This window comes from Pseudomonas sp. LBUM1645 (assembly GCF_059716185.1).
Window position 1 is genome coordinate 6,435,001 of record NZ_CP166811.1, and the last position, 664,960, is coordinate 7,099,960.

General features: G+C 59.2%; 613 protein-coding genes, 1 tRNA gene, 1 other RNA gene, 6 pseudogenes and 1 riboswitch (1 of these 622 cut by a window edge). Of the genes and pseudogenes, 267 read left to right on the forward strand and 354 right to left on the reverse strand.

Going from position 1 to position 664,960, the window contains the following annotated elements; all coding sequences use genetic code 11:
- Window positions 1-928, reverse strand: the 5' portion of a protein-coding gene (gene tyrS, locus ACA079_RS29365; RefSeq protein WP_497704393.1) for a tyrosine--tRNA ligase. 272 nt of this gene lie to the left of the window's left edge; the window shows 928 of its 1,200 coding nt (coding positions 1-928); it begins with the start codon at window positions 926-928; its stop codon lies off the left edge, out of view.
- A 212-nt stretch (window positions 929-1,140) separates the two neighbouring features.
- Here tyrS and ACA079_RS29370 point away from each other — a divergent pair, with 212 nt between their 5' ends.
- Complete coding sequence (locus tag ACA079_RS29370; protein ID WP_497701805.1) at window positions 1,141-2,565, forward strand: peptidoglycan DD-metalloendopeptidase family protein; 1,425 nt, start codon at window positions 1,141-1,143, stop codon at window positions 2,563-2,565.
- A 3-nt stretch (window positions 2,566-2,568) separates the two neighbouring features.
- The gene (locus ACA079_RS29375; protein WP_497701806.1) at window positions 2,569-3,660 is read left to right on the forward strand and encodes an anhydro-N-acetylmuramic acid kinase; all 1,092 of its coding nucleotides are present in this window, start codon (window positions 2,569-2,571) and stop codon (window positions 3,658-3,660) included.
- 80 nt (window positions 3,661-3,740) lie between these two features.
- Here ACA079_RS29375 and erpA read toward each other — a convergent pair whose 3' ends face one another.
- Window positions 3,741-4,091 (reverse strand): iron-sulfur cluster insertion protein ErpA, encoded by a 351-nt coding sequence (erpA, locus tag ACA079_RS29380; RefSeq protein WP_007947969.1) that lies wholly within the window; start codon window positions 4,089-4,091, stop codon window positions 3,741-3,743.
- Between the two features lie 168 nt (window positions 4,092-4,259).
- Window positions 4,260-5,294, reverse strand: coding sequence for an N-acetyl-gamma-glutamyl-phosphate reductase (gene argC / locus ACA079_RS29385; RefSeq protein ID WP_415771766.1), 1,035 nt, complete (start codon window positions 5,292-5,294; stop codon window positions 4,260-4,262).
- A 137-nt stretch (window positions 5,295-5,431) separates the two neighbouring features.
- Between argC and hemJ the strand changes: the two genes are divergently transcribed.
- The 6 genes from hemJ (at window position 5,432) to coq7 (ending at window position 10,014) form a co-directional block, all read left to right on the forward strand.
- Complete coding sequence (hemJ, locus tag ACA079_RS29390; protein ID WP_497701807.1) at window positions 5,432-5,860, forward strand: protoporphyrinogen oxidase HemJ; 429 nt, start codon at window positions 5,432-5,434, stop codon at window positions 5,858-5,860.
- Window positions 5,861-5,893: 33 nt separating this feature from the next.
- Window positions 5,894-6,862 (forward strand): NAD(P)H-dependent flavin oxidoreductase, encoded by a 969-nt coding sequence (locus ACA079_RS29395; RefSeq protein WP_497701808.1) that lies wholly within the window; start codon window positions 5,894-5,896, stop codon window positions 6,860-6,862.
- 86 nt (window positions 6,863-6,948) lie between these two features.
- Window positions 6,949-7,914 (forward strand): DUF805 domain-containing protein, encoded by a 966-nt coding sequence (locus ACA079_RS29400; RefSeq protein ID WP_497701809.1) that lies wholly within the window; start codon window positions 6,949-6,951, stop codon window positions 7,912-7,914.
- Window positions 7,915-7,976: 62 nt separating this feature from the next.
- Window positions 7,977-8,765: an SDR family NAD(P)-dependent oxidoreductase gene (locus ACA079_RS29405; protein ID WP_033056193.1), complete on the forward strand. Its 789-nt coding sequence runs from the start codon at window positions 7,977-7,979 to the stop codon at window positions 8,763-8,765.
- Window positions 8,766-8,846: 81 nt separating this feature from the next.
- Window positions 8,847-9,185 (forward strand): histidine triad nucleotide-binding protein, encoded by a 339-nt coding sequence (locus ACA079_RS29410; protein WP_008147240.1) that lies wholly within the window; start codon window positions 8,847-8,849, stop codon window positions 9,183-9,185.
- A gap of 181 nt (window positions 9,186-9,366) precedes the next feature.
- On the forward strand, window positions 9,367-10,014 hold the full coding sequence (gene coq7 / locus ACA079_RS29415; RefSeq protein ID WP_008147238.1) for a 2-polyprenyl-3-methyl-6-methoxy-1,4-benzoquinone monooxygenase: 648 nt from the start codon (window positions 9,367-9,369) through the stop codon (window positions 10,012-10,014).
- Between the two features lie 68 nt (window positions 10,015-10,082).
- On the opposite strand, the gene speD is transcribed toward coq7, so the two are convergent.
- A complete protein-coding gene (gene speD, locus ACA079_RS29420) occupies window positions 10,083-10,877 on the reverse strand; it encodes an adenosylmethionine decarboxylase (protein ID WP_497701810.1) in 795 nt (264 codons plus the stop codon).
- Between the two features lie 177 nt (window positions 10,878-11,054).
- Window positions 11,055-11,477 carry an OsmC family protein gene (locus ACA079_RS29425; protein WP_008061600.1) on the reverse strand — a complete coding sequence of 141 codons (423 nt, stop codon included), beginning with the start codon at window positions 11,475-11,477 and terminating at the stop codon, window positions 11,055-11,057.
- A gap of 231 nt (window positions 11,478-11,708) precedes the next feature.
- Between ACA079_RS29425 and crp the strand changes: the two genes are divergently transcribed.
- Complete coding sequence (gene crp / locus ACA079_RS29430; RefSeq protein ID WP_497701811.1) at window positions 11,709-12,353, forward strand: cAMP-activated global transcriptional regulator CRP; 645 nt, start codon at window positions 11,709-11,711, stop codon at window positions 12,351-12,353.
- On the opposite strand, the gene ACA079_RS29435 is transcribed toward crp, so the two are convergent.
- From ACA079_RS29435 to ACA079_RS29450, 4 genes are all read right to left on the reverse strand, one after another.
- Window positions 12,350-13,051 carry a lipoate--protein ligase family protein gene (locus ACA079_RS29435; protein WP_497701812.1) on the reverse strand — a complete coding sequence of 234 codons (702 nt, stop codon included), beginning with the start codon at window positions 13,049-13,051 and terminating at the stop codon, window positions 12,350-12,352. The two genes, crp and ACA079_RS29435, sit on opposite strands and share 4 nt — an antisense overlap.
- 143 nt (window positions 13,052-13,194) lie before the next feature.
- On the reverse strand, window positions 13,195-14,031 hold the full coding sequence (gene trpC / locus ACA079_RS29440) for an indole-3-glycerol phosphate synthase TrpC (protein WP_497701813.1): 837 nt from the start codon (window positions 14,029-14,031) through the stop codon (window positions 13,195-13,197).
- Window positions 14,028-15,077, reverse strand: a complete 1,050-nt coding sequence (trpD, locus tag ACA079_RS29445) for an anthranilate phosphoribosyltransferase (protein WP_056741323.1) — start codon at window positions 15,075-15,077, stop codon at window positions 14,028-14,030. The genes trpC and trpD overlap by 4 nt, the downstream gene beginning before the upstream one ends.
- Window positions 15,078-15,086: 9 nt before the next feature.
- Complete coding sequence (locus tag ACA079_RS29450; RefSeq protein ID WP_033056198.1) at window positions 15,087-15,680, reverse strand: aminodeoxychorismate/anthranilate synthase component II; 594 nt, start codon at window positions 15,678-15,680, stop codon at window positions 15,087-15,089.
- A 47-nt stretch (window positions 15,681-15,727) separates the two neighbouring features.
- On the opposite strand from ACA079_RS29450, the gene ACA079_RS29455 reads away from it, so the two are divergent.
- Window positions 15,728-16,090, forward strand: a complete 363-nt coding sequence (locus ACA079_RS29455; RefSeq protein ID WP_497701814.1) for a hypothetical protein — start codon at window positions 15,728-15,730, stop codon at window positions 16,088-16,090.
- Window positions 16,087-17,994, forward strand: coding sequence for an esterase EstP (estP, locus tag ACA079_RS29460; RefSeq protein ID WP_497701815.1), 1,908 nt, complete (start codon window positions 16,087-16,089; stop codon window positions 17,992-17,994). The genes ACA079_RS29455 and estP overlap by 4 nt, the downstream gene beginning before the upstream one ends.
- 175 nt (window positions 17,995-18,169) lie before the next feature.
- On the opposite strand, the gene trpE is transcribed toward estP, so the two are convergent.
- From trpE to ACA079_RS29510, 10 genes are all read right to left on the reverse strand, one after another.
- Entirely contained in the window at window positions 18,170-19,651 is a 1,482-nt protein-coding gene (trpE, locus tag ACA079_RS29465) for an anthranilate synthase component I (RefSeq protein ID WP_192409285.1), read from the reverse strand.
- A 71-nt stretch (window positions 19,652-19,722) separates the two neighbouring features.
- Window positions 19,723-20,541: a phosphoglycolate phosphatase gene (locus ACA079_RS29470; RefSeq protein ID WP_497701816.1), complete on the reverse strand. Its 819-nt coding sequence runs from the start codon at window positions 20,539-20,541 to the stop codon at window positions 19,723-19,725.
- Window positions 20,538-21,212 (reverse strand): ribulose-phosphate 3-epimerase, encoded by a 675-nt coding sequence (gene rpe, locus ACA079_RS29475; protein ID WP_008027088.1) that lies wholly within the window; start codon window positions 21,210-21,212, stop codon window positions 20,538-20,540. Before rpe ends, ACA079_RS29470 begins: the two co-directional genes overlap by 4 nt.
- 80 nt (window positions 21,213-21,292) lie before the next feature.
- A complete protein-coding gene (locus ACA079_RS29480; RefSeq protein WP_497701817.1) occupies window positions 21,293-22,441 on the reverse strand; it encodes an iron-containing alcohol dehydrogenase in 1,149 nt (382 codons plus the stop codon).
- A gap of 221 nt (window positions 22,442-22,662) precedes the next feature.
- Window positions 22,663-23,487 carry an ABC transporter permease gene (locus tag ACA079_RS29485; protein ID WP_149629957.1) on the reverse strand — a complete coding sequence of 275 codons (825 nt, stop codon included), beginning with the start codon at window positions 23,485-23,487 and terminating at the stop codon, window positions 22,663-22,665.
- Window positions 23,488-23,499: 12 nt separating this feature from the next.
- Window positions 23,500-24,747, reverse strand: coding sequence for an ABC transporter permease (locus tag ACA079_RS29490; RefSeq protein WP_497701818.1), 1,248 nt, complete (start codon window positions 24,745-24,747; stop codon window positions 23,500-23,502).
- A 196-nt stretch (window positions 24,748-24,943) separates the two neighbouring features.
- Complete coding sequence (locus ACA079_RS29495) at window positions 24,944-25,987, reverse strand: ABC transporter substrate-binding protein (protein WP_095127226.1); 1,044 nt, start codon at window positions 25,985-25,987, stop codon at window positions 24,944-24,946.
- A gap of 49 nt (window positions 25,988-26,036) precedes the next feature.
- Window positions 26,037-27,161, reverse strand: coding sequence for an ABC transporter ATP-binding protein (locus ACA079_RS29500; protein ID WP_497631832.1), 1,125 nt, complete (start codon window positions 27,159-27,161; stop codon window positions 26,037-26,039).
- 354 nt (window positions 27,162-27,515) lie between these two features.
- Window positions 27,516-28,145 (reverse strand): response regulator, encoded by a 630-nt coding sequence (locus ACA079_RS29505; protein ID WP_003210977.1) that lies wholly within the window; start codon window positions 28,143-28,145, stop codon window positions 27,516-27,518.
- A complete protein-coding gene (locus ACA079_RS29510) occupies window positions 28,146-30,545 on the reverse strand; it encodes a PAS domain-containing sensor histidine kinase (RefSeq protein ID WP_497701819.1) in 2,400 nt (799 codons plus the stop codon).
- Window positions 30,546-30,618: 73 nt separating this feature from the next.
- On the opposite strand from ACA079_RS29510, the gene ACA079_RS29515 reads away from it, so the two are divergent.
- Window positions 30,619-31,608, forward strand: a complete 990-nt coding sequence (locus ACA079_RS29515) for an alpha/beta hydrolase family protein (RefSeq protein WP_497701820.1) — start codon at window positions 30,619-30,621, stop codon at window positions 31,606-31,608.
- Between the two features lie 100 nt (window positions 31,609-31,708).
- On the opposite strand, the gene ACA079_RS29520 is transcribed toward ACA079_RS29515, so the two are convergent.
- The 3 genes from ACA079_RS29520 to ACA079_RS29530 are packed head-to-tail and all read right to left on the reverse strand — an operon-like array spanning window position 31,709 to window position 34,165.
- A complete protein-coding gene (locus tag ACA079_RS29520; RefSeq protein WP_497701821.1) occupies window positions 31,709-32,476 on the reverse strand; it encodes a TerB family tellurite resistance protein in 768 nt (255 codons plus the stop codon).
- A 1-nt stretch (window position 32,477) separates the two neighbouring features.
- Window positions 32,478-33,149: an N-acetylmuramate alpha-1-phosphate uridylyltransferase MurU gene (murU, locus tag ACA079_RS29525; RefSeq protein ID WP_046045378.1), complete on the reverse strand. Its 672-nt coding sequence runs from the start codon at window positions 33,147-33,149 to the stop codon at window positions 32,478-32,480.
- On the reverse strand, window positions 33,146-34,165 hold the full coding sequence (locus ACA079_RS29530; protein WP_497701822.1) for an aminoglycoside phosphotransferase family protein: 1,020 nt from the start codon (window positions 34,163-34,165) through the stop codon (window positions 33,146-33,148). Before ACA079_RS29530 ends, murU begins: the two co-directional genes overlap by 4 nt.
- A 130-nt stretch (window positions 34,166-34,295) precedes the next feature.
- On the opposite strand from ACA079_RS29530, the gene ACA079_RS29535 reads away from it, so the two are divergent.
- The 11 genes from ACA079_RS29535 (at window position 34,296) to ACA079_RS29585 (ending at window position 48,495) form a co-directional block, all read left to right on the forward strand.
- The gene (locus ACA079_RS29535; RefSeq protein WP_497701823.1) at window positions 34,296-37,112 is read left to right on the forward strand and encodes an LPS-assembly protein LptD; all 2,817 of its coding nucleotides are present in this window, start codon (window positions 34,296-34,298) and stop codon (window positions 37,110-37,112) included.
- The gene (gene surA, locus ACA079_RS29540) at window positions 37,093-38,409 is read left to right on the forward strand and encodes a peptidylprolyl isomerase SurA (protein WP_497701824.1); all 1,317 of its coding nucleotides are present in this window, start codon (window positions 37,093-37,095) and stop codon (window positions 38,407-38,409) included. The genes ACA079_RS29535 and surA overlap by 20 nt, the downstream gene beginning before the upstream one ends.
- Window positions 38,406-39,395 (forward strand): 4-hydroxythreonine-4-phosphate dehydrogenase PdxA, encoded by a 990-nt coding sequence (gene pdxA / locus ACA079_RS29545; RefSeq protein WP_497701825.1) that lies wholly within the window; start codon window positions 38,406-38,408, stop codon window positions 39,393-39,395. Before surA ends, pdxA begins: the two co-directional genes overlap by 4 nt.
- Window positions 39,392-40,210 carry a 16S rRNA (adenine(1518)-N(6)/adenine(1519)-N(6))-dimethyltransferase RsmA gene (gene rsmA / locus ACA079_RS29550; RefSeq protein ID WP_033056215.1) on the forward strand — a complete coding sequence of 273 codons (819 nt, stop codon included), beginning with the start codon at window positions 39,392-39,394 and terminating at the stop codon, window positions 40,208-40,210. Before pdxA ends, rsmA begins: the two co-directional genes overlap by 4 nt.
- A 121-nt stretch (window positions 40,211-40,331) precedes the next feature.
- A complete protein-coding gene (gene apaG / locus ACA079_RS29555) occupies window positions 40,332-40,712 on the forward strand; it encodes a Co2+/Mg2+ efflux facilitator ApaG/CorD (RefSeq protein ID WP_046052365.1) in 381 nt (126 codons plus the stop codon).
- On the forward strand, window positions 40,712-41,593 hold the full coding sequence (locus tag ACA079_RS29560) for a symmetrical bis(5'-nucleosyl)-tetraphosphatase (protein WP_497701826.1): 882 nt from the start codon (window positions 40,712-40,714) through the stop codon (window positions 41,591-41,593). Before apaG ends, ACA079_RS29560 begins: the two co-directional genes overlap by 1 nt.
- A 33-nt stretch (window positions 41,594-41,626) precedes the next feature.
- On the forward strand, window positions 41,627-41,956 hold the full coding sequence (gene glpE / locus ACA079_RS29565; protein WP_008147200.1) for a thiosulfate sulfurtransferase GlpE: 330 nt from the start codon (window positions 41,627-41,629) through the stop codon (window positions 41,954-41,956).
- A gap of 296 nt (window positions 41,957-42,252) precedes the next feature.
- Window positions 42,253-44,175: a PrkA family serine protein kinase gene (locus tag ACA079_RS29570; RefSeq protein ID WP_008147199.1), complete on the forward strand. Its 1,923-nt coding sequence runs from the start codon at window positions 42,253-42,255 to the stop codon at window positions 44,173-44,175.
- Window positions 44,176-44,377: 202 nt separating this feature from the next.
- The gene (locus tag ACA079_RS29575; protein ID WP_033056219.1) at window positions 44,378-45,649 is read left to right on the forward strand and encodes a YeaH/YhbH family protein; all 1,272 of its coding nucleotides are present in this window, start codon (window positions 44,378-44,380) and stop codon (window positions 45,647-45,649) included.
- Window positions 45,646-47,208: a SpoVR family protein gene (locus ACA079_RS29580; protein ID WP_347803164.1), complete on the forward strand. Its 1,563-nt coding sequence runs from the start codon at window positions 45,646-45,648 to the stop codon at window positions 47,206-47,208. Before ACA079_RS29575 ends, ACA079_RS29580 begins: the two co-directional genes overlap by 4 nt.
- Before the next feature lie 63 nt (window positions 47,209-47,271).
- Entirely contained in the window at window positions 47,272-48,495 is a 1,224-nt protein-coding gene (locus ACA079_RS29585) for a multifunctional CCA addition/repair protein (protein ID WP_497701827.1), read from the forward strand.
- Window positions 48,496-48,583: 88 nt separating this feature from the next.
- Here ACA079_RS29585 and folK read toward each other — a convergent pair whose 3' ends face one another.
- Complete coding sequence (gene folK, locus ACA079_RS29590; RefSeq protein WP_497701828.1) at window positions 48,584-49,102, reverse strand: 2-amino-4-hydroxy-6-hydroxymethyldihydropteridine diphosphokinase; 519 nt, start codon at window positions 49,100-49,102, stop codon at window positions 48,584-48,586.
- Window positions 49,093-49,449, reverse strand: a complete 357-nt coding sequence (gene folB / locus ACA079_RS29595) for a dihydroneopterin aldolase (RefSeq protein ID WP_497701829.1) — start codon at window positions 49,447-49,449, stop codon at window positions 49,093-49,095. The genes folK and folB overlap by 10 nt, the downstream gene beginning before the upstream one ends.
- Before the next feature lie 74 nt (window positions 49,450-49,523).
- Between folB and plsY the strand changes: the two genes are divergently transcribed.
- Window positions 49,524-50,093 (forward strand): glycerol-3-phosphate 1-O-acyltransferase PlsY, encoded by a 570-nt coding sequence (gene plsY, locus ACA079_RS29600; protein ID WP_497701830.1) that lies wholly within the window; start codon window positions 49,524-49,526, stop codon window positions 50,091-50,093.
- A 35-nt stretch (window positions 50,094-50,128) separates the two neighbouring features.
- Here plsY and tsaD read toward each other — a convergent pair whose 3' ends face one another.
- Window positions 50,129-51,154, reverse strand: coding sequence for a tRNA (adenosine(37)-N6)-threonylcarbamoyltransferase complex transferase subunit TsaD (gene tsaD / locus ACA079_RS29605; RefSeq protein ID WP_046045367.1), 1,026 nt, complete (start codon window positions 51,152-51,154; stop codon window positions 50,129-50,131).
- Between the two features lie 199 nt (window positions 51,155-51,353).
- On the opposite strand from tsaD, the gene rpsU reads away from it, so the two are divergent.
- The 5 genes from rpsU to ACA079_RS29630 all read left to right on the forward strand — a co-directional run bounded on the left by rpsU (window position 51,354) and on the right by ACA079_RS29630 (window position 59,897).
- Window positions 51,354-51,569 carry a 30S ribosomal protein S21 gene (gene rpsU / locus ACA079_RS29610; RefSeq protein WP_002551877.1) on the forward strand — a complete coding sequence of 72 codons (216 nt, stop codon included), beginning with the start codon at window positions 51,354-51,356 and terminating at the stop codon, window positions 51,567-51,569.
- A 482-nt stretch (window positions 51,570-52,051) separates the two neighbouring features.
- Window positions 52,052-54,019 (forward strand): DNA primase, encoded by a 1,968-nt coding sequence (gene dnaG, locus ACA079_RS29615; protein ID WP_497701831.1) that lies wholly within the window; start codon window positions 52,052-52,054, stop codon window positions 54,017-54,019.
- A 67-nt stretch (window positions 54,020-54,086) separates the two neighbouring features.
- Window positions 54,087-55,937, forward strand: coding sequence for an RNA polymerase sigma factor RpoD (rpoD, locus tag ACA079_RS29620; protein WP_497701832.1), 1,851 nt, complete (start codon window positions 54,087-54,089; stop codon window positions 55,935-55,937).
- A 121-nt stretch (window positions 55,938-56,058) separates the two neighbouring features.
- Window positions 56,059-59,805 carry an EAL domain-containing protein gene (locus ACA079_RS29625; RefSeq protein WP_497701833.1) on the forward strand — a complete coding sequence of 1,249 codons (3,747 nt, stop codon included), beginning with the start codon at window positions 56,059-56,061 and terminating at the stop codon, window positions 59,803-59,805.
- A 15-nt stretch (window positions 59,806-59,820) separates the two neighbouring features.
- Window positions 59,821-59,897 (forward strand) — tRNA-Ile (locus ACA079_RS29630).
- A 113-nt stretch (window positions 59,898-60,010) separates the two neighbouring features.
- Here the strand turns inward: ACA079_RS29630 and ACA079_RS29635 are convergent.
- Window positions 60,011-60,664, reverse strand: coding sequence for a peptidase M41 (locus ACA079_RS29635; protein ID WP_497701834.1), 654 nt, complete (start codon window positions 60,662-60,664; stop codon window positions 60,011-60,013).
- Between the two features lie 348 nt (window positions 60,665-61,012).
- On the opposite strand from ACA079_RS29635, the gene ACA079_RS29640 reads away from it, so the two are divergent.
- Window positions 61,013-62,011, forward strand: coding sequence for an Abi family protein (locus ACA079_RS29640; RefSeq protein WP_497701835.1), 999 nt, complete (start codon window positions 61,013-61,015; stop codon window positions 62,009-62,011).
- 59 nt (window positions 62,012-62,070) lie between these two features.
- On the opposite strand, the gene ACA079_RS29645 is transcribed toward ACA079_RS29640, so the two are convergent.
- Entirely contained in the window at window positions 62,071-64,425 is a 2,355-nt protein-coding gene (locus tag ACA079_RS29645; RefSeq protein ID WP_497701836.1) for a glucose/quinate/shikimate family membrane-bound PQQ-dependent dehydrogenase, read from the reverse strand.
- A 175-nt stretch (window positions 64,426-64,600) separates the two neighbouring features.
- On the opposite strand from ACA079_RS29645, the gene ACA079_RS29650 reads away from it, so the two are divergent.
- From ACA079_RS29650 to ACA079_RS29695, 10 genes are all read left to right on the forward strand, one after another.
- Complete coding sequence (locus ACA079_RS29650) at window positions 64,601-65,062, forward strand: Lrp/AsnC family transcriptional regulator (protein ID WP_007980298.1); 462 nt, start codon at window positions 64,601-64,603, stop codon at window positions 65,060-65,062.
- Window positions 65,063-65,283: 221 nt separating this feature from the next.
- Complete coding sequence (locus tag ACA079_RS29655) at window positions 65,284-66,966, forward strand: flavin monoamine oxidase family protein (RefSeq protein WP_046045362.1); 1,683 nt, start codon at window positions 65,284-65,286, stop codon at window positions 66,964-66,966.
- 12 nt (window positions 66,967-66,978) lie between these two features.
- Window positions 66,979-67,773 (forward strand): carbon-nitrogen hydrolase family protein, encoded by a 795-nt coding sequence (locus ACA079_RS29660; RefSeq protein WP_497701837.1) that lies wholly within the window; start codon window positions 66,979-66,981, stop codon window positions 67,771-67,773.
- Window positions 67,774-67,821: 48 nt separating this feature from the next.
- Window positions 67,822-70,251 carry a pyrroloquinoline quinone biosynthesis protein PqqF gene (gene pqqF / locus ACA079_RS29665; RefSeq protein ID WP_497701838.1) on the forward strand — a complete coding sequence of 810 codons (2,430 nt, stop codon included), beginning with the start codon at window positions 67,822-67,824 and terminating at the stop codon, window positions 70,249-70,251.
- Window positions 70,252-70,406: 155 nt separating this feature from the next.
- The gene (gene pqqA, locus ACA079_RS29670) at window positions 70,407-70,481 is read left to right on the forward strand and encodes a pyrroloquinoline quinone precursor peptide PqqA (protein WP_009045898.1); all 75 of its coding nucleotides are present in this window, start codon (window positions 70,407-70,409) and stop codon (window positions 70,479-70,481) included.
- Between the two features lie 75 nt (window positions 70,482-70,556).
- Window positions 70,557-71,468, forward strand: coding sequence for a pyrroloquinoline quinone biosynthesis protein PqqB (pqqB, locus tag ACA079_RS29675; protein WP_497701839.1), 912 nt, complete (start codon window positions 70,557-70,559; stop codon window positions 71,466-71,468).
- Between the two features lie 66 nt (window positions 71,469-71,534).
- Window positions 71,535-72,287: a pyrroloquinoline-quinone synthase PqqC gene (pqqC, locus tag ACA079_RS29680; RefSeq protein WP_140674669.1), complete on the forward strand. Its 753-nt coding sequence runs from the start codon at window positions 71,535-71,537 to the stop codon at window positions 72,285-72,287.
- Window positions 72,284-72,559 carry a pyrroloquinoline quinone biosynthesis peptide chaperone PqqD gene (gene pqqD, locus ACA079_RS29685; RefSeq protein WP_415771827.1) on the forward strand — a complete coding sequence of 92 codons (276 nt, stop codon included), beginning with the start codon at window positions 72,284-72,286 and terminating at the stop codon, window positions 72,557-72,559. Before pqqC ends, pqqD begins: the two co-directional genes overlap by 4 nt.
- Complete coding sequence (pqqE, locus tag ACA079_RS29690; RefSeq protein WP_497704394.1) at window positions 72,552-73,706, forward strand: pyrroloquinoline quinone biosynthesis protein PqqE; 1,155 nt, start codon at window positions 72,552-72,554, stop codon at window positions 73,704-73,706. Before pqqD ends, pqqE begins: the two co-directional genes overlap by 8 nt.
- Complete coding sequence (locus tag ACA079_RS29695; RefSeq protein WP_497701840.1) at window positions 73,672-75,498, forward strand: alpha/beta hydrolase family protein; 1,827 nt, start codon at window positions 73,672-73,674, stop codon at window positions 75,496-75,498. Before pqqE ends, ACA079_RS29695 begins: the two co-directional genes overlap by 35 nt.
- A 65-nt stretch (window positions 75,499-75,563) precedes the next feature.
- Here the strand turns inward: ACA079_RS29695 and ACA079_RS29700 are convergent, their stop codons facing one another.
- Together ACA079_RS29700 and ACA079_RS29705 are read right to left on the reverse strand one after the other, a co-directional pair.
- Window positions 75,564-75,722, reverse strand: a complete 159-nt coding sequence (locus tag ACA079_RS29700) for a YqaE/Pmp3 family membrane protein (RefSeq protein ID WP_007904205.1) — start codon at window positions 75,720-75,722, stop codon at window positions 75,564-75,566.
- A gap of 208 nt (window positions 75,723-75,930) precedes the next feature.
- Window positions 75,931-77,214, reverse strand: a complete 1,284-nt coding sequence (locus ACA079_RS29705) for an aspartate aminotransferase family protein (RefSeq protein WP_497701841.1) — start codon at window positions 77,212-77,214, stop codon at window positions 75,931-75,933.
- Window positions 77,215-77,383: 169 nt separating this feature from the next.
- On the opposite strand from ACA079_RS29705, the gene ACA079_RS29710 reads away from it, so the two are divergent.
- Window positions 77,384-78,313, forward strand: a complete 930-nt coding sequence (locus ACA079_RS29710; protein ID WP_046045351.1) for a LysR family transcriptional regulator — start codon at window positions 77,384-77,386, stop codon at window positions 78,311-78,313.
- 227 nt (window positions 78,314-78,540) lie between these two features.
- Here ACA079_RS29710 and ACA079_RS29715 read toward each other — a convergent pair whose 3' ends face one another.
- The 10 genes from ACA079_RS29715 to bioB all read right to left on the reverse strand — a co-directional run bounded on the left by ACA079_RS29715 (window position 78,541) and on the right by bioB (window position 90,991).
- Window positions 78,541-80,319 (reverse strand): acyl-CoA dehydrogenase C-terminal domain-containing protein, encoded by a 1,779-nt coding sequence (locus tag ACA079_RS29715; protein WP_497701842.1) that lies wholly within the window; start codon window positions 80,317-80,319, stop codon window positions 78,541-78,543.
- A 187-nt stretch (window positions 80,320-80,506) separates the two neighbouring features.
- Window positions 80,507-82,303: an acyl-CoA dehydrogenase C-terminal domain-containing protein gene (locus ACA079_RS29720; protein ID WP_497701843.1), complete on the reverse strand. Its 1,797-nt coding sequence runs from the start codon at window positions 82,301-82,303 to the stop codon at window positions 80,507-80,509.
- A 90-nt stretch (window positions 82,304-82,393) separates the two neighbouring features.
- The gene (locus ACA079_RS29725; protein ID WP_497701844.1) at window positions 82,394-83,683 is read right to left on the reverse strand and encodes a GGDEF domain-containing protein; all 1,290 of its coding nucleotides are present in this window, start codon (window positions 83,681-83,683) and stop codon (window positions 82,394-82,396) included.
- 198 nt (window positions 83,684-83,881) lie between these two features.
- Window positions 83,882-85,687 (reverse strand): phenylacyl-CoA dehydrogenase, encoded by a 1,806-nt coding sequence (locus tag ACA079_RS29730; protein ID WP_111448570.1) that lies wholly within the window; start codon window positions 85,685-85,687, stop codon window positions 83,882-83,884.
- A 276-nt stretch (window positions 85,688-85,963) separates the two neighbouring features.
- Window positions 85,964-86,260, reverse strand: a complete 297-nt coding sequence (locus tag ACA079_RS29735; RefSeq protein ID WP_497701845.1) for a pyrroloquinoline quinone biosynthesis protein PqqE — start codon at window positions 86,258-86,260, stop codon at window positions 85,964-85,966.
- Window positions 86,261-86,381: 121 nt separating this feature from the next.
- Window positions 86,382-87,062, reverse strand: a complete 681-nt coding sequence (gene bioD, locus ACA079_RS29740; RefSeq protein WP_497701846.1) for a dethiobiotin synthase — start codon at window positions 87,060-87,062, stop codon at window positions 86,382-86,384.
- The gene (bioC, locus tag ACA079_RS29745) at window positions 87,059-87,871 is read right to left on the reverse strand and encodes a malonyl-ACP O-methyltransferase BioC (protein ID WP_497701847.1); all 813 of its coding nucleotides are present in this window, start codon (window positions 87,869-87,871) and stop codon (window positions 87,059-87,061) included. The genes bioD and bioC overlap by 4 nt, the downstream gene beginning before the upstream one ends.
- A complete protein-coding gene (locus ACA079_RS29750; protein WP_497701848.1) occupies window positions 87,864-88,595 on the reverse strand; it encodes an alpha/beta fold hydrolase in 732 nt (243 codons plus the stop codon). The genes bioC and ACA079_RS29750 overlap by 8 nt, the downstream gene beginning before the upstream one ends.
- On the reverse strand, window positions 88,588-89,766 hold the full coding sequence (gene bioF, locus ACA079_RS29755) for an 8-amino-7-oxononanoate synthase (RefSeq protein WP_497701849.1): 1,179 nt from the start codon (window positions 89,764-89,766) through the stop codon (window positions 88,588-88,590). The genes ACA079_RS29750 and bioF overlap by 8 nt, the downstream gene beginning before the upstream one ends.
- A 169-nt stretch (window positions 89,767-89,935) precedes the next feature.
- Window positions 89,936-90,991, reverse strand: a complete 1,056-nt coding sequence (bioB, locus tag ACA079_RS29760) for a biotin synthase BioB (protein WP_129440595.1) — start codon at window positions 90,989-90,991, stop codon at window positions 89,936-89,938.
- A gap of 93 nt (window positions 90,992-91,084) precedes the next feature.
- On the opposite strand from bioB, the gene ACA079_RS29765 reads away from it, so the two are divergent.
- The 5 genes from ACA079_RS29765 to rarD all read left to right on the forward strand — a co-directional run bounded on the left by ACA079_RS29765 (window position 91,085) and on the right by rarD (window position 96,862).
- On the forward strand, window positions 91,085-91,825 hold the full coding sequence (locus tag ACA079_RS29765) for a ComF family protein (protein WP_497701850.1): 741 nt from the start codon (window positions 91,085-91,087) through the stop codon (window positions 91,823-91,825).
- Window positions 91,826-91,888: 63 nt separating this feature from the next.
- On the forward strand, window positions 91,889-92,653 hold the full coding sequence (locus ACA079_RS29770; RefSeq protein ID WP_497701851.1) for a TOBE domain-containing protein: 765 nt from the start codon (window positions 91,889-91,891) through the stop codon (window positions 92,651-92,653).
- Between the two features lie 58 nt (window positions 92,654-92,711).
- Window positions 92,712-94,613: a PhoX family protein gene (locus ACA079_RS29775; RefSeq protein ID WP_497701852.1), complete on the forward strand. Its 1,902-nt coding sequence runs from the start codon at window positions 92,712-92,714 to the stop codon at window positions 94,611-94,613.
- Between the two features lie 208 nt (window positions 94,614-94,821).
- Complete coding sequence (locus tag ACA079_RS29780; RefSeq protein WP_008147144.1) at window positions 94,822-95,796, forward strand: serine/threonine protein kinase; 975 nt, start codon at window positions 94,822-94,824, stop codon at window positions 95,794-95,796.
- 178 nt (window positions 95,797-95,974) lie between these two features.
- Window positions 95,975-96,862: an EamA family transporter RarD gene (rarD, locus tag ACA079_RS29785; protein ID WP_129440583.1), complete on the forward strand. Its 888-nt coding sequence runs from the start codon at window positions 95,975-95,977 to the stop codon at window positions 96,860-96,862.
- A gap of 215 nt (window positions 96,863-97,077) precedes the next feature.
- Here rarD and ACA079_RS29790 read toward each other — a convergent pair whose 3' ends face one another.
- Entirely contained in the window at window positions 97,078-97,596 is a 519-nt protein-coding gene (locus tag ACA079_RS29790; RefSeq protein WP_007947710.1) for a glycine cleavage system transcriptional repressor, read from the reverse strand.
- Between the two features lie 600 nt (window positions 97,597-98,196).
- Between ACA079_RS29790 and ACA079_RS29795 the strand changes: the two genes are divergently transcribed.
- Window positions 98,197-100,374 carry a malate synthase G gene (locus ACA079_RS29795; RefSeq protein ID WP_497701853.1) on the forward strand — a complete coding sequence of 726 codons (2,178 nt, stop codon included), beginning with the start codon at window positions 98,197-98,199 and terminating at the stop codon, window positions 100,372-100,374.
- Between the two features lie 69 nt (window positions 100,375-100,443).
- Here ACA079_RS29795 and ACA079_RS29800 read toward each other — a convergent pair whose 3' ends face one another.
- Entirely contained in the window at window positions 100,444-100,890 is a 447-nt protein-coding gene (locus ACA079_RS29800; RefSeq protein ID WP_415771853.1) for a response regulator, read from the reverse strand.
- Window positions 100,891-101,142: 252 nt separating this feature from the next.
- Between ACA079_RS29800 and ACA079_RS29805 the strand changes: the two genes are divergently transcribed.
- From ACA079_RS29805 to ACA079_RS29840, 8 genes are all read left to right on the forward strand, one after another.
- The gene (locus ACA079_RS29805; RefSeq protein WP_497704395.1) at window positions 101,143-103,083 is read left to right on the forward strand and encodes a putative nucleotidyltransferase substrate binding domain-containing protein; all 1,941 of its coding nucleotides are present in this window, start codon (window positions 101,143-101,145) and stop codon (window positions 103,081-103,083) included.
- A complete protein-coding gene (locus tag ACA079_RS29810) occupies window positions 103,080-103,787 on the forward strand; it encodes a 3'-5' exonuclease (RefSeq protein WP_497701854.1) in 708 nt (235 codons plus the stop codon). Before ACA079_RS29805 ends, ACA079_RS29810 begins: the two co-directional genes overlap by 4 nt.
- A 228-nt stretch (window positions 103,788-104,015) precedes the next feature.
- Entirely contained in the window at window positions 104,016-104,534 is a 519-nt protein-coding gene (locus ACA079_RS29815) for an RNA polymerase sigma factor (protein ID WP_033053398.1), read from the forward strand.
- Window positions 104,531-105,517: a FecR domain-containing protein gene (locus ACA079_RS29820; protein ID WP_497701855.1), complete on the forward strand. Its 987-nt coding sequence runs from the start codon at window positions 104,531-104,533 to the stop codon at window positions 105,515-105,517. Before ACA079_RS29815 ends, ACA079_RS29820 begins: the two co-directional genes overlap by 4 nt.
- 201 nt (window positions 105,518-105,718) lie before the next feature.
- Window positions 105,719-108,148, forward strand: a complete 2,430-nt coding sequence (locus ACA079_RS29825) for a TonB-dependent siderophore receptor (RefSeq protein WP_497701856.1) — start codon at window positions 105,719-105,721, stop codon at window positions 108,146-108,148.
- A 72-nt stretch (window positions 108,149-108,220) separates the two neighbouring features.
- Window positions 108,221-109,351 (forward strand): PepSY-associated TM helix domain-containing protein, encoded by a 1,131-nt coding sequence (locus ACA079_RS29830; protein WP_497701857.1) that lies wholly within the window; start codon window positions 108,221-108,223, stop codon window positions 109,349-109,351.
- Window positions 109,348-109,527 (forward strand): hypothetical protein, encoded by a 180-nt coding sequence (locus ACA079_RS29835; protein ID WP_129440566.1) that lies wholly within the window; start codon window positions 109,348-109,350, stop codon window positions 109,525-109,527. The genes ACA079_RS29830 and ACA079_RS29835 overlap by 4 nt, the downstream gene beginning before the upstream one ends.
- 157 nt (window positions 109,528-109,684) lie before the next feature.
- Window positions 109,685-110,314: a glutathione S-transferase gene (locus tag ACA079_RS29840; protein WP_497701858.1), complete on the forward strand. Its 630-nt coding sequence runs from the start codon at window positions 109,685-109,687 to the stop codon at window positions 110,312-110,314.
- A 210-nt stretch (window positions 110,315-110,524) separates the two neighbouring features.
- Here ACA079_RS29840 and creD read toward each other — a convergent pair whose 3' ends face one another.
- The 4 genes from creD to rloA2 form a co-directional block, all read right to left on the reverse strand.
- Window positions 110,525-111,895 (reverse strand): cell envelope integrity protein CreD, encoded by a 1,371-nt coding sequence (gene creD, locus ACA079_RS29845; protein ID WP_497701859.1) that lies wholly within the window; start codon window positions 111,893-111,895, stop codon window positions 110,525-110,527.
- Window positions 111,896-112,098: 203 nt separating this feature from the next.
- A complete protein-coding gene (gene creC / locus ACA079_RS29850) occupies window positions 112,099-113,517 on the reverse strand; it encodes a two-component system sensor histidine kinase CreC (RefSeq protein WP_497701860.1) in 1,419 nt (472 codons plus the stop codon).
- Complete coding sequence (gene creB, locus ACA079_RS29855) at window positions 113,517-114,197, reverse strand: two-component system response regulator CreB (protein WP_497701861.1); 681 nt, start codon at window positions 114,195-114,197, stop codon at window positions 113,517-113,519. The genes creC and creB overlap by 1 nt, the downstream gene beginning before the upstream one ends.
- 74 nt (window positions 114,198-114,271) lie before the next feature.
- Window positions 114,272-114,778 (reverse strand): retropepsin-like aspartic peptidase RloA2, encoded by a 507-nt coding sequence (gene rloA2, locus ACA079_RS29860; protein ID WP_497701862.1) that lies wholly within the window; start codon window positions 114,776-114,778, stop codon window positions 114,272-114,274.
- Window positions 114,779-115,049: 271 nt separating this feature from the next.
- Between rloA2 and yihG the strand changes: the two genes are divergently transcribed.
- Window positions 115,050-115,982 (forward strand): 1-acylglycerol-3-phosphate O-acyltransferase, YihG family, encoded by a 933-nt coding sequence (gene yihG / locus ACA079_RS29865; protein WP_497701863.1) that lies wholly within the window; start codon window positions 115,050-115,052, stop codon window positions 115,980-115,982.
- On the opposite strand, the gene ACA079_RS29870 is transcribed toward yihG, so the two are convergent.
- Window positions 115,932-116,483, reverse strand: coding sequence for a DUF2780 domain-containing protein (locus tag ACA079_RS29870; protein ID WP_497701864.1), 552 nt, complete (start codon window positions 116,481-116,483; stop codon window positions 115,932-115,934). The two genes, yihG and ACA079_RS29870, sit on opposite strands and share 51 nt — an antisense overlap.
- A 214-nt stretch (window positions 116,484-116,697) precedes the next feature.
- On the opposite strand from ACA079_RS29870, the gene ACA079_RS29875 reads away from it, so the two are divergent.
- Genes ACA079_RS29875 through ACA079_RS29885 form a run of 3 tightly spaced genes read left to right on the forward strand, consistent with a single transcriptional unit; the run spans window position 116,698 to window position 118,649 of the window.
- On the forward strand, window positions 116,698-117,288 hold the full coding sequence (locus ACA079_RS29875; RefSeq protein ID WP_497701865.1) for a fasciclin domain-containing protein: 591 nt from the start codon (window positions 116,698-116,700) through the stop codon (window positions 117,286-117,288).
- 54 nt (window positions 117,289-117,342) lie between these two features.
- Window positions 117,343-117,978 (forward strand): sigma-70 family RNA polymerase sigma factor, encoded by a 636-nt coding sequence (locus ACA079_RS29880; protein WP_497701866.1) that lies wholly within the window; start codon window positions 117,343-117,345, stop codon window positions 117,976-117,978.
- The gene (locus ACA079_RS29885) at window positions 117,975-118,649 is read left to right on the forward strand and encodes an anti-sigma factor (RefSeq protein WP_497701867.1); all 675 of its coding nucleotides are present in this window, start codon (window positions 117,975-117,977) and stop codon (window positions 118,647-118,649) included. The genes ACA079_RS29880 and ACA079_RS29885 overlap by 4 nt, the downstream gene beginning before the upstream one ends.
- 213 nt (window positions 118,650-118,862) lie before the next feature.
- On the opposite strand, the gene fdhA is transcribed toward ACA079_RS29885, so the two are convergent.
- The 8 genes from fdhA to ACA079_RS29925 all read right to left on the reverse strand — a co-directional run bounded on the left by fdhA (window position 118,863) and on the right by ACA079_RS29925 (window position 129,044).
- Window positions 118,863-120,062, reverse strand: a complete 1,200-nt coding sequence (fdhA, locus tag ACA079_RS29890) for a formaldehyde dehydrogenase, glutathione-independent (RefSeq protein ID WP_007947729.1) — start codon at window positions 120,060-120,062, stop codon at window positions 118,863-118,865.
- A 206-nt stretch (window positions 120,063-120,268) separates the two neighbouring features.
- Window positions 120,269-121,126, reverse strand: coding sequence for a formyltetrahydrofolate deformylase (purU, locus tag ACA079_RS29895; RefSeq protein ID WP_497701868.1), 858 nt, complete (start codon window positions 121,124-121,126; stop codon window positions 120,269-120,271).
- A 212-nt stretch (window positions 121,127-121,338) separates the two neighbouring features.
- The gene (locus ACA079_RS29900) at window positions 121,339-121,971 is read right to left on the reverse strand and encodes a sarcosine oxidase subunit gamma (RefSeq protein ID WP_497701869.1); all 633 of its coding nucleotides are present in this window, start codon (window positions 121,969-121,971) and stop codon (window positions 121,339-121,341) included.
- A gap of 183 nt (window positions 121,972-122,154) precedes the next feature.
- Window positions 122,155-125,172, reverse strand: coding sequence for a sarcosine oxidase subunit alpha (locus ACA079_RS29905; RefSeq protein WP_497701870.1), 3,018 nt, complete (start codon window positions 125,170-125,172; stop codon window positions 122,155-122,157).
- On the reverse strand, window positions 125,169-125,498 hold the full coding sequence (locus ACA079_RS29910) for a sarcosine oxidase subunit delta (RefSeq protein WP_008147095.1): 330 nt from the start codon (window positions 125,496-125,498) through the stop codon (window positions 125,169-125,171). Before ACA079_RS29910 ends, ACA079_RS29905 begins: the two co-directional genes overlap by 4 nt.
- Window positions 125,499-125,512: 14 nt before the next feature.
- Window positions 125,513-126,763: a sarcosine oxidase subunit beta gene (locus ACA079_RS29915; RefSeq protein WP_497704396.1), complete on the reverse strand. Its 1,251-nt coding sequence runs from the start codon at window positions 126,761-126,763 to the stop codon at window positions 125,513-125,515.
- 23 nt (window positions 126,764-126,786) lie between these two features.
- On the reverse strand, window positions 126,787-128,040 hold the full coding sequence (gene glyA / locus ACA079_RS29920) for a serine hydroxymethyltransferase (RefSeq protein WP_497701871.1): 1,254 nt from the start codon (window positions 128,038-128,040) through the stop codon (window positions 126,787-126,789).
- Between the two features lie 284 nt (window positions 128,041-128,324).
- Window positions 128,325-129,044 (reverse strand): TraX family protein, encoded by a 720-nt coding sequence (locus ACA079_RS29925; protein ID WP_497701872.1) that lies wholly within the window; start codon window positions 129,042-129,044, stop codon window positions 128,325-128,327.
- Between the two features lie 131 nt (window positions 129,045-129,175).
- On the opposite strand from ACA079_RS29925, the gene ACA079_RS29930 reads away from it, so the two are divergent.
- Both ACA079_RS29930 and ACA079_RS29935 read left to right on the forward strand, forming a co-directional pair.
- Window positions 129,176-130,216 (forward strand): threonine aldolase family protein, encoded by a 1,041-nt coding sequence (locus ACA079_RS29930; protein WP_497701873.1) that lies wholly within the window; start codon window positions 129,176-129,178, stop codon window positions 130,214-130,216.
- Between the two features lie 142 nt (window positions 130,217-130,358).
- Complete coding sequence (locus ACA079_RS29935) at window positions 130,359-131,183, forward strand: SDR family oxidoreductase (RefSeq protein ID WP_497701874.1); 825 nt, start codon at window positions 130,359-130,361, stop codon at window positions 131,181-131,183.
- Window positions 131,184-131,310: 127 nt separating this feature from the next.
- Here ACA079_RS29935 and gbcB read toward each other — a convergent pair whose 3' ends face one another.
- Window positions 131,311-132,411 (reverse strand): glycine betaine monooxygenase reductase subunit, encoded by a 1,101-nt coding sequence (gene gbcB / locus ACA079_RS29940; RefSeq protein WP_497701875.1) that lies wholly within the window; start codon window positions 132,409-132,411, stop codon window positions 131,311-131,313.
- Window positions 132,412-132,694: 283 nt separating this feature from the next.
- Here gbcB and gbca point away from each other — a divergent pair, with 283 nt between their 5' ends.
- Window positions 132,695-133,990, forward strand: coding sequence for a glycine betaine monooxygenase oxygenase subunit (gene gbca, locus ACA079_RS29945; RefSeq protein ID WP_497701876.1), 1,296 nt, complete (start codon window positions 132,695-132,697; stop codon window positions 133,988-133,990).
- A gap of 800 nt (window positions 133,991-134,790) precedes the next feature.
- On the opposite strand, the gene ACA079_RS29950 is transcribed toward gbca, so the two are convergent.
- From ACA079_RS29950 to ACA079_RS29985, 8 genes are all read right to left on the reverse strand, one after another.
- Entirely contained in the window at window positions 134,791-135,990 is a 1,200-nt protein-coding gene (locus tag ACA079_RS29950; RefSeq protein WP_497701877.1) for a retropepsin-like aspartic protease, read from the reverse strand.
- Window positions 135,991-136,069: 79 nt separating this feature from the next.
- On the reverse strand, window positions 136,070-136,636 hold the full coding sequence (locus tag ACA079_RS29955; RefSeq protein WP_497701878.1) for a GNAT family N-acetyltransferase: 567 nt from the start codon (window positions 136,634-136,636) through the stop codon (window positions 136,070-136,072).
- 120 nt (window positions 136,637-136,756) lie between these two features.
- On the reverse strand, window positions 136,757-137,527 hold the full coding sequence (gene etfB / locus ACA079_RS29960) for an electron transfer flavoprotein subunit beta (protein ID WP_033060746.1): 771 nt from the start codon (window positions 137,525-137,527) through the stop codon (window positions 136,757-136,759).
- A 15-nt stretch (window positions 137,528-137,542) separates the two neighbouring features.
- Window positions 137,543-138,763 (reverse strand): electron transfer flavoprotein subunit alpha, encoded by a 1,221-nt coding sequence (gene etfA / locus ACA079_RS29965; RefSeq protein ID WP_497701879.1) that lies wholly within the window; start codon window positions 138,761-138,763, stop codon window positions 137,543-137,545.
- Complete coding sequence (dgcB, locus tag ACA079_RS29970) at window positions 138,763-140,712, reverse strand: dimethylglycine demethylation protein DgcB (RefSeq protein WP_415771895.1); 1,950 nt, start codon at window positions 140,710-140,712, stop codon at window positions 138,763-138,765. The genes etfA and dgcB overlap by 1 nt, the downstream gene beginning before the upstream one ends.
- Window positions 140,713-140,887: 175 nt before the next feature.
- Window positions 140,888-142,948 (reverse strand): dimethylglycine demethylation protein DgcA, encoded by a 2,061-nt coding sequence (dgcA, locus tag ACA079_RS29975; RefSeq protein ID WP_415758822.1) that lies wholly within the window; start codon window positions 142,946-142,948, stop codon window positions 140,888-140,890.
- A 15-nt stretch (window positions 142,949-142,963) separates the two neighbouring features.
- Window positions 142,964-143,494, reverse strand: a complete 531-nt coding sequence (locus ACA079_RS29980) for a DUF5943 domain-containing protein (protein ID WP_008033249.1) — start codon at window positions 143,492-143,494, stop codon at window positions 142,964-142,966.
- 78 nt (window positions 143,495-143,572) lie between these two features.
- Window positions 143,573-144,550, reverse strand: a complete 978-nt coding sequence (locus ACA079_RS29985; protein WP_008033250.1) for a dipeptidase — start codon at window positions 144,548-144,550, stop codon at window positions 143,573-143,575.
- 235 nt (window positions 144,551-144,785) lie between these two features.
- On the opposite strand from ACA079_RS29985, the gene ACA079_RS29990 reads away from it, so the two are divergent.
- The 4 genes from ACA079_RS29990 (at window position 144,786) to ACA079_RS30005 (ending at window position 146,409) form a co-directional block, all read left to right on the forward strand.
- Window positions 144,786-145,187: a lysozyme inhibitor LprI family protein gene (locus tag ACA079_RS29990; protein ID WP_497701880.1), complete on the forward strand. Its 402-nt coding sequence runs from the start codon at window positions 144,786-144,788 to the stop codon at window positions 145,185-145,187.
- Window positions 145,188-145,398: 211 nt separating this feature from the next.
- Entirely contained in the window at window positions 145,399-145,653 is a 255-nt protein-coding gene (locus tag ACA079_RS29995; RefSeq protein WP_218538403.1) for a type II toxin-antitoxin system RelE family toxin, read from the forward strand.
- Window positions 145,637-145,960: a helix-turn-helix domain-containing protein gene (locus ACA079_RS30000; protein ID WP_497701881.1), complete on the forward strand. Its 324-nt coding sequence runs from the start codon at window positions 145,637-145,639 to the stop codon at window positions 145,958-145,960. The genes ACA079_RS29995 and ACA079_RS30000 overlap by 17 nt, the downstream gene beginning before the upstream one ends.
- Window positions 145,961-145,992: 32 nt before the next feature.
- Window positions 145,993-146,409: a DUF3010 family protein gene (locus ACA079_RS30005; protein ID WP_497701882.1), complete on the forward strand. Its 417-nt coding sequence runs from the start codon at window positions 145,993-145,995 to the stop codon at window positions 146,407-146,409.
- A gap of 123 nt (window positions 146,410-146,532) precedes the next feature.
- Here ACA079_RS30005 and ACA079_RS30010 read toward each other — a convergent pair whose 3' ends face one another.
- The gene (locus ACA079_RS30010; RefSeq protein WP_497701883.1) at window positions 146,533-147,477 is read right to left on the reverse strand and encodes a GlxA family transcriptional regulator; all 945 of its coding nucleotides are present in this window, start codon (window positions 147,475-147,477) and stop codon (window positions 146,533-146,535) included.
- Between the two features lie 209 nt (window positions 147,478-147,686).
- Between ACA079_RS30010 and choX the strand changes: the two genes are divergently transcribed.
- The 6 genes from choX (at window position 147,687) to ACA079_RS30040 (ending at window position 153,130) form a co-directional block, all read left to right on the forward strand.
- On the forward strand, window positions 147,687-148,631 hold the full coding sequence (choX, locus tag ACA079_RS30015) for a choline ABC transporter substrate-binding protein (protein WP_497701884.1): 945 nt from the start codon (window positions 147,687-147,689) through the stop codon (window positions 148,629-148,631).
- Between the two features lie 73 nt (window positions 148,632-148,704).
- Window positions 148,705-149,592 carry a 3-dehydrocarnitine:acetyl-CoA trimethylamine transferase CdhC gene (cdhC, locus tag ACA079_RS30020; protein WP_140674841.1) on the forward strand — a complete coding sequence of 296 codons (888 nt, stop codon included), beginning with the start codon at window positions 148,705-148,707 and terminating at the stop codon, window positions 149,590-149,592.
- A gap of 143 nt (window positions 149,593-149,735) precedes the next feature.
- The gene (locus ACA079_RS30025; protein ID WP_019580670.1) at window positions 149,736-150,701 is read left to right on the forward strand and encodes an L-carnitine dehydrogenase; all 966 of its coding nucleotides are present in this window, start codon (window positions 149,736-149,738) and stop codon (window positions 150,699-150,701) included.
- A gap of 124 nt (window positions 150,702-150,825) precedes the next feature.
- Window positions 150,826-151,302, forward strand: coding sequence for a thioesterase family protein (locus ACA079_RS30030; RefSeq protein WP_497701885.1), 477 nt, complete (start codon window positions 150,826-150,828; stop codon window positions 151,300-151,302).
- 14 nt (window positions 151,303-151,316) lie between these two features.
- Window positions 151,317-152,480, forward strand: coding sequence for a gamma-butyrobetaine dioxygenase (locus ACA079_RS30035; protein WP_497701886.1), 1,164 nt, complete (start codon window positions 151,317-151,319; stop codon window positions 152,478-152,480).
- A gap of 386 nt (window positions 152,481-152,866) precedes the next feature.
- Window positions 152,867-153,130 (forward strand): hypothetical protein, encoded by a 264-nt coding sequence (locus tag ACA079_RS30040; protein ID WP_149416450.1) that lies wholly within the window; start codon window positions 152,867-152,869, stop codon window positions 153,128-153,130.
- A gap of 105 nt (window positions 153,131-153,235) precedes the next feature.
- Here ACA079_RS30040 and gbdR read toward each other — a convergent pair whose 3' ends face one another.
- Window positions 153,236-154,339, reverse strand: a complete 1,104-nt coding sequence (gene gbdR, locus ACA079_RS30045; protein ID WP_415758812.1) for a choline metabolism transcriptional regulator GbdR — start codon at window positions 154,337-154,339, stop codon at window positions 153,236-153,238.
- Between the two features lie 536 nt (window positions 154,340-154,875).
- The gene (locus tag ACA079_RS30050; protein WP_497701887.1) at window positions 154,876-156,252 is read right to left on the reverse strand and encodes an L-serine ammonia-lyase; all 1,377 of its coding nucleotides are present in this window, start codon (window positions 156,250-156,252) and stop codon (window positions 154,876-154,878) included.
- A 435-nt stretch (window positions 156,253-156,687) separates the two neighbouring features.
- On the opposite strand from ACA079_RS30050, the gene ACA079_RS30055 reads away from it, so the two are divergent.
- The 3 genes from ACA079_RS30055 (at window position 156,688) to choV (ending at window position 159,722) form a co-directional block, all read left to right on the forward strand.
- Entirely contained in the window at window positions 156,688-157,635 is a 948-nt protein-coding gene (locus ACA079_RS30055; RefSeq protein WP_046045294.1) for a choline ABC transporter substrate-binding protein, read from the forward strand.
- A 66-nt stretch (window positions 157,636-157,701) separates the two neighbouring features.
- Window positions 157,702-158,547, forward strand: a complete 846-nt coding sequence (gene choW / locus ACA079_RS30060; RefSeq protein ID WP_497631911.1) for a choline ABC transporter permease subunit — start codon at window positions 157,702-157,704, stop codon at window positions 158,545-158,547.
- Window positions 158,544-159,722: a choline ABC transporter ATP-binding protein gene (gene choV, locus ACA079_RS30065; RefSeq protein ID WP_497631912.1), complete on the forward strand. Its 1,179-nt coding sequence runs from the start codon at window positions 158,544-158,546 to the stop codon at window positions 159,720-159,722. Before choW ends, choV begins: the two co-directional genes overlap by 4 nt.
- A gap of 198 nt (window positions 159,723-159,920) precedes the next feature.
- Here choV and ACA079_RS30070 read toward each other — a convergent pair whose 3' ends face one another.
- Window positions 159,921-161,870: a BCCT family transporter gene (locus tag ACA079_RS30070; protein ID WP_497704397.1), complete on the reverse strand. Its 1,950-nt coding sequence runs from the start codon at window positions 161,868-161,870 to the stop codon at window positions 159,921-159,923.
- 379 nt (window positions 161,871-162,249) lie between these two features.
- Here ACA079_RS30070 and betI point away from each other — a divergent pair, with 379 nt between their 5' ends.
- The 9 genes from betI to yccS all read left to right on the forward strand — a co-directional run bounded on the left by betI (window position 162,250) and on the right by yccS (window position 176,257).
- Entirely contained in the window at window positions 162,250-162,843 is a 594-nt protein-coding gene (gene betI / locus ACA079_RS30075; RefSeq protein ID WP_008151939.1) for a transcriptional regulator BetI, read from the forward strand.
- Window positions 162,844-162,951: 108 nt separating this feature from the next.
- A complete protein-coding gene (gene betB, locus ACA079_RS30080; protein WP_497701888.1) occupies window positions 162,952-164,424 on the forward strand; it encodes a betaine-aldehyde dehydrogenase in 1,473 nt (490 codons plus the stop codon).
- Window positions 164,425-164,642: 218 nt separating this feature from the next.
- Window positions 164,643-166,346 (forward strand): choline dehydrogenase, encoded by a 1,704-nt coding sequence (gene betA / locus ACA079_RS30085; protein WP_497701889.1) that lies wholly within the window; start codon window positions 164,643-164,645, stop codon window positions 166,344-166,346.
- A gap of 281 nt (window positions 166,347-166,627) precedes the next feature.
- The gene (locus ACA079_RS30090) at window positions 166,628-168,070 is read left to right on the forward strand and encodes a TldD/PmbA family protein (RefSeq protein ID WP_497701890.1); all 1,443 of its coding nucleotides are present in this window, start codon (window positions 166,628-166,630) and stop codon (window positions 168,068-168,070) included.
- Window positions 168,070-169,407 carry a TldD/PmbA family protein gene (locus ACA079_RS30095; RefSeq protein ID WP_497701891.1) on the forward strand — a complete coding sequence of 446 codons (1,338 nt, stop codon included), beginning with the start codon at window positions 168,070-168,072 and terminating at the stop codon, window positions 169,405-169,407. The genes ACA079_RS30090 and ACA079_RS30095 overlap by 1 nt, the downstream gene beginning before the upstream one ends.
- Before the next feature lie 189 nt (window positions 169,408-169,596).
- Window positions 169,597-171,024 carry a multidrug transporter subunit MdtD gene (gene mdtD / locus ACA079_RS30100; protein ID WP_497701892.1) on the forward strand — a complete coding sequence of 476 codons (1,428 nt, stop codon included), beginning with the start codon at window positions 169,597-169,599 and terminating at the stop codon, window positions 171,022-171,024.
- A gap of 105 nt (window positions 171,025-171,129) precedes the next feature.
- Complete coding sequence (dbpA, locus tag ACA079_RS30105; RefSeq protein WP_415773860.1) at window positions 171,130-172,467, forward strand: ATP-dependent RNA helicase DbpA; 1,338 nt, start codon at window positions 171,130-171,132, stop codon at window positions 172,465-172,467.
- Between the two features lie 141 nt (window positions 172,468-172,608).
- Window positions 172,609-173,787: a BaiN/RdsA family NAD(P)/FAD-dependent oxidoreductase gene (locus ACA079_RS30110; RefSeq protein ID WP_497701893.1), complete on the forward strand. Its 1,179-nt coding sequence runs from the start codon at window positions 172,609-172,611 to the stop codon at window positions 173,785-173,787.
- Between the two features lie 286 nt (window positions 173,788-174,073).
- Window positions 174,074-176,257 carry a YccS family putative transporter gene (yccS, locus tag ACA079_RS30115; protein WP_497701894.1) on the forward strand — a complete coding sequence of 728 codons (2,184 nt, stop codon included), beginning with the start codon at window positions 174,074-174,076 and terminating at the stop codon, window positions 176,255-176,257.
- Between the two features lie 128 nt (window positions 176,258-176,385).
- Here the strand turns inward: yccS and ACA079_RS30120 are convergent, their stop codons facing one another.
- Window positions 176,386-177,123: a substrate-binding periplasmic protein gene (locus ACA079_RS30120; protein WP_497701895.1), complete on the reverse strand. Its 738-nt coding sequence runs from the start codon at window positions 177,121-177,123 to the stop codon at window positions 176,386-176,388.
- Window positions 177,124-177,380: 257 nt separating this feature from the next.
- Here ACA079_RS30120 and ACA079_RS30125 point away from each other — a divergent pair, with 257 nt between their 5' ends.
- A complete protein-coding gene (locus ACA079_RS30125) occupies window positions 177,381-177,833 on the forward strand; it encodes a GNAT family N-acetyltransferase (RefSeq protein WP_347802058.1) in 453 nt (150 codons plus the stop codon).
- A 105-nt stretch (window positions 177,834-177,938) separates the two neighbouring features.
- On the opposite strand, the gene ACA079_RS30130 is transcribed toward ACA079_RS30125, so the two are convergent.
- The 3 genes from ACA079_RS30130 to ACA079_RS30140 are packed head-to-tail and all read right to left on the reverse strand — an operon-like array spanning window position 177,939 to window position 180,946.
- Complete coding sequence (locus ACA079_RS30130) at window positions 177,939-178,235, reverse strand: winged helix-turn-helix domain-containing protein (protein WP_008151963.1); 297 nt, start codon at window positions 178,233-178,235, stop codon at window positions 177,939-177,941.
- Between the two features lie 53 nt (window positions 178,236-178,288).
- Window positions 178,289-178,777 (reverse strand): M48 metallopeptidase family protein, encoded by a 489-nt coding sequence (locus tag ACA079_RS30135; RefSeq protein ID WP_497704398.1) that lies wholly within the window; start codon window positions 178,775-178,777, stop codon window positions 178,289-178,291.
- Between the two features lie 45 nt (window positions 178,778-178,822).
- Window positions 178,823-180,946, reverse strand: a complete 2,124-nt coding sequence (locus ACA079_RS30140; RefSeq protein ID WP_497701896.1) for a putative bifunctional diguanylate cyclase/phosphodiesterase — start codon at window positions 180,944-180,946, stop codon at window positions 178,823-178,825.
- Window positions 180,947-181,269: 323 nt separating this feature from the next.
- Between ACA079_RS30140 and ACA079_RS30145 the strand changes: the two genes are divergently transcribed.
- Together ACA079_RS30145 and ACA079_RS30150 are read left to right on the forward strand one after the other, a co-directional pair.
- On the forward strand, window positions 181,270-181,938 hold the full coding sequence (locus tag ACA079_RS30145) for a polysaccharide lyase family 7 protein (protein WP_497701897.1): 669 nt from the start codon (window positions 181,270-181,272) through the stop codon (window positions 181,936-181,938).
- A gap of 339 nt (window positions 181,939-182,277) precedes the next feature.
- Window positions 182,278-182,358 (forward strand): annotated as a pseudogene (locus tag ACA079_RS30150) (fructose-bisphosphate aldolase); the annotation flags it as partial.
- Between the two features lie 68 nt (window positions 182,359-182,426).
- Here the strand turns inward: ACA079_RS30150 and fba are convergent.
- The 6 genes from fba to tkt form a co-directional block, all read right to left on the reverse strand.
- Window positions 182,427-183,491: a class II fructose-bisphosphate aldolase gene (gene fba, locus ACA079_RS30155; protein WP_219095091.1), complete on the reverse strand. Its 1,065-nt coding sequence runs from the start codon at window positions 183,489-183,491 to the stop codon at window positions 182,427-182,429.
- Between the two features lie 254 nt (window positions 183,492-183,745).
- The gene (locus ACA079_RS30160) at window positions 183,746-184,078 is read right to left on the reverse strand and encodes an MliC family protein (RefSeq protein ID WP_489264512.1); all 333 of its coding nucleotides are present in this window, start codon (window positions 184,076-184,078) and stop codon (window positions 183,746-183,748) included.
- A 56-nt stretch (window positions 184,079-184,134) separates the two neighbouring features.
- Entirely contained in the window at window positions 184,135-184,356 is a 222-nt protein-coding gene (locus ACA079_RS30165; RefSeq protein WP_046045274.1) for a hypothetical protein, read from the reverse strand.
- 34 nt (window positions 184,357-184,390) lie between these two features.
- On the reverse strand, window positions 184,391-185,554 hold the full coding sequence (locus ACA079_RS30170; RefSeq protein ID WP_033060390.1) for a phosphoglycerate kinase: 1,164 nt from the start codon (window positions 185,552-185,554) through the stop codon (window positions 184,391-184,393).
- A 12-nt stretch (window positions 185,555-185,566) separates the two neighbouring features.
- Window positions 185,567-186,619: an erythrose-4-phosphate dehydrogenase gene (gene epd, locus ACA079_RS30175; RefSeq protein ID WP_046052460.1), complete on the reverse strand. Its 1,053-nt coding sequence runs from the start codon at window positions 186,617-186,619 to the stop codon at window positions 185,567-185,569.
- 177 nt (window positions 186,620-186,796) lie between these two features.
- Window positions 186,797-188,794: a transketolase gene (gene tkt, locus ACA079_RS30180; protein WP_497701898.1), complete on the reverse strand. Its 1,998-nt coding sequence runs from the start codon at window positions 188,792-188,794 to the stop codon at window positions 186,797-186,799.
- Window positions 188,795-189,067: 273 nt separating this feature from the next.
- On the opposite strand from tkt, the gene ACA079_RS30185 reads away from it, so the two are divergent.
- From ACA079_RS30185 to ACA079_RS30200, 4 genes are all read left to right on the forward strand, one after another.
- Window positions 189,068-190,063, forward strand: coding sequence for an ArsR/SmtB family transcription factor (locus tag ACA079_RS30185; RefSeq protein ID WP_497701899.1), 996 nt, complete (start codon window positions 189,068-189,070; stop codon window positions 190,061-190,063).
- An 18-nt stretch (window positions 190,064-190,081) separates the two neighbouring features.
- The gene (gene metK, locus ACA079_RS30190; protein WP_497701900.1) at window positions 190,082-191,272 is read left to right on the forward strand and encodes a methionine adenosyltransferase; all 1,191 of its coding nucleotides are present in this window, start codon (window positions 190,082-190,084) and stop codon (window positions 191,270-191,272) included.
- Between the two features lie 252 nt (window positions 191,273-191,524).
- The gene (gene ligB, locus ACA079_RS30195) at window positions 191,525-193,198 is read left to right on the forward strand and encodes an NAD-dependent DNA ligase LigB (protein ID WP_497701901.1); all 1,674 of its coding nucleotides are present in this window, start codon (window positions 191,525-191,527) and stop codon (window positions 193,196-193,198) included.
- 100 nt (window positions 193,199-193,298) lie between these two features.
- A complete protein-coding gene (locus ACA079_RS30200; RefSeq protein ID WP_415771951.1) occupies window positions 193,299-193,694 on the forward strand; it encodes a DUF1090 domain-containing protein in 396 nt (131 codons plus the stop codon).
- 15 nt (window positions 193,695-193,709) lie between these two features.
- On the opposite strand, the gene ACA079_RS30205 is transcribed toward ACA079_RS30200, so the two are convergent.
- On the reverse strand, window positions 193,710-194,159 hold the full coding sequence (locus ACA079_RS30205) for a c-type cytochrome (RefSeq protein ID WP_008151996.1): 450 nt from the start codon (window positions 194,157-194,159) through the stop codon (window positions 193,710-193,712).
- 128 nt (window positions 194,160-194,287) lie between these two features.
- Here ACA079_RS30205 and mltA point away from each other — a divergent pair, with 128 nt between their 5' ends.
- Window positions 194,288-195,460, forward strand: a complete 1,173-nt coding sequence (gene mltA, locus ACA079_RS30210; RefSeq protein WP_497701902.1) for a murein transglycosylase A — start codon at window positions 194,288-194,290, stop codon at window positions 195,458-195,460.
- A gap of 80 nt (window positions 195,461-195,540) precedes the next feature.
- Here mltA and ACA079_RS30215 read toward each other — a convergent pair whose 3' ends face one another.
- Genes ACA079_RS30215 through ACA079_RS30225 form a run of 3 tightly spaced genes read right to left on the reverse strand, consistent with a single transcriptional unit; the run spans window position 195,541 to window position 196,964 of the window.
- Window positions 195,541-195,924 (reverse strand): MAPEG family protein, encoded by a 384-nt coding sequence (locus ACA079_RS30215; protein WP_497701903.1) that lies wholly within the window; start codon window positions 195,922-195,924, stop codon window positions 195,541-195,543.
- A 40-nt stretch (window positions 195,925-195,964) separates the two neighbouring features.
- Window positions 195,965-196,798, reverse strand: coding sequence for an EamA family transporter (locus tag ACA079_RS30220; protein WP_008152002.1), 834 nt, complete (start codon window positions 196,796-196,798; stop codon window positions 195,965-195,967).
- Window positions 196,799-196,811: 13 nt separating this feature from the next.
- The gene (locus tag ACA079_RS30225) at window positions 196,812-196,964 is read right to left on the reverse strand and encodes a hypothetical protein (protein WP_497701904.1); all 153 of its coding nucleotides are present in this window, start codon (window positions 196,962-196,964) and stop codon (window positions 196,812-196,814) included.
- 133 nt (window positions 196,965-197,097) lie between these two features.
- Between ACA079_RS30225 and ACA079_RS30230 the strand changes: the two genes are divergently transcribed.
- Window positions 197,098-198,267: an MFS transporter gene (locus ACA079_RS30230; RefSeq protein ID WP_497701905.1), complete on the forward strand. Its 1,170-nt coding sequence runs from the start codon at window positions 197,098-197,100 to the stop codon at window positions 198,265-198,267.
- Between the two features lie 68 nt (window positions 198,268-198,335).
- A complete protein-coding gene (locus ACA079_RS30235) occupies window positions 198,336-199,601 on the forward strand; it encodes a cation:proton antiporter (RefSeq protein ID WP_497701906.1) in 1,266 nt (421 codons plus the stop codon).
- Here the strand turns inward: ACA079_RS30235 and ACA079_RS30240 are convergent, their stop codons facing one another.
- Both ACA079_RS30240 and ACA079_RS30245 read right to left on the reverse strand, forming a co-directional pair.
- Window positions 199,602-200,489, reverse strand: a complete 888-nt coding sequence (locus tag ACA079_RS30240; RefSeq protein WP_497701907.1) for a formate/nitrite transporter family protein — start codon at window positions 200,487-200,489, stop codon at window positions 199,602-199,604.
- Window positions 200,490-200,671: 182 nt separating this feature from the next.
- Window positions 200,672-201,076, reverse strand: coding sequence for an acyl-CoA thioesterase (locus tag ACA079_RS30245; RefSeq protein ID WP_201184968.1), 405 nt, complete (start codon window positions 201,074-201,076; stop codon window positions 200,672-200,674).
- A gap of 198 nt (window positions 201,077-201,274) precedes the next feature.
- Window positions 201,275-201,377: riboswitch (S-adenosyl-L-homocysteine riboswitch) on the forward strand.
- Window positions 201,378-201,400: 23 nt separating this feature from the next.
- Here ACA079_RS30245 and ahcY point away from each other — a divergent pair.
- The 5 genes from ahcY to rhlE2 all read left to right on the forward strand — a co-directional run bounded on the left by ahcY (window position 201,401) and on the right by rhlE2 (window position 207,952).
- On the forward strand, window positions 201,401-202,810 hold the full coding sequence (ahcY, locus tag ACA079_RS30250; protein ID WP_008152012.1) for an adenosylhomocysteinase: 1,410 nt from the start codon (window positions 201,401-201,403) through the stop codon (window positions 202,808-202,810).
- Between the two features lie 128 nt (window positions 202,811-202,938).
- Window positions 202,939-203,784, forward strand: a complete 846-nt coding sequence (gene metF / locus ACA079_RS30255) for a methylenetetrahydrofolate reductase [NAD(P)H] (protein WP_497701908.1) — start codon at window positions 202,939-202,941, stop codon at window positions 203,782-203,784.
- Window positions 203,785-203,858: 74 nt separating this feature from the next.
- Window positions 203,859-204,941 carry a hypothetical protein gene (locus ACA079_RS30260; protein WP_497701909.1) on the forward strand — a complete coding sequence of 361 codons (1,083 nt, stop codon included), beginning with the start codon at window positions 203,859-203,861 and terminating at the stop codon, window positions 204,939-204,941.
- Between the two features lie 88 nt (window positions 204,942-205,029).
- A complete protein-coding gene (locus ACA079_RS30265) occupies window positions 205,030-205,845 on the forward strand; it encodes a substrate-binding periplasmic protein (RefSeq protein WP_497701910.1) in 816 nt (271 codons plus the stop codon).
- 223 nt (window positions 205,846-206,068) lie between these two features.
- Window positions 206,069-207,952, forward strand: coding sequence for an RNA helicase RhlE2 (rhlE2, locus tag ACA079_RS30270; protein ID WP_497701911.1), 1,884 nt, complete (start codon window positions 206,069-206,071; stop codon window positions 207,950-207,952).
- 147 nt (window positions 207,953-208,099) lie between these two features.
- On the opposite strand, the gene ACA079_RS30275 is transcribed toward rhlE2, so the two are convergent.
- The 3 genes from ACA079_RS30275 to ACA079_RS30285 form a co-directional block, all read right to left on the reverse strand.
- Complete coding sequence (locus ACA079_RS30275) at window positions 208,100-208,684, reverse strand: YceI family protein (RefSeq protein WP_497701912.1); 585 nt, start codon at window positions 208,682-208,684, stop codon at window positions 208,100-208,102.
- Between the two features lie 32 nt (window positions 208,685-208,716).
- The gene (locus ACA079_RS30280) at window positions 208,717-209,268 is read right to left on the reverse strand and encodes a cytochrome b (protein WP_497701913.1); all 552 of its coding nucleotides are present in this window, start codon (window positions 209,266-209,268) and stop codon (window positions 208,717-208,719) included.
- Window positions 209,269-209,531: 263 nt separating this feature from the next.
- Window positions 209,532-211,289 (reverse strand): flavin monoamine oxidase family protein, encoded by a 1,758-nt coding sequence (locus tag ACA079_RS30285; protein ID WP_497701914.1) that lies wholly within the window; start codon window positions 211,287-211,289, stop codon window positions 209,532-209,534.
- Window positions 211,290-211,512: 223 nt separating this feature from the next.
- Here ACA079_RS30285 and ACA079_RS30290 point away from each other — a divergent pair, with 223 nt between their 5' ends.
- Window positions 211,513-212,919, forward strand: coding sequence for an adenosylmethionine--8-amino-7-oxononanoate transaminase (locus ACA079_RS30290; RefSeq protein ID WP_497701915.1), 1,407 nt, complete (start codon window positions 211,513-211,515; stop codon window positions 212,917-212,919).
- A gap of 144 nt (window positions 212,920-213,063) precedes the next feature.
- Window positions 213,064-213,783 carry a 16S rRNA (uracil(1498)-N(3))-methyltransferase gene (locus ACA079_RS30295; protein WP_497701916.1) on the forward strand — a complete coding sequence of 240 codons (720 nt, stop codon included), beginning with the start codon at window positions 213,064-213,066 and terminating at the stop codon, window positions 213,781-213,783.
- Between the two features lie 85 nt (window positions 213,784-213,868).
- Here the strand turns inward: ACA079_RS30295 and ACA079_RS30300 are convergent, their stop codons facing one another.
- From ACA079_RS30300 to ACA079_RS30310, 3 genes are read right to left on the reverse strand one after another with little or no spacing between them, the layout of a single operon-like run.
- On the reverse strand, window positions 213,869-214,771 hold the full coding sequence (locus ACA079_RS30300) for a transporter substrate-binding domain-containing protein (RefSeq protein WP_008152556.1): 903 nt from the start codon (window positions 214,769-214,771) through the stop codon (window positions 213,869-213,871).
- 27 nt (window positions 214,772-214,798) lie between these two features.
- Entirely contained in the window at window positions 214,799-215,149 is a 351-nt protein-coding gene (locus tag ACA079_RS30305) for a RidA family protein (RefSeq protein ID WP_497701917.1), read from the reverse strand.
- Between the two features lie 18 nt (window positions 215,150-215,167).
- A complete protein-coding gene (locus tag ACA079_RS30310) occupies window positions 215,168-216,409 on the reverse strand; it encodes a D-amino acid dehydrogenase (RefSeq protein ID WP_497701918.1) in 1,242 nt (413 codons plus the stop codon).
- Between the two features lie 107 nt (window positions 216,410-216,516).
- Here ACA079_RS30310 and ACA079_RS30315 point away from each other — a divergent pair, with 107 nt between their 5' ends.
- On the forward strand, window positions 216,517-217,425 hold the full coding sequence (locus ACA079_RS30315) for a LysR family transcriptional regulator (RefSeq protein WP_497701919.1): 909 nt from the start codon (window positions 216,517-216,519) through the stop codon (window positions 217,423-217,425).
- 5 nt (window positions 217,426-217,430) lie between these two features.
- Here the strand turns inward: ACA079_RS30315 and trhA are convergent, their stop codons facing one another.
- Window positions 217,431-218,048 carry a PAQR family membrane homeostasis protein TrhA gene (gene trhA / locus ACA079_RS30320; RefSeq protein WP_415771981.1) on the reverse strand — a complete coding sequence of 206 codons (618 nt, stop codon included), beginning with the start codon at window positions 218,046-218,048 and terminating at the stop codon, window positions 217,431-217,433.
- A 171-nt stretch (window positions 218,049-218,219) separates the two neighbouring features.
- Here trhA and ACA079_RS30325 point away from each other — a divergent pair, with 171 nt between their 5' ends.
- Window positions 218,220-219,134: a LysR family transcriptional regulator gene (locus ACA079_RS30325; RefSeq protein WP_140674988.1), complete on the forward strand. Its 915-nt coding sequence runs from the start codon at window positions 218,220-218,222 to the stop codon at window positions 219,132-219,134.
- A gap of 111 nt (window positions 219,135-219,245) precedes the next feature.
- Here the strand turns inward: ACA079_RS30325 and madM are convergent, their stop codons facing one another.
- From madM to ACA079_RS30375, 10 genes are all read right to left on the reverse strand, one after another.
- Entirely contained in the window at window positions 219,246-220,010 is a 765-nt protein-coding gene (gene madM / locus ACA079_RS30330; protein WP_140674991.1) for a malonate transporter subunit MadM, read from the reverse strand.
- A 1-nt stretch (window position 220,011) separates the two neighbouring features.
- Window positions 220,012-220,428: a malonate transporter subunit MadL gene (madL, locus tag ACA079_RS30335; protein ID WP_046045246.1), complete on the reverse strand. Its 417-nt coding sequence runs from the start codon at window positions 220,426-220,428 to the stop codon at window positions 220,012-220,014.
- A gap of 65 nt (window positions 220,429-220,493) precedes the next feature.
- Window positions 220,494-221,405 (reverse strand): malonate decarboxylase subunit epsilon, encoded by a 912-nt coding sequence (gene mdcH, locus ACA079_RS30340; RefSeq protein WP_497701920.1) that lies wholly within the window; start codon window positions 221,403-221,405, stop codon window positions 220,494-220,496.
- On the reverse strand, window positions 221,402-222,022 hold the full coding sequence (locus ACA079_RS30345; protein ID WP_497701921.1) for a malonate decarboxylase holo-ACP synthase: 621 nt from the start codon (window positions 222,020-222,022) through the stop codon (window positions 221,402-221,404). Before ACA079_RS30345 ends, mdcH begins: the two co-directional genes overlap by 4 nt.
- Entirely contained in the window at window positions 222,016-222,819 is an 804-nt protein-coding gene (gene mdcE, locus ACA079_RS30350) for a biotin-independent malonate decarboxylase subunit gamma (RefSeq protein ID WP_497701922.1), read from the reverse strand. The genes ACA079_RS30345 and mdcE overlap by 7 nt, the downstream gene beginning before the upstream one ends.
- Window positions 222,816-223,667 (reverse strand): biotin-independent malonate decarboxylase subunit beta, encoded by an 852-nt coding sequence (locus ACA079_RS30355; protein WP_497701923.1) that lies wholly within the window; start codon window positions 223,665-223,667, stop codon window positions 222,816-222,818. Before ACA079_RS30355 ends, mdcE begins: the two co-directional genes overlap by 4 nt.
- On the reverse strand, window positions 223,660-223,959 hold the full coding sequence (locus ACA079_RS30360; protein WP_497701924.1) for a malonate decarboxylase subunit delta: 300 nt from the start codon (window positions 223,957-223,959) through the stop codon (window positions 223,660-223,662). The genes ACA079_RS30355 and ACA079_RS30360 overlap by 8 nt, the downstream gene beginning before the upstream one ends.
- Window positions 223,959-224,834 (reverse strand): triphosphoribosyl-dephospho-CoA synthase, encoded by an 876-nt coding sequence (locus ACA079_RS30365; protein ID WP_497701925.1) that lies wholly within the window; start codon window positions 224,832-224,834, stop codon window positions 223,959-223,961. The genes ACA079_RS30360 and ACA079_RS30365 overlap by 1 nt, the downstream gene beginning before the upstream one ends.
- Window positions 224,834-226,504, reverse strand: coding sequence for a malonate decarboxylase subunit alpha (mdcA, locus tag ACA079_RS30370; protein WP_497701926.1), 1,671 nt, complete (start codon window positions 226,502-226,504; stop codon window positions 224,834-224,836). The genes ACA079_RS30365 and mdcA overlap by 1 nt, the downstream gene beginning before the upstream one ends.
- A 163-nt stretch (window positions 226,505-226,667) precedes the next feature.
- On the reverse strand, window positions 226,668-227,828 hold the full coding sequence (locus tag ACA079_RS30375; protein ID WP_497701752.1) for an integrase core domain-containing protein: 1,161 nt from the start codon (window positions 227,826-227,828) through the stop codon (window positions 226,668-226,670).
- Window positions 227,829-228,558: 730 nt separating this feature from the next.
- Here ACA079_RS30375 and ACA079_RS30380 point away from each other — a divergent pair.
- Window positions 228,559-228,933, forward strand: coding sequence for a DUF6124 family protein (locus ACA079_RS30380; RefSeq protein ID WP_497701927.1), 375 nt, complete (start codon window positions 228,559-228,561; stop codon window positions 228,931-228,933).
- A gap of 114 nt (window positions 228,934-229,047) precedes the next feature.
- Here ACA079_RS30380 and ACA079_RS30385 read toward each other — a convergent pair whose 3' ends face one another.
- From ACA079_RS30385 to pilG, 6 genes are all read right to left on the reverse strand, one after another.
- The gene (locus tag ACA079_RS30385; protein ID WP_497701928.1) at window positions 229,048-229,515 is read right to left on the reverse strand and encodes a chemotaxis protein CheW; all 468 of its coding nucleotides are present in this window, start codon (window positions 229,513-229,515) and stop codon (window positions 229,048-229,050) included.
- Window positions 229,508-235,414: an Hpt domain-containing protein gene (locus ACA079_RS30390; protein ID WP_497701929.1), complete on the reverse strand. Its 5,907-nt coding sequence runs from the start codon at window positions 235,412-235,414 to the stop codon at window positions 229,508-229,510. The genes ACA079_RS30385 and ACA079_RS30390 overlap by 8 nt, the downstream gene beginning before the upstream one ends.
- A gap of 37 nt (window positions 235,415-235,451) precedes the next feature.
- Window positions 235,452-237,509, reverse strand: a complete 2,058-nt coding sequence (locus ACA079_RS30395) for a methyl-accepting chemotaxis protein (RefSeq protein ID WP_497701930.1) — start codon at window positions 237,507-237,509, stop codon at window positions 235,452-235,454.
- A 135-nt stretch (window positions 237,510-237,644) separates the two neighbouring features.
- Window positions 237,645-238,178, reverse strand: coding sequence for a chemotaxis protein CheW (locus ACA079_RS30400; protein WP_497701931.1), 534 nt, complete (start codon window positions 238,176-238,178; stop codon window positions 237,645-237,647).
- 10 nt (window positions 238,179-238,188) lie between these two features.
- Entirely contained in the window at window positions 238,189-238,554 is a 366-nt protein-coding gene (pilH, locus tag ACA079_RS30405; RefSeq protein WP_008068134.1) for a twitching motility response regulator PilH, read from the reverse strand.
- A 57-nt stretch (window positions 238,555-238,611) separates the two neighbouring features.
- On the reverse strand, window positions 238,612-239,016 hold the full coding sequence (gene pilG / locus ACA079_RS30410; protein WP_008152601.1) for a twitching motility response regulator PilG: 405 nt from the start codon (window positions 239,014-239,016) through the stop codon (window positions 238,612-238,614).
- Window positions 239,017-239,250: 234 nt separating this feature from the next.
- On the opposite strand from pilG, the gene gshB reads away from it, so the two are divergent.
- From gshB to ACA079_RS30445, 7 genes are all read left to right on the forward strand, one after another.
- Window positions 239,251-240,204 carry a glutathione synthase gene (gene gshB, locus ACA079_RS30415; RefSeq protein ID WP_033060462.1) on the forward strand — a complete coding sequence of 318 codons (954 nt, stop codon included), beginning with the start codon at window positions 239,251-239,253 and terminating at the stop codon, window positions 240,202-240,204.
- A 77-nt stretch (window positions 240,205-240,281) separates the two neighbouring features.
- Window positions 240,282-241,181: an energy transducer TonB gene (locus tag ACA079_RS30420; protein WP_497701932.1), complete on the forward strand. Its 900-nt coding sequence runs from the start codon at window positions 240,282-240,284 to the stop codon at window positions 241,179-241,181.
- 221 nt (window positions 241,182-241,402) lie between these two features.
- The gene (locus tag ACA079_RS30425) at window positions 241,403-241,975 is read left to right on the forward strand and encodes a YqgE/AlgH family protein (protein ID WP_046045231.1); all 573 of its coding nucleotides are present in this window, start codon (window positions 241,403-241,405) and stop codon (window positions 241,973-241,975) included.
- Entirely contained in the window at window positions 241,975-242,412 is a 438-nt protein-coding gene (gene ruvX / locus ACA079_RS30430; protein ID WP_005792259.1) for a Holliday junction resolvase RuvX, read from the forward strand. The genes ACA079_RS30425 and ruvX overlap by 1 nt, the downstream gene beginning before the upstream one ends.
- An 84-nt stretch (window positions 242,413-242,496) precedes the next feature.
- Window positions 242,497-243,000 (forward strand): bifunctional pyr operon transcriptional regulator/uracil phosphoribosyltransferase PyrR, encoded by a 504-nt coding sequence (gene pyrR, locus ACA079_RS30435; protein WP_033060467.1) that lies wholly within the window; start codon window positions 242,497-242,499, stop codon window positions 242,998-243,000.
- Window positions 243,001-243,027: 27 nt separating this feature from the next.
- A complete protein-coding gene (locus ACA079_RS30440) occupies window positions 243,028-244,032 on the forward strand; it encodes an aspartate carbamoyltransferase catalytic subunit (RefSeq protein WP_007897943.1) in 1,005 nt (334 codons plus the stop codon).
- Complete coding sequence (locus tag ACA079_RS30445; RefSeq protein ID WP_008152614.1) at window positions 244,029-245,300, forward strand: dihydroorotase; 1,272 nt, start codon at window positions 244,029-244,031, stop codon at window positions 245,298-245,300. Before ACA079_RS30440 ends, ACA079_RS30445 begins: the two co-directional genes overlap by 4 nt.
- 85 nt (window positions 245,301-245,385) lie before the next feature.
- Here ACA079_RS30445 and ACA079_RS30450 read toward each other — a convergent pair whose 3' ends face one another.
- Complete coding sequence (locus ACA079_RS30450) at window positions 245,386-245,805, reverse strand: NINE protein (RefSeq protein WP_497701933.1); 420 nt, start codon at window positions 245,803-245,805, stop codon at window positions 245,386-245,388.
- Between the two features lie 249 nt (window positions 245,806-246,054).
- Here ACA079_RS30450 and ACA079_RS30455 point away from each other — a divergent pair, with 249 nt between their 5' ends.
- Window positions 246,055-246,672: a C40 family peptidase gene (locus ACA079_RS30455; RefSeq protein WP_497701934.1), complete on the forward strand. Its 618-nt coding sequence runs from the start codon at window positions 246,055-246,057 to the stop codon at window positions 246,670-246,672.
- A 102-nt stretch (window positions 246,673-246,774) separates the two neighbouring features.
- Here ACA079_RS30455 and ACA079_RS30460 read toward each other — a convergent pair whose 3' ends face one another.
- Window positions 246,775-247,809 carry a type IV pilus twitching motility protein PilT gene (locus ACA079_RS30460; protein ID WP_497701935.1) on the reverse strand — a complete coding sequence of 345 codons (1,035 nt, stop codon included), beginning with the start codon at window positions 247,807-247,809 and terminating at the stop codon, window positions 246,775-246,777.
- A 55-nt stretch (window positions 247,810-247,864) separates the two neighbouring features.
- Between ACA079_RS30460 and ACA079_RS30465 the strand changes: the two genes are divergently transcribed.
- From ACA079_RS30465 to ACA079_RS30510, 10 genes are all read left to right on the forward strand, one after another.
- On the forward strand, window positions 247,865-248,551 hold the full coding sequence (locus tag ACA079_RS30465) for a YggS family pyridoxal phosphate-dependent enzyme (protein WP_497701936.1): 687 nt from the start codon (window positions 247,865-247,867) through the stop codon (window positions 248,549-248,551).
- Between the two features lie 35 nt (window positions 248,552-248,586).
- Window positions 248,587-249,405, forward strand: a complete 819-nt coding sequence (gene proC / locus ACA079_RS30470) for a pyrroline-5-carboxylate reductase (RefSeq protein ID WP_497701937.1) — start codon at window positions 248,587-248,589, stop codon at window positions 249,403-249,405.
- Window positions 249,406-249,415: 10 nt separating this feature from the next.
- A complete protein-coding gene (locus tag ACA079_RS30475; protein ID WP_095127081.1) occupies window positions 249,416-250,006 on the forward strand; it encodes a YggT family protein in 591 nt (196 codons plus the stop codon).
- A gap of 4 nt (window positions 250,007-250,010) precedes the next feature.
- A complete protein-coding gene (locus ACA079_RS30480) occupies window positions 250,011-250,307 on the forward strand; it encodes a DUF167 domain-containing protein (RefSeq protein WP_076029425.1) in 297 nt (98 codons plus the stop codon).
- 182 nt (window positions 250,308-250,489) lie between these two features.
- The gene (gene metX / locus ACA079_RS30485; RefSeq protein ID WP_415758752.1) at window positions 250,490-251,629 is read left to right on the forward strand and encodes a homoserine O-succinyltransferase MetX; all 1,140 of its coding nucleotides are present in this window, start codon (window positions 250,490-250,492) and stop codon (window positions 251,627-251,629) included.
- A 7-nt stretch (window positions 251,630-251,636) separates the two neighbouring features.
- The gene (metW, locus tag ACA079_RS30490; protein ID WP_497701938.1) at window positions 251,637-252,257 is read left to right on the forward strand and encodes a methionine biosynthesis protein MetW; all 621 of its coding nucleotides are present in this window, start codon (window positions 251,637-251,639) and stop codon (window positions 252,255-252,257) included.
- 26 nt (window positions 252,258-252,283) lie between these two features.
- Entirely contained in the window at window positions 252,284-252,718 is a 435-nt protein-coding gene (locus tag ACA079_RS30495; protein ID WP_497701939.1) for a DUF4426 domain-containing protein, read from the forward strand.
- Window positions 252,715-253,311, forward strand: a complete 597-nt coding sequence (gene rdgB / locus ACA079_RS30500; protein ID WP_033060482.1) for an RdgB/HAM1 family non-canonical purine NTP pyrophosphatase — start codon at window positions 252,715-252,717, stop codon at window positions 253,309-253,311. The genes ACA079_RS30495 and rdgB overlap by 4 nt, the downstream gene beginning before the upstream one ends.
- On the forward strand, window positions 253,308-254,513 hold the full coding sequence (gene hemW / locus ACA079_RS30505) for a radical SAM family heme chaperone HemW (protein WP_497701940.1): 1,206 nt from the start codon (window positions 253,308-253,310) through the stop codon (window positions 254,511-254,513). Before rdgB ends, hemW begins: the two co-directional genes overlap by 4 nt.
- A gap of 22 nt (window positions 254,514-254,535) precedes the next feature.
- The gene (locus tag ACA079_RS30510; RefSeq protein ID WP_046045220.1) at window positions 254,536-254,859 is read left to right on the forward strand and encodes a DUF3392 domain-containing protein; all 324 of its coding nucleotides are present in this window, start codon (window positions 254,536-254,538) and stop codon (window positions 254,857-254,859) included.
- On the opposite strand, the gene ACA079_RS30515 is transcribed toward ACA079_RS30510, so the two are convergent.
- Entirely contained in the window at window positions 254,856-255,308 is a 453-nt protein-coding gene (locus ACA079_RS30515; RefSeq protein WP_497701941.1) for an Lrp/AsnC family transcriptional regulator, read from the reverse strand. The two genes, ACA079_RS30510 and ACA079_RS30515, sit on opposite strands and share 4 nt — an antisense overlap.
- Window positions 255,309-255,477: 169 nt before the next feature.
- Between ACA079_RS30515 and ACA079_RS30520 the strand changes: the two genes are divergently transcribed.
- The 3 genes from ACA079_RS30520 to ACA079_RS30530 all read left to right on the forward strand — a co-directional run bounded on the left by ACA079_RS30520 (window position 255,478) and on the right by ACA079_RS30530 (window position 258,215).
- On the forward strand, window positions 255,478-256,293 hold the full coding sequence (locus ACA079_RS30520) for a HalD/BesD family halogenase (RefSeq protein ID WP_497701942.1): 816 nt from the start codon (window positions 255,478-255,480) through the stop codon (window positions 256,291-256,293).
- 68 nt (window positions 256,294-256,361) lie between these two features.
- Window positions 256,362-257,594, forward strand: a complete 1,233-nt coding sequence (gene glyA, locus ACA079_RS30525; protein ID WP_497701943.1) for a serine hydroxymethyltransferase — start codon at window positions 256,362-256,364, stop codon at window positions 257,592-257,594.
- 21 nt (window positions 257,595-257,615) lie between these two features.
- On the forward strand, window positions 257,616-258,215 hold the full coding sequence (locus tag ACA079_RS30530; protein WP_497701944.1) for a LysE family translocator: 600 nt from the start codon (window positions 257,616-257,618) through the stop codon (window positions 258,213-258,215).
- 68 nt (window positions 258,216-258,283) lie between these two features.
- Here the strand turns inward: ACA079_RS30530 and trmB are convergent, their stop codons facing one another.
- Genes trmB through thiS form a run of 3 tightly spaced genes read right to left on the reverse strand, consistent with a single transcriptional unit; the run spans window position 258,284 to window position 260,074 of the window.
- Window positions 258,284-259,009, reverse strand: coding sequence for a tRNA (guanosine(46)-N7)-methyltransferase TrmB (gene trmB / locus ACA079_RS30535; RefSeq protein ID WP_497701945.1), 726 nt, complete (start codon window positions 259,007-259,009; stop codon window positions 258,284-258,286).
- A 9-nt stretch (window positions 259,010-259,018) separates the two neighbouring features.
- Complete coding sequence (locus tag ACA079_RS30540) at window positions 259,019-259,813, reverse strand: thiazole synthase (protein WP_008068101.1); 795 nt, start codon at window positions 259,811-259,813, stop codon at window positions 259,019-259,021.
- Window positions 259,814-259,873: 60 nt separating this feature from the next.
- A complete protein-coding gene (gene thiS / locus ACA079_RS30545; protein ID WP_007897898.1) occupies window positions 259,874-260,074 on the reverse strand; it encodes a sulfur carrier protein ThiS in 201 nt (66 codons plus the stop codon).
- Between the two features lie 244 nt (window positions 260,075-260,318).
- Between thiS and ACA079_RS30550 the strand changes: the two genes are divergently transcribed.
- Complete coding sequence (locus ACA079_RS30550) at window positions 260,319-262,310, forward strand: acyltransferase family protein (protein WP_497701946.1); 1,992 nt, start codon at window positions 260,319-260,321, stop codon at window positions 262,308-262,310.
- A 50-nt stretch (window positions 262,311-262,360) separates the two neighbouring features.
- On the opposite strand, the gene ACA079_RS30555 is transcribed toward ACA079_RS30550, so the two are convergent.
- Window positions 262,361-262,732, reverse strand: coding sequence for a DUF423 domain-containing protein (locus ACA079_RS30555; RefSeq protein WP_497701947.1), 372 nt, complete (start codon window positions 262,730-262,732; stop codon window positions 262,361-262,363).
- 74 nt (window positions 262,733-262,806) lie between these two features.
- On the opposite strand from ACA079_RS30555, the gene mtgA reads away from it, so the two are divergent.
- Window positions 262,807-263,529 carry a monofunctional biosynthetic peptidoglycan transglycosylase gene (gene mtgA, locus ACA079_RS30560; protein ID WP_497701948.1) on the forward strand — a complete coding sequence of 241 codons (723 nt, stop codon included), beginning with the start codon at window positions 262,807-262,809 and terminating at the stop codon, window positions 263,527-263,529.
- A 208-nt stretch (window positions 263,530-263,737) separates the two neighbouring features.
- On the opposite strand, the gene rpoH is transcribed toward mtgA, so the two are convergent.
- The 4 genes from rpoH to ftsY all read right to left on the reverse strand — a co-directional run bounded on the left by rpoH (window position 263,738) and on the right by ftsY (window position 267,934).
- Window positions 263,738-264,592, reverse strand: coding sequence for an RNA polymerase sigma factor RpoH (gene rpoH / locus ACA079_RS30565; protein WP_007897890.1), 855 nt, complete (start codon window positions 264,590-264,592; stop codon window positions 263,738-263,740).
- Between the two features lie 113 nt (window positions 264,593-264,705).
- Entirely contained in the window at window positions 264,706-265,728 is a 1,023-nt protein-coding gene (gene ftsX / locus ACA079_RS30570; protein WP_008152652.1) for a permease-like cell division protein FtsX, read from the reverse strand.
- Window positions 265,725-266,396 (reverse strand): cell division ATP-binding protein FtsE, encoded by a 672-nt coding sequence (gene ftsE / locus ACA079_RS30575; RefSeq protein ID WP_008152655.1) that lies wholly within the window; start codon window positions 266,394-266,396, stop codon window positions 265,725-265,727. The genes ftsX and ftsE overlap by 4 nt, the downstream gene beginning before the upstream one ends.
- The gene (gene ftsY / locus ACA079_RS30580; RefSeq protein WP_497701949.1) at window positions 266,393-267,934 is read right to left on the reverse strand and encodes a signal recognition particle-docking protein FtsY; all 1,542 of its coding nucleotides are present in this window, start codon (window positions 267,932-267,934) and stop codon (window positions 266,393-266,395) included. The genes ftsE and ftsY overlap by 4 nt, the downstream gene beginning before the upstream one ends.
- A 344-nt stretch (window positions 267,935-268,278) precedes the next feature.
- Here ftsY and ACA079_RS30585 point away from each other — a divergent pair, with 344 nt between their 5' ends.
- The 5 genes from ACA079_RS30585 (at window position 268,279) to ACA079_RS30605 (ending at window position 273,622) form a co-directional block, all read left to right on the forward strand.
- Window positions 268,279-269,634 (forward strand): M16 family metallopeptidase, encoded by a 1,356-nt coding sequence (locus tag ACA079_RS30585; RefSeq protein ID WP_497701950.1) that lies wholly within the window; start codon window positions 268,279-268,281, stop codon window positions 269,632-269,634.
- The gene (locus tag ACA079_RS30590; protein ID WP_497701951.1) at window positions 269,627-271,117 is read left to right on the forward strand and encodes a M16 family metallopeptidase; all 1,491 of its coding nucleotides are present in this window, start codon (window positions 269,627-269,629) and stop codon (window positions 271,115-271,117) included. Before ACA079_RS30585 ends, ACA079_RS30590 begins: the two co-directional genes overlap by 8 nt.
- Entirely contained in the window at window positions 271,117-271,728 is a 612-nt protein-coding gene (gene rsmD, locus ACA079_RS30595) for a 16S rRNA (guanine(966)-N(2))-methyltransferase RsmD (RefSeq protein ID WP_033060498.1), read from the forward strand. The genes ACA079_RS30590 and rsmD overlap by 1 nt, the downstream gene beginning before the upstream one ends.
- A gap of 63 nt (window positions 271,729-271,791) precedes the next feature.
- Window positions 271,792-272,790 (forward strand): hydrolase, encoded by a 999-nt coding sequence (locus ACA079_RS30600; RefSeq protein WP_497701952.1) that lies wholly within the window; start codon window positions 271,792-271,794, stop codon window positions 272,788-272,790.
- Window positions 272,791-272,794: 4 nt separating this feature from the next.
- Window positions 272,795-273,622, forward strand: a complete 828-nt coding sequence (locus tag ACA079_RS30605; protein ID WP_497701953.1) for an AraC family transcriptional regulator — start codon at window positions 272,795-272,797, stop codon at window positions 273,620-273,622.
- Window positions 273,623-273,707: 85 nt separating this feature from the next.
- Here the strand turns inward: ACA079_RS30605 and ACA079_RS30610 are convergent, their stop codons facing one another.
- Window positions 273,708-274,562 (reverse strand): sulfurtransferase, encoded by an 855-nt coding sequence (locus ACA079_RS30610; RefSeq protein WP_497701954.1) that lies wholly within the window; start codon window positions 274,560-274,562, stop codon window positions 273,708-273,710.
- A 33-nt stretch (window positions 274,563-274,595) separates the two neighbouring features.
- Entirely contained in the window at window positions 274,596-275,267 is a 672-nt protein-coding gene (locus tag ACA079_RS30615) for a TetR/AcrR family transcriptional regulator (RefSeq protein WP_497701955.1), read from the reverse strand.
- Between the two features lie 146 nt (window positions 275,268-275,413).
- Here ACA079_RS30615 and ACA079_RS30620 point away from each other — a divergent pair, with 146 nt between their 5' ends.
- The 5 genes from ACA079_RS30620 (at window position 275,414) to ACA079_RS30640 (ending at window position 280,137) form a co-directional block, all read left to right on the forward strand.
- Window positions 275,414-276,844: a coniferyl aldehyde dehydrogenase gene (locus ACA079_RS30620; RefSeq protein WP_497701956.1), complete on the forward strand. Its 1,431-nt coding sequence runs from the start codon at window positions 275,414-275,416 to the stop codon at window positions 276,842-276,844.
- Between the two features lie 28 nt (window positions 276,845-276,872).
- Window positions 276,873-277,418 (forward strand): twin-arginine translocation pathway signal protein, encoded by a 546-nt coding sequence (locus ACA079_RS30625; protein ID WP_497701957.1) that lies wholly within the window; start codon window positions 276,873-276,875, stop codon window positions 277,416-277,418.
- Window positions 277,419-277,571: 153 nt separating this feature from the next.
- Window positions 277,572-279,167 (forward strand): GMC family oxidoreductase, encoded by a 1,596-nt coding sequence (locus tag ACA079_RS30630; RefSeq protein ID WP_497701958.1) that lies wholly within the window; start codon window positions 277,572-277,574, stop codon window positions 279,165-279,167.
- A gap of 115 nt (window positions 279,168-279,282) precedes the next feature.
- Complete coding sequence (gene coaD, locus ACA079_RS30635; RefSeq protein ID WP_008150570.1) at window positions 279,283-279,762, forward strand: pantetheine-phosphate adenylyltransferase; 480 nt, start codon at window positions 279,283-279,285, stop codon at window positions 279,760-279,762.
- A 123-nt stretch (window positions 279,763-279,885) separates the two neighbouring features.
- A complete protein-coding gene (locus ACA079_RS30640; RefSeq protein ID WP_038358877.1) occupies window positions 279,886-280,137 on the forward strand; it encodes a YfhL family 4Fe-4S dicluster ferredoxin in 252 nt (83 codons plus the stop codon).
- Window positions 280,138-280,268: 131 nt separating this feature from the next.
- Here ACA079_RS30640 and ACA079_RS30645 read toward each other — a convergent pair whose 3' ends face one another.
- From ACA079_RS30645 to ACA079_RS30655, 3 genes are read right to left on the reverse strand one after another with little or no spacing between them, the layout of a single operon-like run.
- A complete protein-coding gene (locus ACA079_RS30645) occupies window positions 280,269-280,592 on the reverse strand; it encodes a multidrug transporter (protein ID WP_497701959.1) in 324 nt (107 codons plus the stop codon).
- Window positions 280,593-280,645: 53 nt separating this feature from the next.
- Window positions 280,646-281,458 carry a bifunctional DNA-formamidopyrimidine glycosylase/DNA-(apurinic or apyrimidinic site) lyase gene (gene mutM / locus ACA079_RS30650; RefSeq protein ID WP_008150567.1) on the reverse strand — a complete coding sequence of 271 codons (813 nt, stop codon included), beginning with the start codon at window positions 281,456-281,458 and terminating at the stop codon, window positions 280,646-280,648.
- 28 nt (window positions 281,459-281,486) lie between these two features.
- Complete coding sequence (locus tag ACA079_RS30655) at window positions 281,487-282,302, reverse strand: HDOD domain-containing protein (RefSeq protein ID WP_497704399.1); 816 nt, start codon at window positions 282,300-282,302, stop codon at window positions 281,487-281,489.
- 312 nt (window positions 282,303-282,614) lie between these two features.
- Between ACA079_RS30655 and ACA079_RS30660 the strand changes: the two genes are divergently transcribed.
- The 4 genes from ACA079_RS30660 to ACA079_RS30675 all read left to right on the forward strand — a co-directional run bounded on the left by ACA079_RS30660 (window position 282,615) and on the right by ACA079_RS30675 (window position 287,487).
- Complete coding sequence (locus ACA079_RS30660) at window positions 282,615-283,811, forward strand: class I SAM-dependent rRNA methyltransferase (protein WP_033060516.1); 1,197 nt, start codon at window positions 282,615-282,617, stop codon at window positions 283,809-283,811.
- 424 nt (window positions 283,812-284,235) lie between these two features.
- A complete protein-coding gene (locus ACA079_RS30665; protein ID WP_497701960.1) occupies window positions 284,236-285,315 on the forward strand; it encodes a SagB family peptide dehydrogenase in 1,080 nt (359 codons plus the stop codon).
- The gene (locus ACA079_RS30670; protein WP_497701961.1) at window positions 285,312-286,289 is read left to right on the forward strand and encodes a diiron oxygenase; all 978 of its coding nucleotides are present in this window, start codon (window positions 285,312-285,314) and stop codon (window positions 286,287-286,289) included. The genes ACA079_RS30665 and ACA079_RS30670 overlap by 4 nt, the downstream gene beginning before the upstream one ends.
- Window positions 286,282-287,487, forward strand: coding sequence for a multidrug effflux MFS transporter (locus ACA079_RS30675; RefSeq protein WP_497701962.1), 1,206 nt, complete (start codon window positions 286,282-286,284; stop codon window positions 287,485-287,487). The genes ACA079_RS30670 and ACA079_RS30675 overlap by 8 nt, the downstream gene beginning before the upstream one ends.
- 16 nt (window positions 287,488-287,503) lie before the next feature.
- Here the strand turns inward: ACA079_RS30675 and ACA079_RS30680 are convergent, their stop codons facing one another.
- The gene (locus ACA079_RS30680; RefSeq protein WP_497701963.1) at window positions 287,504-289,201 is read right to left on the reverse strand and encodes a DUF4153 domain-containing protein; all 1,698 of its coding nucleotides are present in this window, start codon (window positions 289,199-289,201) and stop codon (window positions 287,504-287,506) included.
- Between the two features lie 343 nt (window positions 289,202-289,544).
- Here ACA079_RS30680 and ilvD point away from each other — a divergent pair, with 343 nt between their 5' ends.
- Entirely contained in the window at window positions 289,545-291,386 is a 1,842-nt protein-coding gene (ilvD, locus tag ACA079_RS30685) for a dihydroxy-acid dehydratase (protein WP_497701964.1), read from the forward strand.
- 154 nt (window positions 291,387-291,540) lie between these two features.
- Here ilvD and ACA079_RS30690 read toward each other — a convergent pair whose 3' ends face one another.
- The gene (locus ACA079_RS30690) at window positions 291,541-292,596 is read right to left on the reverse strand and encodes an HAD family hydrolase (protein ID WP_497701965.1); all 1,056 of its coding nucleotides are present in this window, start codon (window positions 292,594-292,596) and stop codon (window positions 291,541-291,543) included.
- A gap of 255 nt (window positions 292,597-292,851) precedes the next feature.
- Between ACA079_RS30690 and ACA079_RS30695 the strand changes: the two genes are divergently transcribed.
- A complete protein-coding gene (locus ACA079_RS30695) occupies window positions 292,852-294,243 on the forward strand; it encodes an L-cystine transporter (RefSeq protein ID WP_046045195.1) in 1,392 nt (463 codons plus the stop codon).
- A 133-nt stretch (window positions 294,244-294,376) separates the two neighbouring features.
- Here ACA079_RS30695 and ACA079_RS30700 read toward each other — a convergent pair whose 3' ends face one another.
- Window positions 294,377-294,889, reverse strand: a complete 513-nt coding sequence (locus ACA079_RS30700) for a dihydrofolate reductase (protein WP_497701966.1) — start codon at window positions 294,887-294,889, stop codon at window positions 294,377-294,379.
- A gap of 85 nt (window positions 294,890-294,974) precedes the next feature.
- Between ACA079_RS30700 and ACA079_RS30705 the strand changes: the two genes are divergently transcribed.
- Both ACA079_RS30705 and ACA079_RS30710 read left to right on the forward strand, forming a co-directional pair.
- Window positions 294,975-296,354 (forward strand): DUF2868 domain-containing protein, encoded by a 1,380-nt coding sequence (locus ACA079_RS30705; RefSeq protein WP_497701967.1) that lies wholly within the window; start codon window positions 294,975-294,977, stop codon window positions 296,352-296,354.
- Entirely contained in the window at window positions 296,347-297,723 is a 1,377-nt protein-coding gene (locus tag ACA079_RS30710; protein WP_497701968.1) for a GTPase/DUF3482 domain-containing protein, read from the forward strand. The genes ACA079_RS30705 and ACA079_RS30710 overlap by 8 nt, the downstream gene beginning before the upstream one ends.
- A 128-nt stretch (window positions 297,724-297,851) precedes the next feature.
- Here ACA079_RS30710 and ACA079_RS30715 read toward each other — a convergent pair whose 3' ends face one another.
- From ACA079_RS30715 to ACA079_RS30750, 8 genes are all read right to left on the reverse strand, one after another.
- On the reverse strand, window positions 297,852-298,274 hold the full coding sequence (locus tag ACA079_RS30715; protein WP_497701969.1) for a hypothetical protein: 423 nt from the start codon (window positions 298,272-298,274) through the stop codon (window positions 297,852-297,854).
- A gap of 85 nt (window positions 298,275-298,359) precedes the next feature.
- Window positions 298,360-298,926: a phosphonate degradation HD-domain oxygenase gene (locus ACA079_RS30720; protein WP_497701970.1), complete on the reverse strand. Its 567-nt coding sequence runs from the start codon at window positions 298,924-298,926 to the stop codon at window positions 298,360-298,362.
- Window positions 298,926-300,059, reverse strand: coding sequence for a TIGR03364 family FAD-dependent oxidoreductase (locus ACA079_RS30725; protein ID WP_497701971.1), 1,134 nt, complete (start codon window positions 300,057-300,059; stop codon window positions 298,926-298,928). Before ACA079_RS30725 ends, ACA079_RS30720 begins: the two co-directional genes overlap by 1 nt.
- A 128-nt stretch (window positions 300,060-300,187) precedes the next feature.
- Entirely contained in the window at window positions 300,188-301,213 is a 1,026-nt protein-coding gene (locus ACA079_RS30730; protein WP_129440272.1) for a putative 2-aminoethylphosphonate ABC transporter substrate-binding protein, read from the reverse strand.
- 31 nt (window positions 301,214-301,244) lie between these two features.
- Complete coding sequence (locus ACA079_RS30735) at window positions 301,245-302,969, reverse strand: putative 2-aminoethylphosphonate ABC transporter permease subunit (RefSeq protein ID WP_497701972.1); 1,725 nt, start codon at window positions 302,967-302,969, stop codon at window positions 301,245-301,247.
- Window positions 302,969-304,045, reverse strand: a complete 1,077-nt coding sequence (locus tag ACA079_RS30740) for a putative 2-aminoethylphosphonate ABC transporter ATP-binding protein (protein ID WP_497701973.1) — start codon at window positions 304,043-304,045, stop codon at window positions 302,969-302,971. Before ACA079_RS30740 ends, ACA079_RS30735 begins: the two co-directional genes overlap by 1 nt.
- Window positions 304,046-304,235: 190 nt before the next feature.
- Complete coding sequence (locus ACA079_RS30745; protein ID WP_497701974.1) at window positions 304,236-305,099, reverse strand: LysR family transcriptional regulator; 864 nt, start codon at window positions 305,097-305,099, stop codon at window positions 304,236-304,238.
- A 16-nt stretch (window positions 305,100-305,115) separates the two neighbouring features.
- Window positions 305,116-307,389 (reverse strand): heavy metal translocating P-type ATPase, encoded by a 2,274-nt coding sequence (locus ACA079_RS30750; protein ID WP_497701975.1) that lies wholly within the window; start codon window positions 307,387-307,389, stop codon window positions 305,116-305,118.
- 85 nt (window positions 307,390-307,474) lie between these two features.
- Here ACA079_RS30750 and cadR point away from each other — a divergent pair, with 85 nt between their 5' ends.
- Window positions 307,475-307,924: a Cd(II)/Pb(II)-responsive transcriptional regulator gene (cadR, locus tag ACA079_RS30755; protein WP_497701976.1), complete on the forward strand. Its 450-nt coding sequence runs from the start codon at window positions 307,475-307,477 to the stop codon at window positions 307,922-307,924.
- A 124-nt stretch (window positions 307,925-308,048) separates the two neighbouring features.
- Here the strand turns inward: cadR and ACA079_RS30760 are convergent, their stop codons facing one another.
- From ACA079_RS30760 to ACA079_RS30770, 3 genes are all read right to left on the reverse strand, one after another.
- A complete protein-coding gene (locus tag ACA079_RS30760; protein WP_033060541.1) occupies window positions 308,049-309,020 on the reverse strand; it encodes a thymidylate synthase in 972 nt (323 codons plus the stop codon).
- Window positions 309,021-309,068: 48 nt separating this feature from the next.
- A complete protein-coding gene (lgt, locus tag ACA079_RS30765; RefSeq protein WP_497701977.1) occupies window positions 309,069-309,875 on the reverse strand; it encodes a prolipoprotein diacylglyceryl transferase in 807 nt (268 codons plus the stop codon).
- Window positions 309,876-309,956: 81 nt separating this feature from the next.
- Window positions 309,957-310,739, reverse strand: coding sequence for a sulfite exporter TauE/SafE family protein (locus tag ACA079_RS30770; RefSeq protein WP_497701978.1), 783 nt, complete (start codon window positions 310,737-310,739; stop codon window positions 309,957-309,959).
- Window positions 310,740-310,859: 120 nt separating this feature from the next.
- On the opposite strand from ACA079_RS30770, the gene ACA079_RS30775 reads away from it, so the two are divergent.
- The gene (locus tag ACA079_RS30775; RefSeq protein ID WP_497701979.1) at window positions 310,860-311,606 is read left to right on the forward strand and encodes an NRDE family protein; all 747 of its coding nucleotides are present in this window, start codon (window positions 310,860-310,862) and stop codon (window positions 311,604-311,606) included.
- Window positions 311,607-311,684: 78 nt separating this feature from the next.
- Here ACA079_RS30775 and ACA079_RS30780 read toward each other — a convergent pair whose 3' ends face one another.
- The 3 genes from ACA079_RS30780 to ACA079_RS30790 form a co-directional block, all read right to left on the reverse strand.
- Entirely contained in the window at window positions 311,685-312,845 is a 1,161-nt protein-coding gene (locus tag ACA079_RS30780; RefSeq protein ID WP_497701980.1) for an integrase core domain-containing protein, read from the reverse strand.
- A gap of 146 nt (window positions 312,846-312,991) precedes the next feature.
- Window positions 312,992-315,271 carry a phosphoenolpyruvate--protein phosphotransferase gene (gene ptsP / locus ACA079_RS30785; RefSeq protein WP_056738869.1) on the reverse strand — a complete coding sequence of 760 codons (2,280 nt, stop codon included), beginning with the start codon at window positions 315,269-315,271 and terminating at the stop codon, window positions 312,992-312,994.
- Between the two features lie 22 nt (window positions 315,272-315,293).
- The gene (locus tag ACA079_RS30790) at window positions 315,294-315,773 is read right to left on the reverse strand and encodes an RNA pyrophosphohydrolase (RefSeq protein ID WP_008150514.1); all 480 of its coding nucleotides are present in this window, start codon (window positions 315,771-315,773) and stop codon (window positions 315,294-315,296) included.
- 143 nt (window positions 315,774-315,916) lie between these two features.
- Here ACA079_RS30790 and ACA079_RS30795 point away from each other — a divergent pair, with 143 nt between their 5' ends.
- Entirely contained in the window at window positions 315,917-316,573 is a 657-nt protein-coding gene (locus ACA079_RS30795; RefSeq protein WP_497701981.1) for a histidinol-phosphatase, read from the forward strand.
- A 104-nt stretch (window positions 316,574-316,677) separates the two neighbouring features.
- Here ACA079_RS30795 and ACA079_RS30800 read toward each other — a convergent pair whose 3' ends face one another.
- The gene (locus ACA079_RS30800) at window positions 316,678-317,103 is read right to left on the reverse strand and encodes a DUF2269 domain-containing protein (RefSeq protein ID WP_497701982.1); all 426 of its coding nucleotides are present in this window, start codon (window positions 317,101-317,103) and stop codon (window positions 316,678-316,680) included.
- Between the two features lie 39 nt (window positions 317,104-317,142).
- Window positions 317,143-318,657 carry a threonine ammonia-lyase, biosynthetic gene (ilvA, locus tag ACA079_RS30805; RefSeq protein WP_497701983.1) on the reverse strand — a complete coding sequence of 505 codons (1,515 nt, stop codon included), beginning with the start codon at window positions 318,655-318,657 and terminating at the stop codon, window positions 317,143-317,145.
- A gap of 349 nt (window positions 318,658-319,006) precedes the next feature.
- Between ilvA and rpiA the strand changes: the two genes are divergently transcribed.
- The gene (gene rpiA, locus ACA079_RS30810) at window positions 319,007-319,681 is read left to right on the forward strand and encodes a ribose-5-phosphate isomerase RpiA (RefSeq protein ID WP_134420752.1); all 675 of its coding nucleotides are present in this window, start codon (window positions 319,007-319,009) and stop codon (window positions 319,679-319,681) included.
- A 125-nt stretch (window positions 319,682-319,806) separates the two neighbouring features.
- Here the strand turns inward: rpiA and ACA079_RS30815 are convergent, their stop codons facing one another.
- The 4 genes from ACA079_RS30815 to ACA079_RS30830 form a co-directional block, all read right to left on the reverse strand.
- Window positions 319,807-320,724, reverse strand: coding sequence for an SdiA-regulated domain-containing protein (locus ACA079_RS30815; RefSeq protein ID WP_497701984.1), 918 nt, complete (start codon window positions 320,722-320,724; stop codon window positions 319,807-319,809).
- Between the two features lie 138 nt (window positions 320,725-320,862).
- Window positions 320,863-321,792 (reverse strand): SdiA-regulated domain-containing protein, encoded by a 930-nt coding sequence (locus ACA079_RS30820; RefSeq protein ID WP_497701985.1) that lies wholly within the window; start codon window positions 321,790-321,792, stop codon window positions 320,863-320,865.
- Window positions 321,793-322,036: 244 nt separating this feature from the next.
- Window positions 322,037-322,702, reverse strand: coding sequence for a fumarylacetoacetate hydrolase family protein (locus ACA079_RS30825; protein WP_046053735.1), 666 nt, complete (start codon window positions 322,700-322,702; stop codon window positions 322,037-322,039).
- A gap of 36 nt (window positions 322,703-322,738) precedes the next feature.
- Window positions 322,739-324,133 (reverse strand): D-2-hydroxyglutarate dehydrogenase, encoded by a 1,395-nt coding sequence (locus ACA079_RS30830; protein WP_150659043.1) that lies wholly within the window; start codon window positions 324,131-324,133, stop codon window positions 322,739-322,741.
- A 200-nt stretch (window positions 324,134-324,333) separates the two neighbouring features.
- Between ACA079_RS30830 and serA the strand changes: the two genes are divergently transcribed.
- Window positions 324,334-325,563, forward strand: coding sequence for a phosphoglycerate dehydrogenase (gene serA, locus ACA079_RS30835; protein WP_129440240.1), 1,230 nt, complete (start codon window positions 324,334-324,336; stop codon window positions 325,561-325,563).
- Between the two features lie 62 nt (window positions 325,564-325,625).
- Here the strand turns inward: serA and ACA079_RS30840 are convergent, their stop codons facing one another.
- Window positions 325,626-326,051: a DUF4399 domain-containing protein gene (locus tag ACA079_RS30840; protein WP_497701986.1), complete on the reverse strand. Its 426-nt coding sequence runs from the start codon at window positions 326,049-326,051 to the stop codon at window positions 325,626-325,628.
- A gap of 135 nt (window positions 326,052-326,186) precedes the next feature.
- On the opposite strand from ACA079_RS30840, the gene ACA079_RS30845 reads away from it, so the two are divergent.
- The gene (locus ACA079_RS30845; protein ID WP_497701987.1) at window positions 326,187-326,774 is read left to right on the forward strand and encodes a transporter substrate-binding domain-containing protein; all 588 of its coding nucleotides are present in this window, start codon (window positions 326,187-326,189) and stop codon (window positions 326,772-326,774) included.
- Between the two features lie 216 nt (window positions 326,775-326,990).
- Here ACA079_RS30845 and ACA079_RS30850 read toward each other — a convergent pair whose 3' ends face one another.
- Both ACA079_RS30850 and ACA079_RS30855 read right to left on the reverse strand, forming a co-directional pair.
- On the reverse strand, window positions 326,991-327,476 hold the full coding sequence (locus ACA079_RS30850; RefSeq protein ID WP_497701988.1) for a 2-thiouracil desulfurase family protein: 486 nt from the start codon (window positions 327,474-327,476) through the stop codon (window positions 326,991-326,993).
- Window positions 327,477-327,478: 2 nt separating this feature from the next.
- Window positions 327,479-328,111 carry a 2OG-Fe(II) oxygenase gene (locus ACA079_RS30855; protein ID WP_497701989.1) on the reverse strand — a complete coding sequence of 211 codons (633 nt, stop codon included), beginning with the start codon at window positions 328,109-328,111 and terminating at the stop codon, window positions 327,479-327,481.
- 108 nt (window positions 328,112-328,219) lie between these two features.
- On the opposite strand from ACA079_RS30855, the gene ACA079_RS30860 reads away from it, so the two are divergent.
- Window positions 328,220-328,972 carry a DUF2059 domain-containing protein gene (locus ACA079_RS30860; RefSeq protein WP_201184836.1) on the forward strand — a complete coding sequence of 251 codons (753 nt, stop codon included), beginning with the start codon at window positions 328,220-328,222 and terminating at the stop codon, window positions 328,970-328,972.
- Window positions 328,973-329,075: 103 nt separating this feature from the next.
- Here the strand turns inward: ACA079_RS30860 and bipL are convergent, their stop codons facing one another.
- Window positions 329,076-330,023: a phospholipase BipL gene (bipL, locus tag ACA079_RS30865; protein WP_497701990.1), complete on the reverse strand. Its 948-nt coding sequence runs from the start codon at window positions 330,021-330,023 to the stop codon at window positions 329,076-329,078.
- Window positions 330,024-330,120: 97 nt separating this feature from the next.
- On the opposite strand from bipL, the gene ACA079_RS30870 reads away from it, so the two are divergent.
- Together ACA079_RS30870 and ACA079_RS30875 are read left to right on the forward strand one after the other, a co-directional pair.
- On the forward strand, window positions 330,121-330,702 hold the full coding sequence (locus tag ACA079_RS30870) for a DUF6436 domain-containing protein (RefSeq protein WP_497701991.1): 582 nt from the start codon (window positions 330,121-330,123) through the stop codon (window positions 330,700-330,702).
- Window positions 330,703-330,810: 108 nt separating this feature from the next.
- Window positions 330,811-333,222 (forward strand): penicillin acylase family protein, encoded by a 2,412-nt coding sequence (locus ACA079_RS30875; RefSeq protein WP_497701992.1) that lies wholly within the window; start codon window positions 330,811-330,813, stop codon window positions 333,220-333,222.
- A gap of 118 nt (window positions 333,223-333,340) precedes the next feature.
- Here the strand turns inward: ACA079_RS30875 and ACA079_RS30880 are convergent, their stop codons facing one another.
- Window positions 333,341-334,306 (reverse strand): GlxA family transcriptional regulator, encoded by a 966-nt coding sequence (locus tag ACA079_RS30880; protein ID WP_497701993.1) that lies wholly within the window; start codon window positions 334,304-334,306, stop codon window positions 333,341-333,343.
- Window positions 334,307-334,680: 374 nt separating this feature from the next.
- Here ACA079_RS30880 and ACA079_RS30885 point away from each other — a divergent pair, with 374 nt between their 5' ends.
- The gene (locus tag ACA079_RS30885; RefSeq protein WP_497701994.1) at window positions 334,681-335,322 is read left to right on the forward strand and encodes an HD domain-containing protein; all 642 of its coding nucleotides are present in this window, start codon (window positions 334,681-334,683) and stop codon (window positions 335,320-335,322) included.
- 91 nt (window positions 335,323-335,413) lie between these two features.
- Here ACA079_RS30885 and ACA079_RS30890 read toward each other — a convergent pair whose 3' ends face one another.
- The 8 genes from ACA079_RS30890 to ACA079_RS30925 form a co-directional block, all read right to left on the reverse strand.
- The gene (locus tag ACA079_RS30890) at window positions 335,414-336,307 is read right to left on the reverse strand and encodes an ABC transporter permease subunit (protein ID WP_415772102.1); all 894 of its coding nucleotides are present in this window, start codon (window positions 336,305-336,307) and stop codon (window positions 335,414-335,416) included.
- Window positions 336,304-337,224 (reverse strand): ABC transporter permease subunit, encoded by a 921-nt coding sequence (locus ACA079_RS30895; protein ID WP_046053747.1) that lies wholly within the window; start codon window positions 337,222-337,224, stop codon window positions 336,304-336,306. Before ACA079_RS30895 ends, ACA079_RS30890 begins: the two co-directional genes overlap by 4 nt.
- Entirely contained in the window at window positions 337,221-338,363 is a 1,143-nt protein-coding gene (locus ACA079_RS30900) for an ABC transporter ATP-binding protein (protein WP_008150457.1), read from the reverse strand. Before ACA079_RS30900 ends, ACA079_RS30895 begins: the two co-directional genes overlap by 4 nt.
- Before the next feature lie 70 nt (window positions 338,364-338,433).
- Window positions 338,434-339,531: a polyamine ABC transporter substrate-binding protein gene (locus tag ACA079_RS30905; protein ID WP_497701995.1), complete on the reverse strand. Its 1,098-nt coding sequence runs from the start codon at window positions 339,529-339,531 to the stop codon at window positions 338,434-338,436.
- A gap of 235 nt (window positions 339,532-339,766) precedes the next feature.
- Window positions 339,767-340,864: a polyamine ABC transporter substrate-binding protein gene (locus tag ACA079_RS30910; RefSeq protein ID WP_497704400.1), complete on the reverse strand. Its 1,098-nt coding sequence runs from the start codon at window positions 340,862-340,864 to the stop codon at window positions 339,767-339,769.
- 182 nt (window positions 340,865-341,046) lie between these two features.
- Window positions 341,047-342,411, reverse strand: a complete 1,365-nt coding sequence (locus tag ACA079_RS30915; RefSeq protein ID WP_497701996.1) for an aspartate aminotransferase family protein — start codon at window positions 342,409-342,411, stop codon at window positions 341,047-341,049.
- Window positions 342,412-342,469: 58 nt separating this feature from the next.
- Window positions 342,470-343,828: a glutamine synthetase family protein gene (locus ACA079_RS30920; protein WP_497701997.1), complete on the reverse strand. Its 1,359-nt coding sequence runs from the start codon at window positions 343,826-343,828 to the stop codon at window positions 342,470-342,472.
- A 37-nt stretch (window positions 343,829-343,865) separates the two neighbouring features.
- Window positions 343,866-344,642, reverse strand: a complete 777-nt coding sequence (locus tag ACA079_RS30925) for a gamma-glutamyl-gamma-aminobutyrate hydrolase family protein (RefSeq protein ID WP_497701998.1) — start codon at window positions 344,640-344,642, stop codon at window positions 343,866-343,868.
- Window positions 344,643-344,920: 278 nt separating this feature from the next.
- Here ACA079_RS30925 and ACA079_RS30930 point away from each other — a divergent pair, with 278 nt between their 5' ends.
- From ACA079_RS30930 to ACA079_RS30940, 3 genes are all read left to right on the forward strand, one after another.
- Window positions 344,921-346,297, forward strand: coding sequence for a glutamine synthetase family protein (locus ACA079_RS30930; protein WP_045059751.1), 1,377 nt, complete (start codon window positions 344,921-344,923; stop codon window positions 346,295-346,297).
- A 227-nt stretch (window positions 346,298-346,524) separates the two neighbouring features.
- Window positions 346,525-347,157: a TetR/AcrR family transcriptional regulator gene (locus ACA079_RS30935; protein WP_497701999.1), complete on the forward strand. Its 633-nt coding sequence runs from the start codon at window positions 346,525-346,527 to the stop codon at window positions 347,155-347,157.
- A gap of 15 nt (window positions 347,158-347,172) precedes the next feature.
- Window positions 347,173-347,937, forward strand: coding sequence for a hypothetical protein (locus tag ACA079_RS30940; RefSeq protein WP_497702000.1), 765 nt, complete (start codon window positions 347,173-347,175; stop codon window positions 347,935-347,937).
- A 63-nt stretch (window positions 347,938-348,000) separates the two neighbouring features.
- Here ACA079_RS30940 and ACA079_RS30945 read toward each other — a convergent pair whose 3' ends face one another.
- The 9 genes from ACA079_RS30945 to ACA079_RS30985 all read right to left on the reverse strand — a co-directional run bounded on the left by ACA079_RS30945 (window position 348,001) and on the right by ACA079_RS30985 (window position 357,007).
- Window positions 348,001-348,216 carry a TOBE domain-containing protein gene (locus ACA079_RS30945; RefSeq protein ID WP_003229256.1) on the reverse strand — a complete coding sequence of 72 codons (216 nt, stop codon included), beginning with the start codon at window positions 348,214-348,216 and terminating at the stop codon, window positions 348,001-348,003.
- A 32-nt stretch (window positions 348,217-348,248) separates the two neighbouring features.
- Entirely contained in the window at window positions 348,249-349,055 is an 807-nt protein-coding gene (gene ssuB / locus ACA079_RS30950; protein WP_129440195.1) for an aliphatic sulfonates ABC transporter ATP-binding protein, read from the reverse strand.
- Entirely contained in the window at window positions 349,052-349,834 is a 783-nt protein-coding gene (gene ssuC, locus ACA079_RS30955; RefSeq protein WP_415758697.1) for an aliphatic sulfonate ABC transporter permease SsuC, read from the reverse strand. The genes ssuB and ssuC overlap by 4 nt, the downstream gene beginning before the upstream one ends.
- An 8-nt stretch (window positions 349,835-349,842) precedes the next feature.
- On the reverse strand, window positions 349,843-350,991 hold the full coding sequence (gene ssuD, locus ACA079_RS30960; RefSeq protein ID WP_154856029.1) for an FMNH2-dependent alkanesulfonate monooxygenase: 1,149 nt from the start codon (window positions 350,989-350,991) through the stop codon (window positions 349,843-349,845).
- 25 nt (window positions 350,992-351,016) lie between these two features.
- Window positions 351,017-351,982 (reverse strand): sulfonate ABC transporter substrate-binding protein, encoded by a 966-nt coding sequence (locus tag ACA079_RS30965; RefSeq protein ID WP_415772117.1) that lies wholly within the window; start codon window positions 351,980-351,982, stop codon window positions 351,017-351,019.
- Window positions 351,983-352,083: 101 nt separating this feature from the next.
- On the reverse strand, window positions 352,084-352,677 hold the full coding sequence (gene ssuE / locus ACA079_RS30970; protein ID WP_008150435.1) for an NADPH-dependent FMN reductase: 594 nt from the start codon (window positions 352,675-352,677) through the stop codon (window positions 352,084-352,086).
- Window positions 352,678-353,011: 334 nt separating this feature from the next.
- Window positions 353,012-353,650, reverse strand: a complete 639-nt coding sequence (locus tag ACA079_RS30975) for a peroxiredoxin (RefSeq protein ID WP_129440176.1) — start codon at window positions 353,648-353,650, stop codon at window positions 353,012-353,014.
- Between the two features lie 295 nt (window positions 353,651-353,945).
- Window positions 353,946-355,322 carry an OprD family porin gene (locus ACA079_RS30980; protein WP_497702001.1) on the reverse strand — a complete coding sequence of 459 codons (1,377 nt, stop codon included), beginning with the start codon at window positions 355,320-355,322 and terminating at the stop codon, window positions 353,946-353,948.
- 350 nt (window positions 355,323-355,672) lie between these two features.
- A complete protein-coding gene (locus ACA079_RS30985; protein ID WP_497702002.1) occupies window positions 355,673-357,007 on the reverse strand; it encodes an OprD family porin in 1,335 nt (444 codons plus the stop codon).
- Window positions 357,008-357,357: 350 nt separating this feature from the next.
- Between ACA079_RS30985 and tauA the strand changes: the two genes are divergently transcribed.
- The gene (gene tauA, locus ACA079_RS30990; protein ID WP_497702003.1) at window positions 357,358-358,347 is read left to right on the forward strand and encodes a taurine ABC transporter substrate-binding protein; all 990 of its coding nucleotides are present in this window, start codon (window positions 357,358-357,360) and stop codon (window positions 358,345-358,347) included.
- Window positions 358,348-358,458: 111 nt separating this feature from the next.
- On the opposite strand, the gene argA is transcribed toward tauA, so the two are convergent.
- A complete protein-coding gene (gene argA / locus ACA079_RS30995) occupies window positions 358,459-359,757 on the reverse strand; it encodes an amino-acid N-acetyltransferase (protein ID WP_074871805.1) in 1,299 nt (432 codons plus the stop codon).
- Between the two features lie 257 nt (window positions 359,758-360,014).
- Window positions 360,015-361,184, reverse strand: coding sequence for an acetylornithine deacetylase (gene argE, locus ACA079_RS31000; RefSeq protein WP_497702004.1), 1,170 nt, complete (start codon window positions 361,182-361,184; stop codon window positions 360,015-360,017).
- A gap of 157 nt (window positions 361,185-361,341) precedes the next feature.
- On the opposite strand from argE, the gene ACA079_RS31005 reads away from it, so the two are divergent.
- On the forward strand, window positions 361,342-362,709 hold the full coding sequence (locus ACA079_RS31005; protein ID WP_497702005.1) for a CYTH domain-containing protein: 1,368 nt from the start codon (window positions 361,342-361,344) through the stop codon (window positions 362,707-362,709).
- 115 nt (window positions 362,710-362,824) lie between these two features.
- Here ACA079_RS31005 and ACA079_RS31010 read toward each other — a convergent pair whose 3' ends face one another.
- Window positions 362,825-363,289, reverse strand: a complete 465-nt coding sequence (locus ACA079_RS31010; protein WP_046045137.1) for an Lrp/AsnC family transcriptional regulator — start codon at window positions 363,287-363,289, stop codon at window positions 362,825-362,827.
- 126 nt (window positions 363,290-363,415) lie between these two features.
- On the opposite strand from ACA079_RS31010, the gene ACA079_RS31015 reads away from it, so the two are divergent.
- A complete protein-coding gene (locus ACA079_RS31015) occupies window positions 363,416-363,754 on the forward strand; it encodes an ACT-like domain-containing protein (protein ID WP_497702006.1) in 339 nt (112 codons plus the stop codon).
- Window positions 363,755-363,844: 90 nt separating this feature from the next.
- Entirely contained in the window at window positions 363,845-365,629 is a 1,785-nt protein-coding gene (gene tfpB / locus ACA079_RS31020) for a type IV pilus assembly ATPase TfpB (protein WP_497702007.1), read from the forward strand.
- Between the two features lie 5 nt (window positions 365,630-365,634).
- Here tfpB and ACA079_RS31025 read toward each other — a convergent pair whose 3' ends face one another.
- On the reverse strand, window positions 365,635-366,615 hold the full coding sequence (locus ACA079_RS31025) for a hypothetical protein (protein ID WP_497704401.1): 981 nt from the start codon (window positions 366,613-366,615) through the stop codon (window positions 365,635-365,637).
- Between the two features lie 187 nt (window positions 366,616-366,802).
- Here ACA079_RS31025 and ACA079_RS31030 point away from each other — a divergent pair, with 187 nt between their 5' ends.
- From ACA079_RS31030 to ACA079_RS31040, 3 genes are all read left to right on the forward strand, one after another.
- Window positions 366,803-367,723 carry an SPFH domain-containing protein gene (locus ACA079_RS31030; protein WP_008150402.1) on the forward strand — a complete coding sequence of 307 codons (921 nt, stop codon included), beginning with the start codon at window positions 366,803-366,805 and terminating at the stop codon, window positions 367,721-367,723.
- 8 nt (window positions 367,724-367,731) lie between these two features.
- Window positions 367,732-368,181, forward strand: a complete 450-nt coding sequence (locus ACA079_RS31035; RefSeq protein ID WP_497702008.1) for an NfeD family protein — start codon at window positions 367,732-367,734, stop codon at window positions 368,179-368,181.
- A 68-nt stretch (window positions 368,182-368,249) separates the two neighbouring features.
- Window positions 368,250-368,567, forward strand: a complete 318-nt coding sequence (locus tag ACA079_RS31040) for a DUF2388 domain-containing protein (protein WP_010466645.1) — start codon at window positions 368,250-368,252, stop codon at window positions 368,565-368,567.
- 153 nt (window positions 368,568-368,720) lie between these two features.
- On the opposite strand, the gene gcvP is transcribed toward ACA079_RS31040, so the two are convergent.
- The 9 genes from gcvP to ACA079_RS31085 form a co-directional block, all read right to left on the reverse strand.
- Window positions 368,721-371,594 (reverse strand): aminomethyl-transferring glycine dehydrogenase, encoded by a 2,874-nt coding sequence (gcvP, locus tag ACA079_RS31045; protein WP_497702009.1) that lies wholly within the window; start codon window positions 371,592-371,594, stop codon window positions 368,721-368,723.
- A gap of 226 nt (window positions 371,595-371,820) precedes the next feature.
- Window positions 371,821-372,204, reverse strand: coding sequence for a glycine cleavage system protein GcvH (gene gcvH / locus ACA079_RS31050; RefSeq protein ID WP_074871817.1), 384 nt, complete (start codon window positions 372,202-372,204; stop codon window positions 371,821-371,823).
- 50 nt (window positions 372,205-372,254) lie between these two features.
- On the reverse strand, window positions 372,255-373,337 hold the full coding sequence (gcvT, locus tag ACA079_RS31055) for a glycine cleavage system aminomethyltransferase GcvT (protein ID WP_497702010.1): 1,083 nt from the start codon (window positions 373,335-373,337) through the stop codon (window positions 372,255-372,257).
- A gap of 156 nt (window positions 373,338-373,493) precedes the next feature.
- Window positions 373,494-375,110, reverse strand: coding sequence for an ABC transporter permease (locus tag ACA079_RS31060; protein WP_497702011.1), 1,617 nt, complete (start codon window positions 375,108-375,110; stop codon window positions 373,494-373,496).
- A gap of 142 nt (window positions 375,111-375,252) precedes the next feature.
- Window positions 375,253-376,257 carry an extracellular solute-binding protein gene (locus ACA079_RS31065; protein WP_497702012.1) on the reverse strand — a complete coding sequence of 335 codons (1,005 nt, stop codon included), beginning with the start codon at window positions 376,255-376,257 and terminating at the stop codon, window positions 375,253-375,255.
- A 231-nt stretch (window positions 376,258-376,488) separates the two neighbouring features.
- Complete coding sequence (locus ACA079_RS31070; RefSeq protein WP_497704402.1) at window positions 376,489-377,706, reverse strand: 2-octaprenyl-3-methyl-6-methoxy-1,4-benzoquinol hydroxylase; 1,218 nt, start codon at window positions 377,704-377,706, stop codon at window positions 376,489-376,491.
- A gap of 67 nt (window positions 377,707-377,773) precedes the next feature.
- A complete protein-coding gene (ubiH, locus tag ACA079_RS31075) occupies window positions 377,774-378,961 on the reverse strand; it encodes a 2-octaprenyl-6-methoxyphenyl hydroxylase (RefSeq protein ID WP_033060622.1) in 1,188 nt (395 codons plus the stop codon).
- A complete protein-coding gene (pepP, locus tag ACA079_RS31080; protein ID WP_497702013.1) occupies window positions 378,958-380,292 on the reverse strand; it encodes a Xaa-Pro aminopeptidase in 1,335 nt (444 codons plus the stop codon). The genes ubiH and pepP overlap by 4 nt, the downstream gene beginning before the upstream one ends.
- A 27-nt stretch (window positions 380,293-380,319) precedes the next feature.
- The gene (locus tag ACA079_RS31085; RefSeq protein WP_129440143.1) at window positions 380,320-380,880 is read right to left on the reverse strand and encodes a YecA/YgfB family protein; all 561 of its coding nucleotides are present in this window, start codon (window positions 380,878-380,880) and stop codon (window positions 380,320-380,322) included.
- Window positions 380,881-381,008: 128 nt separating this feature from the next.
- Between ACA079_RS31085 and ACA079_RS31090 the strand changes: the two genes are divergently transcribed.
- The 4 genes from ACA079_RS31090 to ACA079_RS31105 all read left to right on the forward strand — a co-directional run bounded on the left by ACA079_RS31090 (window position 381,009) and on the right by ACA079_RS31105 (window position 382,442).
- Entirely contained in the window at window positions 381,009-381,218 is a 210-nt protein-coding gene (locus tag ACA079_RS31090; RefSeq protein ID WP_007982902.1) for a TIGR02449 family protein, read from the forward strand.
- Window positions 381,215-381,532 (forward strand): cell division protein ZapA, encoded by a 318-nt coding sequence (locus ACA079_RS31095; RefSeq protein ID WP_007942435.1) that lies wholly within the window; start codon window positions 381,215-381,217, stop codon window positions 381,530-381,532. Before ACA079_RS31090 ends, ACA079_RS31095 begins: the two co-directional genes overlap by 4 nt.
- 30 nt (window positions 381,533-381,562) lie before the next feature.
- Window positions 381,563-381,741: non-coding RNA, 6S RNA (ssrS, locus tag ACA079_RS31100), on the forward strand.
- Window positions 381,742-381,827: 86 nt separating this feature from the next.
- A complete protein-coding gene (locus ACA079_RS31105; protein ID WP_497702014.1) occupies window positions 381,828-382,442 on the forward strand; it encodes a 5-formyltetrahydrofolate cyclo-ligase in 615 nt (204 codons plus the stop codon).
- Window positions 382,443-382,549: 107 nt separating this feature from the next.
- On the opposite strand, the gene ACA079_RS31110 is transcribed toward ACA079_RS31105, so the two are convergent.
- Window positions 382,550-382,702, reverse strand: a complete 153-nt coding sequence (locus ACA079_RS31110) for a hypothetical protein (protein WP_415772141.1) — start codon at window positions 382,700-382,702, stop codon at window positions 382,550-382,552.
- Between the two features lie 201 nt (window positions 382,703-382,903).
- Here ACA079_RS31110 and ACA079_RS31115 point away from each other — a divergent pair, with 201 nt between their 5' ends.
- Window positions 382,904-383,353: an EVE domain-containing protein gene (locus ACA079_RS31115; RefSeq protein WP_497702015.1), complete on the forward strand. Its 450-nt coding sequence runs from the start codon at window positions 382,904-382,906 to the stop codon at window positions 383,351-383,353.
- A 116-nt stretch (window positions 383,354-383,469) separates the two neighbouring features.
- Here ACA079_RS31115 and ACA079_RS31120 read toward each other — a convergent pair whose 3' ends face one another.
- On the reverse strand, window positions 383,470-383,877 hold the full coding sequence (locus tag ACA079_RS31120) for a flagellar basal body-associated protein FliL (RefSeq protein ID WP_033060630.1): 408 nt from the start codon (window positions 383,875-383,877) through the stop codon (window positions 383,470-383,472).
- 150 nt (window positions 383,878-384,027) lie between these two features.
- On the opposite strand from ACA079_RS31120, the gene ACA079_RS31125 reads away from it, so the two are divergent.
- Window positions 384,028-385,005: an NADPH:quinone oxidoreductase family protein gene (locus tag ACA079_RS31125; protein ID WP_008150352.1), complete on the forward strand. Its 978-nt coding sequence runs from the start codon at window positions 384,028-384,030 to the stop codon at window positions 385,003-385,005.
- Between the two features lie 61 nt (window positions 385,006-385,066).
- Here ACA079_RS31125 and ACA079_RS31130 read toward each other — a convergent pair whose 3' ends face one another.
- Window positions 385,067-385,681 carry an energy transducer TonB gene (locus tag ACA079_RS31130; protein ID WP_497702016.1) on the reverse strand — a complete coding sequence of 205 codons (615 nt, stop codon included), beginning with the start codon at window positions 385,679-385,681 and terminating at the stop codon, window positions 385,067-385,069.
- Window positions 385,682-386,008: 327 nt separating this feature from the next.
- Between ACA079_RS31130 and glpT the strand changes: the two genes are divergently transcribed.
- Complete coding sequence (gene glpT, locus ACA079_RS31135) at window positions 386,009-387,358, forward strand: glycerol-3-phosphate transporter (protein WP_497702017.1); 1,350 nt, start codon at window positions 386,009-386,011, stop codon at window positions 387,356-387,358.
- On the opposite strand, the gene ACA079_RS31140 is transcribed toward glpT, so the two are convergent.
- From ACA079_RS31140 to ACA079_RS31165, 6 genes are all read right to left on the reverse strand, one after another.
- Window positions 387,334-388,002, reverse strand: a complete 669-nt coding sequence (locus ACA079_RS31140; protein WP_129440131.1) for a gamma-glutamylcyclotransferase — start codon at window positions 388,000-388,002, stop codon at window positions 387,334-387,336. The genes glpT and ACA079_RS31140 overlap by 25 nt on opposite strands.
- 208 nt (window positions 388,003-388,210) lie before the next feature.
- A complete protein-coding gene (locus ACA079_RS31145) occupies window positions 388,211-389,179 on the reverse strand; it encodes a CDP-6-deoxy-delta-3,4-glucoseen reductase (protein WP_497702018.1) in 969 nt (322 codons plus the stop codon).
- A complete protein-coding gene (gene ubiD / locus ACA079_RS31150) occupies window positions 389,179-390,645 on the reverse strand; it encodes a 4-hydroxy-3-polyprenylbenzoate decarboxylase (RefSeq protein WP_007899385.1) in 1,467 nt (488 codons plus the stop codon). The genes ACA079_RS31145 and ubiD overlap by 1 nt, the downstream gene beginning before the upstream one ends.
- Before the next feature lie 139 nt (window positions 390,646-390,784).
- Window positions 390,785-392,044, reverse strand: a complete 1,260-nt coding sequence (rho, locus tag ACA079_RS31155; RefSeq protein ID WP_007942421.1) for a transcription termination factor Rho — start codon at window positions 392,042-392,044, stop codon at window positions 390,785-390,787.
- Between the two features lie 248 nt (window positions 392,045-392,292).
- The gene (trxA, locus tag ACA079_RS31160) at window positions 392,293-392,622 is read right to left on the reverse strand and encodes a thioredoxin TrxA (RefSeq protein WP_008150340.1); all 330 of its coding nucleotides are present in this window, start codon (window positions 392,620-392,622) and stop codon (window positions 392,293-392,295) included.
- A 120-nt stretch (window positions 392,623-392,742) separates the two neighbouring features.
- Window positions 392,743-393,450 (reverse strand): FadR/GntR family transcriptional regulator, encoded by a 708-nt coding sequence (locus tag ACA079_RS31165; protein ID WP_129440123.1) that lies wholly within the window; start codon window positions 393,448-393,450, stop codon window positions 392,743-392,745.
- A gap of 256 nt (window positions 393,451-393,706) precedes the next feature.
- On the opposite strand from ACA079_RS31165, the gene ACA079_RS31170 reads away from it, so the two are divergent.
- The 5 genes from ACA079_RS31170 (at window position 393,707) to ppx (ending at window position 398,306) form a co-directional block, all read left to right on the forward strand.
- Window positions 393,707-394,492 (forward strand): transporter substrate-binding domain-containing protein, encoded by a 786-nt coding sequence (locus tag ACA079_RS31170; protein WP_497702019.1) that lies wholly within the window; start codon window positions 393,707-393,709, stop codon window positions 394,490-394,492.
- 36 nt (window positions 394,493-394,528) lie between these two features.
- Window positions 394,529-395,197 (forward strand): amino acid ABC transporter permease, encoded by a 669-nt coding sequence (locus tag ACA079_RS31175; protein ID WP_046053786.1) that lies wholly within the window; start codon window positions 394,529-394,531, stop codon window positions 395,195-395,197.
- The gene (locus ACA079_RS31180; protein WP_033060645.1) at window positions 395,194-395,844 is read left to right on the forward strand and encodes an amino acid ABC transporter permease; all 651 of its coding nucleotides are present in this window, start codon (window positions 395,194-395,196) and stop codon (window positions 395,842-395,844) included. Before ACA079_RS31175 ends, ACA079_RS31180 begins: the two co-directional genes overlap by 4 nt.
- The gene (locus ACA079_RS31185; RefSeq protein ID WP_046053788.1) at window positions 395,831-396,568 is read left to right on the forward strand and encodes an amino acid ABC transporter ATP-binding protein; all 738 of its coding nucleotides are present in this window, start codon (window positions 395,831-395,833) and stop codon (window positions 396,566-396,568) included. Before ACA079_RS31180 ends, ACA079_RS31185 begins: the two co-directional genes overlap by 14 nt.
- 235 nt (window positions 396,569-396,803) lie before the next feature.
- Window positions 396,804-398,306 carry an exopolyphosphatase gene (ppx, locus tag ACA079_RS31190; RefSeq protein WP_415772158.1) on the forward strand — a complete coding sequence of 501 codons (1,503 nt, stop codon included), beginning with the start codon at window positions 396,804-396,806 and terminating at the stop codon, window positions 398,304-398,306.
- Window positions 398,307-398,452: 146 nt separating this feature from the next.
- Here ppx and ppk1 read toward each other — a convergent pair whose 3' ends face one another.
- Together ppk1 and hemB are read right to left on the reverse strand one after the other, a co-directional pair.
- Window positions 398,453-400,675, reverse strand: coding sequence for a polyphosphate kinase 1 (ppk1, locus tag ACA079_RS31195; protein WP_497702020.1), 2,223 nt, complete (start codon window positions 400,673-400,675; stop codon window positions 398,453-398,455).
- 18 nt (window positions 400,676-400,693) lie between these two features.
- On the reverse strand, window positions 400,694-401,707 hold the full coding sequence (gene hemB / locus ACA079_RS31200; protein ID WP_497702021.1) for a porphobilinogen synthase: 1,014 nt from the start codon (window positions 401,705-401,707) through the stop codon (window positions 400,694-400,696).
- A 208-nt stretch (window positions 401,708-401,915) separates the two neighbouring features.
- Here hemB and ACA079_RS31205 point away from each other — a divergent pair, with 208 nt between their 5' ends.
- Window positions 401,916-402,539: a DedA family protein gene (locus ACA079_RS31205; protein WP_497702022.1), complete on the forward strand. Its 624-nt coding sequence runs from the start codon at window positions 401,916-401,918 to the stop codon at window positions 402,537-402,539.
- Here ACA079_RS31205 and ACA079_RS31210 read toward each other — a convergent pair.
- Window positions 402,520-403,755 (reverse strand): sterol desaturase family protein, encoded by a 1,236-nt coding sequence (locus ACA079_RS31210; RefSeq protein WP_497702023.1) that lies wholly within the window; start codon window positions 403,753-403,755, stop codon window positions 402,520-402,522. The two genes, ACA079_RS31205 and ACA079_RS31210, sit on opposite strands and share 20 nt — an antisense overlap.
- Window positions 403,756-403,870: 115 nt before the next feature.
- Here ACA079_RS31210 and elbB point away from each other — a divergent pair, with 115 nt between their 5' ends.
- A complete protein-coding gene (elbB, locus tag ACA079_RS31215; protein ID WP_497702024.1) occupies window positions 403,871-404,539 on the forward strand; it encodes an isoprenoid biosynthesis glyoxalase ElbB in 669 nt (222 codons plus the stop codon).
- A gap of 118 nt (window positions 404,540-404,657) precedes the next feature.
- Here elbB and ACA079_RS31220 read toward each other — a convergent pair whose 3' ends face one another.
- Both ACA079_RS31220 and ACA079_RS31225 read right to left on the reverse strand, forming a co-directional pair.
- A complete protein-coding gene (locus ACA079_RS31220) occupies window positions 404,658-405,113 on the reverse strand; it encodes a YaiI/YqxD family protein (protein ID WP_497269245.1) in 456 nt (151 codons plus the stop codon).
- A 107-nt stretch (window positions 405,114-405,220) separates the two neighbouring features.
- A complete protein-coding gene (locus ACA079_RS31225; protein ID WP_497702025.1) occupies window positions 405,221-407,119 on the reverse strand; it encodes an FTR1 family protein in 1,899 nt (632 codons plus the stop codon).
- Window positions 407,120-407,218: 99 nt separating this feature from the next.
- Here ACA079_RS31225 and ACA079_RS31230 point away from each other — a divergent pair.
- Window positions 407,219-407,359, forward strand: a pseudogene (locus ACA079_RS31230) (LpoB-related protein); the annotation flags it as partial.
- Window positions 407,360-407,423: 64 nt separating this feature from the next.
- Here ACA079_RS31230 and ACA079_RS31235 read toward each other — a convergent pair.
- The 3 genes from ACA079_RS31235 to ACA079_RS31245 form a co-directional block, all read right to left on the reverse strand.
- Window positions 407,424-408,056, reverse strand: coding sequence for a LysE family transporter (locus ACA079_RS31235; protein WP_008150302.1), 633 nt, complete (start codon window positions 408,054-408,056; stop codon window positions 407,424-407,426).
- 218 nt (window positions 408,057-408,274) lie between these two features.
- On the reverse strand, window positions 408,275-408,856 hold the full coding sequence (locus ACA079_RS31240; protein ID WP_497702026.1) for a mechanosensitive ion channel domain-containing protein: 582 nt from the start codon (window positions 408,854-408,856) through the stop codon (window positions 408,275-408,277).
- Entirely contained in the window at window positions 408,856-410,766 is a 1,911-nt protein-coding gene (locus tag ACA079_RS31245) for an ATP-binding cassette domain-containing protein (protein ID WP_046045102.1), read from the reverse strand. Before ACA079_RS31245 ends, ACA079_RS31240 begins: the two co-directional genes overlap by 1 nt.
- Before the next feature lie 50 nt (window positions 410,767-410,816).
- Here ACA079_RS31245 and ACA079_RS31250 point away from each other — a divergent pair, with 50 nt between their 5' ends.
- Entirely contained in the window at window positions 410,817-411,281 is a 465-nt protein-coding gene (locus tag ACA079_RS31250) for a TIGR02444 family protein (protein WP_497702027.1), read from the forward strand.
- On the opposite strand, the gene ACA079_RS31255 is transcribed toward ACA079_RS31250, so the two are convergent.
- Complete coding sequence (locus ACA079_RS31255; protein ID WP_497702028.1) at window positions 411,278-412,450, reverse strand: AlgP family protein; 1,173 nt, start codon at window positions 412,448-412,450, stop codon at window positions 411,278-411,280. The genes ACA079_RS31250 and ACA079_RS31255 overlap by 4 nt on opposite strands.
- Before the next feature lie 192 nt (window positions 412,451-412,642).
- Here ACA079_RS31255 and ACA079_RS31260 point away from each other — a divergent pair, with 192 nt between their 5' ends.
- The gene (locus tag ACA079_RS31260) at window positions 412,643-413,308 is read left to right on the forward strand and encodes an FKBP-type peptidyl-prolyl cis-trans isomerase (RefSeq protein WP_497702029.1); all 666 of its coding nucleotides are present in this window, start codon (window positions 412,643-412,645) and stop codon (window positions 413,306-413,308) included.
- Window positions 413,309-413,371: 63 nt separating this feature from the next.
- Here ACA079_RS31260 and ACA079_RS31265 read toward each other — a convergent pair whose 3' ends face one another.
- From ACA079_RS31265 to ACA079_RS31300, 8 genes and pseudogenes are all read right to left on the reverse strand, one after another.
- Window positions 413,372-413,830 (reverse strand): Rsd/AlgQ family anti-sigma factor, encoded by a 459-nt coding sequence (locus ACA079_RS31265; RefSeq protein ID WP_046045098.1) that lies wholly within the window; start codon window positions 413,828-413,830, stop codon window positions 413,372-413,374.
- A gap of 179 nt (window positions 413,831-414,009) precedes the next feature.
- A complete protein-coding gene (locus ACA079_RS31270) occupies window positions 414,010-414,561 on the reverse strand; it encodes a disulfide bond formation protein B (RefSeq protein WP_497702030.1) in 552 nt (183 codons plus the stop codon).
- A gap of 343 nt (window positions 414,562-414,904) precedes the next feature.
- On the reverse strand, window positions 414,905-416,143 hold the full coding sequence (locus ACA079_RS31275) for a heme biosynthesis protein HemY (protein ID WP_497702031.1): 1,239 nt from the start codon (window positions 416,141-416,143) through the stop codon (window positions 414,905-414,907).
- Complete coding sequence (locus ACA079_RS31280; protein WP_497702032.1) at window positions 416,140-417,291, reverse strand: uroporphyrinogen-III C-methyltransferase; 1,152 nt, start codon at window positions 417,289-417,291, stop codon at window positions 416,140-416,142. Before ACA079_RS31280 ends, ACA079_RS31275 begins: the two co-directional genes overlap by 4 nt.
- 16 nt (window positions 417,292-417,307) lie before the next feature.
- Window positions 417,308-418,075 (reverse strand): uroporphyrinogen-III synthase, encoded by a 768-nt coding sequence (locus ACA079_RS31285; RefSeq protein ID WP_497702033.1) that lies wholly within the window; start codon window positions 418,073-418,075, stop codon window positions 417,308-417,310.
- Window positions 418,072-419,013: a hydroxymethylbilane synthase gene (gene hemC / locus ACA079_RS31290; protein ID WP_497702034.1), complete on the reverse strand. Its 942-nt coding sequence runs from the start codon at window positions 419,011-419,013 to the stop codon at window positions 418,072-418,074. The genes ACA079_RS31285 and hemC overlap by 4 nt, the downstream gene beginning before the upstream one ends.
- Window positions 419,014-419,150: 137 nt before the next feature.
- Window positions 419,151-419,897 carry a LytR/AlgR family response regulator transcription factor gene (locus ACA079_RS31295; protein ID WP_497702035.1) on the reverse strand — a complete coding sequence of 249 codons (747 nt, stop codon included), beginning with the start codon at window positions 419,895-419,897 and terminating at the stop codon, window positions 419,151-419,153.
- A pseudogene (locus ACA079_RS31300) lies at window positions 419,894-420,007 on the reverse strand (sensor histidine kinase); the annotation flags it as partial. The pseudogene ACA079_RS31300 and the gene ACA079_RS31295, both read right to left, overlap by 4 nt.
- 349 nt (window positions 420,008-420,356) lie before the next feature.
- Here ACA079_RS31300 and argH point away from each other — a divergent pair.
- Window positions 420,357-421,751, forward strand: coding sequence for an argininosuccinate lyase (argH, locus tag ACA079_RS31305; protein WP_010465079.1), 1,395 nt, complete (start codon window positions 420,357-420,359; stop codon window positions 421,749-421,751).
- Between the two features lie 101 nt (window positions 421,752-421,852).
- On the opposite strand, the gene ACA079_RS31310 is transcribed toward argH, so the two are convergent.
- Complete coding sequence (locus ACA079_RS31310; RefSeq protein WP_497702036.1) at window positions 421,853-422,512, reverse strand: glutathione S-transferase family protein; 660 nt, start codon at window positions 422,510-422,512, stop codon at window positions 421,853-421,855.
- Window positions 422,513-422,636: 124 nt separating this feature from the next.
- Between ACA079_RS31310 and ACA079_RS31315 the strand changes: the two genes are divergently transcribed.
- The 3 genes from ACA079_RS31315 to ACA079_RS31325 all read left to right on the forward strand — a co-directional run bounded on the left by ACA079_RS31315 (window position 422,637) and on the right by ACA079_RS31325 (window position 426,619).
- Entirely contained in the window at window positions 422,637-422,921 is a 285-nt protein-coding gene (locus ACA079_RS31315) for a hypothetical protein (RefSeq protein ID WP_008150274.1), read from the forward strand.
- Window positions 422,922-423,320: 399 nt separating this feature from the next.
- Window positions 423,321-423,566: a TIGR02647 family protein gene (locus ACA079_RS31320; protein WP_008150272.1), complete on the forward strand. Its 246-nt coding sequence runs from the start codon at window positions 423,321-423,323 to the stop codon at window positions 423,564-423,566.
- A gap of 206 nt (window positions 423,567-423,772) precedes the next feature.
- The gene (locus tag ACA079_RS31325; RefSeq protein ID WP_497702037.1) at window positions 423,773-426,619 is read left to right on the forward strand and encodes a class I adenylate cyclase; all 2,847 of its coding nucleotides are present in this window, start codon (window positions 423,773-423,775) and stop codon (window positions 426,617-426,619) included.
- 5 nt (window positions 426,620-426,624) lie between these two features.
- Here ACA079_RS31325 and rnk read toward each other — a convergent pair whose 3' ends face one another.
- From rnk to cyaY, 3 genes are all read right to left on the reverse strand, one after another.
- Window positions 426,625-427,035, reverse strand: a complete 411-nt coding sequence (gene rnk / locus ACA079_RS31330) for a nucleoside diphosphate kinase regulator (protein WP_046045088.1) — start codon at window positions 427,033-427,035, stop codon at window positions 426,625-426,627.
- A 289-nt stretch (window positions 427,036-427,324) separates the two neighbouring features.
- Complete coding sequence (locus ACA079_RS31335; protein ID WP_497702038.1) at window positions 427,325-427,543, reverse strand: DUF1289 domain-containing protein; 219 nt, start codon at window positions 427,541-427,543, stop codon at window positions 427,325-427,327.
- A gap of 4 nt (window positions 427,544-427,547) precedes the next feature.
- On the reverse strand, window positions 427,548-427,880 hold the full coding sequence (gene cyaY / locus ACA079_RS31340) for an iron donor protein CyaY (RefSeq protein WP_046045086.1): 333 nt from the start codon (window positions 427,878-427,880) through the stop codon (window positions 427,548-427,550).
- Between the two features lie 337 nt (window positions 427,881-428,217).
- Between cyaY and lptM the strand changes: the two genes are divergently transcribed.
- Genes lptM through ACA079_RS31370 form a run of 6 tightly spaced genes read left to right on the forward strand, consistent with a single transcriptional unit; the run spans window position 428,218 to window position 432,831 of the window.
- On the forward strand, window positions 428,218-428,391 hold the full coding sequence (gene lptM / locus ACA079_RS31345) for an LPS translocon maturation chaperone LptM (RefSeq protein ID WP_497269277.1): 174 nt from the start codon (window positions 428,218-428,220) through the stop codon (window positions 428,389-428,391).
- A 9-nt stretch (window positions 428,392-428,400) separates the two neighbouring features.
- Complete coding sequence (gene lysA, locus ACA079_RS31350) at window positions 428,401-429,648, forward strand: diaminopimelate decarboxylase (RefSeq protein ID WP_007894881.1); 1,248 nt, start codon at window positions 428,401-428,403, stop codon at window positions 429,646-429,648.
- 4 nt (window positions 429,649-429,652) lie between these two features.
- Window positions 429,653-430,483, forward strand: a complete 831-nt coding sequence (gene dapF, locus ACA079_RS31355) for a diaminopimelate epimerase (protein ID WP_046053813.1) — start codon at window positions 429,653-429,655, stop codon at window positions 430,481-430,483.
- Between the two features lie 13 nt (window positions 430,484-430,496).
- Window positions 430,497-431,222, forward strand: a complete 726-nt coding sequence (locus tag ACA079_RS31360; protein WP_497702039.1) for a DUF484 family protein — start codon at window positions 430,497-430,499, stop codon at window positions 431,220-431,222.
- Between the two features lie 2 nt (window positions 431,223-431,224).
- Window positions 431,225-432,124, forward strand: a complete 900-nt coding sequence (gene xerC, locus ACA079_RS31365) for a tyrosine recombinase XerC (protein ID WP_008150257.1) — start codon at window positions 431,225-431,227, stop codon at window positions 432,122-432,124.
- Window positions 432,121-432,831 carry an HAD family hydrolase gene (locus ACA079_RS31370; protein WP_497702040.1) on the forward strand — a complete coding sequence of 237 codons (711 nt, stop codon included), beginning with the start codon at window positions 432,121-432,123 and terminating at the stop codon, window positions 432,829-432,831. The genes xerC and ACA079_RS31370 overlap by 4 nt, the downstream gene beginning before the upstream one ends.
- 191 nt (window positions 432,832-433,022) lie before the next feature.
- On the opposite strand, the gene sutA is transcribed toward ACA079_RS31370, so the two are convergent.
- The 4 genes from sutA to glnK form a co-directional block, all read right to left on the reverse strand.
- Window positions 433,023-433,346: a dormancy-specific transcriptional regulator SutA gene (gene sutA, locus ACA079_RS31375; RefSeq protein WP_415758644.1), complete on the reverse strand. Its 324-nt coding sequence runs from the start codon at window positions 433,344-433,346 to the stop codon at window positions 433,023-433,025.
- 102 nt (window positions 433,347-433,448) lie between these two features.
- On the reverse strand, window positions 433,449-433,874 hold the full coding sequence (locus ACA079_RS31380) for a secondary thiamine-phosphate synthase enzyme YjbQ (RefSeq protein WP_033060691.1): 426 nt from the start codon (window positions 433,872-433,874) through the stop codon (window positions 433,449-433,451).
- A gap of 215 nt (window positions 433,875-434,089) precedes the next feature.
- Window positions 434,090-435,427 carry an ammonium transporter gene (locus ACA079_RS31385; RefSeq protein WP_497702041.1) on the reverse strand — a complete coding sequence of 446 codons (1,338 nt, stop codon included), beginning with the start codon at window positions 435,425-435,427 and terminating at the stop codon, window positions 434,090-434,092.
- Between the two features lie 35 nt (window positions 435,428-435,462).
- A complete protein-coding gene (gene glnK / locus ACA079_RS31390) occupies window positions 435,463-435,801 on the reverse strand; it encodes a P-II family nitrogen regulator (protein WP_002555808.1) in 339 nt (112 codons plus the stop codon).
- 418 nt (window positions 435,802-436,219) lie between these two features.
- On the opposite strand from glnK, the gene ACA079_RS31395 reads away from it, so the two are divergent.
- Complete coding sequence (locus ACA079_RS31395; protein WP_008076132.1) at window positions 436,220-436,480, forward strand: accessory factor UbiK family protein; 261 nt, start codon at window positions 436,220-436,222, stop codon at window positions 436,478-436,480.
- Window positions 436,481-436,922: 442 nt separating this feature from the next.
- Window positions 436,923-437,444 (forward strand): BRO-N domain-containing protein, encoded by a 522-nt coding sequence (locus ACA079_RS31400; protein ID WP_497702042.1) that lies wholly within the window; start codon window positions 436,923-436,925, stop codon window positions 437,442-437,444.
- Between the two features lie 11 nt (window positions 437,445-437,455).
- Here the strand turns inward: ACA079_RS31400 and ACA079_RS31405 are convergent, their stop codons facing one another.
- Window positions 437,456-437,719 (reverse strand): HigA family addiction module antitoxin, encoded by a 264-nt coding sequence (locus tag ACA079_RS31405; RefSeq protein WP_497702043.1) that lies wholly within the window; start codon window positions 437,717-437,719, stop codon window positions 437,456-437,458.
- A gap of 316 nt (window positions 437,720-438,035) precedes the next feature.
- On the opposite strand from ACA079_RS31405, the gene ACA079_RS31410 reads away from it, so the two are divergent.
- Both ACA079_RS31410 and ACA079_RS31415 read left to right on the forward strand, forming a co-directional pair.
- Window positions 438,036-439,529 carry a YifB family Mg chelatase-like AAA ATPase gene (locus ACA079_RS31410; RefSeq protein WP_497702044.1) on the forward strand — a complete coding sequence of 498 codons (1,494 nt, stop codon included), beginning with the start codon at window positions 438,036-438,038 and terminating at the stop codon, window positions 439,527-439,529.
- Between the two features lie 177 nt (window positions 439,530-439,706).
- Complete coding sequence (locus ACA079_RS31415) at window positions 439,707-441,236, forward strand: Fic family protein (RefSeq protein ID WP_497702045.1); 1,530 nt, start codon at window positions 439,707-439,709, stop codon at window positions 441,234-441,236.
- Window positions 441,237-441,249: 13 nt separating this feature from the next.
- Here ACA079_RS31415 and ACA079_RS31420 read toward each other — a convergent pair whose 3' ends face one another.
- The 3 genes from ACA079_RS31420 to ACA079_RS31430 form a co-directional block, all read right to left on the reverse strand.
- Window positions 441,250-442,461 carry an aldose 1-epimerase family protein gene (locus ACA079_RS31420; RefSeq protein WP_497702046.1) on the reverse strand — a complete coding sequence of 404 codons (1,212 nt, stop codon included), beginning with the start codon at window positions 442,459-442,461 and terminating at the stop codon, window positions 441,250-441,252.
- Between the two features lie 264 nt (window positions 442,462-442,725).
- Window positions 442,726-444,702 (reverse strand): methyl-accepting chemotaxis protein, encoded by a 1,977-nt coding sequence (locus ACA079_RS31425; protein WP_497702047.1) that lies wholly within the window; start codon window positions 444,700-444,702, stop codon window positions 442,726-442,728.
- 183 nt (window positions 444,703-444,885) lie between these two features.
- Window positions 444,886-445,806, reverse strand: coding sequence for a LysR substrate-binding domain-containing protein (locus ACA079_RS31430; protein ID WP_046053830.1), 921 nt, complete (start codon window positions 445,804-445,806; stop codon window positions 444,886-444,888).
- A 159-nt stretch (window positions 445,807-445,965) separates the two neighbouring features.
- Here ACA079_RS31430 and ACA079_RS31435 point away from each other — a divergent pair, with 159 nt between their 5' ends.
- Window positions 445,966-447,363, forward strand: coding sequence for a NorM family multidrug efflux MATE transporter (locus ACA079_RS31435; RefSeq protein ID WP_403142951.1), 1,398 nt, complete (start codon window positions 445,966-445,968; stop codon window positions 447,361-447,363).
- 105 nt (window positions 447,364-447,468) lie between these two features.
- Here the strand turns inward: ACA079_RS31435 and ACA079_RS31440 are convergent, their stop codons facing one another.
- Entirely contained in the window at window positions 447,469-449,142 is a 1,674-nt protein-coding gene (locus ACA079_RS31440) for a putative bifunctional diguanylate cyclase/phosphodiesterase (RefSeq protein ID WP_497702048.1), read from the reverse strand.
- Between the two features lie 263 nt (window positions 449,143-449,405).
- On the opposite strand from ACA079_RS31440, the gene rep reads away from it, so the two are divergent.
- Together rep and ACA079_RS31450 are read left to right on the forward strand one after the other, a co-directional pair.
- Window positions 449,406-451,415 (forward strand): DNA helicase Rep, encoded by a 2,010-nt coding sequence (rep, locus tag ACA079_RS31445; protein ID WP_497702049.1) that lies wholly within the window; start codon window positions 449,406-449,408, stop codon window positions 451,413-451,415.
- Between the two features lie 56 nt (window positions 451,416-451,471).
- The gene (locus tag ACA079_RS31450; protein WP_020799401.1) at window positions 451,472-452,044 is read left to right on the forward strand and encodes a xanthine phosphoribosyltransferase; all 573 of its coding nucleotides are present in this window, start codon (window positions 451,472-451,474) and stop codon (window positions 452,042-452,044) included.
- A gap of 127 nt (window positions 452,045-452,171) precedes the next feature.
- On the opposite strand, the gene ACA079_RS31455 is transcribed toward ACA079_RS31450, so the two are convergent.
- From ACA079_RS31455 to dadA, 6 genes are all read right to left on the reverse strand, one after another.
- Complete coding sequence (locus ACA079_RS31455) at window positions 452,172-454,094, reverse strand: acetyl-CoA hydrolase/transferase C-terminal domain-containing protein (RefSeq protein WP_497702050.1); 1,923 nt, start codon at window positions 454,092-454,094, stop codon at window positions 452,172-452,174.
- Between the two features lie 134 nt (window positions 454,095-454,228).
- Entirely contained in the window at window positions 454,229-454,654 is a 426-nt protein-coding gene (locus ACA079_RS31460; protein ID WP_415772221.1) for a c-type cytochrome, read from the reverse strand.
- Window positions 454,655-454,823: 169 nt separating this feature from the next.
- Entirely contained in the window at window positions 454,824-455,372 is a 549-nt protein-coding gene (locus ACA079_RS31465; protein WP_008150195.1) for a cupin domain-containing protein, read from the reverse strand.
- Between the two features lie 127 nt (window positions 455,373-455,499).
- Window positions 455,500-456,573 (reverse strand): alanine racemase, encoded by a 1,074-nt coding sequence (alr, locus tag ACA079_RS31470; RefSeq protein WP_056738693.1) that lies wholly within the window; start codon window positions 456,571-456,573, stop codon window positions 455,500-455,502.
- Window positions 456,574-456,669: 96 nt separating this feature from the next.
- Window positions 456,670-457,023: a RidA family protein gene (locus ACA079_RS31475; RefSeq protein WP_429511588.1), complete on the reverse strand. Its 354-nt coding sequence runs from the start codon at window positions 457,021-457,023 to the stop codon at window positions 456,670-456,672.
- Window positions 456,995-458,299 carry a D-amino acid dehydrogenase gene (gene dadA, locus ACA079_RS31480; RefSeq protein ID WP_497702051.1) on the reverse strand — a complete coding sequence of 435 codons (1,305 nt, stop codon included), beginning with the start codon at window positions 458,297-458,299 and terminating at the stop codon, window positions 456,995-456,997. Before dadA ends, ACA079_RS31475 begins: the two co-directional genes overlap by 29 nt.
- Window positions 458,300-458,456: 157 nt before the next feature.
- Between dadA and ACA079_RS31485 the strand changes: the two genes are divergently transcribed.
- Window positions 458,457-458,945 carry an Lrp/AsnC ligand binding domain-containing protein gene (locus ACA079_RS31485; protein ID WP_010465173.1) on the forward strand — a complete coding sequence of 163 codons (489 nt, stop codon included), beginning with the start codon at window positions 458,457-458,459 and terminating at the stop codon, window positions 458,943-458,945.
- Between the two features lie 93 nt (window positions 458,946-459,038).
- Here the strand turns inward: ACA079_RS31485 and ACA079_RS31490 are convergent, their stop codons facing one another.
- Window positions 459,039-459,392: a YkgJ family cysteine cluster protein gene (locus ACA079_RS31490; RefSeq protein WP_007947437.1), complete on the reverse strand. Its 354-nt coding sequence runs from the start codon at window positions 459,390-459,392 to the stop codon at window positions 459,039-459,041.
- A gap of 147 nt (window positions 459,393-459,539) precedes the next feature.
- On the opposite strand from ACA079_RS31490, the gene ACA079_RS31495 reads away from it, so the two are divergent.
- Window positions 459,540-460,853: an NAD(P)/FAD-dependent oxidoreductase gene (locus ACA079_RS31495; RefSeq protein ID WP_497702052.1), complete on the forward strand. Its 1,314-nt coding sequence runs from the start codon at window positions 459,540-459,542 to the stop codon at window positions 460,851-460,853.
- Between the two features lie 135 nt (window positions 460,854-460,988).
- Here the strand turns inward: ACA079_RS31495 and ACA079_RS31500 are convergent, their stop codons facing one another.
- Window positions 460,989-461,234, reverse strand: coding sequence for a DUF1127 domain-containing protein (locus ACA079_RS31500; RefSeq protein WP_140675494.1), 246 nt, complete (start codon window positions 461,232-461,234; stop codon window positions 460,989-460,991).
- 179 nt (window positions 461,235-461,413) lie between these two features.
- Between ACA079_RS31500 and ACA079_RS31505 the strand changes: the two genes are divergently transcribed.
- Window positions 461,414-462,847, forward strand: coding sequence for an aminotransferase-like domain-containing protein (locus tag ACA079_RS31505; protein WP_497702053.1), 1,434 nt, complete (start codon window positions 461,414-461,416; stop codon window positions 462,845-462,847).
- A 60-nt stretch (window positions 462,848-462,907) separates the two neighbouring features.
- Window positions 462,908-464,476, forward strand: coding sequence for a phospholipase D family protein (locus ACA079_RS31510; protein WP_497702054.1), 1,569 nt, complete (start codon window positions 462,908-462,910; stop codon window positions 464,474-464,476).
- An 89-nt stretch (window positions 464,477-464,565) separates the two neighbouring features.
- On the opposite strand, the gene ACA079_RS31515 is transcribed toward ACA079_RS31510, so the two are convergent.
- Window positions 464,566-465,708 (reverse strand): MFS transporter, encoded by a 1,143-nt coding sequence (locus tag ACA079_RS31515; RefSeq protein ID WP_497702055.1) that lies wholly within the window; start codon window positions 465,706-465,708, stop codon window positions 464,566-464,568.
- Between the two features lie 160 nt (window positions 465,709-465,868).
- Window positions 465,869-467,362: an aldehyde dehydrogenase gene (locus ACA079_RS31520; protein WP_497632101.1), complete on the reverse strand. Its 1,494-nt coding sequence runs from the start codon at window positions 467,360-467,362 to the stop codon at window positions 465,869-465,871.
- Window positions 467,363-467,600: 238 nt separating this feature from the next.
- Between ACA079_RS31520 and ACA079_RS31525 the strand changes: the two genes are divergently transcribed.
- Window positions 467,601-467,963: a cupin domain-containing protein gene (locus ACA079_RS31525; RefSeq protein ID WP_497702056.1), complete on the forward strand. Its 363-nt coding sequence runs from the start codon at window positions 467,601-467,603 to the stop codon at window positions 467,961-467,963.
- Between the two features lie 188 nt (window positions 467,964-468,151).
- Here ACA079_RS31525 and rpmG read toward each other — a convergent pair whose 3' ends face one another.
- Both rpmG and rpmB read right to left on the reverse strand, forming a co-directional pair.
- Entirely contained in the window at window positions 468,152-468,307 is a 156-nt protein-coding gene (gene rpmG / locus ACA079_RS31530; protein WP_007894709.1) for a 50S ribosomal protein L33, read from the reverse strand.
- An 11-nt stretch (window positions 468,308-468,318) separates the two neighbouring features.
- On the reverse strand, window positions 468,319-468,552 hold the full coding sequence (rpmB, locus tag ACA079_RS31535) for a 50S ribosomal protein L28 (RefSeq protein ID WP_007894701.1): 234 nt from the start codon (window positions 468,550-468,552) through the stop codon (window positions 468,319-468,321).
- Between the two features lie 445 nt (window positions 468,553-468,997).
- Between rpmB and ACA079_RS31540 the strand changes: the two genes are divergently transcribed.
- The gene (locus ACA079_RS31540; protein ID WP_497702057.1) at window positions 468,998-470,584 is read left to right on the forward strand and encodes an ABC transporter substrate-binding protein; all 1,587 of its coding nucleotides are present in this window, start codon (window positions 468,998-469,000) and stop codon (window positions 470,582-470,584) included.
- A gap of 132 nt (window positions 470,585-470,716) precedes the next feature.
- Here ACA079_RS31540 and radC read toward each other — a convergent pair whose 3' ends face one another.
- Window positions 470,717-471,391, reverse strand: coding sequence for a RadC family protein (gene radC / locus ACA079_RS31545; protein WP_497702058.1), 675 nt, complete (start codon window positions 471,389-471,391; stop codon window positions 470,717-470,719).
- A gap of 136 nt (window positions 471,392-471,527) precedes the next feature.
- On the opposite strand from radC, the gene coaBC reads away from it, so the two are divergent.
- From coaBC to ACA079_RS31580, 7 genes and pseudogenes are all read left to right on the forward strand, one after another.
- Window positions 471,528-472,736 carry a bifunctional phosphopantothenoylcysteine decarboxylase/phosphopantothenate--cysteine ligase CoaBC gene (gene coaBC / locus ACA079_RS31550; protein ID WP_008150165.1) on the forward strand — a complete coding sequence of 403 codons (1,209 nt, stop codon included), beginning with the start codon at window positions 471,528-471,530 and terminating at the stop codon, window positions 472,734-472,736.
- Between the two features lie 5 nt (window positions 472,737-472,741).
- On the forward strand, window positions 472,742-473,197 hold the full coding sequence (gene dut / locus ACA079_RS31555; RefSeq protein ID WP_123367156.1) for a dUTP diphosphatase: 456 nt from the start codon (window positions 472,742-472,744) through the stop codon (window positions 473,195-473,197).
- 241 nt (window positions 473,198-473,438) lie between these two features.
- Window positions 473,439-474,842, forward strand: a pseudogene (locus ACA079_RS31560) (phosphomannomutase/phosphoglucomutase); the annotation flags it as partial.
- A 25-nt stretch (window positions 474,843-474,867) separates the two neighbouring features.
- A complete protein-coding gene (gene argB / locus ACA079_RS31565; protein WP_010465204.1) occupies window positions 474,868-475,773 on the forward strand; it encodes an acetylglutamate kinase in 906 nt (301 codons plus the stop codon).
- Window positions 475,774-475,963: 190 nt separating this feature from the next.
- Window positions 475,964-476,173: a hypothetical protein gene (locus ACA079_RS31570; RefSeq protein ID WP_134420911.1), complete on the forward strand. Its 210-nt coding sequence runs from the start codon at window positions 475,964-475,966 to the stop codon at window positions 476,171-476,173.
- Window positions 476,174-476,190: 17 nt separating this feature from the next.
- The gene (locus ACA079_RS31575) at window positions 476,191-476,763 is read left to right on the forward strand and encodes a hypothetical protein (RefSeq protein ID WP_438658595.1); all 573 of its coding nucleotides are present in this window, start codon (window positions 476,191-476,193) and stop codon (window positions 476,761-476,763) included.
- The gene (locus ACA079_RS31580) at window positions 476,750-477,133 is read left to right on the forward strand and encodes a hypothetical protein (protein ID WP_497702059.1); all 384 of its coding nucleotides are present in this window, start codon (window positions 476,750-476,752) and stop codon (window positions 477,131-477,133) included. Before ACA079_RS31575 ends, ACA079_RS31580 begins: the two co-directional genes overlap by 14 nt.
- A gap of 160 nt (window positions 477,134-477,293) precedes the next feature.
- On the opposite strand, the gene pyrE is transcribed toward ACA079_RS31580, so the two are convergent.
- Window positions 477,294-477,938, reverse strand: coding sequence for an orotate phosphoribosyltransferase (gene pyrE, locus ACA079_RS31585; RefSeq protein WP_007894680.1), 645 nt, complete (start codon window positions 477,936-477,938; stop codon window positions 477,294-477,296).
- An 82-nt stretch (window positions 477,939-478,020) separates the two neighbouring features.
- Here pyrE and crc point away from each other — a divergent pair, with 82 nt between their 5' ends.
- Window positions 478,021-478,800 carry a catabolite repression control protein Crc gene (gene crc, locus ACA079_RS31590; protein WP_007934608.1) on the forward strand — a complete coding sequence of 260 codons (780 nt, stop codon included), beginning with the start codon at window positions 478,021-478,023 and terminating at the stop codon, window positions 478,798-478,800.
- Between the two features lie 177 nt (window positions 478,801-478,977).
- Here the strand turns inward: crc and ACA079_RS31595 are convergent, their stop codons facing one another.
- A complete protein-coding gene (locus ACA079_RS31595) occupies window positions 478,978-479,346 on the reverse strand; it encodes a DUF4870 domain-containing protein (protein ID WP_429511573.1) in 369 nt (122 codons plus the stop codon).
- A gap of 28 nt (window positions 479,347-479,374) precedes the next feature.
- Window positions 479,375-480,097 carry a ribonuclease PH gene (gene rph, locus ACA079_RS31600; protein ID WP_010465211.1) on the reverse strand — a complete coding sequence of 241 codons (723 nt, stop codon included), beginning with the start codon at window positions 480,095-480,097 and terminating at the stop codon, window positions 479,375-479,377.
- A gap of 269 nt (window positions 480,098-480,366) precedes the next feature.
- Here rph and ACA079_RS31605 point away from each other — a divergent pair, with 269 nt between their 5' ends.
- The 6 genes from ACA079_RS31605 to ACA079_RS31630 all read left to right on the forward strand — a co-directional run bounded on the left by ACA079_RS31605 (window position 480,367) and on the right by ACA079_RS31630 (window position 485,660).
- A complete protein-coding gene (locus ACA079_RS31605; protein ID WP_008150145.1) occupies window positions 480,367-481,230 on the forward strand; it encodes a YicC/YloC family endoribonuclease in 864 nt (287 codons plus the stop codon).
- A 12-nt stretch (window positions 481,231-481,242) separates the two neighbouring features.
- Entirely contained in the window at window positions 481,243-481,863 is a 621-nt protein-coding gene (gmk, locus tag ACA079_RS31610) for a guanylate kinase (protein ID WP_497702060.1), read from the forward strand.
- A gap of 167 nt (window positions 481,864-482,030) precedes the next feature.
- Window positions 482,031-482,294, forward strand: a complete 264-nt coding sequence (gene rpoZ, locus ACA079_RS31615; protein WP_007894670.1) for a DNA-directed RNA polymerase subunit omega — start codon at window positions 482,031-482,033, stop codon at window positions 482,292-482,294.
- A gap of 56 nt (window positions 482,295-482,350) precedes the next feature.
- A complete protein-coding gene (gene spoT / locus ACA079_RS31620; RefSeq protein WP_033059343.1) occupies window positions 482,351-484,456 on the forward strand; it encodes a bifunctional GTP diphosphokinase/guanosine-3',5'-bis pyrophosphate 3'-pyrophosphohydrolase in 2,106 nt (701 codons plus the stop codon).
- A gap of 24 nt (window positions 484,457-484,480) precedes the next feature.
- On the forward strand, window positions 484,481-484,861 hold the full coding sequence (locus ACA079_RS31625) for a RidA family protein (RefSeq protein WP_003229509.1): 381 nt from the start codon (window positions 484,481-484,483) through the stop codon (window positions 484,859-484,861).
- A gap of 58 nt (window positions 484,862-484,919) precedes the next feature.
- Entirely contained in the window at window positions 484,920-485,660 is a 741-nt protein-coding gene (locus ACA079_RS31630; protein ID WP_497702061.1) for a hypothetical protein, read from the forward strand.
- Window positions 485,661-485,799: 139 nt separating this feature from the next.
- Here the strand turns inward: ACA079_RS31630 and ACA079_RS31635 are convergent, their stop codons facing one another.
- Window positions 485,800-486,657 (reverse strand): SDR family oxidoreductase, encoded by an 858-nt coding sequence (locus tag ACA079_RS31635; RefSeq protein WP_497702062.1) that lies wholly within the window; start codon window positions 486,655-486,657, stop codon window positions 485,800-485,802.
- A 190-nt stretch (window positions 486,658-486,847) separates the two neighbouring features.
- On the opposite strand from ACA079_RS31635, the gene exbB reads away from it, so the two are divergent.
- The 6 genes from exbB to ACA079_RS31665 all read left to right on the forward strand — a co-directional run bounded on the left by exbB (window position 486,848) and on the right by ACA079_RS31665 (window position 493,765).
- The gene (gene exbB / locus ACA079_RS31640; protein WP_497702063.1) at window positions 486,848-487,822 is read left to right on the forward strand and encodes a tonB-system energizer ExbB; all 975 of its coding nucleotides are present in this window, start codon (window positions 486,848-486,850) and stop codon (window positions 487,820-487,822) included.
- Window positions 487,823-487,828: 6 nt separating this feature from the next.
- Window positions 487,829-488,257, forward strand: coding sequence for a TonB system transport protein ExbD (gene exbD / locus ACA079_RS31645; RefSeq protein WP_129439980.1), 429 nt, complete (start codon window positions 487,829-487,831; stop codon window positions 488,255-488,257).
- Window positions 488,254-489,003 (forward strand): TonB family protein, encoded by a 750-nt coding sequence (locus ACA079_RS31650; protein ID WP_095126904.1) that lies wholly within the window; start codon window positions 488,254-488,256, stop codon window positions 489,001-489,003. Before exbD ends, ACA079_RS31650 begins: the two co-directional genes overlap by 4 nt.
- A gap of 268 nt (window positions 489,004-489,271) precedes the next feature.
- Entirely contained in the window at window positions 489,272-490,201 is a 930-nt protein-coding gene (locus tag ACA079_RS31655) for a hydrogen peroxide-inducible genes activator (protein ID WP_008150125.1), read from the forward strand.
- A 9-nt stretch (window positions 490,202-490,210) separates the two neighbouring features.
- Window positions 490,211-492,286 carry an ATP-dependent DNA helicase RecG gene (gene recG / locus ACA079_RS31660; RefSeq protein WP_497702064.1) on the forward strand — a complete coding sequence of 692 codons (2,076 nt, stop codon included), beginning with the start codon at window positions 490,211-490,213 and terminating at the stop codon, window positions 492,284-492,286.
- A 78-nt stretch (window positions 492,287-492,364) separates the two neighbouring features.
- On the forward strand, window positions 492,365-493,765 hold the full coding sequence (locus tag ACA079_RS31665) for an aminoacyl-tRNA deacylase and HDOD domain-containing protein (RefSeq protein WP_497702065.1): 1,401 nt from the start codon (window positions 492,365-492,367) through the stop codon (window positions 493,763-493,765).
- 95 nt (window positions 493,766-493,860) lie between these two features.
- On the opposite strand, the gene ACA079_RS31670 is transcribed toward ACA079_RS31665, so the two are convergent.
- From ACA079_RS31670 to ACA079_RS31725, 12 genes are all read right to left on the reverse strand, one after another.
- Window positions 493,861-495,222, reverse strand: a complete 1,362-nt coding sequence (locus ACA079_RS31670; RefSeq protein ID WP_497702066.1) for a hypothetical protein — start codon at window positions 495,220-495,222, stop codon at window positions 493,861-493,863.
- A 159-nt stretch (window positions 495,223-495,381) separates the two neighbouring features.
- Entirely contained in the window at window positions 495,382-495,768 is a 387-nt protein-coding gene (locus ACA079_RS31675; protein ID WP_497702067.1) for a helicase, read from the reverse strand.
- A gap of 170 nt (window positions 495,769-495,938) precedes the next feature.
- On the reverse strand, window positions 495,939-497,102 hold the full coding sequence (locus ACA079_RS31680) for a hypothetical protein (protein WP_497702068.1): 1,164 nt from the start codon (window positions 497,100-497,102) through the stop codon (window positions 495,939-495,941).
- Entirely contained in the window at window positions 497,099-497,533 is a 435-nt protein-coding gene (locus ACA079_RS31685; protein WP_497702069.1) for a hypothetical protein, read from the reverse strand. The genes ACA079_RS31680 and ACA079_RS31685 overlap by 4 nt, the downstream gene beginning before the upstream one ends.
- A gap of 53 nt (window positions 497,534-497,586) precedes the next feature.
- Window positions 497,587-498,069, reverse strand: coding sequence for a hypothetical protein (locus ACA079_RS31690; RefSeq protein ID WP_497702070.1), 483 nt, complete (start codon window positions 498,067-498,069; stop codon window positions 497,587-497,589).
- Window positions 498,070-498,092: 23 nt separating this feature from the next.
- On the reverse strand, window positions 498,093-498,515 hold the full coding sequence (locus tag ACA079_RS31695; RefSeq protein ID WP_497702071.1) for a hypothetical protein: 423 nt from the start codon (window positions 498,513-498,515) through the stop codon (window positions 498,093-498,095).
- A gap of 28 nt (window positions 498,516-498,543) precedes the next feature.
- Window positions 498,544-499,884 (reverse strand): tetratricopeptide repeat protein, encoded by a 1,341-nt coding sequence (locus ACA079_RS31700; RefSeq protein ID WP_497702072.1) that lies wholly within the window; start codon window positions 499,882-499,884, stop codon window positions 498,544-498,546.
- 54 nt (window positions 499,885-499,938) lie between these two features.
- Window positions 499,939-502,374 (reverse strand): alpha/beta hydrolase, encoded by a 2,436-nt coding sequence (locus tag ACA079_RS31705; RefSeq protein ID WP_497702073.1) that lies wholly within the window; start codon window positions 502,372-502,374, stop codon window positions 499,939-499,941.
- A gap of 9 nt (window positions 502,375-502,383) precedes the next feature.
- Entirely contained in the window at window positions 502,384-503,826 is a 1,443-nt protein-coding gene (locus ACA079_RS31710; RefSeq protein ID WP_497702074.1) for a TIGR01777 family oxidoreductase, read from the reverse strand.
- Window positions 503,819-504,307, reverse strand: a complete 489-nt coding sequence (locus ACA079_RS31715; protein WP_497702075.1) for a cell division protein — start codon at window positions 504,305-504,307, stop codon at window positions 503,819-503,821. The genes ACA079_RS31710 and ACA079_RS31715 overlap by 8 nt, the downstream gene beginning before the upstream one ends.
- Window positions 504,308-504,392: 85 nt before the next feature.
- Window positions 504,393-505,184, reverse strand: a complete 792-nt coding sequence (locus ACA079_RS31720; protein ID WP_497702076.1) for a hypothetical protein — start codon at window positions 505,182-505,184, stop codon at window positions 504,393-504,395.
- Between the two features lie 33 nt (window positions 505,185-505,217).
- On the reverse strand, window positions 505,218-506,495 hold the full coding sequence (locus tag ACA079_RS31725) for a hypothetical protein (protein ID WP_497704403.1): 1,278 nt from the start codon (window positions 506,493-506,495) through the stop codon (window positions 505,218-505,220).
- Between the two features lie 392 nt (window positions 506,496-506,887).
- Between ACA079_RS31725 and ACA079_RS31730 the strand changes: the two genes are divergently transcribed.
- Window positions 506,888-507,271 (forward strand): DUF6124 family protein, encoded by a 384-nt coding sequence (locus tag ACA079_RS31730; RefSeq protein WP_497702077.1) that lies wholly within the window; start codon window positions 506,888-506,890, stop codon window positions 507,269-507,271.
- 89 nt (window positions 507,272-507,360) lie between these two features.
- On the opposite strand, the gene ACA079_RS31735 is transcribed toward ACA079_RS31730, so the two are convergent.
- The 42 genes and pseudogenes from ACA079_RS31735 to tssA form a co-directional block, all read right to left on the reverse strand.
- Window positions 507,361-507,885, reverse strand: coding sequence for a hypothetical protein (locus ACA079_RS31735; RefSeq protein ID WP_497702078.1), 525 nt, complete (start codon window positions 507,883-507,885; stop codon window positions 507,361-507,363).
- A gap of 146 nt (window positions 507,886-508,031) precedes the next feature.
- A complete protein-coding gene (locus tag ACA079_RS31740; RefSeq protein ID WP_497702079.1) occupies window positions 508,032-508,892 on the reverse strand; it encodes a tetratricopeptide repeat protein in 861 nt (286 codons plus the stop codon).
- 6 nt (window positions 508,893-508,898) lie between these two features.
- Window positions 508,899-509,717 (reverse strand): PoNe immunity protein domain-containing protein, encoded by an 819-nt coding sequence (locus tag ACA079_RS31745; RefSeq protein WP_497702080.1) that lies wholly within the window; start codon window positions 509,715-509,717, stop codon window positions 508,899-508,901.
- Window positions 509,718-509,761: 44 nt separating this feature from the next.
- Window positions 509,762-510,550, reverse strand: coding sequence for a PoNe immunity protein domain-containing protein (locus tag ACA079_RS31750; protein WP_497702081.1), 789 nt, complete (start codon window positions 510,548-510,550; stop codon window positions 509,762-509,764).
- Window positions 510,551-510,786: 236 nt separating this feature from the next.
- The gene (locus ACA079_RS31755; RefSeq protein WP_497702082.1) at window positions 510,787-511,194 is read right to left on the reverse strand and encodes a lysozyme inhibitor LprI family protein; all 408 of its coding nucleotides are present in this window, start codon (window positions 511,192-511,194) and stop codon (window positions 510,787-510,789) included.
- A 332-nt stretch (window positions 511,195-511,526) separates the two neighbouring features.
- Entirely contained in the window at window positions 511,527-512,033 is a 507-nt protein-coding gene (locus tag ACA079_RS31760) for a hypothetical protein (RefSeq protein ID WP_497702083.1), read from the reverse strand.
- 306 nt (window positions 512,034-512,339) lie between these two features.
- Window positions 512,340-512,684, reverse strand: coding sequence for a hypothetical protein (locus ACA079_RS31765; RefSeq protein WP_497702084.1), 345 nt, complete (start codon window positions 512,682-512,684; stop codon window positions 512,340-512,342).
- A gap of 158 nt (window positions 512,685-512,842) precedes the next feature.
- Window positions 512,843-513,304 carry a hypothetical protein gene (locus ACA079_RS31770; protein ID WP_497702085.1) on the reverse strand — a complete coding sequence of 154 codons (462 nt, stop codon included), beginning with the start codon at window positions 513,302-513,304 and terminating at the stop codon, window positions 512,843-512,845.
- A gap of 172 nt (window positions 513,305-513,476) precedes the next feature.
- Window positions 513,477-514,370: a hypothetical protein gene (locus ACA079_RS31775; protein ID WP_497702086.1), complete on the reverse strand. Its 894-nt coding sequence runs from the start codon at window positions 514,368-514,370 to the stop codon at window positions 513,477-513,479.
- Between the two features lie 31 nt (window positions 514,371-514,401).
- Window positions 514,402-514,908 carry a hypothetical protein gene (locus tag ACA079_RS31780; RefSeq protein ID WP_497702087.1) on the reverse strand — a complete coding sequence of 169 codons (507 nt, stop codon included), beginning with the start codon at window positions 514,906-514,908 and terminating at the stop codon, window positions 514,402-514,404.
- Window positions 514,909-515,153: 245 nt separating this feature from the next.
- A complete protein-coding gene (locus ACA079_RS31785; protein WP_497702088.1) occupies window positions 515,154-516,512 on the reverse strand; it encodes a lysozyme inhibitor LprI family protein in 1,359 nt (452 codons plus the stop codon).
- Between the two features lie 73 nt (window positions 516,513-516,585).
- Window positions 516,586-517,719 (reverse strand): lysozyme inhibitor LprI family protein, encoded by a 1,134-nt coding sequence (locus ACA079_RS31790; RefSeq protein ID WP_497702089.1) that lies wholly within the window; start codon window positions 517,717-517,719, stop codon window positions 516,586-516,588.
- 454 nt (window positions 517,720-518,173) lie between these two features.
- The gene (locus ACA079_RS31795; RefSeq protein ID WP_497702090.1) at window positions 518,174-520,804 is read right to left on the reverse strand and encodes a T6SS phospholipase effector Tle1-like catalytic domain-containing protein; all 2,631 of its coding nucleotides are present in this window, start codon (window positions 520,802-520,804) and stop codon (window positions 518,174-518,176) included.
- Complete coding sequence (gene tli1a / locus ACA079_RS31800) at window positions 520,789-521,412, reverse strand: Tli1a family immunity protein (RefSeq protein ID WP_497702091.1); 624 nt, start codon at window positions 521,410-521,412, stop codon at window positions 520,789-520,791. The genes ACA079_RS31795 and tli1a (ACA079_RS31800) overlap by 16 nt, the downstream gene beginning before the upstream one ends.
- Before the next feature lie 79 nt (window positions 521,413-521,491).
- Window positions 521,492-522,052, reverse strand: a complete 561-nt coding sequence (gene tli1a / locus ACA079_RS31805) for a Tli1a family immunity protein (RefSeq protein WP_497702092.1) — start codon at window positions 522,050-522,052, stop codon at window positions 521,492-521,494.
- On the reverse strand, window positions 522,052-522,858 hold the full coding sequence (tla1, locus tag ACA079_RS31810) for a toxin Tle1 chaperone Tla1 (protein ID WP_497702093.1): 807 nt from the start codon (window positions 522,856-522,858) through the stop codon (window positions 522,052-522,054). The genes tli1a (ACA079_RS31805) and tla1 overlap by 1 nt, the downstream gene beginning before the upstream one ends.
- A gap of 11 nt (window positions 522,859-522,869) precedes the next feature.
- A complete protein-coding gene (locus ACA079_RS31815) occupies window positions 522,870-524,936 on the reverse strand; it encodes a type VI secretion system Vgr family protein (RefSeq protein ID WP_497702094.1) in 2,067 nt (688 codons plus the stop codon).
- Window positions 524,937-524,964: 28 nt separating this feature from the next.
- Window positions 524,965-525,981, reverse strand: coding sequence for a serine/threonine-protein kinase (locus ACA079_RS31820; protein WP_497702095.1), 1,017 nt, complete (start codon window positions 525,979-525,981; stop codon window positions 524,965-524,967).
- A complete protein-coding gene (locus tag ACA079_RS31825) occupies window positions 525,978-526,706 on the reverse strand; it encodes a PP2C family protein-serine/threonine phosphatase (protein WP_309675623.1) in 729 nt (242 codons plus the stop codon). Before ACA079_RS31825 ends, ACA079_RS31820 begins: the two co-directional genes overlap by 4 nt.
- Window positions 526,706-530,242 (reverse strand): type VI secretion system membrane subunit TssM, encoded by a 3,537-nt coding sequence (gene tssM / locus ACA079_RS31830; protein WP_497702096.1) that lies wholly within the window; start codon window positions 530,240-530,242, stop codon window positions 526,706-526,708. Before tssM ends, ACA079_RS31825 begins: the two co-directional genes overlap by 1 nt.
- A gap of 13 nt (window positions 530,243-530,255) precedes the next feature.
- The gene (gene icmH, locus ACA079_RS31835) at window positions 530,256-531,131 is read right to left on the reverse strand and encodes a type IVB secretion system protein IcmH/DotU (protein WP_046053870.1); all 876 of its coding nucleotides are present in this window, start codon (window positions 531,129-531,131) and stop codon (window positions 530,256-530,258) included.
- Between the two features lie 5 nt (window positions 531,132-531,136).
- On the reverse strand, window positions 531,137-532,468 hold the full coding sequence (gene tssK, locus ACA079_RS31840; RefSeq protein WP_046045022.1) for a type VI secretion system baseplate subunit TssK: 1,332 nt from the start codon (window positions 532,466-532,468) through the stop codon (window positions 531,137-531,139).
- A 2-nt stretch (window positions 532,469-532,470) separates the two neighbouring features.
- Window positions 532,471-532,971, reverse strand: a complete 501-nt coding sequence (tssJ, locus tag ACA079_RS31845) for a type VI secretion system lipoprotein TssJ (protein ID WP_008150089.1) — start codon at window positions 532,969-532,971, stop codon at window positions 532,471-532,473.
- A 5-nt stretch (window positions 532,972-532,976) separates the two neighbouring features.
- Window positions 532,977-534,173 (reverse strand): type VI secretion system-associated FHA domain protein TagH, encoded by a 1,197-nt coding sequence (gene tagH, locus ACA079_RS31850; protein WP_497702097.1) that lies wholly within the window; start codon window positions 534,171-534,173, stop codon window positions 532,977-532,979.
- Between the two features lie 17 nt (window positions 534,174-534,190).
- A complete protein-coding gene (locus tag ACA079_RS31855) occupies window positions 534,191-534,331 on the reverse strand; it encodes a hypothetical protein (protein WP_008150087.1) in 141 nt (46 codons plus the stop codon).
- Between the two features lie 270 nt (window positions 534,332-534,601).
- Window positions 534,602-536,125, reverse strand: coding sequence for a sigma-54 interaction domain-containing protein (locus ACA079_RS31860; RefSeq protein ID WP_497702098.1), 1,524 nt, complete (start codon window positions 536,123-536,125; stop codon window positions 534,602-534,604).
- Between the two features lie 10 nt (window positions 536,126-536,135).
- Window positions 536,136-538,784 carry a type VI secretion system ATPase TssH gene (gene tssH / locus ACA079_RS31865; protein WP_497702099.1) on the reverse strand — a complete coding sequence of 883 codons (2,649 nt, stop codon included), beginning with the start codon at window positions 538,782-538,784 and terminating at the stop codon, window positions 536,136-536,138.
- Window positions 538,785-538,797: 13 nt separating this feature from the next.
- Complete coding sequence (tssG, locus tag ACA079_RS31870) at window positions 538,798-539,805, reverse strand: type VI secretion system baseplate subunit TssG (protein ID WP_497702100.1); 1,008 nt, start codon at window positions 539,803-539,805, stop codon at window positions 538,798-538,800.
- Window positions 539,769-541,556: a type VI secretion system baseplate subunit TssF gene (tssF, locus tag ACA079_RS31875; protein WP_415772301.1), complete on the reverse strand. Its 1,788-nt coding sequence runs from the start codon at window positions 541,554-541,556 to the stop codon at window positions 539,769-539,771. Before tssF ends, tssG begins: the two co-directional genes overlap by 37 nt.
- Window positions 541,557-541,580: 24 nt before the next feature.
- Window positions 541,581-542,009, reverse strand: coding sequence for a hypothetical protein (locus ACA079_RS31880; RefSeq protein ID WP_497702101.1), 429 nt, complete (start codon window positions 542,007-542,009; stop codon window positions 541,581-541,583).
- Complete coding sequence (locus tag ACA079_RS31885; protein WP_497702102.1) at window positions 542,002-542,424, reverse strand: hypothetical protein; 423 nt, start codon at window positions 542,422-542,424, stop codon at window positions 542,002-542,004. The genes ACA079_RS31880 and ACA079_RS31885 overlap by 8 nt, the downstream gene beginning before the upstream one ends.
- A complete protein-coding gene (locus tag ACA079_RS31890) occupies window positions 542,421-542,642 on the reverse strand; it encodes a hypothetical protein (RefSeq protein ID WP_497702103.1) in 222 nt (73 codons plus the stop codon). The genes ACA079_RS31885 and ACA079_RS31890 overlap by 4 nt, the downstream gene beginning before the upstream one ends.
- Complete coding sequence (locus ACA079_RS31895; RefSeq protein WP_497702104.1) at window positions 542,639-543,043, reverse strand: hypothetical protein; 405 nt, start codon at window positions 543,041-543,043, stop codon at window positions 542,639-542,641. Before ACA079_RS31895 ends, ACA079_RS31890 begins: the two co-directional genes overlap by 4 nt.
- Window positions 543,040-543,426, reverse strand: a complete 387-nt coding sequence (locus ACA079_RS31900) for a hypothetical protein (RefSeq protein WP_497702105.1) — start codon at window positions 543,424-543,426, stop codon at window positions 543,040-543,042. Before ACA079_RS31900 ends, ACA079_RS31895 begins: the two co-directional genes overlap by 4 nt.
- The gene (locus ACA079_RS31905; RefSeq protein WP_497702106.1) at window positions 543,423-543,776 is read right to left on the reverse strand and encodes a hypothetical protein; all 354 of its coding nucleotides are present in this window, start codon (window positions 543,774-543,776) and stop codon (window positions 543,423-543,425) included. Before ACA079_RS31905 ends, ACA079_RS31900 begins: the two co-directional genes overlap by 4 nt.
- Window positions 543,767-544,159, reverse strand: a complete 393-nt coding sequence (locus ACA079_RS31910) for a hypothetical protein (RefSeq protein ID WP_497702107.1) — start codon at window positions 544,157-544,159, stop codon at window positions 543,767-543,769. Before ACA079_RS31910 ends, ACA079_RS31905 begins: the two co-directional genes overlap by 10 nt.
- A complete protein-coding gene (locus tag ACA079_RS31915; protein ID WP_497702108.1) occupies window positions 544,156-544,551 on the reverse strand; it encodes a hypothetical protein in 396 nt (131 codons plus the stop codon). Before ACA079_RS31915 ends, ACA079_RS31910 begins: the two co-directional genes overlap by 4 nt.
- Window positions 544,552-544,698: 147 nt before the next feature.
- A pseudogene (locus tag ACA079_RS31920) lies at window positions 544,699-544,968 on the reverse strand (PAAR domain-containing protein); the annotation flags it as partial.
- Window positions 544,969-544,978: 10 nt separating this feature from the next.
- Window positions 544,979-545,386, reverse strand: coding sequence for a type VI secretion system baseplate subunit TssE (gene tssE, locus ACA079_RS31925; protein WP_008150080.1), 408 nt, complete (start codon window positions 545,384-545,386; stop codon window positions 544,979-544,981).
- Between the two features lie 13 nt (window positions 545,387-545,399).
- Entirely contained in the window at window positions 545,400-546,875 is a 1,476-nt protein-coding gene (tssC, locus tag ACA079_RS31930) for a type VI secretion system contractile sheath large subunit (RefSeq protein ID WP_415772309.1), read from the reverse strand.
- Window positions 546,876-546,901: 26 nt separating this feature from the next.
- A complete protein-coding gene (gene tssB, locus ACA079_RS31935; RefSeq protein WP_129439931.1) occupies window positions 546,902-547,417 on the reverse strand; it encodes a type VI secretion system contractile sheath small subunit in 516 nt (171 codons plus the stop codon).
- Between the two features lie 32 nt (window positions 547,418-547,449).
- A complete protein-coding gene (gene tssA, locus ACA079_RS31940) occupies window positions 547,450-549,006 on the reverse strand; it encodes a type VI secretion system protein TssA (RefSeq protein WP_497702109.1) in 1,557 nt (518 codons plus the stop codon).
- A 703-nt stretch (window positions 549,007-549,709) separates the two neighbouring features.
- Between tssA and tssI the strand changes: the two genes are divergently transcribed.
- The 4 genes from tssI to ACA079_RS31960 all read left to right on the forward strand — a co-directional run bounded on the left by tssI (window position 549,710) and on the right by ACA079_RS31960 (window position 555,262).
- Window positions 549,710-553,138, forward strand: a complete 3,429-nt coding sequence (tssI, locus tag ACA079_RS31945; RefSeq protein WP_497702110.1) for a type VI secretion system tip protein TssI/VgrG — start codon at window positions 549,710-549,712, stop codon at window positions 553,136-553,138.
- On the forward strand, window positions 553,131-553,817 hold the full coding sequence (locus ACA079_RS31950; RefSeq protein ID WP_497702111.1) for a DUF2931 family protein: 687 nt from the start codon (window positions 553,131-553,133) through the stop codon (window positions 553,815-553,817). The genes tssI and ACA079_RS31950 overlap by 8 nt, the downstream gene beginning before the upstream one ends.
- 386 nt (window positions 553,818-554,203) lie before the next feature.
- Window positions 554,204-554,599, forward strand: coding sequence for a DUF6124 family protein (locus ACA079_RS31955; protein ID WP_497702112.1), 396 nt, complete (start codon window positions 554,204-554,206; stop codon window positions 554,597-554,599).
- A gap of 270 nt (window positions 554,600-554,869) precedes the next feature.
- Window positions 554,870-555,262, forward strand: coding sequence for a DUF2388 domain-containing protein (locus ACA079_RS31960; protein WP_497702113.1), 393 nt, complete (start codon window positions 554,870-554,872; stop codon window positions 555,260-555,262).
- 154 nt (window positions 555,263-555,416) lie between these two features.
- Here the strand turns inward: ACA079_RS31960 and ACA079_RS31965 are convergent, their stop codons facing one another.
- The 3 genes from ACA079_RS31965 to ACA079_RS31975 form a co-directional block, all read right to left on the reverse strand.
- Window positions 555,417-555,692, reverse strand: a complete 276-nt coding sequence (locus tag ACA079_RS31965; protein WP_003213368.1) for an HU family DNA-binding protein — start codon at window positions 555,690-555,692, stop codon at window positions 555,417-555,419.
- A 192-nt stretch (window positions 555,693-555,884) separates the two neighbouring features.
- Window positions 555,885-557,033, reverse strand: coding sequence for an NAD(P)/FAD-dependent oxidoreductase (locus ACA079_RS31970; RefSeq protein WP_497702114.1), 1,149 nt, complete (start codon window positions 557,031-557,033; stop codon window positions 555,885-555,887).
- A gap of 20 nt (window positions 557,034-557,053) precedes the next feature.
- On the reverse strand, window positions 557,054-557,221 hold the full coding sequence (locus ACA079_RS31975; protein ID WP_007954349.1) for a rubredoxin: 168 nt from the start codon (window positions 557,219-557,221) through the stop codon (window positions 557,054-557,056).
- 200 nt (window positions 557,222-557,421) lie between these two features.
- Here ACA079_RS31975 and ACA079_RS31980 point away from each other — a divergent pair, with 200 nt between their 5' ends.
- Both ACA079_RS31980 and ubiA read left to right on the forward strand, forming a co-directional pair.
- Complete coding sequence (locus ACA079_RS31980; RefSeq protein WP_497702115.1) at window positions 557,422-557,985, forward strand: chorismate--pyruvate lyase family protein; 564 nt, start codon at window positions 557,422-557,424, stop codon at window positions 557,983-557,985.
- On the forward strand, window positions 557,985-558,875 hold the full coding sequence (gene ubiA / locus ACA079_RS31985; RefSeq protein ID WP_497702116.1) for a 4-hydroxybenzoate octaprenyltransferase: 891 nt from the start codon (window positions 557,985-557,987) through the stop codon (window positions 558,873-558,875). Before ACA079_RS31980 ends, ubiA begins: the two co-directional genes overlap by 1 nt.
- A 150-nt stretch (window positions 558,876-559,025) precedes the next feature.
- Here the strand turns inward: ubiA and ACA079_RS31990 are convergent, their stop codons facing one another.
- A complete protein-coding gene (locus tag ACA079_RS31990) occupies window positions 559,026-559,418 on the reverse strand; it encodes a COG4315 family predicted lipoprotein (protein ID WP_415772314.1) in 393 nt (130 codons plus the stop codon).
- A 153-nt stretch (window positions 559,419-559,571) separates the two neighbouring features.
- On the opposite strand from ACA079_RS31990, the gene phoB reads away from it, so the two are divergent.
- The 3 genes from phoB to ACA079_RS32005 all read left to right on the forward strand — a co-directional run bounded on the left by phoB (window position 559,572) and on the right by ACA079_RS32005 (window position 563,093).
- Window positions 559,572-560,261: a phosphate regulon transcriptional regulator PhoB gene (gene phoB / locus ACA079_RS31995; protein ID WP_008150066.1), complete on the forward strand. Its 690-nt coding sequence runs from the start codon at window positions 559,572-559,574 to the stop codon at window positions 560,259-560,261.
- Between the two features lie 81 nt (window positions 560,262-560,342).
- Entirely contained in the window at window positions 560,343-561,629 is a 1,287-nt protein-coding gene (phoR, locus tag ACA079_RS32000) for a phosphate regulon sensor histidine kinase PhoR (protein ID WP_497704404.1), read from the forward strand.
- A 123-nt stretch (window positions 561,630-561,752) separates the two neighbouring features.
- Window positions 561,753-563,093: a hemolysin family protein gene (locus ACA079_RS32005; protein WP_218536562.1), complete on the forward strand. Its 1,341-nt coding sequence runs from the start codon at window positions 561,753-561,755 to the stop codon at window positions 563,091-563,093.
- A 177-nt stretch (window positions 563,094-563,270) separates the two neighbouring features.
- On the opposite strand, the gene ACA079_RS32010 is transcribed toward ACA079_RS32005, so the two are convergent.
- From ACA079_RS32010 to ACA079_RS32045, 8 genes are all read right to left on the reverse strand, one after another.
- Window positions 563,271-564,167, reverse strand: a complete 897-nt coding sequence (locus ACA079_RS32010) for a peptidoglycan DD-metalloendopeptidase family protein (protein WP_497702117.1) — start codon at window positions 564,165-564,167, stop codon at window positions 563,271-563,273.
- Between the two features lie 208 nt (window positions 564,168-564,375).
- Complete coding sequence (locus ACA079_RS32015) at window positions 564,376-565,278, reverse strand: response regulator (protein ID WP_497702118.1); 903 nt, start codon at window positions 565,276-565,278, stop codon at window positions 564,376-564,378.
- A gap of 167 nt (window positions 565,279-565,445) precedes the next feature.
- A complete protein-coding gene (gene phoU / locus ACA079_RS32020) occupies window positions 565,446-566,207 on the reverse strand; it encodes a phosphate signaling complex protein PhoU (RefSeq protein WP_008150055.1) in 762 nt (253 codons plus the stop codon).
- A 71-nt stretch (window positions 566,208-566,278) separates the two neighbouring features.
- Window positions 566,279-567,112: a phosphate ABC transporter ATP-binding protein PstB gene (gene pstB / locus ACA079_RS32025; protein WP_033059285.1), complete on the reverse strand. Its 834-nt coding sequence runs from the start codon at window positions 567,110-567,112 to the stop codon at window positions 566,279-566,281.
- Between the two features lie 83 nt (window positions 567,113-567,195).
- On the reverse strand, window positions 567,196-568,866 hold the full coding sequence (pstA, locus tag ACA079_RS32030) for a phosphate ABC transporter permease PstA (RefSeq protein ID WP_497702119.1): 1,671 nt from the start codon (window positions 568,864-568,866) through the stop codon (window positions 567,196-567,198).
- A gap of 15 nt (window positions 568,867-568,881) precedes the next feature.
- Window positions 568,882-570,915: an ABC transporter permease subunit gene (locus tag ACA079_RS32035; protein WP_497704405.1), complete on the reverse strand. Its 2,034-nt coding sequence runs from the start codon at window positions 570,913-570,915 to the stop codon at window positions 568,882-568,884.
- Between the two features lie 473 nt (window positions 570,916-571,388).
- Window positions 571,389-572,390, reverse strand: coding sequence for a phosphate ABC transporter substrate-binding protein PstS family protein (locus ACA079_RS32040; protein WP_497702120.1), 1,002 nt, complete (start codon window positions 572,388-572,390; stop codon window positions 571,389-571,391).
- Between the two features lie 240 nt (window positions 572,391-572,630).
- On the reverse strand, window positions 572,631-573,929 hold the full coding sequence (locus ACA079_RS32045) for an MFS transporter (protein ID WP_415758583.1): 1,299 nt from the start codon (window positions 573,927-573,929) through the stop codon (window positions 572,631-572,633).
- Window positions 573,930-574,292: 363 nt separating this feature from the next.
- Here ACA079_RS32045 and ACA079_RS32050 point away from each other — a divergent pair, with 363 nt between their 5' ends.
- Together ACA079_RS32050 and ACA079_RS32055 are read left to right on the forward strand one after the other, a co-directional pair.
- Window positions 574,293-574,697, forward strand: a complete 405-nt coding sequence (locus ACA079_RS32050; RefSeq protein ID WP_003177184.1) for an acyl-CoA thioesterase — start codon at window positions 574,293-574,295, stop codon at window positions 574,695-574,697.
- 57 nt (window positions 574,698-574,754) lie between these two features.
- Window positions 574,755-575,654 carry a D-hexose-6-phosphate mutarotase gene (locus tag ACA079_RS32055; RefSeq protein WP_497702121.1) on the forward strand — a complete coding sequence of 300 codons (900 nt, stop codon included), beginning with the start codon at window positions 574,755-574,757 and terminating at the stop codon, window positions 575,652-575,654.
- Between the two features lie 115 nt (window positions 575,655-575,769).
- Here the strand turns inward: ACA079_RS32055 and ACA079_RS32060 are convergent, their stop codons facing one another.
- The 5 genes from ACA079_RS32060 to ACA079_RS32080 form a co-directional block, all read right to left on the reverse strand.
- The gene (locus tag ACA079_RS32060) at window positions 575,770-576,306 is read right to left on the reverse strand and encodes a DUF3299 domain-containing protein (RefSeq protein ID WP_497702122.1); all 537 of its coding nucleotides are present in this window, start codon (window positions 576,304-576,306) and stop codon (window positions 575,770-575,772) included.
- 88 nt (window positions 576,307-576,394) lie between these two features.
- Complete coding sequence (locus tag ACA079_RS32065; RefSeq protein WP_033059272.1) at window positions 576,395-576,640, reverse strand: GlsB/YeaQ/YmgE family stress response membrane protein; 246 nt, start codon at window positions 576,638-576,640, stop codon at window positions 576,395-576,397.
- Window positions 576,641-576,746: 106 nt separating this feature from the next.
- Window positions 576,747-577,829 carry a 5-(carboxyamino)imidazole ribonucleotide synthase gene (locus tag ACA079_RS32070; RefSeq protein ID WP_033059270.1) on the reverse strand — a complete coding sequence of 361 codons (1,083 nt, stop codon included), beginning with the start codon at window positions 577,827-577,829 and terminating at the stop codon, window positions 576,747-576,749.
- A gap of 11 nt (window positions 577,830-577,840) precedes the next feature.
- Window positions 577,841-578,332 (reverse strand): 5-(carboxyamino)imidazole ribonucleotide mutase, encoded by a 492-nt coding sequence (gene purE, locus ACA079_RS32075; protein WP_462003315.1) that lies wholly within the window; start codon window positions 578,330-578,332, stop codon window positions 577,841-577,843.
- 330 nt (window positions 578,333-578,662) lie between these two features.
- A complete protein-coding gene (locus tag ACA079_RS32080) occupies window positions 578,663-579,571 on the reverse strand; it encodes a LysR substrate-binding domain-containing protein (RefSeq protein WP_497702123.1) in 909 nt (302 codons plus the stop codon).
- Window positions 579,572-579,751: 180 nt separating this feature from the next.
- Between ACA079_RS32080 and aspA the strand changes: the two genes are divergently transcribed.
- From aspA to ACA079_RS32095, 3 genes are all read left to right on the forward strand, one after another.
- Complete coding sequence (aspA, locus tag ACA079_RS32085) at window positions 579,752-581,176, forward strand: aspartate ammonia-lyase (protein ID WP_010465341.1); 1,425 nt, start codon at window positions 579,752-579,754, stop codon at window positions 581,174-581,176.
- Window positions 581,177-581,676: 500 nt separating this feature from the next.
- Window positions 581,677-583,128: an alanine/glycine:cation symporter family protein gene (locus tag ACA079_RS32090; RefSeq protein WP_497702124.1), complete on the forward strand. Its 1,452-nt coding sequence runs from the start codon at window positions 581,677-581,679 to the stop codon at window positions 583,126-583,128.
- 99 nt (window positions 583,129-583,227) lie between these two features.
- The gene (locus tag ACA079_RS32095; RefSeq protein WP_497702125.1) at window positions 583,228-584,232 is read left to right on the forward strand and encodes an asparaginase; all 1,005 of its coding nucleotides are present in this window, start codon (window positions 583,228-583,230) and stop codon (window positions 584,230-584,232) included.
- Between the two features lie 71 nt (window positions 584,233-584,303).
- Here the strand turns inward: ACA079_RS32095 and ACA079_RS32100 are convergent, their stop codons facing one another.
- Window positions 584,304-584,849: a hypothetical protein gene (locus tag ACA079_RS32100; protein WP_497702126.1), complete on the reverse strand. Its 546-nt coding sequence runs from the start codon at window positions 584,847-584,849 to the stop codon at window positions 584,304-584,306.
- Window positions 584,850-584,996: 147 nt separating this feature from the next.
- Here ACA079_RS32100 and ACA079_RS32105 point away from each other — a divergent pair, with 147 nt between their 5' ends.
- From ACA079_RS32105 to ACA079_RS32115, 3 genes are all read left to right on the forward strand, one after another.
- Window positions 584,997-585,989 carry an AraC family transcriptional regulator gene (locus ACA079_RS32105; protein WP_497702127.1) on the forward strand — a complete coding sequence of 331 codons (993 nt, stop codon included), beginning with the start codon at window positions 584,997-584,999 and terminating at the stop codon, window positions 585,987-585,989.
- Window positions 585,990-586,252: 263 nt separating this feature from the next.
- Window positions 586,253-587,284 (forward strand): histone deacetylase family protein, encoded by a 1,032-nt coding sequence (locus ACA079_RS32110; RefSeq protein ID WP_046053901.1) that lies wholly within the window; start codon window positions 586,253-586,255, stop codon window positions 587,282-587,284.
- A gap of 12 nt (window positions 587,285-587,296) precedes the next feature.
- Window positions 587,297-588,397, forward strand: coding sequence for a polyamine ABC transporter substrate-binding protein (locus ACA079_RS32115; RefSeq protein ID WP_497702128.1), 1,101 nt, complete (start codon window positions 587,297-587,299; stop codon window positions 588,395-588,397).
- 15 nt (window positions 588,398-588,412) lie between these two features.
- Here ACA079_RS32115 and pdxR read toward each other — a convergent pair whose 3' ends face one another.
- Entirely contained in the window at window positions 588,413-589,963 is a 1,551-nt protein-coding gene (gene pdxR / locus ACA079_RS32120; protein ID WP_497702129.1) for a MocR-like pyridoxine biosynthesis transcription factor PdxR, read from the reverse strand.
- A gap of 90 nt (window positions 589,964-590,053) precedes the next feature.
- On the opposite strand from pdxR, the gene ACA079_RS32125 reads away from it, so the two are divergent.
- Genes ACA079_RS32125 through ACA079_RS32135 form a run of 3 tightly spaced genes read left to right on the forward strand, consistent with a single transcriptional unit; the run spans window position 590,054 to window position 591,822 of the window.
- On the forward strand, window positions 590,054-590,677 hold the full coding sequence (locus tag ACA079_RS32125) for an FMN-binding negative transcriptional regulator (RefSeq protein WP_497702130.1): 624 nt from the start codon (window positions 590,054-590,056) through the stop codon (window positions 590,675-590,677).
- Between the two features lie 9 nt (window positions 590,678-590,686).
- The gene (locus tag ACA079_RS32130; RefSeq protein WP_497702131.1) at window positions 590,687-591,133 is read left to right on the forward strand and encodes a GNAT family N-acetyltransferase; all 447 of its coding nucleotides are present in this window, start codon (window positions 590,687-590,689) and stop codon (window positions 591,131-591,133) included.
- 17 nt (window positions 591,134-591,150) lie between these two features.
- On the forward strand, window positions 591,151-591,822 hold the full coding sequence (locus ACA079_RS32135; RefSeq protein WP_497702132.1) for a GNAT family N-acetyltransferase: 672 nt from the start codon (window positions 591,151-591,153) through the stop codon (window positions 591,820-591,822).
- Window positions 591,823-591,942: 120 nt separating this feature from the next.
- Here the strand turns inward: ACA079_RS32135 and ACA079_RS32140 are convergent, their stop codons facing one another.
- A complete protein-coding gene (locus ACA079_RS32140; protein WP_497702133.1) occupies window positions 591,943-592,842 on the reverse strand; it encodes a homocysteine S-methyltransferase family protein in 900 nt (299 codons plus the stop codon).
- Window positions 592,843-592,954: 112 nt separating this feature from the next.
- On the opposite strand from ACA079_RS32140, the gene ACA079_RS32145 reads away from it, so the two are divergent.
- The 3 genes from ACA079_RS32145 (at window position 592,955) to ACA079_RS32155 (ending at window position 597,040) form a co-directional block, all read left to right on the forward strand.
- Complete coding sequence (locus tag ACA079_RS32145) at window positions 592,955-593,776, forward strand: ABC transporter substrate-binding protein (protein WP_033059249.1); 822 nt, start codon at window positions 592,955-592,957, stop codon at window positions 593,774-593,776.
- A complete protein-coding gene (locus tag ACA079_RS32150; protein WP_497702134.1) occupies window positions 593,773-594,609 on the forward strand; it encodes an amino acid ABC transporter permease in 837 nt (278 codons plus the stop codon). Before ACA079_RS32145 ends, ACA079_RS32150 begins: the two co-directional genes overlap by 4 nt.
- Window positions 594,610-594,829: 220 nt before the next feature.
- On the forward strand, window positions 594,830-597,040 hold the full coding sequence (locus tag ACA079_RS32155; RefSeq protein WP_497702135.1) for an autotransporter outer membrane beta-barrel domain-containing protein: 2,211 nt from the start codon (window positions 594,830-594,832) through the stop codon (window positions 597,038-597,040).
- Between the two features lie 78 nt (window positions 597,041-597,118).
- Here the strand turns inward: ACA079_RS32155 and oadA are convergent, their stop codons facing one another.
- Window positions 597,119-598,927, reverse strand: a complete 1,809-nt coding sequence (gene oadA / locus ACA079_RS32160; RefSeq protein WP_415772349.1) for a sodium-extruding oxaloacetate decarboxylase subunit alpha — start codon at window positions 598,925-598,927, stop codon at window positions 597,119-597,121.
- 11 nt (window positions 598,928-598,938) lie between these two features.
- Window positions 598,939-600,354 (reverse strand): acetyl-CoA carboxylase biotin carboxylase subunit, encoded by a 1,416-nt coding sequence (locus ACA079_RS32165; protein ID WP_008156643.1) that lies wholly within the window; start codon window positions 600,352-600,354, stop codon window positions 598,939-598,941.
- Window positions 600,355-600,544: 190 nt separating this feature from the next.
- Here ACA079_RS32165 and ACA079_RS32170 point away from each other — a divergent pair, with 190 nt between their 5' ends.
- Window positions 600,545-601,507, forward strand: coding sequence for a LysR family transcriptional regulator (locus ACA079_RS32170; RefSeq protein ID WP_008007793.1), 963 nt, complete (start codon window positions 600,545-600,547; stop codon window positions 601,505-601,507).
- Here the strand turns inward: ACA079_RS32170 and ACA079_RS32175 are convergent.
- From ACA079_RS32175 to ACA079_RS32185, 3 genes are all read right to left on the reverse strand, one after another.
- A complete protein-coding gene (locus ACA079_RS32175) occupies window positions 601,449-601,658 on the reverse strand; it encodes a PA3496 family putative envelope integrity protein (RefSeq protein ID WP_415772350.1) in 210 nt (69 codons plus the stop codon). The genes ACA079_RS32170 and ACA079_RS32175 overlap by 59 nt on opposite strands.
- Before the next feature lie 200 nt (window positions 601,659-601,858).
- Complete coding sequence (gene hexR, locus ACA079_RS32180) at window positions 601,859-602,725, reverse strand: transcriptional regulator HexR (RefSeq protein WP_008156648.1); 867 nt, start codon at window positions 602,723-602,725, stop codon at window positions 601,859-601,861.
- Window positions 602,726-602,860: 135 nt separating this feature from the next.
- Window positions 602,861-605,734: an EAL domain-containing protein gene (locus tag ACA079_RS32185; RefSeq protein ID WP_497702136.1), complete on the reverse strand. Its 2,874-nt coding sequence runs from the start codon at window positions 605,732-605,734 to the stop codon at window positions 602,861-602,863.
- Window positions 605,735-605,992: 258 nt separating this feature from the next.
- Here ACA079_RS32185 and uvrD point away from each other — a divergent pair, with 258 nt between their 5' ends.
- The 3 genes from uvrD (at window position 605,993) to ACA079_RS32200 (ending at window position 609,844) form a co-directional block, all read left to right on the forward strand.
- Window positions 605,993-608,176: a DNA helicase II gene (gene uvrD / locus ACA079_RS32190; protein WP_056738578.1), complete on the forward strand. Its 2,184-nt coding sequence runs from the start codon at window positions 605,993-605,995 to the stop codon at window positions 608,174-608,176.
- 251 nt (window positions 608,177-608,427) lie between these two features.
- Window positions 608,428-609,300 (forward strand): Tim44 domain-containing protein, encoded by an 873-nt coding sequence (locus ACA079_RS32195; RefSeq protein ID WP_497702137.1) that lies wholly within the window; start codon window positions 608,428-608,430, stop codon window positions 609,298-609,300.
- A 136-nt stretch (window positions 609,301-609,436) separates the two neighbouring features.
- Window positions 609,437-609,844, forward strand: coding sequence for an SMI1/KNR4 family protein (locus ACA079_RS32200; RefSeq protein WP_008156656.1), 408 nt, complete (start codon window positions 609,437-609,439; stop codon window positions 609,842-609,844).
- Between the two features lie 155 nt (window positions 609,845-609,999).
- Here the strand turns inward: ACA079_RS32200 and ACA079_RS32205 are convergent, their stop codons facing one another.
- Window positions 610,000-611,763, reverse strand: a complete 1,764-nt coding sequence (locus ACA079_RS32205; RefSeq protein WP_497702138.1) for a cation:proton antiporter — start codon at window positions 611,761-611,763, stop codon at window positions 610,000-610,002.
- Window positions 611,764-611,968: 205 nt separating this feature from the next.
- Here ACA079_RS32205 and ACA079_RS32210 point away from each other — a divergent pair, with 205 nt between their 5' ends.
- On the forward strand, window positions 611,969-612,451 hold the full coding sequence (locus tag ACA079_RS32210) for an acyl-CoA thioesterase (protein WP_074872148.1): 483 nt from the start codon (window positions 611,969-611,971) through the stop codon (window positions 612,449-612,451).
- A 143-nt stretch (window positions 612,452-612,594) separates the two neighbouring features.
- Here ACA079_RS32210 and pdxY read toward each other — a convergent pair whose 3' ends face one another.
- Entirely contained in the window at window positions 612,595-613,467 is an 873-nt protein-coding gene (gene pdxY / locus ACA079_RS32215; protein WP_497702139.1) for a pyridoxal kinase PdxY, read from the reverse strand.
- A gap of 120 nt (window positions 613,468-613,587) precedes the next feature.
- Here pdxY and ACA079_RS32220 point away from each other — a divergent pair, with 120 nt between their 5' ends.
- Window positions 613,588-614,001, forward strand: coding sequence for a DUF3301 domain-containing protein (locus ACA079_RS32220; RefSeq protein WP_497702140.1), 414 nt, complete (start codon window positions 613,588-613,590; stop codon window positions 613,999-614,001).
- 86 nt (window positions 614,002-614,087) lie between these two features.
- Here the strand turns inward: ACA079_RS32220 and ACA079_RS32225 are convergent, their stop codons facing one another.
- Window positions 614,088-615,053, reverse strand: a complete 966-nt coding sequence (locus ACA079_RS32225) for a CobW family GTP-binding protein (protein WP_497702141.1) — start codon at window positions 615,051-615,053, stop codon at window positions 614,088-614,090.
- A gap of 26 nt (window positions 615,054-615,079) precedes the next feature.
- On the opposite strand from ACA079_RS32225, the gene ACA079_RS32230 reads away from it, so the two are divergent.
- Window positions 615,080-615,436, forward strand: a complete 357-nt coding sequence (locus ACA079_RS32230) for an NADH:ubiquinone oxidoreductase (RefSeq protein WP_497702142.1) — start codon at window positions 615,080-615,082, stop codon at window positions 615,434-615,436.
- A 4-nt stretch (window positions 615,437-615,440) separates the two neighbouring features.
- On the opposite strand, the gene ACA079_RS32235 is transcribed toward ACA079_RS32230, so the two are convergent.
- Together ACA079_RS32235 and zigA are read right to left on the reverse strand one after the other, a co-directional pair.
- Window positions 615,441-616,091 (reverse strand): DUF1826 domain-containing protein, encoded by a 651-nt coding sequence (locus ACA079_RS32235; RefSeq protein WP_497702143.1) that lies wholly within the window; start codon window positions 616,089-616,091, stop codon window positions 615,441-615,443.
- A complete protein-coding gene (zigA, locus tag ACA079_RS32240) occupies window positions 616,091-617,299 on the reverse strand; it encodes a zinc metallochaperone GTPase ZigA (RefSeq protein ID WP_497702144.1) in 1,209 nt (402 codons plus the stop codon). Before zigA ends, ACA079_RS32235 begins: the two co-directional genes overlap by 1 nt.
- Before the next feature lie 143 nt (window positions 617,300-617,442).
- On the opposite strand from zigA, the gene ACA079_RS32245 reads away from it, so the two are divergent.
- On the forward strand, window positions 617,443-617,820 hold the full coding sequence (locus ACA079_RS32245; RefSeq protein ID WP_497702145.1) for a glutamine synthetase: 378 nt from the start codon (window positions 617,443-617,445) through the stop codon (window positions 617,818-617,820).
- On the opposite strand, the pseudogene ACA079_RS32250 reads toward ACA079_RS32245, so the two are convergent.
- Window positions 617,817-618,145, reverse strand: a pseudogene (locus ACA079_RS32250) (N-acetylmuramoyl-L-alanine amidase family protein); the annotation flags it as partial. The gene ACA079_RS32245 and the pseudogene ACA079_RS32250 overlap by 4 nt on opposite strands.
- Before the next feature lie 103 nt (window positions 618,146-618,248).
- On the opposite strand from ACA079_RS32250, the gene folE2 reads away from it, so the two are divergent.
- The 7 genes from folE2 to ACA079_RS32285 are packed head-to-tail and all read left to right on the forward strand — an operon-like array spanning window position 618,249 to window position 624,359.
- Window positions 618,249-619,145 carry a GTP cyclohydrolase FolE2 gene (folE2, locus tag ACA079_RS32255; protein WP_497702146.1) on the forward strand — a complete coding sequence of 299 codons (897 nt, stop codon included), beginning with the start codon at window positions 618,249-618,251 and terminating at the stop codon, window positions 619,143-619,145.
- Complete coding sequence (locus tag ACA079_RS32260) at window positions 619,142-619,810, forward strand: metal ABC transporter ATP-binding protein (protein WP_497702147.1); 669 nt, start codon at window positions 619,142-619,144, stop codon at window positions 619,808-619,810. Before folE2 ends, ACA079_RS32260 begins: the two co-directional genes overlap by 4 nt.
- Window positions 619,810-620,676 (forward strand): metal ABC transporter permease, encoded by an 867-nt coding sequence (locus tag ACA079_RS32265; protein ID WP_403145284.1) that lies wholly within the window; start codon window positions 619,810-619,812, stop codon window positions 620,674-620,676. The genes ACA079_RS32260 and ACA079_RS32265 overlap by 1 nt, the downstream gene beginning before the upstream one ends.
- Before the next feature lie 11 nt (window positions 620,677-620,687).
- Entirely contained in the window at window positions 620,688-621,563 is an 876-nt protein-coding gene (locus ACA079_RS32270; RefSeq protein WP_497702148.1) for a metal ABC transporter substrate-binding protein, read from the forward strand.
- The gene (locus ACA079_RS32275) at window positions 621,560-622,120 is read left to right on the forward strand and encodes a gamma carbonic anhydrase family protein (protein WP_056738548.1); all 561 of its coding nucleotides are present in this window, start codon (window positions 621,560-621,562) and stop codon (window positions 622,118-622,120) included. The genes ACA079_RS32270 and ACA079_RS32275 overlap by 4 nt, the downstream gene beginning before the upstream one ends.
- A 2-nt stretch (window positions 622,121-622,122) precedes the next feature.
- Window positions 622,123-623,460 carry a dihydroorotase gene (locus tag ACA079_RS32280; protein ID WP_497702149.1) on the forward strand — a complete coding sequence of 446 codons (1,338 nt, stop codon included), beginning with the start codon at window positions 622,123-622,125 and terminating at the stop codon, window positions 623,458-623,460.
- A gap of 17 nt (window positions 623,461-623,477) precedes the next feature.
- Entirely contained in the window at window positions 623,478-624,359 is an 882-nt protein-coding gene (locus ACA079_RS32285) for a His/Gly/Thr/Pro-type tRNA ligase C-terminal domain-containing protein (protein WP_497702150.1), read from the forward strand.
- A gap of 22 nt (window positions 624,360-624,381) precedes the next feature.
- On the opposite strand, the gene ACA079_RS32290 is transcribed toward ACA079_RS32285, so the two are convergent.
- Entirely contained in the window at window positions 624,382-624,903 is a 522-nt protein-coding gene (locus tag ACA079_RS32290; RefSeq protein ID WP_415772377.1) for a DUF3617 domain-containing protein, read from the reverse strand.
- A gap of 132 nt (window positions 624,904-625,035) precedes the next feature.
- Between ACA079_RS32290 and cls the strand changes: the two genes are divergently transcribed.
- Window positions 625,036-626,475, forward strand: coding sequence for a cardiolipin synthase (gene cls, locus ACA079_RS32295; protein WP_497702151.1), 1,440 nt, complete (start codon window positions 625,036-625,038; stop codon window positions 626,473-626,475).
- On the opposite strand, the gene cfaB is transcribed toward cls, so the two are convergent.
- The 5 genes from cfaB to hflK (ACA079_RS32320) form a co-directional block, all read right to left on the reverse strand.
- Window positions 626,472-627,656 carry a C17 cyclopropane fatty acid synthase CfaB gene (gene cfaB / locus ACA079_RS32300; RefSeq protein ID WP_497702152.1) on the reverse strand — a complete coding sequence of 395 codons (1,185 nt, stop codon included), beginning with the start codon at window positions 627,654-627,656 and terminating at the stop codon, window positions 626,472-626,474. The two genes, cls and cfaB, sit on opposite strands and share 4 nt — an antisense overlap.
- 226 nt (window positions 627,657-627,882) lie before the next feature.
- Window positions 627,883-629,793: a cation-translocating P-type ATPase gene (locus ACA079_RS32305; protein ID WP_497702153.1), complete on the reverse strand. Its 1,911-nt coding sequence runs from the start codon at window positions 629,791-629,793 to the stop codon at window positions 627,883-627,885.
- Complete coding sequence (gene hflK, locus ACA079_RS32310) at window positions 629,790-630,848, reverse strand: protease modulator HflK (protein WP_497702154.1); 1,059 nt, start codon at window positions 630,846-630,848, stop codon at window positions 629,790-629,792. The genes ACA079_RS32305 and hflK (ACA079_RS32310) overlap by 4 nt, the downstream gene beginning before the upstream one ends.
- Complete coding sequence (hflC, locus tag ACA079_RS32315; protein ID WP_415772382.1) at window positions 630,845-631,879, reverse strand: protease modulator HflC; 1,035 nt, start codon at window positions 631,877-631,879, stop codon at window positions 630,845-630,847. The genes hflK (ACA079_RS32310) and hflC overlap by 4 nt, the downstream gene beginning before the upstream one ends.
- Window positions 631,876-633,834 (reverse strand): protease modulator HflK, encoded by a 1,959-nt coding sequence (gene hflK, locus ACA079_RS32320; RefSeq protein ID WP_497704406.1) that lies wholly within the window; start codon window positions 633,832-633,834, stop codon window positions 631,876-631,878. Before hflK (ACA079_RS32320) ends, hflC begins: the two co-directional genes overlap by 4 nt.
- Window positions 633,835-634,049: 215 nt before the next feature.
- Here hflK (ACA079_RS32320) and lpdA point away from each other — a divergent pair, with 215 nt between their 5' ends.
- Window positions 634,050-635,450: a dihydrolipoyl dehydrogenase gene (gene lpdA / locus ACA079_RS32325; protein WP_497702155.1), complete on the forward strand. Its 1,401-nt coding sequence runs from the start codon at window positions 634,050-634,052 to the stop codon at window positions 635,448-635,450.
- Between the two features lie 123 nt (window positions 635,451-635,573).
- Here the strand turns inward: lpdA and ACA079_RS32330 are convergent, their stop codons facing one another.
- Window positions 635,574-636,047, reverse strand: coding sequence for an Lrp/AsnC family transcriptional regulator (locus tag ACA079_RS32330; protein WP_150657759.1), 474 nt, complete (start codon window positions 636,045-636,047; stop codon window positions 635,574-635,576).
- Between the two features lie 145 nt (window positions 636,048-636,192).
- On the opposite strand from ACA079_RS32330, the gene ACA079_RS32335 reads away from it, so the two are divergent.
- The gene (locus ACA079_RS32335; RefSeq protein ID WP_497702156.1) at window positions 636,193-636,822 is read left to right on the forward strand and encodes a LysE family translocator; all 630 of its coding nucleotides are present in this window, start codon (window positions 636,193-636,195) and stop codon (window positions 636,820-636,822) included.
- Window positions 636,823-636,825: 3 nt separating this feature from the next.
- On the opposite strand, the gene ACA079_RS32340 is transcribed toward ACA079_RS32335, so the two are convergent.
- The 26 genes from ACA079_RS32340 to rpmH all read right to left on the reverse strand — a co-directional run bounded on the left by ACA079_RS32340 (window position 636,826) and on the right by rpmH (window position 664,393).
- Complete coding sequence (locus tag ACA079_RS32340) at window positions 636,826-638,940, reverse strand: hypothetical protein (RefSeq protein WP_497702157.1); 2,115 nt, start codon at window positions 638,938-638,940, stop codon at window positions 636,826-636,828.
- Window positions 638,927-640,120, reverse strand: a complete 1,194-nt coding sequence (locus tag ACA079_RS32345) for a DUF3142 domain-containing protein (RefSeq protein WP_497702158.1) — start codon at window positions 640,118-640,120, stop codon at window positions 638,927-638,929. The genes ACA079_RS32340 and ACA079_RS32345 overlap by 14 nt, the downstream gene beginning before the upstream one ends.
- A 160-nt stretch (window positions 640,121-640,280) precedes the next feature.
- Window positions 640,281-642,311, reverse strand: coding sequence for a pyridoxamine 5'-phosphate oxidase family protein (locus ACA079_RS32350; protein WP_497702159.1), 2,031 nt, complete (start codon window positions 642,309-642,311; stop codon window positions 640,281-640,283).
- A gap of 63 nt (window positions 642,312-642,374) precedes the next feature.
- Window positions 642,375-643,001 (reverse strand): glutathione S-transferase family protein, encoded by a 627-nt coding sequence (locus tag ACA079_RS32355; protein WP_497702160.1) that lies wholly within the window; start codon window positions 642,999-643,001, stop codon window positions 642,375-642,377.
- Window positions 643,002-643,132: 131 nt separating this feature from the next.
- The gene (locus ACA079_RS32360) at window positions 643,133-644,035 is read right to left on the reverse strand and encodes a LysR family transcriptional regulator (RefSeq protein WP_497702161.1); all 903 of its coding nucleotides are present in this window, start codon (window positions 644,033-644,035) and stop codon (window positions 643,133-643,135) included.
- A 78-nt stretch (window positions 644,036-644,113) separates the two neighbouring features.
- Window positions 644,114-645,946, reverse strand: a complete 1,833-nt coding sequence (gene glmS, locus ACA079_RS32365) for a glutamine--fructose-6-phosphate transaminase (isomerizing) (protein ID WP_497702162.1) — start codon at window positions 645,944-645,946, stop codon at window positions 644,114-644,116.
- 1 nt (window position 645,947) lies between these two features.
- Window positions 645,948-646,724: a DeoR family transcriptional regulator gene (locus ACA079_RS32370; RefSeq protein WP_497702163.1), complete on the reverse strand. Its 777-nt coding sequence runs from the start codon at window positions 646,722-646,724 to the stop codon at window positions 645,948-645,950.
- A 202-nt stretch (window positions 646,725-646,926) separates the two neighbouring features.
- Window positions 646,927-648,294 (reverse strand): bifunctional UDP-N-acetylglucosamine diphosphorylase/glucosamine-1-phosphate N-acetyltransferase GlmU, encoded by a 1,368-nt coding sequence (gene glmU, locus ACA079_RS32375; protein WP_497702164.1) that lies wholly within the window; start codon window positions 648,292-648,294, stop codon window positions 646,927-646,929.
- Window positions 648,295-648,410: 116 nt separating this feature from the next.
- Window positions 648,411-648,836, reverse strand: a complete 426-nt coding sequence (locus ACA079_RS32380; RefSeq protein WP_008155716.1) for a F0F1 ATP synthase subunit epsilon — start codon at window positions 648,834-648,836, stop codon at window positions 648,411-648,413.
- Between the two features lie 45 nt (window positions 648,837-648,881).
- Window positions 648,882-650,261 carry a F0F1 ATP synthase subunit beta gene (gene atpD, locus ACA079_RS32385; RefSeq protein ID WP_056738513.1) on the reverse strand — a complete coding sequence of 460 codons (1,380 nt, stop codon included), beginning with the start codon at window positions 650,259-650,261 and terminating at the stop codon, window positions 648,882-648,884.
- Between the two features lie 27 nt (window positions 650,262-650,288).
- Window positions 650,289-651,149 carry a F0F1 ATP synthase subunit gamma gene (gene atpG, locus ACA079_RS32390; RefSeq protein ID WP_033059680.1) on the reverse strand — a complete coding sequence of 287 codons (861 nt, stop codon included), beginning with the start codon at window positions 651,147-651,149 and terminating at the stop codon, window positions 650,289-650,291.
- A 50-nt stretch (window positions 651,150-651,199) separates the two neighbouring features.
- Window positions 651,200-652,744: a F0F1 ATP synthase subunit alpha gene (atpA, locus tag ACA079_RS32395; RefSeq protein WP_033059681.1), complete on the reverse strand. Its 1,545-nt coding sequence runs from the start codon at window positions 652,742-652,744 to the stop codon at window positions 651,200-651,202.
- 21 nt (window positions 652,745-652,765) lie between these two features.
- Window positions 652,766-653,302 carry a F0F1 ATP synthase subunit delta gene (locus tag ACA079_RS32400; protein WP_150642177.1) on the reverse strand — a complete coding sequence of 179 codons (537 nt, stop codon included), beginning with the start codon at window positions 653,300-653,302 and terminating at the stop codon, window positions 652,766-652,768.
- Between the two features lie 12 nt (window positions 653,303-653,314).
- A complete protein-coding gene (locus ACA079_RS32405) occupies window positions 653,315-653,785 on the reverse strand; it encodes a F0F1 ATP synthase subunit B (RefSeq protein ID WP_008027535.1) in 471 nt (156 codons plus the stop codon).
- 56 nt (window positions 653,786-653,841) lie between these two features.
- Window positions 653,842-654,099 (reverse strand): F0F1 ATP synthase subunit C, encoded by a 258-nt coding sequence (gene atpE / locus ACA079_RS32410; RefSeq protein WP_002555987.1) that lies wholly within the window; start codon window positions 654,097-654,099, stop codon window positions 653,842-653,844.
- A gap of 133 nt (window positions 654,100-654,232) precedes the next feature.
- Window positions 654,233-655,102 (reverse strand): F0F1 ATP synthase subunit A, encoded by an 870-nt coding sequence (gene atpB, locus ACA079_RS32415; RefSeq protein ID WP_347803508.1) that lies wholly within the window; start codon window positions 655,100-655,102, stop codon window positions 654,233-654,235.
- Window positions 655,103-655,118: 16 nt separating this feature from the next.
- Window positions 655,119-655,526: a F0F1 ATP synthase subunit I gene (locus ACA079_RS32420; RefSeq protein ID WP_007948092.1), complete on the reverse strand. Its 408-nt coding sequence runs from the start codon at window positions 655,524-655,526 to the stop codon at window positions 655,119-655,121.
- A 148-nt stretch (window positions 655,527-655,674) separates the two neighbouring features.
- Window positions 655,675-656,547: a ParB/RepB/Spo0J family partition protein gene (locus tag ACA079_RS32425; RefSeq protein ID WP_008027541.1), complete on the reverse strand. Its 873-nt coding sequence runs from the start codon at window positions 656,545-656,547 to the stop codon at window positions 655,675-655,677.
- A 9-nt stretch (window positions 656,548-656,556) separates the two neighbouring features.
- Complete coding sequence (locus tag ACA079_RS32430) at window positions 656,557-657,354, reverse strand: ParA family protein (RefSeq protein ID WP_008155709.1); 798 nt, start codon at window positions 657,352-657,354, stop codon at window positions 656,557-656,559.
- An 18-nt stretch (window positions 657,355-657,372) separates the two neighbouring features.
- Window positions 657,373-658,017, reverse strand: coding sequence for a 16S rRNA (guanine(527)-N(7))-methyltransferase RsmG (gene rsmG / locus ACA079_RS32435; RefSeq protein WP_033059687.1), 645 nt, complete (start codon window positions 658,015-658,017; stop codon window positions 657,373-657,375).
- The gene (mnmG, locus tag ACA079_RS32440) at window positions 658,014-659,912 is read right to left on the reverse strand and encodes a tRNA uridine-5-carboxymethylaminomethyl(34) synthesis enzyme MnmG (RefSeq protein WP_134421082.1); all 1,899 of its coding nucleotides are present in this window, start codon (window positions 659,910-659,912) and stop codon (window positions 658,014-658,016) included. Before mnmG ends, rsmG begins: the two co-directional genes overlap by 4 nt.
- A gap of 552 nt (window positions 659,913-660,464) precedes the next feature.
- Window positions 660,465-661,835 carry a tRNA uridine-5-carboxymethylaminomethyl(34) synthesis GTPase MnmE gene (gene mnmE / locus ACA079_RS32445; protein ID WP_497702165.1) on the reverse strand — a complete coding sequence of 457 codons (1,371 nt, stop codon included), beginning with the start codon at window positions 661,833-661,835 and terminating at the stop codon, window positions 660,465-660,467.
- A 79-nt stretch (window positions 661,836-661,914) separates the two neighbouring features.
- Window positions 661,915-663,600: a membrane protein insertase YidC gene (yidC, locus tag ACA079_RS32450; protein ID WP_497702166.1), complete on the reverse strand. Its 1,686-nt coding sequence runs from the start codon at window positions 663,598-663,600 to the stop codon at window positions 661,915-661,917.
- Window positions 663,601-663,602: 2 nt separating this feature from the next.
- Window positions 663,603-663,848 (reverse strand): membrane protein insertion efficiency factor YidD, encoded by a 246-nt coding sequence (gene yidD / locus ACA079_RS32455; protein ID WP_074872215.1) that lies wholly within the window; start codon window positions 663,846-663,848, stop codon window positions 663,603-663,605.
- Window positions 663,841-664,242 carry a ribonuclease P protein component gene (gene rnpA, locus ACA079_RS32460; protein ID WP_031319201.1) on the reverse strand — a complete coding sequence of 134 codons (402 nt, stop codon included), beginning with the start codon at window positions 664,240-664,242 and terminating at the stop codon, window positions 663,841-663,843. Before rnpA ends, yidD begins: the two co-directional genes overlap by 8 nt.
- Window positions 664,243-664,258: 16 nt before the next feature.
- A complete protein-coding gene (gene rpmH, locus ACA079_RS32465; RefSeq protein ID WP_003213577.1) occupies window positions 664,259-664,393 on the reverse strand; it encodes a 50S ribosomal protein L34 in 135 nt (44 codons plus the stop codon).
- Between the last annotated feature and the right edge of the window lie 567 nt (window positions 664,394-664,960).

The window sequence follows — 664,960 nt, forward strand, 5'->3', positions numbered from 1 at the left end:
GGTGAGCATTGGCCGCAGCCTCTTCACCATGGAAACGCGCAACGATCTCTTCGGCCAGCTTGATCTTGATATCACGCGGATTGGCACCCGCCTCGACATCAGCACGGAATGCATTGATCTCATTCATGGAGCGGAAACTGAGCAATTCGAAGTAGCGCCACATCAGCGCATCGGGAATGGAAACCAGTTTGCCGTACATCACACCCGGCGCTTCCTGAATACCCACGTAGTTGCCCAAGGACTTGGACATCTTCTTCACACCATCCAGACCTTCGAGCAGCGGCATGGTCAGAATGCACTGAGCCTCTTGACCATATCCACGCTGCAGCTCACGCCCCATCAACAGGTTGAACTTCTGATCAGTACCACCCAGCTCGACGTCCGCGCGCAAAGCAACCGAGTCATAACCCTGAACCAACGGATAGAGGAACTCGTGAATGGCAATTGGCTGATTGGTGGTGTAGCGCTTATAGAAGTCGTCGCGCTCGAGCATGCGAGCTACGGTGTACTGCGAAGTCAGGCGAATGAAATCGGCCGGCCCCATCTGATCCATCCAGGTGGAGTTGAACGCAACTTCGGTTTTCGCCGGATCAAGAATCTTGAAAACCTGAGTCTTGTAGGTCTCGGCATTCTCGAGAACCTGCTCGCGAGTAAGAGGAGGACGTGTCGCACTCTTGCCGCTCGGATCGCCGATCATCCCGGTGAAGTCACCTATAAGGAAGATCACCTGATGCCCCAGCTCCTGGAACTGGCGCAGCTTATTAATAAGCACGGTATGACCCAGGTGCAAATCCGGCGCGGTCGGATCGAAGCCTGCCTTAATACGTAGCGGCTGGCCACGCTTGAGCTTTTCGATCAGCTCGGACTCGACCAACAGTTCTTCCGCACCACGTTTAATCAGCGCTAGCTGCTCTTCAACCGACTTCATAACAGACCCGCAAGGCTCGAATTCAAAGGGAACCAACCATACAAGATCGCGCGTCAAATACAAGTTTTGCCCGGCGCACGGACGCCAATCCACGGACACAGCGTTCGCGGACTTGCTTCAGAGATGATTTGGTTATATTTTATACAGTTATTTCATCTTCATCATGTCATTCATCTTTTCCAATTCATCTTTTTCAAAGTCAAAAATTACCTATGACCAAAGAATCGTCTAAAGCGCCGCCGCTTTACCCGAAGACCCACCTGCTCGCAGCAAGTGGCATCGCCGCCCTGCTGAGCCTGGCGCTTCTGGTATTTCCTTCCAGTGATGTTGAAGCCAAAAAGACGACCCTGAGTCTTGAACTGGAAAGCCCTGCTGAACAACTGACACAAGATCAAGACGCTGCCGAAGCCGTCCAGGCCACAAATGAGCCAGCAGCTTCCCCTTTCGCGCAGATCGAAAACAGCGCCGAAGAACCCCAGGAAACCGCTCAGGCCGCGCCCGCGCCGGCGCCTGTGATCGAAGAAAAAAAGTCTCCAAACCACAGGGAAGTGATCGTTTCTAAAGGCGATACCCTCTCCACACTGTTCGAGAAAGTAGGCCTTCCAGCAGCTTCGGTGCATGAAGTGCTGGCCAGTGACAAGCAGGCCAAGCAGTTCAGCCAACTCAAACACGGCCAGAAACTTGAATTCGAACTGAGCCCCGATGGCCAGCTGACCAATCTGCACAGCAAGGTCAGCGACGTTGAAACCATCACCCTGACCAAGAATGACAAGGGTTATGCATTCAACCGCGTTACCGCAAAGCCTACCGTGCGCTCTGCCTACGTTCATGGCGTGATCAACAGCTCGCTGTCGCAGTCCGCTGCACGCGCCGGTTTGTCCCACAGCCTGACCATGGACATGGCCAGCGTGTTTGGCTATGACGTCGACTTCGCCCAGGATATTCGCCAGGGTGACGAGTTCGATGTCATCTACGAACAGAAAGTCGTCAACGGCAAGGCTGTCGGCAATGGCCCGATCCTTTCCGCTCGCTTCACTAACCGCGGCAAGACCTACACCGCCGTGCGTTACACCAATAAACAAGGCAACAGCAGCTACTACACTGCTGACGGCAACAGCATGCGCAAGGCGTTTATCCGTACCCCGGTGGACTTCGCCCGCATCAGCTCGAAATTCTCGATGGGCCGCAAGCACCCGATCCTGAACAAGATCCGCGCTCACAAAGGCGTCGACTATGCAGCGCCGCGCGGTACCCCAATCAAGGCAGCCGGTGACGGCAAAGTGTTGTTGGCCGGTCGCCGTGGCGGCTACGGCAACACCGTGATCATCCAGCACGGCAATACCTACCGTACGCTGTACGGCCACATGCAGGGCTTTGCCAAAGGCGTGCAGACTGGCAGTAGCGTCAAACAAGGCCAGGTGATCGGCTATATCGGCACCACCGGACTTTCCACCGGACCGCATTTGCATTACGAGTTCCAGGTCAATGGCGTGCACGTCGACCCACTAGGCCAGAAGGTGGCGATGGCCGATCCAATCTCCAAAGCCGAGCGCGCACGTTTCCTCGCGCAGAGCCAACCGCTGATGACGCGCATGGATCAAGAAAAATCCACGCAGCTGGCTTCGAGCAAGCGCTAAGCCATGACGCTCTATATAGGTGTGATGTCCGGGACCAGCCTCGATGGCCTGGACATTGCGCTGGTCGAGCTGGCCCCGGCGATCAAACTGATCGCCACGCACTACACCCCAATGCCTGACGCCCTGCGCACCGAACTCCTTGGCTTGTGCGCCAGCGGCCCGGATGAGATTGCCCGCTCCGCCATCGCTCAGCAAAACTGGGTGAAATTGGCAGCACAGGGCATTCATACCCTCCTCGATCAACAAAACCTGAAACCCGAAGACATTCGCGCGATTGGCAGCCACGGCCAGACCATTCGCCACGAACCGGCGCGCGGGTTTACGGTGCAGATCGGCAATCCTGCCCTTCTGACCGAGTTGACCGGCATCACCGTGGTCAGCGACTTCCGCAGCCGCGATGTTGCGGCTGGCGGACAAGGCGCCCCATTGGTCCCTGCCTTTCACGAAGCGTTGTTTGAAGAGCGCGCAGGCAATCGTGCGGTATTGAACGTCGGCGGTTTCAGCAACCTCAGCCTGATTGAACCGGGCAAGCCTGTTGCGGGTTTCGACTGTGGCCCGGGCAATGTCTTGCTGGATGCATGGATTCACCAGCAACGCGGCGACAACTTTGATCGCGATGGCCAATGGGCTGCCAGCGGCAAGGTTGAACCGGTTCTGCTGAACGAACTGCTGAGTGATCCATTTTTCGTGACCAAAGGCCCCAAGAGCACCGGCCGCGAAGTGTTCAACCTGCCATGGCTGACACAGCACCTATCGAAACTGTCGACCTTCGCCGCCGAAGACGTGCAGGCAACCCTGCTCGAACTGACCGCCCTGACTATCGTCGAGTCACTGCAAAGCGCTCAATCAGATACCCAGGAGCTGTTGGTCTGCGGCGGCGGCGCGCACAACGCCACACTGATGAACCGCTTGGCCAGCTTGCTGCCGAACGCCAAAGTCAGCAGCACCGCGGTTTACGGTGTAGACCCGGACTGGGTCGAAGCCATGGCCTTCGCGTGGCTGGCCCATTGCTGCCTTGAAGGCATCGCTGCCAATCGCCCAAGCGTCACCGGTGCACGTGGCATGCGCGTACTCGGCGCCATCTACCCTGCCTGACTATCCAAACCAAATCCCAGACAGCAAAACGCCGCAGAGCCCTGAGGCCATGCGGCGCTTGGTGATGCGGTAACTTGCGATCAGATCGAGAACGAAGAGCCGCAGCCACACGTGGTGCTGGCGTTCGGATTCTTGATCACGAAGCGCGACCCTTCCAGACCTTCCTGATAATCCACCTCGGCACCTGCCAAGTACTGGAAACTCATAGGGTCGACCACCAGACTCACACCTTCGCGCTCGACGATGGTGTCGTCATCGGCCACTTCCTCATCGAAGGTGAAGCCGTACTGAAAACCTGAACAACCACCGCCCGTAACGAATACGCGCAGCTTCAAGCGATCATTCCCCTCTTCATCGACCAGGCTCTTCACCTTGTGCGCGGCACCGTGGGTGAATTGCAAAGCCGTGGGGGTGAAGGATTCGACGCTCATGCTAACTATCTCCCGGCGTTACGCCGCCATAATGCGTGATGACGCGCATTATCCGCTTCTCCTAGAAAATTGGTCAACTATTGTTACGGTATATCAATAAACCCGATTGCCGGTTCGAAATGCAAAAAGGCCCGTCAGACGGGCCTTTTTGCTGAGCAGGATAAAGCCTTACGGCAGCATGCCTGCATGGGACAGGCCCAAACGCTCATCCAGCCCGAACAGGATGTTCATGTTCTGCACCGCCTGCCCCGACGCGCCTTTGACCAGGTTGTCGATTACCGACAACACCACCACCAGGTCACCATCCTGTGGACGATGCACCGCAATACGGCAAACGTTGGCACCGCGCACGCTGCGGGTTTCCGGATGGCTGCCAGCGGGCATGACATCGACGAACGGTTCGCTGGCATAACGCTTTTCAAACAGCGCCTGCAGATCCACCGAGCGATCCACGACGGTTGCATAGAGCGTCGAGTGGATGCCTCGAATCATTGGCGTCAGGTGCGGAACGAACGTCAGACCGACGTCCTTGCCCGCTGCGCGACGCAAGCCCTGGCGGATTTCCGGCAAGTGACGGTGACCTTTGACGGCGTAAGCCTTCATGCTTTCCGACGTCTCGGAGTACAGCGAACCTACAGACGCGCCACGACCTGCACCGCTGACGCCGGATTTGCAGTCAGCAATCAAGCGAGTGGTATCGGCCAGACCTGCTTCCAGCAATGGCAGGAAACCCAATTGAGTCGCGGTCGGGTAGCAACCCGGCACAGCGATCAGGCGGGCCTGCTTGATTTGCTCACGATTGACTTCCGGCAAACCGTAAACCGCCTCTTCCAGCAGCTCCGGCGCGCCGTGCGGCTGACCGTACCACTTGGCCCACTCATCGGCGTCTTGCAGACGGAAGTCCGCCGACAGGTCGATGACTTTGGTCCCGGCCGCCAACAGTTCACCCGCCAGCGCATGGGCAACACCGTGAGGCGTGGCGAAGAACACCACGTCGCAAGCGCCCAGCGTCTTGATGTCCGGAACGCTGAACGCCAGGCCATCGTAATGACCGCGCAGGTTCGGATACATATCAGCCACGGCCAGACCGGCCTCGGATCGGGAAGTGATGACGACCACTTCAGCTTGCGGATGTTGCGCCAACAGACGCAGCAGTTCGACACCGGTGTAACCCGTGCCGCCGACGATACCGACCTTGACCATAAACCTGCCCTCAAACGAAACCACTGGAAAGCCGTCGATAATAGGGCCCGTATCGTCCTGCGACAACCGGCAAGGTGACGTGCGGACGCTCAAGCCTCTACTATCCGGGCTACCGTGAACCTGGGAATAACTAAAAAATGCTTTATCTATGGCTCAAAGCTTTTCACATCGTCAGCATGGTCTGCTGGTTTGCCGGCCTGTTCTACCTGCCGCGCCTTTTTGTCTATCATGCCCAAAGTGAGGACACCGTCAGCAAGGAACGCTTCAGCATCATGGAGCGCAAGCTGTACCGCGGCATCATGGGGCCGGCGATGATCGCCACGCTGATTTTCGGTATCGCACTGATCTGGCTTAACCCAAGCATATTCAGTCAGGGTGCGTGGATTCACGCCAAGTTGACCCTGGTGGTGATCCTGATCGGCTACCACCACATGTGCGGCGCTCAGGTGAAACGTTTTGCCCGTGGCGAGAACACCCGCAGCCATGTCTTTTATCGCTGGTTCAATGAAGTGCCGGTTCTGATATTGCTGGCCATTGTAATTCTGGTCGTCGTTCGGCCGTTCTAACTCCAATAAGCACAACTCACCGGGGTACTTCCAATGTCGCTGCCCGCTCTGCTCGAACAACGCTTGCGTCTGCCTGTGGTGGCAGCGCCAATGTTCCTGATCTCCAACCCACAACTGGTGCTCGCCTGCTGCCGTAATGGCGTGGTGGGCAGCTTTCCCGCACTGAACCAGCGCGAGAGCAGCGGCTTCAAGGCCTGGCTGGAAGAGATCGAAGCAGGGTTGGCGGCACTGGAGAGCCCGGCGCCTTATGCGGTGAACCTGATCGTTCATGACACCAATCCAAGACTGCAGGCAGACCTTGCGATTTGCATCGAGCACAAAGTGCCGATCGTGATCACCAGCCTCGGCGCCGTGAAAGAACTGGTCGATGCAGTGCACAGCTATGGCGGACTGGTGTTTCACGACGTGACGACGCGGCGCCATGCAGAGAAAGCCGCCGAGGCCGGGGTCGACGGTTTGATCGCCGTGGCCGCGGGCGCCGGTGGACACGCCGGAACCTGGAGCCCGTTCTCGCTGATTGCCGAGATTCGCCAATTCTTCGACAAGACCCTGCTGCTGGCCGGTTGCCTGAACCACGGCCACGAAATTCTCGCTGCACAATTGCTTGGTGCGGATCTGGCCTACTTCGGTACGCGATTTATCGGCACCACCGAAAGTCATGCGCCTGACGCCTATAAAGAGATGCTACTGACTTCCAGAGCCGCGGACATCGTCCATACTCCAGCGGTGTCGGGAGTACCAGCGAGCTTTATGCGTCAGAGCCTTGAGGCTGCAGGGTTCGACATGAAAGCGCTGCAAGGCAAGGGTGAGGTGGACTTCGGCTCCAAACTCAAGCCCATAAGCGATGAAGCCAAAGCCTGGAAAACCGTCTGGTCCGCAGGCCAAGGTGTCGGCGAGATCGATGACCTGCCGAGTGTCGATCAATTGGTCGCTCGCCTTGATGCCGAGTACCGCAAAGCGCTGGAGCTGGCGGCAGCGCTGCCCAAGCGCTGGCCGCGCTGACAGGAAAACTTGGCCAGCCCATTCCGGCTGGCCTTACACTCCACGCGTATTACTCCCTAACACTCTCGCGACAAGGATGCCTCGCAATGAGCGAAAACCGTTACAAGATCGTGTTCGACGGCGCTCTGTTGCCGGGTGTTGACGTCACCACCGCCAAGCTCAATCTCGCCGAGTTGTTCAAAAGCGATGTGGCTGCCATTGAGCGGCTGTTCAGTGGCAAGCCGGTTGCACTCAAACGCGACCTGTCGCAGGTCGATGCGCAGACTTATCTCCAGGCGCTGACCAAAACCGGTATCGATGCCCGGATTGAATCCGACCCCTCGATCGAGCTGAACCTGTCTGACGTTCATGAACACGCCCCTGTCGTCGCGGCAGATCCCGAATCCCCTTACGCACCACCCCAGGCTACCGTTGGCGAAGCCTTGCCTGCGTTTTCCACACTCAAGCCGTTCAGCTTCGAGGGTCGGATCGGCCGCTTGCGTTATCTGGCCTGGACGATGTCGCTGACGCTTGTGACCCTTAGCGCTGGCTCTTTGCTTGCCGTTTTCGCCTTGGCCCTGATCAACACGGACTCAACCATCGCCCTCATTCTCGGAGGCCTGCTGGCCTTGGTCGGCTTCGTAGCGCTCGGCCTCGTCAGCATCCAGTTCAGCGTCCAGCGCCTGCATGATGTTGGCTGGTCTGGCTGGCTCTGGCTGCTGACCCTCGTGCCGTTCGTGGGCAGCATCTTTCCGTTCGTGATGGTGATTGTGCCAGGTAATAACACTGCCAATCGATACGGCGCACCACCACCGCCCAACAGCACGGCGGTCAAAATCCTGTCTTCATTGTGGCTGGTGTTTATCGCGATCCTGTTCATAGGCGGACTGACCGGTGGCCTTACTACCATTCAGAGCGAATACGAAAGCGCCACCCAGAGCAGCTATGAAAGTGACTCCGTGACCACCGAAGAGATCGAAGATCAAACCGCCGTGGAAGCAGAGCCAGCGCCAAATTCAGCCGACGATGCAGCCGAAGAAGCCCAGCCCCCTGTAGACTCTGCGAAAGAATGAACAGCGCTCCCCGCCCGTGACACCTGCGTCGCCGGCGCGGAGCTGTTGCGATGGAGAAATGCATGACCCGTTACGCTCTGATCACTGGCGCTTCCAGCGGCATCGGCCTGGCGATGGCCGAAGCGCTGGCCCGGCGCGGCCGCAGCCTGATTCTGGTGGCCCGTCAGCGTGATCAGCTGGAAAGTATTGCGATTGAACTGACTCAACGTTTTGGCGTGGAAGTGTTGTTCCGAGCCTGTGACCTCGGCGAGCCGCTACGGCTGTCCGGCTTTCTGCTGGAGCTGGAGGAAGGTGACCGACAGATCGATTTGTTGGTCAACTGCGCCGGCATTGGCACCTGCGGCCCTTTTTTGGCTCAGGACTGGATGACCGAGCAGGACCTGATCGAAGTGAACATCCTTGCGCTCACTCGCCTGTGTCACGCGATCGGCAACAGCATGGCGCTACAGGGCGGCGGGCAGATTTTGAATGTGGCCTCGGTGGCGGCGTTCCATCCCGGCCCTTGGATGAGTACTTACTACGCCAGCAAGGCTTATGTGCTGCACTTTTCCGAAGGGTTGCGCGTCGAACTGAAAAAATGCGCGGTCAAGGTCTCGGTGCTCTGCCCCGGCCCTACCCGCACGGCGTTTTTCCGCACCGCGCAATTGGACACCGGCAAACTGATCGACAGCAAAATGCTGATGAGCCCCGAGGAAGTCGCGCTCTACACCGTTCGGGCTCTGGAGAAAAATCGCGCCATCATTATTCCGGGTCGACGCAACCGCTGGCGCGCCTTCCTGCCGCGACTCGGCTCACGCTGGCTGACCCGGACAATCGCCGGCATGGTCAACAAGGCTTACTGCCCGCGCTGATCGCACCCTCAAGGTAAAAGGCTGGGCTCGGGCATAACCCATGGTTACACTCAGGCCAGCCCAAACAACGGAGAAACAGCTGTGGATACTCTGTTCACCAAGATCATCAACCGGGAAATCCCGGCCAAGATCATTTACGAGGACGACCAGGTACTGGCCTTCCACGACATCGCCCCACAGGCACCGGTACACTTTCTGGTGATCCCGAAAAAAGCGGTGCGCACGCTTAACGACCTGACCGAGGACGATAAGGCATTGGCTGGACATATTCTGTTCACCGCCCAGCGTCTGGCCCTGGAACTGGGCTGCGAAGAGGGCTTCCGCGTAGTGATGAACTGCAATCCACTGGGTGGGCAGACCGTCTATCACATTCATATGCACGTGCTGGGTCAGCGCCAGATGCATTGGCCGCCGGGCTGATGTTTCGCTAAGCCCTCAAAAGATCGCAGCCTTCGGCAGCTCCTACAGGGGAATAGTGTGTAGGAGCTGCCGAAGGCTGCGATCTTTTGCTTTTGGGTGTAGAAAGCAGAAATGACCCAGCGCAAACCTTCCCCGGCCGATTGGGTTAAACTGGCCGCCGAGATTCTTCCCGGAGGTCAGCATGACTACCCAACGTCACTACTCGCCGATTGACCGCCTTCTGCTGCAAGCCGATGCCGCGATGCGTACCTTGTTGCCCTTCAGTGGTCAGCCGTACCGTCCTTCGCCCGCTATCGTGCAGCCGGATGCGCAAATGAGCGACGAAGACACCCGGCACGTCGCCGGTCTGATGCGCATCAACCATACCGGCGAAGTCTGTGCCCAGGCGCTGTATCAGGGTCAGGCCCTGACCGCCAAGCTGCCGCAAGTGCGCGCCGCCATGGAACATGCAGCCGAAGAAGAAATCGACCACCTGGTCTGGTGCGAACAACGCATAAAACAGTTGGGCAGCCACACCAGCATTCTCAATCCGCTGTTCTACGGCATGTCGTTCGGGATTGGCGCGGTGGCCGGGTTGATCAGCGATAAAGTCAGCCTGGGTTTCGTAGCTGCTACCGAGCATCAGGTGTGCAAACACCTCAACGAACACCTTGAGCAACTGCCGGCCGAGGACGAAAAGTCCCGGGCGATCCTCGAGCAGATGCGCATTGATGAAGAACACCACGCCGAAAGCGCGCTGGAGGCTGGGGGTTTCCGCTTCCCGGCACCGGTAAAGTTCGGCATGAGCCTGATGGCCAAGGTCATGACCAAGAGCACTTACCGGATCTGATCCCCCCAAAAAATCCCGGGCACAAAAAAGGGCGCTTTTCAGCACCCTTTCTTTTTGCTCGCAGAAAATCAGCTCGACATGTTGCGCGCGTAGAAGATTTCCAGCATTTCGTGTTTCACCCGCTCGGTCACCTGAGCACGCTGCTCAGAAGACAGGTTGCTGGTAGCGTCGCCGAACAGGTAGTTATCGAGTTCGAAGTTCTTCAGCAGCATTTTGGTGTGGAACAGGTTTTCCTGGTACACGTTCACGTCGGTCATCTGGTACGCGTCGCGGGTGTCTTCGGAAAGATAATTCTGAATCGAGTTGATCTCGTGATCGATGAAGTGCTTCTTGCCTTCTACGTCACGGGTGAAGCCGCGCACGCGATAATCCACGGTCACGATGTCCGAATCGAACTGGTGAATCAGGAAGTTGAGCGCCTTGAGCGGTGAAATGACGCCACAGGTCGACACATCAATGTCCACACGGAACGTTGCAATACCGTCCACCGGATGGATTTCCGGGTAGGTGTGCACCGTAATGTGGCTCTTGTCGAGGTGGGCCAGGATAATTTCAGGCAGCGGGCCCGGGGACTCTTCGATCTGACTGTCGGTCGGGGTCACCGGCTCTTCGGAGATCAGAATCGTGACACTGGCGCCTTGGGGTTCATAGTCCTGACTGGCAATGTTCAGGATGTTGGCACCAATGATATCGACAACTTCTGTGAGGATCTGCGTCAGGCGCTTCGCGTTGTACTCTTTATTGATGTACTCGACGTAAGCCTGTTGGTCTTGCGGGGTTTCCGCATAGCAGATGTCGTAGATGTTGAAGCTCAAGGTCTTTGTCAGGTTATTGAACCCGTGGAGCTTGAGTCTGCTTTTCACCGTTAGACGCTCTCTGTGTATTGCGGACCGGCCGCGTGATCAAGCATGCCCGTCAGATGCGAACACCTGCGTAGGACGGATTAGCACCTCTTCGCGATTTTGGTTATCTGTTTGGGTGCAGACGCGAGCTTTAGATCGCCAGAGTCTGCACTGCCTTTATGATAGTTGAATGTCGATTCAACCGAGCTCGATGATCTCGTAGTCGTGGGTGATCTCTACGCCCGCCGCACCCAGCATGATCGACGCCGAGCAATACTTCTCGGCAGACAGCTCGATGGCGCGTTTGACCTGGGCTTCTTTCAAGCCTCGGCCCTTGACCACGAAGTGCATGTGGATCTTGGTGAAAACCTTCGGATCTTCGGTGGCGCGCTCGGCTTCGAGGAAGGCTTCGCAGCTTTCAACGGCCTGACGAGACTTCTTGAGGATGCTGACCACGTCGAAATTGCTGCAACCGCCAACACCCAGCAGGAGCATCTCCATCGGCCGGACACCCAGGTTGCGACCACCGGCATCGGGCGGACCGTCCATGACCACGACATGACCGCTGCCGGATTCACCGAGGAACATGGCTTCGCCAGCCCATTGGATGCGTGCCTTCATCGCCAAGACTCCACTGTATAAAAAAGGGTCGCCAGCTTAGCACAGGGGCCTTGATTGACGGCGTCTCGCATTCCTACGACGCAAGCCGCTGCGCTGTAGGTAAATTCTCGAATATTGCAGGAAGTGTCTGTTAAGCTGGCGCCAATTCACTGGCGCATAGCCAGCTTTGTAGCAACCTCTGCGACTCATAAGAAAACCAAACACACCGTGAAGTCTTTTCGGGATACAACCATGGTTGCTATTACCCCAACACCCAGAATCAAGAACCTCGACAAGCTGTTGATGCACTGCCAGCGCCGTCGTTATGCGGCCAAAAGCAACATCATTTGTGCCGGTGATCGCTCGGAAACCCTGTTCTTCATCATCAAGGGTTCGGTCACGATCCTGATCGAGGATGACGACGGCCGCGAAATGATCATCGCCTACCTGAACTCCGGAGACTTTTTCGGCGAGTTGGGCCTGTTCGAACAGGCCGGCCTGGAACAGGAACGCAGCGCCTGGGTGCGCGCCAAGATCGAATGCGAAGTCGCGGAGATCAGCTACGCGAAATTCCGCGAGCTGTCCCAACAGGATCCAGACATTCTTTACGTGCTCAGCGGACAAATCGCACAGCGCCTGCGCAACACCACCCGCAAGGTGGGTGATCTGGCGTTCTTCGACGTCACCGGCCGCGTCGCACGCTGCTTGCTCGAACTGTGCAAGCAGCCAGATGCAATGACCCATCCCGACGGCATGCAGATCAAGGTGACCCGTCAGGAGATCGGGCGGATTGTCGGTTGTTCACGTGAGATGGTCGGTCGCGTACTCAAGGACCTGGAAGAACGCAACCTGGTGGACGTCAAAGGCAAGACCATGGTGGTCTTCGGTACGCGCTAAGCCCTGAACATGTCTGCCAGCAATTGGCGGTACAACGTGTCGAGTCGCCCCAACGCATCAGGTGCTGCATATTTTTCATGAAGAGCAATGTGGCTCTCGGCGCGAACTCGCTGCTCCAGGCCACAGGCTTCATTGAACCGGTTAACCGCCGCAACCATCGACTCACGCTCGTTATCGAGCAACAAAGCACCGTGCACCAACCCTACCGGACGCGTACCGCCCTTGCTCTGGCGCCAGCGTTGAGCCGTGCCGACCATCTTGCGCCCATCAAGGTTGACGTTGAAACGCCCATCACAGAACGCACCCTCTATTTCGCCCAAAGACGAAACGCCGCCCAGTTCATCGAGTAACTGACAAATCGGGTCGCAAAGCCGGCGATAACCGGTTTCGATGCGGTTCTGGTCACCCTCGCTACGCGGTGGCGCGTAGACCAGCGCGATGTTGATCGTTGAGGCCGATTGCGGCACCGGTTCACCGCCGGTTTCACGCAACAACACCGGCCAACCTGCCGCAGCCGACACCTCGCACGCGGCCTCGAACCCAGGCAGACGATTCAACCGTCGCGGCATGACCAGCGCCCGGTCACTGGGTTGCCAGAACAGCAGGCCAAATTCCGATTCGCCGGTGCACACATGGGCCAACAGATCCTGTTCGGCGAGCAGGCCGGCTTCGGTCGTCAGGGAGGTAATCAGGGTCATAAGGTATTCCGTCGGACGTTAAGTCTGTGGTGCTTCTTATGCCGTCATCGCGAGCAAGCTCGCTCCCACATTTGATCTGGGTGCTCACAAATTTTGTGTCCACCAACAATCACTGAGGGAGCGAGCTTGCTCGCGATGCTTTTTCAGTCGAGTGTAGAACCGCTCACCGCGATACCACGCTCAGGAAAGAACAGACGCTGCAGTTCGGTGCCCGGGCTTTCGGCGCGCATGAACGCTTCGCCAACCAGGAACGCGTACACATCGCTGATTTCCATCAGTTCGACATCGGCCCGGTTGAGAATGCCACTTTCGGTGATCACCAAGCGATCACGCGGGATACGTGGCAACAGGTCGAGGGTGGTTTCCAGACTGACTTCGAAGGTATGCAAGTTGCGGTTGTTCACGCCGACCAACGGAGTGTCGAGGGTTTTCAAGGCCCGCTCCAGCTCGTCGCCATCGTGAACTTCCACCAGCACATCGAGGCCGACACTTTTGGCCACGGCCGCCAGCTCGGCCATTTTCACGTCATCCAGTGCGGAGACGATCAGCAGCACGCAGTCGGCGCCCAACGCTCGGGCTTCGACGATCTGGTACGGATCGATCATGAAGTCCTTGCGGATCACCGGCAGTTTGCACGCCGCCCGCGCCTGTTGCAGATACGCGTCGGCGCCCTGGAAGTAATCGATATCGGTGAGCACCGACAGACAGGTCGCGCCGCCCTTCTCGTAACTCTTGGCGATGTCGGCGGGAATGAAATTCTCGCGGATCACGCCTTTGCTCGGTGAAGCTTTCTTGATTTCTGCAATGACCGCTGGCTGCTTGAGCTTGGCCTGAGCCAACAATGCCTTGGCAAAACCACGGGGTGCATCGGCCGCCTTGGCCAGACTTTCCAGCTCCGCCAGGCTTACGCGAGCGCTACGCTCGGCGACTTCCTGGACTTTACGGGCCAGAATGTTTTCCAGAACCGTCGGTACACTCATCCCTCATTCTCCACTTTGAATACCGCGGTAAATGCACCCAACTCCTCCAGTTTTTCCCGAGCGAGGCCTGTGTGCAGCGCATCGTGCGCCAGGGCAACGCCTTCTTTCAAACTGCTGGCATGGTCGGCGGCGTACAGTGCGGCACCGGCATTGAGCATTATCATTTCCGCGGCTTTCTGACCGTTCTCAGTCTTGCGCTTGCCCAGAGCATCGCGAATCAGCTCCAGCGAGGCCGCCGGGCTATCCACCGCCAGACCGTGCAGGCTCTGGCTTTTCATGCCCAAGTCTTCTGGCTCGACCCAATACTCGGTGATCTGGTCATCCTTCAATTCCGCCACAAAGGTCGGCGCCGCCAGACTGAATTCGTCCAGGCCATCCTTCGAGTGCACCACCAGCACGTGCTTGCTGCCCATACGCTGCAAGACTTCAGCCAGCGGCCGGCACAACGCCTGATTGAACACGCCCACCACCTGATGCTTCACGCCGGCCGGATTCGTAAGCGGGCCAAGCATGTTGAACAGCGTGCGCAAGCCCAGCTCCCGGCGCGGGCCGGCGGCGTGCTTCATGGCGCTGTGATGGGTCTGGGCGAACATGAAACCGATGCCGACGTTGTCAATGCAGCGTGCGACCTGAACCGGCGTCAGGTTCAAGTAGATACCCGCCGCCTCCAGCAGATCGGCGCTGCCGCTTTTGCCCGAGACCGCACGGTTACCGTGCTTGGCCACCGTGCAACCGGCCGCCGCAACCACGAACGAGGAAGCGGTCGAGACGTTAAAAATGTTCGCGCCATCGCCACCGGTGCCCACCACATCGACGACGCCGTCGAGGGTCTTGAGTTCGACCTTGTCTGCCAGCTCGCGCATGACCGACACGGCGCCGACGATCTCGTCGATGCTCTCACTCTTCATGCGCATGGCCATCATGAACGCGCCGATCTGCGCATCCGTGCATTGACCGGTCATGATTTCGCGCATCACATCGCGCATCTCATCGGTGCTGAGGTCGAGCTGTTCGACGATACGGCTCAGGGCTGTCTTGATATTCATGAAAAGTCCTTAGCGCGTGCCGCCGGTTTGTTTGAGGAAATTAGCGAACAGCTCGTGGCCCTGTTCGGTGAGGATCGACTCAGGGTGGAACTGGACGCCCTCGATGTTCAGTGTCTTGTGGCGCAGGCCCATGATCTCGTCGACCGAGCCGTCTTCAAGCTGGGTCCAGGCGGTCAGCTCCAGGCAATCGGGCAGGGTTTCGCGTTTGACGATCAGTGAATGATAGCGGGTGACCGTCAGCGGATGGTTCAGGCCTTCAAAAACACCCTTGTCCTCGTGGAACACCGGGCTGGTTTTACCGTGCATGACCTGACGGGCGCGCACCACATCGCCGCCAAAGGCCTGGCCGATGGACTGATGCCCCAGGCAGACGCCCAGAATCGGCAATTTACCGCCAAAATGTTTGATCACATCAATCGACACGCCGGCTTCGTTCGGCGTGCAAGGGCCGGGTGAAACGACGATCCGCTCAGGGTTGAGGGCTTCGATTTCGGCAATGGTGAGCTCATCGTTGCGCACGACTTTGACCTGGGAGCCGAGCTCACCGAGGTATTGCACAACGTTGTAGGTAAAAGAGTCGTAGTTATCGATCATCAGCAACATGGCGTTATGAACCTCTTGAATTTACTGACTTTGAATACAGCCTTCGAATGATTTACCCGCAGCGTCCTGCACTTTGTCAGTCGCTGGAGTCGCGCTGCAAAGCGGTTTGTCTTACGGGTAAAGAAGGCAAAGCGGTAAAGATCCGGCCGGGCCGGCAGAAGGATTCAGGCGCGCCAACGCCAACGGGCGTGTGCCTTGATGACTTGATCCAGAAGTTTGCTGACGATCAACACGGGGAAGGTCTCATTTATACGTCTTGGCACAGTAACTTAGCTGGGCAGAGCGTGCAATATGGGGCGATCGAAGCTCTTGAAACAATTGACGGGTTCGCGCCGAACGGCAACAGGCTCTATAGTTTTTGGCACTGTCGTTTTGCTCATTACAACAATAACAAACGGACTTGCTCATGATCAGACAGACGTTGGCTGTACCGCTTGCCGGCTGCTTGCTCGCTATAGCCTGCACCCAGGCGATCGCGGCGCCCAACCCTTATTCGAATTTCATCGTCTTCGGCGATAGCCTCAACGATGCCGGGCAGTTTACCGACACGGGCGGCCCTCCCGGCTCAACCCTGCGCTTCACCAACCGCACCGGACCGGTTTACCTGGACGGAAGCGGCGAAGTCTACTCCGCCAACTCGACCCAACTGCTGGGTGAAAGGCTCGGGTTTTCACCGGACCAGACGGCCGCTTCAACCTCGGCGGCACGCGCGAGCCAGGGTCTGCCGGACGGTAATAACTGGGCCGTTGGCGGTTACCGCACCGACCAGATCCTCACCTCGATCACCAGCGTATCCGCCACGGGCGAACGCACGCGTTCGGGCTATCTGCCGACAAACAACTTCAACGCCGATCCAAATGCGCTGTATTACATTTCCGGGGGTGGTAACGATTTTCTTCAGGGACGTGTACAAAGTGGCGCTCAGGCGAATGCCGCTGCGGATCGACTGGCCAACAGCGTCCAGGTTTTGCAGACCGCCGGCGCCCGGTACATTGTGGTCTGGCTGCTGCCCGACCTGGGTTTGACGCCCGCCATCAATGGCACGCCCCAGCAGGCACCCACCTCACTACTGAGCTCTGCCTTCAACCGGCAACTGGTCACTCGACTGGCGGGGATCGATGCCCAAATCATCCCGTTGAACATTCCGCTGCTGTTGCAGGAAACCTTCGCCGATCCGGCTCGATTCGGTTTTGCTACAGGCCAGAACCTGACGGCGACTTGCTTCAGCGGTAACAGCTGCACCGAAAACCCTACGTATGGCATCAACAGTGCCACCCCAGACCCCAGCAAGCTGATTTATAACGATGGGGTTCATCCGACCGAAGCCGGGCAGAAACTGATTTCCGACTACGCCTACTCCTTACTGGCCGCGCCTTGGGAGTTGACGTTGTTGCCGGAAATGGCCCACGCCACCTTGCGTGCGCACCAGGATGAACTGCGCAGCCAATGGCAATCGGACTGGGAGAACTGGCAAGCAGTCGGCCAATGGCGCGCGATTGTCGCCGGTGGCGGCCAGCATCTGGATGTCGATAGCCAAAGCAGCGGCGCCAGCGCCGACGGCGACGGTTACAACCTGAACATCGGCGGCAGCTATCGTCTCAATGACGCTTGGCGCGTCGGTGTGGCGGCGGGTTTCTATCGTCAGAACCTGGAAGCAGGCAATAACGATTCGGACTACAAACTCAACAGCTACCTGGCCACCGTCTTCGCCCAGTTCCAGCAGAATCGCTGGTGGGCCGATGCCGCGTTGACCGGCGGCAAGCTCGATTACGACAACCTAAAGCGTAAATTCGACCTGGGTGCCAGCGAAGGTGCGGAGAAAGGCGATACCGATGGCGATCTCTGGGCCTTCAGCACTCGCCTTGGCTACGACATTGCGCAACCGGGTAGCGAGTGGCACCTGTCGCCGTTCATCAGCGCCGATTACGCAAAAGTGGAAGTCGACGGCTACTCGGAAAACAGCACTCGTTCCACAGCGCTGACCTTTGAAGATCAGACTCGCGATTCAAAACGTCTGGGGGCCGGGCTGCAGGGTAAATACCAGATCACCCCGCAGACTCAAGTGTTCGGCGAATACGCGTATGAACGTGAATACGAGGATGACACTCAGAAAGTAAACATCGCGCTCAACAGCCTGCCGTCCCTGGACTTCAAACTGGACGGCTATACACCGCAAAGCCACTTGAATCGCGTGAGCCTGGGGGTCAGCCACAAGTTGACGGCCGATCTGGCGCTGCGTGGCGGATACACATTCCGCAAGGATGATGACTTTACCCAGCAAGGGCTTACCGTTGGCGTTGCGCTGGACTTCTGATCCGGCAAACAGCAGGCACAAAAAACGCGGCGCCCTCACAGGTGCCGCGTTTTTTATGGTGGTGAGTTCTCTGTGGGAGCGAGCTTGCTCGCGATAGCGATATGTCAGGCAACAGAGATGTTGAATGTCAGTCCGTCATCGCGAGCAAGCTCGCTCCCACAGGTTTTGCGTGAGCTCAGGCGTCCGGGGTTTGCTCGGCCAGGGCCACTGCACGGAACATCGCGCGGCGCTTGTTCAGGGTTTCTTCCCATTCCAGCGCCGGCACCGAGTCGGCAACGATGCCGCCACCGGCCTGCACGTGCAGTTCGCCGTTCTTGATCACCGCAGTGCGGATCGCGATCGCAGTGTCCATGTTGCCGTTCCAGGCGAAGTAGCCGACCGCGCCGCCGTAGACACCACGCTTGACCGGTTCCAGTTCGTCGATGATTTCCATCGCGCGAATCTTCGGTGCGCCAGACAAGGTGCCCGCCGGCAGAATCGCCCGCAGTGCGTCCATCGCCGTCAGCCCGGCCTTCAATTGGCCGGTGACGTTGGAAACGATGTGCATCACGTTGGAATAACGCTCAATCACCATCTTCTCGGTGAGTTTCACCGAACCGATTTCCGAGACCCGACCGGTGTCGTTACGGCCCAAGTCGATCAGCATCAAGTGCTCGGCAATTTCCTTGTCGTCGGACAGCAGGTCCTTTTCAAGCGCCAGGTCAGCCTCTTCGTTGGCCCCGCGTGGGCGAGTGCCGGCGATCGGGCGTACGGTGATCAGGTTGTCTTCGACCCGCACCAGCACTTCCGGTGAACTGCCGACGACGTGGAAGTCGCCGAAGTTGAAGAAATACATATACGGCGTCGGGTTGAAGCAACGCAGCGCCCGGTACAGATCGATCGGCGCAGCCTTGAAGTCGATCGACATGCGCTGGGACGGCACGACCTGCATGCAGTCACCGGCCAGGATGTATTCCTTGATGGTGTCGACGGCTTTTTCGTAATCGTCCTGGGTGAAGCTCGAACGGAATACCGGATCAGCAGACTGTTGCTTGCTGAAATCCAGGCCACGGCGCGGGGTAATCGGCTGACGGAGTTTTTCCAGCAGCTCCTCCAGACGCGCCTGACCTTGCTCGAAGGCATCGTCCTGCGAGGGATCGGCCAGGACAATCGCGTGCATCTTGCCAGCGAGGTTGTCGAACACGACCACCGCGTCGGAAACCATCAGCAGAATGTCCGGCACGCCCAACGGATCCGGGTTCGGGCATTTACCCAGACGCTTCTCCACATAGCGCACGCAGTCGTAACCGAAATAACCCACCAGGCCGCCATTGAAGCGCGGCAGGCCAGGGATGGTCGGCACGTTGTAGCGAGCTTTGAATGCTTCGACGAAGGCCAGTGGATCTTCGGCTTCGTGGCTTTCGATCTCGATCCCGTCGTGGGTCACGCTGACGTGATGGTCGTGAACCCGCAATACGGTGCGGCACGGCAGGCCGATGATCGAGTAACGCCCCCACTTCTCCCCGCCCTGCACCGATTCCAGCAGGTAGGAGTTGGGCTCGTCAGCCAGTTTCAGGTAGATCGACAGCGGTGTGTCGAAGTCGGCCAGGGTTTCGCAGGCAAGCGGGATGCGGTTGTAGCCAGCAGCGGCCAAACGCAGGAATTCTTCGCGGATCATGGGGTAGCCTCGTGGCTTGAGGGTCTAACAGTCAGGTATGCAAACGCGCCGGTATGCCGGCCAGGAACAAGTCAGGCGCGCCAACGCCAACGGGCCAGGGCCTTGATGACTTTCATCCAGAGTTTGCGAGTGACCACCACGATGGCGTTTCCAGAAGGGGGTTGAACAGCGTCGGGCAACGTTATCTCAGCGGCTGGATCCAGGCAACCGGGAATTAACTTGCGCAGATCGTCGATCACCAGCGCCGGCGACTCTTCGGCAATCGGCCGGCCATGGTTATAGCCATAACTGAGCGCCACACATTTGACCCCCGCCGCTTTCGCCGCCAGCACATCGCTGCGCGAATCGCCGACGAACAAGGATTGCGACGCCGGGATGTTGGTCATTTTCATCACGAAAAACAGCGCTGCCGGGTCCGGCTTTTTCTGAGGCAGGGTGTCGCCGCCGATGATCAAGCGGAAATAACGACCGATTTTCATCTGATCCAGCAGCGGCGCGACGAAGCGCTCCGGCTTGTTGGTGATCAGCGCCATCTCGACACCCTGCTTGTGCAGCCATTTCAGGGTGTCGCGCACGCCGGGGTAAACCACCGTCAGCTCGTGACCGTCCTCGTAAAAACCGTTGAACAGCTCCAGGGCATGCTCGGCCTCGACCTCATCGACACCCTCGGCGTCGATGTGGTTGGCCAAGGCCCGGCGCACCAGCGTTTGCACGCCGTTACCGACCCAATCACGCACCGATTCGATACCGGCAGGTTTACGCCCGAGTTTGAGCAGCATGTTATCCACAGCCGCTGCGAGGTCGGGGACCGAATCGACCAGCGTGCCATCCAGATCGAACATCACCAGCCGCGGCAGAGACCCCGGGAACAGTTGCTCAAAGCCACTCATGGGCGGGCCAGCGCCAATTCGGAACGCATCTTTTCAATCACCTCTTGGTAGTTCGGCGCATTGAAGATCGCCGAGCCCGCGACGAAGGTGTCAGCGCCAGCAGCGGCGATTTCACGAATGTTGTTCACGTTCACGCCGCCGTCGATTTCCAGGCGGATGTCACGGCCGGAAGCATCGATCAGCGCCCGCGCTTCACGCAGCTTGTCGAGGGTGCCGGGGATGAACTTCTGCCCGCCGAAGCCCGGGTTGACGCTCATCAGCAGGATCATGTCGACCTTGTCCATCACGTACTTGAGCACGTCCAGCGGGGTCGCCGGGTTGAATACCAGGCCCGACTTGCAGCCACCTTCGCGGATCAGTTGCAGGGAACGGTCGACGTGCTGCGAGGCTTCCGGGTGAAAAGTGATGTAGGTCGCGCCGGCTTCGATGAAGTCACCGACGATGCGGTCCACCGGGCTGACCATCAGGTGCGCGTCAATCGGCGCGGTCACGCCGTACTTGCGCAGCGCGGCACACACCATCGGGCCGATAGTCAGGTTCGGCACGTAGTGGTTGTCCATGACATCGAAGTGCACGAAGTCGGCGCCAGCGGCCAGGACGTTGTCCACTTCTTCACCCAGGCGGGCGAAGTCGGCGGAGAGAATCGACGGAGCAATTACGAAGGGCTGCATGACGCACCTTTTTTGAGCAGAATCACGATGGCGCGCATTGTATACCTCATGCTTTGACGCGCGCGACGTGACTGCGATGATCAGTAGGCCGCTCGGTAAATCTTCTCTATGTCGACGGCGCTCAGTTTGCGCGGATTGTTGCGCATCAGGCGCTCAATTCCCGCCGCTTCCACGGCCATGGCCGGGATCGCGTCTTCGGGAACGCCGAAGCTGCGCAGGCCTGGCGGGATTTCCACCGCGGCGCACAGCTCGGTCATCGCCTCGACGGCTTTGTCGGCCGCGTCGTTGGCGCTCAGATGAGCGGTCTTCACGCCCATGGCCTCGGCGATATCTTGCATACGCTCAACGCAGGCCATTTTGTTCCAGGTCATGACATACGGCAGCAGCAAGGCGTTGCTGACGCCATGGGCAATGTTGTAACGGCCGCCCAGCGGATACGCCAGCGCGTGCACCGCGCCGACCCCGGCATTACCAAACGCCATACCGGCCATCAGGCTGGCGGTGGCCATGTCTTCGCGGGCCTGGAGATTGGACGGATTGGCGTAAGCCTTGGGCAGCGCCTTGGCGATGAGCTTGATGGCGCCGATGGCCAGCGCGTCGGTAATCGGTGAGGCGTTCAGCGACAGATAGGATTCGATGGCGTGCACCAGTGCATCGACGCCACTGGCGGCAGTGACACTGCGCGGACAGGTCAGGGTCATTTGCGGGCTGACCAGCGCCACGTCCGGTAATAGATAGTCGCTGACGATGCCTTTCTTCAGCTGCGCGACCTTGTCGGAGAGGATCGCCACGTTGGTGACTTCCGAGCCGGTGCCAGCGGTGGTAGGGATGGCGATCAGCGGCGGGCCTTTGCGCGGCACCTGATCGATGCCAAACAGATCTTCCAGCGCCCCGTGATAACCGGCGTAGGCCGCGACACTTTTAGCGATGTCGATGGCACTGCCGCCGCCCAGGCCGATCAGTCCGTCGTGCCCGCCCTCGCGGTAGACCCGCATGCAGTCTTCGACGATGGCGATTTCCGGGTCTGGCAGCACACGGTCGAAAATTTCGTAGGTTCGGTCGCCCAACTGCGCGAGCGCCAGCTCGACCGTGCCGGACTTGACCAGTGCGGCATCGGTGACGATCAGCGGGTTGTCGATGTCCAGGCGTGTCAGCTCAGCCGCCAGTTGCTCTATGGCACCTGCGCCGGTGATCAGTTTGTGAGCAATTTTGAAAGAGGAAAGACTCATGTGCGCAGCCTCTTATAGATAGGGGAGCTGGGCACAAGAGTAGCTGGGGATTTGGGATTGTCTGCTATTCAGGCCATGAATGACCAGCGACCTCGAACACCGCACAAAACCAATGTGGGAGCGAGCTTGCTCGCGATGGCGGCCTGACATTCAACATTGTTGTCGACTGATAGTCCGCTATCGCGAGCAAGCTCGCTCCCACAGTTGGGCGGTGTGTAGCTTTAGACCTGGGCGGTACGCAGTTTCTCGCTACGGCCACGCAGCCATTCCAGGGTCAGCAGCAGGATTACCGAGAAGGCAATCAGCAGGGTCGCTGCGGCAGCAATCGTCGGGCTGAGGTTTTCGCGGATACCGCTGAACATCTGCCGTGGCAGGGTCGCTTGTTCGGGACCGGCGAGGAACAGCGTCACCACCACTTCATCGAACGAAGTGGCGAAGGCAAACAGCGCACCGGAGATCACGCCAGGCGCAATCAGCGGCAAAGTCACCCGACGGAACGCCGTCAGCGGCGAAGCACCCAGGCTCGCAGCAGCACGCACCAGATTCTGGTTAAACCCCTGCAAGGTCGCCGACACGGTAATGATCACAAACGGCACACCCAACACCGCATGCACCACGATCAGCGAGAAGAAGCTGTTACCCAGACCCAGTGGCGCGAAGAACAGATAGCTCGCCACACCGATGATCACCACCGGCACCACCATCGGCGAAATCACCAGCGCCATCACCAGCGCCTTGCCGGGGAAGTCGCCCCGTGTCAGGCCGATGGCGGCCAGCGTACCGAAGATCATCGCCAACACCGTCGCCGCCGGAGCAACGATGATGCTGTTCTTCAGCGAACGCATCCACTCGGCCGAAGCGAAGAAATCCTGGTACCAGTGCAGCGAAAAGCCTTGCAACGGGTACACCAGAAAACTCCCGGAGTTGAACGACAGCGGGATGATCACCAGCACCGGCAGAATCAGGAACAACAGGACCAGCCCGCAGAGAATGCGCAAGCTGTAGAACCACACCCGCTCAATGGGCGACATATAAGGACTCAGCATTTCGTTCTCCCCTTAGCTCAGGCGCAGGCGACTGGCGCCTACCAGCCAGCTGTAAATCAGATAAAGCACCACGGTCGCCAACAGCAGCAGCCCACCGAGTGCGGTCGCCATGCCCCAGTTGATGCTGGTGTTGGTGTAGAAGGCGACGAAGTAACTGACCATCTGATCGTTCGGGCTGCCCAGCAAGGCCGGGGTGATGTAGTAGCCGATGGCGAGGATGAACACCAACAGGCAACCGGCGCCGACACCGGCATAGGTCTGCGGGAAATACACCCGCCAGAAACTGGCGAACGGGTGGCAGCCGAGGGAAATCGCGGCACGCATGTAGGTCGGCGAAATGCCTTTCATCACGCTGTAGATCGGCAGAATCATGAACGGCAGCAGGATGTGCACCATGGAGATGTAAACCCCGGTGCGGTTGAACACCAGCTCCAGCGGTTTATCGATGATGCCCATGGCCATCAGGCCGCTGTTGATCAAGCCACCCGACTGCAGCAACACGATCCACGCAGCGACCCGCACCAGGATCGAGGTCCAGAACGGCAGCAGCACCAGAATCATCAGCAGGTTGCTTTGCCGAGATGGCAGGTTCGCCAGCAGGTAGGCCAACGGATACGCCAGCAGCAGGCAGATCACGGTGATGATCAGCCCCATCCAGAACGTCCGGGCAAAGATGTCGAGGTAGATCGCCTGATCGGGCGTGGCCGGGGCGAGTTCGCCGAGGTCGTCGATACGGTGATCGACCGCCGCCAGCAAGTAATAAGGCGTGATGCTGCTGGTGTTGCGGCGCACGGCTTGCCAGTAGGCCGGGTCGCCCCAGCGCTCGTCGAGACCTTCCAGCGCTTCTTTATAAGAGGCCGGTTCGGTGGCGAACGGTAAGGCACGTGCAGTTTTGGTCAGCAGGCTGCGGTAGCCGGCCAACTCCATGTTCAAGCGCTTGGACAGGTCACCCAGGGTCTGATTCTTGCGCGCTTCAGCGAGGTCTTCGCTGGCGGCCTTGTAAACCGGTTCAGCGGGCAGGCCTCGGCCATCCCAACTGGCGATAGCTGCCACGGTGCGCGGCATGCCGCCGACCACTTCCGGGTTACCAACGCTTTTGTAGAGCAGCGCCACGATGGGCACCAGGAACACCAGCAACAGAAACAGCACCAACGGCGCGATCAAGGCTTGTGCTTTCCAGCGGTTGATCCGCTCGGCGTGCTTGAGCCGCTGCTTCAAGGTGGGGTCGGTGCCCGCGTTCAGGGGAATGGCGGTGGCCATGGCGTACTCCGGAAATCTTTGATCAATCGTTGATGTGGGAGCGGGCTTTTGTGGCGAGCGAGCTTGCTTGCGCTGGGCTGCGAAGCGGCCCCAAAAATCTGTTAACAACGTCCAGTTTTGTGAGTGCTGCGCACTCAAGCGGGAGCAAGCTCCCTCGCCACAAAAGCTCGCCCTCACAGGAGGGCGAGCCCTCTAGTTACTTCGCAGCCCAGGAATTGAAGCGCTGTTCCAGTTGCTCACCGTTGTCAGCCCAGAAGCTGACGTCGATCTGCACCTGGTTGGCGATGTTTTCCGGGGTGGTCGGCATGTCTTTCAGGACATCCTTGGCCAGCAACGGTACGGCTTGAATGTTGGCCGGGCCGTAGGCGATGTTTTCCGAGTAGGTCTTCTGCTGCTGCGGTGCCACCGAGAAAGCGATGAATTTCTTCGCCGCTTCAGCGCGTGCTTTATCCAGGCCTTTCGGGATGGCCCATGCGTCGAAGTCGTAGATGCCGCCATTCCACACGACTTTCAGGTTGCTTTCTTTCTGCACGGCAGCGATCCGGCCGTTGTAGGCCGAGCTCATGACCACGTCGCCGGAAGCGAGGTACTGCGGCGGTTGCGCGCCGGCTTCCCACCACTGAATGCTTGGCTTGAGTTCATCAAGCTTCTTGAACGCGCGGTCCTGACCATCCTTGCCGGCCAGTACTTTGTAGACGTCTTTCGGCGCAACGCCGTCGGCCATCAGAGCGAATTCCAGGGTGTACTTGGCGCCTTTGCGCAGGCCACGTTTGCCCGGGAATTTCTTGGTGTCCCAGAAATCCACCCAACTGGTCGGTGCGGAAGCCAGTTTGTCGGCGTTGTAGGCCAGCACGGTCGACCACACGAAGAAGCCCACGCCGCATGGCTGGATGGCGCCTTTGACGTAGTCTTCGGACTTGCCGAACAACTTCGGATCAAGCTGCTCGAACATGTCTTCGTCGCAACCACGGGACAGTTCTGGCGATTCAACTTCTACCAAGTCCCAAGACACGCTTTTGGTGTCGACCATGGCTTTGACTTTGGCCATCTCGCCGTTGTATTCGCCCGCCACGATCTTGCCGTTACCTGCCGCTTCCCACGGTGCGTAGAAGGCTTTGACCTGCGCTGCCTTGTTCGCCCCGCCAAAGGACACCACGGTCAGGTCCGGGCCCGCCGCCATTGCGTGTGCCGCGCCGATCATGCCCATGACCAAAGCGGTGAATTTCAGGGATCTCAACATTTATTGTTCTCTCCACGTGCAGGGTTGGTGTTGTTGAAGCAGGGGGCGATCAATGCGCCTCTAGAAGTGGGTCGAGCGCGCGAACGTGTTCGACCTGCCAGCCAAGCGGTACCACGTCGCCGACGGCCAGCGCGGGATCGAGCTCGGCAATCGGTTGTTTCACAAAAAAATCGGTCTTGCCGCAGACTTCCAGGCGAACCCGGACGTGGTCGCCCAGGTAGATGAATTCCTCCACCCTCCCTGAGAAGCGGTTGACGCACTGATCGCTTGCGCCGTTAAGGCTAATGCGCTCGGGGCGAATCGACAGCGTGACGGGTTCGCCGGTCTTGCCGACGTTGACCGCCAGGGCTTCAACCTTTTCACCGCGCGCCAACTCAACCACGCAGCGGTCGCCGGTGTGGCTGTGCAAGCGGCCGTTGAGGCGGTTGTTCTCGCCGATGAAGTTGGCGACGAAGGTGTTTTTCGGCTCTTCGTAGAGGGTGCGCGGCGGCGCGATCTGCTGGATCTCGCCCTGGTGGAACACGGCCACGCGATCGGACATGGTCAGGGCTTCTCCCTGGTCGTGGGTCACGTAGACCACGGTCACGCCGAGGCGCTGGTGCAGATGTTTGATTTCCATCTGCATGTGTTCGCGCAGTTGTTTGTCGAGTGCGCCGAGGGGTTCGTCCATCAGCACCAGTTGCGGTTCGAACACCAAGGCGCGGGCCAGGGCCACACGCTGTTGCTGACCGCCGGACAGTTGTGCCGGATAACGCTGGGCGAAGGTGTCGAGCTGAACCATGCTCAGGACTTTTTTGACCTTGTCGCTGACATCGCTCTTGTTCAGGCCGCGCACGGTCAACGGGAACGCCAGGTTCTCGGCGACCGTCATGTGCGGGAACAATGCGTAGTTCTGGAACACCATGCCGATGTCGCGTTTGTGCGGCGGCACGTTGTTGATGGAACGCCCGGCCAGCTGGATTTCGCCTGCGGTCGGTGTTTCGAAACCGGCGAGCATCATCAGGCTGGTGGTCTTGCCGGAGCCGGACGGGCCGAGCAAGGTGAGGAATTCGCCTTTGCGAATCTCCAGGTTGAGGTCTTTGACGATCAGGTTCTCGCCGTCGTAGCTTTTTTGTACTCCACGAAAGCTGACCAGAATATCGCTGGCCCCTGCGTTTGAATCGACCTGGCTCATACCCACACCTTTGTTGTGATGACTGCTGTGGACTAAGCCTAGTGGACGCTGCTGACCACGCAAATCGGGGCGCAGGAGAGAATGGCCTCAGCAGGATGGAAGGTTGGGGGTAGGGATTGCCCTACAAGGATGGCGGGGATGGATAGGGGCAGCGGCAATCTTGAAGCTGCAAGCCGCAAGAACAGGCAAAAGCGGATCTGAAGGCGTGTCGTAAATGGACATGCCACCACGGCCCTGTGGGAGCGAGCTTGCTCCGGGCGGCGTTCCGACGATGACGGCAGCACATTCAACATTTCTGTGACTGACCCGCCGCTATCGCGAGCAAGCTCGCTCCCACAGGGGACAGCGGTGTTCTTAGAGGAGTTTGTGCTCCATGGCGTACTTCACCAGCTCCGCCAGGGAGGTGATGTTGAGTTTCTGCATCAACCGCGCCTTGTGGGTGCTGATGGTTTTGCTGCTCAAGGCCAGTTGCTGGGCGATGTCGTTGACGTTGGCGCCCTGGGCCAGGCGTTCGAACACCGAGAACTCGCGCTCGGACAGCAACGAGTGCAACGGCCGCGAATCGGTCAAGCCGACTTCAAAGACCATACGGTCGGCCAGGTCCGGGTCGATGTAGCGCCCGCCCGCCGCGACCTTGCGGATCGCCGTCAGCAGCAGCGCCGGATCGCTATCCTTGGTCGCATAACCCGCAGCACCGACCTTCAACGCACGGGCGGCCATTTGCGCTTCGTCGTGCATCGACAACACCAGAATCGCCGGCGGATTGTTCAGCGCGCGAATCCGCGGAATCGCCTCCAGCCCGTTAACCCCGGGCATGGAGATGTCCAGCAAGACCACTTCGCAGGGAACATGGCGCAAGGTCTCGAGCAACTGCTCGCCATTGCTCGCCTCCCCTACCACGAGCAAATCCTTGGCCAGGCCGATCAATTGCTTGATGCCTTCGCGAACGATGGTGTGGTCTTCGGCTACCAGTACACGGATCACTTACTTCTCCTCATCCAGCGGCACTCGCACGCTTAGGGTCGTGCCCTCACCCGGCTCACTCTCAAGCGACAACTGTCCGCCCATGATCAACACCCGTTCGCGCATGCCGACTACCCCAAAGGATGTCGACCTACCGGTGGCGGGGACAAATCCTACGCCATCATCGCTGACGGTCAGACACAACTCGTCGCCTTCCAACGCCAGAGTCAGCTCGACAGTATGCGCCTGGGCATGGCGCATGACATTGGTCAGCGCTTCCTGAAGGATCCGGAACAGGCCAATCGCCTTGGCATCACTGAGCACCGGCAGATTCTCCGGCACCTGCACCAGACACGGAATCTGCGTTCGCGCCTCGAATCGGCGGGCCTGCCACTCGATGGCCGAGGCAATCCCGGCGTCGAGAATCGGCGGTCGCAGCGCTGTGGCGACATCGCGTACCAATTGGAACAGCTGCGCTATCAGTCGCTTCATGCTGTTCAAACGTTCGTTCAGACCGGGATCGAGCTGGGCGTAAGCCAGTTCGCACATGGAGGTTTCCAGCTTCAGCACGGTGAGCATCTGACCCAGTTCGTCGTGAACTTCCCGGGCGATGCGGGCCTTTTCCTCTTCCCGTACGCTCTCCAGGTGCGCGGACAACTCACGCAACTGCTCGCGAGAGCTGGCCAGTTCCAGTTCGATGCGCTTGCTCTCGCTGATGTCCCAGACGATCCCGTCCCAGACATAGGCGCCGTCTTCGAGTCGACGGGTGATTGCCTTGATCTCGGCCCAGCGCTGTTCGCCGGATCGGGTGAGAATCCGTCCCTGCCACGACCAGTCACTGTCGGTATCCAGCGCATGGTCCTGGGTTTGGTGATAACTGGCCTTGTCGTCCGGGTGCACCAGGCTGCGCAGGCCTTTGTCGCGATGGGCCAGGGTCGCCGGTGAGTAACCCACCAGGCTCTCGCTGCCTTCACTGATGTAGGCAAAATCGATCTGCCCCGTCACCGGCGCCCGTTCCAGACGAAAGACCAGTCCTGGAACGTTGGCGGCGATCCCTTGCAGTCGCGCCTCGCTTTCCTGCAACGCGGCCAATGCACGACGGCGCTCGGTGACGTCGTTGAGGTAGACCACCAGGTATTCGCTGTCGCGAAATCGCAAAAAGCTCAGCGAAACATCCACCGGCAGGTTGCTGCCATCCGCCCGTTTGCAGTTGGTTTCGAAACTTTGCGGGCCTTCCTCGCTGGCCCGGGCGCGTTTCCACAGGTTCAGCCAGCGATCCATGTGCAAGCCGGGCTCGAAGTCGATCAGCGGCCGATCAATGATCCCGTCCGCCGGATAACCCAGCATGGTTTCGGCCGCGCGATTGGCGTAGCGCACATGGCTGTCCCAGTTGACCCAAAGGATGCCGACGGTGCTCTGATCGATGGAAAACTGAGTGAGACGCAAGGCTTCTTCACTGGCGGCACGCAGGGCTATGTCTTCGCGCGCGGCCCGCAAACGATGTTCAAGACTGTGCTGCTGCCGACGTTGCCAGAACACGATGGCCATGCTGCTCAGCATCAGCACCGCCAACAACAGACAGAGGTTTTGCCAGAAACCCGGGGACTCGGTCAGGCGCGGGTATTTGGGTTGCAGCCATTGGTTATGCAGTTGCTCCAGGTCCTTGGCCGGGATCGCCCGCAACGCGCTTTCGACGATGCCCGCCAATTCCGGCCAGTCCCGACGCGTGGCCACCCGCAACAGTTGCGGCAGGCCGATATCACCGACCACCACCAGTCCGGCGAACTCAGGTTCGGCGGACAAACGCCCCAGCTGCGCTTCGTCGACCACGGCGTAACTGGCCTGCTGACTCAGTAACAGTTGCAGTGCCTGGCGCTCGATCGGTACGCCTTGAAGGTTCAAGTGTGGGTAATTGCTGCGCAGGTAATCGGCGGTAGCGCCGGGCATGCGCACGGCGACGCGGGTCTGGCTGTCGAGTTTTTCCAGTTCTACCACGCCGGTGCTTTTCTGGTCGCTGACCACCAGTTGCGGCACCCTCATATACGGGTCGGAAAACTGCCAGAGCCGCAGGCCTCCGGGGGTTTGGGTGAGCCCCGGCGCGATGTCGATTTCACCCTCGCGCGCGGCGGCTTCCAGTTGCGCCAGGTCGGGAAAGTTGCGCCAGCTCAGCTCGACTTTGAGCGCCTTGGCCAGCCACTTCATCAGCTCGACATTAACCCCAGACAAACGCTGCAAACGGCGATCGTATTGGGCGTAGGGCACTTGCAACACCAGCCCCACGCGCAATTCGCCATGTTGCGCCAGCCATTGCTGCTGGCCCGCGGACAATTGAGCGACGTGCACCGGTGGCGCGGGAGCCGCCCAGCCCATCAAGGGAAACCACAAACAGCCGATAACCCACAGGCAGCGAAAACGCATCATCGAAATCTCACACACTGACAAATACTGACCAACCCATTAGGCTGCCGGAATAACTTCTGGCCTGGAATATCCGATGCCCCCTGTCTACCGCCTGGCACTGCCAGCATTGTGCCTGTCGCTGATCCTGCCTTGCGCCTTTTCCGTCGAGGCCGCCGCCCCGGCGCCTACCACTACGGGAACACCCGCCGAAGAAAAACCGGTCGAGCGCCAGCCGCTGCTTGAGCGTAGTCAGGAAGAAGCGTCTGCACTTGAGCGACAGATCCCGGCTCAGGAACAGCAACAACTGCAAGCGGGCAGCGACACGTTTCTGGCCTTGTGGAAACCGGCCAATACCGGCGACCCCAAAGGCGCGGTGATTATCATCCCGGGCGCCGGCGAAACCGTTGACTGGCCGCAAGCAATAGGTCCATTGCGACGTAAATTGCCGGACGCCGAGTGGAGCAGCCTGAGTATCACCTTGCCGGACCTGCAAAGCGATGCCATTGCGCCGCGTATCGTAGAAGTGGCACCCACACCAAAAGCCCCTGACACCAGCAGCAAAGACTCGACCACCGCCGCGCCCATCGAACAAGCGGCGGGTGGCGAAGCGGAGGTAGCGGACAAAGCGATCACCGAAACCACCGAGGAACAGGCCAAAGCCGACGCCGAACGAATCTTCGCCCGCATCGACGCCGCGATTGCCTACGCCGAACAGCAAAGCGCTCGCAGCATTGTCGTGCTGGGGCATGGCACTGGCGCTTACTGGGCGGCGCGCTACCTGAGCGAGAAGCAGCCCTCGCAAGTGGAGAAGTTTGTGATGGTCGCCGCTCAGATGCCGGCGAAAGCCAAACCAGAGCTGGTCGAACTGACACCGACCCTGAAGCTGCCCACCGCAGACATTTTCTACATGGACAAGCCGCTGGATCGCAACCTGGCGCTGGAACGCTTGCAAGCCAGCAAACGTTTGAAGACTTCGGGGTTCAGTCAGGTCTCGCTCAAGGCTTTGCCGGGTAATTCCAAGGCTGAGCAAGAGCAGCTGTTCCGTCGAGTGCGTGGGTGGTTGAATCCACAGAACGCGAATTAAGCAAAAGCAAAAGATCGCAGCCTGCGGCAGCTCCTACGCTGGGTTATGCGTACACCTGTAGGAGTTGCCGCAGGCTGCGATCTTTTGATCTTCCGGGCCACTACCGAAAATCCCGTCGCTCGCGAATCAACGTGTAGGCGCTATGCAGTTCGCGAGTCTTATCAGTCGCTTCGCGCACCTGCAGCGCCGTCGCACCGCTGCCGGCGATCTTGTCCGGGTGATGGCGACTCAGCAGGCGTCGATAAGCATGCTTGATCTGCGCCGGCTCGCTGGTCGCCGAAACGCCCAAAAGCCGCAGAGCATCTTGATAGGTCAACGCACTGCTGGCCTGTGCAAACTTGTGCTGCTCGTAATCGGCCGACAGAGCCAGCACCTGCCGCGACGTCCAGCCCAGCCATTTACCCCACTGTCTGATCAGCTCTCGCTCAGCGCTACCGGCGCGGCCATCAGCCCAAATCATCCGCCAACAGGCGCGCAAGACGCCTTCGGCGGCATGGGGTTGAGTACGCAAGCGGCGCAGGTAACCGCTCAATCGGTCATCTCCCGACTTGCCGCGATTGAACGCGGCAATTGCCCGAAGTTGGGCCGACTCGGTCATTTCCAGAGAACGCATTTCCTGACGGGCCTGCTGGATGTGGCCTTCCACCACCCGTCCATCGCTCTTGGCCAACCGTCCCAACAACACAAACAGCAGTTCATCGTTGCGCAGCACCGAGCGGCCACCGAGCTTTTCTCGCAAGTGCGCCCAGCTCTGTATGTGCAAGTGCCGATCCAGCACCTGCCCCAACAAGGCGCCCAGCATGGCCCCCGGAATGCTGGCGATGTAAAAGCCCGCTCCGGCTCCAATCAGAGTCCCTGGCCACAGCATGTCAGCGTCTCGCTTCTAGCAGGGTTTCGACTTCAGCCAGACGTTCGTGAGTGCCAACATCCACCCAATGTCCATTCAAGTGCTCGCCCGTGACGTGTCCATCGGCCATGGCCTTGCGCAGCAGCGGTGCAAGCTTGAAGGCGCCGGCGGAGCAACCGTCAAACAGCTGCGGGTGCAGGACCGCGATGCCGCTGTAGGTCAAGGTTGCAGTGTCCGGTTGACCGTCGCGCACTTGCCCGTCGATCAGGCTGAAATCGCCGGTCGGATGATGGGCAGGGTTGTCCGCCAACACCAAATGCGCCAGCCCGGTGATGGGTTGGTGCAACACGCTGAAGTCGTAGTCGGTCCAGATGTCACCGTTGACCACCATAAAGGCCTCGTCACCCAGCAACGGCAGCGCGCGGAAAATCCCGCCTCCGGTTTCCAGCGGTTCACCTTCCGGCGAGTACTGAATACGTACGCCGTATTGCGAGCCATCGCCCAGGTAGTTTTCGATCAGCTGGCCGAGCCAGGCATGGTTGATCACCACCTCGGTAAACCCCGCCACCGCCAAGGCTTTCAAGTGATACTCGATCAACGGTATACCGCCGGCGCGAACCAGCGGTTTCGGCGTGGTCAAGGTCAGCGGGCGCATGCGCTCGCCTTTGCCTGCTGCCAGAATCATTGCCTTCATGCATTCGCTCCAGCACGCAGACTCAGCAGCAACACATCCAGCTCGGCCAGTTCAGGACGGCGGGCGATCACGGCGTCTATATAAGCAAAGAAACGCGGTACATCGCCAAGATAGCGCGGCTTGCCGTCGCGGTGGCAGATGCGGGCAAAGATGCCGATCACTTTCAGGTGCCGCTGCACGCCCATCAGGTCACTGGCACGCAGGAAATCTTCGAAGTCGGGCTGAACCGGGATCCCGAGATCGCCCGCTTGCTGCCAGTAAGCTTCCAGCCAGCCGCGCACACGCTCCTCGGGCCAACTGAGGAACGCATCCTTGAACAGGCAGGTCACGTCGTAGGTCACGGGACCATAGACGGCGTCCTGGAAATCCAGCACACCGGGATTTGGCTCGCTGAGCATCAAGTTGCGCGGCATGTAATCGCGGTGCACCAACACTTTAGGCTGGGCCAGTGCGCTGTCGATCAATAACTCAGTCACGCTCTGCCAGAGCATTTGCTGCGCCGAGTCGAACTCGATGCCCAACTCGCGCTTCACGTACCACTCGGGGAACAATTCCAGCTCGCGACGCAGCAGCGCCACGTCATAACTTGGCAGAGGTGCAACCATCGGCAACTGCTGAAAAGCCAGCAGCGCTTGCAGGGCATCCTTGAACAAATCGTCGGCATTTTCGCTGTCGATCACGTCCAGGTAAGTCTTGTTGCCCAGGTCATTGAGCAAAAGAAAACCACGTTCGAGGTCTTCGGCATAAATTTTCGGAACATTTATTCCGGATTTCGCCAGCAAAAAAGCGATATCCACGAAGGGTTTACAGTTTTCCTGGGGCGGTGGCGCGTCCATCACGACGAAGCTTCTGCCCTCGCCTTCCCAGCGAAAATAACGTCGAAAACTCGCATCGCTACTGGCCGCGGTCAACGTGGCCGGGGGTACGCCCCCCCAACCCTGTTCTGCAAAGAGGGCAGCCAATTGCTCATCGAGCCAAACTTTCAGGTGTTGCAAACGTACATCTTGGTCAGGCATTGCAAGGGTCTCCGACGGCGCTAGCCGTCAAGCGGGTCATGCTTTATTATCCAGCATCTTTTTCAGACCATCGAGAGGCGTGCGGCCCACACCGCGGGCAGATGGCACGCAGGAAGCCCGGACTAATAAGATGGCATTGAAATCCCCCGCGTTTCGTAAAAAATTTCCGTTGTTGGTTACCGGCAGTCTGCTGGCCCTGCAACCTCTAGCCACTTCGTTCGTGGTCGCCGCGGAACAGTATGACTGCTCAGTCTCTGCTTCGGGTGCCTGGAACTGTGCGCCAAAATCTCCAGCAGCTGCGCTGCCACCTCGCCCCGTCCATGACGGCAGTGCGGCGGTAAGCACCAGCGGCGAGACTCCGGCTGACGGCGGTGTTAGTCAAGACACCGGCGCCAAGCCTGTGCAGGTGACCGAATCCAAGGGCCGCGGCCTGAAGTCGCGTAGCGAAGACTACAGTCACCTCGATTGGGTTCCGCGCGAGAAGCTCACTGCAGCGCAATTGGCCGAAACCGGTCCTTACTGCGCTGGTTCCTATATCGAACCGATTCGTCCTGGCATGAATGACAAGACGAATAAAAGTGACGCTCCGACCTTTCTCGGCGCCAAAGCCTCTCGCTATAAGCAAGATGAGCAGGTTGCGACCCTGGCGGGTGACGTGGTCATGCGTCAGGGCAGCATGCAGGTCGAAGCCGACGAAGCGAACCTCTACCAGGCTGAGAGCCGTGGCGAACTGAGCGGCAATGTCCGTGTTCGCGACAACGGCGCACTGATCGTGGGCGACCACGCCGACGTGCAGCTCGACACCGGTGAAGCCAAGGTCGACAACGCCGAATACGTGATGCACAAATCCCGTATCCGAGGTAATGCGCTGTACGCCAAGCGTGCCGAGAACGCGATCATCCGCCTCAAGGATGGTACGTACACCACGTGCGAACCGAACAGCAACGCCTGGCAGCTCAAGGGCAACAACATCACCTTGAACCCGGCCACCGGCTTCGGTACGGCGACCAACGTGACGCTGCGGGTCAAAGACATTCCTGTTCTGTACACGCCATACATCTATTTCCCGATCGACGACCGTCGCCAGTCCGGCTTCCTGCCGCCGACCATCGGCACCGGCAGCGATACCGGCTTCTTGCTGGTCACACCGTATTACTTCAACCTGGCACCGAACTACGATGCCACGTTGTACCCGCGCTACATGAGCAAGCACGGGCTGTTGATGGAAGGCGAATTCCGTTACCTGACCCCGTCCAGCGAAGGTCAGTTCGGCGCCGCGTACCTCAACGACGAAGACACTGATCGCAGCAAGCAGACCGACTACCAGAAAAACCGCTACATGTATAACTGGCAGCACAAGGGCGGTCTCGACTCGCGCGTTCTGACACAAGTCGATTACACCAAGATCAGCGATCCGTATTACTTCCAGGACCTGCAAACCGACCAGATCGGGGTTAAAAGCGCCGACTACGTGAACCAGCAGGGTTCTGTCACCTATCGTGGCGACAGCTACACCGCTCGCTTGAACGCACAGGCTTATCAGCTCGCGACCGTTTCGGACATTACGCCGTACGACCGCTTGCCGCAGATCACTTTCAATGGTCAGTTGCCGACTCACCCTGGCGGCCTGAATTTCGACTATGAGACAGAAGTCGTACGGTTTGACCGTGACTTGAAGGACGGTAACTTCGTAAACGAAGATGGCACTGTTGAACCGCGTCTTGATAACAACGTTCAAGGCTTGGCACGTGCCAACGGCGACCGTTTGAATCTCAAACCGGCGATCAGCCTGCCGTTGGACTGGACTTATGGCTTCGTGAAGCCGTCGCTCAAGTACCAATACACCCAGTACCAACTGGATCTGGACGGTACCGGCAAAAGCCAGATCGCCGCCCAGGATCAAGCCGCAGCTGCAGCCGGGACTGAAAACCTCAATGGTCATTTCGGCAGCAGCCAGAACCGTGGCGTACCGATTGCAAGCATCGACAGCGGTCTGTACTTCGATCGCAACACCCAATGGTTCGGCAAGAACTATCGCCAGACCCTCGAACCACGCCTGTTCTACCTGTACGTGCCTGAAAAGGATCAGGAAGATATTCCGGTGTTCGACACCAGCGAATACACCTTCAACTACGCGTCGCTGTTTCGTGACAACCGCTTCTCCGGCTCCGACCGTGTCGGCGACGAGAACAAACTGTCTCTGGGCATAACCAACCGCTGGATCGAAGACAATGGCTTCGAACGTCAACGCATCAGCGTCGGCCAGGCCATGTATTTCAAGGATCGTGAAGTTCAGTTGCCAGGTATCGATGCAAAAACCCGCGACGATGCGCAGGCTAATGTCTCGCCTTATGCGCTGGAATACGAATACCGATGGAACCGCGATTGGCGCACCACGGCCGATTACAACTGGGACCCGGACAGCCGCAGCCCTCGCTCGGGTAGCGCGATGTTCCACTACCAGCCTGAAGACAACCCGAACAAGGTCATCAACGCTGGCTATCGCTATCGCAATGACCAGATCCGTTACGACCAGAACACCGGTAAGTGGCAAGTGGGCGGTGGTGACTACGGCACCCCAGGCCAACCTGGCTACGTGAAGGACTACTATAAGATCAAGCAGCACGATTTCTCGGTGATCTGGCCGATCGTGCCGCAGTGGAACGCCATCAGCCGCTGGCAGTATGACTACAACCGTAACCGTACCCTGGAAGCGTTTGGTGGTTTCGAGTACGACAACTGCTGCTGGAAACTGCGTTTGATCAACCGCTACTTCGTCGACTACGACGAATTTAGCCAGGACGCTCCGCAAAACGAAAAAGGCGACCATGGCGTCTTCCTCCAAATTGTTCTGAAGGGACTCGGCGGCCTCACCGGCGCCAAAGTAGAGAGCTTCCTCGACAAAGGCATCCAAGGTTATCGTGAACGTGAAGACCAAGCTTTCTGATTGTCTGCGCCCGCTGATACTGGGCGCGCTGTTCCTGGGTACCGCGGCGAACGCCGCGGTACAGTCCATCGATAAAGTGGTGGCCATTGTCGACAACGACGTGGTCATGCAGAGCCAACTGGACCAACGGGTTCATGAAGTTCAGCAAACCATCGCCAAACGTGGTGCAGCCGCACCGCCGGCCAACGTGCTGGATCAGCAGGTACTTGAACGCCTGATCGTCGAAAACCTGCAACTGCAGATCGGCGAGCGTTCCGGTATCCGCATTACTGATGAAGAACTGAACCAGGCTGTCGGCACCATTGCCCAGCGCAATAACATGTCGATTGAACAATTCCGCACCGCACTGACTCGCGACGGTCTGTCTTATGAAGACGCCCGCGACCAGATTCGCCGCGAGATGGTCATCAGCCGTGTGCGTCAGCGTCGTGTGGCCGAGCGCATCCAGGTTTCCGAACAGGAAGTGAAGAACTTCCTCGCTTCCGACCTTGGCAAAATGCAGCTGTCCGAAGAGTTCCGCCTGGCCAACATCCTGATTCCTACTCCGGAAAGCGCCAACTCCGACGCGATTCAGAATGCAGCCAAACAGGCAGACGCGGTTTACCAGCAGCTCAAGCAAGGTGCTGACTTCGGTCAGTTGGCAATCGCCAAATCCGCCAGCGAAACCGCACTGGAAGGTGGCGACATGGGCTGGCGTAAAGCCGGTCAACTGCCACCTCCGTTCGATCGCATGCTGAGCACCATGACTGTCGGCGACATTACCCAGCCAATGCGCACGCCGGGCGGCTTCATCATCCTGAAGATCCTCGACAAGCGTGGCGGTGAGACCCAGACACGCGATGAAGTGCACGTGCGTCATATTCTGGTCAAGCCGAGCCCGATCCGCGACGAAGCGAAAACCAAGGCGCTGGCTGAGTCGCTCTACACCCGTATCGAAGCGGGCGAAGATTTCGGCGAACTGGCAAAAAGCTTCTCGGAAGATCCGGGTTCCGCCCTCAACGGTGGCGACCTAAACTGGATCGACCCGAATGCATTGGTGCCTGAATTCCGCGAAGTGATGGCCAAGACCCCGCAAGGTCAGCTGTCCAAACCGTTCCAGACCCAATATGGCTGGCACGTACTGGAAGTCCTTGGCCGTCGCGCCACTGACAGCACCTCCCAGGCCCGTGAGCAGCAAGCGATGACCGTGTTGCGTAACCGCAAATACGACGAAGAGCTGCAAACCTGGCTGCGTCAGATCCGTGACGAAGCGTACGTAGAGATCAAACTCCCTGGTGCAGACCAGGCAGCGCAGTGAAACCCAAACGTTTCGCGCTGACACCCGGCGAACCGGCCGGCATAGGTCCTGACCTGTGCCTGCTGCTCGCCTCGCAAGCCCAGCCACATCCCCTGATTGCCATTACCAGCCGCGACCTGCTCCTTGAGCGGGCCGTGCAGCTGGGTGTGGTTGTCGATTTGCTGCCGGTCACCCCGGACAACTGGCCGGATGTACCCGCGCCAGCCAACAGCCTGTATGTCTGGGATACACCGCTCAACGCCAAGGTCACTGCCGGGCAACTGGACAAGGCCAACGCGGCTTTCGTTCTGGAAACCCTGACCCGAGCTGGCCAAGGCTGCCTCGACGGGCATTTTGTCGGCATGATCACGGCCCCTGTGCACAAGGGCGTGATCAATGAATCCGGGATCGCCTTTTCCGGGCACACAGAATTTCTCGCCGACCTGACCCATACCGCCCAAGTGGTAATGATGCTCGCCACTCGCGGTTTGCGCGTGGCGCTGGTCACCACTCACCTGCCTCTTCGCGAGATTGCCGATGCGATCACGCCGGAGCGTCTGGAACGGGTCACGCGAATCCTGCACACCGATCTACAAGAAAAATTCGGCATTGCCCAGCCACGCATCCTCGTCTGTGGGCTCAACCCCCACGCCGGCGAAGGCGGACACTTGGGCCATGAAGAAATCGACATTATCGAACCTACATTAGAGCGCCTGCGCGGCGAAGGAATGGACCTTCGTGGCCCCCTGCCCGCCGACACTCTGTTTACCCCCAAGTATCTGGAGCACTGCGATGCAGTGCTGGCGATGTACCACGACCAGGGCCTGCCTGTGCTGAAGTACAAAGGCTTCGGTGCGGCAGTCAACGTGACCCTCGGCTTGCCGATCATCCGCACATCGGTCGACCACGGCACTGCCCTGGATCTGGCCGGCAGCGGCAAAATCGATACCGGCAGCCTGCAAGTCGCCCTGGAAACCGCCTACCAGATGGCCGAGACCCGTTTATGACCGAACATTACCAACACCGGGCGCGCAAGCGCTTCGGCCAGAACTTCCTGCACGATGCCGGCGTCATCGACCGCATCCTGCGCGCCATCCACGCCAAGCCCGAAGACCGTCTGCTGGAAATCGGCCCTGGCCAGGGTGCGCTGACCCAAGGCCTGCTAAACAGCGGCGCCCAGCTGGACGTGGTGGAACTGGACAAGGATCTGATCCCGATCCTCAACCAGCAATTTGCCAGCAAGAGCAATTTCAACCTGCATCAGGGCGACGCGCTGAAGTTCGACTTCACTAGCCTGAACGCTGCGCCGAACAGCCTGCGGGTGGTCGGCAACCTGCCGTACAACATCTCTACGCCGCTGATTTTTCACCTGTTGCATAACGCCAGTCTGATTCGCGACATGCACTTCATGCTGCAAAAAGAAGTGGTCGAGCGCCTGGCAGCAGGCCCTGGCGGTGGTGACTGGGGTCGCTTGTCGATCATGGTTCAGTATCACTGCCGGGTTGAGCATCTGTTCAACGTTGGCCCGGGCGCGTTCAATCCGCCGCCCAAAGTCGATTCGGCTATCGTGCGCCTGGTGCCTCACGCGGTGCTGCCGCACCCGGCCAAGGATCACAAGCTGTTGGAGCGTGTCGTACGCGAAGCCTTTAACCAGCGCCGCAAGACTCTGCGCAACACCCTCAAGCTGCTGCTGAGCAACGCTGAAATCGAAGCCGCCGGCGTTGATGGCAGCCTGCGTCCCGAACAGCTCGATCTGGCCGCCTTCGTGCGCCTCGCCGACAAGCTCAGCGAACAAGTCCTACAGACGCCCGCCGCCGACTGACAGGCAATGAGCGTTATCGGGTAGGACACCAGCCTTCATGTCTGGTTTACTACCCGATACTTGGCCTAGACTGAGTTCTATCAGCTACGCCCCGCGTTCCGCTTCGTTTAAGGCCTCTTGCATGTCCGATCCTCGTTACCAGGTCGACGTCAGCGTCGTCACCCGCTATCTGGCAGAACAATCGCAACCCGAGCAAAACCGCTTTGCCTTCGCCTACACCATCACCGTGCACAACAATGGCGAGCTACCGGCCAAACTGTTGTCGCGGCACTGGGTGATCACCGACGGTGACGGGCATGTCGAAGAGGTTCGCGGTGCGGGCGTTGTTGGCCAGCAGCCGTTGATTGACGTGGGCGAAAGCCACACCTACAGCAGCGGCACCGTCATGACCTCCAAGGTCGGCACGATGCAGGGCACTTATGAAATGGTTGCCGATGACGGCAAACACTTCGACGCCATCATCGCCCCATTCCGTCTAGCGGTGCCCGGAGCCCTGCACTGATGGCAACGTACGCCGTCGGCGATCTGCAAGGCTGCCTTCAAGCATTGCAATGCCTGCTCAAGCAGGTCGCCTTCGACCCGACACGGGATCGTCTGTGGCTGGTAGGCGATCTGGTCAACCGTGGCCCGCAGTCCCTGGACACCTTGCGCTTCCTCTATAGCATCCGCGAATCGCTGGTGTGCGTGCTCGGCAACCATGACCTGCACTTGCTGGCCGCCGGGAAAAACATCGAACGCCTGAAGAAGTCCGACACCCTGCTCGAGATTCTCGCAGCGCCCGATTGCGCGGAACTGCTGGAGTGGCTGCGTCAGCAAAAGCTCATGCACTACGACGAACAGCGCGATGTCGCCCTGGTACATGCTGGCATTCCGCCCCAGTGGTCACTGCGCAAGGCCTTGAAGTATGCCGCCGAAGTCGAGACGGCATTGCGCGACGACAACCTGTTGCCGCCCTACCTCGATGGCATGTACGGCAACGATCCGGCGAAATGGGACAACGACCTCAAAGGCGTGACACGCCTGCGGGTGATCACCAACTATTTCACCCGCATGCGGTTTTGTACCGCCGAGGGCAAGCTTGACCTTAAAAGCAAGGAAGGCCTCGACAATGCGCCGCCGGGCTACAAACCCTGGTTTCAGCACAAAGAGCGCAAGACCAAGGGCCTGAAGATCATCTTCGGCCACTGGGCCGCTCTGGAAGGCCGATGCAATGAGCCAGGCATCTCGGCCCTCGACACCGGTTGTGTCTGGGGTGGCGCCCTGACCCTCATGAATGTCGACAGCGGTGAACGCCTGTCTTGCAAATGCGACGAGCATGGCCTTGCCCTGCCGCCAGTCGCCGCACTTACCCCCGAACCATCGTCAGCCAGCGCCCCGCGCTAGACTGCGCTTTCAGCCGAGCCACAGGAGCCCGCCATGAGCGAATTCAAACGTATCCCCCCAGAACAGGCCCAGGCCCTGCGCGAACAAGGCGCGGTGGTGGTCGATGTTCGCGACCCAGCGACCTTCGCCGCACTGCACATCGCCGGCTCGAAGCATCTGGATAACCACTCCATCTCGGATTTCATCCGCGCTGCCGACCTCGACGCACCGACCGTGGTCGTCTGCTACCACGGCAACTCCAGCCAGAGCGCCGCTGCTTACCTCATTAGTCAGGGCTTCTCCGACGTCTACAGCATGGATGGCGGTTTTGAGCTGTGGCGTACGACTTATCCTTCGGAAACGGCGCAAGGCACTTCCGAATAATTTTTTTGTAACGCGCAAGCCCCGGCCCCCGCGGGCTCGCGCGGTGGCAGACGAACGGTCTGCCACAACTAATTACGTATCTCGCCTTTACCTCCCGAATTCCCAACTATCCTTAAGCGCAGGCCATCCAAAACAGGGGAGAGCCGGTACACCGGCGCGCGGGTCATCGGGAGTAGCTTTCGGGGTAGTCAGCTTCGAAAGAGTTCTGGGGGGTAAACAGCGACTGCATATTCGGTCGCTGCCAGCATCGACTGAATGATCCGGCGTCGGCTCCACGTATCGAGCGAGGTGACGTCATGAGTATCTTTAGCCACTTCCAACAACGCTTCGAGTCCACACGCCAGGAAGAACTCTCGCTGCAAGAGTATCTGGAGCTGTGCAAAAGCGACCGCAGCGCCTACGCCTCCGCCGCCGAGCGTCTGTTACTGGCCATCGGTGAACCGGAGCTTCTCGACACCTCGGCCAACTCGAGGCTGTCGCGAATCTTTTCCAACAAGGTGATCCGCCGCTATCCGGCCTTTGAAGACTTCCACGGGATGGAAGAATGCATTGACCAGATCGTGTCGTATTTCCGCCATGCCGCTCAGGGCCTGGAAGAGAAGAAACAGATTCTCTATTTGCTCGGTCCCGTGGGTGGCGGTAAATCGTCCCTGGCCGAGAAGCTGAAACAGCTGATCGAAAAAGTGCCCTTCTACGCGATCAAGGGCTCGCCGGTATTCGAATCACCTCTGGGTCTGTTCAACGCCACCGAAGATGGTGCGATCCTCGAGGAAGACTTCGGCATTCCACGGCGCTATCTCAACACCATCATGTCGCCATGGGCTACCAAACGCCTCGCCGAATTCGGCGGCGACATCAGCCAGTTCCGGGTGGTGAAGCTGTATCCGTCGATCCTCAACCAGATCGCCGTGGCCAAAACCGAGCCGGGAGATGAAAACAACCAGGACATTTCGGCACTGGTAGGCAAGGTCGATATCCGCAAACTGGAGGAATACCCACAGAACGACGCCGACGCCTACAGCTACTCGGGCGCACTGTGCCGGGCCAACCAGGGCCTGATGGAATTCGTCGAAATGTTCAAGGCGCCGATCAAGGTGCTGCACCCACTGCTGACCGCCACTCAGGAAGGCAACTACAACAGTACCGAAGGTCTGGGGGCGATTCCGTTTACCGGGATCCTGCTGGCCCACTCCAACGAATCGGAATGGCACACCTTCCGCAACAACAAGAACAACGAAGCCTTCATCGACCGGATCTACATCGTCAAAGTGCCGTACTGCCTGCGGGTCAGCGACGAAGTGAAGATCTACGACAAGCTCTTGTTCAACAGCTCCCTGGCCAAGGCTCACTGCGCGCCTGACACCCTGAAAATGCTTGCCCAGTTCACCGTACTCTCGCGACTGAAAGAGCCGGAAAACTCCAACATCTACTCCAAAATGCGCGTATATGACGGCGAAAACCTCAAGGATACCGATCCGAAGGCCAAGTCGATCCAGGAATACCGCGACAACGCCGGTGTCGACGAAGGCATGAACGGCCTGTCGACCCGCTTCGCGTTCAAGATTCTGTCGAAGGTCTTCAACTTCGACCCGCACGAAATCGCCGCCAACCCGGTGCATCTGCTCTACGTGCTGGAACAACAGATCGAACAGGAACAATTCCAGGCGGAAACCCGCGAACGCTATCTGCGCTTCCTCAAGGAGTACCTGGCACCGCGTTATATCGAGTTCATCGGCAAGGAAATCCAGACCGCCTACCTCGAGTCTTACAGCGAGTACGGCCAGAACATCTTCGATCGCTATGTGCTGTACGCCGACTTCTGGATCCAGGACCAGGAATACCGCGACCCGGAAACCGGCGAGATCCTCAACCGCGTAGCGCTGAACGAAGAACTGGAGAAAATCGAAAAACCGGCCGGCATCAGCAATCCGAAGGATTTCCGCAACGAAATCGTCAACTTCGTACTGCGCGCCCGGGCCAATAACAACGGCAAGAACCCGACCTGGCTCAGCTACGAAAAACTGCGGGTGGTCATCGAGAAGAAAATGTTCTCCAACACCGAGGACCTCCTGCCAGTCATCAGTTTCAATGCCAAGGCCAGCAAAGAGGACCAGCAGAAACACAACGACTTCGTCACACGGATGGTCGAGCGGGGCTACACCGACAAACAGGTACGACTGCTGTCCGAGTGGTACCTGCGGGTCAGAAAATCACAATAACCCGCTGCCGGTCAGACCGGTTGTCGTCAGCCAGAGGCCTGTGTACGCATTTTCTGTTACACAGACCTCTGGAAGGTGTTCGAAAGTCGGTAGCGAGGTTCAGGCAGCGTCCAAAAGCGCTTGGGGGAGCGTGAACATCCCTTGGCACAGTCGATGCTGCATAACCGCTCGCCCCTTTCAGGACAGCTTCTAAGGAGCAGTCATGAGCTATGTGATCGACCGACGTCTCAATGGCAAGAACAAGAGCACGGTGAACCGTCAGCGGTTTCTGCGGCGTTACCGTGATCACATCAAAAAGGCTGTCGAAGAGGCGGTCAGCCGGCGTTCCATTACCGATATGGAGCACGGCGAACAGATCAGCATCCCCGGCCGCGACATTGACGAGCCGGTGCTTCACCACGGTCGCGGTGGCAAGCAGACCGTCGTGCATCCGGGCAACAAGGAATTCACCAGTGGCGAGCACATTGCCCGCCCGCCCGGAGGTGGAGGTGGCAGAGGCCCCGGCAAGGCTGGGAACTCGGGCGAAGGGATGGACGAATTCGTCTTCCAGATCACCCAGGAGGAATTCCTCGAATTCATGTTCGAGGACCTTGAACTGCCGAACCTGGTCAAGCGCAACCTGACCGGCACCGACACCTTCAAGACCGTTCGTGCCGGGATCAGTAACGAGGGCAATCCGTCGCGGATCAACATCATCCGCACCTTGCGCTCGGCCCATGCACGGCGAATCGCCCTATCTGGCAGCAGCCGGGCAAAATTGCGCGAAGCCAAAGAAGAACTGCTGCGACTCAAGCGTGATGAGCCAGACAACTTCGGCGATATTCAGGAAGTCGAAGCAGAAATCGAAAAACTCAGTGCGCGCATTCATCGCGTACCGTTTCTCGATACTTTCGACCTCAAGTACAACCTGCTCATCAAGCAACCCAACCCCAGCTCCAAAGCGGTGATGTTCTGCTTGATGGACGTGTCCGGCTCCATGACCCAAGCGACCAAGGACATCGCCAAGCGTTTCTTTATCCTGCTGTACCTGTTTCTCAAGCGTAACTACGACAAGATCGACGTCGTGTTCATCCGCCACCACACCAGTGCCCGGGAAGTGGATGAAGAGGAGTTTTTCTACTCCCGCGAAACCGGCGGCACCATCGTTTCCAGCGCCTTGAAACTGATGCAGGAGATCATGGCCGAACGCTATCCGAGCAACGAGTGGAACATCTATGCCGCCCAGGCCTCCGACGGCGACAACTGGAACGACGACTCGCCGATCTGCCGCGACATTCTGATCAACCAGATCATGCCGTTCGTGCAGTACTACACTTACGTTGAGATCACCCCCCGCGAACATCAGGCCCTGTGGTTCGAGTACGAACGCATCGCCGAAGCCTTCTCTGACACTTTTGCCCAGCAACAACTGGTCTCGGCCGGGGATATCTATCCGGTCTTCCGTGAACTCTTCCAGCGCAGGTTAGTGACATGACCGCCAAAGAGCAGAAGCGCCAACCCATTTCCACCGGCTCCGAATGGACGTTCGAGCTGATTCAGGCCTACGACAAAGAAATCAGTCGTCTGGCGGCTCGCTACGCGCTCGATACTTACCCTAACCAGATCGAAGTGATCACCGCCGAGCAGATGATGGACGCCTACGCCTCCGTCGGCATGCCGCTGGGTTATCACCATTGGTCCTATGGCAAACACTTCCTCAGCACCGAAAAATCCTACAGCCGTGGGCAGATGGGGTTGGCCTACGAGATCGTGATCAACTCGGACCCATGCATTGCCTATTTGATGGAAGAAAACACCATCTGCATGCAGGCTTTGGTCGTCGCCCATGCCTGCTACGGGCATAACAGCTTTTTCAAAGGCAACTATCTGTTCCGTACCTGGACTGACGCCAGTTCGATCATCGATTACCTGGTCTTCGCCAAGCAATACATCATGCAGTGCGAAGAGCGCCACGGTATCGACGCGGTCGAGGACCTGCTGGATTCCTGCCACGCCCTGATGAACTACGGAGTCGATCGCTACAAACGTCCGTATCCGATTTCCGCCGAAGAAGAACGTCGCCGGCAAAAGGATCGGGAAGAGCATTTGCAGAAACAGATCAACGACCTGTGGCGGACCATTCCAAAAGGTGCGGACAAGTACAGCGACAAGGACAACGCGCGTTTCCCCGCCGAACCTCAGGAAAATATCCTCTACTTCATCGAAAAACATGCACCACTGCTGGAGCCATGGCAGCGGGAAATCGTGCGGATCGTGCGCAAGATCGCTCAATATTTCTACCCGCAGCGTCAGACTCAGGTGATGAACGAGGGCTGGGCGACGTTCTGGCACTACACCCTGATGAACGACTTGTACGACGAAGGCCTGGTAACCGACGGCTTCATGATGGAGTTTCTGACGTCCCACACCAGCGTGGTCTATCAACCCGGCTTCGACAGCCCCTACTACAACGGCATCAACCCCTACACCCTGGGTTTTGCCATGTATCGGGACATTCGCCGCATGTGTGAACACCCTACCGAAGAGGACTACCGCTGGTTCCCTGAGATTGCTGGCACCGACTGGCTGTCGAGCATCAAATTCGCCATGAGCAGCTTCAAGGATGAAAGCTTCATCCTGCAGTACCTGTCACCCCAGGTGATCCGTGACCTGAAGTTGTTCAGCATTCTTGATGACGACCAGAAGGACGATCTGCTGGTCCCGGCCATTCATGACGAAGGTGGCTACCGCATCATCCGTGAAACCCTGGCGGCGCAGTACAACCTCGGCAATCGTGAACCCAACGTGCAGATCTACAGCATCGACCGGCGTGGTGACCGCTCGCTGACCTTGCGTCACCAGCAACACGACCGCAAACCGCTGGGCGAGTCCACCGAGGAAGTGCTCAAGCACCTGCACCGACTCTGGGGCTTCGATATTCATCTGGAAACCCTGCAAGGCGACCAGGTGATGAAAGTCCATCATGTTCCGCCCAGAGGTGAACACAGCGAAGGGGATTACGGCCGGCTGGACTTGGCTGTCATCCATCTTTGATCCTGTTTCTGCCTCCGGAGGTTCGACGCAAAGGTTATTCTGTCGGGCTAACGGAGGTTTTTTATGCAGATTTATAAAGTCGGCGGCGCGGTACGTGATCGCCTGCTGGGCAAGCCTGTCACCGACATCGACTGGGTTGTGGTTGGCGCCACCACTGAAGAAATGCTCGCAAAGGGCTTTCGGCCGGTAGGTGCGGATTTCCCGGTTTTTCTTCATCCGAAAAGTGGTGAGGAATATGCCCTCGCCCGGACCGAGCGCAAAAGCGGACGCGGTTACGGCGGCTTTACCTTTCACGCCAGCCCCGAAGTCACCCTCGAAGAAGACCTGATCCGTCGTGACCTGACCATCAATGCCATGGCCGAAGACGATCAGCAGAACCTGACCGATCCTTACCACGGCCAGCGCGATCTCGAAGCGCGCTTGCTTCGTCACGTTTCCCCCGCGTTCGCCGAAGATCCGCTCAGGGTTCTGCGCGTTGCCCGCTTCGCTGCTCGCTATGCGGGGCTCGGTTTCACCGTCGCGCCAGAGACACTGGAACTGATGCGCCAACTCAGCGAGTCAGGTGAGCTGGAAGCCTTGACCGCCGAACGCAGCTGGAAGGAAATTTCCCGCGCCCTGATGGAAGATCAGCCACAGGTGTTCATCGAAGTGCTGCGCGAGTGTGGCGCTCTCAAGGTATTGATGCCGGAAGTCGATGCCCTGTTTGGAGTACCGCAACCGGAAGCCCACCACCCGGAAATCGACACAGGCGTGCACACCCTGAGCGTGCTGGAGCAAGCGGCGAAACATAAACAACCACTCACCGTGCGCTGGGCCTGCCTGTTGCACGACCTCGGCAAGGGACTGACGCCCGAGGAGGAATGGCCCCGTCACATTGCCCACGAGCACAAGGGCTTGAAGCTGATCAAAGCGGTCAACGAACGCTTCAAGGCGCCGAAGGACTGTCAGGAGCTGGCTCTGCTGGTGGGCGAATATCACACCCACGGCCATCGCGCCCTAGAGCTGAAGCCGTCGACTTTGCTGGAGTTGCTGCAGAGTTTTGACATTTACCGTCGACCGCAGCGGTTCGAGGAATTTATCGCGGCGTGCGAGATGGACGCGCGTGGACGCAAAGGGCTGGAGCAGCGAAGTTATCCACAGGCGGATTATTTGCGCGGGGCGGCGAATGCCGCTCGGACCGTGGCGGTTCAGCCGTTGCTGGAGAAGGGATTCAAAGGGCTGGAGCTGGGTGAGGCGATCAAGCGCGAGCGGCTCAAGGCGCTGAAGGCTTACAAAGAAAAAGCCTAAGCAAGAGCAAAAGATCGCAGCCTTCGGCAGCTCCTACAGGGCGCACATCAATCCATGTAGGAGCTGCCGCAGGCTGCGATTTTTTGCTTTACAGCAAATCTGAGGGGGTCAACTGCTCACCGCGCCACTCAAACGCCACCGGCGCCAACACCTGATCAATCTGTGCCTCGCGCCACAACGCCGCAAAGCTCTTGCCTACACCCGGATGCACGCGATCCGGTGCGATCAGCGACAACGGCCACAGCACGAAGGCATTTTTCAGAATTTCTGCCCGCGGCAAGATCAAGCCATCGAAGTTGCCCACCAGATCGCCGAACAGCAGCACGTCGATATCCAGCGGCAAACCCTTGCGGTCTGGCGCATACCGTCCATTGTCCGCCTCGATGAATTTCAGCCGGCGATCCAGCTCCATCAGCGGCAGATCGGTAAAAGCCGACACCACAAAATTGAAGAATGGCCCGCTCTTGATCCCCACCGGCTGGCTTTCGAACACCGCTGAGCAGCGTATATCCACCAGGAAGCCTGCCAAGGCTTCCAGGCCAGCCTGCAAATGGGATTCGCGCTCGATATTGCTGCCGAGCCCGAGATACACCTGAGTCAGCGACATCCGCGCTCGATCTCCACACCCACACCGCCCGTGGCAGCCGGGATGGCGCCTGGCTTGGTCAGCTTGAGGCGCATCCAGGTGATGTTGAATTCGCTCATCAGGACTTCAGCCAGACGCTCGGCGAACGTCTCGACCAGCTGGAACTGCGCCTGCTCGGCAAAGGCCTGGATTCGCGACGACACACTGGCGTAATCGAGCGCCAGCGCCAGGTCATCACCGGCGGCGGCCGGGCGATTATCCCAGGCGAAGCTCAGATCAAGACGCAAGCACTGTCGGATGCCTCGCTCCCAGTCGTAGGCACCAATCACGGTGTCGACTTCCAGGCCCTCGATAAACACTCTGTCCAAGCACTTTTCTCCGCTGCACGACAAGGGCGCAATGCGCCGTTAGAATCAGGGCGTCCTCGCCCGGAATAGTTAGCATGTTTTGGTTACTGGCGACCCTCGCCTACCTGCTCGGCTCTCTGTCCTTCGCCATTTTGCTCAGCCGCCTGACCGGTAAACCCGATCCGCGAATGAGTGGCTCAGGCAATGCCGGCGCCACCAACATGTTGCGCCTGGCCGGCAAAAAACTCGCCGTCCTGACCTTGATCGGGGACCTCTTCAAAGGCCTGCTACCCGTACTTATCGCCGGTGTTACGGGCCTTTCGCTTCAGGAACAGGCCTGGATCGGTGTCTGTGCCGTCATCGGTCACCTGTTCCCGCTGTACTTTCGCTTCCGCGGCGGCAAGGGTGTCGCCACCTCGGCCGGCATGCTGCTGGGGCTGTACCCGCCAGCCGCACTGCTGGCGGTCTGCGCCTGGCTGCTGACGTTCTACCTGACTCGCACCAGTTCACTGGCAGCCTTGATCGCCACACCGCTGACCCTGCCGCTGCTTGCCTGGCAAGAACCGGCGGCACTGCTGCCCATGAGCGCACTCACGGGACTGATCGTCTGGCGCCATCGAGGCAATCTACGCGACCTGTTTGCCGGGCGCGAACGGCATTTTTAAATACCGGACATGAGCGCAGCTCATCCCGCACATCATCACAGCGCCGACAATTGCTCCATCGGCCAACGCGCCTGCACGCTGATCGCCAGGCTTTCGTGCTGACCGGCCTGCAAACGCTGGCAGCCGGCAAAGGCAATCATCGCGCCGTTGTCGGTGCAGAACTCCGGACGGGCATAAAAAACATCGCCCTTCATGTCGCCGAGCATCTTCTCCAGTGAGGTACGCAGTGCCTTGTTGGCGCTGACGCCGCCAGCGATCACCAGACGCTTCATACCGGCCTGTTTCAGGGCACGCTTGCACTTGATGGTCAAAGTCTCCACCACGGCCTGCTGGAACGCCAGCGAGATGTCGCAACGGGCTTGCTCGCTGTCGTCCCCGGCGCTGACGCTCTGCTGCCAGGTGTTCAGGGCGAAGGTTTTCAAGCCACTGAAACTGAAAGCCAGTCCTGGACGGTCGCACATCGGGCGCGGGAAAGTGAAACGTCCTGCAACCCCTTGCTCCGCCAGCCGAGCGATTTCCGGACCACCCGGATAATTGAGCCCCATCATCTTCGCGGTCTTGTCAAAAGCTTCACCGGCGGCATCGTCGAGGGTCTCGCCCAAGAGCGTGTATTGACCGATCCCGTCGACCTGAACCAGCTGCGTATGACCGCCCGACACCAACAAAGCGACGAACGGGAATTCCGGTGGTTGCGACTCCAGCATCGGCGCCAGCAGGTGACCTTCCATGTGGTGCACACCCAGCGCCGGAATACCCCAGGCGAAGGCCAGCGCCTGAGCGCAAGAGGCGCCCACCAGCAAGGCACCGACCAGGCCAGGACCCGCGGTATAAGCGATGGCGTCGATCTCGGTCGGAACACAGTCAGCTTCGGCCAACACCTGACGAATCAAGGGCAGCATGCGTTTGACGTGGTCACGCGAGGCCAGCTCCGGCACGACCCCGCCATAGGCGCGATGCAGGTCGATCTGGCTGAACAGCGCGTCGGCCAGCAGGCCGCGTTCACTGTCATATAATGCGACACCGGTTTCGTCGCAGGAGGTTTCTAATCCCAGTACTAGCATGGGTTTGCGCCTTGTTTAGGCTGAATTCGAAGGCGCGCATAATAGTCGCCATGGGATGCCCCGACTAGCGGTTTTCGATCAGAGGCTTTGCATTCCGGTCGATGAGGGGTTAACATCCGCAACCCTTAAAAACCGACGTCTTCAAGTGCTCTTTTGCCACGAGGATGTTGACCCCGGTAATGAATGAAGGTAGCTCTGGATGCCAGCCGTCAAAGTAAAAGAGAACGAACCCTTCGACGTAGCTCTGCGTCGTTTCAAGCGCTCCTGCGAAAAAGCCGGTGTACTGGCTGAAGTTCGTAGCCGCGAATTCTACGAGAAGCCTACTTCTGAGCGTAAGCGCAAAGCAGCAGCCGCTGTTAAGCGTCACGCCAAGAAAGTTCAGCGCGAACAGCGCCGCGCGGTTCGTCTGTACTAATACACAGACGTTCGTAGCAAGCTTCTGCCAAGCCCGGCCCTCAGCCGGGCTAATGGCATTTGCGGACAACGCTTGATGCTTCACCGTCAAAGCCGCACACGCGACCGAGACAAATCTGCTTCACAGCGTCAGACCTGGCTCTTTTGCCAGCGGTGCACGTCTTTTCTGACGAGCCTTCCAAGGCTACTGACGAGCACACCCACTGATTCCTCTCACGACGATCAGCCCAAGGCACCTTCTTGCGTGCCAGCTTATGAGCTATCCGAGGCCATCGACAGGCCGCAGCGGATTTCAGCGCAACACTTTCAAATAGTCGAATACTGATTGGTACTAACGTCAGTGGATTTTCGGCAGATACACTTCCCGACAGCGATTATGCAGACGACACCGGTCGAGCCGCACATTTTGCGCGCCTCAAACAACGACCCGCGCTCAGCCGCTCTTCGTTTCGGATTCATTGCAGCGCAGATGACGAGAACGCCATGGCCGGGCTAATTCCCCAGAGCTTCATTGACGACCTTCTGAACCGCACCGACATCGTCGATGTGGTCAGCTCGCGCCTGCAAATGAAAAAGGCTGGCAAGAATTACACCGCTTGCTGCCCGTTCCACAAAGAGAAAACCCCCTCCTTCAGCGTCAGCCCCGACAAGCAGTTCTATTATTGCTTTGGCTGCGGCGCTGGCGGCAACGCCCTCGGCTTCATGATGGACCACGACAATCTGGATTTCGTCCAGGCTGTCGAAGAACTGGCCAAAGCCGCCGGCATGGAAATCCCCCGCGAAGAAAGCGGACGGCCGCACAAACCGCGGCAGCCGACCGATTCGCCGCTCTACCCGCTGCTCACCGCCGCCGCCGACTTTTACCGCCAGGCACTGAAAAGCCATCCATCGCGAAAAGCAGCTGTGGATTACTTGAAAGGTCGCGGACTGACTGGCGAAATCGCCCGAGACTTCGGCCTCGGCTTTGCCCCGCCTGGCTGGGACAACCTGTTCAAGCACTTGAGCAGCGACACCCTGCAACAGAAAGCCATGATCGATGCCGGCCTGCTGATCGAGAACGCCGAAACCGGCAAGCGCTATGACCGCTTCCGCGATCGCGTGATGTTCCCGATCCGCGACAGCCGCGGGCGAATCATCGCTTTCGGTGGCCGGGTCTTGGGCGACGACAAGCCGAAATACCTGAACTCACCGGAAACCCCGGTATTCCATAAGGGCCAGGAACTCTACGGCCTTTATGAAGCACGCAAGAACAACCGCAACCTCGACGAAATCATCGTCGTCGAAGGCTACATGGATGTTATCGCCCTCGCCCAGCAAGGCCTGCGCAATGCTGTCGCGACCCTGGGCACCGCCACCAGCGAAGAGCACTTGAAGCGCCTGTTTCGCGTCGTGCCCAACGTGTTGTTCTGCTTCGACGGAGATCAGGCAGGTCGAAATGCCGCCTGGCGGGCATTGGAGGCAGCGCTGCCGAGCCTGCAGGACGGGCGGCGCGCACGCTTTCTGTTCCTCCCCGAAGGCGAAGACCCGGACACGCTGGTCCGCTCCGAAGGCACTGATGCCTTCCGCGCCCGGATCAACCAGCACGCCCAACCATTAGCGGATTATTTTTTTCAACAGCTGACCGAGGAATCGGACCCACGCTCGCTCGAAGGCAAGGCCCACATGGCCACCCTCGCCGCGCCGCTGATCGACAAAGTCCCGGGGGCGAACCTGCGCATCCTGATGCGTCAGCGCCTGACCGAAATTACCGGGCTTAGCGGTGAAGCCGTGAGCCAACTGGTACAAAGCGCACCCCAGGAAGCGCCGCCGGCATACGACCCGGGCATCGATTACGACGCCATGCCGGATTACAGCGACTACCATCAGCCGCAGGCACAAGAGATGTATGTGCCGCAGCAGGAATGGACGCCGAAGAAACCCGGCGGCGGCGGCAAGAAATGGGACAAAAAACCGTGGGACAAAAACAGCAAACGCGGTGGTGATCACGATCAACCCCGCGCGCCACGGGTGCCGGCCGCTGTAGAGCCGCCGACCCTGGCCGCCTTGCGCACGCTATTGCATCACCCGCAATTGGCCGAGAAAGTCGAGGATGCCGGGCACTTTGCTGCCGAGGATCACACTAATACGCAATTACTGGTGGCCCTTCTCGAAGCCGTACAGAAGAATCCCAAGCTAAACTCATTTCAGTTGATTGCACGCTGGCACGGTACTGAGCAAGGACGTTTGCTCAAGGCGCTGGCGGAAAAGGAATGGCTGATTGACGGAGATAACCTTGAACAACAGTTTTTCGACACCATTACTAGCTTGTCAGCCCGCCAACGCGAGCGAAACCTGGAACAACTTCTCAGGAAAGCACGTCAAAGTGAACTGAGTGCCGAAGAGAAAAATCAACTGCGCGACCTATTAAGTCGCAATGTTTCCGCAACAAGCCCGACCTCAACTGGCGCGTGAGGTCATAGCTCAGGTATAATCCTCGGCTTGTTTTTTGCCCGCCAAGACCTTCAGTGGATAGGGTGTTATGTCCGGAAAAGCGCAACAGCAGTCTCGTATCAAAGAGTTGATCACACTTGGTCGTGAGCAGGGTTACCTGACTTACGCGGAGGTCAACGACCACCTGCCGGAGGATATTTCAGATCCGGAACAGGTGGAAGACATCATCCGCATGATCAATGACATGGGGATCAACGTATTCGAGGTTGCGCCAGATAAGGATTCCCTTATGCTGGCCGACGCCGATACCGACGAAGCTGCGGCCGAAGAGGCAGCAGCAGCGTTGGCAGCGGTCGAGACCGACATTGGTCGCACCACCGACCCAGTGCGCATGTACATGCGTGAAATGGGTACGGTAGAGCTCCTCACACGTGAAGGCGAAATTGAAATCGCCAAGCGTATTGAAGAGGGCATCCGCGAAGTGATGGGCGCAATTGCGCACTTCCCTGGCACGGTTGACCACATTCTGTCCGAATACACTCGCGTCACCACCGAAGGTGGCCGCCTGTCCGACGTCCTGAGCGGTTATATCGACCCGGACGACGGCATTGCGCCGCCTGCTGCAGAAGTGCCGCCGCCTGTCGACCCGAAAGCCGTGAAAGCGGACGACGACACCGACGACGACGACGCTGAAGCCAGCACCGACGACGAAGAAGAAGCCGAAAGCGGTCCGGATCCGGTCATCGCAGCTCAGCGCTTTGGCGCTGTCTCCGATCAGATGGAAATCACCCGCAAGGCGCTGAAAAAGCACGGTCGTGGCAACAAGCTGGCAATTGCCGAGCTGGTGCTTCTGGCTGAGCTGTTCATGCCGATCAAACTGGTTCCGAAGCAATTCGAAGGCCTGGTCGAGCGTGTTCGCAGTGCCCTGGATCGTCTGCGTCAGCAAGAGCGCGCGATCATGCAACTTTGTGTTCGTGATGCCCGCATGCCGCGTGCCGACTTCCTGCGCCAGTTCCCGGGCAACGAAGTCGACGAAAGCTGGTCCGACGCACTCGCCAAAGGCAAAGGCAAATACGCCGAAGCCATTGGTCGCCTGCAACCGGACATCCTTCGTTGCCAGCAGAAGCTGATCGCACTGCAAACCGAAACCGGTTTGACGATCGCCGAGATCAAGGACATCAACCGTCGCATGTCGATCGGTGAGGCCAAGGCCCGCCGCGCGAAGAAAGAGATGGTAGAAGCGAACTTGCGTCTGGTGATCTCCATCGCCAAGAAGTACACCAACCGTGGCCTGCAATTCCTCGATCTGATCCAGGAAGGCAACATCGGTTTGATGAAAGCGGTAGACAAGTTTGAATACCGCCGCGGCTACAAATTCTCGACTTATGCCACCTGGTGGATCCGTCAGGCGATCACTCGCTCGATCGCCGACCAGGCCCGCACCATCCGTATTCCGGTGCACATGATCGAGACGATCAACAAGCTCAACCGCATTTCCCGCCAGATGTTGCAGGAAATGGGTCGCGAACCGACCCCGGAAGAGCTGGGCGAACGCATGGAAATGCCTGAGGACAAGATCCGCAAGGTATTGAAGATCGCTAAAGAGCCGATCTCCATGGAAACCCCGATCGGTGATGACGAAGACTCCCATTTGGGTGACTTCATCGAAGACTCGACCATGCAGTCGCCAATCGATGTCGCCACTGTTGAGAGCCTTAAAGAAGCGACTCGCGAAGTTCTGTCCGGCCTCACTGCCCGTGAAGCCAAGGTTCTGCGCATGCGCTTCGGTATCGACATGAATACCGACCACACCCTCGAGGAGGTTGGTAAGCAGTTCGACGTGACCCGTGAACGGATTCGTCAGATCGAAGCCAAGGCGCTGCGCAAGCTGCGCCACCCGACGAGAAGCGAGCATTTGCGCTCCTTCCTCGACGAGTAACAACAAACCCCCGGCCCAGGCCGGGGGTTTTGTTTTTATACAGATTAAATCCCCCGCACCTCCCTCCCTCCGAATTGCCCGTCTACACTCGAAACATTCCCCGAGCCATAACGAGACCGTTATGCCCAGACTGCCGACCGTGCTTTTTTTGCTGTCGCTATTGACCTGGACCGCAACGGCTGGTGCGCTGACTCTGACCGACGAAGAACGTAGCTGGCTGGCGGCTCACCCGGACTTGCGCCTGGGTGTCGATGCGTCATGGCCACCCTTCGAGTTTCGCGACGATCAGGGCCGCTATCAGGGCCTTGCGGCAGACTATATCGACCGGATCCGTCAACGCCTGGCCATCAAGCTCACGCCCATCGAGCCCGTCAGCTGGACCGTCGTCCTGGAGCAGGCCAAACAAGCCAAGCTGGACCTGTTGCCCGGCATCATGTCGACCCCGGAGCGCCAGACTTACCTGTCATTCACCCGCCCCTATCTGGACTTTCCGATTGTCATCCTTGCCCATGTCGGAGGCCCCCAGCCACGTAAACTCGAAGACTTGTACGGTCTGAAAGTCGCCGTGGTGGAAAACTACGCACCCCATGAGCTGTTGCGTACCCACAATCCCGACCTCAATCTGGTGGCGATGCCTAACGTCAGCTCAGCGCTGCAGGCGCTGGCTACCGATGAAGTGGATGCGGTGGTCGGCGATCTCGCCTCCAGCGTCTGGAGCCTGCGTCAGCTCAAGCTCGACGGGCTCTACGTCAGCGGTGAAACCCCCTATCGCTATCAATTGGCGATGGGCGTGCCCCGGGACAACAAGATACTGGTCGGCATTCTGGATAAAGTCCTGGCGGACATGACTCCGGACGAAATCAATCAGATTCAGGAACACTGGGTCGGCAACGTCCTCGATCATCGGACATTCTGGAGCGATCTGCTGGTTTACGGTCTACCGGGCTTGCTACTGCTGATCATCGTGCTGGCAATGGTTATCCGGATCAACCGCCGGCTGAGTTCAGAAATTTCCCGCCGGGTCGACCTGGAGCAAGAACTGCGCAGCAGCGAATACCATTACCGCGGGCTGGTGGAGAGCCTTTCGGCCATCGCCTGGGAAGCGCGGATCAGCGATTTCACCTACAGCTATGTGTCGCCCCATGCCGAGGATCTGCTCGGTTACCCCTTGTCTCATTGGCTGATTCCAGGCTTCTGGCGCAACATTATCCACCCGGCCGACCTAACCCGCGCCCAGACCTTCTGCGATCACGAAGTATTGGCCGGGCGCGATCACAGCCTCGATTACCGGGTCATCACCGCCGATGGCCGCTGCATTTGGGTGCGCGATATCGTCAGTCTGATCGAGCACGGCCATGAACCGGTGATGCGCGGGCTGATGATCGACATCAGCGAAGCCAAGCGCACCGAAGAGGCGTTGCGCCTGTCGGAACAGAAGTTCGCCTCGGTGTTCCAGCAATGCCCGGACATTCTGGTCATCGCGCGACTCTCCGACGGCTGCCTGCTGGAGGTCAACGAAGCGTTCGAAGAACAGATCGGTCTCAAGGCCGAAGACGTCATCGGCCAGACGGCCACCGACCTGAACATCTGGGGCATACCCGGCGTCGGACCGGGCTTGCTGCAACGGTTGCAGGCCGGCAGCATCCGTAACCTGGAGATGCCCTTTCGCCGCAACAATGGCCAAGTGTTTACCGGCCTGATCTCCGCTGAACCGTTCGACCTCGATACAACCCCTGCGCTGGTAGTGGTCGTGCGGGACATCAGCCAGCTCAAGGAAACCCAGAAACAGCTGCAAACCTCCGAAGAGAAATTCGCCAAGGCCTTCCATGCCTCCCCTGACGGCTTGCTATTGTCCCGGCAGAGCGACGGTTTACTGATTGAGGTCAACGAGGGTTTCAGTCGCATTACCGGTTTCAACAGCGCAATGTCCGTGGATCGCTCTGCCCTCGAGCTGGGAATCTGGGTCAATCTCAACGAACGCAAACAGATGCTCGATCTGCTGCACCGGGACGGTTTCGTCCGCGACTTCAGTTGCCATATACGCCGCAGCGACGGACAGATCCGCCTCTGCGAGGTGTCCAGCCGTCCGCTACCGATCGGCGATGAAGATTGCATGCTGACCATCGCCCGGGACATCACCGAGCGACACCTGATGCAGGAGAAACTGCAACAGGCTGCCACGGTATTCGAGAGCACCGCCGAAGGTGTATTGATCACCGACACTCAACAGCACATCAGCGCGGTCAACCGCGCGTTTACCGAAATCACCGGCTACAGCGAGAGCGAAGCATTGGGTCACACCCCTCGCCTGCTCGCCTCGGGCCTGCACGACAGCGCGTTTTATGCCGCCATGTGGCATCAACTGACCGCCGAAGGTCATTGGCAGGGCGAAATTTCCAACCGGCGCAAGAATGGCGAGCTCTATCCGAGTTGGCTGACCATCAGTGCGGTGCGCAACCGGGACAGATTCGTCACCCACTTTGTCGCGGTGTTCGCGGACATTTCCAGCCTCAAACACGCCCAGGCCAAGCTCGATTATCAGGCACACCACGACCCACTGACGGGGCTGCCAAATCGCACGCTGTTCGAGAGCCGATTGCTGACTGCGCTCAACAACCAACAGGAAAACGGCGGCCAGGGCGCGGTGCTGTTCCTGGACCTGGACCGGTTCAAACACATCAACGACAGCCTGGGTCACCCGGTCGGCGACCTGCTTCTCAAGGGCATTGCCGTGCGCCTCAAGGACCAGTTGCGCGACATCGACACCGTTGCGCGCCTGGGCGGCGACGAATTCATCATCCTGCTGCCCGGGCTGCAGCAATCCAGTGACGCCGACAACATCGCGACCAAGTTGCTCAATTGCTTCGGCGCACCGTTCCAGGCTGGCGAACATGAGTTTTTTATCAGCGCCAGTATCGGCACCAGCCTGTACCCCAAGGATGGCTGCGACGTCGCCACGCTGGTCAAGAACGCCGATGCGGCGATGTACCGCTCCAAGGCCAAGGGTCGTAACCGGGTCGAAAGCTACACCCGCGACCTCACTGCTCAAGCCAGCGAGCGAGTCGCACTGGAACATGAACTGCGACGCGCTATCGAGCGCAACGAACTGCACCTTCATTACCAACCGAAGATCAGCCTGGTCGACCATCGCCTGGTCGGTGCAGAAGCGCTCATTCGCTGGCGCCACCCGACCTTCGGCGATGTGCCACCGGAGCACTTCATTCCGCTGGCCGAAGAAAACGGCATGATCCTGCAAATCGGCGATTGGGTTCTCGAAACCGCCTGCCGGCAGATGTTCGAGTGGAATCAGGTTTACGAACCCGTCGGCCCGCTGTCGGTCAACCTCGCGGGCGCTCAATTGCGCCAGCCGAACCTGCTCGGCCGGATCGAACAATTGCTCAAGGATAACCGCCTCAAACCCGGTTTCCTGCAACTGGAAATTACTGAAAACTTCATCATGAGCCAGGCTGAAGAGGCACTGGCAGTGCTGCATCAACTCAAGCACCTGGGCGTGCAACTGGCAATCGACGACTTCGGCACCGGTTACTCGTCCCTGAGTTACCTCAAACGTCTGCCACTGGACATTCTCAAGATCGACCAGTCTTTCGTCCGCGGCCTGCCGGATGATCCCCACGACGCAGCCATCGTTCGCGCCATTATCGCCTTGGGCCGCAGCATGCAATTCACCATCATCGCCGAGGGCGTCGAAACCCTCGCGCAGCAGCAATTCCTCGCGGCCGAAGGCTGTGAACAGATCCAGGGCTACATCGTCAGCCTGCCCTTGCCACCGGAAGAATTTGCCGCGACGTTTCTTCGTATAGCCATTTCAGACTTTTCGGATAGCACAGCCGAGAAACCGTCGCTATAATCCGCGGCCTACTGAGGGCCTATAGCTCAGTTGGTTAGAGCAGAGGACTCATAATCCTTTGGTCCACGGTTCAAGTCCGTGTGGGCCCACCAAACAAGAAAGCCGCGCATTGCGCGGCTTTTTCGTACCTGATGTTTAATGCAGTTTGCTTGTAAGCGCTCCATGAACCCCACATTTTAAAGGTGGGCTCATGAAACGCTTACCTTCAACTGCTAGAAGCAACAGCTAACGCCGGAATGACCTGCACGGGCCGCATCCGTTCAAGCATTTCCCCCGTCAGAACGACCTCATACGTATCCGCCGCCCTACCCCACTGCTCCACGATGACCATGCCGTCTACCACTGCCCCTCCCAACTCGGTAATCGTATCGGCCAATGCCTCGACGATTTTTTGAGTCCGAAACCACACGCGATCGGTGATCTCTTTCAGCTCCGCCTCTATTCGGTCAGACGAAGCCGGATCCGTATCGGGGTAGGCGATATTGCGCAGCAAGTGCCGTAACTCCCTTATTTTTGCGTAATCCTGTTCAGCCCCAAGCTCTCCTTTGAGGATGGCTGTCGCTTTCGACTTATCAACGCGTTTTTCGGACGAATGTTTTGAAGTTAATGCCTGCCCCATAGCGCCAGCAAAGAGGACCATCATCCGCGCTTCCAGATGTTCCTTCATTTCTTCCATCGACGAAATTGACCGCACCAAGGTGATGGAAGCGCCCCCTTGATGCCGCAAGTCCATGGTCACAGTCAGGGTCACGCCCCCCGTAGCAAACCCCAGGGCACGGGCCATGACGTAGTGCCCGATTTCGTGATGTGCAATCTGCAATGCATGGTCCCGTATAGCGGGAGGCATCTTGTTCGTCATTTCAATCGCCTCGCATCCCTCGATTTCGCACTCGACTGCAGGAGAATTCCTAATTTGAAGAGGCTCTTTTCTGAGAGCTCTATTTATTGCCGCATAACGATTCCAACCCATATGAACCGCTGAGACAGGTAGCTCCAAGGCATGAAAAGATAAGGCTCTCCAACACGAAAACAATTCGAGAGACCTGATGCAAAACACTGTACATCCGCCTATCGACCGATCAGCAAAAAACTTGCAAAGCGAAGCGGTTGTACCTAGTCTTTCCCGCAACACACCCGCCATGCCTATGGTTGCGTCAGCAGCTAAGCACAAATTGCGCGGGTTTTTTTTGTCTGGAGTTTTTAAGGCATGAGGGTCTTTCATAAACCAGTGATCGATATCACTGCGCAGATAGAACTCCTCAAGCAGCGCGGTCTGCAAATTCAGGATGAGACTCGCGCTCGATATTTTTTGCAGGCTGTCAGCTTCTTTCGCCTCACACCCTACATGCGCACCTTTCAGCAAGCTGAGGATCAAAATCATCCGTTCCGCAAAGGTGCAGGATTCCGCGATCTGACATCTCTCTATGATTTCGACCGTAGGCTGCGTTTACTTGCCATGGACGCCATTGAGCGCGTCGAAGTTGCCGTTCGCTCATTGATCAGTAACCACATGGGGCCCAACCATGGCGGACATTGGTACATGGACACTCGGTTGTTTCAGCACACCTACGACCACGCTCGGTTGCTGGAAACCCTACGCACCAAGCAAAACACCGCCAAACGCGACTACGAAAAGGAATGCCAACGGATAGATCGCCTGCAAACCGATACACAGCGAAAAGATCATCTCAAACGCCAACGTGCGAAAGAAAACTACGCGCGGCACTATCCAGTAACGTACGACCAGCCGTCACTGATGCCAGGATGGGCCATGCTGGAAGAGTTGACCTTAGGTGATTTGTCACACCTCTACAAAGGTCTCGCCCGAGACGCCGACAAGAAAGTTATCGCTAAATGCCTGGAACTGCCTGCACCGCTGTTGCAGTCATGGCTGCATACCCTGACCACCATCCGCAACATTTGCGCCCATCACGCGCGGCTGTGGAATCGAGAACTGGGTATACGACCGGAACTGCCGAAAAAAACCAGCTTTCAATGGCCACAGACATTACTTCAACAGGGACAGCATCCACGGATTTTTTCGGTTCTGTGCATTCTCAATCACCTGATGCACCAAGTGAGCCCACATACCAGTTGGGATCGCCGTTTATTAGAGCTGATGCAGGAGTTTCCCAACCTTGATCAGCGCGCAATGGGGTTTCCGCAGGATTGGCATCAGGACCCGTTCTGGCAGGTAACGGAGTAAGTTCAAGCAACGAAAAAGCCGCGCAATTGCGCGGCTTTTTCGTACCTGCGATTCAGCCTTTACTTCGGCAACGCATACGCAATCACGTAGTCCCCCCGATCCGTTGACTGACGCGCACCGCCAACGGTAAGCAGGATGTACTGCTTGCCGGTCTTGGGCGAGACGTAAGTCATCGGGCCGGACTGGCTGCCGACGGGCAAGCGGGCCTTCCAGATTTCGTTGCCGTTGCCGGTATCGAAGGCGCGCAGATAGAAGTCCTGGGTGCCGGCGAAGAACAGCAGGCCCGACTGGGTGGCCAGGGAAGCGCCGAGGGTCGGCATGCCGATCGGGATCGGCAGGTGCATGCGGATGCCCAGCGGGCCGGTGTCTTGCACGGTGCCGACCGGAACTTGCCACATCAGTTTGTGGGTCTTGAGGTCGATGGCGGACATCGTGCCGAATGGCGGTTTCTGGCACGGAATGCCGGCCGCCGAAAGGAAGCGTTCGCGCATCGCACCGAACGGCGTGCCTTCCTGTGGCACCACACCCATTTCGATACCACTGGCCCCGGCGGCGATCTTGTTGCGCGGGATCATGTAGTTGGCCAGGCCCAGGCGCATGTCGTTGACGAACATGTAATTGGTGTTCGGATCAACCGAAACGCTGCCCCAGTTCATGCCGCCCAATGAACCCGGGAATTGCAAGGCGCGGTCCATGCCCGGCGGGGTGTAGACGCCTTCGTGGCGCATGCCCTTGAACTGGATGCGACACATCAATTGATCGAACGGAGTCGCGCCCCACATGTCGGACTCGGTCAGTGTCTTGTTGCCGATTGACGGCATGTCCACCGAGAACGGCTGGGTCGGCGAGTAGCGTTCGCCGGGCACGTTGCCCTGAGGCACCTGGCGCTCTTCGACGCGCGCGATCGGCACACCGGTTTCACGGTTGAGCAGGAAGATCTCGCCCTGCTTGGTGACTTGCGCCAAGGCTGGCTGCATTCCACCCTTCTCGTCCGGTACGTCGTACAGCAGCGGTTGCGCAGGCAGGTCGAAGTCCCACAGATCATGGTGAGTGGTCTGGAAATGCCAGCGCACCTGACCGGTCTTCACGTCGATGGCGACGATGGACGAGTTCCACTTGTCGTCGAACTCCGTACGTTGACCGCCAAAGAAGTCCGGGGTGGCGTTGCCGGTTGGCAGGTAAACCAGACCGAGTTTGGCGTCGTAGGACATGGCCGACCAGACGTTCGGTGTACCACGGGTGTAGGTCTCACCGGCAGGCGGACGTTTGGTGGTGTTCGGGTTACCCGGATCCCACGCCCACATCAGCTCACCACTGCGCACGTCGTAGGCGCGAACCACACCTGGCGGTTCGCCGGTGGAGTAGTTATCGGCGACGCGACCACCGACGATTACCACGTCACCTGCGACCAATGGGGTCGAGGTTTGTTGGTAGTAGCCGGGTTTCACTTCGCCCATATCGGTTGTCAGGTCGACGGTACCTTTGTTGCCAAACTCTTCGCAGGGTTTGCCGGTTTCAGCATTGATCGCGATCAGACGCGCATCGCCGGTCGGCAGAAACAGACGCTTCGTACAGGCCGTTGGCTGATTGTCTGAAGACGCAGGGGTTTCGGAGTAACCCAGACCCCGGCAGCGTTGCCAGTTTGGCGCAGAGCCTGGCGGGTCGAATTTCCAGCGCTGGGCGCCGGTGTCGGCATCCAGGGCGAAAACTTTGCCGTAAGCGGTGCAGGTGTAGACCGTGTCGCCGATTTGCAGTGGTGTGTTCTGGTCCTCGGCACCGGCGCCAGTACTTTGTGGGATGTCGCCGGTGCGGAAGGTCCAGGCGACTTGCAGCTTGTCGATATTGCCCTTGTTGATCTGGTCCAGCGCGGCAAAACGGTTGCCAGCGGTGGTGTTGCCCCAATGGGCCCAGTCTTTCTGCTCGGTGCCAGGCGCGACCGGTGTCACCGCAGGCTCACTGCTGGCCTTGACCACATGGGTCGGCACAAACATGTAGGCCAGCGTTGCGACGACACCTACACCCAGAATGCCGGCCAGACCGTACGCGCCACGGCCCGCGGTCGCGCCCGAAGCACGCACCAGCGTCGGATAGATCAGCGCAACAACCAGACCGATCACGACAAACATCAGCACCCGCGAGACCAACGGCCAGTATTCCAAACCGGTGTCCCACACCGCCCAGATCGCGGTAAGGATCAACGCCAAACCATACAGCCACGCACCTTGCGGCTTACGACGGGCGATCATCAACCCGGAAACCAGCATCGCCAGGCCCATCAGCAGGAAATACCCGCTACCGCCGAGCGAGACCAGATAGCCGCCGCCACCGGCCAGGCCGAGCCCGATCAACGCAATCAGGACACCCAGCCCCAACAGCAACCATTTGCCGCCGCCGGCAGCCCCAGAATTATTCATGTCGGAAATTTTCCCCATTTGTGACAAGCGAGGAATAATGTACTACCTAGTTACTTATGGCAATTTGTCGCAGGTAAAAATGTCCTGAACGGTACTGAAGCTAGATCAAACATCCGCTGTGAGAGATGTGCCTGTAACATGCCAACCCATTGATCTGTGCCGCTGGAGACGACCTTTGCCTGACACTCGCCCGCCCGTTCTTGACGAAATCGACCGCCAATTGATTGCAGCCCTGCAGATCAATGCCCGCGAGAGCGTGGCCATGCTCGCCCGCCAATTGGGCATCGCCCGCACCACCGTGACTTCGCGGTTGGCACGTCTGGAAAAGGCCAAAGTGATCACCGGCTACGGCGTGCGTTTGGGTCAACGTGTCGTGGATGGTGGCTTGCAGGCGTACGTCGGGATCACGGTGCAACCGCGCTCGGGCAAAGAAGTGTTGCGACGTCTCAGCGCGATGGCTCAGGTGCAGCAGTTGTGTGCGGTCAGTGGCGAATTTGATTACGTGGCGTGGTTGCGCACCGATTCACCGGAGCAGCTGGATCAGTTGCTGGATCAGATCGGTAGTGTGGATGGGGTGGAGAAGACGACTACGTCGATCATCTTGAGTAGCAAGATTGATCGGGGGCAGCCGGTTTGAGTTTTTGCCGATAGCTCTTTGGTGTCTGGGAGGGCCTCATCGCGAGCAAGCTCGGCTCCCACATTGACGGTGTGTAGCAATCCATCGTCATTCTGATCAAACAATTAGCAAAACGACGACACATTGCGTCTTATTAACGTGTTCTACGCTCTCTAGAATGGCTGCCATCTTTTCCTATACTCAGACGCGCACTCCGCGTCCGGTCGCCAGCAAGGTCAGCCATGAACAAGAACAATCGCCATCCTGCAGACGGTAAAAAACCAGTCACCATTTTTGGTCCGGACTTTCCCTTCGCCTTCGACGACTGGATCGAGCACCCGGCCGGTCTGGGCAGCATCCCTGCGCACAATCATGGCGCTGAGGTCGCGATCGTCGGTGCCGGCATCGCAGGCTTAGTGGCAGCGTACGAATTGATGAAACTGGGCCTCAAACCCGTCGTCTACGAAGCCTCGAAAATGGGCGGCCGTCTGCGCTCCCAGGCATTCAACGGCGCTGAAGGCATCATCGCCGAACTCGGCGGCATGCGTTTCCCGGTGTCTTCCACCGCGTTTTATCACTACGTCGACAAGCTCGGCCTTGAAACCAAACCTTTCCCGAACCCGCTGACGCCTGCCTCGGGCAGCACGGTGATCGACCTCGAAGGTCAGACCCATTACGCACAAAAACTGGCGGATCTTCCTGCACTGTTCCAGGAAGTCGCCGACGCCTGGGCCGACGCGCTGGAAGCCGGTTCGCAGTTCTCTGACATCCAGCAAGCGATCCGCGACCGCGATGTACCGCGCCTCAAAGAGCTGTGGAACACCCTCGTTCCGCTGTGGGACGACCGCACCTTCTACGACTTCGTTGCCACTTCCAAAGCCTTCGCCAAACTCTCGTTCCATCACCGCGAAGTGTTTGGTCAGGTCGGTTTCGGCACCGGCGGCTGGGACTCGGACTTCCCGAACTCGATGCTGGAAATCTTCCGTGTGGTCATGACCAACTGCGACGATCACCAGCACTTGGTGGTCGGCGGCGTGGAACAAGTGCCGTTGGGGATCTGGCGTCATGTGCCGGAGCGTTGCGTGCACTGGCCGGAAGGCACCAGCCTCAGCTCCCTGCACAACGGCGCACCGCGTACCGGCGTGAAAAAAATTGCCCACGCGGCAGACGGGCGCTTTGCCGTCACCGATAACTGGGGCGACACCCGCGAATACGCAGCGGTGCTGACCACCTGCCAGAGCTGGCTGCTGACCACCCAGATCGAATGCGACGAAACCCTGTTCTCGCAAAAGATGTGGATGGCCCTCGACCGCACCCGCTACATGCAATCGTCGAAAACTTTCGTGATGGTCGACCGGCCATTCTGGAAGGACAAGGATCCGGAAACCGGCCGCGACCTGATGAGCATGACCCTCACCGATCGCCTGACCCGCGGCACCTACCTCTTCGACAACGGCGACGACAAGCCGGGCGTAATTTGCCTGTCGTACTCGTGGATGAGCGACGCGTTGAAAATGCTTCCGCAACCCGTGGAAAAACGCGTGAAACTGGCGCTGGATGCGTTGAAGAAGATCTACCCGAAAGTCGACATCGCCGCGCGAATCATTGGCGATCCGATCACCGTGTCCTGGGAGGCGGACCCGCATTTCCTCGGTGCATTCAAAGGCGCACTGCCCGGCCATTACCGCTACAACCAACGCATGTACGCGCACTTCATGCAGGCTGACATGCCGGCCGAGCAGCGCGGGATTTTCATCGCCGGCGACGACGTTTCGTGGACGCCTGCATGGGTCGAAGGCGCTGTGCAGACCTCGCTCAATGCGGTGTGGGGCATCATGAAACACTTCGGCGGTGAAACTCACGCCGAGAACCCGGGTCCAGGAGATGTGTTCAACGAGATCGGTCCGATCGCCCTGCCCGAGTAAGAGGAATCCGAAATGCGCGTAGCCCTTTACCAATGTCCACCGCTGCCCCTGGATGTCGCAGGCAATCTGCAACGCCTGCATCAATTGGCGCTGGAGGCCAAGGGCGCGGATTTGCTGGTGCTGCCGGAGATGTTTTTGACCGGCTACAACATCGGCCTCGATGCCGTCAGCGTGCTGGCGGAAGTGCACAACGGTGAGTCGGCGCAGCAGATCGCGCGCATCGCCAAAACGGCCGGGATCGCCATTTTGTATGGCTATCCCGAGCGCACCGAGGATGGGCAGATCTACAACGCCGTGCAGTTGATCGACGCCAATGGCGAACGCCTGTGCAACTACCGCAAGACTCACCTGTTTGGCGACCTCGATCACTCGATGTTCAGCGCCGGGCCGGATGAGTTTCCGTTGGTTGAACTCAATGGCTGGAAGCTCGGCTTCCTGATCTGCTACGACCTGGAGTTCCCGGAAAACGCCCGGCGCCTGGCCCTGGCCGGCGCCGAGCTGATCCTGGTGCCGACGGCGAACATGATTCCTTACGACTTCATCGCCGACGTCACCGTCCGCGCCCGGGCCTTCGAAAACCAGTGCTATGTGGCTTATGCCAACTATTGCGGCAACGAAGGCGAGATCCAGTATTGCGGCCAGAGCAGCATTGCCGCACCGGATGGCAGCCGCATCGCCCAGGCAGGCCTCGATGAAGCGCTGATTGTCGGTGAGCTGGATCGTCAGTTGATGGTCGATTCTCGCGCCGCCAATCGCTACTTCCTCGATCGTCGTCCCGAGCTTTACAGCGAGCTGAACAAGCGCTGATCCATCGTTATCCGCTAGCATTGGCACTTCTCTGCTCTGGAAGTGCTCATGCCTGCGCTGAATCACCCCCACCTTCACACTGAAACCCTGGCCAACGGCCTGCGGGTGACGCTGCGTCATGCTCCTGATTTGAAACGTAGCGCTGCTGTGTTGCGGGTCGCTGCTGGCAGCCATGACGTGCCGCTGGCCTGGCCCGGACTGGCGCACTTTCTCGAACACCTGCTGTTTCTCGGTACAGAGCGCTTTCCCGCAGACCAAGCACTGATGGCCTACGTCCAGAGTCATGGCGGTCAGGTGAATGCGCGGACCAGCGAACGCACCACGGATTACTTTTTCGAGTTACCGCCTCAGGCGTTTACCGGGGGACTGGAACGTCTGTCTGACATGCTCGCTCATCCACGTATGAACCCGGACGATCAGCGGCGGGAGCGGGAAGTGCTGCACGCAGAGTTTGTCGCCTGGTCTCGGGATACGACCGCTCAGCAGAAATTTGCGCTGTTCGACGGTCTTTCAGCGGCGCATCCGCTGCGGGCGTTTCACGCCGGCAACCGCTACAGCCTGCCGGTGCCGCAACCTGAGTTCCAGCAAGCCTTGCAGGATTTTTATCAGCGGTTTTATCAGACCGGACAGATGACCTTGAGCCTGACTGGGCCGCAGAGTCTCGATGAGTTGAGGGCGATGGCTCAGCGCTTTAGCGCTGCGATTCCCGTAGGGGAAAAAGTCCCGCAACAAGCACCTACATCGCTGATGGATTCTTCGGACAAAAGTTATCAACAGGCTGGAGCGCGTCGACTGGATCTGCTGTTTGCCTTCGACGCGTTGCCCGATTCATCGCCCGAGGCGCTGGCGTTCCTGTGTCATTGGCTGAACGCCGCGAAACCCGGTGGTCTGCTGGCGCAATTGCGCGAGCGCGGCTTGGCTGACAGCCTGAAAGCTGCGCCGTTGTATCAGTTCGCCGGCCAGGCTTTGTTGCACATCGAATTCACGCTGCCTGCCAACGCGACGCCCAACGGGATCCGCGAGCAGCTACTGGATTGGCTTGGATTCTTTGCCTCACAGCAACCCTGGACCGGGTTGCGCGAAGAATACGCCGCCCTGCTCCAACGCCAACAGCAAGTCAGCGGCGCCCTGCAACTGGCCCGACTGGACAGCGAACAGCATGAAACAGGGTTATCCGAATCGGGCATTGCAGCCCTTAAGGAAGTCCTGAAACAAATCGGCGCTGTGGATAACTTCATCGGCCAATGGCAACTGCCCACACCTAATCCGTTTTTACGCGCAGAGGTTCCGGCCCCAAGTGCCGGGCTGATCCGCGGCCAAACCAGCAAACACCGAGGCTTGCGGACCTTTGCTCAGGATCGTTCACGCGGTCGTCGTGAACGGTCGCCCATGCAGTTCAGTCAGGCGTTGCCGGATAACAGTGCCGAAGGTGCCGTTTACCTGCGCTGGCGTCTGGACTCGGCACCTCGCAGCAACGTTCAGATGAGCCTGGAAAACCGCCTTCAGCCGTTGCGTGAAGACGCTCGTCAGGCAGGTGTCGATTTTTCCTTCAGCGCATCAGGCAATGAATGGCTGCTGAAAATGACCGGGCTACAGGAGCCGATGCCGACCGTCCTCGAACATGCGCTGAAAGAACTGACAACACCTGATGCCGGTTTCTCGCAAGAAGTGCCGAGCGTTGCGTTGATGCCGATTCGACAGTTGCTTAAAGCGCTGCCCGATCACTGCCTTGAGCGCACCGCTGACTCGGACGATTTGATCCAGCTTTGGTCGAGCGCACGCTGGGATGGTCTGGCGACCGGCCTGTCCGCCCAGACACAAGCGGCGATGGGCCTTGCCTTGAGTCGTGTGCCAGGCACTGCGGACAATCAACTGACGCCGCCCTCGCCGATAAACGCGCAGCATCTGTGGAGCGCGGTCGATACCGGGTCCAGCGAACACGCCTTGTTGCTCTTCTGCCCGACGGCAACTGCAAACATCGCTGACGAAGCCGCATGGCGCTTGCTGGCTCACGTCTGCCAGACGCCGTTTTACCAACGCCTGCGGGTAGAACTGCAGCTCGGCTATGCGGTGTTCAGCGCCCTGCGGCAGATCCATGGGCAGACCGGACTGTTGTTCGGCGTGCAATCACCCAGCGTCGCCCCTCTGGATCTGCTGGAACACATCGAACACTTCCTGAGCGGATTGGCCGGGATGATCGAAGACATCAATGACGAGACCTTCATCGACCAGCGCCAGACACTGGCCGATCAATTCAATAGCGCGGCGCTGCCCAATGCGCAGGCCGCCGAACTGCTCTGGCAGGGCAAACTGGCCGGCCACTCGTCGGAATATCTGACTCAACTGCCTCAGGCAATTCTGGTGATCGACCGCGAAACGTTACTGGTCGCCGCACAACGACTGAATCAGGCCGAAGGCGGTTGGCGCTGTCTGGCCAGCGGGCCGTGCCCGGCTTCGCCTTGGCAAGCGGCAAAATGATCATTACCGGTGCTGCAATTAGCTTTCTCAAAGATTCCCGGCCAATCGCCCTGTAATTTTGAGTAACATAGCCACCTAACTATCTGAACATCTCCGGCTGGAGGTGGACTATATGTATAGACCTCAACTGTCCCATCACCTGAAGGAGCGCTCCTATGTCCTGGTCCAAACCTGCTTACACCGACCTGCGTATCGGCTTTGAAGTCACCATGTACTTCGCAAGCCGCTAATCTTTTTGTAGCGCAGTGCAACGCCTCGGCTCGCCGAGGCGTTTTTATTTTCAGTATTCGAAAGATGGAGCGGCCATGTTTGTCCAGATTCTAGGTTCCGCCGCTGGCGGTGGTTTCCCCCAGTGGAACTGCAACTGCGTGAACTGCGCAGGTTTTCGCGATGGCAGCCTGAACGCCAAAGCGCGGACCCAGTCGTCCATCGCAATTTCCGATAACGGCGTGAACTGGGTGTTGTGCAACGCCTCGCCGGACATCCGCGCCCAACTCCAGAGCTTCGCCCCGATGCAACCGGGCCGAGCCCTGCGCGATACCGGCATCAACGCGATCATCCTGATGGACAGCCAGATCGACCACACCACCGGCCTGCTTAGCCTGCGCGAAGGTTGCCCGCACCAGGTCTGGTGCACCGACATGGTCCACGAAGACCTGAGCACCGGTTTCCCGCTGTTCACCATGCTGACCCACTGGAACGGCGGGCTGACCTGGAACCAGATCGAGCTCGACCGCAGCTTCACCATTCCGGCCTGCCCGAGCCTGCGCTTCACCCCCTTGCCACTGCGCAGCGCCGCACCGCCGTACTCGCCGCACCGCTTCGACCCGCACCCCGGCGACAACATCGGCCTGATCGTTGAGGACCTCAACACCGGCGGCAAACTGTTCTACGCACCGGGCCTGGGCAAGGTCGACGCCCCGCTGCTGGAAATCATGGCCGGCAGCGATTGCCTGCTGGTGGACGGCACGATGTGGGATGACGACGAAATGCAGCGTCGTGGCGTCGGCACCCGTACCGGCCGGGAAATGGGCCACCTGGCACAGAACGGCCCCGGCGGCATGCTGGAAGTGCTGGAACAACTGCCCAAGCAGCGCAAAGTGCTTATCCACATCAACAACACCAACCCGATTCTTGATGAGGATTCGCCAGAGCGTGCAGAACTGGCTCGGCGCAATGTTGAAGTGGCGTATGACGGCATGAGTATTGTGCTTTAAGAGCCGAGACCGCTGCGCGGTCTATCGCGAGCACTACACACCTACGGTTGTTCCCGGAGAACCGAAATGACTGACACAGCAATGTCCCCCGCCGAGTTCGAAGCAGCCCTGCGCGCCAAGGGCGCCTATTACCACATCTATCACCCGTATCACGTGGCGATGTACGAAGGCCGGGCAACGCGCGAGCAGATCCAGGGCTGGGTGGCCAACCGTTTCTATTATCAAGTGAACATTCCACTCAAGGACGCCGCGATCCTCGCCAACTGCCCGGACCGCGAGATTCGTCGTGAGTGGATTCAGCGTTTGCTCGACCATGACGGCGCCCCCGGCGAAGACGGCGGCATCGAAGCCTGGCTGCGCCTGGGCCAGGCCGTCGGCCTCGACCCGGATCAGCTACGCTCGCAGGAATTGGTACTGCCCGGCGTGCGATTTGCCGTCGATGCCTACGTCAACTTCGCCCGCCGTGCCAGTTGGCAGGAAGCCGCCAGCAGCTCGCTGACCGAACTGTTTGCGCCGCAGATCCACCAGTCGCGCCTCGACAGCTGGCCGCAGCATTACCCGTGGATCGACCCGGCTGGTTACGAGTATTTCCGCACCCGGCTGGGTCAGGCACGCCGCGATGTGGAACACGGCTTGGCGATCACTTTGCAGCACTACACGACGCGGGCCGGCCAAGAGCGCATGCTGGAAATTCTCCAGTTCAAACTCGACATCCTTTGGAGCATGCTCGATGCCATGAGCATGGCCTACGAACTGAAACGCCCGCCGTATCACAGCGTGACCGAGCAACGGGTCTGGCATAAAGGAATCACCTTATGAGTTTTGATCGCAGCAAGACCCCGACCTGGCGTCAGGGCTACCGCTACCAGTACGAACCGGCGCAGAAAGGTCATGTGCTGCTCTACCCGGAAGGCATGATCAAACTCAACGAAAGCGCCGCACTGATCGGCGGTTTGATCGACGGCGAGCGTGACGTCGCGGCGATCATCGCCGAACTGGACGCGCAGTTCCCCGGCGTGCCCGAGCTCGGTGACGACATCGAGCAATTCATGGAGGTCGCCCGTGCTCAGCACTGGATCGAACTTGCCTGATTCCGCGTCAGACAATTTACCACCCAAGCCCGAAATCGGCCTGCCGCTGTGGCTGCTGGCCGAGCTGACCTATCGCTGCCCGTTGCAATGCCCGTACTGCTCCAATCCGCTGGACTTCGCCGAGCAAGGCAAAGAGCTGAGCACCGAACAGTGGATCAAAGTGTTCCGCGAAGCGCGGGAAATGGGCGCGGCGCAGTTAGGCTTTTCCGGCGGCGAACCGCTGGTGCGCCAGGACCTCGCCGAGCTGATCACCGAGGCGCGCAAGCTGGGGTTCTACACCAATCTGATCACCTCCGGCATCGGCCTGACCGAGCAGAAAATCAGCGACTTCAAGAAGGCCGGCCTGGACCACATTCAGATCAGCTTTCAGGCCAGCGACGAGCAAGTGAACAACTTGCTGGCCGGCTCGAAAAAAGCCTTCGCCCAAAAGCTGGAAATGGCCCGCGCAGTGAAAGCCCACGGCTATCCGATGGTGCTGAACTTCGTGACCCATCGGCACAACATCGACAAGATCGACCGGATCATCGAGCTGTGCATCGCCCTTGAGGCGGACTTCGTCGAACTCGCCACGTGCCAGTTCTACGGTTGGGCGCAGCTCAATCGGGTCGGTCTGTTGCCGACCAAGGAACAACTGGTCCGCGCCGAACGCATCACCAACGAATACCGCGCCAAACTCGAAGCCGAAGGGCACCCGTGCAAGCTGATTTTCGTCACCCCTGACTATTACGAAGAGCGCCCGAAAGCCTGCATGAATGGCTGGGGCAGTATTTTTCTGACAGTCACACCGGACGGAACCGCTCTACCTTGTCACGGCGCCCGACAGATGCCGGTGCAGTTTCCCAACGTGCGCGACCACAGCATGCAGCACATTTGGTACGACTCCTTCGGCTTCAACCGCTTTCGCGGTTACGACTGGATGCCCGAGCCGTGCCGTTCCTGCGACGAGAAAGAAAAAGACTTCGGCGGCTGTCGCTGCCAGGCATTCATGCTCACGGGGGACGCGAGCAACGCCGACCCGGTGTGCAGCAAGTCGGAACATCACGGCGTGATCCTCAAGGCTCGCGAAGAAGCCGAACACGCGACCCAGACCATTGAACAATTGGCCTTTCGCAATGAACGAAATTCACGACTCATCGCTAAAAGCTGAACCCTTCAGCGCTGCCAAGGCTGTTGCGGCCGGCATCGACTTCGCCGAGTTGCAGGTCGGCCCACATGGCTTGTTCTGGAACGAGTACCGTCCCGAGGATGCCGCCTGTCGGATCTGGCATTGGCGTGACGGCCAGGCGCACTGCCTGACGCCAGCGGGCTTCAGTGCGCGCAGTCGCGTGTACGAATATGGCGGCGGCGCGTTCTGTCTGACCGATGACGGGATAGTGTTCGTCAACGAGGCGGACCAACAGCTGTATCGGCAGTCGCTGGCCGGCGAGACACCCGAGTTGCTGAGCTCAGGCGACTGCCGATACGGCGATCTGCAGTTCGCTAACGGGCAGGTATTGGCGGTTGAAGAAAACCGCGATCGGCATCGACTGGTGGCTATCGATGTGGCTGACGGGGTACGTCATCTGCTGGCCGAAGGCGCTGATTTCTATGCCGCGCCGACGTTGAGTCCCGACGCGCAACGACTGGCGTGGATCGAATGGAGCCGCCCGGATCAGCCATGGACCGCGACTCGCCTGATGGTTGCCGAACGCCAGAGCGATGGCCGTTTTGCTCTGCCGCGTTGCGTGGCGGGCGAAGACGCTGAGGAATCGCTGCAACAACCGAGGTTCGATACCAGCGGCCGTCTGTTTTGCCTGACAGATCGCGGCGGCTACTGGCAGCCCTGGGTGGAATCGGCAGACGGTCTGAGCCCACTTCCGAGTGCCGCCGCTGATCATGGACCAGCACCGTGGCAGCTGGGTGGCTGCACCTGGTTGCCGCTGAGCGAAGGCCGCTATCTGGCGAGCTGGACCGAAGACGGGTTTGGCAGACTGGGTATTTGTGGTGACGCCGGTGAAGATTTCACGGGTAATTACAGCCGCTTCCGGTCTCTCGCATTGGATGAGCAGTTCATTTACTGCATCGCCGCTTCGCCCGTCAGTTCGTCGGCAGTCATTGCCATCGACCGCCAGACCCGGCAGGTCAAAACACTGGCTGGCGGTATTGCACCGTTGCCTGCCGAGCAGATCAGCGTCCCGCAAACCCTGCGCTACCCGAGCGGTTCGGGCGAGGCGCACGGCTTCTTCTATCCAGCGATGACCGGTGATGCGAAACCGCCTCTGGTGGTGTTCATCCACGGCGGCCCGACATCGGCCTGCTACCCCATGCTCGATCCGCGTATCCAGTACTGGGCGCAACGTGGGTTCGCCGTGGCCGACCTTAACTACCGCGGCAGCAGTGGCTATGGCCGGGCTTATCGGCAAGCGCTGCATTTGAGCTGGGGTGAAGTAGATGTGGAAGACGCTTGCGCAGTCGTCGCTCATCTTGCCGGTCGCGGACTGATCGACGGCAACCAGGCGTTTATTCGCGGCGGCAGTGCAGGTGGCTACACCACCCTTTGCGCATTGGCCTTTCACAACGTTTTCCGCGCTGGCGCCAGCCTGTATGGCGTCAGTGATCCTGTGGCGCTGAGCCGAACGACCCACAAGTTCGAAGGCGATTATCTGGATTGGCTGATCGGCGACCCGGTGCAGGATGCCGAACGCTACGCGGCTCGAACGCCGGTGCTGCACGCGGGCAACATCAGTGTTCCGGTGATTTTCTTTCAGGGAGAACTGGACGCTGTGGTGGTGCCGCAACAGACCCGCGACATGGTCACGGCGCTACAGGACAACGGCATTCTGGTTGAAGCGCATTACTACGCAGACGAACGCCATGGCTTTCGCAAGGCCGGCAATCAGGCCCATGCGCTGGAGCAGGAGTGGTTGTTTTATCGAAGGGTAATGGCGTTGGCGGAGTGAGATCGCAGCGCTCCATTCGCGGGCACGGCTTGCCCGCGAAAGCGATCTATCTGACGCCGCGAAACTCAGCGCTTGGCGATGATGTACACCGCATGCACGATCCCGGGGATGTAACCGCACAACGTCAGCAGAATGTTCAGCCAGAACGCCCCGGCGAAACCGACTTGCAGAAACACACCCAGTGGCGGCAACAGAATGGCGATGATGATGCGAATAAAGTCCATGGGGTCAGCTCCTGATTAAAGTTGGCTCGCGTGAGCCTACAGCTAATCGACCTTTGCCGTTCGTCAGGGTTCAGTTCTGTGACTTCCGAGCACCCAACCATCGCGGTGAGTTTCGCAGACAAAAAAACGCCCCACGCCAAAAGAATCAGGCATGGGGCGATGCGTTATACCGCGAGACGGTTCGGGAATTCGTGTAGGACAGGTCTGATCAGACGGCAATCCCTTTGCGGCACTGCAGTTGCGCAGTGCGCACGCGGGAGAAGGCGCGGGCCAGGCGCAGGAGCATTTCGTCGATGTTGGTTTTGCTGACGGTCAGAGCCGGGGTAAAGCGCAGGCAATCAGGCTGCGGAGCGTTGAGCAGCAAGCCTTCGTACAACGCCGCTTTGACGACGGCGTCAGCCGATTCGTCGGACAAGGTAAGACCCCAGAACAGTCCTTTTCCGCGCAACTCACCGTGACCATAGCGATGGGTTAAACGCTGCAGACCTTCGCACAGGTGCTGACCGGTTTCCCCGACATGATCGAGAAATCCCTTGTCCTGCACGCTGTCGAGGACGGCAAGACCGGCCGCCGTCATCAGCGCATTGCCATGATGAGTTCCTGTCACTTCACCGACGTCGAAACAGCAAGCTTTGCCCCGAGCCAGCAACGCTGCCAATGGCACGCCACCGCCCAGCCCTTTGCCGAGAACAACGATATCTGCCCGCACGCCGTAGGATTGTTCGGCGAGCAAGGTGCCACAACGCCCTAAACCGGTTTGCACTTCGTCGAAGATCAGCAGAATGCCCAGCTCACGGCACAGGCGCTCGACCCCTTTGAGGTAATGCTCGGTGGCCGGTATCACCCCGGCTTCGCTCTGGATCGGTTCGAGCATGATCGCCACGGTCTGGGCGTCGACGGCCGCATGCAAGGCCGGAAGGTCATTGAACGGAACGTGACTGAAGCCCGGAAGCAACGGCTCGAACCGGTTAGTCAGACTCGAACTGTCCGACGCCGAAATCGTCCCCAGACTACGACCATGGCAGCCGTTGTTGGCAACAATGATCCGCGAAGCCCCGCCGCGATGCCGTTGGCCCCATTTGCGCGCCAGTTTGATCGCCGCTTCACAGGCTTCGCTGCCACTGTTGAGCAGGTACGCCTGATCACTCCCGGTGCTGGAACACAGTCGCTCAGCAAGATTGAGCATGCCGCGGTTATGCAGGCCGAAGCCGGGGTTGATCAACGACTGAGCCTGCGCCGCGATGGCGTTGACCAGTACCGAAGGGCTGTGTCCGAGACTATTGGCCCCGCCACCCTGTGAGAAATCCAGATACGCGCGGTCATCGCTGTCCCACAACCATGAGCCCTGGCCGCGCACGAATATCTGTTTCGGTCGCTCGACACTGGGCATCAGGCACTCGCTGGAAAAGTTGTCGCCTTTGGACGGCAAGAAGGTGTCCACAGCCAGGTCATCAAGACTCGGAGGAGTGCGCCGCAAATTAAACAGGTTCATCTGATCAAACCTCGTGCGAGGTTTTTTGCCTTACCTATGTAAACACCCTCGAAGCAAACGGTATTCATCGCGCCCTGTGGCCCTGTAAGCCTTGTGAATGCGGTTAGACTAGGCTCACGCAAGGCCTTGGGCCATTTCGATTTCCCAGCATTTTCGATAAGCACACCTTATGGATTTCAAACAACTGCGTTATTTCGTCGCGGTCTACGAAGAAGGTCATGTGGGCCGGGCTGCCGAGCGGCTTTCAATCTCCCAACCGGCGCTGTCCCAGCAGATCCGCCACCTCGAGCAAAACCTCGATGTGAGCCTGTTCGAACGCAGCAGCAAACGTCTGCTGCCAACCCTGGCTGCTCATACGTTGTACAACCATGCCCTGCCCTTGCTGGATGGATTGCAGCGGGCACGGGAAGCCCTGGGCAACTTCAAGGGTCAGGCACTGCGCACATTGGCCATCGGTGTATTGCAGACCGTCCATACCAGCCTGGTGCCGCAGATGCTCGAACGCGTGCGCAAGGCGCAGCCGCATTTGGTGGTGCAGATCTATGAACTGACGGGGCTGGAAATCGAGCGGCGCTTGCTCAACGGTTCTCTGGACATCGGTATCAGCTATCTGCCGCCTCGTCAGCCGGGGTTACACGGCGTGATGCTGTACGAAGATGAACTGACTCTTGTCATCCCGGCGGACCATCCACTGCGGGAATTCAAGAAAGTGTCCATGAGTCAGGCCGCCGAATTGCCAATGTTGTTGCTGGGTGAAGAGTTTCAAGTGCGGCAGATCTGGCAGGCGCAACTGGCTAATCTGGGACGACGTCCGCAGGTACAGGCAGAACTGAACAACATGGCGGGGATTCTCGACAGTCTGCCGCACACGCGACTGGCGACGGTGCTGCCCGGACGCTCGCAACAGGCACACGGCAACAAGGAACTGTTGTGGAAACCATTGAGCGAGCCGAGGGTGCCGCTTAAAGTTGGATTGGTGTGTCGGGATGTGCAGCGGCAACAGGCCTCGCTGGCCTTATTGCGTACGTTGCTGGAAGAAGTGATGAATGGCTCGGAGGGGCGTTTGAGCAGCCCGGCAACACGGGATGAAATGAGCTGAGCACTTTTCTGCAGGCAAAAGAAAACCCCGCCGAAGCGGGGCTTTGCAGACTGTTTCCCTGACATCCATTTCACTCCGCCGTCCTGGCAGAATCCTACGTGTCCGTGTTGTTGCTTTGCGCTTCCTGCGCGACGTCCATGTGAAGTAGATTAGCTGTGGATCCAATCTTCATCTATGGGAGAAGAGCAGCACGTTATGTAAGAGAATGCTTACATGACGCTACATCGTCAGAACTGCCCTGCGTCCAGCAGGAACAACGACTCGCTACCAGCCTTCACCGACGCGCTCAACGAGTGAATACGCGGCAGTAGACGGGCGAAATAGAAGCGCGCCGTGCCCAATTTGCTCGCGTAGAAATCGTCCTGCGCCTCTTTGCCAAAAGCGGCCTTGGCCATCAGTGCCCACATGTACGCATACGACACGTAACCGAATGCTTGCAGATACTCGACCGAGGCAGCGCCGATTTCGTTCGGGTTGTTTTTCGCCCGATCGAGCAGCCACGCGGTCAGTTCATCGAGGGTGGTCACGGCATCGTTCAGCGGTTTGGTGAACTCGGCCAGATCAGCACTGGCAGTCGCGGTGAAATGACGGATCTCGTCGGCGAACAGGTTGTAGAACGCCCCGCCGGTGCCGACGATCTTGCGTCCCACCAGGTCCAGCGCCTGAATGCCGTTGGTGCCTTCGTAGATCTGGGTGATGCGCACGTCGCGGACCAATTGCTCCTGGCCCCACTCACGGATGTAACCGTGGCCGCCGAACACCTGCTGGCCGTGAATCGTGGTTTCCAGACCCAGGTCGGTCAGGAACGCCTTGGCCACCGGGGTCAGCAAGGCCACCAAATCTTCCGCCCGTTTGCGGGTCGCGGCGTCTTCGCTGAACTTGGCGGTGTCCAGTTGCATGGCCACGTACGTCGAGAAGGCACGACCGCCTTCGTTCGAAGCTTTCATGGTCAGCAACATGCGCCGCACGTCCGGGTGGACGATGATCGGGTCAGCGACCTTATCCTTGTTTTGCGCGCCGGTCGGCGAACGGCTTTGCAGACGGTCGCGGGCGTATTCGATGGCGTTCTGGTAGGAGCGCTCGCCGGTGGCCAGGCCTTGGATACCAACCCCCAGACGCTCGTAGTTCATCATGGTGAACATCGCGGCCAAACCTTTGTTTGGCTCGCCGACCAGGTAACCCACGGCCTCGTCGAAGTTCATCACACAGGTCGCGGACGCCTGGATGCCCATCTTGTGTTCGATCGAACCGCAGTTGGCCGGGTTACGAGCGCCCAGGCTGCCATCGGCATTGACCATGAACTTCGGCACCAGGAACAGCGAAATGCCTTTCGGCCCCGCTGGCGCGTCCGGCAGTTTGGCCAGTACCAGGTGGATGATGTTCTCGGTCAGGTCGTGTTCGCCGCCGGTGATGAAGATCTTGGTGCCGCTAACCTTGTAGGAACCGTCAGCCTGAGGTTCGGCTTTGGTACGAATGATCCCCAGGTCAGTACCGGCGTGTGGCTCGGTCAGGCACATGGAGCCGGCCCAGACGCCGGCGTACATGTTCGGCAGGTACGCGGCTTTCAGCTCTTCGCTGGCGTGGGCGTTGATCGACAGGCAGGCGCCCGCAGTCAGCATCGGGTACAGGCCGAACGACAGGCTGGCGGAGTTGACCATTTCTTCGACCTGAGCCGAAACAGCCTTGGGCATGCCCATACCGCCGTAGGTCGGATCGCCGCCGACACCGACCCAACCGCCTTCAGCGTAAGTCTGATAAGCCTGTGGGAAACCTGCTGGCGTGGTGACGGCACCGTCCGCCCAATGGCAACCTTCTTCGTCAGCCGCACGGCTCAGAGGTGCGATGCTTTTGCTGGTGACCTTGCCGGCCTCTTCAAGAATGGCTTCGACCGTTTCCGCATCGACAGTCTCGGCCAGCGCAGGCAGCTCGGCCCAGAGTTTGGCGACTTCGAAAACTTCATTGAGGACGAAGCGCATATCGCGCAGGGGCGCTTTGTAGTCAGCCATGGCAAACCTCGCAAGATCTAAACAGGTGATTCGTAGGAGTGGTGCTTTCGTTGGGTTCGAGTGTAACCCAACAACTTTTGCGACACATAGGGTCAGCCAGTGACCGTTTTGTAATGTTTAGTCACTGACTATTCAGTCATAAAAAAGCCCGCAATAACGCGGGCTCCTTTGTCACTGGTTTTAAAGATTAAAGCGCAAACAACTCCGCCGGCAGCTTCATCAGGCAATCACTACCTGCTTCGATGGCGGCGCGATGAGCGGCAGTACGTGGCAGCAAACGCTTGAAGTAAAACTCGCTGGTCGCCAGTTTTGCCTGGCAGTAATCGGCATCGCCACTGCCCGCATCGAGCTGCGCCTGAGCGATCAACGCCATGCGCAGCCACAGATAGCCGAGGATGATGTAACCGCTGTACATCAGGTAATCCACCGACGCCGCGCCGACTTCATCCGGATTTTTCATTGCGGCCATGCCGACCTTGGTGGTCACCTCTCCCCACTGCTGATTCAGGTCGTTGAGCTGCGCCACGTAGCTGGCAAGTTGCGGATGTCCGGCGTTTGCCGCACAGAACTTGTGGACGATTTTGGTGAACCCGCGCAGCAATTTCCCCTGGCTGCCGAGGACTTTTCTTCCAAGCAAGTCCAGCGCCTGAATGCCGTTGGTGCCTTCGTAGATCGGTGCGATCCGGCAGTCACGAACCAATTGCTCCATGCCCCACTCGCGGATAAAACCGTGACCACCGAACACCTGCATGCCGTGGTTGGTCACTTCCAGTCCGGTATCGGTCATGAAGGCTTTGCAGATCGGCGTGAGGAACGCCAGCAGGTCTTCGGCATCCTGACGCGCCGTTTCATCCGGGCTCAGATGCGCCACGTCCAACAACTGCGCGGTGAAATAAGTCAGCGCCCGATTGCCTTCGTTGAAGGCCTTCATGGTCAGTAACATCCTGCGCACGTCAGGATGAACGATGATCGGGTCGGCGGCCTTTTCCGGCGCTTTAGGGCCGGTCAGCGCACGCATCTGCAGACGGTCGTTGGCGTACTTGATCGCACCCTGAAAGCTCGCCTCCCCCAGACACAAACCCTGCATGCCGGTGCCAAGCCGTGCGTGGTTCATCATGGTGAACATGCAATTCAGGCCCTTGTTCGGCTCACCGATCAAGAAGCCCTTGGCATCGTCGAAATTCAGCACACAGGTGGCCGAGGCCTTGATGCCCATTTTGTGTTCGATCGAGCCACAGGAAACACCATTTCGTTCGCCCGCCTCACCCTCGTCATTGGGTAGGAATTTAGGAACGATAAACAGCGAAATGCCCTTGGTCCCGGCTGGAGCGTCCGGCAGTTTCGCCAGCACCAGGTGAATGATGTTTTCACTCATGTCGTGCTCGCCGGCAGAGATGAAGATCTTGCTGCCGGAGATCGCATAGCTGCCATCGGCCGCAGGCACGGCGCGGGTTTTGATGATGCCCAGGTCAGTGCCGCAATGGGCTTCGGTCAGGCACATGGTGCCGGTCCATTGGCCGGCGGTGAGTTTGCTCAGATAAGTCTGTTTCTGTTCTTCAGTGCCATGGGCGTGGATCGCCGACATCGCGCCGTGAGTCAGGCCGGGGTACATGCCCCAGGAGGTGTTGCTGGAGCCGACCATTTCGCTGATTACCAGCCCCAGTGAACTCGGCAAACCCTGGCCGCCGTAAACCGGGTCAGCCGCCAGACCGTGCCAGCCACCTTCAACGTATTGTGCGAAGGCCTGCTTGAAGCCTGTAGGCGTAGTCACCACGCCATTGTCGAAATGGCAGCCTTCTTCGTCGCCGCTGCGGTTCAGCGGTGCGAGAACGTTCTCACAGAACTTTGCACCTTCTTCGAGGATCGCATTGACCATGTCCGGGCTGGCATCGGTGGCGCCCAGCGCGGCGTAGTTGCTGTGAAAATCGAAGACGTGGTCGATCAGAAAGCGCATGTCGCGCAGGGGAGCTTTGTACTCAGGCATGGTCATTTCTCCGGCAGCAGATTCCCCAAACCTACTGCCGCACACCCGGCCTCACAATCACAGTCCAGACGCTGAATGCGCCATCATCACTCAATCATTAGCGGCGTCCATGCGCACCGCGCCCCGACGGGTCTGACCGAACGCCACCACACAGTTTCGCCCCGCCCCCTTGGCACTGTAGAGCGCCTCGTCAGCGGACTTGAGCACTTTTTCGGGGGTGCGTTGCTCCAGTCGTTCGGCCACGCCGATGCTGACGGTGACCGACACACTTGAGGCGCCCGAGCCCGCGCGACGTTGACGACCTTGCTGGTCGTCCTGAGGGCGGCTGTCCTGATTGCGCAGTTGAATGTTGTAGGTGGCGATGGACTCGCGGATGACTTCCAGGTGCGGCATACACTCTTCGAGGGTCTTGCCTGCAAACACCAGGGCGAATTCCTCACCGCCGTAGCGATACGCCCTACCGCCTCCGCCGATTTTCGACAGCTTGCTGGCGACAAGTCGCAGTACCTGATCACCGACATCGTGACCGTGGGTGTCATTGAATTTCTTGAAGTGATCGACGTCGCTCATCGCCAGCACGTAATTGCGCCCCAATCGCTGCATCCGCTCATTCAAGGCGCGGCGGCCCGGCAGACCGGTAAGCTCGTCGCGGAAGGCCATTTGATAGGCCTCATGGGCGACCGCTGCGGCAATCATCAACATCACTTGGCTGCACATGATGTTCAGGGTGAACGGCAGGATGAAGGTTTTCGGCAACATCCAGAACAACCCGAGCAAGCCCACCAATTGGGCGGCATGCAAGGGTCTTGGATTGCGCCAGTATTGCCAGGCCAGTAACGCAAACGAGGCGAAAAACACTGGATAAGACAACTGGATCAGGCTCATCCAGGCGCCATGCAACGCTGGCCAGCGGATCTCCGACAGCCACATCAACAGCGCCTGCGGGTAACTTTGTTCCAGTCCCAACACCACGCTACCGAAGGCCAGCAACACGGCGAAGCGCGCCACCATGTCCTGGAACAAGTGCGTGCGTTCCTGCCAGCCGGCGAACACACCATAGAGCAACGGCAGCAACAGGCAGCACAGATGGAAGACTACAGCGGCGTCTTCACGAACCTTGCCGTTGTCGCGGTAATAGTCGGTCTGGGTGTCGAGCAGGAAGTAGGCGATGTACACCGTGACCATCAGAAACAGTTCACGCTGACGTCGGTAAACCGCGCAGTAAGCACCGCCGAGCAACAGCACCAGGGTTGGCAGTACGTTGAACAGCGAGGTGAAAAAGACGTTCAAATCCTTCACGTACGCAGCCGCCAGCCCCGCGAGCAAAAGCAGCAACGACGGCAGGAAATGGCTGAAACGTACAGCGGAAGAACGCGGCAAGGGTAAAGCTCCGACCCGGCAAACAAAGATGGCATTGTGCCTGCTCTTCGAGCGGCATGTCACATCGCCATCCTCTTTAACGGCAGCAAAGGCATTCCTCTTAGCGTTTTAGTCGGGAATATTTACGCGTAGATATCGCGCACAAAAAAGCCGCTGCTCCCGAGGAAGCAGCGGCTTTATGAAGCGACAGCGTGGGACTTAGTAACCCAGCGCGAAGTCTTCTTCTTTCATGTCCATCAGGTTGTTAGCGCCCGACAGCATGGTTACAACGTGAGTGCGGGTACGCGGCAGGATGCGCTGGAAGTAGAAGCGCGCAGTCTGCAGCTTGGCGGTGTAGAACGCCGTTTCAGTGGTGCCGGCAGCCAGTTTCTCGGCAGCCAGACGCGCCATGTCAGCCCAGAAGTAAGCCAGGCAGGCGTAACCGGAGTACATCAGGTAATCCACCGACGCCGCGCCGACTTCTTCGCGGTCTTTCATGGCCGCCATACCGACCTTCATGGTCAGCTCGCCCCACTCTTTGTTCAGCGCAGCCAATGGCTCGACGAACTCTTTGACCGCTTCGTTGCCTTCGTTGGTCTGGCAGAACTTGTGGACGATCTTGGTGAAGCTTTTCAGGGCTTCGCCTTGAGTCATCAGCACTTTACGGCCCAGCAGGTCGAGTGCCTGGATACCGGTGGTGCCTTCGTACAGCATCGAAATACGGCTGTCGCGAACGTTCTGCTCCATGCCCCACTCAGCGATGAAGCCGTGGCCACCGTAGATTTGCACACCGTGGTTGGCGGATTCGAAGCCGACTTCAGTCATGAAGGCTTTGGCGATCGGCGTCATGAACGCCAGCAGTGCGTCGGCCTTCTTCTTCTCTTCTTCGTCCACGCCGTACTTGACGATGTCGACTTGCTTGGCAGTGAAGTAAACCATCGCACGGTTGCCTTCGGCGAAGGCTTTCATGGTCAACAGCATGCGACGTACGTCAGGGTGAACGATGATCGGGTCAGCGGCTTTTTCCGGCGCTTTCGGGCCAGTCAGGGAGCGCATTTGCAGACGATCACGAGCGTATTTCAGACCGCCCTGGAAGCCAATCTCGGCATGAGCCAGACCTTGCAGCGCGGTGCCCAGACGTGCGGTGTTCATGAAGGTGAACATGCAGTTCAGGCCTTTGTTCGCCGGGCCAATCAGGTAACCGGTGGCCGCGTCGAAGTTCATCACGCAGGTGGCGTTACCGTGGATGCCCATCTTGTGTTCCAGGGAACCACAGGTCACAGCGTTGCGTGCGCCGACCGAACCGTCTTCGTTCGGCATGAACTTGGGAACGATGAACAGCGAAATACCTTTGGTGCCAGCCGGCGCATCCGGCAGACGTGCCAGCACGATGTGGACGATGTTGTCGGCCATGTCGTGTTCACCGGCCGAGATGAAGATCTTGGTGCCGGAGACTTTGTAGGAACCGTCGGCCTGAGGTTCAGCCTTGGTGCGCAGCATGCCCAGATCGGTGCCGCAATGCGGTTCGGTCAGGCACATGGTGCCGGTCCATTCGCCGGAAACCAGTTTGGTCAGGTAAGCCTCTTGCTGCTCAGGCGTGCCGTGCTCGGAAATGGTGTTCATCGCGCCATGGGACAGGCCTGGGTACATACCCCACGACCAGTTGGCTTCGCCAACCATTTCGCTGACAGCCAGACCCAGAGATTCCGGCAGGCCTTGGCCACCGTGCTCTACGTCGTGAGCCAGGCTTGGCCAGCCGCCTTCGACAAATTGTTTGTAGGCTTCTTTGAAGCCCGTCGGGGTTTTAACGCCGGACTCGCTCCAGGTGCAGCCTTCGGTGTCACCCACGCGGTTCAGCGGAGCCAGCACCTGCTCACAAAACTTGGCGCCTTCTTCGAGAATGGCGTCAACCATGTCTGGAGTTGCGTCCTGGCAAGCCGGAAGGCTCTGATAGTGCGCTTCGTAGCCGAGCAGTTCGTCACGAACGAAGCGAATATCACGCAAGGGGGCCTTGTAGTCAGGCATAGCGATAAACCTCTGCTGATGTAACCGGGAATGAACGACCGCGTTGATTTGTTGTGGCGGTCAAACAGTTGTTTGAAACATACGTTTACGCCTAAATCTTGTCAAGCGCCGATCTTTTGCCGTTCGTCATCGCCTGAGGCAAATACCAGACCCACAGCCACTCAACACCGTCGCCTGAGCAATACGCTGTGCAGAAGAGATTAGTTGAGCGAGAAGGACTTACGCAGAAAAACGCCGCGAATAGTCGCGGCGTGGAGGGGCGGATTCAGCGAGGGATCAAGCGTAGGTATCAATCAACGTACCGAGCACTTCGTCGGATGCCTTGGCGACTTTGACACCCAGTTCAACCTGAAATTTGCCTTGGGACATCTCGAGCATGTTACTGGCCAGGTCCGACTGCTGACTGCGATCTACCGAGCGCAAGCGATCAACCTGAGCCTCGGAAGACTGGCTGGTCACCGAACGCTCGATCGTCGTGTTGGCGATCTGGCCAGAGGCTTGATCGACACGGTTCTGCCCTGTCTGAATAGTGCTCAGACCGGCATAAAAAGCGGTGTTTCCTGAGATTTCCATGGGAGAACTCGTCCTTGCAAAGGATCAACAGCGGCCATTGAAGCAGACCCACAGACAAAAGGCCCGACAAAAACACTAATGGCACAGTGCCTTGTCATAGTTAAAACCCCTGCCAGAAAACTCAGTCCAGTAGATCCAGTTGCAGATGCTCCGCCACCGCTTCAGCCGTCACCAACTTGAGTTTCGGCACTCGCCCAAGGCACGGTGCCGGGATCCGCTCAGCGAGTGTTGCAAGGTTTTCTTCCAGACGCGAAGTCTTCGCATCGATGATATTGGCCACCCACCCCGCCAACTGCAAACCGTCCTGAGCAATCGCCTCGGCCGTCAGCAGCGCATGGTTGATGCAACCCAGGCGCACGCCCACCACCAGGATCACCGGCAGGTCCAGCGCCATCGCCAGGTCCGAAAGATTGTCCTGGTCCGCCAAAGGCACCCGCCAGCCTCCAGCACCTTCGATCAAGGTGAAATCCGCCTGCATATCGAGAATTTCCTGCATGGGCGCCAACAATGATTGCACTGTCAACACCACACCGGCCTCCCGTGCCGCCAGATGCGGAGCGATGGCGGGTTCGAACGCCACAGGGTTGACCTGTGCATAAGTCAAAGGCACTGAGCACTCCGCCAGCAACGCCAGCGCATCGGCATTGCGCAAGCCCTTGGGCGTCACATCGCAACCGGAGGCGACCGGCTTGCCTGCCGCCGTGCTCAAACCGGCTGACCGCGCGGCATGCAACAAACCTGCTGCAATGGTGGTCTTGCCGACATCGGTGTCAGTGCCGGTGATGAAATAGGCTGCGCTCATAAAGGTTTCTCCAAAACGGCGTAGACCACTTGATAAGTCGCCGGCAATCCTTCGGCCTGACGAAACTGCTCATAAGCCTCGATCAATCCGAGGATCCGCGCCCTACCGGTCAAACCACCCGGCCGACCGGGATTCAGGTTGTGTGCACCCAGCGCCTTCAGCTCATGGGTGAGGCTGCGCACATCCGGGTAATGCAACACGTGTGGTCGAGTTTCCAGACTCGCAACGCTCAACCCACTGTCCGCGCAAAGCTGTTGATAAACCCCGAACTCGCGGAAGCGGTTGACGTGCACCATGCCATCCACCTGACGCCAGCTGTCACGCAGCTCTAACAGTGTGCCCACGCACAGACTAGCAAACGCGAAAATTCCGCCAGGTTTTAATACGCGATTGGCTTCACTGAGCACCGAAGCGAAGTCCGAACACCACTGCACCGCCAGACTGGAGAAGATCAGATCGCAGGTCGAATCCTGCAACGGCAACCGCTCGGCATCGCCTGCGATGAAATGCGCTGCACCGCCCAATGGCCGGGCGTGATTGAGCATGCCTTCGGCGATGTCCAATGCCAGTCCGTGACTGGCAGGAAAGCGCTCGCCCAATGCACGGCTGAAATGCCCGGTGCCGCAGCCCAGATCCAGCCACACACCCGGCACGAAGTCCTCCGGCAAACGACTCGACAATTCACTGCCAACGTCACGCTGAAATTCGGCCACGCTGTCGTAGCTTGCCGCCGCACGGGAAAAAGATGCCGCCACCTGGCGTTTGTCGGGCAAACCGCCGGGCAGGTTGGGAAGGGATAAATCAGTCATCACCGGACTCATGCAAAAAGGCCTGAATCGCCCCCGCCACACCGTGAGGGTCTTCCAGAAGAAACGCGTGACTGGCCTCCTCGATCAGACCAATTTCAACATCCGGCAGCAATGTCAGCAGGTCCCCCGCCGCTTCGGCTGGAACTAGTCCATCGAGGCCGGCGAACAAGTGCAGTTGCGGGCCACGAAACGCCTGCAAAGCCTGGCGGGTATCCAGTTGTGCGAGCAGCTCCAGGCCGCTCATCAGCACCTCTGCCGAAGTGTGTGGCGCGCCACCGAGCAACAGGCGAGACAACCCGCGCGGGTCTTCGGCACCCTGAGCGCAGAGCAGCGAAAAACGCTTCAACGTCATGCGCGGATCAGCCTTGCAACCGGCCAGAAACGCATCGAAGGTTTCGGCAGGCATCGCGCTCGGCCATTGCTCATGGGCGACAAAAGAGGGATTGCTCGCCAGCGTCAGCAAGCCGCAGCAGCGATCGCCGCGCCGGGCTGCCAACTCTGAAGCGAGCATGCCGCCGAGTGACCAGCCGCCGAGCCAGGCATCCTGAGGCAACGTCGAATCCAGCTCATCGAGCCACTCCTCAAGATCGCTCGATTCCAGTTCCGGCAACGGCTCGATCTCGACCCGCAAGTGTTCATCCAGCCCTTGTAACGCTGCCGCCAAGGGCTCAAGGGGAGAAATTCCGAGGCCCCAGCCGGGCAGCAGAATCAGACGATCACGCATGGCTTGGCTCCGGTCCCAGTTGTTGAAAACAATCGGCCAGTCCATTTAACAATAGCTGTACCTGCGCCTCGCTGTGCGCGGCAGTCAGGGTCACCCGCAGTCGGGCGCTGCCGGCGGGCACGGTCGGGGGACGGATCGCAGTGACCATCAGACCGCGTTCACGCAGCATCTGCGACAGTCGAACCGCACGCCCGGCATCGCCGATCATGATCGGCTGGATCGGCGTGAAGCTGTCCATCAACTCCAGGCCGATCTGCTCGGCGCCATGGCGGAATTGGGCAATGAGCATCTTCAAATGCTCACGTCGCCAATGTTCGCTGCGTAGCAACTCAAGGCTTTTCAGCGTCGCGCAGGCCAGCGCCGGCGGCTGGCTGGTGGTGTAAATGTAGGGACGGGCGAACTGGATCAGGCTCTCGATCAGCTCTTCGCTGCCAGCCACAAATGCCCCGGCGGTCCCGAACGCTTTGCCGAGGGTGCCAACCAGTACCGGCACGTCTTCCTGACTCAGGCCGAAATGCTCGACGATCCCGCCGCCATTGGCGCCCAACGGGCCAAAGCCGTGAGCGTCATCGACCATCAACCATGCACCTTTGGCCTTGGCTTCCCGAGCCAACGCTGGCAGGTCGGCGATGTCGCCGTCCATGCTGAACACACCGTCGGTGACCACCAGGGTATTGCCGGTCGCCTTCTCGAGACGCTTGGCCAGACTCGCCGCGTCGTTGTGCAGATAGCGATTGAAGCGCGCTCCGGACAACAGACCCGCATCCAGCAGGGACGCGTGATTGAGCCGGTCTTCCAGCACCGTATCGCCCTGCCCGATCAGTGCGGTGACCGCGCCGAGGTTGGCCATGTAACCGGTGGTGAACAACAGTGCGCGCGGTCGACCGGTGAAATCGGCCAGGGCCTCTTCCAGCGCGTGATGCGGACTGCTGTGGCCGATGACCAAATGCGACGCCCCGCCGCCGACGCCCCAACGGGTCGCACCGGCGCGCCAGGCTTCGATCACTTGCGGGTGATTGGCCAGTCCCAGGTAGTCGTTGTTACAGAACGCCAGCAACGGTTGACCATCGACCACCACTTCCGGGCCTTGGGGGCTTTCAAGTAATGGACGTTGGCGGTAGAGATTTTCGGCACGACGGGCAGCAAGGCGTGCGGCGAGATCGAAAGACATGCAGGCCTCGAGGTCAGATCACAGAGTGCGAAAGTTGCACAATCCCCTGTGGGAGCGAGCTTGCTCGCGATGGCGTCGGCTCAGTCAACATCAATGTTGAATGTCACTCCGTCATCGCGAGCAAGCTCGCTCCCACATGGATCTACATTCCTTCAGAGGAACCGGCGGGTCAGACAGCAGCGTTATAGAACTGCTCGCTGCTCTTCTGCTCGACCAGCGCTTGTTCGATCGCGGCCTGATGCACTTCGTCCGCGTGCTCTTCGCGCGCTTCCGGCAGGATCCCTAAGCGCCCGAACAGTTGCATGTCCTTGTCGGCCTGCGGGTTGGCGGTGGTCAGCAGCTTATCGCCGTAGAAAATCGAGTTCGCGCCGGCGAAGAACGCCAGGGCCTGCATCTGCTCGTTCATCGCTTCGCGGCCGGCGGACAGGCGCACGTGGGATTGCGGCATCAGGATACGTGCGACAGCCAGCATGCGGATGAAGTCGAACGGGTCGATATCGTCAGCATTTTCCAGCGGCGTACCGGCGACTTTCACCAGCATGTTGATCGGCACCGACTCTGGATGCTCTGGCAGGTTGGCCAGCTGGATCAGCAGATTGGCGCGGTCATCAAGCGACTCGCCCATGCCGAGGATGCCGCCGGAGCAGATCTTCATCCCCGATTCACGCACGTAGGCCAGGGTCTGCAGGCGCTCGCTGTAAGTACGGGTGGTGATGATGCTGCCGTAGAACTCAGGCGAGGTATCGAGGTTGTGGTTGTAGTAGTCGAGGCCGGCGTCAGCCAGAGCGACGGTCTGGTCCTGATCAAGGCGACCGAGGGTCATGCAGGTTTCCAGGCCCATGGCTTTCACGCCTTTGACCATTTCCAGCACGTAAGGCATGTCTTTGGCCGACGGATGTTTCCACGCCGCGCCCATGCAGAAACGGGTCGAACCGATGGCCTTGGCACGAGCGGCCTCTTCGAGGACCTTCTGCACTTCCATCAGTTTTTCTTTTTCCAGGCCGGTGTTGTAGTGACCGGACTGCGGACAATATTTGCAATCTTCCGGGCAGGCACCGGTTTTGATCGACAGCAGCGTCGACACCTGGACCCGATTGGCGTCGAAATGCGCGCGGTGCACCGTCTGCGCCTGGAACAACAGGTCGTTGAATGGCTGAACGAAGAGTGCTTTGACTTCGGCCAAAGACCAGTCATGACGCAGGGTTGCAGTGGTGCTGGCGCTCATGGGCGTTTCCTTTGTTTTATGCTTGGCAAGCGACTGGGGGAATGGAATACCCACAGACGCGACACGGATGTTCGGCATATTTAAGGAAGACTCATGCGCTGTCAACCACGATACGACGGACCGGTTTACATCTGGTTAATAAACGAACAATTCTGTTTGCTCTGTTCAGAACCCGCCGATGAATGCACACCCATCTGCATGGCCTGTGAAACGGAGTTGCCCTGGATCGGCGATCAATGCCAAACCTGCGCCCTGCCGTTGCCCACCGCTGGTCTGACCTGCGGCCAATGCCTGAAACAACCGCCAGCCTTTGAACGGGTCGCCGCGCCCTGGACTTACAGCTTTCCGGTGGACACGTTAATCACTCGCTTCAAACACTCTGCGAAGTGGCCGTTTGGTCGCCTGCTCGCCGAACTTCTCGCTCAGTTCCTGCAACATCGCTTCGATGAAGACCTGAATCGACCCGACGCGCTCATCCCGGTTCCGCTGGCCTCCAAACGACTGCGTAAACGGGGTTTCAACCAGGCCGCGATGCTCGCCCGCTGGCTCAGCACCAGCCTCGACATTCCGTGCGATGAAACGCTGTTGCTGAGGATTCTGGACACCAGCGCACAACAGGACCTGAATGCCGAGGCCCGCAAAAAAAACCTGCGCAACGCCTTCGCCCTGACGCCCGATGCGTGCATCAAGGGTCGTCATTTAGCATTGGTGGACGATGTGTTGACCACCGGCGCCACGGCGCAAGCCTTGGCTCGTCTGTTGATGGACGCCGGCGCCGCGCGGGTGGACGTCTATTGTCTGGCTCGCACGCCCAAACCCGGCGATGCGCCCTGACTTGACTCCCGGGCCCCAAGTCGCCAACGTCCTTCCCATCGCCACAGCCCAAAGCGTCTTGCCATGTCCTTGCCTACGTTGTTGTCCCAGCACATCGTCCGTCGTCCGCAGCGCATCGCGTTGCTGCAACACATCGCCGAACAGGGCTCGATCACCCGCGCTGCGAAAAGCGCGGGGCTGAGTTACAAAGCGGCTTGGGACGCCATCGATGAGCTGAACAACCTTGCGCAAAAACCGTTGGTGGAGCGCAGTGTCGGCGGCAAGGGCGGCGGCGGCGCCAAACTCTCCAGCGAAGGCGAGCGCGTATTGCGCCTGTATCAAAAGCTGCAAGCCTTGCAGGCTCAGGTGCTGGAAGCCGCCGAAGATGCCAGCGATCTCGACCTGCTCGGCCGACTGATGCTCAGAACCAGCGCGCGCAATCAACTGCATGGCAAGGTCGTGGCGATTGATACCCAAGGGCACAACGACCGGATTCGCCTTGAACTGGCCGAAGGCTTGAGCATCGATGCGCAGATCACTCACGACAGCACCCTGCGTCTTGACCTCGAAACCGGCACCGAAGTGGTCGCACTGATCAAGGCCGGTTGGCTGGAGTTGCTGGGCATCGATCAAGTGGCAACACCCGGCAATAATCGCCTCAAGGGCATCATCGAAGAAATTCTCGACGCCGAGGACGGCCCCAGCGAAGTGCGCATTGGCCTGCCCAATGGCCAGACACTCTGCGCGCTGGCCGAACCGCTGCACTTGAGAACCCTAGGTCTGGCCGCCGATAAACCGGTGCTGGTGCAGTTCGCGCCATCCAACGTTTTGCTCGGTACACCGCTTTGAAACACAAGTGTCATTAACGCTCATTAAGGTGACTGCAAAAACCCGCAGGGAGCCTGATGTGAGCCTATTAGAAGACAACCAATCCACCGACCTCGAGAAAATGGTCGGCCTCAGCCGTCGTGGCTTCATCAGCGCGGGCGCCCTTTGCGGTGCAGCAATGTTCCTGGGCGGCAACCTGCTGAGCCGCAGTGTGCTGGCCGCCAGCGTCAGCGCCGGCTCCAGCACACTTTTGGGTTTTGACAGTATTCCCGCCGCCACCAGCGACGCCATCACCCTGCCGCCAGGTTACAAATCTTCGGTATTGATCAGTTGGGGCCAACCCCTGCAGAAGAACGGCCCGGCATTCGACCCGAGTGGCAACGGCTCCGCCGAACACCAGGAAGTCCAGTTCGGCGACAACAACGACGGCATGAGCCTGTTTGAATTCCCAGGTGACCACAACCGGGCGCTGATGGCGATCAACAACGAATACACCAACTATCGCTACCTCTACGCCCACGGCGGTATGCCGCAATCGGCTGCTGACGTGCGCAAGGCACTGGCCTGCGAAGGCGTGTCGGTGATCGAAGTGCAGCGCAAGAACGGCCAGTGGGATTTCGTCCAGGGCTCGCGCTACAACCGGCGCATTCACGGCAACGCGCCGATTAGCCTGAGCGGCCCGGCCGCCGGCCACGCGCTGCTGAAAACCGGTGCCGATCCACACGGCAAGAACGTCCTTGGCACCTTCCAGAACTGCGCCAACGGCAAGACGCCGTGGGGCACGTATCTGACCTGCGAAGAGAACTTCACCGACTGCTTCGGCAGCAGCAATGCCGAACAAAAGTTCGACGCCGCGCAGAAACGCTACGGCGCGGTAGCGGCCAGCAAAGAGATCAACTGGCACCCACACGACGAGCGTTTTGACCTGGCGAAAAACCCCAACGAACTCAACCGTCACGGCTGGGTCGTGGAAATCGACCCGTTCGACCCGCAATCGACGCCAGTCAAACGCACTGCGCTGGGCCGCTTCAAACATGAAAACGCCGCCCTGGCCGAAACCAAGGACGGTCACGCCGTGGTGTACATGGGCGACGATGAGCGCGGCGAGTTCATCTACAAATTCGTCAGCCGCGACAAGATCAACCACAAAAACCCCAAGGCCAACCGCGACCTGCTGGACCACGGCACTTTGTACGTGGCGCGCTTCGATGCGGGCGACAGTAACGCCGATCATCCGAAAGGCCAGGGCGAATGGATCGAACTGACTCACGGCAAAAACGGCATCGACGCCAGCAGCGGTTTCGCCGATCAGGCCGAAGTGCTGATTCATGCGCGCCTCGCCGCCAGCGTGGTGAAAGCCACGCGCATGGACCGTCCGGAATGGATCGTCGTCAGCCCCAAGGATGGCCAGGTCTATTGCACGCTGACCAACAACGCCAAGCGTGGCGAGGATGGCCAACCGGTGGGCGGGCCGAACCCGCGCGAGAAGAACGTTTACGGGCAGATTTTGCGTTGGCGCACTGACCGTGACGATCACGGTGCCAAAAGCTTTTCCTGGGACCTGTTTGTGGTCGCCGGTAACCCGGGCGTCCACGCCGGCACGCCAAAGGGCGGTTCGTCGAACATCACACCGCAAAACATGTTCAACAGCCCGGACGGCTTGGGTTTCGACAAGGCTGGGCGGTTGTGGATTCTCACCGATGGCGATTCGAGCAATGCCGGCGACTTCGCGGGCATGGGCAATAACCAGATGCTCTGCGCTGATCCGGTGACCGGGGAGATTCGTCGCTTCATGGTCGGGCCGGTGGGTTGCGAGGTGACGGGGATCAGCTTCTCGCCAGATCAGAAGACCTTGTTTGTCGGGATTCAGCATCCGGGGGAGAATGGTGGGTCAACGTTCCCTGAGCATCTGCCGAATGGCAAACCGCGGTCTTCGGTGATGGCGATTTCACGGGAAGATGGCGGGGTCGTCGGCGCCTGATCGGCCGCCATCGCGAGCAAGCTCGCTCCCACAAGTGATCTACTTTGTGTCACAAAAATTGTGCACTACGCAGAACCCTGTGGGAGCGAGCTTGCTCGCGATGGCGTCGGTGAGAACAACACTTACCTCAAGCCCAACCCCTAAAGAAGCCCCGTCTGCGCTACCATGCTTGGCCGGACGCGGCAGCCTGCTGCGCGCAGGAGTCAGCATGGCCCACCCGTTTGCAACCCTCACCCCAGACCTCGTGCTCGATGCCGTCGAAAGCATCGGCTTTCTCAGCGACGCGCGCATTCTGGCGCTCAACAGCTACGAGAACCGTGTCTATCAGGTCGGTATCGAAGACTCCGAGCCGCTGATCGCCAAGTTCTACCGTCCGCAGCGCTGGACCAACGAAGCGATTCTCGAAGAGCATCAATTCACCTTCGAACTCGCCGAGTGCGACGTACCGGTGGTCGCGCCGATGATTCACAACGGTGCCAGCCTGCACGAACACAACGGTTTCCGTTTCACCCTGTTCCCCCGCCGTGGCGGCCGTGCGCCGGAGCCGGGCAATCTTGATCAGCTGTATCGCCTGGGGCAACTGCTCGGTCGCCTGCACGCCGTCGGCACTACAAAACCTTTCGAACACCGCGAAGCGCTGGGTGTGAAGAACTTCGGTCATGACTCGCTGACGACATTGCTCGAAGGCAATTTCGTACCAAAAAGCCTGCTGCCGGCCTACGAGTCCGTGGCCCGCGACCTGCTCAAGCGGGTGGAAGAGGTCTACAAGGCCACGCCGCACAAGAACATCCGCATGCACGGCGACTGCCATCCCGGCAACATGATGTGCCGCGACGAGATGTTCCACATCGTCGACCTGGACGACTGCCGCATGGGCCCGGCGGTGCAGGACATCTGGATGATGCTGGCGGGTGATCGTCAGGAATGTCTCGGTCAGTTGTCGGAATTGATGGACGGCTACAGCGAGTTCCACGACTTCGATCCGCGGGAACTGGCGTTGATCGAACCGCTGCGCGCCTTGCGCCTGATGCACTACAGCGCCTGGCTTGCCCGCCGCTGGGACGACCCGGCGTTCCCGCACAGTTTTCCGTGGTTCGGCAGTGAACGGTATTGGGGCGACCAAGTGTTGGCCTTGCGCGAACAATTGGCTGCCCTGAATGAAGAACCCCTAAAACTCTTCTAACCACCGCGTGCCCCTGTAGGAGCAAGGCTTGCCCGCGATGAACGATAACGCGGTCCGCCAGACAGACCGCATCGATCCCATCGCGGGCAAGCCTTGCTCCTACACAAAAGCGACACGACACATCTATACAACCGCCCTACAATCCCCTCTTTGTTAGCTGCCTAAGCAAGGATTCTGCATGCAAGCCGCCAACCCGCGTCGCGGGTACATCCTGGGCCTGAGTGCCTACATCATCTGGGGACTTTTCCCGCTCTACTTCAAAGCCATCGCCAGTGTGCCCGCCGTGGAGATCATCATCCACCGAGTGCTCTGGTCCGCGCTGTTCGGCGCCTTGCTGCTGATGGTGTGGAAACATCCGGGCTGGTGGCGCGAGTTGCGTGACAACCCGAAACGCCTGGCGATCCTGGCCCTGAGCGGCACGTTGATCGCGGCCAACTGGCTGACCTACGTCTGGTCGGTGAACAACGGGCGCATGCTCGAAGCCAGTCTCGGTTACTACATCAACCCGCTGGTGAACGTGCTGCTGGGCATGCTGATCCTTGGCGAACGACTGCGGCGCATGCAATGGCTGGCGGTTGGCTTGGCGGCGGTCGGCGTCGCGCAGCAGGTCTGGCAAGTCGGCAGTCTGCCGTGGGTGTCGCTGGTGCTGGCGCTGACCTTCGGTTTCTACGGACTGATCCGCAAGCAGGCACCGGTCAAGGCGCTGCCGGGTCTGGTGGTGGAAACCTGGATGCTGGTGCCGATTGCCATTGCCTGGCTGCTTTTCAATCAGACGGCCACAAGCGCTCAGCCCGAGTTCTGGACCACATCCGAAGCCTGGTGGCTGGTGGCCGCCGGTCCGGTGACGCTGGTGCCGCTGGTGTGTTTCAACGCCGCTGCACGGCATTTGCCCTACACGACGTTGGGATTCCTCCAGTATCTGGCGCCGACGCTGGTGCTGTTGCAGGCCGTTCTGCTGTTTGGCGAGCATTTGTCGTCGAGCACCCTGGTAGCGTTCATCTTTATCTGGGCAGGCCTGGCGGTTTACAGCATCGACGCGTGGATAAGTCTGCGCCGCCGCAGCTGATCAAAAAACGCACAAACCTCTGCAGGCCACGGCAACCGTGGCCTGCATCGATCCTTCCCAAGGTTATCCACAACGTGATCCCCGGCGTTTGTGCGCAAGTCCCTGAAACTGCTGGTTTTTTGATCAAATCCTGAAGAACCCCGGCCGACGTGGCCTGGCGGGCTGTCTCTACAGGTTATCCACAGGCAGGTGCACGTATAACTTGGATAACCTTTTCAGGGTTCACTGCGCAGCACCAATTCGACCATCAAGTCGTCCGCCAGGGTTTCCAGGCGCGATTGCAGCACGTCCAGGGACAACGTCAGCGGCACTGCCAGAATTGCTTCGGCGTGAAACAAAGGCTCGCTGCTCATCGGCGCCGGACGTACTTCGGTCACCAGACGCTCCAGGTTCACCCCCTGTTCACTCAGCAGACGCGTGATGTCGCGTACGATCCCCGGGCGGTCATTGCCTACCAATTCCATGGCAATCGGTTTCCAGGTGCAGGATTGCTCGATGCCGCTTTCGGCAATCAGCACGCGAATGCCATGGGCGGACAACGCCTGTAGGGCATCGACCAATTCATCGTAGGCCTCGGCCGGCACACCCACACGAAGAATCCCGGCGAACTGCCCGGCCATGCGTGACATGCGGCTCTCCAGCCAGTTACCGCCGTGCTCGGCGATGCATTGGGCAATGCGCTCGACCTGCCCAGGCTTGTCTGGAGCGAAAACAGTGAGTACGAGGTGGTCCATGGCGCATCCCTCTTGTCATGACTTTTGTTATAGAAGACCAAGTATAGGCAAGGGACCGGAATCGGCTCGGCGCTGCTTTTTTGTGGCGAGGGAGCTTGCTCCCGCTGGGGCGCGAAGCGCCCCCTTGCAATGATGCAGACAGGCCGCGTTCGCTGATTTTGCGACTGCTTCGCAGCCGAACGGGAGCAAGCTCCCTCGCCACAAAAGCTAAGCCCATAGCAGTGCTTCAAAGATTATGTGTACAAGTTTTTATATTTAACTGGAACAATCCAATAGTTTTTTGAGAACATCCCGTTCCCCGACGTGACTGCAATGCGTCATGGCGTCGCAGAACGACGTAATTAGTCTAATTTTCACAAGCGCAATTCATCATGTAGTATGCCGCAGCGCGCACTACATAACGCTGGATCGATGTCTGCCGCAGGTGCAGCCACAACCCTGAAAGCCCCGTCAGCAAGGCCTCAACGCCGTTGATTGGTCATAACCCAGCCGCCCGCAATGGCATGTACTGGTCAAAAGGTTTGTGGTTTAAATCCCAGAGGCTTCATTGTTAAATTGAAGAGCTGAAAAGCGAAATAGCTGAGCAGAGTGAGGCAAGCAATGACTGAACACGTTCAAGTCGGTGGCCTGCAGGTCGCCAAAGTCCTGTTCGACTTCGTGAACAACGAAGCCATTCCCGGTACCGGCCTCACCGCCGATAAGTTCTGGGCCGGTGCCGACAAGGTCATTCATGACCTGGCGCCGAAGAACAAAGCCCTACTCGCCAAACGCGATGATTTCCAGGCTCGTATCGATGGCTGGCACCAAACCCGTGCCGGTCAGGCGCACGACGCCGTGGCTTATAAAGCCTTCTTGCAAGACATCGGTTATCTGCTGCCAGAAGCGGCCGATTTCCAGGCAACGACGCAAAACGTCGATGACGAAATCGCCCGCATGGCCGGTCCACAGCTTGTGGTTCCGGTAATGAACGCCCGTTTCGCGCTCAATGCCTCGAACGCCCGTTGGGGTTCGCTGTATGACGCGCTCTACGGCACCGATGCCATCAGCGAAGCTGACGGCGCGGAAAAAGGCAAAGGCTACAACAAGGTTCGCGGCGACAAGGTCATCGCCTTCGCCCGTGCCTTCCTCGACGAAGCCGCACCGTTGGCTGCCGGCACTCACGTCGATTCCACCGGCTACAAGATCATTGACGGCAAACTGGTGGTCGCCCTTAAAGGCGGCAGCAACACCGGCCTGCGCGACGATGCACAGCTGATCGGTTTCCACGGCGATGCAGCCGCACCGACCGCGATCCTGCTGAAAAACAACGGCCTGCACTTCGAAATCCAGGTCGATGCCAGCACCCCGGTCGGCCAGACCGACGCTGCCGGCCTCAAAGACATCCTGATGGAAGCCGCGCTGACCACCATCATGGACTGCGAAGACTCCGTCGCCGCCGTCGATGCCGATGACAAAGTGGTGATCTACCGCAACTGGCTCGGTCTGATGAAGGGCGATCTGTCGGAAGAAGTCTCCAAGGGCGGTCAGACCTTTACCCGCACCATGAATGCCGACCGCACTTATACCGGTGTCGATGGTAAAGAACTGAGCCTGCATGGTCGTTCGTTGCTGTTCGTGCGCAACGTCGGTCACCTGATGACCATCGATGCGATCCTCGACAAGGATGGCAACGAAGTGCCGGAAGGCATTCTCGACGGTCTGGTCACCAGCCTCGCGGCAATCCACAGCCTCAACGGCAACAACTCGCGCAAGAACAGCCGTACCGGCTCGGTCTACATCGTGAAACCGAAGATGCACGGCCCGGAAGAAGCGGCGTTCACCAACGAGCTGTTCGGTCGCATCGAAGAAGTACTCGGTCTGCCGCGCAACACGCTGAAAGTCGGGATCATGGACGAGGAGCGCCGTACCACGGTCAACCTCAAGGCCTGCATCAAGGCTGCCAGCGAGCGTGTAGTGTTCATCAACACCGGTTTCCTCGACCGTACCGGTGATGAAATCCACACCTCCATGGAAGCCGGCCCGATGGTGCGCAAGGCGGACATGAAGGCTGAGAAGTGGATCGGCGCCTACGAGAACTGGAACGTCGATATCGGTTTGAGCACCGGCCTGCAAGGTCGCGCGCAGATCGGTAAAGGCATGTGGGCCATGCCGGACCTGATGGCAGCGATGCTCGAACAGAAAATCGCTCACCCGATGGCCGGTGCCAACACTGCGTGGGTTCCATCGCCGACTGCTGCTGCGCTGCACGCGCTGCATTACCACAAGGTCGATGTGTTCGCCCGTCAGGCCGAACTGGCCAAACGTGCTCGCGCTTCGGTAGACGACATCCTGACCATTCCATTGGCGGTAAACCCGCAGTGGACTGCAGAACAGATCAAGAACGAACTGGACAACAACGCCCAGGGCATTCTCGGTTATGTGGTGCGCTGGATCGACCAAGGCGTCGGTTGCTCGAAAGTGCCGGACATCAATGACGTCGGCTTGATGGAAGACCGTGCGACGCTGCGGATTTCCAGCCAGCACATCGCCAACTGGCTGCGTCACGGCATCGTCACCGAAGACCAGGTCATGGAAAGCCTCAAGCGCATGGCGCCGGTGGTTGACCGCCAGAATGCCAACGACGCGCTGTATCGTCCGCTGGCACCTGACTTCGACAGTAACATCGCCTTCCAGGCGGCAATCGAACTGGTGGTCGAAGGCACCAAACAGCCGAACGGCTACACCGAGCCGGTCCTGCACCGTCGTCGCCGCGAGTTCAAGGCTGCCAATGGCCTGTAACTAAGCGCTGACGCCGGACAAAAAAAGCCCTGATCGAAAGATCAGGGCTTTTTTGTTTCAAATCGGAACCTACACATCCATTCCCAACTCATGCTTGACCAGCTCCAACAGCTTGCCGGTATCGACAGGCTTGAGCAGGAAGTCGACCACGCTCAAGTGCATCGCAGCGATCGCATCTTTCACGTCGGCGTCACCGGAAACGATGATGAACGGCATTGCCGCCCGAACCGATTCACGGACCTGCCGGATCAGGTCCAGACCATCGACATTTCCCATCCGCAGATCGGTAATCACCAGGCCAATCGATGGCATCGTCTCCAACATCTTGAGTGCCGTTTCGCCACTGGCGGCGGTCATGCAGCGTACTCCGTCCAGCGCAAGAATTTCTGACAGCAACTCGCGTGAGTCTTTATCGTCATCGACGATCAGCACCCGCTGCGGCGGCAGGTCAGGTTCCAGCATGACGTCACTCAGCGCCTTGCGCTCGGCGTCACTCAAAATATCGTGGTCGGACATGACTTACTCTACGTTTTCAATTCAATTGCTATCACTTCCGTGTGACATCACCCGGTAGACCTTCAGGGTGCACTTCGTCGGAAAGTTCTCCTATAGCCAATGTAGGAGGTTTTTCGCACAGTTGCGTCAGACATTTCCCAAATACCGACAGCTTCACTGCCTACCTAGACTTACGTCCAATGGGCACCCCGCGCGCAGGGGCCGACCATGGCTAAGTCATCCGACAACAACAATTCAAAAAAGACTGCGGTAATGGTTATGAGTAAAGCGGACGCCTTCACACAGGCAGGGAAAACCGCGGTGTTGCAGAACATCCAGGGCACTTTGCAATTCCTTCAGCGCTTCCCGCCCTTCAATCAAATGGAACACGCCCACCTGGCGTACCTGGTCGAGCAGTGTCAGCTGCGTTTTTATGCGCCCGGCGAGAGCATCCTCAAGCCCGCCGACGGCCCGGTTGAGCATTTCTACATCGTCAAGCAAGGCCGGGTCGTGGGTGAACGTCCCCATACGGCCAAGGGCGGCACCGAAACCACCTTCGAAATCACCACCGGCGAGTGTTTCCCCCTCGCCGCGCTGCTGGGTGAGCGCGCGACGCGTACCGAACATCTGGCCTCCGAAGACACCTTTTGCCTACAGCTGAACAAGCTGGCGTTCATCAAACTGTTCGCACTTTCCAACGCGTTTCGCGACTTTTCCCTACGCGGCGTGAGCAGCCTGCTGGATCAGGTCAACCAGCAAGTCCAGCAAAAAGCCGTGGAAACCCTCGGCACCCAGTACTCGCTCAATACCCGCCTGGGCGAATTGGCCATGCGCCACCCGGTGACCTGCAGCCCGGCCACGCCACTGCGTGAAGCCGTGACCCTGATGCACGAGCAGCAGGTCGGCAGCATTGTGGTGGTCGACGAACATAAAGCGCCGCTGGGGATTTTCACCCTGCGCGACCTGCGCCATGTGGTCGCCGACGGCACTAACGACTTCAACGAAGCCATCGAACGCCACATGACCCAGGCGCCGTTTTACCTGTCGCCGGACCACAGCGCCTTCGATGCGGCGATTGCCATGACCGAGCGGCATATCGCCCACGTCTGCCTGGTGAAGGATCATCGCCTGTGCGGCGTGGTTTCGGAACGTGACCTGTTTTCCCTGCAGCGAGTCGATCTGGTGCACCTGGCGCGGACTATCCGCAGTGCCCAGAAGGTGGAAAATCTGGTCGCGATGCGCGGCGAGATCGGCCAACTGGTGGAGCGCATGCTGGCCCACGGCGCCTCTTCAACCCAGATCACGCACATCATCACCCTGCTCAACGACCACACCGTCTGCCGGGTGATCGAACTGACCCTCGCCGAAAAAGGTGACCCCGGCATTCCGTTCAGTTGGCTCTGCTTCGGTAGTGAAGGCCGCCGCGAGCAGACGCTGCACACCGATCAGGACAACGGCATTCTGTTCGAAGCCCGGGACGCAGCCCACGCCGCCGAGATTCGCGGCAAATTGCTGCCCATTGCCCATCAGATCAACCAGAGCCTGGCGCTCTGTGGTTTTACCCTGTGCAAGGGCAACATCATGGCCGGCAACCCGGAGCTGTGTCTGTCCCGGGCCGAATGGTCGCGACGTTTTGCGGCGTTTATCCGCGAAGCAACGCCGGAGAACCTGCTGGGTTCGAGCATTTATTTCGACTTGCGCGTGGTCTGGGGCGACGAGCAAGGCTGCGAGCAGCTGCGTCAGGGCATTCTCGATCAGGTGAATGACAACCGACTGTTCCAGCGGATGATGGCCGAGAACGCCCTGCGCAACCGTCCGCCCGTAGGACGTTTCCGTGAGTTCGTTCTGGCTCGCAAGAATGGCGAGAAAGCCACTCTGGACTTGAAAGTCCAGGGGCTGACGCCTTTTGTCGACGGTGCCCGACTGCTCGCGTTGGCCCATGGGGTCGAGGCGAACAACACGCTGGAGCGCTTTCGCCAACTGGTGGACAAGGAAGTGATCGAACGGCTGGACGGTGCGGCGTACGAAGAGGCCTATCACTTCATCCAGCAAACCCGCATGCAGCAACATCAGCTACAGACCCGGGAGAACTTGCCCTACTCCAACCGGGTCGATCCGGACAGCCTCAATCATCTGGATCGACGGATCCTGCGTGAATCCCTGCGCCAGGCACAACGCCTGCAAAGCAGTCTGGCCCTGCGGTATCAGCTATGAGCCTGTTTTCATGGCTGCGCCCGGCAGGTCCGAGCCTTCCCGGGGAACTCCAACAACGCCTGCAACGCTTGCCCCCAGCGGCAGAGCTCGGCGAATGCAGCCTGCGCGAACAGCGCTGGGTGGTGCTCGACCTGGAAACCACCGGGCTGAACCTGAATAAGGATCGGGTGTTGTCCATCGGCGCGGTGGTGATTGAGGACGGGGCGATCGACTTCAGCCAGCAGTTCGAACGTACGTTGCAATGCGCCGACATGAAGTTGGCTCCCAGTGTGTTGATCCATGGCCTGGGGCCGAGCGCGATTGCCGCGGGCAGTGATCCGGCTCAAGCCCTGGTCGAATTCATGGAGTTTGTTGGCGACAGCCCGGTGCTGGCGTTTCACGCGCCGTTCGATCAGCACATGCTCGGGCGCGCCTTGAAAGATCATCTGGGCTACAAGTTGCAGCATCCATTTCTTGATGTGGCTGATATCGCGCCGTTGCTTTGCCCTCAGGCGCACATTCGCGATGCCGGGCTGGATCAGTGGATCGACTGGTTCAAACTGGAAGTGTTCGAGCGCCACAATGCCAGTGCCGATGCGTTGGCCACCGCTGAGCTGGCGTTGATTTTGTTCAGCCGGGCGCGGCAGATGCAGATTCATAGTCCGTTGAATCTGCAGCAGCGGATGAGTCAGTGGAAACGGCGGCAGCGCGCGCCTTCTTTCTAACAGCCACCGCAATCCTTTGTAGGAGCTGCCGAAGGCTGCGATCTTTTGATCTTGTTTTTAAAAAATCAAAGTCAAAAGATCGCAGCCTCGTTTCACTCGACAGCTCCTACACAGTTCCTAGAGTCTTCGCCCGCCTGACCCGACCAGCGCCAATTGCTTACCTCCCCCGCCTCTGACACAATCGCGAACAATTCTCGTTAGTTAACACTTCCCAATCGGTGATGCTGCGTGTCGTCAGTCCAAAGCCCTCAAAGTGAGCTCGTTGGTGCGTTGTATCGCGACCATCGCGGTTGGCTATTGGCCTGGCTGCGACGCAATGTGGCCTGTCCGCAACGGGCCGAAGACCTGAGTCAGGACACCTTCGTGCGTTTGCTGGGTCGTGAAGAACTGAAGGAACCGCGTGAACCGCGCGCGTTTCTGGTGGCGATTGCCAAGGGCCTGCTGTTCGACTATTTCCGCCGCGCCGCGCTGGAACAGGCCTATCTCACCGAACTGATGCTGATCCCCGCAGGTGAACAACCGTCGGTGGAGGAACAGCAACTGATCCTCGAAGACCTCAAAGCCATCGACCGCCTGCTCGGCAAGCTCTCAAGCAAGGCCCGGGCAGCTTTTCTCTATAACCGTCTCGACGGCCTCGGCCACGCCGAAATCGCCCAGCGCCTGGGCGTGTCAGTGCCGCGGGTGCGTCAGTACCTGGCCCAGGGCATTCGTCAGTGCTACATCGCGCTGTACGGTGAGCCGGTATGAGTCCGGTCAGCTCCAAACCCGTCTCGGCGCAGGTGCTGGATGCCGCGATTGCCTGGCAATTGTCCCTGGACTCCGGCAATCCGGTGGAGCGCGAAGAATTCGCCAAATGGCACGCCGCCCACGAAGAACATGCGCGGGCCTGGCGCCAACTGGGCATGCTCGACCAGCGTTTCAGCGTCGCCAGCGGCCCGGCTCGCACTGCTTTACTGCAATCGCGCGAAAGCATTCGCCGGCGTGTGCGCAAACTCGGCAGCGGCGTGGCCAGCATCGTCGCGGTGATCGGGTTGGCGCTGTTCGCCGGTGATCGTTTTCTGCCGATCGACTATTGGCTGGCCGACCAGCGCACCGCCACCGGTGAGCAACGTACCCTGCGCCTGACCGACGGCACGCTGATCAACCTCAACACCCACAGTGCCGTGGATGTGCGTTTCGATGAAAAACAACGGCTGATCATCCTCCAGGAAGGGGAAATCCTCGTCGAAACCGGCCACGGTGACGCCCGGCCATTTATCGTCGAAACCCGCGAAGGCAGCATGCGCGCGTTGGGAACAAGGTTCCTGGTCAAGCGCGAAGAAGAAGGTACGCGCCTGAGCGTGCTGAAATCGGCGGTGGCCGCCCATCCCGAGTCGAGTCCTGAAGAGCAGATTCTGCGTGAAGGCCAACAAGTCCTGATGCGCAGCAATGGCCTCGGGCCGATCCTCGCGCTCAACCTCGGCGCCGATGCCTGGACTCGCGGCATGCTGGTGGTGGACAACACCCGCCTGGAGGACCTGGTCCATGAACTCGGCCGCTATCGCCGCGGGTATTTGGGGGTTGCACCCGAGATCGCGGACCTGCGCATCACCGGCAGCTTCCCTCTGCACGACACCGATCTGGCCCTGAGCGCCCTGCTACCGACCCTGCCGGTGCAGATCGAGCAGCACACGCCGTGGTGGGTGACGGTCGCGAAGGCCGAAGCCAAACCCGTAGGAGCTGTCGAGTGAAACGAGGCTGCGATCTTTTGACTTTGTTTTTTTAGGAGCAGATCAAAAGATCGCAGCCTCGTTTCACTCGACAGCTCCTACACGGCTCTTACAAAGGCGAGCAATCACTGAATCGAAATTATTTTCAATCAGCCCTATCACTTTTGAATTCTCGTTCGGCACCTAGGCAATTGAGAAATATTTCCATTCAGGAGCCGCTGTATGTCCCGTTCGCTAGACACCTTGTTGCGCCCCAGTTTGCTGGCGATTGCCATTGCCCTTTGCGCCCCTCTGGCCAGCAGTCAGCTGATGGCCGCTGAACAAGCGTCCAGCGTTCGCGCCTACAACCTGCCGGCCGCGCCATTGGCCAGCACCCTGAACCAGATCGCGAGCCAGGCCGGCCTGGCGCTGTCGTTGAATCCTTCACTGGCAGCGGGCAAGACCTCGGCGCCGGTCAAAGGCCAGTTCGACGCAGCCGGCGCCCTGCGCGAAGCCTTGCGCGGCACCGGTCTGCAACTGGAACAGAGCAGCGCTGGCACTTATAGCCTGGTGGCTGTGCCTGAAGGTGTGATGGCCCTGCCGGAAACCGCCGTCATTGGCGTGGAAAACACCGAAAGTGCCTGGGGACCGGTGCAAGGTTACCTGGCGACCCGCACCGCCGCCGGCACCAAGACCGATACCGCGCTGGTCGAAGTACCTCGCTCGATTTCGATCGCCACCCGCGAGCAAATGGACGACCGCAATGTGCATAGCCTCGATGACGCCGTGCGCTACATGCCCGGCATCGTCGCCAGCAGTTACGGCAGCGACACCCGTGCCGACTGGTTGCGCGTGCGGGGTTTCGAACCGACTCAATTCCTCGATGGCCTGCCACTGCCAAAAGGCGTGTACGCCAACCCGAAACAGGAAACCTGGAACCTCGACCGCCTCGCCCTGCTGCGCGGCCCGGCCTCGTCGGTTTACGGCCAGACCCCGCCAGGCGGCTTGCTGGACATGGTCAGCCGTCGTCCCAGCGCCGAGTCGAGCAGCGAAATCCAAGTGCAATACGGCAGTGACAACCATCGCCAGATCAACTTCGCCAGCACCGGCAAGATCGATGACGAAGGCCAGTTTCTCTACGGTTTGAGCGGTGTGGTGCGCGACAGCGGCACGCAGATCGACCACGTCGACAACAAGCGCTACAACATCGCGCCGAGCCTGACCTGGAACATCGACGAAGACACCAAATTCACCCTACTGACGCAATTCACCCGCGACGATACCGGCATCACCAGCCAGTTTTTGCCGGTGCAAGGCACCAAGATCCATTCGCCGCTCGGCAAGATTTCCCATCACAAAAACCTGGGCGACCCGGACTGGGAATACTACGACCGCACCTACTACGCACTGGGCTACGCCTTTGAACATCGCTTGAATGATGTCTGGCAGTTCAAGCAGAACCTGCGGTACACCAAATCGGACCTGTCCTTCCAGGCCCTCACTCCCGGCGCCTACCCATTCACCCAGGTCGATGCCGAGGGCAACGTTGGTCGCTCGAGCACCAGTGTCGACGAGGACATCAGCCAGTTCGCCGTGGACAACAACTTCCAGGGCGACTTCGCAACCGGCGACATCCGTCACACCCTGCTGATCGGCCTCGATCATCAGCGCACCAACAACAACTACACCTCGATCTTCGGCGACGGTCTGACCACCAACGTCAACAACCCGATCTATGGTCAGCCAATTGTTCGTCCGCCGCGTTCGGCGGCGTTTTACGACTACAACCAGAAGACCTACCAGACCGGCCTGTACGTCCAGGACCAAATGGCCCTCGACCAATGGCGTCTGACGTTGGGTGGTCGTGAAGACTGGGTCCACACCGGCACCAAATTCTTCAACAAAGGCGACGCCACCAACACCGAGCGCGACAAGAACTTCAGCGGCAACGCGGCGATCAGCTACGTGTTCGACTCGGGCTTCGTGCCCTACCTGTCCTACGCCGAGTCGTTCCAGCCGACCAGCAACGCCACGGCATCGCCGACCGATTCGTTCAAGCCGACCGAAGGCAAACAGTGGGAACTGGGCATCAAGTACCAACCGCCTGGCAGCAGCACCCTGCTGACCGCTGCGGTCTACGACCTGACCCAGAAAAACGTCTCCGTCACCACGACCAACTCGGACAACGTTTCGGTCACCAGCCAGACCGGTGAAGTGAAAGTCAAAGGCCTGGAACTGGAAGCCGTTTCCGACGTGAACGAGAACCTCAAGGTCATCGCCGCTTACACCCTGGCCAAATCCGAAGTGCAGAAAGGCGATTTCAAAGGCAATCGTCTGCAACTGATGCCTAACCAGCAGGCGTCCCTGTGGGCCGATTACACCTGGCACAACGGTGTGTTGGACGGTTTCGGCATCGGCGCCGGCGCTCGCTACACCGGCAATACTTACGGTGACCAGGGCAATACCTCGCTCGGCAAGGCTGACGCCTACACCGTGTTCGACGCCGCGGTTCATTACGACCTGGGCCGTCTGGACAACAGCCTGAAAGGCGCCTCCCTGGCACTGAACGCCACCAACCTGTTCGACAAGGACTACATCTCCACGTGCGACAGTTTCTACTGCTACTACGGCGACCAACGCAGCGTCGTCGCCAGTGCCACTTACAAGTGGTAATGGCCTGACCTGACACGCCCAAGTCCCGAGCCGTCCGACATGGACGGCTTTGGTATTTCTGAAGGCTATGAAATGAAAAGCAAAACAATTCGCCGCTGGTCCTTCGTCCACACCTGGACCAGCCTGATCTGCACCGTGTTCCTGCTGATGCTCGCACTGACCGGCCTGCCATTGATCTTCCATCACGAGATCGACCACCTGCTGGGCGATGCCGCTGAATTGAAGGCAATGCCGGCGGACATCCCGCAGCTGAATTTGCAGCAGTTGGTGCAGGCGGCTGAAAAGCATCGTCCCGGAGAGGTCTTGCAGTATTTCGGCTTCGACGAAGACGAGCCCAACGCCGCGATTACGATCATGGCAGCCACCGCCGGCACTGAACCGAACTCGTCTCACACCTTCATGCTCGACGCCCGCACCGGCGAAGCGCTGGAGATGCCATCGGCCAACGGCGGCTTCATGATGATCATGTTGCGCCTGCACGTGGACATGTTCGCCGGTCTGCCGGGCAAGTTGCTGCTGGCGTTCATGGGCATTCTGTTCGTGGTGGCGATTGTGTCCGGGACGGTGCTGTACCTGCCATTCATGCGGCGCTTGAAATTCGCCACCGTGCGCCAGGACAAATCCACCCGCCTGCGCTGGCTCGATCTGCATAATCTGATCGGCGTGGTGACCTTGACCTGGGCCTTGGTGGTCGGCGTCACCGGCGTCATCAGCGCCTGCGCCGACCTGCTGATCGCCGCGTGGCGCAACGACAGCCTGAGCGCGATGGTCGCGCCGTACCGCGACGCGCCGCCACTGACACAACTGGCACCCGCGACCCGCTTGCTCGACATTGCCAAGGAAGTCGCACCGGGGATGCAGCCGGACTTCATCGCCTTCCCCGGCACACGATTCTCCAGCGAACACCATTACGCGGTGTTCATGAAAGGCAGCACCCACCTGACATCGCACTTGCTGACACCGGTGCTGATCGACGCCAGCACCCTGCAAGTCACCGCCGTGGCCGAACGCCCGTGGTACATGGACGCCATGGGCATGTCACAACCGTTGCACTTCGGTGATTACGGCGGCATGCCGATGAAGATCCTCTGGGCGACCCTGGATGGGCTGACCATCATCGTCCTCGGTAGCGGGGTTTACCTGTGGGTGGTGCGGCGCAAGGCTGCGAAACCGGTGCTCGAGAACGCGGAGAGTCCAGCATGAGGCCGCGGCAGTCGAATTTCTGGAAGGTTTTCTCCACCCCAACGGTTATCGCCCTGCTCAGCGCTGCGGGGCTGTTCGCCGCATTACTGGGCGATGGCGTGTGGGACGCCTTGAGCTGGCTTGGCCTGGGCGTTCCCGCCATCCTCGCCCTGCGCGGCCTGCTGCAACGCCGCTAACAACACCGAACCTGTAGGAGCAAAGCTTGCTCGCGATGGGATCACCGTGGTCTGACTGAATGACCGAGTCGATCCCATCGCGAGCAAGCTTCGCTCCTACAAGTTGCGTGATCCACGCGCTATGCTGCCCAGCACTGTCCCACACCGAGACGCTGCCATGTCCGCCCCCAGCATGACCCTGTTCCATAACCCTTTGTCACCCTTCGTTCGCAAAGTCATGGTGATGTTGCACGAAACGGGTCAACAGGACCGCGTGGCGCTGCAAGCCAGCGTGCTCACTCCGGTCAGCCCGGACCTGATACTCAACGAAGACAACCCGCTGGGTAAAATTCCGGCCTTGCGCCTGGCCGATGGCAACGTCATCCATGACAGCCGGGTGATCCTCGATTACCTCGATCACCAGCACGTCGGCAACCCGCTGATACCGCGCGACGGCTCGGCCCGCTGGCGGCGCCTGACCCTGGCCTCCCTGGCCGACGGGATCATGGACGCTGCGGTGCTGATTCGTTATGAAGTCGCCTTGCGTGCCCCGGAAAAGCATTGGGACGAATGGCTTGATGGCCAGCGCGAGAAAATTCGTCGCGGCCTGGCATTGCTGGAAGTGGACGCGATTGCCGAGCTGACCAGCCATTTCGATGTGGCGGCGATCAGTGTTGCCTGTGCGTTGGGCTACCTGGATTTGCGCCATCCGGATCTGGAATGGCGCACGACGAATCCGAAGCTGGCGAACTGGTATTTTGAGGTGAGTCAGCGGCCTTCGATGGTGGCGACTATGCCGAAGGTCTAGGTTTTCGCTGACTCTACGGGCCTCATCGCGAGCAAGCTCGCTCCCACAGTTGATCTTTGGTGTGCACGAATTTTGTGTTCACTGGAGATCCCTTGTGGGAGCGAGCTTGCTCGCGATGGCACCACACCGAATCGACTGGAAATAACCCGAATATCAGCGTCGCCAGTAATTCGCCCTCCCGCTGATCCTCGCGCAACCCCAACGACCGGCTCATTCCACCGCTCCGATATCAAACGCCAGCGGCTTGGCCGACTTCTGCCCAATCCCATACCAGTCCAGCTTGCGGGTCAGCACCATGAACACGCCCAGCAATCCGAACAACAGCAGCGAACCCATCAGCAACGCGTAATCCTCGGCACTCAGCAAGCCGTAGAGCAAGCCATACAACGCCGCCAATCCCGCCGAAAAACTCAAGCCGTGACGCACGCTGCGCAGCACATGGCAGACATAAAAACCGATCAACAACACACAGCCGCTCGCCGACAGCAGGTACGCCAGGGCAAAGCCGATGTGCTCGGACAGCGACAGCAACAGCAGGTAGAAAAACGCCAGGGCCACGCCCACCAGCGCGTATTGCACCGGGTGTACCGCCAGGCTTTTCAGCACTTCGAAGAGGAAGAAACCGGCGAAGGTCAGGACGATAAACAGCAATGCATATTTGATGGCCCGATCGCTCTTCAGGTACTGATCCACCGGGTCGATGAAACTCACCCCGAAACTGCGGCCGGTATAGGCTTCGCAACCGCCACCGGACACGCAACTGCTCAAGGCTTCTTGCAGGTTGGTGGAGAAAAACGAGGTCTGCCAGTTGGCGGTGAAACCCTGATCGCTGACTTCACGTTGGGCCGGCAGGTAGTTGCCGATGAAACTCGGATGCGGCCAGTTGGCGGCCAGCGATACTTTGCTGGTTTTGCCCACCGGAAGAATCTGCAACTGGCCAGTGCCTTGTAGGCGCAGGTCGAAACCGAAGGCCAATTCTGTGGCTTGCTTCGCGTCGAGCGCCGGCAACGTCACATGCACACCTTCCCCCAACCAGCCCACCTGGCTACCGGGGACGAAGTCGAGTTTCTGGCCATTGAGCTCGAGTTTCAGGGCGTTTTCGATGCCGCGAATATCGCTGATCCCGACCGCCAAAAATGGCTGGTCGAACTGGTAATCGGCGAAGTCGTCCTTGATACCCAATTGAGCCGGGAGCGAGAAATGCCCGCTGATGCGGTTGTCCGCATGAAACAGACGCGCCTCGTAAATACCCCGGGAACGCAGTTCGGTCTGGACCTGGCCGTCGAGTTCGAAGCGCTCCGGGAGGAAATACAAACGACCGCGTTCTTCACCCACTTCCTGGTAACGCTCGTTGGTTTTCTCGTTGAGCTTCCAGGTGCGCACCACTTTGCGATACGGCACCACCATCAGCGGTCCGCTCAGTTGCTGGCTGTAGCTGGAACTGCGGGCGATGTCTTCGAGGACACCGTCGCGCAGTTGCTGACGATTCTGGATCACGTCGTTAATCATCAGGAGCGGGATCAGCAACAACAGAATCAGAAGGGCAATTGCCCCGAGTTTTATGGTCAGGCTGCGGTTCATGGGACTCTCCCTGTTTGGATGGGGAGAGTCTGGGAGGGGTGTGTGGGGGTTTTATGGGAGGAATGTGGAGAGTGTGTGGAGACTGGGCCGGCCCCTTCGCGAGCAAGCTCGCTCCCACATTGGGCTTCGGTTGTGAATTACATCTGTGAACTCACTCAGATCCCTGTGGGAGCGAGCTTGCTCGCGATGGAAGCGACTCGGTTTTAAGGCAGGCGCAAACTCACTTCAACGCCGTCGTCGAAGTTACCAATACTCATCACCCCGCCATGCAGCTTCATCACTTCCTCAACGAAGTTAAGCCCCAGCCCCGTGCTCTTGCGCCCGCTGTCCGGTCGCGGCAGTGAATAGAAGCGCTCGCTCAGTCGGGGCAACGCATACCCGGGAATCGCCTCAGCCTGATTGAACAACCTGAATTCAATCTGCTCCCCAATGCGCTCGGCGCTGAATCGCAACAAACCCTGAGTCGGGGTGAAATCCAAAGCGTTCTCCAGCAGATTGCCCAGCGCCTGACGCAACAGGAACGGTTCACCGGTCAGAATCAGATCCGCTGCAATGGTTTGTTCCACGCGCAACTGTTTGCCTTCGATGCGCGCTGCCTGAGCGCTCAGCAATTCATCTACCAACTTCGCCAGCGGCACCGCCACCCGTTCCTCCAGCCCTTGGCGCTGCTCGACCAGGGCCAGATTCAACAGGCGTTCGATCAACTGCTGCATCCGTGCGCTTTCGCTGTCGATATTGCTGACAAAACGCTGTTGCTGGGCCAGCGGCATCTCGCCTTGCAGCAACTCCGCCGCGCCGCGAATCGCCGCCAGCGGGCTTTTCAATTCGTGGGTCAATGTGTGCACGTAACGCTCGACGTAGGCTTTGCCTTCGAGCTGCGTGCGCATCTGCTCCACCGCTGTCGCCAGTTGCTCCAGCTCGCCGCCACGGTAGTGTGGAACCTCAACCCGCCGGCCTTCACTCACGGCCTGCGCATAAGCCGTCAATCGCCGCAGCGCCGCGCTCAACCACCACGACAACAACGCGCCGAACAGCAGACCGAGGCCGATCAACCCGGCCCCCCAGGCAAGCAATCGCCGTTCAGTGCGATCAACGTATGGTTGCAACGAGCTGTTGGGTTTGGCCACGGTAACCACGCCGATGATCTGGCCGTTGTCGCGAATCGGGGCGCCGACGTGCATGACCGAGGAGTTAGGATCGTCCGGATTGCTGCGGCTGGAACGAGCGCCATATTCGCCTCGCAGGGTCAGTAAAACGTCGTTCCAGCGCGAGTAATCCTGCCCCACTGCCACACCGCTGGAGTCCAGCACCACAACGCCCTTGGCATCGGTGACGTAGATCCGGTGGTTGACCTGATTCTTCGGCAATCCCCAGATGCTCGCCTTCGGTTGCCGTTCGCCATAAGCCTTGAGCAGCTCGGGCCAGCGGTTCTGATTCAGGGTGCCGGCCTTGAAGTCGTCGCGCAGAATTTCGGCCATCAGGTTGGCGGTGTCGACCAGGGTTTCTTCGGTGGACTGGCGCACGCCGGGACGGATTTCTTCCATCACGGTGTTCAACACGAAGTAACCGGTCAGGCCGATAAACAGCACATAGACCAGAAAAATCCGGATACCCAGAGGCATCAGCTACGCCCCGGGCTGTAGCTGTAACCGAGGCCGCGATGGGTCTGGATCGGTTCCGCGTCGGCTTTCACCTGGCGTAATTTGGCGCGCACGCTCTTGATGTGGCTGTCGATGCTGCGCTCGTAACCGGCATCTGCAGCGACGCCCAGCGCATCGAGCAGCTGCTCGCGGCTGAAGACGCGTTCGGGTTGGTCCAGCAGGCATTGCAGCAGACGGAATTCATGGCGGGTCAGGGTTAGCAGCTGACCGCGATAGCTGATCTGCACCCGTTCGCTGTCAATGCGAAACAGCGCCGATGACACCTCGGCGGTCGCTCGCGGCGCCATGCGCTTGAGAATCGCCCGGACCCGCGCCGCCACCTCCCTTGGGCTGAACGGCTTGACCACGTAATCGTCGGCACCGATTTCCAGGCCCACGACGCGATCGATTTCGGCATCACGGGCGCTGAGGAAGATCACCGGCACTTCGCTGAAACGGCGCAATTGCTTGCAGGTCTCGAAGCCGCTGATGTCCGGCAGACCAATGTCGAGAATGATCAGGTCGGCCGGAGTCTGGCGCTGATGCTCAAGCGCAGCGGCGCCAAGGCTCAGCCAGGTGGTGGTGAAGCCCTCGCCCTGCAAGGCGAAAATCAGGGTGTCGGCAATCGCCGCTTCGTCTTCGACAATCAGGATATGAGGCATGGCGTCCGAGCCCGGGAGTTAAGTGGGCGAACGGTGCCCCAAGGCTCACGTCACGTCAATGAGACCACTTGAAATCAGCAGTCGGGTTTGTCCGCAGTAAAGCGCCGTGCCGGGTTCACCGCCGCGCCGAACTCACGCAAGGCTTTGGCACCGATCAACAAAGGGTAGTTGAAGCTGCTGCGGTCGGTGAGGTTGACCTCCACGGTGCGCTTGACGTTGCCCAGGCACAGTTCCAGATCAACCACCGGACGCTTGGTGGGTTCGACCGCTTCGTTGTCGTCCTCGTCTTCTTCGGAGCGGGTCTTGATCTTGCTGATCCGCGCGACCTTGTGTTCGTAGACCTTGTTGCTCGCGCCTTTGGTAGCGAGGCGGAAGCGCACCCACTCGTCTCCATCACGGGTAAAGGTTTCGATGTCTTTGGCCGACAGCGACGCGGTCAGGGCGCCGGTGTCCATCTTGGCTTTAAGGACTTCGCCGCCGATTTCCGGCAGCGCGATGTATTCGTAGCGCCCGTACAGGGTCGGCTCAGCGGCCAGGACCGGCAGGGCCACGAGGGCAAGCAGTGCAAGGAGGGATTTCACGTAATGGGCTTCCTTGAGGAGTGGGCAGCGGAATTTTAGACCGTTGCCTTTGAATTCGTTCGGCGTCTGCAAAACCAAAGATCAAAAGATCGCAGCCTTCGGCAGCTCCTACAGGTGTACGGCGTGCTTTTGTAGGAGCTGCCGAAGGCTGCGATCTTTTCAGCCGACCTCCAGCATAGCGGTCCAAAGGTGAAACATTCGTCGTCGCCGATTTGGCCTGCCGTCCGAAGCTGCTTATCATTGCGCGCCCAAATGTTTTCAAGAGTTATTTATGCGCCGCCTGCTCACCGGCTGTTTCGTTACCCTGCTGCTGTTGCTCAACACCTTGGTCCTGTTCGGGCCGCTGATGGTGTTCGCTTTGCTCAAACTGCTCCTGCCCGGGCGCTTGCGTGATTACGCGTCATGGACGGTGATGGGGATCGCCGAGACCTGGGCCGAAATCGACAAGCTGATTTTCCGCCTGTGCATCCCCACGCAATGGGATATCCGTGGCGGCGATGAGCTGCGGGTCGACACGTCGTATCTGGTGATCAGCAACCATCAATCCTGGGTCGATATCCCGGCGTTGATCCAGACGCTGAACCGGCGCACGCCGTTCTTCAAGTTCTTCCTCAAGAAAGAGCTGATCTGGGTACCGTTCCTGGGCCTGGCGTGGTGGGCGCTGGATTACCCGTTCATGAAACGCTACACCAAGGCATTCCTGGCGAAGCACCCTGAGTTGACCGGCAAGGACCTGGAGATCACTAAAGCGGCGTGCGAGTTGTACAAGCGTCAGCCGGTGACGGTGGTCAATTACCTGGAAGGCACACGCTATACCGCGGCGAAAAGTGCCCAGCAGCAATCACCCTTCACCCACCTGCTCAGGCCCAAGGCTGGTGGCGTGGCGTTTGTACTGGCGGCAATGGGCGAACAGCTGGACGCCGTCCTTGATGTGACGGTGGTGTATCCGCAGCAGACGATTCCGGGGTTCTGGGATTTGCTCAGCGGCAACGTGCCGAGGGTCATCATCGACATCAAGACCCGCGAACTCGACCCGGCGCTGTGGCAGGGCGATTACGAAAACGATCTGCAGTTTCGCGAAACGATCCAGAACTGGGTCAACCAGCTCTGGATCGAGAAGGACCTGCGCATTGACGCCTTGCGTGCCGCTGAATCAGGTACCGGTGCCTGCGCCCCAGATCCCGCCGAGGTTTTGCAGCAGTGAACCGCCGACGCCCTGCTGACCGAAAAATTGCAGAAGCACGGGGGCAAACAGGCCGATCATGCCAGTGTCCATGCCCAATGCGCTGAAGGCACTGTTCAGGTCGCTGGTGTTATTCACGTTGCCCAAGACGTTGCCCAGACCTGCCGCGTTACCGGACGAGCCAAGCAAGCCGCTGAGGACGCCCAGTTCACCGCCACCGGACAGTAAGTCGATTCCGGGTACGCTTTTGGTCAACTCCGAGTAGTCGGTCGAACTCAATTGATTCTTCGCCAGACCGAGCATCGCCCCGGCACCGCCAATGGCTTGTTCTGGCGTCACGTTCAATTGGCTGAGCGCACTCAGCAGACCGGCCGTCTGCGCGGTCGGCGCGGCTGCGGCGGCGTCATCGCCCTGCTTGCCGGAGATGGCATTGGCCGCATCGAACAGGCTGAACTGAGCAAAGACCGGACTGGCCGCCAGACACATCAGCGAAGCCAGTGCAAAACCGCGTGAAATCTTCATTCAGACATCCTCATGTGCCATGAAAACCGCCCGGCAATGGGCGGCGAAAAATCGTGTGTTGGACTGGCATCCCGGGGGATTGTTCCCAGCCTTGGTGAGCCCCTGACGAACAGTCGAAAAAGAATTTACCGGCGCTGCATCCAGTCTGGCCTCGCCCGCGTATATCAAGCACGGACAGACATTCCTGGCCGATTCCCTTACGAGGATCATCACCATGAAACGCACTTCGATCAAAACGCCGTTGATTGCCAGCCTGCTGACCCTGACCCTTGGCGGCGGATTCGTCCTGAACACCGTGCAAGCGGCAGACACGAGCCACGCTGTCATCGTCGGCGGCCAGAGCATGATGCCGAGCAAAGACATCATCGATAACGCGGTGAACTCCGCCGATCACACCACCCTGGTCGCCGCCGTGAAAGCCGCTGGCCTGGTGGACACCCTCAAGGGCAAAGGCCCGTTCACCGTGTTCGCCCCGGTCAACTCGGCCTTCGCCGCCCTGCCGGCCGGTACTGTCGATACTCTGCTCAAACCCGCCAACAAGGCGACCCTGACTCACGTCCTCACCTACCACGTGGTCGCCGGGAAACTCGACATGCTGACCTTGGCCGAGAAGATCAAGGCTGGTGGCGGCAAAGCCGAACTGACCACCGTCGCAGGTGGCAAGCTGTGGGCGATGATGAACGGCCCGCACAACATCACGATCAAGGATGAAAAAGGTGACATCGCCGATATCACCACCTATGACGTGTACCAGTCCAACGGCGTGATTCAGGTCATCGACAAAGTACTGATGCCGAAAAGCTGAGGGGTGCCGCCGACCCCGCCCATCGGGGTCGGCGGTTGTTCGAGGTGGCCACCCGTGAATGGAACAACGACGCAGCGTGAACTAACCTCTGCCTGCAACCGGCACCTCACGCAGCCCACCTCGATTGCCTGGAGAACTGCCATTCCAATCCCCGACACCGATCAGCTCAGGCAGCTTCTGGCCCAGTGTTCACTGGGCGACCGCCGCGCGTTCGAGACGCTTTACCGCAGCGTCGGCCCGCGGCTGCATGGCGTAGCGCTGCGTTTCATGGGGCGGCCGGATCTGGCTGAAGAAGTGCTGCAGGAAAGCTTCGTGCGCATCTGGAACAACGCCTCGCGCTACGAGGCGCATCTGTCGGCGCCGCTGACCTGGATGATCAACATCACCCGTCATCAGGCCATCGATCAATTGCGCAAACACCGCGACCGGCCGTTGAGCGACCTTGAAGAACAAGCGCTGGTGGATGAAAGCCCATCCGCCCACGAACAGCTAAGCAGTGCCCGTGAGGCCAACGCCTTGAACCGCTGCCTGGAAAGCCTCGACGGCATGCAGCGCCAATCGATCACCGTGGCCTACTTTCAGGGGTTGTCCTGCTCTGAGCTCGCCGAACACCTGGCCGCGCCGCTGGGCTCGGTGAAATCCTGGATCCGCCGCGGTATGGAGCGACTGCGCAGGTGCCTTGAATCATGAACTATCAAACCCCAACCTTGCGCCGCGCCCTCGCCGCCGATTACGCCATTGGCTTGATGCCCTCTGCTGCTCGCCGGCGTTTCGAGCAGTTGTTGTTGGAGGACGCAGCATTGCGCGCGGAACTGGCGCAGTGGCAGGAAAACCTGACCAGTTTGACCGACGCACTGCCCGAGCAGCCGGTGCCGGAGCGGGTGTGGCAGGGAATTACGGCGCGGATTGAGCCGCAAGTGCTGCACATGCCGGAAAAACGTCGGTTCTGGAACTGGTTGCGAGTGACGGCTGCGGTTTGTTCGCTGGTGATCGCCGTGACGTTGGTTGTGATCTATAACCGCGACAATGCGCGTTACAGCGCCACGTTGATGACCGCCGACGCGCAGCCTGCGCTGACGGTTGAAGCGCATGAGGATTATTTGAACGTTGAACCGCTGACGCTGGCGGCGGTTGATCCGGGCCGTAGCTTGGAGTTGTGGGCGATTCCGGCGGATGGCAAGCCGATTTCACTTGGGGTGATTCCGGTGGGCGGGAAGGGTCGTGTAGAGCTGAGCGATGCGCAGAAGACGTTGATCGGCAAGCCGATTGCGTTGGCGGTGAGTCTTGAGCCGAAGGGTGGTTCGCCGACGGGGCAACCGACTGGGCCAGTCCTGTATCAAGGGGCGTTGGCTGCGCTCTGACTCGCTATTGTGGCGAGGGAGCTTGCTCCCGCTCGGCTGCGCAGCAGTCGTCAACCGGCTAACTCGTTACACCTGATACTCCTCGGCGGATGGTTTTGGGGTCGCTTCGCGCCCCAGCGGGAGCAAGCTCCCTCGCCACAGAGGTTGTGTTCCCCCCAATACAAAAACGGCAACCCTGAGGTCGCCGTTTTGTTTTGCCTGAAGCCTTACGCCTTACGCCGCACTAAACAACTTGTGCGGATCGATCACAAACTTCTTCGGCACGCCTGCATCGAACTCGCCATATCCACGCGGCGCGTCATCCAGGCTGATCACCTCAACACCAACGATGTCGGCAATGTGGATACGGTCCCACATGATCGCCTGCATCAGCTGGCGGTTGTACTTCATCACTGGCGTCTGGCCAGTGTGGAAGCTGTGGGATTTGGCCCAGCCCAGACCAAAGCGGATGCTCAGGCTGCCCATCTTCGCGGCTGCGTCGACTGCACCTGGATCTTCAGTTACGTACAGGCCAGGGATACCGATTTTGCCGGCCACCCGAACCACGCCCATCAGCGAGTTCAGCACGGTGGCCGGAGCCTCGTGTTTCACGCCGTCATGGCCGTGACCGCGCGCTTCGAAGCCCACGGCGTCGACGGCGCAATCCACTTCTGGCTCGCCCAGCAGTGCAGCGATTTGTTCGTGTAGCGGAGTGTCCAGGGACAGGTCGGCGATTTCAAAACCCTGAGCCTTGGCGTGCGCCAGGCGGACGGTGTTGACGTCACCGATGATCACCACCGCCGCGCCCAACAGGCGAGCGGAAGCAGCGGCGGCCAGACCGACAGGACCGGCACCGGCGATGTACACGGTGCTGCCTGGGCCAACGCCGGCGGTCACTGCACCGTGGTAACCGGTCGGCAGGATGTCGGAGAGGCAAGTCAGATCGCGGATTTTTTCCATCGCGCGATCACGATCCGGGAGTTTCAGCAGGTTGAAGTCGGCGTACGGCACCATCGCGTATTCAGCCTGGCCGCCGGTCCAGTCGCCCATGTCGACATAACCATAAGCACCGCCCGGACGCGCCGGGTTAACGCTGAGGCAAACGCCGGTGTGCATTTCCTTGCAGGAACGGCAGCGCCCGCAAGCCACGTTGAACGGTACGGAAACCAGGTCGCCGATCTGCAGGTTCTCGACGTCGCTGCCCTTCTCGATCACTTCACCGGTGATTTCGTGGCCCAGCACCAGACCGGTCTGGGCGGTGGTACGACCGCGCACCATGTGCTGATCGGAACCACAGATGTTGGTGGAAACTACGCGCAGGATGACAGCGTGATTAATCTTCCTGCCGCGCGGGTCCTGCATTTTCGGATAGTCGATTTTCTGTATTTCGACTTTGCCATTGCCGAGATACACCACACCACGATTGCCAGACATGCTTTCACCTCGCTGTTGTTTTTATGTAGCGGTCGCGTCGCCATGGAGCGGCGGCGCGTTGATTGCTCGGGTTATTGCTTGTGTGTCTTGTGTTGTCTGTTATGCCGCCATCGCGAGCAAGCTCGCTCCCACAGTGGATCGGGGTGTACACAAGGTCTGCGAACGACACAAAACCCTGTGGGAGCGAGCTTGCTCGCGATAGCAATCTAAAGAACGACCGTGCGATTAGCGTTCAGGAAAACCCTTCGTTCAATGTGATAGCCAACGGCCCGGGCCAGGGTCAGCCCTTCGATATCCCGTCCCTTGGCGATCAAGTCTTCGGGGTAATGACTGTGGTCCACAGCCTCTACGCCCTGGGCGATGATCGGGCCTTCGTCCAGGTCGTTGTTGATGTAGTGCGCCGTGGCGCCGACCAGTTTCACGCCCTTGTTGTAGGCCTGGTGATAAGGCTTGGCGCCCTTGAAACCCGGCAGCAGGGAGTGATGGATGTTGATCGCCTTGCCGTCGAGTTTGCGGCACAGCTCGGGCGACAGGACTTGCATGTAGCGGGCAAGGATCACCAGTTCGGCGCCGGACTCTTCAATCACCTGCCAAACCTGACGTTCCTGGGACGGTTTGTCGTTCGGGTCCAGCGGGAAGTGGTAGTACGGAATCTGGTGCCAGTCCGCCAACGGCTTGAGGTCCGGGTGGTTGGAAACCACGGCGGCCACGTCCATCGACAATTGACCGATGCGCTGACGGTAGAGCAAATCGTTAAGGCAGTGATCGGCCTTGGAGACCATGATCACCACTTTCGGGCGGTAGTTCGGCGCCGTGAGTTCGAAGATCATGCCGAAATGGGCACCACGTTCTTCCAGACCTGCGCGGAAGGCTTGTTCGTCGAAGCCATCAGGCTGGCGGAATTCCACGCGAATGAAGAAACGGCCCGAGAGCCGATCATCGAAGGAATGGTGCTCGGTGACGTAGCAGCCCTGCTCGAACAGAAAGCGGGTCACCGCGTCCACGGTGCCGAGGACGCTTGGGCAGTCGGCGGTCAGAATCCATGTGTCTGGGGCGCGGCTCATAGTGCGGTGACTCCTGTTCATTGTTCTGGGTGTCAGGGAAATCCACCCCTCACCCTAACCCTCTCCCCAGAGGGGCGAGGGGACTGACCGAGTTGTACTTGGAGCTACATCGACCTGAAGTACCGAATCGAACTCAGGTTTTGAAAACGCTAGAGATCGGCTCCCTTTCCCCCTCTCCCCCATGGGGAGAGGGCTGGGGTGAGGGGTCGATCTCAAGCCTGAACACTAAGCCCGTATTCGGCGGCAGCATCCTGCAACCACAACCACCAGTAATCCGAGAAGCTGCGACGAATCAGCAGTTCCCAGGTGTCTTCGGCGGTATGGCGGATCACCAGTTGCGACTTGGCAAACACGGTGCCCACAGCCTTGCCCACCGGGAAGCTGTTGGGATGCACGTCGTAGCTGGTGGACTTCATCAGTACCTGGCGTACGTTCGGGCCGCTCAGTTCGAGGAGCTGCTGGCCGCCGCTGACGTTGGTGATCGCGATGTGCAGGTCGCCCAGCGCTTCACGCAGTTTCTTCTCGGCGGCGAATTCTTCACCGGTCGGCACGATCAGCAGCCATTCATCCGGTCCCATCCATTGCAGGCTGGTTTCGCCTTTGACGACGACGGTCAGCGCGCCCGGCAATTCGATACCGAGGGCTTTGTGAACGCCGGCAGCGAACGCCGCATCATGGCCATCGCCACGAATGGTCAGGTGGCCGAGGAGTTTTTTCTCACGCACGATCACGCCGGCGCTTTTGCGGCCCTTGCCCACAAGACTTGGCAGGTCGGCGTGATGCAGCGACGACTCGGCCTTGGCCCCAGTGGTTGGGCGTTGTTGGTAAACATTGGCTGCGGTCATAAAGCACCTGTTCCTGAATTCTGTTGGTTCAATACCTTGTGGTGGCTGTTCTGCCGCCATCGCGAGCAAGCTCGCTCCCACAGTGGATTGATGCCTGACACAAACTTCCCTAGCGACTTCAATCCTGTGGGAGCGAGCTTGCTCGCGATGGCGTCAGCAGGCACCCCACAGGAGCTGAAGCAGTTAGATGTTCTGGCGATCACCCTTTGGATCGAAGAACACCGAAGAAACGATTTCCGCCTCGATCACGCTGCCATCGGCCAGCGGTGCGAACACGCGCTCACCGATTCGCTTCAAGCCGCCCTTCACCACACCCATGGCAAACGAATAGCCGAGGGAGTTGTGCAAGTAGCTGGAGGTGACGTGACCGACCATGGTCATCGGGATCGCCTGCTTGGTGTTGAACACCAGTTGCGCACCTTCCGGCAGCCATTTGGTCGGATCGATCGGCTTCAGACCGACCAACTGTTTGCGTTGATCACGCACGCAGTCTTCGCGGTTCATGCCACGCTGGCCAATCCATGAGAAAGGTTTAGTGCGACCGACGCACCAGCCCATGTTCAGGTCATCCGGCGTCATCGACCCGTCAGTGTCCTGCCCAACGATGATGAAACCCTTCTCGGCCCGCAGCACGTGCATGGTTTCAGTGCCGTACGGGGTCAGGTTGTACTTCTTGCCGGCCTCGACGATTTTCTCGAGTACGCCCATGGCGTAGTCAGCTTGCACGTTGACTTCGTACGACAGCTCACCGGTAAACGAAATCCGGAACACCCGCGCCGGCACACCGCCGACCAGACCTTCTTTCCAGGTCATGAACGGGAAGGCTTCGTTGCTCAGGTCGATGTCGGTGACTTCGCTGAGCAGCTTGCGGCTGTTCGGCCCGGACAGGGTCATGGTTGCCCAGTGATCCGTCACGGAGGTGAAGTACACCTTCAGGTCTGGCCATTCGGTCTGGTGGTAGATTTCCAGCCATTGCAGCACGCGTGCAGCGCCGCCGGTGGTGGTGGTCATCACGAAGTGGTTGTCGGCGAGGCATGCAGTTACGCCGTCGTCGAACACCATGCCGTCTTCTTTACACATCAGGCCGTAGCGGGCCTTGCCCACGTCGAGCTTGGTCCAGGCGTTGGTGTAGATGCGGTTGAGGAACTCACGCGAGTCCGGGCCCTGGATGTCGATTTTGCCCAGGGTCGAAGCGTCCAGCAGGCCGACGCTGTCGCGCACGGCTTTGCATTCGCGTTTCACGGCAGCGTGCAGGCCTTCACCGTTTTTCGGGAAGTACCAAGGACGCTTCCACTGACCGACGTCTTCGAACTCGGCGCCGTTCTTCACGTGCCAGTGATGCAGCGCGGTGAAACGAACCGGCTCGAAGATGTGCCCACAGTGACGACCGGCCACGGCGCCGAAGGTTACCGGCGTGTAGTTCGGACGGAACATGGTGGTGCCCATCTGCGGGATGGTCACGTTCAGCGAACGGGCGGCGATGGCCAGACCGTTGACGTTGCCGAGCTTGCCCTGGTCAGTGCCGAAGCCCAGTGCGGTGTAGCGTTTGACGTGCTCGACCGACTCGAAGCCTTCGCGGGTCGCCAGTTCGATGGCGGCAGCGGTGACGTCGTTTTGCAGGTCGACGAATTGCTTCGGCGCACGTGCGGTGTTCTTTTCGTGTGGCACCTGGAACAGTGCCAAAGTCGGCTCTTCCAGACGGCTCAGGGCTTTCGGCAAGGTACCTTCGACCACGCTGAAACCGGCTTCGCTGGCTGCGCGAGCGCCGCCTTCAAAACCATCGGCCAAGGAATCGCCGAGGCCGTAGACGCCGTTGATGCCACCGACGCACACGCGTTTCTGCGGTGCTTCGCCCGGTACGAAACCGAGAATGTCTTCACGCCAGATCGGCTTGCCACCCAAGTGCGACGCCAGGTGAACCACCGGGCTGTAACCGCCGGAGCTGGCAACCAGGTCGCATTCAAGCCACTCACCAGGACTGGTCACGGTGTGCGCTTTGACATCGATCGCGGCAACGCGAGCGGCGGTCACGTGCTTGCTGCCACGTGTCTCGATCACGGCGCTGCCGGTCAGGATGCGGATGCCTTTGGCGCGCGCTTCTTCAACCAGCGCACCGCGCGGATTGCTGCGGGCATCTGCGATGGCGACAACTTGCAGGCTGGCGTCGAGCCAATCCAGAGCAACGCGATAGGCGTGATCGTTGTTGGTCGACAGCACCAGTTTTTTGCCCGGTGCTACGCCGTAACGACGCACGTAAGTCGACACAGCGCCGGCGAGCATGTTGCCCGGTACGTCGTTGTTGCCATAAACCAGTGGACGCTCGTGAGCGCCGGTCGCCAGCACTACGCGCTTGGCGCGAACACGGTGGATGCGCTGACGCACTTGGCCAATCGGGGCGCGGTCGCCGAGGTGATCGGTCAGGCGCTCGTGAATGGTCAGGAAGTTATGGTCGTGGTAACCGTTGACCGTGGCGCGCGGCAACAGCAGCACGTCCGGGGTGTCCTTGAGCTCGGCGATGACGCTGGCGACCCATTCGGCGGCTGGTTTGCCATCGAGGCTTTCGCGGGAATCGAGCAGGCTACCGCCGAACTCTTCCTGTTCATCGGCCAGAATTACACGAGCACCGCTACGGGCAGCCGCCAGTGCAGCGGCCAGGCCAGCAGGGCCACCGCCGACGATCAGCACGTCGCAGTGCTGGTTCATGTAGTCGTAGGTGTCCGGATCGTTCTCGGTCGGCGAGCGGCCAAGACCGGCGGCTTTACGAATGTACTTCTCGTAAGTCATCCAGAACGATTGCGGGTACATGAAGGTTTTGTAGTAGAAGCCCGGCGGCATCAGCTTGCCGCCGACCTTGCCGAGAATCCCCATCATGTCGTTGTTCACGCTCGGCCAGCCGTTGGTGCTGGTGGCGACCAGACCTTGATACAGCGCTTGTTGCGTGGCGCGCACGTTCGGGATCTGCGTGGCTTCGGTCGCGCCGATTTGCAGCACGGCGTTCGGCTCTTCGGCACCGGCGGCAAAGATGCCGCGCGGACGGGAATACTTGAAGCTACGACCGATGATGTCGACACCGTTGGCCAGCAAGGCTGCGGCCAGGGAATCGCCTTCAAAGCCTTTGTAGGTCTGGCCGTTGAAGGTGAAGCTCAGCACTTTGTTGCGGTCGATCCGTCCGCCGTTGGACAGGCGATTGATCTGGCTCATACCTTCTCTCCCAGAGCCGTGGCGGCCGCTTTCGGGCTATCGGTCTTGTCGGTGAATTGTGGCTTGGTGCCGATCTTGTAAGTCTCGAGAATCTCGTAGGTCACGGTGTCACGGGTGGCGTTGAAGTACTGACGGCAACCGGCGACGTGATCCCACAGCTCGTGGTGCAGACCGCGAGGGTTATCGCGGAAGAACATGTAGTCGCCCCACTCCTCGTCGGTGCAGTTGGTCGGATCCAGAGGGCGCGGGATGTGCGCCTGGCCGGATGCGTGGAATTCCTCTTCGGAGCGCAGTTCGCCGCAGTGAGGACAGAAGATATGCAACATGGGGATTTCTCCTGTTAGTGGGCAACCGCAGCAGCGCCGTGTTCATCGATCAACGCACCGTTGTGGAAACGGTCGATGGAGAAAGGTGCAGCCAATGGGTGCATTTCACCCTTGGCCAGACTCGCGGCAAACACGTTGCCCGAGCCAGGTGTTGCCTTGAAGCCACCGGTGCCCCAACCGCAGTTGAAGAACATGTTCGGAACCGGGGTTTTCGAGATGATCGGGCAGGCGTCCGGCGTGGTGTCGACGATGCCGCCCCACTGACGGTTCATGCGCACGCGGGACAAGACCGGGAACATCTCGACGATGGCTTGAATGGTGTGCTCGATCACCGGGTACGAACCACGCTGGCCGTAGCCGTTGTAGCCGTCGATACCGGCGCCGATCACCAGGTCGCCCTTGTCGGACTGGCTGATGTAACCGTGTACGGCGTTGGACATGATCACGCTGTCGATAATCGGCTTGATCGGCTCGGACACCAGCGCTTGCAGCGGGTGCGATTCGATCGGCAGGCGGAAACCGGCGAGTTTGGCCATGTGCCCGGAGTTTCCGGCGGTCACTACACCGACGCGCTTGGCGCCGATGAAGCCTTTGTTGGTTTCAACACCGATGCACACGCCCTTTTCCTTGCGGAAGCCGATCACTTCGGTCTGTTGAATCAGGTCCACGCCCAGTGCGTCAGCGGCACGGGCAAAGCCCCACGCCACGGCATCGTGACGGGCTACGCCGCCGCGACGCTGGACGGTAGCGCCCATCACCGGGTAGCGAGTGTTTTTCGAGCAGTCGAGGTACGGAATCTCGTCAGCCACTTGTTTGGCATCAAGCAGTTCGCCGTCCACGCCATTGAGGCGGTTGGCGCTGACCCGACGCTCGGAATCACGAATGTCCTGCAGGGTGTGGCACAGGTTGTAAACGCCGCGCTGGGAGAACATCACGTTGTAGTTCAGGTCCTGGGACAGGCCTTCCCACAATTTCATCGCGTGTTCGTACAGGTGCGCCGACTCGTCCCACAGGTAGTTGGAGCGAACGATGGTGGTGTTGCGCGCGGTGTTACCGCCGCCCAGCCAGCCTTTCTCGACCACAGCCACGTTGGTGATGCCGTGTTCCTTGGCCAGGTAGTAAGCGGTCGCCAGACCATGCCCGCCACCGCCGACGATGACCACGTCATAGACCTTTTTAGGGGTCGGCGTGCGCCACATTTTCTGCCAGTTCTCGTGATGGCTGAGGGAGTGTTTGAAGAGGCCGAAGCCCGAGTACCGTTGCATAGTCATTTACTCCAAAACCGCGCTCAGCGATAAACCGGGAAGTCCGCGCACAGGGCTGAAACTTGCTGCGCAACATTGGCCTCGACGTCGGCGTCGCCGAGGTTGTCGAGGATGTCGCAGATCCAGCCGGCAAGCGTGACGCACTGGCTAACCTTGAAGCCGCGAGTGGTCACCGCCGGGGTGCCGATGCGCAGGCCGGAGGTCACGAACGGCGACTGTGGATCGTTCGGGACAGCGTTCTTGTTCACGGTGATGTGGGCGCGACCGAGTGCTGCATCCGCCTCTTTGCCGGTGAGGCCCTGACGGATCAGGCTGACCAGGAACAGGTGGTTGTCGGTGCCGCCGGACACTACATCGTAGCCGCGTTTGATAAATACGCCGGCCATGGCCTGAGCGTTGTCGATCACTTGTTGCTGGTAAGCCTTGAAGCCAGGCTCCAAAGCTTCCTTGAAGCACACCGCTTTACCAGCGATGACGTGCATCAGCGGGCCGCCCTGGGCACCCGGGAAGACTGCCGAGTTGAGCTTTTTCTCGATTTCTTCGTTGGACTTGCACAGGATCAGGCCGCCACGTGGACCGCGCAGGGTCTTGTGGGTGGTGGTGGTGACCACATCGGCGTACGGCAGCGGGTTCGGGTACAGGCCGGCAGCGACCAGACCTGCAACGTGAGCCATGTCGACGAACAGCAGCGCACCGACCTTGTCGGCGATCTGACGGAAGCGTGGGAAGTCGAGGGTCTTGGAATAGGCCGAGAAACCAGCGACGATCATCTTCGGTTTGCACTCGACGGCCAGGCGCTCGACTTCGTCGTAGTCGATCAGCCCGGTTTTAGTGTCGATGCCGTACTGCACGGCGTTGTACAGCTTGCCCGAGGACGACACTTTGGCGCCGTGGGTCAGGTGACCGCCATGGGCCAGGCTCATGCCGAGGATGGTGTCGCCGGCCTGCAGCAAAGCCAGGTAAACGGCGCTGTTGGCCGAGGAGCCGGAGTGCGGCTGAACGTTGGCGTAATCGGCGCCGAACAGTTGTTTGGCGCGTTCGATGGCCAGCGCTTCAACTTTATCGACGTGCTCGCAGCCACCGTAGTAGCGCTTGCCCGGATAGCCTTCGGCGTATTTGTTGGTCAGGCCACTGCCTTGCGCTTCCATGACGCGTTTGCTGGTGTAGTTCTCTGACGCGATCAGCTCGATGTGATCTTCCTGGCGTTGCTCCTCGGCATTCATCGCCGCCAGCAGTGCATCGTCGTAACCCTGGATCTGGTCTTGCTTGCTGAACATCGCGTCTCTCCCAGCGGCATCTATGCGCCATTCGTCTCGGTAAGGCACTGGTGTTTCGACAGTGCCCTTTGAATGCGATGGTATGACCGGCGCAGACAGGCCAAATGCCTACGGACGCCACGCAAAGGTGCGTTTACGACATGGCGGGAAATGGCATGCCGAACACAGTCCTCAAATCAGCAGAGAACCCTGTGGGAGCGAGCTTGCTCGCGATGAGTCCGTCACAGTCAGCATTGATGTTGCCTGACCCACCGCCATCGCGAGCAAGCTCGCTCCCACAAGGGTTAGGCGATGATCTGTCTCACTGCGAGCAGCAGTAGAAAGTGCAGCGGATACAGGGCATACGCCCAACGACGCATCGGCGGTGGAGGGTTGAGCCGGCCGGCGTGGCGCAACAAAATCAGGCCGGCCAGTGGCGCGATCAGACAAGCGGCGATGCCGAGGATGGCTTCAACATTGTGAAACTGCGCGGAGGAATACAGCACTGGCCACTGATTGGCTGCCAGACAGACCAGCCCCGGCAACAGGCTGAAGTACCAGGGCCGCTTGATCACCAGCAACATCGCCAGTGGCAACAACACGCCGAAGAAGCCGAACATCAGGCGTTCCGGGAACAGCGCCGCCAGCAGCAAGGCGCCTGCCGCCAACAGTCGCGTTTGCAGGGTTCGATCCTGCCAGCCACGGGCCACCAGCAATCCCAACGCCAACGTGGGCAGCACGTTCAAGGTGTCGGGATCAGGAATGTACATCCGGTAGGGAATTTCGCTGATGGCGCTAAACAGCAGCAACCAGCCCAGATAACGCCACTGGCCGTCCGTCGTCACCGTGCGGGCCCGCGCCAGGTTTGCGGCCATCGCCAGACAGAACCACGGGAACGCCAACCGACCCGGCACATACAGAATATCGACGGAATAACCGACATATCGCAGGTGATCGAGCACCATACTCAACAGCGCCAGCCACTTGAGCAGATCCAGTGCCCCATCCCTTTGCGTCATGTGCATAATTGCCCTGCGTCTTTGTATTTTTCTGACAGCATCATCGCGTGTGCTCCCCGGACGATCTTCGGTAAAGTGCGCACCATCATTGACCACGAGGCCCTTCACCATAAGAGCCTCGACCACGGAAGCCGGCCATGACCGATAAGAGCCAACAATTCGCCAGCGACAACTATTCCGGTATCTGCCCTGAAGCCTGGGCCGCCATGGAACAGGCCAACCACGGCCACCAACGCGCCTATGGCGACGACGAATGGACCGCACGCGCGTCCGACGATTTCCGCAAACTGTTCGAAACCGACTGCGAAGTATTCTTCGCCTTCAACGGCACCGCGGCCAACTCCCTGGCCCTGTCGTCGCTGTGCCAGAGTTACCACAGCGTGATCTGCTCGGAAACCGCCCACGTCGAAACCGACGAATGTGGCGCACCGGAATTCTTTTCCAACGGCTCCAAGCTGCTCGTCGCCCGCACTGAAAACGGCAAGCTGACCCCGGAATCGATCCGCGAAATCGCGCTCAAGCGCCAGGACATCCACTACCCAAAACCGCGCGTAGTCACCCTGACCCAAGCCACTGAAGTCGGCAGCGTCTATACCCCGGAAGAAATCCGCGCCATCAGCGCCACGTGCAAAGAACTGGGCCTGAACCTGCACATGGACGGCGCGCGGTTCTCCAACGCCTGCGCTTTCCTTGGCTGCTCGCCGGCCGATCTGACGTGGAAAGCCGGCGTCGACGTGTTGTGCTTCGGCGGCACCAAAAACGGCATGGCGGTGGGGGAAGCGATTCTGTTCTTCAACCACAAGTTGGCTGAAGACTTCGACTACCGCTGCAAACAGGCCGGGCAACTGGCCTCGAAGATGCGCTTCCTGTCGGCGCCGTGGGTCGGGATTCTGGAAAACGACGCCTGGCTCAAATACGCCCGCCACGCCAACCACTGCGCGCAACTGTTGGCTGAACTGGTGAGCGACATTCCAGGCGTGGAACTGATGTTCCCGGTACAAGCCAACGGCGTGTTCCTGCAACTGTCGGAGCCGGCGATCGCCGCACTGACGGCCAAGGGCTGGCGCTTCTACACCTTCATCGGCAACGGCGGCGCACGCTTCATGTGCTCGTGGGACACCGAAGAAGAACGCGTACGGGAATTGGCTGCGGATATTCGCGAAGTCATGTCCCGCTAAGCAGCAACCCGATCCCCTGTGGTGAGGGAGCAAGCTCCCTCGCCACAAAACCCTCACAAGCAGTTTCTCCCCGCTGTCCTGGTCTACATTGTCTGGCGAGCCATTTCGATCCGCTCAGACAATAATAATCAGGAGCACACGCATGTCCTTACAAGGCAAAACCCTGTTCATCACCGGAGCCAGCCGCGGGATTGGTCGTGAGATCGCGCTACGGGCTGCGCGGGATGGGGCCAACATTGTGATTGCCGCGAAAAGCGCCGAGCCGCACCCCAAGTTGCCGGGCACGATTTTCAGCGTGGCGAAGGAAGTTGAAGCCGCGGGCGGCAAGGCGTTGGCCTTGCAGGTGGATGTGCGTGATGAAGTCGCGGTACGTGAGGCACTGGCCCAAGCCAACGAACATTTTGGCGGCATTGATGCGCTGATCAACAACGCCGGCGCGATCAAGTTGACCGGGGTTCAACACATCGAACTCAAGCGCTTCGACCTGATGCACCAGATCAACACCCGCGCCGTGCTCCTGTGCAGTCAGTCGGCCCTGCCCTATCTGAAGAAAACCAAGGGGCACATCCTCAGCCTGTCGCCGCCGTTGAACCTGGCGACGAAATGGTTCGCGCAATACAGCCCCTACACCGTGACCAAATACGGCATGAGCATGCTGACGCTGGGCATGAGCGAGGAATTTGCCAGTTACGGCATCAGCGTCAACTCGTTGTGGCCGCAGACCATGATCGCCACCGCCGCCATCGAGTTTCAACTCGGGTCACGCGAGTCGTTCAAGCATGCGCGAACGCCGGCGATCATGGCGGATGCCGCCCATGTCATTCTGGACAGCAGCGGTCGCAGCATTACCGGGCGGTTGCTGATTGATGAGGAAATTCTGGGTGAAAACGGGGTGACGGATTTTGAGGGGTATCGTTTTGAACCGGACTCCACCGACAAACTGATGCCGGACCTGTTTGTCGATTGAGATTTCCACAACCCTTGTAGGAGCTGTCGAGTGAAACGAGGCTGCGATCTTTTGACTTCAAAATTCAAGGTCAAAAGATCGCAGCCTCGTTTCACTCGACAGCTCCTACAGGGTTATTGTGCAACCATCAAAACTCGATGCGCACATCCCCCTTCGGCACGCTGCAGCACGAAAGAATGAACCCTTCCGCTTCGTCTTCCTCGGTGATCCCGCCGTTGTGGTCCATTTCGACCTCGCCGCCAAGCTTCATCACCTTGCACGTGCCGCAGATCCCCATCCCGCAAGCCTTCGGAATCAACAGCCCCAACTTCGCAGCGGCGGCATGAACGGTTTCACCCGGCGCCACACGAATGCTTTTCCCGGACGCGGTGAATTCCACCTGGTGCAGGTCCGCCACGTCGATGTCCGGTGCGTCTGCGGCGATTTCGGCTTGCTCTACCGCATCGGCACGGGCTTCCGGTGGTGTAGCACCGAACGATTCCTCGTGATAACGCGACATGTCGAAACCAACCGCTTCCAGCATGCGCTTGACCGCGGTCATATACGGCGTCGGGCCGCAGCAGAACACTTCGCGCTCCATGAAGTCCGGCGCCATCAGTTCGAGCATCTTGTGGTTCAGGTAACCGCGATAACCGGCCCACGGCTCGCCCAGACCATGCTTCTCGCAGATCAGGTGCAGGCTGAAGTTATCGATCCGCGACGCCATGTGTTCCAGCTCGCGGTGGTAAATGATGTCTTTGGGCGAACGGGCGCTGTGGATAAACACCATGTCGACGTTGCCGTTGGTGTCGTAGAACCAGCGAGCCATCGACATGACTGGCGTAATACCGACGCCGCCGCTGAGGTACAACACCTTCGGCGCAGTGAAGTCCATGGCGTTGAACAACCCGACCGGCCCGTGCACCGCCAGCTCCTGGCCTTCGTGCAGGGTGTCGTGCAGCCAGTTGGAGACTTTGCCGCCCGGCACACGCTTGATGGTCACCGAAAAGCTGTAAGGCACCGACGGCGAACTGGAAATGGTGTAGGAGCGCATGATCGGCACGCCTTCGATTTCCAGCTCCAGGGTGACAAACTGCCCCGGCTTAAAGAAGAACAGGATCGGCTGGTCGGCCATAAAGCAGAAGGTGCGCACATCCCAGGTTTCCTGGATGACTTTGACGCAACGGACGATGTGTCGACCATTGGCCCAGGTCTGGGTGGTTACCGGATTCAGGAAGCTGTTGGACATGCTGTTCTCCACCGCCGATGGTCGGCCTTATGTTGGCGATTCTGCGTAACGTGCGAACCACCCATTTACCTATCTGCGACATTCACATACTTATCGCGACCAGCCTGCAACTACCGGGGGTTGCGCGTCGGGAACAGATTGGGCCATGTCGCCCATGGATAAGGTTCCGGGCAACAGCGGCCCCACACTCGCTCCATACCAAGACACAATCTTTACACCTTGCGTAGCAAACCTGATTAGCCACTTTCGCCGGCCACACAGAATGGCCTTGAGGATCAAATCGATGGACGTCACCGCAAAAATCAGCCTGGGCGATCCGCTGGAACCCGCACGCAAGGCCACCGCGCAAATGCTGCAAGAGCGCGAACGCACTTTCTCGCTGCCGCAGCCGTTTTACTCTGACGAGCGGCTGTTTGATATCGACATGCAGGAAATCTTCCAGAAAGAGTGGTTGATCGCCGGCATGACCTGCGAGATCCCGACCAAGGGCAACTACCTGACCCTGCAAGTCGGCAAAAACCCGATCATCGTGATTCGCGGCGCCGAAGGCGTGGTGCATGCGTTCCACAACGTCTGCCGTCACCGCGGTTCGCGGCTGTGCACCAGCGAAAAAGGCAAGGTCGCCAAGCTGGTTTGCCACTACCACCAGTGGACCTACGAACTGGACGGTCGCCTGCTGTTCGCCGGCACCGAGATGGGCGCCGACTTCGACATGAAGGAGTACGGCCTCAAGCCGGTGAACGTGAAGACCGCCGGCGGCTACATCTTCATCAGCCTGTCGGAGAACCCGCCGGCCATTGATGACTTCCTGTCGACGCTGACCCATTACATGGAACCGTACGACATGGAGAACACCAAGGTGGCGATCCAGACCACCTTGTTCGAAAAAGCCAACTGGAAACTGGTGCTGGAAAACAACCGCGAGTGCTACCACTGCAACGCGGCGCACCCGGAACTGTTGAAAACCCTGCTGGAATGGGACGACGTCACCGACCCGCGCGCCGACCAGGCCTTCAAGGACCATGTCGCCGCCTCCGCCGCTGCCTGGGACGCCGAAAAGATTCCTTACGCCCACGCCAGCTTCGGCCTGCGTAACCGCATCGTGCGTATGCCGCTGCTCAAGGGCACCGTGTCGATGACCCTGGACGGAAAACAAGGCTGCGCCAAACTCATGGGCCGGATCAAAAACCCGGACCTGGGCTCGATGCGCATCCTGCACCTGCCGCACTCCTGGAACCACTGCATGGGCGACCACATCATCGTGTTCACCGTGTGGCCGATCAGCGCCCAGGAAACCATGGTCACTACCAAGTGGATCGTGCACAAGGATGCGGTCGAAGGCGTGGACTACGACGTGGAACGCATGCGCAAGGTCTGGGATGCGACCAACGACCAGGACCGTCGCCTGGCCGAAGAGAACCAGCGCGGCATCAACTCCACCGCTTACCAGCCAGGCCCTTACTCCAAGACCTATGAATTTGGCGTGGTGAACTTCGTGGACTGGTACAGCGAGCGTTTGCTGAACAACCTGGGCGCGGAACCTGCGGCTTACCTCAAAGGGGTTCCGGTTCAAGGCTAAAAGCAAAAGCATCGCGAGCAAGCTCGCTCCCACAGTGGTTTGAGGCGTACACGCATTTTGTGAACGACTCGGCCAACTGTGGGAGCGAGCTTGCTCCGGGCGGCGTTCCGACGATGGCGGTCTACCTTTCATCCCCTCCCTCGACTATTCCCTCCACACCTTAGAACTGTACGAAATATGATCTATTGCGTTCAGGACTATATGCAGCGTGGTTCCCAGCCTTCAGCAAACAACTTATCCACACCTTCGCCCACAGCTAATGGGGACAAGTGTGGATTCAGTGAAAACTTTTTCCACAGAAAGCGAAGAAAATCCGTGACTTATCCAGAAGCAGGGTTTTGAGCAGTGATTGGTTGTTTTTTGATCGAAACCATGTAAGTCACGGAATACATGGATTGCAGAGGATGGCGAACACCTTATCCACAGAAGCGCCAACAGACTTTGGGGGCAACTTTGGCGGATCTGTGGAAAACCGTTGGAAGCCGCGATAAATCGGGGTTTGCGCGAGGTTTATCACCTTAAAACGATGATTTGATCGTTTTTTGATCAGCAGCCTGATAAGCCCGGTTCATATGGCCTGTAGCGGACAGCGAACATCTTATCCACAGATGCGCTAACAGAGATTGGGGGCAAGTATTGGTTCGCGTACAAAGTTATCCTCTGGAAAAAGCCTGAAAAAACCGCAAGTTAGGCTGGTTGTTTTTTGTACGAAGGGTTGCAGGGCTTGATTTGTATGGGGTGTAGCAAAGGGCGAACATGTTATCCACAGAAGCGCTAACAGGGATTGTGGGTAACCGCGATCAGGTCCTGTTGAAACACGACCAGCCCGAGTCGATATCCAGATTCAACTCATAGTCATTGAATGCACCCCACCCAAGCAAAAGCGAAGGCACGTACTCACCCAGCAACAACGACGGAGGAATCGTAAAGTCCGGGTAGTAGTCGTAGGTGATCGATTGGATATGGCCCGACAGGCTCAATTCCCCCTTGAAGGTTTGGGAACGCGGCGTGTCGGTGACATGAATGGGTGAGTTGCCCGGCGAGGAGGACGTCAGGTAATCAACATTGCCGGTGTCGATAATCGCCGGCGTGGCCCGACGATCCAGGCGTGCGGCAATGGTCAGTCTTTGATTGATGTCGATGCGCGCATAGGTAATTCGCGAATCGCATCGCGCGGGAGGTTCGGCGTTAACCTCCAGGTTTTTTTTGGTGACCTTCAAACGCCCCAACTTACCGAGTAAATCGAGCCCCAGTAAGTTCTCCCGGTCGCTGACAAACACCAGGACGTTTCTGAACTCGCTTGAGCCTATCTTTAAAGACTCAAAGATCCCGAGTTTGGCAGACAGGTCACGTTCACCATAAAACGTGCTGTAGCCGTAGTGAGAGTCGGGTAATAGCCTGATTCCCATCAGCTTCGCGGTTTCGTGGTTGACCCGGGTTTGCGGGGCGCCGGTGTCCAGAATGAAGCGCGACGAGACACCATTGGCCGCTTTGACATCGAGGTAGGGCAGCACCTCGTCAGTCGCGTGACCGCCACTGGCATAGGGATGAATCGCGAGCACTTCGTGCCGTGTCGTTCTTTTCACAGAGAAATCGGCGAGCGATCTGAGTGTCGCGAGGGATTCGCTGCCGAACATGGAAAACATTGCGTTGAGTTCAGGATCATTAGCGATTGCCTGAGCATGACGATGCTTGATCGCCAGATAGTATTCGGGGATCTGGTTTGCGGTTTTGGCCTCGAACATTCGGGCGAAAACGGACACTGAACAATTCAGGTTTTTTTCAGCATCCAACACCTTGTCGCACTGCTGTTTCAGCTGCACCAAGGACGCTTTTTGTCCCTGTTCGGACTCTAACCATGTGTAGAAATCCGGTGCTGCCGGCCGGGTATCAGCCATCGAACCTGTTGCTGCACACATAAAAAATGCAAGCAGCACCAGAGACGACTTTAAATTCACGCCGCCGATCAGACATGTCTCACGCCGACTGACCGCCCTCATGTTCAACCCATTCTTGAAAACGAGTTTTATGAACTAGCGCTGCGGCAACCCTGAGCAGCTCATAGTGAAATGTAGCTCACTAGGGCCGATACATCAGGTAGGCCTCACCCGTGACCCGAATCATCGGATGGGGAGTGATCTGGCAGGTATCGACGACACGAAACCCATGTCGCTCGTAAAACCGACGGGCGCCGGTGTTCACGGCATAGTCGATCAGGCTCAAACCGTTGAGCCCCAGCTGGTTGGCACGGTCGTAAGCGTAGGCGAGGAATTGCTTGCCCAGGCCCTGGTTTCGCCAGCCTTCATGAAGCGCCAGGCTGGAAATGTAGAGTGTGTCGGGGATTTCCATCTTGGCGTACGGCGCCAGAACCGGATCGGTCACTGGAGGCGCCAGCGGATCGTGACGCATCACGTAGCTGTGCAACATGCCAATGACGTTTCCATCAGCCTCGGCGATGAGGCAGTTCTGATAAGAAAAATCTACGTCGTCACGGGCGTAACGACTGGCGCCCACGTCCAGTAAATCCTGACCGGGCTGCGCCAGTTGGCTCCAGATGTAATCCGCAGCGCCTTCTGATGAAATCTGAAACAAACGAGCAATCTCCCGCGCATCCGCGCGCAGGGCCGAACGAAACTCAACTGCCATAATTTTTCCTTGTGGGAGCGAGCTTGCTCGCGATAGCGGTCTTTCATTTAGCATTTATGTTGACTGTTACACCGCCATCGCGAGCAAGCTCGCTCCCACAATGGATAGCGGTGAATTGAGTTAGCGGACCACGCCTTCTTCGATCAGTAACTTGAGAATCGCCTCGGCCCCCGCCTCGGCACTCAACCCTTTAAGCACTTGTCCGCCTCCACCGCTGGCCTTGGCCGTCGCGGCTTTCATCCGGTCTGCGCCGCTCTTGGCCTTGATCACCTTTAAGCGTTTAGGCCGTGGCTTGGCCGGTTGCAGGGTGGCGACCGCCAGCAGTTCATCGTCGATCACTTCGACTTCATCCGCCTGCAACACCCCGCGTCGGGCCGGGCCGTAAGCGCTCTGCCGAGGCTTCGGCGCGGCGTTATCCACAGTTGCGAGAAACGGCAGCCGTACTTTCAAGCGACGGCGCTGACCACGCGGCAAAGCTTGCAGCACCAGCGCTGAATTACCGTCGATGGATTCAACTTGAGCCAGCCCGACTACCAGTGGCCAGCCCAGATTTTCCGCCAGCAGGAACGGCAACATGCCCGAGCCTTCACCGGTTTCCGCCTGGCTGCCGGTCAGCACGACCTGAGCCCCGGCGTCACGCAAATACGCGGTCAATGCCGGCAGTGCATCGGCACCTTCCGGCTGTTCAAGCACATGCAACTGTTCCAGGCCCATGCCCAGATACGCACGCAACGCCGGTTCCGCGACGTCGCCGGCATGCAGCACTTGCAAGTTATCCCCAGCGAGTTGCAGGCCCAGCTCCACCGCCCGCGCATCCTGCTCCGCGCGACGTGGCCGGCCGGAGGTCGGGTGGGCGCCGATGGACACCAGGCTGATGATTTTCGTGCTCATAACCCTTTCCTTTCCTTAAGCCGCATCGCGCTTGGCTTCATTGCGGTAAGCCTCTACCGCATCGATCAAGGCTTGAAGAATCTCGGCGCTCTCACCGATCACCGACAGGTCGGCCCGTTTGATCATGTCGCAGCCAGGATCGAGGTTGATCGCCACCACCTTGTCGCAGGCACCGATGCCTTGCAGGTGCTGGATCGCCCCGGAAATCCCCACCGCCACGTAAACCCGCGCGGTGACCCAGGTGCCGGACGCGCCGACTTGGCGGTCGCGCGCCATGAAGCCATCGTCCACCGCCACACGGGACGCGCCTTCGGTAGCGCCCAACGCTTCGGCGGTCCTGTGGAAAAGTCCCCAGTCCTTGACCCCGTTGCCGCCGGAGAAGATGAACTCGGCTTCGGCCATCGGAATCGCCGCCGGATCGACCGCCACCGCGCCCAAATCCTCGATGCGCGAGAGACTGCGGGCAACCGCTGTGGATAACTCCACCGGCAAGGCTTCGTGACGGGTTTCGCTGACCGGTTCGGCGCATTCGACGGCGGCCAGAATCAAGCGTGCCACCGGGCGCGCAAGGTCTTGCAAACCGGCGCCGGCGCGACCGATGCATTCCTGATCCTTGACCTGCCAGACCCGCGTGGCCGGGCGTTCGCCCAGCGCGGCGGCAAAGCGTCGACCCAATTCACCGCCGCCGCTGCGGCTGTCCGGCAGCAACCAGTGACGCGGGCTGAACTGGTTATCCACAGCCCGCAGACCCTGGACCCGTTGTTCCGGTGCATAACCGCTGAACTCGTCGCCTTCCAGCACCAGCAAGCGATCAACGCCAGCGGTGGTGAAGGCGTTTTCTTTATGTTCACCGAAGACCACGGCCAATACCGCGCCATCTTTGCCGGCCAACTGATGAGCCAGGCCGAGCAAGTCACGGTCGTGGCTGCTCAAGCGGCCGCCGACCATGTCCGGTACCACGCTGATGTAAAACGCCGGTTGCGGGACTTGATGCAGCGGCAATTGCACTTCAACGGCGGCCGAGCGTTTGCTCGCCCCGCCCTGTTGAGCGCCGCTGCGGTCGATCCGTTTGATGCCATTGGGACCGATAAAACCGATGCCATGGGGATTCTTGCGGATGACGCCATTAGGCCCCATCCAGCTGTGTTGCGCCGGTTGCATGGCCGCATGCAGCGGGTGCAGACGGTTGCGGGCGATCCATTCGGCGCGTGGGTCGCGGCGGATAATGTCGCTCATCAGTGGGCCTCCGCAGGTTCACGTTGGGCCGGTTTGGTCGGCTTGCTCGGGGCAGCGTCTTCGAGCAACGCGTCCGCCACCAGTTCGGCGATGTCCTTGATCAGCGGCCGGGGTTCGACCACGCCTTCGAGCATCGCGGTGCACTGTGGACAACCCACGGCCACCAGTTCGGCGCCGGTTTCGCGGATGTCTTCCATGCGCATGTCGGGGATCCGTTGCTTGCCCGGAATGTCGGTGATCGGCGCACCGCCGCCACCACCGCAGCAGCGCGAGCGGAAACCTGAGCGTTGCATTTCCTTGATCTCGATCCCCAGGGCGCGCAGTACTTCACGCGGTGCCTCGTATTCGCCGTTGTAGCGGCCGAGGTAGCACGGATCGTGATAAGTCACGCTGCTGCCTTTGTGCTGACCGAGGTTCAGGGCGCCTGCGCCGATGATCTCGGCCATGTAGGTACTGTGGTGCTGCACGAGGTAGTTGCCGTCGAAGGCGCCGTACTCGTTTTTCAGCACGTGGAAGCTGTGCGGGTCGCAGGTGACGATGCGGTTGAAGCTGTATTTGGCCAGGGTCTGGATGTTGCGTTTGGCCAACAATTGGAAGGTGGCTTCGTCGCCCAGACGTCGGGCCACGTCACCGCTGTCGCGCTCTTCAAGACCCAATACCGCGAAGTCGACCTTGGCCGCTTTCAGCACTTTGACGAAGGCGCGCAAGGTGCGCTGGTTGCGCATGTCGAAGGCACCGTCGCCGACCCAGAACAGCACGTCGACCGACTTCTTCTCGCTCATCAGATTGAGGTTCAAGTCCGCTGCCCAGTTCATCCGCCCGCCCGGTGCGAAACCGCCAGGGTTGTCGGTGGCGATCAGGTTTTCCAGGACTTCGGCACCCTTGTTCGGGGTCGCGCCTTTTTCCAGGGTCAGGTGACGGCGCATGTCGACGATGGCATCGACGTGCTCGATCATCATCGGGCATTCCTCGACGCAGGCGCGGCAGGTGGTGCAGGACCACAAGGTTTCAGCGTCCACCAGACCGTTGACGATCGGTTGATGCGGGTTGCCGGCGTGTTCGCCGATGGCCTTGCCCGGATACGGACTGCCGGCGAACTTGGCATCGGTGCCGCCAGCGAGGCCGACCACCATGTCCTGGATCAGTTTTTTCGGGTTCAGCGGCTGGCCGGCGGCGAACGCCGGGCACGCGGCTTCGCATTTACCGCACTGCACGCAGGCGTCGAAACCGAGCAGTTGGTTCCAGGTGAAATCCTTGGGTTTTTCCACGCCCAGTGGCGCGTTTGGATCGTTCAGGTCCAGCGGTTTCAAACCGGTGGAACGGCCGCCGCCAAAACGCTCGGCGCGACGGTGCCAGGCCAGGTGCAATGCACCGGCGAAGGCGTGCTTCATCGGCCCGCCCCAGGTCATGCCGAAGAACAGTTCGCTAACGCCCCACAGCACACCGACGCCGAGGATCGCAGCCACCACCCAACCGCCGAAGTTTTCCGGGAGGATGCCGGCGACCGGCAGGGTCAGGAGGAAGAAACTCGCCGAGAATGCCAACAGGCTTTTCGGCAGGCGCATCCACGGCCCTTTGGAAAGGCGAGCCGGTGGGTTGCGACGACGCAGGAACATGAAAATCGCACCGACGAACATCACCGCCGAGGCAATCAACAGGGCAACACCGAGAATGCGATTGTGCAGGCCGAAACCGTGAACCAGGATCGCCAGCACAATCGACGCCACCGCACCGCCAGCCGTGGCGACGTGAGTATTGGCGATGTATTTGTCCCGCGCGACCACATGGTGCAAATCGACCATGTAGCGTTTAGGCATGGCGAACAGGCCGCCGATCAGGTCGACTTTCGAAGCCCGGCCCTGGCGCCACATAGCCACCCGCCGCAACGCGCCGAGGACAGCGAGGCCCAGGGCTGCGAACAACAGGATTGGAAGAAGGGTGTTCAACATGGTGGAGCTCCCAAAGACCGCAGGGTCTTGCAGGCCAAACTACCTGGATGCCTTGCTCGAATCCCTGTAGGAGCAGAGCTTGCTCGCGATGGCGGTGTTTCTACCGCCAAAGATGCATCGGATGTTCCAACGCTATCGCGGGCAAGCCTTGCTCCTACGGGTTATCCACAAGCTCTTAGAAATCCTTGCACAACCGCAGCGCGTCGTAGATCGCCGCGTGGGTGTTGCGCTGCGCCACGCAGTCGCCGATGCGGAACAGCAAGTAGCCGTCGCCCGGTTGGCTCAGCGAAGGCTGCGGCTTGATCGCGAACAAGGCTTCGATGTCCATCTGGCCTTTGTTGCGCGAGCCTTCCTTCATGGCGTAGTAGATTTCTTCGTCCGGACGCACGCCGTTTTCGACGACGACCTGGTCCACCACCCGCTCCTCTTTGGCGCCGGTGTATTCGTTTTCCAGCACCGCCACCAGCTTGTCGCCTTCGCGGTAGACCTTCTCCAGCATCATGTCCCCGGTCATGATCACTTCTTTCGGGTACATGCTGCGGTAGTACGTCGGGAACGAGGTGCCGCCAATCGCTACGCCCGGTTTGATGTCGTCGGTGACGATCTCGACCTGGCTGCCCTTGTCGGCGAGGAAGTCGGCGGTCGACATCCCGGTGAACTCGCAAATGGTGTCGTAGACCAGCACGTTCTTGCCTGGTGCAACCTTGCCGTCGAGGATGTCCCAGCTGCTGACGACCAGGCCTTCAGCCGCGCCCCAATGTTCGTTCTGCTCCAGGAATGGATGGCCGCCGACGGCGAGTACTACCACGTCCGGACGCAGGTCGAGAATGGTTGCCGCGTCGGCCGCCACGCCCAGGCGCAGATCGACTTTCAAACGCGCCAATTCCAGTTGGAACCAACGGGTGATACCGGCGATCTGGTCCCGTTGCGGGGCTTTCGAGGCAGTCGTGATCTGGCCACCGATGAATTCTTTCTTCTCGAACAGGGTCACGTCGTGGCCACGTTCGGCCGACACACGCGCAGCTTCCATCCCCGCAGGGCCGGCACCGACCACCACAACTTTGCGCTTCACACCGGTCGATTTCTCGATGATGTGCGGCACGCCCATGTATTCACGGGAGGTCGCAGCGTTCTGGATGCACAACACGTCCAGGCCCTGGTACTGACGGTCGATGCAGTAGTTGGCGCCGACGCATTGTTTGATCTGGTCGACCTGACCCATTTTGATCTTGGCGATCAGGTGCGGGTCGGCGATGTGGGCGCGGGTCATGCCGACCATGTCGACGTAGCCGCCTTCCAGAATCCGCGTTGCCTGGTTCGGGTCCTTGATGTTCTGCGCGTGCAAAACCGGGGCCTTGACCACTTCTTTGATACCGGCGGCCAAGTGCAGGAATGGCTCCGGTGGATAACTCATGTTCGGAATAACGTTGGCCAGGGTGTTGTGGGTGTCGCAACCCGAACCTACCACGCCAATGAAGTCGATCATGCCGGTGTCGTCGTAGTACTTGGCGATCTGCTTCATGTCCTCGTGGGACAAGCCGTCCGGGTGGAACTCGTCACCGCACAGACGGATGCCGACGCAGAAATCCGGGCCGACTTCAGCCCGCACAGCCTTGATCACTTCCAGGCCAAAACGCATGCGGTTCTCGAAGCTGCCGCCCCACTCGTCGGTACGTTTGTTGACTCGCGGGCTCCAGAACTGGTCGATCATGTGCTGGTGCACAGCGGACAACTCGACGCCATCCAGGCCACCGGCCTTGGCCCGTGCCGCGGCGCTGGCGTAGTTGCCGATCACCCGCCAGATTTCTTCCGGCTCGATGGTTTTGCAGGTCGCGCGGTGCACCGGCTCACGGATGCCCGACGGCGACAGCAGGGTTGGCCAATGCTCGCCGTCCCAACGGGAACGACGACCCATGTGGGTAATCTGGATCATGATCTTGGCGCCATGCTTGTGCATGGCATCGGCCAGGTTCTGGAAGTGCGGAATGATCCGGTCGTCGGCCAGGTTGACCGACTTCCACCAGCCTTGCGGGCTGTCGATGGCCACGCTGGAGGAACCGCCACAAATCGCCAGGCCGATCCCGCCCTTGGCTTTCTCTTCGTAATACTTGACGTACCGGTCGGTGGTCATGCCGCCGTCGGTGGCATAGACCTCAGCGTGCGCGGTGCTGAGCACGCGGTTGCGGATGGTCAGTTTGCCGATCTGGATCGGCTGGAACATTGCTTCGAAAGCCATGGCGGGTTCCTCGACTTACAACGGCTTGACGGTGAACAGGCCGTCGTCGTGGCCTTCTTCGGAGCCACCGTAAACCTGTTCGGCAACGGTGCGGATCTTGCTGCCGCGGGCTTGCAGAATCTGGTCCATGGCACCGGCAAACCAGCCAGTGAACATGTAGTCGACCTTGCGCCCGACCTTGCCGTACACGTAGACGAACGCCGAGTGTTCGAGCTTGACGCTGGCAGTGCCTTTGTCGAGGTCGATGTCCTGGATCTTGAACAGGCCCCAGCCGCGCTGCGACAGGCGCTTCATGTAGTGCTCGAACACCGCAACCCCTTCCAGACCGTGGCATTCAGCTTCTTTTTCACACCAGTGCCAGGCGGATTTGTAGCCGGCCTTGTAGAGGATTTCGGCGTAGGCGTCGGCGCCCAGTACTTCCTCGATGCCCATGTGGTTGTTGACGAAGAAATGACGCGGCACATACAGCATTGGCAGGGCGTCGGAGGTCCAGACACCGGTTTCGCTGTCGACTTCGATTGGCAATTGCGGGGCGATCTTGGCCATGGAAACTTAACTCCAGAAAATTTTTGGTGTTGCCCCCGGCGCGGACGGCCGGGGGAAAGGATTCAGAGGTGCTGTGGCTTACTCGCCCCAGACGTCCTTGAGGACGTTGACCCAGTTCTCGCCCATGATCTTGCGGACCACGCGCTCGGAATGGCCTCGCTTGAGCAGGGTTTCGGTCAGGTTCGGGAACTCGCCGACGGTGCGGATGCCCAGCGGGTTGATGATCTTGCCGAAGCTGGTCAGGCGGCGGGCATAGCCCTTGTCATGGGTCAGGTATTCGAAGAAGTCCTGGCCATGGCCCTGGGTGAAGTCGGTGCCGATACCGATGGCGTCTTCGCCGACGATATTCATGGTGTATTCGATGGCTTCGGCGTAATCGTCGATGGTCGAATCGATGCCCTTGGCCAGGAATGGCGCAAACATGGTCACGCCGACGAAACCGCCGTGATCGGCGATGAATTTCAGTTCTTCATCGGATTTGTTGCGCGGGTGAATTTTCAGACCCGACGGCAGGCAATGGGAGTAGCAGACCGGTTTCTTGGATTCGAGGATGACTTCTTCGGAGGTTTTCGAACCTACGTGGGACAGGTCGCACATGACGCCGACACGGTTCATCTCGGCAACGATTTCACGACCGAAACCCGACAGGCCGCCATCACGCTCGTAGCAACCGGTACCGACCAGGTTTTGGGTGTTGTAGCACATCTGCACGATACCGACGCCCAGCTGCTTGAACACCTCGACGTAGCCGATCTGGTCTTCAAAGGCGTGAGCATTCTGGAAGCCGAACAGGATGCCGGTCTTGCCCTGCTCTTTGGCCTTGCGGATATCGGCGGTGGTGCGCACTGGAATCACCAGGTCGCTGTTTTCGCGGATCAGCTTCTGGCTGGCGGCGATGTTGTTGACGGTGGCCTGGAAGCCCTCCCACACCGACACGGTGCAGTTGGCCGCGGTCAGACCGCCCTTGCGCATGTCTTCGAACAGCTCACGGTTCCATTTGGCAATAATCAGACCGTCGATAACGATGCTGTCGGCGTGTAATTCGGCTGGGCTCATCAGGCTGTCCCCTATTAGCGATTCATGCGCCGAATCGTGTGCCGGCGCTTTGGGGCCAGCATATGCCTGAGGGAGGGGGCAGCCGGGTGCAAAAACGACAGGGGGTTTGCCGAAAGCGTCAATCCGCGACAAAGGGTCGTCGCAGGACGTCATGGGGCACCTGTTCAAGGGCCTGCGCATGGGCCAGAATTCGCGCCATTACTGGATGTTTCACTGAATAAGGGGCGGCGACGCAATGAAATCGATCTTCCTGGCTTTGGCACTGATAGCGACCGGTGTACACGCGGCTGAAGAGTCCGACGATAACCCCTGCGACAAAGTCGAAAACGAAGTCCAGACCCTGGAATGCTCGGTCTACAGCAGAACCACCGCCGAAGACCTGCTGAAAGAAAACTACAACAGCCTGACCGAGCGCATGCAAACGCTCTACGGCAAGAACCCGGCGCAACTGACCGACATCACCGCCAAGCTCAAGGCCTCTCAGCAGCAATGGCTGAAGACCCGGGATGCGGATTGCGCGGTTGAGGCGTTTCCGGCGACGACCGGTAGCAAGGCGTTCACGATTGCGCAGAATGATTGCGTGGCGCGGATGAGTGATGAGCGGTCGGAGTTTTTGGAGTCGATTGGGCAGGAGTGAACCTTATCGTCCGTCGGAAGCTGGTGCTGTCGCCAGCTTTCTAACCGCAAGAAATGACCTTTCCCGCAAGCAGTATTCATCTCGCCTACAACCGCCCTTAGCTCAATAAACGACCGCTTCAGTCGGGCAACATGCCGACACGGTTCGTTTGTTTGCGACCCGGAAAATATAAGTAAAGATTCGCAAATCTTATAAAAGACTTATATTCTCCATGAACAGCATCCACTGGACTCGAAAAGCCGTTAAGCAGCTTCTGAAATTGCATTCCGCCCATCAGATCCAGGTTCGTGATGCCATCACGGTGCTGGCTGACATGCCTGATGTGGGCAACGTCAAAGCACTGGTTGGTCATGATTACGCCTACCGGCTGCGAGTCGGCAATTATCGGATCATGTTCGACTGGGATGGCGCAATTAAAGTGATCAGTATTCAAGAGGTCAAAAAACGCGATGAGCGCACCTACTGACGTTCAAATTATTAATGACGCTGACGGAAACCCCGCCTTCGTGGTTATTCCATACGCGCAATACGTGGCGCAAAAAATAGAGCCCGATCTGATCCCTCATGAGGTGGTCAGCCGTATCGTCGACGGCGCAACGCCAATTCGCGCCTGGCGCGAACATCTGAACCTTACTCAGGATGAAGTGGCCAAACGCATGGGTATCTCCCAACCGGCCTTTGCCCAGCAGGAGACCGTCGCCAAGCCTCGCAAGGCGACCCGTGAGAAAATTGCCGCGGCTTTTGGCATCAACGCCGATCAGCTTGAGCTGTAAGCTGCACGCCATCAGCCAGTTAAGGAATGCAAATGAAAATCTGCGGCATCGAAATCAAAGGCAGCGAAGCGATCATCGCCGTGGCCTCCCTCGACGATCAAGTGCTGAGCCACGTCGCGCTGAGCACCAAGAAAATCGCCCTCGACGATGACGACGAAGCCGCGAACGTCAAAGTCTTTGCCGCTCAGGTGGCGTCGTTTGTGCGCGAGAACTCCATCGATCGGATCGCGATCAAGAAGCGCAGCAAGAAAGGCGAGTTCGCCGGTGGGCCGACCACGTTCAAGATCGAAGGCGTTTTCCAGTTGCTGGAAAATTGCGAGGTCACGCTGCTGTCGCCACAGACCATCAATGCGCAGAACAAGAAGTTCGACTTTGCGCTGCCGGGGACGCTAAACAAGTATCAGCATGAGGCTTACAAGGCCGCGTGTTCCGCCCTGATGAAGAAGTAAGACTGCAGCAAATCAGAACTGTGGGAGCGAGCTTGCTCGCGATAGCGGTGGATCAGCCGACATCAATGTTGAATGTACTGGCCTCATCGCGAGCAAGCTCGCTCCCACAGGGTTCTCTGCTGTTCATGCTTTCGCAGTACGCCGGTCTTCCCGCGGGCACCGGGCAAATTTTGCCCGATAGCTTCGGGTGAAATACGACGGCGATTCAAACCCACACGCGATACTCACTTCCAACACGCTCATGTCCGTCTGCCGCAACAGTTGTCGGGCCTTCTCCAGCCGCAAGCGCAGGTAGAAATTGCTCGGCGTGTCATTCAGGTGCAACCGAAACAATCGCTCCAGTTGCCGCCGGGTCACCTTGATCGATTCGGCCAATTCCAGCGTACTCAGCGGCGGTTCGCTGTGCTGCTCCATCTCCCCAATCACATGCACCAGTTTCTTGTTGCTGATGCCATAACGCGTGGCAACTTCCATGCGTTGGTGGTCTTTGCGCGGGCGGATGCGGCCGAGTACGAACTGCTCGCTGACCTGGATCGCCAGTTCCGGGCCGTGGGCCTGGCTGATGAGGTCGAGCATCAGGTCGATGGACGCAGTGCCACCGGCGGAGGTAATGCGTCGGCGGTCGATCTCGAACAGCTCCTGGGTGACGCTGAGCTGTGGATAGGACTCCTTGAACGCGTCAATGGCTTCCCAGTGCAGGGTCAGGCGATGGCCGTCGAGCAGGCCGGCTTCGGCGAGGACGAAACTGCCGGTGTCGATAGCGCCGAGGGTCACGCCTTCGTTGTCCAGGCGGCGCAGCCAGTGTTCCAGCGCGGGCGTGGCGAATTTCAGCGGTTCGAAGCCCGCGATCACCAATAAGGTCGCTCCTTTTTTCAGCGGCTCCAGCGCCGCATCGGCGTTGACCGACATGCCGTTGCTGGCCAGCACCGCCCCGCCGTCGGCGCTGAGCACATGCCAGCGGTAGAGCTCGCCACGAAAGCGATTGGCAACCCGCAGCGGCTCGATGGCCGAGATGAAACCGATGGCCGAGAAACCCGGCATCAACAAGAAGTAGAAATCCTGGGACATGGAGCGCACTCGACTGGCAGGTAACGAGAGGGCGGGAAGCGTGTGGACGTTGATACGCCACTTGCGAGAGGCATTCAAGAGCGCAGGTCGCTGCAGTGCAAGAGCTGGTCGCCGCAGTGCGCTTTAGCGGGCCTCAAGCTGCGTAACTTGGCATCACCGGCGCACGAAGACGCCCGGACCCACAATAACGACCTGCCGAGGAACCTGAGATGAAACGACTGATCAGCAGCTGTGTTCTTGCACTCAGCGGTACCGCTTTTTTGAGCGCCAGCGTCATGGCGGCCGAACCTGCTTCATGCCAGAACGTGCGCATGGGCGTCGTGAACTGGACCGACGTGATCGCGACCAGTGCCATGACCCAAGTCCTGCTCGATGGCCTCGGCTACAACACCAAACAAACCAGCGCTTCCCAGCAAATCATCTTTGCCGGGATCCGCGACCAGCGCCTGGACTTGTTCCTGGGCTACTGGAACCCGCTGATGACCCAGACCATCACCCCGTTCGTCGCGGCCAATCAGGTCAAGGTGCTTGAGGCACCAAGCCTGAAAGACGCCCGCGCCACCCTCGCGGTACCGACTTACCTCGCCGACAAGGGCCTGAAAACCTTCGCCGACATCGCCAAGTTTGAAAAGGAACTGGGCGGCAAGATTTACGGCATCGAGCCAGGCTCGGGCGCCAATACCCAGATCAAGGCGATGATCGCCAAGAACCAGTTTGGCCTCGGCAAGTTCCAGTTGGTCGAGTCCAGTGAGGCCGGCATGCTCGCGGCGGTAGATCGCGCCGTGCGACGCAAAGAGGCCGTGGTGTTCTTCGGCTGGGCGCCGCATCCGATGAACGTCAACGTGCAGATGACCTACCTCACTGGCAGCGAAGACGCTCTGGGCCCGAACGAAGGCATGGCCACCGTCTGGACCGTCACCGCGCCGAAATACGCCGAGCAATGCCCGAACATCGGCAAGTTGCTGAGCAACCTGACCTACACCGCCGAAGACGAGAGCCGGATGATGCAGCCTCTGCTGGATCACAAGGACGCTTTCGAGTCGGCCAAGCAATGGCTGAAAGATCACCCACAAGACAAGCAACGCTGGCTCGAAGGCGTGACCACCTTCGATGGCAAACCCGCTGCTGAAAACCTGCAACTGACCACCAAATAAACCCGATTGAACCACCGACTCGCAGCCCGACCGGGCTGCGAATCGACTAATCACGCCTGTAAGGAACCGCCTCATGAACCACGACGTCATCATCACCTGCGCACTCACCGGTGCTGGCGACACGACCAGCAAGAGCCCACACGTGCCGGTCACCCCGAAACAAATCGCCGCTGCCGCCGTGGAAGCCGCCAAGGCCGGCGCCACCGTAGTCCACTGCCACGTTCGTAACCCCGAAACCGGCAAATTCAGCCGTGATGTCGCGCTGTATCGCGAAGTGATGGAGCGCATCCGCGAGGCGGACGTCGACATCATCGTCAACCTCACCGCCGGCATGGGCGGCGACCTGGAAATCGGCGCTGGCGAGAACCCGATGGAGTTCGGCCCGAACACCGACCTGGTCGGCCCGCTGACCCGTCTGGCCCACGTTGAAGAACTGCTGCCGGAAATCTGCACCCTCGATTGCGGCACCCTGAACTTCGGCGACGGCGACACCATTTACGTATCCACCCCAGCCCAACTGCGCGCTGGCGCCAAACGCATTCAAGAGCTGGGCGTGAAGGCCGAGCTGGAAATTTTCGACACCGGCCACCTGTGGTTCGCCAAGCAGATGATCAAGGAAGGGTTGCTCGACGACCCGCTGTTCCAACTCTGCCTGGGCATCCCGTGGGGCGCGCCGGCCGACACTACCACCATGAAAGCCATGGTCGACAACCTGCCCGCCAATGCGGTCTGGGCCGGTTTCGGCATCGGTCGCATGCAAATGCCGATGGCTGCGCAAGCCGTGCTGCTGGGCGGCAACGTGCGGGTCGGTCTGGAAGACAACATCTGGCTGGACAAGGGCGTACTGGCGACCAACGGCCAACTGGTCGAACGCGCCTCGGAAATCCTCAGCCGTCTCGGCGCCCGTGTTCTGACACCGGCTGAAGGCCGGGCAAAAATGGGCCTGACCAAGCGCGGTTAATCACTAACAACTTTTCACCCTGTGGGAGCGAGCTTGCTCGCGATGACGCCAGTACATCCAGCGCATTTTCTGCGACAGGAATACCGCCATCGCGAGCAAGCTCGCTCCCACAGGGGTTCACTGAACCTCTTTAGGACGTCGCCATGAGCTTTATCACTGAAATCAAAACCTTCGCAGCCCTGGGCAGCGGTGTCATCGGCAGCGGTTGGGTGTCCCGCGCCCTCGCCCACGGCCTCGACGTGGTGGCCTGGGACCCGGCGCCCGGTGCCGAAGCCGCGTTGCGCAAACGCGTCGCCAATGCCTGGGGCGCGTTGGAGAAACAGGGCCTTGCGCCGGGTGCATCGCAGGATCGACTGCGCTTTGTCGCCACCATTGAAGAATGCGTTCGCGACGCGGATTTCATTCAGGAAAGCGCCCCTGAGCGTCTGGACCTGAAACTGGAACTGCACAGCAAAATCAGCGCGGCGGCCAAGCCCAATGCCTTGATCGGTTCCAGTACTTCCGGCCTGTTGCCGAGCGAGTTCTACGAGAGTTCGACACACCCGGAACGCTGCGTCGTCGGGCACCCGTTCAACCCGGTTTACCTGCTGCCGCTGGTGGAAGTGGTTGGCGGCAAAAACACCGCGCCGGAAGCTGTTCAAGCGGCAATGAAAGTCTACGAATCCTTGGGCATGCGTCCGCTGCATGTGCGCAAGGAAGTACCCGGTTTTATCGCCGACCGCTTGCTCGAAGCGCTGTGGCGTGAAGCGCTGCACCTGGTCAACGACGGTGTGGCGACCACCGGTGAAATCGACGATGCGATTCGCTTTGGCGCGGGTCTGCGCTGGTCGTTCATGGGCACGTTCTTGACGTACACCCTGGCGGGTGGCGATGCGGGCATGCGGCACTTCATGGCGCAATTCGGGCCGGCGTTGCAGTTGCCGTGGACGTATCTGCCGGCGCCGGAGCTGACGGACAAGTTGATTGATGATGTGGTGGATGGCACCAGTGATCAGTTGGGCACGCACAGCATTTCGGCGCTGGAGCGCTATCGTGATGATTGCTTGCTGGCGGTGCTGGAGGCGGTGAAAACCACCAAAGAGAAGCATGGGATGGCCTTCAGCGAATAATAAGCCAGCAGGACCGGCCCCATCGCGAGCAAGCTCGCTCCCACAGGTTTTGCACCGCCCTTGTGGGAGCGAGCTTGCTCGCGATGGCGGCCATCCAGTCACCACACCATTCGGATCCCTCATCATGCCCACCCTCACCACCTACCAAACCAAAATCATCCCCGACTGGGTCGACTACAACGGCCACCTGCGCGACGCCTTCTACCTGCTCATCTTCAGCTACGCCACCGACGCGCTGATGGATCGTCTGGGCATGGACAGCAACAACCGCGAAGCCAGCGGCAACTCGCTGTTCACCCTCGAACTGCACCTCAATTACCTGCACGAAGTGAAGCTCGACGCCGACGTCGAAGTGCACACCCAAATCATCGGTCACGACAGCAAACGCCTGCACCTCTATCACAGCCTGCATCTAGTGGGTGATGAGAAGGAATTGGCGGGCAACGAGCAAATGCTGCTGCACGTCGACCTCGCCGGGCCGCGCTCCGCACCGTTCAGCGAAGACACCTTGAGCAAGCTGCAAGCCATCGTCGCCGAGCAAACCGACTTTCCCGCCCCCAACTACATTGGCCGAGTGATCGCGTTACCCCCTAAAAAATAACAAGGAGATCGCCATTGAACACCGCCGCCGCTTTTGCCGACTTCCGCACCTACCCGTTGATCAGCGCGTTGACCGCCGTACACACCCTGGCGGACCGAATTCAAGTGAAGTGGGCCGATGACCGTGTCAGTCCGTTTCATCATCAGTGGTTGCGGGACAACTGTCCGTGCCCGCAGTGCGTCTACACCGTGACCCGCGAGCAAGTGCTGGAAATCGTCGACGTCGCGGAAAACCTGAAGCCCTCGGACGTCAGCATTGATGCCGAAGGCTGCCTGCGTGTCGATTGGCAGGACGGCCATCTCAGCCGCTTCGATCCTGGCTGGTTACGCGCCCACGCCTACGACGATGAGTCCCGCGCTGAACGTCGGGCCGCCAAGCCCAAAAGCCAGCTCTGGAACAGCAACCTGACGCTGCCGGTGTTCGAATACCAGTCGTTGATGAACGACAACGACGCCTTGCTGCAATGGCTGCTGGCCGTGCGCGATATCGGCCTGACCCAGGTGCGCGGTGTGCCCACTGAGCCGGGCTCGTTGAAACTGATCGCCCAGCGGATTTCCTTCATCCGCGAGAGCAATTTTGGCGTGTTGTTCAACGTGCAATCCAAGGCCGATGCCGACAGCAATGCCTACACCGCTTTCAACCTGCCACTGCACAGCGACCTGCCAACCCGGGAGTTACAACCGGGGCTGCAATTTCTGCATTGCCTGGTGAATGACGCCGAGGGTGGCGAGAGTATTTTCGTCGACGGCTTTGCCATTGCCGAAGCCTTGCGCGATGAAGATCCCGAGGCGTTCAAAAGCCTTTGCGAAATCCCTGTGGAGTTCCGCAACAAAGACCGCCACAGCGACTACCGCCGCCTCGCGCCGATCATCGCGCTGGATGCCTTGGGGCAGGTTTCGGAAATCCGCATGGCGAATTTTCTGCGTGGTCCGTTCGATACGTCGGTCGAGCAGATGCCCGCTCTCTATCACGCCTACCGCCGCTTTATTGCGATGACCCGGGAAACGCGATTCCGCGTGATGACGCGGCTGAATCCCGGCGAAATGTGGTGCTTCGACAACCGCCGAACCCTCCACGCCCGCAACGCCTTCGACCCCGCCACCGGCGCCCGGCACTTCCAGGGTTGCTATGTCGACCGCGATGAATTGTTGTCGCGGATATTGGTGCTGCAACGCTAGACCGCGTCATCGTTCATCGCGAGCAAGCTCGCTCCCACAGTTGACCGAGTTCTCTCAGAGGAATGCGGTTGAATGTGGGAGCGAGCTTGCTCGCGATGGCGCCAGTCCATACACCATATCTCCCTGATTCACAGGCAAAAAAAACCCCGATCAAGCCGTGACAGGATCGGGGCAGAGGTGGGTACTGTTGAGGAGCCGTTGCGCGAGGGTGACCAAACCTTCGTGAAGCCAGCTGACTCCAGTGTGCCCACTCTCCTCCTGCGCAAGTTAGCCGAAAACGACCTGTTCATAGGTATTGCGGCCATTGCGACAAATCGTCCTTGCCGCCACTCCGTACCCCTACGAGAATCGAGCCACGACACCGTTCCCTGAAGAAGGATTGCGTCATGATGTACGCCGATTTGATTGACCAGGAAGACCTGTTGGGCCAGCTCAAGGCGTTGGGATTTGCAGTGCCCCCTGGCGCAACAGCAGAGCAGGCCTGCGAATGCGCGGTACGGGGTTTGAACAACGAACGGGCAACGGAACTGCGCACGATGGTCAAGCAGATGTACACCAGCAGTGCGACCATCCTGCCGGCCGTGCGCCAGGCCATTGATAGGCAATTGCTGCCCGCGTTGGCTGAATATCAACAGAGCCGTAGCGCCTGATAGACCCAATCGCGGGCAAGCCCGCTCCCACAGTTGACCGTTCATTCCCCTGAGAGAACTCGGTCAATGTGGGAGCGAGCTTGCTCGCGATGAAGCCAACCCTGTTTAGAGCCTTACGCTGGCAAACGTCGACTCATTGCGCGCCTGACTCAACGCCGACAAAGGCCCGGACAACGGTGACAACACCAGTGCTTGCGGCAGCGGCATCATCGCCACTTGTTGCGTGGTGTTGGAACCTACGCGTTCGTCACGCGGCGGAATGCCGAAGTATTCGCGGTAGCACTTGGAGAAGTGCGGCGTAGACACGAAGCCACACACCGATGCCACTTCGATGATCGACATCGGCGTTTGCTTGAGCAGCTGCCGGGCGCGAATCAAGCGCAGTTTCAGGTAGTAACGCGATGGCGAGCAGTGCAGGTATTTCTGGAACAGCCGCTCCAGCTGACGACGCGACACGGCGACGTACACCGCCAGTTCGTCGAGGTCGATCGGCTCTTCGAGATTGGCCTCCATCAGCGCAACGATTTCCTGCAACTTAGGCTGGTTGGTGCCGAGCATGTGCTTGAGCGGCACACGCTGGTGATCCTGTTCGTTGCGGATGCGTTCGTAGACAAACATCTCCGAAATCGCAGCGGACAGTTCACGACCGTGATCGCGGCTGATCAGGTGCAGCATCATGTCCAGCGGCGCGGTGCCACCGGAGCTGGTGAAACGGTTACGGTCGAGGGTGAACAGACGCGTACTCATGGCCACACGCGGGAAGGCTTCCTGCATCGAGGCCAGGCATTCCCAGTGCACGCTGCAATCAAAACCGTCCAGCAGGCCGGCGCACGCCAGGGCCCAGCTGCCGGTGCAGACCGCACCGAGACGGCGCGACTGACGCGCCTGGCTTTGCAGCCACGAAACGTGTTCACGGGTAACAGTGCGCTGGATGCCGATACCGCCGCAGACAATGATGGTGTCCATGGCAGGTGCTTTGTGCATGGAGCAGTCGGGGGTGATCTGCAGACCGTCACTGGCCCAGACCTGACCACCGTCGACTGTGATCGTGGTCCAGCGATACAGCTCACGACCGGACAATTGGTTGGCCATGCGCAGGGGTTCTACTGCGGAGGCCAGAGAAATAAGCGTGAAATTGTCCAGCAGCAAAAAGCCGATGGATTGAGGCGCACGGTTCTGGGGTTGGGCCCCGGAGTTGAACGTCGTCATCGCGGTATCTCCTCACACAAAGCGGGTGATGGCCTCAGGCGGAGGCTCTTGTTATTGCCATCGTTCTCGCGTGGGAGACGGGCTTTGTAATGACAGAGCAAATGCCATGCCTAAAGTTGAATGGCCGTTCAATAACTCCTGAAAACGACGTCGGAATGTGTCTAAATATGACTCGCAGAGAGTGTGGGATATAAGTGCCATTATCGGCGGGAGGCGCTCTGCCCCGAAGGGCGTGAGCAAATCGGTAGCACTTGTGGGAACAGGGCTACAGCGACCTGAGGGAGAGTGTCACCACAAGCACAGGTGACAGGCGGTAATGGCCAACTTGGATCCCGGATCTCGGGTAAGTCGCTTATCTGTAAGCGACGCGCCAAAACGTGGCGCGTTTTGATTCCGGTGTTCACTTAGTGCGCAGTTTTGACTGGTCTGGTGTGGCGAGGGAGCTTGCTCCCGCTTGAGTGCGCAGCACTCACAAATTCTTGGGGTCGCTTCGCAACCCAGCGGGAGCAAGCTCCCTCGCCACAGGTAACTTGGTCTCAGCACTCCACCGCGCTAACCGCCAACCCACCCCGCGATGTCTCTTTATATTTGTCATGCATGTCCGCACCGGTATCACGCATCGTGCGGATCACCCGGTCCAGCGAGATAAAGTGCTGACCGTCGCCACGCAGCGCCATCTGCGCCGCATTGATGGCTTTCACCGCGGCAATCGCATTGCGCTCGATACACGGCACTTGCACCAACCCGCCCACCGGGTCGCAGGTCAGGCCGAGGTTGTGTTCCAGACCGATTTCCGCCGCGTTACACAGCTGCTCCGGTGTCGCACCCAGAATCTCCGCCAGCCCGGCCGCCGCCATCGCGCAGGCCGAACCGACTTCGCCCTGGCAACCGACTTCGGCACCGGAAATCGAAGCGTTTTTCTTGCACAGAATCCCGACCGCTGCCGCACTGAGGAAATAGTCGACGACGTTGGCTTCAGTCACCACCTCGCTGAACTTCATAAAGTAGTGCAGCACCGCCGGAATGATCCCCGCCGCGCCATTGGTCGGTGCCGTGACCATGCGCCCGCCAGCGGCGTTTTCTTCGTTGACCGCCAGGGCGAACAGGTTGACCCACTCCATGGCGCTCAAGGTCGAGCCGATCACGTTGGGCTTGTTCAGTTCTTGCAGGCTGCGGTGCAGTTTGGCCGCGCGACGACGCACATTCAGGCCGCCGGGCAAGATGCCTTCGTGCTTGAGGCCTTGTTCGACGCAATCCTGCATGGCGCGCCAGAGTGTCATCAGGCCAGCGCGGATTTCCTCTTCGCTGCGCCAGACTTTCTCGTTGGCCATCATCAACTCTGCAACGCGCAAGTTGTGCTGCTTGCAGAGGCTGAGCAGTTCGACGGCGCTGGAGAAATCGTACGGCAACACGGTGCGGTCCAGATCGACAACGCCGCTTGAAGCCTGTGCTTCATCAACGACAAAACCGCCGCCGATGGAATAGTAGGTGTCGCGATGCAGCTCGCCGTCATCGCCTTCGACGATCAGCGTCATGGCGTTGGGGTGGAACGGCAGGTTCTCGTCGATCAGGCGCATGTCCCGGGCCCAGATGAACGGGACCGACAAACGACCGTCGAGCAACAGCGAGTGGGTTTCGCGCAGGGTTTCGATGCGAATGCCGATTTGCGACGGATCGATCGCGTCCGGCCACTCGCCCATCAGCCCCATGATCACCGCGTTGTCGCTGCCGTGACCGATGCCGGTGGCCGACAACGAACCATAAAGCTGAACTTCGACGCGCCGTACTTGTTCCAAAAGACCCTGCTCACGCAAACCTTGCACGAACAACGCCGCGGCGCGCATAGGCCCCACGGTGTGCGAACTGGAAGGGCCGATGCCGATTTTGAACAGGTCGAAAACACTGATAGCCATTACTGCCGAACTCCTGGATGTGCCAACTCCAGGCGCAAAAGCGCCCAGTGACGGAGCTGCTACGCTCAAGCTGCAATCCGCCGAGATGGCCGCATCATCAGGCTTTTGTCATGTCGTTCGACGTCTCACACCGACGCACTCATGCCCACCAACGCCGCGAGGCTTTGACGCTGCGTTTTCGCCGTTTTTTTGCGGATCAGAGGGTCAAAGGGGGCTGAAAAAAGCTGTAAACGACGTCACCGACACTGGATGCGACCATCCCTGTACTGGTTACGACGCACCCTGTAGGCGTCAGATTTTCACTGGTACATGATCGTATCGACTCGATTGCAAGGCGCCGTGGTAGAGATGTCTCCAAAACGCCATCCAACCGCAACCTATAAGTGCGGTGGTCCAGTCGGAACACTGCCAAAAAAAACACCAAGGAGTCCATCCATGAAAGGTTCCCCGTCGTTGTTGTTGGCCGCAATGCTGAGTTTGCCGTTACTGGCTCAAGCTGCAGAACCCGCTCAGTGCAGCACCGTAAACTTCTCCGATGTCGGCTGGACTGACATTACCGTCACCACCGCCACCACCAGCGTCGTTCTCGATGCGCTCGGCTACAAGACCAAAACCACGATGATTTCCGTTCCAGTGACCTACAAGTCCCTGGCCGACGGCAAGAACATGGACGTATTCCTGGGTAACTGGATGCCAACCATGGAAAACGACATCAAGGCCTACCGCGATGCCGGCACCGTGGACACCCTGCGCGCCAACCTGGAAAACGCAAAATACACACTCGCCGTGCCCGAAGAGTTGTATAACAAAGGTCTGAAAGATTTCGCCGACATCGCCAAGTTCAAGAAAGAACTCGACGGCAAGATCTACGGTATCGAACCAGGCAACGACGGCAACCGCCTGATCCAGAGCATGATCGACAAGAACGCCTTCGGCTTGAAAGACGCCGGCTTCAAGGTGGTCGAGTCCAGCGAGGCAGGCATGCTCTCGCAAGTCGATCGCGCCCAGCGCCGCAACACCGCCGTGGTGTTCCTGGGCTGGGAACCACACCCGATGAACACGCGTTTCAAGATGAAGTACCTGACCGGCGGCGACGACTATTTCGGCCCGAACTTCGGTCAGGCAACCATCTACACCAACACCCGCAAGGGCTATGCGCAGGAATGCAGCAACGTCGGTCAGCTGCTGAAAAACCTGCAGTTCACGCTGAACATGGAAAGCACCCTGATGGGCAACGTCCTGGACGACAAAATGAAGCCTGACGCGGCCGCCAAGGCCTGGCTGAAAAAGAATCCACAGGTCCTCGATACCTGGCTCGCTGGCGTGACCACCATTGACGGTAAACCAGGCCTGGAGGCCGTGAAAGCCAAGCTCGCGCAGTAATCGCTTACGCCGGGCGAGTTCGCTCGCCCGGGCTGTTTATTTCCTTGCATGCGGACGTTCACTACCATGCTGATTGATCAGAAAATACCTTTAGGCCAGTACATCGCGGGCTTCGTTGAATGGTTGACGCAAAACGGCGCCAGCACCTTCGACGCAATCGCCGTGTCACTGGAAACGATGATCCACGGCGTGACTTTTGCGCTGACCTGGTTCAACCCGCTGGCATTGATCGGCCTCATCGCGCTACTGGCACACTTCATTCAACGAAAGTGGGGCCTGACCGTTTTTGTCATCGCCTCCTTCCTGCTGATCCTCAATCTGGGGTACTGGCAGGAAACCATGGAAACCCTTGCCCAGGTTTTGTTCGCCACCCTGGTCTGCGTGGTCATCGGCGTGCCGTTGGGCATTGTCGCCGCGCATAAACCGATGTTTTACACACTGATGCGTCCGGTGCTCGATCTGATGCAGACCGTGCCGACCTTCGTGTACCTCATTCCTACCCTGACCCTCTTCGGTCTGGGTGTGGTCCCGGGTCTGATTTCTACGGTGGTGTTCGCGATTGCCGCACCTATCCGCCTGACTTACCTGGGTATTCGCGATGTTCCCGCAGAACTGATGGACGCCGGCAAAGCCTTCGGCTGCTCGCGCCGCCAACTGCTCGCACGCATCGAACTGCCTTACGCCATGCCAAGCATCGCAGCCGGTATCACCCAGTGCATCATGCTGTCGCTGTCGATGGTGGTGATCGCGGCACTGGTGGGCGCCGACGGCCTGGGCAAACCCGTGGTCAACGCACTGAACACTGCTGATATCGCCCTGGGCTTCGAAGCCGGCCTGGCGATCGTATTGCTGGCGATCATGCTCGACCGTATTTGCAAACAACCCGACGCTAAAGTAGGGGGTGACGCATGAGCATTATTCGCTTCGAAGACGTCGACGTAATCTTCTCCAAAGACCCGCGCGAGGCCTTGAAACTCCTCGATCAGGGCATGACACGCGACCAGATCCTGAAAAAGACCGGGCAGATTGTTGGCGTTGAAAAGGCCAGCCTGGACGTCGAAAAGGGTGAAATCTGCGTACTGATGGGCCTGTCCGGCTCCGGCAAGTCCAGCTTGCTGCGCTGCATCAACGGCCTCAACACTGTCAGTCGCGGCAAGTTGTTCGTCGAGCACGAAGGCAAGCAGATCGACATCGCTTCCTGCACCCCGGCGGAACTGAAAATGATGCGCACCAAGCGCATTGCGATGGTGTTCCAGAAGTTCGCCCTGATGCCTTGGCTGACCGTTCGCGAGAACATCAGCTTCGGTCTGGAAATGCAGGGCCGTCCGGAGAAGGAACGGAAAAAACTGGTCGATGAAAAACTTGAGCTGGTGGGCCTGACCCAGTGGCGCAACAAGAAGCCGGACGAACTCTCCGGTGGTATGCAGCAACGTGTGGGCCTGGCCCGCGCGCTGGCGATGGATGCCGATATCCTGCTGATGGACGAACCGTTCTCGGCCCTTGACCCGCTGATCCGCCAGGGTCTGCAAGACGAACTGCTGGAACTGCAAAGCAAGCTGAACAAAACCATCGTGTTCGTGAGCCACGACCTCGATGAAGCCCTGAAGCTCGGCAGCCGTATCGCAATCATGAAAGACGGTCGTATTGTTCAGTACAGCGTGCCGGAAGAGATCGTGTTGAACCCTGCGGACGATTACGTGCGGACCTTCGTGGCCCACACCAACCCGCTGAACGTACTGTGCGGTCGCAGCCTGATGCGCACCCTCGACAACTGCAAACGCATCAACGGTTCGGTGTGCCTGGATCCGGGCGGCGATTCGTGGCTGGACCTGGCGGAAGGCAACACCATCAAGGGCGCTCGTCAGAACGGCGCGAGCCTGGATCTGCAGAACTGGGTGCCGGGGCAAGCGGTTGAAGGGTTGGGTCGTCGGCCAACGGTAGTGGATTCGAACATCGGCATGCGCGAAGCGCTGCAGATTCGTTATCAGACGGGTAATAAGCTGGTGCTGCACGACAACAACAAAGTTGTCGGGATTCTGGGTGACAGCGAGCTGTATCACGCACTGCTCGGCAAGAACCTGGGGTAAGGCAACACACACAAAAACGCCGCGAGAGGATCGCGGCGTTTTTGTTAGTGCAGATATCAGGCTTGGAATGCTGATAACTGTGGCGAGGGAGCTTGCTCCCGCTTGAGTGCGCAGCACTCACAAATTCTTGGGGTCGCTTCGCAACCCAGCGGGAGCAAGCTCCCTCGCCACAACAGCTTTACCGCATCACTTCTGATCTCAGCTATAAACCCGGCCAAGGAGCTGCCGATGGCTTTCAAACTGATCGAGCACGTCACGGGTGATCTGATCCTGAGTGAAGCCCATCAAGTCGTAGTCCTGGCTGCCGTTGTGCAAGTACACCTCGGCGCGGTAGTAACGTGCACGCGGTTCATCAGCACTTTCAGCCGAAACCGTGTCGCTCGCCGCCGCCAGATAGCCGTCCAGGCTTACTTCGTAGACAAAAGGGTTGCCCTCTTCCATCTCGATCCGCAGGCCCATGCAGCGTTTCGATTTGCCCAGCAACGTCTGCACATCCAGACCCTGAGCGCGCAATTGCACAGCCGCATCTTCCAGCGCCGGGCTGACTTGCTTGTCCATGAAACGCTGAACAATCGACTGATTCGGCTGCAAGTCCAGCTGCGTCAAACGCTCGCTGAAACCACGACGACCACGCGCTGCGAGCTCCGCTTGCTCCTGTTCGATCTGCACGTCCTGGCGCATCGCCTTGTGCAGGCCAAACATGAAGAACACCAGCACCACCGAGAACGGCAGACCGGCCAGCACCACCATGGTTTGCATGGCTTCGAAGTTACCGGCGAACAGCAGGCCGATGGTCACCAGCGTGATCACCGCCGACCAGAAGATCCGCAGCCAGTGCGGGGCGTCTTCGTCGACGTTGCCGCCCTTGCACGAAAGGTTCGCCATCATCACCGCGCCGGAATCCGCCGGGGTCAGGAACAGCACGAAACCGACAAAGATCGACACACCGATCACGATTTTCGACGCTGGGTAATGCTCCAGCAACTGGTAGATCGCCATCGACGGCTGTTCCAGCGCCGTCTTGCCGAGTTCCACCGCCCCGTGGTTCATCACCAGGTCCAGGGCCGAGTTACCGAAGATCGACAGCCACGCCAAGGTGAAACCCAGCGGAATCAGCAGCACGCCGGCCACCAGTTCACGCACCGTGCGACCACGGGAAATACGCGCGATGAACATGCCGACGAATGGGGCCCAGGAAATCCACCAGGCCCAGTAGAACAGGGTCCACAGGCCCAACCAGCGGTCGGACTTCTCGCTGTCGCCTTCGTACACATAGAGGTCGAAGGTCTTCAGCACCACACCGTTCAGGTAGTCGCCGATGTTTTGCACGAAGCCGTTGAGCAGGTGCAGGGTCGGACCGAACAACAGCACGAAAATCAGCAGGCCGCTGAACAGCACGATGTTCAGGTTGGACAGACGGCGGATACCGTTTTCCACGCCGGACACGGCAGCGATGGTCGCCACGGTGCTCATCACGATGATCACGATCAACAGGTTGGTGTTGCTGTGTTCCATGCCGAACAGGTTTTCAAGGCCCGACGACACTTGCAGCGAACCAATCCCCAGGTTCGTCACCAGACCCAGCAGGGTCACGAACATGCCGAAGCCGTCCACCGCATGACCGGCGGCGCCTTTGACCCAACGCTCGCCGACCAGCGGATACAGCGCCGAACGCAACGCCAGCGGCTGGTTATGACGGTAAGCAAAGTAAGCAACGGCCAGACCGACCAATGCGTAGATCGCCCAGCCATGCAGGCCCCAGTGCAGGAACGTCAGCTGAACCGCCTGACGTGCAGCGAGGTTGCTGCCGGCAACGCCTTCCGGCGGATTGAAGTAGTGGTCCAGCGGCTCGGAAGCACCGAAGTACAGCAAGGAGATGCCGATACCCGACGAGAACAGCATCCCCGCCCAAGCGCCGTAGCTGAAGTCCGGGGTGTCGTCCTTGCTGCCCAGCTTGAGCTTGCCGTAGGACGAAAACGCCAGGCCGACCACGAAGACCAGGTAAGCGGCGATCACCACCATGTAGTACCAGCCGAAGCTGCGGGACAACCAGGCCTGGGCAATACCGAGCAATCTGCCAGCCTCTTGCGGGGCGATGATCAGAATGGCGGTCAACAACAGGATCAACGCGGTAGAGGTGTAGAACACCCAACCGTTGACCGTCACCTTCTCGGGTGGGGTCTTTATAAGAGAGGCAGAACTCATGGCACAGATGCTCCAGGCAGTGCGAGAGAAGAACACAAGGCAACGCGGTACCCGACTAATCGGTTAGTTGGCAGCCGACCGGCGGGTGATATAAAGACACCCCGAAAAAAGCCCGAAGCCCGGGAGCGCCAGTGCGCGTGGGTTTCGAGCGTTTTTGGATGTCGTTTTTCCGCCAACTACATGTAGGAAAAACCTGTAGGCAGCGACGAATTGTCGCAGATCTTATTCTTTGTTGATTGAACGTTCAATCAAAACAAAATAGACTGGCCTTCAATCCGATAGACGTTTCACGTCCGCCGGAAGGCCTAAGGAGATGTGCAAGATGCCCAAGGTCGGTATGCAACCCATCCGCCGTCAGCAGTTGATCGAAGCCACATTGCAGGCGGTAGATCAGGTCGGAATGGGGGACGCCAGCATTGCGCTGATCGCCCGTTTGGCCGGTGTCTCGAATGGCATCATCAGTCATTACTTTCAGGACAAGAACGGCCTGATCGCTGCCACGGCGCAGTATCTGATGAGTGTCCTCAGCGAGAACGTCACCGCGCGCCGTCAGGCGCTGGAGGACAGCAGCCCGCGGGCTCACCTCCAGGTGATTATCGAAGGCAACTTCGACGCCAGCCAGGTCAATGGCCCGGCAATGAAAACCTGGCTGGCCTTCTGGGCCACCAGCATGCACCACCCGTCTTTGCACAGGTTGCAGCGGATCAACGATCACCGTCTGTATTCCAACCTGTGCTGCCAGTTCCGCCGTGTATTGCCGCTCGATGACGCGCGCAGTGCAGCCCGAGGCCTGGCAGCCCTCATTGACGGTTTGTGGTTGCGCGGCGCGCTGTCGGGAGATGCTTTCGACACCGAGCAAGCGCACCAGATCGCTTACGAATACATGGATTTCCAACTGGCCAAGCAGGTGAGTTAGAGCACACAGAACCGCTCAACACCTGAACTGCCACTGACCAGCGTTGCCCAAGCTATAAGGCACGCCCAGTGGTTACCGCCAACCAACTTATGCTCTTGCGAGGACTATATGGCCCGTTTCGAACTGCAAAAACTCTACATCGATGGCGGCTACTCCGACGCCAGCAGCGACGCCACCTTCGAAGCCATCAACCCGGCTAACGGTGAAGTCCTCGCAACCGTACAACGTGCGACCAAGGAAGACGTTGAGCGCGCTGTGGTCAGCGCCGAAAAGGGCCAGAAAATCTGGGCTGCGATGACCGCCATGGAGCGTTCGCGCATCCTGCGTCGTGCCGTCGACATCCTGCGCGAGCGCAACGATGAATTGGCCGCTCTGGAAACCCTGGACACCGGCAAGTCGTTCTCCGAAACCAAGTACGTCGACATCGTCACCGGCGCTGACGTGCTGGAGTACTACGCAGGTCTGGTGCCGGCCATCGAAGGCGAGCAGATCCCGCTGCGCACCACTTCATTCGTCTACACCCGTCGCGAGCCGCTGGGCGTCGTGGCCGGTATCGGCGCGTGGAACTACCCGATCCAGATCGCCCTGTGGAAATCCGCTCCAGCCCTGGCGGCCGGTAACGCGATGATCTTCAAGCCAAGCGAAGTCACTTCCCTGACCACGCTGAAACTGGCCGAGATCTACACCGAAGCCGGCGTTCCGGCTGGCGTGTTCAACGTGCTGACCGGCAGCGGCCGTGAAGTCGGCACCTGGTTGACCGAGCACCCACGCATCGAAAAAATCTCCTTCACCGGTGGCACCGACACCGGCAAGAAGGTCATGGCCAGCGCTTCCGCTTCGTCGCTGAAAGACGTGACCATGGAACTGGGCGGCAAATCCCCGCTGATCATTTTCGACGACGCCGACCTCGATCGCGCTGCCGACACCGCCATGATGGCCAACTTCTACAGCTCCGGTCAGGTCTGCACCAACGGCACTCGCGTGTTCGTACCGACTCACCTGAAAGCTGCTTTCGAAGCCAAGATCGCTGAGCGCGTTGCTCGCATCCGCATCGGCAACCCGGAAGACGAAAACACCAACTTCGGCCCGCTGGTCAGCTTCGCCCACATGGAAAGCGTGCTGGGTTACATCGCCAAAGGTAAGGAAGAAGGCGCTCGCGTCCTGTGCGGCGGTACTCGCCTGACCGACGGCGACTTCGCCAAAGGCGCATTCGTGGCACCGACCGTGTTCACCGACTGCACCGACGAGATGACCATCGTTCGCGAAGAAATCTTCGGCCCGGTCATGGCGATCCTGACTTACGAAACCGAAGAAGAAGTGATCCGTCGCGCCAATGACACCGACTTCGGCCTGGCCGCTGGCGTTGTCACCAAAGACCTGAACCGCGCTCACCGCGTGATTCATCAACTGGAAGCCGGTATCTGCTGGATCAACGCCTGGGGCGAATCCGACGCCAAGATGCCTGTTGGCGGCTACAAGCAGTCGGGCGTGGGCCGTGAGAACGGCATCAGCTCGCTGAACAACTTCACACGCATCAAATCGGTACAGGTCGAACTGGGCGATTACGCCTCGGTTTTCTGATCTGACGCGGAACCTGAGGCTGGGGCCTTTTGTGGCGAGGGAGCTTGCTCCCGCTGGGCTGCGAAGCGGCCCCAACTTCAGACTCCGCGCTCATTCAGACAGAACACGGTCGCTGACTTTGCGACTGCTGCGCAGCCGAGCGGGAGCAAGCTCCCTCGCCACAATCAAGTGGTGCATCGGCGATCGCGACCTGACCAAACATTAAGAGGGTGCATTCAATGTCCCAAGAATTCGATTACATCATCATCGGTGCCGGCTCGGCCGGTAACACCCTGGCGACCCGTCTGACTGAAGACGAAGGCGTCACCGTCCTGCTGCTCGAAGCAGGCGGCCCGGACTACCGTTTAGACTTCCGCACGCAAATGCCGGCTGCTTTGGCGTTCCCGCTGCAAGGTCGTCGCTACAACTGGGGCTACGAAACCGATCCAGAGCCACACATGGACGGTCGCCGGATGGAATGCGGTCGCGGCAAGGGCCTGGGTGGTTCTTCGCTGATCAACGGCATGTGCTACATCCGCGGCAACGCGATGGACTACGACAATTGGGCCAAACTGCCAGGTCTGGAAGACTGGGATTACCTGAACTGCCTGCCGTATTTCCGCAAGGCTGAAACCCGCGACATCGGCCCGAACGACTATCACGGTGGCGAAGGTCCGGTCAGCGTGACCACGCCAAAAGCCGGCAATAACCCGCTGTTCAACGCGATGGTTGAAGCCGGCGTGCAAGCCGGTTACCCGCGCACCGAAGACCTGAACGGTTACCAGCAAGAAGGCTTCGGCCCGATGGACCGCACCGTGACGCCGAACGGCCGTCGCGCCAGCACCGCTCGCGGTTACCTGGACATCGCCAAGAAGCGCTCGACCCTGACCATCGTTACCCACGCCCTGACCGACAAGATCCTGTTCGAAGGCAAGCGTGCGGTCGGCGTGCGTTACCTGATCGGCTCCACTGAAGAGCGCGTTGAAGCCCGCGCTCGCAAAGAAGTGCTGCTGTGCTCCGGCGCCATCGCTTCGCCGCAGATCCTGCAACGTTCCGGCGTCGGCCCGGCCGAGCTGCTGAAAAAACTCGACATTCCGGTGGTCCACGACCTGCCGGGCGTGGGTGAAAACCTGCAGGATCACCTCGAGTTGTACCTGCAATACGCGTGCACCCAACCGGTCTCGCTGTACCCGTCGCTGCTCTGGTACAACCAGCCGGCCATCGGTGCCGAGTGGCTGTTCAACGGCACCGGCATCGGCGCCAGCAACCAGTTCGAAGCCGGCGGTTTCATTCGTACCCGTCCGGAATTCGATTGGCCGAACATTCAGTACCACTTCCTGCCGGTCGCGATTAACTACAACGGCAGCAACGGTGTGAAAGAGCACGGTTTCCAGGCGCACATGGGCTCCATGCGTTCGCCGAGCCGTGGTCGCGTTCAGGCCAAGTCGAAGGATCCGCGCGAGTACCCGAGCATCCTGTTCAACTACATGGCTACCGAGCAGGACTGGCAGGAATTCCGTGACGGCATCCGCCTGACCCGTGAAATCATGCAACAGCCTGCACTGGACGCTTTCCGTGGCCGCGAAATCAGCCCGGGCATCGACGTGCAAACTGATGAGCAGCTCGACCAGTTCATCCGCGAACACGCCGAAACCGCGTTCCACCCGTCCTGCTCGTGCAAGATGGGCACCGACGAAATGGCAGTAGTTGACGCTGAAGGTCGAGTGCACGGCATGCAGAGCCTGCGTGTGGTCGATGCCTCGATCATGCCGATCATCACCACCGGCAACCTGAACGCACCAACGATCATGATCGCCGAGAAAATCGCCGACAAGATTCGTGGTCGCAAGTCGTTGCCGCGTAGCAAGGCTGCCTATTTCGTGGCCGGCGATGCGCCGGTGCGTGGCAAGCCGTTGCGGGATGTGAGCCTTACTGCCCAGTAAGTCGTAACACCGAGGCGCGCCCATCGCGAGCAAGCTCGGCTCCTACGGTTCGAGGTTGAATCACATTTTTGTGATCATCCCCAATCCCGTAGGAGCCGAGCTTGCTCGCGATGAGGCCCGACCAAACAACACCTCTCCCCCTGACCCACCTCGGGTAATCCTTTCCTACACCGATCCAAGCTTGATCCTACCCCCCACGCAGGCCTAATCTAGCGCCACGCAAACGTTTCACCCCCTCGCAACATCGATACACCGCCACTCCATACCAAGGAGGTTCCCGAATGTTCGATTTCCACCCCCAGCTCAAGCAGCGCTTCGCTGCCTTGCGCACGGGCGCTGAATTCTTTTCGCTGCGTTATGTGCGCGAGTCCGGCCAGTACCTGTCGGTGCGCAAGAATGTCGCTGAACCTCCCAGCCTGAGCCGTGACGAAGGCGCGATGCTGACCGTTCGGGTCAACGGTGTCGAAGCCTACGCCGCGACTAACGACCTGTCGCAATCCGGCCTGCAAGCTGCGCTGGAGCGAGCCGAGCAGCAAGCCCGCCGGCTCAAGCCCCACGCCCTGCTCGACCTACGCGAGCAAGCCGTCTCCAGCGACCGCGCCGACTACTTTTCGCCGAACCTCGACCAGCCCTTCCCGTCCCTGAGCGACTGCTACCAATTGCTCGGCGCCGAATCCGCGTCCGTGCCCAAGGACGAGCGACTGGTGAACTGGCAGGTGAGCATCGGCATCACCAATGTCGAGCAGATCTACCTCAACAGCGCCGGCGCCGAACTGCGCCAGGCCCAGCGTTTCGTCTACCCGAGCGTGGACGTCACCGCCTACGACGGCAATGACAGCCAGACTCGCACCCTGGGTCGCGAAAATTTCGGCCAACAAGGCGGCTTTGATGTGATCAGCCGCTGCGGCCTGGTCGGTGCCGGCCCGAAAGTCGCCGATCAGGCGCTGCAATTGCTGCTGGCGCCGAACACCCCGCAAGGCCCGCGCGACCTGCTGTTGATGCCGGACCAAATGATGCTGCAGATCCACGAATCCATCGGTCACCCGTTGGAGCTGGATCGCATCCTCGGCGACGAGCGCAATTACGCCGGCACCAGCTTCGTCAAGGCAGAAGACTTCGGCAGCCTGCAATACGGCTCCAAACTGCTCAACGTGACCTTCGACCCGGACATTCCCGAACAACTCGCCAGCTACGGGCATGACGACGACGGCACCGCCGCGAGCAAACAGTTTCTGATCAAAGAAGGTTTGCTGCTGCGTCCACTGGGCGGTGCACTGTCGCAATTCCGTTCCGGCATGGACGGCGTAGCCAACAGCCGCGCCTGCGGCTGGAACCGTCCGCCGATCGACCGCATGGCCAACCTGAACATCGAGCCCGGCGATCAACCGCTGGAGCAACTGATCGGCAACATCGAGCACGGCATCATGATGTCGACCAACCGCTCGTGGTCCATCGACGATGCGCGCAACAAATTCCAGTTCGGCTGCGAATGGGCTCAGTTGATCGAAAACGGCGAACTCAAAGGCGTAGTGAAGAACCCCAACTACCGGGCGATTTCCGCGCAGTTCTGGAAAAGCCTCAGCGCCGTCGGCGATGCGAACACCGTCAAGGTCCTGGGCACACCGAACTGCGGCAAGGGCGAACCGAACCAGGTGATCCGCGTCGGCCATGCCTCGCCGGCCTGTGTGTTCAGCAATGTGGATGTGTTTGGGGGGGATGCCTGATGAGTACTTCAAAAAGTCAGGCCGATGCGTTCAAGGCCTTGGTCAACTGGCTGCGCGATGCGATTCGCGAGCCGGAGCAATTCACTCTGAGTTACGCCGCCGAATCCTCGGCCTTCGTGCGCTTCAACCACGCCAAGGTGCGTCAGGCGGGGCAGGTGCAGCAGGCGAGCGTCGGTTTCAAGCTGATCAACGACGGTCGGCACGCCGACCTGAACATCACGCTTTCCGGTGATGCGGAAGTCGACGTTCAGCGTCTGGCCGAAGGTCTGCAACAGTTGCGCGAAACCTTGCCGCTGCTGCCGCAGGATCCGTACCTGCTGCTCAACTACAACGGCTGGCAGAGCAAGAACGTTCAGGCGCATCCGCTACCGGACACCGAGCAAGTGGTCGCTGAAATCACCCAGGCGGCCGAAGGGCTGGATCTGGTCGGTTTCTACGCCGCCGGCCCGATCAGTCGCGGTTTCGCCAGTTCTTCGGGTGCGTTCGGCTGGCATCAGGCCAACAGCTTCAACTTCGATTTCAGCCTGTTCCATGACAACGGCCAGGCGGTGAAAGCCAGCTACGCCGGGCACGACTGGAACAGCGAAGGGTTTGCCAAGCGCTTTGCGCAGGCACGCGAGCAGTTGGCGTTTCTCGGCAGACCGCAACACACCCTGGCGCCGGGTCAGTACCGCGCCTATCTGGCGCCGGCAGCCCTGGGAGAAATCATGGACATGCTGGGCTGGGGCGGTTTCTCGGCGCAGTCGATTGCCAGCAAAAACAGTCCGCTGCAGAAACTTTACGCGGGCGACAGTGCGCTCAGCCCGTTGGTGTCGGTCGATGAAAAGGTCAGCGGCTCGTTGAGCCCGGCATTCTCCGGCGAAGGTTATCCGCGCAGCGATATTGGCTTGATCGTCGAAGGCAAGGCCGGCGCGCAGATGGTCAGTTCACGCAGTGCGGCCGAGTACGGCCTGACCGCCAACGGCGCCAGCGGTGGTGAAATGCCAAGCGCAGTGAACATGGCCGCCGGCACGTTGCCTGACGCAGAGATTCTCAAGCAGTTGGGCACTGGCTTGTACATCAGCAACCTGTGGTACCTGAACTACTCGGATCAGCCGGCGGCACGCCTGACCGGCATGACGCGGTTTGCGACCTTCTGGGTCGAGAACGGCGAGATTCAGGCGCCGGTGAGTACGATGCGGTTTGATGACAGTGCCTACAGTTTGTTGGGGTTGCAGCTGGAAGCGTTGACCGAGGAGCGCGAGCTGATGTTGTCGGCCAGCACCTACAGCCAGCGGGCCACGGCCTCGGCATTGTTGCCGGGTGCGCTGATCAGCAAACTCACGTTAACGCTGTAAACATCTTTGTAGCAGCTGGCGAAGCCTGCGTTCGAGGACGCAGTCCTCGCCAGTTCAGCAAACTCGGTGTTACAGACGGAACGCGGTTGCCGGTTTGCGAGGACTTCGTCCTCGAACGCAGGCTTCGCCAGCTGCTACAGGGTTTCATCGATTTGCGGACTGCTTCATCTCACACCCACAAGAGGTCCCATGCCCAACCGCCCGCCTCTCGACGCTGTCACCGCCCGTTGGGTGCCGTGGGTCGTCGCCATCGCTTTCTTCATGCAATCCCTCGACGGGACCATCCTCAACACCGCCCTGCCCGCCATGGCCCGCGACTTGGCCGAAGACCCCTTGCGCATGCAAGGCGTGATCATCGCCTACATGCTCACCGTCGCCTTGCTGATCCCCGCCTCGGGCTGGATTGCCGACCGTTTCGGTACCAAGAAAATCTTCTTCGGCGCGATCCTGCTGTTCAGCCTCGGCTCGTTGCTCTGTGCACTGTCGAGCACCCTGAGCATGCTGATTGGCGCGCGGGTGATTCAAGGCCTGGGCGGTGCGCTGATGTTGCCTGTCGGGCGACTCGTGGTACTCAGAGCCTACCCGCGCTCGGAGCTGGTGCGGATCATGGGGTTTATCACCATCCCCGGATTGCTCGGCCCGTTGATCGGCCCGACCATGGGCGGCTGGATGGTGGAATACCTGACCTGGCACTGGATCTTCCTGATCAACCTGCCGGTGGGCGCAGTCGGTTGCTACGCCGTGTGGAAATTCATCCCCGACCTGCGCGGCACCGAACGCACCCGCTTCGATAGCCTGGGCTTTTTGCTGTTTGGTGCGGCGATGGTGCTGATCACCATCGCCATGGAAGGCCTCGGCGAACTGCACCTGCCGCACTTGCGCGTGATGTTGCTGCTGTTCGCCGGCATGGCCTGTCTGGCGGCGTATTGGTTGCGGGCCGGGCACATCGAAAATCCGCTCTTCGCACCGTCGTTGTTCAAGACCCGGACGTTTGCCGTGGGCATCCTCGGCAACCTCTTCGCCCGACTGGGCAGCGGCGCCCTGCCATTCCTCGTGCCGTTGCTGCTGCAGGTGGCGCTGGGTTACTCGCCGTCCCAGGCCGGGATGAGCATGCTGCCGCTGGCGGCGGCAGCGATGGTCGCCAAGTCGGTGGCGCGACCGCTGATCGAACGCTTGGGCTATCGCATAGTGCTGACCGGCAACACGTTGGCGCTGGGGTTGATGCTGGCGAGCATGGGGCTGGTCAGTGAGCAGACGCCGTACTGGCTGCTGTTGGTGATGCTATCGATTCTGGGGGCGATCAACTCCTTGCAGTTCACCGCAATGAACACAGTAACCCTGATCGACCTCGACGACGCCAGCGCCAGTAGCGGCAATAGCTTGCTGTCGGTGGTCGCGCAATTGTCCCTGAGCCTGGGTGTTGCCTGCGCCGGCGCCTTGCTCGGCGGCTTCACGGCGGAGATCGGCAACGACGGCGTGGACACGGTTCTGGGCGCGTTCCAGCTGACCTTTGTGACAGTCGGAATCATGGCGATGCTGGCCGCGACGATCTTCTCCCAGCTCTCAAAGGAAGACGGACGGCGCGTCAAGCGTCCGGAAGAGCACATAGAGCCTTAGGGCGAATGGCCACCGGACTGGTACACTGCGCGACATTTTGTTTTGCAGGCCAGTCCCGTGACCACCATCGCCACCGCTTTTAATACTTTGCCGCTGTCCGCCGCCATGCTGGCTAACCTCGACTCCCTCGGTTATGCCCAGATGACGCCGATCCAGGCGCAAAGCTTGCCGGTGATCCTCAAGGGGATGGACCTGATCGCACAGGCCAAGACCGGCAGCGGCAAGACCGCCGCCTTCGGTATCGGCCTGCTGAACCCGATCAATCCGCGCTTCTTCGGTTGCCAGGCGCTGGTCATCTGCCCGACTCGCGAACTGGCTGACCAGGTCGCCAAGGAAATCCGTCGCCTGGCCCGTTCCGAAGACAACATCAAGGTCCTGACCCTGTGTGGCGGCGTGTCCTTCGGCCCGCAGATCGGCTCTCTGGAGCATGGCGCGCACATCATCGTCGGCACCCCGGGCCGCCTTCAGCAGCATTTGCGCAAAGGTTCGCTGGTGCTTCATGGCCTGAACACGCTGATCCTCGACGAAGCCGACCGCATGCTCGACATGGGCTTCTACGACTCCATCGAAGAAATCATTGCCCAGACCCCAGAGCGTCGCCAGACCCTGCTGTTCTCCGCCACGTACCCGACGGGTATCAAGCAGTTGGCGGCGAAATTCATGCGCACCCCTCAGATCGTGAAGGCCGAGGCGTTCCACGACGACACGCAGATCGAGCAGCGTTTCTACGAGATTTCCCCGGAAGAGCGCATGGACGCCGTGGTCAAAGTCCTCGCGCATCATCGTCCGGCATCCTGTGTGGCCTTCTGCTTCACCAAGCAGCAGGTTCAGGAAACCGTCGATCACCTGAGCTCCAAAGGCATCTCCGCCGTCGGCCTGCACGGCGATCTGGAACAGCGTGACCGCGACCAGGTACTGGCCATGTTCGCCAACCGCAGTACTTCGGTACTGGTTGCCACCGACGTCGCCGCGCGCGGTCTGGACATCGATGCGCTGGACATGGTGATCAACGTCGAACTGGCCCGTGATTCGGAAATCCACATCCACCGTGTTGGCCGTACAGGCCGCGCCGGTGAGAAAGGGATTGCGATCAGCCTGGTCGCACCGTCCGAAGCCCACCGCGCCCAAGCCATCGAGCTACTGCAGAAGTCGCCGTTGAGCTGGGATCAGCTGGATAACCTCAAATCCCAGGGCGGCGCACCGCTGCTGCCGGTGATGAGCACGCTGGTCATCGGCGCTGGCCGTAAAGACAAGGTTCGTCCGGGCGACATTCTTGGCGCATTGACTGGCGATGCGGGCATTCCGGGCGCTCAGGTCGGCAAGATCGCGATTTTCGACTTCCAGGCCTATGTGGCTGTTGAACGCGGAATCGCCAAGCAAGCCTTGCAGCGCCTGAATGACGGCAAGATCAAAGGCCGTTCGCTGCGCGTTCGTATCTTGTAAGAACAGCGCACTTCCCTGTGGGAGCGAGCTTGCTCGCGATGAGGCCAGCACATTCAACATCAATGTTGTCTGTAAGTCCGCCATCGCGAGCAAGCTCGCTCCCACATTTGTTTTGTGGTGACACATCAAGAGGACACCGTTTTGCGCTCTACCGAAGTCGTGATCATTGGCGCTGGCGCCGCAGGTTTGATGTGTGCGCTGACCGCCGCCGGGCGCGGGCGCAAGGTGATGTTGCTCGACCATGCCAACAAGGCCGGCAAGAAAATCCTGATGTCGGGCGGTGGCCGCTGCAATTTCACCAACATGCATACCGAACCGAGCAATTTCCTCTCGCAGAACGAGCATTTCTGCAAATCCGCCCTGGCCCGCTACACCCAGTGGGATTTCATCGGCATGGTCGCCAAACACGGCGTGCCATACCACGAGAAGAAACTCGGCCAGCTGTTCTGCGATAACAAATCCAGCGACATCCTTGAGATGCTGCTCAACGAGTGCGATCAGGTCGGCGTCAGCCTGCACCTGGACACCTCGATCCAGACCATCGAAAAACTCGAAAGCGGTTACCTGCTGGACACCACGCTCGGGCAACTGACCTGCGAATCGCTGGTCATCGCCACTGGCGGTTTGTCGATCCCGACGCTGGGTGCGACCGGTTTCGGTTATCAAGTGGCCAAGCAGTTCGGCCACGACTTGCTGCCGACCCGCGCAGGTTTGGTGCCGTTCACCATCACCGATCAGCTCAAAGAGCTTTGCACCGAACTGTCCGGTACGTCGGTGGATTGCCTAGTGAGCTGCAATGAGCAGAGTTTCCGCGAGAACATCCTGTTTACCCACCGCGGCCTCAGTGGTCCGGCGATTTTGCAGATCTCTTCATTCTGGGAATCCGGCGATACGGTTGAGATCAATCTGATGCCGGACCACGACGTGCCGAGCTGGCTGCAACAGCAGCAAGCCGAACGTCCGAACAGCGAGCTGAAAACCCTGCTGGGGGAAATCTTCACCAAGAAGATGGCCAACCTGCTGGCGGATAACTGGTTCGTCTCCAAACCGATGAAGCAGTACACCCACGCCGAAATCGCCGACATAGCCGAAAAACTGGCGAGCTGGAAAGTGGTTCCGGCCGGAACCGAAGGTTATCGCACCGCTGAAGTGACATTGGGTGGCGTCGATACCAACGAGGTGTCGTCCAAGACCATGGAATCACTGAAAAGCCCGGGGCTGTACTTCATCGGTGAAGTGCTCGACGTGACCGGACATCTGGGTGGTTTCAACTTCCAGTGGGCCTGGGCCTCGGGTTACGCCGCCGCGCAGTACGTCTGACCAGCATCAATATGGGATGGGGCTTTTGTGGCGAGGGGATTTATCCCCGTCGGGCTGCGAAGCGGCCCCAAATTGGCAAACGCGTTACGTCAGGCAGACCTCGCTCGCAGATTTACGACTGCTTCGCAGCCGAACGGGGATGAATCCCCTCGCCACAGGTTCAATGCAGACCTGATACCTCCACCAGGAAGGAACAGATTTTGCTGTCAGATGTGATCGGCGCCATTGCGCCGGCGTCATTACTGGCTCAATTTAGCGTCATTGCCTCGGAAGGCCCTCGCACTTCATGTCATCGACCCCCTTTAGTCAGTCTCTGCGTCGCCTCTGGGCGCTGGATAAATTCAGTTACAGCGTTCGGGTATTCATCGCCCTGACCGGCAGCATGGCGCTGTGTTGGTACAAGGATGAAATGGGGCTGCTGATCCCGCTGTTCCTCGGGATCATCGCCAGCGCCCTGGCCGAGACCGACGACAGTTGGCAAGGCCGCCTTAACGCACTGGCCGTGACGCTGGTGTGCTTCAGCGTCGCCGCCCTCTCCGTCGAACTACTCTTCCCCTACCCCATCGTTTTTGTCATCGCCCTGGCACTGGCCAGTTTCGGCCTGACCATGCTCGGCGCCTTGGGTGAACGCTACGGCGCGATTGCCTCGGCGACGTTGATCCTATCGGTCTACACCATGATCGGTGTGGACCAGCGCGGCGGTGCAGTCACCGATTTCTGGCACGAGCCGGTGCTGCTGGTGGCCGGTGCGGCCTGGTACGGTTTGCTTTCGGTGCTGTGGCAGGCGATGTTTTCCAATCAGCCGGTGCAGCAAAGCCTGGCGCGATTGTTCCGCGAGTTGGGTTACTACCTGAAGCTGAAATCGTCGCTGTTCGAGCCGATCCGGCAGATGGACGTGGAAGCGCGTCGACTGGAACTGGCGCAGCAAAACGGCCGTGTCGTGGCCGCACTGAACGCCGCCAAGGAAATCATCTTGCACCGGGTCGGCAACGGTCGCCCGGGCTCGAAACTCAGCCGTTACCTGAAGCTGTACTTCCTCGCTCAGGACATCCACGAGCGCGCCAGTTCCTCACACTACCCTTACAACGCCCTCGCCGATGCCTTCTTTCACAGCGACGTGATGTTCCGCTGCCAGCGCTTGCTGCGCCAGCAAGGCAAGGCCTGCCGGGCGCTGGCCGAGTCGATCCAGATGCGCCAGCCGTTCATCTATGACGCGAGCTTCGCCGAAGCCCTGAGCGACCTGCACGCCTCCCTCGAACACTTGCGCATTCAGAGTAACCCGGCGTGGCGCGGACTGTTGCGGTCGTTGCGAGCACTGGCGGCCAACCTCGGCACGCTCGATCGTTTGCTCAGCGATGCCAGCAACCCCGACGCCCTGGCCGACGCCACCGACAGCAGCCTGCTCGACCGTTCGCCACGTAGCCTCAAGGATGTGTGGATTCGGTTACGCACGCAGCTGACACCGACGTCGTTGCTGTTCCGTCATGCACTGCGTTTGCCCTTGGCCTTGAGTATCGGCTACGGGATGGTGCATTTGATCCACCCGTCCCAGGGTTACTGGATCATCCTCACCACGCTGTTTGTCTGCCAACCGAACTACGGCGCCACCCGCCGCAAACTCGGCCAGCGGATCATCGGCACCGCCATCGGCCTGACCGTGGCCTGGGCGCTGTTCGATCTGTTTCCGAATCCTTTGGTCCAGTCGTGCTTCGCTATCGCCGCCGGGGTGGTGTTCTTTATCCACCGCACCACCCGCTACACCTTGGCGACGGCCGCGATCACCTTGATGGTGCTCTTCTGCTTCAACCAGGTCGGGGATGGTTACGGGCTGTTCCTGCCGCGGTTGTTCGATACCTTGCTGGGCAGCCTGATCGCCGGGCTGGCGGTGTTCCTGTTCCTGCCGGACTGGCAGGGCCGACGCCTGAACAAAGTGCTGGCCAACACCCTGACCTGCAACAGCATTTACCTGCGCCAGATCATGCAGCAATACGCCGCCGGCAAAAGCGACGACCTGGCGTATCGCCTGGCCCGACGCAATGCGCACAACGCCGACGCGGCACTGTCGACGACGCTCGCCAACATGCTGATGGAACCGGGGCATTTCCGTAAGGAGGCGGATGTCGGGTTCCGCTTCCTGGTGCTGTCGCACACCTTGCTCAGTTATTTGTCCGGACTGGGCGCACACCGGGAAACCCAGCTACCGTCCGACGTGCGCGAGCATTTGATCGACGGTGCCGGCGTGAAACTGGCCGCCAGCATCGATGAGATTGCCCAAGGGTTGGCGAGCAAACTGCCGATTGCGATTCAGAGCGATGAGGAAGAGGCACTGGCCAATACGCTTGAACAGATGCCGGACGAAATCGACGAAGGCCAACGGCTGGTGCAGACACAGTTGGCGTTGATCTGCCGTCAGCTTGGGCCATTGCGGACGCTGGCAGCGCACCTCATCAAGGAAACGAGTGAGGATTGAGATCTGCGGTGGCTGGGCCGGACTCATCGCGAGCAAGCTCAGTGGATCTGCAGTGGATACAGATTTTGTGTACGACAGAGATCTAATGTGGGAGCGAGCTTGCTCGCGATGAGGCCATCAACCTCACCTTACAGTCCGTGCTGTTTTATCAACCGCTGATAACTGCCATCCACTTTCATCGCCGCGATCTCGCGGTCGAAACCGGCGACGATCTGTTCATGCCTGGGGTTCTTCAGGCTGACCAGGATGTGCAGGCTGTTCTCGCTCAATGGCTTGGGCAAAAACTCCACGGCATTGCGCACCTTGGTTGATTCTCGGGCCAAGTAGTAACGCGCGACGTATTCGTCTTCCAGCGTCAATTTGACCCGATCGGCGGCGACCATGCGCACCGCCATGGAAAAGCTGTGCACCGGGACTTTCTGCAGCGATACGTCGTCATCGAACTCTGGCGAATAGGCGTAACCGCGCACCACCGCTATCGGGTAGGTATGCAGTTGTTGCAGGTTGTTGTATTCGATCGGTGTGTCTTTGCGCTTGAGAAAGCGCACCCGGTTGAGCAGGTATTCGCCGGAAAACTGGCCAAATTTCGTACGATCGTCGGTGTACCAGGCGTTGACCAACACGTCGTATCGACCCTCGCCAACCCCCAGCAAGGCCCGCGCCCAAGGCACTTGTTCAAAGTCACTGGCATAACCGGCCCGGGCCAGCGCTGTGCTGACGATGTCCGTGGCCAACCCGCCGTTGACCAGCGTTGCGTCGGTAAAGGGTGGCCAGGCATCGGCTACCAATCGCAGCTTTTCCGCTGCCGCGCTATGAGTCAGCAACAGCAATCCAATCAAAGCAAAGGCTCGATGCAATCGCGGCATGCTAGAAAATCCTTAGCGGGCGGGACGCCCGACGTGTTTTCAGCCAAAACTCCAAGGCCCCCGTACTGCCAAACCCAGGAACTAACATTAGCTCATCGAAGCCACTGCACAGCGCTTCATCTCAGATTACACAAACAAGACAAGGCCGCGCGAAATGAATGATGGCATTTTGGCCTTTGTCACAGATTTCTCTGTCATAAAGACATCTTTCGCCTGGGCGCTTAGTATCGGAGCGACGATGTTCAAGGAGTGTGATGATGACAATCGATTGGGTCTGCAAACACCACAGCGATCTGGGCAAAGAGCAGCTGTATGCCATTCTGCAGCTACGTGCAGAGGTGTTTGTCGTTGAGCAGAAATGCGTCTATCAGGACGTCGATGGTCAGGATCTGGAAGGTGACACCTGCCATTTAATGGCTTGGGACGGGGATCGGCTGGTGGCGTACCTGCGGTTGCTCGACCCGGAGTTACAGGGTGGCGACGTGGTCATCGGGCGAGTGATCATTGCCCCTCAAGCGCGCGGTACAGGGCTTGGGCATGAGTTGATGGCGCAGGCGTTGAAGCAGGCTGAAAAGCGCTGGCCTGAAGTACCGATCTATCTCTCGGCCCAAGCGCATTTGCAGGGGTATTACGGGCGGTACGGGTTTGTGGTGGCGGGCGAGGAGTTTCTCGAGGATGACATTCCGCATATCGGGATGCGCCGTTCCTGAGGGCCCTATCGCGAGCAAGCTCGCTCCCACATGATCTGTGGCGTACACAAATCCAATGTGGGAGCGAGCTTGCTCGCGATGACGTCAGCTCAGTCAGCGCAGGAACTAGGGATACTCAAGCACCGCTTTGATCTGCCGAAGGTTGCGCTCGATCCACCCCCGATCTATCGCCCCCCACTCGCGAATCCGATAGCGCCCGGCATGATTGCGCGCACCTTCTTCCTGCTGGAACTCGCAAACAATGTCCAGATCTGCCAATGCCGCGATGGTGTCCTGCGCCGTGCGCCGGGGCATGCCGGTCACTTCGGTCAGCGCCGGGACGCTACTGGCCAACCCGCTATCAATCAGGTACGCCACGTACAACCGACGATAGAAGCTGCTCTTGGTCTTGCTTACGTCCATCCATGCGCTCCGTATTAATTAGAAGATCAAAAGATCGCAGCCTTCGGCAGCTCCTACATATCCCGCCATGTCAGGTACACCCGCACATCGAACTCCACCTGGTGATACCCCGGCAACATGTGTTCGCAAAGCTTGTAGAACGCCTTGTTGTGATCCGACTCTTTGAAGTGCGCCAGTTCATGCACCACGATCATTTTCAGAAACTCGGCAGGTGCTTCCTTGAACAATGAAGCAACACGAATTTCTTTCTTGGCCTTGAGCTTGCCACCCTGCACACGGGATATCGCAGTGTGCAATCCGAGGGCGCGGTGGGTCAGGTCCAGGCGGTTGTCGAACAACACCTTATCGATGGCCGGGGCGTTACGCAGGTATTCCTGCTTGAGGTCCAGCGTATAGGTGTACAACGCCTTGTCGCTCTGTACCCGGTGTTTTTCCGGGTAACGCTGGCTCAGGTAGTCGCCCAGCCGACCATCGGCGATCAGCTGGCGCACTTGATCCTGCAGTGCTGCAGGATAGGCCTGGAGGTATTTCAACGCGGTCATTGGGGCGGCAACACGATTCACCAAAAGGTCGCCAGTGTAGCGAATTCAGCCGGTCAGCGTGTTCCAGTCGAACGGATGTACAAAGTCGCCGACGTCCTCGGCCATCATCGGCCGTGCAACCAGAAACCCTTGCACGTACTCGCAACCATTGGCTTGCAGCCACCGATATTGCGCAATGGTTTCCACCCCTTCGGCAATCACCAGCATCCCGTACTCCTTGCACAGTTCGATCACATTGCGCACCAGCGCCGCATCGCGTGAGGACTCCAGAAGCCGGGCAATCAAATGCCGGTCGAACTTGAGCGTGTCCAACTCCAGATCACGCAGATGAGACAGCGAACACAGCCCGGAACCAAAGTCATCCAGGGCCACGCGCACACCCAGGTTACGCAGCAGGCGCAGCTGTTTGCGGGTTTCCTCGGGGTTTTGCATCAAGGCCTCTTCAGTGACCTCGACTTCCAGATGGCGCGCCTGCAAACCATGGCGCTCCAGTACCTGACGCAACTCAGTGACCAGATTGGGCATGCCGAACTGCGTACTGCTCAAACTGACGCCCAGCACCAGGTCGTCGGCAAACAAGGTTTCCCAGGCTTTTCGCTGGGTCGCCCCTTGTTGATAGATCCAGCTGCCCAGGCGACTGATCAACCGCGCCTCTTCCAGCAATGGCAAAAACAGCCCCGGTGGTACATCGCCGACGCTCGGGTGCTGCCAGCGGATCAGCGCTTCGAACCCGCGAATCTGCCCACTGGCAACGGCCACCTGAGGTTGATACACCAAATTGAAATCACGGTTCTCGATCGCCGCGCGCACACTTTCTTCGAGCATCAGCCGCGAGCGCGCCCGGCCGTTCATTTCGTGATCGTAATAACGATATTGCTGACGGCCGGCGCGCTTGGCTTCGTACATGGCGATGTCAGATGCGCGCAACAAACCATCAAGATTGGAACCGCAATCCGGGTACGTCGCAATGCCGATGCTGGCGCCCAACGCGATATCCAGACCATCGATCTGCTGACAGATCGACACCCGCTCAATCAGCTTCTCGGCAATCTTTGCCGCTTGCTCGGGGAATTCCAGATCCAGCAAAGCGGTGAACTCATCACCGCCCATACGCGCCAGAATGTCGAAGGGCCGCAGACAGGCCTTCAACTGCTCGGACACCCACCGCAGCACCCGGTCGCCGGCATCGTGACCGAGGGAATCGTTGACCCGTTTAAAGCCGTCGAGGTCCAGATACAGCAGCACCCAAGCACTGTCGGAGCGGTCGCCACGCAGCAGCAGATTTTCCGCCGTCTGGTAAAAACCGCGACGATTGAGCAGCCCGGTCAATGGGTCAGTGACGGCCTGGAACTCCAGTTGTTGATGCAGATGGCGCACCACCGACATGTCCAGCACCGTCACCACCATCGCATGTTGTTCACTGGGCAACGGTGCGCAGGACAGAGCCACGGGCACCTGTTGACCGGGGGCCGTACGCAGCAATGCATCATGCAGGCGCAGGGTTTCGCCGCGCTTGTAACCGGCGAACAACTCGGAGTCGGCCCAGATCGGGATGTGCGGCTTTTGCATGAAATCCAAAAACTCTTTGCCTTGCAGGTCTTGCACCGTGGCATTGAGCAGCCGCGACATCGCCGGATTGGCAAAGCGGATCAGACCGTCCTCACCGACCACCAGGATGCCTTCGGCGGCATTGTCGAGCACCGAGGCATTAAACGCGCGCGCAACCTCCAGATCGTGGCTCAGGCGCTGTAACGCACGGCGATTGCGCTGATGCTCGAGCAGCGCCTGGACTTTGGGCTTGAGAATTTGTGGGTCGAACGGTTTGAACAGGTAATCCACCGCACCACTGGCATAGCCCTTGATCACGGCGTCCTGGGACTGTTCGTTGGCGGTAAGGAAAATGATCGGCGTGTGGCGGGTTCGCTGGCTCCCGCGCATCAGGCGTGCCACTTCAAAACCGTCCATGCCCGGCATCTGCACATCCAGCAGCACCAGGTCGACATCGTGTTCGAGTAACAGACTGAGCGCCTCGAAGCCCGAGGCGGCGGTCATGACCTGCCAGTCCTGGCGCTGCAACAACGCGCGCATGCTGATCAGGTTTTCAGGATAATCATCGACGATTAAAAGAATTGAGTTGCCTTCAGCTGGCGTGGGTTGCGCGCATTCCATGCTGCTTCTCTTATGCGGGACGTCAGGCCGGTTTCTCGTGAAAACCGGACAAATACCAAGCCTTCACTCTAGACCGGGTTCTGCAAAAGCAGAAGCTATCAGTACGCCATCATTTAACCAAAGAGTCCATTTGCCGACTAACGGTCGGCGCCACAGCCCCCTGAAACCGGGAAAGATGGCCTTTTAACAGGATTTTGACGTCACCCGTTTGTCATTTACGCATTAACAAATTGAACTTCTACGATTATAAGGATGGCCCCCAAGGCGCGTGCCAGAGCTTCTGGTACGTCCGTGCAGCAAAAAAACCGTGGAAGCTTTTGTCTATGATCGATCTCGCAACCTGGAACCTCAGCGTTCCTGTCGGCAATCCGCCTTACACCGTTGACACGCCAAAACTGGTGAAGGGCTTCAAGGACCAATACTTCCACTCCGACACCGGCACCTTGTTTTTCTGGTCCCCGGTCACCGGTTCTAAAACTGAAAATGCGAAGTACCCCCGCACTGAACTTCGCGAAACCTACAGCAATGGCACCCTGAAAAACTGGCTCTACCCGGATGCCGACAATACCCTGCGCGCTACCCTGGCAGTGAATCAGGTACCGAGCTCGGGGAAGATCGTTATTGGCCAGATCCACGCCTATGAAAGCCAGAAACCCCTGGTGAAGCTCGAGTATCAATACAAGACCAGCACTCAAACGGGCAACATCGTCGCCAAGGTGCGTATGCACCCCGATGACGGGGACGGTCGGGTCATCACGATCGCCACCGGGGTGAAACTTGACCGGGAGTTTTCCTACCTCATCCACCTGAGCCCCAAGGGGGCATTGGGCATTAGCGCTGCCGGTTACCAATGGGACACCGACATCAGCAAGACCTGGAGCGTCAAGCCGCTGTACTTCAAGGCCGGTGTTTATGTGCAGGACCACACCGGGTACACCAGCGAAGGCGGGAAAGTGACGTTCAGCAAGCTGGATATTGATCACGATAAGTAGCCTCCTCACCCTGATCGTTCCCTCGCTCTGCGTGGGAATGCATCCCGGGACACTCCCAAAGAACAACTCGATCTCTGTAGCAGCTGCCGAGCTTGCGAGGCTGCGTCCGAGGACGAAGTCCTCGCAAGCCCGATGAACCGGGCCTACCTGAATAAATGCGTTGTCTGATTTACGACTGCTTCGCAGCCGAACGCAGCCTCGCAAGCTCGACAGCTGCTACAAACCCCAGCATCCGAAAACCGCGTAGGACCACTCCCACCGTGGCGAGGGAGCTTGCTCCCGCTGGGCGGCGAAGCAGCCCCAAACCCTGCTACGCAATTTCCTCAGACACACTGCAGTGCCCGGATCATGGTTCAGGATGTAAGCGATGTGTTTCGGGGGATTGAGCAGCGCGGGTTTGAAACGCCCAAGAGTCAGTAGTCAATTTTCAGGCAATAAAAAACCCGCATCGCTGCGGGTTTTTTAATACCGGTAATAACGCTGAAGGCTTAGTTAACCTTCGCGTTCAACTCACCTTTCAGGTAACGCTGGTACATCGCTTCCAGAGAGATCGGCTTGATCTTCGAAGCATTACCCGCAGTACCAAACGCTTCATAACGTGCGATACACACATCACGCATCGCAGTCACGGTCGCGCCGAAGAACTTACGCGGATCAAACTCGCTCGGGTTGGTAGCCATCAGGCGACGCATCGCACCGGTGGACGCCAGACGCAGGTCGGTGTCGATGTTGACCTTGCGCACGCCGTGCTTGATGCCTTCGACGATTTCTTCAACCGGCACGCCGTAGGTTTCTTTGATGTCGCCGCCGTACTGGTTGATGATCGCCAGCCAGTCTTGTGGAACCGAAGACGAACCGTGCATCACCAGGTGGGTGTTCGGGATGCGCTTGTGGATTTCTTTGATGCGGTCGATGGCCAGCACGTCGCCGGTAGGCGGCTTGGTGAACTTGTACGCGCCGTGGCTGGTGCCGATGGCGATAGCCAGGGCGTCGACCTGAGTGCGCTTGACGAAGTCAGCGGCTTCTTCCGGGTCGGTCAGCATTTGGCTGTGATCCAGAACGCCTTCGGCGCCGATGCCGTCTTCTTCACCGGCCATGCCGGTTTCCAGCGAACCCAGGCAGCCCAGCTCGCCTTCTACCGATACGCCGCAGGCGTGAGCCAGGGCTACAGTTTGTTGGGTGACGCGGACGTTGTAGTCGTAATCGGTCGGGGTCTTGCCGTCTTCGCCCAGGGAACCGTCCATCATCACCGAGCTGAAGCCCAGTTGGATGGAACGCTGGCAGACGTCAGGGCTGGTGCCGTGGTCCTGGTGCATGCACACCGGGATGTGCGGGAATTCTTCGATTGCCGCCAGGATCAGGTGACGCAGGAACGGTGCGCCGGCGTATTTGCGAGCACCGGCCGAAGCCTGGACGATCACCGGGGAGTCAGTCTTGTCAGCGGCTTCCATGATGGCGCGCATCTGCTCAAGGTTGTTGACGTTGAAGGCTGGAACGCCGTAGCCGAACTCGGCTGCGTGGTCCAGCATCTGGCGCATGCTGATAAGTGCCATTGTGTGTGTATCTCCCGGTTGAGGGTCGTTAATCGTGCCAGCCTGCCGTAGCGGCGGCGGCTATTCAAGTAATTGCAGATCGAGGGTTGCCCCGGGCTGCGAATTCGGTATTACAAAAATCCTGAGAACTGACGCTAACCCCTGTAGGAGCCGAGCTTGCTCGCGATGGCGGTTTAACTGCCGACACATAAGTTGAATGTGCTGGCCTCATCGCGAGCAAGCTCGGCTCCTACAGTGTCTGCGTCGGTCTCGCGTCATTCGGCTTTGCAACCGCGGCCGATCAAATCATTGGTGGCGACCCAGTACACCAGGCCTTCCTCACCTTTTATGTGAAACGCCAGCATGTCATTGCTGTACAGCGAACCTTCGGCGCCCGGCTCATGCTTCAAGCGGTAGACCTGATCGGCACCGCCCAGGCGAACGTCGACTTCCTTGCGGCTTTCGTCGGTGTAGCGCCAGAGCACTTTGGCCTGACTGTCGCAGGTCCAGGTGGTCCAGCTGTCCGTCGATTCGGCAGGCTTGAACAGGTTCAAATTGGAGCAACCTGCCAGCAGAGCCAGCGCCGTAACGGCGATAAAACCTTTCATCCATGTTCCTCGACTGACGACGCACGCCGCCAGCCCTGAGTAAAGTGTCAGACCCGTCAAGGGCAACCATGTTCCTTGGCCGGGGTCTGTGTCTCATATTTGTCCAGGCCATCAGGCCCGGAACGCTTGTTGATCACCGGGTTGGTTTCTGCCTGCCAGTCGGCCTGGTAGCAGCCTTTGTCCTGTTCAGGCGTCTCGGGTACCTTCGGGGCTTTCGGGTTACTCCCGCAAGCTGCCAGCGACCCCGCGATAATCAACAGCGCTAATGTTTTGACCATCTGAACACTCCTTTTCCTGGTCAAATGGGCGGCCTCAGGCCTTGGCCCGGCTTTCCAGGACTTCAACGGCCGGCAGAACCTTGCCTTCGACGAACTCGAGGAACGCGCCGCCACCGGTAGAAATGTAGGAGATCTGATCGGCAACGCCATACTTATCGATAGCGGCCAGGGTGTCGCCGCCGCCAGCGATGGAGAACGCCGAGCTTTCTGCGATCGCCTGGGCCAGGACTTTGGTGCCGTTACCGAACTGGTCGAATTCGAACACGCCCACCGGGCCGTTCCACAGGATGGTCTTGGACGACTTCAGCAGCTCGGCGAAATTCGCCGCGGTCTGTGGGCCGATGTCCAGAATCATGTCGTCTGCAGCCACATCAGCGATCAGCTTGACGGTAGCGGTCGCGCTTTCAGCGAATTCCTTGGCAACCACGACGTCGACCGGCAGCGGCACGCTGACCTTGGCGGCGATGGCGCGAGCGGTGTCCAGCAGATCCGGCTCGTACAGGGACTTGCCGACCGGGTGACCGGCAGCAGCCAGGAAGGTGTTGGCAATGCCGCCGCCGACGATCAGCTGGTTGCAGATCTGGCTCAGGCTGTTCAGCACGTCGAGCTTGGTGGAAACCTTGGAGCCGGCAACAATCGCCGCCATTGGCTGGGCCGGGGCGCCGAGGGCTTTGCCCAGTGCGTCCAGTTCGGCGGCCAGCAACGGACCAGCGGCGGCGACTTTGGCGAACTTGGCCACGCCATGGGTCGAACCCTCGGCGCGGTGAGCGGTGCCGAAGGCGTCCATCACGAACACGTCGCACAGGGCGGCGTATTGCTGGGCCAGTTCGTCAGCGTTCTTTTTCTCGCCCTTGTTGAAGCGCACGTTTTCGAACAGCACGATGTCGCCGGCCTTCACGTCAACGCCGCCCAGGTAATCGGCCACCAGCGGCACTTCGCGCCCCAGAGCCTTGCTCAGGTAGTCAGCGACTGGCTTGAGACTGTTCTCGGCCGAGAACTCGCCCTCGGTCGGACGGCCAAGGTGCGAGCAGACCATCACGGCCGCGCCTTTTTCCAGGGCCAGCTTGATGGTCGGCAGCGAGGCCAGGATTCGCGCATCGCTGGTGACAACACCGTCCTTGACTGGGACGTTGAGGTCTTCGCGGATCAGTACGCGCTTACCTTGCAGATCGAGGTCGGTCATCTTCAACACGGTCATGGGTCGCATTTCCTACTGTTTTGGAGAGGCAGCTGCTTGCAGATAGTGTTCTGCAACATCCAGCATTCGGTTGGCAAAACCCCATTCGTTGTCGAACCAGGCCAGGATGTTCACCAGCCGTGGGCCGGAAACTCGGGTCTGACTGGCATCGACGATGGCCGAATGTGGGTCATGGTTGAAATCACAACTGGCGTGAGGCAACTCGGTGTAGGCCAGAAGGCCCTTGAGCGGGCCGCTAGTGGCAGCCTCGCGCAAAATCCGGTTGACCTCGGTGGCGTCGGTGTCGCTCACGGTCTGCATCGTAATGTCGAGGCAAGACACGTTAACCGTCGGCACCCGCACGGCTTTGGCCTGAATTCTCCCGGCAAGTTCCGGTAACAGCCGTTCGATGCCACGTGCCAGACCAGTGGACACCGGAATCACCGACTGAAACGCCGAACGGGTGCGCCGCAAGTCTTCGTGATGATAAGCGTCGATCACCGGCTGATCGTTCATCGCCGAGTGAATGGTGGTGATCGACACGTATTCCAGACCAATGGCCTGATCCAGCAGGCGCAACAGCGGCACGCCGCAGTTGGTGGTGCAGGACGCGTTGGACACCAGCAACTCATCACCGGTCAGGCAATCCTGGTTCACGCCGTAGACGATGGTGGCGTCGACATCCGCCTCGCTGGCCATCGGCTGAGAAAACAGCACGCGCGGTGCGCCGGCGTCGAGGAAACGCTGGCCGTCTTCACGCGTGTGGTAAGCGCCGGAGCACTCCAGCACCAGATCGACGCCCAGCGACGCCCAATCGATGCCTTCAGGGGTGGCACTGCGCAGGACCTTCACGCAGTCGCCATTAATATGCAGACAATCGCCGTCGACCTTCACTTCCCCGGGAAAACGCCCGTGAGTGGAGTCGAAGCGTGTCAGGTATTCGATGCTGGCCATGTCCGCCAGATCGTTGATCGCAACAATTTCAAACCCGGCCTTATCGCCTCGCTCAAACAACGCACGCAAGACGCAACGACCAATCCGGCCGTAGCCGTTGAGTGCAACTTTGTAAGGACGCGGTTGAGGCATGGGGTTCTCGATAGACGCAGGCAGACGAATTCTCGGTAACAACACAATCCCTTGTAGGAGCTGTCGAGTGAAACGAGGCTGCGATCTTTTGATCTTTTTTAGATCAAGATCAAAAGATCGCAGCCTTCGGCAGCTCCTACAGGGACCGCGGCGGTCACAAAACCGCCGCGTAGTGCTTTAGTCTTCCAGCAGCTCTTCAGCCTGACCCAGGATGTTTTCCAGGGTGAAGCCGAACTCTTCAAACAAGGCTGGCGCAGGCGCCGACTCGCCGTAGGTGGTCATGCCGATCACGCGGCCTTCCAGGCCCACGTACTTGTACCAGTAGTCCGCGTGGGCGGCTTCGATGGCGATACGGGCGCTGACCTGCAACGGCAGAACCGCTTGCTTGTAACCGGCGTCCTGAGCATCGAACACGCTGGTGCAAGGCATCGAAACAACACGCACCTTACGACCTTGCTCGGTCAACTTGTCGTAGGCCTGAACCGCCAGACCGACTTCCGAACCGGTAGAGATCAGGATCAGCTCAGGCTCGCCGTCGCAATCCTTCAACACGTAACCGCCACGGGCGATGTCGGCGATCTGGAACGCATTACGGGTTTGGTGCTGCAGGTTCTGACGCGAGAAGATCAGCGCCGAAGGGCCGTCCTTGCGTTCCAGAGCCAGCTTCCAGCACACCGCCGATTCAACGGCATCGGCTGGGCGCCAGGTGTCGAGGTTCGGCGTGCTGCGCAAGCTGGTCAGTTGCTCGATCGGCTGGTGAGTCGGACCGTCTTCGCCCAGACCGATGGAGTCGTGGGTGTAGACGAACACGACACGCTGCTTCATCAGCGAGGCCATGCGCACGGCGTTGCGGGCGTATTCCATGAACATCAGGAAGGTCGCGCCGTAAGGCACCAGACCGCCATGCAAGGCCACGCCGTTCATGATCGCGCTCATGCCGAACTCGCGAACGCCGTAGTACATGTAGTTGCCGCTGGCGTCTTCAGCCGAAACACCTTTGCAACCTTTCCACAGGGTCAGGTTGGAACCGGCCAGGTCAGCGGAGCCGCCCAGCAGTTCAGGCAACAGCGGGCCGTAGGCATTCAATGCGTTCTGGCTGGCTTTACGGCTGGCGATGGTTTCGCCTTTGGCGGCGACTTCAGCAATATAAGCCGAGGCGTTTTCAGCGAAGTCTTCCGGCAGTTCACCGCTCAGACGACGAATCAGCTCGTTGGCCAACTCAGGGAAAGCAGCAGAGTAGGCAGCGAAACGCTGATCCCATTCGGCTTCGGCCGCGCGACCGGCTTCCTTGGCGTCCCACTCGGCATAAATGTTGGCCGGGATTTCGAACGGACCGTGGTTCCATTTCAGCGCAGCGCGGGTCAGAGCGATTTCCGCGTCACCCAATGGGGCGCCGTGGCAGTCTTCTTTACCTTGCTTGTTCGGCGAACCGAAACCGATGGTGGTCTTGCAGCAGATCAGGGTTGGCTGATCGCTTTTGCGCGCAGTTTCGATCGCGATCTTGATCTCTTCAGGATCGTGACCGTCGACGTTGCGGATGACCTGCCAGTTATAGGCTTCGAAACGCTTAGGCGTGTCGTCGGTGAACCAGCCTTCGACTTCACCATCGATGGAGATGCCGTTGTCGTCGTAGAAGGCGATCAGTTTACCCAGGCCCAAAGTACCGGCCAGGGAGCCGACTTCGTGGGAAATGCCTTCCATCATGCAGCCATCACCCAGGAACACGTAGGTGTGGTGGTCGACAACATTGTGGCCCGGACGGTTGAACTGCGCCGCCAGGACTTTCTCTGCCAGGGCAAAACCAACGGCGTTGGCCAGGCCTTGGCCCAGTGGACCGGTGGTGGTTTCAACGCCTGGGGTGTAGCCCAATTCCGGGTGACCCGGGGTGCGGCTGTGCAGTTGGCGGAAATTCTTCAGGTCATCGATCGACAGGTCATAGCCTGTCAGGTGCAGCAGCGAGTAGATCAACATCGAGCCGTGACCGTTGGACAGCACGAAGCGGTCACGGTCGGCGAACGATGGATTGCTCGGGTTGTGCTTCAGGTAGTCACGCCAAAGTACTTCGGCGATATCCGCCATACCCATAGGGGCACCGGGATGGCCGCTGTTGGCTTTTTGCACGGCATCCATGCTGAGGGCACGAATGGCGTTGGCACGCTCACGACGGCTGGGCATCGCTGTTCTCCTGCGGATATTGAATCGAGAGTGAATAAAACGAAACGGAAAAAAGGCGAGCATTTTCCCTCACCCACCCGCCTCGGGGCAATGACAGATAGTCATCTGAAGGCGTTTTTCCGGTGGATAAAGTCGCATTCGCCTGGTGAAACCTTTCCGCTGACGATTTGTAGAGTGACCCTTTCCCCGAGAAGTGCCATCTATCGAGCAATATCAAAACTTTTTGATATTGCTCTTGCGGTGTTTTCTGACCGTCACTAGACTGCTGGCCTTATGAATTTACGTGTGCCTTCCATTCGACATGACGATTGCGATGAGCTGGCGGCCCTGTGCAAGGCCGGCGGCGATCCTCTGCGGCTGAATGTATTGCGCGCGCTGGCCAACGATTCGTTTGGCGTACTGGAGCTGGCGCAGATCTTTGGCATCGGCCAGTCCGGCATGAGTCATCACCTCAAGGTATTGGCCCAGGCCAATCTGGTGGCGACACGCCGTGAAGGCAACGCGATTTTCTACCGTCGCGCCCTGCCCCACACCGACCTGCTGGGTGGCAAGCTGCATGCCGCGCTGCTGGAAGAAGTGGACAACCTGACCCTGCCTGCCGAGGTGCAGTCGCGGATCGCTCAGGTCCATGGGCAACGGGCGGCGGCCAGCCAGGACTTTTTCTCACGGGTCGCGGAGAAGTTTCGCGCCCAGCAAGACTTGATTGCCGGTCTGCCGCAATACCGCGAAAGCGTGGTGGCATTGCTCGACAAGCTGAGTTTCAGCGAAGACGCCACGGCCATCGAAGTCGGCCCCGGAGATGGCGCATTTCTGCCGGAACTCGCGCGCCGCTTTACACAGGTCACTGCGCTGGACAACAGCCCGGCGATGCTCGAATTGGCGCGCCAGGTTTGCGAACGTGAAACGCTGGCTAACGTCAGCCTGCAATTGGCCGATGCGTTGAACGGTGTCCGCCTCAAGGCTGACTGCGTTGTACTGAATATGGTGCTGCACCATTTCGCCGCGCCGGCCGAAGCACTCAAGCACATGGCCGACTTGCTGCAACCGGGCGGTAGCCTGCTCGTGACAGAGTTATGTAGCCACAACCAGAGTTGGGCCAGGGAGGCCTGCGGTGATCTATGGTTGGGGTTTGAACAGGACGATTTGGCCCGTTGGGCCACCGCTGCGGGACTCGTTCCCGGGGAAAGCCTCTATGTAGGCTTACGTAATGGTTTCCAGATCCAGGTCCGCCATTTTCAGCGACCGGCTGGCGACACTCACCATCGGTAAATTCAGGAAAAAATCGAGATGAGCGAATACTCCCTCTTCACCTCCGAGTCTGTGTCCGAAGGGCATCCGGACAAAATCGCCGACCAGATTTCCGATGCTGTGCTGGACGCCATCATTGCTGAAGACAAGTTCGCCCGTGTAGCGGTCGAGACCCTGGTCAAAACCGGCGTTGCAATCATCGCAGGTGAAGTCACCACGTCGGCCTGGGTCGACCTGGAAGAGATCGTGCGTAACGTGATTCTGGACATCGGCTACAACAGCTCCGATGTCGGCTTCGACGGCGCCACTTGCGGCGTGATGAACATCATTGGCAAGCAGTCTCCTGACATCAACCAGGGTGTCGACCGTGCCAAGCCTGAAGATCAAGGCGCTGGCGATCAGGGCCTGATGTTCGGCTATGCCAGCAACGAAACCGACGTGCTGATGCCAGCACCGATCACCTTCTCGCACCAACTGGTTCAGCGTCAGGCCGAAGCCCGTAAATCCGGCCTGCTGCCTTGGCTGCGCCCGGATGCCAAGTCGCAAGTGACTTGCCGTTACGAAGGCGGCAAGGTTGTCGGTATCGACGCTGTTGTACTGTCGACCCAGCACAACCCTGACGTGTCCTACAAAGACCTGCGCGAAGGCGTGATGGAGCTGATCGTCAAGCACGTACTGCCTGCCGAGCTGCTGTCCAAAGACACCCAGTTCCACATCAACCCGACTGGCCAGTTCATCATCGGTGGCCCGGTAGGCGACTGCGGCCTGACCGGTCGCAAGATCATCGTCGACAGCTACGGCGGCATGGCCCGTCACGGCGGCGGCGCGTTCTCCGGTAAAGATCCATCGAAGGTTGACCGTTCGGCCGCCTACGCCGGTCGTTACGTGGCCAAGAACATCGTGGCAGCCGGCCTGGCCGAGCGTTGCGAGATTCAGGTTTCCTACGCGATCGGTGTTGCTCAGCCGACTTCGATCTCGGTGAACACCTTCGGCACTGGCAAGATCAGCGACGACAAAATCGTCAAACTGGTTCGCGAAGTGTTCGACCTGCGTCCATACGCAATCACCACCATGCTCGACCTGCTGCACCCGATGTACCAGGAAACCGCTGCGTACGGCCACTTCGGTCGCACCCCGGCTACCAAGACTGTGGGCGAAGACACTTTCACCACCTTCACCTGGGAAAAGACCGACCGCGCCGATTCCTTGCGCGCTGCTGCCGGCCTGTAAGACTTCCCCGGCGGTACCAAAAGCCCCGCGCGGTTCGCCGTGCGGGGCTTTTTATTGTCCGAAAATCGAAAGATCGCAGCCTCGTTTCACTCGACAGCTCCTACAGGGATTTGTGTAGGAGTTGTCGAGTGAAACGAGGCTGCGATCTCTTGATCTTCCTGTCTCTCGAAACACACCGAAAAACATCCTCGCTACCGACGCCCGAAAGCTGACTAGCCTTGAAAGCATTCTCCCTGAGCAAGGACGCTCACGATGCTTCTGCGCCTGTTTTTCTATTTTTTCCTGACCTTTCTTTGCCTGAGTTCAAACGCCACCGAGTGCCCCGACTGGCCACCCGCACGCGCCCTGGACGAAATCACGTCACTGCAAAAACAAATCGACCTCTGGGACGACAGCTATCACCGGGGCGGCCGCTCATTGGTCGCCGATGAACTCTACGATCAGTCCCGTGCGCGACTGACCGAATGGCGCACTTGTTTCGACCTGGACCAATCCGCGGAACCGCTACGTACCGCGAGCGGCACGATGCCTCATCCCATCGCCCACACGGGCCTGGAAAAACTCCGCGATGGTCACGCCGTCGAAGCGTGGCTAAAAGGACGGAGCGATGTCTGGATTCAGCCCAAGATCGACGGCGTGGCGGTGACGCTGATCTACCGCAAAGGCCTGCTGACTCAGGCAATCAGTCGCGGTGACGGAATAAATGGCCAGGACTGGACGGCTTCGGCGCGCCAGATCGCCGCCATCCCCCAACAATTGCCACAGCCACTGGACCTGCTGCTGCAAGGTGAACTCTATTGGCGCCTGACCAACCACGTACAGGCCCGTGCCGGCAGCCTCAATGCACGCGCCACAGTGGCCGGCTTGATGGCCCGCAAAAAGTTAAGCACTGAGCAAGCCGCCGGGATCGGCCTGTTTGTCTGGGACTGGCCCCAAGGCCCGGCCAGTTTGCCCGCCCGCATCACAGTCCTGGATGAGTTGGGCTTCCCGAGCACCGCACCTTACAGTCACTCGATCAAGGTATTTGACGACGCTGAACGCTGGCGCGATCACTGGTATCGCTCGCCCCTGCCCTTCACCAGTGATGGCATCGTCCTGCGCCAGGATCAGCGCCCATCCGCTGAGCGCTGGCAGGCTAAACCGCCTTATTGGAGCGTCGCCTGGAAATACCCTTTTGCCCAGGCCTTGGCCGAGGTGCGCAAAGTCCACTTCAAGATTGGACGGACCGGGCGGATCACCCCTGTACTGGAATTGACACCGGTGATGCTCGATGACCGGCAGATCAAGCGAGTCAGTGTGAGCTCACTGCAACGCTGGGAAGCACTGGATATCCGGCCCGGAGATCAGGTCGCCATCAGCCTGGCAGGCCTGACCATTCCCAGGCTTGACGGTGTCATGCTGCGCAGCACCCAACGCGCTGAATTGAGCGTACCGCTGGCGGAGGACTTTCATCATTTGAGTTGTTGGCAGCCGACACCGGGGTGCGAAAGCCAATTCCTCGCCCGACTGACCTGGCTCAGCGGCAAGCAGGGACTGGCGCTGCCGCATGTCGGTCCTGGCACGTGGGAGAAACTTTTAGAAACAGGCCGCCTGAAAGGCCTGCTGGATTGGTTGACCCTCGATACTCAAGAGCTTGCTAACATTGACGGCTTCGGCGAACGCAGCAGCGCTCGTCTGTTGAGCAGTTTCAACAGTGCCCTACAACGCCCTTTCGCTCGCTGGCTCAAAGCCCTGGGTTTACCGCCGACCGGCCAGGCACAGCTTGCCGATTCATGGCAGGAACTGGCACAACGAAACACCGAACAATGGCAGGCAGAAGCCGGCATCGGCCCGGGACGCGCAGCGCAATTGAGCGCATTTTTCCGCGACCCGCAGGTCCTGGCCTTGAGTGAAACATTACGTCTTGCGGGGATTGACGGTTTTTAGCGGCCGATGATGCCCGCCAACCCGGGAACCCAATGGTGCCGCTGGGCTCAAACACCCCATCGCCACATCGACCCGATTGCCTTATTCACATGGAGCCTTTATGAAACTTCTTTCACCGCTCGCCCTGTTGACCCTTTGCAGCGTGCTGGCCGCTCCACTGATGGCCGCCGAAGAAGCTCCGGGCCTGACCGGCTGCGCCGCAAAGAAGCAGGGCCTCATCAACCAGATTGAACTGGCCAAGTCTCACGGCAACGCCGATCAGCAGGCAGGCCTTGAAACGGCCCTGAGCGAAGTCACTGCTCATTGCACCGATACTTCCCTGAAGAAAGAACGGGAGAACAAGGTGCTCGACGCCAAGCACGAAGTCAGCAAGCGTCAGGCTGACCTCGACAAGGCCATGAAGAAAGGCGACGCCGAGAAGATCAACAAGCGCAAAGACAAACTCGCCGAGTCCCGCAAGGAATTGCAGGACGCACTCGATGAGCTGGACAAGTAAGGATCAGTTCAGGACTCAATGATCCCGGAACTCTTTATGGCAGGCACTGCAGGCGTCTTCGACCTTCTGCACGGCCGGCCCCAGGTTACTGGCCTTGTAAGGCTGGACCTTGCTGGCAATCACCAACTCACCGGTGGCGGCTTCAAGGGTGCGGGCCATGTCCTGGAAGTGTTCCTGTTTCTGCCAGACATCGCTCTTGGCGCTGGTGTGATCTTCTTCGCGCACCTGCGGAAAATGTTTCCAGGGTTCACGGGACAACGCATCGAGTTTCACGGCACCGTCAGCGAATTTCGGGCCGTCGAACGGAATGCGACCACGCAACATGCCGCCCAGGTCTTCGCCGGTCTTGAGCATTTGCTTGAAGATCGCCTTGCGCTGACCCAGCGGCGAGTTGGGGTCGACACCACCGCAGGCAGACAACGTCAGGCAGGCCAGCAATACAACAGAAAGTCTTTTAAGAGTCATGGTGGCTTCAGGTCACGGGAAACGGCGGCCAGTATCCTCGTGTCATCGGCAAAGACCAATAGCCCTATTATCAATACGGGTTGTTTGAGCGCATGGAGCACTCAGGCAACCGACAAAGGAATTACTCCATGAACAGCCGTTTCAAGGCATGGCGTCACAACCTCGCCTGGACCCTTCCGATGGTGGCCGTGCTTGCGGGCTGCACCGGTGGCGACAACAACCAACCGAAAACCCACGCCCTGGCGACCTACTCCAGCGCCACGTGGGAAGCACTTCCGACGGTGTCCGACACCGACCTGGTCGCCGGCTTCGGTTCGTGGCGCAGCGCCTGCACCCGACTCAAAGCCGACCCGGTGTGGGGCTCGACGTGTGCGGCTGCCGCCAACGTGCCGCAAACCGCCAGCGACATTCGTGGCTTCCTCAAGCAGAACCTCGACGTCTACGGCCTGCGCGCCGCCAATGACAATCCCAACGGCTTGATCACCGGCTATTACGAGCCGGTCTACCCCGGCAGCCTGACCCAGACCGAAGCGGCGAACATCCCGGTGTACGGTGTGCCCGAGGACATGATCATCGTCTCTCTGGACAGCATCTACCCGGAACTCAAAGGCAAACGCCTGCGCGGACGACTCGAAGGTCGCGTGCTCAAGCCTTACGACGATGCGGCCACGATTGAAACCAAAGGTGTCAAGGCACCGGTTGTTGCCTGGCTGACCGATCCGATGAACCTGCAATTCCTGCAAATCCAGGGTTCGGGTCGTATCCAGCTCGATGATGGTCGACAGTTGCGCATTGCATATGCCGACCAGAATGGTCACCCGTATCGACCGATCGGCCGCTGGCTGGTGGACCAGGGCGAACTGAAAAAAGAAGAAGTGACCATGGGCGCCATCAGCAATTGGGCCAAGGCCAATCCGACGCGCATTCCGGAACTGCTGGGCAGCAACCCTAGCTACGTGTTCTTCACCCGCAACCCGGACAGCAACGAAGGGCCACGCGGCTCGTTGAACGTACCGCTGACCGCCGGTTACAGCGCGGCGGTGGATCGCAAAGTGATTCCGCTGGGCAGTCTGCTGTGGTTATCGACCACTAAACCGGACGGTACCGCACTGGTACGCCCGGTTGCCGCTCAGGACACCGGCGGCGCAATTGCCGGCGAAGTCCGTGCAGACCTGTTCTGGGGCACCGGCGAGGCGGCCGGGCAATTGGCCGGCGACATGAAACAGCAGGGGCAGATCTGGATGCTCTGGCCTAAAGGCGCAGCCCTGCCTCAAGTGCCTCAGGTGACCGACAAGCTTTAAATTCCAAAGATCGCAGGCTCGCCGCAAAATCGCGGATGAGCGTAGAAGCTGGCAAAGCCTGCGATCTCTTGATCTTGCTCTTAAACAGAAACCACAAAGAAACTGACGATCAACCCCAGCCCTACCAACCACATCAGCGACCGCAAAATCGCCCAGTCCGCCAAGTAGCAAATGATGTACAGCAGCCGACTGGTGATGAACAACACCGCCAGCACATTGATCGTCACCAGTTCGGCATTACCGGCCAGGTGCGCAACGATCACCGCCGCCGCGAACGCGGGAGTCACTTCTAAACCGTTCAGATGCGCCGCATACGCGCGTCGGCCAAAACCATTCAATGACTCGAGAAAGTCACGGGGGTCATGGTTGTCTTTCGGCCTGAACCCGCCACTGACCCTGGCGATGCTCGTGCAGATATAGGGCAGGAAAATCGCGATCAAAATGCACCACAGAGCAACCGTCATAACGCAATCCCTTCTTCAAGTTTCAAGAGTCGAGCTCCAGTCAAAACTTCATCACCAGCATGCCGATCAGCACCAGCCCACAGGCTAAGAGCCGCGGCCTGCCGAAAGGTTCTTTCAGGTAACGCATGCCGAACAGCACCACCAGGATTACGCTGATCTCGCGCAATGCCGCCGCTTCGGCAATCGAGCCCAGCTGCATGGCCCACAGCACCAGAGCGTAGCTGAACAACACGCAAAACCCGACCGCCAACCCCAGTCGCCACTGTTCACGCCAGAACAACATGAAGGCCGGTCGCTTACGCACCAGCGCCAGCAACGGGAACGGCCAGGCGCTGAGCAACGTGACCCACACCAGGTAATCCAGCGGATGCGACCAGCGCCGCAATGCCTGGCCATCGATGAAGGTGTAGCAGCCGATGCACAGGCCGATCAACGCCACCACCGGCAGCATCGACCACGGCAATCGCGCACCGCCGCCGCCCTGCCAGAGCAGGCACAGCATGCCAAACGGGATCAGCAGAATCCCGAAGATCTGCTGGTTCGTCAGCACTTCCCCGGCAAAAATCAGCGTCAGTGCCAGCACCACCAGCGGCGACAAGCCACGCATCAGTGGGTAGACCAACCCCAGGTCGCCGACCCGGTACGCCTGGATCAGCAAATAGCGATAGAGCAATTCAAACGCCGCCGACGCCAGAATCCACGGCCAGATGTCCAGGGGTGGCAACGCCACGAACGGCAGCATCAGCGCGACAAACAGCATTGCAACGCTGTCCATGCAGGCCACCACCAGCAGCCGTTCCGCACTGAATTTGATCAGGGTATTCCACGCCGCGTGCAACAGCGCCGCCACTAACACCAGTGCTGTTGCAAGCACGGCACACTCCTTATTATTTGCCCGCCTCCCCCCTGTAGGAGCTGCCGAAGGCTGCGATCTTTTGATCTTTAAAAATCAACATCAAAAGATCGCAGCCTTCGGCAGCTCCTACATTGACCGGGCCGAGAATTGATTCGCCATATGTCAGCAGCTGTTTATACTGCAAGCGACCACGCCGCACTCAGTTGCGCACAGACTAATTCCAATAAATTTTTGTCACCGCCCGCTCTCGTCGAGAACGGGCGTCGGCATGCGTATGCCTGATCAAAGCGTCAAGACTACCGACAGAGACCTTGCGCATGCCACTCGCCTTGCTTGCCCTCGCTGTTGCCGCGTTCGGCATCGGCACCACTGAATTCGTCATCATGGGTTTGCTGCCCGATGTCGCCCGCGACCTCGCCGTCAGCATTCCTCATGCCGGATTGTTGATCACCGGCTACGCCCTCGGCGTGGTCTTCGGTGCGCCGATCCTCGCGATCGGCACCGCCAACATGCCACGCAAAGCCACGCTGCTGGGCATGACCCTGATGTTCATCCTCGGCAACATTCTTTGCGCATTGGCGCCGAACTACGCCACGCTGATGGCCGCACGAGTGGTCACCGCGCTCTGCCATGGTGCGTTCTTCGGCATCGGTTCGGTGGTTGCCGCTGGACTGGTTGCACCAAACAAACGGGCGCAGGCGATTGCGATGATGTTCACCGGCCTGACCCTGGCCAACGTGTTGGGCGTGCCATTGGGCACCGCGCTCGGGCAATACGCCGGCTGGCGCTCGACGTTCTGGGCGGTGTCGGTAATCGGCGTGATTGCTGCGATCGCGCAGTGGGTCTGGTTGCCGAAGGACATCGCCATGGACAAAGCCAACCTCGCCAGCGAGTTCAAAGTGCTGGGCAAGGTCAACGTGTTGTTGGCACTGGGCATGAGCGTGCTAGCGTCGACCAGCCTGTTCAGCGTCTTCACTTACATTGCCCCCATCCTGCAAGACATCACCGGCGCCAGCCCGCATGGCGTGACCATCATGCTGCTGTTATTCGGGGTCGGACTGACAGCGGGCAGCATGCTCGGTGGTCGCCTGGCTGACAGTCGATTGCTGCCGTCGTTGGTAGGGATGGCGTTGGCCGTGCTGGTCGTGCTGGCCGCGTTCTCACAGACCAGCCACTCAGTGATTCCAGCCGCAATAACGCTGGTGTTGTGGGGCATCTTCGCCTTTGCCCTGTGCCCGATTTTGCAACTGCTGATCATCGATCAGGCCCATGAAGCGCCGAATCTGGGTTCAACGTTGAACCAGAGCGCGTTCAACCTCGGCAACGCGGCCGGTGCGTGGATTGGTGGATTGGTCGTCGCCAGCGGTGCGGATCTGGCGGATTTACCGTGGACCGGTGCGCTGGTCAGTGGCTTGACAGTGCTGACGGCGCTTTTCTACATCTATCTGCAACGTCGCGGTGCTGCTGCGGTCAATGTGTCCGGCTGAATAACCCTGATTCCCTTGCGCGGTCCACGCCGCGCATTCTTTCTACCTCCCCATCCAAAGGACCCCGGATGCTTGAACTTGTCGCTGCGTTTATCTGCCTCACCACACTCCTCACCTACGTGAACTTTCGCTTCATCGGCCTGCCCCCGACCATCGGCGTCATGGTCACCGCGCTGATGTTTTCCCTGTTGCTGCAAGGCTTGAGTTTCATCGGCTACCCCGGTCTAGAAGAACGTGTGCAACAGCTGATCGGTCAGATCGACTTCGGCGATCTGCTGATGAACTGGATGCTGTCCTTCCTGCTGTTCGCCGGCGCCCTGCACGTCAACCTGAATGACCTGCGCAGCTATCGCTGGCCCATCGGTTTGTTGGCGACTTTCGGCGTATTGATCGCCACCGCCGTGATCGGCAGCCTCGCTTATTACATTTTTGCCCTGTTCGGCTGGCACGTGAGCTTCTTGTATTGCCTGCTGTTCGGCGCGCTGATCTCCCCCACCGACCCGATCGCGGTCCTCGGTGTGCTGCGGACCGCCAACGCGTCCAAACCACTGAAAACCACCATCGTCGGCGAGTCGCTGTTCAACGATGGCACCGCCGTGGTGGTGTTCACCGTGTTGCTGGGCATCGCGCAATTGGGTGAAACCCCGACCATTGGCGCCACGGCCATGCTGTTCGCCCACGAGGCGATTGGCGGCGTGCTGTTTGGTGGGCTGATCGGTTACCTGGTGTACCTGATGATCAAGAGCATCGAACAACACCAGATCGAAGTCATGCTGACCCTGGCGCTGGTGATCGGCGGCTCGGCCATGGCGTCGGAACTGCACGTCTCAGCTCCGATCGCGATGGTGGTCGCCGGCCTGATCATCGGCAACCTGGGCCGCAATCTGGCGATGAACGACATGACCCGCAAGTATCTGGACGGTTTCTGGGAATTGCTCGATGACATGCTCAACGCCCTGCTATTTGCTCTGATCGGCATGGAGTTGTTGCTGCTGCCGTTCAACTGGTTGCACGTGCTGGCGGCGAGTTTGCTGGCGCTGGCGATTCTGTTGTCACGCCTGCTGACGGTGGCGCCGGCCATCGTACTGTTGCGGCGCTGGCGTACGGTCCCGCGCGGGACGATCCGGATTCTGACGTGGGGTGGTTTGCGCGGCGGTGTTTCGGTGGCACTGGCCCTGGCCTTGCCGCTAGGCCCGGAGCGTGACTTGCTGCTGAGCATCACCTACATCGTGGTGCTGTCATCGATCCTGTTGCAGGGGCTGAGCATCGGCAAACTGGTCAAGCACGTGACCAAGGATGAGCCTGCGCCAGCGGCACAGGCCGAGCATCACTGATTACTTTTTGGTCTTCTGCGGGTCGGGCTTCGGGCCTTGATCCGCAGTCTTCTTCGGCGGCCCGCTCTCGCTGCGAATTTGCGCATGGCTGATTAGCGCGAAGATGAAGCTGCCGCCGATGATGTTCCCCGCCAGCGTAGGCCCGGCGAACACCAGCCAGAAATCTTTCCACGGCAACTCGCCGGCAAACACCAGATACGAGACCTCGGCCGAGCCGACCACGATATGGGTGAAATCCCCCAGCGCCATGAGGTAGGTGATGAGGATGATGATCCACATCTTCGCGCTCTCCATGGACGGGATCATCCAGACCATGGTGGCGATCATCCAGCCCGACACAATGCCTTTGGCGAACATCTGGCTGGCGTCGTTCTCCATGATCTTGCGCCCGATATCGAGGAAGGCCAGGTCGGTCTTGCTGTCGAAAATCGGCAGATTCAGCATCACATAAGCCACCAGCAACGTGCCGCAGAGGTTGCCCACCAGCACTACCGACCATAGGCGTAGCAATCGACCGAAATTGTTCAGCGTGGGCTTGGTCATGATCGGCAGCACAGCCGTCAGAGTGTTCTCGGTGAACAATTGCTGGCGGGCGAGGATCACCGCGAGAAAGCCTGCGCAGTAACCGAAACTGGCGATCACCTTGAAGCCTTCGCCGTCCGGCAGACGGGAATTGAGCAGACCCATGGCCATCAACGACAGGCCCATGGTCAGGCCGGCGGCCAGCGCCGACCACCACAAGGCGGCGACACTGCGTTCAAGTTCCTGATCGCCCTGGGTGCGGATGATTTCGTGCAGCACCGCGGCGCGCGGCGGCTGGTTCTTGTCGACCTCGTGCCTTTCTTCCGGCGACAGGTTTGGGGTCTTGCCTTCTTTCTTGGCGTCCATAAAGCTCCGGAACCTGTGGTGTGTCATGTAGGTACGACACGCGGGTTTCGGAGCTGTTCACTGTTCGCATAAACGAAACCACTCCTGTAGGAGCATGGCTTGCCCGCGATGGGTTCACCTCGGTTTCAGCGGTGATGCAAATGACGCCATCGCGAGCAAGCTCGGCTCCTACAGGGCTCGCATTACTCGTTGATGCCATCATCCTTGAACTGGTCTTTGACGTACTTGATCTCGGTTTGGCCGTGTGCCGCAGGCAAGCCGTCTTCACCCAGATTGACGAAGACAATCTTCTCCACCGTCAGGATGCTTTTGCGGGTGATCTTGTTACGCACTTCGCACTTCAGGGTGATGGAGGTGCGACCGAACTCGGTGGCGGTGATGCCCAGTTCGATGATGTCGCCCTGGCGCGAGGCGCTGACGAAGTTGATTTCGGAAATGTACTTGGTGACCACACGCTGATTGCCCAGCTGGACGATGGCGTAGATCGCCGCTTCTTCGTCGAGCCAGCGCAACAGGCTGCCGCCGAACAGCGTGCCGTTGGGGTTGAGGTCTTCGGGTTTTACCCATTTGCGGGTGTGGAAATTCATATTCACTCCTGACCGTCTTGCCGATTGATGCCGGCCATCATGGCAGAGCCCGACCTAGAGCTCTATCAAGCATCGACTATGGCCTCGATTACCGTTCAGACATTGACCAACAGAAACGCTTTGGAAGTATCGCTCACACGGCTATAATCGCCACCGTTTCAAAACGGTAACGTTCCATTGATACCGTTTTCCCGCCACCTGTCCGAGGGGCGCTGCAGCAGGCTCGACCTGTCAGGCTCGGATGGGGCGTTGCTTGACCGTTATCGGTCAGACACTAAACGCACAACGGCGCCCATTCGCATACATTACGAATGGAGGCTCATCATGAGCGCTGTTATCACGCCTGCAGATTTTAACGATTACAAAGTTGCCGACATGTCCCTGGCTGCCTGGGGCCGTCGCGAAACCATCATCGCCGAATCCGAAATGCCAGCCCTGATGGGTCTGCGCCGCAAGTACGCCGGTGAGCAGCCGCTCAAAGGCGCGAAAATCCTCGGCTGCATCCACATGACCATTCAGACTGCCGTGCTGATCGAAACCCTGGTTGCCCTGGGTGCCGAAGTGCGTTGGTCGTCCTGCAACATTTTCTCGACTCAGGACCAGGCCGCTGCCGCTATCGCCGCTGCCGGTATCCCGGTTTTCGCCTGGAAAGGCGAAACTGAAGAAGAGTACGAGTGGTGCCTGGAGCAAACCATCCTCAAAGATGGCGCGCCTTGGGATGCCAACATGATCCTCGACGACGGCGGCGACCTGACCGAGCTGCTGCACAAGAAATACCCGGCCATCCTCGACCGCGTCCACGGCGTGACCGAAGAAACCACCACTGGCGTTCACCGCCTGCTGGACATGCTGGCCAAGGGCGAGCTGAAAATCCCGGCCATCAACGTCAATGACTCGGTGACCAAGAGCAAGAACGACAACAAGTACGGCTGCCGTCACAGCCTGAACGACGCGATCAAGCGCGGTACCGACCACCTGCTGTCCGGCAAGCAAGCGCTGGTCATCGGTTACGGTGACGTGGGCAAGGGCTCGGCCCAGTCCCTGCGCCAGGAAGGCATGATCGTTAAAGTCTCCGAAGTTGACCCTATCTGCGCCATGCAAGCCTGCATGGACGGTTACGAGTTGGTTTCGCCGTTCATCGACGGTATCAACAACGGTACTGAAGCAAGCATCGACAAAGCGCTGCTGGGCAAGATCGACCTGATCGTGACCACCACCGGTAACGTCAACGTTTGCGACTCGAACATGCTCAAAGCCCTGAAGAAGCGCGCTGTTGTCTGCAACATCGGCCACTTTGACAACGAAATCGACACTGCTTTCATGCGCAAGAACTGGGCATGGGAAGAAGTGAAGCCACAGGTTCACAAGATCCACCGTACCGGCCCTGGCGCATTCGACGCTCAGAACGACGACTACCTGATCCTGCTGGCCGAAGGCCGTCTGGTTAACCTGGGTAACGCAACCGGTCACCCAAGCCGCATCATGGACGGTTCGTTCGCCAACCAGGTTCTGGCTCAGATCTTCCTGTTCGGCCAGAAGTACGCCGACCTGTCGCCAGCCCAGAAAGCCGAGCGCCTGACTGTTGAAGTGCTGCCGAAGAAACTCGACGAAGAAGTGGCCCTGGAAATGGTTCGCGGTTTCGGCGGCGTGGTGACTCAACTGACCAAGACCCAGGCCGACTACATCGGCGTGACCGTTGAAGGTCCGTTCAAGCCGCACGCTTACCGCTACTGATCGACGCTGACTGACCGCTCTTTGTAGGAGCTGGCGAAGCCTGCGATCTTTTGATCTTAAAAGATCGCAGCCTGCGGCAGCTCCTACGGGGGCCAGCCTCCGGCTTACGTGTTTCCAAGGATATGACCATGTCCCAAGAACGTCGCTACAGCTTCGAGTTCTTCCCTACGAAGACCGATGCTGGGCATGAAAAACTGATCGCCACTGCCCGTCATCTGGCGACCTACAATCCTGACTTCTTCTCCTGCACCTATGGCGCTGGTGGTTCGACTCGTGATCGCACCCTCAACACCGTGTTGCAGCTCGAAAGCGAAGTCAAAGTCCCTGCCGCACCGCATTTGTCCTGCGTTGGCGACAGCAAGGACGACCTGCGCGGCCTGCTGGCTCAATACAAGGCAGCCGGCATCACCCGTATCGTTGCCCTGCGCGGTGACCTGCCTTCCGGCATGGGCATGGCCAGTGGTGAAATGCGCCACGCCAATGACCTGGTTGAATTCATTCGTGAAGAAACCGGCGATCATTTCCACATCGAAGTCGCCGCCTACCCGGAAATGCACCCGCAAGCGCGCAATTTCGAAGACGATCTGACCAACTTCGTGCGCAAGGCCAACGCTGGCGCCAACAGTGCGATCACCCAGTACTTCTTCAACGCCGACAGCTACTTCTACTTCGTCGAGCGTGTACGGGCGATGGGCGTGAACATCCCGATCGTTCCGGGAATCATGCCGATCACCAACTACAGCAAGCTGGCGCGCTTCTCCGATGCCTGCGGTGCGGAAATCCCGCGCTGGATCCGCAAGCAGCTGGAAGCCTACGGCGACGACACTTCAAGCATTCAGCGTTTCGGTGAGCAGGTTATTACTGAAATGTGCGAACGTTTGTTGCAGGGTGGAGCACCGGGGTTGCATTTCTATACCCTGAACCAGGCCGAAGCGAGCCTGGCCGTGTGGAACAATCTGAAGCTACCGCGCTGATAGACTCCATGCCTCATCCCAAGGCCCTCTTCTGAGGGCCTTTTATATTCAAAGCACATGGAATGTTGTTTCCAATGACGACTGAGTCCTCGCCACCACGCCCTCAACTGGTTTATCTGGTTTTTGGCTCCCAGACGTACCATCAGGAAGCGGTGTTCAGCATCGCCAGTGCCTTGGCCTGGCTGCGTGAAACTCCCCACGCAGACCTCGACATCCAGGTTTTCAGTGACAACCCGCAGCCCTACGAGCACCTACCGGTACGAGTGCGCCCCCTCGACGAGCCTACTCGTCGCCGCTGGAACGAACCCCATGGCTATCACTTTCGAGCCAAGCATGTGGCGTTGCGCACGGTGCTTGAGGAGTCGGAAGTCGCATTGCTGATCGACACCGACACGTTCTTCCATTGTTCACCCATCGAACTGTTCAACCGCGTGCAACCCGGAACTCTGCTGTGCAACGACTACTACACCCAATACGGCACCAATAAGGAGAACGTGCTCTACAGTGCGCTGTCGAGTACGCTTTTGAGCAAAGGCCTGGCTGACGATCAGATGATGTTGCTCAACTCCGGCGTGATCGGGTTGCACCAGCAGGACGCGCAGGTGCTTGATCGCTCCATTGCATTGATCGACGAATTGTTTCCCATGGCACAGGGGGCTTATACCCTTGAAGAGTTTTGCCTGTCGGTCGCAGCCTATCGCACGATGAAGATCAATAAGTGCCCGGACCTGATCCATCACTACTGGAGCCGCAAGCAGCTGTTCAGGGCCAAGGTTAAAGCCTGGGTCGTCAAACACGCCAAGAACCCGACCAGTCAGGCGGCATTGGACGATACCCGCCGCGTGTCAGCTCACCTGCCACGACCGCCACGGGCCCAGCGAATGCTCTACAAACTCATCACCCTGGCACTGCCCAAACATCTGCGTCAGTTCATCCGTGAAATCCTCTATGGCTGCTATGAACACCACAATGAGTTCGACAAGGCCTGTGGGCCGGTGTGGTGGGACAAGGCGCTGGAAAACCAGGAAGAGCGCCTCGGCAAGCCGGTCACTGAGCATTTGCTCGAACGCTGGTTCGACAGGGAACTGGTACGACTGATCCTGGGCGGTCGACGCAAAGCTATCCACGATCACTTGCTCAATTCGCCCGATAAATAGAGGCCTGGCGCGCAATCTACCTCAAGGACAGTGCTAAACATGCTCGCCAGAGCTTCTCATTAGGCCTTTAGAGTACTAACCTCAGGCCATGCCCGTTATTGCCCAGTTGCTGACAGTTCTGCTTTTTACTTGCCTGAGCTTTACCGCTCGGGGCGAGAAACTGCGCATTGTCACCGAACCCTGGGCGCCGTACGTGTATGAGGAAAACGGCAAATCCCTGGGACTGGACTACGAAACCACCGCCATCGTCTTCAAACGCCTGGGCATCGAAGTGGAATGGCAGTTCCTGCCATGGAAACGCTGCCTGTCGATGCTCGAAACGGGCCAGGCAGATGGCGCGCTGGACATCTTCCACAGCAATGAGCGCGACGCCACCCTGCTCTACCCCGGCGAGCCGCTCTCGGAAGTGGAGTTCGTGATGTTCTACGCCAATGAGCGGCCCCACCCTTTTCGCACCCTGGCCGACCTGAAAGGGCTGACCATCGGCACTTCCCCGGGCTATCTGTACAGCCAGGACTTCAGCGAATCGACCCTGTTCACTCGCGAACCGGCGCCGACCCATGAAGCCAACTTCGGCAAACTGCTGCGCGGGCGGATCGACCTGTTGATCACTGATCGCAGGGTCGGTCAGCACTTGCTCGATGAATTGGGCATCCGCGACAAGATTACCGAGAACCCGACCGTCATCAGCCACCAGAGCCAGTTCCTGGCAGTACGCCGCAACGCCGGCATGGACTTGTTGGTGCAGCGCTTCGGCGCTGAACTCAAACGCTTCAAGCGCGAGCCTGCGTACGCTGAACTGAGCGCCCGTTACGGCGCCGATCCGGCTGCCGAGGTCAAAGCCACCAGAGCCACCGCCGCCAGCGGAAAAACCGTTGAGCAGCAGGAAAGCGGCGCGCAGTGATTGCTCTGTTATACTCCGGCCTTCCCGCCAGGCTCACGCCCGGACGCTCGGACTTGTTCAAGGCATCTCGACCCCGCTACAGCGCAGCTTTTCAGCCCGCGCGAGCACTCCAGACGAGCTTTCAAGGCCCAGCAGGACCGGACGGGATTGCGTTCCTCTTAAACGCCATTCGCGCCAGGCAAGACTCCCATTGGGCCAAGCCCTAACTAAAACAGGATTACTCATGTCCTTTGCTTCCCTCGGTCTCTCCGAGGCTTTAGTCCGCGCCATCGAGGCAGCGGGCTATACCGAGCCTACTCCGGTGCAACAGCGGGCTATTCCCGCCGTGTTGCAAGGTCGCGACCTGATGGTTGCGGCTCAGACAGGTACTGGTAAAACCGGCGGCTTCGCCCTTCCGATTCTGGAGCGGTTGTTTCCAGGCGGTCACCCGGACAAATCCCAGCGTCACGGCCCGCGCCAACCGCGCGTACTGGTCCTGACCCCTACCCGCGAACTCGCGGCTCAAGTACACGAGAGCTTCAAGGTCTATGCTCGTGACCTGAAGTTCGTCAGCGCCTGCATCTTCGGCGGCGTCGGCATGAACCCACAGGTTCAAGCCATGTCCCGCGGTGTTGACGTGCTGGTGGCCTGCCCCGGCCGCCTGCTCGACCTCGCCGGTCAAGGCAGCGTCGATTTGTCCCACGTGGAAATCCTCGTGCTGGACGAAGCCGACCGCATGCTCGACATGGGCTTCGTCCATGACGTGAAAAAGGTCCTCGCCCGTCTGCCGAGCAAACGCCAGAACCTGCTGTTCTCGGCGACTTTCTCCAAAGACATCACCGACCTCGCCGGCAAGCTGCTGCACAACCCGGAACGCATCGAAGTCACGCCGCCGAACACCACGGTCGAGCGTATCGAACAGCGCGTATTCCGTCTGCCAGCCAACCACAAGCGTTCGCTGCTGGCGCACTTGATCACCGCAGGCGCCTGGGAACAGGTTCTGGTGTTCACCCGTACCAAGCACGGCGCCAACCGTCTGGCCGAGTACCTGGACAAACACGGCCTCAGCGCCGTAGCGATCCACGGTAACAAGAGCCAGAACGCTCGCACCAAAGCCCTGGCCGACTTCAAGGCCGGCGAAGTACGCATCCTGGTCGCCACCGACATCGCCGCTCGCGGCCTCGATATCGACCAACTGCCACACGTGGTCAACTTCGAACTGCCGAACGTCGACGAAGACTACGTTCACCGTATCGGTCGTACCGGCCGTGCCGGTCGTTCGGGCGAAGCGATCTCGCTGGTCGCTCCGGACGAAGAAAAGCTGCTGAAAAGCATCGAACGCATGACCAAGCAGAAGATTGCCGACGGCAACCTGATGGGCTTCGATTCCAGCGCTGTAGAAGCCGAGAAACCAGAAGTCCGCGAGCGTCCGGATGTGCGTAACCCGCGCAACCCACGTGGCCCGCGCGGCGACGGTCCGAACGGCACTGGCGGTGGTGGCGGTCGTAAAGACAAAGGCAAGGACAAGGGCGGCAAGGAAAAACCTGCAGCCACTGCCCGCGGTGATCGCCCGGCGCGTGAACACAAGCCACGTGAAGGCACTCCGGCTCGCGAGCAACAGCGTCCAGCGCCACGCGCTGCTGCTGCAGACCGTGCTCCGGACGAGTTCCTGGACGACGATATCGATAACTTCGGTAACCGCGTCGACTACGTTCCTCAAGCCAAACCGGCTCAGGGCCGTGGTCGCCGTCCGGGTGCTCCGGCACAAGGCACGACAGCTGGCACAGGTGCTCCGCGTACCGGCGGCGCCAAGCCTCAGGGTCGTCAAAGCGGCCCACGCAGCAGCGATGGTGCCACCACCGGCACTCCGCCGGCCAAGCGCAGCGGCCCACGCAATGGCGCTCCACGTGACGGCCAGGCCCGTCGCGAAGAGTCCCGCAACCGCCGCCCGGCCCGCACCGACGACCAGCCGCGTTCGGAACCGGCCGTGCAAAACCCGCGCGGCCCGGCACCGAAGATCATTCACAAAGAGTCGAAAACCGATCGTTTCCCGACTCCAGAGCAACTTGATCAACTGCCAGGCCGTCCGCGCGGCGAGAAACCAGCGTTGCTGACCCGCAATCGCTGATTTAACGCAGCCATAAAAAATGCCCCTGATCGCGAGATCAGGGGCATTTTTGTTTGTGCTGCAAACTGCTTCTGTAGGAGCTGGCGAAGCATGCGATCTTTTGATCTTAAAAGATCGCAGCCTGCGGCAGCTCCTACGGTCTCAGCATTACTTCGCTTTCACACCTTCAAACGTCACGTACAACTCAACCGCGTCGGACGATGGGCCCAGGTCTTTCTGCTTGCCGAAGTCGGAACGCTTGATGCTGGTAGTGCCTTCGAAGCCGGCACGGTAGCCGCCCCATGGATCCTTGCCTTCACCCAGGAAGGTAGCCTTGACCACGACCGGCTTGGTCACGCCAAGGATAGTCAGGTCGCCGGTTACGTCCGCAGTGTCTTTGCCAGCGGCGTTTTTGCCGGTGGATTTGACGCTGGTGGAAACGAACGTGGCTTTAGACGCGTTCAGGAAGTCTTTGCTGGAGATGTGCTTGTCGCGCTCAGCGTTGTTGGTAAACACGCTGGCGGTGTTTACGTTGAACGAAATCTTGCTGTCTTCTGGCTTGGCAGCGTCGAAGCTGAACTTGCCGTCGATATCCTTGAAGGTACCGGTGATGAAGCTGTAGCCCAGGTGGCTGATCTTGAAGTCAACGAAGGCGTGCTGGCCTTCTTTGTCGACGACGTAGTCAGCCGCCATCACGTTGGCGGACAGCAGAGCAGAACCGATTGCCAGAGCGGCGAGAGTCTTTTTCAACATGCTTTCTATTCCTTTGGAGTCGAGGTTGAGCTTCAAGCTTTGCGGCCCAGCATTCGCGTCAGGGTCGCATCACGATCGATAAAGTGGTGTTTCAGTGCTGCCAACGCATGGAGGCCGGAAAAAATTACCAGCACCCACGCCAGATACAGATGAATCACACCCGCGGTGTCTGCCTGATCCGGTAGTCCGGAAACCAGTGCAGGAACTTCAAACAGGCCAAACACCGGAATCCCGACACCTTCTGCGGTGGAAATCAGGTAACCGGCAATCATCACAGCAAACAGACTGAGATACAGGAACGAATGGCCGAACTTGGCGCCAAGGCGCGTCATGCGGCTATAGCTTTCAAGTGCTGGCGGTGGCGGGCTGATGAAACGCCACAGCACCCGTAGAACCATAACGGCTAACAACACCAGGCCAATGCTCTTGTGCAAGTCGGGCGCGTCTTTGCGCCAGACGCTGTAGTAGTCGAGACCGACCATCCACAAGCCCAACGCAAACAGACCGAAGACCACCAGCGCCACGCCCCAATGCATGAAGATGCTGACCCAACCGTAGCGCGAAGAAGAATTACGTAGCTGCATTGCCCAAATCCTGTGAGAACTGCGACTAAGACTATCGAGTTATCTATCGAGTTAAAGCGGAAAATTTCGCTTTGAAATATCGAGAAATACGATCAAGAGTCTGAAATAGGTGAGTTAAGGAAAGATTAAAGACCAATGTGTAAGAAAAAATGGAATCCAACTAAAGAACACCTGCGCCATAAGGTTTATTCGACTCTTGATATTCGTTTTCTTCGGGCATAAAAAAACGCGGCATTTCTGCCGCGTTCTTTTAGTCCAAAAGCTTACTGCGCTTTGGTATCCGTCGCCGGAGTAGCAGCAGGCTTGGCCGCTACTTTCTTCGCCGGTTCAGCCTTCTTCGCCGGTGTCTTTTTAGCCTCGGCTTTAGCCGCAGGTTTTTTCGCCGCAGCTTTGGCCGGGGCTTTTTTGGCCGGTTCGGCTTTCACCGGGGCCGCTGGTTTCGGCGCTTCGACCGGTGCTGGCGCTGGGGCCGGCGCAGGTGTTGGAGCCGGTGCAGGAGCAACCGGAGCCACTGGCTCTGGCGCCTTGACCGGTGCCGGCTTGTCGTCCGCCCCAAAGAACAGGTTGCTGAAGAAGTTACCTTTCTTCGCCGCCACAGCACCGGCCGCCGCAACGGTCGCTGCCGGAACAACTTTCGCCGGTTCAAACGACTTGCCGGCCGCCAGGTCTTCTACCTGACTGGCTGCCCGCTGACCGGTGCGCAATGCACCTTCCAGCGTGCCTGGGTACAAGGTGTCGGTGTGTTCGCCGGCAAAGGCTACGCGCTGAATCGGACGTTCCCACAGGCGCCAGTACTTGCTGATCTGGCCAGGACCGAACGCCAGGTAAGCGCCGCCCATCGATGGGTCGGTGCTGTAGCGGCGGATTTCATAACCGGTGAACGAACCGCGCGCCTGTGGATAAAAGGCGTGCAGACGGATCAGCACCTGATCGACCATCTGCTTGTCGCCGAAAGCCTGCATCACGCGCGCGTTGTCGCCGGACAGGTTGATCACCACATTGGCGCCGCCCTTCAGCGCCGGCTCAACCCACAACATGCCCAGACCGGTGTTGCTGTAGATCTCGCCGGTCATCCGCGCCTTGCTTTCCCACACTGGCGTCTTGAACTTCAGCATGATCTGGTCGCGCCAACCGTAGTTGGTGCCCTTGATCGCGCCCATGTGCTGGGTATCCAGCGACGGAGTCATCTGGATCTTGTTCAGCGCGCGCAATGGCACGGCCACGACGACGTAGTCAGCTTGATAGCCAACGCTGCCGACTTTGACGGTCACGCCGTCCTTGTCCTGGGTGATCGCCGAGACCGGGGAGCTGGTCTTGATGGTTTTCAGTTGTTTGACGAAAGCCTGGGCCAACACCGGGCTACCGCCGAGCAGACGCGAAGCGCGCAGGTCACGGTCGGCAACGCCACGGTAAACGCGGCTTTGCTGTGCGAAGTACAGCAGCGACAGACGCGACGGTTCGTCATAACGGGTACGAATCTGCTGATTCACCAACTGACGTGCGGTGGCCGGCAGACTCAGACGGTCGAGCCAGTTGGCCACGTTGATCTGGTCCAGGGCGAACAGTGTGCTGTTGGCCGCTGGGTTCTGCGGGTCTTCGATCGAGCGCGCCAGATCGTCCAGGGTTTTTTCGTAGCGCTTGAGCGCGTCGCTGGTGGCCGGTTGCTTGGTGGACAGATCGGCGGCGGTGAAATACTCACCGTCAATCAGGTAGCCCGGGGTCCGCACGAACTCAGGGGCTGGCGTGGTGCTCAGCTTGAAGGTCGAAACGTACTTGTTCAGAACCGGTTGGGTCTTGTCGTTGCCGATCCACTCACTGGTGGCCATACCGGAGCGACCGCCCATGCTCGGTTTGGCTTCCAGCAGGGTGACCTGCCAGCCCTTGTTTTGCAGTTCGTAAGCCGCAGTGAGGCCAGACAGCCCTCCGCCGATCACGATCGCCGTTTTATCCTTGGCCAGCGCAGACACGCTGAACAGCCCCAACATCACCAGCGCACAGGCGCGCAGCCAACCAGCAGACATTCAGCGAACTCCGGAAATACACGTAGGAAATAGCGGTTTTGCGAGTCAGACGACTCAAAGAACCGCGAAGAATACGTCAGCCATCAAAAGGCCGCCAGCGACGTCTATCCACCTATACAAAGTAGCTCAATCCACACAATGGGTTGTCCCCACGTCACGCATTGCATAGGCTTGCGCGATTGTTTGCCCGCGCATGTCGCGAGCCGCCTCGAGGAGACTGAAAATGGGCCTGAATAATCAGTGGATGCAACGCGATCTCGCGGTGTTGTGGCATCCCTGCACCCAGATGAAAGACCACGAACAGCTGCCGCTGATCCCGATCAAACGCGGTGAAGGCGTCTGGCTGGAAGACTTCGAAGGCAAACGTTACCTAGATGCCGTCAGCTCCTGGTGGGTCAACGTGTTTGGTCACGCCAACCCGCGGATCAACCAGCGCATCAAGGATCAGGTCGATCAGCTGGAACACGTGATCCTCGCCGGTTTCAGCCATCAGCCCGTCATCGAGCTGTCCGAGCGTCTGGTGAAGATGACGCCGGAAGGCCTGACCCGGTGCTTCTACGCCGATAACGGTTCGTCCTGCATCGAAGTCGCGTTGAAAATGAGCTTTCACTACTGGCTCAACCGCGGCCAGCCGAACAAGAAGCGCTTCGTCACCCTGACCAACAGCTACCACGGCGAAACCATGGCAGCGATGTCGGTGGGCGACGTGCCGCTGTTCACCGAAACCTACAAGGCGCTGCTGCTGGACACCATCAAGGTGCCGAGCCCCGATTGCTACCTGCGCCCGGATGGCATGAGCTGGGAAGAACATTCGCGCAACATGTTTGCTGCCATGGAACAAACTCTGGCCGAGAATCACGACACCGTCGCGGCAGTCATCGTCGAGCCTCTGATCCAGGGCGCTGGCGGCATGCGCATGTACCACCCGGTTTATCTGAAATTGCTGCGCGAAGCCTGCGACCGCTATGGCGTGCACCTGATCCACGACGAAATCGCCGTTGGCTTCGGCCGCACCGGGACGATGTTCGCCTGCGAACAGGCCGGCATCCGCCCGGACTTCCTCTGCCTGTCCAAGGCTCTGACCGGCGGTTACCTGCCGTTGGCGGCCTGTGTGACGACCGAAGATGTCTACAGCGCCTTCTACGACGACTACCCGACCCTGCGCGCCTTCCTGCATTCCCACAGCTACACCGGCAATCCGCTGGCGTGCGCGGCGGCATTGGCGACTTTGGATATCTTCGAAGAAGACAACGTCATCGAGAACAACAAGGCCCTGTCTCAGCGCATGGCCAGCGCCACTGCGCACCTGGCCGATCACCCGAATGTTTCGGAAGTGCGTCAGACCGGCATGGTGCTGGCCATCGAGATGGTCAAGGACAAGGCCACCAAGGAAGCTTATCCGTGGCAGGAACGTCGCGGCTTGAAAGTGTTCCAGCATGCGTTGGAGCGTGGTGCTTTACTTCGACCGTTGGGCAGCGTGGTGTACTTCCTGCCGCCGTACGTGATCACGCCTGAACAGATCGACTTTCTGGCCGAAGTGGCCAGCGAAGGCATCGACATCGCTACTCGCGATAGCGTCAGCGTGGCGGTGCCGAAAGACTTCCATCCGGGCTTCCGAGATCCGGGCTGATTGATTTCACCTAAGCTTCTGCGGTGACCGGACTACCGTCATCGCGAGCAAGCTCGCTCCCACAGTTGACCGCGTACACCTGTGGGAGCGAGCTTGCTCGCGATAGGGCCGCTAAAACCTGCACACATTTTACAGAGACCCCCGATGAGACTGTCCCGCTTCTTTATCGACGCCCCCTTGAGCACCGGCGAACACGAGTTGCCCGAGGCCCAGGCCCATTACATCAGCCGCGTGCTGCGCATGGCCGAGGGTGATGCGCTGCAACTGTTCGACGGTTCGGGCCATGAGTTTCGCGCCACGCTGGTGGAGGTCGGCAAGAAGCGCGTCGTCGTGCAGATCGATGAAAGCTTCGCCGGGCAGGTCGAGTCGCCACTGCAGATCCATCTCGGCCAGGGCTTGTCCCGTGGCGAGCGGATGGACTGGGCGATTCAGAAAGCCACTGAACTGGGCGTCACTGAAATCACCCCGATCTTCAGCGACCGCTGCGAAGTCCGGCTGAAGGATGAGCGCGCCGACAAACGCCTGATGCACTGGCGCCAGGTTGCGATCAGCGCGTGCGAGCAATGCGGGCGTTCACGGGTGCCGGTGATTCATCCGCCACTGCTGCTGGCGGATTGGTTGAAGCAGACGGAGGCCGAATTGAAGTTGGTGCTGCATCCGGTGGCCGAGCCGCTGGTAAGCCATGCGAAGCCTGAGACCTTGGCGTTCCTGATTGGCCCGGAAGGCGGGTTGTCCGATGCTGAGGTTGATCAGGCCAAGAGTGCCGGGTTCCATGCTGCTCGCCTTGGGCCTCGGGTGTTGCGGACAGAGACCGCGCCGGTGGTTGCGCTTGCGGTTGCTCAACAGTTGTGGGGTGACTTCTAAGACTTAAAAGATCGCAGCCTTCGGCAGCTCCTACAGTTGAAACGCGATCCCTGTAGGAGCTGCCGCAGGCTGCGATCTTTTGATCTTATTGCACCGGATCACTCACTGGCTTGGCGATGATTGCTTTCAGTTCGCTGGTCATCGGGAATTCCAGGTTCAGGCCTTTGGGTGGGATCGGTTGCTGGAACCAGCGCTGATAGATGCCGTTGATCTCGCCCGAGCTGTATAGATCGGCGAGGGTCGAGTTCACCAATTCGAGAAACTGCGGGTCGCCCTTGCGCACCATGCAGCTGTAGATTTCCCGCGACTGCTCCTCGCCCACCACAACCCAATTATGCGGATCGCGGGCCTTGGCGCGTTCGCCGTAAAGCAGCGCGTCATCCATATAGAACGCCGCTGCCCGACCTGACTGCAACATCTGGAAGGCTTCGCCGTGGTCCTTGGCGCTGATCACGAACATATCGATCTTGTTATCGACGTTATAGCTCTTCAGAAACCGCTCGTTGGTGGTGCCGGCGGTGGTCACGACGTTCTTGCCTCGCAGGTCGGCGAAGCTTTTGATGCCGCTGTCCTTCGCCGTGAGCAACTGACCCTTCACGTAGATGAACCCGTAGGAAAACGCCACTTGCTGCATGCGCTCGGCGGTCACGCCGGTGGAGCCGCACTCAAGGTCGACCGTGCCGTTCTGCACCAGCGGAATGCGCGTTTGCGAGGTCACCAGGTTGTACTTCACCTGCAGATCCGGCAGCTCAAGCTTTTGCTTGATGCGCTCGACAATCTTGCTCGCCAGATCCACCGAATAGCCCATCGGCTGCCCCGTGTGATCACCCACGTAGGAGAACGGCACCGACGCGTCGCGATAGCCCAGCGTGATGCTCTTGGCATTGGCGACCTTGTTCAGCGTGCCGGTCAGCGGCGCTTCGTTGGCCTGGACCTGACTGGCGAGCAGCAGGCCGAGGGTGCAGCCGATCAACGTGATTTTTTGCATTGTTATTCTCCGTTGTGGGTAAGGCGATTAGCGGCGGGCGGCGATCACGGTGATTTCCACCAGCACCTCTGGACGGGCCAGTTGCGCCTGCAAAGTAGTGCGGGTCGGCGCGTTGCCCGGTGACAGCCATTGCGACCAGACCTCGTTCATGGCGGCGAAATCGCGGCCAATGTCGTTCAGGTAAATGGTCGCGTTGAGCAGATGATCCTTGTCGCTGCCAGCCTCAGCCAGCAACGTGTCGATCTTCGCCAGCACTTCGGCGGTTTGGCCGGTGACGTCGGTGCTGTCACCCGGAACCTGTCCTGAGAGAAACACCAGATCGCCAAAGGTCACCGCGCCAGAGAGTCGGCTGTTGCTGTTGATTCGGTTGATGTTCATCGGTTTTTCCTTTTCAAGTCAGGCGACGCGGGGGGCGAGGCCCTGCATTTCGATTGAAGGTGTGCGCCGAGCGATCAACTCGCTGAGCACCCGGGCACTGCCACAGGCCAGGGTAAACCCCAGGGCGCCATGGCCGAGGTTGAGCCAGAGATTGCGGTACGCCGTGGCCCCAATCAACGGCACGCCGCTGGGGGTGGCCGGGCGCATGCCGGCCCATTCGATGGCGGCCTCGTAATCGCCGGCGTTCGGTAAGGTTTCCTGCGCCTGGCGTTTGATCAGCGCCAGACGTTTGGGGTCGAGCGCCGGGTCGAAACCGACAATGTCGACCATCGCCGCCACGCGCAGTTGTTCACCGATGCGGGCGTAAACGATCTTGCGGTTGTAATCGGTGATGCTCAGTTCTGGCGCGCGGTGTTCGGCGCGGATGGGCAAGGTCAGGCTGTAGCCCTTGAGCGGATACAGCGGCAGGTTCATACCCGGCAACGCCAGCGCCGGACTGCGATGACCGGCGGCAATCACCAGTTGCTCGACCGGCAGCACTTGCGAACCCATTTCGACGGCCTGCACCGCGCCGTCCGCGTGGCGAATGCCGGTGACCTTGCGACCGAGCAAAAACTCGCAACGCCCCGACGCCTGGAGTCGAGCCAGCAGTTGCTGGCAGAAAGCATGGCAATCGGCGACTTCTTCGTCGGGGGTATAAATCGCGCCCACAAACGGCGCCTCGGCGAGTGCAGGCTCCAGCTGCGCGCATTCGTCCCGCGACAACACGTGCTGCTGTTGCGGATCGGCCAGGCCATGGCACGCATGCTCAAAACTCGCAGCTTCACGAAACGTCACCAGTTTGCCGTTGCGCCGCCAATCGAAACCGTCGAGGCGGTCTTCGTCGCGCCAGCCTTGCAGCGTGGCCTGGCTCAGCAGCGCCAGACGCAGCAGGTGCGCGCCGTTGCGCTGATTCACTGAACGACGGCAAGCTGCCAGGAAAGATGCCATCCAGCGCCATTGCGCCGGGTCCAGGCGCGGGCGCAGCTTCAACGGCGAGTCACCGCGCAGCATCCAGCCAAGCGCCTGAAGCGGAACACCGGCATCGGCCAGTGGCGCGACGTAACGGTAGGACAACTGGCCACCGTTGGCGAAACTGGTCTCGCTGCCCAGCGAATCCCGGGCCTCGATCAGCGTCACGTCGATGCCGTCGCGAACCAGTGCGTATGCCGTCGTCAGCCCGATGACGCCGCCACCGATGATGCAAACCCGCTGAGCCATGTCTGTCCTTAACCGTTATTGAAACAGGCTTCAGGTTAGGACCAGGTGACAGGCGTTGAACAATGCTTAAAGATGCCTGACCCATAAACAAAGGTTATGGACTTGCCATGCGACTGCGACACATCGAGATTTTCCAGGCCATTCGCCAGACCGGTTCGGTCAGTGGCGCCGCGCAGTTGCTGCACGTGTCGCAGCCGGCGGTGAGCAAAGTGCTGCAACACGCCGAACAGCAACTTGGCTTTCCGTTGTTCCTGCGGGTGCGCGGTAAATTGCAGGCCACGCCAGAAGCGCTGGAGCTTGAGCGCGAAGTCGACAAGGTCACCGAAAGCCTGCAAGGCGTGCGACGTCTGGCCCAGAGCCTGCGGCGCGAGCCGGGTCACAGCGTACGGATCGGCGCGATCCCGGCGCTGGCCCTGTCGCTGCTGCCGCCGGCCATCAACGAGTGGACGCAACGCTACCCGGACATTGTCTGCGAACTGTCCAGCGCCCACAGCCGTGAGCTGATGCAGAATTTGTTGATGCGCGAAGTGGATGTCGCGCTGACCTTACAGCCGCCGGATCATCCGGGCCTGAAGGCACAGGTGTTGGCCTGCGGGGTTTTGGTGGCACTGGCGCCGTTGGGTTATTGGGCCGACGACGCCTTGAGCCAACCGTTGCTGTTGAGCGAACTGGCCGGTGCGCCACTGATCGGCCTGTCCAGCGCCGACCCGCTGGCAGCCAGGCTCGACAGCTACCTTGAGGCGGTCGATCCGCCGCCACGGGTTCGCATCGCCGTGCAGACCTATTCGCTCGCACGGGCGATGGTGGAATCCGGTGCCGGGCTGGCGGTGATCGACCCGTTTACCGCGCTTGGCGCGTCCCCCGCCACCACGGCGATTCGACCTTTGGCGCCAGCGTTACCGATCACGTTGTATGCGGTCACCCGCGCCGACGAACCGCCGCCCCACACCTTGAGCGACTTGTTGCAGGTGTTCAGCCGACGGGCGCAGGCGCAACTGGATCGCTTGATCCCCTAGAGACCTCAAAGGACATAAAACAGAATCGCCACGAAGTGCAGCAAACTCCCGGCGATCACGAACAGATGCCAGATCCCGTGGGCATGGCGCAAACGGCTATCCAGCGCAAAAAAGACAATGCCCACGGTGTACAGCACGCCGCCCGACGCCAGCCAGGCGAAACCTGTACTACCCAACGCCGCCAGTAACGGCTTGACCGCCACCAGCACGATCCAGCCCATCACCGCATAGATGACGATCGACAGAATCCGCGCTTCCGAACGCGGTTTGATTTCTTGCAGGATGCCGATCAGCGCCAATCCCCAGACAATCCCGAACAGCGTCCAGCCCCACGGCCCGCGCAATGTCACCAGACAAAAAGGCGTGTAGCTGCCGGCAATCAGCAGGTAGATCGAATAGTGATCGACCTTCTGCATGATCTCTTTCTTGCGCCCACGCACGCTGTGATAAACGGTCGACGCGCTGTAAAGCACCAGCAAGGTGAAGCCGTAAATCGCCACGCTAACAATCTTCCACGGGCTGCCGTCCATGCCGGCGATCACCAGCATCCAAACCACCCCGACAACCGCTGCCACCGCCCCGACCAGATGCGTCCAGGCGTTCAATCTTTCCCCGTGATACATGTGTTGCTCACCTCAAAATTCCCTGCAACATCGCGCAAACTGTAGGAGCTGTCGAGTGAAACGAGGCTGCGATCTTTTGATCTTGAAAAATCGCAGCCTCGTTTCACTCGACAGCTGCTACAAAAGATCGCATACGTGCACAATCGAGCCATTCGAATAAGAGTCTGCATCATGCTGATCGATGAAGAGTTGACCCTGAAAAAACTCGAGGTGTTCCTGGCCTTCATGCGCACCGGCAACCTGGCCCGGGCCGCCGCCGAATTGCAGACCAGCAACGTCAGCGTGCACCGGGCGATCCACTCCCTGGAAAGCGCCCTGCGCTGCCCGCTGTTCAAGCACGAGGGCCGCAATCTCACGCCGCTGGAAAGCGCTTATGTGCTGGAAGAACGGGCGCAGAAGCTGATTCAGGACGTGGTCGAAACCGTGCGCCTGACCCGCGAAGCCGCCGGGTTCTCCGCCGAGCGTTTCAAGCTGGGTTCGCTGTATTCGTTGACGGTGAAAACGGTGCCGCAGTTGATCATGGGCCTGAAGATCCGCCGCAGCGAACTCAACATCGACCTGATCCTCGGCTCGAACTTCGACCTGCTGTACAAGCTCAAGAACATGGAAGTCGACGCGATCCTGGTGTCGCTGGACGAAAGCGTCAACGACCCGGACTGCGAGCAGATTCAGCTGTTTTCCGACGACATCTTTCTTGCCACACCGGCTGATTCAAGGTTTGCGCAACGGACCGAAGTCGACCTGGCCGAAGTGCGCGATGAGACATTCATTACGCTGACCCAGGGCTTTGCCACGCACCAGGACGGTAATCGGGTGTTCAAGCAGGCGGGGTTCGAACCGAAGGTGGCGATGCAGGTCAACGACATCTTCACCCTGCTGAGCATGGTCAGCTCGGGCGTGGGTTATGCGTTGCTGCCGGGACGGATTGCGGCGGTGTATGAGAATCGGGTGAAGCTGATTCCGTTGCAGGAAAAGTATCGGTTGCAGCAGCACATTGGGGTGGTGTTTTTGAAGGCCAAGGAGCGGGATCCGAATTTGCTGGCGCTGTTGGCGGAGTGTCGGATGTATGCGAATCGCCAGGCCTGAGACCGTGTCGCCTGCATCGCGGGCAAGCCTTGCTCCTACAGAGAGCGCGCACATCCTGTAGGAGCATGGCTTGCCCGCGATGAGGCCATCACCGGTGATACAAATCTAGGCTTAACCGACAATCCCGCGAACAATGAAGTACAGCAACGAAGGCCCAAGCAAGCACCCAAGCCCGGTGTGAAACGTCGCCGTCAACGCCCCATAAGGCACCAACCGCCGATCCGTCGCCGCCAACCCGGCCGTCACACCGCTGACGGTGCCAGCCAACCCACCAAACACCATCGCCGAACGCGGGTTATCCAGCCCCATCCAGCGCGCCGCCATCGGTGTGCCGACCATCACGAAAATCGCCTTGATCAACCCGGTGGCAATCGACAACGCCACCACATCCGAACTCGCGCCAATCGCCGCCCCGGTCACCGGCCCGACGATATAAGTCACCGCACCCGCGCCGATGGTGGTCATGCTGATCGCATCGCGATAACCAAACGCCCAGGCCATGCTTGCGCCGACAATAAATGGCAGGATCGTGCCCAGCAGCAGCGCAATCACACCTATCAAACCGGCCTTTTTCGCTTCGGTGGCTTGCACTTCGAATGCCGTGGCGACGATCGCAAAGTCCCGCAGCATGGCGCCGCCCATCAGACCGATGCCGGAAAACAGCGTCAGGTCCGCCAGGCCTTTTTGCCCGCCCGTCATGGTGCCGCCGACCCAGGCAAGAACAAGCCCGATGACGATGGCAATTGCCGAACCGTGAATCCGTCCGAACGTCAGGCGCTTGGACAGCACCACCGACACCCACATGATCACGCCGACGAACGCGAACGCGGTAACCAGACTGTTATTGGCCAGACCTTTCTCAATGAGTTCCCACATATCAGCGACCTCCTACTGGCGTGCCGACCGGCGTTATTTCCGCCGGTTCATCGGGCAACGGTTCGCCTTTGTGAGTCCGGCTGATCAGGGCAATGGTGCAACCGCAGATCACCACAGATCCGATCGCCGCCAGCACCGCTACCGGGCCGCCGTGCAGGGCGGTGACGACATTCTGTTGCGCGGCCATTGCGACCACCACCGGAATGTACATGGCGCCCCAGAAACCGACGCCCATCTCGCAATCCTTGGTCATGCCGCCGCGTTTTTGCATCCACAACCGCGCGCAGATCAACAGGATCATCGCGATCCCGACGCCGCCAACGTTGGATTTCACACCCAGCAACACGCCGAGCATGTCGCCCACGATTACCCCTGCCAGCGTACAAATCGCCAACAGCGCCACACCGTAAATAATCATTGTTGTTGTCCTCAAAGTGCATCGTCGAATGTTGTTTTTGTTGTTCGAAGGCCTGAGTCGGTGTTCTAGGGTTGGCGGCTTCCCTCCTCACGCAACAGCGCCTGCAAGGTATCGAGCCGCGCACCGTCGAAAGCAATCACGGTGCCCTGCTCGAACACCCGGCGCGCCAGCCCGGTCAGCACCGCACCGGGCGGCAGTTCGATCTGTAGACGTACGCCGCGCTCGTAGGCGCTTTGTACCGTGCCGCGCCAATCGACGACGCGGCACATGTTGAACGTCAGGTCGTCGCGCAAGGCTTCAGTGTTGATAACGGGCCGGGCGCGACTGCCGCTCAGGTAGCCCAGCGTCGGTGTTTTCAGCTGCACCTTGGCGAAGGCTTCGGCCAGGGTTTTCGCAGGCGTTTCCAGCAGCGGGCAATGGGACGGCACGCTGACGGCCAGACGTTTGGCCAGACCTGCACCGCGACTTTTCGCCAACTCGGCCACCGCTTTCATCGCGCCATCGCTGCCGGCAATGACCACCTGGTTATCGGCGTTGATGTTGGCCAGGTAAACCGGCGTGTCGACGCGGTGAACCTGAGCCAGCAAGCCTTCCACCGTGGCCAGATCCAGACCGATAATCGCGGTCATGCCGAAGCCTTGTGGATAAGCCTGTTGCATCAACTCACCGCGCAGACTCACCAGATGCAGCGCATCGCTGAAACTCAAGGCGCCGGCGACCACCGCTGCCGGGTAGGCGCCGATAGACAATCCCGCCACGTAATCCGCCGTAATTAACAACTGGCGTGAAGCCGCGACGCCTGCAATCAGCAAGCAAAGCTGAACCGCCCTTGTCGACTTCAACGCCTCGGCAGAATCCAGCAGCAATGCATCTTCGCCAAGCACTTCACTCGCCTCGATCACCGTCTCGCGAGGCAAACGATGCAGCATGCCCGGCTGCTGTGCGCCCTGGCCGGGGAACACCAGCAAGCTGCTCACGCTGCTTGCTCCTGCGGGTTCCAGGGATTGGTTACCAGACAGGCTTCATTGGCGTTTTTTAGCAGGATCCGTTGCGATGGACCGGCCCATTCGCGCAGGGCGACAGCGCCGTTTGGCGTTTGCAGTTGCATGTCCACTTTGCAGAAAGACGCATCAAACAACCTCAGCATTTCCTGTGCCTGCACACGATCCAACGGCTGCGGTGTACGCAGGATCAAGTCGAGATCGCTGCCCTCATGCAATGCCTGAAAACCGCTGGCCAATTCAAACCCGGCACTGCCGCTGACACCCCACACCCACTCACAGGAATCGAGCATCGGCCGCAGTTGATTGAGGGCGCGCACTGCCGGCAAATCCCGATCAATCGAGACATGGCAAAGCGCTTCCGGCTGTACCCGACGCTGAATCGAATCGACCGACATCACCGTTGCATACCGCTGTTCACGCAAACGCCCACGCACCCCGACCGCGATGTGATCCGCCGCACTCAACGCACGCCGAACCACCACCGGTTGACCCGCACTGATCGACTCGATCACCCACGAAGGTGCATCCGCAGGCAACTGCTCCGGGGTCATCCCCCAGAGCAGGTCGTGGGCCAGAAGCGTGTTCACCACTGCTCTCTCAGCAATTGGCGAACCTGACTCGACGCCGCACGGTTGCTCGCGCCCAAGCGGCTGCTCAGGTCGCGCCCTTTCGCGGCGACATCGCCAATCGCCTGGCTCAGGCATTCAGTCACCCGCGTCAGATCCGCCGCCGTCGGCTGCTCGATCTGTTCCACCGACAAGGTTTCCCAAAGCAGTCCAAGGCTGGCGTAACTGTCGATGTCGTACGCCATCGGCGGCACGCTGGCGGCCAAGGCTTCGAGTTCTTCGACGCTGCGCAAAGTCACCCGCGCCGCCGAAGCCTTGCCCATCGCGTGAACCATCACGCCCGGATCGCGCAACGCAATCAGCCGATTAGCCTGATACCCGTGAGCCAGAAATGCCCCGGACATCGCCTTGCCCACCAGCAAACCGATCACTGCATGGCCGGCCAGTCGGGCACGGGCATAACTGTCTGCGGCACCGGCCAAGGCCTGATGAATGCCGAGCGCTTCTTCGCGCCGACCGTAGGCCTGACTCGGCACATCGACGATGGCGATCAAGGCGCGTTTCTGCGGTTTATCCAGATCGGCCGCGATAACTTCATCCACAGCCTTCGCCAAGCCCCAACCTTCCAGCAAACCGACCTCGCCATTGCGGGCGCGGACGAAACGGTTGTCGGGGTCAGCCACCACCGCGATAAAGCGAACGGGCTGGTCACCCAATACACCGTCGGCAACCTTCAATGAAGCGGGCAAACCATCCACCGGTTTCGCGCCCGCACTCAAGGCGTTGAACCAGTTCAAACCTCTCAGGGAATACGAACTCATGAGCGCTCTCCTTGATACAGATCGCGAACCGTTGACGGCTCGATTTGCGGCTCGGCGTCCAGACGGGCCAACCGTTGCAGGAACAATTCGGCCTGACGGCTGCGTTGCTGTTCAGGCAAACCTTGTTTAAGCAATTCGCTGACCTGCTGCTGAACCTGCGCCACGTCGTCAGCGACAAAACGATCCGCCAAACCACTGGCAAAACGTTGCTCGCCACCGGTCAGGCTCCAGATGAAAGGACGATCACGGGAGTCATATTCCTCAAGCCCGGCTTCCTGCTCGATCACTTGCGGACCATTCAGGCCAAGCCGCGCTTCTTGAGTCACTAGCAAATAGCTGCACAACCCGGCAGCAATCGACATCCCGCCAAAGCAACCCACGCTGCCCGCCACCACGCCAACCACTGGCTGGTATTGGCGCAGATCGACAATCGCCGCATGAATATCGGCAATCGCCGCCAGCCCGAGGTTGGCTTCCTGCAAACGCACGCCACCGGTTTCCAGCAGCAACACGGCGCGCGTGGGAATGCCATTGCGGTTGTCTTTGGCGGCGAGTTCCAGCGCACCGGCAATCTTCGCCCCGCCGACCTCACCGAGGCTGCCGCCCTGAAACGCGCCTTCGATCGCGGCGATGACCACCGGCAAACCGCCGATGCTGCCCTTGGCGATCACTACGCCGTCATCGGCTTGCGGCACCACGCCCTGGCGCGACAGCCATGGCGACATGACACGCTGAAACGGGTCGAGCAATTCGCGGAAGGTGCCGGCGTCGAGCAAGGCTTTTGCCCGTTGCCGGGCGCCGAGTTCGACGAAGCTATGCTTGTGGAGGAGTTCTGCACTGTCACTCATGGCCGATCTCCTCAAAGCCTTGTTCCAGACGCAAGCGCACCACGCCCGGCGTCGCGCCGAAATCGTGGATATCAATCGCCATCGCCGGCGGTGTCTGACCGTCGAACATCCGCGCGAACAGATGCTGCCAGCGCTGTTCGGCGCCATTGACCGACGTTTGCACCTTGATCGTCAGTTTGCCGGCCTGACCCGGTTCGATCAGCACTTCCAGATCGCCCGAGCCGACACAACCCACCAGCGTCCGGCCACGTGGCGGCTGCCCGGCGGAGAATTCAAAAGATAAGGTTTCCATCAGAAAGCTCCCTGGATGAGGCCGTCGCCAGACTCGATGCGGTCGATGAACAGGCAAGCTGCGAGCAAGTCAGCAGCACCGCCGGGCGAGGCATTCAACGCGATGAGTTGTTGGTCCAGCTCATGCAAACGGCGGCGGCCGGCGAGGCTGGCACTGCCGCCCGCATCGAGTACCGCTTGGGCGCCGAGTTGCATGGTCTGCAGACCTTGTTCCCCTGCGCGGTAGAGCACGCAGGTGTCGGCCAGATTCGTCATGATCGCCAGCAAGGCATCGAGCCGAGCGTTCTGCTCGCCATGACCGGCGGCGCGGCTGCGTTTGAGTTGCGGCAGAGCACGCTGAATCACCGCTGGGAAACCGAGCTGTGCTTCTTCACGGGCACCGCGGGCGCCGTAACGCTGAGCGACTTGCGCGCCGTGGCTCAGAGGACGCGGCGCGTAACGGTCGTCGAGCAAGGCCAGAGGTGCGGCGCGCAAAGTGATGGAGCCTGCGGCAGCGGATTCGGGTTCCAGTGCAGCCGCCGCGACCAACAGACCCAAGGCCCAGATGGCGCCGCGATGGGTGTTCACGCCGCCCGTGGTGGCGAGCATCACTTCCTCGCCTTCACGACCAATCAGGCCAATGGCTTCGCGCAGCGGCAGACCCACCTCGCCGAACTCAATGGCGGCCTCCGCCATTTCCTTGAACGCAGGCCACAGGGACAGCGCCGAGGCGTGCATCAGCCCGAGGTGTAAATCGGTATGCGCGCCATTGCCACGACGGTCGACCAGCGCCGGTTTCGGCGACAGGTCCGCTTCGTCGATCAGCGCGTCCACCGCCAGATCCGCCAGCCGCTCAGCCAGGGAAAGGGTTTTCGGTTGCAGGTTGAATGCGTGCATTACCAGCTCCTGAACTTGGCGGGCGGGTTGTAGAGACCACCGGACCACTCGACCAGATCGGCCACACTTTTGGCGGCGAGCAACTCGCGGGTGGCGTCGGTGCGGCGGATGCCGAGGTCTTCGGGCAAGGCGATCAGGCCTTCGCGGCGCATGCGCGCGGTGTCTTTCGGGTTGTGGCGCAGACCGATGACAGTCACTCCGGCCACGGCCGCGATCATCGCCTGACGTTCTTCCAGCGAACGCGCCTTGTACAAATAGGCGATGCCTTCTTCGGTTAGCAGATGGGTGACGTCGTCGCCGTAGATCATGATCGGCGCCAGTGGCATGCCGCTTTTTCTCGCCACTTCCACCGCGTCGAGGGTTTCGACGAAGGTCGGTTTGCCGCCCTCCTGGAAGGTCTCGACCATTTGCACCACGAGTTTTTTGCCCCGCTCCAGCAGCGCTTCGGGCGCATCGTCGTGACGCATGTCGAGCCAGGCTGGTGTGCTGTGACGACGGCCGCGCGGGTCGTGGCCCATGTTCGGCGCACCACCGAAACCGGCCAGGCGGCCGCGCGTCACGGTGGAGGAATGGCCGTCGCCATCGACTTGCAGCGTGGCACCGATAAACAGGTCCACCGCGTATTGCCCGGCCAGTTGGCAGAACATCCGGTTGGAGCGCAGGGAGCCATCACGGCCGGTGAAGAACACATCAGGCCGAGCGGCGATGTAGTTTTCCATGCCCAATTCGGTGCCGAAGCAATGCACGCTTTCGACCCAGCCGCTTTCGATGGCGGGAATCAAGGTTGGGTGCGGATTGAGCGTCCAGTTGCGGCAGATCTTGCCTTTCAGGCCGAGGGATTCGCCGTAGGTCGGCAGGATCAATTCGATGGCGGCGGTGTTGAAACCGATGCCGTGGTTCAGGGACTGGACGTTGTGTTTCTCGTAGATCCCGCGGATCGCCATCATCGCCATCAACACATGCACAGGCTTGATGTGGCGCGGGTCGCGGGTGAACAGCGGTTCGATGTAGAACGGCTTGTCCGCCACCACCACGAAATCGACCCAGGAGGCCGGGATGTCGACGCGGGGCAACTCGCTGACATCGTCCACCAGTTGATTGACCTGAACGATGACGATGCCGTCGCTGAAGGCGGCCGGTTCGATCAATGCGGGCGTGTCTTCTGTGCTCGGGCCGGTGTAGATGTTGCCGGCGCGGTCGGCCATGAAACCGGCCGAGAGCACGACGTTGGGAATCAGGTCCACCACCAGCCGCGCATAAAGCTCGATGTAGGTATGGATCGCGCCGATTTCCAGCAGGCCGTCTTCCAGCAACTGGCTGATGCGCAGGCTTTGGGTGCCGGCGAAGGAGAAATCGAGCTTGCGGGCGATGCCGCGTTCAAACAGGTCGAGATGCTCGGAGCGTCCGACGCTGGGCATGATCATGTGCAGATCATGCAGCTTCGCCGGATCAGCCTTGGCTAGGGAGCGGGACAGGAAATCCGCCTGCTTCTGGTTATTGCCCTCCAGCACCACACGGTCGCCGGGCAGGATCAAGGCCTCCAGCGCCGCAACGATTTTGTCGGTGGGCAAGACCACACCGTCGGCGAAACCCCGTACCAGCTCGAGACGCCGCTGCTTTTCGCTGCGCCGCCGCGTCCATCGCGAGTCGGGGGATATTGTTGTTGTCATGACCACTCCACGGGTTCGCTGTCGTGGGAGTCACCTTAGGAGCGTTGGGTGGGGGCATCAATCAAGCAGAGCGGTGGATAGTTACGGTCAGGGTAATGGTTTGAGATCGACCCCTCACTGTAGAGACCGGTACATCCTTTACACATTTGACCGGGTACATCGTTTACACATTTAACAGGCTTGATACGCGTTTGGCACCGCGTTCAAGCCTGCCTAAAGGGAAAGAGCAAAGGTACAACTCCCACACGCCATCAGCCACTTCCTTCAGCGCGACGTGCTCGTCGATCAGTGCCTCGCCCAGAAAGATCAGGGCCCCTTGCCACTTGATCTCACCATTCTTGCGCACCCGCCGTACTTCGACGTCGGCCCCGTATTCGACCGCCGGCAAATAGCCTGGATAAGGTCTGAGTGACGGGCGATAGATATCCGCTGGCGTCTTCATCTCCAGCGCCGTATGAGGCCGTGCGTGATTGAAATCCTGTACGAAGTCCTCAAAGGCAAGCTGCTGACGCAGCAGGTTTTCTGCCGGCGGCCTGAGCACGGCAGCCTTTAGCGTGCGGTGCATGCGTTCATGCCGACCGTTCTGATCCGGGCGTCCTGGCTTGATTGTTTCGGGGTGGACACCATGCCTGATGAACCAGACGGACAGCCTGGAGAGGCGGGCCAAGCCTGTCGACGCAAATGGCGCGCCGTTATCGGTGCGGATCACATCAGGCATGCCGAACTCCCGGAACGCCCACTCGAAGCCCTGACGCGTAGGTTCACCGTGGGTGCTGGGAAGCGCCCGGCATTCCAGAAGATAGCGACTGGCATGGTCGGTGATGGTCAGCGGATAGCACCAGTGGCCGTCCTGGGTTCTGAATTGCCCTTTGAAATCGGCGCACCAGGTTTGATTGGGTTCGTCGGCCTGACGTAGATGCACTGGCCCATGCGGGCGGGGCTGGCGCAGCCGTCGAGGAATCACCAGACCGGCCTTTTTCAGCCACTCTCCAGCGGTGCTGGCGGCCGGCCAAGCGATCTGCGGCTGCGCATTGCGCAGGCGCTGGATCAGTTGCTTCGGCCCGCGATCCGGGTGCTCGCTTTTCTTCGCAAGCAACGTGGCAATGATTTCATCGCGGGTTTGATGCGGACAGCTCAGCGGTTTTCGCGAGCGCTCTTTCAAGCCATCTACGCCGCAGGTTGCATACCGATCAAGCCACTTATCGACCGTCGGACGGCTAACGCCATATCGTCGACTCAGTTGGCTCTTGCTGTAACTGCCGCTAAGCCAGTCATGGATTAATTTCACTCGCTGATCCATCGGGGACTCTCGATTCCAGGGCATGGTCAGTACCTCCTGACCATGATTGATACCTGTAAACCATGTCCCCGGTCTCAAACGTAAAGGATGTACCCGGTTTTTACCCACCCTAGCCCTCTCCCCAGGGGGTAGAGGGGACGGACCGAGGTGTCTTTCGCTATACATCGACCTGAGATTCCGAGTCGAACTCAGGCTTTGAAAAGCATGGAGATCTGTTCCCTTTCCCCCTCGCCCCTCTGGGGCGGTCCGACGTTTCGGGAGGGTTGGGGTGAGGGGTGGATTTCGAACACACCTAGTTATCTGTCCTGAGAAAGCTCCACAGCAATCATCGACAAGTCCCAAAAAAGGACCAATCAGTCCCTTTTTGGGACTCTTCAACCTCCGCCAGCCAAATGGGGATTTGTGTTTAAAAGTTTCTCCGCAGGAAGGGTGAGCGGCTACGCAGTCTGGCGTCGCTGCCTACAGCAATGCCGGAACCCGCCGACTGGTGCGGTTTTGCGTTGATCTTTATCGTTTGTGTGTCGCTGCCAATTCAGCGATCGGGTCTGGAAAACCCGAAGAACAGGATCAATGCACATGACATAATGCGGCGCTTTTTTTGCTCCGTAGTTCTAAGTTATGGCGGCTGTGCGTGGGAGACCTTCGGGTCTGCCGGGTTTGATCCTTTCTCGGTTTTTCCAGTCCGCGTACAGCTGCCACCCTTTTCGTCTGGAAAACGAAAAATGGCAGCTCCATCACTACAAGGATCTTTGCCATGTTCAAACCAACTCCCAACCCGCCAGAAACCGACACCGGTTCCGAAGCATCCCTCGAAGCTGAAAAACTCAAGGAAGCCGCCGACCGCGTCTTTTCCTACTACTTCCCACCCCATGAAAAACCGGGCAAGCGCCGCAAACATCACCTCTTCAGCGTCTCCCCCGACATCGACACCGAAGCCCTTCTGGCCAATGCCTCCGAAGACCTGATGTCCATCAGCGCCATTGCTGCCGATCTGGCGGACGATGTGGAAGGCTCACGCCGCTCTGTCGCCTTGGCGCTCAGCCGCATGGCGGATGGGGTGCAATTGTTGGTGGAGCGGGCGCTTGATCATCACGAGTCGGCGCAGATGAAGGCTCAGGCCAGCGCTTAGCAGTCAGGTCTGTGGCGAATTGACGGCCGCCATCGCGAGCAAGCTCGCTCCCACAGGGGTTTTGTGTACGACGGAGATCCAATGTGGGAGCGAGCTTGCTCGCGATGGGGCCAGTCAGATCAACCCAGCACTTACAAGCAACTCCTCCAGTGCCAACAAGTTAGGCACCTTGGCAACTTGCTCCCCCACCTGCACTGCCGCCTGTTCCAGCGAGCACAACGGCACATCCACATAGCTCAACTGACTATCAAGCTTGTAAGACCGCGGAATCCCCTGCACCAACAGTGCAATAAATTTCAACTCAGGCCGCCCACCGAGAGCATTGAGAATCACAATCCGCGCCCGCTCACCGATCACGATTTTCTGCCCACACGCTGACTCGAAACTGAGCAACGGAATCTGCCGGTTCCGCCACATCACCCGCCCGAGGTACCACGGCGGAGTGTCGAGGTCGAAGGCGCTGGGTTGGTAATCAATAAGCTCCGCAACAGCGACGTTGGGCAGAATCAGGTTGCGGTCGGCCAAGGGCAGCAGCAGGCCGGTGAGGTTGTTGGTGCGCTGGTAAAAATGGTCATCAAGCATGGGTTTTGCTCCACAGCGCGATGCTTTCGAGCAGCACCGATTCCTGGTACGGCTTGCCGAGGTAGTCGTTGACGCCGATGGCCATCGCGCGGTCGCGGTGTTTTTGCCCGGTGCGGGAAGTGATCATGATGATCGGCAGGTGCTGCAGACGTTCGTCGGCGCGTACCTGGGTCGCGACTTCGAAGCCGTCCATGCGCGGCATTTCGATGTCCAGCAGCATCACGTCAGGCCTGTGGTCTTCAAGCAGCAGCATGGCGTCGACACCGTCCTTGGCGGTCAGCACGTTCATGCCGTGGCGTTCCAGCAGACGGCTGGTGACCTTGCGCACCGTCACCGAATCGTCGACCACCAACACCAGCAGTGGCTTGTGCGGCTCGACCTCCGCCTCCTGAGTCGCTGACTGTTGCGGCACACGGGCCTGCATCGCGCGGATTGGTGCCAGCAAATCGAGAATCAGCACCACCCGCCCATCGCCGAGAATCGTGGCCCCGGACAAACCCTGCACCGCCGCGAATTGCGGGCCGAGGCTTTTGACCACGATCTCGCGAGTGCCGGCCATGGAGTCGACTTGCACCGCGATGTGCCGTTCGTTGCACTGCACCAGCAACACCGGCAGCGGCAGGCTCTGGCCGAGTAGTTTCGGGCGATGGCTGGTTTTCAGCAGTTCGCCGAGGTAACACAGTTCATAGTGTTGCCCGGCGTATTTGTAGGTCGGCGGATCGAGCCGGTAATGCCCTTCAAGCTCGTTGGGCAGCACGCGAACGATGCCGTCGATGGTGTTCAGCGGGATCGCGTACTGATCATCAAAGCACTGCACCATCAGCGCCCGGTTGACCGACACGGTGAACGGCAGGCGAATCCGGAAGTGCACGCCCTGCCCCGGCACAGAGTCGATGCTCATGCTGCCGCCGAGCTGTCGGACCTCTTCATGCACCACGTCCATGCCGACGCCGCGTCCAGAAATCTGGGTGATTTTCTCGGCGGTGGAGAACCCCGGTTGCAGGATGAATTGCAACACGTCGCGGTCGCTGATGTCGCTGTCCGGCGCCAGCAACCCGCGCTTGATCGCCTTGCGCCGCACCGCGTCCAGCGGCACGCCGGCACCGTCGTCGCGGATGTCGAAAATGATGTCGCCGCCCTCTCGCGACAGGTCAAGGGTGATTCGACCCTGAGCCGGTTTACCCGCCGCGATACGCACCTCGGCCGATTCCAGGCCATGATCCACGGCGTTACGCAGCATGTGTTCCAACGGCGCGGCCATGCGTTCGAGAACGTTGCGGTCCATCTCGCCTTCGGCATTGCCGACGATGAATTCCACATCTTTGCCCAACTCGCCGGAGACCTGACGGACGATCCGCTTCAAGCGCGGCAGCATCCGCTCGAACGGCACCATGCGCGTACGCATCAGGCCTTCCTGCAATTCGGTGTTGATGCGGCCCTGCTGTTGCAGCAGGTTTTCCGCGTCCTGATTGCGTCGGTCGAGGGTTTCCTTGAGGTCGAGCAAGTCGGAGGCGGATTCGAACAGCGCGCGCGACAGTTGCTGCAATTGTGAGTGGCGGTCCATTTCCAGCGGATCGAATTCTTCGTAGCCCAGGCGCTCGGCGTCGACTTGCTGGCGGCTGAGGATCCGCCCCTGGGTTTCCGTGTCGAGACGACGCAACTGGTCGCGCATGCGCTCGATGGTGGTTTCCATCTCGCTCAAGGTCACGCGCGCATCGTTGACCTGTTGTTCGATCCGGCCACGGAAGATCGACGTTTCGCCGGCCAGGTTGACCAGATCGTCGAGCAGTTCTGCCGAGACCTTGACCATGTCCGCGCCGGCATCGGGCTGCGGTGCCGGCGTCTCGACTTTCGGCGTTGTGGACACCACGGCCGGTGCCGGTGCTTCGGGCACGGCCGGATGACTGAAATTCTTGATCGCGTCGATCAGTTGATCGGCGGGCGGCAATGGCTGACCGGCACGGGCCGCGTCGAGCATCTGCGCCAGTCGGTCGTGGCTGCTTTGCAACAAGCCGAACAACGCGGCGGTGGGTTGCAACACGCCAGCCGAGAGGCCTTCGTAGAGGAATTCCAGCTCATGGGCGAGGTCGCCAATCGGCGCGATTTCCACCATCCGCGCGCCACCCTTGAGGGTGTGCAAATCACGCAGCAGGGTTTCCACTTCCTGACGATTCGAAGGCTCGGCCTGCCAGCGCACCAGCGCCGCGCCGGAGTTTTCGATGATGTCGAAACCTTCCTCGAGAAAGATCTCCAGAAGCTCCGGATCATGGCCCGGTGAATCCTCGGCCCGTGCCGGTTCGACCGCTTCAACAGCGCTGGCGTTGCCCTGGCGAAACTCGCGAATGGCCTCGATCACCTCACCCGGATCGCCCAATGGCCGCTGGTTCTGCAACTGATCAAGCAGCTGCGCGAGCCGGTCATGACTGTGTTGCAGCAAGTGCGCCAAGGCTTCGCTGTAGGCGTAACGGCGGTCCACCAGACCTTCGTAAAGGCTTTCCAGTTCATGGGCCAGCTCACCGACCGGCTCGACTTCGGCCATCCGCGCACCACCCTTGAGGGTGTGCAAATCTCGCTGCAACGACAACAGCGGCGCAGCGTTGTCCGGGTCGCTCAGCCAGCGCTGCAAAGCCTGACCGGCGCTTTCGAGGATATCCACCGCCTCTTCGAGGAAAATCGAAACGATCTCATCATCCAGCTCAACCTGGGTCGCGGTCTGTTCCAGTTCGGCCGTGGCGCTGCCCAGTTCCCGGATGCTCAACGTGCGGCTGCCATCGCTGCGGATCAACCCCATCGCCGACGGATCCAGGCTCTCATCGAGCAAGCCGCGCAAGGCTCGGATGCGTTCCGGTTGCGGGCTGACTTCCTGGCCGGCGGCCAGCTCGTCGAGCATGTTGATCAGCGCTTCATGGGCACTTTGCGCCTCGTGGAAAAACGCCTCGCTGACCGCCAGGCTGCTTTCTTCCACCGCGCCGTAGAGGTCGAGCAAGGCTTCGCAGAGTTCATCCACCGGATGCAAATCAGCCAGGTGGGCGCCTTCGCCGAGGGTGGTCAGTTCATCCAGCAATGCGCTGAGCTCCTGACGCTCGCCGGGATGTTGCTGCCAGCGCTGCAACAGGCTTTCAGCATCCAGCAGGATGTCCATGCCTTGCGCGAGGAAGTTGTTGATCAGTTGCGGATCACGCTTGATGCGCAACCCGCTATTGGGTGCACTCAGGAGGACTTCCAGACGCTCGGCCAGCAATGCCTGCGTTCGCTCGATCAAGGAGCGGGCGCCGGGAATCTCCGCCAGTGGATCACTCTTGAGCTGTCGCAACCCGAGACGGAACAGTCCTTCGGCTTCCAGTAACAGTTCGACTTCGTCCAGGTCGAGGGCGAGCAGGTGCGCCTTGTACTCCCGGGCCAGATGATCCAGTGGCTTCGCCAGCTCGGCGATCGGCAATACGCCAGCCATGGAGGCGCTGCCCTTGAGTGTATGCAGCGCCCGCTGCAACTCGTCGCTGGCCTGCAATGGCACGTGCTCGGCGGCTTTATCGAGGAAACGGTTGAGGCTGCCCAAATGGGTTTCGGCCTCATTGCGGAAGATCTCAAGCAGCAGCGGATCGAGGGCTGCGACGTCCTGTGCGTCCTCGTCGGGGATCGGCTCATTGCCCTTGGCCAAGGCGTGGGCGCGTGCAGCCAATTGGTCGACATCGTTGCACTGGCGCTGGGCATTGGCCGCAAACTCGGCCACCAGTTCCGGCAGCAGATTCAGCGCATCGCCCAGCAGTTGTTGCACCGCCGGCCCCGGCGGAACGCTGTGCTCCAGTACGCGGTTGAGCAGGTTTTCCACCGCCCAGGCCAGTTCGCCCAGCACCAAAGCGCGGACCATCCGGCCACTGCCTTTCAACGTATGAAAGGCCCGACGCAATTCACTCAAAGCTGATTTATCGTCGGGATTGGCCGACCAGCGTGGCAGGTACTCCCGGAGGATTTCCAGGACTTCATCGGTTTCTTCGAGGAAGACTTCCCGCAGCTCATCGTCCACCGGTTCTTCATCGGCGGGCGGCGGCAACAGGCTTCCCGGGATAGTCAGGGCGGGCGGGTTGACGGAAGACACAGGGCTGGCCAATACATCGGCCAGTGACTTGACGGTCTCAGGGTCGTCCAGTTCCTGCAAATCCTGCATGACCTGCGCTTCACTCGGGCTGAGCACATCTTCAAGCACCGGCACCTGTTGCTCGCTGGGGAAAAAGCCGAGTGAGGCCAGGCTTTTTTCCGCGACGTCGAGCAACTTTTCGCCCGGCGCTTCGGGGTCGTCGCTGAGGCGCTCCAGGTAATATTCGATGCTGGTGACGACGTCGGCCAGGCTGTCCAGTTCCTGCCAGCCGGGATGATCCTGATCGAGCAGCAGGTGCTCGCGGATGAAGTGGTTGCAGGTTTCGATCAGGCTCGCCGCACGGCTCAACGGAATCATCGCCAGTGCACCGCGTACCTGGGTCAGCAAGGCCGGCAATGGCTGCAAGTGCTGGCGGTCCCAGTCGGCGTCGATGTAGTCGACGATCATGTCCTTGGCTTGTTGCAGGCAGATGCGCGCTTCCTTGATCACGATCTGATGGATCTGTGTCAGGTCGGTGGTCGGCAGGCGGCTTTCTTCCTGGCTTTCCGGCTCGACGGTGCCGACCATACCGGCCAGCGTCGCTTCGACGTAGAGCAAGGCACCGGCGACGTCCATCAGGATCGCGTCGTTCGGCTCACGCTGGCCCTGGGCCAGGCTTAGCACCACCGCCAGTTGATCGATGATGACCTTGCGTGGCTGGCCGAAACCGAGCACCGCCAGGGTGTCGGCGATTTGCCGCAGGGGCGCCAGCAGGCTTTCGAGGTCAGAGGTGTGTTGGCGGTCACTGCGCACGAACAGGTCCAGGCGTTCCTTGACCCGCACCAGCTCTTCACACAAAGCAGCCAACACCGAGCGCATGGCATCCCGGTCGGGACCGGCCAGCCGTGCTCGTTCTTCGTCGACCATCGCGCTGTCAGGCAGCGCGTCGTCCAGTCCGTAGCGATCTTTCATGGTCAGCATCTGCCCGGTGGGATGTTCGGCCTTGGCAATGTAGAACAGCAAACTCTTGAGCAACTCCAGCGGCGCCGGCTGATTGATTCCGGGCATGCCCTGTTCAAGCAGGCGCTTCAGTTCTTTGTCGGCCTCCTTGAACAGGCTGCGCAACGCTGGACTGTTAGCAATCGAGCCGCCGCGCATACCTTCGACCAGCGCCGAGGCGACTTGCCACAACGGGCTCAGGGGTGCGTTGCCGCACAGCCCTTCGAGGCGCGCAAAAACCTTGGTCAGGTAACCGAGATTGGTTTCGCCGTCCTGCTCACGCAGCAATCCGACCAGGGCCATCTGCAACATCTGCCGCAATTTGCGCAGCACATTCGGTAAATCCGCCGGCTCCAGCAGCGCCAGCGACTCTTCGTCCAGGGGCGGCAGGTCCGGCAATTGCGGGCTGAACAGGCTGGTTTCCGACAACAGGCTTTCGCCACGGGCGCTGCGCAGATCGTTGATCAGCGGCAGCACCACCAGCGGCAGGTCGCGGCGCGCACCTTGCACCCGGTCGAGGTAAATCGGCAGCTGCCCAAGGGCTTGCAGCAACAGGTGGAGCGTCTCATCGCGATGACTGACGCGGTTCTGTTGCAAAGCCGTGGTCAGATGTTCCATCTCTTCGGCGAGCAGCGCCGCGCCGTAGAACTCGACCATCTGCAAACTGCCGTGAACCTGATGGATGCACGCCAGGCATTCACTGAGGGCGTGCGTCGCCTGCGGGTCATCAAGCAACGTTTCAATTGCCTGATGAGCCACTTTCAGCGTTTCGGCAATCTCGCCTTTGACCCACTCGAGGGCCACATAGTCGTGCCGATCACCCATAACCACTCCACTCATAATTCGCGCGCCTCAAGGCGCATCACACTTTATCCGCAGCCTGCACCTTTGCGGCCGGCAAGGTGAAACCGGACACCGAACGCCGCAGCTGGCTGGCCATTTTCGCCAGGTTGCCGATGCTCTCGGCGGTGGCGGTGGAGCCGGACGAAGTCTGCGTGGTGATCTGCTGGATCACGTTCATCGTCAGGGAAATCTGTCCGGCCGAAGACGTCTGTTGCTGCGCCGCGTTGGAAATACTCTGGATCAACGCGGCGAGGGTCTTCGACACGCCTTCGATTTCTTCCAGGGCCACTCCGGCATCCTGCGCTAGACGAGCGCCGCGCACCACTTCGGTGGTGGTCTGTTCCATGGAAATCACTGCTTCGTTGGTGTCGGTCTGAATCGCCCGCACCAGGGTTTCGATCTGCCGGGTGGCGGCGGACGAGCGCTCGGCCAGCCGCTGGACTTCATCGGCGACCACCGCAAAACCGCGCCCGGCATCACCGGCCATGGAGGCCTGGATCGCCGCGTTGAGCGCAAGGATGTTGGTCTGGTCGGCAATGTCATCGATCAGGCTGACAATGTCGCCGATTTCCTGAGAAGACTCGCCGAGGCGCTTGATGCGCTTGGCGGTGTCTTGAATCTGCTCGCGAATATTGTCCATGCCGTGGATGGTGTTGTGCACCACCTCGTTGCCCTTGTTGGCGATTTCCACCGAGCGTTCGGCTACCGCCGAGGATTCGGCGGCGTTGGCCGAAACCTGATCGATGGACTCGGCCATGTCGTTGATCGCGGTGGAAGCTTCGGCAATCTGCTGCGCCTGATGCTCGGAAGCCTGCGCGAGGTGCATGGCGGTGGCCTGGGTTTCCTGCACGGCGGCAGCGACCTGGCCAGCGGTGAGGTTGATGGTCGCCACCAGATCGCGCAGTTGGTCCACAGAATAGTTGATCGAGTCGGCGATGGTCCCGGTGAAGTCTTCGGTCACCGAGGCGGTCACGGTCAGGTCGCCGTCCGCCAGGTCTTCGATCTCGTCGAGCAGGCGCATGATCGCGTTCTGGTTACGCTCGTTCTTCTCGGCCGTTTCGCGCAGCTGACGGTTGGTTTCCCGAACCATCACCAGACCAATGAGGATGATCGACATCAGCGCCAACAGCCCCAGCACGTAGCCGCCAATGGTGTCGGTGTTGCGCCCGCCGGCCAGGTTTTCGAGGCCGCCGGCCAGGTGCGAGGCTTCCTCGAGCAGGGTCTGCGACAGGGTGAAAATATTAGTGGCAGACTCGCGAACCTTGAACAGTTCCGGCGAGGTTTCGAGGATTTCATCCACCGAACCCGAGACGAATTCGAACAGCTCGGAAATCTCGATCAACCTCGCGCGAGCATCGCGGTCTTCAACCTGGCTGACTTTCAGTGACGGATTGCCCTGGAGCATGCCGTTGAGCACCTGGCCGAATCGCGCCGCATCGCGACCGAAGGCGTCGGCGGCCTGCTGCGAATTTTCATCACCGGACAGCACGGTGTTCACCGCACCGAGAATCCGCTCAGCCAATAGCGACTGGCGCTGCGCCATGGCCACTTGCGCGGCCGGGGCACCGCGCTGGAGGAGCGTTTCGACGACTTTTTCGTACTCGACCTGCAACTGCGGCACGGTTTCGGCCAGGGTCGCGGCGACTTGATGCAGCGACAGCACGGTCTGTTCGCTGGAGAGGATCGCGTCGGTGTTTTTCAGCAAGCGTTCCCAGTCCAGTTGCACGGCGCGCATTTCCGGGCGCACGGTGGACGGCGCCGGCGGCAGGCCGGTGGCGGGATCACCTTTCTTCAGATAACCCCAGCGTTGGGCAAAGTCATTGCGCGCATCGCTCAGCAGCTTGAACGCCGCCGCCTTGCCAGCAGCGGCTTCAGTGGCGTTCTTGGCAATGCGCTGGGACAGCACGCGCAGCTCACCGGCGTGGCCGATGTACTGTTTGTCGTACGTGGCCTGGGTGTTGAGGTACGCGAAGTTGGCGAACAGCAGCATGATGAAGACGATCAGCGCGATGAACAGCGCGATGATCTGCGACCGGCTGCGCGACCCTTCCGGCTTGCCTGTTTTTGCTTTTATCATCGGTAACCAACACCCTTAAAGATTGCCGAAGAACCTGTGGGAGCGAGCTTGCTCGCGATAGCGGTGTATCAGTCGACATCAATGTTGGCTGTGAGTCCGTCATCGCGAGCAAGCTCGCTCCCACAGGGGTCGCGTTTACACAGCGACGTGCATGAAGCTTTGGGACTGCACCAACGCAAACGGGCTGAACACCTGCCAGTTCTGCTCACGCTGAAACTGGCCCTGGATGAATGGTGCAATCGCGCCGCTCAAGCTATCTACCGGTTCCAGGCTGTCCTGGGCAAAGTGCTGGAGGCCGAAAACCTCATCGACCATCAACCCGGTAAACACCTCGTTATGCTCCACCACCAAGACCCGCCGTTGCTTGCGCACGGCTGACAGCTCATGCCCGAAGAACCCGCACAGGTCGATGATCGGCAACAGTCGCCCGCGCAGGTTGGCCACGCCCTTGACCCAGGGTCTGACCCCCGGCAGCTGGGTGAACCGCGGCTCGTGCAACACTTCGCTGACCTCGCCCATCGGCGCGACGTACCAGTGCTCGCCCAGACGGAAGCCGATGCCGCTCCAACTGTCTTGTCGGGTCGGCTGGGACGGCAAGTCCGCCGCCAGCAGACGACAACGCTGGTCGATCTGCAGCAGCAGTTCGAAAGCCGTCAGCGACTCGGTCATGGCCGGACGATCAACCGGCCAGCACGTTGTTCAGGGTCTTGATCAGAGTCTCTTCGTCGACCGGTTTGGTCAGGTAGTCCTTGGCGCCCTGGCGCGTGCCCCAGACCTTGTCGGTTTCCTGATCCTTGGTGGTGATGATGATCACCGGGATGTGCCCGGTTTCCGGGTCTTTGGTCAGCTGACGGGTCGCCTGGAAACCATTGAGGCCGGGCATGACGATGTCCATCAGCACGGCGTCGGGTTTTTCCTGACGGGCCAGGGCCACGCCGTCGGCGCCGTTTTCGGCTTTCAACACTTCATGACCGTGCTTTTCCAGCATGCCGGTCAGTTTGTACATTTCGGTCGGCGAATCATCGACGATCAGAATACGTGCCATGGTCTTCCCCATTCTTGTCGACGCCGGGCCCGCTGGCCGAGCGTCACTGTGCGTGTCCTACTGCGGCAAAACAGCGGCGAAGCCCGGTACATGGGCCTGGATCGCGTTCAGCAGTTCTTCCTTGCTGAAAGGCTTGGTCAAAAACTGGTCGGAGCCGACGATGCGCCCCTTGGCCTTGTCGAACAGCCCGTCCTTGGACGACAGCATAATCACTGGCGTGGACTTGAACGCACTGTTGTTCTTGATTAAAGCGCAGGTCTGATAACCATCCAGACGCGGCATCATGATGTCGACAAAGATGATGCCGGGGTGATTGTCGGCAATCTTGGCCAGGGCATCGAAACCATCGATGGCCGTGATCACTTCACAACCCACGTTTTTCAAAAGCGTTTCGGCGGTGCGGCGAATCGTTTTCGAATCGTCGATCACCATTACCTTCAAGGCGCTGGAATGCTGTTCCATAGATGCTCTGCCGTCGCCTTTGCGAATCAAATTGTCCATTTCCGATAACCGGAGGCTCGAAACCCTTGATGTTCAAGGGCCAGCGCGATATGGCAGCCTTTTTAGCACAGTCTCCAAAACCAATCTATCGGCCAACCCTGGCAGTGGTTTTTCCTTGACCGGGAACACACTCAGCGCCACTCTGACGCCACTTTTGCAGGTCACTGCGACCCACCCAATTTCGAGGAAAAACCCATGAGCGTTCGCGTCGGGATTGTCATGGACCCTATCGCCAGCATCTCCTATAAAAAGGATAGCTCGCTGGCCATGCTGCTGGCCGCACAGAAGCGCGGCTGGGAACTGTTCTATATGGAACAGGGCGATTTGTACCAGGCCGAAGGCGAAGCGCGGGCGCGGATGCGTCCGCTGAAAGTCTTCGCCAACCCGGAAAAATGGTTCGAACTCGAAGCCGAGACCGACGCGCTGCTGAGCGATCTGGACGTGATCCTGATGCGCAAGGATCCGCCGTTCGACATGGAATTCGTTTACTCCACTTACCTGCTGGAGCAAGCCGAACGCGCGGGCGTGCTGGTGGTCAACAAGCCGCAAAGCCTGCGTGACTGCAATGAAAAACTGTTCGCCACGCTGTTCCCGCAGTGCACGCCGCCGACCATCGTCAGCCGTCGCCCGGACGTACTGCGTGAATTCGCCGATCACCACGGCGATGTGATCCTCAAGCCGCTGGACGGTATGGGCGGTTCGTCGATCTTCCGTCACACCGCTGGCCACCCGAACCTGTCGGTGATCCTCGAAACCCTGACCCTGCATGGCAAACAGCAAATCATGATTCAGGGTTACCTGCCGGCAATCAAGGACGGTGACAAGCGCATCCTGATGATCGACGGCGAACCGGTGGATTACTGCCTGGCTCGAATTCCTGCCGCCGGTGAAACCCGTGGCAACCTCGCCGCCGGTGGCCGTGGCGAAGCCCGACCGCTGACCGAGAAAGATCGCTGGATCGCCGCACAAGTCGGCCCGACCCTGCGCGAGAAAGGCCTGCTGTTTGTCGGCCTGGACGTGATCGGCGAGCATTTGACGGAAATCAACGTCACCAGCCCGACCTGCATTCGCGAGATTGATAACGCGTTCGGCACCGACATTGGCGGCCTGCTGATGGATGCCATCGATCAGAAGCTCAAGGCCCGTTGATATAGAACAGCCAAGAAACGACCAACATTGCGTTATCATCCGCGGCCTGTGAAAAACGCGATGTTGGTTTTTTTGTCATGACGCTCCCGTCCGATCTGCCCGCTGAACTCGCCCATCGTGGCGTGCGCCCGGCTGATCGCCTCGGTTTTACCCTGTTTCTCGCGGCGCTGATTCACCTGGCCTTGCTGTTGGGCGTCGGTTTTACGATGGTCGAACCCAAGCAAATCAGCAAAACCCTGGAAATCACCCTCGCCACCTTCAAAAGCGAAAAGAAGCCTGATAAAGCCGATTTCCTCGCTCAAGAGAATCAGGAAGGCAGCGGCACCCTGGATAAAAAGGCAATTCCCAAGACCACCGAGGTCGCGCCTTTCCAGGACAACAAGGTGCAGAAAGTCACGCCACCGCCAGCGGCCAAGCCTCCAGTGCCGGAAGCCGCACCGAAGGCAGCCGTGACGACCGTCGCGCCCAAGCCGAAAAAGGCTGCCACCAAAACCGAAGAACCCAAGCCCGTCACCAAACCCGCCGTCGCCGCGCCGACGTTCGACAGTGAACAGCTGTCCAGCGACATCGCCAGCCTGGAAGCGGAACTGGCCAACGAACAACAGCTGTATGCCAAGCGCCCGCGTATCCACCGCTTGAGCGCCGCGTCGACCATGCGCGACAAGGGCGCCTGGTATAAGGACGAGTGGCGCAAGAAGGTCGAGCGCATCGGCAACCTGAATTACCCCGACGAAGCGCGACGCAAGCAGATCTACGGCAATTTGCGCCTGATGGTTTCGATCAACCGCGACGGTTCGCTCTTTGAAGTGCTGGTGCTGGAGTCGTCCGGGCAACCGCTGCTGGATCAGGCGGCCCAGCGCATCGTGCGACTGGCGGCGCCGTTTTCACCGTTTACCGGGGATTTGTCGGATATCGATCGTCTGGAAATCATCCGGACATGGAAGTTTGCCCGCGGGGACCGGTTGTCCAGTAATTAACGGACGGCATGCTCTCTGTAGCAGCTGGCGAAGCCTGCGTTCGAGGACGCAGTCCTCGCAAACCCGCAAAACACGGTCATCCTGAATAAATGACGTATGGCGATTTACGACTGCTTCGCAGTCGGACGCAGGCTTCGCCAGCTGCTACAGGGGCGTGCGACAGCATTTTCCTGCGCATCCCCAGCTTGTCAGTTCGCCCCTCCAACGCCACACTAGCGCTCATGAAGAACGTCAGCCCCAGCTACCTCAAGCATCAATTCCTGATCGCCATGCCTCACATGGTCGACCCGAACTTTGCGCACACCTTGACCTACATCGTCGAGCACACGGCCAATGGTGCCATGGGCCTGGTGGTCAATCGTCCGCAAGACCTCAACCTGGCCGATATCCTCGAACAACTGCGCCCCGACATCGAACCGCCGGTGCTCTGCCAGCATGTGCCGATCTTCATCGGCGGCCCGGTGCAGACCGATCGTGGTTTTGTTCTGCACCCTTCGGGGCAGAGTTATCAGGCCACCGTTGAGCTTGATGAGAAACTGGCCCTGTCGACCTCTCAGGACGTGTTGTTCGCTATCGCCGACGGCGTCGGTCCGGCGAAAAGCCTGATCGCCCTCGGATACGCTGGCTGGGAAGCCGGGCAGCTGGAAGCCGAACTGGCCCAGAACGCCTGGCTGACCTGCCCGTTCGATGCCGATATTTTGTTCAACACCAGCAGCGAACTGCGTCTGGAAGCAGCGGCCAAGCACCTGGGCGTCAATCTCAGCCTGCTGACCAGCCAGGCGGGACACGCCTGATGGCCCTGCGCCTGATTTTGGGTTTCGACTACGGCACCAAACAGATCGGCGTTGCGGTCGGCCAGGTGATTACCGGCCAGGCCCGCGAGCTGTGCACCTTGAAGGCACAAAACGGTATTCCCGACTGGAATCAGGTCGAAGCCCTGATTAAAGAGTGGAAACCCGATGCCGTGGTGGTGGGCCTGCCCTTGAACATGGACGGCACGCCGAGCGACATGTGCCTGCGCGCCGAGAAATTCGCCCGCCGCCTCAACGGCCGCTACAACCTGCCCTTCTATACCCACGATGAACGCCTGACCACCTTCGAAGCGAAGGGTGAACGGCGTGATCGTGGCGGACAAAAGGGCAGCTACCGCGACAACCCGGTGGACGCCATCGCCGCCGCCCTGCTGCTGCAAGGCTGGCTCGACGAAAATACCGCACTGTTCGAATCCTGAAGAGCCGCAACAAGCGTCTCTACTTAGCTACAACCCGAGCCACCTCTCCAGCAGAAGCCGGCTCGGGCCCAAGAAGGAGCAACCATGAGCCTGCCCAATCCCGTTGAACTGATCAGCCAGATGGCGACCCGGCTTGACGCCTATCTGGCCAAACGTGGCATCAGCGAACCGCGCTACATCGGTATTCGTACCGGTGGTGTCTGGGTCGCCCAGGCGTTGCTCGATGAACTGGGCAGCGACTCGCCCCTCGGCACCCTGGACGTCTCCTTCTACCGCGACGACTTCAGCCAGAACGGCCTGCACCCACAAGTGCGCCCGTCCGCCCTGCCGTTCGAGATCGAAGGCCAGCACCTGGTGCTGATCGACGACGTACTGATGAGTGGCCGGACCATCCGCGCCGCCCTCAATGAGCTGTTCGACTACGGCCGCCCGGCCAGCGTGACATTGGTGTGCCTGCTGGACCTGGACGCCGGCGAGCTGCCGATCCGCCCGAATGTGGTCGGCGCGACCCTGTCGCTGGCAGCCCACGAACGGGTGAAACTGTCCGGTCCGGAACTCAAGCTCGAACTGCAAGACCTCGCCCTTTAATTCGCCCTATTGAGAGTCCCCCTCGCGATGACGCCTCTAGAAACCAAGCGCCCGCTGCAGCTCAATGATCAGGGCCAGCTGCGCCACTTCCTCTCGCTCGACGGTTTGCGCCGCGAGCTGCTGACGGAAATCCTCGACACCGCCGACTCGTTCCTCGAAGTCGGCGCCCGGGCGGTGAAGAAAGTCCCGTTGCTGCGCGGCAAGACCGTGTGCAATGTGTTCTTCGAGAACTCCACCCGCACCCGCACCACCTTCGAACTGGCCGCCCAGCGGCTGTCGGCGGACGTGATCACCCTGAATGTGTCCACGTCGTCGGCGAGCAAGGGCGAAACCCTGCTCGACACCCTGCGCAACCTGGAAGCCATGGCCGCCGACATGTTCGTCGTGCGCCACGGTGATTCCGGCGCGGCGCACTTCATCGCCGAACATGTCTGCCCGCAAGTGGCGATCATCAACGGCGGCGACGGCCGTCACGCCCACCCGACCCAAGGCATGCTCGACATGCTCACCATCCGTCGGCACAAGGGCGGCTTCGAAAACCTTTCCGTAGCCATCGTCGGCGACATCCTGCACTCGCGGGTGGCGCGCTCGAACATGCTCGCGCTGAAAACCCTCGGCTGCCCGGACATCCGCGTGATCGCGCCGAAAACCCTGCTGCCGATCGGCATCGAGCAATACGGTGTGAAGGTCTACACCGACATGACCGAAGGCCTGAAAGACGTCGACGTGGTGATCATGCTGCGCCTGCAGCGTGAGCGCATGACCGGTGGCCTGCTGCCGAGCGAAGGTGAGTTCTACCGCCTGTTCGGCCTGACCACCGCGCGCCTGGCCGGCGCCAAACCGGATTGCATCGTCATGCACCCAGGACCGATCAACCGCGGCGTGGAAATTGAGTCGGCGGTGGCCGATGGCCCGCACTCGGTCATCCTCAATCAAGTCACCTACGGCATCGCGATTCGTATGGCCGTGCTGTCCATGGCCATGAGCGGGCAGACTGCCCAGCGCCAATTCGAGCAGGAGAACGCCCAGTGAAGCTCAGCATTCTCGGCGCCCGCGTCATCGATCCGGCCAGCGGCCTGGATCAAGTTACCGATATCCATATTGAAGCCTGCAAGATTATTGCCCTTGGCGCCGCGCCGGCCGGCTTTGTCGCCGTCGATACCCTCGACGCCAAAGGTCTGGTCGCCGCCCCTGGGCTGGTTGACCTGAACGTCGCCCTGCGCGAGCCGGGCTACAGCCGTAAAGGTTCAATCGTCAGCGAAACCCGCGCCGCCGCGGCCGGTGGCGTCACCAGCCTGTGCTGCCCGCCGAAAACCAAACCGGTGCTGGACACCTCGGCCGTGGCCGAACTGATCCTCGACCGTGCCCGCGAGGCCGGCAACACCAAGGTTTTCCCGATCGGCGCCCTGAGCAAAGGCCTGGACGGCGAACAGCTGGCCGAACTGGTCGCCTTGCGCGATGCCGGTTGCGTGGCCTTCGGCAACGGCCTGGACAGCTTCCGCAACACCCGCACGCTGTGCCGGGCGCTGGAATACGCCGCAACATTCGACCTGACAGTGATTTTCAACTCTCAGGACCATGACCTGGCCGAAGGTGGCCTGGCCCACGAAGGCCCGACCGCCAGCTTCCTCGGTTTGCCGGGTATTCCCGAAACCGCCGAAACCGTGGCGCTCGCGCGGGATCTGCTGCTGGTAGAGCAAAGTGGCGTGCGCGCGCACTTCAGCCAGCTCACCAGCGCTCGTGGCGTGGCCCTGATCGCTCAGGCCCAGGCTCGCGGCCTGCCGGTAACGGCCGATGTCGCCCTGTATCAGCTGATCCTGACCGACGAAGCGCTGATCGACTTCAGCAGCCTCTATCACGTCCAGCCGCCGCTGCGCACCCGCGCCGACCGCGATGGCCTGCGCGAAGCTGTGAAATCGGGTGTGGTCTCAGCCATCTCCAGTCATCACCAACCCCACGAGCGGGATGCCAAACTAGCGCCGTTCGGGGCCACCGAGCCGGGCATCAGCAGCGTTGAACTGCTGCTGCCGTTGGCGATGACGCTGGTGGAGGATGGTTTGCTGGATCTGCCGACGCTGTTGGCGCGTTTGAGTACCGGCCCGGCTGAGGCATTGCGCCTGCCGGCGGGCAAACTGGCGGTAGGTGGACCGGCGGACATCGTGCTGTTCGATCCGGCGGCTTCGACCGTGGCCGGTGAGACCTGGCTGTCCAAAGGTGAAAACTGCCCGTTCATTGGCCACAGCCTGCCGGGCGTGGTGCGTTACACCCTGGTGGATGGACGCATTAGCCACCAGGCTTAAGACCGAAAAGATCGCAGCCTGCGGCAGCTCCTACTGCATTTCCCTGTAGGAGCTGGCGAAGCCTGCGATCTTTTGATCTTTGCTGTTATCGGTTCTGCGCATTGCGAATCGACACCTGATCATTCAGCGTCCAGAAGTCATACAGCACCCCCAGAAAGAACAACCCGCCCGTCACCAGGTACAGCAATCCGCTGATCCACTTCCCCTGATACATCCGGTGCACGCCAAACACCCCAAGAAACGTCAGCAGAATCCACGCCACGTTGTACTCGATAGGCCCAGCGGTAAAACGCAGGTCCGCTTCACGATCCATTGCCGGGATCAGAAACAGGTCGATCAGCCAACCGATACCCATCAAACCGAAGGTGAAGAACCAGATCGTCCCGGTCACCGGCTTGCCGTAATAGAAGCGGTGAGCGCCGGTAAAACCGAAAATCCACAGCAGGTAACCGATCACTTTGCTGTGCGTGTCTTGTTGCGGATCGGACTGTTGATAGGTGTTCATGAAGGTCCTCGTTTCACACGATAGATAAATATTCTTGAATTCTTTGTGACTTTTTTACAGGTGGCCGACGTATGGCATCTGCTACCTTGTGTCCCGTCAAACCCTTATAGCACCTGACTTGTGTCCGACAATTGCGTCAATTTTCTGCTTATTTGGTTCCGTTGTCCGAAAGTTGAATCGACCAACGGCCTCGGAAGGGGCAAAAAAGCTGTTATAAAGTTGCGCGCTAACTTATATGAGCCTTGCCTAATGCGTCCATTTTTCAAGACATGGCTAACCATTTGCCTTTTGATGCCACTGGCCGCCCACGCCACCAATCGTGAGCAACGTCTTCCTAACGTTAATGGTTACACCCAAAAATCCCACGTTTCTGCTCCTTCGAGCAAAAACAAACAATCCGTAAAACGCGCTCCCCAGTTGAGCAGCAGCAAAAGCCTTGTACCGCCGATGGCGAGCAAGGAAAGCAGCAACGTGCTGAGCCGCGCCGTAAACGTCCTGGGTACTCCGTACCGTTGGGGCGGCAGCAGCCCAAGTAAAGGGTTCGACTGCAGTGGCCTGGTGAAATACGCGTTCAACGACGCCACGTTTGACCTGCCGCGCACCTCTAACGCCATGGCCAGCGGTCATGGGGAGAAAGTCGATCGCAAGGATCTGAAGCCTGGCGACCTGATTTTCTTCAACATCAAGAGCCGTCGGGTCAATCACGTTGCCATCTATCTGGGCAACGACCGCTTCATCCACGCACCACGTCGTGGCAAGTCGGTGAGCATCGACACGCTGAAGAAACCCTACTGGGAAAGCCACTACGTGGTTGCCAAGCGGGTTATGCCGAAAGAGAAGAACACCCTGCAGGTTGTTCAGCGCTGATTTGAAGCAAGATCAAAAGATCGCAGCCTGCGGCAGCTCCTACACGGGACGATGCATTTCCCTGTAGGAGCTGCCGCAGGCTGCGATCTTTTGCTTTAAGCCTCAAAAACCATCCGGCGTGCGCGCCTTCTCCCGCGCATGCTCGCGGCTGATCAAGCCCTTGTTCACCAGCTCCTTCAAGCACATATCCAGCGTCTGCATCCCCAGGTTTCCCCCGGTCTGAATCGACGAGTACATCTGCGCCACCTTGTCTTCGCGGATCAGGTTACGGATCGCTGACGTGCCGAGCATGATTTCGTGGGCCGCGATCCGCCCGCCGCCGATCTTCTTGACCAGCGTCTGCGACACCACCGCCAGTAACGACTCGGACAGCATCGAACGGACCATCGACTTCTCGTCCCCCGGAAACACGTCCACCACCCGATCGATGGTTTTCGCCGCCGATGTCGTGTGCAGCGTGCCAAACACCAGGTGACCGGTTTCGGCGGCGGTCAACGCCAGGCGAATGGTTTCGAGATCCCGCATCTCCCCCACCAGAATCACGTCCGGATCCTCCCGCAGGGCCGAGCGCAGAGCCGTGGCGAAGCTGCGCGTATCACGATGGACTTCACGCTGGTTGATCAAGCATTTGCGCGACTCGTGGACGAACTCGATCGGGTCTTCGATGGTGAGGATGTGGTGATGACGATGGGTGTTCAGGTGATCGATCATCGCCGCCAAGGTGGTGGATTTGCCGGAACCGGTCGGCCCGGTCACCAGCACCAGCCCCCGCGGCGCTTCGGTAATCTTGCGAAACACTTCCCCCATACCGAGGTCGTCCATGCTCAGGACCTTGGACGGAATGGTCCGGAACACCGCGCCAGCACCACGATTGTGGTTGAACGCGTTAACCCGAAAACGCGCCACGCCGGGCACGTCGAAGGAGAAGTCGGTCTCCAGGTGCTTCTCGAAGTCCACCCGCTGCGTGTCGTTCATGATGTCGTAGATCAGCGCCTGCACCTGTTTGTGGTCCAGGGCTGGCAGGTTGATGCGCCGCACATCGCCGTCGACCCGAATCATCGGTGGCAGGCCGGCGGACAGATGCAAGTCGGACGCGCCCTGTTTCGCGCTGAAAGCCAGCAGCTCAGTGATATCCATAGCGTTCCTCAATTCCAGTAGAATGCCGCGAACCTTCAGCCGCCGGCGCCTCTTGATGTCCACGATAGCAGACAACATCGCTCAGGTTAGTTCACGCATCCACGCCGCTGCCGTCGCCGCAAAGCGCGACGAAGACAGCGTCCAGCTGCTGGCTGTGAGCAAGACCAAGCCCGCCGAAGCCCTGCGCGAAGCATATGCCGCGGGGCTGCGCGACTTTGGCGAGAACTACCTGCAGGAAGCCCTGAGCAAACAGCTCGAATTGGCCGACCTGCCCTTGATCTGGCACTTCATCGGCCCCATTCAATCGAACAAGACTCGCGCTATCGCCGAGCACTTCGCCTGGGTGCATTCCGTGGATCGTTTGAAAATCGCACAACGCCTGTCCGAACAACGTCCTGCCGAGTTACCTCCACTGAACATCTGCATCCAGGTCAACGTCAGCGGTGAAGCCAGCAAGTCCGGCTGCACCCCGGCTGATCTTCCGGCCCTGGCCAATGCCATCAGCGAACTGCCGCGCATCAAGCTGCGTGGATTGATGGCGATCCCTGAGCCGACCGATGATCGCGCCGCCCAGGATGCCGCTTTTGCTGCCGTGCAGCGCCTGCAAGCCAGCCTGAACCTGCCGCTCGACACACTTTCCATGGGCATGAGCCACGACCTCGAGTCGGCCATCGCCCAAGGCGCTACTTGGGTACGTATTGGTACGGCCCTGTTTGGCGCCCGCGACTATGGTCAGCCTTGAAAAATGGCTGACTCCTCTCTTTATAAGGACCTGACATGAGCAAGACACGTATTGCCTTTATCGGTGCCGGCAACATGGCCGCCAGCCTGATCGGCGGGCTGCGCGCCAAAGGTCTGGACGCCGCGCAGATCCGCGCCAGCGATCCGGGCGCTGAAACCCGTGCTCGCGTGAACGCTGAACACGGTATCGACGTGTTCGCCGACAACGCCGACGCCATCCAGGGCGCCGAAGTCGTCGTACTGGCGGTCAAACCTCAAGCGATGAAAGCCGTCTGCGAAGCGCTTCGCCCAAGCCTCAAGCCGAATCAACTGGTGGTCTCGATTGCAGCCGGCATCACCTGCTCCAGCATGAACAACTGGCTCGGCGCCCAACCGATCGTGCGTTGCATGCCCAACACCCCGGCGCTGCTGCGTCAGGGCGTGAGCGGTTTGTTCGCCACGGCTGAAGTGAACACCGAGCAACGCAAACAGGCGCAAGAACTGCTGTCCGCCGTCGGCATTGCCCTGTGGCTGAATGAAGAGCAGCAACTGGACGCGGTCACCGCCGTCTCCGGCTCGGGCCCTGCGTACTTCTTCCTGCTGATCGAAGCCATGACCGCCGCCGGCGTGAAGCTCGGTCTGCCAGCAGACATCGCTGCACAACTGACCCTGCAAACCGCTTTGGGCGCTGCTCACATGGCCGTGGCCAGTGACGTCGACGCTGCGGAACTGCGTCGCCGCGTGACGTCGCCTGCGGGCACGACGGAAGCGGCGATCAAGTCGTTCCAGGCCGGCGGCTTCGAAGCCCTGGTAGAAAAAGCACTCGGCGCCGCTGCGCACCGCTCGGCCGAGATGGCCGAACAATTGGGTCAATAAGGAGCCTTACATGATTGGATTGAACACTGCAGCGGTCTACGTACTGCAAACCCTCGGCAGCCTGTACCTGCTGATCGTGCTGCTGCGCTTCGTGCTGCAACTGGTACGCGCAAACTTCTACAACCCGCTCTGCCAGTTCGCCGTGAAAGCCACCCAGCCGCTGCTCAAGCCACTGCGCCGGATCATCCCGAGCATGTTCGGCCTGGACATGTCCTCGCTGGTACTGGCGATCCTCGTGCAACTGGCGCTGATGGCCCTGACCCTGCTGCTGACTTACGGCACCATCGGCAACCCGCTGCAATTGCTGATCTGGTCGCTGATTGGCGTGACTGCGCTGTTCCTGAAGATTTTCTTCTTTGCGCTGATCATCAGCGTGATCCTGTCCTGGGTCGCACCGGGCAGCCATAACCCTGGCGCCGAGCTGGTGAACCAGATTTGCGAGCCGGCCCTTGCGCCATTCCGCAAGATCCTGCCCAACCTTGGCGGTCTGGATATCTCGCCGATCCTGGCGTTCATGGCGCTCAAGCTGATCGACATGCTGGTGATCAACAACCTCGCCGCCATGACGATGATGCCGGAAATCCTGCGTCTGCTGATCTGACCCGGTGAGCTACTTTCGCTGGGACGGTGATGACCTGATTCTGGAATGTCACCTGCAACCGGCGGCCCGCAGCGATGATTTCTGCGGGCTGCATGGTGATCGATTGAAGATCCGCCTGACGGCGCCGCCGGTTGAAGGCAAGGCCAACGCGTATTTGATGGCGTTTCTGGCCAAGGCGTTTGGGGTTTCCAAGAGTCAGGTGAGTTTGATTAGTGGGGAGTTGAATCGGCAGAAGCGGGTGCGGATTTGTTCGCCGAAGAAGCTGCCGGATTTGCCGGATCTTGCGCGCCCGGCAGGCTGACCGTGTCATCGTTCATCGCGAGCAAGCTCGCTCCCACAGGGGAATGCATTCCAATGTGGGAGCGAGCTTGCTCGCGATTGCCGCGCCTCGGTCTTGCAGGGAAAAAATCAGGCCCGGCCTTTGCTTGCTGCTAAAGGCAGCGGTCTTTAGACTTACGCCTCATTTCAACGAGAGCAGGGTCGATGCCAGCTGCCTTCCCCCCCGATTCTGTTGGTCTGGTGACGCCGCAAGTGGCGCACTTCAGTGAACCCCTGGCCTTGGCCTGCGGCCGTTCGCTCCCAGCTTATGACCTGATCTACGAAACCTACGGCACGCTGAATGCCGCGGCGAGCAACGCCGTGCTGATCTGCCACGCCCTGTCCGGTCACCATCACGCTGCCGGTTTCCACAGCCCCGACGACCGCAAACCCGGTTGGTGGGACAGCTGCATCGGGCCTGGCAAGCCGATCGACACCAACAAATTCTTCGTGGTCAGCCTGAACAACCTCGGCGGTTGCAACGGCTCTACCGGCCCGAGCAGCACCAACCCGGAAACCGGCAAGCCGTTCGGCGCCGACTTCCCGGTGCTGACCGTGGAAGACTGGGTTCACAGCCAGGCGCGCCTGGCTGACCTGCTCGGCATCGGCCAATGGGCCGCCGTGATCGGCGGTAGCCTCGGTGGCATGCAGGCGATGCAGTGGAGCATCACGTACCCGGATCGCATTCGCCACTGCCTGGCCATCGCCTCGGCCCCCAAGCTGTCGGCACAGAACATCGCGTTCAACGAAGTGGCGCGCCAGGCAATCCTCACCGACCCTGAATTCCACGGCGGTTCGTTCCAGGAAGCGGGCGTGATCCCCAAGCGTGGCTTGATGCTGGCGCGGATGGTCGGGCACATCACGTACCTGTCCGATGACTCGATGGGTGAGAAATTCGGTCGTGGCCTGAAGAGCGAAAAGCTCAACTACGACTTCCACAGCGTCGAGTTCCAGGTCGAAAGCTACCTGCGTTATCAAGGCGAAGAGTTCTCCGGGCGTTTCGACGCCAACACGTACCTGCTGATGACCAAGGCGCTGGACTACTTCGATCCGGCGGCGAACTTCGACGATGACCTGGCGAAAACCTTCGCCAACGCCCAGGCCAAGTTCTGCGTGATGTCCTTCACCACCGACTGGCGCTTCTCCCCTGCCCGCTCGCGGGAACTGGTGGACGCGCTGATGGCGGCCAAGAAAGACGTCTGCTACCTGGAGATCGATGCTCCGCAAGGCCACGACGCCTTCCTGATTCCGATCCCGCGCTACTTGCAGGCATTCAGCAATTACATGAACCGCATTACGTTGTGAGAAAGCCATGAGAGCTGATCTGGAAATCATCCAGGAATGGATCCCCGCCGGCAGCCGCGTACTCGACCTCGGTTGCGGCGATGGCGAATTGCTGACCTGGCTGCGCGATAACAAACAAGTGACCGGCTATGGCCTGGAAAACGACCCGGACAACATCGCCGAGTGCGTGGCCAAGGGCATCAACGTGATTGAACAGGACCTGGACAAGGGCCTCGGCAACTTTGCCAGCAACAGCTTCGACGTCGTGGTCATGACCCAGGCGCTGCAAGCCGTGCACTACCCGGACAAGATCCTCGACGAAATGCTGCGCGTCGGTCGCCAGTGCATCATCACCTTCCCCAACTTCGGTCATTGGCGCTGCCGCTGGTACCTGGCGAGCAAGGGCCGGATGCCAGTGTCCGATTTTCTGCCGTACACCTGGTACAACACGCCGAACATCCACTTTTGCACCTTCGCAGACTTTGAAGCGTTGTGTCGCGAACGTGAAGCCAGGGTCATTGATCGGCTTGCCGTGGATCAACAACACCGACACGGGTGGGCCAGTAAGCTATGGCCTAATCTGTTAGGTGAGATCGGTATTTACCGCGTCAGCAGCCCAGGGCTGCAAGACCACAAGGTCGCGGTCTGAGTCACGACACTTCGAGGAGAACGATCATGGGTCGTCTAGCGCTGTTTGTACTTACTGCCTGCCTGAGCGTCACCGCCATGGCCGCCGATGTCATCAAGGGCGAGCGCAAGGAAACCTTTGGCGATGTAACGGTGCACTACAACACCTTCAACTCCACCTTCCTGACACCGGATATCGCCAAAGCAGCCGGGCTGACGCGCAGCAAGAACCAGGGCGTGATAAACGTCTCCGTGCTCAAGGATGGCAAACCACTGACCGCTGACGTCAGCGGATCGGTGAAGGACCTGACCAGCCAGACCGTGCCGTTGAAGTTCAAACAGATCACGGAACAAGGCGCGATTTACTACATCGCCCAGTACCCGGTCGATCAGCAGGAAGTCCGGACCTTCGACATCAAGGTGCAGAACGGCGATAAAATCAACACCATCAATTTCAACCAAGAGCTCTTCCCCGGCGAATGATCAACTTCACGCAACTCGTACTGGCCAGCCACAACGCCGGCAAACTCAAGGAACTTCAGGCCATGCTCGGCGAATCGGTGCAACTGCGCTCGATCGGCGAGTTCAGCAGCGTCGAGCCTGAAGAAACCGGCCTGTCGTTCGTCGAGAACGCCATCCTCAAGGCCCGTAATGCCGCGCGCATTTCCGGCTTGCCGGCGCTGGCCGACGATTCAGGGTTGGCCGTGGATTTCCTCGGCGGTGCGCCGGGAATCTACTCGGCTCGTTACGCCGACGGTCAGGGCGATGCGGCGAACAACGCCAAACTGCTCGATGCCTTGAAAGACGTGCCGGAAGCCGAGCGTGGCGCTCAGTTCGTCTGTGTGTTGGCGCTGGTGCGTCACGCCGACGATCCGCTGCCGATCCTCTGCGAAGGTCTGTGGCACGGCCGCATCCTGACCCAGGCCAGCGGTGAACATGGGTTTGGTTACGACCCGCTGTTCTGGGTGCCGTCGCGCGATTGCTCCAGCGCCGAGCTAAGCCCGAACGAAAAGAACCTCATCAGCCACCGCGCCCGTGCAATGGATCTGCTGCGCCAGCGTCTAGGCCTGATATGACCCATGAATCATCCGCGTCGCCGCTGATCTTCGGCGGCGCCGCCCAATCGCCTCGGGCCGCCCTGCCTGTGCTGCCGCCCCTGGCGCTGTACATCCACATCCCGTGGTGTGTGCGCAAATGCCCTTATTGCGACTTCAATTCCCACACCGCCAGCCCGGTGCTGCCGGAAGAAGAGTATGTGGACGCGCTGCTGGCCGACCTCGATCAGGATCTGCATGCGGTTTACGGCCGTGAGCTGAGTTCGATCTTCTTTGGTGGCGGCACGCCGAGCCTGTTCAGCGCTGAAGCCCTGGGCCGTTTGCTCAAAGGCGTCGAGCAACGCATTCCGTTCGCCAGCGACATCGAAATTACCCTGGAAGCTAATCCCGGGACGTTCGAACAAGAGAAGTTCGTCGCCTACCGGGCGTTGGGCATCAATCGCCTGTCGATCGGCATCCAGAGCTTTCAGGAAGAGAAACTCAAGGCTTTGGGGCGGATTCACAACGGTGACGAAGCGGTACGTGCTGCCGGCATGGCCCGTCAGGCCGGGTTCGACAACTTCAATCTGGACCTGATGCACGGTTTGCCCGATCAGTCCCTGGACGACGCCCTGAATGACCTGCGCCAGGCCATCGCCCTGAAGCCGACCCACTTGTCCTGGTATCAGCTGACGCTGGAACCGAACACGGTGTTCTGGAACCAGCCGCCGACACTGCCGGAAGACGACACGTTGTGGGACATTCAGGAGGCCGGTCAGGCGCTGTTGGCCGAGCATGGTTACGCGCAATACGAAGTCTCGGCGTATGCCCAGCCCGGTCGGCCGGCGCGGCATAACCTCAATTACTGGAGTTTCGGCGACTTCATCGGCATTGGCGCCGGGGCTCACGGCAAGCTCAGCCACCCGGACGGGCGCATCGTCCGTACCTGGAAGACCCGGTTGCCGAAGGACTACCTCAACCCGGCCAAAAGCTTCAAGGCTGGGGAGAAAGCCCTGACCAATGAAGAAATGCCGTTCGAGTTCCTGATGAACGCCTTGCGCCTGACCGAGGGCGTGGAATCGCGACTGTACCCGGAACGCACCGGGATGAGCCTGGAAAGCCTCGCCGAAGGCCGCCGGGTCGCCGAACAAAGTGGCTTGTTGCAGGTCGAACCGTCACGTCTGGCGGCCACCGAACGCGGACAACTGTTTCTCAATGACTTGCTGCAGACATTTCTGAGCTGATTTCAGCCTTAAGGGAAAACGAATGGATTTGATACTCGACCTGCTCGCCACCGCGTCCCGCTGGAGCCGAAGCAATCTGTCTGAAATCGCTCTGGCACTGGTGGGCTGCCTGCTGGTGTTGTTTGGCGCCGATATCAAAGGCTGGGTCGACCAACGCCTGGGCAGCATCGCCGGCGCCTTGCGCGTCCCGCTGATGGCCCTGCTGTGCATGATCGGCAGCGGCGTCGCGCTGATTTACGCCACGCCGTGGATCATCAAAGGCCTGAGCCAGTTCAACAACTACAGCCTGGCGCCGGTGTTGTTGGTGGTGCTGGTGTTGATTGGCGTCGTCGCCGACCGCCGCTAAAGCGGCGGCAACTTGCGCTCCATCGCTTTGATCAATGACGTATGAGTTGCTGCTATCGGTGCAAAGCGGCTCAGCAGTTCGTCCAAATGGTCGACTGAGCGCAAATACATCACGCAAACAAAGTCGTCATCCCCCGTCACCTTGTAAAAGGTGACGCACTCCCCCGTCTCCCTCAGCAGTTGCTCCACCGTTGGCATCTGACCGGGATTGGAGCGCATTCGAACAATCATCTGCAACCGATAACCGACCACCTCGGGATCGACATCAACGCAGTAACCCTTGATAGCCGTTTTCTCCAGATGCCTGAGTCGCTCCCCGCAACTGGGTGCAGACAGGCCGACCTGCCGGCTCAATGCCTTTACCGACAGCCTGGCATTACCGTTCAGCACCGTGATGATGGTCTTGTCGAGTGGGTCAAGCACCGACTCTTTTTTAATAAGGTTTTTCAAACTAATGGCCTCTTGAAAACAGGTCTATGAAGGTGCACTCGTTAATCTTGTCGCATGCCAATCAAACTCATAGCACGTCGACGGCTCAACTCATACACTCAACAAACCGCCACGCAGTGTTATAGAAAAGGACTACATAAAACACAGAAGCAGATGACGAGGTATCAACATGAAACTTGAACCCAACGAGAACCTGTTTGCCTGTTACCTTTCAAACCTGTTTTCGGAACAGCGTGTATTTACACTAAGAAACACTTTCGCCAGAGACGGCTTTATCAGACTTAATGACATTGCCGACACAGAACTTAAAGCGCTTATCAGAAAGGAAGTCCTGATACTGCTTGATCAACAAGCAGAGCGTCGAGACTTGATACTGTCTACTACCGACAATAGCCCAAGGCATATGAGCGTTGTACGCAGTGAATGGATCGCCCGGCAAAACGGGCTTATCTACAAGCTTTCACGCTCGCCCCATTTGCTCGGACTGCTGTCGCGTATTGCGGGTACAGAAGTCATTCCTCAGGTTTCAACCGATGAAGAGTTCCTGATCACCCGGCAAGAAAAGAAAGGCGATACGCACGGTTGGCACTGGGGTGACTACAGTTTCGCACTCATCTGGATTATCGAGACACCGCCGATTGCTTGCGGCGGCATGCTTCAGTGCGTCCCTCATACTCATTGGGACAAAGCCAATGCACGAATAAACGAAATACTCTGTAGCCAGCCGATTCACACCTATGGGTTCAACACCGGAGATATCTACTTTCTTCGTACCGACACCACACTGCACAGAACCATCCCGCTCACTGAAGACCTCACCCGCATCATTTTGAATATGACCTGGGCTGACCAACAACTGATCGATAAACCGCTGTCCGGTAATGATCGATGGTGGGAAGACAAAGACGCTGGACTGCACGAACCGACAAATAAACCTCAGGCCTCTGAAATAGTGAGCCCCTTATGCATGACCCACAATGCTTGAATAACGCTGCACGGTTATTGGACAGTGCCGGCTCGCCCCGGGCGATGGCGGACCTGGTAAGAGATGCCGTGAGCCGCAATGAACGCTGGCGCGCCCAACAGTGCATCAACCTGGTTGCAGCCGAGGCGCCATCAAGCCTCGCGGCGAGGAGCCTGTTGGCGAGTGAAATCGGAACCCGAGCCTCAGGCGGGCATATCGGCCGCAACAGTCGGTTTTTTACCGGCATGGCCGTCATCGATGAAGTTGAATCACTCTGCATAGAACTGTTGAAAAAAGCCTTCCGCTGCCAATACGCCGACCATCGTTTAATGAGCGGGATGGCCGGTGTCATGACCGCTTACACCGCTCTGGCATCGCCGGGCGACTGCGTTATGACTGTGCCGCTGCTACACGGTGGGGACTCCAGCCACAGAAGCAACGGACCGCCGGGCGTTAGAGGTCTGGAAATCATCGACCTGCCTTTCTGCCCTTCATCAAACGATATCGATATTGATCAGTTCAAGCAGATAGCGACGTATTACAAACCAAAAGTCATCGGTATCGGGATGACGCTGACGCTTTTCCCGTTACCGTTGGCACAGATAAAGGAAATCGTCTCGCCGTGGGGCGGCAAGGTTTACTACGATGCCGCGCATGAACTAGGGCTGATTGCCGCCGGGCTGTTCCAGGATCCCCTTAGAGAAGGGGCTGACCTGATGACTGGATCCTCGGGTAAAACATTCAGCGGCCCTCAGGGTGGGATCATCGTTTGGGATGATCAGAAGTTGAGTGAAGCGATTTATCGGAGCCTTTTCCCGACGTTGACCGGCAGCCACCAAATCAACCGTGTCGCCGCATTGGCGGTGGCCACTACGGAGATGTTGGAATATGGCAAGATTTACATGTCGCAAGTAGTAAAAAATGCTCAACAGTTGGGGAGGGAGTTATATGAGCGAGGCGTGAATGTTCTGTTTCAGGAACAAAATTACACCACAACTCATCAGATCGCCGTCCTGCCCACTTACATCGATAGCGCCGCGTATGAAGTGCGGCTGCTGGAGTCGGCCAACATCATATGCAATAAAACACCTTTAGATTTTGGGTCATCGAAATATCGACATCAAAACCAATACGGCATAAGGCTGGGCACCACCGAAATTACAAGACTAGGAATGAAAGAGCAGCACATGGCATGGATTGCAGAAAAAATCGTCGAGACCTTGCAACATTCACGCAGCCCCCTCTTGATTGCTCAAGATGTAGTCGAGTTCATGAGTGACTTCCGCACCCTGGACTTCTGTCACGACACAGGCACTCATTGAAGCATCCTTTAAGGTATTGCCATGAGTATGTTGACCACGGTTTCATTCTCCTTCCTGATAACCGCCTCCGCGTTACTTGCCAGTCCAGGCCCGGCGACCATGGCATTGGCGGCCAGCGGGGCGGCTTTCGGATTGAAGCGATCGCTCAAGTTCTTTGCGGGAATTATTACAGGGCTGACCATCGCAATTATCTCGGTGGCGTCTGGAATATTGTTGCTGATCCAGAAAATCCCCTTCATCGCCACAGGTCTAGGCCTGATATCAGCCGCCTACATTGTGCTACTGGCCTGGTCGATAGCCCGAACGCCACCTATTAGCAACGCAACTACAGTTGCGTCACCGCAATGGAATACCGGTTTTATTATTGGCGTTACCAACGTAAAGGCTTACGCAGTCTTTGCGGCGCTGTTGGGAGGATTTCCACTGGGATTGCCACAGCCATGGGATGTGGTGTTCAAGGTGGGTAGCTGTCTGGGAATCTGTATTACGTTTGACTTTGTCTGGCTGTTTTCCGGCAATCATTTAAGACGGTTTTTTATCCGACCAGGCTGGAATCGAGTACTCAACATCAGCTTTGCTGTGTTGATGGTATCCAGCGTTGCCTGGTCGCTAGTGCTTTGAGCTTGAAACCGTACGAGCGCAGAGTTGTACGAGGGTAAATAAGGGAGCGGACCAGCCGCTCCCGAACATTACGCCAGTTTCTCGAACTTCAAATCCCACACGCCATGCCCAAGACGCTCGCCGCGGCGTTCGAACTTGGTGATCGGGCGCTCGGCCGGGCGCGGGACGCATTTGCCGTCTTCGGCCAGGTTGCGATAACCCGGCGCAACGTTCATCACTTCCAGCATGTACTCGGCGTACGGTTCCCAGTCGGTGGCCATGTGCAGCACACCGCCGACCTTCAACTTGCTGCGCACCAGCTCAGCGAAAGACGCCTGAACGATACGACGCTTGTGGTGACGACTCTTGTGCCATGGGTCCGGGAAAAACAGCATCAGGCGATCGAGGCTGTTGTCGGCCACGCAGCGGTTGAGCACTTCGATCGCATCGCAATCGTAGACCCGCAGGTTGGTCAGGCCCTGTGTCAGCACGCCATTGAGCAGCGCGCCAACACCCGGACGGTGCACTTCCACGCCAATGAAATCCTGCTCCGGCGAGGCAGCGGCCATTTCCAGCAGCGAATGGCCCATGCCAAAACCGATTTCCAGCGAGCGCGGCGCCGAACGACCGAACACCTGGTCGAAGTCCACCGGCGCATCGGCCAGCGGCAGCACGAACAGTGGCGTGCCTTGGTCTAGACCGCGTTGCTGGCCTTCGGTCATGCGCCCGGCGCGCATCACGAAACTCTTGATGCGGCGGTGTTGGCGCTCGTCGCCTTCTTCCGGCTGGATAGGCGTTTCGTTTGATTCAGTCATCAATGGCTCTTACTTGATCAGACCATCCAGCGGCGAGGAGGCGCTGGCATAGAGTTTTTTCGGCATGCGGCCCGCGAGGTAGGCCAGGCGGCCCGCGACGATGGCGTGTTTCATGGCTTCAGCCATCATGATCGGCTGCTGGGCATGGGCGATGGCCGAGTTCATCAGCACCGCTTCGCAACCCAGTTCCATGGCGATGGTGGCGTCGGAGGCAGTACCGACACCGGCATCCACCAACACCGGGATCTTGGCTTCTTCGAGGATGATCTGCAGGTTGTACGGGTTGCAGATCCCCAGGCCCGTGCCGATCAGACCGGCCAGCGGCATCACCGCGATAACGCCAATTTCCGCCAGTTGACGGGCGATGATCGGGTCATCGCTGGTGTAAACCATCACGTCGAAGCCTTCCTTCACCAGCACTTCGGCGGCCTTGAGGGTTTCGATCACGTTGGGGAACAGGGTTTTCTGGTCCGCCAGCACTTCCAGCTTCACCAGGTTGTGGCCACCGAGCAGCTCACGGGCCAGGCGGCAGGTGCGCACAGCCTCGGTAGCGTCGAAGCAACCGGCGGTGTTCGGCAGGAAGGTGTAGCGATCCGGCGACAGGACTTCGAGCAGGTTCGGTTCGCCCGGGTTCTGGCCGAGGTTGGTGCGGCGCACGGCGAAGGTGACGATCTCGGCACCCGAGGCTTCGATAGCCAGGCGGGTTTCTTCCATGTCGCGGTATTTGCCAGTACCTACCAGCAAACGCGACTGGTAAGTACGACCGGCCAGGACGAAAGGCTTGTCGCTACGAACGATGCTCATGGGAAATCCTCTGTAGGGGTGAGGTTCTTGCAGAATTCTGTGCCCTTAAGGGCCGGACGACTAGCCGCCGCCGATAGCGTGTACCACTTCGACCGAATCGCCGTCGTTCAGCGTGGTTTCTGCGTGTTGGCTGCGCGGGACGATATCCAGATTGAGTTCGACCGCCACCCGGCGTCCGGTCAGTTCCAGACGGGTCAGCAGGGCCGCAACGGTTTCACCGTCGGGCAGTTCAAGGGATTCGCCGTTCAACTGAATGCGCATGCCGAATGCCGCCATCATTTTTAGGGGCTGGCATTCTAGCCCGATCAGTCTTGGCGACCCAAGCCATTCGTCATGAAATGGACCACCCGGTCAGCTCAACCGCCAGGCGGCGCTCACCGCACCGGCAAAGGGCACGGACTAGCCTTGTAACAAACCGAACAGTCCAACCCGTACCCGAACCTTCTATATTCGCCATCACGCGCCGACGCCGCACCAACATTGTTGACGCTCCCACGGAGGGCCTGTGTCCAGCGTCAACTCGACAACGAACATCCCCGCTATCGACGGCCTGCGCGCTGTCGCGGTCCTGAGCGTGATCATCTTTCACGCCGACTTCCTGAACGTTCTGCCCGGCGGTTTTACCGGCGTCGACATCTTCTTCGTGATCTCAGGCTACGTCATCAGCCAATCGCTTTCCGCTCGCGCCAACAGGGGATTCGGAGAGTATCTCGCAGACTTTTATCGCCGCAGACTCTTGCGAATTGTCCCGGCATTGCTGTTGGTTCTACTGGTATGCAGCCTGGTCTCGGCGATGTTCGTGCCGCAGGCCTGGCTCAGCATGCAGAATGACCGTACCGGCCTGGCCGCTTTCTTTGGCATGAGCAACTTCGTACTGGCCTGGGCCTCCGACACCTATTTCTCGCCTTCCACCCTGCTCAACCCCTATACCCACACCTGGACCCTCGCCGTAGAAGAGCAGTTCTACCTGATATTCCCGCTTATCTACTTCGTCTGGTTGCGCTACAAGGAACGCAACAACTTCATCTGGGCGCTCCTGCCCTTCCTGGCGCTGATCTCACTGGCGTTCAGCGCTATTCAGACACAGGCCGATCCGCTCAAAGCGTTCTATCTGTTGCCCAGCCGATTCTGGGAGCTGGCCGCAGGGGCAATCCTTTACCAGTCGATCAGCACAGGCCGCTTCACCCTGTATTCGGCTGCCGCACCCCGAGCCATGCTTCTCGGCGGACTCACCTTGATCATCGGCGCACTGCTCCTTGCCGACGAAAACCATTTCCCCTTCCCTTGGGCACTCGTCACTGTTTGCGGCACCTTGCTGGTCATCACCGCCCTGGCACAGAAAACCGACACACCTTCCCTACCCCTGCGCCTGCTGCAATCGTCCCCCGCGACCTATATCGGCCGACTGTCCTACTCGTTGTATCTCTGGCACTGGCCAGTCCTGGTGTTCCTGCGCTGGACCACCGGCCTGGAGCAACTCGCCGTACAATTGGCCTACCCTGTCATCATCACCGCACTCGCTGCGTTCTCTTACCACGCAGTTGAGACACCGATGCGCACCGGCAATTGGCTCCTGCAACGCAGGGCCTGGATCACGATCGCCTCGTGCCTGGCGGCGACCGGCCTGTCCTGGTCAGGTGCGCGGTGGGTGTCCGAGAATCCCGAGGCGCTGTCGCTGAGCAAAACCAGCGATACCTATACCTGGTTCTCCAGACGGTTGCCGCAACGCGCGACCAGCGAACCGCTCGAGGACTTGCAATGGCAAGGGCGTCAGCTGTTTGTAATTGGCGATTCACACGCAGCCGCCTACCGCACGATGTTAAGCCTCGCATCGCAACAACTGGGTATCAAGGTCGTGGAATATGAGCGCGGCGGCTGCGCGGTGGTCAGCCTTATTGCACCAGACCCGCAAGGTGCGTGCACTCAAGCCCGGGAAAGAGCCCTGCGCAATATTGAAGCGCAGGCAAACCCGGGAGATATCGTCTTCCTCGCTTCGTTGCGAATGCCAGAGATGGCAGGGCGAGAGTGGGCACGTGGAGAACAGGAAGTCGTCAACGAAGTGCTTTCTGAATTCACACTGCAGCAGATTGAAGGCGCCCAAGCCTCCGCCGAAGCGGTGCTGACGCGCCTGATGACCGCCAGACTGCAAGTGCTGATCGATGCTCCCAAGCCTCTATTCAAAGCCCCACCCTATCGCTGTTCGGACTGGTTCAACCGGATGAACCCGATCTGCGCCCCCGGGTTCACCATGGAGCGCGACCAACTTGAGCAGCTACGCGCGCCGCAAATGGCGCTGATCGACCGGTTGACCCGCCTATATCCGATGCTTCAGGTCTGGGACCCGCTACCGCTGTTGTGCCCGGGCCGAACCTGTTCAGCCTTTGACGACGATAAACCGCTGTTCCGCGACGGCGATCACCTCAGCGGACATGGCAACCGCATCCTTGCGCCGGCTTTCACGCAGGCACTGCTGAACGCCTTGAAAAACGCGGGTTGATTTCGCTAAAAACTCACGTGGCTGCATGATCACAAATGCGCGCCGTCAACTTAACTCAAGCGCCAAGCGGCGAAGCCGAGGCAGAGCCAGCCGATCAGGAATGCCAAGCCGCCGAAGGGGGTGATGATCCCAAGCTTGCTGACGCCGGTCATGGTCAACAGGTAAAGACTGCCGGAAAACAGCAGGATGCCGACGACAAACGATGCACCCGCCCACGTGATCAGGCGACCGGGAATCTGCGTGGCCAGCAGTGCGACACCCAACAACGCCAAGGTGTGCACCAGTTGATAGGTGACGCCGGTGTGGAAAATCGCCAGGTACTCGGGCGTCAGGCGGCTTTTCAAGCCATGGGCGGCGAACGCGCCAAGGGCAACGCCGGTGAAGCCGAAAAAAGCGGCCAGCATCAGAAAGCCACGCAGCATGAAGAACTCCAGTCAGACTCGATCCACAGGGTCTGTATAATGGCTCGCTCAACGGGTTCGGCCAAGCCATCTCTATGCTGCGTTTATTTTTGCGACGATTCATGAAGGCCCTGCTCTGGTTCGCGGGTGGCAGCGTATTGCTGGTGCTGATCTTTCGCGTGGTACCGCCACCGGGAACGGCGTTGATGGTCGAGCGCAAGGTCGAATCCTGGTTCGACGGCGAGCCCATCGATCTCCAGCGCACCTGGAAACCCTGGGATGAAATCTCTGACGACCTGAAAGTCGCGGTGATTGCCGGCGAGGATCAGAAATTCCCGGAGCATTGGGGTTTTGACTTTGGTGCGATCCAGGCCGCACTGGCCCACAACGAGCTCGGTGGAACGATTCGCGGCGCCAGCACCCTGAGCCAGCAGGTCTCGAAGAATGTGTTTCTGTGGTCCGGCCGCAGCTGGCTACGCAAAGGCCTGGAAGCCTGGTTTACCGGGCTGATCGAAGTGTTCTGGCCCAAGCAGCGAATTCTTGAGGTGTACCTCAACAGTGTCGAGTGGGATGACGGTGTGTTTGGCGCTGAAGCGGCGGCTCGGCATCATTTCGGTGTGAGCGCTAAAGGTTTGAGTCGCCAGCAATCGAGCCTGCTGGCCGCCGTATTGCCGAACCCGCGGGTTTGGAGTGCGAGTCATCCGACCAACTATGTCGCAAGGCGCGCCGGGTGGATTCGGCAGCAGATGAGTCAGTTGGGGGGCGATAGCTATCTGGTTGGCATCAACGATTCACGCCGCGCACCGTGGGCTCAGTAGCTGATCACGATTTCCTGATCACTGAAGTTTCCCTGTGGGAGCGAGCTTGCTCGCGATAGCGGTAGATCATTCAACATTTATAGCGACTGATCCGACGCTATCGCGAGCAAGCTCGCTCCCACAGGGGCCAGGTGATTCAGGAAAAACTGGGCACAAACAAAAACGCCCCGATCAATGATCGGGGCGTTTTTTTATGCCGGAGCTGCGGTTAGGCGGCAATCGACAACTTAAGCTTGTTCATCGCGCTCTTCTCGAGCTGACGAATACGCTCGGCCGACACGTTGTACTTTTGCGCCAGGTCGTGCAGCGTGGCTTTTTCTTCTGCCAGCCAGCGCTGGTAGAGGATGTCACGGCTGCGGTCGTCCAGCACTTCAAGCGCTTCGTGCAGGTTGTGATTGGAGTTGTCGCTCCAGTCAGCATCTTCCAGTTGACGGGCCGGGTCGTACCGGTGGTCTTCCAGGTAGTTGGCCGGCGATTGGAAAGCACTGTCGTCGTCCGCTTCCGCGGCCGGGTCGAAGGCCATGTCATGGCCGGTCAGGCGACTTTCCATCTCACGCACTTCCCGAGGCTCTACACCGAGGCTTTCCGCCACACGGTGGACTTCCTCGTTATTCAGCCACGCCAGACGCTTCTTCTGGCTGCGCAGGTTGAAGAACAGCTTGCGCTGGGCCTTGGTGGTCGCGACTTTCACAATGCGCCAGTTGCGCAGGATGAACTCGTGAATTTCCGCCTTGATCCAGTGCACAGCGAACGAAACCAGACGCACACCCATTTCCGGGTTGAAGCGCTTCACGGCCTTCATCAGGCCGACGTTGCCTTCCTGGATCAGGTCAGCCTGAGCCAGACCGTAGCCGGAATAGCTACGGGCGATATGTACAACAAAACGCAGGTGGGCGAGCACCATCTGCCGAGCCGCCCCCAAATCCTGCTCATAATAGAGACTCTCGGCCAGTTCACGCTCCTGCTCCGGCGTCAGCAATGGAATGCTGTTCACGGTGTGCACATAGGCCTCCAGGTTCGCACCCGGGACCAGAGCATATGCAGGTTGCAAAGAATTGGTCATACGAAAAAACCTCCGACTTACATAACTCGTGCAGTTCAGCACTGCGAAAATTGACCGGAAACCGAAAGACAAGTTCCCATAAACGCTGAAAGGTCAATACGAGCAAAATGATACTACTTAGGCGCAAGCTCCCTCAGGTGGCGTGCGACTGCAATCCATGCACCGATATACCCCAACAGCACCGCGCCAAGCAAGAGAGACAGACCGTCGGCAACTGGCACTCCGGCCAGCGCAAAATCACTGCCATACAGACCGGCCAGCCCAACCACCGCGTCGTTCAGCCAATCAAGGCCGAACGCCAATACGCCCCAGGAAAGAATCCCCGCACCGAAGCCATAAAGCGCACCCATATACAGAAAGGGCCTGCGCACATAGCTGTCAGTGCCGCCGACGAGTTTAATCACTTCTATCTCTGTGCGGCGGTTTTCAATATGAAGACGAATGGTATTGCCTATCACCAAAAGTAATGCAGAAACCAGAAGCACGGTCAGACCGAAGACAAAACGGTCGCCCAACTTGAGGATGGCTGCCAGACGCTCGACCCAGACTAGATCAAGTTGCGCCTGTTGTACCTTCGGCAGCTCGGAAAGTTTTTGTCGTAATGCTTCAAGCGCGGGCTTGTCGACTTCGTTCGGGGTGACCAGAACCACGCCTGGTAGCGGGTTTTCCGGCAGCTCCTTGAGCGCCTCGCCCAGACCGGACTGCTGCTGAAACTCTTCCAGCGCCTGATCGCGGCCGACATATTCAGCATCAGCCACGCCAGGCATGCCTTTGATCTGCTCGCGCAACGACTCACCCTCAGCAGGGCTGGCCTCGATTTGCAAATACAGGGAAATCTGCGCCGCACGCTGCCAGGAACCGCCAAGACGCTCGACGTTACTTAGCAAAAGTGACAGGCCCATCGGCAAACTCAGGGCAACCGCCATCACCATGCAGGTGAAGAAGCTACCGATTGGCTGCTTGCCCAAACGACGCAAGCTATCGAGCAAGCTGGCGCGATGACTCTCGACCCAGGCACGAAACAGTGTGGCGAAATCCGGGCCGTCATCATCGTCGCGTTTTTTCTTCTGCGGCTGCTGATCGGCGGCTTTGGGGGCCACGCGCTCGGAAACCTTGGGGCTGCGTGTCGCACTCATACGCCGGCCTCCCCGTCACCGATCAATCGGCCGCGTTGCAAGGTCAGCATGCGGTGGCGCATGCGGGCGATCAGCGCCAGGTCGTGACTGGCAATCAGCACGCTGGTCCCCAGACGGTTGATGTCTTCGAACACGCCCATGATTTCTGCCGCCAGACGTGGATCGAGGTTACCGGTCGGTTCGTCCGCCAGCAGCAAGGCCGGGCGGTGAACGATGGCGCGGGCGATGCCGACGCGCTGTTGCTGACCGGTGGACAGGTCGCCGGGGTACAAATCGGTTTTGTCCGACAGCGCTACGCGCTCCAGGGCCGAATCCACACGCTTGGCGATCTCGGCCTTGGACAGCCCAAGGATCTGCAAGGGCAGCGCGATGTTGTTGAACACCGTGCGATCGAACAGCAGCTGGTGATTCTGGAACACCACGCCGATCTGCCGGCGCAAGTAAGGAATCTGCGCGTTGCTGATGGTGCTCAGGTCTTGCCCGGCCAGCAGCAATTTGCCGGTGGTCGGGCGCTCCATCGCCAGCAGCAGGCGCAACAAGGTGCTTTTACCAGCGCCAGAGTGGCCGGTCACAAACAAAAACTCGCCCCGACGGACTCGAAAGCTCAGCTCATGCAAGCCGACGTGACCGTTCGGGTAGCGCTTACCGACCTGTTCGAAACGAATCATGAACGCTCCCGCTCGGCAAACAGTGCCTGGACAAAGGGTTCTGCTTCAAAAGTACGCAAATCATCGATGCCTTCACCGACGCCGATGTAGCGAATCGGCAGGCCAAACTGCTTGGCGAGGGCGAAAATCACCCCACCTTTGGCGGTGCCGTCGAGCTTGGTCAGCGCCAGGCCGGTCAGTTCGACGGTCTGGTTGAATTGTTTGGCCTGGCTGATCGCGTTCTGCCCCGTACCGGCATCGAGTACCAACAGCACCTCGTGAGGCGCGTCGGCGTCGAGTTTGCTGATGACCCGGCGAACCTTCTTCAGCTCTTCCATCAAATTGTCTTTGGTGTGCAGACGACCGGCGGTGTCGGCGATCAGCACGTCGATGCCACGGGCCTTGGCCGCTTGCACGGCATCGAAGATAACCGAAGCCGAGTCGGCGCCGGTGTGCTGGGCGATGACCGGGATCTTGTTGCGCTCCCCCCAGACCTGCAATTGCTCGACGGCGGCGGCGCGGAAGGTATCGCCGGCCGCGAGCATGACTTTCTTGCCTTCGAGCTGCAGCTTCTTCGCCAGTTTGCCGATGGTGGTGGTCTTGCCGGCACCATTGACGCCGACGACCAGGATTACAAACGGCTTGGTCTGCGAGGTGATTTTCAGCGGTTGCTCGACGGGTTTGAGCATCGCCGCCAGTTCCGCTTGCAGGGATTTGTACAGCGCATCGGCATCGGCCAGTTCTTTGCGAGCGACCTTCTGAGTCAGACGCTGAATGATCACCGACGTCGCCTCAACGCCAACGTCGGCGGTCAGCAGGCGGGTTTCGATATCTTCGAGCAGCTCGTCATCGATGATTTTCTTGCCCAGGAACAGGCTGGCCATGCCTTCGCCGATGCTGGCGCTGGTCTTGGACAAGCCTTGTTTCAGGCGGGCGAAGAAACCGGCTTTGGTTTCTTCGGTACGCGCGGGCTCGGCAGGTGCTTCGACGGGAACGACAGGTGCGGCGATAACGGGAGCGACGGGAGCGACGACCGGTGCCGGCGCTTGAACAACCGGAGCAACCGGGGCAACCGGGGCAACCGGGGCAACGAATGCGGGCACCACAGGCTCTGGAACAACCGGTTCAGGCTCGGCCACCACCACTGGCGCGACAACCGGCTCAACCACTGGCGCTTGAACGGGCTCAGGAGCAAAGGCAGTCGGGGCTGGAATGGGTGGTGTAACGTGCGGTGCCAGCTCATCTACGACCAATGCCACCGGCTCTTCCGCCACTGGCAACGTCAGCCATGGCTCGGCAACGGGCGTGAGCGGCACCTGGGCCACGACTTCGGCGACGACATCAGGCTCAGGCTCGGCGACCGGTTGCAGCACCGGCTCGGCGATCGGCAGGACAACCGGCGCGGGCTCTTCTTCTATTACCGGCGCAGGCGTGGGCTCAGGAAGTGGCTGTGGCTGTTCGACGACGGGTTCCTGCGGCTTTTTGCGCAGCCATCCGAACAGGCTTTTCTTCTCACCAGCCGCAGCTGGGGCTTTCTTGTCGTCGTTGGAACCAAACATGGATGACGGCTATCTCACGGTAGCGACGCGCCAAAGGGCGCCTCGGCAAATAAATATTCGATGCAGAACAGACTGCGATTGACCCAGCTTGTTCACGCGCAACATTTTGTCGAGGTGCAATCAGCACCTCAAAGGTCGACTAATACGAAGGACTGGAACGGCATCGTCGGCGAAAACGCAGAGTTTAGCTGACAAACTCAAAGCTTCCGCCGTAAACCCAAACAACCTGCTGACCGATCAAAGGCCTGATAGGCGTGGCCGCCAGTAAAACGGATCAGTATCCTAGCACCCTCTCGCCCGCCGACGCTAAGACCAAGCGGGCAGCCCCAAAGGTTTAAAAACGAATGAATGCTCTAGCCCGCCGCGCTGCAGGCCTGCTGCTCAGCACAGTTTGTCTGCCCCTCTCGGCCCTGGCTGCCGATCCACAACCCACTCACGAATTCACCCTCGATAACGGCCTGAAGGTCGTCGTGCGCGAAGATCATCGTGCGCCGGTGGTGGTTTCCCAAGTCTGGTACAAGGTCGGCTCTAGCTACGAGACCCCGGGTCAGACCGGTTTGTCCCACGCCCTGGAACACATGATGTTCAAAGGCAGCGAGAAAGTCGGCCCCGGCGAAGCGTCGCTGATCCTGCGCGACCTCGGCGCCGAAGAGAACGCGTTCACCAGCGATGACTTCACGGCGTATTACCAGGTGCTGGCCCGCGACCGTCTGGGCGTGGCCTTCGAGCTGGAAGCCGACCGCATGGCCAGCCTGCGTCTGCCGGCCGACGAGTTCGCCCGCGAGATCGAAGTCATTAAAGAAGAACGTCGCCTGCGCACCGACGACAAGCCGATGTCCAAGGCCTACGAACGCTACAAGGCCATGGCTTACCCGGCCAGCGGTTACCACACGCCGACCATCGGCTGGATGGCTGACCTGGACCGCATGAAAGTCGAAGAGCTGCGCCACTGGTACCAATCCTGGTACGTGCCAAACAACGCCACGTTGGTGGTGGTGGGCGACGTGACCCCGGACGAGGTCAAAACCCTGGCCCAGCGCTATTTCGGCCCGATCGCCAAACGTGATGTGCCATCGGCGAAAATCCCGCTGGAACTGGCCGAACCCGGCGAACGGCAGATCACCCTGCATGTGAAGACCCAATTGCCAAGCCTGATGCTGGGTTTCAACGTGCCAAGCATCGCCACCGCAGAAGACAAACGCTCGGTCAACGCCTTGCGCCTGATCTCCGCCCTGCTCGACGGCGGCTACAGCGGACGTATCCCGACACAACTGGAGCGCGGCGAAGAGCTGGTGTCCGGCGGCTCGTCGAGCTACGACGCCTACACCAGGGGCGACAGCCTGTTCACCTTGTCGGCAACGCCCAATACCCAGAAAAAGAAAACCATGGCTCAGGCTGAAGCAGGCCTGTGGAAGCTGCTCGAACAGCTGAAAACCACCGCGCCGTCCGCTGAAGAACTGGAGCGTGTCCGCGCCCAGGTCATTGCCGGTCTGGTTTACGAGCGTGATTCGATCACCAGCCAGGCCACCGCCATTGGCCAACTGGAAACTGTCGGCCTGTCGTGGAAGCTGATGGACACCGAACTCGCCGAGCTGGAAAGCGTGACCCCGGAAGACATCCAGAAAGCCGCCAAGCTGTATTTCACCCGCGAACGTCTCAGCGTCGCCCATGTATTGCCAGAGGAGACGACTCATGAGTGAGCGTAAAAAACCGCGCCTGGCGCTGATTAGCTTGATCGCTGTCGCATTGATCGGGTCTGCCGCGTTTTACTTCTCGAAGACCGACGAATCCAAGGCCAGCGAAGCCCTCGACAAGGCCAAGGCCAGCCAGAAGCTGCAATCGCTGGCCGAACTCGACGGCAAAGCGCCAAGCCACCGCGCGCTGGACGTGCAGACCTGGAAAACCGCCGAGGGCGCCAAGGTGCTGTTTGTTGAAGCCCGGGAACTGCCGATGTTCGACATGCGCCTGATCTTCGCCGCCGGCAGCAGCCAGGACGGCGACGCACCTGGCCTCTCCGTGCTGACCAACGCCATGCTCAACGAAGGTGTGGCCGGCAAAGACGTTGGCGCCATCGCTCAGGGCTTCGAAGGCCTGGGCGCAGACTTTGGCAACGGCGCGTTTAAAGACATGGCATTGGCTTCGTTGCGCAGCCTCAGCGCCGCGGACAAACGCGAACCGGCCCTGAAGTTGTTCTCTGAAGTCGTCGGCAAACCGACCTTCCCGGCCGATTCCTTTGCGCGCATCAAGAACCAGATGCTCGCCGGTTTCGAGTACCAGAAGCAGAACCCCGGCAAACTTGCGAGCCTGGAGCTGATGAACCGTCTGTACGGCGATCACCCGTACGCGCACTCCAGCGACGGCACGGCGAAAACCGTTCCAGCGATCACACTGGCTCAACTGAAGGCGTTCCATGAGAAGGCCTACGCGGCTGGCAACGTGGTGATTGCGCTGGTGGGCGACCTGTCTCGTGCCGAGGCGGAGTCGATTGCTGCGCAAGTCTCCAGCGCGCTGCCAAAAGGCCCTGAGCTGGCGAGAATCCCGCAACCGGAAGAACCGAAAGCCAGCATCGGCCACATCGAGTTTCCGTCCAAGCAGACCAACCTGATGCTCGCGCAATTGGGCATCGACCGTGACGACCCGGACTACGCGGCACTGTCCTTGGGCAACCAGATTCTTGGCGGCGGTGGCTTCGGCACCCGGTTGATGAGCGAAGTGCGCGAGAAGCGCGGCCTGACTTATGGCGTGTATTCGGGCTTCACCCCGATGCAGGCACGCGGCCCGTTCATGATCAACCTGCAAACCCGCGCCGAGATGAGCGAAGGCACGCTGAAACTGGTGCAGGACGTGCTCGCCGACTACCTTAAAACCGGCCCGACCCAGAAAGAACTCGACGACGCCAAGCGCGAACTGGCCGGCAGCTTCCCGCTGTCCACCGCCAGTAACGCCGATATCGTCGGCCAACTCGGCGCCATGGGTTTTTACAACCTGCCGCTGAGCTATCTGGATGACTTCATGCGCGAGTCCCAGAGCCTGACGGTCGAACAGGTCAAAACCGCACTGAACAAACACTTGAGCACGGATAAAATGGTCATCGTCAGCGCTGGCCCGACCGTGCCGCAAAAGCCGTTACCGGCCCCAACTGATAAACCTGCCGAGCAACCGCTCGGGGTTCCGGAGCATTAATGGCCACTCGTCCTAAAAAACCCGTTCACAACGTCCATAACGGCGTGAACCAACTGCGCATTATCGGCGGCGAATGGGGCAGCCGGAAGCTGAGCTTCCCGGATGCACCGGGCCTGCGTCCGACGCCGGACCGGGTGCGTGAAACCCTGTTCAACTGGCTCGCGCCGTATGTCGCTGGCGCCAAGGTTCTGGACCCGTTCGCCGGCAGCGGCGCGTTGTTCCTCGAAGCCTTGTCCCGTGGCGCAGCCATGGGTCAGGCGCTGGACGCCAGTAACATCGCGGTCGCCAGCATCAAGGAACATCTGGGCACGCTGCGCTGCACCACCGGCCAGATTCAGACCGCCGATGCCCTGCGCTACCTGGAAACCCAGACAGCGACTGCTTACGACCTGGTGTTCCTCGATCCGCCGTTCAACCAGAACCTGTTGCCGGGCGTTTGCGCATTACTTGAAGAGCGTCAGTGGCTGGCCGATGAAGCCTGGATCTACACTGAAAGCGAGAATGCGCCATCGAGCCTTGGCTTACCAGGCAACTGGCGCCTGCACCGGGAGCAGAAATCCGGGCGGGTGTATTACGCGTTGTGGCAACGTATGGCAGAGATTGCCGGTTAATCAACCGGCCTGAAAAAGGTGCGCGCCTCAAGCGAGGCTCGCACCGCTGCATCGAGAACCATCGTGCCCCATCTGCCAGAACGCTTCACCCCGGCCTTCGGCCTCGGCAACCCGCACTTGCAAACCTTGTGGGGACCGCTGTGGCGCAAAACCACGCACATCGAACGCCAGCGCGAACGCTTGTGGCTTGAGGATGGCGACTTTCTCGACCTCGACTGGCACGGCCCGCACAGCGCCGATGCGCCACTGGTGCTGGTGTTGCACGGTCTGACCGGTTCTTCAAATTCGCCTTACGTGGCCGGAGTGCAGAAAGCACTGGGAGCTCAAGGCTGGGCCAGCGTCGCACTGAACTGGCGCGGCTGTTCGGGCGAGCCGAATCTGTTACCCCGCAGCTACCATTCCGGCGCCAGTGAAGACCTGGCCGAAACCATCAAACACCTGAAGGCCCAACGACCGCTCGCGCCGTTGTATGCGGTCGGCTATTCCCTGGGCGGCAATGTGTTGCTCAAGCACTTGGGCGAATCCGGCAGCAATAGCGGCGTGGTCGGTGCGGTGGCGGTGTCGGTGCCGTTTCGTCTCGATCAATGCGCCGACCGTATCGGCCAGGGTTTCTCCAAGGTCTATCAGGCGCATTTTATGCGGGAGATGGTGGCCTACATCAAGAACAAACAACGCCAGTTTCAACATGACGGGCGCGAGGATGGACTGGCGGCATTGGCCGCGCTGGGCTCTCTGGAGAACATGCGCACGTTCTGGGATTTCGATGGCCGGGTCACCGCGCCGCTGAACGGATTCGTCGATGCCAAGGATTACTATGACCGCGCCTCAAGTCGCTATTTCCTTGGCGAAATTCGTACGCCAACCCTGATCATTCAAGCGGCCGATGACCCGTTTATATTTCCTCATAGCCTGCCGCAAGCCGACGAATTGTCTGCCTGCACTCAATTCGAGTTACAGACCAAGGGTGGGCATGTCGGCTTCGTCGAGGGTTCGTTCAGGCAACCGGGTTACTACCTGGAACGCCGCATCCCGCAATGGCTGACCGCCGTGGGTCGTCAGTAAGGCCATGGCCGTCGATCAGGGCGAGTCGATCCGATTCTGGCAAACAGCACCGTTGGCCGGCGTCGAGTTATTGTCCGCACGCTACATCGAACACCGTTTCGCGCCCCATGTGCATGACGGTTACGTGATCGGCATGATCATGGCCGGCGCCCAGCGTTATCGCTATCGCGGCGCCGAACACCTGGCCGGTAGCGGCACGCTGGTGCTGATCAATCCGGACGAACTGCACACCGGCCATAAAGGTACGGAGGATGGTTGGTTGTATCGGGCGTTCTATCCGGACAGCGGGCAGATTCTCTCGCTGTTGGCGGAGCTGGAACTGCCGACCAACAACTTGCCGGCGTTTGGCGCGACGCTGTATCGCGATCCGGATCTGGTGAAGGGTTTCTGCCAACTGCATCGTCTACTGGAAAGTCCGTCCACTGCCTTGCAACAACAAACGGTCTGGCGGGAAATGATGCTGTCGCTGCTGCAACGGCACGCGGCCGTGCCGATTGCAGGCAAGCCGGGCAAGGAACATCGGGCGGTGACACTGGCCAAGGATCTACTTCAAGCACAATTGGCGACGCCGCCTTCGCTGGAAGAACTGGCAGCGGCGGTCAACCTTTCACCCTTCCACTTCGCCCGGGTGTTCCGCCGCGCCACGGGCATGCCGCCGCACACCTGGCTGATGCAGCAGCGCATCGCCCGGGCGCGGGCGTTGTTACAGAATGGTTGTTTGCCGCTGGAAGTGGCTACGCAGCTGGGATTTGCTGACCAGAGTCATCTGAGTCGGCAGTTCAAGCAGGTTTACGGCGTGGGACCGGGCGCGTATCGCAGCGCCCGGCTTTAGAATCAAAAGATCGCAGCCTGCGGCAGCTCCTACAGGTGTACACATTCCACTGTAGGAGCTGCCGCAGGCTGCGATCTTTTGATCTTCATTCGCCCTTGGCGACGCCCCGCGCAGGATCGTTGATCCACTCGCTCCATGAACCGGCATACAACGATCCCAACGGATAACCCGCCAGGCACAGCGCGAACAGGTTATGACAGGCCGTCACGCCAGAACCGCAGTACGCCACCAGATCGGTCGGCGAACGATCACCGAGCTTCTCGGCAAAACGCTGCTTGAGCTGATCGGCCGGCAGAAAACGCCCGTCGCTGCCCAGGTTGTCGGTGAACGCCGCACATTTCGCGCCGGGGATGTGCCCGGCGATCGGGTCGATCGGCTCTACTTCGCCCTTGAAACGCGGCAAGCCGCGGGCATCAAGCAGGGTCAGCGCGGGCTGGCCGAGACGTTGCTGGAGCTGTTCGGCGCTCAAGATCAGCGCGTTGTCCGGCGACCCCGTGAAGGTGCCCCGTTCAATCTGCGGCGCATCAAGACTCAGGGGCAAACCGGCCGCGTGCCAGGCCTTGAGCCCGCCATCCAGAATGAACACGCCGTCACGTTTACCCAGCCAGGCCAGCAACCACCAGGCCCGCGCCGCGTAGGCACCCGGACCGTCGTCGTACAAAATCACATCGCTGTCGGCGTTGACGCCCCAGGCTTGCAGACGTTCGATCAAGTCTTCAGGTTCAGGCAACGGATGACGCCCGGTCACACCCTTGATCACTGTCCCGCTCAAATCACGCTCAAGATCGGCGAAGCTCGACTCGGCAATATGCCCTTCGGCATAACTGCGCTGGCCGTAATCCGGGTCTTCGAGGGCAAAACGACAATCCAGAATCACCAGCCCCGGCTGCTCCTTTTTCAGGTCCAACGCTTGCGGGCTGATCAGTTGCGCAATGGGCATAACGGGCTCCTGTGATTAAGTCTGTTTTGAATCCTACTGCACTTCTTCCAGCGCTTGGGCCAGTGGCACGTAAAACTCCTCGAACAGGGCATTCACCGCATCGCGAGACTGATCCGTGACAAAACCCGCCTCAAGCACCAGCACCTGATACACACCACGTTTAATGGCCTGTTCGCTCAGGTGCTTGGAATTTTCACGTGTGGTGCAGAGAAAACGCACCCAGGACGTCAGGATGATCCAGGCATTGAGCGTCAGGGATTCGATCTGAACCTTGTCCATTTGCAGGATGCCGGCCTCGACGAAGCCCGCATAGATGTGCGTGCCATGGATCAGACAGCGCTGGGAAAAGCGCCGATAACGGGCGGCCAGCTCCGGGTCACTGTCGAGCAGGTGCTCCAGATCGCGGTGCAAAAACCGGTAGCGCCACATGGCGGCCAGCAATTCCTGAAGGTAGAAGCGCTTGTCTTCGACCGTGGCGGCACGACCCTGGGGCGGGCGCAGGAAGCTGTCCACCAGGCTTTCGTACTCACTGAACAGCACGGCGATGATCGCCTGCTTGTTGGGGAAGTGGTAGTACAGGTTGCCCGGGGAAATTTCCATGTGGGCAGCAATGTGGTTGGTGCTGATGCTGCGCTCACCCTGCTGATTGAACAGTTCCAGGCTGTTCTGCACGATGCGCTCGCTGGTTTTGATCCGAGGGGCCATGGCTTGGGCTTTAATTCAGAATGCGTTGACGGGCATCTTACGACCTAACCGCGAGTGGATAAAACAAAGCTGCGCCAGGGTGTCATTTGACTTTCTAGAGCACAGACTCTAAAACGTCCCTAATTACAATAAATCCGGAGCCGACCATGACTGCTGACATCGCCTACCTGCAGAACCTGCAGCAGCCCCTGGAAGAGCTCCAGACCCTGTTCGACGCCCAACGCGCGGCGTATGCCGCCAACCCGATGCCACCCGCCGCACAGCGCCAGCAATGGCTAAAAGCCCTGCGCGATCTGTTGAGTAATGAGCGTCAGGCACTGATCGATGCCATCAGCCAGGATTTCAGCCATCGCAGCGCCGATGAAACCCTGCTCGCCGAACTGATGCCCAGTCTGCACGGCATTCACTACGCCAGTCAGCACCTCAAAGGCTGGATGAAGGCGTCGAAGCGCAAGGTCGGGGTTGCCTTTCAACCCGCGGCGGCCAAAGTCGTTTATCAACCGTTGGGTGTGGTCGGGGTGATCGTGCCGTGGAACTACCCGCTGTATCTGGCCATCGGGCCATTGGTAGGCGCGTTGTCGGCAGGCAATCGGGTAATGCTCAAGCTCAGCGAATCGACCCCCGCCACCGGTTTGTTGCTCAAGGAACTGCTGGGCCGAATCTTCCCGCAAGACCTGGTCTGCGTGGTACTGGGCGAAGCCGATATCGGTGTCGCGTTCTCCAGATTGCGTTTCGATCACCTGCTGTTCACCGGCGCCACCAGCATCGGCAAACACGTGATGCGTGCAGCGGCCGAAAACCTGACCCCTGTAACCCTCGAACTCGGCGGTAAATCCCCGGCAATCGTGTCCCGCGACGTGCCGCTCAAGGATGCTGCCGAACGCATCGCCTTCGGCAAGACGCTCAACGCCGGACAGACCTGCGTGGCCCCGGACTATGTGCTGGTGCCGGAAGATCGCGTAGGCGCTTTCGTCGAAGCCTATCGTCAGGCGGTACGCGGGTTTTATCCGACCTTGACCGACAACCCGGACTACACCGCGATCATCAATGACCGACAATTGGCGCGCCTCAATGGCTACATCAGCGACGCCACCAGCAAGGGCGCGCTGCTGATTCCGCTGTTCGACAAGGGCCAGGGGCGTCGCATGAGCCACAGCCTGCTGCTCAACGTCAGCAACGACATGATGGTGATGCAGGACGAAATCTTCGGCCCGCTGTTGCCGATCGTTCCCTACAGGGATCTGGATCAGGCCTTCGCCTATATCAATGAAAGACCTCGTCCACTGGCCCTGTACTACTTTGGCTACGACAAGCGTGAGCAACACCGCGTACTTCACGAAACCCATTCCGGCGGCGTGTGCCTGAACGACACCCTGCTGCACGTCGCTCAGGACGATATGCCATTCGGCGGGATCGGCGCCTCGGGCATGGGCCATTACCACGGCCACGAAGGTTTTCTGACGTTCAGCAAAGCCAAAGGTGTGCTGATCAAACAGCGGTTCAATGCGGCGAAATTGATCTACCCGCCGTACGGAAAATCCATTCAGAAGCTGATTCAGAAGCTGTTTATCCGCTAACGATCATCTCCTTCGGGTAATAACAATAATGAGCCCAAGTCTGTCCGATACACCCGCGCTGTCACGGCGCGGCTTGCTTAAGTTCAGCCTGGGCGCCAGCGCTTTTCTCGCCACCGCCGGTTTGGGAGCGAGCCTCAGCGGTTGCTCATCGAGCATTCCGGCCAGCGGTTTCGCGATTCTGCGCAGCGGTGACTTGCTGTTTTTGCGGGCTCTGATTCCGGTGATGCTCGACGGCGCTGTGGCCGTCGAAAAGATGCCGGCGGCCGGCGGTGAAACCCTGCACTGCTTGGATAACGGCCTGAATCACCTGTCGCCGGAAATGCTCAAGCTCACCCAACAGTTATTCGATGTGCTGGGAATGGCCGTGACTCGCGGACCACTGACCGGGATCTGGGGCAGTTGGGAAAACGCCAGTGCCGACGATATCCGGTACTTTCTCGATCGCTGGGAAAACAGCTCGTTAAGTCTGCTGCGCATGGGCCATAGCTCGCTGCTGCAACTGGTGATGATGGCGTGGTACAGCCGGGCGGAATCGTGGGCGCATTGCGGGTATCCCGGGCCACCCACGGTCTGAAACCGAGTTGACCCTATCGCGAGCAAGCTCGGCTCCCACAGGGTTTGAGTCGTTCACAAAAGGGTGGCCCACCTCCAACCCTGTGGGAGCGAGCTTGCTCGCGATGGCGTCAGACGCCTCACCATCACATTAAAATAAGAAGAGAACCTGAAGATGCCCGTACCCGATCCGTTCCGCGAAGGCCTGGCCCGTGGCTGGAAAACCTATAACGGTTCACAACTGACCCAGGACCTGACCCTCGAAGCGGACGTGGCGATTATCGGCAGCGGCGCTGGCGGTGGCACCACCGCCGAAATCCTCAGCGCCGCGGGCTACAAGGTATTGCTGATCGAGGAAGGCCCGCTCAAGACCAGCAGCGACTTCAAGATGCTTGAAGACCAGGCCTACACCAGCCTCTATCAGGAAGGTATCGGCCGCATGAGCAAGGACGGCGCGATCACCATCCTTCAGGGCCGGGCGGTGGGCGGCACCACGCTGATCAACTGGACCTCAAGCTTTCGCACGCCGGACCCGACCCTCGACCACTGGGCCAAGGAACACGACGTCAAAGGCCACACGCCGGCCGAGATGGCGCCATGGTTCGAGAAAATGGAGCAACGCCTGGGCGTCGCCCCCTGGATGATCCCGCCCAACGCCAACAACGACGTGATCCGCAAAGGCTGCGAAAAACTCGGCTACGCCTGGCATGTGATCCCGCGCAATGTGCGTGGCTGCTGGAACCTCGGCTACTGCGGCATGGGTTGCCCGACCAATGCCAAGCAATCGATGCTGGTCACGACCATCCCGGCGACTTTGGAAAAAGGGGGCGAGTTGCTCTATCTGGCTCGCGCCGAAAAGCTCTTGATCAGCGGCGACAAGGTCACGGGCTTGCATTGCGTAGCGATGGACGACCGCTGCGTCGCACCTACCGGACACACGATCACGGTCAAGGCGCGGCATTACGTGCTGGCCGGGGGCGGGATCAACAGCCCGGCGCTGCTTATGCGCTCCGAGGCGCCGGATCCGCACAAACGGCTGGGCAAAAGGACTTTTCTACACTTGGTGAACATGTCGGCCGGGCTGTTCGACGAGGTGATCAACCCGTTCTATGGCGCGCCACAGTCGATCTATTCCGACCATTTCCAATGGCAGGACGGCACCACCGGAAAAATGTCTTACAAGCTCGAAGTGCCGCCGCTGCACCCGGCACTGGCCACGACCCTGCTCGGCGGTTTCGGCAAGGAAAACGCCCAACACATGGAAAACCTGCCCCACACCCACGCCATGTTGGCGTTGCTGCGGGACGGTTTCCACCCGGACAGCCCCGGCGGTAGCGTCGAATTACGCGGTGACGGCACGCCGGTGCTCGACTATCAGGTGTCACCCTATGCCTGGGACGGATTGCGTCGGGCGTTCCACAGCATGGCCGAGATCCAGTTCGCGGGCGGTGCCCATGCGGTGATGCCAATGCACGCCGACGCTCGCTACGTGAAAACCCTGGCCGAAGCGCGCACGCTGATCGACGGCCTGAGCCTTGAGCTGTACCGCACACGCCTGGGCAGCGCCCATGTGATGGGCGGTTGTGCCATGGGTGAAGACCCGAAAAACGCCGTGACTGACAGCCTCGGCCGGCATCATCAGTTAGGCAACCTCTCGATTCATGACGGCTCGCTGTTCCCCACCAGCATTGGCGCAAACCCGCAATTGTCGGTCTACGGGCTGACGGCGCAGCTGGCAACTTCTTTGGCCGAACGTTTGAAAAACCCATGAAAATGGAGAATATTCCAATCGTCTATAGTGCTTTCTTACCCAAAAGGCGACTTGGCCGACCGGGAAGGCTGCGATACCATCCGACTCCCCAACGGACTCCCGCCAGGACGACGCGATGAACCGAGTGTTGTACCCAGGTACCTTCGACCCTATTACCAAGGGCCATGGCGATCTGGTCGAACGCGCCGCGCGCCTGTTCGATCATGTGATCATCGCCGTCGCCGCCAGCCCGAAGAAAAACCCGTTGTTTCCCCTGGAACAACGTGTGGCGCTGGCCCGCGAGGTCACTAAACATCTGCCGAACGTTGAAGTCGTCGGCTTCTCGACATTGCTGGCGCATTTCGCCAAAGAGAAGAACGCCAACGTGTTCCTGCGTGGTTTGCGTGCGGTATCGGACTTCGAATACGAATTCCAGCTGGCCAACATGAACCGTCAGCTGGCACCGGATGTGGAAAGTCTGTTTCTTACCCCGTCCGAGCGTTATTCGTACATTTCCTCGACGCTGGTGCGTGAAATCGCAGCCCTGGGCGGCGATATCACCAAGTTTGTCCACCCTGCGGTGGCGGACGCCCTGAACGAACGCTTCAAAAAGTAGGAGCTGCCGCAGGCTGCGATCTTTTCCCCTTGATCGCGTCCGCGTGCACTGCGGGCGCCAATGCGGCACAATTGTGCGCATTGGTTTATTGCGCCCGGGCCTTCCGCCCTGGCTGGAGTTAGCATGTCCCTGATCATCACCGACGATTGCATCAACTGCGACGTCTGCGAACCCGAGTGCCCGAACGCCGCCATCTCCCAGGGCGAAGAGATCTACGTGATCGACCCGAACCTGTGCACCCAGTGCGTCGGCCACTACGACGAACCTCAGTGCCAGCAAGTGTGCCCGGTGGATTGCATTCCGCTGGACGAGGCGCATCCGGAGACTGAAGAGCAGTTGATGGAGAAGTACCGGATCATTACCGGCAAGGCTTGATTCAGATAGTTTTGTAGCGACTGTGCCGGCCTCATCGCGAGCAAGCTCGCTCCCACATTAGACCGCGATCAACTGTGGGAGCGAGCTTGCTCGCGATAGGGCCATCAGCCACACCAAAGAAGTAACTGACTTCACTCCCGCTGCTCAAACCCCTCCCCGATACACCCCAAACACCGCACGAACGCCGCTTTCGCCGGGTCGACCACCAACGCCTGCCCCGCATCGCCAACGCCGCCGCCCAACGCGGTAAACGGCAACGACACCACAAACACCCCGGCGCCGATCACTGTTGCCGCAACCAACAAAGGTCGGGCAATCAGCAAATCGCCGATCATGGCGTACGCCGGGGGATTCTGGATGGTGTAACGCGGATCGCCGCTGCCCGTGTTTGCTGCCAGCGCTGGCGCACCGACGCTCAGCAGCAAAACGACGACAACGGTTCGAAACAGGTTCATGGCACGGTCCTTGGGCTAGGCAATCAGAACACTGACTATAGACCCTGGGCGTATCAGCTCTGACAACGCGGGCAAAAGACGCTGGCGCGCTGCCCGAGCTTCACTTCCCGCAGCTCCGTGCCACAGACCTTGCAGGGCGCGCCGCCACGACCGTACACGAACAGCTCCTGCTGGAAATAACCCGGCTGACCGTCACCGCCGATAAAGTCGCGCAATGTGGTGCCGCCGCGCTCGATAGCGGCCGCCAGGATGCGTTTGATCTCGATCGCCAGTTTCAGATAACGCCCCCGAGAGATGCTCTTGGCCTCACGACGCGGGTCGATACCGGCGGCGAACAACGCTTCGGTTGCGTAGATATTGCCCACGCCAACCACCACTGCGTTGTCCATGATGAACGGCTTGACCGCCATGGATCGCCCGCGGGACTGCTGGAATAAGCGTTCGCCGTCGAACAGGTCGGTCAACGGCTCCGGCCCCAGGCGAATCAACAACTCATGGTTGAGTGGGTCAAGGCTCCAGAGCATCGCGCCAAACCGTCGCGGGTCGGTGTAACGCAAGGCCAGGCCGGATTCCAGTTCGATGTCCACATGCTCATGCTTGGCCACCGGCGTGCCGATTTCCACCAGACGCAGATTCCCCGACATCCCCAAATGGCTGATCAGCGTGCCGACTTCGGCATTGATCAGCAGGTACTTCGCGCGTCGCTCCACCAACACGATGCGCTGGCCAGACAGCCGCACATCCAGGTCTTCGGGAATGGGCCAGCGCAAGCGCCGCTCACGCACGATCACCCGGCTGACGCGCTGGCCTTCCAGGTGCGGCGCAATCCCGCGGCGAGTGGTTTCGACTTCAGGCAGTTCCGGCATGGTGCTCTCGAATCAGGCTGTACAACGCTCAGCGGTGAGCGCCAAGGTCACGAATCGTTTGTTTGAGGGTCTCGAAGTCGTAGTCCGAGAGGCCGACATAATCGAGAACCAGCGGTGCGATGCTGTCCCACTCGTGGTCATCACGCTGGTTGCCCAGCACTCGATAGGACGCACAAATGTGCTCGGCCATCTTCAGGATCGCCAGCAGGTTTTTCAGCTGGCTGTTGCGCGACGACTCATCGCTGAAAATCGCCAACGCATTGTGGTGATTGGCAATGGCGGCGGTCACATGCTCGGGCAGGCGCCAGGATTTGGCGGTGTAATAACCCACCACCGCATGATTGGTATTGAACACCCGATTCTCGGTATCCACCACCCGACATTCGGCGCTGGCATTGGCGTAGGCCTCTTCCAGAACGGTCATGTAGTTCGGGAAGCGCTGGAGCATCAGCGGCACGCCGCAGTCATGGAACAGACCCAGGGCGTACGCTTCATCGCCGGCCTGGGCGCCGATGCGCTTGGCCAGGGTCAGGCAGGTCATCGCCACGTCCTGAGCGGTATCCCAGAAACGATTCAAGGTGACGATGGTGTCGTCGTTCATCTCGCCCTTGATCGACTGCGCGTTGATCAGGTTGATGATCGAGCGGCTGCCCAGCAGATTTACTGCACGCTGAATCGAGGCGATCTTGTTGCTCAAGCCGTAATACGGCGAGTTGACGATTTTCAACAAGGCGCCAGAGAGGCCCGGGTCTTGGGAGATCAGCTTCGCGATCACCTCCAGATCCGGATCGGGCATGTACTGTTCCATCTGCAAATCCACCATGATTTGCGGCTGGGCCGGCACGCTGATGCCTTGCAGGGACTGTTGAATCTGTTCGGTAGTCAGCTCTGGGGACATAAATACACACTCTGGGACAGGCGGCGATTCTAACCCTTATAAAGTTGGATCCGACACCTTGGCCGGTCCATCGCCTGAAGTTTCAATGTCGGCAGCATATGAAATCGCCTTCGCGAGCAAGCTCGCTCCCACAGGGGAATGCATTCCAAATGTGGGAGCGAGCTTGCTCGCGAAGGCGTCATCAGCGTTTCATCGCCCGCCCAGCCCGCCACAACACTCAACACGCTATACTCCCGCTCTTTTTTCCGGAGCGACGTCATGTCCCTGCCTAGCCTGCGCCTCAAAGCCAACGCCGACCGTCGCCTGCGAAACGGCCACTTGTGGGTCTACAGCAACGAAATCGATGTAGCCGCTACTCCTTTGCACGGCTTCAAGGCCGGCGACCAGGCGATCCTCGAAGCAGCCAGCGGCAAGCCGCTGGGCATCGTTGCCATGAGCCCGAACAACCTGATCTGCGCCCGCCTCTTGTCGCGCGACATCAAGTTGCCGCTGGACAAGTCGCTGCTGGTGCATCGCCTGAACGTTGCCCTGTCCCTGCGCGATCGCCTGTTCGACAAGCCGTTCTATCGCCTGGTCTACGGCGATTCCGACCTGCTGCCAGGTCTGGTAGTCGACCGTTTCGGCGACATCCTGGTGGTACAGATCGCTTCGGCAACCATGGAAGCCCATAAAGAAGACGTGATCGCGGCGCTGACCCAAGTGATCAAGCCTAGCGGCATTCTGTTCAAGAACGACTCCGCTGCCCGTGATGCCGAAGGCCTCAACCGCTACGTCGAAACCGTGTTCGGCCTGGTGCCGGAGTGGGTTGCCCTGGAAGAAAACGGCGTGAAATTCGAAGCGCCCGTCATCCAGGGACAGAAAACCGGCTGGTTCTATGACCACCGCATGAACCGCGCGCGTCTGGCACCTTACGCCAAAGGCAAACGCGTTCTCGACCTGTACAGCTACATCGGTGGCTGGGGCGTGCAAGCTGCCGCTTTCGGCGCCAGTGAAGTGTTCTGCGTCGATGCGTCGGCCTTCGCCCTCGACGGCGTCGAGCGCAACGCCGCGCTGAATGGCTTCGCCGACAAGATGACCTGCATTGAAGGCGACGTGTTCGAAGCCCTGAAAGAGCTGAAAGCCAGCGAAGAGCGCTTCGACGTGATCGTTGCAGATCCTCCGGCGTTCATCAAACGCAAAAAAGACATGAAGAACGGTGAAGGTGCCTACCGTCGCCTGAACGAGCAAGCCATGCGCCTGCTCAGCAAGGACGGCATCCTGGTCAGCGCTTCGTGCTCGATGCACCTGCCGGAAGACGATCTGCAGAACATCCTGCTGACCAGCGCCCGTCACCTGGATCGCAATATCCAGATGCTGGAGCGCGGCGGTCAGGGCCCGGATCACCCGGTTCACCCGGCCATCGCCGAAACCCGCTACATCAAGAGCATCACCTGCCGTCTGCTGCCAAACAGCTGATTTCGCCGGTTTGACGGGGAGCCAACCGGCTCCCCGTTCTGTTATCTGTTATTGAATTCTCCAACTTCCTACTCTAGCGGTCTTAATGACTTGCAGGACGTTTCGCTTTGTCTTTTATTTTAGCGGACAGAACTTACAAGATTTATCCAACCCTCAGATCGATCCGACAAAATTACTGGAACATTCCTACTCAATCTCCCCTTGATAAGAACTCATTACAAACTATGATTAAGTCGTCACAAAGGAGTGACACTCACTATCAATTACAAGGAGTTCAAAACATGAAAGCAATTACTCTGGAAGCTAACAAAATCGCCAACCTGGCTTTTCTGGTTGCGCCAAATGCCCGCTAAGTAAATGAAGCGCTGGGGAGTGCCGGCTACCCAGCGTTTTCTATGGCAAAGACCAGAGTGAGTCGCCAATCATGCAGATAAACCCCTATATATTCATACTTCCTCGCACGCCCGAACAAATAGTCTGGGATTACAAGAACCACAAACAGTTCGAATTGAATCTTGAATATTCAACCCGTCTCGCACACCTTATTGACAACCCTGAAAAGTTTAATGACAACAACATCATAGACACGCAACTCCTGAACGCGGGAATACTCACATCTTCAATACAAGCCCCCCTTGAATGGGGCTGGGATGAACTGTCGAAGATATTTCATATCGGCACAAAGAACATTCCTTGTGAATATGTCCCCCAAGATATTAATGAATGGTCAAGACACTATCTGGACCATTGCGCCGAAGTACTGGCCACTCCTGCCCCGGAGGTCAGACTCACAGAACGCCCGACAAGCGAGCGGATTGCCCTGCCCCAACCTTCCTGTCTGCCGCAAAGCGCACTTGCAAAGACCTTGATCGACCGAAAGACCTGTCGTTCCTTCACGGGTGAAGGGGTTTCTCTCGACGATGTGGGCACTCTTTTGTATTTGTCCCTTGGTTATCTGCGTGAGCGCGAAAACGACATCGACGAAACCATCGCGGAAGGTCTCGGCGCCCGGCGCAGCAGTCCATCCGGTGGCGGACTGAATGCCTGCGAAGGTTTTCTTCATGCTCAGAACGTCAGCGGTCTGAATCCCGGGCTCTACGCCTACCACCCCAATGAACATGCGTTGAGCTTCGTCAATCCGGTGCCTGACTCACCCTTGGGTCAGTTGTTGTGTGGGCAGCATTTCATCAACAACCTGCCGGTCGGCCTGTTCATCACCGCTCGCTTCGACAAATTGTGGTGGAAATATGAACACTCGCGGGCCTACCGAATGGCTTACGTCGAGGCAGGCCATATTTCCCAGACCTTTCAACTGGTGGCCACCGCACTTGGGTTAAGCACTTGGCTAACCGGTGCGTTGGCGGACGATCAGGTCGAAACGTTGCTGGGGATCGAGGACAGCGCCGAACAAGCGTTGTTCTTTGTTGGCTGCGGCCAGAGTGACGGGCAAGTGATGTGCAAGGAATTGAAAGCACTGCTAAGCAGCCGAGGCTCACAACAATGACCGAGCCCCGCACAGACGACCTGTCACTGCCCGACGCCTGGGCCCAGCGTTTCACCCTCGGCGACTGGAACACTCGAGCCTCGGTACGAACCAGCGAACACACCTATCAATTGCCATCAGATCTGGAACGGCAACTGGAAACACGACACTGGTTCCCGCCCGCCTTCCTGCCCTACCTGAGTCACCCGGCCATCGAAGCAGCCGGCAGCGCGATCATCCATCGATTATCGGCCAACCATCTGGTGTATTTCCTCGACTACACCACCCGGCTCGAACATCGAATCGTCAACCGCTCCGTGGAAACCATCGTCCACGATGAGCTCGGCGCGTCCATCCCCCGACGGATGAAAACGGCCGCCCTCCAGCTCTATACCGATGAGGGTTATCACGCCCTGTTCTCCAATAGTCTCGCCGAGCAGATAGCCGACCTCTACGGCATGACCCAACGCCCGGTGATGCCGCACCGCATTACCCGACTGAGCGCCCTGATTGACCACAGCCCAGAGAGGCATAAGGCGTTGGCCTGGTTTCTCGTCGGTTTCGTGTCCGAGACCATCATCGCCAGGGAACTGCTCGAGGTTTGTCGCAACGAGCTGGTGTCCAGCGTTCAGGAAATGCTCAGGGATCACCTCACCGACGAGGCCCGACACAGTCGTTACTTTTGCGAAGTGTTCCATTATCTGTGGCTGACCCTGAACAGCAGCCAACGCACGTTCGCCGCGAAGCTGCTGGTGGACATCATCCTGACTTTCTTTGAGGTCGATGAGCGATGGCTGAAGGAAAGCCTGAACAGCGTGGGCCTCAGGGAGAATTGCGTCGCAGAAATCCTCAGTGCCCTGACCGGCCCGCAAGCCTGCCTTCAGCGTGCCCGATCAGGTGCAGGCGCGACGCTACAGGCAATGGAAAAGGCAGGTTTTTTCGACCTGCCTTTTAACCAGCAGCTCTTCGCACAGGCGGGACTTGTCGATGGATGAAGGAAAATCTGCGGTCAGTGTCAAACACCGCCGCTCTGCGATCATCCTATTAATGACCATGGTGATGCTCGGGGTCTTCCCTCTGGATGTTCTGCTGCCATCGTTCCCGGCGCTGGCCGAACACTTCCGGACCACGCCAGGCGATATCGCGTTTTCCATCAGTCTGTTTGCCATCGGGATCGCACTTTCCCAACTACTGGTCGGGCCGCTCTCGGATGTCATCGGGCGTAAAAGTCTGCTGCTGGCGGGAATGGCGGTCTCGATTGTCGGTGCGACTGGCTGCGTGCTGTCCACCGACTACGCCTGGTTCCTGATGTTCCGGGTGGTGCAGGCCATCGGCTGCGGTTGCTTCGTACTTTCGCAGGCGCTGGTCCAGGATCTGTTCGACGGCAAGGAACGGGATCAACTGCGGATTCTGATGGTCACCGCCAGCGGGATCTTCATTTCCGTTTCGCCACTGGCTGGCACCCTGTTGCAACAGGCACTGGACTGGCCCGCAAGCTTCATTGTCTTTATTGCCCTCGCCGCCGCCGTGTTCCTTAAGGCCTGCTTCTTTCTTGAAAACCGGCACACCGCCACAACCCCGCGCCGAAGCATTCTTCAGTCCTACCGGCGCGTCTGTCGCGATGCGGATTTCCTCGGCTATTGGCTGATCGCCGCAATCGCCTTCACCTGCCACTTTTCCTTCATTGTCATCTCGCCCCTGATCTTCATGGAGCAGTTGCAGCTTTCGGCCTACGAGTTTTCCCTGACACTGCTGCTGTATGGCGTGGCCTACATCATCGGCGGCATTGTCGCTCGAGTCCTGGCTGGGCGAATCGCTTCCAATACACAGATCATCATCGGTCTAAGCCTGATCTTCTTTTCGGGGCTGGTAATGCTCATGCTCTCAAACGTGATGGGGCTGTCGACCCTGACGGTGCTGATCCCGATGATCGTCTGCACCGCCGGCACCACCATCGCTCGCCCTATCGCCACCTCCAAGGCGATGGAGGTTTTTCCGGACATGGCCGGCACCTCGGCGTCGGCCGGGAACACGCTGGTATTCATCTTCGGCGGCCTGACCAGCGCCCTGATCAACCTGAGTTCCTTCGAACTGCAACTGACGCTGGCCCTCAGCTTCATCGCCTTGAGCAGCGTCGGGCTGGTCATGATCTGTCGCATCCGTCTGCGCAACCCGGCCTTGCGCGAAGCCTGATGCAGTGGGTGCGGTGTCATTGTTCCTCAGGTTCGGGAACCAGCGAGAGCGTACCTATTTGAACATTCTTGAAGCGCGGCTCGATGAGTTTCACTTCGCCCGCACGTAGCTGGTCAAGGTGCTGCGGTGTGACATTCTTGCCCTGGAGCACGGTGACATATTTCCACTCACCGTCGGCTGCGCGTTTATAGAGGAACGTGCTGTGGTCCCACGGCTGTTGATTGAATTGCAGCACTTCGGCTTGGCCATCGCCGTCCAGGTCGGCCGCCCACATCACGCACCCGTCATCCTGGCACTTACGCTTTTTGCTGTTCAGGCTGACAAATTGCTCGCTGCCGTCCACTCTCGGCCCTACCCATTCAATGTTCACGGGTGTCGGCTCCGCCGGCGGGAACGTATAGGTGGTTTCACCGGGTGTTTGTTTCATCTGGGCGCGCAGCACCTCGCGCGCGGGCGCATCGAGAATCTCATTGCGCTCAAGCCGCTCGGACAACGCCTCAAATTGCTGCCGTCCGGACACGCCGAGCCCGTTGCGCAAGTAGTTGGCATCGAACGTCAACACCGACGTGCGGCCATCGAGCAAACGTTGCACCTGATCCCGTGCGCTGAACGATTGCGCATTGAGCCAAGGCGTATTGATCAGCACCAACACCACGCACACTGCCAGGGCAAGGGCCGGGTTACTGCGCCGCAAACCGTCCAGCCATTGGGTCTTGCGTTGCGCCACGGTCCACGCCGCGGCCAGGCTATGCGCCGCGATGACCGCGACCAGCAACAGGCCGAAAAAACGCCGGGGCGACAGCCCGTACTGCTCAACCCGCAGCCAGCTTGAGTACCCGGCCACCACCATCAGCACCGGCAAGCACAGCAAACCCGCCTCAACACAACGCATCAGCCACACCGGATAGGGCTGAGCCTGACGCCCATCCTGAAACACCCCCATGAGCAAAAACAGATACGTCCCCACCAAACACAATAAAATCGGGGTCGAGTGACCAGTGGCCCAAATCTTTTGTAGGCCGGTGAAGGGGAGCGTCACGGTAAACAGAACAGTAATGAGCGTGATCAGTGGCAACAGAAAAAGACACGCCGCCAGGAAGACACCTCGCAACATGCCAATGACTTTTTCGTTGTGCAGGCCCAGGCGCATGGTCAGGGAAAACACCATCGGTCCACTCAGGCAAATAAACACCGGGGAACTGAATAGCTTTTCAAAGAACCCGATGCCCAGCATGAGAAACAGCTTGCTCCAGAGCAGAAGCAGCAAACCGAAAACAACGGTCAGTATCAGTGCAAAAAACACCACGAACACATGGCTCCAGGCGTACCGGAACAGATCGTCATAGCGCCAGCTGCGACCTTCGCCGGAAGGCCAACTGGCCAGAAACGCACACACCACGTAACACAGCGGCACACTGGTCAACTGCCAAGTGCTCAACAGTCCGCCATTGCCATATTCCACGCCAGACACAAGGACCCAGCTGCTGATTGACATCGTCAATACGCAAAACGCCAGCGTCAGCGCCAGAACCCGCGGGTTTCTGAGTTTGGGCCCGAGCAATTGCAAGAACAGGCCCCCCGCCAACATCAGTGTCAGAATTGCCGCCAACACCCCCGCGCCCAATGTCTTGAGTGTTTCGAGCTGCCAGATCACTAACCCTTGGCACAGGCCGATCAGCAGGTAAAACCACAACGAACGATTCAACAGCGACATTCCAATTCCTTTTGGTGGGGTTGCGCGAGGGCAGGCAGTTTAGCCAAGCGTCCCGCACGGTGATACACCCGCGAGGCGCTCGCGCACCTTACCGATGGTCATCCCACACGCCCCGTCGGTGCTGGATCCCCCTCTTCCGGCATTCCCTCCTGACGCCAGCCGTGTAGAATCGCGACATTCATCGCCAGTCATCCCCCGGCGGGTTTATGAGCTCAAGCTGAAGCGCGCGGCGATCCCGCAAAGTTATCGGCAACTTCCGGACACACGGCCATTTCTGAGTGTTCCAGACGTCAATAGAAGCTCACTTCCCTTTTGATACCTGATTAGCCGCCCGGAGTGCTTCATGCCTGATTACCGCTCGAAAACATCCACCCATGGCCGCAACATGGCCGGCGCCCGCGCACTGTGGCGCGCCACGGGGATGAAAGATGACGACTTCAAAAAGCCGATCATCGCCATTTCCAACTCCTTCACCCAGTTCGTACCGGGCCACGTCCACCTCAAGGACCTGGGCCAACTGGTCGCCCGCGAAATCGAACGCGCCGGCGGTGTAGCCAAAGAATTCAACACCATTGCCGTGGATGACGGCATCGCCATGGGCCACGACGGCATGCTGTATTCGCTGCCGAGCCGCGAGATCATCGCCGACTCCGTCGAGTACATGGTCAACGCCCACTGCGCCGACGCCATCGTCTGCATCTCCAACTGCGACAAGATCACCCCAGGCATGCTGATGGCTTCCTTGCGCCTGAACATCCCGGTGATCTTCGTTTCCGGCGGTCCGATGGAAGCCGGCAAGACCAAACTGGCCAGCCACGGTCTCGACCTCGTCGACGCCATGGTGATCGCCGCCGACTCCAGCGCTTCTGACGAGAAAGTCGCTGAGTACGAGCGCAGCGCCTGCCCGACCTGCGGTTCGTGCTCCGGCATGTTCACCGCCAACTCGATGAACTGCCTGGTTGAAGCCCTGGGCCTGGCATTGCCGGGCAACGGTTCGACCCTGGCCACCCACAGCGACCGCGAACAGCTGTTCCTGCAGGCCGGCCGCACCATCGTCGAGCTGTGCAAGCGTTACTACGGCGACAACGATGAGTCGGTATTGCCGCGCAATATCGCCAACTTCAAGGCGTTCGAAAACGCCATGACCCTGGACATCGCCATGGGCGGTTCCACCAACACCATCCTGCACTTGCTGGCCGCGGCCCAGGAAGCCGAGATCGATTTCGACCTGCGCGACATCGACCGTCTCTCCCGTCACGTGCCGCAACTGTGCAAAGTCGCGCCGAACATCCAGAAGTACCACATGGAAGACGTGCACCGTGCCGGCGGGATCTTCAGCATCCTCGGCTCGCTGGCCCGTGGCGGTCTGCTGCACACCGACCTGCCGACCGTGCACAGCAAAACCCTGGCTGAAGGCATCGCCAAGTGGGACATCACCCAGACCGACGACGAAGCCGTGCATCACTTCTTCAAGGCCGGTCCGGCGGGCATCCCGACGCAAACCGCGTTCAGCCAGTCGACCCGCTGGGAAACCCTGGACGACGACCGTGAAAACGGCTGCATCCGTAGCGTCGAACACGCCTACTCGAAAGAAGGCGGCCTGGCCGTTCTCTACGGCAACATCGCGCTGGACGGCTGCGTGGTGAAAACCGCCGGTGTCGACGAGTCGATCCACGTGTTCGAAGGCAACGCGAAGATCTTCGAAAGCCAGGACAGCGCCGTACGCGGCATCCTCGCTGACGAAGTGAAAGCCGGCGACATCGTGATCATTCGTTACGAAGGCCCGAAAGGCGGCCCGGGCATGCAGGAAATGCTGTACCCGACGTCGTACCTGAAATCCAAAGGCCTGGGTAAAGCTTGCGCCCTGCTCACCGATGGTCGCTTCTCCGGCGGCACCTCGGGTCTGTCCATCGGCCACGCTTCGCCAGAAGCAGCAGCGGGCGGCGCGATTGGTCTGGTGCAGGATGGCGACAAAGTGCTGATCGACATTCCGAACCGCTCGATCAACCTGTTGATCAGCGACGAAGAAATGGCCGGCCGTCGTGCCGAGCAGGATCAGAAAGGCTGGAAGCCTGTGGAAAAACGTCCACGCAAGGTGACCACCGCACTGAAGGCCTACGCTCTGTTGGCGACCAGCGCCGACAAGGGTGCCGTGCGTAACAAGGCAATGCTCGACGGGCTGTGATGCTTAACCGTTGAACAAAAAAATGCCCCGCCAAGTGCGGGGCATTTTTTTTGCGGCCAACTCGCTCCCACAGGGGTTTTGTGTCGATCACAATAGTGTGGCCTTACACAGTTCCTGTGGGAGCGAGCTTGCTCGCGATAGGAGCGCCTCGGGGTTACTGAATCTCTTCAGGCTTCACGATCACCCAGTTTTTGTCCGCCGTGACCTGCAACCCTTCCTTGGCCTGAGCTGCGGCGTGCTTGGCCATCATGCCGTTAATCTGGGTCATGTATTTGTCTTTGCGGTTAACCCACAAGTGGATGCCACCCTTGGCCACATCGACGCTGTGGAACAGCATGTAACCGTCGCTGCTCGGGGTGTCGCCGCCAACCAGTACCGGTTTTTTCCACTCATCAATGTAAGTCAGGATCGCCGCGTGCTTGCCGGCCATCCAGGTCGCCGGGGTCCACAGGTACGGGGTCAGTTCAAGGCCGAGGTTAGCCTTCTCATCATACTTGCCCGCGGTGATCTGCTTGCGCGCCGTGGTCAGCTCGCCGGTCTTCGGGTCCTTGAGCAACAAGCTCACGCCGATCACGTTCTGCGGTTTCACGTTGTAGCCGTACTTAGGATCAGCAGCGACCATGCGCACCAGTTCTTCGGAGGCAGCGGTCATCACGTAGACCTCGATGCCGTTCTCCATCAGCTTGTTGTAGAGCTCTTTCTGGCCGGTGAAGATTTTCGGCGGGTTGACGTCGAGGTTCTTGACCACGTCGCCTTCGTAGTAAGTCGCCGGCACCGGTTTACCGGACGCCATCAACTCATCGACGTAGCCCTTGAGTTCCTGGAGGGTGAAGCCGGAGAACACTTGGGCGACCCATGGATAGCAGACCATGTCGTCGACTTCGCAAAGACGATAGTAGTAACTGAACAGGCTTTCCTTGTGGTCGGCGGTGTCTTTGAACGGCATCAATTTCAGAGAGGGGTCGAGCTTCTCGCGGGTGATCAGGCCCTTGTTTTCCATGAACGGCAGCAACGACTCTTCGAGGTCGTAGCGGTAACTGGTGTTGTCCATGTCGAACACCGCGTAGTTACCTTTGTTGGCGTTGGCGGCAATCATTGCGTCCAGCGCCTTGGCCTGATCGGCTGGCCAATGCTTCAAATCCGTAGCGAAGGCTTGGCCGGCGAGGCCCAAGCAGAGTGCGGCAACCAGAAATTTCGGTGCGAGCTTCATTGGCATGCTTCCCTTATTAAAAGACCCTGATTCAAAGAGATCGACGCTATCAAATTAATATGACACTCCCCGTCTGCCTGCGACCGCCCGCGTCCCTTTCGCGTCAGCTGCATCTCCGACAACGACACCCTCTTATTCCAAAAACGACAGTTAACAGACCTTTTTGATATTAAATCATTAGTTTTCAAGCTGTTAGGCTTGCCGGTTCGCAGCTGCCCCGGAAGGTGGCTGGCACAAGTCTCTCTCGGAGTTCACATGAATCTGCCGCTGATCCTCAATCTGCTGGTATTCCTCGCCCTGCTCTTCGGCTTGGCGCAAACCCGTCACACGACGTGGAGCTTAGCTAAAAAAGTCCTGCTCGCACTGGTGCTGGGCGTGGTGTTCGGTGTGGCCCTGCACACCGTTTACGGTGCCGGCAACCCGGTACTGAAAGCCTCGATCGGCTGGTTCGATCTGGTGGGCAACGGTTACGTGCAGTTGCTGCAAATGATCGTGATACCGCTGGTGTTCGCCTCGATCCTCAGCGCCGTGGCCCGTCTGCACAACGCCTCGTCGCTGGGCAAGATCAGCTTCCTGACCATCGGCACGCTGTTGTTCACCACCGCCATCGCGGCGCTGATCGGTATCGGGTTGACCAACCTGTTTGGTCTGACCGCCGAAGGTCTGGTCGCTGGCACTCAGGAAATGGCCCGTCTGCAAACCATCCAGACCGATTACGCAGGCAAGGTTGCCGACCTGAATGTGCCGCAGCTGTTGCTGTCGTTCATTCCGCAAAACCCGTTCGCCGACCTCGCTCGCGCGAAGCCGACCTCGATCATCAGCGTGGTGATTTTTGCTGCGTTTCTTGGGGTAGCAGCGCTGCAATTGCTGAAAGATGACGTCGAAAAAGGTCAGAAAGTGATCAACGCCATCGACACCCTGCAAGCCTGGGTGATGCGTCTGGTGCGTCTGGTGATGAAGCTGACCCCGTACGGCGTATTGGCGCTGATGACCAAAGTGGTCGCCGGCTCTAACCTGCAGGACATCATCAAACTCGGCAGTTTCGTGGTGGTTTCCTACATCGGGCTGGGCCTGATGTTTGTGGTTCATGGCCTGCTGGTGTCAGCGGCCGGGATCAATCCGCTGCGCTTCTTCCGCAAGATCTGGCCGGTGCTGACGTTTGCTTTCACCAGCCGTTCCAGCGCTGCGACCATTCCGCTGAGCATCGAAGCCCAGACCAGCCGTTTGGGTATTCCACAATCCATCGCCAGTTTCGCCGCGTCGTTCGGCGCGACCATTGGCCAGAACGGTTGTGCCGGTTTGTACCCGGCGATGTTGGCGGTAATGGTTGCGCCGACTGTGGGCATCAACCCGCTGGACCCGCTGTGGATCGCGACGTTGGTGGCGATTGTGACGCTGAGTTCGGCCGGTGTGGCTGGCGTGGGCGGTGGCGCGACGTTTGCCGCGTTGATCGTGTTGCCGGCGATGGGCTTGCCGGTGTCACTGGTGGCGTTGCTGATTTCGGTTGAGCCGCTGATCGACATGGGCCGTACGGCGTTGAACGTCAGCGGTTCGATAACGGCCGGTGCGATCACCAGCCAGATCATGCAGCAGACGGATAAAGAGCTGCTGGATGCGGATGAGCATTCGGAGTTGGCCCACGCTTAGGTTTTTCAGCGTCTGACAGACCTATCGCGAGCAAGCTCGCTCCCACAGGGATCTTTGGTGTTCACACAATTTGTGATTCACCTCAAACCACTGTGGGAGCGAGCTTGCTCCGGGCGGCGATCCGACGATGCTTTTAGGCCTTCTCCCAAACCTCAAAGTTGTACGCAGGCTTGTCATCTACGGCCGGATTCTGGGTGTTGGACACCAACTTCCATTCCTTCAAATCAAACTCCGGAAACCACGCATCCCCTTCCGGGCTCAGCGCCACGCGCGTCAAATACAGCCGATCAGCTTGCGCCAACCCTTGCGCATACAACTGCGCGCCGCCAATCAGCATCAGCTCATCGACGCCCTGTTCCCGAGCCCACTCTTCAGCGCGAACAACGGCAGCCTCCAGCGACGGATAAACCTCCGCGCCTTCGAGCTGCAGATCCACCTGACGGCTGACCACGATGTTCAACCGGCCCGGCAACGGACGACCGAGGGAATCCCAGGTCTTGCGACCCATGATGATCGGCTTGCCGAGGGTGGTGGCCTTGAAGTATTTGAAGTCCCCCGGCAAGTGCCAGGGCATGCTGTTGTCGACGCCGATCACACGGTTTTCACCGAGGGCTGCAATCAGGCTGAGGGGGAGTGATTTAGTCATGCCGGCGAGGATACCAGAGCCTCCCGTACCCCGATAAGCGCCACAGCGGTTATGCTCACCACTGAATTGAGCGACGGGATGCCGCGTGACTGAACTGACTCCACTGCAAAACCTCTGGCTGACCGAGACGGTGCGCCTGCGCGAAGAACACGCCGGCCCCCTGGATGATCTGGAAGCCAACCGACTGGCCCGCAGCGCGGGCGGTGATCTGCCGACACGCATTCAACGCCGCGCCCTCTGGCTGGCCGAGCGCGATGGACTGACCAGCGCCCTCAAACATTGGCTGCAAGGTGCGCGGCTGGCACTGTTGGTGCTGGCTGTTCTCGCCGTTGCCAGCGGCGCCGGCCTGGCGATTGCCGCGCTGGGCGACGGACAAACCCCGGTGAATGTGTTCTGGGCCTTGGGCAGTTTGCTTGGACTGAACCTGATTCTGCTACTGAGCTGGGCGTTGGGCCTTGCCTTCGCAGGCGAACACGGCGCCACCCTCGGCCGCTTATGGTTATGGCTCAGCGAAAAACTCGCTCGCGATGCCAAAGCCGCGCAACTGGCCCCGGCCCTGCTGCTATTGCTGCAACGACAAAAACTCAATCGCTGGGCGGTCGGCGTACTGGTCAACGGTTTGTGGTTGCTGGCGATGCTCAGTGCGCTGGTGATGCTGTTGATGCTGATGGCGACCCGGCGTTATGGCTTCGTCTGGGAAACCACGCTCCTCGGCGGCGACACTTTCGTCGCCATGACCCAGGCCCTCGGCGCCCTGCCGGCGATGCTTGGTTTCAACGTTCCGACCGTGGAAATGATCCGCGCCAGCGGCGATGCCGCGCTGAACATCGAAAGCGCCCGTCAGGCCTGGGCGACATGGCTGGTTGGTGTGCTGGTGGTCTACGGTGTTTTGCCGCGACTGTTGCTGGCGCTGTTCTGCCTGTGGCGCTGGAAAACCGGGCAAGCGGCATTGCATCTGGATTTGAACCTGCCCGGTTACGCCCAACTGCGCGAACGGCTGATGCCGACCAGTGAACGCCTGGGCATCAGCGACGCTGCGCCAGAGCAACTGCACCGTATTGAAAGCGGCGTCAGCGACCTGCAAAGCGATGGCGCGTTGTTGGTCGCCATCGAGCTGGACGATCAACGTCCATGGCCGCCGCAATTACCGAAAACCGTGGGCAACGCCGGCATCCTCGACAGTCGCGAATCGCGGCACAAACTCCTCGAACAGCTGAGCCGCTTTCCCCCGGCCCGTCTGGCCATCGCCTGCGATCCGCGACGTTCGCCGGACCGCGGCAGTCTGGCACTGATCGCCGAACTGGCGCGCAACGCCAGCGCCACCCGCGTCTGGTTGCTGCAAGCACCGCCGGGCGAAGCGCTGGACGCCGAAAGGCTGGGCGACTGGCACGTGGCGCTGCAACAGCTGGACCTGCCGTTCGCCGATTGCGCACCGTTGAACTGGCTGGAGAGCGGTCATGACTAACCCCTGGAAACCGCCCTTGAAGCTCGCCGTGGTCGGCCACACCAACGTCGGCAAAACCTCATTGCTGCGCACCTTGACCCGAGATGTCGGCTTCGGCGAAGTCTCCCATCGCCCCAGCACCACTCGACACGTCGAAGGCGCACGGTTGTCGGTGGACGGCGAGCCGTTGCTCGACCTTTTCGACACGCCGGGCCTGGAAGATGCCATCGCCCTGCTCGACTACCTCGAACGTCTGGAACGACCGGGTGAACGCCTCGACGGCCCGGCGCGTCTGGCGCGGTTTCTTGAGGGCAGCGAAGCCCGGCAGCGTTTCGAACAGGAAGCCAAGGTGCTGCGGCAACTGCTGACCTGCGACGCCGGTCTCTACGTGATCGACGCCCGGGAACCGGTGCTGGCCAAGTACCGCGACGAACTGGAAGTGTTGGCCAGTTGCGGAAAACCGCTGCTGCCGGTGCTGAATTTTGTCAGCAGCGCCAACCACCGCGAACCGGATTGGCGCGAAGCGTTGGCACGTCTGGGCTTGCACGCCTTGGTGCGTTTCGACAGCGTCGCACCGCCTGAGGATGGCGAACGTCGACTGTATGAAAGCCTCGCGCTGCTGCTGGAAAACGCCCGCCCGCAACTGGAACGCCTGATCGCCGATCAACAAGCCCAACGCCAGGCCCGGCAACAGAGTGCGGCGCGTCTGATTGCCGAATTATTGATCGACTGTGCCGCCTGCCGACGCAGCGTGGTCAGCGAAGCCGAGCAAGAACAGCAGGCTATCAATGAACTGCGCAAAGCGGTTCGACAGCGGGAACAACGCTGCGTCGAATCCCTGCTCAAGCTCTACGCCTTCCGTCCACAGGACGCGGCAGCCAGTGATCTGCCACTGCTCGATGGCCGCTGGGGTGACGACCTGTTCAACCCGGAAACCCTGAAACAACTCGGCGTGCGAGTCGGTGGCGGTATCGCGGCCGGCGCGGCAGCCGGGGCCGGGGTCGACTTGTTGGTGGGCGGGCTGACCCTTGGCGCAGCGGCACTCGCCGGCGCAATTGCCGGCGGCGCCCTGCAAACCGCTCGCAGTTATGGCAGCCGGTTATTGGGCAAGATCAAAGGTCAGCGAGAACTGACCGTCGATGACGGCGTGCTGCGGCTATTGGCGTTGCGTCAGCGGCAACTGCTGCAAGCGCTCAATGCGCGTGGGCATGCGGCGCTGGACAGCATTCAGGTCGCCACACCACAGGACAAGACCTGGCGCGAAGGCAAACTGCCCGAGGCACTGAACAAGGCTCGAGCGCATCCGCAGTGGTCGTCGCTTAATCCGCATCCGAAGTTGAATCAGGCGGAAAGGCAGGAGCAGATTGAGGTGTTGGCGCAGCAGCTCTGAATTTTGCGGCGCCGGTTCTGGCCTCATCGCGAGCAAGCTCGCTCCCACAGGGGATCTGCGGTGTATCGAGGTCAAATGTGGGAGCGAGCTTGCTCGCGATGGGCACACCTCGGTCTCGCGAGTAATCGCTACCAGCCGATCTTCAAAAACTGCTTCACTAACGCCGTAACACGATTGCGATCCGTGCGATCCGCGCGCCCGTCATTGTCCACATCCGAGCTCAATATCACTTCCAGTCCGCCATCATTATCAAGATCGTGAGCCGCTGCTTTGTAGCTAATCGTCGGCCCTTCATGAAAATGCAGGCGTACCGTTTCAGGGGTGCCGTCAGCGGATGGATTCTGCGAGAAGATTCGCAAGTGACGGTCCTCACCCTCCCCGCTGTTGTACCAGGCGCATTTCAAATACGTTTTGCTGAAAGACTTGAGCCGCTGTCGATCCGCCTCCGTCGCCTTGCGCTGCAACTGATCATCTTCATAGAACTCAAAATTAACGGTATCTGCCGCCCCCTGACCGCTTCGATCCTGTGCAATCACTTTCAAATAACGCATCCGTGCGCTTCCTTGGGAAAAGCCCAGACTGGCCCAATACCTCCAGGCAAACCATCCACCGTTTCCCTATTGCCTGTGAGACAACTCAACGCGCCTCGCCGGACAAGACCTTCGCGGCCTTGCGCTTCAACACCTCAAGGTCGATCACCGGTACCGCCATTTCCTTGGCCTGCTCATCCCACTGGCGCATCCGCAGACTGATCGCACACAACGGATCCTGCTCGAAGGCTTCAGCCTCTTCAGCGGTCATCACTCCTCCCTGATATTCCAGAGTACGGCGACTGGCTTCGCTCAATCTCTCGTAATACCCAGACTCCTTGAGCGTCAGGTAGCGCTTGGCCTGAACGTGGTATTCCACAAGCCGCGCCATGCGCTCGCTGAAACCTGCGCGGCGTAAATAATCCGCGCCCAACCGCTCGTGACTGGCCACACCGAAGCCGCCCATGTTCTCGGCACTCTCTGCACAGATATGTCCGATGTCATGGAAGAACGCCGCCAGCACCACTTCATCGTCGAAACCTTCGGCCATGGCCAGTTCGGCGGCCTGGGACATGTGCTCGATCTGCGACACCGGCTCGCCGATGTAATCGCTGTCGCCAAAGCGCTCGTACAGACCGAACACCTCGGCGATCACTTGCTCATTGCGGTCCATCAAAGCTCTCCCAACACAGTCGCTACGTTGCGTTCAGCCATCGCCGGCCCGACGCTCATGCCGACACCCGTGTGCATCAGTGCCACGCTCACTCCCGGCATTGGCCGCAGGAACGAGAATGGCCCCGGTCCCCGTGAACCATAGACACCCTGCCAGCGTTCGACCACTTGCACCTTGCAACCCAGGGTGTGTTCCGCGAGCTCAATCATCCAGGTGTCCACTTGTTCGGCATTGAACGGTGATGGATCGCTGCCGTAATGGTGGGAGTCGCCGATGATTAATTCGCCATAAGGTGTCGGGCTGATCAGCAGGTGAATGCCGTTTTCATGCAGATGCGATTCGTCTCGCAGAATCTGCGCTTGTACCGCCGCGGCTTCCGGAAGATCGGCAAACGCACCGTAGTGCACGCAACTCAAACCGGTGAGCAACGCGTGTTGCAGGTTGAGATTGATCTGCGGTCGGGCGCGGAGCATTTGCAGGCGGCAGATTTGCGGGTTGAGCTCGGCGATCGGCTCGGCCAGCAGCGTCTGATAGTCGTGGCCGGAACAGACGATGATCTCCTCGGCGCTGAAGGATCCAGCTGTGCTGTACAAGAGCCCCGGCTCGATGTCTCGCACCAGCGTGGAAAAGTGAAACGCGACGCCGAGTTCGCGGTGCAGGTAGTCGATCAACGCCGGAATCGCTTCACGGGAATACAGTTGCTGATCGTCCATCCCGTGCAACGCGGCGCGGTGATGGCTGAATTGGCCGCCATACAAGTCACGCAATGCAGCGCCGCGCAACAGGTCGACGCGGTAACCGTGTTCCGCGGCGCGACCGGCGCAGAAGGCTTCCAGCAGGTGTTCTTCGGCTTCGGTGCGGGCAAACAGGTACGAGCCGTTGCGCTTGAGTTGCAGACCGGCGAGTTGTGCCCATTGGCCCCAGATCTCGCGACTGGCTTTGGCCAGCTCGAGCATCGGGCCCGGTGGTTGGCCGGTGACCAGTGCCTGGCCGAAGTTACGTACCGATGCGCCTAAGGGCGTTTCGCTGCGCTCGAAAACGGTGACTTTCAAACCACGCTTGGCGGCGGCATAGGCGTGGGACAGGCCGAGAATGCCGGCGCCGACGATCAGCATGTCGTTGTGTTGTGTCATTGGGTTTTGTCCTGAACTCAGGACCGCTATCGCGAGCAAGCTCGCTCCCACATTGGATTTGTGATCGACGCACATCCCCTGTGGGAGCGAGCTTGCTCGCGATGAGGCCCTGTCAGCCGATGAAGATCTTACTTGGCAGCCACTTTCTCGGACTTGCCGTCATAGCGCTTGCGCCACTCGGTCAGGATTTCGTCGCGATTCTTCGAAGCCCAGGCAAAGTCGTTCTTGATCAAACGCTGCTCATAATCCGCCGGCAATTCGGTCTGCGGCTTGGCGATACCCGGTTGCGCGAGGACGGCGAAGTTCTCTTTATAAAGCTCCATCGCTGCTGGGCTGGCGGAGAAGTCGGCCAGTTTCTTCGCCGCGTCTTCATGCGGTGTGCCCTTGATCACAGCGGTGGCTTCGATCTCCCAGCCCAGGCCTTCTTTCGGCAGGATGATGTCCAGCGGTGCGCCTTGGCGTTTCAGCTGAACAGCCGGGTATTCAAAGGAAATGCCGATCGGGAATTCACCCGCCGCCGCCAGTTTGCAAGGTTTGGAACCGGAGTGAACGTACTGGCCGATGTTCTGGTGCAGGTCGTCCATGTACTGCCAGCCCTGCTTCTCACCGAAGGTCTGCAGCCAAGCGCTGACGTCGAGGAAACCGGTGCCGGACGACGCCGGGTTCGGCATGACGATCTTGCCTTTGTACTCAGGCTTGGTCAGGTCCTGCCAGCTCACCGGTTTGCTCAGGCCCTGCTTTTCGGCTTCGACAGTGTTGAAGCAAATGGTCGCGGCCCAGACGTCCATGCCGACCCAGGCTGGCGGGTTGGCGGCGTCGCGGTAGTTGCCGCCGATCTTGCCCAGGTCCTTCGGCGCATAGCTTTGCAGCATGCCTTGCTGGTCGAGGATCGCCAGGCTCGACGCGGCCAGGCCCCAGACTGCATCAGCCTGCGGGCGGGCTTTTTCGGCCAGTAGCTTGGCAGTGATGATGCCAGTGGAGTCGCGCACCCACTTGATCTCGACGTCCGGGTTGGCCTTTTCGAAGGCTTCTTTGTAGGTCTTCAGTTGTTCGGCTTCGAGGGCGGTGTACACCGTCAACTCGGTTTTCGCCGCGAAGGCGTTCAGGCTGAAAGCGGTGAGGACAGCAGCGGCCAGGGCCATAGGCTTGAACATGATCTTTTCCTGTTTGAGTTGAGGGGTTGAATCAATGGCCGGGCGCGGTCTGCCGCCAGGCTTGGGAGCGGCGCAGCAAACCGCGCGAGGCCCAGGCCAGCAGCAGGGACACGCCCGCCGAGGTGAACAGAATCAAAGTCGACATCGCCGCCGCGCCGCCGACGTTGCCGGCGTCGTCCATGTTCAGTACCGCCACCGCTGCGAGGATGGTGTCGGGGCTGTAGAGGAAGATCGCCGCTGAGACAGTGGTCATGGCCGAGACGAACAGGTAACGCACGATGTCCAGCAGCGCCGGCAGGCAGATCGGCACGGTGACGCGCAGGTAATGCCGATACAGCGGCGCCTTGAGCGACAGTGCGGCGGCTTCGAACTCGGCGTCGAGCTGGCGCAGCGCGGTGGTGGCGGTCATTTGCGCGGTGGTCAAATAGTGAGCAATGGTGCAGACCACCAGCAGGGTCATGGTCCCGTAGAGCACATGCAGCGGGTTGCCGGTGAGGTTGAAGAAGAAGACGTAACCCAGGCCCAGCACCAGACCCGGCACCGCCATCGGTACGAAACTGAGCATGCGCAGTGTCAGATTCAGCCCGCGCTGGCCTTTGGTTTTTTCCATCAGGTACGCGCCGGTGAAGATCAGCACGCTGCCGATCAACGCCGTGCACAAGGCCATCTTCACGCTGTTGCCATAGGCCAGCCAGCCGCCGCCCGCCGTGTCGTTGAACTGGTAATGATTGAGCGACAGCGACAGGTTGTACGGCCAGAATTTCACCAGTGACGAATAAACCGCCATGCCGAACACCAGCAGCAACACCGCGCAGATCAGCAGCACGATCGCCAGGTAGCAGCCGTCCCGCAGTTTCGATGGCGCCGGTTGAAAGACCTGTGCCCGACCGCTCATGGAGTCGCCGTGACGCCGGCGCAACCAGGCGTCGACACCGAAGCTGAACAGCGCCGGCAGCAGCAGGACCATGCCGATCAACGCGCCGCGACCGAATTGTTGTTGGCCGACCACGGCTTTGTAGGCTTCCAGCGCCAGCACCTGATAATCGCCACCGACCACCACGGGCACGCCGAAGTCGGTGATGGTCAGGGTGAACACCAGACAGAACGCCGCGAACACAGCCTGACGGGTTGCCGGCCAAGTGATGCTACGGAAAGCTTTCGCTGGACTGGCGCCCATGCTGGAGGCTGCATCGAACAGTCGCGCATCCGCCAGGGACAGCGCCGACAGCAGAATCATCAGCGCGTGTGGGAAGGTGTAGATCACCTCGCCTAGAACAATGCCCCAGAAACCGTAGATATTGTCCGAGAGCAATCCGCGCAACATGCCCTGGTTGCCGAACAGATAAACCAGCGCAATGCCCGGCAACATCGACGGCGCCATCAGTGGCAACAGCGACATCCCACGCCAGATGCCTTTGCCCGGTATCAACGTGCGTTGCAGCGCGTAGGCAAACAGGTAGGCCAGCGGTACGACAATCGCCGCAACGCTGAGGGAAACTTTCAGGCTATTGCCGAGCAACCAGTGGAAATTGGCACTGGTCACCAATTCACGGGCGGCCACCAGACCGCCGCCCTGCCCGGCTTCAGAGCTGAAACCGCGCCAGAAGATCGCCAGCAACGGCATCAGTACCGCAACGCCGAGCAACACCAGTAACAGGACCTTGCCGCCGACCACGAACACCCGGTCGCCAATCTCGGCACGGGAGGTCTGCCGAACCTGCTTGTGCGGTATCGGCAGCGCGAGGTTCGCGCTCATCAGGCAAACACCTGCAGGCTGCGCGGAGGCAAGGCGACCATGATCTGCTGCGCGCCGAGGCGCGGCATGGCTTCCGGCGCCAGTTCCGCGAGCAATGCGTGGCCCGGCAGTTGATCGAGTTCGAAGCTCATGCGGCAGCGGTTGCCGAGGAAGGTGATCTCGCGAACCTTGGCCGGGAACAGGTTTTCTTCATGCACGGGCGGGTTGACGTTGATCGCTTCGGGGCGGCAGAACAGACGGCCCGACGTGGTTTTGGCGCTGCCATCTGCCAGGCGCATGCTCATCCCGCCGACCTGGGCGTGGCTGTCGCTGCTGCGGCTGAACGGCAGCCAGTTGCCTTGGCCGACAAACTCCGCCACAAACGGCGTGGCCGGGCGGTCGTAGATTTCCTGCGGCGTGGCGTATTGCTCGACCTTGCCGTTGTTCATCACGGCGATGCGGTCGGCCATCAGCATGGCTTCGTCCTGATTGTGCGTAACCATCAGGGTGGTGATGCCGAGGTTGCGCTGTAGTTGGCGCAGCTCGGTGCACAGATGCTCGCGGACCCGGGCGTCGAGGGCCGACATTGGTTCGTCCAGCAGCAGCAACGAAGGCGCCGGCGCCAGGGCCCGAGCCAGTGCGACGCGTTGCTGTTGGCCGCCGGACAATTGGCCCGGGTACTTTTTCTCACTGCCGATCAGGCCGACCAGCTCCAGCATCTGCCCAACGCGCTTGCGCACTTCATCGCGACCACTGCCGGCGAGGCCGTAGGCGATGTTCGCTTCGACGGTGAGATTGGGAAACAGCGCGTAGGACTGGAAGAGAATGCCGTAGTCCCGCGCCTGGGGTGCCAGGTGGGAAACGTTGCGATCGCCGAGGTACAACTCGCCGCTGTCTTGTTTCTCCAGACCGGCGATGCAGCGCAGCAAGGTGGTTTTTCCACAGCCCGACGGACCGAGCAAGCACACCAGTTCACCGGCCGCCACGTCGAGGGAAACGTTATCCAGCGCGGTAAAGGCGCCGAAGCGTTTCTGCACGCCGCGCACTTTCATCGGGGCGCCGGGGTTGGTCAGGGCAGTTGCGATCGAGTGGTTCATGGACAGGCCTCATCAAGCAGATGAAGGCCATCCTAGATTTGTAATGCGTCCGTCATGTGGCAGTGAGGCAAAAACGGCTGATAGTGGTATTCAAGGATTTTGGTTGGAGTCAAAAGATCGCAGCCTTCGGCAGCTCCTACGCCGAACGCATTCCCCTGTAGGAGCTGCCGAAGGCTGCGATCTTTTGATCTCAGACAGGGGCCATTTCCTGCGCCAACCCGAGAAACGCCGCCGGCAGTCGCGCGCCTTTGCGTTCCTTGAGGCAGTACAAATACTCGGGAATCTGCGGCGCATTCTCGATGGTCAGCACGCGCAGTTGCGGGTCATGCGGCACTTCCTGCCGGGCAATGATGCTGATGCCGATATTGCGCAACACCGCCTCTCGGATCGACTCACGGCTGCCAATCTCCAGCAGCGGCCCGAAACTCACCCCGGCGCTGGCCAGCAATTCCTCGGTCAGGCGGCGAGTGGTCGAGCCCGATTCGCGCATCAATAACGTATGCCCAGCCAACGCACTGAGCGGCACATGGTCGTGGACCGCCAGCGGATGATTGCGATGCACCGCCAGCACCAGCGGATCGCTGCCAAGCACCCGGCGAATCAGCCGCGCATCCTCCAGTAACTGCGACGACGCCGCGACATCCACCCGGTAATCCTCCAGCGCTTCAAGTACCTGCTGGGAGTTACCGATCTCCACTGACACTTCCACCTGCGGCAAGCGCTCGCGAAAGGTCTTTACCAGATCGAGGATGTAGTAAGGCGCCGTGGCCGCGATGCGCAATGTCCCCTGAACCTGTCCGCTATTACGCAGGAAAAACTCGATGTCGGCTTCCTGCTGCAACAGCGCCTTGACCATCGGCAGCAACCGCGCGCCTTCATCGCTGACACTGAGGCGGCGGCCGCCACGGTAGAACAACTCAACCGAGTACTGACTTTCCAGATTGCGAATCTGCGTCGTCACGGTGGGTTGGCTCAGGCCGAGTTTTTTCGCCGCCAGGGTAATGCTGCCCAGGCGGGCAACCATGTAAAACGCCTTCAGCTCGGCACTCAGCACACCCTTCCCTCATCGTCTATTTGCGCAACAAGCGCAAACCGTTAAACACCACCAACAGGCTCACACCCATGTCGGCGAACACCGCCATCCACATGGTGGCGATCCCGGCGAAGGTTACCCCAAGAAAGATCGCTTTGATGACCAATGCCAAGGCAATGTTCTGTTTGAGGATGCTTGAGGTTTGCCGTGACAGCCGGATGAAGGTCGGGATCTTGCGCAGATCGTCGTCCATCAGGGCGACATCGGCGGTTTCGATGGCGGTATCGGTGCCCGCCGCCGCCATGGCAAAACCGATCTCGGCTCGCGCCAGCGCCGGTGCGTCGTTGATTCCATCGCCGACCATGCCGACGTTATGGCCCCGTGCATAAAGGGCTTCGATGGCTTGCAGCTTGTCGGTCGGCAGCAGATCGCCCTTGGCCTCGTCGATGCCGACTTGCGCGGCAATCGCCTGAGCGGTGTGGACGTTATCGCCTGTCAGCATCAGGGTTTTGATGCCCAGGTCGTGCAGTTGCTGGATCGCCTCGCGGCTGGACTCTTTCACGGTGTCGGCCACGGCGAATAGCGCCAATGGGCCGGATTTGTCGAGCAGCAGCACCACGGACTTGCCCTGTTTCTCCAGCGCGAACAGCTTTTCTTCCAGTGCGGGCGAGCACAGGTTCAGTTCTTCCACTAAACGGTGATTACCCAAGTGGTAAACCTGACCATTGATTTCGCCGCGCACACCGCGACCGGCCAACGCCTCAAAGTTATCCACAGTCAGCGGTGCGAGTTGTTTATCCACAGCCGCGTTGGCGATGGCCAACGACACCGGGTGATCCGAGCGACCGGCCAACGCCGCCGCAATCGCCGGGGCTGATTCGTCCGCGGTCGGATCAAGCGACAGATAATCGGTCTGCACCGGTTTGCCGTGGGTGATCGTGCCGGTCTTGTCCAACGCCAGGTAATCGAGCTTGTAACCGCCTTCCAGATAAACGCCGCCCTTCACCAGAATGCCTTTGCGCGCCGCCGCCGCGAGGCCGCTGACGATGGTCACTGGCGTAGAAATCACTAGCGCACATGGGCAGGCGACCACCAGCAACACCAACGCCCGGTAGATCCAGTCGAACCATACGGCGCCCATAAACAGTGGCGGAATCACCGCGACGGCGAGAGCCAGGATGAACACCGCCGGGGTGTAGATTTTCGAGAAGCTGTCGACGAAACGCTGGGTCGGTGCCCGCGCGCCCTGGGCCTGTTCCACGGCGTGGATGATCCGCGCCAGCGTCGAATTGTTGGCCGCTGCGGTTACCGAGTACTCCAGGGAACCGGCCTGATTGATGGTGCCGGCGAAAACCTTGTCACCGACAGTCTTCTCAACCGGCAGGCTTTCACCGGTGATCGGCGCCTGATCGATGGTTGAACTGCCAGCCACCACTTCACCGTCCAGACCGATTCGCTCGCCGGGACGCACCCGCACCCGCGCGCCCAGCTCGATCGCTTTGACGTCCAGCTCGATCCAACTGCCGTCGGCCTGCTGCACCGTGGCCTGTTCCGGGGTCATCTGCATCAGGCCGCCGATGGCGTTGCGCGCCCGGTCCAAAGACTTGGCTTCGATCAACTCGGCCACAGTGAACAAGAACATCACCATTGCCGCTTCCGGCCACTGACCGATCAGGATCGCGCCAGTCACCGCGATGCTCATCAGCGCGTTGATGTTCAGGTTGAGGTTTTTAAGTGCGATCCAGCCCTTTTTATAGGTGCCGAGGCCGCCGCTGAGGATCGAGATCAACGCGATGACCGCTACAACCCAGTTCGGCGCGGCGTTGGTGAAGTGGATAACTTCGGCTGCGAGCGCACCAACACCCGACAGCGCCAAGGGCCACCAAGGCTTTTTCTCGGGAGCCGGAGCTGACGGTTCAGCGCCCTGCTCCACCGGCTCGGCCTGCATGCCGAGGGACTTGATGGCGTCGATGATCGGCGCAGTGCTCGGCAGGTCATGGGTGACGCCCAACACGCGGTTGATCAGGTTGAATTCCAGTTGCTGCACACCGACGAGTTTGCCGAGTTTGTTCTCGATCAGCGTCTGCTCGGTCGGGCAGTCCATGGCGTCGATGCGGAAACTGCTCAGTCGTGCGCCAGCGGTCGGCGTTTCGCTGAGTTTGATCAGCGACGGTGCCGCCACTTTGGACGAACAGCAGGAATCCCCGTGGCTGCCATGGTCATGTTTCTGCACAGGCTGCAGCTTGTGGCTGTGATCGTGATCGTGATCGTGATCAGCCTCGGGTTTGTTGGTGTGAAGGGAATCGCTCATTGGGTCGCGTCCGGAAAGGTGCCTGTTGCCAAGTAAAGACCCTGTAGCCACTATAGGGTCAAGCACCCTTTTGGAGATTGCCGTCATGAAAATCGGAGAACTGGCCAAACTCACCGACTGCGCCGTGGAAACCATCCGCTACTACGAGCGCGAAAACCTGCTGCCAGAGCCGGCCCGCAGCGACGGCAACTACCGCGTCTACACCCAGGCCCATGCCGAGCGCCTGACGTTCATCCGCAACTGCCGCACCCTCGACATGACGCTGGAAGAAATCCGCAGCCTGCTCGCCCTGCGTGACAGTCCGCAGGATCAGTGTGAAAGCGTGAATGCGTTGATCGACGAGCACATTCATCACGTGAAGGCGCGGATCGATGGGTTGATGGCGTTGCAGGCACAACTGCTCGACCTGCGCCAAAGGTGTGGCGAAGGACCGGATATTGAACAGTGCGGGATTTTGCAGCGGTTGGAGGTGAGTGGCGGGGTTGTGGCGACGGAGGTTGAGCATTCCCATGTTGGCCGCAGTCATGGCCACTAAAAACACCGCATACCCCTGTAGGAGCCGAGCTTGCTCGCGATGGCGGCAGCACATTCAACATTGATGTGTCTGACAAACCGCTATCGCGAGCAAGCTCGGCTCCTACAGGATCTACGGTAGTTCTTCAGACCGCCATCGGCGCGGTCATTGGAGCGTGGTGTTCGTAGCCTTCCAGCGAGAAATCGCTCGGCTCGATCAACTCCAGCCACTCCGGCTGATAAACACCGGTCTTGGCAAACTCCGGCACACGATCACTAATCACCAGTTTCGGCATCGGGAACGGCTCGCGCTTGAGCTGTTCATTCAGCATGTCCAAATGGTTTTCGTAGACGTGGGCATCACCGATGAAATAGGTGAACCAACGCGGCGTGTAGCCGGTCAGGCGACCGATCAGGCTCAGCAGCGCGGCGCCTTCGGTGAGGTTGAACGGCGTGCCCAGGCCCAAATCATTGGAGCGGATGTACAGAGTCAAAGAGATTTCTTTGGTCTCGACGTTCGGGTGGAACTGGTACAGCAGATGGCACGGCGGCAAAGCCATTTCATCGAGCTGGGCAACGTTCCAGCCGTGGAACAGGATGCGGCGGCTGCCCGGGTCTTTGATGATGGTGTCGACGCACTGGCGGATCTGGTCGATCGCCTTGTACAGCACCACGTAGGCCTGGCCGTCTTCTTCACCTTCAGCAATCTGACGATAACCTTGGCTCAGGGTCTGTTCGATGGCGGCCTGGTTGCTGACCGGAATCTGCTTGTACGCCGGCCATTTGCGCCATTGCACGCCGTAGATCTCGCCGAGGTCGTCTTCGCCCTGACGGAACGGGTTGGCCAGCCACTGGGCGTTTTCGTTGGCGTTCTGATCCCAGACCTTGCAACCCAGCGCACGGAATTCGGCGGCGTTGTTCACCCCACGCAGAAAACCGCACATCTCGCCGATGGCCGATTTGAAGGCCATCTTGCGCGTGGTGATCGCCGGGAAACCTTCCTTCAGGTCATAACGCAGCATCGCGCCAGGGAAGCTGATGGTGTTCACGCCGGTGCGGTTGGCCTGTTTGGTGCCGTTCTTGATGACGTGGGCGACCAGTTCGAGATATTGCTTCATGAGTTACCTGTGTCCTTGAACCCGGGACCGTCGCCCCGGGGTTCGAATTTATACGGCCGCCGCTGGAGCCGCCGGTGCGCGGTGATACGCCAGCCAGATCAGATACAGACCGCCGGCGATCATCGGTACACACAGTACCTGACCCATGGTCAGCCAGTTCCAGGCCAGATAGCCCAGTTGCGCATCCGGTACGCGGACGAATTCGACGATGAAACGGAAGATGCCATAGAACAGCGCGAACATCCCGGACACCGCCATGGTCGGCCGCGGCTTGCGCGAGAACAACCAGAGAATGGCGAACAGCGCCACGCCTTCGAGCGCGAACTGGTACAGCTGCGACGGGTGACGCGCCAGTTGCGCCGGATCGGTCGGGAAGACCATCGCCCACGGCACATCGGTGGCCTTGCCCCACAACTCGGCGTTGATGAAGTTACCGATACGTCCGGCGCCCAGACCGATCGGCACCATCGGCGCGACGAAATCCATCAGCTGGAAGAACGACTTGCCGTTCTTTTTACCGAACCACAACGCGGCCAACATCACGCCGATGAACCCGCCGTGGAACGACATGCCGCCCTTCCACACTTCAAAGATCAACAGCGGGTTGGCGATGTAAGCACTCAGATCGTAGAACAGCACATAGCCCAAGCGGCCGCCAACAATGACCCCCATCGACATCCAGAACACCATGTCGGAGAGTTTCTCTTTACTCCAGGTCGGGTCGAAGCGGTTCAGCCGTCGCGACGCCAGCAGCCAGGCGCCGCCGATGCCGATCAGGTACATCAAGCCGTACCAGTGGATTTTCAGCGGACCGATGGCCAATGCCACCGGGTCGATCTGCGGGTAAGGCAGCATTGCGACTCCTCGTTAGAGTTGAAACTTTCAAAATTCCCGGGCGACGCTGTCACGCCAGGATTAAGTCAGGATTGCGGTGCGTCAGAGCAGGAAATTCAGGCCCACGCAGAACAGCAAAGCGGCGAACAGTCTTTTCAGCAACTTCGGCGACAGGCTGTGTGCCAGTCGTGCGCCGAGTCGGGCGAAGAACATGCTGGTCAGGGCGATCCCCAGCAACGCCGGCAAATAAACAAAACCGAGACTATGGGCCGGCAGTAATGGATCGTGCCAGCCCAGAATCATGAAAAATAATGCACTGGACAAGGCAATCGGCAGACCACAGGCGGATGAAGTCGCCACCGCTTGCTGCATCGGTACGCTGCGCCAGGTCAGGAACGGCACCGTCAGCGAACCGCCGCCAATCCCGAAAATCGCCGAGGCCCAGCCAATCACACTGCCGGCCACGGTCAGACCGACTTTACCCGGCACCGTTCGACTGGCCTTGGGTTTGAAATCCAGTGCCAGTTGCGCTGCGATGATCAGGGCGAAGACGCCAATGATTTTCTGCAGGTTGGGCCCGGAGATCGCTTCAGCCGTCAGCGCGCCGAAACCGGCGCCGATGAGAATACCAAGGGTCATCCAGGCAAAAATCGGCCAACGCACGGCACCGCGACGGTGATGTTCGCGGATCGCATTGACCGAGGTAAATATGATTGTCGCCAGGGACGTGCCGACCGCCAGGTGCGTGAGGATCGACGGATCGAACCCTTGCAGCTTGAAACTGTAAACCAGCACCGGAACGATAATGATCCCGCCGCCGACCCCGAACAGCCCGGCCAGCACACCTGCACAGGCGCCGAGCGCCAGATAGAGCAGAAATTCCATGCGCATCCCCAAATGAGAGCGGCATGGTAACGGATGCATGGCCCCAAGCTCCACTGGATGGCGATGGATACCCACACGATGACTGAGTAGAGTGGGCAGAAAACACACAAGGACTACCTTATGTGCCTGATTGTTTTCGCTTGGCGACCGGGTCACGCCCAGCCGCTGATCGTGGCGGCCAACCGCGACGAATTCTATGCCCGGCCCAGCCTGCCGCTGGCGCAATGGCCCGAAGCACCGCACGTACATGCCGGTCGCGATCTGGAGGCGGGAGGCACCTGGCTCGGTGTTGGCGCCAATGGACGCTTCGCCGCACTGACCAATATCCGCGATCCGCATCAACCTCCATCGCGCAAATCGCGAGGTGAGCTGGTGGCGGGTTTTCTTTTAGGCAACATGTCGATTGATGATTACTTAAGCGACGTTGCTGGACGTTCGCTGGAGTATGCCGGATTTAACCTGCTGGTCGGCAATGCCAACGAACTGTGGCACTTCAATGCCCGAGAGACTGAGGCGGTGATGCTGCCACCGGGGGTTTATGGGTTGTCGAACGCCGGGCTGGATACGCCGTGGCCGAAACTGCTCAAGGCACGGGCAGCGCTGGAGGAAGTGCTGGACGATCCGCAACCTCAGGCTTTATTGGCGTTGCTCAATGATCCGCAGACGGCGCCGTTTGCCGAACTGCCGGATACCGGGGTCGGGTTGGCCACCGAGACGTTGCTGTCGAGTGTGTTTATTGCCAGTCCGACTTATGGGACGCGAGCGAGTACGGCGTTGATTGTTAAGGCGGATGGGACGCGGTGGATGGTGGAGCGGAGTTTTGGGCCGTATGGGGGGCATTTGGGGGAGGTTGAGGTGCGGGTTTAGATTTGTGGGGTGTCAGTTGGGGCCACCCCTCACTGTAGAGACCGGTACATCCTTTACACATTTGACCGGGTACATCGTTTACACATTTAACAGGCTTGATACGCGTTTGGCACCGCGTTCAAGCCTGCCTAAAGGGAAAGAGCAAAGGTACAACTCCCACACGCCATCAGCCACTTCCTTCAGCGCGACGTGCTCGTCGATCAGTGCCTCGCCCAGAAAGATCAGGGCCCCTTGCCACTTGATCTCACCATTCTTGCGCACCCGCCGTACTTCGACGTCGGCCCCGTATTCGACCGCCGGCAAATAGCCTGGATAAGGTCTGAGTGACGGGCGATAGATATCCGCTGGCGTCTTCATCTCCAGCGCCGTATGAGGCCGTGCGTGATTGAAATCCTGTACGAAGTCCTCAAAGGCAAGCTGCTGACGCAGCAGGTTTTCTGCCGGCGGCCTGAGCACGGCAGCCTTTAGCGTGCGGTGCATGCGTTCATGCCGACCGTTCTGATCCGGGCGTCCTGGCTTGATTGTTTCGGGGTGGACACCATGCCTGATGAACCAGACGGACAGCCTGGAGAGGCGGGCCAAGCCTGTCGACGCAAATGGCGCGCCGTTATCGGTGCGGATCACATCAGGCATGCCGAACTCCCGGAACGCCCACTCGAAGCCCTGACGCGTAGGTTCACCGTGGGTGCTGGGAAGCGCCCGGCATTCCAGAAGATAGCGACTGGCATGGTCGGTGATGGTCAGCGGATAGCACCAGTGGCCGTCCTGGGTTTTGAATTGCCCTTTGAAATCGGCGCACCAGGTTTGATTGGGTTCGTCGGCCTGACGTAGATGCACGGGCCCATGCGGACGGGGCTGGCGCAGCCGTCGAGGAATCACCAGACCGGCCTTTTTCAGCCACTCTCCAGCGGTGCTGGCAGCCGGCCAAGCGATCTGCGGCTGCGCATTGCGCAGGCGCTGGATCAGTTGCTTCGGCCCGCGATCCGGGTGCTCGCTTTTCTTCGCAAGCAACGTGGCAATGATTTCATCGCGGGTTTGGTGCGGACAGCTCAGCGGTTTTCGCGAGCGCTCTTTCAAGCCATCTACGCCGCAGGTTGCATACCGATCAAGCCACTTATCGACCGTCGGACGGCTAACGCCATATCGTCGACTCAGTTGGCTCTTGCTGTAACTGCCGCTAAGCCAGTCATGGATTAATTTCACTCGCTGATCCATCGGGGACTCTCGATTCCAGGGCATGGTCAGTACCTCCTGACCATGATTGATACCTGTAAACCATGTCCCCGGTCTCAAACGTAAAGGATGTACCCGGTTTTTACCCTTTCCCCCTCTCCCCTCTGGGGAGAGGGTTGGGGTGAGGGGTGGCTTCTGAATCCACCGCAGATCTAGAGAGTCTTCGCCGAAGCCGGATTAATCATCCGCGCCAACCCAAGATTCTTCAGCGCCAGTTGCAGCGAGCTGTGGATAACTTGCGGGTTGTCGATGGTCATCAACTCCGCGAGCAATTCCTTGGCCTTGCTCAGGTTGATCTGACGCAACATCCACTTCACTTTCGGCAAGTTGGTGGCGTTCATCGACAGACTGTCGAAGCCCATCGCCATCAACAGCACCGCCGCCGCCGGGTCACCGGCCATCTCACCGCAGATACTCACAGGCTTGCCTTCGGCATGAGCATCACGCACCACGCTCTGAAGGGCTTGCAGCACCGCTGGGTGCAGGTAGTCGTAGAGGTCGGCTACCCGCGGGTTGTTTCGGTCTACAGCCAACAGGTACTGGGTCAGGTCGTTGGAGCCGACCGACAGGAAGTCCACTTGCCGCGCCAGTTCCTTGGTCTGATAAACCGCCGCCGGAATTTCGATCATCACGCCGATCGGCGGCATAGGCACGTCGCAGCCTTCGTCGCGGACTTCGCCCCAGGCCCGGTGAATCAGGTGCAGCGCTTCTTCCAGCTCGTGGGTGCCGGAAATCATCGGCAGCAGGATCCGCAGGTTGTTCAAGCCTTCGCTGGCCTTGAGCATGGCGCGGGTCTGCACCAGGAAGATTTCCGGGTGGTCGAGCGTGACGCGAATGCCGCGCCAGCCGAGGAACGGGTTGTCTTCCTTGATCGGGAAGTACGACAGCGACTTGTCACCGCCGATGTCCAGGCTGCGCATGGTCACGGGTTGCGGGTGGAACGCGGCGAGTTGCTCGCGATAGATCGCCAGTTGTTCTTTTTCGCTCGGGAAGCGCTGATTGATCATGAACGGCACTTCGGTGCGGTACAGACCGACGCCTTCAGCGCCACGCTTCTGCGCCCGCGCCACATCCGCCAGCAGGCCAGTGTTGACCCACAGCGGCATGCGGTGGCCATCGAGGGTCACGCACGGCAAGTCCCGCAGTGCATCCAGCCCGAGGGCCAGTTGCTTCTCTTCCTCGACCACTTCGGCGAACTGCTTGCGTAGCACTTCGCTGGGGTTGGTGTAGACCTCGCCGTGGTAGCCGTCGACGATCATCTGGATGCCATCGACCTTGGAATACGGCAGATCGACCAGGCCCATTACCGTCGGGATACCCATGGCTCGCGCCAGGATCGCCACGTGGGAGTTGCCGGAACCGAGTACCGAGACCAGACCGACCAGCTTGCCTTCCGGCACTTCGCCGAGCATTGCCGGCGTCAGTTCTTCGCTGATCAGGATGGTGTTGTCGGGGTAGACCAGGGTCTGCTGACGCTCTTCCTGCAGATAAGCCAGCAAGCGCCGGCCGAGGTCTTTGACGTCCGACGCGCGCTCACGCAGGTACGCGTCGTCCATCAATTCGAAACGGTTGACGTGCTCGGTGACCACCTGACGCAACGCGCCCTGGGCCCACTGACCAGTCTTGATAACGGTGGTGATTTCGCTGCCCAGCGAGGCATCGTCGAGCATCATCAAATAGACATCGAACAGTGCGCGCTCTTCAGGGCGCAACTGGTTCGCGAGCTTGGCGGACAAGGCACGCATGTCGGCGCGCACGCCTTCGATGGCGGTCTTGAACAGCCCGAGTTCGGCGGTGATGTCGGTGATGGTCTTGTCCGGTACCACATCCAGATCGGCCGGCGGCAGCATGACCACCGCGGTACCGACCGCCGCTCCCGGTGAACCCGGTACACCGATGAACTTGGCTTCCTGAATGCCCTTGCCCTGACGACCCAGACCCCGGATCGAACCGGTGGCCTCGGCGTGGGCGATAACGCCGGCGAGCTGTGCGCTCATGGTCACGAGGAAGGCTTCTTCACCCTCATCGAACTGGCGGCGTTCTTTTTGCTGAATGACCAACACGCCGACGACGCGGCGGTGGTGAATGATTGGCGCCCCGAGGAATGAGGCGTAGCGCTCTTCACCGGTCTCGGCGAAGTAGCGGTAGCGCGGGTGATCCGCGGCGTTTTCGAGGTTCAGGGGTTCTTCACGCGTGCCGACCAGGCCAACCAGACCTTCGTTGGGTGCCATGCTGACTTTGCCGATCGAGCGCTTGTTCAAGCCCTCGGTGGCCATCAGCACGAAGCGGTTGGTCTCAGGGTCAAGCAGGTAGACCGAGCAGACCTGGCTGCCCATGGCCTCTTTGACGCGCAACACAATAATCCCCAACGCCGCCTTGAGATCCTTGGCGGAGTTAACTTCCTGGACGATCTTGCGCAGCGTATTGAGCATGGCTCGGGGTCGAACTCCGTCGTCAGTCGCGCGATAAAAGGCGCGGGGCAAGCTCTTTGAGAGCGCGTCGATACACTTCGCGCTTGAATGTCACCACCTGGCCCAACGGATACCAATAGCTGACCCAGCGCCAGCCATCGAATTCCGGTTTACCGGTCAAATCCATCCGCACCCGCTGCTCGTTGGAGACCAGGCGCAGGAGAAACCATTTCTGTTTCTGGCCGATGCACAGCGGTTGGCTGTGCGTCCTGACCAGACGTTGCGGCAAACGATAGCGCAACCAGCCCCGGGTGCAGGCGAGAATTTCAACATCTTCGCGCTCAAGACCCACTTCTTCGTTCAACTCGCGGTACAAGGCGTCTTCCGGCGTCTCCTGGGGGTTGATCCCGCCCTGTGGAAACTGCCAGGCATCTTGATTGATACGGCGAGCCCATAGCACCTGTCCGGCATCATTCGTGAGAATGATCCCGACATTGGGGCGGAAACCATCGGGGTCGATCACGGCAACAACCTCGCAAACGCATGTCGCCGCATTGTTCCACAAAGGTTGTGATAGCAGCAACGAGCCGGTCTACCTTATGTGCACTCTTGTGAAAAGTCCGTATTCTGGACGCCTTTCTACAGACTTTTCAGCGAGTAACTGCAATGCGGCTGGCTTTATTCGACTTGGACAACACGCTCTTGGGCGGTGACAGTGACCACGCCTGGGGCGATTACCTGTGCGAACGCGGCTTCCTCGACGCCGTTGCCTACAAGGCGCGCAACGATGAGTTCTATCAGGATTACCTGGCCGGCAAGCTGGATAACGATGCTTACCTGAACTTCTGCCTGGAAGTCCTCGGCCGCACCGAGATGGCCACGCTGGATCAATGGCACCAGGATTACATGCGCGATTGCATTGAGCCGATTGTGTTGCCCAAGGGTCTCGAACTGCTGGCCAAGCACCGCGAGGCCGGCGACAAACTGGTGATCATCACCGCCACCAACCGTTTTGTTACCGGGCCAATTGCCCAGCGTCTGGGCGTCGAAACCCTGATCGCCACGGAATGTGAAATGGTCGATGGCCGCTACACCGGGCGCAGCACCGACGTCCCGTGCTTCCGTGAAGGCAAGGTGACGCGGTTGAATCGCTGGCTGGAAGAAACCGGGTATTCGTTGGAGGACAGCTATTTCTACAGCGACTCGATGAATGATTTTCCGCTGCTGGAGCGGGTGACGCATCCGGTGGCGGTCGATCCGGACCCGAATTTGCGCGCTGAAGCCGAGAAGCGTGGTTGGCCGGTGATTAGCCTGCGCGACTGATATCGCTATCGCGAGCAAGCTCGCTCCCACAGGGGATTTGAGTCGTTCACACATCCAATGTGGGAGCGAGCTTGCTCGCGATGGGGCCGACTCGGTCCCAAGCCTTAAACAGGCTTGGCGCCCATCAACCCGGCAATGGCGATAAAGCAGACAAAACTGAACAACGCCAAGGCGAAGGTAAACTTACCCACGCCACCCGGCGCCTTACGCAGCTTGTTGAGGCGCACCAACAGCCAGAACCACGCCAGCGCCGCCACGGTGTACAACACGCTCGACGCCAGAATCCAGGTCTGCCCCAGCGGCCAGCCCACCAGATGCACCATCCACCAACCCGTGAACGGCATGCTCAGCAATGCCAGACCCATCAACAGCCAGATAAATACCCGTGGCCGTTGCAGCGTGCGACTTCCAGCCGTTGCGTCACCATTACGTCGTGTGCGCCAGACCCAGATCGCCAGACCCAGTGCGCTGACCAGCAGCAACACCGTCGCCACCATATGAGCGACTTTCAGGGCGGTTAACGTTTCCATTGTTCGATTTCCTTATGGCCTGGCCATCAGCGTAGCCGCTCAGCCGAGAAACAGCTGATAGGCCGGGTTGTCGCTTTCGTCCCAGTATGGGTAGCCGATTTCTTCCAGCGCTGCGGGCACCAGGTGGCGTTCATCGTGAGGCACTTGCAGGCCCGCGACCACACGGCCATCCGCCGCACCATGGTTGCGGTAGTGGAACATCGAGATGTTCCAGCGCCCGCCGAGCTTATTGAGGAAGTTGAACAGCGCGCCCGGACGCTCCGGGAATTCGAAGCGCAGAATCACTTCATCAACCACATGAGCCGCACGGCCGCCGACCATGTGGCGGATGTGCAACTTGGCCAGTTCGTTGTCGGTCAGGTCCAGCACCGGGAAACCTTGCTCGCTGAGGCTGGCAATCAGCGCACTGCGCGGATCATTTTCCGGGTGCGTCTGCACGCCAACAAAGATGTGCGCCTCGCTGCCGGTGTTATAGCGGTAGTTGAATTCGGTGATCTGGCGCTTGCCGATGGCTTCACAGAACGCCTTGAAACTGCCCGGCTTCTCGGGAATGGTCACGGCGATGATGGCCTCGCGACCTTCGCCCAGCTCGGCGCGCTCGGCGACGTGGCGCAGACGGTCGAAGTTGACGTTGGCGCCGGAGTCGATGGCCACAAAGGTGTGCCCGGTGACACCGCGTTGCTCGACGTACTTCTTGATCCCGGCCACGCCCAATGCACCAGCAGGTTCAGTGATCGAGCGGGTATCGTCGTAGATATCCTTGATCGCCGCGCAGATTTCATCGGTGCTGACGGTGATCACTTCATCGACATAGTCTTTGCAGATATCAAAGGTGTGCTGACCAATCTGCGCCACAGCAACGCCGTCGGCGAAGAGGCCCACGGTTGGCAGGATCACGCGCTCACCAGCGGCCATTGCGGCTTGCAGGCAGTTGGAATCGTCCGGCTCGACGCCGATGATTTTGATTTCAGGCCGCAGGTACTTCACGTACGCCGCGATGCCGGCGATCAACCCGCCACCGCCCACCGGGACGAAGATCGCGTCCAGACGGCCAGGGTGCTGGCGCAGAATCTCCATCGCCACCGTGCCCTGCCCGGCAATAGTGTGGGGATCGTCGTAAGGGTGAATGTAGACGTAGCCTTTTTCGTCGACCAGTTTCAGCGAGTAGGCCAGAGCTTCCGGGAACGAATCCCCGTGCAGCACCACTTTGCCGCCGCGGGAACGCACGCCTTCGACTTTGATTTCCGGGGTGGTCTTGGGCATCACGATGGTCGCTTTCACGCCCAACACCTTGGCCGCCAGGGCCAGGCCTTGTGCGTGGTTGCCCGCCGAAGCGGTCACGACACCGCGAGAGCGCTCTTCATCGGAAAGCTGCGTGAGCTTGTTGTAGGCGCCGCGAATCTTGAACGAGAACACCGGCTGCAAGTCTTCGCGCTTGAGCAAAATACTGTTGCCCAGCCGCTCGGAGAGCTGGCGGGCAGTCTGCAATGGGGTTTCTACGGCAACGTCATAAACGCGCGAGGTGAGGATCTTTTTGACGTACTGTTCGAGCATCGGAAAGCATCACTGAGCGGGTTGGGCAGGGCCAAGGAGTCTAACCCGGCTTTTGACCGGACGACCACACTAAACAGATGGTTTTAGACACCACAGAACCATTGTGGCGAGGGGATTTATCCCCGTTCGGCGGCGCAGCCGTCGTAAAACCTGAGAACGCGGTGTGTCTGGGGGAATGCTGGGGAGCGCTTCGCACTCCAACGGGGCGGTGCGACGTTTCGCTAAATCCCCTCGCCACAAAAGCTCCAATGTCCGCATAGAGAACTCCGCCAATCGGGCAATGACCTTCCCTGCCCCGAAGCCTATAATGCCGGCCTTTCGTTCCCTCCTTCGGCACCTCGGAGCCCGCATGACCCAGGATCAACTCAAACAGGCAGTGGCTCAGGCCGCCGTCGACTTCATCCTCCCGAAACTCGACGACAAGAGCATCGTCGGGGTCGGCACCGGCTCCACCGCGAACTGCTTCATCGACGCACTGGCCAAGCACAAAGGCGCGTTCGACGGCGCGGTCGCCAGTTCCGAAGCCACCGCTGCCCGCCTCAAGGGCCACGGCATTCCGGTGTATGAGTTGAATACGGTCAGCGACCTGGAGTTCTACGTCGACGGCGCCGATGAAAGCGACGAGCACCTGAACCTGATCAAGGGCGGCGGCGCAGCCCTGACCCGCGAGAAGATTGTGGCGGCCGTGGCCAAGACCTTCATCTGCATCGCCGACGCCAGCAAACTGGTGCCGGTGCTCGGTGCGTTCCCGCTGCCGGTCGAAGTGATCCCGATGGCCCGCAGCCACGTGGCCCGCGAACTGGTGAAGCTGGGCGGCGACCCGGTCTACCGTGAAGGCGTGCTTACCGACAACGGCAACATCATCCTCGACGTATTCAACATGCAGATCACCAACCCGGTGGAACTGGAGACGCAGATCAACGCCATCGTCGGTGTAGTCACCAACGGCTTGTTCGCGGCCCGTCCGGCGGATTTGCTGCTGCTGGGCACCAGCGAAGGCGTAAAAACCCTGCGCGCAAAGTAAGCCGTACACAAAACCTGTGGGAGCGAGCTTGCTCGCGATAGCGGTCTGTCAGTTGGCATCTTTATCGACTGACACGGCCCTATCGCGAGCAAGCTCGCTCCCACAGTGTTTTTGTGGTGTTGCTTCTAGGGTTGTTCTGGTTTTTTGAAGACGTAGAACAGGTTCGGCTCGCTCACCAGGTACATCGTACCGTCGTCATCCATGGCGATCCCTTCCGCTTGCGGCACTGTCTTCTGCAACCCCTGACGCCCCTTGCTCAGTGACATGGTGCTCAGCGGGCGCCCGTCCACATCGAGTTCCAGAATCAGCCGCGATTCATCCGACAACGCCAGCAGATGGCCGCTGCGCTCGTCGTATTGCAGGCTCGACAGGTCCGTCACAAACATCCCGGCATCGCGCTTGGGGTTGTTCACTACGTGCACCGCGTAGGATTTCTCCGGGTTGTAATGCGGAAAGCCGTGCACTTCGTAGATCAGCATCGGGTCGCGCTCCTTGGCGACAAACAACCGCTTGCCCACCGAGTCGTAAGCCAGGCCTTCGAAGCCCTTGTTGCCGCTCAAGTGCACGCCAAGGGTCATCTGCTCGGCATCCGCTGCGTCGAGGAACGTTGTGTCGCTCTCCAGATGAATCTTGATCAGCCGCTGCTGACGCTCGTCAGTGATCACGTAAGTGTCGGCGCTGATGAACTCAACCGCTTCCGGATCGCCAAACCCAACCAGCGCAATGCGTCGAATAATCTGGCCGTCCAGCGACAGTTCGATCAGCTCTGAGTTTTTGTTGGTGACGGTGAACAGGCTTTTGCGCACTGGATCGAAGGTCAACGCCGAAACATCGTCGTCCAGCCCCACAATGACTCGCGCCTCGACCGCGACCTGGTATTGATCCAGAGCGATGGACTGACCGTTCACTGGCTGCCAAAGGGTGTGCAGGTTGAACCAGGCGCGCTCGAACAGGCGCAGGTACTGGCCGGCCGCAACCAGCGCGATCAACGCAATGACCGACAGGATCAGAATCAGGGGTTTGGGGCGGGCAAGTCGGCGCATTCGGGCAAGCTCGGAATCAGGACGGGCGGATGAAATACCACGGCAGTCTGAATTGAAGCTTAATGGCGTAGGAGCTGCCGAAGGCTGCGATCTTTTGATCTTTAACAATTTTGCCTACGCCAAAAGATCAAAAGATCGCTACCGTTGCTTTTCGAAGCGGTAGAACAAATTCGGCTCGCTCACCATGTACAGCGTGCCCGCCTCGTCCATGGTCACGCCTTCGGCGCGAGGAATGGTCTTCTTCAAACCATTGAAGCCGCCCAGCAAGGTCATGAAGCTGACCTGCTCGCCCTTCTCGTCCAGCTCCAGCAACAAGTGGGAGTCGGCAGACAGCACCAGGGTGTGGCCAGTGCGCGGGTCGATGGCCAGGGCAGACAGGTTGCGGATGTCCAGTTCGTCACTGGCGAGTTTTTGCTTGTCGCCGGTGAGTGTCTGGCCATCGTTGCTTTTCCAGGTGAACAACGCCGGTGGACGCTCCTCACCCAACAACATTTGCTGATTGCGCGAATCCCAGACGATGGCTTCGAACGCCTTGTTCTGGTCTTTCGAAGGGCCGAGGTCGTATTTCGGGAAGTCGGCGATGTTCAGTTCGCGGGTTTCGGCATCGACCTTGACGATGGAGAGCATGTGCTCGCGTTCATCGACAATGGCCAGCAGACCGTTGCCCATCACGGTCACCCCTTCCGGGTTGCTCCAGCCCACCAGCGGCATCTTGCGCAGCACGTCGCCCTGCAATGTCAGTTCGACCAGGAACGGGTTCTTGCCCATGACCGAGAACAGGGTTTTTGACTGAGGATCGTAAGCCAGGTCCGACGCTTCGTCCTTCTCCATGCCCGGCAGCACCTTGGCATCGATCACTGCCCGGTAATCCGGCAACCAGACACTCTCCTGGCGTTCGGCGGGGCTTTCGAAACGCTCCAGCACCCAGAGCACGCCTCGGTCATCCCAATGCATCGCAAACGCGAGGCCATACGCGGCGGCGACCACCAGCAAAAGCCAGGAATACCAACGCATGAAAAAGCGCGAACGGCGGGCAGTTTTAAGCTTGGGCAGTGGTTGGGTGACCATCGAGGAATGCGTTCCAGAAATTCAGGCTAAGGGTAATAGCACAATTGGGACCGGCTAAGACGCCGCAAGTCCCGGAATTATCCGGACGAGATGTGAAAAAAACGGGAAATGGCGGGAAAGCCCTGTGCGGACACCCCCTACCTGTAGGAGCAAAGCTTGCTCGCGATGAACGATGGCTCGGTGTGTCAGATACACCGCCATCGCGGGCAAGCCATGCTCCTACAAGGGAATCAGCGCTTCCGGACTAGCGGACGCTGCTGGTGAAGCTGCTGGCGCCTGGCAATTCAATCACCAGTTCGTCACCGACGTTCAGCGGACCAACACCCACCGGCGTCCCCGTCAGGATCACGTCACCGGCCTGCAGCGAGAAGCAGCCGGCCATGTGCTGGATCATCGGCACGATCGGGTTGAGCATCGCACTGCTGTTGCCGTCCTGGCGCACTTCGCCGTTGATGGTCAGGCGGATGCCGATGTCGGTCAGGTCAGCGAACGTGCTGCCGGACACGAATGGCGCAATCACCGCCGCACCGTCGAAGGACTTGGCGATTTCCCACGGCAGACCCTTGGCTTTCAGCTCGGCCTGCTTGTCGCGCAGGGTCAGGTCCAGGGCTGGAGCGAAGCCGGAGATAGCATCGAGCACTTCTTCACGGCTCGGTTTGGTCGACAAAGGTTTGCCGATCAACACCGCGATTTCCGCTTCGTAATGCACCGAGCCACGTTCGGTCGGAATGCTGAAACCACCTTCCAGCGGCACTACGCAACTGCCCGGCTTGATGAACAGCAGCGGTTCTGTAGGCACCGGGTTGTCCAGTTCCTTGGCGTGTTCGGCGTAGTTACGGCCGATGCACACCACTTTTCCCAGCGGGAAGTGAATACGCGTACCGTCGACATACTGGTGCTGATAGCTCATTACCGACTCCTGTTTCGTAGCTCTTAAATTCAAAAGTCAAACAGCGAAAATTTTGCCCGGGTTCATGATGCCGTTCGGATCGAACACCGCTTTGACAGCTTTCATGTACTCGATCTCAACCGGCGAGCGGCTGTAGGTCAAGTAATCACGCTTGGTCATGCCCACGCCGTGTTCGGCGGAAATCGAGCCGTTGTACTTCTCGACGGTTTCGAACACCCACTTGTTGACGGTCGCGCACTTGGCGAAGAACTCGTCCTTGCTCAGGTTTTCCGGCTTGAGGATGTTCAAGTGCAAGTTGCCGTCGCCGATGTGGCCGAACCAGACGATTTCGAAATCCGGGTAGTGTTCGCCGACGATCGCGTCGATTTCCTTCAGGAACGCCGGGACTTTCGACACAGTGACCGAAATGTCGTTCTTGTACGGCGTCCAGTGGGAAATGGTTTCGGAGATGTATTCGCGTAGCTTCCACAGGTTCTGCAGCTGGGTTTCGCTCTGGCTCATCACGCCGTCAAGCACCCAACCCTGCTCAACGCAGTGCTCAAAGGTTTCCAGGGCGTGGTTGGCCACTTCTTCGGTGGTCGCTTCGAATTCCAGCAGCGCGTAGAACGGGCAATCTGTTTCGAATGGCGCGGGTACGTCGCCCCGGCCCATGACCTTGGCCAAGGCTTTGTCGGAGAAAAATTCGAACGCGGTCAGGTCGAGCTTGCTCTGGAACGCGTGCAATACCGGCATGATCGAGTCGAAATCGGTAGTGCCGAGGACCATTGCAGTAAGGTTTTTCGGGGCACGGTCCAGACGCATGGTGGCTTCGACCACGAAACCGAGGGTGCCTTCAGCGCCGATGAACAGCTGACGCAGGTCGTAACCGGTGGCGTTCTTGATCAGGTCTTTGTTCAGTTCCAGCAAATCGCCTTTGCCGGTGACGACTTTCATGCCGGCCACCCAGTTACGGGTCATGCCGTAGCGAATCACCTTGATCCCGCCGGCATTGGTGCCGATATTGCCGCCAATCTGGCTCGAACCTGCCGAAGCGAAGTCCACCGGGTAGTACAGGCCTTTTTCTTCAGCGACGTTCTGCAGGTGTTCGGTGACCACGCCCGGCTGGCAGACCGCGGTGCGGTCGGTCATGTTCACGTCGAGGATCTGGTTCATGTAGTCGAAGGACACAACGACTTCGCCATTGGCGGCCACGGCAGCGGCGGACAGCCCGGTGCGACCGCCGGACGGTACCAGCGCAATGTTGTGCTCATTGGCCCAACGGACAATGGCCTGGACCTGCTCGGTGGTCTTGGGGAACACGATGGCGGTCGGGGCCGGGGCGAAATGCTTGGTCCAATCCTTACCGTAAGCATTCAGGGAGTCGGCATCGGTCAGCACCTTGCCAGGCTCAACCAGGGTCTTCAGCTCTTCAATCAGGGCAGGATTGGTCATCGACAGAACTCTCGAACAATTCATGGTCATCCTGAGAACGCTTCACGTCGCAGGAATGAGTGTTTAGCGGGGTGCATATGCTAGCATACCGACCCCGCAGCATAGTGCCCAACGGCCTTCTGCGGCGACGGCATTCTTGCCGTCCGGGTCAGCGTCTGCTGGCTTCCTGCCATTTTTCTCCGGGATACAGGTTTACGCAGATGAGCAAGACTTCTCTCGATAAGAGCAAGATCAAGTTCCTTCTTCTCGAAGGCGTCCACCAATCGGCTGTCGACGTCCTCAAGTCGGCGGGCTACACCAGCATCGAGTACCTCACAGGTTCTCTGCCGGAAGCCCAGCTGAAGGAAAAGATCGCTGATGCGCACTTCATCGGCATTCGCTCCCGCACTCAACTGACCGAAGAGATCTTCGATCACGCGAAGAAACTGGTCGCTGTCGGCTGTTTCTGCATCGGCACCAACCAGGTTGACCTTAATGCTGCCCGCGAACGCGGCATCGCAGTGTTCAACGCTCCGTACTCCAACACTCGCTCCGTTGCCGAGCTGGTGCTGGCCGAAGCGATCCTGTTGCTGCGCGGCATCCCTGAGAAGAACGCTTCCTGCCACCGTGGTGGCTGGATCAAGAGCGCAGCCAACTCCTTCGAAATCCGTGGCAAGAAGCTCGGCATCGTCGGTTACGGCTCGATCGGTACTCAACTGTCGGTTCTGGCTGAAGGCCTGGGCATGCAGGTGTACTTCTACGACACCGTGACCAAGCTGCCATTGGGCAACGCGACTCAGGTCGGTAACCTGACCGAACTGCTGGGCATGTCCGACATCGTCACCCTGCACGTTCCGGAAACCGCTGCGACCCAGTGGATGATCGGCGAGAAGGAAATCCGCGCCATCAAGAAGGGCGGCATCCTGATCAACGCCGCTCGCGGCACTGTAGTTGAACTGCAAGCGCTGGCGGACGCGATCAAGGACAAGCACCTGATCGGCGCGGCCATCGACGTCTTCCCGGTGGAGCCTCGCTCCAACGACGAAGAGTTCGAAAGCCCGCTGCGTGGCCTGGACAACGTGATCCTGACCCCGCACATCGGCGGTTCCACCGCTGAAGCGCAAGCCAACATCGGCCTGGAAGTGGCTGAGAAGCTGGTCAAGTACAGCGACAACGGTACGTCGGTGTCCTCGGTCAACTTCCCGGAAGTGGCCCTGCCGGCTCACCCTGGCAAGCACCGCCTGCTGCACATCCACGAAAACATTCCGGGTGTGATGAGCGAGATCAACAAGGTCTTCGCCGAAAACGGTATCAACATTTCCGGTCAGTTCCTGCAGACCAACGAGAAAGTCGGCTACGTCGTGATCGACGTCGACGCCGAGTACTCGGAAATGGCGCAAGAGAAGCTGCAGCACATCAACGGCACCATTCGTTGCCGCGTGTTGTTCTGATAGTGACTTGAGTGACAAAAAAGGAGACCTTCGGGTCTCCTTTTTCATGGGCGCGACTGATGTTACTTAACGTTGATGGTGATTTTCTCCGACACGATCGGCGGATCGAAGGCCATATGGTTCATGTCGCCCAACTCCAACTGCAAGGTGTGCTTGCCAGGTGTCAGCGTCAGCTCGGTTTCTGTCTGCGCCTTGCCGAAATGAACGTGATTGGCATCTGCCGGGATGACTACCCCTGCTGCAACTACATCCTTGGCATCGACCAGCAAATGGTGGTGGCCAGTATTCTTGGTGGTATCGCCCGCTGGCGCCAACGCAACGTTATCAACAGCGAATTTGATTTTGAAAGTTTGCGGAACAGTCCCACCATCTTTAGGAGAAACGATGGACACTTCAGCACCCTTGGGTGCCGGCGTAGCCGCACTGGCCAGCACCGAAACGCCCATCAACAGGCCAGCCAATGCTGCTCGTGACATAAAGGTTTTCATTCTCTTCTCCAGTTTTTTCGTAAAATCCGTGTGGCCATGACAACTTCACGGCCATTCGTTGTCGAAGGCACTCGACAACCATAGCAAAGCGAGCCTGAATCAGAGCATCGCGATAATGAATTCAAAGGAGTGACCATGCGTTTTTTGCCTGGCCTGATCTGCCTGCTACCCCTTTTGAGCCCTTTGGCTCATGCCGAACTGATTGACGATGTAAACGACCGTGGCGAATTGCGTATTGCCCTTGAGGCTAATACACCGCCCTTCAATTTCAAGGAAGACGGCAAACTCACCGGGTTCGAAGTCGAATTGGGGCAACTGCTGGCCAACGAACTGGATGTGCGGGCCGACTTCGTCGTTACCGATTCCAGCGATCTGTTGCAAGGCGTTGAAACCGGCAAGTACGACGTCGCCATCAACCACATAGCAGTGACCCCGGAGCTCAAGGATCGTTTCGACTTCAGCGAACCTTACATTCACACCAACGCGCAATTGATCGCGCAGAAGGAAGAAGAACCGCGCTCGATGCTGCTGGTGCAGTCGCTGACTGAAGAAAAGCCAAAAGTCAGCTCGCCGGTTAGCCTGGCGATTCCGTTTCAGAAAGGTAACCCGGCGTTTCATGCCAGCCTGGAGAACGCGCTACAGCGGATCAAGGCGGATGGGCGATTGGAGGCACTGGAACAGAAGTGGTTGGGGGCGGATACGAGTGTGGCGCCCAAGCCTTAGACGTTGTCGGTCTCTGGGGCCACCCCTCACCCTAACCCTCTCCCCAAGGGGTAGAGGGGACTGACCGAGGTGTCAGACGCTATCCATCGACCTGAAAGATGGAGTCGATTATGGATTCAACACAAAGACTTTCAAGTCGCAAAATTTCTACAGATCCCTATGATCAGTCCCCTCGCCCCTTGGGGAGAGGGTTAGGGTGAGGGGATGGATTCTGGATCAGCCCAAAGCCCCCAAAGCCACCGCCGCCTCAACCAACTCCAGTTCACTGAAGACTTGAACGCCATTGCGCCTGAGCAACGCCGCAGTAACCCCCTCGCCACTGACCTTCACCCCTCTAAACGTCCCGTCATACGTCAGCAAATTCCCGCAAGACGGACTGTTGGCCTTGAGCACGGCAATGCGGATGCCGTGCTTTTGCACCAGTTCCAACGCCTGATAAGCCCCCGAGAGAAACTCGGCGCTGACGTCCTCGCCCTCGGTGGTGATCACTGAGGCATGGCCATCAAGCACTTCACCACCCTGCCCGCCCGGAATCTCGGCCGCTGCCCGTGGCGTCGGCAACCCGCCGGCAACCTCCGGACACAACGGCACCACCCGACCCTCATCAAGCCACTGTTGAAGCTGATCGAACGGCCCGCTCGCCCCGCCGTCATAACGTACTCGGTGGCCCAGAAGACAGCGGCTTACCAGAATTTTTTGCATGATCAGAACGGCTCGTTGCCACGCCGCCGGAACCAGCCGGTCAACGACAGGCGATCCCGGGTCGCGGGCAGGACTTCGTGGGGCACTTCACCCGACAGGAACACCACCAGGCATCCACCTGTGGGCACCACATCATGTTCGACGCTTTCATCCAGGTACATGCGCAACTGGCCGCCGTGCTCGGGCAGCCAGGCGTCATTGAGATAGACCACCGCCGACACCATGCGCCGGTCGTCGTCGCGGAAACGGTCGACATGCTTGAGGTAGAACGCGCCGGGCGGGTACAGCGCGAAATGGCTTTCGAAATCTTCCAGGCCCAGAAACAAACCGCGATTCATCGCCTCGCGCAGGCTGTCCATCAAATCCAGATAGCTGTCGCACGCCAACGCCTGGCCGGGCTCGATCCACTGGATATGGTCGCCGCGAATCCCCTCGCGAATCTCGGATGTCGACCCTCGACCCACGGCGGCCGGGGCCAATTCGCCCTCGGCAGCACGTTTACGGCACTCAGCCGCCAGTTCCCGGGTCAGACCCAGAGGAAGGAAAATATTCTGCTGCGACCAGCCGTGTTCGGCCAGGTCGTCGACGATACGTAACAGCAGCGGGTGATCAGAGGGTATTCGCATGCCGCGCATAGTATTCCTGTGCCTGAAAATCCGACAGAGCCGCGCAGCGGCTTGATACGAATTCTCGACAAGGACGAATGCCACACGGAGAATAGTCGCCTGCTGACAGGAGTCCCTATGCGCCGTTTGCTTTTTTCACTGTTGATGTTCTGTGTATTGCCCGCTTGGGCAGACGGCCACGACCAGTTGTACAAGGTCGCCGGTTGGCCAGAACAACGCGCGCATTTCAACGACGCTCTCTCGGCCGCTCAGCAGCGGTACCAGAACAGCCTGCCGCCGGCAGTGTTCCAGGCGCTGGTGAATAACAGTAATCAGCGCTTTGCCCCCCAGGCCGTGGACCAGCGCGCCGAAGCGCAATTGCGCAAGACCCTCGCCGACCCGAAACCCGCGCTGACGTTCTTTCAGTCCCCCTTGGGCAAGAAAATCGTGGCCGCCGAATTGCTCGCGACCCGTCGCGATCAGCTGGCAAAAAACGCCAAGGGTCTGCCCAAGATCCAGGCCAGCGACAGCCGCATGCTGATCATCGGCCATCTGGCCCAGGCCCTGCCTGCTCGCGAGGCTGGCGCGGAAGTCAGCCTGGCGATTGCCGGTGTCGCGGCTGACAGCCTCAGCTCGATGATTCCCGGCCTGCTCGGCGGTGGTCAGGCTCAAGGCATGTTGAACGGTCAGCGTCAGCGCTTGATGGACCAGATCGGCAACGACCTGAACAACACGCTGTTGTATGTCTATCGCGACCTGTCGGATGAAGAACTGGAAGAGTTCGCGACCTTCGCCGAGTCCACCGAGGGCAAGGCTTATTACCAGGCTGCATTGGCGGCGATTCGCGCGGGACTGGCGGTGGGGCAGGATACGCCGAGCCTCACCCAGTAATCTTCGGTGCCTGATAAATCGCTATCGCGAGCAAGCTCGCTCCCACAGGAGAATGCATTCCAATGTGGGAGCGAGCTTGCTCGCGATGAGGCCATGACAGACGCTAAAGATTCCGCCCCTTGATCCGCTTCGTCAAAAACCCGAAATACTCCCGCCGCAACGCCAGCGTCTCATTCGCCAGGTGATGCCGAGCCTCAGGCAACATCAGCACCTGCGGCCGATCGAACTTGCCCCGCAACACTTCAAGGTTATGCTCCCAATCCACGGTCATGTCTGCTTGCCCCTGCACAATCAGCGGCCGCCGCATGCTGTACGGTGCGGCTTCGATGCGTTTGATCCAGCGCGCCAGCGCACCGACCCAGGCGGTCGGTAAACGGAGCGGCTGCAACGGATCGGCTTGCAGGAAGGGCAGAAAATCCGGGTCGTTGGAGTTCTCGCTGAAGCGCCGGGCGATGGCTTTGACGAAAGGCTTGAGCAGGTAATAGCTGAGTTGCGACCAGCCCCAGGCCCGCGGCCTTACCAACGGCGACAACAGAATGACCTGGCCCTGGGCCGGACTGCTGGCGCCCTGATTGAGTACATGATCGATCACGATCGCACCGCCAGTGCTTTGCCCGCACAGGTGCCACGGCTGCGGCAGATCGAGGGATCGCGCTTCGGTGAACAACCCTTGCAGCGTGTCCTGATACTCGGTGAAATCCTTGATGCTGGCCCGTTCGCCACTCGACAGCCCGTGCCCCGGCAGGTCGCAGGCAATCACCGCAAAATTCTGATCCAGCGCCCATTCGATCACATGCCGGTAAAGCCCGGTGTGATCGTAAAAACCGTGGAACAAAAACAGCGTCGCCTTCGCCGGCTCGGGCCACCAGACCTGGCTGACCACTTCATAACCATCGACCGCGAAACGTCCAAGGCCACTGCGCACGTTACGCCCCGCAAAATCCAGCCCGTAGAAACGCTGGTAAGCCAGCGCTTCCACCGACAGCGGCTGCCCGTCGGCCAGCGGCCGCAGGCTGGCACGCAGATGATCGGAGTCGAAAGTGGCAGACATGAGCAATTCCAGAACGCGAAACGGACTTTATGGGCCTGCGATATTCATCTGTTGGGGCAAGCATGGCAAGCTAGCGCACCTTCGAGGACTGAAATCCATGCGCTCGCCCTACCGCGCCACACTGCTTGCCAGCCTGCTCGCCCTCGTGTGTGCCGGCGTGCTGTGGGCTGCCTACGACTGGTTTCAGGGCCGCTACCTGCGAGCGTTCAGCGAGCACACCGCGGTGTTCTCCGGCGACCCGCTGCGCCTGCCCGACAACCTCGCGGGCCCCGGCGCCATCCGTCTCGTGCACTTCTGGGACCCGGCCTGCCCGTGCAATGTCGGTAACCAACAACACCTGAGCGAACTGGTTGAGCATTATGTACCGCAAGGCGTGGAGTTTTATGCGGTACAAAAGCCAGGCAGCCACGGTCAGTTACCGAGCACTTTGAGCAGCCTGAAAACTATCGCCGTTCTGCCAGGCTCCGAACAGATCCCCGCCAGCCCGGCCGTGGCGATCTGGGATCGCAGTGGCAAACTGGCGTATTTCGGCCCGTACAGCGAAGGCCTGACCTGCAATTCGAATAACAGCTTTATCGAACCGATTCTGCAAGCGTTGAACGAAGGCCGCGCGGTGAATGCCACGCACACACTGGCCGTGGGTTGTTACTGCCCGTGGCCTGTCGACGCAGCGAAGTAAGGCTGACAGGAGACGCGAATCCCTCCTAAGTGCGATGGCCATGGCGGCAAGCCGTGTTAAACAGTGGCGCCAGGGAACTGCTGCCACTGATAACAACAAGGAATCACCATGAAACGTAGCCTGACCGTCCTCGCCCTGCTGATTGTTGCGCTTGCCGCAGGTGCAGGTTGGTACGTCTACAGCAAGCAGCCGACACGCCAGGGCATGGTGGAGCTGCAACACCTGCAAGGTTCGGTCACCGTGCGCTACGACGAGCGCGGCATCCCGCACATCCGCGCTGAAAACGAAACCGACCTGTACCGCGCCCTCGGGTACGTGCACGCCCAGGACCGGCTGTTTCAGATGGAAGCCCTGCGTCGCCTCGCCCGCGGTGAGCTGGCCGAGGTACTGGGCCCGAAACTGCTCGACACCGACAAGCTGATGCGCAGCCTGCGCATTCGCGAACGCGCCGACACCTACCTGGCGAACATGGACAAACAGTCGCCGGCCTTTATCGCCATGCAAGCCTATCTGGATGGCATCAACCAGTATCAGGACAGCCATCCAAAACCTGCGGAGTTTGATGTACTGGGCATCCCCAAACGCCCATTCACCGCACAGGACACCATCAGTATTGCCGGTTACATGGCCTACAGTTTTGCCGCAGCGTTCCGCACCGAACCGTTGCTGACCTACGTGCGCGATCAACTGGGCGCCAACTACCTGAACGTCTTCGATCTCGACTGGCAGCCCAAGGGCGTGCTGGCGAAAAACCGCAGCGGTGCCATGCCACCCCTCGCCAGTACCGACTGGAAAGACCTCAACGCCCTCGCCCGTCTCAGCGAACAGGCACTGGCCGACAACGGCTTGCCGCAGTTCGAGGGAAGTAACGCCTGGGCTGTCTCCGGCAGTCGGACCAAAAGCGGCAAACCGCTGTTGGCCGGCGACCCGCATATCCGTTTTTCCGCGCCGTCGGTGTGGTATGAAGCGCAGCTCTCAGCACCGGGTTTCGAGCTCTATGGCCACTACCAGGCATTGATGCCGTTCGCCTCTCTCGGGATGAACCGCGACTTCGGCTGGAGCATCACCATGTTCCAGAACGACGACCTGGACCTGATCGCCGAAAAGGTCAACCCGGACAACCCCAATCAGGTCTGGTATCGCGGTAAGTGGGTGGACATGGTGACCAGCGAACAGCAGATCGCGGTCAAGGGTCAGGCACCGGTGACACTGGTGCTGCGCCAGTCGCCGCACGGTCCAATCGTCAACGATGCGCTGGGCAGCGGCGTCGGCAAAACGCCGATCGCCATGTGGTGGGGTTTTCTCGAAAGCCAGAATCCGATCCTTGAGGGCTTCTACCAGCTCAACCGCGCCGACACCCTGGCCAAGGCGCGCAGTGCCTCCGCAAAGATCCAGGCGCCGGGCCTGAACATCGTCTGGGCCAACGCCAAGGGCGACATCGGCTGGTGGGCAGCGGCGCAACTGCCAAAACGTCCGGCGGGTGTGCGTCCGGGGTTCATCCTCGATGGCAGCACCGCCGACGCGGACAAGGAAGGTTTTTACCCGTTCAGCGCCAACCCACAGGAAGAGAACCCGGCACGCGGTTACATCGTTTCGGCCAACTTCCAGCCGGTGTCGCCGACCGGCATGGAAATTCCCGGTTACTACAACCTGGCCGATCGAGGTCAGCAGCTCAATCGCCAGCTCAGCGACAAAACCATCAAGTGGGATCTGGACGCCAGCCAGAAGCTGCAACTGGGTACCACCACCGCTTACGGCCCGCGCTTGCTCGCGCCGTTGTTGCCCGTACTGCGTGACGTGGTGAGCGATCCCGCCGAGCTCAAACTGGTTGAGCAACTGGCCCAATGGAAAGGTGACTACCCGCTCGATTCCACCAGCGCCACGCTGTTCAACCAGTTCCTGTTCAACCTGGCTGACGCAACGATGCACGATGAACTGGGCAATGACTTCTTCGAGACTTTGCTGTCGACCCGGGTGATTGATTCCGCACTGCCTCGCCTGGCCGCGACTGCCGATTCACCGTGGTGGGACAACCGCAATACCCTCGGCAAGGAAACCCGCGCCGACACGGTCAAGGTTGCGTGGCAGGCGAGCATCGCTCACCTCAAGACCACCCTCGGCGGCGATTTCGCGCAATGGCAGTGGGGCAAGGCGCACACGCTGACCCATGGCCATCCGCTGGGGCAGCAAAAGCCGCTGGACCGTATCTTCAATGTCGGCCCGTTCGCGGCACCCGGCACTCACGAAGTACCGAACAACCTTTCGGCCAAAATCGGCCCGGCACCGTGGCCAGTAACTTACGGTCCGTCGACCCGCCGCTTGATCGACTTCGCCGACCCGACCCACAGCCTGACCGTCAACCCGGTTGGCCAGAGTGGCGTACCGTTCGACAGCCACTATGACGACCAGGCTGAGGCGTATATCGAAGGGATCTACTACCAGGCGCATCTCAACGACGAAGAAGTCACGGCTAATACGCGCAGTACGTTGAAGCTATTGCCGGCGCGGGCGGCGCAATAGATTTTCGTTGTTCGGGCTGACGCCATCGCGAGCAAGCTCGCTCCCACAGTAAAATGCATTCCAATGTGGGAGCGAGCTTGCTCGCGATGAGGTCCTGACAGACAACAACAATGTCTGCTCAAACCATCGCAGCAAAGTTCAGCCTGAACTGCTGCGGCGTCACGCCCAGCCTGCGGTTGAACACACTGCGCATGTGCTGGGCATCGCGAAATCCGCACTGATAAGCCACGGTCTTCAGCGGCGATTGGGTGCTTTCAAGCAGCACCCGCGCCGCATCCACCCTGGCCCGTTCAACGAATTCCGCCGGGGTGATTTTCGCCTCTTTGGCAAACACCCGCGAAAAGTTGCGGGCGCTCATGTTGGCGGCGTTGGCCAGGTCAGCAATCGCCAGGTCGCCCGTCAAATTCGCCAACACGTAGAGCTGCACCAACGCCACGGCAGAAGTGGGTTCGGCGTGTGGCGTGAGGAATGGGCTGAACTGTGACTGCCCACCCGAGCGCTGAGTGAACACCACCAGTCGCTTTGCCACACTCAGCGCTACTTCCGGCCCGTGATCCCTGGCCAGCAAGTACAGCGACAGATCAATCCCCGCCGTGACACCCGCCGAGGTGTAGAGCTCACCGTCCTCCACGTAAAGTCGATCCGCCTCGACCTGAGTCGACGGGCACAACTGCGCCAGCGCCGCGGCGTCGCCCCAGTGGGTGGTGACCGTTCGCCCTTCCAGCAATCCGGCCCGGGCGAGCATGAACGCGCCGTTGCAGATCGAGCCAAAGCGTTGCGCCCGCGCGCAGGCATCACGCAGCCAGGCATCGAATGCCCCACCGAAATCCATGAACGGCAACTGCGGCCCACCGGCCACCAGCAGCAAGTCATAGGCCTCCAGCGCTTCGCTGAAATGCCGATGGGCATTGAGTGACAAACCGTTGGAACACGCCATCACCCCGCGCTCGACGCCGATCACCTCCAGGCGATAGTGATCTGGCGGCTCGAGGAAACGATTGGCTTCGCAAAACACATCCATGGGACCGGTGACGTCCAGGGACTGAACGCCTGAGAACACCACGATGGCAACGGTTTTACTCATGGCAAGATTCGCCTTCCAGGTATTGAAATGAAAGTCGGCCATCACACGATCTGTAGCAGCTGCCGAGCCTGCGAGGCTGCGTTCGGCTGCGCAGCAGTCGTGAAATCAGGTACTGCGGTCTTTCAGGTGAATCGCGTGCGCAGGGTTTACGACTGCTGCGCAGCCGGACGCAGCCTCGCGGGCTCGGCAGCTGCTACAGGACGTGCGTGTGTCCCGGATTCAAACTTAGCCAATCCGCGCGTAACAAGCGAGGTTGGCTCGATATGCATGCTCATTGGCCGGGATCGCAGCCATGGATCGATTGTCCGGTTTCGGGTGCACGGACAGACTGAACCCATCAGCGCCGCCACGGCGTTCCCCACGAGGAAAGCACCATGAGCAGCACCATCGCCGGTATCAAAATCCCCGACAGCGCGTTGGCCAAGGCCACCACGGAATACATTCGCGACGTCGAATCAGACCTGCTGTATCACCACTCGCGTCGCGTGTTTCTGTTCGGCGCATTAAGCGGTGAACGCAAGCAACTGACCTACAACCCCGAACTGTTGTACGTCGGCGCGATGTTCCATGACTTGGGTCTGGTGGAAGGTCATCGCACTGACGACGAGCGCTTCGAAGTCGATAGCGCCAACGCTGCCAAAGCGTTCCTCAAGCCCTACGGCTTGTCCGACGATGATATCGAGCAAGTGTGGCTATCGATTGCCCTGCACACCACACCGGGCGTGCCGCAACACCTGCGGCCTAACGTAGCGCTGGTGACTGCTGGCGTTGAAATGGATGTGTTGGGTATCGATTACGCGGCGTTCCCCAGCGCGCAACGCGAAGAAGTGGTGCATGCCCACCCGCGTGGCGAAGGGTTCAAGGAATGCATTCTGTGTGCGTTCGCTAACGGCTTCAAACACAAGCCGGATACTACGTTCGGCACTGTGAACGCGGATGTGCTGGTCGACAGCGAGCCAGGCTTCAAGCCGATGAACTTCGTCGAGATCATCCGCAAATCACCTTGGGTTTCCTGACCCACAAAATCAAAAGATCGCAGCCTGCGGCAGCTCCTACAGGAAAACGTATTCCCATGTAGGAGCTGCCGCAGGCTGCGATCTTTTGCTGTTAAGCCGCTTCCGGCGCCTGCTGGGCGCGACGTACGTCCGGTTGTTTCCAGGAGTCGGCAGCGCCTTCTTCGATCGCTTGCTGAATCGCACGTTTGCGACTTTCTTCGGCACGGCGACTGAAGAACCAGACCAGGAACGTCATCAGCGATACCGCCAGCAGAATCAGACTGGCCACGGCGTTGATCTCGGGTTTCACGCCCAGACGCACCGCCGAGAACACTTCCATCGGCAGAGTCGTGGAACCCGGGCCGGACACGAAGCTCGCCAACACCAGGTCATCCAGCGACAGGGCAAACGACATCATGCCGCCAGCCCCCAACGATGGCGCGATCATCGGGATGGTGATCAGGAAGAACACCTTCCACGGCCGCGCACCAAGGTCCATGGCCGCTTCTTCGATGGACAGGTCCAGCTCACGCAAGCGCGCCGAGACCACCACCGCCACATACGCCGCACAGAACGTGGTGTGGGCGATCCAGATGGTGATGATGCCGCGTTCCTGTGGCCAGCCAATCATCTGCGCCATCGCCACAAACAGCAGCAACAGCGACAGACCGGTGATCACTTCGGGCATCACCAGCGGCGCGGTGACCAGGCCACCGAACAGCGTACGACCCTTGAAGTGGGTGATGCGGGTCAGCACGAATGCCGCCAACGTACCCAGCGCCACCGCCGCCACCGCCGTGTAGCAGGCGATTTCCAGCGAGCGCACCACCGAGCCCATCAGTTGGGTGTTGTCCATCAAGCCGACGTACCACTTGATCGACCAGCCGCCCCACACCGTCACCAGTTTCGAGGCGTTGAACGAGTAGATCACCAGGATCAGCATTGGCGCGTAGATGAACAGCAAGCCCGCAATCAGCATGAAACTCGAGAAACGGAAGCGCTTCATTCTTTACCCTCCATTTCTTTGGCCTGACTGCGGTTGAACAGGATGATAGGCACAATCAGGATCGCCAGCATCACCACCGCCAGGGCGGACGCCACCGGCCAGTCACGGTTGTTGAAGAACTCTTGCCAGAGCACTTTACCGATCATCAGGGTTTCCGGACCGCCGAGCAGTTCCGGGATCACGAACTCGCCCACCACCGGAATGAACACCAGCATGCAGCCCGCGACGATGCCGTTCTTGGACAGCGGAATGGTGATCTTCCAGAAGCTGTTGAAGGTGCTCGAACCCAGATCGGACGCGGCTTCCAGCAGGCTGTTGTCGTGCTTCACCAGGTTGGCGTAGAGCGGCAGGATCATGAACGGCAGGTACGAATAAACGACGCCGATGTACACAGCGAGGTTGGTGTTGAGGATCTGCAGCGGTTCGTCGATCCAACCCATGGTCATCAGGAAACCATTGAGCAGGCCGTTGTTGCTGAGGATGCCCATCCACGCATAAACGCGGATCAGGATCGCGGTCCAGGTTGGCATCATGATCAGCAGCACGAGTACCGTTTGCATCTCTTTGCGGGCACTGGCAATGGCGTAGGCCATCGGGTAGCCGATCAGCAAACAGAGGACGGTGCTGATGAGCGCCATCTTCAACGAGCCGAGGTAGGCGGCGATGTACAACTCGTCGCCGGCCAGCATCGCGTAGTTGCTCAGGTTAAGCAGCAACTGCACCTTTTGGTCGAGGTAGCTGTAGATCTCGGTGTACGGCGGAATGGCCACGTCGGCTTCGGCGAAGCTGATCTTCAAGACGATGAAGAACGGCAACATGAAGAACAGGAACAGCCAGATGAACGGAACCCCGATGACCAACTGGCGGCCACCGGGAATTATTCGATTGAGGCGGCGTTTGAATTTGCGCATGTTCATGAGCGAAGTACCACGCCGCTGTCGTCTTCCCAATACACGTAAACCTGGTCACCCCAGGTTGGCCGCTGACCGCGGCGCTCGGCGTTGGCGACGAACGACTGGACGATCTTGCCGCTCGGCAGTTCGACGTAGAACACCGAATGGCCGCCGAGGTAGGCGATGTCGTGCACCTTGCCGCTGGACCAGTTGTATTCGCAGGTCGGCATGGTCGGCGTCACCAGCAGTTTTTCCGGACGGATCGCGTAAGTCACGGACTTGTCCTGCACCGACGTGCTGATCCCGTGGCCCACGTAAATCTGGCGGTCCAGGTCCTTACAGGTGATGGTCGCGTGGCCTTCAGCGTCGTCGATCACTTCACCGTCGAAGATGTTGACGTTGCCGATGAACTCGCAGACCAGCCGGCTGGTCGGGGTTTCGTAGATGTCGATCGGGCTGCCGATCTGGGCGATCCAGCCCAGGTGCATGATCGCGATGCGCTCGGCCATGGTCATGGCCTCTTCCTGGTCGTGGGTCACCATGACGCAGGTTACGCCGACCCGCTCGATGATCTCGACCAGCTCAAGCTGCATTTGCGAACGCAGCTTCTTGTCCAGAGCACCCATCGGTTCGTCGAGCAGCAACAGCTTCGGTCGCTTGGCCAGGGAACGCGCCAGGGCCACACGCTGACGCTGGCCACCGGACAACTGATGCGGCTTGCGCTTGGCGTATTGCGTCATCTGAACCAGCTTGAGCATGTCCGCGACACGGGCATCGACTTCAGCTGCGGGGATTTTGTCCTGCTTGAGGCCGAAGGCGATGTTCTGCGCCACGGTCATGTGCGGGAACAAGGCGTAGGACTGGAACATCATGTTGATCGGCCGCTCGTACGGCGGCATGTCAGTGATGTCTACGCCATCGAGGAAAATGCGCCCCTCCGTGGGCCGTTCGAAGCCTGCGAGCATGCGCAGCAATGTGGATTTGCCCGATCCCGAACCGCCGAGCAGGGCGAAAATCTCGCCTTTCTTGATTTCCAGGGACACATCGTCCACGGCAATCGTCTCGTCGAACTTCTTCGTGACCCGGTCGATTTTGACCAACACCTGTTTAGGTGATTGGTCGCCCTCGAGGGCTTTCTTATAGGCGCCGGAGGCAACTGCCATTTACGAAACTCCCAACAAAATTTGCAGTCCGCCCGAGGCGGGCGAACCTTGGATAGTTTGAGCCTTGTAGCTATTTACCCGACTTGACCTTGGTCCAGCTGCGGGTCATCAAACGTTGAATGTTTGGTGGTAACTCGATCGACACGTAGGTCTTGTCGAGGACTGCTTGCGGTGGATAAACCGACTCGTCGGTGCGGATGGACTGCTCCATCAATTTGTCCGAGCCAGGGTTGGGGTTCGCATAGCCAACAGAATCACTGACCTGTGCGATCACCTCGGGTTTCAACAAATAGTTGATGAAGGCGTGGGCCTCCTTGACGTTGGCTGCATCCTTGGGGATCGCCAGCATGTCGAACCAGAGCGCGCCGCCCTCTTTCGGAATCGAGTAGGCGATGTTCATGCCTTTGCCGGCTTCAGCCGCGCGGGCCTTGGCCTGGAACATGTCACCGGAGAAACCGATCGCGATGCAGATGTCGCCGTTGGCAAGATCCGCGATGTACTTGGAGGAGTGGAAGTACGTCACGTAAGGGCGCACCGCCAACAACTTGGCTTCGGCCTTTTTGTAGTCTTCGGGGTTGGTGCTGTTGGCGTTGAGGCCCATGTAGTTGAGGACGGTGGGCATCATTTCATCAGCGGAATCGAGGAACGCCACGCCGCAGCTGTGCAGCTTCTTGATGTTCTCCGGTTCGAACACCACATCCCAGGAATCGATCTTGTCGAGGCCCAGTACAGCCTTGATCTTGTCGACGTTGTAACCGATGCCGTTAGTGCCCCACAGATACGGCACGGCGTACTGGTTACCCGGATCGTTTTGCTCCAGGCGCTTGAGCAGCACCGGGTCGAGGTTGGCATAGTTGGTGAGCTTGGACTTGTCGAGTTTCTGGAAAGCGCCCGCCTTGATCTGCTTGCCAAGGAAGTGGTTGGACGGCACGACCACGTCATAACCGGTACGCCCGGCCAGCAACTTGCCTTCCAGGGTTTCGTTGGAATCGAAAACGTCATAAACCGGTTTGATGCCGGTCTCTTTCTGGAAGTCGGCCAGAGTCGTCGAACCGATGTAGTCCGACCAGTTATAAATATGCACAGTGCCAGCGGCCTGGACACTAACGGCAAGCGTCAGTCCGGCGCCGACCAGCAGTGCATTGCGCAACAAAGAAAAAATAGGCACGTGGAGGTCCTCTAAAATTAGTTGGGCCCAAGTTGCCCCGCGTTACATGACAGCCATGGCTGCCTGGCAACAAAACCGGCGCGCAACTTACCCTCGAAAAACCGTTCCAGCAAACTTTATGAAGATCTGTAGCAGCTGCCGCAGGCTGCGTTCAACTGCGGAGCTGTTGTGCTGTTGAAAAGCGGAGGTCCTTCGGACCTCAACGCAGCCTTCGGCAGCTGCTACAGGGTTTTACTTACTTACCGGATTTGATCTTGGTCCAACTGCGAGTCAGGATCCGCTGGGTCGCGGCCGGCAAGTCGGCAATCGCGTACAGCTTGGCCAGCACGTCCGCTGGCGGGTAGATACCTGGGTCGCTGGTGATTTCTTTATCGACCAATGCGGTGGCTGCCGCGTTACCGTTCGGGAAGCGTACGGCGTTGGTGATTTCAGCCATGATTTCCGGCTTCTGCAGGAAGGTCATGAACTTGTAGGCGCCTTCGACGTTTTCGGCATCTTTAGGGATGGCGACCATGTCGTAGAAGCTGCCGGCACCTTCTTTCGGAATGTTGTAGCTGACTTTCACCTTGTCACCGGCTTCAGCCGCACGGGACTTAGCCTGGTAGATATCACCCGAGTAACCCACGGCGACGCAGATGTTGCCGTTAGCCAGGTCGGAGATGTACTTGGACGAGTGGAAGTAGCCCACCGAAGGACGAATCTTCAGGAACAGTGCTTCGGCTTCGGCCAGTTGTTTTTTGTCCTGGCTGTCGGTTGGATAGCCCAGGTAGTGCAACGCCACCGGAATCATCTCGGTTGGCGAATCGAGGAAACTGATACCGCACGACTTCAACTTCGCGGCGTTTTCAGGTTTGAACAGCAGGTCCCAGGAATTGGTCGGTGCATCGGCACCCAGTGCAGCCTTGACCTTCTCGGCGTTGAAGCCGATGCCGATCGAGCCCCACATGTACGGGAAAGCGTGTTCGTTGCCCGGGTCGCTTACCGATACTGCTTTAAGCAGGTCAGTGTTCAGGTTCTTCCAGTTAGGCAGCTTGGACTTGTCGAGCTTCTGGTAAACGCCAGCCTTGATCTGCTTGGCCAGGAAGTTGTTCGACGGCACGACGATGTCGTAGCCGGACTTGCCTGCCAGCAACTTGGCTTCCAGGGTTTCGTTACTGTCGAATACGTCGTAAACAACCTTGATCCCCGACTCGGCTTCGAACTTCTTGACGGTATCCGGTGCGATGTAATCGGACCAGTTGTACACGTGAAGAACCTTGTCGTCCGCCTGAACTGCGCCCGCCATCACGCCCATCAGGGACATGGCGAGGAGGGTCTTGCCAGCTATCTTCATACCTAATGCCTTCATGGGTAATGCTCCAATTTTTCTTTTTAACCACGTGCTCAGCGGCCTTTCCTGGGCATCTGAAACAACCGGTAGTCTGGCAAGATCCAAGGCAGGCTTTCAAGGAAAGACCCATCCTTTGTTTGCTCTGAGCGAAATGCATACTTCACACCCCGCTCAGAGCCTAGCACTTAGCCCTGCAATGCACTCAGGGTCAGGTCCAGACACTTGCGTGCCTTGGTCACCAACTCATCGATTTCTGCCGGTGTAATCACCAGTGGTGGAGCAATGATCATGGTGTCGCCCACGGCGCGCATGATCAGGCCGTTTTCGAAGCAGAACGTGCGGCAAATCATGCCAGCGCCCTTGCCTTCGTAACGCTTGCGAGTGGCTTTGTCCTGCACCAGCTCGATCGCCCCCAGCAGACCCACCCCACGCACTTCCCCCACCAACGGGTGATCGTTCAGTTCCCGTAGACGCTTTTGCAAATAGGGTGCCGTTTCTGCATGAACGCGCTCGATAATTTTTTCTTCGCGCAGGATGCGGATGTTCTCCAGTGCCACCGCAGCGGCCACCGGGTGCCCGGAATAGGTGAAACCGTGGTTGAAATCGCCACCTTCGTTGAGCACCGCCACCACTTCGTCACGCACGATCAGGCCACCCATAGGGATGTAGCCGGATGTCAGGCCTTTGGCGATGGTCATCATGTCGGGTTTGAGGTCGTAGAAATCGCTACCGAACCACTGACCGGTACGGCCAAAACCACAGATCACTTCGTCAGCCACGAACAGAATGTCGTACTTGGCGAGGATTTCCTTGATGCGCGGCCAGTAGGTCTCTGGCGGAATGATCACGCCGCCGGCACCCTGGATCGGCTCGGCAATAAAGGCACCAACGTTGTCCACGCCGACTTCCAGAATTTTCTCTTCGAGCTGATTGGCCGCCCAGATACCGAACTCTTCCGGTGTCATCTCGCCGCCTTCAGCGAACCAGTACGGCTGCGCGATGTGGACGATGCCCGGAATCGGCAAGTCGCCTTGTTCGTGCATGTAGGTCATGCCACCCAGGCTCGCGCCGGCCACGGTGGAACCGTGATAACCGTTCTTGCGGCTGATGATGACTTTCTTCTTCGGCTGGCCCTTGATCGCCCAGTAGTGACGAACCATACGCAGCATGGTGTCGTTGCCTTCAGAGCCGGAACCGGTGAAGAACACGTGGTTCATGCCTTGTGGCGCGATGTCGGAGATGGCCTTGGCCAGTTCCAGCACCGGCGGGTGAGCCGTCTGGAAGAACAGGTTGTAGTAAGGCAGTTCGCGCATTTGTTTACTGGCGGCATCGGCCAGTTCATCGCGACCGTAGCCGATCGCCACGCACCACAGGCCGGCCATGCCGTCGAGGATCTTGTTGCCTTCGCTGTCCCAGAGGTAAACACCCTTGGCGTTGGTGATGATCCGCGGGCCTTTCTCTTTCAGCTGCTTGAAATCGCTGAACGGGGCCAGGTGGTGATCGTTGCTCAGGGTTTGCCATTCACGGGTTTGCGGGTTGTTGCTGGTCATGCGAATTCTCCTAAGATTTCAGTGAAAGGCGCGGCAATTTCCAGCCGCGCCCGGCGCATCAGACGGCGAAGAGCAGGAATTCCCGCTCCCATGAACTGATCACGCGCTTGAAGTTTTCATGCTCGGCCCGCTTGACCGCGACGTAGCCAGTGATGAATTTCTTGCCCAGGTACTTCTCGATGGTCGCGCTGTGTTCCATGCGTTCCAGCGCGTCTTCGATGGTCAGTGGCAGGCGCAGGTTGCGGCGTTCATAGCCACGGCCCACCACCGGCGCACTCGGGTTCAAGCCTTCGACCATGCCGATGTAACCGCAGAGCAGGCTCGCGGCAATCGCCAGGTACGGATTGGCATCGGCGCCCGGCAGGCGGTTTTCCACCCGACGGTTTTGCGGTCCGGCATCCGGAACCCGCAGGCCCACGGTGCGGTTCTCTTCGCCCCACTCCACGTTCACCGGTGCCGAGGTGTCCGGCAGGAAGCGGCGGAACGAGTTGACGTTCGGCGCGAACAGCGGCAACAGCTCGGGGATCAGTTTCTGCAAACCACCGATGTGGTTCAGGAACAGCTGGCTCATGCTCCCGTCTTCATTGGAGAAGACGTTCTTGCCGGTCTCGATGTCGATGATGCTCTGGTGCAAGTGCATCGCACTGCCCGGCTCGCCGGTCATGGGTTTGGCCATGAAAGTGGCTGCCACGTCGTGCTTGAGCGCGGCTTCGCGCATGGTGCGCTTGAACACCAGGATCTGGTCGGCCAGGGACAGGGCATCGCCGTGACGGAAGTTGATTTCCATCTGCGCCGTGCCGTCCTCGTGGATCAGCGTGTCGAGGTCCAGCTCCTGCAATTCGCACCAGTCGTAGACGTCTTCGAACAGCGGATCGAATTCGTTTGCCGCTTCAATCGAGAAGGACTGGCGACCGGTTTCCGGGCGACCGGAACGGCCAATCGGCGGTTGCAGCGGGAAGTCCGGGTCTTCGCAGCGCTTGGTCAGGTAGAACTCCATTTCTGGCGCCACGATCGGCTGCCAGCCCCTGTCGGAATAGAGTTTCAGCACCTTTTTGAGCACGTTGCGCGGCGACAGCTCGATCGGGTTGCCTTGCTTGTCGTAGGTGTCGTGGATCACCTGAGCGGTAGGCTCGATGGCCCAAGGCACCAGGAATACCGCGTTCTGGTCGGGACGGCAGATCATGTCGATGTCGGCCGGGTCGAGCAGTTCGTAATAGATGTCGTCTTCGACATAGTCGCCGGTCACGGTCTGCAACAGAACGCTCTCGGGCAGGCGCATGCCTTTTTCGGCAATGAACTTGTTGGTCGGCGAAATCTTGCCCCGGGTGATCCCGGTCAAGTCGGCGATCATGCATTCGACTTCTGTGATCTTGTGGTCTTTCAACCAATCGGTGAGCTGGTCGAGGTTGTTACTCATAAATGCCTCTTAGGCTTGGTTTCCTGACTCTTATAAGTCAGGCGTTGTTCGACGCATCGGCGTCGCGTTGTAATGCGTGCTTACGGCAGGCATCGCCAAATGCCTGGAAGATCGCAAGGTAATCCGGGTTTGAGCTTACCTGCCATTCGGGATGCCATTGCACTCCCAAAGCAAAACTCTTGCCCTGCGGGACCGAGACTGCCTCGATCAACCCGTCGGGAGCCAAGGCCTCGACGCAAAGGCCCGGTGCCAGGCGTTCAACGCCCTGACCATGAATCGAATTGACGTGTATCTCGCTCGCCAGGCCCAGACCTGCGAGCACACCACCCGGTTGGATGTGCACCGGGTGACTTGGCGCATACTGTCCTTCAAGCGGTAGGCTATCGTCTTCACGGTGATCCATGAATGGACCGGCTTCGTGGACTTTTTGATGCAGGCTGCCGCCGAACGCCACATTCATTTCCTGAAAGCCGCGGCAAATACCGAGCACGGGAATGCCGGCCTCGACTGCGGCGCGGATCAACGGGAGGGTGGTGGCATCGCGTGCAGAATCATGAGCAGTGCCCGGTGCGCTGGCTGGGCCGCTATAGTGAAACGGTTCTATATTGGAAGGAGAGCCTGTAAAGAGGATGCCATCCAGACCGTCCAGAATATCGGACGGTGCCAGCAAATCGGCCAGGGACGGAAGAATCACCGGCAGCCCCTTGGCCGCTGAGGCCACGGCGCGGACGTACTTGTCGCCACTGATGTGATAAGCATGCAGACCGATCTGCTTAGAGCAGGCGGTGACGCCGATTAACGGCAGGCGAGACATGAAGCACCCCGGTATTATTGGTGTTATGGGTTTGAATCGAGCTTAGCCTTGTTCATTTTTTTACACAACACCCCCGTAAAAAATACAACACGGCCCGCTCAAGCCCGCAGGCGCTAAATCGCTCAAAGGCATAAAAACGCCCCAAAGTGCCTCAAAAAAGCCCCACTGGTGCTTTTTTAGGGCAAAAAAGGCCTCGCTTGACTTCGGCATGCCGTTCGGGTTGACTGGAATCCGAAGAGATCAATGATTGATATTTTTAACAACAAAGGTGTTGCATCATGTCGGTACCCCCGCGTGCCGTTCAGCTTAACGAAGCGAACGCGTTCCTTAAGGAACATCCTGAGGTTCTGTACGTTGACCTTCTGATTGCGGATATGAATGGTGTGGTGCGCGGCAAGCGCATTGAACGCACCAGCCTCCACAAGGTTTACGAGAAAGGCATCAACCTGCCGGCCTCTCTATTTGCTCTGGATATCAATGGCTCGACGGTGGAAAGCACCGGCCTGGGCCTGGACATCGGCGATGCTGACCGAATCTGCTATCCAATCCCTGACACCCTGTGCAACGAGCCTTGGCAGAAGCGCCCTACCGCGCAACTGTTAATGACCATGCACGAACTCGAAGGTGAACCTTTCTTCGCGGATCCCCGTGAAGTTCTGCGTCAAGTTGTTGCCAAGTTCGACGAGATGGGTCTGACCATCTGCGCCGCGTTCGAACTGGAGTTCTACCTGATCGACCAGGAGAACGTGAACGGTCGCCCACAACCACCTCGCTCGCCGATCTCCGGCAAACGCCCGCATTCGACACAGGTTTACCTGATCGACGACCTCGACGAATACGTCGACTGCCTCCAGGACATTCTGGAAGGTGCGAAAGAGCAAGGCATCCCTGCCGACGCGATCGTCAAGGAAAGCGCTCCGGCGCAGTTTGAAGTGAACCTGCACCACGTTGCCGACCCGATCAAGGCCTGCGACTACGCGGTGCTGCTCAAGCGTCTGATCAAAAACATCGCCTACGACCATGAAATGGACACCACGTTCATGGCCAAGCCTTATCCGGGCCAGGCGGGCAACGGTCTGCATGTCCACATCTCGATTCTTGATAAAGACGGCAAAAATATTTTTGCCAGTGAGGATCCCGAGCAGAACGCCGCACTGCGTCACGCGATCGGCGGTGTGCTCGAGACCCTACCGGCGCAGATGGCTTTCCTCTGCCCGAACGTCAACTCCTACCGTCGTTTCGGCGCACAGTTCTACGTGCCGAATGCACCGTGCTGGGGTCTGGACAACCGTACTGTTGCGGTGCGTGTGCCAACCGGTTCCGCCGACGCGGTCCGCCTGGAACACCGCGTTGCCGGCGCCGATGCCAACCCGTACCTGCTGATGGCTTCGGTCCTGGCAGGCGTGCACCACGGTCTGGTCAACAAGATCGAGCCAGGCGCACCCGTGGAAGGCAACTCCTACGAGCAGAACGAGCAAAGCCTGCCGAACAACCTGCGCGATGCATTGCGTGAGCTGGACGACAGCGAAGTCATGGCCAAGTACATCGATCCGAAATACATCGATATCTTCGTCGCGTGTAAAGAGAGCGAGCTGGAGGAGTTCGAACACTCCATCTCCGACCTCGAGTACAACTGGTACCTGCATACCGTGTAAGCGGTTGCAGTAAAAAACAACGCCGCAGGCCTCGCAGCTTGCGGCGTTTTTTTATGGCCGCCTGCGGCGGATCGCGAGCAAGCTCGCTCCCACAGGGGATTTCCTGCGTACGCGAAATCTGTGTTTCACATCGATCAAATGTGTGAGCGAGCTTGCTCGCGATGGCGGCCGGGCAGACAACATAGATGCCTGCTCGTACAATGCCCGCTGCCCCGCAGGAGACTTCGATGACCCGACTCGCCACCCCACGCAAACCCCGCGCCCGCAGCCAGGCCCGGATCGATTCGATACTCGATGCCGCACGCACGTTGCTGGCGGCCGAGGGCGTGGCCAGCCTGTCGATTTACAGCGTCGCTGAACGCGCGGAAATCCCGCCCTCTTCCGTCTACCACTTCTTTGCCAGCGTCCCGGCGCTGCTCGAAGCCCTGACGGCTGACGTCCATGCTGCGTTCCGTGCCTGCCTGCAAGCCCCCATCGACCACGAAGCCCTGAACGGCTGGCGCGATCTGTCGCGACTGGTGGAACAACGCATGCTCGCGATCTACAGCGAAGACGCCGCCGCCCGCCAGCTCATTCTTGCCCAGCACGGGCTAACCGAAGTCACCCAGGCCGACCGTCAGCACGACATCGAACTCGGCGACCTGATGCACAAACTCTTCGACCACCACTTCGAGCTGCCGACGCTGCCGAACGATGTCGATGTGTTTGCCCTGGCCATGGAGCTCGGCGACCGCGTCTATGCGCGCTCGGTGCAACAACACGGACAGATCACCCCACGCATGGCCGAAGAAGGCATGCGGGTATTCGACGCCTATCTGGGCCTGTATTTGCCGCCCTACCTGTCCAAGCGCAACGCATAACGCAACGAGGTGTTCATGGCACACGTTCCAGACAACTACCTTGGCGTGTGGCAACGACGCCTGATCAAATTCCAGTCGGGGCGCGTCGACAGCGAAACGGCTGTGTACTGGCTGCAAACCCCGCGTTTGTTTGCCGACCTGCGCATCCCGCCGGCAACACTTGCGGCGCTGCCGCTGGAGCAACTGAGTCACGCTGACTTGCTGACCCTGAGCGAGCAAAAAGGCTTCGCTGGCGTAACCGAGGTCAACGGAGACATTTGCCAGTGGCATCGCAAACTCGACTATCAGCCGGTCAGCACCGAAGAAGACATCGGGCGCATGCATTTCGAAACCAGCGAGCGCCTGGTCGAAACCGCCCTGGACGACAGCTACTACGAGATCTGGGAGCGGCTGCCGGACTCTCGCGGCACCTGTCGCGGCCAGTGGTTGCAGGCGGTCGATGATCCAACACGCGTTGCCTGCCTGGTGCTGGCCGGTGACTACTTTCTGTTCGCCGCCAGCCGGGTTGTCGCGCTGGAACCCGGTGGTCATTTGCGCGAACAAATCGACGGAGCAACCGCACAACAGCGGCTCGCCTGCGAACTGTCCTTCGGTCGTCACCACGGCGGGCAAACACCGTGGCACATCGACTACTCCACACTGCCTAGACAGGTCGGCCAACCATTGTTGTCGGCTGACATCGATCCGCACGCCAGCGAGCTATTCAGCGACCCACGCCTGTTGTCTTCACTCGGCACCTACGCACCCGTTGCTGGTTGGCGCTGCGCATCCGAGCCCTGAACACCCGCGCATAAAAAACCCCGAAGGGTTCACACCCTTCGGGGTTGAGCGCAATGCACGCGCTTACAACTTGGCGATCGACACCTCGGTGGATTTCACAAACGCGATCACTTCGCTGCCGACTACCAGTTCCAGCTCTTTCACCGAGCGAGTGGTGATCACCGAGGTGACGATGCCGGAAGCGGTCTGTACGTCGATTTCGGACAGTACGTCGCCGAGTACGATTTCCTTGATGGAGCCTTTGAACTGGTTACGAACGTTGATGGCTTTGATAGTCATGATGTTGATTCCTGTCGTGGATAAGGCTTGAGTTATTGAGCCCAACGCAATTGCGTGGGTAATGGTGAAACAGGTTCCGGTGCCGGCGGTTCGCCGGGCAACGCCAGCACGCGATTGAGGACTTCGGTTTCCAGCGCCGCCAACCGATGAGAGCCGCGAACCCGAGGGCGCGGCAGCTCAACGTGCAGGTCGAGGCCGACTTCGCCCTCTTCGATCAGGATCACTCGATCGGCAATCGCCACCGCTTCACTGACATCGTGGGTGACCAGCAACACGGTGAAACCGTGCTTCTGCCAGAGCCGTTCGATCAGCTGCTGCATTTCAATTCGGGTCAGCGCGTCCAGCGCGCCCAGCGGTTCGTCCAGCAACAGCAAGCGCGGTTGGTGGATCAGCGCGCGGGCCAGGGCCACACGTTGCTTCTGGCCACCGGACAAGGCCGCCGGCCACTCATTGGCACGGTCGGCCAGACCGACCGACTCCAGCGCTTCCAGCGCTTGCGGACGCCAGTTGCCCTTGAGCCCGAGGCCGACGTTGTCGATGACCTTTTTCCACGGCAGCAAACGCGCTTCCTGGAACATCAATCGAGTGTCTTCCCGCGCCTCACTCAGCGGCGCGGAGCCGGCCAGCAATTCACCGCCCGTGGGTTTGTCGAGACCGGCGAGCAAGCGCAACAAGGTACTTTTGCCGCAACCGCTACGACCGACCACGGCGACAAACTGACCGGCCGGGATGTGCAGATCGATCTCGCGCAGCACCTGCCGCGAGCCAAAGGTTTTTTGCAGTTTGCGCACCACCAGCGGAATCCCGCGCAGCAGGCGTGGAGGTTGTTGAGCCGTCATGCCGCACCTCCTTTAACAACCTGATAGGCCGGGTGCCAGCGCAACCACACGCGTTCAAGTCCACGGGCCGCGAGGTCGGCGAGTTTGCCGAGCACGGCGTACAAAAGAATCGCCAATACCACCACGTCGGTCTGCAAGAACTCCCGGGCATTCATTGCCAGGTAGCCGATGCCGGAACTGGCGGAAATGGTTTCCGCGACGATCAACGTCAGCCACATGAAGCCCAGCGCGAATCGCACGCCGACCAGAATCGAAGGCAGCGCCCCCGGCAGAATCACCTGGCGGAACAGGCTGAAACCGGACAAGCCATAACTGCGGGACATTTCCACCAGCGCCGGATCGACGTTGCGGATGCCGTGATAGGTGTTGAGGTAGATCGGGAACAACGTGCCCAACGCCACCAGGAAAATCTTCGCCGACTCATCGATGCCGAACCACAGGATCACCAGCGGAATCAGCGCCAGGTGCGGCACGTTGCGGATCATCTGCACCGAACTGTCGAGCAGGCGCTCGCCCCATTTCGACAAGCCGGTGATGAAGCCCAGGGTCAGACCGATGCTGCCGCCGATGGCGAAGCCCAGCGCTGCACGCCAGCCGCTGATCGCCAGGTGAGTCCAGATTTCACCGCTGCGCACCAGGCTGACGCCGGCTTCAATGACCGCGATCGGCGCCGGCAGAATCCGAGTCGACAACCAGCCCGCCGACACCGACAACTGCCACACCGCCAGCAGCAACACCGGCAACGCCCAAGGCGCAAGGTTATGGATAAGTCTCTTCATGGTGCGCCTCAGCTCTGCGACGCGGCTTTGGGGAGAATGTCGTTGGCGACCATCTCACCAAACGGGCTGACGTAACCGGCGCTTTTCGGCAATTCCGGGCGCTCGATATCGAGGTGTGGGAACAGCAATTCGGCGACGCGGTACGACTCTTCCAGGTGTGGGTAACCGGAGAAGATGAACGTGTCGATGCCCAGGTCCGCGTATTCCTTCACGCGAGCGGCCACCGTCGGACCATCGCCCACCAACGCCGTACCGGCCCCGCCACGCACCAGGCCGACACCGGCCCACAGGTTGGGGCTGACTTCCAGGTTGTCGCGGCTGCCGCCGTGCAATGCGGCCATGCGTTGCTGACCGACCGAGTCGAAGCGTGCCAGAGAAGCCTGGGCGCGAGCGATGGTTTCGTCATCCAGATGAGAGATCAGCCGATCCGCCGCTTGCCAGGCTTCGGCATTGGTTTCACGAACGATCACATGCAGACGAATCCCGAAGCGCACGGTGCGCCCGAGCTTCGCGGCTTTGGCGCGTACTTGTTCGATCTTCTCGGCAACGGCTGCCGGAGGTTCGCCCCAGGTCAGGACCATTTCGACCTGCTCTGCCGCGAGGTCTTGCGCCGCTTCCGAAGAACCGCCGAAGTACAGTGGTGGACGCGGTTGCTGGATCGGCGGGTAGAGCAACTTCGCGCCCTTCACGCTGATGTGCTGACCGTCGTAATCGACGGTTTCGCCTTCCAGCACGCGGCGCCAGATGCGGGTGAATTCCACCGAGGCTTGATAGCGCTCTTCGTGAGTCAGGAACAAACCGTCGCCGGCCAATTCTTCCGGATCACCGCCGGTTACCAGGTTGAACAACGCACGGCCGCCGGACAGACGATCCAGCGTCGCAGCCTGACGCGCTGCCACCGTCGGGGAAATGATCCCGGGGCGCAGGGCGACGAGGAACTTCAGACGCTGGGTCACCGGAATCAGCGACGCGGCCACCAGCCACGAATCTTCGCAAGAGCGCCCGGTAGGAATCAGCACCCCGCCGAAGCCCAGCCGATCTGCCGCTTGCGCGACTTGTTGCAGATAACCGTGGTCGACGGCGCGAGCGCCTTCGGCGGTGCCAAGGTAATGGCCGTCGCCGTGGGTAGGCAGGAACCAGAAGATATTGAGGCTCATGGAGTGGTCTCCTTAGGGATTCGAATTACTGAGCTTTGGCAACGGCCGCCGGAGGCGTCCAGATCACGTCTTTGATGCTCAGCGGCTTTGGAATCAGCTTGAGCTGGTAGAAGCTGTCGGCGATTTTCTGTTGGGCGGCGACCACTTCAGGCGTGAGGAACAACGCGCCGTAACCCTGGCGTTTTACCGAAGTCAGGGTGATGTCTGCCGGCAGGCCGAGCAGTGGCGAAACTTGTTTGGTCACGTCTTCGGGATTGGCCTTGGACCATTCGCCGACGGCGCGCACTTCTTCCACGAGGGTCTTGATCACCTCTGGATTTTTCTGCGCATACGGTTTGGTCGCGAGGTAGAACTGATGGTTGTCGACGATGCCTTGGCCATCACGCAGGGTGCGTGCTTGCAGTTGCTGTTCGGCTGCAGCCTGGTACGGGTCCCAGATCACCCAGGCATCGACGCTGCCACGTTCGAACGCAGCGCGGGCATCGGCCGGCGGCAGGAATACGGTCTGGATGTCGGTGTATTTGAGGCCGGCATCTTCCAGTGCGCGGACCAGCAGGTAGTGCACGTTGGAGCCTTTGTTCAGGACGACTTTCTTGCCCTTGAGGTCCGCTACGGATTTGATCGCCGAATCCTTCGGCACCAGGATCGCTTCGCTGTGAGGTGCTGGCGGTTCGTAGGCGACATAGAGCAGATCGGCGCCGGCTGCTTGAGCGAATACCGGTGGAGTTTCACCCGTAACGCCGAAGTCGATGGAGCCGACGTTCAGGCCTTCGAGCAGTTGCGGGCCGCCGGGGAATTCAGTCCATTGCACGTCCACGCCTTGGGCGGCGAGGCGTTTTTCCAAAGTGCCTTTGGCTTTGAGCAGCACCAGGGTGCCGTACTTTTGATAACCGATCCGAAGAGTCTCGGCTTGAGCTTGAGTAATGGCGCCGAAGGTTACAGCCGCAGCAAACAGAGCGACCAGACCACGACGCAAAATGACAGTGCGCATGGCGCTCTCCTTTTTGCAGTTGGGTTTTGGCTGCACCTGCTTGCCCGTTAGCGGGCGAGTAAGGCCAGTACATCAATTTCAGGTGTGGCTTAAGTGCTGGCTTAAATGCTCCAGCGAGCACTCAACAAACGTTCATTCAACAGGTTCGGATCGATCGGCTTGGGCCGTCGGGCCATGGCGCTGAAAAACAGCTCCAGCGATTCATTCAGTCTTTCTTCCAGCTCCGGTGCCAACTGCGCCTGGACGCTGCCTTCGCCGTAAGCGATCTGGCTGTCTACGGCGAAAATCCCGTGAAGCATTTCCTGGGCTTTCAACGCCGACAACACAGGCTTGAGCGCGTAATCCACCGCCAGCATGTGGGCGATGCTGCCGCCGGTGGCCATTGGCAAAACCACCTTGTGGGCCAGGGCGCGTTCGGGCAGCAGGTCCAATACAGTTTTCAATGCGCCGGAGAACGACGCTTTGTAGACCGGCGTGGCGATCAGCAGGCCATCGGCGTTTTCAATCTGCTGCAGCAGGTCGATCACCTTCGGGCTGTCGAAGCGTGCATGCAGCAAGTCTTCGGCCGGGAAGTCCCGTACCTGGTAACTCACCACTTCCACACCTTGCTCCTGCAACCAGCGTTGGGAGCGCTCCAGCAGCACCCCGGAACGGGAGCGTTGGCTGGGACTGCCACCAAGTGAGACGACCAGCATTCAGAGGATTCCTTGAACGGTGTTGGCGATTCGCGGTTTGCGATCTCGCTTTGATGGAAGTGACCTTAACAGGTGATTGTTATATCCATAAATCATATTTATTCATTTGGTTATTCTTTACAGATCTATACGAGATGCCTTTTCCCGGGCAAAAAAATAGGCCGTAAAAACGACCTGAAATCCCCTGCTTTGTGGATGCGGTTCAATCTGAACCCTGCGGTGCCTGGTATGCCGTCATCGCGAGCAAGCTCGCTCCCACAGGTAAAGCGCAATCCAATGTGGGAGCGAGCTTGCTCGCGATAGCGGTTTAAGCAACGCCGCGAAAGCCAACGGTTTAGCGATTAGGTTGTGGCGTCAGACGCAGGTACGGCTTCACCGCGCGATAGCCCTTGGGAAAGCGTTTTTTGATTTCGTCTTCGTCCTTGAGCGACGGCACGATCACTACTTCATCACCGTCCTGCCAGTTGGCCGGGGTGGCCACCTTGTAGTTGTCGGTGAGTTGCAGCGAGTCGATAACCCGCAGGATTTCATGGAAGTTACGGCCGGTGCTCGCTGGGTAGGTGATGGTCAGTCGAACCTTTTTGTTCGGGTCGATCACGAACAGCGAACGCACAGTCAGGGTGTCGTTGGCGTTCGGGTGGATCAGGTCGTAGAGGTCCGAGACCTTGCGGTCGGCGTCGGCAAGAATCGGGAAGTTGACGAGGGTGTTCTGGGTTTCGTTGATGTCCTCGATCCACTTGTGGTGCGAGTCCACCGGGTCCACGGACAGGGCAATGGCTTTCACACCGCGCTGCGCAAACTCGTCCTTGAGCTTGGCAGTGAAGCCCAACTCGGTGGTGCACACCGGGGTGAAGTCCGCCGGATGGGAAAACAGCACGCCCCAGCTATCGCCCAGCCATTCGTGGAAACGGAGGGTGCCGGCGCTGGAATCCTGTTCAAAGTCGGGGGCGATATCGCCCAGTCTGAGGCTCATGGTGCTGCTCCTGGTGAGTGCTTGTTGAGGTCAACTGTGCCTGCATTTCTTATTCATTAAAAAGAATAAATATCGATTTGTTTAGAACGCAAATGAATATTAAAAATGTGTTCACTGGACCTCGACAGCGGTCAGGACGACTATCGCCCACAAGGTTCGAGAAGGCCTTGAGTTGCTGCACAAAGAGGGAAACTTCGAGGAGGGTTTACGGGGGTGAGCCTGACTTGAAAACGCAAAAGCCCCGCCCGGCGAGATGCCGGGCGGGGCTTTTTTTTCAGCGGTTACGCGAGCGCTATTACAACAGCGGGATCGAGTAGCTGACGATCAGTCGGTTTTCGTCCTGGTCGCGTTGGCCCGGGACGTCGTTGCGCCACATGGCGTTTTTCCATGTGAAGCCCAGGTTTTTCAGTGCGCCTTCCTGGACTACGTACGCCAGGGTCAGGTCGCGTTCCCACTCGGAACGGCCGGAGCCGGCCACTGCGGTGCTGGTGCTGCTGATGGTGTCGATGTTGTCGCCACGCAGGTAAACGATGCCGGCAGTAGCGCCTGGCAGGCCAACCTTGGCGAAGTCATACGAGTAGCGAGCTTGCCAGGTACGTTCGCCGGCGCGAGCGAATTTGGCAATCTGCGAGTCGGTAATGATGTAAGCCGACGAGCCATCACCCTGGTTCAGCCAAGGGAAATCGCTGCTACCGTTGCTGACCTGGTAACCGCCACCAAAGGTGTGACCGGCAACCGAGTACAGGAAAAGGCCGCTGTACAAGTTGTTGTCGACCTTGCCTTTACCAGCGCGGAAGCCCTGATAGTTACCGGTGCTGTAGTAAGCAGAGTCGTGGCCGTTGGCACCATCGTCAGAGCTGTTGAAGTAACGCAAGTCAGACTTCAACACACCAGGACCGATCGACCAGTTGTGAACCAGACCCAGGAAATGCTGCTTGTAGAAATCTTCCAGGTTGCCGTAGTAGTACTGGGCAGTCAGGTCTTTGGTGATCTTGTAGTCGCCACCACCGTAGATGAACTTGTTGCTGTCACGGCCGGAAGCGGTGGGAGAGTTCGCACCAGCAATCGACAACTCTTCGTTGTTGCTGGAGTTACGACCCTTGGCGTGCTCGATCTGACCACCAACCAGTGTCAGGTCTTTGATCTCGTTCGAGGTGATCTGACCACCTTGAAAGGTTTGCGGCAGCAGACGGCCATCGTTGGTCACGATAACTGGCAGTTTTGGCTGCAGAGTGCCCAATTTCAGTTCGGTCTGGGAAATCTTGGCTTTGGCAGTCAGGCCCAGGCTGGAGAAGTTATCAACCGCTTCGCCGTTGGACTTGCTTGGGAAAACAGTGCCGCCGTAAGAAGTCGAAGTGGCGCCGTTAGTGCCGCCGCCCGAATCCAGACGCACACCCAGCAGGCCAATAGCATCAATACCGAAGCCAACGGTGCCTTGGGTGTAGCCGGAGATGAAACGCAGGTCGAAGCCTTGGCCCCATTCTTCGTTTTTGCTCTGAACGCCGTTAGCCTTGTTGGCAGGAGTGCCAGCAGCACTGTCACGGTTATCGTTGTTAATGTAGAAGTTACGCAGCCCCAAAGTAGCTTTGCTGTCTTCGATGAAACCGGCGGCGCCTGCCTGCTGCGCCAAAACCCCTACGGCCACAGCCAGGGCCAAGGTGGACTTGTTCATTGTTTCGCTCCTATCGTTTCTAATTTTTGAGGTCCTGGGTCGAATGCCCTGGATCCTGAAATGCTCGGTGAGTGCCAGACCGTGTGACTACGGCGATGGCCTGACCCCTGTAATTTTTGCCCGCATGATAAACACAAAAAGAATTATTTCATCATTTTTCATGCCATTCAGGAATATAGCTTCGCGCTATTACTCTGAGTCGGGACCCAAGGTATCGGCTCGTAAGCCACCCACTTTAGGTGTTTGGCTTAAAAGCTAAAAAGAATAAAAAATTACTACGTAAGCTCTAATTGGAATATTGAGAAACACAAAAAAACCTCGCTTGCAGGCGAGGCTTTTCGTGGTGGCTTTTAGAGGAAGCTGTAGGTGTAGTTGAAGATCAGGCGGGTCTGGTCCTGGTCAGGGATATCGATTTGGCTGCCACGGTAGACACCATTTCGCAGCGTTACGCCGAAACCTTTGAGGGCGCCCTGCTGGATGGTGTAGTCGATCCGCATGTCGCGTTCCCACTCGGACATATCGCTGCCAACACCGTTTTTAGCTTTGATGTTGTCGCCATGTAGGTAGGCTATCGAGGTTTTCAGGCCCGGCACACCCAGCGCAGCGAAGTCATAGGAGTACTGGCCGAAGGTGGTGTTTTCACCGGCACGGACAAAACCGTTAATCATGGAGTCGGTGAACAGGTAGAAGCTCGTGCCTCCGTTCGATTCCGGACGACCATTGCCATCAACAACGTTGCCCTGGTTCAGGTAGACGAAACCGCCGTCATCGTTGACGCGCTGGTGACCGAGCAGGAAAGCGTTGCCACCCAGGGTGTAGGTGAACATGGCGCTCCAGGTCTTGTTATCGACCTCGTTTGGGTTCTTCGCAAAGCCACCATTGTTATTGAAAAAATAGCCTGGATCGCCATTCTTGCCATCGGAGCTGCTGTCAAAATAACGCAGGTCTGTCTTGAAGGACTGTTTGGCGTCGATCGGGAAAACGTGAATCAGACCAAGGAAGTCCTGCTTGTAGTAATCCTTCAGATTCGAGTGGTAGTACTGCAGGGTGAGGTCCTTGGTGACCTTCCAGTCAGCACCGGCGTAACGGAACTGATTGCTGTCCTGAAGACCGCCAGCCACGGCCAGGCCGGTGGAGTTTGAAGAGGCGCGACCCGCCGAGTGCTCCAACTGACCCGCGTTGAGGGTCACGTTGTCGATTTCCTTCGAGGTGATGGTGCCACCGTCAAAGGTCTGTGGCAGCAGGCGGCTGTCGTTCGCAACCAGGATCGGCATGTTCGGTTGCAGAGCGCCACCCAGGTGGGCTTCGGTCTTCGAGAAGCGGGCCTTGACGTTGGCTGCCGCGCGGCTCCACTCGTCCACGGCCGAATGGTCGGTGTCGCTTGGGAAGAAAGTGTTGGGATCCGGGTGATGGCCCTTGCCACCGTCCAGATGGATACCGACGAGGGCCTGGGCGTCGATACCGAAGCCGACAGTGCCTTGGGTGAAGCCGGACAAATAATCGAATTTGAGGCCTTCAGCGGTCTCTCTCTGATCCGCGCCGCCATCCCGATTATCGTTGTTGTAATACATGGTGCGAGAACTGACGGAAGCTTTGCTGTCTTCCAGGAAACCCGCGGCGCCTGCCTGCTGCGCTAAAACCCCGACGGCCACGGCCACACCCAGAGCCAAGGTGGACTTGTTCATTGTTTCGCTCCTCTCGTTTCTAATTCTTGTGTTCCTGGTCCTGGGTCGTATGCCCGGGATCCTAAGATCCGCGATTAGCGCCAGACCGTGACCCACAAGTCAATCGTAACTTTGTGTGTCTACGACCATGGTCTAATCCCCAATAAATTCCTTCCTTGTCGGGCCATAAACCCAAAAAGAATCACCCAATTCTTTTTCATACCGTTTAGGAATTTAGCTCCGCACTACTCCTTGAGCCGGGACACGGGCACCGGCTCATAAGCTAATTCCTAAATGGTATTTGTTAGCCTTTTTTTAGATCGATTAGCTTTGATGTAACTCACGATCAATCCCTATCGAAAGGCAGCTCCATGTCGACCAAGCGCGCACTATCCAGTCCAATTGTTACAGTTTGTGTATCGCTAATAATTTCTTTTAGCGCCCAGGCGGCGAACCTCACCGTCGGATATCAAACCGGTATCGACCCCAGCAAAGTCCCCCAGGCAGACGGACTGTACGAGAAAACCCTAGGCCAGAAAATTGACTGGCGTCGTTTCAATAGCGGCCCGGAAGTGGTTACGGCCATTGCTTCCGGCGACGTGCAGATTGGCAACCTCGGCTCAAGTCCGTTGGCAGCCGCTGCTTCGCGCAATCTGCCGATCGTTGCGTTCATTGTTTCCGCCCAGATCAACGCCGCTGAAGCACTGGTGGTGCGTAACGGCAGCGGCATCGATAAACCGGAAGATCTGATCGGCAAGACCATCGCCACACCCTTCGTTTCAACCTCCCACTACAGTTTGCTGGGTGCGTTGAAGCACTGGGGCCTGGACGCCTCGAAAGTCAAAGTGGTGAATTTGCAACCGGCGGAAATCGCGGCGGCGTGGAAGCGTGGTGATATCGATGGTGCGTTTGTCTGGTCACCCGCCTTGGGGGAAATTCGCAAGACCGGCAAGACCTTGACCGACGCTGCACAGGTCGGCCAATGGGGTGCACCGACCTTCGAAGTCTGGGTCGCGCGCAAGGATTACGCCGAGAAGCACCCAGAGGTTGTGGCCAAATTTGCCAAGGTCACGCTGGACTCGTTCGCCGACTATGCCGCGCATAAAGACAGCTGGACTGCTGACTCGGTACCGGTGCAAAAAATCGCCAAACTGACCGGTGCCAATGCCGTCGATGTGCCGGAGTTGCTGGCCGGTTCAACCTTCCCGGATGCTAAGGCCCAACAGACCACCGCGCTGCTGGACGGCGGCACGGCCAAGGCGATTGGCGAGACGGCGAAGTTCTTGAAGGAACAAGGGAAGGTCGAGACGGTGCTGCCGGATTATTCGCCGTATGTCAGTGCGAAGTTTGTCACTGAGTGATTGCTGACGGCTGCTGCGCAGCCGATCGCGAGCAAGCTCGCTCCCACAGGGATCTTTGGCGTTTACAAAACCACTGTGGGAGCGAGCTTGCTCGCGATGGGGGCCCTGAGGTTACAAGGTTTTTTCGAAGATCTTCGAATTACGCTGATAGTTGTACAGCGACGCCCGCGCCGACGGCAGACGCTCTACGCTGCTCGGCACAAACCCACGCTCTCGAAACCAGTGAGCGGTTCGGGTCGTCAGTACGAACAAGGTTTTCAGCCCCTGCGCCCGGGCGCGGGTTTCGATGCGCTCCAGCAGCTCATCACCACGACCGCCATGGCGGTATTCCGGGTTCACCGCCAGACACGCCAACTCCCCCGCATCCGAATCAGCAATCTGATACAGCGCCGCACACGCGATGATCATGCCTTCGCGCTCGACCACACTGAACTGCTCGATCTCGCGCTCCAGCACCTCACGGGAACGCCGCACCAGAATGCCCTGCTCTTCCAGCGGGCTGATCAAATCCAGCAAACCACCGACGTCTTCGATCGCCGCTTCGCGCACAATCTCGAATTGCTCCTGGGCCACCAGCGTACCGCCACCGTCACGGGTGAACAGTTCGGTCAGCAGCGCGCCGTCTTCGGCGTAGCTGACAATATGACTGCGCGCCACGCCACCGCGGCAGGCCTCAGCCGCCGCATCCAACAGCTCAGCCTGATAGTTGCTGCCCAGACGCTGCAGATGCGCTGGCACTTGTTGCGGACGCAACTCACGAACCAGACGACCGTTTTCATCGATCAGACCCAGGTCGGCGCCGAACAACAGCAACTTGTCCGCCCCCAGATCGATTGCCGCACGGGTGGCGACGTCTTCGCAGGCGAGGTTGAAAATCTCACCGGTCGGCGAGTAACCCAGTGGCGACAACAGCACGATGGAGCGCTCATCCAGCAGGCGATTGATGCCCTTGCGGTCAACCCGACGTACTTCGCCGGTGTGGTGATAGTCGACACCTTCGAGCACGCCGATCGGCCGTGCGGTCACCAGATTGCCGCTGGCCACCCGCAGACGCGAGCCCTGCATCGGCGATGAAGCCATGTCCATGGACAGCCGCGCTTCGATGGCGATACGCAGTTGGCCGACCGCATCGATCACGCACTCCAGCGTTGCGGCATCAGTGATGCGCATCCCGTGGTGGTAATGCGGGGTCAGGCCGCGTGCAGCCAGGCGGGTTTCAATTTGCGGACGGGAACCGTGAACCAGCACCAGTCGCACGCCCAGGCTGTGCAACAGCACCAGGTCGTGGACGATATTGCCGAAGTTCGGGTGCTCCACGCCGTCGCCGGGCAGCATGACGACGAAGGTGCAATCGCGGTGGGCGTTGATGTAAGGCGAAGCGTGACGAAGCCAATTAACGTATTCGGGCATGAACCTGGGCCTGTAATAAATAGCAGCCAAAAAATGGGCGAAACAAAAAAACGCACAGCGGGCTGATGGTTATCGTCGGAACAGGCTTGGCGACACGCGCGCTCTCCTCATGAATACGGGTTGGGACATTGGCAATGTATACGACTTGGTGAACCTGTAGGAGCCGAGCTTGCTCGCGATAGCGGTGGGCCAGGCAACATAGATGTTGAATGTAATGCCGCCATCGCGAGCAAGCTCGGCTCCTACAGGGACTGCGTTTAACTGACTGGCATTGGCGTTTTGGCCGGTGTCAGGCAGTAATGTTCAATCAGTTGACGTAATAGATGCACCGTAGGCTGCAAACGTGACATTTCGAGGTATTCCCCCGGTTGGTGCGCACAGGCGATGTCGCCAGGGCCGAGCACCAGGGTTTCGCAGCCCAGACGCTGAAGATAAGGCGCTTCGGTGCCGAACGCCACTGCTTCGGCGAGATGGCCGGTGAGCTTTTCAGCGACACGGACCAATTCTGCATCCTCGGCCTGCTCGAACGGCGGTACTTCGGGGAACAGCGGCGCGTAATCGATCTTCACCTGATGCCACTCGGCAATGGGCTTGAGCTTCTGCAGAATCTCCGCGCGCAGGGCATTGGGGTCCATGCCCGGCAACGGGCGCAAATCAAACTCCAGCGAACACTGGCCGCAAATGCGGTTGGGGTTATCGCCGCCATGGATGCAGCCGAAGTTCAGGGTCGGCGTCGGCACGCTGAACTGCGGATTACGGAATTCACGCTGCCACGCCAACCGCAAACCACGCAGTTCACCGATGGCATCGTGCATGGCTTCGAGGGCGCTGTGGCCAAGGCGCGGGTCCGAGGAGTGGCCGCTCTGGCCGAGGATGTCGATGCGCTCCATCATGATGCCTTTGTGCATGCGGATCGGCTTCAGCCCGGTCGGCTCGCCGATCACCGCCGCACGTCCCAGCGGACGCCCGGCTTCGGCCAACGCACGCGCGCCGGACATCGAGCTTTCTTCATCGCAGGTAGCGAGGATCAACAGCGGTTGCTTGAACGGCTGATCGAGCAGCGGTATGACGGCTTCGATGGCCAGCGCGAAAAAGCCCTTCATGTCGCAACTGCCCAGACCCACCCAGCGGCCATCGACTTCGGTCAGCTTCAGCGGATCGGTCTGCCACAGCGCGCCATCGAATGGCACCGTGTCGCTGTGACCGGCCAGCACCAAGCCACCGGGGCCGGAACCGAAACTGGCCAGCAGGTTGAATTTGCCGGGGCTGACCTGCTGGATATCGCAGGCAAAACCCAGATCGCCGAGCCACGTTGCCAGCAGATCAATCACTGGACGGTTGGATTGATCGAGGCTGGGCTGGGTGCAGCTGACGGACGGCGTAGCGATCAGCGCAGCGAACTGATCTTTCATGGATGGCAAAGGCATCGCTGACTCCAACTCCCGAATTGAAGTCCATCATAGAACCATCCGGCGACAGGAATAAACCGCTGCGGCGCGTAGGTACCTTCAGTCCTGTACACTGCACGACCTTGGCAGCCACACATTCCCCCCGGCTGCGCTCCCGATCCTGGATTTTCCGGCCATGCAGAAAGAAACCGAAATCAAACTCCGCGTCAGCCGAGAAACCCTCGCTGCCCTGCGCGAGCACCCGCTCCTGAAAAAACGCAACAAAAGTGGCTGGGAACGCCGTGAGTTGATGAACCAGTACTTCGACACGCCTGAGCGCGACCTGGCCCGCGCCAAAGTTGCCCTGCGCCTGCGCAAGGATGGCGAAGAAGTGATTCAGACCCTCAAGACCCGCGGCCAGAGCGTCGCCGGTTTGTCCGAGCGTAACGAATACGACTGGAACCTGCCCAAAGCCAAGCTCGACGTTAAGAAACTCGACGGCGAATGCTGGCCTGAAGAATTGGCCGAGCTGGACAAAAAAACCCTGAAGCCGATTTTCACCACCGATTTCGTCCGCGAACGCGCTGAAATCGCTTGGGGCCGTGGCAAGACCAAAGTGGTCATCGAAGCTGCGCTGGACCTCGGCCACGTGGTGGTCGGCAAGCAGAAAGAAGAAATCTGCGAGCTGGAACTTGAACTACGCGAAGGCGAGCCGGCCGCTCTGCTGGAACTGGCCGCCGAACTGGCCGCGACCCTGGCCCTGATGCCATGTGACATCAGCAAGGCCGAACGCGGTTATCGCTTGTACGACGCCAACAGCTATTCGTTGAGCCTGCCGGCGCCACAGATCACCGCTGAAACCCCGCTGGACGACGCTTTCGCCGCGCTGAGCTGGCACTTGCTGAGCAGCAGCCAGCGTCTGGCCGAGCAGTATCGCTTCAATGGCCACTGGCGCCTGTTGCAGGACTGGGTCGAAAACCTGGCTGAATTGCGCGCGCTGCTGAGCAGCCTGGGCCAAGCCGCGCCACGTCAGTCGACGCACGATCTGCGCGTCGCGCTGGATGCCTTGCTCGAAGACTGGCGTCCGCTGGTGCAAGCCGGTGTCGACGACGAAGACGTGCGCAAAGCCGCGCCGGAGCAGTTCCTCGAAGAACTGGAAGATCCGCGTTGGGGCCTGTTCTCGCTGAACACTTCGCGCTGGTTGCTGGCCCGCACCTGGGCTGCCGATCGCAACGTCCGCGGCAATCGCCAGGGCGCTGCGCAATTGGGCAGTTGGTTGCCGCGTCTGCTGGGTGAAGAAGCGACCTCCCTGCAACTGCAGCGTTATCAGCAACAGCCGGAAGACCTGGCCGAGCAACTTCCGCGCATCGAGCGCATCCAGGCTTGGCTGCACCATGCCCGCAGCGTGCTGGACATCCCGGAAATGGATCGCCTGTACGGTGAGCTGAAACAACTGGCGCAACTGGCTAACGAGCCGATCACCGATGAATCGCTGGATGCGCGTAAGCAGCAGGCGATTGCTGTGTATCAGAATCGTGCCTGGAAGATGCTTCTGCGCATGTAATACCGCCATCGCGAGCAAGCTCGCTCCCACAGTTAACCGAGTTGTCTGAATGGACTCGGTCTAATGTGGGAGCGAGCTTGCTCGCGATGAGGCCTGCACATCCACCGCAAAAACCTCAGACCGGCAAACTCGTAGTGGACTTTATCTCCGATAAAGCCACGATCGAGTTCACCTCCTGAATCCCCGGCACCATCGACAGCTTCTCGAAGAAGAAGCGCTCATACGCCTCGATGTCCGCCGTCACAATCCTCAGCAAGAAATCCACCGACCCCATCAGCACATAGCACTCCAGCACTTCGGGAAAACCGCGAATCGCCTCGGTGAACTCGGTGAAGTTCGAACGCCCGTGAGCGTTGAGTTTGATTTCGGCGAAGATCTGCGTGTTAAGCCCGATTTTCTTCCGGTCGAGCAAGGTCACCTGCCCGCGAATGATCCCCTCCTCCTTCATCCGCTGAATCCGCCGCCAGCACGGCGACTGAGACAACCCCACCTGTTCCGCAATCTGCGCACTGGAAAGTGAAGCGTCCTCTTGCAGCAACGCGAGGATCTTGCGGTCGTAGCCATCCAGCTCGCTATGCATAAAAAAACCTTAGATTGATAACTTACCGAATCAAGCAATTCGAATAATCGCCAATAAGCCCAATCATAGATAAGAAATGCCCGGCACCGAATGTAAAAATTCCTCCAGTGATTTTGGAGACCGACCATGCCGCATCTAGAAGCCGTCAACACCCCGCACACCCGCGCCGATGTCTGGAACGTCAGCAACGCCCATTGCAGCGTTCACTATCAATTGCTGGCCGAGGCCGAACCGGACCTGCTATGCCGGGCGCTCAACCTGTTCGCTTTGCAGTTTCTGACGCCGCAACAAGTCAACGTGCAGCGGATGGACGATCTGCTGTCGATCGACATCGTGATAGACGGCTTGAGCTGGCACCGCGCCCAGGTGATCGCGGAAAAATTACGTAACCTGATCAGCGTCTGTTCGGTTGATCTGCAAGCGGTTGATTGCATGTGGGAAGAACCGGCTCAGGCGGCGGGCTGAAAAAACTCGACACGGCTTCGTCGGGTAGTGGCCCAACGGTCTGCGGCTCCGCGACTATCCTTTGCGAACTGTTGTTCATGAGGAGCCCGCATGTCCGTTCAACTTGCCATTCAGGACCGCTGGCTGGATCTCAATGATTTGCTGCGTGAACTGGTCGCCCAAGGCTTTATCAATCAGGACTCGGCCGAACACGCGCTAAATGCTCGACGCCGTCACGCTGCCAATGGCCAGATGCACCCGCTGGAATTCATCGCCAGCCAGCTCCTGGACGATCTCAGCCGTCCGGGTAAACACCTCGACCTGGAAAGCCTGACGCTTTGGCTGTCGCAGCAGGCCGGTCAGCCTTATCTGCGTATCGACCCGCTGAAAATCAACGTTGCAGCGATTACGCCGCTGATGTCCTACGCCTTCGCCCAGCGTCACAAGATTCTTGCGGTCTCCATCGACCGCGACGCGGTGACCGTGGCCAGCGCCCAGCCCTACGTCACCGGCTGGGAAGCCGACCTGACCCATGTGCTGAAACTGCCGATCAAGCGTGTGGTGGCCAACCCGGTCGACATCCAGCGCTTCAGCGTGGAGTTTTTCCGCCTGGCCAAATCGGTCAGCGGCGCGACCAACGCCGATCAGCAGATGAACACCCTGGGCAACTTCGAACAGTTGCTCAACCTCGGCGCCAGCGACCAGGAACCGGACGCCAACGACGCGCACATCGTCAACATCGTCGATTGGCTGTTCCAGTACGCGTTCCAGCAGCGCGCCAGCGACATCCACATCGAACCCCGGCGCGAACAAGGCACTGTGCGCTTTCGCATCGACGGCGTGCTGCACAACGTCTATCAATTCCCGCCGCAAGTGACCATGGCCATCGTCAGCCGCCTGAAAAGCCTCGGGCGGATGAACGTCGCGGAAAAACGCAAACCCCAGGACGGCCGGGTCAAGACCAAAACCCCGGACGGTGGCGAAGTCGAGCTGCGGCTGTCGACATTGCCGACTGCATTCGGCGAAAAAATGGTCATGCGGATCTTCGACCCGGAGGTACTGCTCAAGAATTTCGATCAGCTGGGCTTCTCCGCCGATGACTTGCGCCGCTGGCAGGACATGACGAGCCAGCCCAACGGCATCATTCTGGTCACCGGTCCAACCGGTTCCGGCAAGACCACCACGCTGTACACCACGCTAAAGAAACTGGCGACGCCGGAGGTCAACCTCTGCACCATCGAAGACCCAATCGAAATGGTCGAGCCGGCGTTCAATCAGATGCAGGTCCAGCACAACATCGACCTGACCTTCGCCGCCGGTGTGCGTGCGCTGATGCGACAGGATCCGGACATCATCATGATCGGTGAGATCCGTGATCTGGAAACCGCTGAAATGGCGATCCAGGCTGCGCTCACGGGCCACTTGGTGCTGTCGACGCTGCACACCAACGATGCGCCGAGCGCGATCAGCCGCTTGCTGGAACTGGGTGTGCCGCATTACCTGATCAAAGCCACGGTGCTTGGTGTCATGGCCCAGCGCCTGGTCCGCACCCTGTGCCCTCATTGCAAGGCACCGCTGACCCTGGGTGAAGAAGACTGGCAAACCTTGACCCGCCCCTGGCAGGCACCGTTGCCGAACAACGCACATCGCGCCATCGGTTGCCTGGAATGTCGCGATACCGGTTACCGCGGCCGCGCCGGGGTCTACGAAATCATGCAGCTGACGGACGGCGTCAAAGCGCTGATCAACCCCGACACTGATTTGCTGGCCGTGCGGCGTCAGGCGTTCAAGGAAGGCATGCGCAGTTTGCGGTTGTCAGGGGCACAAAAAGTCGCAGCCGGTTTGACGACGATTGAGGAGGTATTGCGGGTGACGCCGCAGAGTGAGCAGAAATAGTCGCGCTACCAGTCGGCCAGACCCAATCCCGTATTGGGCTTGATCCATAGCACTGCACCGTCCGGACTGCGCTGCAGGATCGAGTGACCCGCCTTCAGCGTTTCGCCCGTGCGCAGGTTGTAGGCGGGATCTCCTTTGTTCGGGCTGAACATCAGCGTGTGCGGCGCGTCTTGGCGCACCCTCGTCAGCCGCAGGTATTGCCAATCACCCAAGGTTGTCCTCTCGTCTAACTGCCCCTCCCAACCCACGGCTTTTTGCTGTTTATCCAGCTTCACGGTCAGGGTCGGGCTGGACAACGGCATACCTTGAAGGACAACCCGCTCGCGCTTTCCCCACGGCCTCAGGTCGTATTCCTCACCGTAACGGTGAACGTTGCTGCCGGATGGCCATGTCAACCCGCCAAGCTCTGTGTTCGCCACCAGCGTGCAGGACTCGAAACGCCAGCGATCCGGTTGCAGGCGCGTCTCTTCGTCGATGTCGAAAGTCACCCAGGTATCGCCCGCACAAGGCCAGCCATCAACGACCTGATCGCTGGCCAGCCGCAGTTTCACATACGGGGGGCCATACATTTCCAGCGCCGTGACGTGGACGCCCTTGATCGCGTGCGGTGCGGCAAACTCGGCGGCAAAGAGGCTGGGCAGACCATGGCTTTGTGGCTGATCGTATTGATCCAGCGGGTCGACCGTACGTAGATGCAGCCTGGCGCCCGCTGGCAGCGGTAGACCTTCGACTTGAACGTCCTGCTCAAGTGTCGGGTTTCGCGCCCGATCGTCGGCAGCGTTCAGCCAGTATTTGCATGACATGGCGCCAACAACGCTCAAACAGACCAGCCCAAGCGCACCGAACCTGCGAGGCTGGCGCAACATCTGTCGGCGCCAGGCGGGAACGCACAATGCAATCAACAGTGCGGGCAGGCCGACAAACGACAGGAACACCACATTCAACACAGTGAGATACAGCATTGCGTCAATAGACAAGGGGAGCATCCATGCATCGAGAACAATCGGCCATGGTGCCAAACAACCCCACACGGCTCCAGCCCACAGGGGTAATTGCAGAAGTGAAACCTTTTATGTCTCCTGATGATGCCAAGGGTGACTAACTTGTTCTTATCCCCGACCCACGCCGCTACACTCCCGCGATCGAAATTTTATTGATTAACAGGGAATCGTTATGCAGATCGGAAGCGTGCTTTTACTTTTTGTCGGCCTGGTGGTCGCCATTCTGTTCATGGGCTTCAAGGTCGTACCTCAGGGTTACCAGTGGACGGTCGAGCGTTTTGGTCGTTACACCAACACGCTCAAGCCCGGCCTTAACATCATCATTCCGGTGATGGATCGCATCGGTCGCAAGATCAACGTGATGGAAAGCGTGCTGGATATTCCGCCCCAGGAAGTCATCACCGCCGATAACGCCACGGTACAGATCGACGCCGTGTGCTTTTTCCAGGTAGTCAACACCGCCCAGGCTGCCTACGAGGTCAACAACCTCGAACACGCGATCCGCAACCTGCTGCAAACCAACATTCGTACCGTGCTCGGCTCCATGGAGCTGGACGCGATGCTCAGCCAGCGTGACGGGATCAACGAAAAGTTGCTGCGCACCGTCGACGAAGCCACGGCGCCGTGGGGCATCAAGATCACCCGGATCGAGATCAAGGACATCAGCCCACCGGCTGACTTGATGGCTGCGATGTCGGGGCAGATGAAAGCCGAGCGGATCAAGCGCGCGCAAATCCTTGAAGCCGAAGGTCTGCGTGCCGCGGCGATTCTGACTGCCGAAGGCAAAAAGCAGGCGCAGATTCTGGAGGCCGAAGGGGGTCGTCAGGCAGCGTTCCTCGAAGCCGAAGCCCGTGAACGTCAAGCCGAAGCTGAAGCCCAGGCCACAAAAGTGGTGTCCGAGGCCATCGCTGGCGGCAACGTGCAGGCGGTCAATTACTTCGTTGCGCAAAAGTACATCGATGCGCTGGGCAAACTGGCCTCGGCCAACAACAGTAAAGTGATACTGATGCCCCTCGAGGCCAGCTCGATGATCGGCGCAGTCGGCGGCATCGGCGAAATCGTCAAGGCCACGTTCGATAACAAGAAAGCCTGAGGCACGTTATGTGGGCATTCCTGCAGCATCTATCGTTCTGGGACTGGCTGGCATTTGGCACGGTGCTGCTGATTCTCGAAGTGTTCGGCGCCGGTGGCTACTTGCTGTGGATCGGCATGGCAGCCGCTGCCGTTGGCGTGCTGGCATTTGTAATGCCGGACATGTCCTGGGAATTGCAATTCCTGCTGTTTGGCCTGCTCTCGATCGCCACCGCCCTGTACTGGTGGAGACGCCAGCGCAGCGCAGTGCGGATGAGTGATCAGCCGAATCTCAATCTGCGCGGTCAAGAACTGATCGGCAAAACCTTTGTGGTACATGAAGCGATTGTCGACGGCAGAGGCAAGATCAAGGTCGCCGACGGTGTGTGGATGGCCCGAGGGTCTGATGCCGCAGCGGGCAGCCGCGTTCGGGTGATCGGGCAGCAAGGGGCTATTTTGCTGGTTGAACCGGCTGAATGAGCCGTTATGGAACTCGATTGGGGGATTGGCAATCAAACGCCGTAGTTAACCCAGTGGAGTCACCCAATATGCGTCTCAAACTTGCTGTCGCTACCATCGCCTTGTTGTCCCTTCCTGTCGGTTCGGCGATGGCCGATAGCTTTTGGCGTAACGTCATCTCGTCCGGTGCGACCACCGGCTCGACCTACCTGACCTTCAAGGATCACAAGCTGATCGTTGCCGCCCAGGACGATGCCGGCAGCTTTGTCGCCAGTGACGGCGGCATTCGCGGCCCATACCTGGAAGCCGCGATGCAGAAAGTCCGCGCCGACAACCCTGGCCTGCAGGCCACGGACATGGAACTGGCGAACGCGATCCTGGCGAAGAATGCCGTCGCGTCGGAATAAGCTTTTTGGCTGAACAAAAATGCCGCTCCCAGGAGCGGCATTTTTTGGTACGTTGAAAAGCAAAGATCGCAGCCTTCGGCAGCTCCTACAGAGTCCGTGTCGTACACACAATCAAGGTAGGAGCTGCCGCAGGCTGCGATCTTTTGATCTTGCTCAGCGGTAATCGTCTACCGGCACACACGCGCAAAACAGATTGCGGTCACCGTAGACATTGTCCACCCGGTTCACCACCGGCCAGTACTTATGCGCCTTGGCATGAGCATCCGGCGTCACCGCCTGCTCAATGCTGTAGGACCGCTCCCAAACTCCGGTGATATCCGCCAGGGTATGCGGTGAACGTTTCAGCGGGTTGTCATCGGCTGGCCAGTTGCCGTTCTGCACCTCGGTGATTTCCGCGCGGATACTCAGCATCGCCCCGATAAACCGGTCCAGCTCTGCCTTCGATTCACTTTCGGTCGGTTCAACCATCAACGTCCCCGGTACCGGAAATGACATGGTCGGCGCATGGAAGCCATAGTCCATTAGCCGCTTGGCGACGTCCTCCTCGCTGATCCCGGTCAGCGCCTTGAGGGGGCGCAGGTCAAGAATGCATTCGTGAGCCACCCGCTCGTTACGCCCGGTGTAAAGCACCGGAAACGCCCCGGACAAGTGCTGCGCCAGGTAATTCGCGGCGAGGATCGCCACCTCACTGGCATCCGCCAATTGCGGCCCCATCATCGCGATGTACATCCAGCTGATCGGCAGGATGCTCGCGCTGCCCCAGGGCGCCGCGCTGACTGCGCCGTTTTGCGCAAGCGGCCCTTCGATCGGCACCACCGGATGATTAGCCACGAACGGCGCCAGATGCGCCCGCACACCAATCGGCCCCATGCCCGGCCCGCCGCCACCATGGGGAATGCAGAAGGTCTTGTGCAAGTTCATGTGGGACACGTCGGCACCGATGTCCGCCGGGCGCGCGAGTCCGACCTGAGCATTGAGGTTGGCGCCGTCCATGTACACCTGGCCGCCGTGGCTGTGGATAACTTCGCAGATTTCGCTGATGCCTTCCTCGTACACGCCGTGGGTCGAAGGATACGTCGCCATCAGGCAGGCGAGTTTGTCTCCGGCCTCTGCGGCCTTGCCTTTGAGGTCATCCAGATCAACGTTGCCCGCCTCGTCGCATTCGACGATTACCACCCGCATCCCGGCCATCTGCGCCGAAGCCGGGTTGGTGCCGTGGGCCGAGGACGGGATCAGGCAGATATCCCGCGCGCCCTCATGACGACTCTCGTGATATTTACGAATCGCCAGCAACCCGGCGTACTCGCCCTGGGCGCCGGAGTTGGGTTGCATGCAGATCGCGTCGAAACCGGTAATCGCGCAGAGCCAACGCTCCAGTTCTTCGATCATCAACGAATAACCGACCGCCTGCTCTTTCGGCACAAACGGGTGCAGGTTGGCGAACTGCGGCCACGTAATCGGGATCATCTCGCTGGTGGCATTGAGTTTCATGGTGCAAGAGCCCAGCGGAATCATCGATTGATTGAGCGCCAGGTCCTTGTTCTCCAGTTGCTTGAGGTAGCGCAGCATCTCGGTTTCGCTGTGATGAGCGCTGAACACCGGGTGACGCAGATAAGGCGAGGTACGCAGCAGACCTGCGGGAATGCCGGAAGCAAGGGTTTCAGCGTCCAGTTCGTCGACGTTAAGCCCATGATCGGCACCGAGGAACACATCAAACAACTTCGCGACGGTAGATTCGTCAGAGGTTTCGTCGAGGCTCAACCCCAACTGTCCGCGCCCGAGGATGCGCAGGTTGATCTGTGCGGCCAGGGCACTTTCGATGATTGCCGTCTGAGTACCACCGACTTCCAGCGTCAGCGTGTCGAAAAAGTGTGTGTTGAGGCGGGTGATGCCGTGGCGCTCCAGTCCAGCTGCGAGGATGCTGGTCAGCCGATGGACGCGCTGGGCAATGCGTTTGAGCCCTTCCGGACCGTGGTAGACCGCATAAAAACTGGCGATGTTGGCCAGCAGCACCTGCGCGGTGCAAATGTTCGAGTTAGCCTTCTCCCGACGGATATGTTGCTCGCGGGTTTGCAGGGCCATGCGTAAAGCGACGTTGCCGCGAGCGTCCTTCGACACGCCGATGATCCGCCCGGGAATCGCCCGTTTGTACTCATCGCGACTGGCAAAAAACGCCGCGTGAGGCCCGCCGTAACCCATGGGCACGCCGAAACGCTGGGATGAACCGAACACCACGTCGGCGCCCAACTCCCCCGGCGGCGTCAGTAACAGCAGACTCAGCAGGTCGGTGGCGACACACGCCAAGGCTTGCTGCGCATGCAGATGATCGATCAATGGACGAAGATCGCGAATCTCGCCGTGGGTGTCGGGATATTGCAGCAGCGCACCGAATACTTGGTGCTGCTTCAAGTTATCCACAGTGTCGATGATCAGCTCGAAGCCGAACCCTTCTGCTCGGGTCTGCACCACGGAAATGGTCTGCGGATGACAGTTTTCGTCGACGAAGAACAAATTGCTTCTGGACTTGGCGACACGCTTGGCCAGTGCCATGGCTTCCGCCGCCGCCGTGGCTTCGTCCAGCAGCGAGGCGTTGGCCAGTTCCAGGCCCGTGAGGTCGATGGTCAATTGCTGGAAGTTCAGCAGCGCTTCGAGCCGCCCTTGGGCGATCTCTGGTTGATACGGCGTGTACGCGGTGTACCAACCGGGATTTTCCAGCACGTTGCGCACAATGACGGTCGGCGTAAGGGTGCCGTGGTAGCCCATGCCGATCAGGCTGGTCCAGACCTGGTTTTGCTCGGCGTAACCGCGCAGTTTGGCCAGCGCGGCTTCTTCGTCGAGGGCGGGCGGCAGGTCGAGCGGCCTGTTCAGGCGGATTCCCGGCGGCACCGTCTGCTCGATCAACTCGACCCGGCTGCCGAGGCCGAGGCTGTCGAGCATCGCCTGTTGCTCGGCGGCATCGGGCCCGAGGTGGCGGCGAAGGAAGGCATTGGGGTCGCGTAACTGGCTCAAGGACGGCAACTGGGACATGACGGGCTCTCTCTTGACTGGCGCTCAACGTCGATGCAACACGGTCAAACCAGCATAGCAGTCGATGCCACAGAGCCCTTGAAGATCAAAAGATCGCAGCCTTCGGCAGCTCCTACATAGATCGGCGTACACCTGTAGGAGCTGCCGCAGGCTGCGATCTTTTGAGGCCCGAGCGGACATAAAAAAGCCCCGACAAGTCGGGGCTTTTGGGGATGACGCTTAAGGCTTATTCGCCGATGGCGGCCTTGTAGCCGGCTGCATCGAGCAGCTTGTCCAGATCGCCAGCGTTGCTTGGCTTGAGCTTGAAGATCCAGGCACCGTACGGGTCGGAGTTGAGCAACTCAGGGTTAGCGCTCAGTTCTTCGTTGATGGCAATCACTTCACCGGCAACCGGGGAGTAGATGTCCGAAGCGGCTTTAACCGACTCAACTACACCGGATTGATCACCGGCAGCGAAGACTGTTCCGACTTCGGTCAGCTCAACGAACACCACGTCGCCCAAGGCTTCCTGAGCGTGATCGCTGATGCCCACGGTGACGCTGCCATCGGCTTCGAGACGGGCCCACTCATGACTTTCGGCAAAACGCAGGTCGGCAGGAATATCGCTCATGTTCTGTGTCCTCAAGAGAATTGTCAGCGGTCGTTGCCCGCCAGAAAAGGTTAGATCAAGGTTTTGCCATGGCGTACGAAGGTCGGTTTGACCACTCGGACCGGGTACCACTTGCCACGGATTTCCACTTCTGCGCGGTCGGCTGTCGCCATCGGCACGCGCGCCAGTGCTATCGACTTGCTAAGCGTAGGAGAGAAACTACCACTGGTGATCTCTCCTTCGCCAACATTGGCGATGCGGACCACTTGATGAGCGCGCAAAACCCCACGCTCCTCAAGCACCAGACCGACCAGTTTGTGCTGCACGCCACCCGCCCGTTCGGCTTCAAGAGCGCTGCGACCGATGAACTGGCGAGTGGCCGGTTCCCAGGCAATGCTCCAGGCCATGTTGGAGGCCAGCGGTGAAACGTCTTGGTGAATGTCCTGACCGTAGAGGTTCATGCCGGCTTCGACCCGCAGAGTATCGCGCGCCCCGAGGCCGATCGGCGAGATGCCCGCGCCCACCAGATCGTTGAAGAATCCTGGCGCTTGACTGGCCGGCAGAACGATTTCCAGGCCATCTTCGCCGGTGTAACCCGTGCGCGCGATGAACCAGTCACCATCGGCCTGGCCTTCGAAGGGCTTGAGCATCTGAATCAAGTTGCCGCGGGACTGAGTCACCAGTTCGGAGATTTTGTTCCGGGCCTGAGGACCTTGAATGGCCAACATCGCCAACTCGGAGCGCTCGTTGAGCTGCACATCGAAACCATCGATATGGGCTTGCATCCAGGCGAGGTCCTGATTACGGGTGGAGGCGTTGACCACCAAACGATAACCGTCCTCGAGACGGTAGACGATCATGTCGTCGACGATGCCGCCGCGCTCGTTGAGCATGGTGCTGTACAAGGCACGGCCAGGGCTGTGCAGACGTTCGACGTCATTGGCCAGCAAATGCTGAAGCCAGGCCTTGGCCTGAGGGCCGCTGACATCGATCACGGTCATGTGGGATACATCGAAAACCCCGCAATCGCGGCGCACCTGATGGTGTTCCTCGACCTGCGAGCCGTAATGCAAAGGCATATCCCAACCGCCAAAATCGACCATCTTCGCGCCGAGGGCGAGATGAAGGTCATACAGAGGCGTGCGCTGTCCCATGGGTTTCTCCTTCCGGGCGTGGCGAAGGTGCGGGCCGGTGCTGTACGGGGTCAAAGCCTTGAAATAGAAGGCTTTCAGCCGATTTCAGCTACCTGGTCTGTAGGACGGACCGCACCGAATGCCGCGCATTGTAGCCTCAAGGTGTAGGACTGGCACCTAGGTGTTTCGATGCGCTGAACGTCGAATCAATCCGATGACCGGTAGCAGGCCGACCAAAACCAGAGTCAAGGCCGGCAAAGAGGCCCTCGCCCACTCGCCTTCGCTGGTCATTTCGAAGATGCGCACCGCCAGCGTATCCCAGCCAAACGGGCGCATCAGAAGGGTCGCGGGCATTTCCTTGAGCACATCGACGAATACCAGCAAGGCAGCGCTCAACGTTCCTGGCAGTAATAACGGCAGATACACTTTGAAAAACAGTCGTGGCCCACTGACGCCAAGGCTACGTGCCGCTTCGGGCAAAGATGGCCGTATTCGCGCCAGACTGCTTTCCAGCGGCCCATAAGCCACCGCAATGAAACGCACCAGATAGGCCAGCAACAACGCCGACAGGCTGCCCAGCAGCAATGGCTTGCCGGCGCCCCCCAGCCAACCCGACAACGGGATCACCAGTTCGCGGTCCAGGTAACTGAACGCCAGCATGATCGACACCGCCAGCACCGAACCTGGCAAGGCGTAGCCGAGATTGGCCAGGCTGATGCCGGAGCGGATCGCTCGGGTCGGGGCTTGGCGCCGGGCAAACGCCAGCACCAAAGCAACACTGACGGTGATCAGCGCCGCCATACCGCCCAGGTACAACGTATGGACGATCAGCCCCGCGTAACGCTCATCCAGGTCGAAACGCCCGCGCTGCCAGAACCACACCACCAGTTGAAGCACTGGAATGACGAAAGCGCAGGCGAACACCAGACCGCACCAACTCATGGCCGCCAGCGCCTTGAAACCACGCAGGTGATACAGCGCCTTGACCCGTGGTCGTTCGTTGCTCGCCCGGTTGGCCCCGCGAGCACGGCGCTCGCCGTACAGCACGACCATCACCACCAGCAGCAACAGGCTCGCCAGTTGCGCGGCGGTGGAGAGGCTGAAAAATCCGTACCAGGTCTTGTAGATGGCGGTCGTGAACGTGTCGAAGTTGAACACCGACACCGCGCCGAAATCCGCCAGGGTTTCCATCAACGCCAGCGCCACACCAGCGCCGATGGCCGGGCGCGCCATGGGCAACGCGACTCGCCAGAACGCTTGCCACGGGGATTGCCCCAGGACTCGCGCCGCCTCCATCAAGCCTTTGCCCTGAGCCAGAAACGCGGTTCGCGCCAACAGGTAAACATAGGGATAGAAGACCAGCACCAGGACCAAAATCACACCGCCAGTGGAGCGCACGCGCGGCAACCTCAATCCCGTGCCGAACCATTCGCGCAACAGGGTTTGCACGGGGCCGGCGAAATCCAACAGGCCGACAAAGACGAATGCCAGCACATAGGCGGGAATGGCGAATGGCAGCATCAGCGCCCAGTCCAGCCAACGCCGACCGGGGAATTCGCAGAGGCTGGTGAGCCAGGCGAGGCTCACTCCCAGCAGCGTTACGCCGATACCGACCCCGAGTACCAGGGTCAGGGTATTGCCCAGCAGGCGCGGCATCTGGGTATCCCAGAGGTGGGACCAGATCTGATGATCGATGGTTTGCCAGGACAACAGCAAAACGCTGAGTGGCAGCAGGACCAGCGCAGCGATGGCGAAGACCAGGGGATACCAGCGGCGTTGGGCGGGGTGGGCCAAGAAAGGTCTCTCACGGAAAAATCGTGAAGTGTAGGGAAAACGCAAAAAGATCGCAGCCTCGCTTCACTCGACAGCTCCTACAGGGGTACGCCATCCCAATGTAGGAGCTGTCGAGTGAAACGAGGCTGCGATCTTTTGATTTTTAGTTCCAGCCAGCGCGATCCATCATCCGAATCGCTTCAGCCTGACGCTTGCCCGCAATTTCCACCGGCAACGTATCAGCCACAAACTTGCCCCAACTCGCCACTTCCGCAGAAGGCTGAACCGCAGGGTTGGCCGGGAATTCCTGGTTCACGTCAGCAAAGATCTTCTGTGCTTCAGGTGTGGTCATCCACTCCACCAAGGCCTTGGCTGCTTCCGGGTGCGGAGCATGTTTGGTCAGGCCGATACCCGACAGGTTCACGTGCACGCCACGGTCGCCCTGGTTCGGCCAGAACAGCTTCACCGCCAGATCAGGCTTCTGCTTGTGCAGACGACCGTAGTAGTACGTGTTGACGATGCCGACGTCGCATTGACCCGCGTTGATGGCCTCCAGCACCGCGATGTCATCCGAGAACACGTCGGTGGACAGGTTACTCACCCAGCCCTTGAGAATCTTCTCGGTTTTGTCGGCGCCATGGACTTCGATCATGGTGGCGGTCAGTGACTGGTTGTAGACCTTTTTCGCTGTGCGCAGGCACAGGCGGCCTTCCCAGTTCTTGTCGGCCAGACCTTCGTAGGTGGTCAACTCACCCGGCTTCACCCGATCGGTGGAGTAAGCGATGGTCCGCGCCCGCAGGCTCAGGCCAGTCCAGGCATGGGCGGACGAGCGGTATTGCAGCGGGATGTTGGCGTCGATCACCTTGGAAGTGAACGGTTGCAGGATGCCCATTTGCTCGGCCTGCCAGAGGTTACCTGCGTCGACAGTCAGCAGAAGGTCAGCGGTGGCGTTCTCGCCCTCGGCCTTGATCCGCTGCATCAGCGGCGCTTCCTTGTCGGTGATGAACTTCACCTGCACGCCGGTTTTCGCGGTGTAGGCATCGAAGACCGGTTTGATCAGCTCGTCGATACGCGAGGAGTAAACCACCACCTCATCAGCGGCCTGGGCAGCAGTGCTGCCAATCAGGGTCAGGGCGAATGCGGTCAGTAGACGCTTCGGTACCAACATGGGAGCGATCTCTCGATTGAAAAATTGAAGCCAAATGATATGGACTCACATTTACCTTCTCAATCGAACAGTTCGCGGAGGCGTTACCAGATGTTGCACCGCTGGAAATTTGCGGTGAATGTACCGGCCTCATCGCGAGCAAGCTCGCTCCCACAGGGGATCTTCAGTGTTCACAAAACCAATGTGGGAGCGAGCTTGCTCGCGATGGGGCCATCAGCCACGCAGAAAATCTCAGGCCTTGGCGAGTGCCGGCAGATCCCCGGTCAATCCCAGCGCCTCACGCACGAACAACGACTTGGCTTCAGGCATTTGATCGACCATCTTCAACCCGGCATTGCGCAACCAACGCACCGGCAACGGATCAGCCTGGAACAGACGTTCAAAACCCTCCATCGCCGCCATCAACGCCAGGTTGTGGGGCATGCGTCGACGTTCGTAACGGCTGAGCACTTTCACATCCGCCAGACGCTCGCCACGCGTGGCCGCTTGCAACAGCACTTCGGCCAGCACGGCGGCATCGAGGAAACCGAGGTTCACGCCCTGCCCGGCCAATGGGTGAATGGTGTGCGCCGCATCACCGATCAACGCCAAACCTTCAGCCACATAACGCTTGGCATGACGCTGCCGCAACGGCACGCACAGACGCGGGTCGGCGCTGAGCACGGTGCCCAGTCGGCCTTCGAAGGCCCGCTCCAGCTCTTTGCAGAAACCTTCGTCGTCCAGCGCCATCAGGCGTTCGGCTTCGCTCGGGGTAGTCGACCAGACGATCGAACACCAATCCTGCTGACCGTCACGCTCCAACGGCAGAAACGCCAGCGGACCGTTATCGGTGAAACGCTGCCAGGCAGTCATTTGATGAGATTTGGCGCTGCGCACGCTGGTGACGATCGCGTGGTGCATGTAGTCCCACTCGCGCGTTGCCATGCCGGTCAGACGCCGAACGGCGGAATTAGCGCCATCCGCTGCGATCACCAAAGGTGCGCGCAAGGTGCGGCCATCGGCCAGGGTCAGCAGCCAGTCATCACCGGAGCGACGCATTTGCTCCAGGCGAGCGTTGGCCAACATTCCGAGGTCGCAGTCGTGCAAACGGTCGAGCAAGGCGTCCTGAACCACGCGGTTCTCGACGATATGCCCCAACACGTCGGCATGCACACTGGCCGCCGAAAAATGGATTTGCCCGGTGCCGCTGCCGTCCCAGACGTGCATGTCGGTGTAGGGGCTGCTGCGCCGATTGGCGATGCCGTCCCAGACGCCCAGACGATCAAGAATCCGCTGGCTGGCAATCGATAAGGCGCTCACTCGCGGTTCGAACGAAGCCTGGACATCGAAGGGTTTGACGCTCAGGGGGCTGCCGTCCAGCAGCAGGACTTCCAGCCCGCTGTCCTGCAACGCCAGCGCCAGGGCGCTGCCGACCATTCCGGCCCCGACAATCAGCAGATCTGCGCGCATTTCCATGCTTTAAGCCTGTCTCGCTTGCGGCTTGAGGCCGCATATAAAGGGATTTTCCGACCGCCACTCAAGCATCGGGACGCGTACCCAAACCCATGGCCTGCCGGGCGAACCAGCGTTTGGCTGGCGGCAGCAGATCGAGACCGAGCAGACCGATGTTGCGGCCCAGGGAAACCAGCGGTTGGGTGCTGCCGAACAAACGGGTGACCTGATCGGAGAAGCCCACGGTCAGGTTCTGATCCAGACGCTGACGCTCGCGGTAAGCCTGCAAGGTCGCAAAGTCGCCGGGAGATGTTTCGCTGGCCAACAACGCATCGGCCAGCGCTTGAGCATCACGCAAAGACAGGTTGAAACCTTGCCCTGCAATCGGGTGCAAGCTGTGGGCAGCATTGCCGAGAATCGCCAGATGCGGACGCACCTGCTCTTCGGCCTCGATCAATGTCAGCGGGTACAAATGCCGCGCACCAACCTGCTTCAAAGTGCCGAGGCGATAACCGAACACGCCTTGCAACTCGCTGAGGAAGCTCTTTTCATCGAGGGCCGCGAGCCGTTGCGCGTCCATCCCCAATCGGGTCCAGACCAGTGCGCAGCGGTTTTCCGGCAACGGCAACAAGGCCATCGGCCCGTCATCGGTGAAACGCTCGAAGGCCATGCCGTTGTGCGCTTCACTCGGCGTGATGTTGGCAATCAACGCGCTCTGGTTATACGGGCGCTTTTTGATGCCGATCCCCAATTGCTCGCGCAGGCCGGAACGGCCGCCATCAGCCAGCACCGCAAGATCGCATTCCAGCGTGGTTTCGTCGTTGAGGGTCAGGCGATAGCCATCGATCAGCGGCTCCATGCGCGTGACTTCCGCCGGGCAACGCCAGCTGATCACGTCCTTGTCCAGACCTTGCCAGAGGCATTGGCCGAGCCAGGCGTTTTCCACCACATAACCCAGCGCCGGAACGCCCTCTTCCATCGCCGACAATCGCGCGGTGGAGAAGCGCCCACGGTCGGACACATGAATTTGCTTGATTGGCTCGGCGCGGCGGGAGATTTCCTGCCACACGCCCAACCGTTGATAAATCTGCTTGGCACCGTAGGACAACGCCGAAGAGCGGGCGTCGTAGCTCGGTTGATAAGTATCGCCGGGGGCGAACGGTTCGATCAGCACGATCTTCCAGCCACGAGCCTTGGCTCCGGCCTGCAGTGCCAACGCCAGGCTGGCGCCGACCAAACCGCCACCGATGATTGCCAGATTGACTCGACTCATGCCGCTTGTGTCCGCGCGGCGGCCATCAAGGCCTCGATCTCGGCGACCGTTTTCGGCACGCCTTTGGTCAGGATTTCACAGCCGGTTTTGGTGACCACTACGTCATCCTCGATTCGTACGCCAATGCCGCGCCATTTCTTCGCCACATTCTGGTTGCCCGGGGCAATGTAGATGCCCGGTTCCACGGTCAGCGCCATGCCGACTTCCAGCACGCGCCATTCGCCGCCGACCTTGTATTCGCCGACATCATGCACATCCATGCCCAGCCAGTGGCCGGCGCGGTGCATGTAAAACGCTTTATAGGCTTCGCTGGCGATCAACTCGTCGACGTCGCCCTGCAACAGGCCCAACTTCACCAGACCGGTGGTAATCACCCGGACTGTGGCTTCGTGGGCCTGATTCCAGTGTTTATTCGGGGCAATTTCGGCAAACGCGGCTTCTTGCGACGCCAGCACCAGCTCGTAGATCGCCTTCTGTTCCGCTGAATACTTGCCATTGACCGGCCAGGTGCGGGTGATGTCGCTGGCGTAGCAGTCGATCTCGCAACCGGCATCGATCAATACCAGATCGCCGTCCTTGAGCACCGCGTCATTCTGCTGGTAATGCAGGATGCAGCTGTTGCGCCCAGCGGCGACTATCGAACCGTAGGCCGGCATTTTCGCCCCGCCCTTGCGGAACTCGTAGTCGAGCTCGGCTTCGAGGCTGAACTCATGCAGCCCGACTCGACTGGCCTGCATCGCGCGGATATGCGCCTGGGCGGAAATCCGTGCGGCTTCGCGCATCACCTTCACTTCTGCCGCCGATTTATACAGGCGCATGTCGTGAAGCAGATGATCCAGGGCAACGAATTCGTTCGGCGGCTGGGCGCCGAGGTGCGCTTTAGAGCGGATCACGTTGATCCAGTCCATCAGGTGCCGGTCGAATTCCGGGTTGCTGCCCATGGCTGAATACACCCGGTCGCGACCTTCGATCAGGCCCGGCAAAATGTCGTCGATGTCGGTGATGGGGAAGGCGTCGTCGGCGCCAAAGTCGCGAATCGCGCCTTCCTGCCCGGCGCGCAAGCCGTCCCACAACTCCCGTTCGGCATTGCGTTCACGGCAGAACAGTATGTATTCGCCATGTAAACGCCCAGGCATCAAAACGATGACCGCCTGAGGCTCGGGAAAACCGCTGAGGTACTGGAAGTCGCTGTCTTGACGGTAGACGTGCTCGACGTCGCGGTTGCGGATCGCAACGGCGGCGGCGGGCAGGATGGCGATGCTGTTGGGTTCCATCTGCGCCATCAGGGCCTTGCGGCGACGGCTGTATTCCGATTTCGGGATATGAATCATGGGCAGATGGCTTTCCCTGGCACGCGATTAATGCAACGACGGTTTGGCGGCAGCCGGCGCGTCCGGCTTTTTGGTTTCGGTGAACAGCAGCAGCGGCGCGACGCGCAGGTACTCCATCACTTCCATGTAATCGCTTTCGCCGTCGTCGGACTCTTCCAGGGCGTCTTGCACCTGTGAAATAGCCGCCAGATCCTGAAGTACTTCGGTGGCCTCGGTGCTCAGCATGCTGCTGTCACGGCAGTTCAGGCCGAAACCGCTGAGGAAACCCTGGCACCATTGACCCAGTGCGGCGGCGCGGTCGGCCAGCGGCTCGTCATCGGTCGGCAGCAGCAGAACGACGGTCACGTCGTCGCCGGTGAGCTCGCCCTTGACCATCTCCTGCAAGCCGATCAAGGCGTTGCGGACATTATCCTGCGGCTCGCTTTCGAGCAGCTCGGCGGCATCAATCAGCCAACCTTCGGCATCGAAACCGGCACCGGCGCAACTGCGTCCGAGCAATAGGCCATGCAGTTCGGCAGGCGAGGCATTATGACCGCTGGAAGTCAGCAGTTTGGCGAAGGCTTGGTACGGGGAATTCTGAATGGGCATGGGCAGCTAGGCGCCAGACGGCGCTATGTCTAGAATGAAGGCCTTGTATCCTACATCGACAGACTCGCCAAGACTATTAAAGGCTGTCCGCCAGCTATCACCCATCTGACACAATTTCAGTGGACACAATGGAAGACACCGACCTGCAAGCGCTAATGGCCAGACTCGAATTGCTAATTACCCGCGTCGAGCAACTAAAGAGTCAAAACGGACTCCTATTAGCTCAGGAAAAGACCTGGCGCGAGGAACGCGCTCACCTCATTGAAAAGAACGAAATCGCTCGGCGTAAGGTCGAATCAATGATTTCGCGCCTCAAGGCCCTGGAGCAAGACTCATGAGTTCAAGCAATAGCGTTACCGTGCAGATCCTCGATAAAGAATATTCGATCATCTGCCCCCAGGAAGAGCGCAGCAACCTGGTGAGCGCCGCCCGTTACCTGGACGGCAAGATGCGCGAAATCCGCAGCAGCGGCAAAGTCATCGGCGCCGATCGTATCGCCGTGATGGCCGCCCTGAACATCACGCACGATCTTCTTCACAAGGAAGAACGCCCGGATGTGCAGGCCAGCGGCTCGACCCGCGAGCAGGTTCGCGACCTGCTGGATCGCGTCGATCTGGTGCTCGCAACCGATCCGGACGTCACCAAGGGCTGAAACGCGAAACCGCTTGGGGTATACTCGCATCACTCCCTGGGGTGCTTGCCAGTTGGCGATGTCCCTGAGCCGATTTGCTATACCCTGGAGGTTGCACGTTGGGCTGGTGTGCATGTCCGCTAGACGGAAAGCCTTAAAGCCTACTGCATCTTCCACCTTGAACTTTCGGGTTCAAGGGCTAAGTTGACAGCGGTACATCCGGGGAGCCTGATTCCAGTCCGATGCCGGTTTAAATACCGGCATCGGCTTTTTTACGGGTACGCTTTATGTACCCGCACTGCCGAAGCCCGAATTCATGACCGAACCTGCGCTGCTGCCCCGCCCGCAACTTCGACGCATGCTGCGCAAGGCCCGCCGCGCACTGACACCCAGTCAGCAACGCCAGGCCGCTCGCGGGCTATACACGCAATTGGCTCAGCACCCGCTGTTTCGCCGCGCAAAACATATCTCTCTGTATCTGCCCACTGACGGTGAAATCGACCCGCGTGTTTTGCTGCGTGCCGCTCAGCGTCGAGGCAAGGCAACGTATCTGCCGGTGCTCAGCGCCTGGCCACGAACCAAAATGGTGTTCCAGCGAATTCGCCCCGGCGAAAAACTCAAACCCAACCGCTTTCGTATTCTCGAACCCCGGCACAACCTCGCCCGACAACGCAAAGTCTGGGCGCTAGATCTGGTGCTGTTGCCATTGGTCGGGTTTGACGATGTCGGCGGACGACTGGGCATGGGCGGTGGTTTCTATGATCGAAGCCTGGCGTACCTGGCACGACGTAAAAACTGGCGCAAGCCGACGCTATTGGGGCTGGCCCATGAATGTCAGAAGGTCGAACGATTGGCTCAAGCGAGCTGGGATGTGCCGTTACAGGGAACGGTGACAGACAAGGCGCGGTATTTCGCAGGTTCCGCACTGTAGGAGCAAAGCTTGCTCGCGATAGCGGCTTTCAGGCACACGGATGTTGAATGTGACGCCGTCATCGCGAGCAAGCTTTGCTCCTACGGGTGCGGCGTCCGAAGACAGGTTCAGCGCTTGAAGGCCGTCGGCTGTTGTTGCTGCGCGATTTCGATCGGAGCGTCAGTCTTGTTGCTCCACAGGCTTTGGGCATAGCCGGTGGTCACGACGCCGAGGCCGAACAAAATAACCAAAATCCATAGTAAATCCGGTTTGCGTTTCATCGATTGCCCCCCAAAGGCACATCAACACGATGACAGCAGCGGTTTCCGTTGTAGGTGTAGGCCGTGCAGCAGCGTCAAGCTTAGAAGGCCGGCATTTTGCGACAACGTGAACCGACACGCAAACGCTGGCGTCAACCGACCGTCGGTTTGTCATAAAATCCCCCGACAACTTGCCCACCCACTTCGCAAGGAGCAAAAACCATGGCTTATTGGCTAATGAAATCCGAGCCCGACGAGCTCTCGATCAAGGGCCTGGAGACGCTTGGCAAAGCGCGCTGGGATGGGGTTCGCAACTATCAGGCGCGTAATTTTCTGCGGGCCATGGCCGTGGGCGACGAATTTTTCTTCTATCACTCCAGCTGCCCCGAACCGGGGATCGCCGGGATCGGAAAGATCGTCGAAGCCGCGTATCCGGACCCGACAGCGCTGGAGCCGGAGAGTCATTACTACGATCCGAAAGCCACGGCAGAGAAAAACGCCTGGAGCGCGATCGATGTCGCGCATGTCGAGACGTTTCCCAAAGTGCTTAAGCTGGATTATCTGAAACAGCAGACGGTGCTGGCCGAGATGCCGCTGGTGCAGAAAGGCTCGCGACTGTCGGTGATGCCGGTGACGGCTGAGCAGTGGGCGGCGGTGATTGCGCTACGTTGAAATGTTTTTTGAATGGGCGCGGCTTGCTGGTGGGCTTTTGTAGGAGCACGGCTTGCCGGCGATGGCGGCCTTGAGGGCGCTATCGCGAGCAAGCTTTGCTCCTACAGGATCCAGCATTACTGGATGATCAGGTTGTTGAACAACAGATCCTCAACCACCGGCTTGCCGGTTTCGTCGTTCATGATTTGCTGGGTCTGCTTCAGGGCTTCCTGACGCAGCTTTTCCTTGGCCTCGACGTTGTTCATCGCTTCAGTGGTCTGCTGGGCAAACAACGCCACCAGTTGATTACGAATCAACGGCTCATTGGCTTTCACCAGTTTGGTCGCCTCATCACCGGTCACTCGCAACGCCACATCGGCCTTGTAGACCTTGAGCTTCGGCGTCCCGTCCAGCCCGTAGTTGCCCACGAACGGCGGGCTCAGGGTGATGTAATTGACCTTCGGAGCTGCACCTTCTTTGGCTTCTTCGGCCATCGCTGCCACAGGCAGAGACAGGGCCAGCAACAACATGATCCACGCTTTCACAATTCGCTCCTTATCCGGTTTGCGGCCTAGCATAACGACCCGCCGCTCAAGCACAAGCTTATGGCTGACTATCAGGGCCGGGCATGCTCGTTGACCCATCGACTCACACACCTACACTTATCGGCCATCACTCCCAAAGGAATAGCCCTGATGAAAGCCGTGCTGTGCAAAGCCTTCGGCCCTGCCGAATCGCTGGTGCTGGAAGACGTCGCCAGTCCTGTCGCGAAGAAGAATGAAATCCTGCTGGACGTGCACGCCGCCGGGGTGAATTTCCCGGACACGTTGATCATCGAGGGCAAATATCAGTTCAAGCCGCCCTTCCCGTTTTCCCCGGGCGGCGAAGCGGCTGGCGTGGTCAGCGAAGTAGGCGAAAAGGTCAGCCACCTCAAGGTCGGCGATCGGGTCATGGCGCTGACCGGCTGGGGCAGTTTCGCCGAACAGGTCGCGGTGCCGGGCTATAACGTGTTGCCAATCCCGCCATCGATGGACTTCAACACCGCCGCCGCGTTCAGCATGACTTATGGCACTTCGATGCACGCGCTCAAGCAACGGGGCAACCTGCAACCGGGTGAAACCTTGCTGGTGCTGGGTGCTTCTGGCGGTGTCGGCCTGGCAGCGGTGGAAATCGGCAAAGCCATGGGCGCCCGCGTGATCGCCGCCGCCAGCAGCGCCGAAAAACTCGCGGTGGCCAAAGCTGCCGGTGCCGATGAGCTGATCAACTACAGCGAAACCAGCCTCAAGGACGAAATCAAGCGCCTGACCGACGGCCAGGGTGCCGACGTGATCTACGATCCGGTCGGTGGCGATCTGTTCGACCAGGCCATCCGCGCCATCGCGTGGAACGGCCGTCTGCTGGTGGTGGGTTTCGCCAGCGGTCGTATCCCTGAATTGCCGGTTAACCTCGCCTTGCTTAAAGGTGCAGCGGTGGTGGGTGTGTTCTGGGGCTCGTTTGCCCAGCGCCAGCCTCAAGACAACGCGGCAAACTTCCAGCAATTGTTTGGCTGGTTTGCCGAAGGCAAGTTGAAGCCGTTGGTGTCGCAGGTGTATCCACTGAGCAATGCGGCGCAGGCGATCAATGATCTTGGCCAGCGCAAAGCGGTCGGGAAAGTGGTGGTTCAGGTTCGCTGAGCCCAATAAAGCGGTCTGGACTTCAAATGAAGTTGTTCAGACCGCTTTTTATTGTCCGGGACTAAAGCAACTTCCTGATTTCCTCCGGCAGCAAACTCATGTACTTGCGGACAGGGCTACTCCGGCACTCCCTGACAATGATTGGCACACGTTTATTCAGGTTGGCAATCCATGCCAGACGCGTCTCGCTCGGCAACTGAGTCACGTGAAACACGTTCGACAGATAAGCACGAGTGTAATCAAACACTTTTGAATCAACCCACGCGTACTCCGGATAATCGACCAACGCCTCATTGAGGTCACGACATCTCAACTGTTTGAGCCACTGGTTGGTGTGTATGGGCGTGTCCAGATCCAGTCTAAAAACCATCGGCGCAATCACTTCCTGTTCGGCGGGTTTATCGCCATCTACCGTCCACGGTTTAAAGCGCCACTGCGCTATCGCCTTCCGGGTCGCCTCGGCCAGATCAGGATGGTCGCTTTGCAAAATACTCACATTGCTGACCGAGCCATCGGCATTGGCAGTAAACCTGACCCGAACTTCACCCGTTATGCCGGCCCTGAAAAGCGCCCTGGGGTAAATCGGCTTGGGATTGTTTTCCGGTATCAGAAACACTTCCTCGGCCCGAACACCGACCGACACAACCAACAAAAGCACACACGCCAACCACCGCATAACCCCTCCCCTTAGCAACTGAAATGCCAAAGCTGGCAGCTGCGTAAAGGTTAAGGCTCGACGACTGGGAACAGAACGCCACGACTTCCCATTCAAACGAAGGACATTTCCCAAAGTCTCGTCCTACCCTGGACCGAAATGCGGCACGTAGACCTGCAAGTAACGTTTCCCACAACGCCCTACATTTATACCTGAGCGACATGTTCATAAAAGAACATGCAATCTCCAGCATTTCCGCTATTTGGCCGATGCGAACCGGTGCTATTTTCGGTAACGAAACTGTAACATTCGCATCCGCAGTCAAAACAAGAAATCTGGAGCTCTTGAATGTTTGCTTTCTTTCGTCCTGCCGCACATCAGGCTCCATTGCCTGAAGAAAAAATAGACAGCACCTACCGACGCCATCGCTGGCAGATCTTCGCCGGGATTTTTATCGGCTACGCCGGCTATTACCTGCTGCGCAAAAACTTCTCCCTGGCCATGCCCTATCTGATCGAAGAGGGCTATACCCGCGGTGAGCTGGGCCTGGCGCTGTCGGCCATCGCCATTGCCTACGGCCTGTCCAAGTTCCTGATGGGCATCGTGTCCGACCGTTCCAATCCGCGTTTCTTCCTGCCCTTCGGCCTGTTGGTATCGGCCGGTGTGATGTTCATTTTCGGCTTCGCGCCCTGGGCGACGTCCAGCGTGACCATCATGTTCATCCTGCTCTTTATCAATGGCTGGGCTCAGGGCATGGGCTGGCCACCGAGTGGGCGGACGATGGTGCACTGGTGGTCGCAGAAGGAACGCGGTGGCGTAGTGTCCTTGTGGAACGTGGCGCATAACGTCGGTGGCGGCCTGATCGGCCCGTTGTTCCTGCTCGGTATGGGCCTGTTCAATGACTGGCATGCAGCGTTTTATGTGCCGGCTGCAGTAGCCATGGCCGTCGCGGTGTTTGCTTTCGCCACCATGCGCGACACCCCGCAATCGGTGGGCCTGCCGCCCATCGAGAAGTACAAGAACGACTACCCGGAAGGCTACGACGCCAGCCACGAAGAAGAATTCAGCGCCAAGGAAATCTTCGTCAAATACGTGCTGCGCAACAAAATGCTCTGGTACATCGCCCTGGCCAACGTCTTCGTCTACCTGTTGCGCTACGGCGTGCTGGACTGGGCACCGACCTACCTCAAGGAAGCCAAGGGCTTCACCGTGGATAAAACCTCGTGGGCCTACTTCTTCTACGAATGGGCAGGTATTCCGGGCACGCTGCTATGCGGCTGGATGTCGGACAAGATCTTCCGTGGCAACCGTGGCCTGACCGGCATGGTGTTCATGGCTTTGGTGACCGTGGCGACCCTGGTGTACTGGCTCAACCCGGCCGGCAACCCGACTGTCGACATGATCGCGCTCGTCTCGATCGGCTTCCTGATTTACGGCCCGGTGATGCTGATCGGCCTGCAAGCGCTGGAATTGGCACCGAAGAAAGCCGCCGGTACGGCAGCGGGCTTCACGGGTCTGTTCGGTTATCTGGGTGGTTCGGTCGCGGCCAGTGCAGCGATGGGCTACACCGTGGACCACTTCGGCTGGGACGGCGGTTTCGTGCTGCTGATCGGCGCATGCTTCCTGGCGATGGCCTTCCTTGCGCCGACGCTGTGGCACAAACAAGTCGCCAGTCAGAGTCGCGAAGCAATCGCCTGATCGGCCTTTGATTTGCAGCGCTTGAGCCGCGCCTCCAGATTCCGGTCTGGCATGGCGTGGCTACGCAGGGCGTGGGCGGTCTGCTCGACATAATCGCGAGTCGTGCCGTAACGCCCGCAAGCGTTTTCGAACACGTGGCTCAGCACGTGATCCGGCAAGTTGCCCGCATAGCTGGGCAGATGCCGCTCCAATACAAACCCCAACGCCTGAACCTGACTTCCGTCTTCAAGACGGCAGTTGAGCCAGTGTGGGCGATAGGACGGGAATGGCATTTCGCGCTGCCAAAGTGCGTAAAGGGATGCTTCAAGTTGCTCTTCAGGCAAGCGATAGGCGAAGCCGCTGCAAGAACCACCGCGATCCAGGCCGAATACCAGCCCAGGCACTTCGGGTGTGCCGCGATGTTCGTGGGACCACAAATACAAACCGCGATGGTAGCCATGCACACGACCACGCACTCGCTCCACCGCTGCGCATTCAGGACGCCAGATCAGCGAACCGTAAGCGAACAGCCACACCGGCCCGCCCTTGTGGCGCGCCATCGTCGACTGCATTGAGCTGAGCAATTGTTCGTGCGTGAGCTGCGGCCCCAGATCGAGCCGCGGAGGGTAAGCCAGATTCAAAAAAGCAGATTCAATGGCGCTCATGGCGATTAGCGTTCAGCTCCCCGCGGGTGAAGAATTACTTAATAGAACGCACCGCTGTAACAATAAGGCACATATGTTTTAAGGCAATTTAAGTGCCATGGCACAGCTCTTAAATATTTGCCTGGATGACATATAACCTACCGGCATTTATATAATTTTATAAATACCGATCGGCTATATAGGGAGTTATAACGATTAAGAGCGGGGATCAAGATCGCGGAGCGTATGCAAATACATCCGCACGCATTTGATGCGCGTCCATCCCGGCTTCGACCAAAGCATCCAGTGTGCCGTAGACCATGGCCGGAGAGCCGCTGGCGTAGACATGCAAGGCTTTCAGATCCGGGAAGTCCTCACACACAGCCTCATGCAGCATCCCGCAGCGCCCCTGCCAGCCGCATTGATCACTGACGACTTTATGCAGGAATAGATTGGGCAGCTTCAGCCACTCATCCCAATGTTCGATCTCGTAAAAGTCTTCAGGACGACGCACGCCCCAATACAGGTGCACCGGATGTTTGAAGCCCGTAGCACGGCAATGTTCGATCAGGCTATGGATCTGGCCCATGCCGGTACCCGCGGCGATCAGCACCAGCGGACCGTCCGGCAACTCAGCCAGATGGGTGTCGCCGAACGGCATTTCGATCCGCACCATCGGGTTGCGTTGCAACTGGTCGATCAGGCTCAGCGCACTGCTTTCGCGCGCCAGCACATGGATTTCCAGATCACGCCCGCCATGCGGTGCCGAGGCCAGGGAGAACGCGGACTTCTCGCCACTCTCGCGCTCGATCATCAAGTACTGACCGGCGTGATAACGCGGTGGCTTGCCGGCCGGTGCTCGCAGACGCACACGCCAGGTATCGCCGCCGACGTCCCTGCATTCAATGACCTGACACGACAAGCTGCGCACCGGCAATTCTCCCAGCGCGAGCACGCCATCCCACAGCACGATGCAGTCTTCCAGCGGCTCTGCTATGCAAGTGTAGAACTCGCCATGGTCGCGCACACCGCCTTCCTGTTCGACTCGCCCTTCCACCAGCAGTGCGGCGCACACGTGGCAATTGCCGTTTCGACAGCTTTGCGGGCATTCATAGCCCAGACGCCGCGCGCCATCAAGAATCCGCTCGCCGGGCAGAATCTGTAGCACTGCTCCGGAGGGCTGCAAGGTTACACGCATCAATCTATTCCTAACTGATTCCAGATGGCATCGATCCGCTGGGTAACGGCTTCGTCCTTGACGATCACCCGGCCCCACTCGCGAGTGGTTTCGCCTGGCCATTTATGCGTGGCATCGAGTCCCATCTTCGAACCCAGGCCGGAAACCGGCGAGGCGAAGTCCAGGTAATCGATCGGCGTGTTGTCGATCATCACCGTGTCGCGCTTGGGGTCCATGCGCGTGGTGATGGCCCAGATCACGTCGTTCCAGTCGCGTGCGTTGATGTCGTCATCAGTGACGATAACGAACTTGGTGTACATGAACTGTCGCAAAAACGACCAGACACCCAGCATTACCCGCTTGGCATGGCCGGGATACGACTTCTTCATGGTCACGATGGCCATGCGGTACGAGCAGCCTTCGGGTGGCAGATAGAAGTCGGTGATCTCCGGGAACTGCTTCTGCAGGATCGGCACGAACACTTCGTTCAGCGCCACGCCGAGAATTGCCGGCTCATCCGGCGGACGGCCGGTGTAGGTGCTGTGGTAAATCGGTTTGATGCGATGGGTGATGCGCTCTACGGTGAACACCGGGAAGCTGTCGACTTCGTTGTAGTAACCGGTGTGGTCGCCGTACGGACCTTCGTCGGCCATCTCGCCCGGATGGATCACCCCTTCAAGAATGATCTCGGCGGTCGCCGGCACCTGCAGGTCGTTGCCACGACACTTCACCAGCTCGGTGCGGTTGCCGCGCAACAGGCCGGCGAAAGCGTATTCGGAAAGGCTGTCCGGCACAGGAGTCACCGCGCCAAGAATGGTCGCCGGGTCAGCACCCAGCGCCACGGACACCGGGAACGGCTGGCCAGGATGCTTCTCGCACCACTCGCGGTAATCCAGCGCGCCGCCACGGTGACTGAGCCAGCGCATGATGACCTTGTTGCGGCCGATCACTTGTTGACGGTAGATGCCGAGGTTCTGGCGATCCTTGTTCGGGCCTTTGGTGACGGTCAGGCCCCAGGTGATCAGCGGGCCAACGTCGCCCGGCCAGCAGGTCTGCACCGGCAGCATCGCGAGATCGACGTCGTCGCCTTCGATGACCACTTCCTGGCAGACCGCGTCTTTGACCACCTTCGGTGCCATGGCGATGATCTTGCGGAAGATCGGCAGCTTGGACCAGGCGTCTTTCAGGCCTTTCGGCGGCTCGGGCTCCTTGAGGAACGCCAGCAGCTTGCCGATCTCGCGCAACTCGCTGACCGCTTCTGCGCCCATGCCCAGCGCCACGCGCTCAGGGGTGCCGAACAGATTGCCGAGCACCGGAATGTCATAACCCGTAGGGTTTTCGAAAAGCAGGGCCGGACCTTTGGCACGCAAGGTGCGGTCGCAGACCTCGGTCATTTCGAGCACTGGGGACACCGGAACCTGGATGCGCTTGAGTTCGCCGCGCTTTTCCAGGCCGCTGATAAAGTCGCGCAAGTCGCGATACTGCATGCGTGAGCCTCGTGTTGGCCGTGCCGTTCGGGGGTGGCAGTTTAGCGCCGAACCCCTCTATTCAGAACCACGAACTGCCGGTTCATCAAAAATCAGATAGCAAAAAGCCGGGTTTCCCCGGCTTTTTGGCCCGTTCGACTTACTTGCGTTTCATCGACAGGAAGAACTCATCGTTGGTCTTGGTCGTTTTCAGCTTGTCGACCAGGAACTCGATGGCAGCGATTTCGTCCATCGGGTGCAGCAGCTTGCGAAGGATCCACATGCGTTGCAACTCGTCGTCGGCTGTCAGCAACTCTTCGCGGCGGGTACCGGAACGGTTGATGTTGATGGCCGGGAAGACGCGTTTTTCGGCGATACGACGATCCAGCGGCAGTTCCATGTTGCCCGTGCCTTTGAATTCTTCGTAGATCACTTCGTCCATCTTCGAGCCGGTTTCAACCAGCGCGGTGGCGATGATGGTCAGCGAACCGCCTTCTTCGATGTTCCGCGCAGCGCCGAAGAAACGTTTCGGTTTCTCCAGGGCGTGGGCATCGACACCACCGGTGAGTACTTTGCCGGAGCTCGGGATCACGGTGTTGTAGGCGCGAGCCAGACGGGTGATGGAGTCGAGCAGGATCACCACGTCCTTCTTGTGTTCGACCAGGCGCTTGGCCTTCTCGATCACCATTTCGGCAACCTGCACGTGGCGGGTTGGCGGCTCGTCGAACGTCGAGGCAACCACTTCGCCGCGCACGGTGCGCTGCATTTCGGTCACTTCTTCCGGACGTTCGTCGATCAGCAATACGATCAGATGAACTTCAGGATTGTTACGAGCGATGTTCGCTGCGATGTTCTGCAGCATGATCGTTTTACCGGCTTTCGGCGGTGCAACGATCAGACCGCGCTGGCCTTTGCCGATCGGGGCGCACAGGTCGATGACACGACCGGTCAAGTCTTCGGTGGAACCGTTGCCGGCTTCCATCTTCATGCGCACGGTCGGGAACAGCGGGGTCAGGTTCTCGAAGAGAATCTTGTTTTTCGCGTTCTCGGGACGATCGTAGTTGATCGTGTCGACCTTGAGCAGCGCGAAATAACGCTCGCCTTCCTTTGGAGGACGGATCTTGCCAACGATGGTGTCACCGGTGCGCAAGTTGAAGCGACGGATCTGACTCGGCGAGACGTAGATATCGTCTGGGCCGGCGAGATAGGAAGCGTCAGCGGAGCGAAGGAAGCCGAAGCCGTCCTGGAGAATCTCCAGCACGCCATCACCGGAGATTTCCTCGCCGCTTTTAGCGTGCTTTTTGAGCAGGGAGAAAATCACGTCCTGCTTGCGCGAACGGGCCATATTTTCTATGCCCATCTGTTCGGCCAATTCGAGCAGTTCGGTAATCGGCTTTTGCTTGAGTTCAGTCAGATTCATATAGGAATGACGTAATCATTTATGGAGGGGGGGAAATTAAGCTTTTGGCTTAATGAGGCCGCGCCGCAGAGAAGGCGACAGGATCGCGTACTTATTCGAAAAGGAGTGCGTCGGCGACGGCTAGCAGGGGGCAGTGGAGAAACCAGTGCGGGGCCGAATGTACCACCTGAGTTTCGGAGCGTCTAGCCCTCAATAACGAAAAGGCCCCGCAATGTGCGGGGCCTTTTTGATGACGCTTTAAACGACGCTTAGATGTTGGCGTCGAGGAAGGCAGCCAGTTGCGACTTCGACAGTGCGCCGACCTTGGTCGCTTCAACGTTGCCGTTTTTGAACAGCATCAGAGTCGGGATACCACGCACGCCGTGCTTGGCCGGGGTTTCCTGGTTTTCGTCGATGTTCAGTTTGGCAACGGTCAGCTTGCCTTTGTACGTTTCAGCAATTTCGTCCAGAACAGGAGCGATCATTTTGCAAGGGCCGCACCATTCAGCCCAGTAGTCGACCAGTACAGCGCCTTCGGCCTTGAGGACGTCGACGTCGAAGCTAGCGTCGGTGACGTGTTTAATAAGATCGCTGCTCATGGAAGTCTCCAGGTTGTAAGCAAAAAAACGTGGCCCATCATAGCTGCCCTTCCCTCGTTCAGGAAGGTGCAGATGATTGAGTCTCGCTATGGTGCCGCATGAGTTTGGGTATAGCCCAAGTCACGAGGTGGCGGGAGCGACGAAGGCAATTCCGGTGCGCAGTGCCGCGTTACGCACATGTTCGTGCATGGCCTTCTGCGCTGCGCCGGACGCCCGACGGGCCAGTGCGCGGAGGATTTTGCGGTGTTCCTGCCAGGTTTCCATCGCCCGTTCCGCCCGGATGAACGGTAGTTTCTGGCTCTCTAGAAAGATGTCGGCGCTGGCCGTCAGGATGCTGAGCATCGCCTGATTGCCGCTCGCCAGCAGGATGCGCCGGTGAAACTCGAAATCCAGTCGCGCCGCGGCCTCGAAGTCGCCGGCCTTCAATTCGATGCGCATGGCGGCGACGTTATCTTCCAGGGCATCAAGCTCGTGAGTACTCAGGGTTACCGCGGCCAAACCGGCGGCAAAGCCTTCCAGGGCATAGCGCAACTGGAAGATATCGAGCGGCGAGGCTTGCGCCGCAAATGGCCAACTCAGCCCCGCATCACCTCGCGGCAACTCAACCGGCGACTGCACGAACACGCCTTTGCCCGGCTGGATGCTGATCACTCCCAACGCACTCAATGACGACAACGCTTCGCGCAGCGACGCCCGACTGACCCCCAATTGCACCGCCAAATCCCGTTGCGAGGGCAAGGCATCCCCCGGCCCGAAACCCTGCTCGGTGATCAGTTTGCGGATGGCTTGCAACGCCACTTCAGGTACGGCTCGGGAGATCGAGTTCATGGTTTTTCAGAGAAACCGGGCTAATGAGCGGCTAGTTGTAAAGCTATTCGCGACGCCCGGCAAGTCGTGCCCCATGGGGGCTCGGTGAATTCCGGTGATGCGCTATCGGGGTGCGAAACCGCGCCTGACTGTTCAGACCAGTAAGACCGAGTGATACCAGTAAAACCGTGGCCTTGCGCCCCCAAAACCCGATATTGGCACGGCCCATGCTCTGTCGATCCGCAGAATTCACTTCTCGCCGATTCGGAGATTTGCCATGACCCAGCGTTACAGCGCCCTCCTCGCCGCCCTGTTTGCCAGCCTGATGCTGAGCCAGGCGCCCGCCCACGCCGACGGTCTGGAGGATGTGGTCAAGCGCGGCGTCCTCAAGGTTGCCGTGCCTCAGGACTTCCCGCCCTTCGGCTCGGTCGGCCCGGACATGAAACCGCGCGGCCTCGATATCGACACCGCCAAGCTGCTGGCCGACCAACTCAAGGTCAAACTCGAGCTGACGCCGGTCAACAGCACCAACCGCATTCCGTTTCTGACCACCGGCAAGGTCGATCTGGTGATCTCCAGCCTCGGCAAGAACCCCGAGCGCGAGAAGGTCATCGACTTCTCCCGTGCCTACGCGCCGTTCTACCTCGCCGTATTCGGCCCGCCAGACGCCAGTATCAAAAGCCTGGGCGACCTCAAGGGCAAAACCATCAGCGTCACCCGTGGCGCCATCGAAGACATCGAGCTGACCAAAGTCGCGCCCGAAGGCGTGACCATCAAGCGCTTCGAAGACAACAACTCGACCATCGCCGCATACCTCGCCGGACAAGTTGATCTGATCGCCAGCGGCAACGTGGTGATGGTGACCATCAGCGAGCGCAACCCGAAACGCATTCCGGCGCTGAAAGTGAAGCTCAAGGATTCGCCGGTCTACGTCGGCGTGAACAAAAACGAGCCGGCGCTGCTGGACAAGGTCAACCAGATCCTCGCCACCGCCAAGACCGACGGCGCGCTGGAGAAGAACTCCCGGACCTGGCTCAAAGAGCCGCTGCCGGCCGATCTCTGATCGTCGTGCGACGCCGTTTAAAAAAGGAGCCTAAACATGGCTTATCAGTTCGATTTCATACCGGTGGTGCAAAACACCGACCTGCTGCTGCGCGGTGCGCTGTTCACCCTTGAACTGACGGCCATCGGCGCGGTGCTCGGGGTGGGTCTGGGCATCGTCGGGGCGTTGGTGCGGGCGTGGAACATCCGTCCGTTCGCCGGCATTTTTGGGGTCTACGTCGAGTTGATCCGCAATACGCCGTTTCTGGTGCAGTTGTTTTTCATCTTCTTCGGCCTGCCGTCACTGGGCGTGCAGATTTCCGAGTGGCAGGCGGCGGTGCTGGCGATGGTGATCAACCTGGGCGCCTATTCCACCGAGATCATCCGCGCCGGCATCCAGGCAATCCCTCGAGGCCAGCTGGAAGCCGCCGCCGCGTTGGCGATGACCCGTTTCGAAGCCTTCCGCCACGTGGTCCTGCTACCGGCGCTGGGCAAGGTTTGGCCGGCATTGAGCAGCCAGATCATCATCGTGATGCTGGGTTCGGCGGTCTGCTCGCAGATCGCCACCGAAGAGCTGAGCTTCGCCGCCAACTTCATTCAGTCGCGCAACTTCCGCGCCTTTGAAACCTACGCGCTGACCACACTGCTCTACCTGTGCATGGCGCTGCTGATCCGCCAGCTGCTGAACTGGATTGGCCGCCGCTTTGTCGCAAGGAGCAGCCAATGAGCGATTTCACATTCTGGGACGTCGTACGCAACCTGCTCACAGGCCTGCAATGGACCCTCGCGCTGTCGCTGGTGGCATTTATCGGTGGCGGACTGATCGGCTTGCTGATCATGGTCATGCGCATCTCGAAAAAATCCCTGCCGCGCAGCTTTGCCCGCACCTATATCGAACTGTTCCAGGGCACGCCGCTGTTGATGCAGCTGTTTCTGGTGTTCTTCGGTGTGGCGTTGGCCGGGGTGGAGATTTCGCCGTGGATGGCGGCGGCGATTGCCCTGACGCTGTTCACCAGCGCCTACCTGGCGGAGATCTGGCGCGGTTGCGTCGAATCGATTCCCAACGGCCAGTGGGAAGCTTCATCAAGCCTGGCGCTCAATCCTCTGGAGCAACTGCGCTACGTGATCCTGCCGCAAGCGCTGCGCATCGCCGTAGCACCGACCGTGGGCTTCTCCGTGCAGGTGGTCAAAGGCACCGCCGTCACCTCAATCATCGGCTTCACCGAACTGACCAAGACCGGCGGCATGCTCGCCAACGCAACCTTCGAACCGTTCATGGTCTACGGCCTCGTGGCCCTTGGTTACTTCCTGCTCTGCTACCCCTTGTCCCTCAGTGCTCGCTACCTGGAAAGGAGACTGCATGCCTCTGCTTAGAATTTCGGCCCTGCATAAATATTACGGCGACCACCATGTACTCAAAGGCATCGACCTGAGTGTCGAGGAAGGCCAGGTGGTGGCGATCATCGGCCGCAGCGGCTCTGGCAAATCCACATTGCTGCGCACCCTTAATGGTCTGGAATCGATCAACGACGGCGTGATTGAAGTCGACGGCGACTACCTCGACGCCGCCCGTGCCGATCTGCGCAGCTTGCGGCAGAAAGTCGGAATGGTGTTTCAGCAGTTCAACCTGTTCCCGCACCTGACGGTCGGCGAGAACGTGATGCTCGCGCCGCAGGTAGTGCAGAAAGTGCCGAAAGCCAAAGCGGCCGAGCTGGCGCGGGAGATGCTGGAGCGGGTCGGGCTGGGGGAGAAATTCGATGCCTTCCCGGATCGGTTATCTGGCGGGCAGCAACAGCGGGTGGCCATAGCCCGGGCGCTGGCGATGTCGCCGAAGGTCTTGCTGTGCGATGAGATTACCTCGGCGCTGGACCCGGAATTGGTCAATGAAGTGCTGAGCGTGGTTCGGCAACTGGCCAAGGAAGGGATGACGTTGATTATGGTCACCCATGAGATGCGTTTTGCCCGGGAGGTTGGGGATAAGTTGGTGTTCATGCATCAGGGCAAGGTGCATGAGGTCGGGGATCCGAAGGTGTTGTTTGCCAATCCGCAAACGGCGGAGCTGGCGAATTTCATTGGCACGGTAGAAGCGGCCGGCTGATAGATCTTCAGTGCCCGTGAGGCCGTCATCGCGAGCAAGCTCGCTCCCACAGGGTTCTGTGTTGCCCTCAATCCTTTGGTCGACGCAGAACCAATGTGGGAGCGAGCTTGCTCGCGATTGACCGCGCAGCGGTCACCAGCATATCTGCGCTGGATCAAGGCTTTGAACACTGCGCGTTGGCGGCAGCGTTTGATCGTGGCACGATGTCGAGGTTATCGACCGAGACCCCCTGACCATGCCGCAATCCCAAGCCAAGAATCTGTCCCTGATCGCCGCAATCGACCTGGGCTCCAACAGCTTTCACATGGTCGTGGCCAAGGCCCAGAACGGCGAAATCCGTATTCTCGAACGTCTCGGGGAGAAGGTTCAGCTGGCCGCCGGCATCGACGATGAGCGTCAGCTCAGTGAAGAATCCATGCAACGCGGGCTCGATTGCCTGAAGCGTTTTGCCCAACTGATCAACGGTATGCCGACCGGCGCCGTGCGGATCGTCGGCACCAACGCCCTGCGTGAAGCCCGTAACCGTGGCGAATTTATCCGCCGCGCTGAAGAAATCCTCGGCCACCCGGTGGAAGTCATCTCCGGCCGTGAAGAAGCGCGTCTGATTTACCTCGGCGTTTCCCACACCCTCGCTGACACCCCGGGCAAGCGCCTGGTGGCCGACATCGGCGGCGGCAGTACCGAATTCATCATCGGCCAGCGCTTCGAACCGCTGCTGCGCGAAAGCCTGCAAATGGGCTGCGTCAGCTACACCCAGCGCTATTTCAAGGACGGCAAGATCACCCCGGCCCGCTACGCCCAGGCGTACACGGCGGCGCGGCTGGAGATCATGAGCATCGAACACGCCCTGCACCGCCTGACCTGGGATGAAGCCATCGGCTCCTCGGGCACCATTCGCGCCATCGGCCTGGCGCTGAAGGCCGGAGGGCATGGCACGGGCGAGGTCAACGCCCAAGGTTTGGCCTGGCTCAAGCGCAAGCTGATCAAGCTCGGCGACGTCGAGAAGATTGACTTCGAAGGCATCAAGCCTGACCGCCGGGCGATCTTCCCTGCCGGCCTGGCGATTCTCGAAGCGATCTTCGACGCGCTCGAGCTGCAACGCATGGACCACTGTGAAGGCGCCCTGCGCGAAGGCGTGCTCTATGATCTGTTGGGCCGCCATCATCACGAAGACGTCCGTGAGCGCACCCTCAGCTCGTTGATGGAGCGTTATCACGTCGATCTGGAACAAGCGGCGCGGGTTGAGCGCAAGGCGCTGCATGCCTTCGATCAAGTCGCCGAAGATTGGGATCTGGATGATGGCGTCTGGCGCGAATTGCTCGGCTGGGCTGCCAAGGTCCATGAAGTGGGCCTGGACATCGCTCACTATCACTACCACAAGCACGGCGCTTACTTGATCGAGCACTCGGACCTGGCCGGGTTCTCCCGCGAAGACCAACTGATGCTTGCGCTACTGGTGCGTGGCCACCGCCGCAATATCCCTCGGGACAAGTTTGCCGACTTCGGCGATGAAGGCATCAAGCTGATTCGCCTGTGCGTGCTGCTGCGCTTTGCGATTCTGTTCCATCACATCCGCGGCACCCAGGAAATGCCCCAGGTCGTGCTGCAGGCCAATGGCGACAGCCTGGATGTGTTGTTCCCGGAAAACTGGCTGGACGAAAACCAGCTGACCCAGGCCGACTTCGGCCTGGAAGCGGAGTGGCTGACCCGCGTCGGCTTCGTACTCAACGTTCGCTGAAACACGGTCCTGTAGGAGCACAGCTTGCTGGCGATGGCGATCTGACGGGCGCCATCGCCAGCAAGCTGTGCTCCTACAGGAGACGGCGGTGAAAACAAAAATGGCGATCCGCAGGGATCGCCATTTTTTATTAGCCGATGTTTGCGTTAACGCACGGTCAGAATCGGACTACCCAAACGCTCCAGCAGCGTAGCCTGCGCACTACGCGGGTTCTGGTTACCCGTCGGCGTGTTGCGGATGTAACGACCGTCCGCCTGCAGGCTCCAGCTGTGGGTGTTATCGGTGAGATACAGCTCCAGCTCTTTCTTGACCCGCATGATCAGCTTCTTGCCCTCGACCGGGAAGCAAGTCTCGACGCGCTTGTCGAGGTTGCGCTCCATCCAGTCGGCGCTGGACAGGAACATCTGCTCTTCGCCGCCATTGAGGAAGTAGAAGACCCGGGTGTGTTCCAGGAAACGCCCGATGATCGAGCGCACGTGGATGTTGTGCGAAACCCCGGCGATGCCCGGACGCAGGCAGCACATGCCACGCACCACCAGATCGATACGCACGCCGGACTGACTGGCCTTGTACAGCGCGCGGATGATCTTCGGATCGGTCAGCGAGTTGAACTTGGCGATGATGTGCGCCGGTTTGCCGTCGAGGGCGAACTGGGTCTCCCGGGCAATCATGTCGAGCATGCCCTTCTTCAACGTGAACGGCGCGTGCAGCAGCTTCTTCATGCGCAGGGTTTTACCCATGCCGATCAGCTGACTGAACAGTTTTCCGACGTCTTCGCACAAGGCGTCATCCGAGGTCAGCAAGCTGTAGTCGGTGTACAGACGGGCGTTGGCCGCGTGGTAGTTGCCGGTACCCAAGTGGGCGTAACGGACAATCTCGCCGGCCTCGCGACGCAAGATCAGCATCATCTTGGCGTGGGTCTTGAAGCCGACCACGCCGTAAATCACCACCGCACCGGCCGCTTGCAGACGGCTGGCCAGTTGCAGGTTGGACTCTTCGTCGAACCGCGCACGCAACTCGATCACCGCGGTGACTTCCTTGCCGTTACGCGCGGCATCGACCAGCGCATCGACGATTTCCGAGTTGGCGCCGGAGCGGTACAGGGTCTGACGGACCGCCAAAACATGCGGATCCTTGGCAGCCTGGCGCAACAGGTCGACCACCGGGGTGAACGACTCGAACGGGTGCAGCAACAGGATGTCCTGCTTGCTGATCACGCTGAAGATGTTCTCGCTGTTCTGCAGCAATTTCGGGATCTGCGGGGTGAACGGCGTGTATTGCAGCGCTCGCTGACTGTCCAGACCGGTGATGCTGAACAGGCGGGTCAGGTTGACCGGACCGTTGACCTGATACAGCTCGGTCTCGTGCAGGTTGAACTGCTTGAGCAAGTAGTCGGACAAGTGTTTCGGGCAGGTGTCGGCGACTTCCAGACGCACCGCGTCACCGTAGCGACGCGAGAACAATTCGCCGCGCAGGGCGCGGGCCAGGTCTTCTACATCTTCGGTGTCGACCGCGAGGTCGGCGTTGCGGGTCAGACGGAACTGGTAGCAGCCCTTGACCTTCATCCCCTGGAACAGGTCATCGGCGTGCGCATGGATCATCGACGACAGGAACACGTAGTTGTCGCCCGAGCCGCCTACCTCTTCCGGCAACTTGATGACGCGCGGCAGCAGACGTGGCGCCGGGATGATCGCCAGACCGGAATCGCGGCCGAAGGCGTCGATACCTTCGAGCTCGACGATGAAGTTCAGGCTCTTGTTCACCAGCAACGGGAACGGGTGCGTCGGGTCGAGGCCGATCGGGGTAATGATCGGCGCGATCTCGTCGCGGAAATAGCGGCGCACCCAGGTTTTGATCTTGGTGGTCCAGTGACGCCGACGGATGAAGCGGACCTGATGTTTCTCCAGTTCCGGCAACAGAATGTCGTTGAGGATCGCGTACTGGCGGTCGACGTGACCGTGCACCAGTTCGCTGATCCGGGCCAGGGCCTGGTGCGGTTGCAGGCCATCGGCGCCGGCCTGTTCACGGGCGAAGGTGATCTGTTTCTTCAGGCCGGCCACACGAATCTCGAAGAACTCGTCCAGGTTGCTGGAGAAGATCAGCAGAAACTTCAGCCGCTCCAGCAACGGGTAGGACTCATCCAGCGCCTGCTCCAGCACGCGGATGTTGAACTGCAGTTGCGAGAGCTCGCGATGGATGTACAGGCTGCTGTCATCCAGGCCGGGAATGGCAATCGCTGGCGCCGCAGCAGCAGGCTCGGTCACCGCCGCGGGAGCAGCAGGCTCCAGTTCCGGCGGGGTTTCGGCGATTTGCTCCACCACTGGTTGAGCGTCTTTTACGGCAACTTCAGTGAGCACTTCGGTATTCATCGAATGTTCCTGGGAGGGCTATTTTTGCTCTCGTAACAATTGAGCAGCACGGACGGCAAAGTAAGTCAGGATGCCATCGGCGCCTGCACGTTTAAAAGCGGTCAGGGATTCGAGGATAACCCCTTCGCTCAACCAGCCATTCTGTATTGCCGCCATGTGCATGGCGTATTCACCGCTGACCTGATAAACAAAGGTCGGCACTTTAAATTCTTCTTTGACCCGGCAAAGGATGTCCAGATACGGCATGCCTGGCTTGACCATGACCATGTCCGCGCCTTCTGACAAGTCCGCCGCCACTTCGTGCAGGGCTTCGTTGCTGTTGGCCGGGTCCATTTGATAGGAGGCCTTGTTGGCCTTGCCCAGGTTCAGCGCCGAACCGACCGCATCGCGGAACGGGCCGTAATAGGCGCTGGCGTACTTCGCCGAGTAGGCCATGATCCGCACGTTGACGTGATCGGCCAGTTCAAGCGCTTCGCGGATCGCCTGGATGCGACCGTCCATCATGTCCGACGGGGCTACCACCTGAGCGCCTGCTTCGGCATGGGACAGCGCCTGCTTGACCAGTGCGTCGACGGTAATGTCGTTCTGCACGTAGCCTTCTTCGTCGAGGATACCGTCCTGGCCGTGGGTGGTGAACGGGTCCAGGGCAACGTCGGTGATCACGCCCAGATCAGGGAACTGCGCCCGCAATGCACGAGTGGCGCGCTGGGCAATGCCGTTCGGGTTCCAGGCTTCGGCGGCGTCCAGAGACTTGAGCTCCGGCGGCGTCACCGGGAACAACGCCAATGCCGGAATCCCCAGCTCGACCCACTTGGCCGCTTCTTCAAGCAACAGATCGATGGTCAGGCGCTCGACGCCTGGCATCGACGCCACCGCTTCGCGACGGTTTTCACCGTCCAGCACGAACACCGGCAGGATCAGATCGTCGACGGTCAAAACGTTTTCACGGACCAGTCGACGCGAAAAATCATCACGGCGATTGCGACGCAGGCGGGTTGCTGGAAACAAACGGTTGGCGGGGGTAAAGCTCACGGCAGACTCCTGAGCCCGCGCTGGCGGGCGAGCGTGACAGTTATAAGCGGCCATTATGACGAACGTATTACAGTTGTGTGCACCCCTGTGACAGGTAGTCGCATTCCATTGTCCTTGTAGGAAATGTTCACGTCGAGACACATTTGGACACTTTCATGAATGTTCCCGAAGGGTTAGGCTGCGCGTTCATTTCGCCAGCATCCAGACAATGCTCCAACAATTTCTTCAGGAATTCGGCTACTTCGCCCTCTTTCTCGGCACGTTTTTCGAAGGCGAAACCATTCTGGTGCTCGCAGGCTTCCTCGCGTTCCGCGGATACATGGACCTCAAAGTGGTCATGATCGTGGCGTTCCTCGGCAGTTATGCCGGTGATCAGCTGTGGTATTTCCTGGGGCGCAAGCACGGCCGCAAGTTGCTGGCGCGCAAGCCGCGCTGGCAATTGATGGGCGACCGCGCGCTGGAACACATCCGCAGGCACCCGGACATCTGGGTACTGAGCTTCCGCTTTGTCTATGGCCTGCGCACGGTGATGCCGGTGGCGATCGGCCTGTCGGGCTATCCGCCGGGACGTTATCTGCTGCTCAACGGGATTGGTGCCGCGATCTGGGCTGCGGCGCTGGCTGCCGCCGCCTATCACTTCGGTGCGGTACTCGAAGGCATGCTTGGCAGCGTCAAGAAGTACGAGCTGTGGGTGCTTGGCGCCCTGCTGATACTGGGCTTTTGCCTGTGGTTGCGCCGACGCCTCAAGAACGCCCGTCTGGCGAAGAAGATCTACGCCGACGAGCAGGCCGAACTGGCCAAATCTGCCGAGACTAAGACGCCAGTCGAGTGAAACGGTTTCTGCAACAGTAGAGACCGATACCGCTGAGCAGGCTGTAACTCAGCAGGCCGACCCAGCCCACCGCGCTGGCCGGCCATAGCCCAACGACCGGTGCCAGCCACACCAGCGGCACATTCGACGCCAGGCGCAGCAGCTCCAGCTTCAGCGCCCACGAGCGATTCTCCAGGGCCACGCCCAACGTAAACAGACCCAACGCCACGGCACTCCAGCCGAGCACCAGCGCGGCGGTTGGCAAACTCTGCTCCAGGTTCATCAAATAGCTGCCCAGCGCGATGTAGACGCAGAACTGCAACACGACGTAAAGCTGCTGACGCCCGTCCAGCGGCACCTCGAATTTACGGAACTGACTCAGGTCTGGCTTGTTCATCGGGTATTTGGCGGCCACATCCGCCGGCCGCCAACCGGTGCGCATGAACCAGATGCGCAACTTGTCCCATTTGCTTTGCGCACGCCGCGCGTCATCCCACAGTTGCGCGTAGAACTGCACGTTCGCCCACAACGGATTCCAGCTCGCCAGCGGCGTGGTGACACCGAAAATCACCGGTTCGTTGTCGTCCTCTTCCTGGAACGAGCCAAATAGACGGTCCCAAATAATGAACACCCCGCCGTAGTTGCGATCCATGTAGAGAGCGTTCTGTGCATGGTGGGCCCGATGATTGGACGGCGTGACGAAGAACCACTCGAACCAGCCGAGCTTGGGAATGTGTTTGGTATGCACCCAGAATTGGTACAGCAAGTTCAGCGACGCAACGCTGATGAACACCAGCAGCGGCACGCCGAGCACGGCCATCGGCAGGTAGAAGATCCAGCTCAGCAGGAAGCCGGTACTGGTCTGGCGCAGCGCCGTGGACAGGTTGTAATCCTCGCTCTGGTGATGCACCGAATGCGCCGCCCAGAGGATGTTGCGTTCGTGGCCCATGCGATGCAGCCAGTAGTAGCAGAAGTCGTAGAGGACGAAGGCAAATACCCAGACCCAGACGCTGTCAGCCGAGAGCTCGAACAGCGCCAGATGCTTGAGGGCAAACGCATACGTCACCAGGCCGACGCCTTTGGTCAACAGGCCGGTGGTGGTCGACAGCACGCCGGTGCTCATGCTGTTGATCGCATCAGCCACGCGATAATTGCTCACCCCGCGCCAACGGTCGGCCAGCAGTTCGACGGCAATCAGCACAAAGAAAAACGGCACCGCATACAGAATGAAGTCCATGACGCGCCCTGATCGGAATCTTGAGGACAGATCCTAGGTGTAGCCGCGAATTAACCCTATGGCAACGAGTGACAAATTAGTGGACATTTAACGCCATGAATCTGGAGAAAAGCCCATGAGCAAAAAAATTGCAGTGATCCTATCCGGCTGTGGCGTGTACGACGGCGCCGAGATCCACGAAAGCGTGATCACGCTGTTGCGTCTGGACCAGCGGGGGGCTCAGGTACAGTGTTTCGCACCGAACATCGCGCAGTTGCATGTGATCAATCACCTGACCGGCGAAGAAATGCCCGAGTCGCGCAACGTGCTGGTGGAATCGGCGCGGATCGCCCGGGGCAACATCAAGGATATCCGCGAAGCGGACGTGGAAGACTTCGATGCGCTGATTGTTCCGGGTGGTTTCGGGGCGGCCAAGAACCTGTCGAACTTCGCCATCGAAGGTGCCGGCTGCACCGTGCAACCGGAAGTCCTGGCGCTGGCTGAAGCCTTTGCCGAGGCCGGCAAACCGGTTGGGCTGATCTGCATCTCGCCGGCGCTTGCGGCGAAGATCTATGGACCGGGCGTGACCTGCACCATCGGCAACGACGCCGATACTGCCGCCGCCATGAACAAGATGGGGGCTACACACGCCGACTGCGCGGTAACTGACATCGTTGAAGACAAAGCACGCAAACTGGTCAGCACCCCGGCGTACATGCTGGCGCAATCGATCAGCGAAGCGGCGTCCGGCATCAACAAACTGGTGGACCGCGTCCTCGAACTGACCCACGAAAACGACGCCTGACACGGTTCAAATGTGGGAGCGAGCTTGCTCGCGATGAGGCCATAACATTCAAGGCATATGTTGACTGTGAGACCGCCATCGCGAGCAAGCTCGCTCCCACAGGGGTTCACCACTAGGCTCAGGTTTTGCGTGTGAGTCGCGTGAGGATCCGGTCCAGCGCATTGGCAAACGCCTGTTTCTCACGCTCGCCAAACGGCGCTGGCCCGCCGCTCATCTGCCCCTGTTCACGCAAATCGGTGAACAGGTTACGCACCGCCAACCGATCGCCCATGTTCTGCGCATCGAACTCTTTGCCCCGCGGATCCAGCGCTGCAACACCCTTTTTCACCAGACGGTCGGCCAGCGGCACATCGCTGCAGATCACCAGTTCGCCGGGGACCGCGTATTCCACCAGATAGTCGTCGGCGGCATCCGGACCGCTTGGCACCACGATCAGCTTCACCAGGGCCAAACCCGGTTTGATCTGCGGCTGCCCGGCCACCAACACCACTTCGAACTGGCGCTTGAGGGCGAACTTCACCACCAGATCCTTGGCCGCCCGAGGGCAGGCGTCGGCATCGATCCACACACGCATGTTTTTATTCCTCTTAAAAAGCTTCGCGAGCAGGCTCGCTCCCACAAGGTAAACGCTATACCTGTGGGAGCGAGCTTGCTCGCGATTGTGAGCGCAGCGAATGCTGTTTAAGAAACCTGCACCCGCCGCTTCTCAGCCAGCCGACTACGGCTATACAGCACGATGATCGCAATAATCGCCACCGCCTGCGCACTCAGCGAATACGCATCAGCGTGGATCCCCAGCCAGTCGAAATCAAAGAACGGCACCGGCCGGGTGCCGAAAATCCCGGCTTCCTGCAACGCCTTCACGCCATGCCCGGCAAACACCACCGACAACGCGCACAACAGACCGGCGTTGATACTGAAGAACAACGACAGCGGCAGTTTCGCCGAGCCACGCAGGATCACCCAAGCCAGACCAACCAACAACACCAACGCCGTCGCACCACCCGCCAACACCGCGTTATGGCCTGCCGGACCCGCCTGCAACCACAAAGTCTCGTAGAACAGAATCACTTCAAACAGCTCGCGATACACCGAGAAGAACGCCAGCGTCGCAAACCCAAAACGCCCACCGCCGCCCACCAGGCTGCTCTTGATGTAATCCTGCCAGGCCGCCGCGTGACGACGGTCGTGCATCCACACGCCGAGCCAAAGCACCATGACAGCAGCGAACAATGCCGTCGCACCTTCCAGCAATTCGCGTTGCGAGCCGCTGACATCAATCACGTACGCCGCCAGCGCCCAGGTCGCCAGACCCGCCAGCAGCGCCAGTCCCCAGCCGACGTTGACGCTGCGCACCGCCGATTGCTGGCCGGTATTGCGCAGGAACGCGAGGATCGCCGCCAGCACCAGAATCGCTTCCAGACCTTCACGCAACAGAATCAACAAACCGGAGATGTAGCTCAAAGACCAGCTCAAGCCATCGCTGCCCAGCAGGCCGGCGGATTCCTTCAACTTGGCCTTGGCTGCGTCCAGACGCTGCTGGACCTGAGCCACCGGCAGACCGTCCTGCAACGACTGACGGTAAGCCATCAGTGATTTTTCAGTGTCTTTACGCACGTTGGCGTCGACGTTATCCAGAGAGCTTTCGACCAGTTCGAAACCCTCCAGATAAGCCGCCACCGACAGGTCATAGGCCTGATCGTGATCACCGGCACGGTAGGCCGCGATGCTCTTGTCCAGCGTTGCGGCGGTGTAGTCGAGCAACTGCGCCGGGCCACGCTTGACCTGCGGCGGTTGCGCCCGCTGCGCACGGAAGGTCGCCGCCGCTTGCGGCCCCTCGGCGGCCTGTACTTCTGCGGGAGTCTGGCGGGCCAGGTCGGCGATGTTGTAGGTTTTCTCGGCTTTTGCAGCCGCCGGATCGGCGCTGAAGCTGGCGATGTAGGTCGCCAGGTCCCAACGCTGACGATCATCCAGCTGATCGGCAAAGGCCGGCATGTCGGTGCCTTCGACACCCAGGCCCAAGGTGCTGTAGATCGCGTAGAGGCTCAGGTGATCCAGCCGCGCCGCATCACGCAGATTGGACGGTGGCGGTGTCAGACCGACACCCGCCGGGCCATCCCCAGCACCCGCGTCGCCGTGGCACACCGAACAGTGCTGAGCGTACAGCGGCGCACCACGGGTCGGATCCGGCGTAATGATCGGCGCCTGGCTGACTTCATAGGTCACCGCCAGCTTCGCGCCGAGCTGCCGTGCCTGACGGCCGACATCCGAGCCGTCCTGACGCGCAGTGATCGCGTTGCGTAGCGTGCTGACGCCCTGCTCCAGCCCGGCTTTTTCCGGTTTGGCCGGCATTGCGGTGATCAAGCCTTGCAGCGCCTTGATGGAGTCCAGCTGCTGTTGGTATTCGGACTTATTAATGACCTTGCCCGCTTGCACCGTTTCCGGGTAATCCGCAGCGATGTAATCGAGCAAATGCAGGGCTTGCGGCGCGCCTTCCACGGTGTCGGCCAGCAGATTGAAACTGCACAAGGCAAACAGCGGCAACACCAGCCAGGCCAGGAAACGGGACGGGGCAGTCATGAATGAATCTCAATTGGAAATACGAAGTAACACATTGTTCACTTCCAATGACTTTCACTCAAGCTTTGTTGCGCGGTTCCTCTTGTTATGAGGAATTGGCAGGAGGGCAACATCAAGAAGAACACGGTGGCCAAGACTGGCAACATGATCGCCGCCAAATACCGTATCGAAGGTTCGATCAGCTCGATCAGCTCGATCGTCATGTGCAGCAGCGACTACAAGGACGTCTTCTACAAATTCAGGACGGGACACAGACAAATAAAAAAGGCGACCTGTAGAGGTCGCCTTTTTTGTACCTGACGGTTTACACCACCGCTTTGCGAAGGGTCGCCATGAACGCCGCCGCACCAATGAACAGCCCGGCAAACGTGCGGTTCATGCGTCTCTGCTGCTTGGGCGTGCGCAACATCCGCAACACCTTCGATGCAAGTCCGGTGTAACCAGCCATGACGATCAGGTCGACGCAGATCATCGTCACACCGAGGATCAGGTACTGCGCCACCAGCGGTGCATGCGGATCAATGAATTGCGGCAGCACAGCGAGCATGAACACCAACGCCTTGGGGTTGCTGACGTTCACCAGGAAACCCCGGAACACCAGCGCCATCGGCTTGCCGATTTGCCGGACGGCCGCGTCGTCGCTCATGTCATGGGGCAGCGCGCGCCATTGCTTGACCGCCAGGTAAACCAGATAAGCCACACCAAACCATTTGATCGCGTAGAAAGCGGTGGCGGAAGCCGCGAGGATTGCACCGACACCGGCGGCGACAATCGCAATCTGTAACGCCAGACCCAGTTGCAGGCCCAGGGCATTCCAATAACCGCGCCAGAAACCGTATCGCAGACCGCTGGACATCGACGCAATGGCGCCGGCACCGGGAGACAGACTGATCACCCAGCAGGCGGCAAAAAACGCCAGCCATGTTTGAAGCACCATCGCACACCTCGACTCAGACTCGTGACAGACGTCTAAGCTAATGCGGCTTTGGGCCGATGACTACCGATTTTTTTGCAGGACAAGGGGACTGCCGACCAGCGTTTGCGCCTGTGAGGGGCCCATCGCGAGCAAGCTCGCTCCCACATTAGTACTGCGAACACAGGTCCAATGTGGGAGCGAGCTTGCTCGCGATGGCGGTCTGTCAGGCAACAGAAGTCTTACTTTTCGAAACCGTTGGAAGGGAATACATCGCTGCCGCGCCAGCGTCGAACCGAGCGCTGGAAGAACAGGCTGTTGGGCACTTGCACCATGGCGCTGCCGGTGCCGAGCTCTTCGGCTTCGATCAGCGTGGTATAGAGCAGATTGATCGCCACCACCCGACCTTTGACGCCAGGCTTGTCGGTGGTGTCCACCAGTTCAACGACGTCACCGATGCGGAACGGGCCGACGGTGAAGATCAGGATCGCGCAGAGCAGATTGGAGAGCACGCTCCACATGGCGAAGAACGCCACTGCCGCTACCGCGACAAACCCGGACAACGCGGTCCAGAGCACCGTTGCCGACACCCCGAGGCGTTCCAGCACGAAGATCAGCGCGCTGCCCATGATCAGCCAGCGCAGGCCACCGCGCAGCGGCATCAGCAATTGCGGTGGCAACGGATAACGCTCACCCAGGCGAGTCAGGCACTTGGCGACGCAACGCTGGGCAACATATCCCGCCAACAGAATCAGCAGGATCTGCACGAAGAGCCAGATCGGCTCGATCCACACGGCAGGTAATGGCAGCTTGAAGGCTTCCATCAAGACAGCGCCTCCAGCTCCGCCTGCATGCTTTCAAGCAGTTCCAGCGCTTCCATCCAGGCTTCTTCCAGCTCGGCTTCACGGACCTTCAGCTTGGCCTGTTCGGCCAGCAGATCACGCAAATCGTTCTTGCGCGCCGGCTCGTAAATGTCGCTGTCGCCGAGGCTGGTATCGATCTTCGCCAGTTTCTCGTGCAGCTTGCCCAGCTCGGCTTCGAGCTTGTCAGCCTCGCGCTTGTGCGGCGCCAGTTGCTGACGCAACGCAGCGGCGGCCTGGCGCTGGGCTTTCTTGTCGGTCTTGTCTGGATTGACCGGGGTGTTGCTGACTGGGGCATTGCGCTGGCGGTAGTCCACCAGCCAACGGGTGTAGTCTTCCAGGTCGCCGTCGAATTCCTCGACCTTGCCGTCCGCCACCAGATAGAAATTGTCGGTGGTGCTTTTGAGCAAATGACGATCGTGGGAGACCACCAGTACCGCGCCACTGAATTCCTGAAGAGCCATGGTCAGCGCCAGGCGCATTTCCAGGTCCAGGTGGTTGGTCGGTTCGTCGAGCAGCAGCAGGTTCGGCCGGCCCCAGGCGATCAACGCCAGCGCCAGACGAGCCTTCTCGCCCCCGGAGAAATTCAGCACCGGCTCATCGATCCGCGCACCACGGAAGTCGAAACCACCGAGGAAGTCGCGCAGCGTCTGCTCGCGCTCGGTCGGCGCCAGGCGCTGCATGTGCAGCAACGGGCTGGCCTTGGAGTCTAGCGAGTCCAGTTGATGCTGGGCGAAGTAGCCGACGACGGTGTTCTCGCCACGGGTCAGTCGGCCGGACAACGGCTCGAGTTCACCGGCAAGGTTTTTGATCAGGGTCGATTTACCGGCACCGTTCGGGCCAAGCAAACCGATCCGCGCACCGGGGGTCAGTTGCAGCTTGACCTTCTCCAGCACGGCTCGCTCACCGTAACCCAGTCGGGCGTCGGAGAGGTCAATCAACGGGCTGGAGATTTTCACTGATTCGCGGAAAACGAAATCGAATGGCGAATCGACGTGGGCGGCGGACAGCTCTTCCATCCGCTCCAGCGCCTTGATCCGGCTCTGGGCCTGACGGGCCTTGGTGGCCTGGGCCTTGAAGCGAGCGATGTAGCTTTCCATGTGCGCACGTTGCGCCTGTTGCTTCTCGTAGGCCTGCTGTTGCTGGGCCAGACGCTCGGCACGGGCGCGTTCGAAGGCGCTGTAACCACCGCGATACAGGGTGATCTTGCGCTGATCGACGTGGGCCACGTGATCGACCACGGCATCGAGGAAGTCCCGGTCGTGGGAAATCAGCATCAAGGTGCCGGGATAGCTTTTCAGCCATTCTTCGAGCCAGATGATGGCGTCGAGGTCCAAGTGGTTGGTCGGTTCGTCGAGTAACAACAAGTCCGAGGGACACATCAAAGCCTGCGCCAGGTTCAGACGCATCCGCCAACCACCAGAGAAATCTCCTACCTGGCGATCCATCTGTTCATTGGTGAATCCAAGGCCGGCCAGCAGTTTTCGGGCCCGGGCATCGGCGGTGTAACCGTCGGCGCTGTCGAGTTCCGAGTGCAGGCGGGCCTGAGCGGTACCGTCATGGGCCGCTTCGGCTGCCGCGAGGTCGCGTTGCACCTCACGCAGGCGCAGGTCGCCATCGAGCACATAGTCGACCGCCACCCGATCAAGGGTGTCGATCTCCTGGCGCATGTGGGCGATGCGCCAGTCCGCCGGCAGGAAGCAATCACCCGAGTCCGGGTGCAGGTCACCCAAAAGCAAGGCGAACAGGCTCGATTTGCCGGCGCCGTTGGCACCGATGAGGCCGGCTTTGTGGCCGGCGTGCAGGGTCAGCTCAGCGTCTTCTAGCAGACGTTGAGGGCCACGCTGTAAAGTCAGGTTCTGAAGTCGAATCATAATGGCGGCGGAGTCTACCAGCTTCGCTCGCAACTGGCGCGAGTAGCACTATGTCCTCTGACCTGTGGAGCTTTTCCCTTAGTACTTACGCCCGTCCCGGCGTTGAACCCGCATGCCTGCAATTACAGTCGGCGGGTATCAACGTGTGCTTGCTGCTCTGCGGGCTGTGGCTGGGAGAACGTGGCGTCGCCTGTAACGAACACCGATTGCAGCAACTGCATAACGTGGCCGAGCCGTGGGACGCAGACGTGGTGCGACCGCTGCGAGCCTTGCGGGTGAATTGGAAAGTCGTTGCCGCCAACGATGACGAACTGAATGTTTTGCGCGAGCAGGTGAAGGCACTCGAGCTGGAAGCCGAGCGACATCTGTTGGTACGACTGGAACGATCGGCGTTGAGTTGGCCGCAGGGTGAGGCGACCGATCTATCGGCCTGGCTGGAAGGTGTAACGGCAGGCGCCGTCCACCTGGACCGCGACGCGCTGCATCAGCTGCGCGTCGCGGTAAGCAGCACTTAGGAAGCGCTGGTTGGGGTGGTTGCTGCGATCGATGCGGCGGCCGGCGTTGGCGCTGGCGTGGCTGTCGAGGTAGCTGCTGCTAAAGCAGACGTTGCTGCCGGAGCCGGGTTGGCTGGCTTGGCAACTGGCGCAGCGGCCGGCTTGGCAACTGGCGCGGCGGCCGGCTTGGCGGCAACCGGTTTTTTCACGGCTGGTTTTGCAGCTGGCTTGGCGGCTGGTTTTGCAGCCGGTTTGGCAGCGGCAGGTTTGGCTGCTGGTTTCGCTGCGGCAGGTTTTGCAGCAGCAGTTTTGGCAGCCGGTTTGGCTGCCGGTTTGGCTGCAGCTTTTGCAGCTGGTTTTGCAGCTGGCTTGGCAGCAGTTTTAGTCGCGACTGATTTCGCGGCAGGCTTGGCAGCAGGTTTCGCAGCGGCAGTTTTTGCAGCCGGTTTTACGGCTGGTTTTGCGGCTGGTTTTGCGGCCGGTTTGGCAGCTGCTTTCGCCGTTGCAGTTCTCGCCACCGCCGGTTTGGCAGCAGCGGTTCTTGCAGCCGGTTTAGCGGCAGCTGTTTTTGCAGCGGCTGGCTTGGCGGCAGGTTTGGCGGCGGCTGTTTTTGCAGCCGGTTTTGCAGCGCTAGCAGCGACTGGTTTTTTTGCCGCAGGTTTAGCGGCAGGTTTTGCTGCGGCTTTCACCGGTGCTTTGGCAGCCGGTTTGGCGGCAGGCTTGGCCGGTGCTTTTGCAGCAGCCGGTTTGGCAGCGGCTTTCTTGGCAGGAGCCGCAGCAGGCTTGGCCGAACGCAGGGACAACGCCTTGCCGACAGCCTCTTGTACACGACCGACGCCCTGGGCCAGTTTCAGGCTTTCTTGAGCATCGCGCTTGAGTTGCAGAATGTAGCTGCGAGTTTCGGATTGACGATCCTTGAGGGCATCGAGCAAGTCCTCAAGCTCCTTCACCGCGCCCTTGGCTTTGGCTTGTGCCTTGGCCTTGCCGGCCGCCGCAGCGTCCTGCAATTTGGTACGGGATTTGTGCAGTTTTTCTTGCGCTTTTCCGCGTTGCTTTTCCAGTTTGGCGAGCAGTTTTTCAGCATCAGCCAAGGCTTGGGAACAAGCGTTTTCCAGATGCTCGAGCAAGCTGCCCGAGAGTTGTTGGAGTAAGTGCAACGGAGTATTTACAGGCTTCTTGGTGGCCGACATGGTTTACCTCCTGGCTGACGTGGGTGCGGCTCATACTAGACCTCTGCTGCTACCGCCGCTAGGGCATGTTGACAGTATCCAAAGCGCTGCGTTGCAACGGATTGAAATTCTTCTGCGCTTGCGCAAAACCAGTTCACCGTCGAGCTCATTCACACTGGCATAATCCCCCGCATCTCAGGTCGGAGAGTGCCCATGTCGCGCTACCTTTTTTTATCACTGTGCGTGTTTTTTTCCGTGGCCCAGGCCGCCGAAAAAACCAAAGAAAATGACACTCATGATCTCTCTTACAGCCTGGGCGCAAGTCTCGGCGAACGCCTGCGCCAGGAGGTTCCCGATCTGCAACTTCAGGCGCTGATCCAAGGTTTGCAACAAGCCTATCAAGGCAAACCCCTGGCGCTGAAAGATGAGCAGATCGAACAGATTCTTGCCGAGCACGAAGCCCAGGTCGCCTTGCAACCGAGCACGCCGCAAAGCGAAATCGCCCTCGAAAAAGAGCAGGCCTTTCTCGCCGAGGAAAAAGCCAAACCGGGCGTTCGTGAACTGGCAGATGGAATATTGCTAACGGAGTTGACGCCAGGCACTGGCGCCAAAGCTGGCCCCAACGGCAAAGTCCAGGTGCTGTATATCGGTCGCCTTCCCGATGGCACGGTGTTCGATCAGAACAGTCAGCCGCAGTGGTTCAGTCTCGACAGTGTGATCAGCGGATGGCGCAGTGCGTTGCAGCAAATGCCGGTCGGTGCGAAATGGCGCCTGGTGATTCCATCGGCCGAAGCCTATGGCGCCGAGGGTGCCGGCGACCTGATTGCGCCGTTCACACCGCTGGTATTCGAAGTCGAATTGCGCGGTGCCACAAGCTGAATACCGGAAACGAAAAACGGCGCGCATAGCGCACCGTTTTTGGAGGTCTTGCGGGAAGGAGGTTCAGGCCTGAACCGAATCCTCTTCCTTGTGAGCGGTGTGCAGCACTTCGATCAGGCAGTCTTCCAGCTCGAAGCGTTCGTGCAACAGCCCGCCCAGCTCTTTGAATTTCTCTGCCACGCATTGACCTGCATCACACAGGTCGTTGAACGCGAGCAGCTTCTCGGTGATGACGTCGATGCGAGGGTAGATGGTCTCGGCCAGCTCGAGCCCGCGAGTGTCACCAAACGCTTTGGCTTCGCCGGTCAGCTGTTCGTAGATCTCGAAGTGCCCGGCAGACACGTAATCGACCAGCACGCCGCAGAATTCCTGCAACGGCTTACGGTTCTCACCCAGTGCCTCAGGCTTGGCGCCGAGAGCATCATAGGCCCGAACCAGTTCGTGACGCTCCTGCAACCAGCGATCGATCAGCAGATGCACTCCACCCCAACGTTCCTGAGCATTCTGACAACTTTCGAGCATGGTGATCTCTCTTCCCTTGTGGGTCATGCTGCCCTACACCCGTCGCCACACTTGAAGGTCAAGTGTCGGCCAGGCAGAGCGTCATTCGAGCAACATAATTCCAATGACACGTGCGGGCCAGATTATGCCCGCGCGACATTGGCTTCAAGGTACGCAGGAGATAAAGTTCATACAAGTGTTTAATCACCCGCCAGCGCCCGGTGCGACGAACCGCCGCTGAGCGGTCGTAGACAGGCTTTCCAGACAACGCGCAGCAGCTGATAAATTCCCAGAATTGTCATCGCCATGAAGAACAGCAGACTCCATTCAGGAATGCTCAGGTCGAACAGTGTCCAGGAAATCTCCGCGCACTCCGCCTCCCCTTTAAACATCTGCGTGGCCTTACACAACCACGGCATGTCCTCGTAATGAACTGCCAGATTGGGCGAGCACGTCAACAGCTGATGCATTGGATCGCTCTGCAGCAATACCTGCCGCCACGCCGTGACCGTACCCGCCAGACTGCAAAACAGCCCGAGCATCCAATACAGGAAAGACCCGAAGCGGCGCGGCCCATGCACCGAAGCCACCAGGCAGATACCCGTGAGCAACGCGAGGCAAAAGCGCTGCAACAGGCACAACCCGCAAGGCTTGAGGCCGACCGCATATTCCAGGTAATAGGACACGCCCAGGGCCAGGGCACCTGCAATGAAAGCCATGAAAAACAAGGAGCGTGAACAGGCCAAAGACATGGCATTTCCGTAACAGTAGAGACAGGCGGTTACGGTAGAGGAAAGCGCTGCAGCCTTTCAAGGCAGGCCAGCGGGGACACTTCAACAGAAGTGTAGGGAAATCCCGACAGGAACGAGAGGATTAGGTGTAGTCCTCTGTAGGACTTTGCCGGCGAAGGATTACAACGCTGAAACAGTGGCGGATTCGAAGCGATTCCCGCCCCTGTGGAAGCTGGCGCAGCCTGCGTTCGGCTGCGCAGCAGTCGTCCAAGTTTATGCGACTCGCCTGACTAAACCGTGGTGTCTGTTTTGCGACTGCTGCGCAGCCGAACGCAGGCTGCGCCAGCTGCTACAGGGGCAGGAATCAAGCGTGAACAGGAACCGGCAACGGTGCCGCCAGCAAGCGCTCGTCCAACAAGACCAAGCCCTCCTGGAACAACTGATTGCTGCGTTCTGTGTCACCCAGCTGCGCCAGCAGCCGCGCCAGTTCCGCGCAGGCTTCCGGGTTGCGCTGCACTCGCAGGCTGCTTTCCAGATAGTCCCGGGCCTTGCCCCAAAGGCTGCTTTGCAGACACAAGCGCCCCAGAGTCAGCAGCAGGCTTGGGTCAGCCGGATGATCCTTGAGCCAGCTCTCGGCGGTGTGCAGTTGACGTGCCGGGTCGCTACCGCGAACGAGTCCGTAGAGGCGCGCCAGATGACTGTCGTAGTTGCGCTTGAGCGCCGTTCGCAGAATCTCTTCGGCCTCGACCTGAGCACCCAGTTGCCGAAGTTGCTCGGCGTAAGCGAGCACCAGTTGCGGCTCCTGACGCTGAGCTGAGGTCAACTGCTGCCAGGCGCGATTGAGCGATTGCAAGCCGACGGTCCCGTCTTCTTCCTGATGCGCCGCCAGGGACAGGTTCTCACCCCAGGCCCGGCGTTCCAGCTCGGCCAGTTCCGCCGGTGGCAGGACCTTGTCCTTGCGTAGCTCCGGCAGCAGACGAATCACAGCCGACCAGTCGCCCCGCTGTTGGTGCAAACGCTGCAACTGGCGCAAGGTCTGGACGTTATGAGGATGACGCTCGTGCATGGCTTGCAGGGTCACCAGGGCGCCTTCGGTATCGCCGCGGTCGGTCTGCAATTGTGCGTGGCTCAGGGCAATCGCCAATTCTGCCTGGGGTTGTCGCTCTAGAGCGCGCTCCAGCAAGTTGTCGCTCTGCTCGTATTGACCTTGTTCGTTCGCGGCCCGGGCAGCGCCGAGGTAGTAAAGCAAAGGCTGGCGCTCGGCTTCCGCAGCCCGATGCAGATGGCGCTGCGCACTGGCCCAGCGACCTTCGGCCAGATCCAGCTGACCGTGTTCAATTGCCACCTGCACACGGCGACTGCGATTGCGCCGCGACCAGGGATTGACCACGCCGCTGGAGGTCGTCACCAATTCAATCAACGCCTTGATGCCCCAGAACACCAGCCAGAGCACGGCGACCAACGCCAGGGTTGCCCACAGGCTCGATTCATAACGAAAGCTTTTGTAGGCGATCAGCACGTAACCGGAATGCTCGGCAATCGCCAGCCCCAGCGCGGCAGCAGCGGCGATCACCAGGAACACGATCACATAGAGGCGTTTCATGGCGTCGCCTCCTGAGCAGTGTCCGCAGCAGGCTTCGCCATCGGTTTGATCGAGTCTTCGGCGTTGACATTACGCCGCTCCAGATACCCCTGAACCGCACTCAGCGTGCCGGTCAGGTCTGGCGTGACAACGGTGACCGGTTGCTTGCTCAACTCGCCAACCTGCTCAAGCATCACTTTGCTCTGAGGGTTGTCCGGGTTGAAGTTGCCCTTGAGCACGTCCCGCGCTTCGGCAAGCGCCTGGGTATAAACCGCGGCCTGGCCATTGAGCGCGGCCCATTGCGCCTGCTCCAGCGCCAGGCTCAGGGCCAGGCGCACCTGGCTCAGGCTCTGCCCGGCCAGCAACGGACGCACATTCTTGTCGGCGTTGAAATCGATGCGGATGTAGCGCGAGACCTGATCCCACCATTGCGCCCAGCGACTGGCGCCGTCGCCATCGGCGGTGAGACCCAACAGGGATTCGCCACGGTCCTTGTACTCAGGTGCCAGTTCGGTGAGGCTGATCACCTGATCGCGCAGCGCCCCCAGTCGCAGGAACAGACCGGTGCGATCCGGCTGTTGGGTGCTACGCAATGCCACCAGCGTTTTGGCCACTTGCTCGCGAGCGGCAAAAGAGCCCGGGTCGTTCTGTTCGCGCAGAATTTCATCGGCGCCCTGCACCAAAGCCTGGGCACTGCTGATGTCCTGCAACGCGGAAAGACGCAGGCTGGCCAGACGCAGCAGGTGCTCGGCCTCGGCCAGACGCCAATCCTTGCGGCTGGCGCCGAGAACCGTTTCCAGACGTTGATTCAAGCGTTGCTGATCGCCTTGAAGTTGGGTGACCAGACGACTGCGCGCGTCGAGTACGTCGGCGGCAGGCATTTGTTCCAGGCGAGCAGTCAGGCGTTGTTCATTGAGCTTCAGGTCCTGCGCCTGATCGCTCAATGCCTGGACCTGACTCAACTGCTGTTGAGTATTGGCTTGCAGGTGACGCACCTGCCAGACTCCCCAACCGCCCACGGCGACACCGGCAGCGCCGAGCAGCAGCGCGACGATTGCCAGCCCATTGCCTCGGCGCTGCACTGCAGCAGGCCCAGTTTCAACCGGTGCTTCAACCGGTGCATCGAGCACTGGCTGGACGTCATCTTTAGGCAAGGCTGTTTCGCTCACGTATCCATCCTTTGCATTAGAGAACGGGTCCGGGATGCTCCCGTAACGCCGTCAGCAAAGCCGCGGCACTGGCGCCACGACAATCCACAACTGTTTGGGCCCCGGCGGCACGTGCCAGCTCGGCGACCCTGGGGCTTGGAACAAACAACGGCAACCGCGCCAATTGCGGCCAGGCATCGCCGGCCAATTGATGCAGGTGCTCAAAACCCTGTCCACTGCTGACCACCAGCCCGTTCAAGCGTTCCGCTTCGATCAGGTCAGGCAGCGCTGCCGGCGGGTAGTGCGGCAGGTCGCGGCGGTACAACTCCAGATACTCGACACTAGCACCAAGCTCGCGCAAACGCTCAGCCAGCAACTCGCGCCCGCCCTCCCCGCGCATGATCAAAACGCGTGGACCGGGCCGCGCGATTGCCTCACGCAACTGAGGAAGTTCAAGCAAGGCTTCGCTGTCATCGCCATCCACCGGAAAGCTGACGTCCAACCCGTGATCCTCAAGGATCAGCGCGGTGGCTGCGCCCACGCTGAACCACTTCAAACGAGGGGGTTGCGGCCGATACCTGTCGAGCAGATCCATAGCAATTCTGGCGGCCGGTTTGCTGACCACGATCACCGCGCAATAGCGATCCAGACCCTGAATCACCTCGCGCATTGTGTCAGAGGCAGGAATCGGCTCGATCTCCAAAAGCGGCAAACTGCTGCTGAAAATCCCCTTTTCGGCCAAAAGACTGCTTAGCGCCGCCGACTCATCCGCGGGACGCGTCAGCAGCAGGCGCCAACCCGTCACTCGTGACCTGCCTCGCCGTAGACTGCTTTCAGAATGTCGTTGGCGCCTTGACTCAGCAGGTCTTCAGCCACTTGCACGCCCAAGGCTTCGGCTTCGCTACGTGGCGCACGAGCCTCGGCGCTGAGCAGCAGACCGCCGCCTGGATCACCGACAAGACCACGCAACCAGATCTGCTCGCCTTCAAGCACGGCATAGCAGGCGATCGGCACTTGGCAGCCGCCATTCAAATGTTTGTTGAGAGCACGTTCGGCGGTCACGCGGGTGGCGGTGTCCTGATGGTGCAGCGGCGCCAACAGCGCGTGAATTTCGCTGTCGACGCTGCGGCATTCGATACCCACCGCGCCTTGGCCACCGGCCGGCAGACTGTCGTCGACGCTGATGGCCGAGGTGATCCGATCTTCAAAGCCGAGACGAATCAGGCCGGCGGCGGCGAGGATAATGGCGTCGTATTCACCGGCATCGAGCTTGGCCAGGCGAGTGTTTACGTTGCCGCGCAGGAAGCGAATTTCCAGGTCCGGACGACGGGTCAGCAACTGGGCCTGACGGCGCAGACTGGAGGTGCCGATGATGCTGCCTTGCGGCAATTCGTCCAGGCTGGCGTAGGTGTTGGAGACGAAGGCATCACGCGGGTCTTCTCGCTCGCAGATGCAAAACAGACCGAGGCCTTCGGGGAAGTCCATCGGCACGTCCTTCATCGAGTGCACGGCGATGTCGGCTTCGTTTTCCAGCAGCGCAGTTTCCAGCTCTTTGACGAACAGGCCCTTGCCGCCGATTTTCGACAGTGGCGAGTCGAGCAACTTGTCTCCGCGACTGACCATGGGCACCAACGTCACAAGCAGACCCGGATGGGCCTCTTCCAGACGGGCTTTGACGTATTCGGCCTGCCACAGGGCGAGTGCACTTTTACGGGTGGCGATGCGGATTTCGCGAGAGGACATGGATCAATCCGTACTGAATAGATACGGCGGATAATAACAGCTCAGCCAAATCCACTTTGACTTGTATCAGAAAACGCGTGGCCTCCCTGGCCTCAGACATCCAGCAATCGGGATGAAACCCGCCCGTAAATGGCGGGTTAAAGCTGTTGCATCATCTTGCGCACGCCGGCCACATGCCGTCGGCTGACGATCAGGGCGTCGCCGTTCAAGCCTTTGAGGAACAGCTGAAAATGCCCCAGAGGCGTGCGTTGCAGGCGTTCGATACGTTCGCGGGCGACCAGCGCGTTGCGGTGGATTCGCACGAAGCGATCGCCAAATTCATCTTCAAGGGCCTTGAGCGGCTCATCCAGCAGCACTTCGCCGCCTTCGTGGCGCAAGGTCACGTATTTGTGATCCGCAATGAAGTAGACCACCTGACCCAACGGGATCAGTTCGATACCTTTACGGGTACGGGCGCTGATGTGGCTGCGCGGGCCGCTGCCACTTTCGGCGGCGGGACGGGTCAGGGCCGCGAGCTGGACGCGATTGGGCCGCTCGGCTTTTTTCAACGCTTCATGCAATTGTTCTGTACGCACAGGTTTCACCAGATAGCCTACGGCGCTGGCCTGTAAGGCTTCCACGGCAAATTCATCGGGCCCTGCGCAAAACACCACGGCGGGAGGGGTTTCGCGTTCGCACAATCGTGCAGCCACTTGCAGGCCATCGAGGCCCGGCATGCCGATATCGAGCAGCACGATATCGGGTTTGTGGCTGTCGATCAGAGCCAACGCCTCTTCGCCGTTCGTGGCGCTAGGCTCCAGGACACTGTATCCCTCGAGTTCGCCAACCATTCGGCTCAGGCGCTCGCGGGCAAGGGGTTCGTCATCAACGATCAGGACATTCATATTGCGCTGGATTCCTGCGTGAGTCTCGCACAAGGATAGCGTAGACAGGTGAAGTGACGTCCGTCACCGCGATCCACGCTAAGACTAGCGCGAGGGCCAAAAAGTGCCGCCCGACCGACGGCTAAATTTTCATCCGTCGTGCGTTTGGCGGCCCTGGCCCGCGTTGGCGAGGCATTGCCGTAGGGTTTGTTGATACACAATATGAACACCCCCTCTTCTTATAGTCAGCTGCAGCGTCTAGAAGTGCGCTGATCCTACTGTCCAACTGTAGACGGTTGCCGGCACGATATTGCTCAATTGATAAATATCGTTGCGCAAATCCCCTCGGCGTTGATTCGAGTATGGACCGCCGCCTGAGAAAAAAACGTATCGACCAGTGCCAGCGACAGGATTGGCAACCCTGTTATTATCCGCGACAGCTTTCTACGCCATCTTTCTTCAGCCGACACGAGCGAATTCATGAGCACTGACAAGACCAATCAGTCCTGGGGCGGCCGCTTCAGTGAACCCGTCGACGCCTTCGTCGCCCGCTTCACCGCCTCCGTCACTTTCGACCAGCGCCTGTATCGCCACGACATCATGGGCTCGATCGCTCACGCCACGATGCTGGCCAAGGTCGGCGTGCTGACCGATGCCGAGCGCGACAGCATCACCGATGGCCTGAAGACCATCCAGGGTGAAATCGAGGCCGGTCAGTTCGACTGGCGCATCGACCTCGAAGACGTGCACATGAACATCGAGGCGCGTCTGACCGACCGCATCGGCGTCACCGGTAAAAAGCTGCACACCGGCCGCAGCCGTAACGACCAGGTTGCCACCGACATCCGCCTGTGGCTGCGCGACGAGATCGACCTGATCCTGAGCGAAATCACCCGCCTGCAAAAAGGCTTGCTGGAGCAGGCCGAGCGCGAAGCCGGCAGCATCATGCCGGGCTTCACTCACCTGCAAACCGCGCAGCCAGTGACCTTCGGGCACCACATGCTGGCCTGGTTCGAGATGCTCAGCCGCGACTACGAGCGTCTGGTCGACTGCCGCAAGCGTACCAACCGCATGCCACTGGGCAGCGCCGCACTGGCGGGCACCACCTACCCGATCGACCGCGAATTCACCGCCCAACTGTTGGGCTTCGACGCTGTTGGCGGTAACTCGCTGGACAACGTTTCCGATCGTGACTTCGCCATCGAATTCTGCTCGGCCGCGAGCATCGCGATGATGCACTTGTCGCGCTTCTCCGAAGAGCTGGTGCTGTGGACCAGCGCGCAGTTCCAGTTCATCGATCTGCCAGACCGTTTCTGCACCGGCAGCTCGATCATGCCGCAAAAGAAAAACCCGGACGTTCCAGAGCTGGTGCGTGGCAAGACCGGCCGCGTATTCGGTGCGCTGATGGGCCTGCTGACCCTGATGAAAGGCCAGCCCCTGGCCTACAACAAGGACAACCAGGAAGACAAAGAGCCCCTGTTCGACGCCGCCGACACATTGCGCGACTCGCTGCGGGCCTTTGCCGACATGATCCCGGCGATCAAACCCAAGCACGCGATGATGCGTGAAGCAGCCCTGCGTGGCTTCTCCACCGCCACCGACCTGGCTGACTACCTCGTACGTCGTGGCCTGCCGTTCCGTGACTGCCACGAAATCGTTGGCCATGCCGTGAAGTACGGCGTGGAAAGCGGTAAAGACCTGGCGGAAATGAGCCTGGAAGAGCTGCGCAAGTTCAGCGACCAGATCGATCAGGACGTGTTTGCCGTGCTGACCCTGGAAGGCTCGGTGAATGCCCGTGACCATATCGGCGGGACTGCGCCGGCACAGGTCAAGAAGGCGGTGGCTCGCGGCCAGGCATTGCTCGCCAGCCGCTAAACCGTCAAAAGCATCGCGAGCAAGCTCGCTCCCACAGGTTCAATGTGATCCTTGTGGGAGCGAGCTTGCTCGCGATGACTGACTTCAGAACACTACAAAACCTACTTCTTGCCCGCGACCATCGCCCTAAACGCTGGCATCGCCGCTTCCTTGTCCGCCGCAATCCGCTGCACGTTCGGATTCCGTTCCAGACGCTCCAGCAACGCCTTGGCCGCCGGCATCTCGGCCAGCAAATCCAGGTCAAACAGCTTCTGCGCTACCGCACAGGCCAGCGGCACGCTGTAGAGGAAATACAAATCCGCAATGCTCAGGCTGTCGCCTGCCACATAAGGGGCGAACTTGCCGTGCCTGCCCAGTGAGGCAAACCCCAGCAGCAACTCGGCTTTGGTCTTGTCCTTGATCGCCTCCGGCACAGTCATGCCGAAAAATGCTTCGGCGTAGCAGGCACGCCCCGGCAATTCGATGTACAGCTCGATTTCCTTGGCCAGTGCCAGGACCTGCGACCGCTCAAAGGGATCGCTCGGCAACAGCGGCGTGCCTTTCTGGCTTTGTTCGAGGTATTCGAGAATCACGCTGGTTTCGTTTATGAAACCCTGTTCGACGCCCAGCACCGGCACCTTCCCGCGCGGGCTGATGGCTAATGCCTCGGGGCTCGGCCCCGGGTAAAACAGCACCTCTTCAAACGGCAGTCCCTTCTCGAGCAGCGCCAGCTTGACCATGTTGTAGTAGTTGCTGACGGAAAATCCATAAAGCTTGAGCATCACATAGCCTCCAGGCCGTGCGGGGTTGGCAGGTGCCTTTTATAGAACGCCGCGACGTTTCTTGCCAGCAGCATCACAGCGCTGAATGCAGGTAAACTGGCCGCCTTAACTTGAGGAGCCTGCCATGAGCGAGCCAACTGATATCGAAATCGACGAAGAAGAGTTCGCCGAAAACACCCTGGTCGAAGCCATCGAAAACCAGATCGAAAGCGACAACCCGCCGGCTGCCAAGGCCACCTTCAACAAGCTGACCCTGGTGGGTTACGAGCGTGAAGAAATTCTCAATTTGATGGCCCACGTTCTGGCAGTGGAAATCGACGCGATCCTCGAAGAAGACCGCGCGTTCAACACCGAATGGTATGAAGCTGCGTTGCGTGCATTGCCAGAGTTGCCGCCCGAAAAGAAATAACTCCGACCTGAAGGGCGCAGGCTTCTGTGGCGAGGGGATTTATCCCCGTTGGGTGGCGAAGCCGCCCCAAAACCATAGCACTCGGTGTATCAGGTATACCGTGTGCAATGGTTTTACGGCTGCTGCGCAGCCGAACGGGGATAAATCCCCTCGCCACAAAAATCCCTTCACCACAGGCAATCTCCATAACCACAAAAGCCCACTCCCACACAGAATGTAACCAATCAATCCCGCCTTCCTCCAGACCCTGTCTACACTGATTACCACCCCGCTGCCGCACCACCCACCGGGGAATGCTTCCCAAGGCGAAAAAACCCTGTCGCGAGCACTGGACATGCCGCACGAGTGGGATCACCTTAGGGACGCTGTCGTCCAATTCCTAGAAAGTCTGGAGTCCTTATGTCGCTTACCCCTGAGTTGGTTGCCGAACTGGAAATCCTCGCACTCTTCAACCTGGACAGTTCCCAGGAAGGTTTGAAAATTCATCAGACCGCTGCCCCGAAAGCCATTGCTGCCGCCCAAAGACTGTTCGACAAAGAACTGATCACCCAGCCAGATGGTGGTTATCTGACCAGCCTCGGTCGTGACGCCGCGCAAAATGTGCAAACCGTTCTGACCATTCTCAACGTCCGGGAAACTGCCTGAGCATTACCGTAGCGCCCACGGAAACCCCTGCTACGGGATTTCCGCGGGCACATTTCGTTACCTGCCCTGTTGCCTGCCGTCGCCCCGCGATAAAAATCTGACGCCAGAAAAACAAAATCAGCTTAAAAGTCCTGGAGCCGAGGCGCTAAACTGCCCCTCATCCGCAGACACCCACGTCTGTGCCCCGCGAGCCGGTTTGAGCTGACATGACCCGCACCCATGAAATCCGCCCCGATCTGGACGAGGGAATCGACCGCAAGGTTCTCAGCCAGCTGCGCGCACGTTTTCTGAAGCTCAATGAAGGCCGTATGGCCCGTGCCATGGAAGGGTTGTCGACCCGCCAGCAAGCGGTGCTGACCTTGTTGCCGCTGTTTTTCCACGTCAATCATCCGCTGTTGCCAGGGTATGTTTCGGGCAGCACGCCGGCCGGGCTGTCGAATTACGAACCCGACGCCAACACCCTCGCCGAAGCCCAGCGCCTGACCCGTTCGTTTTCCTATAAGCCCCGCCACGGCAGCAATCCGCCGCGACCGATTCACGGCCTGTTCCTGATGGGCAGCCTCGGCACCCTCGCCCAAGCCGACCAGAGCGACATGGACGTGTGGGTCTGTCACGGGCCGGACTTGAGCGAAAGCGACCTCGCTGAACTGCGCAAAAAATGCCAGCTCCTCGAAATCTGGGCTGCCAGTCAGGGCGCCGAGGCGCATTTCTTCCTGATCGACCCGACCCGTTTCGTACGCGGCGAACGTGATACGCAATTGAGTTCGGAAGACTGCGGCACCACCCAGCACTATCTGCTGCTGGACGAGTTTTATCGCACCGCGATCTGGCTGGCCGGACGCACGCCTGTCTGGTGGCTGGTGCCGGTCTACGAAGAAGCGAGCTACGACCGTTACACCCACACGCTCATGTCCAAGCGCTTCATCCGTGCCGACGAAACCCTGGACCTGGGACATCTGGCCTATATCCCGCCGGGGGAATTCATCGGTGCCGGACTCTGGCAGTTGTTCAAGGGCATCGAGTCGCCGTACAAATCGGTACTCAAACTGCTGCTGATCGAGGTCTATGCCAGCGAACACCCCAAGGTTCATTGCCTGAGCCTGCGCTTCAAGCAAGCGGTGTTTGCCAATCGGCTCGACCTTGATGAGCTGGACCCGTACGTCGTGGTCTACCGGCGCATCGAGGAATACCTGACCGCCCGTGGCGAGCCGGAACGGCTGGAGCTGGTACGCCGGGCGTTGTACCTGAAGGTCAATCGCAAACTCACCGGCAGCAACAGTCGCACTCAGAGCTGGCAGCGTTCGTTGCTCAAACGCCTGGCCCACGAATGGCAGTGGGATCATCGTCAACTGGCCCTGCTCGACAGCCGCAGCCAGTGGAAAGTCCGCCAGGTCGGCTCTGAACGCAGGGCCTTGGTCAACGAGCTCAATTACAGCTACCGCTTCCTGACCCAGTTCGCCCGCAACGAACAGACCGTCAGCCTGATCAACAAGCGCGACCTCAACGTGCTGGGTCGACGGCTGTACGCGGCTTTCGAGCGTAAAGCCGACAAGGTCGAGTTCATCAACCCTGGCATCGCCCCGGATCTGGCCGAAGACACCCTCACGCTGGTGCACGCGCCGAACAAAAAAGAATCGGGTCAAACTCAGTGGGGTTTGTACAACGGCAGCCTGACGGCCCTCGAATGGGAGCATTTCGCACCGATCAAGCGCAGCCGCCAATTGCTGGAGCTGCTGACCTGGTGTCACCGCAACGGTGTAATCGACAGCAGCACTCGCCTGGCCTTGCACCCCGGCAGCAGCGACCTGAGCGAGTTCGAGCTGTTCAACCTGCTCGGCAGCCTGCAACAGAGCATCGCCCTGCCGCTGACGACCGTCGCCGAAGAACCTTTACTGCGCGCCAGTGTGCCGAGCGAAGTGCTGATTCTGGTGAACGTCGGCGTCGATCCACTCAAGCACCACCGCGACTTGAACATCCTGATGACCACCGAGCGTACCGACTCCCTGAGTTACGCCGGCGTCCGGGAAAACCTGGTGCTGACCCTGGATCAGGTCACGCTCAATAGCTGGAACGAAGTGCTGGTCAGCCGTTTCGACGGCCCTCACGCGCTGCTCGACTGCGTGCGCGATTACCTCAACAACCTGCCCAGTGGGCTACAACAACCCACGTTGCGGGTTCGTTGCTTCTGCCACAACCGCGCACAGTTTATAGCCCGGCGGGTCGAAGAGATCCTCGACACCGCGCAGACCCTGCTGTTGAGCAAACTCAATCATCGCTACCTGATTCAGGTCCAACAGCACTACCACGTGCTGGAACTGGTTCCCGGCCAGGTCAATCATGTCGCCCTCGCCACGCTGCCGGCGCTGGTCGATTACCTGGGCGAAGAGCTGGCAAGCTACAGCCCGCTGCACCTGGACCCGATGGCACTGGAAGACCACGACCTGGCGCTGGTCCTGCCAATGGGCCAGCCCGATTGCATTCAGGTGTTCTACCGGATCAACGAATACCGCGCCGACCTGTACGTGCTGGATGAATTCAATGCCCTGTGGCAGCAGCGCTTGCCCTACCACGATGAGCAAAGCCTGCTGGTGCCGCTGCAACGTTTCCTGCAATCGATCCAGTACCGGCGCGACGCCTTGCTGCCGATGGACGTCGCCCAGCCGCTGAGCCTGGACATCTTGTATTACCAACTGCTGCCCTCCGGCCCCGTACGTGCGCGTCGGGTCGAAGCTCGGCCAGCGCCGGAAACCCCGGTCAACAAACCGTTCTACGACGTACAGGCGATTGTCGGCAAAGCCGCACCGGGACAGGTGCAGGTCACGTTGTATTGCAATCAGCGGGAATTTTCAGAGCTGGAACATGGCGACCAACTGTTCAGCGTGGTCGCCCGGGAAATCGTCGAGCAGCGCCGTGAAACCGAACGCTATCGCTGCTACATCACCGACCTGGACCTGTCGGGCCTGCTCGGTGATGGTCAAAGTTCAAGCATTTTGTATTTGCGCTACAAGGCTGACCTGGAGCGCGCATTGAACGAGGCGCTCGAGCAGGTCTGAGGGGTTTACTCTGGAAAGTGGCCGCCCTCGGCCGGCTGCGATTCGACTTCCAGCAGGGTCAGTTTCAGTGTCTTGCCGCCCGGAGCCGGCCAGTCGATGTGCTGACCAACCTTGAGACCGAGCAGTGCGCTGCCGACCGGCGCCAGAATGGAAATCTTGCCTTCATCGGCATTGGCGTCTTTGGGATAAACCAGCGTCAGGTGATAGTCCTTGCCGCTGCCTTCTTCGCGGCAATGCACACGGGAATTCATGGTCACGACATCGGCGGGCACTTCATCGTGACCGACCAGGGTATCGGCGCGGTCCAATTCGGTTTGCAGCGCGATAACGCCCGGCAGCGTGTCATCCAGGCTGTCGATCAGGCGCTCCAGACGTTGAACGTCCAGACGGGTAAGAGTGATTGAAGGTGCGGTCATGATTTGGGCAGACTCCTTTCTTCTGCACAGAAAAAGCAAAACCCCGCCAGAAAAAGGCGGGGTTTTCACGAGCCTCGATGGGTTGAGGCGTTTCTCGACACTATCACAGCTCAATAAATATACAAGTCAGGCCGCTGAACGCCCTCTTTAGGGTTGGCGAATAACTTTGTGGCGAGGGAGCTTGCTCCCGCTGGGGCGCGTAGCGGCCCCGAAATGTTCACGACTGCTACGCAGCCGAACGGGAGCAAGCTCCCTCGCCACAAGTAAGCATCGTTACCCAATAGAGTGATCAGACCGCAGATTTTCGCTGAACAGCCTGCGCACAAATCACCCGGCGCCGATCGTCATCGGCCGAGCGCCATTCGCGGATGTCTTCGACATGGCGAAAACACCCAAGGCAGACCTTCTGCTCATCCAGCCGACACACGCCGCTGCATGGCGAAGCCACCGCCGGGCTGACATTGCTGTAGAGCGGTTTGGGCGGACGAACGGGCGCAGGCTGGGTCACGATCTCACAGGCCTTCGAAATCGAGCTCGGCGTCAGCTTGCTGCTTGACGATGCGCTCGAGCATTTCGCCCAGTTGCTCTTCGCTCTTGTCGCACATCCAGCGCTCGCTCTCTTCGTCGTAATCGAAGTGGAAACCACCGGAAACGGCCGCCAGCCACAGCTGCCGCAGCGGTTCCTGACGGCTGAAGATCAACTGGCTGCCGTTTTCGAACTTGACGGTGAGCACACCGGCCGAGCTCTCCAGATCGATATCCAGGTCACACTCGTCAAAAATATCCTCCAGCGTCTGCTGGGTGGCATCGACCAGATCGTGGAAACGGGCTTCAGTCAAACTCATTGCGGGAACCTCAAAAAGTGTCTACTCACGCTCAAGCGCCGCAAGATACGGGCGAGCCCCGGTGATTGCAAAGGATAACGACCAAGGGCCGATATAGGTACATCAAACGCAGTACCTGTGGGAGCGGGCCTTTGTGGTGAGGGGATTTATCCCCGTTGGGTTGCGAAGCAGCCCCAGCAGTTCAAGGTTAAACGGAAGTGCTTGCGACTGCTTCGCAGCCGAACGGGGATAAATCCCCTCACCACAAGCCCCGCCGGACGGGAGCCCCGTCGCATAGGCAAGCTGCCGGGTGGCCGGTATACTCCGGCGCAATTAATGCATTTTCAAGGATTTCGCCATGAAGCGCCTGATCTCTTCCCTTGCTGCGCTCGTCGCGGTTGCCTGCCTTGTATCGGCCTGTGGTCAAAAAGGCCCGCTGTACCTGCCTGACGACAGCCAGGATCCTGCCGAGCAAGCCAAGTCATCGCAGAAGTCTCCGTCGAAAGCACACAAGCACGACGTCTACCAATAAGGGAACGCCATGGACGCTTTTAACTACCGTGACGGCGAGCTGTTCGCGGAAGGTGTTGCCCTGTCCGCCATCGCCGAACGCTTTGGCACACCGACCTACGTCTACTCCCGTGCGCACATCGAAGCCCAGTACCTGGCTTACGCCGATGCGCTGGCCGGCATGCCGCACCTGGTCTGCTTTGCGGTCAAGGCCAACTCCAACCTGGGTGTACTGAATGTCCTGGCGCGTCTGGGCGCTGGTTTCGACATCGTCTCCCGTGGTGAACTGGAACGCGTACTGGCCGCTGGCGGCAGCGCCGACAAGATCGTCTTCTCCGGTGTCGGCAAGACCCGTGACGACATGCGTCGCGCCCTGGAAGTCGGCGTGCACTGCTTCAACGTCGAATCCACCGATGAGCTGGAACGTCTGCAAGTGGTCGCCGCCGAGCTGGGCGTTCGCGCACCGATCTCGCTGCGCGTGAACCCGGATGTCGACGCCGGCACCCACCCGTACATTTCCACCGGTCTTAAAGAGAACAAGTTCGGCATCGCCATCGCCGACGCCGAAGACGTGTACATCCGCGCCGCCCAACTGCCAAACCTGGAAGTGGTCGGTGTCGATTGCCACATCGGCTCGCAACTGACCACCCTGCCGCCCTTCATCGACGCCCTCGATCGCCTGCTGGGCCTGGTCGACCGCCTCGGCGATTGCGGCATTTACCTGCGCCACATCGATCTCGGTGGTGGTTTGGGCGTGCGTTATCGCGATGAAGAGCCGCCATTGGCTGCCGACTACATCAAAGCCGTGCGCGAGCGTCTCGACGGTCGTGATCTGGCATTGGTGTTCGAGCCGGGCCGCTTTATCGTCGCCAACGCCGGCGTGCTGCTGACCCAGGTCGAGTACCTCAAGCACACCGAACACAAAGACTTCGCCATCGTCGACGCAGCCATGAACGACCTGATCCGCCCGGCGCTGTACCAGGCCTGGATGGACGTCACCGCCGTGCGCCCGCGCAATTCCGCTGCCCGTGCCTACGACATCGTCGGGCCGATCTGCGAGACCGGCGACTTCCTGGCCAAGGATCGTCAGCTGGCCCTGGAAGAAGGCGACCTGCTGGCCGTGCATTCGGCCGGTGCCTACGGGTTTGTCATGAGTTCCAACTACAACACCCGCGGCCGTGCCGCTGAAGTGTTGGTGGACGGTGATCAGGCATTTGAAGTGCGTCGCCGTGAGACGGTAGCCGAGTTGTTTGCTGGCGAAAGCCTGCTGCCGGAGTAAAACCATGCTGCTGCGTTTTACCAAGATGCACGGCCTGGGCAATGACTTCATGGTCCTCGACCTGGTCAGCCAGCATGCGCACATCCTGCCCAAACACGCCAAGCAATGGGGCGATCGGCATACAGGTATCGGTTTCGACCAGTTGCTGATCGTCGAAGCGCCCAGCAACCCGGATGTGGATTTCCGCTATCGGATTTTCAACGCCGACGGCTCCGAAGTGGAACAGTGCGGCAACGGTGCGCGCTGCTTCGCACGCTTCGTGCTCGACAAGCGCCTGACCGCGAAGCGGCAGATCCGCGTCGAGACCAAAAGCGGCATCATCGAACTGGATATCCGCAGCGACGGGCAGATCGGTGTCAACATGGGTGCACCGCGCCTGGTGCCGGCCGAGATTCCATTTGAAGCGCCGGAGCAGGCCACGAGCTATCAGGTTGACGTCGACGGCACCCTGGTCGACCTGGCCGCCGTGTCCATGGGCAACCCCCATGCCGTGCTGCGGGTCAGCGACATCAACAATGCACCGGTGCATGAACTGGGGCCGAAAATCGAAAACCATCCGCGCTTCCCGGCGCGAGTCAATGTCGGTTTTCTCCAGGTCATCGACCGCAACCGCGCGCAGCTGCGCGTCTGGGAACGCGGGACCGGGGAAACCCAGGCGTGCGGAACCGGCGCTTGCGCTGCCGCAGTGGCCGCGATCAGCCAGGGGTGGATGGATTCGCCGCTATTGATCGACCTGCCCGGCGGGCGTCTGTCCATTGAATGGGCAGGCCCAGGCCAACCGGTCATGATGACCGGCCCGGCAGTGCGCGTTTATGAAGGACAAGTGCGTCTTTGAGAGAGTCGAATCCATGAAAGATAAGCCCCAGGTTCCCGCCCTACAGCCCGACGAATCCCCTTCCGAAAGCCTTGAGGCGGCGGCGATTGCCGCGTACCTGGAGGCTCATCCGGATTTCTTCGTCGAGCATGAAGACCTGCTCGCAACCTTGCGCATTCCGCACCAGCGCGGCGACACCATTTCGCTGGTCGAACGCCAGATGAGCATCCTGCGCGACCGCAATATCGAGTTGCGTCATCGCCTCTCGCACTTGATGGACGTGGCCCGCGACAACGACCGCCTTTTCGACAAGACCCGTCGCCTGATTCTCGCGCTGATGGACGCCACCAGCCTGGAAGACGTGGTGATCAGCGTCGAAGACAGCCTGCGCCAGGACTTCCAGGTGCCCTTCGTCAGCCTGATCCTGCTGGGTGACAATCCCATGCCGGTGGGCCGCTGGGTGACCCATGCCGACGCGCAAACAGCCATCGGCGGCTTGCTCTCGGAAGACAAAAGCGTCAGCGGCAGCCTGCGTGAACACGAACTGGACTTCCTGTTTGGCGAAGAACAGCGCAAACAGATCGGCTCCACCGCCGTTGTCGCCATCAGCTACCAAGGCATCCACGGCGTCCTGGCCATCGCCAGCCGCGACCCGCAGCACTACAAGAGTTCGGTGGGCACGCTGTTCCTCAGCTACATCGCCGAAGTCATGGGCCGCGTGCTGCCACGGGTCAACACCTCCCTGCGCTCGGTACGCTGATCGTGGAACGGCAACTGGACGCTTACTGCGAACACCTGCGCAGTGAGCGACAGGTGTCGCCCCATACGCTGTATGCCTACCGTCGCGACCTCGACAAAGTGCTGGGCTGGTGCGTCAAACAGAACATCAGCAGTTGGGCGGCCCTGGACATCCAGCGCCTGCGCAGCCTGATCGCACGCCTGCATTCACAGGGGCAATCTTCGCGCAGCCTGGCGCGGCTGCTGTCGGCGGTGCGCGGGCTCTATCACTATCTGAACCGCGAAGGCCTCTGCGACCACGACCCAGCCAACGGCCTGGCGCCGCCGAAGGGCGAACGTCGGCTACCAAAAACCCTCGACACCGATCGCGCACTGCAACTGCTTGAGGGCGCGGTGGAGGATGATTTTCTGGCGCGTCGGGATCAGGCGATTCTGGAGCTGTTCTATTCCTCGGGTTTACGGCTGTCGGAGCTGACCGGGCTCAATCTGGATCAGCTGGACCTGGCCGACGGCATGGTTCAAGTGCTCGGCAAGGGCAGCAAGACCCGACTGCTGCCGGTCGGCAAAAAAGCTCGCGAAGCGCTGGAGTTATGGCTACCGCTACGGGCCATGACCAACCCGGCGGACGACGCGGTGTTTGTCAGCCAGCAAGGCCGGCGCCTCGGCCCACGGGCGATTCAGGTGCGGGTTAAAGCCGCTGGCGAGCGCGAGCTGGGACAGAACCTGCATCCGCACATGTTGCGTCACTCCTTTGCCAGCCATTTGCTCGAGTCGTCCCAGGACCTGCGGGCGGTTCAGGAGTTGCTCGGCCACTCGGACATCAAAACCACCCAGATCTACACCCACCTGGACTTCCAGCACCTGGCGACGGTTTACGACAGCGCCCATCCACGGGCCAAACGCATCAAAGGCGATGAGTCATGAGAATCCAATTGATCACCTTCGACCTCGACGACACCCTGTGGGATACCGCCCCGGTGATCGTCAGCGCCGAAGCCATATTGCGTGAATGGCTGACCGAGCATGCACCGAATCTGGGCGCCGTGCCGGTGGAGCATTTGTGGGCGATTCGCGAGCGGATCCTGAGCAGTGAGCCGGGCCTCAAGCACCGCATCAGCGCCCTGCGCCGCCGCGTCTTGTTCCATGCGCTGGAAGAGGCCGGTTACGACCATGATCAGGCCTCAGACCTGGCCGATCAGAGTTTTGAAGTGTTTCTGCATGCGCGGCATCAGCTGGAAATCTTCCCGGAGGTGCAACCAACGCTGGAGACGCTGGCCAATCACTACGCCCTCGGCGTGGTCACCAATGGCAACGCCGATGTGCGCCGGTTAGGGCTGGCGGACTACTTCAAGTTTGCTTTGTGCGCCGAAGACATCGGCATCGGCAAACCAGATGCGCGACTGTTTCATGAGGCGTTGCAGCGTGGTGGTGCGACGGCCGAGACGGCCGTGCATATCGGCGATCATCCGGGTGACGACATTGCCGGCGCCCAGCAGGCGGGATTGCGGGCGATCTGGTTTAACCCGGCAGGCAAGGTTTGGGAAGCCGAGAAGGCACCGGATGCCGAGATTCGCAGCCTGAGCGAGTTGCCGGCGTTGTTGGCCCTCTGGAACGCCCAACACCAATCCTGAAAACACCACGCCCCTGTAGGAGCCGAGCTTGCTCGCGATTGCGGCGTTACATTCAGAGTTTTTATCGACTGATACACCGCAATCGCGAGCAAGCTCGGCTCCTACAGGGTTGCGTCAAGCCCAAGACATTTGTTTTACCCATGAAAAAGCCCGCAGCGACGGCGGGCTTTTTCAGCAAGCAAGTAGCAGGCTCAGATAGGTCGGCTGCCGTACTTGTTGTCAGGCTTCTTGGGCGGATCGGCGACCACATTGGCCTCCACTTCCTGCACCTTGCCGCCCTTGGCCAGGAACTCTTCCATGGCCCGCGCCAGAGCATCACGCTCCTTGTTTTTCGCTTCGACGCTCGGCAGCTCATCGACCGATACCGCTGCCTTGGCTTTGCCTTTGGCGGTCGGAACGGGCGTTTCACCGCCATCGTCATCAGCAACGTCTTCCGCTGCTGTTTCCAGACCTTCTTCGGTTTCGTCGTCGTCGCCTACTTCGAGGTCGTCGTTTTCCAGATCATCGTCGCTCATGTTCTACCTCATGACTTGCGAAAAGCAGATTAGTTATAGCCCAGCTTCGCCGTCTGTCGAAGGCCGCCGGAAAAAATTCTACAACCGCTGGCAACCAGCGGCTTACGCCCCTTCACCGTGCACGGTGGCGAGGACTTTACGGGCACCGCCAAAATCACGGTGCTCGCCCAGATAAACGCCTTGCCAGGTTCCCAGCGCCAGTCGGCCTGCCGAAATCGGCAAACTGAGCTGACAGCCAAGCACGCTGGCCTTGAAGTGCGCCGGGAGGTCGTCCAGGCCTTCGTCGTTATGCTCATAGCCGTCTGTTCCTTGTGGGATCAGACGATTGAAAAATCGTTCGAAGTCGCGACGTACCGCCGGATCGGCGTTCTCGTTGATGGTCAACGACGCCGAGGTATGCTGCAGCCACAAATGCAACAGACCGACCCGACATGCCTTGAGTTCAGGCAGGCCGGCGAGTAACTCGTCCGTTACCAGATGAAAGCCCCGGGGCCTCGCCCGCAGGGTAATCAGAGTCTGTTGCCACATACAGTTCTCCGCACGTTCGGGGCGCATTCTAGCGCGCTCTGGGAAAAAACAAAGGCCCTAATATTCCTTCTATCATGTAAGCCATTGGCCGCAGAAAAACGCTCGTCGTAAACGCCACTAAACGTGTACGAAAAAACCTTTCAGCAGTTCCTTCACGGACAAACTCCAGACAAAAAAATGCCCGGCAAGCCGGGCAAGTTTTTTTGTGCGCGTACTTACAAGTTGTAGCCGCGCTCGTTGTGAAGTGCCAGATCGATGCCGACTGCCTCTTCTTCCTCAGTGATACGCAGACCCATGACGGCGTCCAGCACCTTAAGGATGATGAAAGTGACGATCGCGGTGTAGATCACCGTGAAGCCCACGCCTTTGCACTGAATCCAGACTTGTGCGGCGATGTCGGTAACGGTGCCGAAGCCACCCAACGACGGTGCAGCGAAGACACCGGTCAGGATCGCGCCGAGGATACCGCCGATACCGTGCACACCGAAGGCGTCCAGGGAGTCGTCATAGCCGAGTTTGCGTTTCAGGGTAGTGGCGCAGAAGAAGCACACCACGCCGGCTGCCAGACCGATGACCAGAGCGCCCATCGGGCCGACGGTGCCAGCGGCTGGGGTGATTGCAACCAGACCGGCCACAACACCCGAAGCGATACCCAGGGCACTTGGTTTGCCGTGAGTGATCCACTCGGCGAACATCCAGCCCAGTGCAGCGGCGGCGGTTGCGATCTGGGTCACCAGCATCGCCATACCGGCAGTGCCGTTGGCCGCTGCGGCGGAGCCGGCGTTAAAGCCGAACCAGCCAACCCACAGCATGGCAGCGCCCATCAGGGTGTAACCGAGGTTGTGCGGCGCCATCGGGGTGGTCGGGAAGCCTTTGCGCTTGCCCAGTACCAGGCAGGCAATCAGACCGGCCACACCGGCGTTGATGTGCACCACGGTGCCGCCGGCGAAGTCCAGCACGCCCCAGTCCCACATCAGGCCGCCGTTACCGGACCAGACCATGTGCGCAATCGGTGCATAAACCAGGGTGAACCAGACGCCCATGAAGATCAGCATCGCGGAGAACTTCATCCGCTCGGCGAAGGCACCGACGATCAGCGCAGGGGTGATGATGGCGAAGGTCATCTGGAAGGTGATGAACACCGCCTCAGGGAACAGCGCCGCGGGACCGGTCAGGCTCGATGGCGTGACACCGGCGAGGAATGCCTTGCCCATGCCGCCGAAGAAGGAGTTGAAGTTGACGACGCCCTGTTCCATGCCGGTGGTGTCGAACGCGATGCTGTAGCCATAAATGACCCACAGGATGCTGATCAGACCGGTAATGGCGAAACACTGCATCATCACGGAAAGAATGTTTTTGGAGCGAACCATACCGCCGTAGAACAGCGCGAGGCCGGGAATGGTCATGAACAGCACGAGGGCTGTCGAGGTCATCATCCAGGCAGTGTCGCCGGAGTTGAGGACTGGGGCTGCCACTTCGTCTGCCGCCATAGCCAGGCCGGGCATTACGAGGGACAACAGGGCTCCTAGCCCTGCGAATTTACGCAGAGTCATATTGTTTTCTCCTGGGGCGTTGGGTTTGTGGCGGCTTAGATTGCGTCGGTATCGGTTTCGCCGGTACGGATGCGAATCGCCTGTTCCAGATTGACCACGAAGATCTTGCCGTCACCGATCTTGCCGGTGTTGGCAGCCTTGGTTATCGCCTCGATAACCCGGTCAAGATCCTTGTCGTCAATGGCGACATCGATCTTCACCTTTGGCAGGAAATCGACCACGTATTCCGCGCCGCGATACAGCTCGGTGTGACCCTTCTGCCGACCGAAGCCTTTGACTTCAGTAACGGTAATGCCCTGCACGCCGATCTCGGACAGCGACTCGCGTACGTCGTCCAGTTTGAACGGCTTGATGATGGCAGTGACTAGCTTCATGAAAACTCTCTCCCGAATTGGTGGACTTGCCCCAGGAAAACAAACCCGACTCAAGTCTAAGCGCAGTGCCTGGCTTTGTAACGCATCGTCGGCCTTACCTGCCCGTCCGACGCCTGCTAACCACTCCGCACGAAACACTTCCCCCGTTCCGCTTGGCGCACTGCATTCGTCACTTCGACTGCATCAGTGCATGGGTCACTACTGACTAAGCAGAAAGCTTGCCATCTCGCCAAAACCCACTGATTTCAAGCCTTTGGCTGCTGCCGCAAGCGGCTTCGCGCAAATGGCCCGACGGATACGCACAACAACAGTGCGCGGCCGTCCGTCCCCATGCGCGAAAAGCGTGCAGCCCTGACTGCGAGATTGACTATAGACACTGCGTGATACACTGCCCGCCATTGTTGACAGGACATTTCCCATGCTCGCGCCCAAAGACTTCCTCGATGCCCTGAGCGGCACCGCCTCCCGCCTCTTCAGCGGCGACACCCCACTGCCGAAAAGCGAAATCGAAAGCCAGTTCAAGGCTCTGTTGCAGAGCGGCTTCAGCAAGCTGGATCTGGTGAGTCGTGAAGAGTTTGATAGCCAGATGGTTGTGCTGGCGCGGACGCGGGCTCGGTTGGAAAGTCTTGAGGCGAAGGTTGCGGAGCTGGAAGCGAAGCTGAATCCGCCGGCCGAGTAGCACCCCCGATCAAGTGTGGGAGCGAGCTTGCTCGCGATAAGGGTCGTCTCAGTCTTCCAGCCATCCCACGCTGGACCGACCACTCCTGTAGGAGCTGCCGAAGGCTGCGATCTTTTGATCTTCCGCCCCGCCACCATCTCGGCAACGTCCTACAAAGATCACCACCGCCGTCCGATAGCGTCGCAAAGCCCAGGTTCCTAAGCTCATCCTCAGCTGAATATTCAGCACTGGGTTTGGCGACCTGGACAGCATCCGACGCACCGTGACCACGTTCGAACAAGGGACTTTTTCCCATCTCGAATTATGGCGGCTGTGCGTGGGAGACCTTCGGGTCTGCCGGTTTTGCGGATGCACCGGTTCGCCAACCCGCGCACAGCTGCCACCCTTTTCGTTTGGCGACGATCAGAGGCAGTTTTCTTCATTCGAATCCGAGAACTGCACCATGGACGAAAACTATCTAATCCCCCACGTCTTCACCCGCCACAAACTCCACCTCCACGCTTTCCTCCTTGAAAATCAACCCTGGTTCAGCGCCCGCGACCTCGGCCGCCTCCTGCGCCTCTACCTCGACGAACGCGCCGTCCGAAAACTCGACGCCGACCAACGCCAAACCGCCCAAATGCTCATCCACGGCAGCATCGAAAACACCCTGATGATCAGTGAATCCGGCGTCTACGCATTGCTGGTCTACCACTACTGCCCCGAATATCGGGCGCTGCGCGAATGGCTAACCCACGACGTCGTCCCAGCCCTCAGAGACGCCCAGCAACCCACCTCAACCGAGCGCCCGATTCTGAGCCTGCTGAACTGGCCAGAGATGTCGTTGAGCTTGCTGCACTGGAATAACCAGCCGTGGATTCGGTTGCAGGATGTTCCGCAGATGCTACCGAATGAGGAACGACCGCGAGGCACGGTCAATACGCCGTGGTGGAAGCGTGCTTCGCGGGTGCTGCAGTCTTTTTAATTACCCGAAGCTCAACCACGCTCGATTTCAGCTCTGCGCAAATCGTAGGTCGATTGCAGGTTTAGCCAGAACTCGGGCGTGGTTTTCAGGTAAGTGGAAAGCCTCTCGGCAAGGTCAGGACCGACACCTCTCTCCTGCATCACAAGAGCGCTCACTTCAGTCGCGACACCATTAAACAAACTAGCCAAACCAGCCGCTGTAATACCCTGCGGCTCAAGAAACTCCTCTTTAAGTATTTCGCCGGGATGAATCGGTCGCATTCCAGAATTGCTCATTTCCCCTCCTGAGGGCTCGATCAACTGCGATCATAAGCAGCCACCTCGATCCGACAAGTGCCTCCGTGATGCTTTCACCGAAGTCCTTCATTTATCCAAGATCGGTCCTACAAAAAACGGGCTGCCGCGGCTGATTACGCCTAAATACCAGCCGCGACATACGGATCGCGTTACGACTTAACTAACTGGAATCAGTTCACCACCCCAGCAACATCCTGCGAAAGTTTGGTTACACCGCCACCACGCTAAATCATCTGCCCACGACTACCCTTCAAAAACCCGCAGGAAGCGGTCCCCGTCAGCTCAAGGAATGATCATGTCTCTGGCCATCGTTCACAGTCGCGCCCAGATTGGTGTGGAGGCGCCCGTCGTCACCGTAGAAGTTCATCTGGCCAACGGCTTGCCGTCGCTAACGATGGTCGGTTTGCCGGAAGCAGCAGTGAAGGAAAGCAAGGATCGAGTACGCAGTGCGATCATCAACTCCGGCCTGCAGTTTCCGGCGCGGCGCATCACCTTGAATCTCGCGCCCGCCGACTTACCAAAAGACGGTGGACGGTTCGATCTGGCGATTGCCTTGGGGATTCTGGCAGCCAGCGTTCAGGTACCGACGTTGACGCTCGATGATGTGGAGTGTCTGGGAGAACTGGCGCTCTCAGGCGCCGTGCGGGCAGTTCGGGGGGTGTTGCCGGCGGCGCTGGCAGCACGCCAGGCCGGACGCTCGTTGATGGTGCCACGGGCGAATGCCGAGGAAGCCTGCCTGGCTTCGGGGTTGAAGGTGATCGCGGTGGATCATTTGCTCGAAGCAGTTGCGCATTTCAATGGCCACACGCCGGTTGAACCTTATGTGTCCAATGGATTGCTCTACGCCAGCAAACCCTATCCCGACTTGAATGAAGTGCAGGGCCAACTCGCGGCCAAGCGTGCGTTGCTGATTGCGGCGGCGGGCGCTCATAACTTGTTGTTCAGTGGACCACCGGGCACGGGCAAAACCCTGCTGGCGAGCCGTTTGCCTGGGCTGTTGCCACCCTTGGCCGAGAACGAAGCGCTGGAAGTTGCGGCGATTCAATCGGTCGCTAGCTGCGTGCCGCTGAGCCATTGGCCGCAGCGACCGTTTCGCCAGCCCCACCACTCTGCCTCAGGTGCCGCACTGGTCGGCGGCGGTTCTAAACCGCAACCCGGCGAAATCACCCTCGCCCACCATGGCGTTCTGTTCCTGGATGAGCTGCCGGAGTTTGATCGCAAGGTATTGGAGGTTTTGAGAGAACCACTGGAGTCAGGGCACATCGTGATTGCCCGTGCCCGTGACCGCGTACGATTCCCGGCGCGATTCCAGTTGGTCGCGGCAATGAACCCGTGCCCCTGTGGATATCTCGGCGAGCCGAGCGGCCGCTGTTCTTGCACGCCGGACATGGTCCAGCGCTACCGCAACAAACTGTCGGGCCCACTGCTGGATCGCATCGACTTGCACCTGACCGTCGCGCGGGAGGCTACGGCGTTGAATCCAGCGTTGAAGGCCGGCGACGACACTGCCACGGCTGCAGTTCTGGTCGCCGATGCACGAGAGCGGCAACACAAACGCCAGGGCTGCGCCAACGCCTTTCTCGATCTGCCGGGCCTGCGCCGCCACTGCAACTTATCCACAGCCGACGAAACCTGGCTGGAAACAGCGTGTGAACGACTGACCTTGTCGCTGAGGTCAGCCCATCGACTGCTCAAAGTGGCGCGCACCCTGGCAGACCTTGAGCAAGTCGATCGCATCACCCGCGAGCACTTGGCCGAGGCGCTGCAATACCGACCTACCGCTCACTAGCGAATTTGTAAGTGTTTTTTTTGGAAAACCTAGTTTTGTAAGTCTTTTTTCAACCGAATAATGATTTTTTCTGACTTTCGCCTGATTGTAAGGGGCTGACTCATGATCGGTTGCCGTAAGCCTTTTTTTAATGAACCATGCATTTCTAATCGTTTTTAAGCGCGAGCAAGCGAATTTATGCCCAATATCGGCTATGTCTGGCTGTCACGCGAGTACGGAATTACTCCCGTACAGCCGTTCCCTGTCAGCAGCGAGATAGGGAAAAGCCGATCTACCACGCAAGTGGGCGATCTTCGCAATGAGGTTTATCAGGAGGTGTACCGTCCACAGCCTCAGCTAAGCGATCACTTGGCCTTTGCTCTGCGGTATGAAGGCGTCCACCTCGAATTCCTCGCACGTTTGTTCGCACATGAAGGCGCAAAAAAGGCGCTTGAGCTTTGGATTACCCGAGAGCCTACCGGGATATTTGCTCGGCGAGCATGCTTCTTCTACGAATGGTTGATGTCGGATGAACTGGACGTATTACCCGCCAAGCGAGGCAACTATGTCGATGCGTTGAATCCTGAGGAGTACTTCGCAGGATCAGCGGTTAATAACCCGCGTTGGCGCATTCGAGACAATTTACCGGGCACCAACGCGTACTGCCCCCTCATTCGCCGAAACCAGGAAGTCCAAGCCGCAGAGCGCTACGACATCGCCGCAAAACTGGAAGAGCTCGAGTCTGATTTCGGTATCGACCTGATCATGCGCAGTACTGTTTGGCTAACCGTCAAGGAAAGCCGCGCCAGTTTCCTCATCGAACACGAGCAAGACAAAGAGGATCGAATTCGTCGCTTCGCCAGCGTTATGGAAACCGAGTCCGGTAAACATGCTGATCCATTGCTTCCGGAAATACTGGAAGCCCTACAGGGTGAAATTCTCGGAAAGACTGCGCTGCGCTACGGCGTGCGCCGCTCTCCTGTTTACGTTGGACACATGGCGCATTACCAACCCGTCGTTGACTACATAGCACCGCATTGGGACCACACCCGTTCGATGCTTGAAGGACTGAGTCAATTTTTGCTAAACACTCAAGGTCAATCCTCCATCATTCGTGCTGCCGTTGCCTCCTTTGGCTTCGTTTACGTGCACCCGATGGCTGACGGCAACGGACGAATTTCGAGGTTCCTGATCAACGATGTACTGAGACGCGATGGGGTGCTGCCCGCGCCCATTATCCTTCCAGTTTCCGCGACGATTACGCACAGCACGCAAAACAAGGCTGCCTACGATCGTGTACTTGAAAGGTTTTCGCGCCCGCTGATGCAGCATTACGCCACTCAGTATCGATTTGGTGAAACCGTGGAGGCTGATGACGGCGTTCACTACAACTTACATTTCAGTGGCTACGAAGACGCCTTGCCCGCCTGGCGTTATCCAGACCTGACAGCTCATGCGATGTATCTGGCGCAGGTAATCGACGAGACGCTGACGCTTGAGATGCGCATCGAGGCGCAGCTCCTTCTTGCCAATGACACCGCTCGCCGAAACATCAAGGAGTTTCTTGAGGCGCCCGACAATGAACTGGATCAGATCATTCGGGCAGTCCGGCAAAACGGCTATACCGTCTCCAACAAACTGCTCAAACGCTACCCTTTGCTCACGCAGCGACCTGAGATTGGTGAACGCATCACGCTCGCCGTCAAAGACGCGTTCAAGGACGAGTAAATTCCCCGAGTTACTACTTGGACAAATCCACCAACGGCGTCTGCCGAATCTCCGTCTCCCGCCCGCCCTGAATCTCACTCACTGTCTTCAACGCCTTATCCACAGCCGCCTTATCCGCCAGCAAGCTGTAGCTGATCTGGAACTGCTTCTGCTCTTTAACCCCAATCGTCGGCACTAAACCGAGTGGCCGCTGATACCGGCGGTTGTAGGAAAAGCTCGTCCCCGGCTCAAGACCCGTGACATAGCCCTGCCCTTGGGTGTCCGTGTTTTTCCACAGGGAGAACACCGGCAACTGTTGAGTATTGAAACCCACGGAAACTCCGAGGCTGCCGGCCTTGTTGTGCAGCACGGTCAGCGTATCGCCCTTGGCGTCGGCATACGGCACAACGTTGTAAACCGTTTCGTCGTAGTCCTTGGTCGGCGCACGGTAGGTTTGCCAGTCCGGCAGATCCCCTTTGGCCTTGTCGTTGAACGGCGAGACCTGTTTCACCGGTGCGGCGAAACGGGCGCCCTGCTCCAGGAATGGGGTGCTGAAGTTGCTGTGATACAGCGCCTGGTATTCCTTTGGATAATCGCCGTTGTTGGTCAGGGTGTCGTTGAGGGCGAACGCTGCGCTACCGGGCTCGGTGACCAGTTCGGTCGCGACGGAGAAGTCGACTTTCTTGAACGCCTGCTCTTTGAGCTCGCCGCGCAGGCTGATGGCGTAAGGCGGTTTTTCATCGATGTGCAAAGTGACTTTGCTGGCCGGAATATTGGCGGCGCGGCCGTGGAGCGTCAGCAGTTCACCATTGTCCATGCCCGGATGGCCGACCCACTCGTAGCCGCAGCGAGCGACCAGTTCGTTAAAGCCCTCAAGCCAGCCCAACCCGCCGCGACCGTTGAGTTCGATAAAGGATGGATTGACCACGTCCTTGACCGGCGAATCCCAACCCATGCGCACATCACCGACCGACGCCTGCAGGACGTTCATCCCGCGGGTCGGCACCACCGAAAGCTTCATCGTGCCGTTATCGATGTCGACGATGCTGACGCCCTCCTGCCGACCGCCGTGCAAGGTGCGCAGGGTGACCGAGAAGGGTTTGCCGGTTTTGATGCCGAGCTGCTGACTGGTGATCTGCCAGTTCTGGGCCGCTTTGTCGGTGTCGAGCAGCACGTAGTCCCAGGCCATGGCGTGGGAGGTAGCCGACAGCGCACCGAGAGCGATGATGAGTTTGAGCGGAGTCATGACGGGAGCCTTTCTTGGAGTTGTGTCGTTTTTATAGTCTTGCTGAAACGATTCATCAAGCTTAAAAAGCGCAACACATGAGCTAAATGTCTAACACCGGTCTCAAAATTATCGGATTCGGGGGTTGGGGCTAAAGCAGGAATTGAGGTGATCCCATCGCGAGCAAGCTCGCTCCCACATAGATTGATGTGAACACAGAACTTGTGAACACCCTACTTCCATTGTGGGAGCGAGCTTGCTCGCGATGGCTATTTCAGAGCCGCCTCAGCGGAACCGGTCAACCTCATGCCGCAAATCCGCCGCCAGCTTCTCCAACTCTTTGGCAGTGATCGCCAGATTGGATACCACTTCGCGCTGCTCGCTGTTCGCCAGGGCAATGCTTTGCAGGTTGCTGCTGAGCAAGGTGGCGGTACTGCTCTGCTCTTGAGTCGCGGTGGTGATCGCCGCGAATTGCTGACCGGCAGAATGGCTTTGCTCATCGATCCGTGCCAGGGCCGAAGCCACGTTGGCGTTGCGCGACAGGCCTTCCTGCATCAACAGGTTGCCCTGCTCCATGGTGCTGATGGCGTTGCCGGTTTCCTGCTGGATGCTTTGAATCATGCCGGAAATTTCATCTGTCGCCTGGCGAGTACGCGAAGCCAGGTTGCGCACCTCATCGGCGACCACCGCAAAGCCACGACCCTGTTCGCCGGCACGAGCGGCTTCGATGGCGGCGTTGAGCGCCAGCAAGTTGGTTTGATCGGCAATCGAGGTAATCACACCGACGATGCCACCGATTTCCTGGGAGCGCTGACCCAAGGTATTGATCACTGTCGCCGTGCTGTTCAGCGCACCAGCGATTTGCTCCAGAGACGAGGACGCTTCGTCCATCGACGTACGACCGATCTGGGTTTGCTGTGCGTTTTCCTGGGCCAGACGCTGGGTGTTGCCCATGTTGTCGGCGATGTTCAGGGACGTTGCGCTGAACTCTTCCACGGCGCCGGCCATGCTGGTGATTTCGCCCGACTGCTGCTCCATCCCTTCATAGGCGCCACCGGACAGACCGGACAAGGCCTGGGCGCGGCTGTTGACCTCTTGCGAGGCCTTGCGGATGTGCTCGACCATGGTCGACAGCGCCTGGCTCATCTGATTGAACGCGCGGGCCAATTGACCGATCTCGTCGTTGCTCGACACGTTCAGCCGCACGCTCAAATCACCGGCGCCCAAGGCTTCCGCCTGACGCACCAGATCACCCAAAGGTGCGAGTTTGCTGCGTAGCAACCAGACCGCCGCCCCCACAGCGATCAACATCGCCAGCAGACTGCCAATCGCCAATTGAATGCCGACACTCCAGGTCACGGCACGGATTTCTGTTTTCGGCATGCTCGCCACGACCGACCATGGGCCGCCTTCAAACGGTACGGCAATGCTGTAGAAATCTTCTGACTTGTCACTCCAGAACTCGCCCTTGCCCGGCGTTTTCGCCAAGCCAACGATGGTCGGAGTCGCCTGATCCAGCGCTTGCACGCCCGCGATCGGCACCAGCCATTTGCTCTGCTCATCCAGCAGCGCCAGGGAACCGGTCTGGCCGATACGGAAGCGCTTGAGGTTGGCAAACTGCGCGTTCTGCGCGTCGGTGTAGTCGAATCCTACGAACAGAACGGCAATCACCTTACCGCCGCTGTCACGTACGGGGGTGTACTGAGTCATGTAGGACCGGTCGAAAAGCAAGGCGCGACCGACGTAGGCCTGCCCTGCCATCAAGCGGGCATAGGCCGGGTTCGCGTGATCGAGCAGTGTGCCGATGGCCCGGCTGCCGTCCTGTTTGCTCAGGGACGTGCTGACCCGGATGAAGTCTTCGCCGCTGCGCACAAACACCGTCGCAACGCCGGCGGTCATTTGCTTGAACTCGTCCACTTCCTTGAAATTGTTGTTCAGCACTTCGCTGCCCAGGTGCAGCCCCGGCGTCTGCGCGCCCGCTACCGCCACCGGTTCATCCGGGTGCACGCTCAAACCGGCGCTGAAGCGCTTCTCGAACAGACCGCTCAGGCGCTGGGTGCTTTCACGCAACGTGCCGTGAAAGGTACTCAACTGATCGGCCAGCAACCGGGCTTCACTGGCCAGGTGCTCTTCGCGGGTGGCGAGGTTGGCGGTGTCCAGCGAACGCAGGGCGAACACGGTACTGCCGCTGATGACAATCGCCAGTATCACGGCAAGCGCAAGACCAAGCTGTGAGGCGATCCGGGCACGAGGTTGAGACATGACAGCTCCTGGCCGAGCGACCGGATCTTCCTTGATCTGGCTGCACACTCAGCAAAATTCTAATAATGGGAATTGCGTCGAACCTGCACGAAGGTTCCACCTGCATTTTCGGCGGAAAATCGGAATACTTGAGTAATTAACCGGGATATGGCTCAAGGCCGCCATTGCGGCGGCTCTATCGATTCAGCCCAAGTGTTGAACATCGGGCAATTCCATTGCTCGGGCTTCGCCTTGCAGGAAGTCGCTGAGCCTGCGCAAACGTTCACCACCGGGGCGAGTTTTCGGCCAGACCAGGTAATATTTCTCACCGCTGGCGACGGCCGTCGGCCACGGCAGACTCAGACGTCCCTGAGCCACATCTTCCGCCACCATCAGCAGATCGCCCATGGACACGCCATAGCCTCGGGCGGCGGCGATCATGCCCAGTTCCAGCGTGTCGAACACCTGCCCGCCCTTGAGCGACACCTGATCCGCCAGCCCCATGCGTTCCAGCCAACTGCGCCAGTCGCGTCGGTCCGGCGTCGGGTGCAGCAGTTCGGCATTGGCCAGTCGTGCGACATCCCACGGTTGATCCTGCAGAAGATTCGGCGCGCCGACTGGAATCAGCTCTTCCGGGAACAGGAAACTCGCCTCCCAGTCCGGCGGAAAATGCCCGTTGCTGAGGATGACGGCGCAATCGAACGGTTCATGGTTGAAGTCCACCGAGTCGACGTCCATCCAGGCGCTGGTCAATTGCACCTCGTTGCCCGGTTGCAGGTGCCGAAAGCGGCTGAGCCGTGCCAGCAGCCAGCGCATGGTCAGGGTCGACGGCGCTTTCATGCGCAGGATGTCATCTTCGGCACGCAAGGTATTGCAGGCCCGCTCCAGGGCAGTGAAGCCTTCGCGAATGCCGGGCAGGATCAACCGCGCCGACTCGGTCAGTTGCAGATTGCGTCCGCTGCGGTGAAACAGCCGACAGGCAAAATGCTCTTCTAGCGTACGAATGTGCCGACTGACCGCGCTTTGGGTGATCGATAGCTCTTCGGCCGCACGGGTAAACGAGCTGTGCCGCGCCGCCGCTTCGAATGCGCGCAGGGCATACAAGGGAGGAAGACGACGAGACATTCGGAAAGCTCCTATAGCGGGATTCGGTCACCCTAGCAGAAACTCTTCAGCATGAGTTTGACTCATGCAACCCATCCTTTTTATCCCTTTGTGAAAACCCCGCAGAGCGCCGAGAATCGGCTCTCTCCTGTTCACTCTGATAATCGAGGCGTGATGACCATGCAGCATCCAGCACGTACCGAACTCTGGGCCATCCTGCGGCTGGCGGGGCCGTTGATTGCCTCGCAGTTGGCGCACATGCTGATGGTCCTCACCGACACCTTGATGATGGCGCGCCTGAGTCCAGAGGCGCTGGCCGGTGGCGGCCTGGGCGCAGCGACTTACTCGTTCGTGTCGATCTTCTGCATTGGCGTGATCGCCGCGGTCGGCACACTCGTGGCCATCCGTCAGGGTGCCGGCGACATCGTCGGCGCCGCCAGGCTGACCCAGGCCGGGTTATGGCTAGCGTGGTTGATGGCGTTGGTGGCCGGACTGCTGCTGTGGAACCTCAAACCGGTGTTGCTGCTGTTCGGCCAGACCGAAACCAACGTCCACGCGGCCGGGCAGTTCCTGCTGATCCTGCCGTTCGCCCTGCCCGGCTACCTGAGCTTCATGGCCCTGCGCGGCTTCACCAGCGCCATCGGCCGGGCAACACCGGTGATGGTCATCAGCCTCGGCGGCACCGTGGCCAACTTCCTGCTCAATTACGCATTGATCACCGGCATGTTCGGTCTGCCGAAACTGGGGTTGATGGGCATCGGACTGGTCACCGCTGTTGTCGCCAACTGCATGGCGCTGGCGCTGGCCTGGCACATCCGTCGGCATCCGGCCTACGACGCTTATCCCTTGCGTCAGGGCCTGTCGCGGCCTAACCGTCAGTATCTGAAGGAACTGTGGCGCCTGGGCCTGCCGATTGGTGGCACCTACGCGGTGGAAGTCGGACTGTTTGCGTTCGCCGCGCTGTGCATGGGCACCATGGGCAGTACGCAAATGGGCGCACACCAGATCGCCCTGCAAATCGTCTCGGTGGCGTTCATGGTTCCGGCGGGGATTTCCTATGCGATCACCATGCGCATCGGGCAGCACTACGGCGCCGGGCAACTGCTGAATGCACGGCTGGCCGGACGGGTCGGCATCGCCTTTGGCGCGGCGGCGATGCTTGCCTTCGCCATGGTCTTCTGGTTGCTGCCGAATCAGTTGATCGGTTTGTTCCTGGACCACAACGACCCAGCGTTTCGCGACGTAATCAACCTGGCCGTGAGCCTGTTGGCGGTCGCCGCGTGGTTCGAGCTGTTCGACGGCACGCAAACCATCGCCATGGGCTGCATTCGCGGACTCAAAGATGCCAAGACCACGTTCCTGGTGGGTTTGGGCTGCTATTGGCTGATTGGCGCGCCGGCTGCCTGGTGGATGGCCTTCCATTTGAATTGGGGGCCGACAGGTGTCTGGTGGGGATTGGCGCTGGGGCTGGCGTGCGCGGCGGTGAGTCTGACGTGGGCGTTTGAGTGGAAGATGAAGCGGATGATCAGGCAGGAGCCGTCGTCTCAGGCTGGTTTCCAGATGGCTCAGCCTGACTGAGATCCCTGTAGGAGCATGGCTTGCCCGCGATGAACGATAACGCGGTGTGCCTGCAAGACCGTGTCGCCTGCATCGCGGGCAAGCCTTGCTCCTACAGAATCCTCGTTAGTTCACGACTTCCTGTGCAGACTGCTGGCTGCTGCCGAAGGTCAGGTATTCAACCAGCTCCGCCAACGGCAACGGCTTGCTGATCAAATATCCCTGCACCTGATCGCAGCCAAACCCGCGCAACAGATCCAGTTGCTCCGGCGTTTCTACGCCCTCGGCGACCACTTCAAGATTGAGGTTGTGTGCCAGATTGATCATCGCGTGGACCAGTTTGCGATTCTCTTCGCGCTGTTCCATGCCGCCGACAAAGCTCTTGTCGATCTTCAATAAGGCAATCGGCAGGCTGTTGAGGTGCACGAACGAAGAGAAACCGGTGCCGAAGTCGTCGAGGGAGAAGCGCACACCCAGACGCCCCAGGGCATCCATGGTCTGTTTGACCAGATCGCTGCGGCGCATCACCGCGGTTTCAGTCAGCTCGAACTCCAGCCATTGCGCCTCGACGCCGCGCTCGGCAATCAACCGACTCAGGGTCGACAGCAACTGGCTGTCCTGAAACTGTCGGAACGACAGGTTGATTGCCATGTGCAACGCCGGCAAACCCAGTTCGCGCAACGCCTGCATGTCGCGCAGGGCGCGGGAAATCACCCAGTAACCCAGCGGCACAATCAAACCGCTCTGCTCGGCCAGCGGCACGAATTCGCTGGGTGGCAGCAAGCCGCGCTCGCCATGACGCCAGCGCACCAAGGCTTCGAGGCCGACGATCTGCCCGTCCTCAAGGTTCAGGCGTGGCTGGTAATGCAGTTCCAATTCATCCCGGCGCAACGCCCGGCGCAGCTCACTTTCGAGGTCGGCCATGCTGCGGGCATTGCGATTGATGCGTTCGTTGAAGATGTGAAAAGTGCAGCCTTGAGTGCTTTTGGCCTGCTGCATGGCGATGTGTGCGTGCCACATCAGCGGGTCGGCGCCGGCCTGGGCCCGGGCGTGGGCAATACCGAGGCTGGAACCGATCAACAGGCTTTCGCCGTCGACCCAGTAAGGCTCGGCCAACGCTTCGGTAATGCGTTCGGCCATCCATTCGGCGCGCTGAGGCGCGCGGCGGGTGTCGATCAGCAGGGCGAACTCATCACTGCCCAGCCGTGCCAGTTGATCGCTGGCCTCAAGCTGGCTTTTCAGCCGCGCGACCACTTGCAGGATCAACCGGTCACCGGCCTGGTGGCCGAGGGCATCGTTGGCGTGACGGAAGTTATCGAGGTCGAGGTGACCAAGGGCCATGCCGCGGCCGTCGTTTTCCGCCAAGCGTGCCGCCAGCAAGGTCTGGAAACCCTGGCGGTTGGCGATGCCGGTCAGCGGGTCTTGCTCGGCCAGGCGCTGCAGGGTGTTTTCCAGCAGGCCCCGCTCGCGCACATGCCGCAGGCACCGGCGCAACATGCCGGGATCGAGGTGATCGCGTACCAGCCAGTCACTCACCCCATCGGGTGGCGACAGCGGCTCATGCTCGAGCAGCAATACCGTCGGCAGGCTGCAACGGCCAGGTAGAGGTTGGAGCGCTGGAATCGTCAACAACACCGCGCTGCGGTTGTCATCGAACAGACTGCTGACCGACTCCCAGCTCGGCGCGCTGATCAGCACGGTCGAGCTCCCCATTGGAGCCAGACACTCGCGCAACAACGCTGCCCACGCTGGCTCTTCGGCCAGTAGCAGCAAACGCAAGGGTTCGACAGGCGTAGACAAGCTAGCTCCCTAGACTCTGCAAAGATGTAGGCGGCGGGCATTATGCAGCGCCGGTAACCAATGACCAAATGACCTCGGTTATCAAACGCGGCTTTGTATCTTGAATAACGAACAATAGACGCACATTCATCGCGCATCCTGCGTGAAAGTATCAAAACCGGCAAATATAGATAGCGTGCTGCGTCACAAGTCGGAGAGAGCAGCACAATTCGCTGAGCCTGTTAAAATGCCGGCCCATTTCGCAAACGACTCCCTGATTTCGTATGTCCCGACTCAATCCCCGGCAGCAAGAAGCCGTGAGCTACGTCGGCGGCCCTCTTTTGGTGCTCGCCGGCGCAGGCTCCGGCAAGACCAGTGTGATCACGCGCAAGATCGCCCACTTGATCCAGAATTGCGGCATTCGCGCCCAGTACATCGTCGCCATGACCTTTACCAACAAGGCCGCGCGCGAGATGAAGGAACGGGTCGGCACGCTGCTCAAGGGCGGCGAAGGCCGCGGCCTGACCGTCTGCACCTTCCACAATCTGGGCCTGAACATCATCCGCAAGGAACACGTGCGGCTGGGCTACAAGCCGGGTTTCTCGATCTTCGACGAGACCGATGTCAAAGCCTTGATGACCGACATCATGCAGAAGGAATACTCGGGCGACGACGGCGTCGACGAGATCAAGAACATGATCGGCTCGTGGAAAAACGACCTGATCCTGCCGCCCGAAGCCCTGGAAAACGCGCGCAACCCCAAGGAACAGACCGCCGCCATCGTCTACACCCACTATCAGCGCACGCTCAAGGCGTTCAACGCGGTGGACTTCGACGACCTGATCCTGCTGCCGGTGAAGCTGTTCCAGGAACACGCCGACATCCTCGAAAAATGGCAGAACAAAGTCCGCTACCTGCTGGTGGACGAATACCAGGACACCAACGCCAGCCAGTATTTGCTGGTGAAGTTGCTGATCGGCACGCGCAACCAGTTCACCGTGGTAGGCGACGACGACCAGTCGATCTACGCCTGGCGCGGCGCCCGCCCGGAAAACCTGATGCTGCTCAAGGACGATTACCCGTCCCTGAAAGTGGTGATGCTGGAGCAAAACTATCGCTCCACCAGCCGCATCCTGCGCTGCGCCAACGTGCTGATCTCGAACAACCCGCACGAGTTTGAAAAACAACTGTGGAGTGAGATGGGCCACGGCGACGAAATCCGCGTGATCCGTTGCCGCAACGAAGACGCCGAAGCCGAGCGCGTGGCCGTGGAACTGCTGACCCTGCACTTACGCACGGATCGGCCATACAGCGATTTTGCGATCCTGTACCGCGGTAACTACCAGGCCAAGCTGATCGAGCTGAAGCTGCAACACCACCAGATTCCGTATCGCCTGTCCGGCGGCAACAGCTTTTTCGGACGTCAGGAAGTGAAAGACCTGATGGCCTACTTCCGCCTGATCGTGAACCCGGACGACGACAACGCCTTCCTGCGGGTGATCAACGTCCCACGCCGGGAGATCGGTTCGACCACGCTGGAAAAGCTTGGCAACTACGCCACCGAACGCAAAATCTCGATGTACGCCGCCACCGACGAAATCGGTCTGGGCGAGCATCTGGATACGCGCTTCACCGATCGACTGTCGCGCTTCAAGCGCTTCATGGACAAGGTCCGCGAGCAGTGCGCCGGTGAAGACCCGATCTCGGCGCTGCGCAGCATGGTCATGGACATCGACTACGAGAACTGGCTGCGCACCAATAGTTCCAGCGACAAGGCCGCCGATTACCGCATGGGTAACGTCTGGTTCTTGATCGAGGCGTTGAAGAACACCCTCGAAAAAGACGAAGAAGGCGAGATGACCGTCGAAGACGCCATCGGCAAACTCGTCCTGCGCGACATGCTGGAACGTCAGCAGGAAGAGGAAGACGGCGCCGAAGGTGTGCAGATGATGACCTTGCACGCCTCCAAGGGTCTGGAATTCCCCTACGTGTTCATCATGGGCATGGAAGAGGAAATCCTCCCGCACCGTTCCAGTATCGAAGCCGACACCATCGAAGAAGAACGTCGGCTGGCTTACGTCGGAATTACCCGAGCGCGTCAGACGCTGGCCTTCACCTTCGCCGCCAAGCGTAAGCAATACGGCGAGATCATCGACTGCGCCCCGAGCCGCTTCCTCGATGAACTGCCGCCGGACGACTTGGCCTGGGAAGGCACCGACGATATACCCGTCGAAGTCAAAGCCGTTCGCGGCAATACCGCATTGGCGGATATACGCGCGATGTTAAAGCGCTAGAATCGACTACTTTTTAACCAGCCTTAGACGCATAGCCGTCCTTAGAGGAAAGCTTCATGGAAGCACTGCACAAGAAAATTCGCGAAGAAGGCATCGTGCTTTCCGACCAGGTCCTGAAAGTCGACGCCTTTCTGAACCACCAGATCGACCCGGCCCTGATGAAGCTGATCGGCGACGAATTCGCCACGCTGTTCAAGGATTCGGGCATCACCAAGATCGTCACCATCGAAGCCTCGGGCATTGCGCCGGCGATCATGACCGGCCTGAACCTCGGCGTACCGGTGATTTTTGCGCGCAAGCATCAGTCCCTGACCCTGACCGAAAACCTGCTGTCGGCGACCGTTTACTCGTTCACCAAGCAGACCGAAAGCACCGTGGCGATCTCCCCGCGCCACCTGACCAGCAGCGACCGCGTGCTGATCATCGATGACTTTCTGGCCAACGGTAAGGCGTCGCAAGCGCTGATCTCGATCATCAAACAGGCCGGCGCTACCGTCGCGGGTCTGGGTATCGTGATCGAGAAGTCGTTCCAGGGTGGTCGTGCGGAACTGGATGCTCAGGGTTATCGCGTTGAATCCCTGGCCCGCGTGCAGTCGCTGGCCGGCGGCGTCGTAACCTTCATCGAATAAAAGCCACACCACCGAACCTGTAGGAGCTGAGCTTGCTCGCGATGGCGGCCGGACAGTCAATATTGATGTTGAATGTTATGGCCTCATCGCGAGCAAGCTCGGCTCCTACAGGGTTTTGTATTGGCGGTTATTGCGTGGTGGCTTTGAGGCCGGTGAGCAATAGCCGCTGAAACAAATCCTCTTTCAGCCCTTCCGGGTTGGTCAGCTGCATCCGCTCCAGATGCTCGGGAAACGATGAAGGTTCCGGCGCATCCAGCGCTGCCTTGCCCAGTTCCAGAATCTCCGTGAGCTTGAACTTGCTCTTCAACCAGTTCAGCGCCCGCAACAAATCCTTCTCCTCTGCGGTGAAATCACAGCCCAACGGATACTCCGGAAACAACTGCGGATGCCGCGCTTGAATGGCCTGCAAGCGCTGCGGACTGTTGTCGGCAAACCGTGGATCAATACGGAAGTTCTTCGGCAACTTGCCGACTGCCTGAGCCTGCTCGATCAGCCCCAACTGAAAGCGTGAATCGCTGATGTTCAGCAACGCCTCGATCACCGCCGCATCGGTCTTGCCCCGCAGATCGGCGATGCCGTACTCGGTGACCACGATGTCTCGCAGGTGTCGCGGGATCGTGCAATGGCCGTACTCCCAGACGATGTTCGAACTGACCTCACCGCCCGACTCGCGCCAACTGCGCAGGAGCAACACCGAACGCGCGCCTTCCAGCGCATGGCCCTGGGCGACGAAGTTGTATTGCCCGCCGACGCCGCTGAGTACTCGCCCGTCTTCAAGCTGATCGGCCACGCCGGCACCCAGCAAGGTCATGGTGAACACGGTGTTGATGAAACGCGCATCGAGGCGCTGCAAGCGTTTGAGTTCTTCCTGACCGTAGAGCTCGTTGATGTAGCTGATGCGGGTCATGTTGAATTCGAGCCGCTTGCTTTGCGGCAACTCGCGCAGGCGCTCATAGAAACTGCGCGGCCCAAGGAAGAAACCGCCATGCACCGAGATGCCGTCAGTCTGCGCGGCTTCGTCCAGCGTGCCGGCATTCGCCTGTTCCTGGGTCGGTACATCGGGGTAGACCTTGCGCCGCACAATCCCGGCGTCGGCCAGCACCAGCAAGCCGTTGACGAACATTTCGCTGCAACCGTAAAGGCCCTTGGCGAAGGGTTCGACGCCACCTTCGCGGTCGATCAACTGCGCCCATTGGCTGAGATTTATCTCCGTCAGCAATGCCTTGTAACCGCCATTGTCGGCCTGCCGCGCCAGCAGCGCAGCGGTCAGGGCATCACCCATGGCGCCGATGCCGATCTGCAAAGTGCCGCCGTCGCGCACCAGCGTGCTGGCGTGCAGCCCGATGAAGTGATCCTGAAAACCCACCGGCATGTTCGGCGTGGAGAACAGTGTGGTCGTGTCCTTCTCGTCGATCAGCAGATCGAAAGCGTCCATGCCGACTTGCGCGTCCCCCGGCATGTAGGGCAAATCGTTGTGCACCTGGCCCACCAGCAGGATCGTCTCCCCCGCCGCCCGACGCTTGGCGATCATGGGGAACAGGTCGAGGGTGATGTCCGGGTTGCAGCTCAGGCTCAGGCGGTCGGGATGCTCGCTGTGGCTCGCCACCAATTGCGCCACCAGGTTCAAACCGGCGGCGTTGATGTCTCGAGCGGCGTGACTGTAATTGCTGCTGACGTAATCCTGCTGGGCCTGTGCGCTGTGGAGCAGGCTGCCGGGTTGCATGAAGAATTGCTGAACATGGATGTTGGACGGCAGGCTGTCGCGATGCAGGTCGGCCAGGAAATCCAGTTCCGGATAATCGCCGAAAACCCGCTCGATGAAGGGCTCGAGAAAACGCTTTTGCAAACCGTCGCCCAAGGAAGGACGGCCCAGGCACAGGGCGGTGTAGATCGTCAGCTGCCGTTCGGGCAACTGCGCGATGCGTTGAAACAGCGCGTTGACGAAATGGTTGGGTTTGCCCAGACCGAGGGGCAGGCCCATGTGGATATGCGCCGGCAACCGTGCCAGGACATCATCGACCGCTTGCTCGATAGAACACAGCTGCACCATCTGATCCTCCCTTACATTCCGTGAACTGGGGTTGGACCGAGCTTGCCGGGTCTTTGCTGCAATGAACAGTCTCGGGCGTAAATCGCAGGCACAAAAAAGCCGCTCGAAAGCGGCTTTTTGATGAAGATGAAGGCTTATTTCAGGCCGGACATCTTCTGGATGGCGCCTTTGAGATCGGCGTCTGCGCAATCGGCGCAGGTGCCTTTTGGAGGCATTGCATTGATGCCGGAGATGGCTTTCGCCAGCAAGCCGTCAAGGCCGCCTTCTTTCTTGGCGCGCTCGCCCCAAGCTGCGGCATCACCAATTTTCGGCGCGCCCAACAGGCCGGTGCCATGGCAAGCGTTGCAATGTTTTGCAATCACTGAGTCTGGGGTTTTGGCATCTCCACCACCCGCAGATGCAGCAACTTCCATCCCCTTGCACTCTTTACCCTGAACGCAAACCTGGCCGACTGGCTCAAGGCGTTTAGCAATATCGTCGTTGGTCGCAGCTTGTGCGCTGACTGCCCAAAGGGCCAATACGGTTGCTGGTACGGCCAGCATTTTCATAATTAGATTCACGCGTTCACCCTCAATGGTGGCTAGTCACGCCCACGGCCACGGTTCGCAGGCGGGCGCAAGTATAACGGTAAGCCCGCCACACTGAAACAACCCTAAAGTCGAAGGGGTCTTATGCGTGGCGGAAAAACAACTCGGGCACCTCCGCAATACTGGCGGGACGCCTCTTTTCTTAGAAATTCGCTGGAGTAGCTGCGCTGATTAGTCGCGCTGGCGCATCGAACGGATTACGGAAACGGTGCGGTTTAGTACTTTCAAAGTAGTAGCTGTCGCCGGCTTCGAGCACAAAAGTTTCAAGCCCCACCACCAGTTCAAGTCGACCTTCGAGCAAAATCCCGGTTTCCTCGCCCTCATGGGTGAGCATCTCGTCACCGGTGTCGGCGCCTGGCGGGTAGATTTCATTGAGGAACGCGATAGCCCGGCTCGGATGAGCCCTGCCGACCAGCTTCATGGTCACTGCGCCATCGGAAATATCGATCAGCTCGTTGGCTTTGTAGACGATCTGAGTCGGTTTTTCCTGCAGGATCTCTTCGGAAAAGAACTCGACCATGGACATGGGAATCCCGCCCAGTACCTTCCTCAGCGAACTGATCGAGGGGCTGACGCTGTTCTTCTCGATCATCGAAATGGTGCTGTTGGTGACGCCCGCGCGCTTGGCGAGTTCACGCTGGGAAAGTCCTTTGAGCTTACGGATGGATTGCAGTCGTTCACCGACGTCCAATGCTGGAGCCTCCAGGGATTCAGGTTGTTGGAATATTGAGCGTTATCATGGCGACAGCGTTCAGTATTTACAACACTTGGACCTGAATCCTGTTCGGCGAAGCGACTTTCGGTCGGGGGGCTTTGACCTAAGCCCCGGAATAGAGCATTGGCACCCGGCGCAAGTTGCAGAAGATCTGGTAAGGAATCGTGCCCGCAGCCGCCGCCACGTCACTGGCGAGGATATTTTTGCCCCACAACTCGACGGTCGAACCGAGGCCGGCTTGCGGCACATCGGTCAGGTCGATGCAGAGCATGTCCATCGACACCCGGCCAATTAACTGACTGCGCTGCCCGGCAACCATCACTGGCGTACCGGTCGGTGCCTGACGTGGGTAGCCGTCGGCGTAACCCATGGCCACCACGCCCACGCGCATTGGTTTCTGGGTGATGAATGTGGCGCCGTAACCGATCGGCTCGCCGGCCGGCAGTTCACGCACGCAAATCACTTTCGATTCGAGGGTCATTACCGGTTGCAGGCGGGACGCCACGGCATTGGCTTCTTCAAACGGAGTCGCGCCGTAGAGCATGATGCCCGGGCGAACCCAATCACTTGGAATCTGCGGCCAACCGAGTACTGCCGGCGAGTTACGCAGGCTGACCTCAGCCGACAAGCCCTGGCGCGCCGCTTCGAACACCGCGACCTGTTCAGCACTGGCCTGACTGTGCAGCTCATCGGCCCGGGCGAAGTGGCTCATCAGAACAATCTTCGCGACTTTGCCGCTGGCCAGCAGCCGTTGATAGCCCGCCTGATAATCCTTTGGATGCAAGCCCACCCGATGCATGCCCGAATCGAGCTTGAGCCAGACCGTGATCGGCTTGCTCAGTGCCGCTTTCTCGATGGCTTCGAGCTGCCACAGCGAATGCACCACGCACCAGAAGTCATGCTCGACGATCAGCGACAGCTCATCAGCCTCGAAAAAACCTTCCAGCAACAACACCGGCGCACGAATGCCCGCGGCTCGCAGCTCCAACGCTTCTTCGATACAGGCCACGGCGAAACCGTCTGCCTCGGCTTCCAGCGCTTGGGCGCAACGCACCGCGCCATGACCGTAGGCATCGGCCTTGATCACCGCGAGGGCCTTGGCCCCCGTGACTTCACGGGCGATTTGGTAGTTGTGACGCAGGGCTTGAAGGTCGATCAGGGCACGGGCTGGACGCATGGCGGCAGACTTCTAGGCGGTCATGGGAATAAAAACCGGCGCTGGCTGACGGCGTGAACCGCCAGTAGCACCGGGAGAGGGATCTTTCTGACGGGTTTATGGCAGAGCGGCGACAACCGACAGCTCAACCAGGATTTCCGGTTCGCACAACTTCGATTCAACGGTGGCACGGGCCGGTGCGACCCCTTTTGGCAGCCACTTGTCCCAGACCGCGTTCATGCCTTCAAAGTGTGCATCAATGTCTTTCAAGTAAATCGTCACCGACAGCAGACGGTTCTTGTCGGTCCCGGCCAGATCCAGCAAACGCTCGATGTTGGCAAGCGTTTCACGGGTCTGCTGTTCAATCCCGGCGTTCATATCGTCGCCGACCTGCCCTGCCAGATACACGGTACCGCTGTGGACTACGATCTGGCTCATGCGCTCATTGGTGAGCTGGCGCTGGATTGACATGTTTTGCAGACTCCTGAAGTTTTTTTCCATAACGGGAAATATCGAGGCCTTCGGCGCTGATCTGCGGCGTTTTCTTCGCCATCAGATCGGCCAGCAAGCGACCGGAACCGCACGCCATGGTCCAACCAAGCGTGCCGTGACCCGTGTTCAAAAACAGATTGCTGAACGGCGTAGCACCCACGATCGGCGTGCCGTCCGGTGTAGTCGGACGCAGACCGGTCCAGAAACTCGCCTGGGCCAGATCGCCGCCCTGAGGATAGAGGTCGTTGACGATCATCTCCAGGGTTTCGCGCCGACGCGGGTTCAGCGACAGGTCAAAACCGGCTATTTCAGCCATGCCGCCGACGCGGATGCGATTGTCGAAACGGGTGATCGCGACCTTGTAGGTCTCATCGAGGATAGTCGATGTCGGGGCCATCGCCGGATTGGTGATCGGCACGGTCAGGGAATAACCCTTGAGCGGATACACCGGCGCCTTGATCCCCAGCGGCTTGAGCAGTTGCGGCGAGTAGCTGCCTAAGGCCAGCACGTAGCGATCAGCGGTTTCCAGCTTGCCGTCGATCCAGACACCATTGATGCGGTCGCCGGCGTAGTCGAGGCGTTGAATGTCCTGGTCGAAGCGGAATTCCACACCGAGTTTCACGGCCATTTCGGCCAGGCGGGTGGTGAACATCTGACAATCGCCGGTCTGGTCGTTCGGCAGGCGCAGGGCACCGGCGAGGATGTCGGTGACGCTGGCCAGCGCCGGCTCAACGCGGGCAATGCCGGCACGGTCGAGCAGTTCGAACGGCACGCCGGACTCTTTCAGCACGGCGATGTCTTTCCAGGCGCCGTCGAGTTGAGCCTGGGTGCGGAACAGTTGCGTAGTACCGAGGCTACGGCCTTCGTAGGCAATGCCGGTTTCGGCGCGCAATTCGTCGAGGCAGTCACGGCTGTACTCGGACAGACGGACCATGCGCTCCTTGTTCACCGCATAACGGCTGGCGGTGCAGTTGCGCAGCATCTGTGCCATCCACAGGTACTGGCCGATGTCGGCGGTGGCCTTGATCGCCAACGGTGCGTGGCGCTGCAACAGCCACTTGATGGCCTTGAGCGGCACCCCCGGCGCAGCCCACGGCGAGGCATAACCCGGCGAAACCTGCCCGGCGTTGGCGAAACTGGTCTCCATGGCAGCGGCCGGCTGACGGTCCACGACCACCACTTCAAACCCGGCACGCGCCAGATAGTAAGCACTGGTGGTACCGATGACGCCGCTACCCAAGACCATAACGCGCATTTTCATATCCCTCATCGCGGCTTGCCGCTGACGTTCGTAGTTGTCGAGCATTGATGTGCGCAGTGTAAAAAAGATTAGGCAGTGCTTTTCACTATATAAGTGCCTATATTTGGCGAGAATTCTCGGCAAAAACGCTTTTCACGGAGGCGCATCCCCTATGCGTACCAACACTCAGACCAAACGTGAGCTGGACAAGATCGACCGCAACATCCTGCGGATCCTGCAAGCGGACGGACGGATCTCCTTCACCGAGCTGGGGGAAAAGGTCGGGCTCTCGACCACGCCGTGTACAGAGCGGGTCCGGCGGCTGGAGCGCGAAGGGATCATCATGGGCTACAACGCCCGGCTCAATCCGCAGCACCTCAAGGGTAGTCTTCTGGTATTCGTCGAGATCAGTCTCGACTACAAATCCGGCGATACTTTCGAAGAGTTCCGACGCGCGGTCCTGAAACTTCCCCACGTGCTGGAGTGCCATTTGGTGTCAGGGGATTTCGACTATCTGGTGAAGGCGCGGATATCCGAGATGGCCTCGTACCGCAAACTGCTGGGCGACATCCTGCTCAAGCTGCCGCATGTGCGCGAATCCAAGAGCTACATCGTGATGGAAGAGGTGAAAGAGAGTTTGTGTTTGCCGATTCCGGATTGAAGATCAAAAGATCGCAGCCTTCGGCAGCTCCTACAGGTGTACGCGTTCCAATGTAGGAGCTGCCGAAGGCTGCGATCTTTTAGCTGGCGACGCCTAAACCAGCACCTGCCGGGTCGAAGCCATGTACTCATGAATCTGCTTCTCGACCCGTGGATGAATCAGCTCCACCGGCCCCCGCCCATTCGGGCACGGCAAGGTCTTGGTGGTGCCGAACAACCGGCAGATCAGTGGCCGCTCGTCATACACGGTGCAGCCGTTGGGTCCGAGGTGAACGCAATTGAGCTCATCCATCGCCGCATCCTGCTCAGCGCGGGTCTTGCGCGGCAGGCGGGACATTTCTTCCGGTGAGGTGGTTACCGGCCCACAGCAGTCATGGCAGCCGGGCACGCACTCGAACGAGGGGATCTGCTGCCGTAGCGTGCGAATTTTCTGACTGTTGCAGCTCATCGAAGCGGTGACCAAAAGCGGAATAGAGCGGGATTCTGACGTAAAAGCCCCGATCCAGACAGCACCAACCGACCAGTGTTGCCCGTGTCCGAAGGTCCGGCTTATGCTCCGTCAAGTTTTCTAAACACACGAATCAGGATCACGCACATGAATGCCGGTGCTCAGCAACCTGCCCCGAACCACCAGCCCGCTGCCTCTTATTACGCCGCCAGCAGCCTGCCGCAGCCCGATCATCCGGTGCTCACAGGCGACCTGGTGGCTGACGTGTGCGTGGTCGGTGGCGGGTTCTCCGGGTTGAACACGGCACTCGAACTGGCCGAACGCGGCTTCAGTGTGGTCCTGCTCGAAGCGCACAAGATCGGCTGGGGCGCGAGCGGGCGCAATGGCGGGCAGTTGATTCGGGGCGTCGGCCACGGCCTCGATCAGTTCGCCAACGTGATCGGTGCGGACGGCGTGCGTCAGATGAAACTCATGGGACTGGAAGCGGTGGAAATCGTCCGACAGCGCGTCGAGCGTTTTCAGATCCCTTGCGATCTGACCTGGGGTTATTGCGACCTCGCTAACAAGCCTCGCGACCTTGAAGGTTTTGCCGAAGACGCCGAAGAGCTGCGCAGTCTCGGTTACCGTTACGAAACCCGTCTGCTGCAAGCCAGTGAAATGCATTCCGTTGTGGGTTCCGACCGCTACGTCGGCGGTTTGATCGATATGGGCTCAGGGCATCTGCACCCGCTGAATCTGGCACTGGGCGAAGCGGCCGCCGCGCAGCAGTTGGGGGTGAAGCTGTTCGAACAATCGGCAGTCACCCGCATCGATTATGGCCCCGAGGTCAAGGTCCATACCGCCCAGGGCTCTGTTCGCGCCAAGACGCTGGTGCTGGGCTGCAACGCCTACCTCAATGAACTCAATCCCGAACTCGGCGGCAAGGTGCTGCCCGCCGGCAGCTACATCATCGCCACCGAACCGTTGAGTGAAGCGCTCGCTCACTCACTGCTGCCGCAGAACATGGCGGTCTGCGATCAACGGGTGGCGCTGGATTACTACCGGCTCTCGGCGGACCGACGCTTGCTGTTTGGCGGCGCCTGTCACTATTCAGGTCGCGACCCGAAGGACATCGCCGCCTACATGCAGCCGAAGATGCTGGAGGTTTTCCCGCAACTGGCCGGGGTGAAGATCGACTTTCAATGGGGCGGGATGATCGGCATTGGCGCCAACCGTCTGCCGCAGATCGGCCGGCTCAAGGATCAGCCGAATGTGTATTACGCCCAGGCTTACTCCGGTCATGGCGTGAATGCCACGCACCTGGCGGGGAAGTTGTTGGCTGAGGCTATCAGTGGTCAGCAGGGTGGTGGGTTTGATCTGTTTGCCAAGGTGCCGCACATTACCTTTCCGGGCGGCAAGCATTTGCGCTCGCCGTTGTTGGCGTTGGGGATGTTGTGGCATCGGCTTAAGGAGTTGGTCTGAAAAGTTTTCAGCACCTGTAGCGACGCCATCGCGGGCAAGCCTTGCTCCTACAGGTCATGCGTCGTTCTTGAGATCAACACTAACCTGTAGGAGCAAGGCTTGCCCGCGATGGCGGCCGCAAGGACACCACAAGCCTCAGATCCGCCAGAAAGGCTTAAGCCCCTCCTCCCGCGCCTGCTCCCGACTCAACCCGACGTCCTTAAGCTGCTCAGTCGTGAGCTCCAGCAACGCCTTGCGCGTGTGCAGACGATGCCAGAACAGACCCCAGCGACTCAGGCCGGACGGTGCGTTGCGCATGACCGCCTCGCGTGCGCCGTTGTTTTGCCCTGCCGCCAGTTCCTGACTGTGTAACGTCAGCCGCACATCGCTCAAGCCGTTCATTTTGATTGCTCCTGTTTACTTGGGTAGCCAGAGCTTTCATGATGCGTCGACGGCGAAAAGCATTACAGATTCAACGAGACTGTATTAACTCCATACAGATTTTGCATTTCAGCGTCTGAATCCCATATTTTCGACCCATCTGTACTGGTTAACCGAATCATCCACACCGAGACTGCGCCATGACCCTTTACGTCAACCTCGCCGAATTGCTCGGCACGCGTATCGAACAGGGCTTCTATCGCCCCGGTGACCGGCTGCCGTCGGTGCGGGCGTTGAGTGTTGAGCACGGTGTCAGCCTGAGCACCGTGCAGCAGGCGTATCGCGTGTTGGAAGACAGCGGGTTGGCGACACCGAAACCCAAATCCGGCTACTTCGTTCCGGTGGGTCGCGAGCTGCCGGAGCTGCCGGCCATTGGTCGCCCGGCCCAGCGTCCGGTGGATATTTCCCAGTGGGATCAGGTGCTGGAGTTGATTCGCGCCGTGCCACGCAAGAACGTCGTGCAACTGGGCCGCGGCATGCCGGACATCACCACGCCAACCATGAAACCGCTGCTGCGCAACCTGGCGCGGATCAGCCGCCGGCAGGACATGCCCGGTCTGTATTACGACAACATCTACGGCACCCTCGAACTGCGCGAACAGATCGCCCGTCTGATGCTGGATTCCGGTTGCCAATTGACGGCCCACGACCTGGTGATCACTACGGGTTGCCACGAAGCGCTGTCCACCAGCATCCGCGCCATCTGCGACCCGGGCGACATTGTCGCCGTGGACTCGCCGAGCTTTCACGGCGCCATGCAGACCCTCAAGGGCCTGGGCATGAAAGCCCTGGAAATCCCCACCGACCCGCTCACCGGGATCAGCCTTGATGCTCTGGAACTGGCCTTGGAACAATGGCCGATCAAGGCCATACAGTTGACCCCAAACTGCAACAACCCGCTGGGCTACATCATGCCGGAGTCGCGCAAACGCGCGTTGTTGACACTCGCACAGCGCTTCGACGTAGCGATCATCGAAGACGATGTGTATGGCGAACTGGCTTACACCTACCCGCGCCCGCGCACGATCAAATCCTTCGACGAAGACGGCCGCGTCCTGCTGTGCAGTTCCTTTTCCAAGACTCTGGCGCCGGGGCTGCGTATTGGCTGGGTGGCGCCGGGACGGTATCTGGAACGTGTGCTGCACATGAAATACATCAGCACCGGTTCCACGGCGCCGCAGCCGCAGATTGCCATCGCCGAATTCCTCAAAGCGGGGCACTTCGAGCCGCATTTGCGACGGATGCGCACCCAATACCAGCGCAATCGCGACGTGATGATCGATTGGGTCACCCGCTATTTCCCGGTCGGCACCCGCGCCAGTCGCCCCCAGGGCAGCTTCATGCTCTGGGTCGAGCTGCCGGAGGGTTTCGACACCCTGAAACTGAATCGTGCGCTGCATGATCAAGGCGTACAGATTGCCGTCGGCAGTATCTTTTCCGCCTCCGGCAAATACCGCAATTGCCTGCGGATGAACTACGCTGCCAAGCCAACACCGCAGATCGAAGACGCGGTGCGCAAGGTCGGTGCCGCAGCGATCAAACTGCTCGCGGAAACCGACTGCATCACCGACTGACCTTTCTCGGGAATCCAGCGTCCATATGCCGACACCTGCCGCCAATCGGAACGATCCCACGTGAGAGTCAGACAGCCCCTGCTCGCTCTTCTGTTACTCGCCTCGTTCCTCGGCGGCTGTGCGACGTTCAACGTTCCGCGCGAACCCAGCCAGGCGCTGCCCGCCAGTGACTCGGCGTTCGGTCGCTCGATTCAGGCTCAGGCTGCCCCCCACGAAGGGAAATCCGGCTTTCGCCTGCTGTCCGACAGCACCGAAGCCTTCACGGCCCGCGCCGAGCTGATCCGCAACGCCCAAAGCAGCCTGGATTTGCAGTACTACATCGTTCACGACGGCATCAGCACACGAATGCTGGTGGACGAGCTGCTCAAGGCTGCCGACCGCGGCGTGCGCGTACGCATTCTGCTCGACGACACTACCAGCGATGGCCTGGACCGGATCATCGCCACGCTGGCGGCACATCCGCAGATTCAGATCCGTGTTTTTAACCCACTGCACCTTGGCCGCAGTACCGGTGTGACACGAACGGTGGGACGGTTGCTCAACCTGTCGCAGCAACACCGGCGCATGCACAACAAGCTGTGGCTGGCCGACAACAGCATGGCCATCGTCGGCGGACGCAATCTGGGGGATGAGTACTTCGATGCCGAACCCAACCTGAATTTCACTGACATCGACATGCTCGGTGTCGGCCCGGTCGCCGAGCAACTGGGCCATAGTTTCGACCAATACTGGAACAGTGCGCTGAGCAAACCGATCGACGAGTTCCTCTCGAGCAAACCGACGGCCAGGGACCTGGAAAACACCCGGACCCGACTGGAAGAATCGCTTGAGGAAACGCGCAAACAGAATCACGCGCTCTACCAGCAGTTGATGACCTTCACCACTCACCCGCGCCTGGCAATCTGGCGTCGGGAGTTGATCTGGGCCTGGAACCAGGCACTGTGGGACGCGCCGAGCAAGGTGCTGGCCGACGGCGAGCCCGACCCACAGTTGCTGCTGACCACGCAGTTGGCGCCCGAGCTCAATGGCGTCAGCAAAGAGCTGATCATGATGTCGGCCTACTTCGTACCCGGCCAGCCGGGGCTGGTGTACCTGACCGGGCGCGCCGATGCCGGGGTGTCGGTGAGCCTGCTGACCAACTCACTGGAAGCCACTGACGTCCCGGCGGTGCATGGCGGTTACGCGCCGTATCGCAAGGCACTGCTGGAGCATGGCGTGCAGCTGTTCGAATTGCGTCGCCAGCCTGGCGAAGGTGGCGGCAGCGGACCCCATCTGTTCTACAGCAAGTCCTACCGCGGCTCCGACTCCAGCCTGCACAGCAAGGCGATGATCTTCGACCAGCAGAAGTCTTTCATCGGCTCGTTCAATTTCGACCCACGCTCAGTGCTGTGGAACACCGAAGTCGGGGTGCTGGTGGACAGCCCGGAACTCGCCGCGCGCGTGCGTGAACTGGCGTTTCAAGGCATGGCGCCGGCCCTGAGTTATCAGGCCAAGCTGGAAAATGGCCAGATTGTCTGGGTCACCGAAGATAACGGCAAACTGCACACGCTAACCAAGGAGCCGGGGACTTGGTGGCGTCGCTTCAATGCGTGGATGAGCACCACCGTCGGCCTGGAGCGGATGCTGTAGCTTGAATCGCCAAGATCGCAGCCTTCGGCAGCTCCTACGGTTGAAATACGGTTTCCTGTAGGAGCTGCCGAAGGCTGCGATCTTTTGATCTATGCGGGTTGCACCGTGCCAAACGCGCCTTGGCGCGACAGCAGAATCACCAACCCCAGCGCACCGGCCGCCATCAGCAGCGGCAACGCATGCCCGCTGATCCACTGACTGCCGGCACCGGCCGCCAGCGGCCCGACCAGGCAACCGATACCCCACAGCTGCGCGATATGCGCATTGGCGCGCACCAGAGCATCGTCGCGATAGCGCTCGCCGATCAGGATCAGAGACAAGGTGAACAAGCCACCGGCACTGGCACCGAACAACACCCACAACGGCCAGATCAGCAACGTGTCGATCAACAAAGGGATGGCCAGGCTCGATATCAGCAGGACCACTGCACACCCGGTGAACAACGTACGTCGCGACAAGCGATCAGCCAGTGCGCCAATCGGCAATTGCAGCAAGGCATCACCCACCACCACCGTGCTGACCATCGCCAACGCAATTTCCGTCGTAAAGCCCTGACGCAGGCAATAAACCGGCAACAACGTCAGGATCATCGCTTCGAACGCTGCGAACAGCGACACCGCCCAGGCAATCGCCGGCAGGCCACGGCAGAAGCCCAGCAAGTCGCTGAAGGTCACGCTGCAGGCTTCACTGGTAGGCGCGCCACTACGGCCCAGCAACAGGAACGGTGCCGCCATCAACAAACCGACGCCAACCCAGAATCCGTAATCGTGTTCGGTACCCACAACGCCAAGCAGCAACGGCCCGGCCAGCTGACTCAGCGCATAGCTGCTGCCATACAGCGCCACCAATCGCCCGCGCCATTGCTCGACCACCAGTTGGTTGATCCAGCTTTCGCCGAGGATGAAGACGAGGGTCAGGATCACCCCGATCATCAGCCGCAATACCAGCCAGATCGGATAACTCGGCAACAGCGCCAGCAAACCGATGGACAACGCCCCGGCCCACAGGCACAAACGCATCAGATTGGCCGTGCCCAGACGCGCGGCCAGATGGCTGGAGATCTTTGCCCCCAGCAATACGCCAATGGCGGGCATCGCTGCCATCACGCCGATCGCGAACGAGCCGTAACCCCAGCCTTCCAGGCGAAACGACACCAACGGCATGCTGACTCCCAAGGCCAGGCCGACACTCAAGACAGACGCCAACACGGCGAAATAAGTCGCCCAACGCATTTCCCACGCTCCTGCGGATATTATTTTTCACAGACAACACAAAACAAATGTGGGAGCGAGCTTGCTCGCGATAGCAGTTTCACATTCAACATTGACGTCGACTGTCATACCGCTATCGCGAGCAAGCTCGCTCCCACAGGGGATCTTCGTTGCGTGGTGCTTACAACTTGATCCAGGTCGCCTTCAGCTCGGTGTACTTGTCGAACGCGTGCAGCGACTTGTCGCGACCGTTGCCGGACTGCTTGAAGCCACCGAACGGGGCCGTCATGTCGCCGCCGTCATACTGGTTGACCCACACGCTACCAGCGCGCAGTGCCTTGGCAGTCAGATGGGCCTTGGAAATATCCTTGGTCCACACCGCTGCGGCCAAGCCGTAAGGGGTGTCGTTGGCAATCGCAATGGCTTCTTCGGCGGTATCGAAAGTGATCACCGACAGCACTGGGCCGAAGATTTCTTCCTGAGCGATTTTCATCGCGTTGCTGACGCCGTCGAAAATCGTCGGCTCAACGTAGGTGCCACCGGTTTCCTGAAGAATGCGCTTGCCGCCCGCCACCAGTTTGGCGCCGTCGGTGTGGCCGGATTCGATGTAGGACAGCACGGTGTTCATCTGCTGGGTATCCACCAGCGCGCCGACGTTGGTTGCCGGATCCAACGGGTTGCCCGGCTTCCAGGTTTTGAGGGCCTCGATCACCAGCGGCAGGAATTTATCCTTGATCGAACGCTCCACCAGCAGGCGCGAGCCGGCGGTGCAGACTTCGCCCTGGTTGAAGGCGATGGCGCCGGCAGCCGATTCAGCGGCAGCTTGCAGGTCCGGTGCATCAGCGAACACGATGTTCGGGCTCTTGCCGCCGGCTTCGAGCCAGACGCGCTTCATGTTCGATTCGCCGGAGTAGATCAGCAGTTGCTTGGCGATTTTGGTCGAACCGGTGAACACCAGGGTGTCCACGTCGTTGTGCAGGGCCAGGGCCTTGCCGACGGTGTGACCGTAACCCGGCAGCACGTTCAGCACGCCTTTCGGGATACCGGCTTCAACGGCCAGCGCAGCGATGCGGATCGCAGTCAGCGGCGATTTTTCGGACGGTTTGAGGATCACCGAGTTACCGGTCGACAGCGCCGGACCGAGTTTCCAGCAAGCCATCATCAACGGGAAGTTCCACGGCACGATCGCGCCGACTACGCCGACTGGTTCGCGGGTCACCAGACCCAGTTGGTCATGGGGAGTCGCGGCCACTTCGTCGTAGATCTTGTCGATGGCTTCACCGCTCCAGCTCAGGGCTTGCGCCGCGCCTGGAACGTCGATGTACAGGGAATCGCTGATCGGCTTGCCCATGTCCAGGGTTTCAAGCAGGGCCAGCTCTTCGGCGTGCTGCTTCAGCAGGCCGGCGAAACGGATCATGGTGGCTTTGCGTTTGGTTGGCGCCAGGCGCGACCAGACGCCGGAATTGAAAGTGGTGCGGGCGTTTTCAACAGCGCGCTGGGCGTCGGCGGCGTCACAGCTGGCAATCTTGCCCAGCAGACGGCCATCGACCGGGCTGATGCACTCGAAGGTCTCGGCGGAGACAGCATCGGTGTATTCGCCATTGATGTAGGCGCGGCCTTCGATCTTCAGATCGCGAGCCCGTTGTTCCCAATCGGCACGAGTCAGGGTGGTCATACGAGTGTCCTCCTCTTGTTGAATACGAGCGCCCCGCGGTTTTCGCGGGCGTCCTCAGGAATTCTGCCCAGCCGGCCTGATTTTTCGGCCCAAGGCAACTGCCACCCTAAACCAGTGGCCGGGGTTGTTTCAATATATTTGACACAAGGTCGGCAAACGGCCTTGCGGTGTTCATTTTAATAAACATAGACTTTGGACTTTCCAACCACTCGCGCCGCAATCACGGGGGATTACAACAATGAGCATCCAGGACATCGTCGACTTCAACCAGGCCACCACCCAGCCCGATCGCTATCGACCAGACCCGGCGAAAGTCCTCAAGGGCGACCCTGAACAAGCAGTGTACAACCACTACAACAGCCCTTGCGGCCAGATGAGCGCAGGTGTGTGGGAAGGCGAAGTCGGCCAGTGGCATGTGAACTACAGCGAGCATGAATACTGCGAGATCGTTCAGGGAGTTTCAGTGCTGCGCGACAACGAAGGCAACGGCAAGACCCTGCGCGTGGGCGATCGTTTCGTGATCCCGGCCGGGTTCAGAGGCACCTGGGAGGTGCTGGAGCCGTGCCGCAAGATCTATGTGGTGTTTGAACAGAAAGCCTGAGGATTAGGGTTGTCCCAGCCGGCCTCATCGCGAGCAAGCTCGCTCCCACAGGGGATCTGTGTCGATCACAAAACCTGTGGGAGCGAGCTTGCTCGCGATGAGGCCCTGAAGGGCAACACAAAACCCTAGGCAACAAAAAAGGCCCGTATCTCGCGATACGGGCCTTTTTCGTAAGAGGGAAAAATCAATTACTTGATTTTGCCTTCTTTGTAGATCACGTGCTTGCGAACAACCGGATCAAATTTCTTGATCTCGATTTTGTCCGGGGTAGTACGCTTGTTCTTGTCGGTAGTGTAGAAGTGACCAGTACCGGCGCTCGAAATCAAACGAATCAATTCACGCATGATTAGCTCCCTTAGATCTTGCCGGCTTTGCGGATTTCGGCCAGCACGACAGTGATGCCACGCTTGTCGATGATACGCATGCCTTTGGCAGATACGCGCAGACGCACGAAACGTTTCTCTTCTTCAACCCAGAAGCGATGATGCTGCAGGTTCGGCAGGAAACGACGACGGGTTTTGTTGTTTGCGTGGGAAATGTTATTCCCAGTCACCGGACCCTTACCGGTAACTTGACATACTCTCGACATGCCTCAGCCCTCTAAAACCACATGCCCAACCCGGCATGGGTTGGCCGCTTAATCTCTCAGTCATTTGGCGCCAGGCGCCGCGTTTCTTTAGAGGTCTTACCGGCTACACCTACAGTGAAGGAACCGGGCCCCTAGAAAAGAGCGCTGCTTTATACCAGAAAGACTGGAGAGCAACAACATTCCGTGTGCACAGACTTAATAAAAAGCCCGTTTTTCTGGCTCTAAGCGCCTTGGATAAAGGCTATCGTCGATGAAGACCGCTCGTCGCAGAGAATCGGCCAATCGACCGATTCCGGGTTTTCCTCGGCCCGCACCACCGAAAACAAGCGCACATAGTCCCCTTAAAATGAAAAAGGGGATAGTCATTTACAAAAGAGCCCACTAGGGTAAGCCTTTTCCAGACTGCACTTGCAGATGGGCCTTCGATCTGTAAAGGAATCCGACCATGCGCCTCGCTGCCCTACCGCTGCTGCTTGCCCCGCTTCTGCTGAGCCCATTGGCCCATGCCGCCGCCCTGAGCGTCTGCACCGAGGCAAGCCCGGAAGGGTTCGACGTGGTGCAATACAACTCGCTGACCACCACCAACGCCTCGGCCGACGTGCTGATGAACCGTCTGGTGGACTTCGATACCGCCAGCGGCAAAGTGGTCGCCAGCCTCGCGGACAGCTGGGAAGTCACGCCCGACGGCCTGACCTATGTGTTCAAATTGCACCCGCAGGTGAAATTCCACCGTACCGAGTACTTCAGTCCGTCGCGCGACATGACCGCCGAAGACGTGAAGTTCAGCTTCGACCGCATGCTCGACCCGGCAAACCCTTGGCACAAAGTCGCCCAGAGCGGCTTCCCGCACGCCCAGTCGATGCAGTTGCCCGCACTGATCAAGAAGATCGACGCACTGGACCCGCTGACCGTGCGCTTCACCCTCGACCACCCGGACTCGACCTTCCTCGCAACCCTGAGCATGGGCTTCGCCTCGATTTACTCGGCCGAGTACGCCGACAAATTGCTGAAGGCCGGTACTACCGAGAAGCTCAACAGCCAGCCAATCGGCAGCGGGCCGTTCATCTTCACGCGTTTCCAGAAAGATGCCTCGATTCGCTACAAGGCCAACCCGGACTACTTCCGCGGCAAGCCTTCGGTGGATCCGCTGATTTTCGCCATCACCCCTGACGCCAACGTGCGTTTGCAGAAATTGCGCCGCAACGAGTGCCAGATCGCCCTGTCGCCCAAGCCTCTGGACGTACAGGCAGCGCTGAAAGAACCTACCCTGAAAGTCGAAAAGACTGACGCCTTCATGACCGCGTTCGTCGGCATCAACAGCCAGCATCCGCCGCTGGACAAGCCTGAAGTGCGCCAGGCGATCAACCTCGCGTTCGACAAGGCCACCTACGTCAAAGCCGTGTTCGAGGACACCGCCGAGGCCGCCAACGGCCCATACCCGCCGAACACCTGGAGCTATGCCAAAGGCCTGCCGGGTTATCCGCATGACGTCGAAAAAGCCAAAGCACTCATGGCCAAGGCCGGGCTCAAGGACGGCTTCCAAACCACCATCTGGACCCGACCTTCTGGCAGCCTGCTCAACCCGAACCCGAGCCTCAGCGCTCAAATGCTGCAATCGGACCTCGCGGAAATCGGCATCCAGGCCGAGATTCGGGTGATCGAATGGGGCGAACTGATCCGCCGCGCCAAGGCCGGTGAACACGACCTGCTGTTCATGGGCTGGGCCGGCGACAACGGCGACCCGGACAACTTCCTCACGCCGCAGTTTTCCTGCGCGGCGGTCAAGTCCGGCACCAACTTCGCCCGCTACTGCAACCAGGACCTGGACAAGCTGATCAGCGCCGGCAAGACCACCGGCGAGCAAGGTGTGCGCACCAAGCTCTACGAGCAGGCTCAGGCACAGATCCAGCAACAGGCGCTGTGGCTGCCGCTGGCCCACCCGACCGCCTTCGCGCTGACGCGCAAGGACGTTGAGGGCTACTCGGTCAGCCCGTTTGGTCGTCAGGATTACTCGAAGGTCAACCTCAAGTAATCAGCATCGCCACAAAACCTGTGGGAGCGAGCTTGCTCGCGATAGCGGTCCTTCAATCACTGAATTGGGTGACTGACACGACGCCATCGCGAGCAAGCTCGCTCCCACAGGGGTTTTGTGTTCGTCGCCCCGCTACATCCACCCGTACTCGGCCATGGACAGCGGATCGCCGTCACCGATGATGAAATGGTCGAGCACCCGCACATCGATCAGGTCCAGCGCCTCTTGCAGGCGCTTGGTCAGCACTCGGTCGGCTTGACTGGGGTTGGTATTCCCCGACGGATGGTTATGGCAGAGGATCAACGCTGCGGCGTTGTGGGCCAACGCGCGTTTAACCACTTGTCTCGGATAGACACTGGTGCTGTCGATGGAGCCGCGAAACAGCACTTCAAAGGTCAGCACTTGATGCTTGGAATCCAAAAACAGACAGCCAAACACCTCGTGAGGCTCATGGCGCAACATTGACTTCAGGTAATCACGAACCGCCTGCGGATTTTCCAGCGCCGATTTTTGCCGCGCACGTTCGGCCAAATGCCGCCGGCTCATCTCCTGGACCGCTTGCAACTGAGCGAATTTCGCCGGCCCGAGCCCCAACTCCCTGCTGAACGCATCCTGATCGGCCTCGAGCAGTGCACGCAGACTGCCAAACTGATTTAACAGGTGTCGCGCCAGATCTACCGCGCTTTTACCCGACACGCCGGTTCGTAAAAAAATCGCCAGCAGTTCGGCATCCGAAAGACTCCCCGAGCCCAACTCAAGCAACCTCTCCCGCGGCCGTTCCGCCGCTGGCCAATCACGAATACTCATAGCACCTCCCTGGTCTGTGGGCGCCGCTGTTCCGTAGCGGTCGCTGTGATATCGTAGCCCATCTTTTTTGCGGGCGATTTCACTCCTGGGGAGGGGGTATCGCCATGCAGTCATCAACGAAATGAAAGGCAGACCTATGCAGCGGCTGTATCGGAAACGCATCGTTCTGGGCGTCGGCGGCGGCATTGCTGCCTACAAGAGCGCCGACCTCGTTCGCCGCCTGATCGACCAGGGCGCCGAAGTGCGCGTGGTCATGACCCGTGGCGGCAGCGAGTTCATCACGCCGTTGACCATGCAGGCCTTGTCCGGGCATCCGGTTCACCTCGATCTGTTGGACCCCGCAGCTGAAGCCGCAATGGGCCACATCGAGCTGGCCAAATGGGCCGACCTGGTGCTGATCGCCCCCGCCACTGCGGACCTGATCGCCCGCCTGGCCCAAGGCATTGCCGACGACCTGCTGACCACGCTGGTGCTGGCCACCGACGCCGTGGTCGCCGTTGCGCCTGCAATGAACCAGGCCATGTGGCGCGACCCGGCCACTCAGGCCAACCTGCAAACCCTCGAAAGCCGTGGCCTGAAAACCTTCGGCCCGGCCTCCGGCAGCCAAGCCTGCGGCGACGTCGGCATGGGTCGCATGCTCGAAGCCACCGACCTCGCCCAGTGCGCGGCGGACTGCTTCCAGCGTCAGGCGCTGACCGGCAAACACGTGCTGATCACCGCTGGCCCAACCCAGGAAAACATCGACCCGGTGCGCTACATCACCAACCACAGCTCCGGAAAGATGGGCTTTGCCCTGGCCGAGGCCGCAGTGGAAGCCGGCGCCCGCGTAACGCTGATCACCGGCCCGGTGCACCTGCCGACCCCGGATCGCGTCACGCGTATCGATGTGGTCAGCGCCCGCGACATGCTCGCCGCTTGTGAAGCCGCGATCCCTTGCGACCTGTTCATCGCTTCGGCAGCGGTCGCGGATTACCGCCCGGAAGTCGTCGCCCCACAGAAACTCAAGAAAGACCCTACGAACGGCGACGGCTTGTTGCTACAGATGGTGCGTAACCCGGACATCCTGGCCACCATCGCCACGCGCCCCGATCGTCCGTTCAGTGTCGGATTCGCCGCCGAAACCGAACACCTGCTCGACTACGCTGCCCGCAAGCTGAAAGACAAGAACCTCGATTTGATCGTCGCCAACGACGTCGCCAACCCGAGCATTGGCTTCAACAGCGAAGAAAACGCCTGCAGCGTGATCGACCGCCAGCTACACGCCACACTTTTCGCCCAGACCAGCAAGAGCAAGATTGCTCGCCAGCTGATCACTTTTATCGCCGAACGTCTGAACCAGGTTTAATTTACATGCACACTTTGCAAGCCAAGATCCTCGACCCTCGCATCGGTACCGATTTCCCGCTGCCGCAGTACGCCACGCCAGGCTCCGCCGGCCTCGACCTGCGCGCCATGCTGGAAAAAGACACCGTCATCAAGCCGGGCGAAACCCTGCTGATTCCTACCGGCCTGTCGGTGTACATCGGTGATCCAGGCCTGGCGGCGCTGATTCTGCCGCGCTCGGGCCTGGGCCATAAGCACGGCATCGTGCTGGGCAACCTGGTCGGCCTGATCGACTCCGATTATCAAGGCCCGCTGATGGTGTCGTGCTGGAACCGTGGCCAGACCGACTTCAACATGGTGGTCGGCGAGCGTTTGGCTCAGCTGGTTCTGGTGCCAGTGGTTCAAGCGCACTTCGAGATGGTCGAAGAGTTCGTTGAAACCGAGCGTGGCACTGGCGGTTTCGGACATTCCGGCAGCCATTGATCGAAAAGCTGACGACCTTCTGGTGAGGGAGCAAGCTTCCTCACCACAAATTGCACAGACGTCATCTGGAAGGTTTATCACTGAAAATCAAGGCATTGGCCGTTCCATAACACGCTGATGCCGGGGTCATGGCCTTTACACACCACGAACTCTCAGTGGAAAACGCCGTCATACCCTTCAGTTTGAACCTGTCGACGAGTTCTTCGCAGCAGGTCCAGCCACCCTTCGAGATGGAGCATTTCCAGTAATGAGCACCCCAGCCCAAGTCGCACCCAAGTTCCCCGACAGCATCTTCCGCGCCTACGATATTCGCGGCACCGTCCCGGAATTCTTGAACGCTGAAACCGCTTATTGGCTCGGTCGCGCCATCGGCTCCCAGAGCCTGGCCCAGGATGAACCGAACGTGTCCGTCGGTCGTGACGGTCGCCTGTCCGGTCCGGAACTGGTCGAACAACTGATCAAAGGCCTCGCCGACAGCGGTTGCCACGTCAGCGACGTCGGCCTGGTGCCAACGCCAGCGCTGTACTACGCCGCCAACGTGCTGGCCGGCAAGTCCGGCGTGATGCTCACCGGCAGCCACAACCCGTCGAACTACAACGGCTTCAAGATCGTCATCGCTGGCGACACCCTGGCCAACGAACAGATCCAGGCCCTGCACGAACGCCTCAAGACCAACAACCTGAGCAGCGGCAAGGGCAGCATCACCCAGGTCGAAATCCTCGACCGCTACAACACCGAAATCGTCCAGGACATCAAACTGGCTCGTCGCCTAAAAGTCGTGGTCGACTGCGGCAACGGCGCGGCCGGCGTGATCGCCCCACAACTGATCGAAGCCTTGAACTGCGAAGTTATCCCGCTGTTCTGCGACGTCGACGGCAACTTCCCGAACCACCATCCGGATCCGGGCAAGCCTGAAAACCTCGTGGACCTGATCGCCAAGGTCAAGGAAACCAACGCTGACCTGGGCCTGGCTTTCGACGGCGACGGCGACCGCGTCGGCGTGGTGACCAACACCGGCAGCATCGTTTACCCGGACCGCCTGCTGATGCTGTTCGCCCGTGACGTACTGGCGCGCAACGCTGACGCGGAGATCATCTTCGACGTCAAATGCACCCGTCGCCTGACGCCATTGATCAAGGAGTACGGCGGCCGTCCGCTAATGTGGAAGACCGGTCACTCGTTGATCAAAAAGAAAATGAAACAAACCGGCGCCCTGTTGGCCGGCGAAATGAGTGGGCACATCTTCTTCAAGGAACGCTGGTTCGGCTTCGACGACGGCATTTACAGCGCCGCTCGTCTGCTGGAGATCCTCAGCAAAGAAAAATCCACCGCGGAAGAGCTGTTTGCGACCTTCCCGAACGATATTTCTACGCCGGAAATCAATATCCATGTGACCGAAGAGAGCAAATTCAGCATCATTGATGCACTGCACGACGCGAAGTGGGGCGAAGGCGCCAACCTGACCACCATCGACGGCGTGCGAGTCGACTACGCCAAAGGCTGGGGCCTGGTTCGCGCGTCCAACACCACACCGGTGCTGGTGTTGCGCTTCGAGGCCGATGACGAGGCGGAATTGCAGCGCATCAAGGACGTATTCAAAGTCCAGTTGAAGCGTGTTGCACCTGATCTCCAATTACCGTTTTGATCTTCTGAAGTACCCGGAGCCCTGAATGACCCTCGAACGCGAAGCCGCCGCCAACACCGCCAAGGTCCTGTCCGAAGCGCTGCCTTACATTCGCCGCTATGTCGGCAAGACGCTGGTGATCAAATACGGCGGCAACGCGATGGAAAGCGAGGAGCTGAAAACCGGCTTCGCCCGCGACATCGTGCTGATGAAAGCCGTCGGCATTAACCCGGTGGTGGTTCACGGCGGCGGCCCGCAAATCGGCGACCTGCTCAAGCGTCTGTCGATCGAGAGCCACTTCATCGATGGCATGCGCGTGACTGACGCGCAGACCATGGACGTGGTGGAAATGGTCCTCGGCGGCCAGGTGAACAAGGACATCGTCAACCTGATCAACCGTCATGGCGGTAGCGCCATCGGCCTGACTGGTAAAGACGCCGAGCTGATTCGTGCGAAGAAACTCACCGTGACCCGCCAGACGCCAGAGATGACCCAACCGGAAATCATCGACATCGGCCAAGTGGGCGAAGTGGTCGGCATCAACACCGACCTGCTGAACCTGCTGGTAAAAGGTGACTTCATCCCGGTGATCGCGCCAATCGGTGTCGGCGCCAACGGCGAGTCGTACAACATCAACGCTGACCTGGTGGCCGGCAAAGTCGCCGAAGCGCTGAAAGCTGAAAAGCTGATGCTGCTGACCAACATCGCCGGCCTGATGGACAAGTCGGGCACGGTCCTCACTGGCCTGACCACCCAACAGGTCGATGAGCTGATCGCCGACGGCACCATCTACGGCGGCATGCTGCCGAAGATCCGTTGCGCGCTGGAAGCCGTGCAAGGTGGCGTGGGCAGCTCGTTGATCATCGATGGCCGGGTGCCGAATGCGATTCTTCTGGAAATCTTCACCGACACCGGTGTGGGTACCTTGATCAGCAATCGCAAGCGTCACTGATTCAAGAACGTCAAAAGATCGCACCCTTCAGCAGCACCTATGGATGTACGAATATTCCGTAGGAGCTGACGAAGTCTGCGATCTTTTTTATGCGCGCAGGAAATGCCTGACCTGATTAAGCGAAACGTCCGACATCCCGCCAGCACTAGTCCGCATAGGATCTTCCCTGTATCCACAGGAGAACGACCCCATGCAAAAAGTTTACGCACCTAACGGCAGCGACGTTTCCGCAGGCACCTACGAATGCGCCGACTGCGGCTACGAATATTCCAACCAATCGAAAAAATCCTTGCCGCCCTGCCCGCAACGCCTGGATTCATTGCACGTACAAAACGGCTGGAAAATTCTCAGCGGCCAAGGAGACGCAACGGACGATCCTTATCCGAAATCCGGCAAGTGATCACGGGAGACTCAGCCATGCAGATCTCGTTCACGATCGACGCCCAGGCTTTCGAGCAGGAGCAGAAGGAGCCGGTCAAAAAGACCCTGAAGATTTCCGACAGCGAAATCGCTCATGCCTTACAGCGTATCGCCAAGGCGAGCCTGACCGAATACTTGAAAATGCTGGTTGAAGGCGGCATGCCGAGTCGGGCCGATGAAGCGAAACAGGACCGCTTGCTGTATCTGATTCAAAGCTACTTCGGGCAGACATTGCCGACCGAATCTCAGATATCGACGATTTTTCAGCTGACCCAGAGCCAAAGCAAAACCCTGCTGAAAAACACCGTTTCGCGCTTTCGCAATCAGCTGGACGATATTCTGCAGCACAGCATGCGAGCCGTGATCGAGTCTGCGGAACATGCGCAGACGGTGTACCTGGTGGTGATCAGTTCGGACGTCATTCGTGATGAGCTGAACATGCTGATCACACAGAACGAACCGACCTTCAAACCCATCACAAAACGTAAAGGCAGCGCGGGGCAGTTCGAGATTAGCGAAGACTCTCACGACTTGCTGTGCAGGACGCTGGGGCTGAATGCCGTTCAGTGACATCGTCGCGGTCAGCGGTTTGCTGCTGACCCTGACCACTTTCATGTTCAACCTGGCTTGGCCCAGGCTGCATGAAGCACTGGAGCTGGATGAAAGCCAATCTGGCCCGCTCGCGAGAAAACGTAGTCGAAAAAAGGTAACGAACGTTTTGTTCGCCTGCGCCCTCCCTCTGACCAGCGCCTTCATGGCGCTGTTTTACGTCAACTTGCCTGCCGCTGTGAAAATCATGGGTAGCAGCACGCTGGATCTTTGGGACTTTGACGTGGATCGCACGCTTTATGTGATGGTTGTGTTTGCACTGATGGTGTTTGCGCTGTTCAACGTCGGGGTGGCGCTAAAGCTGATAGGAAAATGGCGAAGGCTTCGCTGACGGCAAAAAAAAGACCCCGCTCAGGTCGACTGAGCGGGGTCTTTTGGGCCTACACAACCCTGTGGGAGCGAGCTTGCTCGCGATAGCGGTCTTTCAGTCACATCAATGTTGAATGTGATGGCCTCATCGCGAGCAAGCTCGCTCTCACAGGTGATTGTGGTCAGACGCCGAACTGGGCGCGGTAGGCTTCGACTGCCGGCAAATGCTGCTTGAGCTGCGGATCGTCCGCCAGGAATTCGAGCACCTGGTTCAGCGAAACAATGCTGATCACCGGGATGCCGAAGTCACGCTCTACTTCCTGGATGGCCGACAACTCGCCGTTGCCACGCTCCTGACGGTTCAGGGCGATGAGCACGCCCGCCGCCTTGGCGCCGTCCTGGGAAGCGATGATCTGCATCACCTCGCGGATGGCAGTGCCAGCGGTGATCACGTCGTCGATGATCAGCACGTCGCCGGTCAACGGTGCGCCGACCAGACTGCCGCCTTCGCCGTGAGCCTTGGCTTCCTTGCGGTTGAAGCACCACGGCAAATCACGGCCATGATGTTCAGCCAGGGCCACTGCGGTGGTCGCCGCCAAAGGGATGCCCTTGTAGGCTGGACCGAACAAAACGTCGAACGAAATACCGCTCTCGACGATGGCCGCCGCATAGAAACGACCCAGCTGCGCAAGGGCCGAACCCGAGTTGAACAGGCCGGCATTGAAGAAGTAAGGACTGGTGCGTCCGGACTTCAGGGTGAACTCGCCGAAGCGCAAAACGCCGCGATCGATGGCAAAACGAATGAAATCGCGCTGATACGCTTGCATGAAAAAAACCCCAAATACCACGGATTTAGCTAATTAGGTTGACGCCGTGTATCATACACGCACGCGATTTTTGGGGCCATTTATGCGGATCATCAGTGTGAACGTCAATGGTATTCAGGCTGCAGTGGAGCGAGGGTTGCTCAGTTGGCTGCAAGCACAGAATGCCGACGTCATCTGCCTGCAGGACACCCGCGCCTCCGCCTTTGAACTGGACGATCCAGCCTTCCAACTGGATGGCTACTTCCTTTATGCCTGCGAAGCCGAAGTACCCGCCCAAGGTGGCGTGGCTTTGTATTCGCGGCTGCAACCGAAGGCAGTCATCAGCGGTCTCGGGTTCGAGACGGCCGACCGCTACGGGCGCTACCTGCAAGCCGATTTCGATAAGGTCAGCATCGCGACCTTGCTGCTCCCTTCGGGGCAGAATGGCGATGAAGACTTGAACCAGAAGTTCAAGCTAATGGACGATTTCGCCCGTTATCTGGATAAACAGCGACGCAAACGTCGCGAGTACATTTACTGTGGCTCGCTGTACGTGGCGCAACAGAAGCTGGATATCAAGAACTGGCGTGACAGCCAGCAATCCCCGGGCTTCCTGGCACCTGAACGTGCCTGGATGGACGAGATTGTCGGCAACATGGGCTATGTCGATGCCCTGCGTGAAGTCAGCCGTGAAGGTGACCAGTACAGCTGGTGGCCGGATAACGAACAGGCTGAAATGCTCAACCTCGGTTGGCGTTTCGACTATCAGTTGCTGACTCCGGGCCTGCGTCGCTTCGTACGTAGCGCACGCTTGCCACGTCAGCCACGGTTCTCGCAACATGCACCGCTGATCGTGGACTACGACTGGACGCTGACCATCTAAGCGTCTTTTCGTACACACAAAAAAGCCGACATCGCTGTCGGCTTTTTTGTGCGCGCTGATTTCTGGCTTTTTGTGGGAGCGAGCTTGCTCGCGATGACGGTAGAACAGGCTCTGATGCAGCGACTGTCAGACCGCTATCGCGAGCAAGCTCGCTCCCACAGGGATTCTCATTGATCGTTATTTGATCAACCGCCAAGTGAACGGATACCGGTAAGGCACCCCTTCATTGGCCTTCACGCCGGCGATGATCGTCAGCACCAGCGCACCGATCGCCAACAGACCGAACAGGAAGAACCCGACGATCACCACCATCAGCAGCAAGCAGATGGCGGAGGCAATGGCGACGGTGATCTGGAAGTTCAGCGCCTCCTTGCCTTGAGCATCAACAAACGGGTCCATCTCACGCTTCATCTGCCAGAGAATCAGCGGGCCGATCAGCGTACCGAACGGAACCCAGATCCCCAGCAAGGCGGACAGGTGACAAAACATTGCCCACTGCCGAACCTCTTTGCTCGGGGTGGGAAGCAGCTGTTGCTCGTCACTCATGGCGTCCTCCTTGCGTGGAGCAGTCCGATCAGTCGGCCAGTGCAGCCTTTTGCAGCTCGAAGATTTCGGTCATGCCTTTCTTCGCCAACTCAAGCATAGCGTTCAGTTCTTCCGGCTGGAACGGAGCGCCTTCGGCAGTGCCCTGGACTTCGATGAAGCCGCCAGTGCTGGTCATCACCACGTTCAGGTCAGTCTCGGCAGCCGAGTCTTCCAGGTAGTCGAGGTCGAGTACCGGCTCACCCTGATACATGCCCACCGATACGGCAGCGATCATTTGCTTCAGCGGGTCGCCGCCTTTCAGGCCGCCGCGCTTCTTGATCACTTTCAAGGCATCGACCAGTGCAACCATGGCGCCGGTGATGGACGCGGTGCGGGTGCCGCCGTCAGCCTGGATCACGTCGCAGTCGACGTACAGGGTGACGTCGCCCAGCTTGGACATGTCCAGCGAAGCGCGCAGGGAACGGCCGATCAGACGCTGGATTTCCAGGGTGCGGCCGCCTTGTTTGCCGCGGCTCGCTTCACGCTGGTTACGCTCGCCAGTGGCGCGCGGCAGCATGCCGTATTCAGCGGTCAACCAGCCTTGGCCCTGACCTTTGAGGAAACGCGGCACGCCGTTCTCGACGCTGACGGTGCAGATGACTTTGGTATCACCGAACTCGACCAGTACAGATCCCTCGGCGTGTTTGGTGTAGTTGCGGGTAATGCGGATCGAGCGGAGCTGATCGGCAGCGCGACCACTTGGACGTTTCATAGGGAATACCTGTACGGGGGACGGAAAACTGCGGAGCATTATAGAGCCGCAGGGCCACGAGTGGGCACTTCTAAAAAATCCCCCGACGACTGAAGGCCCTGAATAGCGCTTTGCCGACGACCTGCAGCCCTTTGTCACACCGTGTGTTTGGGCGCATTCGCCCCACTGCGCTACAATCCTGCGCCTTTGCTGCCTCTGGGCTTAAATTCATATAGATCGGGTCTGCGAAACCTTTGGTAACGCATGGACCTGCATTGCGAGGTACCTCCATGGTGCACAGCATGACCGCCTTTGCCCGCGTCGAAAAAGCCGGCGCCCAAGGCACCCTGAGCTGGGAACTGCGCTCGGTCAACAGCCGCTACCTGGAGCCGCACCTGCGTCTGCCGGAGTCCTTTCGCGACCTCGAAGGCGCGGTCCGCGAAGCGCTGCGTCAGGGAATCTCCCGGGGCAAGCTCGAATGCACCCTGCGCTTCACCGAAGAAAACACCGACAAACCACTGCAAGTGGACCGCGAGCGCGCCGCGCAATTGGTCGCTGCCGCCGAGACCATCGCCGGCCTGATCAAAAATCCGGCCGCGCTGAACCCACTGGAAGTCCTGGCCTGGCCCGGTGTGCTGGTGGGCGATGCCACCGACCCGCAAGCCTTGAATGCCGAAGCGCTGGCGCTGTTCAACGAAGGCCTGAAAGAACTCAAGGCCGGCCGCGAGCGCGAAGGCGCGGAGCTGGCGCGGTTGATCAACGATCGCCTGACCTCCATTGAAGAAGACGTGGTGACCCTGCGTGAACTGGTCCCGCAGATGCTCGCCACCCAGCGCCAGAAAGTCCTCGACCGCTTTGCCGACATGAAGGCCGAGATGGACCCGCAGCGGCTGGAGCAGGAAATGGTCATGCTCGCGCAAAAGAGCGACGTCGCCGAAGAACTGGATCGCCTGAGCACTCACATCATTGAAGTTCGCCGGGTGCTCAAATCCGGCGGCGCTGCCGGTCGGCGCCTGGACTTCCTGATGCAGGAGCTCAACCGCGAAGCCAACACACTGGGCTCCAAAGCCTTCGACCCGCGCAGCACCCAGGCGGCGGTCAACCTCAAAGTGTTGATCGAGCAGATGCGCGAACAAGTGCAGAATATTGAGTAAGGCAACCCTGACATGACCCACAGCACCGGCACCCTGTACATCATTTCCGCACCTTCGGGCGCGGGCAAGAGCAGCCTGGTCAAGGCCCTGACCGACGCTGATCAGGAGATCCGCGTCTCCGTCTCCCACACCACCCGCGCCATGCGCCCCGGTGAAGTGAACGGCGTGAACTATCACTTCGTCGAACGCAGCGAGTTCGTGAAGATGATCGAGCATGGGGATTTCCTCGAGCGTGCCGAAGTGTTCGGCAATCTCTATGGCACTTCGCAAAGCCACCTGCAGCAGACCCTGGACGAAGGCCACGACCTGATTCTGGAAATCGACTGGCAAGGCGCCGAGCAAGTACGCAAGTTGATGCCACAGGCCCGTTCGATCTTCATTCTGCCGCCGTCCCTGGAGGCCTTGCACCAGCGCCTGACCAACCGTGGCCAGGACAGCGACGAGATCATCGAAGGCCGGATGCGCGAAGCCGTCAGCGAGATGAGTCACTACGTCGACTACGATTACCTGATCATCAACGACGATTTCGCCCACGCACTGCGCGATTTGCAGGCGATTTTCCGTGCCAATCAGCTGCATCAGAAGCGCCAGCAGCAGCGTAACGGAAAACTTTTGGCCGAATTGCTCGGCTAAACAGCTCTTCCCAAAACCGTTGCAAGGGCTTTACATTGGCACTTGCAGCGCGTTGAAGGGCTTGGTCAAAAAATCAGCGCTTCCCTAATCGCTGGTGATTTTTTAAACTGTTCAGTCCGCTCGCCCAACCGGGCAGCGCGCATATTGCATTCGCTCCGAGGAATACCATGGCCCGCGTAACCGTTGAAGATTGCCTAAACCACGTGGAAAACCGCTTTGAGCTGGTCATGCTGTCTACCAAGCGTGCCCGTCAACTGGCCACCGGCGGCAAAGAGCCACTGGTTCAGTGGGAAAACGACAAGCCTACCGTTGTAGCCTTGCGTGAAATCGCTGAAGGCCTGATGAGCTACGAGTTCATCGCCAACGCTGAAATCGTCGAAGACGAACCGCTGTTCGCAGCGTTCGAGGACGAGTCCAACGAGGCAGTCTAAGCCATGCCTGGTCGACGTAGCACGGCGCGGGGTCACAGCGAACGGCAGGTTTCATCATGCCGAGCATAGACGCCCTCGCCGATCGCTTATCGACCTACCTCGGCAAGGACCAGGTCAATCTGGTCCGCCGAGCGTACTTCTACGCCGAACAAGCCCACGACGGCCAACGCCGCCGTAGCGGTGAGGCGTACGTCACGCACCCACTCGCGGTTGCGAATATTCTTGCCGACATGCACATGGACCATCAGAGCCTGATGGCTGCGATGCTGCATGACGTGATCGAAGACACCGGTATTGCCAAGGAAGCGCTGCAAGCGCAGTTCGGCGAAACCGTGGCCGAACTGGTCGACGGGGTCAGCAAACTGACCCAGATGAACTTCGAGACCAAAGCCGAAGCCCAGGCTGAAAACTTCCAGAAAATGGCCATGGCCATGGCCCGCGACATTCGCGTGATCCTGGTCAAACTGGCTGACCGCCTGCACAACATGCGCACGCTGGAAGTCCTGTCCGGCGAAAAGCGCCGACGGATCGCCAAGGAAACCCTGGAAATCTATGCGCCCATCGCCAACCGCCTGGGCATGCACGCCATCCGCATAGAATTCGAAGACCTCGGCTTCAAGGCAATGCACCCGATGCGTTCCGCACGGATCAACCAGGCGGTCAAACGCGCCCGGGGCAACCGCAAGGAAATCGTCAACAAGATCGAAGAATCACTCAGCCACTGCCTGGCCATCGACGGCATTCAGGGCGAGGTCAGCGGTCGCCAGAAACACCTCTACGGCATCTACAAGAAAATGCGCGGCAAGCGTCGGGCCTTCAACGAGATCATGGACGTCTATGCGTTCCGGATCATCGTCGACAAGGTCGATACCTGCTACCGCGTGCTGGGTGCTGTGCATAATTTGTACAAACCGCTGCCGGGGCGCTTCAAGGATTACATCGCGATCCCCAAGGCCAACGGCTACCAGTCGCTGCACACCACGCTGTTCGGCATGCACGGTGTACCGATCGAGATTCAGATCCGCACCCGTGAAATGGAAGAGATGGCCAACAACGGCATCGCCGCCCATTGGCTCTATAAATCCAGTGGCGATGAGCAGCCAAAAGGTACTCACGCCCGCGCCCGCCAGTGGGTCAAAGGCGTGCTGGAGATGCAGCAACGGGCCGGCAACTCGCTGGAGTTCATCGAGAGCGTGAAGATCGACCTGTTCCCGGACGAGGTCTACGTGTTCACGCCCAAAGGCCGGATCATGGAGCTGCCAAAAGGCTCCACGGCGGTCGACTTCGCTTACGCGGTGCACACCGACGTGGGCAACAGCTGCATTGCCTGTCGGATCAATCGACGTCTCGCACCGCTGTCCGAACCGCTGCAAAGCGGCTCCACGGTCGAGATCGTCAGCGCACCCGGCGCGCGACCGAATCCGGCGTGGCTCAACTTCGTGGTCACTGGCAAGGCGCGGACTCACATCCGCCATGCGCTGAAACTGCAACGTCGCTCCGAATCCATCAGCCTCGGCGAACGACTGCTGAACAAGGTCCTCAACGGTTTCGACAGCTCGCTGGAAAAAGTCGCAGCCGAGCGCGTCAAAGCGATGCTCACCGAGTACCGCCTGGAACTGATCGAAGACTTGCTTGAAGACATCGGCCTGGGCAATCGCATGGCCTATGTGGTCGCCCGCCGCCTGCTCGGCGAAGGCGAACAGCTGCCAAGTGCGGAAGGCCCACTGGCGATTCGTGGCACTGAAGGCCTGGTACTCAGCTACGCCAAGTGCTGCACACCGATCCCAGGCGACCCGATTGTCGGCCACTTGTCTGCGGGCAAAGGCATGGTCGTGCACCTGGACAACTGCCGCAACATCAGCGAAATCCGCCACAACCCGGAAAAATGCATCCAGCTCTCGTGGGCCAAGGATGTCACCGGCGAATTCAATGTCGAACTGCGCGTCGAGCTGGAACACCAGCGCGGCCTGATCGCTCTGCTGGCCAGCAGCGTCAACGCGGCCGACGGCAATATCGAAAAAATCAGCATGGACGAACGCGATGGTCGCATCAGCGTGGTCCAACTGGTGGTCAGCGTGCACGACCGTGTACACCTGGCCCGCGTGATCAAGAAACTGCGCGCCCTGACCGGGGTGATTCGCATCACTCGCATGCGTGCGTAAGCCACTCATTACAAGGAGTCATTCATGACCAAAACAGTTATCACCAGCGACAAGGCCCCAGCCGCCATCGGCACTTACTCCCAGGCGATCAAGGCCGGCAACACCGTTTACATGTCGGGTCAAATTCCTCTGGACCCAAAAACCATGGAACTGGTTGAAGGCTTCGAAGCCCAGACCGTCCAGGTGTTCGAGAACCTCAAAGCCGTGGCCGAAGCCGCTGGCGGTTCGTTCAAGGACATCGTCAAACTGAACATCTTCCTCACCGACCTGAGCCACTTCGCCAAGGTCAACGAGATCATGGGCAAGTACTTTGACCAGCCTTACCCTGCCCGCGCCGCCATCGGCGTAGCAGCCCTGCCAAAGGGTTCGCAGGTTGAGATGGATGCCATTCTGGTCATCGAGTAATACATCCGGCGCAACCGTTTTCAGGTTGCGCCGACTCCGTTTCTGAAAGGATTCCACCATGCGCCAAGCGCTAGCTCTCTCGCTGGTCGCCCTACTCTTGGGCGGATGTGCCAGCAACCCTGCCGATCGCGACATCAGCGGCACCTGGATCAATCAGGTGGCGATCGATGCTGCAGCCAAAGGCGGCCCCCTGCGCGAAGCGCTCCAGGCCTATGGCCCGAACCTGGAATGGGACGTCAACACCAAGGCCGGTCAGGCCCGCTACACCAACGGTTTTGAAAACGTCGACGGCAAGCTGCTGGGCGAAGAATCCGGCGCCTGGAAAGTCGACTTTTATGGCAGCTCCGCCAGCGAGCTGAAGCGTGACGGCAAGCAACTGAGCCAAGTCGCCAGCGACAATGAGCCGGAGCAAGTCTTCGACCGCGCGCAGGTTACGGTGCCGGACGGCGCACCGATGGGTGCCAGTTTCGAACGCGCACTGTATTCGGCCTACATGGGCGGCAGCTGGAAAGTCGTCAGCGGTCCCGGTGAAGGCAATACCGTGCAATTCCAGGCTGACGGCCAGGTTGCCGGCCTGCCGGGTGCGGACCGCTATGCCTTGTGTCTGGCCGGTGATTGCGCTTCGATGAGCAGCGGTAACGACAACATGTGGCTGCAAGCGAATGGCCAGGGCAATACCTGGATCTTTGCGCGCAAAGGCAAAGAACTGGAGATTCTCCAGGCCGTAAACACCGCTCAGGCGGACGAGATGCCATCGTTCACGCCGGGTGATCGCAAGTGGTTGCTGGAAAAGCAGTAATCCGGCCCTAAAGCCAATGCAAAACAATGTGGGAGCGAGCTTGCTCGCGATGAGGCTGTAACATTCAACATCATCGTTGACTGTTATGCCGCCATCGCGAGCAAGCTCGCTCCCACAGTTGGTTTGCGGTGTTTGAAAGTTAGCAGTGACCTTCAAGAATGGCGGCGTAACCTTCGCGAAAGCTTGGGTACTTCGGTGTCCAGCCCAAGGCTTTCGCCCGAGCATTGCTGCATTGCTTACTGCCAGTGCGACGCACGCTCTCGTCTTCGGCCCATTCGGTCACGCCCAGATACTCACGCAACCAGCCCACCACTTCGGCCAGCGGCGCAGGCGCATCGTCCACACCGATGTAGACGTCATCCAGCGCCATACCGCGTCGATCAGCCTCAAGCAAAAACGCCATCAACCCCGCCGCATCGTCGGCGTGAATGCGGTTGCCGTACAACGGTGGATCGATGGCCACGCGATAACCCCCTCGAACCTGCGTCAGCAGCCGTTCGCGCCCCGGGCCGTAAATACCGGTCAAGCGCACGATGCTCGCCGGGATGCCGCTATCAAGCGCCACTTGCTCCGCCTCTAACATCAATCGACCCGAATAGCCTGTTGCAATGGTCGGCGAAGTCTCATCGACCCACTCGCCATCCTGCTGGCCATACACACTGCTGCTGGAAACAAACAGCAGGCGATTGGGCACCTGCCCGTAGTCGTCCAGCCACTCCAGCACATGCTGCAAGCCCTGCACATAAGCTGCGCGATAACCGGCTTCATCGTGATCGGTGGCGGCCGCGCAATACACCAGGTAATCCACCGCACCGACTGGCCAGGTCGCCGGACAGTCTTCATTGAACAAGTCACCGGCAACGCCAATTACCCCCTTGGGCAGGCGTGAGACGTCACGCCTCAGGCCATGAACCTCCCACCCGGAAGCTAACAATTGCGTGGCCAGACGACTGCCGACATCACCGCAGCCGGCGATCAAAACAGAAGGCGCGGACATCAGAAAACTCCCTCAAGAAAGGTACAGACTAGCGCCCGAAATGGATGAGCGGCTAGTAATGGAGGAAAAAAAGAGACGCTATTACTTTTGTTAACAAGAATTAATTGCAATAATGCCAGCCACTTTTGTTCTCGGCCTTACGAGGCCTGGAAGAGCATCTACCCGTTTTTCTTTCTCAGGTCCGGCCAGCATGACACCCAATCAATTCCCCGCTTCGCCTACCAAACGACCTCGCGCCTGGAGCGCAGTGGCCGCCCTGCTGCTCAGCCTGATGCTGGCGCCGACCGCCGCTTTCGCTGACGCACAAGCGCCAGCCGCTCCGGCAGCCACTGTTGCTCCAGCTCCAGCCGATCACGCCGCACCGGCCGTTACCCCGGCTGCGACCGACCCGGCCCAGGCTGTAGACACCACCGCCGAAGACGCTCCTGAAGTCCTCGAAGCCGACAACTCCTTGGGCATGGCCCACGACCTGTCGCCGTGGGGCATGTACCAGAACGCCGACATCATCGTGAAAATCGTGATGATCGGTCTGGCCATTGCCTCGATCATCACCTGGACCATCTGGATCGCCAAGGGTTTTGAGCTGATGGGCGCCAAGCGTCGTCTGCGCACCGAAATCGTCCACCTGAAAAAAGCCACCACCCTTAAAGAAGCCAGTGTGACAGCCACCAAGCAAGGCACCCTCGCCAATTTGCTGGTGCATGACGCCCTGGAAGAGATGCGTTTGTCGGTCAACAGCCGCGAGAAAGAAGGCATCAAGGAACGTGTCGCCTTCCGTCTCGAGCGTCTGGTTGCAGCCTGCGGTCGCAACATGAGCAGCGGCACCGGCGTGCTCGCCACCATCGGTTCCACTGCGCCGTTCGTAGGTTTGTTCGGCACCGTGTGGGGCATCATGAACAGCTTCATCGGCATCGCCAAAACCCAGACCACCAACCTCGCCGTCGTGGCTCCCGGCATCGCCGAAGCCCTGCTGGCAACCGCATTGGGCCTGGTTGCAGCGATTCCAGCCGTAGTGATCTACAACGTATTCGCCCGCTCCATTGCCGGTTACAAGGCGCAAGTATCCGATGCCTCGGCTGAAGTCCTGCTGCTGGTCAGCCGTGACCTCGATCACCTGCCGACCACCGAGCGCTCCGCGCAACCCCACGTGGTCAAAGTAGGGTAATCAGCCATGGGCTTGCATTTGAAAGAAGGCGCAGACGACGATCTGGCCGAGAATCACGAAATCAACGTCACGCCGTTCATCGACGTGATGCTGGTGCTGTTGATCATCTTCATGGTGGCGGCCCCGCTCGCCACCGTGGACATCAAGGTCGACCTACCGGCTTCCAGCGCCAAACCGGCGCCACGGCCAGAGAAACCGGTGTTCCTCAGCGTCAAGGCTGACCAACGCCTGTTCCTCGGCGAAGACGAAGTGAAGGCCGAAGCACTTGGCGCCACCCTCGACGCCAAGACCAAAGGCAAGAAAGACACGACAATCTTCTTCCAGGCCGATAAAGGCGTGGATTATGGCGACCTGATGAGCGTGATGGACAACCTGCGCTCTGCCGGTTACCTGAAGGTGGGTCTGGTCGGGCTCGAGACGGCAGTCAAGAAATGATCACGACGCGCCAAAAGCTGACGCGTTATAGCGGGAGCCTGGCCGTGGTGCTGGGCGTCCATGCGCTGGCCATTGCGCTGGCGCTGAACTGGACGTCGCGCCCACCGATCGAGCTGCCGCCGCAGGCGATGATGGTCGAGTTGGCGCCGGTTCCGGCCCCGCCACCGCCGGCACCGCCGAAGGTCATAACGCCGCCACAGCCACCCGCCCCGGTGGAAGAACTGCCAATACCGAAGCTGGCTGAAGTGCCGAAGGCCGAGATCGCCGTGCCGAAACCGGTCAAACCCAAGCCAAAGCCTCAACCGCCCAAGCCTGTGGAGAAAAAGCCGGAACCGCCTAAAGAGAAGCCGTCCGAGGAAAAACCGAGCGACGCGCAACCGACTCGGGCGCCAACGGAGAAATCCGCTCAGCCGGCACCGGGTCCATCACCGGCGCAGCAAGCGGCCAAGGCCAGTTGGCAAGGCACCCTGCTCGCTCACTTGGCCAAGTACAAAAAGTACCCGGCCAGTGCGCAGGCGCGGGGCAAGGAAGGCATGAACCGTCTGCGTTTCGTGGTGGATGCTGAAGGTAACGTGTTGTCGTTCGAACTGGTGGGCGGCTCTGGTACTGCCGATCTGGACCGGGCCACCCTGGAAATGATCCGCCGCGCCCAACCGCTGCCAAAGCCACCGGCTGACATGTTGACCAATGGCGCCATCGAAATCGTTGCACCGTTTGTTTACTCGCTGGAAAAACGCCGACGTTAAGCAGAAACGCAAAACCCTTGTGGGAGCGAGCTTGCTCGCGATAGCGGTATAACTGTCAACGATGATGCTGAATGTTATGGCCTCATCGCGAGCAAGCTCGGCTCCCACAGGGTTATGCCGCAGCCATAAAGGCGCCGAAAGGTGCCTTTTGCATATCCGCCAGCGGCAAACCTGCTTTGCCCTGTGTCACTCAACGCACTCAGTCTGATAACGTGCGTCTATCGATTGCAGCCGGTATGCTTGGCTCGCAACTTCATGGACGCTTGCTATGACTCTTACAGAATTACGCTACATCGTTACCCTCGCCCAAGAGCAGCACTTCGGCCACGCCGCCGAGCGTTGCCACGTCAGCCAGCCGACCCTGTCGGTGGGCGTGAAAAAGCTTGAAGACGAACTCGGTGTGCTGATTTTCGAGCGCAGCAAGAGTGCCGTGCGCCTGACCCCGGTCGGCGAAGGCATTGTCGCCCAGGCGCAGAAAGTCCTGGAACAGGCCCAAGGCATCCGCGAATTGGCCCAGGCCGGCAAAAACCAGCTGACCGCCCCGCTGAAAGTCGGCGCCATCTACACCGTCGGCCCGTACCTGTTTCCGCACCTGATTCCACAACTGCACCGGGTCGCCCCGCAGATGCCGTTGTACATCGAAGAAAACTTCACCCACGTGCTGCGCGACAAACTGCGCAACGGCGAGCTCGACGCGATCATCATCGCCCTGCCGTTCAACGAAGCCGACGTGCTGACCCTGCAACTCTACGACGAGCCGTTCTACGTCCTGATGCCGGCCCAGCACCCGTGGACCCAAAAAGAATCCATCGACGCCGCCCTGCTCAACGACAAGAGCCTGCTGCTGCTCGGCGAAGGCCACTGCTTCCGCGATCAAGTGCTGGAAGCCTGCCCGACCCTGGCCAAAGGCAACGACGGCGCCAAGCACACCACGGTGGAATCCAGCTCCCTGGAAACCATCCGCCACATGGTTGCGTCCGGCCTCGGCATCTCGATCCTGCCGCTGTCGGCAGTCGACAGCCATCACTACGCTCCCGGTGTGATCGAAGTGCGTCCACTCACGCCTCCGGTGCCGTTCCGCACCGTGGCCATCGCCTGGCGCGCGAGCTTCCCGCGGCCTAAGGCGATTGAAATCCTCGCTGACTCCATTCGCCTGTGCTCGGTGGCCAAGCCGCAAGCACCGGTGGTTGCGGCCTAAGTCGCTGCCATGACCGAGTTGTCGCAAGTGTCGGTGACCGCACTCAAGGGTGTCGGTGAAGCCATGGCCGAGAAATTGGCCAAGGTCGGCCTGGAGAATCTCCAGGACGTGCTTTTTCACCTGCCGTTGCGTTATCAGGACCGCACTCGCGTGGTCCCGATCGGCCATTTGCGACCCGGGCAAGACGCCGTGATCGAAGGCACCGTCAGCGGCGCCGACGTGGTCATGGGCCGCCGCCGTAGCCTGGTGGTTCGTCTGCAGGACGGCACCGGCGGGCTCAGCCTGCGCTTCTACCATTTCAGCAACGCCCAGAAAGAAGGTCTCAAACGCGGTACGCGCATTCGCTGCTACGGCGAAGCACGGCCCGGCGCGTCGGGGCTGGAAATCTACCACCCGGAATATCGCGCCATCACCGGCGACGAACCGCCGCCGGTGGACGAAACCCTGACCCCGGTTTACCCGCTCACCGAAGGCCTGACTCAACAGCGTTTGCGCCAACTGTGCATGCAGACCTTGACGATGCTTGGCCCTACCAGCCTGCCCGACTGGCTGCCGACCGAACTGGCGCGGGACTATCAACTGGCGCCGCTGGCCGATGCGATCCGCTACCTGCACCACCCGCCCGCCGATGCCGACGTCGACGAACTCGCCCTTGGTCATCACTGGGCGCAACACCGCCTGGCCTTCGAAGAGCTGCTGACGCATCAACTGTCCCAGCAGCGCCTGCGCGAGAGCATGCGCTCCCTGCGCGCGCCGGCAATGCCGAAAGCCACCCGGCTTCCGGCCCAGTATCTGGCCAACCTTGGCTTCACTCCGACCGGCGCTCAGCAACGGGTCGGCAACGAAATCGCCTACGACCTCAGTCAGCACGAGCCCATGTTGCGGTTGATTCAGGGCGACGTCGGCGCGGGTAAAACCGTGGTCGCCGCTCTCGCCGCACTTCAGGCCTTGGAGGCCGGTTATCAAGTCGCACTGATGGCGCCCACCGAAATCCTCGCCGAGCAGCATTTCATCACTTTCAAGCGCTGGCTCGAACCGCTGGGCATCGAAGTCGCTTGGCTGGCCGGCAAGCTCAAAGGCAAGAACCGCGCGGCCGCACTGGAGCAGATCGCCAACGGCGCACCGATGGTGGTTGGCACTCACGCATTGTTCCAGGACGAAGTGCAGTTCAAGAACCTCGCGCTAGCGATCATCGACGAACAGCACCGCTTCGGCGTGCAGCAACGCCTGGCGTTGCGGCAGAAAGGTGTCGGCGGGCGGATGTGTCCGCACCAGCTGATCATGACCGCGACACCGATTCCCCGGACACTGGCCATGAGCGCCTACGCCGACCTCGACACCTCGATCCTCGACGAACTGCCGCCCGGCCGGACCCCGGTGAACACTGTATTGGTCACCGATACACGGCGGGTGGAAGTCATCGAGCGCGTACGCGGCGCCTGCGCCGAAGGGCGTCAGGCCTATTGGGTGTGCACGCTGATTGAAGAGTCGGAAGAGCTGACCTGCCAAGCCGCCGAAACCACCTACGAAGACCTCACCGCCGCCCTCGGCGAGCTGAAGGTCGGGCTGATCCACGGCCGCATGAAACCCGTCGAGAAAGCCGCGGTCATGGCCGAATTCAAGGCCGGCAACCTGCAACTGCTGGTCGCCACCACGGTGATTGAAGTCGGCGTCGACGTGCCCAACGCCAGCCTGATGATCATCGAAAACCCCGAACGCCTCGGGCTCGCGCAATTACACCAGTTGCGCGGTCGTGTGGGTCGAGGCAGCGCCGCCAGCCATTGCGTGCTGCTCTACCATCCACCGCTGTCACAGATCGGTCGTCAGCGCCTGGGCATCATGCGCGAAACCAACGACGGGTTTGTCATCGCCGAAAAAGACCTCGAGCTGCGCGGCCCCGGCGAAATGCTCGGTACGCGCCAGACCGGCCTGCTGCAATTCAAGGTCGCTGACCTGATGCGCGACGCCGATCTGTTGCCTGCCGTGCGCGACGCCGCCCAGGCGCTGCTGGAACGCTGGCCGGATCACGTCAGCCCGCTGCTCGACCGCTGGCTACGTCATGGGCAGCAATACGGCCAAGTGTGAGCACCGTCGCAGTTTCTAAACCATCGTCTTGAGCAAGCTGGTTATACTCCTGCAATTGTTTAAAACCGGATACAGACCATGACCGAAGTTGCCCTCGCACCCGCCTCCCCGCACGCTCCGTCGGTTATTCGGCTGATGCTGGGCAAACTGGGTATTGCCTACGAAGAAGTCCTCGACCATCACGGCCTGAACGCCGCACGCAAAGTGCAGGCTGTTCTGCTTGATGACGCCGTGGGCACGCTCATGGTGCTGTTCCCGCAGAGCCAATTGCTGGACCTCAATAGCCTCGCCGAACTGACGGGCCGCCGCCTTACCGCTGTGTCGACCGAACGCCTGGTAAAAATGCTCGGCAAACACAACCTGAGCCTGTTGCCCGGTATGCCGGCGCTCACCAGTTCACCGTGCCTGTATGAAGAAAGCCTGCTGCGCGAGCCGAAGTTGCTGATCAACTCGGGCGAGCCGGGCGTGTTGCTGGAAGTCTCCAGCGAAGACTTCAAGACCATGCTGACCAAGGCCAGCGCCGCCAACTTCGGCGAGGCCCTGACCAGCATTCGCCCGAACCTCGACCGCCCCCACGATGACCGCGAGGAAATCACCCAGGCCGTTCAAGCGTTCACCGCGCGGCGCATCCAGCAACGCCTGGAAGAGACCATCGAAATTCCGCCGTTGGCCGAGACCGCGCAGAAAATCATCAAACTGCGCGTCGACCCCAACGCCACCATCGACGACATCACCGGCGTCGTCGAAACCGACCCGGCCCTGGCCGCACAAGTCGTGAGCTGGGCGGCGTCGCCGTACTACGCCTCGCCGGGCAAGATTCGTTCAGTAGAAGACGCCATCGTGCGGGTGCTGGGCTTCGACCTGGTGATCAACCTGGCGCTGGGCCTGGCCCTGGGCAAAACCCTGAGCCTGCCAAAAGACCACCCGCAACACACCACGCCGTACTGGCAGCAATCGATCTACACCGCCGCCGTCATCGAAGGCCTGACCCGCGCCATGCCGCGCGCCCAGCGCCCGGAAGCCGGCCTGACCTACCTCGCCGGCCTGCTGCACAACTTCGGTTACTTGCTGCTGGCGCACGTGTTTCCACCGCACTTCTCGCTGATCTGCCGCCACCTGGAGGTCAACCCGCACCTGTGCCACAGCTATGTCGAGCAACACTTGCTGGGCATCAGCCGTGAACAGATCGGCTCGTGGCTGATGCGCTACTGGGACATGCCCGAAGAGCTGGCCACTGCGCTGCGCTTCCAGCACGACCCGGGCTACGACGGCGATTACGCCGAGTACCCAAACCTCGTGTGTCTGGCTGTGCGCTTGCTGCGCAGTCGTGGGATTGGGTCTGGGCCAGATGAAGACATCCCGGATGCCTTGCTGGAACGCGTCGGCCTGACCCGCGACAAGGCTAACGACGTCGTTAGCAAAGTCCTCGAAGCCGAAGTCCTGCTGCGCGAACTGGCTTCGCAATTCACCCAGGTCTAAAAGCTTCGCGGGCAAGCCTCGCTCCCACAGGATTTAGGTGATCCTGTGGGAGCGGGCTTGCCCGCGATGAATCCAACCCGGTCTAACTGAACAACTCACGCAAGATAGCGCAAAACCCAACCGCCAATTAAGCCGGGCCAAGGTTCAGCATCCACCCAGTAGTCGCCACACAATACGATCCGACCATCGCCCATGACTGTCATTTCCTGAGTCGCCGTAAACAAGCCCTCTTCCAGGAAAACGTTATAGCCATCACCGTCGTTAAAATCCGCATCCAGCGAACCATCAGGAAGATATCGCGCAGTCACGGCACAGAGATCTTTACTCACAAAGCCGTTACCACCATTCCCGCTGACGATGAATGCTCCATTCGCCTGCAAGACGCATTTAACCCAACTGAGTCCCTGAGGCAACATATTGGAGAACAATGGCTGCCCTTCATTGAAGACAAGGTTGAAAGAGCCGCCAGAATTTAGAACAACAATCAGCCCTGTGTTTTGCCTATCCTCCCGGAATGCTTCGCCCACTGCGACAATTCTGCCATCGCTCTCATTGACCTTAATTGCACGAAGCTCAGTCCAGCGCATATTGGCAGGAGACAAAATCAATGGCCGGCCGCGATTAAACTCAGGATCGACTCGTCCCTGCGCGTCAAAACGCGCCACAAAGGCACTCACCGGATCGGTTGACAGTTCGCTTTTGAAATGGCCGCACACCAATACTCGGCCGTTCGCCTGAACTGCAACAGCTTGGGCGGTCATGAATTCAGTTGTGATACCTCCCAGATCGATGTACGCAAAGCCTGTCCCATTAAAACTCTTGTCGGGAGAACCATCGGCATTTAGTCGAAGCACAGCCTCTCCAGAATTACCCGAATCATCCCGGTGGTATTTGGCCAGAATGATTTTTCCATCGGGATCCTCAGCCAAAGAAGCAACTGCACCACTCATCATGGCCCTGGGGGCTTGCTCAGCGTTATTTTCACCATGCCGATGAGCTTGAATACCCTTGGCATCCGACCACTCGGAATCGCTCCCAGCGTTGTGGGGTAAAAGCAGTACGCCGCCCTCCCCGAAGTTATCTGCCAGTTTGCCATCTCTGCGTTGACGCAAGACCAACATGCCTCCCGGATACTGACCGCTGATCAGCCATCCGCCGTCGGCCAATGGAGTGAAGCCACGTATCATCTCCATTTCATGATCGGGCAAAATCACGTTAACAACCCCTTCAACGCCAAACTGATCATCAGGGGTCCCATCTGCATTCAGCTTTGCCACCGAGACAAGAATCTTGGCCGTCTGGGGCTGAATGACCACAAGTAACTTATTGTCGGGTAACGCCAGGACAGCACTTGCAAGTTTTCCGGAAGCACCGGGGATTGGCAGCTTGAGCACTCCCTTCTCGCCAAAGCTTGGGTCAAGAGTGCCTGGTCGCGCCGATGATTGAATCTGAGTCATGGCCTTGCTCCACTGATAGTGATGAATCTGTTTCGGATTCGAACTTCAGTGAAGCAGTTAACCCCAACGCTCAGCACCTGTAAGAAATGACAGTTCTACTGTCTTTTCAGGCCAAAGCGATGGCCCTTTAAGCCTTAACGTCAGCGGACATCAATTTGATCAGCGAGTGGTCGCAGGCTTCTTCCTCGGCTTCAAATACTTGGTCAACCCCTGAAACCAGATCACCAGCGCCGGGTTGCCCTTGATCTGAATCGACTTGTCCTGAATCCCCGTCATAAACGCCAGCTGCTTGTTCTTCGCCTGCATCGTGGCAAAGCCATATGCCGCATCTTTAAAGGCAATCGCAAACGCCGGCTCGGTATACACACCGGACTTGCTGGTAATTCGCTGATCCTTCACAAAGAAATGCCGCGCCACTTTCCCGTCCAGGGTCTGTAGCTGAAACACCAATTCCTTGTCACCCAACTGCTGTTGAAATGCAGGATTAGTCCGACTGGCCTTACCCATCAACAAACCCAGCATCCACAGAAGAAAACGAAATTTCATGCGCACAGCCTCAATAGGAAAATGAACGGCCGGCGCAGTGTAGCGGCTTCGGGGGATAACGACATCATTGGGTTGTGTTAGCAGAAGATGATGCGCTTTTTGACGCCAATGACTGCCAAGTCACGCTAATTGTCTGACAAAAAGCGCCCGTATAACTGCCTTCGTGATCCTCACCTGACATCACATCCCAGCGCATCTTCAGCGTCACAGGGCAGCTTATTAAACAGTGCGGGTAACCCATCCTTGATTATTTGCGTACAGGTCAGGTTGATCTCCTTCCCGTCACCCGCTCTTTTAGTCACCGTAACGCCGGCGCCGACTCGCGGCTTTCCTTCATCGTCTTCATCCGCATTGCGAACAATGCTGTAGTTATAGGGACCACTGGCGAATGCGACTCTCACGTAATCAGCGCGGTACCGGACATAGTGATTGATCGTGAACTTCTCCAAAGATGAAGCCATGCCTGATGGATAGGCCAGTTCAATCTTGCCCTCGCGACCAAAGCGATACTGCAAACCCGTGATGTCCCCGGCAGTATCACGTGCCGCGCACAGCGCCAGGGTTTTTCCACTTTTCACTTCACATTGAAATACGGCTTGGTCGCTGGTATCGCAAAGAAGCGGTAGCGGCCCGGCAATTCCCACAGGAAAAGGCGCCGACCGGGCCTGGGAAGAGGTTGAGCAATTGGAATCACACGCTAGCTTCAACAACTCAGGTGCATCAGTGCCCTCAAACAGATAGGTCGCAGAGCCATTTCGTTGCCCGTCGCTGTACACCGGGACGCTGACCGCCAAAGAACCTGCGGCCGAAGACGCCGGGACTTGATCCGCAATCGTTACCGCGCTTGCTTCAACGTCCTTGCAAAGGGTATCGGTGGCCGATTCCAAGAGCCCCTGCCCCGCATGAGCGCCCAACTTCGCTCTGACAGGTCGGCAGTCATAGCCATGCCAGTAGGGGCCCACTTGCATAGAGATATTTAATGAAAAAATATAGATATGATTCAGGACGACTTCTTTACCGTCATAGCTGAAGACCACCCAACGGCGAGATTTTGCGGCAGAGTAATTTTCACTTTCCAGAATGTACTGGCTGCCGGAGCGATACAGCGCGTTCGTAAACATGGCGCCTGTATATTCTGGCGCGTCGAACAGTTTCTTTCCTGAGCGGGCATCCAAAATATAGCCCTCTTCATTCAAGGCAACTGAACAACTGCCTGGGGCTTTGCCGTAATACTCACAGAACGTTGCTTGTGGAAAAGACAACTCTGCGGCGCCAGCGCCAAAGCTCAATATCGCCATCAAGAAAATTGAAATCTTTAAGGTAAATTGCTTCACCACCGGCAACCCTTTTCAGGAGAGGACTCGATCAACGGGTAATGCTCAAACCCAAAGCGTTTCTTGCTTTTGTAACTGGTGTACGACATGCCGTAAATCAGCGCCCCTTGACGGACCATGACATATTCACCCGTGACTGCGCCCCCCACGACTTCGACCCACGTGGTGGTGAATTGAAAAGGTCGGCCCTCGGACATTTCTTCTTGCTCGGTACTTTTGTAGACCAACGGGATCGACTCTTTGGACGCTGCATACTTGACCGCCGCCCCGCTCCACTTGGCTGCCTGATCGTGGTAGGTCCTGAACTCAAACTTTATGTCCTTGCCTTCTTGGGATCGAAAACAGGAAATTCTCGTTTCCACTTCGCTGTGAGCGAATGCGGGGAAGGCCAGCAACATCGGCATCAATAACTTTTTCAAAAATGTTTTCACTTGGTCAGGCCCTGATTTAGAGATCGCAGGGTTCTGAGATGAACCCTCATCGTTTATTCGTCCTTGATTTTCAACAGCCGAAAATCGTTGTTCACAAATTCGTAATAGCGAACCCGGTCGCGGCTCTTCAGGCGTTTACCCTTCAGGTCTTTTTCGGTGTCGGCGGTGATGCCGGAGACGATGATCAAGTTGCTGTCAGGCTGGTAAGACAGGTCCAGAAAGTCGCCGTCATAGGCATTTGGCAATCCCGTCACGACCTCTCCCGTCTGCACGTCCAGCACCTCGACACACAACGCGCTGCCGCCACAACCCACCTTATGCAGAACGTAGTGCCCGGCAAAACTGACCTTGCCGGCGAGGGCCTGCGCTCGCGCGTCATCCATCCATTGGCTGCTGTTTTCCTGCGGCGCCAGGGCGTGGTTTGGACCGGCAAACACTTCGGTAACGTTGAAGTCCATGAAGGATGGATCGGCGGCGAAAGACAAAGAGGCCGCGCCCGCCAGGACGCAGCCCAATAAAATCGAAAGTCCTTTCATGCTGTATCTCCTGAGCAAACCGATTACTCCCATTGGCAACCCTTCTCCAAAGAGACTTCGGTACCTGAACTAAAAAACCCGTACTCCTTGCCGTTCGACTTCTTCGTGTAGCTCATCGAAACGATCATCCCGCCCTGGCTCACCATTTCGTATTCACCGGTCACCTTTCCATCAAGCACTTCCGACCATGTTCTTGTGAGCTGCCATGGCCTCTGCGGGCTCACTTCTTCAGATTGGCTATCGGTTAAAACCAAAGGAATCGGCACACCGGATGACGCGTATTTAACAAAGCCACCCTGCCACTTGTTCGTAGTGTCGTAGTAGGTCCGAAGCTCGAACTTCACCGGGCTCCCCTCACCCAGCTCAAAACAAAGATTCTCCGACACAACCTCGCAGTGAGCCGTCAACGGCAGCATGCCAATCAATAACAGCAACAGTCTTTTCACTTCAAATCCTTTGAAATAAGCCCGGTAGTCAAATAGAGAAATCCTGCACTTCGTCCAGTACCCAGCAGCCATCAAAACTGAACCGGTAAATGACTTGATAATCCGTGTCAGGCTTTTGCAGTTTCACCGTCGCCGACGTGTCGCTCTTGTCCATGATCTGCAAGGTCAGCCCCTGCCTTTCACGGTGATTCGCATTGGGGACAAGGGGGAACACCATTTCAGTAATATCCAAAAGGGTGGTCAGTTGCGCCGGCTCAGGCTCGGCGTCCACCAAGGTCAGCTTTTTCAGCGGGACGCGGGTGAATGCCTTTTGAATGGCCGGACTCTCGACGTAGTCGGCTAAAAACAGGGTGAAATCCGGCGATGGGCACGACAACGCCTTGACCTCAGCGCTACGGTCACGAGACAAGCACACGTTGAGGGCGTCAACCTTGATGCCTTTCGCGATCAAAAAGTCGGCATTGGTGCGCGCGAGTTTGAGGCCCTTGTTCGCCGCGGTCAGATAACAGGCCAGTGCCCGTTGCGGATCGTGAATGCCCAACGATCCATCTGCATAGGCGATGCCGAGTCGATTGAGCGCAATCAGCGACCGCTGGGTGGCGGACGTTTCCAACGCGGCCAGGGATCGTTCCGGGTCGGCGCAGGGGCGCACTTCGTCGTAGCGGCCTTCGTCACAGTAGAAGTCTGCGAGAGCCAGACTGGCGAGTGCCGAGGTCGTCGAGGCGAAGGTCAAAAGCTGAAGGATTTTGGGGTTGTCCAGACGCGTGGCCTTCCCTGTAAGACTCAGCATTGCCGCCGAAAAAGCGGCCGTTGCTGAACCCTGGTCAGCACTGTCCAAATAGCTGGCCAACGCAGAAATGAATAGTTGGGATGAAGCGGGAGACGGCGCCCGCATACCCAGCACTTGGTAGAGCCCTCCTCTATTCAGCGCGCGCGCACCCGGCGAGGCGCGCAATTCACCCTGCCCGGCAGCCATTACGTTCTCCAGCGACCAGTCTTCAACGCGAACCAGTTGCCAACAGTCGGTGCGTTTGAAGGTGAAGCGTTTGAGTACCAGGCCTTTGTGATCACGAACGAATACTGTGTCGGGCATCTGAATGTGTACATCAAGGTCGGACTTGGCGACGTAATCCGGAGCGAGCACCGCCAACGCACCAGGGTCCAGCGTCATCAATTGCCGCTCGACTGTTCGCGGAATCGACCCAGTAGGCACCAACGTCTGCTCGATCACCGGTGAGGCAATAAAACCTGGCTGCAATGTGGCATCAGCCGAGAACGCTTTGACGAAATCGGCAAAATTATCACCAGGGCACTGCACCGCACCCGTCTCAGCCGCGAAGGCACCGAACGACATCACCAGCGCCAACAACGCCAGACACCCACGCTTCAAACCCGCCACAAGAGAATTCCTTTTCATCAAAAACTACTTCACCAACGTCAATTCACCATCGCGATACAGCACCTCACACCCCAGCCACGCCACATCGACTTGAGGCAGCACCGCCGAAGGTTTGCGCAATTCCCGCAACAAGGTCGAGCCGTGGGACAAGCGCCCGCCCATCCGCGCGATCACTGCCCGGGCGCTTTGGTAATGCGCGTGGCGGCCAGGGTCGAGTGTGTCTTCGAGCAAAATGTCGTCGCCCAGAATGCCTTGCACCTGCCCCGGATAAATCATGAAACCCGTCGCCTGCTCGGTGCCTTCGCGGCCGTCCTGCCAGAAGCTGCCGTCGCGGGTTCGAATGTCTGGATGCGGTGCAAACCAATGCGCTCGGTCGGCCATCGGCATGGCGTGGTGCAGGCGGAAGAACACCCGCATCAGGTTGTCGCGGTACCACTCGCGCACTTGCAGGTAGTAACCGCGCAGGCCCGGCAGGCCGGTCGAATGGGCCACACGGATAAGCCCCGACCATTGGGGGAAGGCCTGTAACGGCAGATCAGTTGGGGCCGGGCGTGACGTGGCTGGATCGGTTTCCCAAGGCAGTCGATGCGGGCTGTTTTCAAGGTCGTCATAAGCCGTCGGTGGCCGGCCCAGCAGGTCGCCGCCGCTGCTGGCCAGTGAGGTAGCGATACACAAGTTGCCTTGCACCACGAACACATAAAACCGAGTGAACCAGTCGGCCAGTTGTTGGCCGTCGGCGCCTTGGGCGATCAACTCGGACAGTTCTTCGTCGAAGCGGCGCAAGCGCTTTTCCAACGTCAGCAAATGCCCGCGCGCGATGCGTTGCATGCGCAGGAACAATGGCAGCGAACGGATTAGACGCAGCGGGCGCCAAGGCAGATGCGGTGTCGCGCCGCCGACCTCACCGGCGTAGCTGCTGGCGGAGATTCCCCAGTCGGCCAATCGGGCGAGAAACAGATCATTGTTGATGTACGACGCGCCGCCGAACACGGCAGTGAACGGCTCGTTGTCCTGCAGCACCCGTGAATCCCAACGCGCCATGATCGCCGGAATACTCGCCGTTGCACGCCGCTGGGCGTACTCCACCAAGCGGCTCGGTTGTGGCGGCAGGATCTCGGCGATGTTGGCGGCCGTCAGGTGACGACGCCAGCCGTAATCGCTGATCGGCCGGTATTGCAGCAGCCACAGTTGTGTACCGTCCCAGGCCCATTCAACGTCGCCGGGCACGTAGTGAAAAACCCGCAAAACGTTTTGTAGAAAGCGCCACAGCAGGTCGGCGGTCAAACCAAGTGAAGGCTTGAACGTGTCGCTGCTCCAGGAGGCGCCGAGGCGGGAAATGATTGCACGCTCGGGACTCACCTGACCATCGGCCAACGATTCGAGATGCCCTTCCACCCATTCCAGTTCCACCGACAGGTGACGCACGAAAGCGATGCCGGACAGCTGCGGTGTGATGAAGCGCTGCACCACCACTTCTTCAACACCCGCCGCGCTCAACTCGGCAATACGCGCCGGCACGTTGTGCGTTGGTTCACGCAGGAATGTGGTGCTCAAACCGGCATTCGCCGCATCGGCCTGATCCTCACCATAGCTGGAGGAACGCACCGCCCACGTGGCGCCCGGTTGACTGGCGAGAAACGCCGACAAACGCGGATCGTGGCAATCGTTGAGTGACAGCGCTGGCGGCACCGCTTGCCCGGCCAACTCGGCCAGACGCAACCGACCACCCTTGGTGTGAGCGACGAATCCGCGCTCGCCCGACTCCAGCCACCCGGCGAATTCGGCCGGCGAGTCGATCCACGGGTAATGCCCCCAACCGGTTTTCAAGCAGATGCTCAGATCAGCACGGGCCAGAATCGCCGACCACGCGGCAGCCTGCGCGATGCCCAGCACGTTGTCCTGATCGCCCCAGACCAGCTCGACCGGATCGGTGATCCACTCCAGCAATGGCAACGCAGTGTCGGCGCGCACCAGGTCCCAGTGAGGCACAAACGCGCGGCAGCGTGCATACCCGGCGCCCATGCGCTGGTACTGCGCGGGTGTCCAGGTCTGGTTGGAAAACTTGTGCGCAAACAACGCGGGCTTGTTCGACAGCAGCCAGTGAATGGTCTTGCGAATGGGCAGCGGCGACATCAACGCCGGCAGCCGTCGCTGCCACAGAAAGGCCCCCACCGGCGCCAACAAAACACTGCGGCAAAAGTGCCCCGGCTGATGTTGCAGCGCATGCAACACCAGCAACGCATTCACCCCGACCGCCATGATCGCGCTGCCTTTGACGGTCGCCGTCAGCAATGCCTGGGCGTAAGCGCTGAGGTCTTCGCACGGGGCTTGAGGATTGTTGCCGAAGCCTGGCAATTCCAGCGGCACCACCTGATAGCGCTGAAAGTGCGGCAACGCGTCGTCCCACCAATCGGCGGCGCCACCGTTGCCGGCCAGCAGGTACATCAGGGGCTTGCTCATGGGCAGTCCTCAGGCCAGATCGCGCAGGGCAGCGTCGAGGGTCGGGTAACGGAACGTATAACCCGCCTCGGTCAAACGGCTGGGCACCACGCGCTGACCGTCGAAGAACAACTGCGCCATTTCGCCGGCCAGTGCGCGTACCGGTGTGGCTGGGATGTGGAACCACACCGGGCGCTTCAAGGCTTTGCCGACACGCTCGGCGAACACCGCCTGACTGACCGCGTCCGGCGCCACCAGGTTGTAGGTGCCGCTCAGACTGTCGTCGTTGAAGGCGCGGGCGATCACTTGAATCACATCGTCGCGGTGCACCCAACTCATGATCTGTTGGCCGTCGCCCATGCGCCCGCCGAACCCCAGGCGAAACGGAATCAGCAACGGCAACAACGCGCCGCCCGGGCCGAACACCACACCCAAACGCAGCACCACCTGACGCACACCCAACTCGGTGGCCGGTTGCGCAGCGGCTTCCCACTTGGCGCACAACTCAGCCATGAATCCGTCGCCCTTGCTGGCGCGTTCATCAAGGCTTTCGCTGGCATCGCGCACGCCGTAAAAACCGATGGCCGAGGCCTGAATCCACAGCGCCGGTTTATGCTTGGCGTTCTTCAGCCAAGTCATCAGCGCCTCGGTAGTATTGACCCGACTGGCGATCAGTTGCGCCTGACGCTTGGCACTCCAGCGCGGCCCAGCCACCGGTGCGCCGGCGAGGTTGATCACCACATCAAACGTTTCGTTGTAGCCGAGTTTGCTCAGGGAGCGCAGGCAACGAGCGCGACCATCAAACAGGTACGCCGCTTTCAGCGGATCACGAGCCAGCACGCTGACGGTGTGGCCGGCGTCGAGCAACTGATTGACCAACACTTCACCGATAAACCCGGTGCCGCCGGTCACCAGCACGCGTTTATAGGCGCCGCCCGCGAACGGGTTCGCCGGTTTGCCTTCGCGCTGCATGCGCAACGCCGCCAACCCGTCGCGAATCCCCGAGGCCGTCACGCCAACAGCGAACAGCGTCAGCAACCAGCCGCGCCAGCCGAAATCGATCGCGCTCAGGCCCGTCGGCAAGCTCGCCCACTGCGCCAGTTGCGTGCCGTACAACGCGAAAAACGCCCCGCCGTTCACCGCCAACACGGTGTGCATGATGCGCTCGATGGCCGGCAGTTTGCGGCTGCGATCCTCGACCACGAAGTCCCACAGCGTCAGGCCGATCTCCAGCGCGAACAGCAGCGCAATCACAATCGCCCACGTGCCCTGAAACGCCAGATGCGCCATGCCCAAAAACAGAATCCCGTAGAAACACGAACGCAGCGCGTGAATCGACAACTCCAGCCGCGCGCTGTGCCGATAGGGCAACGCGACGGTGAGTTCGTGGTGATAGAGGGTATCCAGCGCCCCGAGAATGGCCTGGGCAATCAGCAGCGCGACCGCCCAATCCAGGAGAGAAAAATCAGACATGGTTGGCGTCACTCGGCGTGTTGTTTGACGGGTTTGCGCGACGGTCGTGGCGGTAGAGCCAGAACAGCGGCGGCAGCAAGGTGAGCAGTGCGAAGCTGTCGAACCACAGGTGTGACCAGACGCGAGCCTGGGCGGAGATCCACATGTCTTGCGGCGCCCAGAGCACGATGCCGGCGATTAACCAGCCCCACGCCATGGGACTTCTCAGTCGATGGCCGATGCGCACGAGGGCGAGCATGTAGAGGGAATAGCTTTGCAGCGTGGCGCCGAATAAGGCGAGCCACCAGACTTGTTGGGCACGGGCGGCGACGGGTACGGCGTCGGTTGCCCAGAAGGCTTGTTCGATGGTTTGTAGGTAGCCGTCGAGCAGGCCCGAATGGCCGGCCCAGGTCAGCGCGAGGCTGACGAGCAGATGCACCAGGGCGGCGGCGTACAGCCAAACCACCAGCGCAGAGCGAAGGGTGTTTAAGGGGACTGGCATTCCGTGTCCTGAGGTCTTCCTTGAGGGGGGCAAGTCTAAAGGAAATCGGGGACAGATTTATTTATTAATGGCAGTGGCGACCCTACTAATACTCAATGTTGAGCGACTTCGCCGGCACCCAGCCTACCGTCTTGACCTTGCCGACAAACGTCACCTGAAAGTACAAACCCTCATCGTTTCGAACGTAGTCATCCAGCGTTACGCTGTCGCCGCGTACCAGATAGGCTTTCCTCTGAGTAAAAACCGCTTCATCGGTCTTGTTCAGCAAGTAAACCTTGGCATCGACGATCGTCGCGTCAACCGGCTGACCCGTTGCTTCGCTGATGATGTCGGGCAGTGCGCAAGCGTCTTCACCCTCACACATTTGCTGCTTGCCGAGACGCTCTGCAAACCACTCGCGCTTCTCGCAAGGGAAGTAATCCTTGCTATCAAAACATAAGGTATCGGTGTAATTCGTGGGTCCGTCCTTGTAGTAGCTGATGATTTGATTATTGGTAAATTCCGGGTTGGTGATGGTCTTGACGGCGGAAGGCTTGAAACGGTTCTGCTGCGGATCAAAGACGAACAGCGAAAAGCTTTCATTCACCTCGTTCTCGGCATATTTGATAGCCATGACGCACAGCCCTGAATCAGCGTCCGAACCGAAATAAGCGGCAAGCGCCTCGGTTTGCTCATCGGCATTCAGGCTGTAGCTTTCACCGTTCTGCGCAATGACGCTGATGACGTCATTTTTCAGCTGCAACGTGCTTTGATCGCCAATGCACGGCCCCACTACTTTCTGCTCGCCCTGCGGTTCTACGGTCACGCGTTGAAAATCGGCAGCACTCGCCATCGTGATAAAGCAGCCTGCCAGCAACACCAGAATTAAGTTTTTCATCTGTTTTACGGCACCCGTTCTATGAAGTATCGATCAGCAGCCACCGGCATCGCCGCATTGCACCCAACCCCGAATGGATTTGCCCTTCGGAGTTTTGAACAAGATCTTGACCCAACCCGACTCAACCCCTTCCTGCAACACCGAATCGCCCTGGATCAAATACATCTTCGTCACGTCGGCTAAAATCGGTGAACTGTAGATAGAGGTTTTCTTGTTGATCGTGAGCGTTACCTTGTCCCCCGCGGCCCAATGTTTATAAGCGGCGGAATTAAGCTTGGCGACGATGTCATCGGCGGTTTTGTAGGGGAACGTGTAGACCAACTCCTCCGACTCGACATCGCGCGCAATATCGCCGCCATTGCCGAAATAGTTCGACAGTCGCTCATCCCGCACATAACCCTTCGCCGTAGGGGAATACGCATGAACGGTGTAGTACTCGCCCAGATAATTAACGCCCGTATAGGCTCTGATTCCGACGGCATGAATGATGAACAGCATCGGCGCGGTATCGGGTTTGGCCTGGGCTAGGAAAGCCGCTTGCACGCGCCCGGTGGCGGCCAAAAAGGGCAGCCCGCCGATATTCGTCTTTTTACCGTCGGCGCAATTTACAAAATCGACGTCGATGGCCTTTTCGTCGGGGTCTTGGGATTCGTCTACGGGTAGTTTGGTGTAGTTGAAAACGATAGTACCTGAGTCGGTGTTCAACGCTGGCGAGGCTTCACTTTTTGGGGGTTTACAGGTGATTCGGGCGAGGAGTTTTTTCAGGTTTGATTTCTCATCTTCATAAAAAGAATTGCACTGAGAAACCACCACTAAGCCCTTTGTTGTTTCTGCTTGAAGCGTGTTGCAGATTAATCCAGCCCCTTCAGTTCCCCCAGGTCCTGGGAAAATCACGTCTTTCATGTCCAATAGCGTCCAGCCTCGCTGCTGCATTACAGCTTTTGCTGTCGGCGCGGCGTCCGAATAATCCATGATTGAGTCAGCGTTGGGCAGTTCTATCAGCTTGTTGTAACGCTGGGCACTATCCGTCCCGATGACCGCCAAAATAGCCTGCAGGTTTTTCCCGGTCAGAATGAAGGTGGGGAGATTGTCGAGGTTGGTGTCGTAGTCAGGTTGGTTGCGCGGCATAAGCTTGAGTATGTCCACGCCCCCTTCCTGAACGCAGCTTGCGACCTTCAGTTCTGTTTGAGGCACGTCGAACGGGCAAGGTTGATCCTCAGCGAACGCATCCGCTCCACCCAGCAGCACGCCCAGCACAACACTGGCCATCAGCGCCGTCGGGTGGCCGCTTCTCTTCAAAAAACAATCCATGTCAATCACTCAAAAACCTTCGTTTAACCTGCTCAGGTGTGGTGTTTAAAAATACCTGTTCATCCGCTGACACTGACTTCGACATCCTCGGACATTTCCTTCAATACGCGGGGGTGTTCGTGAACTAGGCGTGATTTGAGTTCACCTATAACCTCTGTTCGTCACCGCAAATATGGTGACTCGGACGTGCAAGTCCGAATCCAGGTGCGCAATTGCTTATGGCTATTCGTCGAGCGTTTTCCTATGCTCACGGGTCGTTATGGCGGCTGTGCGTCGGAGGCCTTCGGGTCTGCCGGTTCCTGGATCGGTCTTGCACACCAACGCACAGCTGCCACCTCTTTCGAAGTGCAAAGCGAAACGGTGTCAGTCTCTTAATTCCAGGAGATACATCTATGATCAAGCCAACACCTAATCCGCCAGAAGACTCAGCCACATCCCCCTACGAATCCTTCGATTCCAAAAAGCTTCACGAAGCCGCCGAACGCGCCCTCGACCATCACTTCGCGCCACCTCCTGACGAAAAACAAAAACGTCGCAAAGGCTACCTCTTCATCGTAGCTCCCGACCTCCACACCGAAACCCTTTTGGCCAACGCCTCAGAAGACCTGCTATCCATCAGCGCCATCGCCGCCGACCTGGCCGACGGTGTGGAAGGCTCACGTCGATCAGTCGCATTAGCACTCAGCAGGATGGCGGACGGCGTACATCTGTTAGTGGAACGAGCGCTGGATCACATTGATTCGCCGAATCCGGCGGAGCATCGGGCGAAGGTGTAGCAACTTCGCGAATAGAGAACGGGGGCTTCGCGCCCCCTTTCTTGCTGATACGAAATGGCGTCGCAGCTTAATACGATCAACCTGTGAAATTAATATCCTGCTGCACAGCTTCCATCCTGAAGATCTGGCTTCCGGTTTCTACCCTTTGACTGATACCACGCAGCAAGCGAGTCGCTTGCACAAAAGGCGTTTTTCTCAGAATCGAAATAAAACGCCACACTGTGGTTCACCATCGCGCCCCGGTTGGCCAGGTAAACCTCCAACTCGTACAAAACATCCGGCAACGCAGTTTTCCGCTCGTTCCTCAGCGTTGGCGGGCCTTTAAACTTACAAGGCACATTCACAAACACCTCGCGCAGAAGACCACCCTGAAAGGTAAAAATCGAACAATTGCCTATCGCGTCGTCAAACGCCGCCGCCCCGATAACACTCCCCTTCCAACTCACCGAACCGTTTGGTATCAGGCGGAGTTCCTGCGCCGACATATGATTTTCCTCTTCGATGGCGGCGATCATGGCGGCGGGCAATGAAGGCTCTACTTTCAAATTGGAAGGCGCGGCATTAGCGGACAATGCAAATGTAGAAATGAATGCAAAGAAAATAATAAATCGCATGTGGTCGCTGCCTTTTTCAAAACTAAAACAATGGAATTGTTTTCCACACCTGACACACGACAATAGATACGTGTAACAGGCAGGTTCTTTTCACTCGTTACTCTCCAAAGTATAGCCAGTTGATAACCGCGACATATAAACCTTTCTTAATTCAACCGTTCATCAACCCGCTTTGGTAGTTTACTCGCAGCCCCTTTTTTCAGCATGGCCTCTCGATAGGCTACATAAAACGATCTAGCCTGATCTTGCTTACCCAACGCCCAAAGCGAGTCAGCAACATTAAGCTTCAACGGTACTCTATCGGGAGCCAAACTTAATAACCGATTATAAATCTGCATCGCTAACAGATGTTGACCGCCCTGTGCAAAATAGAACCCTATATCATTATATTCAGAGATACTCTTTTCGGGCGGGTAGCATGCCATATAAGAAGACACTCCCATAAAAATCAGATCCATTAATGAGTTAGAACGAAACTCATTTGAGGACAAACCGGAAACTTCCTTGACTAACTGCTTCGGCGGCATGCCTTCTATAGAAAAATCAAAAACCTCTCCTGTTGTAACTTTCCACTTATCACCCACCCAGGCTCCGTCACACTGGGACACCGAACCAACGTCCTTAACACAACCACTTTCCAAGGCCACGGCCTCACAGTGTGCTTGCTCGGAATTGACAGCATTACCCTGCCCGTCGATTACATCACCGAAAACAGTTCGATATACCAGCAAGAATTTTTTATCAGGGGAAACTGACTCCGCATCGGAGAAAATTACCGTCCCTATACCTGAAGACTCTTGCTGTCTCGGAAGGTCGTATATTCTAAATGCACCATTTGGCCCTTTATACTCTATATCAGTCCAACCACCATGCTGGTGCCAGCTTTTGAATTGCAGCAAACTCCCATTGGCGCCAGTAATATCCAGCGGGAGCGGATCTTCATCAGCATGACAAGGATGGGCGAACAATAAAAATAGCAATGCAATGGCGTGATATTTATTAAACATTTAATACTACCTTTCCGGCGTCAATACGTTCGTTTGCACGACTGTCGATCCAGTATAATTTCTAGCATATTCAACCAAGTCCTTCGGATAAACCATATGATCTATTTTGCTATCATCAATCCCATAAAGAAATGCAATAGCACCTGCTTCAAAGGCCCAATACCCAAAGTAGCTACCATCATCACCATCAATACTTAAATGCGAGTCATGCCAGCTCGCCTGGAGTTCACCAAAAGATTCATACCACTGACAGCAATATTCATTCAAAAGCTTAGATGCCTCGGCCTTGCTAGAGGCATAAACCGATCTGATCAGCTTCGTATATACTGGATGAAACCATTCATCTATATCAGTCCTTCCTGCTAAGTTTTTACGTAGCAAATCTTCGTACAGCGTATCCTCACTATTAAAACCCGCCGCATCTGTCAAATGTACAAATCTGGCCAAAAGATCATTTCGATGCAACAGGATGCACAGGCTGGCCACCTGAACAAACGCCTCAAAATCGGCTGGAGAGTCTTCAAGATCTAGTGGCGATATATTCGGCACACCCTCATACTCAGCCAAGGCCTTTTGATACACCTCGAAATTTCGCACGACTCTTTCAAGCGGTTCATACAGCTCTGAAATAGATTCACCAGCTGTATATTTGATTATCAAAGCGCCGAGAGAATCCTGTTTAACCTCAAAGGCTTTCAAAGAAGCCTCCTGACCCGGAAAATCTTCCTCCATTCTGTGAGAAGCCCAATAAACTTCTGAAGCGTCATAAAATTCGACAAGGGTTTTGTAATATCTTTGCGTAATGAACAGCTGTCTTCTTTTCATTTTTTGTAGGCATCCAGCCCGTTTTCTTGCAAGAAATACCAACCTCAACAAGGGACGTTCGTTAAGTTGGTCGTCATAAAGTTTCGTGCATAGTCGACCAAATCCTTAGGGTAGACTATGTGCATGATTGCGCTGTCATCAATATCATACAGATATGCTATGGCTCCAGCCTCAAGTGCCCAATAGCCAACATAACTCCCCTTGTCACCCATCAGATGAGTATCGTGCCACGGTGCCTGTTCAAAGGAGGAATACCAGTTCCTGCAATACTCTTCGAGCAGTGCCGAAGCCTCTTCTCCATCCTCCTCATAGATGGCATGAACCAGAGAAGTATAGGTCTCGTGGTTCCATTCATCCACGTCGCGACGATTGGGAAGAACTTTACTCAGCAAATCCTCATAAAGCGTATCGTCGCCGGCATAACCTGCCTTATCAAACAACGCAACGAAGTGAACTACTAAATCTATTCTATGAAGCAATATGCATAGACTGACGACCTGAACACATTCCTCATATTCGTAAAGCAGGCCTAGATCAAGCGGGGGAATATTGGGTGAATTTTCATAAGCCGCGAGGGCTTTTTGGACTTCCTGATATTGCTCGACAAGCTTCTGCAAAAGAGGAGCCAGACTGTCAATCGCGTCCCCAGCCGTGTAACGAATCAATATTTCATCCAGGGCAAGCTCTTGAAAATACCTAGCCCTGAGAGATTTTTCCTGTTCAGGCGAGTCAGCCTCAAACAGATGTTCCTTTGCGAACTCAAGATCATGCTCTTTGGCTTTAAAATAATTTGAAAGCCTTTCGTCACTCAAAAATTGTTGTCGTTTGCTCATGACTACCAAACCTTTTACCAAGACTTTCAAGGTGCAATGTTTCAGTACCAGATGAAAGAGGACGAATTATTTTATTAGTAAGGGGCTACCCAAATAAATAAATCCGCCCCCTATCCGAATACAAACTGTCTAGTTCTGAAATAGGTTTACACCTGCTTCAGGACTAGACACAGCTAAATCAACCTCATAAATAAATCTGTCCCCTTTTCCTCTTTTCGCGTCCCTACTCATAGCAATTAACGCCCAGGTATTATCCTGTCTAAATATTTCGCACGTTCCAAACTCATTCTTGCAACGCACTTGTCCAACTCCGCGATATACGCGGGTTTATCCCACTCATTCTCAAACCCTTCGAGCGGGCAATTCGTATCGCGTAATTTTATCCAAGCACGTTGCGAATCCTTTAATTTCGTCAAGAACGCTTTCTGCATTTCAGGCTGAGATTGATACTGAAAAATATATCGCGACTCAGCTCTGCCGATTAGCGCCTTATAGCTATCATTAAGTTTCGTATCAGCCTCCTTCTTTGCGAGGCCTGCACATATAGAGACCTGTTGACTTGCGGTACTTTCATTACAGTCAACCTGCGCATAAGCCATTGAGGAAAGGAAAAGCCCCGCCCAAATTAGAAAGTATTTATTCATGCGCACCAAAACCAAAGAAAAGGAGAAAGATCTATTTATCAATAGATAACGGATAAAGCCATCCCATAAATGAATCTGCCCCCCTTTTGCTCCAATATACCCACGCAATATATATCAAACATTCAATGCCCCTTTAATTTGCTATATCTATCCGCAGGATCCGTCACTCCATGATGGCCCGGACCATAAATTTAAAATAGTGACCGATTAATTTATTGGCAGTAAAATCCACCTAAAATCCGTCCTTATCGTACTGCAGGCGAAACGTAATCGCAGTGAGAAGGACGGATTACACAGGCAAAAACAAATCCGTTTTACTGCTTATCTACCATTTACTTCGCACCGGGCTCGACGTAATAAGTTTCAGCGTGTTTAAGGAGCGACAAGAAACTCTTCCTTACCTCATTCGTGTCCTTTTCCTCACCGCATGTATCTACAAAAAACACGTGACTTTTTCCTGCTTCAAATGATGTGGTAAAGCAAACCGCACTCAAAAAATAAACGCCCTCTACGCCAGACCAATTACTACCAGAATATGTCCTTGCCTTTGCCAAAGGATGCGAACCAGTCCCAACCTTCAAGCCATCATTCTCTTGCACATAATATCCAGATATTGCATCCACCAAAGTCATATCTTCGCAACCGATCTGGATATTCCGCACCCTACCGTCTTTATATTTGTATTTAATAATGGTCTCACCTTCACCTGTATCCTCAGTTGAAAAACCCGAGGAATCACTTGCCTTCATTCCACAACCATCGGCTTCAACAATTAGCTTTTCGCCAGCGTGTGCCAGAAAAAATGAGGAAAGCAAATACAAAGCTACGATTTTAATCACTATTTTTCCTTCTTTTTCTTACTTTCCCCTATTCACGGTTACCCGTTTAAAGGCTTAATTTTTTTGAACGCAGCTTTAATATCTTCGATAGTAGGATCTGCTGAGTTGGAGGATCTAGGCACACATGCAGACAACGTTGCTGTCGAGCGCCCCACACCAACAAGACCGTAAAAGCAACTTAACTGTAGGCCAGACTTCAAGATGGAAAACCTATTCTGTGCCTTCTTAATATCTTCCTCTGAATCCCATAGAGTAAATGGTGACATAGTCACTCGGAGGACAGTTGTACCAAACGCAATGGAATGATCAAAATCCACCCCCCCCCGCCTCCGAAACTTGTTCGATGGCTCCATCCACAGAGTAACTATATATATAATTACCTTTCTCATTAAATCGCCCCGATTCCTTTAATGCACTTTCAAAAAGAATTGGCCGTATAATAAAACCGTTCTCCTCCACAAGAATTGCCGGACTTAACCCCACTAGAGAAATCAATTCCCCATAGCAAACATTGTTTTCAGCTTTCACAACCAGCTTAAACCCAGGTATTTCTGGCATCAATGCACCACATTCTTCTAACGACTCTGCATGAGCAACAGCAGAGGCCAGAACAGACGTAATAAGCAACAGCCAAAAGTTATATAATTTCATCAAAACACCCTCTTATGAAATGCACTTGGCGGAGCGGTTACAAGTTCAGACAACACATAGTAATGGACGAAAAGTGGACGACTCTATTTATTAATACCAACAGAGGGCAATCAACCTACAAGTCCCCCTTACGATAAAAAAACGTATTTTGGAAACTTCTACTCCACAAATTCAATTGTCTCAATCATCTTAATGACCTCCCGCAGCGCGGAGCCCTTTAGATCATTTAGATAAGCGACATCGCCACCACCACAAAGAGCAGCAGAGCCATGAGGGATACAGAACCCAAACCTACGCGTCCTGCCTTCTTCCTCGCCATTCGTAACGTCTTGGGATATGCCTGGACCTTCCCAGTTTTTCCCTTTCAACAAGTAAAACGTATTGTACATTTTGGTGCCACTTGCAACATCAGGGTCCAAACTAATAACCCAACCATTTTCAGTTATTTTTCCTCCCGAAAAATCTGAAATATCTTTGAGACTTGCAGGACTAACACACCGAAACTTAAGGTTAATTTCCAGTGGCCTTCTTGCTTTCGGTTTAATTACCTTGGAATAAAAAAACAGGACTGGAACTTCTTCCTTGTCAATTTCATATACGCCATCATATAAATTATCCATGGTGAATCTACAAGAGTCCAAGTCCGCAAAAATGGAGGATGGTTTTACGCTTTGGTTCCCAGCAAACACTGTTGTCACGACAGTCAGAAGTAGCGTAACCATAGAAAAAATTGGGACAGATTTATTTATGGCCATACCTAGTCTCAAAAATAAATCTATCTCCTTTTCTGTATTAATTCTTCGCGGACCTTTCAATGGCCCTCACCGGAATAAGCTTTTCTTTATTCTGTGCTTTCATCGCCGCAATATAAGCCTGATAGTAATTAATCGACTTCTCCTTATCCTCATCCCATAGGACGTCTGCAATATTTAACTTAAGCACCAAGCGTTCGGGAGCGACCACTTCTACTTTGGATAGAACATCGTACGCTTCTACGTTCAAGCCCGACTCACCCAATGCGAAACCTAAATCATTATAAATCCTAGAGTTTGATTTTGAGAGAGGACCAACTTCAAAAATCACTTTAAACTTCTCTTTAGTTAAATACGACTTTATAGCATCAAAATCCATATCCTTTAGTCTTGCCAACACAATTTCATGAGACAACTCTAAAGAGTCCAACTTTGTTCCGCCAACAAGCTCTTTTAATTTTCTTGAGGCCAACCCCCTCGTAGAATACCAGTAATAATCATTGCCTCCCTCCTCCAAGCTACCCTCGTATCCTGAAATATCATCCGCTAAATCTTTTACATTATTTAACTTACCTATATCACTGCCACTATAAACATACGATATATAATCCACCCCTCTTAGATTTATACCCGTGTGCATTACCACCCACTTACAGGTGAAGACAAAGTACGACTTGTCCGCCCCCGTACTTACGGTATAAGCATCGTATAACTCCGGATCAGTACCTTCATGTTCACACACGTCGGGAAGCGGTATCGATTTTTTTCCTTTGACAATTAACTCACCGTGTAAAACTTGATCCCCCTCGGAACCACTTACGCTAAACTTCGCTTGGCTAGCCCCCTTAAAAAACGGGTTTAAATCATATACTTCCTCATTTGCGCTGATTAATGAGGCAAACAAAAAAAGTGAAAAAGCGAACATGAATTTCATTATTTCATTTCTCCTTCTACTGCAATTTATCCTAATTATCCTCATACTCAACATGATAAGTTTTTGAGCTTTTCAGCAATGATAGGATACGTTTTCTCAACACTTTAATATCTTCTTCATCGCCACATGTATCTATCATAAACACATGATCACTTCCAGCTTCAAATACTGCGGTAAAACAGTACGCATTGAAATAATACACCCCCTCCAATCCAGACCAATTAGTCCCAAAAACACGATTAGCTTTTGATAGTGGGTACACCCCTGTACCAATTTTTAATCCGTCAGCCTCATGCACAAATCCGCTAGCTACTGTGTCTGCAAAACTCATGGCTGCGCAGCTCATTCGTATATTTTGCTTCCTACCATCTTTATATTTATAGTTAATAAATGAAATATCATCAGTTGTCTTAAAGAATGAAACGCCACGAAAATTTTTCACCTCCATTACGCAGCCTTTGCTTTGTACAACTGAACTCTCACCTGCGTGCACAAAAAAAAACGAAGTCCATAGGTAAAACAGTACTATCTTAGTCATTTTTTTTGCCTTTTTACAAATGATGGCATTGGCAAGGGTTCGTCTCCAGTATTTTCATTTACATATAAAAAATCCGCAATAATAGCCTGCACATTAGTAAAAACGTCTCTTCTTACAGGAAGTCCATTCATATTTTTTGTTGACGTAAGAAAAAATGGGGACAGATTTATTTATGGCCATACCTAGTCTCACAAATAAATCTGCCCCCTTTTCTTTCTTCAATGTTTATATCTGCACAGCAGAATTTACAGGCAGTGACTGGCCTTTATGTCTGAGCCTTGCAAAACCAAGCGCTTCACGCCGTCGCTACCCTGCGGGCGGCCTTTCTCAGCGGACAACTGATAACAGGCCAACGCCCGGGACAGATCTTTCGTTCCCAACTGGCCACTTTCAAAAGAAGAACCCAGATAGTTCATCGCATCTGTGGAGCCCATGGAAACCGCGCGAATAACTTCCCTTTCTGCGTCCTCGGGGTGCAGACAAGGACCGTTATAATCGGTGGAATTACCTCTACAAAAATACATGGCATAACCCATAGCGCCGCTCGCTGTCGTCGATGCCGCTTTGAACAAAGCCTCAAGTTTGCTGGTTTCCAACTGAGGCGCCATCTGCGAAAGACTCAAACTTGCCGCCGACAGACTCGCCTGTGGATCGCCCGACTCCGCAGCACAGACATAGTTTTCCAGGGACGCTTCAATCAACTCCCCAGTCAGACGGTATCGCTCAAGAAACCCTAACCCACCCAAGCCTTCAGCACGTTGATAACAAAGGTTCTCCGCACGGCTCATTCCGGGTCTACCGGGTGCGACAAGCTCCTTCTCGCTGATCGACCAATCCTCAATCCCCACAAGCGCCCAGCACGCCTTTTTAGCAAAGTTAAAAATCTTGATGTTGCTGTTACCGGCCCGTTTATCCACAACGTTCATGTGAATGTCGTCGACCGTTTCGATCTCAACCCCTTCAGTCTTGCCTTCCATCGCAGCCAACAACGGAAACGCCAAACTAGCGCCTGGCTCAGCAGTAATTTGCGGCTCAAATTGACCAGGATCCGAGGTCCGTTTCAACACCAATATTTTCACTGCCAGTGCGGTTAGGCGCTTCTGAGACTCTGCGTTGGCAGAAAACGCTGGCAGAAACTGAGCAAATTCCTGGGACGGACATGATCCACGCCCAATCACTGAGCCACTCCCATTGTCGGACGCAATGTTGTCCAGAAAGACGGAACGGTCGCGACTCATACTCGCAACGCAATTGTTCACGGCCGTCACATACGCAGACGAGCCGGGCTCCGTTCCGAAGGCATCGAGCAGGCAATCTGTATCACGTAACTTGATCCAAGCCCGTTGAGACTCTTTAACCCTCGCCATATATCCAGCAGCAGCGACGGGGTCGGTCTGATTGCCGCCCTCAAGCCGCACCATGAGGTGCTGGTAGCTGATATTTAACTGTAAGTCAGCGGATGACTTCGAACTCACAGAACATCTTTCACTCTGAGAACTTGTAGCTATATCGTCGCAAACGTCCTGCGCAAGTACGACAGGCGCCAGTGGAGAAAGAATACTAACCAGCGAACAAAGAGCGATCACCAAAAAGCGATTAGCCATTGACGAAACCATATAAACACCAGCCTCCCATAAAAACGACTATATCCATTTTATTGCCAAGCTAAATTAACGCTCATTCATCTGGCGCGAGAGCAATCTTAAGAATATAGTCCTCGAGATATACGATAGCTTCGCGACCATTAATTTCGATTGGTGTGGGGTTTTGAATTCTCTCTTGATCACCCGCACTAACAATTTTAGTAAGTGTCTTATCCAACATATTGGCACGCCAGATTGTTTCGTCGCCGTTCTTGAAATAGAAAATGGGGCGAGACTTACTCCAAATCGGACTAGAGATATTCCAGCCCGCTTCCGGTTTATCGATAGGTGCAACAGTTTCGTATGCGGGCGTGTGCGAGTAATACGCTTGCACAGGCCCGAACATCTCAGTGCTCCCAAAGAGTACCCCGCCTATGGCATGTTCAGTGGTATTTGACCATTGTGAAAATAGCAGACTGCTTTCCGTTGGCTGTGCATCCGACCCCAGTTTGTAAACCATTCCTTTTTGCTGGTTTCTAGTTATTTGTTGCCGATAGTAAAAAGATCCATCTAAAATCCCGGCAAATCTTTTGCCCTCGTCATTGCCCCCCAAGTTTATCGCGCCATCGAACCCGATATCTTTAGCTATTGTGTGAGTGATTGGTTGTGCAATTGGGTATCTATCAACATACTCATACAGATTGCCTCTATAAGCAGAAAGTGGGACGTCATAGTGCCCCTCGAAAGCTATGACATGTAACCTCCCTGACAACATTTCAGCGGAAAGGAGAAAACGCTCTACTACACCCTTCTCGTTCGGAAGCCCCGCTAGCTCCACGGTTTTCCATGAGCGAGAACTTTGTGCATATATTTTGTCCGCGGGCAGGAGCTTTATATCTTTTTCAGCAACAGGAGTAACCTCCGGCAACGTTGTTAAAAAGCGAATCTGTTGATCGTAAGCGTCCTCCAAACACTCAGTTGATTCACAGGTATTACGCTCTGACTCAAGCCATTCGGTTTCAATAATTTGAAACGTACGTATATTTTTTAATGGTTTGAAAACTGCGCTTAGCTGTTCATCCAAAATAGACAAAGACGGTGTGCCACAGATCTTCTTCTCTATTTCTGTCGAGGCTTTACGACAGTCAAAGCCCGCAGAATACGTATAAGAACTGAGCAGTAGAGAAACAAATGCCACTCCGGCAGAAATAAATTTTAGTTTTTTCATTAGACAACCATAAAAATTCTTATATACGAGAAAAGAAAAGGGGACGGATTTATTTATCGATAGATAACGGATAAACCTTTCCCATAAATAAATCTGCCCTTTTGCTCACAACACTGCGTCGACTTTTTCGAAGCTTCGCTGGCCGCAGATGATCAAATCGGGATTGGTAAAGTTGTCGTGGTTGCAGGTTACCTGTGCATGAGCCGAAACCATCGACGTCGCTAAAGCGACGCTCGCCACTGCTACGGCGAACCTCTTAAGCTTCGTTATCACAGTTGACCCTCGATCCACGGACCGATCACCAGTTTTCGAACAGCTACAGCAAAAAAATAAACCCAAAAAAATAAATCCGTTCCCATTTCGCACCAGTTTCGCTAGCCCCATTTCGCTAAGGTGTAGGCGAATCACGAAAAGGGCGGCTCATTTCAGAGTCGCCCTTTTTATCCTTTTGCAATTACACGTTCTTTTCAGACGACTTCAAGTTACTGGCCTGATCGGCTACCAAGTCGAGCCAGCCACCGGGCTTGTCCTCATCGTTAGCCGCTTTCGCCACCATACTGGCCAAAGCACCAGCGTCCTTCTTGCGAGCCGCTTCCACTGCTTCAAGCGCCTGATGGGCTACCAGGATTTTCTGCAGAGCCGGGGTGTTAGCGGTGGCTGCAGTCAATGGCTTCAGCGGTGGCAAGGCTGCGACTTTGGCAACCATGTCTCCAGGCTCTTTAGTGAACTCTCGTAACGAGTCGAGGCTATCGAGCATTGGCAGTGCAATCCCGGTCAGCGGATCGAAGGCACTGATTTTCGGCAACTCTGAAATACCCACACCTACTTTGCCGCTGAGCACTGGAAGTGCTAACGACGGCAAGAAAAGACCCAACAGCATGCGAGGGTCTTTTTTCTTGATGCTGAGGCCGACACTGGCGACAGCAATACCGAGTCCAATTACTCGACCCGCTGTGGCTAGCAGAGACAATTGTTTGTTCGACTCATTATCGAAATGCACCAGACGAATACGGAAATAATCCGTAAAGGGCTCACGGGGCACAACGCCGGAAGTGTTCATAAACCAAGCACGAGAGTCGTGAACCTGATCATCGAAGAGTGCTACGAGGTCTTCCTGGCCTGTTCTCGGTTTGTTCGGTGAACTGAACATTTTTTCGTAACGAGCCGTCCCTTCTTTGTAAAGGTACGCATACTCCTCGGCTTCGTCCTCCTCGTTGATCAGATACACCGTACCGCCAAGCAACATATCGATTACAGCCACACTCGTATGACCGTCACCGACCAAGCCCCACTCTCTTCGATAATCATGCCGGAATTCAGCTGCGGCACCGAGCAACTGCCGGTGGTCTAGCGGTGGTTCGAACACTTTTTCCCAGTGCGCATTTTCATACTTGTCCTTACCTACAATTTGAATATTAAGTTGATGCTCTTTTTCCTGTTCCTCTGTGTATGTTGGCACTGGATTGCCCTCTGCAGCCGCAGTTGTTTCGGCGTTGTGCCGTTTTTCAAGCGCCGTCCAGGCATCAATTTTCGCCTCAGGCATATCCGGAGCCGCGTTCTTAAAAAACGACTGTTTCTCTACACCGCCTGCATATCGATCAATTCGCCAACCAGTGATTAGAGCGTGCTCACGCTTCATCATCTCTTCCAGCGGACCACTTTGGCCTTGTGCCTGCCATGCGTTGAATCGATTGATGAGGGTTTCGGAGATTAAAAACTCACCCTCAAGATCTATGGGCATCGCTCTCCATTTGTCGTGAATCCCATCTTGCAGTGCGGGCTTCGGAACCAGCAATGGAGCGCCTGCCATGAACGCTTCGGCGTACATGTGCTGCAAAGAAATTTGGGATAAGACATGGTCTGATCCAGCGGTTGCTTTCCCTTGGTCGTTGGGTGGATAGCCGCCACCTACGTCCGAATGAACACCTGGATAAATGTACTCAACTGTGCCTTGTCGATAACTTGAAGCCTTACTTTTATCACGACTGCCATCCGCTGTTTTGGGGCGGCGACGTATTGAATCCAATGGAAAGCTTGCTCGCTGCTCATGGCCAGAAACCAAATGAACGCAGCGCTTTAGATAAGAGCAATCATCGGGCAGCGCAGTGTTCTGACAAAGGGATGCTGCTTCGTCGGGAAGGCGCATAGTGCCATCAGCCCAGTCCATATGCCCAGCTGCAAATGGAACACTGTCCGCAAGCCCTACTGCGGCGACGGTGTCGAAAACGCCTAGAAAGTTGATCGATATTGGTAGTCCCGCAAAACGGTACTCAACGCCACCACTTTCATTTTCGCAACGAACGAGTGTCTGTAACCAATTAACAAACGTTCGGGCTTCGGCAGCCCCTCGAGAAAACCCGTATACATAAAGCCGCATCGCCAAAATATGCGGTTTCTCTCCAAAGTCATCTCGAGCTTTCAATTTATTCTGAAGATCTTGAATTTCTTGCCGTAACGTTATTTCGCGCTTTTTTTCTCCGCTCTCAAGTAAACCTAAGCCAAAGGTATTTGCGTAACCATTCGTCGCCATGTCTTTAAGCATTAGCTTGGTTTTATTAATGGGTAGCCCTCCCTCTCCCATGCCTAGTCTTAATGCATCTAGTAATCGGGTGAGGGCCCAATTAATTCGATTTTCTCCCCCTCGCGCCCCGACTAATCCCTGCTGTTCAGGAATATACTCTTCAACATCAGGAAAGACCGTTCCAACTCCGGGGCAATAGTACTTCATAAAACCAGCCTGCCGCATATCAGTTTCGGCACCCAAACTTGCATGAAAAATCCGCGCAATGTTACTTCGCGAGTTCGGTGTTGATGCGCCGTCTGCGTGGTCGTTGTTGTTGGTGCCATCAAATGCCAGTGTGATGTGTAGAGTTTTACAGCAAGGCAATCCGCTATTTGCCCCTCCCTGCGCCTGAATGAGCTTACGTTGTTGACTACCAAATCGCAGCTCATCTTCTTTTTGCTGCTTTATATTCTTCGCCAACTGGCTTGGTTCGACTGGCAGTCGACGTGTAATTGGAAACCTAGGAGCAACCAATGCTCCAGCCGGCGGAGGAGAGGCATCTCCGATTAGTGATTCGAACATGATGCCGGCTCCTTGACTTGAAAATATTCCTTATCTGGGTAGTTTTTACTTCCGACTCCGTAACAAGTCGTAGACACCCTTACTTGGTCACAAGGAAGAAAGTGAACCTGCAATGCACACAGTTCTTCAGCATATTTAGGAATTTCAACGGTCGCTGAATGGTGAGAATAGCTATTGGAATGGCTAGCTAGGGCTTCCTTATCAATTTGACCATACTTATCTCGCTTTACATTTCCATATGGGTCTGGGTCTTTGTCCCATTCAATAATAGCTCGGAGCCCGGGCTTCCATTGCATGGGAAGTAAGCCGCAGCAAACTTCATTCCCCCCACCTTGATTAGGTGGAATTCGGGGCCCCCCAGCACCATTAATAGTGAACCGCGTAATTTCTGCGGATGTATGATTGAAGCCTTTAACCGGTGCAGACACCATTTCAGGGCCAGCACTGCAAGCGCTTGCACTGAGCATGCTACATACAATAACCAATGACTTTCCTATCATCCCGAAGCTAATCCTTACTAGTCCCGAGTACGAATTTCGTAAAAAAACCGCTTGCATCACTGCCGCGCAACAGCATATTTTTTTAACCATGTTATTCAGTATAAACATACCTTCGGCTCCTCCATGTTCATCGGGTAGTTACAGGGACAGGCAACACACATAATCTCTTTTAAAAAGTCGGACCTGATCAAAAAGCCGAGCATGTCATCGACTCCTTGACTTGAAAATAAGCATGATCGGGATAGTCCTTATGTTCCGGTGTATAGCACGTCGTAGAAACATGAATTTTGTTACAAGGCAGAAAATGAACCTGCAATGCACAAAATTCGTCGTCATACTTAGGAATATTGACGATAGCTTTGTAATGCGTGTAATTAGCAGCATGGCGACTGTAGTCCCCAAGCTCCAATTGACCGTGTTTATCACGCGTCACAGCAGCCCGCGGGGCGGGATCACTTTCCCACTCAACAATAGCTTTTAACCCCGGGTGCCAACTTTGAAGTAGCGTGGTACTACAGGTTTGAGAGCTCAACCCGCCTTGATAAGGCCCTATAATGGGTCCTCCTGCGCCATTCACGGTGAATCGATTGATGTTGCTGCGAGTATGGTTATAGCCGGAGACAGGCGCACCAACCATTTCAGGCCCACTACGACACCCCACCAACACCATCAAAATCCAGCCACGAACCCGCCACGAAGACATCGCCTCCCCCGCGACCTCAACCGGCCCACAAGAAACCCCGCTCATCAAATCAACGCCCTCACCGGCTCATCAATCACAAACGGCGAGTTCTCCACCAACCACTGTTCAATAAACGGCTCCCGCTCCTCCGGCTCTTTCAATCCCTTCTGATTCGCCGCCAATTGGCTTCTATACAAATGACGAATAAGGCTCTCATTACGGCTCAAGCCATAGTTCTGCGGCACGGCGCAGCGATCAACCCGGTAGGCATCAGCCTCTGTCCAGGCAAGCAGGTTGGCCACTTGCGGGTGGTCGAACATGACGGGGCCGCTGGCGGGTGTCGGTGCGTGGCGCACGTAGTTGCCGGGCAGGCTTTGTGGGTGTTGGTCGCGGTCGAGCCAGTGCCAGGAAATCACCGCGGCGTGGAAGGCGTTGCTTTGCGCGGGGGTCAGGGTTTCGGCGACTGGCAGCAGCATGCGCGGGTCGTAGTAACGCAAAACGCCTTCGGAGCGGCCCTGATTCCATTGCGCCTGGAGGAAGCCTCGCAGATGATCGGCCAGCGCTTCGAATGCCCAAGGGCTGAACAGGGCGACGACGTGTTTGTTGCAATCGACGGCGCTGATGAAGGTTTTCAGCCAGGGCCGTTGGGCGTTGTCTACGCGCAGCAGCAGCGGGCCGAAATCGGCGATGGCAACTTCCGGGGTATTTTCGAACAGTTTGGCCAGTTTCGCCGCGTCGGGTTGCTCCGCCAGTTCTTGCAGCAGCGGGTAGTCGAGGCTGGTGGCGTCGATCAGCAGGTCGAGGTGCTGGTGTTGCAGTTGCTGGGCGTTGACCCATAACTCGTCGAGCCAGTGCACGTTACTTGTGTACATAAAGTCGTCCTTTATCTCGCGGCCAGAGCTTGGGCGTTACGTTTGGCCCGGGCCAGACATTCCTTGCAGACTGGCGGTGGCGGCATCGGCGCATTGCCGAGCGCCTGTGGCGGCACCGCGCCGGCGATGTCTTTATCCGCAGCGCCCGGCAGACGCGGTGGCTTGATGCCAATCCCGGTCCCACTCCCCGCAGACCCACCGGCATTAATTTTCACCACCGGCCCAACAACCGTGATGCCGCCAGCGTCGAGCTTGATAAAACTCCCACCCGCCTTCACGGTGAGTTCCATCCCGGCCTCAATAACAATCTTGTCCCCAGCCTTCAGATGAATCTCTTTCCCAACGCTAGTCAGCTGCGCAGTCCCCAGCTTCACATGCTGGTTCTGCCCAATCGTCAGGTGATCATCCATCCGCGCTTCAGTCTTGCGATCCGCAATCGTGGTGCGATGCTCTTCCGCCTTCAGCTCGGTGTAAGTGTTCTTCTCGACGGTGTCGTGGCGTTCATTGCCGACGCGTATCTTCTGGTCGTGCTCGATGTTTTCATCCCAATCCCGCTGGGCATGAATGTAGATCTGCTCCGCACCCTTCTTGTCTTCAATCCGCAGTTCGTTGTACCCGCCGCCCCCCGGTGAACTGAGGGTTTTGAACACGCTGCGAGTCTTGTTCGCCGGCAGGTCGTAAGGAACGAGGTTTTCCTTGTGATACAGGCACCCAGTCACCAACGGCTGATCGGGATCCCCTTCAAGGAAGGTCACCAACACTTCCATACCAATGCGCGGGATGGCGATGGCGCCATAACGGTCGCCAGCCCAACTTGAAGAGACGCGCATCCAGCAGCTGGTTTTGTCGTCAGCCAACCCTTCGCGGTCCCAATGGAATTGCACCTTGATGCGGCCGTACTGGTCGCAGTGAATCTCTTCACCTTTAGGCCCGGTGACCATCGCCGTTTGGCTGCCGAGGACGCGGGGTTTCGGGTGTTGCAGCGCCGGGCGGTAGAACACGTCCCACGGGGTGGCCAGGAAGCGGTTGCGGTAGCCCTGGTGGAAGTCGTTTTTGTCGTCGGTGGTGTCGCTGGTCACGGACTCTTCGAGCACTTGCGGCTGTTTGCCTTCGTGGAAGATTTCGGTGAGCAGCCAGAGGTCGTTCCACTCGGTGCGCGGGTGGTCGGAGAGTTCCAGGAAGTGGCCGCTGACCAAACGCGTCTGATCGCCTTTACCTTCCGCTTGTTGGTAGTCGGCACGGTGGCGTTCGAGGGCGCGTTGGCTGAGGAACTTGCCGCGTGCGCGGTCGATAAAACGGCCAGGGTAGTCGTAGTCTTCCAGGTCCGGCGCGTCGCTTTGCGTCTCGGGTTTGTAGGCGGACTCGAGTTGCAGGCGTGGTTTTTCGAAGTCGTAGTCGCGGCGGGTGACGCGGCCGGTGCGGGTTTCCAGGCGTAACTTAAAGCCTTTGATCACCGGCTCATCGGCGACCATGCCGCTGCCTTGCACATACGCCGTGGGCTGGCCGAGTTTGGGGAACAAGGTCTGGTCGTCGCCGAACACCAGCAGGTGGGCTTTTTCGCTGTGCTGGAAGTGGTAGTGAATGCCTTCCTCTTCGCACAGGCGCTGCACAAAGTGCAGGTCGGTTTCGTCGTACTGCACGCAGTAGTCGCGGTCTGGGCACGGTTGGCTGAGCTGGAAGTTGTAGGCGTTGCCTTTGATGCCGTGCTCGTCGAGGATCAGCGCGATGATTTTCGGTGCGGACATCTGCTGGTAGATGCGCTGGTTGGTGCGGTGGTGCAGGTATTGCAGTTGCGGCACCAGGGAGATTTTGTAGCGCGTCAGGCGTTTGCCAGCGTCACCTTGGGCGACGCGGTAGATCTGGCCGTGGATGCCGCTGCCCTGTGGGTCGAACGCCAAAAAAGCCTGCTTATGCAGGAGTTTTTCCAAGTCCAGATCGGGGTTTTCGCTGACCAGTTCGAGGTCGAATCGATACGGCTGGCTGATGCCTTCGGTGCCGGTGAACGACAGCACTTGCAGGTCGCCGACGTAGTCTTCGACGGTCAGGCTGAAGTGGGTTTCGTTAGCTGGGTTGAACATTGCTTGATCCCTGTTCGGTAGTCATCCGTTACGCCCGACGTCGCAGGCGTTGCAGCAAAGACGATGTGGCGCCCATAGCGGCACGTAATTGAGCGGCGCTGATGGTGCGGTCAGCCGCGTTGAAGGTCAGCGCTTTGCGCAGGGCTGGCCAGCAGTGTTTCGGTAGATTCCTGGGGGCGTGCAGCTCGCGTTCCAGTTGCCCATCGCGGGCCTCGGTCGAGGGCAAGCGGCGGAACGGGTGTTTGCCGCCGGCCAATTCGTAGAGCACGCAGGCCACGCCGTAGACATCTGCACTGGCCGACAGCGGTTGGCCTTCGAGCAGTTCGGGCGCGGCGTAGCCCGGGGTCCAGGCGTTGAAGCGGTTGCGGCTCAGGTGTGGCAGTCCGGGCAAGATGCCTTCCTCGGCCTGGCCCAGACCGAAGTCGAACAGGCGCACGCCTTCTTCGCTGAGCATCACGTTGCTTGGCTTCATGTCACCGTGCAGCACGCCGCGAGCGTGGGCGAAGGCCAGCGCGTCGAGCAGCGGCAGCGCGATGTCGCGCAGTTCTTTCCACGGCAGGCCCAGCGGCCGCTCGCAGAGTAATTTGTCCAGGGTCAGCCCACGCATGAGTTCCATGGTGATGAAGGCGCGCTGGCAGTCGGTGTCCACTTCAAAGCTGTGCAAACGCAGCACATTGTCGTGGCGCAGTCGTCGGGTCAGGGCGAACTCGCTGTAGAGCAAGGCACTGGCGTCCGGCGATTCGGCAAATTCTTCGCTGAGGATTTTCAGCGCGATGTAAGGGTCGGGATCGCCGAACTGTTCGCTCAGCAAGTCCCGTGCGCGGTAAACCGCGCCCATGCCGCCTGCACCGAGCAGACGCTCGATGCGGTAACGGCCTGCGAGTACGTCCGGCATTTCGCCGATGCTGGCCTTGGTTGGCGCCGTTGCTGGCTCTGCTTTACGCGGCTTTCCGTTTAGAGGCTTGGCAAACGCAAAGTAAGTCAGGTTATTGGCTTCCTCGTCGGTCACCGGCAGGTCGTCGAGCGGCGGCATGAGTTGAGTCATTTTCGGATCACCACAGCAGTCAAGTTGTCCCGGGCCGAGCCACGCAGAGCGCCGTCGAACAGACGCTCCAGCGCAACGTGCGGCGCGGTCAGGCTCAGGGCGTTGCCCAAGGCATCGGTGCTGAGCCCTTGGTACAAACCGTCGCTGCACAACAGGAACGTATCGCCGGGGTAAACCTCGAGTTCGAGCACGTCCAGCGTCAGCACATCGGCAGCCCCGACCGCACGGGTCAGGGCATGAGCCGAAGGATGAGCACGGGCGTCCTCGACGCTCATGTTTTGCTCGTCGATCAGTTGCTGTTGCAGAGAATGGTCCTTGGACAGCTGATACAGACGCTGGCCGCGCCACAGGTAGCAACGGCTATCGCCGGCCCAGATGCAGGCCGCGCGATTACCTTCCACCAGCAGCGCCACCACGGTGCTGCCCATGATGCTGTCGTGGCGCCCGGCCGTGACGGTCAACTCCTGACCCAAGCGGCGGTTGAGCCAGTGCAGGCACTGGCGTATGCCTTTGAGTCGTTCGTCGAAGTCGTCCTGCACCGGCAATTCCGCCAGGCTGGCGACGATCAACTGGCTGGCAATGTCGCCACCCTGATGACCGCCCATGCCGTCCGCGACCACCCACAGCCCCTGCTGCGGGCAGTCGAGAAAAGCATCTTCGTTGCGCGCCCGAACCTTGCCCGGATCGGTACGCGCAGCGCTGCGCCAGGGACTGGCAACCAGCATCAGAGCTGCACCGGCATACGGAAGGTACGCAGCACGCCCATGTCGAACGGGTTCGGTGTGCGCTGGCTCGACAGCAAGTAGTTGGCGCGCAGGCCGCCTACATCAGCTTTCAGTACCAGCACATCGCGACCGCTCAGGTACTCGGTCTGCATCAGGTCGAACAGACGGAACAGCGACCATGGGCCGGTGTTCTTCTCGATGCCGATCGGGCGGCCGGCCATTTTGTCGAGGACCAGGCTGGTGCGACCGTCTTCAGCATCGGTCGGCCATTTGAACGACACCGGCACGATCGGGCCGTGGCGGTATTCGATGGTCTTGTCGCCAAACTTGAACTCGGAACGGCTGACGGCCGGGTCGAGGGTGTACGGCTCCAGTTTGAATTGCACTTGCGGTTCGGCCGGGTTGATCGAGAAGAAGCTCTGGCGAATTACTTGGGCCGCAGCCATCTGGTCGAGGTAGACCTTGGAGATCGGCATGCTGTGACCGTCGATGCTGCGCAGACGGTAGTTGCCTGGATCGCCACTCACAAACGGACGCATGTAAGTGTCGAAAAAGCGATCGTTGATGCCCTGGGCCTTGAAGAACTCGCGGAAGTCGCTGATCGCAACATCGCTGGTGCTGTGGGCGCTGAACGGGTAACGCTTGTTGATCGCCTTGCCATAGAAGCTGTACAGCTCGCTCTGATAACGCTGGTTCAGGTACTGGTAGGAATCGTTCAGCACCAGACGCCAGGTGTCTTCAGCCAGGACGTTGAACCACACGCTGACCGGACGCGGCAGACGGTTCGAGGCATTGCGCAAGTTGCTCAGCGCATCACGCTGGCCGCTCATGCGGGTCTTGGCCATTTCGAACGCAGCCTGTTCCGGCGCACTGGCACGCGCGAGGCTCGCCAATTGCAGTTGCAGGTCGTTGAGCGCCGTCAGGGCCGGGGTCAAATCAGCGGCCGGGCCGTTGTTGTCGTCCAGCAAACGGTGCAGCGGTTCGAAGCGACGTTGCAGGGATTTCTTCGCGGTGTCGGGCAGCTGCTTTGTAATTTGAGCGGTCATGTCTGCGGCTTTGTCAGCCGCAGCCGCCGCGAGTTTGCCGAGCTTACCGCCCTTCTCGCCCAGTTTGTCAGCCGCCTCGGCAGCTTCGTCAGCACTGTCGGCGATCACTTGGAAACGGGTGTTCTCGCGAACTTCCACCAGCAGTTGCAGCACGGGTGAGTTGGCGGACGTCAGGCCAGCCAGTTGCTCGGCGCCTTCACCGGCGTCGTTGATCGGTGGCAAGGCAACCTGGCCGACCGCTTCACTCCAGAAGTTGGCGTAGTCGCGGAAGTACAGTTGCTCCAGTTCGACCATCAGGCGACGCAAGTCCATGCCGCTGATGCCCGAGCCTTCGCCCAGCACCCAGTTGTCACGCAGGATATCGGTGACCAGCGCACTGCCCTGAACCGAGAAGTACTGCTGATAACCCTGTTGGGTGTAGAAACCCGGGATCACGTATTCGGTGCCGACAAACAGTGAAGCTTGGGGGCCGATGTGTTGGCTCAAACGGTATTCCGGCAGGTTGCGGGCCTGCTCGCGCAGCATCCGGTAAACCACGTTGGCCAGCGACTCGCTGCGCAGCACCTGACGCGCCTGAGCCACCAGTTGATCGTTCAGCGGGTAGATAAACGGCTGCTTCAGCAAACGCTCGAAATGCGTGTTCAAACCGTTCTGCACCGACGTGTTGCCGGCGTAACGCTGGGACCATTCTGTGGCAACCCAATCCTTGAGCCACGGGCCGTCGCGGCGATCCTTCATGTTCAGCATCAAGTACGCACGCAGGCTGTTGAGCAAGCGTTCGCGGTCCTGCATGTTGGCGCGGATCTGCCCTTCCAGCAGCGTCGCAACCTTCGGCAGCAGTTGCGCTTCAAGCTCACGCTCGTAGGCCTCCTTGACCACCGGATTGACCTCTTCGCCTTGGTACAGGCCACCACGTTCGCGGTACGACACGTCACCTTTGTTCGGGAAGACCTGAGTCGCCGCGTAGCTGGTGTCGAGGGTCTTGAGCACCGCCATGGAATCATCACGCGCGGTCAGGGCCGAGCGTTGTTGAGTCCAGTTTTGAGCCAGGTTACGCAGGTTTTCCAGACGCTCGTAGTTGGCCGAGAATCCGCCCGCCCACAGCATGCCGAACAGTGCCAGCGCCGCCAATGCGCCCACGTACAGGGCACGTTGGCCCCAATGGATGCGGCTGCGCTCGCGCTTGTCCAGACCGGCCAGATCGGCTTCCGGGAAGATAACGCGGCTAAGCAAATGGTGAATGAAGCGCGAACGCCCACTGCGCAAGGTCGGCAGCATGCCGGCGTTCATGCCCAGATTGGCGCCGATGCCGGCGGTGGTCTGGTCCATCTCTTGAGTCAGGTGCGGCGCGCTGGTCAGGTAGAAACCGCGCAACTGGCTGACACGCTGGTAGCGGTTGCCGGTGAACGCCATGTCGACGAACAGGCACAAGCGCTCGCCGATCTGCCCCAATTGATGCGGGAAGTCGAGGATGCGACCACGGCGCTGGGTGTCGCGCTCCTGGTGCATGCGCATGATCACTTGGCTGTTCAGGCGACGCAGCAGCTCTTCGAACTCGGCGCGCAGCACGGCGACGTCGGTGCCGCTCTGCTCTTTGCGGAAGCTGGTACCGAGTACCTGATCGCTTTCTTCACGGGTCAGCTGATCGAAGAACTCGTCGAAACCGAGCAGCTTGTCAGCCTTGCTCAGCACCAGATAAACCGGCACATCGACGTGCAGTTTCTGATGCACGTCTTGCAGACGGGCACGCACCTGGCGAGCCAGGGTATCGAGATCCTGCTCGGTGTTGCCCAGCAGCATTTCCACCGGAATGGTCACCAGCACGCCGTTCAACGGACGGTTGCGGCGACGCTTGCGCAGCAGGTCGAGCAAGGTGCTCCAGGCGCTGCCATCGACTTCGGCATCCGGCTGGGTCAGGTAACGCCCGGCGGTGTCGATCAGCACACCGTGGTCGGCGAAATACCAGTCGCAATGACGGGTGCCGAGGGTGTCGCGGGTCAGTTTGCGGTCGATCTTGTTGATCGGAAACTCAAGGCCCGAGAAGTCCAGCAGGCTGGTCTTGCCACTGCCCTGCGGACCGATCAGCAAGTACCAAGGCAAATCGCTGCGCCAGCGTTCGCTGCGACCGCGATAGAGGCTCGAGGTCTTCAGGGTTTTCAATGCGTCCTTGAAGCGTACGCGAAGCTCTTTCTGCTCTTCGTCGATCAGCTCTTCACGGCGGATACGATCCTGGCCGTCTTCGGTGTCTTCGATGGCTTTCTTGCGTACGCCAGCGCGCCAGCTGACGAAGACCATGGTCAGGCCCCAGATCAGGAACAGCACACTGATGGTCAGCAGGCGGGAGGTCGAACCTTCCCAGAACTTGTAGTCATTGACCGCCAGCAGCGGCCCGACGAACCACACCAGCAGCGCGACGAACAGCACCAGCAGCAAGGTCCAGACCCAGGTCTGACGCAAGAATGCGCCGACTTTCTTGAAAAACTTTTTCATCACACGTCCCTGTTTACGGCTGCGACTGCGGCTGGACCGCGGCCGGATCTAGCTGCTGATAAGGTTGCAGAACGGTTTCGCGTTGCTCGCCCAATACCCAGGCAAAACCCGAATACATCACCACCAGGCACACCACGGTGAACAGCACCACCATCCACGCCGGCACGATGCGCACCAGGCTGCGGCGCTGATCGTTCAAGCCTTCCCAATGGGGCGACAGTTCGCGAGGCACGTCGCCGCGCAACTGACGAATCTGGCGATACAAGGCGTCGCGGATGCCTTCGAGCTCGAGCATGCCGCGGGCTTGCACGCGGTACTTGCCTTCGAAGCCCAGCGACAGGCACAGGTACATCAGCTCCAGCATCGGCAGGTGCTTGACCGGGTTTTTCGACAGGCGATCCAGCAGCTGGAAGAACTTCTCGCCGCCGAAGGTTTCGTTGTGGAAGCTGCTGAGCAGGCTCATCTGCGACCATTCGCTTTCGTTGCCCCACGGTGTGGTCACGACGGCTTCGTCGACCACGGTGCAGAGCACGTAACGTGCGGCCATCACCTGGCTGCTTTCGGCGCCGTTGTGCAGCGCACGGACTTCAAACAGTTTCAGCCCGGCAGTCAGTCGCTCGTTGAGCGCGTACATGTCTTCGCGGGTGTCGCTGTGCTTGAGTCGCACCACTTCCGACAACAAGTCAGACGCCGCTGCGACTAGCGAATTGAGGCTGATGTTGAAGGATTCCGCCGGGCGCAGGCGCGCGGCATAAATCATCCGTTCTTCGAGCTGTTCAAAACGCGGCGGTGCGGCGAAATCTGTCAGCGGACTCTGCGCCGGGCCGTGGCCCTGACGGTCGAGCAGGACGGTTTTATCGTCCTGGTTGTGTTCCATGTCCTTGATCATGTCAGTCAGTTCCTGATGGCCCAGAATTTCAGTTCAAGCTCGGCAAATTCGCCGGACACGTGGAACGCGAAGCCGCCGGAGCGCTCGAGTTGTGCCAGGTCTTCGGAACTGAGTTCGAGAATGAAATAGGTTTTGTTGGAGTGGAACGCGATCTGCCGCGGGGCCACCGGCAACGGTTTGACCTTGATGCCCGGCAGATGGAGGTTGACCAGTTGGCGGATGCGCTCCACCGGGCCGACCTTGAGGTGCGCCGGCAAGCGATGGCGCAGTTCTTCGGAGTCGCAGTTGGCACTGGCGGCGAGCACGAACGAGGCCGAGCCCAGCAGTTTGTGGTCGTGCAACGGCGAGACGATGATCCCGTACTGGCGCGCTTGCAGGACCAGTTCGATGGCGTGCTGTTCGAGCACCATCGACAGCACCTGACGAATCGCTTCCATCAGCTTGCGGAAACTCGCGCCCTGGTCGCTGTGCTGGTAACGGCTGTCCAGACGCGGGCGTTTGCTGTCGCTGGAGAAGGTCGCCAGATCGCCGAGCATGGTCAGCAGCGTGCGGTACAACTCTTCCGGGTGAACCTGCTCCAGGCCGAGGTAGTGGCGCAGCAGCAGTTCGGTGCGGTTGATCAGTTGCAGCATCATGAAGTCGCCGACTTCCGCACCGCCTACTTTGCCGTTGGAGCGGATCCGCTCGGCGATGGTGTCGCCCCGGTGGCCGAGCATGCTGATCACTTCTTTCAAGCACGACAGCAGGTAGCTGGACGAATGCGCCTGAATGTAGGTCGGCACGAAGTCCGGGTCGAGGCTGATCACGCCGTCGGGCGTGGTGTCGAGCACTTCGCAGATCTTCAGTTTCACGTAGGCCTGGTCGCTCTGCTGCTCGCCGAGCAACAGTTTGAAGTCCGGGCGGCCGCAGCTGACCTGGCTGGCGGAATCGTCGCCGGCGTTGGAGTCGGCGACTTCCGCTTCGTACGCGGTGTAGCGCGCCAGCACGTCGGATTGCTCCGGACGGCGCGACTCGATGTGGTTGCCGGTGACCAGCGGCAGCGCCAGGTAGATCGGCGTGTTACCGGTGTTCGGCGGCACGTCGAGCGCTAGCGGTTCGGTGTTACCACCGAGCTCGAACAGGCTGCCGTCCGGCAGAATCCCCGAGGCCTGGCTGATCACCAGTTTGCCCATGTTGAGGAACTGCAAGTCGATGTCCAGGTTCAGGAAGCCCCAGGTGTAGCTGCCCAGCAACTGCGTGCGGGTCTTCATCTGGTGGTCGTAGTAGCGATCGTTGTGCTGGAAGTGCTGCGGACGCAGCAGCATGCCTTCCTGCCAAATCACTTTATGGGAATTCATGATCAGTCATCCGCCTTGGCGAGCGTTTCGTTGCTGTTGCGAATACCGGCCTGGTCGAGGGTCAGATCAGCGTCGGTGACTTCCACCGGGGTGACTTGCACCGTGTAGCGCCATTTGGTTTCCGGCAGATCGCGGTAGGCAGCAAGGATGCCGACGTAGCGACTGCCCTCCTCCACGCTGAGTTTCATTTCCACGGTTTCACCTGGACGCAGCTCAATTTCTTCACTGGCCACCAGGTCCGGGGCCAGGGATTCCTTGGCGCGCTCGTACAGGCTGAAGAAGTCAGCGTTCTCGAACGTCACCGGATGCTTAAGCTCGAACAGACGCACAACAATCGGCGACGGACGCCCGTTGAGGTCCGGGTTCAGCTGATCGCTGGCGGTCAGCTTCAGGTTGAGCTTGGTGACGTGGGAATACGGCGACAGTGACGAGCAACCGGCCAGCAGCACCAGGGCCGCGAACGCCGTCAGCGTCTTGAAAAAAGCGGTCGAGCAGCGAGACATGCGCATCATCCTTGGTGGTCGGTGTGAAGGGTGGAAATCAGGCGGATCTGTTCTTCGTAGGCCTGAGCGAAGTCGCGGGCCAGCAGGCGCTCGCTCCAGTCATCGTCCTGACGCAGGGCCTGGTGATAACGACCGTAAGCTCTCCAGCGACTGCCGGACGTGGCCATAATCGGCTTGTTGTCGCGCTCGAAACGCAGGGTCAACTGCTCTGGCGAGAAGTGTTCCAGCGTGCCGCGAACGGCGGCGCGGCTGGCCGTCAACAAGGCCACCTGATGCGCCTGCAAATCACGGAACGAACGAGAGATCGCCTGCTCGGCCGGCAATTGGCCCGGCTTGTTCGGCTGCAACAAAATGCCCAGCGCTTCACCGGCATCAACAGCGAATTTCAGCGGGTTTTTATTCGTGCCTTGAACGATGGTCTGGGCCAGGCGCAGTTCGTTTTTCAGTTCGCTGCGGGTGCGCAGGCTCTGCTGCAAACCGCCGACGCTTTGCTTGAGCAGGCGTGCGGCGTTCAGCGCCAGGGCTTCGCGGGCATCGTGGTCGAGGCCTTTGAGGTCCACGCCCAGCGCCGCACCGAAGTGCTCCCAGAAACCTTCGCTCTGACGCTCGACCGCTTTCGGCGGTGGCGCGGGTGCTGGCTCTGCCGGGGCGTTGATCAGCTCCGGCACCATCAGGCTTTCCATGTCGATGCGCGCATAGTCGGCGCGCTGACGGGTGTCCTCGATCGTCGTGCTCGGGGAGATCAGTTCGTCGATTTCCGAGTACACGCGCTCTTGCTGATCGAGGGCATTGAGCGGGTCGAGATCGAGAAACGCGTCATCCGGAATGATGCTGCCCGCTGCTTGCGGACGGCCGACTTCAACGTCGAAGGTCGCCGGGTCGCGCACCAGCCGCGCACGGATCTCGAAGTCACCCAGCACGTAGACACTGCCGTGCTCGATGCGCATCGCTTCGCCCTTGCGCAGGCGCGCGCCGCTTTCGCTGTCCTGGATACCGTTGCTGCTGGTATCGGTCAGGAAAAACGTGCCTTCGCGGTAGCTGATCAACGCGTGGTGGTTGGACAGGTGACGCTTGCGGTCCGGGATAATCCAGTCGCAATCCTCGCCCCGACCGATCACGCCACCGGCCTGTTTGAAGGTCTTCTGGCACAAATCCGTGGGCACGAACTGCTTGGTGTTGAGCATTTCGAAAACCAGTTCCATGGTGATACTCCTTGCGGTCACTTGCCGCGATTGACCGCCTGCGGATCACCCAATGGGCGATAGGTGTTGTCGTTGTATTTGTAATTGCCGCTACAGCCGCCGAGGCCGCATAGAACGACGAGGGTCAGCAGGACGGCTTGCCAGTGACGAACAGACATCAGAGGGTCTCCAGGGGTAGACAAAGTACAAAGCGCCGACCCGGTTGGGCGGCGCTATCAAAAGCGGATCGGATGATTTCCAAGGCTCTATATCGGGGCCTGAAACCAATTTTTTGTGGCGAGGGAGCTTGCTCCCGCTGGGCTGCGAAGCAGCCCCAAAACCGGCTGTCCCGTTTATTCAGGCAGACCGTGTCGGCCGGATTACGACTGCTGCGCAGCCGAGCGGGAGCAAGCTCCCTCGCCACAGGTAATTGTTGGCCGCGAAATACGTTAACCATCGAAATCACCCAGGTTGATATTCAGGCGCCCGAGGCGATACAGCAGCGTGCGGCGTGGCAGCCCGAGTTCGCGGGCGGCGAGGGTCTGGTTGCCGTCGTTTTTGCGCAGGCAATCCAGCAGCAGACTGCGTTCGACCTGCTCCAGGCGTTCGCGCAGGTTCAGGCCGCTGCTGTCTTCCGGCATGGCTTCCATGCGCAGGGAGAAATGCTCGGCCAGTAACTCACCGCCCTCGCACAGCAGCACCGCGCGTTCGACCAGGCCTTTGAGTTCACGCACGTTGCCAGGAAAGGCGTAACCGGACAGGTGATCCAGCGCCGCATCGGACCAACACACCGCATCGCGCTGCAAGAATGAGCACGCCTTGTCGGCGAAGTGCCGGGCCAGATCGAGGATGTCGCCTTCGCGCTGACGCAGGGCCGGCAACTCGATCGGGAATTGCGCGAGGCGGTAGTACAAGTCCTCGCGGAATTTGCCTTCGCTGACCAGCACCGACAAATCACGGTGAGTCGCGGCGATGATGCGCACGTCGATCTTGTGGGTGTCGTTGGAACCCAGCGGACGAATCTCGCCTTCCTGCAGAACCCGCAACAACTTGGCTTGCAGGGACAACGGCATGTCGCCGATTTCATCGAGCAGCAAGGTGCCGCCGTTGGCCGCATCGAACAGCCCGGCACGGTCGCGATCAGCACCGGTGAAGGCGCCTTTGCGGTAGCCGAACAGTTCGCTTTCCAGCAGGTTCTCGGGGAACGCCGCGCAGTTCTGCACGATGAACGCCTGGGACCGGCGCGGCCCGCAGTCGTGAATCGCCCGCGCGACCACTTCCTTGCCGGTGCCGGTTTCGCCACGCAGCAGCACGGTATACGGGCTGTGCAGGACTTTGCTGATCAGCGAATAGGTCTGACGCATGGCCGAACTCTTGCCGATCAAACCGTAACCGCTGGCGCTCGGGACGCTGATTTTCGCCGGCAGCCGTGTATCACCGGTCGGCTGACGCAAACGCTGCAGTAAATGCAGTTGGCCGAGCACGAACGAACCGAGTTGACCGAGGGAATCGGCAAAGCCTTGCAGGTCGATGTGCCGGCGACTGGCACACACCAGCAAGCCTTCGACGGCTTTCTGCTGATTGACCAGCGGCACACACAACAGCGACTGCCAAGGCATGGCCTGAGGCGGCAGGAAACTGGTTTCGTGCAGGCTGCCGCTCAACTCGCTGAGGCACACCACGCGGTTCTGGCACAGGGCGAATTGCAGCAGTTGTTCACCGTTGTAATCCGCCGGCAGGCTCGCCGATTCCCTGGGTTGCAGAATGCCGTTGAGGCATTCGGCGTTCATCCCCAGGCACGTGTGAGTCGCGTCCAGCAGGTACAGCTGCGTCAACTCGCAACCGCTGAGCTCGGCCAAGCCGCGCACGAAGTCACCCAGCAGCGCAGCACCGTCCGCCGCGCGCGACAGGCTGGCGAATTGCGCCAGCAAGGCTTCGGCATAGACCAGCGGTTGCGGCACTTGAGTGAACATCACGCCCACCTCAGACGAACTCGCAGGTCACGCTGGCGTTGCCGTCGAGCGTCGCGTGGACGCGCTTGAGGCTTTCGCCGGTGGCCATCGCATCGAGCAAGCGGTCGGCCACCAGCGGCAGCACGTGCAGGTCGAGCAAATGGTCGATCAGGCGCGCGCCGCTGTCGCTTTGGGTGCAGCGATCGGCCAGGTGATCGACGAGGTCTTGCGAGTAAGTGAAATCCAGCTGACGACGGTTCAAGCGCTCGCCCAAACGGCCGAGTTTGATTTCGATCAGCTCGCGCAGCACCGGACCGCCCACCGGGTAGTAAGGCACCACGCGCATGCGCGCCAGCAGCGCCGGTTTGAAGTGTTTGCTCAGGACCGGGCGGATGGTTTCTTCGAGTACTTCGGCCGACGGCCGCGCGCCGTTTTCACAGAGCTCGGCGATGCGGTCGCTGCCCAGGTTCGAGGTCATCAGGATCAGCGTGTTGCGGAAGTCGATCTCGCGCCCTTCGCCGTCGTTGGCCACGCCTTTGTCAAAGATTTGGTAGAACAGGTTGAGCACGTCCGGGTCGGCTTTTTCGACTTCATCGAGCAGGACGACGGAGTACGGCTTCTGACGGACGGCTTCGGTGAGCATGCCGCCTTCGCCGTAACCAACGTAGCCCGGCGGCGCACCGATCAGGCGCGAGACGGTGTGCTTCTCTTGGAACTCGGACATGTTGATGGTGGTGATGAAACGATCACCGCCGTACAGCAAGTCCGCCAGGGCCAGTGCGGTTTCGGTTTTGCCGACGCCGCTTGGGCCGACCAGCAGGAACACGCCGACCGGCGCATCAGGTTTGTTCAGGCCGGCAGCGGTGGCGCGCATTGAGCGGTCCAGTGCGTGAACGGCTTGTTCCTGACCACGGATGCGCGTGCGCAAGTCGGTGGCGAAGCTCGCGACCTTGGCGTTGTGCTCACGGGCCAGTTGCGCCAATGGCACGCCGGTCCAGGCGCTGATCACTTCGGCCACCAGACGCGGGCAGACTTCGAAGCTCACCAGACGTTCTTTGACTTGCAGTTCGGTCAGGGCTTTGTGAGTTTCGTTGAGCGCGGCTTCCAGAGTTTCGACGCTTTGCGCTTCGTCCACTGGTAGCGTTTCGATCACGGTGCCTTCGGCATCTTCTTCAACCGTGACGGTTGGCTCGACGGCAGCAGCTTCGCGGGCCTTGGCCAGTTGCTGACGCAGGTCCAGCAGGCGCTCTGCCAGTTCTTTCTGCTCAGTCCAAAGGGTTTCGAGGGCGACCATTTCATCTTCGGCTTCGGCCAGGCGATCTTCCAAAGCGTCCAGCGCTTCGTGATCGATCAGCAGACCGGCCTCGGCATCACGGCGCAGAGCCTGACGCTGACGGCCTCCTTCAGCCAGTTCACCACGCAGGCGTTCAAGGCTTTCCGGTGCGGCGGCGAGGCTGATGCGTACGCGAGCGCACGCGGTGTCGAGGACGTCGACAGCTTTGTCCGGCAGCTGACGGCCTGCGAGGTAGCGAGCAGACAACTCAGCCGCCGCAACCACTGCGTCGTCGCGCAGGTAGATGCCGTGGCTCTTCTCGTAGACCTGAGCCAGGCCACGCAGGATGGTCACCGCTTCGCTGACGGTCGGTTCGTGCAGTTGCACCGGCTGGAAACGACGGGCCAGGGCCGGGTCTTTTTCGAAGTATTTTTTGTACTCCGCCCACGTGGTAGCGGCGATGGTGCGCAACTCGCCACGGGCCAGGGCTGGCTTGAGCAGGTTGGCCGCGTCGGAACCGCCGGCGTTGCCGCCCGCGCCGATTAGGGTGTGGGCTTCGTCGATGAACAGAATGATCGGTTTCGGCGAGGCTTTGACTTCGTCGATCACGCCTTTGAGGCGGCGTTCGAATTCACCTTTGACGCTGGCGCCGGCCTGCAACAGACCCATGTCCAGCGACAGCAACTCAACGCCTTTCAAGACTTGCGGCACTTCACCGGCCGCGATGCGCGAGGCCAGGCCTTCGACGATGGCGGTTTTGCCGACGCCGGCTTCACCGACCACAATCGGGTTGTTTTTGCGGCGACGGGCGAGGATGTCGACCATCTGACGGATCGCGCCATCGCGGCACAACACCGGGTCGAGTTTGCCGTCGCGGGCCTGTTGGGTCAGGTTGTGGGTGAAGCGCTGCAGCAGCGATTCGCCGGGCACAGCGGGTTTACCGGTGGCCGGTTGTTCTTTCTGCGACAGGGCGAATTCTTTCAGGCGCTCGATGTTCAGCTTGGCCAGCAACGACTGGTAGCGGCTACCGGCGTAGCGCATCGGGTTGCGCAACAGCGCGAGGATCAACGCGGCTTGTTCGACCTGGCTTTGGCCCAGTTCAAGGTTGGCCACCAGCAACGCGTCTTGCAGCCACTGCACCAGTTCCGGGGCGAACACCGGGTTGCGCGAAGCACTGTGCTCGACCCGCGATTGCAACGCGGCGCTCAGCTCACCGGCATCCACTTCAGCGTCTTGCAGCGCGCGTGCGAGCAATCCTTGCGGGCGCTCCAGCAAGCCCAGCAGCAAGTCTTCGACGAGGATCTTGCTGCCGCCACGGGCGACGCAGCGTTCGGCAGAACTTTCCAGGTCACGACGGGTTTCGGCATCCAGCGCCTGGATAAGTTGTTGCAGGTCTACGTTGATCATTGGTCATCTGTCCTTAATGAATTTTGCTGCCCAGGGTCACCACGCCGTCCGCTTTTTCGCGGCCGAGCCAACTGGTCCATCCCAGGCGACAGGCGTTCTGCTCACCGATGCGCAGTTCGCGGATTTCTTCCTGGCGCAACACCAGGCGAATGTCGTAGTCGAGCGGGTCACGCAGGGTGAACCGCACCAGTGCGCAGAGCGGCTGGTAGCCGAAACCGATCGGCAGGAATTCGTGGAAGCGTTGCCAGTCGAGCTCGCGGATATGGATGCGGAATTTGCCGCTGCGGTCGCGCACGTGTTCGCCCAGCACCAGGTCTTCGCCAAGCAGGCTGTTGGCGCGGCCCAAGCGATTGCGCTGCTCCTCGAGGATTTCGACGCGACGCTCGATGCACTGCTCGATGGTCAGTTCGGCGTGCTTGAAGTAGTAACGCAGCACCGCTTCGATCAGCGCCGCCGAATGCGCCCGCAAGCTGAGCAAGCCGAGGTACGGCAGCAGGCGTTTCCAGTTCAGCTCCTGGGCCCTGCGGATCTCTTCGCCACCGAGTCCGATCAACGCAAACAGCTGCGACGAAAACGGGTCGAGTGCACCGCTCTGGAAGCTTGCGCGGTAGCGGTATTTTTTCCAGATCGGCAGCATCAGCCGTTGCAGGCGATGGTGGAACAGGTCGAGGAAGTTGCGGGTCGGGTTGCCGTCTTCGCTATCGCCCAGGGCCTGTTCGCCGTAGAACGCCGGCAGCGGCGAACCGGAACCGACCAGGCCGATCAGGTTGAAACGCAGACGCGCGCGCATCTGCCCGTGCTCTTCGAAAAACTCCACGCGATCGACGTCACTGCCGGGGAAACCCAGGCTCGGATTGGCCTGGAATTCCAGCTGGTCATACAGATCGTCTTCGCTCAGGTACGGGTGCGCCTCGCGCAGCCGGTCAACCACCAGCAGCACAGCCTGAAACAGCGAGTACTCGCGTATTACCCGGGTCAGCCCGCTTAAAGCAGGGGTTGCAGACCCATACGTGGTGTCCATTGGTACACCTCTCCCTGTGTGCTTTTTACCCGCAGCTCGTGGTACGAATTGAGACTGGCGTAAAGCGCGAAAAACTCGTTAAGAACCGAAGCGAAAACGAACAGGTCGCCCTCGCCGATATACCCTTCCGGATCGATGGTCAGCTCGGTGCGCAACCCGCGTACCGGCAACCCTCGGTGCAAGCGGTCGACGTGTTGGTGCTTGATCGACTTGAGCCCGCCCAGCAGGCGCTTGCTGACTTTTTCAGCGTGTTGGTCGTAGTAGCGCGGCAGGTCGTAAGTTTCGAGAATCACCTTCAACGCATTGACGTCGGCCAGCGACAGATAGTTAAGCGACATGTTGCTGATCAGCTTCCAGAGGAAGTCACGGTTCAGCGGCGGCGCATAACTGGGCGTGGCCGGGGTGATGTTGCGAAAACTGAGGAACTCCGGCGTCTCTTCGCAGGCCATGCAGATGTCGCCGAGCTTGAGCTTTTTTGGCAGATTCTGGTTGGTGCACATCAACTCGATCGACAGGGTTTCGTGGGCTTCGGTGTGACGGATGCCGAAGCTCAGGTAAGTGTCGAGGCCGTCGTGCAACGAGGACGAACGCTGGCGAATGCTGTAGTGCGGACGGCTGTTGGGCACGTCGAAACTCGGGTCGTGCTCGAACGATTCGAACGGCACGTACTCCTGATAACCAAGGCCACCGGGCTTCCAGCCGGTGACGGTTTCCACCGAAAACACACCGCAGTTTTCCAGGTCGTATTCGGCTGGCAACAGCAGGTATTCGTCCTGCTTGCCGTCGAGGCGGATCGGCAGTGCATCGTGCTTGAACAGGTTGACGATCGGCGTGCAGTAGAGCTTCACGTTGTCCAGCGTCGGGCGCAGGCGCTGAATGCCGCTCTTGCGAATATCGAAGCGCAATTCCAGGCCGCGCATCTGCTTGAGCGTGTCTTCCGGCAGGGCCTTGAGCAGGTCCAGGCCGTTGATGTCGACGAACAGGAATTTGTCCTGAAAGGCGAAGTATTCCTGCAGGTAGCGGTAGCCACGGAAGGTGTTCAGCGGATACGGGATCAACGCTTCTTCTTCGGCAAAACCCACCGGCTGCACGCGGTCGCCGGGCATCTTGAATGCCATCGGCGTGCCGTTCACACCATTGATGGGCTTGCCGGCACCGTCCAGCGGGATCAGTTCGATGCCTTCCAGGTTGCGCAACAGGGAAAGGTAAAGCATCTGGCTGATGTAGCGCTCACCGGCGAAGTGCAGACGCAGACGGCTCAGCTCCAGCTCACCGAGGTGACCGTCAGCGCTCATCTCCAGACGCAGGCTCAACAGCGAACCGTCGCCTTTCACCGAGTAATTCAGCGCGGCCAGATCCAGCGGCAAGACTTCGGTCGGATAGCAGGTACGGAAACGGCAACGCACGTCATCGATCAGCACACTCTCGACCGGCGTATCGCGCTCGACCATCAACGCAGGTCCCGATCGCTTCAACGGATCGAACTGCAAAATGCTGAACGCCGGCAGCGGGCGCATGTAGTTGGGCCACAGCAAATGCATCAGCGAATGGCTGAGCTCCGGCAACTCGTCGTCGAGCTTCTGACGCAGGCGGCCGGTCAGGAACGCAAAGCCTTCCAGCAACCGCTCCACGTCCGGATCCCGCCCGGCCTGGCCCAGAAAAGGCGCCAACGCCGGGCTACGCTCGGCGAATCGACGACCTAATTGGCGAAGTGCGGTGAGTTCGCTTTGGTAGTAGTGGTTAAACGACACGGGTTACCTGCCTGGTATTGAATCTCATGAATAAAACGTCCTGTAGAGCGCAACCGTCAGACCGGCACAGACGTAGCCGGCGATCAGGAGGTACGGCACGATCAGGATCCAGCCGTAGGCCATGTAAGAGTCACTGAGCGGCCCGGCGACCAGACTGAACAAGCCATAAAGCATCCATGGCACGGCGTAGAACGGAATGAACTTCAAGGGCGCCAACCAGACCATCCGCAGTGCTTGTTGCTCGTTTCGGCTCTTGGCGGATCGAGAAGTCCACAGCGAAAACATCAACAGCCCGGGGATGCCCCACCACAACAGGTACACCCAATGGGTCTCGGATGAATCGAACGTGGAGTACTCGCCAATCCACAGGCCATAGGAAAAAATCACCAGCACCGCCAGCAATGGCCACCACAAGGCAACCATGAAGAAAGTCAGTTGCGCGCGGCTAAGCATGTTCGGCCCCCGACGCGAGCTTCGAGGCTTTGGCGCCTGCAAATTTGCGCTTGTACCAGCCATCCAGCCCGGTGCTGAGAAGGATCGCCGTCAAGGTGAATGTCCCTTGGCCTATGCCATAGAGCAGCGCCCGCAGCGGATGATCCGGCAGCATCCACAAGAGAATCAGCCCCACCCAGATCGCCCACAGAATCAACTTCACACGTAGTACAGGAATCAGCGCCAGCACCGCGTTGAAAACGAGAAAAAACTCGTAGAGGAATTTGCTGGTAAGACGAATGTTCACGCCACGCGAGGTCAAGCCGCCGTAGGTCGAGATGTACCAGTCGGCCGCGAAGTTGTTCAGAAACGTGTAACCCACACAGAAAACACTGTGGATCAACAGGCAGCAGATGATGCGCGCGGGCATATTCATGCGGGAGGCACCGATGAGTAGCAACTGCCGGCGATTTCGATGGCCACCAACGAAATCAGGACCATGAAAGTCAGCGCGCGATGCAGCCATGACTGGCGCAGTCGCTTGCTGATTGCCGTAACAATCAGCAGAAAACTCAAGATCGCGAGGCCGCCGAACAGATCGCTGTCGGCCACAAACATCAGGTACTTACGCATCTCATCCGATACGTTGATCATGGGCAAAAGACTCCATCCTTGAGTGTCCAGATACGGCGACTGCCATCGCGCTCACGTTTGACGCCCAGCAGGGCGTAGCGCATGTCATCGGCACTGACGAGACGTGTGCGTTCCGCACCTTTGACGGTCAGCGAATAGCTGCAACTGACTTGTACATCGACGTCTTCGCCGAAGGACATGTAGCTGGCGACGGCGATCCGCTCGCCCGGTGCAACGATGCGTGGCTCCAGCGGCTCCAGTGGCGGCAACCAGTTGGTGGCGTGCAACGCCTCGACCTGCAGCGGCACGCCGCAGGTGTTCACCAGGTCAATCTCGTTGATGTATTTCATCTGAGTCGTGCAGCCGGCCATTAACAGGCCACCTGCCGCCAATACAGACGCCATGGATGCGCGAAGTTTCATTGGCGGGCCCCTCCTTTGTCCGGTGTCATGGGCAGATACGAGTCGACATAGACGTATCCGTCATCGGCACTGTTGACCCGCGCCATCGTCAGCGGCTTACCGTCGGGGGTTTGGAACCGAACCCAACCTTCGCTGTAGATATCGCCATGCTCATAGCGCACCTGCACGAAATAATCCGGCGGATTGGACCGGGTGATTTCGATGAAAAAGCCGCCATCCTGCGCCCCGCGCCATACCGCATCGGGGTGACCGGGCAATACCGGCGTTGATGTGTTGGCAGGGCTCGAAGCAATGAAAAATGTCACGACCCCGATAATGGCCAACGCGCCAATCAGGCTCAGTAAATGATTGAGCCATTTCCACACCTGCATCCAAGGCATCATGGCGTGCACCATGTGCGGACATCGCGCTTGTCGAAGCCCGTACACTGATTGCCTTTGGCGATCAGCCGGTAAGGTGTTTCGGGGGTGTAGGCAAAGTAGTAATAGTTGAACCAGTCCTCACCATAGAGCCAGTACGACGAGGATCCCTGGTTGATTTCATACGGTTCGAACGTCCAGATCGACGACTGCGCCGGGATGAAATTCTCCCGGTCCATAAGCAACATCAGGGCGTTGGAAAACACGGGCGTCGTCCAGGCAAGGAACGCGACTGCCAACAGGAGCACAGCCAGCCCCTTGACCAAACGCTGTTTGATGGATGCGCGCACGCTCAATCTGGCCATCAGCGACATTCGGCCACCGTCCAGCTTTCCCAGCCTTCTTCGCCGGGATACACAACCATTTCACCATGGAACTCAGCGGCAACACTGGCGTTGCCCTCTCTCATCCACAGATACCATTCGGACGATTTGAGCAGCACGTCGTCTTTTGTGTACACACGATAAAAGTACGGGCTGCTGTACAACTCGATCATCCGCCCGACCGCACCCCACGCTTTATAGCCGGGGGCGTATCTGACGACATAGCACTTACCCGACTCGCTCCAGTCTTTATCCAAGGGCTTCGCCGTCAGGGAACTCACAATCTTCAGGCCAAGGAAGACAACCAGCACGAAGAGGCCCATCAGGGCTGGGATCAATACTAGGGGCGAGGTAAATCGACGGTTGCGAATCACGACCTGGCCACTCCCCGCGCTGCGCGCCAGCGGGTAAAAGCAGCATCGAGGACGCGGGTGAGCAAGATGGCGCAAACGGTCAAACCGCCCGCCAAGGCGCAATACGCCATGCCGCGAACGGGATACTGCGGCAGCATGTAAAACAGGATCGACAGCATCATGAAGACTGCCACGCCAAACTTGATGGCCAGGCGATGGATGAAGACCAAAACAAAATTCAAGAAGATGAAAAAGTAAAAAATAAAGTACATGCCCATGCCGATGGCGACACCGCGAGACGTCAGCCCGCCGACGAGCTGTTTGTAGACAGGCACGGCATAGTTGTTCATGACGATGTAGAGCACGCAGGCCAGCGCATGCACGACCAGACCGATGATTCGTTCGCTATTCATGGTCAACCGCAGCCATGGCTTTATCGGAACGTAGAACCTTGCAGGCAAGCGGACCCATTGCCATGAGGAGGCGTTTTACCCAGATCACTTCGATACCTCCCTGCACGACGGTTTCATGGGCAGGACTACGCCGCCAAATGCCAATTACCCGATGATCACGGTCCCGGACCCGGCCGTAACCTTGTTGCCATGAGTCCCCACCGAGTCCACGGTGGCGGCAGGTTTGCCGTTAATCAAAACGGTCCCCGACAACCCACCGACCATCGCACCACCACACGCCGAGGCATCGCCTTGGCGGGCGGCCGCGAGGCCGTCGAAGAACACGTCGCCGGAACCGGCGGCGATCGGGTTGGTGCCGTGGCCGGGGAGCGGGCAAGCGGTGGGGTCGGATACGCGGGCTGCGGGTTTGCCGGACATACGAATCTCCTTAGTTGACCTTGACTTGACCGCTGCCATCCAGGCGCGCGGCGAAACTGACCTGACGCTTGAAACCATCAACTTCCAGCAAGCCTTCGATGCTGAAGGACAGGCGAAGCTGATCGTGGTCACGCGGCAGGGAAATGACACGCACATTGCTCAGGCGTGGCTCGTAGGCTTCGATGAAATTTTCGATGGCCAGACGGGCCTGACTCAGGGAGTCGTGCAGGCTCAGACGCATGTCATTGAGATCGGGTAGCCCGTAATCGGACAGCGTTTGCACGCTGCCCGCACGGGTGCTGAGCATCTTGGCCAGATGGGCAGCCACGGACGCCATGGCGGAGACCTCGCGGCTCCAGCCGACGCGTTTGTCCGCGTCGCCACCCAGGCGTTCGAAAAGGCTGCCGTATCCAGTCATGAGTTAGCTCCGCTTACTCTTTGTCCAGTTTGCCAACCAGCGACAGGGTGAAATCGGCACCCATGTACTTGAAGTGCGGGCGCACGTTCAGGCTGACGCGGTACCAGCCAGGCTCGCCTTCAACATCGCTGACGATGATTTGGGCAGCGCGCAGTGGACGACGGCCACGCACTTCGGCGCTTGGGTTTTCCTGGTCGGCCACGTACTGGCGGATCCACTTGTTGAGTTCCAGCTCGAGGTCGGTACGTTCTTTCCACGAACCGAGTTGCTCGCGCTGCAGCACTTTCAAGTAGTGAGCCAGGCGGTTGACGATCATCATGTACGGCAGTTGGGTGCCGAGCTTGTAGTTCAGCTCTGCTGCCTTGCCTTCTGCGCTGATGCCGAAGAACTTCGGCTTCTGCACCGAGCTTGCGGAGAAGAACGCCGCGTTGTCGGAGCCTTTGCGCATGGTCAGGGAGATGAAGCCTTCCTCAGCCAGTTCGTATTCACGACGGTCGCTAACCAGAACCTCGGTAGGGATCTTGGTTTCGATTTCGCCCATGCTTTCGAAGTGGTGCAACGGCAGGTCTTCAACTGCGCCACCGCTCTGCGGGCCGATGATGTTCGGGCACCAGCGGAATTTGGCGAAGCTGTCGGTCAGCTTGGTGCCGAACGCGTAGGCGGTGTTGCCCCACAGGTAGTGCTCGTGGCTGTTGGCGACGGTTTCTTTGTACACGAACGATTTAACCGGGTTTTCTTCCGGATCGTACGGGTTACGCAGCAGGAAACGCGGCACGGTCAGGCCAACGTAACGGGAGTCTTCCGACTGACGGAAGCTCTGCCATTTGGCAAATTGCGGGCCTTCGAAGTGATCTTTCAGATCCTTCAGGTCCGGCAGACCGGTGAAGCTTTCCAGGCCGAAGAATTTCGGGCCGGCCGCGGCGATGAACGGCGCGTGGGACATGCAGGCAACGCTGGACACGTACTGCATCAGTTTCACGTCCGGCGAGCTTGGGGACATGAAGTAGTTAGCGATGATCGCGCCAACCGGCTGACCACCGAACTGACCGTATTCAGCGGTGTAGATGTGCTTGTACAGGCCCGACTGCATCACTTCCGGCGAATCTTCGAAATCGTCCAGCAGGTCTTCTTTGGAGACGTTGAGGATTTCGATCTTGATGTTTTCGCGGAAGTTGGTGCGGTCGACCAGCAACTGCAGACCACGCCACGACGATTCCAGGGACTGGAAAGACGGGTGGTGCAGGATTTCGTCCATCTGGCGGCTGAGCTTGGCATCTATCTCGGCGATCATGCGATCAACCATGGCCTTCTTGACTGGCTCACCGTTGTTCTGCGGCTTGAGCAGCTCTTCGATGAAGGCCGACACACCGCGCTTGGCGATGTCGTAGGCTTCGTCGTCCGGCGTCAGGCGGGTTTCGGCGATGATGCTGTCGAGAATGCTGTATTCGCCGTTCTCTTTGCTCTTTTGCTGTGCTGCGCTAGTGCTCATTGTTGGCTTCCTTGACTGATGGTGGCTCAGACGTTCTGGGGGGCGTCCTGGGCTGCGGCGTTCAAGCCCAGCTCACCCAGTACGCGACCGCGGGATTCGTCGTCGGCGAGAACGCCTTCGATGGCTTTGCGGAACGCAGGCGCGTTACCCAGCGGGCCTTTGAGGGCCACCAGCGCGTCGCGCAGTTCCATCAGTTTTTTCAGCTCAGGCACTTGCTCGACCAGGCTGGCCGGGTTGAAGTCCTTCATCGAGTTGACGCGCAGTTGCACGCCCAGCTCTTCAGTGCTGCCCTCTTCCTGAAGGCGGTTCGGCACGTTCAACGTCAGGGTCAGCTCTTGCTTGGCCAGCACTTCGTCGAAGGTCATCTTGTCGATGCTGATCGGCTTGCGATCTTCGACTTTACGTTCGTCCTTGCGGTGGGTGTAGTCACCGATTGCCAGTAGTTTCAACGGCAGTTCAATCTCTTCCTGAGCACCACCGGTGGCAGGTTTGAAAGTGACGTTGATGCGTTCCTTGGGGGCTACCGAGCCTTCTTTGGCCATGGCTATTCTCCTTGCGGTTGTGGCCCTGGGGCCTATTCGAGTACCACTTCGAGATCGAGGTGGCACAGCCTGCGATAAATCTCTTCCTTGCGTTCACGTACGGCATGGTTCTGCGGTAACAACTCGCAGCAGCTATGCAGTAAATGCAGCACTTCCAGCGCAAGATCGGGCTCCCAGGCGTTCAGGCCTGAGTCCTGTAATGTTTGGTCCAGCGTTTCGAGTTGGGTCCTGGCCAGTTCGTATTTCTTGGCTATGAAGCACAGCCGCGCGAGGGCGAACTGCCAGAAGAATCGGACGCGTCCGCCTTGGGCGCTTTGCAGGCCATGCTTGAGAATCTGCACAGCAGCCTTGAGGCCGTCTTTGCGCAAAATCGGCAGGACTTCTTCCAGGGCCAGTTCCCAGGCCGGCTGGGTGTCGGCGACTTCGACCTTGCGCGGCGCACTGGCGCTTTGCAGATGCGGCATGACGTGGGCGCTGACCCACGCGCGGGTGGCCGGATCGGCAAACGGGGCGCCGTCATGGAAACGCAATTCGATGATGCCGGGCAGGCGCTGAATCAAAAGCGCGAAGTGGATTTCCACTTCGCGCATAGCCATCTCGGCGTTGAGCCCCTGGAGGCACTCCCAAACCATTCGCTGACCATCGAACCAGAACGGCGCCTTCGCCAGACTCGCCTCCAGTTCCACCAGCAGGTCAGCGTATTTGGCCTGGTCGTAACGGTCCTGGTAGGCCTTGAGCTTGTCGGCTGGCAACCCGCGCAGAACGGTGATCTGCTCGGCGTTGCGCTCGGGCACCGCGTCGATGGGCAACCACAACAGTGTGCGATTGAGGCGCAAGGCGCGCAGATCGGTGGCTTTCTGCTTGAGCCACCAGGCGCACAACGGCCGCGCGCTTTCCTGCTGGGCGCGCAGGGCTTTATGGGCTTCTTTTTCGTTGTCGATCGGTGCGCCGGGGGTGAACAGTTGCGTGGCGGCTTGTTTGACCTGAGCCACCGCCGCGCCGACGACGCCAGGTTCCGGCTGATTGTCGGCGGCACGCTGGACCATGTTCTTCAGGCGGCGGGAGATCGGCAGCAGCAACGGCGCATCGTCGCCCAAGTACTCGGTGCAAGCGGCATCGAGACCTTCAAGGTGTTCGACCAGCCGCCGGAACATCGGCAACTGCTCTTTGATCGCGACGTTTTCGGTCAGTACTTGCTCGAGACGCGGCACCAGCCAACTGATCGCAGCGGAGCGGGTGCGGGCCTTGTTCGGGTGGACTTCAGCCCAGTGGCTTTCGCACAGGTAGTGCAGCAAACCGAGGCCAGCCAGCAGCCCTTGAAAGGATTCGCGCTGGTACAGCGCCCAGGTCAGCCAGGCGCCAACCCGCAAATCCTTGGACTGGGTGCGCAGGAGGCTTTCGCTGTTTTCGCGGATTTTCAGCCAGTCGATCTGACCGCTTTCGTGCATGGATTGGGCTTTGCCCAGCTCGCTTTCCAGCGCCTCATATTCGCTCGAAAAGCGAACGTCCTCGCCCGCGAAATTCTCTTTGGAAACAGAGGCTTTTGCGAGCTCGAGGTAATGAGCAGAAAGTTTGCTTGAGTAGGACATCCATGGCCTTTAATTAGGATTACAGTCATACGTCTATTGGAATTCCAACGACGCGGGACAGAATCAAAGAGCTGCGATTAGTCTCATCCAATTGAGTTCGTGCTCTTTCAAGTGCGCGCATCGTACTCACGATGATGGCCACTAGCAAGCATCTGATTAAACAATAAAACGAAGTGTTGTTTATTGCCTGTAGGAGATTTCCCTATATATGTAAGGGGATTCCCCGATACCGCATTAATAATCACCGCCTCACCTGATCGCCCTGAAACCATTGACGCAGAGCGGTCCGTCAAATCGGGCAGGGATAAAGAGCCTCACGCCGCGTGACAGGTGCGCAGAATGCCAATAATTAGCAAGGATGAATGTAGGAAACCTCCGAAATGTTTCCGAAATTTTAAAAAAACGGGATCGGACAATTGATACGTTAAAAAGTGCCATCAATTTGATGGCACTTTCAATTTGAACAAATGCTCAAGTTCGGCAACACACCGTGTTGTTGCATGAACTTCGCTGACACTGACGCAATATTCTGACATACGGAAACATCTCACCGAGTTTCCGGCCCAGTCTTACATCCAGCTTTTTCTTGCCTTGTTAGCGTGCAGAGCATCATCGCGTGCTCAGGCCAGGGTAAGGCTGCGCGCCGCGATCTTCACTTCCCTCCGCTCAAGGACGAGCGACTACGAAGCAAAAGGATAAGCGCATGTTCGCACCAGCTAATGCCCCTCAATTCACCCTCGTAATCCCGACGGTTCGCAACGACTTTAAAGTGCTGGCCTTTGAAGGCACTGAAACCATCAGCGCCTTGTACTCAATTCACGTAGAACTGGTCAGCGAGTACCCCGACTTCGATCTGGAGAGCCTGCTCAACCAACCTGTATTTCTGCAATTCGGCCTTAACGGCGAGGGTATTCATGGCCATATCGCAGGGGTGTCCGTGGGGGATGTCGGTAAGCGCCTGACCCGCTATCGCGTGAACCTGGTGCCGGCGCTGCACTACCTGCAGTTCAGCCAAGATCATCGGATTTTCCAAGGCCAGACGGTGCCACAAATCATCGCTCAGGTGCTCAAGGGGCATGGCATCAAGGCCGATGCTTTTATCTTCCACGTCAGAACGAGTCCCGAGCGCGAATACTGCACCCAATACCGGGAAAATGATTTTCTGTTCGTCCAACGGCTCTGCGCCGAGGACGGCATTACGTGGCATCACCAGCATTCGCGGGAAGGCCATGTGCTGGTGTTTACCGATGACCAGACATTCTTCCCAAAACTGGGCGAAACGCCGTATCAGCAAGACTCCGGCATGGTGGCGGAGCATCCGGTCGTCAGCCAGTTTTCCATGGGTTTCAAAACCCGCCCCAACGTGGTGACCCGCCGTGACTACGACCTGAAACGCCCGAACGCGTTGCTGGAAAGTCGCTTTACCGCTGAGTTCAGTCCCGAGCTGGAAGACTATAGCTACCCGCTGCCATTAGAGAGCGAAAAGCGCGGTAAACAACTGGCCCAGCAGACACTGGAACGGCACCGGGTCGATTATCAGTTGGCGGAGGGAAAAAGCGACCAGCCGACGCTGCGCTCCGGCCATTTTTTCGGCCTGACGAAATGCCCACACGAAACGCACAACGATCTATGGCTGCTGCTCAGCGTCACCCACTTTGGAAAGCAGCCTCAAGTGCTCGAAGAGTCAGTCACCAGCGCGACCGAAACAGAGGGCGGCTTTACTCAGGGCTACCGAAATAGCTTCAGCGCGATTCCCTGGAATGTGTTTTATCGGCCACCGATGCCTGCACCAAGACCCATGTTGAATTGCCAGACCGCCCGCGTCACCGGACCTGTAGGTGAAGAGATTTACTGCGACGAATACGGGCGCGTCAAAGTCAAATTTCACTGGGACCGGTCTGAACGCAACACCGAAAACAGCAGTTGCTGGCTGCGGGTAGCGTCCAGTTGGGCGGGGGACAACTTTGGCACAGTGATCATTCCGCGCATCGGGATGGAAGTCCTCGTCACCTACCTCGAAGGCAATCCCGATAATCCGTTGATCACCGGTTGCTTGATCAACAAGGTCACGCCGTCGCCCTACTCATTGCCTGAAAATAAAACCAAAACCGTACTTCGAACCCACAGCTCCCCCGCTACGGGTGGCTACAACGAATTGTCGATGGACGATCGCGCTGGCGATGAGTTGATCCACCTGCGTGCTCAGCGGGATATGGAGCAGAAGGTCGGGAACGACAGCCGGATTGAGGTAGGTAATGAGAGTCGAGTCTCCATCAAGGGCGACCGTATTACGGTGCTGGGATCTGAAGAGCACCTCACTATCACGTCGGATCGAAAAATCCAGGTAAGCGGCAACGACTACCTGCATGTCTCTGGCGACAGCCACACAAGATCTGATGAAACGCTGGTTATCGAAGCCGGTCAGCACGTGCACATCAAGGCAGGCGCACACCTTGTGATAGATGCGGGTGAGAGCCTTTCCATAAAGGTCGGCGATCAACACATCGTGCTCAACTCCGACGGTATTTTCAGTAGTAGCGCGATTGAGGTCGGCGGTTCTCCTGCGCCGGGCACGGCCGCACATACATTGCTTCAGGGTGCGGCAGCGGGCTTGTTGGTGTCCGTCGCGCCTGAGCCTTCGCCATCGGAAGTGAATGAATCGGATGAGCTAGAGGAAGAGGAGGAAGAAGTCGAAGAGGAAGGGATTACTTTGCGGATCGGGGTGTTTTTTGATGGCACCGGGAATAACCGATCCAACAGCGAGATGGTTGCCGGGTGTTATGCGCGGGATGTGAATCTGGTGGAGGAGGCCGAGGATATTCAGCGGCTTTGTCAGGCGTATGGGTATGACGCTCAGGGGAAAACGCCGGATAGCAGTTATGGGAATGACACGAGTAATGTGGCGAAGCTGTATGAGCTGTACACCAATGACAGTGAGCGGCTATTGGCTGATCACGAAACCATAGGATACATCCCCGTTTATCTGGATGGCATCGGTACCAGCAGTGGTGAAGAGGATTCACTTTTTTCACTAGCGACCGGCGCAGGTGTCCACGGTGTGCTGGCGAGAGTTGAACAAAGTCCTTCACTCACTCTTGAAGGGGTCGAAAGGTTTGGACGGATGAATCCAGACCGAAAGGTTGAACGTGTCGAGTTCGATATCTTCGGGTTCAGTCGCGGTGCCGCAGCTGCGCGGCATTTTGCCAATGAAGTACAGAAAGGAGAGAAGAGTCCATTGGCAGAGCTGCTGCCAGCCAATGCGACGTTGTTTACCGAGGACTTTTCCTGGCGCACCAACACCGATGTCTCTATCAACTTTATTGGCATTTTCGACACCGCTGCCGCAATAGGCAGCATGGCTGACGGTGACTTTAGCGTCCACGACGCCAACAACCCCGGTGTTAACTTGTATCTAGCGCCCGATGTGGCAAAAAAAGTCGTGCATTTGGTGGCGCGGGATGAGCGCCGCCATAACTTCTCACTCAACAGCGCCGGCGCTGCTGATATTGAGCTGCCCGGCGTCCACTCCGACTTGGGCGGAGGGTATATACCGAACATCATTGAACGAGTTCTGCTTAGCAAGCCGCGCTGCAGCCGCGATATGGAACTTCACGTGCCTTCCACAGCGTCAACTGCCTATCGTAGGGCTCAGCAAGAGCTAGGTCGCCTTCAGGATCAACTCAATCTGTATGGGCTGACACTGGAGGTGAAAACCTGGGCGGTGGAGATGACTAGCAACGCAAAAGGCGACAGATCCAAATCGAAAAATGTCTATGCAGCGGTCCACAGCGAGCGGACTGTGCGCAACGATCTGGCGTTGGTTTACCTGCGGATCATGCGCGAGTTGGGTGCCAGGCACGACGTCCCGTTCGAGGTTATTGACGAAGAGGATCAAACGTACGCATTACCGACAGAGCTGAAACCGATTGCCGAAAAACTGATGGCTTATGCGTTAGGCGACACTCGCCGCGCGAGCCTGAGCCTCGACGAAGAGGAGCTGCTCTACCGCCGTTATATTCATCTGTCTGCGAAATGGAATGCTGCCAAAGGCTGGAACAACAGTGACCTGAACATAGTGTTTATCGATCGCCCCGCCGAAAACTATAAACGCGTGGTGCATCCCAATGTGTAAGCGCTCATCCATACTTAAGACCGGCTTTGCGCTGCTATTTTTATTGTTGGGAGGATGTGCCTCTTACGGGAGTAGATCCTTACCTTACGACGCTTGGAGCCTCAATATTTTTGCGCCCGACTATATGGAGGTATGGATTGAAACCGCTGACGTCGTGGATATCAATGCACATGTGTTTCGGGGCGCTGGTAGAGGAATACCCTCGACTGGTTATCCCCGAGGGCTAAGTAAAGGTATACCGGCTCACTTCAAGGGTGATGCAAAAGGATGGTTTAAAGATCCGGGAGGAAAAGGTCGATATGTAACGGGGGCTGACCTGCCTCGTTTGGTTTATGTGCGTTGGCAGTCCATGGCAGAACCGCAGACCTACGAGGCCTACATCGAGATCCCCCAATCTGCGCGGAACACCATGCTTAAGGACGAAAAAGCTTTTTGCGGTGCGGTAGGCAAATGGAAAACCGATTACCGAAAGCTGTTGATTGTCGGCCTGGCACCAGGAGGAATCGCCAAGGTGTGGTTAGGTGGGCCCTGCCTTCAGTCGACCGAAGTCACCCGTGTCCAAGGCACGATCAGCCCCAAAGGCCCCTACGGGGGCACGTCCAGCGGAAAGCATCGACCGCTTTCAGAAGAGTCCAAAGCCTACATCGACAAATTTGGAATTCCTTATGGCAGTTGGTAAGGAGTGCCAACATTTCCGATGGTTAAACACTGCTCAATAGCGCTTGTTTAAAACGCCTCAAGGTTACTTCCTGCAAGCTACAACACCTTGCGCCGTTGCCTACGGCTACGCCAGAATCCGCCGGCTTGTGCGCCTTGGGGGCGGTCGGTAACTTGGTTCCTGTCACTGCCCATCAGTGATCGGGTTTAGTCGCTCGCTGGTAATTGAAGTTGCACAAGCTTCTGTCAGACAGGTATTTCCTACCTGCATTTGATGGTGGCTGTGCGTAGGGCACCTTCGGGTGCGCCGGCTTCTTCAATTCCCCGGTCCGACTAACCTGCGTACAGCTGCCACCCCTTCGTTTAGTCGGCGAAGTGTTGTCAGCATCATTCAAGGAATTGAAGATCATGTTCAAGGTCACACCCAACCCACCAGACACCGATCCGGTCTCTCCCTACGAAAGCCCCGATTCAAACAAACTCAATGAAGCCGCCGAGCGCGCCCTCGACCATCACTTCCCGCCAGCCGACCCCAAACCACCAAAACGCAACGGCCAACTCTTCAGCGTCTGCCTGGGCATCAACCCTGAAACCCTTCTCGCCAATGCCTCGGAAGATTTGCTGTCCATCAGCGCCATCGCCGCCAACCTCGCCGACGATGTGGACGGTTCCCGTCGTTCCGTAGCCCTGGCGCTCAGCCGAATGGCCGACGGGGTGCATTTGTTGGTGGAGCGAGCGTTGGATCATCTGGATGAACCCGAGATAGCGGCGATTTTCGCCAAGCAACAAAGCAAAGGCGGCTAACTCGCCAAATAGCAAGCAACCCCGATTGGTGTGTTCCTCCCCATCGGGGTTTTTCTCGTCAGGGTGCCCAGCACACAGCTGGGAACACTAAAACCACCACAGTTACTTCCCTGTTTCCGGAACACATGTAGGACGCGTCCGGTTTGGTCTCGTTGGTCTTGAAGTACCTCTCTGCCTCGGTACTTTGCACAGGCACACTCAATGTTGAGTGGGTGCGGCACATCGGTCATGGAAGCAAGCGCGCCAATAAACAGGGAGTTCAATCAGATCATGGCTACTCGACACAATAAAAAATCGACCGTGGCATGTGGGTGCTATTGGGTCGCCATGTTTACACTCGTAGCTAGCGCCTCTGTTCGGGCTGAATTTTGCCGCTATGGTCGCTGCGAAATCGGCCCCCTTGATTACTCGGCAACAACTGGATATGGGTTGTTCTTCACAACGGTCGGGCCGTTTGTTTCGACGTCGAACGCCACCAAGGATGGCCTCTCCAAACACTACGTCCAGGCGGTGCAGGACGATGCCGCTGCTTATATCGCTACCGACGGCGATCTTGATGGACCCATGCTTGAATCTGCATGGCGCGCGCACTTGGAGCAGCACGCTGATCTTCAGCCAAGCAAGAAAGAGTTTGCCCACATGGTATTAGCTACCTATGGTTGAACAGCCGAACGCAGGCTTCGCCAGCTGCTACACAGATCGCGTCTTGGCTTGACTGATTGGCATTACCCTCGCCCCATAAAAAAATGGGCACCCAACCAAGTTGGCGTGCCCATTTTTTATTCCGCTCCCGCGCTACGCGAGAAGTCGGTAGGTGTTACGGATTAACGCTGTCTTTCAACGATTTGCCTGGCTTGAACGCAACAGTGTTGCTGGCCTTGATTTTGACGGGCTCACCGGTTTGCGGGTTTTTGCCGGTGCGGGCACCGCGGTGGCGTTGCAGGAAGGTACCGAAGCCCACCAGCGTGACGCTGTCCTTGCGGTGCAGAGCGCCGGTGATTTCTTCGAGAACGGCGTTGAGAACGCGGTTGGCCTGCTCTTTGGTGAGGTCTGCTTTTTCAGCAATTGCAGCGGCGAGTTCTGGTTTACGCATTAGTGAAGCCCCTTTGACGGTTTTTTGTTGTTATGTCCGTGCTGTTCTCGTTGGAACAGCGCCCAAAGCGCCGCAGGTGCTCTACTCTGCGGCAGACGGGAGTGAGGATGGCACGCAGCGAAGAGCCGCGCCAGTCTCGGCGCGACCTTTGTAAGGGCAAAAGAGGGGTGATTCCGACAGAACGACCGGTATTTACGCCAGCAGTGCCGGAAGCTCTTTGTTCAGGGCCAGTTTTTCCATCACTGCCGCGCCTGTCAGGGCATAACCCAGCAGTTTGCCGCTGGCATCGCGGCACAATACCTTGATGTCCGCGCCCTGCCCTTCGACCGTCCAGACGCCCTCCAAACCCCGTGGCGGCGGTGAAACCACCAATGGGCAGACCGGCGTTTTAACGGTGATGGGCATCGGGCCATAACTCACCGCCGTCGGGTTTCCGGCGAGGGTCTGGGCCAGCGCTCTCGCACAGCTCATGAGGGGCATGACGTACAACAGATTCAGCCCATCGACTTCGGCGCAGTCGCCCAAGGCATAGATATTGGCGTGGGAGGTTTTCAGGTGGCGATCGACCACCACGCCGCGATTGACCTGCACACCGGCCGCCGCCGCCAGGTCGATGCGCGGACGCAGACCAATGGCCGACACCACCACATCGCAAGGGATCACCTGGCCATCGGACAGATGCGCTTCCAGTCCATCAGCGACGCGCTGCAAGCGATTGAGCACCGGCCCGAGGTGGAAGCGTGCGCCCAGGCTTTCCAGCCCGGCCTGGACCGCAGCGGCCGCCGCCGGGTGCAGCAACGTCGGCATCACCTGCTCGCACGGTGCAACCAGTTGCACCTCGTAGCCGCCGAGGATCAGATCGTTGGCGAACTCGCAGCCGATCAGACCGGCGCCCAGTAACAACACCCGACGCTTGCCGGCCGCCGCTGCGCGAAAGCGCGCGTAGTCTTCCAGATCGTTGATCGGGAAAACGGCGTCCGCTGCATCGCCTTCGATCGGCACTCGCACGGTTTCCGCGCCCCAAGCGAGGATCAGGTCACGGTAAAACACCGCTTCCTCACCGATCCACAAGCGCTTGTGGCCCGGATCGATGCCGCTGATGCGCGTGTGCGTGCGCACTTCGGCCTTCAATTGCTCGGCCATGGCGCCGGGTTCGGCCATGCTCAGGCCGTCGGCGTCTTTGTTTTTGCCGAAGCCGGTGGAGAGCATCGGCTTGGAGTAGGAGCGTCCGTCATCGGCAGTAATCAACAGCAGCGGGGTTTCGCCATCGAGTTTGCGAAACTCCCGGGCCAGGTTGTAGCCAGCCAGCCCGGTGCCGACGATCACGACAGGTGCGTTCATTCCTTACTCCTCTAAAAGTCTTAGTTGATTTCGATCATTTCGAAATCCATCTTGCCTACGCCGCAGTCCGGGCACAGCCAGTCTTCCGGCACGTCCTGCCACAGGGTGCCCGGCGCAATGCCGTCATCCGGCCAGCCGTCGGCTTCGTTATAAATCAGGCCGCAGACCACACATTGCCACTTTTTCATTCACGTACATCCTCAAGATTCAGGCTTTTGCCGGCGCGAACGGTCGATGGTTGGAGCGCTGCCGTCCGGCTCAGCGCGTTTTGTACTGATCAGGCCCGGCAGATGCAAGCCTGTTCGACGCAATGGCCGGCCGGATCAATCAAAATCGCAGGCTGACATGGTAAGCTCGCCGCCTCATTTGCTGCCAATAATGACTCACTGTGCCGCACTCAAAATCCCCCGCCGTGACCCCGCTTTGGCTCCCTCGAAGCCAACTGACGCCCCTCCCCGACACGTCTACCCTCGACTGGTTGTTCGATGAAGGCTCTTTGACCCGACGGCTGATCCGTTTGTCGAATGATGGCTTCAGCGTCACGCCTCTCTTCGAAGGTTGGCAGCCCTTGCGCGCCGACGAATGTGCCGCGCTGGATCTGGCCGAAGGTAGCGAAGGCTGGGTTCGCGAGGTGTATCTGCGCGGCCACGGCGAAGCCTGGGTATTTGCGCGCAGCGTGGCGGCGCGTAGTGCGTTGCAGGGCGACGGTCTGCACATGGACGAATTGGGCAGCCGCTCCCTGGGCGAATTGCTGTTTTGCGATCAAGCGTTCCAGCGCCGCGCTATCGAGGTTTGTCACTATCCTCAGGAGTGGCTGCCGATGGAGTCCCGGGCACCTGAACTGTGGGGTCGCCGTTCGCGTTTCGATCGCGGCGCCTTGAGCGTGCTGGTGGCCGAAATTTTCTTGCCGACCTTGTGGAACGCTACCCGCGCCCATCCGGAGAATTGCTGATGTACCAGAGCCTGCTCAAGTCCCTGAATCGCTTGAATCCACGGGCCTGGGATTTCATTCAGCTGACCCGCATGGACAAGCCGATCGGCATTTATCTGCTGCTGTGGCCGACGCTGTGGGCGCTGTGGATCGCCGGCAAAGGTTCACCATCATTGGCCAACATCGTGATTTTCGTCCTGGGCGTGGTGCTGACCCGCGCCGGCGGCTGCGTAATTAACGACTGGGCGGACCGCAAGGTCGACGGCCACGTGAAACGCACCGAGCAGCGGCCATTGGTCAGCGGCAAGATCAGCTCCAAAGAAGCGCTGGTGTTCTTCGCGCTGCTGATGGGCGTGAGTTTCCTGTTGGTGCTGTGCACCAATGCCACGACGGTCTGGCTGTCGTTCGGCGGTTTGGCACTGGCCTTCACTTACCCGTTCATGAAGCGCTACACCTATTACCCGCAAGTGGTGCTGGGCGCGGCGTTCTCCTGGGGCATGCCGATGGCGTTCACTGCCGAAACCGGTGGACTGCCGGCGGCGGCGTGGTTGCTGTGGATCGCGAACCTGCTGTGGACGGTGGGCTACGACACCTATTACGCCATGACTGATCGCGACGACGACTTGAAGATCGGCGTGAAATCCACGGCGATTCTGTTTGGCGAGGCGGACCGGGTGATCATCCTGATCCTGCAAGGGTTGGCGCTGGGTTGCCTGCTGCTGGCCGGGTCGAAATTCGAGCTCGGTGGCTGGTTCCACTTGGGATTGCTGGCGGCGGCGGGCTGTTTTACGTGGGAGTTCTGGTACACCCGTGGCAAGGACCGGATGCGCTGCTTCAAGGCGTTTCTGCACAACCATTGGGCCGGGTTGGCAATTTTTGTCGGGATTGTGCTGGATTACGCGCTGCGTTGATGGGCACGCTTTTATGTAGCAGCTGGCGCAGCCTGCGTCCGGCTGCGAAGCAGTCGTAAATCCTGAGTACGCGGTTCATCTGATACACCGCATGAGCAGACTTTACGACTGCTGCGCAGCCGAACGCAGGCTTCGCCAGCTGCTACAGGTTTACATTTTCGGTCCGGAATTGGTGATGACGTGCCAGACGTCCTTCATTTTGTCACCGGCCTTGTCTCCCGGTTTCGCGTCCTTCTTGAAGTAGTACAGCGGTTTGCCCTTATAGGCCCACTGCATCGTGCCATCGTCACGCTTGACGATTGTCCAGTCACCTTCGGCCTTGGCACCCGCTTCCGCCTTGAATGGCGGCCAGTATTCTGCACACTCACCAGTGCACACAGACTTGCCACCCGTGTCTTTGTCGAAGGTGTACAGGGTCATGCCCTTGTGGTCCGCCATCACACCTTCTTTCATCATCACAGGCTCAGCCGCGAAGGCCATTGATGGCAACGCCAGGGCTGCGGTCAGCATCAGAGCCTTGAGGGAATGCGAGTATTGCTTCATGGAAACCTTCCTCTTGTGGTTGTCAGGATTCGGAATTAGAGCTTAGTTCAGGATCATGACAATCGCCGGGCGACTAAAATACTGTCACACGACTGCAATAATTCCGTTATCTAATGCGGCGCAAGACAGTTAAATGACAAGAGGATTAAAGGCATGGTTGGCAGGAGCATTCTGATCGTCGACGACGAAGCGCCCATTCGCGAAATGATCGCCGTTGCGTTGGAAATGGCCGGCTATGACTGCCTGGAGGCTGAGAACTCGCAGCAGGCCCACGCCATCATTGTCGACCGCAAGCCGGACCTGATCCTGCTCGACTGGATGCTGCCCGGCACGTCCGGCATCGAGCTGGCCCGACGCCTCAAGCGCGATGAGCTGACCGGGGACATCCCGATCATCATGCTCACCGCCAAGGGCGAAGAGGACAACAAGATCCAGGGCCTGGAAGTCGGCGCCGATGACTACATCACCAAGCCTTTTTCCCCACGTGAGCTGGTTGCGCGCCTGAAGGCCGTGCTGCGCCGTGCCGGCCCTACCGATGGCGAGACGCCGATCGAAGTCGGCGGCCTGCTGCTGGACCCGATCAGCCACCGTGTGACCATCGACGGCAAACCCGCCGAGATGGGCCCGACCGAATACCGCCTGCTGCAATTCTTCATGACCCACCAGGAACGTGCCTACACCCGCGGCCAGCTGCTGGATCAGGTCTGGGGCGGCAACGTTTATGTTGAAGAGCGCACCGTCGACGTGCACATCCGCCGCCTGCGCAAAGCCCTCGGCGATGCTTACGAAAATCTGGTACAAACCGTGCGCGGCACCGGTTACCGGTTCTCCACCAAGGCCTGATCCGGACCTTTCCCGCCCGACAAGCTGACAAGGACGCGCGTTCAAGTGAACCAAAACTGGCATGGCACCCTGATCCGCCACATGCTTTTGCTGGTGACCGGTTGCCTGGTGATCGGCCTGATTACCGGCTACTACGGCTGGAGCCTCGCCGCGGGCCTGGGCCTTTACCTGGCCTGGACGCTCAAGCAATTACTGCGTCTGCACGAATGGCTGCGCCTGCACAAACCCGATGAGGCACCGCCCGATGGCTATGGCCTGTGGGGCGAAGTGTTCGACAGCATCTACCACCTGCAACGTCGCGACCAACGTGTGCGCGGGCGCCTGCAAGCGGTGATCGACCGGGTCCAGGAATCCACCGCTGCGCTGAAAGACGCGGTGATCATGCTCGACAGCGACGGCAACCTCGAATGGTGGAACCGCGCTGCCGAAACCCTGCTCGGCCTCAAGACACCACAAGACAGCGGCCAACCGGTAACCAACCTCGTACGCCATCCCCGCTTCAAGGAATACTTTGAGCAGGACAGCTACGCCGAGCCGCTGGAAATCCCGTCACCGGTCAACGATCGTCTGCGCATTCAGCTGTACATCACCCGCTACGGCAACAACGAACACTTGATGCTGGTGCGCGACGTGACGCGTATCCATCAACTGGAACAGATGCGCAAAGACTTCATCGCCAACGTCTCCCATGAATTGCGCACGCCGTTGACGGTGATCTGCGGCTATCTGGAAACCTTGCTCGACAACGTCGAGGACGTGAACCCGCGCTGGTCCCGTGCCCTGCAACAGATGCAGCAGCAAGGCGGACGCATGCAGACGCTGCTCAACGACTTGCTGCTGTTGGCCAAACTGGAAGCCACCGATTACCCGTCGGACAACCAGCCGGTGGCCATCGACGGCTTGCTGCAATCGATCAAGAGCGACGCTCAGCAGTTGTCTGCTCAGCGCAATCAGAAGATCACGCTGGAAGCCGACCCGACGATTCTGCTCAAGGGCAGCGAAGCCGAGTTGCGCAGCGCGTTTTCCAATCTAGTGTTCAACGCGGTGAAATACACACCGGCCGAAGGCAATATCCGCATCCGCTGGTGGGGCGATGAACAAGGCGCACACCTGAGCGTGCAGGATTCCGGGATCGGCATCGACAGCAAACACCTGCCGCGCCTGACCGAACGCTTCTACCGCGTCGATTCCAGCCGCAACTCCAACACCGGCGGCACGGGGCTCGGGCTGGCGATCGTCAAACACGTGCTGCTGCGCCACCGCGCGCGGATGGAAATCAGCAGTGTGCCGGGCCATGGCAGCACCTTTACCTGCCATTTTGCGCCGGCCCAGGTCACCAAATCCCGGGTCATCAGCGCCACCGACTGATACCGGCCGGCACGCGCCACTAGTCAATCACTTGGTCAGCCGCTACATTGGCTGACTTGTGCCTGCCCTTCAGGCACCGCATTTCCCTCTTTTTTGAATACACGGAACCCGCAAAACTCCATCATGGACCCATCCCCTGGCTTGACCCTCGCGACACTCTTCGCCGATTTCGGCATGATTCTTTTTGCTCTGATCCTGGTTTTGCTCAACGGTTTTTTCGTTGCGGCGGAATTTGCCATGGTCAAATTGCGCTCGACCCGGGTCGAAGCCATCGCTGAAAAAAACGGCTGGCGCGGACACATCCTGCGCACCGTTCACAGTCAGCTCGATGCGTACCTCTCGGCGTGCCAATTGGGTATCACCCTCGCCTCCCTTGGTCTTGGCTGGGTCGGTGAACCGGCGTTCGCGCACATCCTCGAACCGATCCTTGAAGCCGTCGGCGTGCAGTCGGCCGAAGTGATCAAAGGCGTGTCGTTCTTCGCTGCGTTCTTCGTCATCTCGTACCTGCACATTGTGGTCGGTGAGCTGGCCCCAAAATCCTGGGCCATCCGCAAGCCCGAGCTGCTATCGCTCTGGACTGCCGTGCCGCTGTACCTGTTCTACTGGGCGATGTACCCGGCCATTTACCTGCTCAACGCCAGCGCCAACACGATCCTGCGGATCGCCGGCCAAGGTGAACCCGGCCCTCATCACGAGCACCATTACAGCCGTGAAGAACTGAAACTGATCCTGCACTCCAGCCGTGGCCAGGACCCGAGCGACCAAGGCATGCGTGTTTTGGCCTCGGCGGTGGAAATGGGCGAGCTGGAAGTGGTCGACTGGGCCAATTCCCGGGAAGACCTGGTGACGCTGGAGTTCAACGCGCCGCTGAAGGAAATCCTGGCGATGTTCCGTCGCCACAAGTTCAGCCGTTATCCGGTGTACGACAGCGATCGTCAGGAGTTCGTCGGCCTGCTGCACATCAAGGATTTGCTGCTGGAACTGGCAGCCCTGGACCACATTCCCGAGTCGTTCAACCTCGCCGAACTGACCCGGCCGCTGGAACGGGTTTCGCGCCACATGCCGCTGTCGCAGTTGTTGGAACAGTTCCGCAAAGGCGGCTCGCACTTCGCCCTGGTTGAAGAAGCTGACGGCAACATCATCGGCTACCTGACCATGGAAGACGTGTTGGAAGTGCTGGTCGGCGACATTCAGGACGAACACCGCAAGGCTGAGCGCGGGATCCTCGCGTACCAGCCAGGCAAGCTGCTGGTGCGCGGCGACACGCCGCTGTTCAAGGTCGAGCGCCTGCTGGGCATCGATCTGGACCACATCGAAGCCGAAACCCTCGCCGGGCTGGTCTACGAAACCCTGAAACGGGTACCGGAAGAGGAAGAAGTGCTGGAAGTCGAAGGCTTGCGGATCATCATCAAGAAGATGAAAGGGCCGAAGATCATTCTGGCCAAGGTGTTGATGCTCGATTGATTGCAACGCCGGCGGCGAGCGGGCTCTTGTGGCGAGGGAGCTTGCTCCCGCTGGGCTGCGAAGCGGCCCCAAATCCCGTAACCGCGATCCCCCAGGTGCACCGCATTCACCAATTTACGACTGCTGCGCAGCCGAGCGGGAGCAAGCTCCCTCGCCACAGTGATAGCGCTGATCCGCCTATTGTTTGCCCAACGCAAAGTTGGGCAACGCGCCCACCGGTTGATTGAACTGGTACGGGATCGACACCAGCCCCAACCCGGTATTGCGCTGCACCACGAAATGCAGGTGCGGCCCGCTGCTGTTGCCGGTATTGCCCGACAAGGCCAGTGGACTCCCCACCGACACCCGCTGCCCCTCGCGAACGCTCACCGAACCTTGTTTGAGGTGCAGGTACACGCCCATCGTCCCGTCATCGTGCAGCACCCGCACGAAATTGCCTGACGGATCGGTGCCGCGCCCGGTCTGGGCATTCTCGGTTTTCACCACCACACCGCCTCGCGCCGCGATGATCGGCGTGCCTTCGGGCATGGCGATGTCCATGGCGTAGCGGTTCTTTGGACCAAAGTGGCTGTATTGACCGTTGGCGCCCTGACTCAGCCGAAACGGTCCGCCACGCCACGGCAATGGGTATCGATAGGCCATGGCGGCCCCTGAGGGGTCGCCCAGGGAGTATTCAAATTTTGGGGTATACGCGAGCGGCCTTTCGGGCTGCGTGGCTGTGAGCAGCGCCAGACGAATACTGCTGCGTGCCGGCATCACCCGGCGAATCGGTCGGCTCGGCGCACCACTGACGTTCTTCAGCCCGCCGAAGCTCAACTCGATTTCTACCGGCGCATACAGGTCATTGCGCACGTAAACGCTGTCCACGCCCTTCTTCTTCGTGATGACGAGGTACACCTGGCGCTCAAGGTTCTCGACCATGCGATCACGAAAAACGAACACCTTGGAGCCCGTCGTGGGGCGGTCGCTGTAGGAGACCACGCCATTGGCGTCGGTGGACTTGTAGATCGTCATGGCCATCGCCGAGGTAGATGCCATGAGAAGACCGCAGAAAAACAGCAGGCGCGCGAGCATGGGCAAGATTCTGTCGAGTAAGGCCTGGGTAGGAGCCTAGCAGCTGCAATTGACCCGGGTAGTCGGCAGATGTTTCAAAATGGGCCGTTCAGCGGATGTGCGGTGAATTCGAAGGCCTCATCGCGAGCAAGCTCGCTCACACAAGGGAACGCATTCCAATGTGGGAGCGAGCTTGCTCGCGATGGCGGCCTAACAGACGATGCAGAACTTAAGCGCCGGGTACGAAATGCTTCTGCGCCGTACCACGTGCTATCAACCGCGAGATGTAGTCGAGCTTCTGCGCATCCTGGTCGACGAAGCGGAAGGTCAGTTGCAACCACTCGCTGTCGGGCTTCTGCTCGTGGGCGACGATGGCGTGCAGGTAGCCGTTCAGGCGGGCGGTTTCGGCGTTATCGCCCTGCTCCAGGTCGAGCACGGCACTGTCGAGCACTTGCGGCAGGGTGTCGGTGCGTTTCACCACCAGCAAGGCTTCCTTGAGACTCAAGGCCTTGATCACACATTGCTGAATGCCGTTCGGCAGGCGCAGTTGGCCCTGGCCACGACCGCCCGTTGGCGCCGCGGAGGACGCTGGAGGCTTGATCGGCGGGCTGTTGAGCAGACCGCGAGACGGGGCTGGCGCCGCGGCGGGTGCGACCACGGCAGCCTTGCCACCGGTCAATGCGCTCAGGGAATCGTTGCCGAACGCCGAGTTCATTTTGGTCGGCGCGCTGTTCATCAAGGTGTCGAGCTTGCCGACCTTGTTCAGGGCCTGCTTGACCTTGGTCAGCAGTTGCTCGTTGGTGAACGGCTTGCTGACGTAACCCGAAACCCCAGCCTGGATCGCCTGGACGACGTTCTCTTTATCGCCTCGGCTGGTCACCATCACGAACGGCATGGTCTTGAGGTTGTCCTGCTCGCGGCACCAGGTCAGCAGTTCCAGACCAGACATTTCCGGCATTTCCCAGTCGCACAGGACCAGATCGAATGCTTCCCGAGCCAGCAAGGACTGAGCCTTTTTGCCGTTGACCGCGTCTTCGATCCGGATCCCCGGGAAGTAGTTGCGCAAGCACTTCTTCACCAGGTCACGAATGAACGACGCGTCGTCCACGACCAACACACTGACCTTACTCATCCATCACCCCTTAAAAAAATCCCGGCAAGCATACCGCTTTGCTGATGGCACATTGCCAAAAACCTTCAGTCACGCCGGGACTTTTCGTTCGCGGGTGCTGCTTTCGAATTCATCGACCACAAACAAAAACGCCCGGCCAAAAGGCCGGGCGCTTTTCTCAGGCAATCTTACTTATCGTCAGCTTTGCCCGGAACATTAGCGGTTTCGCCACTTGTGCCTTCAACTTCTTCTTTCATGCGCTTGAGGCCCAGGTGCCGCACGTCGGTGCCGCGCACCAGGTAAATCACCAGCTCCGAAATATTGCGTGCGTGGTCGCCGATCCGCTCCAGCGAACGCAACACCCAAATGATGCTCAAGACCCGCGAGATAGAGCGCGGGTCTTCCATCATGTAGGTGGCGAGCTCGCGCAATGCGGTTTTGTATTCGCGGTCGATGATCTTGTCGTACTGGGCCACCGACAATGCCAGGTCGGCATCGAAGCGGGCAAAGGCGTCCAGCGCATCGCGAACCATGTTGCGGACCTGGTCGCCGATGTGGCGAACCTCGACGTAACCCCGTGGGGCTTCGCCTTCTTCACACAACTGGATGGCGCGACGGGCGATCTTGGTCGCTTCGTCACCGATGCGCTCCAGATCGATTACCGACTTGGAGATGCTGATGATCAAACGCAAGTCCGACGCTGCCGGCTGACGACGGGCCAGAATGCGCAGGCATTCTTCGTCGATGTTGCGTTCCATCTGGTTGATCTGGTCGTCGATCTCGCGAACCTGCTGGGCCAGGCCGGAGTCAGCCTCGATCAGCGCGGTCACCGCGTCGTTGACCTGCTTCTCGACCAGCCCGCCCATGGCCAGGAGGTGGCTGCGCACTTCCTCGAGCTCAGCGTTGAACTGCGCGGAGATGTGATGGGTAAGGCCTTCTTTACTAATCATGTTGGCGTCCTTGGAGCGTCCGGTAAGGTGCGGTGGACCGCAGCGTCAGTTCAGTGAGCAACAACAGCTTCCTAGCCGTAGCGACCAGTGATGTAGTCTTCGGTCTGCTTCTTCGCCGGATTGGTGAACAGGGTGTCGGTGTCGCCGAATTCCACCAGTTTGCCCATGTACATGAACGCCGTGTAATCGGAAACCCGCGCGGCCTGTTGCATGTTGTGGGTCACGATGACGATGGTGAACTTGGATTTCAGTTCGTAGATCAGCTCTTCAACTTTCAGCGTGGAGATCGGGTCGAGTGCCGAGCACGGTTCGTCGAGCAGCAGCACTTCCGGCTCCACGGCGATGGTGCGAGCGATCACCAGACGTTGTTGCTGACCACCGGACAACCCAAGTGCCGACTCGTGCAGACGGTCTTTGACTTCGTCCCACAGCGCCGCGCCTTTCAACGCCCACTCGACGGCTTCGTCGAGGATCCGCTTCTTGTTGATGCCCTGGATGCGCAGGCCGTAGACCACGTTCTCGTAGATGGTTTTCGGGAACGGGTTGGGCTTCTGGAACACCATGCCGACGCGACGACGCAACTCGGCGACGTCTTCACCCTTACGGTAAATGTTGTTGCCGTAGAGGTTGATCTCGCCTTCGACGCGGCAGCCATCCACCAGGTCGTTCATGCGGTTGAAGGTGCGCAGCAGCGTGGACTTGCCGCAGCCAGACGGGCCGATGAAGGCGGTCACGCGCTGTTTCGGGATGTTCATGCTGACGTCGTACAGCGCTTGCTTGTCGCCGTAGAACAGGCTCAGGCCCGGCACTTCGATGGCCACGGTTTCCTGCTCAAGGCTCAAGCTCTGTTTGTCGCGGCCCAGGGCGGACATGTTGATGCCGTGGGTATGTGCTTCGTGCTGCATGGGAGGCTCCCTGTGCTAACAAATTCGGTTCAGTGAGCGGCTGGCATTGAGGCCAGCAGCCCATTCAATTTTTGCGGCAGCTATCAGCTATCCAGCGCTTTGTATTTTTCACGCAGGTGGTTACGGATATAGACGGCCGACAGGTTAAGCGTGGCGATCACCAGCACCAGCAGCAGCGCCGTGGCGTACACCAGCGGCCGCGCGGCCTCGACGTTCGGGCTCTGGAAGCCGACGTCATAGATGTGGAAGCCCAAGTGCATGATCTTCTGGTCCAGGTGCAAGTACGGGTAGTTGCCATCCACCGGCAGCGACGGCGCCAGTTTCACCACACCTACCAGCATCAGCGGCGCCACTTCACCGGCGGCGCGAGCCACCGCGAGAATCATGCCGGTCATCATCGCCGGGCTGGCCATCGGCAGTACGATCTTCCACAAGGTTTCAGCCTTGGTTGCGCCGAGGGCCAACGAGCCTTCGCGCACGGTGCGAGGAATCCGCGCCAAGCCTTCTTCCGTGGCCACGATCACCACCGGCACCGCCAGCAGCGCCAAGGTCAGCGACGCCCAGAGCAGACCCGGCGTACCAAAGGTCGGCGCCGGCAGCGCTTCCGGGAAGAACAACCGGTCGACCGAACCACCCAACACATAAACAAAGAAGCCCAGACCAAACACGCCGTAAACGATGGCCGGAACGCCGGCCAGGTTGTTCACCGCGATGCGGATCAAGCGAGTCATGGTGTTCTGTTTCGCATATTCACGCAGGTAAACCGCTGCCAATACGCCGAACGGCGTCACGATCATCGCCATGATCAACGTCATCATCACGGTGCCGAAAATCGCCGGGAAGATCCCGCCTTCGGTGTTCGCTTCACGCGGATCGTCGCTGAGGAATTCCCAGACCTTGCTGAAGTAGAAGCCAATCTTGGTGAAGGTGTTCATGCCGTTCGGCTGATAGGCGTGAACCACTTTGCCGATACCGATTTCGATCTCTTTGCCGTTGGCATCGCGAGCCGTCAGGCTGTCGCGATTGAACTGGGCGTGCAGGTCGTTCAGGCGGGCTTCGATGTCTTGATAACGAGCGTTGAGCTCGGCGCGCTCGGATTCCATGTCCGCTTGTGCGGTGGCATCGAGTTGGCCAGCCAGTTCCAGTTTGCGGCCGTGCAGGCGGACGCGTTCAAGACCTGCGTTGATCGCGCCGATGTCGGTTTTTTCCAGGCTCTTGAGCTGTGCGGCGAGCTGGTTGACGCGAGCAACACGCGCCTGCAACTCAGGCCATGCGGCTTCGCCTTCGGCGATGATCTTGCCGTCCTGTTTGACGTTGACCAGGTAGCCGTAGAAGTTGCCCCACTCACGACGCTCGATGGTCATCAACTCGGGTGGGGTCTTCTGGTTGGTCAACCACTCGCCGACGATCCAGGTGAAGTCGTTGCCGTTCAGGTCACGGTTGCCGACCTTGATCAGCTCGCGGGTCATGAACTCCGGGCCCTGATCGGGCACCGGCAGGCCAGCGCTTTTCAGGCGCTCGCGCGGCACTTCTTCTTTCTGCACCACTTCGCCGATGACGAGGTGGTTGGCCTGGCCCGGCACGTCGTAACTGGCGTGCACCAGGTCCGCCGGCCAGAAATGGCCCAGACCGCGCACGGCAATCACTGCCAGCAGGCCAATGGTCATGATGACCGCGATGGACACCGCGCCACCGCTGATCCAGACGCCGGGGGCGCCGCTCTTGAACCATCCTTTCAGGGAGTTCTGTTTCACAGACTTCTACCTTTCTTAAAGCGACGAGTATTTCTTGCGCAGACGCTGACGAATCAGCTCCGCGAGGGTGTTCATGACGAAGGTGAACAACAGCAGCACCAGCGCCGAGAGGAACAGCACGCGGTAGTGGCTGCCGCCGACTTCCGATTCGGGCATTTCCACCGCAACGTTGGCCGCCAGGGTGCGCAGGCCTTCGAACAGGTTCATTTCCATGACCGGGGTGTTACCGGTGGCCATCAGCACGATCATGGTTTCACCGACCGCACGGCCCATGCCGATCATCAGCGCCGAGAAGATGCCCGGGCTGGCGGTGAGGATCACCACACGAGTCATGGTCTGCCACGGCGTGGCACCGAGGGCCAGGGAACCGAGGGTCAAACCGCGAGGCACGCTGAACACGGCGTCTTCGGCGATGGAGTAGATGTTCGGGATCACCGCGAAGCCCATGGCCAGACCGACCACCAGAGCGTTGCGCTGGTCGTAGGTGATGCCCAGGTCGTGGGAGATCCACATGCGCATGTCGCCGCCGAAGAACCAGGTTTCCATGTACGGGCTCATGTACAGCGAGAGCCAGCCCACGAACAGGATCACCGGAATCAGGATCGCGCTTTCCCAACCATCTGGCACCCGCAGGCGCAGCGATTCAGGCAGGCGACTGAAGGTGAAACCGGCGACCAGGATGCCGATCGGCATCAACAGCAGCAGGCTGAAAATCCCCGGCAAATGCCCTTCGACGTAGGGTGCCAGGAACAACCCGGCGAAGAAGCCGAGGATCACCGTCGGCATCGCTTCCATCAGCTCGATCACCGGCTTGACCTTGCGGCGCATGCCCGGGGCCATGAAGTACGCGGTGTAGATGGCGGCGGCAACGGCCAGAGGCGCGGCCAGCAGCATGGCGTAGAACGCAGCTTTCAAAGTACCGAAGGTCAGCGGAGACAGACTCAGCTTGGGTTCGAAGTCGGTGTTGGCTGCGGTCGATTGCCAGACGTATTTAGGCTCGTCGTAGTTCTCGTACCAGACCTTGCTCCACAACGCGCTCCAGGAAACTTCCGGGTGCGGGTTGTCGAGCAGCAGCGGTTGAATCTTGCCGCCCGCTTCCACGATCACGCGGTTGGCCCGTGGCGACATGCCAAAGATGCCTTGGCCATCGACCACCTGATCCACCAGCAAGGTGCGGTGGGCGGTGCTGTGGAACACGCCGAGCTTGCCGGACGCATCGAGGGCGATGAAGCCTTTGCGACGTTCTTCAGCGGTGATTTCAACGATCGGCGCAGTGCCCATCTGGAAGTTGCGGATCTGCTTCAGGCGCAGCTCACCATCCGGATCGCGGGCCATGAACCACTGGGCCAGACCACCCTTGGAATCACCGAGGATCAGCGAGATGCCGCCCACCAGTTGAGTACTGGCGGTGATTTGCGCTTCGCCATCATCCAGCAGTTTGTAGCGACCGTTGAGGCTCTTGTCGCGCAGGCTGAACACGTCGGCCTGAGCCCGGCCGTTAATCACGTACAGCCACTGCTGACGTGGGTCGACGAAGATGTTCTTCACCGGCTCGGTCATCTGCGGCAGATCGATACGCTTCTGCTCGTTGGTGACTTCGCCGGTCATCATGTTTTCTTCGCTGGTCAGCGACAAAACGTTGAGTTGCGAACCAGTGGAGCCAACCAGCATCAAGGTCGTGTCGGTGGCGTTAAGACTGACGTGCTCGAGAGCACCGCCCGCCTCATTCAATGCAATCGGCGTTTCGCCATACGGGTATTCGATGGCCGGCGAGATGGTTTTCTTGCCGTCCGGGTAGCTGACTTTATAAGTGTGACGGAACACAAGCGCCTGGCCGTTGGACAAGCCCACGGCCACCAATGGATGGCCTGGTTGGTCTTCGCCGATGGAGGTCACGGTAGTGCCTGCCGGAATCGACAGATCGACACGCTTGAGTTCAGCGCCACTGTCGATATCGAAGAACAATGCCTGGCCCTTGTCGGAAACCCGCATGGCGACCTGGTTCTGTTCTTCCAGGGAGATCATCAACGGCTTGCCGGCGTCTTGCATCCAGGCCGGCGTGATGGCGTCCTTGGCGGTCAGGTCGGCGCCCTGAAACAGAGGCGCGACAACGTAAGCGAGGAAGAAAAAGATCAGCGTGATCGCGCCGAGAACGGCGAGGCCGCCCACGAGGACGTACCAGCGGGTCAGGCGATCTTTGAGCGCGCGGATGCGGCGCTTGCGTTGCAGCTCAGGCGTATTGAAGTCAATTCGCTTGGGGGGATTTGTAGTCATGGTGGAATTGGCCAGATCATTCATTCGCACACCCTAGCGATCCTGTATGACAGAAAGATGACAATGCAGTGACGCAACAAATCCGCCGCCTGTGGGAACTGGCAGCGGACTGAAAATTTGGGGAGGCCGGGTTACCTGCTTGGTAACCCTGGCCCTTGTAGGAGCAAGGCTTGCCCGCGATGGTAGCGCCACGGTTTCAAAGGTGAAACGCGGCGCCCCCATCGCGAGCAAGCTCGGCTCCTACGGTTTTACTTTTTTGCGACTTCAGCGCCGCCTTCCTGCAGACCCAGGTCAGCCAATGCTTTTGCAGCAACCTTGGCTGGCAGCGGGATGTAGCCATCTTTCACAACCACTTCCTGACCCTGTTTGGACAGGATCAGTTTCACGAACTCGGCTTCCAGCGGGGCCAGAGGCTTGTTCGGGGCTTTGTTGACGTAAACGTAGAGGAAACGCGACAGCGGGTATTTGCCGTTCAGGGCGTTTTCTTCGGTGTCCTCGATGAACTCGGTGCTGCCTTTCTTGGCCAGGGCCACAGTCTTCACGCTAGCGGTTTTGTAGCCGATGCCCGAGTAACCGACGCCGTTCAGCGAGGAGCTGATCGACTGCACGACCGAAGCCGAGCCTGGTTGTTCGTTGACGTTTGGCTTGTAGTCGCCTTTGCACAGGGCTTCTTCTTTGAAGTAGCCGTAGGTGCCGGATACCGAGTTACGACCGAACAGTTGAACCGGCTTGTTGGCCAGGTCGCCGGTCACGCCCAGGTCGCCCCAGGTTTTCACGTCGGTTTTAGCGCCGCACAGACGAGTGGACGAGAAGATCGCGTCGACTTGTTCCATGGTCAGGTGCTGGATCGGGTTGTCTTTGTGAACGAAGACAGCCAGGGCATCCACGGCAACCGGGATAGCGGTTGGCTTGTAGCCGTATTTGGTTTCGAAGGCTTGCAGCTCGGTGTCCTTCATCTTGCGGCTCATCGGGCCCAGGTTAGCGGTGCCTTCGGTGAGCGCAGGTGGCGCGGTAGACGAACCGGCAGCCTGAATCTGGATGTTTACGTTCGGGTATTCTTTTTTGTAGTTCTCAGCCCACAGGGTCATGAGGTTGGCCAGGGTATCGGAGCCGACGCTGGACAGGTTGCCCGACACACCAGTGATCTTGGTGTAGCTCGGGATAGCAGGGTCAACAGCGGCAACCGCGTTGGCAGTCGCAACGCCAGCAGCGACAAAAGTCATTGCCGCCATCAAACGCTTCAGTTTCATGCCTTACTCCTAGCAGATAGGTGTGTTAAGTCGGGGCCAAGTATCAGCAGGCCGTGTGAACACTCTATGGCTGAAATATGACAATTAGATGAAAGGCCAGCATCTGGCGTTTTGAAGGGATACCGCGTCATCGTTCATCGCGAGCAAGCTCGCTCCCACAGGGATCTGCGGCGAACACAAATCCAATGTGGGAGCGAGCTTGCTCGCGATGAGGCCAGTACAGTCAACGAAAGGGGTCGATTAACGCCCCTTCTTCCAGAGGTACGCGCCCACCAGAATCCCGACACCGCAGATGATCGCCACGTAATAGGCAGGCCCCATCGGGCTTTCCTTGAGCAGCAGGGTGACAACCATCGGGGTCAGGCCGCCGAAGATGGCGTAGGCCAGGTTGTAGGAGAATGACAGCCCACTGAAGCGCACCACCGCCGGGAAGGCTTTGACCATCACATACGGCACCGCACCGATGGTGCCGACCAGCAAGCCGGTCAAGGCGTACATCGGGAACAGCCAGTCCGGGTGGTTGAACAGACTGTGATAGAAAGTCCACGAGCTGATGAGCAACGCGGCACTGCCGAACACGAAGATACGACCCGCACCGAAGCGGTCAGCCAGTGCACCGGAGGCGACGCAGCCCAGGCTCAGAAACACGATCGCCAGGCTGTTGGCCTGCAACGCGGTGGTCGGCGAGAAGTGATAGACAGTCTGCAGCACGGTCGGGGTCATCAGGATGACCACGATGATGCCGGCGGACAGCAGCCAGGTCAGCAGCATGGAAATCAGGATCGCCCCGCGATGGTCGCGCAACACGGCGCGCAGCGGCACTTCTTCTGCCAGGGCCTTGCGCAGTTGCAGCTCGGCGAACACCGGGGTCTCGTGCAGCCAGCGGCGCAGGTAAACCGAGAACAGGCCGAACACGCCACCCAGCAGGAACGGAATCCGCCAGGCGTAATCCGAAACTTCGACCGGGGTGTAAATGCTGTTGATCGCGGTGGCGACCAGCGAGCCCAGCAGGATACCGGCCGTCAGGCCGCAGGTCAGGGTGCCGCAGGCGTAGCCGATGTGCCGCTGTGGCACGTGTTCGGAAACGAATACCCACGCGCCCGGCACTTCACCGCCAATCGCGGCGCCTTGAATCACCCGCATCAGCAGCAGCAGGATTGGCGCCCACATGCCGATCTGCGCATAAGTCGGCAGCAAACCCATGATCAGGGTCGGCACCGCCATCATGAAAATGCTCAGGGTGAACATCTTCTTGCGTCCCAGCAGATCGCCGAAGTGCGCCATGACAATGCCGCCCAGTGGCCGCGCCAGGTAGCCGGCGGCAAAGATCCCGAAGGTCTGCATCAAACGCAGCCACTCGGGCATGTCGGCCGGGAAGAACAGCTTGCCGACCACCGTGGCGAAGAACACGAAAATGATGAAGTCGTAAAACTCCAGCGCGCCGCCCAGGGCAGACAGCGATAACGTCTTGTAGTCGTTGCGAGTCAGCGGACGTGCGGACTGGGTTGGCTGCGCGATGCTCGAAGGCGCTGTGGTCATGGCAAGGCTTCTCTTATAGTCGGATCTGCAACCCCAACAACGCTGGCTGAGGCTTGGGCAGGTCCGGCACGATAACAAATTGTTCGAAAAAGCACATAGAGGTGCGTAATTGACGGTCGAAACGAGAACCGGACGGTCGTCTCGGAGTCTACCGACCGATATACTCGCAATCCTGCACCTGCTTGTAAGGGGTTGCTGTGCGAAAACGTCGTTGGCACCCGTCAGCCGATTTCGCAGAGTTTCCCTTTAGGCGCCTTACGAAAAACGTGACGAACGTAGTATGTTCGGGGCTGAATCGTTTTTCCAAGACGGCTATTCACCCGCTACACCTATGAAGAGTCACGGGTCAGAGGCACCCCCGGCATGATAGAGCTCGAACAAGAAGATCCAATCCCGCAAGGCGACCTTGCCCTGCAAATTACCGCGCTCCCTCGCGAAACCAACGGCTTTGGCGATATTTTCGGCGGTTGGCTGGTGTCGCAGATGGATTTGGCCGGCACCGCAATGGCCAGCAAAGTCGCAGGTGGTCGCGTGGCCACGGTGGCGATCGACCGCATGGCGTTTCTGGTTCCGGTAGCGGTGGGCGCTCAGCTCTCCTTCTATACCCAGGCGCTGGAAATTGGTCGCAGCTCGATTCAGATGATGGTCGAAGTCTGGAGTGACGATCCGCTGTCCAGCGAATGGCGTAAAGTGACTGAAGCCGTGTTCGTGTTCGTCGCCATCGATGGCAGCGGTCGCACCCGCTCGGTTCCGCCTAGAGCTCGTTAAACACTGCGACCTTTCTGCGGTCCATTGCAGTCATTGTTCCTGATCGAGAGTTGCCCCATGAGCACGCCCAACGTTGAAGCCGTGAAACTGGATGAACTGAACTGCTGGCGCATCCGCCACGGTCAGGCCGAACTGCTGGTTGCCCAGCAGGGCGCGCACATCCTCAGTTATCAGGTGGCCGGGCAACCGCCGCTGATCTGGCTCAACGACGAGGCAGTGTTCAAGACTGGCAAGAGCATCCGCGCCGGGGTTCCGGTGTGCTGGCCGTGGTTCGGCAACTTGCCGCGCAACCCGCAGAGCGTTCAGGCGATGCGCGTCAGCAACGAAGCGCCGACCGCCCACGGGCTGGTCAGGGCGATGGACTGGGAACTGGGCGGGATTGAAACCGAGGGCGAAAGCCTGAAGGTGGAGTTTATTCTCCCTTACCCTGAAGGCGGCTTGCCAGGCTGGCCGCATCAAGTGGATTTGAAGCTGAGCATTCGTCTGGATGAGCAACTGCACATCAGCCTGACCAGCCATAACCGGGGCGCAGACAAAGTCACCATCAGCCAGGCGCTGCACAGCTATTTCGCGGTCAGCGATGTACGCGAAGTGCATGTCGAAGGGCTGGATGGCTTGAGTTACATCGAAACCCTGGACGACTGGAAAACCGTCACTCAGACCGGCGATCTGCGTTTTGTCGGCGAGACCGATCGTATCTATCTCAATACCCCGGCGAAGCTGAGCATTGTCGATCCGGCCTGGGAACGGCGCATCGAGCTGACCAGCAGCGGTTCACGCTCGGCGGTGATCTGGAATCCGTGGATTGAACGCGCTGCGGCGTTCAGCGACATGGCCGACGATGGCTGGCAGCGCATGCTGTGCATTGAAACGGCGAACGTGATGGATGATGTGGTGACGCTGGCACCTGGTGCCAGTCATACCCTCGGCGTCAGCATCGGCAGCAAATCTCTCTAACACCACAAAACCAATGTGGGAGCGAGCTTGCTCGCGATGAGGCCATAACATCCAACATCAATGTTGACTGTTACACCGCCATCGCGAGCAAGCTCGCTCCCACAGTTTTGATTTTCTACAAATCTGACTCTTTCACCACCCGCACCTTCGCCGCATCCAGCGCATACGCTGCGTCAGCCAGGTCGTTGTTGACCTTCTCGATCTTCAGCGTGCCGGTCACCCACAGCGGTGTATAGATGTCATTCAGCTTCAAACCTTTCGGATAACGCACCAACACCAATTGATTTGGTGGCGGTGGCGGCACGTGGATGCAGGCGCCCGGATACGGCACGAGGAAGAACAGTGTGCTGTGGCCCTTGGCGTCGGATTCCAGCGGCACCGGATAACCACCGATGCGGATGTTCTTGTCGTTCATCGACGGCACGGTTTTGGTCGAATACATCACCGCCGGCAAACCCTTGCTCTGCTTCATGCCACCCTTTTGGGTAAAGGTGCCATTGGCTTCGGGGGAGTTGTGGTCGATTTCAGGCATGGCCTCGAGGGCTTTCTGGTCCGACTTGGGCATCAGTTCGAGCCAGTCGGTTTCCGGCAGTTCGCCGGCGTGGGCAAGGCCCGTACCCAGTAATAGGAAAGTCAGCAAAAGACGGCGCATGGAGGTGCTCGGTTAAGAATAGGACTATGCAACGCCGAGCATTCTAGCCCTCCCCGGCTGCGCAGCAGAGAGGGCTTTGTCGCCTGAATCAGTTCTTTTTGATCAAGCCGTAGATCACCAGCAAGATCACGGCGCCAACCAGCGCACCAAGGAAGCCTGCGCCTTGGCCGGCCTGATAGAAGCCCAGGGCCTGGCCGCCATAAGTGGCCGCCAGCGAACCGCCGATACCGAGCAGGATGGTCATGATCCAGCCCATGCTGTCGTCGCCCGGTTTCAGGAACCGAGCCAGCAGGCCGACGATCAAGCCGATAAAGATGGTTCCGATAATTCCCATGGCATTTCCCTCTGATTGAATGGCTATGCAGAAGCCTAGTCAGACTTCTGCATCCTGCCATGAGAGAACGGCGGCCCCTGAATGGTTCCGCCGCTGCCACATGAAACTATTCGGCGATGAGCGCTTCGACCTTGAGGATCTGCTGCTCCAGCGTGGCCTTGTCGGCGCAGCGCAGGTTGGCGTGACCGACCTTGCGACCGACCTTGAACGCCTTGCCATAGTGATGCAGATGGCAATCGGCAATCGCCAGGACTTTCTCGGTCTCCGGCACTTTACCGATGAAGTTGAGCATCGCGCTCTCGCCGACCTTGGCCGTCGAACCCAGCGGCAGACCGGCAACGGCCCGCAGGTGGTTTTCGAACTGGCTGCACTCGGCACCTTCAGTGGTCCAGTGACCCGAGTTATGCACACGCGGGGCGATCTCGTTGGCCTTGAGGCCACCGTCGACTTCAAAGAACTCGAACGCCATCACGCCGACGTAATTCAGTTGCTTGAGCACACGGCTGGAATAGTCTTCCGCCAAGGCTTGCAGCGGGTGGTCGGTGCTGGCCACGGACAGTTTGAGGATGCCGCTGTCGTGGGTGTTATGAACCAGCGGATAGAACCTGGTTTCGCCATCGCGAGCGCGCACGGCGATCAACGAGACTTCACCGGTGAACGGCACGAAGCCTTCCAGCAGGCAGGCGACGCTGCCCAGTTCAGCGAACGTGCCGACGACATCTTCAGGTTTACGCAGGACTTTCTGGCCCTTGCCGTCGTAACCCAGGGTGCGGGTTTTCAGCACGGCCGGCAGACCGATCGAAGCCACGGCAGCGTCCAGATCGGCTTGCGATTGAATGTCGGCGAACGCCGGGGTGGGAATCCCCAGGTCCTTGAACATGCTCTTCTCGAACCAGCGATCACGGGCGATGCGCAGGGCTTCGGCGCTCGGGTAGACCGGGACGAATTGCGACAGGAAAGCCACGGTTTCGGCCGGGACGCTTTCGAACTCGAAAGTCACCAGATCGACTTCATCGGCCAGCTGACGCAGGTGATCCTGATCGCCGTAATCGGCCCGCAGGTGCTCGCCCAACGCGGCTGCGCAAGCATCCGGCGCGGGGTCCAGGAAAGCGAAGTTCATGCCCAGCGGAGTGCCCGCCAGCGCCAACATGCGACCCAACTGGCCGCCACCGATTACACCGATCTTCATCGTCAACAACCTCAGGCGATGCGTGGGTCTGGATTTTCCAGGACGCTGTCTGTCTGCTCAGCGCGGAATTTTTTCAGCACCGTGTGGAACTGTGGGTGCTTGGCACCGAGGATGCTCGCCGAGAGCAGCGCGGCGTTGATCGCGCCAGCCTTGCCGATGGCCAGGGTGGCGACCGGAATGCCCGCAGGCATCTGCACGATAGACAGCAGCGAATCGACGCCCGAGAGCATCGACGACTGCACCGGCACGCCCAGTACCGGCAGGTGGGTCTTGGCCGCACACATGCCTGGCAAGTGAGCCGCGCCGCCGGCACCGGCGATGATCACCTCGATGCCACGCGCCTCAGCCTCTTCGGCGTACTGGAAGAGCAGGTCCGGGGTGCGGTGGGCAGAGACCACTTTCACCTCGTAAGGAATGCCGAGCTTTTCCAGCATATCGGCGGTGTGGCTAAGGGTGGACCAATCGGACTTGGAGCCCATGATCACGCCAACCAGTGCACTCATCGTCGTGCCTCTTCTCTCTGGGCGCCCGCAGGCGCGTCAAAAAACAACAAGCCACGCAAAATGCGTGGCTTGATTGTACGAATTATGGCCGGACGAACCGGCCGAAGGCCGCGCAGTATACCTCAATGAAGCAGATAAACAGCCCCCGATACGACCATCTGTCATTCGACGCAAAGTGCCGGTTTTATTGACCTGAAGGTCAACGGAAGATCGACACAATTCCCTGTGGGAGCGAGCTTGCTCGCGATGGCGTCGGGACAGTCACCATTGATGTTGAATGTTAGTCCGCCATCGCGAGCAAGCTCGCTCCCACAGGGTTAGTCGTTATGCTCAAGCACCTTGCGCGGCGCCGCCCTCGAGCTTGCGCCACAGCAACCGCACGTTCGCCTTGCGCACCAGCGCGCAGCGGTACAAGCGAATCTCCAGCGGCACATGCCATTGCGGGCCGCCGCAAACCACCAGTTCACCACGAGCCAGTTCGGCACGCACGCTGAGCCGCGGCACCCAGGCAATGCCCAATCCTTCCAGTGCCATGCTTTTAAGGCTGTCGGCCATGGCGGTTTCGTAAATGGTGCTGAAGCGCAGCGCGCGCTGGCGCAGCAACATGTTCACCGAACGCCCGAGAAATGCACCGGCGCTGTAAGCGAGCAGCGGCACACTGCCTTCGCCTTCCAGATCGAACAGCGGCTTGCCCTCGGCGTCCGCCGCGCAGACTGGGAGCATTTCAGTGTCGCCAAGGTGCAGCGACGGAAAGATTTCCGGGTCCATCTGCATTGCGGCATCCGGGTCGTAAAACGCGAGCATCAGATCGCAACCGCCTTCACGCAGGGCATGCACCGCATCACCGACGTTGGTTGCCACCAGGCGCGTCGCGATGTTCAGGCCTTCATTACGCAATTGCGCAATCCAGCGTGGGAAGAACCCCAACGCCAGGGAGTGAGCGGCGGCGACCTGCATCACCTCGCCCTGCCCGCCTTCCAGGTGATGAAGGTGACGCAACACTTCACCGAGCTGCTCGACCACCGTCCGCGCGGTGACCAGAAACAACTGCCCCGCCGCCGTCAGCTCGATCGGCGTGCGCGAGCGATTGACCAGGGTCAGCCCCAGCGCGGCTTCAAGGCTGCGGATTCGTCGACTGAACGCCGGCTGAGTCACGAAGCGTCGTTCGGCAGCCTGGGAGAAGCTGCGGGTGGCGGCCAGAGCACTAAAGTCCTCCAGCCATTTACTTTCAAGGTTCATCACGGCCTCCCGGACACGCACCAATTTAGGTCACACGCTCGCCGCAGACACGGCGTCACATGGGCATTATGCCGAATGTGCATAGGCTAGTGTTTAACAGCATTGGCCCAAAATTCTCCACAAGCCTAGCATTTGCAGTGTTCCGGCACAGACCGGGTCCATATCGAGATGATTTCTATCATGTCCTCCGCTGCATCTTTCCGCACAGAAAAAGACCTGCTTGGCGTACTCGAAGTACCTGCTCAAGCGTATTACGGCATCCAGACCCTGCGAGCGGTGAACAACTTCCGTCTCTCCGGCGTTCCGATTTCGCATTACCCGAAGCTGGTTGTCGGCCTGGCCATGGTCAAACAGGCCGCCGCTGACGCCAACCGCGAACTGGGTCACCTGAGCGAAGCCAAGCACGCTGCCATCAGCGAAGCCTGTGCACGTTTGATCCGCGGCGATTTCCACGAAGAGTTCGTGGTGGACATGATTCAAGGCGGCGCTGGCACTTCAACCAACATGAATGCCAACGAAGTGATCGCCAACATCGCGCTGGAGGCCATGGGTCACCAGAAGGGCGAATACCAATACCTGCACCCGAACAACGACGTGAACATGGCGCAGTCGACCAACGACGCCTACCCGACCGCGATCCGTCTGGGTCTGCTGCTGGGTCACGACGCGCTGCTGGCCAGCCTCGACAGCCTGATCCAGGCGTTCGCTGCCAAGGGTGTTGAGTTCAGCCATGTCCTGAAGATGGGCCGTACCCAGCTGCAAGACGCCGTGCCGATGACCCTGGGTCAAGAATTCCGTGCCTTCGCCACCACATTGAGCGAAGACTTGGCACGCCTGAAAACACTGGCACCTGAACTGCTGACCGAAGTGAACCTGGGCGGCACCGCGATCGGTACAGGCATCAACGCCGACCCGCGTTACCAGCACCTGGCCGTTCAGCGTCTGGCGCTGATCAGCGGTCAACCGCTGGTTCCAGCCGCCGACCTGATCGAAGCCACCTCCGACATGGGCGCCTTCGTGCTGTTCTCCGGCATGCTCAAGCGCACCGCGGTCAAGCTGTCGAAGATCTGCAACGACCTGCGCCTGCTGTCCAGCGGCCCACGTACCGGCATCAACGAAATCAACCTGCCAGCGCGTCAGCCAGGCAGCTCGATCATGCCCGGCAAGGTCAACCCGGTTATCCCGGAAGCGGTTAACCAGGTGGCGTTCCAGATCATCGGCAACGACCTGGCCCTGACCATCGCGGCCGAAGGCGGCCAGTTGCAACTGAACGTGATGGAGCCGCTGATCGCGTTCAAGATCTTCGACTCGATCCGCCTGCTGCAACGCGCCATGGACATGCTGCGCGAGCACTGCATCGTCGGCATCACCGCCAACGAAGAGCGCTGCCGCGAACTGGTCGAGCACTCGATCGGTCTGGTCACCGCGCTGAACCCGTACATCGGCTATGAAAACGCCACCCGTATCGCCCGTATCGCCCTCGAAAGCGGCCGCGGCGTGCTGGAACTGGTGCGCGAAGAAGGCTTGCTCGACGACGAAATGCTCGCCGACATCCTGCGCCCGGAAAACATGATTGCTCCGCGTCTGGTGCCTCTGAAGGCTTAACCGAACGCAACGCCGGCGCTTGCTCTTTTAACGAAGAGCACGAAGCGCCACGCTCACCAGGTCGAGGGACTAGACACCTCTCACCTTTTGAGGGCTTGGGGATTTATTCCCCAAGCCCTTTTTTTTAACTCTTTTGCGGATGCGAATATGCCTGATACCGCAAAGATCGCAGCCTTCGGCAGCTCCTACAGAACTTGACGTACACCTGTAGGAGCTGCCGAAGGCTGCGATCTTTTGATCTTGCAGCACCTCGTTTCGATGCTTGCACCACAATCGTGCAGACGGACGGCACGCTCATCGGTATAGTGCCGCCCCTCTTCGCGTGAGCGGTCGTCGGTAACGAGGCCCAAACCCATGCGAAACCCGAACTAATAACAAACCCGCAATATGAAATCGGGACGAACCTTCGCCTCGCCTGTTTTGCCGCGCGCAATCCGGCGTAACGCGATGTTTCGGCCCGCCCAGCATTTGCCTACACAAAAAACAGCGAGGAATAATCCATGCTCGAAGTCATTAACGACTTCCTCTCAGGGAAAGTACTGATCGTGCTCATTGTCGGGCTCGGTAGCTACTTCACGATCCGCTCGCGTTTCGTTCAATTACGCCACTTCTTCCACATGTTCGCGGTGTTCCGCGACAGTCTGAAAAGCAGCGCCGGTCAACTCAGTTCGTTCCAGGCCTTGATGCTCAGCCTCGCCGGCCGCGTCGGTGCGGGTAACATCGCCGGTGTCGGTATCGCCGTGACCCTGGGTGGCCCGGGTGCGGTGTTCTGGATGTGGGTGACCGCGCTCGTCGGCATGTCCAGCAGCTTCTTCGAATGTTCCCTCGGCCAGCTCTACAAGCGCTGCGACTCCGACGGCACCTACCGTGGCGGCCCGTCCTATTACATCCAGCACGGCCTGCAGAAACGCTGGCTGGGCATGATCATGGCGTTCCTGCTGCTGATCACCTTCGGCTTCGCCTTCAACGGTCTGCAATCCCACGCCGTGACCCACTCGCTGAACAACGCTTTCGGCCTCGACACCACCTGGACCGGACTGGCCTTGGCGGTGTTGCTGGGTCTAGTGTTCATCGGTGGGATCAAGCGCATCGCCAAGGTCGCTGACCTGCTGGTGCCGGTGAAAACCCTGGTGTACATCGGCGTGACCATCTACGTGATCGTGCTGCAATTCGATCACGTACCGGCGATGCTGATGACCATCGTCAAAAGCGCCTTCGGTCTGGATCAAGCCTTCGGTGGCCTGATCGGCAGCGCCATCGTCATGGGCGTGAAGCGCGGCGTGTTCGCCAACGAAGCAGGCCTTGGCAGTGCGCCAAACGTGGCTGCGGTCGCGTCGGTCGAGCACCCGGTGGCACAAGGTGTGGTTCAGGCGTTCAGCGTGTTCCTCGACACCTTCGTGATCTGCACCTGCACCGCGTTGCTGATCCTGCTCTCGGGCTTCTACACCCCGGGCTTCGAAGGCGACGGTATTGCCCTGACCCAGAACTCCCTGGCCGCCGTGGTCGGTGACTGGGGCCGGAGTTTCATCTCCGTGGCCCTGTCGTTGTTCGTGTTCACCTCGATCCTCTACAACTACTACCTGGGCGAGAGCAACCTGCGTTTCCTGATCGGTGAAAACCGCAAGGCGCTGATCGGCTACCGCGCGCTGGTACTGGTGCTGATCTTCTGGGGTGCTATCGAAAACCTCGGCACGGTGTTCGCCTTCGCGGACATCACCATGACCCTGCTGGCATTCGTGAACCTGATCGCGCTGTTCCTGCTGTTCAAAGTCGGCATGCGCATCCTGCGTGACTACGATGACCAGCGCGCGGCCGGCATCAAGACGCCCGTGTTCGATTCGAGCAAATTCCCGGACCTGGACCTGGACTTAAAAGCCTGGCCAGCCAATCCGCCAGCGGCCGCCATCAAGGCTGAAGCCGAGCCGCAAGGCATACCCGCAGCGCAACGCTGATCGGTAAAAAACCGGGCGCATCCCCTGCGCCCGGCGTGACACAGCGTGCGGTCAGCGTCATGCTCGACCGCATGCTGTCATCGTTCTCGGAGAACCCCCATGAATTCCTCGACCTTCCCTGCCGCCCAGCACGTCATGGTGCTCTACACCGGCGGCACCATCGGTATGCAAGCCAGCGCTCATGGCCTGGCCCCGGCGTCCGGTTTCGAAACACGGATGCGCGAGTATCTGCACAGCCAGCCTGACCTTGTCGTGCCGCAGTGGCGCTTTCGCGAGATGTCGCCGCTGATCGACAGCGCCAACATGACCCCTGATTACTGGCAGCAACTGCGTGAAGCGGTGGTTGACGCCGTCGATGTCCAGGGCTGCGACAGCGTACTGATCCTGCATGGTACCGACACCCTCGCCTACAGCGCGGCGGCCATGAGTTTTCAATTGCTCGGCCTGCAAGCCCGCGTGGTGTTCACCGGCTCCATGCTGCCGGCCGGCGTGACCGACAGCGATGCCTGGGAAAACCTCAGTGGCGCGCTGGTTGCTCTGGGTCATGGCCTTGCGCCGGGCGTTCATCTGTACTTCCACGGCGAACTGCTGGACCCGACCCGTTGCGCGAAGGTGCGCAGTTTCGGTCGCCATCCGTTCAAGCGTCTTGAGCGTCAGGGTGGCGGCGTGAAGGCGCCAGCGCTACCAGTGGAGTTGCATTACCGCAAGATCAAGCAATTGGCGAAAGTCGCTGTGCTGCCGTTGTTCCCCGGCATTAGCGCCGAGCAGCTTGATGGTGTGCTGAACAGTGGCATTCAAGGCCTGGTGCTGGAGTGCTACGGCAGCGGCACCGGACCGAGCGACAATCCAGAGTTCCTCGCCAGCCTGGAACGGGCGCGGGACAAGGGTGTTGTGGTGGTCGCGGTTACACAGTGCCATGAAGGTGGCGTTGAGCTGGATGTGTATGAGGCAGGTAGTCGGTTGCGCGACGCGGGCGTACTTTCCGGTGGCGGCATGACGCGTGAGGCGGCGTTCGGCAAGTTGCACGCGCTGTTGGGTGCAGGGCTGGAAACTACTGAAGTTCGACAGCTGGTAGAACTCGACCTGTGCGGCGAACTGAGCTGATACAACCGGAGTGCCTGTATCGCCGGCCAGCCGGCTCCTGGGGTTTTGCAGGAGCCGGCTGGACGTGAGGGTTACTTCTTGACCTGATAGTCCTGGCCCCACACTCGTACGGTGCTGGACGTCTCGATCGGCCCTTCAAAAATGAATTTCTGCCGCACGGCCGCTTTTGGCGGAATGGTGACCTGATCGGGGTTGTCCAGGCTGGCCGTCAGCCCATTGGCATAACCGTCCTGATCGATCGCCAGCAAGGCCCCGGTCTGCTTTAGGTTGATCAAGCGCAGCTGGTTGTCGCTGCTGTTCTTGAAACCCAGGGTGATATTGAAAGTGTCGCCAACGGCCTCGGTCTTCAGCACCTGAACATCGATGCGGTCCTTCATTTGCTCGCGAGAGGAAACGATCGAAGCACCGTCAACGCCCTGTGCCGACTGGCGCCCGTCGAGCACCCCTTCACTGACCCCGCCCAACAGGTTTTTGCCTGCCGAAATCGCCGAAGAGACCGCAGCCTTGGCCGAATCCTTGATGGTGCTGTCGTTGGCCGGCTCGGCCTCGGCAAAGCACAGCGAGCTGAGCAACAAGCTGGAGGCAAAGAGAATGGAGCGCGAGGGAGTGAACGTCATACCTAGTCCTTTATGGTTGTCTGCAACACCACCCAAGGGGTGAATGGCAGGCAGGTTGCACCAATCGGCTATCGCCGGCAAGCCGGCACCAACAGGAGCGGCATGCAACTTGCTCCCCTCATGCTGACCTCATGAACGGAAGCGAGCATGCTGCACTCTCACCTCACGACCCTCAACGCGGTGTCACTGATTCTCAACGCCTTCAAGGACCAGGGCCCGCCCAGCGAAGCCTTGCTGGCTGGAAGCGGCATCAGCCCGGCGGACTTGAGCCGGGCGGACACGCGCATCACCACCAATCAGGAGATGCAGGTCTGCGCCAACGCCGTCGCGCTCAAACGTGACATCGGCCTGGAACTGGGCCGGCGGATGCACGTTTCGTCCTACGGCATGCTCGGGTACGCCTTACTCACCAGCGCCACTTTAGGTGACGCCTTGCGGCTGGCACTGCACTATCCGGCGCTATTAGGAACACTGTTCGAGTTGAGCCTGGAAGAAGATAACGAGCGCATCTGGCTCACCGCTGGCGACTATCGGGAAAACCCTGCGCTGGCGCCATTCAATGTCGAGTTTTGCCTGGTTTCGATGAAGGTCACTTGCGAAGACCTGCTCGGCCAACCGTTGCCGCTGCTTGGCGCCCGCTTCGAATACCCGGCACCGGACTATCAGGCACGCTACACCGAACGTTTCGATTGCCCCTTGCAGTTCGACGCTGCGTCCAACGCCTTTGCCTTCGACAAAGCCTGGCTGGATCACCCCCTGCCTCTGGCCGACGCCATCACCCATCAAGCCATGGCCGAACGCTGCCGCAAACAGAACACCGAGTTCACGGGTCGCCAGGTGTGGCTGGGACGAATCCGCCAGCTACTCAGCGCGCAGTTGAATGCGGCGCCCGGCCTCGAAGGTTTGGCCGAACAGATGAATTGCTCGGCGCGCACCTTGCGTCGGCACCTGAAGGACCTGGGTTGCAGCTATCAGGAGTTGCTCGATGAACTGCGGTTCGAACAGGCCAAACGCATGCTCTGCGAGGAGCAACTGCCGATCTATCAAATCGCCGAAGCGCTGGGTTTCAGCGAGACCGCGAGTTTCCGTCATGCGTTCGTGCGCTGGAGCGGTGTGGCACCGAGTCAGTTCCGGCCGTGACCCGCCCCTGTGGCGAGGGAGCTTGCTCCCGCTGGTCTGCGCAGCAGACCCAAACCAAACACCGCATTCCTCCCTTCAGATAGCATTTGCCGGGTTGCGACTGCTGCGCAGCCGAGCGGGAGCAAGCTCCCTCGCCACAGAGGGGCGAATTCCGGTCAATTCTTTTGGCCATATCGATCCCCTTTTGGCCTTTCCTGCCGTTCTCTCAAACGCTGCGCGCCGCAAGACTGTGTTCAACCGAATCAGCCTGCGGAGAACAAGAAATGCTGACGATCTACTCGGACGATCATCACCTGCACCACGGCCGTTGTGAATTGATGGACGGGCAACTGATGCCCTGCTTCGAAATGCCTTCGCGAGCCGACCATGTTCTGCAGCGCGTGCAGTACCGCGACCTCGGTCCGGTCGAAGCGCCGCAGGATTTCGGCCTCGACCCGATCGCGCGCGTCCACAGCCGCGACTACCTCGACTTCTTCAAAGGTGCCTGGGCGCGCTGGACTGAATTCGGTACCGACGGCGACTTGCTGCCCTACACCTGGCCGGCCCGCACCCTGCGCCGGATCATGCCCACCAGCCTGCACGGCCAGCTCGGCTATTACAGCTTCGACGGTGGCGCACCGATTACCGCCGGCACTTGGCAAGCAGCGTACAGCGCGGCGCAAGTCGCGTTGACCGCTCAAGCCGTCATTCAACGCGGCGCCCGCAGTGCCTTCGCCTTGTGCCGTCCACCGGGACACCACGCCGCCAGCGATTTAATGGGCGGTTATTGCTACCTCAACAACGCCGCCATCGCCGCGCAGGCGTTCCTCGATCAGGGCCACAAAAAGGTCGCGATCCTCGACGTCGACTACCACCACGGCAACGGCACTCAATCGATTTTCTATGAGCGCAGCGACGTGCTGTTCACCTCGATCCATGGTCATCCGGAAGCCGAGTTCCCGTTCTTCCTCGGCTATGAAGATGAGCTGGGTGAAGGGGCCGGCGAAGGCTTTAACTTCAACTACCCTTTGCCGGCCGGCAGCGGCTGGGACAGTTGGAGCGCCGCGCTGGAACAAGCCTGTAAAGAGATCGAAAAGTACGGCGCCGATATCGTCGTCGTATCCCTGGGCGTCGATACGTTCAAGGACGATCCGATCTCCCAGTTCAAGCTCGACAGCCCGGATTACCTGGCCATGGGCGCGCGCATCGCCGGCCTCGGCAAGCCGACGCTGTTCGTGATGGAAGGTGGCTACGCGGTAGAAGAAATCGGCATCAATGCCGTGAACGTTCTTGAAGGTTTTGAAAGCGCCCAATGAGGAATTAGAACAATGAAAAGTCTCAAGCGTTTTATCGCCCCCGCCCTGTGCGCCACGGTGCTCAGTGGTGCAGCTCATGCTGAAGAGCGAACGTTGCGCGTCTACAACTGGTTCGACTACATCACCCCCAAAGCGCTGGAAGACTTCAAGGCCCAGAACACCCAGACCAAACTGGTCTACGACATCTTCGACACCAACGAAGCCCTCGAGGCCAAGCTGCTCACCGGTAACTCCGGCTATGACGTGGTCGTACCGTCCAACGTGTTCCTTGCCAAGCAGATTGAGGCCGGCGTTTTCCAGCCTCTGGATCGCAGCAAATTGCCGAACTGGAACCACCTCGATCCCAAGCTGATGAAGCTGATCGAAGCCAACGACCCGGGCAACAAATTTGCCGTGCCGTACATGTACGGCACCATCCTGATCGGCTTCAACCCGGACAAGATCAAGGCAGCATTAGGCGCCAACGCACCGGTGGACAGCTGGGACCTGATCTTCAAGGAAGAGAACATCAGCAAGCTCAAGCAGTGCGGCGTGGCCCTGCTCGACTCGCCGTCGGAGATCCTGCCGCTGGCCCTGCAACACCTCGGTCTGGACCCCAACAGCAAGAAGCCGGCGGACTACGAAAAGGCTGAAGCGCTGTTGATGAAAATCCGTCCGTACGTCACCTACTTCCATTCTTCGAAATACATGGCCGACATCGCCAACGGTGACATCTGCGTCGCGGTCGGTTACTCCGGCAGCTTCTCCCAGGCAGCGAACCGCGCCAAGGAAGCCAAGAACGGCGTGATCGTCGACATGCGCCTGCCGAAAGAAGGCGCGCCAATCTGGTTCGACATGCTCTCCATCCCGAAAGGCGCGAAGAACCCGGAAGACGCCTACACCTTCATCAACTACTTGTTGCAGCCGCAGGTGATTGCACCAGTCAGCGACTTCGTCGGTTACCCGAACCCGAACAAGGACGCCACGGAAATGGTCGACCCGGCGATCCGCAACAACCCGAACCTGTACCCGACCGAAACGGCGATGAGCACGCTCTACACCCTGCAACCGCTGCCCCGCGATGCCGAACGGGCGCGGACCCGGGCCTGGACCAAGATCAAGTCCGGGACCTGAAACCTGTCCTTGACCTCAGGGACGCCAAGCCTTTTGCAACCGCCCGAGCGCTGCGATGATCGCCGCCTCGGGCACCGCCGCAAAGCCCAGCACCAGCCCGGCGCGTTGATCCACAGTGTTTTTCGAATCCGGTAGCCAATAACTGCTCAGGCCATTGATCTCGACATCGACGCTGGCGGCGGCTTCGATCAGTTCGCGTTCGCGGACCTCAGTATCGACCGCCACCGTCAGGTGCAGCCCTGCCGCCACGCTCGGCAAGCTGCCAACCCCGGGAATGTCCGAGGGCCAGTTGGCCAGAAGCGTATTACGGCGACTCAACGCGGCGCGGCGCATGCGGCGGATGTGCCGTTGGAAATGCCCGGCCGCCATGAACTCGGCCATGACAGCCTGGGTGCTCACCTCGGAATGCCGAACATCGACCGCGCGACGCTGGGCGAAAGCGTCTACCAATGCCGGAGGCAGCACCAGATAGCCCAGGCGCAATGCCGGGAAAGCCACTTTGCCGAAGGTGCCGACGTAGAGCACCCGCCCGTGACGATCAAGCGCAGCCAGCGGTGCCAGTGGCGCGCCGCTGTAACGATACTCGCCGTCGTAATCATCCTCGACGATCCAACCCTCGGTTCGCTCGGCCCAGGCCAACAACTCCAGCCGCCGCGCCAGACTCATCACCACCCCGGTCGGGTATTGATGCGACGGCGTGACATAGGCCAATCGACAATCGTTAAGCCCATTCAATTCGGTGCAGTCGATGCCCTCGCTGTCCACCGCCACCCCGTGCAATCGCGCACCGGCCACGGCAAACGCATGACCCGCCGCCCGATACCCCGGATTCTCGATCGCCACGCCATCGCCCGGCTCTACCAGCAGCTGTGCACAAAGGCTAATCCCCTGCTGTGCGCCACTGGTGATCACTATTTGCTCAGCCGTGCACTGCATCCCCCGGGAGCTGCGCAAATACGCGGCAATCAGGCCGCGTAATCGCGCATCGCCCGCTGGATCGCCATAACACAGTTGCTGGAGATCCGGTTTACGCCAGAAAGCCGCATTCAGCTTGGCCCAGACCTCGAAAGGGAACAGATCGAAAGCCGGAACGCCCACGCGAAATGCGCGGGGTGGACCGACGGGAGGCAGGGCCAAATGATTCCTTTCAACCCGCCCCAATGCGCCGCTGTGGATAACTTTGCTGGATGAAACCACAGGTAAATCCAGCCAATTTGTGGATAAGGCTGTGGGTAACCCTGTTGACAACCCTGTGGATACTTTTGTGGATAGTTTTTTCACCGGCAACGCTGATTGAGGCAATTGCGCGACATACGTCCCGTCACCCACACGTCCTTCAATAAAGCCCTCGGCGTAGAGCTGATCGTAGGCCCGGACCACGCTGTTTCGGGAGATCGACAACGCCGCCGCCAGATCGCGACTGGCCGGTAATCGCGTACCACCGGCCAGCCGACCGTCGAGCACTCGCACCCGCAAGGCTTGATAGAGCTGACGGCTCAAACCCTGACGTCGATCGAGTTCGATACCGGCCGGGTTGAATGACAAGGACAGTGGCTCGCTGGTCATGGCAATGGACCTATGAAATTGGTCGTTAATGGCTCTTACAACAGACCAATAGCCTGCCTAGGATGCAGGCATTCGCCAAGGAAAATCTCCATGTACACGCCAAGCAGCTTTGCCATAGATGATTTGCATGAACTGCACCAGCAGATACTCGGCACCCGCCTCGCTGTGTTGGTCACACACGGGGAACAAGGTCTGCAGGCCAGCCATTTGCCGCTGCTGTTGAGTTCAGACCAGGGCCCGAATGGCACCCTTTATGGACACTTCGCCAAGGCCAATCCGCAATGGAAGGAACTGCAGAACGGCGCCGAAGCCCTGGTGATTTTTGCCGGTGCCGACGCTTACGTCAGCCCGGGGTTTTACCCGAGCAAAGCCGAACACGGCAAAGTGGTGCCGACCTGGAACTACGTCGCCGTGCACGCCTACGGCACGGCCGAAGTGTTCACCGACGCCGATCGCCTGCGCACTCTGGTCAGCGCGTTGACTGATCGCCATGAAGCGGGTCGCGCCAGTCCATGGAAAGTCGCCGATGCCCCCGCCGACTACATTGACGGGATGCTCAAGGCCATCGTCGGTTTTGCCTTGCCGATCCAGCGCCTCGAAGGCAAACGCAAGCTCAGCCAGAACCGTAGCGCTGCAGACATCAGCGGTGTGCGCGAGGGGCTTGCTGCCAGCCCTGACGCGCACGACCAAGCCCTCGCCCACTTGATGCGTTAAGGAACGAACATGAGTCAGATCGACATCCGCCAGGTCACCGCCGACGACCACGCCGCCTGGTTGCCCTTGTGGCAGGCGTACCTGCGTTTCTACAACACCGAACTGCCTGAGGCCGTCACCCAAACCACATGGCAGCGCATGCTCGACCCGAGCGAACCGACCCATGCCGCGCTGGCCTGGGCCGATGGCAAAGCGGTGGGCATGGTGCATTTCATCTACCATCGATCGAACTGGAGCATCGAAAACTCCTGCTACCTGCAAGACCTGTTGGTAACGCCTGAAACCCGCGGCACTGGCGTCGGCCGACAGTTGATCGAATTCGTTTACGCGACAGCCAAAGAGGACGGTTGCTGCAAGGTCCACTGGCTGACCCACGAAACCAATGCCACCGCGATCCAGCTCTATGAGCGCATCGCCGAACGCCCCGGTTTCATCCAGTTTCGCAAAGCCATTTAAGGTTCAAGGAGAACAGCATGTCGACTTCACTCGCCGACTGGAAAGGCGTCCCGGCACCGTCGGTTCAAACCATCGAAGGGCGTTTCATCCGCCTGGAAAAACTCGACCCGACGCGTCACGCCGACGGTTTGTGGGAGGCTCTGCAAGGACCGGGTGCCGACCCGAAACTCTGGGACTATTTGCCATACGGGCCTTTCCCGGAGCGTAGCGCGTTCAACGATTGGCTGAACAATCATGCGGCCAATAGCGACCCGTACTTCTTCAGCGTGATCGACCGGGTCAGCGGCGATGTGCAAGGCATCCTCAGTTTGATGTCGATTGTTCCTTCACAAGGTCGGATCGAGATCGGCCACGTGACGTTTGGCGCGCCGATGCAGCGCTCGCCGAAAAGCACCGAAGCGGTTTATTTGCTGGCCAAGGAATCCTTTGCGCTGGGTTATCGCCGTCTGGAGTGGAAGTGCAACAACGGCAACGCCCGCTCCAAATACGCGGCCGAGCGTCTGGGGTTCAGTTTTGAAGGCGTGTTTCGCCAACACATGGTGGTCAAGGGTCAGAACCGGGATACGGCCTGGTACTCGATTCTGGATTCGGAATGGCCAGCGATCGGGGCGGGGTTTGAGCGGTGGCTATCCGATGAGAACCAGACGGATTCGGGGCAGGTGAAAACGTTGGCGGAGTGCCGCGGGTAATCTTCGGCGCCCGAACGGGCGCCATCGCGAGCAAGCTCGCTCCCACAATTGATATGCGGCGATCCCCAATATTGCGTTCACCGAAAATCCCTGTGGGAGCGAGCTTGCTCGCGATTGGCTTCACGCTAATTTCTGGGCAAGCACCGCAATATGCTCCGGCCCGATCCCGCAGCACCCACCCAAATGACTGGCGCCGCGTTCTTTCCAATCGGCCGCCCACTGCAAGTAACCCGGCGGATCAAGGTCTTCACGCAACGGGTCCAGACCGTCATTGGCCGTGGCCTCTTTCGGTTGCGGCGGGAAGGCATTGGCGTACGCGCCGATGTGAATCTTCACCCCCAAACGCTCGAAGGTTTCCCGCGCGGCATCAATTGCAGCACCGATCACTTCCGGCTGGCTGCAGTTGAACAGCAACGTCTCGACGCCCAGCTCAGCCGCCACTGCTGCGGCTTCAGCCACCGGCTCACCCGAACGCAAGCGCGGCACCTCGTCCGTGTCTTCATCCTTCAGGGTAAACGACAGCCAGAACGGCTTGCCGTCTGTTGGCAGTCCGGCATGGATCGCTCGCGCTTCAACGATCGAACTCTGGGTTTCCGCCAGCCACAGATCGACATGAGGTGCCAACCCCTTCACCAGCGGCGACAACAATTCAGTCGCCCGAGCAGCATCGAAAAGGTCCGGACGATAGGACCCAAACAGCGGCGGCAATGAACCGGCCACACGCACCGCTTTGCCCGAAGCCTCTACCGCGCGCCGAGCCAGCTCACCCGCCAACGCCGCGAGCGCCTGCCCTTCTGCTGCAAAACGCTCTTCGCCAATGTGAAACGGCACCACCGCGTAACTGTTGCTGGTAATCACGTTCGCACCGCTTTCGATATAAGCCGTGTGCACCGCCTCTACCGCTTGCGGCGCTTCGCTCAAGGCCAGCGCCGACCACTCGGGCTGTCTGAACGGCGCGCCTCGACGCTGCAACTCACGACCCATGCCGCCATCCAGAATTACTGTGCTTGCTGCGCCCATATGCTTTTCACTCATAAGCTTATGAAAATAACTCACTACCAGAGTCGTTATTATAACTATTTAATACGCACCATCCGGTTAATAACAACCTCTTTTTTATCAGGGATCGACTGTGAAATTCCAACCACTACTGGCCCTGGGCCTGACGATTCTGGCTGCCTCAACCCAAGCCTTTGGCGGCGCCACGCTGGATCGCGTCGAAAAAAAGAAAGAACTGGTCGGCGTGTTGATGGAAAGCTATCCACCCTTCTCGTTCCTCAATGATCAGAACCAACTCGACGGCTTCGACGTCGACGTGGCTAAGGCCGTGGCAGACAAACTGGGCGTCAAACTGCGCCTCGAAACCCCGTCCTGGGACGTGATCGCGGCCGGCCGCTGGAGTGGGCGCTACGACATCTGCATCTGCTCCATGACCCCGAGCAAGGCCCGCGCCGAAGTCTTCGACTTCCCGGTCGAGTACTACGCCTCGCCAGCGGTGATCGTGGTCAACGCCAAAGATGACAGCATCCACAGCGCCAAGGACCTGAGCGGTAAAAAAGTCGGTCTCACCAGCGCCTCCAGCTACGAAAGCTACCTGAACAAGAACCTGGTGATCGAAGGCGCCGAAGACACTCAATTGCAGTACCCGTTCGAGGACGTGCAGATCGCGCCGTATGACACTGACAACGTGGCGTTCCAGGACCTGGGGCTGGGCGCTGGCGTGCGGCTGGATGCGATCCTCACCAACCTTGTCACCGCCCAACCGCGCCTGACCGAAGACAAACGCTTCAAGCTCGCCGGCGAGCCGCTGTACTCGGAGCCGAACTCGGTGGCCATTGAAAAAGGCGACGCCCAGTGGGACGCCAAAGTGCGTGACGTCTTCGCTCAGCTCAAACAGGACGGCACCCTGAGCAAGCTTTCGCAAAAATGGATCGGCGCCGACATCAGTAAATGACTTCTTTCCCCAAACCTCCCCAGCCGCCGCAACCGGTGGCTGAGTCGCTATTGCAACGGATCTTCGGTTTCCGCACGCGGCTGTACCTGACCTGGGCAGCGATGTTCGGATTGTTCGCCAGCTTCTTCCTGAGCTTCGACCTGAAGTTCTCGATCATCCTCGACAAACTGCCGAACCTGATCGGCCTGCACCTGGCGCCCAACGGCTTCTTGCAGGGCGCGGCGCTGACGTTGTTTTTGTGCCTGTGTTCGATCGTGACCTCCTCGCTGCTGGGCTTCATCACCGCCCTGGCGCGGCTGTCGAAAAGCGCCGTGGCCTTCGGAATTGCGAGCTTCTATGCCTCGTTCTTTCGCGGCACACCGCTACTGATCCAGATCCTGCTGATCTACCTCGGCCTGCCACAACTCGGCATCGTCCCGGGCGCCATCGCCGCCGGCATCATCGCCCTGTCGCTCAACTACGGCGCGTACCTCAGCGAAATCTTCCGCGCCGGCATCCTTGGCGTCCCTCACGGCCAACGCGAAGCATCCCTGGCCCTGGGCATGCGCGAAACCGTGATCTTCTGGCGCGTCACCCTGCCCCAGGCCATGCGCACCATCATCCCGCCGACCACCAACCAATTCATCTCGATGCTCAAAGACTCGTCGCTGATCTCGGTGATGGGGGTTTGGGAAGTTATGTTTTTGGCGCAATCGTATGGGCGGTCGAGCTATCGCTACATCGAGATGCTGACGACGGCGGCGGTGATTTATTGGGTGATGTCGATTGGGCTGGAGCTGATTCAGGCGCGGATGGAGCGGTATTATGGGAAGGCGTATTTGAGCCGTAGTTAGCGAACGGAAGATGAGTTTCCGAGTTGCGATAGCCGACCATGTCTCGATTTGTTGTAAGAAAAAGCGTCAGTCCGAACGGGTAAAAACAACCTTCCTCAGGAGGCTGGCAATTTTCTACACAATCTTCTGATAACCCCCGCAAGCCCGCCGGAAGCAGCTGACATCGGCACCTATAGCCTCTCTCTTAGAGTTGGCCTCCTTTCAAAAGAGGCCGTACTCGATGCCCGCTCTACACAAATACCGACCGAAACACCTTGTCCTGGCCATTGCGATTGCAATCGGTTGTGCAGAAACCTCCATGGCCGAACAACTGACAGCTCAGGCCGACTCCAACGCGAAGCCCACCAAAACCCGAAAAAAAACCGCCACCCCTGTTGCCCCCACCGGCGATCAGTTTGAAGACATCGAGCCCATCGGCCCACTTGAACTTACAGCCCGACCAGCGGCCCCACCGAGCGAAGATCAGACAACTCTGCAGGCAGCGACAAAATCTGTCAGCGCTGCGATCGAGTTCGACGATACTTTTTACGAAGCCCTTGTGTTCCCCGAACCCTCCGCGACAGAAGAGGTAGTCGTTGCAGCCCAAGAGAACCCTTTCGACGACTTCCAGAATGCCTACACCACTCAACACACAATCCTTTCAAAACCTCTCGAAAACATCGATGGTGTTTCCTTGCAGCTGGGTGAGGCCGACGACCTGCTCGTGATCAACAATGGCACCCGATGGGACGGCCGTATAGACGGGGGGGAAGGAAAAAACGGCTTGCTGCTGAACGCCACCGAAGGCGGTGAGATTGGTGAAACAAATAACTTTGAAGGTGTACGCGTCGCCCGAGGCCTTTGGACGCTAAGCCATGACTTCAACGGCACCGCCGAGGTCAAGGCCGGAGCCGCTCTATTGAACAACGGCTCGATAACGGGTGATGCCTATGTCGACCAAAATGCAGTCTTTGGCGGTAAGGGCGACGTTGGAAATTTGTACGTGGCCGGCAGGCTGCTTGTCAGAAAAGATAGCGCCCCCATCATTAGGGGCAACCTGGAGTTATCCCAAGACGCAGCTGTCGACTACATCGTGTCGGCCACTGAAGGCGCTTCAGCGCTTTCGGTCGAGGGTACGGCCACACTAGGTAACGCAGGTTTGAATGTTGTTGGTATCCCCGGTAACTACGCCCAAAGCACCGTCCACACCGTGTTGAATGCCGGAAAGATTGAAGGTGAGTTCGGGCGAGTCAGCAACAATCTGGCGTTCATGACGCCGAAGGTTTCCTACAGTGACACTCAAGTGGCCCTGGCCTATACGCGCAACGACGTGCCGCTCGAGACGCTTGCCACCTCTGCCAGCGCGCAGGCCCTGGCCCGCAGTGTGGACACCCCAAAAGCCGCGACCGCCAACGCCGCCGTCACCGCCCTGCTCGCCTCCACCACCGAAACAGCCTCCCTGGCCATCGATCAGTTGGACGGCAGCCAGAACGCCAACCTCGCCAAGGCGACCCTGAGCAGTGACAGTCCGGTGAGCGCAACCATGCTCTCGGCCATGCGTCAGCTGGACAGCGCCAGTAGCTACAGCCATTCCACCAAGCGCAATGCACCACGCCTGGCCGCCGGCAGCGAAGACAATGGCCGAGTCTGGCTTCAAGCATTGGGTCACGGTGGGACGCTGGATCGTGACTACGATGCTCTGAAACACACAACCCACGGCCTGGTACTGGGAGCGGATTGGGGCATCGATGAGGAATGGCGCATCGGGGTGATGAGCGGCAAATCCGAAACGCGCCTGGACAGCCGCGGACTCGACGGCGATCTCGACAGCTGGCATTTGGGAGCTTATGCCCTACGTCAAAACGGACCAATGTCCCTGCGCCTGGGTGCGACCTATAGCAACCACGACGGCAGCACTAAACGCCGGGTTGCCTTCAAAGGTTTCAGCGACCGTCCCGAAGGCCGTTACGATGCCAACACCCAGCAGGCCTTTGCGGAATTGGGTTACAACCTGGGCCGGGCGAACGTCAGCATCGAACCGTTTGCCAGCCTGGGCTACCAACGCTATCAGCGCGACACTTACACGGAAAAAGGTGGCGCAGCGGCACTGAAGGTACACGGTCAAACCCAGACCAACATGAACAGCACATTCGGCTTGAGACTGGCGAGGCTCAACACTCTGGATAACGGTATGCAACTGACGCCACGGTTCAGCGCCGGCTGGAAACACACTTACGGGGACGTCTACAGCGATACCCGCCAACGATTGGTGACGGGCGGAAAAAACTTCACCGTTTCCGGTGCGCCGCTGGATCGTGACAGTCTGCTGGTCGATGCAGGGCTGGACCTTGGATTGTCAGCAAAACACACCCTGGGCGTCGGTCTCACTGGCGAGATCGGCACCGACAGCCGAAACCACGGCGTGACGGGTCAGTGGCGAATGAGTTTCTAACAGCCACAAACCCGGGGCGAAAAAAAAGGGGAGCACATGCCCCCCCGAGGTTTAAAGCGGTATATCGAGGCTGTTAACTCAGCCTTCGATCTCGATCAGGATTTCGCCCGGGTTTACCCGGTCGCCCTTGGCCACGTGGATGGCGGTGACTTTGCCGGCGATGGCCGCCTGGACTTCGGTTTCCATCTTCATCGCTTCGGTGATCAACACGGCCTGGCCGGCTTTCACGGTGTCGCCTTCCTTGACCAGCACGTCGACGATGTTGCCCGGCATAGTGGTGCTGACGTGGCCCGGTGCAGTGGCTTGCTTGCGCTTGCTGCTGCCGCCGCTGACGAATTCGTTGAGCGGTTCGAACACCACTTCTTCCGGCATGCCGTCGATAGACAGGTAGAAGTGACGCTTGCCTTCAGCCTTGACGCCAACACCGGTGATGTCGACGCGGTAGGTTTCGCCGTGGACGTCGATGACGAACTCGGTCGGCACGCCTTCGCCACCGGCCGAGGTCACGCCGCCTGCTTCAGGAATCGGCAGCAGCACTTCAGGTGTCAGGGTGCCGGCAGCGCGTTCTTCGAGGAACTTGCGACCGATGTCCGGGAACATGGCGTAGGTCAGCACGTCTTCTTCAGACTTGGCCACGGTGCCGATTTCGCCACGCAGCTTGGTCATTTCCGGCTTGAGCAGGTCGGCCGGACGCACGTCGATCACTTCTTCGCTGCCGATCGCCTGGCGACGCAGTTTTTCGTTCACGGTGCCCGGCGCCTTGCCGTAGCCGCCCTGCAGGTAGAGCTTCACTTCGTTGGTGATGGTCTTGTAGCGCTCGCCGGCCAGCACGTTGAAGAACGCCTGGGTGCCGACGATCTGCGAGGTCGGGGTCACCAGCGGCGGGAAGCCGAGGTCTTCACGAACGCGCGGGATTTCGGCCAGCACTTCGCTCATGCGGTTCAGGGCGCCCTGCTCTTTCAACTGGTTGGCCAGGTTGGAAATCATCCCGCCCGGTACCTGGTTGACTTGAACGCGGGTGTCGACGGCGGTGAACTCGCTTTCGAACTGGTGGTACTTTTTGCGCACGGCGTAGAAATACAGGCCGATCTCTTGCAGCAGTTCCAGATTCAGGCCGGTGTCGAACTCGCTGCCTTTAAGGGCGGCAACCATCGACTCGGTGCCCGGGTGGCTGGTGCCCCAGGCGAAGCTGGAGATCGCGGTATCGATGTGGTCGGCACCGTTTTCGATGGCCTTGAGTTGGCACATCGCGGCCAAACCGGCGGTGTCGTGCGAGTGAATGAACACTGGCAGCGATTGCTCGGATTTCAATGCCTTGACCAATTCGCCGGTGGCGTACGGAGTCAGCAGGCCGGCCATGTCCTTGATCGCCACCGAGTCGCAACCCATGGCTTCCATTTGCTTGGCTTGCGCCACGAACGCCTCGATGGTGTGCACCGGGCTGGTGGTGTAAGCGATGGTGCCTTGAGCGTGTTTGCCGGCGGCTTTCACTGCTTCGATGGCGACGCGCAGGTTACGCACGTCGTTCATGGCGTCGAAGATGCGGAACACATCGATGCCGTTGACCGCAGCCTTGGCGACGAAGGCTTTGACCACGTCGTCGCTGTAGTGGCGGTAGCCCAGCAGGTTCTGGCCGCGCAGGAGCATTTGCAGGCGAGTGTTAGGCAGCGCCGCGCGCAGTTGGCGCAGACGCTCCCACGGGTCTTCTTTGAGGAAGCGTACGCAGGCGTCGAACGTTGCGCCGCCCCAGACTTCCAGCGACCAGTAGCCGACTTTGTCGAGCTTGTCGCAGATCGGCAGCATGTCTTCGGTGCGCATGCGGGTCGCGAGCAGCGATTGGTGGGCGTCGCGCAGGATTGTGTCGGTAACGTAGATTTGCTTGCTCATTGTTCTTTTCCTCACAGGCCTGCGTGGGCGGCGATGGCGGCGGCGATGGCCAGGGCCAGCTCTTCGGGTTTGCGCTTGATCGAGTAGTTGGTCAGTTCAGGGTGGCTTTCAACGAAGCTGGTGTTGAACTGGCCGCTACGGAATTCCGGGTTACGCAGGATTTCCTGGTAGTACGCGGCGGTGGTCTTGACCCCTTGCAGACGCATGTCGTCGAGGGCGCGCAAGCCACGGTCCATCGCCTCTTCCCAGGTCAGCGCCCAGACCACCAGTTTCAGGCACATGGAGTCGTAGAACGGTGGAATGGTGTAACCGGTGTAGATCGCCGTGTCGGTACGAACGCCGGGGCCGCCGGGTGCGTAATAACGGGTGATCTTGCCAAAGCTCGGCAGGAAGTTGTTTTTCGGGTCTTCGGCGTTGATCCGGAATTGCAGCGCGAAACCGCGGTGCTGGATGTCTTCCTGTTTGACCGAGAGCGGCAGACCGGAGGCGATGCGAATCTGCTCACGGACAATGTCGATGCCGGTGATTTCTTCGGTAATGGTGTGTTCCACCTGCACCCGGGTGTTCATCTCCATGAAGTACACCTCGCCCTCGGCGAGCAGGAACTCCACGGTGCCGGCGTTCTCGTAACCCACGGCCTTGGCTGCGCGCACCGACAGGTCGCCGATGTAGGCGCGCTGTTCCGGGGTCAGTTGCGGGCTCGGGGCGATCTCGATGAGCTTCTGGTTACGACGCTGGATCGAGCAATCACGCTCGAACAGGTGCACCACATTGCCGAAGCTGTCGCCGAGGATCTGCGCTTCGATGTGTTTTGGATTGACGATGCATTTTTCGAGGAACACTTCCGCCGAACCAAATGCCTTGGTGGCTTCGGAAATGACACGAGGGAATGCTTGTTCAAGTTCTTCCCGGCTGTCGCAGCGACGGATACCACGGCCACCACCACCGGAAGTCGCCTTGAGCATCACCGGATAACCGATGCGGTCGCCTTCGATCAAGGCTTCCGCGATATCCGCGACGTTGCCTTCGGTCCCCGGGGTGACGGGTACGCCAGCCTTGATCATGCTGCGACGGGCTTCGGTCTTGTCGCCCATGCGGCGAATCACTTCAGCCGATGGACCGATGAACTTGATGCCGCGCTCTGCGCAGATATCTGCCAGTTCAGCGTTTTCCGAGAGGAAACCGTAGCCGGGGTGCAGCGCATCGCAACCGGTTTCCACAGCCAGATTCACCAGCTTGCGCGCATTCAGGTAACCGGCCAGTGGCTCGGCACCGATGCTGTGGGCCTCGTCCGCACGCTTCACATGCAGCGCATGGCGGTCGGCGTCGGAATAGATCGCGACCGAGCGAATGCCCATCTCGGCGCAGGCACGTACGATTCGTACGGCAATCTCACCACGGTTGGCGATCAGGATCTTTTTTATCACTTGGAGGTTCCCTTGAGCCGGTGGTACCCACGACCTGTTAGACCAGGTCGACGCGTGACCAAATGTTTCAATTCAGTCGCAGCCCCACACTAGCCCTCACAAGGGATTAACAAAAATGATTAATTATTGGGCCAGCCATAAGTAAAGACTTATAGTTGACGCATCAGCCTGCGGTGAGAGTGTCTATAAAATGCGTAAGTCCTTGATGCGTATGACATTGCGTCAATTACAGATCTTCAATGAGGTCTGTGATTTGCGCTCCTACAGCCGCGCAGCCGATGAAATGTCTCTCACACAACCTGCCGTGAGCCTACAGATTCGTCAACTTGAAGAGCTGATTGGTCAGCCATTGTTCGATTACGTCGGCAAAAAGCTCTACATGACCGAAGCCGCCGAAGCGCTTCAACGCGCCAGCCGGGACATTTTCGGACGCCTGGAAAACCTCGACATGCAGCTTTCAGACATGCAGGGATCGCTGCAAGGACAGCTGAAACTGGCGGTGGAGTCCAGCGCCAAGTATTTCGTGCCGCATCTGTTTGCCGCGTTCAAGCGCCAGCATCCAGAAGTAAACCTGCAACTGACGGTGGTCAATCGCGGGCAGGTCATTCGACGACTGTCGGACAACCGCGACGACCTGGTGATCATGTCCATGGTGCCGCAGGACATGGGGCTGGAGTTCTTGCCATTCCTCAACAACCCGATTGTTGCCGTGGCGCCACCGGATCATCCGCTGTGCCACATGGGCCCGCTGCGTTTGCAGGATCTTGAACCCTACACACTGCTGATGCGCGAATCCGGCTCCGGGACGCGGCTGGCTTGCGAAGAATATTTCAAAGAGAAGCGCGTGCACTTCAACCAGACCCAGGAAGTCTCGTCAGCCGAAGCACAGCGTGAATGTGTGCTGGCGGGTCTGGGCGTGGCGCTGTTGACGCGTCACGCCCTGAACCTTGAGTTGGCGACCGGCGGATTGATCGAGTTGCCGGTCGAAGAGCTGCCGTTGTACCGCAGCTGGTGCCTGGTGCAAGCCAAGGCGAAACGGCTGTCACCGGTGGCGCACGCATTCCTTGCGTTTATTCGCAGCGAGCGGGTGCAGATCAGCGCGCTGGTTGAGCGTTTCGACGGGAAGTTGCCGGTGCCGCCTGCCAGTAGTTGAGCTCCAGCTCAGGGAAATCACCGATCTCGGCCTGCAGTTGGCGACGTTCGCAGCGATCTTCGATGGCGCGGCGAAACTCCATGCGGCGCTGGTCTTCCTGCTGACGACGGGTTCTGACGGCGCTGTTGCGTTCTTCGTAGGGCTGGGCCATTTCGAGTCTCCCAAGGCGATTACGGGAGTTTCAAGATAGGCGCGAGGGATGACGGTTTGGCGGCGGGTGGGTTACAGGGATGTGAATTTTCGGCGCTTTCCAGGACGCCATCGCGAGCAAGCTCGCTCCCACAGGAGAACGCGGTCAAATGTGGGAGCGAGCTTGCTCGCGATTAAGGTCGGAACGACCTTACGACGACGTCAGTCGTCCAGCGCTTTTACCGATTTAGGCGACAGCCGCAAGCTGCGCAGGCTGCGCTTGACGCTCTTGAGGTGATTGACCAGGCTCGGCCCGCGCGCCATGGCCACGCCCATGGCCAACACGTCGATCACCACCAGGTGGGCGATGCGCGAGGTCAGCGGCGTATAGATCTCAGTGTCTTCGTGCACATCGATCGCCAGGTTGACGGTCGACAGTTCGGCCAACGGTGTCTGGCTCGGGCACAAGGTGATCAGCGAAGCGCCGCTTTCGCGCACCAGATTGGCGGTGATCAACAAATCTTTGGAACGCCCGGACTGGGAAATACAGATCGCCACATCGGTCGGTTTCAACGTGACCGCCGACATCGCCTGCATGTGCGGGTCGGAATACGCCGCCGCCGTCAGCAACAAACGGAAGAACTTGTGCTGGGCATCGGCCGCCACTGCACCCGACGCGCCAAAGCCATAGAACTCGACCCGCTGGGCCTGCGACATGAGCGACACAGCACGCTGCAACTCCACCGGATCGAGCTTCTCGCGAACTTCCATCAAGGTGTGCAGGGTGGTGTCGAAGATTTTCAGGCTGTAGTCAGCGACCGAATCGTCTTCATGAATCGCGAATTGCCCGAAGCTCGCGCCAGCAGCCAGGCTCTGTGCCAGCTTCAGCTTCAAGTCCTGGAAACCGGAGCAACCGATGGCGCGGCAGAACCGCACGATGGTCGGTTCGCTGATGCCCACGTTGTGGGCCAGGTCGGCCATGGAGCTGTGCATCACCGCCGCAGGATCAAGCAGCACGTGGTCGGCGACCTTGAGCTCCGACTTGCGTAAGAGGTGGCGTGACTGGGCGATGTGTTGCAGCAGATTCAAAGGGCTGGACTCTTTGTTATTGGCAGGTGCCGGAGATGTAGCACGCTTGTAGTTATACTACATGAATCGGCTTTTTGCCTGCTCAATGCGTAACTCGATGTCCCCATTCCACGCCACATGCGCTCCATGTAGCCCCTACAAGGGTTTTGCGTCCGCACGCAACAGCGCCGCCAGGCCATCAGCCTCGACCGGACGGCTGATCAAATAACCCTGCACTTCATCGCAGTGCTCGGCTTCCAAAAACTCCAACTGCTCTGCCCGCTCCACACCCTCAGCCACCACTTTCAGCGACAAGCCGTGCGCCATGGCAATGATTGCCCGGGTAATCGCCGCATCCTCGCTGCCCTCCCCCAGACCGCGGATAAATGCCTGATCGATCTTCACGTAATCCACCGGTATGCGCTTGAGGTAGCTCAGGGACGAATAACCCGTGCCGAAATCGTCGATCGCCAGTTTCACGCCCAGATCACGCAATTGCTGGAAGGTCGCGATGATGTGCTCGACGCTGTCCAGCAACTGGCTCTCGGTGAGTTCCAGCTCGAGGTAGTGCGGCGCCAGACCGGTTTCTTCCAGCACCTGACGCACCAGGCTGACCAGTTTGCCCTGACGTAATTGATGCACCGACAGATTGACCGACACCCGTATTGGTTCAAGCCCCTGACGCTGCCACTCACAGGCTTGCCAGCAAGCCTGACGCAACACGAACTCGCCGATCGGGCCGATCAACCCGGTTTCCTCGGCCAGGCCAATGAAGTCCCCCGGCGGCACACGGCCCATGGTCGGGTGATCCCAGCGCACCAGCGCCTCGGCGGCATTCAGCCGGCCCGTGGCGAGGCACAGCTTCGGCTGATAAAACACCATCAACTGCTTCTCTTCGATGGCTTTTCGCAACTGATTTTCCAGCTGCAGGCGCTCCAGCGTGCTGGCTTGCAGGCTGTCGGTGTAGAACTGGAAGTTATTTCCGCCCAGATGCTTGGCGTGCTGCATGGCCATATTTGATTGATGGACCAGCGCGGAAATTTCTCGCGCGTTGTCCGGCAACATACTGATGCCCATGGACGCGCTAATCACCAGTTCATGGCCATCGACAGTGATCGGCAAGCGCAGCTTGGTTGACAGTCGGGTCGCCACCCGCACCAGGCTCGACAGGTTGCCGTAGGCATTGAACAACACGGCAAACTCATCACCGGATAAGCGAGCGATGGTGTCTGCTTCAGGCAACGCATTGACCAGCCGCCGGGCTATTTTCTGCAAGAGCTGGTCGGCGATTTCATGGCCCAGGCTGTCATTGAGCAGCTTGAAACGATCCAGATTGATGTGCAGCAACGCCAGACTGCGGTAGCCGCCCTGGCGCACCCGCTGATGAGCCTCGCTTAGCCGTTCGCGGAACAGAGAACGGTTAGCCAGGCCCGTCAATTCGTCGTAATGCGTCAGGTAACGCATGCGCTCTTCAGATTCGCGCCGAGCCGATAGATCGGCGAAGAAGCCCACGATATGACTTACATTTCCCCGAGCATCGCGCACAGCGTTCAGTTGCAACCATTGCGGATACAACTCGCCATTCTTGCGGGTTTCTACCAGCTCACCCTGCCAATTGCCGTGCTGCTCCAGCGCCTGATGAATCGCCGCGTAGTGCCGGCGGGCATCGCGGCTGCATGGCAATTCGGCCACATTGCGTCCGATCATGTCTTCAATGTCATAGCCCGTGACTCGGCTGAAGGCTTGATTGACCGCTATCAACGCGTAATTCGGATCGAAAATCACGATGCCTTCGCTGGCGGCTTCGAACACCGTCGCGGCCAGTTGCCGTTGCTCTTCCAGAGCTTTGCTGGCGCTGATGTCGCGACGGGTGCCGACCATGCGGATCACCCGTCCATTTTCGCCACGCTCAACCGCTCGACCTCGGTCCTCGATCCAGACCCAATGGCCATCGCCGTGGCGCACGCGGTACTCAATCTGGTAGTCCTCGCTGCGGCCCTTCAAGTGCTCGACCAGCGCACGCTTGAGTGACGGCAAGTCATCGGGGTGCAGGCGCGGCTTGAGGTGGCGAAGCATCGCCGTCACGAATTCCGGCTCCAGGCCGAACAGCTCCTGAAGATGGGTGTGATGGACTTCGTCGGTTTGCAGGTTCCAGTCCCACAAGCCCAACTCACTGGCCTTCAACGCCAGTGCCAGACGCGCTTCGCTCTTGCTCAGGGCCTGATTGGCGGCGTCCAGCTCCAGGCTGCGCTGGGCAACACGGCTTTCCAGCTCGATCTGAATTTGCCGCAACTCGTCTTCGGCACGACGGCGTTGGTCGATTTCCTTGGCCAGCTTTTGATTGAGTTGATCGCTGCAGCTTTGAGCCTGCTGCAAGTGCTCGATCAGTGCCTGATTCTGAAAGCGCCGCAACAGTCCGCTATCGATGAGCCGATTGACCTGCCAGGCGACCACACTCAACGCGCCTAGCAAAATCAGACCAAACCAGCCCCAGCCCTGACTCTGTTCATCGCCGCCCCAGAACAGATAGCCGATGGCCGGCAACAGACAGGGCAAGGTAAAGGACAGGAACGCCGGCAGGCTGACCGCGTAGGCAACACTGGCCGAAAGCGCTGCAGCGCCGATCAGGCCGAATACCCAGGCTTGTTGCATGAAGTTATCGGCGGGTACCAGCGCAATGCCGGCGCCGGCCAGGGTCAGGCCGGTCATGGCCGAACCCAGCAAAAACATGCGGCGCCAGATCGGATGGGCCTGACGATTGGGTATCGCCGAATCGAAGGCCGCGACTTGAATCACCCGCAACGCCACCAGCGACAACAGCCACACCAGCCAGACGCTGACCAGGAAGTAACGCTGCGGACTCCAAAGCAAGCCAGCGCAGACCAGACCGTTGATCAACATGAATAGTGTGGGCAGCAATGAGCCCTGATAAAGCAGACGCGTGCGTTCGACCGCCATTTCCATGGCGTACTGTTTGCGGATAACCCGGGGCTCCACAACGGGGCCCGACAGGTCGGTGCTGAGGGTCATAGGCAATGTTCTTGTTCTTATAATGGTGAGCATGAGCCCGAAACGTCGACGGAGCATACACAAGCAAGGGCCCGGACCAAACTGCTCCAGATCATAAAGTAGACCAAAGTCTCGACTGCGTGCCCCCGTGTAAAAGCAGCCAAGCAAGCCCCGCCAACGCTTGCAGCCAGTGACCGACCGGTCGTCCTGCACCTATCTTTCATCGGCTAAAGCAATGCGGGGTTTGCCCGGTGTGACGCTGCCCCCTAGAATGCCCCGATGCGCGATGATCTCTCCCTTCTGCTGAACTCCCTCAACGATGCCCAACGCCAGGCCGTAGCTGCCCGCGTGGGTCGTCAGTTGGTCCTGGCCGGTGCTGGTTCCGGTAAAACCCGAGTGCTGGTGCACCGTATCGCCTGGTTGATCCAGGTCGAAAACGCCTCGCCCCACTCCATCCTGTCGGTGACCTTCACCAATAAGGCCGCTGCCGAGATGCGTCATCGCATCGAGCAGCTGATGGGTATCAACCCGGCCGGCATGTGGGTCGGCACCTTCCACGGCCTGGCGCACCGTTTGCTGCGGGCGCACTGGCAGGAAGCCGGCCTGAGCCAGACTTTCCAGATTCTCGACAGCGACGACCAGCAACGACTGGTCAAGCGGGTGATCCGCGAGCTGGGTCTGGACGAGCAACGCTGGCCGGCCCGTCAGGCCCAGTGGTTCATCAACGGGCAGAAAGACGAAGGTTTGCGTCCGCAACACATTCAAGCCAGCGGCGATCTGTTCCTGGCGACCATGCGCAGCATTTATGAAGCCTATGAGGCTGCGTGCCTGCGCGCCGGCGTGATCGACTTCTCCGAATTGCTGCTGCGCGCCCTCGATCTGTGGCGCGATCACCCGGGCTTGCTGGCTCATTATCAGAAACGCTTCCGCCACATCCTGGTAGACGAATTCCAGGACACCAACGCCGTGCAGTACGCCTGGTTGCGTCTGCTGGCCAAGGGCGGCGACAGCCTGATGGTGGTCGGCGACGACGATCAGTCGATCTACGGCTGGCGCGGCGCGAAAATCGAAAACATTTATCAGTATTCCGACGATTTTCCGGATGCTGAAACCATTCGTCTGGAGCAGAACTACCGCTCCACCGCCGGCATCCTCAAGGCTGCCAACGCCCTGATCGCCAATAACACCGGGCGCATGGGCAAAGAGCTGTGGACCGACGGCGGCGAAGGCGAAGCGATCAATCTGTACGCCGCGTTCAACGAACACGATGAAGCACGCTACGTGGTGGAAACCATCGAAAGCGCGCTGAAAACCGGCTTGGCCCGCAGTGATATCGCGATTTTGTACCGCTCCAACGCCCAATCACGCGTTTTGGAAGAAGCCTTGTTGCGTGAGCGCATTCCGTACCGCATCTATGGCGGTCAGCGCTTCTTCGAACGGGCAGAAATCAAAAACGCCATGGCCTACCTGCGCTTGCTGGAAGGTCGCGGCAACGATGCAGCGCTGGAGCGGGTGATCAACGTTCCAGCCCGTGGTATCGGTGAGAAAACCGTTGAAGCGATCCGCGACCATGCCCGTCACAGCGATGTGTCGATGTGGGAAGCCATGCGTCTGCTGGTGGCTAATAAAGGCCTGACCGGCCGTGCCGCTGGCGCGCTGGGCGCATTTATCGAGCTGATCGAGAACCTCGCCGCCAAGTGCATGGAAATGCCGCTGCATCTGATGACCCAGACCGTCATCGAGCAATCCGGGTTGATCGCCTATCACGAAGCGGAAAAAGGCGAGAAAGGCCAGGCCCGGGTAGAAAACCTTGAGGAACTGGTCAGCGCCGCACGCAACTTCGAAAATGCTGAAGAAGACGAAGACCTGACGCCACTGGCGGCGTTCCTCGGTCACGCGTCGCTGGAGGCCGGGGACACTCAGGCTGACGAGCACGAAGACAGCATTCAGTTGATGACATTGCACAGCGCCAAGGGTCTGGAATTCCCTTACGTGTTCCTGGTGGGCATGGAAGAAGGTCTGTTCCCGCACAAGATGAGCCTGGAAGAACCGGGTCGTCTTGAAGAGGAGCGCCGTTTGGCCTACGTCGGCATCACCCGGGCGATGCAGAACCTGGTGATGACCTATGCTGAAACCCGACGCCTGTACGGCAGCGAAACCTACAACAAGGTGTCGCGTTTCGTACGTGAAGTACCGAAAGGTCTGATCCAGGAAGTGCGGCTGTCCAACAGCGTCAGCCGTCCGTTCGGGGGTGGCCAGCAGCAGAGTTCCAGCAGCCTGTTTGGCGGTAGCGAGATCCCGGATACCGGGTTCAGCCTTGGCCAGGCCGTACGGCATTCGGTGTTTGGCGACGGCGTGATCCTGAACTTCGAAGGTGCCGGGGCTCAGGCTCGGGTGCAGGTGAACTTCAGCGAAGGCAGCAAGTGGCTGATGCTGGGTTACGCAAAGCTGGAAGCGATCTGACGCCCGCCAGTGATTCAATGTGGGAGCGAGCTTGCTCCCACATTTGATCTTGATCTGCGCTATGCCCTCTGCGACCTATTCCTACAGAACTTATCTCCTCGTCCTACGGACCAAAGTTAACAGGCCTTATTGCGCTGACTGAAACTGAACGCAACCTGTCAGGCAAAAGCCCGAAACACTCTGCCGCTAGCCAGTAACACTTCAGCTGTGCAACATGGCGCGCGTGCCATCCACAAATGGGAATTCCCTTTATGAAACGTTTTCTTAGCATCGCCATGGCGTTGTGCATCGGCCTGACGATGAGCCTGGACGCCAACGCCAAACGCTTTGGTGGCGGCAAGAGCTCCGGCGCTGCGCCGACTCACCAGACCAGCCAAATGGCTCCTTCTTCTGCTGCAGGCGGCGCTGCTGCCACTGCGGGCGCGGCCGGTGCCGCTGGCGCTGCCGCCAAGGCCGGTGGTGCTTCGCGTTGGCTCGGCCCTCTGGCCGGCATCGCTGCCGGTGGCCTGCTGGCCTCCATGTTCATGGGCGGCGGCTTCCAGGGCATGCAGATCTTCGACATCCTGATCATGGCCGTCATCGCCTTCCTGATCTTCCGTTTCATCGCCGCTCGTCGTCGCAAGCAGCAGGAGCACCTGGCTCCGGCAGGCCACGCACCGATGCAGCGTGAAGCGTTCGAACAGAAGCCAGCTGGCGGTTCGATCTTCGGCGGCTCGGCAGCACCGGTTGCCGCTCGTCCGGTAATCAATGCTCCGGCCTGGTTCAATGAGAAGAACTTCATTGAAGCAGCCCGCAACCACTTCCAGTCCCTGCAGCAACACTGGGACGCCAACGAAATGGACAAGATCTCCGAGTTCGTGACCCCGCAACTGCTGGAGTTCCTCAAGCGCGAACGTGCCGATCTGGGCGACGGTTTCCAGTCCACCTACATTGATAACCTCAATGTTCAACTGGACGGCGTGGATGACCGTGCCGACAAGACCATCGCCACCCTGACCTTCACCGGTGTGTCGAAGACCTCGCGTTTCGACCAGGGCGAAGTGTTCAGCGAAAGCTGGAACATGGAACGTCCACAGGGCGAGAACCAGCCTTGGCTGGTCGCCGGTATCCGCCAGAACGGCTGATCCCCACTGCGTTAAGCATGCTGTAATGAAAACCCCGGCCTTGCCGGGGTTTTTCTATTTCGCGGTTGCATCTATAGCGAGCTACTGTATAAACCGCCCCAACTAAACCGCGCCATCAAGCAAGAGGATCCCGGACGTGGAAGAAATCATCGAACAACTGCGTGAAGCCAACGAACCGGTACCGGTCCCCTTGGAGTTGCCCGACGAAGATCAACTGGTGGAAATCGAAGAACAGCTGTTCATCGACATTCCGTTTGTCTTCAGAGAGTTTTTGCTGACCGTCAGCGACGTCGTCTACGGCAGCCTGGAGCCGGTAACCGTTACCGACCCGCAATCCCACACCTACCTGCCGGACGTTGCCGCCAACGCTTGGGATGCGGGTGTTGATCGCAGCATGATTCCGATCTGCCAGGACGGTGACAACTACTACCTGGTCGAAGAAGACGGCACCGTGGTGCTGTGGCTGGCCGAAGAAGAGCTGATCGCCGAAGAAACCTGGGAATCGGTGTGGCACTGGGCGCGGGACGTCTGGCTGGAAAGCTAATACGGCTCAACTTTGTAGCAGCTGGCGCAGCCTGCGTTCGGCTGCGAAGCGGCCGCAATATCAGGCAACGAGGTGTTTCAGGAAAACCGAGTCATCCGGGTTTACGACTGCTACGCAGTCGAACGCAGCCTTCGGCAGCTGCTACAGGTGCGATGTCAGTGGCCGGACGAATCCTTGTGGTTGTCCAATGTTTCGAGCAACGCCACCTGCATCCGCGTGTGCACGCGGATGAACCAGCGCCAGAGCAGCGCCGCTACAGCGGCCGCGACGACGACGATCAGCACCAGCAACTTGTTGGTCGGCAGAATACTGGCCGACAAGGCTGCCAGCAGCAGGAAAATCACCAACAGCGAGAGGATCGGGATCACTTCGGCGATCACCCGACGCACTCGCTGCGTGTGGCGGCCGGCCATCTCCGGCTTCACGCCCATCTCCGCCAACAGCATCGAGAGCGCCTTGAGCTTGCGATAGGCGGCGATCAGGAACGGTAGCGACAACAGCAACGCCCCACCCCAAATCAACGCTTTCTGCCAGCTCGGGTCCCTGATCCAGTCTTGCAGGTAAGCGGACATGCGCTCGGCGAAAAAAGCACCCGAGAAGAAGATCGCAATCACCAGCGCCAGATTGACTCCCACCTGCAACAGAATTCGCCGAATCATCGACGCCAGCAGCGCGCCCTCGCCCTGTGGCTGGATGCTGCGCAGCCATTCGCCGTACATCCCCAATACCCTGCCCAGTCGCTTCGGCATCACCGCGGCAAGCTTGACCGACAACGGATCAGCCGCGCGGATCAGGTAGGGCGTCAGCAACGTGGTGATCACCGAAACGGCAACGGCGACCGGGTAAAGGAAGTTGCTGGTGACCTGCAACGTCATGCCCAGCGCCGCGATGATGAAAGAAAATTCGCCAATCTGCGAAAGCCCCATCCCGACTCGAAGTGAGGTGCGTCCATCATTGCCAGCGATAAAGGCGCCAAGGCCGCAAGAGAACATTTTGCCCAGCACCACGGCCACGGTGATCACCGCAATCGGCCACGCGTATTGCAGCAGGATCATCGGATCGAGCATCAGCCCAATGGCGACAAAGAAGATCGCGCTGAACAGATCGCGAACCGGTTCGATCAAGCGCTCGATTTTCAGCAATTGCCGGGATTCGGCCATGATCGCGCCAATCAGGAAGGCACCGAGCACCATGCTGTACTCAAGTTTGACCACCAGCAGACAGAAGCCGAAACACAGCCCCAATACAGTGATCAGCAGCATTTCATTACTTTCAAACTTCGCCACGTAGGCCAGCAATCGCGGCACCAGCAGGATGCCGATGACCAGTGCGACGATCATGAACAGCGAGAGCTTGCCGACCGTGGAAAACACTTCGCCGGAACTGACCGTGCCGCTGACCGCGATGCTCGACAGCAAAGCGATGATGCCGATGCCAAGGATGTCTTCAACGATCAGCACGCCGAAAATCAGCTGCGCAAAGCGCTCGTTCTTCATCTTCAGATCGTTGAGCGCCTTGACGATGATGGTGGTCGAGGAAATCGCCAGGATCGCGCCGAGGAACAGCGAGTCCATGGTGTTCCAATCGAACCAGCGGCCAATTTCGTAGCCGATCCAGATCATCAGTACGATTTCCATAAACGCCGCAATGAACGCCGTGGCACCGACCTTGAACAGCTTGCGCAGGCTGAACTCCAGGCCCAGGCAGAACATCAGGAAAATCACCCCGAGCTCGGCGAGGGTTTTGATGGTGTCTTCATCGTGGATCAGGCTGAACGGCGGGGTGTGCGGCCCGATGATGAATCCGGCGACGATGTAGCCGAGTACCACCGGTTGTTTGAAGCGATGAAACAGCACGGTCACCACACCCGCGATCAACATGATCACTGCCAGATCTTGAATGAAACTGATGGCGTGCATGGCGTGGGGCTCCTTAAGGGGGACTTTTGGAGGTTAACACCACGACTTCCGCTGCAAAGGCGGTGCAATATATGGAAACAGATCGATCCGGGCGTGACGGCAGCCACCCGCCCGGCGTCCCGATAACTGTTGGTTTGAAAAAGCTGACGAGGCACCCGCAGAGGTGCCGCCCTCCCGAAATTCTGCCTTGAACCGTGAGAACGCTATGGAACCCGGAAACGCACAACTGTCGATGACGGTATTGATGACCCCCGACATGGCCAACTTCTCTGGCAATGTCCACGGCGGTACCTTGCTCAAATACCTCGACGAAGTGGCTTACGCGTGCGCCAGCCGTTATGCCGGCCGCTACGTGGTGACCCTGTCGGTGGACCAGGTGATTTTTCGCGAGCCGATTCATGTCGGCGAACTGGTGACCTTTCTGGCCTCGGTGAACTACACCGGCAACACCTCCATGGAGGTGGGCATCAAGGTGGTGACCGAAAACATCCGCGAGCGCTCGGTGCGCCATACCAACAGCTGCTTCTTCACCATGGTCGCAGTGGATGACGACCGCAAACCGGCTGCTGTCCCGCCCCTGCAACCGCAGAACAGCGAAGACAAACGTCGCTTCATGCAGGCCCAGCAACGTCGGCAGATTCGTCAGGAACTGGAAAAGCGCTATCAGGACATCAAGGGCGACGCCTGAACTGTTCAGTCAGTTTGATGTGGTTCTTGAGTGAGTCATCGCGAGCAAGCTCGCTCCCACAAGTGATCTACGACGGACACAATTTCTGTGTCCACTGAAGATCTGTGTGGGAGCGAGCTTGCTCGCGATGGGGTCTACGCCATTCAGAGGCTGATCGCCGTCGCCTCGAACCGCACCCGCGGGTGCGCGATCCGGTCCTGAGCCCGTACCAGCTCCAGCTCATAGCTGGAGCAAGCCTGGGTTTCCAGCAGCACTTCATGCACCGCCGACGCGGCGAATTCGAAAGCTGCCACCAGGCTATCACCCAACAGCACGCGAGCCAGAAACAGTCCGGAGGTCAGGTCGCCGACGCCCACCGGCTGCCGCGGGAACGCCAGCAGCGGACGGCGCAAATGCCAGCTGTCTTCGGCCGTCACCAGCAACATCTCGAAAACATCCGTCGGTTTACCGGGATAGTCCAGATGCTTGACCAGCACAGCCTTCGGACCACGCGCCAGCAGCGCTCGCGCCATGGCCAGGCAATCGAACAACGATTGCGGCTTGCGCCCCGAAAAGCTGTCCAGCTCCAGCTGGTTCGGGCACATGAAGTCCGCCACGGCAGCCGCCTCCTCCAGCAGGAAATCGCTGACTTCCGCGGGCACGCTGCAACCCTTCTCCGGATGGCCCATCACCGGGTCACACAGATACAGTGCCTTGGGATTCATCGACTTGATCCGCGCCACACCTGTCAGGATCGCCCGGCCCTGGGCCGCACTGCCGAGATAACCGGACAGCACGGCATCGCAGTTGCCCAGCTCGCCAATCGCCGCGATGCCTTCGATCAGGTCGGGAATCTGATGCGGCGCCAGCACTTCACCGGCCCATTGGCCGTACTGGGTGTGGTTGGAGAACTGCACGGTATTGAGCGGCCAGACATTCACCCCGACCCGCTGCATCGGGAAAACCGCGGCGCTGTTGCCAGCGTGGCCGAACACCACGTGGGACTGGATGGCGAGCAGATGGGGCGTACGTTTCATGCGGTGGGTTTTCCGTCAAACGATTGAAATTCAAGCCGCGCAGTATGCGACTAAACACAGCCTGTACGACAGACCGGCGACGCAGTTAAGCTGACACTATCTTGTTGGAGCAACGTGTTGATGCTGACCCTTGGAAATATCTTCGTCCTGATGCTGCTTGCCACCGGTGGCGCGTGGTTGTGGCACAACCATGGCTTGCGCGAGCGCGCGCTGGAGCGGGTCAAGCTGCATTGCACAAAGCTCGGAATCGAGCTGCTGGACGGCAACGTGGCCTTGAAGAAGATTGCGTTCATTAAAGACGCCAACGGCCGGCGGCGCCTCGCCCGTGTGTATAACTTCGAATTCACCGTGACCGGTGAAAGCCGTCACAACGGCACCATCACCCAGTTCGGCGCCCACAGTGCGCAGATTGAGCTGGCGCCCTACCCGATGCCGTTCGACGACACACCTGCGGTGGCCGATGTCGTGAAACCACGCGCCGAGGTGATCGAGATGAGCCAGTGGCGGCAAGAACACACTAAATGGCGTCCTTAAGTCAAAAGATCGCAGCCTTCGGCAGCTCCTACATTTGAAATGCGATTCCCATGTAGGAGCTGCCGAAGGCTGCGATCTTTTGATCTTTAACTCGACCGACAGTCGGCCAAAGCTCTTTGCAGTGAATCAACATCCTGCGGCTCACTGAAAATCAGCTCGATGCGCGAATCACGCCGCCATTCGCTGGGCTGCCAGTCCAGCACCGGGTTTTCCAGCGCATTCGCCGAAATCCAACCGTCGACGCTGTGGATAACCAGCTTCGCCCGCCGCCAGGCAAGGCTTTCAAGCCAACGGCCAACGAGCGTCGCATCGAACGTCTGACTCGGATGCCAGCGCCACCCAACGCTCCAGCCGCCCTCCTGCTCCTGGCTCAAGCATATTGGCAGCGCAGGATCGGTCCAGATGGCCGGCAGCTGCGCCAATCCTTTGGGCGCGACGAAGTTATCCACACCCGCTACAGCCTGAACCCCAAGCCCTGGTAACTCACTCAATGGCAACGCGGCTTGCTGCGTCCAGTACAACGGACGCGCCGGCAACTGTGCGGCGATTCGCTGGCGATCAGCGTCGTCGATATTTTCGGCTTTATTCATCAGCAACAACCCGGCGCTGTTCAACGCTTCCTGTTGCGCCACCGGCAGCGGTTTGCCGGCAGCAAGTGCCTGGGCGTCCAGCACCAGCACGCAGGGTTGAACAGCCAACACGCCTTGCCACGGCGCCTCACTCAATTGCCTGAGCAATTGCGCCGGATGTCCCAGCCCGGAGGGCTCAATGAACAGCCGATCCGGCCGCGCCTTGCGCAGCAAACGCCCGAGGCCGATCTGAAACGGCGCACCATTCACGCAACACAAACAGCCCCCGGCCACTTCACCCAGTGCGATACCATCGGCGTCCTGGGTCAGCAACGCAGCGTCGAGGCCGATCTGGCCGAACTCGTTGATCAGCACTGCCCAGCGCTCATCGACCGGCCGCTGCATCAGCAGATTCTTGATCAAGCTGGTCTTGCCGGCACCCAACGGGCCAGCAATGACGTGAGTGGGAATATTCTGCAACATGGTCGATGTTTTCTGAGGAGGTAAGGATGCGGTTGATGGGATTGTCGTTGCTCCTGGCGCTCACTTCAGGTGAGGCGTTGGCACAGGCTTGCGTGGTACATAGTACGGCTGCGCGACTCGACGTAAAGGTCTGCCAACAGAACCGCAACATCCCGCAAAAGCTGTTCGCCGATGGTTTCTGCCAGCCGAATCTTCCTGGCCAGAAAGTCGAGGTGCAGTACATCGACCAATGCCCTACCGGCGCGTTCGGCGTGTGCAGCAACGCCCAAGTCGCCAATATGCCTTACCGGCAGGATATTCACTATTACGGCGTGGCCACGGATGCGGCGTATTTGAAACCGTTTTGCGAAGCCCAGAGCCAGGGAACCTGGCTCAAGCCCTGAACCGCTAATTCAGCCAGTCGAGCGTCAGGATCAGCCGCCGCTCACCGGACGCAAGCTGTGGCGACCGGTGAATAAGGCCGAAGCCTTCGTTGCCATGCCATTTCTCGCCTTTGAGCAACGCGACTTCGCCGCTGGCGATCTGCTCTATCCGCGAATCGTCCTGGGGTTCGGCTTCGACTTTGCCCAGTTGTCGGCGATCCATCGCACCTTCCTTCAGCCACTGGCTGCCGATCCCGCAATACGTGGTGATCAGCCGCACCGGCACATGATCGACGTGGAAACGCGGGCACATGGCCTTGTCCAAGACCCGCAGGCGCAGGCCGACACGCTTGGCGCCCATCAAACAGGCGAACGCACTGACAAGCCAGGAGACGTCGGCGATGAAACCTTCGTAACCTTCGAGATCGCTGAAACCTGAGGCTAATCCGTGCAGATTGGGTTCGGTGTCATCGCTGGGCAGTTCCAGGACCAGCGACTCGGCCAACGGCTCGTTCAGGGACAGCAACAAACTCCCGAAATCAGCAATGTGCGCCGGCAGTTGGCGCTGCCAAACGGCGAGGTTTATGCCGTCATCCAGTATTCGGGTGAGCGCTTGCGGCGTCTCACCTTGAACCTGATAAATGATCGGCCGCAGTTTCAGACTGGGTGCCAACATCAGGCTGCTATCTCTTCGTGCCACGGGCCAAATGGATCTGGTAGTAGTCGCCAGCCCTCGACGCCTAACGCCATTTCATCGTCGGTCAGCAGGCAATTGTCGAGTTCGGCGGTGAGTTGCGCGAAGTCGATGTTCTGGCCGATGAACACCAGTTCCTGGCGGCAATCGCCGCTGCCTGCGGTCCAGTTTTCCATGATCCCGGCGGTGCTTTCTTCGTCCTGCGGCCACTGGGTTTTCGGCACGAAACGCCACCAGCGCCCGGCGAAACCATGGCGCATCAATCCGCCGGCCTGGGACCAGCTACCGGCGTCCATGTGCTTGCTGGCCAGCCAGAAGAAGCCCTTGGAGCGCAGCAGTTTGCCGTTCACCCACGGGCGGTCGATGAAGCTGAAAAAACGCTGCGGATGAAACGGTCGGCGTGCTCGGTAGGCTGTCGAGGCGATGCCGTATTCATCGGTTTCGGGCACGTGTTCGCCACGCAATTCCTGTAACCAGCCCGGTGCCTGGGCGGCCTTCTCGAAGTCGAAACGGCCGGTATTCAGGATCTTCGCCAAGGGAATTTCGCCCATGACCATCGGGATGATTTCCGCCTGGGCGTTAAGCCGCTCCAGGATCGCGATCAGCTCCTGGCGTTCGCTGCTGCTGATCAAGTCGATCTTGCTGATCAGAATCACGTCGGCGAATTCGATCTGCTCTATCAACAGGTCGGTGATCGAGCGTTCGTCCTCCTCGCCCAAGGTTTCACCACGGGAGGCGAGGCTTTCGGCGGCCTGATAGTCGAGCAGGAAGTTCATGCCATCGACCACGGTGACCATGGTGTCGAGCCGGGCGATATCGGCCAGGCTCTGCCCTTCTTCATCGCGGAAGGTGAAGGTTTCCGCCACGGGCAGCGGTTCGGAAATGCCGGTGGATTCGATCAACAAATAATCAAAGCGACCCTCCTTGGCGAGTTTGCTCACCTCTTCCAACAAGTCTTCGCGCAAGGTGCAGCAAATGCAGCCATTGCTCATCTCGACGAGTTTTTCTTCTGCGCGGTTCAGGCTGACATCGCGCTGGACTTCGCCGCCATCGATGTTGATTTCGCTCATATCATTGACGATCACGGCGACGCGCAAGTTGTCGCGATTGCGCAGCACGTAGTTGAGCAGCGTGCTTTTGCCAGCGCCGAGAAAGCCCGACAGGACGGTGACGGGGAGACGATTGGGCATCAGGTATTCCTCACAGAGATGCCCGGTCGCAGTGTCGGGCTTAACTTGATGTTATAGTATAACAACACAATCAAGCCACTCCCCTCTTGCCCACAATGACAAAGGGCACGATGCTCAAGCCCGTTCGGTCCGTGAGAAATCCTATGCGTGTCGCCCTGAAAATAACGCTGATGAGCGTTTCGCTGCTGGTCGCTGTCGACGCTTGGGCGCAAATCCCAAGCTTGGCCAAATGCACCCGAAGCGCCAATCTGCTGGCCTGCGTGGATGGCGACGGCAACGCCTACAGCGTCAACACCGTCGGAAGCACGATCTATCTGCGGGGCTTCGAAGCAGCCGGAAAACGCCATTGGGCGCAGACCAACAGTCGCTACGGACAACTCACGTTCTTCACCGGGCTCGCTTCCGATGGCGAGGCTTGGGTCGGCTACAATCGTCGCGTCGGCTGGACCACGATCAATCGGTTTTCCAGTTCCGGTGGCAGCAGCGGCAAGTTCACCTGTAGCCGAATTACAGGATGTTAGGCCTGGGATTTTTTCTGCTCTTGCTGCCAAGCGATGTAACTGTTTACCGGCGGATTTTTCTGGAAGTAGCGCTGTAACCCTTCGAACAAGCCATCGGCTACGGCCTGCTGGTGGCGAGCGGTGACCAGTCGCTGACTGTCGCGAGCGTTGGAGATGAAGCCGGTTTCACGTCAAAGCCCTTCTCGCGTTTCAGCCGTTTGGCCAATAGCTGGGCGATGGACAGCAACACGTCTTTCTCACGCTCACCTTTGGCGCCGATCGCTCCCGGATCTTTGCCGCCGTGACCAGGGTCGACCACCACGCGCTGGCCAGGATCAGGTTGAGCAAGTGACGTCTGTGCATGATGAAAGCCTGTTCATAAAAAAGGCATGGTTGATTTTAATGTAATAACATAACATATAGAATCGACTCCCATGATGGACCTGCTCATGAATGCGCTGACTCTGCCGGATATCGCCGCGCAGGCCTCACGCCAAGCCCTGCCACTCGACTGGGTGGGCATGTGCGGCATTGCTCTTCCTGTTTTGTTCGATGGCCAACGAATGAGTGCAATGGCCGACGCCGGCGTTAGTCTCGACGATGGCGAGGCGCGCGGGATTCATATGTCGCGGCTTTACTTGGCGCTGGAAATGCTCGAGAGAGAAAACCTGACGCCCGCCTTGTTGCGGCGAGTTTTGCAAAGTTTTCTCGAGACTCATGAAGGACTGTCCAACAGCGCGTACTTAAAAATCCACACCGATTTACTGCTCAAAAGACCGGCGCTGGTTAGTCCATTGGCCGGCTGGAAAACCTATCCAGTGAGCATCGAAGCACGTTTGAAAAACGCGATGTTCCACGTGGAACTAAAAATCGACGTGCCTTATTCCTCGACTTGTCCGTGTTCGGCCGCGCTTTCCCGGCAGCTGATTCAGCAGCAATTCGTCGATGACTTCGCCAACAAACCGCTGCAACACGCTGATGTGTTGGCTTGGCTCGGCTCCACAAAAGGCATCGTCGCAACGCCTCACAGCCAACGGAGCAATGCGAAATTGCGGCTTCGAGTGGACGACTATCTGGATGACTTGCCGCTGATCGCGATCATCAATGACGCCGAAGCAGCCCTCGGCACCGCCGTACAAACCGCCGTAAAACGCGCCGACGAACAAGCCTTCGCGCTGGCCAACGGGCAGAACCTGATGTTCTGCGAAGACGCCGCCCGCCGTTTGAACCTGGCCCTGAAACGCTCCCCCGGCATCAACGCCTTCTACATACGAGTCGTCCACGCGGAAAGCCTCCACGCACACGATGCGGTCGCCGAAAGCTGCTGGAATTGGGAGGCCGCATGATCCGTTGCCAAGCCTTACGATGGGGTGCACCCGGCCAGCCACTGACTCCATCCTTGGATTTCGATCTGGCCAAAGGAAGTCTGACCGCCGTAATCGGTGCCAATGGCTCGGGTAAAAGCAGCCTGCTGAAAGTCATCGCGGGTTTGCAAAAACCGCTGACCGGCAAAGTCATCTTGGATGTTCCACACAAGGGCGGCCTCTCGTTCCTTCCACAGCAACAACATCTGGACCGCCAATTCCCCATCAGCTTGCAAGAGTTAGTCGCCGCTGGATTCTGGGGTAGCACGCAGTCTCCCGAGATACGCAGACAACGCCTCAAAGCCGCGCTGGAAAACTGGTGTCTGAGCGGACTGGAACAGCGCCCATTGATGGCCTTGTCCGGCGGCGAATTACAGCGTGCCCTGCTCGCCCGTTTGAGCCTCGCGGAGGCGTCACTCCTGCTGCTCGACGAACCCCATGCCGCCCTCGACGAGCTCGGTCAGGCACTACTCTGGAAACACATTCACGCCTGGCATGCCGAAGGCCGAACCCAGGTGATCGTGTGCCATGACCTGGCCGCCGTTCGCCAACACATTCCTCAAACATTGCTGATCAAAAGCACCGGCTGCGTCCTCGGGTCGAGCGTTGATCTGATCCATCAACAACCACAAACGCGGGTGGCCTGATGCTCGCGGCCGCTCATCTTTGGCAACCGTTCCACGAGTTCGTGTTCATGCGTCGAGCACTTCTCGGCGGGTTGGTTCTGGCATGCAGCACCGCACCGTTGGGCGTGTTTTTGATCCTGCGTCGCATGAGTTTGATCGGCGACGCTGTGGCTCACGGCATTTTGCCGGGGGCCGCATTGGGCTTCTGGTTCGCCGGATTGAGTCTGCCGGCGCTGACCGTCGGCGGCCTCGGTGCCGGTCTCGGCATGGCCGGACTCGCTGCCTGGATCACCCGTCGCACCGGTCTGCGGGAAGACGCCAGCCTCGCCGCGATCTACCCGATCTCCCTTGCCTGCGGTGTGCTGATCCTCGGCATCGCCGGCAAACGCCTGGACCTGTTGCACCTGTTGTTTGGCTCGGCACTGGCGGTCGATGGCCCGACGTTGACGGGCATGCTCTGGGTCTCCGGCTTCAGCCTGATCGCCATGGCGTTCATCTACAAACCGCTGTTGCTGGACACCCTCGACCCACTCTTTTTGCAAACCGTCAGCCGACTCGGCCCCTTGGCTCACGGCGTATTTCTAACCCTGGTGGTGCTGAATCTGGTGATCGGTTTTCAAGCCATCGGCGCGCTGATGGTGGTCGGTTTGATGATGTTGCCCGCCGCCGCTTCTCGCTTTTGGAGTCGTCGCTTGCCGACGTTAATGGCCATCGCCGCCCTGCTTGGCTGTCTCTCGGTGTGGCTCGGATTGTTGCTGTCGTTCTACTACTCGCTCCCCAGTGGCCCGGCGATCGTGCTGGTGGCTGGCGGTTTGTATCTGCTGTCCGTGGTGTTCGGACCGGTGCACGGTTTGCTGCGCCGCCCGCCTTTGCTCACATCCCAATGAGGTGTTACCCGATGCGCGTTTTACTCGTGCTGTTCAGTTTGATGCTGTCGATGTCGCTGTCTGCTGCGGAAAAACTTCAGGTAGTCACCAGTTTCAGCATCCTCGCCGACATGACCCATCAAGTCGGCGGCGACCATATTCAGATCACCAACATGGTCGGCGCGGATGCCGATGCTCACACGTACGAGCCGACGCCGGACGACGCCAAAGCGTTGCTCAAAGCCAAACTCATCATCAAAAACGGCTTGGGTTTCGAGCCATGGCTGGACCGCCTGGTGACCAGCACCGAGACCAAAGCGCCAGTGATCAGCGCGAGCCGCGGCGTCATCCCGCGCTCCCTGGATGAAGATGGCGAGACGATTCCCGACCCGCACGCCTGGCACAATCTGGCGAACGCTGAGCTGTATATCAGCAACATCACCAAGGCACTGATTGCCGCCGACCCGACGAACAAAGCCGATTACGAACGCAACAGTCAGGTCTACCTGAAACAGATCTACGCGCTGCTCAGCGAAGCCAAGGTCAAACTCGGTTCGCTGCCATCGGGCAATCGCAAAATCGTGACGTCCCATGACGCCTTCGGTTACCTCGGTCAGGCTTACGGCATCGACTTCATGGCGCCTCAAGGCCTGTCCACTGAACGCGAACCGTCAGCCGCTGAAGTCGCTGCATTGATCACCCAGATACGCCAGGCCAAGGTCAAAGCGGTGTTCATGGAAAACATCAAGGATGCACGCCTGCTCAAGCAGATTGCCGATGAAAGCGGCGCGCACATCGGTGGCACGTTGTACTCCGATGCGCTCGCGGCGACCGGTCCGGCCAGCACCTTCGTCGGGTTGTTCAAGTACAACCTCAACACTCTGTACAACGCGTTGAGCAAGCCATGATCCGCAAGAATCCTTCCGGTGATTTGCCGGTGATAGCCGAATCTGCCTACGTGGATAAAACCGCCATCATCTGCGGCAAAGTGGTGATCGGCGAGAACGTCTTCGTCGGTCCTTACGCGGTGATACGCGCTGACGAAGTGGATGCCTCAGGCGAGATGGAGCCGATCACCATCGGCGCCAACTCGAACATCCAGGATGGCGTGGTGATCCACTCCAAGTCCGGCGCGGCAGTGACCATCGGCGAGTTCAGTTCCATCGCCCACCGCTCGATCGTTCATGGTCCGTGCAAGGTTGGCGACCGGGTGTTTATCGGTTTCAACAGCGTGCTGTTCAACTGCGCAGTCGGTGACGGTTGCGTGGTGCGGCACAACTCGGTGGTCGATGGTCGCGACTTGCCCGAAGACTTCTACGTGCCCTCCACCACCCGCATCGGCCCGAAGACAGATCTGTCGCAGTTCCCACCGGTGAGCGTCAGCGCCTCGGAGTTTTCCGAGGACGTGGCGCGCACCAACGTCGACCTGGTACGTGGCTACAAAGCCCTGCAGAACGAGTTCTGACCATGAGCAGCGTGCTGATTCGCAATGCCCGGCTGGTGAACGAAGGTCGGGAGTTTGAGGGTGATCTGTTGGTGAGCAACGGGCGAATCGTGAAGATCGCCAGTAGCATCCACGGTGAAAATGCCGACGTGGAAATCGACGCACAAGGGCAATGGCTGCTGCCCGGAATGATCGACGACCAAGTGCACTTCCGCGATCCAGGCTCGCCAGACAAGGGCAGCTTCTACACCGAATCCCGGGCTGCGGTGGCCGGTGGCATCACCAGCTTCATGGACATGCCCAACACTAATCCGGCGACCCTGACCCTCTGCGCACTGGCCGACAAAAAGCGCCGCGCGGCGATCAACTCCGTCGCCAATTACGGCTTTCATTTCGGCGTGAGCAACGACAATCTCGACACCGTCGCCAGGCTCAATCCCTGTGAAGTCGCCGGCGTCAAAGTGTTCATGGGCGCCTCGACCGGCAACATGCTGGTCGATGACCCAAGGATTCTCGAGCGGCTATTCTCCGAGGTGCCGACCATTCTGTTGGCCCACTGCGAACACACGCCCAGCATCGACGCCAACGCCGCGAACCTGCGTGACTTGTTCGGTGAACACATTCCTGCTGCGGCCCACCCACTGATCCGCAACGCCGAGGCCTGCTTTCGCTCCTCCTCAATGGCCGTCGACCTGGCCAGGCGTCACGGCACCCGACTGCACGTTCTGCACCTGACCACCGCCCGCGAACTGGCGTTGTTCGAAGACAAGCCACTCGCTCAGAAACGCATCACCGCCGAAGTCTGCCTGCACCACTTGCTGTTCGATGACCGGGATTACCCGAGCCTCGGCAACCTGATCAAGTGCAACCCGGCGATCAAAACCCAGGCCGACCGCGATGCCTTGCGCGAAGCATTGCTGAGCCATCGGCTCGACGTGATCGGCAGCGATCATGCGCCCCACACCTGGGCCGAAAAACAGCGGCCCTACAGCCAGGCGCCTTCCGGTTTGCCGTTGGTGCAGCACGCCCTGCCCGCGCTGCTGGAATTGGTCGCGGATGAAGTGTTGCCGATCACTACACTTGTGGCCAAGACCAGTCACCGGGTCGCCGATCTGTTCGCCATTCCCGACCGCGGTTATCTGCGCGAAGGCTATTGGGCCGACCTCGTTCTGATCAAACCGGAACCCGGAGGCGTCGCCGTTTCCCAGCAGCCGATCCTGTCTCAATGCGGCTGGACACCTTTTGCCCGACAGCGTTTCCGGCACAGCGTCAGCACCACGATCGTGTCGGGGCAAATTGCCTGGCACGACAAACGTCTTAATGACAACTGCCAGGGTTTACCACTACGGTTTATGCGCTAGCACTCGAGAGCACCGACATGATTCACATCACCCTGAGCGATGGTTCATTGCGTGAATACGACCAGCCACTGTCGGTGTACGAACTCGCCGCGAGTATCGGACCCGGGCTGGCAAAAGCGGCGGTGGCCGGCCGAGTGGACGGCATCCTGGTGGACTGTGAGTTCATGATCGAGGCCGATGCCCGGGTCAGCATCGTCACGCCTCAAGAGCCCGATGGGCTGGAGATCCTGCGACGCTCCTGTGCACTGATGCTGGCCATGGCCGTTAAACAACTCCATCCACAGGTGCAACTGCACGCAGGAACGGCGCTGGGTGACGGGTTCTTTCATGAGTTTTCTGTCGAGCGATCCTTAACGCCCGCAGACCTGCCACTGATCGAAGCCCGCATGCAGGCTCTGGCGGCGACCAATCACTCGATTCGCCGTCAAGGAAAGACGCCGCTGTACCGCTTGGGGAACGTCGAATCTACGATCGCTGGCCCGCATGTTCCCGCGACCAGAGTGCTGCAAGCGTTCACCCTCGACCACATCAGCGGTACGTTGCCGCAACGGATTTACGGTACGTGCTGGTCCTGCCAACAGGAGCTTGATAACTGGCGGACACCGCCGCACGTCATGATCGTCAGCATGGATCAACGTCAGGCGGATTACGCGCAGTCGGTGACCGAGGCATTGCGCAGAAGTGGCGTGCGCGCCCGTGTGGATCTGCGCCACGAGAAAGTCCGCCAAAAGATTCGCGAGCACAGTCAGCACGTGCCGTATCTGGTGGTGATCGGGGAGAAAGAAAAAGAAGGCGGGTTTGTCAGTGTGCGCAGCCGCACAGGGGAAGACTTCGGGAGGATGGGTGTTGAGACGGTGTGTGAGTGGTTGAATCAGGCCCGCTCCCACACAGCCATGTAGGGCGCGGGCCTGCTGGCAGGCTTTAAGCTCTTGGCTTAACGGTCCCGCAATCCTGCCCCAACCACACGGCGCGGCTATCGAGGCTGCCCTTCTGCTGAATGCCGGTGGCGTTGAACGTGCCATTAACCTTGGTGGTGAACTCACGATCACTGAGGAAAGTGGCGACACCGGTGCCCTGCGCTTTCGGACAGCTGAAGCGGAATTTCCACTGATTCCCGCTGCGGTCAGTGATTTCCTGCTTGCAGCCCGACTGTGGATCGGTCAGCGGAATGTCGTCGCTCTTCACCTGTTCCGGCGTCAGGCAAGCCCGAATGCCCTTACCGCCCATGGTGATGCCCTGCTTTTCCAGCTGCGCACGCTGTGCCGGGGTCATCTGGCCCTGCAACTGGCCAAGGATCAGCTGCAAGTCCGGGAGATTCTGGTCATCGACCTTCATGTTGCTTGTGGTCAATTCCCACAAGCCGGGCTGCAGCATCTGCGCCTGAGCAGCCACAGGAAGTGACAAACCAACAGCCATGGCCAAACCCAGAAGACGAACGTTCATCGAGTAACTCCTGATCAGTAGTGGCCGTTAGACGTCAGCCAGCGGCTTCGGTTCATGGGCCAATTAAATAGCGACATTCTGCACGGAACATGGTCTGTTAAGCATTGAATCTTCAGGAGCAAGGCTGCCCCCATGGATTACTTTGGACCGCATATTTTCGGCTACATGATTGCACTGCTACACACGCTGGGCCTGATCGCTGCCATCCACGCCGTGCTCACCGTCCGGACCGCCCAGGGATCGATCGCCTGGGCCCTCTCGTTGCTGTTTATCCCCTACCTCACGCTCATCCCCTATCTGGTCTTCGGCCGCAGTACCTTCGATGGCTACATCAAGGCTCGCCGCCAGGCCAACGAAGAAATGCGCAAGGCAATCTCCGAGCTCAACTGGCGCCCTTGGGTAGAAGAGGCGCTGACCGCTCGCGCCTCAAATGCTTACGCGTCCTTGAGGGCCATGCCGAAACTGGGGCGCATGCCGTGCCTGGCGAACAACGAAGTGCGCTTGTTGATTAACGGCCAGGCCACCTTCAACGCCATTTTTGAAGCCATCAGCAACGCGAAGGAAGCGGTGCTGATTCAGTTTTTCATCATCCACGACGATCGCCTCGGCCAACGACTGCAAACCTTGCTACTGCAGAAAGCCGCCGAAGGCGTGGCGGTTTATTTGTTGTACGACCGCATCGGCAGCCACTCCCTGCCTCACAGTTACGTGCAGCCGCTGCGCGATGCCGGCGTCGAGGTCAAAGCCTTTGCGACCCGCAGCGGCTGGCTCAACCGCTTCCAGGTCAACTTCCGCAACCACCGCAAGATTGTGGTGGTCGATGGCGTATTGGGTTTCGTCGGTGGGCACAACGTCGGCGACGAATACATGGGCGAGAAACCACCCCTGGCGCCGTGGCGCGATACCCATGTGCAAGTACGCGGACCGGTGGTGGCCTGCATGCAGGAATCGTTTGCTGAAGACTGGTTTTGGGCCGCCCGTTCATTGCCGCCGCTGATCCTGCCGGACGTTTACCCGGACGACGGCGTGCTCTGCCAATTGCTCGCCAGCGGTCCGGCGGATTCCTACGAAACCTGTTCGTTATTCTTCGTCGAAGCCATCCATGCGGCAACCGAGCGGGTGTGGATCACCAGCCCTTATTTCATCCCCGACGAAGCCGTGTTCGCGGCGTTAAGGCTGGCGGTTCTGCGAGGCGTGGATGTGCGGCTGCTGCTGCCCTCTCGACCGGACCACCGAATCGTCTACGCCGCCTCCAGCCTGTATGCCTTCGAAGCCGTGCGCGCTGGCGTGCGGGTGTTCCGCTACGAACCCGGATTCCTGCATCAGAAAGTGGTGTTGATCGACAGCGAAATCAGCGCCATTGGCAGTGCCAATCTGGACAACCGCTCGTTCCGGCTGAATTTTGAAGTGATGTTGTTGACGGTCGACAGCGCGTTTGCCGCCGAAGTAGAACAGATGCTCAATGATGACTTCGCCCAGGCCCACGAGATCGCCAAAGAAGAAAGCCGGGAGACCCGCCGCCTGCAACAGGTCGGCATGCGGGTCGCCCGGCTTATTTCACCGATACTTTAAGGGTTGTAGATATCGTCTCGCGTCCATGGCAGTTCATGGCTGCCATCGGGGTGGGCTTTCACAGCCAGGATCTGGTGCAAGTTGATCCAGCCCTTGGCGAACGCGTAAGCGCAGCCCGCCAGGTACAGCCGCCAGATCCGCAGGGCCTGCTCCGGTACCAGCCTGGAAGCTGCTTCCAGATTGTCCTCCAGGCGTTCGCTCCAGTGGTCCAGCGTACGCGCGTAGTGCAGGCGCAGACTCTCGACGTCGACGATCTCCAGCCCTGCTTCGCTGATCTCGGCAGAGATCATCGACAAATGCGGCAGCTCGCCATTGGGGAACACATACCTCTCGATGAATTCGCCGGCACCGCGCCCCACCGGACGGCCGTCGATGCGCTTGGCGGTGATCCCGTGGTTCATCACCAGGCCACCCTCCTTCACCGCACCGAACAAGGTCTTGCAGTACTCGGCCAGATTGGCATGACCAACGTGTTCGAACATCCCGACACTGACCACTTTGTCGAAGCGACCGTCCTGAGGCAGGTCGCGGTAGTCGAGCAGTTGCAGTTCGACCAGATCGTCCAGGCCTTCGGCAGTCACCCGTTCACGGGCAAGTGCCAGTTGCTCTTTACTGAGCGTGATCCCGAACACCTTTGCACCAAACTCCCGGGCCGCATACCGTGCCAGCCCCCCCCAACCGCAACCGACATCCAGCAGATATTCCCCTGGCTGCAGCCGCAGCTTGCGGCACAGGTGGCGAAATTTGGCTTGCTGGGCTTGCTCCAGCGTTTCGCTGCCGGTCTCGAAATAGGCGCAGGAATACGCCATGTCACTGTCGAGCCACAGCTGATAAAACGCATTGGAAAGGTCGTAGTGGTAGGAAATCGCCTTGGCGTCTGCTTCTTTGTCATGAGGGGTGCGCACTGGCTGGCTGTCTTGATCACCGAGCAATGCCTGGCTCCACTCATCGCAGACGCGGATCACGTCGCTGATGGAGCCTTCCAGCTCAAGTTTACCTTCGACAAACGCCGCTCCGAGCGCGTCCAGGCTTGGATGAGTGAACTGGGTAACCATTTGTGGGTCCTTGACCACAATTGTGACGCTAGGCGTCGGCCCCAGGTTGAATTCATGGCCGTCCCAGAGTCGCAGGCGTAGCGGTATCTGCAGATTCTGTAAGGCCGGAGGAAGGTGCGCGAGCATGGATAGTCCCTCTAGTTTCAGACGTCTGATGTGAGGGTAGACCATCCTTGAAAAATAGCTGGCTACCGAATTAACAGCCCTTTTCTATGATTCGTAACGCTCGAACCAACCGTCGCGAATTCACAAAATTGATTGCCCTCACCTAGATGACTACGAATTCGTCGTACAGTTCTGAAAACTTGAAACCGCCCGTGATCGCGCTGTTTAGAGCATTCACCCGGCGTACTCAATCCTCATCCTCAAGCTTGAGCAATGGTTCCTGAAAACGCAGTAACCGCCCGGCGTTACCCAACACCAGCAAGGTGCTGAAGTTGTGCAACAGCGCAGCAATCATCGCTCCCGCAGCGCCAAGCCAGCCGAAGGCGGCGAAGGCGACAATCGCCAGCGTCCAGCCCAGGCCGATGATCACGTTAACCTGCAACGTGTGCCGGCATTGGCGACTCAAGCGCACACACGTGGCGAGTCGACGCAGGTCGCTGCCGATCAGGACGATGTCGGCCGAGGCCAGCGCGATGTCCGCCCCACCCGCGCCCATGGCCACGCCGACCACACCGGCCTTGAGCGCCAGCGAATCGTTAATCCCATCTCCCACGACCATCGGCCGGAAGCCGCTGCCGATTTCCTTCAGCACACGATTGAGTTTGTCCTCCGGCAACGCTTGAGCTTCAACGTCGCTGATCCCGACATCCCGCGCAAGTGTGTGCGCGACGCTTTGCCGATCACCTGTCAGCAGCAACTGCCGGCCCAACCCCAATTCACGTAGCTCGCTCAAAGCAAATCGAGCTTCAGGTTTGACGCTGTCGGCCAGCAACAGCCAGGCGAGGAATTCACCGTTGAGCGCCAGCCCAGCAATCGGGCCATCGTGGTCGGGGACACTTGAAGTGGCGATGCCCAATTGGGTGAACAACTCCGGACGACCGAGTGCCGCCTCGCCCTGCTCCGTCATCGCCACCACGCCCAACCCCTGACGTTCGTGGATATCGGAGAGCAGCAGAAAATGTTCCTGGGTGACCAACCCGGCGAGCGCGCGGCTGACCGGATGACTGCTGGCAGAACCGAGGCTGGCAGCGAGTTTAAGGACGTGGCTACGATCCTCGATTGGGCTGTCGATGGATTGCAAACGCAAGGTGCCGAAGGTCAGGGTTCCGGTCTTGTCGACCACCAGTGAAGTCAGGTCTGCCAACTCTTCGAGGAACGCGGAGCTGCGAATCAGAATCCCGTGCCGAGCAGCCACCGCCACGCCGGCAATTGCCGTGGCCGGCGCGGACAACACCAATGCACAAGGACAGGCCGCCACCAACACCGCGAGCATGGCCTGGGCATCGTTAGTGACGAACCAGGTCACGGCGGCCAGCAGCAACACCAGCACCATGTAGCTACCGGCGTAGCGTTCCAGCAAACGCGTGATCGGTGGTTTGGAACGCTCGGCGCTTTGCATCAGCGCGATGACTTTGCCGAGGGTCGACTCATTGCCGGTGCGAGTCACTTCGATGCGCAGCAGACCGTCGAGGTTGATCGCGCCGCCGAAGACTTGCATGCCGACGCCCGCCTCCATCGGCACCGATTCGCCAGTAATCGAAGCGGTGTCCAGGCTCGCCTGACCGGACAACACCCGACCATCCGCCGGCACCCGATCACCCGCGCGCACCTCGACGAGGTCGCCGGCCTTGAGTGTGCCGTTATCGACTTCGACGATGGAGCCATCGGGCTGAACTTTGCGCGCGTGGCTGCGCGTCAGTTTGCCGAGGGCGCGAATCGCCTCCTGGGAACCGATCACGCTGCGCTCTTCCAGCACGTGGCCGAAGATCATGATGATTGGCAGCAACGCCGCAGTCAGCAGATCACCCGTGGCCCACGCCCCGAGCATGGCCAGGGCGATCAATTGATCAGTGATCCCGTGCAAGCTTGGATAACGCAGGCTGTACCAGGCCGAACGCATCACGGGCACGGCCACCAATAACGAAGCAAAGCCCAGCAGCAATTGACTGACGCCCGTCTGCTCCGGCGACAACCAGCGCCAGGTCAGACCGAGTGCGAGCAGGCCCAAAGCGAGCATGGCCAGGGTCAATTGGCGCGCGGCGCTGCGTTGCTCAGCCGAGGACAACATGCTCGGTGCGGCGGCGGTTTGGGCGGTCATTGTGCTGCTCCCTGAATGATCAGGCGGGAATCGTCTTTCGGATTGACCGTGGTCACAGAGCCAGCCTGACCGAGAATCTTCGGCATCCGTTCGCGGTAGATGCGCAGCAACATTTGCGGGTCGGTCCCTTGTTGTTGCGCCTTGGCCAGACTCAATACCGTGGCCGTGTCAGCCGAGGCTTTGGCCAGTCGTTCGCTCGCTTGGGCGTGAGCGACTTGCAGCGTGCGATCGGCTTGTTCGTTGGCGGACTGAGTCAGTTTCTCGGCTTCAGTGCGAGCATTGGCTACGGCTTTGTCGGCTTGTTGACTGGCGGTCAGAACAGCGTTGAAGGCGTTGACCGCCGGGCCAGGCAGACTCGATTGCACGTCGACTCGCGTCGCTTCAATACCTAACCCCTGCCCGGTCGCTGTCAGGTCAGCCAAGCGCTGATTGATGGCTTGCACCAGATCACCGCGCAACCGTTCGCGGCGTTCAGCAGCCTGACTATCGGCGCCGATCAGCTCCGGTCGAGCGACCAGAATAGTGTCCAGATCTCGTGCGGCAGTGAGGGTCACCGCGCTGCGAGTCACCAATCGATCCAGCGCCGGCAACACATGTTCGCCTTGAAGGACGAAGGCATACGGCTCGGTCACTTTGTAGAAAACACGCACATCCAGTTGCACCACGCCCGCGTCTCCGGTGAGCAAATAACCGGAGCCGGCGAGTGCATCGCTGATCGGTGTAGCGAAACTGGCCGCTCGGTCTGCCTGCAACGCAGCATCTGTGCGCAGCAGGTTTTCCACCCGACGCTCAATCACCCGATCCGCCGCGGGCAACAAAATCACCTGCTCAAACGGGCGAGGCCAGGCCAATAGCAGGCCAGCATTCTGGATGCGATCCAGCGCGCCGAAGTGCAAAACCACCGCGCGATTTTGCGGATCAATCTGCCGCACATTGGAAAATGCCCACACCAAAGCGGCCAGTACCGTCACGGCGTAAAGAGCCAAGAAAGCCAATCGCCCAGCCTGAATCCAGGGACTGCTTAACTCGTTTGTTCCACGTGGAACTAATTTCATGGCTGCGACCCGGACTTGTTGTCGAGGGTCGGCGGACCGTCAACCAACACCCGGAATGGCGCGGCGTCGGTGCGCAGAATCAGCTTCGTGCCGGGCGTGACGATCGTGCCCAGTGTGTCGAGGGAGCGCAGCAGGTTGTAGAGCTGTGGCGATCCGGCGTAGGCGCGGCCATAAATCTGTGCGGCTTCGACGCGCGATTGAGCTTCGATATCGGCAGCTTTCACCGTCGCATCGGCTTGTACGATTCGCGCGTCACGCTCGGCAGCGGAACGAATTTGCGCCGCTTCGCGCTTACCGATGGCCGTGCGTTCGGTGGCGATTGTTTCACGCTCGGCACGCATGCGATCGACCGTAGCGGTGAGGGTAACCGACGGCAAGGTCAGACGCTCGACGCCGACCTGCAGCACCCGTACACCATAAGTCGTAAGCAACTGCTGATCGATTTGCTGACGCAACTGCGCTTCAAAATCAGCGATGTGTACTTTGTTGGCGTCGGTGTTCACCAGATTAGCCAGATCAAAACTGCTGGCCGTGGTTTCCAGCGCAGAGCCAACAAACGTGCGAATCTGCCGCGCGGCTTCGTCCGGCTGATTCTGTACGGCGCGCATGAAACGTTGCACGTTGTCCGGATCACCCTGAACCTGCCAGGCCACATAAGCCTGAACGATGATGCGCAAACCGTCCCGCGTACCCACGTCCTGTAAACCACTCGAGGTCGTGCGCAGTCGCAGATCGACAGGAATCGCCGCTTCAAAAGGAGCAGGCCAGCGCCAGCCAAGACCTGGTTCCAGCAATACCCGCGACGGATTACCGAAACGGGTGATCACCGTCGCCTCCCCCGAACGCACTTGCACCAGGCTCGCTGCCGCGATGGCGAACGCTACCAACAACGCTGCCCAACCCATTCGCCGCCATGGGAACGGGCCAGCTTCTTGGGGATCACCGTGATGGTGATGGCCGTGGTGATGCCCGCCATGGCCGTGATCGTGGCCAGTGTGGTCATCGTGATCGTGAGTGTGCGACTGGCTCAATTGGCAGCTCCTGGCTGAGCGGTTTTACGCGCCGGCGCAGGGTCAGCCGGCAGCGTGAATGTACGGAGGTCGATGGTCGGCGCGTTACTGCTGCCGCCCAAGCGATGATCGAGCACCAGCAACCTTGCATTGGCCAGGCCCTGGGACAGTTGGCTGAAGTACTGCTCCAGCACGAAGGCCTGGCCGGCGCTGGCGTAGGCCTTTTGCTCGGCGCCGAATCTCAAGTCAGCCGCTTGAGCGGTGGCGTTGATTTCACGAGCGCTGGCCGTCGCTTGATCGCGTGCGATGCTGGCCTGCAATTGCGCCTGGTTGGTGGCCTCCGCCGCCGCACCGCGCTCGCGGGAAATCAATGCCTGGGCGCCAATCTGCGCAGCCTGAACACCGTGATAAGCATTGGCGGCACCGGCCGGCGGATGAATCGCCTCGACCACGGTGGCGAGAATTTCCACGCCGCTGTCGAGTTTCTGCAAGTCAGCCTGTACCGCCTGACCAATCTCTTCGGCGAGCCCTACCCTGTCCTCACCGAGCAAACCGTCGAGGGTTCGCGAAGCGAAGTCATGAACCAAAATCCGGCTGGCGGTGCTGCGGATCAGCGTCGGGACGTCGGCGCTGTTGTAGGTCGCGGCCAATGCCGCTTGATCACTCAGGCCGATGCGATAGACGAAACGCACGTCCATGTTGACGATCTGGAAGCTCTGCTTGTCGGCTCGGCTGCTGGCAATGACTTGGGATTTGTCGTTCACATGGCTGGCGTCCCATAAGCGATTGGCAATCGCGGGCGCCGGGCCTTCGGCGGGTTCGGCCACGACCGGCGCCGGTGTGTCGCCAACACTGGTGGCCAACTCGTGGACCACACCGTTTTCGACGCTCAACACTCGGCCCAGAGGCCAGGGCAAACCTGCGTGCAAACCAGGACCGAACACCTCCACCGGTTTGCCGAATCGCTCGTAGATGCCTCGCCCTTGCATGGGGATTTCGTGAATGCCAGTGAGTGACCAACCGACAATTGCCACCACCATCAGCACCGGAAAAAACGCCCGACGCATGTAGGTGAAGGCCCAGATCTGCCGCAGGTCGATGCCGAAGCGGTTGTGCAATTCGTGCTGCAACGCCAACAAGGGTTGCGGCGGCCAGCGCAGCATGTCGGCGACGAAGCTGCGCGCCAGCAAGCCAGGTTCGAGTTGTTCGCGCTGCGGACTGAACAACGACAGCAGGGCGCGCAACAGCAGCTCGGCGGCGACCAACCCTGGCAGCAAACCCATCAGCACTGCCAGACGCACCGGCCAGATTGAAGTTTCGCTACCGAACAATAGGCACAAAGCGCTGAGCACCAGGCCAATGATCGCCACCCGTGTCAGCTGCGCCAACGACTCTGCTTCGGGCGATTGGGCGACGTTTTCCTGCGCCAGTTGACGCTCCAGCACCAACAAACCGAAGGCCAGCAACAACGACAGCGCCGCACCGACACTGGCCCACATTCCCAGTGCGGCGGGCGGCAGTGCAAGGTTCCAGACTTGTTCGATGCTCAACAACGTCACCAGCGACCAACCCGCGAGCCACAGTGTCGGAGCGCCGATCTGCACCAGCATTCGCAACCATCGCTGGCTGAGCCGATCCAGCAGCTGTTCGTACCAGCCCACCGGGGCAACGACTTCGTCAGCAACGACGACCTGCACAACCGGGTTCAACGCCCGCGCGCGCCACTGCGTCACCCACCAGGCTGATTGCAAACCGGCGACCAGCACCAGCAAACCGGCGCTCTGATTGACCAGCAACGCGGGCCAGAGCGACTGCGGCGCAAACAGCCCGACAAAAAACGCCAGCAACCAACCTGTCGCCGCAAGAGCGCCCAGACCGATTGTGAACTGACGTAACCGTCGCCCTTGAAAAACCGCCTGCTGGAAACGCGGTAGCCCGGCTACTTGCGTCCCATCGACATCGAGATCGACTTGCATACCACCCCAGTGTTTATCGTTGCTCATATCGCAATTCGTTACGATATAACGAAAGCCGTGAAATTTCCGTTCTTAAATGCTGTATCTAAAGGCGCTCAGCCTGTCGCTTGGCTGAAGCCTTGACCGAAATGCTGCAGAACGCACATATTACGTTCGTAATTTTATCCAGGAACTACGTTTACCCATTCCGATCCCATTCACTCCAGGAGTACACCATGAGCACCTATGACGTCGTGATTCTGGGCGGAGGCCCCGGTGGTTATAACGCGGCGATCCGCGCCGGGCAGTTGGGCCTCAGAGCGGCTTGCATAGAAGGACGCGCCACCCTCGGCGGCACCTGCCTGAACGTCGGTTGCATGCCGTCAAAAGCGTTGCTGCACGCCTCCGAACTCTACGACGCCGCCATGGGCACGGAATTCGCCAACCTGGGGATTGAAGTCAAACCCACACTCAATCTCGCGCAGATGATGAAACAAAAGGATGAAAGCGTTGCGGGATTGACCAAGGGCATCGAGTTTCTGTTTCGCAAAAACAAAGTCCATTGGCTCAGGGGCTGGGGCCACATCGACGGGCCCGGCAAAGTGACGGTGACCGACAGCCAGGGCGGCAAGACCGAACTGAACGCCAAGGACATCATCATCGCCACCGGCTCTGAGCCCACTCCCCTGCCCGGTGTGGACATCGACAACAAACGCATCCTCGATTCGACGGGCGCGCTGTCACTGACTGAAGTGCCGAAACATCTAGTGGTGATCGGCGCCGGGGTGATCGGCCTGGAGCTGGGTTCGGTGTGGCGGCGTTTGGGCGCTCAGGTGACCGTGGTCGAGTTTCTCGACCGGATCTGCCCTGGTGTAGATGATGAGGCGGGCAAAACCCTGCAACGCTCGCTGAGTAAACAGGGCATCAACTTCAAATTGAGTTCCAAAGTCACCAGCGCCACAACCTCGGCGACCGGCGTTCAGCTCAGCGTCGAGCCTACGGCTGGCGGCACCGCCGAATTGCTTGAAGCGGATTACGTGCTGGTATCCATCGGACGCCGGCCCTACACCCAAGGCCTGGGGCTGGAAAACGTCGGCCTCGCCACGGACAAGCGCGGCATGCTCGCCAACAAGGGCCATCGCACCGAAGCCGCTGGCATTTGGGTGATCGGCGACGTCACGTCCGGGCCGATGCTCGCCCACAAGGCGGAAGATGAGGCCATGGTCTGCATCGAGCAGATTGTCGGCAAGGCTGCCGAGGTCAACTACGACCTGATCCCCAACGTGATCTACACCAAGCCCGAACTGGCCAGCGTCGGCAAGACCGAAGAACAACTGAAGGCAGAAGGTCGCGCCTATAAAGTCGGCAAGTTTCCCTTCACCGCCAACAGCCGGGCAAAGATCAATCACGAGACCGAAGGCTTCGCCAAAGTGCTGGCCGATGAGCGCACCGACGAGATTCTCGGCGTGCACCTTGTGGGTCCAAGCGTCAGCGAAATGATTGGCGAATATTGCGTGGCCATGGAGTTCAGCGCTTCCGCCGAAGACATTGCCCTGACCTGTCATCCACACCCGACCCGCTCCGAGGCCTTGCGCCAGGCGGCGATGAATGTGGAGGGGATGGCGACGCAGATGTAAGCCTGGAGATTGGCGGTGGCGGGTCTACCGCTATCGCGAGCAAGCTCGCTCCCACATTAGGTTTTGTGAACGCCACAGATCAAATGTGGGAGCGAGCTTGCTCGCGATTGGGTCAACTCGGTCTCAGGCCGGTAAATGCTCCAACGGCAACGCCCCCGGCGTCTTCACCGTATGAATCGCAAAGTTGCTACGGATGTCACTTACACCCGGCAATTTCAGTAAACGCCCCGTAAGAAAACGGTCATAGGCGCGCAAATCCGGCACCACCACTTGCAGCAGAAAATCCGATTCCCCTGACACCAGAAACGCCGAAATCACTTCGGGTAACGCCGTCACGGCCAGGCGAAAGGATTCGGCCTGCTCATCGTTGTGCCGTTCGACCTTGACCCCAACAAACACCGTCAGCCCAAGCCCTACTTCGTCGCGATCCAGATTGGCCTGATAACCGCGTATGACCCCGGCTTCTTCGAGCATCCGTACCCGGCGCAAACAAGGCGAGGCGGACAGACCGATCTCGTCAGCCAGTTGCACATTGCTCAGGCGACCGTCCCGTTGCAGCGCAGCGAGAATCTTGCGGTCGTAGGCGTCGAGTTTCATGGTTTGGCAGATCCTGATGGTTTACCCGCAACTGAGTAGCAGGTTATGCCAACAAGAAGCATTTTAGAAGCGAACTACGCAACCACCTGCCCTGCCCTCCAGCCCTAGACTGGCCGTACCGAATCGACAACGAATGGGGTGCAACGTGGCGGGACTCTGGGTGTTTTTCATGGCGCTGGCGGTGGTCTATCTGTTGCCGGGCCCGGACATGATCCTGTTGTTGCAAACCGGTGCCCGCCAGGGCAAAGGCGCGGCGCTGGCGACTGCGGTGGGTTTGGGTGTGGCCCGGGGATGCCATGTGGCGTTGGCAGCGTTGGGGTTGGCGGCATTGTTCAAGGCTGCACCCTGGACGTTCGACGTGGTACGGCTGGCCGGGGCCGCGTATCTACTGTGGATCGGCATTCAATGCCTGCGAACCACCATGCTGCCGAACTTGAACGGAGCAGACGCCACCACCGAGAAACCTCGCTGGCGCACAGCGATCCAGCGCGGTTTGCTGACCAACCTGCTCAACCCCAAAGCATTGTTGTTCTGCTCGGTGCTGCTGCCGCAATTCATCGATCCACACGCCGGGCCAGTGCTCGCGCAATTTGCGACCCTGGGCGTGGTGTTGGTTGGCGTTGGGTTGTTATTCGACAGCGCTTACGCCCTGACCGGCGCAGCGCTTGGCCGTTGGCTGCAACGCAGTCCTTCGGCCCAGCGCCTGCAGCAGTGGCTGTTTGGCAGCCTGTTGATCGGCTTCGCCGTGCGGCTGACCTTTGTGCAACAGGCTTGAGCCTTACCGCGTCTTGCGGCGGCGGTTGATAAACAACAACGCCGCTGCGATGACCGCTATCACACCGCCAATCTGCAACGGAGTTTTGTAGGGCCGCAGCTGCGTACGCGCGGCGTCGGTAACCTGGGTCACATAGCGCTTGTCGACGTTCTGAAAGTCCGGATCCTGGCATTGATGACCAAAATCGCCAGCCCAGACCACATACGGGCCTTCCTCGACATACCGACGGTAGAACGCGCTTTGCTCTTGCAGGCTGGTGCCCCACGACGACGCCTTGCACAGCACCGAAGCAAACGCCTGACTGCTCTGGGGCAGATGATCAGCGGCCTTGCTTGCCAAAGCCGTGGCGACAAACCGGTAGTGGAAACGCTCATCAGGCTTCGCCACCGTGGCTTGCTGGCGCTGCACTTCACCCTCGGCCATCAGCGACCCGACCTTGAGTTCGGGCGCTTCAAGACTGTAATTGCCGCCGAAGGTGGCGTAATCCGGGGACAACTCGTAGCCCAACAACTCCATTCCGCCGAAACGAGCCAGTGTCGCGGCATGGTAGTAAGCGAATGCCCGTTTGGTCGGCCACCATTTTGATTCTGCATCGTGGCGCAACTGCCCGTACCACGTGGCCTTATGTTGCAAGTCGGCATTATCGAAATAGGCTGACGCTTCGTCATACCGCTCTTCGCGCAGTAAGCGCCGCCCGAGCAAATTTCGCAGTTTCGCCGCCACCGGCAACGGCACGTAGTTATCGCGATCCTGTTGGCTAAGCGGCGCTGGTGCCGGCACTTGAGTGTCGACGTATTGCTTGAGCTCATCGACGGTCAACACGCGCTCGGCGACCGTGGCAGCGTCGAACCAGTAGATATCTTGACTGCGATAAAGCTGATCGAACGCTTGCAGGTAATCTCCGCGTTGCAACGCCAGGATCGCGCTTTCACCCTCAACCCTGCACTTGGGCTGAAGCGTTTCGAAGTCCCAGTCTGGCGTGCGCCGCTCACCCCACGACTCACTTTGCGGGAAGGCCTGGGCAGCCTTGGCGTACGCCGCGGCAGCCGCGTTTTTATCACCATCGCGCATGGCCAGTTTGGCCCGCAACCACCACGCCAGTCCGCCATCACCGGCGTGTTCGAGGAACGCCTTGGCGCTGGCGTAATCACCCTGTTGATAATTCACCGCTGCCAAGCGATCAGCATTGTCGAGGCTACCGCGGGTGCTGTTTTGCAGCAGTTTGATCAGTTTCAATTCGTTCGGTGGTTGATCACCGAATGACCAGCCCAGTCGGCTGATTAACGAGGCCGTCACCAGTTGCTGCACCGGTTTGCCCTTGAGCAACGCCGCCAGTTGATCCTCCGGCAGCGCCGCCAGATCCGCCACCAACAGTTTCAGCGAGGTGTAACCCACCGCCGAACCCTGAAGATTTTGCGTGGCGTAGAGTTCGATGGCGCTGTTCCAGTCGCCGGCGGTGCGGGCCACGCGGGCCTCTTCACCGAGGCTGGCGATACCCAGTTCCAGTGGATCACTGAAGCCGTCAATGCTTAGCTGTCGGGTCTGCTCGAAGGCCTTTCGAGACTGAGCCAAAAGATCAGGGCCAGCGTCCGCTTCAGAGCTCATGGCAAACAGCGCCCGACCTAACGAGTAAGCCGCCCAAGTGCTGCGCAACGCCCGTTGATCCGCTGGCAATGCCAGCACCTTTTGGAAGTACTCAGCTGCCAGTCCATGATCACCGGCATTGAATGCCACAGCACCAGCCAGATAGAGCTTGAGCTCAGCCGGAAGGCTCGCGCCCTGAATCTCGACTTCGTGCGCATCAGTCAGGCTGCGTAACTGTTTCACCACCATCTGCTGCTCAGCCGTCAAACCGGATTGTTCAGCCTTATCCCGCTGTTCTGCGTAGTCGGGCGCGTCCATGTTATAGGCGGTTTCGGTGACGTTCTTCAGCCCGGCGACCGCATGCCCGAGGCGACTGATTTCAAATCTGAAGTTACCTTCCGGCAGTTCCGCCAGCGACTGGCCACGGTTGTCCAGCAGACGCATCGGGAAGTCTGGCCCGCAGGCCAGCGCCGAACCCAGCGGCAGGCTGAGGCTCAGGCAAAGCAGATGGCGGGGCCAGTTACGGGTAAACATTCGAACCTCCTTGATCAATATGTGCGCAACGAGCCCAACCCACGGCGCGCTGCCCGCCGGCCGGTATTCGACCGTCGCGCAGGCGGGTGAAGGTAAGCAGATCCGGGCGCTGTTGCAACGCATAACCGGCCAGCGCATCGGCGCCGTCACAGCCCTGCACCGCGAGTGTCAGGCGTTCGGGCCAGGCACTGTCGAGGTTGCCCTGATTGCTGAGGCTGATGTCATAGAGGCCGTTCTGCACCGAGAGTTTCAGCGCCAGTCGACTATCGAGGGCATCACCACGCGCCACGGCGACCAAGGTCGTCAGGCTCCAGGCCCGGCGGTCGCTGGCCAGCGGCAAACGAAACCAGATCAGGCCCGCAAGATGAGCGGGCGGATCGTTGCGCAACTCGGTGCCGAGCCGGCTCAGTTGCTGCGGATCGGCGAGCAATTCCCGGCGTTTTCCGCCCTGTTCGATCGGCACTTCGCTTTCCACTACCGGCGCACCACGGCCCGGCAACAACGCCACACCATAGGCCGGCAGCGCCAGATAGAAAGGTTTGGAAGTGATGCGGCTCCAGGCCTTGGCCCATTTGCTGGCCTGATCCGGGTCGAACAAGCCAAGACGCGGATCGCTCACCGCATGCACCTGCAACACGCTGCTGTCGACTGTGGATAACAATGCCGGCAATTCGGGACTGTCGAGCCAGGCCGGCAATGCGGTGATGCTCAGCGGAATTGAGGGCGGCAAAACTGAGCGCAAGTGCGTAAGAAATTCGCGGTAGGCCGGTAGCCGAGCATTACCGGCATCGTGGTCAATTTCCACGCCGGAGAGATTCAGCCCCTGCCCTTGCCAATCGCCGAGCAGCTGCTGGATCTGCGCGGTGACTTCGTCGCGATCCAGCGACTTGAGTTGGCCATCGAGCCGAATCACCGCGATCAGCGGCCGACCATCACGTTTGAGCAGCGCCGGATCAATCCGCGCCCGGCTCCAACCCGCCTCGGGGAATGCCTGCAAGGCCAGCACCCGCAGGGTGGAAAAGTCAGCGCGGCTGTCCCTCAGCGCCGCTTCGTGGGCCGGTGTCCATTGCCGTTGCCAGACGTAGAGTTGCTGATCGAGCGGTGGCGCGTCCTGTTGTTCGCAACCGTTGAGCAGCACTACCGCGGCAAGCAACGCCGACAGACGAACGAAAAAATACATAAAGCCCCTTGAGCCGGATCAGATCCTTTGTAGCAGCTGCCGAGCCTGCGAGGCTGCGTAGCAGTCGCCAATACTACGCGCACGGTGTATCTGAAGAACCGCTGTGTCTGATTTTACGACTGCTTCGCAGCCGAACGCAGCCTCGCAGGCTCGGCAGCTGCTACAAGTCGAGGACCAACGGCTGCGACCCCTGCGCCGGAATCGCACAACAAATCAGCACTTGTCCGTCATCCGGCACTTCGGCCGGCGGCTGTGGATAATTCACCTGGCCGCTGATCAGGCGAGTCTTGCAGGTCCCGCAGGAACCGCCGCGGCAGCTGAATTCCGGGCGCAATCCACGGCTTTCCGCCAACTCCAGCAAACTGCCACCGTCAGGTTGCCAGCGAGCCTCTTTAGCCGAGCGCTGAAACACCACCGGCACCGAGGTCGTAGCAGCGGGCGGTTGCTCGATGACCACCGCATCGGGGTCCGGCACCCGGCGCAAGGTCGAGGGGCCGAAGGTTTCGGCGTGAATCCTTGCATCACGGATGTCCAGTTCCCGCAGGCCGTCGTACAGCCCTTGGGTAAAACTGCTCGGACCACAGAGGACAAAATCCAGCTGATCGTAGTCCTCCACTTCAAGGAGGGTCTTGAGTAGCGCGGTGTCGATCCGCCCCGTCAGGTCGAAATCCTCACCCTCCAAGGCCCCTGCTTCGGGCTGACTCACCAGACGCAACACCCTGACCGCATCACCGGCGTCTTCGAGCAAGCGATCCAGCTCCGGACGAAACGCTTGATCGGCCAACGTGCGCGAACTCTGGAAAAACCAGGTCGGCCGAATGCGGCGGGTGCGCAGGCCTTGGTAAACCACTTCGCGCAGCATCGACAGCAGCGGCGTGATGCCGACGCCGGCAGCCAGAAGCACCAGCGGCCGACGTTCATTAGGTACCACGGTGAAATGCCCCTGAGGCGCACGAGCCTCCAACAGATCACCGACACGCACCTGTTCATGCAGATGCGAAGACACCACGCCTTCACGCTTCACACTGATGCGGAAAAAATCATCGGACGGCGCGCTCGACAGGCTATACGTGCGGATATGCACCTCGCCGGCAATGTTGAAGCGCAGCGGCAGATGCTGTCCGGCCTGAAACACTGGCAACCCCGCGCCATCGGCAGGCTCCAGATAGATCGAGCGGATGTTGTGGCTTTCCTCTTTGATGCGCGCCACCCGCAGCGGCCGCCAACGATCGCCCATGGCTTGGGCTTGCAGACGGGCGTTGGCCTGCGCCCAGGTACCGGTCAGCAAACTGGTGGGCGACACGCCATCGAAGCGCCACCGCAGAGCAAGCGCCGCGGGCCGACGCACCACGCTTTCCACCTCGAATGTCCACAAGCGCTCGGCCCCTTGAAACGCCTCGACCTGTGGGCCTTCAAGAATGACTTCGGTGCGACCGCTGAGGTGCAGCAGGTCTCCCGAATTGAAATCGATAAACAGCAAACCGGCCCGGGGATTGAGCAGCAGGTTGCCCAAGGTGTTGAAAAACAGGTTGCCGGCAAAATCGGGAATGGTCAGGCGATTGCCTTCTACCTGTACGAAACCGGCCTGGCCGCCGCGGTGAGAAACATCTACCGAGCGTTGGCCATCGACGTCCACGTAACTGGCGACAAAGAACGTATCGGCTCCCGCGATCAGAGCTTTCGCCGCATCATCCAGCCCGTTGAGGTGTTGCGCGATGCGAGTCGACGGATCGGCCAGTGGCACCGAGCGAAACTGCCGCAATTGAATGTATTGCGGGCAATTGCCATAGGACTGCTCAACTGCCACATCGAAGCCGCTCGCCGTCATCGCGCCGACTCGGCCGTTGAGACGATTGCGGCGACGGGTGTGCAGTTCGATCCCCAGCAGGCCGATCGCCGCGCCCTCCGTCAATTGCGCCGGATCATCCGCGCCCGGAAGGCTGCTGAATTGCAGCGCACCCGGCGTGGGCGAGTGAGCGAAACCCGGTGGCCCTTCAAGAATACTGGCCCAGGGATTACCGTCGGCATCCACCGCGCCGTACAGCATGAACGGCAGTTGCTCATAGAACGTACGGTGCTGATCCGGCATCTCGCTGCGAATCACCTTACGACCGAGCACCTCCATTCGTTCGGCAATGCCCACATGAGCCTGCAACTGTTTCTCGCCGGCGTGCCAGGGTGAACGGTCCACAACGACTTCTCCCCTGCGCCATCGGCGCAGTGTGAATGACCCGACAGTGTCGGGCTGTAAGCATCAGGCAGTTTTTTGCAGACCGGCAACGGTGCGCGGCATGCCGACAAACCCTGGTAAGGCTTCGATCCGCGCCAGCCAGGCGCGGATGTTGGCGTAGTCCTCCAGGGACACGTTGCCTTCTGGCGCATGGGCGATGTAGCTGTAGGCCGAAACGTCGGCAATGGTTGGCTCGGCGCCAGCCAGATATGGCGTTGCTGCCAGTTCCTGATCGATCACTTTGAGCACGGTGTGGGAATAAGCGATCACCTCTTCAGCGTTGTAAGCCGCACCAAACACCGTGATCAGCCTCGCTCTGGCGGGGCCAAAGGCAATCGGCCCAGCGGCAATCGACAACCAGCGCTGAACCTTGGCCGCCCCGACCGGATCGGCTGGCAGCCAACGGCCGTTGCCATATTTTTGCGCCAGATAAACCAGAATCGCGTTGGAGTCGGCCAGCACCACGCCTTGATCATCGATGACCGGAATTTGACCAAAAGCGTTGAGCGCGAGGAAATCCGGCTGTTTGTGCGCGCCCTTCGGCAAGTCGACAAAGATCAGCTCGGTCGGTAGCTGCAGCAGGGACAGCATCAGCTCCACACGGTGAGCGTGGCCGGAACGAGGGAAGTTGTAGAGTTTGATCGCTTGCATGGTCGACTCCGCTGGATGGTGGCGCTGTTGAACAGTGTTCAGCACCGATGGGGCGCTATCTTCCACCCGCAACCAAAACAACAGAATAACCAGCTAACGCAATCCATTATTTCACTAGGTGAAATAAACAATCACGCCTGCAAGGACGGATGCTCACGCAGCGCGCTCACCGCAAAATCCACAAAGCTGCGAATCCGCGCTGGGGCCTTGCGCCCGCCCTGATAGACCACATGGATAGGCAATGGCGGCAGTTCGAAGTCCGCCAGAACGATTTCCAACTCACCGGAGGCGACTTTGCTCGCGACCTGATAAGACAGAACCCGGGTCAACCCCAAACCCAGGCATGCCGCCGTAATGGCCGCCTGATTGGCCGTCACCACCAGGCGCGGCGCTGGTCGAACACTCAGCGGCTCTCCCCCTTCGAGGAACGGCCAGGTTCTCGCCTGACCGATAGAGGACGTTGCAATAACCGGCGCCTGAGCCAGATCCTGAGGATGGCGAGGTCGACCGTGGGCCGTCAGGAAGTCCGGGGAGCCACATATCACCCGCCGAACCTCACCCACGCGAATCGCGTGCTGATTACTGTCGGGCAACTCACCGATGCGCACGGCGACGTCGATACCCTCCTCGACCATGCTGACCACTCGATCGACCAGCAACCCATTGATGCTGACTTCTGGAAATTGCGTCAGATAATTCACCATCACGGGCGTGACAAACAGCTCTCCGAACAACACCGGCGCGGTAATTGTCAGTTGCCCACGCGGTTGAGCATGACTGCCCGCCGCCGAATCCTCGGCTTCCTGCACCTCGGCGAGAATCCTCCGACAGTCTTCCAGGTAACGCTGACCCGCCTCGCTCAAATGCACACTGCGGGTGGTGCGCGTCAGCAGCAACGTGCCGATGCGTTTCTCCAACGCCGCCACGGCGCGAGTCACACTGGCTGCCGACAGGCCCAAACGCCGCGCCGCCGCCGAGAAGCCTTGATCTTGGGCGACGGCAGCGAAGACCTGCATTTCCTGGAATCGGTCCATGGGCGTGTCCTCAATTCAGATAAAAAAAATCGCAACCGTAGGCTGCGATTTTTAATGCTTCCATCACCTGTGGATAACTTATTCCACCGTCACCGACTTCGCCAGATTTCGCGGTTGGTCAACGTCGGTGCCTTTCAATACGGCAACGTAATACGAGAGCAACTGCAGCGGAATGGTGTAGAGGATCGGCGACAGGATGTCGTGGATGTGCGGCATTTGCACAACATGAGTGCCTTCGCCATTGGTCATGCCAGCTTGTTCGTCTGCGAAGACGATCAGCTCGCCGCCACGGGCGCGGACTTCCTGGAGGTTGGATTTCAACTTCTCCAGCAGTTCGTTGTTCGGTGCCACGGTGACCACTGGCATATCGTTATCCACAAGCGCCAACGGGCCGTGTTTCAGCTCGCCGGCCGGATAGGCTTCGGCGTGGATGTAGGAGATTTCCTTGAGCTTGAGCGCCCCTTCCATCGCCACCGGGAATTGCGCGCCACGACCGAGGAACAGGGTGTGGTTTTTCTCGGCGAACAGCTCGGCGATTTTTTCGACGGTACCGTCCATGGCCAGGGCTTCGCCGAGGCGGGTTGGCAGGCGACGCAGCTCTTCAACCAATGTGGCTTCGACGCCTTTGGCCAACGTGCCGTGAACCTGGCCCAAGGACAGGGTCAGCAACAGCAGACCGACCAACTGAGTGGTAAAGGCTTTGGTCGAGGCCACGCCGATTTCGCGACCGGCCTGGGTCAGCAGAGTCAGATCGGATTCACGCACCAATGAGCTGATGCCGACGTTGCAAATCGCCAGGCTCGCGAGGTAACCCAACTCTTTGGCGTTACGCAGAGCGGCCAGGGTGTCGGCGGTTTCACCGGACTGGGAGATGGTCACGAATAGCGTGTCGGCCTGCACCACCACCTTGCGGTAGCGGAATTCGCTGGCGACTTCGACCTGGCACGGGATGCCGGCCAGTTCTTCGAGCCAGTAACGGGCAACCATACCGGCGTGGTAGCTGGTGCCGCACGCGACGATCTGTACGTTACGCACTTTGGCGAACAGCTCGGCTGCCTGTGGACCGAACGCTTGTACCAGCACGCCGTTCGGACTCAGGCGACCTTCCAGCGTGCGCTGCACCACGGCCGGTTGCTCGTGAATTTCCTTGAGCATGAAGTGGCGGAATTCACCCTTGTCGGCGGCTTCGGCACCATCGCGGTACTGCACCGACTCACGTTCGACGACTTGGCCGCTAACGTCCCAGATCTGCACGCTGTCGCGGCGAATTTCGGCGATATCGCCTTCTTCCAGGTACATGAAGCGATCAGTGACCTGGCGCAGGGCCAACTGATCGGAAGCCAGGAAGTTTTCACCCATGCCCAGACCGATGACCAGCGGGCTGCCACTGCGGGCGGCGACCAGACGATCCGGTTGCTGAGCGCTGATGACCGCCAGACCGTAAGCACCGTGCAGCTCTTTGACAGTAGCCTTCAGGGCCACGGTCAGATCAGGCAGATCCTTGAGTTTGTGGTTCAACAGGTGAGCAATGACTTCGGTGTCGGTGTCGGAGGTGAACACGTAACCCAAGGCTTTCAGTTGCTCGCGCAGGGCTTCGTGGTTCTCGATGATGCCGTTGTGCACCACCGCCAGATCACCGGAGAAATGCGGGTGAGCGTTGCGCTCGCACGGCGCACCGTGTGTGGCCCAGCGGGTGTGGGCGATACCCAGGCGGCCGACCAGCGGTTCTTCGGCCAGCGCCAGTTCCAATTCACTGACCTTGCCCGGGCGACGCAGGCGCTCAAGCTTTTGGTCATTGGTGTAGACCGCTACACCGGCACTGTCATAGCCACGGTATTCGAGGCGTTTCAGGCCTTCGAGCAGGATGGCGGTGATGTTACGTTCTGCGACTGCGCCGACAATTCCACACATGCTATTTCTCCTGACTGACAGCCGCGAGGATCAAGTTGATTCCGCGGGCCTGAATCTGATCCCGTGCCTCTAGCGGCAGGCGATCATCGGTAATAAGGGTATGGACGCTGCTCCAGGGCAGCTCCAGGTTGGGAATCTTGCGGCCGATCTTGTCGGCCTCCACCATGACAACCACTTCCCGGGCGACTTCAGCCATGACCCGGCTCAGTCCCAGCAGTTCGTTGAAGGTGGTGGTACCGCGAACCAGGTCGATGCCATCGGCACCGATGAACAACTGGTCGAAATCGTAAGAGCGTAGGACCTGCTCGGCCACCTGCCCCTGAAAGGACTCGGAATGCGGGTCCCAGGTGCCGCCGGTCATCAACAGTACCGGCTCATGCTCAAGTTCGCTCAAGGCATTGGCGACATGCAGGGAGTTGGTCATCACGACCAGGCCCGGCTGCTGCCCGAGTTCCGGAATCATCGCCGCCGTGGTGCTGCCGCTGTCGATGATGATCCGCGCATGCTCACGAATCCGCGCAACGGCGGCGCGCGCGATAGCCTGTTTGTATTTGGACACCGGCTGACCAAGGTCGGCCACCAGCTCTTGAGGCAGGGTGATCGCTCCGCCATAACGGCGCAGCAGCAAACCGTTGCTCTCAAGCGCCGCGAGATCTTTGCGGATCGTAACTTCCGACGTTTCGAAGCGCTTGGCCAGCTCATCCACACTGACTTCGCCCTGCTCATTGAGCAAGGCGAGGATGTTGTGACGGCGCTGAGGTGTATTGCGTTTCGACATGACTTGGTAAGTTTCGATTCGAAAGATAACGGAAGCAATAAAAACCTATTGTCGAAACTTCGTCAAGCGTGGGGCGATAAAAAGACCTGTGGATAACCCAAAAAAGATCGCAGCCTGCGGCAGCTCCTACAGAGTGAACACGAACTCCCTGTAGGAGCCGCCGAAGGCTGCGATCTTTTGCTCTTCAAGACCTGTGGATAACTTAGCTCTTCTTGATTTTCTCAGGCCGCTTCCAGCCATCGATATTCTTCTGCCTCGCACGGCCCACGGCCAACTGCGCGTTATCCACATTCTGCGTAATGGTCGAACCAGCAGCAGTCGTCGCACCTGAAGAGATATCCACAGGCGCAACCAACGAGTTGTTGGAACCGATGAACACATCTTCGCCCAGCACGGTTTTCCACTTATTGACGCCATCGTAGTTGCAGGTAATGGTGCCCGCGCCGATGTTGGTACGCGCGCCGACCTCGGCATCACCCAGATAGGTCAGATGACCGGCCTTGGCGCCCTCGCCGAGATGAGCGTTTTTCAACTCAACAAAGTTACCCACATGTGCTCGTGCTTCCAGCACAGTACCTGGACGCAAACGAGCGAACGGGCCGGCATCGCTGCCTTCGCCGAGAATCGCGCCTTCGATGTGGCTGTTGGCCTTGATCACCACACCTTTGCGCAGGGTGCTGTCCTTGATCACGCAGTTCGGGCCGATCACCACGTCGTCCTCGATCACGACCTTGCCTTCGAGGATCACGTTGATGTCGATCAGCACGTCGCGGCCGACGGTGATTTCACCGCGCACATCAAAACGAGCCGGGTCACGCAGTGTCACGCCTTGAGCCATCAAACGACGACCGGCGCGCAGCTGATAGTGACGCTCAAGCTCGGAAAGCTGCTTGCGGTCGTTAGCGCCCTGCACTTCCATGGCGTCATGCGGTTGCTCGGTGGCCACCACCAGGCCGTCGCTGACTGCCATGGCGATCACGTCGGTCAGGTAGTACTCGCCCTGGGCGTTGTTGTTCGATAGGCGGCTCATCCAGCCAGCCAATTGCGCGAACGGCAGCGCCAGAATGCCCGTGTTGCCTTCAGTAATCGCTCGTTCGGCTTCGTTGGCGTCTTTCTGCTCAACGATGGCTGTCACTTTGCCGTCAGCGTTGCGGACGATGCGGCCATAGCCGGTCGGGTCGTCCAGTTCTACTGTCAACAAACCCAGTTGTTGCGGCGCTACTTGCTTGAGCAAACGCTGCAGGGTCTCGACTTCGATCAATGGCACGTCACCATAAAGAATCAGGACAGTGTCGGACTCAATGAAAGGCACCGCTTGAGCAACGGCATGGCCAGTCCCAAGCTGTTTGTCCTGCAGGACGAAATTCAGATCATCAGCCGCCAGACGCTCGCGCACTGCATCGGCGCCATGGCCGATCACTACGTGGATGCGCTGTGGATCAAGTTGCCGGGCGCTGTGGATAACATGGCCGAGCATCGAGTTGCCGGCAATCGGATGCAGAACTTTCGGCAGTGCCGAACGCATGCGAGTGCCCTGACCAGCAGCGAGGATAACGATTTCTAAAGACATGACTGGCTACCAATCCTGGATGGTCAGCGGCTGCGACCAGGTTATGAATATCTAAAAAGAAAAAAGGGTAGCCGAGGCTACCCTTTTTAATCAATCGCACAACAAGCAGTGGCCTATTAGTGGCCGAACTTCTTGCGGATCTGCTGGACGGTGCGCAGCTGAGCTGCAGCCTCGGCCAGACGTGCGGCAGCAGAACCGTAATCGAATTCTGCACCACGGTCATGCAAGGCCTTCTCGGCAGCCTTAACGGCTTCCTGAGCGGAGGCTTCGTCCAGGTCGGCAGCACGTTGCACAGTGTCGGCAAGTACCTTGACCATGTTCGGCTGAACCTCGAGGAAACCGCCAGAGATGTAATACACCTCCTCTTCCCCGCCCTGCTTGATCAGGCGGATCGGGCCCGGCTTGAGATTAGTGATCAGCGGCGCGTGACCCAGGGCGATACCAAGATCACCCAGTGCACCGTGCGCAACCACCATCTCGACCAGGCCGGAGAAGATTTCCCCTTCCGCGCTGACGATATCGCAATGGACTGTCATAGCCATCTGATTGCCTCAACCTAAATTAGCGCCCGTTGCCGGGCGCCGGGATTACAGTTTCTTGGCTTTCTCGATCGCTTCTTCGATGCCGCCGACCATGTAGAACGCTTGTTCTGGCAGGTGGTCGTAGTCACCGTTGAGGATGCCTTTGAAGCCAGCAATGGTGTCTTTCAGGGAAACGTATTTACCCGAAGCACCGGTGAAGACTTCAGCCACGAAGAACGGCTGCGACAAGAAACGCTGGATCTTACGAGCACGGTTTACCAACTGCTTGTCGGATTCCGACAGCTCGTCCATACCCAGGATCGCAATGATGTCCTTCAGTTCTTTGTAACGTTGCAGAACATACTGTACGCCGCGAGCGGTGTCGTAGTGGTCCTGGCCGATTACGTTCGGGTCCAGCTGGCGCGAAGTCGAGTCGAGTGGATCGACCGCTGGGTAGATACCCAGGGAAGCGATGTCACGGGACAGAACGACGGTGGCGTCCAAGTGGGCGAAAGTGGTCGCTGGCGACGGGTCAGTCAAGTCATCCGCAGGTACGTATACCGCTTGGATCGAGGTGATCGAACCGTTTTTGGTCGAAGTGATACGCTCTTGCAGAGTACCCATCTCTTCGGCCAGGGTCGGCTGGTAACCTACTGCGGAAGGCATACGGCCCAGCAGTGCGGATACTTCAGTACCGGCCAGGGTGTAACGATAGATGTTGTCGACGAACAGCAGAACGTCGTTACCTTCGTCACGGAACTTCTCGGCCATGGTCAGGCCGGTCAGTGCTACGCGCAGACGGTTACCCGGCGGCTCGTTCATCTGACCGTAAACCAGTGCCACTTTGTCCAGAACGTTGGAATCCTTCATCTCGTGGTAGAAGTCGTTACCCTCACGAGTACGCTCACCCACACCGGCGAACACGGAATAACCGCTGTGCTCGATGGCGATGTTACGGATCAGTTCCATCATGTTTACGGTTTTGCCTACACCGGCACCACCGAACAGACCGACTTTACCACCCTTGGCGAACGGGCAAACCAGGTCGATAACCTTGATGCCGGTTTCCAGCAGGTCGTTGCCGCCAGCTTGTTCAGCGAAGGTTGGCGCAGGACGGTGAATGCCCCAGCGCTCTTCGGTGTCAATCGGGCCAGCTTCGTCGATCGGGTTGCCCAGTACGTCCATGATCCGGCCCAGGGTCGCTTTACCGACCGGTACGGAGATGGCTGCGCCGGAGTCCTTGACTTCCAGACCGCGCTTCAAGCCTTCGGTGGAACCCATCGCAATGGTACGAACCACGCCGTCGCCCAGCTGTTGCTGAACTTCGAGAGTAGTCCCGGCCGCGCTTTGTACCAACAGCGCGTTGTAGATGCTCGGTACGCTGTCGCGTGGAAATTCCACGTCGATAACGGCGCCGATGATTTGAACGATACGTCCGCTACTCATAGCTGGATCCTCTGAATATTTGAACCGTTAAACCGCGGCAGCGCCGCCGACGATTTCCGAGATCTCTTGGGTGATCGCAGCCTGACGCGCCTTGTTGTAGACCAGCTGCAAATCGCTGATCAAATCACCGGCGTTGTCGGTAGCGTTCTTCATCGCGATCATCCGCGCAGCTTGTTCAGCCGCGTTGTTCTCGACCACCGCCTGGTAGACCTGCGACTCGACGTAACGGACCATCAAGCCGTCAAGCAGCTCTTTGGCATCCGGTTCGTAGAGATAGTCCCAGTGGTGCTTGAGCGATTGATCCGGGGTTGCCTCCAGTGGAATCAACTGCTCCACAGTAGGCTGTTGCGTCATGGTGTTGATGAACTTGTTGGACACCACGGACAGGCGATCAATACGGCCGTCCAGGTAGGCATCCAGCATCACCTTGACGCTGCCAATCAGATCATTGATCGACGGCTCTTCACCCAGGTGGCTGATAGCTGCAACGACGTTACCGCCGAAGTTGCGGAAGAAAGCCGCACCCTTGCTACCAACAACACACAGATCGATCTCGACGCCGTTTTCGCGGTTTACCGCCATGTCCTTGACCAGGGCCTTGAACAGGTTGGTGTTCAAGCCACCACACAGACCACGGTCACTGCTCACTACGACATAACCGACGCGCTTGATTTCACGCTCGATCATGAAGGGGTGGCGATATTCCGGGTTGGCGTTGGCCAAATGACCAATAACCTGGCGGATGCGCTCCGCGTAAGGACGGCTAGCAGCCATGCGCATTTGTGCCTTGCGCATTTTACTGACCGCCACTTTTTCCATGGCGCTGGTAATCTTTTGCGTGCTTTTGATGCTCGCAATCTTACTGCGAATCTCTTTTGCGCCTGCCATGTAACACCTATCAGGTTAGCAAGCGGGAGCCTTGCGGCTCCCGCTGCGGCTTACCAGGTTTGGGTGGCCTTGAACTTCTCGATACCGGCTTTCATGCCAGCGTCGATTTCGTCATTGAAGTCACCCTTCACGTTGATCTTCGCCATCAATTCGGCGTGATCGCGGTTGAAGAAAGCAATCAGCGCTTGTTCGAAGCTGCCGATCTTGGCGATTTCAACGTCAGTCAGGAACCCACGCTCAGCGGCATACAGCGACAGCGCCATGTCAGCGATCGACATTGGTGCGTATTGCTTCTGCTTCATCAGCTCGGTAACGCGCTGACCATGCTCAAGTTGCTTACGGGTCGCTTCGTCCAGGTCAGAAGCGAACTGGGCGAATGCCGCCAGTTCACGGTACTGAGCCAGAGCGGTACGGATACCACCGGAGAGCTTCTTGATGATCTTGGTCTGAGCGGCACCACCCACACGGGATACCGAAACACCGGCGTTCACAGCAGGACGGATCCCGGAGTTGAACATGGCCGATTCCAGGAAGATCTGACCGTCGGTGATGGAAATCACGTTGGTCGGAACGAACGCGGAAACGTCGCCAGCCTGGGTTTCGATGATCGGCAGTGCGGTCAGGGAACCGGTTTTGCCGGTCACTGCGCCGTTGGTGAACTTCTCTACGTATTCTTCCGAAACGCGGGATGCGCGCTCCAGCAGACGGGAGTGGAGATAGAACACGTCGCCTGGGTAAGCTTCACGGCCTGGTGGACGGCGCAGCAGCAGGGAAATCTGGCGGTAAGCCACTGCTTGCTTGGACAGATCGTCATAAACGATCAGCGCGTCTTCACCGCGGTCGCGGAAGAATTCACCCATGGTGCAACCGGAGTACGGTGCCAGGAACTGCAGTGCTGCAGATTCCGAAGCGCTCGCGGCAACGACGATGGTGTTAGCCAGTGCGCCGTTTTCTTCCAGCTTGCGAACCACGTTAGCGATGGTCGATTGTTTCTGACCGATCGCTACGTAGACGCAGAAAATACCGCTGTTTTTCTGGTTGATGATCGCATCGATCGCCAGAGCGGTTTTACCGATCTGACGGTCACCGATGATCAGCTCACGCTGGCCACGGCCGACAGGAATCATGGCATCGACAGCCTTGTAGCCAGTCTGTACAGGCTGGTCTACCGACTTACGCCAGATCACGCCTGGAGCAACTTTCTCGACCGCATCGGTCTCGGTGTTGTTCAGCGGACCTTTGCCGTCAACTGGGTTACCCAGTGCGTCGACTACGCGACCCAGCAGTTCCTTACCAACCGGAACTTCGAGGATGCGGCCAGTGCACTTGGCGCTCATGCCTTCAGCCAGAGACTGGTAGGAGCCCAATACAACGGCACCTACGGAGTCTTGCTCCAGGTTGAGAGCCATACCGAAGACGCCGCCCGGAAACTCGATCATCTCGCCGTACATTACGTCGGCCAGACCGTGAATCCGCACGATACCGTCAGATACGCTGACGACAGTGCCTTCGTTACGGGCTTGGGAGGTCACATCGAGCTTGTCGATGCGGCCCTTGATAATTTCACTTATTTCGGAAGGATTGAGTTGCTGCATTGCTCTGCTGCCCCTTCAAACTCAAGATTTCAATGCTTCGGCAAGGTTCGCGAGTTTGCCGCGAATCGAGCCATCGATTACCAGGTCGCCGGCGCGGATGATGACACCACCAATCAGGGCAGCGTCCTCCGCAACTTGCAGGCGCACTTCCCGGTTGAGTCGTGCACTGAGAACCTTGGCGAGTTTGTCTTGCTGTTCTTGGTTCAATGCGAAAGCACTGGTTACGTCCACGTCTACCGATTTCTCTTGTTCGGCCTTGTACAGGTCAAACAGAGCGGCGATCTCCGGCAAAAGCGGGAGACGGTCGTTTTCGGCAACGACGTGAATGAAGTTCTGTACCTTCACATCAAACTTGTCGCCACACACGTCGATAAACGTGGTGGCCTTATCTGCGCTCGTCAGTCGCGGGGCCTTGAGCACGCGCTGCATAGTGTCGTCTTGCGACACTGCTGCAGCCAGGCCGAGCATGGCTGACCAAGAGGCCAGCTGCTTGTGGGACTGGGCGTGCTCGAAGGCTGCCTTAGCGTAAGGTCGGGCCAACGTGGTCAATTCTGCCATGATCGCCCTCGCTTAAATTTCAGCAGCCAGTTTGTTAACCAGCTCCGCGTGCGCGTTTTGATCGATTGTGGCACCCAGGATCTTCTCGGCGCCGCCAACGGCCAGAGCACCCAATTGGGCACGCAGCGCGTCTTTGACACTGTTCAGTTCCTGCTCGATCTCGGCCTGAGCCTGAACCTTCACACGGTCAGCGTCGATACGGGCTTTTTCAACAGCCTCTTCGACGATCTGATTACCGCGTTTCTTGGCTTGCTCAATGATTTCGGCTGCCTGAGCTTTAGCTTCGCGCAGTTGTTGACCCGCTTTATCTTGGGCCAACTCCAGGTCGCGAGCTGCTCGGGCGGCAGCGTCCAGTCCATCCGCGATCTTCTTCTGACGTTCGTGCAAAGCCGCGATGACCGGAGGCCACACGAACTTCATGCAAAACAGTACAAAAATGAAGAACGCAACGGACTGGCCAATCAGGGTTGCATTAATGTTCACGCCAACACCTCGCTCGTTCGTTGCACATCAAACCAATCACTCGAAGGTTCGAGTGATTAGCCAGCGAGTTGACCAACGAATGGGTTCGCGAAGGTGAAGAACAGAGCGATACCAACACCGATCATGGTTACGGCGTCGAGCAGACCGGCAACGATGAACATTTTGACTTGCAGCATTGGAACCATCTCTGGCTGACGCGCTGCGCCTTCCAGGAACTTGCCACCCAACAGGCCGAAACCAATTGCGGTACCCAGTGCGCCCAGGCCGATCAACAGTGCAACAGCGATAGCGGTTAGACCAACTACAGTTTCCATCTTTCCTCCCGACTTTTACGTCGTATGGTTTAGGTTTTTTAGATTTTAAAGCGGTAAAACAAATCGTTTCATAGCCCTGTTCGGGCACCCACTCGTTTGACCGAGTGGGACATCAGACTAGTCGAGACTGGTCTTAATGGTTCTCTTCGTGCGCCATCGACAGGTAAACGATGGTCAGCATCATGAAGATAAACGCCTGCAGGGTGATGATCAGGATGTGGAACACAGCCCACGCCCACTGCAGAACTACGCCCAGGCCGCTAAGCCAGAGCAGACCACTGCCGAACATCACAGCGATCAGAATGAAGACCAGCTCGCCGGCGTACATGTTGCCGAACAGACGCAGTGCCAGAGAGATTGGCTTGGCGATCAGTGTCACGAACTCCAGCAGGAAGTTCACCGGGATCAGCAGGGCTTGAAGAAAGATGTTCTTGCTGCCGAAAGGGTGCAGGGTCAGTTCGCCGATGAAGCCGCCGATGCCCTTGACCTTGATGCTGTAGAAAATGATCAACGCGAACACCGACAGGGCCATGCCCAGGGTAGCGTTCGGGTCAGTGGTCGATACGGCACGGAACGGAATGTGCGAATCGCCAGTGATCAGGATGGCCAGCTGAGGAATCCAGTCGACCGGGATCAGGTCGACGGCGTTCATCAGGAAGACCCAGACGAAGATGGTCAGTGCCAGCGGTGCAATCACTGGACTACGGCCATGGAAGCTGTCTTTCACGCTGCCATCGACGAATTCGACCAATACTTCAACGAAGTTCTGCAAAGCACCAGGCTGACCGGAAGTCGCCTTCTTTGCCGCCATGCGGAAAAGAAGAACGAAGATCAGACCCAACGCGACCGACCAGCCGAGAGTATCGACGTGGAAAGCCCAGAAGCCCATTTCTTTGGCTTCTGCTGCGGTGTGGGCAAAACCCCACCCGCCAGTTGGGTGCTGACCGAAGGTCAGGTTCTGCAAGTGGTGCTGGATATAGCCCGAAGCGGTTGTCTCTGCCATGGTTGCCTCAAACGCCCTAAGGTCTCGAAAGTCTTGTTCTCATCAGCAGGGGCGCGAACCAGCTGACCAGTTGGGTCAACACGAAGACGCCGAATACAGCTAGCGGCGCCAATGGCTTCACACCTGCAAACGTCAATGCAAAGAGCACTGCCGTCAAAATTAGTTTGCCCGCCTCGCCGGCATAAAAAGACCGGACGATGGCTTGAGCTGCTCGGGCGCCGGAAAACCGAAATGCCCTGTGAGCGAAATAAACATTGGGTAGCAAGGCTATCAGGCCTCCGCAGAGTCCTGAGTACCCGGCTACGACTCCATGCCAGTACCAGAGCGCCAAAGCGGCCAGTACCAAAACGACAAATTGAGCCAGTAGGACCGGAAAAACTGCCAGGCGATGGAACGGCAAGCGGTTTGGCGTGCGGCTCTCCATCGTTTTTGCTCCCCAATGATCGGCTGCCAGAATTCAATAACTTGGCATAATTTGTGCCGACAAAATGCGCGCAGAGTATAGGGGCGGTTCTGCCCCTATTCAACTGTCAGGTAGTGATTTCCGACTGCACGCTACATGAGGAAATGTTTCAGCGAATGTGTGCAAGCACACCTTGAAGCTCATCGAGGGAGTTGTAACCGATCACCAACTGCCCCTTCCCCTTTTTCCCGTGTCGGATCTGCACCGCAGAGCCTAGGCGCTCAGCCAGACGCTGTTCGAGTCGAGCAATATCCGGGTCCGGCTTTACCGGTTCAGCAGGTTCCTGTTTACCACTCAACCACTGGCGAACCAGTGCTTCAGTCTGGCGTACAGTCAGCCCCCGTGCGACAACGTGTCGCGCCCCTTCAACCTGTTGATTTTCCGGTAAACCGAGCAAAGCACGGGCATGACCCATTTCCAGGTCGCCGTGGGACAGCATGGTTTTGATGACTTCCGGCAACGCGATCAAGCGTAGCAGGTTGGCCACGGTCACGCGGGATTTGCCCACGGCTTCGGCCACTTGTTGCTGCGTCAGCTGGAATTCCTGCTGCAAACGCTGCAAAGCCACCGCTTCTTCGATCGGATTGAGGTCTTCGCGCTGGATGTTCTCAATCAGCGCCATGGCGATCGCAGTTTCATCCGGTACATCACGAACCATCGCCGGGATGGTTTCCTGGCCAGCCTGCTGGCTGGCGCGCCAGCGGCGTTCACCGGCGATGATTTCGAAGCGACCGCTGCCAATCGGACGAACCACGATGGGCTGCATCACGCCCTGAGCCTTGATCGACTGCGCCAGCTCTTCCAGCGCCTGGGGATCCATATCCCGGCGCGGCTGGTACTTGCCGCGCTGGATCAGGTCCAGGGGCAGGTGCTGCAGCTCACGCTGATCAGCCTGCACCGCTTGTTCTTCCAGCGAGCTGACAGTCGGACCACTCAGCAGTGCATCCAGTCCACGTCCGAGACCTCGTTTCTTGACGGCCATGGGGATTCCTTAAGTTGCCTGAGCAGCGGCAGTGCGTGAGTTTTTGCGTTGACGACGAACCATCTCGCCCGCCAATGCCAGATAGGCAATGGCGCCCCGCGATGATTTGTCGTACGCCAGCGCCGGCATGCCATAGCTTGGTGCTTCAGCCAGGCGGATGTTGCGCGGAATCACCGTGTCGTAGAGCTGCTCGCCGAAGTGTTCCTTGAGCTGCGCCGAAACATCGTTCATCAGGCTCAGGCGCGGGTCATACATGGTCCGCAACAGGCCTTCGACTTTCAGGTTCGGGTTCAGCAACTCAGCGATGCGCTTGATGTTATCCACAAGGTCGCTCAAGCCTTCGAGCGCGAAGTACTCGCACTGCATGGGGATAATCACCCCATCAGCGGCGACCAAAGCGTTCAGCGTCAGCATCGACAGCGACGGCGGGCAGTCGATCAAAATGTAATCGTAGTTTTCACGGATCGGCGCCAACGCACTGCGCAGACGGCTTTCCTTCATCTGCATTTCCAGCAGAACCACTTCGGCCGCGGTCAGGTCGCGGTTGGCCGGCAGCAGTTGGTAACCACCGTGCTCGGAGTAGTGCATGGCCTGGGCCAGATCGCATTCGCCGATCAGCAGGTCGTAGACCGAGTTTTCCAGGCCGTGTTTATCCACACCGCTACCCATGGTGGCGTTGCCCTGTGGATCGAGATCGATCAACAGCACCCGACGCTTGGTAGCGACCAGGGAAGCTGCGAGGTTGATACAGGTGGTGGTCTTGCCCACACCGCCCTTTTGGTTCGCTATCGCGAATACCTTAGCCATTCTTGCTTGTGTTCCCAATCATGCCGTGCGGCGCAGTATCAGCAGATGGCGTTGGCCTTGGCAACCGGGTACGGCCAGGGCGTGTTCGCTATCGAGGTGGAAGTCTGCCGGCAATGCTACCAGCTCATCGGCGGGATGAACGCCCTTCATTGCCAGCCAACGTGTTTCGGTGTCGCCGAGGTGGCGAGTCCAGTTGCTGAAGTTCTCCATGCTGCTGAACGCCCGGGAAATGATCCCGTTGAATGGCTGATCAGGCTGAAAAGCTTCGACGCGGCTGTGGATAACTTGCAGGTTATCCAGTTTGAGTTCGAGTTTGACCTGAGTCAGGAAGCGGGTTTTCTTGCCGTTGCTGTCCAGGCAGGTCACTTGGGACTCTGGAAACAGGATGGCCAACGGAATACCCGGCATGCCGCCACCGCTGCCAACGTCCAGCCAGCGACCGTTTTCGACGAACGACATCACGCTCAAACTATCGAGCAAGTGACGGGAAACCATTTCATCCGGATCGCGTACGGCAGTCAGGTTGTAAGCCTTGTTCCATTTTATCAACAGGGCCAGATAACCCAGCAGCTGCGCGTGCTGGGTTTCTGTCAGCGTGACACCGAGCTGGCGAGCACCTGTGGATAACTCTTCTGCGTGTTGCGAGGTGACCAACGAACTCAAGCGCTTTGCTCCAACTGACGGCCCGCGCCGCGTTTTTTCAAATGAATCATCAACAGCGAAATCGCTGCCGGCGTCACACCCGGGATACGCGATGCCTGGCCCAAAGTCTCTGGACGGGTCGCACCGAGCTTGCTCTGAATCTCTTTGGAGAGACCGGAAATATTCGTGTAATCGATATCCACAGGCAGTTTTGTGTCTTCGCTGGCCCGCAGGCGAGCGATTTCATCCTGCTGACGATCGATGTAACCGGCGTATTTGGTCTTGATTTCAACCTGCTCGGCGACTTGTGGATCTTCTGCGCCGCCACCGGTCACGGCAATCAGACCAGCGTAGTCGATTTCCGGACGGCTCAGCAGATTGAGCAAGTTGTATTCGTGGGTCAGCGGCGTGCCGAACTTCTCGGAAATCGCATCGCCTTGCTCGGTGCCTGGGCGAACCCAAGTACTTTTCAGGCGTTGCTCTTCGAGCGTGATGCTTTCGCGTTTGGTGCAGAACGCAGCCCAGCGCGCATCATCCACCAGACCCAGTTCGCGACCTTTTTCGGTCAAGCGCAGGTCGGCGTTGTCTTCGCGCAGGATCAGGCGGTATTCGGCTCGGGACGTGAACATCCGATACGGTTCCTGGGTACCGAGAGTAATCAGGTCGTCGACCAACACTCCGATGTAAGCCTCGTCGCGACGCGGGCACCAGGCATCTTTGCCCTGTGCACGCAGTGCAGCGTTGGCCCCGGCCAGCAAACCCTGGGCGCCGGCTTCTTCGTACCCGGTGGTGCCGTTGATTTGCCCGGCGAAAAACAGACCGCCGATGACTTTGGTTTCCAGGTTGTACTTCAGGTCACGCGGGTCGAAGTAATCGTATTCGATGGCGTAACCCGGACGAACGATGTGCGCGTTTTCCATGCCGCGGATCGATTGCACGATCTGCAGTTGCACGTCGAACGGCAGGGATGTGGATATCCCGTTCGGGTACAGCTCGTTGGTCGTCAGGCCTTCCGGTTCGATGAAAACCTGATGGCTTTCCTTGTCGGCAAAGCGATGGATCTTGTCTTCGATCGACGGGCAGTAACGCGGCCCGATACCTTCGATCAACCCTGCGTCGGAATACATCGGCGAACGGTCGAGGTTCGCCGCGATGATCTCGTGGGTACGGGCGTTGGTATGGGTAATCCAGCAACTGACCTGTTTCGGGTGCTGTTCTTTGGAACCCATGAACGACATCACCGGGATCGGGGTATCGCCTGCTTGCTCGGTCATCACCGAGAAATCCACAGAACGACCGTCGATACGCGGCGGTGTCCCGGTTTTCAGGCGACCGACGCGCAATGGCAATTCACGCAAACGGTGAGCCAGGGCGATCGACGGTGGATCACCGGCACGGCCACCGGAAAAATTCTGCAGGCCGATGTGGATAAGTCCACCGAGGAAGGTGCCAGTGGTCAACACCACGGAGTCCGCGAAGAAACGCAGGCCCATTTGGGTGACAACACCGCGCACTTGTTCCTGCTCGACGATCAGGTCGTCGGCGGCCTGTTGAAATATCCACAGGTTCGGCTGGTTTTCAAGGATTTCGCGGACAGCTGCCTTGTACAGAACCCGGTCAGCCTGAGCGCGGGTTGCCCGCACGGCCGGGCCTTTGCGGCTGTTCAATACGCGAAATTGAATACCACCTTTGTCGGTAGCCATGGCCATCGCGCCGCCGAGGGCATCGATTTCCTTGACCAGATGGCTTTTGCCGATCCCACCGATAGCGGGGTTGCAACTCATGGCACCGAGGGTTTCCACGTTATGCGTCAGCAACAGGGTTTTTGCACCCATGCGTGCTGAGGCCAGTGCTGCCTCGGTACCGGCATGACCGCCGCCGATGACGATCACTTCAAAACGGGAAGGGAAATCCACCACGCACCTCGTGCCTGCTTCAGTTAGGTAATCAGGAATAGTTTGAGCTCAGGTTTTTGGACCTGGTCGGCAAGTATAGGGACTTCGCCCTTCCTAAAGAACCCTTTGCACAAAATTTAACCAGCTGTGGAGAAGTCGCGGTTATAGAAATTAAAAAGAAAGAAATTTATTAAATCTTTGTTTTTATGTTTATTTCTACTGAGGCACATTTCTGTGGATAGATCTCTACAGGCCTTTATATTCAATATGTACAGAGATTCAAAACCCTGTGGTCATGTGCCAAGGAGGCCCTTGGATAACCGGTTTAAGCCTGTGGATGAAAGGGGTGCTTATCCACAGGGGCGGTTATCTTCAGTTTTGAGGCCCTGTTATCAACTGCCCTTAGAGGCAGTTATTCACAGGGCTTAATCCACAGAAAACTGCTGAATAAGCAAATCCAGGGCACGGGAAATCCGCTCAAGCAGAAAGAATCTGCTCAGCACTGGAAGAGAATTCGAGAAAAAGGAGGGAACAGACAGGCACGAATGGCCTGTCTGTGGACAACGGGGAAGATTATTTACCGATGCAGAAGCTGGAAAAGATCCGTCCCAGCAAGTCATCGGAGCTGAATGCGCCGGTGATTTCACCCAAAGCGTGTTGGGCTTGTCGCAAATCCTCGGCCAGCAGTTCACCGGCACCGGCCAGGGTCAGCTGCGCACGGCCATGCTCGAGGGAGGCACTGGCATGACGCAACGCATCCAGGTGACGCCTGCGAGCGCTGAAGCTGCTCTCCGAGGTCTGTTCGTAGCCCATGCAGGCCTTGAGATGGTCACGCAGCAATTCCAGCCCTTCACCTGCAGATTTGGCGCTCAGGCTGATAGTGACGTGGCCATCCTCGCTGACTTCCAGGGCAATGGCTTCGCCAGTGAGGTCAGCCTTGTTTCGGATCAGCGTGACTTTCGCTGGATCGGGACGGATTTCCAGAAATTCAGGCCATAACGCGAACGGATCAAGTGCCTCAGGAGCCGTAGCATCGACCACCAACAGGACGCGATCAGCCTCGCCGATCGCTTTCAGAGCCCGTTCGACACCGATTTTTTCTACCTGGTCGTCGGTATCTCGCAGACCTGCGGTGTCGACCACGTGCAGCGGCATACCATCGATGTGGATATGTTCACGAAGAATGTCCCGGGTGGTGCCGGCGATCTCGGTGACGATCGCGGCTTCACGACCGGCCAGTGCATTCAACAGGCTGGATTTACCGGCATTCGGCCGGCCGGCGATCACCACGGTCATCCCGTCACGCAGCAAGGCACCCTGCCCGGCTTCGCGTAGTACGGTGGATAACTCGTCACGCACTTTGTCGAGCATGCTCAGTACGTGACCATCGGCGAGGAAGTCGATTTCTTCTTCAGGGAAGTCGATCGCCGCTTCGACATAGATGCGCAGGCCAATCAATTGCTCGGTGAGGTTATGCACACGCTCGGAGAATGCACCCTGCAAGGAACGCAGGGCATTTCGCGCAGCCTGTGCAGAACTTGCTTCGATCAAGTCAGCGATAGCCTCGGCCTGAGCCAGGTCGAGTTTGTCATTGAGGAACGCGCGCTCGCTGAATTCACCCGGCCTGGCCAACCGACAGCCTAGTTCCAGGCAACGCTTGAGCAGCATATCCAGAACTATCGGACCGCCGTGGCCCTGGAGTTCCAGCACATCTTCGCCGGTGAACGAGTTCGGTCCCGGAAAATACAGGGCGATGCCTTGATCCAGCACCTCATCGTTTTCACTGAGGAACGGGCCGTAGTGGGCAAACCTTGGCTTGAGTTCACGACCGCTGAACGCCTTGGCCGCAACACTCGCCAGCGGCCCGGAAATACGGACGATGCCCACTCCGCCGCGACCTTGAGCGGTGGCGACGGCGGCGATGGTTTCACGAGGAACGCTCATAAACCGTTATCCAGACAAAAGTGACAGATAGCAAAACGCCCCACTAGGGGGCGTTTTGAGTGGTTATCCACAGTGTAAATCAGGCAGCTGCTTTGGTAGCCGCTTCGATCTTACGAGTGATGTACCACTGTTGGGCGATCGACAGGCAGTTGTTCACTACCCAGTACAGCACCAGACCAGCCGGGAACCACAGGAAGAAGAAGGTGAAGATGATTGGCATCAGCTTCATCACCTTGGCCTGCATCGGATCCGGAGGAGTCGGGTTCAGCTGCTGCTGGATGAACATGGTTGCACCCATGATGATCGGCAGAATGAAGAACGGATCCTTGATCGACAGGTCAGTAATCCACAGCATGAACGGCGCTTGGCGCATTTCAACGCTTTCCAGCAGAACCCAGTACAGCGAAAGGAAAACCGGCATCTGCACGAGGATTGGCAAGCAACCACCCAGCGGATTGATCTTCTCTTTCTTGTACAGCTCCATCATGGATTGCGACATCTTCTGCCGGTCGTCGCCATGTTGCTCTTTCAGCGCGGCCAGTTTCGGTGCCACTGCACGCATGCGCGCCATGGATTTGTAGCTGGCAGCCGACAGCGGGAAGAAGATCCCCTTGATCAGCATGGTCAGGAAGATGATCGACCAGCCCCAGTTACCGACCAGCGCGTGGATGTGTTGCAGCAGCCAGAAGATTGGCTGGGCAATGAACCACAGAATGCCGTAGTCGACGGTCAGTTCCAGACCTGGGGACAACTCTTTCAGCACGGCCTGACTTTTCGGACCGGCATACAGAACGGCACTGGTCTCGGCTTTTGCACCTGCCGCGACAGTCATTGCCGGAGCGGTGTAGCCGATGATGTAGTTGCCTTTGCTGTCTTTACGGGTCTGGACGAGGTTGTTCTCGCCTTTCGCCGGAATCCACGCGGTCACGAAGTAATGCTGCAACCATGCAACCCAACCACCGTTAACGGCTTCTTTCAGCTGAGCCTTGTCCATGTCCTTCATGGACACTTTCTTGTACGGCTCGTTACTTGTCCACAGGGCGGCGCCCAGGTAAGTCGCGGTGCCGGTGGCAGTGCTGGAAGAAGGATCGGAGCTGGCGTCACGCTTCAATTGCGCGAACATTGCACCGGACCAGGGCTGAGCACTCTGGTTATCGATCAGGTAGGAAACGGTTACGTCATACAGGCCACGTTTCAGGGTGAAACGCTTGATGTAGTTGACGCCGTCCTTGCTGAACTTCAGGTCTGCGACCAATTGGTCCTGACCGTCAGCCAGTTGGTAAATCTTCTTCTCCGAGGAGTAAACCGGACGGCCGGCAGGACTGGCGTCCGGACCGTTGGTGCCGATCAGACCGCTCTGGGCCAGATAAGTCCGCTCGTTGCCGTTATCGAACAACTGGAATGGAATTTCCGGATGGTCCTGGCGACGTGGATACAGCGGCAGCGTCAACTGCGCAACATCACCACCTTGTGGATCGATTGCCAGGTTGAGCACATCCGTTTTGATCTGGATGAGGTCTTTGTTTGCAGCTACTGGAGTTTCAGCAGGTGCAGTTGCACTGGTATCGCTTGCGGCGCGTGGAATGTCGTCACTGACAGAAGCATTATTGCCAGTCGCCGTATCCGGTAGGCCCGGTGCGGTAGTACTGGAAGCAACATTCTGAGTCGGCAGGGCAGCCTGGCCATAGTCCTGGTTCCATTTAAGAACCATAACGTAGGACACGATTGCCAGGGCGACGATCAGGATCGTGCGTTTGATATCCATGATTACTCGGCCATCGAAGAAGAACGGGAGGTAGGGATAGATGGAACCGGGTCATAACCACCGGGATTCCACGGATGACAGCGACCTAAACGACGAAAGGCCAGCCAGCCACCGCGCAGAAGGCCATGATTTTCTATGGCTTCATACGCGTAGCAGGAACAACTGGGGTAGAAACGACAGTGACTGGCCATCAGAGGACTAATGGCATAGCGATAAAACTGGATCGGAACGAGTGCCAGTTTACGCATCGGGACTGTCTACCCCTACAGTTTCGGTTTTAACTGCTGGTACTGGCGTGCTGCGTGCCAGACGCTTCCAGAGTTTGCCGAAATGCTGAATCAATTCGGGGTTTTCTACGTCACCCAAACCTTTGCGCGCGACGATAACGATGTCCCAGCCGGCCAGTGAGTCCTGGTTCAGACGGAACGATTCGCGCATCAGACGTTTGAGGCGATTGCGCTCGACGGAGAGCTTTACGCTCTTTTTCCCGATAACCAGCCCGAGACGGGGGTGATCAAGATCGTTGTTGCGCGCAAGGAGCAGGAGATTTTTCCCCGGAACCTTGCCGGTAGGGGAGTCAAAGACTGCCTTGAAATGCCGGGGAGTAAGCAGACGCTTTTCCCGACTGAAGTCCTGACTCACCTCCAGTGCCGGATTATCAAACTGCCAGACGCGCACGACCTTTGGCGCGACGACGCGACAGGACGGCGCGACCGTTTTTGGTAGCCATGCGAGCACGGAAACCGTGGGTACGAGCGCGTTTGATAGTGCTTGGTTGGAAAGTACGTTTCATTGTCGTGTTACCTGGTTCGTCCACAACGGGCCGGAATGGCCCCCGTTTTAAGAGACCGGGGATTCTAGAGAAAGCAAGCCTCTAGGTCAATTTCCAACCAGCGTTTCCTTATAAATAGATCTCCAGAGGTTTTTCCTGCCGAGCTCCTTGGCTAGATATAGAAATTAAGAAAGAAAGTATTTAAAGCTTTTCTGTAAAGCTTATAAAAGCTAGGGGCACGATCATCTGTGGATAACTGCCATTAGCCCTTTAAAGTCGTGATGTACAGAGAATGACAAGTACGGTGGAAAACGGTGGTAAGCCTGTGCTGCGCTGTCGGATAAGCTGTGTGTGAAAGGGACACTTATCCACAGGGTGGTTATCCACCGAGTTTCCCCCCCACTTGTACAACGACCTTAGACCCGGTTATCCACAGAGCTTATGCACAGACCGCTGGTCGTCTTTTTTTCGTATAAATCGCTGATTCTTCATGGATGGTGAACAACCTTCGTGTGGATAAGTCGGGGCTTGGTCGGCTACAATGGCCGCTTGTTTTTGCCTCACCGGCTTTCAACTTAGGGGATATCC

Excerpts from the sequence above, each read along its gene's own strand:
- ACA079_RS29370 (WP_497701805.1), top strand. The coding sequence starts at position 1,141 with ATGACCAAAGAATCGTCTAAAGCGCCGCCGCTTTACCCGAAGACCCAC.
- ACA079_RS29375 (WP_497701806.1), top strand. The coding sequence starts at position 2,569 with ATGACGCTCTATATAGGTGTGATGTCCGGGACCAGCCTCGATGGCCTG.
- erpA (WP_007947969.1), bottom strand. The coding sequence starts at position 4,091 with ATGAGCGTCGAATCCTTCACCCCCACGGCTTTGCAATTCACCCACGGT.
- argC (WP_415771766.1), bottom strand. The coding sequence starts at position 5,294 with ATGGTCAAGGTCGGTATCGTCGGCGGCACGGGTTACACCGGTGTCGAA.
- hemJ (WP_497701807.1), top strand. The coding sequence starts at position 5,432 with ATGCTTTATCTATGGCTCAAAGCTTTTCACATCGTCAGCATGGTCTGC.
- ACA079_RS29395 (WP_497701808.1), top strand. The coding sequence starts at position 5,894 with ATGTCGCTGCCCGCTCTGCTCGAACAACGCTTGCGTCTGCCTGTGGTG.
- ACA079_RS29400 (WP_497701809.1), top strand. The coding sequence starts at position 6,949 with ATGAGCGAAAACCGTTACAAGATCGTGTTCGACGGCGCTCTGTTGCCG.
- ACA079_RS29405 (WP_033056193.1), top strand. The coding sequence starts at position 7,977 with ATGACCCGTTACGCTCTGATCACTGGCGCTTCCAGCGGCATCGGCCTG.
- coq7 (WP_008147238.1), top strand. The coding sequence starts at position 9,367 with ATGACTACCCAACGTCACTACTCGCCGATTGACCGCCTTCTGCTGCAA.
- ACA079_RS29425 (WP_008061600.1), bottom strand. The coding sequence starts at position 11,477 with ATGAAGGCACGCATCCAATGGGCTGGCGAAGCCATGTTCCTCGGTGAA.
- crp (WP_497701811.1), top strand. The coding sequence starts at position 11,709 with ATGGTTGCTATTACCCCAACACCCAGAATCAAGAACCTCGACAAGCTG.
- ACA079_RS29435 (WP_497701812.1), bottom strand. The coding sequence starts at position 13,051 with ATGACCCTGATTACCTCCCTGACGACCGAAGCCGGCCTGCTCGCCGAA.
- trpC (WP_497701813.1), bottom strand. The coding sequence starts at position 14,031 with ATGAGTGTACCGACGGTTCTGGAAAACATTCTGGCCCGTAAAGTCCAG.
- trpD (WP_056741323.1), bottom strand. The coding sequence starts at position 15,077 with ATGAATATCAAGACAGCCCTGAGCCGTATCGTCGAACAGCTCGACCTC.
- ACA079_RS29450 (WP_033056198.1), bottom strand. The coding sequence starts at position 15,680 with ATGTTGCTGATGATCGATAACTACGACTCTTTTACCTACAACGTTGTG.
- ACA079_RS29455 (WP_497701814.1), top strand. The coding sequence starts at position 15,728 with ATGATTTACCCGCAGCGTCCTGCACTTTGTCAGTCGCTGGAGTCGCGC.
- estP (WP_497701815.1), top strand. The coding sequence starts at position 16,087 with ATGATCAGACAGACGTTGGCTGTACCGCTTGCCGGCTGCTTGCTCGCT.
- trpE (WP_192409285.1), bottom strand. The coding sequence starts at position 19,651 with ATGATCCGCGAAGAATTCCTGCGTTTGGCCGCTGCTGGCTACAACCGC.
- ACA079_RS29470 (WP_497701816.1), bottom strand. The coding sequence starts at position 20,541 with ATGAGTGGCTTTGAGCAACTGTTCCCGGGGTCTCTGCCGCGGCTGGTG.
- rpe (WP_008027088.1), bottom strand. The coding sequence starts at position 21,212 with ATGCAGCCCTTCGTAATTGCTCCGTCGATTCTCTCCGCCGACTTCGCC.
- ACA079_RS29480 (WP_497701817.1), bottom strand. The coding sequence starts at position 22,441 with ATGAGTCTTTCCTCTTTCAAAATTGCTCACAAACTGATCACCGGCGCA.
- ACA079_RS29485 (WP_149629957.1), bottom strand. The coding sequence starts at position 23,487 with ATGCTGAGTCCTTATATGTCGCCCATTGAGCGGGTGTGGTTCTACAGC.
- ACA079_RS29490 (WP_497701818.1), bottom strand. The coding sequence starts at position 24,747 with ATGGCCACCGCCATTCCCCTGAACGCGGGCACCGACCCCACCTTGAAG.
- ACA079_RS29495 (WP_095127226.1), bottom strand. The coding sequence starts at position 25,987 with ATGTTGAGATCCCTGAAATTCACCGCTTTGGTCATGGGCATGATCGGC.
- ACA079_RS29500 (WP_497631832.1), bottom strand. The coding sequence starts at position 27,161 with ATGAGCCAGGTCGATTCAAACGCAGGGGCCAGCGATATTCTGGTCAGC.
- ACA079_RS29510 (WP_497701819.1), bottom strand. The coding sequence starts at position 30,545 with ATGATGCGTTTTCGCTGCCTGTGGGTTATCGGCTGTTTGTGGTTTCCC.
- ACA079_RS29515 (WP_497701820.1), top strand. The coding sequence starts at position 30,619 with ATGCCCCCTGTCTACCGCCTGGCACTGCCAGCATTGTGCCTGTCGCTG.
- ACA079_RS29520 (WP_497701821.1), bottom strand. The coding sequence starts at position 32,476 with ATGCTGTGGCCAGGGACTCTGATTGGAGCCGGAGCGGGCTTTTACATC.
- murU (WP_046045378.1), bottom strand. The coding sequence starts at position 33,149 with ATGAAGGCAATGATTCTGGCAGCAGGCAAAGGCGAGCGCATGCGCCCG.
- ACA079_RS29530 (WP_497701822.1), bottom strand. The coding sequence starts at position 34,165 with ATGCCTGACCAAGATGTACGTTTGCAACACCTGAAAGTTTGGCTCGAT.
- ACA079_RS29535 (WP_497701823.1), top strand. The coding sequence starts at position 34,296 with ATGGCATTGAAATCCCCCGCGTTTCGTAAAAAATTTCCGTTGTTGGTT.
- rsmA (WP_033056215.1), top strand. The coding sequence starts at position 39,392 with ATGACCGAACATTACCAACACCGGGCGCGCAAGCGCTTCGGCCAGAAC.
- apaG (WP_046052365.1), top strand. The coding sequence starts at position 40,332 with ATGTCCGATCCTCGTTACCAGGTCGACGTCAGCGTCGTCACCCGCTAT.
- ACA079_RS29560 (WP_497701826.1), top strand. The coding sequence starts at position 40,712 with ATGGCAACGTACGCCGTCGGCGATCTGCAAGGCTGCCTTCAAGCATTG.
- glpE (WP_008147200.1), top strand. The coding sequence starts at position 41,627 with ATGAGCGAATTCAAACGTATCCCCCCAGAACAGGCCCAGGCCCTGCGC.
- ACA079_RS29570 (WP_008147199.1), top strand. The coding sequence starts at position 42,253 with ATGAGTATCTTTAGCCACTTCCAACAACGCTTCGAGTCCACACGCCAG.
- ACA079_RS29575 (WP_033056219.1), top strand. The coding sequence starts at position 44,378 with ATGAGCTATGTGATCGACCGACGTCTCAATGGCAAGAACAAGAGCACG.
- ACA079_RS29580 (WP_347803164.1), top strand. The coding sequence starts at position 45,646 with ATGACCGCCAAAGAGCAGAAGCGCCAACCCATTTCCACCGGCTCCGAA.
- ACA079_RS29585 (WP_497701827.1), top strand. The coding sequence starts at position 47,272 with ATGCAGATTTATAAAGTCGGCGGCGCGGTACGTGATCGCCTGCTGGGC.
- folK (WP_497701828.1), bottom strand. The coding sequence starts at position 49,102 with ATGTCGCTGACTCAGGTGTATCTCGGGCTCGGCAGCAATATCGAGCGC.
- plsY (WP_497701830.1), top strand. The coding sequence starts at position 49,524 with ATGTTTTGGTTACTGGCGACCCTCGCCTACCTGCTCGGCTCTCTGTCC.
- tsaD (WP_046045367.1), bottom strand. The coding sequence starts at position 51,154 with ATGCTAGTACTGGGATTAGAAACCTCCTGCGACGAAACCGGTGTCGCA.
- rpsU (WP_002551877.1), top strand. The coding sequence starts at position 51,354 with ATGCCAGCCGTCAAAGTAAAAGAGAACGAACCCTTCGACGTAGCTCTG.
- dnaG (WP_497701831.1), top strand. The coding sequence starts at position 52,052 with ATGGCCGGGCTAATTCCCCAGAGCTTCATTGACGACCTTCTGAACCGC.
- rpoD (WP_497701832.1), top strand. The coding sequence starts at position 54,087 with ATGTCCGGAAAAGCGCAACAGCAGTCTCGTATCAAAGAGTTGATCACA.
- ACA079_RS29625 (WP_497701833.1), top strand. The coding sequence starts at position 56,059 with ATGCCCAGACTGCCGACCGTGCTTTTTTTGCTGTCGCTATTGACCTGG.
- ACA079_RS29635 (WP_497701834.1), bottom strand. The coding sequence starts at position 60,664 with ATGACGAACAAGATGCCTCCCGCTATACGGGACCATGCATTGCAGATT.
- ACA079_RS29640 (WP_497701835.1), top strand. The coding sequence starts at position 61,013 with ATGAGGGTCTTTCATAAACCAGTGATCGATATCACTGCGCAGATAGAA.
- ACA079_RS29645 (WP_497701836.1), bottom strand. The coding sequence starts at position 64,425 with ATGAATAATTCTGGGGCTGCCGGCGGCGGCAAATGGTTGCTGTTGGGG.
- ACA079_RS29655 (WP_046045362.1), top strand. The coding sequence starts at position 65,284 with ATGAACAAGAACAATCGCCATCCTGCAGACGGTAAAAAACCAGTCACC.
- ACA079_RS29660 (WP_497701837.1), top strand. The coding sequence starts at position 66,979 with ATGCGCGTAGCCCTTTACCAATGTCCACCGCTGCCCCTGGATGTCGCA.
- pqqF (WP_497701838.1), top strand. The coding sequence starts at position 67,822 with ATGCCTGCGCTGAATCACCCCCACCTTCACACTGAAACCCTGGCCAAC.
- pqqB (WP_497701839.1), top strand. The coding sequence starts at position 70,557 with ATGTTTGTCCAGATTCTAGGTTCCGCCGCTGGCGGTGGTTTCCCCCAG.
- pqqC (WP_140674669.1), top strand. The coding sequence starts at position 71,535 with ATGACTGACACAGCAATGTCCCCCGCCGAGTTCGAAGCAGCCCTGCGC.
- pqqD (WP_415771827.1), top strand. The coding sequence starts at position 72,284 with ATGAGTTTTGATCGCAGCAAGACCCCGACCTGGCGTCAGGGCTACCGC.
- ACA079_RS29695 (WP_497701840.1), top strand. The coding sequence starts at position 73,672 with ATGAACGAAATTCACGACTCATCGCTAAAAGCTGAACCCTTCAGCGCT.
- ACA079_RS29700 (WP_007904205.1), bottom strand. The coding sequence starts at position 75,722 with ATGGACTTTATTCGCATCATCATCGCCATTCTGTTGCCGCCACTGGGT.
- ACA079_RS29705 (WP_497701841.1), bottom strand. The coding sequence starts at position 77,214 with ATGAACCTGTTTAATTTGCGGCGCACTCCTCCGAGTCTTGATGACCTG.
- ACA079_RS29710 (WP_046045351.1), top strand. The coding sequence starts at position 77,384 with ATGGATTTCAAACAACTGCGTTATTTCGTCGCGGTCTACGAAGAAGGT.
- ACA079_RS29715 (WP_497701842.1), bottom strand. The coding sequence starts at position 80,319 with ATGGCTGACTACAAAGCGCCCCTGCGCGATATGCGCTTCGTCCTCAAT.
- ACA079_RS29720 (WP_497701843.1), bottom strand. The coding sequence starts at position 82,303 with ATGCCTGAGTACAAAGCTCCCCTGCGCGACATGCGCTTTCTGATCGAC.
- ACA079_RS29730 (WP_111448570.1), bottom strand. The coding sequence starts at position 85,687 with ATGCCTGACTACAAGGCCCCCTTGCGTGATATTCGCTTCGTTCGTGAC.
- ACA079_RS29735 (WP_497701845.1), bottom strand. The coding sequence starts at position 86,260 with ATGGAAATCTCAGGAAACACCGCTTTTTATGCCGGTCTGAGCACTATT.
- bioD (WP_497701846.1), bottom strand. The coding sequence starts at position 87,062 with ATGAGCGCAGCCTATTTCATCACCGGCACTGACACCGATGTCGGCAAG.
- bioC (WP_497701847.1), bottom strand. The coding sequence starts at position 87,871 with ATGACTGATTTATCCCTTCCCAACCTGCCCGGCGGTTTGCCCGACAAA.
- ACA079_RS29750 (WP_497701848.1), bottom strand. The coding sequence starts at position 88,595 with ATGCGTGATCGTCTGATTCTGCTGCCCGGCTGGGGCCTCGGAATTTCT.
- bioF (WP_497701849.1), bottom strand. The coding sequence starts at position 89,766 with ATGTCTTTCGATCTCGCCGCACGCCTTGCTGCCCGTCGTGCCGAAAAT.
- bioB (WP_129440595.1), bottom strand. The coding sequence starts at position 90,991 with ATGAGCGCCAGCACCACTGCAACCCTGCGTCATGACTGGTCTTTGGCC.
- ACA079_RS29765 (WP_497701850.1), top strand. The coding sequence starts at position 91,085 with ATGCGCTGTCAACCACGATACGACGGACCGGTTTACATCTGGTTAATA.
- ACA079_RS29770 (WP_497701851.1), top strand. The coding sequence starts at position 91,889 with ATGTCCTTGCCTACGTTGTTGTCCCAGCACATCGTCCGTCGTCCGCAG.
- ACA079_RS29780 (WP_008147144.1), top strand. The coding sequence starts at position 94,822 with ATGGCCCACCCGTTTGCAACCCTCACCCCAGACCTCGTGCTCGATGCC.
- rarD (WP_129440583.1), top strand. The coding sequence starts at position 95,975 with ATGCAAGCCGCCAACCCGCGTCGCGGGTACATCCTGGGCCTGAGTGCC.
- ACA079_RS29790 (WP_007947710.1), bottom strand. The coding sequence starts at position 97,596 with ATGGACCACCTCGTACTCACTGTTTTCGCTCCAGACAAGCCTGGGCAG.
- ACA079_RS29795 (WP_497701853.1), top strand. The coding sequence starts at position 98,197 with ATGACTGAACACGTTCAAGTCGGTGGCCTGCAGGTCGCCAAAGTCCTG.
- ACA079_RS29800 (WP_415771853.1), bottom strand. The coding sequence starts at position 100,890 with ATGTCCGACCACGATATTTTGAGTGACGCCGAGCGCAAGGCGCTGAGT.
- ACA079_RS29805 (WP_497704395.1), top strand. The coding sequence starts at position 101,143 with ATGGTTATGAGTAAAGCGGACGCCTTCACACAGGCAGGGAAAACCGCG.
- ACA079_RS29810 (WP_497701854.1), top strand. The coding sequence starts at position 103,080 with ATGAGCCTGTTTTCATGGCTGCGCCCGGCAGGTCCGAGCCTTCCCGGG.
- ACA079_RS29820 (WP_497701855.1), top strand. The coding sequence starts at position 104,531 with ATGAGTCCGGTCAGCTCCAAACCCGTCTCGGCGCAGGTGCTGGATGCC.
- ACA079_RS29825 (WP_497701856.1), top strand. The coding sequence starts at position 105,719 with ATGTCCCGTTCGCTAGACACCTTGTTGCGCCCCAGTTTGCTGGCGATT.
- ACA079_RS29830 (WP_497701857.1), top strand. The coding sequence starts at position 108,221 with ATGAAAAGCAAAACAATTCGCCGCTGGTCCTTCGTCCACACCTGGACC.
- ACA079_RS29835 (WP_129440566.1), top strand. The coding sequence starts at position 109,348 with ATGAGGCCGCGGCAGTCGAATTTCTGGAAGGTTTTCTCCACCCCAACG.
- ACA079_RS29840 (WP_497701858.1), top strand. The coding sequence starts at position 109,685 with ATGTCCGCCCCCAGCATGACCCTGTTCCATAACCCTTTGTCACCCTTC.
- creD (WP_497701859.1), bottom strand. The coding sequence starts at position 111,895 with ATGAACCGCAGCCTGACCATAAAACTCGGGGCAATTGCCCTTCTGATT.
- creC (WP_497701860.1), bottom strand. The coding sequence starts at position 113,517 with ATGCCTCTGGGTATCCGGATTTTTCTGGTCTATGTGCTGTTTATCGGC.
- creB (WP_497701861.1), bottom strand. The coding sequence starts at position 114,197 with ATGCCTCATATCCTGATTGTCGAAGACGAAGCGGCGATTGCCGACACC.
- yihG (WP_497701863.1), top strand. The coding sequence starts at position 115,050 with ATGCGCCGCCTGCTCACCGGCTGTTTCGTTACCCTGCTGCTGTTGCTC.
- ACA079_RS29870 (WP_497701864.1), bottom strand. The coding sequence starts at position 116,483 with ATGAAGATTTCACGCGGTTTTGCACTGGCTTCGCTGATGTGTCTGGCG.
- ACA079_RS29875 (WP_497701865.1), top strand. The coding sequence starts at position 116,698 with ATGAAACGCACTTCGATCAAAACGCCGTTGATTGCCAGCCTGCTGACC.
- ACA079_RS29885 (WP_497701867.1), top strand. The coding sequence starts at position 117,975 with ATGAACTATCAAACCCCAACCTTGCGCCGCGCCCTCGCCGCCGATTAC.
- fdhA (WP_007947729.1), bottom strand. The coding sequence starts at position 120,062 with ATGTCTGGCAATCGTGGTGTGGTGTATCTCGGCAATGGCAAAGTCGAA.
- purU (WP_497701868.1), bottom strand. The coding sequence starts at position 121,126 with ATGAGCCGCGCCCCAGACACATGGATTCTGACCGCCGACTGCCCAAGC.
- ACA079_RS29900 (WP_497701869.1), bottom strand. The coding sequence starts at position 121,971 with ATGACCGCAGCCAATGTTTACCAACAACGCCCAACCACTGGGGCCAAG.
- ACA079_RS29905 (WP_497701870.1), bottom strand. The coding sequence starts at position 125,172 with ATGAGCCAGATCAATCGCCTGTCCAACGGCGGACGGATCGACCGCAAC.
- ACA079_RS29910 (WP_008147095.1), bottom strand. The coding sequence starts at position 125,498 with ATGTTGCATATCTTCTGTCCTCACTGCGGCGAACTGCGCTCCGAAGAG.
- ACA079_RS29915 (WP_497704396.1), bottom strand. The coding sequence starts at position 126,763 with ATGCAACGGTACTCGGGCTTCGGCCTCTTCAAACACTCCCTCAGCCAT.
- glyA (WP_497701871.1), bottom strand. The coding sequence starts at position 128,040 with ATGTTCAGCAAGCAAGACCAGATCCAGGGTTACGACGATGCACTGCTG.
- ACA079_RS29925 (WP_497701872.1), bottom strand. The coding sequence starts at position 129,044 with ATGCACATGACGCAAAGGGATGGGGCACTGGATCTGCTCAAGTGGCTG.
- ACA079_RS29930 (WP_497701873.1), top strand. The coding sequence starts at position 129,176 with ATGACCGATAAGAGCCAACAATTCGCCAGCGACAACTATTCCGGTATC.
- ACA079_RS29935 (WP_497701874.1), top strand. The coding sequence starts at position 130,359 with ATGTCCTTACAAGGCAAAACCCTGTTCATCACCGGAGCCAGCCGCGGG.
- gbcB (WP_497701875.1), bottom strand. The coding sequence starts at position 132,411 with ATGTCCAACAGCTTCCTGAATCCGGTAACCACCCAGACCTGGGCCAAT.
- gbca (WP_497701876.1), top strand. The coding sequence starts at position 132,695 with ATGGACGTCACCGCAAAAATCAGCCTGGGCGATCCGCTGGAACCCGCA.
- ACA079_RS29950 (WP_497701877.1), bottom strand. The coding sequence starts at position 135,990 with ATGAGGGCGGTCAGTCGGCGTGAGACATGTCTGATCGGCGGCGTGAAT.
- ACA079_RS29955 (WP_497701878.1), bottom strand. The coding sequence starts at position 136,636 with ATGGCAGTTGAGTTTCGTTCGGCCCTGCGCGCGGATGCGCGGGAGATT.
- etfB (WP_033060746.1), bottom strand. The coding sequence starts at position 137,527 with ATGAGCACGAAAATCATCAGCCTGGTGTCCATCGGCGCCCACCCGACC.
- etfA (WP_497701879.1), bottom strand. The coding sequence starts at position 138,763 with ATGAGCGACATTATCCGCCGCGACCCACGCGCCGAATGGATCGCCCGC.
- dgcB (WP_415771895.1), bottom strand. The coding sequence starts at position 140,712 with ATGTTGAACACCCTTCTTCCAATCCTGTTGTTCGCAGCCCTGGGCCTC.
- dgcA (WP_415758822.1), bottom strand. The coding sequence starts at position 142,948 with ATGGCTTTCGAAGCAATGTTCCAGCCGATCCAGATCGGCAAACTGACC.
- ACA079_RS29980 (WP_008033249.1), bottom strand. The coding sequence starts at position 143,494 with ATGGCCAAGATCGCCCCGCAATTGCCAATCGAAGTCGACAGCGAAACC.
- ACA079_RS29985 (WP_008033250.1), bottom strand. The coding sequence starts at position 144,550 with ATGAGCCCAGCCGAATTACACGCCGACAGCATCGTTATCGACGGTCTG.
- ACA079_RS29990 (WP_497701880.1), top strand. The coding sequence starts at position 144,786 with ATGAAATCGATCTTCCTGGCTTTGGCACTGATAGCGACCGGTGTACAC.
- ACA079_RS29995 (WP_218538403.1), top strand. The coding sequence starts at position 145,399 with ATGAACAGCATCCACTGGACTCGAAAAGCCGTTAAGCAGCTTCTGAAA.
- ACA079_RS30000 (WP_497701881.1), top strand. The coding sequence starts at position 145,637 with ATGAGCGCACCTACTGACGTTCAAATTATTAATGACGCTGACGGAAAC.
- ACA079_RS30005 (WP_497701882.1), top strand. The coding sequence starts at position 145,993 with ATGAAAATCTGCGGCATCGAAATCAAAGGCAGCGAAGCGATCATCGCC.
- ACA079_RS30010 (WP_497701883.1), bottom strand. The coding sequence starts at position 147,477 with ATGTCCCAGGATTTCTACTTCTTGTTGATGCCGGGTTTCTCGGCCATC.
- choX (WP_497701884.1), top strand. The coding sequence starts at position 147,687 with ATGAAACGACTGATCAGCAGCTGTGTTCTTGCACTCAGCGGTACCGCT.
- cdhC (WP_140674841.1), top strand. The coding sequence starts at position 148,705 with ATGAACCACGACGTCATCATCACCTGCGCACTCACCGGTGCTGGCGAC.
- ACA079_RS30025 (WP_019580670.1), top strand. The coding sequence starts at position 149,736 with ATGAGCTTTATCACTGAAATCAAAACCTTCGCAGCCCTGGGCAGCGGT.
- ACA079_RS30030 (WP_497701885.1), top strand. The coding sequence starts at position 150,826 with ATGCCCACCCTCACCACCTACCAAACCAAAATCATCCCCGACTGGGTC.
- ACA079_RS30040 (WP_149416450.1), top strand. The coding sequence starts at position 152,867 with ATGATGTACGCCGATTTGATTGACCAGGAAGACCTGTTGGGCCAGCTC.
- gbdR (WP_415758812.1), bottom strand. The coding sequence starts at position 154,339 with ATGACGACGTTCAACTCCGGGGCCCAACCCCAGAACCGTGCGCCTCAA.
- ACA079_RS30050 (WP_497701887.1), bottom strand. The coding sequence starts at position 156,252 with ATGGCTATCAGTGTTTTCGACCTGTTCAAAATCGGCATCGGCCCTTCC.
- ACA079_RS30055 (WP_046045294.1), top strand. The coding sequence starts at position 156,688 with ATGAAAGGTTCCCCGTCGTTGTTGTTGGCCGCAATGCTGAGTTTGCCG.
- choW (WP_497631911.1), top strand. The coding sequence starts at position 157,702 with ATGCTGATTGATCAGAAAATACCTTTAGGCCAGTACATCGCGGGCTTC.
- choV (WP_497631912.1), top strand. The coding sequence starts at position 158,544 with ATGAGCATTATTCGCTTCGAAGACGTCGACGTAATCTTCTCCAAAGAC.
- betI (WP_008151939.1), top strand. The coding sequence starts at position 162,250 with ATGCCCAAGGTCGGTATGCAACCCATCCGCCGTCAGCAGTTGATCGAA.
- betB (WP_497701888.1), top strand. The coding sequence starts at position 162,952 with ATGGCCCGTTTCGAACTGCAAAAACTCTACATCGATGGCGGCTACTCC.
- betA (WP_497701889.1), top strand. The coding sequence starts at position 164,643 with ATGTCCCAAGAATTCGATTACATCATCATCGGTGCCGGCTCGGCCGGT.
- ACA079_RS30090 (WP_497701890.1), top strand. The coding sequence starts at position 166,628 with ATGTTCGATTTCCACCCCCAGCTCAAGCAGCGCTTCGCTGCCTTGCGC.
- ACA079_RS30095 (WP_497701891.1), top strand. The coding sequence starts at position 168,070 with ATGAGTACTTCAAAAAGTCAGGCCGATGCGTTCAAGGCCTTGGTCAAC.
- mdtD (WP_497701892.1), top strand. The coding sequence starts at position 169,597 with ATGCCCAACCGCCCGCCTCTCGACGCTGTCACCGCCCGTTGGGTGCCG.
- dbpA (WP_415773860.1), top strand. The coding sequence starts at position 171,130 with ATGCTGGCTAACCTCGACTCCCTCGGTTATGCCCAGATGACGCCGATC.
- yccS (WP_497701894.1), top strand. The coding sequence starts at position 174,074 with ATGTCATCGACCCCCTTTAGTCAGTCTCTGCGTCGCCTCTGGGCGCTG.
- ACA079_RS30120 (WP_497701895.1), bottom strand. The coding sequence starts at position 177,123 with ATGCCGCGATTGCATCGAGCCTTTGCTTTGATTGGATTGCTGTTGCTG.
- ACA079_RS30125 (WP_347802058.1), top strand. The coding sequence starts at position 177,381 with ATGACAATCGATTGGGTCTGCAAACACCACAGCGATCTGGGCAAAGAG.
- ACA079_RS30130 (WP_008151963.1), bottom strand. The coding sequence starts at position 178,235 with ATGGACGTAAGCAAGACCAAGAGCAGCTTCTATCGTCGGTTGTACGTG.
- ACA079_RS30135 (WP_497704398.1), bottom strand. The coding sequence starts at position 178,777 with ATGACCGCGTTGAAATACCTCCAGGCCTATCCTGCAGCACTGCAGGAT.
- ACA079_RS30140 (WP_497701896.1), bottom strand. The coding sequence starts at position 180,946 with ATGGAATGCGCGCAACCCACGCCAGCTGAAGGCAACTCAATTCTTTTA.
- ACA079_RS30145 (WP_497701897.1), top strand. The coding sequence starts at position 181,270 with ATGATCGATCTCGCAACCTGGAACCTCAGCGTTCCTGTCGGCAATCCG.
- fba (WP_219095091.1), bottom strand. The coding sequence starts at position 183,491 with ATGGCACTTATCAGCATGCGCCAGATGCTGGACCACGCAGCCGAGTTC.
- ACA079_RS30160 (WP_489264512.1), bottom strand. The coding sequence starts at position 184,078 with ATGAAAGGTTTTATCGCCGTTACGGCGCTGGCTCTGCTGGCAGGTTGC.
- ACA079_RS30165 (WP_046045274.1), bottom strand. The coding sequence starts at position 184,356 with ATGGTCAAAACATTAGCGCTGTTGATTATCGCGGGGTCGCTGGCAGCT.
- ACA079_RS30170 (WP_033060390.1), bottom strand. The coding sequence starts at position 185,554 with ATGACCGTGTTGAAGATGACCGACCTCGATCTGCAAGGTAAGCGCGTA.
- epd (WP_046052460.1), bottom strand. The coding sequence starts at position 186,619 with ATGCCTCAACCGCGTCCTTACAAAGTTGCACTCAACGGCTACGGCCGG.
- tkt (WP_497701898.1), bottom strand. The coding sequence starts at position 188,794 with ATGCCCAGCCGTCGTGAGCGTGCCAACGCCATTCGTGCCCTCAGCATG.
- ACA079_RS30185 (WP_497701899.1), top strand. The coding sequence starts at position 189,068 with ATGAATTTACGTGTGCCTTCCATTCGACATGACGATTGCGATGAGCTG.
- metK (WP_497701900.1), top strand. The coding sequence starts at position 190,082 with ATGAGCGAATACTCCCTCTTCACCTCCGAGTCTGTGTCCGAAGGGCAT.
- ligB (WP_497701901.1), top strand. The coding sequence starts at position 191,525 with ATGCTTCTGCGCCTGTTTTTCTATTTTTTCCTGACCTTTCTTTGCCTG.
- ACA079_RS30200 (WP_415771951.1), top strand. The coding sequence starts at position 193,299 with ATGAAACTTCTTTCACCGCTCGCCCTGTTGACCCTTTGCAGCGTGCTG.
- ACA079_RS30205 (WP_008151996.1), bottom strand. The coding sequence starts at position 194,159 with ATGACTCTTAAAAGACTTTCTGTTGTATTGCTGGCCTGCCTGACGTTG.
- mltA (WP_497701902.1), top strand. The coding sequence starts at position 194,288 with ATGAACAGCCGTTTCAAGGCATGGCGTCACAACCTCGCCTGGACCCTT.
- ACA079_RS30215 (WP_497701903.1), bottom strand. The coding sequence starts at position 195,924 with ATGACGGTTGCTCTGTGGTGCATTTTGATCGCGATTTTCCTGCCCTAT.
- ACA079_RS30230 (WP_497701905.1), top strand. The coding sequence starts at position 197,098 with ATGCCACTCGCCTTGCTTGCCCTCGCTGTTGCCGCGTTCGGCATCGGC.
- ACA079_RS30235 (WP_497701906.1), top strand. The coding sequence starts at position 198,336 with ATGCTTGAACTTGTCGCTGCGTTTATCTGCCTCACCACACTCCTCACC.
- ACA079_RS30240 (WP_497701907.1), bottom strand. The coding sequence starts at position 200,489 with ATGGACGCCAAGAAAGAAGGCAAGACCCCAAACCTGTCGCCGGAAGAA.
- ACA079_RS30245 (WP_201184968.1), bottom strand. The coding sequence starts at position 201,076 with ATGAATTTCCACACCCGCAAATGGGTAAAACCCGAAGACCTCAACCCC.
- ahcY (WP_008152012.1), top strand. The coding sequence starts at position 201,401 with ATGAGCGCTGTTATCACGCCTGCAGATTTTAACGATTACAAAGTTGCC.
- metF (WP_497701908.1), top strand. The coding sequence starts at position 202,939 with ATGTCCCAAGAACGTCGCTACAGCTTCGAGTTCTTCCCTACGAAGACC.
- ACA079_RS30260 (WP_497701909.1), top strand. The coding sequence starts at position 203,859 with ATGACGACTGAGTCCTCGCCACCACGCCCTCAACTGGTTTATCTGGTT.
- ACA079_RS30265 (WP_497701910.1), top strand. The coding sequence starts at position 205,030 with ATGCCCGTTATTGCCCAGTTGCTGACAGTTCTGCTTTTTACTTGCCTG.
- rhlE2 (WP_497701911.1), top strand. The coding sequence starts at position 206,069 with ATGTCCTTTGCTTCCCTCGGTCTCTCCGAGGCTTTAGTCCGCGCCATC.
- ACA079_RS30275 (WP_497701912.1), bottom strand. The coding sequence starts at position 208,684 with ATGTTGAAAAAGACTCTCGCCGCTCTGGCAATCGGTTCTGCTCTGCTG.
- ACA079_RS30280 (WP_497701913.1), bottom strand. The coding sequence starts at position 209,268 with ATGCAGCTACGTAATTCTTCTTCGCGCTACGGTTGGGTCAGCATCTTC.
- ACA079_RS30285 (WP_497701914.1), bottom strand. The coding sequence starts at position 211,289 with ATGTCTGCTGGTTGGCTGCGCGCCTGTGCGCTGGTGATGTTGGGGCTG.
- ACA079_RS30290 (WP_497701915.1), top strand. The coding sequence starts at position 211,513 with ATGGGCCTGAATAATCAGTGGATGCAACGCGATCTCGCGGTGTTGTGG.
- ACA079_RS30295 (WP_497701916.1), top strand. The coding sequence starts at position 213,064 with ATGAGACTGTCCCGCTTCTTTATCGACGCCCCCTTGAGCACCGGCGAA.
- ACA079_RS30300 (WP_008152556.1), bottom strand. The coding sequence starts at position 214,771 with ATGCAAAAAATCACGTTGATCGGCTGCACCCTCGGCCTGCTGCTCGCC.
- ACA079_RS30305 (WP_497701917.1), bottom strand. The coding sequence starts at position 215,149 with ATGAACATCAACCGAATCAACAGCAACAGCCGACTCTCTGGCGCGGTG.
- ACA079_RS30310 (WP_497701918.1), bottom strand. The coding sequence starts at position 216,409 with ATGGCTCAGCGGGTTTGCATCATCGGTGGCGGCGTCATCGGGCTGACG.
- ACA079_RS30315 (WP_497701919.1), top strand. The coding sequence starts at position 216,517 with ATGCGACTGCGACACATCGAGATTTTCCAGGCCATTCGCCAGACCGGT.
- trhA (WP_415771981.1), bottom strand. The coding sequence starts at position 218,048 with ATGTATCACGGGGAAAGATTGAACGCCTGGACGCATCTGGTCGGGGCG.
- ACA079_RS30325 (WP_140674988.1), top strand. The coding sequence starts at position 218,220 with ATGCTGATCGATGAAGAGTTGACCCTGAAAAAACTCGAGGTGTTCCTG.
- madM (WP_140674991.1), bottom strand. The coding sequence starts at position 220,010 with ATGTGGGAACTCATTGAGAAAGGTCTGGCCAATAACAGTCTGGTTACC.
- madL (WP_046045246.1), bottom strand. The coding sequence starts at position 220,428 with ATGATTATTTACGGTGTGGCGCTGTTGGCGATTTGTACGCTGGCAGGG.
- mdcE (WP_497701922.1), bottom strand. The coding sequence starts at position 222,819 with ATGAGTTCGTATTCCCTGAGAGGTTTGAACTGGTTCAACGCCTTGAGT.
- ACA079_RS30355 (WP_497701923.1), bottom strand. The coding sequence starts at position 223,667 with ATGAGTGACAGTGCAGAACTCCTCCACAAGCATAGCTTCGTCGAACTC.
- ACA079_RS30360 (WP_497701924.1), bottom strand. The coding sequence starts at position 223,959 with ATGGAAACCTTATCTTTTGAATTCTCCGCCGGGCAGCCGCCACGTGGC.
- ACA079_RS30365 (WP_497701925.1), bottom strand. The coding sequence starts at position 224,834 with ATGCACGCATTCAACCTGCAACCGAAAACCCTTTCCCTGGCTGAGCGG.
- mdcA (WP_497701926.1), bottom strand. The coding sequence starts at position 226,504 with ATGACAACAACAATATCCCCCGACTCGCGATGGACGCGGCGGCGCAGC.
- ACA079_RS30375 (WP_497701752.1), bottom strand. The coding sequence starts at position 227,828 with ATGCCCTGGAATCGAGAGTCCCCGATGGATCAGCGAGTGAAATTAATC.
- ACA079_RS30380 (WP_497701927.1), top strand. The coding sequence starts at position 228,559 with ATGTTCAAACCAACTCCCAACCCGCCAGAAACCGACACCGGTTCCGAA.
- ACA079_RS30385 (WP_497701928.1), bottom strand. The coding sequence starts at position 229,515 with ATGCTTGATGACCATTTTTACCAGCGCACCAACAACCTCACCGGCCTG.
- ACA079_RS30390 (WP_497701929.1), bottom strand. The coding sequence starts at position 235,414 with ATGGGTGATCGGCACGACTATGTGGCCCTCGAGTGGGTCAAAGGCGAG.
- ACA079_RS30395 (WP_497701930.1), bottom strand. The coding sequence starts at position 237,509 with ATGATAAAAGCAAAAACAGGCAAGCCGGAAGGGTCGCGCAGCCGGTCG.
- ACA079_RS30400 (WP_497701931.1), bottom strand. The coding sequence starts at position 238,178 with ATGACCGAGTCGCTGACGGCTTTCGAACTGCTGCTGCAGATCGACCAG.
- pilH (WP_008068134.1), bottom strand. The coding sequence starts at position 238,554 with ATGGCACGTATTCTGATCGTCGATGATTCGCCGACCGAAATGTACAAA.
- pilG (WP_008152601.1), bottom strand. The coding sequence starts at position 239,016 with ATGGAACAGCATTCCAGCGCCTTGAAGGTAATGGTGATCGACGATTCG.
- gshB (WP_033060462.1), top strand. The coding sequence starts at position 239,251 with ATGAGCGTTCGCGTCGGGATTGTCATGGACCCTATCGCCAGCATCTCC.
- ACA079_RS30420 (WP_497701932.1), top strand. The coding sequence starts at position 240,282 with ATGACGCTCCCGTCCGATCTGCCCGCTGAACTCGCCCATCGTGGCGTG.
- ACA079_RS30425 (WP_046045231.1), top strand. The coding sequence starts at position 241,403 with ATGAAGAACGTCAGCCCCAGCTACCTCAAGCATCAATTCCTGATCGCC.
- ruvX (WP_005792259.1), top strand. The coding sequence starts at position 241,975 with ATGGCCCTGCGCCTGATTTTGGGTTTCGACTACGGCACCAAACAGATC.
- pyrR (WP_033060467.1), top strand. The coding sequence starts at position 242,497 with ATGAGCCTGCCCAATCCCGTTGAACTGATCAGCCAGATGGCGACCCGG.
- ACA079_RS30440 (WP_007897943.1), top strand. The coding sequence starts at position 243,028 with ATGACGCCTCTAGAAACCAAGCGCCCGCTGCAGCTCAATGATCAGGGC.
- ACA079_RS30450 (WP_497701933.1), bottom strand. The coding sequence starts at position 245,805 with ATGAACACCTATCAACAGTCCGATCCGCAACAAGACACGCACAGCAAA.
- ACA079_RS30455 (WP_497701934.1), top strand. The coding sequence starts at position 246,055 with ATGCGTCCATTTTTCAAGACATGGCTAACCATTTGCCTTTTGATGCCA.
- ACA079_RS30460 (WP_497701935.1), bottom strand. The coding sequence starts at position 247,809 with ATGGATATCACTGAGCTGCTGGCTTTCAGCGCGAAACAGGGCGCGTCC.
- ACA079_RS30465 (WP_497701936.1), top strand. The coding sequence starts at position 247,865 with ATGTCCACGATAGCAGACAACATCGCTCAGGTTAGTTCACGCATCCAC.
- proC (WP_497701937.1), top strand. The coding sequence starts at position 248,587 with ATGAGCAAGACACGTATTGCCTTTATCGGTGCCGGCAACATGGCCGCC.
- ACA079_RS30475 (WP_095127081.1), top strand. The coding sequence starts at position 249,416 with ATGATTGGATTGAACACTGCAGCGGTCTACGTACTGCAAACCCTCGGC.
- metX (WP_415758752.1), top strand. The coding sequence starts at position 250,490 with ATGCCAGCTGCCTTCCCCCCCGATTCTGTTGGTCTGGTGACGCCGCAA.
- metW (WP_497701938.1), top strand. The coding sequence starts at position 251,637 with ATGAGAGCTGATCTGGAAATCATCCAGGAATGGATCCCCGCCGGCAGC.
- ACA079_RS30495 (WP_497701939.1), top strand. The coding sequence starts at position 252,284 with ATGGGTCGTCTAGCGCTGTTTGTACTTACTGCCTGCCTGAGCGTCACC.
- rdgB (WP_033060482.1), top strand. The coding sequence starts at position 252,715 with ATGATCAACTTCACGCAACTCGTACTGGCCAGCCACAACGCCGGCAAA.
- hemW (WP_497701940.1), top strand. The coding sequence starts at position 253,308 with ATGACCCATGAATCATCCGCGTCGCCGCTGATCTTCGGCGGCGCCGCC.
- ACA079_RS30510 (WP_046045220.1), top strand. The coding sequence starts at position 254,536 with ATGGATTTGATACTCGACCTGCTCGCCACCGCGTCCCGCTGGAGCCGA.
- ACA079_RS30520 (WP_497701942.1), top strand. The coding sequence starts at position 255,478 with ATGAAACTTGAACCCAACGAGAACCTGTTTGCCTGTTACCTTTCAAAC.
- ACA079_RS30530 (WP_497701944.1), top strand. The coding sequence starts at position 257,616 with ATGAGTATGTTGACCACGGTTTCATTCTCCTTCCTGATAACCGCCTCC.
- trmB (WP_497701945.1), bottom strand. The coding sequence starts at position 259,009 with ATGACTGAATCAAACGAAACGCCTATCCAGCCGGAAGAAGGCGACGAG.
- ACA079_RS30540 (WP_008068101.1), bottom strand. The coding sequence starts at position 259,813 with ATGAGCATCGTTCGTAGCGACAAGCCTTTCGTCCTGGCCGGTCGTACT.
- thiS (WP_007897898.1), bottom strand. The coding sequence starts at position 260,074 with ATGCGCATTCAGTTGAACGGCGAATCCCTTGAACTGCCCGACGGTGAA.
- ACA079_RS30555 (WP_497701947.1), bottom strand. The coding sequence starts at position 262,732 with ATGCTGCGTGGCTTTCTGATGCTGGCCGCTTTTTTCGGCTTCACCGGC.
- mtgA (WP_497701948.1), top strand. The coding sequence starts at position 262,807 with ATGCTGCGTTTATTTTTGCGACGATTCATGAAGGCCCTGCTCTGGTTC.
- rpoH (WP_007897890.1), bottom strand. The coding sequence starts at position 264,592 with ATGACCAATTCTTTGCAACCTGCATATGCTCTGGTCCCGGGTGCGAAC.
- ftsX (WP_008152652.1), bottom strand. The coding sequence starts at position 265,728 with ATGAGTGCGACACGCAGCCCCAAGGTTTCCGAGCGCGTGGCCCCCAAA.
- ftsE (WP_008152655.1), bottom strand. The coding sequence starts at position 266,396 with ATGATTCGTTTCGAACAGGTCGGTAAGCGCTACCCGAACGGTCACGTC.
- ftsY (WP_497701949.1), bottom strand. The coding sequence starts at position 267,934 with ATGTTTGGTTCCAACGACGACAAGAAAGCCCCAGCTGCGGCTGGTGAG.
- ACA079_RS30585 (WP_497701950.1), top strand. The coding sequence starts at position 268,279 with ATGAATGCTCTAGCCCGCCGCGCTGCAGGCCTGCTGCTCAGCACAGTT.
- ACA079_RS30590 (WP_497701951.1), top strand. The coding sequence starts at position 269,627 with ATGAGTGAGCGTAAAAAACCGCGCCTGGCGCTGATTAGCTTGATCGCT.
- rsmD (WP_033060498.1), top strand. The coding sequence starts at position 271,117 with ATGGCCACTCGTCCTAAAAAACCCGTTCACAACGTCCATAACGGCGTG.
- ACA079_RS30605 (WP_497701953.1), top strand. The coding sequence starts at position 272,795 with ATGGCCGTCGATCAGGGCGAGTCGATCCGATTCTGGCAAACAGCACCG.
- ACA079_RS30610 (WP_497701954.1), bottom strand. The coding sequence starts at position 274,562 with ATGCCCATTGCGCAACTGATCAGCCCGCAAGCGTTGGACCTGAAAAAG.
- ACA079_RS30615 (WP_497701955.1), bottom strand. The coding sequence starts at position 275,267 with ATGGCCCCTCGGATCAAAACCAGCGAGCGCATCGTGCAGAACAGCCTG.
- ACA079_RS30620 (WP_497701956.1), top strand. The coding sequence starts at position 275,414 with ATGACTGCTGACATCGCCTACCTGCAGAACCTGCAGCAGCCCCTGGAA.
- ACA079_RS30625 (WP_497701957.1), top strand. The coding sequence starts at position 276,873 with ATGAGCCCAAGTCTGTCCGATACACCCGCGCTGTCACGGCGCGGCTTG.
- ACA079_RS30630 (WP_497701958.1), top strand. The coding sequence starts at position 277,572 with ATGCCCGTACCCGATCCGTTCCGCGAAGGCCTGGCCCGTGGCTGGAAA.
- coaD (WP_008150570.1), top strand. The coding sequence starts at position 279,283 with ATGAACCGAGTGTTGTACCCAGGTACCTTCGACCCTATTACCAAGGGC.
- ACA079_RS30640 (WP_038358877.1), top strand. The coding sequence starts at position 279,886 with ATGTCCCTGATCATCACCGACGATTGCATCAACTGCGACGTCTGCGAA.
- ACA079_RS30645 (WP_497701959.1), bottom strand. The coding sequence starts at position 280,592 with ATGAACCTGTTTCGAACCGTTGTCGTCGTTTTGCTGCTGAGCGTCGGT.
- mutM (WP_008150567.1), bottom strand. The coding sequence starts at position 281,458 with ATGCCGGAACTGCCTGAAGTCGAAACCACTCGCCGCGGGATTGCGCCG.
- ACA079_RS30660 (WP_033060516.1), top strand. The coding sequence starts at position 282,615 with ATGTCCCTGCCTAGCCTGCGCCTCAAAGCCAACGCCGACCGTCGCCTG.
- ACA079_RS30665 (WP_497701960.1), top strand. The coding sequence starts at position 284,236 with ATGCAGATAAACCCCTATATATTCATACTTCCTCGCACGCCCGAACAA.
- ACA079_RS30670 (WP_497701961.1), top strand. The coding sequence starts at position 285,312 with ATGACCGAGCCCCGCACAGACGACCTGTCACTGCCCGACGCCTGGGCC.
- ACA079_RS30675 (WP_497701962.1), top strand. The coding sequence starts at position 286,282 with ATGGATGAAGGAAAATCTGCGGTCAGTGTCAAACACCGCCGCTCTGCG.
- ACA079_RS30680 (WP_497701963.1), bottom strand. The coding sequence starts at position 289,201 with ATGTCGCTGTTGAATCGTTCGTTGTGGTTTTACCTGCTGATCGGCCTG.
- ilvD (WP_497701964.1), top strand. The coding sequence starts at position 289,545 with ATGCCTGATTACCGCTCGAAAACATCCACCCATGGCCGCAACATGGCC.
- ACA079_RS30690 (WP_497701965.1), bottom strand. The coding sequence starts at position 292,596 with ATGAAGCTCGCACCGAAATTTCTGGTTGCCGCACTCTGCTTGGGCCTC.
- ACA079_RS30695 (WP_046045195.1), top strand. The coding sequence starts at position 292,852 with ATGAATCTGCCGCTGATCCTCAATCTGCTGGTATTCCTCGCCCTGCTC.
- ACA079_RS30700 (WP_497701966.1), bottom strand. The coding sequence starts at position 294,889 with ATGACTAAATCACTCCCCCTCAGCCTGATTGCAGCCCTCGGTGAAAAC.
- ACA079_RS30710 (WP_497701968.1), top strand. The coding sequence starts at position 296,347 with ATGACTAACCCCTGGAAACCGCCCTTGAAGCTCGCCGTGGTCGGCCAC.
- ACA079_RS30715 (WP_497701969.1), bottom strand. The coding sequence starts at position 298,274 with ATGCGTTATTTGAAAGTGATTGCACAGGATCGAAGCGGTCAGGGGGCG.
- ACA079_RS30720 (WP_497701970.1), bottom strand. The coding sequence starts at position 298,926 with ATGGACCGCAATGAGCAAGTGATCGCCGAGGTGTTCGGTCTGTACGAG.
- ACA079_RS30725 (WP_497701971.1), bottom strand. The coding sequence starts at position 300,059 with ATGACACAACACAACGACATGCTGATCGTCGGCGCCGGCATTCTCGGC.
- ACA079_RS30730 (WP_129440272.1), bottom strand. The coding sequence starts at position 301,213 with ATGTTCAAGCCTATGGCCCTGGCCGCTGCTGTCCTCACCGCTTTCAGC.
- ACA079_RS30735 (WP_497701972.1), bottom strand. The coding sequence starts at position 302,969 with ATGAGCGCGAACCTCGCGCTGCCGATACCGCACAAGCAGGTTCGGCAG.
- ACA079_RS30740 (WP_497701973.1), bottom strand. The coding sequence starts at position 304,045 with ATGAACCACTCGATCGCAACTGCCCTGACCAACCCCGGCGCCCCGATG.
- ACA079_RS30750 (WP_497701975.1), bottom strand. The coding sequence starts at position 307,389 with ATGAGCGATTCCCTTCACACCAACAAACCCGAGGCTGATCACGATCAC.
- cadR (WP_497701976.1), top strand. The coding sequence starts at position 307,475 with ATGAAAATCGGAGAACTGGCCAAACTCACCGACTGCGCCGTGGAAACC.
- ACA079_RS30760 (WP_033060541.1), bottom strand. The coding sequence starts at position 309,020 with ATGAAGCAATATCTCGAACTGGTCGCCCACGTCATCAAGAACGGCACC.
- lgt (WP_497701977.1), bottom strand. The coding sequence starts at position 309,875 with ATGCTGCCTTACCCGCAGATCGACCCGGTGGCATTGGCCATCGGTCCG.
- ACA079_RS30770 (WP_497701978.1), bottom strand. The coding sequence starts at position 310,739 with ATGGAATTTCTGCTCTATCTGGCGCTCGGCGCCTGTGCAGGTGTGCTG.
- ACA079_RS30775 (WP_497701979.1), top strand. The coding sequence starts at position 310,860 with ATGTGCCTGATTGTTTTCGCTTGGCGACCGGGTCACGCCCAGCCGCTG.
- ACA079_RS30780 (WP_497701980.1), bottom strand. The coding sequence starts at position 312,845 with ATGCCCTGGAATCGAGAGTCCCCGATGGATCAGCGAGTGAAATTAATC.
- ptsP (WP_056738869.1), bottom strand. The coding sequence starts at position 315,271 with ATGCTCAATACGCTGCGCAAGATCGTCCAGGAAGTTAACTCCGCCAAG.
- ACA079_RS30795 (WP_497701981.1), top strand. The coding sequence starts at position 315,917 with ATGCGGCTGGCTTTATTCGACTTGGACAACACGCTCTTGGGCGGTGAC.
- ACA079_RS30800 (WP_497701982.1), bottom strand. The coding sequence starts at position 317,103 with ATGGAAACGTTAACCGCCCTGAAAGTCGCTCATATGGTGGCGACGGTG.
- ilvA (WP_497701983.1), bottom strand. The coding sequence starts at position 318,657 with ATGCTCGAACAGTACGTCAAAAAGATCCTCACCTCGCGCGTTTATGAC.
- rpiA (WP_134420752.1), top strand. The coding sequence starts at position 319,007 with ATGACCCAGGATCAACTCAAACAGGCAGTGGCTCAGGCCGCCGTCGAC.
- ACA079_RS30815 (WP_497701984.1), bottom strand. The coding sequence starts at position 320,724 with ATGCGCCGACTTGCCCGCCCCAAACCCCTGATTCTGATCCTGTCGGTC.
- ACA079_RS30820 (WP_497701985.1), bottom strand. The coding sequence starts at position 321,792 with ATGGTCACCCAACCACTGCCCAAGCTTAAAACTGCCCGCCGTTCGCGC.
- ACA079_RS30825 (WP_046053735.1), bottom strand. The coding sequence starts at position 322,702 with ATGAGCTATCAGCACCAGTATGTCGACGGTACGCGTATTCACTTCCCG.
- ACA079_RS30830 (WP_150659043.1), bottom strand. The coding sequence starts at position 324,133 with ATGACCAATCCTGCCCTGATTGAAGAGCTGAAGACCCTGGTTGAGCCT.
- serA (WP_129440240.1), top strand. The coding sequence starts at position 324,334 with ATGAGCAAGACTTCTCTCGATAAGAGCAAGATCAAGTTCCTTCTTCTC.
- ACA079_RS30840 (WP_497701986.1), bottom strand. The coding sequence starts at position 326,051 with ATGAAAACCTTTATGTCACGAGCAGCATTGGCTGGCCTGTTGATGGGC.
- ACA079_RS30845 (WP_497701987.1), top strand. The coding sequence starts at position 326,187 with ATGCGTTTTTTGCCTGGCCTGATCTGCCTGCTACCCCTTTTGAGCCCT.
- ACA079_RS30850 (WP_497701988.1), bottom strand. The coding sequence starts at position 327,476 with ATGCAAAAAATTCTGGTAAGCCGCTGTCTTCTGGGCCACCGAGTACGT.
- ACA079_RS30855 (WP_497701989.1), bottom strand. The coding sequence starts at position 328,111 with ATGCGCGGCATGCGAATACCCTCTGATCACCCGCTGCTGTTACGTATC.
- ACA079_RS30860 (WP_201184836.1), top strand. The coding sequence starts at position 328,220 with ATGCGCCGTTTGCTTTTTTCACTGTTGATGTTCTGTGTATTGCCCGCT.
- bipL (WP_497701990.1), bottom strand. The coding sequence starts at position 330,023 with ATGTCTGCCACTTTCGACTCCGATCATCTGCGTGCCAGCCTGCGGCCG.
- ACA079_RS30870 (WP_497701991.1), top strand. The coding sequence starts at position 330,121 with ATGCGCTCGCCCTACCGCGCCACACTGCTTGCCAGCCTGCTCGCCCTC.
- ACA079_RS30875 (WP_497701992.1), top strand. The coding sequence starts at position 330,811 with ATGAAACGTAGCCTGACCGTCCTCGCCCTGCTGATTGTTGCGCTTGCC.
- ACA079_RS30880 (WP_497701993.1), bottom strand. The coding sequence starts at position 334,306 with ATGAGTAAAACCGTTGCCATCGTGGTGTTCTCAGGCGTTCAGTCCCTG.
- ACA079_RS30885 (WP_497701994.1), top strand. The coding sequence starts at position 334,681 with ATGAGCAGCACCATCGCCGGTATCAAAATCCCCGACAGCGCGTTGGCC.
- ACA079_RS30890 (WP_415772102.1), bottom strand. The coding sequence starts at position 336,307 with ATGAAGCGCTTCCGTTTCTCGAGTTTCATGCTGATTGCGGGCTTGCTG.
- ACA079_RS30895 (WP_046053747.1), bottom strand. The coding sequence starts at position 337,224 with ATGAACATGCGCAAATTCAAACGCCGCCTCAATCGAATAATTCCCGGT.
- ACA079_RS30900 (WP_008150457.1), bottom strand. The coding sequence starts at position 338,363 with ATGGCAGTTGCCTCCGGCGCCTATAAGAAAGCCCTCGAGGGCGACCAA.
- ACA079_RS30910 (WP_497704400.1), bottom strand. The coding sequence starts at position 340,864 with ATGAAGATAGCTGGCAAGACCCTCCTCGCCATGTCCCTGATGGGCGTG.
- ACA079_RS30915 (WP_497701996.1), bottom strand. The coding sequence starts at position 342,411 with ATGACCAGCAACAACCCGCAAACCCGTGAATGGCAAACCCTGAGCAAC.
- ACA079_RS30920 (WP_497701997.1), bottom strand. The coding sequence starts at position 343,828 with ATGAGTAACAACCTCGACCAGCTCACCGATTGGTTGAAAGACCACAAG.
- ACA079_RS30925 (WP_497701998.1), bottom strand. The coding sequence starts at position 344,642 with ATGTCTCGCCTGCCGTTAATCGGCGTCACCGCCTGCTCTAAGCAGATC.
- ACA079_RS30930 (WP_045059751.1), top strand. The coding sequence starts at position 344,921 with ATGTCGGTACCCCCGCGTGCCGTTCAGCTTAACGAAGCGAACGCGTTC.
- ACA079_RS30935 (WP_497701999.1), top strand. The coding sequence starts at position 346,525 with ATGACCCGACTCGCCACCCCACGCAAACCCCGCGCCCGCAGCCAGGCC.
- ACA079_RS30940 (WP_497702000.1), top strand. The coding sequence starts at position 347,173 with ATGGCACACGTTCCAGACAACTACCTTGGCGTGTGGCAACGACGCCTG.
- ACA079_RS30945 (WP_003229256.1), bottom strand. The coding sequence starts at position 348,216 with ATGACTATCAAAGCCATCAACGTTCGTAACCAGTTCAAAGGCTCCATC.
- ssuB (WP_129440195.1), bottom strand. The coding sequence starts at position 349,055 with ATGACGGCTCAACAACCTCCACGCCTGCTGCGCGGGATTCCGCTGGTG.
- ssuC (WP_415758697.1), bottom strand. The coding sequence starts at position 349,834 with ATGAAGAGACTTATCCATAACCTTGCGCCTTGGGCGTTGCCGGTGTTG.
- ssuD (WP_154856029.1), bottom strand. The coding sequence starts at position 350,991 with ATGAGCCTCAATATCTTCTGGTTCCTGCCTACCCACGGCGACGGCCAT.
- ACA079_RS30965 (WP_415772117.1), bottom strand. The coding sequence starts at position 351,982 with ATGCGCACTGTCATTTTGCGTCGTGGTCTGGTCGCTCTGTTTGCTGCG.
- ssuE (WP_008150435.1), bottom strand. The coding sequence starts at position 352,677 with ATGCTGGTCGTCTCACTTGGTGGCAGTCCCAGCCAACGCTCCCGTTCC.
- ACA079_RS30975 (WP_129440176.1), bottom strand. The coding sequence starts at position 353,650 with ATGAGCCTCAGACTGGGCGATATCGCCCCCGACTTTGAACAGGATTCC.
- ACA079_RS30980 (WP_497702001.1), bottom strand. The coding sequence starts at position 355,322 with ATGAACAAGTCCACCTTGGCCCTGGCTGTGGCCGTAGGGGTTTTGGCG.
- ACA079_RS30985 (WP_497702002.1), bottom strand. The coding sequence starts at position 357,007 with ATGAACAAGTCCACCTTGGCTCTGGGTGTGGCCGTGGCCGTCGGGGTT.
- tauA (WP_497702003.1), top strand. The coding sequence starts at position 357,358 with ATGTCGACCAAGCGCGCACTATCCAGTCCAATTGTTACAGTTTGTGTA.
- argA (WP_074871805.1), bottom strand. The coding sequence starts at position 359,757 with ATGCCCGAATACGTTAATTGGCTTCGTCACGCTTCGCCTTACATCAAC.
- argE (WP_497702004.1), bottom strand. The coding sequence starts at position 361,184 with ATGCCTTTGCCATCCATGAAAGATCAGTTCGCTGCGCTGATCGCTACG.
- ACA079_RS31005 (WP_497702005.1), top strand. The coding sequence starts at position 361,342 with ATGCAGAAAGAAACCGAAATCAAACTCCGCGTCAGCCGAGAAACCCTC.
- ACA079_RS31010 (WP_046045137.1), bottom strand. The coding sequence starts at position 363,289 with ATGCATAGCGAGCTGGATGGCTACGACCGCAAGATCCTCGCGTTGCTG.
- ACA079_RS31015 (WP_497702006.1), top strand. The coding sequence starts at position 363,416 with ATGCCGCATCTAGAAGCCGTCAACACCCCGCACACCCGCGCCGATGTC.
- tfpB (WP_497702007.1), top strand. The coding sequence starts at position 363,845 with ATGTCCGTTCAACTTGCCATTCAGGACCGCTGGCTGGATCTCAATGAT.
- ACA079_RS31025 (WP_497704401.1), bottom strand. The coding sequence starts at position 366,615 with ATGCTCCCCTTGTCTATTGACGCAATGCTGTATCTCACTGTGTTGAAT.
- ACA079_RS31030 (WP_008150402.1), top strand. The coding sequence starts at position 366,803 with ATGCAGATCGGAAGCGTGCTTTTACTTTTTGTCGGCCTGGTGGTCGCC.
- ACA079_RS31035 (WP_497702008.1), top strand. The coding sequence starts at position 367,732 with ATGTGGGCATTCCTGCAGCATCTATCGTTCTGGGACTGGCTGGCATTT.
- ACA079_RS31040 (WP_010466645.1), top strand. The coding sequence starts at position 368,250 with ATGCGTCTCAAACTTGCTGTCGCTACCATCGCCTTGTTGTCCCTTCCT.
- gcvP (WP_497702009.1), bottom strand. The coding sequence starts at position 371,594 with ATGTCCCAGTTGCCGTCCTTGAGCCAGTTACGCGACCCCAATGCCTTC.
- gcvH (WP_074871817.1), bottom strand. The coding sequence starts at position 372,204 with ATGAGCGATATTCCTGCCGACCTGCGTTTTGCCGAAAGTCATGAGTGG.
- gcvT (WP_497702010.1), bottom strand. The coding sequence starts at position 373,337 with ATGGGACAGCGCACGCCTCTGTATGACCTTCATCTCGCCCTCGGCGCG.
- ACA079_RS31065 (WP_497702012.1), bottom strand. The coding sequence starts at position 376,257 with ATGTTGGTACCGAAGCGTCTACTGACCGCATTCGCCCTGACCCTGATT.
- ACA079_RS31070 (WP_497704402.1), bottom strand. The coding sequence starts at position 377,706 with ATGCGCGCAGATCTGCTGATTGTCGGGGCCGGAATGGTCGGCAGCGCC.
- ubiH (WP_033060622.1), bottom strand. The coding sequence starts at position 378,961 with ATGAGTCGAGTCAATCTGGCAATCATCGGTGGCGGTTTGGTCGGCGCC.
- pepP (WP_497702013.1), bottom strand. The coding sequence starts at position 380,292 with ATGATTCATATCCCGAAATCGGAATACAGCCGTCGCCGCAAGGCCCTG.
- ACA079_RS31085 (WP_129440143.1), bottom strand. The coding sequence starts at position 380,880 with ATGCCCATTCAGAATTCCCCGTACCAAGCCTTCGCCAAACTGCTGACT.
- ACA079_RS31090 (WP_007982902.1), top strand. The coding sequence starts at position 381,009 with ATGGAAGACACCGACCTGCAAGCGCTAATGGCCAGACTCGAATTGCTA.
- ACA079_RS31095 (WP_007942435.1), top strand. The coding sequence starts at position 381,215 with ATGAGTTCAAGCAATAGCGTTACCGTGCAGATCCTCGATAAAGAATAT.
- ACA079_RS31105 (WP_497702014.1), top strand. The coding sequence starts at position 381,828 with ATGACCGAACCTGCGCTGCTGCCCCGCCCGCAACTTCGACGCATGCTG.
- ACA079_RS31110 (WP_415772141.1), bottom strand. The coding sequence starts at position 382,702 with ATGAAACGCAAACCGGATTTACTATGGATTTTGGTTATTTTGTTCGGC.
- ACA079_RS31115 (WP_497702015.1), top strand. The coding sequence starts at position 382,904 with ATGGCTTATTGGCTAATGAAATCCGAGCCCGACGAGCTCTCGATCAAG.
- ACA079_RS31125 (WP_008150352.1), top strand. The coding sequence starts at position 384,028 with ATGAAAGCCGTGCTGTGCAAAGCCTTCGGCCCTGCCGAATCGCTGGTG.
- ACA079_RS31130 (WP_497702016.1), bottom strand. The coding sequence starts at position 385,681 with ATGCGGTGGTTGGCGTGTGTGCTTTTGTTGGTTGTGTCGGTCGGTGTT.
- glpT (WP_497702017.1), top strand. The coding sequence starts at position 386,009 with ATGTTTGCTTTCTTTCGTCCTGCCGCACATCAGGCTCCATTGCCTGAA.
- ACA079_RS31140 (WP_129440131.1), bottom strand. The coding sequence starts at position 388,002 with ATGAGCGCCATTGAATCTGCTTTTTTGAATCTGGCTTACCCTCCGCGG.
- ACA079_RS31145 (WP_497702018.1), bottom strand. The coding sequence starts at position 389,179 with ATGCGTGTAACCTTGCAGCCCTCCGGAGCAGTGCTACAGATTCTGCCC.
- ubiD (WP_007899385.1), bottom strand. The coding sequence starts at position 390,645 with ATGCAGTATCGCGACTTGCGCGACTTTATCAGCGGCCTGGAAAAGCGC.
- rho (WP_007942421.1), bottom strand. The coding sequence starts at position 392,044 with ATGAATCTGACTGAACTCAAGCAAAAGCCGATTACCGAACTGCTCGAA.
- trxA (WP_008150340.1), bottom strand. The coding sequence starts at position 392,622 with ATGAGCAGCGATCTTATTAAACACGTCACCGACGCTAGCTTCGACGTC.
- ACA079_RS31165 (WP_129440123.1), bottom strand. The coding sequence starts at position 393,450 with ATGAACTCGATCTCCCGAGCCGTACCTGAAGTGGCGTTGCAAGCCATC.
- ACA079_RS31170 (WP_497702019.1), top strand. The coding sequence starts at position 393,707 with ATGACCCAGCGTTACAGCGCCCTCCTCGCCGCCCTGTTTGCCAGCCTG.
- ACA079_RS31175 (WP_046053786.1), top strand. The coding sequence starts at position 394,529 with ATGGCTTATCAGTTCGATTTCATACCGGTGGTGCAAAACACCGACCTG.
- ACA079_RS31180 (WP_033060645.1), top strand. The coding sequence starts at position 395,194 with ATGAGCGATTTCACATTCTGGGACGTCGTACGCAACCTGCTCACAGGC.
- ACA079_RS31185 (WP_046053788.1), top strand. The coding sequence starts at position 395,831 with ATGCCTCTGCTTAGAATTTCGGCCCTGCATAAATATTACGGCGACCAC.
- ppx (WP_415772158.1), top strand. The coding sequence starts at position 396,804 with ATGCCGCAATCCCAAGCCAAGAATCTGTCCCTGATCGCCGCAATCGAC.
- ppk1 (WP_497702020.1), bottom strand. The coding sequence starts at position 400,675 with ATGAATACCGAAGTGCTCACTGAAGTTGCCGTAAAAGACGCTCAACCA.
- ACA079_RS31205 (WP_497702022.1), top strand. The coding sequence starts at position 401,916 with ATGCTCCAACAATTTCTTCAGGAATTCGGCTACTTCGCCCTCTTTCTC.
- ACA079_RS31210 (WP_497702023.1), bottom strand. The coding sequence starts at position 403,755 with ATGGACTTCATTCTGTATGCGGTGCCGTTTTTCTTTGTGCTGATTGCC.
- elbB (WP_497702024.1), top strand. The coding sequence starts at position 403,871 with ATGAGCAAAAAAATTGCAGTGATCCTATCCGGCTGTGGCGTGTACGAC.
- ACA079_RS31220 (WP_497269245.1), bottom strand. The coding sequence starts at position 405,113 with ATGCGTGTGTGGATCGATGCCGACGCCTGCCCTCGGGCGGCCAAGGAT.
- ACA079_RS31225 (WP_497702025.1), bottom strand. The coding sequence starts at position 407,119 with ATGACTGCCCCGTCCCGTTTCCTGGCCTGGCTGGTGTTGCCGCTGTTT.
- ACA079_RS31235 (WP_008150302.1), bottom strand. The coding sequence starts at position 408,056 with ATGGTGCTTCAAACATGGCTGGCGTTTTTTGCCGCCTGCTGGGTGATC.
- ACA079_RS31240 (WP_497702026.1), bottom strand. The coding sequence starts at position 408,856 with ATGGAAGCCTTCAAGCTGCCATTACCTGCCGTGTGGATCGAGCCGATC.
- ACA079_RS31245 (WP_046045102.1), bottom strand. The coding sequence starts at position 410,766 with ATGATTCGACTTCAGAACCTGACTTTACAGCGTGGCCCTCAACGTCTG.
- ACA079_RS31250 (WP_497702027.1), top strand. The coding sequence starts at position 410,817 with ATGTCCTCTGACCTGTGGAGCTTTTCCCTTAGTACTTACGCCCGTCCC.
- ACA079_RS31255 (WP_497702028.1), bottom strand. The coding sequence starts at position 412,450 with ATGTCGGCCACCAAGAAGCCTGTAAATACTCCGTTGCACTTACTCCAA.
- ACA079_RS31260 (WP_497702029.1), top strand. The coding sequence starts at position 412,643 with ATGTCGCGCTACCTTTTTTTATCACTGTGCGTGTTTTTTTCCGTGGCC.
- ACA079_RS31265 (WP_046045098.1), bottom strand. The coding sequence starts at position 413,830 with ATGCTCGAAAGTTGTCAGAATGCTCAGGAACGTTGGGGTGGAGTGCAT.
- ACA079_RS31270 (WP_497702030.1), bottom strand. The coding sequence starts at position 414,561 with ATGTCTTTGGCCTGTTCACGCTCCTTGTTTTTCATGGCTTTCATTGCA.
- ACA079_RS31275 (WP_497702031.1), bottom strand. The coding sequence starts at position 416,143 with ATGAAACGCCTCTATGTGATCGTGTTCCTGGTGATCGCCGCTGCTGCC.
- hemC (WP_497702034.1), bottom strand. The coding sequence starts at position 419,013 with ATGTCCTCTCGCGAAATCCGCATCGCCACCCGTAAAAGTGCACTCGCC.
- ACA079_RS31295 (WP_497702035.1), bottom strand. The coding sequence starts at position 419,897 with ATGAATGTCCTGATCGTTGATGACGAACCCCTTGCCCGCGAGCGCCTG.
- argH (WP_010465079.1), top strand. The coding sequence starts at position 420,357 with ATGAGCACTGACAAGACCAATCAGTCCTGGGGCGGCCGCTTCAGTGAA.
- ACA079_RS31310 (WP_497702036.1), bottom strand. The coding sequence starts at position 422,512 with ATGCTCAAGCTTTATGGATTTTCCGTCAGCAACTACTACAACATGGTC.
- ACA079_RS31315 (WP_008150274.1), top strand. The coding sequence starts at position 422,637 with ATGAGCGAGCCAACTGATATCGAAATCGACGAAGAAGAGTTCGCCGAA.
- ACA079_RS31320 (WP_008150272.1), top strand. The coding sequence starts at position 423,321 with ATGTCGCTTACCCCTGAGTTGGTTGCCGAACTGGAAATCCTCGCACTC.
- ACA079_RS31325 (WP_497702037.1), top strand. The coding sequence starts at position 423,773 with ATGACCCGCACCCATGAAATCCGCCCCGATCTGGACGAGGGAATCGAC.
- rnk (WP_046045088.1), bottom strand. The coding sequence starts at position 427,035 with ATGACCGCACCTTCAATCACTCTTACCCGTCTGGACGTTCAACGTCTG.
- cyaY (WP_046045086.1), bottom strand. The coding sequence starts at position 427,880 with ATGAGTTTGACTGAAGCCCGTTTCCACGATCTGGTCGATGCCACCCAG.
- lptM (WP_497269277.1), top strand. The coding sequence starts at position 428,218 with ATGAAGCGCCTGATCTCTTCCCTTGCTGCGCTCGTCGCGGTTGCCTGC.
- lysA (WP_007894881.1), top strand. The coding sequence starts at position 428,401 with ATGGACGCTTTTAACTACCGTGACGGCGAGCTGTTCGCGGAAGGTGTT.
- dapF (WP_046053813.1), top strand. The coding sequence starts at position 429,653 with ATGCTGCTGCGTTTTACCAAGATGCACGGCCTGGGCAATGACTTCATG.
- ACA079_RS31360 (WP_497702039.1), top strand. The coding sequence starts at position 430,497 with ATGAAAGATAAGCCCCAGGTTCCCGCCCTACAGCCCGACGAATCCCCT.
- ACA079_RS31370 (WP_497702040.1), top strand. The coding sequence starts at position 432,121 with ATGAGAATCCAATTGATCACCTTCGACCTCGACGACACCCTGTGGGAT.
- sutA (WP_415758644.1), bottom strand. The coding sequence starts at position 433,346 with ATGAGCGACGATGATCTGGAAAACGACGACCTCGAAGTAGGCGACGAC.
- ACA079_RS31380 (WP_033060691.1), bottom strand. The coding sequence starts at position 433,874 with ATGTGGCAACAGACTCTGATTACCCTGCGGGCGAGGCCCCGGGGCTTT.
- ACA079_RS31385 (WP_497702041.1), bottom strand. The coding sequence starts at position 435,427 with ATGACTCTGCGTAAATTCGCAGGGCTAGGAGCCCTGTTGTCCCTCGTA.
- glnK (WP_002555808.1), bottom strand. The coding sequence starts at position 435,801 with ATGAAGCTAGTCACTGCCATCATCAAGCCGTTCAAACTGGACGACGTA.
- ACA079_RS31395 (WP_008076132.1), top strand. The coding sequence starts at position 436,220 with ATGCTCGCGCCCAAAGACTTCCTCGATGCCCTGAGCGGCACCGCCTCC.
- ACA079_RS31400 (WP_497702042.1), top strand. The coding sequence starts at position 436,923 with ATGGACGAAAACTATCTAATCCCCCACGTCTTCACCCGCCACAAACTC.
- ACA079_RS31405 (WP_497702043.1), bottom strand. The coding sequence starts at position 437,719 with ATGAGCAATTCTGGAATGCGACCGATTCATCCCGGCGAAATACTTAAA.
- ACA079_RS31410 (WP_497702044.1), top strand. The coding sequence starts at position 438,036 with ATGTCTCTGGCCATCGTTCACAGTCGCGCCCAGATTGGTGTGGAGGCG.
- ACA079_RS31415 (WP_497702045.1), top strand. The coding sequence starts at position 439,707 with ATGCCCAATATCGGCTATGTCTGGCTGTCACGCGAGTACGGAATTACT.
- ACA079_RS31420 (WP_497702046.1), bottom strand. The coding sequence starts at position 442,461 with ATGACTCCGCTCAAACTCATCATCGCTCTCGGTGCGCTGTCGGCTACC.
- ACA079_RS31425 (WP_497702047.1), bottom strand. The coding sequence starts at position 444,702 with ATGTCTCAACCTCGTGCCCGGATCGCCTCACAGCTTGGTCTTGCGCTT.
- ACA079_RS31430 (WP_046053830.1), bottom strand. The coding sequence starts at position 445,806 with ATGTCTCGTCGTCTTCCTCCCTTGTATGCCCTGCGCGCATTCGAAGCG.
- ACA079_RS31435 (WP_403142951.1), top strand. The coding sequence starts at position 445,966 with ATGCAGCATCCAGCACGTACCGAACTCTGGGCCATCCTGCGGCTGGCG.
- rep (WP_497702049.1), top strand. The coding sequence starts at position 449,406 with ATGTCCCGACTCAATCCCCGGCAGCAAGAAGCCGTGAGCTACGTCGGC.
- ACA079_RS31450 (WP_020799401.1), top strand. The coding sequence starts at position 451,472 with ATGGAAGCACTGCACAAGAAAATTCGCGAAGAAGGCATCGTGCTTTCC.
- ACA079_RS31455 (WP_497702050.1), bottom strand. The coding sequence starts at position 454,094 with ATGGTGCAGCTGTGTTCTATCGAGCAAGCGGTCGATGATGTCCTGGCA.
- alr (WP_056738693.1), bottom strand. The coding sequence starts at position 456,573 with ATGCGTCCAGCCCGTGCCCTGATCGACCTTCAAGCCCTGCGTCACAAC.
- ACA079_RS31475 (WP_429511588.1), bottom strand. The coding sequence starts at position 457,023 with ATGTCAATCCAGCGCCAGCTCACCAATGAGCGCATGAGCCAGATCGTA.
- dadA (WP_497702051.1), bottom strand. The coding sequence starts at position 458,299 with ATGCGCGTTATGGTCTTGGGTAGCGGCGTCATCGGTACCACCAGTGCT.
- ACA079_RS31485 (WP_010465173.1), top strand. The coding sequence starts at position 458,457 with ATGCGTACCAACACTCAGACCAAACGTGAGCTGGACAAGATCGACCGC.
- ACA079_RS31490 (WP_007947437.1), bottom strand. The coding sequence starts at position 459,392 with ATGAGCTGCAACAGTCAGAAAATTCGCACGCTACGGCAGCAGATCCCC.
- ACA079_RS31495 (WP_497702052.1), top strand. The coding sequence starts at position 459,540 with ATGAATGCCGGTGCTCAGCAACCTGCCCCGAACCACCAGCCCGCTGCC.
- ACA079_RS31500 (WP_140675494.1), bottom strand. The coding sequence starts at position 461,234 with ATGAACGGCTTGAGCGATGTGCGGCTGACGTTACACAGTCAGGAACTG.
- ACA079_RS31505 (WP_497702053.1), top strand. The coding sequence starts at position 461,414 with ATGACCCTTTACGTCAACCTCGCCGAATTGCTCGGCACGCGTATCGAA.
- ACA079_RS31515 (WP_497702055.1), bottom strand. The coding sequence starts at position 465,708 with ATGCGTTGGGCGACTTATTTCGCCGTGTTGGCGTCTGTCTTGAGTGTC.
- ACA079_RS31520 (WP_497632101.1), bottom strand. The coding sequence starts at position 467,362 with ATGACCACCCTGACTCGTGCCGATTGGGAACAACGGGCTCGCGATCTG.
- ACA079_RS31525 (WP_497702056.1), top strand. The coding sequence starts at position 467,601 with ATGAGCATCCAGGACATCGTCGACTTCAACCAGGCCACCACCCAGCCC.
- rpmG (WP_007894709.1), bottom strand. The coding sequence starts at position 468,307 with ATGCGTGAATTGATTCGTTTGATTTCGAGCGCCGGTACTGGTCACTTC.
- rpmB (WP_007894701.1), bottom strand. The coding sequence starts at position 468,552 with ATGTCGAGAGTATGTCAAGTTACCGGTAAGGGTCCGGTGACTGGGAAT.
- ACA079_RS31540 (WP_497702057.1), top strand. The coding sequence starts at position 468,998 with ATGCGCCTCGCTGCCCTACCGCTGCTGCTTGCCCCGCTTCTGCTGAGC.
- radC (WP_497702058.1), bottom strand. The coding sequence starts at position 471,391 with ATGAGTATTCGTGATTGGCCAGCGGCGGAACGGCCGCGGGAGAGGTTG.
- coaBC (WP_008150165.1), top strand. The coding sequence starts at position 471,528 with ATGCAGCGGCTGTATCGGAAACGCATCGTTCTGGGCGTCGGCGGCGGC.
- dut (WP_123367156.1), top strand. The coding sequence starts at position 472,742 with ATGCACACTTTGCAAGCCAAGATCCTCGACCCTCGCATCGGTACCGAT.
- argB (WP_010465204.1), top strand. The coding sequence starts at position 474,868 with ATGACCCTCGAACGCGAAGCCGCCGCCAACACCGCCAAGGTCCTGTCC.
- ACA079_RS31570 (WP_134420911.1), top strand. The coding sequence starts at position 475,964 with ATGCAAAAAGTTTACGCACCTAACGGCAGCGACGTTTCCGCAGGCACC.
- ACA079_RS31575 (WP_438658595.1), top strand. The coding sequence starts at position 476,191 with ATGCAGATCTCGTTCACGATCGACGCCCAGGCTTTCGAGCAGGAGCAG.
- ACA079_RS31580 (WP_497702059.1), top strand. The coding sequence starts at position 476,750 with ATGCCGTTCAGTGACATCGTCGCGGTCAGCGGTTTGCTGCTGACCCTG.
- pyrE (WP_007894680.1), bottom strand. The coding sequence starts at position 477,938 with ATGCAAGCGTATCAGCGCGATTTCATTCGTTTTGCCATCGATCGCGGC.
- crc (WP_007934608.1), top strand. The coding sequence starts at position 478,021 with ATGCGGATCATCAGTGTGAACGTCAATGGTATTCAGGCTGCAGTGGAG.
- ACA079_RS31595 (WP_429511573.1), bottom strand. The coding sequence starts at position 479,346 with ATGAGTGACGAGCAACAGCTGCTTCCCACCCCGAGCAAAGAGGTTCGG.
- rph (WP_010465211.1), bottom strand. The coding sequence starts at position 480,097 with ATGAAACGTCCAAGTGGTCGCGCTGCCGATCAGCTCCGCTCGATCCGC.
- ACA079_RS31605 (WP_008150145.1), top strand. The coding sequence starts at position 480,367 with ATGGTGCACAGCATGACCGCCTTTGCCCGCGTCGAAAAAGCCGGCGCC.
- gmk (WP_497702060.1), top strand. The coding sequence starts at position 481,243 with ATGACCCACAGCACCGGCACCCTGTACATCATTTCCGCACCTTCGGGC.
- rpoZ (WP_007894670.1), top strand. The coding sequence starts at position 482,031 with ATGGCCCGCGTAACCGTTGAAGATTGCCTAAACCACGTGGAAAACCGC.
- spoT (WP_033059343.1), top strand. The coding sequence starts at position 482,351 with ATGCCGAGCATAGACGCCCTCGCCGATCGCTTATCGACCTACCTCGGC.
- ACA079_RS31625 (WP_003229509.1), top strand. The coding sequence starts at position 484,481 with ATGACCAAAACAGTTATCACCAGCGACAAGGCCCCAGCCGCCATCGGC.
- ACA079_RS31630 (WP_497702061.1), top strand. The coding sequence starts at position 484,920 with ATGCGCCAAGCGCTAGCTCTCTCGCTGGTCGCCCTACTCTTGGGCGGA.
- ACA079_RS31635 (WP_497702062.1), bottom strand. The coding sequence starts at position 486,657 with ATGTCCGCGCCTTCTGTTTTGATCGCCGGCTGCGGTGATGTCGGCAGT.
- exbB (WP_497702063.1), top strand. The coding sequence starts at position 486,848 with ATGACACCCAATCAATTCCCCGCTTCGCCTACCAAACGACCTCGCGCC.
- exbD (WP_129439980.1), top strand. The coding sequence starts at position 487,829 with ATGGGCTTGCATTTGAAAGAAGGCGCAGACGACGATCTGGCCGAGAAT.
- ACA079_RS31650 (WP_095126904.1), top strand. The coding sequence starts at position 488,254 with ATGATCACGACGCGCCAAAAGCTGACGCGTTATAGCGGGAGCCTGGCC.
- ACA079_RS31655 (WP_008150125.1), top strand. The coding sequence starts at position 489,272 with ATGACTCTTACAGAATTACGCTACATCGTTACCCTCGCCCAAGAGCAG.
- recG (WP_497702064.1), top strand. The coding sequence starts at position 490,211 with ATGACCGAGTTGTCGCAAGTGTCGGTGACCGCACTCAAGGGTGTCGGT.
- ACA079_RS31665 (WP_497702065.1), top strand. The coding sequence starts at position 492,365 with ATGACCGAAGTTGCCCTCGCACCCGCCTCCCCGCACGCTCCGTCGGTT.
- ACA079_RS31670 (WP_497702066.1), bottom strand. The coding sequence starts at position 495,222 with ATGACTCAGATTCAATCATCGGCGCGACCAGGCACTCTTGACCCAAGC.
- ACA079_RS31675 (WP_497702067.1), bottom strand. The coding sequence starts at position 495,768 with ATGAAATTTCGTTTTCTTCTGTGGATGCTGGGTTTGTTGATGGGTAAG.
- ACA079_RS31690 (WP_497702070.1), bottom strand. The coding sequence starts at position 498,069 with ATGAAAGGACTTTCGATTTTATTGGGCTGCGTCCTGGCGGGCGCGGCC.
- ACA079_RS31705 (WP_497702073.1), bottom strand. The coding sequence starts at position 502,374 with ATGAGCAAGCCCCTGATGTACCTGCTGGCCGGCAACGGTGGCGCCGCC.
- ACA079_RS31710 (WP_497702074.1), bottom strand. The coding sequence starts at position 503,826 with ATGTCTGATTTTTCTCTCCTGGATTGGGCGGTCGCGCTGCTGATTGCC.
- ACA079_RS31715 (WP_497702075.1), bottom strand. The coding sequence starts at position 504,307 with ATGCCAGTCCCCTTAAACACCCTTCGCTCTGCGCTGGTGGTTTGGCTG.
- ACA079_RS31720 (WP_497702076.1), bottom strand. The coding sequence starts at position 505,184 with ATGAAAAACTTAATTCTGGTGTTGCTGGCAGGCTGCTTTATCACGATG.
- ACA079_RS31725 (WP_497704403.1), bottom strand. The coding sequence starts at position 506,495 with ATGGATTGTTTTTTGAAGAGAAGCGGCCACCCGACGGCGCTGATGGCC.
- ACA079_RS31730 (WP_497702077.1), top strand. The coding sequence starts at position 506,888 with ATGATCAAGCCAACACCTAATCCGCCAGAAGACTCAGCCACATCCCCC.
- ACA079_RS31735 (WP_497702078.1), bottom strand. The coding sequence starts at position 507,885 with ATGCGATTTATTATTTTCTTTGCATTCATTTCTACATTTGCATTGTCC.
- ACA079_RS31740 (WP_497702079.1), bottom strand. The coding sequence starts at position 508,892 with ATGTTTAATAAATATCACGCCATTGCATTGCTATTTTTATTGTTCGCC.
- ACA079_RS31745 (WP_497702080.1), bottom strand. The coding sequence starts at position 509,717 with ATGAAAAGAAGACAGCTGTTCATTACGCAAAGATATTACAAAACCCTT.
- ACA079_RS31750 (WP_497702081.1), bottom strand. The coding sequence starts at position 510,550 with ATGAGCAAACGACAACAATTTTTGAGTGACGAAAGGCTTTCAAATTAT.
- ACA079_RS31755 (WP_497702082.1), bottom strand. The coding sequence starts at position 511,194 with ATGAATAAATACTTTCTAATTTGGGCGGGGCTTTTCCTTTCCTCAATG.
- ACA079_RS31765 (WP_497702084.1), bottom strand. The coding sequence starts at position 512,684 with ATGAAATTATATAACTTTTGGCTGTTGCTTATTACGTCTGTTCTGGCC.
- ACA079_RS31770 (WP_497702085.1), bottom strand. The coding sequence starts at position 513,304 with ATGGATAATTTATATGATGGCGTATATGAAATTGACAAGGAAGAAGTT.
- ACA079_RS31775 (WP_497702086.1), bottom strand. The coding sequence starts at position 514,370 with ATGAAATTCATGTTCGCTTTTTCACTTTTTTTGTTTGCCTCATTAATC.
- ACA079_RS31780 (WP_497702087.1), bottom strand. The coding sequence starts at position 514,908 with ATGACTAAGATAGTACTGTTTTACCTATGGACTTCGTTTTTTTTTGTG.
- ACA079_RS31785 (WP_497702088.1), bottom strand. The coding sequence starts at position 516,512 with ATGGCTAATCGCTTTTTGGTGATCGCTCTTTGTTCGCTGGTTAGTATT.
- ACA079_RS31790 (WP_497702089.1), bottom strand. The coding sequence starts at position 517,719 with ATGAAAAAACTAAAATTTATTTCTGCCGGAGTGGCATTTGTTTCTCTA.
- ACA079_RS31795 (WP_497702090.1), bottom strand. The coding sequence starts at position 520,804 with ATGTTCGAATCACTAATCGGAGATGCCTCTCCTCCGCCGGCTGGAGCA.
- tli1a (WP_497702091.1), bottom strand. The coding sequence starts at position 521,412 with ATGTTTATACTGAATAACATGGTTAAAAAAATATGCTGTTGCGCGGCA.
- tli1a (WP_497702092.1), bottom strand. The coding sequence starts at position 522,052 with ATGAGCGGGGTTTCTTGTGGGCCGGTTGAGGTCGCGGGGGAGGCGATG.
- tla1 (WP_497702093.1), bottom strand. The coding sequence starts at position 522,858 with ATGTACACAAGTAACGTGCACTGGCTCGACGAGTTATGGGTCAACGCC.
- ACA079_RS31815 (WP_497702094.1), bottom strand. The coding sequence starts at position 524,936 with ATGTTCAACCCAGCTAACGAAACCCACTTCAGCCTGACCGTCGAAGAC.
- ACA079_RS31820 (WP_497702095.1), bottom strand. The coding sequence starts at position 525,981 with ATGACTCAACTCATGCCGCCGCTCGACGACCTGCCGGTGACCGACGAG.
- ACA079_RS31825 (WP_309675623.1), bottom strand. The coding sequence starts at position 526,706 with ATGCTGGTTGCCAGTCCCTGGCGCAGCGCTGCGCGTACCGATCCGGGC.
- tssM (WP_497702096.1), bottom strand. The coding sequence starts at position 530,242 with ATGAAAAAGTTTTTCAAGAAAGTCGGCGCATTCTTGCGTCAGACCTGG.
- icmH (WP_046053870.1), bottom strand. The coding sequence starts at position 531,131 with ATGATCAAGGACATGGAACACAACCAGGACGATAAAACCGTCCTGCTC.
- tssK (WP_046045022.1), bottom strand. The coding sequence starts at position 532,468 with ATGAATTCCCATAAAGTGATTTGGCAGGAAGGCATGCTGCTGCGTCCG.
- tssJ (WP_008150089.1), bottom strand. The coding sequence starts at position 532,971 with ATGTCTCGCTGCTCGACCGCTTTTTTCAAGACGCTGACGGCGTTCGCG.
- tagH (WP_497702097.1), bottom strand. The coding sequence starts at position 534,173 with ATGGAACTGGTTTTCGAAATGCTCAACACCAAGCAGTTCGTGCCCACG.
- ACA079_RS31855 (WP_008150087.1), bottom strand. The coding sequence starts at position 534,331 with ATGTCTGTTCGTCACTGGCAAGCCGTCCTGCTGACCCTCGTCGTTCTA.
- ACA079_RS31860 (WP_497702098.1), bottom strand. The coding sequence starts at position 536,125 with ATGTTCACTCAAGTGCCGCAACCGCTGGTCTATGCCGAAGCCTTGCTG.
- tssH (WP_497702099.1), bottom strand. The coding sequence starts at position 538,784 with ATGATCAACGTAGACCTGCAACAACTTATCCAGGCGCTGGATGCCGAA.
- tssG (WP_497702100.1), bottom strand. The coding sequence starts at position 539,805 with ATGGACACCACGTATGGGTCTGCAACCCCTGCTTTAAGCGGGCTGACC.
- ACA079_RS31880 (WP_497702101.1), bottom strand. The coding sequence starts at position 542,009 with ATGCTTAGCCGCGCGCAACTGACTTTCTTCATGGTTGCCTTGTGGTGG.
- ACA079_RS31885 (WP_497702102.1), bottom strand. The coding sequence starts at position 542,424 with ATGAATATGCCCGCGCGCATCATCTGCTGCCTGTTGATCCACAGTGTT.
- ACA079_RS31890 (WP_497702103.1), bottom strand. The coding sequence starts at position 542,642 with ATGATCAACGTATCGGATGAGATGCGTAAGTACCTGATGTTTGTGGCC.
- ACA079_RS31895 (WP_497702104.1), bottom strand. The coding sequence starts at position 543,043 with ATGAAACTTCGCGCATCCATGGCGTCTGTATTGGCGGCAGGTGGCCTG.
- ACA079_RS31900 (WP_497702105.1), bottom strand. The coding sequence starts at position 543,426 with ATGATGCCTTGGATGCAGGTGTGGAAATGGCTCAATCATTTACTGAGC.
- ACA079_RS31905 (WP_497702106.1), bottom strand. The coding sequence starts at position 543,776 with ATGTCGCTGATGGCCAGATTGAGCGTGCGCGCATCCATCAAACAGCGT.
- ACA079_RS31915 (WP_497702108.1), bottom strand. The coding sequence starts at position 544,551 with ATGAATAGCGAACGAATCATCGGTCTGGTCGTGCATGCGCTGGCCTGC.
- tssE (WP_008150080.1), bottom strand. The coding sequence starts at position 545,386 with ATGACTGGATACGGCAGCCTTTTCGAACGCCTGGGTGGCGACGCGGAC.
- tssC (WP_415772309.1), bottom strand. The coding sequence starts at position 546,875 with ATGAGCACTAGCGCAGCACAGCAAAAGAGCAAAGAGAACGGCGAATAC.
- tssB (WP_129439931.1), bottom strand. The coding sequence starts at position 547,417 with ATGGCCAAAGAAGGCTCGGTAGCCCCCAAGGAACGCATCAACGTCACT.
- tssA (WP_497702109.1), bottom strand. The coding sequence starts at position 549,006 with ATGTCCTACTCAAGCAAACTTTCTGCTCATTACCTCGAGCTCGCAAAA.
- tssI (WP_497702110.1), top strand. The coding sequence starts at position 549,710 with ATGTTCGCACCAGCTAATGCCCCTCAATTCACCCTCGTAATCCCGACG.
- ACA079_RS31950 (WP_497702111.1), top strand. The coding sequence starts at position 553,131 with ATGTGTAAGCGCTCATCCATACTTAAGACCGGCTTTGCGCTGCTATTT.
- ACA079_RS31955 (WP_497702112.1), top strand. The coding sequence starts at position 554,204 with ATGTTCAAGGTCACACCCAACCCACCAGACACCGATCCGGTCTCTCCC.
- ACA079_RS31960 (WP_497702113.1), top strand. The coding sequence starts at position 554,870 with ATGGCTACTCGACACAATAAAAAATCGACCGTGGCATGTGGGTGCTAT.
- ACA079_RS31965 (WP_003213368.1), bottom strand. The coding sequence starts at position 555,692 with ATGCGTAAACCAGAACTCGCCGCTGCAATTGCTGAAAAAGCAGACCTC.
- ACA079_RS31970 (WP_497702114.1), bottom strand. The coding sequence starts at position 557,033 with ATGAACGCACCTGTCGTGATCGTCGGCACCGGGCTGGCTGGCTACAAC.
- ACA079_RS31975 (WP_007954349.1), bottom strand. The coding sequence starts at position 557,221 with ATGAAAAAGTGGCAATGTGTGGTCTGCGGCCTGATTTATAACGAAGCC.
- ubiA (WP_497702116.1), top strand. The coding sequence starts at position 557,985 with ATGTACCAGAGCCTGCTCAAGTCCCTGAATCGCTTGAATCCACGGGCC.
- ACA079_RS31990 (WP_415772314.1), bottom strand. The coding sequence starts at position 559,418 with ATGAAGCAATACTCGCATTCCCTCAAGGCTCTGATGCTGACCGCAGCC.
- phoB (WP_008150066.1), top strand. The coding sequence starts at position 559,572 with ATGGTTGGCAGGAGCATTCTGATCGTCGACGACGAAGCGCCCATTCGC.
- phoR (WP_497704404.1), top strand. The coding sequence starts at position 560,343 with ATGCTTTTGCTGGTGACCGGTTGCCTGGTGATCGGCCTGATTACCGGC.
- ACA079_RS32005 (WP_218536562.1), top strand. The coding sequence starts at position 561,753 with ATGGACCCATCCCCTGGCTTGACCCTCGCGACACTCTTCGCCGATTTC.
- ACA079_RS32010 (WP_497702117.1), bottom strand. The coding sequence starts at position 564,167 with ATGCTCGCGCGCCTGCTGTTTTTCTGCGGTCTTCTCATGGCATCTACC.
- ACA079_RS32015 (WP_497702118.1), bottom strand. The coding sequence starts at position 565,278 with ATGAGTAAGGTCAGTGTGTTGGTCGTGGACGACGCGTCGTTCATTCGT.
- phoU (WP_008150055.1), bottom strand. The coding sequence starts at position 566,207 with ATGATTAGTAAAGAAGGCCTTACCCATCACATCTCCGCGCAGTTCAAC.
- pstB (WP_033059285.1), bottom strand. The coding sequence starts at position 567,112 with ATGCAGCACGAAGCACATACCCACGGCATCAACATGTCCGCCCTGGGC.
- ACA079_RS32035 (WP_497704405.1), bottom strand. The coding sequence starts at position 570,915 with ATGCAAGACGCCGGCAAGCCGTTGATGATCTCCCTGGAAGAACAGAAC.
- ACA079_RS32040 (WP_497702120.1), bottom strand. The coding sequence starts at position 572,390 with ATGAAACTGAAGCGTTTGATGGCGGCAATGACTTTTGTCGCTGCTGGC.
- ACA079_RS32045 (WP_415758583.1), bottom strand. The coding sequence starts at position 573,929 with ATGACCACAGCGCCTTCGAGCATCGCGCAGCCAACCCAGTCCGCACGT.
- ACA079_RS32050 (WP_003177184.1), top strand. The coding sequence starts at position 574,293 with ATGATAGAGCTCGAACAAGAAGATCCAATCCCGCAAGGCGACCTTGCC.
- ACA079_RS32055 (WP_497702121.1), top strand. The coding sequence starts at position 574,755 with ATGAGCACGCCCAACGTTGAAGCCGTGAAACTGGATGAACTGAACTGC.
- ACA079_RS32060 (WP_497702122.1), bottom strand. The coding sequence starts at position 576,306 with ATGCGCCGTCTTTTGCTGACTTTCCTATTACTGGGTACGGGCCTTGCC.
- ACA079_RS32065 (WP_033059272.1), bottom strand. The coding sequence starts at position 576,640 with ATGGGAATTATCGGAACCATCTTTATCGGCTTGATCGTCGGCCTGCTG.
- ACA079_RS32070 (WP_033059270.1), bottom strand. The coding sequence starts at position 577,829 with ATGAAGATCGGTGTAATCGGTGGCGGCCAGTTGGGTCGCATGTTGGCG.
- purE (WP_462003315.1), bottom strand. The coding sequence starts at position 578,332 with ATGAGTGCACTGGTTGGCGTGATCATGGGCTCCAAGTCCGATTGGTCC.
- ACA079_RS32080 (WP_497702123.1), bottom strand. The coding sequence starts at position 579,571 with ATGAACCTTGAAAGTAAATGGCTGGAGGACTTTAGTGCTCTGGCCGCC.
- aspA (WP_010465341.1), top strand. The coding sequence starts at position 579,752 with ATGTCCTCCGCTGCATCTTTCCGCACAGAAAAAGACCTGCTTGGCGTA.
- ACA079_RS32090 (WP_497702124.1), top strand. The coding sequence starts at position 581,677 with ATGCTCGAAGTCATTAACGACTTCCTCTCAGGGAAAGTACTGATCGTG.
- ACA079_RS32095 (WP_497702125.1), top strand. The coding sequence starts at position 583,228 with ATGAATTCCTCGACCTTCCCTGCCGCCCAGCACGTCATGGTGCTCTAC.
- ACA079_RS32100 (WP_497702126.1), bottom strand. The coding sequence starts at position 584,849 with ATGACGTTCACTCCCTCGCGCTCCATTCTCTTTGCCTCCAGCTTGTTG.
- ACA079_RS32105 (WP_497702127.1), top strand. The coding sequence starts at position 584,997 with ATGCTGCACTCTCACCTCACGACCCTCAACGCGGTGTCACTGATTCTC.
- ACA079_RS32110 (WP_046053901.1), top strand. The coding sequence starts at position 586,253 with ATGCTGACGATCTACTCGGACGATCATCACCTGCACCACGGCCGTTGT.
- ACA079_RS32115 (WP_497702128.1), top strand. The coding sequence starts at position 587,297 with ATGAAAAGTCTCAAGCGTTTTATCGCCCCCGCCCTGTGCGCCACGGTG.
- pdxR (WP_497702129.1), bottom strand. The coding sequence starts at position 589,963 with ATGACCAGCGAGCCACTGTCCTTGTCATTCAACCCGGCCGGTATCGAA.
- ACA079_RS32125 (WP_497702130.1), top strand. The coding sequence starts at position 590,054 with ATGTACACGCCAAGCAGCTTTGCCATAGATGATTTGCATGAACTGCAC.
- ACA079_RS32130 (WP_497702131.1), top strand. The coding sequence starts at position 590,687 with ATGAGTCAGATCGACATCCGCCAGGTCACCGCCGACGACCACGCCGCC.
- ACA079_RS32135 (WP_497702132.1), top strand. The coding sequence starts at position 591,151 with ATGTCGACTTCACTCGCCGACTGGAAAGGCGTCCCGGCACCGTCGGTT.
- ACA079_RS32140 (WP_497702133.1), bottom strand. The coding sequence starts at position 592,842 with ATGGGCGCAGCAAGCACAGTAATTCTGGATGGCGGCATGGGTCGTGAG.
- ACA079_RS32150 (WP_497702134.1), top strand. The coding sequence starts at position 593,773 with ATGACTTCTTTCCCCAAACCTCCCCAGCCGCCGCAACCGGTGGCTGAG.
- ACA079_RS32155 (WP_497702135.1), top strand. The coding sequence starts at position 594,830 with ATGCCCGCTCTACACAAATACCGACCGAAACACCTTGTCCTGGCCATT.
- oadA (WP_415772349.1), bottom strand. The coding sequence starts at position 598,927 with ATGAGCAAGCAAATCTACGTTACCGACACAATCCTGCGCGACGCCCAC.
- ACA079_RS32170 (WP_008007793.1), top strand. The coding sequence starts at position 600,545 with ATGCGTAAGTCCTTGATGCGTATGACATTGCGTCAATTACAGATCTTC.
- ACA079_RS32175 (WP_415772350.1), bottom strand. The coding sequence starts at position 601,658 with ATGGCCCAGCCCTACGAAGAACGCAACAGCGCCGTCAGAACCCGTCGT.
- ACA079_RS32185 (WP_497702136.1), bottom strand. The coding sequence starts at position 605,734 with ATGACCCTCAGCACCGACCTGTCGGGCCCCGTTGTGGAGCCCCGGGTT.
- uvrD (WP_056738578.1), top strand. The coding sequence starts at position 605,993 with ATGCGCGATGATCTCTCCCTTCTGCTGAACTCCCTCAACGATGCCCAA.
- ACA079_RS32195 (WP_497702137.1), top strand. The coding sequence starts at position 608,428 with ATGAAACGTTTTCTTAGCATCGCCATGGCGTTGTGCATCGGCCTGACG.
- ACA079_RS32205 (WP_497702138.1), bottom strand. The coding sequence starts at position 611,763 with ATGCACGCCATCAGTTTCATTCAAGATCTGGCAGTGATCATGTTGATC.
- ACA079_RS32210 (WP_074872148.1), top strand. The coding sequence starts at position 611,969 with ATGGAACCCGGAAACGCACAACTGTCGATGACGGTATTGATGACCCCC.
- pdxY (WP_497702139.1), bottom strand. The coding sequence starts at position 613,467 with ATGAAACGTACGCCCCATCTGCTCGCCATCCAGTCCCACGTGGTGTTC.
- ACA079_RS32220 (WP_497702140.1), top strand. The coding sequence starts at position 613,588 with ATGCTGACCCTTGGAAATATCTTCGTCCTGATGCTGCTTGCCACCGGT.
- ACA079_RS32225 (WP_497702141.1), bottom strand. The coding sequence starts at position 615,053 with ATGTTGCAGAATATTCCCACTCACGTCATTGCTGGCCCGTTGGGTGCC.
- ACA079_RS32230 (WP_497702142.1), top strand. The coding sequence starts at position 615,080 with ATGCGGTTGATGGGATTGTCGTTGCTCCTGGCGCTCACTTCAGGTGAG.
- ACA079_RS32235 (WP_497702143.1), bottom strand. The coding sequence starts at position 616,091 with ATGTTGGCACCCAGTCTGAAACTGCGGCCGATCATTTATCAGGTTCAA.
- zigA (WP_497702144.1), bottom strand. The coding sequence starts at position 617,299 with ATGCCCAATCGTCTCCCCGTCACCGTCCTGTCGGGCTTTCTCGGCGCT.
- ACA079_RS32245 (WP_497702145.1), top strand. The coding sequence starts at position 617,443 with ATGCGTGTCGCCCTGAAAATAACGCTGATGAGCGTTTCGCTGCTGGTC.
- folE2 (WP_497702146.1), top strand. The coding sequence starts at position 618,249 with ATGAATGCGCTGACTCTGCCGGATATCGCCGCGCAGGCCTCACGCCAA.
- ACA079_RS32260 (WP_497702147.1), top strand. The coding sequence starts at position 619,142 with ATGATCCGTTGCCAAGCCTTACGATGGGGTGCACCCGGCCAGCCACTG.
- ACA079_RS32265 (WP_403145284.1), top strand. The coding sequence starts at position 619,810 with ATGCTCGCGGCCGCTCATCTTTGGCAACCGTTCCACGAGTTCGTGTTC.
- ACA079_RS32270 (WP_497702148.1), top strand. The coding sequence starts at position 620,688 with ATGCGCGTTTTACTCGTGCTGTTCAGTTTGATGCTGTCGATGTCGCTG.
- ACA079_RS32275 (WP_056738548.1), top strand. The coding sequence starts at position 621,560 with ATGATCCGCAAGAATCCTTCCGGTGATTTGCCGGTGATAGCCGAATCT.
- ACA079_RS32280 (WP_497702149.1), top strand. The coding sequence starts at position 622,123 with ATGAGCAGCGTGCTGATTCGCAATGCCCGGCTGGTGAACGAAGGTCGG.
- ACA079_RS32285 (WP_497702150.1), top strand. The coding sequence starts at position 623,478 with ATGATTCACATCACCCTGAGCGATGGTTCATTGCGTGAATACGACCAG.
- ACA079_RS32290 (WP_415772377.1), bottom strand. The coding sequence starts at position 624,903 with ATGAACGTTCGTCTTCTGGGTTTGGCCATGGCTGTTGGTTTGTCACTT.
- cls (WP_497702151.1), top strand. The coding sequence starts at position 625,036 with ATGGATTACTTTGGACCGCATATTTTCGGCTACATGATTGCACTGCTA.
- cfaB (WP_497702152.1), bottom strand. The coding sequence starts at position 627,656 with ATGCTCGCGCACCTTCCTCCGGCCTTACAGAATCTGCAGATACCGCTA.
- ACA079_RS32305 (WP_497702153.1), bottom strand. The coding sequence starts at position 629,793 with ATGACCGCCCAAACCGCCGCCGCACCGAGCATGTTGTCCTCGGCTGAG.
- hflK (WP_497702154.1), bottom strand. The coding sequence starts at position 630,848 with ATGAAATTAGTTCCACGTGGAACAAACGAGTTAAGCAGTCCCTGGATT.
- hflK (WP_497704406.1), bottom strand. The coding sequence starts at position 633,834 with ATGCAAGTCGATCTCGATGTCGATGGGACGCAAGTAGCCGGGCTACCG.
- lpdA (WP_497702155.1), top strand. The coding sequence starts at position 634,050 with ATGAGCACCTATGACGTCGTGATTCTGGGCGGAGGCCCCGGTGGTTAT.
- ACA079_RS32330 (WP_150657759.1), bottom strand. The coding sequence starts at position 636,047 with ATGAAACTCGACGCCTACGACCGCAAGATTCTCGCTGCGCTGCAACGG.
- ACA079_RS32340 (WP_497702157.1), bottom strand. The coding sequence starts at position 638,940 with ATGTTTACCCGTAACTGGCCCCGCCATCTGCTTTGCCTGAGCCTCAGC.
- ACA079_RS32345 (WP_497702158.1), bottom strand. The coding sequence starts at position 640,120 with ATGTATTTTTTCGTTCGTCTGTCGGCGTTGCTTGCCGCGGTAGTGCTG.
- ACA079_RS32355 (WP_497702160.1), bottom strand. The coding sequence starts at position 643,001 with ATGCAAGCGATCAAACTCTACAACTTCCCTCGTTCCGGCCACGCTCAC.
- ACA079_RS32360 (WP_497702161.1), bottom strand. The coding sequence starts at position 644,035 with ATGGACCGATTCCAGGAAATGCAGGTCTTCGCTGCCGTCGCCCAAGAT.
- glmS (WP_497702162.1), bottom strand. The coding sequence starts at position 645,946 with ATGTGTGGAATTGTCGGCGCAGTCGCAGAACGTAACATCACCGCCATC.
- ACA079_RS32370 (WP_497702163.1), bottom strand. The coding sequence starts at position 646,724 with ATGTCGAAACGCAATACACCTCAGCGCCGTCACAACATCCTCGCCTTG.
- glmU (WP_497702164.1), bottom strand. The coding sequence starts at position 648,294 with ATGTCTTTAGAAATCGTTATCCTCGCTGCTGGTCAGGGCACTCGCATG.
- ACA079_RS32380 (WP_008155716.1), bottom strand. The coding sequence starts at position 648,836 with ATGGCTATGACAGTCCATTGCGATATCGTCAGCGCGGAAGGGGAAATC.
- atpD (WP_056738513.1), bottom strand. The coding sequence starts at position 650,261 with ATGAGTAGCGGACGTATCGTTCAAATCATCGGCGCCGTTATCGACGTG.
- atpG (WP_033059680.1), bottom strand. The coding sequence starts at position 651,149 with ATGGCAGGCGCAAAAGAGATTCGCAGTAAGATTGCGAGCATCAAAAGC.
- atpA (WP_033059681.1), bottom strand. The coding sequence starts at position 652,744 with ATGCAGCAACTCAATCCTTCCGAAATAAGTGAAATTATCAAGGGCCGC.
- ACA079_RS32400 (WP_150642177.1), bottom strand. The coding sequence starts at position 653,302 with ATGGCAGAATTGACCACGTTGGCCCGACCTTACGCTAAGGCAGCCTTC.
- atpE (WP_002555987.1), bottom strand. The coding sequence starts at position 654,099 with ATGGAAACTGTAGTTGGTCTAACCGCTATCGCTGTTGCACTGTTGATC.
- atpB (WP_347803508.1), bottom strand. The coding sequence starts at position 655,102 with ATGGCAGAGACAACCGCTTCGGGCTATATCCAGCACCACTTGCAGAAC.
- ACA079_RS32420 (WP_007948092.1), bottom strand. The coding sequence starts at position 655,526 with ATGGAGAGCCGCACGCCAAACCGCTTGCCGTTCCATCGCCTGGCAGTT.
- ACA079_RS32425 (WP_008027541.1), bottom strand. The coding sequence starts at position 656,547 with ATGGCCGTCAAGAAACGAGGTCTCGGACGTGGACTGGATGCACTGCTG.
- ACA079_RS32430 (WP_008155709.1), bottom strand. The coding sequence starts at position 657,354 with ATGGCTAAGGTATTCGCGATAGCGAACCAAAAGGGCGGTGTGGGCAAG.
- mnmE (WP_497702165.1), bottom strand. The coding sequence starts at position 661,835 with ATGAGCGTTCCTCGTGAAACCATCGCCGCCGTCGCCACCGCTCAAGGT.
- yidC (WP_497702166.1), bottom strand. The coding sequence starts at position 663,600 with ATGGATATCAAACGCACGATCCTGATCGTCGCCCTGGCAATCGTGTCC.
- yidD (WP_074872215.1), bottom strand. The coding sequence starts at position 663,848 with ATGCGTAAACTGGCACTCGTTCCGATCCAGTTTTATCGCTATGCCATT.
- rpmH (WP_003213577.1), bottom strand. The coding sequence starts at position 664,393 with ATGAAACGTACTTTCCAACCAAGCACTATCAAACGCGCTCGTACCCAC.